Genomic DNA, 914,734 nt, shown 5'->3' on the forward strand with positions numbered 1-914,734 from the left:
GCCCTGCGCCGACCCGCTCCTGCTGCCCATCGGCGTGCTGCTCAACGGGATCGGCCTGGTGCTGATCTACCGGCTCGACCTGGAGACGCCGGGCGACCGGGCGGCGCCCACACAACTGGTGTGGTCCACGCTCGGCGTGGCCCTGTTCATCGTGGTCGTGGTCGCGCTGCGCGATCACCGGGTGCTCCAGCGGTACGCGTACGTGTGCGTGGTCGGGGCGCTCGCCCTTCTCGCCCTGCCGATCCTGTTCCCGGCCGTGAACGGCGCCCGCATCTGGATCCGGATCGCCGGGTTCTCCATCCAGCCCGGCGAGTTCGCGAAGGTGCTGCTGGCGGTGTTCTTCGCCGCGTACCTGGCGGCCAACCGCACCGCCCTGGCGTACGCGGGACGGACGATCTGGCGTTTCCGGCGGATGCAACTGCCCACCGGGCGCGTCCTCGGACCGATCGTCGCGATCTGGCTGCTGAGTGTCGGCGTGCTGGTCCTGGAGCGGGACCTCGGCACGTCCCTGCTGTTCTTCGGGCTGTTCGTGGTCATGCTCTACGTCGCCACCGGCCGCACCGGCTGGATCGCCGTGGGGCTGCTGCTCGCCTCGCTCGGCGCGGTCGCCGTCGGCCGGCTGGAGCCGCATGTGCACAGCAGGGTCGAGGACTGGCTGCACCCGTTCGCGTCGATCGAGGCCGGTCAGGGCCCCAACCAGCTTGCGCAGTCGCTGTTCTCGTTCGCGGCCGGCGGGGTGCTCGGCACCGGACTCGGGCTCGGCCACTCCATCCTCATCGGGTTCGCCGCGAAGTCGGACTTCATCCTGGCGACGGCCGGTGAGGAACTGGGCCTGGCGGGGCTGACGGCGCTCTTCCTGCTCTACGGCCTGCTGGTGGAGCGCGGCTACCGGGCGGGCCTGTCCCTGCGCGACCCGTTCGGCCGGCTGCTGGCGACCGGCCTCGCCTCGATCGTGGCGCTCCAGGTGTTCGTGATCGCGGGCGGGGTGACCGGGCTGATCCCGCTGACCGGCATGGCGATGCCGTTCCTGGCGCAGGGCGGCTCGTCGGTCGTCACCAACTGGGCGATCGTGGCGCTACTGATCCGGGTGAGCGACTCGGCGCGACGGCCGTACGCACAGCAGTTCGAGAAGTCCGTTCACGAAGCCGTCGCCGTACCGGCCGACAAGAGCCCTCGGAGGTCCGGGTGACCCGGCACATCCGGCGCGCCGCCGTCTTCTGCGCCCTGCTGCTGGCGGCGCTGCTGGTGAACGCGGCACGCGTCCAGGTCGTCCGGTCCGGTGTCTACGACGACAATCCGGCCAACCGGCGCGGGTCCATCGCCCGTTACGCCCAGCCGCGCGGCGACATCCTGGTCGGCGGGACCCCGGTCACCGGCTCGCGGGACACCGGGGAGCAGCTGCGCTACGAGCGCACGTACCAGGACGGGCCGCTGTACGCGCCGGTGACCGGCTTCGCCTCGCAGGTGTACGGGACGACGTTCCTGGAGCACACCGGGGACGACGTCCTGTCCGGGTCGGATCCGCTGCTCTCGCCGTTCCCGCTGTGGAACGACGTCACGCACGGCCGGCCCCCCGGCGGCAATGTGGTGACGACGCTGAACCGCCGTGCCCAGTGGGCCGCCTACGAGGGGCTGGACGGCCGCAAGGGCGCGGTAGCCGCGGTGGAGCCGGCGACGGGGCGGGTGCTGGCGCTGGTGTCGAGTCCGTCGTACGACCCGGGCGTGCTGTCCGGGAACGACGCCGGGGCGCAGCGGGCCTGGGCGCGGCTCAACGGCGACCCGGACCGGCCGATGCTGAACCGGGCGGTGCGGCAGACGTATCCGCCGGGGTCGACGTTCAAGGTGGTCACCGCGGCGGCGGCGCTGGACGCGGGCGTGATCACGGATCTCGACGCGGCGACCGACTCCCCCGACCCCTATCGGCTGCCCGGGACAACGACGGTCCTCACGAACGAGGGCGACGGCTGTGAGGACGCTCCGCTGCGGGACGCCTTCGAGTGGTCGTGCAACACGGTCTTCGCGAAGCTCGGCGTGGACACCGGGCTGGCCCGGATGACCCGGACGGCACAGGCGTTCGGCTTCAACGACGTGGATGTGCGGATCCCGTTCTCGGTCGCGCCGAGCACCTTCGACACCTCGCTCGACCGGGCGCAGCTGGCGCTGTCCTCGATCGGCCAGTACAACACGCGGGCGACCCCGCTGCAGATGGCGATGGTGGCGGCGGCGGTGGCCGACGGGGGGCAGGCGCACACGCCGTATCTGGTGGAGCGGACGACGCGCAAGGGCGGGGCGACGGTGGCCACGGCCGGTTCCCGTCCGTCCCGTCAGGTGATGTTGCCCTCGACGGCGCGGCGGCTGCGGGAGTTGATGGAGGACGTGGTGCGGGAGGGCACCGGCACGAACGCCGCGATCCCCGGTGCGGTCGTCGGCGGCAAGACCGGCACCGCCCAGCACGGCATCGGCAACGCCGGGATTCCGTATGCCTGGTTCGTGTCGTGGGCGCAGGGCGAGCGGGACATGGAGCCGAAGGTCGCGGTCGCGGTGGTGGTGGAGGACGGGTCCGCGCGCCGCGGAGACATCACCGGGGGCGGGATGGCGGCGCCGATCGCACGGGCGGTGATGGAGGCGGTGCTCACGTCGTGAGACGGGGGGTACCGAACGACGCACTCCCGACCTACCGTTCGGTCCATGACTGACGCAGCCGCCTTCCAACTCGCCCAGGTCAACCTCGCCCGCCTCAAGTTCCCTTTGGACTCACCCGAGTTGAAGGACTTCGTCGACGCCCTCGACCCGGTCAACGCCGACGCCGACGGGGCCGACGGCTTCGTCTGGCGCCTCCAGTCGGAGGACGGCGACGCGACCGGCATCGAGGTCTTCGGCGACGCCTGGCTGATCGTCAACATGTCGGTGTGGCGGGACGCCGACGCGCTGACGGCGTACATGTACCAGGGCCGGCACCGCGAGATGCTCGCGCGTCGGAGGGAGTGGTTCGAGCGGGTGGCGGAGGCGATGGCGACGCTGTGGTGGGTGCCGGCCGGCCACCGGCCGACGGTCGCGGAGGCCGAGTCCCGCCTCCTCCATCTGCGTGCGAACGGCCCGACGCCGTACGCCTTCACCCTGCGCACGTCGTTCCCGCCGCAGGGGGCGCAGCCGGTGGTGCTCACGGTCCCGGAGGACCTGGGCTGCTCGGTCTAGAAGACTTCTCATCCAGGGAAGCTTGAGCGTGCTCGACTTCGAACACCTCGCCGCCCGGGTCCCCGAGCGTCCAGATCACGAAGGTCTCGCCGGGCCGCATCCAGTGATCGCTGCCGTACGGCTCGAGTACGAGCTCCAGCGGCTCCGCACCGGAGTTGCGGACCCGGAGGGCGGGGACGGGGGGCGGGGACGGGGGGCGGGGACGGGGGGCGGGTCGACGGTCATCGGCGGCGGTTGATCGCCGTGAGGTCGATGGTGAGGGGAAACGGGAGGGCCAGCTCGAACTGGTCGTGATAGATGCCCGTCGGCACGTACGTATCGGTAGCGGGATCGAGCTCGTAGACGTAGACCACTGGGAGGCCGTCACTCTCTTCGACTCGCCAGTAATGCGGGATGAGTGCCATTGACGCGCAGGGGATTGACGAGCTTGCTGACAAGCAGTCTCATAAGGGCATGACGAGCCTCACCGATGCCGATGCGCTGGACGGGCTGCGGGACGCGCTGGGCCTGCTCAAGGGGCGGGAGCAGGTGGCCGAGCGGCTGCTCGCGTCCTCCGCCAAGCACTCTTTCGACCCGGACAAGGAGCTGGACTGGGACGCGCCCTTCGAGGAGGGCAAGTGGTTCTGGCCTCCCGAGCTCGTGTCGCTGTACGACACGCCGATGTGGCGGCGGATGAGCGAGGAGCAGCGGATCCTGCTGTCGCAGCACGAGGCCGCCGCGCTCGCCTCGCTCGGCATCTGGTTCGAGATCATCCTCATGCAACTGCTCGTCCGGCACATCTACGACAAGGCGGCGACGAGCGCGCACGTACGGTACGCGCTGACCGAGATCGAGGACGAGTGCCGGCACTCGAAGATGTTCGCCCGGCTGATCTCGTCCGGTGGCACCCCCTGGTACCCGGTGAGCCGCGCCCACCAGAACCTGGGGCGGCTGTTCAAGACGATCTCCACGACCCCCGGCTCCTTCACCGCGACCCTGCTCGGCGAGGAGGTCCTGGACTGGATGCAGCGGCTGACCTTCCCCGACGAGCGGGTCCAGCCGCTGATCAGGGGCGTCACCCGGATCCACGTCGTGGAGGAGGCCCGACACGTGCGGTACGCCCGCGAGGAGCTGCGCCGGCAGATGATGACCGCGCCGAGGTGGTCGCAGGAGTTCACCAGGGTCACGTCGGGCGAGTTCGCCCGGGTGTTCTCCGTCGCCTTCGTGAACCCCGACGTCTATACGAACGTCGGCCTGGACAGGCGTGCGGCGATGGCACAGGTGCAGGCCAGCGGGCACCGCAGGGAGATCATGCAGACGGGAGCGAAGCGGCTCACGGACTTCCTGGACGACATCGGCGTGCTCCGGGGGGTCGGGCGGCGGCTGTGGCGGTCCTCGGGGCTGCTGGCGTGACCGGAGCGTGACGGACGGCGGGCACGGGGCCGGGGTGGGCGATTACGCTGCACGTCATGACCCCCGCCGCCCCCGCCTACCGGCGCCTCAGCGTCGAGGAGCGCCGTAGTCAGCTGCTCGACGCCGCGCTCTCGCTCTTCGCGCACCGCGTCCCCGAGGACGTCTCGCTGGACGACGTGGCGGAGGCCGCCGGGGTGTCCCGGCCGCTCGTCTACCGGTACTTCCCGGGCGGAAAGCAGCAGCTCTACGAGGCCGCGCTGCGCTCCGCCGCCGAGGAACTGAACCACTGCTTCGACGAGCCCCGCCAGGGCCCTCTCCTCCCCCGCCTGGCCCGCGCCCTCGACCGCTACCTCACCTTCGTCGCCCGCCACGACGCCGGCTTCAGCGCCCTGCTCCAAGGCGGCAGCGTCGTCGAGACCTCCCGGACGACGGCCATCGTGGACGGCGTACGACGGGCCGCCGCCGAGCACATCTACAGCCACCTGGGGGTCGCCGATCCCGGGCCGCGGCTCCGGATGACCGTACGGATGTGGATCACCGCGGTGGAGGCGGCCTCCCTCATCTGGCTCGACGAGGACAAGCAGCCGCCCGCCGACGAGCTGCGGGACTGGCTGGTGGACCAGTTCGTCGCCGTCCTCACGGTGACCGCGGCGCGGGACGCGCAGACCGCCGAGCTGATCCGGGGTGCGCTGGCCGCGGAGACCTGATCGACACTGGTGGTGTGAAGAGCGAAGACACCCCCTTCGAGGGCGGGCCCATGGACGGCCGGGTCCTGCCCGTGCTGCTGGGCCCGACCGGGCAGCCGCCGAAGACGTACCGCATCCCCGTCCCCGACGCGGCCGGCGGCCCGCCGACCGTCCTGGTCTACCGGCGCGTGCCCCGCGGCCACAGCAAGAAGCTCGGACTGCCCCAGGGCTGGAAGTACGAGTTCGACCCCGAGGGGAAGAAGAGCGGCCGACCACGGTGGCCCTGGTCCAAGCCCGACGCCACGCCGGACAGCCGACGGGACGACGCCGACGAGTGACCCCGTTGCGCCGAACCGCGCACGCTCGGCGCGCGGGCCGCGCGCGCACGCCTGATGCTCGCCCTGCGGGATGGAGGGGCCATCCCGCAGCGGAGGTGATGACGTGTCAGGAAGACTGCTGCGTCTGGCCTGTACGGTCTCGACGGCGACGCTCGCCGCACAGGCCGTCCTGGCCCCCGGACTCGCCGCGGCCGTAACGGAGCCACCGGAGCCGGGCGAACGGACGGTGACCGCGTCGCCGACCCCGGAGCCGGACGAACCGCCGGCCGCCGAGGCGGAGACGCCGGAAACCGATGAGCGCACCGCGGCCGAGCTGCTGGTGGAGCTTCAGCGGCTGTATCGGGAGGTCGAGCGGGCGACCGAGGCCTTCAACACCACCGACGAGCAGCTCGGACGGCGGCGGGCCGAGACCGGGCGGCTGGACGCCGAGCTGGCCAAGGCCCGGCTCTCCCTGCACGACAGCCGGGGCGCGGCCGGACGGCTGGCCCGCCAGCAGTACCAGGGCAGCACCGGCATCTCCCCCTACGTACGGCTGTTGCTCGCCCGCGATCCGCAACACGCCCTCGACCAAGGGCATGTGATCGGCCGGCTGGCGCGCGAGCGGGCGGAGACGGTGGGGCGGCTGGAGAGCGGCGAACGCAAGGCCGACGGGCTGGCGCGCAGGGCCCGCGCCGCGCTCGACGACCAACTCACCCTCGCCGAGCGCGCGAAGAAGGAGCGGGACGACGTTCGCCGGCGCCTCGACGACGTCGAGGAACTCCTCGCCTCCCTCACGACCGAGCAGCTCACCGCCCTCGCCGAGCTGGAGAAGAAGAGCATCGCCCAGGCCCAGAAAAAGCTCACGACACCCGGCGCACCCGGTGCCCCCGGCGCGCTCGATGTGTCCGGTGCGCTCGATGTGTCCGATGCACCCGGTGCACTCGGTGCCCTTGGTGCACTCGGTGCCTCCGGTGCGCCCGGTGCATCCGGTGCGCCCCGTACATCCGGTGCGGCCGGTGCGGCCGGTGCGCCTGGCACAACCAGTGCGCCCGGTGTGCTCGGTGTGCTCGGTGTGGAGTGGGGGCCGTCGGCGGAGGGGGCGCGGGCCGTGCGGTATGCCGTGGGGCAGATCGGCAAGCCGTATGAATGGGGTGCCGAGGGCCCGAGGTCGTACGACTGCTCAGGGCTGACGTCCGAGGCCTGGGGGCACGCCGGGACGACGATCCCCCGCACCAGCGAGGAGCAGTGGGCGCGGCTGACGAGGATCCCGCTGACGCGGCTGCGCCCCGGCGACCTGGTGATCTACTTCCCTGAGGCCACCCACGTGGCGATGTACCTGGGCGGGGGCATGGTGATCCAGGCGCCGAGGACGGGCGAGAAGGTCAAGGTGACTTCGATCGCGGCCCAGCCGGTGCTCGGGGCCGTACGGCCTGACCCGGAGGGGAAGCCGCTGGGCCGCTACGAGCCGCCACGGATTCGTCAGGCTCCGGCGACCGATGTCAGGTAGGCGGCCGTCTTGTCGGGCTCGTAGAAGAAGTTCTCGAAGTCGGCCGGGTCGTTGAAGGCGTTGGCGAAACGATCAGCCACGGGCGGCAGCTGCCCGGCCGCGCCCAGTAGGTTGACGATGTGCTCCGGCGGCGGCGCCAGCATCGCGTTGGTCCACTTGGTGACGTGCTGAGCCGTCTCCCAGTACCGGTCGAAGGTGGCCTGCATCCACTCCTCGTCGAACTCCTTCTCCCCCTGCTCGAGGATCGACGCGAGATACGCGGCGGCGCACTTGGACGCCGAGTTGGAGCCCTGCCCGGTGATCGGGTCGTTCGCGACGACGACGTCGGCGACGCCGAGCACCAGGCCGCCGCCGGGCAGCCGGCCGACGGGGTTGCGCACGGTGGGCGCGTAGCGGCCGGACAGCGTGCCGCCGGCGTCGGTCAGTTCGGCCTTGGTGGCCCGCGCGTACTCCCAGGGCGTGAACTTCTCCATGAGCTCCAGGGTCAGGGAGAGGTGTTCCGCCGGGTCCTTGACGCCGTTGAAGGCGTCCAGCGGGCCGCCGGGTATGCCCTCCCAGAAGAGGATGTCGGCGCGACCGGAGGTGGTGAGCGTCGGCATGACGAAGAGCTCGCCGACGCCGGGCACGAGGTTGCAGCGGACCGCCTCCAGGTCCGGGTGCTCCGGGCGCGGGCCCAGGCCGTGGACGTAGGAGACGGCGAGGGCGCGCTGCGGCTCGCCGTAGGGGGAGCGCTGCGGGTCGCGGCCGAACATCTGGACGAGCTCGCCCTTGCCGGCCGAGACCAGGACCAGGTCGTAGGCGCGGGAGAAGTAGTCGAGGTCGGAGACCGCCGCGCCGTGGATGACGAGCTGGCCGCCGCGCTGGGCGAACATCTCCATCCAACCCGCCATCTTCACCCGCTGGTCGACGGACTGCGCGTACCCGTCGAGGCGGCCCACCCAGTCGATCGCGCGCTGCGTCGGGCCCGGGTCGTGCGAGCCGGGGGCCGCGACCGAGACGCCGAGGCCTCCGATCTTCGGGGCCTGCTGCTCCCAGAAGTTCAGCTGGAGGTCGCGCTCGTGCTGCAGGGCGGTGTGGAACATGCACTGTGTCGACATGACCCGGCCGGAGCGGATCTCGTCCGCGGTCCGGTTCGACATCAGGGTGACCTCGTACCCGTGCGACTGGAGGCCGAGGGCGAGCTGGAGACCGGACTGGCCGGCTCCGACGACGAGTATCTTCCGCATGCGGGGGACTCTCCTTGAGGGGCCTTACTCGGGGGTTTCGTCGAGCGCGTGGCCCACCAGGGCCAGCAGAGTCTCGATCACCGAGATCCGGCGCCGCGCGTCCATGATCATGACAGGTATGTGCGCGGGGATCGTCAGCGCCTCCCGCACGTCCTCCGGCTCGAACAGCTCGCTGCCGTCGAAGTGGTTGACGGCGACGACGTACGGCAGTCCGCAGCTCTCGAAGTAGTCCAGCGCGGGGAAGCAGTCCTTCAGGCGGCGGGTGTCGGCCAGGACGACGGCGCCGATCGCGCCGCGCACCAGGTCGTCCCACATGAACCAGAACCGCTGCTGGCCCGGCGTGCCGAACAGGTAGAGCACCAGGTCGTCGTCGAGCGTGAGACGGCCGTAGTCCATGGCGACCGTGGTGGTGGTCTTCTCCGGGGTACCGGTGAGGTCGTCGGTCTCCTCGCTGGCCTCGGTCATCAGCGCCTCCGTCTGGAGGGGCTCGATCTCCGAGACGGTGCCGACGAGGGTGGTCTTGCCGACGCCGAAGCCGCCCGCCACCACGATCTTGGTGGCGATGGGGGCCCGGGTGCGGTCCGTCTGCCAGGGCTGCAACGTCTCGTCGGGCTCGGGCTCGACGAACGGGGAGACGCCACGAGCGGCGTCAGAGACGACGGAGTCCACTCAGCACCCTTTCCAGCAGAGCGCGGTCGGGACGGCCCGTACCGTGAGCGGTACCGGTGCCGTACACACGGATCCTTCCCTGGTCCGCGAGGTCGCTGAGGAGCACCCGGACCACGCCGAGCGGCATCTTCAGCAGCGCGGCGATCTCCGCCACCGTGCGCATACGGCGGCACAGTTCGACGATGGCCCGCAGTTCCGGCATGACCGTGGACTTGAGGGAACCATTCGTCAGCTCACGACGCTCCTCCGGGGCTTCGAGGGCCGCCACGAAGGTCTCCACCAGCAGGAGGTGTCCGAAGCGGGTGCGGCCGCCGGTGAGCGAGTAGGGGCGCACGCGGGCCGGCTTGCGGTCGCCGCCACGGACGGGGAGTTGCTGCCTGGCGGGCTGCGGCGGCTGCGGGGCGGCGGCGCTCATCGGACGATCCCCGTCGTCGTGGACTCCAGGGACTGTCGTAGTTCGCTGCGGAGTTCCGGGGTCAGGACGTGGCCGGCGCGGCCCACGAAGAGGGCCATGTGGTACGCCACCACGCTCATGTCGCAGTCGGCGGAGCCGTGCACGCCGAGGAGGGAGCCGTCGCTGATCGACATGACGAACAGGCTGCCCTCGTCCATCGCGACCATGGTGTGCTTGACCCCGCCGAAGGCGATGAGCTTGGCGGCGCCGAGGGTGAGGCTGCCGATGCCGGAGACGATGGTGGCGAGGTCGGCGGATGAGCCGCGTGGGCCGGACGGTTTGATCTCGCGGGACTGGCGTGCCTCGTCGTTACGGCCTGGGTCCGAGGAGAGCAGGAGCAGGCCGTCGGAGGAGACGACGGCGACGGACTGGATGCCGGGTACTTCCTCCACGAGGTTGGTCAACAGCCAGTGCAGGTTACGGGCTTCACTGCTCAGTCCGAAGGTACTGGGCGCGGTCAACTGCTTGCCTCCTCGACTGTGCCCCCCGTGTCTTCTTCGGCGTGTGCGTGTGCTTCTTGAGCTCTTTGCGGTGCGTGGGGCGCCGGAACCTTGTTCTGGCCCGTGCGCTCGGCGATTTCCGCTTCTACGTCGCGGTAGCCGGCCTCCGCACCCCTGCGGAAGCCGCCCAGACGGCGGCGGAGGGCGTCCGCGTCGACGGAGCCGGTCCGCTGGCGCGGAGTGTGTGCGGGTGTCGTGATCTTGGGGGTGCGCTTGGGAAGGCCCTTGTCGGTGAGCGGCTCGTCCGAGGGGCGCGTGTGTTCCGCCTCGGCTTCGCCATCGGCCGATTCGCTCCCATACGCACCGGCCGTACTGCTGTCGTCGCCGGCTGCGGGCGGCCCTTGTGAGGCGTTCTCGCCGTCGACGACCGCGGGTTCGGCGGCCCCTGGTTCGGGGGCTCCGGGTTCGGGGGCTCCGGGTTCGGGGGTGGCGGGTTCGGGGGTGGCGGTGGTCCGCTCCCCCGCCGTCGCGTCCCGCGGGGATGGCAGGAGCAGTTCCATCGTCGTCTCGGCCGGGGTGTCGACCGGGGCCTGCGACCTGCGTACCGCCTGTTCCGCCAGGGCGACCAGGGGATCCGGCTGCTTCGAACGGCCGGGCAGGACATTGGAGTTGGCCTCCGCGTCCGCGCCGGGCAGGGTGAGCGCCTGGGCGGTCGCGGCGGCCGGGGCCGTCGACGGGATCGCGGCGGTGGGGGCGGTGGCGAGGAGCGGGGCGGGCAGGACGACGACCGCCGCCACCCCGCCCTGCTTCTGCTCGCGCAACCGCACCCGCACCCCGTGCCGGTGGGCGAGCCGGGCCACCACGTACAGGCCGAGGCCGAGGCCGTCCTCGCCCTCCTGGTCGTACGGCGTCTCCGGGTCGAACTCGGCGAGGCGGGCGTTGAGCCGCTCCAGGCGGTCGGCCGTGATCCCGATGCCCTCGTCCTGGACGGAGAGCATGACCTCGCCGTTCTCCAGGAGCCAGCCGGAGACCTCGACGGGCAGGTCGGGCGGGGAGAACGAGGTGGCGTTCTCCATGAGTTCGGCAAGCAGATGGGAGAGGTCGTCGGCGGCAAAACCCGCCACGTGGGCGTGCGGGGGCAGCGCCGAGATACGGACCCGCTCGTAGCGCTCGATCTCGCTGACCGCCGCGCGGACCACGTCCACCAGCGGGATCGCGCCCGCGTGCTGCTGGACGTGTTCCGTGCCGGCCAGGACCAGCAGGTTCTCGCTGTGGCGGCGCATGACCGTGGCGAAGTGGTCGAGCTTGAAGAGGGTGGCCAGGCGGTCCGGGTCCTGTTCGCGCTCCTCCAGGCCCTCGATGACCGCGAGTTGGCGCTCCACGAGGCCGAGGGTGCGCAGGGCGAGGTTGACGAAGGTGCCACTGATGCTGTCGCGCAGGCCGTCCAGCTTGGCCGCGGAGTCGGCGAGTTCGGCGCGCAGTTCCTCGCGGGCGTCGGCCATCCGCTGGCGCTGGCCGACGAGGTGCTTGCGGTCGGACTCCAGGGTGGTGACGCGCTCGTGCACGGCCACGGCGTGCTCGTGCAGCGCGTTGACGGAGCGGACGACCTGGGCGAACTCGTCGTTGCGGCCGGTGAACCGGACCGGTTCCTCGGCCGCCGGGTTCTCGGCCTCGGCCAGCCGCGCCGATCCCCGGCGCAGCACGGACAGCGGGCGGGTGAGGCTGCGGGCCAGGCCCGTGGCGATGACGATCGCCAGCAGCATCAGGGCCCCGAGGAGGGTGACGCGCAGCTCCAGGTCGGTGACGTCGTCGTCCCGGAGCTGGGCGAGGTCCTCGGTGCGGTGGTTGTACAGGGAGGACTCGACGCCGCGCATCAGGTCGACGCGGGCCGAGAGCGCGGCGTCCAGCTTCTTGACGCCGGTGTCGAGTTCGTGACCGCTCAGCGTCGGCTGGTCGGTGAGGGAGGCGAGGTAGGCCTCGGCCGTGTCGACGTCGCCGCCGGTGACGGTGGAGTCGTAGGAGGACACCGCCTCCGGCGGCGCGCCCTCCCGGAAGTCGGCGAGGGCCGCGTCGGAGCGCAGCCGGGCCTGCTGCGCGGCGGCGGTGAGGGCGTCGCGCTGCTTGGTGTCGGCTTCGGTGGAGACCTTCTCGGTGGTCGTCCGGCCGGTGACGGGGTCGTAGTCGGTCTCGGTGGTCGTCGGCACGTTGAGCGCCGCGAGCAGCAGTCCCCGGGCCGCGGAGGCCTGCTGGACGGCCGTGTCGAGCTCGGCGAGGGCGTATGCGCCGGAGCCGGCGCGCGGCGGCATCTGCTCGGCCAGCCGGTCGACGAGGACGTGGAGCGCGGCGACGGCCTCGGAGTACGCCTGGTGCGCCTGGAGCGCCGTGCTCTTGCCGGTGAGGGCCGACTGCCGTACGGCGGGGACGGCGGCGAGGGCCTTGCGCAGCGCTTCGGAGACGTCCGTCTCGGTGGTCAGTTCGCTCGTCTGCCGGTCCACGCGGGCGCTGCCCTGCGTGGAGGGCGCCTTTGACTTGGCGCGGCCGGCCGCGACGTAGGCGGTGACCTCGTCGCGTTCGTCCGCCAGGGACTGGGCGAGGGCGAGGGCGTCCTGGGTCTGTTCGGCGAGGGTGACCAGGTCCTGGGAGTCCTTCAGCTGCCCGGAGGCGGCGAGGATCGAGGGGGCGCCGGCCCCGGCGACGGCGGCGGCCACCACGGCCACCGCGACGATCAGCCGGTTGCGTACGTGGGTGGGGCGGCCCTTGCCGACGGGGGTGCGCTCCGCGCCCCCCTCGGAGGCCGTCTGCCTGCCTGTACGCCGAGGCCGCGTCTTCTGCACCGGTGCTCGCATTCCTGACTCGTGCTCCATGGGCCGGATGTGTCGCTCCGTCAACTGGTGCGTACGTCCGGTACGATTCCCGACCCTCCCAGTGCCGGTGGGCAGGGGTCGCACATCGGTTGCCCCGCCACCCGAAGGAGTGAACATCGGAGGGGAGTTGGCGGGCAAGTTCCTCTGGCGTGTGCAGCGGCCTTGCCCGGCAGGCCGGTTGGACGTGGGCGGCGGGCTTTGACAGTATTCGCCGCCACGCCTTCCCGGAGTGCTTCATTCCTACCCAAAGCAGGCGTCTGACCTGCGGCGGTACGACTGTTCGGCACCCGATGCCAGCCTTTTGCGAAGGCTGTGAAGGGGTCGTGCAGACTGGCTGAATGCGTACGGAACTTGTGTCGGAGGCCGGCGATCGGGCCCGCCCCAACGAGGACTTCGCGGGTATCGGACTTTCCGCCTCCGGACAGGGCGGTTCGCTCGTCCTCCTGGACGGAGTGACGCCGCCGCGGGACGGCGCGGGCTGTCTGCATTCGGTCCCCTGGTTCACCGCGCGATTGGGCGGCGCGCTGACCGAACTGACCGTTTCACTCCCGGATGTTCCGCTGGCCGAGGCGCTCGCCCTCGCCATCGCGCGTACCGCTGGGGCCCATTCCGAAACCTGTGACCTTTCTCACCCACGCACCCCACAGGCCACAGTGGCCCTGGCGCGCTGGTCGCCGGAGACGGTCGAGTGCCTGGTCCTGTGCGACGCGACGCTGCTGCTGGCGTCCCCGGGCGGCACGGTGACCGCCGTCCAGGACGACCGGCTGGCGCGGCTGCCGCGCGCGCTGCTGAGCAGCGCCGAGGTCGTCGACGGCACGCTGCGCAACAAGGAGGGCGGGTTCTTCACGGCCGCGGCCGATCCCGCGGTGGCCGCCCGCGCGGTGGCCATGACCGTGCCGCGCGCCGAGGTGCACGCCCTGGCCGCGCTGTCGGACGGGGCCACCCGCTGGACGGAGCTCTTCCGCGAGGGCGACTGGCCGGCCCTGTTCGCCCTCCTCGGCAAGGAGGGGGCGGGGGCGCTGGTGGAACGGGTCCGGGAGCTGGAGCGGGCGGACGACGGCGCCGGGCGGGCCTTCCTGGGCGGGGCGAAGACGCACGACGACGCGACGGTGGTGCGCGTGGAGCTGTGAGGCGGGGAAAGCTGAGGCGTGGGAGTTCCCGTGAGGCGGTTACGGCCGCCGGTTCACTTCTCCATGCCCCGGTTCACTTCTCCATGCGCCGGTTCACTTCTCCATGCCCCGGTTCAGCTGGTGCAGCAGGCGGGCCAGCTCGCCGACCTCTCTGCGGTCCCAGTCGGAGAAGTGGCTGACGTACCGCTCGCGGCGGGCGTCGCGGACCCGCCGCACCCGGGTGCGGCCCTCCTCGGTGAGGTCGACCAGCCAGGCGCGGCCGTCCGCAGGGTCGGGTTCGCGGGCGATCAGGCCGAGCTGCTCCAGGGCACGCAGTTGGCGGGACATGGTGGCCTTGCCGACGCCGATGTAGGCGGCGAGTTCCGTGGCACGCTGGCGGCCGCACTCCTCCAGCCGGACGAGGAGGCCGTAGGCGGCGGACTCCAGGTCCGGGTGGACCTCGCGGGCCATCTCGCCCTGGTTGGCGCGGGCGCGGCGCAGCAGCACCGTGAGCTCCCGCTCCAGGGACAGGAACTCGCGGTCGTCCCGCTCCACGCCGCGCGACGACGCGTCGCCGCCCGTCTCCTCGCGGTCCTCGCGGTCGTCGTGGCCCTCGCGGTCGTCGTGGTCCTCGTGCACGTCAGCACCCCTGATGTTCGCCGGTCGCTGCCTTCGGTGCAGCTCTTAAGTATTTCGCAGGCACAGGCCAGGGGCGGTTCCCAGGCCGCTTCAGGCATGGCGAAGGCCCGGGTCTCCCTCACGGAACCCGGGCCTCGCCCTTCCCGCGGCGTCCGTCACGCCGCCACGGGAACCTCCGGCGTCGCGCCGTTCGTGGCGGGCGCGAGCGCCAGCTCCAGGACCTGGCGGACGTCCGTGACGGCGTGGACGTCGAGCTTGTCCAGCACCTCCGCGGGGACGTCGTCCAGGTCGGGCTCGTTGCGCTTGGGGATGATCACGGTGGTGACCCCGGCCCGGTGCGCGGCCAGCAGCTTCTGCTTCACGCCGCCGATGGGCAGGACCCGGCCGGTCAGGGAGACCTCACCGGTCATCGCCACGTCGGTGCGCACGAGCCGGCCGGACAGCAGGGACGCGAGGGCCGTCGTCATGGTGACGCCGGCGCTCGGGCCGTCCTTCGGGACCGCGCCCGCCGGGAAGTGGATGTGCACGCCGCGGTCCTTCAGGTCACCGACCGGCAGCTCCAGCTCGGCCCCGTGGCTGCGCAGGAAGCTGAGTGCGATCTGCGCCGACTCCTTCATCACGTCGCCGAGCTGACCGGTCAGGGTCAGGCCCGCCGCACCCGTCTCCGGGTCGGCCAGCGAGGCCTCGACGTACAGGACGTCGCCGCCCGCGCCGGTGACCGCGAGGCCGGTGGCGACGCCGGGCACGGCGGTCCGGCGCTCGGCCGGGTCCTGGGCGGACTCGGGCACGTGGTGCGGCCGGCCGATCAGAGCGCGCAGTTCCTCGTCGGTGACGGTGAACGGCAGCTTCCGCTCGCCCAGTTCGTGCTGGGCCGCGACCTTGCGCAGCAGTCGGGCGATGGACCGCTCCAGGGTGCGCACGCCCGCCTCGCGGGTGTACTCGCCGGCGAGCTTGCGCAGCGCGCTCTCGTCGAGCGTGACCTCGTCCTTGTCCAGGCCCGCCCGCTCCAGCTGGCGCGGGAGCAGGTGGTCGCGGGCGATGACGACCTTCTCGTCCTCGGTGTAGCCGTCGAGGCGGACCAGCTCCATGCGGTCGAGCAGGGCCTCCGGGATGGCTTCGAGCACGTTGGCGGTGGCGAGGAAGACCACGTCGGACAGGTCGAGCTCGACCTCCAGGTAGTGGTCGCGGAAGGTGTGGTTCTGCGCCGGGTCCAGGACCTCCAGCAGGGCGGCCGCCGGGTCGCCCCGGAAGTCGGAGCCGACCTTGTCGATCTCGTCGAGGAGCACCACCGGGTTCATCGACCCGGCCTCCTTGATCGCCCGCACGATCCGGCCGGGCAGCGCGCCGACGTACGTACGGCGGTGGCCGCGGATCTCGGCCTCGTCGCGGACGCCGCCGAGGGCGACGCGGACGAACTTGCGGCCCATGGCGTGCGCGACACTCTCGCCCAAACTGGTCTTTCCGACGCCCGGCGGGCCTACGAGCGCGAGCACGGCGCCGCCGCGGCGGCCGCCGACCACGCCGAGGCCGCGCTCGCCGCGCCGCTTACGCACCGCCAGGTATTCGGTGATCCGCTCCTTCACGTCCTGAAGGCCGGCGTGCTCGGCGTCCAGGACCGCCTGGGCGCCCTGGATGTCGTACCGGTCCTCGGTCCGCTCGTTCCACGGGAGTTCGAGGACCGTGTCCAGCCAGGTGCGGATCCATGAGCCCTCGGGCGACTGGTCGCTGGAGCGCTCCAGCTTGTCGACCTCCTTGAGGGCGGCCTCGCGGACCTTCTCGGGCAGGTCGGCGGCCTCGACGCGGGCGCGGTAGTCGTCGGACTCCTCGCCCTCCTGCTCGCCGTTGAGCTCGCGCAGTTCCTTGCGGACCGCTTCGAGCTGACGGCGCAGCAGGAACTCGCGCTGCTGCTTGTCGACGCCCTCCTGGACGTCCTTGGCGATGGTCTCGGCGACGTCCTGCTCGGCGAGGTGGTCGCGCAGTTGGGAGGTGGCGAGCTTCAGACGGGCCACCGGGTCGGCGGTCTCCAGGAGCTCCACCTTCTGTTCGGTGGTCAGGAACGGCGAGTAGCCGGAGTTGTCGGCGAGCGCGGAGACGTCGTCGATGGCCTGGACGCGGTCGACGACCTGCCAGGCGCCGCGCTTGCGCAGCCAGGCGGTGGCGAGCGCCTTGTACTCCTTGACGAGGTCGGCGACGTGGCCGGGCAGCGGGTCGGGGACGCTCTGGTCGACCCGGGTCCCCTCGACCCACAGGGCGGCGCCCGGTCCGGTGGTGCCGGCGCCGATCCGCACCCGCCCGCGACCCCGGATCAGCGCGCCCGGGTCGCCGTCGGCCAGCCGGCCGACCTGCTCGATCGTGCCGAGCACACCCGTGCTCGCGTAGGTCCCCTCGATGCGCGGCACCAGGAGTACCTGAGGCTTGCCGGGTGTTGAACGGGCGGCGGCCTGGGCGGCCTCCACGGCGGCGCGCACGTCGGTGTCGTTGAGGTCCAGCGGAACCACCATGCCGGGGAGCACGACCTCGTCATCGAGGGGCAGCACGGGCAGGGTGAGCGGTGCGGACGTCGAAGCCATGATCTCCCCTTAGGCAGTCAAGTTGAGCTATGCCGACTCAATGCGCGGGCCGCTGCGAATGTTCCCCGGGATCCCGCCCGTTCGCTGTGGGCGATCACGCCTGTCGGCGCGGGGAGCGGCGCGCCTATCGTCACCCGTAATAGATGAAGGCATAGAGCAGCCCTTACGGGAGGTCGTTGTGGAGCGGATCGTGCGGGCCTGGGTGGACGGCTGGGTGGCGTCGCGGGGCGCCGCGCCGCCGGTGGACGAGCCGTGGGGCTGCACGATCGACGTGGGGACGGGGACCCATCACGTCACCCGGCATGTCTTCGGCGCGATGAACGACGCCGTCGAGGAGGCGGACGTCCGGAAGGTGGCGGGGGCGGTGACCGGCGCCGGGGTGTGGCTGAAGGCGTTCACGGACCCGGCGATGGTCGGGGGCTGGCTGGGGCCGGGGTGGTGGGTCGACCCCGAGCCCGGCTTCCTGATGACGGCCGCGCTCGCGGACGTCCCGCCCGGCCCGGTCCCCGACGGCTACCGGCAGCGCACCTGGTCGATCGGCGGGGTGACCCGGACCATGATCGCCGCCCCGGACGGTTCGCTGGCCGCGCGCGGGCAGATCGCCCCGACCGGCGCGACGGCGGTCGTCGACCAGATCGAGACGTTCCCCGCGCACCGCCGCCGGGGCCTCGGCGCCCTGGTCATGCGGACGCTCCAGCGCGCGGCGGTCGAGCAGGGCGCTCGGACCGGCGTGCTGGGCGCGACACCGGAGGGGCGGGCGCTGTACGAGTCGCTGGGGTGGCGCGTCGAGTCGCTGTTGACCAGCGGGAAGTTCACCGGCGACAGGGGGGACACACGGGGGTGACGTCCGGCGGTCGCGGGGGCGCACCCTTCGGGCGCGCACGACCGGGCACGCCCCTTACGCCCCCGCCCCGTACCCCGTCCACTTCAGGCATTCACCCCGAAGCGCCCCTTCGCGCCGACCACAATGCGCTTATGACCGATGACTGGAAGCGACGTCTCGACGCCCTCCACGCGGAGCTCGTGCGCCGTGACGACCCCGTCGCCTGGGTGACGGAGGCCGACGCGGTCGAGGCCTCCCGGCGTTATCCGCACATCGCGCTGCGCGGGCCCGTCTTCGGCATCGCCGTGCAGGACCCGGCCGCCGCGGAGCCGGGCTGGCGCCTGCTGAAACCGGTGGTGGACAGCATGCCCCAGCAGGCCCGGGACGGCCTGAACTCACACCTGTGGTTCAAGGCGAAGGACGGCACCGACGATCCGGCCGTCCGACGCGAACTGCTGGCGGCCGTGGCCCTGCTGGAACGGGCGCCGGCCGACGAGGTGGAGGCCCTGGGTGTGCGCTACCGGGTGGTGCGCGGCGACGAGTTCGCCCGGACCGGCGACGACGGCGTGGAGCCGCCCCGGCCCACCGACCCCGAATCCGCGGCCCTTTCCTGGGAGGACCAGGGCGCCTGTCCCTCGCCGGACGTGGGCTACGTCCTGGACCCCGACCGGGACGAGGGGCCGATGGCGGGCGCGCTGCGGCTGGGCCTGCGCGACTTCACGTACACGGGCGCCCACTTCCCCGCCGAGGTGCGGGCGGACTCGGAGCGGGCGGCCAGGACACACCCGGACGTGGTCAGGCTGCCCGTCGGCTTCTCGGTCGCCGAACGCGACGACGCGGGCTGGACCCCGTGCGGCTCCCTGTCGGCGACCCCGCACGAGGCGCGCCGCACGCTGTACGAGGGGATGGCCCGCGTGTGGGCGATGCTCTACCGCTTCGACGAGCGCAAGAAGGCCCTGTACGGGCGGGCCGCGGAGGCCTTCCGGGCGGCCGGCCGTGCCGACGAGGCGCGCGTGGAGGGCCGTCTGTTCCGGATCTGCCGCGTCGAACGAATGATCCGCCTGGGCCCGGACGGCCCCGAGCCGCCCCGCCCGTCGGACGCCGACGAGTACGGCCCCATGAAACTCCACCCGACCCTGCACGAGGACGGCACGGTCAAGTACGACGACTGACCACGGGGCGGGCGGTCTACGCGGTTCGTGCGGGCGTCGCGGGCAGGGGGGTTCGAGCGGCCCACCGTCGCACCCACGGCCAGGTCCCCACCCCTATCGCCAGCGCGATCAGGTGGCCCCAGTTCGTCATCGGGTCGGTAAAGGCGAGCAGGTCCTGAAGGAGCATCCCGCCGAACGTGGCGAGCAGGGGCCAGCGCAGCCAGGGCCTGAGCAGGCCCGCCAAGGCGCCGACGCTCGTGGCGACGCCGAAGCTGATGCCGTAGTCGAAGCGGTGCAGCGAGCTGTGGGGCAGTCGGCCCGCGAGCACGGCCAGACCCACGGGGACCTCGGTGGCGAGGGTGGCCAGGACATGCCCGAGCAGGAAGACGACGGCCGTCCGTACGCCGCCCATCCGCCGTTCCAAGGCGCTGAGCACGACCAGGAAGCCGAGCGTGAACGGCGAGGCGAAGCCGCCCGCCACCCACAGCGCGCTGGCCACCAGCACCAGCACCGGCGTCTGCCACAGGTGCGCCACGTCGGTGCTGGAGCCCTGCTGCAGGGCGTTCACCAGGGCGGGGTCGGCGTGCGCGGCGAAGAACGAGGTGACGGCGAGGACGGCGGCGTAGGCGAGGGTGAAGGGGACGGGGACCCGGAAGGCGGGGCGAGGGCCGGGACTGGGATTGGGACTGGGGCTGGGACTGGGGTCGGGGCTCGCCTCGGGCGGCGGCTCGACGGCGTGGGGAACGCGCTGGCCCGGGATGCCGTCCAGCAGCCCGGAGACGTCGGGCAGGGGCGGGCTCGTGACCTGTGCCGTGCTGTCCACCTGACGCGCTCCTTCCGTTTCACCCCACCCTTCGCGGCGCCCCCGCCCGCTGTCTGTGACCGACACCACGCCCGGGCCGATTCACAGCAACATCTGAGACTTCTCTCGGCTGTTTCTCATCCGCTCCCAGCCCGGCCGCCGAACCCGCTCAGATCCTGTTCCGCACATCCGTACGTCAACCTCACCCGTCACGCTCACCATTCCCTCAACAAACCGACAGGAAAATGCAACGATGGACCGATGCCCACCCCGTACGACATCCCCGACGCACCCGAAGTCCTGGACCGTCGCGAAGGCCCCTACGGTGAGGTGGTCCTGCGCAGGCATGGGGAGTTGCTCCAAATCATCGCCAACGGCTGCTTTCTGATGGACACATCGGACGGCCGCTCGGAGCGACTGCTGGTCGACGCCGCGCTGGCCGCCCTGGACCCCCGCCCCGACGGCAGTCCCGCGCCCGGACTGCTCCTCGGCGGCCTGGGCGTCGGCTTCTCCCTCGCGCACGCCGCCGCCGATCCCCGCTGGGGCGGCGTCACGGTCGTGGAGCGCGAACGCGCCGTCATCGACTGGCATCTCGACGGCCCGCTGGCCGCAGTCTCCGGGCCGGCGATCGCCGATCCCCGGACGAAGATCGTCGAGACGGATCTGCTCGATTACGTCAATGAGACATGCGACACGTTCGACGCGGTATGCCTCGACATCGACAACGGGCCCGGCTGGACGGTCACCGAGGGCAACGAGAGCCTGTACTCCGCGGCCGGACTCGCAAGCTGCGCCCGGGTGTTGAGACCTGGTGGAGTACTGGCGGTGTGGTCGGCCCGACCCGATCCGGTATTCGAGGGAACCATGGGGAATGCCGGGTTCCAACAGGTGCGTACCGAAGAGATCCCGGTTGCCCGAGGCGTGCCGGACGTCGTGCACATCGCCGTCCGACCTGGATAGCAAAGGCGAGGTGACTCCGGGTACGTTGCATGCCTGACGCCGATCAATCACGCGTCAACCGCAGTCATGCGCAGAAAAGGGATCACCCCACTGGTCCCGGAAAGCACACTCAGGGGCGGGCGATGGAGCAGACACACACCTCGCACAACAACACGACGACGGCGACTCCGGGAGCGCAGCGGCGCGTCCTGGTGGTCGAGGACGACCCGACGATCGTCGACGCCATCGCGGCCCGCCTGCGCGCCGAGGGATTCCTCGTGCAAACGGCGGGTGACGGCCCCGCGGCCGTCGACACCGCCGAGGCTTGGCAGCCGGACCTGCTGATCCTCGACATCATGCTGCCCGGCTTCGACGGTCTGGAGGTCTGCCGTCGTGTGCAGGCGTCCCGTCCGGTGCCGGTGATGATGCTCACCGCGCGCGACGACGAGACCGACATGCTGGTCGGGCTCGGCGTGGGCGCCGACGACTACATGACCAAGCCGTTCTCGATGCGGGAGCTGGCGGCACGCGTGCATGTGCTGCTGCGCCGGGTGGAGCGGGCCGCGATCGCGGCCACCACGCCCCGCAGCGGGATACTGCGGCTCGGCGAGCTGGAGATCGACCACGCTCAGCGCCGGGTGCGGGTCCGCTCGGAGGACGTGCACCTCACGCCCACCGAGTTCGACCTGCTGGTGTGCCTGGCGAACACCCCGCGCGCGGTGCTCTCCCGTGAGCAGCTCCTCGCCGAGGTCTGGGACTGGGCGGACGCCTCCGGCACCCGCACGGTCGACAGCCACATCAAGGCGCTGCGCCGGAAGATCGGCGCCGAGCGGATCCGCACGGTGCACGGCGTGGGCTACGCGTTGGAGACCCCGACGCCATGAGTTCCGGGCCGGACGGACCGAGAAGCCCCGCTCCCGGCTCAGGGGGGCCCTGGGGCGGCGTACGCCCGTTCTCGATCAAGACGAAGCTGGGTGCGCTGGTCGTCATCTCGGTGCTGATCACCACCGGGCTGTCGATGATCGCGGTGCACACCAAGACGGAGCTGCGCTTCATCACGGTCTTCTCGATGATCGCCACACTGTTGATCACGCAGTTCGTGGCGCATTCGCTCACCGCGCCGCTGGACGAGATGAACACGGTGGCCCGGTCGATCTCGCACGGCGACTACACCCGCCGGGTCAGCGAGAACCGCCGTGACGAGCTGGGCGACCTGGCTCAGACGATCAACGTCATGGCGGACGAGCTGGAGGCGCAGGACCGTCAGCGCAAGGAGCTGGTGGCGAACGTCTCGCACGAGCTGCGCACGCCCATCGCGGGCCTGCGCGCCGTCCTGGAGAACGTGGTCGACGGCATCGCCGAGGCCGACACCGAGACGATGCGCACGGCCCTGAAGCAGACGGAGCGGCTCGGGCGGCTGGTGGAGACCCTGCTGGACCTGTCCCGCCTCGACAACGGCGTCGTCCCGCTGCGCAAACGGCGCTTCGAGGTGTGGCCGTACCTGTCCGGGGTGCTGAAGGAGGCCAACATGGTCGCCTCGGCGCGCGCCACGATGGGCTCGGGCGGCAATCACACGCGCACGGACGTCCATCTGCATCTGGACGTCACCCCGCCGGAGCTGACCGCGCACGCCGACCCGGAGCGCATCCACCAGGTCGTCGCCAACCTGATCGACAACGCGGTCAAGCACAGCCCGCCGCACGGACGGGTGACGGTGAAGGCGCGGCGCGGCACGCTGCCGGAGTCGCTGGAGCTGGAGGTCCTCGACGAGGGTCCCGGCATTCCGCGCTCCGAGTGGCGCCGTGTCTTCGAGCGGTTCAACCGCGGAGCCGTCCGCCGGCCGCACGGTCCGGGCAGCGACGGCGGTACGGGACTGGGGCTCGCGATCGCCCGCTGGGCGGTCGATCTCCACGGCGGCCGGATCGGAGTGGCCGAATCCGAGCGGGGTTGCCGGATTCTTGTCACTCTTCCGGGAGAGTATTCCGCCCCAAGTTGACGTAAAGTTCGAAGCGGAGCCACAAGATCCATCGGCGTTCGCCCCAGTCGGACACGTGTGATCAGGCAGCGGACCGTCGCAGGTCGGCTCAGGTCCCGCACGCTCGGCGTGCGCGACCCGCATCAGCACACCCTTGTGACGCGCAACCGCGCTTGTTTCCCGCCATTTCCACCCCCGAAACACACTTTCCGATGTGACTTACACGACGATGGACCGGCCCGGCCTGACCTTCCCCCTCTCGGGGGCGTAGCCTTTATTCCCGCTGTCCATCACCTTGTGAAGCGGAAGAGGGCGGTTGCCGCCGTGTCGCCACAGTCCCCCAGTAACGCATCGAGCATCTCGACCGACGCAGACCAAGCGGGCAAGAATCCCGCGGCCGCGTTCGGACCGAACGAGTGGCTCGTCGACGAGATCTATCAGCAGTACCTCCAGGACCCGAATTCGGTAGACCGTGCCTGGTGGGACTTCTTCGCCGACTACAAGCCGGGGGCGGCCGCGCCCTCGGCTCCGGCGGGTACTGCGGCCGCGGGGGCCGCAGCGACCACCTCCACGCCCCCGGCGCCCGCCGCCCCGGCTGCGGCGGCCCCCGCCGCTCCCGTGCCGGCCCCGGCCGCCGCCCCGAAGCCCGCGGCCGCCGCTCCGGCTCCCGCTCCGGCGAAGGCGGCCCCCGCGGCCAAGCCGGCCGCCGCCGCGAAGGCCGCACCTGCGACCGAGGCGCCTGCGGGCCCGGAGTTCGTGACGCTGCGCGGCCCGGCCGCCGCGGTCGCCAAGAACATGAACGCCTCGCTGGAGCTGCCCACGGCCACGTCCGTGCGCGCCGTCCCGGTGAAGCTGCTGTTCGACAACCGCATCGTCATCAACAACCACCTCAAGCGCGCCCGGGGCGGGAAGATCTCCTTCACGCACCTGATCGGCTTCGCGATGGTGCAGGCCATCAAGGCCATGCCGTCGATGAACTGGCACTACGCGGAGAAGGACGGGAAGCCCACCCTCGTCAAGCCGCCGCACGTCAACTTCGGCCTGGCCATCGACCTGGTGAAGCCCAACGGCGACCGCCAGCTCGTCGTCGCCGGCATCAAGAAGGCCGAGACGCTGAACTTCTTCGAGTTCTGGCAGGCCTACGAGGACATCGTCCGCCGCGCCCGCGACGGCAAGCTGACGATGGACGACTTCACCGGCGTCACGGTCTCCCTGACCAACCCCGGCGGCCTCGGCACCGTCCACTCGGTCCCGCGTCTGATGCCCGGTCAGTCGGTCATCATGGGCGTCGGCTCCATGGACTACCCGGCGGAGTTCCAGGGCACCTCCCAGGACACCCTGAACAAGCTCGGCATCTCGAAGGTCATGACGCTCACGTCGACCTACGACCACCGGGTCATCCAGGGAGCCGCCTCCGGCGAGTTCCTGCGGATCGTCGCCAACCTCCTCCTCGGCGAGAGCGGCTTCTTCGACGAGATCTTCGAGGCGCTGCGCATCCCCTACGAGCCGGTCCGCTGGCTCAAGGACATCGACGCCAGCCACGACGACGACGTCACCAAGGCCGCCCGGGTCTTCGAGCTGATCCACTCCTACCGGGTCCGTGGCCACGTCATGGCCGACACCGACCCGCTGGAGTACCGCCAGCGCAAGCACCCCGACCTGGACATCACCGAGCACGGCCTCACCCTGTGGGACCTGGAGCGCGAGTTCGCCGTCGGCGGCTTCTCCGGCAAGTCCCTGATGAAGCTGCGCGACATCCTCGGCGTGCTGCGCGACTCGTACTGCCGCACCACCGGCGTCGAGTTCATGCACATCCAGGACCCGAAGCAGCGCCGCTGGATCCAGGACCGCATCGAGCGCGCGCACACCAAGCCGGAGCGCGAGGAGCAGCTTCGCATCCTGCGCCGCCTGAACGCCGCGGAAGCCTTCGAGACGTTCCTGCAGACCAAGTACGTCGGCCAGAAGCGCTTCTCGCTGGAGGGCGGCGAGTCCGTCATCCCGCTGCTGGACGCGGTGCTGGACAGCGCGGCCGAGTCGCGGCTCGACGAGGTCGTCATCGGCATGGCCCACCGTGGCCGCCTGAACGTCCTGGCGAACATCGTCGGCAAGTCGTACGCGCAGATCTTCCGCGAGTTCGAGGGCAACCTCGACCCGAAGTCGATGCACGGCTCCGGCGACGTGAAGTACCACCTGGGCGCCGAGGGCACCTTCACGGGCCTGGACGGCGAGCAGATCAAGGTCTCGCTGGCCGCGAACCCCTCCCACCTGGAGACGGTCGACCCGGTCATCGAGGGCATCGCCCGCGCCAAGCAGGACATCATCAACAAGGGCGGCACGGACTTCACCGTCCTGCCGGTCGCCCTGCACGGCGACGCGGCCTTCGCGGGCCAGGGCGTGGTGGCCGAGACCCTGAACATGTCGCAGCTGCGCGGCTACCGCACGGGCGGCACGGTCCACATCGTCATCAACAACCAGGTCGGCTTCACCGCCGCCCCGGAGTCCTCGCGCTCGTCGATGTACGCCACGGACGTGGCCCGCATGATCGAGGCCCCGATCTTCCACGTGAACGGCGACGACCCGGAGGCCGTGGTCCGCGTCGCGCGGCTCGCCTTCGAGTTCCGTCAGGCGTTCAACAAGGACGTGGTGATCGACCTCATCTGCTACCGCCGCCGCGGTCACAACGAGTCGGACAACCCGGCCTTCACCCAGCCGCTGATGTACGACCTGATCGACAAGAAGCGCTCGGTGCGCAAGCTGTACACCGAGTCCCTCATCGGTCGCGGCGACATCACCCTGGAAGAGGCCGAGCAGGCGCTGCAGGACTACCAGGGCCAGCTAGAGAAGGTCTTCACGGAGGTCCGCGAGGCCACCGCGCAGCCCGCCGCCGGCGACGTCCACGAGCCGCAGGACAACTTCCCCGTCGCGGTGAACACCGCCGTCTCCGCGGAGGTCGTCAAGCGCATCGCCGAGTCCCAGGTCAACATCCCCGACTACTTCCACGTCCACCCGCGTCTGCTGCCTCAGCTGCAGCGCCGGGCGTCGATGGTCGAGGACGGCACGATCGACTGGGGCATGGGCGAGACGCTGGCCGTGGGCTCCCTGCTCCTGGAGGGCACCCCGGTCCGGCTGTCCGGTCAGGACTCGCAGCGCGGCACCTTCGGCCAGCGCCACGCGGTCCTCATCGACCGTGAGACGGGCGAGGAGCACACCCCGCTCCAGTACCTCGCCGACGAGCAGGCCCGCTACAACGTCTACAACTCCCTGCTGTCCGAGTACGCGGTCATGGGCTTCGAGTACGGCTACTCGCTGGCCCGCCCCGACGCGCTGGTGATGTGGGAGGCGCAGTTCGGCGACTTCGTCAACGGCGCGCAGACGGTGGTCGACGAGTACATCTCGGCGGCCGAGCAGAAGTGGGGCCAGACGTCCGGCGTCACGCTCCTGCTCCCCCACGGCTACGAGGGCCAGGGCCCGGACCACTCGTCCGCGCGCGTGGAGCGGTTCCTGCAGCTCTGCGCCCAGAACAACATGACGGTCGCGATGCCCACGCTCCCGTCGAACTACTTCCACCTCCTGCGGTGGCAGGTGCACAACCCGCACCACAAGCCGCTGGTCGTCTTCACCCCGAAGTCGATGCTGCGGCTGAAGGCCGCCGCGTCGAAGGCGGAGGAGTTCACCACGGGCCAGTTCCGCCCGGTCATCGGCGACACCACGGTCACCGACCCGGCGGCCGTGAAGAAGGTCGTCTTCTGCGCCGGCAAGGTCTACTACGACCTGGACGCCGAGCGTCAGAAGCGCGGTCTCACGGACACGGCGATCATCCGCCTCGAGCGGCTGTACCCGCTGCCGGGCGCGGAGGTCCAGGCGGAGGTCAACAAGTACCCGAACGCCGAGAAGTACCTGTGGACCCAGGAGGAGCCGGCCAACCAGGGCGCCTGGCCGTTCATCGCCCTGAACCTGATCGACCACCTGGACCTCGCGGTCGGCGCGGACGTGCCGCACGGCGAGCGCCTGCGCCGCATCTCGCGCCCGCACGGCTCGTCGCCGGCCGTGGGCTCGGCCAAGCGTCACCAGGCCGAGCAGGAGCAGCTGGTCCGTGAGGTGTTCGAGGCGTAGTCCTCACCCGCACGACGGGCGAAGGGCCCGCTCCCGAGGTTTCGGGAGCGGGCCCTTCGGCGTTCTGCCGGGCGTCCGGCACATCGTCGGGGGTCGGTCGCCCGGGGTCAGGTCGTCCGGGGTCAGGTCGTCCGGGGTCAGGTCGTCCGGGGTCAGGTCGTCTGGGGTTCGAAGTCCCAGTACGGCCGGTTGCGGGAGCGGGCGGAGATGGTGTGGACATGCTGCTTGCCGAGCGTCGCCTCAAGGTCCGAGAGCGCCTCCTGCTCGACCTTCTCGGCCTGCCGGCGGTCCCGAAGCCCGCGCAGGTCGGCCGCATGCGCGATGCGCGCCGACAGGGTGAGCGGGTGGGTGCGCCCGAGCAGCTCGGTGGCGCGCGCCACCGTGTCCCTGCTGAGCGCGGCCGCGCTCTCGGTGTCGCCGACGAGGTTGCGCAGGGCCGAGGCGTTGAGCGCGCACCCCAGGGCCCAGGGGTGGCTCTCCCCGACCGCGTCGGTCATGGCGGCCAGCGCCTGTTCGAGGAGGACGTGGGCGTGTTCCCGCTCACCCACGTTGCGCAGGATGAGCGCCTGGTTGGCGCGGGCCCCGGCGACGAAGGGATGGGTGTCGGCCAGCATCACCTCGTAGCGTGCGACGACGGCCTCGCTGAGCTCCCGGGCCTGGTCGATGTCGCCGTGCTCCCGTGCGAAGCAGCTCTGGGCGCAGGCGAACATCAGCGTCCACGGGTGGGTCTCGCCCATCACCCGTTCGCCGCTCTCCAGGACGGTGCTGAAGAGTTCGCCGGCCCTCGCGCGCTCACCGTTGCGGTACTGGCACAGGGCCAGGTTGTACTCGGCCTTCAGCGTCTGCGGGTTGCTGTCCCCCATCACGATGCGGTTGTCGCGGACGCTCTGCGTCTGGATCGACTCGGCCTCCGTGTAGCGGCCCAGCAGCCTCAGGTCGATGGAGTAGGAGATCTGGGAGTCGAGCGTCCATGGGTGACGCCCCTTCAGCACCAGTCGCCGCGCCTCCATGACCTGCCGGTCGATGTCCAGGGCCTCCGGGTAGCGACCGAGCAGCCGGAGCGAGACGGCCAGGTTGTTCAGCGAGTTGAGGCTGCGCGAGTCCTGTTCGCCGAGCAGTTCGCGGTAGGCGACCAGCACCCACTGGGAGAGTTCCAGCGCCTCGTCGTAGCGGCCCAGGCCGCGCAGGTCGGCGGCGAGGCCACTCGCGAAGCGCAGATGCTCCAGGTCCTGCGGGCCCCGTTCCTCCCGCAGTTGCTCGACGGCCGCGCGGTTGAGGGACTCGGTGCGCGCGTAGTCGCCGCCGGCACGCAGCACGTTGACGTAGTGGAAGGTGAGTTCCCACAGCCGCGGGTGGCTCTCGCCGAACACCGAGGGCCAGGCCTCGATGGCGCGTTCGCCGAGCTTGATGCCGGCCGTGTACTCACCGGAGAAGTACATGTAGCGCAGGCAGTTCAGCACCAGGCCCTGGACGTTGGGGTCCCGGCTGTTGAGGACGTCCGCGTACTTCAGGTGCGGCACGATCTCGGCGTACCGCGGCCACAGGCGGGTGTCGGTGGGCCTGCGCGGATCGGCCGCGGCCAGGGCCCGCCGTACGACGTCGATGAACTCGGCGCGGTCCGCGTCCGGCATGTCCTTCTGGACGATCTGGTGGACCATGCGGTGCAGGTAGAGGGACTCACCGGAGGAGGCGGCCTCGTCACCGAGGTTCTCGTGGGACTCCAGGCGCACCACGGAGTACTGGCGAAGCTGGCTGATCGCCTTGTTCCACAGCAGCGGGTCGTTGAGCAGTCCGGCGATCTGTTCGGGCAGGTCGCCGCTCGGCATCTCCTTGAGCAGGCGTACGGGGATGAAGCCGGGCGCGAAGAAGGTGCACAGCCGTAGGAGGTCGACGGACTCGGGGACGGTCTCGCGGAGTTTGTTCAGCAGTATCGACCACGCCGTCTGGAAGGCGAGCGGGAAGTCCGCCGAGACCTTCACGACGTCCTGGTCGATGCCTCCTTCCAGCAGGCCGATGTACTCCTGCACCGACAGGTCCGAGTCGTTGAGCCAGCCCGCCGTCTGGTCCAGCAGCAGCGGCAGGTCCTCCAGGGCGTCCGCCAGCTGGTCGGCCTCCGGCTCGCTGAGCCGGGGCGCGCGGCGGCGGATGAACGCCACCGATTCGTAGCGTTCGTACACCGGCACCTCCAGCAGCATGCTGTTGTGCTCGCTCCACTCCGGGTTGCGCGAAGTGATGATCACGTGGCCGGGGCCGGTGGGCACCAGGTCCCAGATCTGGTCCGGTTCGTCGGCGCCGTCCAGGATGAGCAGCCAGCGGGCGAAGGGGTCGCCCCGGCGCAGCGAGTCGCGGACCGCGCGCAGCCGTTCGCCGTACTCCTGCCCCGTGCGCAGGCCCAGCTTGGGGGCGAGTTCGGCCAGCAGGCGTCGGTAGGTGACCCGTTTCTCGGCGTTGACCCACCACACGACGTCGTACTCGGAGCCGAAGCGGTAGACGTACTCGGCGGCGAGCTGGGTCTTGCCCACCCCCGACATGCCGTGGAGGGTCACCACGCCCGCGCCCGGGGCGGCGCTCTGCAACTGGTGGTAGGCGTCGTTGAGGATCGCCTCACGGCCGGTGAAACGGGTGTTGCGGCGCGGGACGCCGCCCCACACCTCGGGCATGGACGCGGGGAAACGGGGCGCGCGGCGCTCGGTCTCGCCGGGCTCCGGGAGCGGGCCGGGGAGCAGGCCGAGCCGGTCCAGCAGGCGCCGTTCGGCCTCGTCGGCGCCCACGTTGATCAGTTCGACGGGGGCGAGGACGGCTGCGGCCGAGGGCACGGCCGCGGTGGTGACGGAGACGGCCGCGAAGCGGGCCGGGTCGGGGGCCACGACCTCGCCCAGTGCCTCGTTCCACTCCTCGCGGGTGCGCGGCCCGAGTTGGAAGTACCACTCGCTGACGACGACGAGGATGCGGCCCTCGGCCAGTTTCAGATGGCGCAGCAGGTCAGCGAGCGGGATCTCCGCCGGGGAGTCCCAGCGCTGGAACACGACGCGTAGTCCCCGGCGCTCCAGCCGGTCCCCGATCCAGGCGGCCCAGGCGCGGTTGAACCCGGCGAAGCTGATCGTGACGGTCTGTTTCGCCGCCTCCCCCACGGTCGTAACGACCGGCGTACGAGCTCCAGACATGCAGCGGCCTCCAGCGCGTAGTCCACAAAAATCCTAGAACCTCGGCGCCTCGCTGGTAAGTGTGGCGGGCCCGCGAACGACACCTCGGCGCGACGATCTTTCCGCAGTGGGCGGCCCGACGCGGGTATCTTCACTCATTCGGCCGTGGCGCGGACGAGGTCTGACGCCGTGTCCACAAGGTGCGCGCGGCCTTCAGATATGCCTGGGCGCGGGCGGTGTGGCCGCGGGGCGCGGGATGCTCGCCCATGTCCTCGTGGGCGGCGGCCATGGCGTCGACGAAGCGCCGTCCCCGGGGGGTGAGATGCGGTGCGCCGACCAGTGCGGGCAGGGCCGCGCCGACCTGGGCGCGGTAGCGGGCGTGCTGGGCCCAGGCGGACTCCCGGTGCGCGCGGTCCACGGTGAGCGCGCGACGCTGGAAGAAGTCCGCGAGCCCCAGATGCGCGTAGGCGCCCTGCAGCAGGCCGTCGAACGGGCGCGGGTCGGGGCGCCAGGGTGCGAAGTACCGGGCGTCCGGGCCTGCCTGATGCAGGGTCGTCAGGTCGCTGAGCGCCGCCAGTTTCGCGTGCTGGAGTTCATGGACGAGGGTCCCTGCGAAGGCCACCGGCGAGGACTGGGTGCTGCACAGCAGCGCGCCGAACGCGTCGCGCCGGGTCGCGCTGCAGCCGCCGTGGCCTTCCGCGTCCGGCGGCATCTCCAGGGGGACCAGGCAGCGCAGCAGCGCCAGCGCCTCCGCCGGGCGGTGCGCGCCGCCCGAGCGTAGTGCGGCGGCGGTGCCCGACCAGGCCTGGAGCCACCGTTTGCGCTCCGGGTCGTCGAGTGTCGTCGGCGCGCTCAGCGCGCGGTGGCGGGGGTCGCCGCGTGCCGTGCGGTACGGGTCGAGGTCGTCCAGGGGCATGGGCGCGGCCTCGGGCACCAGCCCGGGCAGCGCGTACGCGGGTGTCCAGGCGAGCGCACCGGACCAGGCGCCGAACGCGCGCTCCAGGAACACGATCACGTCCGGGGCATCGGACTGACGGAGCATCACTCTGCCTTCTTCGTACGTCACTTCGACCGTGACGTCGCCGGCGGTGGCCGTGTGCAGGGATCCGAGGGAGGGAAGGTTGAGCACTCCGTCGTGGGCCGTCAGTTCGACGGCGAAGGGGATTCCGGCGCGTGCGGCGGACGCGGCGGCGAGGGCACTGAAGTGGGCGAGGGCGCGGCGCAGTTCGCGCGCGCTATACGGGGTGGGCGGCCGCTCCGCCGGCTCCAGGCCGCGCAGACAGCTCAGCGCCCACGGTCCGGTGAGCGGATACAGCAGCCGGGCGCGGGCGAAGGAGGCCGCCGGGCGGTCGGGGTCCCCGGGAGACCGCAGGCCGGTGGGTGCGGTGCGGTCCGCCTCGGTGAGCAGCGCCCAGTCGTCTCGCAGCCGCGACCTCTGCGCGGCGGAGCAGACGGCGGGATCCGCCGCCTCGGCGGCGTCGAGCACGGCGCGCAGCAGAAGCAACCGTCGGGCGTCCTGGTCCCGGGCGAGGAACGCGAGGGTGCCGGCGCTGCCCTCGGACCGGCCGAGTTCGGTGAGGGCCTGGTCCGGGATCTCCGGAAGGATCACGACGCGCCCCTTTCGGGTGAGGGCGGGACGGCGGTGGCGGCGACCCCCGCGAGCCGGGCGGCCACATGTCGGATGAACCGCTGGAGGTCGGCGCAGTACACCGAAGGGTGGCGGAAGCCGTGGCCCGCCCGGTACCGGTGGGCGTAGTGGCCCGCTCCGCAGACCGAGAGCAGCGGGCAGGCGCGGCACTGCCTGGCGAGCGCCGCCGCGCCCGCCTGCCGGGCGGCCACGCCCGGATGCCGCAGCGCCTCGTCGAAGGTGTGCCGGAAGACGTCCAGGCCGGTGCGGGCCGCGCCCTCGTAGGCCGATTTCAGGGCGTCCGTCTGCTCGATCGACCCGTCCGTCTCGACGACCACGGCGTCGAAGGGCTCCAGCCCGAGCGCCTCCGAGATCGCCGGCAGTCCGAGCAGCAGCGCCACGCACTCCTCGAAGAGCCGTACCCGGGTCTCCCGCCGTCCGGCCTCCCACCAGCGGTCGAAGACGGTGCACAGCCAGTCGCCGTACACGGTCGCCGTGCTGTCCCAGTGCGGCGGCGGAGCCGACCAGTTCCCGTGCGGCAGCAGCAGGTCCAGGGCCGGTGGCCGCATGGCGAGCAGGGACTCGTACGTCTCCACCGGGTCCTGCGTGACGTCGACGACGGCCAGGATCCCGGCGTACGACTGCGGGAAGCGGTGGGCGATCAGACGGGCTCCGCGTGCGGCGGCGGGCCAGGACGGGCGGCCCGCGTGGTCGACGCGCCGTGCGTTGTGGGCGGGAAGGCCTCCGTCGAGGCTTATGCCCACGCCGACGCGGTGCCGGGCCAGGGTCGCCACGCGCCTCTCGGTGAGCAGGGTGGCGTTGGTCTGGACGACGGCGCGGACCGTGCAGCCGGCCGGGGCGCGGTCCTGGACCAGGGCGGTGAACCGGCCGAGCGTGTCAGCTCCCGCGAGCAGCGGCTCGCCGCCGTGCAGGATCAGCGAGAGGGCGGCCAGGCCGTGGGTGTGCGCGTGCTCGGCGATGCGGGCGGCGGTGCGGTCCAGGACCTCCCAGGACGCGGCGGCGGGGCGGTCGCGCCAGGTGTCGTCGGGGCCCTCGTAGAGGTAGCAGTACCGGCAGGCGAGGTTGCAGCGACCGTGGACCTTGACGATGAACTGCCGGAAGGGCACGTGCTTTTCGGACACATCAGCACCCCCCTGTCCCGCGCCACCACCCTGCCCGTACGGGACCGCTTCCCGTCCCGGGGGACACCCCAAACTCGGACCGCGCAAGGCTGTCCGATTCGGTGGACGACACGACCGAAACCGACGTGGCGCGCAGGGCCGTGACGGTGCTGGGTCAGGACTTCTGTGACGGGTCGGGGCTTCAGAACGAGCTGTTCCATCCCCAGAGCATCTCGCTCGGCCTCCTGGCCCGCTCACGCAGATCCGTCAACACCTCCTGGAGCAGCGGGTGTTGGATCGTCCCCAACTCGGCCAGGCTCAGCTCCGTCAGGTCCGGCAGCTCCGATGGCTCAGGCAGGTCTGGCAGGTCCGACCGTTCGGGCAGACCCCCCGGTGGCTCGATGTGTCCGTCCATCGCGTTCTCCTCTCGCTCACTCGCCCCGATGCCGCGTTCACCCCAGTTCGGCGAGCCGCTGCGCCGTCTGCTCCGCCGTCGGCTCACCCGTGCCCAGGTGGTCGTCGGGCAGCCGCGACCACTCCGCGCGGGCGGCGCGATAGGCCTCCCGGGCGGCGCGTGGGCGTGCGGCCGCCTCATAGGACATACCCCGCCAGTGGTGTGCCTGCGCACCCGTCTGGACGGCTTCCTGCCGGCGGTGCTCGGTCTCGGCCGTGCCCTCCGCCTCCCGGGCCGCCTCCGCCGCGTCCCGGAACGCGTCGACGGCGAGGTCGAGGCGGGCCGGGCGGCGCAGGCTGCGGTAGGCCTCGAACTGGACCTGGCCGAGGTCGAGGCGGCAGCGGGCGGCCAGCAGCGGATCGTCCGCCTCCGCCGCCGCGAGCCCGAACAGGTGCTCGGCCTCGCGCAGGTCGACGCGGTCCCCGCGGGCCCGGTAGCGCAGCATCAGCGCGCGGCCGAGCAACAGCAGCCGGTGGGCGACCTGGCGGCTGCCCGCCGGGGTCTCCATCCGGCAGTCCCGCAGGACGCGGATCGCCGGGGACAGCATGCTCTGGGCGCGCGCGTACGGGAGTCCGGCCAGCCGCAGCAGCACCTCGCCCCACTCGGCGAGGACGTCGGCGTGCGCGGGCGCGTCGCGGGACATGCGCTGGGAGGCCAGCGCGAAGCGCTCCGCGGCCGTCTCCAGGTCCGCCGGTTCGCCCGACTCGGCGTAGCGGGCCACGGCGATCCGGCCGGCCCGCACCAGCAGCGCCGCCCGCTGCCCCTGTTCACGCACCAGGGCGAGGGCCTCGTCGACCCGGTCCTGGGCGTCGTCCAGCGGGCCGCCCGCCTGGAGCAGCGCGTCGACCAGGTCGAGGAGGACGCGTACCCGCGCGCGGGCCGACTCGGCGGTGTACGGCTCCACGGCGGTGTCCAGGGCGTTGCGCAGCGACTGGGCGCCCTGCTCGGCGTAGAGGCGGGCCTGGACGGGGTCGACGGTGGCGCCGGAGAGGCGCAGCAGGATCCGGCCGTGTTCCAGGGGGAGTTCGGGCGGCCGCAGCCGCCGGTCGGGCCAGACGTCGGCGAAGGCCTCCAGCATGCCGACGGCGCCCTGGAGCAGTGCGCTGTCCCCGCCGAGCCGCCACTGCGCCTCCAGGGCGCGGACCCGCTGCAGGGTGAGTTTCAGCGCCTCGTTCTCGTCGAGGTCGGGGGCCGCGCAGGCCACGGCGTACTCGCGGTCGGCGCGACGCAGCAGGTCGAGGGCCGCGGTCCGGTCGCCGCGTCGCCTGCGGTCGGTCGCGGCGGCGTGCAGCACCCGGGCCAGGACGGCCCGTTCGTGCAGCCGGCGCGGGTGGGCGGCCGCCCGTTCCGCGGCCGCCTCGGCCTCCTGGAGCAGGTCGTCGCCGCCCTGCACCTCCCACAGGCGCAGCGTGCAGTGCGCGTACTCGGCCCACAGCTCGGGGTCCGCGCCGACCGGCCGCTCGTGTTCGGTGGCGCCGCGCAGCAGCTGCACCGCGTCGATGACGTCCTGGATCATGCCCTCGCTGTCGAAGCGTTCGATCAGCCGGCGGGCCCGGCGGACCGCCTGGTGCGTCGGCCGGTCCGCGGCCTGTCCCGGTCCGGTCTGCCCGTCGTACGTCGCGAACTGCTCGGGCAGTGGCATGAACCGGCGCAGGACGCGGGCCGCGACTTCGGCGAACGGCTGTGGCACGGAGGCGTCGTCGCCGTGGCCGCCGTTGTCGCCGTTGTCCGCGGGGCGGGCGGTGGGCGCGTACGGGCGGCCCGCGCCGGCGTCGCCGAGCTGGGCCAGGGCGAGGGCCGGGAAGTTGGGGCCGCCCTTGCCGAAGCGCTGCTCGATGTACTCCGAGCAGTGCTTGAGCACCAGCATGGCCTCGTCGCGGCCGAGCCGGGACAGCAGGGCGTCACGGACGTCCGGCTCGATGTGGTACCACTGGGCGCCGTCGCGCGAGTACTCCTCCGAGGCGCGGGTGACGAGCCCGCCGACCAGCACCTCGGCGAGTTCGGCGGGCCCTGAGTCGGGCAGCATGGTGCGCTGCACGAGCTGCATCACGGGCAGGCACAGTGGTGCGGCGGCCAGGTAGACGGCGAGGCGTCCGGCGGCCGAGGAGGCGCTGGAGCTGAACCGGCTGACCCGTTCGAGCGGCGTGCGCCGCCGGTCCGCGCGGGCGGCCGGGGCGGGCGGCTGGTCCGCGCGCACCCAGCCCACGGCGCCCGGCACTTGCCCCGCGCCGGCCCCGGACAGCAGCCTGGCCCAGGCGCCGAGGGCCACCGGCTCGGGCGGCAGCACCGGTACGGGCAGCGCTCCCCGCCGGGCCTCCGAGGGGACGCCAGCCGGGGTCCGCACACGCAGGGCGGCGGCACCGCCGAGCGTCTCGCCGCGGCTCAACTCGCCGAAGACCACGGGGAGTCGGGTGCGGTGCCACAGGCGCTGCGGCAGCGGCTGGAGCACGGCGACGGGGCCCTGCCGGGAGAGGTGGTGCAGCAGCCGGTGCGCGTGGCCGCTGTGCCACAGGGGGCCCGCGCAGTCACTGACGACCAGGACGATGCGGCGGCCGGTGGGATCGCTGAGCCGGTCCGTGGAGTGCAGCGGCGCCGCGTAGGCGTCGGCGCTGCGGCTGACGGCCGGCTCGCCGTCGGGGCCCTGGTGCAGATAGCTGACCTGGATGTCGGAGAAGGCACCCAACTGGCCGAAGACCTGCTGCAGTTCGACGAAGAGCCGGTCCCACACACGCATCGACGACGAGGCGTCCAGGACCAGTTGCAGCCGGGCGTCGGCCCGGGTGACGGCGCGGTGGACGGGCAGGATCAGGCCGCCCGCCTGCGCGCTGCGCTCGGCCGTCGCCGTCTCGTCCAGCTCCGTGCGCAGCGGCGGCGCGGGGCTCCGGTAGCGCTGCAACCGCCGTAATGCGCGCTGGAGTTCGAGCGGGGAGGGCAGTGCGGGGGCGGCGGGCACACCGACCGGAAGCGCGGCGGCCCGGCCCGTGCCACGGGCCCGCGGCACGCCGTCCTGCGGCACCGGGTACAGGCTCACCCGGCCGTCGGCCCCCACGTCCTGCGGGGGTCGCTCCGGACGCTCGGGACGGTCCTCGTGCGGCCGTCCGGCCCCGTCCCGGCCGCGTCCGCCGTCGGGCCGGGGTGTGGGCCGCCCGTCGGTTCCGGGCGGGTCCTCCTGGTCGGGGGTCTCCACGGGCCGGGTCCAGCGCGCCAGCCACAGCGCGTCGCACAGCTGCCGCACGTCGGGATCGAGCCCGATCTCACGCAGCCGCGTGACGAGTTCGGCGAGCGGATCCCCGCCGTGCGCCGTGGGCGCGGGGGTGTCGGGACGGTTCCCGTCGGGCGGGACGGGGCCGTGGCGGGCCGCAGCGTCGGGCATCAGGCCCTCACCTCGGGCGGTCGAGTCGCTGGATGAGCTGGTCGGCCAGGCGGTCACGGCTGGGCGGCGCGGCCGCGTCGGTGAGGTATATCGCGTTCAACAGCTGGTCCGCCGCGAGGAGTTCACTGCGTGAGCGCTCCAGGAACCGGGTGATCAGATCGTCCCCCGCGCGGGCCGCCTCGTCACCGAGATGCGCGCGGACGAAGGTGGCGAGCCGATTGTGGTCGGGGCGCCCCAGCTCCAGGTGGATGCAGCGGCGCATCAGCGGGGCCGGGAAGTCCCGCTCGCCGTTGCTGGTGAGCACCACGAACGGGAAGGCACGGCAGCGTACCCGGCCGTCGCGCACCCGGACCTTCACCCCGTCGGCGGTCAGCACCTCCGCCTCGCCGTCCGGCAGCCGGTCGGCGATGCGCTCCAGCTCGGGGATCGCGAACTCGCCCTCCTCCAGGACGTTCAGCAGGTCGTTGGGCAGATCTATGTCGCTCTTGTCGAGCTCGTCGATGAGCAGCACGCGCGGGGTGTCGGAGGGCAGCAGCGCGGTGCCGAGCGGGCCCAGCCGGATGTAGCTGCCGATGCCCTCGACCGCGCCCGGCGTACCCGCCGCCGAGCCGAACCCGCCCTGTGCGGCGATCTGCACGTCCTGCAGTCTGGCGATCGCGTCGTAGTGGTAGAGCCCGTCCTGGAGCGCGGAGCGGCTGACGATGGACCAGCGCAGCACGTTGCCCAGGCCGAGTTCGTACGCCACCGAGTGCGCGAGCGTGCTCTTGCCCGCGCCGGGGCTGCCGGTGACGAGCAGGGGGCGGCGCAGATAGAGCGCCGCGTTGATCATCTCCAGCTCCTCGGCGCCCGGCCGGTGCAGTTCCGCCAGGTGCCGGTGCGCGCCGAGCCTGCGGTCCTCGGAGCCGTCGCCGGATCCGGCCGCGTCACGGCTGGTGAAGTCCCGCCAGGGGGGCGGGTCGGGCAGCCGCTCCAGGCCGTCGTGGGGTTCGCCGGCGCCTCGGTAGATGAGCCACTCACTGGATTCGGTCATGATCCGGTCCTCGTCACTCGTCCACCGCCGCGGCCGTCCGAACGTGCATCACGTTATCCATCCTGAGGGTGACTGGTAAGGGGCCGACCGGCCCCGCGGGCGGGTGTGCTCAAGGGGCCTCCAGCAGGTCACCGGTTCCCGGGAGCGGTTGGTGGGGGTCGTCGTACAGCAGGGCGACGCCGTCCGCCCAGAAGGACTCCGTGCGGCCCGCGCGCAGCCGCATCCGCAGATCGTGCACGACCTCGGGGAGGTGCTGCACGCTGGGCGGTTCGGCGATCTCGTCGACCGTGCCGCGGTGGAACTCCCCGCAGACCGCGTCGGGCCGGCCGCGCCGCCTGCGCCACAGGGCCACGCCGTACCCGCCGAGCACGATCCGGGCGAGCGCCTCCGCGTCGTCCTCGTACCGGAGGTCGCCGTACCGGCAGAGCACCGGGACGGTGCCGTGCGCCAGGGCGCGCAGCTGCTCCACGGTCGGCACGGGTTTGCGCAACCCCTCGTCGCAGTCCAGGACTTCGGCCTTCGCGCGGTGGGCGTGCAGCCAGCGCCAGCGGGCCCGGCGCTCCTCGTCGACGTCGTCCTCGTCGTCACCCTCATCGGATTCGGCGTCGCCTTCGACGTGGCCGTCGGCGTCGCCTTCGTCCTCGCCGTACGCCTCCTCGGGCAGCCGGTCGCGGTCGGCGCAGCGCACGACGACCGGCCGCTGGGCGCCCAACGGCTCCTCGTCGGGCGGGAGGTGCCAGGTGTCCACCTCCAGGCCGAGCAGCGCGTGCGGCAGCGCCACCTGCAGCAGCGCGGGCCTGCCGGGCTCGTCGCAGTGCCGGAACGCCTCCGCGAGCGGACCGGCGAGGTGCGCGGGCAGGTCGGCCAGCGGCGTGCGCTCGGCCTCGTGCAGCCGGACCACGGCGCCGCCGGGCACGGACACCGAAACCGACCAGTCGCAGCGGTCCGGCTCCCAGCCGCGCCGCACCAGTTCGAGCAGGGCGGAGGGCCGGCCCGCGCTGCCGACGGCACGGGCACGCGCGTGTGCGTCGGCACGCCGGTGATGCCGCCGCCGGCCGCCGGAACCGCCCGGCTCACCGGAGATCGTGTCGGGGGCGTCGTGCCCCGGCCGGCCGGCCGCTCCGTGCTCGGCCTCGTCCCGGCGGCGCAGCCGCTCGATCCGCTGCTCGGCGAGGCCCGACCGGTAGCGGGCGCTGAGCCGCTGCGCGGCCTGCCACACCCACACCCACAGCGCCTTCTCCGCGTCCGGGGTGCTGGGCACGACGAACGGGCGGGGAGCGGACATCGCCCGCATCGCGTAGTCGAGCACGAGCTCCAGCGCGCCGTCGTCACTCGCGCTCTCGTACAGCGCCCCGAGGCCGTCGCGCCAGCCGCGCGGCGCGGGCAGCGGGGTGGGGGCCTGGAAGTCGGGGAGGGAGTCGAGGATGTCCAGCAGGGCGCGGGTGCTCTGCGGCGGCGGGAGTTCGGCGAGCCGGCCCAGCAGCTGGATCCGCTCGTCCGGGCTGAGGGTGCGGCCGGGCCGCGCGCCGAGCCGGCCCTGCACGTCGGTCCACGTCTGGCGCCGGGAGGCCGGATGGCGCTGACGGTCGCGGTGGTAGCGGTCGTGCGCGTGGAAGACCGCCTGGTACAGGTCGCTGTGCTCGGCCGGCACGGCCTCCGCCGGGACCCGCAGGGTGCGCAACTGCTCGATCCCGGTGGACGTGCCCCCGGGCCGGTGGTCCGAGCGCGCCTTCAGGACGCCGATCACCTCGCCGCGCACGGGGTCGATCACCGGGCCGCCCGAGACGCCGTACGGCAGGTCGTTGTCGCCGAGCCGCATCTGCACGTCCGACGACCAGCCGCCGATGGTGCCCTGCACGGTGAGCGTCCCGTCGAGGACCTGTAAGCGGCCCTCGTTCTCGGTCCAGCCGGCGTACAGCACCCGGCCCTCGCCGTAATAGGCGGCCGGGCGTTCGGAGACGTACACGCACTCGTGGTCGTCGACGGGCTCGGTCAGCTGGACCAGGGCGAGGTCCGGGGCCGGCCAGTTGCCGGCCGGCAGGGTTCGCCCGTCCCGCCCGTCCCGGCCTGCGTGGTCGGTCCGCTCGGCGCGGTCGGGGAGCGTCGCCACCACCCGGCCGGGCGCGGTCGACGTGCCCCTGCCGGGCGCCGTCTCATACACCACCGCGACCTCGCCCCCCTCCCCGCCGCAGGCCACATGTGCGCAGGTCAGAACCCAGTTCGGGGCGATGAAGAAGCCGCTCCCGAGGAACGTGCCGGGCTCCTCCAGGGCATACCCGAGCACCGGGCGATGAATGCGCACGGTCGCCGCGACGACGAGTCCACGCAGTGCACGGCGGGCCGCATCGAACGCGTTCGATGCGCCCGGGGCGTGCCCGCCCGTCATGCCCCGCCCCCGCCGACGGTGCCGTCGCCGCCCCCGTGCATCGGCGCGCCGGGGGACGCGCCCGCGCGCGGGGCCCCACCCGTGCCCGACGATGAGCCGTCACGCGCGCGTGGATCCGCGGCAGCGGACGGGGGATCGTCGTGCGGTGGCGGCGCGTCGAGGTCCGGCGGTCCGCTGTTCCAGGTGAGGGTGACCGTGATGCCGGCCTTGGCCTCGCCGTCGGCGAGCAGGCCCACGACCTTCCCCGCCTTGGCGGTCAGCTCGATGCCGAACTCGACGCTCACCTCGTCGGGCCGCACCGCGCGCAGCGGCTCCGCCAGCGACCGTGCGACCCCGGTGACGAGCGCGTGCAGGCTCTCCACGCTCGCCTCCACCCGCTCGGCGAACCCGGTGTCGCTGTACGACAGCCGACCGGACGGAGCGGACAGCTCCCCGGCCCCCGAGATCCTCGCCCACACGGGCGTCCCGTCCGGCAGCGCGATGCGCGCTACCCGCGTCACTTCCTCACCCGTCATGCCACTCCCCCGCCGCTCACGACACTCCCCCGTTTTTCCCGGTCCCCCAGCGCCTATCCTTTTTCTGTCCCCTCCCTCGCAGGAACAAGGGTCCTTCCCCCGTGGGGGGATGCCTATCCCTACGACCGACCCACGGAGCACGATCCATGTACTTCACCGATCGCGGAATCGAGGAACTCGAGAAGCGGCGCGGCGAGGAGGAGGTCACCTTCGAGTGGCTCGCCGAGCAGCTGCGGACGTTCGTCGACCTGAATCCGGACTTCGAGGTGCCGGTGGAGCGCCTGGCGACGTGGCTGGCCCGGCTGGACGACGACGAGGACGACGAGTAGGGCGGCAGACCGGGCCGCGACGGTCGTCCGGCTCCTCGCCGGTTCCACCGGTTTCCGCACAAGGGGCGTCCTCCGGGGCGCCCCTTCGGCATGCCCGGTCACCGGATCGAGTGTCTTGACTTTCCCCGTCCGCGATATATCGTGTTTCACGAGAGACGCGATATGGCGTGTCGTGTCGTTGTCGTGGAGGAGGTCCGCACCATGTCCGAGTGGTCCGTCGCCGAGCCGAGGAAGCTTTCCTTCGACGAGCCTGTGAGCGAACTGCACGTACGCATCGTCGACGGCACCGTGAACGTGGTGGGCACCGAGGAGGGCCCCGCCCGCCTGGAGGTTTCCCGGATCGAGGGACCGCCCCTGGTGGTGAGCCATCGCGAGGGCACGTTGACGGTGGCGTACGAGGACCTGCCCTGGAAGGGCTTCCTCAAGTGGCTCGACCGCAAGGGCTGGCGGCGCAGCGCCGTCGTCTCGCTCGCCGTGCCGGCCGGCACCCGCGTGGAGGTGGGTGTGGTGAGCGCGGGGGCGGTGGTCTCCGGCATCGACGGCCGCGCCGAGGTGAAGGGGGTCAACGGGGACACGACCCTGGTGGGACTCGCCGGCCCGGTCCGCGCGGACACCGTCTCGGGCAGCGTGGAGGCCCAGGCCCTCACCGGTGACCTGCGCTTCAACTCCGTCTCGGGCGATCTGACCGTGGTCGAGGCGGGCTCCTCCGTGAAGGCCGACTCGGTGAGCGGGTCGATGATCGTCGACCTCGACCCGACGAGCCGGCCCACCCACATCGACCTGACCAGCGTCTCCGGCGAGATCGCCATCCGGCTGCCCCACCCGGCGGACGCACAGGTGGAGGCGAACACCGCGAGCGGCTCGGTCTCCAACGCCTTCGAGGACCTCCGGGTCAGCGGCCAGTGGGGCGCCAAGCGCATCACCGGCCGCCTGGGCGCCGGCAACGGCAAGCTCAGGGCGACGACGGTCTCCGGCTCGATCGCCCTGCTACGGAGGCCTCCGGCGGACGACGAGCGGGACAATGCGTTTTCCGGCCCGGGCGGCGAGAGCTCCTCCGGCGGCCCGGCCGACAGCACGACCGAAAAGAAGGTGCTCTGACATGCCTCCCGTCTTCGCCCACGGCCGTCTCCGTCTCTATCTGCTGAAGCTCCTGGACGAAGCACCACGCCACGGCTACGAGGTGATCCGCCTCCTCGAAGAGCGCTTCCAGGGGCTCTACGCGCCGTCGGCGGGCACGGTGTACCCCCGCCTGGCCAAGCTGGAGGCCGAGGGCCTGGTCACCCACACCACCGAGGGCGGACGCAAGGTGTACGCCATCACCGACACGGGCCGGGCCGAACTGGCGGACCGCAGCGGCGAACTGGCCGACCTGGAGTTGGAGATCCGCGAGTCCGTCGCCGAACTGGCCGCGGAGATCCGGGCCGACGTGCGCGGCGCGGCCGGCGATCTGCGGCGCGAGATGCGGGCGGCAGCCTCGGAGGCCCGCCAGGGCACTCGTCCGGGCACTCGCCCGGGCGCGGCAGCGCACGGCGAGCACACCCAGCCCGGCGGGTACGGGGACTTCGGGGAGTACGGCGACAAGGAGGCGTGGCACGCCGCCAAGGAGGAGATGCGTCGCGTCAAGCAGGAGTGGAAGGAGCAGGCGCGCCGGGCCAAGGACGAGAGCCGCCGCGCCCGCGAGGAGGCCCAGCGGGCCCGCCGCCAGGCCAAGGAGGCGCAGGAGCAGGCCCGGTCCCAGGCCCAGGAAGAGGTGCAGCGCATCGCGCGCCGGGTCCAGGAGCAGGTCCAGGACCACTTCGCACGCGGCGACTGGCCGACGGGCGTCCGCGAGGGCCTGACCGAACTGGCCAAGGAGTTCGGCGAGTTCGGCAAGGACTTCGGTTTCGGCCGCACGGGCACGACGACGAACACGGCGACCGCCGGCCCGGCGACCGAGCGGCCGGAGTACTCGCACACCCCGGAGGACTTCCCCGCCGACTACGAACCGGCCTGGGCCCACGAGGACTCCAGCGGCGACCCGGCCCGCGATCTGGACCGCCTCCTCGACCGCTTCCGGGACGACATCCGCGACGCGGCCCGCGACCAGGGCGTCACTGGCGAGCAACTCCGCGAGGCCCGCCGCCATCTGTCGACGGCGGCGGCCCACATCGGAGTGATACTCCGAGCCCCAAACCGCTGACCTCCCCCTCCACCCGCCCAGCCCTCACCCTCAGCCTCAGCCTCTAGGAGCGGTCGCCGTCCAGCACTCGTGTGACGGAGCTGTACGTGACGCCGTGGTCGGCGAGGATCTCCGACGGGGCGCCGCGGCGGGCGGTCAGGGCGAGCAGGAGGTGCTCGTCGCCGATGGACCGTTCGCGGCGGCCCACGGCGATGCGCAGCGTGTCGGTGAGCAGGTCCTTGGCCCCGCGGTCGAAGGGCCGTCGGCTCAGGAAGCGTCCGCCGGGAACTGCGCCGCCGTCGGCGGCCAGCGCCCCCTTCCCGTGCGTCTCCTCGACCCGCGAGACGATCTCCGTGACGTCGATGCCCAGCCCCGAGAGGGCGTCCGCGTCGGCGCGGGAGAGACCGCCCCGGCGGCGGACCTCGCCCAGATCCCGTACGACGCCCTCGCGCCGGCCCGGCGGCAGCCCGAGCGAGGCCAGCGCGAACGAGCCTCGGCTGCCCTCACGGTCGAGCAGCGCGAGCAGCACATGCCCCTCCCCGACCCGCTCCGCCCCCGCCCGCTCGGCATGCGTCACCGCCGCCTGCACCACGGCCCGGGCGTCCTTCGTGAACCGCTCGAACATCACTGCCTCCCGTATTTCTTGTGCACGGCCTGTCTGCTGACTCCGAGTTCCGCGGCGATCTCCTGCCAGGACCAGCCCTGATTGCGCGCACTGCGCACCTGCACCGCCTCCAGTTGCTCCAGCAGTCGGCGCAGCGCGGCGACGGCACGCAGGCCGACCCGTGGATCGCGGTCGCCGGCCCGCTCGGCGAGATCCGTTGCTTCGGTCATGATGTCAACTTACGTTGACATGAAGGCCCTGTCAACCACAGTTGACAAGAGCGGCATGCGAAAGGCGGGCCCGGATCCCCGGGCCCGCCTCGAAGCAGACAGAGAAACAGACAGAAAATCAGACAGAAAATCAGGCGGAGAAGCCTGCGGAAAAGCCTGCGGAGAAGCCTTCAGCCGTGGGTGAGCACGATCTTTCCGAAGTGGTCGCCGGACGCGAGCCGTTCGAAGCCCTCGCGAGCCCGGTCGAGCGGCAGCACCTCGTCGATGACGGGGCGGACGCCGGTGGCGGCGCAGAAGGCGAGCAGATCCTCCAGCTCGTCCTTGGTGCCCATGGTGGAGCCGACGATCTTCAGCTCCAGGAAGAAGATCCGGGTGAGCTCGGCGTGCGAGGGCCGGTCACCGCTGGTGGCGCCGGAGATGACGAGCGTGCCGCCGGGCCGCAGCGACTTCACCGAGTGGGACCAGGTGGCCGCGCCGACGGTCTCGATGACGGCGTCCACCCGCTGCGGCAGCCGCGCACCGGGCTCCACCGCCTCCACGGCGCCGAGTTCCAGCGCGCGCTTCCGCTTGGCCTCGTCCCTGCTGGTGGCGAAGACCCGCAGCCCGGCGGCCTTGCCGAGGACGATCGCCGCGGTGGCGACACCGCCGCCGGCGCCCTGGACGAGCACGGAGTCACCGGGGCGCACCCCCGCGTTGGTGAACAGCATCCGGTACGCCGTCAGCCAGGCCGTGGGCAGACAGGCGGCCTCCTCGAAGGAGAGCTCCCTGGGCTTGGGCAGGATGTTCCAGGTCGGCACGGCGACCTGCTCGGCGAAAGTGCCCTGGTAGCGCTCGGTGAGGATGGACCGGGGTTCCTTGGGCCCGACCCCGTGCCCGGTCTGCCCGATCACGGAGTGCAGGACGACCTCGTTGCCGTCCTCGTCGATCCCGGCGGCGTCACAGCCGAGGATCATCGGCAGCCGGTCCTCCGGGAGGCCGACGCCTCGAAGCGACCAGAGATCGTGATGGTTGAGGGAGGCGGCCCGGACCTGGACGGTGCTCCAGCCCGGCCGGACCTCGGGGGCCGGGAGCTCCCCCAACTCCAGTCCGGAAAGCGGCTGATCGCGGTCGATGCGGGCGGCGTAGGCGGCGAACATGCAGCCGACGATAGGCCGCGCGCGGGGCCGGCGAAACCGGACGCCGCTGTGAGACATGCCCTCTTGCGAAGTCGGCCGGTCCGGGCGGTCTCCCTCGCGGGCCGGTCACGGCAGCCCACCCGGAGGGGCAGGTGGGGGGCGGAAACGGCCCCGCCCGGACGGACGGGGCCATTCACAGCCGCGTCAGCGGCGAGCGACGCCCTCGGCACGAGCCGCGGCGGCAACCGCCGCGGTCACCGCGGGGGCGACCCGCTCGTCGAACGGCGACGGAATCACGTAGTCCGCCGCGAGATCGTCCCCGACGACCCCGGCCAGCGCCTCGGCCGCCGCGAGCTTCATGCCCTCGGTGATCCGCGACGCCCGCACCTGCAGCGCCCCGGCGAAGATCCCCGGGAACGCCAGCACGTTGTTGATCTGGTTGGGGAAGTCCGACCGCCCGGTGGCGACGACCGCCGCGTACTTGTGGGCGACGTCCGGATGCACCTCGGGGTTCGGGTTGGCCATCGCGAAGACGAACGCACCCTCGGCCATCGAGGCCACCGCCGCCTCCGGGACCGTACCGCCGGAGACGCCGATGAAGACGTCGGCGCCGGCCAGCGCGTCCTCCAGCGACCCGCTCAGCCCGGTCTTGTTGGTGAAGGAGGCCAGCTCGCGCTTGACGTCGGTGAGGTCCTCCCGGTCCGCCGAGACGAGGCCCTTGCGGTCGGCGACCGCGACGTCCCCGATGCCGGCCTCGACCAGCATCCTGGCGATGGCGACACCGGCCGCGCCGGCGCCCGAGATGACGGCCCGCAGCTCACCGATGCCCCGCCCGCTCAGCCGCGCGGCGTTGCGCAGCGCGGCCAGCGTCACGATCGCCGTGCCGTGCTGGTCGTCGTGGAAGACCGGGATGTCGAGCGCATCCTGGAGCCGGCGCTCGATCTCGAAGCACCGCGGCGCCGAGATGTCCTCCAGGTTCACTCCGCCGAACGAGGGAGCGAGCCGCACCACGGTCTCGATGATCTCGTCCACGCCCGTGCAGGCGAGCGCGATCGGAACCGCGTCCACCCCGCCGAACTGCTTGAAGAGGATGGCCTTGCCCTCCATGACCGGAAGGGAGGCCTCCGGGCCGATGTCCCCGAGCCCGAGGACGGCCGTGCCGTCGGTCACGACGGCGACGACGGACGACTTCCAGGTGTAGTCGTTCACCAGCTCCGGCTGCTCCGCGATCGCGGTGCACACGCGCGCGACGCCGGGCGTGTAAGCGAGGGACAGGTCGTCCTTGTCACGGACCGGGACGGTGGCCTGCACGGCCATCTTCCCGCCACGGTGCAGCGCGAACACCGGGTCGAACGAGTCGAGGGGCTCCGCACCACCCTCCTGGCCCGCTCGGTCGGCGCTCTCGCTGCGAGGATTGACGATCTCCGCTGCCACTGTGTCTTACCCCTTAGATGTTCATGGTGTTTGAGGGTGGCCACTCCTGATTGAGAAGTGGGCGGGCATCGCACAGGGCCCACGAGTTGATGCGTACGGGCGCCTGCGCGTCGGGCGCGCCGCACACGCGCCCTGAGCCCCGGATGAGGGGTGTAAAAAACCTTCTTACCGGACGGAGACCACGGCCGACGAGTCCATTCCGTGCAAGGTCACATCCCTCGCTCTGTTGACCTTCGACAGTGGTCACCACGAGTGACATGGTGAGCGACACGGCGAGCAGCAGGCGAGTGACATGATTCATGCCACATGGACACGCCCAAACGAACACATGACGAGATGAACCGAAGATCTTTCGGCCGGAACGGGAGATTCCCGCAGATGGTCCGGCTCCGTCCGGTCGTGATGTACCGGAGTGATGCGGTTCGGGGGTCGCCCGTTATCCGATTTTGACATGGGTGGCCCCCTGATTGCCGCCGTCCGAATGGCAAGATGCGGTAATCACACGAGGTCGCGACACCCGAAGGTGTGTGTTCTCGTCGACCCATCGGCTTTTGTCGACCCATCGGCATCTCCATCCATCCGCCGGAGGAACCCACCATGACCGCAAGCTCCACCCGTCGCACGACCGCCGCGCGCACCCGCCTGGCAGCGGTCGGATCCCTCGCGGTCGCGGGCGCCTTGCTGCTCACCGCCTGCGGCGACCAGACCAACGGCGGCGGCAGCAGCAACACCTCGGAGTCGGGCAGCAGCAGCGCGGCCCCCCTCTTCTCGAAGCTCCCGGCCGGTATCCAGAAGGCGGGCGTCATCAAGGTCGGCACCAACGCCGAGTACGCCCCGATGGAGTCCGTCGAGGCCGGCAAGATCGTGGGCGTCGACCCCGACATCGCCACCGCGCTCAGCAAGCAGCTCGGCGTCGAGTTCAAGTTCACCTCGGGCGCCTTCGACGGCCTGATCACGGCCGTCAACACCGGCCGCTACGACATCGCCATGTCGTCGATCACGGACAACAAGCAGCGCCAGGAAGGTCTGGACGACAAGGGCAAGAAGCTGGGCGAGGGCGTCGACTTCGTCGACTACTTCACCGCCGGCACCGCCATCTACGTCAAGAAGGGGAACCCGAAGGGCATCAAGTCCATCGAGGACCTCTGCGGCCAGACGGTGGCCGTGCAGCGCGGCACCACGTACGAAGAGGCCCTGCAGACGCAGTCCAAGGCCTGCACGACCGGCGGCAAGGCGGCCCTCAAGATCGAGTCGTTCGACAACGACACCGAGGCCCAGACCCGCGTGAAGTCCGGCGGCGCCGTGGCCGGCGTCAACGACTACCCGGTCGCGGTCGACCTGGCCCGCAAGGCCGACGGCGGCAACAGCTTCGAGGTCGTCGGCGAGCAGTACGAGGCCGCTCCGTTCGGCATCGTCGTCGACAAGAAGAACACCCAGCTGCGCGACGCCCTCAAGGAGGCCGTCGACGCGATCATCAAGGACGGCTCGTACCAGAAGGTGCTGGAGAAGTGGGGCGCCCAGAGCGGCGCGATCAAGGCTGCCGCGGTCAACGGCGGCAAGTGATCCACTCGCACCTCCTGAAGCCTTTGAAGGGCAGTCCCCATGACTGACAAGCTCCAGAAGTCCTCCGAGGGCGCACCACCCGAGGACACCCCGCCGGTCTCGAAGGAGTCGGCGTTCTCCGGCCCACCGGAGGCCATCAAGGCGATCCCGGTGCGCCACTACGGCCGCTGGGTGAGCGCCGTGATCGTCGTCGCGCTGCTCGCACTGCTCGTCAACGCGTTCGCGAACGGCGACATCCAGTGGCACGCGGTGTCCGACAGCCTGTTTGACTCGACGGTCGTCGCGGGCGCCGGCCGCACCCTGCTGATCAGCATCCTGGCCATGCTGCTCGGCGTGGTCCTGGGCGTCCTCCTCGCCGTGATGCGCCTGTCGAAGAACCCGGTGACCAGCACCATCGCGTGGCTGTACATCTGGTTCTTCCGCGGCACGCCGGTGTACGTGCAGCTGCTGATGTGGTTCAACCTGGCGCTGATCTTCCCCGTGCTGAATCTCGGTCCGATCTACAAGGACGAGATGGTGGACGTCATGACGCCGTTCATGGCCGCGCTGCTGGGCCTCGGCCTGAACGAGGCCGCCTACATGGCCGAGATCTGCCGGGCCGGCCTGCTGGCCGTCGACGAGGGTCAGACGGAGGCCGCGCACGCGCTCGGCATGAGCCACGGCAAGACGCTGCGCCGGATCGTCATCCCGCAGGCGATGCGGGTGATCGTGCCGCCGACCGGCAACGAGTTCATCAACATGCTGAAGACCTCGTCGCTGGTGTACGTCGTCACGTACAACGAGCTGTTGCGCTCGACCTCGGTGATCGGCTCGTCGTCGTACGCCGTGATGGAGCTGCTCTTCGTCGCCTCGATCTGGTACCTGGTCATGACCAGCATCTTCAGCGTCTTCCAGTACTACCTGGAGCGCTACTACGCCCGCGGTTCCAGCCGCAGCCTCCCGCCCACGGTCTTCCAGAAGATCAGGGCGAACCTGTTCGGATCCTCGAGGAGGACGGCATGACCGCGATGGTGAAGGCGGAGGGCGTCCACAAGTCCTTCGGCCTGGTCGAGGTCCTCAAGGGCATCGACCTGGAGGTCAAGAACGGCGAGGTGTTCTGCCTCATCGGCCCGTCCGGCTCCGGCAAGAGCACGTTCCTCAGGTGCATCAACCACCTTGAGAAGATCAACGCCGGCCGTCTGTACGTGGACGGGGACCTGGTGGGCTACCGCCAGAAGGGCGACAAGCTGTACGAGCTCAAGGACAGCGAGGTCGCGCTGAAGCGCCGGGACATCGGCATGGTGTTCCAGCGGTTCAACCTGTTCCCGCACATGACGGCGGCGGAGAACGTCATCGAGGCCCCGGTCCAGGTCAAGGGCGTCAGCAAGGCCCAGGCCAGGGAGCGGGCGCGGGAGCTCCTGGACCGCGTCGGCCTCGCCGACAAGGCCGGGAACTACCCCTCGCAGCTCTCCGGCGGCCAGCAGCAGCGCGTCGCCATCGCCCGGGCGCTGGCCATGGACCCGAAGCTGATGCTGTTCGACGAGCCGACCTCGGCCCTCGACCCGGAGCTGGTCGGCGACGTCCTCGACGTCATGCGCGACCTCGCCGAGTCCGGTATGACGATGGTCGTCGTCACCCACGAGATGGGCTTCGCCCGCGAGGTCGGCGACAGCCTGGTCTTCATGGACGGCGGCGTGGTCGTCGAGTCCGGCAACCCGCGCGAGGTGCTGACCAACCCGCAGCACGAGCGGACGCAGGCGTTCCTGTCCAAGGTGCTGTAGCGCGCACGACGGCGAAAGGGGCGGTACGGGATTCCCGTACCGCCCCTTTCAGTGCCGGGCGCCCGGCGGGGGCCCCGGGGTGGCCGCCCGCAGGTCGGTCACTTCAGCGCGAGCAACAGCGTGTCCGAAGGGGACGCCCACACCGGGCGCGCCTCCCCGAAGCCCTGCGCGAGCAGCACGCGCGCGTGCCATGCCGCCGAGGGCATGTCCCCGTCGGCGTGTTCGCCGTAGATCTCGAAGCGGCGGGCGGTCGGCGCGGCGAGGACCGGGTCCTGGGCGGCGAGCTGCCACCATTCGGCCCAGTCCGGGACCCCGCCCGCTTTGGCCTGATCCATACGGGCGTGACGCTGGGCGCGCTCCGCCGCGTTGATCCGGGGCGTCGTGTCGTCGATCATGTGGTCCGCGTTCATGAAGACACCGCCGTCGCGGACGAGTTCCGCGACCTGACCGTAGAGGGCCGCGAGGGGTTCGCTGTGCAGCCAGTGCAGGGCCGTGGCGGTCAGGACGGCGTCGTAGGAGTCGTACGGCAGGCGGGCCGGCCAGTCCGGGTCCTTGAGGTCGGCCGTCACGAAGGTGACGCGGTCGTCCCCCGCGAAGGTGCCCTCGGCGATGGTGAGGAGCGCCGGGTCGAGGTCGACGCCGGTGCTGGTGGCCCCGGGGAGGCGGGAGAGCAGCCGGGCGGTGATGGTGCCGGTGCCGCAGGCGAGGTCGAGGACGCGCGGGGCGGGTCCGACGAGCGCCTCCACCATGTCGAGCATGATCCGGAAGCGTTCCTCCCGGTCGGGCATGTACCACTCCTGCTGGCGGTCCCAGCTCCGCTGCCAGGCCGCCCAGTCGGTGCCGGTCGTGGTCGTCTGCGCGTCCGTCATCGCAACCCTCCGCCGTATGTCACGTAATACCCTGGAAGCACGAACGGCCGTTACTCCGCCCGCACCCCGACCATAGAGCGCCACCGTAAGGACTACAAGTGGAACTGGCCTATTACTCGGACTATGCCGTGCGCCTCGTCAACAGCGAGGAGCCGGCCCGGGGCAAGGACGCCCTGACCTCGGTCGAGGCCGTCCGTGCCCTCTTCGGCGGCAACCAGTCGGCGGCCCGCCGGGCCACCGACGCCGACGTCACCCGGTTCCGCTCGGTCCGGGGCCGGCTGCGCGCGGTCTTCGAGGCGGCCGACGGCGGCGACGAGACCCTCGCGGTGGACCTGCTGAACTCCCTCCTCCTGGAGTTCCCGGTGAGCCCCCAGATCTCCGGCCACGACTTCCGCGACGACGACGGCAGGCCGCTGTGGCACATGCACCTGGCCGACCACCCGTCGAACGCGACGGCGGGCTACGCGGCCATCGCGGCGATGGGCCTGGCGTTCCACCTCACGGAGTACGGCGTCGACCGTCTGGGCCTGTGCGAGGCGGCACCCTGCCGCAACGCCTACCTCGACACCTCCACCAACCGCTCCCGGCGCTACTGCTCCGACCGCTGCGCGACCCGCGCCAACGTGGCCGCCTACCGCGCCCGCAAGCGTTTGGAGGCGGACCGAACGGCCGTCACGGGCCTCGCCGCCGACAGCGCCCAGCGCACCAGCGCCAGCGGCGAGCGCCGGCCCGACTTCAGCGGGCGGTAGCGCAGCCGCACCTTGCCGAGTATCAGTTCGTCGGGCACGGTCCCGTAGTCGGTGCTGTCCCCTCCGGCGTACGCGTTGTCCCCGAGCACCCACCACCCCCCGTCCCGTCGCTCGACGGCCCGCTTGACCACCAGCAGGTCCTGCTGGAAGGGATGCCGCAGCACGACGACGTCACCGGCGCGCACCCTGGCCCCGTACTGCACCACCAGCTGGTCTCCGTGGTAGAGCGTGGGCACCATGGACGGCCCGGTCACCTCGGCCACCCCGAAGGACGCGACCGCCCTCCCCTGCTCGGTCTCCTGCGACAGCTCCGGCATCGCCGGCACCTCCCCGGTCCGTTCCTCCACCAGTCTCAGTCTGACCCCGGACTTTTGTCCTAAGCCCATGGGGGCACCCGCCAAAAGCCGTCCCTCAGGGAGTAATGTCCCACCTGAGAAGACGATCACGAGGAAGGAATGCTCCATGCTTTCCCGCCTGTTTGCCCCCAAGGTCAAGGTCAGCGCACACTGCGACCTGCCCTGCGGTGTGTACGACCCGGCCCAGGCCCGCATCGAGGCGGAGTCGGTGAAGGCCGTCCAGGAAAAGATGGCCGCCAACGACGACCCGCACTTCCAGGCGCGCGCCACCGTCATCAAGGAACAGCGTGCCGAGCTCGCGAAGCACCACGTCTCCGTGCTGTGGAGCGACTACTTCAAGCCCCCGCACTTCGAGAAGTACCCCCAGCTGCACGAGCTCGTCAACGACACCCTGAAGGCCCTGTCGGCCGCCAAGGGCTCGACGGACCCGAAGACCGGCGAGAAGGCCCTGGAGCTCATCGCCGAGATCGACAAGATCTTCTGGGAGACCAAGAAGGCCTGAGGCACACTCCTTCGCCCCGATCCGCGGCCGGTGCACCACCGCGGCCCGGGAAAGCCTCCAGAAGGGGCCGGTCCGCAACCCGACCGGCCCCTTTCGGCGTTCGATGGCCCACAGGTAAGCGTTCTGCCGGGGATGCTGACGCCCGCGCGGTGCCTCGAACGCAGCCGTGGCACGCCTTCCTTCTCCCGGGTCACCCACGAGTGCCCTGGCCGTCGCGCGCCTCTTCAGTTCGGCCAAGGGTTCGCCGGTCACCACATACACAGGCCACGGCTGGAGGTTCCCGCTCGACGGAGCTCGCGTCGCCGCGGCCGGCACTCGGCGCTCAACGCGGCCGGGTCCTTTCGGCGTTCGCCTTTCGCCGGGTGCGCTTGAGTCTCCCCCGGGGGGAGAGTCGAGGATGAGGGCATGGACGGCGACGGTGGCGACCTCTGCTCGATCGGTGAACTGGCCCGGCACACCGGGCTGACGGTCAAGACCGTCCGGTTCTACTCCGATCGCGGCATCGTGACGCCGGCCGACCGCACGCCCGCCGGCTACCGCCGCTACGGCCCGGACGCCGTCGCCCGGCTGGCGCTGGTGCGGACGCTGCGCGAGCTGGGGTTCGGGCTCGACGTGATACGGCAGGTCGTCGACCGGGAGCTGACGCTCGGCGACGTCGCCGCGCAGCACGCCGCCGCGCTGGACGTACAGATCGGCGTCCTGCGGCTGCGACGGGCGGTGCTGACGGCCGTGGCCAGGCGCGGACACACCCCCGAGGAGATGGCACGCATGCACCGACTGGCCCGACTCACCGAAGACGAACGTCGGCGGTTGACAGACGACTTCCTCACCGGCGTCTTCACGGATCTCGACGGCGGTGACGTCTACGCCGGGGTCCGACGCTCCCTGACGCCCGAACTTCCCGACGACCCGACCGACGAGCAGGTCGAGGCATGGGCGGAGTTGGCCGAGTTGATGCTCGACCCGGGCTTTCGCGCGAGTCTTCGGCGCGCGGTCGAGGACCAGGCGCGCCACGTGTCCGACCGTGGCTTCGGGGTCCCACGCCCGGACGTCGTCGCGCTCGCCCGCGACCACGCGACGGCGGCGGTCGCGTCCGGGACGGCCCCAGAGTCGCCCCGGGCCGACCAGGTCGTCGCGGCGCTCACCGCGGACTGCGCGCGCCTCCTCGGCCGGCCGGACGACGGTGACCTGCGTCGACGGCTGCGGCAGCGGCTGGCCCACGCCAACGATCCGCGCCGGGACCGGTACGTCCACCTGCTCGCCCTGGTCAACGGCTGGCCGCCCCCGGAACCCCTGACACCGGCGCTCGACTGGTCGATCACGGCGCTGAGCCTGCGCTCATCATGGGCATGATCCGCCGTACGTCTGCGGACACGCCCTACGCTCTCGGTGCCGCGCTTGGCCCGGGTCGACGTGACGTTCGAACAGCACGAACTCAACGGGCAGCCGGGCGCGATCTTCCGAGACAGGGACGGCAAGGTCCTCAGAAACAGGCCTCCCGACCGACCTGACCTGACCCGCGCGGGCCTGGCGGTCGGTCGGGCCGGGCGGTCGGGCCGGGCGGTCGGTCGGGCCTGGCGGTCGGTCGGTGCTTCAGCTGACGGCAACGGCGCCGGTGGCGGCGCCGTCGGCCGTGTCGTCCTCGCCTGCCTCCAGCAGGCCCGCCGCCGCGCCCACGATGCGTGGGTCGGCGGCGCCGACCACCTCCTCGTCCTTGTCGGCGTAGTCGAATCGGGCGAGCACACTGCGCATGGCCTCGACCCGGGCCCGTTTCTTGTCGTTGCTCTTGACCACTGTCCAGGGCGCGTACGCCGTGTCCGTCTCGCGGAACATGGCGACCTTGGCCGCGGTGTAGTCGTCCCAGCGGTCCAGCGAGGCGAGGTCCATCGGGCTGAGTTTCCACTGCCGTACGGGGTCTATCTGACGGATCGTGAACCGGGTGCGCTGCTCGCCCTGCGACACCGAGAACCAGAACTTGATCAGGTCCACGCCGTCGTCGACGAGCATCCGCTCGAACAGCGGCGCCTGGCGCATGAAGCGCTGGTACTCGTCGTCACTGCAGAAGCCCATGACCCGCTCGACGCCGGCCCGGTTGTACCAGGACCGGTCGAACAGGACGATCTCGCCGGCGGTCGGCAGCTGTTCGACGTACCGCTGGAAGTACCACTGCCCGCGCTCGCGCTCGGTGGGCTTCTCCAGCGCCACGACCCGGGCGCCGCGCGGATTGAGGTGCTCCGTGAACCGCTTGATGGTGCCGCCCTTGCCGGCCGCGTCCCGTCCTTCGAAGACGATGACGAGCCGGCGGCCCGTCTCCTTGATCCAGCTCTGCAGCTTCAGCAGTTCGATCTGCTGGAGCCGCTTGTGCAGGTCGTACTCGTTGCGCTCCATACGGTGCGGGTACGGATAGTTCTCCCGCCAGGTGTCGACCAGGCTCCCGTCCGGCCGGACGAGGACAGGGTCGTCGTGATCGCTGTAGTCGACTCTCAGGTCGGCCAGCTCGGACAGCAGGGGCGGCGTCGCCATCCCGTTCTCCTTCCGGTTCAGTGGAACTGCGGCACGATCAGATAGATCCCGTACGCCACCACGGCCGCGCACGCGAGGAAGCACAGGCCCGCCTGGGCCATGCCGAGCGACGACGTGCCGCCGCCCCGCCCGGCGCCGCCGCCCCGCTCGCGCGCGCCCTCCACACGGGCGAGGCCGAGCACGCCGAAGGCGAAGACGACGACCACGGCGACGGTGACGCCGATGCTCACCGCGGTGACCTGGCCGAGTGCGTTCCAGTCCAGATGCATCGAAGCTCTCCCTGCCTCAGGCGGCCGTGCCGACGCCGGCCGGCGGCGCGGTGCGGACGTTGACCTCGTGGGTGTCGTTCACGTTGTTCGCGTGCACCGGGTCGCGGCGGGACAGGACGACGATGCCCGCGGCCACGGCCGCGCCCGCCAGCGCGACGACGACCGTGCCGAAGTTGCCGCCGTGCTTGACCACGCTCGCGGAGACGCCGCCGACCAGCGCGGCGGCGGGCAGCGTGATCAGCCAGGCGGCGACCATCCGGCCCGCGACGCCCCAACGGACCTCCGCGAGGCGCCGCCCCAGGCCCGCGCCGAGGATGCTGCCGGAGGCGACCTGCGTGGTCGACAGGGCGAAGCCGAGGTGGGCGGAGGTGAGGATGACGGTCGTGGAAGCGGTCTCGGCGGCGAAGCCCTGCGGGGACTGGATCTCGGTGAGGCCCTTGCCCATGGTGCGGATGATCCGCCAGCCGCCCAGATAGGTGCCGAGGCCGATGGCGAGACCGGCCGAGGCGATCACCCACACCGGCGGGCCGGCGTCGTGTCCGAGCGCGCCCGCCGAGATCAGGGTCAGGGTGATGACGCCCATGGTCTTCTGCGCGTCGTTCGTGCCGTGCGCGAGCGAGACCAGCGAGGCCGAGGCGATCTGACCGAGCCGGAAGCCCTTGGTGACCGACTGCTTGCGGGCGCGGGCGGTGAGCTTGTACGCGAGGTAGGTGGCGATCAGGGCGGCGACACCCGCCACGAGCGGCGAGGCCACGGCCGGGATCAGCACCTTGTCGACAACCTTGTCGAAGTGCACGCCGTGCGAGCCCGCACCGACCCACACCGCGCCGATCAGCCCGCCGAAGAGGGCGTGCGACGAGCTGGACGGCAGCCCGACCAGCCAGGTCAGCAGGTTCCAGAGGATCGCCCCGACCAGCCCCGCGAAGATCATCCCCGGGGAGACGAGGGTGTCGTCCACGATGCCGCCGGAGATCGTCCTGGCGACCTCCGTGGACAGGAAGGCGCCGACGATGTTGAGGGCTCCGCTGATCAGCACCGCTGTTTTCGGCTTGAGCGCGCCGGTGGCGATGGAGGTGGCCATCGCGTTCGCCGTGTCGTGAAATCCGTTGGTGAAGTCGAAGGCCAGAGCCGTGACGATGACGACCGCCACGAGGAACGTGATGTGGTCCATTCCCTCATGGGAACAAGCGCTTTCATACGGGAGGCGAACTGAAGGCAAAGCCTGTTCCAGGTCCCCGCGCCCACCAGGTGAGGATCGTGCGATGCTGACGTGGTGACCCTCGAGGACCTGGTACGACTGCGGCAGGCCCGCGACCGGATGGACCGTGAGTACGCCGAGCCGCTCGACGTCCCCGCCCTCGCGCGCACCGCGCTGATGTCGCCGGGCCACTTCCAGCGGAGCTTCCGCGAGGCCTACGGCGAGACTCCCTACGGCTACCTGATGACCCGCCGGGTCGAGCGCGCCAAGGCCCTGCTGCGCCGCGGCGACCTGACCGTGACGGAGGTCTGCATGGCGGTCGGCTGCACCTCGCTCGGCTCGTTCAGCTCCCGCTTCACCGAGCTGGTGGGCGAGACGCCGAGCTCCTATCGGGCCCGCTCGCACGAGGAGAGCGCGGAGATCCCGCCCTGCGTGGCGCGAGCGTACACACGCCCGAGACGGACGTGACGACGTAACGCCCGTATCGACCTTAGGTTGGCCCCATGGACCTGAAACTGCACACCTGTTTCATCGCTGTCGACGACCACGACAAGGCCGTCACCTTCTACTGCGACGTCCTGGGCCTGGAGATCCGCAACGACGTCAAGTACGAGGGGATGCGGTGGGTGACCGTCGGGTCGCCGCTGCAACCGGACGTGTCGATCGTCCTGGAGCCGCCCGCCGCGAACCCCGACCTCTCCCCGGCGGACCGGGAGGCGATGGAGCAGCTGCTGGCCAAGGGCGTGCTGCGCGGGGTCAACTTCACCACCGAGGACTGCGACGCCCTCTTCGCCCGTGTCCGGGAATCCGGCGCCGAGGTGATTCAGGAACCGATGGACATGCCGTACGGGGTGCGCGACTGCGCGTTCCGGGACCCGGCGGGGAACATGCTGCGGTTCATGGAGTCGAAGCCCCGATGAGCGGAGTGGTGAACGGGCCGGCGAGCGGGCCGGTCCGGTGGACCTACGCCTTCGTCGACCGGCCCGCCGCACGCTTCGAGCGGGCCTGCGCGTTCTGGACCGCAGTCACGGACACCACGCTGTCGGAACTCCGCGGTGCGGACGGGGAGTTCGTGACCCTGCTCGCCGAGGGCGCCGACCCCTGCGTCAAGGTCCAGCAGGTGGCGGGCGGCGACGGCGGCGCGCATCTCGACTTCGCCGTCGAGGACGTGCCCGGGTTCGTGGAGAAGGCGCTGAAGCTGGGCGCCGAGCCGGCCGCCGCAAACGAGGGGTGGGCCGTACTGCGCTCCCCCGCGGGGCAGTTGTTCTGCGCGGTGCCGTGGCACGGGGAGACCGTACGGCCGCCCGTGGTGGCGGGCAGCCGCCTGGACCAGGTGTGCGTCGACATCCCGCCGTCGGCGTACGAGGCCGAAGTCGCCTTCTGGGGCGGCCTGTTGCCCGACTGGCGCTCCCGGCCCGGCTCCCGGCCCGAGTTCCATGTGGTCGAGCCGCCGCCCGGCCTGCCGATCCGCATCCTGCTCCAGCGGCTCGACGAGGAGCGGCCCGGGAGCGGGGGTTCGGCCGGCGCCCATCTCGACCTGGCCTGCGGCCCGGACGTCGACGCCGTGCGCGTCCGACACGAACGGCTCGGCGCGGTCCTCGTCGCCCGCCACCCCCACTGGACGGTGCTGCGCGACCCGGCCGGCGGCCTGTACTGCCTGACCGGACGCGACGCGGAGACGGGCGGACTGCCGCGGGCGGGCGCCTAGGGCCTGCCCGGCGGATCATGCCCGTAGGCGCCGCTGCTTTCCTGCGACTTGATCCGCCGGACAGGCCCTAACCGTTCGTCGGCCACGCGCAGACGACGATCAGGCGGTCGGTCGTCGCCTCACCGTCCGGCGTCTCCTCGCCCCCGCTGTCCCTCTCGCCGTCGCCCTCGCCCTCGTTGTCGGCCTCGTCCTTGCCCTTGTCCTTGTCCTTCGCTTTGTTGCACAGGTCATCGCCGTCCACGTCCATATGGAGCAGCGGCGCGGCGGACTCCTGGGGTGCGTGTCGGCCGTTCGGCTGTCGGGCCGGGGGTTCGGTGGAGTCCTGCAGCCACAACGTCAGTCCGGCCCCGACGGCCACGGCCGCCACCCACACCCCCACGGCCCATCGCCATCCCCGGCGCCGACCTCTGCCCGATCCGGCCCCGGCCCCGGCCGCGGTCACATCCTCGTCTCCCCCGTCATGCGTCATGGGGGTCACGCTAGCGGCAGGGCTGGTGCGGCCGGAGGCCGACCGGTCCTGTCACGAGGTCCGGGCGGTAGGCGCTCCGGGCTCCTGGTCGGGCTCGGCGGCGTCGGGCCCGAGGGCATCGACCCCGGAGGCGTCGGGCTCGTAGGCGTCGGGCCGGGCGCCCGGCTCCACATACGCCTCGCAGTCCGGGTTGTGGCACGGGCCCGGCACCCAGCGCGGGACCCACGCGCCCAGCGTCTTGTGCCGCCGGATGACGGACTGCACGGGCTGTCCACAGGCGGGGCAGACGCGTTGTTCCCTGTCCATGTCCTCAGAGTAGGGCGGCCCGCACTCGAGCGCCCCCCGCGCGTACGTCAGCGTTCCCTGCTGTACGTCCGTACGACCGCGCCGTTGCCGAAGGAGCGCACGCCGCGGAAGGTGAAGCGAGCGAGGTCGCACCCGGCGCCGAACATCGGCATGCCGACGCCGTAGACGAGTGGGTAGGTCTTGATCACCAGTTCGTCGATCTCGTCGAACAGCTCGCCCGCGAGGCGGGAGCCGCCGCACAGGTAGATGTCGAGGTCGCTGTCCTCCGCCTTGAGCGCGCGGACCTTGTCGAGCAGGCCGTCGGCGATGATCTCGACGTCCGGGTCGGGCGACTCGGCGAGGGTGCGGGAGGCGACGTACTGGCGCAGATGAGCGTAGGGGCTGGTGACGCCCTCCTTCAGCGCGAGGTCATAGCTGACCCGGCCCTGGATGATCGTGTCGAACCGCCGGTTGGGCAGGTCGTCGATGCCGAGCGGCCGGCGGCCGTGGGTGGGCAGGGTCTCCGGATACTCCGTCTTGAGGAAGTCGAAGAACTCCTCGTCGACGAAGGAGACCATCGCCGAGCCGTCACCGGTCGCGTCGCCGATGAACCCGTCGACGGAGCAGGCGATGAAGTACGTGAGCTTTCGCAAGTGGGGGCTCTTTCCGTAGGCTGACCCGTGAACCACAACAGTTGTAGTACTTCACCTGTAGTGGATGCAAGAGAGTTTCCCGTGTTCCGGGAAACGGAGCCAAGTGAGAGAGAGGGTTCCGCATGGCCGGTAATCCGGAGCGCCGGGCGGCCCTGGTCGACGCCGGGGTCGAGGTGCTCGCGCGGGAGGGGGCGCGCGGGCTGACCTTCCGCGCGGTGGACGCGGCGGCCGGGGTGCCGGTGGGCACTGCCTCCAATTACTTCACCGGGCGCGACGACCTGCTACGGCAGATCGACGCCCGACTGCACGTCCGGCTGGCGCCCGACCCCGAGAAGTTCGGCAAACTGATGGCGGGACCGCGGGACCGCTCCCTGGTCACGGCGTTCATGCACGACCTGATGGCTCGCGCGACCCGCGACCGCAGCGGCTATCTCGCGCTGCTGGAGATGCGCATGGAGGCGACCCGGCGTCCCGAACTGCGCGCCTCCTTCACCACGTCGGTGCGCGGCGACCTCCAGGACGGCATGGACTTCCACCGCGAGACGGGCCTGCCCGGCGGCGACGAGACCGTGGTCGTCCTGTACCTGGCGATGCTCGGGCTGATCCTGGAGCACCTGACCCTGCCGGGCGTCTTGGACGGCGTCCTGCCCGGCGTGGGGGTCCCGGAGGGCCTGGTGGAGAGGATCGTGGCGACAGTCGTGCCGGACAGGGACGTCAAACCCATGTAGGCGGCACGACGGCGAGCCCCGCCCCCCCCCAATGGGGATGCACGGGACCCGCCGGACGAAGCCCCCGAATAGCACCCGAAGTCAGGAACCACCCGAACTCAGGAACCGCGCGGACTCAGGGACCACCCGAACTCAGGGACCACGCGGCGCCGGGGACGCCACGTCACCCCCACCGCGTCGTCGCCCTAGTTGCTGCGTCGGGTCACGAACTCCGCCAGGGAGAGCAGGCCGCCCGCCGACTCCGGGTTCGGGATCGCCCGGGACAGTTCGTGCATCGCGCGGGACATGCGGTCGGCCGCCTGGTCCTGGGCCCATGCGCGGCCGCCGGCCCGCTCGACGGCCAGCGTCGTGCGGTCCAGGTCGGCCGGCTCGTAGGGCGCCGCGTACAGCTCGGCCAGTTCGCCGGCCGCCGGGGTGCCGGAGGTCAGCGCGGCGACCACCGGCAAGGACTTCTTGCGGACGGCGAGGTCCGCACCGGCAGGCTTGCCGGTGTGCCGTGGGTCGCCCCATATCCCGATCACGTCGTCGATGAGCTGGAAGGCGAGCCCGGCCTCCCGGCCGAACGCGTCCAGCGCCTCGACGTCCTCCTCGGCAGCCCCCGCGTACAGCGCGCCCACGGCGCAGGCGCAGCCCAGGAGCGCGCCCGTCTTGGCCTCGGCCATGACGAGGACCTCGTCGAGGGTGATCTCGGCGGGGCCGCGTTTCTCCATGGCCGTGTCCGCCTGCTGGCCGGCGCACAGTTCGACCACGCAGGCCGCGACCCGGGCGACGGCCGCCGAGGACGCGGGGTGCGGGTCCCCGGCGAGCAGCCCCAGCGCGAGGGCCTGCAGTGCGTCCCCGGCGAGGATCGCGTCGGCGTCGCCGAACACCGTCCAGGCGGTGGGGCGGTGTCGGCGCGTGGTGTCGCGGTCCATCACGTCGTCGTGCAACAGCGTGAAGTTGTGGACCAGCTCGACCGCGGCGGCCGCCCGGACGGCCGCCGCGCGGGCCGCGGGCCCGCCGAGCGCGGAGGCCGCGGCGAGCACGAGTGCCGGGCGGATCGCCTTGCCCGCGTTGTCCGCGGCCGGGGTGCCGTCCGCGTGCTCCCAGCCGAAGTGGTAGAGCGCGATCCGGCGCATCGAGCCGGGCAACGAGTCGATCGCCGCCCGCAGTTCGGGGTCGACGGCGGCCCGCGACCGCTCCAGGAGCGCCGTCGCCTCATGCCCGTCGGCCGGTCCCGGACCGCCGTCGCCCTGACTCCCGATGGACCCGATGGACCTCCGCCTTTCACGCGCCTCGCCCCGGTACCGCCTGGTGGCGGACGTCACCGCCAGCGGCCGATCTCGACGTTCTCCAGAACGCCCAGCGCGTCCGGTACGAGGACCGCGGCCGAGTAGTAGGCCGTGACCAGGTAGTTGATGATGGCCTGTTCGTTGATGCCCATGAACCGCACGGACAGGCTCGGCTCGATCTCGTCCGGAATGCCGGACTGGCGCAGGCCGATGACCCCCTGGTCCTGTTCGCCCAGACGCATCGCGATGATCGAGCTGGTGCGGGCCTCGGTCACCGGGATCTTGTTGCACGGGTAGATCGGCACCCCGCGCCAGGTGGGGATCCGGTTGCCGCCGACGTCGATCGTCTCGGGGACGAGCCCGCGCTTGTTGAGTTCGCGGCCGATCGCGGAGATCGCGCGCGGGTGGGCGAGCAGCATCTTGGTGCCGCGCCGCCTGCTGAGCAGTTCGTCCAGGTCGTCCGGGCTGGGCACGCCGTCGTGCGGCTGGAGCCGCTGGTCGTACTCGCAGTTGTGGAGCAGACCGAACTCCCGGTTGTTGACGAGCTCGTGCTCCTGGCGCTCCTTGAGCGCCTCGACCGTCAGCCGCAACTGCTGCTCGGTCTGGTTCATGGGCTGGTTGTACAGGTCGGCCACGCGTGAGTGGATGCGCAGGACGGTCTGGGCGATGCTCAGTTCGTACTCGCGCGGCCGGGCGTCGTAGTCGACGAACGTGTGCGGAATGTCCGGCTCGCCGGCGTGACCCGCGGCCAGGTCGACGGCCTTCTCGCCGTACTTGTTGGTGCGCTGCTCGGGGATCGCGCGCAGCTGCTGGAGGTGTTCGCGCAGGGTGTCGGCGCGCTCCGCGACCTGCTCGACGTCCTGCCGGGTCAGGATCAGCACGGTGCAGGCGGTGTCGGCGCGGGCCGTGTACTCCCAGATGGCGTCGGCGTCGAGCAGCGCCTGGTCGCCGAAGTACGCGCCGTCCGCGAGGACTCCGAGCACCTGGTCGTCACCGTAGGGGCCGGTGCCGACCTTCTCGACGCGGCCGTGGGCGAGGAGGTAGACCTCGTCGGTCTGGCTGCCGAAGGAGGCGATGAGCTCGCCGGGGCCGAACTCCCGCTGCCGGCAGCGCTGGGCGAGCTCGCCGAGCACCTCCTCGTCCTCGTAGGAGCGCAGCGCGGGCAGTTCCCCCAGCTCGGCGGGGATGACCTCGACACGGTCGCCGGTCTTCACGAACGTGACACGTCCGTCTCCGACCGCGTACGTCAGCCGCCTGTTGACCCGGTAAGTACCACCCTGTACGTCCACCCAGGGCAGGTTCCGCAGCAGCCAGCGGGAGCTGATCTCCTGCATCTGCGGTGCGGACTTGGTCGTGGTGGCCAGGTTCCGCGCGGCCGCCGTGCCGAGACTCTGCTGCGGCTTGCCCGGCTCCGCGCGGACCTCTTCGCCTACCGACATGAGAAATACCCTCCCGATTCATGCACGGGCGCCGAACTGCGCCGGTGCACTGTTCACGCGAGCAAGCCTTCCTCACGGAGCGTGCCGGTGCTATTACCCGAAAGAGCGGGAATGGATCAACGTGGGCAGGGAAGAGACACGTTTCACCGAACAGTGTTCGACAATGAGCGGGTGACCGACCTGCGCCCCCGCCTGCCCTCGCCGCTCCAGGACGTGGCGGACGACCGGTTCGAGCGGCACGGCGTACGGCTGCTGCTGAAGCGGGACGACCTGATCCATCCGGACCTGATCGGCAACAAATGGCGCAAGCTGGCGCCCAACCTGGAGCGGGCGGCGGGGCGGACGATCGTCACCTTCGGCGGCGCCTACTCCAACCATCTGCGGGCCACGGCCGCCGCCGGACGGCTGCTGGGCCTGCCCACGGTGGGCGTGGTGCGCGGCGACGAACTGGCGGGCCGGCCGCTGAACCCGTCCCTGGCCCGGTGCGCGGCCGACGGCATGCGGCTGCACTTCGTGGACCGCTCGACGTACCGGCGCAAGACCGAGCCGGGGGTGCTGACGGGGCTGCTGGACGCGGTCGGCGCCGAGGACGCGTACGTCGTCCCGGAGGGCGGCAGCAACGCGGCGGCGGTCCGCGGCTGCCGGGCGCTCGGCGAGGAGCTGCGCGACCACGGCGGTGTCGACGTGGCCGCCCTCGCCTGCGGCACCGGCGGCACGCTCGCGGGCCTGGCCGCCGGTCTCGGCCCCGGCCGGCGGGCCGTGGGCATACCGGTCCTCAAGGGCGGCTTCCTGGGCGAGGAGATACGGGCGCTGCAGCAGGAGGCCTTCGGGGGCCCGCGGGGCGAGTGGTGGCTGGACGAGCGCTTCCACTTCGGCGGCTACGCGCGCGTGCCCCCGGAGCTCGACGCCTTCGCCGAGGACTTCGAGCGGCGACACGGTGTGCCCGTGGAACGTCTCTATGTCGCCAAGTCGCTGTACGCCCTTGTCGCCCTGACCGAGGAGGGGGCCTTCCCGCCCGGGGCACGGCTCGCGGCGGTCGTGACGGGCTCGCCGTTCACCCAGTGAGGCCCGCTCACCCCGCTTCCCGGAACGCCGCCGCCTCCTCCAGGTCCAGTCGGCGCAGCAGCGTCCGCAGCATCTCGTCGTCGATGTAGCGGGCGTCGCGCAGCCGGACGAATATCTCGCGTTCGGCGCTGATCATCTCGCGTGAGAGGCGCCGATAGGTGTCGTCGACGGTTTCGCCGGTGATCGGGTTGACCTGGCCGAGGCGCTCCCAGACGGCGTTGCGGCGGCGCTCCAGGACGCTGCGCAGCCGGTCGGCGAGGGGCGGGGGCAGGGTGTTGCGCTCGTCGGACAGCAGGGCGTCCAGGCGTTCCTCCGCGACCCGGGAGGCCTGTGCCTGGGCGTTGGCCTCGGCGAGGGTGGCGGCCTGCGGGTCGGGCTGGGGGAACCTCAGCAGGCGGATCAGCGGCGGCAGGGTCAGGCCCTGCAGCACGAGGGTGCCGATGACCGTCGTGAAGGTCAGGAAGAGGATGAGGTTGCGGTGCGGGAAGGGCGCGTCACCGTGGTTCACGGTGAGCGGGATGGAGAAGGCGATGGCGAGCGAGACCACGCCCCGCATGCCGGCCCAGCCGATGACGATCGGCCCCCGCCAGGTCGGGTTGTCCTCCCGCGCGCGGATGCGCGCCGACACCATCCGGGGCAGGAAGGTCGCCGGATACACCCACAGGAAGCGGGCCGCGACGACCACGAGGAAGAGGACGACGGCGTACCAGGCGGCGTCCAGACCCTCGTAGGCGCCGAGGCCCTTCAGGACGACCGGGAGCTGCAGGCCGATCAGCGCGAAGACCGCTGATTCCAGGACGAAGGCGACCATCTTCCACACGGCCTCCTCCTGGAGGCGGGTGGCGAAGTCGACCTCCCACGCGCGGTGGCCGAGGTAGAGCGCGACGACGACCACGGCGATGACGCCGGAGGCGTGGAACTGCTCGGCGGCCGCGTACGCGACGAAGGGGATCAGCAGGGAGAGCGTGTTCTGGAGGAGGGGCTCCTTGAGGTGGGTGCGCAGCCAGTGCAGCGGAGCCATCAGGACCAGGCCGACGACGGTGCCGCCGACCGCCGCCACCAGGAACTCCTCGATGCCGCCGCCCCAGGACGCGCCCTCGCCGACCACGACCGCGAGGGCGACCTTGTAGGCGGTGATCGCGGTGGCGTCGTTCAGCAGGGACTCGCCCTGGAGGATGGTGGTGATCCGGGACGGCAGGCCGACCCGGCGGGCCACCGCGGTGGCCGCGACCGCGTCCGGCGGCGCGACCACCGCGCCCAGCACCAGCGCCGCCGTCAGCGGCAGCCCGGGCACGAGCAGGTAGGCGGCCCAGCCGACGGCGAAGGTCGCGAAGAGCACGTATCCGACCGACAGCAGGGCCACCGGCCGCAACTGCGCGCGCAGGTCGAGGTAGGAGCTCTCGGTGGCCGACGTGTACAGCAGCGGCGGCAGCAGGAGCGGCAGGACGACGTCCGGGTCGAGGGTGTAGTCCGGGACGCCGGGCACGTACGACACCACCAGGCCGACCGCGACCAGCATCAGCGGCGCCGGCACCGGGGTGCGCCTGGCCGCCGCCGCGATCCCCGCACTGCCGGCCACCAGCAACAGCAGTGGCATCACGTCCATGTCCCGCCCGCTCTCGTTTTTCCGCGCGGCTGTCCGCACAGCCGTCGTAATCTGGCCATCATGAAACAGTGCACGCACGCCGACGCGCTGCCCGACCCCGAACCCGTCCCGCTCGGCGAGACGTGTCCGGAGTGCCTGCGGGACGGCACCCACCCGGTTCAGCTGCGGCTGTGCCTGACGTGCGGCCATGTCGGCTGCTGCGACTCCTCGCCGAGCCGGCACGCCACCGAGCACCACAAGGAGTCCGGCCATCCGATCATGCGGACCTTCGAACCCGGCGAGAGCTGGCGGTGGTGCTTCGTCGATCACGTCCTGGTGTGAACTTCCCGGACGGCTCGGCCGTTGAACTCATGAGACGCCCCGGCCGTCCGGCGGGTACGGTTCGACCGTCTGACGTCTGGGTACGTCAACCCGGCGCGCCCTCTTCCCATTTGGGCCCGCAGACCCCTAGACACGGAGCGTGTTCACAGCTTTACTGTGAGTGACGCCAGGGGGTTGGGGTCCGGGGACAGGAAACTTGAGAGCGCGATAGCGTCACCGCTGCACCACACACGCGTTACCCCGGGGGGCGACCCTCGGCCCCGAAAAGCTTGTACCACCTTGGAGGTGAGGGTGTCCCAGATCGCAGGCGAGCCCGCGACCCAGGACTTCGTGGAAGTCCGGCTGCCGGCTGCGGGTGCCTACCTGTCGGTGCTGCGGACGGCCACGGCCGGCCTCGCGGCCCGTTTGGACTTCACCCTGGACGAGATCGAGGACCTGCGCATCGCGGTGGACGAGGCCTGCGCGATCCTGCTCCAGCAGGCCGTGCCCGGCTCGGTGCTGAGTTGCGTGTTCCGACTCGTCGACGACTCGCTCGAAGTCACCGTCTCGGCGCCGACCACGGACGGCCACGCGCCCTCGCGTGACACCTTCGCCTGGACCGTCCTGTCCGCCCTCGCGGGCAAGGTGTCCTCGGCCGTCGACGAGGACAAGACCGTGTCGATCAGCCTCTACAAACAGCGCGGCGCGGGACCCGGGCCGGCGTGAGGAACGGGGACGGGCCGGTGCGGGACGAAGAGCGCGGCACACGGGAGCTGCCGGCCGAGAGCGCCGAGATTCCAGTCTCTCCGGACGGTTCCCGACGCATGGCGGACGGCATCGACGGCATCCCCGAGCAGGCCCGGCCGCATCCGGAGGACCACTCGGCCTCCGCGCAGGCGGGTCTGCCGGAGGGGGCCGTGCAGGGCTCGCCTCGGGAGAGGCGGACCGGGGGCTCGCCCCCAGGCCGAGCAGAGGCGAGGGCTCGACAGAGGGCGACGGGCGGGACAATGAGCGAGCACGAGCGAGACGGCGAACAGAGCGTGTCCGGCACGCAGCACGAACCAGCGGCACCCCCACCCCCGATGCCGGCGCCGGCGCCGGGGGACCGCAGCGGGGCGCGGGCGATGTTCATCGAGCTGCGCAAGCTGCAGGACGGCAGCCCCGAGTACGCGGAGATGCGCAACCAGCTGGTCCGCATGCATCTGCCGCTCGTCGAGCATCTGGCGCGGCGCTTCCGCAACCGCGGCGAGCCGCTGGACGACCTCACCCAGGTCGCGACCATCGGTCTGATCAAGTCGGTGGACCGCTTCGACCCGGAGCGCGGCGTGGAGTTCTCCACGTACGCGACCCCGACGGTCGTCGGCGAGATCAAGCGGCACTTCCGCGACAAGGGCTGGGCGGTGCGGGTGCCGCGCAGGCTCCAGGAGCTGCGGCTGGCGCTGACGACGGCGACGGCCGAGCTGTCGCAGCAGCACGGCCGCTCTCCCACGGTCCACGAACTCGCCGAGAAGCTGGCGATCTCGGAGGAGGAGGTCCTGGAGGGCCTGGAGTCCGCGAACGCGTACTCCACCCTGTCCCTGGACGTCCCGGACACCGACGACGAGTCCCCGGCGGTCGCGGACACCCTCGGCGCGGAGGACGAGGCGCTGGAGGGCGTCGAGTACCGGGAGTCGCTCAAGCCGCTCCTTGAGGACCTCCCGCCGCGCGAGAAGCGGATCCTGCTGCTGCGGTTCTTCGGCAACATGACCCAGTCGCAGATCGCGCAGGAGGTCGGCATCTCGCAGATGCACGTCTCCCGGCTGCTGGCGCGCACGCTGGCCCAGCTGCGGGAGAAGCTCCTCGTGGAGGAGTAGGGCTTGAAGGAGTCGTGACGTCGAGGAGCAGCGGCGTCGCAGAGCAGTCGGCCGGCTACTCCGAGGTGCGGCCGGGCCCCCGGATCCCGAGGGCCCGCGTCGTCTCGCCGTTGACGAGCAGCACGAGCGACGCGACGGCGACGGCCGCGAGCGCGATGCCCGCCGGAATCGCCATGCTGTCGGCCTGCAGCAGGTTGTACGCCACCGGCAGCGCCATGATCTGCGTGATGACGGCCGGCCCCCGGCTCCAGCTGCGCAGGCCCAGCAGCCCACGGGCGGCGAGCAGCGGCAGCAGTGCGAGCACGATCAGCGTGACCCCGCCGGTGACGGCGGACTGACGGTCGTCCGGGTCGGCCGTGATCCCCAGGACGAGCATCCACACCCCGCCGACGACCAGCGCCAGCCCCTCCAGGGCGGCGAGCGCGGCGGCGTACGTCAGCCGGCGCGGGCGGGGTTCTGCGGTTTCCGGGGCGACGGAGGTCTGCTCACTGCTCACCCCTGAAGGGTAGCCCGCGCCGTCCGCCGGGGATCGGGCCGCCCACGCGCGCGTGGCGGCGCCCGTGTCGAGGCTCACTGCGTGATCTCTTACCTGATCCCCACCTCGGCCTGTGGTCGGTTCGAGCCAGTAGGTACGCTGCAACTCATGCGTGCACTTCTCGTGGTCAATCCGGCGGCAACCACCACCAGTGCACGGACGCGCGACGTCCTCATCCACGCGCTCGCCAGCGAGATGAAGCTCGAGGCGGTCACCACCGAGTACCGCGGTCACGCGCGTGACCTGGGCCGGCAGGCCGCGGACAGCGGAAATGTCGACCTGGTGGTGGCCCTCGGCGGCGACGGCACGGTCAACGAGGTCGTCAACGGCCTGCTGCACGCCGGCCCCGATCCGGACAATCTGCCGAGCCTCGCGGTGGTCCCCGGCGGCTCCACCAATGTCTTCGCCCGCGCCCTGGGTCTGCCCAACGATCCCGTGGAGGCGACCGGCGCCGTGCTGGACGCCCTGAGTGAGAACAGCGTGCGGACGGTCGGTCTCGGCCTGGCCGCGGGCACGCCCGGCACGGAGGACGAGGCGGTGCCGTCGCGCTGGTTCACCTTCAACGCCGGGCTCGGTTTCGACGCCGGAGTGGTGGGCCGGGTGGAGCAGCAGCGCGAGCGGGGCAGGAAATCCACCCACGCTCTTTACATCCGCCAGGCGGTGCGCCAGTTGTTGGGTGAGTCACAGCGCCGGCATGGGTCGATCACCCTGGAGCGGCCCGGCGTGGAGCCGGTGACCGATTTGGTGCTGTCCATAGTCTGCAACACGGCTCCGTGGACGTATCTGGGCAATCGCCCGGTGTACGCGTCGCCTAAGGCCTCGTTCGATACTGGGCTCGACGTACTCGGCCTCAGCCGTCTGTCCACTGTCGCGGTTGCCCGATATGGCACCCAGTTGCTCACTTCGTCCCCCGACAAGGGACCGCACGGCAAGCATGCCGTCTCACTGCACGACCTGGACCAGTTCACCTTGCATTCGAAGGTCCCCCTGCCCCTCCAGATGGACGGTGACCACCTGGGGCTGCGCACCAGCGTGACGTTCACAGGCGTACGCCGTGCACTGCGTGTGATTGTGTGAGCAGAAAGGGCTGAAGTCCTTTCACTCGAACGTTTAGGCCAGGGTCCACCCCATGGAAGTACGGCTGTGACCTAGTCGACACCGAGGAATCAAAAAAAACTTTCCGGTAGGGGTTGTATCCGCCGCTGAGGTTTGCGAGTCTCTACGTGGCGATCGGGACGGCCCGCAACACCAGCCTCCACTGATCACCGGAACCCCTCTTCAATCAACAGGACCCCGTCGGCGAGCCTGGCGGGCGGCCCTTCACTTGTTGAGGGATTCGTGAAAGCGTTCACATTCACAAGCAACCTGCACGTAATACCAAGGAGAGGTAGCAGCCATGGACTGGCGTCACAACGCCGTTTGCCGCGAGGAAGACCCCGAGCTCTTCTTCCCCATCGGCAACACCGGTCCTGCGCTGCTGCAGATCGAGGAAGCCAAGGCCGTCTGCCGTCGCTGCCCGGTTATGGAGCAGTGTCTGCAGTGGGCGCTCGAGTCCGGCCAGGACTCCGGCGTCTGGGGTGGTCTCAGCGAGGACGAGCGCCGTGCCATGAAGCGCCGCGCCGCCCGCAACCGGGCCCGTCAGGCAACCGCCTGACAACACCCGCCCCGCAAGCCTGAGCTTGGCGGCGCGTACAGCTAGTACGCTTCTCCCGCCCCCGAGCCGCAGCGCGCAGTACCCCCGATGCGCAGCACACGCTGACAACGAGCATTCGAGCCCCGGACCCCTGAACGGTCCGGGGCTTCTTGCTGTGCACCCGCCCCCTTGCAGATCTCTTACCCGCGTTACTTCTGCGCCGCCACCGGAATGTCGAGGATCACCTGCGTGCCGTGTTCCGGGGCCGGGACCATGTCGAAGGTGCCGCCCAACTCGCCCTCCACCAGCGTCCGTACGATCTGCAGGCCGAGGTTGCCCGAGGTGTGCGGGTCGAAGCCCTCGGGCAGGCCGACGCCGTCGTCCTGGACCGTGACCAGCAGACGGCCCTCCTTCGTGGTGCCGCCGCGGACCGCGGAGACCTCGACCGTGCCGGTGTCGCCCTCGCGGAAGCCGTGTTCCAGGGCGTTCTGGAGGATCTCGGTGAGGACCATGGACAGCGGGGTGGCGACCTCGGCGTCCAGGATGCCGAAGCGTCCGCTGCGCCGGCCGGTGACCTTGCCCGGCGAGATCTCGGCGACCATCGCCAGCACGCGGTCGGCGATCTCGTCGAACTCCACGCGCTCGTCCAGGTTCTGGGAGAGCGTCTCGTGCACGATGGCGATGGAGCCGACCCGGCGCACGGCCTCTTCGAGGGCCTCCCGGCCGCGCTCGGACTCGATGCGACGGGCCTGGAGGCGCAGCAGGGCCGCCACCGTCTGGAGGTTGTTCTTCACCCGGTGGTGGATCTCCCGGATGGTCGCGTCCTTGGTGATCAACTCGCGCTCGCGGCGACGCAGTTCGGTGACGTCCCGGAGCAGCACGAGTGCGCCGATCCGGGTGCCCTTGGGCTTGAGCGGGATCGCCCGGAACTGGATGACCCCGTCGTTGGCCTCGATCTCGAACTCGCGGGGCGCCCAGCCGCTGGCGACCTTGGCGAGCGCCTCGTCCACGGGGCCCCGGGTCGGTGCGAGTTCGGCGGTGGTCAGGCCGAGGTGCTGACCGACCAGGTCGGAGGCGAGGCCCATGCGGTGGTAGGCGGACAGCGCGTTCGGGGAGGCGTACTGGACGATGCCTTCGCCGTCGACGCGGATCAGGCCGTCGCCGACGCGTGGGGCCGCGTCCATGTCCATCAGCTGGTTGGGGAACGGGAAGGAGCCGGCCGCGATCATCTGCGCGAGGTCGGAGGCGCTCTGGAGGTAGGTGAGCTCCAGCCGGCTGGGGGTGCGCACGGTCAGCAGGTTGGTGTTGCGGGCGATGACGCCGAGGACGCGGCCCTCGCGCCGTACGGGGATCGACTCGACCCGGACGGGGACCTCCTCGCGCCACTCCGGGTCGCCCTCGCGCACGATCCGGCCCTCGTCCAGGGCCGCGTCGAGGAGGGGGCGGCGGCCCCGGGGGACGAGGTGGCCGACCATGTCGTCCTGGTAGGAAGTGGGGCCTGTGTTGGGGCGCATCTGGGCGACGGAGACATAGCGCGCGCCGTCGCGGGTGGGGACCCACAGGACCAGGTCGGCGAAGGAGAGGTCGGAGAGCAACTGCCACTCCGAGACCAGCAGGTGGAGCCACTCGAGGTCGGAGTCGTCGAGTGCGGTGTGCTGGCGTACGAGTTCGTTCATGGAGGGCACGTCTGTGAGCGTACCTTCGGGTATGCGCGGGGCCTAAAACACCCGCGGGCCGCGGCGCCTGAGAGGGACCCTCAACCCTCCCGGCACCGCAGCCCGGAGCAATATCGGCCGCGGGGTGTGCGGTCCCGTCGACCGAAGGTGAGGATCCGGGGCAGTCAGGGCAGAGAGCACCGGTTCCTCGGTCCGCCTTCCTGTGCGGGGAAGACGGAAGTTCTTGGTGTTTCCGTGGTTCTCCCCGCCATTGTGGACTAGACCACTAGGCGTGTCCATGCGTGGGAGCTTGTTCGTTGTTGTGAGTATTCGAACGCCTTGTCATCCACAACGCAGCCTAGCCTGTGGGGGTTCCGGTGCGGGGCCAGATGGAGAGGGCAATTTCCGCGACCGCCTCCGGTTGCTCCCGGCTCGCTCCGCTCGACGGCGGCGCGGGCGGTCGGCTCCTCGGCCAGGGCGCGCCCCGCGAAGGAGCCGTATGTGTCGCCGTAGACGTTGACGACCTCCTCGAACAGCGCGCGCTTGTCGCCGAAGGCCGCGTAGAGGCTGGGGGCGCCGATGCCCGTGATCCGGTTGCGGTCGGAGACGGAGGTCGCCTCGTAGCCGTGCCTCCAGAACGCCAGGACCGCCTTCTCCTCATTGGAGAAAAGTCGTCGGCACCCGATTCTGTTAGATTGGCTCCATAGATTGGTCTAAACCACACGGATACGAGAACGGTAGGCCAGCGTGGAAGTTGTCATCGTTCCGGACGCCCGGTCGGGCGGCGAACTCATCGCCGAGGCCATGGCGCAGCTCCTGCGGCGCAAGCCGGACGCGCTGCTCGGGGTGGCCACCGGCTCCACCCCGCTGCCCATCTACCAGGCGCTGGCGGCCAGGGTGCGCTCCGGCGCCGTGGACACCGGGCGGGCGCGGATCGCCCAGCTCGACGAGTACGTCGGGCTGCCCGCCGAGCACCCCGAGTCCTACCGCTCGGTGCTGCGGCGGGAGGTGCTGGAACCGCTCGGCATCGGCATGGAGGCGTTCCTCGGCCCGGACGGCACCGCCGCGGACGTGCAGGCGGCCTGCGAGGCGTACGACCGCGCGCTGGCCGCGGCCGGCGGCGTGGACCTCCAGCTGCTCGGCATCGGCACCGACGGACACATCGGGTTCAACGAGCCCTGCTCCTCGCTGGCCTCCCGCACCCGGATCAAGACGCTGACCGAGCAGACGCGGGTGGACAACGCGAGGTTCTTCGGGGGGGACATCGAGCAGGTTCCGCACCACGTCATCACCCAGGGCATCGGGACGATCCTGGAGGCGCGGCATCTGGTGCTGCTGGCCACCGGGGAGGGTAAGGCGGACGCGGTCGCGGCGACGGTGGAGGGGCCGGTGGCGGCGGTGTGTCCGGCCTCGGCGCTGCAGTTGCATCCGCATGCGACGGTTGTCGTCGACGAGGGTGCGGCGTCCAAGCTGAAGCTCGCGGACTACTTCCGGCACACGTATGCCAACAAGCCTGCGTGGCAGGGGATTTAAGAAACGGTCTCGTCTGCCGGGTTCTGTTTCGTTGCGGGCTGCGGGCCGTGGGGGGCTGGTCGCGCCCACGCGGCGGAGCCGCATATCGATATAGCCCCGCGCCCCTTAAAAGCACGAGAGGCGCCGGTCCCTGCAAAGGGGGCCGGCGCCTCTCGCGTCGTGGGGGGGGCTACTTGCCCGCTATGACCTCTGCCGCCGCGCGGCCGCAGACTCGGGCGGCGCCGTGAGTGGCTATGTGGAGGGTGCCCCGGGGTGGGGCCTGGGGGACGCCCATTTCTACGACGACCGTGTCCGGGCGGGCGGTGAGGAGGGTGTCGAGGGCCGCCGCCATCCAGGGGTGCCGGTGCTCGTCGCGGACCACGGCGACGATGCGCCGCTCCCCCGCCGCGACCAGCGCCGCGTGCCCCGCCTCCGGGCCGGCGAAGCTGCCCGTCTCCGTCCCCGGCAACAGCCGGACCAGCTCCGCCGCCACGCCCCACGGGGTCTCGGCGCCGACGGCGATGTTCGCGACGGGGGTGAGCGCGGCGACGTACGGCGGTTCGGTGAGGGGGCTGAAGACCTCCCCGCCGGTGAGCCGGAGGGCACGGCGGGCGGCGATCAGACCGACGTCGGCACGCACGCGGCCGCCGTCGCCGTTACCGCCGTCGTAGTCGTTCGCGGCCGTGGGCTTGGGCTCCGTGGCCGTCCATCGGGCGAGGTCCCGTACGCGGTCCGCGGCGTCCGCGAGGCGCTCCTCCGCGAGTTCGCCGGTGCGGACGGCGGTGACCAGGGCGTCGCGCAGACGGCGTACCGTGTCCTCGTCCGCGAGGCCTCCGCCCACACAGATGGCGTCGGCGCCGGCCGCGATCGCGAGGACGCTGCCGCGTTCGATGCCGTAGGTCGCGGCGACGGCCTGCATCTCCATGCCGTCGGTGACGATGAGGCCGTCGTAGCCGAGTTCGTCGCGCAGGAGGGCGGTGAGGATGCGGGGGGACAGAGTGGCCGGGCGGGTCGGGTCCAGGGCGGGGACCAGGATGTGGGCGCTCATGACGGCGCGGGTTCCGGCGGTGATGGCCGCGCGGAACGGGGTCAGTTCACGGTCCCCGAGCACGGGCGTCCCGACGTCGATGCGCGGGAGCGCGTGGTGGGAGTCGACGGCTGTGTCACCGTGGCCCGGGAAGTGCTTGGTGCAGGCGGCCACCCCGGCGGACTGCAGGCCCGTGACGTAGGCGGCGGTGTGGCGGGCGACCAGTTCCGGGTCGGCGCCGAAGGAGCGGACGCCGATCACCGGGTTGGCGGGGTTGGAGTTGACGTCCGCGGACGGGGCCCAGTTGAGGTTCACCCCGCACGCGGCGAGCCGGCGCCCCAGTTCCGCGGCGACCTCCCGGGTGAGGGCGACATCGTCCACCGCGCCCAGGGCGTGGTTGCCGGGGAAGCTGGAGCCGGTGCGCACCTCCAGGCGCGTGACGTCTCCGCCCTCCTCGTCGATCGCGACCAGGACGTCCTCCCGCTCCGCGCGCAACTGCGCGGTCAGCGCGGCGAGTTGTTCGGGTGAGGTGATGTTCCTGCCGAACAGGCCCACCGACGCCAGGCCCTCGCCGAGCCGACGCAGCAGCCAGTCGGGGGCGGTGGTGCCGGGGAAACCGGGTTGCAGGACCGTCAGGGCGTCGCGGGTGAGCCTGTCCTTGTCGAACGCGGTGGTGCCGCTGGCGAATGTCGTCATCGGGGGCGTTATCCCTTCACGGCGCCCGCGGTCAGCCCCGCGGCCATCTTGCGCTGGACAAGGAGGAACAGGACGACGATCGGCAGGGCCATCATCGTGGCGCCGGCCATCATCGGGGCGTACTCGGTGCCGTGCTTGGTGGTGAAGTTGCCGAGCCAGACGGTCGCCGTCTGGTTCTTCTGGCTGAGCAGCATCAGGGCGTACAGGTACTCGTTCCAGGCCTGGATGAAGCCGTAGACCGAGGTGGCGACCATGCCCGGGGCGAGGAGGGGGAAGACGACGCGGATGAAGGCGCTGGTCCGCGTGCAGCCGTCGACCATGGCCGCCTCCTCCAGCTCCTTGGGGATGTTGACGATGAAGCCGCGCAGCGTCCACACCGTGAAGGGGAGGATGAAGGTCAGATACGTGATGATCAGCCCGGAGAGCTTGTCGTACTGGTCCAGGTCGTTCAGGAGCAGGAAGACCGGGATGATCATGGCGACGAGCGGGACCATCTGGACGGCCAGGATGCCGACGATCACGATCTTGCGGCCCCGGAAGGCGAACCGGGAGATGGCGAGCGCGGCCAGCATGCCGACGACGACACCGATCGCGACGACCGCGAGGGAGACGATCAGGCTGCGGCCCACCGGCCCCCAGAAGTCGGCGATGTCCAGGGCGCGGCGGAAGTTGGAGAGCGTGAAGCCGGTCGGCAGCAGGCTCGGGTCCGGGTCGATCGCGTCCTTCGCGGGCTTGATGGCCGTGTTCAGCATCCAGTAGACGGGGAAGCCGGCGGCGGCGAACACGAGGAGGCCGAGGAGGTTCCAGCCGAGGCGCGAGGACCGCCGGGGTGCGAGGGTGCTCATTCGACCTCTCCGATCTTCAGCATCTGGCGCATGTACACGGCGACCACCCCGAGCAGCAGCAGCACGGTGATCAGGGCGATCGCCGAGCCCTGTCCGTAGTCGTTGACGACGAACGCGCGGTCGTAGGAGTACGTCGTCAGGAGCTGGAACTCGGCCTCCGGATGCCCGTTGCGCATGACGAAGACCTGCGGGAAGACGCCCATGTCCCAGATGACCGACAGGGTCGTCAGCATCACGATGATCGGCTTGAGGATGGGCAGCGTGACGTACCGGAAGACACCCCAGGCGCCCGCGCCGTCGAGGCGGGCGGCCTCCTCCAGTTCGGCGGGGACCTGGGTGAGGCCGGCGCTGAGGGTGATGACCACGAAGGGGACCGCGCCCCACACCACCAGGAGCATGATGACCGCGAGCCCCTGCGGGCCGCTCGCGAACCAGTTGTGGCCGATCAGCTCGACGCCCGGCAGCTTGCTCAGGACGGCGTTGAGGATGCCGTAGTCGGCGTCGAACAGCCACTTGAAGACGGTGGTGGCGACGATGACGGGCATGCCCCAACTCGCCACGAGCGCGATGTTGACGAGGGTCTTCACCCAGCCGGAGACCCGCTGGAGCAGCAGCGCGATCAGCATCCCGGCGACCATCGTGAAGATCACGCAGCCGGCCGCGAAGACGATCGTACGGACCACGACCTGCCAGAACTCGCCGTCGCCCAGCACGCCCGTGAAGTTGTCGAACCCGACCGACTTCGCCGGCTGGAAGCCCCAGAGCTGGGACTGCCCGAACTTCTGGAAGGAGAGGGTGACCAGCCGGACCAGCGGATAGCCCATCACCAGGGCGAGGACCAGCAGACAGGGGGCGAGCAGCAGCCAGGGGGTGGCGGCCCCGCCGGAACGCCGGCCGCGCTTTTGGCCCTTGGGTCCTGGCTCGCCCACGGGCGGTGGTGGTGGCGACTGCCGCGTCGGCGGCACTTCGGCAGTGGTCGTGTCTGCGGCACTCATCCGCGCGCTCCTCAGCGGTCCCTCAGGTCGAACGGGTCGTACGGGTCCTACGGGTACGGGTCGTACGGGTACAGGTCGTACGGGTACAGGTCGTACGGGGAGCAGGGCCCTGCTCGCTGCAGGGCCCTGACCTCAGGTCACTTGGTGTTGATGACCTTGTCGATCGCGGCGTCCGCTGCCTTCGCGGCGGCCTCGACCGACTGCTTGCCGGTGCCGATGCTCTGCAGCATGGTCTGCAGGACCTGGGCCTTCTCGACCTGGCCCCAGCCCGGGGCCATGGGGACGAACCAGTTGGACTCGGCGGCGGTGGCCGGGACGGCCGTCTTCGGGTCGTTCTTGAGGGTCGCAAGGTCGGTCTTGTTGTTGGGCAGGTTGCCCTTGGCCATCAGGCCCTTCTGACCCGCGGGGCCGGTGAACGCGTTGATCCACTCGGCGGCGAGGGCCTGCGCCTTCGACTTCACCGGGACGGCGAGGTCGGAGCCGCCCAGGAAGACGGGGAGGTTCTTGCCGGACGGGCCGGGCATCACGAAGTTCTCGAGGTTGCCCTTGAGCTTGCCGGTCTTGTCGTTCTTCGGGTCCTCGGAGGTCGCGCCCTCCCAGGCCGCGCCGAAGATCATGCCGGACTTGCCCTGGCCGTAGACGATGTAACGGTCGGACTCGTCCTTGGTCTTGTCGCCGTGCATGTACTTGTCGACGACGTTCTTGAATTCGGTGAGGCCCTTGATCGACTCGGGCGAGGACAGGTTGGCCTTCCACTGGCCGCCGTCCTCCTTGGCGATGGAGCCGCCGGCGTCGTAGACGAAGGACATGGCCGCATACCAGTCGCGGGTGGGCTGGTACCAGGCGGAGAACTGGTCGCCCTCCTTCTTCTGGACCTTGTCCAGGGCGGCGGTCAGCTCCGCGTACGTCTTCGGCGTGGACGTGACGCCCACCGAGGCGAAGAGGTCCTTGCGCCAGTTCCCGACGCGACCGCCGGCGTAGTACGGAACGCCGTAGGTCTTGCCGTCGTACGTCACGGAGGCCTTGAGGCCGTCGAGCCAGGCGGAGGAGTTGTCGAACTTGGCGGCGTCCAGGGGGGCGAAGGCGCCCTTGACCATGTAGCCGAGCATCTCGGTGTTGCCCATCTCGACGACGTCGGGGGCCTTGTCGGTGGCGAGGACCGCGTCGAGCTTGGTGTTCTTGTCCGGCCAGCCGTAGTACTCGTGGTTGATCTTGACGCCCGGGTGTGCCTTCTGCACCGCGGCGTCGGCGGCCTTGACCAGGTCGGGCCAGTTGTTCTGCGCGTCGACGGTGAGCCAGACGGTCAGCTCCTTGGCGTCGGTGCCCTTCGAGTCCCCGCTCCCGCTGTCGTCCCCGCACGCCGCGAGGGAGACCACCATGCCCGCGATACCGATCGCGGCTATCAGCTTGCGCTTCACGCCATCCTCCTCAGGGATGCCACACCCCCCGCCCACGGGTCGGGACCTGCACCCAACCTGGACCTGGACCAATGGTGTAGACCAGTGGGCAGAGCTTGGCTCAGGCCGATAGGTCTGTCAAGGGTGGCCGAAACCCCTCCGACCAGCCGTTATGGGACCTACATATGCAGGAACCTTTAAGTAAGAAGCTGTCGAAAACATGGCTGCCGAACAGGGCCGGACCGGTAGACCATTTGCTCTGGTGGACTAGACCAGCAAAGGTTGCGACGGTATACAGAGAGGATCACGGAACGGCGCGGCGGCATCACCGCGTCCGTGCCACGATGTGACCCCATCCGAAGCCGGGAAGGCAGGCCATGAGCACCGACGTCAGCAGTGCGGAGAACGAGGGTGGGGCGACCGTCCGTACCGCGCGCGTGCCCAAGTACTACCGGCTGAAGAAGCACCTCCTCGACATCACGGAGACACAGTCCCCGGGCACTCCGGTCCCGCCGGAGCGCACCCTGGCCGCCGAGTTCGACACCTCGCGCACGACCGTCCGCCAGGCCCTGCAGGAACTCGTCGTCGAGGGCCGGCTCGAACGCATCCAGGGCAAGGGCACCTTCGTCGCCAAGCCCAAGGTGTCCCAGGCGCTCCAGCTCACCTCGTACACCGAGGACATGCGCGCCCAGGGCCTCGAACCGACCTCGCAGCTCCTGGACGTCGGCTACATCACCGCCGACGACCGCCTCGCCGACCTGCTCGACATCACGGCCGGCGGGCGCGTGCTGCGCATCGAGCGGCTGCGCATGGCCAACGGCGAGCCGATGGCGATCGAGACGACCCACCTCAGCGCGAAGCGCTTCCCGGCGCTGCGCAGGTCACTGGTCAAGTACACGTCCCTCTACACGGCGTTGGCCGAGGTGTACGACGTCCATCTCGCCGAGGCCGAGGAGACCATCGAGACCTCCCTGGCCACCCCGCGCGAGGCGGGCCTCCTCGGCACCGACGTGGGCCTGCCGATGCTGATGCTCTCCCGCCACTCGCTGGACAAGGACGGCCAGCCGGTGGAGTGGGTGCGGTCGGTCTACCGGGGCGACCGGTACAAGTTCGTGGCGCGCCTGAAGCGGCCTGCCGAGTAGAGGCTCTGTGGAGGGTCTTCCGCTGGGCTTATCCGTCACTTACATTGCCTGCGCATTACATCTGTGATCAAGGCGATCAGAGTGAGGGGACGGAACCGCCGATGTCCGACGAAGAAACGAGGGAACCGGTGGTGACGCCTGTGCGCGTCGTCATCGCCCTCTGTCTGATCGCGCCCTTCGTGGCGATGCTGTGGGTGGGTTCGTACGCGAAGGTGGATCCGGCGTTCATAGGGATCCCCTTCTTCTACTGGTACCAGATGCTCTGGGTGCTGATCTCCACGGCACTCACGATGATCGCGTACAAGCTGTGGCAGCGGGACCAGCGCGGCCGCACGACCCAGGGCGGGGGTGCGTCGAAGTGAACGACGGCGTGAACGGCGTGGCACTCGCCGTCTTCATCTTCTTCTTCCTGGCCGTCACGGCCATGGGCTTCCTGGCCGCACGCTGGCGCAAGGCCGAGAACGAGCACAGCCTTGACGAATGGGGCCTGGGCGGCCGGTCGTTCGGCACCTGGGTCACCTGGTTCCTGCTCGGCGGCGACCTGTACACGGCGTACACGTTCGTCGCCGTGCCCGCGGCGATCTACGCGGCTGGCGCGGCCGGCTTCTTCGCCGTGCCCTACACGATCCTCGTCTACCCGCTGATCTTCACCTTCCTGCCCCGCCTGTGGTCGGTCTCCCACAAGCACGGCTACGTCACGACCTCGGACTTCGTGCGAGGGCGCTGGGGCTCGAAGGGCCTGTCGCTGGCGGTCGCCGTCACCGGCATCCTGGCGACGATGCCGTACATCGCGCTCCAACTGGTCGGCATCCAGGCCGTGCTCGACGTGATGGGCGTCGGCGGCGGCGAGGACACCAACTGGTTCGTGAAGGACCTGCCGCTGCTGATCGCGTTCGGCGTGCTGGCGGCGTACACCTACTCGTCCGGACTTCGGGCCCCCGCGCTGATCGCGTTCGTGAAGGACACGCTGATCTACATCGTCATCGCGGTGGCGATCATCTACATCCCGATCAAGCTGGGCGGCTTCGACGACATCTTCGCCAAGGCGGGCGAGGCGTTCAGCCAGACCAACCCGGCCACGGGCAAGCCGCGCGGCGCGCTGGCCCCGGCGGAACCGGGCCAGTGGACGTACGCGACGCTGGCGTTGGGCTCGGCTCTGGCGCTGTTCATGTACCCCCACTCGATCACCGCGACGCTGTCCTCGCGCAGCCGGAACGTGATCCGCCGCAACACCACGATCCTGCCGCTGTACTCCCTGATGCTGGGCCTGCTGGCGCTGCTGGGCTTCATGGCGATCGCGGCCGGCGTCAAGGTCACCAACGGGCAGTTGGCGATCCCGCAGCTGTTCGAGGACATGTTCCCGGACTGGTTCGCGGGCGTGGCGTTCGCGGCGATCGGCATCGGCGCGCTCGTGCCGGCCGCCATCATGTCGATCGCGGCCGCGAATCTCTTCACCCGCAACATCTACAAGGACTTCATCAAGCCGGACGCGACGCCCGCGCAGGAGACGAAGGTCTCCAAGCTGGTCTCGCTCCTTGTGAAGGTGGGGGCCCTGGTGTTCGTCCTCACCATGGACAAGACGGTCGCCATCAACTTCCAGCTGCTGGGCGGCATCTGGATCCTGCAGACCTTCCCGGCCCTGGTCGGCGGCCTCTTCACCCGCTGGTTCCACCGCTGGGCGCTGCTCGCCGGCTGGGCGGTCGGCATGATCTACGGCACCTTCGCCGCGTACGGCGTCGCCTCCCCGACCCAGAAGCACTTCGGCGGCTCGGCGAAGGAGATCCCCGGCATCGGCGAGATCGGCTACATCGGCCTGACGGCGTTCGTCCTCAACGTCGTCGTCACCGTGGTCCTCACCTTCGTCCTGAAGGCGGCCAAGGCCCCCGAGGGCGTCGACGAGACAAAGCCGGAGGACTACACGGCGGACGCCGGGGACGCGGGGGTGCAGGTGGAGTTGCCTCCGGCGACGGCGGGCAGCGCCCACTGACGGCACGACAGGCCGGCGGCCGAGCTCACGGGTAGACACGCCCCTAGTCGCGGGTCCGGCCGGCCATCACGTCCCAGAAGCGGTCCAGTTCCCGGACGCGCATGCCGACCCAGTGCGGGGTCTTCCTGCTCAGGATCCGGGGGAAGCAGCGGCGGACCCGGCCGGGGAGCAGGGCCTGCTGCTGGCGGCAGAACGGCTCGCGGATCTCTCCCCGGGGCACCGAGCCCCGGGGAGGGTAGGGGCAGAGCTGGAACTTGCAGTCGGGCAGACATGTGGAGCCCGGTACGGGCGGGAGCGAGGTACTGGCCTGCATGCCCGGCTGCAGCGGTGTGCGGTCGGTACGGATACAGGGCGGCAGCGGCATACCGGCCTGCCCCGCACGGGCGAGACGGTCCTCGACCTCGTCCGGGTGCCCGTCCCGTTCGATGAGGTTCAGCATGACCAGCATGTCGGCGACGAGGCGTTGCGCGCGCCCGTCCAGGGTGCTCCACCCGACGGACGGCGCGATCCACAGGCTGTGTTTGCGGTAGCCGCCGGAGTTGCGGCCGCGGGAGCCGATGTTGTCGGCGACGCCCATCTCGTCGATCCAGAGAAAGCGCTCGGGTTGTCCGGTCTCCAGGGCGAGGGCCACCAGATCGCCCGTCTCGGCGACGAACGGGTGCAGCCGGCACCTGGGCGCATCGCCGTTCGTACCGGACGGGCCGGGCCCCGTGTTCGCGGTCCCGGCCATCGCCAGCCATCGCTGCACGGTCTGTACGGCGGTCGTCCCGACGATCGCCCGGGACGGCTCCCGCTCCCCGTCGCGGTCGTCGTACCGCTCCGCCAGGGTGTCGCCACTGTTACGGCGGCCCAGGCCCGTCGTGTCCGGGAGCTCCCACAGGCACAGCGCCTGGAGCAGGCCGATCTGCGCGTACCAGCACCTGGACTGCCGCAGTACGGTCTCCGCCTGCCGTATCAGGGCGGCGCGACTGCCCGGGTCCGTGTGCGGGTGACGTGCGCGCCGGTTGGCGGCGTACTTGAAGCCCTGGGCCAGTGCGGCCTCCAGCACCAGCGGCAGATCGGGAGTGCCGCCGGTGATCTTCGGGTCGAGGTGGCGCAGCCACTTGGCGAGGCGTTCCTCGGCCTCGTCGCGGTGGGCGGCGTCGACCGAGCCCACGAGCATGGGGAGGATCCAGGCCCGCATCACGTACTCCCGGAAGAGGCCGACCCGTCGCTCCAGGTACCGCTCGTCGATCTCCTTGCGTTCGTCCCTCTGCGGCGCGCCGAAGCCGACGTCGGGTGACGCGGCCCGGGCGGACGGACGGCCCGTGCTCGCCCGCTCCATCTTCTTGGCCCACTCCTCGTACTCCCGTCTGCGCGCGGCCTTGAACTTCCTGACCTCGGCGTTGTACTTCTTGACGGGGTCGACGTGCAGGCCGACCCGTTCGCGGATCACCGCGAACGCCGCATTGCCTCCGGAACCGAATTCCTGGGCGGCGGCCAGGCGTATCGAGTAGACGGGCTCCTTGATGCCCATCAGGTAGAACTGCCAGTACATCTGCGTCGTGTCGCTCTCCTCGGGCATCGCCCGAAGCGCCGCGCCGATCTGTTTGAGCAGCCGCAGCTTCGCGTCCTCCAGGGTGCGCCGGTCCCCCTTGAAGCGGGGCCAGTGGTCGCATACGGCGGCGACGATGTCACCCAGCAGGGCCGGGTCCCCCTCCGCGCTCTCGACTTCCAGGGCCGCCGCGAAGAGATCGAGGGCCTTCGGATCGTCCGTACGGTGCTGTGCGGCCGAGCAGAGCCGCCAGGCCAGGGGATGGCGCCGTTGGGCCCTGATGCGCCCTCCCCCGCGTGGCCGCCGCGCCGGGCCGCCGATCTCCTTGCGCCGCCCGGCCCGGACCCCGCCGCCCCGGTCCGAGAGGTCCACCGTCCGCTGACGGGACAGCAGCACCAAGGCGATGAGCAGCTCGCGGCTGGGGTGCCGCAGCGCCTGCTCGACAAGCTGTTCCGTGTCCCGTTCCCCCAGGTGGTGCAGCACCCGGAAGCCGAAGTAGGCCTGGATGATGCTGTGCGGGAAACGGACCCTCTTCTCGAGCCCCTCCACCAGGTTGAGCTTGTTCGCGTTGCCCGCGAAGTGGGCGAGCACGGCCTGGGCCTGGTCGGTGCTGCCCTCGCTCAGGCGCCTGCTCGCCTCGGGGCTGAGGCTCCCGCAGAGCGAGTCCCAGATCTTTTCCCGATGCCACTCGGAGAAGGTGCCGGCGCGCTTGCCGTACCGGTTCCCGCGCCGTGCGCCGTTCCACAGGCGCTGCGCCCGGGGCAGCGCGCGTCGGGTGTGACCGGGTTGGCCGTCCTCGTCGAGGAGTTCGGCGAATCCGACCTCCAGTTTGTCCTGGAGCAGCCCGATGCACGCCAGGGCGGAGACCACCTCGACGGTGTCGCGGCGCTCCTGTTCGTTCAGGGCGACGTCCTCGCGCAGCCGCCCCTCGCAGAGGGTCTCGTTCCACCGTTGCAGCAGCCACAGCCGTAGCGTGCTGCGGTCCCGGCTGCGGGTGTTGAGCCGCTTGGGGTCGTCCAGGGCGCCGTGGCAGTGCAGTTCGCGGGCGATCTGGAGGTAGACGGGCGATTCGGTCACCTCGGCCGTCTCCACGATCCAGTCCACGCGGCGCTCGTCCGAATCGGGTACCCGCGCCTGGACGAAACGCAGCGCCGCCTCCTCGCTCAGCGGTTCCAGTTCCACGATCGCGGCGGCGGTGCTCTCCAGCGGAGTGTGCGGCCGGGAGGCGATGACCAGGGGCAGTTTCTCGTCGTTGGCGCGCTCGATGGCCTTGTGGATGATGCTGTCCCGGTTCTGCTGAAGGTTCTCGTCGAGGAGGGCCTCCTCCAGGCCGTCGGCCAGGACGACCGGCTTGTCGTCGGCGAGGAGTTGCTGCCAGACCCGGTCGTTCTTGCCTCGGGCCAGGACTCCGTGCGGCGCCTCCTCGGCGAAGCGCTGCTTGGCCAGGCGTTCGAAGTTCAGGTCTGCCCCGCCGGACGCGTCTCTCAGCCGGATCGGCACGGGCACCGCGTTCTGCCCCGCCAGCAGTTCGCTGAGCCGCACCAGGACGGCGGTCTTCCCCGCGCCCACGCCGCCGACGAGCAGATAGGGCCTGCGTGTGGCGCGTTCGCGGAGTCGTTGGGCGATAACCTCGGCGATCTCCTCGCGGCCCACGATCTCGGCGATGTCGTGCCCGGCGGTGAGCACCAACTTGCGGGGATCCTTGCGCGCCTTGGCGAGGTAGCGGCGTTTGGTCCAGCGGTACCACCAGAACAGGAAGAGCGTGGCGGCGACGGAGGCGGTGAGGACCGGGCCGACGAGGCCCATGACGGCGTCGAGTCCGCCCCTGTGGCGCATGTCCTCGAAGCCGGTCGACTGCCCGGAGGCCACGATGTAAAGGCCCTCCGCGCACCAGGCGACGATGGCCAGCACGGCGATCAGCCAGACGAGCCTGGTCAGGTTCGCGTAGGAGACCCATCGGCGCCATTTCTTGGGGCGGGTGACGCCGCGGCGGGCCTCCAGGCGCATCGCCAGACGGTGCCAGCGGGCGAGGAGGACGCCCCTGACGCGGTGACAGCCGCGTCTCAGATCGAGCGTCGCCATCGGCGCGTTGCGCGGCCGTTGCTTACCGGGCGTGTGACGGACGACCCTGGTCATGGTGTGTTCTCCTCCGAGAGGGATTCTCAGGACGGAGGACCTGCGAGGGTGACGACGCCTACCTCCATGGAATCACTCCCGCCACGCCCCGCAACTCGGCCGCCGCGTCGCGAAAGTCACGAGCCCCGGGCGTGGCGGCGGAGTCACCTTCGTCCCGGGCCCGGGCAACCTCATGACATCTCGGCCCCGTCCGTACACCCGAGCGGGACTGGAACCCCGTCCCGGAGCTGAGCGACTTCACTCTCCTCACCTGTAAGTTGACGCTCTGAAACCACCCCGACACAACATCTGGGGGTGGCGTGACAGGCGAGCACAAGATGTATGCTCGTGCTCGCTGTCGCCGCAGGGGAATCCGGTGCGAATCCGGAACTGTCCCGCAACGGTGTACTTGTGCGTATACGCGTACGAGCGTCAGTCCGAGGACCTGCCGACAGCGTGCCCGGCCCATCAGGTCCGGGTGCCCTGACGTCCGGGCCTCGTGGAGTGGGCCGGTGGACGCGACGCCCCGTGCGCTCGTGTGCTGCCCCCTGCCCTCCGCCAGGCCCACCGCCGAGCGAGGGAGAGCCTCACGTGACCATCGCGCCAGCCGAACCGGCTTCAGTCACCGAGCTGGAGACCGACGGTCCCGGTACCGCGTTGCTGCGTACCCTGACCGAGCTGACCGCCGACCTGCCCGACGCCGACCCCGGCCGGGTCGCCGCCGCGGCCCTGCGCGGCCGGTCCGCCCGGGCCGACGAGGCGGAGCTGCGCGAGCTGGCCACGGAGGCGGCCGCCGGCCTGATCTCCGAGGACCCCGCCTACTCGAAGCTGGCCGCCCGGCTGCTGACCGTCGGCATCGCCGCGGAGGCCGCCTCGCAGGGCGTCACGTCGTTCACCACGTCGGTCGCCGTCGGCCACCGCGAGGGCCTGATCGCGGACCGTACCGCCGAGTTCGTGCGCGTCCACGCGGCCCGCCTCGACGCGCTGGTCGACGCCGACGCCGACGACCGTTTCGGCTACTTCGGCCTGCGCACCCTGCACAGCCGCTACCTGCTCCGGCACCCGATCACCCGCAAGGTCGTCGAGACACCCCAGCATTTCCTGCTGCGCGTCGCCTCCGGCCTTGCCGAGGACACTGTGCCCCATTCAGAAGCGGGCGTCCGCTCCCTGGACGAGGTCGCCGCGCTCTACCGGCTGATGAGCCGGCTCGACTATCTGCCGTCCTCCCCCACCCTCTTCAACTCCGGTACGCGGCACCCCCAGATGTCGTCCTGCTACCTCCTCGACTCCCCGATCGACGAGCTGGACTCCATCTACGACCGCTATCACCAGGTGGCCCGGCTGTCGAAGCACGCCGGCGGCATCGGACTGTCGTACTCCCGCATCCGCAGCCGCGGTTCGCTGATCCGCGGGACCAACGGGCACTCCAACGGCATCGTCCCGTTCCTGAAGACCCTGGACGCCTCCGTCGCCGCCGTGAACCAGGGCGGCCGGCGCAAGGGCGCGGCCGCCGTCTACCTGGAGACCTGGCACTCCGACATCGAGGAGTTCCTCGAACTGCGGGACAACACCGGCGAGGACGCCCGCCGTACGCACAACCTGAACCTCGCGCACTGGATCCCGGACGAGTTCATGCGCCGGGTCAACGCCGACGAGCCGTGGTCGCTGTTCTCCCCCTCCGACGTGCCCGAGCTGGTCGACCTGTGGGGCGAGGAGTTCGACGCCGCCTACCGCAAGGCGGAGGCGGACGGTCTCGCGAAGAAGACCATCCCGGCCCGTGACCTGTACGGCCGCATGATGCGTACCCTCGCGCAGACCGGCAACGGCTGGATGACCTTCAAGGACGCCGCCAACCGCACCGCCAACCAGACGGCCGAGCCGGGTCATGTCGTGCACTCCTCCAACCTGTGCACGGAGATCCTGGAGGTCACGGACGACGGCGAGACGGCCGTGTGCAACCTGGGCTCGGTGAACCTCGGCGCGTTCGTCGACGCCACGGCCGGGGACATCGACTGGGAGCGGCTGGACGAGACCGTCCGCACGGCCGTCACCTTCCTCGACCGGGTCGTCGACATCAACTTCTACCCGACCGAGCAGGCGGGCCGCTCCAACGCCCGCTGGCGGCCGGTCGGCCTCGGCGCGATGGGTCTGCAGGACGTCTTCTTCAAGCTGCGGCTGCCCTTCGACTCGGCCGAGGCGAAGGCGCTGTCCACCCGGATCGCCGAGCGCATCATGCTCGCCGCGTACGAGGCGTCCGCCGATCTCGCCGAGCGCAGCGGCCCGCTGCCCGCCTGGGAGAAGACCCGGACCGCCCGGGGTGTGCTGCACCCCGACCACTACGGCGTCGAGTTCACCTGGCCGGAGCGCTGGGCGGCGCTGCGCGAGCGGATCGCGGCGACCGGCATGCGCAACTCGCTGCTGCTGGCGATCGCGCCCACCGCCACCATCGCCTCCATCGCGGGGGTGTACGAGTGCATCGAGCCGCAGGTGTCCAACCTGTTCAAGCGCGAGACGCTGTCCGGCGAGTTCCTCCAGGTCAACTCGTATCTGGTGAACGACCTCAAGGAGCTCGGCGTCTGGGACGCCCGCACCCGTGAGGCGCTGCGCGACGCCAACGGCTCGGTGCAGGACTTCGCCTGGATCCCGGCGGACGTGCGCGCCCTGTACCGCACGGCGTGGGAGATCCCGCAGCGCGGCCTGATCGACATGGCCGCCGCCCGCACCCCGTACCTGGACCAGGCACAGTCCCTGAACCTGTTCCTGGAGACGCCGACCATCGGCAAGCTCTCCTCGATGTACGCGTACGCATGGAAGTCGGGCCTGAAGACCACGTACTACCTGCGCTCGCGCCCGGCGACCCGCATCGCCCGCGCCGCCCGGGCCACCGTCCCCGTTCAGCAGCCGGCGCCCGAAGACGCCGTCGCCTGCTCCCTGGAAAACCCCGAGTCCTGCGAGGCCTGCCAATAATGACCAGCCGTAACACGAACCTGCTCGACCCGGGCTTCGAGCTGACTCTGCGCCCGATGCGCTACCCGGACTTCTACGAGCGATACCGGGACGCCATCAAGAACACCTGGACCGTGGAGGAGGTCGACCTCCACTCGGACGTTGCGGACCTCGCGAAGCTGTCCGAGGGCGAGCAGCACATGATCGGCCGGCTGGTCGCGTTCTTCGCGACGGGCGACTCGATCGTGGCGAACAACCTGGTGCTGACGCTGTACAAGCACATCAACTCCCCCGAGGCGCGGCTGTATCTGTCGCGGCAGCTGTTCGAGGAGGCCGTGCACGTCCAGTTCTATCTGACGCTCCTGGACACCTACCTCCCCGACCCGGAGGACCGCGCGGCCGCCTTCGACGCGGTGGAGAACATCCCCTCCATCCGCGAGAAGGCCGAGTTCTGCTTCAAGTGGATCAACGAGGTCGAGAAGCTGGACCGCCTGGAGACCCAGGCCGACCGCCGCCGCTTCCTCCTCAACCTGATCTGCTTCGCCGCATGCATCGAGGGCCTCTTCTTCTACGGCGCCTTCGCGTATGTGTACTGGTTCCGCAGCCGGGGTCTGCTGCACGGCCTGGCCACCGGCACCAACTGGGTGTTCCGCGACGAGACGATGCACATGAGCTTCGCCTTCGACGTGGTCGACACGGTCCGCAAGGAGGAGCCGGAGCTCTTCGACGACAGGCTCCAGGAGCAGGTCACCGACATGCTCCGGGAGGCCGTCGAGGCCGAGCTGCAGTTCGCGCGCGACCTGTGCGGTGACGGTCTGCCGGGCATGAACACCGACTCGATGCGGCAGTACCTGGAGTGCGTCGCCGACCAGCGTCTGCAGCGGCTCGGCTTCGCCCCGGTCTACGGCTCCGAGAACCCCTTCTCCTTCATGGAGCTGCAGGGTGTTCAGGAGCTGACCAACTTCTTCGAGCGCCGCCCGTCGGCGTACCAGGTCGCGGTGGAGGGCACCGTCGACCTGGACGAGGACTTCTGAGGCTGCGGCCGAGGGGTCTTCGCGGCCTTCAGCCGCTGGTCGATCCGGCGCTCGTGGAGCAGTCCCACGAGCGCCGGAGCCGTGAGGAGGAGGAAGACGGCCAGGACGGTCAGGTATCCGGTGAGTTCGTTCATGAGGTAATCGTCGTCCTCGCCGAACACTCCTGACAGTGGCAGGACTGCCGTACACCTTCAAATTACTGCCACTCCTACGGCACACTGGCAGCATGCTGACGAACGTGGCCGCGATCCTCCTGGACGGTGTGCACCCCTTCGAACTCGGCGTCGTCTGCGAGGTCTTCGGGATCGACCGCAGTGACGAGGGGCTGCCGGTCTACGACTTCGCCGTCGCCTCGGCGGAGGGGCCGACGCTGAGCACCCACGCGGGCTTCACCCTCAGTACGGAGCACGGGCTCGAACGGCTGGAGAGCGCCGACCTGATCGCCGTCCCCGCCGGGGAGACGTACGGCAGGCGGGACTTCCCGCCGGAGCTGCTCGACGCGCTGCGCCGGGCCGTGGACCGGGGGACGCGCGTGCTCAGCGTCTGCTCCGGGGTGTTCGTGCTGGGCGCGGCCGGACTGCTGGACGGGCGCCGGTGCGCGGTGCACTGGCGGCACGCCGAGCAACTGGCCCGGCAGTACCCGCGCACCGTCGTCGAACCCGACGTGCTCTACGTCGACGAGGACCCGGTGATCACCTCGGCCGGCACGGCCGCCGGCATCGACGCCTGTCTGCACCTGGTCCGCAAGGAACAGGGCCCCGAGGTCGCCAACCGCATCGCCCGGCGGATGGTGGTGCCGCCGCACCGGGACGGCGGCCAGGCCCAGTACATCGAACGGCCGCTGCCCCGCTCACGGTGCGACACCGTCGGCGACGTGCTCGCGTGGATGGAGCAGCACCTCGACCAGGAGGTCACCGTCGAGCAGCTCGCCGAACGCGCCCATATGTCCCCGCGCACCTTCGCCCGCCGTTTCCAGCAGGAGACGGGCACCACGCCCTACCGCTGGCTGCTGCGTCAACGGGTACTGCTGGCCCAGCAGTTGCTGGAGGCGACGGACGAGACGATGGACGCGATCGCCTGGCGGGCCGGCTTCGGCACGGCGGGCGCCCTGCGCCACCAGTTCGTGCAGGCGCTGGGGACGACCCCCAACGCCTACCGGCGCACGTTCCGCGGCCCTCAGTCGTTGGCTACCACGGGGTAGCGGGGCTCGTTCTCGGCCATCTGCCGCAGGGCGTCCTTGCGTTCGCGCTTGGACAGCCGGTCGATGTAGAGGTACCCGTACAGGTGGTCGGTCTCGTGCTGCAGACACCGGGCGAAGTAACCGGTGCCGCGCACCTTGATCGGGTTGCCCTGCTCGTCCTGCCCGGTCACCTCGGCGTAGTCGGGTCGGGCGAGCGGCGCGTACGCGGTCGGCACCGACAGGCAGCCCTCGTTGCTGTCGTCCAGCCGGCGCCGGTCCGCGGGGAGTTCGACGAGCTTGGGGTTGCAGACGACGCCGGTGTGCCGGGCGCCCTCGTCGTCGGGGCAGTCGTAGACGAAGACCTTCAGGTCGACGCCGATCTGGTTGGCGGCCAGGCCCACACCCTCGGCGGTGTGCTGCGAGGCGAACATGTCCGCGACCAGCCGACGCAGCTCCTCACCGAACTCGGTGACGTCCTTGCACTCCTTGTGCAGCACCGGGTTCCCGACGACGGTGATCGGCCGCGAGGTACCGGCCTCACGCCAGGCCAGCTCGCGCGCCTCCGTCTCCTCGGTGTCGATGACGAAACCCTCGTCGTCCACGGGGAGCACGCCCGCGTGCTGCTGATCGGTGTCCTGCTGCGCCATGACCGACGATGCCTTCCTAAAACCATGGGTGAACTTGCGGATACAGGGTACGGGGGATCGCGGCCCCCTAAGGGGCGCGGGGAACTGCGCGACCAGCCACGACGGACCCACAGCCGAAAACCGGTCCTAGCAAACCTCTTCCAGATCCCGCCAGTCCCGGGAATCAGGGCTGTCCGCAACCCACCCGTCCAACAACCCCCTCACCAGCGAAGCCGGCGCAGCCACCCCGCACTCCCGCTCAGGCATCCACAGCTGCCCGTCGGTCCGGTGACCGAGCGGGCCAGGGTGCCCCGGCTCACTGTGATCGTGCGGATCCAGATGCTCGCCGTCCCCCTCGTCCGACGGCATCCGCGACTCCGAGCACATCCGGCACAGCAACCGCACCGACGACGACCAGTCCTCCGCCGCGAACCCCGCGTCGGCGGCCAGCTGCTCCAGCGCGTCCCGGTCGGCCTCGCTGGCCGCCTCCAGGAGGACCACCCAGGTCGGCACGGGCGACGGCGCCCACAGCTCGATCTCGTCGAAGACCGGATAGGAGTGCCCGGCGGACGTGGTCCGCTCCCCGTGGGGCACGCCGTCGTGCAGCACGACCTCGCCCCAGCGCCGCCCGGAGGAGGGCAGCGGGATCGACAGCACCTCCATGCGGGCGGGGTCCAGCCGCCGCCCCCACACCACCTCGGCCTCGCCCTCGGGCGACAGCCGCACGGCCGCGCTGCCCAGCTCCATGCCGACGGGTTCGCCCGCGCCGGTGGCGGCGCCCGGCACGTGCAGCCCGTAGGCCTGCCAGGCGCGGCGGGCCAGCGGCCAGTCCTGCAGGGCGGTCGCGGCGATGCCGACGTTCCACCAGTCGGGCGCCCCGGCCTCGCGGTCGAGCAGCGCGACGGCGCGCAGACCGGCGGTGCGGGCCTGCTCCCAGTCGTGCCGGAACTTGTGCAGCAGGGCGAGGTTGAACCAGGACTCGGACAGCCAGGGTTCCAGGTCGGCGGCACGTGTCAGCAGCGCGCCCGCGTCCTCGTACCGCCCGTCGCCGATCAGCGTGAACGCGCGGTCTGTGGCCTGCCGCCAGGAGGCGGAGGGCCGGTGCCGTCCCTTGCCGAAGATCCTCACGATTCCCGCCTGCCAGTTCCGTTCTGTGGGCTGGCCAGTGCCCCCGGACACTCTCTCCCTCGCATCCAACCACGTGTGGCCGCAGGGCCGCTCATTACCCATGGGTTACCCACCCTCAGGCAAGGTCAGACAGCTCCTCGACAGCACTCTGGCCAGCGCCTCCACCACGTCGGGCGCGTACTCCCCACCGGTACCCAGACGCAGCTCCTCCAGGGCGGTGAGGGGCCCGCCGGGACCGGTACCCTGCACCTTCTCCTCGTACGCGTTGACCACCCTGACTATGCGGGCGGCCACCGGTTGCTCCGGGTAGGGGTCGGCCTGCCGCTCGACGACCGTCGCGACCTCGGCGCCCGCTCCCGTCTGCCGGACGACGGCACCGCCGAGCAGCGCGATCCGCCGCTGCTCCGCCGTCGGCAGGTCCGCCGTGGCCCCGGCGGGGACCGGGTCGACGAGGCTGAGCTGGCCGATGTCGTGCATGAGCGCCGCATACTCCAGGACGGTCCGCTCCGCCTCCGGCAGCCCGAGGTCCCGGCCCACGGCCTGGCTGAGGGCGGCGACCCGGTGGGCGTGCCCGGCCGGGGTGTACCCGGCGATCTCGGTGGCGCGGGCCAGGGAGGCGATGGTCTGCCGGTAGGTGGCCCGGACGGCCGCGTACCGGCGCAGGGACAGCTGGGTGAGCAGCAGCGGCACGGAGAACACGGGCAGCGCCCACAGTCCGACGACGGCCACCGCGAGCGCCATCACCGCGCCCGTCGCACACACCGCCGACCCGATCCCGGGCACGGCGCGCAGCTCGTCGCGCAGCATCGGGGCGAACGGCCAGCCGGTGCGGGAGTGGGCGAGCACCGCGGCGACCACGGCGTCGCACAGGACGGTCAGGACGAGCAGCGCGAGCAGCAGCAGCGCGTAGGCGGGGCCGCTCCAGCCGTCGAAGGCCCCGCGGTTGTAGAGGGGCTGGAAGCAGACGGCGGCGAACCCGACGGCCAGGACCCGGCGGACCAGGTGGTCGAGGACGAACCCCTGCCCGCGGGCCAGGTGCGGCACGCTGCCCAGCAGGGAGGCGGCGACCACCACCGACACGACCTGCGTGACCCCGTGGTGGGTGGGATGCCCGGCGTGCTCCCCGACCAGCGCGTAGGCCAGCGATCCGGCGGCGCCCAGCGGCGCGGCCTCGCGCAGCCCGGGCCCGCTCCACCGGATCAGCTCGCCCGTGGCGACGAGGATCCCGAAGGCGAGTGCGACGACGCGTTCCTCGACGCATGTCGTGAACGTGACGAGGAGGGAGCCGGCGACGAGGAGGGCGGCGACGGTGTAGAGGGCGACGAGGGAGCGGCAGAAGGTCATCGGCGTGCCTCGGACCGGTCGTCGGGGGCCTGGACCGGCGCGGGCACCACGGGCCGGGTCTCCTCGGCGGTCACGGCCGGATTCCAGCCGTCGCGCCCGACGACCCGGGTCAGCGCCGTGACCATCCGGGGGTCGAACTGGGTGCCCGCGCACCGCCGCAGCTCCTCCAGCGCCACCTCCACCGGCCGGGCCCTGCTGTACGACCGGGTCGACGTCATCGCGTCGAAGGCGTCCGCGACGGCGACCACGCGCGCGGACTCCGGGATCTGAGCGCCCACCAGGCCGTACGGGTAGCCGCTGCCGTCGATGCGTTCGTGGTGGTGGAGGATCGCCGAGCGGGCCTCGCCGAGGAAGGAGATGCCCCGGGTGATCTCGTGCCCGTACTCGGGGTGCAGTTCGATCACCCGCCGCTCCTGGGGCGTCAGCGGCCCGTCCTTGCGCAACAGCCGGGTGGGGACGCCGAGTTTGCCGACGTCGTGCAGGATCCCGGCGAAGCGGAGCATCTCGATCCGGCGCTCGGCCATGCCCAGTTCGCGCCCGATCATCATCGAGGCCTGTCCGACGCGCTCGCTGTGCCCGCGGGTGTAGCCGTCCTTGATGTCGACGGCCTGCACCAGCGCGCGGATCGTCGCCTGGTGGGCCGCGCGCTCCCGGTGGTACTGCGCGAACACCCACCACGACACGGCCATCGGGAACAACACGAGCAGCGCGGCGACGGGCCCGAACGGGCTGCGCCACAGCACGGCCATCATCAGTCCGGCGAGCCCGTGCACCGTGAGGGGTGCCAGGGAGCGCAGGAACAGCTCCCGGCAGCACCGCCGCAGCGGCAGGCCCTCGGCGAGCGCGAGCATCCCGCCGTCGAGGAGGGCGAGCGCGGCGCAGAACACCAGCACGGCCGCGCCCGCCGGCAGCAGTACGCAGGGAAAGTCGGAGCCGACCACGGCGTCCCGCCCGCCGAGCGCCCCGTGCACCTGGGCCGCGGCCCACACGGCGAGCGAGGACTGGGCGGCCCGCCAGAGGCGGCGCAGCAGAAAGGGTCGCTGCTCGACATGCGAGAACAGCGCCCCGGGCAGCGGGACGAGGGCGGCCGCGGGCGGCGCGAGCAGGAAGGCCGCGGCGAGCAGCACGGGGTGCAGGGCGCCGGCGAACCGGCGCCGGGCGAACTGATCGCCCCCGGCGTACAGGGCGGCGAGCAGGGCGACGGCCCACCAGGGGGTCCGTACGGAGTGCAGCGGCACCACCGTGCAGAGCAGGGCGCCGAGGGCGGCGCAGGCGACGTAACCGCGCGCCCGAGCCGGAATGCCCTCCATGACGCCTCCCCAGCCGTGCCTGTCCGGGCTCAGGAGCCTAGGACGGCCGGGGGCGGGTGCGGGTGCATCACCCGCGGATTAGCACATTCGGGTGACGCCGACGCGATCACGGGTCCTGGGGTCAGGACTCCTGTGGCGTGGCGGTCACGTCATGGTCGGGGACGGCCTGACCGGAGCGGATCAGGTCGAGCCGGCCCATGACCTTGGCGCGCAGGTCGCTCGGCACGTCGTCATGCCCGCAGCACCGCTTGACCAGCTTCTTCACGGCCTCCTCCAGCCCGTACTTCTCCAGGCAGGGGGAGCACTCCTCGAAGTGATGCTGGAACTTGTCCCGGTCGAGAGGAGGCATCTCGCTGTCGAGATACTCGTACAGGTGGTCGAGGACCTCACTGCAGTCCGTCTCGTGCGGATCTCCGCAGCTCATGAGCCCGAACCTTTCGCTTCGTTCGACTCTCCGGCACCGGCCGGGACCAGTCCGCGCTCACGGGCGTAGTCCTCGAGCATGCCGCGCAGTTGACGACGGCCCCGGTGCAGCCGGGACATCACCGTGCCGATGGGTGTCCCCATGATGTCCGCGATCTCCTTGTACGCAAAGCCCTCGACATCGGCGAGATAGACGGCGATGCGGAACTCCTCGGGGATCGCCTGCAGTGCTTCCTTCACGTCCGAGTCGGGCAGGTGGTCGAGCGCCTGCGACTCGGCGGAGCGCAGACCTGTGGACATGTGCGACTCGGCGCGCGCCAGCTGCCAGTCCTCGATCTCCTCGGCCGCGGAGCGCTGGGGTTCGCGCTGCTTCTTGCGGTACGAGTTGATGAAGGTGTTGGTGAGGATCCGGTACAGCCAGGCCTTGAGGTTGGTGCCCTCACGGAACTGGTGGAAGGACGCGTACGCCTTCGCGTACGTCTCCTGCACCAGGTCCTCGGCGTCCGCCGGGTTGCGCGTCATGCGCAGGGCGGCCGAATACATCTGGTCGAGGAACTCGAGCGCGTCCCGCTCGAAGCGCGCACTGCGCTCGGCGGTGGACTCCCTGCCCGTCTCACCACTCACGCCCTGGCCCTCGGGCAGCTCCGCCTGGCCGTTGTCGGTCCCTGCGTCGGTACCGGTGACCGGACCCACCTCCTCAAGATCGCGGGCAGGACCGAAAGCGATCCCACTCGAATCGGAGGATAGACGACTACCCGTGCCCGCCGCCGCTCGAATAGGAGCGGTCTTGGCCGCGTGCAGGACCGTCCAGTCCAGGTCGGCACGGCTGCTGGCGGTCGGGCAGATGGTCGAACCCATGCGGCGGACTTCCTCTCCCACTGACGTCGGTGCCGGATGTTCAGCACTTCTGTCCGCCTCAACATCGAGCCGCCCTTCCCCATTCCCCGGCCCTAACCCAGTGACGTGATCCACTCGACGACCGAGGCCGTGACGACCTCCAGCGCCTGCTCCTGGGTGATCGAGGCCCGCTTGGGCACGGCGAACCCGTGATCGCCGTACGGCACCTCCACGAGCTCGTACGCGCCCTCGGGGAACTCCCCCGGCTTACCGAAGGCGTCGTTGCCGCCCTGGACGACGAGGGTGGGCGCCCCGGCGCCGAGCAGTTCGTCGGCGCGGGACTTCTCCGGCCTGCCCGGCGGGTGGAGCGGGAAGCCGAGCGCGAGCACGGCGTGCGCCCCGAGCTCGGTCGCGGTCCGGCAGGCGACCCGCGCGCCCGCCGAGCGCCCGCCGGAGATCACCGGCAGGCCGGGCCGGGCGACGGCCGGCCAGATCCCGCGCCAGCCGACGTCGAGGGTCTTCGGCGCGGTGGCGACCTTCTTGCCGGCCACCCGCCAGGGCTGCTCCACGAGGGCGACGCTCACGCCGTGCCCCGGCAGCACCGCGGCGAGGGCCTGAAGGTCGCGGGCCTCGATGCCGCCGCCCGCGCCGTGGCTGACGGCGAGGACGAGTTTCGGCTTCTCGGCGGGGCGCCAGGTGATGCGGGCGTCTCCCGCGTCCGTGCCGATGATCTCAGTGGTCACGCTAGAAGAGTGTGCCCTCTTCCGGCCCCTCCAGCTCCTTCAGCAGCTCCGGGCCGTTGTTGCGGACGTTGCTGACGGCCGTGGACACCGGGTAGGCGCGCATCAGGCCGGCCGGCGGGGGTTCGAGGAGCGGGCGCAGGTCCTCGACGTCGGTGCGCGCCGGGTCCAGCCAGGCGTCCCAGCGGTCCGGGGTGAGCATCAGCGGCATCCGGGGGTGGATGTCGGCGAGGGCGTGCGGCCCGTCGGCGGGGGCCACGGCGAGCGGGGAGGTCTCCGCCTCGGTCGTGATCACCGAGCAGGTCACCCACCAGGACCGCGGATGGTCGTCGGGCAGGGTGCGGTCGCGCCAGAACTCGTACAGCCCGGCCATCGCGAAGACCGAGCCGTCGGCCGGGGACACGAAGTAGGGCTGCTTGCGCGGCCGCTTCTTCTTCCCCTCGACCTCGAGCTCCCGCTCGTCCTTGGCCGTGACCCACTCGTAGTAGCCGTCGGCGGGCACGATGCAGCGCCGGGCGGCGAAGGCACGGCGGTAGGAGGGCTTCTCGTGGACGGTCTCCGCACGCGCGTTGATCATCCGGGCGCCACCCTCGGGCGTCTTCGCCCAGGAGGGCACCAGCCCCCACTTCAGCTTGCGCAGCTGGCGAACCGGACGCTGGTCGTCGGCGTCCTTCAAGGGACGGTCGAGGACGGCGTAGACCTCCTTGGTCGGCGCCACGTTGTAGTCGGGCTCCAAGGTCTCCTCGGGCTCCCACTTGTCGATTCCAAAGACTCCTGCGAGATCCTCGGGCCTGCGACTCGCTGCATACCGTCCGCACATACGTGCCACACTGCCAGGCCCGCCCGTCACCCGGCCACCACCCCCCAACGACGGCGCTACGCGCCGCGCCTACTGATCTCGCCGAGAGGGAGCCACCACCGAACATGGACAGCCTCGCCGCCCTCGCGCTGCCCGACCTGTGGGACCGTCTCGTCGGCACCCAGTCCGACCCCGACCTGTGGGTGGTGATAGCCACCGCGGTCGCGGCCCTCGCGGTCGTCGTCCCGCACAGCCTCTGGCGCATCTCGCGCAACGCCATCACCATCGCCCACGAGGGCGGCCACGGTCTGGTCGCGCTGCTGACCGGCCGCCGGCTCACCGGGATACGTCTGCACTCCGACACCAGCGGCCTGACCGTCAGCCGCGGCAAGCCGCACGGCCTCGGCATGATCCTCACGGCGGCCGCCGGCTACACCGCCCCGCCGCTGCTCGGCCTGGGCGGCGCCGCCCTCCTCGGCGCCGGCCGCATCACCCTCCTGCTGTGGGTGGCGACGGCCCTCCTGGTGGTGATGCTGGTGATGATCCGCAACGCGTACGGCGCCCTGACGGTGCTCCTCACCGGCGGCACCTTCCTGCTGGTCTCCTGGCTGGCCGGCCCCCAGGTGCAGGCGGCCTTCGCGTACGCGGTGGTGTGGTTCCTGCTGCTCGGCGGCGTCCGCCCGGCCTTCGAACTCCAGGCGAAGCGCTCGCGCGGCGGAGCGGGCGACTCGGACGCCGACCAGCTGTCCCGGCTGACCCATGTGCCGGCGGGCCTGTGGCTGTTCCTCTTCCACGCGGTGAGTCTGTGCGCCCTGATGGGCGGCGGCAGGTGGCTGCTGGCCCTGTGACGTCAACGGCGCCGCACTCGGATGTCGGCCGGAGACTAAAGTGGGCGCATGCCCGTGAACCCCGCACACACCGCCCTCTGGCCCGCCCCGCACGCGAGCGAGGCCGTCGACGCGACGGTCCACGTGCCGGGGTCGAAGTCCGTCACCAACCGCGCCCTCGTCCTCGCCGCCCTCGCCTCCGAGCCCGGCTGGCTGCGCCGCCCCCTGCGCTCCCGCGACACCCTGTTGATGGCGGCCGCCCTGCGCGAGATGGGCGTCGGCATCGAGGAGACCGTGTCGTCCAGTTCCTCCGGCGCGGGCAGCCCCGAGGGCACCGGTGAGGCCTGGCGCGTCCTCCCCGCGGGGCTGCGCGGACCGGCCACGGTGGACGTCGGCAACGCCGGCACGGTGATGCGTTTCCTGCCGCCGGTGGCCGCCCTCGCCGACGGCCCCGTCCGCTTCGACGGCGACCCGCGCTCCTACGAGCGCCCGCTGAACGGCGTCATCGACGCGCTGCGCGTCCTCGGCGCCCGGATCGACGACGACGACCGTGGCGCGCTGCCGCTGACCGTGCACGGCTCGGGCGCGCTGGACGGCGGCCCGGTGGAGATCGACGCCTCCTCGTCGTCCCAGTTCGTGTCGGCGCTGCTGCTGTCCGCCCCCCGCTTCAACCAGGGCGTCGAGGTCCGTCACATCGGCTCCTCGCTGCCCTCCATGCCGCACATCCGGATGACCGTGGACATGCTGCGCGCAGTCGGCGCCCAGGTGGACACCCCCGAGTCGGGCGGCGAGCCGAACGTCTGGCGGGTCACGCCGGGCGCCCTCCTCGGCCGGGACCTGACGATCGAGCCGGACCTGTCCAACGCCCAGCCGTTCCTGGCAGCGGCGCTGGTCACCGGCGGCCGGGTGCTGATCCCGGACTGGCCGGCCCGCACCACCCAGCCGGGTGACCGGCTGCGCGAGATCTTCACCGAGATGGGCGGTTCCTGCGAACTGGCCGACTACGGCCTGGTCTTCACCGGCTCGGGCTCGATCCACGGCATCGACGTCGACCTGAGCGACGTCGGAGAGCTGACGCCGGGCATCGCGGCGGTCGCCGCCCTCGCGGACTCCCCGTCCACCCTGCGGGGCGTGTCCCATCTGCGCCTGCACGAGACGGACCGGCTGGCCGCGCTCACCAAGGAGATCAACGAGCTCGGCGGTGACGTCACCGAGACCGCCGACGGCCTGCACATCCGCCCGCGCCCGCTGCACGGTGGGGTCTTCCACACCTACGACGACCACCGCATGGCGACGGCCGGTGCGATCATCGGCCTGGCCGTGGAGGGGGTGCGGATCGAGAACGTGGCGACGACGGCGAAGACCCTGCCGGACTTCCCCGACCTGTGGACCGGCATGCTCGGGGCGTCCGGGGTATAGGGACCTTCGCCATGCGCCGCTACGGCAAGCACACCGACGAGGACGACATCCGCAGCCGCCCCAACCGCAAGGGCAACCGGCCTCGTACGCACATCCGGCCCAAGCACGAGGACTCCGTCGAGGGCATGGTCCTCACCGTCGACCGGGGCCGGCTGACCTGCCTCGTCGAGGACCGTGTCGTCCTGGCGATGAAGGCCCGTGAACTGGGCCGCAAGGCCGCGGTCGTGGGCGACCGGGTCTCCCTGGTCGGCGATCTCTCCGGCAAGAAGGACACCCTCGCCCGCATCGTCCGCATCGCGGAGCGCACCTCGGTGCTCCGCCGCACCGCGGATGACGACGACCCCTACGAGCGGGTCGTCGTCGCCAACGCCGACCAGCTCGCCGTCGTCACCGCCCTGGCCGACCCGGAGCCGCGCCCCCGTCTGATCGACCGCTGCCTGGTGGCGGCCTTCGACGGCGGTCTGACCCCGCTGCTGGTGATGACGAAGTCGGACCTGGCGTCGCCGGACAAACTGCTGGAGCTGTACGGCCACCTCGACATCCCGTACGTCGTCACCAGCCGTGAGGAGCTGGAGAGCGGCGACGCGGCGGAGCGGGTGCGCGAGCAGCTGGCCGGGCGGATCACGGCGTTCGTCGGTCATTCCGGCGTCGGCAAGACGACCCTGGTGAACGCGCTGGTGCCGCAGGAGCGGCGGCGGGTGACCGGCCATGTGAACGCGGTGACCGGCCGCGGCCGCCACACCACGACCTCGGCACTGGCGCTGCCCCTGGCGGGCACGGACGACTGGGTGATCGACACCCCGGGCATCCGGTCCTTCGGCCTGCACCACGTCGACCCGTCCCGGGTGATCCACGCCTTCCCCGATCTGGAGCCGGGCACCGAGGGCTGCCCGCGCGCGTGCAGTCACGACGAGCCGGACTGCGCGCTGGACGCATGGGTGGCCGAGGGCCACGCCGACCCGGCGCGGCTGTACTCCCTGCGCCGGCTGCTCTCCACGCGTGAGCGCACGGAAGGCGACTGACCACCGCGTTGTTTGCGTGGGCCCGAGTCCGGTAAGTGCATACTCGCACCGAGCCGGACCGGGCCGGACCAACGGAGGGACAGCACATGGCGTGGCTGCTGGTCGTCGTGGCCGGATTGCTCGAGACCGGTTTCGCCGTCTGTCTCAAGCTGTCCCACGGCTTCACCAGGCTCTGGCCGACCATCGCTTTCTGCGCGTTCGCCCTGGGCAGCTTCGGCCTGCTGACGCTCTCCCTGAAGAAACTCGACGTGGGGCCGGCCTACGCTGTGTGGACGGGCATCGGCGCGGCGGGCACCGCGATCTACGGCATGGTGTTCCTCGGCGACCTGGTGTCGGTCCTGAAGATCGTCTCGATCAGCCTGGTGATCATGGGGGTGATCGGCCTACAGCTGTCGGGCTCCGCTCACTAGGACACCAGGCGCTACGCCTTGAACTGCCGGTGCAGCGCCCCCCGCACCAGTTCCGCGACCCCGTCCTCTCCCGGCGGCGGCACGGACAGGCAGGACAGGGCTAGGCGGACGGCGAGTTCGCAGGAGCGGGCCAGGTCGGCGGCGTCGGCCCGGACGGCGCCGGGCCCGGAGAGCACCGCCACGGCCCGGTCGCGGACGGCGCCCACGAGGTCGCCGGGAGAGGGCAGCGGCCCGTCCGCCCGCCGCTGCGCCGGCACGGCGGAGGATGAGGGCACCGCCGAGAGCGTCGGCGCGGGCAGGCGCTCGCTCCAGAAGCCCGTGAGGACGGCCCGCACGAGGTCGTTCTCGCGGGCGGCGGAGGTAGTCCACTCGGCGGTCGCGGTGAGCCGTTCCCGGGCGTCGCCGTGCACGGCCAGCGCCCGCTCGACCCCGGCGAGGTACCCGTCGGCCTCGCGCCGGACAAGGGCCCTGGCCAGGCCTTCCTTGCTCCCGAACTCGTTGTACAGCGTCTGCCGGGACACCCCGGCCGCGGCGGCGACGTCCACCATCCGCACTGCGGGCCACGGCCGTTGCTCAAGCGCCTTGAAGGCGGCGTCCAGTAGGGATTCCCGCGCTGCAGGCATCATCGCCTCCCTGGGGCGAGCGGCTTGGTGCCCAGGTTTGACGCGCACGGGGGCACTGTCAAGGGTTCGCGGGGGCCGAAGGCGCCTGTCCGCACTCCGGCCGGGTGTGGCCCCGTCCTTCCCTGCCGGATACGGTTCGTCCCATGCCGGACTACCTCGACGACCTCCGTCTCGCGCACGTCCTCGCGGACGCCGCCGACGCCGCGACCATGGCCCGTTTCAAGGCCCTCGACCTCAAGGTCGAGACGAAACCGGACATGACCCCGGTGAGCGAGGCCGACAAGGCCGCCGAGGAACTGATCCGCGGCCAGCTCCAGCGGGCCCGTCCGCGGGACGCGATCCTGGGCGAGGAGTACGGCATCGAGGGCACCGGCCCCCGCCGCTGGGTGATCGACCCGATCGACGGCACGAAGAACTACGTACGAGGCGTGCCCGTCTGGGCCACGCTCATCTCGCTGATGGAAGCCGGCGAGGACGGTTTCCAGCCCGTCGTCGGCGTGGTCTCCGCGCCCGCGCTGGGCCGGCGCTGGTGGGCCGCGAAGGGCTACGGCGCCTTCAGCGGCCGCAGCCTCGCCGCCGCGAGCCGCCTGCATGTCTCCCGCGTCTCGAAGCTCTCCGACGCCTCCTTCGCGTACTCCTCGCTCACCGGCTGGGAGGAGCGCGGACACCTGAACGGCTTCCTCGACCTGACCCGCGAGGTGTGGCGCACGCGCGCGTACGGCGACTTCTGGCCGTACATGATGGTCGCCGAGGGCTCGGTCGACCTGTGCGCGGAACCCGAGCTCTCCCTCTGGGACATGGCGGCCACGGCGATCGTCGTGACGGAGGCCGGCGGCGCCTTCACGGGCCTCGACGGCCGCCCGGGCCCGCACAGCGGCAACGCGGCCGCCTCGAACGGCCTGCTCCACGACGAACTGCTGGGCTATCTCAACGAGCGACACTGAACCTCACTCGTGTGAACATCGCACCGGAGGCCCACAGATGAGCGCGTGCGCCCTCAATTGGACACGCGCGCCCTCTTGTTGACCCGTGCTTTACCTGCGACTCTGGGCTCACCCTCATTTGTGAACTTGTGCAGTCCCCGAGAGGTGCCCCCGGCGCCCGCCTCGAACTGCCAGGGATTCGTAGGAGGTGACTCCGAACCCATGCTCGTCCGCGACGCCATGAGCACGGTGGTCCTCACCATCGGCCCCGCACACACCCTCCGTCAGGCCGCCGCCCTGATGTCCGCCCGTCGCGTCGGCGCGGCCATCGTCCTGGACCCGGACGCCGGCGGCATCGGCATCCTCACCGAACGAGACATCCTCAACTCCGTCGGCCTGGGCCAGGATCCGGACACCGAACGCACCGACGCCCACACCACCAACGACGTCGTCTTCGCCGCCCCGAACTGGACCCTGGAGGAGGCGGCCCGGGCCATGGCCCACGGCGGCTTCCGCCATCTGATCGTCCTCGACCGCGACGGCCCGGCCGGCATCGTCTCGGTCCGCGACATCATCCGCTGCTGGGCGCCCGCCCGACAGCAGGTACCGGCCTGAGCACACCCCGAGCACCCGGCGGCCCACCGCCCGCCCAGCCACGAAAACAGCCCCGAGCCCGACTCTGGACTTACTCCAATTCGAGATCAGCTCTAAAGTCACACCCATTCGGGACCTGGTCCGGCTAGCTGTTAGGCTGGAATCATGAGTGACCTTCTGGAACGGCTGCGCGGGCGCGGATGGCGTATGACCGCGCAGCGGCGCGTCGTGGCCGAGGTGCTCGACGGCGAACACGTCCACCTGACCGCCGAGGAAGTGCACGCCAGGGCTGTCGTCCGGCTGCCCGAGATCTCCCGGGCGACCGTCTACAACACACTCGGCGAGCTGGTCTCCCTCGGCGAGGTGCTCGAGGTCGCCACCGACAAACGAGCCAAGCGCTACGACCCGAACGCACACCGCCCGCACCACCACCTGGTGTGCGCCCAGTGCGGCGCGATCAAGGACGTCCACCCGAGCGGCAACCCGCTGGCCGACCTCCCCGACTCGGAACGCTTCGGGTTCGCGGTCTCGGACGTCGAGGTGACGTACCGCGGCATCTGCCCGGCCTGCGCGGCGGCGTAACACCCCGGGGGTTCGGCGCGACGGGTTCCCCCTTGCTGCGCATCGCGGGGGGGCCCGAGCCCGCTGTCCGACGACGTGGACGCGGGGGTGGCCCTGCTGCGGGCCTGCATCCGCACGGTGAACACGTACTTCGTCTCGGACTACAAGAAGGACCCGGCGATCGTCGCCTACCTGGCGAAGCTCCTGAAGATCGACGAGGCACACGACTGAGGGCCGGAACCCTTTCGGATTCCGGCCCCCGGCCTTCAGTAGCGGGGACAGGATTTGAACCTGCGACCTCTGGGTTATGAGCCCAGCGAGCTACCGAGCTGCTCCACCCCGCGTCGATGAATGCAACGTTACGTGAAGCCAACCCACAAAGGCAAATCAATAAGCCGGACCCCCACCTGCACCTACATTTCGCAGGCCAGGACAGACAGCCGACCCGCCACCTCAGCCGGCCCCGCACAACCAGTCGGTCCCGCAACCAGCCCGTCCGGCGCTTGAGGACGAGGCCCCTTCAGGGCCGACAGCAGGGGTCTGGGGGCGGCAGCCCCAGGGCACGGGGCCGCAACCCCGGGTTCCACTCACCCGCGCGGCCAGGGCACCGTAACGGCAGAGTCAGGCGGACAGCTCTTCCCGCAGCGCGTCCCGCAGCCGTGCCGCCCGCTCGGCCACCTCCGCCGGCCCGAGCGACACCGCCCGGTCCGCCCACCGCTGCCCCTCCGCCAGCTCACCGCGACGCGCGTAGACCAGGGCGAGCCGCAACGCCGCCCGCCCATGCCCGGCGTCGGCCGCCCGCGTCCACCACACGGCGGCCTCGGGCTCACTCCCCTCCCGCGCGAGCAGCAGCCCGAGGTTGAAGGCCCCGTTGCGCGACCCGGCCTCGGCGGCCGTGCGGTACCACCGGGCCGCCTCCACCACGTCACCCCGGGCGGCGGCCAGCATGCCGACCCGTACCTGCGCCCGCCGATGTCCCTGCGTCGCGGCCCGCTCGTACCACTCCTCACACTCGGTCTTCTCGTGCACGATCTCCCCGAGCTCGTGCGCCGGCTGCTGCGGCCGCCGCGCGTCGAGCACGGCCGCCAGCCGGTACGCGGCCTCTGCGCTGCCCCCGCCGGCGGCGCACCGCAGATGCCGTTCGGCTTCCTGCTCGTCGCCGTCCCGCAGTCGCGCGATGCCGACCTGCAGCGCCGCCTCGGTGTGCCCGGCGGCCGCCGCCCGCTCGTACCAGCGCAGCGCGACGCTCTCCTCGCCGCGCCCCGCGAAGAGGATCCCGAGGTTGAAGGCGGCGTCGACGCTGCCGGCCTCCGCGGCCTTGGAGAACCATGGCTCGGCCCCGGCGGTGTCGCCGCCCTGGAGCAGCAGGATGGCGAGCGCGTTGGCCGCCTCCCGGTGCCCGGCGTAGGCGGCGCGCCGGTACCACTGCTCGGCCTGCGCGGTGCGGCCCTGCTCGGCGCAGAGCAGGGCGAGGTTGTAGGCGCCGTTGTCGTCCCCGGCGTCCATCGCGGCCCGGTACCAGCGTTCGGCGGTCTGGGTCTGGCCGCGCTCGGCGTGCAGCGCGCCCAGGGCGTTCGCCGCGTTGCCGTCGCCGTCCTGGGCGGCGCGCAGCCACCAGATGGCGGCGCTCTCGGTGTCGCCGGCGTCGCGCAGCAGGAACCCGAGCGCGCAGGCGGCCCGCGCCTCGCCGTCCTTGGCGGACGTCAGATACCAGCGCCCGGCCTCCTTCAGCTCGCCCCGCTTCTCCAGGATCGTCCCGAGGTGCAGCGCGGCCCGCCGGTGCCCACGCGCGGCAGCCTGGCGGTACCACTGCTCGGCGTCCGCCCGCACACTGTGCTCCTTGGGGTCCTCGCGCTCCTCGTGATCCCGGTGGTCAAGGGCGCGGGCCAGCCGGTACGCGGCTTCCCGGTGGCCGCGCTCGGCGGCGGCCCGCATCCACTGCTCGGCACCGGGGTCCCCGCGGTGCTCCAGCAGGTCGGCGAGGGCGTAGGCGCCCAGCGCATGGCCCTGCTCGGCGGACTGCCGCAGCCAGTACTCGGCGGCCGGCTCGTCCCCGCACTCACGACAGTGGCGGCCGAGGGCGTGCGCGGCCGCGGCGGAGCCGGCGACGGCGGCGACCCGCCACCAGCCGGCGGCCTCGTCGGGGTAGCCGCGCTGATGGAGGAGAACACCCAGGTTGTTGGCGGCGGCCCGGTCGCCCTCCGCGGTGGCGGTACGCAGATGGGGCTCGGCTCCGTCGAGGTCGCCACGGCGCAGCAGCATGGCCCCGAGGACGCTCATGGCCTCGGCGTCGCCGGCTTCCGCCGCGAGCCGCAGCCGCATCTCCTCGACGGCCTCCCCCGTCTCGACGGCGTCCGCCGTCTCGTCCCGGCTCTCGTCCGGGGTCGCTTCCTCACCGGAAGGCTGCACAAATCGCCCTGTCTCGAACAGAGTTGCCTTGTCCCCCATAACGTCCATCGTCGCACCACCTGCAACCCGGGTACACCTGGTATACCGCGGCCCGTAAGGTCACTTCAGCGTTTTGTCGACATGCCCACAGAGAGACAAGTCAAACACAGATCGCCCAACTCCCCACAGCGGCGCGGCCATCACTCTCCCCGGCACATGCGTTCGCACACCACGAAGGCCCGGATCCGTTTCCGGATCCGGGCCTTCGTTTTCAGTAGCGGGGACAGGATTTGAACCTGCGACCTCTGGGTTATGAGCCCAGCGAGCTACCGAGCTGCTCCACCCCGCGTCGTGTTCCACAACCGTACCACGACGCGGGGCGAACATGATCAGCCGCTACTTGGACTGGGGCTCGGGCTCGGACTGGCCTTACTCCCGGAGCCGCCGCCGGCTCCGCTGCCCGACCCGCCGCTCGGGCTCGCCGAAGCCTTCGGACTCGGGCTGCTGCTCGCCTTGGCGCCCTTGTCGGCCTCAGCCTGGGCGGCCTCGGCCCGCTTCAGGGCGGCCTCGAGATCCTTCTGCGCCTTGGCGTACGCGTCCCAGTCGGGCTTCTTCAGCGCCTCCTGGCCCGCCTGGAACGCCTTCTGGGCGTCGGCCAGCGCCTCCCGAACCGTCGGGTTGCTCGACGTCGGCGGCGGCGGAGTGGTGCCGGTGCCCTCGTCCGTCGGCGGCGGGGTCGTACTCTCCGCGCCGAACACCTTGTTGAGGGCCGCGTCCAGGGTGTCCTCGAAGGCGGTGTTGCCGCCGTAGGTCACCAACACCTTCTTCAGCAGCGGGTACTTGAGCCCGCCACCGCGCACGTAGACCGGCTCCACGTACAACAGGCCGCCGTCCAGGGGCACCGTGAGCAGGTTGCCGTACTCGATGTCGGAGTCGCCGCCCTTCAGGAGTCTGATGGACTCGGCGATGTCCTGTTCGGAGTTGAACTGGCTCTGGACCTGTTTGGGTCCGTCGACCGTCGTGCTCGTCGGCAGTTTCAGGACTCTGATCTTGCCGTAGTCGGGCGTGCCCGCCTCGGAGTCGACCGCCATGAACGCGCTGAGGTTGTCCCGGCCGTTGGGCGTGAACGTCGTCGTCAGCGAGAACGCCTGCGACTTCTGGTCGGGCATCTTCATGCTCAGGTAGTACGGCGGCACCGCGTCGCCCGACTTGTTGCTCGGGTCGTCCGGCACCTGCCACACCTCGCTGCCGCTGAGGAACGTCGTCGCGTCCTTCACGTGGTAGCGGCTGAGCAGCTCGCGCTGGACCTTGAACAGGTCCTGCGGGTACCGGAGATGGGCCATCAGGTCGGCCGAGATGGACGACTTGGACTCCACCGTGCCGGGGAACGCCTTCATCCAGGTCTTCAGGACCGGGTCCTCGGTGTCCCACTGGTAGAGCTTGACCTCGCCGGTGTACGCGTCGACGGTCGCCTTCACCGAGTTGCGGATGTAGTTGACCTGGTTCTGCTGGGCCACCACCGCGCGGTTGTCGTTGGTCGCGGTCAGCGAGTCGGCCGTCGTATCGCCGAGGGTCGTACGGGAGGCGTACGGGTATCCGTTGGTCGTGGTGTACGCGTCGACGATCCACTGGATCTTGTGGTTCACCACCGCCGGGTAGGCGTCGCCGTCGATGGTCAGCCATGGGGCGACCGCCTCGACGCGCTCCTTCGGCGTGCGATTGTACAGGATCCGCGAACCCTCGCCGATGGCGCCGGAGTACAGGATCTGCGGCTCGCCGAACGCCACCGCGTACGCGGCCCGGTTGACCGGGTTGGAGAGATTGACCCCGCTCTTGCCGGTGTAACTGGTGGTCTTCTCACCCGCGTCGTCGGAGTAGTCGATCTCCTTCTGGGGACCGCCGACGATCGAGTACGTGGTCGTCTTCTCCCCGTAGTACACGCGCTGCTCGTAGGTGCCGAGCTCGCCCTCGGAGGGCAGGTTGGACTCGGTGAAGACCGGGCGGCCCTCGGCGTCGGAGGTGGTGCCCTTGGCGGCGACCACGCCGTAACCGTGGGTGTAGCGGAAGTGGTTGTTGATCCAGTTCTGCTTGTCGACGCCCGCGAGGTTCAGCTCGCGCAGACCGATGACGGTGTCCTCATCGGTGCCCTTCACGTTGTAGCGGTCCACGTCCAGATTGGTCGGGAACGCGTAGTACTTCCGCATCTGCTGGAGCTGCTGGTACGTCGGGGAGACGATGTTCGGGTCCAGGACGCGGATGCTCGCGGTGGCGTCGACGTCGTCGCGCAGCGTCGTCTTGTCCTTGGTGGTGCTCGTACCCGAGTACTCGGTGACCTGAGCGTCGTCGATGCCGTACGCCTCGCGCGTCGCCTTGAGGTTCTTCTCGACGTACGGGGCTTCCTTGGCCTGCTCGTTCGGCTGAACCTGGAACTTCTGGACGATCGCCGGGTACAGCCCGCCGATGAGGATCGCCGAGAGGACCATCAGACCGAAGCCGATCACGGGCAGCTGCCAGGTGCGCCGCCACAGGGTGGCGAAGAACAGCAGCGCGCAGATGACGGCGATGCAGAACAGGATCGTCTTGGCCGGAAGGTAGGCGTTGGCGTCGACGTAGCGCAGGCCCGTCCAGTTGTCCGTGGCCTTGAAGTCGCTGGACTTCACCGCCAGACCGTACCGGTCGAGCCAGTACGCGACGGCCTTCAGCGCGACGAAGATGCCCAGCAGCACCGACAGATGGCCGGTGGCCGCGGCGGTGGCGCGCGCGCCCGGGCTGGTGACGCGCAGCCCGCCGTAGAGGTAGTGGGTGAGCGCGGCGGCGATCAGGGAGAGGATCGTGGCGGCGAAGCCGAAGCCGAGCAGGAACCGGTACCAGGGCAGGTCGAAGGCGAAGAACGAGACGTCGAGGTGGAACTGCGGGTCCTTCTGGCCGAAGGACACCCCGTTGACCCACATCAGCCAGGTCCGCCACTGACCCGCCGCGGAGGCACCGGCGATGAGGCCGACCAGGGCGGTGATGCCCAGCAGCAGCCACGTCTTGTACGGCGCGATGCCCATGCGGTAGCGGTCGAGGCTCTGCTGCTCGACCGACATCGCGCTCAGCGGCGGCCGCATCCGGTGGGCCAGCCAGATGTTGAAGCCGACTGCGAGCGCCATCAGCAGGCCGAAGACGAAGAACAGCCCGATCTTGGTCCAGAGCGTGGTCGTGAACACCGACGAGTAGTGCACCGAGCGGTACCAGAGCCAGTCCGTCCAGAACCCGGCGAACATGGTGAACGCCATGCCGAGGACGGACAGGACGCCCAGTGTCATGAGCAGCGTCCGGACGCGCCGGGACGGGCGGCCCACTCTGATCCGCGGCCCCGTGGGGCCTCCGCCGCGGTCCGGCATCTGGAAAGCCAAGGTGCGCACCTCGAAAGTCGCAGTTGATCCGTCAGGCCCGCGTGTTCGTGGACCGTTCGTGGCCCCCCGTGATCGCGGGCCCACACCTATGCAACTTACTCACCGTTTACTCGGTTCCCGATTCCGGCCAGGAACGAGAGAGGATTGTGACCATGTCCAACACTCCCATGGCGGCGAGCCCGCTCACCCGGGCCGTACTCGAGATCGACGAGTACGCCTCCGGCCTCGGCTGGGACCAGCCCGCCCGCCTTTTCGCCCTCGTAGACACCGCTCGGCTGCGAGCCCAGGAACCGTCGCTCGCCGCCCAGCTCGGCCTTCAGGACGAGCCCGAGACCACCGGTCTCACCCCGATCGAGCAGGACGAAGTGCCAACGGACAAGCCGCTCGACGAGTTCCTCGCCACGATCGCGTGGCCCGACGCGGTCGTCGGCTGTGCCCTCACGGTGGAGCGTCTGATGCTGCCCCCGTCCGCCGAGGCGCAGGTCCCCAAGGGCCTGAGCGACGCGAAGCTCACGAAGTGGGTCGCGGAGCACCCCGACCGCCACGAGGTCCGGATGACGGTCGGCGTCCTGCGCGACGGCACCCGTGACTCGGCCCTTCGCCTGCGCGAGAAGGACGCCCCGACGGAGGTCCTCACGGGCGCGGGCCTGGTGCCGGGCCTGGCGGAGGCGCTGTCGGCGACGTTCGCGGAGTAGCCCGCGCGTCGGTCGGCCTACCCGGCCACTTCGCCTACTTCGTCGTGCACTTGGGCAGGTCGGCGGTGTCGCCGCCACGGATGTCCTTCAGGGCGGTGAGGGCGTCGTCGATGGTGTTCACCTTGACGAGCCTGAGCCCCGAGGGGGTGTCCTTGGCGGCGGCCGCGCAGTTGTCCGCGGGCGTCAGGAAGTACTGGGCGCCCTGGCTGCGCGCGCCGACGGTCTTCATCTCGATGCCGCCGATCGGTCCGACCTTGCCGGCGTCGTCGATGGTCCCGGTGCCGGCGACGAACTTGCCGCCGGTGAGGCTGCCGGGGGTGAGCTTGTCGTAGATGCCGAGCGCGAACATCAGACCGGCGCTGGGCCCGCCGACGTCGGCGAGCTTGATGTCGATGGTGAACGGGAAGGTGTGGTCGGTCCCGGCCGAGATCCCGACGATGGCCCGCTTCGTGCCGGTGTCGTCGGAGGTCGCGGTGGTGATGGTGACGTCCTGGGTCTTGGTCGCCGCCCGGTTCGCCTTCTCGGCGGCCGCCTGCTCCTTCGCCGGGACGATCCGGAAGACGACCTTCTCCCCCGGCTTGTGCTTGGTGACCAGCTTCGCGACGTCACCGGGCTCCTTCACCGCGGTGCCGTCCACTGCCTTGATCACGTCACCGGCGTGCAGCCTGCCCTCCGCCGGGGAGCCCTTCACGACGGTGGAGACGATCACCCAGGACGTCACCGGGATGTTCAGCTCCTTCAGGGCGGCGACCTTGGCGCTCTCCTGGGACTGGCTGAACTCCTCGGCGTTCTCCTGGGTCGACTGCTCCTCGGTCTTGCCGTCCGGGTACAGCGTGTCGTGCGGCACGACCTTGTTGTCGTGCGCGAGCCATCCGTAGACGGCCTCGACGAGGTTCATCCGGTAGTCGGCGCTGGTGACCCGCACCGTGGTCATGTTCAGGTGGCCGCTGGTCGCGTACGTCTTGCGCCCGGCGATCTGCAGCACCGGCTCGCCGCCGTGGTCGCCGAGCGTGTTCACCGTCGGCCCCGGGGACATCTCCGCGTACGGCACGGGGATGAGTACGCCCGCGCACAGGAGCGCGATCAGCATCAGGGTGGAGGCGAGCATCGTCGCGGTGCGGCGTGGCATGCCTCGACAGTACGTGACGCGTCTGTCAGCGCACCGTCAGGGCTGCCACCCGGGTCACGTACGCGAGTGGGGCTTCTCCATGGCCGCGCGGAAGCGGGCGTATCCGTCCAGCTCAGGGCCGTCGCTGCGGGCCTTCCGGGTCCGGTTGGCCCAGCTTCCCCACAGACCGGCGCCGATCGCGGCGACAAGCGGAATCAGCAACCACGCGAGCGCAGCCATGCCTACCTCCCAACCCCGATGTGCCACCACAACTGACTGATCAGCAGATTAACCATCCGCACTGACAACGCTCGCGGCAGGGGACCGGTTACGCAACCGGACGGTGGCGGTCGCAGACCGTGGCGGGGCTCAGCAGCGGGCAGTACTCAACAAACCCCAACCCATTCCTCGGTACCGTCGGAGAACTTCTGGTGCTTCCAGATGGGCACCTCGTGCTTGAGGTCGTCGATCAGCTTCCGGCAGGCCTCGAAGGCCTCCCCACGGTGCGGACACGACACGGCGACAACGACGGCGAGATCGCCGACGCGGAGGTCCCCGACCCGGTGCACGGCGGCCAGCGCCCGTACCGGGTGGTCGGCGACGACCTTCTCGGCGATCCGCCGCATCTCCGCCTCGGCGCTGGGATGGCACGAGTACCCGAGCGCGTCGACGTCGGCGCCCCCGTCGTGGTTGCGCACGGTGCCCACGAACAGCGCCGTCCCACCGGCCGCGTCGTCCCCGACGGCCTTGAAGACCTCGTCCAGGGAGAGCGCCGTGTCACGAACGGCGATCAGCTTGATGGGATCCTGCGCTGCCCGCTCGCCGGGGTGATCGTTGGTGGCTGCCATACCCCCATCGTGCCGCACCCCGGGAAGCAGACGAAACGGCGGATCGCCCGGCACACGCGCGTGCCGTTCGAAACGGCCTGCAGAACCAGCACGAACGACCTGTCCACGGCTCCGCTCCGGCGAGAGGCCCCCTTGCCGGAGGGAACCCCGCCGTGCGCTCCCGCCGCTACCGCCGCCGGGCCTTCCGGGCCCGCCGCACCACGGCGGCCGCGCCCAGCAGAGCGACCGTCGCCCCCGCAGCCCCCGCAGCCGTCGCGTCCTTGCGACCCAGCCGCCGCCCGACGACCGTGTGCCGCCCGGACACCTCCTCCAGCAGCTCCGCGAGCACCTCCTCGTTGGTCCACTGCGGCCGCCATCCCGCGTCGTGCAGCCGGCTCCCGCTCACCACCCAGGGGTACATCGTGTACGCCAGGTCGCCCGCCGGAGACGGCGTCAGCCCGATCCGGTGCAGCCGGGCGGCGGCGCCCAGCGCGACCGCGGACGGCAGCTCCATCCGCCGGATCCCGCTGAGCTCCTCGACCTCCTCCTGCTCCAGCCACCCGTCACAGCCCACGGCCAGTTCGCCGTCGACCTTCTCCAGGACGGCGTACTCCAGAGCGCCCACCAGGTCCTCGACGTGGCAGAACTGCCAGGCCGGCCGCGACCCGGCGACGACCAGCAGCCGCGGCGACTCGAAGTACCGCGTCAGCGCCGTGTCGGTGCCTCCGACGAGCACCGCGGGACGCACCACGGTCACGTTGAGCCCCGGATGCGCCCGGGGCGCACGCCGGGCGAGCCGTTCGATTTCCAGGAGGTCGCCGACGCCGGTGGCCTCGGCCGTCGCCCGCAGCTCCGCGTCCTCCGAGAGCGGCAGCTCGTTGTCCTCCAGCGCTCCGTACACCATCGCGGAGGTGCACAGCACGACGCGGTGCACCCCGGCCGCCGCGGCGGCCGTCAGCACGGTCTGCGTACCGCGCACGTTGTAGGCCGTCCGGGCGGCGGCGTCACTCCCCAGGTCGAGGTCGAGCGCGAGGTGGACCACGACGTCCGCTCCGCGGAGCTTTTCGGCGATCGCAGGGTCGCGGACGTCGAGGATGTGCCACTGTGCCGCGTCGCACTCGCCTCGCCGCTCGTCGATGGCGACGACCTGCTTGACCTCCTCGGACGCGGCGAGCCGCTCGGTGAGCAGCGCGCCGACCCCGGTCGCGGCGCCGGTCACGGCGACTACGGGCCCGCGCGCACCGCCCGGGGTCGATCGGTTTCGCGCTGCGCGAACCTGCGGATCTGGGGAACTCACCAGGTGTCTCCAGCGGTTGTCTTGGCATACGGGCGCGAGTGACGCGTACGTACCAGTGGCATCCATCCTGCCGCAGGCCAGGAGTCGGCGAAGCACCGAGGCCCGATCGAGCCGGGGTGTCTACGCTGGGTGGTGTTGCAGGGCAGTCGCCGCCGGCCGAGAAACCGGTGGCCTTACCAGCCGAGGAACCCCGTGAGTGACACCCCATTCGGATTCGGCCTTCCGCCGGAGGAGCCGGAAGACGGCGACGAGGGCAAGAAGAAGGACTCGCAGAGCGGCGGTGGTCAGGGACCGGCCAACCCGTTCGGTTTCGGCGGGCTGCCCGGTGCCGGAGGCTTCGGCGGCCCGGGCGGTCCGGGCGCCGACAATCCGCTCGCCGCGATGTTCGGCTCACTGAACCCCAACGACCTGGGGGCCGCGTTCCAGCAGCTGGGCCAGATGCTCTCCTACGAGGGCGGCCCGGTGAACTGGGACATGGCCAAGCAGATCGCCCGTCAGACGGTCTCGCAGGGCACCTCCGACGGGGTGAAGGACGTGAGCGTCGGCCCCTCCGAGCGCACCGCGGTCCAGGAGGCCGTCCGTCTGGCCGATCTGTGGCTGGACGACGCGACGTCCCTGCCGTCCGGCGCGGCCTCGGCGGTGGCGTGGTCGCGCGCGGAGTGGGTCGAGGCGACCCTGCCCGCGTGGAAGGAGCTCGTCGACCCGGTCGCCGAGCGCGTCGGCGCGGCCATGGGCGATGTCTTGCCGGAGGAGATGCAGGCCATGGCCGGCCCACTGATCGGCATGATGCGCTCCATGGGCGGCGCGATGTTCGGCTCGCAGATCGGGCAGGCCGTGGGCGTCCTGGCGGGCGAGGTCGTCGGCTCGACCGACATCGGTCTGCCGCTCGGCCCGGCCGGGCGTGCCGCGCTGCTGCCGGTGAACATCGAGGCGTTCGGCAAGGACCTGGGCGTGGCGAAGGACGAGGTGCGGCTGTATCTCGCACTGCGCGAGGCCGCCCACCAGCGTCTGTTCGCGCACGTGCCGTGGCTGCGCTCGCACCTGTTCGGCGCGGTCGAGGGCTACGCGCGCGGGATCAAGGTCGACACGGCCAAGCTGGAGGACGTGGTCGGTCAGTTCGACCCGCAGAACCCCGAGCAGTTGCAGGACGCTCTGCAGCAGGGCATGTTCCAGCCGGAGGACACCCCGGAGCAGAAGGCCGCCCTGGCCCGTCTGGAGACGGCCCTGGCGCTCGTCGAGGGCTGGGTGGACGCGGTGGTGCACGCCGCCGCGAAGCCGCGCCTGACGTCCGCCGACGCCCTGCGTGAGACGCTGCGCCGCCGGCGCGCCACGGGCGGTCCCGCGGAGCAGACGTTCGCGACGCTGATCGGTCTGGAGCTGCGCCCGCGTCGCCTGCGGGACGCCTCCCGTCTGTGGGCCTCGCTGACGGACGCGCGCGGGGTGGACGGCCGGGACGCCCTGTGGGCCCACCCGGACATGCTGCCCACGGCCTCCGACCTGGACGACCCGGACGGCTTCGTGCACCGCGAGCACATGGACTTCTCCGAGTGGGACAAGATGCTCGGCGAGGCGGCGAACGGCGGCCCGGGCGAGAAGCCGAACCTGAAGAAGGACGCCGGCGAACACGGCTCCGGACGCGACTCCAAGGGCGACGACACCGAGTGAGCCTGTACGACGACGCGGTCCTCGTCCTGAAGGAGTACGAGGGCCAGGAAGAGCTGCGCCAGACCTACCTGGATCATCTCGGGACGCATCCGGACGGCATGTGGAAGGCCTGCGGGGACGGGCACATCACGGCGAGCGCGCTGGTGATCGACCCGGAGCACGGGCGGGTGCTGCTCACGCTCCACAAGAAGCTGCGCAAGTGGCTGCAGATGGGCGGCCACTGCGAGCCGGTCGACGCGACGCTGGCGGCCGCGGCCCTGCGGGAGGGCACCGAGGAGTCGGGCGTCCCCGGGCTGGCTTTGCTGCCCGGCGGGCCGGTGCGCCTGGACCGGCATCTCACGCCGTGCGCCTGGCACTTCGACGTCCAGTACGCGGCGCTCGCTCCGGCGGGGGCCGTGGAGGCCATCAGCGACGAGTCGCTCGACCTGCGCTGGTTCCCCTACGCCGAGGTGGCTGGGGTCGCCGACGAGTCGGTCGTCCGGCTGCTGGAAGCCACCCTCGCGCGGCTGTGAGCCTGAACGGGTAAGGGGCGACCTTCCAGGTGGCCGCCCCTTACGTTTGTTTTCCGGACGGTTCGGCAGCGCCCCAAAGGGGCGCGGGAACCGCGCGGCCGGCCACGACGGGCCCGCAGCCGATCGACGGGCCCATCGCGGCGCTACCAGCGGAGCGCTCAGCTCCAGACGTTGCCCTGGTTCTGACCGCGTGCCCCGTGCTGCCCCATGCCGTACTGGGCGGCCAGACCGGAGCCGATCGCCGCGTTCTGCGGCGGCAGCAGCTCGCTGGGCTGGACGAGCGCGTAGCCGGTGCCCATGAAGCTGAGCTCCCAGCCCTCACCGGTGTTGCCACGCCGGCGCCACACCCCGGAGGAGTGCGTCTGGGCCTGCATCTGCACCCGCAGCCCGGTCGACCAGGCGACGATCGCGTCGGCATCGCAGTTGACGTACTTGTCGGGCGTGACCTGCATCATCAGGGGCGCGCCCGAGGTCATCAGCGCGACCCTGCCCCGGCCGGTGATGTTGAGCTGGTACTTCCCGGAGCCGGAGATGCCGTACTGGCTGTCCACGGCGATGACGTCGTAGTGCAGCGAGGAGTCCATGGCCAGCACATAGCTGCCGTCGACGGTCAGCCCGTCCTGCTCCACATCCATCAGGTGGACGTGCTGGGCGAGGTTGGCGAGGTAGACCGTGCCCTGCCCGTGGCAGCGCATGAGGTCCAGTCCCTCGCCGGTGTACGCACGCGCGCGTCCCTGCTGGTTGCTCTGGTACTCGGCGTCGAACTCCATCAGGCCCTGGTAGGCGACCATCGTGCCCTTGCGGGCGAGGATGTCGTCGTGGCCCTCCAGGGTGACGCGGAGCATCTGCTTGTTCTGCAGACTCCAGCGTTCCTGGGTCTGCGAGTCGTTGTGCGCGAAAAGTGGGCTCTGCATGGCGTTTCTGGCTCCCCCTCAGCCCCGGACCCGAAGGCGGTCCGTGCTGTCCTCGCTGGGCTGGACGACGACGATGCCCTGACCGGAGAAGGCCATCTGGTAGGCCTCGCCGCTGCCCCGGCCGATGAGCGACTGCGCCTTGAAGCTGCGCTTGCCCTTCACCTTGAGGTTCGGCGACCAGGCGACGAGCGCGTCGGGGTCGACGTACGTCTCGTCCTCGCCGCCTCCGCAGTCGACGACGATGGGCTTGCCCCGGGAGGTCAGTGCGACCCAGCCCTGCCCGGAGATCTTGGTGTTCCACAGGCCCTGTCCGGCGAACTTCGCAAGCCCCTTGACGCGTTCGACGCCCCAGGTGAGGTGTGCGTCGAAGGCGAGCAGATTGGTGGCGTTGACGGAGATGCCGTCGCCGTTGAGGTTGATGACGACGACGTTCGCCCCGTAGTCGGCGAGGTAGAGCAGGCCGTCACCGGTGCACTTCATCAGAGGCGCGCCCTCGCCGGTCATCCAGTCGCGTGCGATCTGGCGCACGGCCGGCGGGTTGGGCTCGTACTGGACGAAGCCCTCGTAGGCGACCATCGAGCCCACGCGCGCGAAGAGGTCGTTCCCGGTCTGCATGGCGACCTTCAGCATGTGGTTGCCGTGGTTCTCCATGCGCGCGGTGACGGGTGCGGGGGCGTAGCCCGCGAGCGGCTGGTTCATGACGGGCTCCCTCAGACCTCGTACGGCTGGACGACGATGAAGTTGCCGGGAGCGCCCCGGAACTGGAGATTCACGCTCTCGCCGGTGTCGCCGGGGTAGGCGTTGCGGCGCATCCGCACCTGGCTGGAGACGACCACCTGGGAGGCGGCCGACCAGGCGACGACGGCGTTGCAGTCGGCGAACGTGGTGGGCGTGACCGGCAGGACGACGGGCGTACCGTGTGTCTTCACGACGATCGTGCCGGTGCCCTGGAACTGCATGGTGAACAGCGCGCCCCCGGGGATGCCGTGGCCCTCGATGCGGCGGACCTCGTACTGGAGGCTCTCGTCGAAGGCGAGGACGTTCTCGGCGGAGACGCAGAGGGCGTCGCCCTGGAGTTCGACGGGGTGGAGGTGGGTGGAGTTCTCGGCGAGGAAGACCTGACCCTGGCCGGTGCAGCGCATCAGCTGCATTTCCTGGCCGGTCGCGTTGCCCACGATCCGGCCGGCGAACCCGGCGCCCTTGTAGCTGAAGTCGACCTTGCCCTGGTAGAGGACCATGCTGCCCTGCCGGGCGAGCACCGGCTGGCCGCCGATGCCGAGGTCGACGCGGATCAGCTTCTTGTTCTGCTGCGTCCAGCGCTGTCCGGTGGGCGTCTCCTTGAACTGCTGGAGCGCGGCGGTCACACCGGCGCCGCCCTGGGGCGCGCCCTGCGGGACGCCGTACGCCCCCTGCTGGCCCGGGACCTGCCCGAACGGCGGCTGCTGGCCATAGCCGGGCGGCTGGCTCGGCTGGCCGTAGCCGGGCGGGGCCTGCGGGGCGTGGGGCTGCTGGCCGTAGCCGGGCGGCATGGGCGCGGTCGGCGCGGGGGGCTGACCGTAGGACTGCTGCTGCGGCGGCTGCCCGTAGGGCGCGGGGGCCGGAGCGGGGGGCGGGACCTGGCCGCCGCCGGGCGGGGTCATGGGCGCGACGATGGTCGGCGCGGCGTGCATCGAGGGCGCGGGCGCCGGGGCGTGCGGCGCTGTCGCGCCGGGCGGAGGCGCGAAGCCCTGGGCGGCGGGCTGCGGGGCAGGGGCTGGGGCTGCCGGCGCGCCGAAGGCGGGCGGGGCGAAGCCCGGAGCGGCGGCAGCGGCCTGCGGCTGCTGCGGAGCGGCGGGGGCCTCCTCCTCGGCGACCTCGCCGCCGAAGTTCTTCAGCAGCGCCTCCAGTCCGCCGTCAAAGCCCTGTCCGACGGCCGCGAACCGCCACACGTCCTTCAGATAGAAGTCCCCCAGCATCACGGCGCGCTCGGTGGTGAACTCCGAGCCATTGAACGCGTAGCGGGCCACTTCCTCGCCGCCGGCGACGATGCGGAGGTAGCCGGGGCCGATCTGTGACATCTGTCCGGCGCCGTCGAGGGTCGCCGTGAAGGCCAGCTTCTGGATCTGCGGCGGGATCCGGTCCAGCGTGATGCGGAAGGATTCCGTGTCGCCGGCCTGGGCGCCCAGGAGTTGGATGGACTCCTCGGGAGACTTCGGCTGGTTGAAGAAGACGAAGTAGCGGTCGTCCGACAGCCGTTCGTCGGCGTCGAGGCCGAAGCAGCTGATGTCGAAGGTCAGACCGGGACCGGCGATCTGCACGCCTACGTACAGATCGGTGCCCGCGGTGAGGTCACTGATCCTGGCCTTGTGGCCGCGTTGGAATTCCCTGGGCATGCGTAACGACCGTCCCCCATCCCGATTGCGAGTGCGTCGCGTCAGGCTAACGGCAAAGTCCGACAACGCACGATGTCGGTACAGACCCGGTACACAACCCGCGTCCCGTGGTATCGGACGCGTTCACTGCGCGCGCGGTGCAGGTCACTCGTCGCGTGCGCCGGGCAGGTGGGGCAGCCGTTCGGCCGCAACGACGCCCTCCAGGTAGCCACGGGCGCGCTCCGTGCGCGGGTACGCCTCCAGCAGTCGCCAGAAGTCGGGGCCGTGGCCGGGCACAAGCAGATGCGCGAGTTCGTGGGCGAGGACGTAGTCGATGACGTACTCGGGCATGCCCTTGAGGCGGTGGGACAGGCGGATGCTGCCCTCGGCCGGGGTGCACGAGCCCCAGCGGGTGTTCTGGTTGGTCACCCAACGCACCGAGGTGGGCCTGGCCCGGCCGTCGAAGCACTGGGCCGACAGCCGCTCGGCGCGCTCGGCCAACTCGGCGTCGCCGGGCACCCGCCGGCTCTCCTGGGCGGCGAGTTTGTCGAGCATGACGCTCACCCAGCGTTGTTCCTCGGCCTCGGACATCCGGGCGGGGATGAGCACGATGGTGCGATCGCCCTCGCGGTACGCGGAGACCGTCCGACGTCGACGGGGACTCCTGCGGACCTCGATCGCGCTCACCCCGGAGCCGCTCGGCGGCTGGCTCGTCGGCTTCCGCTGTGGCGTTCCGGCGCGGTGCAGTGGGTCGGCGGGCACGCCCCGACGTTACCCGCTGCACACGGGGGAAGTCCCGACTCCGGGACGGTTCGGTTCCGATCTCTCCCGCCGCGTTTGCCTCATACGACGGATTTGTACGATGAACGCCCCTGCCTGTGGACAACTTTCGGCAGGCTCGGACGGGTCCGGGCATGCTGGCACTCGTCGGCGGAGCGAGGAGGACCCCACGCCCCTCGTTCCGCCGACGTGACGGGGAGTTTCCAGGCATACGGGGGCCTTTGATGCATCCGATGGTGAAGCCCGCGCTGCGGCGCGGCTGGCGTGACCTCAACACGGTGCAGTTCGGAATGACTCCGGCGCACGCACTGACGCTCGGCCCGGTGGACACGGCGACGGGCAGTTTCCTCGACCTGCTTGACGGCACCCGCGGGCTCGCGCTGCTGCGCGAGGAGGGCCGCCGCATGGACCTGCCCGACGGGCATGTCGACCGGCTGGTGGAGCGGCTGGCGCGGGCGGGGCTGCTCGACGACGCGCGCGGCGGCGGGCCGGAAGCCGCGGCCCTGCGGGAGAAGACGGCGGTCCTGGACCGGCTGCGCCCCGACCTGGCCGCGCTGTCCCTCATCACCGCCGATCCGGGAGACGCGATCGAGCAGCTCACCGCCCGACGCCGGATGCGGGTCCAGGTACGCTGTGGACGACGGCGTAATTCCCCGGGGCGACGGTCACGTAATTCCCCAGGTCCTGGCCTTTGTGTGGGGCTAGGTTGTTAGAGGCTGTCCGGTGTCGGCAGGTTGAGCCCGACACTGGCATCTGGGTGTGGCCTTGATCGAGGGGGAGGCTTGTGGTGGAGCTGCGCGCGGAAGCGGTCCGGTGGGTGGACGACGAGCCGTTCCCGGGCGTGGTGGAGGTCCGATTCACGGACGCGGAAGGGCATCAGTGGTCGCTGGTCGACAAGGCTCCGATCTTTGACGCCGACGGCGTGCTGGGTCCCGATTCGGCCTATCCACTGGAGGTCGGTGTCGCCTGCGTGATCGTCGGATCAGCCTGGCTCCAGGAGGATGGCGAGCGCGTCACGGTCTCCACCACGCCGCATGGTGTCGCGGCCAGGGATGGGCGGGACGAGTTCACGGTGCGGCGCGACCAGCTCACCTGCTGAGGGCAAGCGTGAGCATGCAGCGGTGGAGCTATCGCTATGTCGGACCGGCCGAGTTGAGGAGTCTCGTCCGACCGGGCGGCGAGGGCCGGAGCACGGGTTCGCCAGCGGACTTCGACGAGTGGGTCTCGGCTCGGACGGTGGAGGAGTTGGCCGAGCCCTTCACCTTCGTCGTGGATCATGCTGGGGTCCTGCGGCTCGCGCCGCGTCGCAGTGAGCACGTGGTGTGTGCTGCTGGGGAAGCGGTCCTGGGCGCCGGCGAGATCAGCTTCCGCGAGGAGTCCGGGCGGTGGGCGGTCGACGAGGTCAGCAATCAGTCGACCGGCTACTGCCCGGACGTCAGCTCGTGGGCGGCCGTCGCCGAGGCCCTGGACCAGGCCGGGATCGTTCGTCCGTCCGGCTTCACGCACGAGGTGGTGTTCCGGCGCTGCCCCTCCTGCCAACAGCTCAACGTCGTGCGCGAGGAGGACTTCGTCTGCGTCTTCTGCGACGAGGAACTGCCGCGGGAGTGGAACGTGGACCGGCCCGGACGCTAGGTGGTCGGCGGCTTGTCGGTCGGGCTCTTGGGTCGCTTGTTGGGCCGGTAGCTGGGGCCGTTCATGATGACCTGGTGACTGGCGTTGATGAGCCGGTCGAGGAGGGACTCGGCGACGACGGGGTTGGGGAAGAGCGGATACCAGTCACTGGGAGCCCGGTTGCTGGTGATGATCACGGACCGGCCCTGCCGCTCGGAGACGAGTTCGTAGAGGTCGTCGGCCTGGGGAGCGGTCAGCTGGCGCATGGCGAAGTCGTCCAGGATGAGCACGTCGGGGCGGACGATCTCCCGCATGCGCCGGTCCCAGGTGCGGTCCGCGTGGCCACCGGCGAGCTCGGCCAGGATCCGGCTGGTCTTGGAGAAGCGGACGTTGGCGCCCTGGCGGATGGCGAGGTGCCCCAGCGCCTGGGCGACGTGTGTCTTTCCGACCCCGACCGGCCCGAACAGAATTACGGACTCGCCCGCGTGGAGCCAGCGCAGGGCGGCCAGGTCACGGATCTGGGCCGCAGGCAGCTTCGGAGAGGCATTGAAGTCGAAGCCCTCCAAGGTGGCCTGCTGCTCGAACTTCGCTTTGCGCAGGCGGCGTTCGAAGGCGACGGCCTCACGGCGGGCGATCTCGTCCTGGCAGAGGACCTGGAGAAAGTCGAGGTGGCCGAGCTCGCCGCCATGGGCCTGGGCGAGGCGGGCGTCGAGAGTCTCCAGCATCCCCGACAGCCGCAGAGTTTTGAGTGACTCGCGCAGGGCGGTGTCCATCACGCTCATCGTGCGGCCCCCAGAGCGTCGCCGTGCTCCTGGTCATCGCGACGCTCGCCCGGCGTCTGCATGGGGATGGCGGCGGCGAACAGGCCCTCGGGCCCGTGCAGGAAAGCCGCCGCTCCGGCGTCGCCGGTCTCCGGTTCGGCCTCGCTCTCGGTGCCGGCGACCAGGATGCCCTTGATCGTGCGGTAGGACGGGTCGCCGACTGAGACGGCCTTCGCGCAGGCGGCCTCCAGGCGCCGGTCACCGTACTTCTTCCGCAGGCCGAGCACCCCTTGGGCGGCGCGGAGCCGGTAGAGCGCGTTGACCTCCAGCAACTGGTCGATCACCTCCCGACAGGCGTCACCGACCTCGGACGCCTGGCTGCGGCACCAGATCGGCGTCTTCATCTGGAAGGCGATCTTCTCCGGCGGGTAGTCGCCTCTGTCGGTGCGTTTGCCCTGCTCAAGGGCTGCGTGGGTCTTGACCAGCTCGCCCTCGTGGAAGACCTGGACCATGGTGGCGGTGGAGCGGACATCGACCTTGCGGCCGATCAGCTTCCATGGCACCGAGTAGAGGGTGCGGCCGACCTTGATGTGGATGTCCGGGCCGACCGTCGCGCTCGACCACTTCGCCAGCACGAACGGCGTCTGCGGCAGCGGGAGGAGGGCTTCGGCCTCCACCGCCTCGAACACCGCCAGCGGAGCCGCCCCCTGAAGCGGCCGACAGTGCCGGCGGCCCGCGGTCTCCCTCGCCCAGATGAGGGCCTCGGCCTGCATGTGGTCGAGGGAGGTGAACTGGCGCCCGCTCCAGAACGAGTCCCGGACATAGGGCATAGGCCGCTCCACCCTGGGCTTGTCCTTCGGGTGCGAGGCCCTGGCAGGATCCACCAACGTCCCGTAGTGGGCGGCGAGTTCGGCATACGACCTGTTGATCTGCGGGTCGTAGAGATCCGGTTTGTCCACCCCGGTCTTCAGGTTGTCCGGCACCAGACGGCGCGGGACACCACCGAAGAACCGGAACGCGTCCACGTGGGCCAGGGTCCACGCATGCTGGTCCATGTGCGTCACGGGACGCACGAACATGTGCCGCGAGCAGGGCAGTACCATCACGAACGCCCAGATCCGGTGCCGCTTGCCGGTCCTCGGGTTGATCCACTGCCCCAGGAAGCCGTAGTCGATCTGGGCCTCCGAGCCCGGCTCGACGTCGTCCCGCAGCACCGTGACCTTCGATCGCGCCGCCTCGTCCGGCAGGTTCGCGTGCACCCACCGCCGAAACGACGTGAGCGACGCCTTCAGCTTCTGTTCGTCACGCAGGCGTTGATGGATCGTGGTGACCGTGGTGGTCTCCAGCAGCTGCTTGATGTAGTCACGGTGCTCCTCGATCTCCGGCCAGGTCAGCTGGTTCAGCCGCCGGCTGGCCAGCTCCGGGAACCAGCTCTTGATCAGCTTGGACCAGTCCGCCTCACTCATGGGCGGCCCGCCCGGGGCCATCCCGGCCGCCTCCGCCGGCGCCAGGTACTTCCTGATCGTCTTGCGGTCCACCCCCAGCGAAGTGGCCACCTGGCTCTTTGACCGGCCCGCGTACCAGTGGACGTAGATCTCGACGATGTCGACCACGGTGAATGTTCTCCTTGCCATCCGGTGCGTCCGTCGACCTCTCGGCTCGCAGATCGAGGGACGCCTGCGGATCCGAGATGGTCAGGACCCTCGACTCGGGCACCGGCATGCCCATGGGGAACCAGACCGATTCGCAAGGAATGGCTAACTACTTCTCAAACCACCCAAAACGGCGAGAAACATGCAATGTCGAGCGGAGTCCGCACCGGCCACGGTCACCATCCCCATGGGGACTCGTGACCGCAGGGGTGGGGAATTACGCCGACACGAAACCTCGGTTCGTGGGGAAATTCTTGGTCGCCGACAGGTACGCGGAGCGGGCCGGGTCGGCGTGGTACTGGCGGCGCTGCTGTCGGGTGCGGGGATCGGCGAGGTGGACGTGCGCGACGGCGGCCGGGTGGAGCCGGAGGACGTCGCGCCGGGCGGCCTGCCCGCCGAGGCGGTCGGCGAGCGTCGGGACGAGGCGGCCCGCCGCGTCGTACGCCGGGCCGCCCCGGACCGCCCGCCCCGCAGAAGCACAAGGTCACCGGCCGAGCCGGACACCCCCGGCTTCTCTTTGGTGATCCTCGCCCCACGGGACGACGTGTCCGTGCATGCGCCCGATCCCTCGGCGGCGGAGCCCCTCATCGCCTCCGGCACACCGCACCTCTATACGGGGGTCGTGGAGGGAACGGGCGTTGTCGGGCCGCTCGTCCTGCCGGGTGAGACGGGCTGCGCCGGGTGCCTGCAGCAGGCGTGCACCGACCGGGACCCGGCGTGGCCGCGACTGGTCGCGCAGTGGCACTCCGGGAGGAAACGCGCGGCGCGCGCCTGTGATGTGACGCTGGCCACGACGGTGGCCGGGCTGGCGGCCGCCCACGCGCTCACCTTCCTCGACGGCCGGACCCCGTCGAGCACGGGCGCCCGCTGGGAGGTCTCCGCACCCACCCTCCAGTGGCACGAGCGTCCGGTATGGCCCCACTTGGACTGTCCGTGCGGGGCCGCGGAGAAAGGTAAGCGGGAACACACCTCCGAGGACGAGGCATCGCACGCGACAATGGCAGAGCAACGGCAATCGACGGAGTTACGCCGTACGACGGACGCGGCGCGGCTGGCTGGGACCTGGAGGGCGCATGTCTGATCTTCCCCGGAAGGCGGTTACCCGAACCGCCAAGCTCGCCGCGCTCCCGCTCGGCTTCGCCGGGCGGGCGACCTGGGGTCTGGGCAAGCGGATCGTGGGCGAGTCCGCGGAGATCGTCGGCCGCGAGCTGCAGCAGCGCACCGCCGAGCAGCTCTTCAAGGTGCTGGGCGAGCTGAAAGGGGGTGCGATGAAGTTCGGGCAGGCCCTGTCCGTCTTCGAGTCGGCGCTTCCCGAGGAGGTCGCCGGCCCGTACCGCGCGGCCCTCACCAAGCTCCAGGACGCGGCGCCGCCGATGCCGACCCGCACGGTGCACTCCGTGCTCACGGACCGCCTCGGAGCAGACTGGCGCGAGCTGTTCCTGGAGTTCGACGACAAGCCGGCAGCTGCGGCCTCGATCGGTCAGGTGCATCGAGCGGTGTGGCACGACGGCCGGGAGGTCGCGGTCAAGGTCCAGTACCCCGGGGCCGGTGAGGCGCTGCTGTCGGACCTGAACCAACTCAGCCGCTTCGCCCGCCTGTTGGGCCCGCTCATCCCGGGCATGGACGTCAAGCCGCTGATCTCCGAGCTCCGGGACCGGGTCTCCGAGGAGCTCGACTACAGCCTGGAGGCGCAGGCTCAGCAGGCCCATGCGGAGGAGTTCTGCGACGATCCCGACGTGGTGGTCCCGGCGGTGGTCCACCAGTGCGACCAGGTACTGATCACCGAGTGGATCGACGGTGTACCCATGTCCGAGGTGATCGCCGACGGCACTCCTGAGCAGCGCAACCGCGCCGGCCAGCTGCTGTCCCGTTTCCTGTTCTCCGGTCCGGCCCGCACCGGTCTGCTGCACGCCGACCCGCACCCCGGCAACTTCCGCCTTCTGCCCGGCGGACCGGACGGCGAGGACGACTGGCGGCTGGGCGTCCTGGACTTCGGAACCGTGGACCGGCTCCCCGGCGGCCTGCCGGATCCCATCGGCCGGTCCCTGCGCATGACCCTGGACGGTGCGGCGGAGGAGGTCTACGAACTCCTGCGCACGGAGGGTTTCGTCAAGGAATCCATCGAGCTGGATCCCGACGCTGTCCTCGACTACCTGCTGCCGATCATCGAGCCGGCCGCAGTGGAGGAGTTCACGTTCACTCGCGGCTGGATGCGCAGCCAGGCGGCCCGGATCGCCGATCCCCGCTCCCCCGCCCACCAGCTGGGCAAGCAGCTCAACCTCCCGCCGGCCTACCTGCTGATACATCGGGTGACGCTCAGCACGATCGGCGTGCTGTGCCAGCTCGGCGCCACGGTGCGGCTGCGCGAGGAGCTGGAGGAGTGGCTGCCCGGTTTCCTTGCGGAGGAGGTCCTGGAAGCACTGGAAGCCTTGGACGCGGAGGGGTCGGTGGCGGAGGCCTGAGGCCCCCGTCTGTGACGCACCTCACCACCAGGCGGAGTCCAGTCGTCCTTCGATCGCCCTGAGGTTCTTGCGGGCACAGGCCTCGCAGAAGTAGCGCCGGGCGCCGTTCTCCACGGAGCAGGTCCACGGGACGGGCGGCGGCTGCTCCGCCCGCGTGCCGCAGCGGGCGCACACAACAGGGCGGGGTTCCGTCGGGGAACCGCCTCGGTCACTGTCTCCGGAAAGACTCGTCACCTTCGGGACGATAGCGCTGCGGCGGTGGATCTGCCGTACAACGCACCGCGGGGGTCGGTCCGTTCGGACGGACCGACCCCCGCGGGGAGAGCTTCGCCTCCCTCTGTCGGGAGGCCACCGCTTCAGGTGTATGTGGTTACTGCATCACGGCCATGGCGAGCGCCCGGCGGGCGCGCAGCGAGGCGCGCTCGGCCCGAGCCTGCATCCGGCGAGCGGTCGCCAGGCGCAGGGCCCGGCGTTCCCGCTCGGCCTCGTGCAGTCGGTCGTGCATATGCGCACGAGCCAGGGCTTCTGGGATGAGTTGCATCTCGCGGGTCCTGTTCTGGCGCGAGTCGTACGCGCCGGTGGTGCTGATGTCTTCGGTCGCGGAGCCTGCGGGCTCGCTGGTGAACGGCTTCATCGGGGCCTGCTTCTTGGGGTCTTGCGTGAGGGGGCGGTCGATCGTTCCTGCGGTGTTCATGCCGTGACCGGGTTCTTGCGCGGGCGACCACGCGGCCGCTTCCGGGCGACGACGACACCCTGGACGAACAGCTCGCCACCCCAGACGCCCCAGGGCTCGCGCCGCTCCTTGGCGCCGGCGAGGCAGGCCTCGATCAGCGGGCAGGTGCGGCAGAGGGACTTGGCGTACTCGACGTCCGCCGGCGACTCGGCGAAGAAGACCTCCGGGTCGTAGGAGCGGCAGGGGACGGGTACGCCGAGGTTCTCGATGGCGTCGTCGAGCGCGGTGAGCGCCGTGAGCGGGGTCAAGGTGGAGTCCTCCGTGAGGCCGGGCGGGGGGATCGTTTCGGAAGGCGGTACGGACGGGGCGTGCGCTTCGAGTTGCACGGTTCGTCTTCCTCGTCTGGTCGGTCCGGCCCTGTGGGGCCGAGTGGCGGCTGGTACCGGGTTCTTTTCTTGTCCCGAGGCCCCTTCGCTCCGTCGTCCCCGTGGGAGGACAAACAGAAGGGCCGCGGATCCCGGGTGGGGTTCCGCGGCCCTGAAGGCGCCGGCCTGATTGTCGATCAGGCTGGATCACTCCAGGGTTCTGGCCCACGGAAGGCCCACATCAGGTGGTGCTGCGTCGTCTGCTTCCGGGATCCGGCACCGGCTGCCGCAAAGGCATAGGCGTGCGCCTGTGCCCCTACTGCTTCCAGTGCCTTGGTCGGTCGCTCATTGCGCTCGCGGACGGGAAGACCCGCGGGGGCAACGGAGGAGGACGCCAGCCGGTCGGCACGAATGCCGGACAGACCGGTGCCCAGGACCGAGGTGCCGAGCATGCACGTGGAGACGACAGAGCGATCGTTCAGTTTGGCGGTGGAGCTGCTGTTGATGATGATCACTGGAATCGCCTCCTCTCGGCGTCTCGGGGGACCGGGGTGAACCCAGTCCGACGGATATGCAAGTACAGCACGGAATCAGGGCCTTCGAGAAGGCCGCCGTCCCCGTGGCTTAGAACCTATGGGGATTGCCGGGGCATGCGCAAACTATTTTTCCGACGAGTTCGGATCAGTTCCCCGTCCGCCCTCCGTCCGTCCCCCATGCACTGTTCCTCAGCCGCTGTCTTCATCTCCTCCGACGTCTTGGCCTGCGCAGATGGCCAGGACGTCGGCTCCGTAGCGGTTGAGCTTGCGTATGCCGACCCCCGGAATCCGCGCGAGCTCGCCCTCCTCGTCGGGGACGGCCTCGGCGATCGCCATCAGCGTCTTGTCGGTGAAGACACAGAACGCCGGCTGGCCGCCGCGCTGTGCCTGGGCCGCGCGCCAGTCCCGCAGCCGTTCATAGAGCCCCTCGTCCATGTCGGACGGGCAGTCCTCGCAGCGCATCAGCTTCATCTCGCCGGCGTCGGTCAGGGTGCGTCCGCAGACCCGGCAGCGGGCGGGGGTGCGCTGCGTCCGGCGCGGCACCACGGAGGCGCCCACGGCGGTCCCGGTGAAGCCGCGCTCGATGCCTCCGGCGCCACCGGCGCCAACGCGGCCGACAGCGGCGCCCGAACCGGGGCGCAGGCCGTCGAGGAAGCGGCTGGGGCGGCGGCTCGCGCGGCCGCCGGGTGAGCGGGACAGCGCCCACGAGACGTGCAGGCGCTCACGGGCGCGGGTGACCCCGACGTAGAGGAGCCGGCGCTCCTCCTCGATCTGCTCGTCGGTTCTGGCGTAGGTGATCGGCATCATGCCCTCGGCGACGCCGACCAGGAACACGACATCCCACTCCAGGCCCTTGGCCGAGTGCAGCGAGGCCAGGGTGACGCCCTGGACGGTCGGGGCGTGCTGGGCGCCGGCCCGTTCGTCGAGCTCGGCGACCAAGTCGGCGAGCGTGGCGCCGGGCTGGGCGGCGGAGAAGTCATGGGCCAGGTTCACCAGCGCGGCCAGTGACTCCCAGCGTTCCCTGACGGCTCCGGAACCGGCCGGCGGCTGGGACGTCCAGCCCTCACCCGAGAGGACGGCCCGCACTTGGGAGGGCAGGTCGACGGCGTCCTCGAGGAGGGTGTCGTTGCCACCGAAGCGGGCCGCGCCGCGCAGGGCGACACCGGCCTTGCGCACCTCCGGGCGGTCGAAGAAGCGCTCGGCGCCGCGCAGCTGGTAGGGGATGCCGAGGTCGGCCAGGGCCTGTTCGTAGATCTCCGACTGCGCGTTGGTGCGGAACAGGATGGCGATCTCGGCGGCCGGGACACCGGCGTCGAGGAGTTCACGGATGCGGCGGGCCGCGCCTTCGGCCTCGGCGGGCTCGTCGGCGTACTCGGTGTAGCCGGGGTCGGGTCCCGGGTCGCGCTGGGAGACCAGCTCCAGGCGGTGGTCGGCGGCGCGGCCCCGGGCCTGGGAGAGCAGGCCGTTGGCCAGGTGGACGACCTGGGGGGTGGAGCGGTAGTCGCGGACGAGCTTGACGACCGTGGCGCCGGGGTGGCGGGTGCGGAAGTCGAGGAGGTGGTCGGGGGTGGCTCCGGTGAAGGAGTAGATCGTCTGGCTGGCGTCGCCGACCACGCACAGGTCGTCCCGATCGCCGAGCCACAGCTCCAACAGGCGCTGCTGGAGGGGGCTGACGTCCTGGTACTCGTCGACCACGAAGTGCTGGTACTGGGCGCGGACCTGTTCGGCGATGTCGTGCCGGTCCTGGAGGACGGCGACGGTCAGCAGCAGGACGTCCTCGAAGTCAATGACGGCGCGCTCCCGCTTGAGGTTCTCGTAGGCGGCGTAGAGCTGGGCGATCTCGGCGGGGTCCCGGGGGATCTCGCGGCCCGCCTTGACGGCGGCCAGGGCGTAGTCGGCGGGGACGGTCTGGGTGACCTTGGACCACTCGATCTCCGCGGTGGCGTCCCGCAGCTCACCCCGGTCGAGGCGGATGCGGCAGGCGGCGGCCGCGTCGGCGACGAGTTGGATCTTCCGGTCGATGAGTCGGGGCAGGGAGCCACCGATCGCTTTCGGCCAGAAGTACTGCAGCTGGCGCAGGGCCGCGGAGTGGAAGGTGCGGGCCTGGACGCCCTGGGCGCCGAGCTGGCGGAGCCGGCCGCGCATCTCCCCGGCGGCCCGGTTGGTGAAGGTGACGGCGAGCACACTGGAGGGGTGCAGTATGCCGGCCCGCACCCCGTAGGCGATGCGGTGCGTGATGGCCCGCGTCTTGCCCGTGCCGGCTCCTGCCAGCACGCACACCGGACCGCGCAGGGCGGTCGCCACCTCGCGCTGCTCGGGGTCGAGCCCTTCGAGCACCGCGTCGGCCGAGTCCGGTACCTGCGGGAAAAGGGTGGAGTGCGTTGCTGCTGTCACATGGCCATGCTGCCAGGTCGGCGGAGACGGGCGGGCCGGTTGTCCACAGGCGGGGCCCCGCAGTCGTACTAATGCGGCGAGCGTCACCTTCGGCCTTCGCGCCGCACGACGCCTCTCGGGAATGGTGGCCCTTCGGCGTACGTTCTCTCCTCTGCGACCGCCTGTACCCCCGACCCGCCGAAGGAGCACAAGAGACATGCTGGGCACTGTGACGATGTACAGCACCACGTGGTGCGGCTACTGCCAGCGGCTGAAGAAGCAGCTCGACCGCGAGGGCATCGGATACACCGAGATCAACATCGAGCACGACCCGGCGTCCGCGGCGTTCGTGGAGAAGGCGAATGGCGGAAACCAGACGGTTCCGACCGTGCAGGTGGTTCCCGCCAACGGTGGGGCCGAGGTCGTGATGACCAACCCGAGCCTTGCCCAGGTGAAGCAAGCGCTCGGCGCCTGACCCTTTCGACGCGAAACCCCCGACCGGCCTGGTGCTGATCGGGGGTTTCATGCTCCCTGGGCTAGGTGCGTGCTGGTGGCGGCCGAATGCGAGACCTCTCGGCCGGCCCGGCGGTAGAGTCCGCACGTGCGTTGATCTTCCGGGCGGCGGCCGAGCGCCGCCGCAGACGGTGCGGGTGTCCCCGATGACTTCGGGGCCGCCCGGTCGGCATGCCCGTCATCACTCCACCGGAGATCAGGCAATGACTGCTCAGCAGCCTCTCGCCTACGAGGCGTTCGTCGAACTGGCCGCCGCCGATCCAGCTGTCGTCGGCCTTGTCCTCAAGGGTTCCCGGGCCCACGAGGGCATGACCACCGAGCACTCCGACCACGACCTGTACGTCGTCCTCGCCGATGGTGCGACGACGGCGCTCACCCGGTTCATGGGGCACCGCACCCCGGAACTCGACCTCGTCGTCCTCTCCCTCGACGAGTTCCGCGCCGCCGGAATGCCCGGCTTCGAGCGGTACGCCCTCGCCCGCGCCCGGATCGTGCTCGACCGGCTCGACGGAGGCATCGCCGAGATCCTGGCCGGCAAGGCACGGCTCGACGCCGATGAAGCCTTCGAAGGGGCGAGCGGATGGCTCGACGCCTACGCCAACTCCCTCTACCGCTCGGTCAAGAACGACCGCGACGGGCAGACGCTCGCGGCCCGTCTGGACGCCGTCGACAGCGTCCGGTTTCTACTGGAGTCGCTCTTCGCTCTCGACCGCCGTCCCCGCCCCTACAACAAGTACCTGGAATGGGAACTCGCCCGATTCCCCCTGCCCGGCTGGGACACCGGCATGCTGCTCGACGCCGTGGACCGCGTCTCGGGAACCGGCGACGTGCCCACACAGCGTCATCTCTTCGCCCAGGTCGAGGCAGTGGCCCGAAGGGCCGGGCACAGCGCTGTACTGGACGCATGGGGTGAGGACTTGCGCCTGATGCGACCGCAGTAGGAGCGCCGCGGGCTCCTGGGGGTGGCCGTCCCGGGCCGGGACGGCCACCTCGACGTCGTTCTCAGATGAAACTGCGGGTCGGCAGCGGCTTGCCGTACCAGAGCTCGATCAGCCGGGCCGCGATGGAGATGCCGTACGGGGGCAGCACCTCGCCGGACTCGAAGGCAGCGCCGAGTTCGTCGCGGGAGAACCAGCGGGCCTCGTGGATCTCGTCTCCGTCGACGTTGATGTCGGTGGAGGTGGCGCGGGCCATGAAGCCCAGCATCAGGCTGGACGGGAAGGGCCAGGGCTGGCTGGCGATGTACTCGACCTCGCCGACGGTGATGCCGGCCTCCTCGAACACCTCACGGCGCACGGACTGCTCGATGGACTCGCCGGGCTCCACGAAGCCGGCGAGGGTGGAGAACCGGCCCTCGGGCCAGTGGACCTGGCGGCCCAGGAGGATGCGGTCCTCCTCGTCCGTGACGGCCATGATCACCGCGGGGTCGGTGCGCGGGTAGTGCTCGGCGCCGCAGGCGGGGCAGCGACGGATGTGGCCGGCGGCGGCGATCACGGTGCGCTCGCCGCAGCGGGAGCAGAAGCGGTGGGTACGCTGCCAGTTCTCCAGGCCAACCGCGTGCACCATCAGGCCCGTCTCGCGCGGCGCCAGCAGCAGGCCGGCCTCGCGCAGTCCGGCCGGGCGCGCGGACTGGTCGATGCGGCCGGGCAGGGCGTCCTTCTGGAGGGCGAAGTAGCTGACGCCGTCCTCGTCGGTCCCCAGGAAGTACCGGTGCGCCTCGGTGAGGGGCGCCTCGAACGACGGGGTCATGACGAGTTCGGTGCGGCCGTCGGGCGTCTCGTCGATGAGGACCTGGCCGCCCGAGACGACGAAGCAACGCGTGGTGGGGTGGCTCCACGCGGCGGCGAGCCAGGCCTCGTCGAGCCGGTGGTGGGCGGCCCGGTCGATGCCGCTCGGCGCGGTGAGCGAAATGGGTCGATCGGCGTTCTGGTCGGTCCAAGTGGTCACGGGTACTTCCAACTCCCCCGGTGGAACGGTTGTTTCGGCGGGCGGTTCAGCGGGACGTACGGCAGGGGACGACCGGTGGCGGTGGGGTCTCGCGGTGCGGGCCGGTCTGTCCAGTGTGCCCCGCGCGCGTGTCCCCTCCGGACCGAGCGCGGGCGTCAGGGCGCATGACGCCAGTTCTCGGCGAGGTCGCCCCAGAGGTACGCGGTGGTCTCTACGCCCTTGAGGAGGAGGTCCAGCTCGACCTTCTCGTTCGGCGCGTGCCAGCCGTCCGAGGGCACGGAGACACCGAGGAAGAGGACCGGGGCGCCGAGGACTTCCTGCAGGTCGGCGGCGGGTCCGGAGCCGCCCTCACGGGTGAAGCTGACGGGTCCTTCGAAAGCGCGGCCCATGGCGCGGACCACGGACTCAAGGGCCGGGTGGTCCAGTGGGGTCAGGCACGGGCGCGTGGCCGGGCTGAACGCGATCTCGTGGCGGATCCCGGCGGGCACCTGCTCGTCGGCCCAGGCCCGGACGGCCTTCTCGACGTGGTCGGGGTCCTGGCCGGCGACCAGCCGGAACGACAGCTTCACGAACGCCGAGGACGGGATGATCGTCTTGCTGCCGGGGCCCTGGTAGCCGCCGCCGATGCCGTTGACCTCGGCGGTGGGGCGGGCCCAGATGCGCTCCAGGGTGGTGTGTCCGGCCTCGCCGTGGGTGGCGTGCGACCTGGCGGTGCGCAGCCACTCGTCCTCGTCGAAGGGGAGCTCGGCGAAGAGCTCACGCTCGCGATCGGTGAGTTCGACGATGCCGTCGTAGAAGCCGGGGACGGCCACGCGCGCGCGTGTGTCGTGCAGGGCGGCCACGAGGCGGGCCGCCGCGGTGGCCGGGTTGGGCACGGCGCCGCCGAAGGAGCCCGAGTGGATGTCCTGGTCGGGGCCGAAGAGGCGGATCTCGCACTCGGCGAGGCCGCGCATGCCCGTGCACACCGTGGGGGTGTCCTCGGACCACATGCCGGTGTCGGAGACGATCACGGCGTCCGCCGCGAGCTGTCCCGCCCGGTCCTCGACCAGCGCTCGGAAGTTCGGGGAGCTGGACTCCTCCTCGCCCTCGATCAGCAGCTTGAGGTGGACGGCCGGGGCGGTCCGGCCGGTGGCGGCGAGGTGGGCGCGCACGCCCAGGGTGTGGAAGAAGACCTGGCCCTTGTCGTCAGCCGCCCCGCGCGCGTAGAGACGGTTCTCGCGGACGACGGGCTCGAAGGGGTCGCTGTCCCAGCCGTCCTCGCGGGCGGCGGGCTGCACGTCGTGGTGGCCGTAGACCAGGACGGTGGGGGCCTGCGGATCGCCGGAGGGCCACTCGGCGTAGACGGCCGGGGCGCCCGGCGTCTGCCAGACCTCGACGGTCGGGAAGCCGGTCTCCTTGAGCTTGGCGGCGAGCCAGTCCGCGCTGCGCCGTACGTCGGGCGCGTGGTCGGGCTGCGCCGACACCGACGGGATGCGCAGCCACTCGGCGAGGTCGTCGAGGAAGGCGGCGCGGTGCTGCTCGATGTACGTGCGTACGGCGCTGACGGCACTGTCAACGGGATGGCTCATGGTCACGAGCCTATCGGCCCGCACCGACATCCCCGCCGGGCCGTTGCGCAGCGTTTACCTGCCCGACCGGTCCCCCGGGGTCGCCGCCGGCGCTCTCTTCCCCCGTCAACAGGCGCTCCAGCGCGGCACGATCGGGCAGACCCTCCGGTCGTACGACGTCGCCGGTGCGCACGTACAGGAACGCGGCTGTGACGGATTCCACGGGCACCCCCTGCTGCTCGGCCCAGGCGAGCCGGTAGAGGGCAAGCTGGAGAGGGTCGGCGGTGCGGGCTCGGTGCGTCTTCCAGTCGACGATGTCGTACGTCGCCGCGTCGCCGTCGCCCTCCTTGTAGACGGCGTCGATACGGCCCCTCACGACACGGCCGGCGAGTGCGAGCTGGAAGGGGGTCTCGACGCGGTAGGGCGTGCGGTGGGCGTACTCGGTGCGTTCGAACGCTTCCTTGAGGGCTTCCAGGTCCCGTTCGTCGGCGATCTCGGCGTCGGTGGTCTCGGCGTCGCCGCCGGGCAGCTCGTCCGGTTCCAGCAGGGGGAGCGTCAACGCCTCGAAGCGGGCCTCCACCCAAGCGTGGAACCGGGTGCCCCGGCGCGCGGCCGGTTGCGGGGGGCGCGGCATGGGGCGCGCGAGTTCCTGCGCGAGACCGTCCGGGTCGGCGGCCAGGCGCATCACCTGCGAGGCGGTCAGGGTCGTCGGCAGGGGGACGTCCGTGACGCTCCGGCGGGTGCGCAGAAGCTCGCCGGCGAGCGCGTCGAGGTCGCGGTCCCAGGAGGCGACGGTGCGGGCTTCCTCGGGGGTGAGGGAGCTCCGGCGCGGGTGGGCGGCGCGGGGGCGCGCGACGGGGGGTTCCGGGGCCGTGGCCTGGTGCGGGACGGCCGGGCGGTCTGCGGTCCACTCATCCCAGTCGCCGGGGTCGTCCTCGAAGGGGGCGTCCTCGAAGGGGTCGGCCTCGTCGTAGGGCGGCTCGTCGCCGTGGGCGAGCTCGTCCTCGTCGGGTGGTGCGGGCCAGTCCGGGTCGTCGTAGGTCTCGGGGTCGTGGGTGGCGGTGGCGCCGTCGCCGGGCGAGGCGAGGTCGTGCAGGTGGGCGAGGACGGTCTCGGCGGCGGCGCGACGGCGGGCCAGGGCGGCGTCGTCCAGGGGGAGCGGCCAGACCTGGTCGGCGCTCGCGCGGTGCAGGGTGGGATTCTCCTCGTCCTCCTCCGGCTCGTCCGCCCAGGCCTCGATCTCGCCGTGTCCGGCCGCGCAGTGGTCGTGGAGGGCCTGGAGGAAGTCGGAGGGGCCGCGGGGTTTCTTCTGGGTGGGGCCCCACCAGTGGCCGGAGCCGAGCAGCAGGGAGCGGGGGCGGGTGAAGGTGACGTAGCCGAGGCGGAGCTCCTCGGTGTGCTGGTGGTCCTTCATGGCCTCGTGGAAGGCCTTCATGCCCCGTGCGTCCCAGGAGTCGAGGTCGGGGAGCGTGTCGGCGTCGCCGCGCAGTTCGTGCGGCAGCACCTTGGCCTGCGCGGTCCACTTCTCTCGGCCCTGACCGCTGGGGAAGGTGCCGCTGACCAGGCCGGGTACGGCGACGACGTCCCACTCCAGGCCCTTGGACTTGTGCGCGGTGAGCACCTTGACGGTGTTCTCGCCGCCGGGGAGGGCGTTGTCGAGGCCCTTCTCGTACTGGGCGGCGGTGCGCAGGAAGCCGAGGAAGGCGAGCAGGCTCGCCTCGTTCTCGCCGGCGGCGAAGGAGGCGGCGATGTCGAGGAAGTTGGACAGGGTCTCGCGGCGGCGGGCTGCCAGGGCATGCGGGGACGCCGACAGTTCGACCTCGAGGCCGGTGACGGCGAGGACGCGGTGCAGGACGTCCATCAGGGGGTCGGCCAGGGAGCGGCGCAGGTCGCGCAGTTCGGTGGCGAACCGGGCGAACCGCACGCGCGCGTCCGGCGAGAAGGGCAGTCCGTCGTCCTCCCCCGCCCCGTCCGCGCCGTACAGGGGTGACTCCAGGAACGTGTCGAGGGCGTCCGCGAGCGATATCACCTCGGACGGGTCGACCCCCTCGACGGCCTCGGCGAGGCGGCGGTCCGGGTCGTCGTCGCCGTCCCCGCGCGCGTGGCTGACGAGCAGTCGGGCCCGTCGGCCCAGGAGGGCGAGATCGCGGGGGCCGATGCGCCAGCGCGGGCCGGTCAGCAGCCGCACCAGGGAGGCGTTGGCGCCGGGATCCTGCAGCACCTCGCAGACCGCGACCAGGTCGGCGACCTCGGGCAGGTGCAGCAGCCCGGACAGGCCCACGACCTCGACGGGGACGTCCCGGGCCACCAGCGCGCCCTGGATCTGCGCGAAGTCGGTGGCCGTGCGGCACAGGACGGCGATCTCACCGGGCGGCGTGCCGGTGCGCACGAGATGGGCGACAGAGTCTGCGATCCAGTCCATCTCCTCGGCGTGGGTGGCCAGGAGGGCGCAGCGGACCACTCCGTCGCGTTCGGCGCCGGGGGCCGGGCGCAGCGCCTCCACGCCCGCGTGCAGGGCGCGCAGCGGCTCGGCCATGCTGTTGGCGAGGTCCAGGAGGCGGCCGCCGCTGCGGCGGTTCTCGCTGAGCGAGTGGCGCTGCGCCCTGCTTCCGTCGGTGTGTGCGAAGTGCTCGGGGAAGTCGTCGAGGTTGGCCACGGAGGCGCCACGCCAGCCGTAGATGGCCTGGCAGGGGTCGCCGACGGCCGTCACGGGATGCCCGGTGCCCCCGCCGAACAGGCCGGCCAGGAGGATGCGCTGGGCGACGGAGGTGTCCTGGTACTCGTCGAGGAGGACGACGCGGAACTCGTCGCGCAGGATCGGGCCCACTTCGGGTACCTGGCCGAGCCGGGCCGCCATGGCGATCTGGTCGCCGAAGTCGAGCAGGTCGCGCTCGCGCTTGGCGGCCCGGTAGCGCAGCACCAGGTCGGCCAGCTCGCGCCGCGCGGCGGCGGTCTCGGGGACCTTGCGCAGGTCGGCGTTGGTGAGCTTGGCGCCCTCCAGGGTGCGCAGCAGCCCGGCGTCCCACGCGCGCAGGTCCTCGGGCCGGACGAGGTGTTCGGCGAGTTCGGCGTCGAGCGCGAGGAGGTCGCTGATCAGGTCGGCGAAGGAGCGGGTGAGCGAGGGGTAGGGGCCGGGCGCTTCGCGCAGCACGCGCGCGGCGAGCTGGTAGCGGGTGGCGTCGGCGAGCAGGCGGGAGGTGGGCTCCAGGCCGATGCGCAGGCCGTGGTCGCTCAGGAGACGGCCCGCGAAGGCGTGGTAGGTGGAGATCACCGGCTCGCCGGGCGGGTTGTCGGGGTCGATGACGTCGGGGTCGGTGACGCCCGCCTTGAGCAGGGCCTTGCGGACACGTTCGGCGAGTTCTCCGGCGGCCTTGTTGGTGAAGGTCAGGCCGAGGACCTGTTCAGGGGCGACCTGGCCGGTGCCGACCAGCCACACCACGCGGGCGGCCATCACCGTCGTCTTGCCCGATCCGGCGCCGGCCACGATCACCTGCGGGGCGGGCGGCGCGGTGATGCAGGCCGTCTGCTCCGGGGTGAAGGGGATCCCGAGGAGCTCCTTGAGCTGCTCGGGATCGCTGATACGGGCGGGCATGGGGAGAGGCTAACCGCGGGCACTGACAGTCGAGGACCCGGCGGTCATTCCACGACGTGCCGTCCCTCGGGCCGGGCGCTGCACGAGGCGCGGAACGCGCAGTGGGTGCACTGCTGGCCGGCGGTCGGCGTGAACCGTTCGTCGAGGACCTTGCCGGCCGCCGTGGCGAGCAGGTCGCCAACCCACTCCCCCGCCGCGCCCTCAAGGGCTTCCTGCGCCTGTACCTTGGGCAGGCTCTCGCCCCCGTCGCGCTTGGCGGCGCCCTGGCGCAGCTGGACGAGTTCGGCGCCGCCCGGTGCGGGCCGTACGCCGTCGAAGGCCTCGTCGACGGCGCCCTCGCGGACGGCGAGCTGGTACACGGCGAGCTGGGGGTGGCGTTCCACCTCGCGGGCGGTCGGCGCCTGCTTGCCGGTCTTGAAGTCGACGACATAGGCGCGGCCCTCGCCGTCCGCCTCGACGCGGTCCATCTGGCCGCGGATGCGCACCTCGTAGTCGCCCGCTTCGAGGGTGACGTCGAAGTCGTGCTCGCTGGCGACCGGGGTGCGGCCCGTGCGGTCCATCACATGCCACTTCAGGAAGCGTTCGAGTGCCGCACGCGCGTGTGCCTTCTCATGCGTGGACTTCCACGGGGCGTCGAAGGCGAGGGCGTTCCACACGGAGTCGAGGCGCTCCATGAGGACGTCGAGGTCGGCGGGGGTGTGCCCGGAGGCGACCTCGTCGGCGAGGACGTGCACCACGTTGCCGAAGCCCTGGGCGGCGGTGGCCGGGGCGTCGGCCTTCACCTCGCGGCCCAGGAACCACTGCAGGGCACAGGTGTTGGCGAGCTGGTCGAGGGCGCTGCCGGACAGCACGACGGGCTGGTCGCGGTTGCGCAGCGGAACCTTGCTCTCGGTCGGCTCGAACATGCCCCACCAGCGGTAGGGGTGGGCGGACGGCACCAGGGGCCTGCCGTCCTCGTCGGCGAGCGCGGCCAGCCGGGCCAGGCGGCGGGCGGCGGCCTCCCTGAGGGTGGCGGAGGCGCGCGGGTCGACCGTCGTGGCGCGCAGTTCGGCGACCAGCGCGGCGACCGACAGGGGGCGGCGCGGGCGACCCGTGACGTCCTTGGGTTCGACGCCGAGTTCGGTCAGGAAACGGGAGGGCTGGTCGCCGTCGTCGGCGGGCGCCTTGACGGCGGTGACGACGAGGCGCTCCCGCGCGCGTGTGGCGGCGACGTAGAACAGGCGGCGTTCCTCGGCGAGCAGCGCGCCCGGGGTGAGCGGCTCGGCGAGTCCGTCGCGGCCGATGCGGTCGGCCTCCAGGAGGGAGCCGCGGCGCCGCAGGTCCGGCCACAGGCCCTCCTGGACGCCTGCCACGACGACCAGGCTCCACTCCAGGCCCTTGGCGCGGTGGGCGGTCATCAGGCGTACGGCGTCGGGGCGCACGGCACGCCGGGTGAGGGTGTCGGCGGCGATGTCCTCGGCCTCGATCTCGGCCAGGAAGTTCAGGGCGCCCCGGCCGCCGGTGCGCTCCTCCGCGCGCGCGGCGGTGGCGAACAGCGCGCACACGGCGTCCAGGTCCCGGTCGGCGTTGCGGCCGGCCGCGCCGCCGCGCCGGGCCGCCCGTTCCAGGCGCGCAGGCCAGGGTGTGCCGTCCCAGAGGTCCCACAGGGCCTCCTCGGCCGTGCCGCCGCGCGCGAGGCGCTCACGGGCCGTCGCCAGCAGCGCGCCCAGGCGCTGGGCGCCGCGCGCGTACGTCGGGTCGTGGGCGACCAGCCGCTCGGGCTCGGCCAGGGCGCGTGCGAGCAGTTCGTCGGAGGGCGGCGGCAACGGGTTGCCCGCGGCGCGCTCCTCCTCGCGCAGGGCGCGTCCGAGGCGGCGCAGATCGGCGGCGTCCATGCCGGCGAGGGGTGAGGTGAGGAGCGTGAGGGCGGTTTCGGTGTCCAGCAGGCACGGAGCGTCGGCCCGGGCGTCATCGGAGTCCTCCTGCGGTCGTACGGACGCCTCCGCGACCGCCCGCAGGGCCGTCAGCAGGGGGGCCACCGCCGGTTCGTGGCGCAGGGGGAGGTCGTCGCCGTCGATGTCGAGGGGGACGCCCGCGGCGGTGAGGGCTCGGCGGACCGTCGGGATCGTGCGGGAGCCCGCGCGTACCAGGACGGCCATCTCGCCCCAGGGCACGCCGTCCTCCAGGTGCGCGCGGCGCAGGATGTCGGCGACGTTGTCCAGCTCGGTGCCGGGCGTCGGGTACGTGTAGACCTCGACGCGGCCCGAGTCGCGTGCGGCGGCCAGTTCACGGTGGGCGCGGACCTTCTCGGCCGGCAGGCGGGTCAGGGGCATCCGCTGGGTCAGCAGCCGGGTGGCGGCCAGCAGGGCGGCGCCTGAGCGGCGGGAGGTGCGCAGGACCTCCACGGGAGCTGGACGGCCGTCGGGGCGGGGGAAGGCCTGCGGGAAGTCCAGGATGCCGTTCACGTCGGCGCCCCGGAACGTGTAGATCGACTGGTCGGGGTCCCCGAAGGCGACCAGGGTGCGGCCGTCGCCGGCCAGAGCGTGCAGCAGGCGCACCTGGGCGGGATCGGTGTCCTGGTACTCGTCGACGAACACGGCGTCGTACTGAGCGGCGAGCCGCTCGGCGGCCTCGGGGCGGTGGGCGAGGAGGACCGCGCGGTGCACGAGTTCCGCGTAGTCGATCACGCCGTGCAGGTCGAGCACGTCGAGGTACTCGGCGAGGAAGGCGGCCGCGGCACGCCAGTCGGGGCGGCCGATGCGGTGGGCGAAGGCGTCCAGGGCCGCGGGGTCGAGGCCCAGTTCGCGGCTGCGGGCGAGGACCGCGCGGACCTCGTCGGCGAAGCCGCGGGTGGTGAGACAGGCGCGCAGTTCGTCCGGCCAGCGCACATGCGCGAGACCGAGCCGTTGCAGGTCGAGCTGTCCGGCGAGCAGCTCTCGGACGGCCACGTCCTGCTCGGGGCCGGACAGCAGCCGCAGGGGTTCCACGAACAGGTCCGCGTCCTGGTGGGCGCGGATCAGGGCGTAGCAGTAGGAGTGGAAGGTGGTCGCCTGGGGCGCGCGGGCGGCGCCCATGCGAAGTGCCATCCGGTCCCGCAGCTCGACGGCCGCCTTGCGGCTGAACGTGAGGACCAGCACGCGCGCGGGGTCTGCGCCACGAGCGATCCGGGCCGCCACGGACTCGACGAGCGTGGTCGTCTTTCCGGTACCCGGGCCTGCGAGAACGAGCAGCGGACCGGACCCGTGGTCAACCACGGAGCGCTGGGCGGCGTCCAGACGAGGGGGACCCACCCGGGCCGGCGGGGTATGCACCAGTCGGTAAGCGCCACGGTTCCCCTGTCGCCCCTGGGGGTGCGACAGGCGCCTGGTGGAGGAAGAGGAGCTCACGTGGTTCGCCGGTCCTGGTGGGTGTGCTGGTTGGCCGGGGGCCGCCTTCTGCGCCCCGCGCCCCTCGAACGTACGTCATGCCACCGACGTGCCCGGTTTCGCCGGTTTCCCTCGTACGGGCCCAAGGCTCCCCTCAGGCACCTCCGATGGCGGAAGCTGTCAGGTGTGACCTTCCGCGCGTTCGCCGCCGTCCCACCGCGCCCGCCTCATGTCGAGGCGCGGCACATGGCCCTCGGCGGCTCTGCTCGCCTGCTTCAGGGGCGTGCCCTCGGCGCGGTAGTGGTTCAGCGCCCGCAGTTCGTGCCCGGGCAGGAGCACCCCGTCCGCGCGCACGACACGCCACCACGGGGCGGCGCCCCCGTAGAGGGCCATCACACGTCCGACCTGACGGGGGCCGCCCTCCTCGAGCCATTCGGCGACGTCCCCGTACGTCATGACCCGCCCGGGCGGGATCAGCTCCGTGACCTCGAGGACCCGCTCGGCGTACTCCGGCAGCGCGTCCGTGTACTCCGGGCGGGCGTCGTCCGGAAGGCTCTGCTCGCTCATCCGCCCCATCCTGCCCCACCCCACCGACAATGCGACGAGCCCGCGACCCCGGGTGCCCCTCGCCCCCGGGCGGCGCTTCGGGCAGACTGTGCGCCCCCGCATTTGCACCCTGATGCCCCCGTGTGTCGGTGGGGCATGCCACCATCGTGCGAGCGGTGACCGGTGATACGAGATCAAGAAGAGACGATGAAGCAGCAGGGTGTGCAGCCTGAGGGCGCGGAGGACGCCTCCGAGGCCGCCGCGTCGCGCCCTGGCATCGCCGAACCACCGCAAGGCCGGGAAGCACAGGAAGAACAGACACCGGAAGAGGTGCACATCGACGAGGTCGAGGGCGACGAACCGCTGCTCCCCGCGCGCGTGCACCGCCCTTCCGACCTGATGCGGCTGCTGGTCGGCGTGCTCGCCGTCGTCCTGCTCCTGGCCATCGCCGCGTTCGCACACGGGACGACCTCTGGGCTCGAACAGGACATCAACAAGGGCACCGGGCAGGCCCCCGATCTCCTCATCAAGATCGCCGGTCTGGCGTCCAGCATCGCAATCCTGCTGGTGCCGGTCGCGTTCGCGATCGAACGGCTGATCAAACGGGACGGGCTGCGCATCGCCGACGGTGTGCTCGCCGCGGTCCTCGCCCACGGTGTCACCCTCGCCACCGACCTATGGGTCGCGAAGGCCGCGCCGGACTCGATCCAGGAGGCCCTCACCCAGCCCTCCCCCGGTGACATCCACGCCCTCACCGACCCGGTGCACGGCTACCTCGCGCCCGTCATCGCGTATATGACGGCCGTCGGCATGTCCCGTCGGCCGCGCTGGCGCTCGGTGCTGTGGATCGTGCTGCTCCTCGACGCGTTCTCGATGCTCGTCACCGGCTACACGACACCGTTCTCGATCATCCTCACCGTGCTGATCGGCTGGACGGTGGCCTACGGCACGCTGTACGCGGTCGGCTCGCCGAACGTGCGCCCCACAGGGCGGACGCTGATGGCGGGCCTGCGGCACGTCGGCTTCCGCCCGGTGAGCGCGGCCCGCGAGGACAGCCCGGACGCGGCGGAGGGCGACCGTGGCCGACGCTATTTCGTCACCCTGGAGGACGGTCCGCCGCTGGACGTCACGGTCGTCGACCGGGAACAGCAGGCCCAGGGGTTCTTCTACCGGGCATGGCGCAATCTGACCCTGCGCGGCTTCGCCACCCGCAGCAGCCTGCAGTCGCTGCGCCAGGCGCTGGAGCAGGAGGCACTGCTCGCCTACGCGGCCATCGCGGCCGGCGCCAACGCGCCGAAACTGATCGCGACCTCCGAGCTCGGCCCCGACGCGGTGATACTCGTCTACGAGCACACCGGCGGCCGCACCCTCGATTCGCTGGCGGACGAGGAGATCACCGACGACCTGCTGCGCAACACCTGGCGCCAGGTGCGGTCCTTGCAGTCGCGGCGCATCGCGCACCGTCGGCTCGCGGGTGACGCGATACTGGTGGATCGTTCCGGCACGGTGATCCTCACCGATCTGCGCGGCGGCGAGATCGCGGCCGGCGATCTGCTGCTGCGGATGGACGTCGCCCAGTTGGTGACGACGCTCGGCCTGCGGGTGGGCGCCGAACGGGCGGTGGCCTCCGCGGTGGGCGTGCTCGGACCGGACGCGGTCGCGGACTGTCTGCCGATGCTCCAGCCCATCGCACTGACCCGCTCCACGCGCGCGACGCTGCGCCGACTCGCACGCGAGCGTGCACAGCGCGAACGCGAGGCGGTCCTGGAAGCCTCCCAGCAGGCCAAGCAGGCCCGCCTGGAGGCTACCGGCGACGACAGCGAGACCGTCACCCCGGAGAGACCCGGCAAGAAGGCCGTCCGCGCGGAGGCGCGGGCCGAGAAGCGGGCCATCGACGAGGCACTGGAGGGGGCACGCGAGGAGGACCTGCTGACGCAGATCCGGCACCAGGTGCTGCTGATCCGGCCCCAGGCGCCGGTGGAGCCGGCCCGCCTGGAGCGGGTACGGCCGCGCACTCTGATGAGCTTCATCGCCGGAGCCATCGGCGCGTACTTCCTGCTGACGCAGCTCACCCACATCGAGTTCGGTCCGCTCGTCGCCAACGCCGAGTGGGGCTGGGTCGCCGCGGCCGTGTTCTTCTCGGCGCTGAGCTACGTCGCCGCGGCGATGAGCCTGCTGGGGTTCGTGCCGGAGCGGGTGCCGTTCCCGCGGACCGTGGCCGCGCAGGTCGCCGGGTCGTTCGTGAAGATCGTGGCCCCGGCCGCGGTCGGCGGGGTCGCCCTCAACACGCGCTTCCTGCAGCGCGCCGGGGTGCGGCCCGGCCTAGCCGTGGCCAGCGTCGGCGCCTCGCAGCTGTTCGGGCTCGGCTGCCACATCCTGATGCTGCTGTCGTTCGGCTACCTCACCGGCACCGAGAAGACGCCGTCGCTGTCGCCGTCCCGCACGGTCATCGCGGGTCTGCTCACGGTGGCGGTGCTCGTGCTCGTGGTGACGTCGGTGCCGTTCCTGCGGAAGTTCGTCGTCACGCGCGTGAGGTCGCTGTTCGCGGGCGTCGTGCCGCGCATGCTGGACGTGCTGCAGCGGCCGCAGAAGCTGGTCACCGGCATCGGCGGCATGCTCCTGCTGACCGCCTGCTTCGTGATGTGCCTGGACGCGTCGATCCGCGCGTTCGGCGACGAGTCGACCTCGCTCAGCATCGCAAGCGTCGCCGTCGTCTTCCTCGCCGGCAACGCACTCGGTTCCGCCGCCCCGACGCCGGGCGGAGTCGGCGCCGTCGAGGCGACCCTGACGGTCGGTCTGATCGCGGTGGGACTGCCCAAGGAGGTAGCGGCTCCCGCGGTGCTGCTGTTCCGCCTGCTCACGCTGTGGCTGCCCGTGCTGCCGGGCTGGCTGGCCTTCAACCACCTGAGCCGCAAGGGCGCCCTGTAGCAGGGCGTGGGCGCCCGTACCTCGTACGGCCCGCGCCCCGCGCGCGTGCCCGCGGGCGACCGCAGGATGGGATCATGCCGAACCCGTCCCGTCTGCGTGCCGCCGCCGTGACCGCCACCGCCCTTCTGCTGTCTTCGCTGGTGGCGGGCTGCGGCGACGACGCGCAGGACGGGGACCTGACGGCGCAGAAGTTGAGCTGGCAGGACTGCCCGGCGCCCTCTCCGGCCGAGGGCGGCGGCAGCGCCCCGTCCCCGCTGCCGGACGGCGACCAGTGGCAGTGCGCCACGATGAAGGCGCCCGTGGACTGGACCGACCCCAAGGGCGACACGATCGGCATCGCGCTGATCCGGGCCCGGGCGAGCGGCGACGCGAGCGGGCGGATCGGCTCACTGGTCTTCAACTTCGGCGGCCCCGGCGGCTCGGGCGTCTCCACCCTGCCCGCCTTCGGCACCGAATACGCGGCCCTGCGCACCCGTTACGACCTGGTGAGCTTCGACCCGCGCGGGGTCGGCCGCAGCGCCGGCGTGCGATGCGAGAACGACCAGCAACTCGACGCGTACTTCCAGCAGGACGCCACGCCCGACGACGCGGCCGAGCGCACCGCGCTGCTGGACAACACCAAGCACTTCAACGCGGCCTGCGAGAAGAACTCCGAGAAGATGCTGCCGCATGTGCGGACCACGGACGCGGCCCGCGACATGGACCTGATGCGCCAGGTCCTCGGCGACGGGAAACTGCACTACTTCGGCATCTCCTACGGCACCGAACTGGGCGGCGTGTACGCCCACCTGTTCCCGAAGAACGTGGGGCGTGCCGTCTTCGACGCGGTCGTCGACCCGACGCAGACGTCCGAGCAGGGCTCCCTCGGGCAGGCCAAAGGATTCCAGCTCGCGCTCGACAACTTCGCCGAGGACTGCACGTCCAAGGCGGCGGCCTGCCCCGTCGGGGACACCGCGCAGGACGTGAAGGACCGGATCGCCAGGTTCCTCAACGACCTGGACGGCAAGCCGATCCCGGGCATCTTCCCGCGCGAACTGACCCAGAGCGCCGCGACCAACGGCATCGCGCAGGCCCTGTACTCCAAGGACTTCTGGGAGTACCTCACCGAGGGCCTGGAGCAGGCCTACGCCGGGGACGGCAGGATTCTGCTGCTGCTGTCCGACCTGATGAACGGGCGCAGCGAGAACGGCGAGTACAGCAACATCACGGCCGCCAATGTCTCCATCAACTGCGCCGACGACAAGCCGCGTTACTCCACCGCCTACGTGGAGGAGAAGCTGCCGGAGTTCCGGGCCGCCTCCAGCCTGTTCGGCGACTTCCTGGCCTGGGGGATGGTCAGCTGCACCGACTGGGCCGTGCCGGGCGCGGCTGACCATCCGGACGTGAGCGCGCCAGGCTCGGCGCCGATCCTCGTCGTGGGCAACACCGGTGACCCGGCGACCCCGTACGCAGGGGCGCGGAAGATGGTGGAAGCGCTGGGCAAGGGCGTCGGGGTCGAGCTGACGTACAAGGGGCAGGGGCACGGTGCGTACGACAGCAAGAACAAGTGCGTGCAGGCGGCGGTGAACGGCTATCTACTCAACGGCAAGACGCCGGCCGCAGGAACCGTCTGCTCCTGACCTCAGGCCCCCGACCCCTCCCACTTTTCCGGAAAACCAGCAGGTCAAAAGGTTATCCACAGGCTCAGACGGTCAGGCTTGACTCCGCCTAATATGGCCTGACAGCCGTCCGCCGCCGAGTGCGGGCGGCCTGCGAGGGGGGACATGCACATGGCGCGATTCGTACGGTGGGTGGCGCTGGGGGCCGCCGCCGCGCTGCTGGGGGCAGGCTGCAGCAGCGGCACGTCGGACGGCGGCGAGGACGGTAAGGACGGCTCGGCCGGCGCGCGCCCCTCGGCCGCCTCCTCCGGGGCGACGGCCGCGGCGGCGGCCCCGCCCGCCGCCCTGACCGGGCAGAAGCTCGACTGGGGGCGCTGCAAGGCCACCAAGGACTCCGCCGCACCGGACAGCGACTGGCAGTGCGCGACCCTGAAGGTGCCGCTGGACTGGTCGAAGCCGGACGGCAACACCATCGGCCTCGCCCTGGTGCGCGCCAAGTCCCGCGCCGGCGGAGGCGATCGGACCGGCTCGCTGCTGTTCAACTTCGGCGGCCCCGGCGGCTCGGGCGTATCGACGCTCCCCTCCTACGGCTCCGCGTTCTCCTCGCTCCGCGACCACTACGACCTGGTGAGCTGGGACCCGCGCGGCGTCGGCGCCAGCGAGGGCGTCCGCTGCCGCAGCGACAAGGACATCCAGACCGCCGAGTCCCTCGATTCCACCCCGGACACCCCGGCCGAGGAACAGGCCTACTTCCAGGACGCCACCGACTTCGGCAAGGGCTGTCAGAAGGCCGCGGGCGAGCTGATGGCCCATGTGTCGACGACCGACACCGCCCGCGACATGGACCTGATGCGCCAGGTCCTCGGCGACGCGAAGATGCACTACTTCGGCATCTCCTACGGCACCGAACTGGGCGGCGTGTACGCCCACCTGTTCCCCAAGAACGTGGGACGGCTGATCCTCGACGCGGTCGTCGACCCGAGCGCCGACTCGGTGGGCCACGCGCAGAACCAGGCACGCGGCTTCCAGCGGGCGCTGGACGACTACCTCAAGTCGACGGGCCAGGACCCCGCGAAGGGCAGCAAGAAGATCGCCGACCTGCTGGACGGGATCGACGCCAAGCCGCTGCCCACGTCGGACGGTCGGAAGCTGACACAGACGCTCGCGGTCACCGGCATCGTGCTGCCGCTGTACAGCAAGTCGGGCTGGCCGAGCCTGACCAGCGCCCTGAAGGCGGCCGAGGCCGGGGACGGCTCCGAACTGCTGACGCTCGCCGACGGCTACAACGAGCGGGACACCTCGGGGCACTACGGCACGACGACCCACTCGCAACGGGTCATATCGTGCTTGGACGACAAGCAGCGGCCGACCGCCGAGGAGACGAAGAGGCTGCTGCCGGAGTTCGAGAAGATCTCGCCCGTGTTCGGGGACTTCCTCGGCTGGGACACGGCCGGATGGTGCCACGACTGGCCGGTGGCCGGGCAGTACGACACCCCCGAGGTGAGCGCGGCCGGTGCGGCGCCGATCCTGCTGGTCGGCAACACCGGCGACCCGGCGACGCCGTACGAGGGCGCGCGGAAGATGGCCGACGAGCTGGGCAAGGGCGTCGGGGTACTGCTCACCTGGAAGGGCGAGGGGCACGGTGCGTACGGGAGCGGGAGCAGCTGCGTCGACTCGGCGGTGAACGCGTACCTGTTGAAGGGGACGGTGCCGAAGGACGGCACGGTCTGCTCATGACGACGGCGGGGGCTTCGCGCACTCGTGGTACGCGAAACCCCCGCCGATCCGACCGGGAAGACCGGTGGGCAGAGCGTGCGGCCGGGTCAGTAGATCGGCTTGCTCGGCTCGATCTGGTTGACCCAGCCGATCACGCCGCCGCCGACGTGCACGGCGTCCGCGAAGCCCGCGGACTTCAGCACCGCGAGGACCTCCGCGCTGCGGACACCCGTCTTGCAGTGCAGGACGATCTTCTTGTCCTGCGGCAGGCCCTCCAGGGCGGTGCCGAGGAGGAACTCGTTCTTCGGGATCAGCTTGGCGCCCGGGATGGAGACGATCTCGTACTCGTTCGGCTCGCGGACGTCGATGATCTCGATGTTCTCGCCGTCGTCGATCCACTCCTTGAGCTGCTTGGGAGTGATCGTCGCGCCGGCGGCCGCCGCCTGGGCCTCTTCGGAGACGACGCCGCAGAAGGCCTCGTAGTCGATGAGCTCGGTGACGGTCGGGTTCTCGCCGCAGACCGCGCAGTCGGGGTCCTTGCGGACCTTGACCTGGCGGTACTGCATCTCCAGGGCGTCGTAGATCATCAGACGGCCGACCAGCGGCTCACCGGTGCCGGTGAGGACCTTGATCGCCTCGGTGACCTGGATGGAGCCGATGGACGCGCACAGCACGCCCAGCACGCCGCCCTCGGCGCAGGAGGGGACCATGCCCGGCGGCGGGGGCTCCGGGTAGAGGCAGCGGTAGCAGGGGCCGTGCTCGGACCAGAACACGGAGGCCTGGCCGTCGAAGCGGTAGATCGAGCCCCACACGTACGGCTTGTTCAGCAGCACACACGCGTCGTTGACCAGGTAGCGGGTCGCGAAGTTGTCCGTGCCGTCGACGATCAGGTCGTACTGGCTGAAGATGTCCATCACGTTCTCGGCCTCGAGCCGCTCTTCGTGAAGGATCACGTTCACGTACGGGTTGATGCCGAGGACGGAGTCGCGGGCGGACGCGGCCTTGGAGCGGCCGATGTCGGCCTGGCTGTGGATGATCTGGCGCTGCAGGTTCGACTCGTCGACCTCGTCGAACTCCACGATGCCGAGCGTACCCACGCCCGCCGCGGCCAGGTACATCAGCGCCGGCGAGCCAAGGCCGCCGGCGCCCACACAGAGCACCTTGGCGTTCTTCAGCCGCTTCTGCCCGTCCATCCCCACATCCGGGATGATCAGGTGGCGGGAGTACCGTCGAACCTCGTCTACGGTGAGCTCAGAGGCTGGCTCGACCAGGGGTGGCAGCGACACGGGGACTCCGTTGGTCGGTCGATCACTACAGTTGTTCTCTCCGTAACACTGCCATGGCCATCTTCATTCCGAGACACCCGTTCCGATCCGCGAGACGAGTTCGTCCCAGTAGCCGGGCATGGTCTCCCAGGGGTCAGTCAGGTCGCCGCGGTCGGTGCCGTCGGTGAACCAGATCGTCGCGGCGCCCTGCCAGCGGGCGATGCGCAGCGCCTCGTCGAGGTGGCCGCGCGGCAGGCCGTGCACGAAGTGGCAGAAGCGCTCGGGTGGATGGTCCGAGGTCCACTCGGCCACCTGCGACCAGCGGTAATCGCTCCAGGGGCCGGAGAAGGTGACCAACTGGTCGGCGTGCTCGGCGTATCCCGGGTACGGGTGGGTGCCGTGGCCGAGGACGATGTGGGACGCGTCACGCAGGGCGCGGAGCGTGCCGACCGTGCGGCGCAGCTCGGGGAGGGCGGTGCGGTCGGCCGGGCAGCGGTCCAGGAGGAAGCCGTCGACCCGGTACCAGTCGAGGTACCGCTGCGCGTCGGAGACGACCTCGGCGAAGGCGCGCGCCCCGTAGCAGGTGTCGATGTTGCCGAGGACCCGGATGCCCGCGTTGCGCAGCCGGCCCGCGGATTCCAGGCAGCGCGGGTCGGGGCGGACGCCGGGGCCGTCGGCGACGTCGAGGACGACCCAGTGCAGCGGCTTGCCGGGGCGGGCGAGTTCGCCCCACTCCGCGGGCGCGAGGAGGGGGTGCGCGATACCGGGGACGCCGAGGCCAGTGCGGACGTCGGTGGTACCGGCGCTCGCGGTGCCCACCGGGGTTCCCGTCAGATACGACATGCCGCCTCCATCCAGATGTCGGCGAGGGACTCCTCGAGGTTGATCCGGGGCCGCCAGCCGAGCCGGTCGCGGGCGGTGCGCACATCGGCCTGCTGCCAGCTGCCGCAGCCGTCCGGGTACGGAAACGCGACGGGGCCCGCATGGTCGGACTCCGGGCGGGGGTGGCCGATGGCCGGCCTGAGGTGGCCGCCGGGCGGGCCGTCCAGTTCGTGCAGGGCACCCGCGTACCCGGCCACCCGGGCGAGGATCGACGCGGCGTCGCGCAGCCGGACGGCGCGGCCCGAGCCGATGTTGATGACGCCCTGCGCGGCGGAGAGGGAGGCGGCGTGCACGGCACGGGCCACGTCGCGGACGTCGATGAAGTCGCGCTGCACACCGAGCCCGCCGAGCTTGAGCTCGCCGTCGCCGGACTGCATGGCGCGGCGCATCGCCTCGGCGAGCCGGCCCAGCGGGGAGCCGGCGGGCGTGCCCGGACCCGCGGGCGAGAAGACCCGGAGCACGACGGCGTCCAGACCGGAGCCGAGGACGAGTTCGGTGGCGGCGAGTTTGCTGACGCCGTACGGGCCGCCGGGGCGAGGCACGGCGTCCTCGGCCGTGGAGGAGCCGGGCTGGCTCGGGCCGTACTCGGCGCCGCAGCCGATCTGTACCAGCCGGGCGCCGCAGCCGCTGCGGCGCAGGGCCTCGCAGACGGTGGCGACGGCGACGGTGTTGTGCCGGGTGAGTTCGCGGGCGCCGCCGCGGGTGGTGCCCGCGCAGTTGACGACGACCTGGGGGTGGACCGCGTCGAGGAAGCGGGTGAGGGCGCCGGGGCTGCCGGACGCGAGGTCGAAACGGACGTCGGCGTCGTCGCCGCGGCCGAGCGCGGTGAGCTGGACGGCCGGGTCGGCGAGCAGACGGTCGGCGACGAAACGGCCGAGGTAGCCGTTGGCTCCGATCAGCAGAACCCTCATCGTGCGGCTCCCGGGGTGTGCGCGGCGGCTGTCGCCTGGGCTGCGTGGGCTCCGGTCGCCCGGTGTGCTCCTGCTGCTCCTGTGACCGCGGGGGCTCCTGCGACCGCGGGTGCCCCGGTGGCTCCGGTCCCTCCGGATCGGGAGGTGGTCATCTGGTCTCTCCATTCAAGGGTGATGCGCTGGGTTGCGGCTGGGTGGAGGAGCGCGTGCGTCGTGCGGTCGTGGCACGGTGGGGGTTGCGCTGCGCGCGGTGGCGGAGGTGCCGACGGCCGGCGCCTGGCGGGGGCGGGCGGCCACTGACCGGCGGAAGTAGACGAGCGACGCCACGAAGTCCCCGCGCCCACCTGCGAACTTGAGGCCGACAGGCCGGCATCCCGACCAGGCGGGACGGCCGTCGGGCTCGGTCGGGCGGGTTCTTGAGCCGGCAGGGCAGGTGGCAGGGGCGCCCGGTGGGGGAGGCGGGGGTGGGTTCGGGTCAGCACGGTTGGTCCGTCCGGGCGTGGGCCGAGGCTCTGGTCAGCGTGCGGGTGGCGTGGACGAGGAGGGACAGGGCGGCGGCTGCGCAGATGAGGGACGGCACACCGTCCGGGCCCCAGGTGGTCACGAGGCTCTCCACGGGCGCCGCCAGGAAGCCGCAGCCGGGCAGGCGGCCGGCGAAGACCATGGCCGGGGCGAGGACCTCGGCCGTGCCGGCGGCGCCGAGGACGACCGCCGGAGCGTGGGTGAAGCCGTGCACGATGAGGAGGCGGGCGAGGAAGAGGAGCGCGCCCAGGGCGAGGGTGTGACCGTAGTCGGCGGGCTCGCCCAGTGCCGTGACGCAGAGGGCGTGCAGTGCGGCGAGCGCACACAGGAACAGGGCGACGGTGCCGAGCAGCAACGGCCGTACGGAGGCGGCGAACTCCTCCAGGCTGCGGCTGGCGTCCAGGCGCCGGCGCGCGCGGACGGCGAGGAGGTGGGCGCTCCAGGCGGCGGGCGCGCAGGCCAGGGAGAGGGTGAGCAGCGGGGCGGCGGCGAGGGGCCAGGGGCCGTGGGCCGTTCCGTCGGGCAGGCCGTCGGGTCCGCCTCCGACGGCGGCGCGCAGGAGGCCGTCACCGAGGGCCGCGTAGCCAAGGAGCCAGCAGGTCCAGGCGTCCGTCCGGTGCCGGCCGGGGTGGGCACCGCTGTGCGGGCGCAGCGGGCCCCGGCGCAGGGCCGCGTGCAGGGCGAGGGTCACGGCGAGGATGCCCGCGGCAGCGACGAGGAGACACGTCCGCCCCTGGGTGAGGCGTACGCCGGTCACGGTCGCGGCGCACAGGACGCCCGGAAGGAGGGTGAGCAGCGCCCAGTCCAGACGGGGTCGCGGGATCGCGGTCGACGGACTCGGCGGGGGTGCGTCACCGTCGCGCGGGACGCGGGCGTACATCTCCTCCGCGAGGGAGAAGACGTCCCGGTGCCGGAAGCGGGCGGCGGTGCGGTCGGTGACTCCGTGGGCCTCCAGGCCCGCGGCGATCTCCAGCGGGTCGACGGCCCGTTCGCACAGCTCACGGTGCCGGTGCATCAAGGCCTTCACCGGGTCCACGACGCCACGGCGGGGGGCGGCCGGCTTACGGCCGTCGGCAACCGTGTCGGCGCCGGCAACCGTGTCGGCGCCGGCGACTGTGTCGGCGTCGGCGTGCGCGCCGGTACGCGTATCAGTGCGCGCGTCGGTGCGCCCGTCGATACGCGCCTCGGCGCTCTCCGTCCGCCCCGGTCGGTCCAGCTCGTCGAGCCCGCTCATCGTGCTCCCTCCGTCGCGGCGACCGGTGAACTGCCGCGTACCGGCGGCCTCTCCGCCCAGGCCGGGGTCTGCCCTGCGGTGACACCCGTGCCCAGGTCGGTCCACAAGCCCGACAGCCTGGCCTCGGGCGGAACGGCGAACGGCCGGGGTTCGCCGTCGTGACCGAGGACGAACCGACGAAACGGGGCCCGGGAGACGAGCTCCAGGTAGATGCCGTGGAACGCCGCGATGTTCTGCTCGACCGTGAACAGTTCGAGGGCGCGGGCGCGGGCGGCCGCCCCCAGGCGCGCACGGCGCTCGGGGTCGCGAAGCAATGCCCCGCAGGCCTCCGCGAGCGCCCGTGGATTGCGGGGCGGGACGACCAGTCCCGTGCCGCCGATCACCTCGACCACCGCACCGACGTCCGTCGACACGGTCGCCCGGCCGCAGAACATCGCCTCCACCAGGCCGACCGGGAACCCCTCGACGACACTGGACAGAACGACGACCGCACCGGCCGCGTACGCCTCGGCCAGGGTTGGCGCCTCCGGGCCGCCGATCTCCTCGAAGGAGACCGGGTTGTCGCCCACGGCGTGCGGTCCCGCCGCCTCGTCGGGGAAGAGCTGTGCGGCCAGCATCCGGCAGTGGCCGAGGTAGGCCCGGCCCTCCGTGCCGGCCGGCGCGCCGATGATCCGCAGGCGGGCGTGCGGCTCCTCCTTGCGGACTTCCGCGAAGGCGTGCAGCAGCGACACCAGGTCCTTCGCCGGTTCCACCCGGCCGACCCAGACCAGGGTGTGCGGATCGGCGGTGTCCGGGGCCTCACCCACCTCCGCGAAGCGGGACGCCGCCATGCCCGGGTAGACGGTGCGCAGTTTGGCGCGGTCCGCGCCACACCGCTCCTGCCAGCGCCGGGCGTGCGTGTTGCCCGGCGTGACGCACTCCGCCCGCCGGTAGACCTCGGCCGCGAGCCGACCGTGGAAGGCAGCGAGCAGGGCACGAACGGCGGGGGCCTCGCCGGAGCTCAGATAGTGCGTCCGCAGCCGGACGCCGTACTCGGTCACCAGCAGCGGCACGTCGAAGAAGTGCCGGGCGAGCAGGCCGGGCAGGGCCGCCGGGCCGCCGGACGTGGCATGGCACAGGTCGACCGCGCCGAGGCCCTCTCCCCCGTCGCCCGTCTCGTCGTCGTACCAGTCGAGCGAGAGGGGGCGCAGGGCGCGCTCGAGATGTGCGGCGACGGCGAGCAGGTCGGGGACGCGCGCCTCACGCGCCGTGCGCAGCGCGCCGGGCGCGCGGCAGGCACGTTCCAGGGCGCGCACGGCGCCCTCCGAGCGGAGCGCTCCCACCAGTCCGCCCTCGTCCCGGGCGAGTTCGGCGAGGCCGTACAGCGCGTTGGCGAAACGGTCCGCCTGAACGGCGGGACCGGCCCCGAAGGAGTGCGCCGAGCCGTGCGAAGAGTCCGCCGAGGAGTGCACCGAAGAGTCCGCCGAGGAGTGCGCCGGGTCCGGGGACTCGCCCTCGCACAGGGCGGTCACCAGCTCGCCGTAGAACTCCGCGAAGCGGCGGCGCGCGCGCCGGCCGTATACGACCCCATCCTCCTCGGCCATCCACAGCGGCGCCGTCCGCACCCGGCTGACCTGCGGCGGAAGCTCGACCCAGCCCGCGTCCTCCTGGTGTTCGGCGCGGCTGAGGGCGTAGACGTCGAAGTCGTGCTGTCCGAGCCCGCGCACGAGCCGGTCGCACCAGACCCCGGCGTCACCGCTCACATACGGATAGCCACCCTCCGTAAGCAGTCCGATGCGCACGCGCGCCCCCGATCTCCCGTTTGGGGAGCCGCCGTTGACCCGGCGGCTCGCAGCGGGACGAACGTATGCGGACAAGGCGGTGGTGCGACGGACGGTTGTCCGTCGCACCACCAAAAGGGGTGAACGGTCGTAACTTTCCCGTGCGGGTCGCGTTCGGTCGCGCTAAGAGATCATCCGACCGCGAAACGTTACGCCACGGCCAACTCCCGCCGTTCGGCGCGCCGCCGGGCCGCGACCGCCGGGTCGAGCGCCGGTACGGCGGCCAGGAGCTGCTTGGTGTAGGGGTCGCGCGGCGACTCGTACACCTCGTCGGCGGGGCCCTCCTCGACGACGCGGCCGTGTCGCATCACCGCGACGCGGTCGCTGACCTGGCGCACCACGGCCAGGTCATGGGCGACGAAGACCAGCGCGAGGCCGAGTTCGCGCTGCAGTTCGCCGAGCAGGGCGACGACCTGGGCCTGGGTGGTCACGTCGAGTGCGGAGACCGGCTCGTCGCAGACGATGACGTGCGGGTCGGCCGCGAGCGCCCGCGCGATGCCGACGCGCTGGCGCTGACCGCCGCTGAACTCGTGCGGGTAGCGGTCGTAGTGCTCCGCTTCGAGTCCCACGCGCTCCAACAGTTCCCTCACCCGCCTCCTGATGCGCGCATCGTCGCGCTCACCCCGCGCGCGGAGCGGGTCGGCGATGGACTCGCCCACACTGCGGCGGGGGTTGAGGGAGGAGACGGGGTCCTGGAAGACCATCTGCACGGTCGGGTTCACGCCCGACGACACCCGCCCCTCGTAGCGGACCTCGCCCGCCGTCGGCTCCAGCAGCCCGACCAGCATCCGGCCCAGCGTCGTCTTGCCGCTGCCGCTCTCCCCGACGACGCCGAGGGTCTCGCCCCGGCGGACCGTCAGCGACACGCCGTCCACGGCCGCGAACGCCCGCTTCCCGCGCCCGAACTCGCGCCGCAGCCCGCTCGCTTCGAGCACCACCTCAGCAACAACCGCCCCCTTGACGACCGGCTTCTCGGCAGCCTCGCCCTTGGAAGCCTCGGAAGACTCGGAGGCATCGGAAACCTCGGACGCATCGGAAGACTCGGAGGCATCGAAGACCTCTCTCTTCACGTCCGCCCGCGGTACCGCGCCCAGCAGTTCCCGTGTGTACGCCTGCGCGGGCGTCGCCAGGACGGTGCCCGCCGGGCCGTGCTCGACGAGCCGCCCGTGCCGCATGACCAGCACCTCGTCGACGCTCTCCGCCGCCACGCCCACGTCGTGCGTGACCAGCAGCAGCCCCATGCCGGTCGCCTCGCGCAGGGTGTGCAGCAGGTCGAGGATCTGGGCCTGGACGGTCACGTCCAGCGCGGTCGTCGGCTCGTCGGCGATCAGCAGGTCGGGCTCGCAGGCCAGTGCCATGGCGATGAGGGCGCGCTGGCGCATGCCTCCGCTGAACTCGTGCGGGCGCGACCGGGACCGTCGTACCGCGTCCGGGATTCCGACGCGCTGCAGGACCTCCACCGCACGCGCGCGTGCCGCACGGCGCGACACGCGCGCGTGCACGCGGTACACCTCGGCGATCTGGTCGCCGATCGCGTAGTACGGGTCGAGAGAGGACAGCGGGTCCTGGAAGACCATCGCCGCCCGGCCGCCGCGCAGCCGCCGCAACTCCTCGTCGGACGCGGCCTGTACGTCGGTCCCCGCGACCCGTACCGAGCCGCCCACGGCGGCCCCCGTCCCCCGGTGCAGCCCCAGCAGGGCCGAGGCGACCGTGGACTTGCCGGAGCCCGACTCGCCGACCAGACCGAGAGCCGCGCCCTCCTCCAGGCGGAAGGAGAGGCCGTCGACGGCCCGTAGTGACCCGAACCCGACCGTCAGGTCGGTGACTTCCACCAGGCTCATGTGAGCACCACCCGTCGGTCGGCCACCGCGTACAGGACGTCCGCGACGGCGTTGGCGAGCACCACGAAGAAACCGATGACCAGGACCATCCCGACGACGACCGGCAGATCGACGACGTTGACCGCGTGTACCAGTTCCTGTCCGATGCCGGGGAGCCCGAAGAGGGTCTCGGTGAGTACCGCGCCGCCGACCGCGGAGCCGAAGTTGTTCGCGTTCAGCGCGATGACCGGCGCGAACGCCCCGCGCAGCGCGTGCCGTCCGATGATCGACCGCTCGCCGACGCCGTACGCGCGGAAGGTGCGGATGTGGTCCTCGGCGAGCGTCTCCAGCATCGACGCGCGCGTGAGGCGGGCGAACGCGGCGGCCTCGATGAGGGCGAGCGAGAGCCAGGGCAGCAGCAGGTTCCACGCCCACTGCTCCGGGTTGTCGGTGAAGTTCACGTACTGCGGGAACGGCAGCAGTTGGAGCTGCCCGCAGACGACGATCATCAGGACCAGGCCGATGACGAAGACCGGCGTGGCCACGCCCGCGAGCGTAACGCCGGTCAGCAGCCGCTCGCTGAGCCTGCCGCGCCGCCAGGCGGACAGGACGCCGGTGCCGACGCCGAGGATCAGCCACAGCACCATCGCGCCGAACACCAGCGACAGGCTGACCGGCAGCTTGTTCAGAATCAGCTGGGTGACCTGCTGGTCGCTCTGGTACGACAGCCCGAGGCAGGGCGCGGAGCAGTGCTCCACGGAGGTGCCGGTCGAGTAGTCCTGGCCGGCCACGAGGCCCTCCAGGAAGTGCCAGTAGCGCACGTACAGCGGGTCGTCGAGCCTGAGCTGCTGGGCGACCTGATGCACCTGTTCCGGCGAGCAGCGCGGACCGCAGGTGATCTGCGCGACGTTGCCGGGGGTGACGTAGAAGACGACGTAGACGATCACCGAGATGGCGAACAGGGTGACGACGGCGCCGAGCACGCGCCGTAGGAGAAAGCCTGTCATGCCTTGGCCTCCCTCTTGCGGCCGGTGCCGACGCGCAGCCGGGACGCCGCGCGCGGGTCCAGGGCGGTGCGTATGCCGTCGCCGAGGACGGTCAGGGCGAGGACGGTGACGAAGAGCGCGCCCGCGGGCAGCAGCAGGTACTGCGGGGCGGCCTGGTACCAGACGTCGGCGGCGGTGAGCATCTGTCCCCAGGACGGCGTCGGCGGCTTCACACCGACGCCAAGGAAGGACAGGGCGGCTTCGGCAGAGATGTTGGACGGCACCAGCAGCGCCGCGTAGGTGATGATCGGCGCGGCGATGCCGGGCAGCAGTTCGCGGCGGGCGATGCGCCAGGTGCCCCAGCCGCTGAGCCGGGCCGCGGCGACGTAGTCGAGCTGTTTGAGCGTCAGCGTCTGGGCGCGCACGATCTTGGCGATGCTGCCCCACGCGATCAACCCGATGACCGACGCGACCAGTACAGGTCGCGGGAAGCTCGACGGAACGATCGCGAGGAGCGCCAACGACATGATCATGAGGGGCATGGCGACGATGACGTCCGTGAACCTGCTCAACAGTTGATCAACCCATCGACTGCCGAGCGCAGCCGATACACCCACGACGACACCGATCAACACCTGGACGACCGTGGCGGCCAGCGCGACCCCCAGCGAGACCCGGGCGCCGTACACAAGACGTGCGAACAGGTCGCGTCCTGTCTGCGGTTCGACGCCGAGCCAGTGGTCCCCGCTGATGCCGCCGAGCGACCCGACGGGCACACCGCCGCGCGCGGAGTCCACCAGAGAGGAGTGGTAGGTGTTCGGGTCCTGGCCCTCCAGCGCGGTGAGCAGGGGCGCCGCGAGCGCGACCAGGACGAGCAGCGCGACGACGCCCGCCGCGACCATGGCGGCCCGCTGCGCCCGCAGCCGCCGCCAGAACTGACGAGCCCCCGAGACCCCCGGGACGGCTGCCCCGGGGGTCTCGACGGCGACAAGTACTTCGCTCATCGGGTTACTTGACCGCGACCTGCGAGATGTCCAGCACACCGGTCCAGTCGCTGATCACGACGTTCTTGATGTCCTTGCCGACCAACCGCTTGTAGACCGGGTGGAACAGCGGCACGGTCAGTGCCTGCTCGCCGATCTTCTTGTCCAGTGCACCCCACCTCTTGGCGGCAGCGTCAAGATCGGTCAACTTGTTGATCGCGTCAATCTCGGCATTGACCGACTTGTCATTGAGCAGGCCCGAGTTGAAATTCGCGCCGTCCTTGACGATCTGACGGCCGTCGAAGATCGGGGCGAGGAAGGGACCGCCGGAGGGCCAGTCGGCGCCCCACGTGGCGAGGAAGAAGCCCGGCTCGGTCTTCGCGCTGCGGACCGTGTCCGAGTAGTTGTTGTCCTCCAGGCCCTGCAGCTTGACGGTGATGCCGGCCTTCTTGAGCGCGTCCTGGACGGCGGTCGCGATCTCGGGGCTGGTCTTGAAGTTCTGGGCGTTGTTGTGGGTCAGCGTGACGGTGAGCCCGTTGGGGTAACCGGCCTCCTTCAGCAGTTCCTTGGCCTTGGCAGCGTTGCCGGAGTCGCCCGCCGGGAACAGGTCGTACGGCTCGTAGCCGAAGGACTTCTGGTTCGGCAGGAAGGTGGTGGCGGCCTCGGCCAGCGACGACCCACCGGCGGCGTTCACGACCGACGAGCGATCAATGGCGTAGGAGATCGCCTGCCGCACCTTGACGTTGTTGAACGGCTTGACGGTCGGGTTGAACGCTATGTAGTTCGTGTAGCCGAAGTGCCCGGTGCCGACCCGCGCGGCGAGCTCCTTGTCGCCGGTCACCTTGGCGAGCTCGGCGGGGCCGAGGTTGGTGTCCGTGGTGACCGCCGTCGAGTCCGCACCCTGGGACGCGGACAGCCGCTGGTTGATCACCGAGGAGTCGAGCCCGGACTTGACGTCGATCTTGTCCGGGTACGCCTTGCGCTCGGCGTCCGTCGAGGCGGACCAATGGGTGTTGCGCTCCAGAAGAACGGTCTCACCGTCGTTCTCGTTCTTGACGACCTTGTAGGGGCCGGACGAGATCGGGTGCTCCTCGTACTTCGTGCCGGTGTCCTTGGCCTTCGGCACGGGCGCGAACTGCGTCTGCGTGGCCAGGAAGGGGAACTCGCCCTCGGGCTTGTTCAGATGGAAGACGATGGTCCGGTCGTCCGGCGTCTCGATGGCGGCGAGGCCCTTGGCGTCCTTGTACGGCCCCTGGTAGTCGGCCGCGCCGACCAGCCAGTCCCGCAGATAGGGCGCGCCACCGGACAGCTCGGGCGCGAAGGAGCGCTCGATGCCGTACTTGATGTCGGCCGAGGTGATCGCGGTGCCGTCCTCGTACTTGAGCCCCGTCTTCAGGGTGTACGTCCACACGGTCGCGTCCTTGTTGGGGCGCCCGGTGTCGGTGGCGAGGTCGGGGACGACCTTCGCGCCGGCTGCGCCGCTCTCGCGGTTGCGGGTCGTGAGGGTGCGGAAGACGAGGGAGGGCACGTTGCCGCCGCCGGAGGTGTACAGCCGGGCCGGGTCGAAGTCGGTCTGCGGCTCGGAGTTCAGGACCGTGAGCGTGCCGCCCTTGTGCGGTGTGGAGTCGCTGCCGGAGGCCTTGGCATCGTTGTCCTCAGGGCCGCACGCGGCGGCGCCCGCTGCCACCACCAGGCTGACGGATGCCGCGGCCACGCGGCGCGCTATGAGGGACGGATGACGCATCGAAGACGACCTCTCGAATGATGAGACGGAATGACGAGGAGTGAGACGGAACTGAGCAGACGTCCGCTCGGCGTCAGGTCGTCGAAAACGCCGTGCCCGAGGCACGAAAAAGGGAAGAGGAATCGCGACGCCAACGCCAGAGGCGAGGGTCAGCTACAGAGAATGTCTGCCACGCAGAGTGTGGTCACGCCGAGGAGCGCCAGCTCGATGGCGGCGCTGCTGTCCACGGGATGACTAGACCACATGCGCAGCAATATGGAGGAACTTTCTGGGCATGTCAACGTGACCAATGAGACGTCTGTCCACCGGAGAGGATCAACTCTTGGGATAGGGCCAGGGGTTGGGCAGACAGTGAATCCCGTTGTGGTCGAGGAATTTGGTCTGCTGCTGCATGACCGGCGCGAGGTCGCCGTTCTTGTCGCAGGTGACATGGCCGTAGCGGAGCCGGTGGCCGACCTCGTGGTTGATCAGCATCTGCCGGTAGGCGTACATCTTGTCGCCGTAGGTCTTCGAGCCCTGCGCCCACCGGTAGGCGTTGATCATCACCCGTTCGGTGGCGGCAGAGTCGCAGGAGACGTTGTCCTCGGTGGTGTCCAGGCCCGACTTGGCGCACCAGTCGGCGGTGGTGCCGGGACTGGCGAGGGTGATGACGAAGTCCGGTTTGCCCGAGTGGATCCGCTCGAAGGTGCGGGCGCCGTTGTGGGCCCAGCTGCGGTCGTCGTTGAGCGTCTTCTGCACGGCCTGCGCGAAGAGTTCGCCGTCGAGCCCGAGGCCCTGCTCCACGTCCACGCGGTAGGTGTACTTCTGCCCCTCGCCGGGCGCCTTGTCGATGCCCGCGATCGCGTCGAACTTCCCCGAGCCCTTGAGCTTGGCGCCGAGCGGGTACCGCAGGTTCATCCGCTGCGCGTACGTGAGTGTGGCCACTTCGGGGGACACGGACGGGCTCGGCCGGTCGTCGCCGCGCGCGGCGTCGTCGAGGCCGTCGCGGGCCTGGCCGGTGGCGGACTGCGACTGGACGGCGTCGTCGTCCCGCCCGCCGGTGACCTGGCCGGCCACCACGACGGCCAGCACGGTGGTGACGGCGGCGGCCGCGATGCCGGTGAACGTGCGCCCCTTGGCCCCCTTGGCGGCCCCTGCGGTCTTGGCGGACCAGGGCCCGTCGGCGGGCGGCGGACCGTCCCGGTCGTCCCCGTCGAGCCCCGCCGGGGCGGCCGAACGGGAGACGGTGTTCCGGTCGGTGAGACCGGTGAGGCCGGTGCCCGAAGCGTCGAGGGAGGCGTAGTGCTCCTGTGCACGCGCGCGCGTGGCCGCATACGGCGTCCCCACGCGCGTGAAGGCCTCGTCGCCCTCCTGGAAGGCGTCGAGGTAGTCCTGGCGCGGCCCCTGACGGGAGACCTCGCGCGGGCCGCCCGGCGGCATCGGTCGCTGACGCGGTATCACGGGCTGCCCGGTACCCGTCTGCCGCCCTCTCAAGTCACCCCAGCCGCCCCCGGTTTCACGCTGCTCGGGATGGCCGCCCCGCACCTGCGGGAATCCGTGGGCGGGCGTGCCGTCGGGGAAGCGGGGGAGTCCGTGCGCGGGGGTGCCGTCATGGCCCGGGGGCGGGGTCTGGACGCGGGCACCCCGGATGTCCCCCTTCGAAGGCCCTGGGGGAGCCTCCTGCGGCGCGCCCTTGGAGTCGCCTTTCCCGGCGCCCTTGGGCGCGGGTCCACGCCGGCTGTGGCGTCCCACGTCGGCCTCAGCCCCCCGTGGTCTCGGTCGGGGTCGCGGTCGAGGTGTCGGCGAGGAGTTCCCGGACCGCCGTCGCCACCGTCTCGGGGTACTCCATCATCGCCACGTGTCCGGCGTCCGGCAGCGTGAGCAGCCGGGAGTCGCGGAAGGCGCGGGCGGCCCGCTGGGCCATGCGGAAGCCGACGAGCTGGTCGCGGCCTCCGTAGACGAGGAGGGTCGGGGCGAGGACACGCTCGGCCTGGCGCCACAGCCCGTGCTGGCCGCCCAGGGTGTACGCGCTGAGCAGCCCGCGCGTGGAGCGCGTCATCGCGTCCCAGAAGTACGGCAGCTGCAGTCGCCGCTCCAGCTCCTCCACCGCGTGACGGAACGCCTCCGGAGAGACCCGTCCGGGATCGCCGTAGCAGAGCGCCGTGACGCCGCGGACGCGCTGTTCGGCCGTCCACTCCCGGGTGAACCGGCTGAAGAGCGCGGCCACGCCGGGCAGGCCGACCAGGCCGGTGGGCACGGCGGTCCGCTGGACGCGCAGCTCGGGCAGTGCGGGCGAGACCAGCGTCAGCGTCCGCACCAGGTCGGGGCGGACGGCGGCGACGCGCGTGGACACGGCGCCGCCGAGGGAGTTGCCGAAGAGGTGGACGGGCCCGCGGCCGGCCGCGTCGAGGTAGCGGATCACGGCACGCGCGTGTGCCGTGATGGAGTAGTTGCCGTCGTCGGGCGGCGGGGAGTCGCCGAAGCCCGGCAGGTCGACGGCCTCGCTCGCCACAACCCCGTCGAGCAGTGCCATCAGCGCCGACCAGTTCTGCGAGGAACCGCCCAGGCCGTGCACGTACAGCGCGGGCTCGAGCCCCTCGCGCGCGGGCGGCCGGGAACGGATCGTCAGCGTGATGCCCGGCAGCCCCACCGACCGGACCCGCTCGCCCTCCGCGACCCGCACGGCGGTGGCCTTCGGCAGCACACTGGTGGGCGGCACGGAGGGCAGCTCGGTCGAAGACATGCGGCAATGTTACGAGACGATCACGCGCAGCCTGGTGTGTTCGCCATCACACGCGCGGGTCGAACGCTTGTCGAGACCGACACCGCACCCGCACCGCGCGTACGCCATACCAGCGTGAATCAGGGGCACTCCGCATACGGATCGCATAGCGTCCGAAACGGGTGTCTCCTAGGCTCGTACCGAGGGCACCCGCTTGAGGCCCTGCAGCTCGCAGGGACGTTCGGAGGAAGGGAGCCCACCATGGCCGTTGACCCCACCGACCCGGAGACGTTCGAAGAGGACGACGACTTCGGGGAGATCGACGTCGAGGCGCCGGAGAACGACGCCGCCGAGCAGTACACGGACGTCGCGGCGGAGCGCGACGACCCTCTGGAGGACGTGGACCCGGCCCGGGCGAACGAGGCCGATCTCGTCGAGCAGGCTCGCGTCGTCTCACTCGACGAGGACGACTATCGCTGACCGGCACCGAGCTGGAGCGGGCCAGAGTTTGCCCGGAAGATTCCGGTTCAAAACCATCTCTACCGCTTTTGCTGCCGTCCGGTCCGTGAAATTCTGCGCTCGCACCGCGCACACCACGGTTACCGAAAAGTACGATGGCGGCGCGGCGCTCACCGCAAGAGGACCACTTTGGGAGGCGGCGTGACAGCCATCGAGCAGACAGAGGCGGCGCGCCCGCGGGGCACCCGCCTGCCGCGCCGTGCCCGACGGAACCAGCTGCTGGGCGCCGCCCAGGAAGTCTTCGTCGCGCAGGGCTATCACGCGGCCGCGATGGACGACATCGCCGAGCGGGCCGGCGTCAGCAAGCCGGTGCTCTACCAGCACTTCCCCGGCAAGCTCGACCTCTACCTCGCCCTGCTGGACCAGCACTGCGAGTCCCTGATCCAGGCCGTGCGCGGCGCGCTCGCCTCGACGACCGACAACAAGCAGCGCGTACGGGCCACGATGGACGCGTACTTCGCGTATGTGGAGGACGACGGCGGCGCCTTCCGCCTGGTCTTCGAGTCGGACCTGACGAACGAGCCCGCGGTGCGTGAGCGCGTCGACAAGGTCACCGTCGAGTGCGCCGAGGCGATCTCCGAGGTCATCGCCGAGGACACCGGCCTCTCGCGCGCGGAGTCGATGCTGCTCGCCTCGGGTCTGGGCGGCCTCGCGCAGGTCGTGGCCCGGTCCTGGCTGCACAGCGACCGCAGCGTCCCGCGCGACCAGGCGGTGCAACTGCTGGCCTCGCTGGCCTGGCGGGGCATCGCCGGTTTCCCGCTGCACGGCACCGATCAGCACTGACCGCGGGGGCGCCCGGCCGTTTGTTCCCGTCCGCTGTTCGCTCCTGGCGTGGACGGCCACGCCGTGTACGTCCCCTCACCGGGCTAATGTGTGCAGCGTACGGCGCGGACGCCCGCGCACCTCATGACCGTCGGAGGGACATAGCCGTGGAGGTCAAGATCGGCGTGCTGCACGCGCCTCGCGAGATCGTTCTGGAGAGCGGTCAAACTCCCGAGGAGGTCGAGCGCGTGGTGGCCGAGGCACTGGCCGGGAAGTCGCAGCTGCTCAGCCTCGTGGACCAGCACGGCCGCAAGGTCCTGGTTCCGGCCGACCGCCTGGCCTATGTCGAGCTGGGCGAGCCCGCCCCGCGCAAGGTGGGCTTCGGCGCGCTGTAAGCCGGCGGAACAGCTCTAGCCGCATGACAGGAGAGGGGCCCGACGAGATGTCGGGCCCCTCTCCTGTTCTCGTTCACGGACGACACACGGGTCGACCACAGATGAGGATTGCATTCCGCAGGTCACGGGTATGACGGGCTACGACCTTGGTGCACGGCCCAGCCGCTCGGGAGGGACCTAAATGATCTTGGAAGCGCTCGGCTCCGCTGCGCTCGGTCTTGTGCTGGCGTGGGCGGCGGTCCACCGCCTCTCCCACCGCCTGCCGGTCCGCACGCTCGTCCTCGCGACGGGCGTCGCCGGAGCCCTGTTCGGTGACTTCGTCACCCACAGCGCGCTGGGCTCCGGCTCCGTCCTGGCGAGCCTGCTCGGCGCGGCGGTCGTCTCTGCCGCCTCACTCTCCCTGCTACTGCGCCCGTCCGGTCACTTCCGCCGACGATCGGCACCGGCGCAGGTCTGAGCCCTAAGCAGCCAGTCCCAGCGCCGCCATCCGCTTGGTGTGCGCCTCGGTGATGCGGGAGAACATCCGGCCCACCTCGGCGAGGTCGAAGCCGTCCGCGACGCCGCCCACGAGCATCGTCGACAGCGCGTCGCGGTCCGCGACCACCCGCTGGGACTGCGACAGGGCCTCGCCCATCAGCCGACGCGCCCACAGCGCGAGCCGCCCGCCGACCCGCGGCTCCGCGTCGATCGCGGCCCGCACCCGGTCCACGGCGAAGCCTGCGTGTCCGGTGTCGTCGAGCACCGCCAGCACCAGGGCCCGGGTGTCGCTGTCCAGACGCGCCGCGACCTCACGGTAGAAGTCGCTGGCGATCGAGTCACCGACGTACGCCTTGACGAGGCCCTCCAGCCAGTCCGACGGCGCCGTCTGCCGGTGGAAGCCGTCGAGCGCTGCGACGAAGGGGTCCATCGCCCGCGTCGGCTCCTCGCCGATCTCCGTGAGCCGGTCGCGCAGCCGCTCGAAGTGGTGGAACTCGGCGGACGCCATCTTCGCCAGCTCCGCCTTGTCCTCGAGCGTGGGCGCCAGCTTGGCGTCCTCCGCGAGCCGCTCGAACGCCGCCAGCTCGCCGTACGCCAACGCACCCAGCAGATCCACGACCGCGGCCCGGTACTGCGGGTCGGCGGAGGCCGTCGCCCAGTCCTGGGCGGCGATACCGGTGGCGGTGTTCTCGGGCTTGTCAGAGGTCGTCATGAAGCGCACAATAGCCCGCTCGCCGCACGGTGGAAGTCCCTGGTCAGTCAGTGTGACAACGAAGACGTACGGGACCGCGCCTGGCACTGTGACAACCACAACGTGACCGAATCGGCCATCACATGTGCACGATTCCGGGGTATGGTGGTAATGCGCCTGCCGAATATTCGACGGGCCGCACGTATGAGGATGCCCGGTCGGTGGCCCGATCGGCTCCGACCCGACAGCCCTCCCTGACCGTACGGCACTGTGCGTACGACGATCGGAGGGAACCCCTCAGCGGTACGAGCGCTAGAGCGTCGGCAGAGGTCCCGTGCCATACGGCAGTGCCCCCAAGGGCAGCCCGTAGGGCAGCCGACGTCCCCCGGCACGGTCCGTCAAAGACCCCCCGCGCTCGCCTCGCACCGCGCACACAGAAGAGGCAGCACCCTGACTACGACGTTTCGAGAGCTCGGAATCCTTTCCGAGACCGCCGAGGCCCTGGAGGCCGTCGGCATCACCACCCCCTTCCCCATCCAGGAGATGACGCTCCCCGTGGCCCTCACGGGCACGGACGTCATCGGCCAGGCCAAGACCGGCACCGGCAAGACGCTCGGCTTCGGCCTCCCGCTCCTCGAGCGCGTGACCGTCCCCGCCGACGTCGAGGCCGGCCGCGCCCAGCCCGAGGCCCTCACCGACGCCCCGCAGGCGCTCATCGTCGTCCCCACGCGTGAGCTGTGCACACAGGTCACCAACGACCTGCTGACCGCGGGCAAGGTGCGCAACGTGCGCGTCCTCGCCATCTACGGCGGCCGGGCCTACGAGCCCCAGGTCGAGGCCCTCAAGAAGGGCGTCGACGTCGTCGTCGGCACCCCGGGCCGCCTGCTGGACCTCGCGGGCCAGAAGAAGCTCGACCTCAAGCACATCAGGTCGCTCGTCCTCGACGAGGCCGACGAGATGCTCGACCTGGGCTTCCTGCCCGACGTCGAGAAGATCATCAACATGCTTCCGGCGAAGCGCCAGACCATGCTGTTCTCGGCGACCATGCCCGGCGCGGTCATCGGTCTCGCCCGCCGCTACATGTCGCAGCCCACGCACATCAACGCCACCTCGCCCGACGACGCGGGCAGGACCGTCGCGAACACCAAGCAGCACGTGTACCGCGCGCACAACATGGACAAGCCCGAGATGGTCGCGCGCATTCTGCAGGCCGACGGCCGGGGACTGGCCATGGTCTTCTGCCGTACCAAGCGCACCGCGGCCGACCTCGCCGACCAGCTCCAGCAGCGCGGTTTCGCTTCCGGCGCCGTCCACGGCGACCTCGGCCAGGGCGCCCGCGAGCAGGCGCTGCGCGCCTTCCGCAACGGCAAGGTCGACGTTCTCGTCTGCACCGACGTCGCCGCCCGCGGCATCGACGTCGAGGGCGTCACGCACGTCATCAACTACCAGTCCCCCGAGGACGAGAAGACGTACCTGCACCGCATCGGTCGTACCGGCCGCGCGGGCGCCAAGGGCATCGCCGTCACGCTCGTCGACTGGGACGACATCCCGCGCTGGCAGCTCATCAACAAGGCTCTGGAGCTCGACTTCAGCGACCCGCCGGAGACGTACTCCACCTCCCCGCACTTCTTCGAGGAGATGAACATCCCCGCGGGCACCAAGGGTGTCCTGCCGCGCGCGGAGCGCACTCGCGCCGGGCTCGACGCGGAGGTGCTGGAGGACCTGGGCGAGCCGGGCGGACGCGCCGGACGCGGTCGCGGTGACCGCGGCGGCCGTGGCGAGCGAGGCGGCCGGGGCGACTCCCGCTCCGTTGCGCGCGAGCGTTCCGGTTCCGGCGAGCGTTCCGGTTCCGGCGAGCGTTCCAGTGCCGGTGAGCGTGCCGGTGAGCGCGAGCGGGCCGCCCGTACGCCGCGTCGCCGCCGTCGTACGCGCAACGGCGCGCCTCTCGACGCGACGCCCGCGCCCGCCGCGATCACGGCACCGGAGCAGGCGCCCCCGGCCGAGCCGACGTCCGTGACGGAGGAGGCCGCCGGTCCGCGCACCCCGCGCCGTCGGCGCCGTACGCGCAGTGGATCGGCGCAGGAGGCCGCCGCTGTGACGGCCAACGCCACCGCCGCGGCCGTCGAGGCCGTCGCCGAGGCCGTGGAAGCGGCCGTGGAAGCGGCCGTGGCGACGGTGGAGGTCCCGGCCCTCGACACCCCGGAGTCCGCTGCGGAGATCCCGGCGCAGCCGCGCCGTCGCCGTACCCGCAAGGCGGCCGCCGCTGCCGAGACCGTGGTCGACACGGTGGAGGCCACGGAGGCGCCCGAGACCGCCGAGGCGGCCGAGGTCAAGCCGCGCCGCCGTACCCGGAAGGCGGCGGCTCCCGCCGTGGCCCCGGAGGTCACCGCGGCCGTCGAGCCCGCGGCCGCACCCGAGGCCGAGGCCGAGGCCAAGCCGCGCCGCACCCGCAAGACGGCAGCCACGGCTCCGGCCGAGGCCGCGGTCGACACCGCCGAGGCGACCGAGGCAAAGCCGCGCCGCCGCACCACCCGCAAGGCCACCGAGCCCGAGACGACGGTCACCACGGCCGACATCCCGGCCCAGGCCACGCAGGAAGCCGCAGCCACCAAGCCGCGCCGCACCCGCAAGACGGCAGCCACCGCACCGGCCGAGACCGCGGTCACGGTGGCGGTCGACACCGCCGAGGCGACCGAGGCAAAGCCCCGCCGCACCCGTAAGGCGACGGCTCCGGCCGAAACCGCCGTGGACACGGCCGAGGCCACCGAGGCCAAGCCGCGGCGCACGCGCAAGACGGCAGCGACGGCCGCTACCGCCGCCGTGACCGTCGAAACCCCGGAAGCCACCGCGCCGGAGGCCAAGCCGCGGCGCACCCGCAAGACGGCTGCCGCGGCACCGGCCGAGGCCGTGGCCGCGGTCGACACCGCCGAGGGCACGGAGGCGAAGCCGCGCCGCACCCGCAAGACGGCAGCGTCGGCCGCCAAGGCGACGGAGGCGGAGCCGGTCGCGGAGACCGCGGAGGTCAAGCCGCGCCGGACCCGCAAGACGGCCGCCACCGCACCGGCCGAGGCCGCGGTCGACACCGCCGAGGCGACCGAGGCAAAGCCGCGCCGCCGCACCACCCGCAAGGCCACCGAGCCCGAGACGACGGTCACCACGGCCGACATCCCGGCCCAGGCCACGCAGGAAGCCGCAGCCACCAAGCCGCGCCGCACCCGCAAGACGGCAGCCACCGCACCGGCCGAGGCCCCCGCCGCCGAGGCCGAGGCGAAGCCGAGGGTGCGTCGCACCCGCAAGGCGACGGCCGCCGCGGAGCCCGCGGACGGCTGACCGGCACGGCACGGCACGACAGTCCGACGGCCCGGCCCCTCCTCGGTGAGGGGCCGGGCCGTCGGCGTGCGCGGCGCACGCTCCCGGTAGCCTCGGCACGTGACCACGCCGAGCAGCAGCACCCCCTTCCCCCCGCCCGCAGGCGCGCGTGCGTACTCCCTGCGGACCGAGCGGGGTGAGTTCGCCGTCGTCGACGCGCCCGTGGCCGCCGGTGTCGAGCCGCGCGGTGTCGCGCTGCTGCTGCCCGGCTTCACCGGGAGCAAGGAGGACTTCCACCAGCTGCACGGGCCGCTCGCGGCCCGCGGCTACCGGAGCATCTCCGTGGACGGGCGTGGACAGAACGAGTCCGATGGACCGGCCGAGGACGAATCCCCCTACGCCCAGGCGGAGTTGGCCCGGGACGTCCTGGCGCAGGCAGCGGCCCTCGACACGCCCCTGCACCTCGTCGGGCACTCCCTCGGCGGTCAGATCGCCCGCGCCGCCGTCCTTCTCGACCACTCCCCCTTCGTCTCGTTCACGTTGGTCTCGTCGGGTCCGGCCGAGATCTCGGAGTCGCAGAAGCAGCGCGTGAAGCTGCTGCACGACGCGCTCGCGGTGATGACGATGTCTCAGGTGTGGGCGGCGATAGTGGCGATGGGGCCGCCGGAGGAGGTCGGCGGGCCGGCCCGCGGCTTCGGCGACCCGGAGCAGTTGCGGCTGCGCTGGCTCAACCACAAGCCCGCCCAACTCCTCGTCACCGGCCGCCAGTTGTGCGTCGAGCCGAACCGGGTAGCCGAACTCGCCGCCGTCCCACTGCCGTTCCACGTCCTGTCGGGCGCACGGGACGACACCTGGCCGGTCACTCTCCTGGACGGCATGGCCCTGGAGCTTCGTGCGCACCGGACCGTCGTGCCGGGCGCCGAGCACTCACCGAACCTGGACCAGCCGCTGCCGACGGCCCGCGCCCTCGCCGATTTCTGGGGACGAATCCAGCACCGCTAGTACTGCCCCTGCACGTGCTCCCAGAAGCCGTCCCGCAGGGCGCGTCTCAGGTCGGCCTGGCCGCGCAGGGAGTACTGCAGGATGCCCTCGGCCTCGACGAGGAGATCCTGGTCGACGGAGCCGGGGAGGTAGGGGTGGCCCGGCAGCAGCTCCGCGAGGGTCTCCCTGCCCCGGGCGGCGAGCCACTTCGCCGCGATCTGCGCGCCGACGAAGCGGACGGCCTCGCGGGTGGGCCGGCTCGCCCCGTTCGCCTCGTAGCCGGCGACGGTGCGCCGTGCGACGTACGGCTTGAAGAAGTCGAGGTCGAGGGTGCGCTGGCTGTCGACCTCCCAGAGCAGCGGCTCGGCCTGGTTGCGGCCTTCCGGCGCCTCGATGCCCCAGAGGTGGACGCGGGCGCCGTACCCCTGGGCGGCCTCCACCGCCGAGACCAGGTCCTCGTCGCCGCCCAGCAGGGCCGCGTCGCTGATGGCGCGGTGGCGGGCCAGTGACTCAAGGTCCGTCCGGATCAGCGAGTCGACGCCCTTCTGCTGGTTGTTGGCGTTCAGGTTGCCCAACCGCACCTTGACGTCCGGCAGTTCGGCGATGGACTGCTGCTCGGCGGTGTGGATGCGGCGCCGGGCGCCGTCGTACCAGTAGACGCGCAGCAGCCGGCTGTCGGCGAAGATCGAGCGGGCCCGGTCGATGAGCGCCTCGATCAGGCCTTCCGCGTCGAGGTCGAAGGCGCGACGGTCCTCGGTCCCGGCCACCAGGCGTCCCGCGGCCGCGTACAGGTACCCCGCGTCGACGAAGATCGCGTGGGTCGAGGGCGTCTTGGCCACCTCGGCGAGCATGCGCGTCAGCAGCTCGTTCGTGCGGTCGATGCGGGCGGCGAGGGCCGGGAGGTCGTCGTTCATCGTCTCCATTGTCCCGGTGGTCACGCTGCGAACACAACCGGTCCCGTTCAGTCTCCGCAAACCCCCTTACCCGTTAGTAGTTAGTTGTTCGAAAAATTTCTTTAGCGTAGGGAATGTTTGTAACACGCATCGCGTTGACTCCTCATGTACGCAGCAATCCCCCACCGGGGATGACCAGACGAAGGGAGAGGCAATGCGCTTCGAAATCATGCGACTCGACGACGTCGACGGCACGCCCGTGGACAGCACCGTCGTGGACGCCGCCTCCGTCAACCGGATCGTTCAGCAGGCCGCCGCCATCGGGCAGCGGCTGTGGATCCGTCCGGCCGACACCTCGGCCTCGTAACACGGGTCCTCGCACACAGGTTTCAGAGCCCCCTACAGCCGGCTTCGATTCAAGCGGCCGTAGGGGGCTCTGCGTGTACCGGCAACCGTTCAGCTGGCCCGGATCACCTGGGTGACCCCGTTGATGATCTGCTGCACGGCGATCGCGGAGAGCATCATGCCCGCGAGCCGCGTCACGAGGACCACACCGCCGTCCTTGATGACGCGAATGATCAGCAGCGAGTACCGCATCACCAGCCACAGCACGGCATGGATGGCGAGGATCGCCGTCCAGACCGACACCTGCGAGGCCACGCCGTCGGCTTTCTGCACGGCGAGGATGACGGACACGATCGCGCCCGGGCCGGCCAGCAGCGGCATGCCCAGCGGGACGAGCGCGACATTGACATCCTTGGTCTGCTTCGGCTCGTCGGTCTTGCCGGTGAGCAGGTCGAGCGCGATCAGCAGAAGCAGCAGCCCGCCCGCGATCATCAGCGCGGGCACGGAGACATGCAGGTAGTCGAGGATCTGGTGACCCAGGAGTCCGAAGACGGTGATCACACCGCCCGCCACACAGACCGCCTGGAAGGCCATCCGCTTCTGCACCTTGCCGGGGCGTCCGGCGGTCAGCGCGAGGAAGATCGGGGTGATCCCGGGGGGATCCATGATGACAAAAAGGGTGAGAAAGAGAGAGCCGAAGACAGCGACGTCGAACATCAGTACAGAGGCCTTGCGTGAAAGAGGGTGAGTGGAGGTGCGGAGAGGGCGAGCGTCAGGCTCCGCCGGCCCCCGGCACGGGGAACGCCCCGGTGGCCCGTCGGGTGATCTCCCCGTAGACCTCGGGGTCGGTCGTGTACTCACCGAGCACGCACGTCTTGCGGCTGCCGTGGTAGTCCGACGAGCCGGTGACCAACAGCCCCAGATCGGCGGCCAGCCCGCGCAGTCGCGCCCGGGTGTCCTCGTCGTGGTCCATGTGGTCGACCTCGATGCCGTCGAGGCCGACCGCAGCCAGCTCGGCGATCGCCGCCTCCGGCACCGTGCGCCCCCGCTTGTCGGCGCCGGGGTGCGCGAAGACGGTGACCCCGCCCGCGCCCTTGACCAGCCGGATCGCCTCGAAGGGGTCGGTCTCGTGCTTCTCGACGTAGGCCCGGCCGCCGTCGGACAGCCAGTCCTCGGTGAACGCGTCGCTCACGGTCGGCACGACGCCCAGCTCGACCAGTGCGGTGGCGACATGCGGCCGCCCGACGGATCCCTCGCCGGCGATCCGCTCGACCTGCCCCCAGGTGACGGGCACGCCCAGCGCGTTGAGCTTGGCGACCATCCCGCGCGCCCGCGGCACCCGGTCGTCGCGCACCAGCTCACGCTCGGCGAGCAGAGCGGGCTCCTCGGGATCGAACAAGTAGGCCAGCATGTGCATGCTGATGCCGTCGATACGACAGGACAGCTCGGCTCCGGTGACGAGCGTGAGCCCCTGCGGCAGCGCGGCGATGGCCTCGGCGTATCCCCGGGTGGTGTCGTGATCGGTCAGCGCGACGACGTCCAGACCGGCGGCGGCCGCGTTGCGCACCAGCTCGGCCGGGGTGTCCGTACCGTCGGAGGCCGTGGAGTGACAGTGCAGATCGATACGCACGACGCAGACTCCAGGCGATGACAGGACGGACGGGGACGCTCCAGCATAGCGCCCATTCGAACGCCACCTGTCACACCCGAAGCCCAGGTTCACCCTTTACACAGGCGGGACTCCAAGGGGCGCGGGGAACTGCGCGACCAGCCACCGACGACCTGCACGCACCCCCGGGCCCAGCCCCTACGGCTTGAGCAAGCGCGGCGAAAGCGCCCCGCACGGCACCAGCTCGACCTCCGCCCCCGCGTCCCGCAGGTCGGTCAGGACCAGTTCGTCGTACATCAGCAGCCCCGACTGCTCGGGCCACACGACCGCCCACAGCCACAGCCCCAGCGCCTCACCCGCGAAGACCGCGCGGTCGTCCGGGGTGGCGGAGACATGCCACAGAGGGGTCGGCCGACCCGCGGCCAGGACCTTCGCCTGCGGGGGCTTCTCCACGCTCATGTACGGACCCGGGTCGGGTCCGTCGACACCGGCGTACCGCGCGCCGAGGCCGACGCCCAGCTCCTCGGCGACCAGGATCAGCTCGCCCATGCCGCCGAGCGGGCCCGGTCCGGAGCAGGCGACGACGGTGGCACGGCCTCCACTGCGGTCGTCGCCCGCGTACGTGACGCCCGTGAAGAGCCAGCCGACCGGCAGCGGCCACGGCATCCACACCGGGACCTGCGTGCGGTGCACGACAACACTGAGGGCCTCGACGCTGGGCGGGATCACGGGCTGCAGCGGATGCACCGTCCCATGCACATCGCACTGCCAGGAGTCGGAGAAGAGTCCGGGAGCCCTGACCCGGCCACCACACTTCGGGCAACTGGGTTCGCCCCTCATAGGGCCCCACGGTCCTACCCGAGCCCGCCCACGTCAAGGACGATCACCCGTCCGGGCGGAACCAGTTGAACCGGCAGCATTTACATGTAGCTTGCATTAATTAACTGAGCTAACTTACTATGTGCGTATACCAACCATCTCGGAGGGTGAGGGGAACCATGGACACGTTCGACGCCGGAGCCGGGAGCATCCTGCGGCAACCGAAGGCGGTGTGGGCGACGGCCGGCGCGTCGGTCGTCGCCTTCATGGGCATCGGCCTCGTCGACCCGATCCTGCCGTCCATCGCCCAGGGCCTGGACGCCACGGCCGGCCAGGTCTCCCTGCTCTTCACCTCGTACTTCCTGATCACCGCCTTCGCGATGCTCGTCACCGGCTTCGTCTCCAGCCGTATCGGCGGCCGCCGCACGCTGCTGCTCGGTCTCGCGCTCGTCGTCGTCTTCGCCGGGCTGGCCGGCACCTCGGGCTCGGTCGCCGAACTGGTGGGCTTCCGGGCGGGCTGGGGGCTCGGCAACGCGCTCTTCGTCTCCACCGCCCTGGCGGTGATCGTCGGCGCCGCGGCCGGCGGCAGCGCGGCCGCCATCCTGCTGTACGAGTCCGCCCTCGGCCTCGGCATGGCCTGCGGACCGCTGCTGGGCGCACTGCTCGGCGACGCCAGCTGGCGCTACCCGTTCTTCGGCACCGCGTTCCTGATGGCGATCGGCTTCCTGTGCATCACGGCGTTCCTGAGGGAGCAGCCGACGCCGGCCCGCAGGACCTCACTCCTGGACCCGCTCAAGGCGCTCGGCCACGGCGGACTCGCCTCCGCCGCAGCATCGGCGTTCTTCTACAACTACACGTTCTTCACCGTGCTGGCCTTCACCCCGTTCGTGCTGAACATGACCCCGTACAAGTCGGGGGCGGTGTTCTTCGCCTGGGGTCTGCTGCTCGCCGTCTTCTCGGTGATCGTGGCGCCGCGGCTCCAGAAGCGGTTCGGCTCGCTGCGGGTGCTCGGCGGCTCGCTGGTGCTGCTCGCCGTCGACGTACTCGCCCTCGGTTACGGCGACCACACCACGGCGATCGTCTGCACGATCCTGTCGGGCGCGTTCATCGGCGTGAACAACACGGTCTACACCGAGTTGGCGCTCGGCGTCTCCGACGCCCCGCGTCCGGTGGCGAGCGCCGGCTACAACTTCGTGCGGTGGTTCGCGGCGGCGGCCGCGCCCTACTTCGCGCCGAAGATCGAGGAGTGGACCGACGCCCGCATGCCGTTCGTCGTCGCGGCCGTGACGGCGGTCCTCGGCGCGGCCGTGGTCGTCGTACGGCGCAAGGCCCTCACTCACGAAGCGGAGGAACTGGAGCCGAGGCACGCGGCCGAGGACGGCGTGACCGTCTTCGCGAACTGAGCCGGACGGCCCGACGGATGCCAACGAGACGTTTTCAGGCAGGCGTTGGTGACATCGGTCACCCGGGCCTCAGTCGAGCGGGACGGATCCGCGGGAGGGATCCCGCAGGTCCGTCCCGTTCGTCAGCCAGCGCTCCTGAAGGGCCTGGGCGCCGTGCACGCGTTTCCAGGCGGCCTCGTTCGGGGTCATGGGGAGCAGGGGCAGGAAGCGGACCGGGTCGAGGGGCTCGTCGAGGTCGAGGTCCTCGACCAGGCCGCCCGGCTCGGCGACCAGGACCGAGGTGAACGGCGCGCCGGGCCACAGGGGTTCACCCACGTCGAGGGACGCGCCGGGGGCCACGACCACACCCTCGACCTGCGGGGACGCGGCGAGCACGGCGAGCGGGCGGAGCACCTTGTCCGTGTCGGCGGTGCCGGGGCGGACCGACAGGACGAGCTCGGCGCGCGGTCCCAGAGCCGGGTCCGCGAACACCGCCGTGGGTTCGCTCATCGGCTGGGCGGACATGCCGAGGGTGGCGTAACGGACGACGTCGCCCTCGTGGAAACGCAGCACCTCGACGCGGTCCGTACCGAGGAAGGTGACCGCGGCGCGGGCGTCCGGCTCGCCCAGCGCGGTGCGCAAACGAGCCTCGACCAGAGGAAGAACATCAGCCATGCGGCGAGCATAGAACTGGTCGGCGCAGGGCAAAGCAGCGCCTTGACACTTCGGTCGGCTGGTACTCTGGGCCGGTAGTTCGGGGCAGCACGCTGAAGCGTCGCGATCTCGCCCCGACGCAGACGAGACTCCCTTACGAGGGACCGGCTGGAGGAGGTGGGGCTGTCATGGATCGAAGTCACCCGTGCAGTACCACTCGCTCTTCCGGCCGCTGATGCAGCTGATCTGGCCTCTTCGCCTCCGGCTGGTCGCCAACGCTCGCGCTCATCTTCACGCCGAAGAGCACTTCGTTTCGTTTTTGCCTGATCTGTCTGATCTGAATCTGATCTGAATCAGTAGCGAAGCTCGCCACCGCGACGGAGCGGTGCTCCCCGCTTTGTGGACGTGCCAAACATCCTTCCCAGCCCTGCCGGCCGGGGAGAGCCAGCCAGGACGTCCCCATTCCGGGCAGTTCCACCCGTCGTGGCGGTCTTTCTTTGCTCGTCGCGAAGGAGCCTGCCATGTCGATGATCCGCGACCTCCGTGCCGTCGTCCGCCCCGCCCGCCCCTCCCTGCGCAAGGGGGGCGTGCGCATGGACAGCGGCGCCTACGACACCACCCGTGACCCGGCGACGCCGTCGGCCGTCGTCGACTGCGCCGTCTACCGCGACGGCTCGCGCGTCACGTTCCCGCAGCCGCCGACCCCGCAGGAGGCCATGCGTCAGGTGCGGCGCGACGGAGGCTTCGTGTGGATCGGCCTGCACGAGCCGACGGAGGCCGAATTCGCCGGTATCGCAGCCGAGTTCGGGCTGCACCCGCTGGCCGTGGAGGACGCGGTGCAGGCGCACCAGCGGCCCAAGCTGGAGCGCTACGACGACTCCCTCTTCACCGTCTTCAAGACGATCCACTACATCGAGCACGACCGGCTCACCGCCAACAGCGAGGTCGTCGAGACCGGTGAGGTCATGTGCTTCACCGGCAAGGACTTCTTCATCACCGTCCGGCACGGCGGCCAGGGCTCGCTGCGCGCGCTGCGCCACCGGCTCCAGGACGACCCCGAGCTGCTCGCCAAGGGCCCCTCGGCCGTGCTGCACGCGATCGCCGACCACGTCGTCGACGGCTATGTCGCGGTCGCCGACGCCGTGCAGGACGACATCGACGAGGTCGAGACGGAGGTGTTCTCGCCGGGCCGCAAGGGCACCCCGCGCGGCACGGACGCCGGCCGGATCTACCAACTCAAGCGTGAGGTCCTGGAGTTCAAGCGTGCGGTGTCGCCGCTGCTGCGGCCGATGCAGCTGCTGAGCGAGCGGCCGATGCGGCTGGTCGACCCCGACATCCAGAAGTACTTCCGGGACGTCGCCGACCACCTCGCCCGGGTCCAGGAGCAGGTCATCGGCTTCGACGAGCTGCTCAACTCGATCCTCCAGGCCAACCTCGCGCAGGCGTCCGTCGCGCAGAACGAGGACATGCGCAAGATCACGTCCTGGGCCGCCATCATCGCCGTGCCGACGATGGTGTGCGGGGTGTACGGCATGAACTTCGACTACATGCCGGAACTGCACTGGAAGTTCGGCTACCCGGTCGTCATGGCGGTCATGGTCGGCATGTGCGTCGGCATCCACCGCACGCTGAAGCGCAACGGCTGGCTGTGAGGGCCGCCGGGCGGGCCCTGGCTAGGCTGGCGTCATGACAAGAGAGCTGCTCGACCAGGCCCTCGTCGAGGAGGCCACCAAGAAGTCCGGCCTCATCTGGGTCCGGGGCGCCGGCGAACCGGCCGCGCGTGCGCTGTGGCACGTGTGGCACGAGGGCGCGGCCACTCTGGTCGGCGACGGGCCCGGTGAGCAGCCGCTGCCGGGGCTCGTCGAGGGCGGCTCGGCCGAGGTCACCGTCCGCAGCAAGGACAAGGGGGGCCGGCTGGTCTCCTGGACGGCGACGGTCGTCCAACTCGCGCCCGGCGGCGAGGCCTGGGAGGCCGCCGTCGCCGACCTCAAGGGCAAGCGGCTGAACGCGCCCGACGGCGAGGCGATGACCGAGCGCTGGGCCCGGGAGTGCCGGGTGCTGCGCCTGGAGCCGACGGGGGCCATGCTGCCCCTGCCCGACGGGGATCTGGCGGCGCGGCCCGTGCCGACGCCCGCCACCACCCGTGAGCCGGTCCCGGCGGGGCTGCCGAGGCTGCTCCTCGGCAAGAGACGCCGCAAGCGGTAGTCAGGACGTCGGCAACTGCTTGCCGTAGTCCACCGTCTCGTCCTTCGCCGGTTCCGTCAGGGCGAAGTCCTTGCCCCAGGCGGAGAAGCTCAACGTGCCCGCGCCGCCGGCCCGCACCAGCCGCAGCGGGTACGGCTCGCCCTCCAGGGACACGTCCAGCGTGCCGCCGGAGCCGCCGTCGCCGGTGATGCGGATCGTGCGGACGCCGGACTGCTCGTGGTGGCCGTCCGTGTCCAGAGAGCCGTGCAACGTCAGCAGACCGTCGAGGAGGAGGTTCTTGTCCGTGAAGCCGCTGAACTTCTTGTACGAGGGGTCGCCCGTCGGCACCTTCACGTACTTGCCCTCGAGTTTGTCGCCCGCGGCCGTGTCCGAGCCGCCGTCGTCGGACGTGCCGTCCTCGTGGTTCCAGAACTCCGCGTCGGCCTTCAGGAACAGCTGCTCGCCGACCCGCAGCAACCGGAAGGTGGCCCCTTCCGCGGTGACCGAACCGCTGCCGCCGTCCGCCTTCAGGCTCATGTCGAGCTTGTACGTCTTCCCGCTGGTGACGACGCTCCCCGACAGTCGCACCGCGTCCACGGAACCGGCGGCCGTCTGCGCCTTCGTCTGGATCTCCTTGGCGGACAGCTTGCCCACCCCGTTCGTGCCCGCGTCCGGATCCTCGCTGCACCCGCTCGCTCCCAGGCCCACGACCAGTGCGCACACCACGCTCACCAGCGCGGTCCGACGAGTACGGCCCGGGGGAATCGCAGTCACAGAGAAGGCTGCCTTTCTGCGGGGGTGTGCTGAGCGGCGTACGGCAGCGTACCGGGGTCTGCGGGTGCCGGCGGAGCCAGTCCGTCCGGACCGCCCACCAGGGCGTCTGCGATCGGGACGGGCTAGCCTGAAGCCCGCACGGACGGGCAATTGGGAAAAGGACGGAGGTGTGGTCATGGCAGCGGGCGCCCCGCGGATCTTCGTGTCGCACCTCGCCGGCGTCCCCGTCTTCGACCCGAACGGCGACCAGGTGGGGCGCGTGCGCGATCTGGTCGTCATGCTGCGGGTCGGGCGGCGGCCCCCGAGGGTGCTCGGGCTGGTCGTCGAACTGTCCACGCGGCGCCGGATCTTCCTGCCCATGACCCGGGTGACCGGCATCGAGTCCGGCCAGGTCATCACCACCGGCGTGGTCAACGTCCGGCGCTTCGAGCAGCGGCCCACCGAGCGGCTCGTCTTCGGCGAGCTGCTGGACCGGCGCGTCAGTCTCGTCGAGGCCGGTGGGCCGGGAGAGGAAGTCACCGTCCTCGACGTGTCGCTGCGGCAGCTGCCGGCCCGCCGGGACTGGGAGATCGACCGCGTCTTCGTGCGCAAGGGCAGGAAGGCGAGCGCCTTCCGGCGGGCCAAGGGCGAGACGTTGACGGTGGAGTGGTCGGCGGTCACCGGGTTCTCGCTGGAGGAGCACGGGCAGGGCGCGGAGAGCCTCCTCGCCACCTTCGAGCAGCTGCGCCCGGCCGACCTCGCCAACGTGCTGCACCACCTGTCGCCGAAGCGGCGCGCGGAGGTCGCCGCCGCCCTGGACGACGACCGCCTCGCCGACGTCCTGGAGGAGCTGCCGGAGGACGACCAGATCGAGATCCTCGGCAAGCTGAAGGAGGAGCGCGCCGCGGACGTCCTGGAGGCCATGGACCCCGACGACGCGGCCGACCTGCTCGCCGAGCTGCCGACGGCGGACCAGGAGCGGCTGCTGAGCCTGATGGAACCCGCCGACGCGGCCGACATGCGGCGCCTGATGGCGTACGAGGAGCACACCGCGGGCGGGCTGATGACCACCGAGCCGATCGTCCTGCGCCCCGACGCCACCGTCGCCGACGCCCTCGCGCGGGTACGCAACGCCGACCTCTCCCCCGCCCTCGCCGCCCAGGTCTATGTCTGCCGCCCGCCCGACGAGACACCGACCGGCAAGTACCTCGGCACGGTCCACTTCCAGCGCCTGCTGCGCGATCCGCCGTACACGCTGGTCAGCGCGCTCCTCGACGAGGCTCTGCAGACCCTGGCGCCGGACGCGGCGCTGCCGGTCGTCGCCGGGTTCTTCGCGACGTACGACATGGTCGCGGCGCCCGTCGTGGACGAGGCGGGGTCGCTGCTCGGCGCGGTGACCGTGGACGACGTCCTGGACCACATGCTGCCGGAGGACTGGCGGGAGACGGAGTTCCACCTCGCCGAGGACGGCGCCGACGGCGGGACGGACGGCGAAGGGGCGGGTCCGCATGACTCCCGAGCGTGAGAGCGGGCGCGGCGAGCGCACCGCGGGGGCCGGCGCGCCCCACAACCGCACCCCGGCCGGGGCGACGGCGACCAGCCGCCCCCGGGCGCGGCTGGACCAGCCGCGGCCGCCCCGGCGGCGGCTGGTGCCCGAGTGGGACCCAGAGGCCTTCGGACGGCTGTCGGAGCGCATCGCACGGTTCCTGGGCACCGGGCGGTTCATCGTCTGGATGACGATCGTCATCATCGTCTGGGTGCTGTGGAACATCTTCGCCCCGCGCGACCTGCGCTTCGACAACTACCCGTTCATCTTCCTGACCCTGATGCTGTCGCTCCAGGCCTCCTACGCTGCCCCGCTGATCCTGCTCGCGCAGAACCGGCAGGACGACCGCGACCGGGTCAACCTGGAGCAGGACCGCAAGCAGAACGAGCGGTCCATCGCCGACACCGAGTACCTGACCAGGGAGATCGCCGCCCTGCGGATCGGTCTGGGCGAGGTCGCCACCCGGGACTGGATCCGCTCGGAGCTGCAGGACATGGTCAAGGAACTGGAGGATCGGCGGGACGGGCACCGCGAACATGCCGTATTCCCGGCAGAACGGTCGCGGGGACGTGACGTAGACGACCGGTGACGGGCTTTCCGGGGCCCGGCTACCGGGCCGTACCATCAACCTATGGCTAGCGAAGACGCGGTGCGCGAGGCACTGGCGACGGTGAACGACCCCGAGATCAACCGGCCCATCACCGAGCTCGGGATGGTGAAGTCGGTGGAGATCGGCGCGGACGGGGCGGTCGCGGTCACCGTGTACCTGACGGTCTCCGGCTGCCCGATGCGCGAGACCATCACGCAGCGCGTGACCGACGCGGTCTCGGCCGTCGAGGGCGTCACCCGCGTCGACGTCACCCTCGACGTGATGAGCGACGAGCAGCGCAAGGAGCTGGCGAGCGCCCTGCGCGGCGGCCAGACCGAGCGCGAGGTCCCCTTCGCCAAGCCCGGCTCCCTCACCCGCGTGTACGCGGTCGCGTCCGGCAAGGGCGGCGTCGGCAAGTCGTCGGTGACGGTGAACCTGGCGGCGGCGATGGCGGCCGACGGACTCAAGGTGGGCGTCGTCGACGCCGACATCTACGGCCACAGCGTGCCGCGCATGCTGGGTGCGGACGGCCGTCCGACCCAGGTCGAGAACATGATCATGCCGCCGTCGGCGAACGGCGTGAAGGTCATCTCCATCGGCATGTTCACCCCGGGCAACGCCCCGGTGGTGTGGCGCGGCCCGATGCTGCACCGGGCGCTGCAGCAGTTCCTGGCTGACGTGTACTGGGGCGACCTGGACGTGCTGCTGCTGGACCTCCCGCCGGGCACCGGTGACATCGCGATCTCGGTGGCCCAGCTGGTCCCGAACGCGGAGATCCTGGTCGTGACGACGCCTCAGCAGGCGGCGGCCGAGGTCGCCGAGCGGGCGGGCTCCATCGCCGTGCAGACCCACCAGAAGATCGTCGGCGTGGTCGAGAACATGTCCGGCCTGCCCTGCCCGCACTGCGGCGAGATGGTCGACGTCTTCGGCACCGGCGGCGGACAGAGCGTGGCCGACGGCCTGACCCGCACAACCGGCGCGAGCGTCCCGGTGCTCGGCTCCATCCCGATCGACGTCCGCCTGCGCGAGGGCGGCGACGAGGGCAAGCCGGTCGTGCTGACCGACCCCGACTCCCCGGCTGGCTCCGCCCTGCGCGCGATCGCGGGCAAGCTGGGTGGACGCCAGCGCGGCCTTTCGGGGCTGTCGCTGGGGATCACCCCGCGCAACAAGTTCTAGGCCGGTCCTGGGCCGGTTCCAGGCCCGTCGTTCCTACGACAGTGGGGGCGCCGTCCATGACGGACGGCGCCCCCGCTGTCGTACGGGGTCGCGTGCCTGATCAGGCGTACGCCTCGATGTCCTTGATCATGGCGAAGCCGAGGCCGTACGCGCTCATACCCCTCCCGTACGCCCCCACGTGCACCCCTTCCCGTGTCGAACCGGCCAGCACCCAGCCGAACTCGGACTCGCGGTAGTGGAACGGGGTCGGCACGCCGTCGACCGGCAGGGTCAGCGTCGACCAGTCCGAGCCCGCGAGATCGTCGGCGAGGACCCAGGCCGTCTCGGTCTGCTGGTCCAGCCAGTCGTCGCGCAGGCTGTGGTCCATCTGGCCCGGCCAGGTGAAGGACAGCAGGCCCACGCCCGCGAGCCACGCGGCCGAGGACACGGAGGTGGCCTCCAGGAGGCCCGTGCCGTCCGCGCTGCGCCGCACGGGGTTCGCGGCGACGGTCACGACGACCGCGAACTTCCCGCGGTCCTCGCCGGCCGTCTCGTGCCGTACGGAGGGTTCGTCACCGTGTCCGATGGAACCGTGCTCCACGGCCCCGTCGGCCGCCGTACCCACCTGCATCAGCCAGCGCGGCCCCGTGAAGGCCTCGTCGAGGCCGTACCAGGGGAAGGGTGCCTCCAGGTAGCCGTCGACCGTACGCCGGGCGGAGGGGACCTGCTGTCCGCCCTCCGCGGCCGGCGTCTGCGCGACTGCCCGACTCGTCGTCTCCATGTGCCCGGACGCCTCCTCGTTCTCGACGGAGCGACCGGCCCGCCCCCCTTCGGGCGTACTCGTCCGCTCCGCACAACAACCAGGCAGCATAGCCACCCCGCTCCTGGCTGCCGGGAAACCGCCCGGCGCGTGGAGCGTGCGCCCCCTCACATCGGGGAGCGCGGGTGGCTCAGGTGGCGTCCGCGTCGAACGGCGGACGGTCGTCCTTGCCCGGCTCCTCGGGCTTCTTGGTCATGTCGATGCGACCGCCGTCCGAGGACGAGGAAGAAGGCGAGGAAGAAGAAGAGCCGGAGGGCAAGGAGCCCGAGGAGGACGAGGCGGAGGTGTCGGTGTCGCGGCTGTGGACCGCGTCCGTGACCTCGGCCATCTCCTTCTTCAGGTCGAAGCCGTTGCGGATCTCCTTCAGCCCCAGCTCGTCGTTGTCCAACTGCTTGCGGATGAAGGCCTTGGGGTTGAGGTCCTCGAACTCGAAGTCCTTGAACTCCGGGCCGAGTTCGCTGCGGATGTCCGCCTTGGCGCTCTCCGAGAACTCTCGGATCTTCCGGACGGTGCGCATCACGTCCTGGATGACCTTCGGGAGCTTGTCCGGACCGAAGACGAGCACGGCCAGGACGACGATCGTCACCAGCTCGAGCGGTCCTATGTCATTGAACACCTGAAGCTCCTTGCGATGTCCGCGGTCCTCGGCCCTCGGCCCTCAGTGGTCAAGTTCGGGTCTTCCGTGGTCCGGGCCGGGTCCACGGTACCTGTCACACCTGTCCGACCGGTACCGTCCCGAGGCGTCCGAGTATGTGTATGCCACCGGTTTTCCGCGTTGTTTGCCTTGTGGGGCCGGTTTTCGGGGCCCGACCTGTGACGTTTCCGTCAGTCGAGGGCTGCCGGAGCTCAGCTCGCGCCGGACGATCCGAGGACCAGTGTGAGGGTGCGTTGCGCGCCGCCGCGCTCGACGGTCAGTTCCAGCCGGTCGCCCGGGCGGTGGGCGCGGGTCTTGACGATCAGCTCCTCACCGGAGTGGACGCGCTGGCCGTCGACCTCCGTGATGACGTCCCCGGCGCGGATGCCGGCCCGGTCGCCGGGGCCGCCCGCGGTGACCGGGGCCCCTCCGTCGACGCCGGCCGTGCCGACCCGGGCACCGTCACCCGCGTAGTCCAGGTCGAGGGTGATGCCGATGACCGGGTGGGTCGCCTTGCCGGTGTTGATGAGCTCCTCGGCGACGCGCTTGCCCTGGTTGATCGGGATGGCGAAGCCGAGGCCGATCGAACCGGCCTGGGCGGTGCCGGAGTCGGTGCCGTCGGCGGCGGAGCGGATGGCGGAGTTGATGCCGATGACATGGCCCTGCCTGTCGAGGAGGGGCCCGCCGGAGTTGCCGGGGTTGATCGGCGCGTCGGTCTGCAGGGCGTCGACGTACGACACGTCGCTGCCGTCGCCGCTGCCGCTGCCGTTGCCGCCGCCGGCGGTGATGGGCCGTTCCTTCGCGCTGATGATGCCCGACGTGACAGTGCCCTCGAGGTCGAAGGGGGCACCGATGGCGACGACCGGGTCGCCGACCTGGACGTTGTCGGAGTTGCCGAGGTAGAGGGGCTTCAGCCCCTTCACCCCGGTCACCCGCACCACGGCGAGGTCGTAGCCGCTGTCCCGGCCGACGACCTCGGCCTTGGCGGTCGTGCCGCCGTTGAAGACGACGGTTATCTCGCCGTTGCTTCCGGCGGGCTCGACGACGTGGTTGTTGGTGAGGATGTAGCCGAGCGAGTCAAGCACGAAGCCGGTCCCGGTGTCGGACTCGTCACCGCCGCTGACGTGCAGCGTGACGACGCTGGGCAGGGCCCGCGCGGCGATCCCGGCCACGCTGTCCGCGGCCCGCCCGGTGGGCTGGGCGGAGGCCTGCGGCAGCTGGACCCCGTTGAGGCCGCCGTTGCGCTCCAGATACGCCCCTACGGCTCCTCCGAGCCCCCCGGACACCAGCGCGACGGCCAACGCGCCCCCGACCAGCCTCCACCGCATCTGCCTGCGCCGCTCGGCCGCGCTGAGCACGTGCACGCCGGCGTGCTGAAGGGACCCGCCGAGGGGCGCGCCGGGCGGAGTGGCTCGGGCAGCGTCGGTCCCGGGCAGCGGCGCGCCGGCGAAGGGGGTGGGCGACCAGGGGTCGTAGCGGCCCCAGGGGGTGGGGGCGGTCGGGGGCGTGGAGGCCGAGAGGGGACCGAGGCCGGGGCCTGCTTCGGCTGCGGGCCCGAGGGGAGGTGCGGCGTCCGCATGGGTGGACGGCGGCGGCATGGTCGCCGCCGGGTGCAGGACGGGCGGCGCGGGCGCCCAGGGCCCCGGCTCTCCGTACGGCGGAGTGCTGTAGGGGTCGGGGTCATGCAGCGGCTTGGGCCGCCCCTCCTCGACCGACCCCAAGGACGGCCCAGCCGACCCCGCCTCGCCGGAAAAGCCCACATCAGCCCGACCACCAGGACTGACAGCCCCCACCCCAACAGCCCCACCGACTGCCGGGACAGCAGGATCCGCCGAGGCCACCGGGACCGCCGGTGCCGCCGGTGCCGCCTGGTTCGCCGGATCCGTCGGGTCCGCTTGGGGCATGTGCGTGGTCGTCGGGCGGCTCAGTTCGTAGTCGCCGTCGCCACTCGGGACGTGATGAGTACCCACATCGCCGTCGCCACTCGGAACGTAAGTGTCCGCGTCGCCGGTGTCGAGATTCGGGCCGGGGCCGGGATCGGGGTCGGCGTCGTTGATGGCGGGCCCCGTTGGTGTGTCTGCCGTGTTGTGGCGGCCGCGGGGGGCCGGTTCGGCCAGTTCGAAGTCGCCCTCGGGTGTCCGGGATGACTGCGGTCGAGGCCGGCTCCACCACTTCGCCCTCGTGGGCTTCCCCTCGTCCATGCTCTCCCCACCCTCGCCCGCGCCACGGCACCCGGCCCGGCGAACTCCGCCTCCGCGCCCGGCTGCCTGGCAGGGCGCGGTCCACCCCGGATTCAACCAGGTTCGCGGCGGAGCGGCGCGGGGCCCGGGTCAGCGGGTGCGCTGTGAGTAGGGGGAGGGCGAAGGGGACGGAGCGGAAGTGGTGTGGGGGGCGGGCGCGGTGAGCAGTCCGAGTCCGGTGATCTCGGGCGGGGTGGTCCAGGAGGTCAGGGCCACCGGCGGGATCGTGCCGAGCGGACGTATCAGCGGGGACATCGCGGCCGCGCCGGCCACCATGGGGCTGGTGAGCCGGTGCAGTGCCTGCTCGCCCCGGTCGCCGCCCGGCGTGGGCACGCCCGGCAGCAGCGGTGCGGAGACCTCGGTCGGGGCCATCGGGGTGTCGCCGAGCTGGCCGCCCTGGGAGAGCAGGGGGCCCGCGGTACGGCGCCGCTGGCTGTCCGGTGTCGCCGAGGAGCCGGTGCCCGGGGTGCGGGCCGGTGTCACATTGCTCCCGTTGCCCGAGCCGACGCGGCCGTCCGCGGTCGTGTCGACCGGGGCGACGGTGGTCATGCCGCCCAGCGCGATCGCGGCCAGCGACACCGCGCCGGCGGCGACGAACGCGAACCGCATGCTCCGTGACCGCTCGCTGTCGTGACGGTCGCCGCCACGGCCGACGGGGTGGATACGAAAGCCCCGGTCCGAGGCCGGAGACGGTGACAGGACCGAGCCGTGGTCACGGGCCGGCACATAGCCGAACTCGAACGGCTCGTCCCGTCTCGGTCCTCTTACTCCGAAGACCCCGTCGGCGAAGCCTCCCGCGCCCCCGCCGAGCGGCGAGCCGCCGCCGTCCGGATCACCTCCCCCGGGAAGCCCCTGGAGACGGGCCAGGAAGCTCTCGGAGGGGGCGGGCGGGGCGACTTCCGCGAAGACGTTCTTCAGCCGGCGCTGCGCGTCGACCTCCGACTTGCACTTCGGGCAGGTCGCCACGTGCGCCAGTACCCGCTCGCGGGTGTCGTGACCGAGCTCGCCGTCCACCAGGGCCGAGAGCCGGTCTCCGAGGTGCTGCTCCGCGAGGAGCCTCTCGGCTGCGTTGTTCCGGGATTCACTCACGCGGTCGCGCCCCCTCCTCCCAGAGCGGGAACGCGGGCCGCGAAGGGGCGGCGCTCGGCGCGCGCGTCGGGCGCGCGGTGCGCGAGCGCCTTGCGCAGTTGCGACCGGCCGCGGTGGATGCGCGAGCGGACCGTGCCCAGCTTGACGCCGAGAGTCGCGGCGATCTCCTCGTAGGAGAGGCCTTCGATGTCGCACAGGACGACCGCGGCACGGAACTCGGGTGCGAGGGTGTCGAGGGCCTGCTGGACGTCCGCGTCGAAGTGGGCGTCGTTGAAGACCTGCTGCGGGGTGGGCTCCTTGCTGGGCAGCCGCTCGGCCGCGTCGTCGCCCAGCGCGTCGAAGCGGATGCGCTGCTTGCGGCGGACCATGTCCAGGAAGAGGTTGGTGGTGATGCGGTGCAGCCAGCCCTCGAAGGTGCCCGGCGTGTATGTCGACAGGGAGCGGAAGACGCGGACGAAGACCTCCTGGGTGAGGTCCTCGGCGTCGTGCTGGTTGCCGGTCAGACGGTAGGCGAGCCGGTAGACCCGGCCGCTGTGCATGCTGACGATCTCCTCCCACGTGGGCGGAGTCCACGCCTGCCCGTCCGCGTCGGTGGAGAAGGTCGCGGTCTGGGCGCGGCCGGCGGTGCCGGCGGCGTGGCTGGAGTCAGCAGCGGTGTCGTTCACGGATTTCGGCCTGCCCGCCGACCTGAGAAGGCGCCGCAGCGCTCCTCTCTGATGCGCAGGCGCGGCCGCACCTCCCCTGTCGGCTCTGGTGGTGTCCAGTGGAGCCCCTACCATAGCCACCTCGCCCGTTAGCTCCGGATAAGCGGTTTTACGAGAAATTGATCTGTGCTGGGACGGCTCATACGTCTGCGTCAGCACTTGCTCGACGCCCGGCCCCTCGTCGTGATCCAACCGTGTCCCCCCGTCAGCGTTCCCACCCCTTCAAACGCCCGGTCCCATCTGCGGGTTCCCGGCGGCAACGGATACAGTCACGCCCAGGCAACCACGGGGACAGGAGAGGGTCATTACCGGCAACCGGCAGGCAAGCTGGGCGTTCGCCGACGCCTATGCCGCCGAGGACGAAGCGCTGCTCTGGGCCCGTGACCGGGCCCGTGAGGCAGGGCTGCGCTCGGTGTCGCCCAGCACGGGTGCCGCGCTGCGGATGCTCGCCGCCACCGTGGACGCGAAAGCGGTCGCCGAGATCGGTACCGGGACCGGCGTCTCCGGGATCCACCTGCTGTACGGGATGCGGCCGGACGGCGTCCTGACGACCGTCGACCCCGAGCCGGAACACCAGCAGTTCGCCCGGCAGGCCTTCCGTGCCTGTGGCTTCGCCAGCAACCGGGCCCGGTTCATCCCGGGCCGGGCGCTCGACGTCCTGCCCCGTCTGGCGGACGCCGGCTACGACCTCGTCTTCTGCGACGGTGACCGGCTGGAGCTGCTGGAGTACCTCGCTGAATCGTTGCGCCTGCTGCGCCCGGGCGGGCTCGTCGTCTTCGAGGGCGTCTTCGCCAACGGCCGCACGGTCGACTCCGGGCCGCAGCCGACGGAGGTCATAAGAATCCGGGAGCTGCTGCGGGCGGTGCGGGAGAGCCAGGAACTGGTGCCCTCGCTGCTGCCGGTGGGCGACGGGCTGCTGTGCGCGGTCAAGCGCTGACCGCGGTCGGGCTTTGGGTGCGGCCTTGGGCCTTTCGGGCTGGGCTGCGCCGGTAAACCCCGGAAAGGCGTGACAAACCAATCGCTCCGACACCCTTACGGCTGCCGGAGCGATTGAAAAAGTAGGGTCGCTTGCGCGTCAGCCCACGACCTTCTTGAGGGCGTCGCCGAGCGCGTCGGCCTCGTCAGGGGTCAGCTCGACGACGAGTCGACCGCCGCCTTCGAGCGGAACGCGCATGACGATGCCCCGCCCCTCCTTGGTCACCTCGAGCGGGCCATCACCCGTTCGCGGCTTCATGGCCGCCATGCTCGTTCCCCTTCCTGAAACCAGCTCATCGCCAAAGCCGACGGCCCGTGGAGGGCAGCCGCGGTCCAGCGTGGGACACACGACACCGGCATCGAACACATTGCTTCCAGGCCATTATCCCGCATCTCAGGACCCGATGACCAACATCAGTCGGCATCGCTTGGGCAACGCGCGCGAGCAAAACCACTCAATTCGGCGATGTGACTGCGATACTGCGCGCCCGCATGGACTTCCATGCACCGGAAACCCTCCCGAATTCTTTGACGCAGGTCACACGCGGGGTCCGGTCCCCTGTCGACGATCTCCGCCATGCTGTCCTGGTACACCGGACGTACTGACCAGTAGTACGTCGGAGCCGCGACACGGAGGGGATACGCCATGGCCGACACCGTGCTCTACGAGGTGAGCGACGGGCTCGCGACGATCACGCTGAACCGCCCCGAGGCGATGAACGCGCTGAACATCGCCACCAAGGTCGCTCTCCGGGAGGCGGTCCGGTCCGCCGTGACCGACGACGCCGTGCGGGCCGTGCTGCTGACCGCCGCCGGTGAGCGGGCGTTCTGCGTGGGGCAGGACCTCAAGGAGCACATCGGGCTGCTGGCCGAGGGCTCCGGGAAGGTCATGAGCACCGTCAAGGAGCACTACAACCCGATCGTGCGGGCGCTGACCGAGGCGCCGAAGCCGGTGGTCGCCGCGGTGAACGGGGTGGCGGCGGGGGCGGGCTTCGGGTTCGCGCTCGCTGCGGACTTCCGTGTGGTGGCCGACACGGCGTCCTTCAACACGTCGTTCGCGGGGGTGGCGCTCACCGCGGACTCGGGCGTCTCGTGGACCCTGCCCCGGGTGATCGGGCCGGGGCGGGCCGCCGATCTGCTGCTCTTCCCGCGCAGCATCACGGCGCAGGAGGCGTACGAGCTGGGCATCGCCAACCGGGTCGTCCCCGCGGACGCGCTGCGCGAAGAGGCCGAGAACGTGGCGCGGGCACTGGCCGAGGGGCCGACGGTCGCCTACGCGGCGATCAAGGAGGCCGTCGCGTACGGGTTCTCGCACTCGCTCTCCGAGACGTTGGAGAAGGAGGACGAGCTGCAGACCCGGGCGGGGGCGTCCGAGGATCACACGATCGCCGTGCAGGCCTTCGTCGCCAAGGAGAAGCCGAAGTACTCGGGCCGCTGACTCACGGGGCGATGCGGGCCACGCACGTCTCCAGGTGGTCGTTGACCAGCCCGCACGCCTGCATCAGTGCGTACGCCGTCGTCGGGCCCACGAAACGCAGGCCCCGTTTCTTCAGGGCCTTCGACAGGGCCGTCGACTCGTCCGTCACCGCCGGGACGTCCGCCAGGGTTCTCGGGGCCGGGCGGGCGGTGGCGTCGGGTGCGTGGGACCAGATCAGGTCGTCCAGGTCGCCGGAGGCCCACTCGGCCAGGACGCGGGCGTTGGCGAGGGTGGCGTCGATCTTGGCGCGGTTGCGGATGATGCCGGGGTCGGCGAGCAGGCGCTCGCGGTCCTCGTCGGTGAAGACGGCGACCGAGGCGATCTTGAAGTCGGCGAAGGCGGTGCGGAAGCCGGGGCGGCGGCGCAGGATCGTGATCCAGGACAGGCCGGACTGGAAGGCCTCCAGGCTGAGGCGTTCGAACAGCGCGTCGTCGCCGTGGACCGGGCGGCCCCACTCCTCGTCGTGGTAGGTCACGTAGTCCGGTGTGGACAGGGCCCAGGGGCAGCGCAGCGCGCCGTCCGCGCCCGCGAGGGCCGTGCCGTCGCTCACTGGTGGTCCTCCGGGGCCTGCTTCTCCATGGAGACGTGCGGCGGCCCGGCCGGGGTCCGGGCGCCGGCCAGGGCGGACTCCAGGTCGGCGATGCGGGCGTCGCGCTCGGCGAGTTCGGCGGCGAGGCGGCCGAGGGCGTCGTCCACGTCGGCCATGCGGTAGCCGCGGGCGGCCAGCGGGAAGCGAAGGTGATCGATGTCGGACCGGTCGACCGGGCGGTCCGGGGGCAGCGGGTCGTGCAGCCGCTCGGGGGCGACCTCCGGCAGCGGGCCGGTGCCCTCGCCGCCGCCCACCACGGCGAGGGTCACCGCGGCGACCACGACGGCGAGCGCGATGACCAGGAACAAGAACATAACCATCGGTGGGTCCCCACGCTCGGTGTGCTCGGAGTGGATGTGTGTGAGTCCGATCGTGCCATGCGGGTCCGACAGTTAGGGTCGCAGGCGGTGGATGTGCAGGTCCTAGCTAGGGGAGGTCACAGGGGATGCTCAGGCTGGGCAGGCGTGAATTCGGCGCGCACGAGCCGGTGATCATGGCGATCGTGAACCGCACCCCGGACTCCTTCTACGACCAGGGCGCGACCTTCCGTGACGAGCCGGCCCTCGCGCGCGTGGAGCAGGCGGTGTCGGAGGGCGCCGCCATCATCGACATCGGCGGCGTGAAGGCCGGGCCCGGTGCCGAAGTGACGGCTCAGGAGGAGGCCAGGCGGACGGTCGGCTTCGTGGCCGAGGTGCGGCGGCGCTTCCCGGACGTGATCATCAGCGTGGACACCTGGCGGGCCGAGGTCGGGGAGGCGGTCTGCGAGGCGGGCGCGGATCTCCTGAACGACGCGTGGGGCGGCGTGGATCCGCAGCTGGCGGAGGTGGCGGCGCGGTACGGGGTCGGGCTGGTGTGCACGCACGCGGGGGGCGCCGAGCCGCGGACGCGTCCGCACCGGGTGACGTACGACGACGTCATGGCCGACATTCTGCGGGTGACGGTGGGGCTGGCGGAGCGGGCGGCGGGGCTGGGGGTGCCGAGGGAGTCGATCATGATCGATCCCGGGCACGACTTCGGGAAGAACACCCGGCACAGCCTGGAGGCGACCCGGCGGCTCGGGGAGATGGTGGAGACGGGGTGGCCGGTGCTGGTGTCCCTGTCGAACAAGGACTTCGTCGGGGAGACCCTGGACCGGCCGGTGAAGGAGCGGGTGGTGGGGACCCTGGCCACCACGGCCGTGTCGGCGTGGCTGGGGGCCCAGGTGTACCGGGTGCACGAGGTGGCGGAGACGCGGCAGGTGCTGGACATGGTGGCGTCGATCGCCGGACACCGGGCTCCGGCGGTGGCGCGGCGGGGACTGGCGTGACCCCGCAGCGCTCACCGGACATGCCCTAGCGGCCGGCCTCCTTGGACACCAGGGCCACCGCCTCCTCCACGTCGTCCGTGACATGGAAGAGCAAGAGGTCCTTGTGCGCCGCCTTGCCCTGGGCGACCAGGGTGTTCTGGAGCCAGTCGATCAGGCCGCCCCAGTACTCGGTGCCGAAGAGGACGATCGGGAAGCGGGTCACCTTCTGGGTCTGGACGAGGGTGAGGGCCTCGAAGAGTTCGTCGAGGGTGCCGAGGCCGCCGGGCAGGACCACGAAGCCCTGCGCGTACTTCACGAACATCATCTTCCGCACGAAGAAGTAACGGAAGTTCAGGCCGATGTCGACGTACGGGTTGAGGCCCTGCTCGAAGGGGAGCTCGATGCCGAGGCCGACGGAGACGCCGCCCGCCTGGCTCGCGCCCTTGTTGGCCGCCTCCATCACGCCGGGGCCGCCGCCCGTGATCACGGCCCATCCGGCGTCGACGAGGGCGCCGCCCAGCCGTACGCCCGCCTCGTACTCCGCGGAGTCCACGGGGGTGCGGGCGGAGCCGAACACGCTGATGGCCGGGGGGAGTTCGGCGAGAGTGCCGAAGCCCTCGATGAACTCCGACTGGATGCGCAGGACCCGCCAGGGGTCGGTGTGAACCCAGTCCGAGGGAGCCCGTTCGTCCAGCAGCCGCTGGTCCGTGGTGCTCGCCTGCACCTGGTCCCGCCTGCGGAGGACCGGTCCCAGGCGCTGCTCGTCCGGCGGCTGCTTCTTGCCCTCTGGGTTGCCTGTAGCCATGGTGAGCTCCCTCCGCTTGCGGGTTGTTCCATCTCAGCCTAGATCTACGCGGGTTACCGGCGGGGGACGTCGGCGTGTCCGCCGTGAAGCGTCCGCGGGCCGGTCCGGCGGATCAGGCCGTCAGCCAGGTCCGCAGGCGTTCCTCGCCCGCCAGGATCTTCGCCGTTTCCACGCGTTCGTCCCGCTTGTGCGCCAAGTGCGGGTTGCCGGGGCCGTAGTTGACGGCGGGGACGCCCAGCGAGGAGAAGCGGCTGACGTCCGTCCAGCCGTACTTGGGCATCGGGACGCCGCCGACCGCCTTGATGAAGGCGGCCGCGGCCGGGTGGGACAGGCCCGGCAGGGCGGCGGGGCTGTGGTCGGCGACCACGAACTCCTCCACTCCGCAGTCGGCGAAGACCTCGCGGACGTGCGCGACGGCCTCCGCCTCGCTGCGGTCGGGCGCATAGCGGAAGTTGACGGTGACGACGCAACTGTCGGGGATGACGTTGCCGGCCACTCCGCCGGTGATGCCGACCGCGTTGAGGCCCTCCCGGTACTCCAGGCCGTCGATGACCGGGTAGCGCGGCTCGTAGGAGGCCAGGCGGGCCAGGATCGGGGCCGCGGCGTGGACGGCGTTGGAGCCCATCCAGGAGCGCGCCGAGTGGGACCGCTCGCCCTTCGTCTTCAGCAGGACCCGCAGGGTGCCCTGGCAGCCGCCCTCCACCTGGCCGTCGGAGGGCTCCAGCAGCACCGCGAAGTCGCCCGTCAGCCACTCCGGGCGGTGCTCGGCCACGTGCCCCAGGCCGTTGAGGTCGGCGGCGACCTCCTCGTTGTCGTAGAAGACGAAGGTCAGGTCGCGGTTGGGGGCCGGTACCGTCGCCGCGATGCGCAGCTGGACCGCGACGCCCGCCTTCATGTCGCAGGTGCCGCAGCCCCACAGGACCCCGTCCTCGTCCAGGCGCGAGGGGACGTTGTCGGCGATCGGGACGGTGTCGATGTGCCCGGCGAGGACCACGCGCTCGGCGCGGCCCAGGTTCGTGCGGGCGACCACGTTGTTGCCGTAGCGGTCCACCGTCAGGTGGGGCAGCGTGCGCAGGGCGGTCTCGATGGCGTCCGCGAGGGGCTTCTCGGTGCCGCTCTCGGAGGGGAAGTCCACGAGCTGCGCGGTGAGGAGCGCGGCGTCCAGCGTGAGGTCAAGCGGGGTGTCGGCCATGCCGTCGACCCTAACGCGCCAGTCGACCGTCCCGACTGTTGCCCGCTGTGCGCACCTGCCTCCTGCTCCTCGGTACTCTCCAGTACCTTGTACGCGTGCCAGAGCCGTCCCCCTCCCCCAAGCGCCGCGGCCGCCTCCTCCGTTTCGGGGCGGCCTGCGTGGTCCTGTCCGCCGTCGCGGGTTATGTCGTGGTGCAGTACGTCACCGGCGGTACCGGTGATCCGGGCTGCAGAGTCGTTTCTGGCGACGCGAACGGGACGAGTTACAAGTTCACGCCCGAGCAGGCGGTGAACGCGGCCACGATCGCCGCCGTCGGCACCGACCGGGCCATGCCCGAGCGGGCCGTGGCGATCGCGCTCGCGACCGCCATCCAGGAGTCGGGGCTGCGCAACCTCGCGCACGGCGACCGTGATTCGCTCGGCCTGTTCCAGCAGCGGCCCTCGCAGGGCTGGGGCACCGAGCAGCAGGTCACGGACCCGGCGTACGCGGCGAACATCTTCTACGAGCACCTCGCCAAGGTGCGCGGCTACACCGAACTCCCGCTGACCGTGGCCGCGCAGCGCGTGCAGCGCAGCGGCTACCCGGAGGCGTACGCCAAGCACGAGCCGGACGCCACGGTGCTGGCCGCCGCGCTGACCGGGACGTCGGCGGCCACGCTGACCTGCGACGGCCGAGCGGGCGCCACGACCAGCACGGGCCCGGCCGCGGTGCGGGCGGCGCTGGCCCGGGACTTCGGGCAGGCCGCGCGCCGGGAGGCGAGTGCGGCGGAATCCGACTCCGCCGCCGAGGGCGCCTCGGCGGCCGGTGCCAGGACCCCGGTCATGGAGACCAGCGGGCGGACCGTGACGCTGCCCGTGTCCGAGGACACCACCGGCGGGGGGCGCAGTGCCGGCGAGTGCGGATGGCAGCTGGCTCACTGGGCGGTGGCCAACGCCTCGGCCCTGCGCATCGAGCGCGTCTCCTACGCGGGCCGGGAGTGGGTCTCCGGGAACACCGACAGCAAGTGGCGGGCGATCGGTGCGACCAGCGCGGAGGCCGCCGGGACGTCCGGTGGGGCCTCGGGGGCGGGCGGCGACACCGGCAGCGTGCGGATCGTCACCGCTCAGTAGTACGGGACCTCACCCGTCCGGGTCGTGTGCGGGTCGTTCGGACGGGCGGGTGCTCAGGTTTTCGCGCCGTCACCCTCGCGTGCCGCGAAACCGTTGAGGACAAAGGGCTTCAAGGGTTTGGCGGACTTTCACATCGGGCGGTTTTTGCCCGTTTTTATCCGCAGCCGATAATGCGACGCATTGCCAACTCTTTACGTCGGCCGTGCGCAACCTTCGCGGGCTTCGAGCGGTAGTCACTGCGTCCGGGCCCGGACAGCCAGACAGACAGCCAGTCAGTCAGTCAGTCAGTGCGTCAGTCACAGACAGTTCTTGTTCTCTCCCGTCGAAGGAGCATCATGTCCCTCCCCCTGACCCGCCGGATCGCCCGTGCCGCGCTGCTCGTCGCTGCAGGAGCGGCCGCCGGGGTCGGTGCGGCCGGCTCCGCCAGCGCGGCCCCCAGCCTTCCCGCCGCTCCGAACCTCGGCGGACTGACCGCCCTGGACACGGCGAACGTCGGCAACACGGTCGACGGCGCGACGCAGCACGTCACCGGGCTCGCGGGTGAGACCGGCGGCAAGGCCGTCAAGCAGGCGGTGCCGGTCGCGGGCAAGACCGGCGGCAAGGCCGTGAAGAAGGCGGCGCCGGTGGCGCAGAAGACGGCAGGCGAGGCGGCGGGCTCCGCCGGGGACCTCCTCGGGGACACCGCGTCGACCGCCACGAAGGGCGGGCTGCCGACGGACTCGCTCACCAAGGGTGGGCTGCCGGGTGCGGAGACCCTGCCGGTGAAGAGCCTGCCGCTGGGCTAAGAGCCTGGCTCTGAGCCGCCCGCACAGCAGCGAGAAGGGACCCGGGGCTGCCCCGGGTCCCTTCTCGTTGATACAGTCCCGCGCCTTTCAGGTCAGTCGTTCCACCGCTGCTCGAACGCGTTCGTCCGTCGCCGTCAACGCCACGCGCACGAACTGCTCGCCCGCCGTGCCGTAGAAGTCGCCGGGGGCGACCAGGATGCCCCGGTCCGCCAGGTGGGCGACCGTGGTCCAGCAGGACTCGTCCTTGGTGGCCCAGAGGTAGAGGCTGGCCTCGCTGTGTTCGATGCGGAAGCCGTGCCCGATCAGCGCCGCCCGCAGGGACGCGCGGCGCGCCGCGTAGCGCTCGCGCTGTTCGCGGACGTGGACGTCGTCGCCGAGGGCCGCCACGACCGCCGCCTGGGTGGGCGCCGGCGTCATCATGCCGCCGTGCTTGCGGATCTCCAGCAGCGGGCCGAGGACGGCCGGATCACCGGCCAGGAAGGCCGCCCGGTAGCCGGCCAGGTTGGACCGCTTGGAGAGGGAGTGCACGGAGACGATGCCCTCGTAAGAGCCACCGTTGACGTCCGGGTGGAGGACCGAGACCGGGTCGGCCTCCCAGCCCAGCTCCAGGTAGCACTCGTCGGAGAAGAGCAGGACGCCGTGCTCGCGGGCCCACGCGACGATCCGTGTCAGCTCCTCCTTGCCCAGCACCCGGCCCGTCGGGTTCGATGGCGAGTTGAGCCAGAGCAGCTTCAGGCCCTCGGGGTCCAGAGTCGTCGGGTCGTCGTAGACCTCGTAATCGGCGCGGGCCAGACGGGCGCCGACCTCGTACGTCGGGTAGGCCAGACGCGGGTGGGCCACGCGGTCGCCGGGGCCGAGGCCCAGCTGGGTCGGCAGCCAGGCCACGAGCTCCTTGGAGCCGACGATCGGCAGGACATGGCGGTGGGTGACCTCGCGGGCGCCCAGCCGGCGCTCCAGCCAGCCGGTGATCGCGTCGCGCAGCGCCGGGGTGCCCCACACCGTGGGATAGCCCGGGGAGTCCGCCGCGTCGATCAGCGCCTTCTGGATCAGGTCGGGCACCGGGTCGACCGGGGTGCCGACGGAGAGGTCGACGATGCCGTCCGGGTGCGCTGCGGCCGTCTTCTTGTACGGCTCCAGCTTGTCCCAGGGGAAGGTGGGCAGGCGGTCGGAGACTACGGAGGACACGGTTACTGGCTCACTTTCGTACGTACGGCAAACGCCTCGGTCCCGTACGGCGATCAGGCGTGATCAGGCCGTACGGGACCGAGGCGGCGCGTTGTGCGGGCCGCTGGTGCGGATTACTCGGCCTGCGGCGGCAGCGCGGCGACGAAGGGGTGGTCGCGCTCGATCAGACCCAGCTTGCTGGCGCCGCCGGGCGAGCCGAGGTCGTCGAAGAACTCGACGTTCGCCTTGTAGTAGTCCTTCCACTCCTCCGGAGTGTCGTCCTCGTAGAAGATCGCCTCGACCGGGCAGACCGGTTCACAGGCGCCGCAGTCGACGCATTCGTCCGGGTGGATGTACAAGGACCGCTGGCCCTCGTAGATACAGTCGACCGGGCACTCTTCGATGCACGCCTTGTCCTTCACGTCGACACAAGGCTGCGCGATGACGTAGGTCACGCTGTCGTTCCTCCTCGATAGGGCGCTGGCGGGCCTCCTCAGGCTCCGCCGCCTGGCGCGCGGGAGCGCGGCGTCGTCGATGCCCGCCCCTAGTATCTCCGTTCTTGGCCATGATCCGAACAGGAGGGGTGAACTGACCAGTGGGAATATCGTCCGCCGGACGCCTTGAGGTCCGCATCACCACTGCTGACGTGGGCAAACGTGTCTCTGTGCGATGTCTGACCAGCGTTGGGGTAACCGAGGGGAAATTCACCGACACGGTGGGTGTTCTCACATCATGGGACGCCGGTGTGCTCACGATCACACGGAAGAGCGGGGAGACCGCCCTGATTGACGAGTCCTCGCTGGTCGCCGGGAAGGTCGTGCCGGCCGCGCCCGCCCGGCGCCGGGGGCCGGCCGCCTCGTACGAGGAGCTCGCCCGGGTCGCGGCCCGGGCGTGGCGTCCCGTGGAGAGCGAGCGGCTCGGCGGGTGGGAGCTGCGGGCCGCCGCCGGGTTCACGCGGCGCGCCAACTCGGTGCTGCCGCTCGGCGACCCGGGCGTGTCGCTCGACGCGGCCCTGGACGCCGTACGGCGCTGGTACGGCGAGCGTGGGCTGCCCGCCTACGTGCAGACGGCGACGGGGGCCGAGGGCGCCCAGGAGCTGCTGTGCGCGGAGCTGGAGCGGCGGGGGTGGGTGCGTGAGGTGACGGCGGAGCTGTGGGTGGGCGCGCTGGCGCCGGTCGCGGACCGGGCGGACGCTGAGGGTGTGGCGCTGGCCCGGGAGGCCGACGAGGCCTGGCTGGCGCGGTACCAGCGCAAGGGGGTGAGCGAGGTGGCCCTGAAGGTGCTGGGGGCTGGGCCGTCGGTGTGGTTCGCCTCCGTGCCCGGCGCGTCCGGCGCTGCTCCGGCCGCGATCGGGCGGCTGGTCGTGGACGGGCGGTGGGCCGGGTTCGCCGCCGTCGAGGTCGATCCGGCGCAGCGGCGCAAGGGGCTCGCCACGACCGTGATGGGCGCGCTGGCCCGGCGGGCGCTGGCGGAGGGGGCGTCGGCGGCCTGGCTGCAGGTGGAGACGGAGAACGCGGGGGCGCGGGCGATGTACACCGGGCTGGGCTTCGGCGCGCATCACGCGTACCACCACTATCGGGAACCCTCGCTGGAGTCGTCGCCGGGGTCGTCGCTGGAGTCGTCGTGAGCGGGTTCGACGCCGGGTTCGACTTCGGTGAGGTGCGGCGGCGGTTCGCCGAGGAGGCGCGGGCCGAGCGGCCCGATCTGGCCCTGCTGTGCCTGCTGATCGGCGCGGCGGCCGACCCGGAGCTGGACGAGGCCGGTCTGGACGCCGCCCAGATCGAGCTGGACCGGCTGGCGGGGCAGCTGCCGTACCGGCCCGGCGGTCCGCGGGCGTGGGCGGTGGCGCTGCGGGAGCTGCTCGGCGAGGGGTACGGGTTCGGCGGCTCCGCCGCGGACTACGACCGGCTGGAGTCGTCGCTGCTGCACCAGGTGCTGGTACGGCGGCGGGGGCTGCCGATCCTGCTGTCGGTGGTGTGGGTGGAGGTGGCACGGCGGGCCGGGGCGCCGGTGTACGGGGTCGCGCTGCCCGGGCACTTCGTGGTGGGGTTCGGGCCGCCCACGGACCTCGAGCGGCAGGTGCTCGTCGATCCCTTCGACGGGGGGCGGGTGCTGTCGGGCGGCGACGCGGAGCTGCTGGTAGCCGGGGCGACGGGGGCTCCTCTGGAGACGTCGATGTTGACGCCGGCCGAGCCGTTGGAGGTGGTGACGCGGATTCTGAACAACATCCGGTCATGGGCCGCGGCGCGCCCGGAGCGGTCGGATGTCGCCCTGTGGGCCGTGGAGTTGGCGTTGGCGGTGCCCTCGCATCCGGCCAGATTGCGGTACGAGAAGGGGCAGTTGCTGGTGCGGCGGGGGGATTTCCTGGGCGGGGCCGCGGAGTTGGAGGAGTACGCGGGGCTGGTGGAGGTCGTGGACGAGGAGGCCGCGGAGCGCGTGCGGAAGGAGGCGTTCGCTGCGCGGGCGATGCTGAACTGACCGCCTCAGCGCCATAGGGGTTCTGTGCGTGTGTGCGTGCCGGCCCGTTGTGGCTGGTCGCTCCCCCACTCTCGGCTTCGCTCGAGCGGGGGGACCCTCATCGCGGCGGAGCCGCACATCGAAACAGCCCCGCGCCCCTAGGGGCGTTGCTCTCAAGCCCTGTTACAAGTCACCCTTCACAGCCAGCCCTTCTCCCTTGCTGTCCGGACCGCCTCCGCCCTGTTGCGTACCGCGAGTTTCTGGATCGCCGTGGAGAGGTAGTTGCGGACCGTGCCCTGGGAGAGGTGCAGGGCCGCCGCCAGTTCCGCGTTGGTCGAGCCGTCGGCCGCCGCGCGCAGGACCTCGCGTTCGCGGTCGGTCAGCGGGTTGGCGCCCCCGGCCAGGGCCGCTGCCGCGAGCGTGGGGTCGATGACCCGCTCGCCCGCCAGGACCTTGCGGACCGCCTCCGCGAGCTGCGCGGCGGGGGCGTCCTTGACGAGGAAGGCGTCGGCGCCGGCCTCCATGGCGCTGCGCAGGTAGCCGGGGCGGCCGAAGGTCGTGAGGACGACCAGCTTCAACCGCGGGAGTTCCTTGTGGAGTTGGGCCGCCGCCTCGATGCCGGTGCAGCCCGGCATCTCGATGTCGAGGAGCGCCACATCGACGTCGTGGGCGTGGGCGGCCGCGAGGACCTCGTCGCCACGGGCCACCTGGGCGACCACCTCGATGTCGTCCTCCAGCCCGAGCAGGGCCGCCAGGGCCTCGCGGACCATCGACTGGTCCTCGGCCAGGAGGACCTTGATCGTGCCACCACTCATGTGCGGGATCCTACGGGGGCCACCGGTCCTGCCGGGACCCGGGCGGTCAGCCGGAAGCCGCGCTTGACCCGGCCCGCCTCCAGGGTGCCGCCCGCCTTCTCCAGGCGTTCCGTCAGACCGGTGAGGCCGTTGCCGGGGCCCTTGCCGGAGCCGCCGCCGGGGCCGTCGTCCTCGACGGAGAGTTCGACGACGGGGCCGTCGAGGGTCTGGCGGCGCACGAGGTCCACCGTGCAGCGGGCGGCGCCGCTGTGGCGTACGACGTTGGTGATCGCCTCGCGCAGGGCCCAGGCGAGCGCGGACTCGGTGTCCTCGGGGACGCCGTCGAGGTCCGGTTCGGCCGGGATCGCCGCGGTGATGCCGGCGGCCGTCAACGCGACCTGTGCGCCCGCGAGTTCGGCGGCCAGGCGGGGGCGCCGGTAGCCGGTGACGGCCTCGCGGACGTCGACCAGGGCCTGCCGGCTGACCTGTTCGATGTCGGCGACCTGCTGGGCCGCCTTGTCGGGGTGGTCGGGGAGCATCCGGCCGGCCAGCTCGCTCTTGAGGGTGATGAGGGAGAGCGAGTGGCCGAGGAGGTCGTGCAGGTCTCTGGCCAGGCGCAGCCGTTCCTCGTTCGCGGCGAGTTGGGCGACCGTGGCGCGGGCCTTGCGCAACTCCACGGTCGTGCGGACGAGTTGGCTGACGCCCGTCATCGCGAAGCCGATGAGCAGGACCAGCAGGAGGAGGTTCAGCGCCTCCTCCTCGTCGGTGCGCAGGCCGACGAGGAGCAGCACCGCGCCGGTGGCCGGGATCGTCCAGAACGCCACCCGCAGCGGGAGCACCATTCCGCAGGCCACGGAGACGTAGCAGTACAGGCCGAGCCAGGGGGAGCCGAGGGTGAGGCAGAGGACGGTGGCGAGCACCGCCATGGAGCCGATCAGGGCGGCGATGAGCTTCGGCGGATACGGGGTCGCCCCCATGTCCCGGAGGAGCAGCGAGAGGTAGAGGGCGACGAACACCGCGAGGCCCAGCCAGCCGGCGACGGCGCCGCCGGTGGAGTGGTGGCCGGAGACCAGGTCGTGGACCGGCGAGCTGAGGAACACCAGCCAGACGCCGATCCACAGGATCTTGCGACGCCACAGCTCGCGCCGGTTGCGGGCCGTCTGCCCCAGAGCGATCGCAAGCCCCGGCCGGGTCTCGCGGGACTGGTCGTCGGTCATGGCGCTCACGCCTTCAGCGTGTCCTTCCGGTACAGCCAGGCCGCGCCGCCCGTGAACAGGGCGAAGAAGACGACCAGGATGACGATGTCCTTGGCATGCGGGGCCTGGCTCTGTTCGATCGCCTGCCCCAGGGCAGCGTACGCGTGCGTGGGCACCCACTTGGCGATGTCCTGCAGCCAGGTCGGGAAGGTCGTCGTGGGCATCCACAGGCCCCCCAGGATCGACAGGCCGAAGTAGGTGATCATCGTGATCGGGCGGACCGCGTCCCCGTTCGCGAGGTAGCCGATCGCCACGCCCAGGGCGGCGAAGACGAGGCTGCCGGCCCAGATGGAGCCGGTCAGCGCCAGCCACTGCCAGGCGTCCAGCCGTACGTCCTTCACGACCGCGGCGACGGCGAAGACCACGACGATGGACGGGAGGCTGACCACGGCGGCGCTCGCGGTCTTGGCCAGGACGTAGCCGCGGCCGGGGAGGGTGGTCAGGCGCAGTTGCCGTACCCAGCCGCTCTGGCGCTCCTTGGCGATGCGCTCGCTGTTGCCCATCAGGACGGCCGTGAGGGCGCCGAAGGAGGCCATCGAGACCATCATGTAGGTCGGGAGGGTGAGGCCGGTGCCGTCGATCTTCTGCGTGCTGTCGGAGCTGCCCGCGATGAGCAGGAACAGGACCGACGGGTAGATCACCGAGAAGAACAGGAACTTGCGGTTGCGCAGGGCGCGGATGAGTTCCAGCTTGATCAGGCCGTTCACTTCGACTTCGCCTCCTCGGCGGTGGTGAGGGCCACGAATGCCTGCTCCAGGCCGAGCCCGGCGACTTCGAGGTTGCGGGGGTAGAGGCCGAGGCCGTAGACGGCGTGGACGGTGGCGTCGGCGTCGGTGGACTGGATGCGGACGGTCCGGCCGGACACGTCCAGGGTGGTGAGGAACGGCAGGGCGCGCAGGGCGGCCTCGTCGATGTCGCCCTCCAGGTCGAAGGCGATCCTGCGGGCGCCGGCCTTGGCCTTGATCTCGGCCGCGGTGCCGTCGGCCAGCAGGCGGCCCCGGTGCAGGACCAGGACGCGGTCGGCTATGGCGTCGGCCTCTTCGAGGTAGTGGGTGGCGAACAGGACCGTGCGACCCTGGTCGGCCTGCTCGCGCATGGTGGCCCAGAACGCCTGCCGGGTGGTGACGTCCATGCCGGTGGTGGGCTCGTCCAGGACGATCAGGTCGCTGTCGCCCGCGGTGGCGAGGGCGAACCGGACGCGCTGGGCCTGGCCGCCGGAGAGCTTGTCGACCTTGCGGTCGGCGATCTGGGTGACGCCGGCACGGGCCAGCACGTCGGCGGGCCGGTAGGGCTTGGGGTGCAGGGCGCAGGCGAGCCGGACCAGCTCGGCGACCGTGACCTCGTCCATCAGGCCGCCGCTCTGCAGCATCGCGCCCACGCGGCCGGCGACGATCGCCTCGCGCGGGGTGGCGCCGAAGAGGCGGACGGCGCCGCTGTCGGGGTGCTTGAGGCCGAGCAGGAGGTCGAGGGTGGTGGACTTGCCCGCCCCGTTGGGGCCGAGCAGCGCCACGGTCTCCCCCGGGCGCAGGGTGAGGCTGAGGCCGTCCACGGCCCGCACCTCACCGAAACTCTTGCTCACCTGGTCGAACCCGACCACCGGCGCTGTCGTCGTCGTCATGACAGCAATCGTCGCGCCGGGGGCCGGGCAGGCGGCAGTGTCGGCCGTCCGCAGTGCCGCATGACAGATGTCATACGGCACCGCGTCGGGTCAGCTGGGGTTCGTCTCGATGATCGCGGTCCGGTTCGTCTCGCTCTTCAGGGCCGGGCGCAGGGCGCCGATGACGTCCTGGACCGTGACGGCCGTCTTCTGACCGGTGCCGCGGGTGATCAGCACCGTGTCGAAGGTGCCGCCGTACAGCTCCTTCAGCGCGGCCTGGTCGTAGCTCTCGACGAGCTTGCCGTTGATCGCCTTGACCTGGAGGAACTTCCACAGCGAGTTCTTCGGGCTGAAGGAGATCCGGTGCACGCCGTCCTTGGTCTGGAGGGTGACCTTGCCGGACATCGCCGGCTCGGCGAACTCCTTCATCATGCGGTCGACCTCGGCGTTGGACACCGTGGGCTGCCTGGTCGTCGTCGGCACGGTCACCGGGGTGGTCGTGCCGGTCTCGACCTGGCTGCGGTAGGCCTCGACCACGGCCGACTCGGCCTTCGACGCGTCGATGCCCTTGCCCGGCTTGCCGTAGACGGCGACGGCCTTGCCGGACTCGAACTTGATCGTGCCGTCGGAGGCCGAGCCGGAGCCGCCCGCCGCGCTCTCCAGAGCGGCCTGGAGCTTCTCCTCGTCGACCGGCATCGCGGGCTCGACCTCACGGTGCTGCCCGAACAGCGAGCCGATCACCGAGACGGGGTTGTAGTCGCTCTTGGCGGCGGCGTCGACCGTGGCCTGCATGTCGAACTGCAGGCCCGACTGGTCCGGCTTGAGGGTGACGGTGCCGCCGCCGACGGACAGCTTCAGCGGCTGGGCGGCGCGCTTGTCGAAGGCGTCGTCGAGCTTCTTGACGGCGTCGTCGCGGGTGCCGCCGCCGATGTCGACGCCGAGCACGGTGGTGCCCTTGGGCACGTCGGAGTGGTTCATCAGCAGGCCGGCGCCGTAGACGCCGACGCCCGCGACGACCACCAGGCCGCCCAGCAGGGGCAGCTTGCTGCGGCCCTTCTTCTTTTTCTTCTTCTTGGAGTCGCCGCCCCCGGACGCGCTCTGCGGGACCGTGGCCGTCCCGTTCGGCGGGGTGTGCGGCACCGGGCCGTCGGCGCGCGTGGCGCCGCCGCCCGGCCCGCCGGAGGGCACGACGGGGATGCCGCTGGTGACGGTGTGCCCGGAGACGTTGTCGACGGGCCTGCCGCCGTAGCCGCCCGCGCCCGGCTCGGGGGCGGGCTTCTGCGGGGTGAGGATCGCGGTGTCGTCGCTCAGTCCCCCACCGGGGAGCCGACCGGTGCCGGCCCCGGCACCGGGGCCGCCGGGCGCGCCAGGGCCACCGGGAGCGCCAGGAGCGGTTGAACGCGGGCCGCCGGGACCGCCGCGGCCGCGGGGGCCGTTGGGGTGGCCGGGGCCGCCGGGCGCGGTGGGCGCGCCGGGCGCGCGGGTCCCACCGGGGGCGCCCGCAGCGCCGATCGCGCCGCCGCCCATCGGGGGGATCATCGGGCCGTCGCCGGTGACCGGGCCGCCGGTCGGGCCCGCGGGACCGCCCTGCGGGCCGCCCAGGCCGCCGTGACCGCCGGGGCCGTCCGGCCCGTTGAAGTCGTACGAGCCACCGGGACCGGCCGGGAAGCCGCCCTGACCGTTCTGGTTGGGCTGGCCGTTCTGGCCGTTGTCGGAGAAGTACGGCAGGTTGTCGCGACGCGACTCGGCGCCGCCGCCCCCCTGCTGCCCCTGCCCCTGGCCCTGGCCCTGGCCCTGGCCCTGGCCCTGCGGGAGCTGCCCTTGCGGGAGTTGCCCTTGCGGGAGCTGTCCCTGACCAGGGGTCTGGCCCTGAGCCGGTCCCTGGCCCGGGCGGGAGCCGTTGCCCAGGGGGCCCGCGGCAAGCGCCTCGGTCACGTCGAAGGAGCCCGTGCCGCCACCGTGCCCCGGAGCCACGGGACCACCGGTGGCTCCGCCGGGCAGCCCCGCGCCGTTGGTGCCGCCGGAGCGGGCGCCGCCGGGCACGCTCATGGAGCCGACCACGCCACCGGGACGCCCGGCGCCCGGCCGCGCGCCGCCGGCCGCGCCTGCAGCGGGGCCCTGCGGGCTGCTCGCGGGGGCGCTCGTCCCGGCGGCCGAACCGCCCGGCAGACCTGCCCCGTTGGTGGAGCCGCCGCCCTGACCGCCCTTGGCGGGTCCGGACTTGCGTGGCGCGAACCAGTCGCTCGTCTTCTCGTCGGCGCCGGGCACCGGTTCGGCGGGCAGCTCGAACGAGGCGGTCTCCGACGCGACGGAACCGACGGAACCGACGGACCCGCCGGGGCCCGCGGGAGCCGCCGACTGCGTGTCGGGGCCCGTGCGGGCACGTCCGTTGGGTTTGTCGTCGCCCGCGCTCGCGTTCGTACTCTCGCTGTCCGCGACGGGTTTACGCACGACGACCGGCGGAATCGGCCGCGATCCGGGGATGTTGATGCGGATCCGCGTCGTCAGCGTGGTCTCGGTCTTGCGGTCCTCCGGCTGCGCGGCCGAACGACCCGCGTCAGCACCGCCGTCGGACACCACAGGGGTGCCGTACGGCGGCGTGCCCGAGGGGTATGCGGCTCCGCCGCGCCCGTTGGACCCGTTGGGCCCGGAGGACGGACTGTCAGTTTCACGACTCAAGGCAGGTTCTCCAGGTTGGCTCCGCCGCCCGCCACGACCTCACGGGCAGCTCGGCGGCGCGCACCACCATACTGGCCACTTCTGGCCCGTATCCCACGACCGCCGGGGAAACCCACACGGGACTCCCACGGACCCGTCAGGGTGAAGTGGTACGTCACTTGCCAAGTCGGACGCCATCGCCGCCCGGTTGCCGCCCCAAACCAATCGTGGCGCAGATCACAGCAAGTGCCATGCCACCGAGCAGGAAGAGGTAGGAGCCGCCTCCCGCGCCGAACAGGAAGTCGCCCTCGGGACGGCCCGCGGTGCACAGGATGACGGAGATCATCCAGCCGGCGGCGGGCGCGACGGCCCCGGCGCGGGTGTTCAGGGCGCGCGCCCCGCCGACGAAGAGGCCGGCCGCGCCGACGAGCGCGAGGAGCAGTCCGCCCGGGAACCAGCCGGCCTGGACGAGCGCCCCGGCGAGACCGGCTACCGCGCCGAGCAGCACAAGTCCCAGGTAGGCGGCGACCCGTCCGGCGGGGGGCATCCGGAGCGGCTGGGCGAGCATCGAACCACGGTCGGACATCAGGCGACTCCCTCGGTTCCGGCGATGACGGAGTGGCCGGAGATGCCGGAGAAGAGGTCGGTCTCCCGGCTCTGCGCGGGCTCGCCGCGTACGAGTTCGTAGTACTCGGTCGCGAAGAGGGGCTGCGCGAGGTCGTTGGAGAGGGCGAAGTACCGCTCGCCGGGGGCGACTTCGACCTGCGTGGCGTGCGCGCGCATCGCGGCGGCCTTGGCGGCGGCGTACGCACCGTCGCCCTCGCCGCCGTCGATCTCGGCGGTGACGCGATCGTCGTCCACGACACCCGGTACGTCGGAGACGACGGCGCTCGCGGTGAAGGGCAGCCCCGGCAGCTCCTCCTGGAGCCGGGCGAAGGCGGCCTCGGCGACGGAGCGCGGGACGCGGTTGAAGTACACCTTGGGGATGCGCCACCCGGCGCCCTCGGCCACGCCCTCGGCCAGCTCAGCCGCGCGCAGGGCGACGCGGTGGGCCTGGATGTGGTCGGGGTGGCCGTAGCCGCCGTTGTCGTCGTAGGTGACGAGGACCTGGGGGCGTACCTCGAGGATCACCTCGACGAGGGAAGCGGCGGCTTCGTCGAGGTCGGCCTGCCAGAAACAGGCGGGGTCGTCGTTGTCCGTCAGGCCCATCATCCCGGAGTCGCCGTACCGCCCCGCGCCGCCGAGCAGCCGGAAGTCGTCGACGCCGAGCTCGGCCATGGCGGCGGTGAGCTCACGCAGCCGGTGCGCGCCGAGCTCGGCCCCGGCGAGGTGCCGCAGTTCCGGCGGGATGACCTCGCCGCGCTCGCCGAGCGTGCAGGTGACCAGCGTCACGTGCACACCCTCGGAGGCATACCTGGCCATGGTCACGCCATTGTTGATCGACTCGTCGTCCGGGTGCGCGTGCACCAGCAACAGACGCCGGGCGGGCAGTTCCTTCATGGGGCCACCCTACGAGGCCGCCCGCCGTCCCTGGCGGCCCCGTCTCTCACTCAGGCGTTTCCGTCCGCGAAGATCTCCTCGGCGGACGCCACGGTGACGGCACGGGTGAGCCAGTGGCACAGGAGGTCGAGGTCGTCGCAGTCGGTGACCCGGTCGCGGGTCTCGTCGGGAACGTCGAGACCACGCGCCTCCAGGACGATCAGGATGTCCTCGGCGGCTGTCTGGACGCGCGCTTCGGCACGGATCTCTTCGGAGATGGATGACTTGTAGAAGGAAAGATCCACGGCCACCAGATTCCTCCAGAGCTCTTTGGCCGGGCGGTTGCCCAGGCCCTGTGCGATGAGTTCGATGATGGGGTCAGCGACGACTTCGGGCTTCTCGTGCAGCGCTGTGGACAGGGCTTTCAGTATGTCACCAATGGCCGGATCGCCCGCGTGTGTGATGGCCGCGAGGGTGGCCAGCACGAGGTCCTCCTCGGCCTCGGCCGGGTCGGTGATCACCGGCATGTTGTGGGGGCCCGCCACGAGGGGGCTGATGGTGAGGGTGGGCAGCCCAGGAGGGCCACTGGCCACCGGCAGCTGGGCCCACGCGGCGGTGGCGTGGTCCTGGACGACCACCATGAGGGCGGTGGGCAGCCGGTAACGAAGCACCTGCCCCCACCGCCTACCCGGCCGTCTGTCCCCCCTCGTCGTCGAGTACGTGGGCGAGGGCGATGCGCTCGATCCAGTCGACGGCGTCGTTCACGCTCGCCTCATCGATGGAGCGGCGCTGTTCCAGGTGGAGGGACTGAGCCGCCAACTTGTCCCGGAGATGCTCGACAACAGCCTCGGAAAGGGTGACGTCACCGCGCCGCACCGCCTCGACCCTGTGCAGCGGCAACTCGTAGACCCGCAGCTGGTACGGCATGTCGGGGCTGTCCTTGGCCGCCAGCTCGGCAACACGGCGCAGCACCTCTTCGTGCAGCCAGTGGTCGATGGCGGCGACCGCCTGGACCCACGCCGCCCGGTAGAAATCGTCGATATCGATCGTGGGCGACTTGAAAGGGGTCAGCATTTCGCCCGCCTCGACCATGCGCCGGGCGTACGAGAGGTTCGTCATGAACGCCTCGAACTGACGCGTCTGCGGCCTGGGAACGGCCATGAGTAACCCCCGAAGAACTCTCCGTAATGATCTCCATATACACGATTCCCGAGCGGCAAGGGGGTCAGTCAAGCGGTAAGGGGCCGCCCGGAGAAAGGTGACCGATTCCGGCCGTTCGGTTTCCGGATCAGGTTCGTCCGTGGCCCGGCCCTCTGACCCGCACGCTGGCCGTGTTCCCGAAGCTGTGACGGCGGCCGGGGTCGGTCCGCCGGCACTTCGTGCAGGCGGACCTGTCGCGCCACAGGACTGGCCGAGCGCGGGCCGTCGGAGCACGAAGAGTCGGGCTGGACAGCTCACGCACGCTCGGGCTCACCCTTTCAGCTCCGTGAAGATGTCTTCGGCTGACGCCACGGTGACGGCACGGGTGAGCCAGTGGCGCAGGAGGTCGGGGTCGTCACAGTCGGTGATGCGTTCGCGGACCTCGTCAGCGATGTCGAGCCCGCGCGCCTCCAGGACGAGCACGATGTCCTCGGCACCCCGCTGAGCCCGACCCTCGTCACGAAACTCTTCGAAGATGTACGACTTGTACGGGGAAAGGTCCACAGCCACCAGGTTCCTCCACAGTTCCGCGGCCCGACGGTTGCCGCCGAGGCCTTGAGCGATGAATTCGATGATCGTGACGACGACAGCCTCGGGAGCGTCGTGCAGTGCGGTGGACAGAGTTTTCAGTATCCCACCGACATCCCGTTCCTTCGCGTGAGTGATGGCGGACAGCGCAGCCAGTGGAAAGTCGGCGCGCGCATCGTCCGGATCGGTGATCAACGGCATGTTGTGCGGACCGATCACGAGCGGACGCAGAGTGAGGGATGGCCACTGCTCGGGCCCGAGAACCATCGGTCGCGCGGCCCACTCTGCGGTGGGCCGGTCCTGGCAGACGACCAGCAACAGAGGCGGGATCTTGTACTTCGCGTACAGGAAGGAGAGGTAGTAGGCCCAGCTGGCAGGCTCGTTCGGATCCTTCGCGCTCTGCGCTTCGACAGCCAGCAAGAACGTCTCATCGCCCTCGAAACGCAGCAGCGTGTCGACACGGCGCTCCACGGGCTGAATCTCAGTGAGATCGGTCGGTAGAACCGTTACGCGCTTGGGCGGGATGAACGGGAGGCCGAGGACTTCGGAGACACCGGCAAACAGGCCGGGGTACTCCTGGAAGATGCGGTGCATCGCCTCGTGGGACGAGTTGACCATGTGGTGCCTTTGCTTGGTGGGGTCTTCATAGCGCCGTTGCCGACAGCTCCCGGCAGTCGCGGCAGCGGGCACCCGGCTCGGGCGAGCGGAGGCCGCGGTCGCAGCCGTCGCAGTTCCTCATTTGGTGCCGGACAGCCGACGGTGGGGCGGGGGCGCGGTACGGCGGGAGGGGCGGTAGTTGGGCGGTCAGGCGGTGGGCGAGGAGGGCTGCGGGGCGGTGCAGGGGTTCCTGGGGAAGGTCGATGGTCAGGGCGTGGCGTACGGCTGTGGGGGTGACCTCGCGTTCCAGCCAGGCGGCGACGCCGGGGGCGAGGTGGTCGACGTCGGTGGCGGAGAGGAGGAGGCGGGGGTCGTGGCGGCGGAGGGTGGAGAAGGTCTACGGCGGTCTGGAGGAGGGTGGGGGACGGGCAGGCGAGCTGCGGGACCGCCGGCAGCTGCTTCTTGCGGGGTGCGGGGCGTCGAGTGGGCGGCCTGGAGGGCTCGGGCGCGCTGCCACGGCGTCCGGGCTGGTTGCAGGAGACCGTGCGGGTGACGATCCGGCCGTCGGGGATGCGCTTGCGTTCGCGGCGGAGGTAGCCGTGGGACTCCAGTTCGCGCAGCGCTGCGGCGATGCGGGTCGCGCCCTCGGGGAAGCGGGCGGTGAGGGTCTTGATGTCGACCCGGACGCCCGACGGGAGCGACTGGAGGTGTACGGCCAGGCCGATCGCCAGGAGCGACAGCTCCCGATGCTGGGCGAGATGGTTGCCGATCACCGTGAAGCGGGTGGTGTGGCGGGTGTTCTCGTGGGTGAGTCCGCCCGCGTGGGGGTGGTTTTTGCCCGCGTTACGGGACTCGGCGCATGGCTGCGCGCTAGGGTTCTGCTCATCCATCGGGAAGCCCTTATCTTCCTCGGTGGTCAGGCCCTCGCACTGGGATGGCAGTCCCGGCGGGGGCCGTCGCATGTCTGCGGCTGTTGCGCTGAGCGTAGGGCAGACAACCCGGCCCGAATCCACTCCAGTTGGCATATTCACTCGCGTGAGTGAGTTTGCGCTGCGGGCGGGAGGGGTGGGGCTTGGTGGGGTTCTTTCACCTCGGTTCTTGTTCGGAAAAAGCCGCCCGCGGCACCGAAGCACGACGCGTCGGGTTCCGGTGGGAGTGCGACTTCCGCCCACACCGTCTTGCGCGGACGCATCTCCGGGGCCCAGCCCCACCGGTCGGCGAGCGCCTCGACCAGGAGCAGTCCACGACCGGACTCCGCGTCGGCCTCCGGGACCGTTTGCCGGGGGCGGGGCGGCCGGTCCCCAGACGTGTCCGTCACCTCGATGCGCAGCGTGTTCGCGATGACGTACAGCGACAGTCGGAAGTCCCGGCCCGGCACACGTGCGTGGGTTGCCGCGTTCGCCGCGAGTTCGGCGACGATCTGGCGGGCCGGATCCAACGGCAGTCCCCAGGAGCGCAGTTGCTCCACCGCCAGCAGTCGCGCGAGGCGGGCTCCGCGAGGCGTGGGTGACAGGCGCACGCTGAAGTTGCGGAAGTGGTCGTCGGGTTGGGGGTCGGAAGAGACGGTTTCCTGGATCACGTCACTCAGAGTGGCCGCACCCGCTTACCGTGAACAGTGACGAAGCCGTTGCGTACGGTGACTGTCCGGACGTTGTCCGGTGGTGTCGGGGCTGTCGGTTCGAGTGACGGAGGGGTGCCGAGTGACACAGGTGAACGGCAGGGCGGTCCAGCTCAAGGAGGAGGCGGACGAGCCGGGTTGGGAGGTGGACCCGGACGACGAGTGGGGCGTCGCGGTCGTGGAGACGGTGGGACGGCAGTTGAAGCTTCGCCGGGAGGCGGTGGGGATGCGCGCCGCCGACTTCGGATTGGCCGTCGGGTACGGCGAGGACCTCGTCTACAAGATCGAGGGCGGCAAGCGGATCCCCCGCCTTGAGTACCTGGACAAGGCCGACGAGGTACTGAAGGCGGGTGGGCTGATCTCGGCGATGAAGGAGGACGTGAAGAAGGTCAGCTACCCGAAGAAGGTTCGGGATCTGGCGAAAATGGAGGCGAAGGCGGTCGAGATCGGGGTGTACGAGTGCAACATCATCCCTGGGCTGCTGCAGACGCCGGAACACGTGCGTGCGTTGATCGAGGCCGCGCAGCCGCCGTACTCGCCGAACGACGTGGAACGCATGGTGGCCGCTCGTTTGGCCCGGCAGTCGGTATTCGAACGGGAGCCAGCCCCGTCGGTCCACTTCGTCCAGGAAGAGGCACCGCTACGCCGACAGGTTGGGGGCACAATGGCTTGGCGACGGCAGCTCGAACACCTGCTGGAAGTGGGACGGTTGAACCACGTCACACTTCAGGTCATGCCGACGAACACCGACCCCCACCCGGGGCTGGACGGCAGGATCGAGTTGCTGAAGTTCCCGGACGGGACGGCGGCAGGGCGTTCCGACGGTGCCTTCGGCGGCCGGCCGATCACCGACCCGAGGCAGCTCCGCATCCTCGAGCTGCGCTATGGCACGATCCGGGCGCAGGCACTCCCGCCGCGGGAGTCGTTGACCCTCATCGAGAAACTGCTGGGAGAGACATGATCCGCAAGCACTCCGACGGGAACTCCACCGAGCTCGCGTGGTTCAAGAGCAGCTACAGCGGTGGTACAGACGGCGAATCCTGCGTAGAGATCGCCCCCACCCCCACCGTCATCCACGTCCGTGACTCCAAGCACGCCGACGACAGCCCGCGCCTCGCGCTCTCGCCCGAGGCGTGGGCCGTGTTCGTGCCGTCGGTCTAGAACTTGATGCTGCTGATCATGCTCGCCACGCTCGTCGTCAGGTCGCTGATCGTCGGTGCGATCGTCGAGGAGGCCAGGTAGAAGCCGAGCAGGATGCAGACAACCGCGTGACCGCCCTTCAGGCCGGACTTCTTGATCAACAAGAAGACGATGATCGCCAGCAGCACCACCGCCGAAATCGAGAGTGCCACGGCGGCTCACCTCCAAGAACCCGGGAACGTGGGGGCAAAAACAGAACAAGGGAACTTGTAAATCCATACATCAGCCAGCAGGTTCATACCCACACAGCGCTAGTGATCATAACTATGTGTGGGTGCGCATCTCGCGGCGCACAGCCGCACAAGGGGGTCGCATGGCCAATATGGTCGGGCCATGACGACCGAGTCCGACTCCTTCCCCCGCCGGCACGCCCGCACCCAGCGTTTCACGCTCGGCGCGCCGCGTTCGTTCACCGTCGCTCCCGACGGCTCCCGTGTTGTGTTCCTGCGCTCCGACTCCGGGACGAAACGGGCGAACTCCCTGTGGGTGCTCGATCCGGCGGACGGGACGGAACGCCCCGCCGCCGACCCGACCGCCCTCCTCGGTGGCGCCTCCGAGGACCTCTCGCCCGAGGAGCGGGCGCGTCGCGAACGCAGTCGCGAGGGGGGTGCGGGGATCGTCGGCTATGCCACCGACGAGGCCGTCGAGTTGGCGTCTTTCGCCTTGTCAGGGCGGCTTTTCACGGCCGAGCTGCGGGCCGGGACGGCGCGCGAGATCAGCGTTCCCGGGCCGGTGATCGACCCCCGGCCGTCCCCGGACGGACGGCTCGTCGCGTACGTCGCCGGGGGTGCCCTGCGGGTGGTGGGGGCCGAGGGCGAGGACGACCGGGCGGTGGTGGAACCGGAATCGGACACGGTCTCCTATGGATTGGCCGAGTTCGTCGCGGCCGAGGAGATGGGGCGTTCGCGCGGGTTCTGGTGGGCTCCGGAGTCGGACCGACTGCTGGTCACGCGTGTGGACGACACGCCGGTGGAGCGGTGGTGGATCTCGGATCCGGCCCAGCCGAAACGTGACCCACAACACGTGCCCTATCCGGCTGCCGGGACGGCCAACGCTGACGTACGGCTGTTCGTGCTCGGCCTCGACGGGGTGCGCACGGAGGTCGTCTGGGACCGGGCGCGGTACCCGTATCTGGCGCGAGTGCACTGGTCAGGGGCGGGGGCGCCGCTGCTGCTCGTACAAGCGCGCGACCAGCGGAGTCAGCTGTTCCTGGCGGTGGACACCGACTCCGGGATGACCCGGATGGTGCATGCCGACGAAGATCTGATTTGGCTGGATCTTTTCCCCGGGGTGCCGTGCTGGAGTCCCTCGGGGCAGTTGGTCCGGATCGCCGACGAGGGCGGCGCCCGGGTCCTCTCGGTCGGCGAACGTCCGCTGACGGGAGCCCAGTTGCATGTGCGCGCGGTGCTGGACGTCACGGCCGACGACGTGCTGGTATCCGCCTCGGCCGGGGAGGGCGCGGCCGTGCCGGAGATCGGCGAGGTGCACGTCTACCGAGTGAACGAGCTCGGCGTGGAGCGCCTCTCCCAGGAGCCCGGCGTGCACTCGGCGGTGCGCGCGGGGCAGGTGACCGTGCTGGTGTCGGCGACGCCGGACCGGCCGGGGAGCGTGGCGCGGGTGCTGCGGGACGGGAAGCCGGCGGCGACGGTTCGGTCGTTTGCGGACGATCCCGGCCTGACTCCCCGCGTGATCCTCACCGAGGGGGGCGCACGACGGATCCCGTGCGCCGTGCTTATGCCTACGGACTACCCCGGTGACGCCTCATCCGGCACCGCCGCCCCCCTGCCCGTCCTCCTGGACCCCTACGGCGGCCCGCACGGGCCTCGCGTCCTCGCCGCGCACAACGCGCATCTGACCTCGCAGTGGTTCGCCGACCAGGGCTTCGCGGTGGTCGTCGCCGACGGGCGGGGCACGCCGGGCCGCTCCCCCGGCTGGGAGAAGGCGATCCACCATGACTTCACGGTCAGCCTCGACGACCAGATCGAGGCGCTTCAGGACCTGGCCAAGAGTCATCCCCTCGACCTGTCCCGGGTGGCGATCCGCGGCTGGTCCTACGGCGGCTGGCTCGCGGGCCTCGCGGTGCTGCGCCGCCCCGACGTGTTCCACGCGGGCATCGCGGGCGCGCCGGTCACCGACTGGCGGCTCTACGACACCCACTACACCGAGCGGTACCTCGGCGACCCGGCCACCTCTCCGGAGGCGTACGCGAAGAGCTCGCTCGTCACCGACGAGGGGCTCTCCTCCCCCGCCGAGCCGCACCGCCCGCTGATGATCGTGCACGGCCTGGCCGACGACAACGTGGTCGTCGCCCACGCGCTGCGGCTGTCCTCCGCGCTGTTGGCGGCGGGCCGCCCGCACGAGGTGCTGCCCCTGTCGGGCGTCACCCACATGACCCCGCAGGAACAGGTCGCGGAGAACCTCCTGCTCCTCCAGGTGGACTTCCTGAAGCGGTCGCTGGGCCTGCACTAGTCACCCGAGGTGCCCGGGGTACAGGCAACGGGCCGGGAGACATGGCGCTCCCGGCCCGTTTACGGCACCCGCACGGCCGTACGCTGTTCAGACTGACGCGTCCGTATATCGGAATCGGGTCAGCGAAGTTGCCTGCGTGTTAACGCGGTTGATGCGGCTTTGTGTGCCTATGGCGCTCCGTCGCCGTGATCGTCCGTCGTCCCCGCCGGCGCTTCCTCGGGCGGGACGACCCGGATCTCCTCCGCGAAGTGGCACGCCGAGTCGTGTGCGGCGGGGCCGGTGGCGAGGCGGAACTCCGCGGGGACCACGAGGGCCGGCACCTCCAGGGCGCAGCGTTCCCGCGCCTTCCAGCAGCGGGTGCGGAAGCGGCAGCCGGAGGGGATGTTCGTCGGGGAGGGGACGTCGCCGGTCAGGATGATCCGCGTCCGCTGCTCCCGCGCCGCCGGGTCCGGGACGGGGACCGCGGAGAGCAGGGCCTGGGTGTAGGGGTGGGTCGGATGGTCGTAGATCTCCTCGTCCCTGCCGATCTCCACGATGCGGCCGAGGTACATGACCCCGACCCGGTCGGAGATGTGACGGACGATCGACAGGTCGTGGGCGATGAAGAGGTAGGCGAGGTCGAACTCGCTCTGGAGCCGGTCCAGCAGGTTGATCACCTGCGCCTGGACCGACACGTCCAGCGCGGACACCGGCTCGTCGGCGACGATCACCTCGGGGCGCAGGGCCAGCCCGCGGGCGATGCCGATGCGCTGGCGCTGGCCGCCGGAGAACTGGTGCGGGTAGCGGTTGATGTACTCCGGGTTGAGGCCGACGACGTCGAGAAGGTCCTGGACCCTTCTGCGCCGGTCGCCCTTCGGGGCCACCTCCGGGTGGATCTCGTACGGCTCCCCGATGATGTCGCCGACGGTCATGCGCGGGTTGAGGGAGGTGTACGGGTCCTGGAACACCATCTGGATGTTGCGACGGACCGCCCGCAGGGCTCTGCCCGAAAGCCGGGAGATGTCCTCGCCCTTGTAGCGGATCCGGCCCTCGGTCGGCCGCTCCAGGTTGACCAGCATCTTGGCGACGGTGGACTTCCCGCAGCCGGACTCCCCGACGATGCCGAGGGTTTCGCCCCTGCCGAGGGTGAAGTCGACGCCGTCGACGGCCTTCACCGACCCGACCTGCTTCTTGAACAGGATGCCCTGGGTGAGCGGGTAGTGCTTGTACAGCCCGCTGACCTCGAGAATCGGCTCAGCCATGCAGGCACTCCCGCCAGAAGTGGCATGCGCTCGTGCGGCCCGCCCCCGACTCGTCGGCCTCCGACCCGTCGACGTCGTACAGGGGCGGTACGTCCGTGCGGCACACGTCCTGGGCCATCGGGCAGCGCGGGTTGAAGGCGCAGCCCGGCGGGATGTGCAGGAGGTTGGGCGGCAGGCCCTTGATGGCGTAGAGCTCCCCGCCCTTCTGGTCCAGGCGCGGGATGGAGTCGAGCAGGCCGCGGGTGTAGGGGTGGGCGGGGGCCTTGTAGAGGTCGTGGACGGGGGCCGACTCGACGATCCGGCCGGCGTACATGACGGCGATGCGGTCGGCGACGTCGGCGACCACGCCGAGGTCGTGGGTGATGAGGATGAGGCCCATGCGGTACTCGCGCCGCAACTCCGCGAGCAGGTCCATGACCTGGGCCTGGACCGTGACGTCGAGGGCGGTGGTGGGCTCGTCGGCGATGATGAGCGCCGGTTCGAGGGCGAGCGCCATCGCGATCATGATGCGCTGGCGCATGCCGCCGGAGAACTGGTGCGGGTAGTCCCTGACCCGCTCCTTGGCGGCCGGGATGCGGACGTGGTCCATCAGCTCCACGGCCTTGGCCCGCGCGTCCCTGCGCGACATGCCCCGGTGGACGACGAACATCTCGCCGAGCTGGTCGCCGACCGACAGCACGGGGTTCAGGGAGGACAGGGCGTCCTGGAAGATCATCGCCATCTCGGCGCCCCGGACCTTCCTGCGCTCGTCCTCCTTGAGGGTGAGCAGGTCCCGGCCCTGGAAGAGGATCTCGCCGCCGGTGATCCGTCCCGGCGGCATGTCCAGGATCCCCATGACGGCCTGCGCGGTGACGGACTTCCCCGACCCCGACTCCCCGAGCACGGCGAGGGTCTCGCCCGCGTCCACGCCGTAGCTGACGCCGTTGACGGCCCGGGCGATCCCGTCCCGGGTACGGAACTCCACGTGCAGGTCGCGAACTTCGAGCAGCATCCGGCGCTCACCTCAGCTTCGGGTCGAGGGCGTCGCGGACCGCGTCGCCGAGCATGATGAAGGCCAGGACGGTGAGGGCGAGGGCGCCCGAGGGCCAGAGCAGGGCGTGCGGGGCGTTGCGGATGTAGGGGGAGGCGGCGGAGATGTCGATGCCCCAGGAGACGCTCGGCGGTTTCAGGCCGACGCCCAGGTAGGACAGGGTCGCCTCCAGTGCGATGTACGTGCCGAGCGCGATGGTCGCGACGACGATCACCGGGGCGACCGCGTTCGGGGTGATGTGGCGCAGCAGGAGGCGGGAGTTGGTGGCGCCGAGGGCCCGGGCGGCCTGGACGTAGTCGTTCTGTTTGGCGGTGATCACCGAGCCGCGGGCGATGCGGGAGATCTGCGGCCAGCCGAGCAGGACCATGAAGCCGATCACCGGCCAGACGGTGTTGCTGGTCACCACGGAGAGGAGGACCAGGCCGCCGAGGACGACGGGGATGGCGAAGAAGATGTCGGTGATGCGGGACAGGACCGAGTCCCAGGTCCCGCCGAAGAAGCCGGCCAGACCGCCGAGCACGCCGCCGAAGAGGGCGACGCCGAGGGTGGCGAGGACGCCGACCGTGACGGACGTACGGGCGCCGTAGACGGTGCGTGTGTAGACGTCGCAGCCCTGGCCGTCGTAGCCGAAGGGGTGGCCGGGCTGGGAGCCCTCCTGGGCCTTGGCGAGGTCGCACTTGAGGGGGCTGCCGGAGGCGATGGCCGAAGGCCACAGGGAGATGAAGACCAGGAAGAGGATGACCAGGGCGGAGATCAGGAACACCGGGTTGCGGCGCAGGTCGCGCCAGGCGTCCGACCAGAGGGAGCGGGCCTTCTCGGCCGGCCCGGCGCCCTGCGGCCCGCCGCCGGGCGGTCTCTCGAGGGTCTCGCCCGCCGCCGCGGCCAGGTCCATCGCGCCGCCCATGCCGGTGCCGGCGATCGCGCCCTGAGGTTCGTACGACTGCTCAGGCATAGCGGATCCTCGGGTCGAGTACGGCGTACAGGAGGTCGACGAGCAGGTTGGCGACCAGGAAGACCAGGACGAGGACGGTCACGAAGCCGACGACGGTCTGGGTGTTCTGGCGGAGGATGCCCTGGTAGAGCTGGAAGCCGACGCCGTGGATGTTGAAGATGCGCTCGGTGACGATCGCGCCGCCCATCAGGGCGCCGATGTCGGTGCCGATGAAGGTGATCACGGGGATGAGGGAGTTGCGCAGCAGATGCCGGATGACGACCCGGCGGCGCGGCAGACCTTTGGCCACGGCCGTGCGGACGTAGTCGGAGCGCCTGTTCTCGGCGATCGAGGTGCGGGTGAGACGGGTGACGTAGGCCAGGGAGACGGAGGCCAGCACCAGGCCCGGCACGATCAGCTCGCCGAAGGTGGCCTCGGAGGAGACCGACGGTTTGATCCAGCCCCACTGGACGCCGAGCAGCAGTTGCAGCAGCAGGCCGGTGACGAAGGTGGGGACGGAGATCACGACGAGGGTGAGCAGGAGGACTCCGGTGTCCACGGGGCGGCCCCGGCGCAGGCCCGTGACGACGCCGAGGGCGATGCCGATGACGATCTCGAAGAGGATCGCGACGATCGTCAGCCGGATGGTGACCGGGAACGCCGTCGACATCAGCTCGGTGACCGGCTGGCCGTTGAACGCCGTACCGAAGTCTCCGGTGAAGACGTTCCCCATGTAGGTCAGGTACTGCTGCCAGACCGGCTTGTCGAGGCCGAACTCCTTCTTCAGCTGGGCGGCGGTGGCCGGGTCGCACTGTCGTTCGCCGCACAGTCCGGCGATGGGGTCGCCCATCACGTTCACCATCAGGAAGATCAGCAGCGTGGCGCCGATGAACACCGGGATCATCTGCAGCAGACGCCGGATCACATACCGGCCCATGGCGGTCAGCTGACCTTGATCTCGTTGTAGACCGGGACGGAGAACGGGTTGAGCTTCACGTTCGAGAGCCGCTGCGAGTAGCCTGCGCTGCCGTTCTGGTACCAGAGCGGGATGGCGGCCATGTTGTCGCGGACGACCTCCTCGGCCTTCTGGAAGGTCTGCACCGCCTTCGCCGTGTCGGTCTCGGCGTTGGCCTGGTTCACGAGGGTGTCGAAGTCCTTGTCGGACCACTTGCCGTCGTTGGAGGAGGCGTTGGTGTAGTAGAGCGGCTGGAGGAAGTTCTGGATGAGGGGGTAGTCCATCTGCCAGCCCGCGCGGAACGGGCCGCTCATCTTGTGGTCGCCGATCTGGTTGCGGAAGTCGGCGAAGGTGCCGACCGGGTTGCCGACGCAGGCCTTGTCGTTGCCGAGGGCGTTGTTGATGGAGTTGCAGACCGCGTCGACCCACTGTCTGTGGGAGCCGGTGTCCGCGTTGTATGTGATTTTGACCTGGCCGCCGGGGAGGCCGCCGCCCTCCTGGATGAGCTTCTTCGCGGCGGCGGGGTCGTAGTCGCAGGCGTCCCCGCACAGGCCTTCCTTGAAGCCGCCGTCCTTGCCGAGCACCGGGGAGGTCCAGTCGGTGGCAGGGGTCCGGGTCTTCTGGAAGATCGTCTCGGTGATCTGCTCGCGGTCGATCGCGCGGGAGAGGCCGGTACGGACCTTGTCGGAGCCGCTCTTGTTCCAGGCCTTGTCGTAGTAGGGGAAGGCCAGGGTCTGGATGATGCCGGCGGGGGTGTTGAGGTAGCGGTCGCCGAGGTCGTTCTTGACGTTCTTGAGCTGGGCCGCGGGCACGTCGTCGACCAGGTCGAGGTTGCCGGCCATCAGGTCGGTGTAGGCGGTGTTGTTGTCGGTGTAGACCTTCAGGGTCACTCCGTCGTTCTGCGCCTTGTCGTCGCCGGGGTAGGCGTCCCACTTCTTCAGGGCCATCTGGGAGCCCTTGGTATAGGAGTCGATCGTGTACGGGCCGTTTCCGATCGGTTTCTTCAGCCAGCCGGCGTGGTCGGTGAAGAAGGCCTGGGGCAGGGGGGCGTAGGCGGCGTAGCCCAGGGTGTCGGGGAAGGTGGAGAACTTCTGCGTGAGCCGGACGGTGAACGTCCTGGGGTCGACGACCTTGAGCCCGGCGAGGGTCTCGGCGGTCTGCTTGCCGCCGCCGGCCGGGTGGGTCCTGGTGTAGCCGTCGATGTACTGGAAGAAGTACGCGTTCTTCTGGTTGTTCTTCAGGCTCGCGCCGTAGTTCCAGGCGTCGACGAACGATCTGGACGTCAGTTTTTCGCCATTGCTGAACGTCCAGCCGTCCTTGACGGTGATCGTGAAGTTCTGGGAGTCCGTGGTGTCGATCTTCTCGGCGAGCATGTCCTCGGCCTTGCCGGTCTGCGGGTTGTACCGCTTCAGGTTGCGGAAGATCATGTCGAGGACCTTGCCGCCCTGCACCTCGTTGGTGTTGGCGGGTTCCAGGGGGTTCTGCGGGTCTCCCCAGGAGGAGCTGAGCACCGCGCCGCCATCGCCGCCCCCGCTGCCGCTCCCGCCGCCTCCGCAGGCGGTGGCCGCGAGCGCTGCCGCCGCCGCACAGGCGGCCCACCTGGCGTGCGTGGCTCCACGCATGGATGCCTCCTCATTGCCGCGCTTTTACCTGAGCGCTGTGCCGTCAGCACCTGAGCGCCGATCTGCCCGATCCACCTGATCCGTTAACGGTCAATATCAACTCAAAAGGCCCACAACGCACACGGACCGCGCCCAACGGACGGTAGACAGGGGGCTATTCGGGGGATGGCGCAAGAGTGGCGACGACAGACAGCAGGTTCCTGCTGGGGGGTCGAAAAGGATCTACTGCGCAGGTCACAATGGATCTCCGGCACGGTGCACAACGGATCGCCGCCATCCGATGCCGAACCGTTGGATTGTGACCCCGAGATGTACGCATTCCGACACCCAGGCGACCGGATATCGAACTCGTTGCCCGATTCGCGCAGTTAGCCCGAATCTGGACACGGGACGATTACGGCGCGCTACACGCGTAGCTACGGTACGGTCAAGTCCAGGCAAAGAAAGTAAATAGAAGACCAAGGCAGACCAGAATTTATTGACCTTGAATGAATTACGTTGAAAAAGTCCCGCGTAGCCCGTAGGGGAGTGCCCTGCGGAGTCATCAGACCCTCCCTTGGGCCAGGAGCACCATGACCCCCCCAACTCCATCAGCGGCTGCCCCGCTTGAGGTGACCGACGAGAGCGTCGAGAAGTCGACCACTTCTGACGCTCCGAAGGCCAACGAGAGCCGGTCTCCCGGGCAACTCGCCTGGCGCCGTTTCAAGCGAGACCGTACGGGCGTCATATCCGCGTTCGTCGTGATCGCCTTCTTCGTGGTCGCGCTGGCCGCGCCGCTCATCGCCAAGGTCTACGGCAAGGACCCGTACACGACGTACGGGATCGACACCCCGGGCCTGCTCGGCGACAACGGCTTCCCCACCGGGGCCAACGGCGGCATGAGCGGCGAGTTCTGGTTCGGCATCGACCCACAGCTCGGCCGCGACGTGTTCACGTTCCTGCTCTACGCGATCCGCAACTCGCTGCTCATCGCCACCGCCATCACGATCCTCGTCGTGATCCTCGGCGTGGTCATCGGCGTGACCGCGGGCTACGTCGGCGGCAAGACGGACTGGTTCCTCGGCCGGGTCATCGACATCCTGCTGGCCTTCCCGTCCCAGCTCTTCTTCGTGGCCTTCACCCCGGTCGTGATCGCGCTCTTCGTGTCCCCCGAGGAGAACACCCCGGTCTGGCTCACGGTCGCCTGCCTCATCGGCCTGCTCACCGTCTTCGGCTGGGCCTCCATCGCACGTCTGCTGCGCGGTCAGGTACTGGCCCTGCGCGAGCGCGAGTTCGTCGAAGCCGCCAAGGTCACGGGCGCATCTCCGGCACGCATCATCTTCAAGGAGCTGCTGCCGAACCTGTGGACTCCGATCCTGATCCAGGCGACCCTCAACCTGCCGCTGATGGTCACCACGGAAGCGGGCCTCGCCTTCCTCGGCGTCGGTCTGCAGGACCCGACGCCCGACTGGGGCGTCATGATCGGATACGCCGCCACGTTCTACCAGGACGACATCACCTTCCTGCTCTTCCCGGGCGTGACGATGGTGATCTTCGTACTGGCGTTCAACCTGCTCGGCGACTCGGTACGCGACGCGCTCGACCCGAAGACCAAGCGCTGACTCCGGCTCTTTTCAGGACCACGGCAAAGGCGCCGGGTGCCGGATCCTCTCTCATCAACTCACTTCACTAGGCAGGATGCGATGTCCTTTTCGCGCAGAAACTTCCTGATAGCCACTGGCGTTGCCGCCGCGTCGAGCTCCGTGCTGACCGCGTGCAGCAGCGGCGACTCCAGCAGCAACACCGGCTCCACGGGCAAGCAGGAAGCCGCCACAGCCAAGGCCACGGTGGTCAAGATCGGCACGGCGGAGGACTCCAAGGGCCCGGCCCCTGAGGTCTCCGGCGCGAAGAAGGGCGGCAAGGTCTCCCTCCTCAACGACGACGACTTCTCGCACCTCGACCCCCAGCGCATCTACTACGCCTGGAACTCGCTGGCCGCGATCGTCATCTCCCGCACGCTGACCGGCTACAAGATCGGCGACGACGGCTCCATGACCCTGGTCGGCGACCTCGCCACCGACGTGGGCACCATGAAGGACGGTGGCAAGACCTGGTCCTTCACCCTGAAGGACGGCGTCAAGTGGGAGGACGGCTCCGACGTCACCATCGATGACGTCCGCCATGGCTTCGAGCGTGCCTTCGCCAGCTTCATCACCGAGGGCGCTGTGTACGTCCAGCAGTGGCTGACGGGCACCCCGGACTTCCGCAAGTCCTACCCCGGCCCCTTCACCGGCAAGCACCTGAAGTCCATCGAGACCAGCGGCAAGACCATCACGTTCCACCTCTCCGAGGCGCGTCCGGACTTCAACTACGTCGTCGCGATGCACTCCTACGCGCCCACCCCGGTGAAGAAGGACACCCAGCAGAACTACGACAAGAAGCCGGTCTCGAACGGCCCCTACAAGATCAAGTCGCACGTCACCGACAAGTCGATGGTCCTGGTCCGCAACGAGCACTGGGACCCGGCGACGGACCCGATCCGCAACGCCTACCCGGACGAGTTCGACTTCACCTTCGGCATCGAGCAGCTGACCGCGATCGACCGTCTGCTCGCCGACTCCGGCCCCGACCAGTACGCCGTCTCGTGGCGCACCATCCCGACCGAGCGCGTCGCCAAGGCGACCACGCAGGCCAAGGACCGCGTCTTCGAGGGCCTGGGCAACGGCGTCAGCGTCTACTGGATCAACACCACCCGCGTCACGGACAAGAAGGTCCGCGAGGCGATCATCAGGGCCTGGCCGACGGCCGCCATCCGTCAGCTGCAGGGCGGCACCCACCGCGGTGACTACGCGACCGGCATCATGAGCCCGCTCGTCGCCGGCTACGAGTCGCAGGACGTCTGGGGCAAGCTGAAGAACCCGGCGGGCGACCCGGCCGCCGCGAAGAAGATCCTGGAAGAGGCCGGCAAGACCGGCGCCAAGGTCGTCTACGCGTACCAGAACGACCCGGTCAACGCCAAGGTCAAGGTCGTCGTCGAGCAGGCCCTGAAGAAGGCCGGCTTCGAGGTCGTCACCAAGCCGGTCGACTCCACCACCTGGTACGACGAGACCGGCAAGATCGCCAACCCGTTCGACATCTACTGGGGTGGCTGGGGCTCCGACTGGCCGACCGGTTTCTCGGTCTTCCAGCCGCTGTTCGACAGCAAGGTCATCGCCGACGGCGGCCAGAACTACTCGCACCTCAAGGACCCGGCCGTGGACGCCGCCATCAAGGCCGCCACCGCCGAGCCCGACCAGACGAAGGCCAACAAGATGTGGGGCGCCCTGGACAAGCAGGTCACGGAGACCGCCTCCTTCATCCCCGATGTGTACATGAAGCGCATCTACCTGCACGGCTCCAAGCTCGGCAACGTGAAGATGGACCCGAACTTCGACGGCTGCATGCTCTACAAGCTGTACGTCAAGTCCTGATCCATCCCTGAGCGGTGGGGGCGGCCGGACGGCCGCCCCCACCCTCGGCTCTCGTCCTCCGGGCCTCCCGGTCACCCCGGCCCGGCCCGATCCGCACGACGGCCCTCCCAGGAAAGCCACTCCCCATGCTTCGCTTCCTCGTCCGCCGAGTCCTCGGCGCCGTGATCACGCTGTTGATCATCAGCGCGGTCACGTTCATGCTCTTCTACGCGGTGCCGCGCGACCCGGCCCGGCTGGCCTGCGGCAAGCTCTGCACCAAGGAGACGCTTGAGCTGATCCGCCACAACATGGGGATCACGGACTCGCTGCCGGTGCAGTACTGGCACTGGCTCACGGGCATCTTCCTGGGCCGCGACTACCCGGGCTTCGGCCACTGCGACGCGCCGTGCCTGGGCTACTCGTTCGTCAACCGCGAGCCCGTCCTGTCCACCGTGGCCGACCGCTTCCCGACGACCTTCTCGCTGGCCGTCGGCTCCTCCGTGGTCTTCCTGATCTTCGGCGTCGGCATGGGCATGCTCGCCGCGGTGAAGCAGGGCCGCCCCACCGACAAGATCGCCTCCAGCGCCTCGCTGATCGCCTCGTCGATGCAGATCTACTTCGTGGGCACGCTCGGTCTGTACTTCTTCGTGTACCAGTGGCACATCCTCGACCAGCCGGCCTACACGAACTTCACCGACAACCCGGCCAGTTGGTTCACCGGACTGATGCTGCCCTGGCTGGTCCTGGCGCTCATCTGGACCGCCAACTACACCCGTATGACACGCTCCCAGCTGGTCGAGACGCTCAGCGAGGACTACGTCCGCACCGCCCGGGCCAAGGGCATGTCCCGGCGCAACGTCTTCTTCCGCTTCGCCTGGCGCGGCGCGATGGGGCCGATCGTCACCATCTTCGGCATCGACATGGGCGTCCTCCTCGGCGGCGCGATGATCACCGAGAAGACCTTCAGCCTCCAGGGCATCGGCATGCTGTCCGTGAAGTCCGTGCAGACGAGCGACCTGCCCATGCTGCTCGGCGTCATGATCATCACCGCGTCCTTCGTGGTCATCGCCAACATCGTGGTCGACGCCGTGTACGCCCTGATCGACCCGCGCATCCGCCTCGCCTGACCCACTCGCCCGCCGGCTACCCCCGCATCACCCCCCTCTGGAGCGTCCCCGTGACGAGCACCGATCAGCAGCCCTTCCTGTCCGTCAAGGACCTGAAGGTGCACTTCTCGACCGAGGACGGCACCGTCAAGGCCGTCGACGGCCTCTCTTTCGACCTCGTTCGCGGCAAGACGCTGGGCATCGTGGGGGAGTCGGGGTCCGGCAAGTCGGTCACCAACCTGACCATCCTGGGCCTGCACAACCCGGACAGCACCCAAGTCGAGGGCTCCATCGTCCTCGACGGCGAGGAGCTGAACGGCGCCGCGGAGAAGACCCTGGAGAAGCTGCGCGGCAACAAGATGTCGATGATCTTCCAGGACGCGCTGGCCTCGCTGTCGCCGTACCACACCATCGGCAGGCAGATCGGCGAGACGTACCGCAAGCACACGGGCTGCTCCAAGCAGGAGGCCCGGGCGCGTTCGATCGAGATGCTGCGGCGGGTCGGGATCCCGCAGCCGGAGACCCGGGTGGACGACTACCCGCACCAGTTCTCCGGCGGTATGCGCCAGCGCGCGATGATCGCGATGGCGCTGGTCTGCGACCCCGAGCTGCTGATCGCCGACGAGCCGACCACGGCGCTCGACGTGACGGTCCAGGCGCAGATCATGGACCTGCTCAAGGACCTCCAGCGGGAGTTCGGCACCGCGATCATCTTCATCACGCACGACCTGGGCGTCATCGCGGACATCGCCGACGAGGTGCTGGTGATGTACGGCGGCCGGTGCGTGGAGCGCGGCACCAAGCAGGAGGTGCTGCGCGACCCGCAGCACCCGTACACCTGGGGTCTGCTCAGCTCGATGCCGAGCCTGGACCACCCGGTCGACGTGCCGCTGAACCCGATCCCCGGCTCGCCGCCCTCGCTGCTGAACCCGCCCACGGGCTGCCGCTTCCACCCGCGGTGCGCGTTCGCCGACAAGGTCGACGGGGGCCGGTGCGTCACGGAGCAGCCGCTGCTGCAGATCACCGACGGCCGGGGTTCCGCCTGCCACCTCACCGCCGACCAGCGTGCCGAGTACTTCTCCGACCTCGCCGGCAGCGCGGCGAACTGACGTACAAGAGACGGGATTTCATCACCATGAGCAACACCACCCCCCTCCTGGACGTCTCCGGGCTCACCAAGCACTTCCCCATCAAGGGCGGCTTCCCGATCCGGCGTACGGTCGGCGCGGTGCAGGCCGTCGACGGGCTGGACTTCCAGGTCGCCGAGGGCGAGAGCCTGGGTCTGGTCGGCGAGTCCGGCTGCGGCAAGTCGACGACGGGCCGGCTGATCACCCGGCTGCTGGAGCCGACCGGCGGCACGATCTCCTACCGCGGCCAGGACATCACCCACGCGGGCCGCAAGGCGCTCGCGCCGATCCGGTCCGAGATCCAGATGATCTTCCAGGACCCGTACGCCTCGCTGAACCCGCGCCAGACGGTCGGCAAGATCGTCTCCGGCCCGATGGAGATCAACGGCATCAACCCGGCGGGCGGCCGCGAGGCGCGCGTGCGCGAGCTGCTGGAGATCGTGGGTCTCAACCCCGAGCACTACAACCGCTTCCCGCACGAGTTCTCCGGCGGCCAGCGGCAGCGCATCGGCGTCGCCCGGGCGCTGGCCCTCGAACCCAAGCTGATCGTGGCCGACGAGCCGGTCTCCGCGCTCGACGTGTCCATCCAGGCGCAGGTCGTCAACCTGCTCCAGAAGGTGCAGCGGGACCTGGGCATCGCGTTCGTCTTCATCGCCCACGACCTGGCCGTCGTACGGCACTTCTCGCAGCGGGTCGCGGTCATGTACCTCGGCAAGATCGTCGAGATCGCCGACCGCGACGAGCTGTACGGCAACCCGCGCCACCCCTACACCCGGGCGCTGCTGTCCGCCGTGCCCGAGGCCACGGTGGAGGAGACCCCGCGTGAGCGCATCCGCCTCGTCGGCGACGTGCCCTCGCCCATCAACCCGCCCTCCGGCTGCCGCTTCCGCACCCGCTGCTGGAAGGCGACGGACAAGTGCGCGAGCGAGGCCCCGCCGCTGGTGCAGGTCGAGGGCAACAAGTCCGGCCACCTGACGGCCTGCCACTACCCCGAGACGGCGGACGCCCCGCCGGCCGAGGTGCCGGCCCCCCGCCTCACCAAGGACCCCGAGACGGCGGCCTGACCCACCCCCTTGCCGACGGCCGAAGGCCCGCGCCCACCCCGGACGCTGTTGGTAAATCGGGTGCGGGCGTGACGACGGCCTGTATGACCGCGTTGGGGTTGTGCGGGCCGTCGTCGTGTTGAGGGGTGGGTTCGGTGTCGTTGCGTGGGGTGGATCTGGGGGAGATCCCGGAGGAGACCGCTCGGCTGGCACGTGCGGTCTTCCCTAAGGGCTGCCTGGTGATGCGGGTGCGGGATGTGCTCGGGCCGGTGTTCTCGGATGCCGATTTCGAGGAACTTTTCCCGGTCAGGGGGCGGCCGGTGGTGTCTCCGGCCCGGCTCGCGCTGGTTTCGGTGTTGCAGTTCGCCGAGGGGCTGACCGACCGCCAGGCCGCGCACGCGGTCCGCTCGCGCCTGGACTGGAAGTACGCCCTTTCACTGGAGTTGGCCGACACCGGATTCGACTTCTCGGTGCTCAGCGAGTTCCGTGCCCGGCTGGTCGACGGCGAGGCCGGCCAGATGGTGTTCGACGCGGTACTCCGGGCGGCTGGCGAGGCAGGGCTGGTCAAGGCGGGCAAGCGGCAGCGCACGGATGCTACCCACGTGCTGGCCGCGACGAGAGACCTGAACCGGCTGGAGTTCGTGGTCGAGACACTGCGGGCGGCATTGAACCAGGTGGCGGAGGAGACCGGGGACTGGCTGGTGACGGTGTCGCCGCCGGAGTGGTTCGACCGCTACTCGGCCCGGCCGGAGGACAGCCGTTTCCCGTCCCGGTGGGCCGCGCGCGTCGAGCACGGCGACCAGTGCGGGATTGACGGCATGACGCTGCTGAAGGCCGTCTGGTCGGCTGCGTCACCGCCCTCGTTGCGCAGCCTGCCCGCAGTGGAGTTCCTGCGGCAGACCTGGGTGCAGCAGTTCCACCACGTCGAGGGCACCGTGCGCTGGCGCGGGACGAAGGACCTCCCACCCGGTCTGATCCGCTTACGGACCCCCTACGAGCCCGAGGCCCGCACTGGCTCGAAACGGGACCTGGGCTGGTCCGGTTACAAAGTCCACCTCAGCGAGACCTGCGAGCCCGACGCCCCGCATCTGATCACCCACATTCGCACCACGCCAGCGCCGGTCAACGACGTCCTCGTCCTGGAGGACATCCACACCGCCCTGGCCGAACGGGGTCTGCTGCCGGACGAGCACCTGGTGGACGCCGGATACATCGACGCCGAACAGATCCACCACGCCCGCCGCGATCACGACATCGAGCTGGTCGGCCCGGTCAAGTCCACCACCGTGAAGGGACAGGCGAGCGGAGAAATCTTCGACAACACCCGCTTCACCATCGACTGGGACCAGCGCCAGGCCATCTGCCCCGGCGGACAGACCAGCGTCGTCTGGCGGGAAGCCCGGAGCCAGTTCGACGCCCCGGCCACCCGGGTCCGGTTCGCCGCCCGGCACTGCGACCCCTGTGAGCTGCGGACCTCGTGCACCAGCTCCAGGACCGGCCGCAACCTGACCCTGAGACCGAAGACCGAGCACGACATCCTTCAGCAGGCCCGAATCGAGCAGGACACCGACCACTGGCGCCGACGCTACGGACACCGCGCCGGCGTCGAGGGCACCATCTCACAGGGCGTCCAGGCGTTCGGCCTGCGCAGATCCCGCTACCGCGGCCTCGCCAAAACCCGGTTGCAGCACCACTTCACCGGCGCCGCCGTCAACTTCGCCCGCATCGATGCCTGGCTCACCGGCAGACCACTCGCCAAGACCCGCGTTTCGCCCTTCGCAGCACTCCGCCCCGCTGGATGAGTCCAGCGGGGCGGAATTAACCAACAGCGTCCCACCCCGGCGCGGGCCTCCGCCGTTCGGCGTGGCTCCGGACCTGCCCGCTGGCTACCCTCGCGCCATGGACCACGCGAAGATGCGGACGATCGCCGAGGAGCTCACGGCGTATGCGGAGCATCTGGAAGGGTCATGGAACGTCGAGATCGGGCCTTCCGGGCCGTTCCTCGCCATGACGAGCCCTTCGAAGCGGCACCAGGGCACGATCCGCCGTATCTGCAAGCAATTGGACAAACAGCTCCTCATCACCCACCCCGGCTACATCTGTGCGAACGGCCCCGAGATCGAGCACCCCGCGATCGGCCGGATGCGGCGTCCGGACGCCGTCGTGATCCCCGAGGCCGTGCTCGACGAAGAAGGCCTCGCGGTCGACGCGACGCAGGTGCTGGCGGTCGTCGAGATCGTCTCCCCGTCCAATCCCGACGACGACTACGGCGACAAGCTCACCGAATACCCCGCCATGGGCATCGCCCACTATCTGATCGTCGATCCCCGCACCGGCACCATCGAGGTGCACTCCGATCCCTGCAAGGACCGCTACCAGCACCAGGACCCGTACATCTTCGGAGACAAGGTGCCCTTCGGGCCGTGGACGCTGGAGACCGAAGCCTTCCTCCGTTACGGGAAGACCCGGCGCTGAGGTACGAGAGACCGCCTGTCCCTTCCAGCCGTGCACGAACCATGCGCCACCCGAACACGACGCGCGCACAGTGGTGACTCGAGTGGTTCGAGGTACGGGGTACGGGGGTTTGTCATGGAAATCCAGCTGCTGGGGTGTGTCGAGGCGCGGGCGTGGTCCGGTGACAAGATGCCGCTGCCGCACGGCACCAAACTGCTGCTGGCGGCGCTGGCGTGGACCCCCGGGGCCTTCGTGGCCGACGAGACGCTGATCGAGCGGGTCTGGCAGGAGCGCCGGCCCCAGCATCCGCGGGACGCGCTGTACATCCAGGCCACGCGGCTGCGCAAGGCGCTGCGGGCCGACGGGCAGCGGGACGAAGGATTCGAACTGGCCCGCAAGCGGGGCGGGTACGTCCTCGCGATCGACGAGGAGCGGGTCGACACCGCGCGGTTCCGCGGCCTGGTCCGGCAGGCACAGCAGACCGCCCGCACCGGGGACACCGACACCGCTCTCGGCCTCTACGCGCGGGCCCTGGAGCTGTGGCGGGGCGAGCCGCTGTCGGACGTGCGCACGGCCTGGGCGGAGTCGGCGCGGGTCGCGCTGCGGCGCGAGCACCGGGAGGCGCTGGTCGGCAGCACGGAGCTGTCCCTGCGGGCGGGGCGGCACGACGAGTGCCTGCCGCAGTTGCAGTGGCTGGCCGAGATGCACCCCTTCGACGAGAAGGTCGCGGGCCTGCTGATGCTCGCCCTGCACCGGGGTGGCCGTCAGGCGGACGCGCTGGACTCCTTCCAGGTGCTGCGCCTGCGGATGGTCGACCTGCTCGGGTGCGAGCCGGGCCCGGACCTGCGGTCGCTGCAGGAACGCATCCTCGCCCGCGACCCCCGGCTGCGGCTCGGCAGCGCGTACGCGACGTCCGCCCGCTGACGGCGGCGAGGAGCAGGTGTCAGCCGTCGAAGTGCTCGGTCAGGTACAGGGTCAGCCGGGACTCCGCGTCCGGGGGGAGGTCACGGTGCCGGTGCCGGTGCGGGGCGGGGGCCCCGGACGGGGGTCGGGTGTCCAGCGTGTCGTACAGAGTGCGTGCCGCCGTGCGGGCCTCGTGCGCCGGGCCCGGGGCGCCGGTCGCGGCGTGGGCGGTGGCCAGGGCATCGGTGGCGCGGGCGTGCAGGAGGCGCTGGCCGGAGGTGCGGGCCAGGTCGACCGCGCGGGTCGCGGCGGTGCGGGCGTCGGCCGGGGCGCCGGTGTCCAGGAGGGTCAGGGCGGCCGTCAGGTGGACGCGCGGGAGGGTGAGGGGGTTTCCGTCGGTGGCGAGGCCCTCGGCGCGCTCAAGGCAGTCCAGGGCCTCGGCGGGGCGGCCCTGGGCGCGCGCCAGGTCGGCGCGGGCCAGCAGCACCTCTACGAGGCCCGCGCGGTGGCCGGTGCGCTCGGCGATCTCGAACGCGGCGTCGAGGTGTTCGGCCGTCTCGTCGGCCTGGCCCGCCCGCAGTTTCACGGAGGCGATCCCGACCAGGCTGTCGACCTGGCAGTTGCGGTTCTCCACCCGGCGGGAGACGGCGAGGGCGTCCTCGAAGGCGAGCAGCGCGCGGTCGTCCTGGCCGGCGTCGGCGCGGACCCGGCCGAGCGCCTCCAGGGCGACCGCCTCGGTGTAGGTGGAGCCGGAGTCGCGGGAGACGAGGAAGCAGGTGCGCAGCGCCGCCGTCGCCTCGTCGAACCGGGCCTGCTTCTGCAGGACCAGGGCAAGGTTGACGAGGGCCATCGCGCGGTTGTGGTGGGCCGTCTCGCCGATCAGGTCGAGGGCCCCGCACGCCGCCTCCTCGGCCGCGTCCAGGCGGCCCAGGGCGAGGTTCAGGGACGCCGTGTTGATCAGCATGATCTCTTCGTTCCTGACGTTGCCCAGGGTGCGGTAGAGCGCGAGGGCACGGTCGTAGCAGGGCAGCGCGCGGCGCAGTTCGCCCAGCAGCTTGAGGGTGACGCCCTTGCCCTGGAGGCTGCCGGCCTCGCCGTACGCCCACCCGGCCCGGCGCGCCAGCACCTCCGCCTCCTCGTACTCCGCCAGGGCGCCCCGCAGGTCGCCGTTGCGCCAGCGGGCGCTGCCCAGGGACAGGCACATGGCGGCCTGGCCGACCTCGTCCCCGCCGCGCTGGGCCACCTCCCGGGCGAGGGTGGCCAGCCGCATCCAGTCGGACAGCGGACGACGGTGGTGGAACAGGTCCTGGAGGGCGTCCACCAGCCACCACACGTAGGGCGCGGGGCCGTGCTCGGCGGCGTGCCCGATCGCGGCCGCGATGTCGTCCCACTCGCCGTCGAACCAGGCGTACGCCTCCTCGGTGGTCGCGAACTCCCGTGGCAGGGAGCCCTCGACGGCGCCCGGCCGGGTGCGCATGACGTACAGGCCGGCCGTGGCGGCGGCGTTGACGACGCTCTGGAGGTAGTGGTCGAGGACGCGCGTGACGGAGGCGGCCTGCTCCTCGGGGGCGTCCTCGGCGGCCGTGCGGTCGCGGGCGTACTCGTGCACGAGGTCGTGCCAGGCCGGGCGGCCGAGCTCGACGTCGCGCAGCAGGTGCACGCGCTGGGCCAGCCGCAGCAGGTCGGCCATCCGCCGCTCGTCGAGCCCGGCGCCGGCGGCGGCCGCCGCGACCGACCGGCCCGTGCCGGGCAGCGCGCCCAGACAGCGGAAGGCCCGGCGGGCCTCGTCCGGCAGCGCCCCGTACGACAGGTCGAGCGCGGCCCGTACGGCGACGGACTCCTCGCCCTCGACATGCAGCCGGGCCAGCCGCCCCCGGTCGGCGAGGTCGCGGACGTAAGCGCGGATACTGCCTGGCCGGTCGCCGATCCAGGAGCCGGCGACGCACAGGGCGAGGGGCAGCCGGTCGCAGAGTTCGACCAGCCGGGCCGCGGCCTCCGGGTCGGCTGCCACGGCCTCTGCGCCGACCGCGCCGCTGATCAGCTCCAGTGCGGCGGCGCTGTCGAGGACGTCGCAGGAGACCCGGTAGGCGCCGTCCAGGGTGACCAGGCCGCTGAGCTTGTCACGGCTCGTCACCAGCGTCAGCGAGCCCGCCGAGGCGGGCAGCAACTGCCGTACGTACGACGCGTCGGCCACGTCGTCCAGGACGACCAGCACCCGGCGCTCCGCCAGCAGCGTCCGGTACAGCGCGGTCTGCGCCTCGGCGCCCAGCGGAATGTCACGCGGGGCGCAGCCCAGACCCTGCAGCAGCAGCGGCAGGGCCTCCTCGGGGGTCATCGGCTCGGCGTTGTCGAAGCCCCGCATGTCGAGGAAGAGCTGGCCGTCGGGGAAGCGGTCGGCGACCCGGTGGGCCCAGTTCAGCGCGAGGGCGCTCTTGCCGACGCCCGCCGGTCCCACGAGCAGGGCCAGCGGTTCGGCGGTGCGCAGACAGGAGTCGAGACGGTCGAGCTCCCGCTCGCGGCCGACGAAACGACGGGGCGTGGGCGGGAGTTGCCGCGGCACCGGCCGCTCGGCCCCGACCGCGGCCTGCTGCGCCGCCGCGGCGGCGCCTGAGCCGCCCCGGCCGACGACGCCACCCCCGGCGACACCCCTGCCGGAGACACGGCTTGCGGAGACACCGCTGCGGGCGGTACCGCCGCCGCCCGAGACGCTGCCGCCGCGCAGCAGGCGCTGTTGCAGGTCCCTGAGGTCGGCCGAGGGCTCCATGCCCAGTTCGTCGACCATGCGCCGACGCAACGCCGTGAACAGCTCCAGGGCCTCGGCGCTGCGGCCGTCCAGGTGCAGGGCGCGCATCAGCAGCCCGTGCGGGCGTTCGCGCAGCGGGTGGGCGGCGGTCAGCCGGAGGAGTTCGGCGATGGCCTCCCGGTGCCGGCCGGTCTCGATCTCCGCCTCGGCCATGCCCTCGCGGGCCACGAGGTGCAGTTCGCCGAGGCGTTGCCGCTCGGCCTCGCGCACCGCGACCTCCGACAGGTCGGCCAGCGGCTCGTCCCGCCACAGCGCGAGGGCCTGTTCGCCGCAGCGCCGGGCCGTTCGCCACTCGCCGTCGGCCGCGGCCCGCGAGCCGTCCCTGATGAGGTTCTCGAAGGCCAGCAGGTCGAGCTCGTCCGGTCCCGCATGCATGACGTACCCGGGCCGCCTCGTGGTCAGCAGCTGCGTCCCCGCCGGACCGAGGGCACGCCGCACCTCCGCCACGAGGGCCCGTACGCGGGCCGCGCCGGCGCCGGGCGGACGGTCGTCCCACAGACACTGAATCAGCCGGTCGACGGAGACGACGTGGTTGGCGTGCAGCAGGAGCACCGCGCACAGCGCACGTTGCCGGCCGGTGAGCACGACGGCCCGTCCGTCGATCTCGACGTCCAGGGGTCCGAGCAGGCGGAACCGGGGCCGTGGGGAGAGCATTCACAGAACGTAGTCCAGGGGCGACGGCCGGGCAACGCCGACCTTCGCCAACGGGAACGGACGGACCTTCGGTGGGCGGGATCCGGCCACCACCGGGCCCGGTCGAGGTGCGGTGAAGGGCGGCACCGGTACGAGGCGAAGCGGGGCGGACGCCGCGTGTCCCCCGTCGGCCGCCCGCCCCGCGACATCAGTCTCCGCGAGCCGCCTTTCCGCTCTCTTTCAGCGGTCTTTCATCCCTCTTTCACCGGGCTTTCGCAGCCCGGGACGTGCCCGGGACGTGCCCGGGACGTGCCCGGGACCTGCCCGGACTCGCCTGGGGCGTGTCTAGACGCCGGTCCTGCCGTCGATCATCTCGCGCAGGATGTCGAGGTGGCCGTTGTGCCGGGCCGTCTCCTCGATCAGGTGCAGGAGGATCCAGCGCAGGTCGACATGGCGGCCGTCGCGGGACGCCCGCTTGGCCTTGGTGTCGAGGTCGTGACCGGCGACCAGTTCGCGGTACCGCTCGGCCTGTTCGGCGTACTCGTCGAGGAGTTGGGCGAGTGGGAAGTCGACGGCGACACGCATCTCGCGGTCGGGGTCCTCGTCGGTCCACGGTCCCTCGTCCTCCTCTTCGAGGAACACGACCTGGAACCAGTAGTACTCGACCCAGCGCAGATGGTTGACCAGGCCGCTCGGGGTCATCAGCGGCGAGCCGGGCAGGAGCGCCGTGCGGGCGTCCGGGTCGGAGAGGTCCTCGCACTTGGCGCGGACGGTGTCGCGGGCGTAGTCGAGGATGGTGGTGAGCTGGGTGCGTTCGTCCCACGCGGTGGGCATGTCGTCTGTTCTCGTCATCGCGCAGAGCATGTCCGACCGTCTGTCCGCTTGTCGAGGCGATCGTCGAGGGCGAATGGCGGCGCGAGTGACGGCGCGATGGATCTTGTCCTGTGTCGTACGCGGGTGTGGCAGACTGCCGCGGTGGTCGATCATTCGTTCGCGGATCTCGCACTCGCCGCACTGTACGACAGCATCAATCCATGGGGCCCGGACGACGACTTCTACCTGGGCCTGGTGACCTCCGCCGACGCCGTGCTCGACGTCGGCTGCGGCACGGGCCGGGTCCTCGCGCGGGCCGTGGCGGACGGCCACCCGGGTCGCCTCACCGGCCTCGACCCGGCGGCCGCGATGCTCGTCCAGGCCCGGCGACAGGCGCCCGGCGTCCAGTGGCTGCTGGGCGACCTCCGCACCCACCGGTGGAACGGCGAGTTCGACCTCGTCGTGATGAAGGGCCACGCCTTCCAGGTGTTCCTGGGCGACGACGAACTGCGCACCGCGCTGGGGGCCGTACGGTCCGCCCTCGGCACCGGCGGACGGTTTGTGTTCGAGACCCGCAACCCGGCGGCGCGGGACTGGGAGACCTGGACCCCGGACCGGGTGCGCGAGGTCACCGACGCCGACGGCCGTGTCGTACGGGTCTGGCACGAGGTCGAGGACGAACCGTCCGGCGACCGGGTGACGTTCACGACGACCTTCGACTCCCCCGACTCCCCCGGCTCGCCAGGCTCCCCCGGTTCCTTGGGCCGCCGCGTCAGCCGCAGCACGCTCCGCTTCCTCACCGCCGAGGCCCTGGCCGGCTTCCTGACGGAGGCGGGGCTGCGGGTGGTGGAGCAGTACGGGGACTGGGACCGGGGCCCGTTGACCCCGACCAGCCCGGAGATCATCACCGTGGCGACGCCTGCGCGCCCCGGCCCGTCCGACGCTTGAGGACGGACGAAGTTGCCTAGCCCAACCGGGGTTTGATCTCGTCGACGAAGATGGTCCGCTTCTGTTCCGCCGTCAGATGGCAGGCCGAGGCGCGGTCCGGGGCCAGGAGGGGTCGCTCGGTGACGCAGCGGCCTGCGCCCACCCGGTCCCGGAAGGCGCAGCGGGGGTGGAAGCGGCAGCCGGGCGGCGGGGCGAGCAGCGAGGGCGGGGCGCCGGGGATGGGGGCGAGCGGGGCGTCCGGGTCCGCGCCCAGCCGGGGCATGGAGTTCAACAGGCCCCAGGTGTACGGGTGTTGTGGCGAGCGCAACACCTGCTCGGTCGTCCCGCGTTCCACCGCGCTGCCCGCGTACATCACCATGATGTCGTCGGCCACGTCGGCGATGACGCCGAGGTCGTGCGTGATGAAGATGATCGCGGTGCCGAACTCCTCCTGGAGTTCCTTGAGCAGGTCGAGGATCTGCGCCTGGACGGTCACGTCGAGGGCCGTGGTCGGTTCGTCGGCGATCAGCAGGTCGGGGTCGCAGATCAGCGCCATCGCGATCATCGCGCGCTGGCGCATCCCGCCGGAGAACTGGTGGGGGTAGTCCTTCGCCCGCTCACGGGGGTGGGGGATGCCGACCTTGCCGAGCATCTCCACCGCGCGTTCCCAGGCGGCCTTCCTGGAGGCGCCCCGGTGCTTGCGGTACGGCTCGGCGATCTGCCGGCCCACGGTGGAGTACGGGGAGAGCGCGGTGAGCGGGTCCTGGAAGATCATCGCGACCTTGTCGCCGCGCAGCCGCTCCAGCTCCGATTCCCGGGCCGTGGTCAACTCCTGCCCCTCCAGCAGGATTTCGCCCTCGACGGCGGTGAACATCGGGTTGTGCAGTCCGAGGATGGTCAGGTTGGTGACGGACTTCCCTGATCCCGACTCGCCGACGATGCCGAGGGTGCGTCCGCGTTCGAGGTCGAAGGAGAGCCCGTCGACGGCCCGGACGACACCGTCCTCCGTGCTGAAGCTGACGGCCAGGTCCCGCACCGAGAGGAACGCGCCCGCCCCGGCCGGGAGGGGCTCCCGGGAGTTTCCGGACTCCTCGTCCTCCCCGTACTCCATGGTCACGATGCTCACGCCAACCCCCTGACGACGGTCCCGGGAAAGGCCTAGCACAGCCGTACGCGCGAGTCGATGAGGACGTTCGCGAAAAGCCCGGGTGCCCCCACGAGGGGACACCCGGGCTTTTCGCGTGTGGCGGCGGCCGCGGACTGCGCCCGCCTGCCTGCCTGGATCAGCCGTGCTTGGCGCGGCTCGCGGTGCGGGCGCGGTCGCGCTGGTCGAGGACGACCTTGCGGATGCGGACCGCCTCCGGGGTCACCTCGACGCACTCGTCGTCACGGCAGAACTCCAGCGACTGCTCCAGCGACAGCTTGCGCGGCGGGACGATCGCCTCGAACGAGTCGGCCGAGGAGGACCGCATGTTCGTGAGCTTCTTCTCCTTGGTGATGTTCACGTCCATGTCGTCGGAGCGCGAGTTCTCGCCGACGATCATGCCCTCGTACACCTCGGTGCCGGGGTCGGTGAACAGCACGCCGCGCTCCTGGAGGTTCGTCATCGCGAACGCGGTGACGGCGCCGGCGCGGTCGGCGACGAGCGAGCCGTTGTTACGGGTCGTCAGCGTGCCGAACCACGGCTCGTGGCCCTCGTGGATGGAGTGGGCGATGCCCGTGCCGCGCGTACCGGTCAGGAACTCGGTACGGAAGCCGATGAGACCGCGGGAGGGGACGACGAACTCCATGCGGACCCAGCCCGAGCCGTGGTTGGACATGTTGTCCATCCGGCCCTTGCGGACGCCCATGAGCTGCGTGACGGCGCCCATGTGCTCCTCGGGCACGTCGATCGTCATGCGCTCGACGGGCTCGTAGACCTTGCCGTCGACGTCCTTGGTGACGACCTGCGGCTTGCCGATGGTCAGCTCGAAGCCTTCGCGGCGCATCTGCTCGACCAGGATGGCCAGCGCCAGCTCACCGCGGCCCTGCACCTCCCAGGCGTCGGGGCGCTCGGTGTCCAGGACGCGGAGGCTGACGTTACCGACCAGCTCGCGGTCGAGGCGGTCCTTGACCTGGCGGGCGGTGACCTTGCGGTCCTTGACCGCGGCCTTGTTGTCGGCGCCCTTACCGGTGCCGCCACGGCCGACCAGCGGCGAGGTGTTGGTGCCGATGGTCATGGAGATCGCCGGCTCGTCGACCGTGATGAGCGGCAGCGCGATCGGGTTCTCGGGGTCGGCGAGGGTCTCGCCGATCATGATGTCCGCGATGCCGGCGACGGCGCAGATGTCACCCGGGCCGGCCTTCTCGGCGGGCTTGCGGGTGAGCGCCTCGGTCATCAGCAGCTCGGTGATGCGCACGTTGGACATCGTGCCGTCACGCTTGATCCAGGTGACGGACTGGCCCTTGCGCAGCTCGCCCTGCTCGACGCGCAGCAGCGCGATACGGCCGAGGAAGTTGTCGGCGTCCAGGTTGGTGACGTGCGCCTGGAGCGGAGCCTCCTCGTCGTACTCGGGGGCCGGGACGTGCGACAGGATCGTGGAGAAGAAGGGCTCCAGGTTGTCGCTGTCCTTGGGGACCGTGCCGTTCTCCGGCTTGGTCAGGGAGGCGACGCCGTCGCGCGCACACGCGTAGACGATCGGGAACTCGATCTGGTCCTCGTCGGCGTCGAGGTCGAGGAAGAGGTCGTAGGCCTCGTTGACGACCTCGTCGATGCGCGAGTCGGGACGGTCCGTCTTGTTGATGCACAGGATGACGGGCAGGCGGGCCTGCAGCGCCTTGCGCAGCACGAAGCGGGTCTGCGGCAGGGGGCCCTCGGAGGCGTCCACGAGCAGCACGACGGCGTCGACCATCGACAGACCACGCTCGACCTCACCGCCGAAGTCGGCGTGACCGGGGGTGTCGATGATGTTGATCGTGACGACGTCCCCCCCGTCCTTGGGGTGGTACTTCACCGCCGTGTTCTTGGCGAGGATCGTGATGCCCTTCTCACGCTCCAGGTCGTTCGAGTCCATCATGCGGTCGTCGAGCGACTCGGCGGCGTGCGCGGCGAAGGCGCCGGCCTGCTTGAGCATGGCATCGACCAGAGTCGTCTTGCCGTGGTCGACGTGGGCGACGATGGCTACGTTGCGAATGTCGTGGCGCGTGGCCATAAAGCGGCGTTCTCCCGGGGTGTGAGGGCGACCCTGCTGCGTACGTCTGTGTTACGCGGGCCCTGCCGGGCTTGACACGCCACGGCCTCACCCCATGGTACGTGGCCCGGCGGGGAAGGGCTTCCGCAGGGCCACACGGTTCATTCGACGATCACCTCGCGCTCACTTCTTCGAGAGGCTCGCGGAGGCCTTCGCACCCTTCTTCAGGAAGCCCATGTCCTCGTAGACGGGGGTCTGGAAACCGAAGGCGCCCGCGTTGACCACGTTCTTCCGGGCGACCGTGAGCTGGGGGCGCTGATAGAGCGGAATCGATCCGGCAGCGGCCCAGATACGGGAGTCGGCCTTGCGGATCAGGGACCGCTCCTCGTCCGCGTCCAGGGTCGCGAGAGCCTGGTCGAACAACTGATCGACCTGGTCGGTGCCGACCCGCGTGTAGTTCTGCTCCACGCTCAGCGAGCCGTCGGCGGCCGGCACCGGCTTGGCGTAGATCGGCCGGGCGTCGGTGGCGGGGAAGGCGGACGCGGGCCAGGAGTACAGGGCGAGGTCGTACTGGCCGGAAGCGATGTGGTCCTTGAAGTAGCTCTCGTCCGAGACCTTGACGATCTCGGTCTGGATGCCGACCTTCCCCAGCATCCTCGTGATCCGCTCGGCGACCGTCGCCAGCGATTCCGATCCTGGCCCGGACGGCAGCACGAACCGCAGGCTGAGGGCCTTGCCGTTCTTGGCCAGCGCCTTGCCCGCGGCCGCGGCCGGCGCGGCGGTGCCCTTCGGCGCCGGGGTGCCCTTCGGGGCCGGGGTGCCCTTCGGGGCGTACGCGCCGGGGACCGCGCCCTGGTGCAGCTGCTTGTACTGCTTGCCGTCCTGGGCGAGCTGCCGCCCGTCGTCCTCATCCTTGAGGGCGTGTCGCTTCTCCTCGCGGCCCGTCTCGGCCGGCGGCTTGTCGTCCTCGCCGACGATGTACGTGCCGTCGTCGCCGCCCGGGGAGTCGCCGTCGGCCTTCTTCTTCGCCCCGGCCGCCTTCTCGCTTGCCGCCTTCTCGCCCTTCTCGCTTGCCGCCTTCGCGCCGGCCGCCTTCTCGCCCTTCGGCTGCTCCTTGACCGGGCCGCCGAGCACCCAGCCGGCGTCCGCGAGCAGCGCCTGCGCCTCGGAGGTGTCCTGCCCGCCCAGCGCCCCGCTGTTGTCGGCGTACGCCTCCTGCCCGGCCAGGGCCAGGTGGCTGCCGACTGGCTCCGCGGGCAGGCCCAGCGGCTTCAGTACGAGTTTGGCCAGTTCCTTGCGGTTCAGCGCGCGGGCGACGGCCCGCCGCACCCGCTCGTCCGCCAGCGGCCCGTCCGCGCCGTTCAGCGCCAACTGCGTGTACGCCGGCTCCAGCGATCGGCGCACCTCGAAGTCGCGCAGCGCCTTCTGCTGCTGCTCCCACTGCGCGATCGCCCTGGTCAGCTTGGTGCGGGCGCCGGCCTCGGTCTCGGCCCGCTCCTTGTCGGAGCCGTGGGCGAGGGCCCAGGAGCGCAGCGCCTTCGCGGCGGTGCGCCCGCCGCCGGGACCGGCGAGCGGTCCGGCCGTGCCGTTCGCGGCGCCCTCGACGCGCTGCGCGCCTGCCGCGTCGATCTCGGCCAGATCGAGCTTCCCGGCGGCCAGCTCGGACGCCCGCTCGTTCCTGGGGACGGCCGTCAGCACGATCTCGGAAAGCTTGGCCGGGTGCCCCCACCAGCGCGGGTTGCGGGTGAGACGCACCTGCTCGGCCTTGCGGTCGATCTTGTTCACGAGGAACGGCCCCGCGGTCACCTTCAGCTTGCCGCGCGCCCCGTCGTTGAAGGCGTCGGGCGTGCCCATGACGTCCTTCGGGTACAGCGGCGAGAACAGCGACCGCCAGTCGGCGTAGCGCCGCTTGAAGGTGACCCGGACCTCCAGGTCGTTGGCGCCGCGCTCGATCTTCTCGATGCGGTCGTAGCCGGCGTTGCGGGCGGTCCAGTAGGCGCTGTCCTTGCCGGACAGAGCGCGCCACTGGGCGGCGAAGTCGGCGGCGCCGATCTCCCGGCCGTCGCTCCAGACGGCCTGCTGGTTCAGCCGGTACAGCACGACCTGCTTGGGCTCGGTGTCGACGACCTTCGCGGACTCCAGGTAGTCGGCGTCGCGCCGCGGCCGTCCGTTCACGTCCAGCCGGTACATCGCGGGCAGCACGGCCTGGGCGACCCGGGTGGTCGTGGCGTCGGCGTCCGACTGGAAGGCGTTGAGGGTCTCCGGCACCGTGTCCACCGCCCAGCGCAGCGTGCCGCCCTCGGCGACCCGGGCGCGGGCGGCCGGGGCGATGTCCTGGCGGGCCAGGGGCTTGCCGGCCTCGTCGGCGGAGCCGCAGCCGGCCAGCAGGGGCACCGCGAGCGCACCCGCGGTGAGGAAGACGACCGAGCGCCGAACCGCGCGCGGGCCGACGCCGTCGTGGGACATCGACATCTCTGGTACCTCCGGGGAGCCGCTGCCGGTGCGTTCTGTTCACATTTGGCGGTATTTTGGAGTTGATCAGATCTACGGCTCACTGAAGAGGAAAGGGTTCGCCTGCCGGAAGCGACACGGCGGCGGGGCGCCCCAAGGCCACTCGTGCGGAGCAACGCACCCCTTCCGCATCCGCCAATCGCTGCACACGCCTTCACATCGACCGGTGTGACGCGCAACACTCGCAGGCGCATGAACGTTGCCGTCCAGGGCTGCGGCCCACGGAAGCGAGGTACGTCATGTCCGTGCACGACGACCTGACATCGGTCCAGCGCTGTCTCGACGACCTCTCCCGGTCCGTCGGCCGCCTGGAGCAGCAGCTGGGCAGCGGTGGTCTGGAGATGCGCCGCGTGCGCACCGACGCCGACCATCTGCGGGAGAGTCTCGCGCTGCTGCGCGAGGCGGCCGCCCAGCCGGCCGCGGCGCGCAGGCCCGAGCTCGTCACCATCCCCGACACCCCGTACGACGACTCCCTGTGGATCGACACCGACGACGAGGGACTCGGCGCCCGGGACCGACACGCACCCTGACCCGACCGGAGAGTCCTGAGTTGGCCACTGGTACGGAACCTCCACCCACCGACCCCCATCCCCCGAGCGGCGTACGCGGCGCCGGCCGCGCCGCGATCGCCGCGCCCCATCTGCGGACCGACCGCTGGTGGCTGGCCCCCGCCGCCACCGCCGCCGGTCTGCTGGCGTTCATCGCCTACTCCACCTGGCGGGCCTTCGCGAACGCGGACTACTACGCGGCACCGTACGTCTCGCCGTTCTACTCCCCGTGCCTGGCGGAGAACTGCCGGCCCATGCACGCGGGCCCCAACGCGGACGTCTTCGGCGGCTGGTGGGGCGTCTCCCCCGCGATCATCATCCTGATCTTCCCGCTCGGCTTCCGGCTGACCTGCTACTACTACCGCAAGGCCTACTACCGGGGCTTCTGGGCGTCTCCGCCGGCCTGCGCGGTGGCCGAGCCGCACAAGAAGTACACCGGTGAGACCCGCTTCCCGCTGATCCTGCAGAACATCCACCGGTACTTCTTCTACGCGGCGATCGTCGTGGCCGGGATCCTGACGTACGACACCGTGCTCTCCTTCCGCAACGAGCACTACGCGTGGGGCCACATGGGCCTGGGCACCCTGGTCTTCCTGCTCAACATCACGCTGATCTGGGCGTACACGCTGTCCTGCCACTCCTGCCGGCACATCGTCGGCGGCAAGCTGAAGCACTTCTCCAGGCATCCCGTGCGCTACCGGGCGTGGCAGTTCGTCGGCAGACTCAACGCCCGCCACATGCTGCTGGCCTGGGCGTCGCTGGTGAGCGTGGCGCTCGCCGACTTCTACGTGTATCTCGTCGCGTCCGGTGTCTTCGACGATCCGAGGTTTTTCTAGATGCTGCCGAACCTGATGAGTGGGGCCTGCTGATGTCCGTGGTCGACCGCCAGGAGTGGGACGTCGTCGTGGTCGGGGCGGGAGGCGCCGGGCTGCGTGCCGCCATCGAGGCCCGCGAGCGCGGCGCCCGCACCGCCGTCATCTGCAAGTCGCTGTTCGGCAAGGCGCACACGGTGATGGCCGAGGGCGGCATCGCGGCGGCGATGGCCAACGCCAACGAGCACGACAACTGGCAGGTCCACTTCCGCGACACCCTGCGCGGCGGGAAGTTCCTCAACCAGTGGCGGATGGCCGAGCTGCACGCCCAGGAGGCCCCGGACCGGGTGTGGGAGCTGGAGACCTGGGGCGCCCTCTTCGACCGCACCAAGGACGGCCGGATCTCGCAGCGCAACTTCGGCGGCCACGAGTACCCGCGCCTCGCGCACGTCGGCGACCGTACGGGCCTGGAGCTGATCCGAACCCTCCAGCAGAAGATCGTCTCCCTCCAGCAGGAGGACTTCAAGGAGACCGGCGACTACGAGTCCCGGCTGAAGGTGTTCCAGGAGTGCACGGTCACCCGGGTCCTGAAAGACGGATCGAGGGTCAGCGGCGTCTTCGCCTACGAGCGCGAGAGCGGCCGTTTCTTCGTCCTGCAGGCGCCCTCCGTGGTGATCGCGACCGGCGGCATCGGCAAGTCCTTCAAGGTGACGTCGAACTCGTGGGAGTACACCGGCGACGGCCACGCGCTGGCCCTGCTCGCCGGCGCCCCGCTGCTCAACATGGAGTTCGTGCAGTTCCACCCGACGGGCATGGTCTGGCCGCCGTCGGTGAAGGGCATCCTCGTCACGGAGTCCGTCCGCGGGGACGGCGGGGTGCTGCGCAACTCCGAGGGCAAGCGGTTCATGTTCGACTACGTCCCCGACGTCTTCAAGGAGAAGTATGCGGAGTCGGAGGAGGAGGGCGACCGCTGGTACGAGGACCCGGACCACAACCGGCGACCGCCGGAGCTCCTGCCGCGTGACGAGGTGGCCCGCGCGATCAACTCGGAGGTGAAGGCGGGCCGCGGCTCCCCGCACGGCGGAGTCTTCCTCGACGTGTCCACGCGCATGCCGGCCGAGGTCATCCGCCGTCGGCTCCCGTCCATGTACCACCAGTTCAAGGAGCTGGCGGACGTCGACATCACCGCGGAGGCCATGGAGGTCGGGCCGACCTGTCACTACGTGATGGGCGGCATCGCGGTCGACTCCGAGACGGCCGCCGCACGCGGCGTGCCGGGCCTGTTCGCGGCCGGTGAGGTGGCCGGCGGCATGCACGGCTCCAACCGGCTCGGCGGCAACTCGCTCTCCGACCTGCTGGTGTTCGGTCGCCGGGCGGGCCTGCACGCCGCGCAGTACACGGCGGCCCTCGGCGGGGGACGCCCGGCGGTGGCCGACGCGCAGGTCGACGCGGCCGCGGCGGAGGCGCTGCGGCCGTTCTCCGCGGAGGGCCCCGCCGCCCCTGACGGCGGCCCGCCGGAGAACCCGTACACCCTCCACCAGGAGCTCCAGCAGACCATGAACGACCTGGTCGGCATCATCCGCCGCGAGGGCGAGATGGAGCAGGCCCTGGAGAAGCTGGCCGAGTTGCGCGTACGGGCGCGGCGGGCCGGCGTCGAGGGGCACCGGCAGTTCAACCCGGGCTGGCACCTGGCGCTGGACCTGCGCAACATGCTGCTGGTCAGCGAGTGCGTGGCCCGGGCGGCCCTGGAGCGCACGGAGTCGCGCGGCGGCCACACCCGCGAGGACCACCCGACGATGGACCGCAGGTGGCGCAACGTCAACCTGCTGTGCGCACCGGCGGACCTCTTCGGGGACCCGGAGTCGACGGACCCCGTCCAGGGCCGGATCACTCTCACCCGCGAGACCACCGAGCCCATCCGCCCCGACCTGCTCGCCCTCTTCGAGAAGGAGGAGCTGGTCAAGTACCTCACCGAAGAGGAGCTGTACGAATGAGCGGCTACGACGCCCACTTCAAGGTGTGGCGGGGTGATGTGCGGGGCGGCGGCCTGGACGACTTCAAGGTCGAGGTGAACGACGGGGAGGTGGTCCTGGACATCATCCACCGTCTCCAGGCCACCCAGGCGCCCGATCTCGCCGTCCGCTGGAACTGCAAGGCGGGCAAGTGCGGATCGTGCTCGGCGGAGATCAACGGTCGGCCCCGGCTGATGTGCATGACCCGTATGTCGGTCTTCGACCGCGCGGAGACCATCACCGTCACCCCGCTGCGCGCCTTCCCGGTGATCCGCGACCTCGTCACGGACGTCGGGTTCAACTACCAGAAGGCTCGGGAGGTGCCGGCGTTCGTGCCGCCCGAGGGGGTCGGGCCCGGCGAGTACCGGATGTTCCAGGAGGACGTGGACCGTCCGCAGGAGTTCCGCAAGTGCATCGAGTGCTTCCTGTGCCAGGACACCTGCCATGTGGTCCGCGACCACGAGGAGAACAAGACGGCGTTCGCGGGTCCCCGCTTCCTCATGCGGGTCGCCGAGCTGGACATGCACCCGCTGGACGCGGCCGAGGAGTCCGGCGTCGACCGCAAGCGCACGGCCCAGGACGAACACGGCCTCGGCTACTGCAACATCACCAAGTGCTGCACGGAGGTCTGCCCCGAAGGCATCAAGATCACGGACAACGCGCTGATCCCCCTGAAGGAACGCGCTGTCGACCGTAAGTACGACCCGCTGGTGTGGCTGGGGTCGAAGATCAGGAGGCGGTCGTCGTAGGCGGCAGGGGCGCGCGGCCGGGGCGCTGGGCGAGCAGCTGGAGGGCGAGCCCCGCGAAGTTCACGCCCAGGCCGAGGAACGGCAGGTAGGGATGCTTTGACGGCGTGCCGCTCAGCGGGCCGAGGAACAGGAAGAAGGCCATACCGAAGGCGATCAGCAACAGGCTCGCGCCCCACAGCTTCGGCCGCAGGATCCGGTCGCGCCGGAAGGGCAGCAACCAGCCCGTCGTGACGGCCAGGGCGCCCGCCGCCGCCACGGCCGTAATGACGGCCAGGGCGATACTCACCGCTATCCAGTTCATGCCGCTCATACTCCCAGGATCTCCGGCACCCGCAAGAGATTTGACTCGGCGATGACCCGCATCAGGAAGACGCGGTCGGGCCCGAGTTCGCCGTGGATCAGGGTGTCCGGGAGACGCTTACCGGACCCACCCCTTCTTGTACGACGTCCAGTCGGTCTCCGTCGCCGTGAAGTCCACGTACGCCGCCACGCCGAAGTTCTCGCGGTCGGCGTCGGTACGGGACAGACCGAGGCGGACGCCCCGGACGGCGGCGGCGACGGTCTCCGCGTGCGCCCAGTGGCCGAAACGGTTCTCCCGGTAGAAGGGCAGGCCCATCAGGAGATCGGTGGAGTCCGGGGTGACCTCCAGGGCGAGGGAGGTCTGCTGGGCGACGTAGCCGCCGTAGGTGCTCTGCAGCGGCTGCATGGTGTCGTACGACATCACGGCGATCTGGTCGACGCGGCGGGCGACCTGGCCGAAGAACTGCTGCGACCACCACTTGGGGTGGCCGGTGGTCGCGCCCCAGAAGGAGTGGAACCCGGGAACCGGGTCGATCTGGTGGGCGGCCACGGAGAGTTGGGCGTTCGCGGCCCGGGTCACGGCGCGCAGGGAGTCGAGGAGGGTGAGGTAGTCGGCGTCGTCGGAGTGCAGGGGTTCGAGATCGAAGTGGGCGCCCTGGAAGCCGGCGGCGAGGATCTCGCGGGTCGACCGGACGACGGCGGCGCGGGTCTCGGCCCGCTCCAGCCGCATGCCGTCCGGGCTCTCACTGGCGAGCACGTCCCCGAGCCAGGCCTGCACGCGGAGCCCCGGCGCCTCCCGGTGCACGGCGGCTATGAACCACCGCGCGTTGGCGTACGCGGACGCGGGGAGCGTGCCGTTGTGCTCCAGGGGGCCGGCGTGGACGTACAGGTCGCGCATCCCGGTGTCCCGCAGCCGGCCGGCCAGCGCCGTGACGTCGGCATCGGTCTTCCGCCCGTCGACCCAGGCGTGCCCCAGCCAGATGGCGTCCTTGCCGCGGGTGCGGGTGCCGTCGGCCGGGTCGCCCATGTAGTTCACCCGGAGAGCCGCCTCGGCGACGAGAACCGGGCCGAGCAGGACCAGAGCGACGACGAGCGCGACGCGGCGCAGCCGCCGCCCGCGCCGACCTCCTGCCTCGGCTTCGCCGTCACCGGGCGTCCCCGCCGAGCCGCCCGCGCCCTCGGCGGGGACGGTTGCCTGCTGCTCCTCCGTCGCCCCCGCCACGTCGGTCCCCGCCGGCGCCTCCGCCGCGGGTTCCTCACCCGTCTCCGTGTTCCCGTCCGACCCCGCCCGCCCCGGTGATCGTTTCATCGCCGCTCCCCCTCCCGTGTCGTTCTGCCCCACGGCCCCCGCCTCGGGTGCATACCGGTCGCGTGGCCGTATTCGCGGCCATACGCTCCCAAATGTGACCTCTTCCTCCTCGCATCGAGGCCGAACGCGGCCCGCCGGGTCGCACATATCCGTGCGGGTCGCTCATGCCGTGCTGGGTGGCGCGCTTGGGCTCGTGTGGCTGGTGTTGCCGGGGATGACGTCGCGTGACGACGTTCCGGTTGCGATCAAGGAGCCGACGCCCGCCGCGACCGCCGTCGCGGCCGACGAGGACGAGACGTCCACCGCCGATCTGGTGCTCCCGCTCGTCGCGGTCGGCGCGGCGGGCGCGGTCGCCGGGTACGGGTACGTGCGCCGGGTCCGTCGCGCCCGGGAGCGGACCACGCCCGGCGGGGCCGCCGGCCCGCCGCCGAAGGCGCCGCCGCCGCTCACCGCCCGCGACGAGCAGTCCTGCGCGGCGCTGGTCGAGGCCGACAACCGGCTCCGCGCGGGGCGCTGCGAACTCGGCTTCGCCGAGACGCTGTTCGGGGCGGAGGCCGTCGCGGGCTTCCGCCGGGCCGTCGGCGAGGCGGAGTCCGAACTCGCCGCCGCGTTCCGGATGCGGCAGCGGTACGACGAGGGGGTGCCGGCGGAGGAGGCGGCCCGGGGGCACGCGCTCGCCGGGATCATCGGGCGATGCGAGGAGGCCGGACGGCGGCTGGACGCCGTGGCCGACGCGTTCAGTGAGCTGCGGGGGCTGGAACGAGGGACGGAGGGGGCGCTGGGGACGCCGGGGGCATCGGAGGCGGCGGGCGCGTCAGGGGTGTTGGGGGCGTTGGGGGTCGCCGAGGGCAGGTTCCGGGAGCTGACGGGGCGTGCGGGGGTCGCCGAAGCCGTCCTCGCCGGGCTACGGGCCCGGTACGCGCCGACCGCGACCGCCTCCGTCACCGGAAACGTCGAACAGGCCAAGGACCGGCTGGTGTTCGCCACCGTCCGGCTCAACCAGGCCCGCCAGGCGGCCGATTCGGGACGGCGGGAGCGGGCGGCACGGCAGCTGCGTGCCGCCGAGGGCGCCGTCGACCAGGCGGCCGTCTTCGTCGAGGGCGTCGACCGGCTGGCGACGGAACTACGGTCGGCCGAGCAGACGATCCCGGCCGCCCTCACGGGCGCGGAGGCCGAACTGTCCTGGGTTCGGGCCGGGGAAACCGCCCACGGCCCCGCCGGCACACCGCCGGGCGAGCTGCACGCCCGGCTGGTGCATGCCGACGCCGTGCTGGACTCCGTACGGCAGGAGGTGACGGGAGGGCAGCCCTACGATCCGCTCGGCGTGCTGCGCCGGATCGTGGCTGCGACCTCGCCGGTGGCCTCCGGGCGGGCCGGGGTGCTGCCGGCCGCCGCCCTGATCACCGCCCGCACCGCCACCGCCGCCGCGGCCGACTTCGTGGCGACGCACCGAGGCGCGGTCGGCGCGACCGCCCGCACCCGCCTCGCCGAGGCGCAACGCCTCCTCGCGACAGGGGACCCCGCGGACCGCCCACCCGCCGACGTCCTCGCCCTGACGGCCCGCGAACTGGCCGAACTCGACGTGAGAACGCACGGCACCCCCTACCCGTCCGCGACGGCGGGCACCGGCGGCGCCGTCCTCGGCGGCATAGTCCCACCCGACAACCCCGAGACCGGCACCCCCACAGGCTTCACCACCCCAACCGCCCCCACCCCCGGATAGGCCCCCGCCGGCACAGCCGCACACAGGCCGGCCGGGTTCGTCGGTTGCAGCCCGCGCGTGGTCGTCGTCGGTCGTAGCCCGGGCGTGGTCGTGGGTCAGAACAGGCTCAGTAGGGCCTCTGCCGGGTCCGTCAGGCCTGATTCGCCGTCGGGTAGGGGGAGTTCGAACCACACCGTCTTGCCGCGTGGGGTGCGGCGCGAGCCCCAGGCCGCCGAGAGGAGGCCCACGAGCTGGAGGCCCCGGCCGCCCTCGTCGGTGTCCCGGGCGCGGCGGCGGCGCGGCTGGACGAGGCCCGAGTCCCAGACCTCGCAGACCAGGGTACGGTCCAGCAGCAGCCGGAGCCTGATCTCGCCCTCGCCGTACCGCAGCGCGTTCGTGACCAGCTCGCTGACCAGCAGTTCCGTCGTGTCGACGAGGGGTTCGAGGTCCCAGGAGAGCAGCTGGCCGCGCGCGTACTCGCGAGCCCGGCCCACGCTGCGCGGCTCACGCGGCAGCGTCCAGTCGCCGACCGAGTCGACGGGCAGGCCCTGGACCCGTGCCATGAGCAGTGCGATGTCGTCCTCGCCGTGGTGCGAGTCGAGGGTGTTGAGGACGTGGTCGCAGACGTCCTCCAGCGGACTGACCGGGTCCGTCAGCGCCCCGACGAACGCGTTGAGGCCCTCGTCCAGCGGATGGTCGCGCGATTCGACGAGTCCATCCGTGTAGAGCGCCAGCAGCGCGCCTTCGGGGAGTTCGACCTCCACCTCCTCGAAGGGCTCGCCCCCGACGCCGAGCGGCATGCCCGGCGGCACGTCCAGCATCAGCGCCGGCTCGCCGGGTTCGACCAGGACCGGGGGCAGATGACCCGCGTTGGCGAAGGTGCAGCGGCGGGTCACGGAGTCGTAGACCGCGTACACGCATGTCGCGAGGTACACCTCGGACAGGTCGGCCTCGCGGGGGCGGCGGGCGGCCCGGGTGGCCTGCTGGACGCCGCCCGGTGTGCCGAGGCCGCGCGCGATCTCGTCCAGCGCGGAGAGGACTTCGGCCGGTTCGAGGTCGAGCAGGGCCAAGGTGCGCACGGCCGTACGGAGTTCGCCCATGGCGACGGCGGCGCGCAGCCCGCGCCCCATGACGTCGCCGACCACCAACGCGGTGCGGTGTCCGGGCAGTTCGATGACGTCGAACCAGTCGCCGCCGACCTCGCTGGGTCGGCCGGTGGAGGCGTTGCCGGGGAGGTAGCGACAGGCGATGTCGAGGCCCGAGGCGACCGGGTCGCCGGGCGGCAGCAGCGACCGCTGCAGTATCAACGCCCGCTCGTGCTCGCGCCGGTAGAGCCGCGCGTTGTCGATGCAGACCGCGGCCCGCGCCGCCAGTTCCACGGCGAGATCCCGGTCGCGATCCCCGAACGGCTCGCTGCCCTTGGTCCGTGAGAACTGCGCCAGGCCGACGACGGTGTCGTGGGCGACCATCGGCACGGCGAGGGTGGACTGCACGAGGCCGCCCTCCTCGCCGGGGATGGCCTGCGGGCGGGCGGTGCGCAGGGCGTCCGCGCAGGGCGAGTTGAACGGGAAGTGGTGGACGGCGCCGACGGCGACGGGCGCGCCGGCGCCGGCGAAGGGGGCGTCGGAGACGGCGGAGGAGAAGGCGACCCTGCGCAGTTCGGCGCTGCCGTCGGCGAGGCCGGGCGGGGTCTCGTCGCCGGCCAGGAGACCCTGGTAGAGGTCGACGGTGGCGAGGTCGCAGAAGCCGGGCACGACGACGTCGAGGAGCTCGCGCGCGGTCGTCTCCAGGTCGAGGGAGTTCCCTATGCGGGCGCCCGCCTCGTTCAGAAGGGCGAGATTGCGCCGTGCGGCGGCGGCCTCGCGGGCGGCGGCGCGGCGGGCGGTGTTGTCGGTGCCGAGCCAGGCGATGCCGATGGGGCGGCCGGAACCACTGTGCACGCGGTAGAGGTTGATCGACCAGTGCCGGCGCTCGTCGGAGCCCGGCACGAAGCCGGTGATGTGCATGTCCGTGATGGAGTCGCCGGTCTCCAGGACCCGGCGCAGGGTGGCGCTGACCCGGTCGGCCTCGGGCCGGGGCAGATAGTCGTGCACGCCCTTGCCGCGATGGTCGTCGGGGTTGCCGCCGAAGATGGAGGCGAACCGCTCGTTGGCGCGGCGGACCCGCAGCTCGGTGTCGATCAGCAGGAAACCGAACGGGGATTGGCCGAAAATCGACTGCGAGGCGGCGAGGTCGGTCTCGATGCTGCGGAGCGTGCGGACGTCGACGACGATGCACACGGCGGCCCTCTCGCCGTCCAGGCTGCGCGTCGGCATGACGTACACCTCGGCGAGGCCCTGCTCGCCGCGCCCGCCGCCGGGCACCGGGTCGGGCATCCGGAAGGGGACCACGCCGGTCCACTCGCGTCCGTCGAGGATCTCGGCCATCTTGCGCTGGCCGCGCTCGCGCAGGTCCGGGTCGACGAACGCCTCGATGGGGTCCATGCCGACGGCTCTGTCGGCGGGGATGCCGAAGATCTGCTCGGCGCGCAGACTCCACTGGTCGACGAGTCCGTCGGGGCCGATGGAGAACGAGGCGACCTTGATGTAGTCGTAGATCGAGCCGGGCGGACTGCTCTGCCACATGGCGTCACCCGGCGTCGCCGCCTCGCCCGACCCGTCGGCGAAGTCGCACGCGGCGTCGGCGGCGAGCGCACTCGCGGCCCTCACCCTCGCGCCGCCCGACGGGTCCTCGGACTCCGTGGCCTTCGCTGGTATCTCGCTCACGCGAACCGTCCCCTCCAGCTCACCGCGTCCGGCACCGGTCACCGGCAGCGGCTGCCCGCAGTATCCAGCACTACGGGTCCGCACGACACGGTGTTCACGATCACAGCACGGTCCAGGCTTTTTTCGGACCGTGCCGCGTCAACACTTCCAGTCTTCTAACCAGCGGGCACGCCGTCGAACCACACCTTCCGGGACCGGTCGCGACCGGAGCCGGACGGGAGGACACGGCCACCCCGGCTGTACACCGGCTCATCCCCGCGAGACGGCGCGTCAACCCGGTACCGCGAGCTCGAACCACACGGTTTTCCCGGTGTCCCCGGGACGGGTGCCCCACCGGCGCGAGGAGGAGGCGACGAGTTGCAGTCCGCGCCCGCTCTCGTCGTCGGGCCGGGCGACGCGCTCGCGGGGCGGGTCCGGCAGCGGGTCGGAGACCTCGACCAGCAGCACGCCCTCCAGGCCCCCGGGGCGCACCAGGCGGAGGCCGATGGGCCCGGTGGCATGCCGCAGGGCGTTGGTGACCAGCTCGCTGACCAGCAGGGCCGCGAGGTCGCCCAGGCTGTCGAGGTCCCAGCCGTGCAACTGGCTCCGGACGGCGCCGCGGGCGGTGCGCACCGCACCGGGGTCCGCGGGGAACGTCCATTCGGCGCGGTCGCCTTCGGTGTCGATCACGCCGATCACTTCCCAGGCCAGCGAGTACACCCATGTCCGGTTTAGTGGGGTTAATGGGCACATACCCGATATCTGCGAGGCAGTACCGCACACCAGGGCGCACTGTGGCACAAACGGCGTACGAGCCACCCCGCTCCACGATCAACGCGCCCCCGCGCCTTCCAAAGAGGCGGAGCAGCCTCGGATCAGCGGGCTCGGGTGTTGAGTCTGGCGAGGGTTTCGCGTACTGCGGGTACGTCCTGGTCGAGCCAGTCGACGTGCCAGATCTCGTCCAGGGTGAGCCAGCGCAGGGCGTCGTGGTCCTGGAGGGGACGGGGGGCCGCGGAGCCGGGGCGCAGGCAGGCCGTCCACACCTGGAGGACATAGGGGGGTCTCAGGGGCCACTCCCCCGGGACACGCTCGACGGTCTCGGCGTCGACGCCGAGTTCCTCGCGCAGTTCGCGCACCAGGGCCGCTTCGGGCACCTCGCCCTCCTCGACCTTGCCGCCGGGCAGCTCCCAGCGCCCGGCGAGCTCCTCGGGCGCGCTGCGGCGCGCGGCGAGCAGGCGGCCGCCGTCGAGCAGGGCGGCTCCCACCACCACGATCCGTTCCGTCATGCGGCGGAGCCTACGGGACCATGGGGTACGTCAGTTCCGGGTGCCGTCTCCGTGCTGCGCCTGGGCCTGTGCCTGGGTTTCGCCCTGGCCCTGCCCTATGCGTTCGACCCAGTACAGCTGTTTGTGGCCGCGGCTGTCGAGGGTGTCCGCGATCCCCTGGGCCTCGGCCCGGGTGGCATATCTGCCCACGCTGTAGCGATTGCCGTTGTCGTCCTGCCGTATCACCAGCCAGGGCAGAGAGATGGTGCTGTCGTTCATCGCCCTCCACTCCCCCTTCTCGCCCCGGCCCTTCCGGATCCCGTACGCGGCACGCCGTGCGCCCCGCCTGCCAAGGAAACCGCAATCCGCATATGCCCGAGCGTACGCCTTACCTTTACGCACCGAACACGGCTTTGCACAAAGAGGTACGCAACCAGCCAAGACGCAGGGGGCGCACGGGACCGAGCGCGCCGTGCGCGCGCGGCGATGCGTCCGGTTGGCGGGGATCCGGGCGCCTACCGGACGACCTGCGGGAACGGCGGGAAACGACCGGATTCCGACGGCGGTCGGGCAGCCCCGCGAGGCGCCGATACCGGGGGCAACTGCCGGAAGGGTGTGCGCCTCCCGGGCGAATGCGCTACCGTCCCGGGCCGCGCTCCCGCCTCCACCCCTTCGCTTCCGCCACCGGCGGGCGACCCGCCACGCGCCGCGGCGACCAGACCGGCCTTACTGGCCTTACCGGCTCTGCCGGCTCTGCCGGCCCTGCCTGCCCTGCCTGCCCTGCCTGCCCTGCCTGCCCTGCCTGCCCTGCCTGCCCTGCCTGCCCTGCCTGCCCTGCCTGCCCTGCCTGCCCTGCCTGCCCTGCCTGCCCTACTTCACCGGTAGGTGGTAGGCGACCTGGTAGCGGTCGGCCGGGATCACCACGTCGGCCGTCTCGACCGGGCGGCCGGAGGCGTAGTACGTGCGGTGGACGACCAGGACGACGTGTCCCGGGACGCCACCGAGCGTGAGGAGTTCCTCGGCGAGACCGGGCCGGGCGCCGACCTCCTCCGTGACGTTGTCGACGATGACGTCGATGGCGCGCATCCGCTCGACGACACCCATGCCGCCGAGCGGACCCTCCTCGGGCAGCATGACGGGCGTGCGGCCGGTGACGGCGAGGGGCTCCCAGGAGGTGGACAGCATCATCGCCTCGCCGGCCTCCCGGAAGACGTACTTGGTGCGCATCACGCGGTCGCCGGCCTGGATACCCAGCCGCTCCGCGACGTCGACGCACGCCTCGACCTGCTCGCTGCTGGACTCCCAGGTCCCGCGGTGGTGGCCCTCGGCCTGCTCCTGACGGAACGGCGTGGCGCCGCTGACGGGGCGGTAGCCGGAGCGGGCGATCCGGCGCGGCACGGGTCGCTCACGCACGTACGTGCCCGACCCGGAGCGGCCCTCGACGAGGCCCTCGGCCATCAGCACCTTGCGCGCCTCGAGCGCGACCGTGTCGGAGACGCCGTACTCCTCGCGGATTCTCGCCTGGGACGGGAGACGGGTGTGGGGTGGCAGCGACCCGTCGGTGATCTTCTTGCGAAGATCACCCGCGACACGCAGATACGCCGGCTGCTCACCGAATGTCACTGGCCACTCCCATCAGGTTGTACAGACAGCTACAGCCTGGCAACCGTGGGTTGTGCCATGCAAGCAAAGGCCAGAGAATCACTCGATGTGATGACATCTGCCCGGGAAACGCTTTACCCAGGCACTTTCTCCCCGCTATGGACGTAATCACACGCGTGAACACACGCATGGGCACGCGTGGTCATACAGATGGTCATACAGGTCGTCATGCAGGTGATCACACATCCAGACCGCTGTCGCTGTCGCCCCGACCCGCGCCGCCGCCGCCGTTCCCGCCGCCGTTCCCGCCGCCGTTCCCGCCGCCGTTCCCGCTGCCGTCCTCGTCGTACGTGGGCGGGGTCGTGGCCAGGCCCAGGGCCTTGCGGGCGGTGACCGTGGAGCTGCCGTCGACGTACTTGTAGGCGGTGTCGTAGTGCGTGTAGAAGCCGTCCACCGTCGTGGCCTTCTCCGCCGCCGCCCACTCCTTGCCCGCGGCCCGCATGTCCTTCACCAGGGCCGCGAGGGGGGCGCGGGCCTTCGTGGACCAGGTGTGCGCGCCGAGCGCGGCCGCCTGCTCGTCGGTCGCGTCGCCGATGTCCCCGGCCCAGGTCCGGTTGCTCGCCAGGTCCTCCTCGGCGTATGCCTCCGGCTCCTCGAAGAGGACCTGGTCGACGGCGGTCATCGCCTTCAGGAAGGCCAGCTGGTCGGCGTCGAGGGTCGTCTCGTCGGTGCGCAGCGAGCCCGTCAGGGTGCCCTTCTCGTCCGTGTTGGCGAACACGCAGGTGATCTCGCGGTCGCCCCACTCCCAGCTCTCGGAAGTGGGCGTGAGGTAGTAGACGTCGACCTCGTCGGTCACCGCCCAGGTGTCCATCGCATAGGCGTTCTCCAGGTCGTAGCACTTGTCCTCGGCCACGTCGGTGACCCGGTCGTCGCCCGGGAAGTCGCTGCCGGACAGCGGGACCGTGGCGAACACCTCGGCGTCGTGCTCACCGGCGCAAGCCACCTCGTCGACGTCGTAGACGTCCTCGTCGAAGGTCTTGCCCGGCACGTCGAAGCAGTCGCCCTTGGCCAGCGCGAAACTGGAGTTGGGGCTCGCGCCCTCCTCGAACCCGTCCCAGAACTCGGAGGCGCCGCCCGTGGCCAGCGCCAGGACCCACAGCGCGAGCCCCACGGAGGACAGGATCGCGCCCGCGACCGCCATCCCCTTGCCGCGCTCCCCCCGCTTCTTGATCTGCACCAGCGCGATGATCCCGAGCACCAGACCCACGGCCGGCACGAAACAGAGGATGCCGAGGACCAGGGCGGCGATGGCCACCCCGTTGATCGGCGAAGGCCGCCCGAAGGGGGTGTACCCCTGCCCCCACACCGGGTAGGGCGCCGCCCCGTAGGGGGCCTGCGGATACGGTCCCGGCCCGGGATACCCGGGCGGGCCCTGCTTACCCTGAGGATCCTGAGGACCGTACGGCCCTTGGGGGTGCGGGCCCTGCTGGGGCGGGGCGAAGGGGTCCTGCGGGTACGGACTCTGCGGCTGCGGAGACTGGTACGGGTCCTGGGGCTGGTGGGGCCCGGGAGGCGGAGGTATGGACACGAGTACCGTGCTCCTGGTTTCGGACGGTCAGGCGGTTGTCGAAGCAGAACGACTGGGCGCATCGTAAGCGCGGCACGAGCCAATTCGAGAGTGGGGGACGCGGTCGTGAACACGACGATCCGGGCGGTGAACGGGCTCACCGCCCGGTGGGCGCGGGCCGTGGACGGGGGCGGGCGCGGCTCCGTCTTCTCGGCGGCGGGGGTGTGGCCGCTGCTCGCCTTCCTCGCGGACGGGGCGTCCGGCCCGGCGCGGGAGGAACTGGCCGGGGCCCTCGGTGTGCCCGCCGGCGAAGCCGCCGCCGCCGGACGCGAGTTGCTCACCGCGATGGAGTCGACGCGCGGTCTCGACACGGCCCTGGGGCTGTGGACCAAACGCACCCTGGAGCTGCGGGAGGCCTGGGAGGCGGGGTTGCCGACGGGGGCGCACGGGGTGCTCACCGGGGACCTGGCGGCCGACGCCGGAGCCCTGGACGCCTGGGCGGTGAAGCGGACCGACGGGCTGGTGGAGCGGATGCCGGTCGTGCTGCGGGACGACACCGAGATGGTGCTGGCGAGCGCGCTGACGCTGCGGACCCGGTGGCTGCGGCCCTTCGACGAGGTCCCCCTGCGCAGCGCCCACTGGAACAGCCGCACCTTCCTCGGTCTGTCGCGCGCGACCCTGCTGCTGGACCGAATCGGCGTCGCGGACACGCCCGACGGGCACGTCACCGAGCTGAAGGTGTTCGGCACCGACGGCATCGACGTCCATTTGCTGCTCGGCGAGGAGGACATGACGCCGGGGCAGGTGCTGGGGGCGGGGGTGGGCGTCCTCGCCGGCCGGCACCCGGTCGTCCCCGGTCCCCGGCTCCCCTACGGGGAGGCCGGGCCGGGCCTGCTCGTCATGAAGGAGCGGTCCAGGACGCCCGACCCGCCGACGCTCCACGTCACGACGGCGGCGTTCGGTGTCGCCGCCGACCACGATCTGCTGGCGCGCCACGAGGTGTTCGGGCTCACGTCCGCCCGCGACGCCGACCACGGCCACTTCCCCGGCATCAGCGCGATTCCGCTGGCCGTCGGGTCGGCTCAGCAGTCGGCGACGGCGGAGTTCGGCGCGGAGGGCTTCCGGGCGGCCGCGGTGACGGCGTTCGCCATGGCGGCGGCGGGCGGGGTGCCTCAGCTCCGCTGGATCACCACGACGCTCAAGGCCCGCTTCGACCGCCCCTTCGGCTTCCTCGCCCTGCACCGCCACACCCGGCTGGTGCTGGCGGCGGGCTGGGTCACCGAACCGAAACCGTTCCCCTAGGGAACCACGCGGCGCCCTGAGGTTCGCCGGTCGGCCTGCGCTGTTCCCCTACGGGCCGGGATCGGCCCGACTGGCACGATGGCGGCGGGAGCGGGAGGCGGGAGGGCGGACGGTGTCGTCGACGCGGACGGCCATCACCATGGCCGCAGACACAGACACAGACATGGGCACCGGCACGGGCACGGCCCCCGTGCATCACGGCGAGCTGTTGCAGGGCGCGTTCACCGGTCCGTCGGGCGCTCCCGTGCGCGCCCTGGTCACGCTGCCCTGCCCGCTCCATACGACGCGGGCGACCTTCACTCCGGTCCCCGGCGGCGAGGTCACCGTCTCTCCGCCGTGGAAGGAGAAGGCGCGCCGAGCGGCCGAACTTGCCCTGGACGGAGGGCACTTGCGGACGGGCGGTCATCTCGACCTGGTCGGGGACGCGCCGTTGGGCCGTGGTTTCGGCTCCTCCACCAGCGACGTCCTGGCGGCGGTCCGGGCCGTGCGGGACGCGTGCGGCGCTCCCCTGACGGCGCGGGAGGCGGCCCGGCTCGCGGTCCGCGCGGAGACGGCCTCCGACGCGCTGATGTTCGAGGAGAGCACGGTGCTGTTCGCGCAGCGCGAGGGCACGGTGGTCGAGGACTTCGGCCACCGTCTGCCGCCGCTGCACGTCCTGGGCTTCGGCTCCCGCGCCGGCGGCCACGGCGTGGACACCCTCGCGCTCCCCGCGCCCCGCTACGACAGCGCGGAGATCGCCCGCTTCGACCGGCTGCGCGTCCTGCTCCGCCGTTCCCTGCGCACCCAGGACGCGGCTCTGCTCGGCGCGGTGGCGACCCGGAGCGCGCTGCTCAACCAGCGGCATCTCCCCGTGCCGGGCCTCGACCGCCTCCTCGCCGCGGGCCGCGCCTGCGGCGCTCTCGGCCTCCAGATCGCCCACAGCGGCGACATCGCGGCCTTCCTGTTCGCCCCGGAACCCGCGGCAGTCCTGACGCCCCGCACCACTCGCGCGCGTGAGCTGTTGCGCGGGGCGGGCGTCGAGGAGTCCTGGGAGTTCGTCATCGGCGCCGGCCCGCGGTGATGCGCTAGCCGCCGCGCGGGAGTACGCCCGGCATCCCACTGACCCGCCAGGGAAACCGATCCGTTTTTATTCTGCTGGAATCGAGTTAACCTCGCAGCATGACCACCGAGGCGAAGCCCAGCTCCCGCGAGCGACTGCTGGAGGCAGCGGCCACGCTCACGTACCGAGACGGTGTCGGCATCGGCGTCGAGGCGCTGTGCAAGGCGGCGGGGGTGTCCAAGCGCTCCATGTACCAGCTGTTCGAGAGCAAGGACGAACTACTGGCGGCGAGCCTGAGGCACATCACCTCCGCCTACGCGGCGGCGCTGCTGCCCGCGGCGGACGACGGCCGTTCGCACCGGGAGCGGATCATGCACGTCTTCGAGCAGGTGGAGTCGCAGGCGGGTGCGCCCGAGTTCCACGGCTGCCCGTACCTGGCCGCCCAGATCGAGCTCAAGGACCAGGACCACCCCGCGAGCCGGGTCGCCCATCGGGTCAAGGCGAACCTGACCGCCTTCTTCCGCTCCGAGGCCGAGCAGGGCGGGGCGAGCGATCCAGACCTGCTGGCGCGGCAGCTCAGCCTGGTCTTCGACGGCGCCAGCGCCCGCGCGGGAATCGGAGCGGACAACCTGACCGGGCTCGTCGCGCCCACGGTGACCACCCTGCTCGACGCGGCGGACATGCGCTGACAGGACATCGAGAACGGGCCGGGAGGCACGGGAATGCGCTGGTGGGCCGGAGGCTGTGCGATCGCCGCGGTGACGGTCCTCGCCGCGTGCGGCACGACGGGCGGCGGCGGGTCGGCGGCCGGCGGCTCCTCGGGGAGTACGCCGACGGGGCCGCCGTCCGGTACACCGGCCCACACGTCCGCGCCGCCTTCGCCCGCCGCTTCGCCCGCAAGTCCGACGCCGTCCGCGCCGTCCGCGCCGTCCGTCACGCCCTCTCCCCCGGCCGCCGGCTGCGCATCGGGACGGACAGAGGTCGCCGTCGCCCCGGGCGACCCGGTCCAGCGGCCGCTGTGCGTCCGGCCCGCGACGGTGGTCTCCCTGGTCCTGCGGCCCCGGTCGGACGACCGGCGGTGGACGGGCGTGCGGAGTTCCGCGCCGGTGTTCGTCCTGGTGTCCGGATGGCGGCTGGACGCGGACGGCACCGCCCACGCCACGCTGCGAGCCGCGGGCACCCGGGGCGGCAGCGCCCGGATCACCGCGCTGGCGAAGGCGCCGGACATCGCGGGTGCGGCGAAGGCCGCCTTCACCCTGGACGTGAACGTGGTCCCGTACACGCGCGAGGGGTGACCTCGCAGAACCCGGGGTCACCCCTCGCTTCACGGCACGGTGTGCGTCAGCCGCAGTCGCGCACCTGGACGGTGTAGATGCCGCGGCCGTGGGTGGCCGCGTACAGGGTCTTTCCGTCGGGGCTCAGCTTGAGCTGGAGCACGGCGACGGCCGGGAGGGAGCCGACCCGCTGCCACTTGGTGTGACCCGGGGCGCGGTAGACGACGCCCAGGTCGGTGGCGACGGCGAGGCCGCCGTTCAGGGTGACGACCGCGGAGTTGGTCGGCACGTCGGGCAGGTTCGCCGAGATGTCCTTCCAGGTGGTGCCGCCGTCGGTGGACTCGAAGACGTGGCCGACGCCCGCGCCGGGGCCCTCGGTCCAGTGCCGGGAGAAGCCGTTGACGGCGAGGAAGACGTGGTCGGCGTTCTTCGGGTCGACGGCGAACCCGCTGAGGTAGCGGTTGGGCACGGCGCCGTCCACGGGCAGGGTGATGTCGTGCCAGCCGGTGCCGTCCGCGTTGCCGACGGAGATGCCGCGGGCGAAGCCCTGGTTGTTGCAGGGCCCGCACCAGGCCGCGTACACCTTGCCGCCCGAGGCTGCGACGGCGGTCGCGGTGCGCCCGGCGCCGAGGTCGTACACGCTCTTCCACTCGTCGCCGCTGCGGATGGCGTAGCCGTGGGTCTGCACCCAGATGTGCCGGCCGCCCGCGATCCACGTCGAGCTGCTCTTCAGGTCGGCCGCGAGGGGGGCGATGAAGCGGGCCTCGCTGGTGGCGTTGTCGGCCGGGGCGACGTTGTACGACGTCGCCTTGGTGGCGTCGTCGACCCAACTGCCGTTGTTCACGGCACAGTTCTGGGTGACCTGGATGGCGAGGTAGACGTATTCCTCGGCGATGTCGCAGCCGTTGGCCGGGTCGGTGAGCGTGTCGCCGCCGTCACCGCCGAAGTTGGAACCCATCACCTTGTCGTTGCTCCGCAGGATCGACTGGCCGTTGTCCTGCAGACCGCCGGTGACCGAGACGCCGCCGTGGTCGAGGTCCTTGCCGACGCCCACCGAGTAGTACTGCAGGGTGTCGATGGTGCCGTCGTTCAGCGAAGTCCAGTCGGTGGCGTGACCGGAGGCGTCCTGGGAGCCGTCGACCGGACGCTTGTAGACACCGCCGTCGTTGCCGACGTAGACGAAGCTCTTGCCGTGGTAGCGGCCGATCGCGACCCCGTGCTGGTCGGAGTGCGTGGTCTGGTGGCAGTCACCGGTCTGCTTGGCCGGGTCGATGGACCAGCAGGGGAAGGTGAAGTTCCAGTACGGGCCCACGGTCGACCAGGTGGAGCCGCCGTCCTTGGTCTCGTAGACCTCCTCCAGACCCGCGTACACATGCTTCGGGTCGCTCGGGTCCACGGTGAGGAACTGGTTGTACCAGGCCTGCACGCCCGGCATGTAGCCGCTCGACGTCAGCGCCGAGCCGTCGGCGGCCAGGCCCTTGTAGTCGGCGATGCGCGTCCAGGGCCCGAACGGCGAGGCGGCACTGTAGATGCCCTCCAGGCCGCTGTCCGGGTTGGTGTTCAGCTGCTCCGGCGACTGGTCGACGGCGTAGTAGCGGGAGCCGTCGGCGGAGCGGGCGAAGGTGACGTTGCCGACGTTGTCTGCGTCGGTCGGCAGATCACCGAAGCCGCTGGTGACGCGGGTCCAGACGCCGGCGACCTTCGTGTAGAAGCCGTTGTAGTCGTCGCCGCTGCGCCAGCCGACCGCGAGGATCACCCTGGAGGGGTTCTTCGGGTCGATCGCGATGTCGTTGGCGATGTTCTTGTACGCGGCGTCGGGGTCGTCGGCCTGAGAACCGCCGGGCAGATAGTCGGGGTTGGGTGCGAACTCCAGCTTCCAGGAGCCCTTCAGCGACTTGGTGGAGTGGCTCCACACGCCCGCGCTGGTCGCCGCCCACACCTTGCCGCCGCCGAACCGCAGCTCGTGGATGGTGGTGGACTCCAGCTCGTCGCCGCCGACCCGGCTGCGGGCGGAGAAGGTGCCGTGGTGCGGGTCGGACAGGAGGTAGACGCCGCTGCCGAGGTAGGCGTCCGCGTTGGTGGTCGCCTCGCCGGTGCCCAGCCACAGCCGCCCCGACCCGTCGAGCGCGAGCGCGCCGGTGGACTGCGAGGGCAGCCCGTCGCTGATGGGCTGCCAGTTCCCGCCGCCCTTCCTGGACCGCCATACGCCGCCGCCGGCACTGCCCGCGTAGACGTAGCCGTCGTCGTCGGCGGCGATGGCGGCCATCCGGCCGGTCACATTGCCCGAGCCGCCGCTGGAGTTGGAGTCGATGTCCCGGTAGCGGGAGTCGTCGGAGTTGTAGGGCAGGTCGGTGACGTTGTGCCAACTGCCGCCGGTGCTCGGCAGCTTGGTCAGGCCGGTCCAGGCGGCGCCGTACGCGCCGGGGGCGACGATGCCGGGCGAGGTGCGGGCCTCGGCGTACTGGTCGGCGCCCTCGGCTATCTCGTCCGCCTCGTTGCCGTCGTCCCCGTCCTCCCCCTTCAGACGGGGACTCATGGCGCCCACGGACTGCTCGCGTTCGGCGGCGAGCCGGGCGAGGGCCCGGGCTCCGTACGGACTCTTGCTGTTGCCGGACGCGGCGCCTGCGGGGGTCGCGACGAGGGCGGCGGATGCGGTGATGGCGCAGATCGTGAGCCATCGTCTCTTACGGGATGGTGCTGACACCAGATCCTCCGAAAACGGGTGGTCATACAGCCGTTGTGGAGAACCCGATCAGCGGCGGCGGAAGACGTCCGGCATTTGGACGAGGCTTGACCGGCCTTGACCAGAACCTGTCGCTACCGTCGAGGCAGGCGCCTCATCTGAAGGTACGCAGGGAAAGCACCGCGGCGAGGGCGAGCGCGACGCCGCCCGAAACCAGCAGCGGCAGGCGGCCGTCGGCGCCCCAGGCAAGCCCCGCCCACAGGCCGGCGAGGAGGACGGCGACTCCGGTGGTGCCCTGGTAGAGACCCTGGGCGGTGCCCTGTCTACGGTCGGGAACCAGGGTGGAGATCCAGGCCTTGCCGACCCCGTCGGTGCAGGCGTTGAAACCGCCGTACAGGGTCAGCACCACGAACACCGCCCACAGGCTGTGGATGAGGCCGAGTCCGAGGTAGCCGACCGCGAAGAAGACCAGGCCCGCGGCGAAGATCAGGGACCGTGGCAGCCGGTCCGAGAGGGCGCCCACCGGGTAGGACAGGGCCGCGTAGGCAACGTTGTAGAGAGCGTAGGCGCCCATCATCCCGGCCGTGGACAGGCCCAGCTCATGGGCGCGCAACAGCAGCAACGCATCGGGGAAGTTGACCAGGTTGAAGACGAGCAACACGGTCAGCACACGCCAGTAGCGGCGGGGCAGGGCCCGCCACGGCGTGCGGTTGTCCACGGCCGGTGTCCCGTCGCCGGCCCTGCGAAGGGAGCGGGGATCACGGACGGCGGCGACCAGGGCGACCGACGCGACGGCGGGAAGGACGGCGACCCAGAACAGGGGGCGCAGCTGATGGTCGAGCGCCTCGTAGAGCGCGAGGCCCACCAGCGGGCCGACCACGGCGCCCGCGGTGTCGGCGGCCCGGTGCAGCCCGAACGCCCTCCCACGCTGCCCAGGCGGAACACCTTCCACGAGGAGCGCATCGCGGGGTGCGCCCCGCAGGCCCTTTCCCAACCGGTCGACGACCCGGGCGACCAGCACCAGGGGCCAGGCGGCGGCGAGTGCGATGAGCAGCTTGCCCAGCGCGGCCAGGCCATAGCCCGCGCCGATGAGCGGGCGGCGGGCGAAGAGGTCGGCCAGGCGCCCGGCCGCGATCTTGGTCACGGACGCGGCGCCCTCGGCCAGCCCTTCGATGGCCCCGACCACGGCGGGCGGCGCGCCAAGCACCACCGTCAGGAAGATCGGCAGGATCGGGTAGAGCAGTTCACTGGCCGCGTCCTGCAGGAACGACACCCCGCACAACACCTTGACGTTGCGCGTCAGCCACACCGGGCGACCGCCGGCCGGACTCGGTGCGGTACCGGGGCCGGGGTCGGGGCCGGGGCCGGTCACGGACGCAGCCTCTCCGACAGACGGCCGAGCATGGTCCACACATCATCGAAGTGTTCCACCCGTCCGAGGACGAGTACAACCAACGGGCATTCCACCGTCCAGACCGGCCGTGCCGAGTTGTCAACACCGCAGCGGTGCCCGTCAGCGCGTGTCAATGGCGACTCGGTGGATCACCGCGGGCCATGATGTTCGAACCCCCTACACGACAGCGGATGGCACGACCTGAGGTCTCAGGAGATGATCGGGTGCGAACTCCCCCCAAGCCGCAGGTCGGGTTGCGCCCGAAAGCGCGGCGGCCCTCGCTGAACACCTGGCAGTCGCGGGTGGCCCTGGTGCTGATCGAGCTGGTCCTTCTCCTTACGACGGTGGTGCTGGGCCGGTTCGGCCTCGCGGACTTCTTGCATGCCCTGAACTTCCCGGGTCGGTTGACCGGCGCGATTCTTCTCGCGGTCTCGCTCACTACGCTGGTGGGCGCCGCCGCCGTCCTGGACCACTGGGTGCGGTACTGCTTCCCCTACTCCGGCTTCGTCGCGCTGGTCGGCGCGTTCACGGCCCTGCTGGCCAACGCCATGCTCCTGGTCACGATGTGGAGGGAAGGCGACTCAACGTTCTACAAGGTGGTGTTCGGCGGGCTCGCGGCGGGCTCCGCAGCGGCCCTTTACATGGTCTGGCGGACCTCGGTCATGGTCCCCACCCGCAAGCGGGTGGCCGCTGCGGTCATCATTCCCTCGGTCATCGCAGTCGCCAATTACGGCTACCAGAATCTCTGGCAGCCGTACGAGCGCGAAACCAGCCCTGTCATCACCCTGGCCATGGGAAAAGCGGTGCTCAGCAACGACCGCAAAGCCTTCGCCGTACCGGTCGACATCACCCTTGCGAACCGCGGGGACAGGAGTTTCTATGTGCTCGGCTCCGAATTCCATGCGATGGCGCAAAAAGTGACGCTCAGCCCCAAGGACCGGCTCCGCGAGAAGTGGCGAGACGATGCCGACCAGTGGAACAAACTGTCGGAAGTGAACCCACTCTCCCGTAGGGAGATCCACCAGCCCGGCGAACTGGTGGTGGCGAAGCCTTGGCTGGTATACGGATCGTGGACTAACTCGGGCGACACCCTCTCCACGCGAGTGGTGGTACAGCTACCCCTCAATACGCCGTACGACCAGGTGACGTTCTATGCCACCGCGAACCTGGCGCGCAAGGACCGGCTCGCGCTGGAGCCACCGCTCAAATTCCTGACGAAATCCTGGGGCGGGAAAAAGATCCCCGGATGGGTGAAGAACCGACAGACCAAGGATAAGGATGACGACTTCCTCGTCTACCGTGCCAGGGTGCGCGAGGACGACGCGATCGACGAGTACACGAGGGATGCGCGTTACGTCACTGTCTACTGGAGGTTCGGCACGCACGGTGCATCGGTGTCGGCGTCCATTGCGCGCTTGGGCGAGGAGGGCCGCGTCCCCAGTCAGACGGAAGACCGCGAGACGACGAGCCGGTATGGCCTCGTGGACCTGATGACGGGCCCCTACGTGCGGAACCTGTGGGACATCAAGACACAGCACTGAGCCGCTCCAGCCAGGCCACCAGCGCGAGCGAACTGTTCAACCGGTCCCAGGAGTGCGCGTCTCCCATGCCCAACTGTGCCTCCCGCACGGCCCGGCACAGCGTCTCGACGTCGAACATCTCCGTGACCAGCGGATGCCGGGCGGAGCGGCACAGGGCGATGAGTTCGTCACCGTGTCTGCGCAGGCCGCGGGCGTAGAGGTCGTCGAAGGGAACCTTGACCACCCTGCCGTGGATCGCGGCCGGGAGAAGGTCTGCCAGGGCCTCGCGGAGAACGGCCTTCGGGCGGCCCGGCCGCCACGTTGCCGCGGAGGGGAGGCGGCTCATCGTGGCGACGACCTCGGGGTCGAGGAACGGATGGGACATGAAGAACCCGTCCTGTTCCGCGCGGTGCCAGGACAGCGGATCGGGAGCGGCGACGTAGTTGGCGGCGTCGTACAGCGATTGCTCCGGTCTGCGCCCGAACACGAAGCGGCTCTCCGCGATGCGGGCCTCCCGGAACCCGTAGGCCCGCGCGAATCCGGGCCGCAGCCAGCGGGGGCGGGCGAAGGTGCCGAGTCCGCCCAGCACCGTTCCGCCACGTGACAGCGCGGTGATCCGTTCGGCCGTGAGCGGGATGGTCGGCTGGACGACATAGGCGTGGACGACGTCCCGCAGGCCCCGTTCGCTCCCCTCGGCGAAGGCGCGTGCCTGCCGGGCCATCTGACGGATCCGGCCCGTGCGGGCGAGCCGGTGCAGATGGAACGGGTTGGCGTCGACGACCGGGTCGGCCCCGCAGCCCGTCAGGAGGGTGTCGCAGCCCAGTTGCGCGGCCTCGCCGTGGAGTCTGCTCCAGAACGGGGCGCGGAACGCGTGCGCCTGAGGCTCGTCCGTGTCTCCCGCGTGGTGCAGGAAGTCGTCGAAGTCGGCCACGTCGTCGGCGTCGACGATGACGGGTCGGGCCGCGGGGGCGTGCCGACGGATCTCCTCCAGCGCGAGGTCGAGGTACGGCCGCTCCGCGGCCAGCTCTCCGTGGGAGAAACGCCCGGCGAGCAGGACGAGCTCCCGGTGGCCGTCGGGGTCCGCGGCGAGCAGGCGGGCGGCGAGCAGCGCGACACCGGTGGAGTCGGTGCCGCCCGAGACATGGCATGCCGTCGTCGTGCCCATACGGCGTTCCACGGCGCTCTCCAGCGCCAGGCGCAGCTCCCGCGCGGCCGCGTCGAGGCGGGCTTCGTCGGCGGTCGACGCGAGCGCGTCGGTGGCGGGACGGGCACGGCGCGGCGTACGACCGCGCAGCTGCCCGGTGAGCGAGAGCTCCACCACCTCGCCGCCGAGGACGCGGTGGACGCCGGTGAACGGGGTGAGGTCCGTGTGCGGCTGCGCCATGTTCCCGGTGAGGTACCGGCAGAAGTAGCGGGGTTCCAGCTCGCCGGCGCGGCCCAGGCCGCGGGCGGAGGTGCTCAGGGCGTTCACGCGGCCCGCTGACTCCCTGAAGAACAGGGGGATGCGTGCCTGCTCGTCACGTGTCAGGAAGATGCGGTCGCGGCACACCACCACGGCCGCGTAGTCGCCGGCCGGTATGGGCGGTGCCGCTCCCTGCCGGTCGTAGAGGTCGAGGAGGCCGCGTGCGCCCGTCGCCCGGTCGCGGGCCGAGCCGACCCAGCCGACGACGGTCGCGGTGCCGGCCGGTGAGGAGACCGTCGTCACGAGTCCCTGACGTGCCATGGCGTCGGCGGTCCGCAGCCTTGGGACGCCGTCCACCCACTCGAGGAGGAGGGCGTCCATGTAATCGTGCCCCGCCGTCGATCGTGAGCACCAGGTCGAAGGCGTGCCCTCGCGGATCGGCGTCCGGTATGCACAGACCGGCCGACACCGTCCAGGCGTGCAGGGCGAAGGGGTGCTCGCGCACACCGACGTGGAGGACGGCGTGCAGGCCGGATCGCCGCAGCAGGACGAAGGCCGTCACCGCCTCGGACTTGCAGTCGCCGTCGACCAGCCAGCTGCCGCGGCTGCGTGTCTGTACTGCTCGTTTCAGCCGTCGGATCTCGTCCACAGGTGGGACGTCCGCTCGCGCGTATTCCGGGGCCGCCAAGAACAGCAGCCGCAGGACGCGCCCGAATCCCACGGTCCGGATCAGCAGGTGCACTCCGCGCAGCCAGGGCCCGACGCCGGCGTCCGCGTGCCGCTTCCGGCGGCCTGGGGCGCACCCGGCCCGCAGGAGAACGGTGGTGAGCTCCGCGCGTTCCTCAGGGGTTCCCTCGTCGAACTTGCGGACGTCCGCCGCCGTCATCCCGAAAAAGCGCGTCCTCTTCCAGTCCGCGATCAGCGCTCCGTCGGACATCTGGGTGACACGGCAGTACGGTGACAGGATCTTTGCCATGGCTGCCAGGGCATCAGCGTCCTCTGTCACCGCACTTCCTCCAGGAATTCACTGTGGACCGGCGTCAGGACAGGTAACCGTGACCGTCCTGCATTCCGCCGCTGTAGCCCCGGATCAGACGGCCGTCGCCGAGAAGGACCAGCCGATGCGGCTTACGACGCCGCAGAAATCGGAGAACCATCGCCCACCTCCAGATCAGGCAAGGACGATCAACAACCACTTTACGCCGCCACGAATGGCCTGCAACCGGGCTGGCCTGACCTGCGTTCTCGCAGGTCAGGCCGTTTGCTGACTCTCCTGAGCTGCGGTACGGGTTGCGGGTCCGCGCCCTCCTCCGGAGTCGCCGTCAGCTCAGTCCTTGCCGGCGAGCCTCCAGATCTGGTTCTTCTTGGTGGTCAGGGCGCTCGCCGCGTCGCAGGTCCACTGGTGGACGAGCGCGCCGGGCGCGGTCGAGATGGTGCTGACGCCGACGACGACGGTCAGCGGCAGCAGCGTTCTGGTGATGCCGTTCAGAAGACGCCTTGGGGTCGAGCGCCGTTGCCCGAGTCTTCGCAGGTGCTCACGTTCCTTCAGGGACAGGGCTTGTCGGTGCTGCGCCGGCCCCCGTGCCGGACGTGTGGGAGGGGGTCTCGCTCGCGGGTCAGCCGACGAGGTCGTCGGTCCCGGCGTCCACGCGCAGGTGGTGGTCACGGGCGAGGAGGAGGTAGCTGCTCGCGGTCCACGTGTAGGCGCGGTCGCGCAGGCCGGTGCCGGTGAGGGCGTCGAAGTTCTCGGCGAACCCGTGGGTCTCGCACAGGGCTCGGAAGCGGGCGCTGATGTCGTCCGCGAGCCGCTGGTGGCCGGCGCGGCGCAGGCCGTCCTCGACGAGGACGGTGGCGGGGGCCCAGATGGGGCCGCGCCAGTAGCCGTCGGCCAGGTAGTGCGGGGAGGTGGGCAGTTCGGTGGCGAGGCCGTGCGGTGTCAGGTGGGCCTTGATGTGGTCGGCGAGCGCGCTGCCGACCTCGGCGGGCAGGTGCTCGCCCAGCGCGATGGGCATCAGGTCGAGGAGGCTGGCGCTGCTCCAGGTCTCCCCGGTGCCGGCCGAGCGGGCTACGAACCTGTCTCCGGTCCAGAGCTGGTCGAGCAGCGCCGCCTGGATCTCCTCGGCCGTCCGTGTCCACCGGGTGGCCTCGTCGGGCTTTCCCAGCTCCTCTGCCAGCTCGGCGAGTTGGTGGAGCTGGAGGACGAGGAAGGCGGCGAGGTCGGCGGTGACGACCACCCGCTCGGGGTCGAAGGTGGTGGCGTTGTCCCAGCCGCTGTCGTTGCCGTGCTGGTAGTGGGCGAGGTCGGCGTCGGGAGCCCGTCTGGCGGTGAGCCAGAAGTTCGTCCAGCGTTCCAGCCGCTCGTACACCTCAGCCAGTTCGGCCCGAGGGGGAGGTGTCGGCAGTCTGCGCCGCAGGTGCCCGAAGGCCCAGCCGTGGATGGGCGGCTTGACGAAGTTGTAGAGGACCTCGGAGTGGGTGACCGAGTCGGGCAGGGCGCCGCTGTCGTCCTGGTGGTCGAACGGCAGCTGGTACTGGTCCCAGGCCAGTTCGGGAGCGCCGGGTGCCAGGGCGAGAGCGTTGAAGCAGTGGTCCCAGCTCCAGACCTTGTCCATCCAGTGCTTGGACATCAGCACGCCGGGCCGCGTGACCAGCCCCTTCGCCGCCACGGTCGCCGACCAGACCACATAGGCGGCGAGTTCGGCGGCGGGGGTGGCTGCGGAACGCCAGGGCGCCACGGCGTCCACGAAATCCGCGAAGGCACCCTGTGCGGCCGTCACGACGTCGTCGAAGGCCACCGGGGACGCGTACGGCGGGCGGGCGGTGTCGAGTTCCTCGATCGCGATCTCCCAGCTGCCGTCCGCCTGCGCGGTGATGACAACACCACGGTCGCTGCGGCCCAGGGCCTGGGCTCCGGCCACCTCGGCGACCGTGCCGGAGAGCACGGTCACGCGGTAACGGCGTCCGGTCTCGTACGACGTGAACACGTACCCGTCGGCAGCCGGGTCGTGGAAGAAGTACGTGCCGCTGAACGGGGTCAGGGTCTGCGCGGCGGCGAAGACGCCGAAGTCCAGGCCGCTGCCCCGCAGGCGTACGGTGTCCGGCGACGCGTAGGCGAGCTCGACGCGCCCGCCCTCGCCGATCCAGCCGAGCAGGCCCGGGGTCGCCTCGACGCGGGTTCCGGCCCACTCGCCCGTCGCCGGGTCCAGGGGGGCCAGGCGCAGGACACCGTGCATGCCGTTCTGGTGCGAGACGAGGTGGAGGTCCTCGGCGTACGTGTTCTCCGCCACCACGGGTGAGATGTCGAACCAGGATCCGTACGTGCTGAACGGGATGTCGTGGACGGAGAAGGCCGGGCCGGATCGGGCGGCGGTCATGTGGCGTGACTCGTTTCTGGAGCAGGGGGTTGGGCTGGCCGGCCGGCACGGGAGAGTGCCGGTCGTCGTGGCGGTCGGGGGCTCAGTCCTTGACGGCGCCGGTGGTGACACCGGCCGCCACATAGCGCTGGGCGAGGACGAGGATGACCGCGGCGGGCAGTGACGCCACGACGGCGGTGGCCATGATGGCGTTCCACTCCTGGTTGTTGTTGCCGATGTAGTGATAGATGCCGAGAGTGATCGGCTCGTGGGTGCCGCCGTTGACCAGGGTGTTGGCGAAGACGAAGTCGGACCAGGACCACAGGAAGGCGAACAACGAGACCGTGACGACGGCGTTGCGGCTCATCGGCAGGACGATCGACCAGAAGGTCCGCAGGGCCCTCGCTCCGTCCATCTGCGCGGCCTGGAGCAGTTCGCCGGGGATGCCGGACATGAACGCGGTGAAGATCAGCACCGCGAAGGGCACGGCCAGCGTGGAGTCCGCGACGATCAGGCCGGGGACGGACTGGAGCAGGCCCAGCTGGAGGTAGATGGCGTAGAAGCCCATTGCCATGATGATCCCGGGGATCATCTGGGCGGCCAGCAGGACGAAGCTCAGCAGGCCGCCGCCACGAGGGCGCAGCTTGGCCAGGGCGTAGCCGGCGGGCGCGGCCAGGGCCACGGTCAGCACGACGGTACCGAGGGCGACCACGAGGCTGGTGCCGAGGTAGGGCAGTTGTTCGTCGAGGACGGTGCGGTAGCCGGCCAGGGTGCCGTGGGTCGGGAACAGGTCCGGTGGGCTCTTGCGCATGTCCTGGTCGCGGGTCAAGGAGACGTTGACCATCCAGTAGACCGGGAAGAGCATCACAGCGGTCAGCAGCACGCCGACGGCCGTCTTCCACCACGTACGGCTGGTGCTTCGGCTCATGACAGCGCCTGCTTTCGCTGGACTCGGACGTAGATCAGGCCGAACACCAGGGCGGCGACCACGAGCAGGTTGCCGACGGCGGCGCCCGGGCCGAAGGCGGGCAGGAGGTTGCCGAAACCGAGCTGGTAGGACCAGGTGGCGAAGGTGGTGGAGGAGTCCGCCGGGCCGCCCTTGGTCATGATCCAGATGATGTCGAAGACCTTGAGGGTGTAGACGAGGCCCAGCAGCAGTGTGATGGCGGAGACCGGGCGCAGCAGGGGGAAAGTGATGCGCCAGAAGCGCTGCCAGGCGTTCGCGCCGTCGAGAGCCGCGGCCTCGTACAGCGACCCGGGGATGGACTGCAGACCGCTGTAGAGCACGACCAGGTTGAAGGGCACGCCGATCCAGATGTTCGCGATGATCACCGAGGTCAACGACCAGGACGGCGAGGTCAGCCAGTTCACCGGCCCGATGCCGACGGCGTGCAGGACGGCGTTGACGATGCCCGAGTCGCTGTTGAGCATCCACGACCAGGTGGACGCCGACACGATCAGCGGCAGCAGCCACGGGACCAGGAACAGGGCACGGAGCGTGGCCGAGAGCCGGAAGTTCTGGTTGAAGAAGACCGCGAGGGCGAGCCCGATGGCGTACTGGAAGACCAGGCACACGGCGGTGAAGACCGCGGTGTGCAGCAGGGCCGGCGCGAAGGTCGGGTCGTCGAGGACCTTGCGGTAGTTCGCCAGGCCCGTGAACGGCGCGTCGCCCTGAACGAAGGAGCGGACCGTGTAGTCGCGCAGGCTCAGGTCGAGGTTGCGGTAGAGCGGGTAGGCGTAGAAGAGGGCGAGGTAGAGGGTGACCGGGGTGAGGAAGGCCCAGGCGGCCCACTGCGGGGAGGTCGGACGGCGCCGTTCTCGCACGGGGGCCCGGGTCGGGGCGGCGCTGGCCGCCCCGACCCGGTCGTGCGCGGACCGGCGGTCCGAGAACTGTTTCGTGTCGTTCATCTGCGGACCGCGATTCCCTGGTTACTTGACGGCCGACTGGGCCTTGGTCAGCGCGTCCTTCGGTGACTCGGCGCCACTGAGCGCGGACTGGACGGCCTTCCACAGCTGCTCGGAGATCTTCGGGTACTTGGTGCCCAGGTCGTCGCTGGTACGGCCCTTGGCCGCCTTGACCGCAACGACCCACGGCTTCAGCTCGGCGTTCGCGGCCACCTGCTTGTCCTGGATTTCGCTGGTGGGAGCGACGTAGGACAGCGTGGTGTCGGTGTTGTAGAGGTTGTCGCCGCTGGTCAGGCAGGTGACCAGCTTCTGCGAGGTGGCGTAGCGGCCTGCGTCCTTCTGGACTGGGATCGTCACGAACTCACCACCGGTCGGGGCCGCCGCGTTGCCGCCCGTGGCAGCCGGGACGGGAGCCACCCCGTAGTCGAAGCCGGCCTTCTTGGCGTTCGCGAGCTGCCAGGTGCCGTTCTCGGCGAAGGCGTAGTCGCCGCTGGCGAACTCCTGCCAGCTGGTGGTCTGGGTGTTGTTGATCACCGAGTTGGGTGCGTAGCCCTGCTTCAGCCAGTCCTTCCACAGGGACAACGCGGAGGCGCCCTGCGCGGAGTCGAGTGCGGTGAGCTGCGCGCCCGAGCCCCAGAACCACGGCAGGAACTGGAAGCTGCCCTCCTCCGTGCCGATCGCCGAGAAGGTGATGCCCTTCTTGCCGGCCTTCTTGACCTTCTCCAGCGCCGCCGTCAGCGACGGCCAGTCCTTGACCGAGGCGATGTCCACGCCGGCCTTCTTGAGCACATCCTTGTTGTAGTAGAGGGCCAGGGTGTTGGCGCCGATCGGTGTGCCGTAGGTCTTGCCACCGGACTGGCCTGCCGCGAGCAGGTTGGCGTCGGCCTTCGACGTGTCCAGCTTGTTGTCGTCGGTCGTGGTGAGCACGCCCGCCTCGGCGAGGGTCGACACGACCGGGTTGTCGACGATGAGGACGTCCGGGGAGTTGCCCTGCTGGGCCGCCAGCAGCGTCTTGTTGGTCAGGTCACTGGTGTCGAAGGCGGTCCGCTTGATCTTCACGCCCGACTTGGTGCCGCACTGGTCCAGCAGCTTCGCCCAGTCCGACCCCTTGGCGAACTGAGGGTAGGGGTCCCAGACGGTGTACGTGCCGCCGCCGGCGTCCTGCGATCCGGCGCTGTCCGAGCCGGAGGAGCAGGCGGTGGCGCTGACGGCCACGGCCAGGGCGGTCAGGGCCGCGGCGGTCAGACGGCGTTGTCTGAAGGTGCTGTGCATGGCAGGTCCTTCGCTTCTTGGCATGGGTGTGCCGTGAGAGGGGTGACGGGGGGGGAGCCGCGCACGCTGAACGGCGTCGGTGAGGGATTCGGTGCTCGGTGCGCTGGTGCGGAGAGGCCCGTGGGTCGTGGTGGGCGGCGCGCCCGTGGGTCGTGGTCGGGAGTGCTGCGGAGTCAGAAGGCCGGGGCCTTCGGACTCAGGAGGTGCCGGAGACAGGCCCGGTGCTGGCACGCAAGGAGATCGGCGGCGCGAGCAGGTGGTTGCGGGCCGACGCTTCGGGGTTGTCGAGCCGCTCGACGAGGAGGTCGACGGCGAGACGGCCCATCTCCTCCGCCGGTACGTCGGCGGCGGTGAGCTGCGGGGTCACCGTCTCCGCCCACCGGCCGGCCACGACTCCGGTGACGGAGAAGTCGCGCGGCACATGGCGGCCCGCCTGGGCGAGCCCCCGGTAGAGACCGCCGAGCGCGGCCTCGTTCAGCGTGACCAGGCCCGTGGTGGCCGGGTCGTCCCGCAGGATCCGCTCCAGGCACGCTTGTCCCGAGGCCGCGTCGTCCCCGCAGGTGTACGTCCGCACCGTCAGCCCACGCTCGGCCGCCGCCTTGGCGAACCCGTCCAGGCCGCGGTGCGCCGACTCGTATCCGGCCCGCAGCAGCTGTTCGGGACGGTTGACGAAGGCGACCCTGCGGTGGCCGAGGTCCGCCAGGTGGTGGACGCACGCCTTCACGAGCGCGGTGTGGTCCAGGCCCACCCACCAGCCGCGCTCCGGATGGGAGGTGCGGCCGATGGCGACGGAGGGGAAGTCCAGCTCGGCCAGGTGATCGACCCGGTCGTCCTGGAGCCTGATCTCCATCAGGATCGCTCCGTCGACGCGCCGTTCCCCGAGCAGACGCTGGAACGAACGGTCGCTGTCCACACCGCTGGGAGACAGCAGAACGTCGTAGTCGTGGGCCGCCGCGGCCTCCACCACACTGCCGATGAAATCCAGCTGCATCCCCGTGTAGTGGCTGCCGGCCGGCGGAAACACCAGGCCGATCGTGCTGGTCCGGCCGTTGGCCAGGGCCCGGGCACTGGCGTTCGGGCGGTAGCCCAACTGGTCGATAACCTCCTGGATCTTCCGGCGGGTGTCGTCCGAGACCGGGCGCTTGCCGCTCAGCGCGTAGGACACGGTGCTCCGCGAGACACCGGCCCTGCGGGCGATCTCACCGATGTTCACGGAGAACTCCTTGCTCGAACCGGTTCGACACTCCGAAGGGACAGAGCGTCCGACTCGTGTGGGTAGCGGGTGAGGAGAGTACGAACCCCCGGATCGTCGAACCGGTTCGCGTGAAGTGAAGGTAGGAACAAGGCGGGCGGCTGTCAACACCTGAATCAATACTTCTCGTCACACAACGGCAATCTGGACGATTCATGGACTTCGCCGACTTCGCTTGAGTCAGAGGTATTGCTGCGAGATTTCCCCGGTGCTAACTTCCTGCGAACCGGTTCGATGAAGTGATCCTTCCGGCGACCGAGGCTCGTTCCGCACCGCCCGTGGTGCGCGGGGCGCCACCACTGCCACCCGGGTCAGCCGACTCGGTTCCGGGGCGCATGTGATCGCACCGATTCGACAACGTGTCATCTCGACCCCTCTTCTCCGGCAACGGCATGCGGACGAGCAGCCGGGGGCCGAGGCGGTCCGACCGGGACCCGTTACTCAAAGGATTGAGGACGCACTCCATGTCATCCGCTGACAGATCAGCCCGGCGCCGGGCCCCGGCCGCCGTGGCCCTGGCCCTCGGCGCGGGCGTGCTGGTCGCGCCGACCTCCCCCGCGCAGGCGGCCGACACACCCCGGCCCACGGCCCGCTACACCTTCGACGACGACCTCGCGTCCGGGAAGATCACCGACAGTTCCGGCAACGGCCTGACGGCGAGCCTGGTCAACGGCTCCACCGCGCAGTCCGTCGAGGGCACGGGCGGCGGCAAGGCGCTCGCCCTGCCCGGCGGGGCGCCCACCTCCGACGGCGCGTACGTCCGCCTGCCCCGCGAAGTGGTCGGCGACGCCACCGACCTGACGGTGTCCGCCCGTGTGAAGTGGGGCAGTGACACGTCGTCCTGGCAGCGGATCTTCGATCTTGGCGCCGGCACCACGAAGTACCTCTTCACCACCCCGTCCAACAACGGCGGGGTGCTGCGCACCGCCGTGACCACCGGCGGAGGAGGCGCGGAGTCCCAGGTCTCCGGGTACGCGGCGCTCCCCGCCGACACCTGGCGGACGGTCACAGTCACCCTCGACACCGCCGCCGGACAGGTCACCACCTACCTCGACGGGGTGGCGGTCTCCTCCGCGGCGACGACCGTCAAGGCCAAGGAGCTGCTGGACGGTTCGGCCACGTCCGCCGGTTACATCGGCAAGTCCCTCTACCCGGATCCGCTGCTCAAGGGCGCGATCGACGACTTCACCGTGTGGCACTCGGCACTGAGCGCCGAGCAGGTGGCGGGTGTGGTCGGCGACGTCCCCACGCTCCGGGCGCTGTCGCAGACGTCCTTCGAGGTCCGCACCACCACCGGGACGGCCCCGTCCCTGCCCCCATCGGTCCGCTCCTCCTACTCCGACGGCTACGACCGCGACACACCGATCGTCTGGGACGCCGTACCGCCAGAGAAGTACGCCCGGCCCGGCACGTTCACGCTGACGGGCACGGCGGCCGGGCGCGAGGTGAAGGCGACCGTCACCGTGGTCCGCGAAGGTCAGCTCACCGTCGACCTCGGCTCGGACACCGGCGCCTTCCACGGCGGCGCCTCCGGCACCCTCTACGGTGTGTACGGACCCGACGTCCCCACCAACAACCTCATCGAGGGCATGGGCCTGCGCACGGTCTCCACCAAGGCGCAGGACGGCCCCCAGCACCCGGGGGCCGACGCACTGGAGGTGGTGAAGCCGCTGGCCGACTCCACCGACGGTGACGTGTACATCTACATGACCGACATCCACCGCGGGTTCCCGTACGAGTGGCCGGGCAACACCCCCGCGGAGAAGCTCAAGCTGTACGAGGAGAAGATCGCGGGGCAGGTCGACCAGGTGCTGCGCCTGCCGGAGCGGTACCAGGACAACATCGTGTTCGTGCCGTTCAACGAGCCCGAGGGCAACATGTTCGGCACCGGCCAGTGGAGCTACAACAAGGTCAGCTGGCTCGACGACCCCGACGACTACTTCGCCGCCTGGGACAGCGCCTACAAGCTCATCAAGGGCAGGATGCCCGACGCGCGCATCGCCGGCCCCAACACCAGCATCCTCTACGACCAGGTGAAGGGCTTCCTCACACACGCCCTGGCCGCCGGCACCGTCCCCGACGTCATCACCTGGCACGAGCTGAGCCACCCGGAGGCCGTGCGCGAGAGCGTCGCCAAGTACCGGGCGTGGGAGAAGGAGCTGTTCAAGGGCACCGACCGTGAGGGCAGCCAACTCCCCATCAACATCAACGAGTACGCCTTCAACTACCACACCTCCGTTCCCGGCCAGATGATCCAGTGGGTCTCCGCGATCGAGGAGTCCAAGGTGGACGCCGACATCGCGTACTGGAACATCGACGGCAACCTCTCCGACTCCGCTGTGCAGTCGAACCGCGGCAACGGCCAGTGGTGGCTGCTCAACGCGTACGCCTCGATGAGCGGCCACACCGTGACGGTGAACCCGCCGTTCCCCGGCCAGAACTATCGCATGCAGGGCGTCGCCACCCTCGACGAGAAGAAGAAGCAGGCCCGGCTGATCTTCGGCGGCTCCACCGGCGAGGGTCACATCACCTTCGCGGGCGTTCCTAAGAAGCTCTTCGGAACGAGCGTGCACGCCTGGGTGCGGGAGATCGAGTGGACCGGGCAGGTGGGCGATTCCCCCGGCCCGGTACTGCGGGCCGAGCGGAACCTGAAGGTCGCGGGTGACGGCACGGTCTCCGTCGACTTCGGCGACGGCACGCTGCCGACACTCAAGGAGTCCTCGGCGTACGAGATCGTCCTCAGCCCGGCCGGAAACGCGAAGGCCACGCAGTCCTCGCCGGTGCGCTGGCAGAGCTCGTACGAGGCGGAGGATGCCGCCCACACCGGTTCCGGCTACTCCAAGAACGGCCCCGAGGGCTCACCGCGCGACGTGTCGAAGTTCTACACCTCCGGCGGCTACGACGTCGGCGGCCTGCGCACCGGCTCGGACGTCACCCTCGACTTCACCGTGGACGTGCCCGAGGACGGCACCTACGACCTGAGCGTCTTCGCCAACTCCCTCAACACCTTCGACCAGGTCAAGGAACAGGGCCCCACCAACGTCTTCCTGCGCGTGGACGGCAAGGCGGACAGCGAGCAGGAACTGCACCTGCCGCTCGGCTACAAGTGGGTGGTGTGGGACCACACCGACTCCAAGGTCCAGCTCACCAAGGGCAAGCACACCCTGACCCTCGCCGCGAAGAGCCTCGACGGCAAGCGCGCCACCAAGGGCGACGCCATCGTCGACCGCCTCACTCTGTCCCTCCCCGAGGCATCGGCGAGCACCCAGGTGTACGAGGGCGAACTCGCCTGGCTGGGCGGCAGCGCCCGGCCCGTCTACGACCTGCCGAAGCGGGCGGCCACGGGATCGGGCGCGGCCCGGCTCCCGAAGGAGGGGACCGCGACCTTCTGGGTCTACTCCGCCGCCGACCGTGAGGCCACCCTCAAGATCGACACCCTCGGCGGCTCAGGCGCCCGCGTCGCCGTCAACGGCCGGAGCGTCCTGCGCCTGGACAAGGGCGGGAACAGCGTCGCGGTCTCCCTGTCCGGTGGCGTCAACAAGGTGACGGTGACCGGCGGTTCAGGCACCACCCTCGTCGACCGCCTCACGGTCACCCCGACCGAGGGCACCCTCAAGACGCGGACGTACGAGGCGCAGGACGCCACCCTCGCCGGCACGGCCACACTCAGCCCGCTCTCCCTGGCCACGGACGGCACCGCGATCACCGGCATCGGCGGTGCCCCGGGCAACGGCAACACGGCCACGTTCACCGTCACCGCGGACAAGACGGGCCTGTACGCGCTGCGCATCCGCTACTCCAACCCCGAACAGTCCCCGGCCACCCACTACAACCCGGACCCGCTCGCCCGCCACGCCGACCTCACCGTCAACGGCGGCACGACGCAGCGGGTCGCCTTCCCGCACACCTTCCACCAGAACGACTTCTGGGAGCTGACCGTCCCGGTCCAGCTCAAGAACGGACAGAACACGCTCACCTTCCGCTCCGAGGAACTGCCCAACTTCGACGGCACCAGCTACGCCTCGGACACCTTCCCCGGCGTGCTGCTCCGCTCCCGCTACGCCCCGCTGATCGACCGGATCACGGTCGCCCCGTACGCGAAGGAGGTGCGATGAGGTGAGCGGCGTCAGCGGCGAGGTGACGCGTACGAAGACCGGGTAGCGGGGCATCGCCTCCCACCCGCCGCCCGCCGGAGCGCGCCCACCCCGCCACCGATGCCGCGTGCAGGCGACCGGGTCCGTCAGGCCGACGGACCCGGTCGCCTCGCTGTGCGAAGCCGGCGGTCGGCCTGGTCGGCGTCGTCGGCCGCCGTCGGTGGCAGGGCCAGGAGCCGCACGTCTACTCACCGCCGGTTTGCTGGTGGGCCCGGTCCGGGGAGGCCAGCTCCGCCCTGCTGGTCACCCCCAGTTTGCGGCCTGCTTGCTCAATCAGTCCGGTCACGTCGTGCGGGGTCAGGAGCAGGGCCTGGGCGATCTGACGGTCACTGTGACCCGCGCGGAGCAGCTCGACCAGCCGGTGTTCGGTCGGGGACAGGCTCGGGGCCGCCGGTGGAGCCGGCTTCGGGCGCACTCCTGCCGTGGCGAGCGCTCCGCGTACTTGGCCGGCCAGCAGGACGCTGCCGCAGCTGTCCGCGAGGTGGAGCGCCTGGGTGAGGGCCTGGCGGGCCTTGTCGGTCTCGCCGCCGCGCAGGAGGGCGGTTCCCAGCGCGTAGTGGGCGCGGGCCAGTTCGAGTCGGGCGGGGGACCGTTTCAGCAGGGCCACGGCCTCGCGCAGGAGGGCCTGTCCTTTGCGTCCGCCGTGGATGACGCCCAGGCAGCGTGAGGCCACCCCGATCGATCGCTCGGTGCCCCACCGGTGGGCCAGCTCCAGTTCCTCGGTGGCCAGTTGGAGCGCGTCCGTCCGCTGTCCGAGCGTGAGGTGCAGCAAGGCCGCCCGCGACCGCCACGGCGCCCCGGCCAGGCTCATGACCTGTGCCCGGTTCTCCTCCGCGCCGTACTCGTGCAGGATGGCGAGGGCGGCGGCCTGGTTGCCCCGCGCCGCGTGCAGGCGACTGCGTACGAGGAGCGCCGGGCCCTGCCAGGTCCAGCCCACCCGGTCGAAGTCGGCGTCCGCGGTGAGCGCTGCCGTCGCCGAGGTCAGGTCGCACCGCTCGATCAGCGACTCGCCCACCTGGGTCGTCAACGACAGCCTGACCCGAGGCTCCAAGCCCTGGTCTGCCGTGGTGGCGGGGTGTCCGAAGTCAGCGGTGAGCGGGAGCTGTCGGCCGCGGCGGGCCTGGACGAGCAGCTGCCAGGTCAGCGCGGACGAGACCAACAGGAACGAGCCCCATCGGCCGCCCATGTCGCCGATGCGGTCGAAGCGCGCGACCGCGTCGTCGAGCCGGTCGGTGGCCACGAAGGCCAGCCCGGCGAGGGTCACGAGCATCTGGGACGTGTCCGCCGCGACCAGGCCGCCTCGCAGGGCCCGGTCGAGGAGGTCGTTGGCGACCTGGGCACTGGCCTCCCCGGTGGTGGCCGGGGCGGACAGCGCGGCCAGGATCATGCACTCACCGGGGGTGTCCCCGGCCAGCTTGTGGTCCCACAGCTGTCGCGCGTGCCGGCGTGCGGCGGGGAGCGTGGACAGCTGGTCGTAGCCGATCAACAGCATCTGCGCCTGAAGGAACCACGACACCTCACGAGCGAGGCCGATGCCGTCGTCGGTCTGCCCCAGATCGTCCACAGCACGGGCGAGGACGTCGACGGCGCGCTCGTGCTCATGGCTGAGGAACAGCGCGCTGGCGAGCAGAGAGGCCGCCTCGGCCAGCGCATACGGGTCGGCTAACGCCATCGAGGCCTGCGTCAGGTGGTGCCTGGCCGCGCCGGCATCGATCTGTATCTCGTCCTTGCCCAACTCCAGCAGCAAGGGACCACGCTCTTCGACGGACACCGGCTCGCGCAGCGCCCGGCGCAGATAGGCGACGGTGACCTCCGGAGCCCCTCGGCCACGAGTCGCCCGCGCCGCCTCCCGCAGGGCGTCCACCCACCAGTTCTCACCGCCCGGCTCGGCCAGCAGCAGATGGGCCGCCACCAGATCGTCGGCCGCGCCGTCGCTCCGCAGCAGTTCGGCTGCCCGCGCGTGACCGGCGGCCAGTTCCACCGGCCCCAGGACGGCCTCGGCGACAGCGGCGCGGACCAGGGCGTGCCCGAACCGCACCGGCTCACCCGGCGCCAGCACACCGATCTGCCGCAGCCTGCCGCCGAGCTCCCGTGCCGTCGACTCGCCCAGCCCCGCCAGCTCGGCCGCGACGTTCCAGGCGGCCTCGTCCCCCAGAACTACCAGGGCCCGCGCCAGGCGGAGGACCGGCTCCGGCTCGTCGGCCAGCCGCTTGACCACGGTTCCGGCCAGGATCCGGCCCCGGAACTCCTCCACCAGATGGGCCTGCTCGTCGGTGGCCCCGACCTGGTTGTCGGCCAGGGTCCGCAGCAACTGGTGCAGCAGCAGCGGGTTGCTTTCGGTGGCCGAGGCACACGCGGCGACGAACCGTGGTTCGCCGGGCCCCAGGCTCGCCCGCACCAGGTGGGTCACACTGTCGAGGTCCAACCCGGGCAGGCCGACCGACCGGCAGTAGGGCTGTCCGGCGATCCGCTCCAGCATCGGCTCGGCCCCGGACCCGGCCCCGTTGTCCGGCCGCCCCGCCAGCACCAGCAGCAGGGGCAGACCCCGCAGACGCCGCGCCAGGTACTCAAGCCACCGCACCGACGGGAGATCCGCCCAGTGCACGTCATCGACCACCAGGGCGACCGGCCCCTCGTCGGCGACATGCACCATCAGCCAGTACAGGCTGTGCAGAAGGCCCGGCGACGCCTCGGGCGACAGCTCACCGGTCCCCTGCACACGCAGCGCGTGCGACGCCAACTGCGCCGGACCCGACAACAGCCGTGCCCGCCCCTCGTCACCGGCTCGGGCCAGCAGAGGCTCGACCAGCTGCCGCAGCACCGCGAAGGCGAAGCCCTGCTCCAGCTCCGCCCCGCTCGCGGACACCACCAGGATCTCCCGCGACTGCTGGACGCGAGCCCACGTGTCCAGCAGCGCGGTCTTCCCCATCCCCGCGCCCGCCCGTACCAGCACCACGCCGCCCCGGCCCGCGCGTGCCTCGTCGGCCGCACGCTCCAGGATCACCAGCTGGTCCCGACGACCTAACAGGCCGGACGGCGCCGTGCCGTCGTCGGCAGGAGGAGTCGTCGGCCGGCCGGGGCGGCCCGCCGCGAGCAACGCGGCGGCGTCGGCGTCGCCCAGCCCCAGCGCCGACACCAGCAACTGCGCCGTGCGGCGCTGCGGACGCGCCCGCCGGCCGCGCTCCAGATCCCGGATGGACCGGGCCGCCATCCCGGCGGCCTCGGCCAGCTCCTCCTGTGTCAGCCCCGCGGCCCGGCGAAAGACCAACAACATCTCACCGAACGTCGCCAACTCCCCCACCCCCCGCACCGCCCCGCCTCACGGGACGGTCCCCTTCGAGTCCTGCCCGAAGCATCCGGGCGAGGACTCCGACGCCTCGCCGTTCAGCGGATGCTACTCACCGGCGATCGCTGCTTGCCGGCCGCCCTCCCTTTCGACAGGGGGGTCGAAAGGGAGGGCGCGGAGGTCACTCCGGCGCTCAACGCGATCGTGGTCGCACCACCGACCGCGGCGGCACTGAGCACGGGGGCGGACAGGGGCACCAGGAAGAACAACGGGACGGACCACCGGAAGAACCGCGCGGGAACCTTCCGGTGCCGCAGCCGGTCCCGTCGCGCACGCCGGCCGGACCGGAGGCGGCGGCCCGCCCGGGGACAGGGATCGGGCCGCCCTCGTTGTGCGAAGAGGGAACTTCACCGCGCCGGGGACGACGGCCCTGCCCAAGGTCCCGCCCAAGGCCCCGTCCAAGGCCCTCGTCGCGCTCGATCGCGTCGGCGTTCACGAGGAACGCACGTGGTGAGCCCGCTGCCGGAGCAGCTGTTGCGAGCTGCCGGCTCTCGTCCCGACAGCAGCCTCCGGCGGGCCGGACAGCCCCGTTTCCTGCGGTCGTTGCGGTCGCACAATCGTGAAGTGCGCGTTGGCCCGAGTTCCCGTCAAGACGTCCGGACCACGCCGTCTCAAGTACTGCCGCTTTCAATCAACTGCGGTCTCCACAGGGCTGGTTGCTGAGTACGGTGGCGCTCGCTGAACTGGGAGAGACACCGTTCGACCAGCAGCTGGACTCTGGGGGAACCGTGTTTCAAGGGACAGCCGTCGCATGTCCGACCTCAACGGCGGAAGGCCGATGAGCGCCGGCGGACCGTTGGTCGTACCGGTCCACCTCGACGCCCTGTGCCTGGCCGACGACCTCGACGTGCGGGGACCGGCCGACGACTTCACCCGGCTCCCCTACCGCGATGCGGCGACCGGTCTGGATCAGAACGAGGATCTCCCGTACGTCAGCGAGATCATGGTGCGAACGCCCTTCCAGGACGAGGACTTCCGGCTCAAGGCGGGCGTCCATCTCCACTGGGCGCTGCCGGACGGCCTGACCCGGATGGTCCAGGGCGCGGACGGCAGCACCGACGTCGCCGCGGTGCCGAACCGCTGGCTGGTGACCCGGAGCCGGGACGGCCAGGTGGAGAAGGAGTGGGTCGTCGAGAGCGACTACCTGTCCGAGGACAACCCCGCCGGGATCTGCTACCCGGTGTCCGGAGCGGGCCGCCCGTACCGGCGGCTCGGCCGGAAGCTGCCGCTCGACGTCTGGAGCCGCTCCACCGACCGCTCGCGGTATCTCCCCGAGCTGACCGCCGTCGGATACGGGGAACCCACCTTCGCGGCGCAGTACGCCAACTGCCACAGCGTCTTCGGCTTCCATGACCCGGACTACCCGGGCACCCCGCCGGCAGGGCTGCGCTACGAGGTCCTCGGATGGTTCGACGACCCCGGCCAGGATCCCGCCGCCGCGCTGGGTGGCGGCTCGGCGGCGCCGGGCGCACAGAACTGGCAGGAGGCGGCCCGACTGCGGTACGGCTGGACGGCGTCCTCGGCGAGCCCCGACACCCCGTCGCCGGGCCGGACGGTCTGCTACGCACGGTTGACCTTCGCGGCCACCGGCACCAAGCCTGGTCCGCCACCGTCCGACCCGGACGACGAGACCGGCGTCTGCGTGGGGAACACCGCCACCGAGGCGCTCGCCGCGCACCTCGGAAGCGTCCTGCCCGCCGGGCCGGCCGACACGCCCGGACCGGCCGCCCCAGGGAGCCAGGAGGACCGGGCCGACCGGGTGGAAGAGCTCCTGGAGGCGCTGGCCTTCGCCGACGAGCTGGAGTCGAAGCCGCTGGACCTCGGCTTCGGCCTGAGCGAGTCCCGGCACTCCGCCACCTTCCACGACGTGCCCTCCGGCATCCTGTGGACACTCCGGCGGGAGGACGACACCGACGGCGTCACCGCCGAGGACAAGCAGGCACGCGAACGTCTCACCGTGCCCCACGCATTGAGCGACCTGCTGAATCTCCTGAACGTCGCCCAGGCCGACCTGGACCGGGCACGCCACCAACTGACCTCGGTCCGCGAGCAGTTGTTCGCGGACTGGTACAAGTACCAGCTCTGCGCCTACCCGTACGACGCCCTGGTGGACTCGTATCCGAACCAGGACCAGGTGGCGTTCTTCCTCCGACGCACGATGGGCCTGCTCGACCAGGACTCCGGCAGGGCCGAACTCCTGGCCCAGCGGCTGCGCGACGCGCGCAAGGCCGTCGACATCTCGCTGAAGGATTTCAACGCCGTCGCCCTGCGCGCCCGCAGCACCTTCGTCCTGCACGAGATTCCCGCACCGTCGTACCAACTCCCCAATGATCCCGTGGTGCTGCTCACCGGGCAGGCGGCCACTCCCAGTGACCGCCACGGCCAGGACGGGGCGCTGCATCCGCAGGGGCTGCTGGAGTGCGCCCTGTCCGCCGAGGGCCACCCGGACCTGAGCACACCGAAAGCCGTGCGGGCCCTGCGGGCGACCGCCGTCGCCGCCGTGGCGAAGCTGCCGGTGCCGAACTTCGCGATCACCGAGTGGACCGGCCCGTCCTGGCATCCCACGGTGCTGGAATGGGAGGTGGAGTTCTTCCCCGCGACGATCGGCAACAACAACGACCCGCGCGACCGCAGTTACAGCGAGGACTTCGTCACCGGCAACTACGTCCTGCCGCCCCGTGACGTGGAGCTCCAGCCGATCCGCCAGATACCGGACAAAGGCGCCAACGTCTACACCGGTACGACGATCCTGTCGCCGGGCGCCCGGCCGGTGCTGTCCTCCCGGGTGCTGCGCTACCTGCAGGGCGCTGTGCTGCCGCTGTACAACGCGTCGGCGCAGCCGAAGCAGCCGGAGGTGACCCGTGAGGCGTTCCTGTCCGACCCCGCCCCCGTGCTCGACTGGTTCGACTCCCACGGGACCGACCAGCGGCTGGCCCTGCTGGTCCGTATCTACCGGCATCTCGCGCTGAACGAGGACAGCAACCTGTCGGCCGTCCTGAGCGGATTCAACGACGCCCTGCTCATGCGCAAGCTCACCCGGCAGCTCCCGATAGCCGATCCGCTCGGCTTCCCCGACCACCAGCGGTTCGCCGCCGACCTCGCGCAGGCGGTGGGAGCGGAGACCCGGCACGCGCCGCAGCCGCTCAGCGACTTCAACCCGATCCGCGCGGGCGCGCTGCGGGTGCTGCGGCTGCGGATCCTGGACAACTTCGGCACCGCCCAGGATGTGGACGTCAGCCGGATCCGGACCACCACACAGTTGCGGATGCCCGAACACCCGGACTGGGTGGCGATGCCGCCCCGGCTGGCCCAGCCCGCACGGCTGTCGTTCGAGTGGCTCGACGCGGAGGACGACATCCGGCAGACCAACGGTCTGCCGGACACCTCCCCGATCTGCGGCTGGCTGATACCCGACCACCTCGACGCCGGTCTCGCCGTGTACGCCGCCGACGGCTCGGCCATCGGCGAACTCCACGCTCTGCCGGACGCCGCCCACCCGCAGTCCGCCCAGTGGCGGAACCTGCCCGGAAGCACCGCCGCCCCGATCGAGGCGATCGCCAACTCCCATCTGCGGGCGGTCGTGCAACGACTGCACGACACCGGGCCGACAGCCCTGGGCACGTTCCTGGAGGATCTGGACGCCACCCTCCAGTACATCGAGCCGGAGGACTACGCGCAGCACCGGGGCCGGGCCGTGCTGATGGGCCGGCCGCTGGCGGTGGTCCGCGCGCGGGTGTCGCTGGAGCTGATGGGCCGGCCCGCCACCCACCAGGACTGGAACGTCTTCCGGCAGGACATGGGCCGCGCCTGCCGGGAGACCAACGACTTCCCGCTGGTCCGCTTCCCGGTCAGGATCGGCGAGCACCAGCTCCTCGACGACGGGGTCCTCGGGTTCTGGCTGGAGGACTCGGCGCAGCGCCTCGGCCCCCTGTGGCACGACGTCCGCTCCCCCGAGGACCCACTGGTCCAGGCGCTCGACGCGCCTCCGCAGTACCTGACCATGCTCATCGACCCGCGGGGCACGGTGCACGCGACGGCGGGGATCCTGCCGACCCACTCGCTGCGGATCCCGTCCGGGATGTTCCGGGACGCGCTGGAGGGCATGGCCGTCAGTTTCCGTGCCGCGCCGGTCCTCACCGACGCGGACCGGATCGCCGTACCGCTGCCGGACGAGCCCGGCTACGCCTGGTCCTGGCAGGAACAGCGGGAGACCGGCCGGGTGGAACAGGCCGATCCGCCACGGCCCGACGCGCGGTTCCCGGCCCGGGCGACCCTGCGCGAGGGCTGGCTGACGCTGCGTCCGGTGTCCGACCCGCAGACCGACCAAGGAGCACGATGATCACCCTGGAGCTGACGCTCGCCGAGACCAACCTCCTGCTGGAGGCGCTCGGTACCCGTCCGTACGCGCAGGTGTACGAACTCATAGCCAAGGTTCACCAGCAGGCCGAGAAGTCTGCCGAGACCCAGGACGGAACCGCGGAATGACGGCCAACCTGGTGCTGCACTGGCACCTGGACGCCCTGACCTCGAACAACCAGGTCACGGACAGCTCCGACAACCATCTGGCCGGTACCGTCTCCGGGAAGCCGGGGACACGCCCCGACGAGCGGTTCGGCAGCGTGCTGGCGTTCGACGGCGCCACCGTCCAGGTCACCGGCGCCGACACACCACTGCTGCGCCTCGGCTCGTACACGGTCGAGGCATGGGTCAACCCGTCGGCCAAGAGGGCCACCCGGGTGGGCATCGTGGCGAAGACGAAGGGCGACTTCGCCGTCGTACTCGACGCGGACGGCACCCTCAGGCACCGGTTCGACACCACGGCGAAGTCCGGCGACGGGCACGCCACCGCGCCCGGGGCCGTACCGACGGACACGTGGCACCACGTGGCATGCGTCAACGACGGGCACACCGCTCGTATCTACGTCGACGGGGTCAAGGCGAGCGAGTACGCGTTCGCCGGTGACCGGGCCGCCACCCAGAGCCCGTTGCTGGTCGGCACGGACGGGGCGGGCCGGTACACAGGGCTGCTGGCCCACGTACGGATCTACGACAACGCGCTCAGCCAGGCCGAGATCCAGCGGGACATGGCCGACGACGAGGCGTCGCTGGCCGCGTTCGTACGGGCGCATCCGCTGGACTTCGCCCTGCTCGACGTGGACCAGCAGCCGGTGCTGTTCATCGACGACACCCCCGCGGGGCAGCCGATGACCCTGCGGCTCACCAACACCTCCCGCCAGGACATCGAACTCCGGACCCTCACGGGCCCCGTGTCGGCCACCGAGCACCACGTCGCTCTGCGGCTGCGCCCCGGCACCATCACGGTCCCGCCCGAACCGGCAGTCGCCTCCTCCGGGTGGACGCTGCTGCGGGCCCCGGACCCGACGACCGGCGGAACGGTGCTGTATCTGGGGGCGCCCAAGTCCATGGTCATTGGACGAGGCACGTCATTCGACCTGGCGCTGCGGGGGCTGGCGGCCGACGGGGGCCGCGGCACCCGTGGCACCCGGGTGGAGCTGACGCACCAGCGGATGCGGTACGCGAACGAGCAGAGCGAACTGACCGGCCAGCGCACCGCGTTCCTCGACATCGTCAACCGGCGGGGCCGCCGTGACATCCCGCTCGCGATCGGGTTCGTCGGCGGAAACCGGGTGCTCAGCGACGGCGTCACACCGAACACCCTGAGTTTCCGGATCGCCAACCGGTCGAGGGACACCGCGCTCTCCCTGGCCGGCGCCTCGTTCACCCTCTCGTACGACCTTCAGGAGGCCGGCGAGACCCACGAGTGGGCGCTGGTGAACGCGGCCGCGGCGGCGGGCGCGGCGCTGGGCGGTCTGCGGGCGAACGGGGTCGGTTCCGACTGGGCGATCACCTCGGAGAAACTCGGGCAGCGTGTCGAATGGACGCTGACCCCCCGGTCGGCCACCGCGTTCGGGCCCGACGGGACGCTGGTGGTCACCCTGTCCCAGGTGATCGCGGTTCCGTCACTCGGCCAGGCTCCGATCGTCATCGGCTACCGCAACGTACCGGGATACCAGGACGGCTCGGTGACCCTGTTCGCCGAGAAGTCGCCACTGCTGTACGGCCCCACGAACACCGGTGTCGGCACCGTCGCCCCCCAGGCCAAGCTGCACATCGTCAACGCCAACCAGACCGCGGACGGAAACACCCTCGTCCTCGGTCCCACCAACCAGTCGAACCTGCGGCTCGGTTACCACCAGGACTACGGCTGGATGCAGTCGCACGGCTCGAAACCACTGGCCGTCAACCCGCTCGGCAACAACGTCGGCATCGGTACCACGGCGCCCGGCGCCAGGCTCACCGTCAGTGCCGACTCCTCCCACCTGCAACTGCGCCGGGAGTCGAACGCGGGCGGCGGCAAGCAGCTCTATCTCGAACTGTTCCAGGAGACCAGCGCGAGCACGACCTACCCCGCGCTGCGTTTCCATCACGGCAACCGCTTCTGGCATCGCCTCGAGGCCAGGCCCGAAGGGCTCATGTTCAAGACCGGCGACCTCAACAGCGATGACTTCTCCGACGTGTACGCGAACACCGTCGTGGTGAACGGCCTGCGCAGCGGGACGGCCGCGCCACTGGTGGCCGACACCGGCGCCGGACACCTGCAGTTGCGGCGGCAGAGCGGGACGGCCGACACCGTCGCCGGGAAGACGTTGTTCCTGGAACTGTTCCAGGAAAGCAGCTCCAACCCGGTCTACCCCTCGCTGCGTTTCCATCACGGCAACCACTTCTGGCACCGCATCGAGGCCAGGTCCGAAGGGTTCATGTTCAAGGACGGCTACCTCAACAGCGACGACCTCGTCGACGTGTACGCGAACACCGCGGTGGTGAACGGCCTGCGGATCGGAGACGTCACCATCGGCGCCGGCGAACTCCGGATCCTGAAGAAACTGGCGGACGGGCACCTGGAGTTCGACCTGCGGAACGTGGTGCACGACGAATACGCCTTCGCCGGCTTCAACTTCATCGGCGACAACCGGCGCGCCATGGCCACCTGGGCCACCAAGGGCGAGCGGGTGACCCAAGGGCGCTGGCAGATCGCCTACCCGAGTTGACCGGACGAACATACGGCCGGACGGCCGGGATGAGGTGACCGATGCCCACCGATAAAAAACGGAAACGCACCGATGACGAGCCCGCCCCGCCTGTGAGGCGCAGCCCGAGAAAGTCGGCGGAGGAAGCACGGAAAGCACAGAAAGAGCAGGCGGAGCGAGATGCCGAGGCGAAGCGCCTGTTGTTTCTGGAAGAGCTACGGTCCGAGATACGCAGGCGTAAACCGGACCCGAAGGGCGACAGCGGCGACGGCAATCTGTATGTCTCCTTCGTCGAAGTCGGTCAAGGTGACTTCGCCGTGCTGTCCACACCGGGCGGAAAGGTCATCCTCTTCGACGGCGGCTCGCTGGGAACGGACCACGAGTCCATCGAGGGCACCAAGATCCCCAACAGCGACGCCGATCTCATCAAGCGGATGCGCGATGTCCTGGCCGACACGAAGTTCCTCGGCCAAAAGAACCTGATCGACATCCTGATCCTCTCCCACCCGGACGGCGACCACTACAACAAGCTCAGAAAAGTACTGGGCAACGATTACACGATCGGCAAGTGCTACCACAGCGACAGTTTCGGTCAATACACTTCGGACAAAACAAGCGAATTCCTGTTCCCCCGCATCGGGCTCACTCAACAGGTCGTCAAGAACCATGACCCGGGCAAGGTGAACGGGGAGGTCACCCTTCAAGGAAAACCTGTCCAGAAAAAGGACACCGAAACCAACATCACCGTCGACCGGCTGGACGACGACGGCGGCATCCTGATCGTGGACGAAGGGGCCGCCTGCCAGATATCGATCATCGCCGCCGGCGTCGCGCATGAATACACGAATGACGGCAGCGACGACACCAATCGGGGAAGCGTCGTCACACTCGTCCAGGCCCATGGCCAGAAATTGCTGATGATGGGCGACGCGACCAAGAACACCGAGCAGTTCCTGCTGAACACGGCCAAGGATCGGATCACGGGGCTGGACATCGTGCAGATCGCTCACCACGGCAGCGTCCTGACCTCGTCCTCCCAGAAGTTCGTCAACGTGGTGAACCCGATCGAGGCCATCGCGAGTTCCGGACGGAAACTCGTGAAGCACCGTCACCCGAGCAAAGAGGTGATCTTGCGTTACGTGGCGAAGCTCAAAGAGCGCCCCGACATCGACAAACACGTCACGTACATCTGGCCGCCTACAGGAGAGGGAAAGGTCGAGGCCTACGAGAGCACCAAGAGCGTGTTCTCCACCGGGTCCCGGGGCACCATCACCCGTGTATTCAAGGCGAGCCGATGACTCCTGACGAGATCCGGACCGTGGTGCGGCAGACCGGCACCAGGATCGATGTGGCGATCGGCGCGCTGACCGGCGTGGGCGGCCTCTTCGCCTCGTTCTTCCCCGACGGACGCTTCGTCGTCGACCCGGTGACGGCCCGGACGCAGACCGCCGACGGGGTCAGGGTGACAGGCACCGGTGCGTCAGGCCCGTTCACCGGGATGGCTCTGGACGTCACCTTCAGCGCCGCACCCGGCTCCGTGCACGTCGTGGTGCGGGCCGCCGGTGCTGCGGACTGGACGTTCCCGCGGGCGTTCCCGGCCCTTCGCGGCTCGATCTTCGACACCCTGCGGTTCGGGTCGCCGGTGCTGGTCCTGGACTCGGCGGCCACCGCCATGACCTTCGGCGGCGTCCTGGTCATCACCACGCCGATGGCGCCGCTGGACCTGCTGATGCCGGGCGTCACCCACACCCTCACCGGGAAGATCACCATGGTGAGCGGCCGGGAGGAGCTGGGCTTCCCGACGACTCCCGTGCCGGACATCCTGCTGTTCGGGCCCGAGAAGCTGACCCTCGACCTGGGCCTGTTCACCCTCACCGAGCTGCGGTACGAGATCACCGCGGACCCCGTCTTCAACTACCACCACATCGATTGGTCGGCGCGCTGCTCGATCACGGTGACCGCAGCCGTCCCGATCACGGTGGCCGGAACACGGCACGACGTCCTCATCGACACGCGGATCTTCGGGTGGGGCGACAGCCTGCTGTTCACCGGGGACTTCAGGGCGCTCGGTGACATCAGCCTAGCGGACGCCGCCGGATTCGCCGGCCAGTCCGCCCTGCCGGTCCCGTTCGGCCTCGCCGTCACCAGCCCGGTGCGGCTCACCAAGGTCTCGATGCAGGTGACCCCGGCTGCCCTGTCGATCGACTCCATCAGCCTGACTCTGGAGACCCAGGAGGAGTGGACGGTCGTCCCGGACCTGCTGGATCTGCAGGCGATCGACCTGACCTTCCGGATCGACAGCCCCCTGTCCTCCCCGCGTCCGTCCGCCCTCCTCACCGGGCTGTTCGGCATCGGCAAGGACGGCACCCTGGAGATCACTGCCGACACCCTCACCGGCACGCTGGGCGGCGCGCTGCGCGAGGGCGACGGCCCGCTGAGCATGCGCGAGGTCTACACCGACCTGACCGGCGCCGATCCCTCGCCGGTGCCGGATCTGTCGGTGCTGAAGTTCGACTTCGGCCTGACCGTCCCCACCAAGGACCAGGCGGCCGTCTACCACGCCTTCCTGGAACTGGACGGCGAGTGGCGGCTGACGGACTCGGTCTCGCTGAACAACGTCATGTTCTCCGTCGAGCACGCCCAGGACACCACCTTCCGAGCACTGGCGATATTCGTGATCGCCGGAGTCTTCCTCAGGATCTCCGCGACACACGACCCCGGCGCCGACGGGTGGCAGTTCACCGGCGACACCGGACCCGACCAGCAGGTCGCGATCGGCACGCTGTTCCAGGAGATCGCCGACCGGTTCGGGACGATCGCGCTGCCCGCGCCGATCGCGGGGCTCGTCGTCGAGAACCTCGGCATGGAGGTGTCCACCGGTACCGGGCGCCTCTTCTTCACCGGCGAGGCGCTGTTCCCCCTCGACACCGCCGAGGTGGACGTGACCCTCGCGATCGACACCGGGCAGCGCAGCCTCACCGCCGCGCTCGCCGCGACGGTACCGACAGCTCACGGGCCCTTCAGACCCCGGTTCGACCTGAGGTTCGCGCAACAGCCGACGGCGAGCTTGTTCACCGCCGCCTACAGCCATGCGGCCGGTGACCCGGTTCCCGCGCTGAAGGACCTGGTCGCAGCCCTGCTGCCGTCCGCCGCCGCCTTCGTCCCGGACGGGCTGACCGTGGACCTGAAGGACGCCTTCCTCGCCGTGGACGGGCCGAAGTACCTGTTCGGCGCCGATCTGGCACTCACGGTCGACCTGTCGCACCTGCCGGTCGTCGGCGACCATCTCGGCGCGGGCGACATGGGCTTCGATCCGCTCCGGCTGGTCGCGGCCTCCGCCGCCCTGGCCGCGGCCGAGGTCACCGCCGTCAACGGAATGCTGCCGGACCGGGTGGCCAAGCTTCCCGACGGGGACCTGTCCGCCGGTTTCCTGATCAGCGGCCTGCTGAAGCTCGGCACCCTGGAAAAGCCCCTGGTCCTGCCGGTGGCGGGCACCCAGCCGACGACACCTCCGACACCCACCACACCCGTACCCGACAAGTCGACGCAGAGCGCCGACAGCGCCCTCTGGTACAAGGTGCAGCGCTCCTTCGGACCGATCCACATCCAGCGGGTGGGCGTGCGGTACGACCATCCGCCCGGCCAGGGCGCCGAACTCGCCGTACTGCTGGACGCCTCGATCTCGGCGGCCGGACTGACCCTCACCCTGACCGGCCTTGAGGCGGGCGTCGCGCTGTCCGACCCGGCCGCGATGCCGTCCTTCGGGCTGGCGGGACTCGATCTCGCGTACGCCTCGGGGCCGGTGGAGATCGGCGGCTCGTTCCTGAAGAACACCGTCGAGTTCGAGGGCGCGACCTACCCGGCGTACGGCGGGGCGGCGACCATCCGTACCGCCGACTTCTCCATCGGCGCGATCGGGTCCTACCTCCAGCTCCCGCAGGGCCCGTCCCTGTTCGTGTACGCGTTCCTCGACAAGCCGATCGGCGGACCGGCGTTCTTCTTCGTCCGCGGGCTGGCCGCCGGCTTCGGCTACAACCGCAGGCTGATCCCGCCCGCTGTGGACCGGCTCGCCGAGTTCCCGCTGATCGCCGACGTGGTCGGGGGCAGCTCGCCCGCCACCGACGTGGGCGGGCAGTTGCAGCGGCTGAACGATTCGCTGCCGCCGTCGCCCGGTGACGTCTTCCTGATGTTCGGGATCCGGTTCACCTCGTTCGAGATGGTCGACTCCTTCCTGCTGCTGTCGGCCGGCTTCGGTCACCGGTTCGAGCTGAACATGATGGGGCTGTCGACGCTGATCCTGCCCGCGTCGGACGCGGGCGCGGCGGACGTCACACCGGTCGCCGAGGTGCAACTGGCGCTGCGCGGCACCTTCGTACCCGACGACGGGTTCTTCTCGATCGCCGCCCAGCTCACCCCGAACTCCTATCTGCTGTCCCGGGACTGCAAGTTGACCGGCGGCTTCGCGTTCAGCACCTGGTTCGCGGGGCCGAACAGCGGTGACTTCGTCCTGAGCGTCGGCGGCTACCACCCGCACTTCACCGTGCCCGCGCACTACCCGGTGGTGCCGCGGCTCGGCTTCAACTGGCAGGTGAACTCGCACCTGCAGCTCACCGGCAGCGCCTACTTCGCGCTGACCCCCGCGGCGCTGATGGCGGGCGGCAGCCTCAGCGCGACCTGGCACGACGGCTCGCTGCAGGCCTGGTTCGACGCGTCGATGGACTTCCTCATCGCGTGGCAGCCGTACCACTACGAGGCCTCCGCGCACATCTCGGTCGGCGCCTCGTACACGTTCTCGTTCTTCGGCAGCCACACCATCAGCGCCCATGTGGGCGCGGACGTGGAGTTCTGGGGGCCGGACTTCGGCGGTCGCGCCCATATCGACCTGAGCATCATCTCCTTCACCATTTCCTTCGGCGCCTCGGGCTCCGCCGCGCCCGCCCCCATGCCGTGGGACAGGTTCCGGGCGACTCTGCTCCCGCCCGCCGAGGAGATCACCACCGTCGCGCTGGGCGGCGGAGCGCTGGCCCCGGGCGGCGGCACGGATCTCGGTGTGGTCGATCCGCACGGACTGGTGCTGGTCACCGACTCGGTCATCCCCAGCACGCGCGCGGTGCACGGCCCGGACGGTCAGGACCGGACGCTGCCGACAGGCACCGCCGGTACGGCCTTCGGGGTCAGCCCGATGGGCGTGGCGTCCACGACCGCGACACACCGGATCGAGATCACCAAAGACGGCAAGCCGATGGACGACCTGTTCGCCTTCGAACCCGTCGCCAAGCAACTCCCGTCGGCGCTCTGGGGAAGCGAGTTCGGCGCCTCGCTCAACCGGCCGCAGCTCGTGGGAGAGCTGCTCACCGGCTATACGGTACGACCGTCGCCGCCGACGGAGCCGTCCGTCTCGCCCACCCTCCCCAGCGCCGCACTGCAGAGCCTGACCCCCCTGTTCACCGAACCGGACGCGATCCGCTGGGCGTCCGCAGAACCGGCCCGCGTCCTCGTGCAGGACGCCGCCGCGATCACCGACGCGCTGCGCGACCCGGCCGTGGCAACGGCCCGCGCGTCCCTGATCGACGCGGTGCTCGGCAGCGTTTCGATCGACCTCGCCGGATTCGGCACCGACCAGTTCCTGGAGGTCCCGCAGGTGGTCACCCATGGCTGACACCATCACGTTCGTCGATCACTCCAAGCCGGTCCTGCCGCCCGGACAGTACGAGATCACCACCACCCAGACGATCACCGAAAGCCCGGAACCGTTCGCGGCGACCCGCCAGTTCACCGTCAGCGCGGACAGGTTCTCGCTTCCGGCGGCCCGGGTGACCGCGGTCTTCCCACCGGACGGCAGCCTCGGCGACCATCACAACGTCCTGCCGCACGTCATGCTGGACCGCCCGACACTGCCCTGGGAACGCTCGCCCGGCGTCGAAGGCCCTTGGCTTGCGCTGCTCCTGTTCAACCAGTCCCAGCGGCCCGACCCGAAGTCCGTCCGGCTCGCCGACCTTGCCGTCGGGCCGGCGTACTTCCCCGCCACCCCTCTGGAGGCACACCAGTCACCCGAGGACCAGGCCACCGTCATCGACGTACCCAGAGACATGCTGGAGGAGATCCTCCCCTCGGCGGCGGAACTGCCGTACCTGGCGCACCTTCGGCGGACCGAGGGGGCCCCGGACGTCGCGGTGGTCCTGGGGAACAGGCTGCCCCCGGCGAACGAGTCGAGCACCGTACACCTGGTGTCGCTGGAAGGCCGGTACGGCGCCGACGGGTTCGACCTGGGCCCCGACGCACCCGGCTCATTCGTACGCCTGGTCAGCCTTGCCTCCTGGCGGTTCGCCTGCGTGGCCGAGAACCAGAACTTCGCCACCCTCGTCCGTGACCTGGCCCAGCACGGCAGCCCCCTGCGTCTGCCCGACAGCGGCAACGCCGCCGCGGACGACCTGCTGCGCCAGGGCCAGATCCCCGTACGGCACACCCTGCGGCAGGGCGGCACGACGGTGTCGTGGTACCGAGGCCCCCTGACAACGGGCCCGGTGGCAGTGACTCCCCTCCAGACAACCCGCAACTCGGACCGCCTACTGCGCTTCCACCCGGACATCGGCATGTTCGAGACCGGTTACGCCGCCGCCTGGGAGTTGGGCAGGCTGCTGGCACTGCAGAGCACCGACTACGCCACCGCGCTGTACGACTGGAAACGCCGCCGCAGCCAGAAACGACTCCGGGCAACCCTGGAACCCACCACGGGCTACCCACTCGACGTCCCCGACATCGACGACGCACTCCCCGACACCGTACGTACCTGGCTGACGGGACTGGCGGGCCTGTCCGGCGTCCCTCTGATGTACCTCGTCCCCGACGAGCGGCTGCTGCCGGTGGAAAGCATCCGTTTCATCAGCCTCGACCAGCAGTGGATACGCCATCTCCTGGACGGCGCCTTCAGCATCGGCCGCCTCACCGCGGCGGACGCCGAACTGGACCGGTCGGGCCCACCGATAGCCATGGCAAAGACGGTGACCGGAGCCCTGATCAGATCCGGCGTCGTGTCGGGCTACCCCGGCCTGGTCATCGAGGCGTTCGGCAAGAATCACGACGTTCCGCTGGAGCAGATCAGCACCACCCGCCTGACCCCCGACGTCATGCTCTGCCTCTTCGCCGGCACACTGACCCGCCTCGACGTCCGACAACGGCCCGAGGCAGTGCACTTCGCGGTGGAACTCCCCGACGACGGCCGATTCGGCAAGTCCCTGCGCGACCCCGACGGAACCAGTGGCCCAGCCCTGACACCCCTCCCCCTGGGCCCGGGCGGCCGACTGCCCATCGGCGATCTCGCCGACAGCATCGCCGCAACCATGAAACGCGGCAGGATCGGCTCCGGCGATTTCGCCCGCCAGATGATCGAGACGGCCGAGCGGGTGAGCTTTCTGAGCTCCTGACCGATCCCGCGACCGCGCCCCGCGCTCTCGCTTGATTCACGTCCCCCGCACGAGCGGGAAGACCTCCTCGAACTCCGAGAACGGAACTCCGACATGACCACCTTCCACGTCGCGGTCGACCACCTGGATCCCGACACCCACGACATCACCACCACCTATCTGGGTACCGTCGACCAGGCGCACGTCGACCGGGTACGCGCCATCGCCGCCCTTCCGGGCTCCGAGCGCCATGTCAACGAAGACCCCCGGCACGAGGGCGCCTTCATGGTCCTGCGCGACGACGGCGACCTGGACGTCTACGAGCCCACCAGCCCGGCCGAGCCCACCAGCCCGGCCGAACACGCAGCACCCGAGCGCGACGCGCTGCCGGAGGCCCACGACGAGACCGGCGACCGGCTCGCAGGGTTCCTGAGCAGCGACAGCCGCACCCTGGTCGGGGCGCCGCACGGCGCCTCGGGCCCGGCGTACATCGACGGCGTGACCCGGTTCGGCGACCAGCGCATCGGAGGAGCGATGGACACCCCGCTCGAGCCGCCGCGGGCCGTGTGGCACACCACCGAGTCCCCGGCCGGCGCCGGCTACTTCACCTCCGTGGCCGCCTACCTGATCCGTGCCGGGGTGGAACCGCAGGTGATCTACTGCCCTGTCACCGACCGCCTGGGCCAGTTCGGGCCCCTGAACCTGTCCTCGAGAGCGCTGAAGAACGACGGCACGCAGCGCACGAACCGAACCGGCAAGGTCTGCATCCAGATCGAGGTGCTGGGACGTGCCGCCTCTCCGTGGACCAAGGGTTTCGACCCGAAGGCGAAGCCGAACTTCCAGAGGCTGCTCACCGCGATACGCGCGCACGGCATCCCGGACGTGTGGCCCGTCGGGGCCCCGCCGGCCACCGCGGCCGCCGCGACGGAGCGTCCCAGAGTCACCTGGGAGAACAAGGGCGGCCACTACGGGCACTCCCAGATCCCCGGCCAGGACCACTGGGACCCCGGGGCCATCGACACCGAGATCGTGCCCGGCAGGCCCCGCCCCGCCGACGGGGGAACCGCTCCGGACGCCGGTTCCGGTACCTACACCGTGAAGGCGGGCGACACCCTGACATCCATCGCGGCCGCACACGGGACCACGGTGGCTGTTCTCCTGTCCCTCAACGGCATCAAGGACGCCGACGAGATCTCCGTGGGGCAGAAACTGCGACTGCCGGCGGCCGGCCCGGCGAAGCCGCCGGCACCGCGGTACGAGCCGTTTCCCGGGACGGCGTTCTTCCGTGCCGGCCACCGCAGCCCCCTCGTCACCGCCCTCGGAAAGCGCCTGGTGGAGCTCGGCTTCGGCAAGCACTACACCTCCGGTCCCGGACCCGAATGGACGGAGGCGGACCGGCTCAACGTCGCTGACTTCCAGCGCTCCCGGCCCGAACTGGCGGGCGACGCGGACGGGATCCCGGGCCCCAAGACGTGGGCCGCGCTGAACATCCCGAAGCTCTGAAGCACGCTCAGCCCGAGACACCCACGATGCCCGCCGCGGCACCGGGCGCGACGCTCAGGCTGACGCCGTTGACGGACAGGTCGTCGACGTGCTCCTGGCGGTGGCGGCCGACGTGGCGCGGCGGCCGGCGTGGCATCTCGTGGTTCGTCATGGGCGCAGCGCCGGGGGGCCGGGTCTGTGGACAGCGCTCGCGCAGTACGTCGCCCGCCGTCTGGTCCGCTTCGCGAACGAGGACATCGGCATGGCCGACCCGCACGCCGTCCAGCAGACCCTCGCCGCCTGGGACGTGTACGAGCGGCTCGGCACCCCCGAGGGCGAGTTGGCGATCGCCCAGGCCGTCGTCTACCTCGCCACCGCCCCCAAGTCCACCGCCGTCTACCACGGCTTCAACACCGCACACCGATCCGCCCGCCAGACCGGCTCGCTCATGCCGCCCGCCCACATCCTCAACGCCCCGACCCGGCTGATGAAGAACCTCGGCTACAGCAAGGACTACCAATACGACCCGGACACGGCCGCAGGCTTCTCCGGCGCCAACTACTTCCCCGACGGCATGGACCGCGAGACGTACTCCAGCCCACCCGCAACGGCTACGAAGCCCAGATCAGCGAACGCCTGCGCCACTGGGCCGCTCTGCGTGACCGCCGACAACGCGGCTGACGGGCCGACAGTAGGGCGAGTTGTCCGTCAAGTGCACTCACCGAAGGGGTCGGACTCGACAGAGTCCGACCCCTTCTGACCTGCATGTTTCCCACGTCATCAACGTGGTGTTATTTATCCGCTCAGACGTTGAAGCGGAACGTCGACGACTCATTAGTCAGCTGCAAGAACGCCGCATCCTGGCAGCGGATCCAGCGAGGATCCAGCAATCGTCCTGGCAAGGGCCACCGTGATCGCATGCGCCCATCGGGCCGGTCACGGCGCACGGTCCGAGCCCATCTGCGTCGCGCTGACACGACCTCCCACGTCTCGCTTTCCACGACGCGCGTGGCCGTGAGGCTGTGCGCGCGAAGGGGCATGAGCGCCGGCCCAAGGCCGAATCGATCAAGCTGGAGTCGGTTCGAGCCGGTCGACGCCCTTGGCCAAGTGCGCGTCCGGAATCCCCGGCCAAAGGCAGAGAGGGCCTGACAGTCGGCGGGTCTGCTCTGCCCCGGACTCGGGCGGCTGCTCAGATTTCGCCCTTCTGGTAGCCCTTCAGCCGATCAATCTGCTTATCGAGGTTGCGTACCTGGGTTGAGTTGGCCCCGACAGAGACGACCAGGAGGCGGCGAACCATTTCGAGCTCCACCCGCGCTTCACCATGGTGTCCAGAGGCAGCGAGCATCTGAGCGATGAGGTAGCGCGACTCGCGGATTTGGTCCGCGGTGTCGTTGCTCGCCGAGACAACAGCGTTCTGTACGTAGAAGCGGAGTTGGGGCAGGGCTTTGCCTGGGTTTCCGATCTCGGCGTAAGCATGTCCGGCGTGGTACGAACAGTCGAGGACGAACGAGTCGGTCGCAGGCAGATGCTTGCGGTAGTCGCGGCCGACGACTTCGAAGAGCGCCGCGGCACGGGTGTACTCGCCAGCGTAGAAATGTGCGGCAGCGAGGAAGTGACGCAGGCGCAGGTCCAGGAACGGGTCGTGAGCGGCGCGGGCGACACCGTCCTCGAGAAGCCGGATGGCCTCAGAGGGGTGATCGTTGTCCAGCAGTACCCGGACGTTGGCCTGCAGTTCTTCGGCCTCAGCGTCGGTGAGCTTTCCTCGATTGGTGGGCTGCTCCCGCTGCTTGGCCGGGGTCAGGAGGGGGCGGCGGAAGGGGCGCGTCGGGTCTCGGCTCTCGTCGCCGCCCGTCTTCGTATCGTTCGGAGCTGATGCCAGGGGGAGAAGGACCTCGTAGACCTCCTCTGCGGAGGGCCGCTCCTGCGGGTCCTTCGCGAGCATCGACGACAGCAGTGAGTCAAGAGCGATCGGGATTTCTGCTCGTCGGCCCTGGACCGAGGGGGCGGGCGTCTGCAGGTGGTGGGCCCGCAGGGGCATGCTGTCGGTCCCATGGAACGGCACGTCGCCAGTCAGCAGTTCGCAGAGCAGACAGCCGAGTGAGTAGATGTCCGAGGCAAAGGTCACCACCTTGCCGAGGCACTGTTCCGGAGACATATAGGGCGGGGTTCCGACCGTCTTGTCAATCTGGGTCAGCCGCGGCAGCGCGCCCGCACCGCGCAGGATGGCGATGCCGAAATCGAGGACCTTCACTAGGCCGCCGTTGACGAGCATCACGTTGGACGGCTTGATGTCTCGGTGGACGATGTCGACCCGGTGCACGTCGGCCAGCACCGCCGCGATCTGCGCCGCGATCGACGCCGCCCACGCCACGCTCGGCGCCGCGTCGCCGTAATCCGTACGGTCGAGCACCGCCTCCAGCGTCGAGCCACGCAGAAGCTGCATGACGAGCCACAGCTGCGAACTGCCGTCGGGGGCGGTCTCGACGCCCGTGTCGTAGACCGCCGGAATCCCGGGATGCTCCAACTGCGCGGAAGTACGGATCTCGCGCAGGAACCGCTTGCGGTCGCGCTCCAGACCGTCGAGGATCTCCACCGCCTCCGGGCTGTCCGGTGCGGCCGGGATCGCTGCCGTCGACGAGGGGCGAAGCACCTTGATCGCGACGCGTCGGTCCAGACGCTCGTCGTAACCGTGGAAGACCTCGCTCATGCCGCCGCGGCCGATCGAACCGTCCACCCGGTAGCGTCCTGCGAGCAGCGGTCTCTCGGCCGACTGTTCCGTACTGTCCGTCACGCCCCACCACTCCTGCCCAGAGATCTCGGAGCCTACGGCTCCGCCCGCCCCACCGCCTGTCGCTTACAGCGATTACTGCTCGATCGCCTGGCCTCCGATTTCCCGGCGCATCTCACTGCGCAGCTTTGCCAGGGCTTCGTCCCGTGCCGGTTCGGTGATGATCCGGTAGGCGCGCTTGCGGGCCGCTTCCTTGATCGCCTTCTGGAATTCGTTGTTGTCGAAGTACAGCTTCATGAAGTCGGTGTTGCGCTCGGCGTTCTCCGCGACGATGTCATCGAGACGATCGTCGGCGACCTGCCCGAACCGGGCCTCGTCGTTCATGAGCGCGATCTGCTGCATCGAGGTGTCTTCAACCAGGCCGACGACCTGCTGGTAGACGAGGATCTGGTCGGAGGTGCTCAAGTCGAGCCCGAACCGTTCGTTGAGTTCCTCGATAACCTCGGAGAGCGGCTTCACCTCCGGCTCCCGGTAGCCTCCGCCGTCGGCGGCGTGCCCGCGGACGTCGCGGTCTCCGACGGCGGAGAGCGACACATTGTGCCGTCCGGTGAACTCCAACCGGAAGTGGCTCAGGTCGGCGTCCCCTATGTCGACCGAGGCGGAAGGGCGTCCGGGCAGGCGGAGAAGCAGGATCCTGCCGTACTGGTAGAGACGTTCCAGATCCCGGTCCCCCCAGTCGACGATCTGCGCGATGAGACTGTAGGCGCGCACGTAGTCCTGCAGCGCACCCCGGAACCCCTCGCGTTCGTCGTCCGTCTCCAGGGCGTCGAAGCGGTCCAGGGCCGGCTTCAGGTACTCGTGGAGTTCGGCGTGGAGCTTACGCTCGGCGGCGTCCGGCATCCTGCCGGGACCGGCTGCGGACAGGACGCGGATGAACGCCTCCATCTCCGATGCGGCCAGGAGGCCGTACCCCATCACCTCGTGCTGCTTGGTGTAGAGGAGGTTCGGGTCGCTCGGCTCGGTGATGGTCGTCTCGAACCAGTCCTCGAAGGCGGTCTGGATGTCGGCGGCCTCGTTGACGAAGTCGAGAATGTGTACGTCGTCCTGCGACTTGAGCGGGTGGATGCGGTTGAGCCGCGACAGCGTCTGCACGGCCGCGACGCCGGTCAACTGCTTGTCGACGTACATCGCGCACAGCAGCGGCTGGTCGAAGCCGGTCTGGTACTTCTCCGCGACAACCAGAATGCGGTACTCCTCCTGAGCGCGCGCGACCGCCTGCGGATCGTCGGCCTTGGTGTAGCCGAACCTGTCCGGCAGCTTGCTCTCAGGGAAGCCGTTGAGCTGGGCCTCGGTGAACTCCAGGCCGGCGTCGTCCTTGAGCTGCCCGGAGAACGCGACGAGAGCGCCGCAGTCCTTATAGCCGCGCAGGGTGACGTACGCCCGGATCGCCTGGTAGAGGTCCAGCGCATGCTGACGGCTGCTCGTGACGACCATGGCCTTGGCCCGGCCGCCGAGCCGACCGGTGATGTTCTCCCGGAAGTCATCGACGATCAGCCGCGCCTTCTGCTCCAGGGACTTGGGGTGCTGCTCGGCGTAGCGGACGAGTTTGGCTTTGGCCTTCTTCTCGTCGACTTCGGGGTTGGAGATGGCCGACTCGGCCTGGTCGACAGCGGCGTTACGCAGCCGCCACTTGGTGTTGTACGTGATGTAGTTGGCGAGCACGTCGAGGATGTAGCCCTCGTCGATCGCCTGTCGCATCGAGTAGATGTGGAAGGGCACGTACATGCCCTGCTCGCCGGTGCGCTGGTTCACCCGGTCCGGGTCGAAGGTGCCGAACAGCTTCAGGGTGGGCGACTTCGGGGTGGCGGTGAAGGCGAAGTAGGACAGGTTTGGCTGCTTGCCGCGGACCCGTGTCATGTACTCCACGGGGTCCTCGTTCTCCTCGCGAGCCGGCACATTCGAACCGAGCGCCTGCTTGATCTTGATCGCCGATTCGCTGCCCTGTGAGGAGTGCGCCTCGTCGATGATGACCGCGTAGCGCTTGCCGGACAGACCCATGTCGGCGATCTTCTTCAGCACGAACGGGTACATCTGCAGCGTGCTGATGACGATCTTCGAGGTGGAGTCGTCCAGGGCGCCGGCGAGCTGGGTCGAGTCCTCGTCGATCTTCTTGACGACGCCGGGGGTGTGGTCGAACTGGAAGATGGTCTTCTGGAGTTGCCGGTCGAGGACCACCCGGTCCGTGATCACTATGATCTTGTTGAAGACCGGCTGGTTGGCCGTGTCGAAGAGCGTGGAGAGGCGGTGCGCCAGCCACGCGATCGTGTTCGACTTGCCGGAGCCGGCCGAGTGCTGGACCAAGTAGTTGTGCCCGGCCCCATGGTCCCGAGCGTGGGTGACCATCTTCTGTACGGCGTCCCACTGGTGGTAGCGCGGGAAGATGCGGGGCGAGGTGTGTGGGTTTTCCTTCGCGCCCTTCCTGTCCGGGGCCTTGATGTGGATGAAACGGTGCAGGATCTCCAGCCAGTTGTCGCGCTGCCAGATCTGCTCCCACAGGTAGGCGACGCTGTACGAGCCGGGGGCGGCGGCCGGGTTTCCGGCCCCGCCGGATACACCGGGGCCGTTGGAGCCGAGGTTGAACGGCAGGAACTGCGTATCGGCACCGCGCAGCCGGGTGGTGATGAAGGCCCGATCGGGGTCCACGGCGAAGTGAACCAGGGCCCGCTTGGCGAAGAACACATCGTTCGGGTCGCGGTCACGGCGGTACTGCGCGACAGCGTGGTCGGCGTTCTGGTTGGTGTTCGGGTTCTTCAACTCGACGGTGGCGACCGGCAGGCCGTTGACGAAGAGCGCCATGTCGAGGGAGCGGCGGGGGTGGCGAGTGCTGTAGTGCAGCTGGCGCGCGACGGTCAGGACGTTCGCGTTGTACTCGGCGAGCGCGTCCACGGCCAGGGTGTGGCCGGGGCGGAAGTACACCAAGTCGATCTGCACGCCGCGGTCGCGCACACCCTGGCGCAGGACGTCCAGCACGCCACGCGCGTCGATCTCGGCGGCGACGCGCTCTGCGAACTGGCGTTGGGCGGTGTTCTGGTCGCCGCCGTAGAACCCGACAAGCCGAGTCCAGGCCTTTATCTGCGTCGCACCGATGAATCGGTACATCTCTCCGGTGTCGATACCGAGTTCGACGTTGAACGTGCCTTGGGCCTTGGACCAGCCGTGCGCGAGCAATTCGGCCTCGACATTGGCCTCGAAGGCATCTTCGGAGCGCGCTCCACGACTGCTCATGCGATGCCTCCGGAGATGGTTGAGCGGCGGGCGGTCGTGACGTCGAACTGGCCTGTGACGGCGGCGGTAATGAGGGCCTGGCGGCGTTCTGCGAGTAGGGAAATCTGCCTGTCTAGATGAGAATTCAGAAGATTGAGATCATCGGCGATCTCATCGAGTTTCGCTGCGCGACGCTCCTGCTCTCGGATATCAATTGCCGGGAAGTCCAACTGTTTCATGCTGCCGACATTAAAGTGCGCCTGAATGCTCCCGACCGAGTGTTCAGAGATCTTGTCCCGCGCGTAGAAGGAATTCAAATAGTGAGTGAGGAACGAGGAGTCCGTTGAGGATCCTGGGCGGATGATCAACAAGTCGATGCAGTTGGATCCGTCAAGTTCTTCAGGAACGATAGCTGCCGCCCCGGCCTGTCCAGTGCGAACCACCACAACATCGCCAGCTGACAGGCGGGACTTCTTATTCTCGCCATGGCCGGCGTGACTAATTTGCACCATGTTGGTGGTGTCGATGCGACCTGGGCTAACATTCAGGCCGCGCAACGCAGGTACGCCGCCCTCGTCCACGTACCAGTTCGCCGGTGTGATCACGATTCCCACGCTGACTGACTGGACTACATACTTCAGCGGAAGCATGGGTGGGAGCGAATCCAATCCCAGGATCTGCTCGGTCATGCGTTCACGTTTCAGTACAAGTAGGTCGCGCATTCCTTGTCTCGCAGCCGCGAGGCCATCGATCCGGTCCGTCTCGGCGTCGAGGAAGTCGGCGATCCGGCGTTGCTCGTCAAGAGGCGGGCGAGTTACCTCAACTGAAGCAAGTGCGTCGGTCGACAATTCCATGAATGTTGACCCGGTGCCGCGAGCGATCAGCTTTTCACGTAGCGCAAGCAGATGGTATCGATAGTAGCGTGCATCGACGGGGATGGTTGCAACGAGGCCTCGACATCCCTGATTAAAAGCCATCCTTTTGTTGATCTGTGCTACATATCCGATAGGTGCGCGAGTCGAGAGAATTAGTGACCCTTCGGGAATCATTCTCGATCCTGTCAGAACGCCTTCTTCCGTGAGATTTCGCTGCGTTGAAGCGAGGGTCCCACCGTCTGCGCCCCCGATATCTAGGGGTGTCGCCCAAGGGACGTCGCCGTTCCAATATTTTTCATCGCTTTTTGGAGTTCCACCATTCGCGAAGCGGAAAATTCGACGAAGCGGGATTTCTTGCCAGCTCACGCCGTCACCTCGCCCAGGAGCTTCTGGATCTGCGCCTCAAGCTCGCGCAGCTCTGCGTCGATTTCCGCCAGTGGCCTTGGCGGTGTGTACACGTAGAAGTGCCGGGTGAAGGGGATCTCGTAGCCGACCTTCGTCTTCTCCTCGTCGATCCAGGCGTCCGGGACGTGTGGGGTGACTTCGCGGGCGAAATAGGCCTTGATGTCCTCATCGAGAGGGATGTTCTCGTAGTCGCGCAAGTCCGGGTCTGGGAGGATCGTTTCGATGCCGGCCTTCTTGGTCTTCTGGACCTCGCCCTCGGGGTCGGAGACGGAAACCGCGCCCCAGACGCCCTTGAGGAGCGCCGCCGTGCCGGGCCACTGTGCGCCGTCGGCTGCGATGGCAGCGTGCATGGCGTCCCGGGCCTCCTGCTTTGTCCACCACACCGTGCCGACCAGACCCCGCAGCGCCTCGACCATCGCCTCGCGACCGTCCCACTTGGCCAGGGCCTTCGCGTTCTCCAGTGCGGCGAGGGTGTCCTCGGTGATCTCGAAGCGCAGCTTGAGGGGGCGCTCGACGGTGATGCGGTGGTAACCGAAGTCGCGAGTCTTGAAGACCTTGACCTTGGCCTGGTCCGGGTGGTTCTCGCCTACCGCACCGTTGAGCGCCTCGACGTACAGCTCGGTGATGTGCTTGATCTGTTCGTCGTTGATCTGCTTGCGCTTGTCGCCGAAGGACTTGCGCATTTTCTCCCACTGATCGCGGGCGTCGACCAAGGCCACCTTGCCGCGCAGCTTCTCAGACTTGCGGTTGGACAGGATCCAGAAGTACGTGGAGATGCCGGTGTTGTAGAAGAGCTGGTCCGGGAGGGCGACGATTCCTTCCAGCCAGTCGTTCTCCAGGATCCACTGCCGGATCTTTGACTCGCCGGACTCGGCAGCGCCGGTGAAGAGTGGCGAGCCGTTGAAGACGATGCCCAGGCGGGTCCCCTTGCCCTCGACGGGTTCCATCTTCGAGAGCAGGTGCTGGAGGAAGAGGAACGAGCCGTCGTTGATGCGAGGTGTGCCCGCGCCGAAGCGGCCGGCGTGGCCGATCTCAGCTTCGGCCTCGACCTCGTCCTTGACCTTCTTCCACTCCACGCCGAACGGCGGGTTGGCCAGCATGTAGTCGAACTTCTGGTCCGGGTAGCCGTCGTCGCTGAAGGAGTTCCCGAAGTAGATGCGGCCGGGCTGGTTGCGCATGAGCATGTCGGCCTGGCAGATGGCCCAGGACTCCGCGTTGAGCTCCTGCCCGAAGAGGTAGACCTTGGCCTTCGGGTTGATCGACTTGATATGGTCCTCGGCCGCGGTGAGCATGCCGCCGGTGCCGCAGGCCGGGTCGAGGATGTTGATGACCTGGCCCTCGCCGGCGATGGTCTCGGCGTCCGGGGCGATGAGCAGGTTGACCATCAGCTTGATGACTTCGCGCGGGGTGAAGTGCTCACCGGCGGTCTCGTTGGAGTCTTCGGCGAACTTGCGGATCAGGTGCTCGAAGACGTAGCCCATGTCGTGGTTGGAGAGCTTGTCGAGGTCGCGCATCGTGTTGAACTTGCCGACGACCTTGTACAGGATTTTCGCGCCCGCGAGCCTGGTGATCTCGTTGTCCAGGTCGAAGCGGGACAGGATCTTCCGGACGTTGGGGGAGAAGCCGTTGATGTAGTCGCGCAGGTTCTTCGCGACGTTCGGGGCGTCCGAGGCGATCGAAGCGAAGTCCTGATCGGAGGTGTTGTAGAAGGGAAGCTTGGCTGCGAGCTCCAGCAGCCGGTCCTTGTTCTGAACCTCCAACGACGCGTTGCGGGCGCGCACCGCGTCGCGGGTCGGCGCCATCACCGCGTCGAGGCGACGCAGCAGCGTGAACGGCAGGATCACCTGCCCGTACTCATGGCGCTTGTAGTCGCCGCGCAGCAAGTCGGCGACCGACCAGATGTCGTTCGCCATCTTGGTGTGCGTGGGTGCTGAGGTCACAGATCTCTCGTCTCGTCGTCAGCCGGCTCGGCTTCATCAGTGTGCTGCGAGGTGGTGAACTCCGGTGCCAGAACACCGGTGGTCAGTCCGTGGATGGTCTGCTCGATGACGTGCGTGCTCGTTTTCGCGAGCGTGGTGAGTACGTCTTCGAGCTGCTGGAGGTGGCGAAAGGCATCTCCGTAACGGCGTTGGTCAGAGAGCGACATGCGGGGAACGCGGCAACGGCGCAGGTCCTCGCGGCTGAGTACGCCGAGGGTGTTGGATACCGGCAGCGCGTTGGCGTCGATGCGCAGGAACGTGGCGAGGAAATGTGCGTCCAGCCGGGTGCCGTCGATCTCGACGACCTGTGCGACGCCGTTGTCGTCCTCGGCGCCGCCGGAAGCGACGACCGGCGGCCGACCGAACGTCCGAAGCAGCAGGTCGCCTGCGCGCGGGGTGGTCTCCCGGGAACGGATTTTCAGTGCGCCCGCGCGCTCCAGCTCGCCGAAGGTCACGTACACGGGGTTCGCCGACTTCGCTGGCGTGGCGAAGCGCGGAAGGCGTTGGCCGATGCGCGTGTACATGGCCTGCAGCCGGTCGGTGACCTGGAGGAAGTCCTGAGGGCTCGCCTCGGCATGCGAGTTGATGTGCCGGGAGGGCAGAAGGTTGGCGTCGCCGTTGAGGAGTTCTCGGCGCGGAACGGCGCGGAATATCGTCGAGTGGGCATCGGTGAAGAGGCGTTGCCAGGCGGCGAACTCCTGAGGTACGTCGGCCGCATCGCCCAGTCCTGTGAGGTCGACCATGCGCACCGACTCCGTGGCGGCAGCGTCATAGGGGCGTTGCAGTACCCAGAGACAGAGCTCGCTGTCAGGTGCCGACCCCATTCCCTTCGGCAGCGCGATCACATCGCGTAGAGCGCCGGTGCGTACCAGCTCGGCGCGGATGTGTTCTCCGGAGGGCTGGACGCACGTGCGTGGTGTCACTGCGACCACAGCCAGGCCGCGGGGCCGTAGATGGGCGTAGCAGTGCTGAACCCAGGCCAGCTCGCTGTCACGCGGAGCAGGGACGCCGAATTCCCAGCGTGGATCAGTGCCCAGCTCGTCGGCCGGCCACCGGGGCAGGTCGGGGGGAGGCTCGCAGACCACCGCCGCCGCTTTGCCTAGGTAGGCGTCGAGCTGATTGTCCAGGAAGGAGTCGCCGGTGTGGATCTCGTACGGTGCCCCGTGGGCGTTGCTGCGCAGATTGTGGGCGGCGGCAGAGGCGTCCGACGCCTCGACTTCCTGGCCGACGAGCTTGACGGCATCCCCGAATCGATCCGCGACGGCCAGCAGCAACGTGGCCTTCGAACAAGCTGGGTCGAGTACCGCGGGTTCGTCCGAGGAACCGGCTTCGATCGGGCGTGCCGCGGCTGTCGTGCGTGGCAGCAACGCCGCCATCGCCCTGGCCAGCAGTTGTCCGGAGCCCAGGGCCGCGATTCCCTGCTCCCCTTCCTCCTCCGGCAGGCGGTCGCCGTGCAGAGCGGAGTGCGGCGCTTCCTGGTCCACACGATGAGTACCGGTGTCAGTGCGGCCGGCCGTCGATAGCTGATCGCCCTTACCGGTGTCCTTCAGCCATGCCTCGACCTCGGCCCGGGAGAACGTCGGGCGGCGCTCGTCACCGCCCACCGGCTGCGGGAACGCGGGGTATCGACGGCGCCAGTTGGACACGGCGGCACGTCCGACGCCGGCCAGCCTGGCGATCGCGGCGGCCGTCATCTCCTCGTGCTCGGCTGGACTCATGACGGTGACCATATCGGTCAGATCTCCCCTCAGGCAAGCCCTTGTGAACACGCCCGGATTGCGTCAACGAGATCGCGTGAACATCGATGCCTAATGTCAACATGGTTGCGCCGCATCTCATTCGCCGCTACGTTTCTTCGCGGCGAGAACTCTTGGTTCGCCTGCTGCACCTTGCGCACGCCATCAATGTCCCGCGTCACCCACGGCCCAGTGCGGCCATACGCGCCAGCCCCATCACAGGAACCGACGCTCCACACGAGGCACCACGTGTCACAGACCCCGCGCGCGGAATGCGCCCCTCACTCCAGGGAGACTTCCTTGCCCCGTACCACCGCCTCAAGGCGCCGCCTCTACCGGCTCCTCGACGTCGACCCCACCTCGGCTGCCATGCTCGATGCCCTCGATCTTGAGCAGCTCAGCGCCTATCACGCGGACGTCCACGACCCGAGCGAGTTCCTGGGCGTGCCCGCGCTTCGGGTGACGTTCGGTGTCGAGAAGGACGAGGCCGCCTGGTGCGGAGAGCTCGTCCAGCTCACTGATGAGGATGTCCGTGAGCGGGAGCGGCGCACCGGTGCGCTGCTGATGATCGCTGTTGACTCCGCCGTGTACGCCGTCGGTTACGACCAGGGGTTTCGGCTGCTCCCCACGCATCTGAAGGACCAGAGCTTCGGCCTCTCGGTCGCAATCCGCACCATCGACCCGCAGCACGTCCGGGACTTCACTGCGAATCAGCTCGGCGCTGCCCGCACCGACATCTCCATCGTGCCCGGCGGCACTTCCGTGCCCACCCTCGGCCTGCGCGCGCACTCCCGGATCGTCCGCAGCCTCGGCGGTTACCTGGACAGCAGCGACCTGACCGGCGCCGCCGAGTCCAGCGGGCGGCTGGGCCGCCCGATGACGGTGGAGGGCGGGGTCGGGTTGCACCTCAAGCTCGGCACCACGCCTGACGCCCTCATCGCCGACATTCGCACCATCGCCGCCGTCCTCGAGAACACCGACCCTCATCCCGACCTGGCATTCGTCGAGCACATCAAGCCGGTCACCGCCCCGGCTTTGCGCAAGACGCTCGACGAGCAGCTCGACACGATCCTGGGACAGCCGGCCATCGACTCGATCTGCTCCGCCGTCCCCGCCGAGCACATCGACGACTACACCCGCGCAGCCGCCTACACGATCAAGATCGGAGACTGCGCACCCTTCTCCGCGGACACCTTCGACCTCGATTACTTCCTGACCCGCGCACGGATCATTAAGCGCGGTCAGCGCATCGAGGCCTTGCGTCGCGGCACCGTGGCCCTGTACGGCCGCGAGCGTGCATCGGCCGTGGATCACCTCGCGACGACCAGTGCGCTGAAGTGGATCGAGGCCCATGTCTCCTTCGGATCGCGCAAGTTCTGCTTCCTGGACGGTGCCTGGTACGAGTTCGGAACGACGTACCTGCGTGCTCTGCGTGAGACCGTGGCCCCTCTGTTTCCGGCCAACTCGTCGCTGCGCCTGCCCGCCTGGCAGTACTCCCTCGAGGTGAACAAGAAGGGGAAGACCGTTCGTCGGCCGATCAGGGAAGCCACCTACAACCAGCAGGCCGCAGAGAACCGTCCTGGCTGGGTCTGCCTCGACCAGAAGAACGTCAACAACCCCCTCAAGACCACGAACGCGGTCGAGATCTGCGACCTCCTCATGCCCGACGGCACTCTCGTCCTGGTGAAGAAGGCCCATGACTCCGCCCCCTTGAGCCACCTGTGCTACCAGGCCCACGTCGCAGTCGAGCTTCTCCAGCAGAACCCCTCCGTGCGCGCCCAGTTCGCCCGGCAGGTGCACATCCAGAGCGACGGCAACCGCACCCTGCCCGAGGACTTCACCCCGCACCGCGTCGTCTTCGCGATCCTCCTCAAGGCGGGCGAGAAGCTGACCCCCGACACCCTCTTCCCGTTCTCCCTGATCACGCTGGCCCAGACCGCACAGGCACTCAATGCCCGTGGCGTCCAGGTCGAGGTCGTCGGCATCGAGCCCACCCTGGCCCCCGCAGCCAATGGGCTCAGCGAGGCCGCCTGAAGAAGCGGCCGGATCACAGGGAATCCCCGTGACCGAGTAGGACACCGCCCGCTGAGGCAGCCACGACGACGGTCCCCTCACGGAACTTGCCGAGCTCCCAGCCGCCACGCATCGCACGCAACTCCCGCAGCGCCTCGACACCCACCACGCCGACCGCTTCACCAGCCCTGCGGCCCACGGGGCCAGTGGGTCAACATCCTGCCCCGTTATGTTTTCCGCGGTCCTGCAAGAGGGCCGCTGGCCTCCGGGCCCGGCATGACTTTTGCCCCCTGTCGAACGGATGACCTGGGGGGGGTGGTGTCACCGGGCCTGGGAGGTACCGTCGGAGACGCTGATCAGAGGTCCGGCCACCGCCCGGTCCGGCGCAATGCCGGACATCTCGCGGGCGGCAGGTCTGCATAACGTGGATGCGCGCGTACGACACCACTGCCAAGGCCAGCACGTTCAACTCCCCTGGAAGGGCGCGATGTTCGATACCGAAGACGTGGGCGTGTTCCTCGGCCTGGACGTCGGCAAGAGCGCCCATCACGGGCACGGGCTGACTCCGGCCGGGAAGAAGGTCTTCGACAAGCAGCTGCCCAATAGCGAGCCGAAACTGCGGGCCGTGTTCGACAAGCTGGCCGCGAAGTTCGGCTCGGTCCTGGTGATCGTGGACCAGCCCGCATCCATCGGATCCCTCCCGCTCACGGTCGCCCGGGACGCGGGCTGCAAGGTCGCCTACCTGCCCGGACTCGCGATGCGGCGGATCGCCGACCTGTATCCGGGCGAGGCCAAGACCGATGCCAAAGACGCTGCGGTCATCGCGGATGCGGCCCGGACCATACCGCACACCCTGCGCTCCCTGGAGCTCACCGACGAGATCACCGCCGAACTCACGGTCCTCGTCGGCTTCGACCAGGACCTCGCGGCCGAGGCCACCCGCACCTCCAACCGCATACGCGGCCTGCTCACCCAGTTCCACCCGTCACTGGAGCACGTCCTGGGCCCCCGCCTCGACCACCAGGCCGTCACCTGGCTGCTGGAGCGCTACGGCTCCCCGGCCGCACTGCGAAAGGCCGGCCGCCGCAGGCTCGTCGAACTCATCCGACCCAAGGCCCCACGCATGGCCCAGCGGCTGATCGACGACGTCTTCAAGGCGTTGGACGAGCAGACCGTCGTGGTCCCGGGGACCGGCACCCTCGACATCGTCGTGCCCTCCCTGGCCCGCTCGCTCGCCGCTGTCCACGAACAGCGCCGGGCCCTGGAAGCCCAGATCAACGCCCTGCTGGAGGCCCACCCTCTTTCCCCGGTCCTGACGTCGATGCCCGGCGTCGGCGTCAGGACCGCCGCCGTCCTACTGGTCACCGTCGGCGACGGCACCAGCTTCCCGAGCGCTGCCCACCTGGCCTCCTACGCCGGACTCGCCCCGACCACGAAGTCGTCGGGGACCTCCATCCACGGCGAACACGCACCCCGAGGCGGAAACCGGCAGCTCAAACGCGCCATGTTCCTCTCCGCCTTCGCTTGCATGAACGCCGATCCCGCCTCCCGCACCTACTACGACAAGCAACGCGCCCGCGGCAAAACCCACACCCAGGCACTCCTCCGCCTCGCCCGCCAACGCATCAGCGTCCTGTTCGCCATGCTCCGAGACGGCACCTTCTACGAATCCCGCACGCCCGCGGACGTCGAGCTCGCCGCATGACACCAGCAAGAGCGAATCACCCCAAACCCCGACAGGGGCGCCTTGGCGAAGGACATAGAGGCACCCCCCCACGACCACCCCGCTTACACCCCTCCGAGCTCTGCCGCTGGACGGGCCTCCAATGCGACTTCGCCAACGACTGGTCCCACTCCTGACCTCCCCCGCCCGAGCCGACGCCCAGCTACTGTGCCGCGGGCACCGATGTCGCGCTTGCGTCTACTGCAGCTCAACTCCTCTGAAATAGTTGGCAGATGAAGCAATTCTGATTCGAGGATGGCAAGAGAGGAATCACCATGTCGTACTCATTGGTCGTCGGCGAACCGTACCCAAGACAGGTCGACTGGCCGAAGTCCGCTGTCAACCTGGTACTCAGCGAGAACCACGCCGAGATCATCCATTCGTTCGACGGCCTAACGTTGGACGAGGTGGCCGCCTTCACGACCGGCTCAGCGACAGTCGCGGTCACCGTCGGGGACAGACATTTGATGTGGTGCTACCGCTTCGATGCCCCGCCCCGCGCCGGCGCCCCGAAGGCGATTCTCGGTTGGGGCGACTCACCATGGGAGGCATACCGTCAACGCGGCCGCACTGTCGGCGTGCCCGGGCAGCAAGGTGAGCCCTTCACCGCGTACATGGTCCTCGTCGATGCCTCGACCGGCATCGTCGAGGGTCTACGGACGGCCGAGGTAAATAGAGACGTCGCGGACGCACTTCGGTACGGCGTCGCTCGTCAGCTCGCGCTGCCCTACGACCATGAGGCCGCATCGCATGAGATCGACGCGGTATACCGACGACACCCCAGCACACAGAGCCTCCTACGGGAGGCCATCGCCGGACAGCGGATCCCTGCTCTCGACAACTGACCGATCCGCCGCAGCCACGCGGAGTCGCCGATGTGCGCGGTCACGAAGGAACTTCTAGAAGATCCATGCCAGTTGGGAGACGTATTCTTCCGCTCAGATTGACCGCTGGGACGGGAGTCACGAAGGGGCACCCGTTCCCTGCCATGAGCATCGAGCACTGTAGGCAATTGGGGGAGACGGCATGAAGCTGCAGATCACCGTCGGTTCACAAGGCGACGACATGGCGGCCCACGATCTGTACCACTGGCTCCGGCAGGATCGTGAACTCCGGCGCCACGCACAGGTCGAGCTGGCACTGTCTGTCGGCGCTTCTGGTCGCATGAGCGCGGGAGAGACCATCAATATGTTCGTCAGCAACGGTCTTGCCGCTGCGAGCCTGTTGGTGAACATCGTGGTCGCCTGGCGAACAGCCCGTCCATCGTCACCCGGGCCGGTCGTCATCGGCCGCGACGGAATGACCGTGACAGTCCACGACACATCAGAGGAAACCCTGCGTCGCGTCGCGACCCTGTTGGCATCCACACCTCCCGAAGTAGCGCCGGGGACCGTCGGCACGAGCCAGGCGTCAACGCAGTCCGTCTCCGAGGATCGGTGATGCGTTTGCCGGATCCTGACGGAACCCGTGTAGTGCTGATCGGGGTGGACGAGTACCAGCACTTTCCGCCCTTGCCGGCGGTGCGCAACAACCTCACCGAGCTGGCCAGGCTCTTCAGGTCCCCACTCGGCGGGAACCTTCCGGACAAACATTGCACGACGGTTCTCAACCCCACCGACGTCGCCAGCGCGCTTGACCCCGTACACCGAGCGGCGAGTGAAGCGTTGGACACCCTAGTGGTGTACTTCGCCGGCCACGGTATGCCGCTACCCGATGGTTCCCTCCGTCTCGCTGTGAGCAACTCAGAACGGGGCAGGCGACAGTACGGGGCCGTGGCCTTCGGCGACCTCCGTGCCGAAGTGTTGGACAGCACGGCTGTCAACAAGGTCGTGATCCTGGACTGTTGCTACAGCGGCGCCGCGCTGGAGGGGTTCATGGGGAGAACCGATGGGATCGCGGACGAGACCATCATTGAAGGCACCTACGTCATGACCGCCTCAGCAGCGACGCAAGCGGCTATGGCTCCTCCGGATGCCCCACTTACAGCGTTCACCGGCGAACTCGTCAAAGCGATCACCGATGGCATAGCTGAATCGCCGGACCCGCTGGACATGACCTCCCTGTACAAGTACGTGCACGGTCAACTCAAATCCCAGGGAATGCCTCTGCCCCAGCAACGAGCCAGCGGGCTGGGGCATAACATCGCACTGTTCCATAACAAGTGGCGCCCACCTACAGAGAAACCGACACTCTCGCTGAAGCGAGAGGAATGGTTCCGCGAGGTTCACCAAGCATTGCTCGGGCGCTTGAGGAATGTCTCAGCACTCACCCAAGATCAACTCCGCCCTGAGTTCGGCGATCCGACACTCATCCGCTCCCTGCTGGTAGCGCGAATCGCCACCCAACTCGCCCAGGGCAAAAGCACCACGGCCATCAGCGGCATTCTCTCCTCCAGTGGAGTCTTCGCCACTCCGTGCCCCAACACTGACGAACTCTCCGAACTCATCGCAGAGGTGCAGTTGGGATACGAAACAAACGGGCTGGCCAACAGCGTTCCGCTCCTCGGAGATCTGGGGCTCCTCCCCTGGACGCCAGAAAGTACGTACATGCTGCTGAGCGAATACTGGGCTGCCCAGCGAAGCCGCACGATGCCTCGTCCGCACGTGGAGCGAGAACTCAGCGAGCTTTGGGATGTCACGGACACGCGAGTCCTGAGCTCCCTCTCATCGCTGCCGTCCCTCCCTCTGGCCTTTTATCCCGACCCTTGGGGCAAGCTGGAGGCCGAGCCGGACCTTCGAGTCGGCACCGTCACAGCAATGATGCTCGGCGAGCGCGGTGGGGGCGACCGCGCTTGGGAGCACTGGATGTCCACTCGCCCATGGAGCACGCTCAAGGCCCCCCACTTGGTTCAGCTTGGCGGCGATCTCGTCCGGTACAAGGCGGCTCAACGAGCCCTCGCCCAGTACGTCGATCTGGCACCAGCGGGCCATGACTCCCGCGCAGTTTTTGTACGGGCAGCGGAGATCATCGAAGAGCAGCTGAAGGCCATCTCACTAGCAATCGAAAGCATTAGCGCCATCGAGTACGACTTACTACGTGAGCGCACGACGGGCGAGCACTTCCAGGACCGTTGCCTTGCCACCTTCAGCAAGCACCTTCTGGAGCGCCCTCAAATCTTCACACCCTTCGAAGAGCATAGGATGAACCACGGCACATGGGCCGCAATTCCCTGGTGGTCCCTAGTAATTCACAGTAAGAAAGAACAGCAGGCGGTTGAGTGCTTTCTGAAACGCGGCGGCCTCCAACTGAGTGTCACCGAAAGTCCCGATGTCGACGAACTAGTCATCAGCTGTGAGGAACCCGACCTCGGACCTTCATGGATAACCGCCCGGCTCATTTTCAATCTTCGCGACGTCGTGCAGGCCTGCGAGTTGCTCCTTCTGGGCCGACGGCAATCTGTGGTTCTGGACTTCCTCACCGAGCACATCGATGAGTGGGGCGATCGGCAAGTGGATCTAGCCGGAAGTCTCGACCTCGCGCTCGGGCCGGAGATCGGAGCAACACTGACCGATGTCGCGACCCGTGCCCTGCGCCGACTTTTGCCTGGTTCTCATGGCCAATCGCTCCATCACGAGGGTGTGCCAGCCCTTGATCGGCTCCTCGGCTCGTCACGGCTTCCGAGGATCGCCCGCTGCCCGCGCTAGCCGGTGCGCTCGCACGCTCGAAGGAGGCCGCGCGGTTAGGCATCATCGCCAGGACGCAGAGCCTTTTGCATGATGGTGCGGCAGCGATCCCAAGACGCGGGGACGAGGTGGCCGTACACGTCGACAGTGGTCTTGATCGATTTATGACCGAGCCAGCGGGAGACCTCGTGGATCGGAATGCCGTGAGCCAGGGCCGTGGAGGCGAAGAAGTGCCGTAGACCGTGCGGGGTGTACTTCGGTTTGCCGTCCGGTTTGACGAGACCCGCATCCATGAGGGCCTTGCGGAAGTGGTAGCCGTAAGTGTTCGCAGTCGGCATGGTCCCCTTGCCGCGCTCGCGCGGGGCGAAGAGGACCTCGACACCCTTGACCGTTGTCGTGCCCCAGGTGTTCAGGTGGTTGTCGATCTCGGCGTCGAGGAAGGCGGGGGTGGGGATGTCGCGGTATTCGCCCTCGGCGCGGTGCTTGAGCGGGATGAACCGGGTGACGCAGTCGTCGCGGTGGGCCTTGGCCGAGACCTGGCGGCGGATACGGACGAAGCCGTCTCGACGGCAGTCTGCGGAGAAGGCGAGGGTTTCGCTGATACGTAGTCCGGCTCCGGCCTGCAGGTAGACGGTGAGTCGGTACTGAGGCGAGATCTGTTTGGCGATCAGGTCGACCTCGTGGAGTGTGGGGATCTCGTCCTCATCGACCGCGTGTGCCCCGATCCGCGGGAGCCTGACGCCGTCGGTGGGGTTGTCCGCGCGGCGCTTCTCCTTAACCGCCGTCTTGAACAGGCTGCTCACCATCTTCATGCGGTCACGGACGGTGCTGGCGGCGAGCTTCTTGCTCACGGCGACGACGAACGCCTCGATGTCCCTGGTCTCCACGGCGGTGATGGTCTTCGCGCCGAGGGCAGGCAGTAGGTGGATGCGCAGGAAGCTGTCGTAGTTGCGCCAGGTGCCCTCAGCGACTACCTGGCGTTCCAGCCAGTCGGTGGCGTAGTCGCGCAGCGTGATGTCGCCGCGTTTGGGGTCGAGGTAGAAGCCCTCGTACTTGTCGCGGTCCAGCTGGGCAGCAAAGACGTCGGCCTGGGTCTTCTTCTCGAAGCTCGGCTGGCGTTCGGCGCGCGCGCCGAACGGTTCGCGGTAGCGGACGGTCCAAGGATGTCTACAACGGCTCTCCGTGCAGGGGTAGTTGGCGTTCCGTTTGTCGCTCTTGCAGCGCTGGTAGACCGTGGCCACGGGTTCGGGCCCTCCTTGCGTCGGGCGGTTGGCGCGGGGCGTCAGCCGTAGTGCTCGTCGAGGTAGCGGGTGATGTCGCGGGCGCGGAACCGCAGCAGGCGGCCGACCTTCTGCGGCGGGATGCCCCACAGGCGGTAGTTGTTCCTGAGGGTGGTCGGGCTCACCCGCAGCCATGCCGCAACCTCTTCCACGGTCAGCAATCGATCACTTCCGCCGGGGGCGGAACGCCCGCGATCCGTGGCGACACAGGAGCATCTACCTTTCCCGTTCCGGGAGTTGGCAAGGGTCGGCGGGACGTCGGCTGCCGGTCCGGTGGTGGACCATGGACGCTCCCTGGTCCGGGCCTTGTCAAGCGTCGGCACGGCGTCGCTCGGGCCGGCATCGATGGGCTGACGGTTACGCGGCACGGTCATGCCTGCCTCCGCGGCGAGAGGCACTCAGCGAACGCACACGGGGCCTGTCGGTGAGCGGCATGCGGGATGATTCGGGTCATACCTTCTATGGAGAAAAAGACGGCCGATCCTGCCAAACGATCACTCGCCGTTGCGCGCACCCGGGGCCGCGCCACCGACCACAGCAGATCGAACAAGATTCATCCATCGATATGCAGGCTGGCCCCGATTCCCATGGCAGATCGGGCCCTGAACTGGGAGGAAGGGGCGCCATGGGTGCTCCCTTCCAAACAGGACGCCGGATGGGACGCCCGTGATAGGAGCACAGGCAGGACGGGGCGCTGGCCAAACAGGTCGTTCACTACGGCGGTCTCCTCGAACCGGTCGATCGAGAAATCCGGCGGCGCTGTCCGATCGGCCCTACGCTGATCGATCTGGATCGGTCAGCACCGCCACAACGCCCGTGCCACCGATCCACGGCATGCCGATCGCAGCCTCCAGACCGACGGGCCGCACGCCCATCTGTGGGACCGCCGCAGGAATCCCGCTGACGCCGACGACAGGGCCGATCCGCACTCCCTGCGGGCAACTACCGCACCGCCGGGCGACGGCCCGACACACGGGCCGACGTCACCGTTGCCGGGCGCAGTGACACGTCTGCCGACAGAGGGAAGTTGGGCCGCGACTACGTCATTACCGCCCGGCCCGGCTCGGCCCGTCATCCACAGAGATCGGGAAGCTCCTCTGCACCGATATACAGTCGCCCCCGCCAGCTCACCACCGGCACCCGCCCCAACCTGCGAACACATCTGACTCGGGGCGTCGTTGGGGTGTCGCTTCCAAGCACGACCCCGCAAACGACACCAGAAACGACGCCAGAAACGACAGGGCAACCGCCACCCGGCACATCCACCGGCTCGCTACCCCCGCGACCTGCACACATCGTTGACCGCGGCCGCAGCCAACGCCGTAGCCACCCAGGGCAGCAACGTGAACGCCGGGACGTGATCGGGCGTGACGGCCCGGAAATGCCGGTGATCCAGGTGACCACCTCTGCCGCCTTCACCGGTGTCAACAATCGGCTCCGGCTTCGCCGATCTCCTCCCGGACGATCTCCCTCGCCCGGGCCCCAGATCGGCCGGCGGGCCATCGAAGCCGCGCAGTATCCGGAACCGGCTCGGCGCGGGCTTCACCAGGCGCAGCGCATGCTGACGTACCTCTTCGGCCTGCTCCGGCTCAAGCCGGTCGATGCGCTCGTGCAGATCGCTGAAGTCGTACGCCGACGTCATGGCCCGGTCCCTTCCGGCACCGAACGCGGAGCACCTCCACGACAGCGCCGCCGCCCGAGCCACCGGCGACGATCACCGGTCCCCCGCATCCCCGCACTCGGCCCACAGCACCTTCCCGCCCCGCCCGTCCGGGAACGCGTACGCACCCCAGTCGTCCGCATAGGCCCGCACGAGAAACAGCCCGCGCCCGCCCTCCGCACACGCATCCGCCCGCGGCCCACCCCGTTCGAACCCCGCAGGAATCGACGGGTCACCGTCCCACACCCCCACCCGAACCCGCCCCGGATCAGCCGCGCCGGGCCCCAGGCGCAGGGCGTACGGGCCACTGGTGTGCAGGTGCGCGTTGGTCAGCAGTTCCGAGCCCAACAGCTCGGCATCCGCAGCGAGTTCGGGCCTGCCGTGCGCTTCGAGGACCAGGCGGAGCAGGGCGCGGGCGATGCCGGGGGCACGGGGGTCGTGCGGGAGCTGGAGGGTGTACGTGCCCGGGAACCGGACTGGGCTGGCCGGAGCCGGAGATACGGTGGTCATGGAAGTCTCCTTTCGAGTGGGCGAGTTGAGGTGTCGGCCGAGGGAATCACGTCGGCCTGTACCCAGTGACCAAGTCGCTCCGTCGAGCGGGATGCTTCTGGGCGAGGCGCCTGAATTGAAGGTAGCGGAGCCCCGATAAACTCTTATCCAGAACAGCGAAAAACCTTTATGTGCCACCCTTGTGGGTGACCGCATCGCCAAGGAGGCGCCGAGTCAGTGCGGAGCAACCCGACAGGGCGTCAGCTACGCCTCGGTTCCGAGCTGCGCAAACTGCGTGAGCGCGCTGGTCTGACCTCGACCCAGGCCAGTCAACTGCTCGGCGTGAAGCAGAACCAGGTCAGCAACACCGAGTCGGGGCGCATGGGCGTCAGCCCCGACCGCGTACGAGCGCTCGCCTGTCACTACGACTGCACCGACCTCGCGCTCATCGAGGCACTGGCGGACATGGCCGGTGAACGCGTACGCGGCTGGTGGGAGGAGTACCGCGCCATCCTGCCCGCCGGGCTGCTCGACCTCGCCGAGGTCGAACACCACGCCCAGCGCATGTGCACGGCCATCACCGTGCACATCCCCGGACTGCTCCAGACCGCCGAGCACGCGCGCGAGATCTTCCGCCAGGACGTTCCCGCCATCGCTCCACCGGAGATCGAGCACCGCGTCTCGTTCCGCATCAAACGGCAGGCAGTCCTCTTCCGGGACGAACCGACCCCGTACCACGCGATCATTCACGAGGCCGCGCTACGCATGCAGTTGGGCGGACCCGCCATTGCCAAGGGTCAACTTCACCATCTGCTCGACATGAGCGAACGAGCCGGAGTCGTCATCCAGGTCCTCCCCTTCAGCGCGGGCTCCTTCGCCGGATCCGGGCAGTCGATCTTCTACTCCCACGGCCCTGTACCGAGCCTCGACACCGTGCACCTGGACCAGTCACACGGCCCGGTCTTCCTGGACGCGGAAGCCCAACTGGCCAAGTACCGCGTGCTGATCGAGCGCATGGAAGCCATCGCCCTGCCCGTGCCCGCCTCACGGGACGTCATCCACACCATCGCCGAGAGCCTGTGAAGGAACCCGAATGCCCACGCCCACCTGGCAGAAGTCGTCCTACTGCGCACAAGGCGACTCCTGCGTCCACGTCGCCGCCGACGCCGACCGCATCCTCCTGACCGAGTCCGCCGACCCCAGCGCATCCATACTCACCGCCACCCCCGCCGCCTTCTCCGCACTCCTGACCCTCATGAAGCAGAACACCACCCGCCATGACTGACGACCTCACCTGGCATCGCGCCGCCCCCGACGACGCCACCGGCCCCGGCCCCTGGATCGAAATCGCCTTCGGCGACGGCGACTTGGTGTACCTGCGCGAGACATCCGCGCCCGACACCGTCGTCACCACGACCCGCACCAAGTGGGACGCCTTCTCACTCGGCGTCCGAGCCGGAGAGTTCGACCACTTCGTAGACGGTACGTAGAACACCCTGACTCGTCGTTCAACGCCACCCAGCCGACATCCAGCCAGCGTGCGGAGAACCACAGATGACGACAGATGACGAGCCGTCAGTCCATCCAGCCAACATCCAGCCACGGCTACGCGAACGGGGCCGCCCCGACACCGGGACGACCCCACCTGACCTGGCTGTTTGCTAAAACGCCGGATCCACGCTAACGCGCGGCTCACACGTTGAAGCGGAACTCCACGACGTCCCCGTCCTGCATGACGTACTCCTTGCCCTCCATGCGGGCCTTGCCCTTCGCGCGGGCCTCGGCGACCGAGCCGGTCTCGACCAGGTCGGCGAAGGAGATGACCTCCGCCTTGATGAAGCCCTTCTGGAAGTCGGTGTGGATGACACCGGCGGCCTCGGGGGCGGTGGCGCCCTTCTTGATGGTCCAGGCGCGGGATTCCTTGGGGCCGGCCGTGAGGTACGTCTGCAGGCCGAGGGTGTTGAAGCCCACGCGCGCGAGGGTCGCGAGGCCGGGCTCCTCGGCGCCGACGGACTCCAGGAGCTCCATCGCGTCCTCCTCGTCCAGCTCGGCGAGGTCCGCCTCCAGCTTGGCGTTGAGGAAGATCGCCTCGGCGGGCGCGACCAGGGCGCTCTGCTCGGCCTTGAACGCCTCGTCGGTCAGCTCGTCCTCGTCGACGTTGAAGACGTAGAGGAACGGCTTCGTCGTCAGCAGGTGCAGGTCGTGCAGGAGCTCCTCGTTGCCGGAGCCCTGGACGATGCCCTGCGAGAAGAGCGTGTCGCCCTTCTCCAGGATCTCCTTCGCCGCCTCGACGGCCGCGACCTTCGCCACGACGTCCTTCTTGATCCGCGACTCCTTCTGCAGGCGCGGCAGGACCTTCTCGATCGTCTGGAGGTCCGCGAGGATCAGCTCGGTGTTGATCGTCTCGATGTCGTCCTTGGGCGAGACCTTGCCGTCGACGTGGACGACGTTCTCGTCCTTGAAGGCGCGGATGACCTGGCAGATCGCGTCGGACTCACGGATGTTCGCGAGGAACTTGTTGCCCAGGCCCTCGCCCTCCGAGGCGCCCTTCACGATGCCTGCGATGTCGACGAAGTCGACGGTCGCCGGGAGGATCCGCTGCGAGGAGAAGATCTCGGCCAGCTTGGTGAGGCGCGCGTCGGGGACACCGACAACGCCCACGTTGGGCTCGATCGTGGCGAACGGGTAGTTGGCCGCCAGCACGTCGTTCTTGGTCAGGGCGTTGAACAGGGTCGACTTGCCGACATTCGGCAGACCGACGATTCCGATCGTGAGCGACACGTTGCGACTTCCCGTAGTCAGAAGGGCCAGTGGGCCGGTTCCCGTAGTGAGCGGGCCGGGGGGCGGGCCAGGGGCCGGCCGATGCCCCAGTTTACGGCGTGCGCGAGGCCGCCCCCACGGGCTTGTCGAACGCGTGGCCAAGCTCCGCCCCACGGCGTGTCCGACACCTGATTTAGCACATAAACCGACCTAGGTTGGTCCAGTGGAGCAACACAGGACACGCCCCCCGAACCGAGCCGTGCGACACGAACCGCCGCCGCCCCTTCCACCCCAGGCGGGCCGGGAAGGAAGCCGCAGAGCCCCACGCCCCGCGGACCCCACACGCACCGCCCGAGCCGCACAGACCAACCGGACCAATCGGACCGACCCGACCGGCCTGGCCGGCTGCGGGGAGCGGGGCTCGGGGCGGCGGATGCCGAATCCACGGCTCACCGGGCTGGGCGCGGGGCTGTTCGGCGGGGCGTCGATGTTGGTGGTGGGGTTCCTGGACCAGCTGCTGTTGGGGGCCTCGCTGACGGTGTACGGCGTGCTGTTCCTGCCCGTGTGTCTGCTGACCGCCCTCTGGGTGCGCGCGGCCGACCTGCTGTCCGCGCCCGTGATCGCGCCCATCGCCTTCGCCCTGGGACTTCTGCCCGTGGCCGGGGGCGGAAACGGGACCGAGGAGCGGCTGACAGGGCTGGTGACAGCCCTCGCCACCCAGGTCGGCTGGCTGTACGGCGGGACCCTCCTGGCCGCCCTGACCATCCTGACCCGCGGACTGCGCCGAGCGGCGGCCCGCCGCCACCCCGCGAACCGCCGCTAGCCGACCGATCGCAGGGCCTCCGGCCCGGTCGCGAGGCGTCCGGGGCTCGGCCGCGGGGGGCCGGGGCTCAGCCGCCGGGGGTTCCGGGGCTCGGCCCCAGGGCCTCCGGGGCGAAGTCAGTTGCCCTTCGCCGCCCGCATCGCCGCTCCGACGATTCCCGCGTTGTTCTGCAGCTGCGCCGGGACGATCTCCGCCTCGATGCCCTCGATGAGGTGCAGGAACTTCTCCGACTTGCGGCTGACGCCGCCGCCGATGATGAACAGCTCGGGCGAGAAGAGCATCTCGACGTGGGCGAGGTACTTCGTGACGCGGCGGGCCCAGTGCTCCCAGGTCAGCTCGCCGTCCTCCTTGGCCTTGCTGGAGGCGCGCTTCTCGGCGTCGTGCCCGTGCAGCTCCAGGTGGCCGAGCTCGGTGTTGGGGACGAGGACGCCGTCGGCGAAGAGGGCACTGCCGATGCCCGTGCCGAACGTCAGCAGGATCACCGTGCCGCTGCGGTCACGGCCCGCGCCGAACGCCATTTCGGCGACCCCCGCCGCGTCCGCGTCGTTGACCACCGTCACCGGCAGCCCGCCCAGCCGCTCGCTGAACAACGCGCGCGCGTCCGTGTCGATCCAGCTCTTGTCGACGTTGGCCGCCGTACGGATCGTGGAGCCGCCGGTGACCACCCCGGGGAACGTCAGACCCACGGGGCCGGTCCAGCCGAAGTGCTCCACGACCTCCTTGACCCCGTCGGCCACGCCGTCGGGCGTCGCCGGATGCGGGGTGAGCACTTTCAGGCGCTCCTGAGCCAGGTCGCCCATGTCCAGGTCCACAGGGGCGCCCTTGATCCCGGATCCGCCGATGTCCACGCCGAAGATCTGCATGGCCCTACGTTACGACGATCGACTGACAGTCACTCGGCCACGGGTCCCGGGGAGCCCTCGGCACCGCTGCCGCCGCGCTCCGCGACCAGCGCCGCCGCCTCCTCACGCAGGTCCCTGCGGAGCTCCTTGGGCAGCGAGAACGTGATGTGCTCCTCGGCCGCCTTGACCAGCTCGACGTCGCCGTACCCCCGCTCGGTGAGCCAGGCCAGGACCTCCTCGACGAGGACCTCGGGGACGGAGGCGCCGGAGGTGACGCCCACCGTCGTCACACCCTCCAGCCAGGCCTCGTCGATCTCGCTCGCGAAGTCCACGAGGTAGGCGGCGCGGGAGCCGGCGAGCTTGGCGACCTCGACGAGCCGCTTGGAGTTGGAGGAGTTGCGCGAGCCGACCACGATGACCAGCTCGGCCTCCGCGCCCATCTGCTTCACCGCGAGCTGACGATTCTGCGTGGCGTAGCAGATGTCGTCGCTGGGCGGCGAGACGAGCTGCGGGAACTTCTCCTTCAGGGCGTCGACGGTCTCCATGGTCTCGTCGACGGAGAGGGTGGTCTGGGAGAGCCACACGATCTTCGACGGGTCGCGGACCTCTACCTTGGCGACGTCCTCGGGGCCGTCGACGAGCTGGATGTGGTCGGGGGCCTCGCCGGAGGTGCCGATGACCTCCTCGTGGCCCTCGTGCCCGATCAGGAGGATGTCGTAGTCCTCACTGGCGAAGCGGACGGCTTCCTTGTGGACCTTGGTGACGAGCGGGCAGGTCGCGTCGATGGTGGCGAGGCGCCCGCGCGCTGCCTCTTCGTGGACGACGGGGGCGACGCCGTGCGCGGAAAACATGACGATGTTGCCCGGCGGGACCTCCTCGGTCCGCTCGACGAAGATGGCGCCCTTGTTCTCCAGGGTCTGCACGACGTACTTGTTGTGGACGATCTCGTGGCGGACGTAGACCGGGGCCCCGTACTGCTCCAGGGCCTTCTCGACGGCGATCACGGCACGGTCGACGCCCGCGCAGTAGCCCCGGGGAGCGGCGAGCAGGACACGGCGGCGGCCAGGCGAAGCAGTCATGCGTCCCATCGTAAGGCCGCCCCCGGGGGGCCGAAGATCCCCGAGGGGTGAAGGGTTGGCGTCCACTGCGTTGTCAGTCGTGGCCGTTACTCTCGGGCGCATGGCTGTGAACACGTCCGCGGACGCCCCGCTGCCCGTCGGCGAGGTGTCGCGGCTCATCGGGAGCTGGATCGAGCGGCTCGGCGCGGTGTGGGTCGAGGGGCAGATCACCCAGCTGTCACGGCGCCCGGGTGCCGGCGTCGTGTTTTTGACGCTGCGGGATCCGGCGCACGACATCTCCGTGAGCGTGACCTGCTACCGGCAGGTCTTCGACGCGGTCGCGGGCGTCGTCGGCGAGGGCGCCCGGGTCGTCGTCCACGCGAAGCCTGAGTGGTACGCGCCGCGGGGGCAGTTGTCGCTGCGGGCCGTGGAGATACGGCCGGTGGGGGTCGGGGAGCTGCTGGCGCGGCTGGAGCAGTTGAAGAAGTCGCTGGCCGCGGAGGGCCTCTTCGCCCCGGCGCGGAAGAAGCCGCTGCCCTTCCTGCCGCAGCTCGTCGGGCTGGTGTGCGGGCGGGCCTCCGCCGCCGAGCGGGACGTCCTGGAGAACGCCCGGCACCGCTGGCCCGCCGTCCGCTTCGAGGTGCGCAACGTCGCCGTCCAGGGTGTGCACGCGGTGACACAGGTCGTCCAGGCCGTCAAGGAGCTCGACGCGCTCGACGACGTGGACGTGATCATCGTGGCGCGCGGGGGCGGCAGCGTCGAGGACCTGCTGCCCTTCTCGGACGAGCAGCTGGTGCGGGCGGTCGCGGCCTGCCGCACGCCGGTCGTCTCGGCGATCGGGCACGAGCCGGACAACCCGCTCCTCGACCATGTGGCCGACCTGCGCGCCTCGACGCCGACCGACGCCGCGAAGAAGGTCGTACCGGACGTCGGTGAGGAGCTGGAGCGGGTGCGGATGCTGCGCGGGCGGGCGCGGCGGTGCGCGGAGGCGTTGGTGGAGCGGGAGGAGCGCGGGTTGGCGCAGACGCTCGCGCGGCCCGTCATACAGGATCCGCACCGGATGGTCGACGAGCGGGCCGACCAGGTCGCCTCGCTCGTGGACCGCACCCGGCGCACGCTCGGCCACCTCCTGGACCGTGCCGACTCCGAGCTGACGCACACCCACGCGCGCGTGGTGGCCCTGTCGCCGGCCGCGACGCTGCGGCGGGGGTACGCGGTGCTGCAGAAGGCGGACGGGCACGTGGTCCGGGATCCGGGCGAGGTGGCGGCGGCCGAGGTGCTCCGCGCGCGGGTCGCCGAGGGCGAGTTCACCGTGAGCCGGGTCGACGGCCAGTAACCGAGGGCCAGTAACCGACGGCCGGACAGCGGCAGCCGGGGAAACGACGACTGGGAAGCGACGACTGGGAATGGGTGCATGACGAGCAGGACGGACGAGGCGCTCGGGTACGAGCAGGCCCGCGACGAGCTGATCGATGTCGTACGGCGTCTGGAGGCGGGGGGTACGACGCTGGAGGAGTCCCTCGCCCTCTGGGAGCGCGGCGAGGAGCTGGCCAAGGTGTGCCGACGCTGGCTGGAGGGTGCGCGGGCGCGGCTCGACGCGGCGCTGGCCGAGGAGGAGGAGTCCCCGGACGAGAAGTGACCCGGCCCCGACCGGGCCGACCGACCGGCTGACCGGCTGACGTACGGGCCGGCCAACCTACGGGGCGGTGGATGTGAAGCGGATCACCTCACCCCACCATTTGTTGAAACTTGAACATACCTGCCGTACCGTCGGAGACGTCAGCCGATCCGGACCACGGTCCGGTACTGGATCCGGTCCGGATCCGGACGCCTCCCCAAGGAAGTTCACGCATGTCTCTCGTTCTTGACGCCGCCGCCCAGGACCTGCTGTTCCGCGAGGCCCGCACCGCGAACACCTTCACCGACGAGCCGGTGACCGACGAGCAGGTCCAGGCGATCTACGACCTCGTCAAGTACGGCCCGACGGCGTTCAACCAGAGCCCGCTGCGCATCACCCTGGTCCGCTCCGCCGAGGCCCGCGAGCGCCTGGTGAAGCACATGGCCGAGGGCAACCAGCCCAAGACCGCCACCGCCCCGCTGGTCGCGATCCTCTCCGCGGACAACGAGTTCCACGAGGAGCTGCCGGCCCTGCTCCCGCACTTCCCGCAGGCCAAGGACCTCTTCTTCAGCGAGCGCCCGGCCCGTGAGGGCGCCGCCTCGCTGAACGCCGCGCTGCAGGTCGCCTACTTCATCATCGGCGTCCGCGCCGCCGGTCTCGCCGCCGGCCCGATGACCGGCGTGGACTTCGCGGGCGTCCAGAAGGAGTTCCTGGACGACGACCACACCCCGCTGGTCGTCGTCAACATCGGCAAGCCGGGCGAGGACGCCTGGTTCCCGCGCTCCCCGCGCCTGGCGTACGACGAGGTCGTCACCACCGTCTGAGACCAGTGACACAAGGTCCAGCGACATACGAAGAGGCCCCCGGCGCGCGCCGGGGGCCTCTTCGTGCGTCAGGGGCCGCTCACGCCAGCTTCAGCGCCGCGGCCATCGTCGACAGCTGCTCGAAGGACCCCGTGCCCGCGACGACCGTCGTCGAGCCACTGGTGTCCTGCAGGACGAGCGCGTCGTAGCGGCCGCCGGTGTAGCGGGTCCAGGCGCGGCCGCCGATCTGCTCGGTGACCTTGGTCGCGGTCGAGCCCTGGCTGGCCTCGTCGATGAACTGCGCGCGCTTCTGAGTGGACTGCTCGATCGTCACGTACTCCCCGTCGGGGGCGTGGAAACCGAGGTGCCAGGCGTCGAAGTCGGCGCCCTGGAAGCGCACCGAGGTCGCCTTCCAGGTGTCGGGCAGGCCCTCGGGCGCGGCCACCGGGTACGACGCCGCGCGACGCGCCGTGAGGAGTTCGACGCGGTAGTCGACCCGCTTGACGTCGGGAGCGCGGTCGTCGTGGGGAATGAAGAGGTATATGACCCACGCCGCGATCATGATCAGTCCCAGGGAAAGGATCATGTCCCGGGCCGTCTTCTGCTTACCGTTCGAACCTGCCACGCCCCCTATCGTCGCAGGTGCCCGGCGCGCTCATCCGTGGGGTCCCCTGCTCATTTTGTCGGACTGGCGATAGAGTCGAGGATCTAACCCTCATCCGGCCGTCGTCGTATCAGTCAGAAAGGTGCGCTCCGATGACCGAGCATCATCACTTGCCGTCCGAACTGGACGTCCCCTCCGAGGCCCCCGACCGCAACCTCGCCCTGGAACTCGTCCGGGTGACCGAAGCCGCCGCCATGGCCGCGGGCCGCTGGGTGGGACGCGGCGACAAGAACGGCGCCGACGGCGCCGCGGTGCGCGCCATGCGGACCCTCGTCTCCACCGTGTCGATGAACGGCGTGGTCGTCATCGGCGAGGGCGAGAAGGACGAGGCCCCGATGCTCTTCAACGGCGAGCGGGTCGGTGACGGGACCGGGCCCGAGGTCGACATCGCGGTCGACCCCATCGACGGCACCACGCTGACGGCCAAGGGCATGCCGAACGCGATCGCCGTCCTCGCGGCCACCGAGCGCGGCGCGATGTTCGACCCGTCCGCCGTGTTCTACATGGACAAGCTCGTCACCGGCCCGGAGGCCGCCGAGTTCGTCGACATCAACGCGCCCGTCGAGGTCAACATCCGCCGGGTCGCCAAGGCCAAGCGGGCCACCCCGGAGGACGTCACCGTCGTCATCCTGGACCGGCCGCGGCACGAGGGCATCATCAAGGAGATCCGGGAGACCGGCGCGCGCATCAAGCTGATCTCCGACGGTGACGTCGCCGGCTCGATCCTGGCCCTGCGCGAGGGCACCGGCATCGACCTGCTGCTCGGCATCGGCGGCACCCCCGAGGGCATCATCTCAGCCTGCGCCGTCAAGTGCCTGGGCGGTGTCATCCAGGGCAAACTGTGGCCCAAGGACGACGAGGAGCGGGCGCGGGCGATCGACGCCGGGCACGACCTCGACCGCGTGCTGACCACCGAGGACCTGGTGACCGGGGAGAACGTGTTCTTCGTCGCCACCGGGATCACCGACGGGGAGCTGCTGCGCGGGGTTCGGTACCGGTCGGAGACCGCGACCACGGACTCGATCGTGATGCGGTCGAAGTCCGGGACGGTGCGACGGATCGACTCCGAGCACCGGCTGAGCAAGCTGCGCGCCTACAGCGCCGTGGACTTCGACCGGGCCAAGTGACCCCACGCCACTGAAAAACCGAAAGCCGACAGCAGAGAAGCAGGGCGCCCCCGGTGCGGAGGGGGCGCCCCTCGCTTCTCCAGGGGACCCTAGGGCCTGCCTTAGCCCGCCTGCGCTATGCGGTCCGCCGCTCGGGCCGCCTTCTTCAGTTCCACGTCGCGGCGGCGTCGTCGGGCGAGGACCACGCGGCGCTCGGCTGCGGTGAGGCCGCCCCAGACGCCGTAGGGCTCGGGTTGCAGGAGGGCGTGTTCGCGACACTCCACCATGACGGGGCAGCGCGCACAGACCCGCTTCGCTGCTTCCTCGCGGGAGAGCCGGGCGGCTGTGGGCTCCTTGGAGGGGGCGAAGAACAGGCCCGCCTCGTCGCGTCGGCACACCGCCTCGGTATGCCAGGGAGCGTCTTGGTCCCTGTCGCGCGCTGGTACCCGCCGGGCCGGGACAGCGGCTACCTGCAGGGACGAATGCGGCGGTTGCAGCACGGGTCTACTCCTGACGACGGCTTCGCGAGCGAGAGACGATGCAGCAAGGCCTACCCGCTGTGCGCGCGCCTATGCACAGGGTTCGCGACCGCCGGATCCCCCGCTGTCGGGGATGGCGCGTTCACGACCGTCAACGGTCCAGGTGTTTGCGCAAACTCTTGTCGACCTTGTGCTGAACCCGATCGAGAATGTCCGCGACGAGCTTGCCCCGCTTCGGCCGGCCTTCGATGTTGCCCAGCACCGCCCATCCGTCGACGTAGACCACGGGCGCGTCGGACTGGGGCGAATCGAGCGCGTCCACCTCGAAGTTGCCGAGCACCGCGCCGCCGGTGCCGCGCAGCGAGACGTTCTCCGGGACGCGGACCTCGATGTTGCCGAAGACCGAGATCGCCTTGATCACGACCTGCTGGTACTCGAAGAGCGCCTCGGTGAGGTCGATCTCGACGGTGCCGAAGACCGCGTACGCGTGGATACGGCGGCCCGCGCGCCAACGGCCCCTGCGGACGGCGCTGCTGAAGACCGCGACCACGTTGTCGTCGGGGTCGGCGGGTATCGCGCCGGCGGTGGGCCGGCTGGGGGCGGAGGCGGGGGCCGCGCGGCGCTCGTGCGCGGCGGGCAGGTCCCGGACGAACGCCTCCAGTTCGCCGACCGTCTTGGCGGCCAGTACGCCCTCGACGCGCTCGGCGTGCTCGTCAGCGGTCAGCCGGCCCTCCGCGAGGGCCTCGCGGAGCATGTCGGCGATACGGTCACGGTCGGCGTCGGAGGCGCGCAACTCGGCGGCCGGCGTGGGTGCGGCGGTCTGCTTCTGAAGGTCCACGACAGCAGGGTACCCACACACGATAGATCGCGATACCCCTGTCGAACCCCGAGACGCCCATCGGGCCGGCGCCGAACTGAGCCTTACCTCACAGGCCCGGCGTCAGTGGCAGGTTCTACGCTGGTGAGCGCCCGCCAACGGAGGCGGGCGCCGTCTGTCGAGTGAGGAATGGGCGAGATGCCTGAGTTCGCGTACACCGATCTGCTCCCCATGGGAGAGGACACCACCCCCTACCGGCTGGTGACCTCCGAGGGTGTCTCCACCTTCGAGGCCGACGGGCGGACATTTCTCAAGGTGGAGCCGGAGGCGCTGCGCAAGCTCGCCGAGGAGGCCATCCACGACATCCAGCACTATCTGCGGCCCGCTCACCTGGCCCAGCTGCGGCGGATCATCGACGACCCGGAGGCCTCCGGCAACGACAAGTTCGTCGCGCTGGACCTGCTGAAGAACGCGAACATCGCGGCCGCCGGAGTGCTCCCCATGTGCCAGGACACCGGCACGGCGATCGTCATGGGCAAGCGCGGGCAGAACGTCCTCACCGAAGGTGAGGACGAGAAGGCACTCTCCCGCGGCATCTACGACGCGTACCTGAACCTCAACCTGCGCTACTCGCAGATGGCCCCGCTGACCATGTGGGACGAGAAGAACACCGGCTCCAACCTCCCGGCGCAGATCGAGCTGTACGCCACCGACGGCGGCGCGTACAAGTTCCTGTTCATGGCCAAGGGCGGCGGCTCCGCCAACAAGTCGTTCCTCTACCAGGAGACGAAGGCCGTCCTGAACGAGGCCTCCATGATGAAGTTCCTGGAGGAGAAGATCCGTTCGCTGGGCACGGCCGCCTGCCCGCCGTACCACCTGGCGATCGTCGTCGGCGGCACGTCCGCCGAGTACGCGCTGAAGACCGCGAAGTACGCCTCCGCGCACTACCTGGACGAGATCCCGGCCGAGGGTTCGCCGCTCGGGCACGGCTTCCGGGACAAGGAGCTGGAGGAGAAGGTCTTCGAGCTGACGCAGAAGATCGGGATCGGCGCGCAGTTCGGCGGCAAGTACTTCTGCCACGACGTGCGCGTGGTGCGCCTCCCGCGGCACGGCGCGTCCTGCCCGGTCGCCATCGCCGTCTCCTGCTCGGCCGACCGTCAGGCCGTCGCGAAGATCACCGCCGAGGGCGTCTTCCTGGAGCAGTTGGAGACGGACCCGGCGCGCTTCCTGCCGGACACGACGGACGAGCACCTCGACGAGGCCGGCAACGTCGTGAAGATCGACCTGAACCAGCCGATGGACGACATCCTCGCCGAGCTGACGAAGCACCCGGTGAAGACCCGGCTCTCCCTCTCCGGTCCGCTGGTCGTGGCCCGCGACATCGCGCACGCCAAGATCAAGGAGCGGCTGGACGCGGGCGAGGAGATGCCGCAGTACCTGAAGGACCACCCGGTGTACTACGCCGGTCCGGCCAAGACCCCCGAGGGCTACGCCTCCGGTTCCTTCGGGCCGACGACGGCCGGCCGGATGGACTCCTACGTCGAGCAGTTCCAGGCGGCCGGCGGCTCCAAGGTGATGCTCGCCAAGGGCAACCGCTCCCAGCAGGTCACGAACGCCTGCGGCACGCACGGCGGCTTCTACCTCGGCTCCATCGGCGGCCCCGCCGCCCGCCTCGCCCAGGACTGCATCAAGAAGGTCGAGGTCGTCGAGTACGAGGAACTCGGCATGGAGGCCGTCTGGAAGATCGAGGTCGAGGACTTCCCGGCGTTCGTCGTCGTGGACGACAAGGGCAACGACTTCTTCACTTCGCGGGAACCCGAACAGCCGACGTTCACCAGCATCCCGGTGCGGGGCCCTGGCCTGGCCTGAGCCGTCCCCTGAGTCCTCCAGACCGTTCCTGATCAGTGAGCGGGAGTGAGTGCTGTACCCATACCTGGTCACTGCGGACATCCCGAACGGTTTTGGGTGTCCTGGTCGCCCGCGTACTCTCCACGTCCGGCGGCACGGATCGTGTCCGTGGTCCGGGAACGCGGGGGCGGAGTCCCTCACGCCCCAGGGTTCCCGGTCCGGCCTGGACGGTCCGATGCCCACGCACATCGCTCTGGTGTGCACGGGGCGGTGCCGTCCGTCGCCGGATCGGGCGCCCTTGGGCGCGTCGCCCGATCGCGATGCTCGCGGCATCGTGACGGGTGGTCTTGCCAGTCTTCGAGGCCATGGGGCGCTGCCAGTGCTGGGCGCCCCAGCGGGAGGTGTAGGCCGGATCCACGGCGATGACGGCGATTCCGACGGCGTCGGCCATGGAGGTGAGCCGGGCGCGGAGCCTGCCGGTGGGCAGGCCGGAGATGAGCTGCCTAAAGCGCTTCTTGCGCCCATGCTTCTCTCTCGTCTTCTCGCCCTGGAAGTCGAGGTCTTCGACGGCGATTGCATTGACGCCGCAGGTCTTGGCCCAGTTCAGCAGCCGGGACAGGGCGTGGCGAACCTGGGCGTCGCGGTGATCCCGGGTGCCGGACAGGTCGTAGAAGAAGCGGCGCGGACGGCCGACCGGGTTGCCGTGCTCGTCGAGGCGCCAGGCGGCCAGGTGATCGGCGTTCGTGTCGACGCCGATGACGCCATGCGCGAGTGCGGTGCGCAGCGCGATGGTCCGGGAGACGGGGATGGTCCAGGAGGCGTCCACGTACCAGCGCCCGCGCTGTACGTCGTAGTGGATGCGGTAGGCCACCGCGCGGTTCGCTTCCACGCGGTCGGCCCACTCGGCGCCACGGTGCGGGAAACGCACCGTGCAGGCGAGGACGTACCGGCCGTGCTTGGCGTTGGCCAGACCGGAAAGCGGCGCGGGCAGTTTGACGCTGATCCCGCCGTCCGGGGTGACGCGGATCGTCTCGTTGCCGTACCGCTTGCCCGATTCCCCGTCGGCGGACAGGAACCAGCGCGCCGTCTGCCATCGCTGACGCCACTGCGCCTCGCTGAGCTGGGCGGCGTCGAGGTGTTGGCGGGCGCCCAGCAGGCGTTTGCCGCCGCGTGCCACGCGGACGCGTCCGGCCTCGCGGTCTGCCCGAACCTGTTCGAGCCGGTCTTCGAGGACGTGCAGGCGGCGTGTCTTGCCAAACCATTCGTGCGCCGACCGGTAGCCGCCCGGAGCCCGCTTGGTTCCCCTGTGGCCGACCGGCAGGGAAAGACGGTGCGAAGCGTCCTGATGCCGGCTTCGAGGGACTGGATGTGAGCCGACTGCCCGCGCCGGGCGAGCGCCCACTGATCGTGCGTGGCCTTGGTGATGCTGCCCGCCCACCTGGACGACGCCTCGGCCGTCAGCTCCCGCTTCCGGGCCGCCCACGTCTCGCTCGAGTGCTCCAGGCCGTCCACGCAACGCGCTTTGAGATCCCTCGAGGCCAGCGAGCCCAGGTGCGCCCCCACCAGCGTCAGGACCCTCTCATCCTCAGGCGTGAGGTCCCCCAGCCGGGTCCGGATCGCCACACCAGAAGGGCCCAGAACGACAAACGGCGCCGCCACCTCGCGCAGCCCGCCCATGCCCTCACCCCCTGCCCGATGCCGCAGATCCCTCACCGCACAACGAGCCTCTCCCCCAAAGGTCACGCATTCGACCCGAGAACTCCCGTTCCATCGAATCCGCGCGTCGGAGCCGCAGCGCTCACTCATGCACGCTCAAGCGTGCCCAAGCACTGTCAACCGGCAGCAGTTCCCAACCCCTCGGCATCGCCGGGGGGTCTGCTTGCACGCTGATGCAGGGAGGCGGCGGTACGTAGGGGGTTAGCAGGCGTCGCGGCGGACCAGTGACCTGAGTCGGAGACTTTCGGGTAGTTCTCGAGAGCTGCATGGCGCCCGGGAAGAAGCCGGGGCGGCCGCCGATCAACCGGTTCCGGCGATGGCAGCGCAACGGGACGTGGAAGCGGCTTCTGGAACAGCTCCGGACCGAGGCTGAGGCGAAGGGCTTGATCATCTGGGACGCCGGCGTGGACTCCACCGTCTGCCGCGCCCATCAGCACGCCGCGGGCCCCCGCAAAAAGGGGATCTCCAGAAAGAGTCTCCCGGCGGCATCGACACCGAGCCGGACGACCACGGCCTCGGACGGTCGCGCGGCGGCCTGACCACGAAGAAGAAACCCAAAGCGGTCTGCTCCCTGCGTCCGGCCGCCCATCCATGCGACCGCTGCACCCCACGCCGGCCGCTGCGCAGACCGTGAGCGCCCTGCTGGGGATGGAGGCCGCGGTGCGGCGTCGTGATCGCCGAGCGACCTCAGGCCATGGCCAGGACGGCCGAGACCAAGGACCGCAGGCAGACACGCTCGGCTTCCTCGTCCGGCAGGGAGAGGTGCTGCATCGTCAGTCCGTCGAAGCCGGCCAGGAAGAACCTCGCGATCGTCTCAGCGGGCTGGCCGAGCCGGTGACCGGTGCGTTCGGCGGCCTGCTCGACCAGCTTCGTCGTCACCGCCAGGATCTCGCTGTAGTGGCTCTGAAGAGCCTCCTTCAGGTGTGGCGTACGCAGGGCGAACATGCTCAGCTCGGTGAGCAGCTGGTGCGAGGCGGGCTGTTCGAGCACGGTACGCCAGAGTGCTTCGGCGAGCGTGACGATGGTTTCCTCGAAGCTTGCGTCCGTGGGCGCGGCCCGTGTCACCTGGTCGATGAGGTCGCGCGTGAGCTGTTCCATGACGGCCCGGTACAGCTCCTCCTTCGTGCCGAAGGTGTAGTGCACGGTCGCCTGTGCCACGCCGAGCTCGGCGGCGATGGCGCGGGTGCTGCCGGCGGCGACGCCCTCCCTGGCCATGAGGCCGATGGCCGCCTTGATCAGTTGCGGGCGGCGCTCCGCCGTGGATACATGAGCCATGACGCGATCCTATCCGACTCAGTCTGTCGAACAGGTCGCTCGACAAATCAGCGGTACATGATGATGGCCGCTCCTGGGCCGGCGGCCGGTCGGACGGGCGGACCGGCCGCCGGCCCAGGAGCATTCGCCGCCTGTTAGCGAGCCGTCCTCGACGCCTCGGAACGGAGCAGGGTGTTGAGGTTGGCCATGGAGGTGCGCATGCCGGCGCGCATCGCGGGCTGCTGTATGGAGTCGAGGAGCAGGCCCAGCGGGCCGAGGCCGATGGTGTACTCGACCTGGTAGAGCATCTCCGTCGCCTCCCGGCCGTCGGCGCTCTGGACCGGGCGGAACTCGAAGATGTTGGTGACGTCCTGGAGTGGGGCGAATCCGGCGCCGGTGTCGACGCGGCGCTTGAAGGGCTCGATCTCCCTGACGGTCCAGACCGAGTCGGTCTTGAGCGGGCCGAGGGTGCGGTTGCGCTCGGAGTAGGTCTTGCCGACGGTGGCGACGCCGTGGTGGTCGGTGACCTCTATGGCTCCGGCGACCCACTCGGCGTACCGGTCGGTGCGGGAGATGACGTTCCAGACCCGCCCGAGGGGGGCGTCGATGACGGCGGTCTCGGCGACGACGAAACGGTTCATGGCAGGGTTCCCTTGCTTGTCGGTACTTCTTGCGCTCAGTTCTGGTGGAGGAGTTCGGTGGCGGTGTGCTTGCCGGAGCGGACCGCGCCGTCCATGTAGCCGTTCCAGTAGGGGGAGAACTCGGCGCCCGCCCAGTGCACGCGGCCGTGGGGGCGGCCCATCCACTGGCCGAAGTCGGTGAGCACGCCGGGGGCGGCGACGGAGGTGGGGCCGCCCTGGGTCCACTGCTCGGCGGTCCAGTCCTGCTCGACGTAGTCGACGGTGTCGAAGGCGCGGTCCCCGACGACCTGGGCGAAGCAGCGCAGGACGGCGCCTCGGCGCTCGGCGGCCGGGCGGTGGGCCCACTTGCGCCATTCCCGGCCGCCGAGGAAGCCCATCAGGACGCCCGGTCCGCTGTCGGGCGGGGTGTTGTCGAACATCTCGCGGATGGGGGAGCCGCCGCGCAGCAGGCCCATGCCGGAGAGCCCGTCCTCCCGCCAGAACGGCTTGTCGTAGATGGCGACACACTTCATGAGGGTGCCGAACGGCAGTCGCTGGAAGAGCTGGTCCTGCTGGGCCGGCAGCAGCGGGTCCCACACGATCCGCGAGGCCACCAGCGGCGGTACGGCGACGATCACTCGGTCGGCCCGCCAGTCACCGGCGTCGGAGACCACGGTGACACCGGTGGAGTCCTGGCTGACGCGCCGCACCGGCGCCGACAGGTGGACGCGGCCGTCGAGTTCTTCGGCGAGGCGCTGGGCGACGAGCTGTGAGCCGCCGACGAAGCGGCTGTCCTGGGCGCCTCCGGTGGTGCCGGTGCCGCGCTCCATGGTGCCGGGGTTGGCCTCGTTGCCGAACGCCGAGACGTACCAGAGGCTGAACAGGGCCGACGCGTCGCGCGCCTCCCCGCCGTACGCGGAGTTCAGGAAGATGTTGACCAGATCGACGGCGGCGCCGGTGATCTCGGCCTTGCGCAGCCAGGTCTCGTAGGTCATGCCGTCCAGTTCACGGGCGTTCGGGGCCTTCCAGGGGGCGGCCGGGTCCACCTTGGCCGCAGCCTGGCCGATGCGGGCCAGGGCGATACCCATGTCCGGCAGCGCGAACAGGTCCGGAGGGGTGTGCCCCGTGAACCGCTTGGCCTTGCCGTCGTGCACGTAGACGGTCTCGCCGGGGACGGCGGCCTGGTAGGTGGCCACGCCGACCTCCTTGGCCAGCGCCAGGATGTGGTCCTGGGTGGGGCCCACGAACTGCCCGCCGATCTCGGTCACTTGACCGTCGCCGAGGTCGTGGTTGAGCAGCCGGCCGCCGACCCGGTCACGGGCCTCCAGCACGGCCACGGACTTGCCCGCCGCGACGAGCTCCCGTGCCGCGGCCAGACCGGCCAGCCCCGCACCGATCACCACCACATCCGCCCTGCGGGCGTGGTGCGCCGTGGCGATGTCCCTGTTCTGCGTGCTGCTCATGATCACTCCTTGCCCTGGGGTGGTCCCGGCGCTGCGGACGTGCTCCGCGGGGAGAGTGGCGCAGGCCCATGACCTGGCGCTTCCCGGGGGCGGCGGGCTCCGGTGGCCATCACCATACAGATGACATGGTCGATCGACAATGTCGAAGGTTCAAGTTGGATGATTTGGTCGTACGACTTGAGCAAGTGATAAAGTCGGTGCTCGAAGCAGCTCGATGCCGCCCACGGCACCGGCATGCCTCATGCCCGTGCCCGCTCGACGGCGCGGGCCGACCCACCCCGCCCTTCGTCCCGCGCCCGCGCCGAGACGTCCGGGAAATCCCTTACCGACCTTGGGAGTTCGCCATGGCAGTCCTGCTCCATCGGCTGGGCCGCAGTGCCTACCGCCATCGCAAGCTGGTGCTCGGTATCTGGCTCGTGGTCCTGGCCGCGCTCATCACGTGCGCCGGCGTCTTCGGCGGCAAGCTCGACGACCGCTTCACCGTGCCGGGCACCGAGTCGCAGCGCGCCCTGGACACGCTCGGAAAGACGCTGCCCGAAGCCTCCGGAGCGGGCGCCCAGATCGTCTTCACCGCGCCCAAGGGCCACCACATCACCGAGGCCTCCTACACCGCGGCCATCGCCGGAACCGAGAGGGCGGCTGCGAAGGCGCCCCAGGTCAAAGCCGTCATGGGCCCGAGCCAGTCCGGGGCTGTCTCTGCCGACCGGAGCACGGCGATCGTGCAGGTGCAGTACTCGGTGCAGCGGGCCGAGGTACACCCTGCATCCCTGCACGTGATCGAACGGGCGGCCGAGACGGCCGAGAAGAGCGGGCTCAAGACCTCGGTGGGCGGCAGTGCTTACGGCAGCAACGGCGTGCACATAGGCCCGTCCGAGATCATCGGTGTCGCCGTCGCCGTGCTCGTCCTCGTCGTCACCTTCGGCTCCCTGCTCGCCGCGGGCATGTCGCTGCTGCCCGCCCTGCTCGGCGTGGCCGTGGGACTTGCCGGGCTGCTCGCCCTCACTCCGGCGGTGAGCATCTCCTCCACCGCCGTCACGCTTGCCCTGATGCTGGGGCTGGCCGTGGGCATCGACTACATCCTGTTCATCCTGACCCGCCACCGCCAGCAGCTCGCCCGCGGAACCGACCCGCAGGAGTCCATCGCGCTGGCCAACGGCACGGCCGGCAGCGCGGTCGTCTTCGCCGGCAGCACCGTGATCATCGCCCTGGCCGCACTCAGCGTCATCGGCATCCCGTTCCTGACCGTGATGGGTCTCGGTGCCGCCGGAGCCGTCCTCGTCGCGGTCCTGGCCGCGATCACCCTGCTCCCGGCCCTCGCCGGATTCGCCGGCATCCGGTTGACCCCGAAGCCCGGCAGCAAGGGGGCCCGGCAGGCCACCGATCCTGACGGATCCTCCGGCAGGGCGCCCCTGGGCGCCCGCTGGGTGAGGACCGTCGTCGCCAAGCCCCTGCTCACCGTCCTGGCTGTCGCCGGCATCCTCGTCGCACTAGCGCTCCCCGCGGCGGACCTGCGCCTCGCCCTGCCGGACAACGGCTCGGCCCCGGTCACCTCCACCGAACGCAAGGCGTACGACACGGTCAACGACAAGTTCGGCCCCGGCTTCAACGGCCCACTCCTGGTGCTGACCGAGACCGACAAGGGGTCGGGGGCGCACGCGGGTGCTCAGACCGCGCAGAAGCTGCGGGACCTCAAGGGGGTCAAGGCGGTCCTGCCCCCCGTGCCCACACGCGATCCCGCGCAGACCGTCATCCAGGTCATCCCGAAGACCGGTCCCGACAGCGCCCGCACCGACCGGCTCGTCCGCGACATCCGTGCCGCCGCCCCGGACATCCGCGAGACAACCGGAGCGACGGTCGCGGTCACCGGCACCACCGCCGTCAACATCGATGTCTCCAACCGCCTCAGCGACTCCCTGCTGCCGTTCATGGCGATCGTCGTCGGCCTGAGCCTGATCCTGCTGACCATGGTGTTCCGCTCGCTGGTCGTCCCGCTCAAGGCCGCCGTCGGATTCCTGCTGTCGGTGGCTGCCTCGCTCGGCCTGGTCGTCGCCCTGTTCCAGTGGGGCTGGCTGGCGGACACCCTCGGCCTCGCCCACACCGGTCCCGTCGTCAGCTTCCTGCCGATCATCCTGATCGGTGTGCTCTTCGGACTCGCCATGGACTACGAGGTGTTCCTCGTCTCCGGGATGCGGGAGGAGTGGGTCCACACCGGCGTGGCCCGCGGATCGGTGATCGACGGCGCGCGGCACAGCGTCCGGGTCGTCACCGCGGCCGCCCTGATCATGTTCACCGTCTTCGCCGGGTTCTTCCCGCTCGACGACGCCCTGATCAAGCCCATCGCCTTCGCGCTCGCCGTCGGCGTCGCCATCGACGCCTTCGCCGTCCGCCTGACCCTCGTGCCGGCAGTCCTCGCCCTCGCCGGACGGCACGCCTGGTGGCTCCCCGCCTGGCTCGACCGCGTCCTGCCCGACCTCGACGTAGAAGGCACACGCCTCCAGAAGGCCCCGCAGGTGCAGCCCAAGGAGCCCGAGCGAGTCTCCTGAACCGGCTGCGCACCCGGCGGATCCACCGCGTACGGGTGAGGTCCGGAACAACCGTGCCTCCCTGATCGCTCTACAGGCATGAGCGAATACCGGATCGAGCACGACTCCATGGGCGAGGTACGCGTCCCGGCGGACGCCAAGTGGCGGGCCCAGACGCAGCGCGCCGTCGAGAACTTCCCCGTCTCCGGGCAGCGCATCGAGCGCGCGCACATCGAGGCGCTGGCCCGGATCAAGGGCGCCGCCGCCAAGGTGAACGCGGAACTCGGGGTGCTCGACAAGGAGATCGCCGAGGCGATCCAGGAAGCCGCCGGGGAGGTCGCCGAGGGGCGGTGGGACGAGCACTTCCCGGTCGACGTGTTCCAGACCGGCTCCGGGACCTCGTCCAACATGAACACCAACGAGGTCATCGCCACGCTGGCCGGTGAGCGGCTGGGGCGGGAGGTGCACCCCAACGACCACGTCAACGCCTCGCAGTCGTCCAACGACGTGTTCCCCTCGTCGATCCACATCGCCGCCACCGCCGCCGTCACCCGCGACCTGGTGCCCGCTCTGGAGCACCTCGCCGACGCCCTCACCCGCAAGTCGCGGGAGTTCGCCGACGTGGTGAAGTCGGGGCGGACGCATCTGATGGACGCCACGCCCGTCACCCTGGGCCAGGAGTTCGGCGGGTACGCCGCGCAGGTGCGGTACGGCGTGGAGCGGCTGCACGCCTCCCTCCCGCGCCTCGCCGAGCTGCCGCTGGGCGGCACCGCCGTGGGCACCGGGATCAACACGCCGCCGGGCTTCTCCGCCGCCGTCATCGAGGAGGTCGCCCGGGTCACCGGTCTGCCGCTGACCGAGGCGCGCGACCACTTCGAGGCGCAGGGCGCGCGGGACGGGATCGTCGAGACCAGCGGGCAGCTGCGGACCATCGCGGTCGGACTGACGAAGATCGCCAACGATCTGCGGTGGATGTCCTCGGGACCGCGCACCGGACTGGCCGAGATCAGCCTGCCGGACCTCCAGCCCGGCTCGTCGATCATGCCCGGCAAGGTGAACCCGGTGATCCCGGAGGCCGTGCTGATGGTCGCCGCGCAGGTCGTGGGCAACGACGCCACGGTCGCCACCGCCGGCGCGGCGGGCAACTTCGAGCTCAACGTCATGCTGCCGGTGATCGCCAAGAACGTCCTGGAGTCGGTCCGGCTGCTCGCCAACGTGTCGCGGCTGCTGGCGGACCGGACGATCGACGGGATCGTCGCACACCGCGAGCGCGCCCGTGAGTACGCCGAGTCCTCGCCGTCGGTGGTCACGCCGCTGAACAAGTACCTGGGGTACGAGGAGGCCGCGAAGGTCGCCAAGAAGGCCCTCGCGGAACAGAAGACGATCCGGGAGGCCGTCCTCGACGGAGGGTACGTGGAGCGGGGCGACCTGACGCTGCAGCAGCTCGACGAGGCCCTGGATGTCCTGCGGATGACGCACCCGTAACCTTTCGCGCTCCGGCGCGCGAACCGTGACGCGCGCCGCAGCGTCGTATGTCCATGGCACCTAATATCTGTGCATGGCAGACGGTGGAGCGATGAGACGCAGGGGAACGGGCGGTGCGGCGGTCTTCTGGGAGCCCGGGGACCGGATCCTGTGGCGCTACCGGGAGAACGGCGGAGCACGCTTCCACATCGCCCGCCCGGTCACCGTCGTGCGGGACGACGAGGACGTGCTCGCCGTGTGGATGGCCCCGGGCACGCAGTGCGTGCGGCCCGTTCTCGCCGACGGCACGCCGCTGCACCAGGAGCCGCTGCACACCCGGTACACCAAGCCGCGGACGGTGCAGCGCGCCCACTGGTTCGGCACCGGCGTGCTGAAGTTGGCCCGGCCCGGCGAGCCCTGGTCGGTGTGGCTGTTCTGGGAGCCGGGCTGGCGATTCAAGAACTGGTACGTCAATCTTGAGCAGCCGCTGGCTCGTTGGGCCGGCGGGGTGGACTCGGAGGACCACTTTCTGGACATCTGCGTCTACCCGGACCGCAGTTGGGGCTGGCGCGACGAGGACGAGTTCGCGCAGGCCCAGCAGGACGGTCTGATGGACGCGGCGGTCGCCGAACAGGTGCGGGAGGCGGGCCGCAGGGCGGTGGAGGTGATCCGTGCGTGGGGGTCGCCGTTCGACGAGGGCTGGCAGCACTGGCGCCCGGATCCGTCCTGGGCCGTACCGTTGCTGCCGGAGGACTGGGACCGTACGCCCGCGCACCTGTCCACATGAGACCCTTGATGCGCCCCCGGGCAACAAACGTAGGATCGTCCTCCGCAAGGCACGCTGGCAGTAACTCCCGGAGCAGACGCCGGGTCTGACCGTACGTCACCGAGGGGCGGCAGGACGTGATCGAGGGGTACGAGGGCAACACCGCAGGGACGTCCGTCGTCGGCCCACAGGGTCGCGCGCGGGCCACCGGTGACACAGGAACAACCTCTGACCACGCGGGATTTCCGTTCCGGGGACACGTATTCCGGGTATCGGGTTTCCTGCGGGACCAACTGCGCGCGCGGCGTGCAGCCCCGGACGGACGGATTCGACACGCGTGACGGAGCAGCCCCTCTCCTACGAACGCCCCCAGGGCGTCGACCCCACGGACCCCCGTGGGGCTCTCCTGCGTACCCCGGAGCCCACTGCGGCCCCGTCCGCCTTACCACCCGACGCCTCGGGTACGACGACGCCGTGCGGCAAGGGTGGAAAGGGCAACATGGGCGGCCAGAGCGGCCAGGGAGCAGCGGGCAAGGACACGACCGGGACGGAGGCCGGCTCCTCCGCCGAGACCGAGCACTCCCAGCCTTCGGTGTCCGCCGAGCCGGACACTCACCGGCCGCGTCCCGTGCCCGAGTCCATCCCGGCCCAGCCGGGCACGGACCCGCACGCGGAACGGGGTCCCGGCGGCCAGGAGCGGCGCGGGGCGGCGGCGACGGCGCAGCCCGGCCGGCCCACGCCGATGCGGCGGGACGGGGACCGGCTGCGCTTCGTGGGCGCAGCGACCCGGCGGATCGCCCGCGGACTGGACCTCGACGAGATCGTGATGGGGCTGTGCCGGGCCACCGTGCCGACCTTCTCCGACGCGATCCTGGTCTATCTGCGCGACCCGTTGCCCGTCGGCGACGAGCGGCCGGCCGCGGACCGCATCATGCTGCGGCTGCGCCGCACCGACCGCATCCCCGAGGAGCGGGACACCGAGACGGGTTTCGCGGCGCTGGCGCTGCCGCCGCCGGAGCCGGGTGAGCTGACCGCCGAGCTGTCGGCCTCGGTCGGGGACATGTGCGAGGTGCGGCCCGGCGGTGCGCTGGCGGAGGTGCTCCGCGGGGTGCGTCCGGTGTTCGCGGACAATCCGGCCGCGCGCGCCGCGCTGCCCGAACTCCTGGGCGAGGACAGCACATTGGTCGTCCCGGGCGGCCAGCGGGCGATCCTGGCCCCGTTGCGCGGCCGACGCCGGGTGATCGGCGCCGCGGTCTTCCTGCGCCGTCCTGAGCGCCTCCCGTTCGAGAACGACGATCTGCTGGTGGCCGCGCAGCTGGCCACGCACAGTGCGCTCGGCATCGACAAGGCGGTGCTGTACGACCGTGAGGCGTACATCGCCGACGAGTTGCAGCGCACGATGCTGCCGGAGACCCTGCCGCGTCCCACGGGCGTCCGGCTGGCGTCCCGGTACCTGCCCGCGGCGGAGACGGCACGGGTCGGCGGCGACTGGTACGACGCCATCCCGCTGCCCGGCAGCCGGGTGGCGCTGGTGGTGGGCGACGTGATGGGGCACTCCATGACGTCGGCGGCCATCATGGGGCAGCTGCGCACGACGGCCCAGACGCTGGCCGGTCTCGATCTGCCCCCACAGGAGGTCCTGCACCACCTGGACGAGCAGGCCCAGCGGCTGGGCACCGACCGCATGGCGACCTGCCTGTACGCCGTCTACGACCCGGTATCGCATCGCATCACCATCGCCAACGCGGGCCATCCGCCGCCCGTCCTGCTGCATCTGGGCGGCCGGGCCGAGGTGCTGCGGGTGCCGCCGGGCGCGCCGATCGGCGTCGGCGGGGTCGACTTCGAGGCGGTGGAGCTGGACGCGCCGGCCGGGGCGACGCTGCTGCTGTACACCGACGGGCTGGTGGAGTCCCGGCTGCGGGACGTGGCGACCGGCATAGAGCAGCTGCGCGAGAAGCTCGCCGCGACGGCCCAGCTGACCGGGCCGGACCATCCGCCGCCGCTCGAAGCCCTGTGCGACGAGGTGCTCGACATGCTCGGCCCGGGCGACCGGGACGACGACATCGCGCTGCTCGCGGCCCGGTTCGACGGGATCGCGCCGAGCGATGTGGCGTACTGGTACCTGGAACCGGAGGACGCGGCTCCCGGCCGGGCCCGTCGGCTGGCCCGTCGGGCGCTGTCCCGCTGGGGTCTGGAGGACATGACGGACTCCGTCGAGCTGCTGGTCAGCGAGGTCGTCACCAACGCGGTGCGGTATGCCACGCGGCCGGTGACGCTGCGGTTGCTGCGGACCGACGTGCTGCGCTGCGAGGTGGGGGACGACGTGCCCCAGCTGCCCCGGCTGCGGCAGGCCCGGGCGACCGACGAGGGCGGGCGCGGCCTGTATCTGGTGAACCGGCTCGCCCGGCGCTGGGGGGCCACGCGGCTGAGCACCGGCAAGGTGGTGTGGTTCGAGTTGAATCGCTCGTGATTCGGCTGCGGGCCGGTGGGGGGCTGGTCGCGCCCACGCGGCGGAGCCGCATATCGATACAGCACCGCACCCCCTAGGTGAGAGAGGGCGCCCGGAGTGTTCCGGGCGCCCTCTGTGCTGTTTGCCTGCCGGCCGAGGCCGCTACTGGCCCAAGATCGGATTATCCGGATCCGGCGAGCCGGTCGACGGGGGGTTTGTGCTGGGTCCCGACGAGGTGTTGCCCGACGGCGAGTTGGACGGCGACGAACTCGGCTTCGGCGAGTTCGACGGGGACGAACTCGGCTTCGGCGAGTTCGACGGGGACGAACTCGGCTTCGGCGAGTTCGACGGCGAGGAACTCGGCGACGGCGAGGAGGACGGCGACGGGGACGCCGTCTGGACCGCCGCGCCCTGGTCGGTCTCCAGGTCGAACTTGCTGACCTTGGTGGAGACGCCGAAGGTGTACGCCGCCCAGATCTGCGCCGGGAAGCCACCGCCGTTGATACGGCCGTCGACCGTGGTCACGCCGGTCGTCGCGCCGGTCAGCGTGACCTGGGGGTGCGGGGGCTTGGCCGACTCGCCGAACAGGCCGACCGAGGTGACCAGGTCGGGGGTGTAGCCGGTGAACCAGGCCGACTTGTTGTTGTCGGAGGTACCCGTCTTGCCCGCGACCTTCTGGCCCTTGCGCAGCGGGTTGTCCCGCACGGACTTCTTCGCCGTACCGTCGTCGACCACGCCGGTGAGCACCGAGGTGACCGAGTCCGCGGCCTCGCGGTTGATGACCTGCGCGCCGATGGGCGACGCGAGCTTGAACGTCGGGTGGACGCTGTTCTCCGCCGACTTGAGGAGCGACGGGGTGACCTTCTTGCCGTGGTTGTCGAGGGTGGCGTAGACACCGGCCATCTGCAGGGGGCTCGCGCCCATGGTGCCGAGGGTCTGGGCCGGGACCGCCTTCAGGTCCTTGGTGTCCATGCCGAGGTCGTCGGCGACCTTCAGCACCTTGTCCATGCCGACGTCCACGCCCATCTGCGCGAAGACGGAGTTGATGGACTTGTTCAGCGCCGTCTGGACGGTGACGGGGCCGTAGTCCTGGTCGTCCTCGTTCTCCGGGGCGAAGCCGATGTCGCTGCCGACGACCGGGCGCTTGCTGGTGCCGTCGTAGATCGTGTTGGCGGTGATCTTCTCGTCCTTCTGCGTCACGGCATTCTCGTCGAAGGCCGCGGCGAGGATCACCGGCTTGAAGGTGGAGGCGGGCTGGTAGTCGGTGCGGGTGGCGTTGTTGAGGTAGTGGTCGGTGTAACTCGTACCGCCGTACATCGCCTCGACCGCGCCGGTCTTCGGGTTCACCGACACCGCGCCGGCCTGGACGTCGCCGTCGACCGGGCGTTTCTTCTTGTCCAGCTTGCTGGTCAGCTGTTCCTTGACCGCCGTCTCCAGCGCCTTCTGCTTGCTCGGGATGATGTTGAGCTCGATGTTCCAGCCGCCCTTGCTGACCAGGGCCGCGCCCGCCTCGTAGTTCTCGGCGGTGCCGTTGGCGACGAGCTGTCTGGCGAGTTCGGCGTTGGCCGCGTCGACCAGGTAGCCGACCTGGCCCTCCTTGCCGGGGGCGGCCTTGGGGTCCTTGGGGATCGGGAACTTCATGGCCTCGCGCTTGGACTTGTCGAGCCAGTCCTGCCCGACCATGTTGTCGAGGACGTAGTTCCAGCGGGCCTGGACCAGCCGCTTGCCGGTGTCGGAGGCGGAGGCCCAGTCGTACTGGCTGGGCGCCTGGAGCAGCGCGGCGAGGTAGGCGCCCTGCTCGACGGAGAGCTTGTCGGCGTCGACGCGGTAGTAGGCCTGGGCGGCGGCCTGGATGCCGTAGGCGCCGCGGCCGTAGTAGCTGGTGTTGATGTAGCCGGCCAGGATGTAGTCCTTGTCCTTCTCCCGGTCCAGCTTCAGGGAGATGACCAGTTCCTTCAGCTTGCGCGTGACGGTCTGTTCCTGGGTCAGGTAGTAGTTCTTGACGTACTGCTGGGTGATGGTCGAGCCGCCCTGCGCGCCCTTGCCCATCAGCGTGTTGAGGACACCGCGGGCGGTGCCCTTGAGGTCGACGCCCGCGTCGGTGTAGAAGCTCTTGTTCTCGGCGGCGACGAAGGTGTGCTGGACCGGCTTGGGGATCGTGGCGAGGTCGACGTTCTCCCGGTTGACGTCGCCGTCGCGGGCGAGGATCGCGCCGTTGCCGTACTTGTAGACGTTGCTCTGCAGGTCGGCGTCGGGGTTGCCCTTGGGGATCGGCGTGCTGACGTACAGCCAGATGAAGGCGCCGATGACGGCGGCGGTCATGAAGAGGAACGTGCCGAGGATCTTCTTCCAGGTGAAGAGCCGGCGTATGAAGCTCTTGTTCTTCTTGCCGGCCTTGCCCTTCGCGCCCCTGCCGCCCTTCTTCGCGCTCTTGCGGGCCGCCGCGCGCCCGCCGACCGCGGGGGCGGTCTCGGGGGCGGCCTCGGAGGCGCTCCGGGTCGCGGTCCTCGCCGCGGTCCCGGTGGCGGTCCCGGTGGTGGGGGGCGCCACGGACTCCGTCTCCGTCGAGCGGTTCCTGGGCGCGGCGCGGCGGCCACCGCGCTGTCGCGCTCGTCTCTCTTCCGCTCGTCCCATGAGTCCGCTCGCTCCGCTTCCTACTCGGCAGTCACACCAGTGCCCGTGGGCAGGGGCAGGTCAGCTCAGAAAGCTAACACCGCTGTCTATGACGAGGGGCTGCAGATCCGGTGTTCGGGGGGCGTGAGAATCAGCACCCCGACCGGTGGAACCGGCAGAACGTCCCCACCGATTCGACGTACGAGAGGGGCACAGGGTTGCCGCGACGCAGTAAAGTGATATCACTTAGCTAGGCAGCCGTTAACAGATTAGGCCGCCTGGCCGACCGCTCGGCCGAAGAGAAGACGAAAGAGAACGGGGACCCACCATGCCCACCTCCACATCCACCTCCGCCTCCACGCCCGACATCGACGCACCCGAGATGCCGGCCCCGCGGGTGCACGAGTTCCCCGCGCACAGCGTGGGCGGGGGGCTCGCGCTGCTGCTCGGGCTGGTCGGGCTGCTGGCCGGCGGCGGGATGATCGCCACGGCCACCGCCGTGACCGCGATCGGCGTCAAGGCCGTGCTGATCACCGGGGGCATCCTGGTCGCCCTCGCCGCGTTCCTCGCGATGTGCGGGCTGAACACGGTGGCGCCGGGCGAGGCCCGCGTGGTGCAGCTCTTCGGCCGCTACCGGGGCACCATCCGCGAGGACGGGCTGCGCTGGGTGAACCCCTTCACCTCCCGCGAGAAGATCTCCACCCGGGTGCGCAATCACGAGACGGCCGTCCTGAAGGTCAACGACGCCTACGGCAACCCGATCGAGCTCGCCGCGGTCGTGGTGTGGAACGTGCAGGACACCGCGCAGGCCAGCTTCGAGGTGGACGACTTCCTGGAGTTCGTCGCCACCCAGACCGAGGCGGCCGTCCGGCACATCGCCATCGAGTACCCCTACGACTCGCACGACGAGAACGGGCTCTCGCTGCGCGGCAACGCCGAGGAAATCACCGAGAAGCTCGCCATAGAGCTGCACGCGCGCGTGGAGGCGGCCGGAGTGCGGATCATCGAGTCCCGCTTCACCCACCTCGCGTACGCTCCCGAGATCGCCTCGGCGATGCTCCAGCGGCAGCAGGCGGGCGCGGTGGTCGCGGCGCGGCGGGAGATCGTGGACGGGGCGGTGGGGATGGTCGAGGCGGCGCTCAGCCGGATCGCCGAGCAGGGCATCGTGGAACTTGACGAGGAGCGGAAGGCGGCGATGGTGTCCAACCTGATGGTGGTGCTGTGCGGGGACCGGGCGCCCCAGCCGGTCCTGAACACCGGAACCCTCTACCAGTGACGGTTCCCGCCGGGGGTTCGGCCCCTCAAGGTCGGCCGCAGCGCAAGCAGGTGCTGCTGCGGCTGGACCCGCTCGTCTACGACGCGCTGGCCCGCTGGGCCTCCGACGAGTTGCGGTCGGCGAACGCGCAGATCGAGTTCCTGCTGCGGAAGGCGCTGAAGGAGGCGGGGCGGCTGCCGGGAGAGACGGGACCGCTGCCCCGCCGCGGGCGCCCCCCGGGGGGCTCTCCCCCGCGCCCCCCGTCGGCCTGAACGGCCTCGCCGCCGCCTGTTGCAGAACGGTGACAATCGGCCCCCACCTGCGCACGCGTACCCACCGCTGCGACCTGCACACCCCACGTATACACACCAGGTATACACCGCATGTACAGTCCTCCTCATGTCCATCGGTCACACCCTCCTGGGACTCCTGGAGTCCGGGCCCCGCCACGGTTACGACCTCAAGCGGGCCTTCGACGAGAAGTTCGGTCACGACCGGCCCCTGCACTACGGCCAGGTCTACTCGACGATGTCCCGTCTGCTGAAGAACGGTCTCGTCGAGGTCGACGGCATCGAGGCCGGCGGCGGCCCCGAGCGCAAGCGGTACGCGATCACCGACGCCGGCGTCACCGACGTGGAGCGCTGGCTCGGCACGCCCGAGAAGCCCGAGCCGTATCTGCAGTCGACGCTCTACACCAAAGTCGTCCTCGCGCTGCTCACGCACCGCGACGCGGCCGAGATCCTCGACACGCAGCGGTCCGAGCATCTGCGCAGCATGCGCATCCTCACCGACCGCAAGCGCAAGGGCGACCTCGCCGACCAGCTGATCTGCGACCATGCCCTGTTCCACCTCGAGGCCGACCTGCGCTGGCTGGAGCTGGCCGCCGCGCGCCTCGACAAGCTGAAGGCGGCGGTGACTGCGTGAACGCTCCCGGGGGATCCCTGCTCATCGCCGAGAACCTGCGCAAGGCGTACGGCCCGACCATGGCGCTGGACGGCGCCGAGTTCTCCATCCATCCCGGCGAGGTCGTCGCCGTGATGGGCCCGTCCGGGTCCGGCAAGTCGACGCTGCTGCACTGCCTCGCCGGCATCGTGACGCCCGACTCCGGTTCGATCCTGTACGACGGCCGTGACCTCGCGAAGATGAGCGACGCCCAGCGCAGTCAGCTGCGGCGCTCGGAGTTCGGGTTCGTGTTCCAGTTCGGACAGCTCGTGCCGGAACTGACCTGCGTGGAGAACGTGGCGCTGCCGCTGCGGCTGAACGGCGCCCCGCGCAAGCAGGCCGAGCGCACCGCCCTGAGCTGGATGGAGCGCCTGGAGGTCGACGACCTCGGCAAGAAGCGGCCCGGTGAGGTGTCCGGCGGGCAGGGACAGCGGGTGGCCGTGGCGCGCTCGCTCGTCACCAGCCCGCGCGTGATCTTCGCGGACGAGCCGACCGGCGCGCTGGACTCGCTCAACGGCGAGCGCGTGATGGAGCTCCTCACCGAGGCCGCCCGCACCGCCAACGCGGCCGTCGTCCTCGTCACGCACGAGGCCCGGGTGGCCGCCTACTCCGACCGCGAGATCGTCGTACGGGACGGGAAGTCGCGGGACATGGAGCGGGTCGTATGAGCCTGCGCCAGTGGAACCGGGACCTGGGCATGGGGGTCCGGTTCGCCTTCGCCGGCGGACGGGAGGGCTGGGTCAGGGCCATTCTGACGGCGGTGGGCGTCGGCCTCGGCGTGGCGGTCCTGCTGCTGACGACGGCCGTGCCGAACGTGCTCTCGGTGCGTCACGACCGTGAACAGGCCCGGCTGGACTGGGCGTTCGGCGAATCGGAGCCCGCCAAGGCCGACGACACCCTGCTGATCGTCGGGTCCGACACCGACTTCCGCGACAAGAGCGTGCGCGGCCGACTCGTGGAGCCGGAAGGCCCGAGGGCCCCGCTGCCGCCCGGTGTGAGCGAGTTCCCGGCAAAGGGCGACATGGTCGTCTCGCCCGCGCTGAAGAAGCTGCTCGCCGCAGACGATTCGGCGCTGCTGCGAGAGCGCCTGCCGTACCGGATCGTCGGGACCATCGGGGAATCCGGACTCATCGGCTCCCAGGAGCTCGCCTACTACGCGGGCGGCTCCGGGCTCGCCTCGCACCTCGACACCGGGGTGACCCGGCTGAAGGAGTTCGGGAACCCGAACCCGACGCACGAGCGACCCGACCCGGTGCTGGTCCTGCTGGTCCTCGTCATCATCGTGGTGCTGCTGATGCCGGTGGCCGTGTTCATCGCCGCGGCCGTGCGGTTCGGCGGCGAGCGCCGCGACCGCAGGCTCGCCGCCCTCCGGCTGATCGGTTCCGACGGCCGGATGACCCGGCGTATCGCGGCGGGCGAGGCGATGGCCGGCTCGCTGCTCGGCCTGGTCCTCGGCGCGGTCTTCTTCCTGATCGGCCGCCAGGCGGCGGGCACGGTCGAGGTGATGGACATCAGCGTGTGGCCCAGCTACCTCAACCCCTCCCCCGCGCTGGCCGCGCTGGTCGTCCTGGCGGTGCCGACGGCCGCCATCCTGGTCACCCTCCTCGCGCTGCGCGGTGTGGTGATCGAGCCGCTCGGCGTGGTGCGCACGGCGAAGCCCGCACGGCGCCGGCTGTGGTGGCGGCTGCTGATGCCGGTGGCCGGCCTCGCGATGCTCTTCCCGATGATCGGACAGGGCCGCGAGAACGGGGACTTCAACCAGTATCTGGTGACCGGCGGCGTCCTGCTGCTCCTCATCGGGATCACCTCGCTGCTGCCCTGGCTCGTGGAGACGGTCGTCGCCCGGCTCGGTTCGGGCGGTGTCGCCTGGCAACTGGCCGTACGACGACTGCAGTTGAGCAGCGGTACGGCGGCCCGAATGGTCAACGGCATCGCGGTGGCGGTGGCCGGGGCGATCGCGCTGCAGATGCTCTTCGCGGGCGTGGACGGCGACTACACCAAGCCCACCGGCCAGGACCTCACCCGGGCGCAGATGCAGGTGCGGGTACCGGACGGCCTCCCGATGGCTCCGACCGCCCAGAAGTTCACCGACACCAAGGGCGTCCGCAAGGTCACCGCCCTGTGGGAGGGCTATGTGGGCGACGCCTCCTGGCGGAGCCACGACGGACCGAACACGGTCGTCGACCTGACCGTGGGCGACTGCTCGGCCCTGGGCGAGGTGGCGAAGCTGCCCTCGTGCAAGGACGGCGACGTGTTCGTGCTGGACGGCGGCGCGAACGCCCCCGAGGAGCCGCAGCTGAACAAGCCCGGCACGAAGCTGTACCTGGACCAGTCCTCCTCCGAGCACGGCCCGGAGATCACCTGGACCGTGCCCGCGGGCATCGTCACGGCCAAGTCCTCCAAGGGCCTGGTCGACTGGGAGCGAGGCGGCTTCCTGATGACGCCGAGCGCGCTGCCCAAGGCGGCCGAGAACACGGTCAGAGGTGAGCTGTACCTCTCGATCGACGATTCCGTGCCCGACGCCTACGAGTACGCACGTAACACGGCGGCCCAGTTGGATCCGCTGGCCGAGCCGTTGGCCTGGGCGTCCACCAAGCAGGACAAGAGGTTCACCTCCATCCGCACCGGTCTGCTCGTCGGCTCCGCCTGTGTGCTGCTGCTGATCGGGGCGAGCCTGCTGGTCTCGCAGCTGGAGCAACTGCGCGAACGCAAGAAGCTGCTGTCGTCGCTGGTCGCCTTCGGCACCCGGCGGCGCACACTGGGCCTGTCGGTGCTGTGGCAGACGGCGATCCCGATCGCGCTGGGCCTGCTGCTGGCCCTGGCGGTGGGGCTCACGCTCGGGGCCGTGCTGCTGAAGATGACGTCCACCCCGGTGGGCGTGGACTGGGCGAGCGTGCTGGCGATGACCGGCTGCGGCGCGGGGGTCGTCCTGCTGGTGACGCTGCTGAGCCTGCCGCCGCTGATGCGGCTGATGCGACCGGACGGCCTGCGCACCGAGTAGCCCCTCCCCGTCCACACCCGCCACGCCGGCCACACGGCCACGGCAACCCCGGCAACCCCGGCAAGGGCCTCTCCCCACACCTGGGGAGGGGCCCTTCGTACGCGGACCCGGCCCCGTCCGACGAGCTGTGCCCTTGCACCGGGACCGAGGGCGAGGCCACCCTGGAACCGATCAAGCTGCCGGCCGGGAGTGAACTGCTATGACGCTGGATGCGCTGACGTCCACGATTCCGGACTACGCCAGGGACCTGAGACTCAATCTGGGCTCGGTCATCGGCGACTCCAAGCTGTCCGCACAGCAGTTGTGGGGCACCGTGCTGGTGACCGCGATCGCCGCGCGCTCCCCCCTCGTGCTGCGCGAGCTGGCCCCGGAGGCGAAGGCGAACCTCTCGCCACAGGCGTACACCGCGGCCAGGTCGGCGGCGGCCGTCATGGCGATGAACAACGTCTTCTACCGGACCCGCCATCTGCTCTCCGACCACGAGTACGCCAACCTGCGCCCCGGTCTGCGGATGAACGTCATCGGCAACCCCGGTGTCGAGAAGGTCGACTTCGAGCTGTGGTCGCTCGCCGTCTCCGCCGTCAACGGCTGCGGTCTGTGCCTCGACTCGCACGAGCAGAAGCTGCGCAAGGCGGGCGTCGACCGCGAGGTCGTCCAGGAGGCCTTCAAGATCGCCTCGGTGATCCAGGCGCTCGCGGTGACGCTGGACGCGGAAGAGGTGCTCGCCGACTGCGCGACGTGAGGTTCACTCGCCCGTCGTGACCGAGGCGTCATCGGCCGAGGGCTGCGGCTTCCGGTCCTCCGGCGCGGGAGCCGGTGCCGCGGCCGGTGCGGCCACCGGTGCGACACCGGCCGCCGTGGCCCCCCGTGGCCGCGGCGACTGCCGCAGGGCCTGCTCCCGGGAGTAGGCGTGCAGATAGCCGACCACGGTGTTCGTCACGGCCACCAGGGGCACGGCCACGATCGCGCCGCCGATGCCGGCCACCATGCCGCCCGCCGCGACCGACAGGACCACCGCCAGCGGGTGGACGCGGACCGCGCGGCCGAGGATGAACGGCTGAAGGATGTGGCCCTCGATCTGTTGCACGGCCAGCACCACCGCCAGGACCATCACCGCGGTGAACACGCCCTGCGTGACGAGTGCGACCACGACGGCCAGCGCGCCGGAGGCGACCGCGCCGACCAGCGGGATGAACGAGAACAGGAAGATGAACACGGCGAGCGGGACGGCCATCGGCACGTCGAGGAAGTAGATACCGAGGCCGATGAAGATCGCGTCGATCAGCGCGACTATCACCGTGCCGCGCACATACGCCGTGAGCGTCGCCCAGGCCCGCGGACCCGCTCCCGCCACGCCCGGCCGGGCCGCCGCCGGGACCAGCTTGAGCGTCCACTCCCAGATCCGCTTGCCGTCGTAGAGCAGGAAGAGCGTCGAGAAGAACGCCAGGAGGATGCCGGTGAGCGCCTCGACCACGACGGTGACGCCTTCCAGGCCCACCGAGGTGATCGCGTCGGTGTTGTCGCCGATCGCCTCGCGCAGGTTCTTGGCGATGCCGTTGATCTGTTTGTCGGTGACGTGGAAGGGGCTGTTGAGCAGCCAGCGGCGCAGGTCGTCGATGCCGCCCTGGACCTGGTCGGAGAGGTTGTCGATGTTCGCCATGACCTGCCAGGTCACGAACCAGCCCATCAGGCCGATGATGACGAACCCGAGGATCGCCGTCAGCGCGGTGGCGGGCCCTCCGGGCACGCCGACCCGCTTCAGTCGGGCGACGGTGGGTTCCAGGAGCGCGGTGAGCAGCAGGGCCACCACGAAGGCCATGACGACGAGTTGGACCGCGCTGATCACCTTGATCAGGATCCAGACGGTCCCGGCGAGCACCAGCAGCCGCCAGCCGGCCTCGGCGGCGACCCGCACCCCCCACGGCACGGCCTGCACGGGGTCGGGACGCGGACTGCGCGGCGGAAATTCCTCGGCCTCGGCAGGCACCGGAGCGGCCGTGCCGGCCGCGGTGGTCGCGCTGGTCGCGGTGGTCGCGGTGGCCGTGGCGGTCTCGGCGGGGGGCGGCGGCGGTGCCGGCTCGGGGCCCTCACTCTCCCGCTCGACCTCCGCGCGCCGTTCGTCGAGCAGCTCCCCCATTTGCGTCAGACCGGCGCCCAGCCGGCCGAGCCACCCTGGCACTCGCGACATGATCGGTCCTCTTCCCCCGTCTCTCCCCACCACTCCCCCTGGAGTCGTCGGTCCCGGCCGTACCGACCGTACAGGGCGAAAGCCCCTCCCCCTATGACGGGGAGGGGCTGCGCAGGGTTGAGCGAGAGATGTGGCGCCGGCTCAGTAGGAGTGGTTGGCCTGCCAGTAGTCCCAGGCGCCGCAGGGGCTGTCGTAGCGATCGTTCATGTAGTTCAGGCCCCACTTGATCTGGGTGGCCGGGTTGGTCCGCCAGTCGGCGCCGACCGACGACATCTTCGAGGCGGGGTAGGCCTGGACGAGGCCGTAGGCGCCGGAGGAGGGGTTGACGGCCTGATAGTTCCAGGTGGACTCGTGGTTCACGATGTTGCTGAAGCACTGGAACTGGTCGGCGGGCACGATCTGCCGGGCGATGGCCTGGACCTCGGCGACGGTGTACGACGACTGTTGGGCGAAGCTGCCGGGGTCCACGGTCGAGCTGGAGGCGGACTTGGTCTGCGCCTCGGCGCGTTCCTTGGCCTCCTGGTCGGCCTTCGCCTTGTCCGCGGCGTCCTTGGCGGCCTTCTGCTTGGCCACCGCGTCCTTGGCCGCCTGCTTGCGGGCCGTCTCCTCCGCCGACTTCCTGGCGGAGGTGTCGGCCGCGATGGCCTGCGCGGAGGCCTGCTGGGTCAGGGAAGCGGTCTGTACCTGGGCCTGCTGGCCTACCGGTAAGTCCGCGAGGAGGGTCGAGTCGCCCGCCGTCGCCTCGGCGTCGTCGTTGGTCTGCGCGACGCTGCCCTGGGCGACGCCCATGACGGCGCCGACAGTGGTGACGGCGGTGGCAGAGGCCACGGCGAAGCCCCGGGCCGATATCCGGCTCACACGTATTCCTTCTGCTGAGTCATCAGGTGGTCAGGGTGAGGGGGGATGAACGGCCGGGGCCGCACGGGTCCTGCTAGTACCAGTGGTTGGCCTGCCAGAACGACCACGCCTCACAGGGGCTGCCGTACCGGCTGTCCATGTAGTTCAGGCCCCACTTGATCTGGGTGGCCGGGTTGGTCTGCCAGTCGGAGCCGGCGGACGCGTACTTGCCGGCGGGCAGCGCCTGGAAGAGGCCGTAGGCACCGGAGGAGGCGTTGACCGCGTGGTAGTTCCAGCTGGACTCGTGGTCCACGATGTTGCTGAAGCACTGGAACTGGCCGCTGGGCACCATCTGTGCCGCCATCGCCTGGATCTGCCCGACGGAGTAGGAGCTGAGGATCGGGAAGTCGCCCGCGCTGCGGCTGGCCTTGGTCTTGGCCTCGGCACGCTCCTTGGCCGCCTTCTCGGCGGCCTCCTTCTTCGCGACGGCCGTCTCGGCGGCGGCCTTGCGGGCCGCTTCCTCGGCGTCCTTCTTCGCGCCCTCGTCCGCGGCGATGGCCTGGTAGCTGGCCTGCTGCGCGAGGGACGCCGTCTGCACCTGGGCCTGCTGGCCCACGGGCAGGTCGGCGAGGAGCGTCGCGTCGCTTGCCGTCGCCTCTGCGTCGTTGGGCTGCGCGACACTGCCCGAGGCAACGCCGACGACGCTTCCGACAGCGGTGACCGCCGTGGCCGAGGCCACTGCGAATCCCCGGACCGAGATCCGGCTCACACGGTTTTCCTTCCAGCATCGCCCGCTTCGGTGACCCTGGCGGACGCAATCGTGCCCCTGACGCTGGTCTCCGAACTGCGGGGTCACAGGAGACACGGGCCCGGTGGGCAACTCCCGCTACGGGAGCGCCGCGTGATGCTCGGGCGGCATACGACGTCGGTATGGAGTTGAGAGGTGAAGCTCAAGTTGTTCTGCACCGCTGGGGGTACAGGTGTGTCGTATGCGGGGCCTGACAGGACTGAGACTCTGCCGTAACCAAACGCGCAAGGCAATTCCGAGTTGCGTGTGAAAGCTCACATCTCTTTCACCCCGAGGGATTTCACGAAAGGCCCACACGCGAAGGCGCCGCCCGGCTAGGCTCACTGCCTTTGCCGGACGGCGCCAACTCACCTCAGCGTTTATAAAGTTGTCCGATCAGGCTCAGATCCCTCAGATCTGCCCGTCCTCCAGCATTTCGGTCACAAGTGCCGCGATCTGGGACCTCTCGGACCGGTTCAGCGTCACGTGCGCGAAGAGCGGGTGCCCCTTCAGTTTCTCGACGACGGCGACCACACCGTCGTAACGCCCGACCCGCAGATTGTCCCTTTGCGCCACATCGTGGGTCAGAACGACCCGGGAATTCGCTCCGATACGGGACAGAACGGTGAGAAGTACATTCCGTTCGAGCGACTGGGCCTCGTCGACGATCACGAAGGCGTCGTGGAGGGAACGGCCCCGGATGTGAGTCAGGGGCAGCACCTCCAGCATCCCGCGGGCGGTGATCTCCTCGATGACCTCGCGGCTGGTGACCGCGGACAGCGTGTCGAAGACCGCCTGCGCCCAGGGGCCCATCTTGTCGGCCTCGGAACCGGGCAGATAGCCCAGCTCCTGCCCGCCCACCGCGTACAGCGGCCGGAAGACCATCACCTTCTGGTGCTGGCGGCGCTCCAGGACCGCCTCCAGGCCCGCGCAGAGCGCGAGCGCGGACTTGCCGGTGCCGGCCCGGCCGCCCATCGACAGGATCCCGACGTCCGGGTCGAGCAGCAGATCGAGGGCGATGCGCTGCTCGGCGCTGCGGCCCTTGATGCCGAACGCCTCCCGGTCGCCGCGCACGAGGCGCACATTGCCTTCGGCGGTGACCCGGCCGAGCGCCTTGCCGCGCTCGGACTGGATGGTCAGACCGGTGTGCACGGGAAGGTCGGCGACCTCGGGCACGTAGGTGTGGCCGACCTCGAAGAGGATGTCCACCTGCTCGGCGGACAGGCTCAGTTCGGACATTCCGGTCCAGCCGGAGGAGCCCGTGATGGCGAGCTCGGCGCGGTACTCCTCGGCGAGGAGACCGACCGAGGACGCCTTGATCCTGAGCGGAAGGTCCTTCGACACGACGGTGACGTCGAACCCCTCGGCCTGCAGGTTGCGGGCGACCGCGAGGATGCGGGAGTCGTTGTCCCCCAGGCGGTAGCCGGTCGGCAGCACACTGGGGTCCGAGTGGTTGAGCTCGACACGGACGGTGCCGCCGAGTTCCCCGATCGGGATGGGGGCGTCGAGGCGACCGAACTTCACCCGGTAGTCGTCCAGCAGACGCAGCGCCTGCCGGGCGAAGTAGCCGAGTTCCGGATGGTGCCGCTTGGCCTCCAGTTCCGTGACCACCACGATGGGGAGCACGACCTCGTGCTCCTCGAAGCGGGTCATGGCGTTCGGGTCGGCCAGCAGGACGCTGGTGTCGAGAACATAGGTGCGCCGGTCTGGCATACGGCGCTTTGTGCTGGTCACCACGGAAGGACGTACCCCCTCGGATGAGGTCGGGGAGCGACGGAGTGGAGCTGGACCGGTTCTCGGCCGCTCTGCACGGGCCGAGAACCGGCCCCCCGCTGCTTCTTCCGTGCCGTGACCGCACGGTCGGGCTGGTGCAAAGGGCCTCCCGGGCGGACGGCCCCGTGCCGTCCGCTGAGATCCGACACCCGTGGTTCGGGCGTCGACCTGCTTGGCTTATGCCCTCGAACATGCGCCGCCATGCCACGGCATATGACGGCGCGCCGGTGAACTCCTCGTTACGTCCTTCGTTACTTCCGCCCCTGGCGACCCGCCGGTAGCCCGCAGCAGGCGCCGGCGGGCCGGCTGTGTCAGCCGCCGTAACGCCGGTGTCGGGCCGCGTAGTCGCGCAGGGCGCGCAGGAAGTCGACCTTGCGGAAGGCCGGCCAGAAGACCTCACAGAAGTAGTACTCCGCATGGGCCGTCTGCCACAGCATGAATCCGGACAGCCGCTGCTCGCCGCTGGTGCGGATCACCAGATCGGGGTCGGGCTGTGCGCCGGTGTAGAGGTGGCGGCCGATCAGGTCGACGCTGACGGAGTCGGCGAGGTCCTCCATCGAGGTGCCCTTGTCGGCGGCGTCCACGATCATCGAGCGCACGGCGTCGGCGATCTCCTGGCGGCCGCCGTAGCCGATGGCGACGTTGACCAGTATTCCGTCGACGTGGGCGGTGGACTCCTCGGCCTCCTTCAGCGCGGTCTGCACATGGGAGGGGAGGATGTCGGGGGTGCCGACGTGGTGGACGCGCCAGCGGCCGTCGGCGGCGAGGGTGCGCACGACGTCCTCGATGATGCCGAGGAGCGGAACGAGTTCCTCCTGCGGGCGGTCGAGGTTGTCCGTCGACAGCAGCCACAGGGTGACGACCTCGACGTCCGTCTCGGTGCACCAGCCGAGGAACTCCTCGATCTTGTCGGCGCCGGCGCGGTGGCCGTGTTCGGTGGTGGAACCCGCGGCCTTTGCCCAGCGTCGGTTGCCGTCCATGATGACGCCGATGTGCTTGGGCACCTGAGCGTGGTCCAGGTGACCTTCCACCCGGCGTGCGTACAGCCTGACCAGAAGGCCGCGCAGCTTGTCGCGCAGGTTCACGTGAATGTCAGCCCCTCCGTACGGTGCGGTCCCCGCGGGGCGCAGCCTACCCCTGCGGGGCTTGGGTCGTTGAGCCGGGTGGGCACGGAGCGGGTGCGGGGGAGGGCGGACGGGAGGCGCGCGGGGGCACAAAAAACGGGCCGGTCCGTGGGGGGGAGACGGACCGGCCCGAGGGGGGGTTTCCACCATAACCCTTCGTAAGTGATGCTGCGTGCATCGGCGCGCCACAACTACTCTCCGGAGTCACCCGGCAACGCGCCGGTGGCCGTTTAAGGCATGGTTCATGAGTGGTTCATGGCCAAAACGCAGCGGATTCCCAGGGGAATGGGGGCGTTTGCCGGAGGAAGCAGAGGTTTTGGAGCGGCTTGGGCGAGGGCCGGTGAGTTGTCCGAGGGTCCCCCCGATGGGCTAACCCGACCGCGAACGCCGTCTTGACGCGGGCGTCACCGCGCAGCCCCCTCCACTGCGCGGTGACGTCCACGCAGCTTTGCTCACGCGAATTGCCTGGCCTCGAACTTACGTCAGGTCCACGCCGAATGTGAACTGTTCGCGATAACGATGTGGAAACCCCGCGGAGGCGGCGGGTCGCGCGGATGGAGGGGTGGACGGAGAGGCGGAAGGAGGGGTGGTGCCGGTCCGGGGGCGCTCGGGGGGTGCACGGCGGCGCAGAGGACAGGATCTGACCTGTTTGCCCCCTAACGTCGACGCCATGACCTTGAGGATCAGTTGGCGAGAGGCCTCCGCACGGAGGCTCGAACGACAGTTCCTGGCCAATTCGCCGGCAGGCGGTCCGAGGCCGCCCGCGAACGGCGTCGAGGACGTCGTCGCGGCCATGCTCGGCGCCCACGCACAGGTGCCGTCCGCGGCGGAGGTGGCGATCGGGGTGCGTGCGGCAGGAGTGACGCGGAAGGACGTGCGGGCCGCCCTGTGGGAGGAGCGCTCACTGGTGCGTACGCACGGCCCGCGCGGGACCGTCCACCTCCTCCCCGCCGACGAACTCCCTTCGCCAAGTGGTTGGCGACGAAGGAGAGTTGGGCGACGGGCCTGTTCGGGGAACTGGCGGCTCAGGGAGCGGTGGAGGAGGTGCTCTTCGAGGGCGCACGGGCCTGGGTGGTGGCCGGAGACACCGTTGCCTCGAGCACCTCCCCGACGTGTTCGGCCCGTTCCCCGAGTTCCCGTGTTCGAACTGGTCATCGGCGAGGTGACCACGGGACCACACGCCTGAGAGGCGGTGGGGCGCGGTCAGTTGGTCGGTTTGCGGGCCGCTATGAGGTGGCGGGTGCTGTGCGCGACGAACGGGCCCTCGGCCTCGATGCGCTCGTGCAGGGCGCGGAGTCGGGGCCGGTACGTCTCCACCGTGAAGCCCGGGACCATCCACACCACCTTGCGCAGGAAGTGCACGACGGCGGCGATGTCGTGAAACTCGACCCGCAGCCGTTCCGCCCGCAGGTCGACGATCTCCAGCCCCGCCGCCTCGGCCCCGGCCCGCTCCCGCTCGGGATGCCGGGTGCTGCTCACCTCGTCGGGCTGCGGCCCCAGGAAGTACTCGACGAGCTCGAAGACGCTGCGAGGGCCGACGTGCTGGGCGAAGTAGGTCCCGCCGGGTTCCAGGACACGGGCGATCTCACCCCAGAGGGGCCGGACCGGATGCCTGCTGCCCACCAGGTCGAAGGTGGCGTCCGCGAAGGGCAGCGGGGCGTCCTCCGGGCAGGCGACGACCGCGATGCCGCGCGGTCGGAGCAGTGCGGTGGCCTTGGCGACGTTCGCAGGCCAGCCCTCGGTCGCGACGGTGAGGACGGGCGCCTCGGGGCCGATGCGGGCGAGGGCGAAGTCCAGGACCTCCCCTCCCCCGGTCTGGATGTCGAGCGCGGCCGTCGCCCCGGCCAGCCGCTCGGCCAACGACACCGCGTACCCCCACGACGGCCGCTCCTCGGTGGCCCGCCCTTCGAACCACGAGAAGTCCCATCCCTCGGTGGGGACGGCGGCCCCTTCGGCCAGGAGGTCCTCGAAGCTGGGGCGCGGGTCGCGGTCGTCGGCGCTCATAGGGCGATCGTCACAGAAGAGGGACGCGGACGCCGCCGATTTTTATGCCGGTGCGGTCCAAGGGGAGGGCGGCAGGAGGAGGGGCTCTGTCTCCCTCACGGAGCTTCGCCGTCGGTCCGCCCCGCCTCGACCGAGACCCGCGCCCCCGCCTTCACCCCCCACCCCGCCATGACCCCCGCCTCCGCCTCCAGCACATGCCGTGCGCGCAGGCGCGGTCGGCCCAGCCGGCCGGGGCGCATCGTGCGGACGGCGAGGACGGTGAGGTCGCGGGTCAGGTAGGCGACATCGATGGGGATGCGCATGCGGAAGGTGTGGATGCCGGAAGCGGGCGACAGCAACAACGCGCCGTCGACGGCGTCCCGGCCCAGGAGGCCCTTTGTACGGGCCCGGTAGGACGTGGCGAACTCCAACGGCACGGTCACACTCGCGCCGCCGTCCCCCTGCACCGTCAACCGCCCCCGCCCGTCACGCCAACGCCTCATGTCCCGCCTTTCGCGTCCTGTACGGGCTATGTGATGCGCAAGATCAGCTCGTCGTGCGGGGGAACGTGACCTCCACTCGGCGGTTCTTCTTGCGGCCCTCTTCGGTGGAGTTGTCGGAGATGGGGTACTGCTCGCCGTAGCCGCGGACCTCGAAGGTGATGTTCGGGTTGTTCAGCTGGCCCGCGAGTTGCGCCTGGACGGCGTCCGCCCGCTGCTTCGACAGGACGTCGCCGTGGGCTGAGGAGCCCAGGTTGTCCGTGAAGCCGAAGACGCGGACCACGGTGGTGTTCTGCTTCTTGATCTCGGCGGCGATCGTGGCGATCCTGGCCTGCGCCTCCGGGCCGAGTTTCGAGCTGTCCTTGCCGAAGAGGACCTCGGCCTGGAGGGCGAACGTCACGTCCGCGTTGGTGTCCTCCCGTCGCTCGTCCCCCGCCTCGTCCTCGACGACCTGCTTGATGTCCAGCACCTTGGGCGCGGCGAGGGTGCCGCCCTCCGGGAGCTTGAGGTCGGGGTCGTTGGAGTCGACCTCCACGGGGGCGGACGCGGTGGGTTCGGTGCCCGGAGGGACGCTGGGCTTGGTGTCGTCGGCGTGGGCGGCGGGGGCCATCCCGATGATCACGAGGGTGGCCGTGGCCACCGCCAGAGTGAGACGTGGGGTCATGGCCGTCCTCACCCGGAGATCTTGATGACCCCGCTGGGGAACAGCGGGAGTTGGAAGGTGACGTCGGTCGAGCTGGCGGGGGGCGCGGGGAACTGGAGGAAGACGTCGATGGATTCCCCGGCCTTGAGGGTCGAGAAGCCCGTGGTCGTCAGGGGGCGGCCTTCGGTGTCGCGGAGGACGTAGTAGCGCTTCTTGCTCTTGGAGTCGACGAGGGTGGCTCCGCCGAGGGACCTTCCATTGTTGATGATCTCGGTTTCGTTGCCGCTCAGGGCGGACGGGACCACGACCGAAGTCCCGCTGTCGTTCTTCAGGGCGCCATTGACGGTGACGAAACCGCCGGAGTCACGCACGGCTGAGGAGATCTGCAGTAGGAGCCCGCTCGGCCCCTTCAGCTCGGCCAAGGGCTCGTCGGACTGGCCCTCTTGGGTGTCCGGCTGCGATCCACTGGTTTTGGCCGAAGGCGAACTCTGCGGCTTCTTGTCGTCACCGCCGCCTCCGCCCCCGCACGCGGCCGAGCCGAGGGCCAGCCCGGACACTACGGCCAGCACGACCATCCCCCTGCGGGCTTTCGCCGTGAACCGCATGCTCATCACTCCGCTTCCTTCACCACTTGTCGTTCACGCGTCAGTCGTTGGCCAGGTGGACGTCGAAGAGGTCCTCGGGCTTGGGCAAGTGGGTGAGGTCCGTCGGGTCCAAGTCCCACTCCTCCTCGTCCTCGCCGCAGGTGAGCTTCGGCAACACGTCGGCCGCTGAACCGACCTCCGGCAGATCGAACGTGCACAGGGACTCGATCACGGCTGTGGCGGAGGCGTGCGCCTGCTTGGTGCTCGTAGCCGGGATTACGGAGTCCCCCGCCGACTTGTTCGCCTGAACGGCGACCGTGAAGCGGAGGCCGTCCGGATCGCAGTCGTCCACGCTGGCGTCGTTCTGCGCGGCGAGCTCAGAGGCGCGCCAGCACGGGTCGCCGTCCGCTCCGATGCCGTGGAATATGTCCTGCCATTTCGTCGGGTCTAGAACGTCCTCGACCCACAGTCCTGCCAGTTGGTCCCTGGTTTCCTGCGCCGCCGCCAACGCCGCCGCGTCGGCTGCAGTCTGGGCACCATTGCGGTTCACCGCGGCCTGGCCGACCGCGAAGTACGCGAACGCGAGGAAGAGCAGGCCCGCCACCACCATGATGTAGATGGGGAAGACCTGCCCTGCATCGCCATGCACGCGAAGTCGTGTCAGGGAGCCACCTTGTCGATCTGAGCCGTCAGCTTGTCGACGATCGTCTGCCCCAGGTTCGTGTTCGCGATCAGGACGACGATCGCCACCACCACCGCGATGATGCCGAGGTACTCGACCGCGGTCTGACCCTTGTCGCCGTGGGCGCGGCGGCGTACGGCCCTCGCCGTCGTGTTCGTCCAGCCGCTCACCCGGACCTTTGCCGCGACGGCGGTCTTCAGCAGCAGGTCGCTCATGGCGTTCCCCTCCATCGGTGGCGTGACCGGCAACGTAAGGCCGTGTGTCCACCTCGGAGAAGGGTCTGTGGGCCCAATCCCGGGCCCAGGCGGGAGTGCGGCGGATTCGTAGCCTCACGAAGTCACCGCCGTTCCCAGCCACTTGGCCGCTGCCTCGGAGCGGCTGCTGCTGTGCAGCTTGGCGAAGATGCGGTTGATGTGGTTCTTGACCGTCTTCTCGCTGATGAAGCAGGTGGCGGCGATCTGCTGGTTGTTCATGCCCGACGCGATGAGGTCCATGATCTCCGCCTCCCTCGCGCTCAGTGGGAACCTCTCCCTGCCTATCGACGTCGACTGTCCCATAGATGGTTGCAACTGCGAAAGCGATTTCGCAGAACTCAGGGGAAGTAGGGGTGTTGCGTCCGCTTCGGCGTGTGCAGTCGCATTGTTCTGGATGTGCGCCAGCACTGCTGTCGCCGCCGTCGGGGTGAAGTGGGCGCGGCCCCGCGTGACGTCGCGTACCGCCGACACCAGTTCCTCCACGGTGAACTCGCCGTGGACCAGATAGCCCCCGGCCCCCTCGCGCAGGGCCTGCTGCACGATCTCCGGCTCGTGGCTGTACGTCAGCATCACGACCCGGGCGATCCGCGCCAGGTGAGGAAGGGCCGAGAGGCCGTCGACGCCGGGCATGCGGACGTCCAGGAGGACGACGTCGGGGCGGTGCCGGAGGGCGGACTCGTAGGCCTCGCGGCCGTCGGCCGCCTCCGCGACGACCGTGAGGTCCTCGCGGCCGGAGAGGAGCGCGGTCAGGCCCGCGCGGACGACCGGGTTGTCGTCGGCCACGATGACGCGGACGGGGTCGGGCCGGTGCGGTGGGGGGAAGAGCGGCTGCACGGTGTCGGGGTGGGGCGGTTGGTCCGGCATCAGGCGGCCTCCTCTCGTGGGGCGAGCGCGGCCAGGGGGAGTTCGACGCGGACCTCGGTGCCCCGGGAGTCGGGGCCGTGGCCGATGTGGATACGGGCGCCGACGGAGGCGGCCCGTTCCACCATGCCGACCAGGCCGAAGTGGCCGGTGCGGCGGAGCTGTTCGAGGGTGGTGTCGGGCGGGAGGCCACGGCCGTCGTCGCGGATGGTGAGCGTCAGGAGTCCGCCGGTCACGGCCGCTCGTACGTCGACGCGGGTCGGGGCCGCATGGCGGTGGGCGTTTTCCAGGGCCTCCGCGGCGATGGTGAGGAGCTGGCGGGCCACGGCGGGCGGGACCGGGAGCGTCCCGCCGTCGCCGGTGGGGCGGTGGTACGTGATCGGCAGGCCGGTCCGTTCCGCGAAGTCGTCTGCGGCAGCCGCCAGTTCGGGCAGGAAGTCGGCGCCCGGCGCCGGGTCCGACTCGCGGCGCAGGTCGGTGAGGAGTTCACGGGACTCGGCGGCGGCGCGGCGCGCGGCGCGGGCGACGAGTTCGGCGTGTTGGCGTACCCGGGTCGGGTCCATGCCGGGTGAGCCCGCCGAATGGGCCAGGGCGTCCGCCGCGAGGGCCACGCCGTGCAGCGTCTTGGCCACCGAGTCGTGCATCTCGCGGGCCAGCCGGGCACGTTCGGCGGCGACCGCCTCGGTGACGGCCAGCCGGGCCTTGACGGTGGTCAGGGCCTGGGTCGCCGTGCCGAAGCGGAGCATCAGCTGGCGCAGGGCGGAGCCGACCGCGCCGGTGATGACACAGAAGCCGGGCAGCAGCAGTCTCTCGGCCAGGCCCGCCCCCGACTCCCGTACGAGGGTCGCGTGGACCAGCAGCAGGATCAGCGACTGGAGGGAGGCGAAGCAGGCGGCGCCCCGCCAGCCGTAGACGATGCCGGCGAGGAGCGGGGTGCAGACGCTGACGTAGGCGAGCGTGGTGTCCGGGCCCGCCGAGATCAGCAGCAGCGTGCCGAACAGGGTGTCCACGACCAGCAGGGAAGGGTGACGCAGGAGGAGGGGGCCGAAGCGCTCCCAGTCACGGAAGAGGACGTACGAGCCCATGAAGGTGACGACCACGGCCGCGCCCACCAGGCGGACGCTCATGCCGGGGGCCGCGTTGAGGAGGGCGGCGGGGGCGGCGACGGCGATCATGGCCAGACGGAAGGCGAAGACCTGGCGGCACATCGCTTGAAGCGCGTTGACCTGGAGGGGGATGGAGGCCTCGCCCGCAGTCGCCTGGCCCTCGGCTGCCCGGCCCATGGCTCCCTGGACCTCCGTTGCCCGGCCCGCGGCCCCCGGCCCCTCGGCCGCCCGGCCTGTAGCTCCCTGGTCCTCCGCTGCCCGGGCCGTGGCTGCGCCTCCCCCGGCTGCCCGACCGCCGATTGCCCAGCCGCCGGTCTCACTGCCCCCGGTCTCACTGCCCCCGGTCTCACTGCCGCGACTACCGCGGCTGCGGCGGCGCCACTGTCTCGTGCGCGTCTCCATGGTGACCGTCATGACCGTCCGCCCTAGTCGCCCGTGATCGAGCTGAAGTCCGTGCCGGAGCCGAGCAGCATGCCGGCGCCGAGGAGGAGCATCGTCGCCGGGACCATGAACGTCGTGATCATCAGCGTGGCCTTGGGGACGGCGCGGGCCGCCTTGCGGCGGGCGTTCTGCGCGTCCGTGCGGCGCATGTCCTTGGCGATCGAGACGAGCGTGTCGACGATCGGCGCGCCGAGCTCCTCGCCCTGCTGGAGCGCGGTGACGAACATGGCGACCTGCTCGGAGTCGTTGCGCCGGCGCAGTTCCTGGAAGGCCTCGCGGCGGCTCACGCCGAGGTCCATCTGTCGGAGGGTGATGCGGATCTCGTCCGCCCACGGGCCCTCGTAGCGGGACGCCACCCGGTCGAGGGCCTGGCGGAAGCCGAGGCCCGCGCTCACCACCACGGCGAGGACGTCGAGGAAGTCCGGCAGGGTCCGCTCGATGGCGTCCTTGCGGATGCGGATCGCGGACCAGATGCCGACCTCGGACCAGAACAGGCCGAAGGCGAGCATGAGGAGCGCGACGAAGAAGCTGCCCTGGAGCAGGGCGGCGAAGGCACCGAGGGCGCCGATCGCGCCGTAGACCGCGCGCCGGGCCGCGTAGCGGTCGATGGTCAGGCCGCCCGGATTGCCCGCGAGGTCGATCCTGCGGCGGTAACGGGTGACCTGTTTGGGGCCCATCAGCCGCAGCACGGCGGGTGCGTACCGCATGCCGAGGCGGTCGATGAGCGAGCCCACGGCGCTGGTGCGGGTCGCACCGACCTCCAGGGCCAGCGCGAGGTCGCTGGGCAGCTTCACCTCGGCCCGGTACATGCGGATGCCGGCGAACATGCCCCAGACGCTGAGCCCCACGGCGAGTGCGAGCAGCAGTTCCATCCCTGGTTCCCCTCTCCCTCTCCCTCTCCCTGCTCAGACGTCGATGCGGGACATACGGCGGATGAGGACGAAGCCGACGGCGTAGAGGCTGAACGCGATGATCACGCAGGCCTGGCCGACGGGCGACCCGGTCATGCGGTCCAGCGTGCCGTCCTCGACGCTGTTCATGAGGAACAACGCCCCGACCCCCAGCACCGGCACGGCGTAGGAGGTCATGTTCACCTGCGACAGCTGGGTGCGCACCTCCCGCCGGGTCTCCTTGCGTTCCTCCAGCGTCTCCGTCAGGTTGCGCAGCGCGCCGACGACCTGGCCGCCGGCGCGGTTGGACAGGACCAGGGTGGTGACGAGGACGACGAGTTCTCGGGAGGGCAGGCGGTCGGCGAGTTCGCCCAGGGCGTCGTCCATGGAGTGGCCGACCGCCAACTGATTGGCCACCTTGGCCAGTTCCTCGCCGGCCGGGGCCTCCAGCTCCTCCGCCGCCATGCCGATGGCGGTGCGCAGCGCCAGGCCCGCGTGGGTGGCGTTGGCCAGGATGCGGGCCAGTTCGGGGAGTTGGTTGATGAACCTTTCGATGCGTTTCTGGCGCTGCCAGTTGAGGAACTGCCAGGCCGCCCAGACGCCCAGGAGGCCGGCGATCGGGCCGAAGAAGGGGGCCAGGGTGGCCTGCCCGACCAGCCACAGGCCGGCCACCGTCGCCAGCATGTAGACGAAGAACTCACCGGGGGTCATGTCCAGTCCGGTCGCCGCCAGTTTCAGCTCCAGCTTGCGGCCCGTGGTCGTGCGGCGCAGCCTGCGGTCCAGGGTGCGGAAGCGGCGCCGGCGGGCGGTGCCGGTGAGCTGGCCGGTGGCGGAGAGGCGTTCCACCAGTTCCGCCCGCTGGGCCCGGCCCTTGGCGTAGATGTGCACGCCGATGACGGCCAGGACGCAGGTCAGCAGGGCCACGCCGGTGGTGAGGGTGGTGAGGGTGGTGAGGTCCATCAGCGTTACCGGGCTTCCCTTGTGGTCAGTTCGAGTGCGTCCCGTGCGACCCCGAACGCCTGCGGTATCGGCTGGCTCGCCATGTAGAGCCGGTCGGCGGTACGGCGGGGCAGCGGGAAGTACTCGAAGGCGCCGTGGATCCGACCGTCGGCGGTCATCGGCTGGGCGTTGAAGCGGGCGATCGTCGCCAGCCGGTACGGCTCGCCGCCGTGGCTGTCGAGCAGGGCGATCTCGGTGATCCGGCGGGCGCCGTCGGCGAACCGGGTGAGCTGGACGACGACGTCAACCGCACTGTTGATCTGGTCGTGCAGGGCGACGAAGGGGATCTCGACGTCCGACATCGAGGCGAGGGTCTGCAGACGCATCAGGGCGTCCTCGGCGCTGTTGGCGTGGACCGTGGCCAGGGAGCCGTCGTGGCCCGTCGACATCGCCTGGAGCATGTCGAGCGACTCGCCGCCACGGACCTCGCCGACCACGATCCGGTCCGGGCGCATCCGGAGGGAGTTGCGGACCAGGTCGCGGATGGTGATGCGGCCGTTGCCCTCGACGTTCGGGGGCCGGGACTCCAGGCGGATCACGTGCGACTGCTGGAGCTGGAGTTCCGCGGAGTCCTCGATGGTGATGATGCGTTCGCCGTCCGGGATCAGACCGGAGAGCGCGTTGAGGAGCGTCGTCTTCCCGGTGCCCGTGGCGCCCGAGACGATCACGTTGAACTTCGCCTGCACCAGGCCCGCCAGCAGGTACAGCATCTGCTCGTCCAGCGAGCCGAAGCCCATCAGCTCGTGCAGGGTGAAGGAGCGTGGGAAGCGGCGGATGGTGAGGGTGGGGCCGGTGAGGGACAGCGGCGGGATGATCACGTTGACGCGTTCGCCGGAGGGGAGGCGGGCGTCGACCATCGGGTTCGTCTCGTCGACACGGCGGTTGACCGTCGAGACGATGCGTTCGATGGTCTGCATCAGCTGGTCGTTCGACGCGAAGCGGAGCGGGAGTTGTTCCACCCGGCCGCCCCGCTCGACGAAGATCGCGTCGGGGCCGTTCACCATGATCTCGGTGATCGACGCGTCTTCGAGCAGCGGCTCCAGGATGCCGAGGCCCAGCGCCTCGTCGACGACCCGGCGGATCAGCTGCGAGCGCTCCACCGTCGACAGCACCGGGCCCTCGCGGCTGATGATGTGCCCGAGCACGCGCTCCAGCCGGGCCCGGCGCTCGGCCGCCGCCAGTGAACTCATCTCGGCGAGGTCGATCTCCTCCAGCAGCTTGGTCCGGTAGGAGGAGACCAGATGGCCGTCCTCGCCCCGGCCGCCGTTCTCCTCGGGGGAGGTGATGCGTGCCCGCAGGCTCATGTCGGATGCCCTTCCCTCAGTGGTCGACCGGCATCGTGGCCGTCTTGTGTGCCTCGCCGAAGCTCCCGATGCCCGGGATGACGGACGGGATGGTGACGGTGGAGGTGACCGTGACCTCGTCGTCGCCGAACGCCAGATCGCCGCAGCTCGCCTTCAGCCAACTGCTCACCGCCTGCTGGCAGTCGGCGTTGTAGTTGCCGTCGAGGGACGCGCTGCGCGCCCCGGTCCGGGCCGCCGTGCCCGCCTGCTGGGCGGCGTAGGCGATGAGGCCCAGCTGTACGGCGCCCAACGCGACCAGGAGCAGGAGGGGCAGGAACCCGAGGTACTCCAGGGCCACTTGGCCGCGGTCGCGTGCGCCACGGTCGTGTGCGCCTTTACGGCGAACGCCTGCACCCCTTCCACGTCCGTAGGCCATCTCAGCCGCCGCCCGCTTCGTGGCCGTCGTCTTCCTCGACGGCGCCCGCGTGGCCGTACACCTTGAACGGGAAGTCGATCAGGCCCGGGAAGAGGACGGGGACGTACAGGGTGACGTCGGCCGTCACATAGTCGGTGCCGCCGCAGTCCACCTCGGCGTTCCCCTTCCACGCGTCCCCCAGCTTGGCCAGGCCCGCCTCCTGGCAGACGCCGGTCCGCTCCCCCGGAGGCGCCGCCGTGCCCGCCCGCACCGCCTCGTCGGCAGCATTCCCCGCGAGCGTGAAGGTGTACCCCACCAGGACGAACTGCCACACCACCACCAGCGTCACGATGATCAGCGGTGTCATACCGAGGAACTCGATGGTGACCTGGCCCCGGTCGCCGCCCCGAAGTCTCCTCATGGCGCTCACTCCCTCCGCCGCCGGAACCCGACCGTGCCCCGGTCCCCGCCCCGGGCCCGTCCTCCGCTCCTGCGCACCAGCGCGGCCTCGGGCCCTTTGACCAGTCCCAGCTCGCCGGCGAGCGCCCACAGGGCCTGGCGGACGGCGCCCTTGGCGTCGAGGGTGTCGACGCGGCCGGCGTCCACGGCGGCCTGGAGTTCCTTGAAGTTCGCGGGGACCGTCGTCGTGGCGAGGGCCGTGCCGGTGATCTTCTGGATGAGCGGAGGCTGGATCTCCGTACCGCGGCTGTGCCGGTTGACGACGACGGTCGTCTCCTCGGCCTTGCGGATCTGGAGCCGGTCCCACATGCGGACGGTGCGTTTGGCGCCGCGCACGGCGACCACGTCGGGGGTGGTGACAAGCAGCGCGCGGTCGGCGAGTTCGACGGCCGCCGCGCCCGCGCCGCCGAGCTGCGCGCCGCAGTCGACGACGACGACCTCGTAGCGGGAGCGCAGGGCACCGAGGATCTGGCGGGCGGCGCGGTCGGTGACCTCCTCGCCGCGTTCGCCCTCGCCGGGGGCGAGCAGCAGGGCCACGCCGCTGTCGTGGCGGAAGACGGCCTCGGCGAGGATGCGGGGCGAGATGTCGGCGATGGCGGCGAGGTCGACGACCGAGCGACGGAACTGGACGTCCAGGTAGGAGGCGATGTCGCCGGCCTGGAGGTCGAGGTCGACGAGCGCGGTGGGGCGACCGGACGCCTGGGCGGCGAGGGCGAGTTGGACGGCCGTGAGGGTCGCGCCCACGCCTCCCTTCGCGCCGCTGACGGTGACGACGGTGCCGCCGACGCCGGTGAACACGTCGCCGCCGTGCCCGAGATGGCGTCGTACGCCCACCGACCACTGGGCGACGGCCTGCACGCGGCTGGCGAGGTCCTCGTAGCTCAGCGGCAGGGTGACCAGGCCGCGGGCCCCGGAGTCCATGGCGGCGGCGAACAGGCCGGGGCCCGCGTCGGTGGTGACGAGGATGACGCCGATCGCCGGGAAGCGCAGGGCGACCTCGCGGACCAGCTCCAGCGCCGGTACGGGGCCGATGCGTTCGTGGACGACGACGACCTCGGGCAGCTCGTCGACCGACTCGGCGGCCAGCCGGGCGAGGGTGTCGACGAGCTGCGTGGAGTCGCCGACCGGGGCGACCGGTTCGGCGTCCGGGAGCTGGCTGAGCAGGGTGGTGAGGGAACGGACCGCGTCCGCGTCGCCGACGGCCGGGAGGATCCTCGTGGGCATGGGCGGCGGCCTCTCACTTGTCCGTGGTGAGTTCGTACGTACGGTCCCGTTCGGGGACCGTGGTGTCGCCGCCGGGTGCGACGAGGGCGAGGCGGACGCGCTTGGCGAACGACTCGGCGTAGGTGAGACGCTGGGCGTCGAGGGTGGACAGCGCGAAGGTGATCGGGACCTGGTCGGTGGCCGACCGGCTCCGGTTGCTCTCGTCCGGGTCGAGGGCCTTGATCTGACCGACGTCGAGGACCCGGACGTTGGTCACGATGATCTTCGACTGGTCGGGGTCGGACGCGCGGGGGCCCTCGAAGGTGGCGTACACGTTGACGGTCGACCCCGGGTTGATCTTGCCGGCGACGCCGGTGGCCGCGTCGATCATGATGGCGACCTCCTGCTGCCCCGGCTGCAGGGCGGGCTGGTCGACGATCATGTCGCTCTGCAGCAGCGAGCCCTTCTTCAGCGTCGTCACCGCGATCTTGTGGCGGATGGCGGCGAGGTCGGTCACGGCGTTCTCCGACAGCCAGCGCTCCGGCATCTCTATCTTCTCGAACTGGTCCGCGCTCAGGGCGGTGTAGGGGGCCACGTCGGAGCGCAGCTCGTAGGCGGTGACCTCGGGGCCGACCTTGGACTTCACGTCGTCGATGACGGAGAGGACGCCGGCGAAGGCCGCGAGCGCGCACAACACCGACAGAAGCAGGAGAATCACGCCGCGGCGCTGACGGGAGTTCATGGGCCGTACAACCTCGTTGGGGGTCGGGTCGAGCGGACGGAAGGAGGCCTACAGGTCAAGCAGGTCAAGCAGGTCAGGCAGGTCAGGCAGGTCAGGCTTTCTCAGCCGCCCGCGGTGAGCGCGCGGGCGGGGCGGGCGGTGAGCTCGGAGGCGGGCGGCGGGGTCGCGGAGCAGAAGACGCAGCGGTCGCCGATGACGTCGATGCCGCACCAGTGGCAGACGCCCTGCCGCACCGACGTGACCAGTTGGTAGAGGACCGAAAGGTCGGGCAGATAGCCGCAGAACTCGATCGCCTTGCCGGTGCCCCACCAGTCGGCGGACTCGGCGGGCAGGGCCGTCTCCCGCAGCCCCTGCGCCTTCCAGGCCGGGGCGAGGGTGTCGGTGACCCAGTCGGACTGCAACTGGCCGCGGGCGACGAGCATCCACGTGCCGAACTCGGGTCCGGGGAGTGTCACTTCGGGGCTCGCCTTCACCATCTCCGCCTGCGGATGCGCCAGCACACCGAACTGACTACCCGGAACCCACGACCTGGCATGCGACTTCAGGCCGACGACCGGAACCCGGTCGAGGCGGGCCACGGACCCGAGGAGCGCGCCCGCGTGGAGGTAGTGGGTGAGCAGCCGGCCCGCGGACGCGAGGACGCCGGGGCCGAGGTCGCAGGAGGCGAGCTGACGCAGCTGGCGGGCGAGGACGGCGACGGCGAGCGGGGGCAGTTCGGGACGGAACAGCGCGATGCGGTCGCTCTCCAGGAGGGAGCGGATGGTGTGCAGTCGCTGCTCCACGGCGGGGCGCACGGCCCGCGAGTACACGACGATCACATGCCCGTACTGTTCGAGGAGGGTCTGGACGGCGGCGAGGGCCCCCTCCAGCGGCTGCCGGTCGAGGTCGGCGAGGACGGCGGCGGGCAGGGTGCGCTCGTCCTGGGGCGGCAGCGCCAGGTCCGCTCCGGTCACGGCAATGGCAGTTGGCACGCGCAGCTCCCCGATTCCCGCGGTCCGGCCCACCGGCGTTACTCCGGTGCACCGGGATGACTTCATTGCGTGACTACCTCAGCACTGTATCCACGCCCCTGTGGCCGGAGAACAGCTTTCCGTAACCGGTAGCCAACTGTTCTTTTCGTAAGTCCGGCCAAACCAGGGCAGGTTGCGCACACGAGCCCTCCACAAGCGGACCCCTTGACAACAGAATTGGTCTGGACCAACTTGTTGTCATGTCCCCACACAAAGGCATGACCCCACACAGACGATGGACACGGCTCTGGGCGGGAGCGGCGACCGCCGCCCTGGCCCTCTCCCTGACGGGCGCGGCTCAGGCGTCCGCCGCGGACCTGAACAACGCGAAGAACGCCGGCTTCGAGTCCGGCCTGACCGACTGGACCTGCTCGGCGGGCAGCGGTACGACCGTCCCCTCCCCCGTGCACGGCGGCGCGGCGGCGCTGAAGGCGACCCCGGCCGGTCAGGACAACGCCCAGTGCACCCAGAAGGTGGCCGTGCGCCCCAACTCGACGTACACGCTGAGCGCGTGGGTTCAGGGCGGCTATGCCTACCTGGGCGTGACGGGCACGGGCACGACGGACGTCTCGACCTGGACCCCGGACGCGCCGTCCTGGAAACAACTCTCGACCACCTTCACCACCGGCGCGTCCACGACCTCGGTGACGGTGTACACGCACGGCTGGTACGGCCAGCAGCCCTACTACGCGGACGACGTCTCGGTCTACGGCCCCGACGGCGGCGGTGGCGGCGACCCGGCCCCGACGATCCCGTCCGCACCGGCCGGCCTGACCGTGTCCGGCACGACCTCCTCGTCGGTGTCCCTGTCCTGGTCCGCGGTGTCCAACGCGACGGGCTACAACGTCTACCGGGGCGGTACGAAGGTCACGTCGGTGACCGGCGCCTCGGCGACGCTGACCGGCCTCACGGCGTCGACGTCGTACAGCTTCCAGGTGACGGCGACGAACGCGGCCGGCGAATCCGCGAAGTCGACGGCGGTGACGGGCACGACGACCTCCGGCACCGGGAGCGGGGGCGGCTCCCTGCCCAAGCACGCGGTGACCGGATACTGGCAGAACTTCAACAACGGGGCGCGGGTGCAACGCATTTCGGATGTGTCGTCCCAGTACGACATCATCGCGGTGGCCTTCGCGGACGCGACGACGACCCCGGGCGCGGTCACCTTCAACCTGGACTCGGCCGGCCTGGGCGGCTACACGGTGGACCAGTTCAAGGCGGACATCAAGGCGAAGCAGGCGGCCGGCAAGAAGGTCATCCTGTCGGTGGGCGGCCAGAACGGCACCGTCTCGGTGAGTGACGGGACCTCCTCGACGAACTTCGCGAACTCCGTGTACACCCTGATGCAGACGTACGGCTTCGACGGCGTCGACATCGACCTGGAGAACGGCCTCAACGCGACGTACATGAGCCAGGCGCTGCGAACGCTCTCAGGGAAGGCGGGACCGGGTCTGATCCTGACGATGGCCCCACAGACGATCGACATGCAGTCGACGTCGAATACCTACTTCCGGACCGCGCTGAACGTGAAGGACATCCTCACGGTCGTCAACATGCAGTACTACAACAGCGGTTCGATGCTGGGCTGCGACGGCAAGGTGTACAGCCAGGGCTCCGTGGACTTCCTCACCGCCCTCGCCTGCATCCAACTGGAGGGCGGCCTCTCCCCGTCCCAGGTCGGCCTCGGCCTCCCGGCCTCGACGAGCGGCGCGGGCAGCGGATACGTCTCACCGACGGTGGTCAACAACGCCCTCGACTGCCTCACGAAGGGCACGGCCTGCGGCTCCTTCAAACCGTCGAAGACCTACCCCACCCTCCGAGGCGCGATGACCTGGTCGACGAACTGGGACGCGACGGCGGGCAACGCCTGGTCGTCGGCGGTGGGACCGCACGTGCACGGGTTGCCGTAATTCCGTGGGGGTGGATGGCCTGACACCGCGTTGCGTTCCGTGACCGGACTGGCCCTAAGAGTCGGGCGCATCGACAATGCGGCGGTACTCCGCCTCGGCCCATGCCGACAGGCCGTGGGCGCCGCGCGTCCCGGACAGGGATCGCGCCTGTTCGAGCTGGTCCAGAGCATCCGGCCTGCGCTCGGACGACGCGGCCAGCGCGAGGCCGGCCTGTATGCGCGCGAGTGCTTCGTAGAGCGGCATACGGCAGGTGCGGAACACCTCGGCGGCCTCCTGTGCGAACCGCGCCGCGACCGCGGGGTCCTGCCGGGCGAGGTGGAGCTCGGCGCGGGAGAGCGCGATGAAGGCCCGCTGGTGGTGTGGTCCGTCAGGCCTGGCCGCGCAGGCCGCCCGATCCGTCCAGGTGCCGGCGGCGGCGAGGTCGCCCCTGGCCAGCTCCGCCCTGGTCAGCAGCCCGAACCACAGAGCGCGCGTGGGAGCTTCGAACCTGGGCAGGTCAGGGCCGCCGCCTGCCCGGGTGACCGTGCGGACGCAGCCGTCCGGGTCACCGTTGAAGAGCATGGCCTGGCCGAGAATCCCGAGCGCAACCGATCTGACCCGTCCGGGCTCGCAGTCGTCGGCCGTGTGCAGTGAGGTCACCAGCTTCTCGAAGAGGGAATCGTCCGTGGCGTAGTCCCCTCGCCACAGACGAGTGGCGGCGAGCACACCGGCGGCGAAGGAGGACGCCTCTTCGCTGCCGACCATCGACGCGGCCTCCAGCGCCTCCTCCGCGCATCTGCTCGCTTCGTCCAGGTCTCCGAGGAGCAGGTGGACGTGCGCGGAGGCGGCGAACAGATCGCTGAGCAACAGGCTGTTGCCGGTACGGCGGGACAACTCGAGTCCCTGGTCGAGATGGCGCAGGGCCGAGTCGTGGCGGGCGTGCAGCAGTTCCGTCCAGCCGATCACGGAAAGGGCCTCGATGTACTCCGGCTGTTCGCTCTGCGCTCCGCCGAGGGACTCGAGCAGTCGGGTGAGGTGGGCGTGGGAGCGGGCGTTTTCGCCGGTCGAGGCGTACGCGAGCGCCAGCAGCGCTCGGGCCATGGCGAGCCGCGGGGGGTCTCCCGCTCTCTCCGCCGAGGCAAGTGCCCGTTCGCTCCAGCGGACCGCCGTGGAGAACTCGTCCGTGCGCTGGGCGATGGCGGCGAGCGCCATCTCCAGCTCCGCGACGTCGTGGTCCGACCGGCCGTCCCGGTCCTCCAACTCCCGGAGCAGCAAGCGCATTGCCTGCTGATAGTCGCCGAGCATCCACTCCATCGTGGCCTGGGAGACGACGACCCGGACCCGTATGTCCCCCGCCTGAGGAGGAAGCAGTAAGGCCGTGGCACGCAGCAGGTCACGACTTTCTCGCAGCCGTCCGACCGCGCCGAGCGCGCTGGCCCTCTGGAACCACAGATCCGGCCGGAGGCGGCCCTCGTCGCCCAGCAGCCGGAGGGCCTCCTGTGTCCACTGCGCGGCGGTGGCCGGAGCGATGGTCAGCACGTCGCGGGCAGCCTCCGCCAGCAGCTCCGCGGCCTCCTCGTCACCCGGATGCGCCGATCGCTGGACGTGCGAGGCCTGGGCGGACGACGAGGCCCCGCGCGCCGCCAGGCACCGCGCGGCACGGCCGTGCGCGCTGATCAGCCAGCCGGCGCCCGCTCCTTCGTAGACGGCGGCACGCACGAGCGGATGGCGGAAACCGAACTGGCCCGGGGCTCCCACGGGCCGCACCAGGTCGTGTTCGGTGAGTTCGTCGAGGGCTGCCAGCGTGCGGGCCTGATCGGACCCGGCGACGTCCGCGACCAACGTGACCGAGAAGGAGTCGCCGAGAACCGCGGCCGCTCGCGCGCAGAGCCGCGCCGACTCCGACAGACCCTGTAACTCCGCCAGGAGCGAGTCCCGCACGGGTCGGGGCACGTCTCTCATGGAGGCTGCCGGATCCAACGGGACGGCCACCGCGAGCTGCTCGGAGGGCATCCGGGTCAGCGCTTCCAGGTAGAACGGATTGCCGCCGCTGACGTCATACAGCTGTCGCCAGCGCCCTGGGCCCATGTCGGCTGCGAACAGTCGCGCCGCGTCCGTGAACGAAAGGGGAGTCAGCTCCACGCGGGACACTCGGCTGTCCGCTCCGGCCCGGCTCAGAGCCGCCGACAGACGAGGCGGAATCTGCCGAGGACGGTGGGCAAGCGCGAGCAGCACCCGTGCCTTCGGCGGATGCCGTATCAGGTGGTCGATCAACTCGGCGGTCGCGTCGTCCGCCCAGTGCAGATCGTCCAGGCTGAGTACGAGCCCCTGGCCACCCGCGCCCACGGCTTCCAGCAACGACCGCACTGCCCGGTGCAACCAGTACCGCTCGGCCCGCACCGGCCCCGCCGCCACGCCGTGGTCCCACAAGGCGGGAAAGACGGCGGCCAGTTGACGCACGGCTGCCTTCGGCAGCGCCTCCACAGGGTTCTCGCGCGGGGCCGCGGAAGCGAGGTGGTCGTCCAGCGCGTCCACGAAGGCGCCGTACGGAGCCTGATCGAACTGCACGCTGCGCCCGGTCAGCACCAGCAGCCCACGCCGCCTCGCCCGCTCGCCGAGTTCGGCGAGCAGTCGCGTCTTGCCGATACCCGGTTCCCCGGCGAGCTCCACCACGTGTGCCTGGACGCCGGACTCACCAGTGGTCACGTCCTCAAGGGCGCGGTCGAGCACCGCCACCTCTTCGTCACGTCCCACCAGCCGGCCCAGCGGACCCATTCGGCCGCCCGTCGCGGGACGCGTCTCGACGGCGGCGGGCACCGCTGAGGGGCGGGCGCCTCCCGAACCCTCGTGGCGGTCGGCCCGGCCGGGGCCGGTTTCCTCACCGCGGAGGATCGCCTGATGCAGCCGCTGCACATCGGGTCCCGGCTCAGTGCCGAGTTCCTCGGCCAGCCGCTCCCGTAGGGCGGCGAAACAGGCCAGAGCTTCCGGGCCGCGTCCGCAGATGTGCAGCGCCCTCATCAACGCCGCGGCGAGCGGTTCGACCAGCGGGTGCTCGGCGACCAGATCGGGCAGCCGACCGACCACCGCCGCATGGTTGCCCGCTTCCAGCTCGCAGTGGGCCCAGGCGACCAGCGCGGCGAGGTACTCCTGCTTCCAGCTTTCCCGGGCCCGGACCGCCCAGGGCCCGGGTAGCCCGGCCATGGGTTCTCCCCGCCACAACGCACACGCCTGACGCAGCGCCAACGCGCGCTCCCCGTCCGTGCGGGCAAATCCGCGGGCCTGCTCGACCAGATGCCGGAACCGATGCAAGTCCACCTGGTCGGGGGCCACGTCGAGCAGGTATCCGTCGGCGCGGCGCAGGACACGCGGCGACGCGGTGGGGTCACCGTGCTCGGGAACCGGGGCGCCCGGCTTCACCTCCAGGAGCCGACGGATCCGGGCGATGTGCGCATAGAGCGAGGCGCGGGCCTCGGCAGGCGGATGCTCACCCCACAGCCGGTCGACCAGCGCGTCGATCGGGACCGGCCGGCCGGCATCTGCCAGCAGGAAGGCAAGCACGGCCCGCCGCTGCGGCGGGCCGGGCTCCACGGCTCGGCCGGCCACCCGCAGCTCCAACGGACCCAGCAGTCGAAAATCCGTCATGCCAACCCGTCTGATCGCTTCACTCCCCCACCTCGGGTGCGGATCCATCACAGCAGGCGTGTGCGGGGTGGACAAGCTTTCGACAAGGTCGTCACCAGGTCGGCTCGCCACCATCGACATGAGAACGGGGCCTTGCCTCCGAAAAAACCAAAGGAGAGCACACGCACATGAACATGATCAAGAACGCGAAGAAAAGGATCGCCGTCGGCGCCGCGCTCACCATGGCCACGGCCGGCCTGGTCAGCGTCGGCCTGAGCACTCCGGCCAGTGCCGTCACGTGCAACAAGACGGTCAACGCGAGTGTGTCCGGGGGGCAGGCCAGCTGGGCCACCAGCTGCTCCGGCGGCAATATGCGCATCGCCGGCTGGGTGAAGGACACCAAGGCCGACGGGAAGTGCGCCCAGGTGAAGGCCCTGTACTCGAACGGCACGCAGTGGAGCGCCAAGGCGTGCCCGGCGGACACCAACAACCCGAGCCACATCAGGTACTTCGACTTCAACGGCCCGGGCAGCGACGTGCCGGTCTACCTGTTCACCGTCTGAGACGACCGCGACGTGGGGCCGGACGGAATCCGGCCCCACGATGGACGGGGTGGACGGGAGCCCCAGTGCCTCCGGCGCAGGAGTCACCGCCTGATCTCCGCAGAGATCAAGGGGCGCGCTGACGTGTGGCCCACTCGGCGGAGTCGGCAGGACCTTGGTGATTCGGGTCAGCCGCCTCCGCCGGGTGGGCTCCGGCATGCCTGGATGCGCGGCACGGGCCTTGTGGGCCGCACATACGAGACGGGGGCTGGACGCCGCGCTCGCGCAGATACCCCGCTCCTCCCAAACCAAGATCCTGGTGCGGGTCGACGGCGCCGGTGCCACGCACGGCCGCGTTGAACGCGGCAGCCAGGGGTCCGGTGTCCAGGACCGTGGCGATCACGCCGAGTCGCCGAAGCGCTCGCAGGGGTTCACCCCCCACTGGCGTGCATGAGGAGACGAACGTTCATGACGGACATCACGTGGGAAGACCCGTTCTGCGCCGAGGGATCGGCCTGCTTCCTGCACGATGATCCTCGACATCAAGGCCGGGAAGGCCGATCACCTGCTCTGAGCCGGTGTCGCCCGCCCCTGCCCCTATCCCGCCGGGCGGTAGTAGCCCAGTACCCATGCCAGTTGTGCGAACCAGGCCTGTAGCCGGTCCCTCGGCTTCGCCGTCACCACGCACTCGTAGACCCTGCCGTCCAGGTGGACCACGGCGACCATGAGGGACTTGCCGTTGGGGCTCGGCTTGTAGTGGAGGCTCCGGATTTCGGGCCAGGGGAAGTCGATCGTGATGTCGTACATCTCGAAGGCGACGCCCGATGCGTCGACGACGACCGAGTTGTGCTTGTCGACCGCCAGGAACTCCGGGCCGGGCTGCGGCTGCGGCTGCGGCACGTACTGAGGAGAGCCCGCCTGCGGGGCGTATTGCGGCGGGGGCGGGCCGAAGCCCGGTGGGGTGGTGGGTGGAAAAGGAGGCGGCTGGTCTGTCACAGGCGAAACCTACCCGGCCGCGGCTGTGCGCCCACTTTCGGTCCCCCTGACCCCGCTGAAACATTTCCCCGGACCCACTGCATCAATGAAGTGAGGACGGCACGGCAACCGACGCAGGGGGAACACTCATGAGGCAGGTCCGCGCGGACGAGTACGCCGAGTTCGCGGCGGCGCGTGCCCGGCATCTGTATCGGTCGGCGTGTCTGCTCACCGCGGGGGACACGCACCTCGCCGAGGATCTGGTTCAGGAGACCCTCGGCAGGCTGTACGTCCGCTGGGGACGGGTGTCCCGGGTCGACAACCCGGCCGGGTACGCGCAGACCGTCCTCACCCGCACCTTCCTCGCCCACCAGCGCAGACGCAGCAGCCGCGAGCAGGCCGTGGACGTGTTCCCCGACATGCCCGACGGCAGCGGCAGCGACACTTCGTTGCGACTGACGCTGATGCAGGCCCTCGGGCGGCTGCCGGCCAAGGACCGGGCGGTGGTGGTCCTTCGGTACTGGGAGGACCGCTCGATCGAGGAGACCGCCGACGCGATGAACGCCAGCTCGGCGGCTGTGCGGACGCGGTGCTCGCGCGCGCTCGGACGGTTGCGGGAGCTGCTCGGCGAGGACATGAGCGAGTACGCCCGGCCCTGAGGCCCACCCGGTTTCGTCTCCGGTTTCGTCTCCGGTTTCGTCTTCGACTCCCTCTTCGCTCCCCTCGCCGTCCCGCCCTTCCCCTCTCCTCCCCTCCTTCGCCAGCAGACGAGTTCAGTCCATCCCTCGTGGAAACGGTGGTTCACCATGCCCGTAGACCAGCACAGCGATCCCTTCGAGGAGCGGCTCTCCGCCGCTCTGCACGAGGCCGGCGGTACCTTCGACAGCCCGGGCGGCGCGCTCGTCGCCGCGGGTCAGGCCCGGGGGCTCCGGCTGCGGCTGCGGCGCAGGGCCGCGGTCGTGGGGGGTGCGGCGAGTCTCGCCCTCGTGGGGGTGGGCGGGGCGCTTCTGCTGCCCGGCACCACATCCACTCCGACGCCCTCCTCCGTCGCCGCCACCGGCAGCAGCAAGCCGACCTCCTACTCCGGCGACGACGTGGTCCGCACGCTCCAGAAGCTGCTTCCCAAGGGGAAGTTCACCAAGTCGGAGGCGCGTGGCACGGGCGAGGAGCTGCCGCCGCTCGCGGTCGGCGTGTTCGACGACGGCAAGGGCGAGGGGTCCATCTCCTTGGGCCTGGGCCGGGTCCACTCGGACACGGGGAAGATCAATCCGTCCACCGCCGTGATGCCCTGCGCGGACGGCGGGCAGTCGGGCCTCGACAGCTGCAAGACCGAGCTGCTGCCCGACGGATCAGCGATCACCGTCTACCAGGGCTACGAGTATCCCGACCGCCGCGAGGACACCAAGGCGTGGGGGGCGGACCTGGTCACCCCGGCCGGGCAGCATGTGAGCGTCATCGAGTGGAACGCCGCGGCGGAGAAGGGGAAGCCGGTCACCCGTCCGGAACCCCCGCTGACGACCGCGCAGTTGAAGACGCTCGCCTCGGCGTCGCAGTGGCGCCGGATCGTCGACGCCATGCCGAAGGAGAAGAAGCCGGCCGCCCCGACCGCCTCGTCGGGCGCCCGGCCCGCGGAGATGGCCGGCTGGCTCATTCTGCGCAAGCTCAGTCTGCTGTTGCCGTCCGACCTGAAGCGCGTCTCGTACGGCAGCGACGAGACCGGGTACGGCTACATGGTCGTGGACGACGGCAAGGGCCGGAGCCTGGTCCAGGTCAACGTGCAGCCGAACATGTCCGACGACGCCGACCAGCTGTACGGCTCCGGCTCGGAGACCCTCGCCGACGGCACGCGGGTCGCGGTCAAGCAGGGGCCGGGCGAGAAGGGCGGGGCGGGGGTCGTGATGTGGACGGTCGACACCATGCGCAAGGACGGTCTGCGCGTGGTGGTCAGCGCCTTCAACACCGACCAGCAGAACAAGGCCGCGACCCGCCCGAAGCCCGCCCTCACGATCAAGCAGCTGCGGGCGATCGCGCTCAGCCCGCGATGGGTGAGCCAGAGCGACTGAGAGACGGAGGAGGACGCAAGGGCGGGGAGGAAGGTGAAAGGTGGACTGGCCCTCCGGCGCAGGCTCAGGCCGCCCGGGCTCAGGCTCGGGCGGCGGTCGGCAGGGCCAGGATCTCCCCGCGTCTGCGGCATGATCCGCCGGACAGGCCCTAGTAGGGCTTGGTCAGGTCCGTATTGGTGTGGGTATGTCGCGGTGGCAGGTGGGGCAGGCGCCGGTCCATAGGGCGAGGAGGGTCTGTAGCTCGCGGACGACTTGGTAGAGGCTCAGGCCGGCCCCGTGTCTTTTGGGGCTCGGGCCAGTCGTTGCAGGGTGCAGAAGGCGTGCGCGACGGAGACGAGGGTGACGTGGTGGTGCCATCCGTTCCAGGTGCGGCCCTCGAAGTGGGCAAGTCCCAGGGCCTGTTTCATCTCCCGGTAGTCGTGCTCGATGCGCCAGCGGAGTTTGGCGAGGCGGACCAGTGTGGTCAGGGGCATGCCGGAGGGCAGGTCGGACAGCCAGTACTGCACCGGCTCGCTCTCGCCGGCGGGCCATTCGGCCAGCAGCCAGCACACGGGCAGTTCCGGGCCGTCGGCCATCTGTCGGACCTCGCGTCCGGCAGGCCGGATGCGCAGGGCAACGAAGCGGGAGTGCATCCGCTTGCGGCCCGAGCGGCCGGTGCCGGGCCGGGAGCCCTCCCGCCACTGCACCCGTCTGGCCGCTTTCCGGCCCGCCGCGATGACCAGCTCCTTCACCGGCTGCGGCTTGTCGGGATACTTCGCCACCGGCGGGCGGCCCATCCCGGAGTACGGCTCGGCCACCGGCACCGCGTCGGCGGGCTGGGCGGAGAGCGTGGTGGAGATCCCCACCACGTAATTCAGGCCGCGGGCCTGCAGTCCGTGCCGGAAGGCGGCGGCGTCGCCGTATCCGGCGTCCGCGACGGCCAGCGGCACCTCGAGTCCCCAGGAGCGGGTCTCATCGAGCATGTCCAGGGCCAGCTGCCACTTCTCCACGTGCCCGACATCGTCCGGGATGCCGCAGCCGGCACGGCGGGCGATCTTGTCGGCATCGGCCTTCGGCGAGGCGGGATCCCACGTCTGGGGCAAAAACAGCCGCCAGTTGACCGCCGCCGAGGCGTGGTCGGACGCGAGGTGGAGCGAGACGCCGACCTGGCAGTTGGTGACCTTGCCCGCGGTGCCGGTGTACTGCCGCGACACGCATGCCGAGGCGCTCCCGTCCTTGAGGAACCCGGTGTCGTCGAAGACCAGGGCCTCGGGCCCGATCGCCTCCTCCATCCGCCAGGCGAGCTGGGCCCGGATATGTGCCGGGTCCCAGGGGCTGGTGGTGATGAAGTTGGCCAATGCCTGACGATTGCCGTCCTCCCCAAGCCGGGCGGCCATCGGCTCGACCGACTTACGCTGTCCGTCGGTCAGCAGCCCCCGCAGATAGACCTGCCCCCACCGGCGCTGGTCCTTGCGCGCGAACGGCTCGAACACCTCCGCCGCGAACGCCTCCAACTCACCACGCACCGCAGCAATCTCGTCCGGAGTCACACAAACTCAACGCCACACCAGACCCGCAGGACACGCACCACAACAACCGACCTGACCAAGCCCTACTAGGGGCTCAGAAGAACTCCGACCACGGCTGGTCCCAGATCTGCTTCACGCACAGCACCAGGAACAGCAGCCCCGCCAGCACGAGCATCGCGTTGCTCAGCAGTCCATTGCGCCACTCCCTGGGCGTACGGGAGGTGTTGAGCAGCCACAGCAGCGTCCCCGCCAGGAACGGCAGGAAGGCCGCGCCGAGTACGCCGTACAGGATGACCAGGCGGAACGGCTGGCCCTGGAAGAGCAGCACGATCGGCGGGAAGGTCAGCCACAGCAAGTACGCCCGGAAGGGCCAGGAGCGTTCCCGCTCGCCGGAGGCGACCTCAGCGCCAGTCGCCCCGCCCGTCGCCCCGCCCACCGACTCGCCCTGATGGCGGTACCGCGCCACGAAGTCGGCGAACATCAGGCTCACGCCGTGCCAGACGCCGATCAGGGAGGTGAAGGAGGTGGCGAAGAAGCCGATCAGGAAGAACTTGGCGGTCGCCGTGCCGTACTCCGCCTCCAGGATGTCGCTCAGCTGGACGAGCCCCTTGTCGCCGCTCGCGATCGCCACGTTCGCGGAGTGCAGTAGCTCCGCCCCGACGAAGAGCATCGCGACGACGAAGACGCCGGTGGTGATGTACGCGACGCGGTTGTCGAGCCGCATGACCTTCATCCAGCCCGTGTTCGTCCAGCCCTTGGCGTTGACCCAGTAGCCGTACGCGGCCAGCGTGATCGTGCCGCCGACGCCGCCGATCAGGCCGAGGGTGTTGAGGACGGAGTCCTTCTCGTCGGGCAGGACCGGGAGCAGGCCCGCGAAGGCGTCGCCGAGGTTCGGGGTGACCCGGATCGCCAGGTACACCGTCACCACGAACATGACGCCCACCAGGACCGTCATGACCTTCTCGAAGACGGCGTACTTGTTGAACCAGACGAACACCAGGCCCACCAACCCGCAGGCGATGGCCCACGACTTGAGGTCCATCACGTCCGGGAACAGCGCCTGGAGCGGCAGCGCGCTCGACGACATCGCCGCCGCGCCGTAGACGAAGCCCCAGACGACGACGTAGACGACGAAGAACCATGTCGTCCAACGGCCCAGGCTCGCCCAGCCGTCGAAGAGGGTGCGGCCGGTGGAGAGGTGCCAGCGGCCGGCGGCCTCGGCGAGGGAGATCTTGACCAGGCAGCCGACGACGGCCGCCCAGAGCAGGGTGTAGCCGAAGTTGCTGCCGGCGATGAGGGTGGCGACCAGGTCACCGGCGCCGACGCCAGTCGCCGCTACCACGATGCCGGGGCCGATGTACTTCCAACTGGATTTGCGGGGGGAGGTGTTGCCGTGGAGGTCGATGTCGGATGGAGCCTCGGTGTCCGTGAAGTTTCCTGTGGGGGGTCCCGTGGTGTCCGCCATGAAGGTCAAGAAAGCCCAAAGAAGCCGGTCCGGCAAGAGGGCACACTCGATTACACCCGTAGGAGCTACGCGGGGCCGGGCAGGGCAAAGCAGGGAAACACGGGGCAAGCGGAGCAAGCGGGGCAACGCAGGGCTACTCGCAGGCGCAGGTGCCGAGTTCGAACCACACGGTCTTGCCCGGTCCGTCCTGGCAGCAGCCCCAGCGCCGGGCGAGCGCGTTCACCAGGAACATGCCCCGGCCGCTCTCCGTGCCGCCCGCGTGCAGCACCTGCGGGGTGCGGCGGCCGGTGTCGGCGACCTCGCAGCGCAGGACGCCGTGTGCGGCGCTCAGGGTGAGGCGGAAGCGGCTCGCGCTGTGCAGCAGGGCGTTGGTTGTCAGCTCGCTGACCAGCAGCTCGGCGGTGTCCACGAGTTCCTCCCGGTCGGCCAGCCCCCAGCCCTCCAGCTGTCTGCGCACCTGCGCGCGGGCCTCGCGGACGGCGCTGGGCCGGGGGTCGTACTCGACGCTCCAGTGGCCTGCCCCTATCGGCGGCTGGGGGTAGGCGCCGTACTGGGGGGCGGGGTCCGGGAGGGGGCCGTTTCCCCCGGAAAGTCGCAGCATGGGGTCAGGATCTCCTTCCGGGCGCCGTCCGCGTACGGGGAGGACTACCCGATTCCGTACCTGTCGAGAGGCCATGTCCGCACGGGCTACGCATACTGCAGTCGTACGGTCGTCCCGGCACTGGCACCGAGACCGGGACCGGAACCGGCTCCCGCGCCCGCGCTCGGTTCGCGGACGTCCACGTACGCGCACACCTGGCGGGCGAACCACAGGCCCTGGCCGGGCGCCAACTCGGCGGTCGACGGCGGGACGAAGCCGGCGAGGGGGTCGTCGAGGCGGCGGGCCAGCAGCAGTTCGCAGACGCAGCCGGGAGCGTCGCCCCACAGCAGCGCGCCGGTGACCGGTGCGAGGGAGGCCGCCTCGGCGACGGCCGTGGCGAACAACTCCGCGTCGACGGCGGCCAGTCCACGGCCCGCCGCCCAGGCCCGGACGACGTCCGGCGCGGGGTCGGCCAACCGTACGGCGTCCGCGGGGGTCGGAGGCAGCGGTACGGCGTCCAGCTCGGCGGCGAGGCGCAACGGGTCCTCGTACACGCCGCTGTCCGGGTGGGCGCGGCGGGCCGCCTCGATGAGGGCGGAGCCGGCGGTGCGGGTGTCGTAGACGCACATGGCCGTGGTCGCCGTCGGCGCGAAGAGGAGGTTGGCGAGGGCCTCGTAGCGGATCCACTCTGCGCTCTCGCGCGGGGAGCGGCCGGCCCGGCCGTTCCACACGGGCTCCATGAGGAGGTGGACCCGGCCGCCGGGGCCGGCGTACGCGGCGACGTGCGTGGCCGCCCGGGCGATGGCGTTGGCGGCGGAGCCGGTGTACCAGTCGGTGTGCGGGACGAGGCCGACGTCCTTCGCGTCGGCGCCGAGGGCGTCGCGCAGGAGATCCAGCTTGTCGGGGGCGGCGATGGCGACGGGCGGGGGCTCCTCGATGGCGGCCAGGCCCTCGGCGAGGAAGGGGAGGGCGGCGGCGACGAAGGCCTCGTCGGTGGCGGAGACGGACATGCGGTGGTCGAACGTTGCTGGGGCGGCGGCGGTGGCGTCGGATTGAGCGGACATGGGTCCGGGGTCCCCCATCGGTCGGGTGGGTGGGTGAGTGGGTGGGTGTGGATGGATGCGGTGCGTCTACGGGTGCGGGTGCGGGTGGGTCAGCGTTGGGCGGTCACCCAGGCGGCGATCTGGCTGCGGTTGCTGAAGCCGAGCTTGCTGAGGATGCGTTCGACGTGTCCTTCGGCGGTGCGGCGGGCGATCACCAGGCGGTCGGCGATCTGCTGGTTGGCGAGGCCCTCGGCGACGAGTTCGGCCACCTGGGCCTCCCGGCGGGTGAGGCGCTCGGAGGCGAGTTCCCTGGCTTCGGCTTCGGCTTCGGCGTCGGCTTCGGCTTCGGCTTCGGCTTCGGCTTCGGTCTCGGCCTCGCTCTCTGTCCTGCCTCTGCCCTCGCTCTTGTCCTTGCTCCTGTCCCTGCTCCTGTTCCTGCTCTCCTTCAGTTCGAGGGCGACCAAGTCCGCGAGGGGGAGGGCGGCTCCGCGGTCGTAGGCCCGGCGGAACGCGGTGGGGCCGAGGGCCTCGCGGACGCGCTCCTCGGTGGTGCGGCGGGTGGAGGTGAGGCAGGCCGCGCCCCAGCGGTCGCGGTCGACGTCCGCCCAGGCGCGGTCGGCACCGCCGAGGAGGACGGCCGCGCGCTCGTGGGCTTCGCGGGCCGCCTCGATCCGGGCCAGCAGGTCGAGGGTGAGACCCATGCCCAGGACGTCGTGGACGGCGTGCTTGAGACGCATCGCCTCCCTGCCGTGCCGCTGCGCCTGCGCCCAGTCGCCGCGCACGCTGTGAGCCAGGGCGAGGATCCGTTCCACATACGACAGCACCCAGCGCTCGCCGTGCTCGGCGCACAGGGCGCGGGTCTGCTCGCAGACCGCGATGGCCTCGTCGGCGCGGCCCAGGAAGGCGAGAGCGCAGGCCAGTTCGACACGGTCGAGGCCTACGAGACTGAGGTGCTGGCCGGGGACGCGGCCACGGTCGGCGGCGGCGCGGAAGTGGTCGAGGGCGCCGGTGAGGTCGTCGCTGAAGAGGCGGATGACGCCTACGACGTAGTCGGCGTGGGCCGCTTCGGCCGTGTCGCCGAGGGTGAGGGCCAGGGCACGGGCCTGTTCCGCCCGGTGACGGCCTCGGGTGAGGTCCTCCGGGCAGCCGGCGAGGAGGCCGGCGACCCACAGGGCACGGGCCCGTTCGGGGGTGGGGTCGGGGTTGGCTTCGAGCGCGCGGTCCAGCCAGTAGCGGCCCTCTCGGGGGGCTCCGCAGGCGTGCCAGTGGAACCAGAGGGTGCCTGCGAGGCGTAGGCCCGCGAGGGATTCGCCGGGAGTGGTGAGGCTGAAGTCGAGGGCGCCACGGAGGTTGTCCTGGTCGGCGCGGAGGCGGGCGACGATGTCCGCCTGGGAGGGGCCGAACCAGTGCTTCTCGGCGGCGCCGGCCTGCTGCTGCATCCGGTTCCGGTGCCGGACCCGGACCGTGTGCTCCTCTCCCGGGCGCTCGCGCAGGCGCTCCAGGCCGTAGTGCCGGAGGGTGTCGAGCAGGCGGTAGGGGACGGTGCCCGCCGGGCCGGGCTCCCTGGACAGGACGGACTTGTCGACCAGGCCGGCGACGGCTTCGAGGACGTCGCCCTCTCCTGCGGCGCAGACCGCTTCCGCCGTGTCCAGGTCGAAGGTGCCGGGGAGGATCGACAGGCGGGACCAGGTCAGTTGTTCGTGTGCGTCGCAGAGGTCGTAGCTCCAGTCGACGGCCGCGCGCAGGGTCTGGTGGCGGGGCGGGACGGTGGGGCTGCCGGTGCTGAGGAGGCGGTAGCGGTCGTCGAGGCGGGTCAGGAGCTGGGGGATGTCCAGGACGCGCATGCGGACCGCGGCCAGTTCGATGGCGAGGGGGAGGCCGTCCAGGCGCCGGCAGAGGCGGGCCACCGAGGCGCGGTTCGCGGCGGTGAGGCGGAAGCCGGGGACGACCGCGGCCGCCCGGTCGGCGAACAGGGCCAGCGCCGGGTAGTCGTCGGCCGCGGTCAGGTCGCCGTCCGGGTCGGGGACGGGCAGCGGACGTACGTCCATCAGGTGTTCCTCGGTCAGGCCGAGGCGGTGGCGGCTGGTGGCGAGGATGCGCACCCCGGCGGTGCCCCGCAGAAGGGCGCCGGCCAGTGTCGCGCAGGAGGACAGCAGGTGCTCGCAGTTGTCGACGACCAGCAGGACGCGGCGGTCGCGCAGGCGTTCCACCAGTGCGTCCAGGGGCGGGCGTGCCGAGTGGTCGCGCAGGTCGAGCGCGTCGGCGACCGCGAGGGGGACCAGGGTCGGGTCGTGCAGGCCGGAGAGGTGCACGAAGCGGACGCCGTCGGGGAAGGCCCGGGCCACGCGGGCCGCGATCCGGCCGGCCAGGCGGGTCTTGCCGACGCCGCCGGGGCCGGTCAGGGTGACCAGTCGGGCCCTGGCCAACAGTTCGCGTCCTGCCGCCAGTTCGCCGCGCCGGTCGACGAAGCTGGTCGTCTCCACCGGCAGGTGACAGTCCCGGCGCGGCGCTGATCCGCCCATGATCAGCCAGTCCTCTGGGGGTGTGATGCGGTGGGTTCCCGCGCGAGCCCCCAGCCTCCCCCGGGCCGTACATATATGCACTCCCGCCTCACCCGCATGGGCGTACTTCCCCGGGATCCGCTCCCTAAGGTGCGACCGTGGCTACACTGCGCGGCCGGTCGCTCACGGTTGCGCATGATTCAAGCCAACCGTCCCTTTGTTGTCTCTTGACCTGCTCATGCCATGCCCCGACGATGAGCGGCACCGCACCGCCGCACACAGCAAGCGCACAGCCCCCCACAACCGCTCCCCACAAGGAGAGTTCATGCGACTTCGCATTCGCGGCTCAGGATCCGGCGCTCTCGGCGCCCGCGGCGGCAGACGAACCGCCGCGCTCGCCACCCTGCTGGCCCTCGCCCTCGCCGCACCGCTCTCGGCGACGGTCACCGAGGCCGCGGCGGGCGGCGCCCCCAAGCCGACGGCCTCCGCCGACGACATCCGCCAGTACGAGATCCACATCGCCCACAGCACGCCCGGCATGCGCACCGCGATCGCCGCGTCCGGGGTCAGCGTCGACGAGGCCGACGAGGAGACGGTGGTGGTCTCCGGGCGCGCCGACCAGATCAAGAAGCTGCGCACACAGGGCTACGAGGTCTCCCTGCTCGGCTCGGCGCCCAACCGGATCGCCGAGAACGAGGTGCGGCTCTACGACTTCCCGTCCGCCGACTCGAAGTACCACAACTACGCCGAGATGACGACGGAGATCGACCAGCGCATCGCCGCCTACCCGAGCATCATGAGCAAACGGGTCATCGGCAAGTCGTACGGCGGCCGGGACATCGTCGCCGTCAAGATCAGCGACAACGTCGGCACCGACGAGGCGGAGCCGGAGGTGCTGTTCACCCACCACCAGCACGCCCGCGAGCACATGACCGTCGAGATGGCCCTGTACCTGATCCGCGAGCTGGGCGCCGGCTACGGCTCCGACTCCCGTGTCACCAACATGGTCAACGGGCGCGAGATCTGGATCGTCCCGGACCTCAACCCGGACGGCGGCGAGTACGACATCGCCACCGGCTCCTACCGCTCGTGGCGCAAGAACCGGCAGCCCAACTCCGGTTCCTCGTACGTCGGCACGGACCTCAACCGGAACTGGAACTACAAGTGGGGCTGCTGCGGCGGCTCTTCGGGGTCCACGTCCTCGGAGACCTACCGGGGCGCGTCCGCCGAGTCGGCGCCCGAGGTGAAGGTCGTCGCCGACTTCGTGCGCAGCCGGGTCGTGGGCGGGAAGCAGCAGATCACCGCCGGGATCGACTTCCACACCTACAGCGAGCTGGTGCTGTGGCCGTTCGGGTACACCGGGGCGGACACGGCGACCGGGATGACCGCGGACGACAACGCCGCGTTCAAGGCCATCGGACAGAAGATGGCCGCGAGCAACGGGTACACCCCGGAGCAGGCCAGCGACCTGTACATCACGGACGGGTCGATCGACGACTACCTCTGGGGCACGCAGAAGATCTTCGACTACACGTTCGAGATGTATCCGTCGTCCAGCTCCGGGGGCGGGTTCTACCCGCCCGACGAGGTCATCGAGCGGGAGACTTCCCGTAACCGGGACGCGGTGCTGCAACTTCTCGAGAACGCGGACTGTATGTACCGGTCGATCGGGAAGCAGAGCCAGTACTGCAGCTAGTCGGCGTCCTTGGCTGCGACGTCCTTGGCTTCGGTGTCCTTGCCTTCGGCGACCTTGGCTGCGACGTCCTTGGCCTCGGTGTCTTCTTCGCCGTCTTCGAAGTAGGCGTCGAGGACCGCGTCCAGCTGCTCGTCCCACTCCTTGAAGCGCGCCCTGGCCGTCGCCTCGATCTCGATCGGGTACCAGCGACGGTCAGGGGTGTGCACCGTGATGGTGAACCGCTTGCCGAAGCGCGGCGCCTCGGTCTCGATCGCGCCGATCTCGTCCCAGCGGAACTCGCACTCCTCCTCGTCGAGGCGGAGCCGGACGCCCTTGGCGTCGGCGGCGATCCGCGCACGACGGTCGGAGGCCTCGAAGACGGGACCGTCAAGGGACTCGTCCTCGGCGGACTCGTCCTCGGCGGTCTCCGCCGCCGGGGTCTGCGTCTCCGCCCCCTCGACGACCTCGCCCTCGGCCACATCCGCCTCGTCCGCCGCCTCGACCTTCTCGGCCGGCTCGGTGTCCTCCGGCTCCGCGGTCGCGGGCGGCGTGAGCCCGGGGATGAAGGCCGGGTCGAATCCGGCGCCCTTCAGGGGCTCGCCCTCCAGGGGCTGGCTGCTCGAACCTATCCGCTGCTGCTCCACAGCGGGAAGTATGGTCGAAGATCCTGTGCCGGACACAGCCAGCCCCAACTTCGTTATGAGACGCCTACACGAGACGCCTACACGAACAGGCTCAATACCGCCGCCGTGACGAACCCCGCCACCGACAGCACCGTCTCCAGCACGGTCCACGTCCTGAGGGTGTCGCGCTCGCTGATGCCGAAGTACTTGGCCACCATCCAGAAGCCTCCGTCGTTGACGTGCGAGGCGAAAATGGAGCCCGCCGAGATGGCCATGATGACGAGGGCCACGAAGGCCTGCGAGTGGTCGCCCTCGGCGAGCAGCGGCGCCACGATGCCCGCCGTCGTCACGATCGCCACCGTCGCCGAGCCCTGGGCGACCCGCAGCACCACGGAGATCAGGTACGACAGGACGATCACCGGCAGGCCGACGTCGTTGAAGGTGTCCGACAGGGCCTGGGCCACCCCGCTCGCCTTGAGGACCGCGCCGAAGATCCCGCCCGCGCCGACCACCAGCAGGATGTTGCCGACCGGCTTCAGCGAGGCCGTGGAGACCGTCTCCAGCGACTTGCGGGACCAGCCGCGCCGGATGCCGAGCAGGTAGTAGGCGAGGAGCAGCGCGATCGTCAGCGCCACGAACGGGCTGCCGAAGAACTCGACGACCGAGCGGCCCGTGGAGGGGTCCAGGGCGATCGAGGAGAAGGTGGCCGCAAGGATCAGCACCAGCGGGGTGCCGATGATGCCTACGACCGTGCCGAGCGGCACCGGGTCCTCGCGCGGGACAACGCCCTGCGCCCGCTGTTCCTCGACGACCGCCTGCTTCGCCTCCGCCGCCGCCTCGACCATGTCCTGCGGCACGGCGACGAAGATGCGGCGGCCGATCCACGCCGAGTACGCCCAGGCCGCCAGTACCGCGGGGATGCCGCAGACGACGCCCATGAGGATGACCCAGCCGAGGTCGACGTGGAGGAGGCCGGCGGCCGCGACCGGGCCGGGGTGCGGGGGCAGGAAGGCGTGGGTCATGGACAGGCCGGCGAGCAGCGGCAGGCAGTAGAGCAGGATCGACTTGCCGCCGCGTTTGGCGGCCGCGTAGACGATCGGGGCCAGCACGAAGATGCCGACGTCGAAGAAGACGGGGATGCCGAAGATCAGGCCGGTCAGGCCCATGGCGAGCGGGGCGCGCCGCTCGCCGAACAGCCCCAGCAGCCGGGACGCCAACACCTCTGCGCCGCCGCTGACTTCGAGGACCGCGCCGAGCATCGTGCCCAGGCCGATGATGATCGCGACATGGCCGAGGATGCCGCCCATGCCGGACTCGATGGTGGAGACGGCGTCCGAGCGCTGGACGGTCCCGAAGAGTTCGGTCACGGACAGGCCGGCCAGCAGGCCGACGGCTATGGAGACCGCGAGGAGGGCCACGAAGGGCTGGAGTCTGACCTTGATGATCAGGAAGAGGAGGAGGGCTATGCCGAGGGCGGCGACCGTGAGGAGGCCTGCGGTGCCGTCGACGAGCAGGAGCAGGCCGCCGGTGTGGGGTGGGGCCTGGGTGGGAGCGGATGCCGCGAGGAAGGGGGACATCGGGGGGTCCTCTGGGTAGGCGCATACTGCTTTCGGGCAGGGGGTACCGCGGGACGGCGCGGGGTGGTGCGCCGTCCCGGCATACGGGGCGCGGGAGTTGCGGGAGTCGCGGGGGTTGCGGGAGCGTCAGCGGGTCAGCCGAGGACGGCGAGTGCGTCGATCTCGACCAGGAGTCCCGCGGGAAGGCCGACGTAGACCGTCGTGCGGGCGGCGGGCGGGGCGGTGAGGGGCTGGGCCTCGAAGTAGGCGTTGTAGAGCTCGTTGAACTCGGCGAAGTGGCCCGTGTCCGTCAGGTAGACGCGGATCATCATCACGTCGTCCCAGCTCGCGCCGCCTTCCTCCAGGATCGCCTTGACGTTGGCGAGGGTCTGCAGGGTCTGCTCGCGCAGGGTGGGACCGGCCGGCGTGGGGGGCTTGCCCTCCTCGGCGGGGAGGAAGCCGACCTGGCCCGCGACCTGGAGGATGTTGCCCTTGCGGACACCGTGCGAGAACTTCGCGGGCGGGGTGGTGTGGGTCTTCGGGGTGAGCGCGATCTTCTCGGTCACGGTCTTCTCGGTCATGAGGTGGCTTCCTTGATCGGTGTCCTGCCGGAGTACTCGCCGCTGATGGCGTCCGCAGCGCGGCGCACCAGCGGGAGCAGGGTGAGGAGTTCGTCGGCGGTGACGACGACGTTCGGCGCGGAGACCGACATCGCGGCGACCACCCGGCCGTCGGCGCCTCTGATCGGCGCGGCGACACAGTTGATGGACTCCTCATGGCCACCGAGGTCGGTGGCCCAGCCCTGTTCGCGCACCTTCTCCAACTCCCTCAGGAAAGCGGGGGCGTTGGGGGTGGAACGGGCCGTGTAGAGGGGGTAGTCGAGCTTCTCCGCGACCGCCCGCCGCTCGGGCTCGGGCAGATCGGCGAGGAGCAGTTTGGCGACGGCGGCGACGGTGATGGCGACGGGCTTGCCGATCCGCGAGTACATGCGGACCGGGTAGCGGCTCTCCACCTTGTCGATGTAGAGGACCTCGCCCTCCTCGTGGACGGCGAGGTGGACGGTGTGCCCGCAGGACTCGTTCAGCCGGACGAGGTGGGGGTGGGCGATCTCGCGGATGTCGAGGTTCTCCATCGCCTCCTGGGCGAGGGCGAAGAGGCGGGCGCCGAGGCGGTAGCGCTGGTCGGACTGGCGGTAGACGAGGCCGTGTTCGTGGAGGGTGCGCAGCAGCCGCAGGGCCGTCGACTTGTGCACGCCGAGGCGGTCGGCGACCTGTCCGAGGTCGGCGGGTCCCTCGGCGAGCAGCGGCAGGATGCTCAGGGCGCGGTCGACGGTCTGGCTCATGGGGTGCGTACCTCCTCTTCGGCCCGGCCTTCCCGGTCTTCGGTGTGCGTCCAGCCGGGGCCGAGTCGAAGTGTCCCCCACGCGTCGGGGTCGAGGGCGGCCAGCCGGTCGGCGTGTGCGCGCGTCGGGGGAACAGCGAGGTCGCCGGGGGCGGTGAGGGCGGCTGCGGCCATCAGGTGTCCGTGCCGGAGCCGGTCGCGCACGGGCAGCCCGCGCAGGGTGGCGGACAGGAACCCGGCAGCGAAGGCATCCCCGGCGCCGACCGCCGCGCTGACCTGGACCGTCGGGGCGGATTCGAAGGTGACCGTCGTCTGCCCCGCGCCGGGGGTCGGCGCGGGACGGAGCCGGTGCACGCGGCCCGGCACCGGCGGGGCGCCGCCGTCGTACCCGCCGGCGAACGCCGTGGCTCCCCGCGCCCCCTGCTTCACCACCAGCGTGCCGGGCTCCGGCAGCAGGGCCCTGATCGCCGTGGGGCCGCCGGTGACCCCCCACGCCTCCTGCGCCTCGTCCTCCCCCACGAACACGATGTCCGCGGCGCGTGCCAGTTCCAGCAGGACGCGCGGGCCGTCGGTGTCACGCCACAGCCCGGACCGGTGGTTGACGTCGAAGGAGATCAGCGGGCGCCCGGGCCGGCAGGCCGTCAGTTCCCGGAGCAGGCCCAGACAGTCCCCGGAGAGGGCGGCCGTGATGCCGCTCAGATGCAGCACGCGGCCCGCCCGCACCGCCGTCAGGTCCGTGTTCGCCACGGACATCGCGGAGGCGGCGGAGCCGGCCCGGTAGTAGGCGACCTCGTGCGTGTCGGTGGCGCGGTCCCCGGCGGTGCGGAAGTAGACGCCGGTCGGGCGGGCGGGGTCCCGGCGTACGGAGGTCACGTCGACGCCGTAGGAGGCGATGGTCTCGACGAGGTGGTCGCCGAACCCGTCCGCGCCCACCCGGCTGACCCAGCGCACCGTGTGTCCGGCCGCCGTCAGCGCGCAGGCCACGTTGGACTCCGCGCCGCCGATGCCCCGGTCGAAGGACGGCACGTCGGCGAGGCGCCCGGGCCGGGAGGGCAGAAAGGTGACCATGGACTCGCCGAGCGCGACGACGTCCACGACGCCGGGGGCATTGCGGGGTCCAGTGGTGGTCACGATCCTCGTACCTCCCGTGCCGGTGCGGGCGAGCGATAGCGAGATGGGGGTCCCCCGGCCGAAGGCTGGGGGAGGTTCCGTTGACCCCGCGTTGGCCGAGATGTTAGACAGCAGCAAACGACATACGCAATGGACGTTGCAGGACTTGCAACGCTCCTGGTGAGGGAGGCTCCATGGGTACCGAGGCATTCGAGGCGCTCGCCCGACTGGCCGAGGAACGTGTCGACCACCGCTTCAAGGGCCTCCCGCCGGACGCCGACGGCCTCACCGTCGGCGGGCTGGCCGCCCAGCGCCGCAACCTCTTCACCGGCGGTTTCACCACGCCCGTGCTGGCACTCTCCGCCGAGCGCCTGGAGCACAACCTGCGGCTCATGGAGACGTACACCGCCCGCCACGGGCTGGTCTTCGCCCCGCACGGCAAGACGTCCATGGCCCCGCAGCTGTTCGCCCGCCAGATCGAGCACGGTGCGGTGGGCATCACCCTCGCGGTGCCGCACCAGCTGCGGGTGGCGCGGGCGTTCGGGGTGCGGCGGATCTTCCTGGCGAACGAGCTGGTCGACCCGGTGTCCCTGCGCTGGATCGCCGCCGAGCTGGACGCCGACCCCGACTTCGAGTTCGTCTGTTACGTCGACTCCGTGCGCGGGGTCGAGCTGATGGGCGCGGCGCTGCCCGACGCGGGCCGCCCCCTGGACGTCGTCGTCGAACTGGCCGCCGGCGAGGGCGCCCGCACCGGGGTCCGTACGGAGGCGGAGGCCGCGCTGGTCGCGGACGCGGTGGCCGCCGTCCCGTCCCTGCGGCTGGCCGGCGTCGCGGGCTACGAGGGCGAGGTGCCGCAGGCGACGCCGGAGCGGGTGCGCGCGTGGCTGGACCGGCTGGTCGCGCTGGCCGTGGACTTCGACAAGGCGGGCCGGTTCGCGGGGCTGCACGAGATCGTGGTCAGCGCGGGCGGCAGCGCCTGGTTCGACACGGTGGCGGACGTGTTCGCCGAGATCCCCGAACTGTCGGCGCCCGTACTGAAGTTGCTGCGTTCCGGCGCGTACGTGTCGCACGACGACGGCCACTACCGCAAGCTGACCCCGTTCAACCGGGTGCCGCAGGAGGGCGCGCTGGAGCCGGCGTTCCGCCTGTGGACGCAGGTCGTCTCCCGCCCCTCCCCCGACCAGGCGTTCGTCAACGCGGGCAAGCGGGACGCGGCCCACGACCTCGACCTGCCCTTCGCCCAGGTGGTCCGCCGTGACGGCACGGAGCACCCCGCCACCGGCGTCTCGGTGACCGGGCTCTCCGACCAGCACGCCTGGCTGCGCACCACACAGGAGGCGGACCTGCGGGTCGGCGACTGGGTGGGCCTCGGCCTGTCCCATCCGTGCACGACGTTCGACAAGTGGCCGCTGATCCCGGTCGCGGAGGCCGACGGCACGGTCGTCGACTACATCCGCACCTTCTTCTAGGAGCCGCAGCGATGGAAGACCTCGTCATCCGGGACGCGGACGTCGTCGACGGCACCGGCGCGGACGCCTACCGCGCGGACGTGCTGATCGACGACGGACGGATCGTCGCGATCGTCAAGGAGGCCGCCGCGGCGGGCTGCCAACGCCCGAAGGCGGTACGGGAGTTGGACGCCGAGGGCCTGACCCTCTCGCCCGGCTTCATCGACATGCACGCCCACAGCGACCTCGCCCTGCTGCTCGATGCCGACCACAGCGCGAAGGCCGCACAGGGCGTCACCCTGGAAGTCCTCGGCCAGGACGGGCTGTCGTACGCCCCGGTCGACGACCCCACCCTGGAGGAGGTCCGCCGGGCCATCACCGGCTGGAACGGCTACGGCGACGACCTCGACTTCGACTGGCGGTCGGTGGGCGAGTACCTGGACCGTCTGGACCACGGCTTCGACGGCGAGGGCATCGCCGTCAACGCGGCCTATCTGATCCCGCAGGGCACGGTGCGCGCCCTCGCCGTCGGCTGGGAGGACCGCCCGGCGACGCCCCGGGAGCTGGACCGGATGCGGCGACTGGTCGCGGAGGGCCTGGAGCAGGGCGCGGTCGGCCTGTCGTCCGGCCTGACGTACACGCCCGGCATGTACGCGCCGGACTCCGAACTGACGGAACTGTGCCGGGTGGTGGCGCGCCACGGCGGCTACTACTGCCCCCACCACCGCAGTTACGGTGCCGGCGCGCTTCAGGCGTACGCGGAGATGGTGGAGCTGACCCGCGCGGCGGGCTGCCCGCTCCATCTCGCCCACGCCACCATGAACTTCGGCGTGAACGAGGGCCGCGCCCCGGAACTCCTGACCCTCCTGGACAAGGCCCTGGACGCCGGCGCCGACATCACCCTCGACACCTACCCCTACACCCCGGGCTGTACCACTCTCGCCGCTCTCCTGCCCAGTTGGGCGAGCGAGGGCGGCCCCCGGGAGATCCTGCGCCGCCTCGCGGACGACGACACGGCCGCCCGGATCCGCCACGACCTGGAGGTGACCGGCGCGGACGGCTGCCATGGCGTGCCCGTCGACTGGGACACGGTCGAGATCTCGGGTGTGGGCGACGAGCGCCTGGTGGACCACGTCGGCCGCACGGTCCGGGAGTCGGCGACCCGGCGGGACGAGGAGCCCTGGACGACGGCCCGCCGCCTGCTCCTGGAGGACCGGCTGGCCCCGACGATCCTCCAGCACGTGGGCCACGAGGAGAACGTCCGCACGATCATGCGCCACCGCGTCCACACGGGCGGCTCGGACGGCGTCCTGGTCGGCGCCAAGCCGCATCCGCGCGCCTACGGCACGTTCCCGCACTATCTCGGCCGCTACGCGCGGGAGTTGGGGATCCTGTCGCTGGAGGAGTGCGTGTCCCATCTGACCGGCCGCCCGGCGGCCCGGCTGCGTCTGCCCGACCGTGGTCTGATCCGCGAGGGCCACCGCGCCGACCTGGTCCTGTTCGACGCGGGCACGGTGGCGGCGGGCTCGACCTACGAAGCCCCCCGCACGCTCCCGACGGGCATCCCGCACGTCCTGATCGACGGCCGCTTCGTCATCGAGGACGGCAGGCGCACGGATGTGCTGGCGGGGCGGGCGGTCCGTCGCAGTCCCGTGTGACGGAACGCCCCTCCGCTCAGCCTTACGGCTTGGGCAGGACGCACCCGCTCGCGCTCAGGTTGAGCTGGTTGCCGGTCGTGAAGCAGGCCGGGATCTGGTAGATCTCCTGGGCGTAGTTGATGCCCTCACGGACGACGACGTTGCCGCTCGCGTCGACCTCGCACGGGTTGTTCTCGGTGCAGCGCTGGCCGTCCTCGTTGCCCGTGTTGTTGACGGCGACGACCTTGCCGGTGGACTGGTCGATCACCGGCGAGCCCGAGGTGCCGCCGATGGTCTGGCAGGCGGAGGTGTAACGGACCGAGTCCTTCCAGGTCCAGTCGCCCTCCTTCAGGCGGTACACGAACCCGTCGATGTTGCAGTTGTAGAGCCTCTTCCAGTAGCCGGAGGCCACGGTGATGGCGGTGCCGGCGGTCGGGTGCGTGTCCTGCACGGTCAGCGCGGAGATCCCGTAGGAGCTCCTGATCGCCGCGTAGGTGCTGGTGAGCTGGTAGATCGACACGTCGGTGTCGGTCATCGTCCCGTAGGCGAGCTTGCTGGCGCGCAGGGTCGCCACCTTGCTGCCGGCGGAGTTGAGCAGGCTGAAGGTCCGGCTGGACGACTGGTTGACGAGCACCTCGCCCGGCTGCGGGAAGCCGGTCGACAGGCAGTGGCCGTTGGAGAGCACCAGCGCCGGGGCGGTGTCCAGGGAGTTCGGGAAGCGGATGACCGAGCCGGAGCAGTTGCTGAGCGCGACGGTCCCGGCGAGGTTGACGGCCTTGAGCGTGGGCGCGGCCGTCCTGGTGGCCGCGGTGGTGTCCGCCCTGACCGCGATCGTGGAAGCCGAGGCGGCGGGGGCCGCGCTCACCGGCGCGGCGACCGCGGGCGCCGCGCCCGCCCCGGCGATGGCCAGGGCGAAGAACGCGGCGACGAGAGGCTTTCTCATGTGGGGGTCCCCTCTTACGACAAGGCGACCGGAGATCTTCCGGTCGCCCGCTGTTGTGTCGCTGTTTTGTCATGCGCATTGTTAGTGTCGGAAGAGGAGAGATCAAGGGTCTGTTTTCAGCCGCGGGCACAGGGGCCACGGCCGCACGCCCGAGCCCTCGCATGGCGAGGCCGACCCGCGCGGGCCCATCGTGGAAGGGACTCTCCGCGCCCATCGCGCCCCGTCGCCCGAACAGCCGGATCTGCGCCGCCTGGTCGACCTGACGGCGTTGCACTGGGACCCCCTGGTCCCCGGCGAGAGCGGCCTGGAGATCGGCGCGACATGCACCGTCCGCGACCTCCACGCCTTCGCGCCGCCGGACGACTGGATCGCGGGCCCACTCTTCGCGACGAGCTGCGGGGCCTTCCTGTCCTCGTTCAAGGTGTGGAACTCGGCGACCGTCGGCGGCAACATCTGCATGTCCCTGTCCGCCGGCCCGATGATCACCCTGACGGTCGCGCTCGACGCACGGTACGAACTGTGGGCTCCCGACGGGACCACCCGCACCGTCGACGCCCTCGACTTCGTCACCGGGGACCACCGCAACGTGCTGGCTCCCGGGGAGATCCTGCGGCGCATCGACATCCCGGCCCACGCGGGACCCTGCCCTGACCGTGCCGGGACACAGCCTGGGGCGAAACCCGCCCTCACAGGGCAATACACCTAGGACGGCCCTAGCGCCGTTTGACGCCTCCGCGCCCGTGCCCGCGGCCGCCGTTCCCGGCCGTGGCGGTGGGGCTGGTCGGCGTGGGGGTCCGGGAGGCGGCGGTGGACGACGGCGTCGCACTTGTGCCGGGGCCGGTGCCGGTGACCGTGCTCGGTGAGGGGCTCGCCGGGGCGGCGGAGGCCGAGGGCGACGTCTCGGCCGGGGCGGCGGCCGACTCCGGCCGAGGGGTGCCGGACGCGCTCCGCGTGCCCCCCGCCGCCGTCGGCGGCGCCGACCCCTCGTCCGGCCGTTCGGTACGCGTCTCCCCGCTCTTCGCGCCGCCGGACGACCAACCTGCGTACCCGGCGATCGCCGCGGCCAGCCAGACCGCCCCGACGGCGACGATCACCCGGCGTGAACGCCAGCCACCCGTCCGGCGTGCGGCGCGCCGGCGGTCCGCGCGACCGCCCGGCTCCGCCCGGGCCGGGGCGAGACGGGGCAGCTCGGTCGTCTCGTCGTAGGCGTTCTCCCAGCCGTGCGCGGCCGCCGGGTCCCGGTACTCCTCGTACGAGGCCGGGTCGGCGGCCTCGTACGGGTGGTACACGTTCGGCCGCACCCGGGGTACGGCGTTCTCGCCTGGCGTCGACATGGGCGCGGATTGTAGGGACAGGTGTGGCCCGTGGGACAGCCACCGGCGATAAGCGTGCAAAACACCCGTCTCACGTGGCGGAAAACACCCCCCGGCACGCGTTACCGAGCCGTAAGCTCCCAGACATGCAGGTGATCCAGTCGACCAAGCTCGCCAACGTCTGTTACGAGATCCGGGGCCCGGTTCTCGAGGAGGCGATGCGCCTGGAAGCGGCTGGTCACCGCATCCTCAAGCTGAACACCGGCAACCCGGCCGCCTTCGGCTTCGAGGCCCCGCCGGAGATCCTGGAGGACATCCTCCGCAACGTCTCCTCGGCGCACGGCTACGGCGACGCGAAGGGCCTGCTGGCCGCGCGCAGGGCCGTCGTGATGCACAACCAGACACTCGGCATAGAGACGGACGTCGAGCACGTCTTCATCGGCAACGGCGTCTCCGAGCTGATCGTCATGGCGATGCAGGCGCTGCTGGACGACGGGGACGAGGTCCTCGTACCCGCGCCCGACTACCCGCTGTGGACCGCCGCCGTCTCGCTCTCCGGCGGCACCGCCGTGCACTACCGGTGCGACGAGCAGGCGGACTGGATGCCCGACCTCGCGGACGTCGAGCGGAAGGTCACCGACCGTACCAAGGCGATCGTCATCATCAACCCGAACAACCCGACGGGCGCCGTGTACGACGAGGCGATGGTCCGCGGGCTGACCGACATCGCGCGTCGGCACAACCTCCTGGTCTGCTCGGACGAGATCTACGACAAGATCCTCTACGACGGCGCCACGCACACCCCGACCGCCAAGGTCGCCCCGGACCTGCTCACCCTCACCTTCAACGGCATGTCGAAGGCGTACCGGGTGGCCGGCTACCGGGTCGGCTGGATGTCGATCTCCGGGCCGCGGGCACACGCCGACTCCTACATCGAGGGCCTGACGATCCTGGCGAACATGCGGCTGTGCGCGAACATGCCGGGGCAGCACGGCGTGGTCGCCGCGCTCAGCGGGCGGCAGACCATCAACGACCTGGTGCTGCCGGGCGGGCGGCTCAAGGAGCAGATGGACACGGCGTACGAGCTGCTCACGCAGATTCCGGGGGTGAGCTGCGTGCGGCCGAAGGGGGCGCTGTATCTCTTCCCGCGCCTCGACCCCACCGTCTTCAAGATCAAGGACGACCGGCGGATGGTCCTGGACCTGCTCCGCCAGGAGAAGATCATGGTCGTCCAGGGCACCGGGTTCAACTGGCCGGAGCCGGACCACTTCCGGGTCGTCACCCTGCCGACGGCGACGGACCTGCGGGACGCGGTGGGCCGGATCGGCCGCTTCCTGGACGGCTACGGCCAGCCGTAGCCGCGGCTGCGGGGCACGACTCCAGGACTCCGAGACGACTCCACCTTAGACGAAATCCAATGTAGGATGGTTTCCTGAGATCACAGGAGGCCATCCTCATGTACGAACCGATCCGCACGCCTTCTTCCCGAGGGTCTGCCCACATCGCGATGGCCGGCACGTCCTCCGACTTCCCCCACCGTTCCCGCGAGGAGGAGCTGGACATCCAGCTCGCCGGTCATCTCGCGGCGCTGCTCGCCGTCACCGACGAGCTGCAGGCGACGGCCCCGTCCGACGACCTGGACACCGCGGGCACCCGGCTCGCGCAGCAGGTGGCCCGGCTGCGGGGAGGGCGGACACCGGTCCGCTCGGCCCCTCGCCCCACCGCCCCGGCGCAGCCGCACCTCACGGCCCTGCACGAGCGGGCGCACGCCCTGGCGGGCCGGGCACTCCTCGTCGCCGCGTCCCGCGCGGACACCGCGTCGGCGATCCTCGCGGCCCGGCGCATGGACGCGCACGCCGCGGCACTGGTGGAGAACGCGGAGAACAAGGAACTGAGCACCGCCGGCTGACTCCCCTTCGGGGGACCATGAACGGCCCCGGTCCGCGTGCACCCGCAGCGACGCGCGGACCGGGCGCCACACACTGCGTTGGCCTGAACCGCGACGCCCGCCCCGCGCCCCTTGGGAGTTGCAGTGCCGGGGCCGTTGCGTCACCCCCCGTTCACCCGGACCGCCCAGGAATGTGGGGTTCCGGGAGCACGCTCCACCTGTGAGACGAATCGCAGGAATCGTCCTCGCTGTGCTGCTGATGGCGGGTGTGGTGGTCGCCGTCGTCGCGGGGCGCAGTGATGAGGACAAGGGCACGGCAACGAAGACCGTGCGGATGGTGATCGGGTCGGAGAAGGCGGAGTTCTTCGCGGATCCCGACGTGGTGAAGGCCCTCGCCGCCAAGGGCTACACCGTCAAGGCCGAGACCTCCGGGTCCTGGGCCATGGAGGGCCTGGACCTCAAGGGCTTCGACCTCGCCTTCCCCAGCAGCCAGGCGCCCGCCGTCGAGCTCGCCGCGAAGTACAAGGTGACGGGGACGCTACCCCGCCCCTTCTACTCGCCCCTCGTCGTCGTGGCGCACAAGAGCGCCGCCGGAGTGCTCGCCGGCAACGGTCTGGCCACGCTCGACGCCGCCCACCGCGGCACGCTGAAAATGGCGCCCTATCTCGACGCGGCCCGCGCCGACCGGACCTGGCAGCAGCTCAAGGGCGCTGGGAAATACGGGGAGTTGACAGGAACTCTCTACCTCTCCAGCACCGACCCGGAGACCTCCAACTCCGGCGCCCTCTACCTCGCCGCCGCGTCCTACGTCGCAGCCGGCGGCAAGGTGGTCGCCAGCGACGCCGACATCGGGCGCACGGCGCCCCTGCTGAAGAAGCTGGTGAGCGTCCAGGGCGCCCAGCAGTCCAGCACGGACGCGGCGTTCCGGGACTTCGTCAGCGGCGCCGGCAACCCGCTCGTCTGGGTCTACGAGTCGCAGGTCGCCTCGCTTCTGGCGGGCGGGCAGCAGCCGGACGACCTGGTGGTCCTCTACCCGGACACCACCGTCAACAGCGACCACACCGCCGTCCCGCTCACCGAGAACGGCGCGGCTCTCGCCGAACTCCTCTCCAGCGACCCGCGGTTGCGCACGCTGGAGATCCGGCACGGGTTCCGCCCGCAGGGCGTCACCGCCGAGTTCGCCTCGGCCACCACCTACCTCAAGCAGCAACTGACCGGCGTCCGCCAGGCGCCCGTGCCCACCTCCACGGTGCTGCACGAGCTGGCGCGACGGGCGCGCGGATAGGGGGACACAGCACATGACCGACGACACCTTCACCCTCACCCCGCCCGAGGCGGTCGCCGCCGTGCCGCGGGAGAAGGCCGGCGGGCTCGTCCCCGTCGACGACTCCGTCCGTACGGACATGGCCACCAAGGCCGCCGCCTACGTCGAGGGGCTCGCCGCGCTCGACGCCCGCTCGCCCGAGTTCGCGGGCAAGGTCGGCGAGATCACCGCGCTCGGCGCCGGTGAGATGCGCACGGCCGCCGCGCAGTCCAACCGCATGCTGGAGCGGACCATCAGGAGCCTGCCGGACAAGGGCGGGGACGCCCAGTCGCAGGTCGCCGGCTCGCTCGTCGAACTGCGGCGGGTGGTCGAGGACCTGGACCCGCGTGAGCTGCCGGCCTCCAAGGGACGGAAGTTCCTGTCCCGGCTGCCCGGCGGCAACAGACTGCGCGATCACGTCGCCAAGTACGCCTCGGCGCAGGGCACGTTGAACAAGATCGTGGGCTCGCTGCGCGGCGGCCAGGACGAACTGCGGCGCGACAACGCGGCGTTGCAGACCGAGCGCGTCCGGCTGTGGGAGACCATGGGCAAGCTCCAGGAGTACGTCGTGCTGACCGACGCCCTGGACCGGGCCGTCGAGCAGCAGATCGCCGGCGCCGAGGCCACCGACCCGGAGCGGGCCGACAGTCTGCGCGCCGACGTTCTGTTCCCGGTCCGGCAGAAGCACCAGGACCTGCTCACCCAGCTCGCGGTGTGCGCGCAGGGCTACCTCGCCATGGACGTCGTACGACGCAACAACGACGAGCTGATCAAGGGCGTCGACCGGGCCGCCACGACCACGGTGTCGGCGCTGCGGATCTCCGTGATGCTGGCGTCCGCGCTCGACAACCAGAAAAAGGTGATCGAGCAGGTCAACGCGCTGCGCGGGACCACCGAGGACCTCATCCGGGGCAACGCGGAGATGCTGGCGACGCAGAGCGGGGAGATCCAGCGGATCGCCGCCGACCCGGCCGTCGGCGCCGAGACCCTGCGCTCCGCCTTCCAGCAGATCTACCGCACCCTCGACGCCATCGACACCTACAAGGTGCAGGCGACCGAGGCGATGGCGGTGACGGTGGAGAACCTGACGGCCGAGCTCCAGCAGGCGAGCACCTACCTGGACCGCAGCCGCTCGCGCGGCGCGCTGGAAGGCGGGCTCGCATGAGGCAGCCTCTCCTGCCTCTCCGGCCCCTGCGGCCCCTGCGGCCCCTCCTCGCGGTGACGGCTTTCGCCCTCCTGCTGACCGCGTGCTCCGCCGAGGACGACGCCAAGGATCCCGACGCCCCGCGGCCCGGCACCCTGCGGGTCCTCGCCTCCAGCGAGCTGAGCGACATGACCCCGGTCCTGGAACAGGTCCGCAAGGACACCGGCGTCACGATCCGGCCCACCTACATGGGCACCCTGGACGCCGTGAACCTGCTGGCGAAGGGCGGCACGGACGGGAAGTACGACGCCGTGTGGCTGTCCTCCGACGACTATCTGCGGCTGCGGCCCGACGCGGCGAAGAAGGTCGTCTCGGAAACGCCGATCATGTCCAGCCCGGTGGCTCTCGGCGTGAAGAGCAGCACCCTCAACTCCCTTGGCTGGAAGGCCGATCACGTCACCTGGACGCAGATCGAGAGGGCCGTCCAGGACGGGAGGCTCACCTACGGCATGACCGACCCCGCCCGCTCCAACTCCGGGTTCTCCACGCTGATCTCGGTCGCCTCGGCGCTCTCGGGAGCACAGTCGGCGCTCACGGACGCGGACGTCACCAAGGCGACCCCGCGGCTGCGGGAGTTCTTCAAGGGGCAGCAGCTGACCTCGGGGTCGTCGGGCTGGCTGGCAGCCGCCTACACCCGGCGCGGTGACGTCGACGCGCTGCTCAACTACGAGTCGGTCCTCAAGGGCATCCCGGGGCTGACGGTCGTCCGCCCCACCGACGGCGTCGTCACCGCCGACTACCCGCTCTCCTCCCTCGCCTCGACCGACACGACGGCCCGGGACAACGTCAGGCGGGTCACCGACGCACTGCGCACGGAGGCCGTCCAGCGGCTGATCACCGCCAGGACCCACCGTCGCCCGGTCGTCGCCTCCGTACCGCCCGCGCCCGGACTCGACACCGCGCGCCGGCGCGAACTGCCCTTCCCGGGCAGCCGTTCCGTCGCCGACAGGCTGCTCGACGCCTATGAGAACAAGCTGCGCCGCCCCTCACGGACCGTGTACGTCCTCGACACCTCCGGCTCGATGGAGGGCGACCGGCTGCGCCGTCTGAAGGACGCCCTCAGCGACCTCACCGGCGACTTCCGGGACCGCGAGGAGGTGACGCTGATGCCGTTCGGGTCGGACGTGAAGAGCGTCGCCACGCATGTCGTGAGCCCCTCCGACCCGGACGCCGGGCTCGCCGCGATCCGCAAGGACACCGGGCAGCTGCGGGCCGACGGCGAGACCGCGATCTACACCTCGCTGGAGAAGGCCTACGACCATCTGGGCACGGGCCGGGACACCTTCACCTCCATCGTGCTGATGACAGACGGCGAGAACACCAAGGGCGACGACGCCGACGACTTCGACGCCTTCTACCGCGGGCTCGGCGCCGGCCGGCGGGACATCCCCGTCTTCCCCATCCTGTTCGGCGACTCCGACCGCTCGGAGCTGGAGCACATCGCCGAGCTGACCGGCGGCCGGCTCTTCGACGCCCAGAAGGGCTCGTTGGACGGCGCCTTCGAGGAGATCCGTGGCTACCAGTAGGGTCGTGGGCTTCCTGGAGTCCCGCAAGAACATCACGGGCAGCGCGTGCGGGCTGGCCGGCCTGGTGCTGACGTTCACGGGAGTCGCCGGACCGTACTGGCCGGTGGTCGTCGTCGGCCTGTACGGCGCGGGCGCGCTGATCGCCCCGCCGGAGCGGCCGCCGCTGCCCGACTTCCCCAGTCCGTCCACCCAACTGGAGGAGATCCGCGGCGACTTCGGGCGGCTGCGGGAGTACCTGGACGGCGTGGAGCTGCCCCCGGCCGCCGCCGGACGGCTCATCGAGCTGACCGAGTTGCTGACCGCGCTGCTCGACCCCGGCTGGGTCGGCGAGGTGCTCGCCCAGGACCCGGAGGGCGTGCACACCCTGTCGCGGGCGGTACGACAGGACATCCCGGAGGCCGTCGACACCTACGTACGGACGCGGTGGTGGACGCGGCTCGCGCCGGGGCAGGAGTCGCCGGAACGGCACCTGGAGCGCCAGCTCGGTCTCCTCCACGAGGAGGCGGAGCGGCTGGCGGCGAGCCTGCGCGAGACGGAGGCCCGACGCCAGGAGTCGCACACCCGCTACCTGGAGGAACGCAACCATTGACGTCCTCGCCTGCGTGAACGCAGACGATTCCGGTCCGCACCTCCCCCAACTCTCGGCTTCGCTCGAGCCGGGGGGACCCCCATCGCGGTGCCACCGTGGGTTCCTGTGTTCGGTAGCTGACGCGGAACAGCGGCAGACCCGCAACGGCAGCAGACGCGGAACGCGGAGAAAGGCGAAGGCCTGTCGTCGCGCTCCTCCCGTCGGGGCGGACGGGAACGCGCGACGACAGGCCCCGGACCCCGCACGCCGTTGTGCGGAGCCTCGCCGGTCCGTGGTGCTCAGCCCAGACGCTGTACCAGTGCGTGGTACTCGTCCCACAGTTCCTTGGGCGTGTGCTCGCCGAAGGTGTTGAGGTGGTCGGGGACCAGGGCGGCCTCCTCGCGCCAGACCTCCTTGTCGACCGTGAGGAGGAACTCCAGGTCGGAGTCGGCCAGTTCGAGGCCGTTCGTGTCGAGGGCGCCCTTGGCCGGCAGCACGCCGATCGGGGTCTCGACGCCCTCGGCCTTGCCGTCGAGGCGCTCCACGATCCACTTCAGGACGCGGCTGTTCTCGCCGAAGCCGGGCCAGACGAACTCGCCCGCATCGTTCTTGCGGAACCAGTTGACGTAGTAGATCTTCGGGAGCTTCGCCTGGTCCTTGTCCTTGGCGACGTCGATCCAGTGGCCCATGTAGTCGCCCATGTTGTAGCCGCAGAACGGCAACATGGCGAACGGGTCGCGGCGCAGCTCGCCGACCTTGCCCTCGGCGGCGGCGGTCTTCTCGCTCGCCACGTTGGCGCCGAGGAACACGCCGTGGTTCCAGTCGAAGGACTCCGTCACCAGCGGGACGGCGGACGCGCGCCGGCCGCCGAAGAGGATCGCCGAGATCGGCACGCCCTTGGGGTTCTCCCACTCGGGGGCGATGATCGGGCACTGGGCGGCGGGGGTGGTGAAGCGGGCGTTGGGGTGCGCGGCCGGACGGTATCCGTGTGCCTCGCGGGCCGACTCGGGGGTCCAGTCGTTGCCCTTCCAGTCCGTGAGGTGGGCGGGAGTCTCCTCCGTCATGCCCTCCCACCAGACGTCGTTGTCGTCGGTGAGGGCGACGTTGGTGAAGACCGAGTTGCCCCACAGCGTCTTCATCGCGTTGGCGTTGGTGTGCTCACCGGTGCCGGGCGCGACGCCGAAGAAGCCGGCCTCGGGGTTGATGGCGTACAGCCGGCCGTCCTCGCCGAAGCGCATCCAGGCGATGTCGTCGCCGATCGTCTCGACGGTCCAGCCGGAGACGGTGGGCTCCAGCATGGCGAGGTTGGTCTTGCCGCAGGCGGACGGGAAGGCGGCGGCGATGTACTTGGACTCACCGGTGGGCGGGGTGAGCTTGAGGATCAGCATGTGCTCGGCGAGCCAGCCCTCGTCGCGGGCCATCACCGACGCGATGCGCAGGGCGTAGCACTTCTTGCCGAGCAGGGCGTTGCCGCCGTAGCCGGAGCCGTAGGACCAGATCTCGCGGCTCTCGGGGAAGTGCGAGATGTACTTGGTGGAGTTGCACGGCCACGGGACGTCCGCCTCGCCCTTCGCGAGGGGCGCGCCGAGGGTGTGGACGGCCTTCACGAAGAACCCGTCGGAGCCGAGCTCGTCCAGCACCGGCTGTCCCATCCGGGTCATGGTGCGCATGGACACGGCGACGTAGGCGGAGTCGGTGATCTCGACGCCGATCGCGGACAGGTCCGAGCCCAACGGGCCCATGCAGAACGGCACGACGTACATCGTCCGGCCCCGCATCGAGCCGCGGAACAGGCCCTTCTCACCGCTGAAGATGTCCCGCATCTCGGCGGGGGCCTTCCAGTGGTTGGTGGGGCCGGCGTCCGCCTCCTGCTCGGAGCAGATGAAGGTGCGGTCCTCGACCCGGGCGACGTCGGTGGGGTCGGAGGCCGCGTAGTACGAGTTGGGGCGCTTGATCGGGTCGAGTTTCCGGAAGGTGCCCTTCTCGACGAGCTCCCCGCACAGGCGCTCGTACTCGGCCTCGGATCCGTCACACCAGACCACGTTGTCCGGCTGCGTGAGTTCCGCGATCTCGTTCACCCAGGAGACGAGCTCCTGGTGGTCGGTGGGGATGACGGGGGGAGCCGCGATGTCGCGCGCCACGATTGCTCCTAAATGAGGGGTTTTTTGGTTGGAGGCCCCGTGGGGGCTGCGACCCGGATGCTTCACGGTGGTGACCCTGGCGCTCATCCGGTGTCGACCGCACTCATTTGATCATCCGACTGTACCGCCCATCTGTCCAGAGCGCATCACAAGTGAGCGGAGTGAGGATGGCCACGTGTACGGACGCCTTTTTGCGTCCATGTGGCGTTCAGGCGGTAGCCCCTTTACCCAACTCCCGTGAGACGATGGCCACTCTTCACCCCACATTCCGTCGGAGTGATCTGTAACCTACGGTTCCGTAGGTACGATTCGACGTATGACTGCGCCCGTTCCCGACGCGACCACGGATACACCGGCCGCCGACCGCGGTTCCGTCGCACACGCCCTGTCGGAAGAGATCAAGCCCAAGCTTCGCGGCTGGCTGCATCTCGGCATGTTCCCGGCCGCCCTCATCGCCGGCCTCGTGCTCACCGCCCTCGCCGACTCCACCCGCGGCCGCATCGCGTGCGGCATCTACGCACTCACCGCCTGCCTGCTGTTCGGCGTGAGCGCGCTCTACCACCGCGGCAACTGGAACGCGCGCATGGACGGCATCCTGCGCAGACTGGACCACGCGAACATCTTCCTGATCATCGCGGGCACCTACACCCCGCTGACGATGCTGCTGCTCCCCGGCGCGAAGGGGCAGTGGCTGCTGTGGGGCGTCTGGGGCGCCGCGGCGGCGGGCATCCTGTTCCGGGTCTTCTGGGTCGGCGCCCCGCGCTGGCTCTACACCCCCTGCTACATCGCGATGGGCTGGGCGGCCGTCTTCTTCCTGCCGGACTTCATGCGCACGGGCGGCATCGCGGTCCTGGTCCTGGTGATCGTCGGCGGGCTCCTCTACAGCGCGGGCGGCGTGATCTACGGCATCAAGCGGCCCAACCCCTCACCACGTTGGTTCGGCTTCCACGAGGTCTTCCACTCCCTGACCCTCGCCGCGTTCGTCGTGCACTACGTCGGCATCTCCCTGGTCGCGTACCAGCACGCGTAACGACTCTTTTCCGCCTTCCAGTGGCCACGGCTTCCGAGCCGTGGCCACTTCCGTATGCCGGGAGCGTATATCGATTGACAGGGCATAGCTTTTGACAGCTACTCTCATTTCATGGCTACCGTCATGAACGACACGGACACGTCCGAGGCGGGGCGCGACCCCCGCCGCTGGTGGGCCCTGGGGGCCCTGGTCGCGAGCATGCTCACGCTCGGCTTCGACACGACGATCCTCAACGTGGCACTCCCCACGATGGCCCGGGACCTGGGCGCCACCACCGGCGAACAGCAGTGGATGGCCGACTCCTACGTCGTCGTCTTCGCGGCCCTGATGCTCCCGGCCGGCCTCCTCGGCGACCGGTTCGGCCGACGCAGGATCCTGATCACCGGACTCGGCGTCTTCCTCGCCGGCTCCGTCGTCGGCACACTCGCCGGCGACGTCAACGCGGTGATCGCCGCCCGCGCCGTCATGGGCGTCGGCGCCGCCCTGATCACCCCGCTCGCCCTGTCGGTGCTGCCCTCGCTGTTCAGCCCCGAGGAGCGCACCAAGGCCGTCGGCATCATCTCCTCCGCCTCCGCGCTCGGCCTGCCGCTCGGCCCGATCATCGGCGGCTGGCTGCTCAACCACTTCTGGTGGGGCTCCGTCTTCCTCGTGAACGTCCCGATGGCCGCGATCGGCATCGCCGCCTGCGTCTTCCTGCTCCCCGAGACCCGCGACCCCGCCTCCCCCAAGGTCGACGCCGCGTCCACCGCGCTCACCGCGACCGGCCTCGGCGCCCTGATCTACGCGATCATCGAGGCGCCCACCCGCGGCTGGGGCGACCCCCTGGTCCTCGGGATGATCGTCGCGGCCCTGGTCCTGATCACCGCGCTGGTACTGCGCGAACGCCGCGTCGAGCGCCCCATGCTCGACATGACCCTGCTCGCCCACCGCGGCTTCCTCTTCAACACCATCGCCGCGACCCTGGTGATGTTCGTCCTGTCCGGCCTGCTGTTCGTGCTGCCGCCGTACCTCCAGGCCGTCCTCGGCCACGACTCCCTCGGCACCGGCGTACGGCTGCTGCCGATGATGGGCGGCCTGCTGGTCGCCTCACGCACCGCCGGGCCCGTCGTCGCCCGGTTCGGGGCACGGGCCTCGGTGAGCGCGGGCCTGGTGGTGCTCGCCTTCGCCGCGCTCCTCGGCAGCCGGACGACAACCGACTCCGGCTACGGCTTCACCGCGCTGTGGCTCTCCCTCACCGGCCTCGGCTTCGGCTTCGCACTCATCCCGGCCATGAACGGCGCGCTGGGCACCCTCCCCCGCGACCGCGCCGGCAGCGGCTCCGGGCTGCTGATGACGCTGCGCCAGGTCGGCGGCGCGATCGGCATCGCCCTGCTCGGCAGCCTGCTCTCCGGCGCCTTCCGCGACCGGCTCGACGTCACCGGCCTGCCCGCGCAGCTCGCCGACACGGCCGGCAACTCGGTGGTCGCCGCCCATGTGATCGCCGAGAAGGCCAACCTGGCCGACCTCGCCGCCTCCGCCAACGACGCCTACGTCCACGGCATGGACCTGGTCCTGCTGGTGTGCGGGATCGCCGCCCTCGTCTCCGCCCTGCTGGCGGCCGCCTTCCTGCCGGGCGCCCGGCGCACCACCGAGACCTCCACGACCTCCGCGGCGCCGGAGATGGCTGCCGATCAGGCCGATGCCCGACAATGACCCCATGACGGCCGCACGCATGAGTTCCCCCGCCGACCGCCCTCACCTGGGTCTCCGTGAGCGCAAGAAGATCAAGACCCGCGAGGCGATCCGCACCGCGACCTACGCACTCATCAGGGAACAGGGGTACGACGCCACGACGATCGACCAGATCGCCGACCGCGCCGAGGTCTCGCCGTCGACCGTCTTCCGTTACTTCCCGACGAAGGAGGACATCGTCCTCACGGACGAGTGGGACCCGATCCTCGTGGCGGAACTGCGGGCCCGCCCGGCGGACGAGCCCTGGCCCGAGTCAGTCCGGTACGTGATGATGAGGGCCGCCCGCATGGGCATAACAGATGATCTGGAGGTCGCACGGCTGCGCACCCGGGTGATGGCCCAGGTCCCCGCGGTGCGCTCGCGGATGATGGAGAGCATGTCCGTCACCGGCCGGATGTTCAGCATCGCGATCGGCGAGCGGATCGGCCTCGACCCCGACAGCCTGGAGGTCCGCGTCTACATGATGTCCCTCATGGGCGGACTGATGCAGGCATCCCTGTACTGGGCCGAGAACGACCACCGGGACGACTTCGAGGTCCTGCTCGACCGCGCTCTGAACGTCCTGGAACACGGCCTGCCCACGCGAAACCCCTGAGACCGACGCCCCGTCCGCATGCCATCCTGACCAGGTGAACGCACCCGAGATCCGCGTCGAAGTCGCCTCCCGGCTGGCGCTGTTCGTCCCGCCCGCCCGGCGCTCCGGCGCCACCGCGCTCGCCGTCGACGGCGTCTCCACCCTCGGCCACGTCGTCGAGTCGCTCGGAGTGCCCCTCACGGAGGTCGGCACCCTGCTCGTCGACGGCCGTGCGGTGCCGGTCTCGCACATCCCGGCCGACGGCGAGTCGGTCACCGTCCGCCCGGTCGCCCGCCCCCAGCGGGTGCCGGGCGCCCCGCTGCGCTTCCTCCTCGACGTCCACCTCGGCACCCTCGCCCGCCGGCTGCGCCTGCTCGGCGTGGACACGGCATACGAGTCCACCGACATCGGCGACCCGGCGCTCGCCGCCCGCTCCGCGGCCGAACAGCGCGTCATGCTCAGCCGCGACCGGGGCCTGCTGCGCCGCCGCGAACTGTGGGCGGGCGCCTACGTCTACAGCACCGACCCCGAAGAGCAGCTCCGCGACATCCTCGACCGGTTCGCCCCCGAGCTGCTCCCCTGGACGAGGTGCACCGCCTGCAACGGCATGCTGCGCCAGGCCACCAAGGACGAGGTCGCCGACCAACTGCAGCACGGCACCCAGAGGTCCTACGACGTGTTCGCCCAGTGCCGCTCCTGCGGGCGCGCCTACTGGAAGGGCGCGCACCACGAGCAGCTGGTCGCCATCGTGGAACGCGCCCTGGCGGAGTTCGCCGGCTAGGGCCTGTCCGGCCGCGGAGCCCGGGCAGGCCGGAGCTCACAGACAAGCCGGAAAGACCGGACAGGCCGGGCTGTCAGCCGTTCAGCGCGGTGCGCAGCCGTTCGGGGTCGGTGGTCGGGGCGTCGCAGGTGAAGTTGCGGCAGACGTACGCGGTCGGTTCGCCCTTGCTCAGCGGGCGGTCGGCGAGCAGCGGGAACTCGTCGCTCCCCGCAGTGCCGAACGCGACGACGGCACCCGGGGCGGTGCCCAGCAGGGCCGTACGGTGCAGGATCCGGGAGGCCGGATCGTCCGCGCCGGTGCCGACGACGGCGACCTCGCGCGGCCCGTCGAGCAGCGCCTCGGCTGCGGCGAGCCCCCAGCCGATGAACCGGGGCACACGCGGCCCGAGCGCCTTCACCACCCCCAACGCCCGTTCCGCGGCGGTGCGGTGGGGCTCCGAGCCGGTGTGGGCCGCGTAACTCAGCAGCGCGCCGGCCGCGGCCGTCCAGCCGGAGGGCACGGCGTTGTCGGTCGGATCCTGCGGACGCCGGATGAGCTGCTCGGCGTCGGCCGCCGTGTCGTACAGCGACCCGGACTCGGGGTCGACGAACCGGATCAGGACGTGGTCGAGCAGGAACCCGGCGAACTCCAGCCAGACGCCCTCGCCGGTGACGGCGCCGAGAGCGAGGAACCCCTCCGCGACATCGGCGTAGTCCTCCAGGACGCCCGCGTTGGCCCCGGCCTGTCCGTCCTTGCTGGTGCGGAAGAGCCGGGCCTGCTCGTCGAGGTGCAGCCGGACGAGGAGATCGGCGGCGCCGACCGCGGCCTCGACGAGATCCGGACGGTCGAAGTAGACGCCGGTCTCCGCGAGCGCGGCGACGGCCAGCCCGTTCCACGCGGCGACGATCTTGTCGTCCCGGCCGGGAGCCGGCCGCTCACCGCGCCGGTCCAGCAGCCGCTCCTTGATGCCGGCGATCTTCTCGGCGTCGAAGAAGGCGTCCTGCTGCGGGAGTTGGAGAACCGAGGAGCCGTGCTCGAACGTGCCCTCCTCGGTGACGCCGAAGTAGCGGGCGGCGAGCTCGGCGTCGTCGTCGCCCAGGACCTCCCTGAGCTGCTCGGGCGTCCACACGTAGTAGGCGCCCTCGACGTGCTTCCCGCTGCCGTCGTCGCTGTCGGCGTCCAGCGCGGAGGCGAACCCGCCCTCGGCGGTGCGCAGTTCCCGCACCATGAAGTCGGCGGTCTCCAGCGCGACCCGACGGGCGAGCTCCGAGCCGGTGGCCCGCCAGAGATGGGCGTACACGCGGCAGAGCAGCGCATTGTCGTACAGCATCTTCTCGAAATGCGGCACGACCCAGTCACGGTCGACGGAGTACCGGGCGAACCCGCCGCCGAGCTGGTCGTAGATCCCGCCCCGGGCCATCCGTTCACATGTGTCCTGGGCCATCTGCAGGGCGCCCTCGGCCCCCGTCCGCGCATGATGGCGCAGCAGGAACTCGACGACCATCGACGGCGGAAACTTCGGCGCCCCGCCGAACCCGCCGCGCTGCGCGTCGTACTCCCGGGTCAGCCCGAGCAGCGCCTGCGACAGTTCCTGCTCACCGGGGGACTGGCTGTCCCCGTAGGAGATCTCCCGCCCCGCCAGATCCCGGACGATCTTCCCGGCGACCTCGGCCACCTCGTCCCGCCGGTCCGTCCAGGCCTGCCGCACACCCTCCAGCACCTGCCGGAAGGAGGGCATGCCGTGCCGTGGGGCGGGCGGGAAGTACGTACCGAAGTAGAACGGCTCGGCGTCCGGCGTGAGAAACACGGTCATGGGCCACCCACCCTGCCCGGTGGCCGCCTGCACGGCTTCCATGTAGACAGCATCGACATCGGGACGCTCTTCGCGGTCCACCTTGACGCTGACGAAGTGCGCGTTGAGCTCGTCGGCGGTCTCCCGGTCCTCGAACGACTCGTGCGCCATGACATGACACCAGTGGCAGCTGCTGTATCCCACACTCAGCAGCACGGGCACGCCCCGCCTGCGCGCCTCCTCGAAGGCCTCCGCCGACCAGGGCCACCAGTCGACCGGGTTGTCGGCGTGCTGGAGCAGATACGGGGACGTCTCATGAGCCAGTCGGTTCGGCATGGGGTCCATCCTGCCGCAGTACCCCACCGGCCGGACGGCAGGCATGCCCCGAACGGCGACGTCGACGCCCGCCGTCTCCTCGCGTCCACTCGCGCCCTCTCGCGCCCTCTCGCGCCACGGAGCCGCTCGCAGCACACTTGACCAAGCACAGCTGGGACCGCCGGAGGGGGACGGGACATGCGGGACGGCCATAGGGCGGATGCCGAGCGGTTGTTGGCGCGAGCCGTGGAGGAAGAGGTGCGGCGGTCCGGGGGGCGCACCGACCGGCAGGCGCTGATGACGCGGGCGCGCGGGGCGCTGGACGACATGGCGCAGACAGCCGCGCAGGAGTACGAGGAGTATGCCCGCGCCCTGGAGGAGACGGAGGCCCGGCAGATCAGCTTCGGGCAGCGCTACGCGCGCGAGGGCGGGCGAACCCCCCTGCTGGTGGCGGGCGTTGCCGCACTGACGACAGCGGTCGCAGACCTGGCGCTGGGCACGGGTCCCGGTACGGCGCTCGGGGCCGGGGTGACCGTCGGGGTCGTCGGGGCGGCCGCGACGGTCGTGAAGGTCGCGGGGTCGCATCTGCCGGCCGCGCACCACCGGGCCGGCGAGGCGGGGCAGCCGGGCGGCGCCGAGCAGTTGCGGCTGCAGTGGCTCACGGCGCTGGAGGTGCGGGGCATCCGGCCGTTCCTGGACCAGCAGCGGGTGCTGAGCGCGACGACCGGCCCGAAGAAGACGGCGGGACCGCAGCTCAGGGGCGCGGACAAGAGCGCGGCGGCGCGCGGGCGGACCGTACTCGGCCAGTCGTTCGCCCAACTGCCGGAAGCCGCCGGGCCGTTCGCCGGGCGGCGGGCGGAACTGGCGCGGATCCGGCAGTGGGTGCAGGCGGCGCGGGCCAGTACGGAGACCCGGCCGACGGTCGTCGTACTGCACGGCACCCCCGGCAGCGGCCGCACCACCCTCGCGGTACGGGCCGCGCACGATCTGCGGGACCAGTTCCGCGGCGCCTGCGTGGTGGACCTGCGCGGCGGCAGCGCCGGCGAGACGCCGCTGCCCACCCGGGACGCCCTGCTGCACCTGCTGAACCGGCTCGGCGCACCCCGCGAGCAGCTCCTCTTCCGGGAACGCTCCTCCGCGGACCAGCAGGTCAAACGCCTCAGCGAGCTGTACCACCAGCATCTGACCGGCCTGCCGGTCACGGTGATCCTGGACGACGCCTCGGACCCCGAGCAGGTCCGCGCGCTCGTCCCGGAACGCTCCGACAGCCTCGTCCTGGTCACCGCCCGCACCCCGCTGAGCCTCCCCGCCGAGCTGTCCGCGTGGGTGCACGAGCTGGCGGTGCGGCCTCTGGAGGCGGCGGGCGCGGAGGAGCTGCTGGGCGCGACGGCGCAGGACGCCTCGGGTCCCTACGACGCCGAATCCGCCGACCGGATCACACAGTTGTGCGGCGGGCTGCCGCTGGCGCTGCGCATCGTGGGCTCCTCACTGGGCCCGCGCTCACCGCGCGCGCTGGCCTCGGACCTGGGGGCGTACGGCCCGGTGGAGCCGGTCGAGCGAGCGCTGTGGCTGCGCTACACCGACCAGCCGGAGGTGACGCGTCGGCTGCTGCGCCGGCTCGCGCTGGCCGGCCGGGCCTCCCTCGGCGCGGCCGCGGCCGCCGCGCTGCTGGCCACGGACCGGGCGGAGGCGACCCGCCATCTCACGGCCCTCGCCGACGCCGGTCTGGTCGACCACGTCCGCGGTGACCGCTACCGCCTGCACGACCTGGTCCGCGCCTTCGCGCAGGCCCGCCTCCTGGACGAGGAGGAGCAGAGCGAGCGGGCCGCGGCCCAGGAGCGTCTGCTCGTCAGCTACGCCGAGCTCGCCGACTCCGTGCTGCGGCTGGTCGACGGCAACATGTCGACCCGCTCGGACCGGTTCACCCCGCACGGCTTCACCTCCCTGGACGAGGCGCTGCGCTGGCTGGACGACGAGTCGAGCTTCATCACGGCGACACTGCGACACGCGGAGGGCGTCGACCAGAACGCCGTACTGAGCCTGCTGGGCGCGCTGTGCGACTACTGCCTGCTGCGCGGCGACCTCTACCGGCTCGGCGAGATCAGCGAACTGGCGCAGTCGGTCGGCCAGGACCTGCTGGTGCGGTCCGTGCAGTGGCGCACCGGCATCGCGGCCCGTCAGCTCGGCGAGCTCGACAAGGCGCGTACGACGCTCAGTTCGGTCGTCGACCTCTACCTCCAGGCCCACCACGACGCGGGGGCGGCGCGCGCCCTGTGTTCGCTGGGCATCACCCTGCACCACCAGGGGCAGCTCACGGAGGCGGCGGCGAAACTCCGGGAGGCGATGGGCCTACAGGCCGCACCCGAGCTGGCCACGGACCGCGCCTGGACGATGCACGCGCTCGCGGCGGTGGAACGGGACCGGGCGCACCTGGCCGAGGCCCTGGACCTGCTCACCCGCTCGCTGGTCCTGCACCGCGAGGGCGGCTCCGTGCACGGTGAGGCGTGGGCCCACTTCCAGCTGGGCCAGCTGAACCTGCGCCGCGGCGACGCCGACCAGGCCGAGGCCGACCTGCGCCGCGCCCTCGACCTGTACGGCCGCACCCGCGACGCCCGCGGCGAGGCGTGGGCCCTGACCCAGCTCGCGCGGGCCCGGCTCATCGCCGGCGACCCCGGACCGGCGGCGGAGGACCTGCGCCGGGCGGCGGCCCGGCACCGGGACAACGAGGACGCGCGCGGCGAGGCGTGGACGGTCTACTACCTGGGCCTGGCCCTGGAGGAGACGGGCGACCTCGACCATGCCGTCCGCGAGCTGGAACGCTCCCGCTCGCTCTTCTCCCGCCTGCGGGACGTCTACGGCCTGGCGTGCGCCCGCCACCACTCGGCCCGCGTGACCCGCGACCAGCGTGCCGCCCAGACGGGTTCGCTGCGCAACTCCGGCTTCGCCCGCCAGCTCCTGGTCGACGCCCGCGCCGACTTCCAGCGCATCGGCGTCGCCCACGGCGAGGCCTGGACCTGCTTGGAACTCGCGATCGTCGACGCGGGCAACGCCCGTACGCAGGCCGCGCTGGCCCTGTGCGAGGAGGCGACGGCCCTCTTCGCGTCGTACGGCGACCGCCGCGGCGAGGACTGGGCCCGCTTCCTGCGCTGCACCCTCCTGCCGTACGCGGCCCCGGGCGGCGTCGAGGTCGGCACGGCGGTGTCCCAGGAGGAACTGTCCCAGCTCGCCCGCGCCGCCCATCCGTCCCGGGACAGCCAACTGGAGGAGTGCGCCAAAGCCTACGCAGTCCTGCTGGAGAGGGGCGTGAACCTGGACGCGGGTTGGCAGGCCTGGCGCCTGGGCATGGTCCCCGGCCGCCACGCCCGAGAAGTGATGGGAGTAACGCTGACACCAGGCACTACCTCAGCCGAAACACCAGCCAAGCCCCCACACGAGGGCTGACCCCGGGGGCGGGTTCCTCGCAGGGCGATCACCGCGTCCGAGGGGAGGCGGGGGAGGTCGGGGTGCGGCGCTTGGCCGCGTTCGGACCGGGGCGCTCGCCGCGCCTCGGCCGGTGCGGACGCGCGCCTGTCTGCTGCTGTCGCCGGTCGGCGGGCCGTCGGACACGCGGGGCGTGGCCGACGGCGTGCGCCGGTGCCGGTGCGTTCACCGCCGGTCCGTGGGGCGTCACGGCCGTCGGCGGTTCAGCCCTTCGCGGGGGAGGCCGTCTCTGTCGCGCCCTTGCCGGAGGCTTCCTCCGGGCTCGCGGGCTCCTTGAAGTCGACCTTGCCCATGTGCTTGCTCATGGACTTCATCAGGCCCCACACCGCCACCGCCATCGCCGCGAAGACGATGAAGCCGAGGACGCCGGGAGTGACCTTGTTCTCGTCGACCTCCTTGGCGAGGGGGACGAGGTGCGTCATTGCCAGGCTCACGCTTGCGCTCATGTCAGGCATTGTCGCGGATGCCCGCAAAGAGGTCGTCCTCGGGGAGGGAGATGTCGACGCGGGACTTCGCGAGCTCGTACTCCTCCGTGGGCCAGACCTCCTTCTGGATGTCCATCGGCACCCGGAACCAGCCGCCGTCGGGGTCGATCTGCGTGGCGTGGGCGATCAGTGCCTTGTCGCGGATCTCATAGAAGTCGGCGCAGGGAACGTGCGTGGTGAGCGTGCGCTCCTGGATGCCGGAGTCCTCCCAGCGCTTGAGCCACTCCCCGTAGGGGGAGTCCAGACCACGGTCGAGCATCGCCTGGTGCAGCGCCTCGGTGCGGGGACGGTTGAAGCCCTGGTTGTAGTACAGCTTCAGCGGCCGGTAGGCGGGCCCGTACTCGCTCTCGGGGTACTTCTCGGCGTCGTCCGCGCCCTCGAAGGCCACCATCGAGATCTTGTGGGTCATGATGTGGTCGGGGTGCGGGTAGCCGCCGTTCTCGTCGTAGGTGGTGATCACCTGAGGGCGGAAGGAGCGGATCTGCTTCACCAGCTCGCCGGCCGCCTTGTCGACGTCCTCCAGGGCGAAGCAGCCCTCGGGCAGCGGCGGCAGCGGGTCGCCCTCGGGCAGGCCGGAGTCGACGAAGCCGAGCCACTCCTGTCCGACGCCGAGGATCTCGCGGGCCTCGTCCATCTCCTTCTTGCGTACCTCGTGGATGTGCTCCTCGATGTACTTGTCGCCCTGCAGCTTGGGATTGAGGATGGAGCCGCGCTCCCCGCCCGTGCAGGTCACGACCAGCACGTCCACCCCCTCGGACACGTACTTCGCCATGGTGGCCGCGCCCTTGCTCGACTCGTCGTCGGGGTGGGCGTGCACGGCCATCAGTCGCAGCTGGTCAGTCAAGACTCAATCCTCGGTAAGTCGGCGCCCGGCGTGAACCGGCGCGATCGCAGGCTTCTATAGTGACCGAATCGGGGGGCGATTAATTCCGCGCCGGAGGGACGATCATGGGTACGGCGAGCACGCGACTGCCCGAGGGCCGCTACGGCCGCGCCTCGGACGATCGCGCGGACCACAAGCTCAAGATCGCCGGTGCCGTGCTGGGCACGTTGCTGTTGGTGCTGGTCGGGTACTTCGCCTACCACTACGTCGGCCAGAACAAGATCAGCGCCGAGGTGATCACCTTCAAGGCCACCTCGGACGAAGCGGTAGAGCTCCATCTGGAGGTCCGCAAGGACTCGGGTACGAGCGGCTACTGCACGGTCCGCTCGCAGGCCGCCGACGGCACCGAGGTGGGCCGCGCGGACTTCCGCTTCTCGGGTGCGGACAGCCGCATCGACAAGGTGGTCACGCTGCGGACGACGGCGAAGGGCACGACGGCGGAGCTGCTCGGCTGTCACGCCGGGTGACCTCGCGCGGCCCGGCCGCAGGGCATCTGCCGCAATACGTACGCGCTGACCTGCGCTGACGTAATTCTCATGGCTTATGTCCTCCCCCTTCGGCCACTGAATTGTTAGGCTCGTGGTTTCGCCCATCACCTGAGGAACATGCTTCTGGGTAGGGCGATGCTTTGTATTCCCAGTACCGACGAGGAGCACCTGTGACCCAGACCAGCGAGTCCGTCACCTGGCTGACCCAGGAGGCGTACAACAAGCTCAAGGTCGAGCTTGAGTACCTTACTGGTCCTGCGCGCACGGAGATCGCCGCCAAGATCGCCGCCGCGCGCGAGGAGGGGGACCTGCGCGAGAACGGCGGGTACCACGCGGCCAAGGAGGAGCAGGGCAAGCAGGAGCTCCGTGTGCGCCAGCTGACCCAGCTTCTCGAGAACGCCAAGGTCGGCGAGGCACCCGCTTCCACGGACGGCGCGGTGGCGCCCGGCATGGTCGTGACGATCGCCTTCGACGGTGACGAGGACGACACCATGACGTTCCTGCTCGCCTCGCGCGAGTACGCGAGCTCCGACATCGAGACCTACTCGCCGCAGTCCCCCCTGGGCACCGGCGTGATCGGTCACAAGGTCGGCGAGGACGCGGCCTACGAGCTGCCGAACGGCAAGAAGGCCTCCGTGCGCATCCTCAAGGCCGAGCCCTACAGCGGCTGAGCCCTCCTTTCCTGAATTTCCGGACGAGCCCCCGGCGCCCCCGTGCGCCGGGGGTTTTCGTCATGCCGTCGCCGAGCGGTACTTGCGGACCGCGAGCGTCCGGAAGATCAGGACGATCAGGACCGAGTAGATCAGCGAGGCCCAGACCGGGTGCTGCATGGGCCAGGCGTCGGACTGCGACTGGCCTGGATTGGCGAAGAGCACCCTGGAGGCCTGGACGGTGGCGCTGAAGGGGTTCCACTCGGCGATGTGGCGCAGCCAGGGCGTCATGTTGCTGGTGTCGACGAAGGCGTTGGATATGAACGTCACCGGGAAGAGCCAGATCAGTCCGCCGGAGGTGGCCGCCTCGGGGGTGCGGACGCTCAGGCCTATCAGGGCGCCGATCCAGGTGAACGCGTAGCCCAGCAGGAGCAGCAGACCGAAGGCGGCCAGCACCCTGCCGATGTTGGTGTCGCCGTCGGAGCCGACCCGCCAGCCGACCAGAAGGGCGACGATCGCGAGGACGAGCAGGGTGAGCGCCGTCTGCACGAGGTCGGCGAGGGTACGGCCGGTCAGCACCGCACCGCGCGCCATCGGCAGGGAGCGGAAGCGGTCGATGAGGCCCTTGTGCATGTCGTCGGCTATACCGGCGCCGGCGCCCGCGGTGGCGAAGGTGACGGTCTGCGCGAAGATGCCGGCCATGAGGAAGTTCTTGTAGTCGGTGGCGCTCGTGCTGCCGCCGATCCGCATGGATCCGCCGAACACGTAGGTGAAGAGCACCACGAACATGATGGGCTGGATGAGCCCGAAAATAACCATTTCCGGAATCCGGCTCATGCGAATCAAGTTGCGCTTCGCAACGACCAGCGAGTCGCGAACGGACTGTCCGAGTGGATGGGCGGGGGCGGGCGCCGCGCCGCGTACGGCGTCGGTGACGGCACTCATTCGACGGTCTCCCTCTCACTGTGTCCGTTGCGGCTGTTCTCTTCGCTCGTCTCGGTCTTCCCCTCGGCGACATGTCCGGTCAGGGACAGGAAGACGTCGTCGAGTGTGGGGCGGCGCAGACCTATGTCGTCTATCTCTATGCCGCGGGTGTCGAGCTCGCGGATGACCTCGGCGAGGAGCTTGGCGCCACCGGAGACGGGCACGGTGAGCTTGCGGGTGTGCTGCTCGACCGTCGTCTCGCCCTTGCCGAAGCCGGCCAGGACCTCCGCTGCCGTGGTGATGTGTTCGCGGTTGTGCACCACGACCTCCACGCGCTCGCCGCCGGTGCGGGCCTTGAGCTGGTCGGAGGTGCCGCGGGCGATGACGCGGCCGTGGTCGACGACCGCGATGTCGTGCGCGAGGTGGTCGGCCTCTTCGAGGTACTGGGTGGTCAGCAGCAGCGTCGTGCCGCCGGACACGAGCCGTTTGATGACGTCCCACAGCAGTTGGCGGTTGCGCGGGTCGAGGCCGGTCGTCGGCTCGTCCATGAACATCACGGGCGGTGAGACCACCAGTGCCGCGGCCAGGTCGAGGCGGCGGCGCATGCCTCCGGAGTAGGTCTTGGCGGTGCGGTCGCCGGCGTCCGCGAGGTCGAACTGCTCGAGCAGTTCGGCGGCCCGGGCCTTCGCCGCGCGGGCCTTCATCTGGTAGAGCTGTCCCACCATCTGGAGGTTCTCGCGGCCGGTGAGGTATTCGTCGACCGCCGCGAACTGGCCGGACAGGCCGATCGAGCGGCGCACCTCGTTGGGGTGCTTGAGCACGTCGAGGCCGGCGACCACGGCCCGGCCGCGGTCGGGGCGCAGGAGGGTGGTCAGGCAGCGGACCGCGGTGGTCTTGCCCGCGCCGTTCGGCCCGAGCAGGCCGAGGACGGTGCCCTCCGGGACGTCGAGGTCGACGCCGTCCAGAGCCTTTACGTCACCGAAGGTTTTCACCAGGCCTTCGGCGTAGATGGCGCCTGGCATATGAGTCTCCACGTCATTGAGGATTCTTCGGAAAGCCTAGGTTTGTACTTTTCGTTCCGCCCGACAGGGCCGAAAGTGCACGGCTTGAGCGGCATGAGACACACCATAACGCGATGTATCGCGTCTCACAACGGACTTACACGAATGAGTGACAAAAGGGCTCTGACCTCAGTCGATGACGGTGTAGCCGGCGTCGCGCAGGGCCCGGCCGACCTCGGCGCAGTGCGCCGACCCCTTCGTCTCCAGGTGCAGTTCGACCTCCGCCTCGGTCAGCCCGAGCCGGGGGTCGGTCCGCACATGGCTCACGTCGAGAACGTTAGCGTCGACCACTGACAACACCCCGAGAAGCGTGGCAAGGGCGCCCGGCCGGTCCGTCAACCGCAGCCGTACGGCCAGGTAGCGGCCCTGCGCCGCCATGCCGTGCCGCAGCACCCGCTGCATCAGCACCGGATCGACGTTGCCCCCGGACAGCACCGCGACGACCGGCCCCTCGAAGGCGCCGGGGTCGCTCAGCAGCGCGGCCACCGGGCTCGCCCCGGCCGGTTCGACGACCAGTTTGGCCCGCTCCAGGCACAGCAGCAGCGCGGTGGACAACTCGTCCTCCGTCACCGTGCGCACCTCGTCCACCAGCTCGCCGATGATGCCGAACGGCACGTCACCGGGCCGGCCGACCTTGATGCCGTCGGCCATCGTCGCCGGGTTCCTGATCGACACCGGCCGGCCGGCCGCCAGCGAGGGCGGGTACGCGGCGGCCCCCGCCGCCTGCACGCCGACGATCCGCACGTCCGGCCGCAGCGCCTTCACCGCGACCGCGATGCCCGCCGCGAGACCGCCGCCGCCGATCCCGACGACGATCGTGCGCACCTCCGGGCACTGCTCCAGGATCTCCAGGCCGACCGTGCCCTGCCCCGCGATGACGTCGGGGTGGTCGAAGGGGTGGATGAACACCGCGCCCGTGTCGGCCGCGTACTCCTGCGCCGCGGCCAGCGTCTCGTCGACCACGGCGCCGTGCAGGCGCACCTCGGCGCCGTACTCACGCGTGGCGCTGATCTTCGGCAGCGGCGCGCCCTTGGGCATGAACACCGTGGACCGCACACCCAGCACCCGCGACGCCAGCGCCACGCCCTGCGCGTGGTTGCCCGCGCTCGCCGCGACGACCCCCGCGGCCCGCTCCTCCGGCAGCAGCCCGGCGATCCGGACGTACGCGCCGCGCAGCTTGAACGATCCCGTCCGCTGGAGGTTCTCGCACTTGAAGTGGACGGGTGCGCCGACCAGCTGGGTCAGATGCCTGCTGCCCTCCATCGCGGTCACCCGCGCCACGCCCGACAGCATCTTCTGGGCGCCGCGCACATCGTCGAGGGTGACGCGGCGCAAGGAGTCAGCCGTGCTGTAGCTCATGACTCCAGCATCGCAGTTCACAGGCGGGAACGACCGTTGTGACCAACCTCCGAGACCGGTTTCCGCAGCGCCGGTACGACCCGCCTTCCAGCCGCGTACTCTGTCCCCCATTCCAGCAGCCTCTTCATGAAGCGAGCCCCCGGCCATGCCCACAACACCTGAAATGTCGATGGACATGACGACCGTCGGTGACACCGGTCTCCTCGACACTCTGCAGCACGAGGTCGCGGTGTTCGCCCGCCGTGCCGAACAGACCCGGCTCGGCGGTGTCGGGCAGGTGCGCAACTCCATGGACCGCGCCGCGTACCTGCTGCTCAACCGCCTCGACAACGAAGGCCCGATGGGCGTCAAGGCGCTCGCCGCGAGCATGGGCATCGACTCGTCCACGGTCACCCGGCAGGTGGCTCCGCTCGTCGACACCGGCCTGGTCAAGCGGACCTCGCACCCCGAGGACGGGCGGGCCGTGGTGCTCCAGCTGTCCCCGCGCGGGCAGTCTCGTCTGGAGGAAGTCCGGTCCTCCCGGCGTCAGTTGATGGCCGAGCTGACGGAGGACTGGGCGCCGGAGGAGCGCGAGTCGTTCTGCGCGCTCCTCACCCGCTTCAACACCGCGCTGTCCTCCCGGATGGCGGTCCAGGGCCTACCGGGCACGGAGCCGTCGCCGGCCACTTCCTGAGCGCCGGCCGCGCCCCGCGCGGCGGCCCACACGCGTCCCCTCGCTCTCCCGTGACCTTCCGACGACTTTCCGGCGGGCGTGCGCGGCTCTTGACCGAAAGCCCGCCCCTGGCCTCATATGAGACCGGGGCATATGGCCCTCCAGGGGGACGCCGTCAGGCGGGAGGCTCGGTGTGCGAGAGACGCGTGCGGCCCATGAAGCCCGCCGGGCCCGGGAGTTCGAGACGTTCGTCGCGGGTGCGGGCGGGCGGCTGCTGCACGCCGCCACGCTGCTCACCGCGGAGGCCCCGCACGACAACCCGCGCGCGCGTCGGCTGCTGACGCTGGCCCTCGCGCGCACCTACGCGTGCTGGGACCGGCTGCACGGCGAGGACCCGTACAACCGTGCCCGCGAGTATCTGGCCACCCGCTTCGCGCACGAGGCGTGGCACCAGTACGCGTGGCAGCTGTACGACGCCCTGCCCCTTGGCCGTACCCGCCCGCGCTCCGCCTCCGGCACGCTGGCGCAGCTCACCCCGCAGGAGCGCCTGATCCTGGTCCTGAGGCTCTACGAGGGCGTCGCCGAGGAACAGGTGGCGGCCCTGCTCGGGCTGCCGACGGAACGTGTCCGCACCGCCTGCGACCGGGCGACGGCGACGCTGCTGCATCCGCCGCGCGGACCGGCGCCCGCGGTGCGCCGGGCGAAGGCGGCGGCCTCGTGAACCGGGCCGAGCGGGAGGCCGCGGTACGCCGGATCATGGAGCGGACGGCGCCGCGCGTGCCGACGGACCTCCACGCCGACGTCGTACGCCGCGGCAGCCGTATCCTGCGCCGCCACACGCTCGCCCTGCGACTGCTGTGGCTGCTGCTGTTCGCGGCGACCGTGGCGTTCGTGGTGTGGGCGGCGGTGGCCCAGCCCTGGGTGGAGCCGCCGTCACAGACGACCCCACCGCTCACCGACTGGTAGCCCCTGGGGCTGTGGCCGGACAGGACCTGACCGCCGACCTAGCCGAGGGCCTGCTGCAGGTCCTCGAGGAGGTCGTCGACGTTCTCGATGCCCACGGAGAGCCGGACGAGGTCGCCGGGCACCTCCAGCGCCGAACCGGCCACGGACGCGTGCGTCATGCGCCCCGGGTGCTCGATCAGGGACTCGACGCCGCCCAGGGACTCCCCGAGGGTGAACACCTTGGCGCGATTGCAGACCTCGACGGCCGCCTCCTCGCCCCCGGTGACCCGGAAGGAGACCATGCCGCCGAACGCCCGCATCTGCTTGGCGGCGACCTCGTGACCGGGGTGGTCCGGCAGGCCCGGGTAGAGCACGTGCGTCACGCGCGCGTGCCGGGTCAGCATGTCGGCGACCTTGGTGGCGTTCTGGCTGTGCCGGTCCATGCGCACCGCCAGCGTCTTGGCGCCGCGCAGCACCAGCCAGGAGTCGAAGGGCCCGGCGACCGCGCCCATCGCGTTCTGGTGGTACGCCAGCTCCTCGCCGAGGGCCTCGTCGGCGGTGATCAGCGCGCCGCCGACGACGTCGGAGTGGCCGCCCATGTACTTCGTCAGGGAGTGCACGACGACGTCCGCGCCGAGCGACAGCGGCTGCTGCAGGTACGGCGTGGCGAAGGTGTTGTCGACGACGAGACGGGCGCCCGCGTCCCGGGCTACCTGGGCGACGGCGGCGATGTCGGTGATGCCCAGGAGCGGGTTGGAGGGGGTCTCCACCCACACGGCCTTGGTCTTCGGGGTGATCGCGGCCCGTACGGCGGAGGCGTCGCCGGTGTCGGCGACCGACCACTCCACGCCCCAGCGGGCGACGACCTTCGCGAAGAGACGGAACGTGCCGCCGTAGGCGTCGTTCGGGATGACCACGTGGTCGCCGGGGCTGAGCAGCGTACGCAACAGGCAGTCCTCGGCCGCCAGTCCGGAAGCGAACGCGAGGCCTCGGCGGCCGCCCTCGAGGGCCGCGAGGTTCTCCTCCAGGGCGGTCCTGGTCGGGTTGGCGCTGCGGCTGTACTCGTAGCCGCCGCGCAGTCCGCCGACGCCGTCCTGCTTGTAGGTCGAGACCTGGTAGATCGGCGGGACGACCGCGCCGGTGAGGGGATCGGCGGTGTTGCCCGCGTGGATCGCGAGGGTCTCGAAGTGCTGACTGATGTGCCTGTCGCTCATGGGCACCGAGCGTAGTCCGCTCACGCGCCCGGCGCGGGACGGCCGCCGGACCCGATCGCGGGACGGCCGTTCGGCCGGTCGCGGGGGCAGCGGCCGGGACGGAGGTTTTCCACAGGTGCGGGGCCGGGTTGGCCAATTGTCGGCGCGGTCTGGTTCGCTTGTGGCATGGAGATTCTCTGGGTCCTGATGGCGGTGGTCCTGATCGGCTTCGTGCTGCTGCCGTTCCTGCGGCGCAGGCGCGGCCAGGTCGAGCTGGTTCCGGCTGATCACCCGGACGCCGCGGACCCGGCGACCTACGGTTTCGTGCGCACGGAGGAGCTGGACATCCGCATGCCCGGCCCCGACCAGGACCTGCTGGACGTCCTGGACGTGGTGCAGCACACGCAGGACTACCGGGCGGCCCAGCAGTTGCTGGCCGGCACGGAGACCGAGGGTGAGCTGCGCTGGCAGCGCGTGCAGGCCTTCGCGGGGGCGGCGGCGCTGGAGCTGCAGCAGCGACCGGGCGGGGTCGGCGAGATACCGGGCGGGCAGTGGCTGCGGGTTTGGCGGACGGAGGCGCCGAAGGACGCGGGCGGTGCGGCCGTGCACGCCGAGTTCCTGGTGCAGCAGGCGTGGCGGACGTCGACGCCGGGCACGGACGACTTCCGGATCATCATGGAGGAGGCGAAGGACGCCTGCGGCCAGGCGGCACTGCTGGCTCCGGGTGACCCGATCCCGTACATCGTCGAGCTGTCGGTGGCCCGCGGTCTGCGGTACTCACAGGCGGAGTTCGAGCAGCTCTGGCTGAAGATCCTGGACCGCGCCCCGGCGCACATGGGGGCGCACCTCGCGGCTCTGCACTACTGGTGCGAGAAGTGGCACGGTTCGCGGGAGCTGGCGTACTCGTTCGCGGAAGCAGCGGCGGCAAGAGCGCCCCGTGGCTCCCTCCTCGCGGCCATGCCCCTCTTCGCGGTCTTCGAGCACCTTCCCGAGGTGAACCTGGTCAGCAGCTTCTACCAGAGCGAGGTCGTGACGAAGGCGATGCACGGCGCGCTGTTCGCGGTGCACGCGGCCCGGCCCGACGACCCGATGCTGGCGCACGTCCGTCACCTGCTGGTCTTCTTCCTGGTGCGCTCCGAGCGCTGGTCGGAGGCGATGAACCAGCTCATTCACGTGGACGGCCACGTGGGCGCGCTCCCCTGGACCCTCTCCCCCGATCCGGCCGCGGAGTTCGCGGTCTACCGCGCGCTGGCGGTGGCGGGCTACGAGGCCAACGGCGGCAGCCCGGCGAGCCTGCCGCACTGAGGCGGGCCGGAAGTCGGCTGGGCACGCACCAGCCGCCGAGCGGTGATGCCGCCTTCATCATGACAGGTGGAAGGCCGGTTTCGTAGGACGAAGGGCACAGCTCGGCAGCCTTGTCCGGCTGCTCCTGCGGCTCCCAGAATCGCCGTCGTGGATCACACCGGCGAGGTCGATCAGGATGCGGTGCTGCGGGCACGCACGATGTTGCTCGGATCAGCCAGACCGAGCGTCCGCCAACAGGTCGAGGCGTACCGAGTGCTTTCGGCGGTGAGTCCGCTGACGTACCTGCCGAAGCTGACCCGGGCACTGCTCTCGTACGGCTACGCGCAGGAGGTCCGAGACCGGCCGGAGGCGCGACTCGCACGCCACGCCGAGGCCGCTGCCACGGCACGGCGCATCGACTCGGGGGAGCCCAACAGGACCGAGTTGCTCGTCAGCGCTCTGTCCGCGTACCGGTACGAGCTGTATGCCGCCGGACGAAGGGCTGAGGGCCTCGCCATATGTGAGGAGATGGCCGAGGCCGGGCGATGGGGTTTCACGCACGGTCAAGTGCCGAGTCCCGTGTACGGACACGGGCAGCTGGCCACCGCGCTGGCCGAGGACGGCAATCACCGGGAGGCCGCGGAGCTCTGCGGACAACTGGTCCGGGCAACTCGCTCGGAAGGCTCGGCGCGGGTCGATTTCTGGACCGTGCTGGCATGGACAGCCGAGCTGGACGCGGCCGGATGTCACGACACGGCTCTGGCGGCCTTCGCGGACGTCGTGGATGCCGGCCGTGCCGAAGTCGATGAGGGCAACTCGCCGCTGGCCATCCTGACGTGGCAACTGGTCCACCAGGCCGGGATGCTGGACGCCGCCGGCCGACGCGTCGAGGCAGGCAGGGCCCGACAGGACGCCTTGGCCCGCCTGTCCGAGCTGGACAGGACCGGGGAACGCAAGAGCTGGAGCAACATCCTTTCGTGGTGGACCACGCTGTACGCCCTGTCCGGCCGGCGGACGGAGCCCGTCGCGTCTCCTGGTGCGCCCGCGCCCGCGTTCGGCTTCCCGTTCCATGACTGGTCACCCGACATCAAGCGGGCATACTTCGACAGCCTGCCCGCCCTCGAAGAACAGGTCGCCGGTCTGAGAGAAGCAGCCAGGACCGACCCCGGACATCTTCCCGCGCTGGTGGCCCTGCACCAGAGGCTCACCGTTCGCTCAGCCCTTTACCGGGAGAACCGCAGCTACCGCATCCTGAAGCCACTGCGCCCGATCTTCGATGAGAACGTGGCACTCGCGCGCCGCTCGGCCGACACGGCAGCCACGGAGCAGAGCCGGGAGGCACTGGGACAGGCGTTGACCGGCCGTTCCATGTTCCTCCTCGCCGCCCACCAGTACGGCGAGGCCTACGACGGCTACCGCGAGGTCGTCGACCTGCTGGGTTGACCCCTCACGTGATCGGCGTGCGGCAAAGACGTGTCCGGAGGGCCGTGTGTCCGGGCCGACGGTCGCCGTTCGGATCACCCAGGGCGGCTCATCAGGTGATTGCCGGTCGGCTTTTGAGCAGGGCAGCCGTCGCAGGGGTACGACGTCTGCGCAGACGTCTGCGCAGAGGACGAACCCAGAACGCGATGAGGAGCTTGCTGATGTACGCAGCGGTCCGGCGGTACGAAGGGGTGACCGATTCAGCCGAGGCGGCACGTCTCGTGAACGAGGGGTTCGTGCCGCTCATGCGCCAGGTCTCCGGCTTCGTGGCCTACTACTGGATCGATGCCGGGGACGGAGTGATGGTCTCGACCAGCGTGTTCCAGGACCGGGCCGGCGCCGACGAATCGGTTTCGAGGGCTGCGGACTTCGTGCGGGACAACCTTGCGTCGCTGCTCCCCAACCCTCCCCAGGTGATGGCCGGCAAGGTGGTGGCTTCCGCATGACAGCGTTCGAACCGGCCACATGAGACGGTCTCCCCTGGCCTGGATCACTCCCCTTCGGTGAACCCGCGAAAGTGTGGCTCATGGCCAGGTTCGTCCTGCGCCACGACCGCTCCCTGTCCCCGGGCCCGGCGACGTCGTGGAGACGGCCCCGATGGCCTGGTTCACCAGTCGTGCATGGTGCCGTCCCGCAGCCTGTTGACCGGCAGGTACGCCGGCTCGTAGGGGAAGTGGCGGGCCGCCTCGGTGTCCAGTTCGACTCCCAGGCCCGGGGTGTCGGACGGGTGCAGGAGTCCGTCCTCGAAGCGGAACGACGTGCGGAAGACCTCCAGCGTTCGCACGGAGTGCTGCATGTACTCCTGGATGCCGAAGTTGTGGACGGCCAGGTCCAGGTGGAGCGCCGCGGCCATGCCGACCGGGGAGATGTCGGTCGGGCCGTGCATCCCGGACTTGATGCCGTAGACGTCCGCGAGATCGAGCAGCTTCTTCACGGCGGTGACACCACCGGTGTGGGTGACGGCGGAGCGCACATAGTCGATCAGCCGCTCGCGGAGCAACGTGGTGTAGTCGTAGACCGAGTTGAAGACCTCACCGATCGCCAACGGTGTGGTCGTGTGCTGTCGGATCAGGCGCAGGGCCGTCTGGTCCTCCGCGGGCGTGGCGTCCTCCAGCCAGAACAGGTCGTACGGCTCCAGTGCCTTGCCCAGCTGAGCGGCCTGGATCGGTGTCATCCGATGGTGCCCGTCGTGCAGCAAGGGCAGCTCGGGGCCGAACTCCGCCCGGACGGCTTCGAAGACGGACGGCATGTGCCGCAGATACGCACGGGTGTCCCAGGTCTCCACCACCGGCAGGGGCCGCCCGCCGACGGCGGCTCGACGCGCGGGCTCGTAGTCGTAGCGCTCGCCGCCCTCCGCGCCGGAGGCAGCCACGCCGTACACGGAGTTCAGGCCGGGTATGCCGCTCTGAATGCGGATCGCACGGTAGCCCAGCTCCAGATGCTTGCGTACGGAGTCGAGCAGTTCGGGCACATCGCGGCCCGAGGCGTGCCCGTAGGCCAGGGCTCCGCTGCGGGAAGCGCCGCCGAGGAGTTGGTACAGGGGCATCCCGGCGCTCTTGGCCTTGATGTCCCAGAGCGCTGTGTCGACCGCCGCGACGGCCGCCATGGTCACGGGGCCGCCCCGCCAGTACGCGCCGCGGTAGAGGTACTGCCAGGTGTCCTCGATGCGGGAGGCGTCGGCTCCGAGGAGCAGGGGGATGACATGGCTGTCCAGGTAGGCCTGAACGGCCAGTTCCCGGCCGTTCAGCGTGGCGTCGCCGAGGCCGGTGAGGCCGTCCTCGGTGGTGATGCGCAGGGTGACGAAGTTCCGTCCCGGGCTGGTGACGATCACCTCGGCGGACACGATCCGCATGGCGAGGTCCCCTCTCTTCGATCGGGTCAATGGGTCGGTTGCCGCCGCGTGCGCCGGGCCAGCTCGGTCTGGACCTCGGCGACGATGCGTTCGACGGGCAGTGTCGCGTCGACGGTCATGCCGGCCTCGTCCTCCTGCAGTGGCTCGAGGTCCTCGAACTGTGAGGGCACCAGGGAGGCGGGCATGTAGTGCGACTGTCTTTCGGCCACGCGTGCGGTGGCCTCGGCCGGGTCGAGTTCCAGGTGCACGAAGAACGCATCGGGACGGGCCACACGCAGCAGTTCGCGGTAGATACGTCTGAGGGCCGAGCACGTGATCACCAGCCCTTCCTCCGAGCCCGCCGCCCGCATGCGGCCCGCGATGGCGGCCAGCCACGGACTGCGGCTGCGGTCGTCGAGACGCCCACCGTGTTCCATCGACTCGACGTTGCGTCTGGGATGGAAGCGGTCGCCCTCCTCGAAGGGCGCCCTGAGCGACTCCGCCAGGTACTGGCCGACGGTGGTCTTGCCGCACCCGGTCACCCCCATGACGACGACGGGGGCGCGCCGCGCACGGATCAACGCGGCCATGGCGTCCTGGAATCCGTCTCGACGGGCGATCGGCAGGCCGTTCGCGTTGAACTCGTCCAGCCCCGCCCGAAGACGGTCGAGTACGGCGGGGTCCTGCAGTCGGCCGCCCCGGATCTCGGCGAGGATGGCCTCCGCGAAGGCCTCGGAGGCCGTCGCCAGTCCCTGGTCGACGGCGTAGGCCAGCCCCATGTGCAGCCACATGGCGATCGGCTCCGGCCGCGTGGGATAGCTCTGTACGGTGTCGGCGCCGACCGCGGCGCGCGCCGACGTGACCGTCGCCTCCTGGTGGCCGCCCGCCCAGTCCCGGTCGATCCGGTGGTTCAAGGCCATGACGACCGGGTGGGACAGGCGCAGGAACAGCTCGTTGCGCGAGCCGGCCAGCAGGGTGCGGTGGAAGGCGGCGTCGACGTCCCGGAAGCGCTGCCGGATCGGGGCTCCTTGCCGCTGTCGCGCGAAGTCCGGTTCCTCGCTGAGGGCGAGCAGGGTGCGGGCTCGGCTGGTCAGGTCGTGACAGACCTCCGCGGACCTGCTCAGCGCCGCCAGCCTGGCCGCCCGGGGCTCGATCACCTCCCGCAGCTCGGTCAGCGACCGCATCTGGCTGTCGGGGGCCACCTCCAGACGCCACGCGATCACGTCGGGGTCCAGGAGGTCCCATCGTTCCAGCGCCTGAACGGTGGCTCCGATCCGCGGCTGCAGATTGATCAGGCCCTTCTGATGCAGCGTCTGCAGTGCCTCGCGCGCCATGGGCCGGGTGGTCCCGAACTCGTGCATGACGGCGTCCACGGTCAGGTGCTGATCGCGCGGCTTGGCCCCTTCCACGATCTGACAGCCCAGTAGTTCCACCACCTTGGCGGTGGAACCCCGAGTCGCGTCCTCGGAATCCACGTGTGGGTCTAATTCAGGACCAGTCATGGCGAGAACGTTAGGTCACAGAGCCGCTCTGGTCAGCAGTCCGGACAATGCCTGAAGAAGCGCAGAGAATCGTAAGGGGCGCACCGGCGCGCACGCCTCCCCCATGTCCACTCCCCTAAGCCCCCTTTCCAAGCGGGATGCCACATTAGAAGGCTTCTCTGGTACCGCTTACGTGGCTACGGTGGTCAGTCATCGATCCCACTCATTCGAGAGGTTCCGGTGGAGCCAATCCTGACGCAGCTGCAGGAGTGCCGTATGTCCGAACCGACCTCGCCCACGCCACCGCCGGAGCGACTGTCCCTGCGCTGGGCTCTCATCTTCTTAGCCGCGGTGGTCGCGGGACTGCTGGCAGGGCTGCTGACGTACGCCCAGTCGGGCAACTGGCCCGGATCGCTCATGGCAGCGCTGGGCGCGAGCGGCGCGGCACTCGTGGGCCTGCCGCTGCTGCTCTGAGACGAGTCGCGGGGTTCCGGTTCGCGTGCGAGCCTGAATCATGATCAGGAAAGTGTCCTCGCCTGTGCATATCGAGGCGACTCTCGATCCTCGGTTGTCCAGATGGCTTTGGCTGGTGAAGTGGCTCCTCGCGATTCCGCACTACATCGTGCTGTTCTTCCTGTGGATCGCGTTCGTCGTCGTGACCGTCTTCGCGTTCTTCGCCATCCTTTTCACGGGCCGATATCCCCGCCCCCTCTTCGAATTCAATGTGGGCGTCATGCGCTGGAACTGGCGGGTCAGTTTCTACGCGCACACCGCGCTCGGCACCGACCGGTACCCGCCGTTCACCCTCGCGAAGGCGCCCGACTACCCGGCGCGGTTCGACGTCGACTATCCCGAGCGCCTGTCCCGTGGGTTGGTCCTGGTGAAGTGGTGGCTGCTGGCGATCCCGCAGTACATCGTCGTCGGGATGTTCGTCGGCGACTGGGCGTGGGGCTGGGGAGGCGAGGACGGCTGGCACGGCGGTGGCCTGATTCCCTTTCTCTCCCTGGTCGCCGTGGTCATCCTGGCGGTGACGGCCCGTTACCCGGTTCAGCTGTTCGACCTGCTGCTCGGCCTGGCCCGTTGGGTCGCGCGGGTGGCTGCCTATGCCGCGCTGATGACCGATGACTACCCGCCGTTCCGTCTCGAGATGGGCGGACAGGCCTCCCCTCCGGCGGAGACCTCGGTGAGCGATTCCGGCCCCGGTCCCGGCCCTCGCCCAGGCCCCGGTCCCGACCCCAGCGCCCGCCCAGGCCCCGGCCCCGGAGGGCCGTAGCGGCCGGGTGGCTCACGTAAGCCGGCTCGGGTGGAATTCGGTTGCCTGCGGCGGGTCCGTGGGGGCTAGATGGCGGGCATGACTGACATCCAGGGCTCGTACGACGATCTGTTCACCGCGGTGCCCACGGCGCTGGCCGCCCTGCTGGACGGCGGGGACACGGGCGGCTCGGTGGCCGTCTTCGTGGACGGTGAGCCGGTGGTGGACGTCTGGGGCGGGTTCGCCGACGCGGAGCGCACGGTGCCGTGGCGGCGGGACACGATCGTCAACGTCTATTCCGTCACCAAGACGATGACGGCCCTGTGCGCGCTGGTGCTGGCCGACCGCGGCGAGCTCGATCTCGACGCGCCGGTCGCCCGGTACTGGCCGGAGTTCGCCGCGGCGGGCAAGGAAGGCGTGCTGGTACGGCACCTGCTCGCGCACACCGCGGGCCTGCCCGACTGGGAGGGGCCGGTGGAGGAGATCTACGACTGGCCGGCCGCCACGGCGCGCCTGGCCGCCCAGGCGCCGCAGTGGGAGCCGGGCAGCGCGGCCGGGTACCACTCGCTCACCCAGGGGTTCCTGGTGGGCGAGGTCGTACGCCGGATCACGGGCCTCAGTCCGGGCGAGTTCTTCGCCGCCGAGATCGCCGGACCGCTGGACGCGGACTTCCATATGGGACTGCCGGCCGAGCACGACCACCGGGTGGCGCCGATGGTCCCGCCCCCGTCCCGGGACGAGGACTACGCCGCGAGCGCGCCCGGCGGCAACACGGCCCCGACCGCCGCGACCGCGATCCGCGTCCGTGACGGCAACAGTGTGGCCTGGCGCCGGGCGCAGATCCCCGCCGCGAGCGGCTTCGGCAACGCGCGCTCGGTGGCCCTCGTCCAGTCGGCGATGGCCTGCGGGGGTGCGGTGCGCGGGGTGCGGCTGCTGTCGCGGGCGGGCCGTGACCGTGCGTGGGAGGAACAGTTCAGCGGCCAGGACCGCGTCCTGGGCATGCCGGTCAGCTGGGGACTGGGCTACGGGCGGTTCGGCGACACCTACGGGTGGGGCGGCTGGGGCGGCTCGCTCGTCATGATCGACCCCGAGGCGCGGATGACGGTGGCGTATGTGACGAACCAGATGTGCGAGCCCGCGGACGACACGCGGGGCATGGAGATCGTGATGTCCGTCTACGACGGCCTCAAGGGGCTTCGGGCGGGTGGCTGAGGAGAGGCGGAGTCCGTGAGCAGCGGTGATGAGAGCGGTCGGGTGTTCCTGATCGGCGGCGGGTGGGACGGGACGGTCGCCGACGTCGTCTACGGGCCGTTCCTGCGTGCCGCGGCGTCCGGCTCGGCGTCCGGCTCGGCGATGGGCTCGGGGGCCGGCCCGGGGGCCGGCCCGGGGGCCGGGGGCGGCTCCGGTCCGCGCGTCCTCTGTGTGCTCGTCGACGAGGGCGACGGCGCCGAGCAGTTCGCGCGGTACGACGTCACGTTGCGGAAGGCCGGGCCGTGCACGCCCGTGCCGTCGCTGGTGCCGGTCGGGCAGCGGTTCGACGTCGGCGCGCTCCCCGGGGACGTGGACGGGGTGCTCGTCTGCGGTGGGCTGACGCCCGCGTATCAGGAGGCGTTCGCCGGACAGCTCCGTTCTTTGCCCGCCCTGCTCGCCGAGCGCGGTGTTCCCTACGCCGGCTTCTCCGCGGGGGCCGCGGTCGCGGCGCGGGACGCGGTGGTCGGGGGGTGGCTGATGGACGGGGTCGCCGTGTGTCCGCCGGACGCCGGCGAGGATCTCGAGGAGGTCGAGGTGCGGCCCGGGCTCGGGCTCGTGCCGTTCGGGGTGGACGTGCACGCCGCACAGTGGGGGACGGTGGGGCGGCTGGCCGCCCTGGTGGCCGCCGGGCGGCCGGCGCACGGGGTGGCCATCGACGAGAACACCCTGGTGGAGGTCGGCGTCGGGGGCGCAGGCGGATCCGGCCGGGCGCGGGTGACGGGACTCGGGCGGGCCCACTCCGTGCGGCCCGCTCCCGGGGGCGGGGTCGTCGTGCGGTCCTACGGCGACGGCGAGACGTTCCCCATCGCCTGAGCCTGCCCACCCAGCTGCCCCGGGCGGGAACCCGGAGGTGCCCGGCGCCCCTCCTGAAGGGCATGAGTACCGACACGCTCACGGACCTGAAGACCGGCGCGACCGGCGGCGCCGACACCGGCAGCGCGGCCAAGGACGACCCCGAGGGCTGGGGCATCGCGTCCTGGTCCGTCGTACTGCTCGCGCTCGGGGTGTTGGCGGCGTACGCGTTCAACGTGTTCGAGGACCGGCACTCCGGCGCGGAGTCGGCGGCGTGCCACGACCTGGCGAACACCTGGCCGATGTACGCGGCGGCGTACGCCGGGCTCCTCACCACCCTCGCCGCCGTGACGCTCGCCGGCCGGCGGCTCCTGCGGCCGCTGCGCCCGCGCGGCCCGGTGCAGATGGCCGGGTTCGTGCTGCCGGCCGGGCTGCTGCTGCTCGGCCTCCAGGCGCTGATCGTGTGGTCGCTGTACCAGCCGTCTTCGGGCGGCACGGCCGGCTGCGCGGGATGAGGCGGGGTCCCCGGCGTTCCTGCCAGGGGCCCCGCTCACCGTACGATCCTCAGATCCTCAGATCGTCGACACGTCGATCACGAAGCGGTAGCGGACGTCGCTGCTGAGCACCCGCTCGTACGCCTCGTTGATCTCCGACGCGCTGATCAGCTCGATCTCGGCGCCGAAGCCGTGCTCGGCGCAGAAGTCGAGCATCTCCTGGGTCTCCTGGATGCCGCCGATGCCGGAGCCCGCGAGGGTCTTGCGGCCGCTGATCACCGAGAACAGGTTGAGGTCGACGGGCTCCTCGGGCGCGCCGACGTTCACGAAGGCGCCGTCGGTGCGGAGCAGCCTCAGGTAGGCGTCCAGGTTCAGCGGGGCCGAGACCGTGGAGAGGATCAGGTCGAACGTGCCGGCCAGCTCCTTGAAGGTGTTCTCGTCGCTGGTGGCGTAGTAGTGGTCGGCGCCCAGCTTCAGCCCGTCCTCCTGCTTGCGCAGCGACTGGGACAGCACGGTCACCTCGGCGCCGAGCGCGTGCGCGATCTTGACGCCCATGTGACCGAGGCCGCCCATGCCGAGGATCGCGACCTTCTTGCCGGGGCCGGCGTTCCAGTGCTTGAGCGGGGAGTACGTGGTGATGCCGGCGCAGAGCAGCGGCGCGGCGACGTCGAGGGAGAGACCGTCGGGGATGCGGACGACGTAGTTCTCGTCCACGACGATCTTCTGCGAGTAGCCGCCGTAGGTGGGCTCGCCGTCCTTGCCGACGGCGTTGTACGTGCCGACGCTGCCGCCGGTGCAGTACTGCTCCAGACCGGCCTTGCAGTTGTCGCACTCACGGCAGGAGTCGACGAGACAGCCGACGCCGACGCGGTCGCCGACGGCGTGCCTGGTGACGCCGGGGCCGACCTCGGAGACGACGCCCGCGATCTCGTGGCCCGGGACCATCGGGAAGATGGCCTCGCCCCAGCCCTCGTTGGCCTGGTGGATGTCGGAGTGGCAGATGCCCGCGAACTCGATGTCGATCAGGACGTCGAACTCGCCGACCGGACGGCGCTCGATCGTCGTGCGCTCCAGCGGGGCCTTGGCGGCGGGTGCGGCGTACGCGGCAACGGTGGTCATGCCGGGGGTCTCCTAGCGGGGGGTTGCGTAGTCCCCGGCCTGCCTTCGGGCCGGGGCTTGCCTCCAGACTGCCCGACGGCGCGGAAATCACCCAGGCCACACCTGTGTGTACGTCTGCTGTGCCTACCACTGGCGGGGTCAGGCTCCTGTGCGTACGACCGGGAATACTGGACGGCATGGACGAACACCCCGAACCCGCCGGCGTCCCCCTTGACCGGCGGGCCGAACTCAGCGAGTTCCTGCGCACCCGGCGGGCCCGGCTGAAGCCCGACGACGTGGGGCTGCCGGACTTCGGACGGCACCGCAGGGTGCCGGGGCTGCGGCGCGAGGAGCTGGCGCAGCTGGCCGGGGTGTCCGTGGCGTACTACACGCGCCTGGAGCAGGGCAACGGGCGCAACGTGTCGGCGGAGGTGCTGGACTCGATCGCCCGGGCGCTGCGGCTGACGGACGCCGAGCATGCCCACCTCACCCACCTGGCGAAGCCGAAGCACAAGAAGAAGCAGACGGCACGGCCGCAGCAGGCGCGGGTGTCGCTGCGGCAGCTGCTGACCACGATGGACTCGGTGCCGGCGTACATCGTCGGGCGGCGCTCGGAGATCCTGGCGTGGAACCGGATGGCGGCGGCGGTCTTCGGCGACTGGGCGGAGCTGCCGGCGGCGGAGCGCAACTGGGCCCGGCTGGTCTTCCTCCACCCCGCCTACCGCGATCTGTTCGTGGACTGGGAGCAGAAGGCGATCGACATCGTCTGCGCCCTGCGGATGGACGCGGGCTGCTATCCGGACGATCCTCGGCTGTCGGCGCTGGTGGGCGAGCTGTCGGTGAAGAGCGAGGACTTCCGGCGGCTGTGGGCCACGCACGACGTCAAGGAGAAGAGCCACGGCGTGAAGCGGATGAGGCATCCGCTGGTCGGCGAACTCTCCCTGAACTTCGAGGGGTTCAGGCTTCTCGACGACGGCGAGCAGACGATGGTGACGTACCACGCGGAGCCGGATTCGGCCTCGGCGGAGGGGCTGCGGCTGCTGGCCAGCTGGGGCGCTGACGCGACGCGGGCGGGGGCGGAGTCTCAGACACCGTCCGCTTGAGAGTGCGCTTGAGAGTGCACTTGAGAGCGCGCCTGTGCTGGTGCGGGCGTTGCTGGGGGCTGCCCGCCCCCAGACCCCCGCTTCAGCCCTGGTAGGGCGGGGCCGCCCCCCACCCCCACTTCGGCACCGGCTGCTCCGCCGGCGGCTTGGCGTCCGGGCCGGAGAAGTACACGGCCAGCCGCGTGCCCCACTCCACGTAGGCGAGGAACGCCGAGCGGAACTCGGCGTCGGTCGGCAGCCCGGCCTCGTCGGCGGCGTCCTGGATGAGGTTCACCCAGCGGCGACGCTGGGGCTCGCTGATGTCGCGGCCGATGTGCTTGGCCACCATGTGGCTGTGGCCGCCCTGAGTCGCCGAGTAGGTCTGCGGCCCGCCGAACACCTCCGCGAGCCACAGGGCGACATGCTCGGCGTGCTCGGGGGCGAGGCCCGCGAAGACCGGCGCGAGGAGGTCGTCGGCGAGCACCTTCGTGTAGAAGGCCTCGGTCAGCCGGGCGAAGGCCTCCGCCCCGCCCGCCCACTCGTAGAGCGTGGGCACGGCAGAGCCGGCGCCGCGCACCGACGTGGCCTTGTAGTGGCGCATCTCGTCGATGTCCTTGATGAACGGCCGGATCTCCGCGAGAAAGGCCGGGAACAGGTCCGAGGTGCGGAATCCCTGGAGATGGTCCTCGGTCGACGTCCAGGTGATCCGCAGGATGAAGTGCTCGAAGTCCTCCTCGCAGCGGGCGAGTTCGTAGTCGACGCAGTGCGGGGATTCCGCGAGCTGCCGCGCGGCGCGGCTGTAGGCGGCGAGGAATTCCGCCGACCGGTCCTCGGGGATGCGGTACCGGATGTACTCGACTGTGGTGGGTGCGCTGGCTGTCTCGGCTGCCGTCATGGGGCCACGCAAACACGAAGGGGGCGGCGGAGGCTGCTGTTCCGCGGCGTGTTCGCTCAGCGCACAGGAGACTCCCCCGGGCGCAGGGCCGACGCTGGGGCGCGCGGGCGAGGCGCGTCCGTTTCCCGCCCGCTCCAACTGGGCTCCCATGAGCCCCTGTTGACAAGGATCCCGCGCTCGATGGCTCGGAAATTCTTCGCTGTAGCGGGGTACGCCGGGCCCTCCGCGCCCCACTCCTCGGTCAGCCGGGGAACTCCCCGGCCGAACCGAGGAGGAGCGAGGGTTCATGTTGTTCCGCATCGACCAGCGTCACCGTGACGAGGACAGGGCGCTGGTCCAGCGCTTCAAGGCACATCCAGCACCGTCACCGGAGCGCGACCGGGCGTTCGGTGAGCTTCTCACCCGCCACCGACGGCTGGTGCTCTCGTACTGTCGGCGCTGGGTCGACGATCCGGGCCTCGCCGAGGACGTCGCCCAGCAGGTGTTCCTGGCCCTGTGGAAGGGGCTGGACCGCATGGAGAACCCGGACGGGCTGCACAGCTGGCTGCGCACGGTCACCCACCACCAGTGCACCGCGCAGTTCGCCGGTCCTGCGCAGGACCGCAGGCCCCACCGCAGGCTTCGTCCCCCGGAGGTCCTCGCGTCACACGACCAGGCCCTGTTCGAGAACGCGGCGACGGTCGGCGAAGAGGAGGACAGCGTCCTGCTCGCCCTCCAGGTCGATCAGCTGGGCGCCGTCCTGGACCGGTTCGCGGGCGCCCTGCCTCCCCGGCTCCAGCCGGTCTACCGGCTGCATGTGCGCGAGGGCTGGGACGGAGAGGAGCTGAAGCGGCGGCTCGGGGTTCCGGACGCCACGATGCGCCGGTTCAAGTCCGACCTGCTGACGGAGGAGTTGGCGCGGCTCCTCGTCACCAACCTCGTCGCGGCTGAGGCTTTGGACCGCGGCAGGGAGGCATCCTGCGGCCGGCTGCTCGACCTGCTGGGCGAGCGGAGGTCCGATGAACCGCTGACGCGCTCCCTTGTCCTGAAGGTCGACAAGCACCTGCGGCAGTGCACCGCCTGCGAAGTCCGCGAGCAGCACTTCCGGCAGGAATGGCGTCGGGCGCTGCCCCTGCTCGTCAGCTCCGGCCTGCACGAGCCCGAGTCCGACCACATCGAGCTCACGGCTGCCGCGCACGACCTCGCCCGGTGCGGGCACCAGCCGCCTGCGGGGACGGTACGGCGTACGGGGCGCCGGCTCGCCGTCGCGCTGGTCGTCCTGCTGGGCACCCTCGCGGGCGGCGTGGCCTGGCAGGTGGACGGCGGGCGGTCCGCGGACACGGTCCTGGCCGGTCCCGACGCTCCCGGGTCGTCCGGCGGCCGATCGTCGTCGGGAAGCGCCCCGGACACCGGCTCGTCATCGCCCCACTCACCTGACTCCGGCGACGGCGACGGCGACAGCGACAGCGACGGCGACCGGGGCGCGGGGTCGAGCGCCGGGAAGAAGACGACTCCGAACGGGAGCAACCCCAGCAACCACGGGAAGGGTGGGAAGGACAAGAAGGACGGGAAGGGCAGGGCCGACGGGAACGACGGGGACGACGGGGACGACGGGGACGACGGCGGCTCGGGCGACCGCATCGGCACCGATCCCAGCGCCAATCCCGGCGACGGGCCCAGCCCCTCCGCCCCCGGCCAAACCGACCCCTCCCCAGGCCCCGACCCCGCACCCGACCCGCCGCCGGCCGAACTCCCGCCTCCGCACGCCCCAACGCCTCCTTCGTCGGCCCCCGCACCGCCGACGCCGCACAAGCTGGTCGTCCACCTCAACGCCCCTTCGGCCGGTGGTGTGAGCGTCGCGGTCAACGGCGCCGGGCTCGGTACGTGCTCCAAGGCCTACGAGGCGCCGGCGAAGGACTGCGCCTACACCGTCCACGTCGGTGACACCGTGCACCTCGCGCCGCTCAACAGCCTCGTCACCTGGGGCGCTCCCTGCGCCGGCGGAGCCCCGGAGGCCCTGTGCGAGTTCCTCGTCGCAGGGGATGTCACCACGAGCCTGACCACGAGTTACAACCCGGGCTGAGAAAAATCCTCGAAGACGTACGAAACGAGGGGACAAGTCCGCGGACGCGCCCCACCACTGCGGTGCGCGGGACTCCTCCCGCGCACCGGATCCGCATCCAGCCAAGGAGAGCAGTGATGCTGCACAGCACCTCTCGAACCCCGCGTCGCGCAGCCCGTCGCACAGCCCGGCTCGCCGCCCTCTCGGCGACCGCGGCCGTCCTCGCGTCGATCGTGTCGACGGCCCCGGCCGCGACGGCCGCCCCCGTCGGGAACTGCCCGCACGGCACCGTGGTGCGCCAGGCCCAGCCGGGAGGCGATCACACCTGTGTCGCCCCGGCCACACTGGGCCGCCGGATGACCGCCTTCGTGCCCGCCCGCCACGGATTCGCGTTCCGCAACAACTTCCAGACCGCCCCGTTGTTCGACATCCGCGTCCGCGGCCTGTGCGGCGGCATGTCCTACGCGGCACTCGACCACTTCTTCAGCCGCCGCCCCATCCCCGCGCAGAACACCGCGCCCGCCGCCGGAACGCCCCTGTTCCGCTACATCAACTCCCGCCAGTGGGACTCCGTCCTGCCCAACCTCGACAAGTGGACGGAGCTCACCGTCAACCCGTTCGGCTGGCGCAACCAGGAGTTCTTCCACTGGGGCCTGCAAGGCTTCGGGGGCGGGCGGCTGCAGGAGCTGAGGGAGTCCATCGACGCCGGCCGGCCGGCCCCGCTGGGCCTGTTCAAACAGGACAGCGGGCTCTTCGGGCCGCACCACCAGGTCGTCGCGATCGGCTACCAGCTCGGCCGCTACACCGGAGACCTGGGCTCCTTCCAGTCCGACCTCAGGATCTTCGTCTACGACCCCAACCACCCCGGCAAGATCATGACCCTGGCGCCGCGCCCGAACCAGAACCTCTTCGGCTACCTCGAGTCGCCCGGCGAGACCTGGCGCACGTACTTCGTGGACCGCAAGTACGCCCGCCGCACCCCGCCCGCCTTTCCGGCCCCGCCGCCCACCCGCCCCGGCACCGTCTCCGAGCTGCTGGTCACCATCGGCACCGGCGGCGACGACCTGCGCGGCGGGAACGACAACGCCGACCTGACCGTCGCCTTCAAGCACCGGCCGGCGCTGCGGATCCCGAACATCAACCACGGCGCCCGCTGGATCGGCCGTCACGCCCAGACCGTGCGCGTGCCGCTGCCCCGCCCCGTCGAGCCGGCCGAGTTGTCCTCGCTGACCCTGTCCACCGCGTTCGGCGGCGGAATCGGCGGCGACAACTGGAACGTGGACAGTCTGCGGATCACCGCCTCCGACGGCACGCCGCTCTTCCAGAACAGCGGCAACCCGCTGGTGCGCTTCACCGGACAGACCCACACCTTCACCGCACCGCTCGGCTGAACCGCCCACGCGGGCTGTGCCGTCCGGCGCCCCCGGACGGCACAGCCCGCGTCAGGCCGACGCCGCGTTCTCCTTCACCGTGATCCTCCCCTTGCGGATCGTCGCCAGGCGCGGCGCCTTCTTCGCGATCGAGGAGTCGTGGGTGACCATGATGAAGGTCAGCCCGTGCTCCTTCCACATGGTGTGCAGCACATCCATGATCTCGTCGCGCATGCTCTCGTCGAGGTTGCCGGTCGGCTCGTCGGCGAGCAGCACCTTCGGCTGCTTCACCAACGCGCGGGCGATGGCGACGCGCTGCTGCTGGCCGCCGGACATCTCGGACGGCAGGTGCCCGATCCGCTCGCCGAGGCCGACCGACGTCAGCGCCTCGGCGGCCCGCTCGCGGCGCTCCTTGGGCTTCACGCCGAGCGGGACGAGGGCGGTCTCGACGTTCTCCTGCGCGTTGAGCGTCGGGATGAGGTTGAAGGACTGGAAGACGAAGCCGATGTTCTCGCTGCGCACCTTCGTCAGCCTGGCCTCGGAGAGCTTGGCCAGGTCGACGCCGTCGAGGACGACCTCGCCCGCGGAGGGCCGGTCGAGCGCGCCGATCATCTGCAGCAGTGTGGACTTGCCGCCGCCGGTGGGGCCCTGGATGACGAGCCGGTCGCCGTCCGGGATGGTCAGGTCGACGCCGTCCAGAGCGTGGACCGTCTCCTTGCCCCGGGTGTAGCGCTTGGTGACACCTCTGAGTTCGTACATGGGGACAACAACTCCTGGAACTGGTAGGTGGGTTGGCTACTCGACGCGGCGCAGCGCGTCCGCCGGGCGCAGCCGCGACGCCCGCCAGCCGCCGAACGCCCCGGCGATCAGACCGCCGGCCACGGCGAGAGCCACCGCGATGGCCACCGTCGTGACGCTCACCGGCGCGGTCAGCGCGACGTCGAGGGTCTTGGACGCCGCCCGGCGCCCGAACCCGCCGAAGCCGCCGCCACCGCCGGGACCGCCCTGGCCGCCGCCACCACCGCCCAACTGGGCCTGCAGCGTGGGGCTGACGGCGGTCACGGCGTAGGCGCCCGCCAGGCCGAGCGCGATGCCCAGGGCGCCGCCCAGCAGGCCGTTGACCATGGCCTCGCCGACGACCTGCCGGGTGACCCGGCCGGACTTCCAGCCCAGCGCCTTCAGCGTGCCGAACTCACGGACACGGCGGGAGACCGCCGAGGAGGTGAGCAGACCGGCGACCAGGAAGGCGGCGATCAGGACGGCGATGGACAGCCACTTGCCGACGTTGGTGGCGAGGGAGGAGGCCGTGGAGAGAGAGCCGGAGACGGTGTCGGCGAGGTCGGCGGAGGTCGTCACCGTCGTACCCGAGACGTTCTTCTGGATCGTCGACTTGACGTTGCCGATCTTCTGGGAGTCGGTCGCCTTGACGTAGATCGTGGTGACCTTGTTCTTCGAGTCGCTGAGGGCCTGGGCCTGGGCCAGCGGGATGTAGACGTTGGCGGCGGCGTCGCCGCTGTCGGCCGTGGCGATGCCGATCACCGAGAACTTGACGTTGCTGATGGTGAGCGTGGAGCCGACCTTGAGCGACTTCTCCTTGGCGTACGCGGAGTCGAGGACGGCGACCTTGCCGTCGGTCTCGGTGGTCTTGAAGGTACGGCCGCCGGTGATCGTGGAGGAGGTCAGCGGGCCGAGCGCGGGCTGGGTGACGTCGGTGCCGTAGACGGAGTAGTTGTTGACGTCGAAGTTGGCGCCGCCGCCCCGCACTTCACCCTGCGGCCGGCCGCTCCCCTGACCGCCGCCGGGGCCACCCTGGCCGCCGCCGGTACCGCCGCCGCTACCGCTACCGCCGCCGTTCTGCTGGAACTGGCCGCGGGTGAACTGGCCGTTGATCTTGATGACCTGAAGGCTCAGCCCGCCGACCGCGTCGGCGACTCCGCTCTGCTTGCCGACCTTGGTGACGGTCGCGGTGGACAGGGTCTGGAAGCCCTGCACCAGGACGCGGTCGGTGCTCTGCTCGGCGCCGGAGTCGTTGTCCTGCGCGTCGAACCGGAAGCGCGGCCGGTCCGAGGGGTTCGCGGTGGGCGTCGCGGCCTTGGTGACCGTCATGTCCGTACCCAGGCCGTACAGCGACTGCAGGACCTTGTCCTGGGCCTTCCCCATGCCGGAGGACACGGAGGTGACCACGATGACCAGCGCGATGCCCAGCGCGAGGCCGGAGGCGACGACGAGTGCCGCTTTTCTGCGGCGGCGCAGTTCGCGCCTCAGGTAGGTGAAGAACATGGCCGCAAGGTAGGTACGGCGCGTGATGAAGGCATAAGGCCGACATAAGAGAACGATGAGAAGGCTGTCCGAGGGCCAGAAATCCGCTCGCACCCACCTGTCGGCGGACGGCGCCGGCGGGGCCCGCGGACCCGTACGGTTGCCCGACCCCGACGGCGGATCAACAATGAGTAGGGGTGTTCTGTCGGCACCGGGAGCAATCCATGGGAGCCAGAACTCCACGTCCGGGACTGTTGGACGGCGACGGCGACATCGCCATCCACAAGTGCTCGTCCTGGTCTCAACGAACCACCGCTCATGTCGCCGATCTGCAAGGGCAGATCAACAGGCTGAAGAGCCGGGCCGGAGCCGAGGCCGGAGCCGGAGCCGGTCTCGACACGGGATGCGTCGAGAAGGCGGAGACCCATCTCAGAGCGGCCCGGGAAGCACTGGGCGGCAGGGGACTCTGGCAGCGCCTCTCCGGCAGGGCCTCGGACCGGGCGCTGGCGAACGTCCATGAGGCCGAGGTCGCGATCGTACGCCTGGTCCCGGAGAACGAGTTGCGCGGGAAACTCCTGCCCGTCCTCGTTCAGGCCCGGCTGCATCTCGATCCGGGCGATGCGCGTCTGCAGCGGCTGGAACAGGTGGCGTCGCGGTCGCGCAACGGCAAAGTCACCGAGGACGACCGGGAGTTGCTCGCACACACGCTGCACAGCGCCTACCAGGCCGAGCAGGCGGAGCGGGCCAAGGTCCGCAGCTTCATCGCCATCGTCGGGGTGGCGACCGTCGTCATGGCGCTGATAGCCGTCGGCTTCGCCCTGTGGGCCCTCACGGATGCGCATGGCGTCGGGACAAGATTCTGCTTCCCGATGAACGCCGACAACCCGAACGCCGTACCCACCGTCTGCCCGCTCGGGGACGAGCCGTCCTGGCAGGGGGTCTGGTTCGTCGAGTTCTGCGGAATGCTCGGCGCCGCGGTCGCCGGGGCGATCTCCCTGCGTGAGGTCCGGGGGACCGCCGGCCCCTACCGGGTGGCCTCCGGGCTGCTCCTGCTGCGACTTCCCGTCGGGGCGCTCACCGCCGTCATCGGGATCATCCTGCTCAGTGGCCGGTTCTTCCCGGGGCTCACCGCCCTCGACACGTCCACGCAGATCATCGCGTGGGCCATCGCGTTCGGCGTGCTGCAGGAGCCCGTGACCCGTGCCATCGACCGGCAGGGCCAGTTCCTGCTGGAGAACGTGCGGGCCTCCGGACGCAAGCCGGACAACGGCCCCGGAAAGCGGCCACGGCCGGGCAGGAAGCCCCCCGCGTCCTCGTCTCAAGCCTCGCACCCGGAGCCGGAGCCCGAGCCCGAGCTGGAGCCCCAGTCCGAGCCCGAGCTGGAGCCCCAGTCCGAGCCGGAGCCGGAGCCGGCGGGCGAGCCCGAGCCGAAGGCGCGAGGCGGTGCGGTGTCCCGGGTCCTCGGGCGGAGGTCCGCTTCCCGGGCCCCGCGACGCCCCGACTGAAAGGGCGGGTCATGCGAAAGGCGGTCACCCTCTCGGGCAACCGCCTTCAGCACACACGGAGTCGGGTCAGGACCGGCCTCAGACGGCCGAACCCGCCTTCCACTGCGCCCAGTCCATGTTCCAGCCGTTGAGGCCGTTGTCCGGCGCGACCGTCTTGTCGCCGGTGTTGGAGACGACCACGACGTCACCGACGATCGAGTTGGTGTAGAACCAGTAGCCCGCCGTGCCCGTGTCGTTGGCGCCCTTGGTGTCGGACAGACCCACGCAGCCGTGGCTGGTGTTCACCGAGCCGAAGATGGACTTCGCGCCCCAGTAGTTGCCGTGCACGAAGGTGCCGGAGTTGGTGAGGCGGATGGCGTGCGGCACGTCCTTGATGTCGTACTCGCCCTTGCCGTCGTCGTCGGTGAAGCCCACGGTCGCGCCGTTCATGCGCGTCTCCTTGAACTTCTCCGACATCACCATCTGGCCCTCGTACGTCTTGTTGTCAGGCGAGCCGGCGGAGATCGGGATGGTCTTGATGACCGCGCCGTTGTGCGTGACCTTCATCTGCTTGGTCTTCGCGTCGACGTAGGAGACCTGGTTGCGGCCGATCTTGAAGGTGACCGTCTTCTGCTGGACTCCGATGACACCCTTGGCGCCCTCCACACCGTCGAGCGCGAGCTTCAGCGTGACGGTGGAGTTCTCCTTCCAGTAGTCCTTGGGCCGGCAGTCCATGCGCTGGGTGGAGAACCAGTGGCAGACGACCTCCTGGCCACTGGTGGAGGTGACAGTGACGCCCTTCTGGACGGCCGCCTTGTTGGTGATCTCCTTGTTGAAGTTGATCGACACCGGCATGCCCACGCCGACGGTCGAGCCGTCCTCGGGCGTGAAGTTGCCTATGAAGCTGTTGGCCGGGGAGACCGTGGTGAACGAGGCGTTCTCGTGGGCCTCCAGGCCCGCGGAGTCCTTCGCGCTGGCCGCCACCTTGTAGGTGGTGGACCGCTCCAACTGGCTGTTCGGCTTCCAGCTGGTCTTGTCGGCGGAGAGCGTGCCCTGGACGGCGGTCCCCTCGGCGGTGGTCATCGTCACCGTGGTGAGCGTGCCCTTGCTCACGGTGACGGCCGCCGAGTTGTTGATGGAGGCGTTGTTCGAGCCGTCCGCAGGTGTGATCTTGATCTGGGCCTCGGAGGACTTCTTGGCCGCCGCCTCGTCGGCCTTGGCCTGCGAGGAGCTGCCTCCGCCGTCGGAGGCGCCACTGTCGCCGCCGGAACACGCAGAGAGCACCAGAACACCGCCGAGCAGGGCGGACGCGGCCATCAGACCTCGACGCCGCCTACTGTCCGTCATCACACGCTTCTCCATCGTTGCCGATTACAGAACCCCGAGAGTCCCCGTCAAAAAACATCAACGCTACGACCAGTTCGTCCCGTTCCACATTTCCCGAAGGTGTGGGGCACGCCACGTTCATGGCGTGGTTGGTGCGGGTGTCGGTTCGTGCGCCTGCTGAGACGAAGAAACCCCGGGCGGCGGTTGCCGTCCGGGGTCACGGTTTCCCCAAGACGCTCAGCCGATGCCGACCTCTTCGTCGTCCGACTCGCCGTCGGACTCCCCATCATGGTCGACATCATCGTCGTCGAGGTCCCACTCCGGCGAATCCGGGTCGTAGTCGATCCGCTCGCTGGACCAGGAGGCCTGCTGGAGCTCCACCCCGGGCACCTGACTGACCAGGTCGAACGGGTCGACGAGGTAGGCGAGGGCCTCCGCGGTGTCTTCCGTCACAGCGCCCTCGGTGTGCGCGCGCTCGTCGTCCGGCAGCTCCGCGTCCGAGGCCACCCGCCGCAGGGCCGCCTTGCTCACGGCGTCCTCGTCGTGAATTTCCAGCACGAGTTCCACGCGAAGCCGTACAAAACGTGATGTCTCTTCAGAGTTCATGGCCGGAGCGTACGACTCAGAGCTCCTGCAACTTTCCCGCGACCCGCGCCTTTCATTAGCATCGGGCCACACGGCCAATTCGCCAGCGTCACAAGGGGATCGATATTCCGTGTCATCCGCTCGCCGTCCGTTGCTGACCGCCACCGCCGCGGGGACCCTGTTGGGCGCCCTGTGGTTCGTCCCGTCCGCCAACGCGTCCCAGGACGCCCCGGCCAGAACGGAAACGACGACGCAGGTCACCACGCAGGCACGGGTCGCGTCGTCGACGACGTCCGAGTCGTCGTCGGAGTCGTCGTCATCGCAATCGTCGACCTCGCAATCGTCGTCGGAGTCCTCGGAGTCGGCAGTCGGGACGGCGGCCCGAACCACGGCCGACGACGGCACCCGGCTCGCCGACACCGGAAGCTTCGACACGACCCCGTACGTCGTCGGCGGGACCACGCTTCTCGCCCTCGGCGCCGGCTTCGTCGTTTATTCGGTTCGCCGGGAACGTCTGGGTTTTTGAATTAACTTGACTGTTCTTTGACGGGTTCTTCATAGTTCGCCCATGAAGAGATCATCGGGGGCGCGGCTGTGCGCCACGGCCGCCATCGGCGCACTGTCACTCTCCCTCCTCACCGCCTGCTCGGACGACGGGTCGAAGGACACCGCGGACTCCAAGCCGTCTGCCTCCGCATCGGCGTCCACCTCCTCGTCGGCCCCGGCCGGCAAGGCCCTCACCAGCGCCGAGCTGGAGAAGCTGCTGCTCGCCAAGGGCGACGTCAAGGGTTACAAGGTCGGCCCGAAGGACCCGTCCGCCACAACCTCCAAGTCCGCGTTGAAGGTCGACAAGGCCGCGTGCAACCCGATCGCCTGGGCCACGAACGGGCTCGCTCCGGGCGACACGGACGCGAACGCCACCAACAGCCTCACGGAGGAGAAGCCGACGGCCGCCACCGCGCAGCCCAAGGACCTCGAGGACGCCTTCAGCATCAAGATGACGTACGTCGGCCTCTCGTCCTACGAGGCCGACGGCGCCGAAAAGACGATGAAGGCCCTGTCCGACGGGGTGACGGCGTGTGCCGGCGGGTACGGCTTCAACGTCGACGGTGAGGCCTCGAAGGTCGTCAAGGTCGCCGCGGCGAAGGGCTCCGGGAAGGGCGAGGAGTCGGTGGCGTTCCTCCAGGAGACAACGGTGGAGGGCCAGAAGATCACCGCCCACACCGAGGTGGTGCGCAAGGGCGGCACCCTCGCCACGTTCTTCACGATGGACGTCGCCAAGCTCGTGCAGGGCGGAGACATGGGCCCCGTCCCCGCCGCCGTGCTCGACGCACAGGTCGCCAAGCTCAAGTAGCCCGCCGGACCCCCGTAGGGGCCCTGCCGTCGCGCTCTCATCACGCGCGTACGGCAGGGCCCCGACCGCTTGCTGTCCTGTCCTGCTGCCCTACCGCAGCGGCCCGGTGATCGTCTCCACCGCCGCGACGAGCCGGCCGTCGCGCACGAACGCGTCCGCCGCCGCGAGGTCGGGCGCGAGGAACCGGTCCGGGCCGGGGCCCTGGACGCCCGCCTTGCGCACGGCGTCGATGACCGCCCGGGTCGCGGGCGCCGGGGTCAGCCCCTCGCGCAGCTCCACGCCGCGTGTGGCGGCGTACAGCTCGACGGCGATGACGCGCGTCAGGTTGTCGATGGCGGTGCGCAGCTTGCGGGCGGCCGACCAGCCCATCGACACATGGTCCTCCTGCATCGCGGAGGACGGGATCGAGTCGGCGGACGCCGGTACGGCCAGTCGCTTCAGCTCGCTGACCAGCGCGGCCTGCGTGTACTGGGCGATCATCAGGCCGGAGTCGACGCCGGCGTCGTCCGCGAGGAACGGCGGCAGGCCGTGGCTGCGGTTCTTGTCCAGCAGTCGGTCGGTGCGCCGCTCGGCGATGGAGGCGAGGTCGGCGACGGCGATGGCGAGGAAGTCCAGGACGTAGGCGACCGGGGCGCCGTGGAAGTTGCCGTTGGACTCGACGCGCCCGTCGGGGAGGACGACCGGGTTGTCGACGGCCGAGGCCAGCTCGCGTTCGGCGACGAGCCGGGCGTGGGCCATGGTGTCGCGGCCGGCGCCGGCGACCTGCGGGGCGCAGCGCACCGAGTAGGCGTCCTGGACGCGGGGCGCGTCGTCCAGGTGGTGGCCGGTGAGCTCCGAACCCGCGAGGACGGCCAGCATGTTGGCGGCGCTGGCGCCCTGACCCGGGTGCGGGCGGATGGCGTGCAGTTCGGGGGCGAGGACCTTGTCGGTGCCGAGGAGGGCCTCCAGCGACAGGGCGGCCGTGACATCGGCGGACTTGTAGAGGAGGTCCAGGTCGGCGAGGGCCATGACCAGCATGCCGAGCATGCCGTCGGTGCCGTTGAGGAGCGCCAGGCCCTCCTTCTCGCGCAGCTCGACGGGGGCGATGCCGTGCTCGGCGAGGAGTTCGGCGGCGGGGCGCACGACGCCGTCCGGCCCCTCGGCGTCGCCCTCGCCCATCAGCGTGAGGGCGCAGTGCGAGAGCGGGGCCAGGTCGCCGGAGCAGCCGAGGGAGCCGTACTCGTGGACGACGGGGGTGATGCCGGCGTTGAGGATGTCGGCCATGGTCTGCGCGACCTCGGGCCGGACGCCGGTGTGCCCGGAGCAGACGGTCTTCAGCCGCAGGAACATCAGCGCCCGGACGACCTCCCGCTCGACGCGCGGGCCCATGCCGGCGGCGTGCGAGCGGACGATGTTGCGCTGCAGCTGGGTGCGGAGTTCCTGGCTGATGTGCCGGGTGGCGAGCGCGCCGAAACCGGTGGAGACGCCGTAGACGGGCTCGGGCTTGGCGGCCAGCGCGTCCACGATCTCGCGGGCCGCGGCGAGGGCCGCCACCGCTTCCGCGGAGAGCTCGATGCGGGCGCCGTCGCGCGCCACGGCGAGTACGTCGGACGCGGTCACTCCGGACGTCCCCACCACCACAGTGTGCATATCCATATTCAGGAGCGTACGCAGTGAAGACGGTGATGTCACCAGTGGGGGCCGGGTTCGCCCCTTACCGAATACATCACAGTCACCGTTACAGTCACCGCCACCGTCACAGGGACCGCCTCAGGGCCGCCCCCTGAACCGCCGCCGCTCGGCGGGCCGCTCCCGCTCCCCCGACGGCGGCTCGTCGGCGAGGCGGACGACGGGATCGTCGGGCCCAGCCCGCCCGGCCACCACCGGACGGGCGGCCCGTACGGCCTTGGCACGGTACTGGGCGGCGTCGGCGAGCCGGAAGAGCCGGCGGGCGGAGCCCACGGGACCGATGGGGTCCCCGGTGGAGGCCACCCCGCAGGCCACGCCCTCACCGAGCTCCAGCTCACCGGCCCGGCGGCAGAGGTCGTCGGCGACCTTGACGACGTCGTCGGCGGGCGGCCCGACGGCCAGCAGACAGAACTCGTCCCCGCCGAGCCGGGCGGCCAGCGCGCCGGGCAGCATCGCCCCGCACAGCGACAGCACCGAGCCGAACCGCTCCAGCAACCGGTCCCCGACGGCGTGCCCGAGGCTGTCGTTGACCCGCTTCAGCCCGTTGAGGTCGCAGACGGCGAGGCTGACGACGACCCCCTCCGTCCGATGCCGCTCGACCGCCTCCTCAAGCCGTACGTCGACGGCGCGGCGGTTGGCCAGGCCGGTGAGGGCGTCGGTGAAGGCGAGCCGGCGGGCCTCCTGCAGCCGCTCCGTCTGGGCGAGCCCCGCGGCGACGACGGCGGCGAGGACGGTCGCGAAGTCGGCGTCGGCCCGGTCGAAGACCGGGGTGCCGACGGAGCGGGCGACATACAACTCGCCCCAGGCCCGGCCGTGCAGCACGATCGGCGCGACCACACAGGAGCCGCGGCCCCTGCGGCGCAGGGCGGCGACCCGCTGGTGGCAGTAGCCGGGGCGCCCCGCGGCAGGCCCCTGGGCCGTCTCGACCCAGGCGTTGGGCTCGCCGCCGGCCGCCCAGCGCTCGTGCAGGAACTCGGTGATCTCGGGGAACTGGTGCACCGGGTAGGCCTCGTCCTCCGGGAACTCGTCCTCGTCGGCGGCCCGGTCGCCCACGTTCGCCAGGACGCGCAGCCGCCCGAGGTCCCGCTCCCACACCGAGAGCGCGGCAAAGCCTCCGGCCAGCGCCCGGCAGGCCCCGAGGGCGGCCGCACGCCACGACTCGCGGGGGGTGTGCGCGGCCGCCATCCCCTGCGCGAGCGCCACCACGGCCACCAGGCGTCTGTCCTCACCCATCTCCCCAGGCTAGGGATATTTGGGTTAAAAAGAGACACAGAGGAGCACTTAGAGTGACCCGACCCGCGACCACGGTCCCGAAAAGCGGTCACTCACCCGGCCACTGCGGCTTCCGCTTCTCGTTGAAGGCCGCCACGCCCTCCGCCCGGTCCCCCGAGAACGCCACCGACCGCCACGCCGCGTCCTCCACCTCCAGCCCGGCCCGCAGCTCCAGCCCCTGTCCGAGCCGCAGCGCCCGCTTCGCCGCCCGCAGGCCCACCGGCGAGTTCGCGCCGATCCGCGCGGCCAGCGCCAGCGCGTCCTCCCGGTCCCGCCCCTCCTCCACCAGGACGTCCACCAGGCCCAGTTCCCGCGCCTCGGCCGCCTCCACCCGGCGCGCCGTGAAGATCAGCTCGGCCGCCCGGGCCGCCCCCACCCGGCGCGGCAGCAGCTGCGTCCCGCCGCCCCCGGGGATCACCCCCACCGACACCTCGGGCAGCCCCACCACCGCCGTGCGGTCGGCCACGATGACATCGCAGGCCAGGGCCAGTTCGAAGCCGCCGCCCAGCGCGAAGCCGTGCACCGCGGCGACGGTGGGGACCGGCAGCTCCAGTACGCCGGTGTACGCCCCGCGGGTGAGCGGCCGCTGCCGGACCAGTTCGGCGTCGCTGAAGGAGTTCCGCTCCTTGAGGTCGGCGCCGACGCAGAACGCCCGCTCGTGCGTCGAGGTCAGCACGACCACCCGGACGTCCCGGTCCTCGCCCAGCGCCGCGCACGCCCCGGCGATCGACCGGGCCATGTCGGTGGAGACGGCGTTCATGGCCTTCGGCCGGTCGAGGGCCAGCTCCGCGACGTGCCCGCCGTCCCCGTGCCGCCGCACCAGCACGAACTCCCCGAACCGCTCCTCGCCCGTGACACCGTTCGAGACACCGCCCATGACACCGCTCACGACACCCTCCGGTTAACGCGGGTTAACTTCTTTCGTTCGCCCGATCATCGCAGCCGGGGTCCCCGGGCGAAAGAGCGGACCCGTCGCCCGACGCGGCCCCGCCCACCCGTTCGAGTGACATCCCGCCCAACTCCCCCCGCACCGCCCACGGGAGCGCATACCGTGCGTCCGCCCCGGCGCATCGGGGGCGCGACCGCATCGGGAGGGAACGCGCGATGACGAGCACGCGGACCGGGCTGGACGATCCGGCACGTCAGGACGCGACGGCGGCCTGGGACGGGGCGCCACCCGAGGAGGCCGGCCCGCTGTGGGCCCCGCGCGTCCGCGGCCGGCACCGCCGCCCCCGCCCCCGCAAGGTGCTGTTCGCCGCGGGCGGCCTCGCGCTGGCCGCCGGCATGCTGAGCCTCGTCCGGCTGACTCCCCACTCGGGCGACGTCACCGGCATCGGCGCGGCGGAAGCCGAATCCCAGCCCGACCCGGTCACGGACACAGCCACGGACACAGACGCCTCTACGGGCGCGGGCACGGGTACCGGTACGGCTGTCGGGGGCACCGGCACCGGCGCCGGCAGGGACAAGGGCCGCTCGGCCGACGCGGCCGTCCCCGGCGCCGCCGCCCCGACCGCGCCCACCGCCATGGGGGGAGCGAGCGCGAGGCCGACTCCCGGGGTCGGCCTGGTCCCCGGCACCCCGGGCTCGGCCACGTCCGTCGCCCTCACCCCGGGTGCCACCTACACTCCGGTCGCGCCCCACGCCCAGGCGCCCGCGCCCGCGAGGACGGCCGCCCCGCGGCCCACGGCGACCCCGACACCGTCGGCCGCACCGACGACGGCGGCGCCCGCACCCCAGCCGCAGAATCCGGGGCCGGGGCAGTCGGGGCAGCCGGGCGTCTGCGTCCCGGTCGTCGGCCTCTGTGTGGACCCACTGGGCGCTCCGGTACCGAAGCTGTAGCCCGCTGGAGCTCCAGCCGACCACGGCTCCAGCCCGCTACCGGTTCAGGCTTCCTCGTTGTTGCGCCGGGTGAGCAGCCAGGGCTCGACCACGCCGAGACCGCGTACCGGCCGCTGCCACATGGGCTGCAGTGCGAAGCGGTACGTGGGCGGCTCCTCGCCCTCCTTCTCGGCGGCGGCGGCCTCTTCTGCTGCCTCCGCCTCCGAGGCCGGGGCGTCGCCCGTGCGGATCAGCTCCTCGGCGAACGCGCTGTCGACGAGGACGGCGTCCCGGGGCGCTATCGACGTCAGCCGGGAGGCCAGGTTGACGGTCGTGCCGAAGACATCGCCCATCCGGGTGGTGACGGTGCCGAAGGCCATGCCGACCCGCAGTTCGGGCATCGTCTCGTCGTTGCTCATCGTCTCGACCAGCAGCAGCGCGATGTCGGCCGCGGTGCCCGCGTCGTCGGCCGCGTAGAGCACCTCGTCGCCGAGGGTCTTGATCAGGCGTCCGCCGCGGGCGGCGACCAGGTCGGCGGAGGTGGTCTCGAAGGCCTCGACCAGCTCGCCGAGTTCCTCCTCCTCCATGCGGCGCGTCAGCCGGGTGAAGCCGACGAGGTCGGCGAAGCAGACGGCGAGTCGCCGGTCGACCATCTCCTCGTCGTCCGCGGCCTGCACGACCCGGCCGGCCGAGGCGGCGAGCTGGCGCCGCCAGACGTAGACGAGGAACTCCTCCAGCTCGGGCAGCAGCAGTTCGACGATGGGATACGTGACCTCGGTGCGGGTCATGCCCGGCTCGGGCGGCTCGGTCAGGCCCTCCAGGAAGGAGTCGATCTGCCATTCCGCCAGCCGGGCGGTGGTCTGCCCGGTGGACCGGGCCACCTGCACGGCCATCGCCTCGCTCAGCAGCCCCGCCTCGACGAGACCCGCGAGTCGCCGCAGGGCGAGGACGTCGGCCTCGGTGAGCGCCTTGGCCTGTCCGATGTCGGCGAAGCCCATGGCCCGCCAGAAGCGCGACGCCAGCTCCATGGAGACGCCGGCGCTGCGGGCGGCCTGAAAGGGGGTGTAGCGCCGCTCGGCGCCGAGGATGAGCTGTTCGAGGCGCAGCGCGAGAGGATGCGGGTCCTCACCGGGGTCGCCCGGCTCGCCGGGTTCGGCGGCCGGCAGGTTTACCCGGCCGTCCGCGCCCGCGCCGGAGCCCGTGTCGTCGACGGTCACGCCTGCTGCCCTTCCGATCTTCCGCGGTCAGGTATCGACCGGCCTCAACTCTACGGCAGGTGTGCCCCAGCTCACTCCGTTCCGTTCGGCAGGGAGCATGGTGCCCGGCGTTCCTGTCGACCGTTGCGGTCGACGGTTCCGGTCGACGTCTTCCGTCAACCGGGGGACGACGGTCTCACGCCGGTCGCAGGTGGACGATGTCTCCCGCGCCCACCGGCTCCTGCACGCCTTCCTTCGTGGCGATGACGAGCCGTCCGTCGCCGTCGACCGCGACCGCCTCGCCGACGATCGACCGGTCCCCCGGCAGTTCGGCCCGTACCGTTCGTCCCAGGGTCGCGCACCCCGCCGCGTACGTCTCCTGCAGACCGCTGGCCGCGGGGTCGCCGCCGGCCTCGCGCCAGCGCCCGTACCACTGCTCCAGCGACCGCAGGACGCCCCGCAGCAGCGGGTCCCGGTCGGTGTTCTGGGCGCCCGCGAGCGCCAGCGAACCCGCCTGGGGGACGGGGAGTTCGTCCGCGCGCAGGCTGACGTTGATGCCGACGCCGACGACCACCGCGTCCTGGCCCGCCCGCTCGGCGAGGATGCCGCCGGCCTTGCGTTCCTCGCCCTCGACGGTCACCAGGAGGTCGTTGGGCCACTTGAGTGCCGTGTCGACGCCCGCCACCCGGGACAGTCCCGTCGCCACGGCGACCCCGGTGAGCAGCGGCAGCCAGCCCCAGCGGGACACCGGCACCCCGCTCGGGGCGAGCAGCACGGAGAAGAACAGGCCGGACCGCGGGGGCGCCGACCATCGGCGGTCCAGACGTCCCCGGCCCGCCGTCTGCTCCTCGGCGACGAGGATCGCGCCCTCGCCGGCCTGGCCCGCGCTCGCCGCCGCCACCAGGTCGGAGTTGGTGGAGCCGGTGCTCTGCACCACCTCCACCCCCGTCCACAGCCCGTCCCGCCGAAGCAGCGCGCGGCGCAGGGCCAGGACGTCGAGGGGCGGACGGTCCAGATCGGACCACCGGCTGCTGCCTGCGTCTCGCGGTGTCATGAAAGCCACCCTAGGTGTGTTGTACGCCGCACTGCCGATCGGTAAGGGCAGCACTACTCTACGGATGAGTAACCGTCCCCCCTTTTGAGCAGGCAGGGAGCCACATCCCGATGTCCGAGCCGGAAGAGCGCCCAGAGATCCAAGGGATCGACATCCACACCACCGCGGGCAAGCTCGCGGATCTCCAGCGTCGCGTCCAGGAAGCGACGCACGCCGGTTCGGAACGCGCCGTCGAGAAGCAGCACGCCAAGGGCAAGCTGACGGCCCGTGAGCGGATCGAGCTGCTCCTCGACGAGGGTTCCTTCGTCGAGTTGGACGAGTTCGCCCGGCACCGCTCCACCAACTTCGGCCTGGAGAACAACCGCCCGTACGGAGACGGCGTCGTCACCGGTTACGGCACGGTCGACGGCCGTCCCGTCGCGGTCTTCTCCCAGGATTTCACCGTCTTCGGCGGCGCGCTCGGCGAGGTCTACGGCCAGAAGATCGTCAAGGTGATGGACTTCGCGCTGAAGACCGGCTGTCCGGTCATCGGCATCAACGACTCCGGCGGCGCCCGCATCCAGGAGGGCGTGGCCTCGCTGGGCGCGTACGGCGAGATCTTCCGCCGCAACACCCATGCGTCCGGCGTGATCCCGCAGATCAGCCTGGTCGTCGGCCCCTGCGCGGGCGGCGCGGTCTACTCCCCCGCGATCACCGACTTCACGGTGATGGTCGACCAGACCTCGCACATGTTCATCACGGGCCCCGACGTCATCAAGACGGTGACCGGCGAGGACGTCGGCTTCGAGGAGCTGGGCGGCGCCCGCACCCACAACTCCACCTCGGGCGTGGCGCACCACATGGCCGGCGACGAGAAGGACGCCATCGAGTACGTCAAGCAGCTGCTGTCGTACCTGCCGTCCAACAACCTCAGCGAGCCCCCGGTGTTCCCGGAGGAGGCGGACCTCGCCGTCACCGACGAGGACCTGGAGTTGGACTCCGTCGTCCCGGACAGCGCGAACCAGCCGTACGACATGCACACGGTGATCGAACACGTCCTGGACGACGCCGAGTTCTTCGAGACCCAGGCGCTGTTCGCGCCGAACATCCTCACCGGTTACGGCAGGGTCGAGGGCCACCCGGTCGGCATCGTCGCCAACCAGCCGATGCAGTTCGCGGGCTGTCTGGACATCACGGCCTCCGAGAAGGCGGCCCGGTTCGTGCGCACCTGCGACGCCTTCAACATCCCGGTCCTGACCTTCGTGGACGTGCCCGGCTTCCTGCCCGGCGTCGACCAGGAGCACGACGGCATCATCCGCCGCGGCGCCAAGCTGATCTACGCCTACGCCGAGGCCACGGTCCCGCTCATCACGGTGATCACCCGCAAGGCCTTCGGCGGCGCCTACGACGTCATGGGCTCCAAGCACCTGGGCGCCGACATCAATCTGGCCTGGCCGACCGCCCAGATCGCGGTGATGGGCGCGCAGGGCGCGGTCAACATCCTGCACCGCCGCACGATCGCGGAGGCGGAGGCGAACGGGGAGGACCTGGAGGCGGTGCGCGCCCGCCTGATCCGCGAGTACGAGGACACCCTCCTCAACCCGTACATCGCGGCCGAGCGCGGCTACGTCGACTCGGTGATCATGCCGTCCGACACCCGCCGCCACATCGTCCGCGGGCTGCGTCAGCTGCGCACCAAGCGGGAATCCCTGCCCCCGAAGAAGCACGGCAACATCCCCCTCTAGGCCTGCTGGGAGCCGTCATGAACATCAAGGTCGTACGGGGCAACCCGACCCCCGAGGAGCTCGCCGCCGCCCTGGCGGTGGTCCGAGCCCGCGCCGCGGCGGCGACAGCCGAGCCGCCCGGCGCGACCGGCCCGAGGGACGCGTGGTCCGACCCGTCGCGGATCGCGGCCCACCGCCTGCCCCACCCGGGCCAGTCGTCCTGGACCCGCACCTACTGGCCGGGGTGAGCGGACTCAGGGGCGCGGGGAACCGCGCACCGCGGAACAGCACCGGGCGCCGATTTTGAGTACCCGTACTCAGGCGCCCGGACCCGGCCAAGCCCCACGCTGGTGGCATGCTGTGGTCCGACCCCGAGAACGAGCCTCCCAAGGAACTCCGCGACATGCAGGAGACCCTGCGCAGACTCGGCCTCTTCCTCGCCCTGGCCATGGTGCTGGCGATGATCGTGCTCGGCCTCAGATGACCGGCGATACGCTGACCGCATGACAGCTCAGCCGCAGCGGCGTCTCGTCCTCGCCTCCCAGTCCCCCGCCCGACTGAACCTGCTCCGTCAGGCCGGCCTGACCCCCGAGGTCATCGTCAGCGGGGTCGACGAGGACGCCGTCTCCGCCCCGACCCCTGCCGAGCTGGCCCTCGCCCTCGCCGAGGCGAAGGCGTCCGTGGTCGCCGCGAAGCCCGAGGTGAAAGGCGCTCTGGTGATCGGCTGCGACTCCGTGCTGGACCTGGACGGCCAGGCGCTGGGCAAGCCCGCGGACGCCGAGGAGGCCACCGCCCGCTGGAAGGCGATGCGCGGGCGCGCCGGCACGCTCCAGACCGGCCACTGCGTCTACGACACCCTCAGCGGCCGCTACACCTCGGCGACCGCCTCCACCGTCGTCCGCTTCGGCGAGCCGACGGACGAGGAGATCGCGGCGTACGTCGCCTCGGGCGAGCCCCTCTACGTCGCCGGGGCCTTCACCCTCGACGGCCGTTCGGCCCCGTTCATCGAGGGCATCGACGGCGACCACGGCAACGTCATCGGCATCAGTCTGCCCCTCCTGCGCCGGCTGCTGGCGCAACTGGGCGTCGGTATCACGGAGTTGTGGGCGCCGCCGGAGGCGTGACCGGCCCCGGCGTGACCGGCGGGGGCGGGACCGGCGCGTCGCCGCCGTCGCCCTTGCTGCCGCCGTTCGCCGGTTCCTGGGCGGCGGGCCGCTGCTGGGCGTCGTACGTCATCAGGAGCAGCACGATCAGGGCGAGCACGACCACCATGAACAGGAACTGCGGCACGCCCAGCAGGCCCCACGCGAAGGCGCCCAGCAGGCCGTGCACGACGGCGACGCTGATCAGCAGGACACGGCCGAGGCCGGCGGGCGCGCGGTCGCGCACGGCCACCAGCAGGGCGACCACGGCGCACCCGGCGAAGTAGAGACCGAAGACGATCCCGCCCACCTTCGAGGACGTCGACATCACGCTCGGGTCCAGGCCGGCCAGGGACATGTCCTGCCGGTCCACCACGACGCCCATGAACCAGTTCAGCGCGGCGATGCCGAGCGCCTCCGCGAAGAGCACGACCGCCACGATCCACGCCACCGGTCTGCGTATCACCCGGTCCCCACCCACTTTCGACCCCGACGCGTTCGAGACATCCCGAACGCTACTAACGGGTAAACCCCGGGACAAGGGTTCTGCGCGCGGCAAAGAATCGTTGGGCCATTCGTAGGGACTCCACAAAGAAACCGAGTGGGCCGCAGCACGCTCTCACAGAGACCTTGACCACATGAGGGGGCTAGGGTTTGCCGGAGGAGTGCTGCGTACGGCGGTACTACAAGGGATTTCGCGGTCGAGTGAGCCTCGTATCACGCTCCGTGTGGGCAAGCTCACCGTTGGGGACGGGTCGATGAGTCGTGTCGGCAGTCCCTAAACTCGGCTTGTTTCAAGGAGGGAGCCTCAATCGTGCGCAAGGTGCTCATCGCCAACCGTGGCGAAATCGCAGTCCGCGTGGCCCGGGCGTGCCGGGATGCCGGCATCGCGAGCGTGGCCGTGTACGCCGACCCGGACCGGGACGCTCTGCATGTCCGCGCTGCGGATGAGGCGTTCGCCCTGGGCGGTGACACTCCTGGGACCAGTTATCTCGACATCGAGAAGGTGCTGAAAGCGGCGAAGGAGTCCGGCGCCGACGCCGTCCACCCCGGCTACGGCTTCCTGTCGGAGAACGCCGACTTCGCCCAGGCCGTCCTGGACGCGGGCCTGATCTGGATCGGCCCGCCCCCGCAGGCCATCCGCGACCTCGGCGACAAGGTCGCCGCCCGGCACATCGCCCAGCGCGCGGGCGCGCCCCTGGTCGCCGGCACGCCCGACCCGGTGTCCGGCGCCGACGAGGTCGTCGCCTTCGCCGAGGAGCACGGGCTGCCGATCGCGATCAAGGCCGCCTTCGGCGGTGGCGGCCGCGGTCTGAAGGTCGCCCGCACCCTCGAAGAGGTCCCCGAGCTGTATGACTCCGCGGTCCGCGAGGCGGTCGCCGCGTTCGGCCGGGGCGAGTGCTTCGTCGAGCGCTACCTCGACAAGCCCCGCCATGTGGAGACGCAGTGCCTGGCCGACACCCACGGCAACGTGGTGGTGGTCTCCACCCGTGACTGCTCCCTCCAGCGCCGCCACCAGAAGCTGGTCGAGGAGGCCCCCGCGCCGTTCCTCTCCGAGGCGCAGACGGCCGAGCTGTACTCGTCCTCGAAGGCCATCCTGAAGGAGGCCGGTTACGTCGGCGCCGGGACCGTCGAGTTCCTGGTCGGCGTCGACGGCACGATCTCCTTCCTGGAGGTCAACACCCGCCTCCAGGTCGAGCACCCGGTCACCGAGGAGGTCTCCGGCATCGACCTCGTCCGCGAGATGTTCCGCATCGCCGACGGCGAGGAGCTCGGCTACGGCGACCCGGAGCTGCGCGGCCACTCCTTCGAGTTCCGCATCAACGGCGAGGACCCGGGGCGCGGCTTCCTGCCGGCCCCCGGCACGGTCACCACGTTCGCCCCGCCGTCCGGTCCCGGCGTGCGTCTGGACGCGGGCGTGGAGTCGGGCTCGGTCATCGGCCCGGCGTGGGACTCGCTGCTCGCCAAGCTGATCGTCACCGGCGCGACCCGCGAGCAGGCGCTCCAGCGGGCCGCCCGCGCGCTGGCGGAGTTCCAGGTCGAGGGCATGGCCACGGCGATCCCGTTCCACCGCGCGGTCGTCACCGACCCCGCGTTCGCGCCCGAACTCACCGGCTCCGCCGAACCGTTCACGGTGCACACCCGCTGGATCGAGACCGAGTTCGTCAACGAGATCCCCGCGTTCGCGGCCCCGGCCGACGCCGAGGCCGAGGACGAGACGGACCGCGAGACGATCGTCGTCGAGGTCGGCGGCAAGCGGCTGGAGGTCTCCCTCCCGTCCTCGCTGGGCATGAGCCTGGCCCGCACAGGTCTCGCGGCGGGCGCCAAGCCCAAGCGCCGGGCGGCCAAGAAGTCCGGCCCCGTCGCCTCCGGCGACACCCTCGCCTCCCCGATGCAGGGCACCATCGTGAAGGTGGCCGTCGAGGAGGGCCAGGAGGTCAAGGAGGGCGACCTGGTCGTCGTCCTCGAAGCGATGAAGATGGAGCAGCCGTTGAACGCGCACCGCTCCGGCACCATCAAGGGCCTCGCGGCAGAGGTCGGCGCGTCCGTCACCTCGGGTGCGTCGATCTGCGAGATCAAGGACTGATCCCCCCGATCAATCCCGCCGAGGCGCCCGCTCAGCCGGGCGCCTCACCGCTTTCACCGCGGCGCCCGACACTTCGCGGCGTCAACGGCGGCGCAGGTCCGCGACCCTGGCGCGCTCCGCGCCGGGGTTCGCGTCCCCCAACGCGGCGGTCGCCCGCAGGGTGGCCGCGCCCGGGACCTGGCCCCGGCGCGGAGCCGGCAGCGGCACGTCCCGACGCTGCTGGTGACGCGCCGGGACCGCATCACCTCCCTGGCTTCCCGACGCCCCGGCCACGGCGATCTGCACTCCCTGGTCCGCCAGGGCCTGCAGTTCGGTGCCGGCGCGGTCGTCGTGCGGTGGCGGCTCGTCGGTGACCAGGCGGGTGATGAGGTCCGTGGGCACGGTCTGGAACATGGTGTCGGTGCCGAGCTTGGTGTGGTCGGCGAGGACGACGACCTCGGCGGCCGCCTGCACCAGCGCCCGGTCCACGGACGCCGACAGCATGTTGGACGTGGACAGCCCGCGCTCGGCGGTGAGGCCGCTCCCGGAGAGGAAGGCCCTGGACACCCGCAGACCCTGCAGGGACTGCTCGGCGCCCGAGCCCACCAGGGCGTAGTTGGAGCCTCGCAGGGTCCCGCCGGTCATCACGACCTCGACCCGGTTGGCATGGGCCAGTGCCTGGGCCACGAGGAGGGAGTTGGTGACGACCGTCAGGCCGGGGACACGGGCGAGCCTGCGGGCCAGCTCCTGGGTGGTGGTACCCGCCCCGACCACGATGGCCTCGCCCTCTTCGACGAAGCCCGCGGCAAGGTCCGCGATGGCGGTCTTTTCAGCGGTCGCGAGATGGGATTTCTGCGGAAAGCCGGACTCCCGCGTGAAACCGCCCGGCAATACCGCACCGCCGTGTCGGCGGTCGAGGAGTCCTTCTGCCTCCAGCGCGCGCACGTCCCGCCGTACGGTCACTTCGGAGGTCTGGACGACGCGGGCGAGTTCACGGAGCGACACGGCCCCGTTCGCTCGCACCATTTCGAGGATCAATTGACGACGTTCTGCAGCGAACACGAAACTGACAGTAACGCGGACGACCGTCTGCTTTCAGCTCTTTGCGCCGAATAGTAGAAGTTGTTCGCACAGGGGGACGGGAGGTGGTATAGGGCCCGGTTCCGGCGCCTTTGCCGTCCGCATGTCCGGTATCAGGCCTCGCCTGCCGCTTTTCGTGTGTGCAGCTGTCGGGCGACCTCCGCGATCGACCCGGAAAGAGACGGGTACACGGTGAACGCGTTCGCGATCTGTTCGACCGTCAGATTGTTGTCGACGGCGATCGAGATGGGGTGGATCAGTTCCGAGGCGCGCGGCGCCACGACCACACCGCCGACGACGATGCCGGTGCCGGGCCGGCAGAAGATCTTGACGAAGCCATCGCGAATGCCCTGCATCTTGGCGCGCGGGTTGCGCAGCAGCGGCAGCTTGACGACGCGGGCGTCGATCTTGCCGCCGTCGACGTCGGCCTGGCTGTAGCCGACGGTGGCGATCTCGGGGTCGGTGAAGACGTTGGAGGAGACCGTCTTGAGGTTGAGCGGGGCCACCGCGTCGCCGAGGAAGTGGTACATGGCGATACGGCCCTGCATGGCGGCGACGGAGGCCAGGGCGAAGATCCCGGTCACGTCGCCGGCGGCGTAGACGCCCGGGGCGGTGGTGCGGCTGACCTTGTCGGTCCAGATGTGCCCGGACTCGCGGACCTTGACGCCCGCCTCCTCCAGCCCGAGACCCTCGCTGTTGGGGATGGCGCCGACCGCCATGAGGCAGTGCGAGCCGCTGATGACCCGGCCGTCGGAGAGGGTGACCTCGACGCGGTCGCCGACCCGCTTGGCGGACTCGGCGCGGGAGCGTGCCATCACGTTCATGCCGCGGCGGCGGAAGACGTCCTCCAGGACGGCGGCGGCGTCCGGGTCCTCGCCGGGCAGCACGCGGTCGCGCGACGACACGAGGGTGACCTTGGAGCCGAGGGCCTGGTAGGCGCCGGCGAACTCGGCGCCGGTGACACCGGAGCCGACCACGATGAGCTCCTCGGGGAGCTCGGCGAGGTCGTAGACCTGGGTCCAGTTCAGGATGCGCTCGCCGTCGGGCTGGGCGTCCGGCAGCTCGCGGGGGTGCGCGCCGGTGGCGAGCAGGACGGCGTCGGCGGTGAGGGTCTCCTCGGTGCCGTCGGCGGCGGTGACGACGACCTTGCGGGAGCCGTCCAGGGCCTGCATGCCCTCCAGGCGGCCCCGGCCGCGCAGCACCCGGGCGCCGGCGCGGGTGACGGAGGCGGTGATGTCGTGCGACTGGGCGAGCGCGAGGCGCTTCACCCGTCGGTTGACCTTGCCGAGGTCCACGCCGACGACCCGGGCCGCCTGCTCCAGCGGCGGGGTGTCGTCGGCGACGATGATCCCCAGCTCCTCGTACGAAGAGTCGAAGGTGGTCATCACCTCGGCCGTGGCGATCAGGGTCTTCGACGGCACGCAGTCGGTCAGCACCGACGCTCCGCCCAGACCGTCGCAGTCGACGACGGTCACCTCCGCGCCGAGCTGCGCGGCCACCAGCGCCGCTTCATAGCCGCCGGGTCCGCCACCGATGATCACGATCCGAGTCACGTACTCCATTGTCCCGCACAGCGGGCGCGGGTACTGCCCCGGGGGCCGCCAGGGTCGCCATTGTGATGAGAGTGACGCGTGCGCCCACTGCCGTACTCTCCTTGCATGTCGCTCTACGCCGCGTACGCCGGCAACCTCGACGCGCGGCTGATGACCCGCCGCGCTCCCCACTCGCCGATGCGCGCCACCGGCTGGCTGAGCGGCTGGCGGCTGACGTTCGGCGGCGAGCAGCTGGGCTGGGAGGGCGCGCTCGCGACGGTCGTCGAGGACCCCGCGGACCCCGGCGCGCAGGTTTTCGTCGCGCTGTACGACATCGCCCCCATGGACGAGGAGTCCCTGGACCGCTGGGAGGGCGTCGGCCTCGGCATCTACCGGCGCGCCCGGGTACGGGTGCACACGCTGGAGGGCGAGGAGTCCGCGTGGATGTACGTCCTCAACGGCTACGAGGGCGGACTGCCGTCGGCGCGCTACCTCGGCGAGATCGCCGACGCAGCCGAGTCCGCGGGCGCACCACACGACTACGTGATGGAGCTACGGAAACGCCCCTGCTGAGCCCCGTCGGCCCCGCGTCTGCGGCATGATCCGCCGGACAGGCCCCAGCCTCGCAAGAGCCTCCCGGCGGACCTCTCGTTGGAAACGACAAGGCAACGATCGCCATCCCGTTCGCTCTGTCATCTACGCGCGTAGGCGGAAACCGGATACGCTCTGTCGCGTGAACGCATCTCTTCTCCCGGACGACATCCAGGGCGACCCCCACGCCGCCGCCGACGCCGCGGCCGCGCGCCTGCGCGAACTGACCGGCGCCGAAACCCACGACGTCGCCCTCGTGATGGGCTCCGGCTGGGCGCCGGCCGTGGACGCCCTCGGCGCTCCCGACGCCGAGTTCCAGGTCACCGAGCTGCCCGGATTCCCGCCGCCCGCGGTCGAGGGCCACGGCGGCAAGGTCCGCTCGTACAGCATCGGCGAGAAGCGGGCGCTGGTCTTCCTGGGCCGCACCCACTACTACGAGGGCCGCGGCGTCGCCGCCGTCGCGCACGGTGTCCGTACGGCGGTGGCGGCCGGCTGCAAGACCATCGTGCTGACCAACGGCTGCGGCGGTCTGCGCGAGGGCATGCGCCCGGGGCAGCCCGTGCTGATCAGCGACCACATCAACCTGACGGCGACGTCGCCGATCGTGGGCGCGAACTTCGTCGACCTCACCGACCTGTACTCGCCGCGGCTGCGCGCCCTGTGCAAGGAGATCGACGACACGCTGGAGGAGGGCGTCTACGCCCAGTTCCCCGGCCCGCACTACGAGACGCCGGCCGAGATCCGCATGGCGCGCGTGATCGGCGCGGACCTGGTGGGCATGTCCACTGTGCTGGAAGCCATCGCGGCGCGCGAGGCGGGCGCGGAGGTGCTCGGCATCTCCCTGGTGACCAACCTCGCCGCGGGCATGACGGGCGAGCCGCTGAACCACGAGGAGGTCCTCCAGGCCGGACGGGACAGCGCCACGCGGATGGGCTCCCTGCTGGCCCAGGTCCTCGGCCGCCTGTAGACCCGCCCACACCCACTCGGTACCCCGCGCCCCACTCGGTAAGTCGAATAGGCATACGAGAGGTTGACCCCACCGTGCACGACGTCATCGCCCGCGCCACCGCCTGGCTCGCCGAGGACCCCGACCCGCAGACCCGTGACGAGCTCGCCGGGCTCATCGAGGCCGAGGCCCTCACCGAGCTCGCCGACCGTTTCAGCGGCACCCTCCAGTTCGGCACCGCAGGCCTGCGCGGTGAGCTGGGCGCCGGGCCCATGCGTATGAACCGCTCGGTCGTCATCCGCGCCGCCGCCGGTCTCGCCGCGTATCTGAAGAAGAGCGGCCAGGCCGGCGGAGTCGTCGTCATCGGCTACGACGCCCGCCACAAGTCGGAGGACTTCGCCCGGGACACCGCCGCGGTGATGACGGGCGCGGGCTTCCGGGCGGCCGTCCTGCCCCGCCCGCTGCCCACCCCCGTCCTGGCGTACGCCATAAGGCACCTCGGCGCGGTCGCCGGGGTCGAGGTCACCGCCAGCCACAACCCGCCCCGCGACAACGGCTACAAGGTGTACCTGGGCGACGGTTCACAGATCGTGCCGCCCGCCGACTCGGGGATCGCGGCCGAGATCGACGCGATCACCGCCCTGAAGGAAGTTCCCCGTCCGCGGGCCGGCTGGCACGTCCTCGACGACGCCGTCCTCGACGCCTACCTGGCCCGTACGGACGCCGTCCTCGCCGCGGACTCCCCCCGTACGGCCCGCACGGTCTACACGGCGATGCACGGCGTCGGCAAGGACGTCCTGCTCGCCGCCTTCGCCCGGGCGGGCTTCCCGGAGCCGGTGCTCGTCGCCGAACAGGCCGAGCCCGACCCGGACTTCCCGACCGTCGCCTTCCCCAACCCGGAAGAGCCCGGCGCGATGGACCTGGCGTTCGCGGCGGCCCGCGCGAGCGCACCCGACCTGGTCATCGCCAACGACCCGGACGCCGACCGCTGCGCCGTGGCCGTCCCCGACGGCGGCGACTGGCGGATGCTGCGGGGCGACGAGGTCGGCTCGCTGCTCGCCGCGCACCTCGTGCGGCGCGGGGCGCGCGGCACGTTCGCCGAGTCGATCGTCTCGTCCTCCCTCCTCGGCCGGATCGCCGAGAAGGCGGGCCTGCCCTACGAGGAGACCCTCACCGGCTTCAAGTGGATCGCCCGCGTCGACGGCCTGCGCTACGGCTACGAGGAGGCCCTCGGCTACTGCGTGGACCCCGAGGGCGTCCGCGACAAGGACGGCATCACCGCCGCCCTGCTCATCACCGAGCTCGCCTCGGAGCTCAAGGAGGAGGGCCGCACCCTCCTCGACCTGCTCGACGACCTCGCCGTGGAACACGGCCTGCACGCCACCGATCAGCTGTCGGTGCGGGTGCAGGACCTGTCGGTCATCGCCGACGCCATGCAGCGTCTGCGGGAGCAGCCCCCGACCTCCCTCGCGGGCCTCACCATCACCCGCGCCGAGGACCTCACCCAGGGCACGGACCGGCTGCCGCCCACCGACGGGCTGCGCTACACGCTCGACGGCGCGCGGGTCGTCGTCCGCCCGAGCGGTACGGAGCCGAAGCTGAAGTGCTACCTGGAGGTCGTCGTTCCGGTGGCCGACCACTCCGGTCTCCCGGCCGCCCGCGCCGAGGCGGACGACCTGCTCGCCACGATCAAGCGGGACCTGTCGGCGGCGGCCGGCATCTGACGCCAGGACAGACGGGACGCGCCGGGCCGTCCATCGGCCCGGCCGTCGGTTCGGCCGTCAGGTCATCCGAAGCGGCCGCCCACGTAGTCCGAGGTGCGCGGGTCCTGGGGGCTGTCGAACATCGAGGCCGTGGGGCCGTGTTCGACGATCCCGCCGGGGGTGCCCTGTTCGGCCAGGAAGAAGGCGCACTGGTCGGAGACACGGGCGGCCTGCTGCATGTTGTGGGTGACGATCACGATCGTCACGTCCTCGGAGAGCTCGTGGATCGTCTCCTCGATGCGGCGGGTCGAGGTGGGGTCCAGGGCCGAGCACGGCTCGTCCATGAGCAGGACCCGGGGCCGGACCGCCAGCGAGCGCGCGATGCACAGGCGCTGCTGCTGGCCGCCGGAGAGCGCGCCGCCGGGCTGGCGCAGACGGTCGCGGACCTCCTTCCACAGGCCCGCCTTGGTGAGGCACTCCTCGACGAGACCGTCCTTGCTGTCCCGGCCGGCCTTGATGCCACCCAGCTTCAGGCCCGCGGTGACGTTGTCGTAGATCGACATCGCCGGGAAGGGGTTCGGCTTCTGGAAGACCATGCCGATCTGGCGGCGGGCGTGGGTGATGCGGCGGCCGCGGTCGTAGATGTCGTCGCCGTCGAGCAGCACCCGGCCGGCGAGGGAGGCGGAGCCGACCAGTTCGTGCATGCGATTGAGGATCCGCAGGAAGGTGGACTTGCCGCAGCCGGACGGGCCGATGAGCGCGGTCACCTTGCGGGCGGGCATGGTGAGCGACACCTGGTCCAGGACCTTGTGGTCGCCGAACCAGGCCGAGATGGAGTCGGCCTCCAGGGTGGCCGGGTCGTTCCCGCCCGCGGTCGTGCCCGCGGGCACCCGCGGCAGCTTCACGGTCGTGTCTGTCGCTTCGGGCATGGTGGGTGACTCCTCGTCGTTCAGAGCAGGTTGGGCAGCAGACGCGTGGCGGCGCCGGAGACGGCGAGGCCGAGGGCGGCCAGTACGGGCACGCCGACGATCCAGGTCTGCCAGGGGCCCCACACGCGGCGCGCGGCCATGGTGAGCAGGGCCGCGAGCAGCAACGCCTGCGACCAGAGGAAGACCGGGAGCCAGGCGGCGCCCTCGGTGCCCAGGGCCTGCTCGGACTCGTCGATCCAGCCGGAGGTCAGGGGCCGCGGTGGGGCGGGCTGGACGGCGCTGGTCAGGGCGGCGTCGACGCGGAGGGTGCCGGAGGGGGTGTAGGGGCCGCCGTCGGCGGTGATGAGGGTGAGCCGGCCCTGGCCCTGGGTGAGCGTGGGCGGCAGGGGGTCGCCCTCGCGACGGATGCCCGAGACCGTGTAGGCGGCGGTGCCCTGGCCGGTCGTCACGCGGATCTCGGCGCCGACGGGGAGTTGGTGGAGGTCGTTGAACGGGCTGCCGTACCCCCACTGGCGGCCCATGATCACGCTGGTGCCGGCCTGGCCCGGCAGCGGGGTGTCGCGGCGGTGGCCCGGGCCGGACATCAGCACTCCGGAGGCGGTGCCCTCCCCGACGACCTCCTTCAGGCCGAGGGCGGGGATGCGCAGCAGCGCGACGGGCGCGCCCGGCTTCAGCATGTCCTGCTCGTACGTCCGCTGCCCCACCGGTGCGATGCCGAGGGCGAGTTGGCGGCGCAGCTCGTCGTAGGCGGTCTGCTGGTCGCGGGCGTGCTGGAGGTGCCCCACGATGGTGAGGTTGGCCGCGAAGCCGAGCAGCAGGGCGGCGAGCACGCACAGTGCGGCGCCGGCGAACGCGAGGCCGGCGCGCTCGGCCCGCGTCGGCCCGGCGGCGGACGGCGGCTCGGGCGCGGGCGCCGGCGCCGGTGACGCCTCGACCGGCGGGGGCGGGGACAGCACGGTCACGGGGAGCGCTCCTGTGAGGTGGTGTGGGGTGGACAGGCACAGACGGCAGACGGCAACCGACGGGTGACGACGGCAGACGGCAGGCGCGGGCGGCGGGGTGTGGTCCGCCGCCCGCGCTCCCCGTCGCCTAGGCGCGGGGCTCGCCGAAGTGCAGCAGGCCGCGTCGGCGGCCGAAGCGGACGAAGAGGATGCCGGCCGTGCACAGGACGACGGCTCCGACGCCGGAGAACAGGGCGATCTCGCTGCCGGTGGAGGCGAGGCCGCCGCCCGTCGTGGTGGTTCCGCCGGTGCCGGCGCCGCCGGTGGTGCCGGACGTCGTTCCGGACGTCGTTCCGGCGGTGTCGCCCGTGCCGCCGGTCGGCCCGTCGGTGGGCTGGTCGCTCGGGGCGTCGGTGGGGTCGCCCGTCGGGTCGCCCGAGGGGTCGGCGCTGCCGGTGGGGCTCGGGGAGCCGCTCGGCTCGGGGACGGTGAAGGACGCGGTGGTGAAGTCCACGCCCACGCCGCCGTTGGTCCGGCAGTTCTTGCCGGCCGCGGTGAACGTCCAGGACGCCCGGCCCGCGACCGCGTCGTCGGGGACGGTCAGCGTCGGCCAGGTCACCACTCCGCTCGCGTCCGCGGTGGCGGCGGCGAAGCCGGCGTCGTTGCCGCTCAGCTTCATCGCGTACGTCGTGCCGGCCGTGCAGCCACGGACGATCAGCTTGACGGTCTGGCCGCGCCGGAGCTGCGGTTCGACGGCCAGCCGCTTGTCGGCGGCGTCGTGGATCTCGTAGTCCGCGGGGTAGACGAGCACGGTGGCCACCGCGGCCTCCGAGGCGCCCCACCTGGTCGCGTCGGCGGGGGTGAAGCGGGCGGTGATGTCGTGCCGCCCCTGGGTCAGCGCCTTCGTCCTGAGCTCGGCCCTGCCACCGGCGACGGTGGCCTCGCCCAGGGAGGTCGTGCCGTCCAGGAAGGTGACCTTGCCGGTCGCCTCGGCCGGCGAGACCGTCGCGGTGAGCGTGACCTCCTCGCCGGGCTCGATGTCGCCGGGCGCCGCCACGAGAGTGACGCCGGTGGCCTTCGCGCCCTCGCCGACGGCCCAGTGGTCACCGGTCACGGTGATCTTCTGGGACCAGTACGGGTCGCCGGGGACGATCGAGTCCGGCGCCACCGCGTAGTCGAAGTTGTCCACGCAGCGCAGGCGCAGCTCGTAGGTGCCGTCGCCGGTGATGATGTCCGTCAGCGGGGCGACGAACAGGCCCGGGTTGTCGGCCGCGGCGAGCGACAGCGTCGAGGTGGCGGCCGAGTAGGGGGCCTTGTCGGTGACGCCGCGCAGCGCCAGTTGCTCGGTGCCGTCGGCCTTGACGACGTACAGGTTGAGGGCGCTGTTCCAGTTGATGTCCTCGAGGGTGACGTCGGGACACTTGCCGGGAATCGTGAGGGACCCGGCGATGGGCTGGGTGGCGCTCAGTTCGCCGGTGCCGGGCGTCATGGTGAACGCGCCGACGGAGGCCGCCCGGGCGGGCTGGGACTGGGTCACGGCCAGGGTCACCAGGCCCAGTGCGAGCAGGGCGCAGGCGGCCAGGACGGCGGCCGTTCTTCTGAAGGGTTGCGGCACGGTCATTTCGTTGCCCCCCGGGGTCGGTCGACGGGTGTGTACGGACAGCGCGTGGGGCCGGGCACCCGTGGGTGCCCGGCCGCTCGCGCGAGGGTCAGCCGGCGGTCATGGATCAGCGTTCGCCCGTGAGGGTCGTGGCGCCGCAGTTGTTCACGGCGCCGAAGCCGTACGTGGTGAGGGTGGCGCTGCTGGAGCAGACCTTGGAGGCGGAGCCGACGAAGGTGTCCGCGATGACCGGCTCGGCGAGCCGGGTGGTCTGCACGACGTTGTAGACGTCCCGCAGGAACTGGGAGTCGAAGCTCGTGTTGAGGGCGAGCGCGGTGCCCGAACCGGTGGTGGGGGCCAGGCTGTTGATGCTGCGCAGCCGCGACTCGCCGCGCCGGGCCTCGACACCCGGGAGGCTCTTGCCCTGGGCGATCCACTGGGCGATCGAGTACGGCATCAGCTGGTTGGCGGCGGTGATCGCGGTGCCGTCGTGCTCCTGGATGCCCTGGGTGACACAGGAGCCGACCTGCGACTCGCTGACGCCGATGGCCGACAGCCAGAACGTCCGGGTGCCCGAGCCGGTCTGCGGCAGCAGCGGCGCCACCGTGACCGTGGTGCCCGAGGCGTTGGTGTAGGTGCAGTTGGTGTAGATGCTCGCCAACTGGGCCTTCGTCAGGTTGGTCGGCACCGAGCTGCCCAGGTCGGTGGCGTAGGTGACGCCGTCCTTGGCGTACGGGATGAAGGTCAGGTCGGAGGTGGAGGTGTCGGCGGGGCCGCGCGAGGAGCGGGCGAAGTCGAGGCAGCCGGTGCCGGCGGTGATGTCGTTGTTCAGCGCCGTGATGCCGGCCGAGGAGCCGTTCGGGCGGTTGATCGTGCAGTTCGGCTTGGTCGCCGGGTCCTTGGTGGTGACGGTGGCGGAGCCGGTGGCGTTCCAGGAGGCGATGACCTTGCCGCCGGTGTTCGTGATGGTGTCGCCGAGGCCGTTCACGACGTACTGCGTGGTGTCCGAACCCACACCCGCCAGCTGACGGTACTCGGTGGTCGAGCCCGGGTCGGCCGAGGCCGGGGCGGCCAGGATGCCGAGGCCGAGAGCCGCGACGCCGAAAGCGGCGCCGACCTGAGCGCGAGACTTGACGTTCATTTCTGAACCCCTTGTTCTGGATTTCGAAAGACCGGACGTTCAAGCAAAGGCTGGGCTTTCAAGCACTGCGTACATTTCCAGGAGTTCCGCACGACGGCCAACCAATTGGCCATGAGGGAAAGGTTAAGAGGAGATTGCCTGGGTGCCCCCTAGGGGGACCGTCGCTGGGCGAGGCGCAGCATTATCGGACCGGAAAGTCCGGCGGCGCCACCCAGGAACAGAACGACGAGAAGCACCCAGCGGATAATTCCCAGAATTTCTCCCGGGGTGACGCCGTTCGCGGATTTCGCGACATTCTGCTGCGGCCCCGAGGAGGGACCCGCGGTACCGCCCGCGGCGCCGGCCACGGGGGTGGCGGAGCCCCCGGGGCCGCCGGCCGCGCCCGCGCTCGTGCCCCCTGCGGCCGTACCGGCGGAGGTGCCCCCGGCGCCGGCCGCGGCGCCGGAACCCCCGGTGCCGTCCGGGCCCGTCCCGCCGGACGCCGGGCCGGTCGCCACGCCGCGCTCCAGGGCGCCGGCGGCGGTCCGGGCCTGCGTCCGCTGCTTCGCCGGCAACGGCGCGTACCCAGGAGGCAGTTGGCCCGCGGAGAGGCCGGGTGTCTGGCCCGCCCCGGCGACGTACCGGATGAACTTCGCGTACGCCTTGCGAGCCGCGGCGGCCTGGTCCACCGAGGCCGCCGCGTAGGCGACGGCGGTCAGCGGGTACGCCTGCCCTTTGGCCCGACCCGGGTCGGGCTTGAGCACGGTCGCGTCCACGGACGACGGCCGCATCGCGGCGACCGCGGCCGTCAGCGTGGCGGTCGAGGGCTTCACGAAGGCGCCGTCCGCGTTGCGCAGGGCCGCCGTCTTCAGTCCGTAGCGCTCGGCCGACGCGGTGTCGACGATCGCCAGCACGGCGTGCCGGCCCGACATGGGGACCTCGTTGCCCAGCTTGGGCGGGGCGTTGTTCCCCGCCTGCCACACGACGGTGCCGTTGTTGTTGCCGCGCAGGGTGCGCACCGCGGCCTCGTGCAGGTCGTTGGCGTAGGGGTCCAGGTCCTGCCCGGTGTAGGTGAGCGGCGGGACCCCGTTGGCGACGGCCGGGGACGTGGTCGGGTCCACCTTGGGGAAGTCGGTCAGCGAGGTGGCGTCCGCCAGCTTCAGGTCCTTGTAGTAGCGGTTGACCTTCATTCCCCAGGGGTCCATCGTCCCGGAGAGGAAAGCCCGGGCTTCTAGGTCCGACTGGAGCCAGTTCCACACGATGCGCGTGGTGTCGGACGTCAGGAGGGGAACCATGAGACTGCTCGGCCGACCGCTCAGTGCCGGGAATTCAGGATTCAGTTTCCTGAATTCCGGATCCTCGTTGAAGAACGCGGGATTTCCGGTCAGGTAATCCGGGGCGGCGCCCAGGGTCACGTCCTTCGCGTAGGAGTGCGTCAGCATCTTGGCGACGATCCGCGGCGAGAGTCTCATTTCCTGCACCACGCCGGACGCCGTTTCCAGGAAGAACGCGATCGCCAGCCCGGACACCGCGACGGGTGCGTGCACGACCTTCGCCACGCCGTCCGCCCCGGCCACCGGATCGACGGTGAAGCCCAGCATGGGCGCGTCGCCCGTCGCGGCCAGGACCTGGGTCCTGGCCGGCTCCTCGCCGCCCTGAGAGAAGGCGAACGTGGTTCCCGTGGACGTGCACAGCTTGGGCTGCCAGGAGGTGACGGCGTCCGTCGCCAGCTGTGAGCCCGCCGTGGGCTGCTCGGGCTGGCCCTGCGGGCAGAACTCGTCGACCGGCAGGAAGTCCAGCCGGACCGCCATCCGCTGCGCCCAGTTCGTCGTGGTCAGGGGCGAGCCGTCGATCTTCCCGTCCTGGCCCGGCGCCGTGACGTCCGTGCCGTCGGGGTTGTGCGTGCCGCGCGGCACGATGACCAGCCAGCACGACCGGGGTGCGGGAGCGCTGCCGGCGGCCGCCGTGTTCAGCCCGCACCCCAGGTGGGAGGCCTCGATCCCGTCGAGCACCTGGAAGGTGGCCTCGCCCGTGCCGCCCGCGAAGGTGCGGCCGGCGGGCTGCTCGTTGGTGTCCAGCGGGCCGAAGTAGGTCTTGTCCGTGGGGGACGTGGTCGCCGGGGAGCCGTTGGCGGGGCGGAACGGCACGAAGGCGCCCGCGCCCGTGTACTGCGTCTCCTCGGGGTCCGGCGTCGCGGACACCGACCGGCTGTCCACGCCGGTGCCGGGGAGCGGGACGCCGGAACCGCCGTACTCGCAACTCTCACGCGTGGGCCCGGCCGGGCTGTCTCCCCAACACTGCATGATCTGCAGGAAGTTGCTGTCGACCGTGGACTCCGGCGTGGGCGCGCCGCCCTTCCAGGTGATCAGCACGCCCTGGGTGCGCAGGTTCTTCGTCTGGTGGACCGTCACCTTCAGCCCGGAGAAGTCGTCGTACTTGCCGCGGGTTCCGGTCACCGTCACCGCGGAGTCCGCCGCCGCACCGTCCGCGGCCGCCGCGGGCGTGGCGCCGGGCGGCACCGGCAGCAGGGCCAGGACGAGGGCGGCCAGCAGGGCGCCGACGCCGGCGACGACACGCGCTCCTGGGCCGCCGCCCCTGGGCGCTCCGTCCGTACGGGTCATGGTGCTCATGCCGAACCCCCGTTCCGGCGCGACCGGTTGGTCAGCAGGCGTCCGATCAGCGGCGGTCCGACGACCACCCCGACCAGCAGGACGGCCGACAGCGCCATCAGCGCGGTGCGCAGCCCGAGGGCGTCGCCGGAGGCGAGGGAGACCGGGGTGGCGGCGACCGAGGTGTCGCCGGTGCCGCCCGCGCCGCCGAGCGCCTCGCCGGTGTCGGGGTCGACGGCGCCGCCGGTCGTGCCGTTCGTGCCCGCCGTGGCGCCGCCGGTCGAACCGGAACCGCCGGTGGCGCCGGCCGTGCCGCCCGTGGAGCCGACCGTCGCGCCGGCGCCGCCGGTCGAGCCGGTACCGCCGCTCGCACCCGAGCCGCCCGAGCCGGCCCCGCCGCTACCGCTGGACGTGGTGGGCGTCTTGGCGCCGCCGGTGCCGGTGACGCACTGGTCGGCGCCCTTCCTGTCGCAGGCCTGCGGGAACGCGGCGTTCTTGGCCAGCAGATTGGTGCCGTCGCTGGAGAACGTGGGGTTGTTGCACTTGTTGATGTTGATGTGGTCCGTCTCGGCGCCGGGGATCTTGCGCACCTGCTCCATGGCCGCCCGGACCAGGTTGATCGGCAGCGGCGAGTAGCCGAGCCGGTCGGCCTGCTGCTGGCCCTCGCAGAGGAAGTAGTTGCTGAACGCGCTGAGCGTGGCCCCCTTGGCCTTGGTGAAGCCCATCTCCTCCTTGGTCGGGACGATCATGTAGCTGTAGCTGGACAGGGGGTAGGTGCGCTTGTCGCCGTAGGTGTAGACCTCGTCCAGGTTCTGCGTGAGGTAGTTCGCGGAGCGCGGGTCGTTGTTGATTTTGGCCCTGGTCAGGGCGACGGCCACGCTGGAGGCGGTCGGCTCCACGTAGTAGCCGGAGTTGTTGAGGACCTTGACCACCGGGAAGCCCGCGTTCCTGGCGTACGAGTACTCGACGTAGGTGATGGCGCCCTCGGCCTGGGGCTGCTTGGTGTAGCCCGCGACGCCGAGCGAGCCGGACTGGGCGACGAAACCGGAGCCGGGGATGTTCGGGAAGTACGAGGTCAGACCGCACGGTGTGGGCTTGCCCGCCCGCCGGCAGTAGTCGTTCCACTGAGAGCTGTGCTGCTTGGACATCCACAGCGTGAACTGCGCGGTCGTACCGGAGCCGTCGGAGCGGACGACCGGGACGATCCGGCGGGCCGGCAGGGCCAGCTTGGGGTTGTCGGCCTTGATCTCGGCCGCGTTCCACATCGTCAGCCTGCCGGTGAAGATCTTGGACAGGACGTCCCCGGACAGCCGCAGGTTGGTGACCCGCTGCCCGCCGATCTTCAGGTTGTACATGAACGACGTACCGCCGGCCACGATCGGCATATAGGCGTACTTGCGCTGCGGCGGGGTGTCCGTCGCCCCGAACTCGGTGAGCCCGTAGGGGATCTCCGAGACGCCGAAGTCGGAGGTGCCGTTCGCGAACTGGGTACGGCCGACCGTCGAGCCCACGGAGGAGTAGTTCACGGTCATGCCCTGCTGGCGGACGTTGCGGCGCCACTGCTCGATCGCGTTGGCGCTCCACGTCGAACCGGAGCCGCTGATCTTCACATAACCGGCGGCGAAGGCGCCCGGCGGGTGCAGCGCGAGCAGCGCGCAGACCAGGGCGACGACCAGCGCCGACGCCTGGTACACACGCGTGGCGCGCGAACGACGGACGGGTGCGGGTATCACGTGGTGCTCCTCGTCGATACGGAACTGGCCGTGGAGTCGGTCGATACGGTGGAGGCGCCGACGCCGCCGGGGGCGGTGCCGTCGGTGGCGGTGCGTGCGGCGAAGCGCTGCGCGTCCCGGCGGGACGCCCTGACCCGGCGGTGTTCCTGACGGCGGGTCAGCTTGCCCGGTCCGCGCCCGCCGATGACGCGGGCGATCACGAACAGGACGAGCACCAGCACCAGAAGAACCGCCGCGGTGCCGAAACCGCGGGCGATGTAGGTCGGTTCGGGGGACTTGACGAGCTCGAACGCGGCCAGCGGCAGCGACACCATCGGGTCCTGGAGCGGATTGGTGTTGAGCTCCGCGGTGAAACCGGCGGTCAGCAGCACCGGCGAGGTCTCGCCCACGCCGCGCGCGGTGCCCAGGATGACGGCCGTGGTCAGCCCGGAGCGGGAGGTGGGCAGCACCACGTGCCAGACGGTGCGCCAGCGCGAGGTGCCGAGCGCGTAGGACGCCTCCCGCAGCGTGCCGGGGACCAGCCGGATCACCACGTCCGAGGCGCGGATGATGATCGGCAGCATCATCACGGAGATCGCGAGCGCGGCGGCGAGACCGGACCGGTCGAAGCCGAGCCCCAGGATGATCGTCGCGTAGATGAACAGGCCTGCCACGATGGACGGCAACGCCGTCATCGCCTCGACGATGGTGCGCACGAACCGGCTGAAGGCGCCCGGGACCTCGTTGAGGAAGACCGCGCACACCAGCCCGGTCGGGATGCAGATCACCAGGGCGATGGAGATCTGCCACAGCGTGCCGACGATCGCGTGCAGGATGCCGCCGACGGCCAGCGGCTCCACCGGACCGGCGTCGGCCATCGACTGTGTGTAGAAGTTCAGGTGCGGCAGCGCCTCGCGGCCCTCGTACAGGGTGTAGACGACCACGAACGCGAGTGCGGCGAGCATCACCAGGCCGAGACTCTGGACGACGACGGCGGCCACCCGGTCGCGGACGGCGGGACCGTCCTCGTCGAAGGAGACGAGCAGCGCGTAGAAGCCGACGAAGAGCACGTAGGCGATGACCAGGAAGCCCAGCGTGCCGTTGAACGGCAGCAGCCGCTCGAACATCAGCCATGTCACGGCAAGGGCCGCGGCACCCGCGCCCAGCAGCGCGTACACGTCGGTGGCATGCAGCGTGGACAGGTTCCGACGCGAGTCCACACGCATCGCCAGACCCCCGCCCCGCCGCACGGCCAGCACAGTGCCCGAAGCGGCGGGATCCGGTGCGCGGTCCGGTGCGCGGTCCGGCACGGGATCCGGTGCGGAGTCCGGGTTCTGGTCGCCGGGGGGGCTCTGTTCGGCGGTGAGGGTCATCGGCCCGTTCTCCTCAGGAGTCGCTCGTCGCGCCGGAGCGGCTGCGGGCGACGATCGACGAAGCGGCGAAGTTGACGACGAGGGTCATCAGGAAGAGCGCGAGGCCGGCGGCCATCAGCGCCGACATGCCGAGGTCGGTGGCCTCGCCGTAGCGCAGGGCGATCAGCGAGGAGACCGAGCTGGTGCCGTTCTGCAGGATGTGCGGCTGGATCGCGAAGACCGGCGAGATGATCAGGTAGACGGCGATGGTCTCGCCGAGCGCCCGGCCCAGACCCAACATGGTGCCGCCGATCATGCCGCCCTTACCGAAGGGCAGGACGACGCTGCGGATCATGCCCCAGCGGTGGGCGCCGAGCGCGTACGCGCCCTCCCGCTCGCCGACCGGAGCCTGCGAGAAAACCTCCCGCACCACCGAGCAGATGATGGGCGCGACCATCAGGGAGACGACGATGCCGGCGATGAAGGTGGAGGAGGTGAAGACCGTCGCGGTGGCGAGCGGGTCCCGCGGATCGGCGCCGTCGACCTCGAACAGCGGGATCCACCCGAAGTACGTCGAGATCCAGCGCGCCACGGTGACCACGTGCCCCTGGAAGAAGAACAGGCCCCACAACCCGTAGACCACGGACGGCACGGCGGCCATCAGGTCGACGACGCTGATGAGGGTCTGTCGCAGGCGCGGCGGCGCGTACTCGGAGATGTAGAGCGCGGTGCCGATGGCCAGCGGAACGGCGAACACGATGGCGACCAGCGCGATCAGGATGGTTCCGACGAGCACGGCGGCGATGCCGAAGTTACCGCCCTCGGGCTCCCACGCCTCGGTGGTGACGAAGTCCCACTTCGCGACCGACAGCGCCTGCCAGGCCCGGTACGTCAGAAACCCGCCGACGAGCAGCATGATCGCGAGGACCAGGGCGCCGCCCCCGCGCAGGATGCCCCGGAACACCCGGTCGGGCATGCCCTGGTCGGGATACAGGCGTCTGGGAGGGTCGTCCGCCGCAGCCGCGGATCGCTCGATGATTCGCGTCGTCACACGTGACGACACTTCTGAGGTGTGATGGACACGCGCGGACCTGAATGTGAACGAGACGCCCCCGCGAGGCAACTTCCGATGTTGACGTGAACGCGGCGAGAGATGGGCCGGTGGAAGGGTGCGGGACTGGGCCTCCTGGCCCAGTCCCGCATCCCCATGCGAACGCTGGACCCTCAGCCCGACCAGTCCGCCGCGCCCGTCACGCCCGCCCTGCCCGTGCGGCTCATTCGCCGTCCCCCCACGGGATCGCCGCGCCCGACCCGAGTTCGGTCAGCAGCGCCCGGAAACGCTCATAGGCGGCCTGGCACGTCGAGTGCCGTTCATAGGCCCGCGAGGACACGGCCACGGTGCCGCCGGCGGGATCACGTAACCGCCAGACCCACCCGCTGCCCTCCGAGGTGTGGTGCACCGCGCCGGTCAGTTTCCCCACGTCCGTGCACATCCGCTCGAACCCGGCCCGGCACTCCCCGTAGTCCCGGTACGTCCTCGCGGCCACGGCGATCACCCGCCCGTTCGTGGCAGTGAGCCGCCACGAATAAGTGCCGTCTGCACCTATGTCTATTTGACAGCGCGTGCCGGGTGCGGCCGCGCCCCCCATTCTTGCCGACATCCATCCCCACTCCTGTATCCCCATATCAGGAAGCCGCACGATTCGGCGCTGATTCGCCGGTCGTGCGGCACACGCAGGCTAGTGAGAGCGAAGAGACAGGAGATCAACAGCTTCGACACTTTTCACTCTAAAGTTGCCCCTCGTTCACACGTCGATCGACAGAAACCGACAGGAGTAGGCGGATTCCCGCGTCGGACCCAACAGTCAGCACACCTAGGACCTGTCCTAGGTGGTCGCCAGGTCCGCTGATATTCGGGTCGAATTTACCCTTCGGCTTTCCTATAATTCGACCGATCTGAATTCCCGCGGCAACGAGTACGCTGCACACGCCAATTCGCTACCGCCGCAGGTAAATGGACCAGCGCGGCATTCACACATCACCTTGGGGAATTCGCATGCGCATGTACTCCGCCGTCGCCGCCGCGTGCGGCGTCGTTGCCCTGTCCGCCCTCGCCGTTCCCGCCGCGCACGCCGACGAGAGGTTCGGCGACACCGACATCACGGGGGTGGTCGTGAACCACGGCGAACCCGTCGTCGTCGGCACGAGCGCGAGAACCGTCATCGTCGAGGTCACCGCGACCGACCCGTCCGGCCTCGACCAGATCAACGCCACCCTCTACCACGGCTCGTTCGAAGCCCCGGACGCCGCCGTGGCCTCCGAGGCGGCCTGCGCCGCGACGACCGACACCACCAGCACCTGCACCCTGACCTTCACCCTCGCCCCCGGCGCCGTCCCGGCCACCGACGCGCAGGCCGGCGCCTGGAACGTCAGCGCCTATGCGATCGCGCCGGACAGCGACGCCGTCTTCCTGGACTCCGCGGCCACCTTCAGCGTGCGGCGCGACACCCAGGTGACCGTCGCCGCCACGCCCCAGCGCGTCAGACGGGGGCGCAGCCTCACCATCACCGGCGACCTTCGCAATGCCGGCTGGGCGACCGGCGTCCCCGTCCCCGCCCCGGCCGGACAACCCGTGGAGCTGCAGTTCCGCCCGAAGGGCAGCAGCGCCTACTGCACCGTGAAGACCGTCCGGACGGCCGCCGACGGCACCCTCTCCACCACCCTGCGCGCGTACGCCGACGGCTTCTACCGCTGGTCCTACGCCGGCACGGCGACCACCGCGGCCGCGGTCTCCCCGGGCGCCTTCGTGGACGTCGTCGGCTGACACCCGAAGCCCCTCGTGCGCCGGGCACCGTTCCTAATCAGTGAGCAGGAGTGAGTCTTGGACCCATGCCTGGTCACTGCGGACATCCCGAACGGTTTTGGATGTCCTGGTCGCCCGCGTTCGCTCCGCACCCGGCAACACGGATCGTGTCCGTGGTCCGGGGATGCGGGGGCGGGTTTCCTCGCGCCCCGGGGTGCCCGGTCGGGCCTGGACGGTCCGATGCCCCTGCTCATCACTCCGGTGAGCAGGGGGCGGTGCCGTCCGACGCCGGATCGGGTGCCCCAGGGCGCGTCTGCCGATCGCCACCGCTGCCGCGTCGTGGCGAGAGGGCTTCCTGGTCTTGCTGGTGAGGGGTTTGTGCCAGTGCTGGGCACCCCAGCGGCTGGTGTAGGCGGGGTCGACGGCGACGATGGTGATGCCGAGTTCGGCAGCCATCGACACCAGGCGGGCCCGCAGCCTGGCTACAGGCATGCCGGAGATGAGATTGCGGAACTTCCTTCGGCGGCCGTGCTTCTCGCGCGTCTTGTCCGCAGTGAAGTCGAGGTCTTCGACCGCGATCGCGAGGCCGTGGCGCTTGGCCCAGTGCAGCAGGCGGATGAGGGCGTGCCGGATCTGGGCGTCGCGGTGGCTTGCGGTGCCGGACAGGTCGTAGCCGAATCGCAGGGGCCGGCCGACGGGGTTGCCGTGGACGTCGAGCGGCCAGGCGGCCAGGTGGTCGGCGTTGGTGTCGACACCGACCAGGCCGCCTGCGCGGGCTGCCGCCAGGGGCACGGTCTTCACCGGGGGGATGGTCCACGAGGCGGTGAGGCACCAGCGCCCGCGTGCGGTGTCTTCGTGGATACGGTAGGCGACGGCCCGGTTCGCGGTGACACGGTCGCGCCACTGCTCACCCCGGTGCGTGAAGGCCACCCGAGCGGCGAGGACGTACCGGCCGTGAGGGGCGTTGGCCAGATGCGCCAAAGGGCCGGGGAGCTTGAGGGAGACCTCACCGTCAGGGGTGACGCGGATGGTCTCGTTGCCGAACCGCTTCCCGGACTCGCCGTCGGCCTGAAGGAACCGGCGCCCGGCCCGCCACCGGATGCGCCACTGCTCCTCGGTGAGCTGGGCGGCCCCTAAGCGGTGGCGGCTGTTCAGTAACCGCTTCCCGCCCCGCACCACCTGTACGACCGCGGCCTCACGATCGGCCCGCGCCGCATCCAGCCGGTCGGTGAGCACATGCAGGCGCGGGTCTTGGCGAACCACTCCTGCCTGCTGTGATAGCCGCCCAGAGCCCGCTTGCCGCCCTTCTCTCCGAGGGGGAGGCACAACCGGTGCCTGATCGTCGCGATGCCCGCTTCCAGGCTCTGGACGTGGGCGAGCTGGCCGCGCCGGGCGAGCGCCCACTGGTCGTGGGTGGCCTTGGTGATGCCGCCCGCCCAGCGGGAGGAGGATTCCTCGGTCAGGGCTCGCTTGCGCTCGGCCCACTGGCTGGTGTCATGGTCCAGCCCGGCCGCGCACCGTGCCTTCAGATCCCGGGAGGCGAGCGAGCCCAGATGGTCACCGACCAGACGCAGAACCTTCTCGTCCCGGGCAGTCGGCTGCTTGAGCCGGTCACGGACCGCGACACCGGACGGGCCCACAGCGACGAACGGTGCCGCCATCTCCCGCAGCCCGCCCATCCCCACCACCGCCCCTCACCGCGTTGGCTGGTAAACCCTCACCACGCCCAACGACCCCCACCGGCAAAGGTCACACATTCGACCAAGGAACCTTCGTTCACCTCCCATGCAGTCGCGCGTGCCGCAGACCGGACACTCACTCATGTGCGCCAGAACACGCCTGTGCGCAGTCAACTGCCAGCAGTTCACAACCCCTCAGGGCATCCCTTACGGCCCTTACGGGAGGCCCGGCGCCAAGAACAAGCGGCCGACAGCCCTCACCCCAGGAGAACCCGGCAACCGCCACACCACGAGAACCCGCGACCCTCACGGCAGGAGGAACACCGCCGCCGCACCCAGCGCCCCGATGACGACCCCCAGCGGCCACAGCGCCCGCCCGCGCTGCCGCTCGTCGGCCTCGCCGACGGGCCGTACCGCCGGGTCCCGCCACATCGCGGTGATCTCGGCGGCCGTCCGTTCGTACGGGTGCAACACGCCGAGCCCGCGCTCCAGCCCCCGCCAGCGGGGCGAGGCCACCCGCCACTCCTCGAACGAGGCCTGCCTGCCACGTATCCGCAGCCGCACGCCCTCGCACTCGACGGCCCTGATGTCCGCCCAGGCCAGGTGCCGGGTCCCCCGCAGCCCGTTGAACCACAGGCCCGCCCGGTCTGCGGTGACCCGCCACAGGAGTCGCCGCGGCCCCATCAGGGCGGCGACCAGGGTCAGGCAGAGGCCGGACACGTCCCGCCACCACCCGGCGTCGTCCCAGTAGAACGCGAGGAACAGCACTACCAGCACGACGGCGAACCAGTCCGCCCACCCGGCCCGCCACCGCCGTACCCTCACGGCCGTCTCCAGGCCGCCCCGGTCGGCGACGACAGCGGCGGCGAAGGCGGCAGCAGCCCCGTGCCGCTCCTCCAGACGGGCCTCCCGGGCGGCCTTCGCCCGCTCGCCCCTCGCCCACCGCCGGAAAGAGGCCTCGGTCATCGGCCGCACCGGCCCCAGTGACGTCTCCACGACGGGCGGTCGTCCGGCCTTCGCCGCGGCGGCGAGGAACACGACCTCGGCGCCGTCGTAGGGCACCCCGTACAGCACGGCCTCCCGCAGCGGCCCGACGCGCTCGGCGTCGACCCGCTCGATCAGCTCCCGAAGCTCAGCGTCGTCCTCGTCACCCCCGTCAACCTCGACATCACCGCCCTCGCCACCGCCACTGCCCTTGGCCGGCGCCCCTCCGAGGGCGGCCGTCGAGACCGTGAACAGGGGCCGCCGGGCGGTGAGGTCGTCGGCGGCGAAGACCTCCGTCTCGGCGTCGGCGTTCTCGCGCACGAGCACGCGCAGCGCCGGGACGGGCGCCCGGCGCAGGTTGGCGGCCCGGCGGCGGCCCAGGGCCGCGGAGAGCAGCATGGTGAGGCCGACCCCGGCGAGGCACCAGCCCGCGGCCGGTACCCCCTGCCGGTCGCCGGCCCCGTCCCAGAGGCCGCCGGTGGCATGGAGCACCCCACCGGCGGCGACCGTGCCGAGCCCGCTCCACATCAGGAAGGTGCCGCGCGGCGAACGCCCGGCCATGCCCTCCGGCGCCCCGGCGGTCACGCCCCCGGCGGCCGCCAGGCCCGCCGCCCGCTGCCGCCGTCGCGCCGCCAGCCGCAGGCAGCCGGCCGCCCAGACGCCCGCCAGCCCGGCCACGAACCCCAGCCGCACGGCCAGGGACAACTCGTCCCCCGCCACCAGCACCACGACCGCGGCGACGGGCGCCAGGACCACGGCAGCCTCGGGACGCAGCACCAGCCACACGAGATGCAGGGTCACCAGGGCGGCACCCCACCCGGGCAGCGCGCCCTGTTCGCCCAGCAGACCGGCCCCGGCCACGGCGGCGACCGGCAGCGCCACGAACACCGACGCCCGCGCCCGCACCGGAATCCAGCGCGGAGGCAGCGCCCGCGTCCAGCGCCGCGCCGCCTCACCGTCCCAGGCCACGCACCCGTCGGGCGCCGCCGACCCGGCCGGCAACCGCAGAACCCCAGCGGGCAGAACCTCGCCAGAACGCGAACTCACCGTCTCCCCCCTCCCGGCCTCACCCCACGGCCAGCAGAATCCCCAGCACGACGGCTCCCGCCACCACCGGGCCCAGGATCTCCCAGGCCCAGCGCACGGTCACCTCGCCCTGGGCGCTCTCCTCCTTCTCGCGCGCCTGCCACAGCTCCCGCAGCTCGTCCATGACCCGGTCGGTCTCGGCGCGCACGGGCCCCTCGGGCACCGCACCGCGGCTCCCGCGCGACAACCCGCCCCCGAGTCCCCCGAACCCCAATCCGCCGGCGCCGCGGCCGCCCTGACCGCCCTGGCCTGCGCTCCCGCCGTCCCGCTGCGCCGCCGCCCGGGACTCGCGCCGGTTCGCCTTCTTCCGCGCCCGCAGTGAGACGGGGATGGACCACAGCTGGAACTTCTTCCCCGAGGCGTCGACGACCTCGTTGGAGTAGCCGGACCGCAGCGAGGCGATCTGTCCCCAGGGCAGCACGATCACCCGGAACGGATTGCGCACCCGCAGCCGGTCCTGGCCCGCGTACACGGCGGGCCGCAGCGTGAAGGCGACGGTCAGCGGCACCACCAGGATCAGCGTCGCGAGCGCCAGCCACGGCGTCCGTCCCTCGCCCGCGACGATCGCGTCGATACCGAGCCAGCCGACCAGACCCAGCAGCAGCACCCCACCGGCGATGCCCGCGGGCGACCGGTAGATGCGGTCCTTGAACTCGGGCCCCGCGGGCCCCGGCGCTGGTGACTGGTCTTCCGGGCTCGTCATGGCCCCGATTGTGCCCGACGTCCCGCCCCCGCTCATCCGCGATCCCCCCGCCGCCGACGAGCTGTCGACGAGCATCAGGGGATGTACATCCGCTACGCGCGTAGATATGCTCGTCTGGTGACCATGCCCACCAATGCACCTACCGCAGCCGATGCCCTCAGGGACGTGACCACGTCCGACAGCTCGCTGCGCCGCTTCCTCCACGGGCTGCCCGGCGTCGACGCGGTCGGCCTGGAGGCGCGCGCCGCGGCGCTCGGCACCCGTTCCATCAAGACGACCGCCAAGGCGTACGCCATCGACCTCGCCATCTCGATGGTCGACCTGACGACGCTGGAAGGCGCGGACACCCCGGGCAAGGTCCGGGCGCTCGGCGCGAAGGCGGTCCGCCCCGACCCGATCGACCGGACGGCCCCTGCCACGGCCGCGGTCTGCGTCTATCCCGACATGGTGGCCGTCGCCCAGGAGGCCGTCGCGGGCTCGGGCGTGAAGGTCGCCTCGGTCGCCACCGCCTTCCCGGCCGGCCGCGCCGCCCTCGACGTGAAGCTGGCGGACGTGCGTGACGCGGTCGCCGCCGGCGCCGACGAGATCGACATGGTCATCGACCGCGGGGCGTTCCTCGCGGGCAGGTACATGAAGGTGTACGACGAGATCGTCGCCGTGAAGGAGGCCTCCGGCGCGGCCCGCCTGAAGGTCATCTTCGAGACGGGCGAGCTGTCGACGTACGACAACATCCGGCGGGCGAGCTGGCTCGGCATGCTGGCCGGGGCCGACTTCATCAAGACGTCCACCGGCAAGGTCGCCGTCAACGCCACCCCCGCCAACACCCTGCTCATGCTGGAAGCCGTCCGCGACTTCCGCGCGCAGACCGGTGTCCAGGTCGGCGTGAAGCCCGCGGGCGGCATCCGCACCTCCAAGGACGCCATCAAGTTCCTCGTCCTGGTCAACGAGACCGCCGGCGAGGACTGGCTGGACAACCACTGGTTCCGCTTCGGCGCCTCCTCGCTCCTGAACGACCTGCTGATGCAGCGCCAGAAGCTGGCCACCGGCCGCTACTCCGGCCCCGACTACGTGACGGTGGACTGATCACCATGGCTTCGGTATTCGACTACGCACCGGCGCCCGAGTCCCGCTCGGTCGTCGACATCGCCGCCTCATACGGCCTGTTCATCGACGGCGAGTTCGTGGAGGCCGCGGACGGGAAGGTCTTCAAGACCGTCTCCCCGTCGACCGAAGAGGTCCTGTCCGAGATCGCCCAGGCGGGCGAGGCGGACGTCGACCGCGCGGTGAAGGCCGCCCGCAAGGCCTTCGAGAAGTGGTCCGCGCTGCCGGGCTCCGAGCGCGCGAAGTACCTCTTCCGCATCGCCCGCATCATCCAGGAGCGCAGCCGCGAGCTGGCCGTCCTGGAGACGCTGGACAACGGCAAGCCCATCAAGGAGACGCGCGACGCCGACCTCCCCCTGGTCGCCGCTCACTTCTTCTACTACGCGGGCTGGGCCGACAAGCTCGACCACGCCGGCTTCGGGGCGAACCCGCGGCCGCTCGGCGTCGCGGGCCAGGTCATCCCCTGGAACTTCCCCCTGATGATGCTGGCGTGGAAGATCGCGCCCGCACTCGCCACCGGCAACACGGTCGTCCTCAAGCCCGCCGAGACGACCCCCCTGTCCGCCCTGTTCTTCGCGGACATCTGCCGCCAGGCGGGCCTGCCCAGGGGTGTCGTCAACATCCTGCCCGGCTACGGCGACACCGGCGCGGCGCTGATCGCGCACCCGGACGTGAACAAGGTCGCCTTCACCGGCTCGACGGCCGTCGGCAAGGAGATCGCGCGCACGGTCGCGGGCAGCCGCAAGAAGCTCACACTCGAACTGGGCGGCAAGGGCGCGAACATCGTCTTCGACGACGCGCCGATCGACCAGGCCGTCGAGGGCATCGTCAGCGGCATCTTCTTCAACCAGGGCCAGGTCTGCTGCGCGGGCAGCCGGCTCCTCGTCCAGGAGTCGATCCAGGACGAGCTGCTGGAGTCGCTGAAGCGCCGCCTGTCCACGCTCCGCCTCGGCGACCCGCTGGACAAGAACACCGACATCGGCGCGATCAACTCCGCGGAGCAGCTCGCCCGGATCACCTCGCTCGTCGAGCAGGGCGAGGCCGAGGGCGCCGAGCGCTGGTCCCCGGCCTGCGAACTGCCCACCTCCGGCTACTGGTTCGCCCCGACGCTCTTCACGAACGTCACCCAGGCGCACACCGTCGCCCGCGACGAGATCTTCGGCCCGGTGCTGTCGGTGCTGACCTTCCGTACGCCCGACGAGGCGGTCGCCAAGGCCAACAACACGCAGTACGGGCTGTCGGCGGGTGTCTGGACGGAGAAGGGCTCCCGCATTCTCGCGGTCGCGAACAAGCTGCGCGCGGGCGTCGTCTGGTCCAACACGTTCAACAAGTTCGACCCGACCTCGCCCTTCGGCGGCTACAAGGAGTCGGGCTTCGGCCGCGAGGGCGGTCGCCACGGCCTGGAGGCATACCTCGATGTCTGAGAAGACCGAAAAGACCGAGCAGCGCCTGTCTGTCTTCAAGACCTACAAGCTGTACGTCGGCGGGAAGTTCCCGCGTTCCGAGAGCGGCCGGGTGTACGAGGTGACCGACGCAAAGGGCAACTGGCTGGCGAACGCCCCGCAGTCGAGCCGCAAGGACGCGCGGGACGCCGTGGTGGCCGCCCGCAAGGCGTTCGGCGGCTGGTCGGGCGCCACGGCGTACAACCGGGGCCAGGTCCTGTACCGCGTCGCCGAGATGCTGGAGGGCCGCCGGGACCAGTTCACCCGCGAGGTCGCCGACGCCGAGGGCCTGTCGAAGTCCAAGGCCGCGGCACTCGTCGACGCCACGATCGACCGCTGGGTCTGGTACGCGGGCTGGACCGACAAGATCGCCCAGGTGGTCGGCGGCGGAAACCCGGTCGCGGGCCCGTACTTCAACCTCTCCTCCCCCGAGCCGACGGGCGTGGTCGCGGTCCTGGCCCCCCAGGAGTCGTCGTTCCTGGGCCTGGTCTCGGTGCTGGCCCCGGTGATCGCGACGGGCAACACGGCCGTCGTGGTCGCGAGCGAGAGGTCGCCCCTCCCGGCCCTCTCCCTCGCCGAGGTCCTGGCCACCTCCGACGTCCCCGGCGGTGTCGTCAACGTCCTCTCCGGCCGTACGACGGAGATCGCGGCGCCCCTGGCCGCGCACCAGGACGTCAACGCGATCGACCTCGCGGGCGCGGACGACGTCCTCGCGAAGGAGCTGGAGATCGCGGCGGCGGACAACCTGAAGCGGGTTCTCCGTCCACAGCCTGTGGACGACTGGTCGCAGGCTCCGGCAACGGAGCGGATGACGGCCTTCCTGGAGACGAAGACGGTCTGGCACCCGACGGGCTCCCTGGGCGCGTCCGGCTCCGCCTACTGAGCCGCCGCTTCCTGCGCCGCCCCACGAACGAGCCGCGCCGCCCCTCCGTCCGGGGGCGGCGCGGCTCTCCCGCAGGGGCGGGCGGGCTTCAGCCGCCCAGCACCTTCGTCACGTCCCCCACCACGGGGATCGACCCGATCGACTGCGCCTGGGCCACCGGCCCGGTCAGCATCTGCGAGGTCAGCGGCTGGAAGTCGGCGAGCTGGGTGCCGACGCCGTTGTCGAGGGGGTCGACACCGGTGCCGGCGAGCGGGTTGGGCTTGAGACCGGAGACGGCGCCGGTGACGTACGACAGGGAGCCGAGCGCCCCCTGCAGGCCCGCCTGCGGGTCGATCCGGCCGATCGAGGTGGGGTGCGTCCGCACCACGTCGAGGACGGGCTCGCCGGTCGCCGCGGCGGCGGTGCCAACGCCCGCGCCCAGCGCCACTCCGGCGGTCGCGAGGGCGGCGAGGGCACGCCGGCCGGTGGGGGTCTGGGAAGTGTCGTGTCGGGCCATCGCGTTGCCGCCTTCTGGTGCGCAAGGTAATCAGGTCGACACGAAGGGTAGTTGAGGTGTGACGCGCGCTTCAAAGCCGACCCGCGGGGCCGCCACGGGCCCGGGAATGCCTCACACTGGTGTCCCGTGACCTCCCCTTTGCCCATACCGACGCGAGTCGTGCTGCTCTGCGGCCCTTCCGGCTCCGGCAAGTCCCTGCTCGCCGCCCGCTCCGGCCTCCCGGTCCTGCGGCTCGACGACTTCTACAAGGAGGGCGACGACCCGACGCTGCCGCTCGTCGCCGGGAGTTCCGACATCGACTGGGACCACCCCGACTCGTGGGACGCCGACACGGCGGTCGCCTCGATCGTGGAACTGTGCGGCACGGGCCGTACGAACGTTCCCGTGTACGACATCTCGCTGAGCGCCCGCACCGGCGAGGACGCGATCGAGATCGGGCGGACCCCGCTGTTCATCGCGGAGGGCATCTTCGCCGCCGAGATCGTCAACCGCTGCCGGGAGCTGGGCGTCCTGGCCGACGCGCTGTGCCTGAGCCGCGGCCCGGTGAAGACGTTCCGCCGCCGGTTCCTGCGGGACCTGAGGGAGGGCCGTAAGTCGGTGCCGTTCCTGCTGCGCCGCGGCTGGCGCCTGATGCGCGCCGAACGTTCCATCGTGGCCCGCCAGACCGCGCTCGGCGCGCACGCCTGCGACCGCGACGAGGCGATGGGCCGCCTGGCCGCCGCGGCAGCCGGCCGCCTCGCGCCGACGGCCCGCACAGCCGCCTAGGTCGCCGAGGGCCGTCGGGTCGTCGGGCGTCGGGTCGGGGACGTCTGAGCCGCCCCGGGCACGCGCCGCTCCGACGCGCACACGCAAAAGCGGGACTGGACGGACCCCCCGGCCCTCCAGTCCCGCTCCCTTGCGCTCCCCCGTGTTCCCCCGTGTTCCCCCGATTCCCCCCCCAGGTGGTGCTTCCCACATGGCGGCGCGGTACCGCTCCCCCGGACGTCCCCCGTCGGTTCCCCCCGGTACCGCTCCCCCGTCACCGGCTTCCCTGAGCGAAGCCGGGCCCTTCCCCCGTCACCTTCAGGCGACCAGCTCCCCGAAGGCGTCCTCCTCGTCACGGCCGAAGCTGAGGACCTCGTCCTCGCGCAGCCGGCGGAGCGACCGCCAGATGCTGGACTTCACCGTGCCGACACTGATGTCGAGGATCTCCGCGATCTCCGGGTCGGTGCGGCCCTCGTAGTAGCGCAGGACCAGCATCGTCCGCTGGAGTTCGGGCAGCCGGGCCAGCGCCTGCCACAGGACCGCGCGCAGTTCGGTGCCGCGCATCGCGTCCGTGTCGCCGGGCGTCTCCGGCAGTTCCTCGGTCGGGTACTCGTTCAGCTTGCGGCGGCGCCACGCGCTGATGTGCAGGTTCGTCATGGTGCGGCGGAGGTAGCCCCCGACCGCGGCCTTGTCGCTGATCCGGTCCCACGCCCGGTACGTCGAGAACAGCGCGCTCTGCAGCAGGTCCTCGGCCTCGAAGCGGTCGCCGGTGAGGTGGTAGGCGGTGGCGTACAGGGAGGCGCGGCGCTCCTGGACGTAGGCGGTGAACTCCGCCTCTGTCAGCGAGCGACGCTCCCCCGTGTCCTCCCTGTACGCGGCTCCCCCGTGAGCCCCCTGTTCCCCCGTGTCAACCACCGTCATGTACGCGGTGTGCTGACGCCCGGCGCCGCGAGAGCACCCCCGCCCTCCCACGGCGCCGGACTTCTCGGAACCCCGGTTCACGTCGTGCAGGCGGGTGACGACTGCGACTGCGTTGGTGCTCCTACCGTGCAGCGTGTTCATCTCGCGCCCCCCGTCGTGGACTTACCGGTGTTCGGTCTCTTGCGACTTGCGACTTGCGTCTTGCGGTCTTGCGTCTTCTCGGGGTTCGGCTTCGCTGGTGTTCTCGGCGCCGCCTTGCCCGTGTCGAAAAGATTGCCCGGGCCACTTCATCGCCGTGTCCGCCGACTGTCACAGACCTGTCACAGGGCCCTGCCACGGGAACACCACAGACCGTTCACAGCCGTCCGCAGTACGGCAGTTGACGGCGGTCCTGCCAGGCGAGGCGTCGGGCGGATCGTCGGAACGGACCTCAACCCCCGCGCCCTGACCCGCGCCGAGGACAACGCCCACCGGCTCGGTCTCGGCGGACGCCTCACGGTGGCCCCGGGTCTGGGACAGCGGGACGCTGCGGGGATTCCTGGGAGGTCTCATGGAGCACCTACACCCCGGCGGCGAGGGCTGGCTGACCCTCTCCGACCTGGCCGAACACCTGGGCCTGCGGACCCGCGACGAGCTGCTCGAACTCATCGAAACCGCAGGTCCACGGGTTGTGGACCGGATCTATGTACGACCCCGGAGCAGGCGTGCGAGCGACGTCTGCAACCCCCTGCACGCGGCCCGTGCCGCCGAAACCACCGCCCTCTGGCGTCTCAGGCCCGCCCCATAGGTCGAACGACAGCCCCCTCATGGGCCAGAATGAGCCCGTGCCTTCCCTGTTGCTGATCGAGGACGACGACGCCATCCGTACGGCCCTGGAGCTCTCACTGACGCGCCAGGGACACCGGGTGGCCACCGCTGCCAGCGGTGAGGACGGTCTGAAGCTGCTGCGCGAGCAGCGGCCGGATCTCATCGTGCTGGACGTCATGCTGCCCGGCATCGACGGTTTCGAGGTGTGCCGGCGCATCCGGCGCACCGACCAGCTGCCGATCATTCTGCTCACCGCGCGCAGCGACGACATCGACGTCGTGGTCGGGCTGGAGTCCGGCGCCGACGACTACGTCGTCAAGCCCGTGCAGGGGCGGGTGCTGGACGCCCGCATCCGGGCGGTGCTGCGGCGCGGCGAGCGGGAGTCGAGCGACTCGGCGACGTTCGGCAGCCTCGTCATCGACCGGGCGGCGATGACGGTGACGAAGAACGGCGAGGACCTGCAGCTGACGCCGACCGAGCTGCGGCTGCTGCTCGAACTGTCCCGGCGGCCGGGGCAGGCCTTGTCACGGCAGCAGTTGCTGCGCCTCGTCTGGGAGCACGACTACCTCGGTGACTCGCGGCTGGTGGACGCCTGCGTCCAGCGGCTGCGGGCCAAGGTGGAGGACGTGCCGTCGTCCCCGGTCCTGATCCGTACCGTTCGTGGCGTCGGCTACCGCCTGGACGCCCCTCAGTGACACAGCCGCAAGGGGGGCTCCGCGGCTGGTCCGCGGCGCGCAAGGGAAGACTTTCACGGCTGCGTTTCACCAGCCTGCGGCTGCGGCTCGTCGTCGTGTTCGGGGCGGTGGCGCTGACTGCCGCCGTCTCCGCGTCCGGCATCGCCTACTGGCTCAACCGTGAGGCCGTGCTGACCCGTACCCAGGGGGCTGTGCTGCGGGACTTCGAGCAGGAGATGCAGAACCGGGCGGGTTCGCTGCCCGAGCATCCCTCGCAGGACGAGCTCCAGCACACCGCCGGGCAGATGGCCAACAGCAGCCAGCGTTTCAGCGTGCTGCTGGTGGGCGCGGACGCGAGCGGCAAGACCGTCTACGGCAACTCGGGCGGGCTGAACGGGTTCTCGCTGGACGACGTGCCCGAGTCGCTGCGCACGGCCGTGAACAAGCGGCAGGACCTCACCGGCGACAACAAGTCGCCGTACCACCTGTACTGGCAGCGGGTCGTCGACCACGGGACGCCGTATCTGGTGGCCGGGACGAGGGTCATCGGGGGCGGCCCGACCGGGTACATGCGCAAGTCGCTCGAGCCGGAGGCGAAGGACCTCAACTCGCTGGCCTGGTCGCTGGGGATCGCCACCGGGCTCGCGCTGATCGGGGCCGCGCTGCTCGCGCAGGCCGCCGCCACGACCGTCCTGAAGCCGGTGCACCGGCTGGGCGTCGCGGCCCGGCGGCTCGGCGAGGGCCGCCTCGACACGCGGCTGCGGGTGTCGGGGACGGACGAACTCGCCGATCTGTCACGGACGTTCAACCGGACGGCCGAGGCGCTGGAGAAGCGGGTCGACGACATGGCGGCCCGCGACGAGGCCTCGCGCCGGTTCGTCGCCGACATGTCGCACGAGCTGCGGACGCCGCTGACCGCCATCACCACCGTCGCGGAGGTGCTGGAGGAGGAGCTGGACGCCGAGTCCGGCAGCATCGACCCGATGATCGAGCCCGCGGTGCGGCTGGTGGTCAGTGAGACGCGGCGGCTGAACAACCTGGTCGAGAACCTGATGGAGGTCACCCGCTTCGACGCGGGCACCGCGCGGCTGGTCCTGGACGACGTCGACGTCGCCGACCAGATCACGGCCTGCATCGACGCCCGCGCCTGGCTGGACGCCGTCGACCTGGACGCCGAGCGCGGCATCCACGCCCGGCTCGACCCGCGCCGGCTGGACGTCATCCTCGCCAACCTCATCGGCAACGCGCTCAAGCACGGCGGTTCGCCGGTGCGGGTGTCGGTGTCGACGGCGGACGACGCGGTCGTCATCGCGGTGCGCGACCACGGGCCGGGCATCCCCGAGGAGGTGCTGCCGCACGTCTTCGACCGGTTCTACAAGGCGAGCGCCTCCCGGCCGCGCTCCGAGGGCAGCGGGCTCGGCCTGTCCATCGCCCTGGAGAACGCCCACATCCACGGCGGCGAGATCACCGCCGCCAACTCCCCCGAGGGCGGTGCGGTGTTCACGCTGCGGCTGCCCCGGGACGTGTCCGAACTGACGGAACAGGGCGGCGTCGGCGGCGGGCAGGGCGGGGAACCGGCGCAGGCGAAGGGGGACGCATCGTGACCATGGGGCACGCGACATCCGTACGACGACGGCTGCTCGCCGTCCCCGTGCTGGCCGGTCTGGCCGGGCTGCTCGCCGGCTGCGGCATCCGGGCGACCGAGGTGCCGACCGACTTCGGGGCCGCGCCCTCCAGGGCACGCTGCTCGCTCACCGAACCGGACGTGGCGGCGCAGTCCGGGCGCGCGGGCGTGCCGGTGCAGGTGTTCCTGCTGTGCGGTTCGTCGCTGGTGGCCGTGGACCGCTACGTGCGGGTGCCGGACGGCGCGGCGGATTCCAAGCGGCGCGCGCTGGTGGCGCAGGGCCTGCTCGACCAGCTCGCCGAGTCGCCGTCGGCGGCCGAGAAGGAGGCCGGGTACACGACGGACGTGCGCGGCGGCATGTCGGTCGGCGGACCGCGCGCCAAGGACCCGGACGACGCGCTGCGGCTGAGCACCTCACCCGGCAGCCTCACCTCCTACGCCCTCGCGCAGCTCGTCTGCACGTTCTCCGACTCGGCGGCGGCCGAGGGCGACGGCTCGGTGATCCTGGGCGGCCCCGGCTCCGACCCCCTGCGCCGCTACGAGTGCACCAACGAGGTCCGCTCCCGCCCCGGCAGCGCGGAACCCCCGTCCTCAGCGGTCCGGGAAGGCAGCTGAACGACTTTCCCGGCCCCGGCGACAGCGGAAACCACCGACATCGCGAACCGGCGTGACGGACCGGAGCCGCTGAGCGGAGTCGCGGGCCAGTGTGGCGGACGCCTCATGCGGTGCGCGGGGGGCTTTGTCGTCGCAGGTCATGTGGGGCCGGGCGGGGGTGGCGGGGAGGTGGGGCGGGGGGTTCGGGCCGGTGGCGGGGGGCGGGCCGGAACCGATCGTGCCGGGGGGCGCGTCTTGGGGGGCGTGCAGCGTCAAGGCTCCATCGGCGGCAGCGCCGCGATCCGCATCCGCGCGACCGGGATTGTTCTCCTGGCCGCCCACCTCGTGTTCGTCGCCTGGGTGACGCTGCGGCCGCTGAACGTCCCCTGGGTGATGCCCGCCAATCTGCACCCGTTCGACGGGATCCGCGCCGACCTGCGGCTGGGCTGGCCCGAGGCGGCCCGGCGGATCGGCGAGGGGCTGGGGCTGCTCGCCCCGCTGGGCGTCCTGCTGCCGCTGGCGCACGGCAGGCTCCGGGTCTCGCCGCTCGCCTCCCTGGTCCGTACGGTCACGGCGGGCGCCCTGCTGTCGCTGGGCATCGAGCTGTTGCAGACCGGGGTGCCGGGGCAGGTCGTGGACGTCGACTCGATGCTGCTGAACACCGTGGGCGTGGCACTCGCCCATGTCGCCGTGGTGCCGGCGGTACGTGCGTGGCTGCGCCGCAGGGTGGAGCACCGGGGGTGGGCCGCGGTCCGCCAGGAGGAGACGGCTCAGGGTCGGACCCCGAGGATTCCCAGGGTCGGGATCGCACCGTAGAGCGATACTTCGTCCCCCTTCGTCACCGTAGCGTTGTCGTCAGATGGAGCAGCCGCCAAGGGCCGCCTCCGAACAGACGCTCGCGAAGGAGCCGCAGATGTCCAGCCTCGCCCGCCCCACCCACGGCCGCATGATCGGCGGAGTGTGCGCCGCGCTGGCCGGCCGCTTCCGCACCTCCCCGACCACGATGCGCGTGCTCTTCGTGCTCTCCTGCCTGCTGCCCGGCCCGCAGTTCCTGCTCTACATAGCGCTGTGGATCCTGCTCCCCTCGGAAGACAAGGCCCGCACCGCCTGGTGACGGCCGGTCCGGTGAGGCCGGTCCGGCGGCGGCCCGTCCGGGGGCGGCCGTGACGCAGCAACGCCGTTGGGGCGCGCCCGGTGGTTCCGGGTGCGCCCCAACGGCGTGCTGTGTGACGGGACGGGGCGGGCGGCGCCGCTCAGCCCAGCGGGAGACCGTTCACCGGCAGGCCGTGCGTGGGCAGGCCCTGCAGCGGCAGACCGCCGAGGAGACTGGCGACGGGCGCGGTCGGGCCCTCGGCGAGCAGCTTCTCGGCGACCGGCTGGACGGCGGCCAGGCCCGCGCCGAGCACCGGCTGCGCCTGCGACAGGGCCTCACCGGCGCCGGGCAGCGCGTGGGCCACGTTCTCCGCCGGCAGCGTCTTGGTGACGCCGTCCAGGGCCTGCGTGGCGTCCGGAAGGGAGGGGGCGGCGTTCGCGGCGCCCGCACCGACGGCGGCGAAGGCGGCACCGAGAGCGGCGACACCGAGGGTCTTGGCAGCAGACTGCTTCATGATGAATGCGTCCTCGAGTGGGATAACAGGGAACTGAGCGGTTCTCGACCGTAAACACGGGGAGGGGTCGGCGGCAAACATCGAAATGCGGACGGATTGTGAACACCCGCCCGCATTCCGTACTCCGAAAACCCGGCGCTCAGTCTCCCCTGACCACAGAACCGCTGGTGGAAGCGGTCTACTGGAACAGCCATTCGGACTTCAGTTCTGCATAACCGGGCTTGATCACGTCATTGATCATGGCGAGTCGTTCATCGAAAGGAATGAATGCTGACTTCATAGCATTGACCGAGAACCACTGCAGATCGTCGAGCGTATAGCCGAACGCGTCGACAAGGTGCTCGAATTCCCGGCTCATGCTGGTGCCGGACATCAGCCGGTTGTCGGTGTTCACGGTGGCCCGGAAGTGCAGCCTGCGCAGCAGTCCGATGGGGTGCTCGGCATAGGAGGCGGCGGCGCCGGTCTGGAGGTTGGAGCTCGGGCACATCTCCAACGGGATGCGCTTGTCGCGGACGTAGGAGGCGAGTCGGCCGAGCTTGACACTGCCGTCGGCGGCGACCTCGATGTCGTCGATGATGCGCACCCCGTGTCCGAGCCGGTCGGCGCCGCACCACTGCAGGGCCTGCCAGATGGACGGCAGCCCGAAGGCCTCACCGGCATGAATAGTAAAGTGGTTGTTTTCCCGCTTCATGTACTCGAAGGCGTCGAGGTGCCGGGTGGGCGGGTAACCGGCCTCCGCGCCCGCGATGTCGAAGCCGACGACACCCAAGTCCCGGTAGCGGTTGGCGAGTTCGGCGATCTCCAGGGCGCGGGCCGCGTGCCGCATGGCGGTGAGCAGGGCGCCGACGCGGATGCGGTGGCCGTTCTCACGGGCCGTCCGCTCCCCTTCCCGGAAGCCCTCGTTGACGGCCTCGACCACCTCTTCGAGGCTCAGCCCGCCGTCGAGGTGCTGCTCGGGGGCGTAGCGCACCTCGGCGTAGACGACACCGTCCTCGGCGAGGTCCTCGGCGCACTCGCGGGCGACCCGGACGAGCGCCTCGCGGGTCTGCATCACGCCGACGGTGTGCGAGAAGGTCTCCAGATACCGTTCCAGGGAACCGGAGTCGGCGGCCTCCCGGAACCAGATGCCGAGCTTGTCGGCGTCGGCCTCGGGAAGCCCGGCGTACCCGGTGTCCCGGGCGAGGTCGACGATCGTGCCGGGGCGCAGCCCGCCGTCGAGATGGTCGTGCAGCAGAACCTTGGGCGCCCGCCGGATCTGGTCCGAGTTCGGGGTGATGCCCGCCTGGATGCTCTGGCTCGTCATGCCCGCACTCTAATTCCTACGCGCGTAGATCACGCGTTGTCCCACGCCGCCGATACGCAACGGTGACCGCACGGACGGGTGGAGTACACGCCTGCTTCTGACACTGTTCTGTCATGGGACAGGAAGTATGGGACAGGAAGTGACGCCGGTTCGGACTCCCCGGCTGGGAAGGGCGCTCGGCCCGGAGCCGACGGCGGTGAGCGGGGCGGTGGTGCTGCTCCCGGGGGGCGAGGAGGTCTCCAGCCGCAGGCCGGCCCCCGTGTGGCCGGCCTCCTCCGTCCGCGGCCTCGGCCGAAGACTCGCGCGCGCCGGTCGCGCGCACGGCGGTCTGGCCATCCACGCCGTGCACTACCGCTACCGGGGCTGGAACGGCAGCGAGGCGCACCTCGCGGCCGACGCGGCCTGGGCGGCCGACGAGGTCGTACGGCGTTACGGAGACGTTCCCGTGTGTCTGGCCGGCGTCGACATGGGTGCGCGGGCCGCGCTGCGCGCCGGGGGTCACGAGGCCGTCAACTCCGTGCTGGCGGTGGCTCCCTGGCTGCCGGAGGAGGACATGGCCGCGCCACCCGAACCGGTGAAGCAGCTCGCGGGGCGGCGGGTGCTGATCGTGCACGGCACGAACGACGAACGCTGCGACCCGGAGCTGTCGTTCCGGCTCGCGGCGCGGGCGAAGAAGGCGAACCGGGACGTGTGCCGGTTCGAGGTGCACTCCGACGGGCATCGGCTGCACCAGTACCGGGGTGAAGTCCTCGCGCTGGCCGAGGACTTCGTGATGGGCGCGCTGTTCGGACGGGCGCTTTCCCGGCCGGTGGAGGACGCGTTGGCGGCTCCGCCGCCGTTGGGGCTGCGGATGCCGTTGGCCGCGGGGTTCGGCAAGTCGTTACGCCGGTGAGGCGGGGGCCTGGGGCCCCTTCAGTCCGGCAGCAGGTTCCCGCGTCTCGACAGCAGGAACTTCTTGAAGGCGGCCACCGGCGGGGTGTCCGGGTGGCCGTCCAGCCAGGCGACGCCGATCTCGCGGGCGGCGCGTGGGGCGGTGACGGTCAGTTCCACGACCCCCGGGCGGGCCACGGCGGGCGGTGGCAGCAGCGCCACCCCCAGGCCCGCCGCCACCAGCCCCCGCAGCGTCTCCGCCTCCTCCCCCTCGAAGGCGATCCGGGGGCGGAAACCCGCTTCCTTGCAGAGGTCGTCGGTGATGCGGCGCAGGCCGTAGCCGGGTTCCAGGGTCACGAAGGTCTCGTCGGCGGCCTCGGCGAGACGAACCCGTCTGCGGGCGGCGAGGCGGTGGTCGGCGGGGACGACCAGCCGCAGCTTCTGTTCGTCGAGGCGGCGGGCGACGAGGTCGGGGGCGTCCGGGACCGGGGAGGTCAGACAGAGGTCCAGCTCTCCCGCCCGCAGCCGCTCGATCATCGCCTCGCCGTAGTTCTGGACGAGGCTGAAGCGGACGCGCGGATGGTCGGCGCGGAACGCGTGGATCAGCCCGGGGACGGTCTCGGCGCCCATCGTGTGCAGGAAGCCGAAGGCGACCTTGCCGGTGGCGGCGTCGGCGTCCGCCCGGACCTCGTCGGCGGCCCGCTCGATCTCGGCGAGGGCGCGTTCGACCGAGGTGAGGAAGGTACGGCCGGCCGGGGTGAGGGAGACCGTGCGGCCGCGCCGGGCGAACAGGTCGACCCCCAGGTCCTGTTCGAGGCGGACCATCGCCCGGGAGAGCGTGGACTGGGGGACGTTCATCTCCTGCGCGGCCCGCGTGACGTGCTCGGTGCGGGCGACTCCGGCGAAGTACGCGAGCCGTGGGGCCAACGACATCGCCATGTCTTCTGTGTCACTGGACGGTGACAGGTGAGCCTGTGACCTCTGCTGATGCACCATGGGAACGATTATGGCGATTCCATGCATTGGACGGATGAGCGGGGCCGTACGTAGGTTCGAGGCATGTCTCCCGCCAGTACCGGGGCGTCCACGATCGTGGGCGCCGCGTCCTCCGTTCCCGCCTCCGCCTCCTCTTCCTCTACCTCTTCCGATTCCCGTATGGCCCCCGGTGGTCCCGGTTACCGCCGGATGAGCTTCGCGCTCTTCCTCGCCGGGGTGGCGACCTTCGCCCTGCTGTACTCCACGCAGGCGCTCCTGCCGCTGATCTCCGGTGACTTCGGGGTGGCGGCGAGCCAGGCGAGCTGGACGGTGGCGGCGGCGACCGGCGGACTGGCGGTGTTCGTCCTGCCGATGAGCGCCCTCTCCGAGCGCTACGGCCGACGTACGGTGATGACGGTCTCGCTGGCGGTCGCGGTGGGCGTGGGCCTGCTGGTCCCCTTCGCCCCCTCCCTGGGCACGCTGGTCGTGCTGCGGGCGGTGCAGGGCGCGGCGCTGGCCGGGCTCCCGGCGTCGGCGACGGCGTATCTCGCGGAGGAGGTGCGGCCGAAGGCGCTGGTCACGGCGATCGGTCTGTTCGTGGCGGGCAACAGCGTCGGCGGGATGAGCGGCCGGGTCATCACCGGCTGGGTCGCGCAGGAGTGGGGCTGGCGGGTCGCGGTCGGCGCGATCGGCGCGCTGGCGGTGGCCTGCGCGATCGCCTTCCGGCTGCTGCTCCCGGCGCCGAAGCACTTCAGGGCGGGTTCGCCGGCGCCCCGCGTCCTGGCCGGCGCCGTCCGCGACCACCTCGCGAACCCGCTGCTGCGTCGGCTGTACGCGATCGGCGCGCTGTTCATGACCGTCTTCGGCGGCGTGTACACGGTCATCGGCTACCGGCTGACGGAGGCGCCGTTCTCCCTCCCCCAGGGCATCGTCGGCTCGATCTTCCTGGTGTACCTGGTGGGCACGGTGTCGGCGTCGACGGCGGGCCGGCTGGTCGGCCGGCTGGGACGGCGCGGGGCGCTGTACCTGGCGGGCGGCACGACGGCCGCGGGCCTGCTGCTGTCGCTCGCGGACTCGCTGGCGCTGGTGCTCCTGGGCCTGGTGCTGATCACGGCGGGCTTCTTCGCGGGGCACGCGGTGGCGTCCTCGGCGGTCAGCAAGACGGCGACGACCGGCCGCGCCCAGGCCTCCGCCCTCTACCAGTCCGCCTACTACATCGGCTCCAGCACCGGTTCCACGGTCGGCGCGATGGCCTTCCACTCGGGCGGCTGGGCCGGCACGGTCGGCGTGGGCGTCCTGGCGGTGCTCGGCGTCGTGACGATCACGGTGCTCGGGACGCGGGCGGCCCGCCGGGAGACGCTGGTCGCCGCCTGATCCCCTCCGGTGCCTTCCCCCTGCTCAGGGCCGGTTGTCAGTGGTCGCGGATAGCCTTCGCGACCACTGACCGGTGGTGACGCAGGGGGTTTTCGTACATGGAGTTCCGGATCGACCGCGGTGACCTCGTCGAGGCCGTGGGCTGGGCGGCCCGCGCGCTGCCCGCCCGTACGCCGGTGCCCGTGCTGGGCGGGCTGCTGCTGGACGCGGCCGCGGGGCGGCTGAGCGTGTCGGGGTTCGACTTCGAGACGGCGGCGCGGATCGAGACGGACGCGGAGGTCGGCGGCGACGGACAGGTCCTCGTCCTCGGGCGCAGGCTCCTCGACATCTGCAAGGTGCTGCCGGACGGGCCGGTGAGCTGTTCCCTGGAGGGGACGCGGTTCACGGTCGAGGCGGGCGGCACCAGCTTCGGCCTGTCGACCCTCCCGCGCGAGGAGTACCCCACCCCGCCCGCACCGCCCGAGGCGTACGGCACCGTGGACGCGGCCGCGTTCGCCGCCGCCGTCGCCCAGGTCGCGGTGGCGGCCGGCCGCGACGACACTCTGCCGGTGCTGACCGGGGTCCAACTGCGGCTGGACGGCGGGGAGATGACGCTGTCGGCGTCGGACCGTTACCGGTACGCGGTGCGCCGGCTGGAGTGGAAACCGGAGGCGGCCGCGGGCGAGGCGACGGAGGCGCTCGTGCCGGCGCGGCGGCTGCTGGACGTGGCCCGGTCGCTGGCGCGCTGCGGGGTCGTGAGGATCGGGCTCGACGGGGCGCCGGGGGCCTCGGGGGGCGGGCCGATCGGGTTCGAGGGCGGGCGGATGCGGTCGGTCGTACGGCCGCTGGACGGGCGGCTGCCGTCGTACGGGAAGCTGTTCGACATGGCGGGGGCCGCGGCCGCGGAGGTGGAGTGCGGGGCGCTGACGGAGGCCGTACGCAGGGTCGCGGTGGTGGCGGAGGCGAACAGCGCGGTACGGCTGGACTTCTCGGCCGGGTCCGTCCTGCTGCGCGCCGGGTACGGCGACGACGTGGCCACGCAGCGGCTGCCCGCCGGGCTGACCGGCGCCGAGGAGGTGAGCGTGGCGTTCAACCCGGCGTACCTGCTGGACGCGGTCGCCTCCTTCGAGGCGCCGAGGCTGCGGATGGAACTGCTGGGGACGGGGCAGCGGGCGCTGCTGAGCGCGGCGGACGCTCCGAAGGCGCACCGGCATCTGCTGATGTCCGTGAAGCAGCTGGTCTGAGAAGTGTCTGCGCAGGCGTGTGACCTGCGCTTTTACTGACTCGGCGGGCCATTGTCAGTGGGCTGCGGTAGCTTCCGAAGTGCCGGGCGCAAAGGCGCGTGGCGGGACGGCCACAGGGGTGGGTGGACGATGGGCAACAGCACGGCGACGACGACGGACCTCGACGTCGCACTGGAGAAACACCGGACAGAACTGACGGGCTACTGCTACCGCATGCTGGGCTCCTCCTTCGAGGCGGAGGACGCGGTGCAGGACACCCTGGTGCGCGCCTGGCGGAGCTACGACAAGTTCGAGGGCCGCGCCAGCCTGCGCTCGTGGCTGTACCGGATCGCGACGAACGTGTGTCTGGACATGCTGACGGCCGGCAACAAGCGGGCCAGGCCCATGGACCTGTCCGAGTCCACCCCCCTCGCCCAGGCGGCGCTCTCCCCCCGCCCCGACCACACCTGGCTGGAGCCGATGCCGGACGCCCGTGTGCTGCCGACGGTGGAGGACCCGGCGGAGGCGGCCGTCGCGAAGGAGTCGGTGCGCCTGGCCTTCATGGCCGCGCTGCAGCAGCTCCCGCCGAAGCAGCGGGCGGTGCTCATCCTGCGGGAGGTGCTGGCGTGGAAGGCGAGCGAGGTCGCCGAGCTGCTCGGCACGACGGTCGCCTCGGTCAACAGCGCGCTGCAGCGGGCGCGGGCGACGCTCTCCGAGCGGGAGGCGTCCGGGGCGGACGCGGCGGTGTCCGACCCGCTGGACGAGGAGCAGAAGAAGCTCCTCGAACGCTATGTGGCGGCCTTCGAGGGCTACGACATGACGGCGCTGACGGCCCTCCTCCACGAGGACGCCATCATGACGATGCCGCCGTTCGACCTGTGGCTGACGGGGCACGACGACATCACCGGTTTCATGACCACGCTCGGCTCCGCCTGCGAGGGCTCGCGGCTGCTGCCGGTCCAGGTCAACGGTCTGCCGGGCTTCGCCCAGTACAAGCCGGACCCGGAGAACGGCGGCTACACACCCTGGTCGATCCAGATCCTGGAGATCTCAGACGGCCGTCTCACCGGATTCCACTTCTACCTCGACACCCAACGCTGGTTCCCCCTCTTCGGCCTCCCCCTCCACCTCGACGGGCACGCCGACAAGGTCGAGCAGGGCGCGTAGGGCGGGGTCGGGGGCGCGCAGCCGTATCCGTCCCCCGGCCCGCCGTGCGGCCAGATGGAGCCGCGCCAGCAGTTCGACGGCGGCCAGCCCCGGCGGCCCGATGCCGGCGACATCGCAGACGACGATCCCGGCATGGCCGGCCTCCAGCAGACTTCGCACATCGTCGGCCAGCCCTGCCACCTGCTCCCGGGTGACGGGGCCGGTCAGGGTGAGTACGGGGGGTGTCGTCGCTTCCACGATCAGTAGACCGGACGAACGGCCGCAACTCATCGGGACGGCGAGGCAGGTGTCTACTCGGCCGGGAACTCGCTGGTGTCGATGACGAGGTCGAAGGACGCAGGGAGCTTGAGGGCCTCGCCGAACTTCGCGGTACTGAGCGGACGGTAGACATCGCCCTTCGGCTCTCCGTAGAGCGTCGCGGTGGGGCCTTCGGGGGCCCACCGGTCGACGAGGAGGTAGAGCGGGATGCCCGCTGTGGCGTAGGCGGCGGGTTTGCTGACGCGGTCGTGCCGAGCGTTGGACTTCGAGGTGACCTCGACGACGAGCTCGGCCAGTGCGGCCGAAATGTGAGAGTCCGCCTCCGTGTGCTCCCGCACGGGGGCCACCACGATGTCCGGGCTGAGCATGCCGCGGCCTCCGGCCGCGGGCCAGGTCAGGCGATACGTTCCAGCACCACCGGCGACGCCGTGAACGTCGTGCCCGGCGCGCCGATCTCGTACGAGCCCTCCACCGCCTGCAGGGCGTAGTCGAAGCGCTCCGGGGTGTCGGTGTGGAGGGTCAGCAGGGGCTGGCCCGCGGTCACCGTGTCGCCGGGCTTGGCGTGCAGTTCGACGCCCGCGCCCGCCTGCACCGGGTCCTCCTTGCGGGCGCGGCCCGCGCCCAGGCGCCAGGCGGCGATGCCGATGTCGTAGGCGTCGAGGCGGGTCAGGACGCCGGAGGCGCCCGCCTTCACCACGTGCTGTTCCTTCGCCGTCGGCAGCACCGCGTCCGGGTCGCCGCCCTGGGCCGTGATCATGCGGCGCCAGACGTCCATGGCTGAGCCGTCGGCCAGGGCCTTCGCCGGGTCGGCGTCCTTCACGCCCGCCGCGTCCAGCATTTCGCGGGCCAGGGCGAGGGTCAGTTCCACCACGTCGGAGGGGCCTCCGCCCGCCAGGACCTCCACCGACTCACGGACCTCCAGGGCGTTGCCCGCCGTCAGGCCCAGGGGGGTCGACATGTCCGTCAGGAGTGCGACCGTCTTCACGCCGTGGTCGGTACCGAGGCCCACCATCGTGGACGCCAACTCGCGCGCGTCCCCGATCGTCTTCATGAAGGCGCCCGTGCCCACCTTCACGTCCAGGACGAGGGAGCCGGTGCCCTCCGCGATCTTCTTCGACATGATCGAGGACGCGATCAGGGGGATCGCCTCGACCGTGCCGGTCACGTCCCGGAGCGCGTACAGCTTCTTGTCGGCGGGAGCCAGGCCGTCGCCCGCCGCACAGATCACCGCGCCGGTGCCGTCCAGCACCGACAGCATCTCCTCGTTGGACAACAGCGCGCGCCAGCCCGGGATCGACTCCAGCTTGTCCAGGGTGCCGCCGGTGTGGCCGAGGCCGCGGCCCGACAGCTGCGGGACGGCCGCGCCGCAGGCCGCCACCAGCGGGGCCAGCGGCAGGGTGATCTTGTCGCCGACGCCGCCCGTGGAGTGCTTGTCGGCCGTCGGGCGGGACAGCGACGAGAAGTCCATGCGCTCGCCCGAGGCGATCATCGCGGCCGTCCAGCGGGCGATCTCGCGGCGGTTCATGCCGTTGAGCAGGACGGCCATGTTGAGGGCGGCCATCTGGTAGTCGGCGACCTCGCCTCGGGTGTACGCGTCGATGACCCAGTCGATCTGCTCGTCGCTGAGCTCACCGCGGTCCCGCTTGGTGCGGATGACGGAGACGGCGTCCATGGCCATGGCTTTCCTTCCGACGTTCATAAAGTGCGCGGCCCCTCTGCCCCAGTCAGAGGGGCCGCGCGGGAGTCACTTGTTCAGATGGTCCGGGCCGAAGGCCTGCGGGAGCATCTCCGACAGGGGGAGGATCCCCGCCGGGGTCTCCAGCAGCAGCTCCGGGCCGCCGAACTCGTACAGCAGCTGGCGGCAGCGGCCGCACGGGACGAGGATCTCGCCCCGGCCGTCCACACAGGTGAAGTGGGTGAGCCGGCCGCCTCCGGTCCTCTGCAGCTCCGAGACCAGCCCGCACTCGGCGCACAGGCCGAGCCCGTAGGAGGCGTTCTCGACGTTGCAGCCGGAGATGGTGCGGCCGTCGTCCACCAGGGCCGCGACGCCGACCGGGTAGCCCGAGTAGGGGGCGTACGCGTGGGACATGGCCTCGCGGGCCAGCTCGCGCAGGGCGTCCCAGTCGACCGTGGCGGCCGACGCCGCGGCCGGGGTCACTTGCCCTGTCCCTTCCGGTACGGCATGCCGTCCGCCTTCGGCATCCGCAGGGACTGCGCGGACAGCGACAGCACCAGCAGGGTGACGACGTACGGCGCGGCCGTCACGACCTGGCGCGGGACCTCGTCCGTGCCGACGTACCAGATGAACATCAGGGCCGAGACGAGCGCGGTGACGACGGCGGGGACGTACTTCTTCTGCCATGCCAGGTAGGCCGCGCCGAACACCAGCAGGATCGCGAGCAGCAGGATCAGCGCGTGGACGTTGGTCGTGCCGCCGCGCAGGTTGAGGCTGTCGGTGTAGCCGAACAGGCCCGCGCCCAGCGCCAGTCCGCCCGGCATCCAGTTGCCGAAGATCATCGCGGCGAGGCCGATGTAGCCGCGGCCGGCGGTCTGGCCGTCCAGGTACACGTTGGACGCCACGATGGACAGGAACGCGCCGCCGAGGCCGGCGAAGCCACCGCTGATGATCACGGCGATGTACTTGTACTTGTACACGTTGACGCCGAGGGACTCGGCGGCGATCGGGTTCTCGCCGCAGGAACGCAGCCGCAGACCGAACGCGGTGCGCCACAGCACCCACCAGGTACCCGGGACGAGGGCGACCGCGATGACGGTCAGCGGCGACAGGTCGGTGATCAGACCGCCGACCAGGCCGGCGATGTCGGAGATCAGGAACCAGTGCTTCTCGTTGAGCGTGTCCAGCCAGCCGGAGAGCCCGGGGATGTCGAAGGTGCCGAGCGAATCGATCGGCGGGGACTGCTTGGAGGAGCCGCCCTGGACGCCCTCGAAGGTGAACTTCGACAGATAGCGGGTGGTGCCCAGGGCGAGGATGTTGATGGCCACACCGGAGACGATGTGGTTCACGTTGAAGGTGACGGTCGCGATGGCGTGCAGGACGGCGCCGAGCGCGCCGCCGATGATGCCGAAGGCGACGCCCGTCCACGGGCCCCACTGGTAGCCGGCCCAGGCGCCGAACCAGGTGCCGAGGATCATCATGCCTTCGAGGCCGATGTTGACGACGCCCGCGCGCTCGGCCCACAGACCGCCGAGGCCGGCGAGGCCGATCGGGACGGCGAGGCGCAGTGCCGTGGACATCTGGCCGGTGGAGGTGATGCCGTCCGCGCCGGTGATCAGCCGGACGGCCGAGGTCAGCACCAGGACGCCCGCGATGATCAGCAGGAGGACCGGGAGCGAGAAACGGCGGCCGCCCTTGCCGGGCTGCTTCGCCTTCGGCTTGGCGATGGTCGTGGTGCTCATCAGACCGTCACCTCCTTGTTGGTGTTCTGGGCGGCTGCGGCGAGCTCGGCGCCGACGCGCTTCTGCTGGCGGCGCAGACCCCACTGGCGTACGGCCTCGTACGAGATGACGACCGCGAAGACGATCAGGCCCTGCATGATCGTGGCGATCTCCTTCTCGTACGCCACCGGGGTCGCGTAGTCGAGGGCGGGAGAGGCCTTGTCCAGGAAGGCGATCAGGAGCGCGGCGAAGGCGATGCCGACCGGGTTGTTGCGGCCGAGCAGGGCGATGGTGATGCCGGTGAAGCCGAGACCGGTGGGGAAGCTCAGGCTGTAGGTGTGGGCGTCGCCGAGCAGCAGCGGCAGGCCGGAGAGGCCCGCCATGCCGCCGGAGATCAGCATGGCGGTGAGGACCATCCTCTTCGCGTCGACGCCGGAGGCCGCGGCGGCCGTCTCGGACTCGCCGGTGGCGCGCAGGTCGAAGCCGAAGCGGGTGCGGTTGAGGACGACCCAGTAGACGACGCCGAGGGCGACGGCGAGGAAGACCAGGCCGTAGATCTCGCCGACGTCGGCGCCCAGGTTGATGCCGGGGACCCAGCCGGAGTCCTTCATGACGCCGGTCGTGTTGTTGTTGCCGACCTGCACGCCCCAGATGTTGTCGAGGGTCAGGTAGCCGATGACGCTGGTGGCGATCGCGTTCAGCATGATCGTCGCGACGACCTCGCTGACACCCCGGGTGACCTTCAGGATGCCCGCGATGCCGGCCCAGAACGCGCCGGTGAGGACACCGACGATCAGCAGCAGCGGGATCTGCAGGAAGGACGGCAGCGCGATGTTCGCGCCGACGACGGCGGTCATCATGGCGGCGAGGCGGTACTGGCCGTCGACGCCGATGTTGAACAGGTTCATGCGGAAGCCGATGGCGACCGAGAGGGCGGCGATGTAGTACATCGAGGCCTGGTTGAGGATCAGGACCTGGACGTCGGAGTAGCCGGCCTGCTCCAGCATGAGCGTGTACGGCTCGATCGGGCTCTTGCCGGAGGCGATCAGCACGACCGAGGTCAGCAGGATCGCCGCGACGAGCGCGATGACCGGGCCGGCCACCGCGAGGAGCACGCGCTCCTTGTCGAACTTCTTCATCGGGCCTCGTCCTCCGGACCGGCGGCTGCGTCGTTGTCGGCAGGCGTCTCTACGTGTTCCAGGTGACCGGTCGCGGCGCCGGTCATGGCGGAGCCCAGCTCCTCCGGGGTGACGGTGGCGGGGTCGGCGTCCGCGACCAGCCTGCCGTTGTAGATCACGCGCAGGGTGTCCGACAGGCCGATGAGCTCGTCGAGGTCGGCGGAGATCAGCAGCACGGCCAGGCCCTCGCGGCGGGCCTCGCGGATGCGGTCCCAGATCTGGGCCTGCGCGCCGACGTCCACACCGCGGGTGGGGTGGGCGGCGATGAGGAACTTCGGGTTGTGGCTCATCTCGCGGCCGACGATCAGCTTCTGCTGGTTGCCGCCGGAGAGGGAGGCGGCGGTGACGTCGATGCCGGGGGTGCGGACGTCGAACTCCTCGACGATCCGGCGGGTGTCGGCCTGCGCGCCCTTGGGGTTGAGCCAGAAGCCCTTGGCGTTGGGGGCCTCGGTGACATGGCCGAGGATGCGGTTCTCCCAGAGGGGGGCCTCCAGGAGCAGTCCCTGGCGGTGCCGGTCCTCGGGGATGTAGCCGACGCCGGACTCGCGCCGCCTGCGGGTGGGCCAGGGGGTGATGTCCTCGCCGAGGAAGGCGATGGCGCCGGAGTCGGCGTGCTTGGTGCCGATCAGCGCGTCGATGAGCTCGGTCTGGCCGTTGCCCTCGACGCCGGCGATGCCCATGACCTCACCGGCGTGGATGGTGAAGCTGACGTCGTCCAGGACCTTCTTGGCCTCGCCGGCGCTCGCGAACTCGGTGAGTCCCTCGGCCGAGGGCTCGGCCTCGACGCCGAGGGAGGCGCCGCCGCTGGCGTAGACGGTGAGGTTCGCGACCTGGAGGACGGGCTTGTCGGTGACCGTGGACTCGGCGGTCTCTGGGGTGGGCAGCTCGCTGCCGACCATCATCTCGGCGAGCTGACGGGGGGTGGTCTCGGCCGGGACGGCCGTGCCGACGGTCGTGCCGCGCCGGATGACGGTGATCTCGTCGGCGACGGAGAGGACCTCGCCCAGCTTGTGGGAGATGAAGATGACGGACAGGCCCTCGGACTTCAGCTCGCGCAGGTTGTCGAAGAGCGCGTCGACCTCCTGCGGGACGAGGACGGCGGTCGGCTCGTCGAGGATGAGGGTGCGGGCGCCGCGGAAGAGGACCTTGAGGATCTCCACGCGCTGGCGTTCGGCGACACCGAGGTCCTCGACCAGGGCGTCCGGGCGGACGTTCAGGCCGTACCGATCGGAGATCTCCTTGATCTTCTTACGGGCGTTGCCGCCGATGCCGTACAGCTTCTCGCTGCCCAGCACTACGTTCTCCAGGACGGTCAGGTTGTCGGCCAGCATGAAGTGCTGGTGGACCATGCCGATGCCGCGGGCGATGGCGTCGGCGGGGCTGGAGAAGCTCACCTGTTCGCCGTCGATCGCGATGGTCCCCTCGTCCGGCTTCTGCATGCCGTAGAGGATCTTCATCAGGGTCGACTTGCCGGCGCCGTTCTCGCCGACCAGGGCGTGCACGGTGCCCTTGCGGACAGCGAGGTGGATGTCGTGGTTGGCGACGACACCGGGGAAGCGCTTGGTGATCCCCGCCAGCTCTACCGCGATCGTCGACTGTGCGGTGAGCGGAGGGCTGCTGGACGCGTCGATGGCGCACTCTCCTTGGGAAAGGGGCCGCTCTACGCGCGTAGCGCCCCTGCTTTAAATAGTGCCCGGATCGAATCGACCTTTATGATCTTGATCGCCGTCGGATGAGCGATCCCGATCACGGGCCGATCCGTTCCGAGCATTCTGCCGCGCGAACGGGGCGCGGGGAGGACATCCTTCCCGCGCCCGGTTCCGTGGCCGTAACGCTGCCATTACAGCGGTTCCTCGGCCAAGGCTTCTGACCGGTTCAGCACCGTGGGGTCAGGAGGTCTTCACCTTGATGGTGCCGCTCTTGATGCCCTCTTCGGCCTTCTTGATCGCGGCCTGGATGTCGGCGTTGCCCGCGAAGGCCGGGTTGGAGTTCGAGACGCTCACGCCGCCGTTGGCGAGGGAGCCGCGCACGACACCCGTCTCCGGCTTGCCGTCGTGGACGGACTTGGCCAGCGTGTAGACCGCGCCCTCGACGTTCTTCATGGCCGAGGTCAGGATCGACGCCTTGTACGCCTTCAGCGCGTCCTGCTTGTACTGGTCGGAGTCGACGCCGATGGCCCAGATCTTGTGGGCGTTGGCGGCCTTGATGACGCCCTGGCCGGACAGGCCGGCGGCGGCGTAGACGACGTCCGCACCGGCGTCGATCTGGCCCTCGGCGGCGTTCTCGCCCTTGTCGGGGCTGGAGAAGCCGCCCTCGGCGGCGGTCTCGGTCAGGTACTGCGACTTGACCGTGACACCCTTCTTGGTGTCCGTGACGCCCTGCTTGAAGCCGGCCTCGAACTTGTGGATCAGCGGCACGTCCACGCCGCCGACGAAGCCGACGGTGTTGGACTTGGTGGCCTTGGCGGCGGCGACGCCGGCGAGGTAGGAGGCCTCCTCCTCGTGGAAGACGAGGTCGGCGACGTTGGCGGCCTTGATCTGCTCGTCGTCCACGATGCCGAAGGTGGTCTTCGGGTACTTGGCCGCGACCTCCTTGACGGCCGGCGCGTAGGCGAAGCCGACGCCGATCACCGGGTTGTAGCCCTGCTTGGCCAGGCTCTCCAGGCGCTGCACCTTGTCCGCGTCCGACTCGCCGTCCTGCGGCTCGACGGCGGTCGACTTGTAGCCGAACTCCTTGTCGGCCTTGGTCAGGCCGGCGGTCGCGGCGTCGTTGAAGGACTGGTCGCCCTTGCCGCCGACGTCGTACGCGAGCGCGAGGCCCAGGTTCTTGTCGCTGCTGTTGGAGGAGGAGGACGACGTGGACGAGCTTCCACAAGCGGAAACGGTCACGGCGAGGGCTGCGGTGGCTACACCCGCAGCCGCGATTCGGGACACCCGGCGCATGGAACTTGACTCCTTTGTGCAAGCGCCCAAACCAGGCGCTGGTTCCGCCGCAGCGTAACGCGCGTAGACCTGACGGAAAAACCCTTCTGTCCGGTCCGTTACCGAGCTGTGGCCACAGATGGATCCCAGGTTACGGACAGCAGAACGCCCCTTGCGGAAGGCAAGGGGCGCATGGGCTGCAGGGACGCTCGTAAGGGTGCAGTCGGGAGCCGTGGCGGGCCCGGGAGGGGCGTTACTCGGCGGTTACTTGGTGTTGACCGTGACCGTGCCGGCGATGATGTCCTTCTTGGCCTTGTCGACGGCCGCGACGACATCGGTCATCGCCTTGTACTTCGGGTTGGTGTCGGCGAAGCCGACGCCGTCGTTGGAGAGGCTGCCGCGGACCACGCCGGACAGGGGCTTGCCCTCGTACACGGACTTCACGAGGTCGTAGACGGCGCCGCCGACGTTCTTCAGGGCCGAGCCGAGGATGTAGTCCTTGTACGCCTTCAGCGCGCTCTGGTTGTACTGGTCGGAGTCGACGCCGATGGCCCACACCTTCTTGGCGGCGGCCTCGGTGATCACGCCCTGGCCGGAAAGTCCGGCCGCGTGGTAGATGACGTCGGCGCCGGCCTCGATCTGACCACTGGCCGCGTCCTTGCCCTTGTCCGGGCTGGAGAAGCCGCCCTCCTGGGGCGTCTCCGTCAGGTACTGCGACTCGATCTTGATCTTCGGGTTGATCGACTTGGCGCCCTGGACGTACCCGGCCTCGAACTTGTGGATCAGCGGGATGTCCACGCCGCCGATGAAGCCGATGTGCGCCTTCTTGGAGGTCTTGGCGGCGGCGACGCCGGCCAGGTACGAGGCCTGCTCCTCGTGGAAGACCAGGTCGGCGACGTTCTTGGCCTGGACCTGCTCGTCGTCGATGATCCCGAAGGTGATCTTCGGGAATTTGGCGGCGACCTCCTTGACGGCCGGCGCGTAGACGAAGCCGACGCCTATCACCGGGTTGTAGCCGGCCTGGGCGAGCTGGGTCAGGCGCTGCACCTTGTCCGCGTCGGACTCGCCGTCCTGTGGCTCGATGTCCTGGCCGCTGAGCTTGAACTCCTTCTCGGCCTTCTGGAAACCGGCGTAGGCGGCGTCGTTGAAGGACTGGTCGCCCTTGCCGCCGATGTCGTACGCGAGGCCGATGCCCTTGCCCGAGTAGCTGCCGGACTCCGTGTCACCGGAGGACTTGGAGTCGCTGCTGGACTTGCCGCAGCCGGCGGCGGCGAGTGCGACGACCGCGACGGTCACCGCTGCCCGGGAGAATCTCGTCCTTCGAGAGATAAGACGCATTGCAAGCACCCTTCGTCCCCACGGCGCCGTGACCGGCCCGCTTTCCCCTTGGTGGCGCCGTTCCGCAAGGGCTTCCCCGAAGAGCCGTTCCGGTGGCGATTCCGGCGCACAGTAACGCGCGTAGAAGGGGAGGGGAACGGGGTTTCTCGAGGCCGTTATCGATTCGTGCCGGGCTTGGGTTACAAGCGCGGCACGGGCGTTACGCACGGGTGACACAAGGAGACGAAGGGGCACCTTTCGGGCACCCCTTCACCGAACCTCTCCGGCCCTTCGCCAAGGCCTCTCCGGGGGCTTCCCCGGGGGCTTCCCCGTGGCCTTCTCCGGGGCCTTCCCCGGGGCCTTCTCCGGGGGCTTCTCAGCCGGCGCGGGTCGCCGCGTCGAGCAGGGCGGCCGCCGTGAAGAGCTCCACGCCGACCGTGATCGCCGACTCGTCGGCGTCGAAGTCGCCCTGGTGCAGATCGCGCACGGTGCGCTCGCCGGGCGTGCGGACGCCGAGCCGGGCCATCGCGCCGGGCACCCGCTCCAGGTACCAGGAGAAGTCCTCGCCGCCGAGGCTCTGCTCGGTGCCCTCCACGGCCGCCTCGCCACGCCGGGCGACCATGGCGTCCCGCAGCAGTCCGGTGACGTCTGCGTCGTTGACGACGGGTGGGACTCCCCGCACGTAGTTGATCTCCGACTTGGCCCGGTGCAGGTTGGCGACCTCGTCGATCGCCGCGACGACGATGTCCGGAGCCTGCCGCCACGCGTCGATGTCCAGGCAGCGGACGGTGCCGGAGAGCTCGGCGTGCTGCGGGATGACGTTCGGCGCGTGGCCGCTCTCGATCCGGCCCCAGGTGACGGCGAGCCCGGCGCGCGTGTCCACCCGCCGGCCGACCAGCGCGGGCACGTCGGTGACGACCCGGGCGGCGGCGGTGACGAGATCGGTGGTCAGGTGGGGGCGGGCGGTGTGGCCGCCGGGCCCGTCCAGCGCGATCTCCAGCCGGTCGCAGGCGGAGGTGATGCTGCCTTCGCGCAGTCCGACCCGGCCCGCGTCCACGCGGGGGTCGCAGTGCACGGCGATGATCCGGCCGACGCCGTCCAGCGCGCCGCACTCGATGGCGTCGGCGGCGCCGCCGGGCAGCACCTCCTCGGCGGGCTGGAAGATCAGCCGCACGGGCCGCGGCAGGCGCCCCTGCCGGTGCAGTTCCGCGAGGACGAGGCCGGCGCCCAGGACGACGGTGGTGTGCACGTCGTGACCGCAGGCGTGCGCGCGGTCGGGCACGGTCGAGCGGTAGGCGCACTCGGTCTTCATGTCGGGGATGGGCAGCGCGTCGATGTCGGCGCGCATCGCGAGGACGGGAACGCCGTCGCCCTCTCCGTCCACCGCCCCGATGTCGCAGATGAGGCCGGTCCCGATGGCGAGCACACGGGGCCTCAGCCCCGCCTTCTCGAGGCGGGCCTTGATCGCGGCCGTCGTACGGAACTCCTGGTTGCCGAGCTCGGGGTGCATGTGCAGGTCGCGGCGGAAGGCCACGAGCTCCGCGCGCAGCGCCTCCGGCAGGGTGCCGGGAAGGACTCCCGGCTCGGCAGCGGGGAGCACGTCTTCCCCGGAAGGATCGGCCTCGGACTCTCGGGACATCAGTTGCTTCACCCTCTGAAGGGTAGGACGCCGGAGCGGTCAACCGACCTACGATCAACAAAACTTCAACCCGTCAGGCGAAGAAAAGTTGGCCGCGCGGCGCATGGCTGCTGTGGGGGGTGGGTAAACTCCGCCGATTTTGCGGTCGGCACCCACATTTCTTCCTTCCTTTCACGGATACCACGGACCACTCATGGCACGCCGTGCCAGTCCACGGAGCGGACCGATCCCGACCGACCCCCGACCGACACCGGATCGCCCCGGACCGACCCGGACCGATCCCGGAATCATCACCGCCACGCGGCGATTCCGCCACGCAGCGCGAGGAGCGGGTGTACGGCGGGCACGGTGCCCCCATGGAGACCATGACGTTCGGCTGTGGCGAGGAGCACATCCCGGGGCTCCTCGCGAAGGGCATGGCGGCACTGGTGCTGACCGGGCTGGCGGTGATGGCCGTCACGGCGTGTGTGCTCGCGGGTGTGGCCTGGGCGTTCCTCCGGTGGCGGGACCGGGGACGCGGGGAGAGTGAGCAGAGCTTCTTCGACGGCTTCGGCCGTTGGGAGGAGAGGTGAGCGAAGGAGTACCGGGCGCGGGTCGGCGCCTGAGACTCAGGGCAGTCAGCCGTCGAGGAGGGTGTCCACGGAAAGTTCGACGTGAACGCCCACGAACTCCGGAACGGGCACGCTCTGGCCCCGCTTGAAGCGCTGAGGGTCGGGATACTTGCCGTCGGCCGGGTCCGCGTAGAGGAGTACCTCGCCGTGCTTGCGATCAGCGATGAGGTAGGCGGGGATGCCTGCCTGGGCATAGCACTCGACCTTGACATGGAGGTCGTCGGACCAGTTGGAGGAGGTCACCTCGACGACGAGGCGGAAGACTTTCGGGGCGTAGTAATTCTTCGTGATGTGGGCGTCGCGGAAGTCCTCGTCGACGACGGAAAGGTCAGGGATCGCGAAGTCCTCGGGCAACGCCGGCAGCCAAAGGCCGAGGCCCTGGACCCATTCGGCGCCGCTTCCCTCGATGCCTGCGCGCTCGAATGCCCTACTCAGTTTCGTCAGCGACAACCCGTGCGAGCCGTCCGGCGGCGGTGTCACAGTGAGCCTCCCCTGGAGAATCTCCACGCGGTGCCCAGGCAGTGCACGGGAAAGCTGGTCGGCGGCTTCGCTCAACGTCAGCTCGTGTTGCAGTACGGCCACGGCATCCTCCATCTCGGGCCCACTCTCCACGAGCGTAACCGGGGGCGGACAGAATCCACCCCCGATCACCCATTCGATGGAATCGCCCAGCTCAGAAGGCATCCGACGGCACGTAAGTCCCCCAGACCTCCCGGAGGGCGTTGCACACCTCGCCCACCGTCGCCCGGGCGCGCAGCGCGTCCTTCATCGGGTAGAGGACATTGTCCTCGCCCTCCGCCGCCTTCTTCAGGGCGTCCAGGGCCGAGTCCACCGCGGCCTGGTCGCGTTCGGCGCGCAGCTTCGCGAGCCGGTCCGCCTGCTGGGCCTCGATGGCCGGGTCGACGCGGAGCGGCTCGTAGGGCTCCTCGGCGTCGAGCTGGTAGCGGTTGACGCCGACGACGACCCGCTCGCCCGAGTCGGTCTCCTGGGCGATCCGGTAGGCGGAGCGCTCGATCTCGGACTTCTGGAAGCCGTGCTCGATGGCGGCGACCGCGCCACCGAGGTCCTCGACCTTCCGCATGAGCTCGACAGCCGCCGTCTCGACGTCGTCGGTCATCTTCTCCACGACGTACGACCCGGCGAAGGGGTCGACGGTCGCCGTCACGTCCGTCTCGTAGGCGAGCACCTGCTGGGTGCGCAGGGCGAGGCGCGCGCTCTTGTCCGTGGGCAGCGCGATCGCCTCGTCGAAGGAGTTCGTGTGCAGGGACTGGGTGCCGCCGAGGACCGCCGCGAGGCCCTGGACGGCGACCCGCACCAGGTTCACCTCCGGCTGCTGGGCCGTCAGCTGGACGCCCGCCGTCTGCGTGTGGAACCGCAGCATCAGCGACTTGGGGTTCTTCGCGCCGAACTCGTCCTTCATCACCCGCGCCCAGATCCGGCGCGCGGCACGGAACTTCGCGACCTCTTCGAGGATCGTCGTACGCGCCACGAAGAAGAAGGACAGCCGCGGGGCGAAGTCGTCGACGTCCATCCCAGCGGCCACCGCCGTACGGACGTACTCGATGCCGTCCGCGAGCGTGAAGGCGATCTCCTGCGCCGGGGACGCGCCCGCCTCCGCCATGTGGTAGCCGGAGATCGAGATCGTGTTCCACTTCGGGATCTCGGCCTTGCAGTACTTGAAGATGTCGGCGATGAGGCGCAGCGAGGGCTTCGGCGGGAAGATGTACGTCCCGCGCGCGATGTACTCCTTCAGGACGTCGTTCTGGATCGTGCCCGTGAGCCGGTCGGCCGGGACGCCCTGCTCCTCGCCGACCAGCTGGTACATGAGCAGCAGCAGGGCCGCGGGGGCGTTGATCGTCATCGACGTCGACACCTTGTCCAGCGGGATCCCGCCGAACAGCACCCGCATGTCGTCGATCGAGTCGATCGCCACGCCGACCTTGCCGACCTCGCCGGAGGCGATCGGCGCGTCGGAGTCGTGGCCCATCTGGGTGGGCAGGTCGAAGGCGACCGACAGGCCCATCGTGCCGTTGGCGATCAGCTGCTTGTAGCGGGCGTTGGACTCCACCGCCGTGCCGAAGCCCGCGTACTGGCGCATCGTCCAGGGGCGGCCGGTGTACATCGACGGGTAGACGCCCCGGGTGAAGGGGTACGCGCCGGGCTCGCCCAGCTTCTCGGCCGGGTCCCAGCCCGCCAGGTCCTCGGGCCCGTAGACCGGTTCGATGGGGAGTCCGGACTCCGACTCACGCGCCATTGGTGTGATGCCTCCCGCTGAGCAATTACCCGTCAGTACAGTCCGACCCTTCGACGGACTGTATCGGCGTGCGTGCACCCGGTGGAGGGGAGCACGCTGGGAGCTTCCTCACAGAGTGATTGCGGTCCCGGTCACAACCATGCCGGTCCGTTCGCGAGGCGTCATCCGGGGGGAACATTCCAGGCATGCGGATGCGGAGATCGATCGCCGTCCTGGCCGCCGCGGCGGCCCTGGTGACGGTGTGCGGCGGCTGTAGCGTGCAGACCCCGAAGACGGACACCGGCACGGGCAGGGGTGCGGACGGGGGCTCGGACGGGGGCGTGCGCTCGCCCGTCCCCGCCGACGCCGGCCGGACGCCACCCCCCTCGCCCCGGCCCTCGACCCCGGCCGGGACGACCGCCGACGACAAGCCGAGCGGCCCGGCCACCAGCGCCCCACCCCCCGCCGTGCTGTGGTCGCCCGGCGACACCGGGCGCGCGGTGCGCGAACTCCAGGCCCGGCTACGGCAGGTCGCCTGGCTCTACGACGGCCCCACGGGCACGTACGACGACCGTACCGAGGAGGCGGTGAAGGGCTTCCAGGGCAAGCGCGGGCTGCCGAGGACCGGGAAGACGGACACCGTCACCTGGCAGCGGCTGCTGGGCATGACACGGGAGCCGGGCCAGTGGGAGCTGTATCTGATGGGCGGTCAGCCGGCCGCCGCGCCCGATCCCCGCTGTCTGACCGGGCGGGTGCTGTGCATCGACAAGACGACCCGCACCCTGCGCTGGATGATCGACGGCCGGACCGAGTCGACGGTGTCGGTCCGCTTCGGCTCGCAGTACACGCCCACCCGCGAGGGTGTGTTCCACGTCTACTGGAAGTCCCGCGACCATGTGTCCACGCTCTACCACTCGCCGATGCCGTACGCGATGTTCTTCAGCGGCGGGCAGGCGGTGCACTACTCGGCCGACTTCGCGGCCCGCGGTTACGCCGGCGCCTCGCACGGCTGCGTCAACGTCCGGGACGAGGCGGCCATCGCGGACCTCTTCGCGCAGGTGAGGAACGGCGACAAGGTCGTCGTGTCCTGGTAGGCGTTGGGGGCGCGAGCGGGACCGGGGGAACGTGTCCCGCCCGCGCCGAGCGCACGAGCCGAAGGTACGGGGGGAACCCCGGCTCAGTGCAAGGGCCGATGACCAGTCGGCTCACTTGTTACTGCGCTCCGGCCGCCAAAAACGTCACACCCCGCGCGAAAAAACTTCTGCGATCTACGAAATCGCAGGTCAGCCGTGGTGTGGCGGGGGCTCACTCGTCGGGGCAGCTGCCGCTCGTGGAGGAGAAGAGCGCCGGGAAACCCTTCCGCGAGGCCTCCCGGTTGGCGATGCTCACGAGCTGGTTGACGGTGATGACGGCCCCGTTGAGGTCGGGAGCGTGGATGATCCTGGACTCCTGCGGGCGACCGTTGTAGCGGATACAGAAGGGGAACGGGAACATCTGGACGTCACCGGTGGACGATGCCCCGTCGGAGGACAGGATCTCCGCCAAGTCGATGGAGTCCGCGGCGAGTTCATCGATCGTGGGCGTCACTTCGGTCTCTTCTCCCATGACGGCTCTCCTTGGTGCGATGGGATAGGACCTTGCACTTTCCGATGGTTCCCGAGGTCCCGGCGGCCCGCAATCCGGCACCGGGCCGCGGGCGGCGCGGCGTCATGGATCAGCTGATCGGCGTGCCGGAGCCGCCGTCCTGACGATGGTCGTTTCAGCCGTGACCGTGACCGTTGCGGCCGCCGCCGTGGCCCCCACCGTGGCTGCCGCCTGCGTGGTCGTGACCGCGGCGGCCGCCTCTGTGGCCGCCGTCATCATCGTCATCGGAAGTGCCGCCGCCCCGGCCGGACTTGTCGTCCGTTCCGCTCCCGCGGGTCGATCCGCTCAGGCCGTCGCGGTCCCCCTGGCCCTGTCCGGAGTCCCGGCCGGCGGTGCCGCTTCCCGCGCGGGCGTCGCCACGGGGGTTTCCGCCGGCGGCGTGGTCGAGGACGCCCGCGCAGAACGTCGGCACGCGCTTCGAGCCGCCCGCCAGGTTCTCCAGGGTCCGCCGGCGGCCGGCGTCCAGGGTCTTGCCGGTGCTCAGGTCGCGGCAGGACGAGGTCACGCCGCCCGGCCAGACGCCGCGCAGGTCCGGGGCGGCGGTGGCGTCGTCGTCCGCGGTGCCGTTCCCGGCGCCCTTGCCGGCCTCGCCGCCGGTGCCTCCGGGACCGCCCGTGCCGCCCTCCGGGGTCGTCGACGGCGCGGCGCCGCCCGAGGCGTCCGGGGAGGGGGAGACGAGCGGGCGTTCGGGGAGCGCGGGCGCCGAGACGGAGGGATGCGCCGGTTCCGCGCCGTCGAACGGGGACGGCAGGACGCCGGTCCCGACCGCGACCCCGCCGAGCACCCCGACGGCCAGCGCCGCGGCCAGTCCCAGCCGTGCGGGCCGGATCCGGCGGGGACGGCGACCGGCCTCGCGGACACCGCCCACGATGCGCACCAGCCCCACGTCGACCGCGTGCGCCTCACCGGCCCCACCGGCCTCACCCGCGAGTCCGGCGGTGGCGCCCCGGGCGAGGTCGGCGCGGTCCGCGTGGGTCTTGCGGAAGGCGGCCAGGGCCGCTGCCTCACCGGGGAGTTCCTCGTCGGCGGGCAGGGGCTCGGCGGCCGGCGCGGACAACGCGGCCAGCGTCCTCGCGAGGCGTTCGGCCTGCTCCTTGGCCGGGCCTTCGAGACCGTGGCCGGGTGACTCACCGCGCAGCAGACGCTCCGCCGTTTCGCGGTCGAGCCACCTGTCCTGCTTGTCGGCCATCACATGTCCTTCTGCGTCCGCGTGCGCACTTGCGTCACACTGGCGGACGTCACCGCGCGCGAGCGCGTTCCACGCTGGGGCGGCAGTGCGTCGAGCGCGCCCGCCGTCTCCGCATCGTCGCCGAGCAGTTCGGCGAGCTTCTTCAGACCGCGGTGCGCGGCCGTGCGTATCGCGCCGGGCCGTTTGCCGAGCGTCTCGGCGGCCGTCTTGGCGTCCAGGCCCATGACGACCCGCAGGACGACGGCCTCGGCCTGGTCCTGCGGCAGCCGGGCGATGAGGCCGAGGGTGCGGCCGGTGGCGAGCGCCTCGATGGCCTCGCCCGCGGTGTCGGACTCGCCGGCCCTGCCGGTCAGCTCGGTCTCGTCGCCGCCGATCGCGGGACGCCGTCCCCGCATGCGTATGTGGTCCAGGGCTCGGTTGCGGGCGATCCGGGCGGCCCAGCCGCGGAAGCGGTCCGCGTCGCCGCTGAACCGCTCCAGGTCACGCGCGATCTGCAGCCACGCCTCGGAGGTGACGTCCTCGGCGTCGAGGTCGCCGACGAGTGTGCGCACGTACCCGAGCAACCGCGGGTGCACCGTGCGGTACACAGTCCGGAACGCGCTCTCGTCCCCGTTCTGTGCCGCGAGCACCGCGGCTGTCAGCTCCGCGTCGTCCCCCACGTCGTGGTTCCTCGGTCGATGGTTCGCGGTCCGTGGACCGCAGGTCGTTGCGGTGGTCTGCCGCTTGGCCGTCCGGCGCGAAAGGCACGTTACGACCTGAAACCGCCGCACGTCCACGACCGTAGAACATGCAACTGACTCGTGACGCGAGGGGGTGTGCCCGGGGTGTGACAGAAAACGCACTCTCGGCGCTGTAGGGAGTACGGGCCGCCGCGCGGCCCGTGCCGCGCGACGGCCGGGGCCTCTCCTGTGGGGGGTGGCGGCCCCGGCCGTTGCCTCGGCGGCAACGGGTCATCCGCCGTTCGCGGGCTTGGTCTTCCCGGGGTTCGCGGCCTTCTCGGGCGTCACGGTCTTCTCCGCCTTGGGGCTCTTGTCGGCCCTGGGGCTCGTCTCGGCCTTCGGCGTCTTCTCCGCCTTGGGGCTCTTCTCCGCCTTGGGGCTCTTCTCCGCCTTCGGCGCCTTCTCGGCCTTCTGCTGACCGTGGGCCGCGCAGTACGCGGCGACGTTCTGCTCGCCGCCCGCCGCCGTCACAAGCCGCTGCCAGGCAGTGGAGTCCATCGCCTGGCCCCGTCCCTGGACCTTCTCGTAGGCGCGGCAGTGGGCCTCGGTGTCCTTGGCGTTCGCGGGACGGTCCCGCTCGGCGCCGTCCGTGGCGGACGGGGCGCCGGACGGCGTGTCGGACCGACCGGACGGCGCGCTCGCCGACCGCTCCGGGTGCCCCGCGCCGTCGTCGCCGCCGTCCGTGACGGAGCCGATCGCGGCGTACGCGACCCCGCCCAGCGCGAGGGCGGCGATCAGCGCGGAGAGCGTGACCCGCAGCGAGCGGGCGGTGTGCCGCCGGACGGGCCGGGACCGCCAGTCGTCGCGGCGCCGGGGACGCGCCCGGTGCGCGCCGGAGTCCCGGGCGGCCCGGAACGCGGCGACGGCCCGCAGCTCACCCTCGCTGCCCCCGGCCATGCCCGTGCCCATACCGATGCCCGTGCCAGTGCCCGTGCCAGTGCCCGTGCCCGTGCTCGTGCTCGTGTTCGGAGGGCCGTCGGGCTCGCGCAGGGCGTGGGCGAGCAGCGCCTCCAGCCCCGCCAGGTCGGCGACGGCGTCGTCAGGGTGCGCGCGCCGACGGCCGAGGCCCGCGCCGTCGTTCAGCCGTTCACCCATGTTCGTTTCCGCCTCTGTCCCATCCGTCCGATCGGGCCGTGCCACCGGGTGGCCACGCCCACCAGTGATCCATACGGTCCGCGGCCGTCGCCGTTCACGTCGACTCCCCCAGCGTCCGGGGCCCGCCATCCGTCACACCTGTGCCGCTCTCGCCGTGCGCGTCGGCGACGCCCAGCTGGCGGGCCAGTCGCTTCAGACCGCGGTGCGCGGCCGTACGCACCGCGCCGGGCCGCTTGCCGAGCACGCGGGCCGCGGCGGGTCCGTCCAGCCCTACGACGACCCGCAGCAGCACGGCCTCCGCCTGGTCCTGCGGCAGCCCGCGGACCAGCTCCAGGGCGTGCGAGGTGGACAGTGACTCCAGCGCCTGGTCGTGGGTGCTGTGCGGCCCGGGCAGGTCGAGGACGACGTCCTGGTCCAGCACCGCCGACCGGGGCCTCACCCGCAGCCGACGCAGGTGGTCGAGGGCCCGATGCCGGGCGATGGTCGCGGTCCAGCCCCGGAAACCGGCGCCGTCGCCGCGGAACCTTCCCAGGTCACGGGAGATCTCCAGCCAGGCGTCGGAGGCCACGTCCTCGGCGTCGTCGCCGACGATGCCGCGCAGGTAGCCGAGCAGTCCGGGCTGCACGATCCGGTACGCGACGGCGAACGCGGTCTCGTCGCCGTCCTGGGCCCGTGCCACGGCCGCGCCCAGTTCCCCGTCGTACGCGTGCGCGCGCCGGGGTTCCCCTCCCTGGCCCAAGACTGTCCTCGTTCGTACGGAGTCCGTTGCGGGCGCACGACCGTCCCGCCGGACACCCGGTCCGGACGCGGCCACGCCCCCACGGTCATCAGCGTCCGGCCGCACAGAAGTGTCACAGCGCACGGAAGTGACGGATGCGGCAGACGCCTCCACGGTCAGGCCGCCGCCCGCCGGGCGCGCCCATGGAGGGTCAGATAGAAGGTCCGCAGGGATTCCTCCGGACTCCCGGTCTCGAACCGGTTGACGACCTTCCCGAGCGGGTTCCACACCCGCCCGTCCGGCATGCGCACCCCGACCGCCTGTCCGAACCAGGCACGCTGGTCGCCGTCGAGATCCACCCACACCCCGCCGGCCCGCCGCACCAGCACCTCGCCGACGTACGCCCCGAGCCCGACGAGCGTGTCGTGGGCCCGCTCCCGGTCGGCGCCGCCCTTGCGCACCCCGTCGACGAGGAAGTCGACGACCCGCAGACTGGCGACGGAGTAGTCGAGCGGCAGCCGCTGCCGGGCGGTGACCCGTGCGACGAACCCCGTGGCACACCCCCGCATCCCCCGCGCGTCCGGCGTGCCCGCATCCACCCCGCTGCTCATGGGTCCCCACCCCTCCACTCGGTCCGGGAAACCGGATCGGCTCCCCGCTGTCCCAGCGGACCGGCACCCCCGAACATCACGGGTCACAGAGGTGTCACTTGTCACACGGCCACTGACCAGCACGGGCAGCCCCTGCGGTCCGCCGCACAGGTGCCGTCCCCGGCTAGCGCCGCCCCCGCGTCGCGTCCCGGCACAGCAGCCGCAGGGAGCCGTGGCCGCCGAGGCAGCGGCGGGCCTCGTCGAGGGGCTCCCACAGGCGTCCGTCGGGGGTGCGGACCCAGTGGTCGCCGCCGGCCGCCCACCACTCGGCGCCGGTCTGCCGGACGATCACCTCACCGGCGTACGCCCCGAAGCCGCGCAGCAGGTTCTCCGCGGCCGGGGGCTCCGTGCCCGCTCGGCGCAGCTCCTCGATCAGCCGGTCGACGCGCCACAGACTCTGCGCGGAGAAGTCGAGATGCTCGCGCACGCCCTCCCGCGCGGCGGCCACCGCCTCCGCCGCCCAGCGCACCGGTTTCACGGCGGCGGAGGGCCGGCCCGACTGTCGTGCGTGCTGAGGTCCCTGACCCGCGTGCGCCGCCTGGGTCGCTTGAGTTGTCCACGTCACATAGATAAGGAGCGGCGCCCGGCCGTGATCCGTCACGCGAATCCGGCCCCTCCCCGAGACCGGTGCAGGACCACCCCGCCTCCACCGCAGATCGCGCACAGCAGTGATGATTCCGCGCCCCCGCGCGCTCCTTGAGTGATGAGCGCGTACCTCCGGCTCCGCGCCGTGCCCCCTTCGGCCCTGCGCAACAGCGCGACCTGGCTGCGGAAGCTGTTCGACGAAGACCATGACCACCTGAACTGCGCATCGGCCCTGGACGGCCGTTACGGCGACCACCAGGTGCTCTACACCGACACCCACGTGGTGCTCGGCGGTGAGCGCGTGTACCCGGCCCGTTCGCAGGAGCCGCCGTTCGTGCTGCTGACCGTCGCCCAGACGGCCCGGGTCGCCGCCTTCCTGACGGAGAGCGACTTCGACGACCTGTGGCGGCCCGCCCGTGCCGAACTCCTGCCCCGCTACGGCGGCACCGCCGAGGAGACCCGCACCCGGGCCGCGTTCGCCTCGGCGCACCGGGACCTGACGGACTTCTACGCCGCGACCGCCCGGCACCGGGACGCGGTCGTCAAATGGCTGGGGGACATGTCCGATTGTTCACCTGCGTCCCCGGGCCCGCCGTGACACCACCGCGCGCAGCACCCGGCGGCCCTCGATGGACACCTCCAGCGCGCGGCGCAGTCCGCCCGCGCCATGGCCGGCCAGGACTTCCAGCACGGTGACCTGACGACGCAGTTCGGCGGCGACGAGGGGCGACATGCCCCCCGTACGGCCCTCGCGGCGGGAGTCGACCGGGGCGGCGTCCTCGGCCGGGTCGAGGAGGCGGTGGATCTGAAGGGAGGCGACGGAGCAGGCGTCGGCCCAGAGCCGCACCTCGCCGGCGAAGCGGTCGGCCGGGGCTCCGGCCAGCATCCGGCGGACCAGGAGCACGGCCTCGTCCCCGCCGCCCTGCTCCACGCCGCCGTCGCCCTCCGTCGCGTCGCCGGACTCCAGCTTGCCGCGCACCTGTTCCAGGAGCTCGCCCCAGTCTGCGCCGTCGGAGGCCTCGGTGAGGTTGCCCCACAGGGGGCGCAGGATGTCGTCGTCACCCCCCAGCAGGGGCATGCACCGATCCAAACAAGCCAACCCGCTGGTAGCCAGTCCGCGTTCGTCGGCCTGAGCGATCAGTTCCACCAGGCTCATCCACGCCTCCCTCGCCAGGGCGCCTACCTTACGGAGCCCGCACTTCCCCTTACTGCGTGCGACGGGGCAGGAGTGTCACAGGAGGGACCAGGGGGACAGGAGGGGGACCCGGAGGAACGCGTTTCAGCCAACGCCCCGACAGCACCCACAGCACCCACAGTGCCGACAGCACCGTGAGCCGGCGGCTGCCTCAGCCCAGCCGGTTCGCCAGGGCCCTGAACTGCGTCCAGGTCAGCGCCGGCGTCCTCGCGTCCCACAGCTTCTGCGAGGTCGCCCGCAGCGGCATCCGTATGCCCGCCGCGACCTGGGCCTGCGTCTGCGAGTTGGCGAGGTCGCACCACACCGAGAAGGAACCGCCGAGTATCTGGGCGTCGTACCGCGCGGCCACCGGCGTCGTACCGCGCAGGACGCGCGGGGTCCACTGCTCGTATATGCGCTGCCCGGTCGGGTAGACGAAGGTCTGCGGCTGCCCGAGGACGTAGTACAGGTACTCGTCGTTGTAGTTGAGCACCTTGCGTCCCGCGCTCAGGTACTCCACCGGCTTGCGCGCCCCGATCTCCTTGCCGGTCCAGTACGCGACCACGAGATCGGAGGCCGGCTTGACCGACGTCCCCCGGAAGAACCCGTCGTTCCACACCCGCATGGTGCGGTCGTGGGCGCGGACGGTGTCGGCGCGGTCGTTCAGCCAGCCGGTGGTGAGGTCGGCGACGGTCGCGCCGGCGCCGTACCGGGCCGCCGCGGCGGAGGCGAGCTGCGGGTAGGAGGCCTCCGGGTTCGACTTCGTCAGGGCCTGGTACTCGTCGCCGCCGAGATGCCAGTAGGCGCCGGGGAACAGACCGGCGTACTCGTTCAGCAGGTCGTCGAGGAGCTTCGCGGAGGCGTCCTTGGAGATGTCGATCGCCCCGCGGGTCGCCACCCCGTTCACATTGCGCAACTGCAGCTCGGGGTGGGCGGCGAGGACGGCGCCCAGGTGCCCCGGCGAGTCGATCTCGGGCACGACGGTGATGTGCCGGCTCGCGGCGAGGCCGACGATCTCCCTCACCTCGGCCTTGGTGAGGTGCTGCCGGGCGACGATCTCCGGGTGGGTGTCGGACTCGATCCGGAAGGACTGGTCGTCGGAGAAGTGCAGCCCGAGCTGGTTGAACTTCAGATCGCCGAGCTCACGGATCCGGTCCTCGATCCAGGCGGGGCTGAAGTACTTGCGGGCGATGTCCAGGGTGAAGCCGCGCTGTGGCTTGGCCGGCCGGTCGCGGACGACGCCCTCCGACGCCGTACCACCGCCGTGCACCTCCTGCTTGAGGGTGCGGGTGCCGTAGAAGACACCGGCGTCGGAGGGCCCGCTGATGGTGACCCGCCCGCCGCGCACGGTCATGGTGTACGACTCCGGGTTCGCGCCCTCGTCGTCGTTCAGCGCCAGCCGCAGGTCGCCGGCGCGGACGTCGTTCTTCTCCCCGGCGTACGTCAGCCCCAGCTCACCGGCGACGAGCCGCCCCTCGTCGGCGAGATCGGCGTCGCTCACCACCACCCGGTGCCCGACCCCCGGACGCCAGCCAGGACCGCGCGCCGGGGTGTGGGAGCGGACGGCGGGGATGGTACGGGGGGTCGTCGACAGGGGGTACGAACGGGTGGGCGTCGGGCTCGCGGCCGGTGCGGCGACATCGACGCCCTCACCGGTGGAGGTCCCCGCGGAGGTCCCGGCGGCGGCCTGCTGGGAGGTGGCCGACCCGGCGGGCGCCCCGCCGCTGTTCCCCGACGAAGCCCACACCCCCACCCCGGCCCCGAGCGCGACGACCAACCCGCCCGCCGTCAGCGCCCGCAGCACCACCCGCTGCTGCGGCGTCCGCTGTGACGCGCGGCGTGGGTTCCTCTGCGGCGCACGGCGCCGATGACTGTGCCTGCTCACTCCGCCAACCGTACGACGCTCGTCCGCTCCCGGCGCGCCGAAAACCGCGCGATAGTGTCCACGACACCTTCCGAAACTCTCTCGTTCGAGTGAAATTCGGGCATCCGTCGGACACGAACTGACCCCGCTGGATAACGTGGCGACACATCCTTCACTGCATCCCCTGCCACACCACACGTGACGCGAGGATCCACGCTGCCTGCGCACCGTCTTTCCCACCTCTCCGGCCGCCTCGCCATACCGGCGCAGATCCGGACCTCACCCGCACCCGTGCTGGACGGCTTCAACACCGCGCCCGCCGAAGAGGCTCACCGCGCCCTCCTCACCTGCCTGCGCAGCCTCCGCTGGGCCCGCCGCCTCGCCGATCACCGCCCCTACCCGACGCTCGACGCCCTCCTGGCCGCGTCGGACGAGGCCGCGTACGACCTGACCGCGGCAGACCTGGCGGAGGCCCTGGCGGCAGAGTCCCTCCCCGCCCTCCCGGACGACGCGTACGGCGCGGCCCACATGGCGCTGAACGCGGCCCACGCGGCATACGAGGCGAGATTCGGACACGCGTTCGCCATCTGCCTGGACGGCGTACCGGCGGACGAGGCCCTGGACTACGTCCTGGAAGCCATCCGGTCACGTTTGACGAACGATCCGGAGGACGAACGGGTGGTCGCGGCAGAAGAACTCCGGCGCCTTGGAAAGGCACGGCTGGTGAGCTACCTCAGGGGCCCGGGACTGTGACATGCGCGGCTCCGCCGCGATGGGGGTCCCCCGCTCGAGCGAAGCCGAGAGTGGGGGAGCGACCAGCCACAACGAACCCGCACCCGGCACATAACCGCACAACCCGCCCCGGATGCCGTCGACGCTCACCCATACGCGTGCCAGTTTGATCACACCAGTAGGCCCGCTGTAAGCCCAGCGCCAGCGGCTGGCTACGATACTGGGGGCCGGTGGACCGTACCCGGCCGGGCCCGTCCGACACCCAAGCCGGCAGGCTCCAATCCCCGCTCCCGGAGGGTTCTTCCGTGCCGGCTGGAACGCTGTACCGCGGCCGGGAAGGAATGTGGTCGTGGGTGGCTCACCGAGTCACCGGCGTCCTCATCTTCTTCTTCCTGTTCGTCCACGTGCTCGACACCGCGCTCGTGCGTGTCTCCCCCGAGGACTACGACAAGGTCGTAGCCACCTACAAGACCCCGATCGTCGGGCTGCTGGAGTACGGCCTCGTCGCCGCCATCCTTTTCCACGCCCTCAACGGTCTGCGCGTCATCGCCGTCGACTTCTGGTCGAAGGGCCCGCGGTACCAGAAGCAGATGCTCTGGAGCGTCGTGGGCCTGTGGGTCGTGCTGATGCTCGGGGCCATCTACCCCGTCCTCGGGCACGCCGCTCGTGAACTGTTCGGGAGCTGACACCGATGGCCACCACTGAAACCACCGCTGCCGGGATCGGCCCCGTAGAGGGCGGCTCGATCTACAACGTCGACAACCCGGCGCCCCTCATCGAGGCCCCGCGCAAGCGCACCAAGAAGACCCCGAAGTCCACCCGGGGCAACTTCGAGATGGCCGCGTGGCTGTTCATGCGGCTGTCCGGCGTCGTGCTGGTCGTGCTGGTCCTGGGCCACCTGCTGATCCAGCTGGTGCTGGACGGCGGCGTGTCCAAGATCGGCTTCGCCTTCGTGGCCGGCCGCTGGGCCTCCCCGTTCTGGCAGGTCTGGGATCTGCTGATGCTGTGGCTCGCGATGCTGCACGGGGCCAACGGCCTGCGTACGGTCATCAACGACTACGCGGAGCGCGCGAACACCCGGCTGTGGCTGAAGGGCCTGCTCTACACCGCCACGGTGTTCACCATCCTGCTGGGCACGCTGGTGATCTTCACCTTCGACCCGAACATCCGCTAGGCGCACGGGACCGAGGGACTGAGAGAACCACTCATGAAGATCCACAAGTACGACACAGTCATCGTCGGCGCCGGCGGCGCGGGCATGCGCGCGGCCATCGAGTCGACGAAGCGCAGCCGCACGGCGGTCCTGACCAAGCTCTACCCCACCCGCTCCCACACGGGCGCCGCGCAGGGCGGCATGGCCGCCGCGCTCGCCAACGTGGAGGAGGACAACTGGGAGTGGCACACCTTCGACACGGTCAAGGGCGGTGACTACCTGGTCGACCAGGACGCCGCCGAGATCCTGGCGAAGGAGGCCATCGACTCGGTCCTCGACCTGGAGAAGATGGGCCTGCCGTTCAACCGGACGCCCAACGGGACGATCGACCAGCGTCGCTTCGGCGGCCACAGCCGCAACCACGGCGAGGCCCCCGTCCGCCGCTCCTGCTACGCGGCCGACCGCACCGGCCACATGATCCTCCAGACGCTGTACCAGAACTGCGTGAAAGAGGGCGTGGAGTTCTTCAACGAGTTCTACGTCCTGGACCAGCTGATCACCGAGGTCGACGGCGTGAAGCGGTCGGCCGGTGTGGTCGCCTACGAACTCGCCACCGGTGAGATCCACGTCTTCCAGGCAAAGGCCGTGATCTACGCGTCCGGCGGCACCGGCAAGTTCTTCAAGGTGACGTCGAACGCGCACACGCTGACGGGCGACGGCCAGGCCGCCGTCTACCGCCGCGGGCTGCCGCTGGAGGACATGGAGTTCTTCCAGTTCCACCCGACCGGCATCTGGCGCATGGGCATCCTGCTGACGGAGGGCGCCCGAGGTGAGGGCGGCATCCTCCGCAACAAGGACGGCGAGCGCTTCATGGAGAAGTACGCGCCGGTCATGAAGGACCTCGCGTCCCGGGACGTGGTCTCGCGGTCGATCTACACGGAGATCCGGGAAGGCCGCGGCTGCGGCCCCGAGGGCGACCACGTCTACCTGGACCTCACCCACCTCCCGCCGGAGCAGCTCGACGCGAAGCTCCCCGACATCACCGAGTTCGCGCGCACCTACCTCGGCATCGAGCCGTACACGGACCCGATCCCGATCCAGCCCACCGCGCACTACGCGATGGGCGGCATCCCGACGAACGTCGAGGGTGAGGTGCTGTCCGACAACACCACGGTCGTCCCGGGCCTCTACGCCGCCGGCGAGGTCGCCTGCGTCTCGGTGCACGGCGCGAACCGCCTGGGCACGAACAGCCTTCTGGACATCAACGTGTTCGGCAAGCGCGCGGGCATCGCCGCCGCCGAGTACTCCCAGAAGGCGGACTTCGTCGAGCTGCCGGAGAACCCGGCGGAGCTCGTCGTCTCCCAGGTGGAGCGACTGCGGTCGTCGACGGGCACGGAGCGCGTGGCGGTCCTGCGCCGCGAGCTGCAGGAGACCATGGACGCGAACGTCATGGTGTTCCGCACGGAGCAGACGATCAAGACGGCGGTCGAGAAGATCGCGGAACTCCGCGAGCGCTACAAGAACGTCTCGATCCAGGACAAGGGCAAGCGGTTCAACACGGACCTGCTGGAGGCCATCGAGCTCGGCAACCTGCTGGACCTCGCCGAGGTCATGGCGGTCTCCGCCCTCGCCCGCAAGGAGTCCCGCGGCGGTCACTACCGCGAGGACTACCCCAACCGCGACGACGTCAACTTCATGCGCCACACCATGGCGTACCGCGAGGTGGGCGACGACGGCGCCGAGTCCATCCGTCTCGACTACAAGCCGGTCGTCCAGACCCGCTACCAGCCGATGGAGCGTAAGTACTGATGGCAACCCCGACCCTGGACAAGGCGGACGCGGCCGGCACGCCCGAGCCCGGCTTCGCCGACTCGCCGTACATCACGGCCACCTTCCGTATCCGCCGCTTCAACTCCGAGGTCTCGGCGGAAGCGGTGTGGGAAGACTTCCAGCTGGAGATCGACCCGAAGGAGCGCGTCCTCGACGCCCTCCACAAGATCAAGTGGGACCAGGACGGCACCCTGACGTTCCGCCGCTCCTGCGCCCACGGGATCTGCGGTTCGGACGCGATGCGGATCAACGGCAAGAACCGCCTCGCGTGCAAGACGCTGATCAAGGACCTCAACCCCGCGAAGCCGATCACGGTCGAGCCCATCAAGGGCCTGACGGTCCTGAAGGACCTGGTCGTCGACATGGAGCCGTTCTTCCAGGCGTACCGCGACGTGATGCCGTTCCTGATCACCAAGGACACGAACGAGCCCACGCGCGAACGCCTCCAGACGGCGGAGGACCGCGAGCGCTTCGACGACACGACGAAGTGCATCCTGTGCGCGGCCTGCACCTCGTCCTGCCCGGTGTTCTGGAACGACGGCCAGTACTTCGGGCCGGCCGCCATCGTGAACGCCCACCGCTTCATCTTCGACAGCCGTGACGAAGCGGGCGAGCAGCGCCTCGAGATCCTGAACGACAAGGACGGCGTCTGGCGCTGCCGCACCACGTTCAACTGCACGGACGCCTGCCCGCGCGGCATCGAGGTCACCAAGGCGATCCAGGAGGTCAAGCGAGCGCTGATCACGCGCCGTTTCTGACTCCGTCTCCGGCACGTCGTCGAGGGCCCCGCTTCCCGGTTTCGTCACCGGAGGCGGGGCCCTCGGGCATTCAAACGCCACGATCGGGTGAACGTGATCAAGAGGGACACCGGTAGGGCTTCCGGCCTACGACGATGGTTTCGACACCGGCCCCAAGGAGGCACGCGATGTCCGCTGCAGCCGTCGAGCAGCCCTTCGACGACGAGCCGTTCTCGCTCACGGCCATCGCCGACGAGATCATGGAGCGCCATCCGGGCTACCGCGTCGAGATCATCGGAGGCCACCTCCTCGTAACACCGTCACCGGATGCCCCACACGCCCGTGCCCTGACCCAGCTCATGATTCCCTTCATCGCCGCTGGGCTGCACGGCGCGGAAACCGAGGTCCTGCAGAACGTCGGTCTGTGGCTACCGACCGGCGAGGAAGACTACGTCATCCCCGACCTGGTGATCGTCGACTCCGACATCGACGACCACTTCGTGCGGAACAACGCGTACGACCCGGCCTGCTTCCGCCTGGTCCTGGAGGTCACGTCCGGGAACTGGAAGGACGACGTGAAGACCAAGGTCCCCGCGTACGCCGAGGCCATGATCCCCGTCTACGTCGTCGTCGACCGCAAGCATCAGCGGGTCCACGTCCTCACCGGACCGAAGAAGGGCGGCTACGACAACCACCAGTTCTACGCCCCGGGCCAGTCTTTCCGCCTGCCCTACTCGATCGGTGCCGAGATCACCCTGAGCGCCGCGGAGATTCTCGCGGCAGGTCGGCCGAGGACGAGCGACTGACCCTCCGTCACCACGACGCGTACCACTGCGGATCATCGCTGCCGAGCCGCCGCCGCAGGTAGTCCTCCAGGTTGTTCGCCACCCAGCGACGGCTGTCGCTCTCGTGGTCCCAGACGAAGATGTCCGGCCGGTCCGGCTTGACGACGAAGGCGAACAGATCACCGCCGCTGCTCTCCCCGAACAGCAGCAGCGGATCGAACGGCATGTACAGGCCCCGGAAGTCGACCGAGCTCCTGAACTCCAGGTTCCGGTCCACGACTTCACCGACCGAGCCCACGATCCCGGCCCCGTACTTGTCCCGGGCGCCGTCCGCGACCCGCCAGAGTTCCTTGAGCGCGGCAGGCAGAGGATGCCCCAACACCACCTCGGCCGCCCGCATTTCCTGCTCACAGCCGGGCCCGGCAAGGTCCACGTCCCCCGAGAGCGAGGAGATCAGCTCGATCCACATAGGGTCATCTTTCACAGATCCACCCCCTGCACAACCCTCGCAACTCCTGGACGCCCCACTCCACCGGTCACCTCGCCCCGGCCGTCTCTCCCCCGGCCGCCTCTCCCCCGCCCGAGTGACCCCCCGGTCAAGCCCTCCCCCGCCTCCCCGCACCCCTACCTAATCTGACCGCATGTCAGATCATCAGTCGTGCGAGCCGCTCGGGTTCGACAACGTGTTGGTGCCTGTCGGGGATCTCGGGGAGGCCGTGGGGTTCTACGAGCGGGCCGGGCTCGTGACGGGCTTCCGGTTCGACGAGGGCGGGATCGCCCTGCTGAAGGTCGGGGGCGAGACTCCCGGGATTCTGTTGCGGCGGGAAGAGGCGTTGGGGCATCGGGCGCCACCCTGGCCGGCCACACGAGTGTGGGTGGAGGTGCCGGACGCCCGGGCCGTGGCACGACGGCTGGCCGAGGTCGGGATCGTGCCGCTCGACCCGCCGTTCTCCGTGGCCACCGGGTGGACCGTCGAGGTCGCCGATCCCTGGGGGAATGTCCTCGGGTTCACGGACTACTCCAAGCGACCCGAACTGGGGAGGTGTCAGGGGCCACACCTCGCGGACCGATCCCACTGTTGAACGTGTTCAAAACTAGGGCTACAGTCATTCCCGACAGCGTTTTGAACGCGTTCAACTAGTTCAACAGGTTCAACAAGAGGTGGGGAACATGGATCGCACGGTCATCGCCTACGTCGTCTACCTGATCGTCAGCATCGGTCTGACCGTCTGGGTGGCCAGGACCCTGAGCAGCAACGGACGGGTCTTCCTCGCCGATGTGCTGCAGGGGAACGAGAAGCTCGCCGACGCCGTCAACCACCTCCTGGTGGTCGGGTTCTACCTCGTCAACCTCGGCTTCGTCGCCCTCTACCTGAGCAGCGACGACACCGTCGAGGACACCCGCGGCATCTTCGAGGCCCTGTCGACCAAGCTGGGCGTGGTCCTGCTGGTGCTCGGCGCGATGCACCTGGCCAACGTGTACGTGCTCAACCGGATCCGGCGGCGCGGGGTCATGGAGCGCGAGCAGCTCCCGCCGGTCGCCCCGCAGGGCTGGGCCACCCCCGCGGCGCCCAGCGCGGGAGCCTGAGCGCCATGGCCGCCCGAGGGACAGAACAGGCCGCCGTCGGCCGGGACGCTCTTCGCGTCCCGGTTCGCCGGCTCACCGTCCTCTTCGACGCCGAGTGCTCCCTGTGCGGCTTCGTGCGCGACTGGCTGGGCCGGCAACCTCAGCTGGTGCCACTGGAGTTCGTCCCGGCGGGCTCCGCCGAGGCCCTCGCCCGCTTTCCCGGCCTCGACCATCGCGCCACCCTCGACGAGATCACCGTCGTCGGCGACGCCGGTCAGGTCTACACGGGCGCCGCCGCCTGGATCGTCACCCTGTGGGCGCTGCGCGAACACCGCCCGCTCGCGCACCGGCTGAGCACGCCCGCCGGGGCGAAGCTCGCGCGGGCGGCCGTGCTCGCCGCCGCCAAGTGGCGCGACGGGCACGGACAGGGCGTGGGCTGGGGCGGGGGCGTCTACCGGCGGGGCGACGGCTGGTCCTACGACCCGGGTCAGGGCTGGAGCTACACTCCGCCCACCTGTGCCGACGGTGCCTGCTCCACTGGTTAGGCTCCTTCCGTGTCCGCGAACAACGACGGTCCCGCCGAGGCCGATCCCCCGACCCAGCACCGGGAACCTCAGGAGTCCCCTGAAGGTGCTCCCGCGTCCAAGTCCGAGCAGACCCGCGCGCTGATCCTTCAGACGGCGATGCGGCTGTTCCAGGAGCGCGGTTACGACAAGACGACGATGCGGGCCATCGCCAAGGAGGCCGGGGTCTCGGTCGGCAACGCGTACTACTACTTCGCCGGCAAGGAACACCTGATCCAGGGCTTCTACGACCGGCTCGCGGCCGAACACCGGGAGGCGGTCCGGGGCATCCTGGCGCGGGAGACCAGCCTGGAGGCGCGGCTCGCGGGCGTGCTGCGGACCTGGCTGGACGTGGCCACGCCGTACCACGAGTTCGCGGTGCAGTTCTTCAAGACGGCCGCCGATCCGGACAGCCCGCTCAGCCCCTTCTCCGCCGAGTCGGAGCACGCGCGCGTGGAGGCCATCGCCGTCCACAAGGAGGTGCTCGCGGGTTCGAAGGCGAAGGTGCCGGAGGAACTGCGGGAGGTGCTGCCCGAGTTGATGTGGCTCTCCCAGATGGGCCTGGTCATGTACTGGATCTACGACCGTACGCCGGGGCGCGAGCGCAGTTACCGGCTGGCCGGACGGGGGGCGCGGCTCACCGCGCGGGGTGTGGCGCTGGCCCGGTTCCGGGTGCTGCGGCCGCTCGTCCTGGAGGTGCACGACCTGTTCACGGACTTCCTGCCCGGCATGACCAACGCGGTGCCGGACCCGGCGAAGAGGGGCCAGAAGAAGTCTTCACCGGGTCCGGCGGACCAGCGCGCCGAACAGGTCGAGCACGGCGACCGGACCGAGCACGGCTAGCAGGCCGGGCAGGTCAGGCAGGTCGGGTCACGTCACCTGGACGCGTCCACGTCCATCTCGCCCTCGGCCAACTCGACGTCGAACGCCAGCGGTTCGGCCGCGATCGTGACCTGGCGCGCACCGGAGACATACGACGGGGCCGTCGCCGCCAGGAGGTACGTTCCCGGGACCGGGACCGAGAGGATGTAGGAGCCGTCGGCGAGCGACGTGACGCGGTCGAGTTGGTTTCCGCCCTTCGTCAGAAGGGTCACCGTGGCGCCCTCGACCGGGTCGCCGGTCGTGTCCCGTACGAAGCCGTGGACGGCCGAGGCGGCACCCTCGCCGCGCGCGGCAGCCGCGGCCGGCTCGTCCTCGTTCGGTTCGACCGCCAGATGCGGCAGCCGCTTCTCCAGCCCCGCCGGCAGCCACCAGTTGGAGTTGCCGAGCAGATGCATCGCGGCCGGTACGAGAGCCGTGCGCAGGATGAACGCGTCCAGCGCCACCGCCGCCGCGAGACCCACGCCCGCCATCGCGCCGCCCGAGTCGCCGCTCAGGACGAACGCGAGGAACACGCACACCATGATCAGGGCCGCGGAGTTGATGACCCGGCTGGTCTCGGCCAGGCCGACGCGGACCGCGCGCGCGTTGTCCTTCGTATGGACCCACTCCTCGTGCATCCGGCTGACCAGGAACACCTGGTAGTCCATCGACAGACCGAAGAGCAGCGACAGCATGATGACCGGCAGGAAGGCGTTGATCGGGCCCTCCTTGCCGAGGCCGAGCAGGTCCAGGCCCCAGCCGTACTGGAAGACGGCGACGAGGACGCCGAACGAGGCCGCCGCCGCGATCAGGTTCATCACGGCCGCCGTCAACGGCACCACCAGGGAGCGGAAGGCGACCATCAGCAGCAGGAAGCCCAGGCCGATGATGGTGGCGACGAACAGCGGCAGGCGGTCGCCGGTGACCGTGGCGAAGTCCTTGGAGATGGCCGTGACACCGCCCACGTGTCCCGTCGCGCCGGCCTGCGGGAGGACGTCGTCGCGCAGACGGTCGATCAGGGTGTCCGTCTGCTCCGACTGCGGCGAGGTCGTCGGGACCACCTGGATGATCGTGACGCCCCGGGCCGGCGGCAGCGCGGCCACCTGGGCGACGCCCGGCGTGTCCTTGATGCCGTTGACGACCGCGTTGGTGTCACCGCCCTCCATGACCACCTGGAGAGGGCCGTTGAAGCCCGGTCCGAAGCCCTCCGCGAGCAGGTCGTAGGCCTTGCGGGTGGTCGTCGAGGCGTCGTCGTTGCCCTGGTCGCTGACGCCGAGGCGCAGGGACAGCACGGGGAGGGCGAGGACGGCCATGACGACGAGCGCGAGGGCGGCGATCCGACGGGGGCGGCGCTGCACGTTCGCCGACCAGCGGGCCGCGGGGCCGCTCGCCCCCTCCGGCTCCGGGCCGTTCGCGGCCAGCCGCTTGCGCTGCTTGCGGCTCAGCACGCGCGTGCCGAGGAAGCCCAGCAGCGCGGGCAGCAGGGTCGTTGCGGCGAGGACGCTCAGGACCACCGTCAGGGAGGTGCCGATGACGACGCCGTCCAGGAAGCGCAGGTTCGTCACCAGCATGCCGGCGAGCGCGATGCACACCGTGCCGCCCGCGAACAGCACGGCCCGGCCGGAGGTGTTGAGGGCGATGACCGCCGACTCCTCCGGGTCCATTCCGCGCAGGATGCCCTTGCGGTGCCGGGTGACGATGAACAGGGCGTAGTCGATGCCGACGCCGAGGCCGATCAGCGAGGACAGCAGCGGCGCCAGCTCCGGGATGTCGGTGACGTGGCTGAGCAGCTGGGTCGAGAACATGCCCATGCCGACGCCGAAGATCGCCACGGCGAGCGGCAACAGCATCGCCAGGAGCGATCCGAAGGCCAGGAACAGGACCACCGCGGCCGCCGCGAGGCCGACCATCTCGGCGAGGCCGGATGGCGGCTCCTCCACCCGCTGGATGGCCAGGCCGCCCAACTCGACCTCCAGGCCCTTCTGTTCAGCCTTCTGGGCGGTGTCGAGCACGTCCTGGACGAGTTCCTTGGGCAGGGCGTTCACCTGCTCGGTGAAGGTGATCTGCGCGTAGGCGATCCGGCCGTCGCGGCTGACCTGCCCCGCCTCCCCCGCCGCCGCATAGGGGCTCTTGACCTCGCCGATGCCCTTCATCTTCGCGATCTCGTCGAGCGCGGGCTGGATCCGGGAGCGTACGTCCTGGTCCCGTACCGAGCCGTCGTCGACCTTCCACACGACCGTGTCGGTGTCGCCCGCGGTCGCGGGAAACGCCTTCTCCATCAGGTCGTACGCCTTCATGGAGTCCGTGCCGGGGAGGGAGAAGGTGCTCGCATAGTCCGTGCCCGCCGTCGAGGCCGAGAATCCCAGGCCAAACAGCGCCCCCACCCACAGCAACAGGACCGCCAGCCGATGCCTGTAGCACCAGCGTGCTAATGCCGCCACGTTCGAGCTCCTCACTCAGAGTCGGTTCGTCCCCCAGGTCCTGGGCAACAGGATTGGCGGTTGCGCACGCGTGGGGACATGCAACGGCCATGACTCTCAAGGAACTCCAAAGCGCGAATCGGCCCGGATTGTCAGTGGGCCCGCCGATACTGAGGGCATGACGACGGCTTCCGGCACCGTGTTGGTCGTGGAGGACGAACCGAGTATCGCGGACGTCCTCGCTATCGCCCTGCGCTACCACCGCTTCGAGGTCATGACGGCGGGCACCGTCCGCGAGGCCCTCGCGCTCGCCGAGCGCACCCGGCCGGACGTGGCCCTGCTGGACGTGATGCTGCCGGACGGCGACGGCCGGGCGCTCGGCCGTGAACTGCGCGTCCACAGGCCGGACCTGGCGCTGGTGTTCCTCACCGCGCGGGACGCGCCGGCGGAGATCGTCGGCGCCCTCGGCTTCGGCGACGACTACATCACCAAGCCGTTCGACCTCGACATAGTGGTCGCCCGCATCACGGCGGTCCTGCGGCGCACCCGGCCGGCCGACGTCCTGCCGCAGCGCCCGCCGCTGCGCTACGGCGACCTCGAGCTGGACGAGACGACGTACAGCGTGCACCGCGCGGGCCGCTCGGTCGAGCTGACCCCCACCGAGTACGCGTTACTGCGCTTCCTGGTCCGCAACGGCGGCCGGGTCGTCCCCAAGGAGCAACTCCTGCGCCATGTCTGGCAGTACGAGCACACCCCGCCGGAGTCGACGGTCGTCGAGACCTACATCAGCTATCTGCGGCGCAAGCTGGACGCCCTGGGACCGCCGGTGATCACCACGCGGCGGGGCGTGGGATACGGGCTGGCATGAGGCGGTTCCACCACGGCTTGCGCTCCCTGTGGTTCAAGTTGACGGCTGCCAACGTGGGGCTGCTCGCCCTCGGCATCGTCGCCGCGACCGCGATCAGCCTCATGACGATGCGGCACTACCTCCTGGACCAGGTCGACTCCGGGCTGACCAAGTCCCGTGCGTCCCTGGGTAGTTCCCAGCTCACCATGCGGCAGATCGACTCGCTCAGCGTCCTCGGCTTCGTCCGCGACCGGCTGCTGCCCGAGTACGGGGACGACCGACCGGCGCCGGAGTCCCTGTTCACCGCCGTGGACGGCAAGGGCACGGCCATGCCCCTCTTCGGCATCCGGCCGACCGACGCGCAGCGCGGCCTCGCGGACGCCGTGGACGACCCGGGCGCGCTCATCCGGGACTCCGACCCGCACGACGTGACCGTGCACGGCGCCACCTACCGGGTGACCGCGACGCGGCTCTCCGACGGCACATACATCCTGCTGGCGACCTCGACGGACGCCCTCAGCAAGGGCATAGCGCAGGCCCTGAAGCTCGACCTCGCCGTCGGCACCCTGCTGCTGGCTTTACTCGCCTGTCTGACGATGTGGAGCGTGAGACGGCGGATGCGGCCGCTGGAGGACATGGTGGAGACGTCGACGGCGATCGCCGAGGGGGATCTGACCCGGCGGGTGCCCTGCAACCGCCACCCCACCCAGGAGGTGGAACAGCTGCGGCTCGCGCTGAACTCCATGCTCCACCAGGTGGAGTCGGCGTACCGCACGCGCGAGCGCAGCGCGGCACAGCTGCGCCGGTTCGTCGCCGACGCCTCGCACGAGCTGCGCACCCCGCTCTCCGCGATCCGCGGCTATCTCCAGCTGTACGACCAGGGGATGCTGGTCGAGCCGGACGAGCGGCAGCGCGCCTGGGACCGGATGAACGGCGAGGTGGGCCGCATGGGCCGGCTCGTCGACGAGCTGCTCACGCTGGCCCGGCTCGACCAGCGGCCCGAGCTGCGGCTGCGCAACGTGGACGTGAGCCGGCTGATGCGGGACGCGGCGCAGGACCTGCGGGCGCAGCAGCCCGAGCGGCCGGTCACCGTCGAGGCCGACGGGGCGCTGCTGGTGCGGGCCGACGAGTCGGGGCTGCGGCAGGTACTGGGCAACCTGGTCGCCAACGTGCGCACCCACACGCCCGCCGAGGTGCCGGTGCGGCTCGGGGCGGAGCGCGTGGACGGGGTCGTACGGCTGTCGGTCGAGGACAAGGGGCCGGGGCTGGGCGCGGAGGACGCGGCGCGGGTGTTCGACCGCTTCTTCCGGGCCGGCGGCGGCGCGGGCAGCGGGCTGGGCCTGGCGATCGTGCAGGGCGTCGTCGAGGCCCACGGCGGCGAGGTGAGCGTGCGCACGGCACGCGGCGAGGGCCTGGAAGTAACGGTGGAACTGCCCACGCGCCCGAAGATCTGCCCCTGAGCGCCCACCGCCACCGGACGCGCTCCTAGACGTGGGTGGTCCCCAGGCCCGGGGGCGTGATCAGGGCCCAGACCGTCTTGCCGTGGCGGCCCCTGGTCCAGACGCCCCATGCGGCGGCGAGGTGCTCCACCAGGTGCAGGCCGCGGCCGTGTTCCTCCCCCTCGCCGACCAGCCGCACCCGCGGCTCCAGCCGGCCCTCGTCGGACACCTCTATGAGGCAGGAGCCGTCGCCGAGGGCGGTGACGGCCACCTCGAACTCCCGCTCCAGAAGCGGCCCGTGGCGTACGACGTTGGTGGCGAGCTCGGACACGACGAGGACGGCGTCGGCCAGCGCCGGGTCGTCCGGGCGGTGTCCCCAGGCGGCGAGATGCTCACGCACCCGGCGCCGGGCGAGGCCGACGGACGCCGGGTGCCGGGGCAGCCGGAAGGAGTTGCGTCGCGACACGTCTGCTCCTCACCCCGAACACACCTCCGTCACATGGTGCCCATCGGGTGCCTGCCCGGTGTCACGGGGGCGCATGCCCGGCGCGCGGGAGGATCCGTCAGATCCAGTCGAGCTTCCAGAGGCGGAACACGCCGTTGCCGTCCGCCAGATACTGGCCGCCGCCGACGTCCGCGCTGGTGACGACGTACTCCTTGCGCTGCCACAGCGGGATGACCGGCACGTCCTCGGCGATGGCCTGCTGGAGGCGGCGGAAGTCGTCGGCGACCCGGCTGCGGTCGGCGAACCGCTGGCTGTCGGCGATGTAGTTGTCGACGGCCTTGCTGCTGTAGCCGGTGTTCATCGTGGAGCCCGTGCCGACGAGCGGCGCCGCGAACGTGTCCGGGTCGGGATAGTCGGCGACCCAGCCGACGGCGTACGCGTCGAGTTTTCCGGTGGCCCACCGTTTCTGGAAGTCGGTCCACTCGTAACCCTTGACGTTCACCTTGAACAGGCCGCCGGCCTCCAGCTGCCGCTTGAGCTCCTGGGCCTCGCTTGCCGCGGCCCCGCTGCCCAGGCCGTAGCCGTAGGTGAAGCTCACCGGGATGCTGACGCCGGCCTTCTCCAAGAGCTTGCGGGCCTTCTCGGAGTTCTGGTTCGGGTAGGTGTCGAAGAAGGAGGTGCTGTGGCCGGTGATGCCGGTCGGGACGAGCGAGTACAGCGGCTCGACGGTCCCGTCGTACACGGTCGACGCCAGTTGGGCGCGGTCGATCAGCCAGGCCATCGCCTTGCGGACGTCCGTGTCGTGCAGCGGTGAGTCGGAGCGGGTGTTGAAGTACAGGTTGCGGGTCTCGGAGCTGTCGGCCTCGGTGACACGCTGGTCCGGGTCGCTGGCGTTGAGGGCGGCGAGGACCGCGGGCGGCAGCTGCCGGGTGGCGGCCTCGACGTCCTTGGCCTTCCAGGCCTTCTCCAGGGCGTCGGGGTCCGCGTAGTAGCGCAGCTCGATGGGCGCGCCGGTGGAGACGGCCCCCCTGTAGCGCGAGTTGGGCGACAGAAGGACCTTCTTGTCCTTCGTGTACCCCGTCAGCCGGTACGGGCCGGTGCCGTCGACGTCGCTGCCGGTGCGCAGCGCGTCCGCCGGGTAGCGGGTGTGATCCACGATGGAACCGGCTCCGGTGGCCACCTTGAACGGGAAGGTGGCGTCGGGCGCCGACAGGTGGAAGGTGACGGTCAGGCCGTGGGCGTCCACCGACTTCAGAGTGGAGAACAGGGACGAAGGACCGACATCCGAGTTGATCTTCTTGACCCGGTCGAAGGAGAACTTCACGTCCTCGGCCGTCACCTTGCCGCCGTCGGTGAAGGTGAGGTCGTTACGCAGCTCGCACGTGTACGTGACCAGGCCGCCCTCGGCGAAGGAACAGCTCTTGGCCGCGTCCGGCACGGGTGAGACGCCGCCCGGCTCGTACGTCAGCAGCGACTGGAAGACGTTGCTGAACAGGGCCCAGGAGCCGGCGTCGTAGGCGCCGGCCGGGTCGAGCGAGGTGACGGTGTCCGTCGTGCCGACCGTGATGGTCGCCTTGTCGTTCTCCTGCGACGGCAACAGCTGCCAGCCGCCCACTCCGACGACTGCGAGAACCAGCAGCGTCATGAGTATCCGCATGCGAACGGACCGCATGGTGATGCCCTGCCTCCCCAGGCCCGCAATTCGGGCCCAGTCAACAAAAAAAGTGCCACTCCCCTTGGCGGCGGGCTCACCTAATCACACGAGTTTCGCGTGGGGGAAGAGGATTCTGACGAGATGAGAAAGAACTTACCGACGTACTGTTTCCGCCGAGTTTCACAGCTTCTTCTCACCTTCTCGCTCATCCGCCTCAGGCCTGTTTCGAAGCCAGTTCGATGACCGTGATGTCGGACGGGGCGCCCACGCGCGTGGGCGGGCCCCAGGCGCCCGCGCCCCGGGACACGTACAGCTGGGTGTCGCCGTAGCGCTCCAGGCCCGCGACGGTCGGGTTGGCCGCCGCCGCGATGAAGTTGCCGGGCCACAGCTGGCCGCCGTGGGTGTGTCCGGAGAGCTGGAGGTCGACGCCGTGGTCGACGGCGTCGTGGATCTGGATCGGCTGGTGGGCGAGGAGGACGCACGCGCGCGTGGTGTCCCGGTCGCCGAGCGTCCGGGTGAAGTCGGGGCCGCGGCCCTCGCTCTCGCCCGCGATGTCGTTGACACCGGCCAGGTCGAACCAGGGAAGTTCGGTGCGGGCGTTCTCCAGGGGGTTCAGACCGAGCCGCCGCACCTCCCGGACCCACTGTTCGGCGCCGGAGAAGTACTCGTGGTTGCCGGTGACGAAGAAGCTGCCGTGACGGGCCCTCAGCTGCGCGAGTGGGGCGGCCGCCGGACCCAGGTCCTTCACGCTGCCGTCGACCAGATCGCCGACCACGGCGATGAGGTCCGGCTGCGTCGCGTTGATCGTGTCGACGACCTTCTGCGCGAAGCCCCTGCCGAGGATCGGGCCGAGGTGGATGTCGCTGACGACGGCGATCCGGTACCCGTGCGCGGCGCGCGGCAGCTTGGCGAGCGGGACGGTGACCCGTTTGACCCGGGGCCCGCGCAGGACGCCGTAACTCCCGTACCCGACCGTCCCCACGGCGGCCGCGGCGACCGCACCGCCGACGACGCGCGAGACGAAGACCCGGCGCGAGGACACCACCCCCACGGACTCCGCCTGCCCGGACTCCGGCTGCCCGAACTGGGGCCGACCGGACTCCGGCTGCCCGGCGGCGAGCTGCCCAGGCGCGGGCTGCTTCGGCTGCGCGGCGGCGGGCTGCCCTTGGGCGGGCGTCGCCGTCGGGACCGGATCCGGGTGTGGGCTCGGGGGCGGGGACGGGTCCGGGTGCGGGGTGGGTGTCTCGGCAGGCGGCGCTGTGCGGGCCCGGCTTTCCAGGAAGCGGTGGAGCAGCGGGCGTACGGCCTCGGCGGCGAGCACCCCCAGGAGCAGGTAGATCGACAGGGCCAGCCACAGGAAGCCCGGCCAGGCCAGGGTGCGCTGGAGCCAGAAGGGGGCGCCGGCGCGTTCGGCGACCAGGGCGCCGAACGCCAGGGCCCAGCCGCCCGCGATCAGCACGGCGCCGCCGCGACGCGCCCGGCCGGGGCCGTGGGTCGTGTCGCGGAACAGACGGCGCCACAGGTACCAGTTGGCCGCCACGAGCACCGCCAGCGCGAGCAGCGCGAAGACGATCACCATCGTCATGACGTCCGACGCAGTGCGCGCAGACCACGCAACCCGATGACCCCGACGACCGTCCCCAATACGAAGGAGACGACGGCCAGCGTCAGGTGCACCCAGAAGTACGCCGTCGGGTCGCCGTCGTCGAAGGCGAGCCCACTGCTGTCCTTGACCAGGTTTTTGACGAAAGTGACCCAGATGACCCAGCTCCACACCCCGAAGGCGAGCAGGAACCAGGAGACGGGGCGGCTGAGCTTCATGGGTTCAGTATCGCCGCCGGGTGTCCGGTTCCATGACCGGGGTGGGGAGGGCGGCGGGACTTCCCGTCGTGTGCCAGGTACGTTCTCCGTCGTGCCCGCACCCATGAAGCAGACCCTCAGGCGATCCCTGCTGGTCACCTCCGCGACCCTCGCGTCCCTCGCACTGACCGCGCCCGTCTCGCTCGCGGCGCCGAGCCCGTCACCGAAACCGTCGGCCGGTACGACGTCGTCACCGTCGCCGACGACCGGCAAGTCGCCCGCCCCGTCGGCCAGTGCCTCCCCCTCGGCCACTCCCCCGGCGAACATGTCGACCGTGGGCGGCACGCGACTCGGGCAGGCCGGGACGCAGGTGGCGATCGCGGGCGGCGCGCCGGTGCTGCCGAAGGACCTCACCGCGCGGTCGTGGATCGTCGCGGACGCCGAGTCGGGGGACGTGCTCGCCTCGCACAACGCGCACTGGCGGCTGCCCCCGGCGAGCACGATGAAGATGCTGTTCGCCGACACCGTGCTGCCGAGGTTCCCGAAGACCACCACGCACAAGGTCGACCCGAAGGACCTGGCAGGCATGGGGTCGGGTTCCAGCCTGGTCGGAATAAAGGAGGGCGAGACGTACACGGTCCACGACCTGTGGCTCGGCGTCTTCCTGCGCTCCGGCAACGACGCCGTGCACGTGCTGTCGGCGATGAACGGCGGCGTCGCGAACACGGTGAAGGAGATGAACGAGCACGCCGAGGAGCTCCAGGCCCTCGACACCCACGTCGTCTCCCCCGACGGCTACGACGCCTCCGGTCAGGTGTCCTCGGCGTACGACCTGACGCTGTTCGCCCGCTCGGGTCTGCAGAAGAAGGACTTCAGGGAGTACTGCTCGACCGTCTCGGCCAAGTTCCCGGGCGAGACGAAGAAGGACAAGAAGGGCAAGATCACCCGCGGGACCTTCGAGATCCAGAACACCAACCGGCTGCTCGCCGGCGACTACGACATCTCGCAGTACCCGGGCATCGCGGGCGTCAAGAACGGCAACACCACCAACGCGGGCGCCACGTTCACCGGCGTGGCCGAGCGCGGCGGCAAGGTGCTGCTGGTGACGGTCATGAACCCGTCGAAGACCGACCACAACGAGGTCTACAAGGAGACCGCCAGGCTCTTCGACTGGGGCTTCCAGGCGGCCGGCAAGGTGACGCCGGTGGGCGAGCTGGTCCCGCCGAAGGGCGCGCAGGCCAGCGCGCAGCCCGGCGCGAAGCCGTCCTCCTCCCCGGACTCCGGGCAGGCCGGCGGCGCCGGGAACGTGTCGTCGAAGCCGGTGGCCGGCGCGGTCGCCCAGGACGGCTCGCGCGGCATCTGGATCGCGCTGGCGATCACCGGCGGGCTGCTGGTGCTCCTCGCGGGCGGCGCGTTCCTCGTCAACCGCCGCTGGCCGCTGCCGGACCTGGTACGGCGTCGTCGCTGACGTCGATGTCGCGCGGGTTGTCGGGGGCGGTGCCCGTCGCCGTCCAGGCCGCGCAGAACAGGACCAGTTTCGACGTGAAGTTGATCCACAGCAGCAGGGCGATCGGCACGCCGAACGCGCCGTACATGCTCTTCGCGGCCACGCCCTGCATATAGCCGCTCAGCAGCAGCTTCAGCAGTTCGAAGCCGACGGCGCCGATCAACGCGGCCACCACGAGGCGGCGGCGGGTCGGTTCGACGCCCGGCAGCAGGGTGAGGACGTACAGCAGGAGCAGGAAGTCGGCGAGGACGGCGATCGCGAAGGCGGCGACGCGCAGCAGGATGCCGCCCCAGCCCGCGTTGTCGATGCCGAGCGCGTCGGTGATCCGGCCGACCAGGGCCGAGGCGACGGTGGAGATGGCGAGGGTGACCAGCACGGCGCCGCCGAACCCGACGAGGACGCCCATGTCCTTGGCCTTGCGCAGGACGGGGTTCTCGTCGTCGTCGGGCCGCTCCCACACCGCGCGCAGACAGTCCCGCATCTGACCGACCCAGCCGATGCCGGTGAACAGCAGTGCCGCGCCGGCGATGAGGCCGATGGTGCCCGCGTTCTGGACCAGGCTGTTGATGTCCAACTGGTCGGAGATACCGGGGACCTGGTCGGCGATCTTGTCCTGGAGCTCCTGCTGCCGGGACTCGCCGAGGGTGGCGGCGACGACGGCGGCGGCCACGGTCAGCAGCGGGAACAGCGCGACGAAGCTGACGAACGTCATCGCGGCGGCCAGCCGCGTCCACTTCACCCGGTCCAGGCGCTCGTACGACCGCCACGCGTGCGTGGCCATGAGGCGGGTGACCCACGGCCCGATGCCGGGAAGCTTCTTCAGCCAGTCCATGATCCGAACTCTGCCCCAGTCTCTGCTTCAGTTGTCGACAACCCCTGTTGCGGGTACCCGAAAAGCCCGGTCACCCATTTCGGGTAGCGGACGAATGTTGGGCGACCGACGTGTCATAGCGGGGCGATACGGTCATCTCCATGCTCATGAAGGACGCCTTCGGCCTGCCCCAGTCCATGCTCGTCCTCGGCGGTACGTCAGAGATCGCGCTGGCCACCGCACGCCGGCTGATCGCCCGCCGCACCCGCACGGTGTGGCTGGCCGGGCGGCCGTCCCCCGACCTGGAGTCGGCCGCCGCGCAGTTGCGCGTCCTCGGGGCGGACGTCCACACCGTCCCCTTCGACGCGCTGGACCCCGCGTCGCACGAGACCGTCCTCGGCAAGGTCTTCGCCGAGGGCGACGTCGACCTGGTGCTGCTCGCCTTCGGCGTCCTCGGCGACCAGGCGACCGACGAGCGCGAACCGGCGGCCGCGGTGCGCGTCGCGCAGACCAACTACACGGGCGGGGTGTCGGCGGGGCTGGTCGCCGGCCGCGCCCTGCAGACACAGGGGCACGGCTCCCTGGTCGTGCTGTCCTCCGTCGCCGGCGAGCGGGCCCGCCGCTCGGACTTCATCTACGGCTCCAGCAAGGCCGGCCTCGACGTCTTCACCCAGGGCCTGGGCGACGCGCTGCACGGCACGGGCGTCCACGTCATGGTCGTACGCCCCGGCTCCATGCGGACGAGCGCGACCACGGGGCGGCCGCGGGAGCCGTTGACGACCACGCCGGGAGAGATCGCGACGGCCGTCGAACTGGGGCTCCGTCGACGGTCGGAGACGGTCTGGGTGCCGGGAGTGCTGCGCCTGGTGATGTCCGCGCTGCGCCACGCGCCACGCGCGATGTACCGCCGACTCCCGCTCTAGAAGGCTCATGAAGATCTTGGTGAGGGGCTGTCCGGCCGGAGGCCGGGCAGCCCCTGTTCGCTATGTGGTGGCCGGGGTGAGTCGCCAGCGGCCGCCAGTGTGGGTGAGTCCGAGGTTGATCAGTCGGCGGAGGTTGAGGGCGGCGGCTCGGGTGTGAAGCCAGGTGTTGTTGTTGATGGTTCCGCGGTAGCGGAGTCTGCGGTTGCCGTGCTGGACGAGCCAGGCGACGGCGCGTTCGACTGGTGGTCGCCAGCGGCGGTAGTCGGCTTGCCAGTCCGGGTCGGTGGCGGCCTGGCGGCGGGCGGCCGCTTGCAGGTCGTGGTGGGGGCGGATGGTCAGGATGCGGCCGGCCTTGGCCTTGGTGCACCGCTCGCGGAGGGGGCATCCGGTGCACAGGTTCCCGAAGGCCGCCTTGCGCTGGTTGTGCTGTCCGCCGGGGCCCGACAGGGCAACCGTATGCCCGGCGGGGCAGGTGACCGCGGAGGCGGCGGTGTCGATGGCGAAGTCGTCCAGGGTGAAGCCGCCGGGGACGGCGGGCCGCAGTGGGGCGGGCTTGAAGAACAGCCGGTGCCCCGCCTGGTGCAGGGCTTGGCGCATGTCGCCGGCGGAGTAGGCGGTGTCGCCGAAGGCGTCCACCGGACTCTCCTCGTCGGCCAGCAGATCCAGGCCGACGGTGGCCTCGTGGTGCTCGGCTCCGGCGCCGGGCCGCAGAGCCACGGCCGTGTATAAGCCGGTCTCGGGCTCGATGGCCAGGTGGGCTTTGTATCCGTCCTGCTGGTGGGTGCGGGTCTTGTGGATGTGGCGGGCTTCAGGGTCGACGGTGGACACGACGCGGCCCGGAGCGGTCCCCTTGCTGATGCGCCAGCGTCCGTCGCGGCCGTCGGAGTCCTCGGCCGGCTCCACGTCTTGTCCTGCGACCAGCGCCAGGATGCCGAGGGCGTTCGCGGCCTTCTCGTCCAACTGCTGGTCGGGCAGGTGGCCCAGCAGCCGCAGCACATCGGTGACCAGGGCGTCGACGAGTTCCGCGCGGGCCTGCTCGTCGTTCCAGGCGATGCGGGGTTTGCCGGGATCGGTGTAGTCGTGCGCGGTGCACTGCACGGCCGCGACCTCGGCGGCGCCGGGGACTTCGCGGATCACCGCACGGACGGCGGCGATCAGCTGGGTGACGGTGTCCTGGGTGGCCACCGCGTCGTCCAGCACCGTCGAGTCCAAGGCCCGCCGGTGCTTGCCGCCCAGGACACCGGTGGCCTTCACCACCTCGCGCACGGCCTCGAAGACGCGGTTGGGCCGGGCCGAGCAGGCCAGACGGCGGCGGAAGTAGGCCAGCAGAGACGGGTCAAACGCCAGGTCGTTCAGGCCCAGCCCGCACGCGGCCTTCCACCGCAGGTCACACCGCAGCTCCTGCACCGTCTCGAAGTCCGACAGCCCGTGCAGGGCCTGCAGCGTGATCGCCGCAGCCAGGATCTGCGGCGGCATGCTCGGCCGTCCATTCGCCGACGGGTACATGTCCGCGAACATATGAGCCGGGAACAGAGCACCACGGTGCTCGGCCAGAAACGCGAACACACTCCCCGCCGGAATCAACTCCCGGCACGTCTCCCACACATCCGGCCCGACCGTGTCCCCGGCCCATTCCCCCATCACCACGAAACGAGTCTGGCCCCACCGCTCACGCGGCGGGGCCAGAACCCCAAGATCTTCATGAGCCTTCTAGGACCTGTCCGGGGCGTCGGCTAGTGCGTCGGCAGGGAGTTGCGGTCGGTGTGGGCTGCCTGCGGGGGGACGGTCGCGCCGCCGAACGTGTACTCGCGCAGTTTGCGCCAGACGCCGTCGGCGCCCTGCTCGTGGAGGGAGAAGCCGGTGCAGGACCACTCGGCCTCGTAGTGGGCGAGCTCCTCGAAGGCCCGGTCCATCGCCGCCTCGTCGATGCCGTGCGCGACCGTGACGTGCGGGTGGTAGGGGAACTGCAGCTCGCGGGTGAGCGGCCCGGAGGCGTCACGGACCCGGTGCTGGAGCCAGGCGCAGGCCTCGGCGCCCTCGACGACCTTCACATAGACCACCGGTGACAGGGGCCGGAAGGTGCCCGTGCCGGACAGCCGCATCGGGAAGGGCCGGCCGGCCGCGGCGACCTCGGTGAGGTGCGCGTGGACCGCCGCGAGCGCGACCGCCTCGATCTCGGTCGGCGGCAACAGCGTGACGTGGGTGCGGATGCCATGAGCCGCGGCGTCGCCGAAGCCCGCGCGCCGCTCCTGGAGCAGGCTGCCGTGAGGCTCCGGGACCGCGATCGACACGCCGATCGTTACGGTCCCCACGTCTTCTCCTGTCGTCATGTCGTCATGGCGGGGTGTGGTGCCGGGTTCGTACTCAGTCGTACGGCTATCGACTGTACGGCCACGGCTGTGCTCTGGGCAGGCGCAGAGAAAGTGATGTGCAGCGCTCTGCCCAGAGGAACGTGTGTGCGGTGCGCCCCGAGTGCTTCCGAGCGCCGTTCAGTGCTTCGCGGGCAGAAAGCCCACGCGCTCGTACGTCTGGGACAGCGTCTCCGCGGCGACGGCGCGGGCCTTCTCGGCGCCCTTGGCGAGGAGCGCGTCGAGCGTCTCGGGGTCGTCCAGATACTGCTGTGTGCGGTCCCGGAACGGCGTCACGAAGTCGACGACGACGTCGGCGAGGTCCGTCTTGAGCGCGCCGTAGAGCTTGCCCTCGTACTGCCGCTCCAGCTCCTGGACGCTCGTTCCGGTGAGGGTCGAGTAGATGCCCAGCAGGTTGCTCACGCCCGGCTTGTTCTCGGGGTCGTAGCGGACGACCGTGTCGGTGTCCGTGACCGCGCTCCTGACCTTCTTGGCGGTGGCCTTCGGGTCGTCGAGCAGGTTGATGAGGCCCTTCGGCGTGGACGCCGACTTGCTCATCTTGATCGACGGGTCCTGAAGGTCGTAGATCTTGCCCGTCTCCTTCAGGATGTACGGCTTCGGGATCGTGAACGTCTCGCCGAAGCGGCCGTTGAAGCGCGTGGCGAGGTCGCGGGTGAGCTCGACGTGCTGGCGCTGGTCCTCGCCGACCGGCACCTCGTCGGCCTGGTACAGCAGGATGTCCGCGACCTGCAGGATCGGGTACGTGAACAGGCCCACGGAGGCGCGGTCGGCGCCCTGCCTGGCGGACTTGTCCTTGAACTGCGTCATACGGGACGCCTCGCCGAAGCCGGTGAGGCAGTTCATGACCCAGGCGAGCTGGGCGTGTTCGGGGACATGGCTCTGGATGAAGAGCGTGCAGCGGTCCGGGTCCAGGCCGGCCGCGAGGAGCTGCGCCGCGGCCAGGCGGGTGTTGGCCGTGAGCTCCTTCGGGTCCTGCGGGACCGTGATCGCGTGCAGGTCGACGACCATGTAGAACGCGTCGTGGGACTCCTGCAGGGCCACCCACTGGCGGACGGCGCCGAGGTAGTTGCCGAGGTGGAACGAGCCTGCGGTGGGCTGGATTCCGGAGAGCACGCGAGGACGGTCTGAGGCCATGCGCACCATTCTCGCAGAGCTTCAGGGGCGCTCCGGAACCCGCGCGAAACAGATGTCCCCGGGGTCGGAACCGATCGGGTTCGAGCGGTGTAACAAGAACGTGAGAGCGCGGGAGGGGGGCCGCATCGTCGATGAGGCCGCGGTGATCGCACGCGTACGCGCCGGAGAGCCGGAGGCGTACGCGGAGCTGGTGCGGGCCCACACGGGCATCGCCCTGCGGGCGGCCGCCGCGCTCGGCGCGGGTGCGGACGCGGAGGACGTGGTACAGCAGGCCTTCGTGAAGGCGTACTACGCGCTGGGCCGGTTCCGGGACGGGGCCGCCTTCAAGCCGTGGCTGCTGTCGATCGTCGCCAATGAGACGAGGAACACAGTGCGTACGGCGGTGCGGCAGCGGACGCTGGCCGGCCGCGAGGCGGCCTTCGCGGAGGCCGAGCCGCTGATACCGGAATCGGCCGACCCGGCGGTCGCGACGCTCGAGACCGAGCGCCGCACGGCACTGCTGACAGCCCTGGAGAAGCTGAGCGAGGAGCACCGGCTCGTGGTCACGTACCGCTATCTCCTGGAGATGGACGAGTCCGAGACCGCCCAGGCCCTCGGCTGGCCGAGAGGGACGGTGAAGTCCCGACTCAACCGCGGCCTGCGCAAACTGGGCCGCCTGCTGCCGGACTTTCAGCCTCGGGAAGGGGGTGATGAAGCATGAGTGAGCCGTACGACGGTGAGGGCGCCGCTCGGGATCCACGCGGGCCTGCCGCCCGGCTGCCGGAGGAACTGCGGGCGCTCGGACGATCACTGGACGCGCCGAGAGACGACGGGATCGACGGGACCAACGGGGTCGGTGAGGTCAACAGGGTCGGTGGGATCAACAGGGTCGGTGGGATCGGGATCGACATCGGCGAGACGATGGCCGAGCGGGTGCTGGCGCAGCTACTCGCCGAGCAGGTGCCGGTGCCGGTGACCGAGCCGCCGGGGACCGCCGGGCGGCTGCGGGCCGTGCGGCGCTGGACGCGGGCGCGATGGCGTTCGCTGACGGCCGCGCTGTGCGGTCTGCTGACCGTGCTCGTGCTCACGCCCCCGGTGCGAGCGGCAGTGGTCGACTGGTTCGACTTCGGCGGCGTCGAGGTGCGGTACGACCCGTCGGCGTCCCCCTCCCCCGGCGCGCGGGCGCCTGACTGCGGCGGTTCGCTGTCCCTCGCCGAGGCCCGGCTCGCGGCCGGTTTCGAGCCGCTGGTGCCGGACGCACTGGGCACCCCGGACGAAGTGGCGGTGACCCGTGAGCCGCAGGGGCGGTTCCTGATCAGCCTGTGCTGGAGCGAGAACGGCCGGCCGATCCGGCTGGACGAGTATCCGGCGCAGCTGGACGTCAGCTTCGCCAAGACCCTGCGCGAGCCCCCCGAGTGGGTGGACCTGGACACGGCGTCCCACGACGACGGCGTGCCCGACCCCGCCCTGTGGTTTCCGAAGCCGCACCTGCTGAGCTTCTGGCTGGTGGACGCCGACGGCAACCGATACACCCGCGAGAAGCGGACCGCCGGGCCGACACTGCTGTGGGTGCACGGCGCCGCCACCGGCGACACCACGCTCCGGCTGGAGGGCATGTCGTCCAAGGCTCGGGCCGTGGAGATCGCGCGCTCGCTGGGCTAGATGGGGGCTGGGTGTCCAGCCCCCATCTAGGCCGCGGCCGGCCTCGGAATCGGCCCCCGTGGGGTGGGAACCCCGGGCGGCCGGGCGGTGTACCAGGAGTGACAGAGCGGATGCGGACGCCGAGTCGCTCCGGGGCAGGGCACGGCGGGCGTGAGAGAGGGAGACGGGCGAATGATTCGGGGGAGCGGCAGGGCTCTGGTGGCCGCTTGGGCGGCGGCATTGTCGATGGCGGTGAGCCTGGTCGTCGGCCTGTCGGTGACCGGGGCGAGCGCAGCACCGGACAACGGGGATGACGGCCCCAATGTGGCCATGGTGATCGCCAGCTCGACCGGGCGGACGACGACCCTGCGGGCCGGGGACGCGCGGACCGGGAAGGACTTCGCCCTGCTCTGGCAACTGCTCCAGCCGACGAACACCACGACGGAGCGGGCGCCGGAGACATGGCAGGGGGACCGGCATCCGCCGGTGCGGTTCACCGTCTTCTGGGGGCTGACGGGCGTCGGGGGCTGGCCGCAGACCAAGCGGGCACCGGGCGGTGATGTGGCCGTCGAACGCCAGGATCAACTGTTCATGGCCCAGGACGGCACCCCATGGATCCGCTCGGACCCGGCACCGGAGGTGGAGGACGACGACATCCGCTGGCATCGGGCGCCGAGGGACACACTCGCGCGAGTGGAACAGGAGAGGCTGCTCGCCGACGGCGCCGGTTCGGAGAGCTCCGGCACGGGGTCGGACAAGGGCTCGGGGGCGGCCCTCGATGCAGGGACCGGCGCCTGGTGGGCGATACCGGGACTGGCCCTGGGTGCGGCTCTGGGGGCCGGCGGTTCGGTGCTGATACGCCGCGCGGCGGGCCGGCACGAAGCCGGACCGCCGCAGGGAGGCTCGCAAGGAGAGCCACGTCAGGAGCTGATCGATCTCTGAGCTCGCCGGATGGAGTCCGGCCGAGGGCGACGTCAGCCGAGGTTGATCTCCGGGTACAGGGGGAAGCCCGCGACCAGGTCCGTAGCCCGCTGCGAGATCTCGTCCGAAACCTTCACGTCCAGGACGTGAGAAGCCTTGGAGGGGGCGCCCGACTTCGTCGTGCCCGGCTCGGTGGTGGTGAGGACACGGTCGATCAGGGCCGCCACCTCGTCCATCTCGGCCGTCCCCAGGCCGCGCGTGGTCAGGGCAGGGGTGCCGATGCGGATACCGGAGGTGTACCAGGCGCCGTTCGGGTCGGCGGGGATGGCGTTGCGGTTGGTGACGATGCCCGAATCGAGCAGCGCGGCCTCGGCCTGGCGGCCGGTGAGGCCGTAGGAGGAGGCGACGTCGATCAGGTTCAGGTGATTGTCCGTGCCGCCGGTGACGAGGGTCGCGCCCCGGCTCATCAGCCCCTCGGCCAGCGCGCGGGAGTTGTCGACGATGCGCTGGGCGTAGTCCTGGAAGGAGGGCTGACGGGCCTCCGCGAGGGCGACGGCCTTGGCGGCCATGACGTGCGGGAGCGGGCCACCGAGGACCATCGGGCAGCCGCGGTCGACCTGGTCCTTGAGGGAGTCGTCGCACAGGACCATGCCGCCGCGCGGGCCGCGCAAGGACTTGTGGGTGGTGGTCGTCACGATCTGCGCGTGCGGAACCGGGTCGAAGTCGCCGGTCAGGACCTTGCCCGCGACCAGACCCGCGAAGTGCGCCATGTCGACCATCAGGGTCGCGCCGACCTCGTCGGCGATCTCCCGCATGATCCGGAAATTCACCAGACGGGGGTACGCGGAGTAACCGGCGACGATGATCATCGGCTTGAAGTCACGCGCTGAGGCGCGCAGAGCCTCGTAGTCGATCAGGCCGGTCGCCGGGTCCGTGCCGTAGGAGCGCTGGTCGAACATCTTGCCGGAGATGTTCGGGCGGAAGCCGTGGGTGAGGTGGCCGCCGGCGTCCAGGGACATGCCGAGCATGCGCTGGTTGCCGAAGGCCTGGCGCAGCGTGGCCCAGTCGGCCTCGGAGAGGTCGTTGACCTGGCGGGCGCCGGTCTTCTCCAGGAAGGGCGCCTCGACACGGTCGGCGAGGACAGCCCAGAAGGCCACCAGGTTGGCGTCGATGCCGGAGTGCGGCTGGACATAGGCGTGGCGGGCGCCGAACAGCTCGCGGGCATGCTCGGCGGCCAGGGCCTCGACCGTGTCCACATTGCGACAGCCGGCGTAGAAGCGGCGGCCGACGGTGCCCTCGGCGTACTTGTCGCTGAGCCAGTTGCCCATCGCGAGGAGCGTGGCCGGGGAGGCGTAGTTCTCGGAGGCGATCAGCTTGAGCATCTCGCGCTGGTCGTGGACCTCCTGGCCGATGGCGTCGGCGACACGCGGCTCGACCGCACGGATCACGTCGAGAGCCGCACGGAAGGCGGTGGACTCGGTGGAGAGGGGCTGCTGCTCGGACATGTCGTCGGCCTCCGGGTGGCGTGGTGCTGGAAAGCGGTCACGGTGTCACGGTTCGGCCCAGGCGCACGGCACAGTCACTGCTCAAGGCCGCTCCCCGATGGTCCGTCCCATCCCAGCGCGCCAGTCACGGCCTGCTCACCACCCTAGCGGGCACGTCACAAGGGCAGGGCCCCGAGTCCACCATGCGAGCGATCTCGGGGCGCCTCCTGGGCTAAAGGATCACGTGGGGAAGGAAGCGGGCGTACTCGTCTGTGATCAGGCCGGAGGACTCACGAATGCCGAGGCCCGCCGACTCGTCCTCGACGACCCAGGCGCCGAGGACGACGTGGTTGCCGTCGAAGGCGGGCAGCGGCGCCAACTTCTGGTAGCAGCAGGGTTCGTCGGTGCGCAGGGCGGCCGGGGCGACGCCCGGTTCGTGGACCGTGACGCCGGCGCCCTCGCGGCCCAGCAGCGGCTTGGCGACGTAGCCGGTCGTGGCCGCCAGTTCGCGGGGACCGTCGAGGTAGGCGGGCAGGAGGTTGGGGTGGCCGGGGTACAGCTCCCACAGGACGGCCAGGAGCGCCTTGTTGCTGAGCAGCATCTTCCAGGCCGGCTCGATCCACATCGTGGAGCCGGTGCCGCCGCCGTTGTCGAGGGTGTCGAGGACGTGACCGCCGAAGCGGTCGGTGGTGAGCCACTCCCAGGGGTACAGCTTGAAGCAGCTGCGGATGAAGCGGAGTTGCTGGTCGACGAAGCGGCCGGACAGGGGGTCCCAGCCGATCTCCTCCATGGAGATCCAGTCGGTGTCCAGACCTGCCTGCTCGGCGGTCTCCTTGAGATAGGCGACCGTCATGAGGTCCTCGCCGAGTTCGTCGGCGGAGGAGTGCGCGAAGTGCAGCGGGCTGCCGGGCGGGAGCAGGGCGGCCTGTTTCTTCCAGGCGGCGACGAGGCGTTCATGGAGGGAGTTCCACTGGTCGGCGCCGGGGAAGCGCTCCTCCATCCAGAACCACTGGGGGGAGGCGGCCTCCACGAGGGAGGTGGGGGTGTCGGCGTTGTACTCCAGGAGTTTCGCCGGGCCGGCGCCGTCGTAGCGGAGGTCGAACCGGCCGTAGACGGAAGGGAGCTCGGCGCGTCGGCGCCAGGCCTCGGCGACCGCCGCCGCGATGCGCGGGTCGGTGATGCCGAGGTCGGCGAGACGGTCGGAGTCGACCAGGTGCGCGGCCGCCGCCAGGCACATCTCGTGGAGTTCCTCGACGGTCTCCTCCAGCGCCTCGACCTCGTCGAGAGTGAACGCGTAGTACGCGCTCTCGTCCCAGTAGGGGCGCAGAAGGCCGTCGGGGTGGCGGGTCAGGGGATAGACGAGACCCTGTTCCTCGACGGTGCGCTGCCAGTCGGGGCGGGGTTCGATGGTGTGACGTCGCATGGGTGCAGGTGTCCTGTTCAGCCGCTCGGTCGCTCAGCCGCCGGAGCTGCCCTTGTGGCTGCCGCCGTCACTGTCGCCGTCGCCGCCGAAGCCGCCGCGGCTGACACCGCTGCCGCCTCCACTGCTGCTGGAGGAGCCCCCGGATCCCTTGCCCGGCTTGCTGAAGGAGCCGCCGTCGACCCAGGAGCCCTGCTTCTTGCCGCCGTAGTACCAGACGCCGGCCGCCGAGGTCTTGGTCGACTTGCAGTTCTTGTCGGCGACGACCTTGTACCCCTTGGCGAGGTTGTAGCTGTCGCGGTCGACGCAGCGCTTGTCGGGGTCGGAGGAGCAGGCGGTGAGAGCCGCCGCGAGCAGTCCCATGCCTCCCAGTACGACCGTGCCCGAGCGCAGCTTTCGACGCGTGTCCGCCATGTTCCCGTCTCCCCGTTGTCGCATCGCCCCTACAGCGATTTCCGGCCGTCAGCCTAGACATCGGTCGCATGGGACCCGCGGGCGGCCCGTTCACCCGCCGCTCGCCTACAGTCCTTTCGTGCTCTTTGGAATGGTGTGTGCCCTCGGCGCGGCGATCTGCTTCGGTACGGCGACGGTGTTGCAGGCGATGGCGGCGCGCGCCGCCGCCGACGGCAGCGACGGGCGGGGCGGTGGCGACGCTGCGCTGTTGCTGCGGGCGGTGCGCCAGTGGCGGTATCTGGCGGGGCTGGCGCTGGACGGGCTCGGGTTCCTGTTCCAGATCGCCGCACTGCGGTCGGTGCCGATCTACGCAGTCGGTGCGGCCCTCGCCTCCAGTCTGGCGGTGACGGCGGTGGTCGCGGCGCGGCTGCTGCGGGTGCGGCTGAGCCGGATGGAGTGGCTGGCCGTGGCGGTGGTCTGCGCGGGGCTGGGCATGCTGGGGCTGGCCTCCGGGACGGAGGGTGAGGAGAGCGGCCCGGACGCGTTGCCGTGGGTGATGCTCGGCGCGGCGCTCGGGGTGCTGGGGCTGGGCCTGGTGGGCGGGCGGCTCACCGGGCGGGGGCGGGCGCTGGGGCTGGGGCTGGGCGCCGGGTGCGGGTTCGGGGTGGTGGAGGTGGCGGTGCGGCTGATCGACTCGCTCGCGCCCTCGGATCTGCTCACCAACCCGGCGACGTACGCCCTGCTGGTGGGGGGCGGGGCCGCGTTCCTGTTGCTGACGACGGCGCTGCAGCGGGGGTCGGTGACGACGGCCACGGCCGGGATAGTGATCGGCGAGACGATCGGTCCGGCGCTCGTGGGCGTGGTGTGGCTGGGAGACCGCACCCGGGAAGGGCTCGGCTGGCTGGCCGTGCTGGGGTTCGCGGTCGCCCTCGCGGGGGCGCTGGCCCTGTCCCGGTTCGGAGAGGCCCCGGAGGCGGCGTCGGCCCAGAAAACGCCGGATACTCCTGAGACGCCGGATACTTCTGAGACACCCGAGATGCCTGAAGCGTCGGAGACGCCGGAGACACCTGAAGCGACGGGCGCACCGGACGCACCAGAAGCACCAGAAGCACCACCAGAAGCACCGGGCGCGCCCGTCAGGCCATCGCCTCGGTGATGCCGTCCCACAGGCGGGTTCGCGCCTCCAGTGCGAGAGTCGCGGTCTCGACGGCCTCCTGCCAGTGGGTGTCGTCGGTGCCGCACAGGTCGGCCACCATCTGCATGGCCATGGGAGTGTGCTCCTCGCCGTCGACCTCGATGTGCCGGGCGAGGTAGTCGCAGAAGAGTGGGAACCGGTCGGTGCCCTCCTTCTTGATCACCTGGTCGAACATGTCCGGGATGAGGTCCTCCCGGGAGAAGGCGAAGGCGGCGGCCCGGCAGTGCAGCGGCCGGTCGGCGATGATCTCGAAGGTGGTGCGCACGAACTCGGCGGCGGGGGCCGGGACTTGGGCGACCCGCAGCGCCGAGGACACATCGTGGCCCTCGCCGACCAGCGCGAGGAACGTGTCGATGCGGGAGGTGTCGGCGCCTGCCTCGTCCATGCCCGCGCGGTACAGCTCGTAGTGGCTGGTGAAGCCGCCGTTCAGCTCGTCGCTCTCCTCGACGAGGACGATGTCGTTGATGAGCCGCCGGCTCACCTCCGAGCCGCGCGGTACCCAGGGGACGTCGACGCAGGTGAGGTCGCGCTGGAGCGACTTGAGCAGGGACATGAAGTCCCAGACGGCGAACACGTGGTGCGCCATGAACGTCGCCATGTCGTCCCGGGTGCCGATCCGCTGGTAAATGGGGTGGGCGGTGACTTCTTTTCGGGCGGGTTCGATCACGGAACGAGCCCTTTCGATTCCCTCATGGGTCAGATTCCAGTCGTACCTGGACATGAATCTCCTTCGGTTCGGGAACTCGACGGGGGACTCGATGGTGCACTTCTCCCGACTTACCGGCAAGCGCTTCCGGGAATTCGGAAAAGTTACCCGCAGTACCGCTCCACATACCACTCGACAGAAGCTGGCAAGGACATCAAAAAACGCATGAAGACTCACGTATCGGACATCCGCAGACGTTAGGAAATGTTTGAAGGATGTGTGAACACTGAGAGCCTCCGCTCCGTACTCGACACCGTGACCAGTAATCCCGTCACCGTCACCTCGGCTTATCGCGTGACGCCGGGCCGAGAGGCCGACTTTCACTCCTGGGGGTGGGCCATGCTGGGCGCGAGTGCGCAGCAGCCCGGCTTCCTCGGGGGTGGCGTGCTAGTCGACGAAGGGGCGGAGTGGCATGTCGTCTATCGCTTCGCCAGCGAAGGAACGTCCCGGGCCTGGGAGAACTCGGCTGCCCGCATGCAGTGGGACGCCCGGGCCGCGGGGATCGCCGTGCAGACGGACCGCAAGAGCGTGCGGGGCTCCAAGGTGTGGTTCGACTCCCAGACCGCCGTCCCGAAAGCGCCGGCCCCGCCGTCGAAATGGAAGCTATGGTTCGTGAATATGAGCGCGGTTTTCCCACCGGTGCTCCTCTTCAACTTGACCGTGATTCCTTATCTCGGCGCCCTCAACCCGTTCATTCGCACGCTGCTGCTCTGCCTCTGCGTGACGGCCATCGTGACCTGGATTCTCATGCCCCGCCTTCAGCGTTTCTTCAAGAAATGGCTGTATCCACCGCTCCAGGCACTGCGCGGGCGGCACAAACGGACCGCGTAGTACCCAGAACGACCCTAGGGAGGTGGGCGGGTGAAGACTCTGCTCATCGACAATTACGACTCGTACACGTACAACCTGTTCCAGCTGATCGCCGAGGTCAACGGCGAGGAACCGGTCGTGATCCTCAATGACGCCCCCGCGGACTCGATTCCCGATCTTGCGGAATTCGACAACGTGGTGGTGTCGCCGGGTCCGGGGCACCCGGCGAAGGCGCGTGACTTCGGCATCAGCGCCCGGGTGCTCGCCGGGTCCACGGTGCCGGTGCTCGGGGTCTGCCTCGGCCACCAGGGCATCGCGCACGGGGCGGGCGCCCTGGTGGCACCCGCCCCGGAGCCCCGGCACGGGTATCTGTCGGCCGTCCGGCACGACGGGCGCGACCTGTTCCAGGGGCTGCCGCAGAACTTCACCGCGGTCCGCTACCACTCGCTGGCCGTGCGCGAGCCGCTGCCCGACGGCCTGCAGGCCACGGCCTGGGCGGAGGACGGCGTCCTGATGGGGCTGCGGCACCGCGAACGGCCGCTGTGGGGCGTGCAGTTCCACCCGGAGTCGGTGCTCACCGAGTACGGCCACCGGATGCTGGTGAACTTCCGCAACCTCACCGCCGAGCGGGCCCGCAAGCTGCGGACGAAGAACACCGCGGTCCCGCCGACCGAGGCGGCGATACCGAGCCGAGCCCCCGCGGTGGCGACCGTCCCGATCCCGCGTCCGCGCCGGTCCGGCGGCCCCGCCCACCGGCTGCACACCCGCCGCATCGCCGAGGCGATCGACGCGGAGGCCGCCTTCACGCGGATGCACTCCGCCTCACCGCGGGCGTTCTGGCTGGACAGCTCCCGGGTCGAGCCGGGGCTCTCCCGGTTCTCGTTCTTCGGTGACGACAGCGGTCCGCTCGCCGAGTTCGTCCGCTACGACGTCGAGACCGGGACGTGCGAGATCGAGCGGGCCGGACGGCCGACGCGCAAGGTCAGGGCCGGCGTCTTCGACTATCTCAAGCGGCAGCTGGCCAACCGCCGGGTCGACGCCACCGGGCTGCCCTTCGACTTCACCGGCGGCTACGTCGGCTACTTCGGCTACGAGACGAAGGCCGACTGCGGCTCCCCGAACGCGCACCGCTCCGCCACCCCGGACGCCTGCTGGCTCTTCGCCGACCGACTGATCGCGGTGGACCACGAGCAGGGCTTCACCTACGCGGTCTGCGTCGCAGAGGACACCCCGCAGGCCACCCGGGAGGCCACGGAGTGGCTGGAGAGCACCCTCGCCCAGCTCACCTCGCTGCCCACGGAGACCGACCGGCCGGCTCCCCCGCGCGCGCACGCCGAGGCGGCCGAGCCCGACCTCGGCGAGGTCGAGCCGTGGCTGGTGCGGGACCGGGCGACGTATCTCGCGGACATCGAGGCCTGCAAGCGGGAACTCGCGGCGGGCACCAGCTACGAGATCTGTCTGACCAACGCCGCCCGTTTACCCGCTCCGGACGACGCGTACGCCTTCTACCGGGTGCTGCGCCGCGTCAACCCGGCCCCGTACGCCTCCTATCTGCGGTTCGGCGACCTCGACGTGGTCGGCTCCTCGCCCGAGCGGTTCCTGCGGATCACCCGGGACGGCATCGCCGAGGCCAAGCCCATCAAGGGCACCGCACCGCGCGGCGCGGATCCCCGGGAGGACGCCCTGCTCAGGGACGCGCTCGCGGCGGACGCCAAGACCCGCGCCGAGAACCTGATGATCGTCGACCTGCTCCGCAACGACCTGGGGCGGGTCTGCCGGACCGGGACCGTGCGCGTCTCCCGGCTCATGGCCACCGAGACGTACGCGACCGTGCACCAGCTCGTGTCCACCGTCGGGGGGCGGCTGCGCCAGGGCACCGACGCGGTGGACTGCGTGCGCGCCTGCTTCCCCGGCGGGTCGATGACCGGCGCGCCAAAGCTGCGCACGCTGGAGATCATCGACGAGCTGGAGACCGAGGCGCGCGGCGTGTACTCGGGGGCCCTCGGCTACCTGGGGTGCAGCGGCGGCGCCGACCTCAACATCGTCATCCGCACCGCCGTCCTGGCCGACGGCCTCCTGCAGCTGGGCGCGGGCGGCGCGATCGTCCTCGACTCCGACCCGGTCGCCGAGTACGACGAGATGCTCCTGAAGACGGCCGCCCAGATGCGGGCCCTGCGGGAGCACACGGCGGCCCGGACGCGGGTGCCGTCGCAGGCGACGAAGGCGGCCGAGGCCCAGGTGAGCGCGCTGCGCCGGGCCGGGGCCAGAACCGGGAAGCGCGGAGCGCGCCCCGAGTCCCCGGAGCCCGGCCCCGCTGTGGGCACCGTGAAGGAGGACACCCGATGACGACGCCCCGGCCCACGGCCACACCGCAGCTCGCGGCACCGCAGCCGACGACACCCCGGCCCACGGCCACAGCACAGCCCACGACCACGGCGCGTGCCACGACCGTTCCCCAGCCCAGAGCGGCTCTGGACGGCTCCGTGTCCGTGTCCGTGCCGGTGTCCGTCTCCGGCTCCGTCTCCGGCTCCGGATCAGGCGCCCCCGGCAACCTCGCGGCCTACCTCGACGATCTCGCCGAGCGGCGCGGGTGGGGTGGCCGGGTCGCCTTCCATCAGGGGCATCAGGGGTGGACCCACGGTGAGGTGCACGCGCTCGCGGCGCAGGCGGCCGGCGTGCTCGCCGGTCACGGGGTGCGGCCCGGCGACCGGGTGCTGCTCGCGCTGCCCGACGGGATCGCCTGGGTGACGGCCTTCCTCGGGATCGCCCGGCTGGGCGCCGTCGCCGTCCTCGTCAATCCCGAACTGCCCGCCGCCGAGCACGCGTTCATGGCCGAGGACACCGGCGCCGTGCTGTGTCTGACCGGCCCGGGGCTGGAGGACCGGTTCGCCGAGCGGGCGCGGCTCGGCGCCGACCAGTTCCTCGCGCTGGCCCCGACCGCCGTGCCGGCCCCCGCCCACCCGGTCGACGCGGACGCACCCCTGTACGTGCAGTACACCTCCGGCACCACGGGCCGCCCGAAGGGGGTCGTGCACACGCACGGCGACCCGAAGGCGTACCACGACCTGATCGGCCGGCGGCTGCTGGGGATCACCGAGGACGACGTCACCCTGTCCGTGTCGAAGCTGTACTTCGCCTACGGGTTCGGCAACGCGTTCGTCTTCCCCCTGTTCTCCGGGTCGTCCGCCGTGCTGGTGGACCGCCGTCCGACGCCCGCCGCCGTCGACGAGCTGGTCGCCCGGCACCGGGTGACCCTGCTCTACTCCGTGCCGTCGGCGTTCGCGGCGCTGGTCGCCGACCGGGGCAGCGGGCACGCGGCCTGCTTCGCCTCGGTGCGCGCCGCGGTGTCGGCCGGCGAGGGCATGCCGGACGAACTCGGCCAGCGCGTCGGCGAGTTGCTCGGGGCACCGGTGCTGGAGCAGATCGGCTCCACCGAGGCCGGTCACGCCTTCTGCGCCAACAGCCTCGGCCACAACCGTCCCGGCACCGTCGGGCGTCCCGTACCGGGGTTCGAGGTGGAGGTGCGCGACCGTGCCGGGCGGCCCGTGTCCGACGGCGAGGAGGGCGAGCTGTGGGTGCGCGGGCCGACGGTGACGGCCGGCTATCTGAACCGGCCCGAGGAGACGGAACGCACCCTCGTCGGCGGCTGGCTGGCCACCCACGACCGGGCACGCCGTGAACCGGACGGCGCCTACCGGCATCTGGGCCGCACCGACGACATGGAGATGGTCGGCGGGATCACCGTCTCGCCGCTGGAGGTGGAGGCCGTGCTGCGCGCCCATCCGGCGGTGCGGGAGGTCGCGGTCGCGGCCGTCACCGACGGGCGCGGCTTCAGTCGGCTGCGTGCCTTCGTCGTGCCGGTCTCGTCCCCTGCGGACGGTCTGAGCGACGACCTCGTCGCGCTGGCCCGCGACCGGCTCGCCGCGTTCAAGGTCCCGCGCAGCGTCAGCTTCGTGCCGTCCCTGCCCCGGACCTCCACCGGAAAGCTCCGCCGCCACCTCGTCCGCCAGGGCGCCTGGTGACCGCCACAGCCCCGGTCCCGGTCCGGGTCCCGGTCCCGGATCCGGACCCGGACCCGGCCGCGGCCCCGGCCCCCCGCCGTACGTCAGAGAGGAACAGCCACATGTCGCAGCAACCCCTGCTCGCCGACCGCGGGTTCTACCTGGGCCCGCTGTTCCGGCGGGCGGCCGACCGCCACGGCGCCGTCTTCGTCACCCTGGACCGGCCGCTGGACACCCACCCGGCCCTCGGGGTGGACCTCGACTACCAGGCCCTCGCCGACGTGGTCGAGGACCTGTCGGGCCGACTGTGGGCGGCGGGGGTGCGGCCCTCGGAGCAGGTGGTCGTCCACAAGACGGACAACCTCGACATCGTGCTGCTGACCTGCGCGGTCTCCCGTATCGGCGCGGTTCCGGTGCTCCTGTCCCCCGGGCTGGCCGGGCCGGTCGTCGGCCAGCTCCTCGGACGGCTCCGTGAGCCGTGGCTGATCACCGATCGGGCCAAGCTGGGCGGCCCGCTCGCGGACGTCGACCTCTCCGGGCTCGTCCGGCGGGTGCTCTCCGTCGACGACGCGCCGGGCGCCGAGCCGCTGGCGAAGCACGCCGGCGCCGGAGTCCCCGTGCCCGTACGGCTGCACCCGCGTGAGCCCGCCCTGATCACCCACAGTTCGGGTACCACCGGCGTGCCCAAGCTGGCCGTGCACTGCGCGAACACCATGTGGAACCGGCTCGTCCCGCAGAAGGCGATGGGCTGGCCCACGCGCGGGGAGACGGCCGCGCTGCACATGTCGTTCGTGCACTCGCGCTTCTACCACCTGCTGGGCGTCCTGCTGCACTTCGGCAGCCCGCTGGTGCTGATCACCGACCCGGAGCCGGCCGCCGTGGGCCCGCTGCTGGCCCGTCACCGGCCCGGCATCGTCGAGACCCACCCCAACACGTTCGTGCTGTGGGAGGAGTTGGCCGACGCGCCCGGGGCCCCGCTGTCCCGGGTGAAGTCGTACGGCTCCACGTTCGACGCGATCCATCCGCGCACCGTGAAGCGGCTGCTGGGCGCGTCGAAGCGCCGGGCGCCGTGGCTGATCCAGCTGTACGGGCAGAGCGAGACGGGGCCGGTCGCGTTCCAGTGGTTCACGCGGCGCAGCGCGGCGCGGGCCGACGGGCGGCGGGTCGGGATCGGCATCCCCGGCTTCACCCGGGTCCGGATCGCGGACGCCGACGGCTTCCGGGCCGCGCCGGGCACGCCCGGACGGATCGAGGCCCGCACCCGGGGGCGCATTCTCACCTACCTGGGCGCGCCGGCGCAGTACGAGCGCCAACTGGACGGCGGCTGGTGGCAGATGGGCGACATGGGCTACATGAGCCGGTGGGGTTCCCTGCATCTGATCGACCGTGAGATCGACCAGATCGACGCCGTGCACAGCAACCTGGAGGTCGAGGACGCGCTCATGGAGCGGCTGGAGGAACTGCGTGAGGTCGTCATCGTGCCGGGCGCGGACCGCGAGCCGGTACCGGTGGTGTGCGTCCGGGGCGAACGGCCACTGGACCCGGAACGCTGGCGGGAGGCCACGGCCGATCTGCCCGCGATGGCCGAACCGCGACAGTGGCGGTTCGAGGAACTGCCGATGACCGCCACCTGGAAGGTGAAGCGGGTGGAGATCACCCGCATGCTGACCGGGACGCGAGAGAGCGTGCGCGCGTGAACCCGGTGATCGTGGTGGGCGCGGGCCCGGTCGGCCTGTCGGCCGCGCTGGGCCTACGCTCGCGCGGACTGCCGGTCGTACTCCTGGAGGCGGACCCAGAGGACCGCGAACGGCCGGGCAGCCGGGCCCTGTTCGTGCACAAGGAGACGCTGCGGCTGCTCGACGGCATGTCCCCGGGCCTGGCCGCCGAGATCACGGCGTACGGCCGGACCTGGCACACCCGGCGCACCTTCTACCGGGGCCGTGAGGTGTACTCCCGCACCTTCCCGCCCCCGTCCGGGCTGCCGCCCTTCACCAGCCTGCGCCAGCTGGACACCGAGCGCTTCCTGCGCGCCGCGTGCGAGCGGGCCGGAGTGGAGTTCGTCTGGGACACGCGGATCAGCGCCGTACGGGCGTCCGAGAACGGCGTCACACTGACCGGCGAGGACGGCCGCGCCTGGGACGCCAAGTACGTCGTCGCCGCCGACGGCGCCCGCTCGGCCGTCCGAGGCGAGCTGGGCATCGCCATGGAGGGCGTGCGCGGCGAGGGCTTCCACGTCGTCGTGGACGTCGCCGACGTCCCGGGCGCCGAGCAGCCGCTGGAGCGGGTCTTCCACTACGAGCATCCGGGCGTCGGGGGGCGCAGCGTGATGCGGGTGCCGTTCACCGGCGGCTTCCAGGTCGACCTCCAGTGCCGCGACGACGACCAGGAGGAGGCCTACGGCACCGAGGACGCCGTACGGGAGTGGCTGCCCGGGGTCGTGGGCGACGGGTACGCCGACCGGATCCTGTGGGTGTCGACGTACCGCTTCCTGCGCAAGGTCGCGGCCTCCTTCACCGACCCGCACGGGCGGGTGCTGCTCGTCGGGGAGGCCGCGCACCTGTTCCCGCCGTTCGGGGCGCGCGGCATGAACAGCGGGATCGCGGACGCGGCAGCGGCGGCGCAGGCGATCGCCGCCGGGACGGCCCAGGCCGTACGCGAGTTCGCCGAAGTACGGCGCGCGGCGGGGCTGTTCAACAGCGAGGCCGCCGGAATCGCCCTGGACCACCTGCGCCCGCAGCGCCGGATCGTACGACTCAGGCAACGTGCGGCGGCCGCGCTCGCGCCCGTGCTGCCGTCGTGCGGCTCATGGCTGGAACACGCGCCGTACGGGCCCCGGGTCGGAGCTCCGGCGGCGGCGGGCGGGAAGTACTGAGCGGGAAGTAGGAGGCAGGGGTGACTGCACAACTGACGGCGGCCGGGGCCGAGGAAGGCCTGTTGACCTGGACGCCCAGCCGGGGCCTGACGGTGGAACCGGACTCCGCGACGAACGGTCCGCTGCTGGTCGCGGACTCGTGGCTGGTGCGCGAGGGCCGGGTGCGCGGGTACGGGCGACACCGGGAGCGGTTTCTGCGGGCCTGCGCCGAGTCCGACGGGCCCGGGCCCGGGCCGCGTCGGCTGGTCGAGTTCTGGCACGACATGACGGCCGCGCTGCCGCGCACGGGTGAGTGGTTCCCCCGGGTGGAACTCGCCGCCGGCTCCCGGGAACTGCGGCTACGGCTACGGCACGCGCCCCCGCTCGGCAGCGAGGTGCGCCTGTGGGCGGCCGGTCAGCCCGATCCACGGGCCCTGCCCCGGCGCAAGGGCCCCGACCTGGACGCCCTGGCCCGGGTGCGCGGGCGGGCGGTCGAAGAGGGGGCGCAGGAAGGGATCCTGGTCGACTCGTCGGGGACGGTCCTGGAGTCGGCGACCGCGAGCGTCCTGTGGTGGGAGGACGACACCCTCTGCCTCCCCCCGGCCGGGTCGCCCCTGCTCCCCGGCATCACCGCCGGGCTGATCCAGGAACGGGCCCTGCGGTCCGGCATCCGCGTCGCCCACCGCAAGCGGACGGTGCCCGAGCTGGCCGGCCGCGAGGTGTGGCTCGTCAACGCGCTGCACGGCATCCGCCCGGTGACGAGCTGGACCGGGACCGGGACGGGAATCGAAGTGCCGATGACGGCCGGTCCGGCGACGCGGGCGACGGAATGGAGGAACTGGCTGGAAACACTCCAGGAGCCGCTTCCGGACATGTGATCAAAAACAAACGATGGGCATCGGTAATTACCACCGATGCCCATATTCGACGCGCCCCGTATTACCTCTCGATTACTTCCTTGATTACTTCTTGGCAGGCTGATAAGCACCCGGAACCATGCGCGTCGCGATCGCGATCCGGTTGTACGCGTTGATGACCGTGGCCGCCCAGATCAGCGCCGCGACCTGTGCCTCGTCGAAGACGGCCGCGGCCTCGGCGTAGACGTCGTCCGGCACGTGCCCATCAGCGACGAAGGTCACGGCCTCGGTCAACGCCAGTGCGGCGCGCTCTCGTTCGCTGAAGAAGGGGGTTTCCCGCCAGGCGTTCAGCGCGTAGATGCGCTGCTCGGTCTCGTCCGCCGCGCGGGCGTCCTTGGTGTGCATGTCGAGGCAGAACGCGCAGCCGTTGAGCTGCGAGGCACGGATCCGGATCAGTTCGAGAAGCTCGGGCTCGACCTTGGCGTCCTGCGCCGCGGAAACGGCCGCGCCGTGCAGGGAGCCCATCGCGGCGGAAACGTCGGGGGTTATCTTCTTGAGGGCCACGCGGGACACGGAATTGTTCTTCGTCATGGGTAAGACTCTATCCGGGAAAAGGAAGAATCCAACCACTTTCGAGAAGAAGAGCGACTTACGCCGCCTTCGACTCGCACCACACCGACGTGCCCCGCTGCCCCGAGCGGTGGGAGCCTCGATCCTTCGCCCGGCGCGCCGGGCGCCCTCAGCCCCGAACCAGGACGAGCACCCGGTCGCGCAGGGCGTCGACGGCTTCCTGGAGGGGCGCCTCGACGTTCAGCCGGAGCAGGGGCTCGGTGTTCGACGGCCGGAGATTGAACCAGCGGCCGTCGCCCAGGTCCACTGTCAGCCCGTCCAGCCTGTCGGTGGTGGCTCCTTCCTCGCTGTAGAGGGCTTCGACCCGGTCAAGGGTTCCGGTCACGTCTGCGACCACGGAGTTGATCTCACCGGAGGCCGCGTAGCGGGAGTAGCCGGCGGTCAGCTCGGACAGCGGGCGGTCCTGCTCGCCGAGGGCGGCCAGCACGTGAAGGGCGGTGAGCATCCCGGTGTCGGCACGCCAGAAGTCCCGGAAGTAGTAGTGGCCGGAGTGCTCGCCGCCGAAGACCGCGTCGTGCTCGGCCATCGCGGCCTTCATGAACGAGTGGCCGACCCGGGAGCGGACCGGCGTGCCGCCATGCTCACGGATGATCTCGACGGCGCCCGCGGAGGTGATCACGTTGTGTACAACGGCCGAGCCGGGGTGACGGGCCAGCTCACGCGCGGCGACCAGGCCGACGACGGCCGAGGGGGACACCGCCTCGCCGCGCTCGTCGACGAAGAAGCACCGGTCGGCGTCTCCGTCGAAGGCGAGGCCGATGTCGGCGCCGACGGCACGGACCCGGGCCTGAAGGTCGACGAGGTTCTTCGGGTCCAGGGGATTGGCCTCGTGATGGGGGAAGCTGCCGTCGAGTTCGAAGTACAGGGGGTCGACGTCGACGGGCAGGCCGTCGAAGACGGCCGGGACGGTGTGGCCGGCCATGCCGTTGCCGGCGTCCACGACCGCTGTCAGGCGGCGGTTGCCCTTGAGGGGGACGAGAGCGTTGAGGTGGGCGGCGTAGTCGCCGAGCAGATTCTGGGGGGTGGTGGTGCCGGGGCGGGCCGCCGGTCCCGGAATGTCGTCGGCCTCCAGCCAGGACCGTATCCGCCCCAGCCCGGAACTCTCACCGATGGGCGCCGCTCCGGCGCGGCACAACTTGATGCCGTTGTCCCTGGCCGGGTTGTGGCTGGCGGTGATCATCGCACCGGGCAGGTCGAGGCTGCCGGAGGCGTAGTACAGGTAGTCGGTAGAGCCGAGCCCGGCATCGACGATGTCCGCCCCCGCGGCATTCGCCCCCGCGGCGAACGCCGCGGCCAGCTCCGGGCTGCTGTCGCGCATGTCGCGGGCGACCACGATCCGCGGCGCGTCGGTGAGCCGGACGAAGAGGGCGCCGATCCTGCGGGCGAGGTCGGCGTTCAGTTGTACGGGGACCTCGCCACGGATGTCGTAGGCCTTGACGAGACGTGAGTAGTCGGGCACGGAAACCCTTTCGTTGTCGGGGCGGTCCGGGGCCGACGGACCCGGCTCCGGGGCGAGGCATCTGGCGTCACGGCTCCACAGGTGCGGAGCCGCCTCCGCGTCCGCCGAAGCGGAGACAGCGCAGACAGACGCGGAGGCGCCACGCAGACAGCGGGGATGCGGTGGTGTGCTACGAGGGAATCGGCCGGCTGGGACCTGTCCTAGGCGGCGACCGCCTGGACCCAGCCGAACGCCGTGATCTCCTTCGTCGCCGTCTTCAGGTCCTTGGCGTTGTCCACGCCGCGCCAGTACCCGTTGATCCGGTACGCCGACAGTCGGCCCTCCCGCGCCAGCTCGGGGAAGGTGGTGTCCTCGTGGTCGCCCAGGTCCGGCAGGAGCGCGGTGACCTCCGGCTCGAACAGGTACACCCCCGCGTTGATCCAGTGCGGCAGCACCGGCGCCTCGGTGAAGCTCGTCACCCGGTCGGAGTGGGTCATTTCCACGATCCCGTACGGCGACTTCAACGGCGTCACCGCCAGTGTGGCGAGCGCGTCCCGCTCGACGTGCGCCCTCGCCAGGTCGCGCAGAGAGAAACGGGTGAGGATGTCGCCGTTGAGGCCCACCCACCGCTCTCCGGGGAACGGGAGGTGGGCGGCGGCGTACTTCAGACCACCGCCGCGGCCGAGCGGCTCGTCTTCGACGACGACCCGTACGTGCAGCGGAAGCCGGTTCGCGGCCACGTACTCGCGCAGCACGTCGGCCCGGTAGCCGCAGGAGATGACCACCTCCTCGATGCCCTCGGCCGCCAGCCAGTGCGCCTGGTGCTCGAAGATGGGCCGTCCGGCCACCTCCACCAGGGCCTTGGGGACGTGATCGGTGTAGGGACGCAGCCTGCTGGCCTGGCCTCCGGCGAGGATAACGGCCTGTCGGACGTGCGATCCGCCCCAGCCGGTGATGGCGAGAGCCGTGTCATGCGTGATGGTCATCGTGGGGTCCCTCCTGGAACGAAACGTTCGGGCGAAAGGTGTGGACGAACGGTGCGGGCGAAAGGCGGGGACGAACGGTGCGGGCGGGAGGCATGGATGGACGGTGCGGGCGAAAGGTTCAGACGTTCGGAAGCGGGTCGATCGGTCGGTCGGACACCGCGAACGCCGCGAAGTCGGCGTACTGCGAACGCACCGTCGCCCAGCTCGGGTCGCTGCCGCCGAAAAAGGTCGAGAAGAGCACTCCGTCGATGCCGAGCCGCTCGGTGGTACGGAATTCCAGTCCGCCCTGGCTCAGCACCTGCCGCCCGTCGACGTGGACGGTCACGTTTCCGTCCAGGCGGCCCGGTCGGTTGAGGCGTACGGCCTGTTCGACGCACACCCAGCGGCCGACCGGCCAGGCCCAGGAGCCACGGCCGAGCGAGGTGCCGTGGGCAACCGACGTCGGCAGATAGGCGTAGACCTCGGCGGCGCCGTGCGCGCGCCACATGTAGCGGGTGGACAGTCCGTCGCCGCCGTCGGGAATACGGCGACCGCTCGTCACCGTCCCGCCGTACAGTCCGGGCAGCTTGCCACCCTTGACGAAGTCGAAGTCCTCCGGGAACCGCACGTAGTAACGAAGGTGGAGGAAGTCGACGGCGCCGTTCACCAGCGCGAGGTAGAGCTGCGCTCCTCCCTGGGGCCGGTCGTACTCTCGCGCCACGCTCGGGCTGGCGGAGCGGGCCGGGTAGTGCACCCGCAGCAGCCGGCCCAACGCGGGAGGGCTGACCGGCAGCAGCTCGACTCGGGAGAGGCCGAACGAACCGCCCGAACGTGCCGTGAGACGGGGGCCGAAGAACCGGGCCAGGGCTGCCGGGTCCGCGCCCAGCGGGGTGGCCGAGCCGACGGAGGGCCCCGGGGAGTCGGACGTGCCGCTCCCCGGGCCGGAGGAGCAGGCGGCGAGCCCCGCACCGATCGTGGTGACCCCCAAGGCCGTGATGAACTGCCGTCTGCGCACTGCCGCCACTCCCGTCGCCCGGTGTACCGGACTGTCGGTCTCCGCGATCCCTGCCGGTATCTGTTGATCTCTATTGGTGTCTATTGGTCTCTGCTGATCTCTGACGACCTGTGGGTCAGGTCCTCGTACGGTCCGCTAACCCGCGCTGACGACCCGGTAGTCCACCTCCTGCGTCGTGCTCGGCGCCGTGTGCAGGGTGAGGGTGCCGTCGGCGGAGGCCGTGCCGGTGGCGAGCGTGGTGCCGCCCGCGGTCAGCGCGTAGCTCGCGCCCGCGGTCAGCCCGGTGGCGGCGAAGGCGAGGTCGGTTCCGGCGGTGCCGGGCGCGACCAGGACCTCGTAGGCTCCGGCTGCGGAGGGCACGCGGCCCTTCGCGGTGCCGCTCGCGGGGACCACCGCGACCGACTGCGGGGTGACGGTCACCTGGGAGGTGCCGACGGTCGCCGCGGTCAGCGTCGCCGTGCTGCCGGCCCCCGAGGAGCCGAGGGCGGTGGTGACGGCCGGGTAGCCGCTCGCCTTGTAGACGGTGCCGGCGGAGCCGGTGAACGTCGCCGAGCTGACCGAGTCCACCGACGCCTTCGTGGACTGCTTGACGTCCTTGAACGTGATGCTGCCCGGTGTGGTCGAGTCGCCCTTCACCGAGTACGTCAGCGACGTGGGGACGGTGTTGCCGGAGAACACGGTCCCCGTGCTCCACTGGGTGAGTACACCGGAGGAGAACACACCGCTGAACGTGTTGCCGGTGAAGACCGTCCCGTCGGTCTGGTTCAGCTTCACCACGTTGCTGGAGGTCGTGTCGAAGGTGTTGCCGGTGAAGACGAGGTTGGTCGGCCGGCCGGTGCTGTTGGTGTAGGCCGGGATGTCCGAGCCCTGGTAGGTGAAGACCGCGTACTGGCTGCTGTTCGTCACCGTGTTGCCGGTCGTGGTGATGTTCCTCGAGCCGACGCTGTAGCGCAGCCCGTACTCCGCGCCGGTGACGGTGTTGTTGCGGATGGTGTCGCCACTGCTGTCGAAGACCGCGATGCCGGAGCCGTTGGGCTGGTCGTGGACGTAGTTGTTCTCGATGACGCTGTCGGTGACCCCGCGGTGGATCATGATGCCGTGGACCTGGTTGTCCGACGGGTCGTCGTCACCGGTCGGGACGTACGGCGGAATGCCGTTGTGGTCGACCTCGTTGTACGCGATCTCCAGGTGGTCACAGCGCTGCGAGCAGATGATCCCGTGGTCGCCGTTGTCGTGCGAATGGTTGTGCGTGATCGTCAGGTAGTCGGAGTCGTCGTGCGGGTCGAGCCCGTACATGACGTTGTGGTCGTACTCGTTGCCGGTGAAGGCCATGCCGTACGCGTCGAACGTGTACGTGCCCATGAAGTTGTCGTGGAACCGGCTGCTGGTCTGCGAGCCGTAGACGTTCAGCGCCGCGCACACGTCGAGGTGGGTGGAGTCGCAGCCGCGGCCCTTGTAGGACACGCCGTAGCTCTCGGCGGCGTGCGAGCCGAGGTAGCCGATGTCGCTGTCCTTGATGTCCATCCGCGACTCGCGCGGTGTGCCGTCGGTGTCCAGGTACGACAGCGCCCGGATGAAGGCGCGCGCCCGTGAGCCGGAGACGGCGTTCGCCGGCAGGTAGGGGTCGGTGTCGGGGGCGCCGGTGGCATCGTCCCAGGACGTGATGTGCACGGAGTCGATGTCGATGCCGCCGTACTGCGCGGTGATGGAGCTGACATGGGTGGCGACGTTGTCGGACAGGCTGCGCAGCCGCAGGGTGTCGACGTCGCCGCCGACCGATGTGCCGTGCAGTTCGAGAGTGGCGCCGTTCTGGACGACCAGGTCCGCGCTCAGTTCCCAGGTGTTGGTGCCGGGGCCCGTCTCCACCAGTGGCGCGGACGGGCAGAGGGCGTCGATGGCCGACAGGCTTGCGGTGCCCGAGGTCAGGTAGATGGTGTTGGTACTGCTGGCGTACCGGACCTGGCCGGAGCACGAGGCGGCCTGGGCCGGCGCTCCGAACAGCACGACCGGGCCGGTCAGCAGTCCGAGGACGCCGAGGGAAACGGCAAGGCGCCGGGGGGAGCGGCCCTCACGGGCATCCCTCCTGGCCGACCGGGTGAAAGGGACCGTCGGGAGGCCGACCCGAGCCCGTCCGGCCGGGCCGGCCTGGACGGACGGGACGACCGGGACGGCTAGGGCGGTCGAGCCGACCAGGGCGGTCGGGGCGACCGGGACGGCCGAGCCCGACAGGGCCGTCGGGGCGACCGGGGCGGCCGGGGCGACCGGGCCTGGTCTGAGTGGCTGGTCGTTCATGCGAGGCTCCTGACACGTCCCCCGCCGTTCGGCACTGAACTGCGGGGGCGCTGTTTGCGGTGAGGACGGGCGGCGCTCGTTCCGGAGAGTTCTCCGGCCGTCCTGTGATGTGCGCCGTATCCGATTGGGTGGTGCGGTTGTCCGCCGGGGGTGGACCGTCGCCCGGCCGGGGGCCTACGTCGGGCCCCGGGAGGCGTCCGACGGGCTTCCGGGGGGCGTATACGTCGGTCCCTCCGGGGGGTACGTCGGCTGCCACGCCGGACCCTTCGGCGGTGCGGAGCCGATGGCGTCACCCGGGGACCGATGCCTCTCGGCCCCCGGGTCGGCCCGTCCCTCAGGTCATGCGGTGTTCCTCACGTGGGCCGCCACCCGGGGTCGCGGTGTCCCGCGGTGGCGGACCTGGTGGATGGTCTGGAACACAACCGTGAGGGTGAGCGCGACCAGCGCCGCGAACCCGAGCCAGGGGAACGGCGGCAGGGTCACCTCCGTGTGCCCGAGCCGCTTGATCGTGCCCTTCCCGGAGAGGGCTGTGGGAGCTCTCACCCGCGAGTCCTCAATGCTGATCCACGCACCCGCGTCCGCCTGGATGCCCTTGCGCTCGGCGAGGATGTCCAGGCCCTGACCGCGTGCGTGCACGTCGGCGGCCAGATGCAGTCCCCGTTGGGCACTACTGACGGTCAGCTTCTCCAGCCGGGCGGAGGCGCCGAGCTCGACGGCCGTGACGGCGCCTGAGACCGACCCGCCGGTGACCACCAGGCCCTCGGACGCGGAGGCCAGGCCCTTGCGTGAGGTGCCGCTGATCCGAACGTCGGACAGGACGACGTCCTTGGTGGTGGCCGAGGCGGTGACTCCCACCCGGCCGCCGCGGACCGTCACGGAGCTCAACGCGACGTTGTGGGCCCGCCCGTAGACCTTGATGCCGGTGCCGGCGACGGCGACGGTGGTCCCGTCCACCCGGACGCCGGGACCGCCGATCGCGATGCCCCGGTCGAAGCCCCTGATCGTGCCGCCGGTGACGGCAGCACCGGCGATGTCCGCGGCGAACGTCACCCCGGCGCCGTCCCCGTCGCCGGTGAGCCGGGCATCGTGCACGGTCACCTGAGCACCCGGGCCGGAGACACCGATCGCGGAGGGCGCACCGTCCACCACGGCCCTGTCGAGGGTGCAGGAGACGCAGGAGACCAGCCGCACACCGCCGCCGGCGTCGCGGTGCGAGGCCGTTGCCGTGAGGGTCAGGCCACGCTGGGGGGTGGCCTTGATTCCGGCACCGTGGTTGTCGCTGGTGGTGACGCCGGACAGACTGCGCAGGTCGGTGCCGCCGACGGTCACACCGTTGGCGCCGCTGCCCTCGACGGTCAGCCCCCGTACGGTCGTGCCGCGGTCGCCCTTCAGCACGACGCCGTCCTGGACGGACTCCTTGACGGTGACCTTGTCGAGAGCCACCCCGGTCGATCCGCTCAGTCGCAGGCCGGTGCGGCCTCCCTGGAACGTCGAGCCGGTGGCCGAGCCGGTGGCGGCCCGGCCCCAGGAGACTCCGGCCTCCTGGGCCGGGGCGCCTGCTCCCCGGCCGAAGCCGATCACTTTCGCGCCCTTGATCGTCATGTGGCCCCCCGCACCCATGGCGAGGTACGGGCGTCCGGCCATTTCCGCGGGGGCCGGGTCGGTCCCGTCCGCGGCCGCAGACGCGAGGGTGACATCGTGGATGTCCAGGGTGGCCCGGCTGCCTCTGATCCAGGTGCCGGAAGCGGCGGTCTTCCCGGCGGTCATCAGCACGTTGGGTGTGCGGCTGCCCATCAGCAGGGTGGTGCCGGGGGCAAGCAGCACGGCCGAGTCGATCCGCACGGTTTTGGACGCGCCCGTCTTCGCCGGCAGGTAACCGACCCACCCGCGGCCGGCGTTGGCGGCCAGCCAGCTGAGCGGGAGCGGTCCGTACGGTGGGAACAGCCGTCGCACCACGGAGCCGTGACTGACCAGTGCGACAGTGCCGGGCCTGACCACCATCAGCCGGTCCGGGCGTCCGCTGCGCTGCCAGGCGGCGATGTCCGGGTCGCCCCCGGCGGCGTGGGCGGCGGGCGCGACGGCGGCCAGCAGGGCGGTCGCGGCGAGGGCGGCGCGTACGACGCGGGTGAGGTGCCTCATGCCGCGACCTCCGCTTCGGCGGGCTGCGCGGTCCTGACGACGACGCCGTTCTCCACCGACACCTGCCTCGTCAGCCAGCGCTGCTTGCGGATGGTGGCGAGCGCGCAGAGCTTGACGATCGCCATCATGAACGAGACCAGGACGAAGCCGGGCACCAGGAAGAACGACGAGGGCTTGCGCACCAGATGGGGAAGGATCTTCATCGACCGGCTCACCCACCACCAGCCGGCCAGGCAGGCGACGAAGAACCAGTCCTGCCGGATGATCGCCCAGGTCATGAAGAACGGCGAGAACAGCAGGGTGAAACTGCTGACCCCCTTGTCCATCATGGTGAAGGCGAGAAAGGGGTGCCGCCAGACCCAGCGGCTCGACAGCGCCCTCACATCGGAGCGCCAGGTGTTGCGGGCCCAGCGCAGCCGCTGCTTGAGGAAGATCCGCAGCGTGCCGGGGAAGGTCGACCAGACACGGGCGGAGCGCTGCATGTAGGTGAGGTGACCGCGCTCCAGTATCAGAGTGGTCAGCCGCTTGTCGTCGCCCGACATACAGGGGACGCCCCAGAACGTCTCCGCCATGAAGTCGTCGGATATCTCCAGCAGCAGCTCGCGACGGTACACGGCGGTGCGCCCGGACAGGCACGAGACAGCGCGGCCCATGACGGTCTGCGCGGCGTTCTCGTCGAAGTACCGGTAGTCCAGGAACATGTCGTTGACCCGCTGCAGGAAGCCCTTGGGGTTGTACACGTTCTGACGGGTCCCCACCCCGCCGATCCTCGGGTCGGCGAAGGGCTTGCAGACCTCCTGGGCGACGTCGTCCGCCCAGATGGTGTCCGAGTCGACCAGCGCCACCAGGTCGGTGGAGCACACCTCCCACCCCTTGCGCAGAGCGTCGCGCTTGCCGGGCACGTCGGTGACGACGACGGTCACCGGATAGCGCGCCGCGATCTCCTGACAGGCCTGGTCGGTGACGTCGATGACCAGGACGACCTCGTCCACCCCGTTCGCCAGCCACGACTCGATCGCGTGGGCGAAGATCTCCGGGTCTTCCTGGTACACCGGCACGACGATGCTGAGCGGAAGGGAGTGATCGTTCGTCACGGACCGGTAGAGGGCCGCAGGCGCGCGCCGCACGAGCCAGCAGCCCCAGCGGACCAGCCCGAGTATGCCCAGCGGCAGGTAGACGAGGTAGTACCGGAAGTCCAGCAAGGTGGTGTCGAATAGTCCGCTCATGAGCCTGTTCTCGTTGAGTCCACAGGTGTTTGACAGCCTCCGCTGCCACGCCGGCCGTTCGGCGCGGCGCGGCAGCGGAGTGAAATACCCGGCGGCCGGAATCCGGCCCTGGGCGTTCCCCGGCAAGGGCCCGGGGAACGCCCAGGGCCAACCCGCGCAGGATCGTTCCGGCCCGGGGAACCGCCCGGCATCAGACGGGGAGAATCGTTTCGGCCCGGGGAAGGTTCGGGAAATCATCCGGGGATCCACCCGGGACCCACCCGGGTTCGCCCCGCGTTCGACCCCGGGTTCGCCCCGCGTTCGACCCCGGGTTCGACTCGGGTTCGACCCTGGGTTCGACTCGGGCAGGATCGTTTCTTCCCATGCCGACCGCCTGACTGGCTAGGCGGTCAGGGCCTCGGCCTCCAACTCGGCCACCTCGGCGAGCTTGTCGTTCACGGCGACGACCGCCTGCAGCAGCGGCATGTCGACGCCGATCGACGCGGCGAGGCCGAGGAAGCCCTGGGTGTCCTTCGGCAGGCAGACACCGCCGTACGGGGCGCCGCCCCGGATGCCGTAGTGCGGGTTGTAGGAGGCCTCCGCCGAGCGGGCGACGGTCTGCGCGATCGGGTCGAGGTCGAGACCGAGGTGCTGACCCACCAACCACATCTCGTTCCAGAAGCTGATCTTCGTGGCGTTGTAGATGTTGTGGGCGCACTTGACGAACTCCGCCTCGGCGGGGTTCGAGAAGACGCGTGTCTCACCGCCGAAGGGCGCCAGCAGCTCGCCCAGTCGCTCCCGGGTGCGTACGCTGCGCGAGGCGATGACGGTCATCCACGGGTGGCGGAAGTCCTCGACCGCTGTGGCCGCGCGGAGGAACTCCGGGTTGCTGGCGAGCGAGAAGCCCTCGCCGACGTTTTTGCCGGAGTGCTTCTCCAGCAGCGGCTGCACGAGGCCCTCGGCCGTACCCGGCGGGACCGTGGAACGGACCACGACGACGGGCGTGCCCGTGGCGTCGGCCAGCGCCTTACCCACGGAGGCGGTGCCCGCCTCGAACGCGGACAGGTCGTACTGGTGGCCGACGTTGGGCGTGGGAAGCGTGAGGAAGATGAACGCGTCCGGCTCGGCGCTGAGGTCGAGGTCGGCACGCGCGTCCAGCCCCTCGGAACGCAGGTGATCCAGGCGCTGCTGCGCCACGTCGATGAAGGTCACCTGGTGTCCGGCGTTGACGAACCCCTTGCCAGTGGCTGTTCCGACGACACCGGAACCGACGATGAAGATTCTGGCCATTTGAATCAGTCTCCTGTTCGGATTCGGGTGCAGGCGGGCACGCCGAATACGGAAGCGGAATGCAGTATTCCGACGGCTGGGAAAGTGGACGCCAAACCGCGCGGAATACGATGGGTCGACCCCCGTAGCTGCCTGAGCACAGCTCACCGTGGAGTCACCGAAAGTGCGTCCGGCGCTGACACCACTCCCCTGTGGCATGCGGCCGGCAGCGCGACGGCGCAAGAGACGCCGTCGGCAAAACCCCCCAAACCCCCTGTTCAGTGCCGCGCCAAGTGACGACACCCCCCACTTGGCGCCTGTCGCTATAAGTCAGACAGTAGGAAGTTATACACGGGATCCACACATCGATGGAGATTCAGCTGTTAACGACTTATGTCGGAAGAGTAAAGATCACGCCATGCGAGAGCGCTTATGACATATGCCAGAACCCGTCACCAAACCCGCGACCCATGCCGGCAGTAACACTCCGCGACAATCAGAAGCACGGGGGCGGAAGAGCGTAATTACATGGCCTTTACACGCCTACACACGATGTTCACGGCGGGAGGTCGAGCTTAACGGGCGCGATCCGGACCAGCGCGCCGGCGCCGGCGCGCAGCCGCTCGCCCGATTCGAGGTCGGTCGCGTCGATCCAGTCGCCCAACTCCGGGCCCCAGAAGGGGAGCTTTCGATCGCGGTGACCTCGGCGGTCCTGGAGCCCTTCTCTTCGCAGCGCGCCACGCCCGCACCACGGGCACCGCGCGCTCCTCGCTCTCCGTGCTCTCGAAGCCTCCCGCACGTCCGCTGGATCCCGCTGAAGGCCTGCGCAATCGGGATGGCGTCCATCAACCGGCCCGTGGACGGGTCGTACTCAATCGCCCCCAGATGCGACAGCCCCGACTGCGCTTCGTCGTCGCCGGTTTGGAACGCGGTGTGCACACGGGGTGCCAGGTTCGCAGCCCGACCCTCACCCCGCGGGTCCCTTTCCAGCCGTCCACGCGATCACGCCGCCGTCGAGACGAACCTCACCCAAGGGCGGCCCGCCGAAGACGACTTACGCCGCCTGCAACTCGCGCCACACCAACACCACACCAGCTTGCCCCGATGCCGGCGCGGCGAAGCGGGCCGGTGCGTGGCGGGCAATTGGTGGATAGGGGCCATCTCGCGGCCAGGGGCCCGGGTCGAGCGAGCCAGCGACGGCCCGAATCCGCCAATCGACGAGCTTGCGCGAGGTTCGCGGCAGCTACGCCGCCTTCAACTCGCACCACACCAACTTGCCTCGATGCCCCATGCGGGACAGCGGCTGCCAGTGCCAGAGGTCGGAACAGTCCCGGACGAGAGCCATGCCCCGCCCGCTCTCGGCGTCGTCGCCGAGTTCCTCCAACCGGCTTGGCGGCTCGGGGGGTTCGGGGTCGGCGTCCCACGCCCCGATCTGCAGGACACCGTCCCGGAAACGGATGCGCAGGCACCCCGGGCCCTTGGTGTGCAGGACGACGTTGGACATCAACTCCGAGGCGAGCAGCTCTGCTGTGTCGGCGAGGTGGACGAGTCCGTGGAGGGTGAGGATCAGACGGAGGGTGCGGCGACAGACGGTGACGGCGCGGGGGTCTTGGGGGATGTAGAGGGAGTACTCCCAGGGGTCGGGGGTGGTTTCGGGCATGGGGCAGCTCCAAGTGGGGGGTGGTGGGATTTGGCACGCGGTGGCATGTCTCAGCCGTCCCGGCAGGACGGAGCGGTGCCTTCCGCAGCGTGTGCGGTGCGTCACTGACGGTAGACCTAGATTTCCAGGTCTAGCAAGCCGATCGCGTAATCTTGCCCCCGAACGAGTCCCGTCCTCGCGGGCGTTGGGAGGAGCAGACGATGGGGTTGAGGCAGGAACCAACGGCACGTCAGGTGCGGCTGGCGGTCGAGCTACGGCGGCTTCGCGAAGCCGCCGGCCTCACCGGGCGCGAAGCAGCAGCCCTGCTCGGGGTCAGTTCCACCCAGATCAACCAGATCGAATACGGCCACACAGGTGTGAGTGAGAAGCGGCTGCGCAGTCTGGCCGCCCATTACTCGTGCGCCGACCAGGAGTTGGTGGACGCCTTGGTCGCGATGGCGACCGACCGTACGCGGGGCTGGTGGGAGCAGTACCGAGGTCGGCTGCCGGCGTCGTTCCTCGACATCGCCGAGCTGGAGCACCATGCGACGCACCGGCGCGACGTGGAGTCCCTGAACATCCCCGGCCTGCTCCAGACGGAGGCCTACGCCCACGCCGTCTTCTCGTACCGAGTGCCTGAACTCCCGCACACGGACACCGAACTGCGGGTCGAGCACCGGATGCGACGGCGAGCTGTCATCGAAGGCCCTGCGGCCATCCCCTACGAGGCGGTGATCCACGAGGCCGCACTGCGCATCAGGGTCGGCGACCGGGCCGCCGCACGCGCCCAGCTCACCCGCGTCCTGGAAATCTCCGACGCGGACCACGTCACCGTACGGGTCGTCCCCTTCGATCTCGACGGCTTCGCCGGGGCGTGGAGCACGATGATGTACGCGGGCGGCGCCGTGCCCAAACTGGACACAGTCGTACGCGACGCACCTCACGGCACGGGGTTCGTCGACTCCGAAGCCCAACTCGGCGCGTTTCGAACGCTCTTCCGTAAAGTGGAGGCCGCGTCACTCGATTCCGAACGCTCGCGTGACCTCATCCACCGAATCGCGAAGGAACTGTGAGGCGCAGCATGACCGCTCCCGACACTTGGCAGAAGTCGTCCTTCTCCGGCGGCGGCGACGGCAACAACTGCCTCGAACTCGCCTCCACCCCCACCACCCTCCACCTCCGCGAGAGCGACACCCCCACCACGGTCCTCACCACCACCCCCACCACAGTCGCCCACCTCCTCGCAGGCATACGCAGCGACTCCCTGGAAGTGGGCCAGCTCCAGCTATGAGCCTCGGGAACGACGGGTGCCTGGTCGTCCGGGCGGGAGGCTTGCTGTTCTCCGAGCCGGCACGACCGTTCGAGGATGAGCCGACGCTGGACTTCCTTGTCAGGGCCTGCGGACCGTGGGGGAGCATCGAGACCTCGGTGCGCACCTGGGACGGCGACCGTCTCGACGTCTTCCTCGACTCGCTTGTCGACGACTTCCGAGGCTGGGCAGGGGCGCGCACCTGGCACTCCCTCTCCTACTACCTGACCCTCTCCGCTGAGCACCGTTCCGGCGGGCACGTCCATCTGACCTGGGGCATCCACGACCAGGCGCCGTCCGAGGGCTGGCACTTCGAAACCACCACGGTGCACGCGGCAGGCGAGGACATGCGCACCCTTGCCGCCGAGACGCACACGTTCCTCAGGAGCGTGGCGAACCAGCCGGAACGGTGACGCGCACCGGGTCCGCAAAACCGACCGACAGTCGCAGTTTCCGTCTTCCTCGCTCTGCGCAGGTGAGCCGGCGAGGTAGTCGAGGGCTACTTGGGCACCTGGCTGCCCGACACCGGCGACTCGGACCGATCCGGGGCGAGACGATGCCTCCCCCTTTGGGCAGATACCCGGTAGGGCCCGGACGCGACTGGTCCGCCTTCCGCGGGCGGACCACTACGGCGGTCCAACAGCCGTCGGCCGAGCCGCTGCCCCGGCAACTCCACCAGGTGGTACGTGACTGCGCTCAGCATGAGCAGCGCGGAGAGGAAGGCAACAACCCAGAACAGTTGTTGCGCCACGCCGTGGGGGTGCCCCACGGCCTCGATGAGCCAGGACATCGCGGCGATCAGCGGACGGTGCAGCAGATAGACAGAGAAGCTGACCAGGCCCAGCCAGGTCAGCGCCGCAGGCATACGGCGATGGCGCAGCAGGAGGGCCACGGCGAACAGCAACCAGCCCGCAAGGAACGCGCTGACCCAGGCGATCGGGGAGGCGGTCCAGGTACGGATCTGGGCCGGCTTGTCGTTGTAGAGCAACCCGGCCGCCGTCCCCGCCACGAGCACGAAGCCGCAGTACGCCCATGCCGCTCCCCGACGGATCTGTCCCCGCTCGGCGCGGTAGATCACGGTCCCGCTGAACATCGTGGCCAGGATCAGCATGCTCTCCCAGGGAGTCGACCGCCCGTTTGCGATCATGAGCACCAGTCCGAGCCCTGTCAGCAGCGTCGCCCCCGCCAGTTGCGCCGACCGGCGCCCGGTCAGCAGGAACAGCAGCCCCACCAACACGACCAGCGCGGTTCCCGCGACCAGTTGCCGGACGGTGAACTCGGGGCGCAAGCTCCACGTCGCCGCCCACGGCCCCAGCAGCAGCGCCGCCGCGGCGAACACGACCGTCACCGGCCCGCTGCGACGATGGGCGCCTGCCATGAACAGCAACGTGACCAGGTAGTAGAAGACCATCTCGTAGGTCAGCGTCCACATCACCGGCAGACCGCTGCGCAGACCCAGCAGATCCTGCAGCATGGTGGCGTTGGCCACGCCCGCGAGCAGCGGGTGTTCATGGACCGAGGCGGCCACCGCGGAGAAACGCTGCGGCACCAAAACGGCCGCGGCGACGAAGACCACCACACACAGCGGATAGAGGCGGAACAGCCGGCCGGTCCAGAACGCCCGCACATCTCCCCGGCGCTCCAGCGAGGCGGGCACGATATAACCGCTGACCAGGAAGAACGCCACCACCCCGAATATCCCCGGGTCGAACCGCTCACGTACGTCCGCGCCGAAGCCCACGAACAGCTCACCGCTCAGGTGGTGCAGGGCCACGGTCAGGGCCGCGATGCCCCGTACGACGTCGAGCCACCCGAACCGGGCCGCAGCCGAGGGCACAGATATTCGAGATGCCACCCGCGGGCACTAGCAAAGCACTCGCTCTCGGCTCGGACCGCCCCCCTCGGCGCGAAAGGACAGAGCCGCGCGACTTGGCCCCCTACGGGCCGGCGCATGAGGACCTTGCCGTTCCCGGTAGTACCGCCGTCATTGGGGACGCACAAGCCGTTGGTACTCCAGCGCCCACACACCGGACCGCTTGCGGATCTCTCTCACGACAGCCTCCTCGACAGGGCCTTCGCCGGAGAGGATGCTCATCGCCTCTTCCTGGCAAGTCCGCTCGAACTCCAGGGCCTCCCGGGCCGCAGAAACGTTCTCAGCCAGACACCCCGCTGCGCGCAGAGCGACCGCGGAGAAATCCGTTTCGGTCACTGCGCTTTCCGCCACGGGCAGCGATCGAAAAAGATTCCTGACCAGTTGCGAGTAGTCGGCCACGAATTCACGCGGCAACCACTCCGGCGGAAAGTCACTCGAGAGCCTCTCGTTCGCCGATGCCGCATCCGCCAGCAACCGCTCCCTCAACTCGTATCCGCGGAACGTACGCCAGATGGCACTGACACCCGCGTCGACCCGGTAGTAGAGCTGCTGGAGCCGTTCCTCGTCAGAAGCGACGACGAAGACGGCTCCGCCCATTCGATCAACAGACGAACAGCCGAACAGAACTGCTTTCTCACCACTCAAGGACGGCATGGGAGAAACTTACCTCCGGTATATATGGACCGCGTCTGAAGCAAGACGCTCCGAGCGCAATCCGAATCCTATCCTCAGGGCCATTCGGCCGTCGTGTTCGATGTGATCCGGGCCCCCACCCGCTGGAGGAAGTTCTGACAGGCGGGGCAAATCGGTCGGCTCACAACCAGAAGTCTCGGCTTGATTTGCAGAATGCCGGCGGCCTCGTAGAACATCTTCGTTTCCGCATGCCAGAGCTCTTCCTTCAGCACCGTCTTCGCTGGCTGTGGAACCCGGATGGCCAGAGTGCCGGCCCCGAGGCCGGGGAGCCGCTGCCACTGACTCGGGGTCAGGTCCGCCCGGGCACCCACCGCGACGATGCCCGGCCTTCGGCGCTGCCTGGCACATCGGCGTGGAGGGCACCCATCGTGCGATAGCCTGCGCCGCCTCCGGCCGCGTCCGTGATGTCGTCCACCATGTCGCTGAGGTGGTCGATATCGGCACCACCCGAACCGCAGTTGTGAACGAGCAGTGATGTCCCGCCCGCCACCACGTAGTACGTGTGCACCATGCTGACGGTCAGGTTGTGGACCGTCGCGTCCAGGGCCGTCCAGCGCTTGACCGCCGTGATCTGGACCAGCGTGCCGGCGCTCGTGCGCAGCCACTCGCCCGACTTGAGGTCGGTTGCGTCGATCCAGTCGCCGAGTTCCGGGACCCAGAAGGGGTGTTTGTCGGTCGCGGTGATCTCGGCGGTCTTCGTGCCCTTCTTGCCGTCCGTGTCGATGGTGACCTTGACCAGGTGCTTGACGCCCTTGCCGAGGATCTCGGCGGTGACCGTCTGGGCCGTGGTCTCGCCCGTCTCCGGGTCGGTCGCCAGGACCTTGTCGCCAGCCTTGACGTCCTTGATCGCCTTGGTCGAGCCGTCGGCCATCAGGACCTTGGTGTCCGGCGTGAAGCTGTTCGGCGTCGGGCAGCTCGCCCCCTCACCGCCACCGGAGCCGCCCGAGTCCTCCTTGCCCGACTTGCTGCGTGAGCCGCCGGACTTGTTCTCCGCCTTGCCGCCGCCTGAGGAGCCCTTGTGCTGGGCGCTCCTGCCCGCCTTGACCTGAGCCGGATTGCCCCGCGCGCCCTGCGAACCCGTATGGGCCTTCTTCTTCACCGCCTCCGCGGCGCGTTTGGCGGCTTCTCTCGCCTTGCGTTTCGCCTCCGCCGCGGCCGCCTCCGCGGCCTTCTTCGCCTTGATCAGCGCCGCCTTCGCGGCTTTCGCCGCCTTCAGGCCAGCCTCCGCGACGGTCCTCGCCGCACGCCACGCATGCACCGCGCGCTTCGTGCTCTTGAAGGCCCCCCACATCCGCTTGCCCTCGGTGGCCATCTTCGTCCACGGGATCGCGTCCATCAGCAGGCTGCCGCACGCCCACAGGTCGCCCTGCGAGAAGCAGCCCTCCACGTCGTCGAGGCCGACGAACCCCTTGAACACCGCCCAGCCGGTCGAGAGGATCACATCGGTGAGCGAGCGGTTCAGGGTCTTCTGGTACGAGGCGATCTGCGCGTCCAGCGCCGCGATCGACGCGTCGAAGCTCGACGCCGACGACGTCAGACCCGACGGGTCCGCATGCGTCACCGGGTTGTTGTTCGCGTACGAGTAGCCGTTGGCCTGGAGCGGGTCGCTGTCGTCCAGGACCGGGTCCGCCGAGAGGAAACGGCCCGTTGACGGGCCGTACTCTCTCGCCCCCAGGTGCACCAGGCCCGACTGCGCGTCGTCGTCGCCGGTGTGGAAGGTGGTGTGCGAGCGCGGTGCCAGGTTCGCGGCGCGGTCCTCGCCCCACGGGTCCTTCTTGGCAGTGCGCACGATCATGCCGCCGTCGAGACGAACCTCCGCCAACGGGGTGCCGTTGAGGTCGGTCGACTGAGCGAACTTGTACTCGCTCACGCCCGCCGCGTTGTTGGTGGCCTCGCGGTAACGAGTCACCGCCGGACCGCCGATGCCCGCATAGGTGCGCTCGGTGTAGCGGACCTTGCCCGTGGTGGTCAGGGAGACCTTGGTGTCGGGCAGGTTCAGGACTGCGCCGGCGCTGCTCCGCTCCAGCAGGCGGTTACCCATCGCGTCGTAGACGTAGGTCGTCTTCGACGCGGGCTTCCACAGCTGGGTCGCAGCGGTCGAGTTGCAGGCCGCCAAGGTCAGATCGGTGCCGATCGTGCCGGAGGGCACCGACATGCACAGGCCCGTCGCCACGTGCTTGACCTGGCCGGTGCTGAGCGTCTGCCAGCGCTGCGCCGCCACGGCGTTGTCGCAGACCTGGACGAGAACAGCCGAGCCTGCCGCGGTGCCGTTCGGCTGGGCGCAGCTCCCGCCGGCGACGAGCTGGCCGATCGTCGCGTCCTCGACCGTGGCGTTGTTGTCGGCGTCGACCGCCTGGACGCGGAAGTTCTCCGTTTTGCTGCCATTGCACGCGTAGATCTGAACGGCTGTGCCCGGGGCGGTGCTGCCATTGGAGAGGTCCAGGCACAAGTCGCCCGCGCCCACCCAGGGTCCGGAGCCGTCCGCGCCGAAGCCGGTCACGGATTCGACCTGGCCGTCCCAGGTCCAGGTCAGCGCCTGCGCGGTGTCACCGCCCGTGGAGCGGGTCTCCACCGCACCCGCGGCGTCGTAGGTCTGCGTCGAGCGCGTCTTGACCTGCGCGCCCGCCGGCGTCGTGGAGGTCGTGGTGTACGAGGTCAGCGTGTGCGGCTGGTCGTTCTTCGCCGTGTCGCTGGTGCCGTATGCGTAGTCGCTGACCACGTCGCCCTTGGTGTCGCGCACCCCGGACGTGAAGGTCGGGTCGGCCTTGTACGCCGTCTTCTTGGTGCGGTTGCCCAGGACGTCGTAGTCGTACGACTGCCAGTAACCGGAGTTGTTGGAGGAGACGTTGACCGTGCCGTCGGTGTAGACCGGCTCGGCGGTGGTCTTGCCGGTGGCGGTGCAGGCGCCGCCGCCCGGGGTCGTCCAGGCCTCCTTCAGCTGACCGAGCGTGTCGTACTTGAAGCACTGCTGGTCGGTCGCCGTGCCCATGCGGTCCGCGACGGACAGGACGTTGCCCGAGGGGTCGTAGGTGTAGGAGCGCTTGCTGACCTCGCTGCCGGGAACGACGGTTGTGTCGGGGTACGGGGTCTCCCGGACGAGCCTGGTGGTCTGGAGCTCGCCGGTGGACTCGTTGAAGGTGTTCTCCTGCCACAGCCGACGGCCCACCTCGCCCGCGGTCGAGCGCAGCACCTGCCCGTACGGCGAGTACGACACGTCGGAGGCGTACCAGTCCTGGCCGGAGACCGAGGTCGGCAGACCGGCCTCGTTGTAGCGGGTGATCACGTCCTCGGCGTCGAGGCCGCCGGCCGCCGGGGCGGTGTACTTCTGGAGCTGACCGTCGTCGTAGGCGTACGAGTACTTGTACTGGGTCGCGAAGCCGTCCGCCGTCAGGCCCGGGGTGGAGCCCGGGGGCAGGGCCGTGGTCATCGCCGTGGGCTGGTAGTCGGCCGTGTAGCCGCCGATGGAGGTGGTGTAGGGCTTGCCGTCGGTGTAGCGGGTGGCCGAGGAGAGCTGGCCCTTGCCGCCGGGCGCGGCGTCGTAGGCGTACGTCTGGGCGACGGTGGCGGTGGTCGAGCCCTTCGGAGTGACCTTGACCTGCTCGACGCGGTTCAGGCGCTCGTAGGCGTACGAAACGGTCTGGCCCCGGGCGTCGGTCGCCTTGTCCACCCGGCCGAACGCGTCGTAGGGCCTTGTAGTCGACGTGGGTGCGGCCGCCGTACTCGGAGACGACCTCCTGGATGCGCAGCCGGGCGAACACCTCGTCCGGGTCGGACGCGCTCGTCTTGACGCGGTTGGGCAGCGCGCTCTCGTTGTGACCGAAGGAGACCGGCTTGAGGGCGGAGGTGGAACCGTCGACCGCGTACCCGACCCGGCCGATGGACTCCAGCCACAGCGCGGTGTACTCGCCCGTCAGGTTCCATGGGAACGACTGCTTCAGGCCCCAGGAGTCGACCTTGGACAACAGGGTCGTGGTGACCGCGTCGCCCTCCACGCCGCAGGCGTTGCGCTGGCCGGTCTCGTTGCCGTCGGCGTCGGAGGTGTACTCGGTCAGCCGGACGCCCTGCTCACGCTGGGCACAGGCGTCGACGGAGGCCAGGCGCTTGCGCGACCGGGTGCGCGCCTGGGACGCCACGACCAGCAGCGCCTACTCACCCGGCACCGGCTACTGCCGGTTCGTCTACGACACCGACCTGCCCGACTCCCCCGCTCCCCCCGTCTCGACGGACTTCCCCGGCGACGACGACGGGGACGGCGACCCCGAGGCCTGGTCCAAGGAGCCCTTCGGCACCGGCGGCGCCTTCACCTTCGCGGTCGGCGACCCCGCCGAGACCGACATCGTGAAGTTCGTCTACTCCATCAACTCCACCAATTACGCCGGCTACGTCTGTGCCAACGGCAAGCAGGGCACCACGGGCGGTCTCACCGCCTCCTGCACCACGCCCATCAAGTCGGCCACCGTCACCGGCGTCCAGCCGCCCTCAGCGGGTCCCAACACCCTGTACGTCAAGGAAGTCGACTCGGCCGGCAACGTCTCCCCCAACGCCACCAAGTACTTCTTCTACGTCACGCCCCGCTCGACGCCCGACGGCGCGGGCGACCTGAACGGCGACGGCACCGCCGACTTCGGCACGGTCGACGCCGCCGGCAACCTCACGATCAGCGCGGTGTCGCAGAACGGCGCCTATATCGCCGACACATTCGGCACCCACGACAAGGGGAACCTGCTCACCGGCGGCAAGACCGCCCCGCACATCTGGGACGGCACGAGCAGGTATTCCCTGGTCACCCACAACGGCGACTTCGCCCCCTCCGACGGCGTCACCGACTGGGTGGTCCGCACGCCCGAGGGTCTGCTCTTCATCTACCCCGGCGACGGCTACGGCGCGATCGACGTCAGCAAGCGCATCGAGGTGCAGCTCCCGGCCAACGCCCCCGCCCCCGCCACCTTCACGGAGATCAAGTCGGCGGGCGACATCACGGGTGACGGTCAGCCCGAGCTGTTCGTGACCGGCGGAGTGGGCGGCGCCGAACTGTGGGTCTTCACCGGCTACAGCGGCGGGTCCTTCAGCACGGCCACTCAGCTGACCACTTCCGACTGGGCCGACGCCGCACGGGACTTCGTGGCCATCGCCGACTACAACGGCGACGGCGCGGCCGACCTGACGTACCGCACTTCGGCCGGCCATATCCTCCTGCGCAAGGGCATCCTCGACAGCGACGGCGTGGGCACGGTCCTGACCAGCCTGGGCACATCCGGCGCGAGCCTGGGCGGCGGCGACGTCATGTACGTCACCAGCACCATGACCCGGGCCGCCTTCCCCCTGCTCTACGGCAGCCCCGACACCACCGGGGACGGCATCCCCGACATCTGGGCGACCAACAGTGCCGGAGCACTCCTGCTGTACAGGGGCGGCGCCACAGCGATCGGCACCGCCACGACGCTGCGCACCAGCGGCTACACCACCAGCACGGTGAAGCAACTGGGCTGACGCCGACTCCTGCAGAAAGGGGGTCCGAGACGACGGCCTCGGACCCCCTTTCAGGTCAGGACAGCCACCGCTTCCAGGTGGGCTCGTGGCTGTTCACCCACCTCTTCGCCGCCTCCTCCGGGGTGAGTTTCTGGTCGGCGATCATCAGGGAGACCTCGTTCTGGTCCTCCGTCGTCCACTTGAACTTCTTCAGGAACGCGGCCGCCTTGCCGCCGTCCGTCGCGAAGTCCGCGTTGAGGTACTTCTCCAGCGGGGTGTGCGGGTAGCCGCAGGCCACCTTCGCCGGGTCGGCGTCGCAGCCCTCCTTGTACGCGGGGAGCTTCACCTCCGTCATCGGGACCTTCTTGAACAGCCACTGTGGGGCGTACCAGTACGTCAGGAAGGGTTTCTTCTCCTTGGCGAACTGGCGGATCTGGGTGATCTGCGCGGCCTCCGAACCGGCGAAGACGACCTGGTAGTCGAGCTTCAGGTTGTCGACCAGGGCCTTGTCGTTGGTGACGTAGGACGGGGAGCCGTCCATGAGCTGGCCCTTGCCGCCGCTCTCGGCGGTGCGGAACAGGGACGCGTACTTGTTGAGGTTCTTCCAGTTCGTGATGTCGGGGTGCTGTTCGACGAGGTATGTCGGCACGAACCAGCCGATGTGCCCGGTGACGCCGAGGTCGCCGCCGCGCGCGATCGTCTTCTTGTCGTCGACGTACCGCTTCTCCTGGTCGGGGTGGCCCCAGTCCTCCAGGATCGCGTCGACCCGGCCCTGGCTGAGCGCGTCCCAGGCGGGGATCTCGTCGACCTGCACGGTGTCCACGCGGTAGCCGAGCTTGTGTTCGAGGAGGTACTGGGCGACGGCTACGTTGGACTGCGCGCCCACCCAGGACTGGACCGACAGGGTCACGGTCTTCGCGCCCTGCGCGTTGGCGAAGGGGGAGGCCTGCCTGGTCATGTCGGCGGCGCCGCAGCCGGACAGCAGCAGCGCCGAGGCGCCGGCCACGGCGGCCGTCGTCGTGATGCGCGTACGCATCCGCATACGAAGGCGCATGTCACGCTCCCTTCTTCGCGCGGCGTTCCGTCGGCTGTGTCACCCGGTCGAGCATCAGGCCGAGGCAGACGATCGCGGCGCCGGCCACCAGACCGGTCGCGAGGTCGCCCTGGGCGAGCCCGAAGACGGCGTTGTAGCCGAGCGCGCCGCCACCGACCAGACCGCCGATGACGACGACGGCGAGGACGAGGACCACGCCCTGGTTCACGGCGAGCTGCAACGCGGGCCGGGCCAGCGGGAGTTGGACCTGTCGGAGCTGTTGCGTGCCGGTCGCGCCGAGGGAGCGGGCCGACTCCATCGCCGCCTGGTCGACCTGCCGCAGGCCCTGCGCGGTGATCCGGACGACGGCGGGCAGCGCGTAGACGACGGCCGCCGCGACGGCGGGTGCGCGGCCGACGCCGAACAGGGCGACGACCGGGATCAGGTACACGAACTGCGGCATCGTCTGGAACACGTCCAGGACGGGCCGCAGCAGCCGCTCGAAGCGGTCGCCGCGGGCGGCGGCGACGCCGATCGCGAAGCCCAGGACGAGGGTGACGGCGACGGCGGCCAGCACCTGGGACAGGGTGTCCAGGGACGGCTCCCACACGCCGAGCACACCGGTCGCGGCGAGCGCGAGGACGGCGGTCAGCGCGGTGCGCCAGGTGCCGATCGGCCAGGCGATGGCGGCGACCAGCAGCAGCACCGCCCACCAGGGCAGCCCCTGCAGGCCGTCTCGGAGGGGGTCGAGGACCCAGGTGGTGAAGTGGCCTGCCCAGTCGGCGGTGCCACCGACGACGGGCACCCCGGAGTAGAGGTGGTCGGTCATCCAGCCGACGGCGTCGTTGACCGGGGCGGCGATGGTCACCGTCCAGGAGTCGGGCCAGTCGAGCCGGCCCACCGCGCGTCCGGCGAGGGCCACGACCACGGCGGCGGCCGCCGCGTAGACCCATGTGGTCCACCGGGCGGGCGGGTCGTCGCTCCCGTGTCCGGCGGCGGCCGTGACGCGGTCCAGGACGACCGCGAGCAGCACGATCGGGATGCCGGCGGCGAGGGCCGCGCCCACGTCGACGGAGGCCAGCGCCTGGTAGACGCGGTCACCGAGGCCGCCCGCGCCGATCACCGACGCGATGACCGCCATCGACAGCGCCATCATGATCGTCTGGTTGAGGCCGAGGAGGAGTTCCCTGCGGGCCAGCGGGATCCGGGCGGTCAGCAGACGTTGGCGTGCGGTCGCGCCCAGCGAGTCCACCGCCTCCAGGACCTCCTTGTCGGCTCCGCGCAGACCGAGCGCGGTGAGCCGGGCCATGGGCGGGGCGGCGTAGACGACGGTGGCCAGGACGGCCGCCGGGACGCCGATGCCGAAGACGAGCACGACCGGGAGGAGGTACGCGAACGCGGGCAGCACCTGCATGGTGTCCAGGACCGGGCGCAGGGCACGGTCGAGGCGCTCGGAGAGACCGCCGGCCAGGCCGAGCAGCGCGCCCACGACGACCGAGGCGAGGACGGCGACGACCATCAGGGCGAGCGTCTGCATCGTCGGCACCCACATGCCGAGCAGGCCGCAGGCCAGGAACGCGGCCGCCGTGCCGAGCGCGAGGCGCACGCCGGCGACGCGCCAGGCGATCAGCGCGCCCGCCGTGGTGACGCCCGCCCAGCCGGCGGCGAGCAGGAGGAGGTAGACGGCGCGTACGGAGAGGACCACTCCGTTGCTGATGTGGCCGAGGAAGTAGAGGAACAGGGGGTGGCTGTCCCGGTTGTCGATGATCCAGTCGCTGGTGCTGGTGAGGGGCTTGGTGAGGTCGACGGTCAGCGATGCGGGCCAGCTGCCGCTGGACCAGCGGGCGTTGGCCAGCGGGACGAGGATGGCGGCGGCCAGGGCGAGGACGAGGAGCTTGCGGGCGGCCTGGTGTTTGAGGAAGCCGGGCAGGGCGAGTCGGGGGGTGGGAACGGTGACCGTTGCCATCAGACGGCCTCCGTGTCGGTGCTGGGGGGCTGGGGCGCTTGCCCGCGCTGACGGGGCGCCGCTTGCTTGGGGACGGGCGCCGCCCCAGCGGCACGACTGCCCGCAGCTACGGCGGCATCGTCGGCCGTGCCGGCCGGCATGGCGTCGGCGGTCGCATCAGTGGCAGGAGTGGGGGTGGTTGACGTTCCGGCGACCACTGCCAGGAGGGTGTCCGAGTCGACCACGCCCAGGCAGCGGCCCGCGTTCATGACGCGGGCCGGAGTGCCTGCCCGGGCCACCGCCTCGATGGCCTGGGAGACCGTCGCGGCCGGGGACACCGCCGGGCCGCTGCCCGCCTCCCCCGCGGACGCGGGCCGCATGGCCGTGCGGACCGTCAGTACCTGCTCGCGCGGTACGTCGCGGACGAACTCGCGGACATAGTCGTCGGCCGGGGAGCCCACGATCTCCTCGGGGGTGCCCAACTGCACCACCCGGCCGTCGCGCATGAGGGCGATGCGGTCGCCCAGTTTCAGCGCCTCGCTGAGGTCGTGCGTGATGAAGACCATCGTGCGGCCCTCCTCACGGTGCAGGCGGACGACCTCCTCCTGCATGTCGCGCCGGATGAGCGGGTCGAGCGCGCTGAACGGCTCGTCGAAGAGGAGGACCTCAGGGTCGACGGCCAGCGCCCGGGCCAGGCCGACGCGTTGCCGCTGGCCGCCGGAGAGCTGGGCGGGCCTGCGCTGTTCCATGCCGTCGAGGCCGACCTTCGCGACGACGTCCTTCGCGCGGGCCCGCCGCTCGGCACGCCCCATGCCCTGGATCTCCAGGCCGTAGGCCACGTTGTCGAGGACGGTGCGGTGCGGGAGCAGGCCGAAGTGCTGGAAGACCATGGCGGCGCGGTGCCGGCGCAGTTCGCGCAGCCGGGTGCGGTCCATCGCGCGGACGTCCTCGCCATCGACGGCGATCGTGCCGGCCGTCGGCTCGATCAGCCGGGTCAGACAGCGCACGAGGGTGGACTTGCCGGAGCCGGACAGGCCCATCACGACGAAGACCTCGCCCTTGCGGACGTCGAAGGAGACGTCCCGGACGGCGGCCGTGCAGCCGGTGCGGGAGCGCAGCTCGGCGGGGGCCAGCGAGGCCAGTTCGGGGTCGGCGGGGATCCGGTCGGCCTTGGGGCCGAAGACCTTCCACAGGCCGTCGACCGAGAAGACGGGGTCGTCGGCGCCCGTGGTGGGCGGCTTGCGGGTGGCGGGCGTGATCGTCATCGTGCATCGCCTCCGATCAGGTCGACGGCTTTCTCACCGACCATCAGCACCCCGATCATCGGGTTGACGGCGGTCATGGTCGGGAACACGGACGCGTCGGCGATTCGCAGACCGTCCAGTCCGCGCACCTTCAACTGCGGGTCGACGACTGCCTGTTCGTCGTCGACGGCGCCCATCCGGCAGGTGCCCGCCGGGTGGTACACGGTGTGGGCGACCTTGCGGGCGTACTCGCTCAGTTCCTTGTCGCCCGTGATGTGCGGGCCGGGGGCCACCTCGCGTTTGAGCCAGCCGGCCAGCGGCTCGGTCTTCGCGATCTCGCGGGCGATGCGGATGCCGTCGACGAGTGTGCGGCCGTCGTAGTCGTCCTCGTCGGTGAAGTAGCGGAAGTCGAGGGCGGGCTTCACGGCCGGGTCCGCGCTCCGCAGGTAGAGCCGTCCGCGGGACTTCGGCTTGGGGATGTTGGGGGTCATCGAGACTCCGTAGGGCGGGCGTTCGTAGCCCAGTCGCTCCGGGTTGTCCGTGAAGGGGACCTGGTAGAAGTGGAACATCAGGTCGGGGCCCGCGTGTTCGGGGTCGCGGCGCACGAACAGGCCGGCGTCGGAGTCCATCGCGGAGTTCTCCGGTATCGGTCCGTGGGTCTCCCAGACGATCACCGACTCGGGGTGGTCGAGGAGGTTCTCGCCGACGCCGGGCAGGTCGTGGACGACGGGGATGCCGAGGGCGTCCAGGTCGGCCTTGGGTCCGATGCCGGAGTGCAGGAGGAGCCGGGGCGAGTCGACGGCTCCCGCGCACAGCACGACCTCGCGCCGGGCCCGTACGAGGATCTCCTCGCCGTCCTTCCTGCGGACGTGCACGCCCTGTGCCCGGGCGCCGTCCAGCTCCAGCCGGTACGCCCAGGTCTCCAGCAGGATCGTCAGGTTGGGCCGCTCGTCGAGCACCGGGTGCAGGTAGGCCACCGACGCGCTGGAGCGCTTGTTGGTCTCGGGGTGGTAGGCGAGGTCGAAGAAGCCGACGCCGTCGGTGAAGGGCTTGCGGTTGAAGCCCTCGACGCGGGGTACCCCGACGGCCTGCTGTGCCGCTTCGACGAAGTCGCGGGCGATGGCGTTCCGGTCCTTCTCGTCGACCGGGACGATGTTGTTCAGCAGGCGCGCGTAGTAGGCCTCCATCGGGACCGCGCCCCAGCCCTGGGCGCCGGCCGCCTCCCACTCGTCGAAGTCGGAGGGCAGCGGCTTGAAGGCGATGAGCGTGTTGTGGGAGGAGCAGCCGCCGAGGACGCGGGCGCGGCTGTGCCGGATGTGGGAGTTGCCGCGTGGCTGCTCGGTGGTCGGGTAGTCGTAGTCGAGCTCGCCGCCGAGCAGGCCCATCCAGCGGCGCAGGGTGAGGACGTCGTCGCGGCCGACGTCGGTGGGGCCGCCCTCGATGACGGCGACGGTGGTGTCGGGGTTCTCGGTCAGCCGGGAGGCGATGACGGAACCGGCGGTTCCGCCTCCGATGACCACATAGTCGTAGACGTGGGGGTTCTCGGACATGGGGGGTACTCCAGGGGCGTGCGAGGTCTGGCGCGAGGTCTGGCGCGAGGTCTGGCGCGAGGTCTTGGGGGCGGCCGGGGGTCAGCCTGCGAACCAGCGGACGGGCTTCGGCGCGAGGTTCTGGTAGACGTGCTTGGTCTCGCGGTACTCGGCGAGCCCGGCCGGACCCAGTTCGCGGCCCACACCGCTCTTGCCGAAGCCGCCCCACTCCGCCTGCGGCAGGTAGGGGTGGAAGTCGTTGATCCAGACGGTGCCGTGGCGCAGCCGCCCGGCGACCCGTCGTGCCCGGCCCGCGTCGGCGGTCCAGACGGCGCCCGCGAGGCCGTACTCGGTGTCGTTTGCGAGCGCGACGGCCTCGTCCTCGGTGCGGAAGGTCTCGACGGTGAGGACCGGACCGAAGACCTCCTCCCGCACGACCCGCATCTCGCGGTGGCAGTGGTCGAGGACGGTGGGCTCGTAGAAGTAGCCGGACTCGGGGCGGTGCGGGGCGGGTTCCGGCCGCTCGCCGCCGGTACGCAGCACCGCGCCCTCGGCGAGCGCGGAGGCGACGTACGCCTCGGTCTTGGCGCGCTGCTGCTCGGAGACGAGCGGCCCGCACTCGACGCCGTCCTCGGTGCCGCGGCCGAGCCTGATCCGGCCTGCCCTGCGGGCGAGTTCGGTGACGAAGCGGTCCCTCACCGACTCCTCGACGATGAGGCGGGAGCCCGCCGAGCAGACCTGGCCGCTGTGGATGAAGGCCGCGTTGAGGGCCTGGTCGACGGCGGTGTCGAAGGCCTCGGCGGTGGCGCAGGCGTCGGCGAAGACCACGTTGGGGTTCTTGCCGCCGAGTTCGAGGGCCACCTTCTTGACGGTCGGGGCGGCCGCCCGCGCGACCTTCGCGCCGCTGACCAGGCCGCCGGTGAAGGAGACGAGGTCTACGTCGGGATGCTCGGCGAGCCGGGCGCCGACGGTGTGCCCGGGACCGGTGACGATGCCCGCGACCCCGGCGGGCAGCCCGGCCTCGAGCAGCAGGTCGATCAGCGCGATGGTCGTCAGCGGGGTGATCTCGCTCGGCTTGACGACGAAGGTGTTGCCCGCGGCGAGGGCCGGGGCGATCTTCCAGCTCGCCTGGAGCAGCGGGTAGTTCCAGGGGGTGATCAGCGCGCAGACGCCGACGGGTTCGTGGACGACGACACTGTGGACGTCGGCCGTGCCCGCGTCGACGACCCGGCCCGGGGCCTCGGCGGCGACGAGGCCGGCGAAGTAGCGGAAGGCGTCGGCGACGCAGTCGATGTCGACGCGGCCCTCTTCGAGCGTCTTGCCCGCGTCCCGGCTCTCCAGCAGGCCGAGGCGTTCGCGGTCGCGTATGAGGAGGTCGGCGACGCGGTGCAGCACGGCGGCGCGTTCCACGGCGGGGGTGAGCGGCCAGCCGCCCGTGCCGCCGGCGAAGGCGGCCCGGGCGGCCGCGACCGCCAGGTCGGTGTCCTTCTCGTCGCCCTCCGCCACCACGGCGAAGGGGCGGCCGTCCGCGGGGTCGAGGATCTCGCGGGTGGCGCCGGAGGCCGCTTCCAGCCACTCGCCGCCGATATGAATCGTCCGGTGCTCTCGCAGTTCCGGCTGTTCCGTCCTGTCGGCCATGATCGGTGTTGCCTTCCGTTCCTGTTCAGTCCCCCTGTGTCACCCGCTGGGCACTCTCGGGGACCGCGATCGCCTGCCCCCGCCCCTCGCTTGCATGCGCAATCCATGGCCGAAAGTGCGCCGCGTCACTGAAAATGCGGGCATATGGGAACAAAAGGAACAGTGATCGCTTGTTCAGTGAGGCGGGTCCTCCCCCACCCGGCCGTCGATCGACTCGCGGATCAGGTCGGCCTGGCCCACGTGGCGGGCGTACTCCTCGATCAGGTCGACGAATATGTGACGCAGGCTGGGCGACTCGCCGCGCGCGCTCGTGTAGGCGACGAGACTGTCGGGTCCGCCCGCCGCGAGCGCCTGCCGGACATGGGCCCGGGAGCGGGCCACGGCCGCCTCCCACAGCCCGTACAACTGCTCGGGCGTGTCGGAGGCGGCGGACCGCCACTCCCAGTCGGGCTCGGCGTCCCAGTCGACCGTGTCCCAGGGCGCGCCCAGCGGCTTGCCCAGCAGACGCCGGGTGAGGTACTCGTCCTCCACCAGCGCCAGATGTTTCAGCAGCCCGCCCAGGGTGAGGGTCGAGGGCGCGAGCCGGGTGTTCAGTGCGGCCGCGTCCAGGCCCTCGCACTTCCAGGCCAGGATCCTGCGCTGCCGCTCCAGGGAGCCGACCAGCGTGTCGGCCTCGGAGCCGGCGACGGGCGGCTCCAGCAGTACGGGATCGTTGTTCTCACTGTCACTCATGACCCGCAGGCTACGGTCGGGCGGTCGGCCTCGTACAGGAACTCGGGCGTCAACTCGTCGGTACGGAGCGCCGCTCTTCGACGCGGGGGGCTGGTCCGTCCTCGTCTCGTCGATCACAATGTCGGCGTGGCCCAACCGATAAGCGCAGAAGAAGAGTTGGACGACGGCACGCCCGTCAGATTCGTGTTGACGTCCGCGCCTCCCGTCCACGACGGCGGTGCCGCCCGCCCCGACGGCGATGCCGACCTCCCCGAGGGCATGGGCAGAGCCGTCCCCGTGGCCACCGGAGGAGCCGCCGTCGCCAGCTTCGCGGCGGGGGCGCTGCGCACCGCGCTCAAACCGCTCGGGCCGCTGCTGCAAGAGGTGCACGACGTCGTCTCGGCCGTGCCGGACCCGCCGGCCGAGCTGAGCGTCACCTTCGGCGTGCAGATCGGGCAGGATCTGAAACTCGGGATCGTGGGCGGGAACGGTCAGGCGCATCTCACGGTGACCGCCAGCTGGAAACCGGCGCCCGGCACGGAGTGAACCATGGGCTGGTTCAAGGCCGTGGGGACGTCCGGCGACGCGGAGGCGGGATCACGCGTCGCCTCCGTGCGCCGGTCGGCGGACGGCAGGACGGCGGGCGGGGCGGTCGTGCTCGGCATCGACACGGTGCTGACCTGCGCACACGTGATCAACGACGCCTTGGGCAGAGCACTCTTCGAGACCCGGACACCGAGGCTGGACGAGGTGTTCGTCGCGCTGGACGGCCCGCTGCGGACCACGCGGTATCCCGCGCGCGTGGTGCACTGGATCGCTCCGCGCGCTCTTGACGGCGGGGCGGTGCGGGACGGCGACCGCGAGTGGCTCGGCGATCTCGCGGTGCTGCGGATCGAGGCACCGCTCGGCAGCGTCCCCGCCCCCGCACCGCGTGCGGCCATGACGCCCGGCCAGAAGGTGCGGGCCTGGCACGGCAGCGGGCACGGCGCGACCTTCGCGGATCTCGAGGTCGCCGCTCTGGACGGCCCGATCGGCTACCTCGACGGCAAGAGCACCGGGATGGCGGTCGGCCCCGGCTACAGCGGGGGTCCGCTCTGGTCGGAGGAGGACGGCGCCGTCGTAGGGCTCGTCGCCGCGCACTACATGCCACCGTGCGGTCCGGACGGAGCCCGTCTGCCGCCCGACCCGCAGCACCTGATCCGGCGCAGCTGGGGCATCCCCTGGCAGCGGGTCGAGGCGGAACTGCGCCCCCTCGGCGTCCTCGACCCGGACGGCACATGCGGCCCGGGAGCCCAGCACGGCGCGGGGGGTGCGGGCGGCTTGGGGGGCGTGGGAAGCGGTGGAGACGTCGAGTCCGACGATCCCGCTCACGGCATGCTGGTGATGGCCCTCAGGAACGCCCTCGCCTCGCCGTACACGCTCGGTGACACCGCCCGTCAGCTCGCGCACGAGTGCGGGATCGCGCCGGGCAGCCCGGTGACGCCACCCACGGTCGAGGAGTTCGCGGACTTCCTGGTCACCCATCCGCGCGCACTGCCCGCCCTGGTCGAGATCCTGCGGCCCAGGGATCCGAGGTCCGCAGACCGGGTACTGGTCGCCGGCCGGCTCACGGACATTCCGCTGCTGCTCGCACCGCGCGAGCACCGGCGGCTGCACCAGGTCCTGCGCCGGATCGAACGGCCCGTCCTCGCGCGGTTCCCCGAGGCGGTGCGCGAGGCGACGAAGCGGGTCGCGGTGCCGGCCGACGGGGACACCCTCGACATCGTCCTCGACCGCCTGGAGACACTGCCCGGCGACGGCCACTCCGACGACGGCGGGCCCCGGGTCCCCGCGCTGCTGCGGGTCGTCGAGTACATCGCCGCCCTGTGTCCGCAGCCCCGCAAGGCGGACCTGCGGCTGTGGTCGGACGGGGTGGCCGGACGGCTCGGCATTCCGTCGGCGGCGCTGCGCGAGCGGCGCTCGGACGCCGGGGACTGGGCCCGGATGCTGCGCGGCGGGGCGCGGCGGGTGCGGGTCCTGGCCCAGGTGACGCGGGCCGGGCGGGGGCGGCACCGGATGCGCGTGTGGTGCGACGAGGGCACCGGGCCGCGGCAGATGTCGGTCGACAGTTCCGCCACGTACTCGGCATCGGGGGCGGCCCGCGAACTGCTGCGGGTCCTGGAGTCCCTCGCGCCCTCGGCGACGGACGGGGCGCGACCGCTGGTCGAGGTCCTCGTGGACCGCGCCGACCTCAATCTCCCGGTCGACGAATGGGCCGCCCAGGCGCCGGGGGAGGTCGTGCCGGGTGTGCTCGGGGTCGAGTTCCCGCTGGTGGTGCACTGCCCGGAACTGCTGCGCCGGCACGAGCGGTTCCTCCCGGACTGGCGGGAGCGGTGGCGGCAGCTCGACTCGGGGGAGACGCTGGTCGTCTCGGACCCCGCCCAGGACCCGCACCAGATCTACTACGAGCTCATGGGCCGGCTCGACACCGTCCGCGTCTCCGTCGACGTCCCGCCGGGCCCGCGCGACGCCATCGTTCAGATCTGCCTCGCCGTGGGCATACCGGTGGTGGTGTGGGACCGCGGAAACGGCACGGAGGCATCGTCCTCGTCTTCTTCGTCCTCGTCTTCGTCTTCGTCGTCCTCGTCTTCGTCTTCGTCGTCCTCGTCTTCGTCGTCCTCGTCCTCGTCCTCGTCCTCGTCCTCGTCTTCGTCTTCGTCTTCGTCTTCGGTGTCATCCTCGGCGGCCTCCGCTGCGTCTCCCTCTTCGACTCCCTCCTCGGCGCCGTCCCATGTCGTGCGGCACATGGCGGAGGTCGCCACCCGTGAACTGCCCGACGGGGTCCGTGTCTACCGGGCCAACGCCAGGGGGACGCGCGCTCCCGAGTTCCCCGGCCGCCCGGTCCTCGCCTGGGCGGACGCCGACCGCACGGTGCCCCGGCTGCACCTGACCGAACCCCAGGAGAGCGCATGACCTCCGCAGAGGACCCCGAGGCCCGCTCCGACTGGCGCCTCTTCCGCGGCGACGGTGTCCCGCGGGCCGTCGCCCTGCCCTCGGCGCCGCCATGGCGCCGCTTCAGCCCGACGCCGGCCGTCCGCCCCGAACTGCCCTACCTGATCGAGCAGCAGCACGCCGACGTCGTCAACGCGGCGCTGCATCTGCGCCGCCCGCTGCTGGTCACCGGACCGGCGGGCACCGGCAAGTCCTCGCTGGCCCGTGCCGTGGCGCACGAGTTGCGACTCGGCGAACTGCTGCGCTGGTCCATCAACAGCCGGTCGTCCGTGCGCGAGGCGCTCTACCAGTACGACGCCATCGGACGGCTGCGCGAGACCACCCTCAGCCGGGACCGGGGCGAACGCGAGCCGTCCATCGGGACGTTCATCCGGCTCGGCCCGCTCGGCACCGCGCTGGTGCCCTCCGCCACACCGCGCGCCCTGCTCATCGACGAGATGGACAAGGGCGACGTCGATCTGCCCAACGACCTGCTCACCGTCTTCGAGGAGGGCTACTTCGACATCCCCGAACTGACCCGGCTCCCCGAGGACATGGTCGAGGTGGAGGTGCAGACCGCCGATCACCGAGGCACGGTGACGGTACGTCAGGGGCGGGTCCAGTGCGCCGAGTTCCCGGTGGCCGTCATCACCAGCAACGGTGAGCGCGACTTCCCGCCCGCCTTCCTGCGCCGTTGCGTCCGGCTCGACCTGCCGGTGCCCGACGAGGCACGGCTGCGGGCCATCGTCACCGCCCACCTCGGCGAGGAGGCGCTGCGCGAGGCCGACGACCTGATCGACGCGTTCCTGCGCCGCCGCGCCCCCGGCGAACTCGCCACCGACCAGCTGCTCAACGCGGTGTTCCTGCGCACCGGAGGCGTCGACCTCAACGCGGAGGGCCTCCTGGACGCCGTACTGCACCAGCTCACCGGCGCGATGTGAGACGACCATGACGAGGCGGCCGTGGTGAGGGGGGTGCGGTGAGCGGGGGCGAGAGCCTGGCCGGCGCCCGATCCGGGGGCGGTGGGGCGCGGCTCGGGGAGGCTTTGCGGGTTCTGCGGGGTGTCGGGCATGAGCTGGACGCCGATCAGGTGCTCGACGTGCTGTGGCTGGCCAGGGTGCTGCCCGCAGGAGCGGCCACCGCGCTCAACCCGCCCACCCCCGCCGGGCAACCGGGGGACGCAGGACCGTCCGCGCCCGAAGCCGACGAGCCCGGTCCGAAGCCGCCGGCGCCGGACCCCGACGACCCGGACCTGCCCGACCTCACCGCCCCCTCCCTGTACGGGTCGGCCCGTTCCACGCCGCCGCCGATGCCGGACATCCGGCTGCGGCAGAGCAGCGAACCGAACCGGGCGATGCCCGTCCGGGTCCCCGAGGACAAGGCGCTCGCGGCCGAACTGGCGCTGGGCCGCGCGCTCCGGCCGCTGCGCCGCCGCCACCCCAGCCCGCATCGCCTGGAGATCGACGAGGAGCGCACCGCCGCCGAACTCGCCGAGACGCGCCTGCCCGACGTGGTGCAACGGCCCGTGCAGGAGCGGTGGCTGCATCTGGTGCTGCTCGTCGACGACGGTCTGTCGATGCTGCTGTGGCACCGCCTCGGCGCCGAACTGCGCACCCTCCTCGAACGACTCGGCGCCTTCGCCACCAACCGCGTCCTCGGCCTCGACACCCGCAGCGCCCCAGAACCCCGGCTGCACGCCCGCCCCTTCCGGCACGACAGCACATCCGTGCCGCTCAGCGCCGTCAGCGACCCGTCGGGGCACACCCTGGTCCTCGTCGTCAGCGACGGCATGGGCGCCTCCTGGCGCAGCGGCGCCCTGCACCGGCTGCTGTCGCAGTGGGCCTCCCGCGGACCCACCGCCGTGCTCCACACCCTGCCGCCCGACCTGTGGGAGGGCTCGGGCATCCACGCCGAGCGCTGGCAGGCCACGACTCGGCGCATCGGCGGCGCCAACACCTCCTGGGACATCACCGACCCGGTCCTCCCGGCCGACCTCGCCGCCTTCGACGGGGTTCCGGTGCCGGTCCTGGAGCCGACGGCGGCCTCCCTGCGCAACTGGGCCCATCTCCTCGCCTCCCCCGGCACCACGGTCCCGCTGCCCCTGCTGTCCCGGCCCGGGCGGCACGGGGCGAGCGGCCCCGTCGCCGGGCCGGGTGACGCCCAGCACTTCCGGGACGCCGCCACCCCGGAGGCGTACCGGCTCGCGGCGCACCTGGCGGCCGTGTCACCACTGACCGTGCCGGTCATGCGGCTCGTGCAGACGGCCGTCCCGTGGCGGGCCCGGACCTCTCATCTCGCGGAGGTCTTCCTCGGTGGGCTGATGCGGCCGCACCCCGCGCCGGTGCCGGGGCCACTGCCCGCCAAGCACCAGGTCTTCGACTTCTCCGACACCTCCAGGCTGGTGCTCCTGGACGCGGTTCCGCAGGCCGAACTGCTCAGGACCAGCCGCAGCATCGGGCGGCGCCTGGAGCAACTCGCCGGCCACTCACCGGACTTCCCGGCCTGGCTCGCCCACCCGGACGGTACGGCCCATCTCCCCGGCAGCCACCGCCCGTTCACCAGCGTCGAGCGCCGGCTGCTCACCCGCTTCGGGGTGTCGTTCGAGCGTGAGGCCCTGGGACTGGAGGCGGGGCGCGGCGCGAGCACCGAATCGCCGGACGGCTGGACGTCCCTGCTGGAGGACGACCCCCGGCGCCTCGGACCGTATCGGCTGCTGCGGCGCCGGCGGCTGCGGCGGACCGTGGAGTACGACGCCGTCGACGCGCGGGGCGCCCACGCCCTGGTCCGCACCCCACGCCCCGACCATCCGGCCGGCGACGCCCTGGCGGCCGAGGCGGAGGCCCTGCGCCGGCTGGGGGGCCAGTACGCCCCCGCGCTGCTCTCCACCGAGCTCGGGGACCGGCAGCCCTGGCTGGCGGTGGCTCCGATCGGCGAAGACCCGCAGCAGCCCGCCGCGCCCCGCCTGGCAGAGATCTTCAACGCGGCCCACACGGACGGCCGCGCCCCCTTCGACAAGATCACCGCACTGGTCGTGGGCTGGCACCTCGCCAGCGCGCTGGCCCTGTGCCATCTGCACGGGATCGTGCTCGCGGACCTCAACGCGGAGAACATCCACGTGCTGCGCCGGTCGGTCGTCCTCGCGGACCTCTCCGACTGCGCCGTGGACGGCGCCTACGTGGGCACGGGGCCGCCGCCGACCCCCGAGGACAACGTGCGCGCGCTCGGTGAGCTGCTCCAGACCGTCAGCAGCAAGGCCGGCTGGGAGCTGCCCGGCCAGCCGGAGGGCATGCATCTGTGGCAGGGCGACACCTGGCGAGCGCTGCGGCGGCGCGTCCTGCGGTGCCTGGCCGCGGACCCGGCCGAGCGGCCCAGCGCGGCCGAGGTCGCGGACGTGCTGGCCCGGTACATCGCCCAGTCCCGCGTCACCCGCACCGTCCCGCCGGCGTCCGCGGTCAACGCCCTGCCCACGGAGCGCGTCCCGCTCGCCCTGCCGTCGGCCGGCCCGCTGTCCGGGGCCGGTGTGCCGTCAGGGCCCGGTCTGCCGGCGGGCCTGCGCCCGCCCCGCTTCGGCAGCGCCCGCCGCGAGGCGGAGGCCCGGCTGGCCCGGCTGCGGACACCTCTGCGGCACGGCAGGCGCCTCACGGTGGTCGGCGCCTACCACTACAGCGGGCGGGCCACCACGACGATGGTGCTCGGCTCCCTGCTCGCCGCGGTCCGGGGCGAGCCCGTCCTCGCCCTCGACGGAGCGGCCCACGAGGGGGCCCTGGGACGCTTCCTGACGGACCGTAACCCGGCGACGGTGCGCGATCTCGCGGGGCTTTCCGCCGACCCGTCGTACGACGAGGTCCGAGCCCTGACCACCCGGCTGCCGTCCGGACTGGAGGTGGCCGCGCACCCGTCCGGCCACGCCAACCCGAACCTGGTGCACGCCCAGGCCTACGAGCATGTGCTGGCCCGGACGGAGCCGTTCTACTCCTTCGTGCTCACCGACTGGGCGCCGCAGCGGCTCGACGACTCGGCGGACCCCGTGCTGGACCTGACCGACCGGCTGATCCTGTGCTGCGGCACCGCCGACTGGTTCCTCGCCGCGGCCCGGCAGGTCCTGGAGCGGCTGCGCACCGCCCGCCGCTGGCGGCTGGCCGACGAGGCGATCGTCGTCGTCACCGAGGTCGACGGGCCTTCCGCGCGGCGCGTGCCGGCCGCCCTGGCGAGCCGTATCGGGGTGAGCGTGAACCAGGTGGTCGCGGTGCCCTTCGACCGGGCGCTGAGCTCCTCGTTCTTCCAGGAAAGGGAGTTGAACGGGCTGCGGACACCGACCCTGAACGTCTTCCTGGACCTGGCGGAGCGGGTCGTACGGACCCGGACGCACTGATCCCCGGACGCACTGATCCCCGGGCAGCCGCGGCAACCCGGGGATCGGAAGCGGTTACGGGAGATCAGATGAGGCCGAGGGCGCGGACCGCCTCGCGCTCCTCCGCCAGCTCCTGCACCGACGCGTCGATACGGGCGCGGGAGAACTCGTTGACGTCCAGGCCCTGGACGATCTCGTACCGGCCGTCCTTGGTGGTGACCGGGAAGGAGGAGATCAGGCCCTCCGGGACGCCGTAGGAGCCGTCCGACGGGATGCCCATGGAGGCCCAGTCGCCGTCCGCGGTGCCGTTGACCCAGGTGTGGACGTGGTCGATGGCCGCGTTGGCGGCGGAGGCGGCCGAGGACGCGCCGCGCGCCTCGATGATGGCCGCGCCGCGCTTGGCGACGGTCGGGATGAAGTCCTCGGCCAGCCACTTCTCGTCGCTCACGACCTCGGCGGCGTTCTTGCCGGCGATCGTGGCGTGGAAGATGTCCGGGTACTGGGTGGCCGAGTGGTTGCCCCAGATGGTGAGGCGCTTGATGTCGGCGACCGTCGAGCCGGTCTTCTTCGCGAGCTGGGTCAGCGCGCGGTTGTGGTCCAGGCGGGTCATCGCGGTGAAGCGCTCGGCCGGTACGTCCGGCGCGGCGGCCTGCGCGATGAGCGCGTTGGTGTTGGCCGGGTTGCCGACGACGAGGACCTTGATGTCGTCCGCGGCGTGGTCGTTGATGGCCTTGCCCTGCGGCTTGAAGATGCCGCCGTTGGCCTCCAGGAGGTCACCGCGCTCCATGCCCTTGGTGCGGGGGCGGGCGCCGACGAGGAGGGCGACGTTCGCGCCGTCGAAGGCGACGTTCGGGTCGTCCGTGATGTCGATGCCCTGAAGCAGCGGGAAGGCGCAGTCGTCGAGCTCCATCGCGGTGCCCTCGGCGGCCTTCAGCGCGGGAGTGATCTCCAGCAGGCGCAGCTTGACCGGCACGTCCGCGCCGAGCAGCTGGCCGGAGGCGATGCGGAAGAGCAGGGCGTAACCGATCTGGCCGGCCGCGCCGGTGACGGTGACGTTCACGGGAGTGCGGGTCATGGCGTTCTCCGTATGACAGCTGTCGGTGGGGCGTCCCTGCCCCGGGTGGGACGTACAAATGATCGATCTCTTGGTATCAAGAGATCCATCCAGCGGTCAGGCTATCGCGCATCCGGGATCCCGGACGTCCGGGGTCGTGTGGCCCGTCCCACAGAGCGGCTCGGCCGACGACGGACCGACGGCCGCCGGTCCGGGAGAGGAGGAACCGAGCGGCCGCCGTGGTGGGGGTACCGGGTCGCGCCGGACTCCCGTGGGGGTACGGTTCGCGTGCCCCGCCCGGACGGAGCTATTCCTCTCGCCGCCTTTTTTTCTCCGCGCTATGGCGTGCACCCCTGCTGCCCGGAGGCCAGCACCGCGCACGCCTTCGCGTCCGCCGGGCTCTTCACCGCCACCATCGGCGTGTACGCGATCGTGTCGCCGGCGACCGTGATGCTGCCGGTCTGCCGCACCGACCCGACGGTCACCCGCACCCCGTCCCCCTGCGCGGCCTGCGTGATCCGCCCCCAGGCCGCCTGGCAGGTCCTGCTGTAGCGGACCTCGACCAGGGTCGCCCCGACCGTCGCGGTCTTCGCCGTCTCCACCATGTCGCCGCTGCACCCCATCCGCTCCGCGTCCCGACCCGTGCAGCCGGAGCCGCTGCACAGCACCCCGGAGGGCAGGACAGGAGCCGAACTGACCAGCGGGGAAGGCGACTTGACGGTGCCCACCGTCTGCTTCGCGTGCCCGCCGTCGGTCAGGAGGAACGCCCCCACGACGACGATCACCACCCCCACGACCCCGGCCAGGAACATCGCCGTCCGCCGCGGTCCGGCGCCCGGGGATCCGGAGCCGCCGGAATCGCCGGACCCGCCATAGCCGCCGGGTCCGGACTGCGAGGGCGGAATCGTCGGTGCCACGCCCGCCGGGCCCGCGATCCCCGGAGTCACCGCGACCCGTACGTCACCCTTCCCGCGCGCCTCAGCCGTCCCGCGCGCCTCGGCCGTCCCGCGCGCCTCGGTCTTCTCCCGGCCGCCACCGTCCTCCTGCACCTCGGGCGGCGGCCCGAACTCCCCCAGGGCGGCGCGCGCCTGGGCGATCCGAAGGGCCTCCATGGTGCGGTCGTGCCGCATCTCCGAGCGGCTCCAGGCCCGTTCGGCCAGCTCCCACATGGTCGTCAGATGGATCGGCGGCGTGCCAGTGACCTCGGCCAGCGCCACGATCGCGCCCTTGGGGGCGAGCAGCCGGCCGTTGAGGTAACGCTCCCAGGACGTCTTGCTGTAGCCCGTCCGGTCGGCCACCGCCGCGACGCTCAGTCCCGTACGGTCCACCACTCGCCGCAACTGCTCGGCGAACTCCCGCACCTGCGGGTCGAGTTCGTCCGGCAGAGCCCTCCACCGAGGCATCGGACCCCCTCCCTCCGCCAAGTCCCCCATCGGTAACGTTAGCCCCGATGTACAGACGATTCGGGACACATACCCGAACTGTCAACGTATCGACACGACGAGCACACCTCAGCCGAAGGCGACCGCTCCCCCGACGGCCGTGAGCAGCAGGGCGAGCAGGAGCAGGACCGCGTAGAGCAGGAGGCGTCCGGCGGGGCGGGGCGCGGGCTCCGGGGCGGGTTCCTCCAGCCGCTCCCACCAGGGGACCGTCGGATCGTCCTCGTACCCCCCGGCCTGATTCGCCGACGCCGGCCGCGGCCAGGCCTCGACCGCCAGTTCCCAGCGCACGACGTGGCGCTCGGCCTCCGCGCCGGCCAGCCCCGCGACCCCGCACAGCGCGGCGACGGCCTGCCGGGGCGGCGGCTGGACGGCGTTGAGATACCGCTGCCAGGAGGACTTGCTGTACGCGGTGCGCGCGCCGAGCGCGGCCAGACTCAGGCCCGTACCGTCCTTGAGCTGCCGCAACTGTTCCACGAAGTGCCGTACCTCCGACGGCAGCCCGTCCGGCAGCGGCTGCCAGGCGCCCATTCCGCCCACCTTCCCTCGATCCGTTGAGGGGACGACGCGGGGCGGCCGGACGGTTCCCGCCGGACCGGCCGGCGGGAACGGAATCAGTTGCTGGTGACCGTGAAGTGCAGGGTGTCCTTCAGGAACGGGATCTGCAGCCACGGGTCGGGCTGTGCCATCAGCGCCAGCAGGACGATCGCGGTGCCCAGCGCCCCGTAGGTCGCGATGTCGGTGAAGCGGGAGCGGACGGCGAGCATGCCGACGCCGGGCAGCAGCCAGCGCAGGACAGCGCCGGTCAGCAGGCCGACGCCGATCAGGATGGTGCCGATCCGGAACACGTCGAGCGCGGTCAGCAGCAGGCCGAGCGCGACGACGCCCAGGACGGCGATGATAGGCCACTGCCGGGCGGCCAGCGCGTCGCCGTTCGCGGCCCGGCCGGCGCCCTCGGGGCGCGCGGTGTCGCGGGTGAACTTCGGGAAGCGGCGGGTGGTGCGGCGCGGCACACCGTCGGGACCGGGGGCGCTGACCGGGTCGCGCACCTCGATGTCGTCCCCGTCGTTCGCGTCCTTCACGCCGTCCCCGCCGTCCGTGCCGTCCCCGCCGTCCGTCGCGCCCATACCGTCCGTGGCGTCCGTGGCGTCCCTGTCCTCGTCCTCGGCCTTGCCGGAGGTGCCCTCAGGCGACACTGCGCTCCGCCGCCTCGACCACGTTGACGAGCAGCTGGGCACGGGTCATCGGGCCGACGCCGCCGGGATTCGGGGAGATCCAGCCGGCCACCTCGCGGACGTCCGGGTGGACGTCGCCCACGATCTTCCCCTCCGCGTTGCGGGAGACGCCGACGTCGAGGACGGCCGCGCCCGGCTTGACGTCCTCGGCCCGCACCAGGTGGGCGGAGCCCGCGGCGGCGACGATGACGTCGGCCCGCTTCAGGTGCGCCGAGAGGTCCCGGGTGCCGGTGTGGCACTGGGTCACCGTCGCGTTCTCGGTGCGCCGGGTCAGCAGCAGCGGCATCGGACGGCCGATGGTGACCCCGCGGCCGACGACCACGACCTCGGCGCCCTTGATCTCGACGCCGTACCGGCGCAGCAGTGTGAGGACGCCGTTGGGGGTGCAGGGCAGCGGCGCGGGCTCGCCCAGGACCAGCCGGCCGAGGTTCATCGGGTGCAGGCCGTCGGCGTCCTTGGCCGGATCCATCAGCTCCAGGATGCGGTTCTCGTCGATGCCCTTGGGCAGCGGCAGCTGCACGATGTAACCGGTGCAGGCGGGGTCGTCGTTCAGCTCGCGGACGACCGCCTCGATCTCCTCCTGCGTGGCCGTGCCGGGCAGCTCGCGCTGGATGGAGGCGATGCCGACCTCGGCGCAGTCGCGGTGCTTGCCGGCGACGTACTTCTGGCTGCCGGGGTCGGTGCCGACGAGGATCGTGCCGAGGCCGGGCGTCACACCCTTCTCCTTCAGCGCCGCCACTCGGGCGGTCAGATCGGACTTGATCTCGGCTGCGGTGGCCTTGCCATCGAGAATCTGGGCGGTCATGCGCCCATCCTCCCGGATGACGGGCCCCCGGTTCCAATCCGGGTGACGCCGTACGGGGCGCGGGCACCACCCGGACCTGTGCGCTCGTGATCAATGATGTTGCACTTGCACAACACCTGGGGAATGCCGCGGAATGCGGCTGGACAACAAACCGACCATTGCAGAACGATTGCCGTCACAGTGCCGCGGGCAGTACCGGGGGGACGACCGCATCTGTAGACCTTCCTCCGAACCAGGCCGCCCGTCGTCCCCGCACTCGCATGCACACGGAGGAAGGACCGCCATGAGTTTCGGCGACCCGAACAACCCCTACGGCCCGCCGCAGGGCCCGCCCCAGGGCCCGCCGCCCGGTTATCCGCCGCAGGGCCCGCCGCCCGGCCAGCCCGGCTACGGCTACCCCACCGCCCCCCAGGGGCAGCCCGGTTACGGCTACCCGCAGGCCCCGCCGGTTCCCCACGGGTACGGCTACGGCGTCCCGCAGGAGATGCCCGGCCTGGTCAAGACCGCCCGGGTGCTGCTGTTCATCCTCGCCGGTTTCCAGATCCTGGTCGGCGTCTTCGTCGGCGTCGTCGGCGGCCTCCTGCAGGACACCTCCAACGGCTTCGGCTCCGGCGACGAAACCGGCACGGCGACCGGCGTGCTGGTCGCGGTCGGTCTGTTCGTGATGGCGCTGGGCGCCCTGTCGATCTTCCTGGGCGTCAAGTTCAAGTCCGGCCGCGGCGGCATCCGGGTCACGACCATCGTGTACTCGTCGCTGATGATCCTCGGCAGCCTGGTCAACATCGTGAACGGCGCCGGTGGTTCGGGCACCTTCGGGGGCATCATCTCGCTCGCGTTCGGCGGCATCATCCTCTCCGCGATGATCAGCGGCGGGGCCTGGTTCAGCCGCCCGCGGTACTGACGGCGGCGGCCGGACCAGCGGCACGGAGAGCGACGCAACGGCGTCTTCTCGCCATTCCTCGCCGGGGCCGTGTCGTGTCGTGACACGGCCCCGTCCCGTCACCCACTCTGTTGCCGTAAGGGCGGGTGGGGACGGGGTGACACCGTGTACAGCATCATCGTCGTACCTCCGGTACCTCTGGTACAGCGGGAGGAAGGACCCGGCGGCCAGGAGCCAGGGCAGCTGCGGCTCGCCCCCGGTGAGCGGCTGACCTTCGGACGGTCGGCGCACGACAACGACCTGGAGATCCCGCACGAGGGCGTCTCCCGGCGGGCCGGCGAGATCACCGCGCAGGGCGCGTTCTGGATACTGAGCAATTTCAGCCGGGACCAGACGTACGTCGTGGACAATCCGGAGGGCGCCGGCGAGCACATCAAGGTCGCGCCCGGCCGGCTGGACGCGCCCGTCCCCTTCGAGTTCGCCCGGATCGTGCTGCCCGCGGCGGGCGACCTGTTGACGTTCGAGGTGTGGGCGCCGCGCCACGACTACCTGGGCGCCGCGTCGGGCCTGGACGGCGCGACCACGGCGCCCGCGTTCTCCCTCGACCGGGGAAAGCGCTACTTCGCGGTACTGGCCGCCCTGTGCGAGCCCCGGCTGCGGGGCGAACCGCACGCCGCGCTGCCCACCGTCGACCAGGTCGTCGCCCGGCTGCGCCCGGGCTGGCCCGCCGCCTCCCGCACCTCCGTGCAGTGGAACATCGACTACCTGGCCGTGAAACTGCGTCTCAAACCCGGCCCCGACACAGTGGACCCGGGCCCGCGGCTCAATGGCAAGAAAGAGTCCCTGGTGTCGCTGGCGCTCCGCTTCGACCTGGTACGCGAGGACGACCTCGGCGTGCTGACGGGACGGTCGTCCGCACCCGCCGACCGGGCGGCGGTGCGGTGACCGAGCCGTACGCCGTCCGGGTCCCCAGGGGCTACCGGGTGGGCGGCTGGGAGGTGCGGGAGCCGATCGCGACCGGCGCGTTCGGCAGCGTGTACGCGGCCCGGCGGGACCTCCCTGACAACGATGCCCCTTCGGACGCGGCAGCCGTGCCCGGGGCGGCCGCCCTCAAGTTCCTGCCCACCGGCACCCACACCCCCCGCCAGCTCGCCCATCTGCGCGAACTGGCCGAGCGGGAGGTGGAGTTGCTGAGCCGTCTCAGCAGCCCGCGCCTCATCCGCCTCTACGAGACCCTCACCGTGGACGACCCGTCCCGGCCCGAACTCGACGGCGCCACCGTGCTGGTGCTGGAGAAGGCCGAGGACTCGCTGGCGGCGCTGCTGGGACGCGACGCCGGGCCCCCGGCAGGGCCGGCGCTGCTCGGCCAGGTCTGCGCGGGCCTGGCCCAGCTGCACCGGGCGGGCTGGGTGCACGGCGACCTGAAACCGGCCAACGTCCTGCTGATGAAGGACGGTTCGGCCCGCCTCGCCGACTTCAACATGGCCGCGGAACTGGAGGGCACGCACGCCTACACCCCCGCCTTCTCCACCCCCGACTACACCCCGCCCGAGCTGCTGTGGGCCGAGATCGGCGAGCGGGGCCGCCGGATCCGCCCCTCCGCCGACGTCTGGGCGTTCGGCGTCCTCGCCCACCTGGTCCTCACCGGCTCCTTCCCGCTGCCCGGCGGCACGCCGACGGCCCGCCGCGACGCGGCCGTCGCCTACGCCCGCGGCACCGCCGAACTGCGTCTGTCACCCCAACTCCCGGAGGACTGGCGGGACATCGTCCGCGCCTGTCTGGCCCGCACGCACGCCGACCGGATCGGCACACAGGCCCTGCTGCGCCGGGTGGAGAAGGCCACCGGAACGGCCCCGGCCGGCGGCCGGCTCCGTCTGCTCCCCGGCCACCCGTTCAGCCCGTTCCACCCGTCGCGTCCGTCCCGTCGTACGACGATCCTGGCCACCACGTTCGCAGCCGTCGTCCTGGCGGCCCTCGGCTACGGCATCAGCACCTGGCCCGGCGACGGAACCTCCGCCGACGGCCGGGCGCCCGGCGGGAGCTTGCCGGTGACACCCGCCGCGCAGTACGGCGCCGTGGACCTGCGCACCGACAAGGGCGTACCGGCCGCGTACCGGCTGCTGATCGTCGAGACGGCGCACGACTGCGGGCAGCCTGCCGTCACCCCCTCCCTCATCGCCGCCATGCTGAAGGTCGAGAGCAACTTCGATCCGGACCTCTCCGACCCCGACGAGAACGAGTACGGCATCGCCCGTTGGACCCCGAGCGTGCTGCGCTGGTGGATGAACGCCGACGGCACGCCCGGAGAGGCCGTCCCGTCGCCCCCGTTCCCGCCGGCCGAGTCCATCCCGGCGATGGGCCGCTACCTGTGCTGGATCGCGCCGCGCCTGAAAACCGAACTCCCCGGCGACCGGCGGGTCCTGGTCGCCGCCGCCTACCGCACCTCGTGGGACGTGGTGAACAAGGCGGGCGGCATCCCGCCGGAGACCCGCGACTACGCGACCCAGGTCGCCCACTACCTCAAGGAGTACACGCCCCCGGGCCGCACGTGACCCTGAGAAGTCCGAGGTACCGCCACCCGCGTCTCCCCGCCACCGTGAGAGGTGTCCACCACGGGGGTGGCAACACCGAAGGGACACCCATGACCATCAAGCGCACACTCGCGTCGCTCGGGGCCGCGGCGGTGCTCGCGGCGAGCGCCGTCGCACTGACGCCGGCAAGCGCGTCGGCCGCGAGCGGCTGCTGGGGGAACGCGGGACAGAAGACGGGACCGGGCGGCGGCACGTACACCGCGCGCTACTGCCACAACTACCAGGCCGCCGACATCGGCGTGGGCGACACAACGACCGGCCACCTGTACGCCGGCGACAACTGGTTCGTCTGCCAGCAGCAGTTCGACACGGAGAACCCGCCGGTCGGCAACGCCCGGAACAACTGGTGGCTGTGGACGCTCGGCGACGTGGCGTACTCCAACGGCGGCTGGGGCTGGTTCCCGGCCAACAAGGTCTCCGGCGGAGGCAACTACGAGCGCATCCCGGGCCTGGCCGACTGCTGAACCGCCCGGACCGCCCGCGGTCTCCGGCCCCCTCGGGGGAGGGCCGGAGGCCGCGGGCATGCTCGGTCCGTCAGTGGAAGAAGTGGCGCGTCCCCGTGAAGTACATCGTCACGCCGGCCTTCTTCGCGGCCTCGACGACGAGCTCGTCGCGGACCGAACCGCCAGGCTGCACCACGGCCTTGACGCCGGCCTCGACGAGGACCTCCAGCCCGTCCGGGAAGGGGAAGAAGGCGTCGGAGGCGGCGTAGGCGCCCTGGGCGCGCTCGGCGCCCGCCCGCTCGACGGCCAGCTTCGCGGAGTCGACCCGGTTGACCTGCCCCATGCCGACGCCGACCGAGGCGCCGTCCTTGGCGAGGAGGATGGCGTTGGACTTCACGGCCCGGCACGCCTTCCAGGCGAAGGAGAGATCGGCGAGCTCGGCGTCGGACAGCGCCTCGCCGGTGGCGAGGGTCCAGTTGGCCGGGTCGTCGCCGTCGGCCTGGAGGCGGTCGGCGACCTGGAGCAGCGCGCCGCCGCCGATGGGCTTGAACTCCACGACGCCTGCGGGCCCGGCGGGCGCCTTCAGCACCCGGATGTTCTTCTTCTTGGTGAGGGCTTCGAGGGCCCCCTCCTCGTAGTCGGGCGCGACGATGACCTCGGTGAAGATCTCCGCGACCTGCTCCGCCATCTCCTTGCTGACCGGCCGGTTCACGGCGATGACGCCGCCGAACGCCGACAGCGGGTCGCACGCGTGCGCCTTGCGGTGCGCCTCGGCGACGTCCGCGCCGACGGCGATCCCGCATGGGTTGGCGTGCTTGATGATCGCGACGGCCGGCTCGGCGTGGTCGTACGCGGCACGGTGCGCGGCGTCCGTGTCCGTGTAGTTGTTGTACGACATCTCCTTGCCGTGCAGCTGCTCGGCCTGCGCGAGACCGGTGCCGCTCGCGTCGACGTAGAGCGCGGCGGGCTGGTGCGGGTTCTCGCCGTAGCGGAGGGTGTTCTGACGCTCCCAGGTGCCGCCGAGGAAGTCGGGGAACCGCGACTCGTCGACGGGCGCGTAGGAGGAGGCGAACCAGGAGGCGACGGCCACGTCGTAGGCGGCCGTGTGCTGGAAGGCCTCGGCGGCGAGCCGCTTGCGGGCGGCGAGGTCGAAGCCGCCGTCACGGACGGCCGCGAGGACGTCGCCGTACCGTGCCGGGCTGGTGACCACGGCCACCGAGGGGTGGTTCTTGGCGGCGGCGCGCACCATGGACGGGCCGCCGATGTCGATCTGCTCGACGCACTCGTCGTCGGAGGCGCCCGAGGCGACGGTCTCGCGGAACGGGTACAGGTTGACGACGACCAGGTCGAACGGCGCGACGCCCAGCTCGTCGAGCTGCTGACGGTGGCTCTCCAGGCGCAGGTCGGCGAGGATGCCGGCGTGGACCTTGGGGTGCAGGGTCTTGACCCGGCCGTCCAGGCACTCGGGGAAGCCGGTGAGCTCCTCGACCTTGGTGACGGGGACGCCGGCGGCGGCGATTCGGGAGGCGGTGGACCCGGTGGAGACGAGCTCGACGCCCGCCTCGTGCAGCCCGCGCGCGAGCTCTTCCAGACCGGTCTTGTCGTAGACGCTGACGAGCGCGCGACGGATGCCCCGCTTGCTGCTCTCGGCCGTGACAGTGCTGTCGGCGGTCACTGGATAACTACCTTTCGTCCCTCAATGCGATAGCCGTTGCGGGCGAGCCGCCCCACGACCTCGACGAGCAGCCTTCGCTCGACTTCCTTGATGCGCTCGTGCAGAGCACTCTCGTCGTCCTCGTCCCGGACCTCGACCACGCCCTGGGCGATGATCGCTCCGGTGTCGACACCGTCGTCGACGAAGTGGACGGTGCAGCCGGTGACCCGCGCCCCGTACGCGAGCGCGTCCCGCACCCCGTGGGCCCCCGGGAAACTGGGGAGCAGAGCGGGATGGGTGTTGACGAACCGCCCCCCGAACCGCGCCAGGAACTCCTTGCCCACGATCTTCATGAATCCGGCGGAGACGACGAGGTCGGGCTCGTGGGCGGCCACGGCCTCGGCGAGAGCGGCGTCCCACTCCTCGCGGGTCCCGAAGTCCTTGACCCGGCACACGAAGGTGGGGATCTGGGCCCGCTCGGCACGGGCGAGCCCTTCGATGCCGTCCCGGTCGGCCCCTACGGCCACGATCTCGGCGCCGTAGGCATCGACGCCGGCGTCCGCGATGGCGTCGAGGAGAGCCTGCAGGTTCGTACCGGATCCGGAGACCAGGACGACGAGGCGCTTGGCCACGGGCTTGGCGGCCACGGTGGGGCCCTTTCTCGGGGAAGCACGTACGGGGTGGCGGGCCTGGACGTGGGCTTGTACTTTCGTACGAATGCATCGCGCCCCCGGATACGGGGAAGCCTACGAAGCAGCCGACCGTCAGCAACGATACCGGCACACCGGGCGGCCCCCACGGGACGGGGGCGTGGCCGGAAGGTAGCGTCTGGGGCGAGCGGGCTCGGGAACGCGGTGGTGGTGAGGTGCGTTCCCGAAGTGACAGCTCACGCCATACGCCGTATCTCCTAGCGGAAGACGCTCACTTGATGCCGGACCGCAGTCTGCGACTCCTCACGCTCCCCCCGCAGTCACCGCAGGGAGGGGAGCGCGGCGCCGTGCTGCTGCGGGAGCGCCCAGCCTCTCCCCCCGACGCCCCCTCGGGCGACAACAAGCCCCCCGAGGACGACAACCCGTTCGCCCCGCCGCCCGAGGGCACCCCGGACCGGCCGTGGCAGCCCCGGCGCCCGGAAGGCGGCGCCCCCGAGGGCGGGCGTGCGCCGTGGGGCAGCCAGTGGAGCGACCAGCAGCCCGGCCGCTCCCCCGGCGGCTTCGGCGAGCGCCCCGGCGGCGGCAACAGCCCCGAGGGCGGCGGCCCGGGCACGGAGCCCGGCAAGCGCTGGGACCCCACGGACCCTGCCCAGCGCCGTGCGCGCTACGCCCTGCTCTGCGGCATGTGGGCCTTCTTCTTCGCCCTCTTCGGCTGGCCCTACGTCGCCCTGCTCCTCGGCGCGTTGGCCCTGAACTGGGGAATCAGCGCCCTGCGCAGCAAGCCCCGCACCCCGGACCCCGACACGCCCGAGCCCACCGGCCGCCCCCAGCGGACCGCCGCCATCACCGGCCTGGTCACCGCGTCGCTGGCCCTGGCCCTGGTCGCCGCGAGCTTCACCGCCCAGTTCGTCTACAGCGACTACTACACCTGCACGAACGACGCCCTCACCAACGAGGCGAAGCAGTCCTGCAACGACCTCCTCCCCAAGGAGCTGAAGGACATCCTGGGGGGCAACGCCTGAGGGAGGTCACCCAGGGCGAGCTTCAAATCAGCACGTCCGGCGCTTGAGGAGAGGCCCGTTCAGGGCCTCTCCTCGCCTTCCTCCTCTGCCTCCCCCGTCTCCCGCAACGCCGCCCAGCGGGCCTCCCGAGCCGCATCCTCGTGCCACACCGGGTCCGCCGGCTCGACGGCCGACACCGGCTCGACAGTCGCGACCGGCTCGAACGACCGGGCGGGCACGGCGGGCGCCGGCGGGACGGGAGGCGCAGGAGGCACGTGCGGCAGGGCGGGCCAGGGAGGCCGGGCGGGCAGGGGAGACACGGGCGGCACAGGAGGCACGGCAGGGACGGCAGGGACGGCAGGGACGGCAGGGACGGCAGTCACGGAGGTCTCGACGCGCGCGAAGTCGTACAGCTCCGACTTCGCGGCAGCCGCCGCACCAGAACCCTCCGCGTGCCCCGGTCCCTTCCGCCACCCCCAGAGCTTCGACCCGTTCCACCCCTTCCATCCCTTCCACCCCTTCCACCCCTTCGACCCGTTCCACCCCTTCCACCCGTTGCGCCCCTTCCATGCGCCCCACTCCCCCCGCCGGCACCACCCGCGCACCGCCACCGCCACAGGCACCCCCACCCCCACCGTCCACAACACGACCGCAACCCCCACTTGCCACCACACCGGCCCGAACCGAGCCAACGCGTTCACGCCCAAGGGCCCGCCGGCCAACCCCGCCAGCCCGCCCACCAGCACCCCGCACCCCGCCCCCGCGAGCACGACGACCCCTGCGGTTCTCCCCCGCGACCAATCGCCACCGCCCGGTCCCCCCGCCCGGCCCACGAACATCCCTACCGTCGCCCCGGCCGCCACCGGCACCAGCCCCGCCGCCCAGTTCCACCACGTCCCCTCGCCCGCCTCCGGCACCGCCGCCAGCAGCGGAAACGGCGGCAGCAAGGGCGCCGGATCCGAGGACAACGGCGACACCACATGTCCGACCCCCAGGGCGTACCCCGGCCCGAGGCTGTACGCCGCCCCCCACACCGCCGCGTTCGGCACCAGCGCCACGCACAGCAACACCACCGCGAACCGCCCCGACCACCCCTCCGTCAGCTGCAGAAACGCCTCCCGTGCGGCGCCCGCGTGCCACACGGACGACACCGCCACCAGCAGCGCCCCGCCCCCGACGAGCACCGCGGCCCCCGCCCCCGCCGCCCGCCCGGCGACCCCGGCCCGCTCCCGGCCCTCCGCCCCGAGGAACAATCGCCGCACCCCGCGCGGCAACACGAGCAGCACGCTCTCCACCGGCCCGCGCGGACGACCGCAGGCCGACCACACCCCCGCCCCGGCGGCCACGACGGCGACCACCGGTACGCACACCCCCGTCCACGCCCACGAGGGCCGCAGCGCAGCACCGGCGGCGGCATAGAAGGCGGCGCCCGCACCCACGGCGAGATACCCGAGCACCACCCCCACCCACGCCGTACGCGCCCCCACGAGCACACCATCACCGGCCACACCCCCGCCGTCGCCGCCCCCGTCCACCGCGTCCCGCGCGGCGCGCCGCACCAGCCACACGGGCAGCGCGAGCAGCAGCAGCGGCGTGACGCCGACCGGCGCCGCAACCCCGGACAGCGTGTCGACGCGCACCAGTTCGGCCCCGTGCGCCAGCAGCCACAGGGCGGCGGCGGCATGCAGCGCACCCTCGGGCCCGCTGTCGGGATACGGCGAGCTGATCCACAGCACCATGACGAGCACGGCGAACGAACCGAGCCCCAGCCCGGCCGCGAGGGCGCCGCCCAGGAGACCGGCGGCCAGTCCGGGGGAGCGGTCGCGCATCCGGTCGAGCAGGGGCGACAAGGGCAGTCGGCGAGCGGTCGTCTGGATCACGAGCGTCATGCTGCCAACGACACGCGCTTTCCCGTCGTAACAGGCGAACTACCGCTGTGTCGCTCAATATACGTTTATGTACTTTTTCGCGCTGCCGGCATCGCTGACCAAGGCGGACAAGGTGACGAACACCCAGGAGGCAGCGCCTCGACCCCAGGTGACGGTGTGCCTGACAAAAAACCCCGAGGCCCTCCCCCAGCCGCTGCCGGCGACGCCGTCCCCCGTTCCCCTGACCCCCGCTCAGGCCTTCGACGCCCTCTACGCGTTCTGCGCCCCCGCGCTCGTCCGGCAGACCTACCTGCTCTGCGGCCGTCGTGAACTCGCGCGCGAATCGGTCGAGCGGGCCTTCCAACTCGCCTGGCAGCGCTGGCCCGAGGTGGCCGTGGACCGCGACCCGGCCGGCTGGGTACGGGCGACGGCATACGAGTACGCCCTCTCCCCCTGGCACCGGTTCCGCCCCCGTTTCCGCCACCCGGAACCGCCCCCGCCCGACGCGTCCGACCGCGCACTGATGGACGTCCTGCTCACCCTCCCCACGCCGTACCGCCGCACGCTCCTCCTCTACGACGGCCTCGGCCTCGACCTCCCGGAGACCGCGGCGGAGACGGAGGCGAGCACGCCCGCCGCCGCGAACCGGCTGCTCCACGCGCGTGCGGCGATCGCGGCGCGGCTGCCCGAGCTGGCGGACCCCGCCGCACTGCACCGCAGGCTCGCCGAGGTGGCGTCCGCCGAACGGCTGCGCGCCGCCAAGCCGCCCACCGTCCGCGTGGGCGGTGAACAGCGGGCCCGCTTCTGGGCGAGGTCTGCGATCGCGTTCACGGTCGCGATCATCGGCGCGACCGCACTGACCCTGCGCACGGCCCCTACGCAGTACGAGGCCCCGGTGCCCCCCGGCGAGAAGGTGCAGGGCGTCCCCCCGCGCGCGGCCGCAGGCCCCCTCTCGAACGCACAGCTGAAGCTCCGGGCAAAGTTGCGCGCGCAAACAGCCCACGGCCCGGAGCGACTGCTCCCGGAGCCGAGGTGACAGCGACCCGGCTGCGGAAACGCCCGTGGGCCCGCCCCCCAAGGGGACGGGCCCACCGACGTACAGCAGACGAACCTCAGCCCGCGGAGAGGATCTCCCGCGCCAGCTTCGCCGTCTCGGTCGGCGTCTTGCCGACCTTGACGCCGGCGGCCTCGAGGGCCTCCTTCTTCGCCGCGGCCGTACCGGAGGAGCCGGAGACGATGGCGCCGGCGTGGCCCATGGTCTTGCCCTCGGGCGCGGTGAAGCCCGCGACGTAGCCGACGACCGGCTTCTTCACGTTGTCCTTGATGAAGGCCGCGGCCCGCTCCTCGGCGTCGCCGCCGATCTCACCGATCATCACGATCAGGTCGGTGTCGGGGTCGGCCTCGAACGCGGCGAGCGCGTCGATGTGCGTGGTGCCGATGACCGGGTCGCCACCGATGCCGACGGCGGAGGAGAAGCCGATGTCACGCAGCTCGTACATCATCTGGTACGTCAGCGTGCCGGACTTCGAGACCAGGCCGATACGGCCCGGCTTGGTGATGTCGCCCGGGATGATGCCGGCGTTCGACTGACCCGGCGTGATGAGACCGGGGCAGTTCGGGCCGATGATCCGGGTCTTGTTGCCCTGGGACACGGCGTACGCGTAGAACGCGGCCGAGTCGTGGACGGCGATGCCCTCGGTGATGACGACGGCGAGGGGGATCTCGGCGTCGATCGCCTCGACCACGGCGGCCTTGGCGAACGCCGGCGGCACGAAGAGGACGGACACGTTGGCGCCCGTCTTCTCGATCGCCTCGGCGACCGTGCCGAAGACCGGGATCTCGGTGCCGTCGATGTCGACGGACGTGCCCGCCTTGCGCGGGTTCACGCCACCGACGATGTTCGTGCCGTCGGCCAGCATGAGCTTGGTGTGCTTCATGCCCGTGGCACCGGTCATGCCCTGGACGATGACCTTGGAGTCCTTGTTGAGGAAGATAGCCATGGCTGTCTGAGTCCCTCTTCCTTACTTCGCAGCCGCGAGCTCGGCGGCCTTGTCGGCCGCGCCGTCCATGGTGTCCACACGCTGGACCAGCGGGTGGTTGGCGTCGGAGAGGATCTGACGACCCAGCTCGGCGTTGTTGCCGTCCAGCCGGACGACGAGCGGCTTGGTGACGTCCTCGCCGCGGTCCTCCAGGAGCTTCAGCGCCTGGACGATGCCGTTGGCGACCTCGTCGCACGCGGTGATGCCGCCGAAGACGTTGACGAAGACGGACTTGACGTCCGGGTCGCCGAGGATGATCTCCAGGCCGTTCGCCATGACGGCCGCGGAGGCGCCGCCGCCGATGTCGAGGAAGTTGGCGGGCTTGACGCCACCGTGGTTCTCACCGGCGTACGCGACGACGTCCAGGGTGCTCATGACGAGACCCGCGCCGTTGCCGATGATGCCGACCTCGCCGTCGAGCTTGACGTAGTTGAGGTTCTTCGCCTTGGCGGCGGCCTCGAGCGGGTTGGCCGACGCGTGGTCGACGAACTCCTCGTGTCCCGGCTGACGGAACTCGGCGTTCTCGTCCAGGGAGACCTTGCCGTCCAGGGCGATGACGTCACCGGAGGCGACCTTGGCCAGCGGGTTGACCTCGACGAGGAGCGCGTCCTCTTCGATGAAGGTCTTCCACAGGGTGACCAGGACGTTCGCGACCTTGTCGGCGACCTCGGCCGGGAAGTTCGCGGCGGCGACGATCTCAGCGGCCTTCTCGGGGGTCACACCCTCGTTGGCGTCGATCGGCGTCTTGGCGACGGCCTCCGGACGGGTGGCAGCCACCTCCTCGATCTCCATGCCGCCCTCGACGGACGCGATGGAGAGGAAGGTGCGGTTGGCACGGTCGAGGAGGAAGGAGACGTAGTACTCCTCCAGGATCTCCGGGGCCGTCTCGGCGATCATCACCTTGTGGACCGTGTGGCCCTTGATGTCCATGCCGAGGATGTCCGTCGCGCGGGCGACGGCCTCGTCCGGGGTGGCGGCGAGCTTCACGCCACCGGCCTTGCCACGGCCGCCGACCTTCACCTGGGCCTTGACGACGGACTTGCCACCGAGCCGCTCGGTGGCTGCGCGGGCCGCCTCAGGCGTGTCGATGACTTCACCGGCCAGCACCGGTACATCGTGCTTGGCGAAGAGGTCCCTCGCCTGGTACTCGAACAGGTCCACGCGCTTCCGTCCCTATCAGTGATCTCGCGGTTCGTTGGATGCGTGGGCGTGCCGCGAAGGGCAACGTGACGTCCGCTAGTCACAGGGGAGGCGCACACGGTGTCCGAGCGCGCGGCATGTCCGTCTCGCAGGTTATCGCTGCTTGCAGGAGGCCCCTAAATCGAGGGTCACACCTGAGCGGTGATACCTGTCACATGATGCCGCCCTCACTGGCACCGCGTGCCGGAGGTGAGGACTCGGGGAAGGGCCTCACCGGGTTGGGGTTGGCCCGGTGAGGCCCTCTGAACAGCCCCTCAGGGGCTCAGGGCCGGTGATCCCCACCCCAATGGGGACCACCCCGCCCCGTCCGCGAGGATTCGGCCGGACGAACCGACGGCTTTCGGCCGTCCGTGGCCTGCCACCTCACGAAGTCGATGACAGATCAGCCGAGACCGACCGCGTAACCCGGGGTGACGGATTCGGCGACGCCCCGGACGCCGGTGACGGCGTGCCCGGCCAGCGGACCGCCGGTGGCCTCGACGGTCCCCGACAGGTCCTGCGCGAAGGTCCCGGCATGACCGGCGACGCCGTACGCCAGTGCGCTGCCGCTGCCGGCGACGGGCCGGACGGTCGTGTCGACCGTGCGGGTGACGATGTCCACGACCGGCTGTACGGCACCGACCACGCCGTGCGCGAACGGCGGGACCTCGCCGACGACTCCACCGGCGAACGGCCGGACGTCGCCCACGACGCCGGACGCCACCGCGCCCGCGTCCACGACGGCCTGCCCCGCGACCGGCACCACGCCGTCCACGACGGTGCGCGCGACGGGCGGCAGCACGGCCCCCGCGGCGTCGCCGGTGACCTGGCCGACCAGGCCGGTGGCGTAGGGCGCGGCCTGCGCGGCGAGACCAGTGGCGTAGGGACGAACGTCGGCGACCGTGCCGGTGGCGACGGACGCCACGCCCTCGACCGTGTGGCCCGCGACGGGCACGGCCCCGGTCACGGCCCCGTGGGCCACGGGGACCACGCCGTCCACGGCGGCGGCCGCCACCGGCGGAACGACCGCGTCCGTGACGTGCTGCTGCTCCAGTTCCGGGGCGAAGGCGGAGAGAGGGCCGAAGAGGTAGTCGACGGCGCTGTCGTCGTCGTGGACGGTGTTGGAGTGGAGGGCCGAGGCCTGCGCCTTCGCACGGGCGGCCTTGGCGCCCTGGATGGCCTTTGCGGCGCCACCCTTCACCTTGGCCACCGTCGAGGCGGCGGGCTTGGCGGTGGGGGTGGCAGTGGTAGTGGTGGCGGCGGTGGCGGTGACCGTGTCGCTGACGGTGCCCTTGAGGGAGTCGGTCACGTCGGTCACGTCGGTCACGTCGGTGGTCGGCACGTCCGGCGTGGACACGGAGGCGGCGGGCAGTTCGTCGGCGCTGGCGACGGCGGACCCGAGGGCCCACGCACCGCTGACACCGGCGGCTACGACGAGGGAACGGCGGATGTTCTTGTTCATGCGTGCGTCAGATCCTTAGAAGGGTTCCGGGACTTCGGACGGGTGGGCAGACCTGCTCCACCCCCGCGCGGCAGGTCTGGGGCGGGGGAAGACCGCCTGTCCCTAGCCGGGGAAGACCGGAATGTCCCGGAACCTGTCCCGTGTCTCGGCCGCGTCGGAACGCACGGCACTGTCGGGCGCCAGCCGCAGCGGCACCCGCTGATACGGCGTGACGGCATGCGCGTCGGCGTGTCGCGACGCGCCGCCGTCGAGCACCGACCCGCCGCCCAGCACGCCATTGCGGTCACCGGCGGGCCCGTGCCGCACAGGCAGGGGGAGGTGGCCGGTGTGGGCGGGCGCGACGCGATGATCTACGCCGTCCGAACCGCCGGTGACAGAGCCCACCGGCCCGTACGACACCGCGCCCTCGGCCGTCGCCCGGTCACCGGCCGCACGGCCGTCCGACGACGGGCTCACCGCCGAATCGGGCGCGGGCGCCTGCACGACGGGCGCCGGAAGCGTCCGCACCGCAAGCGCCGGAAGCCCCGGGAGGGCGGGGATGCCGGGGATGCCGGACAACTCGGAGAGGCCCGGCAGATCGTGGAGGTCGGAGAGGTCCGACACGACGGGCAGCGACGGCAACCTCGGCGACGACGAGACAGGCGGCGCCGGCGTCCTGCCCAACTCCTCGCTCACCGCCGCCACGGCCTCACCGGCGGGCCGTACGACCTTGTCCGGAACCACAGCCGCAGCCGCAGCCGGGGCCTCAGCCGCAGCCGGGCTCTCGACCCGGGTCGTCACGGCAATCGGCGTCGGTACGCCCTCCGCCGCCTGCGCCTGTTCCCCGCAGAGGAACCCGAGCGCGAACAACCCGGCCACCAGCAAAGCGAGTTGCAGCACACGCCGCCCGACCGCCGTGCGCAGGACGCGCAGAGCGGCAACGGGAAGAGCGGTGGGCCAGATCAAGAGGGAAGGTCCTCGGTGCGGCGACAACGTGCCCTCGATCCTTGCACGCCCGTCCCGAGGTCGCGCAAGCCCCCCTCCTGTATCAGGCGCTGTCCGGGACGGGCGGCGGACGTTTCTCGATCGCCGCCGCCATGACCTCGGGAAACAGATCGGGCGTGCAGGCGAACGCCGGTGCGCCCAACGCCGCGAGCGCCGCCGCGTGTTCACGGTCGTAGGCCGGCGCGCCCTCGTCGGACAGCGCGAGCAGCGCGACGAACTGCACGCCCGACGCCTTCATCACGGCGACCCGCTTGAGCATCTCGTCGCGTATCCCGCCCTCGTACAGGTCACTGATGAGCACCACCACCGTGTCCGCGGGCCGGGTGATCTGCGACTGGCAGTAGGCGAGCGCCCGGTTGATGTCCGTGCCGCCACCGAGCTGCGTGCCGAACACGACGTCCACGGGGTCGTCGAGCAGGTCGGTGAGATCGGCGACCGCCGTGTCGAAGACGACGAGCCGGGTGCTGATCGACCGCATCGACGCCAGCACCGCCCCGAACACCGACGCGTACACCACCGACGCCGCCATCGACCCCGACTGGTCGATGCAGAGGATGACCTCCTTCTTCACCGACTGCGACGCCCTCCCGTACCCGACGAGCCGCTCGGGCACGACCGTCCCGTACTCGGGCAGGTAGTGCTTGAGGTTGGCGCCGATCGTGCGGTTCCAGTCGATGTCGCGGTGGCGCGGCCGACTGATCCGCGCGCCCCGGTCCAAGGCGCCGGTGAGGGCGGCCCGGGTGCGGGTGGCGAGCCGCGCCTCCAGCTCCTCGACGACCTTGCGGACGACCGCCCGTGCCGTCTCCCTCGTCGTCTCCGGCATCGCCTTGTTGAGGGAGAGCAGCGTGCCGACGAGATGCACGTCGGCCTCCATCGCCTCCAGCATCTCCGGCTCCAGCAGCAGCGCGGACAGCCCGAGCCGGTCGATGGCGTCGCGCTGCATGACCTGCACGACGGAGGAGGGGAAGTACGTCCGGATGTCCCCGAGCCAGCGGGCCACGGACGGCGCGGACGCCCCGAGCCCCGCAGCTCGGTCCCGCCCCGTCCGTGCCGCGTCGTCCTTCCCGTAGAGCGCGGTGAGCGCCCCGTCCATGGCGGCGTCGCGCCCCGAGAGACCGTGGTCGGTTCCGTCCGCCGTGTCGCCGCCGAGCACGAGCCGCCAGCGCCGTTGCCGCTCCCGCGTCGGGTCCGGCGCCTCGGTCGTCATCGGTGCGCCCCCGTGCGAGGGCGCTCCCAGAGCGGCATCACCGCGACGGCAACCGCCGGACGACCGCCGGCCTCGACCCCGTTCCTGTTCTTGCTCCTGTTCCTGCTCCTGTTCCTGCCGGCGGCCGTCACGTGAGCGCCCTCTCGCGGTTCCCTCAGTCGGTTCTTCGTCATCCCGCCACCCCCACAAGGTCGTTGTCGACGTCCTTTTCCGCTCCGTCCAGCCCGAGGAGCAGCCGTACGACCGGCAGCACGGCGTCCGCGCGCCCGGCGTCCTGTTCGGCCGCGAAGCCAGGTACCCCGGAACCGGCCGCCGACGCGTTCCCGCTCTGCCCCGGCCCGCGCCGGACCAACTCCCCGAGCGTTCTGCGCACCCCCGGCTCGTACGCCGAGAACGTCCGCCGCAGCAGCGGCAGTACGTCCGTGAACGCCTCCGCCGGCACCGCCGTGAGCCAGCCGTCGACGAGCCCGAGGAGCCGTTCGTCGTGCACGAGGAGCAGCCCGCCGCCGGAGGAGCCGCCGCCGACGAAGCCCTCGATCCAGGCGGCCGCGTCCGGCGGCGGCGTGCCCGGCGACAGGGCGAGGCCCATGAGCCGCGCCGCCTCGTCCGGATCCAGCTCCCCCTCGTCCAGGAGAAGCCGCACCGCACGCCCCCGCACGACGCCGGCCACGCTGTCCCGCCCCGCCAACACCCGCAGCACACTTCGCCAGCGCGCCCGCAGACCGCCACCGCTCGGCTCACGGTCGCCCCGCTCCGGTGCGGCCGTCTCCTCCAGCATCCCCACCGCCCCGTGCACCGCGTCCACATGGCGCCGCATCTCGTCCGCCGCGTCCGCGTCGAGCGAGGCGCAGGCCGGGGGCAGGCCGACGAAGACCCGTTCGGCGAGGCCGGCGGCCACCTCCGCGAGGGCGCGGGTGTCGGTGCCGCGTACGTCGCCGTAGCGCAGGGAGCGGACGAGGGCGGGCAGGGCCTGGGCGAGGTGGCCGACGTCGGTGTCGAGTGCGGCCCGGTCGGCCAGGACCCGCATCACCGTCGGGAGCGCGTCCGGCAGCCCGGCCAGGAGGCAGCGCTCGGCGAGCGCCGTCGCCTCGGCGAGGCCCCGCGCGCCGACGGCGTCCGCCTCCGCCTTGGCGGTGGCCGCGGCGGGCACGGTCGTCCCCCACACCCCGGCCTCGGCGACCCGCACGGACAGCTCCGGCTCCCACCGCAGCCGCCACGTCTCCCGGAACGTCCCCGTGCTGCCGCGCGAGACGGCAGGCTCGCCCCACTCGACGCGCAGCAGCCGCAGCCGGTGCAGCAGCCTGCTGCGCTCGGCGTCGTTCTCCTTGCGCAGGTCGAGCGCCAACTCCCGTACGGCGGCCTCCGGTTTGAGCCGCAGTCGACGCTGCACCCGGTCGAGATCGCGCTGCAGGGGCACCGCGGGCGCGCCGGCCGGCACCTCGCCCAGCACGTCCCCGACCACCAGCCGGTCGTGCACCAGCGCCAGCGGGACGTCCGAGCCCTCGCACAGCACCGCGCGCACGGCGTCGGTCGTCTCGCTCAGGCCGGGCAGCGGCCGGCCGCGCAGCGCGGCGAGCGTCCCGGCCAGCCGGACCGCCTCGATGACGTGCGCGGAGGACACGATCCGGTCCTCTTCGCGCAGCAGGAACGCCACCTTCGTCAGCCAGCGCTCGACCGGCCGGTCGGGGGCGCCGAAGAGATGCGCGTACCAGCCCGGCGAGTCGATGCCCGCGCCGTACCCCCCGGCCCGGGCCAGCCTGCGGTGGGTCCACGGTACCCACGTCAGGTCGGTCTTGACCTTGGGCAGCCCCTTGAGCAGCGCCCGGTCGGCGGCGGCGGCGACCTTCCGGCGCAGGGCGGGCACATGCCACGCCCCGCACACCACGGCCACCCCGTCCGCCCCGAACTCCCGTTGTGCCGCCCGCACCTGGACGCGCATGTACGCCTCCCGTACAAGGTCCCGACGGGTTGTGTGCCCCCCTTCGTCGGTGTCGTGCGTCTCCCGCAGGGCCTCCATGGCCTCCTCGAGCGCGGTGAACGGCGCGTACGGATCCTTGGCCGTGGCGGTCCGATGCTCGACGACGTCCTCCCACCACCGCTCGGGATCGTCGTACCCGCCGATCTCGGCCAGCACCGCCAACGGATCCCCCCGCACCGCCCGACTGCCCGACGCCTCTCCCTCCGTCTCCTCCCACGCGAGCGTGTGCGAGGCGGGGAGGTCGATGAAGCGCGCCGGGACCTCGTGGTCCAGGGCCCAGCGGAGTGCGACCCATTCCGGGGAGAACTCGGCGAGCGGCCAGAAGGCCGACCGGCCGGGCTCGTCGACGGCGTGGGCGAGCAGTGCGACCGGCGGTCGCATGTCCTCGTCGGCGGCCAGCGGGATCAGCGCGTCGGCCTCGGGCGGCCCCTCGATGAGCACGGTCCGGGGCCGGGCGGCCTCCAGTGCCGCCCGTACCGCCCGCGCCGACCCCGGCCCGTGGTGACGCACCCCGAGCAACAGCGGCCGCGCCGCCCCGGCGCCCTGGCCATCGCTCTCCACGGCGCCGGTCATCCCGTCCCCCATCACCTGCGGGGCCACTTCGTGTCGTCGTTCACAGCCACCCTCCCCACTCCTCGATACGGGTACCGGCCCCAGGCCAGGACCCGGTTCTCCTCGTTCTCGTTGCCGCCGTTCACGCGCTCACCTCCCGGCACGCGCGGTAGAAGTCCGTCCAGCCGGCGCGTTCGCGCACGACCGCCTCCAGGTACTCCTGCCAGACGACCCGGTCGGCGGCCGGGTCGCGGACGACCGCGCCGAGGATGCCCGCGGCGACGTCCCCCGACCGCAGCACGCCGTCCCCGAAGTGGGCGGCCAGTGCGAGGCCCCCGGTGACGACGGAGATGGCCTCGGCGGTGGACAGCGTGCCGCTCGGCGACTTCACCTTGGTACGGCCGTCGGAGGTGACGCCGTCGCGCAGTTCGCGGAAGACGGTCACCACGCGGCGGATCTCGTCGATGCCGTCGGGCACGGTCGGCAGGTCGAGGGAGCGGCCGATCTGGTCGACGCGCCGCGCGACGATGTCGACCTCGGCCTCCACGCTCTCCGGCAGCGGCAGCACCACCGTGTTGAAGCGGCGGCGCAGGGCGCTGGACAGCTCGTTGACCCCGCGGTCGCGGTCGTTGGCCGTGGCGATGAGGTTGAACCCGCGGACGGCCTGCACCTCCTGCCCCAGCTCCGGTATCGGGAGCGTCTTCTCGGAGAGAAGGGTGATCAGCGTGTCCTGGACGTCGGCCGGGATACGGGTCAGTTCCTCCACCCGTACCGTCGCCCCCTCCGCCATGCCCCGCATGACGGGGCCGGGCACCAGCGCGTCCCGGCTCGGCCCGTGTGCGAGTAGCTGCGCGTAGTTCCAGCCGTAGCGGATCGCCTCCTCCGGTGTGCCCGCCGTGCCCTGCACCATCAGTGTCGAGTCACCGCTGACCGCCGCGGCCAGGTGCTCGGAGACCCAGGTCTTGGCGGTGCCCGGGACGCCGAGCAGAAGCAGGGCGCGGTCGGTGGCGAGGGTGCTGACGGCGACCTCGACGAGGCGGCGCGGGCCGACGTACTTCGGCGAGATCACCGTGCCGTCCGGCAGGACGCCGCCGAGGAGATAGGTGGCGACGCCCCACGGGGACAGTTTCCAGCGGGCCGGGCGCGGCCGGTCGTCCTGCGCGGCCAGCGCGGCGAGTTCGTCGGCGAAGGCGTCCTCGGCGTGCGGACGCAACGTCTCCGTCGGCTCGTTCCCAGTCGGATTCACGGACGTCGGATCTACGGACACAGACATGGCTGAGGCCCCCTCCAGCTCGGCCGGTTCGGATCTGGTGTCCACCGTGCACCACGCCACTGACAATGCGATCCGACCTGCGGAAACGTCCTCACGGCCATGCCGGCCGAGCCTCCGCGGGGCGCTCGGCGGACCGATTGTCAGTGGTGGGCTCTACCTTCGATGTCATGACTCAGCAGGGGGTGCACTGGACTGCGGAACAGGTGCTCGCACTGGCGCCTGACTCCGCGTCACGCAAAGCGGGGAGCAAACTCGGCGCGGCCGGCCCGTGGTCCGGTACGGGCAGGTCGCAGGAGGGGGCGGTGGTGTGGGGGCTGTGCGCGGGCAGCGGCGACACGCCGTACCGGACGGTCGTCGACATCACGCACCCGGCCGCGGCCTCATCCGGCCCGGCGTACAGGTGCAGTTGCCCGAGCCGCAAGTTCCCGTGCAAGCACGCGCTCGGGCTGTTGCTGCTCTGGTCGGCCGAGGGGGAGGGATCGGTGCCGGCGGGGCGGGCGCCGGACTGGGCCGAGCAGTGGATCGCGGACCGCGGCCGTGCGCGGGAGCAGGAGAAACAGGAGGCGGGCCCGGCGGGTGCCGGGCCCGGCCCCGCCGACCCGGAGGGGGCGCGTCGCCGTGCGGAGCGGCGCGCCGAGCGGATCACCGCGGGGGCGACGGAGCTGGAGGAGCGACTCGCCGACCTCCTGCGCTCCGGCCTGGCCACGGCCGAGCAGGCGGGGTACGGGCTGTGGGAGGAGACGGCGGCCCGCATGGTCGACGCCCAGGCACCCGGACTCGCCTCGCGCGTACGGGAGTTGGGGGCGATCCCGGGATCCGGCCCCGGCTGGCCGGTGCGGCTGCTGGAGGAGTGCGCGCTGCTCCACCTCCTCGACCAGGGCTGGCTGCACCGCGAACGGCTGCCGGCCGCCCTGGCGGCCACGGTCCGCACCCGCGTGGGCCTGCCCTCCGCCCCGCAGGGCCCACCGGTCCGGGACGACTGGCTGGTTCTCGCCCAGTACGACACGCATGACCCGAAACTGACGACCCGCCGCATCTGGCTCCACGGCACCGCCTCCGGCCGCACCGCGCTCCTGCTCTCCTACGGCGCCGCGGGCCGCTCCCCGGAGCTCACGCTGCCCGTCGGCCTCGCCCTGGACGCCGAGCTGTCCGCGCACCCGGGGACCGGGCCACAACGGGCCTCGATCGTCGAGCAGTTCGCGCCGCCGGCACCGACCGGCGCCCGCCCTGCGGGCATGACGACGACCGAGGCGACCGCCCGCTATGGCGAGGCCCTGCGCCACGACCCGTGGCAGGACTCGGTCCCCCTCACCCTGACCGATGTCGTCCCCACCCCCGACGGCGACTCCTGGCAACTGGCGGACGCCGACGGCACCACGGCCCTGCCCCTCACCCCGGCGACCTCCCGCGCCGGGCTGTGGCGTCTGGTCGCCCTCTCGGGCGGCGCCCCCGTCACGGTCTTCGGCGAGTGCGGCCACCGCGGCTTCACCCCGCTGACGGCCTGGCCGACGGGCCCAGGAGAGCCGGTGCGCCTGTGCTGACCGAACCCCGCGCACGACAACCACGGCAACAGAAGGGAGCCTCATGAACGCCACCCCGCCCGCGCCCCGGCCACCGGCCTGGGAGGACCTGGTCACCGCGGCCCTCCTCGGCACCGACCGGCGCAGGCCCCCGGGAGCCCCGCCCGGCCGGAACGCGCCGGCCGCCCTGCTGGACGCGGCAGCCGCGGAGACCGTACGCCGGCGGGCCGGTCTGCGCCCCGGCCGGGCGGCCCCCCTCCCGGAGCCGGCTGCCGAGGACCCGCGTCCGGCGCTGCCGGCCGCGGCGGCCCGCAGACTCGCCCTGCTGCTGGCCGACCGCCCCGGCACCGGCGGAGGCGGCCGCCGGGGCACGGCGCCGGATCTGATGGAACTGCTGCCCCAATGGCTGACCGCGGTCAACGCGCGCGGATTCGCCGCACCGGCCGAGTCCCTGCCGGCACTGCTCGACGCGGCCCGCGGGCGTACGGACCTGCGGCCCGCGGCTCTGGAGTTCGCCGGCCCGCGCGCGCTGTGGCTGGCCCGACTCAACCCGGACTGGCGGTTCGCCCTGCGCGGTGCCCCGGGCGCCGGCCCGGCGCTGCCGGGTCCCGACGACACCCGGCGCACCGAAAAGCTCTGGCAGGAGGGCCTGTTCGCCGAACGGGTCGCCCTCCTGGCGTCGATCCGTTCCCGCGATCCCGACGCGGCCCGCGAGCTCCTGGCGGCCACCTGGCCGACCGAACGCGCCGAGGACCGGCTGATGTTCCTCGACTCGCTGCGCACGGGCCTCGGCGCGCGGGACGAGCCGTTCCTGGAACAGGCGCTGGCGGACCGCAGCCGCAATGTGCGGGCGACGGCCGCGGAGTTGCTGTCGGCGCTGCCGGGCTCGGCACTCGCCGCGCGGATGGCGGTCCGGGCCGCCGCGTGCGTGGCCGTCGACCACACCCGGGACACGCCCACGCTTCTCGTGGAGGCGCCCCACGAGTGCGATACGGCCATGGAACGCGACGGCGTGTCGGCCAAGGCCCCGCCCGGCCGGGGCGAACGGTCCTGGTGGCTCGGCCAGTTGGTCGAGGCGGCCCCGCTCGCCACCTGGCCGAAGCGCCTGGGCGGCCGTACGCCGGAACAGATCGTGGCGCTGCCGGTGGCCGACGACTGGCTCGACGACCTGCACGCGGCATGGTGCCGGGCCGCCGTACGACAGCGGGACGCCGACTGGGCGCGAGCGTTGCTCGGCGCGCCGTCGGCGCCCGGCGCGGGCGGCCCGGGCGCGGTCTCCCTCGCCGAGCGGGCGAAGCTGCTGAGCACGCTGACGGTGGCCGAACGGGCGCAGTGGGTGGCCGGTTTCATCGCGGCCCACGGCCTGTCGGAGGCGTTCCAACTGCTCGGCGTGTGCGCCGTCCCATGGGCGGCGCCGCTCGGCCGGGCCGTGGTCGACGCGCTCAACATCGCACGGGACGCGGGCAGTTACCCCTGGAGCTTCAGCGGCGTGATGGGCCTGGCCGAACGCTGCCTCGACCCCTCGGAAGCAAGCCGCCTCGACGCCCTCCTGACCACGCCGGACGAGCCGGAGGACGCCTCCCCGGGCGCCGCCAGCTACTGGTCGGAAGCATTCCAGCGACTGGCGAGAACGCTGAGACTGAGAGCGGTGATGAACCAGGAACTGGAGAGCCCCCGGACGGCGGCCGCTCAAGCCACCCGCACGACAACGGGCTAAGCCCCCGCAGGCTGCCGCACGTTCGCCCGGACCCAGTCCACGATGGACGCGGTGGTCGCCCCCGGCGTGAAGATCTCCGCGACCCCCTTCTCCTTCAACGGCGTGATGTCCGCCTCCGGAATGATCCCCCCGCCGAAGACCAGGATGTCCGCCGCGTCCCGCTCCTTCAGCAGCTCGATCACCGCGGCGAAGAGGGTGTTGTGGGCCCCGGACAGAATGGACAGCCCGATCGCGTCGGCGTCCTCCTGGATCGCGGTGTCCACGATCTGCTCGGGCGTCTGGTGCAGCCCGGTGTAGATGACCTCCATACCGGCGTCGCGCAACGCGCGCGCGATCACCTTGGCCCCGCGATCGTGACCGTCGAGCCCCGGCTTGGCCACCACCACGCGGATCGGACCGGCTGCCACACCCATCACTGCCTCCATGAAGCGACTACGTCCATCCTCAACGGCACGGACACCCCGTGCCAGACCGCCCGGGGAAGTGAACGAACGTTATCGCCAGCATCCCGCAACCGGCAGTTTCACGGTGCGGACCGAGGGGGAAATCACACGGAGGGACACACTTTCACCGCGCACTTGTTCCCCCGCGCCACGGGGGAACAGTCGCACCGGGAGCCGCGACGAGGTCGCCGTACCGCCGTGCCACGAGTCGCGTGGCGTGGCGGTACGGCGCATCGGAGGGCACGATGGGCACGTAGGGCAGGTAAGGCACGACAGCGGGGAGCCTCGTCGCCACACCGGCAGGGATCCTCGTCACGTCATCGGCGTCACGGGTGTCACACCCCCGCCGTGCACAGGACGCACGGCACACACCCCACACACCGGCAGCCGCACCCGCTCCACACCCTCTCGTGCCCGATCGACCTCCTCCACCGCGACTTCCACGAGGGCACACGGGGGACAGAGAAGTCCTCAGCGTGCCGACAGGAGGTCGGCCATGAAGGTCACCCGGGCACTGCAGCCCTTTCTTCCGCCGTACCGGCATCTGTTGCCGGACCTGCCGACCCTTCCGAACTTCCCCACCCTCTCGAGCTTCCCCAACATCCCGAACATCTCCAGCCTCCCCAGCCTTCCGAGCAGGCTGGCCGGGCTCTCCATGACGCTCCTCAAGGCGACCGCGCTGGACCTCGCGATCCTGGCGGGCCATCTGCTCCTCTACCCCTCCGGCATCGCCCAGGAGCGCCGCGCCGCGGCCCACCCCGCGCTGCCCAGGGCCACCGGCGCCGCGGACCCGGCCCAGCTGCCCGCCCAGGCCGCCCGGCCGCCGGTCGTCCTGCTGCACGGGTTCATAGACAACCGTTCCGTGTTCGTCCTGCTGCGCCGCAGCCTCGCCCAGCACGGCAGGCACCGGGTGGAGTCGCTCAACTACTCGCCGCTGACCTGCGACATCCGCACGGCGGCCGAGCTGCTCGGCCGGCACCTGGAGGAGATCTGCGAGCGCACCGGAAGCCGGCAGGTCGACGTGGTCGGACACAGCCTGGGGGGCCTGATAGCCCGGTACTACGTGCAGCGACTGGGCGGTGACGTCCGCGTCCGTACGCTCGTCACGCTGGGCACCCCGCACTCGGGCACCCGGGTGGCGCCGCTGGCGAACGCGCACCCGATCGTGCGCCAGATGCGCCCCGGGTCGGAGGTGATCGAGGAGCTCGCCCGGCCCGCGCCGGGTTGCCGTACGCACTTCGTCAGCTTCTGGAGCGATCTCGACCACCTGATGGACCCGCTGGAGAGCGCCTGCGTCGACCACCCCGACCTGCTGGCGCAGAACGTGCGGGTGACCGGCATCGGCCACCTCGCGCTGCCCGTGCACCCGGCCGTCGCGACCGGCATCCGCCAGGCCCTCGACGCGGCCTCCGAGACGGCGCACCCGGACGCCTCCGCCGGCGCCCGCAACGGCGGGCTCACCGTGGCCTGATCGGACCCCCGACAGACGTTCCACGAGCGGCCGACCCACGTCCGACACCCCTCCACCATCGAACGCCATTCGAACGTAGAGCCAAACCCGCGCCCGCCGTCCCCCGAAACACGGCCGAATGCCCCTTTCCTGCGAGCGCGAAACCTGCAGAAGATTGTCGTGCCCGCGTACCGACGGGTACAGTCGCCGCACTGCTCTGGCAGCCCCTGTTGTCGGCGAAAGAGAAGTTGGTGAACGACCGTCACCCGTCGGGGATGATGACCCCCCCGGCCCCGGCTTCCGACGCCGCTTCGGCGCACTACGCGTCGTACGGCACCCAGGAAGCCCAGTACGACGGCTTCACCACGTACCACGGTCAGGAGACCGGCGCCTTCGACACCGGCGCCCACCCGACCGGGCACTTCCCGGCGGCCGACCCTCTCTTCGGCGAGTTCCCGGGCGACGGCGCGACCGGCGCGTACGACAGCACCCAGTGGAGCACCGGCGGCCACCAGACCCTGGACGCGGGCGGCCACGAGGCTCTGGACACAGGCAGCCACCAGGCCCTGCACTACGACGGGTACGCGGCCCAGCACCACGCCGCCTACGACTCGGGTGTGTACGACGCGACCGCCTGGTCCACCGACCAGCACCACCTGGCCGCCGTCCCGCAGCAGGCGACGGCACCCGATGCCAGCGGGCAGTGGGACGCCGCGGCCTGGCTGCAGCCCGACCAGTCCGCGAGCCCGGCCGACCAGACCCAGCAGTGGGAATGGGGCACGCAGGCCTTCGACACCGGTGCGTACGACGCCACGCAGTGGAACTCCGACGGCGGCGACAACGCCTCCGCCGAGGCCGCCGAGGAGTACGAGCAGCAGGCCGAGGTCCCGTTCGACCAGCAGGCCACCGCCACCTTCCAGCACCTCGGGTCGGACGAACCCGCCCCGGCCGAGGGCGAGTTGCCCGGCAGCGACCCGCTCCCCCTCCTCGACGACCAGGAGGAGGCCGCCCCCGCCCCGCTCGGGCGGGCGGCCACCCGCAACGCTAACCGCTCCCGGCGACGTATGCCCGCGAAGCGCTCCGCCCTGCTGACCGTGGCCGTGCCCTCGGCCTGCGTGATGGGGGTCGCCGGGATCGCCGCGGCCTCGGTCGGCACACTGACCGGCGGCGAGGGCAAGGACACCACGGCGTCCGCGCCGGACGCCCAGCCGGTGAAGCCGTCCGCCGCCAACAACAAACTGGACGCCCAGCTCGCGACCCTGAGCGCCGGGGCCGACGACTTCGCCGACCGGGCCAGCCGGACACAGGAACGCATCGACCTCAAGGCACAGCAGGAAGCCGAGAAGAAGAAGGCGGCGGCGGAGGCGGCCCGCAAGGAGCGGCTGCGCCCCAAGTACGCCCTGCCGGTCGCCCAGCACGGCCTCAGCGCCTACTTCGGCCAGGCCGGCATCAACTGGATGTCCCAGCACACCGGCATCGACTTCCCCGTCTCCTACGGCACGACGGTGATGGCGGCGACCGACGGCACCGTGCGGACGCAGTGGAACAGCGCCTACGGCAACATGCTGATCCTCACGGCGAAGGACGGCACGGAGACCTGGTACTGCCACCTCTCCAGCTACCGCGTCTCCTCGGGTACGACCGTCAAGGCCGGCGACCCGATCGCCTACTCCGGCAACTCCGGCAACTCGACCGGCCCGCACCTGCACTTCGAGGTCCGGCCCGCGGGCGGCTCGGCCATCGACCCGCTGCCGTGGCTGCGCAGCCACGGGCTCAACCCGACGTAAGCGACCGCAACCAGACAACTCGCTTGCGGTCCCCCGCCGTCGGGCCTTTTCGCGTCGCTTCCGCCCACTTCCGCCTGCATCCCGTCGCGCTCTGCCGCGGCCGCGTCCTGCCGCGCCCGCGTCCTGTCGCGCGTTCGCCCTGTCGCGTCTAGAGCTTCTCCACCGGCGCGTACCGCAGCAGCAGCCGCTTCGGCTTGGTGTCGCCGAAGTCGACCGTTGCCTCCGCGTTCGCGCCCGTGCCCTTCACGCCGACGACCGTGCCGAGTCCGAACTGGTCGTGGGTGACGCGGTCGCCGACGGTCAGCGCGACCACCGGCTTCTCCGCCGTCCGGCGCGTCGCGAAGCCGGACGCGCCGGCGGCCGAGGAACGCGAGCGGGACGAGGACAGCGAGGCCGCCACCCCGGACACCGGGCCGGAGGACACGGGCGCGGTCGCCCCCGTCCGCTTCCAGTCCACGTGCGTCGCCGGGATCTCCTCCAGGAACCGGGACGGCGGGTTGTACGACGGCTGCCCCCACGCGCTGCGCAGCGACGACCGGGTGAGATAGAGCCGTTCACGCGCGCGCGTGATGCCCACGTACGCGAGCCGGCGCTCCTCCTCCAGCTCCATGGTCTGGCCGAGGGCACGCATGTGCGGGAAGACGCCGTCCTCCATGCCGGTGAGGAAGACGACCGGGAACTCGAGGCCCTTGGCGGTGTGCAGGGTCATCAGGGTGATGACGCCCGAGCCGTCCTCCTGCTCGTCGGGGATCTGGTCGGAGTCGGCGACCAGGGCGACCCGCTCCAGGAAGTCGGAGAGCCCGGGCGGCGTCGCACCCTCACTCTCCCCCTCCCCGGATTCCTGCTCGAACTCCAGGGCCACCGCGGCGAGTTCCTGGAGGTTCTCGATACGGGTCTCGTCCTGCGGGTCGGTGGAGGCCTGCAACTCGGCGAGGTAGCCGGTGCGTTCGAGCACCGCCTCCAGGACCGTCGCAGGCCCCGCACCCGACTCGACGATCGTACGGAGCTCGTCCATCAGCGCGTTGAACCGCTTCACGGCGTTCGTCGACCGCGAGGCCATGCCGTAGGCCTCGTCGACGCGCTGCAGCGCCTGCGGGAAGCTGATCTTCTCGCGCTGGGACAGGGCGTCGATCATCGCCTCGGCGCGCTCGCCGATGCCCCGCTTGGGCACGTTGAGGATCCGGCGCAGCGGCACCGAGTCCTCGGGATTGGCCAGCACGCGCAGGTAGGCCAGGACGTCCCGGACCTCCTTGCGCTCGTAGAAGCGGACGCCGCCGACGACCTTGTAGGGCAGGCCGACCCGGATGAAGATCTCTTCGAAGACACGGGACTGGGCGTTGGTGCGGTAGAAGACGGCGACGTCACCGGCCTTCGCGTCGCCCGCGTCCGTCAGTCGGTCTATCTCGTCGGCGACGAACTGCGCCTCGTCGTGCTCGGTGTCGGCGACGTAGCCGGTGATGCGCGCGCCCGCGCCCGCGTTGGTCCACAGGTTCTTGGGGCGGCGGGACTCGTTGCGCTCGATGACCGCGTTGGCGGCGGACAGGATCGTCTGCGTGGAGCGGTAGTTCTGCTCCAGCAGGATCGTCGTCGCGTCCGCGTAGTCCTCCTCGAACTGGAGGATGTTGCGGATCGTCGCGCCCCGGAAGGCGTAGATCGACTGGTCGGCGTCACCGACGACGCAGAGCTCGGCGGGCGGCACGTCGTACTCGTTCGGGGGCACGTCGACAGGGTGCTCGGAGGTGCCGACCAGCTCCCTGACCAGGGCGTACTGGGCGTGGTTGGTGTCCTGGTACTCGTCGACGAGGACGTGGCGGAAGCGGCGGCGGTAGTGCTCGGCGACGTCCGGGAAGGCGCGCAGCAGGTTGACCGTCGTCATGATCAGGTCGTCGAAGTCGAGGGCATTCGCCTCGCGCAGCCGCGACTGGTACATGGCGTAGGCCTGGGCGAGGGTCTTCTCGAAGCCGTCGGCGGCCTGGGCGGCGAAGTCCTCCTCGTCGATCAGCTCGTTCTTGAGGTTGCTGATCTTGGCGCTGAAGGACTTGGGCGGGTAGCGCTTGGGGTCGAGGTCCAGGTCGCGGCAGACCAGGGCCATCAGGCGCTTGGAGTCGGCGGCGTCGTAGATCGAGAACGACGACGTGAAGCCGAGCTTCTTGCTCTCCCGGCGCAGGATGCGCACGCACGCGCTGTGGAACGTCATCACCCACATCGCGTTCGCGCGCGGGCCGACGAGCTGCTCGACGCGCTCCTTCATCTCACCCGCGGCCTTGTTGGTGAAGGTGATCGCGAGGATCTGCCCCGGGTGCACGTTGCGCTCGGCCAGCAGGTGGGCGATGCGGTGGGTGAGCACACGCGTCTTGCCGGAGCCGGCGCCGGCCACGATGAGCAGCGGGGTGCCGGCGTGCACGACCGCCGCGCGCTGGTTGTCGTTCAGCCCCTCCAGGAGCGCCGCCGCGTCCAGCGCCGGGCGCGGGGCGCCGCCGCGGTAGTAGGCGTCCCGGTCCGGGGGCACGTCGAACTTCCCGCCGAACAGATCGTCCGGAACCGACTCCGGTCCGTGATCGTCCTCGGGCGGCGGCGGGGGCTCGTCCTCGTGGGCGCGGGGGCCCTGGAGGTCCGCCAGGAAGCTGTCGTCAAAGAGGCTGCTCATCGCTCTCCGAGTCTAGGGGGCGCCACTGACAACCGGCCGCCCTCCCGGAAACATCTCCCCCACTCACCCTCCGGCAGACATCCGTCACGATCCGCGACCGACGTGGTCGAAGCACGAGATCACAGCCCGAGGTCACGAAAATGTATCGGGCATATCACCCATCAACCTTCACAGGGGCCACACGAGTTGGCTACCGTGCCGGGCAGGCCGTACGACCCCCACCGGCGAACCCCGCCGGGCCGCGCGGCCTCCGCCGAGTCCGACGCGCCCGCTCGCGCCAGCCGGAGCCGGGGACCCACCGAAACCCTGGGGTGAATCGGCCCAACCCCCTTCCGGGGAGGCGGCCGTAGGGCAACCCTTCCGATGATCTACCCGCCCGAACCCGACAGCTAACTCGGTAGGCGGAGCACTGGAAGGAGTCGCCTCCCTTGGCGTCGCAGCACCGCAAGCCGCGCTCCGCGGGCCCGCGCGTGGCAGGCATCCGCACACCCGCTCTCGCCACCGCCGCCCTGACGTCCGTGGCCCTGCTCTCCCAGACGGCGAACGCCGCCCCGTCGGACGACGGCAAGCCGAGCCTGGAGGAGGTCGAGAAGAAGGTCGACGACCTCTATCGCCAGGCGGAGTCGGCGACCGAGAAGTACAACGCCGCCAAGGAGAAGACGACCAAGCAGCGCAAGCAGGTCGACGGCCTCCTGGACGACGTCGCACAGCGCACCCAGAAGCTCAACGAGGCGCGGCAGGAGCTGGGTTCCTATGCCGCGGCCCAATACCGCACCGGCGCCTCCGCGCCCGACACGGCGACCTTCCTGCTCGCGGACACCCCGCAGGACTACTTCGACCAGAACCAGCTGATGAGCCGGCTGACCGACCGCCAGAAGGGTGCGGTCGACGACTTCGCCACCGAGCAGTCTGCGACGATGCGCAAGCGCCAGGAGGCCGCGGAGAGCCTCGCGTCGCTCACCGACACGCAGAGCGACCTGAAGACCGCCAAGGCCACCGTCCAGAAGAAGCTCGGCGACGCGCGCGAGCTGCTGTCCCGGCTGACGGCCCAGGAGAAGGCCCGCCTCGCGGCGATCGAGAAGCAGAAGCGGGAGGAGGCCGCCCGGCAGGCGGCGGAGCTCACCCGGCAGCAGGCCGCGGACCAGGCCGCGGCGCAGCAGGAGAGCGGCACGGGCTCGTCGAACACAGACACCGGGACTGGGACCGGGACCGGGACCGGGTCCTCGTCCACCTCCCCCGGGGACTCCTCGTACGCCACCAAGGCCGAGAAAGCGCTCGCCTTCGCCCGCGCGCAGATCGGCAAGCCGTACGTCTGGGGTGCCACGGGCCCCGACTCCTACGACTGCTCCGGCCTCACCCAGGCCGCCTGGAAGGCCGCCGGCGTCAGCCTCCCGCGCACCACCTACGACCAGGTGAACGCCGGCACCACCGTCTCCCTCGCCGACGCCCGGCCCGGCGACCTGGTCTTCTTCTACGACGACGTCAGCCACGTCGGCGTCTACATAGGCAACGGCATGATGATCCACGCCCCGAAGCCCGGCGCCTACGTCCGCGAGGAGTCGATCTACTACGACGGCGAGTCGGGCATCCACAGCGTGGTGCGCCCGGCTTGAGCGCACACACACGCGCGAGCCTCACGGCAGGCAGCCGCGGGGGAACGCCGTAGCGCACGCGCGCGTGGGCTGCGTAGCGGGCACGCGCGCGTGGGGTTCGTTCGCGGAAACGGAGGCGGAGGCGAGAGCGGGCAGTGCGCTTCGTGTCCAGCGACGTGGCGCGGGCCGCGCTGAGCGGCCGCCTGGCGCGCCCCGCGCCGGCGCAATCGCCCGCCACCGCTCCCGCTCAGCCCCGCGGGCCCCGCTCACGCCCTGCACGGCGCCCATGACCCGCCCCACACACGTGCTCTGCGCGCCCGCTCTACCAGGCCCCACCCCCCAGTCCTCACTCCGCGCCTGCACCCGCGCGCATTTCTGGTCGCCCGCGCGCGTGCCCCGCTCGTGGGCTGTGTCGTGCTCCTTAGCATCGGGCGCATGCCCGGCTCCTCGGCTCGTCCCTCGCCCGCGCCCTCTCCCGGCTCCGCTCTCCGCCTCTGGTGGGCGCGGAGGCCGCCGGCGGCCGGGTCCGCGGTGATGGCGACCGGGATCGTGTCGGTCGGCCTGCACCTCACGGGATACGACGTGCTGTCCCGCGTCACTCTGGCGACGGCGGGCGTCGCGTGGGCGGCGCTGGCAGCGGACTTCGTCGCTCGCCTGCTGCGGGCGCCCGAGCGGTGGCTGGCCGAGGCGGGCACGCCGGGGGCGCTGACCGCCGTGGCGGCGACGACCGTGCTCGGCACCGGCCTCTGCGCGCTCGGCCGGCGGACCCCGGCCGAGGCACTGCTGGCGCTGGCGGCGGTGCTGTGGCCCGTGCTGTTCGTGACCGTCGTACGGCGGTGGAGGCGGCGCATGCCCGGGACGGTGTTCCTGGGCTGCGTGGCCACGCAGGGCCTCGCCGTGCTCGGAGCGGCCCTCGCCGCGATGGAGTCCGCGGCCTGGCTCGCGCACACCGCGCTCGTGCTGTTCGGGCTCGGGATCGTGCTCTACTGCGTCGCCCTGGCCCTGTTCGACCTGCGTCAGGTGGCCGAGGGCCATGGGGACCAGTGGATCGCGGGCGGCGCCCTCGCCATCTCGGCGCTCGCCGGGGCGAAACTCCTCGCGGCCGACGACGGGGACCTGTATCTGTGGAACGGCGACGACACCGGTGTCCTGCGCACGGTGACCGTCGCGCTGCTGGTGCTCGACCTGGCCTGGTGCGCCGTCCTGCTGATCGCCGAGGTCGCACGGCCCCGGCCGCGCTACGACGTGCGCCGCTGGGCGACGGTGTTCCCGCTGGGGATGACAGCGGCGGCGACCCTGTCCGTGGCCGCCGCCGTCGACGTCCCGGCGCTCAAGGAACCGGGGGAGGTGCTGCTGTGGGTGGCGGTGGCGGCGTGGCTGGTCGTCGCCGCTCTGGCACTCGCCGCGGCCCGTGCCTCCGTCAGGTCCAGAGCACCGCGATGAAGATGTTCGCCACGGTCAGCGCTCCGACCAGGCCGAACAGCGGCTTCTCCACCTTCTCGTCGTCCCGCTTCACATAGACGAGGCCGAGGATCACGATCAGCAGGGCCAGCTTCACACCGATCTTGATGTTGTTGATGTGCTGGTCGTCGGCCTGGTTGAGGCCGACCAGGATCACGCCGGTGACCAGCATCGTCGCCGCGCCGTGCAGCATCGCGGGAACGAACCGTGCCGTGCCCTGGCCCATCGCCTTCATCTGTGTGAGGAAGCCGCCCAGGAGCGCGGCGATGCCGATGATGTGCAGGCCGACGAAAAGATGGATGAGTACGCCCATGAAGCCGGATGCTAATCAGCCGCCCCCGCGCCGCCCGACACCGGCCCTCCCTACAGCATGTGCATATATGCGCTCCATAGCACCCGCCGCTCCGAAGATGTCCCGGAATCACCGCTTCGGTCAGCGCGCCGCGCGAACCTGACGTACTCGGTCCGGATTGTCGGACACATACGGTCACCCGGCAGTCCGCTCACGTCACTTCCGTACTTCGCGTTACCGACCCGACATAAACCGGCCTAGCGTCCTCCCCCAGGTGACCGGCTCCCCACCGCCGCCCGGGCCAGGGGCGGCAGTCGGCCACCACCGCCGAGGAGTCCGGCGGCGTCCCGCTCCCCCGTGCGGGTCGTCGTCGGACGCGTCAGCCGCTCCCCTCGAGGCCGTCCGTCCGCTCCCCCCACGGCGGTCACCCGGTAGCCGCGGGAGGACGGACGAGGCGGTCGTACGAAAGGACGTGCAGTCCCAGTGGCAGCGCACCGCAAGCCCCGACAGCGCTCGCTCGGCGGCCAGACGGCCCGTACGGCGTTCACCCTCGCCCTCGCGGGCGCGGCGACGGCGACGGCCTTCGACGGGACCGGACAGGCCGAGCCGAACCTGACGTCGGCCCAGGTCAAGGCGAAGGTGGCCAAGCTGTACCAGGAGGCGGAGGAAGCCACCGAGAAGTACAACGGCGCGCAGGAGAGGGCGAAGTCGGCCGAGCAGCGGCTGGCGTCCCTGCGCGACGAGGCGGCGCGCAAGGAGGAGAAGCTCAACTCGGCGCGGGAGGCGCTGGGTTCGATGGCGGCGGCGCAGTACCGCAGCAGCGGACTGGACCCTGCCGTGCAGTTGGCGCTCTCCGACGACCCCGACGGGTATCTGGACGGCGCCGCCTTCGTCGAACGGGCCGGCGATCGCCAGTCCGCCGCCGTCGCCGGGGTCCGTAGACAGCTGCGGGAGATCGAGCAGTTGCGTGGCGCGGCGCGTGTCGAACTGACCTCGCTCAGGGCGCGTCAGGCCGAGTTGAGGACGCACAAGAAGACGATCACCGGCAAGCTGGACGCGGCACGCCGCCTGCTGTCCCAACTGACGGCGGCGCAGCGCTCCCGGATCGGTGAGGAATCCGGCGGCACTACCACGGCCGACCGCGCCTCACGCGCCTCGACGACCGGCCGCGCCGGCCTCCAGGCACCCGGCTCCGCCACCGCCACCGCCACCGCCGACGCCCCGAACTCGCGTGCGGCAGCGGCCGTTTCCTACGCGTACTCCAAGCTCGGCAGCCCCTATGTGTGGGGCGCGACCGGGCCGAACGCCTTCGACTGCTCGGGCCTCGTCCTGGCTTCGTACCGCTCCGCCGGTGTCTCCCTCCCCCGCACGACCTACGCCCAGATCGGTGCCGGGCAGCGGATTTCCCGTTCCGAACTCCTCCCGGGCGACCTGGTGTTCTTCTACTCCGGCATCACCCACGTCGGCCTCTACATCGGCAACGGCCAGATGATTCACGCCCCGAACCCGTCGGCCCCGGTGCGCGTCGCCCCGATCGACGAGATGCCGTTCGCGGGCGCTACCCGAGTGGTGTGAGCCACTCGGTCTTCAGCCGTGACCGTCCCTCGGCGACGCCGCGTCCGTCACACCAGCCGCCGTGCCGTGGCCCACCGGGTCAGTTCGTGACGGTTGGACAGCTGGAGCTTGCGCAGCACCGCCGAGACATGTGACTCCACCGTCTTGACGGAGATGAAGAGCTGCTTGGCGATCTCCTTGTAGGCGTAACCACGGGCGATGAGCCGCAGGACCTCGCGCTCACGCTGGGTGAGACGGTCCATGTCCTCGTCGACCGGCGGCGCGTCCGTCGAGGCGAACGCGTCGAGGACGAACCCGGCGAGCCGCGGCGAGAACACGGCGTCGCCCTCCTGCACCCGGAAGATGGAGTCGACCAGGTCGGTCCCGGTGATCGTCTTGGTGACATAGCCTCGGGCGCCGCCGCGGATCACCCCGATCACGTCCTCCGCCGCGTCCGACACGGACAGGGCGAGGAAGCGCACCGGCTGCTCGGCGTCGGCCATCAACGGGGCGCAGCGGCGCAGCACTTCCACCCCGCCGCCGCCCGGCAGGTGGACGTCGAGCAGGACCACCTCGGGCCGGGTCGCGGTGATGACGGTGACCGCCTGGTCGACGTCCGCCGCCTCACCGACGACCTCGACGCCGGTCTGTTCGGTCTGGCCGATCTCGGCCTGTACGCCCGTACGGAACATGCGGTGGTCGTCGACGAGGACCACGCGCACGTGGCGCCCGCCCGTGCCGTCGCCGGAGGCCTTCGCCGGCGCGGCCGACTCCGCTGCCCCCGCCGCTCCCGCCGTGCCGTTCGTCTCGGTGGGATCGCTCTCGGTCGGATCGCTCATGACGTCTTCTCCGCCCTCTCCATCTCCAGCTCGACCTCCGTGCCGCCGCCCGGGACCGCCCGCAGCCGCGCCGTGCCGCCGTTGCGCTCCATGCGGCCGATGATCGATTCTCTAACGCCCATGCGGTCGGCGGGTATCGAGTCGAGGTCGAAGCCGGGTCCGCGGTCACGGACGGACACGAAGACCGTCCGGCCCTCGACCTCGGCGTAGACCTGCACGGCGCCGCCCTCGCCACCGTACTTGGCCGCGTTCACCATCGCCTCACGCGCGGCCTGCATCTGTGCACCGACGCGGTCGTCGAGGGGGCAGTCGCCGACGACCACGACCTCTATGGGGACTCCGTGCTTGTCCTCGACCTCGGCTGCGTTGCGCCGCACCGCGTCGGCGACCGTGGTCGGCTCGTCGGCCTCCTCCTTGCCGGTGCCCTCGGGTTTGTAGAGCCAGGTGCGCAGGTCGCGCTCCTGGGCGCGGGCGAGTCGGCGCACCTCCCCGGCGTTCTCCGCGTTGCGCTGGATCAGGGTCAGGGTGTGCAGCACCGAGTCGTGGACGTGGGCGGCGACCTCCGCGCGTTCCTGAGCGCGGATGCGCATCAGGCGTTCCTCGGAGAGGTCCTGTGTCATACGGACCAGGTAGGGACCGGCGAGGAGCGTGATGCCGACGATCACGGCGAGCGCCGCCTGCAGAACGGAGCCGAGGTGGGCGGCGGAGCCCTGCAGCACGAACGTGCCGGAGACGCCGGCGGTGACCAGCAGGACACCGGCGCCCGCACGCAGAAGCGTGAGGGTACGGCGTCTGCGGCCGACCTCCACCCAACGAGCCCGGCGGGCGTTGTCCGCCTGACGCCAGACGAGGGCGACGCCCGCGCCGACGAGGACGGCGGGCAGGAGGTAGGCCTTGGCGCCGCTGCCCAGATTCACGTTGCCCACGAAGACCATGGCGACGACGACCATGAGGAGCAGGGCGACGATCTGCCCCTTGTCCGGCTTGCGGGCGACGAGTCTGCGGCGGCCGTCGGGCGCCGTCTCGGTGGCGACGAACGCCGGCGGTTTCTGATCGCCGACACCGCCTATCCCGAGCGGCACGAAGAACCAGAAAGCCGCATAGAGCAGGGCGCCGAGGCCGTCCGCCATGAACAGGCCGACGAAGACGAGCCGCACCCACACCACGGGCAGCCCGAGGTGCCCGGCGAGCCCTCGCGCCACGCCACCCAGCCAGCGTCCGTCACTGCTGCGGTAGAGCTTGCGCGGGGGCCGCGGTTCGACGAGTGGCGCTGCTGCGGCTTCCGGCATGCCAACGATGGTCACACGGGGGCCATTGCCAGGCATCAGGGTTCGCCCCCGAGACGCCCCTGATCTTCGAGGCCCTCGCAGGTCGAACACCTCCCCCGCCCCGGATCAGGGCCGATATCAGGGTCCGACCAGGGTCATTCCGACTGCCGCGGGAGCGGCTCTCCCGCCACCATGGAGTCATGACAGATCACCAGCACGCCGCGGACGCCGTGCCCGACGGGGGCACCGCGCCCGACGCGGCCGCCCCGTCCCCCGGCGCCCCGGGCGCCGCGGGTGAGAAGCCTCGCGCGCACGGGCGGGCGGGCGCGCACGGAAAGCAGGGAGAGCGCGAAGCACACGGTCCGTCCGGGAAAACAGAAGCCAGGACAGAAGCCAGGACGGCGGCCGAGGCTGCTGCCGAGGCCGCGACAGCCGCCGGGGCGCGGACCGGTGCGACGGGCGGGCCAGCGGCCGAAACGGCGGCCGACACGGGAGCCGTCGGTGTTCCGCCCAGATTCCGTCGGGACCGGGAGCACAAGGTCCTCGCCGGGGTGTGCGCGGGCCTCGGGCGGCACTGCGACATGGACCCGGTGATCTTCCGCATCACACTCGCCGTGCTGTCCGCGACCGGCGGCATCGGCCTCATCTTCTACGGCTTCGCCTGGCTCTTCGTCCCCTACTCCGACGACGGGCAGAACGAGGTGCGCAAGCTCCTCACCGGCCGCGTCGACGGCCAGGCCCTCGCGGCCGTGCTGTTCGCGCTGGTCGGCTGCGGGGTGTTTCTGTCGATGCTGAACAACGGCAGCGTGCTGACCTTCGCCGTCGTCGTCTCCCTGCTCCTCGCGGGTGCCGGGTACTGGTCGCGGAACCGGGACTCCTCCGACGCCGACCCGCTCTCCGCGCAGGCCGTCGCCGACGCACCGCCGGAGGCCCAGGCGCCACCGGCACCCACCGGCTACCCGTCCTGGTGGCGCGACCCCATAGTCAAGGACGGCACGCACGACGGCGGCACGGGCTATCTGTGGGGCCCGTGGGACGCCCGCGGCCGGGACATCACGACGGCCATCAACGTCGACCTGATCGGCCACACGCGCCGCCCCGAGGGCATACGCACCCGGCGCGAGCCGTACGCCGGACCACGCGGGCCGCGCTGGATCGGCGGCTGGCTCTTCCTGCTGGCCGTGCTCGCGGGCGGCCTCGTCACCCGGCTCACCTGGGACGATCACCCGCTCGGCACCAGCCTGCAGGCCGGCCTGGCGGCGTCGCTCATCGTGCTCGGCGTGGGCATCGCGGTCAGCTCGTTCCTGGGGCGGACGGGGGCGGGATCGGTGTTCCTGGCGATCGTCACGGCGGGCCTGCTGGCCGGCACGGCCGTCATACCGAAGGACATCGGCACGCACTGGATCGACATGATGTGGCAGCCGACGGCGGTGGCGGACGTCAGGACGGCCTACGACCTGGGCTCCGGTGAAGGCACGCTGGACCTGTCCCGGCTGGAACTGGTCAAGGGGCAGACGGTGAGCACCAACGCCGAGGTGGGGGCGGGCCGGCTGCGGGTGATCGTGCCGCGGGACGTGACCGTGAAGGTGAGGATCGATGTGGGGCTGGGAGACATCCAGCTTCCGGGTGACGACGAGAAGGACGTGGACGTGCAGCCGGGCAAGCACAAGGAGGTGACCCTGTCGCCGCTCTCGGGCAAGGCGGCCGTCGGGACGATCGACCTCGACCTCCAGGTCGGAGTCGGACAGGCGGAGGTGGCCCGTGCTGCGTCATGAATTCCGGCCCGGCAGGCTGGTCGCCGGCGCCTTCTTCACCCTCGCGGGCGTCATCTACGCAGGTGACGCGGGCGGCCTCTGGGAAACGCCGTGGTTCATGGTGATACCCGTCGTCGTGGCAGGCCTGTGCCTCGCGGGCGCGACGGGCGTCGTGGCCCGGACCATACGCAGACGCCACGGCCCGTCCCGCCACGCCGCCACACCCGGGACCGGCCCCGGCGCCGACCCGGACACAGCCCTCTAACCGCCGGCTCACAGGGCCACCGGGTCACAGGACCGCCAGGCCCTCGCAGGCCCGCCGGGCCGCAGGCCGCCGGGCCGCAGGCCGCCGGGCCGCAGGCCGCCGGGCCGGAGAGCCGCCACGCTGCTGGCCGCCGGGCCGGAGAGCCGCCACGCTGCTGGCGGCTGGCTGCGGCCTCCCGTGCCATACGGGGCGCGGGGCTGCGCAGCCGCCGGGAACCCGCCCATGCGGCCTTACAGGCACAGGGCCGCAGGACCGCCAGGCCGTCGTGCCTTATGGGCAGGCGTAAGGCCACCCGTGTCCTGCGGGCGTATGGCCGACCGCCGGGATACCCGGCTGCACGGCCATACGGGCACAGGGCCGCTGGGCCGGGCGGGTCGCGTGTCGGGGGAGGCCGGTGGAGTCGACCGGGTCGACCTGTCGGCCGGTCGGAGCGGTCGGAGCGGTCGGTCCTGACGGCCAGGGGTGGGCTCTAGGCCAGGCCTCCCGCTCGCTGTCGTCGTCGGTTTCGCCAGACCCCGTCGAGGGAGAGGACCGGGGCGCCGGCGAGGACGAGGGGGAGCCAGGCCATGAGGTAGGCGAGGTCGTTGCCGTAGTAGTACGGGTCCGAGGCCCAGCTCACCGTCAGCCACAGACTGAGCGAGATCAGCGCGCCGCCGAGCGCGGCGATTCGAGTGAGGAGGCCCAGCAGGGTGCCGATACCGACGGCGAGTTCACCGAAGGCCATGGCGTAGCCGAAGCCGACGGGGCTCTTCAGGGCCATGTCGACCAGGGCCGGGATGGCCGAGGAGTCACGGACGGCGCGCATGGTGTCGCCGATCGAGCCGGCGCCGCTGCCCTTCAGGAAGGCGCCGTCGGTGAGTTTGTCCAGGCCCGCGTAGATGAAGGTGACGCCGAGGAAGATGCGCAGAGGAAGGAGGGCGTACCGGGTGGCGGTGTCACGCCAACTGCGGCCGCCGCCGTCTAGGTAAGGGGGATAGGTGTCCGTCCGCATGCCGTGAGTCATCGCCCGTAGCCGCCTCTCGCCCGGAGTGGTGGGACCCCTCAACAGACCTTACGTACGAAATGGGGGGTGCGCTCAACTGCTTGCACGGGCTCTCCGCCCACCAATTGTCAGCACGGGTGCTCAATCCCACCGGTTCACCCCCCGCTGTTCACTCCCCGCCGGTTTACACCCCGTCGTTCACTCCCCGTCGTTCACTTCGCGTCGGTTCGCCCGTCGGTTCACTCACCGCCTGTTCTCCCCGGCCCGTTCTCTCTCCCCCCCGCCCGTTCTCCCCCGCCCGTTCAGTCCGTCACGTCGATCGCGTAGCGGTTCGTCTCCGTTCCCGCGGCTGTGACGACCTGGACCTCGACTCGGCCCGGTTCCACGTCTGCCGGGACGGGGACGGTGAGGACGGCGTCGGTCGGATTGCTGAAGCCACCCGTGACCGGGATGAGGGGGACGTGGACGTGGACCGGGCCGATGCGGACGACCATGCGGGAGAGACGGTCCGCGGTCTGGGCGCCGGGCGGCACAAAGCCGGCGCCGCGGATCTCGATGTCGTCGCCGGTGCGGATCGGGGCGTCGAGGTCGCCGGCCTCGCGGGAGCGGACGACGGAGAGGATGACGGGACGGCCGCCCTCGGCGTACTTGCCGGCGAGGTAGGTCGCGGCCGAGACCAGGACGACGACGGCCAGGCCCCAGGGCAGGTCGGGGAGCTGGTCGGGGCGGCGGGCCAGCCGGACCGCGGCGAAGACGAGGGCGACGGCGCCGATCACGACGTACTGGATGTCGGCGAAGGTGCCGCGGCCGGCGTCGTCGGTCAGCAGGTCGGCGGCGCGCGGGCGGTGGGCGCGGACCTTCTGGAGGCGCTGGGCGAGGACACGCAGGCCGACCACCCGGCGCACCAGCACGGCGATCCCGCAGACCACGGCGAGGACGGTCACCACACCGGCGCCCCGGGCGAGGTCGAGGCCGGCGATCAGCGCGTCGCGTTCGGTGTGGTCGGAGGCGGCGGCGAGCCGTCCGACCAGGACCAGCACGGCGTAGGCGACGAGCAGGACCCAGGCGGCGGCGACCGCACGGGAGGTGGAGAGGCGGTTGTCCTCGCCGATCACCGGGGCGAGCGCCCCGCCGCGGGCCCGGTGGAACCAGGAGGCGGCGGTGAGCACGCCGGCGACGACGAGCGCGGCGAGGAGTCCGGCGGTGCGGGCGGCGGTCCAGCCCGCGCCGATGGCGGTCAGGGACTGGACCAGCAGCAGCGCGACGACCGTCACCCATACGGTGACCGCCGTGCGGAACCACAGGCGGGCCAGCCAGGCCTCGCCCTCGGCGCGCCCGCGGTCGGCGACGAGTTCCGCGGACTGGGTGAGCTCCTCGGAGACCCACTGCCGGGAGGCGGACGCGGAGTGGGCGACGGCGGCCGGCAGGCCCTGTCCGGCCGCGAACTCGTCCCGTTTCACCAGGAACGCGGCCACCGCGCGCCGGTGCCCTTCGCGTGCCCCGTGCGGGCAGTCCCCGCAGGTGCAGCCGCCGTCGTGCGCGCCCGCTCCCTGGCCAGGGACCATGCCCTGTCTCGCCTCCTGCACCGCCACGTCCGACGCCCGCCTTCCCCGCGACCCGATCGGATGGCGGCCCTGGAGAACCCGCTGCGGACCCCGCCCGCCACCCTGTGAACAACTCCCCTGTGATGACAGCGAATTGTGCCCTACGGCACACCCTGTCGTTTCCGGTAGGTGTGATCGGCGCGGGTGAAGCGGGGCGGGCCGTGTTGACCCGGCTGCGAGAATTTCCGTATGGCCGAGATCATCCAGCGTGACGGGACCTGGGCCTTCGACGGCACGACGGTCAGGATCACGCCGGGGCTGCATCGCTCCGTGCCGCTGTTCCGGCAGACGTACGGGGAGATCGCCGTGCCTCTGGAGGCGGTCGCCGGGATCGTCTACGAGCCCGAACGCAGGCGCGGGCGGCTGCGGATGCGGCTGCGCGAGGGCGCGGATCCGCTGTTGCAGGCGACGGGCGGTCGGCTGCCCGACGCGGCCGATCCCTATCGGCTCACGGTGGACGTGGACCGTTCCGGGGTCGCCGAGTACCTCGCCGAGGAGATCCGGCACGCGCTGCTGCTCGAGCAGATCCCCCATGAGGCGACCAGGGCGTATCTCCTGCCGGGTCCGCCGGTTCCGGTCTCGGTGCGGTCGTCCGACGGGACGGTCTCCTTCGACGGCATCCAGGTGCGCGTCGACTGGGCGGACACCTCGGACCGGGTGAAGCGGGCGACCGGCCCGCGCGTGATCGACGTCGGGGATCTGGTGCAGGTCGAGTGGCTGCCCAACTCCGGTTACGAGGACGGCTTCCTGCGCTTCGTGACCCGCGAGACGGTGTTCTCGAAACTGCCCGCGGAGAAGGACCCGTACGCCTTGGACCTGTGGGGCAACGTGAGCCGCGACCTACTGACGGCGCTGGTGGCGACCGCGGTCACCGCCCGTCTCCCGCACCCCTCAGCCCGCGCGCACACCGAACTCGGCCACGAGGACGCGAGCGAGGGTGAGAGCGCGGGCGCGGGCGCGGCTGGCGACCGGTTCCGCCGGGCGGCCGCAGCCCTCGCGCCCCGGGCCGACCACCACGACGTACTGCTGCGCCGGCTGCGCGAACTGGGCGAGCTGCACCGGGACGGGGTGCTGACGGACGAGGAGTTCGCGAGGACGAAGGCGGTCGTCCTGCGGGGTTTCTGAGACCGGATGCCCCTTGAACCCCCGTTGAATCCCCCGTATTCAGCTCACTCAGCTCAACAGGTCCGGTTCGCTGCGGCTGATGTCCTGCCAGAGCGGCTGGTAGTTGATCCAGGCCACCAGGTCGCCGCCGAGCTGTTCCCGGGTCGCCACCGCCGCCCGATGGTCGATCAGGACGGGCCGGCCCGCTGCCCGCGCGGTCAGCTGGACCTGGCTGGAGCGTTCCATCGACAGGAACCACCAGGCGGCCGCGTCGACGGAGTCGCCGACCGTCAGCAGGCCGTGGTTGCGCAGCACGAGCGCCTTGTGGGAGCCGAGCGCGGCCGCGATGCGCCGTCCCTCACCCGCGTCGACGGCCACCCCGGTGTAGGCGTCGTAGAGGGCGTGGTCCTCGTAGAACGCGCAGCTCTCCTGGGTGATCGGGTCGAGGAGTTCGCCGAGCGCGGCCAGGGCGCGGCCGTGGACCGAGTGGCAGTGGGCGACGGCGACGACGTCGGGGCGGGCGGCGTGCACCTGCGCGTGCACGGTGAAGGCGGCCTGGTTGACGTGGTAGCGGCCCTCGACGACCTGCCCGTCGGCGTTGGCCAGCACCAGGTCGCTGACGGTGACGTGCTTGAACGGCATCCCGAACGGGTTGACCCAGAAGCAGTCGCTGAACTCGGGGTCGCGGGCGGTGATGTGCCCGGAGACGCCGTCCTCGAAGCCGAGCCGCCCGAAGATCCGCACCGCCCCTGCCAGCCGTTCCTTGCGGTGCGTGCGCTCGTCCTCCGTCGAGTCGTGCATCGGCGGCATCGCGAACTGCAGCCGTTCGGTGGGCAGCGGGGCAGGCGGTGTGGGCCCGTGCATCGGTCCTCCAGCACTGGGTTGCTTTACGACGCGGAAGTTACCGTCGGTCAGTGCAAAAGGGCAGAGCCGTTATGCAAAGATGACGATTTTCGTCACCTTCGGAGCACGTCTTGAGCATCGCCGATCGGCACATCACCTCCCTCATGCGTCAGATCTCGACGCGCAATGCCATCGAGCTGGTCCATCCCTTCGCCGAGTTGCAGACGTTCGGTGCGCTGGTCTATATCGCCGAGTGCTACGGCTTTCGGTACGAGAGCGTGCGTCTTGTCGGCAAGCAGCGCATCCTGCACGTCCAGTTGGTGCGCGACCCCAGCCCGTGGGCGCGGCAGCGGGCGGCGGCGAACTCGGCGGCCTTCCCCGACCCGGGCCCCGGCCGGCCCGTGCCGGGCATGTACCTGGGCTCGCTCACCCCGGTCCCCGAGGCGCAGCCGGACGTCGACCTGATCACGGCGCTCATCCGCCACGACGCCCTCGGCGCGGCCGCCAACCGCAGGCAGCTGCAGTTCATCGGCTGGGGCTCGGCGGTGCTCTTCCTGCTGATGGCCGTGCTGACCGGTGTGTACGCCGTGCTGCTCCCGCTCGCCGTGCTGATGCCGGCGTTCATGCTGGGCGCGCTGCGGGTGAACACGAGCCGGCGCGCGAAGCTGGCCAAGCAGCTCACGGCGGCCGGGTGCACGCCGGTGCGGGACGCGGCGGGGTCGGAGCGGTATGTGCGGCCGGTCCCACAGGGATTCTGACCCGACGCCCTGACCCGACACCCTGACCCGACACCCTGACCCGACACCCTGACCCGACGCCCTGGCGCAATGTCCTGGCCCGACGCCCTGGCTATACCGGACAGCAGATGTCGGGTATCGGCGTCATGCTCGCCGTATGACAGCGAACTGGGCGGTCTTCGCCGCCGTGGAACCCGCACTCGCGAAGGTCGCCGAGGACCGTTTCGGGGCCTTCACGCACCACGTCCTCGCCACTGTCCGCAAGGACGGCTCCCCGCGCACCACCGGTATCGAGGTCCGTTTCCTCGGCGGTGAGCTGTGGCTCGGCATGATGCCGGGCTCGCTCAAGGCCCTCGACCTGCGCCGGGACCCCCGCTTCGCCCTCCAGGCCAACCCGGGCGAGGGCACCGGAATGGGCGGGGGCGACGTACGGATCGCCGGTCGGGCCGTGGAGGTGGTGGACGAGGCGGCGAAGGCGGCGTACGTGAAAGAGGTGGAACCGCCGGAGCCGTTCCACCTCTTCCGCACCGAGCTGACGGAGGTCGTGCGGACCTACGTCGAGGACGACACGTATCTGGTCGCCCAGGTCTGGAAGCCCGGAGAGCCGGTGCGCACTCTCAAGCGGACCTGAACCCCGCGGAGGGGGTCACTCCCACTCGATGGTGCCCGGCGGCTTCGAGGTCACGTCGACGACGACACGGTTGACGTCACGCACCTCGTTGGTGATCCGGGTGGAGATCTTCGCCAGGACGTCGTAGGGCAGGCGGGACCAGTCGGCGGTCATCGCGTCCTCGGAGGAGACCGGACGCAGGACGATCGGGTGGCCGTAGGTGCGGCCGTCGCCCTGGACGCCGACGCTGCGCACGTCCGCGAGCAGGACCACCGGGCACTGCCAGATCTCCCGGTCGAGACCGGCGGCCGTCAGCTCCTCGCGGGCGATGGCGTCGGCGTCGCGCAGCAGGTCCAGGCGGTCCTTGGTGACCTCGCCGACGATCCGAATACCGAGGCCGGGACCCGGGAACGGCTGACGCTGGACGATCTCCTCCGGCAGGCCGAGTTCCTGGCCCACCATCCGGACCTCGTCCTTGAACAGCTTGCGCAGCGGCTCGATCAGCTGGAACTCGAGGTCCTCCGGCAGGCCGCCCACGTTGTGGTGCGACTTGATGTTCGCGGTGCCGGTGCCTCCGCCGGACTCGACGACGTCCGGGTACAGCGTGCCCTGGACGAGGAACTCCACGGCCGGGCCCTCGTCGGCGATGATCTCCGCCTGGGCCTGCTCGAAGACGCGGATGAACTCGCGGCCGATGATCTTCCGCTTCTCCTCGGGGTCGCTGACCCCCTTGAGAGCGGTGAGGAAACGCTCCTCCGCGTCAACGACCTTCAGCTGGACGCCGGTCGCGGCCACGAAGTCCTTCTCGACCTGCTCGGTCTCGCCCTTGCGCATCAGACCGTGGTCGACGTAGACGCAGGTCAGCTGGGAGCCGATGGCCTTCTGGACGAGGGCGGCGGCGACCGCGGAGTCCACGCCGCCCGAGAGACCGCAGATGGCGCGCTTGTCGCCGACCTGCTCGCGGATGGCCGCGACCTGCTCCTCGATGACGTTGCCCGTGGTCCAGGACGGGGTGAGCCCGGCGCCTCGGTAGAGGAAGTGCTCCAGCACCTGCTGGCCGTGCGTGGAGTGCATGACCTCGGGGTGGTACTGGACGCCGTACAGCTTCTTCTCGTCGTTCTCGAAGGCGGCGACCGGGACGACGTCCGTGGACGCCGAGACGGAGAAGCCCTCGGGGGCGGCGGAGCAGGCGTCGCCGTGCGACATCCACACGGCCTGCTCGGCCGGGGTTCCCTCGAAGAGGGTGGAGGACGAACGGGAGACGTGCAGGTCGGTGCGGCCGTACTCACGGGCGCCGGTGTTGTCGACGGTGCCGCCGAGGGTCTGTGCCATCAGCTGGAAGCCGTAGCACATGCCGAAGACGGGGACGCCGGCCTCGAAGAGGGCGCGGTCGACGGTCGGGGCGCCCTCCTCGTACACGGACGAGGGGCCGCCGGAGAGGATGATCGCCGCCGGGTTCTTGGCGAGCATCTCCTCGACCGGCGTGGTGCTCGGCACGATCTCGCTGTAGACCCGCGCCTCGCGGACTCGACGGGCGATGAGCTGGGCGTACTGCGCACCGAAGTCGACGACCAGGACGGTGTCGGGAGCGGCGGCAGCGGGAGTCGCTGATGACACGGGGGCCTTCCGGCGGTGGGCGGGGTCTCTGTGCTGGCCAATTCTACCGAGGTGGGCGTGGGTCCGGGCCCGTGCCCACACAGCCGCCTCGTCTCAGGATGCGAACCGCCTTGGACCTCGCCCGACGACACTGCATACTGGCCGCATGCTTTCGCAGACGACCTTCCTCTTTACCTATGGCAACCGGCCCACCTGGCTGCCATGGTCGTGCTGCTTGAGCAACTGACAAGCGACTTCCCAGGCGCCCCGGGCCGACAAGGTCCGGGGCGCCTGGTGTTTTCCGGATCCTGTCACTCCGGGGCGTCCCACCGAACCGACGAGGAGCCCCCATGACCGCCACCGACGTGACCGGCGCCCGTACCCCCGAGGCCGCCGACATGATCACCGGCGCACGCGCACGCATCGACGCCCTGGACGACCGGATCATCGGGCTGATCCAGGAACGGATGGCGGTGTCCGCCGTCGTCCAGGAGGCGCGGATCACCTCCGGCGGGCGGCGGGTGAACCTCTCCCGCGAGATGGAGATCCTCAGCCACTACAGCGAGGCGCTGGGCAAGCCGGGTACGTCCCTCGCCATGACGCTCCTGGAGCTGTGCCGGGGTCGCATCTGAGTTCGGGCGGCCTCTCACCCGTACGGCGCGTGACTGCCCCACGGACGGTGTCGTTGGTCCCGGTGTCCGCTCCAGCCAGGGGCGGGCCCGTAAGAACCACGCGTGGCTCGCTGGAGCGATGAGACGTACGGATCGTGCCGTGCGTCGTGGGACCTCGCTCCGGAAAGGTGACCGGACGGCAGGGGACAGCAGCCCGGTCACCCAAGAGAACGGCCGGCCTCGGGGACGCCCGGGGCCGACCGGCGGAAATTGCAAAAATGCGCAAGGGCTGGGTCAAACGGTTGCGGGGGCCGCGCTCATCCAGCACGATGCGTAGAAAGCTCCATTTCGACCCCTGCAAGGCCGTGTAAGGCCGTGTACTCCACCCGGCCTTGCGCGGCACTCGACAAGCCAGCGGCGCAACCCCCCGGCGCCGCTCCCAGGCACCGGCGCTGCCCTGACGCCGGTGCTGACGATGACGAAGGGCCTCGCGGATTCCGTCCCGCGGGGCCCTTCGCCATGTCCGGGCGAGCGGTCGGGCGAAAAGCCGGGAAGGGGACCCGGGAAGCGGACCCGGGAAGGGGACCCGGCAAAGGTCATGGATTTCTCAAAACTTTCGCCGATCTTTCACGCTATGCACACATCGCGCCTCTTAGGGATCACATCGAGCCAAACAGCGCTTGGCCAACTTTTGGCCAGTGCTTGATCCCGTTAGATCGCCCCATCCGCCCCGCGCTCACCGGAACTTCCGATGAATCACACAGGTGGCGGACAGACAGGGGGGATCGCAGGTGGCGATCAAACGGAGGACGGTCTTCGTCATAGGGGTGGCGACCGCCGCCCTGGCCGCGGGCACCACCATGGTCCAGGCCGCGCTGACCGACAACATGTACCCGACCAGTAATTACTTCCACACGTGTTTCGACGGCGACATGGGCGACGGGTTCTGCCAGACGGACAACAAGACCCTCACCCTCTACAGGGAGGGCAGTCTCTCCTCGGCCGAGAAGAACACCATCGCCCGTGCGGCGAAGGACTACTTCGGGCCTACCGACCTCGTCGTGAAGATCCAGTCCTCGGGTGTCTATGAGGGCGGCGCGGAGACCGACGTCATCTACAAGGCGAAGACGCTCTCGCGCGGGAAGATCGGCATCACCTGGTGTGACGACGCCGTCGACGCGAAGAAGTGCGACCAGCACTACATCGTCTTCAACAAGGACCACACCGGAATCGGCTCGGTCAACAAGTCGGACGCCTGCCACGAGACCGGGCACGCCGTCGGCCTGACGCACGGCCCCGACGCCAGCCCCCGGCTCGGTCTGTACGACGACCGCCTCGGCTGCATGTCGTACAACGACGTCTACAAGCTCGGCGCCAACAACAAAGAGAACATCAACGCGACCTACTGAGGTCCGGCCGGATCTGGCGAGAACAGTTCACATCTGACGAGCTGACCAGGGGGAATCTCGTGGCAATGAGCACAAGAAGAAAAGTGGCGGGGACCGTGCTGGGCGCCGCCGTGGCCGGTGTCCTGATCGGTTCGGCCGCGCTCGTCCCGTTCACGGACGACGCCCACGCCGATGCGGCGGGCCGGCGCGGCGACGTCGTCCTCGGCGAGTCGAAGGACGCCATCCCCTCCCGCACCGCGAGCGACTGGGTCTCGTACGGCGACCAGGCGGCGGTCGTCCATGTGGCCGCCGAGCACGAAGGGGTCGCCGACAGCGAGGAGACCGCGGCCGGCGAAGGATATCTGTCCCGGACTATCGACCTCCAGGTCAAGGAGCGCGTGTGGTCGCGGTCCGGGGCCACCGCCCTGCCCGACAGCCTGTCGATCATCGCCGACGGCTGGGAGTTCAAGCAGGGCGCCAGCAAGCTCCGGGTGAGCTCGCAGGACGCCTCCCGTATGGAGGTCGGGCACGACTACCTGGTCTCGTTCGCCCACTTCTCCGACGGGGAGTGGTCGACGCTCGGGACCGGCGCCATCCTGCCCTACGAAGGCAACGAGGTGGGCCAGGGCGAGTACGAGGGCACGACGGTCACCGCCTCGGCGTACCGCTCGACGATGGCGTCCCGGCTGGTCAGCGGGGTGGCCGAGCCCCTCACCTACCAGGCGGCCGGCAAGACCGCGGCCGGTGTCAGGACGCTGCTGACCAGCGCGACACCCGACGCCACCGCCGCGCAGAACTATGCCCTCGACGCGGTGGCCCGGGCCCGGCTGGTCGCCAAGGCCGCGGCGGCCGCGGCGGCGGCCTCGGACACCTTCTGCCGGGTCGCGGCTCCGCTCGCGACCGACGCCGGCAGCAAGTACTCGCCGGGTGAGCTCTCGGACATCGTGGGCGACCTGGCCGGGATGACGGAGACGCCGGCGGACGCCACGATCCTGCGGGCCTACGCGGCACAGCTGCGCTCCGGCGACACGTCCACCTGGACCGCCAGCACCATCCGCAGGACGGCGGCCACCCGGATCGGGCGCGCCTGCACCATCGACGTCGGCGACCTCCTGCCGAACGACACGGGCGACACGGAGTGACCGGCGCGGAGTGACCGGCGCGGAGTGACGGATGCGAGTCGTGGCCCGAGCATTCGGGCCACGACTCGGCCGGGGGGCGTCCTCATCGAACGAACAGAGGCCTCGCGGCGTCACAGTGGCGACCTGCTGTACCGACCAAGGGGGAGTCCCGTGGCCATGACCACGCGAACGAAGATCACGGGGGTCGTGCTGGGCGCGGCCGTCGCCGGCGCGCTCGCGCTCGTCCCGCTGACGGACGACGGCCCCGGCCCCGGCCCCGACACCGGCCACGGCTCCGCCGCCGCAGGCGCCACCGCAGGCGGGAACGTCGTGCTCGGCGAGTCGGAGAAGGAGGCCGTGCCCTCGTTCACCGCAACCGACTGGGTTTCGCATGGCGACCAGGTAGCGGTCGTCCGGGTCACGGCCGAGCACGAGCGGCGCGAGACCTCGAGCGCGGACTCAAGTGCGGACCCGGGCGAGGACTCGGGGGACGGCTCGGGCGAGGACTACCTGTCGCGGACGGTCGACCTCCGGGTCGGCCAGCGACTCTGGAGCCGCGCCGGCGCGCCGGCGCTGCCGGCCACCGTGTCGGTCACCGTCGACGGATGGCAGCTGAAGGACGGTGCGAAGAGGGAGGTGGGGTCGCGGAACTCCTCGCGGCTGGAGGTCGGCCACGACTACGTGGTCGCGTTCGGACACTTCTCCGACGGAGTGTGGGCCCCGCTCGGTTCGGGTGCCGTCCTGCCCTGCGACGGCGGTCGGATCGGCGAGGGCGAGTTCCAGGGGGAGACCGTCACCGCCGACGCCTACCGCTCGGCGCTGCGGCAGCGGTTGATCCCCGGCGACGAGGAACCGGTGGCGTACCGGGCCGCGGGGAAACCGGCCGCCGGCGTCCAGGGGATCCTGCGGGGCGCGAAGCCGACCGGTGGCTGAATCCGACCCGCCATCCGACCCGCCGAAAGTGTGATGTGCGCCATATAAAGATCCTGTGAGCCCAGGGCAACTGTTCACAGGCTTCACCTGTCACACCTACTGAAACAAGGCCCACTCCCACACCCCCATGCGGAAGGCCTCCCCCCAACCAGATCGACCCGAGGTCTTCATGAAGCTTCGCCGCACGATGGCGACCATGGCCGCGACCGCTGTCATCGCGCCACTCGCCCTGCTGTCCGCGCCCGCCGCCTTCGCGGAGGAGAACGGCACCTCCTCCCCGAGCCCGACCGCGACGGAGACCGTCACCTCCACGCCGTCCACGGCCGACTCGGACACCCCGGGCACGTCCGGCTCCCCGACCGACACCACGTCGCCGTCCTCGTCGTCCTCGTCGGACGGCGGCGCGAAGACGTCCGGTACGCCGTCGGGCACCACGTCGCCGTCCGCGACCGGCTCGGGCACGGCCGGCGCGAGCGCTTCGGCAAGCGCGGACGACGGCGGGTTCGACCCGTACACGGACTGCAAGAGCGTCGACCTGGACAAGAACCTCTCGGCGACGATCAGCGGCCTGCCGAGCAAGATCGTCGCGGGTTCCGGCTGGCACGACTTCACGTACGAGGTGGAGAACAACTCCGACGTCGACTTCAAGAACGTGTACATGACCACGTTCCTGGAGTACGTCGACGACACGGACGCCTGGCTGTCCGAGGGCCTCGCCGTCGTCCAGGTCAAGGAGGACGGCAAGTGGACCAACGCCTACCAGGACTCCTACGAGGACGAGGACGGCAAGACCGTCAACGTCACCGGTTCCTTCGTGGCTCTGCTGGACGAGCTGGAGAAGGACTCCTCCGCCACCCTCGACCTGCGGGTGAAGGTCGGTGCGAAGGCCCCGGCGGGCTCCTCGCTCGCGATGAGCGAGGCCGTCTACGTGGGCGACAAGGCCGACTGCCACTACAACGGTGACGTGTACGACGTCGAGATCCTCGCCGCCGGCGGCGACGCGGGCGGCGGCGGCGACGCCAAGCCGAACGGCGACAAGCCCACCAGCGGCACCGGCGCCCGGCCCCAGGGCAGCGCCAAGCCGATCAGCGGCAGCCTCGCCTCCACCGGCTCCAGCTCCGCGCTGCCGATGATCGGCCTGATCGGCGGGGTCACCGTGATCGCCGGCGCGGGCGCGGTGTTCGCCGCACGCCGCCGCAAGGTGGGCTCGCACGCGTAACGCGTCTTGACGGTCCGAGGACCGAAGGACCAGCGAAGGGACCTGCGCTCGGAGGGGGGCGCAGGTCCCTTCGCCCATGCCCTGGGCGGTGGCCCAATTGCCTGGGCGGTGGCCCAATTGCCTGGGCGGTAGACCTGGTTGCCAGGTCGGTAGCCCTGGTTGCCCGGTCGGTAGCCCTGGTTGCCCGGTCGGTGGTGCTACTGCTTGGGCGGGACGGCCGGCATGCCCAGGAAGGGCAGGCGCAGCGCGCCGAACGCCTCCGTCGGGACCGCGGGGCTCTTCGGCTCCACCGGCTTCAGCCGCTCGTACGCCGTCCCCTGTGGCGGGCGTGGGTCCGTCTCGCCCTTGTTGGGCCAGTACGACATCGCCCGCTCGGCCTGCGCGGTGATGGTGAGGGACGGGTTCACGCCCAGGTTGGCGGAGACCGCGGCGCCGTCGACGACGGAGATGCCGGGGTGGCCGTAGAGGCGGTGGTAGGGGTCGATGACGCCGGTCTCGCGGGAGTCGCCGATGGGGCAACCGCCGAGGAAGTGGGCGGTGAGGGGGGTGCCCATCAGCTCGCCGACATTGGAGCCCGCGAAGCCGTTGATGTCGGCGGCGATCGCGGAGGCCGCCTCGGAAGCGGCCCTGATCTGCTTGGGGTTGGGGGCGCCATGTCCCTGACGTGCCGTCAGCAGGCCTTTGCCGACGCCGTCCGGTTTCAGGTAGGTCGTCAGCGAGTTGTCCAGGGACTGCATGACGAGGCCGATGATGGTCCGCTCCGACCAGCGGCGGTTGGACAGCGAGCGCAGGACGAGCAGGGGGTGGCGAGCGGCGTTCGCCAGCCAGCCGGCGACCCTCGACGAGCCGTCCGCGTAGGGCACTTGGAGGATCGACAGGCCACCCATCGAGTTGGAGCCCTTGCCGTAGCGGACGGGTTCGATGTGGGTGTCGGCGTCGGGGTGGATCGAGGAGGTGATGGCGACGCCGCGCGTGAAGTCCGCCTTCGGCGCGCCGGTCGCCTTGCGGTAGCGGCGGTCGTCGGTCTGCGCGCCGACCAGGGCCTCGGAGTTGGTGCGGGTCAGCTCGCCCAGCCGGTGGGAGAGGTGGGGGAGTTGGCCGCCCGCCTTCATGCGGTGCAGGAGGGTCTGGGTGCCGTAGGTCCCGGCGGCGAGGACGACCCGGCGGGCCTTGAAGATCCGGCCCTTCGCCTTGCGGCGGTTGTCGGTGGGGAGGGTGGCGACGGCGTAGCCGCCCTGTGAGTCGTCCGTGACGGACACGACCGTCGTCATCGGGTGCACGACAGCGCCCGCCTGTTCGGCGAGGTGGAGGTAGTTCTCGTTCAGGGTGTTCTTCGCGCCGTGCCGACAGCCGGTCATGCACTCGCCGCACTCGGTGCAGGCGGTGCGGTCGGGGCCGACGCCGCCGAAGTAGGGGTCGGGCACCTGCTCCCCCGGCCTCGCCTTCGCGCCTGTGCCGTCCGCGTCCTCTCCGTCGCCGAAGAACACGCCGACCGGCGCCATGTGGAAGGTGTCACCGACGCCCATCCGCTCCGCGGCCGCCTTCAGGTGCACGTCGGAGGGGGTCGTCGTCGGGTTGAGGCGTACGCCGAGCATGCGGCGCGCCTGGTCGTAGTACGGCTTCAGCTCCTCCTGCCAGTCGGTGATGTCACGCCACTGGGGGTCGTCGAAGAAGGGCTTGGGCGGTACGTAGAGGGTGTTGGCGTAGTTCAGGGAGCCGCCGCCCACGCCCGCGCCGGCCAGGACCATGACGTTGCCCAGCAGATGGATGCGCTGGATGCCGTACAGGCCGAGTCCGGGGGCCCAGAGGTAGTTCTTCAGGTCCCAGGAGTTCTTCGGGAGCGCCTCGCGGGTGAAACGGCGGCCGGCCTCCAGGACGCCGACGCGGTAGCCCTTTTCCGTCAGGCGCAGGGCGGTCACGGACCCGCCGAAGCCGGATCCGACGACGATGACGTCGTAGTCATAGTCATCGTCGCGGGCGGGGGCGGGGGCGGGGGCGTCCTGGGGCACGTGCTCTCCTCGTCGAGAACGGGCGGGGCTCTGGCGTGTTGCGCCCTAGCGCAGCCGGAGTGCCTTCATCACCTTCAGGCTCCGGCTCATGAACTCCGCGTACTTCGCGTCGTCCATGCCCAGCGCCGGGGCCAGTGGCAGCAGACGCTGCTGGGCGACCGTCTGGGCCTCCGTGTACTTGAGGATGCCCTCGGAGCCGTGGCGGCGGCCGAGGCCGGACTCCTTCATGCCGCCCATGGGGGACTGCACGCTGCCGTAGGCGGCGGCATAGCCCTCGTTGACGTTCACGGTGCCGGCCCGCACGCGGGAGGCGACGTCGCGGCCGCGGCGGCCGTCCTTCGTCCACACCGACGAGTTCAGGCCGTACGGCGTGGCGTTGGCCTGCTCGATCGCCTCGTCGTCGGTCTTGAAGCGGTAGATCGAGACGACCGGGCCGAAGGTCTCCTCCGTGCACACCGACATCGGCTCGGTCACGCCGTCGAGGATGGTCGGCTCGAAGAAGTACGGGCCGATGTCCGGGCGGGCGACACCGCCGGCGACGACCTTGGCGCCCTTGGCGACGGCCTCGTCCACGTGCCGGGTCACCGTCTCCAGCTGGCGCTCGCCGACCAGGGAGCCCATGTCGGCGCCGTAGGCGAGGGAGGTGCCGAGGCGCATGGCCCTGGTGCGGGCGGCGAAGCGCTCGACGAAGGCGTCCGCGATCGACTCGTGGACGTACAACCGCTCGATGGAGATGCAGAGTTGACCGGCGGAGGAGAAGCAGGCGCGGACGGCGCCGGCCGCGGCCTTCTCGATGTCGGCGTCGTCGAGGACCAGCATGGCGTTCTTGCCGCCGAGTTCGAGGGAGACGCCGACGAGACGGGCGGCGGCGCCCTGGGCGACCTCGCGGCCGGTACGGGTGGAGCCGGTGAAGGACACGTAGTCGGCGTGCCGGACGACCTCCGGGCCGACGACCGGGCCCTCGCCGAGGACGACCTGGAAGACGTCGGCGGGCAGGCCGGCCTCGACGAGCAGGTCACGGGCCCACAGGGCGGTCAGGCAGGTCTCGGTGTCGGGCTTCATGACGACCGCGTTGCCCGCGACGAACGCGGGGAGCGCATCGCCCACCGACAGCTCCAGCGGGTAGTTCCAGGGGGCGATCTGGCCCACGACGCCGCGCGGGTGGCGCAGTTCGGTGACCTTCGTCAGGGTCGGCATGGCGCCCGCGTGCCGCTTGGGGCGCAGGTAGTAGGGGGCCTTGCGGCCGTAGTGCCGTGCGGCGACGGCGACGGCCTGCACCTCCTCGTGGGCGTGCAGGCGCGCCTTGCCGGTCTCCAGCTGGATCAGGTCGAGCACCTCGGCCTGACGGGCCAGTATCAGATCGTGGAAGCGGAGCAGGACGGCGGCGCGCTCCCGCACGGGCGTGCGCGCCCAGACGGCCTGCGCCCTGCGGGCCGTCTCGTAGGCCCGCTCCACGTCCGCCGCGGTGGACTCTGGCAGGTCGGCCAGCTTCTCGCCGGTGAACGGCGTGTGGTTGGCCGTACGGCCGGAGCCGGTCACGCCCTTGGTGAGCTGGGCGACCAGCTCCGGGGTGACCACGTCGGCGGCGGTGCGGACACCGGTGGGGGTGGGGGCGATCGGGTTGGTGCCGGTCTTGGCCGACGTCTTGTCCGGCGTCGTTTCCGGTGTTGCTTCCGGCGTCGTTTCCGGGGCCTGCGAGTCCGTCATGAGGCGCAGGGTATGACGTGGGGAAGACTTTGGGTACCCGCCGGTAATACGGTTTCACCGACCGCACACACGACGCCAGCGTTCACTGGCAACAAACCCGCTGATCAGGGCGTCGGGTCAGGTCGTTCACCGAGCTCCAGGCGGTCGCGGGCCTGCTTGAACACGGTGGTGCCCTGCTTCTCGTCCGGGGTGCCCTTGGGCATGTCGACACGCAGTTCGTACAGGCGGGCGTCGGCGGTGCGGACGAAGAGCTCCATGACGCGGGTCGGCGTGTCGTCCAGCCCGTAGGTGGTGTCGGCGAGGGCGGCGTCGTAGCCGTGGAAGGTGGTCCGGGTGGTCTGGGTGCGCGCGTCGGGGGCTTGGCCCTGCCAGGTCTCGTGCGCCTGGGCCGCCAGCGCCATCGGCGCGGCGGGCGCCCGATCCCACTGCCTGAGCCGTATGTCGACGGTGCCCGCCGAGTAGACCACCTGGCGGGGCTGCCGGCCGGCGGCGCCCTGCCGGGCGGACTCCCGGTACGGGCTCGGGAGGGAGAGCACGGCGTCCATTGCGTCCTCCCGGTGGGCGACCCAACGCGCCCGCGCGGGGGCAGGCTCCGACGGAGCTGCCGGCGCCGAACTGGCGTAGGTCACCGTCCGCTCCCCGCCCGCCCCGCTCCCGCCCTCCCCCGGGAGCAGGGAGGTTCCCAGCCAGGCCCCGCCGACGAGGACCCCGGTGAGCAGCGCGAGGGCGAGGGGACGGTGGTGGAGGGGACGCCGGGGCCGGGGGGCCGGAGTGGGGCGCGACCCCGCGGTCTGCAGCGTCCCGACGTCGTCCCCGAGCTCGCGCAGGCTCCCCGCGTCCTGAGCCTCGGCGTCCTTGCCCGCTCCCTCCACCGCGGGGAAGGACACGGATCCGCCTTCGGCCGCCCGCTCCAGCGCGCCGGCGGTCTCCTCGGCGGTGGGGCGGTCGTTCGGGTCGCGGGTCAGGAGGGCGGTGAGGAGAGGTGCGAGGGGGCCGGCCTGTTTCGGCTCGGGTGGGTCCGTGGCGAGGATCGCGGCGAGGGTGGACTCCGGGGTCGGGCGGCGGAACGGCGAGTGGCCCTCGACGGCCGTGTAGAGGAGGACGCCCAGCGACCACAGGTCGCAGGCCGGTCCCGCGCCACGTCCGGACATCCGCTCGGGTGCCACGAACTCCAGCGAGCCCACGAACTCTCCGCCGGCGGTGAGGGACTCCTCGCCCTGGACGTGCGCGATGCCGAAGTCGGTGAGGACGACCCGGCCGTGCGGGTGCCCCCGCTCCGGCGAAGTCGAGAGCGGGGCAGGCCCGAGCAGGACGTTGGCGGGCTTCACGTCCCGGTGGACGATGCCAACGGCGTGCGCGGCACGCAGGGCGCCCAGCACGGCGAGGCCGACACGGGCTGCCTCTGCGGGCTCCAGCGGGCCGCGCCTCAGCACCTCGTGCAGGGACTCGCCCCGGATCAACTCCATGACGATCCAGGGCAGTCCCCCATCGGGGCCGACCCCGTCCTCCTCGACCACCACGTCGTGAATGGTGACGGCGCAGGGATGGTCGACGCGGGCGGCGGCCCGGGCCTCGCGGTAGAGGCGGTGGGCGGCCCGACGATGGGACTCGTCCTCGGGGTCGCCGGTCAACCGGGGCTGTTTGACGGCGACTTCACGCTCCACGAGCTCGTCGCGGGCCCGCCAGACGGTGCCCATGCCACCGGAGCCGATGCGTTCGAGCAGCCGATAACGCCCGCCCACTATCCGTCCCTTGGCGCCGCCGGGATCACCGTCGTTGCTCATGCCTCCATGACTACCACGATCACCCTCACCCCCACCGCCCCACAGCGAACCCTCCCGTCCCCGACCGCCGCACCACCACCACACCCGACCCGGCGAAGTGCGCCGGTATCACCAACTCGCCCTCGTCCGCCGCTCGTTCGAGGACCCGGGCGCGACTGGCCGCCGCCCGGCCGGGGTCGAGGCAGAAGCAGCTGCTGCACTCCGGCCGCAGCACCTGCACCGGGTTGTGCAGCAGGTCTCCGACGAACACGGCCCGTTCGCCGCGCGAGGCGACCCGCAGGACGGCCGAGCCCGGGGTGTGGCCGGGGGCCGACTCCAGGGTGAGGTGCTCGTCGACGCGATGCTCCCCGTCCCACAGCACGGACTGCCCGGCCCGGTGCACGGGCGCGACACTGTCCTCGTAGACCAGCCGGTCGTCCTCCCCCACGCCACCGCCGTGGCCGCCGGTCGGACCGAAGTACATGTCGTCGGCGGCCGGGAGGAGGTAACGGGCCCGGGGGAAGGTCGGCGTCCACTCCCCCGCCACGTCCTGGGTGTTCCAGCCGACGTGGTCGGCGTGGATGTGGGTGTTGACCACCACGTCGACGTCCTCCGGGCGCACCCCGGCCCGCGCGAGCCGCCCCGGCAGGTCGCCCTGCCGCCGGTGGAAGTGCGGAAAGCCGGGCCGTTCCCGCCCGTTGCCCACCCCGGTGTCGACGAGGACCGTCCGGCCCGCGCTGCGCACGACCCAGGTCTGCAGCGCCGACACCACCCGGTCGCTGCCGGGGTCCCAGTGGTCGGGCGCGAGCACTCCCCGGTGCTCCCGCCACACCTCGGGACCGCAGTCGGGGACCAGGTCGGGAGCGGGCACGAAGAGGGACTGCCACTCGACGATACGGAGGATCTCGACGTCCCCGACCGTGAAGCTCTGTACGTGTTCTTCCGTCGCTTCGGTAGTCATGGTGGGAAGCCTAGGAAGCCACCGCTGAGCGTTTCGATGCCCGAAACGCTCAACCGGATACGCGTACGCCTCGGTTCACGTCGCCGGTTCGGCCGCCGTATCGTTCCCCCATGGACGTGGTCAGCGACGCGATCTCCTCCGTGCGCACCGGACGGCCGCACTCCAACCGCCTGAGCGTGGGCGGAAGGTGGTGCACCCGGATCGCCTCCTACGAGGGCGCCGGCTTCCATGTCGTCCTCGCGGGGAGCTGTTGGCTGCTGCCGGAGGGCGGGGCGGGGATCCCCCTCGGCGTCGGGGACGTCGTCCTGCTGCCGCACGGCGCCGGACATGTGCTGGCCGACGGGCCGGTGGACGCGGCGACGGCGGCCCGTGCGGTGCCGTTCGAGGAGGAGAGACGCGCGCGGCACCCCACGGCGGGCGGGACGGAGTTGCTCTGCGGCAAGTACCGGCTGGACCGCAGCCGCACACACCCGCTGCTGGCGGAGCTGCCCCAGGTGGTGCACCTGCCGAACCGGGCCGACCGGCCGGCCGAACTCCGGTCCGCCGTGGACCTGTTGGCCGGCGAGCTCGACGGCCGACGGCCGGGCTCCTCCCTGGCCCTGCCCAGCCTTCTCGACCTGCTGCTCGTCTACATGGTCCGGGCGTGGCTGGCGCGGGCCGCGACCGGCGCCTGGCCGGCCGTACTGGGCGACCCGGTGACGACGGCCGCGCTGCGCGCCCTGCACGCCGACCCGGCCGCACCCTGGACCAACGACAGCCTGGCGGCCCGTGCGGGGGTCTCCCGGGCGACGCTGGCACGCCGCTTCACCTCGCTCGTCGGCCGCCCGCCGATGGCGTACCTCACATGGTGGCGGCTGACCCTGGCCGCGGCCCGGCTGCGCGACACGGACGCGCCGCTGGCGGCGGTGGCCCGCGAGACGGGGTACGGCAGCCCGTACGCCCTCTCCCACGCCTTCAGCCGCGAGTTCGGAACGACACCGGGCAGATACCGTGACCTCTCCTGGCCTGGCCGGACCTGAAGCTTGTGGGGGGTCGGGTTGGCGGTCGTCGTGCGGGCCACCTCGCGGCCGTGCCTACCGTTTCACGAACGTGTCGACGGCGACGTCGAAGTACTCCCGCGCCTCCCGCACCTTCCCGACCGGAGCCGACACCCACACGTCGTACAGTCGCCCGCTCTCCTCCCAGCACAGGTCGTACGTGTGCCGGGGGCCCTCCGCCGCGCTGAAGCCGTCCCAGGTGAACTCCCAGAGGGCGGCGGGGTGTCCGCCGTGCGCGGTCTGTGTGACCCGGCCGTCGTGGTAGCCGGGGTTGGTGTCCGCGCCGTTGGCCGCCGCCCGCTCCATCACGCTCAGCGGGCCGCCCGGTTGCGGGTCGGCGACCTTGACACCCAGGCGGAAGACCTGCCCCGGGGACATGTAGAAGACCCGCTCGCCCTGCGGCACCCGTGTGAAGCCGTCCGGCACGGCGAGCGCGAACCCGCCGGGATCGTCGGCCACGCGGTAGCCCGACGGCGCGGACGGCGCGCGGGTCCCCCCGACGGGCTGCACGGGAACCGCCGTGGAGGAAGGGGTGAAGGCTGTGGAAGAGGAGGGGCGCGGGGTGGGTGTGGGCGCAGGGCTCGTCGTACCGCCGACCGAACCGCTCGCCGTACCACTCGGGGTACCGCTCGTCGACGCACCGGTCCCCGGTGCCGAACTCGTGGGCGTGCGCCCTCCGTCGCCGTCCTCCCCGTTCATCAGCAGCGCCGCCGCCGACACGCCCGCCCCCGCCATCGCGGCGACCAGCAGCGCGGCCACCAGCACCCCGCGCGTCGAGCGCTCCCGGGCGGGCGGGTCCGGCTGTGGCCGGGGGAGGTCGGCCTGGGTCGGCGTGTAGCCGGACGACACCGGCTGCGGTGTCCGCCCGGTCTCCAGGTAGGCGCGCAGCAGCCGCTCCGCCTCCGCCCCGCCCAGCCGCCGGTCCGGATCGCGCTCCAACAGCCCCCGTACGACGGGCAGGAGCGGCCCGGCCTGCGCGGGCGTACGGATCTCGGCGAAGACGACGGCGTGCAGGATGCCGCCCAACGAGTCACGACGGAACGGGGATTCGCCGCTGAGCGCCGTGCACAGCAGCGCGCCCAGCGACCACAGGTCGGCCTCCGCGCCGGTCCGCGCCCCGGACATCCGCTCCGGCGCGGTGTATTCGGGCGAGCCGACGAACGAGCCGGTCTCGGTGAGCGTGGTGGCGCCCGCGACCTGCGCGATGCCGAAGTCGGTGAGGACGACGCGGTCGCTGTCGCGTTCCAGCAGGACGTTCGCGGGCTTGATGTCCCGGTGCAGGACCCCGGCCGCGTGTGCGGCGCGCAGCGCGCCCAGCAGGGCGACGCCGATGCGGGCCACCTCGTCCGGCGCGAGCGGGCCGTGCGCGGCGATCCGGTCGGCAAGCGAGCCGCCGTCGATCAACTCCATGACGATGTACGGGCGTTCGCCGTCCTCGACGACGTCGTGCACGACGATGATGTGCGGGTGGCTCAGCTGGGCGACCGCGCGGGCCTCGCGCAGTGTCCGGTCGCGGCGGCCCCGCGCCTCCTCGTCGGACAGCGTGTCGTCCTGGGTCAGCTCCTTGACGGCGACACGCCGTCCCAGCAGCTGGTCGGTGGCCCGCCACACGACCCCCATGCCGCCGCGCCCGAGCCTCGCCTCCAGCCGGTAACGGCCCGCGATGACCCGCACGTCGTTCCCGCCCCCCTCGGTCCCCATGCGCCCATCATGCCCCACCGGACGCCATGCCTCCGGGGCGCCGTCCGGCCAACTGCGGCGAGCTATGAGGCGGGTTCGCGCCAGCTCTGCAGCACGGACCTGAACTGCTTGGCCGTCGTGTCCCAGTCCGCCGCGGGCGAGGACATGTAGATCGCGTACTCGGTGCCGTTGCGGGCGACGTACGTCTCCTCGATCGCGCGGCGCGGCCCGGGGAACTCCGTGTCCTTGGCCTGCGCGGTCCAGGTGTACTCCCACTCGGAGCCGTCGCGGTCGCGGTAGACGTTCTTCTCCAGGGTGACCCGGTTGTAGTCGACAAGCCGCTTGAGCTGCTGTTCCAGGTCGATCTGGTGCGCGTACGGGTCGCTGAAGTCGGGGGACTTGTCGAGGGCGATGCGCACGAAGTGCTTGCCGCCGTCGGGCGTGTAGTCGATCTGCTGGAGGTCGCCGTCGTCCTGGTACACCGTCCGCTTCCAGCCGTCGGGCAGCGAGAGCCCGAAGCCGAGCGGGTCCTCGACCGGCTTCCAGGAGTCGGGCACGGCGCCCGGGGCGCCGATGCCCGTCGGGCTCGGCGATGCGGACGACGACGCCTGCCCCGCCGAACCGCTGGCCTCCGGCTGTCCCGTGTCCCACTCCTGCAGCGCCACCGCCGTACCCCCGCCGACCAGCGCGGCGACGACGATCACGAGCGCGAGCGTGCGCAGCCGGCGCCGGGGCGGCTGGGTGGCCGACGTGGACGAGTCCGGGCCGATGTGCGTCGGGCCCACGGCCGTCGGGCTGTAGCCGGGAACCGGCGTCGAAGCCTCCGGCGGCACGGGAACGTACGCCGTACCAGCGGTACCGGAGATACCACCCGCACCAGAGGTGCCACCTGCGCCGGGGATACCACCTGTGCCAGGGATACCGCCCGTGCCGGAAGTACCGCCCGTGCCAGGGATACCGCCCGTGCCGGAAGTACCGCCCGTGCCGGACGTCGGGCTGGACATGGAGTGCGAGGTGGGGTGACCCCCCGTGGCCCGGTCGGGGCCGCCGAACTGCGTCGGCACGTACGCCTGTGCCCCGTTCGGGCGCCGTCCCTCGGCCGCCTCGGCGAGAAGGTGCTCGGCTTCGGTGGTGTCGGGGCGGGTGGCCGGGTCCTTGCGCAGCAGGGCGGTGATGACGGGGCCGAGCGGGCCGGCGTACTGCGGGTCGGCGGCCTCCTCCTCGACGACGGCCTGCAGCGTGGTCAGCGGCGAGGTGCGCCGGAACGGCGACCGCCCCTCCACCGCCGTGTACAGCGTCGCACCCAGCGCCCACAGATCGGAGGACGGACCGGGATCGTGGCCGCGCACCCGCTCGGGGGCGAGGTAGTCGACCGAGCCGACGACCTCGCCGGTGCGCGTGATGGTCGTGTCGCCCTCGATCTGCGCGATGCCGAAGTCGGTGAGCAGGACACGGCCGTCGTGCCCGAGGAGAACGTTGCCGGGCTTGACGTCACGGTGCAGGACGCCCGCGGAGTGCGCGGCACGCAGGGCACGCAGCACCCACAGGCCGATCCGGGCCGCCTCGGCGGGCTCGACGCGCCCGTCCTCCTTGACGGCGTCGGCCAGCGAGCGGCCCTCGACCAGCTCCATCACGATCCACGGCCGGCCGTCGTGTTCGAGCACGTCGTGCACGGTGACCACGGCGGAGTGGTTGATCCGCGCCGCCGCGCGCGCCTCCGCCCTGGTCCGCGCCAGCAGGACGCCTCGGTCGCCCTCCGAGACGTAGAGCGCGGCCGTCAGCTCCTTGATGGCGACGGCCCGGTGCAGCAGCTCGTCGTGGGCACGCCACACCCGGCCCATGCCGCCGCTGCCGATGGAATCGGCGAGCCGGTAGCGGCCCGCGAGGAGCAGGCCCTGCATCTGATTCACGTTGCCCCGCAATGCTCTTGACAGGCTCAGCGTAAAGACCGGGCCGCATTCGTGGAACCAGCGGGGTCCCAAGGAGACACCACTGTGACGGTTGTCGCTTCCACGGCCATGCGGGAACCGGGGCGAACCGGGCGTCCCTCAGCCGGTGTACTGGTAAGTCAGCCGGTGTACTGGTAAGTGGCCGACGCCTGCTCATACAGCCGCGTGACCTCGTCGCGTTCCGCCTCGGGGCCTCTGACCTGCACGATGTGGTACCGCCCTGAGATGAGAACGGCGAGGTTGCGCACGTAGAGCGCGCGCCCGCCACCGTCGGTCCAGGTGAACTGCCCCTCGGCCATGGTCCGCGCGCCCACCGTCGTCGTACGCAGCCCGGAGGCCGTCGCCCAGCTGGAGTCGCGGTACGGCTGGAGCTCGCTCTCCTTCTCCCGCTGGTAGACCATCGGGTCGCTGCCGTTCGACGAGGCGCTGTCGCGTCCCGGTACGACGATCAGCTCGAAGTCGCCGTGCGTGTAGACGACCTGCCCGCGTCCGTTCTTCGGCGTACGGTCCCAGCCGTTGGCCACGGCCACCTGGAAGCCGGCGTCGTCCTTACGGACGGTGAACCCGTCGGCGACGTTCGCGCCGGCGCCGCCCGTGCTGCCGGTGCCGCCGGTCTGCGTGCGGGTGGCTTCCGAGGACGCGGAGGCCCCCGCACCCGGCGAGGTCTGGTCGGGCCGGGGCTCGCTGCTCGCGTCGGGCGCCTGGCCCGCCGATGTCCCCGTGGACCCGGTCCGCTGGGAACCGCCGGTACCGGCCGCGCCGTCCTCACCGGCCTTGGGCATGAACAGCACGGCGTAGGCGATCGCCGCGACCAGCACCAGCAGGATCAGCACCAGCAGCGTGCGGCCCAGACTGCGCGGCGAGCGGTCCGCGTCCTGGCGGCCCCGCTTGTGCCGCCCGTGCGTCGCGGGCAGTCCGGCGCGCCGTCTGCGCACCAGCTCGCCCTTGCGGCGGACGATCGGCAGCCGACGCGGATCGGCGGGCGGCGCGGCGACGACGTACGTGCCCGCCTCCGGCTCCGGCGCGGAACGGACCAGCGAGCGCAGCCAGCCCCGCAGCTCCTCGAAGTCGAGGCGCTCGGTGGGGTCCTGGCGCAGCAGCGACTCCACGACCGGCCTGAGCGGTCCGCACTCCTCGGCGAAGGCGGGCGGCTCGGCGCACACCAGCTGCACCAGCTCTGCCGTCGACTCCTCCGGGTACGGCGCATGCCCCTGTACGGCCCGGAAGAGCAGCGCGCCGAGCGCCCACAGGTCGGTCGCGGGACCGATCGGCGCGGCCAGCTGCCAGTTCTCGTGCACGGGTCCGGCCTGCTCGGGCGCCCACCGCTCGGTGACCGGCCCGACGACGGCCATCCGCGCCTGCCGTGCCCGCTCGGCGGCCAGCGCGGTGGCCGGTCCGCTCCGGGGAACGCTCCCGGGCGCCTCGGCCGCGAGCTCGTTCCAACGGGCCCCGGCCGGCGCCTCGCCCGACGGTTCCTGCACGGGCGGGTGGGAAGCGGGCGGGAGCGGAGCGTACGGCGACGCGCCGGGTACGGGGGCGCCCCGGACACCGTAGGGGTCGGCGATCTGCCCGGGAGGCCCGCCGTCCACGCCCCCGGGGACGCTGTCCGCCGAGGTCCGGGCGCCGGGCAGGGCCGCCCGCCCGTTCTGCTGCGCCTCCTGGGCCTCCTGCACCCGGGCCGCCGCCCGCGCGCCCGCTCGGTACGCGGCGATGGCCCCGGCCCGCGCGGCACGGATGTCTCCGCCGGTGTCCGAGGGCGCCCTGCGGGCCACCGCCCCACCCCCACCGGACGCCTCGCCTGCCGGCACGGGCAGCACACCGGTCGCCCGCGCCTCTATGGCAGCCCGCCGAGCAGCCTCAGGATCCACCGCCTCAGCCCCCGAGCCCACCCCGGGCCCAAACCCGCCGCCCCCAACAGCACCACCAACCCCAGCCCCCCCAAACCCACCAGCCCCAGAACGCCCACCAGCCCCAGCGGATCCACCAGTGACCCCACCGACACCCCCTGTACCAGCGGGTCCAACACGCCCACCAGCCCCAGCGGGCCCAACAGCAGCCCCACCGACACCACCTGCACCAGCAGGCCCAAGGGCAGCCCCCCTGACACCACCTGCTCCACCTGCCCCAGCAGCACCACCGAGCACGCCGGGCCCACCAACGCCTCTGGATGCACCGGGATCACTGGAACCACCGGCACCACTGGTACCACCACCGGGCTGAAGCGGCACCGCACGAGGCCCGCTGCCTCCACCTGCCCCGCCGCTCCCGCCGTTACCGGCGCTACCGCCGGAGGCATCCTCGTCCGCCGGCACCGGGTCGTACCCGCACAGCGCCTCTTCGGCCGCGCCGACCGCGAGGCCGGTCAGCATGACCCGCCCGTCGTCGCAGACGAGGACCGTGCGCGCGGTGATGTTCCGGTGCACCCAGCCATGTGCGTGCAGCACCCGCAGCGCCGTGAGCACGTCGGAGGCGACCTCGGCCGCCCGGTACGGCGTCAGCGGCTGCTCGGCGAGCAGTGCCGCCAGCGGCCGGGCGGCGACCAGTTCACTCACTATCCACAGCGAACCGCCCTCGGCGAAAACGTCGAAGACCTGGTCCAGCCGCGGATGGTCGGGAATGCTCGCCGCAGCCTGCGCCGCCTCCATCGCCCGCCGTACGACGGGGTCGGCGGGCCGTCTCGTCCCGGCGCCCGCACCCACTCCGGCGCCCGCCCTCGCGCCCACACCCCGTGCCCCCGGCCGCCGTGCGCCGCGCTCGCGGGCCGTGAACCCGTCGGGCAGCCCCTCCGCGTCGAGCACCTCCGCCTCGACGACCTCCGGCAACGGCACCTGGCGGACCAGGACTTCCTGCCCGCTGTAGGTGTCGAAGGCCCGGGTCTCGGTGAGTTCGTACTCTTCGGAGGGCGGCAGCGGCAGGCGGTAGCGGTCGACGAGTACCCGACCCGCATAGTCGTCCACGTTGCCTCCCCCGGCCGGCCGGTCGGTCAATTCCGTTCGCCTTGCGTGCCGTTACAGCCTTATCCGGCCGTGTTGCTGGATGCGTACGGTCCGCAAGCACTCACGATACGTGCCGGAGGCAACCCGCAGAGAGGGGATGCGAGATCTCGCGCCCCCAACACGGTCGCCGACGGCCGCTACTTCTTCGGCGTGAAGGTGTCCGTCAGCATCGTCCAGGTGGTCGCCCGCAGGTCGGTGCCCCAGGCGGCGGACTTCGCCGCGTACATCAGCGCGTACCCCTGGCTGGCGCTCACGACGAACCCGCGGTCGATCGTGCGGTACGCCGTCCCGCCCTTCGTGTAGGTGAACTCCCAGTCGGCCGTGTTCCAGCCCCGGTAGTTCACCTTATCTATTCGGATCTTCTTGTACTGAGAACGCTCCATGGAGCGCTCCTGGTTCTTCCAGTCGGCGACGGGGTCGTCCTTGGGCGTGGTCGTCCAGGCGACGAGCAGCGTCTGTCCGTCGGGCCCGGTGAAACGGTCCCCCGTTGCGTCCGAGGACTTGTACTTCCACCCTGTGGGCAGCCCGATCGAGTAGCCCTGACCGCCCTGGTACGTCGTCGCCGCCTTGCTGGTCTCGGTGGCGTTGACGCCGGACCCGGCGCCGCCGTCCGTGGCGGTGTTGCTGGGCGTGGCACCGGACGAGGAGCCGGACGGCGCCGACGACCCGTCCGTACGCGTCCCGCTGCCCTCGTCCTCCTTGGTGCCGGCGCTCGCGCTGCCGCCGGCCACCGGCCGGGAACCGCCGCCGCTCTTCGAGCCGCCCGCGGTGTCGTCGTCACCGCCGAGCGTGAGAGCCAGCACGGTGCCGAGCACCGCGAGCACCACGACCACGGCGATGATCACGAGCGTCCGCTTCGGCACCACGTCGGTCAGCGGGGCCCTGGGCACGGGCCGAGACGGCAGGTCCGGCGGCGTCATCACGGGCCAGCCCGAACTCCGCCCGCCCGCTTCCCCGTTCCCCCGCGAACCGGAAGCCGAAGCGGAAGCGGAAGCAGAAGCGGAAGCGGATGCCGAGCCGGAAGGGGAGCCGGAACGCGCCGCAGGAACCGACGGGGACGACGACGGCGAAGCCGATGCCGCTCCGGCCGCCGGCCTGGACGCCGACGCCGGGGCCGATGCCGTCCTGGCCTGGGACGCCGGTGAGGCAGGCGTGGCGGCGGGCGGGGCAGCTGCAGACCGTGCGGCCCCGGTACCCCGTGCCGCCCCGCCGTTGGGCGCCTCGCCCGCACTCATGGAACCGGAAGCACCCGGCCCGTTCGCCGACTTGGCACGGGACGCGGCCGCCGAGGTGGCCGCGCCCGCCGCGACGGCGGCCTTCCGCACGGACCTGAACGCCCCGCGCAGCTTCTCGCCCGCCTCAGCGCCCGACGAACTCCCCTTTCCTCCTGGGGCGTCCGGCTGTGCCGGCAGCGGCACGACCTTCGTCGCGTCGGCCGGCTCCGCGTGCCGAGGCTCGGGTGCGTGAAGCACCGCGTTGAACATCGCCCGCGCCCCGGCGTCGTCGAGCCGCCGCGCGGGATCCTTGGTGAGCAGCCCGTAGATGACGTCCTTCAGCGGGCCCGCGTTCTTCGGCTCCTCCAACTGCTCGGTCATCACCGCGGTGAGCGTCGCGATCGCGGAGCCCTTGTCGTAAGGGGGCGCGCCTTCGACCGCCGCGTACAGCAGACCGCCGAGCGACCACAGGTCGGCCGCCGGTCCCGGCTTGTGCCCGCGGGCCCGCTCCGGGGAGATGTAGGAGGGTGCGCCGACGAGCATGCCGGTGGAGGTGATCGACGGGTCGCCCTCGACCTGGGCGATGCCGAAGTCGGTGAGCACGACCCGGCCGTCCTCGGCGATCAGCACGTTGGACGGCTTCACGTCACGGTGCAGGATGCCTTCGCGGTGCGCCGACCGCAGCACGTCGAGGATCGCCAGCCCGACCTCGGCCGCGCGCTTCGGCTCCAGCACGCCGTCCTCGCGGATGACCTCGGCGAGCGACTTGCCCTCGACGAGCTCCATCACGATCCACGGCCGGTCGTCCTCCTCAACCACGTCGAAGACCGTCACCGCGCTGTTGTTGCGGATCCGCGCGATGGCCTTGGCCTCGCGCAGCGTCCGCGTGATCAGCCGCCGCTTCTCGTCCTCGTCGATGTTTCCCGGGAACCGCAGCTCCTTGACGGCGACCGTGCGCCCGAGGGTCTCGTCCTCGGCACGCCACACCGTCCCCATGCCGCCGCGGCCGAGTACGTCTCCAAGCCGGTACCGCCCGGCGAGGAGACGCGCGCTCTTGTCCTGACGGGATGACCCCGCCCGCTCCGCCTCCGACATGCGTCCCCTCATGCAACCCGCCCTGACAGAGCCTCCATTGTCCCTCACCCGACAAGTGCCCGACGCCCAGGGTGCCCCTCATCGCATCCCGCCCGCCCCCCAGAAGTGGACCATTCCGGCCAGAAGGCCGAGTTCTGCCCTCGTACCCCGTAGAACGAGCCGGTTCCGAACAGAGATCCCGGTTCCCTACGCTCGTTCGAGTGAACCGGCCGCACGCAGGCCCAAGTCGGCAGAGGCAGGTGGGAGTCGGGGCTGGCCGGAGCAGATCAGAAGGGCACGATGTCCGGTGCGCCCAGGCGGGCCGCGTCCGCCGTCAGGTCGTCGGGCTGACGTTGCGACTCCCGCTCGGCCTCCACCCGCTTCTCGTAGTGCTGGACCTCGCGTTCGATGTGGTCCTTGTCCCAGCCGAGGACCGGCGCCATCAGTTCGGCGGCCTCCCGGGCGCTGCGCGTGCCACGGTCGAACGTCTCGATGGAGATGCGCGTACGGCGCGTCAGCACGTCGTCCAGATGGCGTGCTCCCTCGTGGGAGGCGGCGTAGACGATCTCGGCGCGCAGATAGTCGTCGGCGGCCTGGAGCGGCTCGCCGAGCGAGGGGTCGGCCGCGATGAGATCCAGCACCTCCTCCGCCAGCGAACCGTAACGGTTCAGCAGGTGCTCCACCCGCACCACGTGCAGGCCCGTCCGCGCGGCGGTCCGCGCCCGCGCGTTCCACAGCGCCCGGTAGCCCTCTGCGCCCAGCAGCGGCACGTCCTCCGTGACGCAGTCGGCGACCCGCTGGTCGAGCCCGTGCACCGCCTCGTCGGTCGCGTCCTTCGCCATCACCCGGTACGTCGTGTACTTGCCGCCCGCCACGACCACCAGCCCCGGTACCGGATGCGCGACGGTGTGCTCCCGCGACAGCTTGCTGGTGGCGTCGGACTCGCCGGCCAGCAGCGGCCGTAGCCCCGCGTACACGCCCTCGACGTCGTCCCTGGTCAGCGGCACCGCGAGCACCGAGTTCACATGCTCGAGGAGGTAGTCGATGTCGGCGCTGGACGCGGCCGGGTGGGCCTTGTCGAGGTCCCAGTCGGTGTCGGTGGTGCCGATGATCCAGTGCCGGCCCCAGGGGATGACGAACAGCACGGACTTCTCGGTGCGCAGGATCAGGCCGGTGGAGGAGCTGATGCGGTCCCGCGGCACGACGAGGTGGATGCCCTTGGAGGCGCGGACGTGGAACTGGCCCCGCTCCCCCACCATGGCCTGCGTGTCGTCGGTCCACACGCCCGTGGCGTTGACGATCTGCCGGGCGCGGACCTCGTACTCCCCGCCCGCCTCGACGTCCTGGACGCGCGCGCCCACGACCCGTTCGCCCTCGCGCAGAAAGCCCGTCACCCGCGCGCGGTTGGCCGCCTTCGCCCCGTAGGCCGCCGCGGTGCGCACCAGCGTGGCGACGAAGCGGGCGTCGTCCATCTGGGCGTCGTAGTACTGCAACGCGCCGATCAAGGCGTCCTTCTTCAAGGCGGGCGCGACACGCAGAGCATGACGGCGGGTCAGGTGGCGGTGCGTCGGCAGGCCCCGGCCGTGCCCGCGGGCCATGGACATCGCGTCGTAGAGCGCGACGCCCGAACCGGCGTACAGCCGCTCCCAGCCCTTGTGCTGAAGCGGATACAGGAAGGGCACCGGCTTCACGAGGTGCGGAGCGAGCCGCTCCAGCAGCAGCCCGCGTTCCTTGAGCGCTTCCCGCACGAGGGCGAAGTCGAGCATCTCCAGGTAGCGCAGGCCGCCGTGGATCAGCTTGCTGGACCTGCTCGACGTGCCCGACGCCCAGTCGCGCGCCTCGACCAGTCCCGTGGACAGGCCGCGCGTCACGGCGTCCAGGGCGGTGCCCGCGCCGACCACGCCCGCTCCCACCACCAGCACGTCCAGCTCGCGCTCGGCCATGGCCGCCAGTGACTCGGCTCGCTGCGCCGGCCCCAGTGTCGCTGTCCTCACCGCTGCCTCCCGCTGTCGGTCGCGCCGGCCGCACCCGTCAGGGCGAAGCCCGGTCCATAACCCCCATGCCCAAATTCTGACGGTGTTGCCCGACTTCAGCCACCACTCGCCCCCAGCCTGTGGACAACTCTCGCGGAACCGGAGCGGACCTCCCGGGAAACGGGCCGACCGCACACGGCCGCGCACAGCGGGTCAACACGGCAGATCAACACAGCCGATCAATCCCGCATAACGGTCATATTTACTCCTAGTCTGACATTGCGCTCGTCCACCCTGTCCACCGGGCTTGCGCACCTGTCCCACCTCGGTTATTGGGAAGGACGGCATACGCCATGCCCGCAGATCTCGCCGTCATCGGACTCGGCCCGCTCGGCCTGCCCCTGGCCCAGGCCGCCGTGGCCGCCGGCGTCCCCACCGTCGGCTACCGCACCGGCCCCGAGGTCGGCTCCCTCAGCCCCGCCGAACTGCGCCGGATGCTCTCGGGGGGCTTCCGGCCGGCCACCAACCCCGCGGAACTGGGCCGCGTGCGCACCGCCGTCATCTGCGCCCCGACCTCGCGCGACGCGGGCGGCGCACTGGACCTGAGCCAGGTGGAGGCGGCCGCCCGCACCCTCGCCGGGCACCTGCGCCCGCACACCACCGTGATCCTGGAGTCGCCCGTGTACCCCGGGGCGACGGAGGAATTCCTGCGACCGCTGCTGGAGGAGATGTCCGGTCTCCGCGCGGGCCGCGATTTCCACCTCGCCTACTCCCCCAGCCGGGTCGACCCGGGCAGTCGCGCCTTCACCCCGGCCAACACCCCCAAGGTCATCGGCGGACTCACCCCCGCCTGCACCGAGTCCGCGGCGACCTTCTACAGCCGCCTCACCGACAAGGTGGTACGCGCGCGTGGCCTGCGGGAAGCCGAGACCGTGCAGCTCCTGGAGACCAACTTCCGGCACGTCAACATCGCCCTCGTCAACGAGATGGCCGTCCTCTGCCACGACTTGGGCGTCGACCTGTGGGACGTCGTCCGCTGCGCGGAGACCAAGCCGTTCGGCTTCGAGTCCTTCCGCCCCGGACCCGGCGTCGGCGGCCACTCCGTCCCCCTGGACCGCACCGGCCACCCCGGCAGCCCCCTGCGCATGGTGGAACTCGCCCAACAGGTCAACAGCCGCATGCCCCGCTACGTCGTCCAGCGCGCCGCCGCCCTCCTCAACGAGTACGGCAAGTCGGCGCGGGGCGCGCGCGTGCTGCTCCTCGGCGTCACCTACAAGCCCGACCTCGCCGACCAGCAGGGCACACCCGCGCGCGAGATCGCGATCCGCCTGATGGAGCTGGGCGCGGCCGTCAGCTACCACGACCCGCACATCCCGTCCTGGAGCGTCCTGGACCGCCCCGTCCCCCGCGCCGACTCCCTCTACGAGGCCGCCGCCGAAGCCGATCTGACGATCCTCCTCCAACAGCACCGCACGTACGACCTCCAGGGCCTCTCGGTGAAGGCCCAGCTGTTGCTGGACACGCGGGGGGCCACGCCTACGGGGGCGGCGCACCGGTTGTGAAGGGGGCGCACGCGGCCGGCCCGGACCCCGGGGTTGGTGGCGAACGACCCGGCCCGCCGGTAACGTACGAAACGGGTGGAGCCAAGATCCGCCTCCTCCGGCACTGCACCATCCGACACTGCACCATCCGAAGACGGAGTCGGTCCCAGCGGGTGGGCTTGCGGTGGCGTCCCATGGGCGCCCCCACCCCACGCCACGCGCCCCGGCCAGCCGGGGACGCCGACGGGCACGCGAGAGGGGCCGGTCACCTCACCGAGTGAGATGACCGGCCCCTCTCGGCCAGTCCGGGGGCTACCGGCGGTGCACCGAGTCCGCCACCGTGACCTCGACCCGCTGGAACTCCTTGAGCTCGCTGTAGCCGGTGGTGGCCATGGCGCGGCGCAGGGCGCCGAAGAAGTTCATCGAGCCGTCGGGCGTGTGCGAGGGGCCCGTCAGAACCTCCTCGATGGTGCCGACCGTGCCGAGGTCGACCTTCTTGCCGCGCGGCAGCTCCTCGTTGACGGCCTCCATGCCCCAGTGGTGGCCACGGCCCGGCGCGTCGGTCGCGCGCGCGAGCGGGGAGCCCATCATCACCGAGTCGGCGCCGCAGGCGATCGCCTTGGGCAGGTCGCCGGACCAGCCGACGCCGCCGTCCGCGATCACGTGCACATACCGGCCGCCCGACTCGTCCATGTAGTCGCGGCGGGCCGCGGCCACGTCGGCGACGGCCGTCGCCATCGGGACCTGGATGCCCAGCACGTTGCGCGTGGTGTGCGCCGCGCCGCCGCCGAAGCCGACCAGGACGCCCGCCGCGCCCGTCCGCATCAGGTGCAGGGCCGCCGTGTAGGTGGCGCAGCCGCCGACGATCACCGGGACGTCGAGCTCGTAGATGAACTGCTTCAGGTTCAGCGGCTCGTGCGAGCCGGAGACGTGCTCGGCCGACACCGTCGTACCGCGGATGACGAAGATGTCCACGCCCGCGTCGACGACGGCCTTGGAGAACTGGGCCGTGCGCTGCGGGGAGAGCGCGGCGGCGGTGACCACACCGGAGTCGCGCACCTCCTTGATGCGCCGGCCGATCAGGTCTTCCTTGATGGGGGCGGCGTAGATCTCCTGGAGGCGGCGGGTGGCCGCCTCGACGGGCAGGCCCACGATCTCGTCGAGCAGCGGCTGCGGGTCCTCGTGCCGCGTCCACAGGCCCTCGAGGTTGAGCACGCCGAGGCCGCCCAGCTCGCCGATGCGGATCGCGGTGGTCGGAGAGACGACCGAGTCCATGGGGGCGGCCAGGAAGGGCAGCTCGAAACGGTAGGCGTCGATCTGCCAGGCGATCGAGACCTCCTTCGGGTCCCGCGTACGGCGGCTGGGGACGACGGCGATGTCGTCGAAGGCGTACGCCCGGCGGCCGCGCTTGCCGCGCCCGATCTCGATCTCAGTCACGTGTGTGGCCTTTCCCTGATGCGTTCAGCGTCTTCCAGTATCGCCGACGGGCACGACAAGGGCGGCCCCGGATGCTCCGGGACCGCCCTGGTGTGCTGGAGTGCGCCGACGGGCACTCGATCTTGGAGGTGTCACGCCGGCTGCGGGTCTGTGCGGACACGGTCCGCACCTGGCGGCGTCGTTTCCTCGAACGGGGCCTGGACGGCCTGTCCGACGAGCCCCGACCCGGCGTCCCTCGGAAGATCACACCGACGAACTCGTCCTGGCTGAACCTGGTGGAGCGGTGGTTCGCCGAGCTCACGCAGAAGAAGCTCAGGCGAGGCGACCACCGCTCCGTCCAGGCCCTCGAACGAGACATCCGCGCCTGGCTCGCCGACTGGAACGAACACCCCCGGCCGTTCATCTGGACGAAGACCGCCGACGAGATCCTCGACAAAGCAGCCGCCTACTGCCGACGAATCTCCGACTCAGGTCACTAGGGCCGCACGCGCGCGCGTGACGACTACTTGCTGCTGTAGTTCGGCGCCTCGACCGTCATCTGGATGTCGTGCGGGTGGCTCTCCTTGAGGCCCGCGGAGGTGATCCGCACGAAGCGGCCCTTGGACTCCATCTCCTCGATGGTGGCGGCGCCCACGTAGCCCATGGTCTGGCGCAGACCGCCGACGAGCTGGTGCAGCACGTTGCCGAGCGGGCCGCGGTAGGGCACCTGGCCCTCGATGCCCTCGGGCACGAGCTTGTCGTCGGCGGCGACCTCGGCCTGGAAGTAGCGGTCCTTGGAGTACGACTTGGCCTGGCCGCGGGACTGCATGGCGCCCAGCGAGCCCATGCCGCGGTACGACTTGAACTGCTTGCCGTTGATGAACTGCAGCTCGCCCGGCGACTCCTCGCAGCCCGCGAGCAGCGAGCCCAGCATCACCGTGTCGGCGCCGGCGGCGAGCGCCTTGCCGATGTCGCCGGAGTACTGCAGGCCGCCGTCGCCGATCAGCGGGATGCCCGCCGGACGGGCGGCGAGAGAGGCCTCGTAGATGGCGGTGACCTGCGGGACGCCGATGCCGGCGACCACGCGGGTGGTGCAGATCGAGCCGGGACCGACGCCGACCTTGATGCCGTCGACGCCGGCGTCGATCAGGGCCTGGGCGCCGTCGCGGGTGGCGACGTTGCCGCCGATCACGTCGACGCGGACGCTCGACTTGATCTTCGACATCCAGCTGAGGGCGTTGCTGTTGTGGCCGTGCGAGGTGTCGACGACCAGGAAGTCCACGCCGGCCTCGGCGAGGGCCTGGGCGCGCTCCAGCGCCTCGGGGCTGGCGCCGACGGCGGCGCCGACGAGGAGGCGGCCCTCGCCGTCCTTCGCCGCCCGGGGGTACTGCTCGGCCTTGACGAAGTCCTTGACGGTGATGAGGCCCTTGAGGACGCCCGCCTCGTCGACCAGGGGAAGCTTCTCGATCTTGTGGCGGCGCAGCAACTCCATGGCGTCCGTGCCGGAGATGCCGACGTGCCCGGTGACCAGCGGCATCGGCGTCATGACCTCGCGCACCTGACGGGTGCGGTCGGACTCGAAGGCCATGTCGCGGTTGGTGACGATGCCGAGGAGCTTCTTGTCGCCGTCGGTGACCGGGACGCCGCTGATGCGGAACTTCGCACACAGCGCGTCGGCCTCGGCGAGCGTGGCGTCCGGGTGCACGGTGATCGGGTCGGTGACCATGCCGGACTCGGAGCGCTTCACCAGGTCGACCTGGTTGACCTGGTCCTCGATGGAGAGGTTGCGGTGCAGCACGCCGACGCCGCCCTGGCGGGCCATCGCGATCGCCATGCGGGACTCGGTGACCTTGTCCATCGCCGCCGACAGCAGCGGGATGTTGACACGGACGTTCCGGGAGATGCGGGACGAGGTGTCGACCGCGTTGGGGAGCACCTCGGATGCGCCCGGCAGCAGCAGCACGTCGTCGTAGGTGAGCCCGAGGGTCGCGAATTTTCCGGGCACTCCGTCGACGTTGGCAGTCATGACACCTTCCCCAAATGGCCTTGATCGGTGCGGATGTCCATGCTAACGGGAAGCGCACCTCCCGAATTCCACGGTCGAGTGTGACTCCGGGCTTCGTATGTTCGTACGGAAACAGTGGGCCGCCTGTTCACCGAAGGCACTGTTACCGGGATCTGCGGCGGGATCCGCTACCAGGACGGCTACTGCTCGGCGAGCGCCCGCAGCCTGCTCAGCGCCCGGTGCTGGGCCACGCGGACCGCACCGGGTGACATTCCCAACATCTGGCCGGTCTCCTCCGCGGTGAGGCCCACCGCGATGCGCAGCAGAAGCAGTTCCCGCTGGTTCTCGGGCAGGTTGGCCAGCAGTTTCTTGGCCCATTCGGCATCGCTGCTGAGGAGGGCGCGCTCCTCGGGGCCGAGCGAGTCGTCCGGGCGTTCGGGCATCTCGTCGGACGGGACCGCCGTCGAGCCCGGGTGCCTCATCGCGGCGCGCTGGAGGTCGGCGACCTTGTGCGCGGCGATGGCGAAGACGAAGGCTTCGAAGGGCCTGCCGGTGTCCCGGTAGCGGGGCAGGGCGAGGAGGACGGCCACGCAGACCTCCTGGGCGAGGTCCTCCACGAAGTGCCGTGCGTCGCCGGGCAGCCGGGACAGCCGGGTGCGGCAGTAACGCAGGGCCAGCGGGTGGACGTGGGCCAGCAGGTCGTGGGTGGCCTGCTCATCGCCGTCCACGGCGCGATGGACGAGCGATCCGATCGTCCCCACGGCAGTGACCGCCTCGTCATCGCGCATCGGTCCATGGTGCACTGCGGCTGGACCGGCCGTGGCACCGTGCCCGTCGTTGTGCACCGAAGCGTTATGAGCAGGTGCGCCGGAACTCATCCCCTGCGCCCTCCCCTTCCGCTCGACCGACTCGTCCCCGAGGAACTCCACACCTCAAGGATGCGGCATCCGCGGCGAAACGAGCAGCGGGCACCCGGCGGGACGGGGTGCCGGTCCCGCCCGCCGTGCGGCGGGAGGGGGTGTCACCCGGCCTCCGGACCGCTTCTGAGCAGGGAGGTTCCCCCATGAGCCCGCTCCCCTCACTGAATGACCGATGTCACCCTGAACCGGCCCGATCCGTATGCGATCGATGCGCTCCGTATGCGATCCGGATGCGATCCGGATGCGATCCGGATGCGCTCCGAACCGGTCCGATGGCCGGACGGCCCAGGACCTGTCCCCTTGCGGACCGGTCCGGGCCACGGGGCCGGGCAGTCCGGGCAGTCCGGGCAGTCCGGGCAGTCCGGGCAGTCGCTAACGGACCAGTCCCCAGCGGAAGCCGAGCGCCACGGCGTGCGCGCGGTCCGAGGCGCCGAGTTTCTTGAACAGCCGCCGGGCGTGCGTCTTGACGGTGTCCTCGGAGAGGAACAGCTCGCGACCGATCTCCGCGTTGGAGCGGCCGTGGCTCATGCCTTCGAGGACCTGGATCTCACGCGCGGTGAGCGTGGGCGCCGCGCCCATCTCGGCCGAGCGCAGCCGGCGCGGGGCGAGTCGCCATGTCGGGTCGGCGAGGGCCTGGGTGACGGTCGCGCGCAGTTCCGCACGCGAGGCGTCCTTGTGCAGGTAGCCGCGGGCGCCGGCGGCGACCGCGAGGGCGACGCCGTCGAGGTCCTCGGCGACGGTCAGCATGATGATGCGTGCGCCGGGGTCGGCGGACAGCAGCCGCCGTACGGTCTCGACGCCGCCCAGTCCGGGCATGCGTACGTCCATCAGAATCAGGTCCGAGCGGTCGGCACCCCAGCGGCGGAGGACTTCCTCGCCGTTGGCCGCCGTCGTCACGCGCTCGACGCCGGGCACGGTCGCGACCGCGCGGCGGAGCGCCTCTCGGGCAAGCGGGGAGTCGTCGCAGACGAGGACGGAAGTCATGGCCGCCCTCCGCAGCTGATGCGCGTCACCTTGTGCCTCCAGGCTGGTACGAATCGTCACCTGTGCGGTCGACCGTCTCGGACGCCTGCCCGAGCGTTTGTGTTTTCAACCGCCACCGCACTCTCAACGACGGTCACTCGAAAGAGTTACGGGGCTGCGTGCATTCTTCGGCACTCTACGTGAGGGCGCGGACACAGAGGAGACAGCCACACGGACCCTCAAGCTTTCATCACAACCCATGCCCCATTCAGCCCTATTTCTTCCCTTTTACTGGTGTCTGAGGCTAGATTCGCAATGAGTCATATTTTCATCTCCTTAGATCGTAGTTGTACGGTCGTGGGCACCGTATCCGCTCAGAACGGCTACAAGGGGTCACGCAATGGCAGATTTCTCCCGCCTTCCCGGACCGAACGCTGACCTGTGGGACTGGCAGCTGCTGGCTGCCTGCCGCGGGGTGGACAGTTCGCTCTTCTTCCATCCGGAGGGTGAGCGCGGGGCGGCTCGGAGCGCTCGAGAGAACTCGGCCAAGGAGGTCTGCATGAGGTGCCCGGTCCGTGCGCAGTGCGCGGCGCACGCGCTGGCGGTACGCGAGCCGTACGGCGTGTGGGGCGGGTTGACCGAGGACGAGCGCGAGGAGCTCATGGGGCGGGCGCGCAACCGCCTGGTATCGGCGTCCTCCGGTGCGAGAGACGCCTCGTCGAACACATGAAGGAACGTTTCTTCAGAGCGGAGGGCACGCGCGCGTGCCCTCCGCTTCGTTCTGGGGCGCCGTCCTACTGGCGCGCCGCGGCCCGCCCCAGCTGCTCCAGCGTTGCCGTCACAGCCGGCACCTGGGCCAGGTCGGGCAGGGTGAGCGCGACGATCTCCCGCCGCACCGGCGGTTCCAGCGTCACCGCGCGGGCGCCTCGGGGCCGTACGGAGTCGATCGCGAGCTGGGGCAGGACGGCGACGCCGAGGCCGGCGCCCACCAGGCCGACCACCGCCGGGTAGTCGTCGGTCGCGAAGTCGATACGGGGCGTGAAGCCCGCGTTCTCGCACACCTGGACGAGCTGGCCGCGACAGCGCGGGCAGCCGGCGATCCACGACTCGGCCGCGAGGTCGCCGATGGCGACGGACCCCTGGGAGCCGGTGCGGGCGAGGCGGTGACCTTCGGGGACTAGAGCGACCAGCCGGTCCGTCAGCAGCGGCCGTACGACCAGGTCGTCCCACTCGCCTTCGCCGGCTTCCGCGGGTTTCCCGGCCTTCCCTGCCTCATCGCCGCCGCCGTTGCGTGTGGCGCGTTCGTAGCGGAAGGCGAGGGCGATGTCGCAGTCGCCCTCGCGCAGCAGTTCGACCGACCTCGGGGGCTCGGCCTCCTCCAGGGAGACGCGGGTGCCGGGGTGGGCCGCGCGCAGGGCGGCGAGGGCGGTCGGGACGAGGGTGGAGCTGCCGCTGGGGAAGGAGACCAGGCGGACCCGGCCGGCCCGCAGGCCCGCGATGGCGGCGACCTCCTCCTCGGCGGCGGTCAGTCCGGAGAGGATGCCTGCCGCATGCCGCACGAGCGCCTCGCCCGCCTGGGTCAGGCGCATCTCGCGGCCGCTGCGGACCAGCAGGGGAGTGCCGACGGACGCCTCCAGGGCCTTCATCTGCTGGCTGACGGCCGGCTGGGTGCAGCCCAGCTCGCGCCCGGCCGCGGAGAACGAGCCGGTGGCGGCCACGGCGCGCAGGACACGGAGATGACGGGCCTCGATCATGACGTCGAGCATAAGCGAACCTTGGACACTGTGGCGAATAATCGGTCGACGCTATGACATCCGGTCGCTTAGCGTGGCGGCATGAGACTTCTGTCAGTCAACCTGGGCCGTGCGAAGGCTGTGCCGTACACGGACAACCCGGAGGGCGTGACCGGGATCGACAAACGGCCGGTGGAGGGGCCGGTGCGGGTGGCCGCACCCGGCCCCAAGGGCATCGGCGGGAGCGGGCTGGCCGGGGACGCGGTGTGCAAGAGACAACACCACGGCGGCGACGACCAGGCCGTGTACGCGATGGCGCGCGAGGACCTCGACGAGTGGGAACGCGCGCTGGGCCGCCCCCTGGCCGACGGGGCGTTCGGCGAGAACCTCACGACGGCGGGCCTCGACGTGTCCGGTGCGCTGATCGGGGAGCGCTGGCGCATCGGATCCGGCGTCGTACTGGAGATCGCCTGCGGGCGCATCCCCTGTATGACCTTTCAGGGACACCTGGGCGAGCAGCGGTGGGTGAAGCGGTTCACCGAGCGCGGCGCGCCGGGGGCGTATCTGCGGGTGATCGCGCCGGGTGAGATCCGTGCCGGGGACCCCGTGGAGATCGTGCACCGGCCGGACCACGACGTGACGGTGGCGCTGCAGTTCCGGGCCGTCACCACGCACCGGGAGCTGCTGCCCCGGCTGCTCGCGGCGGGCGAGGCGCTGCATCCCGAGTCGCTGGCCGCGGCCCGGAAGTACTCGACGGAGCACGGGGGCTGAGCCCAGGTCACAGGCCGGGCGCTCACCGGGCCTTCACGTTCGGGAGGCCGCGTGCAGAGAACGGACGGAGGCACTCCGGGTCATTACGCTTCTGCCATGACAACGGCTCTCATTACGGGTTCGACCGCGGGCATCGGCGCCGCGTTCGCGCGCAGACTCGCGGCGGACGGGCATGATCTCGTCCTCGTGGCACGGGACACCAAGCGGCTGCGCGAGCAGGCGACCGAGTTGCACGATCGGCACGGCATCGAGGCGGAGGTGCTGACGGCCGATCTGGCGACGGACGAGGGCATCGAGACGGTGACCGCCCGGCTCGGCGACCGCAAGAACCCCGTCGACCTGCTGATCAACAACGCGGGCTTCGGCAACAAGGGCCGCTATCTCGACGTGTCCATGGCCGACGAGCTGAAGATGCTCAAGGTGCACTGCGAGGCGGTGCTGCGGCTGACGTCCGCGGCGGCGACGACGATGCGGGAGCGCGGCCGCGGGGGCGTGGTCAACGTGGCCTCGGTGGCGGCGTTCGTGCCGCGCGGGACGTACGGGGCGTCCAAGGCGTGGGTCGTGCAGTTCACGCAGGGCGCGGCGAAGGATCTGGCGGGCAGCGGGGTGCGGCTGATGGCGCTGTGCCCGGGGTTCGTGCGCACGGAGTTCCACGAGCGGGCCGGGATGGGCACGGACAACATCCCGGGCTGGATGTGGTTGGACGCGGACAAGCTGGTCGCGGCGGCGCTGGACGATCTGGCGCGCGGGAAGTCGCTGTCGATCCCCGACCCGCGCTACAAGGCGCTGATGGGGCTGGTGAAGGTGACGCCCCGGTCGCTGCTGGGCGGGATCAGCTCGAAGACGGGACGCAAGTACGGGCCTCGGTGACCGGGCTCGGCTGGGACCGCCCTGCGGGCAGGTGGCGTCGGCGCTCCGGTGGGAAGATGGGCGTGACGGGGACCGGACCCAGGGGGGCCGGAGGCTGCGCCATGACGTTCGTACAGCTCATCGACTGCAGGACCAGCCGGTTCGACGAGATGGACCGGCTGATGGACACATGGGTCGAACAGACCAAGGGGAAGCGAACCGCGACGCACGCGGTGGTCGGCAAGGACCGTTCCGACGCGTCGCACTTCATCGAGATCGTGGAGTTCCCGTCGTACGAGGAGGCGATGCGGAACTCGAACCTTCCGGAGACCGGCAAGGTGTTCCAGGAGCTGGTGGCCCTGTGTGACGAGATGCCGACGTTCACGGATCTCGAGGTCGTACGGGACGAGCAGTTGTACGCGGAGACCGCGCGGCGGTTCTTCGAGGCCGTGGCCGCGCGGGGTGAACTGCCGCCGCTGGACGGGCTGATCGCCGAGGAGTACCACGACCACGATCCCGCCAACGAGCAGGACACCATGGGCATGGACGCGATGCGGCGGGAGGTCGAGATGTGGCGGGGCGGCTTCGACTTCGCCTTCTCCATCGAAGACCAGATCGGACAGGGCGACCGGGTGTGCAACCGTTGGACCTGGCGCGGGACCCACAAGGGCGACTTCATGGGGCTCCCGGCGACGGGGAAGCAGGTCACGATGACCGGGACGACCGTCTTCCGGTGCCGGGAGGACGGAAAGCTCGTCGAGGGCTGGTGGCAGTACGACCGGCTCGGGCTGATGGGGCAGCTGGGGGCGCTGGACGCGCTGGAGACGTGAAAGCCGAGCCGTAGGTCAGGGGGGCGCCCGCGAAGAGACCGCCCGCGAAGGGGGAAGCCCCCGTTCCGTGACCGGAACGGGGGCTTCTTCGTGCTGCTCGGTGCTGCTTGCCTCAGTGGGAGTGGCCGTGGCCGTGGCCCGCGGCGGCCGGCTCTTCCTCTTCCTTCTTCTCGACGACCAGGGTCTCGGTCGTCAGCAGGAGGGAGGCGATGGAGGCGGCGTTCTCCAGGGCGGAGCGGGTGACCTTGACCGGGTCGATGACGCCGGCCTTGACCAGGTCGCCGTACTCGCCGGTGGCGGCGTTGAAGCCCTGGCCCTTGTCGAGCTCGGCGACCTTGGAGGTGATGACGTAGCCCTCCAGGCCGGCGTTCTCGGCGATCCAGCGCAGCGGCTCGACGACGGCGCGGCGGACGACGGCGACACCGGTCGCCTCGTCGCCGGACTTGCCGAGGCCGCCCTCCAGCACCTTGGCGGCGTGGACGAGCGCGGAACCGCCACCGGAGACGATGCCCTCCTCGACCGCGGCGCGGGTCGCGGAGATGGCGTCCTCCAGGCGGTGCTTCTTCTCCTTCAGCTCCACCTCGGTGGCGGCGCCGACCTTGATCACGCACACGCCGCCGGCCAGCTTCGCGAGGCGCTCCTGGAGCTTCTCGCGGTCCCAGTCGGAGTCGGTGTTCTCGATCTCGGCCTTGATCTGGGCGATGCGGCCCACGACGTCCTCGGAGTTGCCGGCGCCGTCGACGAGGGTGGTGTCGTCCTTGGTGACGGTGACGCGGCGGGCGGAGCCGAGCACGTCGATGCCGACCTGGTCGAGCTTGAGGCCGACCTCCTCGGAGATGACGGTGGCGCCGGTGAGGACGGCCATGTCCTGCAGCATCGCCTTACGACGGTCACCGAAGCCGGGGGCCTTCACGGCGACCGCGTTGAACGTGCCGCGGATCTTGTTGACGACGAGGGTGGAGAGCGCCTCGCCCTCCAGGTCCTCGGCGATGATCAGCAGCGGCTTGGAGGAGTTGGTCTGGATGACCTTCTCCAGGAGCGGCAGCAGGTCGGCGATGGAGGAGATCTTGCCCTGGTTGATGAGGATGTAGGGGTCCTCCAGGACGGCTTCCATGCGCTCCTGGTCCGTCACGAAGTACGGCGACAGGTAGCCCTTGTCGAAGGCCATGCCCTCGGTGAAGTCCAGCTCCAGACCGAAGGTGTTGGACTCCTCGACGGTGATGACGCCGTCCTTGCCGACCTTGTCCATCGCCTCGGCGATGAGCTCGCCGACCTGCGTGTCCTGGGCGGACAGGGCGGCGACGGCGGCGATGTCGGACTTCTCGTCGATCGGCCGGGCGGTGGCCAGCAGGTCCTCGGAGATCGCCTTGACGGCGGCGTCGATGCCCTTCTTCAGGGCGGCCGGGGAAGCGCCGGCAGCGACGTTCTTCAGGCCCTCGCGGACGAGCGCCTGGGCCAGCACGGTGGCGGTGGTGGTGCCGTCGCCCGCGATGTCGTTGGTCTTGGTCGCCACCTCCTTCACCAGCTGCGCGCCGAGGTTCTCGTACGGGTCGTCGAGCTCGACCTCACGGGCGATCGTGACACCGTCGTTGGTGATGGTGGGGGCGCCGAACTTCTTGTCGATGACGACGTTGCGGCCCTTGGGGCCGATCGTCACCTTGACCGTGTCGGCAAGCTTGTTGACGCCGCGCTCGAGGGCGCGACGGGCGTCCTCGTCGAACTTCAGGATCTTCGCCATGGGAGCGGTTCAGCCCTCTCGGAAAACGTGGGGAACGAACTGCGCCCCCAGCGCCCGGCTTCACAAAGTCGCGGGGGCCAGGGGCGCAGTTCACTGCAAAACTGGGTGAATTACTTCTCGATGATCGCGAGCACGTCGCGAGCCGAGAGGACGAGGTACTCCTCGCCGTTGTACTTCACCTCGGTGCCGCCGTACTTGCTGTACAGGACGACGTCGCCAACCTTGACGTCGAGCGGCAGGCGCTCGCCGTTCTCGAAGCGGCCCGGACCCACGGCGAGGACAGCGCCCTCCTGGGGCTTCTCCTTCGCGGTGTCCGGGATGACCAGGCCAGAGGCGGTGGTCTGCTCGGCGTCGAGCGGCTGGACCACGATGCGGTCCTCGAGCGGCTTGATGGCAACCTTGGAGCTGGTGGTCGTCACGATCCGACCTCCCCCTTCGGAGATCTCACGGGGTTAACTGTCTGAGGTGGCGACCAGGTGGATCCGTCGTCGCGGGTGCCGGACCTGCCCGTCGCTGTGTTGGCACTCTCCAGTGGTGAGTGCCAGAGCTGAGACTATGACTGCGATTAGCACTCGGTCAAGCCGAGTGCCAATCGCGTTTGGTGGCTGTCGTCCCCGGGCCCCCCGCCTCGACGGAGACAGGCCCGCCCGGCACCGCGAAGAACGCTCACACGTAGTCCTCCAACCGCCCCACCGTCAGGCCCTCTTCCTGCACCCGGCGCAGCAGCCGCACCGTGCGTTGCCTCATGCTCGGGCCCGTCGTCTCGTCGGGGTCCACGGCGATGATGTCGCCGGGGCGCAGGCGGGGGGAGCCATGGGCGTAGGCGAGGTCGGCGGGGCCCATGGAGACGCGCCAGAGGACGATCGCCGTGATGCCGCAGTCGGCGGCGGCGCGGCGGGTGGTGGTGTCGTAGGCGCCGTAGGGCGGGCGGAAGAGGCGGGGGCGAAGTCCGAAGCGGGCGCGGAGCTTGTCCTGCTGTCCGCAGATCTCGGCGCGCTGGCCGGCGTAGGGCAGGCCGCGCAGGGCCGGGTGGTCCAGGGTGTGGTTCTGGATGTTCGCCCCGACGGAGCGGAGGCGGGCGAAGTGGCCGTAGCCGGGGCCGACCACACTGTCCGTCAGGAACATGCTGACCGGGAGGCGCAGTTCGCGGACCATGTCGACGAAGCGGGGGTCGCGTTCGGCGCCGTCGTCGTAGGTGAGGAAGACGACCTTGTCGGTGGTCGGAACGTGGTCGACGACCGGCGGGAGGCCGGCGCCGGGGCTGCCCGCGAGGGGGCGGCCGGCCGGGTGGGACGGGGCGGGGGCCAGCGGGGAGATCAGACCCCAACGGCGGTACGGGTCCTGGGCGGCCGGGCCGGGTGGGCGGACCCCGGCGGCGGCCTTCCTGCCCAGCCGTTCGATCGGGTCGACGGACTGGGCGCAGCCGGTGAGCAGGGCGAGCACCAGGACGCCCGCGGTCAGGGACCGGAGACTCACAGGTAGTCCTCCAGCCGTGCGACCGCGTACCCCTTCTCCGTGATCTTGTCGAGGAACCGGCGGATCATGTCGGGCATCGTGCCCTTCCAGTCGTCGCGACCGCGGAAATGGCTCAGGACGATGTCGCCGGGGTGGATGTCCTGGTCCCACTCGCGGTACTCCCAGTGGTCGACGAAGACCTCCTCGTCCCAGATGGGGGCGTATCTGATGCCGCACGACTTGGCGGCGCGCAGGGTGTCCTGGTTGTAGTTGCCGTAGGGCGGGCGGAACAGGGTGGGGCGTTTGCCGTACTGGCGCTCCATCACGTCCTGCATGCCGCAGATCTCGCGCTTCTGCTGCCGGTACGACAGCCCCGGCAGGTACGGGTGGTGGAGCGTGTGGTTGTTCAGTACGACCCCGGTGGCCTGCATCTTCTTGAAGTAGGCGTAGTCGTCCTTGATCAGGTAGTCGCTGAGGAAGGCGGTGTACGGGATCTTCAGGTCGCTCATCATGCGCAGGAACGCCGGGTCCTTCTCGGAGCCGTCGTCGATGGTGAGGAAGACGACCCTGTCGCTGGTCGGGATCGTGGTGAAGACCGGGGGGAGGCCGAGCTTCTCCTGGTCGTCCACCTCGAAGCCCTCGCGGGCCGTGATCTCCGGCTTGTGCGCGGGCGGCGCCGGGGGCGTCAGCGGGACCTTCTTCAGGCCCCAGCGCTTCGCCGCGGCGACCCGGGCCTGCTGGGCGGCGCGGAGCCGGGAGGCGTACGCGTGCAGGGCGCGGGCCGGGGGGGCCGCGGGGGGCACCGCCCGGTCCGGCTGCTGGCCCGGCGCGGGGCGGATCCCCTTGCCCGCCCCACCGGTCCCCGCGCCGCCTCCCGCGCAGCCCGTCGCGACGGCGGCCAGGGTGAGGACGGCGGCCGCGCTCCGGAGGCCCGTGAGGCGGAGGCCTGCGAGGCGGATGCCTGTGCGCCTCGTCCACCTCGTGCGCCGCGTGCTCCTCATGTGCCCGATGCGCCCCGTTCCCCCGGCTCCGGCGCGGCGACAAACAGCCCCACAACTGCCACTCTTGTCATCATTTTGTACGACAGATCCCATGGCGCCGGATCCTCGCAGTCACCGCCCCGGAACCCCGCCCGACACCGCCGCCGGAGGCGCACCATCCACCGACTGGCCCACAATGACCCGGTGAACGACCTCGCCCCCCTCCTCACCCCCGAGGGCCGCGCCCTCCTCGACACCGTGCGCGGCACCGCCCCCGCCGACGAGCTCGCCGTCGCCACCCGGCTGCGCCGCGAGCACCCCGCGGACCTGGTGTCCGCGGCCCTGGGCCAGGCCCGGCTGCGACAGCGGGCGGCGGCGAAGTTCGGGGCCGAGGACGCCGAGCGGATGTTCTTCACGCCGAACGGGGTGGAGCAGTCGACGCGGGCGAGTGTGGCGACGTATCGGGCGGAGTGCTTCCGGGCGCTGGGCATCCGCTCCCTCGCGGACCTGTGCTGCGGCATCGGCGGGGACGCCATCGCGCTCGCCCGTGCCGGGATCCGGGTGCTCGCGGTGGACCGGGATCCGCTGACCGCGGCGGTGGCGCGGGCGAACGCCGACGCGCTGGGGCTCGCCGACCTCATCGAGGTGCGGGAGGCGGACGTCACGGACGTCGACACGAGCGGCTACGACGCCGTGTTCGTCGACCCTGCGCGGCGCGGCGGTCGCGGCCGGATCTTCGATCCGGAGGCGTATTCGCCGCCGTTGTCCTGGGCCGTCGAGGCCGCCCGCAAGGCGCCGCGCGCCGCGCTGAAGATCGCGCCCGGCATCCCCCACGAGGCGATCCCCGAGGACGCCGAGGCCGAGTGGATCTCGGACCGGGGTGACGTCAAGGAGGCCGTGCTGTGGTTCGGCTCGGGCGTGACGCCGGGGGCGCGGCGGGCGACACTGCTGCCCTCGCTCGCCGCGGTACGGGCCTCGCCCGACACGATGCTCCCCGACCCCGCAGTCCGGCCGGTCGGGCGGTATCTGTACGAGCCCGACGGTGCCGTCATCCGGGCGCATCTGGTCGCCGACGTGGCCCGGGACCTCGACGGCGGGCTGATCGACGAGACCATCGCCTACGTCACCGCCGACGCCCTGCACGCCACCCCGTACGCCTCCGCCTATGAGATCACCGACCAACTGCCGTTCAACGTCAAGAAGTTGAAGGCGCTGTTGCGGGAGCGTGAGGTCGGGATCCTCACCGTGAAGAAGCGGGGGTCGGCGGTCGAGCCGGAGGAGCTGCGCAAGAAGGCGCTGCCCAGGCCGCAGGGGCCCAACTCCGTGACCGTGTTCCTGACGCGGGTGGCTGGGGCACCGACGATGCTCGTCGGCGCCCCAGCCTGACCTGCTGTTTCCCGCTATTCCCTGCCGTTTTCGGCTATTTTCGACTGTTACCCGGTGTTGCCCGCGATCACTGGCGCTGGAGCGTCTTGAGCGGCGCCAGGTTCGTCTCGTGCGAGCCGGCCGGGGCGGAGCGCTTTGCCGTGGCACCGGCGGCGGCCTGGCCGTCGCCGCTGTCGCTGCCGTTGACGGGTGCGGCGAAGGAGCTCGTCGGCACGCCCGCCTGCGCGCCCGCAGGGACGTCGCCGTTGAAGAACGGGTGGTACACGAAGTAGGAGCTGCCCGCGCTGATCGTGGCGCCCACCGTGTTCAGCGCGGCCGGCGAGATCGAGCCGTTCACGCCGAAGGCCACCGCGGAGTTGACGCCGGCGGACTCACGCTGGAAGTAGTTGGTCAGCTCGGCCGAGGGGGCCGCGGCGCTGGTGGTCCACAGAACCGGCCCGAAGACGTTCATCGCCGAGGCGGCCGACACGCCGTCGCGCCAGGAGCCCGAGTAGGCCAGGCCGACCTGGCTCGGCGCGGTCCACCAGAACATGGCGATGGCCACCGAGATGGACGAGTCCGTCGTGCCCGAGATCGGGTAGTACGAGTACGTCGACGGCCACCGCGAGAAGCTCGAGTGGGTCAGCGCGTACCTCGCCGCCGAACCGACCGGGATGATCATGGTCTTGTCCGGGTTCAGGCTGTTGAGGTACGCCTGCGTCGACGCGGGCAGCTTGTTGCCGTTGGTGAGGACGACCCCGCCCGCGCTGGCCGCGCCGTCGGAGCCGGCCGCGGCCGCCGCCGACAGGGCCGCACGGTACTCGGTGGCACCGGCCAGGAAGACGTACTTCGGGGCGGAGCTGATGGTCTTGGCCACCATGACCGAGGTCGAGTAGGGGTCCGTGCCCGTCAGCCGCACCGGCGTGTAGCCGAGCGCCTTCACCTGGGCGGCGACCGTGTTGTCGAGGACGGCCGTGCCGCCGACCAGGTAGACGGGCTTGCCCGGCTTCAGGGTCCGCTTCAGCTCGTTCTTCGTCGTCGAGGACAGCCCGGTCTTCTGCGTCATCAGCACCGGGCCCTCCTTCCGGCCGGCCAGGGCGGGCGCGGTGACGGCGTACGCCGCGCTGTCCTGGTTGACCAGCACCGCGGACTTGGCGTCCATCAGGCCGGGCTCGCTGTGGCCGACGGTGTTCCAGGTCCACCGGGAGGCGGCGGTGGCGGTGAGGTAGGCGTTGCTGCCCCAGACCCGGCCGGTGGAGTTCTTGCGCAGCGGCTGCCAGCTGGGGTTGTCGCCCGTGGCGGTGTTCCCGACCTTGGTGAGTTCGCCGGTGGCCAGGTCGACGTACTCGGTGGTGTGCACGTCGTCGCTGTTGGGCGAGGTGTGGGCGTCGAAGACGATCCGCTTGCCGGTGGGCGACCAGGACGGGTTGGCGAACCGGCGCGGGCCGCTGGTGCGCTGCTTGACGTCGGTGCCGTCGGCGTTCGCCGTGAAGATCTGCCGGTTGCCGTCGGCGTCCTTGCGGACGAACGCCAGCTTGGTGCCGTCCGGGGACCAGGCGGGCTGCTCGGCGTCGGCCACGGCGAGCTTCACCGTCTTGGTACTGGCGTTGTAGACGTACACGCCGGCGGCGTCGGCGGCGCAGCTGCCGGCACGGCGCTCGAACGCGACCAGGCCGTCGGCGCTCACGCTCGGCTCGGAGTCGCAGACGGTGGCCGGCTCCAGGTTCGCCGGCATCAGCGGGCCGGGCGCCCAGGAGGCGTCGGAGGGGCCGTAGGCGAGCTGGCCGCCGCTGGCGAAGACCACGAAACGGCCGCCGTTCCAGAACGTCAGGTCCTCGTACGGGGCGCTGGAGCGCAGGCCCTGCGCCCACGGCAGGGCGAACCTCTTGGTGCCGTTGGGCAGGACGCTGTAGATCTGGCCGGACACGCTGAGCACCCGGCTGCCGTCCGGCGCCCAGGTCGCGTGGCTCCCCACGGTGGGGATCCGGCCGGTCGCGCCGGTGGCGGCGTCGATCACGCCACCGCCGTCGCTGAGGATGCGGCCCTCGGTGCCGGGCCAGGGTCCGGCGTCGTCGGCGAGGGCGCCGGATGCGGTGGCCAGGGTGCCCGCGGCGGCGAGCACTACCGCGGTGGCGAGCGCCGCGGTACGGCGGCGCGTGAAAAGTCTCAAGTTGTCGACCCCCCAGGGATCACAAAAATGTCGATGCGCATGTCGATGGAGCCGCGCGCGGGCCGGGTCGGCGTCGTTCCCCCGTCGCCATGTCCCCCGTCGACCACACAGCCGTTTCACAGCGGCTGGATCACCCTAGTGCGCATCAGACCCATGGGGAACGGAATAACGAGCCACAACTGTTCGATATTGCGCGGGTTTCAGGTCGGCCGGCATGCCTCCGCCCGTGCCTTCAGCAGGTCCCGTTCCCGGGCGTTGGCCGTCAGCTCCGCCGCGCGTTCGAACTCCGCGCGCGCCTCCGTCGTACGGCCCAGGCGCAGCAGCAGGTCGCCGCGGACGCTGGGGAGCAGGTGGTAGTCGCGCAGGGCCGGCTCGGCGGCGAGGCCGTCGACGATCTCCAGCGCGGGTCCCGGGCCGTCCGTCATCGACACCGCGACCGCGCGGTTGAGTTCGACGACCGGGGAGGGTGCGCGGGCGGCCAGCAGGCCGTAGAGGGTGGCGATGGCCGACCAGTCGGTGTCCTCGTAGGTGGGGGCGTGCGCGTGACAGGCGGCGACGGCGGCCTGGAGGGCGTAGGGGCCGGGGGCGCCCGTGGCTGTGGCGCCGGCGCGGTCGAGGGCGGCGATGCCCCGGGCGATGAGCCTGCGGTTCCAGCGGCGGCGGTTCTGGTCCCTGAGGAGGACCGGGGCGCCGTCGGAGGCGGTGCGGGCGGCCGTGCGGGCGGTCTGGAACTCCAGCAGCGACACCAGGCCGTGCACCTCGGGCTCCTTCGGCATCAGCGCCGCCAACTGCCGGGCCAGCCGCAGTGCGTCCTCACAGAGCGCCGGGCGCAGCCAGTCGTCGCCGGCGGTGGCCGCGTAGCCCTCGTTGAAGATCAGGTAGATGACGTCGAGGACCGAGCCGAGCCGGGCCTCCCGGTCGGGGCCGTACGGCACCTCGAAGGCGACGTTCTTCGCGGCCAGCGTCTTCTTGGCGCGGACGATGCGCTGGGCGACCGTCGCTTCGGGGACCAGGAAGGCGCGGGCGATCTCGGGCGTGCTGAGGCCGCCGAGCAGGCGCAGGGTGAGGGCGATGCGGGCCTCGGCGGACAGCACCGGGTGGCAGGCGGTGAAGACGAGCCTGAGCAGGTCGTCGTCGATGGCGTCGGGGTCGGTGCTCTCCTCGGGCGCGACGGTCGTGGTCTCCAGGTCGCGGCCGATCTGCTGGAGCTTGCGGGCGTAGTTCTCCCGGCGGCGGACCAGGTCGACGGCGCGGTGCCGGGCGGTGGCCGTGAGCCAGGCGCCCGGGTTGTCCGGCACTCCGTCCCGCGGCCACTGCTCGAGCGCGGCGACCAGCGCGTCCTGTGCCAGTTCCTCGGCGATGCCGATGTCCCGCACGACGCGGGCGACGGCGGCGATGACGCGGGGCGACTCCAGACGGAAGACGGTCTCGATGGCGGTCCGGGGATCCGAGGCGGCACGGGCCGGGGCGGGCCGGAGGTTCGCGGCGGGCCGGGGGTTCGAGGCGGGCTGTTGTTCCACAGCCCACCATCGAACACCCCGCGCCGCGCTCCGACCAAGGAACGCACCGACGCGCACCGACGTACGTACCGGGGAACGCGACGGGGAACGCTCAGCCCTCGGCGATCTCCCGCACCTCACAGGTCACGGTCCAGAAGTCGTCGTGGACCTTCAGGAAGCGCTTCGTCCACTCGATGGCCTCGGCCTGGTCCTTGCACTGCATGATCGCGTAGCCGCCGACTGCTTCCTTGGACTCGGTGAAGGGGCCGTCGGTGACGGAGATCCTGCCGCCCTCGTAGTGCACCCGGGTGCCCTGCGAGGTCGGGGTCAGCCCCGCGGTCTCCAGCATCACGCCGGCCTTGGTGATCTCCTCGATCAGCTCCCCCATGCGCTGCATCAGCTCGGGGCTGGGGCCCTCGGCGGGCGCGTTGTTCTCGTCGATCCGCACGAGCGACAGGTAACGGGGCATGGTGACTCCTCATGGCGTCCGGAGGACTCCGGCGGGCCGGGTCCTTCCCGGCCTCTCACCCCTGCGTCGAACGGCGGACGGCCGGATCGACACGCTCGCCGGAATTTATTTCAGCGACCTCCACAGCGCGCTCGCCGCCGGTTCCTCGGCCACCACCCGGTTGGGGTCGAAGGGGGCCGGCACGACGGGCATCATCACCGTCCTGACGTGGTCGGCGGAGAGGTTCTTCAGGCTCTGGCCGAGTTTTGTCAGCTCGGGGAGGGAGTTCAGGCCGGTGTCCGTGGTGAGGCTGCCGGTGACGGCGTCGGCGACGGCGTAGAGCTTGGTGGGGCTGGTGAGGAGGTCGGTGGCGGCGATCTGTTCCAGGAGGGCCTTCACGAGCTTCTGCTGGAGGCCTATGCGGCCGAGGTCGCTGCCGTCGCCGATGCCGTGCCGGGTGCGGGCCAGGGCGAGGGCCCGGGCGCCGTTCAGGTGGTGGGTGCCCGCCTTGAGGTGCAGGTGGCTGTCGTCGTCGTCGATGTCCGCGTCGGTGGTGACGGTGACCCCGCCGAGCGCGTCCACGAGTTTCGCGAAGCCCGAGAAGTCGACCTCGATGTAGTGGTCCATGCGGATGTGGGTAATCGACTCGACGGTCTTGACGGCGCAGACCGGACCGCCGACCGAGTAGGCGGTGTTGAACATCGCGCCGTACGCCACGCCCGTCGAGCCGCCGTCGGCGAGCGGGCAGGAGGGGCGGGTGCCGAGGGTGTCGCGCGGGATGCTGACGACGGTGGCGGAGGTGCGGCCCGCGTCGACGTGCACGACCATCGCCGTGTCGGAGCGGGCGCCGGTGCTGTCGCCGCCGCCGAGTGCCTGGTTCGCCGCGCCGCTGCGCGAGTCCGAGCCCAGCACCAGGATGTTGACGGCCTCGGTGGGCAGCGGGACGGCGGACGCCGAGCCGGCCGGGGTGGGCGCCGGCACCGCCTTCGCGGGGCGGTCGTCGCCGAGCGCGTTGTCGATGTCGACGCTCTTGATGTTGCCGTTGAGGTGCCAGTAGGCCCAGCCGGCCGTGCCGATGCCCAGCACCAGGACGGCGGCCAGGGTGAGGCCGGCGGCCTTCAGCGCTCTCGACCGCCTGCCCACCCCCGTGCCGCCGTCCGGCCCGTTCGCGTCATGTCTCGCCACGTCTCCCGTCACAAGGCGAACATAAGTCCGAGTTGTGAGCGAAGTGTCAGGAGAGCGGACGCGAGCCGAACTTCTTCCGAAAATCTCATGATTCTCAGGACCGGATCAGCCCGGATCAGCCCGGAATCAGCCCGGAATCAGCCCGAGGTCAGCCCAGCGTCACCGTCGGCGCCGGATTGCTGCCGCTCCAGCTCGCGTTGAACCCGAACGACACCGAACCGCCGTCCGGGACCGTCCCGTTGTACGAGGCGTTCTGGCACGTGACGGCCGCGCCGGACTGGGTGCACGTGGCGTTCCAGGCCTGGGTGATCTGCTGGCCCGCGCCGTACGTCCAGGTCACCTTCCAGGACGACAGCGAGGCGCCCGAGCAGGAGATCGTCACGTTCCCGGTGAACCCGGTGTTCCACTGACTGCCCACGCCGTAGGCGGCCGTGCACGCACCCGTCGGCGGCGGAGTGGTGGTCCCGCCGCCGAGCGCCTCGGAGATGCCGTAGTACGCCGGCTTCGGCGCGTAGTTCGCGTCGTACGGCGTCGCCGCGCCCTGGCCCGGGAAGGTGCTCTCCACCCAGGAGTCGGAGTCGGTGAAGCCCCAGACGGTCATGTTCACGCAGCGGGTGACGGCGACGCAGGCGGCGGTGACCGCCTTGTAGTCGGCCTTCTGCTGAGCGAGCTTGGCGCTGTCCGAGGGCAGCGTCATCCGGATGTCCAGCTCGGTGATCGCCACGTCGACGCCGAGGTCGGCGAAGCGCTGGATGTTCTGCTGGAGGGTGGACGGCACCTGGCCGAGGATGAGGTGGGCCTGGAGGCCGACCCCGTCGATGGGAACCCCGCGCTCCTTCAGCGACTTGACCAGGTTGTACAGGGCCGTCGACTTCGCGTTCACGCCCTCCACGTTGTAGTCGTTGATGTACAGCTTGGCGGCCGGGTCGGCGGCCCGCGCCCAGGTCAGGGCATTGGCGATGTAGTCGGCGCCGAGGCCGTTGTACCAGAGGGTCGGGCGGTAGGTGCCGTCCTCGTTGAAGGCCTCGTTGACGACGTCCCAGGCGGCGAGCTTGCCCTTGTAGCGGCCGACCTCGGTGCTGATGTGGTTCTGGAGCAGCGTGCCGAGCTGGGCGGGCGTCCAGCTGCCGTTCGTCAGCCAGTTCGGGTTCTGGTTGTGCCAGACCAGGGTGTGGCCGCGCACCTGCTGGTTGTGGGCCTGGGCGAAGGCGACGATCTGGTCGGCCTCCGCCCAGTTGAAGGTGCCCTGGGCCGGCTCGACGGAGCCCCACTTCATGGCGTTGCCGGGGGTCAGCGAGCTGAACTGCGCCCCGGCGAGGTCGCCGTAGGTGCCGGTGAGCTTGGAGCCGGTGACCGCCGTGCCGATGACCTTGCCCTTGGCGGCACCGAGGTCGCGCAGGGGGGTGTCGGCGGCGTGCGACACGGGGGCCGCGACGAGCAGCGCCGCGGCGGCGGTGGCCCCGGTGACCAGTGTGGTCAGCCAGGTCCGTGCGGAGCGGGTTCTGGAGGATCTCATTGCGGGTGCCTCCGAAAGTTTCGGTCGTCCAACCGATTGACTTCGGAGGAGTGTGGAGGCGCCCATCACACCCGTCAATACGTCAACTTCCAGCCACGCCGGTTGTCTCAGGAAACGGGCGGCGCCCCCGTGCTCGTGCGCACCACCAGACTCGTCGCCAGTTCCACCCGCGTCGCCGTCGGCGCCTCCTCGGACGTCGAGCGGCCCAGTTCGAGGACCAGCCGGGCGGCCGCCTCCGCCATCTCCGTCAGCGGCTGGCGGACGGTCGTCAGCGGCGGGCCGACCCAGCGCGCCACCGGCAGGTCGTCGAAGCCGACCACGCTCACGTCCTCCGGGATCCTGAGGCCCAGTTCGCGGGCCGCTTCGTAGCAGCCGAGGGCCTGGAGGTCGTTGCCGGCGAAGACGGCGGTGGGCCGGTCGGGGCGGTAGAGCAGCTCGCGGCCGAGGCGGTAGCCGGTCTCGTGGTGGAAGTCACCGATCTTGACGAGGTCCTGCTCGACCGGCAGCCCGGCCGTCTCCAGCGCGGCCCGGTAGCCGTCGATCCGGGCGCGGCTGCACATCATCTGCGGCGGCCCGCTGATCGCCCCGATCCGCCGGTGCCCCAGCTCGATCAGGTGGCGGGTGGCGGCGAGGCCGCCCTGCCAGTTGGTGGCCCCGATCGACGGTACGTCCGCCCCCGGGTCGCCCGCCGGGTCCATCACCACGAACGGGATGGAACGGCTGGTCAGCAGCGCCCGCTGGGACTCGTCCAGGCCGGAGAGCACGAGCACGACGCCGTGCGGGCGGCGGGCGGCGACCTGGTCGGCCCAGGTCCGCCCGGGCGTGAGCCGCCCGGCGCTCTCGCTCAGCACCACGCTCAGTCCGGCGTCCCGCGCCACGTTCTCCACGCCCCGGATGACCTCCATCGCCCAGGCGCTCTCCAGCTCGTGGAAGACCAGGTCGATCAGGGGGGAGCGGGTCGCCTCGGCGCGGCGGCGCCGGTAGCCGTGGGCGCGCAGCAGTTCCTCGACGCGGGTGCGGGTCGCGGGGGCGACATCGGCACGGCCGTTGAGGACCTTCGAAACAGTCGGTGCCGAGACTCCGGCCTCGCGGGCGATCTCCGCGAGCGTCGCGGTCTGTGTCGGCCGTGCTTCTGTCCGCGTTTCCACGGGCTCCGAGGGTGTCATGGCGGCGATCGTATCCCCACGCGCCCCCTTGACGAACCCAATGGGACGCCATAGGTTCCCGGAACATTCGAAGTGCATTACGAAACATTCGAATCCTTTGGGACAGGAGTCTCATGACCACCGCCTCCTGGCGTGACCCCGCCCTGCCCGCCGCCGCCCGTGTCGACGACCTCCTCTCCCGGATGACCCTCGAGGAGAAGACCGCCCAGCTGTACGGCGTGTGGGTCGGCGCGGCGACGGACGGCGACGGAGTCGCCCCGCACCAGCACGACATGACATCCGACGCCGCCGACGACTGGGACGAGCTGATCACCCGGGGGCTCGGCCAGCTGACCCGCTCCTTCGGCACCGCCCCCGTGGACCCGGCGCTCGGCGTCCGCGCGCTGGCGCTCGCCCAGCGCCGGATCGCCGCCGCCGGCCGCTTCGGCATCCCGGCGGTCGCCCACGAGGAGTGTCTGGCCGGCTTCACCGCCTGGCGGGCCACCGCCTACCCGGTCCCGCTGGCCTGGGGCGCGGCCTTTGATCCGCCGCTGGTGGAGGAGATGGGCCGGGCGATCGGCCGCGACCTGCGCGCGGTCGGCGTCCACCAGGGTCTGGCCCCCGTTCTGGACGTCGTCCGCGACCCGCGCTGGGGACGGGTCGAGGAGACGATCGGCGAGGACCCGTACCTGGTGGGCACGGTCGGCACGGCCTATGTACGCGGGCTGGAGTCGGCCGGGATCGTCGCCACGCTCAAACACTTCGCCGGGTACGCCTCCTCGGCCGGGGCCCGCAACCTGGCGCCGGTGCGGGCGGGCACGCGCGAGTTCGCCGACGTCACTCTTCCGCCGTTCGAGATGGCGCTGCGCGAGGGCGGCGCCCGCTCGGTGATGGCGGCTTACACGGAACGCGACGGCGTCCCGGCCTCCGCCGACCCGGAGCTGCTGACCCGCCTGCTGCGCCAGGAGTGGGGCTTCACGGGCACGGTCGTCGCCGACTACTTCGGCATCGGCTTCCTGCAGACCCTGCACCGGGTCGCCGGCACCCCCGCCGAGACCGCCCGGCTCGCCCTGACGGCGGGCGTCGACGTCGAGCTGCCCACGGTGAAGTACTACGGCGAGGCGCTGGTCGCCGCCGTACGGGAGGGCGAGGTACCGGAGGAGCTGGTCGACCGGGCCGCCCACCGCGTCCTGCTCCAGAAGTGCGAGCTGGGCCTCCTGGACGAGGACTGGCGGCCCGAACCGGACGAGACCGCCGGGCCCGTCGACCTCGACCCGGCGACGAACCGCGTCCTGGCCCGCAGGCTGGCGGAGGAGTCGGTGGTCCTGCTGGACAACCCCGACGCCCTGCTCCCGCTCCCACCCGACACGCGCATCGCCGTGGTGGGCCCGAGGGCGGCGGACGCCCTCGCCATGCTCGGCTGCTACTCCTTCCCCTCCCATGTCCTTACCCGGCACCCCGAGACGGAGCTGGGCATCGAGATCCCGACCCTGCTGGAGTCCCTGCGGGGCGAACTCCCGGACGCGAAGGTCACGTTCACCGAGGGCTGCGGGGTCTCGGACCCGGACCCGTCCGGGTTCACGGAGGCCATCGCGCGCGCCTCCGAGGCGGACGTCTGCGTGGCCGTCCTCGGCGACCGGGCGGGCCTGTTCGGCCGGGGCACCTCCGGCGAGGGCTGCGACGTGGCCGACCTGAATCTGCCAGGCGTCCAGAGTGAGCTGCTGGACGCGCTGGTAGCGACGGGAGTCCCGGTCGTCCTCGTCCTGCTCACCGGCCGCCCGTACGCGCTGGGCCGCTGGGACGGGCGGCTGGGGGCGGTCGTCCAGGCGTTCTTCCCCGGGGAGGAGGGCGGCCCGGCGGTGGCGGGAGTGCTGTCGGGCCGCGTGAACCCCTCGGGCCGCCTCCCGGTGAGCGTGCCGCGCGTGCCGGGCGGCCAGCCCTGGACCTACCTCCAGCCGCCGCTGGGCCTGGCGGGCGAGGTCAGCAGCCTCGACCCGACCCCGCTGTACCCCTTTGGCCACGGGCGCTCCTACACGGCGTTCGCCTGGGAGGACTTCAGCGGCCCCGACGCGGAGATCCCCACGGACGGCTCCTACGACGTGTCCGTCACCGTCCGCAACACCGGGGATCGGGCGGGCGCGGAGGTCGTGCAGCTGTATCTGCACGACCCGGTGGCGAGCGTGACCCGTCCCGACGTGCGGCTGATCGGCTACCGGCGGCTGGAGCTGGCGGCGGGCGAGTCGGCGCGGGTGGCGTTCCGCTTCCACGCCGACCTGTCGGCGTTCACCGACCGGGCCGGGAAGCGCGTGGTCGAACCAGGCGCACTGGAACTGCGGTTGGGCGCGTCCAGCGCGGACGTGCGGGAGGTGGCCCGGCTACGGCTGACCGGACCGGTGCGCGAGGTGGGCACGGAACGGCGACTGCACTGCGACGTGGAAGTTCTGCGTAACTGAGATGCGGATGGGGGGTGCCCGCGTGTCAGAATCCGCCGACCGTCCAGCCACGTGACGGGAACGCGACAGGAAGACCATTGCGGGCACCGCACGGCGCCTGAGCCCGGCCCCCGGCACGCTGCCCGACTGCACCCGGCTGGTGCCGCTCGGAAAGCTGCGGGGGCATCGCCCGCGTTCACTATGGGCGCTGTCGGCGCCTCAGCCGTAAAGCGCGGCGCCGAAGGCAGGCTCAGCCCGTTCGTTCCTCCCCTGTCGCGAAGTAGCGTTCCACGTACTCCCCCGGCGGCAGCGTGCTCTCGCGCATGAGGGAGAACACCTCCGCGCCGTCGCCGGGCGATCCGAAGAGCCTGAACGACTGGGCCAGGCCCACGTACTCGACGCCGTCGAGGTCCTCGCAGTACTCGGCGGCCTCGGCCTCCGCCCGCTCGATCGCCTCGTCCGACGACCGGGCCGTCCACAGGGTGACGCGCTCCTCGTAGACCCCCAGGGGGCCGTGCCCGAAGACGCACCGGACGCCGTACCAGGACGGTTCGTCCGCGGTGGGGCTTGCTGACATGACTGTTCGTTTCCTCTTCTTCGGTAGGTCGGGGCCCGAAGGGGGGGCGGTCCGGCCGGACCGCCCCCCCCTTCGGGGTCAGGAGAGTGCCCAGAGCACCGCGGCCACGATGTCCACCTCCCAGAAGACGACCAGAGAGACGACGACGGCGATGATGAAGGCGAACAGTCCCAGTGCCTTCAGTACCACCCGCAGGCTGTCCGACTGCGAGCGGTTCTTCTGACCGTTGCGGCTGCCCGCGTACTTCTCGGCCTGCTCAAGCTTCTTCTTCGCCGAGTTGTACGCCTTGCGGTCGTAGGGACGGCCGTTGGCCTTGTTGTCGAGCGCCTCCTTCTCCTTCTTGCTCAGCGCCGCCGGCTTCCTCGTCGCCCGCCCGTCCAGGTCCGACTGGTTGACCGGGTCGGCCGGGTAGACGTAGGCGTTGTCGTTGCCGCCGAGGACGGGGTCGGTGGACAGGAAGCGGCCGACGGTGGGGTCGTACAGCCGCACGCCCATCAGGACGGCCCCGGTGACGGAGTCGGCGGAGCGCTGGGCCGTGCCGAGCCAGCCGTAGCGGGCGGCGGCGGTGTCGCTCTCGGCGTTGCCGTACTCGTCGTAGGACTGGGCGAGAGCCGACTGGGTGGTGTCCAGCGGCAGCTGGACGGTCACGTCGCCGTGGAGGTCGCTCAGCTGGAGCACGGCGGAGCCGGTGGCGCCGGTGAGCGCGTCCAGTTGGCCGTCGACGCCCCGCACGTTCCGGGTGACCGTGCCGCCGGTGTCCTCCGCGGTCCAGCTGGGGCTGTCGCCGTCGGCGCCGTAGTGGCTGGTCCTGACCGCGGTCTGGGTCCAGGTGCCGCTGCTGTCGGACTCGGTGGTCCAGGAGGCGAGGCGGCCGGCCGCGTCCCGGGTCCAGGTCTGCCGGGCGGTGCCGGAGGTCTGCTGCCGGACGAGGTCGTCGGCGTAGTAGCCGACGGTCGCGCCGGACGCCTGGGCCGTGGTGCGGCCGAACGCGTCGTAGACCGTGCCGGAGGTGACCAGCCGGTCGGCGCTGTCGTAGGTGGAGGAAGTGGTCGTCGCGCCCGTCGAGGTGCAGGCGGCGCCCACGTCGGCGGTCTCGGTGGCGAGCGCCGTGCGGTTGCTGTCGGCGTCGAAGGTGTAGTCGCGGCGGGTGCAGGCGCCGCTGGGGTCGGTGTCGTCGGCGCGGGTGAGGCGTCCGGCCGCGTCGTAGGTGTAGGCGTGGGCGCGGGTCCGGCCGTTGCCGTCGACGTCCGTGACGGCCTGGCCCTGGACCGACCGGTCGGCGGTGTCGGCGGCGACGACGGTGCCGTCGCTGTCCTGGCTGTAGACCCGGGAGGTCTGCGCGCCCGTCTCGTCCCGGGCGACGGTCAGGGTGTAGCCGCCGGGCAGGGACTGGGTGGCCAGCTCGCCGTCGGCGTCGTAGGTCCCGGCGAAGGCGCCGGCGACGGAGTCGGTGCGGGAGGTCTCCAGGCCCCGCGGGTCCTTGGCCGTGTCGTAGGTGTAGGTGGTGGTGGACGGGGCCGAGTCGGTTGTCTTCACCACGCGTCCGAGGGCGTCGTACGCGGACGTCGTCGTGTTGCCGGCGCCGTCGCTGTAGGAGATCTCCCTGCCGAGCTGGTCGTAGGTGTGGGTGACGGTGCCCGCGCTCGACGAGAGCGACGCGATCCGGCCGCTGCCCGAGTCGTAGGACGTCGTCACGTCGGGCACGGCCGTGCCCACGCCGCCGCTGACGGAGGTCAGCGTCGGCCGGCCCGCCGCGTCGAAGGTGCCGACGGTGGTCCGGGTGACCGAGTTCGCGGTCTCCGTCGTCTGGGCGGTGTTGCCCCAGCGGTCGTACTGGTACGTCTTGGTGGGCAGGGCGGTCGGGTTGGAGCCGCCGCCGGTGATGGCGCCGGCCGGGCCGGTGGTGCAGACGAGGTCCGCCCACTCCGGTCGCCCGTTGCAGGCGCCGGTTCCGGTGGCCGCGTAGTACGTCGTCACGGTGGCGCCCGCGTCCGAGCCGGCCGACTTCGGCAGGGTGCTCCTGGTGACACGGCCCTGGGAGTCGTACGTCGTGGTCGTCTTCAGCGCGATCCCGCTCGGGTCGACGACCGTGGACGTGGGCAGGCCCTTCACCCAGTCGTAGCCGGTGGTCGTGGTGCGCACGTCCGCGTCCGACGGGTAGCCGGCGACGTACGCGCCCACCGCCCTGGTGGTGATCTCGTCGGAGACGGTGGCCGTGCCGTCGGTCGGACGGCCCTCGTCGTAGGCGGTCACAGTGTGCTGACGGGCCGGGACCTCGGTGCCGGCCGGCAGGTCGGTGCCGCCGTTGCCCGCCTTCAGCGCCGAGGTGAGGGTCACCTCGTGCAGCGGACCGTACTCGTCGGTCTCGCGCAGGCCGTCGGAGGAGAACACCGAGGTCGTCGACAGCTGCTCGGCCCGGTCGGCCGGGGTCAGCTGGTCGATGCTCAGCGCCACCTGCTCGGCCTGGCCGGCACCGCTGGTGGCGAGCGCCAACTCGCGGTTCCCCGCAGTCAGTTCACGCACCGTGTTGCCGAAGCTGTCGTACTCGGTGGCGGCGATGTGCCCGCCGGGCGTGGCCTCGTCGACCTCGCGGCCGGAGGCGTCGGTGTAGGTGATCGTCGCCCGCTTGTAGTCGGACGCCGACAGGCTGCCGCCGGTGTTGGACGTCGGGACCGAGTCGGCCGGGAAGACGGCGGTCGCGTCGGTCGGCACATCGGTCTGCCCCCAGGCCGCCACGTCCGAGGCGCCCATGGCGTCGGGCGCGGCGGTGCCGGACAGCGGAACGTCGTAGACCACGCTGGTGGTGGCGTTCGTGCCGTCGGTCGTGCTCTTGGTGCCCGCGGTCAGGTTCGGCCGGGACGCCGACAGCAGCATGCCCGCGCCCGCGGTGGCCGCGTTGCCGGCCTGACCGTAGGCGAAGGTCCACGGCAGCTCACCGGGCGGGGTCAGGGTGGTGACGCGGCCCGCGCTGTCGTAGGCGTACGCCGTCTTCAGCGCGGGGCTGATCCGCGGGTCCCACTCCTCGCGCAGCCGGCCCGAGTTGTCGTAGGAGTACTGCGCGACGACGGTCGCGGTGGAGGCCGAGGCGCCCGGGGAGGTCGCCCACTCCTTGATCTGCTGGACCTGGCCGTTGAAGTCGCCGAAGGCCGAGCTCGTGGCCGTGGTGGAGGTCGCGTAGACGAACTCCAGCACGCGGCAGCCGGCGGTGGCGGGGGTGGCCTTGCAGGTGGTGGCGGAGGCCGCCGAGGTGGGCGCGACGACGTACCTCGGGCGGACCAGCGGGTTGGCGGAGGTGCTGCCGGGCGCCTCCTCGGAGAAGACCGTCGTGGTCGAGTCGTCGGTCGGCAGGGAGGTGCCGGACACCTCCCAGGTGAGGTCCGTCGGGCTCACCTTGGCGAACGTGGTCGTCGTGCCGTCCGCGTCCTTGAGCGTGTACGTGTCCGACGCGAGGGTGAGGGTCAGGTTCTCGGCGCCGGGCTCCGGCTTCCAGCCGCCCGAGCTGGTCTTCGTGAACCCGGTCTCGGTGCCGTCCAGGGCGACCAGGGACACGGACGCGTCCGACGTCGTGCGGATGTAGGACCAGTTCGAGTCGGCCATCTCCGCGACCGTGCCGGAGTTCCACTGGGGGCCGAAGATCGCGACCCGGCCCTTGGTGTCGGCGCCGGCCGTCGGGCGCCGCGACGACGCCGTGCGCGACACCGTCAGGTCGAAGCCGGAGGCGTCGGTCGCGGACAGCGTGAAGTCACCGGTGAGGGCGTTCACCGCGCCCGGCCCGACCTGCCGGCTCGGGGCGGTGCCCGCGTTGCGGTCCACCGTGATCGTGTGCGGCTCGGAGTACTCGGTGGTCGTGCCGTCGGTGAAGGCGGCCCGTACGTCGATCGGGCTGTCGTCGGTCAGGGACGTCGTGACGTTCCAGGTGAGCGCGGCGGGGCTGCCGCCCGAGACGGCGAGCGGCCAGGCGGAGACCGCCGAACCGTCCGACGACTTCGTGACGTCCGCGAGCGGCACGCTCTTCCAGGCGTCGGTCTCGCCGCGCCGGTACTGGTAGGTGACGCCGGTGTAGGCGGTCCTGCCGGTGGAGGTCAGGCTGACCCGGCGGGCGGCGGTGTCGCCGGCGGCCGGGGTGAGCAGACCGGCGCCGGCGCCCACTCCGAAGGCGTAGGCCGTGGCGGTGGAGGAGAGGTTCCCGCCGGAGTCGACGGTCTTGGCGTACAGCTTGTGCCAGTCCTCGCCGGGCTTGATCGTGATCGTCAGGGGATCGCCGCCCGACCCGTCCGTGGTGTCGTAGACCCGGTTGGGCGTGGCGGAGTCGTCCAGGCCCCAGGCATAGCCCATGCCGTCCGCCGAGGACGTGTCCAGGGTGCAGATGGCGCCGCCGGTGGCCTGCGCCGTCCAGGTGTTCTCCGCGTACGGGTCACAGCTGATGGTGGGCGCGGTGGGCAGGCCGGTGTTCAGCGCGAACGTCGTGTAGCCGGACCACGAACCGTAGTCGGTGTTGTCGTAGCCGCGGACGCGGAAGCGCAGGTGCTTGGCGGCGGGGAACGCGGAGGCCGAGGGGATGGTCAGCTTCGCCGTCGAACCGGACGCCACGGAGGGGGAGGTGCCGGTGTAGGTGTACGTGGTGTCCGCGTACGCAGGGTCCGGCGTGACCTCGAACTGGCCCTTCACGCTGCCGCCGTCCGCGTCCGTCACCTTCGCCGACAGCGTCGGCGTCAGGGAGGTCACGTACCGCTTGCCGTTGTAGGCGTTCACCGCCGACGGCGAGATCGCCGACGAGGCGGTGGTGGCGTACGAGTTGTAGGTGACGACGAGTTTGGGTGCGTAGCCGGTGGTGGAGTAGTTGGCGGAGCGGAAGCGGCGCCAGGTGGTGGAGTCGGTTTCGTCGGCGGCGCGGACTTGGAGGCCGTAGTTGGTGGAGCCGTCGGCCCAGGCCTGGACGATGGTCTGGAGGTTCCAGTTGGACCAGTTGGCGGGGCAGGTGGAGTCGTAGCCCCAGTGGCCGGTGTTGGTGGCCATGCCGGTGGTGGTGGTTGTGGGCTGGGCGCCCCAGGTGATGGAGGAGGAGGACCAGGTGGAGGTGATGCGGCGGGCCTGGGTGGGGGATCCGGCGGTGGAGCAGGTCGCGGAGTAGTAGTTGTACAGCGACATGGTGGCCGCGGTGATGTGTTTGCCGGTGAACTTGGAGACGTCGAACTTCAGGTACGAGTGCGCGGTGTCGGTGCCGGCGTCGTAGGTGCCCGACTTGAGTTCCTGGGAGGAGATCTGGGAGTCGGTGTAGTCGGGGTTCTGCACCCAGGTGTCGGTGGTGACGGCGAGGGTGGTGGTGGGGTCGACGGTCACCGGGTAGGTGGCGGTGGCCAGGAAGTCGGCGCTGGGGGTGAGGACGAGGGTCTGGGCGCCGTTGGCGGCGGTCTCGATCTTCGTCGCGACGCGCTGCTGGTGGGCGGACTCGCCGGAGGCCTTGTTCTTGGAGGAGTCCCACATCATGGGGGCGGGGGCTTCGGCGACGAGTTTGCCGGCCGGGTCCTTCAGGAGCAGGTGTCCGGAGGTGGCCTGGGACAGTTTCAGGCCGTCGAGGTTCATCGGGATGCGGTACGAGGCCGCACCGCCGGCGGGCTTCTGGGCGAGGCGGATGGTCTCCGAGAAGCCCTGGGCGAGGGCGCTGACGGAGAGGGTCTGTCCGCCGCCCAGGGGGTAGGAGGCGGTGTTGTCCTTCACCGACGGGGTCGGCAGCTTGCCGGACCAGCCCAGTCCGAAGGACTGCTTGCCCCGGCTGACCGAGGCGAGTTTGGTGTCGCCGCCGTCGGAGACCGCGACCTTCGCGGCCGCGACCGCCGGGGTCAGGTCGGCTCCCGTGTCGGACAGCGAGGTGTCGATGGTCTTCCACACACCCGCGACCTTGGTACGCACCGGACCGGCGAACGCGTCCGTCTCCAACTGGCCGTTCGGCAACGCATACGTCGACGAATCGGCGGTACGGTCCGCCAGCACCTCGATCCTGCGGTGCTGGAGGCGGGCCGTGAGAACGGCGGAGGCCTCGTCCGGGGCCTGGGCGGCCCCGGCGGCCTTCTTGGACGTACGACCGGTGGGGGCGGTGGCGCCCGCGCCGGCCGCGAACGACAGCCCGGTGCCCTGGTCGACGAGCACGACCTGGGCGGCGAGCACCAGCAGGACGCCGACGGCCGTGCGGCTCAGGGTCGGCGACGGCCGCCCGTATCTGTGTCTGTGTCTATGACGCATTTGGCCGATGATCACCAAGGGGTGTCGCGGGGCCTGCGCCCGGTTCAAGGGCCGCTATGGAGCGGTTATGCGGCAACTAAAGCAAGATCAAAAGAGAGCGGGCGGCCGCCGCGGCCGGGGCACAGCCACGCCCCCTTTTCGGGTTCTTCGCGCGACTTGTTCATCCTTGCCCCGGCAAAGTGAGGGTTTTCAGAGGCTTGACGGAATATCCGGGCAACTCTTACCGCATCCACCCATTGCACATGGAACCTCCCGCGAACACCGTGTGAGGAGATGCCGTGTTGAAGATATGAATAGGATATGAAGCCCGCCCCGAGAGGGACTTCACGTGAGTGAACCGCAGGGTGGCGTCTGCCCGTTGTGCGGCGCGCCCCGGGCCGCGGACGGCACCCCCGGGTGTGCCTGTGCCCGGCTCGCGTCCGACGCCCACCGCACCGCCCGCACCACGGAGGCAGCCGCCGCCGAGGACTTCGATCCGGTGCGGATCCGCCCGTTCGTCATGCTCGGCGACGACGACCAGGGTCCACAGCAGGACGGCCCCGGGTCCGAGACCACGGCCGCGCCCACCGTGACGACTTCGCCGGAGCCGGTGGAGCCGCCACCCTCCAAAGAGCCCGAAGAGTCCGAAGAGTTCGAAGAGCCCGAAGAGTTCGAAAAGAGTGCGGAAGGCGGCGGGTCCGAGGCCCGGCCGGACGTCTCCGACGGGCCTCGCCCGAACCGGCGCCGCTTACACCTGCCGGCTCTCGCGGGCGCCCTCGCTGCCGCCGTCACCGCGGCCGGGCTCGCCGCGGTCCTCCTGTACGAGGCCCCCGAACGGGAAGGCTCGTCGGCCGAGGGTGTCCGGGCGCCGGTGCCCGAGGTGACGTCCGGGGCCGCCTCGCCGGCCGGACCGACGTCCGCGCAGGCCTCACGGACACAGCCGTCGTCACCGACCGCCTCCGGCTCCCCCAGCCCGGCCTCCCCGACGCCGGAAGCCCCCACCCGCTCCGCCGTCGCACCCTCGGCCCCGTCCACCGGCACTGCCTCCGCCAGCCCCAGCGCGAGGGTCTCCACACCCCTGGTCCTGCGCCTCGGGGACTCCGGCCCCCAGGTCGTCGAGCTCCAGCTGCGCCTGCGTCAGATCGGTTACTACGGCGGTGCGGCCGACGGCGAGTACGGCCGTCAGGTCGAGAGCTCGGTGCGCACGTACCAGCTCACCCGAGCCGTCCTCCAGGACGAGTCCGGGGTCTACGGCGCAGCGACCCGGGCCTCGCTCGAAGCGGAGACGGACGAGCCCTGACACCGGCTCTCCACCGACTCGAACCGCCACCGGTGCACCGCCCGCGTCACCAACTCCGCCTCGGGCTCCGGGAGTTCGGGCAGCCCGGGATCGTCGTAGTCCGCGTCCCACCAGGTGATGACCAGGACCCGGTCCTGCGGGGCGCGGAAGGTCTCCCGGCGCAGGGGTTCGTCCGCGAGCCGCTGCGCCCGCGCCCACGCCAGCAGCGCGTCGCCCCGCCCCTCGACCGCCCGGGCCTCCCACATCAACGCGACGGTCATGACCTCGTCCTCATGAGTAGAGGTTGTCCTTGCCGACCTCGTGCACATGATCGTGGTCGTGCGCGTGACCGGGAACGTGCGGGTCGGTCACCGGCAGCGACGAGTCCGCCGACAGGTCCCAGCTGGACGCGGCCCGCCCCCGGGCCACCATCTCCGCGCCCAGGGCCGCCACCATCGCGCCGTTGTCCGTGCACAGCTTGGGGCGCGGCACCCGCAGCCGGATGCCGGCCGCCTCGCAGCGCTCCTGGGCCAGCACCCGCAGCCGGGAGTTGGCGGCCACACCGCCGCCGATCATCAGGTGGTCGACGCCCTCGTCCTTGCAGGCCCGTACGGCCTTGCGGGTCAGGACGTCCACGACCGCCTCCTGGAAGGAGGCCGCCACATCCCGCACCGGAACGTCCTCGCCCGCCGCCCGCCTGGCCTCGATCCAACGGGCGACCGACGTCTTCAGCCCGGAGAAGGAGAAGTCGTACGCCGGGTCGCGCGGACCGGTCAGGCCGCGCGGGAAGGCGATGGCGGAGGGGTCGCCCTCCTTGGCGTACCGGTCGATGACCGGGCCGCCCGGGAAGCCCAGGTTCAGCACCCGGGCGATCTTGTCGAAGGCCTCGCCCGCCGCGTCGTCGATGGTCGCGCCCATCGGACGGACGTCGGAGGTGATGTCGGTCGACAGCAGCAGCGAGGAGTGGCCGCCGGAAACCAGCAGCGCCATCGTCGGCTCGGGCAGCGCGCCGTGCTCCAGCTGGTCCACGCAGATGTGCGAGGCGAGGTGGTTGACGCCGTAGAGGGGCTTGCCGAGCGCGTACGCGTACGCCTTCGCCGCGGAGACGCCGACCAGGAGGGCGCCGGCGAGGCCGGGCCCGGCGGTGACGGCGATGCCGTCGAGGTCCTTGGCGCTGACCCCCGCTTCCTTCAGCGCCCGGTCGATGGTCGGGACCATCGCCTCCAGATGGGCCCGGGAGGCCACCTCCGGCACGACTCCGCCGAAGCGGGCGTGCTCGTCGACGCTGGAGGCGATCGCGTCCGCCAGCAGGGTGGTGCCACGCACGACGCCGACGCCGGTCTCGTCGCAGGAGGTCTCGATCCCCAGTACGAGGGGTTCGTCAGCCATTGGTCTCGGTTCCTTGTGTTCCGGCCACGGATGTGGAGGGGTCGGTCAGGCGCATCACCAGGGCGTCCACGTTCCCCGGCTGGTAGTAGCCGCGCCGGAAGCCGATGGCCTCGAAGCCGAAGCGCTCGTACAGCTTCTGGGCGCGGACGTTGTCGATCCGGCACTCCAGCATGACCTCGGCGCACTCGAAGTCGGTGGCCGCGCGCAGCAGCTCCGTCAGCAGCCGCCCGCCGAGTCCGGTGCCCTGCTGGTCGCGGGCGACGGCGATGGTCTGGACGTCGGCCAGGTCCCCGGCGGCGGCCAGGCCTGCGTACCCGACGATCCGCTCCTCGTCGGCCGTCGTGTCGACCGCGACGACATAGCGCCGGGTCGCCTCGGGGCCGCGGGCATGGGCCAGGTCGGACCAGAACATGCCCCGCGACCAGGCGTCCTCGGGGAAGAGGTCCTTCTCCAGTTCCAGCACGGGTTCGATGTCCCACCAGCGCATCTCACGCAGCACGGGGCGGCCGGGTGGGTTGACGGCTTCGGTCACTTGGGGGTGACCACCTTGTAGTTCTTCGGCACCTGGGCGTCCGGCCGCCGCAGATACAGCGGGCGCGGCGCCGGGAGCTCCTCGCCGGCGGCCAGTTTCTCAGCGGCCAGGCTCGCGAGCGCCGCGGCGGACACATGCTCGGGCTCGTGCGCGTTCGGGAACGTGTCCGGGTACAGCAGCGCGCCCGCGCCGACGGCGGGCAGCCCGGCCACCTGCTCGGCGATGTCGGCGGGCCGGTCCACGGCGGGGCCCGAGACCCGGGTCCGGGAGTCGGCGTAGCGCGCCCAGTAGACCTCCTTGCGTCGGGCGTCGGTCGCCACCACGAAGGGTCCTTGGAGGTCGGAGGCATACGCGAGGCCGTCGAGCGTGCACAGGCCGTACACGGGGACGCCGAGCGCGAGCCCGAAGGTGTCGGCGGTCATCAGACCGACCCGCAGCCCGGTGTAGGGGCCGGGGCCGACGCCGACGACGATCGCGGTGACGGCGTCGAGTCTGAGCCCGGCCCCGGCGAGCAGCCGGTCGACGGCCGGCAGCAGCAGCTCGCCGTGCCGGCGGGCGTCCACCTGACTCGAGGAGGCGACGACGTCCGTGCCGTCGTGCAGCGCGACGGTGACGGCGGGGGTGGCGGTATCGAGAGCGAGCAAGAGCACGCAAACAGCCTACGGCTCCCGCGCCCTCGACACGGCCGCGCCGACGGGGCCCGTACGGACTGCTAACGTCACCGCGAACCGTGACGTACGGGACAGACCCGTAGTCGGGCAGATAGAACGGACGAGGTGGTCGCCGGTGCCAAGCAACAGCTCGACTTTCGTGGCCGGGCTCACCGTGGCGGCCCTGGCGGCGGTCGGGTTCCTCGCCTTCCGGGCCTCGGCGAGCGCGCCCGCCGACCTCGCCGGACCGCAGCGCAGCAAGGCCCCCGCGACGCCGGCGCCGAAGGCGCCCCGGGACAAGCGGCACCCGGCGGCGCTCCCGGGCGGCTCCGGCACGGGTGAGCGGGTCGTGTACTCGCTGGACGACGACCGGGTCTGGCTGGTCGGCGCGAACGGCAAGGTCAACCGCACGTTCAAGGTCGCCCCCGGCAGTGTGGACCCGCGGCCGGGCAGCTACCGCGTCACCTCCCGGGCGGGCGCCGTCACCGGCACCGACGGCATCCCCATCGAGCACGTGGTGCGCTTCGCCACGGTGAACGACGTGACGATCGGGTTCAGCGCGGCGCTGGACGGCTCGCTGCCCGAGCCCGATCCGACGATGCTCACGGGCGGCATCCGGCAGAGCACCGCGGACGGCGACGCGATGTGGGAGTTCGCGACGATCGGCGAGCCGGTCGTCGTGATCCGGTAGGGCCCTGCCGCGCGCTCACGCCGCCCTGGGGTGCTCCACGGGCGGTTCCACGACCGTCGCCGGGTCGGGCAGCCGCGGCGGCGTGGAGACGGCCTCGGCCGCCGCGCAGGAGGCCAGCAGGTCACGCATGGACACACCGGCGGCGACCTCGACCGGCTGGCGCTGCTTGTTCTCGGTGGCCGACATGGACGCCTCCTGCGGTTCGGGGGCGGGCGAGGTTAGGTAGACCTAACTTCTAACTGGGTACCATGTGACCACGCACAAGACGCCGAACGCAACACTTTGCCGACGTCTTGTCGGAACGTTCACGCCGTGAGGACGTTCAGGTCCGCCGAAGCCCACCGCTCACCCAGTCCGGTGACGGTGACGTGCCGCACCTCGTCGGTGGTATCTCCGACGGCCCGGTGGATACGGACCTGGAGCCGGTCGTCGGTCAGCTCCTCGACCTTGCCCTCGCCCCACTCCACGACGATCACCGAGTCGGGCAGCGAGACGTCCAGGTCGAGGTCCTCCATCTCGTCGAGCCCGCCGCCCAGGCGATACGCGTCGACGTGGACGAGCGGCGGCCCCGCCGAGAGGGAGGGGTGCACGCGGGCGATCACGAAGGTCGGGGAGGTCACGGCGCCTCGGACCCCGAGGCCCTCGCCGAGCCCCCGGGCGAGCGTCGTCTTGCCCGCGCCGAGCTCTCCGCTGAGCATCACGAGATCGCCGGCCCGCAACAGCTTGGCCAGACGGCGGCCCAACTCCCCCATCTGCTCAGGGGAGGTGACGACCATCTCCACGCCGTTGCCGACCGGGTCGGGCTCAGCCGGGTTGTGCGGTGCTGCTGGTGCTTCCATAGCCGTTCACGGTAGCGCCCGCCGGGACGGCGCCCGCGCGGGTGAGCAGGTCGGCGAGCCGGTCGGTGACCACTTCCGGGTGCTCCAGCATCACCAGGTGTCCGGCGTCCGGCACCAGGACCAGTTCCGCGTCCGGCAGCAGGTCGGCGATGGCCTCGCTGTGCTCGCTCGGCGTGACCAGGTCCCCGATCCCGGCCAGCACCAGCACCGGCATGTCGGTGAAGCAGGCCAGCGCCTCGGTCTTGTCGTGGTCCGTGAAGGCCGGGTAGAACTCGGCGACCACGTCGATCGGCGTGCCCTCGATCATCCGCTCGGCGAACCGCGCGACCGCCGGATCCACGTCCCGCGAGGCGAACGAGTACCGCTTGATGATCCCGGCGAAGAGATCGGCGGTGGCGCGCCGCCCCTTCTCCACCAGGGCCGCCTGCTGTCCGAGCGCCTTCAGCACGCCCGGCAGCACCCGTCGCACCGCGTTCACGCCCGCGACCGGCAGCCCGAAGTTGACCTCGCCGAGCCGCCCGGACGACGTTCCCACGAAAGCGGTGGCGACGACCCGGTCACGGATCAGCTCGGGGTACAGCGCGGCCAGCGCCATCACCGTCATCCCGCCCATCGAGTGTCCGACGAGCACGATCGGCCCCTCGGGCACGGCCGCGTCGATGACGGCCTTCAGGTCCCGCCCCAGCTGGTCGATGGTGAGCGGCTCACCGTCCCGGAGCTGGGCGTTGCCGCGCCCGGAGCGGCCGTGGCTGCGCTGGTCCCAGTGCACGGTCCGCACGACGCCGCGCAGGGCCGCCCGCTGGAAGTGCCAGGAGTCCTGGGTGAGGCAGTAGCCGTGGCTGAAGACGACGGTGACGGGCAGCGGCGCCTTGCGGCCGAAGAGCCGCCGCCGGCGGCCCGCCGGTCCGCCCTGCGGTTCGACGTCGTCGACCTCGTAGTACAGCTCGGTGCCGTCGTCGGCGTACGCCTTGCCCGGGGTGCCGCGCAGTCCGCCGTAGGGGCCCGCCGAGTCGAGGGCGAGCCGGGCCTTGGCCCGCATGCCCCGGCCCACGGTCATCCGTTCCAGGGCGACACCGGCCGCGGCGCCCGCGGCGATCACGCCTATCGCGGCGCCGGCGATACCGGTCGCCCGGCGCCAGCCGCCCGCCCCCGTGGCGGAGGCGGCGGCGACGGCCGCCGAGGCGGCACCCGTCACTGCCTCCGCGCTGCTCTCGCTCACGTACCGCTCCTCCTAGGCCGATGTCCGTGCACTGACTGCGTGTTACCCGTCTTGTCACTCATTCACATAGACGCGGGGAACGCGCGCTCCGATGCGCGTGACGATCTCGTACCCGATGGTTCCGGCCGCCTGCGCCCAGTCCTGCGCCGTGGGCTCGCCGCGGTCGCCGGGTCCGAAGAGGACCGCCTCCGCGCCGGGCCCGGGTTCGTCGCCGCCGAGGTCGACGACGAACTGGTCCATGGCGATACGTCCGGCGGCCGTCCGCCACTTGCCGCCGACCAGCACGGGCCCGGTGCCGGAGGCATGCCGGGGCACCCCGTCCGCGTAGCCGAGGGGCACCAGCCCGAGGGTGGTGGCGCCGGGGGTGACGTAGTGATGGCCGTAGCTCACGCCGTGTCCGCCCGGGACGTGCTTCACCAGGGCGAGCGAGGCCGCGAGCGTCATCACGGGGCGCAGTCCGAAGTCGGCGGAGGAACCCAGCTCGGGGCTGGGCGAGACGCCGTACATCGCGATGCCCGGCCGGACCAGGTCGAAGTGGGTGTCGGGGAGCGTCAGCGTGGCCGGCGAGTTGGCGATGTGCCGCACCTCGGGCCGCACGCCCTGCGCCTCGGCGTACGCCACCAGCTCGCGGAAACTGCCGAGCTGGAGGCCGATGGAGGGATGGCCGGGCTCGTCGGCGCAGGCGAAGTGCGACCACAGCCCCGTGACGCGGAGCAGCCCCTCCGCCTCGGCCCGCAGCGCCTCGCCGACCAGTTCGGGCCAGTCGGCGGGCTGGCAGCCGTTGCGCCCGAGCCCGGTGTCGGCCTTGAGCTGTACCCGGGCGGGCCGCCCGGCGGCCCGTGCCGCTTCCTCGACCTCGCGCAGCGCCCACAGGCCGCTCACGGACACGTCGAGGTCGGCCTCGACGGCCTCCCGCCAGGGCCCGCCCGGGGTCCACAGCCAGCACATGATCCTGACGTCGGCCGGCAGCCCGCCGTCCGCGCGCAGCGCCAGCGCCTCCTCGGGCGTGGCGGTGCCCACCCAGGCGGCGCCGGCCTCGACGGCCGCCCGGGCGCACGGCAGGGCCCCGTGCCCGTACCCGTCGGCCTTCACCACGGCCATGAACGCCGCTCCCGGCGCCTTGGCACGCAGGGTCCGCACATTGGCCCGCAGCGCGGCCAGGTCGATCTCGGCACGGGCGCGCGCGGGGTGGGCGGGTGGCTTGGCAGTCTCACTCATCGCGCCCAGTGTCTCAGAGCGCTCGGACAGCCCCCTGAGTACCGGGCCGAGTACGGCAGGGTGCCGGGGCGGCGCCGGCTCAGGTGCCGGGACGGTGCCCCCAGACGTAGACCTTGTCGCCGTTCTTCAGCACGCCCCACAGTGCGCGCGCGTCACCGAGGGTGAGGTTGACGCAGCCCATGGAGCCGATGACGGTGTGGATGGTGCCGTAGACGGCGTGGAAGGCCTGTCCGCCGTCGAAGAACTGGGCGTACGGCATGGGGGTGCCGTAGAGCGTCGACACGTGGTTCTTGTGCCGCCAGTAGACGGTGTGCCAGCCCTTGCGGGTGGGATGGACGGCCCGCCCGCTGCGCATGGACACCGGCCCGAAGACGACCTTCGCCCCCTTCTGCACCCAGGTCACCTGCCGATCGAGGTCGACGCAGGCGACCCGGTAGGTCCGCACCGGGCACTTCTTGCCGGCGTTCGGGTTCTTCCCGGCGGAGATCAGCTGCATCCGCGCCCAGGTGACGGGCCCCGCGAAGCCGATGGCGGGCTGGATCTTCTGCGCCTGCTGGAACGCGCGGACGGCCTTGCAGTCGGCGGCGGACTGCTTCCCGTCCACCTTCAGTTTCAGCCACCGCTCGACCGCCCGCTGGTAGGGCCCGGTCCGCTTGGTGCACGCCGTCCGCGCGGCGACCTCCTCCAACGGCACGTACTCGACCAGCGCGTACGTGCCCGCGGCGGCGTCCGGCGGCTCGACGGCGTCCTCGGCGGCGGTCGGCTCGTACACCCTGGGGGCGAGCAGCTGATCGGGGGTGTCGATCTGCCAGGGCTGATACGACCCTGGCGGCACTCCGGGCACGAGCTGGGTCCAGGGGTCGGGGGGAGCGGGGGCGGCGCGGGCGGCGCCCGGGCAGGAGAGGAGGGACGCGACGGTGAGAAGGACGGCGGCGGTTCGTGTGCTGATCATGCGATCAGCCAAACGCGGGGCTCCGGCGTCCGGGCAGTGGCGCGCGGCGGGTCACCCGTAAGCCACTCCCAAGCCACCCGGAAGGAGGTGCCGGGACGACGCGAATGAACTCACCATGACGGCAAGGAAAAGCAGAAACAAAGAGCCGGTCTACTTTCTCCATGGGCCGGAGACAGACCTTCGTCGCACAGATAACGATCAGCCAAAATCTCCGGCGGCCGGAAACCGCGGACGAGTTCCGCAGAGCAATCCCCGGGCGGACCGACCTGCCCGTTTTGGTCTCATTGCCGAAGCTTGGTTTGCATTTCGTTTCTGCCGCCTTAGCCAAACCTTGAAGGTCCACCCACCTCCTCTTCCGCCAGGTCAAGAGCGTTTGAGGAGAATCTGAGGGTCACGTTTCCCCGGTGAAACTTCCGTTCCGATTTCTGCACGGAATCCTCCTTCATCATCACGTCCAGCAGCGCACCGCGCGCTGTCGAAGTACGTACAGGAGATGTGATGAGACTCAAGGGGAGATGGGTCTTCCCGACTTCGGGGGGACGCTCCGGACGGAGACGCGGAAGCGAATCCGTCCGGCGCACCGCACTCGCGGTCGCCGCCGTACTCGCGGCGGAAACGGCCCTGTTGTCGCTGGGCACGGGGTCGGCGTTCGCCGCCGGCTTCGACTCCGGTGCCACGGCCGGGGCCGCGAAGGCGGGGTCCGGTCGGGCCCACAGCGCCAAGGCCGCCGCCTCGTCCGCGGACTCCGTGGAGGCGGCGCTGCTGATGGCCCGGCTCCAGGGCCGAAAGATCGAGGCGACCAGCGAGCGCACGGCGGATTCGTCGACGTATGCGTTGCCGAACGGCCAGTTGGAGACGGACGCGTTCGCCGGTCCGGTGCGTACCAAGGTCGCGGGTGTGTGGAAGACCATCGACACCTCGCTGTCCGACACGGGAGCCGACCTGACCCCGGCGGTCGCGGCCGCGAAGGTCGCGGTCTCCGACGGCGGCGACACCAAACTCGCCTCGGTCAGCCGGGGCAAGCAGTCCTTCGGACTGGGCTGGTCCGGCAAGCTGCCGACCCCGTCGGTGAAGGACAACACCGCCTCCTACCCCCTGGGCGGCGGACAGACCCTCTCCGTCAGCGCCCTCGCCCAGGGCTTCTCGGAGACCATCCGCCTCGCCCAGAAGCCCGCCGGCGGTGCGGCCTCGTACCGCATCCCGATGAACCTCGACGGCCTGAAACTGTCCCAGGCCACCTCCGGACACCTGCTCCTGAAGGACCCGGCCGGCAAACTCGTCGCCGAAGCCCCCGCCCCCATGATGTGGGACTCCTCCAAGAACAAGGCCTCCGGCGAGTCCGCCCACCAGCAGCGCGTCGCGACGAAGATCGAGACCGCCGCCAACGGCGCCCAGACCCTCGTCCTCACCCCCAGCGCCGACTTCCTGGCCACCGCCACCTACCCGGTGACCGTCGACCCCACCACCACCCTCGCCGTCACCACCGACACCTGGGTGCAGAACCCCGACTACACCGACTCCCAGATCTCCTCCCAGGAACTCAAGTCGGGCACCTACGACGCCGGCACCGACACCGCGCACTCGTACCTGAAGTTCGACGTCTCCAAGTTCACCGGCAAACACATCACCGCGGCCACCATGTCGCTGTACAACTACTACTCCGCGACCTGCTCCACCGCCGGATCCCCCACCCAGGCCCGCCGCATCACCTCCACCTGGTCCTCCTCCTCCATCACCTGGGGCGCCCAGCCCACAACCACCACCACCGGCATGGCCACCAACACCGGCCACTGGGGCTACGACTCCACCTGCCCCGCCAACTGGTCCAACTGGAACCTCCAGACCATCGTCCAGGCCTGGGCCGACGGCTCCACCAACTACGGCCTCCAAGTCCGCGCCGCCGACGAAACCGACTCCACCACCTGGCGCCGCTTCCGCTCCGCCAACTACCCCACCACCGGCTACGCACCCAAACTCGTCGTCACCTACAACTCGTACCCGTCGACGCCGAGTTCCCTCGCGGTCGCGCCGTCGCAGGTCAACACCTACAACGGCAAGCGGTATGTCACCTCGCTGACGCCCACCCTGTCGGCGAAGGTCGCCGATCCGGACGGCTCCGCCACGAAGGCGCAGTTCGAGGTCACGGCGGACCCCGCGTACGCGGACACGACGTACTCGTACACCGGCACGAGCTCGTCGGTCACCTCCGGATCCACCGCCAAGCTGACGATCCCCTCCGCGAACGCCTTCCCGGCGGGCGCCCACCTGCGCTACCGGGCGCGGGCGTACGACGGCACGGACTACGGCTCCTGGACGGGCTACACCACGTTCGTGCTGAACACCGGCCTGCCGACCGCCCCGACGGTCAGCTGCGCCACGTACGGCGAGAACGGCTGGACGGCGAAGGCGAGCGGCGCGGTCTCGTGCACCCTCGACACCACCTCCACGGACGGCGCGGGCTACTACTGGGGCCTTGACGACGCGGCCACGCCGAACCAGAAGCTGGACACCACCGACGGCAGCGGCGGCGACGCGCAGACGATCAGCATCGACCCGGCGAACGGCTGGCACACGCTCTACGCCAAGACCGTCGACTCCGGCGGAAACGTTTCCTCAACGACGACCGCGTACAGCTTCGGCGTCGGCGCGGACGGTGCCGCGATCCTGTCCCCGCAGGCCGGCGACACCACCGCCCGCCGGCTGACGCTGGCCGCGAAGGGCCTGTCCACCTACACCGGGGTCACCTGGCAGTACCGGCGCGGCGAGGCCGACGGCTGGCACACCGTCCCGGTCGGCGACGTCACCGCCGCCGGCAACGCGGTCTCCGCCTGGCCCGTCGCCGTCACCTCCGGCACCGCCACGAAGCTGGTCTGGAACACCGTCTCCAGCCTGGCCGAGGACGGCGTGATCGAGCTGCGCGCCGCGTTCACCGACGGCACCTCCACCGGCTACTCGCAGACCGTCGGCGTCACCCTCGACCGCGACGCCGGCACCGCCCCGACCGCCCAGGTCGGCCCCGGCGAGGTCAACGAGCTCACCGGCGACTACACCCTGACGGCGACCGACGCCGCGCAGTTCGAGGCGAACGTCGAGCGGACCTACTCCTCCCGCGCCAACGCCAACGACAGCGAGGGCCAGGCGCAGATCTTCGGACCCGGCTGGGCCTCCTCCGTCACCGGCGCGAGCACGGACCACGCCTACACGCAGATCCGCAGCACCTCCGGCACGTCGGTGGAGCTCCTCGCCGCCGACGGCGACACGGTCGCCTTCACCGCCACCAACGCCGGCGGCTGGCAGCCCCAGCCGGGCGCGGAGAACCTGACCCTCACCTACGCCTCGTCCGGCGACACCTTCACCCTGAAGGACTCCGCCGCCGACGTCAGCGTCTTCGCCAAGGCCGGCACCGGCACGACCACCTGGACCCTGGCGTCGACCGCGGCCGCCGTCAGCGACACGACGGTCACCGTCGCCTCGCAGACCGTGCCGTCCGGCACGAAGACCCTGGCCCGCCCCAAGTACGTGATCTCCCCGACCGGGGCCGTCACCTCCGCCGCCTGCCAGGCTGCGCCCGCCACCAAGGGCTGCCGGGTCCTGGAGTTCGTCTACGCCGGTTCCACGACCGCCACGGACAGCGTGCCGGGCGACTACAAGGACCAGGTCTCGTCGATCAAGCTGTGGGCGACGACGCCCGGCGCCTCCGCCGCGACCGCCGAGACCATCGCCTCCTACGCCTACGACGGCTCCGGCCACCTGCGCCAGGAGTGGGACCCGCGCATCAGCCCCGCGCTGAAGACGCAGTACACCTACGACTCCAACGGCCGCGTCGCCACCCTCACCAAGCCCGGCGAGCTGCCCTGGACGTTCACCTACGGCACGGCCGGCTCGACGCTCACCGCGGGCGCGGGCATGCTGCTGAAGGCCTCCCGACCGGGTCTGGCCCAGGGCAGCGCGAGCACCACGTCGGGCACGGCGGCCACCACCGTCGTCTACGACGTGCCGCTGTCCGGCTCCACCGCCCCGTACCAGATGGACGCCGCCACCGTGGCCGGCTGGGGTCAGGACGAGGCGCCCACGGACGCCACGGCCGTCTTCCCGGCCGACAGCGTGCCCTCCGCCAACGCCGGCTCCGGCCTGACGTCGTCCTCGTACGGCCGGGCCACCGTCACTTACATCGACGCCGACGGCGCGGAGACGAACACCGCCAAGCCCGGCGGCGCGATCTCCACGACCGGCCACGACGAATTCGGCAACACCGTCTTCGAACTGACCGCCGGCAACCGGGCGCTGGCCCTCGCCGGCTCCTCCGACACCCTCACGGAGCTCGGCCTCGCCGCCCTGCCGACCGCGGACCGGGCCCGGCAGCTGGCCACGGTCTCCACCTACTCGGCGGACGGCAAGCGCCTCACCGACGAGTACGGCCCCCTGCACCAGACCACCCTGGCCACGGAACTGACCGGCTCCGACGCCGAGTCGACCCTGCCGGCCGGCTCGGTCGTCCCGGCCCGTGAGCACACGTCGTACACCTACGACGAGAACCGGCCGTCCGGCGCGGCGGTCGCCGACCTGCCCACCACCACGACGACCGGCGCCGCGATCGCGGGCCACGTCGCCGACACCGACACCACCACGACCACCGCCACCTACAACTGGTCCACCGGCGCGCAGCAGACCACCACCGGCATCGGCAGCACCGACCCGGTGACCACCTACGACAGCGCCGGCCGGGTGGCGTCCACCCGCACCGCCGGATCCTCCGGCTCGGACGCGAACACCCTGAACAACACCTACTACAGCGCGTCCGCCAGCGGCGTCTGCGCCTCCGTGGAGTGGGACGGCCTGCTCTGCAGGACCGCGCCCGCGGCCGCCATCACCGGCGGTGGCAGCAACCCGACCGACGCCGTCACCACCGTCTACACCTACGACCGCTGGGGTCAGGTCGCGACCAAGGCGGAGACCGCCAACGGCGTGACCCGCACGACCACCGCCACCGTGGACGGCGCGGGCCGCCTCACCACGACGGCCGTCACCGGCGGAACCGGCACGACCACGCCCGTCACGACCTTCGGCTACAGCCAGACCAACGGGCAGATCGTCACCCGGGCGTCCAACGGGCAGACCATCACCTACGGCTACGACGACCTGGGCCGCCAGATCTCCTACACCGACGGCGCCGGAAACACCACCACCACGGCGTACGACATCCTGGACCGCCCGGTGAAGAACACCGACTCGGCGCCCTCCACCACCACGTTCGCCTACAGCGCCGCCGGCGACCTGGCGACCCTGACCGACTCGGTCGCGGGCACCTTCACCGGCAGCTACGACGCCGACGGCAACCTCACCACCGAGACCCTGCCCGGCAGCTACACCCTCACCCAGGCCACCGACCCGGCCGGTCAGCAGACCGACCGCGCCTACACCGCGTCCGACGGCACGGCCGTCGCCTCCGACAGCGCCGGCTACACCATCGACGGCCGCCGGGCCGGGCACACCCGGACCGACGGCTCCACCACCCAGTCCGCCTACACCTACGACAACGCCGGCAACCTCATCAAGGCCGCCGACACCACCGCCGCCGGCTGCACGACCCGCGCCTACTCCTTCGACGCGGACCGCAACCGCACCCAGCTGACCACCAGCTCGGACGACTGCGACAGCAGCACCTCCGACACCACCTCGACCACCACGTCGTACGCCTACGACAAGGCCGACCGCCTGGTGAACCCCGGCTACGTCTACGACGCCTTCGGCCGCACCACCACCAGCGGCAACACCGCCCTGACGTACTACACGAACGACCTGGTCCGCACCGAGACCCTGGGCGCCGCCCGCAACACCTGGACCCTGGACGCCGCCGGACGCCTCGCCGTCCGCTCCGCCCAGACCCAGGCCACCGACGGCACCTGGACCACCACCGGCACCACCACCCAGCACTACGGCGGCGCGACGGACACCCCGTCGTGGAGCCAGAACGGCAGCGCCGTCAGCCGTGACGTGACGGACCTGACGGGCTCCCTCGGCGCCCTCACCTCGGCCACCGGCAACACGGTGCTGCAACTCGCCGACCTGCACGGCGACATCGTGGTCCAGCAGCCGCTGGACACGTCCGTGGCCAGTACCGTCCAGCACTACGACGAGTACGGCAACGCGCTCGACGCCACCGCGGCCACGACCTACGGCTGGCTCGGGACCGCGCAGCGCTCCGGCGACACCCTCTCCGGCTACACGGTCATGGGCAGCCGCCTCTACGACCCGGCCACCGGCCGCTTCCTGCAGGCCGACCCGGTCGTCTCGGGCTCCCCGAACCACTACGGATACCCGTCGGACCCGGTCAACATGACGGACCTCGACGGCCACATGTGGGGACCGCTCAAGGACATCCTGAAGGCGGCCCTGTCCGGGGCGCTGAAGGTGTTCGTGTACTGGGCGATCGGCGAGTGGGCACCGTATCTTCTGCCCTACCGCACGGAGATCGCGGACTGTGTGGCCGGCGCGTGCGTCGCGTTCCTGTTCAAGTCCGGCAGCCTCAAGACGAAGATCAGGTACGCGGCCCTCGGCTGCCTCACCGGATTCGGGCTCACCAAGGCGAAGCAGGAGAAGTTCTTCGCGAAGATCTGGAGCATCTTCAAGAAGTGGAAGGCGAGGACGTGACGGACAACGGCAGGAAGACCGACTGGAAGAGGATCGGGGCGGACGCGCTGATCTTCGTGCTCGCCGTCCTCGCCTCGGACGCGCTGACGCACCTCGTGATGTCCCCCGGCACCGCACGTGACGTGTGCTTCGTGGTGTTCATCCCGATCATCGGCTTCGCCCTCCACAAGGCAAGGGAGGCCGTGCTGAAGCACCGGACCGGCTGAGGCCGGCCCGCGGGGCCGGACCGGAGAGACCTTCTCCGGTCCGGCCCCGCCGCCGTTACGGGCGCCTTCAGTCCCGTACGTCCCGCCAGGCCTCCTGAACCGCCTCGGCCACGTCGTGCGCGCCCACCGGCGCGCCCTGGGCCGCGAAGCGGCCGGCCAGGCCGTGCAGGTAGGCTCCGACGCTGCCCGCGTCCAGTGGGGTCAGCCCGGCCGCCAGCAACGACCCCGCGAGCCCCGACAGGACGTCCCCGCTGCCGGCCGTCGCCAGCCAGGCCGTCCCCGTGGCGTTCACCCGCACCACGCCCTCGCCCCCGGCCTGCGCGACCAACGTCGTCGCCCCCTTCAGCAGCACGGTCGCCCCGTACCGCGCCGCCAGCTCCCGCGCCGAGGCCAGCCGGGCCCCCTCCACCTCCTCCCGCGCCACGCCCAGCAACGCGGCCGCCTCCCCGGCGTGCGGCGTCATCAACGTGGGCGCGCCACGCCCCCGCACCGCACTCGCGTCCGCCAGCCGCAGCCCGTCCGCGTCGATCAGCACCGGCACCTCCGCGGCCAGCACCTCCGCCACCGTCCCCGCGTCGTCCCCGGCCCCCGGCCCGACGACCCAGGCCTGCACCCGCCCGGCCTGCTTCGGCCCCCGGTCGGACACGAGCGTCTCGGGAAACCGCGCGATGACCGCGTCCCCGGCCGGCCCCACGTACCGCACGGCCCCCGCCCCGCCCCGCAGCGCCCCCGCCACGGCCAGCACGGCGGCCCCCGGATAGCGGGCGGACCCGGCGGCGATCCCCACGACCCCCCGCCGGTACTTGTCGCTCTCCCCGCCCGGCACCGGCAGCAGGGCCGCGACGTCGGCGTGCTGCAGGGCCTCCAGCTCGGGCGCGGCGGGCAGTGCGTCCCCCAGCCCGATGTCGACGAGCCGCACCGACCCGGCGTACTCCCGCGCGGGGTCGACGAGCAGCCCCGGCTTGTGCGTGCCGAAGGTGACGGTCAGATCGGCGCGGACCGCGCTCCCGTGCACCTCGCCGGTGTCGGCGTCGACGCCGCTGGGCAGGTCGACGGCGACGACGAGGGCCCGCGTGTCGGCGACGACCGCGGCCAGCGCGGCGGCGTCCGGCCGCAGTCCCCCCTTCCCGCCGATCCCGACGATGCCGTCCAGCACGAGATCGGCCCGCCGCAGGACCTCCTCGGCGCCGCCGGGCAGGGCCGTGCGCCCACCGGCCCGCCGCAGCGCCGCCAGCCCTCCGGCATGCGTGCGCTCGGGCGCGAGCAGCACCGCGCTCACCCCCGCCCCCCGCCGGGCCAGCCGAGCCCCGGCATACAGGGCGTCACCCCCGTTGTCGCCGCTGCCGACCAGCAGCACGACCCGCCGCCCGTACACCCGCCCGAGCAGGTGCACGCAGGAGGCGGCGAGCCCGGCGGCGGCCCGCTGCATCAGCGCCCCTTCAGGAACCCGGGCCATCAGCTCCCGCTCGGCACGACGGACGGTCTCGACGCAGTAGGCAGTACGCATACGTCGAGTCTGCCCCGCCCGCCCCCACCGCCGCACGCGGTCGCCTCACCCCTCGGCCACCACCACCGCCGAAGCGACGCCCGCGTCATGACTCAACGACACATGCCACCCCGTCACCCCCAGTTCGGCCGCCCGCGCGGCGACACTCCCCCGCACCCGCAGCCGCGGCCGTCCGCTGTCCTCGACGAACACCTCCGCGTCCGTCCACAACAGCCCCGGCGGCGCCCCCAGCGCCTTGGCGAGCGCCTCCTTCGCCGCGAACCGCGCCGCCAGCGAGGCGGCCCCCCGGCGCTCCCCGCTCGGCAGCAACAGCTCGCTGTCCAGGAACAACCGCTGGGCGAGCCCCGGCGTGCGTTCCAGCGACGCGGCGAACCGCTCGATCTCGGCCACGTCGATACCGACCCCGATGATGCTCATGCCGAGCACCCTACGGCCGGGCTGTCACAGGCGGCTGCTAGCCTGCGGCGACTTGATCACGTCAAGTCGGTAGCAGACTTTCACCGCCGCGCGCCCTGGGGGGCCAGCCCGCGCGCCGCGGACAGCAACGCCAGGGGGCGCGGAGGAATGACCAGCACACCCATGAGCGCGGGCTCTTCGGGTCCGACGTTCGACCCGTACGACAACACACCCGAGCTGATCCCGCTGCGCACCGCCGCGCAGGCCGGGGACTGGCAGGCCGTGCGGGCCTGCTTCGCGGCACTCGACTCGGTCGACCAGCTCGCCTCCGCCTCCAGTCTCGTCGCCGACATCGCCGGCGTGGAGAACTTCCTGGAGCGGGCGGCCGCCGACCTCCCCGGCGACCCGCTGCCCCGCACACTCCTCGCCGAGCGGTACATCTACATCGGCTGGGACATCCGCAGCGGCGCCCGCGCCCAGCATGTCTCGCAGGACCAGTTCACCCAGTTCCACGACTGGCTGCGCCGGGCCGAGCAACTCCTGATCGGGGTGTGCGCCGAGCAGCCCGCGTACGCCCCCGCCTGGACCGCCCGTCTGATGACCGCGCGCGGCCTGCAGCTGGGCCAGGCGGAGGCCCGCCGCCGCTACGACCGGCTGTCCGCCCACCACCCGCACCACTACCGTGCCCAGACGCAGCTGCTCCAGCAGCTGTGCCCGAAGTGGAGCGGCTCCTGGGACGCGGCGCACGGCTTCGCCCGCGAGTGCGCGACCGCCGCCCCCGACGGCGCGAACTCCGGCGCCCTGGTCGCCCTCGCCCACATCGAGCACTGGCTCGACCTGGACAGCGGCGAGCGCACCGCGTACATGCGGGGCCTGCCGATCCGCGACGATCTGCGCAACGCTGCCCGGGTCTCCGTACTGCACCCCGGTCACCGGCCCGACTGGAACTCGATCGGCGCGCACAGCGCGTTCGCGTTCGCCTTCTCGGTCGGCGGCCACTTCGCGGACGCGGCCCCGCACTTCGCCTTCCTCGGCGACCGAGCGACCGAGTTCCCGTGGCAGTACCTGCCCGACAAGAAGTCGGCGTTCCTGAAGTTCCGCAAGTCCGCGCTGGGGGCCTGACCACCGATGACCACCGAACTGCACGCCCTCGACGGCCTGATCTCCCACACCACCACCGACCACATCCCCACCCTCTACGCCCCCGCCTCCGGCAACGAGATCACCGCCGGTCTCTTCTTCCGCGTGGGCCGCGCCGACGAGACCCTGGCCACCGCCGGCCTCACCCATCTCGTCGAGCACCTCGCCCTGCACCGCCTCGGCCTGTCCGACCTGCACTACAACGGCGCGACGGCGAACGCGTACACCCTCTTCCACGTCACCGGCAGCGAGGAAGAGGTCGTCAAGTACCTCAACAGCGTGTGCGCGGGGCTGCGCGACCTGCCGATGGAGCGGCTGGAGACGGAGAAGGAGATCCTCCGCACGGAGGCGGCCGGCCGCGGCGGCGGCCCCCAGCACCAGATGCCCCTGTGGCGCTACGGCGCGCAGGGCTACGGCCTGACCAGCTACAACGAGCTGGGCACCTGGAGCCTGACGCCCGACCAGGTACGCCACTGGGCGCAGACCCGCTTCACCCGGGACAACGCGGTGCTGTGGATCACCAGCGACCACGTCCCCGAGGGCCTCGACCTCACCCTCCCCGAGGGCGCCCGCTTCCCGGCCCCCGCCGCGACGAGCGCCCTGCCCACGACCCCCGCGTACATCAGCGGCGACGACGGCCATGTGGTCCTCACGTCCGTGCTGCGCCGCTCCACCGCGGCCAGCGTCTTCGCGGACGTCCTCGGCCGGGCCCTCTTCCAGGACCTGCGCCAGGAGGGCGGCTACTCCTACTCCGCGGAGGCCGACTACAGCCCGCGCGACGCCGACTTCGCCACCCTCACCGCCTACGCCGACTCCCTCCCGCAGAAGCAGGACGCGGTCGTCGGCGGCTTCGTCGACACGCTCGCCCGCCTGCGCGCGGGCCGCATCGAGCAGACGGAACTCGACTCGGCCCGCACCAAGCTCCTCAAGGTGTACGACACTCCCGACCTCGGCGCCGCCGCCCTCCCCTCCTACGCGCTCAGCCTGCTGCTCGGGCACCGCATCCTCACCCCCGAGCAGCACAGGGCGGAGCTGAACGCGGTGACGCTGGACGACCTGCGCGAGGTCGCCCGCGAGACCTGGGACGGCGCGCTGATCCAGGTCCCCGGCCGGGGCGTCGACTGGGCGGGCTTCACCCTCGCCCCCCAGTTCTCCACGACCTCGGTCACCGGCACCCGTCACCAGTCCCTGGAGGACGAGCAGGTCACCCTGGTCATCGGCGCCGAGGGCGTGAGCCTGCTGACGCCGAGGGGCCCGATCACCGTCCGCTACGACGCCTGCTCGGCGATGGGCGCCCGCCCCGACGGCGCCCGTACCCTGACCGGCCACGACGGGTTCTCGGTCACGGTGGAACCCACCCTGTACCGGGGAGTGACCCCGGAACGGATAGCGGCGCTGGACGCGGCGGTCCCCGCGCAGGCGGTGGTACGGATGCCGGCCCGTGAGCCCGACCACATCCCCCAGCCCCGCAAACGGACGTCCGCACCCCAGTCCTCGGCCACCGCCCGCTCCACCTGGGCCTGGACCACCGCCCTCTGGCTCGTGGGCCTGCTGGCGGCGACCTGGGGCCTGCTCTGCGCGGTGATCACCGGCGACGAGTCGGGGGCCGCCAACCCGGAGTGGGACGCGGTCGTCGGCGTCTGGATCCTGGAACTCCCCCTGGTCTTCGCCACCTGGAAGCTGTACACAGCCCGGAAGACCCGTCGGCGGGGCTAGCCCCGGCCCCGTCCGGAGTGATGCGGGATCACTCCGGATGGGCCACCGCGTCCTTCTGCAACTGGACCGCCGCCAGGAGACTCAGCCTCGGCTCCGCCTGACGCAGGGCCTTCACCGCCGCGACCGAGCCGATGTCACCGGAGAAACCGACGGCGTCCCATCGAGAGCGCACCCAGCGGGCACGCAACTGAGCCTCGCCGGCGGCGGCGGTGGCCTCGACGAGCGCGACAGCACGCTCCAGCCCCGCCCGCTCCCCGTCCGAAGCCCCGGCCACCGCCTGCCGCAATGCCGCCGCGGCCACGTCGGCGTCCCGGATGACCAGCACGACGTCCTGCTTCCCGCCCAGTCCCACGATTTTTGTCATGCGGATCATCCTGGCCGTCACCTTCCGCACCGGCCAAGGGACTTGAGCGGCCTCAGAGCCTCGGCCGCCGCAACGCCGGCTACTCCACCGTCACCGACTTCGCCAGGTTGCGCGGCTGGTCCACCTCATTGCCCCGGGCCGTCGCCAGCTCGCACGCGAACACCTGCAACGGGACCGTGGCCACCAGCGGTTGCAGCAGCGTCGGCGTCACCGGAGTCCACACCAGATGGTCGGCGTACGGCACGACCGCCTCGTCGCCCTCCTCCGCGATGACGATGGTCCGCGCACCCCGCGCCCGGATCTCCTGGATGTTGGACACGATCTTGTCGTGGAGGACGGACCGCCCGCGCGGCGACGGCACGACCACCACCACCGGCAGGTCCTCCTCGATGAGAGCGATCGGCCCGTGCTTCAGCTCCCCCGCGGCGAACCCTTCGGCGTGCATGTACGCCAGCTCCTTCAGCTTCAGCGCACCCTCCAGGGCGACGGGATACCCCACGTGCCGCCCCAGGAACAGCACCGTGTCCTTGTGGGCGAGCGAGCGCGCCAGCTCCCGCACCGGCTCCATGGTCTCCAGCACCCGCTCGACCGCGCCGGAGATCCGCGCGAGGTCCCGGATGACGGACTGGATCTCGTCCCCCCGCTTGGTGCCGCGCACCTGGCCGAGGTACAGGGCGACCAGATAGCAGGCGACCAGCTGCGTCAGGAACGCCTTCGTCGAGGCGACCGCCACCTCCGGCCCGGCGTGCGTGTAGAGCACCGCGTCCGACTCACGCGGGATGGTCGAGCCGTTGGTGTTGCAGATGGCCAACACCTTGGACCCCTGCTCGCGCGCATGCCGCAGCGCCATCAGCGTGTCCATCGTCTCGCCGGACTGGGAGATGGCGATGACGAGCGACCGTGAGCCCAGGATCGGATCCCGGTACCGGAACTCGCTGGCCAGCTCCACCTCGCACGGGATCCGCGTCCAGTGCTCGATGGCGTACTTGGCGATGAGGCCCGAGTGGAAGGCCGTACCGCACGCGACGATGACGACCTTGTCGACCTCCCGCAGCTCCGACGGTGGGATCCGCACCTCGTCGAGGGTCAGCGCCCCCGAGGCGTCGATGCGGCCCAGCAGGGTATCGGCGACAGCCTTGGGCTGCTCGGCGATCTCCTTGAGCATGAAGTAGTCATAACCCCCCTTTTCCGCGGCCGACGCGTCCCAGTCGACGTGGTAGGCGCGCACCTCCGCCGGACTGCCGTCGAACCCGGTCACCGTCACGCCGTCCCGGCGCAGCTCCACCACCTGGTCCTGACCCAGCTCGATCGCCGACCGCGTGTGGGCGATGAACGCGGCGACGTCCGAGGCGAGAAAGGCCTCATCCTCTCCAACGCCCACCACCAGCGGTGAGTTCCGCCGCGCCCCGACCACCACACCGGGCTCGTCAGCGTGCACCGCGACCAGCGTGAACGCCCCCTCCAGCCGCCGGCACACCAGTCGCATCGCCTCCGCCAGATCGGAGGTCACGGAGAACTCCTCGGCGAGCAGATGCGCCACGACCTCGGTGTCGGTCTCGGAGAGCAGCTCGTGCCCCCGCTCGGCCAGCTCGGCCCGCAGCACCGCGAAGTTCTCGATGATCCCGTTGTGCACGACGGCGACGCGTCCCGCGTTGTCGAGATGAGGATGGGCGTTGGCGTCGGTGGGCCCGCCGTGCGTGGCCCAGCGCGTGTGCCCGATGCCCGTCGTCCCGGCCGGCAGCGGCCGTTCCGTCAGCTCCTTCTCCAGATTGACGAGCTTGCCCGCCTTCCTGGCCGCGGCGAGCCCCCCGTCGGCCTGCACGGCGACGCCCGCCGAGTCGTACCCCCGGTACTCCAACCGCTTCAGCCCGGCCATGACGACGTCGAGCGCCGACTGAGACCCCACGTATCCCACGATTCCGCACATGCGCGGCAGCCTACGACCGAATCCCGCCCCGAAAGAGCCTCCACGTGCCCGATTTCGGAAATTCCCACGGCTGTACGCCCCTGCACGGCAGGCCGAGAGAGCGTGACGGACCCCACCCACCGCCCCGTTCAAACTCCGTTAACAATGGAGTGTGATCTCTCCGGTCTCCCCGATGCCCCGGAGCGCCCACCGGCACAGGCCGGAGGCGACTCCCTACGTCGACCTCACCCGAAGCGAGTGGAGCGCGCTGCGCGAGAAGACACCGCTGCCGCTGACGGCCGAGGAGGTCGAGAAACTGCGCGGACTCGGTGACGTCATCGACCTCGACGAGGTCCGCGACATCTACCTCCCGCTCTCCCGCCTCCTCAACCTCTACGTGGGCGCGACGGACGGCCTGCGCGGCGCCCTGAACACCTTCCTCGGCGAACAGGGCTCCCAGTCCGGCACGCCGTTCGTCATAGGCGTCGCGGGCTCCGTGGCGGTAGGGAAGTCCACGGTCGCCCGCCTCCTCCAGGCCCTCCTCTCCCGCTGGCCGGAACACCCCCGCGTGGAGTTGGTGACCACGGACGGCTTCCTCCTGCCCACCCGGGAACTGGAGGCCCGCGGCCTGATGTCGCGGAAAGGTTTCCCCGAGTCCTACGACCGCCGCGCGCTGACCCGCTTCGTGGCCGACATCAAGGCGGGCAAGGACGAGGTCACGGCCCCCGTCTACTCCCACCTGATCTACGACATCGTGCCCGACCGCAAGCTCACCGTCCGCCGCCCCGACATCCTCATCGTCGAGGGCCTGAACGTCCTGCAGCCCGCCCTGCCCGGCAAGGACGGCCGCACCCGCGTCGGCCTCGCCGACTACTTCGACTTCAGCGTGTACGTGGACGCGAGCGCCGAGGACATCGAGCGCTGGTACCTCAACCGGTTCCGGAAACTGCGTCAGACCGCCTTCCAGAACCCGGACTCCTACTTCAGGAAGTACACCCAGGTCTCCGAGGAGGAGGCCGTCGACTACGCCCGCACCCTCTGGCGCACCATCAACAAGCCCAACCTGGTGGAGAACATCGCCCCCACCCGCGGCCGCGCCACCCTCGTCGTCCGCAAGGGCCAGGACCACAAGGTCCAGCGCCTCAGCCTGCGCAAACTCTGACGGCTACCCTGCCCCCATGCTGCACCTGCGCCTGATCACCCCGGCCGACAGTACCGACGCCGTGGTCCGCCTGATCGAGAAGACCGTCGGCACCACGCATCTCGTCGTCATGCCGGGCGCCGCCCGCAACCCGGCCGGCGATGTCGTCATGTGCGACGTGGCACGCGAGGCGGGGGACGAACTCCTCACCGGGCTCCAGGAGTTGGGTCTGGACAAGACCGGCTCGATCGCCGTGGAGAACATCGACCTGTCACTGTCCCTGCGTGCCGACAAGGCCGAGGCGGAGGCCCCCGGCGAGGGCGCCGACGCCGTCCTGTGGGAGCACCTCACGGACGCCACCCACGAGGAGTCGACGCTCTCCATCACCTACGTCGCCTTCATCACCCTCGCCACGATGATCGCGGCCTGCGGTGTGGTCCTCGACAACGCGATCCTGATCGTGGGCGCGATGGCCGTGGGCCCCGAGTTCGGCCCGCTGGCCGGCGTCTCCACGTCGATCGTGCGGCGCGCTCCCCGCCTGGCCCTGCGCTCCCTGATCGCCCTGCTGGTCGGCTTCGCGGTGGCGATGGCGGCGACGGTGGGCTTCAGTCTCCTGATGGACGCTCTCGGCCAGTTCAGCCAGGAACAGTTGGACGGCGCCCGCCCCCAGACCGGCTTCGTCTACGCCCCCGACGCGTTCTCCTTCATCGTGGCCGTCCTGGCGGGCGCCGCCGGCACCCTCTCACTGACCTCGGCGAAGTCCGGCGCCCTGGTCGGCGTGGCCATCTCGGTCACCACGGTCCCGGCCGCCGCCAACGCCGCCGTGGCCCTCAGTTACGGCGACACGAAACAAACCTGGGGCTCAACAGAACAACTCCTGCTGAACCTCCTCGGCATCATCCTGGCAGGCACCCTGACCCTGCTGGCCCAGAAGGCACTCTGGGCCAGACAACGCAGGGTGGGACAACGCACCTAGGGGCGCGTGGACCTCGACCTTCGGACGCGCGCGGGCTGCTGCTTTTAGGGGCGCGGGGCTCTGTCGACATGCGGCTCCGCCGCGTGGGCGCGACCAGCCACGACGAGCCGGCAGCCCGCAGCCCGCAGCCCGCAACGCACAGAACCCCCACCCCTAACCCGCCCCGCCGATCAACCCAGCGCGGACTTCACAACATCCGCCAGCCGCCCGGCAACAGCCCGCGCCTGATCGATATCCGCCGCCTCGACCATGACCCGAACCAACGGCTCGGTCCCGGAAGGCCGAAGCAACACCCGCCCGGTGGCCCCGAGTTCCCGCTCCGCCTCGCCGACGGCAGTCGCCAGCTCGGCCGAGTCCGCGACCCGCGACCTGTCGACGTCGGGCACATTGATCAGCACCTGGGGCAGCCGCTCCATCACCGAGGCCAGCTCGCGCAGCGACCGCCCGCTCTCGGCGACCCGCGCCGCCAGCATGAGTCCCGTCAGCGTCCCGTCACCCGTCGTCGCGTGGTCGAGGATGATCACGTGCCCGGACTGCTCACCGCCGAGCGCGTACCCGTGCTCCTTCATCTCCTCCAGCACATACCGGTCGCCGACGGCGGCCTGCACCAGCCGGATCCCCTCGCGCTCCATGGCCAGCTTGAAGCCGAGGTTGGACATGACGGTGGCGACGACGGTGTCCGAGCGCAGCACGCCCCGCTCCCGCATGGACAGGGCCAGCACGGCGAGGATCTGGTCCCCGTCGATCTCCTCGCCGGTGTGGTCCACGGCGAGGCACCGGTCGGCGTCCCCGTCGTGCGCGACGCCGAAGTCGGCCCCGTGCTCGATGACCGCGGCCTTCAGCTTGTCCAGGTGCGTGGACCCGCAGCCGTCGTTGATGTTGAGCCCGTCCGGCTCGGCCCCGATGGTCACGATCTCCGCGCCGGCCCGCGTGAACGCCTCCGGCGACACCCGGGCCGCGGCGCCGTGCGCCTCGTCCAGGACGATCTTCAGCCCGTCGAGCCGGTTCGGCAGGACGGCGATGAGGTGGGCGACGTACCGGTCGAACCCCTCGTCGTAGGAGCGCACGCGGCCGACGCCGGCGCCGGTCGGCCGGTCCCAGGGCGCGCCGGTGCGGTGCTCCTCGTAGACGGACTCGATACGGTCCTCGAGCTGGTCGGCGAGCTTGTGGCCGCCGCGGGCGAAGAACTTGATGCCGTTGTCGGGCATGGCGTTGTGGCTGGCGGAGAGCATCACGCCGAGGTCGGCGCCGAGTACGCCGGTGAGGTACGCGACGGCGGGCGTGGGCAGCACGCCGACCTTCAGCACGTCCACCCCCGCGCTCGCGAGGCCCGCCACCACGGCGGCTTCCAGGAACTCCCCGGACGCACGCGGGTCCCGTCCGACCACGGCCACCGGCCGGTGGCCCTGGAAGGTGCCCGCCTCGGCCAGCACGTGCGCCGCGGCGACGGACAGGCCGAGGGCCATCTCCGCCGTCAGATCCGCGTTGGCGACACCGCGCACGCCGTCCGTGCCGAAGAGTCGTCCCACTTGTCCTCCTGAGGAAGCGTCGGTTTCAAAGGCTGTGCGGTCGGGTTCGATGCCGGAGCGGCTCCCGCATCCAGGCATTGGATGCCCTGAACATCCGATCACACAAGCCTTTGAGCACCTTGTGCCGTTATACGCCCAGACTTGCGATAAAACGAACGCCCCGACGGCACAATGGCGTGCCGCCGGGGCGTTCGGAGTACGAGCGAGTGAGCCGGAGCTCGCTCCACATACGTACGAGCAGGCAGCGAAGCTTAACGCTTGCTGTACTGCGGGGCCTTGCGGGCCTTCTTGAGACCGGCCTTCTTGCGCTCGACCGCACGGTCGTCACGCGTGAGGAAGCCGGCCTTCTTCAAAGCGCCGCGGTTGTTGTCGACGTCGGCCTCGTTCAGCGCGCGGGCGACACCGAGACGGAGCGCACCGGCCTGACCGGAGACACCGCCACCCGAGATACGGGCGATGACGTCGTAGCGGCCTTCGAGCTCGAGCACCTTGAAGGGCTCGTTGACTTCCTGCTGGTGCACCTTGTTCGGGAAGTAGTCCTCGAGGGTGCGACCGTTGATCTTCCACTTGCCGGAGCCCGGAACGATCCGGACGCGGGCAATGGCGTTCTTGCGACGACCCAGGCCGGCGGCCGGCTGGGGCTCGCCGAAGCGGGAGGCCAGGGACTCCGAGGTGTACTCACCCTCGACGGGGACCTCGGACTCGGTGGTGTAGCTGTCGATGTCGACGAGCTCGGTCTCTTCGAGCGGCTGCTCGGCAGTGGTCTCGGCCACGGTTCTCCTCAGATTCTCTTCAGCTTGGGGTGGTGTGGCCGGACTTACTGCGCGACCTGGGTGATCTCGAACGGCACAGGCTGCTGCGCCGCGTGCGGGTGCACGTCACCCTTGTAGACCTTCAGCTTCGAGAGCATCTGACGGCCGAGCGTGTTCTTGGGGAGCATGCCCTTGACGGCCTTCTCGACGGCCTTCTCCGGGTTGTTCGCCAGCAGGTCGTCGTAGCGCACGGAGCGCAGACCGCCCGGGTACCCGGAGTGGCGGTAGGCCATCTTCTGGGTCCGCTTGTTGCCGGAGAGGTGCACCTTGTCGGCGTTGATGATGATGACGAAGTCACCGGTGTCGACGTGGGGCGCGTAGATCGGCTTGTGCTTGCCCCGGAGGAGGGACGCGGCAGTGGTGGCGAGACGGCCCAGGACGATGTCCTGAGCGTCGATGACGTGCCACTGGCGCGTCACATCGCCGGGCTTGGGGCTGTACGTACGCACGGTTCGTAGCCTTCGCTTCTTCAGTGAATGGTCCTGACAAGGTCACCGAAGACGATCACGACAGCCCAGACCGCACTGCGGTGACGCAAACCGCGTGCTGGTCGCTGGTCATCGGCCCGGTGGACCGGTGTAAGGGCCCGTCCCGTGAGAAGAGCGCGCCAATACACAACGAAGAAGCAGAATACCCGCGTCCTGGGGGCCGGGTCAAAACGAGGCCGGCCAGCCACGGAAACCGCCGCCCGAGTGGCCCGCGCCACACGCACGAGGGCCGCCTGGAGAAACGCCGCACCAACCACCCGGAGATGTCACGTTTTCCCGTACTCCCGTTCGGGAAACCGGGGGCTTCGGCGCTTGTCCGGGCGGAACAGGACCCCCCGCTCCCCGTCTAAGATGCGGCCCATGAGCTATGGGCAGGGGGGACCTCAGTCCCAGTGGGATCCGTGGAAACCGAACTCCCAGCAGCCGTGGGCCACCGGCGATGACGGCCGGACCCCGGACTGGGCCGCGCTCGCCGAGGCGTCCGAGACGCGCAACAAACGCCGTCGGCTGCTCTTCATAGGCGGCGGCGCGCTCGCCACTCTCGCCATCGGCACCGCCGTGGCCATGGCCGTGGTGTCGGCGAACGGCAAGGACGAGGCGAACAAGCCGACGTCCTCAGTGCCGGCGACCGGCGACCTGCCGAGCGCGTCCACCACCCCGTCCTTCGCGCCGACCAGCGCCCCGCCCCCGCTGGACCCGAAGGAGTTCGTGGCCAGCAAGGCCAAGGACACCGCGCCCAACGGACCCGACCTTCTCTTCCCCGGCACACAGCTCACCATGGGCTCCGTCGTGTACAAGAAGGGCCCCAAGGCGGACAGCGCCACCTGTGCCACGGGCGCCGCCGGCACCCTCGGCAAGGTCCTCACCGACAACGGCTGCACCCGCATGATGCGCGTGACGTACACCAAGGACGGTCTCGCGGTGACGGTCGGCGTGGCCGTCTTCGACACCGAGGCGCAGGCCCTCAAGGTCAAGAGCCAGTCCGACGCGAAGAGCATCGTCAAGGCCCTCACCGGCGGCGGCGTCAAGGCCTTCTGCAACGGCGCGGTCTGCCGCTCGACGACCAACTCCTATGGCAGGTACGCCTACTTCACGATCACCGGCTTCACCGACGGCAAGGACGTGACGACGAAGGACACGGCCGCCTTCACCACGGGCGACGACCTCGCCGAGTTCGCGTTCCAGCGGATCCGCCAGCGCGGCGAGGCCCAGGCGTCGGCGGCGGCCAACGGCTGACCGCCCGCGCCGACGCCAAGGCCGAGTGTCAGCAGCACCCAGCCGCACCGGGCAGGGACCGCTTGTTCCGCGCCTCCTTGTTGCGCGCGGCGAGCAGTTCGTCGGCCGGGTAGCCGACCTCCTCCAGCGTCAGCCCGTGCGGCCGTACGACATGCACGGCCGAGTCCCGTACGCCCGCGGCGAGCACCTTCCCCGGCCACTCCGGCCCCCGGTGCCCGTCCCCCACGAACAGCAGCGCCCCGATCAGCGACCGCACCATGTTGTGGCAGAAGGCGTCGGCGCGGACGGTCGCGGTGATGATCCCGTCGTCCCCGCGCACGAGGCTGAGCTCCTGGAGGGTGCGGATGGTGGTCGCGCCCTCCCGCCGCTTGCAGTAGGCGGCGAAGTCGTGCTCGCCGAGCAGCCGCCGCGCGGCCTCGTTCATGGCGTCGACATCGAGCGGCCAGTCGTGCCACAGGACGTGCCCCCGCAGCAGCGGGTCGACGCCCCCGGGGTTGTCGGTGACCCGGTACGCGTACCGCCGCCAGACGGCCGAGAAACGCGCGTTGAAGCCGCTGGGAGCCTCCCGCAGGGCCCACACCCGCACATCCCTCGGCAGCCGCCCGGCGAGCCGCTTGAGCAGCTTCTCGTGGTGCTCCACCCAGACCTCCCGCGGCAGATCGACATGGGCGACCTGCCCCCGGGCGTGCACCCCGGCATCGGTGCGCCCGGCCACGGTCAGCTCGTACGTCTCGCGGGACCGCGTCACGGTCCGCAGGGCGTCCTCGATCTCTCCCTGCACGGTCCGCCGGCCGCCGGCCTGCTTGGCCCACCCGGAGAACTCGGTCCCGTCGTAGGAAAGGTCGAGCCGCATCCGCACCTGTCCGGGCTGTACTTCGTCACTCACCCCTGGATCCTCTCAGCACTGCAACCTCCCGAGAACGCGGAACGGGCCCGCCCTCAAAAGGGCGGACCCGTTCACTGCGAGGCAGAACCTCAGGCGTCCTTGGACTCCTCGGCAGCGGCCTCCTCGGCCGGAGCCTCGGTGGTCTCCTCCGCCTTGGCCTCGTCGGCCTCCTTGACCGCACGCTTGGTGGCGGCCTCGGCCTCGCCGGTCGCCTGCTGCGCCACGGTCAGCGCCTCGACCAGCTCGATGACGGCCATGGGCGCGTTGTCGCCACGGCGGTTACCGATCTTGGTGATGCGGGTGTAGCCACCGGGACGGTTCTCGTAGCGCGGGCCGATCTCGGTGAAGAGCGTGTGCACGATGCTCTTGTCCGTGATCACCTGGAGCACCTGACGGCGGTTGTGAAGGTCGCCCTTCTTCGCCTTGGTGACCAGACGCTCGGCGTACGGGCGCAGCTTGCGCGCCTTCGCCTCGGTGGTGGTGATGCGGCCGTGCTCGAACAGCTGCTTCGCCAGGTTCGCGAGGAGCAGCTTCTCGTGCGCGGCGCTGCCGCCCATACGGGCACCCTTGGTGGGCTTCGGCATGGTCTTTCTCCTAGGTGTCTGCCCCGGCCGTGTCAGGTACCGGGGTCAGGAACCCGATGAGCGGATGCTCACCGGCAACGACCGATCAGTACTGCTCGGTCTCCACGAAACCCGCGTCCGCGTCGTCGTCGGCGCCGAAGGCGTCGGCCGCAGCGGTCGGGTCGAATCCGGGCGGGCTGTCCTTCAGGGCCAGGCCCATGCCGGCCAGCTTCGCCTTGACCTCGTCGATGGACTTCGCACCGAAGTTGCGGATGTCCAGGAGGTCGGCCTCGGAGCGGGCGACGAGCTCACCCACGGAGTGGATGCCCTCACGCTTGAGGCAGTTGTACGACCGAACGGTGAGCTCCAGCTCCTCGATCGGCAGCGCCAGATCAGCGGCGAGGGCGGCGTCCGTCGGGGACGGACCCATGTCGATGCCCTCGGCGTCGATGTTCAGCTCACGGGCGAGACCGAACAGCTCGACCAGCGTCTTACCGGCGGACGCCATGGCGTCACGCGGACGCATGGCCTGCTTGGTCTCGACGTCGACGATCAGCTTGTCGAAGTCGGTGCGCTGCTCGACACGCGTCGCCTCGACCTTGTACGTGACCTTGAGAACCGGCGAGTAGATCGAGTCGACCGGGATGCGCCCGATCTCCTGACCGACCTGCTTGTTCTGCACGGCGGAGACGTAACCGCGACCGCGCTCGACGGTCAGCTCCATCTCCAGCTTGCCCTTGCCGTTGAGCGTGGCGAGGACGAGGTCGGGGTTGTGCACCTCGACACCGGCCGGGGGCGCGATGTCGGCGGCGGTGACCAGACCCGGACCCTGCTTGCGCAGGTACATCACCACGGGCTCGTCGTGCTCGGACGACACGACCAGCTGCTTGATGTTGAGGATCAGGTCGGTGACGTCCTCCTTGACGCCCGGCACGGTGGTGAACTCGTGCAGGACTCCGTCGATCCGGATGCTGGTGACAGCGGCACCCGGGATCGAGGACAGGAGCGTACGGCGGAGGGAGTTGCCGAGGGTGTAGCCGAAGCCCGGCTCCAGCGGCTCGATCACGAACCGGGAGCGGAACTCGTCGACGACCTCTTCGGTCAACGAGGGACGCTGAGCAATCAGCATGTTGCGATCCTTCAGTCAGGGGCGCCCGCTATTTGACGCCCTGAGATGAGACAAGGGTACGGGCGATACGGCCCCGAAGGCCCGTACCGCCCGGCTGTTACCTGTGGGGGACAACCCCCACACCCCCGGCCGAAAAGCCCGGAGGCGCAGCAAACCCTGAAAGCGCTGGCGTCAGACGCGGCGACGCTTGGGCGGACGGCAGCCGTTGTGCGGGGTCGGGGTGACGTCCTGGATGGAGCCGACCTCGAGGCCCGTGGCCTGCAGGGAGCGGATGGCGGTCTCACGACCGGCGCCCGGGCCCTTGACGAAGACGTCGACCTTGCGCATGCCGTGCTCCTGCGCGCGACGGGCAGCCGACTCGGCGGCCATCTGCGCGGCGAACGGCGTGGACTTGCGCGAGCCCTTGAAGCCGACGTGGCCGGCGGAGGCCCAGGAGATCACGTTTCCGGCCGGGTCCGTGATGGACACGATCGTGTTGTTGAACGTGCTCTTGATGTGCGCCTGGCCGTGCGCGACGTTCTTCTTTTCCTTGCGGCGCACCTTCTTGGCAGCGCCCTGACGACCCTTGGGGGGCATCTACAAACTCCTACGGGGAGGTGGTCGGTCCTACAGCGAAGACCGCTGATGAAGCGTTGTCCGCTGAGGACTACTTCTTGCCCGGCTTCTTCTTGCCGGCGATGGCGCGACGCGGGCCCTTGCGGGTACGAGCGTTCGTGCTGGTGCGCTGACCGCGGACGGGCAGACCACGACGGTGACGAAGACCCTGGTAGCAGCCGATCTCCACCTTGCGGCGGATGTCGGCCTGGATCTCGCGACGAAGGTCACCCTCGGTCTTGATGTTGGCGTCCACGTACTCGCGGATCGCGACGAGCTGCTCCTCGGAGAGGTCGCGAACGCGGGTGTTCGGGTCGACGCCGGTCGCTGCCAGCGTCTCCTGGGAAAGGGTCCGGCCGATGCCGAACACGTAGGTGAGGGCGACCTCCACACGCTTTTCGCGCGGGATGTCGACACCGGAAACGCGTGCCATTCAATGGCTCCAGTTGATCCTCGGAGGTCTTCCACAGAACCGAATCCCAGCCGCCGGCCTCTTCACTCAGAAGATTTGGTACGGACTGGGTCCCCGGCCTCCGAACCGGGGGTGTCGGACGGGAGGTCCCGCCCGGGCTCTGCGTATGAACAATTCAGCTCGCGTCGCGCGAAGTCTCTGCGATATCGATGCAGAGGGTGTGATCTTTAAGCGATCAGCCCTGGCGCTGCTTGTGGCGCGGGTTCTCGCAAATGACCATGACCCGACCGTGACGGCGGATCACCCTGCACTTGTCGCAGATCTTCTTGACGCTCGGCTTGACCTTCATTGGGTGAGGTTCTCCGGGTCAGTTGCCGGCAGCCCCGAACGCCGGAACGGCGCCCGAGGGCATGGGCAAGATCTACTTGTACCGGTAGACGATCCGGCCACGCGTCAGGTCGTACGGAGACAGCTCCACCACGACCCGGTCGTCAGGGAGGATACGGATGTAGTGCATACGCATCTTGCCGCTGATGTGTGCCAGGACCTGGTGGCCGTTCTGGAGCTCGACCTTGAACATGGCGTTCGGAAGAGACTCGACGACAGTGCCCTCGATCTCGATGGCACCTTGCTTCTTGGCCACGCTTCGCCCTTCGAATCGACTACCTTGATCGACTCCCCTGCTTCCCCCTCAAGGGCGCATGTGGACATGCGGGTGCACGAGAGCCGACGAGTCAGTCTACGTCAGCGCACTCCGAAAGACGAATCGGGAAAGCCTGCCCCAGGGCGGAGATCGTTACTCCCAGCCCGTCCGGCGTTTGAGGACGAGGCCCTTTCGGGGCCGACAGCGGGGGTCTGGGGGCGGCAGCCCCCAGGCACGGGACGGGTAGGGGCGGCGGGGGCGGAAAAGCCGGGGCTCAGCCCAGCGGATCCGGCGCGGCCACGATCCCGTGCTCGGCCAGCTTCGCCTTCCCCCCGTCGGGAGCCGTCAGCACGAGCGGCCCCGCCTCCGTCAACGCCACCGAGTGCTCCCAGTGCGAGGACCAGGTCCCGTCCGTCGTGATGACGGTCCAGTCGTCCTGAAGCACCTCGGTCCGCGGGGTCCCGAGCGACACCATCGGCTCGATCGCCAGGCAGAACCCGGGCACCAGCTTGGGCCCCTTGCCCCGCCGCCGGTCGACGTAGTTCAGCAGATGCGGGTCCATGTGCATCTCGGTGCCGATGCCGTGGCCGCCGTAGTCCTCGATGATCCCGTACCGGCCGCCGCCGGGCTTGGGCTGGCGACGGATGTACGTCTCGATGGCCCGCGACACGTCCACCAGCCGGCTGCCCTGCTTCATGGCCGCGATCCCGGCCCACATCGACTCCTCCGTCACCCGGGACAGCTCGATGAGCTCCGGAGCGTGCCCGGAGCCGACGAACGCCGTGTAGGCCGCGTCGCCGTGCCAGCCATCCACGATCGCGCCGCAGTCGATGGAGATGATGTCGCCGTCCTTGAGGACGACCTCGTCCGAGGGGATGCCGTGCACGACGACGTCGTTCACGGACGTGCAGATCGTGGCCGGGAAACCGCCGTACCCGAGGAAGTTCGACTTCGCGCCGTTCTCCGCCAGGACCTTGCGGGCCACCTCGTCCAGGTCCTTCGTCGTCGCCCCGGGCACCGCCGCTTCCCGCGTCGCCGCGTGGATGGCGGCGACGACCAACCCCGCCGCTCGCATCTTGGCGATCTGCTCGGGGCTCTTGATCTGCACCATGGGGGGCCTGCGCTCTCCGTCACTCAGGTGGGTCGGTCATGTACGTACACAACACTACGGCCGTGGCGTCCCGGAGGACTCCACGGCCGTATCAGGGCCGACGACTACTGGTCGTCGCCCTCGCGCTTCAGCGCCGCCAGCGCACGGCCGGTGACCTCGTCCACCGGGCCCATGGCCTCGATGGTCACGACCAGGCCCTGCGCCTTGTAGTAGTCGATGATCGGCTCGGTCTGCGTGTGGTAGACCTCGAGCCGGGTTCGAACGGTGTCCTCGGAGTCGTCGTCCCGCTGGTACAGCTCGCCACCACAGACGTCACAGACGCCGTCCGTCGCGGGCTTCTTGTACGACACGTGGAAGACGTGCGAGGAGTCGTTGCGGCAGATGCGCCGGCCGGCGATCCGCTTGACGACCTCCTCCTCCGGGGCCTCCAGGTCCAGTACCGCGTCCAGCTTGATGCCCTCGGTGGTGAGGAGCTCGTCCAGCGCCTCCGCCTGCGAGACGTTGCGCGGGAAACCGTCCAGCAGGAAGCCGCGCTCGGCGTCCGGCTGCTCCATGCGGTCCTTGGCCATGGCGATGGTGACCTCGTCGGGGACGAGGTTGCCGGCGTCCATGTAGGACTTCGCGAGTTTCCCGAGTTCCGTCTGCCGGCTGATGTTGGCGCGGAACAGGTCGCCCGTGGAGATGTGGGGAACGCGCAGCTTCTCTGCCAGACGAGTGGCCTGCGTTCCCTTTCCGGCGCCAGGCGGCCCGACGAGGACGATACGCATCAGCGGAGGAACCCTTCGTAATTGCGCTGCTGGAGCTGGCTCTCGATCTGCTTCACCGTTTCGAGACCGACACCCACGATGATCAGGATGCTGGTACCACCGAACGGGAAGTTCTGGCTTGCCCCGAAGCCAACCAACGCCATCGTCGGTACAAGAGCGATCAGACCCAGATACAGCGAACCCGGCCAGGTGATCCGGTTGAGCACGTACGACAGGTACTCAGCGGTCGGTCGGCCAGCCCGGATGCCCGGGATGAAGCCACCATACTTCTTCATGTTGTCGGCGACTTCCTCGGGGTTGAAGGAGATCGCCACGTAGAAGAACGCGAAGAAAACGATCAGCAAGAAGTACATGCTGATGTAGATCGGGTGGTCGCCCTTGGTCAGATTCGTCTCGATCCAGGTCTTCCAGCTGGACTGACCGCTGGAGAACTGGGCGACGAGGGCCGGGATGTAGAGCAGCGACGAGGCGAAGATGACCGGGATCACACCGGCCTGGTTCACCTTGAGCGGGATGTACGTCGAGGTGCCGCCGTAGGACCGGCGGCCGATCATGCGCTTGGCGTACTGCACGGGGATCCGGCGCTGGGCCTGCTCGACGAAGACCACCAGACCGACCATGACCAGGCCGACCAGGATGACGGTGCCGAACTCGATCCAGCCGTCGGCCAGGGTGCCCTGCTTCTTGATGGCCCACAGCGCGGACGGGAACGTCGCGGCGATCGAGATGAACATCAGGATCGACATGCCGTTGCCGATGCCGCGGTCGGTGATGAGCTCACCGAGCCACATGACCATGGCCGTACCGGCGGTCATGCAGATGACCATGACGATGGTGGTGAAGATCGCGCGGTCCGGGACGATGCTCGACGCGACCGTGCAGCCGGAGAAGAGGGCGCCGCTGCGGGCGGTGGCCACCAGGCCGGTGCCCTGCAGGATGGCGAGCGCCACGGTGAGGTAGCGGGTGTACTGCGTGATCTTCGCCGTACCGGCCTGGCCCTCCTTCTTCAGGGCTTCCAGGCGCGGGATGACCACGGTCAGCAGCTGAAGGATGATGCTCGCCGTGATGTACGGCATGATGCCCAGCGCGAAGATGGTGATCTGCAGCAGCGCGCCGCCGCTGAACATGTTCACCAGACCGAAGAGGCCCTGGTTGCCGGACGCCTCGTCCACACACCGCTGAACGGACGTGTAGTCGACACCGGGGATCGGAATGTGCGTGCCGACCCGGTAGATCACGATGATCCCGAGCGTGAAGAGGAGCTTCTTGCGCAGGTCGGGCGTCTTGAACGCCCGGGCGAACGCGGTGAGCACGGTGCCTCCTGCGACCCCCGCGCATCTGCGTCAAGGGTGACGGTCTTGAGGGTCCAATAAGAACAACGACAGCGACAACGACATGTGTAACGGTCGACTGCCGCTCAAGGTGCCCCATGGGAAGCACCTTGTGAAAAGTGGGCAGTGCTGGTCACCTTACCGGCGAGACCGCCACCCTAGGAACGACCAACCGGGGATACCCCATTTGTGGGGTATCCCCGGTCGGGATCGCTCAAGTCATCGAGACGCCTGACTGGGTCAGATGAGCTCGGTGACGGTACCGCCGGCGGCGGTGATCTTCTCCTTGGCGGAGCCGGAGACGGCGTCAACCGAAACCTGCAGCGCGACGGAGATCTCGCCCTGGCCGAGAACCTTGACGAGGCTGTTCTTGCGAACGGCACCCTTGGCGACGAGCCCCTCGACGGTGACCTCGCCACCCTCCGGGTACAGCGCGGCCAGCTTGTCGAGGTTCACGACCTGGAACTCGGTCTTGAACGGGTTCTTGAAGCCCTTCAGCTTCGGAAGACGCATGTGGAGGGGCATCTGCCCACCCTCGAAGCGCTCCGGAACCTGGTAGCGGGCCTTCGTGCCCTTGGTACCACGACCGGCCGTCTTACCCTTCGACGCCTCACCACGACCCACACGGGTCTTGGCGGTCTTGGCGCCCGGGGCGGGACGGAGGTTGTGGATCTTGAGCGGGTTGTTCTCCGCCATGATCAGTCGACCTCCTCGACCGTCACGAGGTGGCGGACGGTGTGCACCATGCCGCGGAACTCGGGGCGGTCCTCCTTGACGACCACGTCGTTCAGGCGCTTGAGCCCGAGCGAACGCAGGGTGTCACGGTGGTTCTGCTTGCTGCCGATGTACGACTTCGTCTGCGTGATCCTGAGCTGAGCCATTACGCAGCACCAGCCCCGGCACGCGCACGAAGCAGAGCCGCGGGAGCGACGTCCTCGAGGGGCAGACCGCGGCGGGCCGCGATCTCCTCGGGACGCTGCAGGCCCTTCAGGGCCTCCACGGTCGCGTGCACGATGTTGATCGCGTTCGACGAGCCGAGCGACTTCGACAGGATGTCGTGCACGCCCGCGCACTCGAGCACGGCACGCACCGGGCCACCGGCGATAACGCCGGTACCGGGGGACGCCGGCTTGAGCAGGACGACGCCCGCCGCCTTCTCACCCGTGATCGGGTGCGGGATGGTGCCCTGGATACGGGGGACCTTGAAGAAGTGCTTCTTGGCCTCCTCAACACCCTTGGCGATGGCGGCCGGCACCTCCTTGGCCTTGCCGTAACCGACACCCACGGTGCCGTCACCGTCGCCCACCACGACCAGCGCGGTGAAGCTGAAGCGACGACCACCCTTCACAACCTTGGCGACACGGTTGATCGCGACGACGCGCTCAACGTACGCGGTCTTCTCGGCGGCAGCAGCGCCGCCGTCACGGCCCTTCCGGTCCCGCCGCTCGCCGCCACCGGCACCGCTTCCACGGCGCTGGGGTCCAGCCATTGGATTACCTCTCTCTTTCCGCTAGCTACAAGCGGCTCAGAACTTGAGCCCGGCCTCGCGGGCGGCGTCCGCCAGGGCGGCGATGCGCCCGGCGTACTGGTTACCACCACGGTCGAACACGACTGCCTCGACACCGGCGGCCTTGGCGCGCTCGGCGACCAGGGCGCCGACCTGCTTGGCCTGGGCGGACTTGTCGCCCTCGGCACCGCGGATCGAGGTGTCCAGCGTGGACGCCGAGGCCACGGTGTGGCCCTTGAGGTCGTCGATCACCTGCGCCACGATGTGGCGGTTGGAGCGGGTAACGACCAGACGGGGACGCTCCGCCGTACCGGAGATCCGCTTGCGGATCCGGATGTGACGGCGCTTGATCGCGGCGCGCTTGTAGGCGTCGCCCTTCAGGATCTTCTGCCCGTATGCCATGGCTTACTTACCCGCCTTTCCGACCTTGCGGCGGATGACTTCGCCCTCGTACTTGACACCCTTGGCCTTGTACGGGTCGGGCTTGCGCAGCTTGCGGATGTTGGCCGCAACCTCGCCGACCTTCTGCTTGTCGATGCCCTCGACCTGGAAGCGGGTCGGGGTCTCCACCTTGAAGGTGATTCCCTCGGGCGCCTCGACGGTGATCGGGTGGCTGTAACCGAGCGCGAACTCGAGGTTCGAGCCCTTCGCGGTCACGCGGTAACCGACACCACTGATCTCGAGCTTCTTCACGTAACCCTCGGTCACGCCGGTGATCATGTTCGCCACCAGCGTGCGGGACAGGCCGTGCAGGGCCTTGCTCTGACGCTCGTCGTTGGGGCGGGTGACGTTCAGAACGCCGTCCTCACCCTTGGCGATCTCGATCGGCGAAACGACGATGTGGGACAACGAGCCCTTGGGGCCCTTGACCGAGACCGTCTGGCCGTCGATGGTGACGTCCACACCGGCGGGAACCGTGATGGGGAGCTTGCCAATACGCGACATAGCTGTTTCCTCCGTTCCCTTCCGTTACCAGACGTAGGCGAGAACTTCTCCGCCTACGCCCTTCTTGCCGGCCTGCTTGTCGGTGAGGAGACCGTGCGACGTGGAGATGATCGCCACGCCGAGGCCGCCCAGCACCTTGGGCAGGGAGGTGGACTTCGCGTAAACCCGGAGACCGGGCTTGGAGATCCGCTTGATGCCCGCGATGGAGCGCTCACGGTTCGGGCCGAACTTCAGCTCGAGAACGAGGTTCTTGCCGACCTCGGCGTCCTCGGTCTTCCAACCCGTGATGAAGCCCTCCTGCTGGAGGATCTCCGCGATGTGAGACTTGATCTTCGATGCCGGCATCGTCACGGAGTCGTGGTACGCCGAGTTCGCGTTCCGCAGACGCGTAAGCATGTCTGCGATCGGATCAGTCATGGTCATGAATTGGCCTGTGGCCTCTCTCGCCGGGGTTTCCTGGTGCGCCATCCCTCTCCCCGATCCGAGACGGGACGGGTGCGGCGCGGTGGACCTACGGCGTAGTAAGTCGTACGGGCGTCAGGCGCCCAACCCTCCCAGCCTACGCCATGGAGGGACGGGCACCTGACACTGCCCTTTACTTACCGAGAGCCTCTGGAACCCTGTTTAGGGGGTTTACCAGGAGCTCTTGGTCACGCCCGGCAGCTCGCCGCGGTGAGCCATCTCACGAAGGCACACACGGCAGAGGCCGAACTTGCGGTACACGGAGTGCGGACGACCGCAGCGCTGGCAGCGGTTGTAAGCCCGCACAGCGAACTTGGGCTTACGAGCAGCCTTCGCGATCAGAGCCTTCTTCGCCATCTCGCTCACGCCTCCTTGAAGGGGAAGCCGAGGTGACGAAGGAGCGCGCGGCCCTCAGCGTCGTTGGTCGCCGTGGTGACCACGGTGATGTCCATACCCCGGACGCGGTCGATCTTGTCCTGGTCGATCTCGTGGAACATGACCTGCTCCGTGAGACCGAAGGTGTAGTTGCCACGGCCGTCGAACTGCTTGGGGGACAGGCCGCGGAAGTCGCGGATGCGCGGGAGCGCGAGCGACAGGGTGCGGTCCAGGAACTCCCACATGCGGTCGCCACGAAGCGTGACGTGGGCACCGATCGGCTGACCCTCACGCAGCTTGAACTGCGCGATGGACTTGCGGGCCTTGGTGACGGCCGGCTTCTGACCGGTGATCGTGGTGAGGTCGCGGATGGCGCCCTCGATCAGCTTGGAGTCGCGGGCGGCGTCGCCCACACCCATGTTGACCACGATCTTGACGAGGCCGGGGATCTGCATGACGTTCTCGTAGGAGAACTCCTCACGCAGCTTGCCCGCGATCTCCTCGCGGTACTTCGTCTTCAGACGCGGAGTCGTGGTGGTAGCCATCAGATGTCCTCACCCGTCCGCTTGGCAACGCGGATCTTGTTGCCCTCGTCGTCGAAGCGGTAACCGACGCGCGTGACGACCTTGTTGCCGTCCTTCTCCACGACCAGCTGAACGTTGGACACGTGGATCGGGGCCTCGGTGGTCACGATGCCGCCGGCCTGCGAGCCCTTGGCGGTCGGACCGGCCTTCGTGTGCTTCTTGACCCGGTTGACACCCTCGACCAGGACGCGGTCCTCACGGGGGAAGGCCGCGATGACCTTGCCCTGCTTGCCCTTGTCCTTACCGGTGATGACCTGGACCAGGTCGCCCTTCTTGATCTTCATGCTTACAGCACCTCCGGAGCCAGCGAGATGATCTTCATGAACTTCTTCTCGCGCAGCTCACGCCCGACCGGGCCGAAGATGCGGGTGCCGCGAGGGTCGCCGTCGTTCTTCAGAATGACGGCGGCGTTCTCGTCGAAGCGGATGTACGAGCCGTCCGGACGGCGGCGCTCCTTGACGGTGCGAACGATGACCGCCTTGACGACGTCACCCTTCTTCACGTTGCCACCGGGGATCGCGTCCTTGACGGTGGCGACGATGACGTCACCGATGCCCGCGTAGCGGCGACCGGAGCCACCGAGCACACGGATGCAAAGGATTTCCTTCGCACCAGTGTTGTCGGCGACACGCAGTCGCGACTCCTGCTGGATCACGTCTATCTCCTGTTTGTCTGCCGGTTCCCGGGGCGGGGCGTAAGTAGGTAACTAACTAACGCCCCGCCCCGAGCCTGGCGGAACTGACCTGCGGGATTACCCCCGCAGGAATTACTTGGCCTTCTCGAGGATCTCGACGATGCGCCAGCGCTTCGTCGCGGACAGCGGCCGGGTCTCCGCGAGGAGGACACGGTCGCCGACGCCCGCAGCGTTCTGCTCGTCGTGCGCCTTGAGCTTGTTCGTACGGCGGATGACCTTGCCGTACAGCGCGTGCTTGACGCGGTCCTCGACAGCGACGACGACGGTCTTGTCCATCTTGTCGCTGACGACGAGACCCTCACGGGTCTTGCGGAAGCCGCGGGCCTCTGCAGTCTGCTCAGTCACGTTGTTCTCACTCATCAGGCGCTCTCCACCGTCTCGATGCCCAGCTCGCGCTCACGCATCAGGGTGTAGATCCGCGCGATGTCCTTACGGACGGCCTTGAGCCGACCGTGGTTCTCGAGCTGACCCGTCGCCGCCTGGAAGCGGAGGTTGAACAGCTCTTCCTTGGCTTCGCGAAGCTTCGCCAGAAGCTCCTCGTCACCCAGTTCGCGCAGCTCGGACGCCTTGGTACCGGCCGACATCACGCTTCACCTGCCTCGCGCTTGACGATCCGGCACTTCATCGGCAGCTTGTGGGCTGCGCGAGTCAGGGCCTCACGGGCGATCTTCTCGTTGGGGTAGGACAGCTCGAACATGACCCGGCCCGGGTGCACGTTCGCGATCCACCACTCGGGAGAACCCTTACCGGAACCCATGCGGGTCTCGGCAGGCTTCTTCGTGAGCGGGCGGTCCGGGTAGATGTTGATCCAGACCTTGCCGCCACGCTTGATGTGGCGGGTCATCGCGATACGGGCCGCCTCGATCTGGCGGTTGGTCACGTACGCCGGCGTGAGGGCCTGAATGCCGTACTCGCCGAACGAGACCGTCGTACCGCCCTTGGCCTGACCACGGCGCTTCGGGTGGTGCTGCTTGCGGTGCTTGACCCTACGGGGGATCAGCATGTCGGTCAGGCCTCCGTTCCGGTGCTCTCAGCCGGAGCGGCAGCCGCCGGAGCCTCGGCCTTGGGGGCCTCGGCGGCGGGAGCCTGCTGCGGCTTGCGACCGCGACCGCCACGCTCGCCACCGCGGCCACCACGGGCCGGGCGGTCAGCGCCACCACGGGCCGGGCGGTTGCCGGCGCGGGCAGCGGCGTTCTCGGCGCGGACCTCGGCGATGTTCTTGACGTCGCCCTTGTAGATCCAGACCTTCACGCCGATGCGGCCGAAGGTCGTCTTGGCCTCGAAGAAGCCGTAGTCCACGTTCGCGCGGAGCGTGTGCAGGGGCACACGGCCCTCGCGGTAGAACTCCGAGCGGGACATCTCGGCGCCGCCGAGGCGGCCACCGCACTGGATCTTGATGCCCTTGGCGCCCGCCTTCATCGCCGACTGCATGCTCTTACGCATGGCGCGACGGAAGGAGACGCGGGAGGAGAGCTGCTCGGCGACGGCCTGGGCCACCAGCTGAGCGTCGACCTCGGGGTTCTTGACCTCGAGGATGTTCAGCTGGACCTGCTTCTTGGTCAGCTTCTCCAGGTCGCCGCGGATACGGTCGGCCTCGGCGCCGCGGCGGCCGATGACGATGCCCGGACGCGCGGTGTGGATGTCGACGCGGACGCGGTCACGGGTGCGCTCGATCTCCACCTTCGAGATGCCGGCGCGCTCCATGCCGGACGTCATCATCCGACGGATGGCGACGTCTTCCTTGACGTATTCCTTGTACGACTTGTCGGCGTACCAGCGGGACTTGAAGTCCGTGGTGATGCCGAGCCGGAACCCATGCGGGTTAACCTTCTGGCCCATTACCGGGTCCCTTCCTTGCTGCTGACGACCACGGTGATGTGGCTGGTCCGCTTGCGGATCCGGTAGGCGCGGCCCTGGGCGCGCGGACGGAACCGCTTCAGGGTCGGGCCCTCGTCGACGTAGGCCTCGGAGATGAAGAGGCTGTCGGCGTCAGTGTGGTCGTAGTTGTGCGCGGCGTTGGCAATGGCGCTGTCCAGCACCTTGCCGACCGGCACGCTCGCGGCCTGCGGGGCGAAACGCAGGACCGCCTGAGCCTCCGTGGCGTCCATGCCACGGATAAGGTCCACCACCCGGCGGGCCTTCATGGGCGTGACGCGGATGTACCGCGCCTGGGCCCTGGCTTCCATGGTTGTCCTTCCAGTGTCTGTCATGGTCATTCCACCCCGCTACTAGCGGCGCTTCGACTTCCGGTCGTCCTTGACGTGACCCCGGAAGGTGCGCGTCGGCGAGAACTCGCCGAGCTTGTGGCCGACCATCGACTCGGTGACAAACACCGGAATGTGGGTCTTGCCGTTGTGCACCGCGATCGTGTGGCCCAGCATGCTGGGAATGATCATCGAGCGACGGGACCAGGTCTTGATGACGTTCTTGGAACCGGCTTCGTTCTGGGCGTCCACCTTCTTTACGAGGTGTCCGTCGACGAAGGGCCCCTTCTTGAGACTGCGCGGCATCTAAACCCGCTCCTAGCGCTTCTTGTTCGTCTTGCGGCGGCGGACGATGTACTTGTTCGAAGCCTTCTTCGGCGAACGAGTACGACCCTCCTTCTGACCCCAGGGGCTGACCGGGTGGCGACCACCGGAGGTCTTGCCCTCACCACCACCGTGGGGGTGGTCAACCGGGTTCATCGCCACACCGCGAACGGTCGGGCGGACGCCCAGCCAGCGCTTGCGGCCGGCCTTGCCCCAGTTGATGTTGCTCTGCTCGGCGTTGCCGACCTCGCCGACCGTGGCGCGGCAGCGCTGGTCGACCAGGCGGATCTCACCGGACGGCATACGAAGGTGGGCCATCGTGCCCTCCTTCGCGAGCAGCTGCACGGAGGCGCCGGCGGAGCGGGCGAACTTGGCACCGCCACCGGGACGGAGCTCGATCGCGTGGATCGTGGTACCGACCGGGATGTTGCGGAGCGCCAGGTTGTTGCCCGGCTTGATGTCGGCCCCGGGACCGTTCTCGACGCGGTCGCCCTGCTGCAGGTTGCGCGGGGCGAGGATGTAGCGCTTCTCGCCGTCGGCGTAGTGCAGCAGCGCGATGCGCGCGGTGCGGTTGGGGTCGTACTCGATGTGCGCGACCTTCGCCGGCACGCCGTCCTTGTCGTGACGACGGAAGTCGATGACACGGTAGGCGCGCTTGTGTCCGCCACCCTGGTGGCGAACGGTCACACGACCGGCGTTGTTACGGCCGCCCTTGCTGTGCAGCGGGCGGACCAGCGACTTCTCCGGCGTGGACCGCGTGACCTCGACGAAGTCGGCGACGCTGGAGCCACGACGGCCCGGCGTAGTCGGCTTGTACTTGCGGATTCCCATTTTTCAGTCCTCGTCCGATATCGGACGATCCGGACCGCCCTTAGGCGGTCGGACCGCCGAAGATGTCGATACGGTCGCCCTCAGCAAGGGTCACGATCGCTCGCTTGGTGGCGGCACGCTGACCGAAACCGGTCTTCGTGCGCTTGCGCTTGCCGATGCGGTTGATCGTGTTGACCCCGGTGACCTTGACCGAGAAGACCGCCTGGACGGCCTGCTTGATCTGGGTCTTGTTGGCGTTCGGGTCGACGATGAACGTGTACTTGTTCTCGTCGAGGAGCGCGTAGCTCTTCTCCGACACGACCGGCTTCAGCAGCACGTCACGGGGGTCCGTGTACGCCTTGCTGGGCGCGGTGACGACGGTGTTCTTGCCCTCGGTGGCGTGGCGCTTCGCCTTGGCGACGCGCGCGGCCTTGGCGGCCTTGGCAGCCTTGGCGGCAATGCTCGGGTGACGCGTAGCCATCAGGCGTCACTCCCTTCGGTGTCGTTGGCCTTCGGGCCGGCGACGAAGGACTCGAGAGCGGCCTGGGTGAAGACCACGTCGTCCGAGACGATCACGTCGTACGTGTTCAGCTGGCCCGGCTCCAGGATGTGCACCTGGGGCAGGTTGCGGGCGGACAGCCACGCGGCCTCGTCGGCGCGGTCGACGACCAGGAGCAGGTTCTTGCGCTCCGAGATCTTGCCGAACAGCGTGCGAGCGGCCTTGGTGGAGGGGGTCTCGCCCTCGATCACGCCGGTGACGACGTGAATGCGGTTGTGGCGGGCCCGGTCGGTGAGGGCGTGACGCAGGGCGGCAGCCTTCATCTTCTTCGGGGTCCGCTGCGAGTAGTCGCGCGGCACGGGACCGTGCACGACGCCACCACCGGCGAACTGGGGCGCGCGGGTAGAGCCCTGGCGCGCACGGCCGGTGCCCTTCTGACGGTAAGGCTTCTTACCGCCACCACGAACCTCGCCGCGGGTCTTGGTCTTGTGCGTGCCCTGACGGGCAGCGGCGTTCTGCGCGACGACGACCTGGTGGATCAGCGGGATGCTGACCTTCTCCACGCCGAAGATCTCCGCGGGGAGCTCGACGCTACCGGTCTTCTCGCCGGCAGGCGAAAGGATGTCAACAGTGCTCATCGGTTACCTCAGGCCCCCTTGGCCGCGGTGCGGACCAGGACGAGGCCGCCGTTCGGACCGGGGACAGCGCCCTTGATGAGCAGCAGACCCTTCTCCGCGTCAACGGCGTGGACGGTCAGGTTCTGGGTGGTGACACGCTCGTTGCCCATGCGACCCGCCATGCGGAGGCCCTTGAACACGCGGCCCGGGGTGGCGCAGCCACCGATGGAACCGGGCGAGCGGTGCTTGCGCTGGGTGCCGTGTCCGGCGCCGAGGCCCTTGAAGTTGTGACGCTTCATGACACCGGCGAAGCCCTTGCCCTTGCTCTTGCCGGTCACGTCGACCTTCACGCCGGCCTCGAAGACCTCGGCGGTGATTTCCTGACCGAGCGTGTACTCGGCGGCATCGGCCGTCCGGATCTCGACGAGGTGGCGACGGGGCGTGACGTCGGCCTTGGCGAAGTGGCCCTTGAGGGGCTTGTTCACCTTGCGCGGGTCGATCTCGCCGAAGGCGATCTGGACCGACTCGTAGCCGTCGCTGTCGTTCGTGCGGACCTGGGTCACGACGTTCGGGCCGGCCTTGACGACGGTGACCGGAACAACACGGTTGTTCTCGTCCCACACCTGCGTCATGCCGAGCTTCTCGCCCAGGATGCCCTTGATCTGCTTAGCCATTCTCAGATCACCAGCCCTCAGAGCTTGATCTCGATGTCGACACCGGCCGGGAGGTCGAGTCGCATCAGAGAGTCAACGGTCTTGGGGGTCGGGTCGAGAATGTCGATCAGGCGCTTGTGCGTGCGCATCTCGAAGTGCTCGCGCGAGTCCTTGTACTTGTGCGGCGACTTGATGACGCAGTACACGTTCTTCTCAGTGGGCAGCGGCACCGGGCCCGCGACCGACGCACCAGTACGCGTCACCGTCTCGACGATCTTCTTCGCCGAGCTGTCGATGACCTCGTGGTCGTAGGCCTTGAGCCGGATGCGGATCTTCTGTCCCGCCATGGCTACTCAGTAGTCCTGTCTCTTCTAACGCTCTGGAACCAGATGGTCCGTTTCACTTCGTTCTCCGACCCACGCGGTCGGGTGTGTCGCGCTCTCGCCGACACAGATGCCCCTTGTTCGAACATCCCTGCTGGGAAAGCACGGCCCTTCCGGAACCGCAAGCCGGGGACGAAAGGCCCACCGGGTGCCTGGTCGGCGCCGCACTGACACTTCCCGAAAGATTCCCGTACGTCCGCCCCAGCGCTGCCATCAGGCAGTTAGGGCGACGAGTACTGTGGGACTCGCTTCCGGTCCTCCCGGCGGGAGGCGCGCAGCATCAACACTCGACCGAGCAACTCCGACAGTCTGCCATATGGGGCAGGGGCCTGGCCAATCGAGCCGGAGAGAATACCCCGGACGTGACGCAGGTCAAACGCGAGGCGCGGCGAGTGCTGCTCGCACGCCTGTCAGGTCGGCGGTCGCGGGGGCAGCGGACGCAGGCGCAGGCGCAGGCGCTGGCGTCTGGGCCGGTGCGTGAGGGCAGCGCCAGATGCAGTACCCGCAGGGCGGCGGCTCGGCTCCGCCGGATGGCGCGCCTTCGCCCTGACCAGAGCCGTCGGCGGACTCGGACTCGGACTCGGGCTGACTGGCGAAGGCGCTTCTGCCGCTGTGCCGGAAGTTCTTGTTGCGGTCTTCCGCCTGTTTGCGGAGCCTACGCCGCTCCGGTGAGAGGAAAGCGCCGTTCTTCCGTTGCAGGTAGCTGCTCAGGCACCGCTCGAACGCTGCGTCGAACTCCTGCAGCGCGGACTCCAGAGCTGGGAGATAGCGATCGATGCCGATCTCGGAAAGCCGCGGCGCAGAGCTCATGACGTCGATCCGGTCGCCGAACCTGCGAAGCTCCGTCCGGAACTGTTTCACGGCATCCTCGTACATGCCGAACTCGGCGAGCAGCCCGTCTCTCGACATGGAGAACTCGCCGCGCAGCGCCTCGTAAAGTTCTGGGCTCGGCCGCGTCTCCGCACAGAACAGCTCGTCGCGCTGGGTGGCCGTCAGTGTGGTTCGGGAGGCCGCCTCCTCCCGTCGCTCCTCCAACGCCTGGACGCAGCTGTCGACGGCGGCTTCGGCCACGCCTCTGGTACGCCCCCAGAGGGCGCACAGGTCCATCAACGGTTTGTTGTAGCGCCTGCTCACCCGCTGCGAACCGGCACGGAGTGATATGAAGGCCACCCACACCGTGCCCACAGTGGTGATGAGTGCCACGAAAATCTCGCCCAGCACGATCCCCCCTACGCACGGCCGAGCCACTCCCTGCGGCACATGGTAGGCGCGCCCAACACCCTTGAGACAGAGGGCGGTTAAGGGCTACGCGGTCAGCGCGCCGCGGCGATGAAGGCAGCCCAGGCGGCCGGGGCGACGTGAAAGGTGGGACCCTCCTCCGGGTTCTTGGAGTCACGGACGTGGACGGCGGCGGGGGCAGCGGCGACTTCGACGCAGGAGTCGCCTTCGGAGCCGCTGCTGTAGGTGCTCTTGAACCACACCAGGTCCTGGATCATGTTTCCCCCAGCAGTTGCTCGATGAAGGCCGACGACTCACGCGGAGTGAGTGCCTGAGCTCGGATGATGCCATACCGCAGTTCAAGGATACGGAGCTGCTTCAGGTCGGATACCGCCCGGCCGTTGGCCACCACAGGAGAACGCCCCAGGGCCGACCCGTCACCGAACTTCAGCACCTCGATCCCACCGTCAACTCCAGCGTGTTCCTCGCGATCCATCGGCATCACCTGAAGCTCGACGTTTCGCAACCTCCCTGTCTCCAGCAGGTGTTCGAGCTGACGGCGCAACGCCTCCCTCCCGCCGAGCGGGCGTCGCAGCGTCCACTCCTCCACCACGAAGCTGAGTTCGGGCATCGGGTCCCGCTCGAAGACGGACTTGCGCCCCACACGGGCGGCGACGAAACGCTCCACCTCGACGTCGGTGTACGCGGGCCGCCGCATCAGAAGCAGCCCCCGTCCGTACTCAGGCGTCTGCAAGAGCCCGTGGATGCTCAGGGGATCGTAGAGCTGGATTTCGACCGCCTTCGCCTCCAGCTCCGCGATCTCGCGCACCTTCTTCGGGTACTGGACCCTCTTCACGTCCTCGTTCATGGCCGAGAGCAAGCCCCCCGCCCCCAGAATCTCGTCCGCCCTGTCCAGATACTCGGGCCTCGGGATCCGCTTCCCGCTCTCGATCTTGTACACCATGTCCTCGCCGTAACCCACCGCCACCGCGAAGTCGGCGACCCGCATCCCCACCGACTCGCGGCGCAGCCTCAGCTGCCGCCCCACCGTGGCGACGACCGCGACGCCCCACTCATCGTCCGGGTCGACCTCCCAACCCGGCTCGTCCGCCTCGTCCTTGAGCCGTACCGCCTGCCCGTCGACCGACATTCCGCACCCCTCCGTCGTCCCGTCATTGCCACCACGGCGTTACCCGTACGCCCGCCCTCGACAGGCCTGGACACGGCCGGACAAGAGATGGACAGTGACCCTACGCAACCGCGTTGTCACTGTTAACGGTACGCATGCGCCAACACGCTGAGTGACGTGATTCAGAAAACCCCCCGCCTCGCCTCCCCCATCCGCAACTTCGACGTGCGCCTGTCCCCCACGCCCCGCGGAGCCCGTCTCGCCCGTCTGCTGGCCACAGAGCAACTCCGCTCCTGGGGGCTGCCCCTGGACCCGGCGGCCCACATCGTCGCGGAACTCGCCGCCAATGCCGTCACCCATGGCCGCGTCCCCGGCCGTGACTTCCAGCTCGTGCTGTACGTCATCGGCGACACCCTCCGTATCGAGGTCACGGACACACGCGGTGACCGGCTGCCGTACCTCCAACAGGCCCCCGGCGACAGCGAGTCGGGCCGGGGCCTGCTCCTCGTGGACGCGTTCGCCGACCGCTGGGGAGTGACCGAGGGGCGGCGGCCGCGCAAGACGGTCTGGGCGGAGATCGGTATGTCATCGGCACCGGAACCCGATCCCCTGCACTTCGGTCGCAGGGGCGGTCTTTCCCAAGGACCACCGAGGTGAAATGACCCCACCAAGCCCCACCCCTCCCGCCCGCAGCGCAAACTCACTCCCGCGAGTGAATATGCCAACTTGAGTGGATTTGGGGCGGGTTGCGTGCCCTACGCTCAGCGCAGCATCACCAACACCCACAGCAGACATGCGACGGCCCCCGCCGGGAGTGCAATCCCAATGCGAGGGCCTGACCACCGAGGAAGAAGAGAGCTTCCCGATGGACACGGAAAACCCTAGCGCGCCCCCATGCGCCGAGTCCCGCATCCCGGGCAAAAATCACCCCCACGCGGGCGGACTCATCCACGACAACGCCCGCCACACCGAACGCTTCACGGTGATCGGCAACCACCTCGCCCAGCACCAGGAGCTGTCGCTGCTCGCGATCGGCCTGGCCGTGCACATCCAGTCGCTGCCCAAGGGCGTCCGCGTCGACATCAAGACGCTCACCGCCCGCTTCCCCGAGGGCTCGACCCGTATCGCCGCCGCCCTGCGCGAACTGGAGACCCACGGCTACCTCCGCCGCGAACGCACCCGCATCCCCGGCGGCAGGATCATCACCCGCACGATCTCCTGCAACCGCCCCGGCCACCGCGAACGCCGTCCGGCAGCCGACCACGTCCCCACCAAGCGGGCGGCGGCACCCCGCAAGGCCCTCCCCGCCGTGCCGCGCCCGGCGTACCCAGCTCCCGCCCTCATCCAGACAGCGACGGACCTCCTCGCCGGCCTGCGCCGCCATGACCCTCGCCTCCTCCTCTCCGCCACCGACACCGAGCACCTCGCCCCCGGAGTCGCCGCCTGGCTGGAACGCGAGGTCAGCACCGTCGCCGTACGCCAAGCCCTCACCTCGGACCTCCCACCGGACCCGCTGCGCCGACCGGCCGCCCTCCTCGCCCACCGCCTCACCGCCCAGCTCCCACCCCCGCCTCCCTTCCGGGCACCGGAGCCTCCACCGCCCGCGCGAGGCCCGCTCCCGACCTGCCACGGCTGCGACCGCCCCTTCCGCTCACCGCCGTCTGGACTCCTCTGCCGTGACTGCCGCGCTTCCCGTGTCGCCACCGCCGCCTGAGCCCGTTCTGTCCCGTTCTCTGCCCTCAGGCCGGATACTCTGGCCGGGGCACCCCCAGGAGGACATCATGAGCACTCAGGCCGACCACGGGCACGAGCTGATCCCCCGTCCCGAGCTGACTCCTGATGCCCTGCACGCAGCTCTTGCCGTCGTTGCCCCAGGCCGCCTGGACGAGATGCAGGCCATGAAGGACGAGGCCTTTGCCAAAGCGGTCGAGTGGCAATCGCTCAGCCCGGTACAGAGCTGGGTCCTGATCTGGGCCAAGGAGATCGAGATCGCCCGCCGCCCGGACCTCTCCACCCGCTACGCCCAGGCGGAGAGCGATCTGGAACATGAGGATCCGGTGATCGCGCGGGAAGCGCTCCGCGAGCTGAGCGCGGTCCTCGATGAGGCCCTGAAGGCAGTGCGCGAGTGAGCTGGAAGTGGGAATACGCCTTCGCTGCCGAAGAATCTGCTCATGCCGCCCCTGCGGACTTCCTCACCGCCGTGGAACGCAAGGCCGACGAACTGGTGAGGGCAGCCGAAGCCCTACACATTCACGGTCGTGCCCATGAGGGGATCGACCCGAAGGGCGGCGAAATCATCGTCTCCGGCGGCTGGTTCGGTTACCAGGTCGTCGTGCGCAGCGAACGCGTTTACATCGTCCAGATCACCTATCTCGGTTTCTGCACATGCCGATCCGCCCGCACCCCGCCCACATCTACCGGGTCATGCGCGATTTCGTTCAGTCCATGGACGACACCCTGGCCGGCAACTTCGAGGTCACCAAAGAAGGCGTCGCCCATGATCTCAGGGCACCCGTCGGCCGACACGAGCTCACCGCTCTCCATCTACGTAAGCGCCTTGAGAAGTCGATGCCGGAAGAGATCGTCGCCCACACGGGCAAACCCGATGTCGAGTGCGAGCCCGAAGGGATCCTGCGACGGCCTGACCTCATGGTGATCGCCGAGGCGGACATGCAGGGAGAGGGCTCCTTCGACCCCCGCACCCTGGTCGCCGCCATCGAGGTCGTCTCCCGCTCCAACCCGGACAACGACTGGGTGAGCAAGACGCGTGACTACCCCCTGATGGGCGTTCCCGTCTACGCGATCTTCGACCCCCGCACCGGCTCCGGGGCCGTCCTCAGCGACATCCACCCCACCCCCGCCGGCCCCCGCTACGCCACCCGCAAGGACTTCGTCTACGGCGAGGAGGTCACCATCGCCGACTGGACGATCTCCACCCAAGGACTCCCCCGCTACCCCGCCTGAGCAGGCCCGGCAGGCCCGGCAGGCCCGGCAGGCCCGGCAGGCCCGTTCCCTGTCGCAGCCCATGCGAAAGGGCCCGTACGACCAAAGTCGTACGGGCCCTCTCAGGTGCTCAGCTCAGGCTGGAGCTACCAGGTCGAACAACAAGACTTACTTGTTGATCTTGGTGACCTGGCCGGCGCCGACCGTCCGGCCACCCTCACGGATGGCGAACTTCAGGCCCTCTTCCATGGCGACGGGCTGGATGAGCTCCACCTTCATCTCGGTGTTGTCACCCGGCATGACCATCTCGGTGCCCTCGGGGAGGGTCACGACGCCGGTCACGTCCGTCGTACGGAAGTAGAACTGCGGACGGTAGTTGTTGAAGAAGGGGGTGTGACGGCCACCCTCGTCCTTCGACAGGATGTAGGCCTGGGCCTCGAACTCGGTGTGCGGGGTGACCGAGCCCGGCTTGATGATGACCTGGCCGCGCTCGACGTCCTCGCGCTTGATGCCGCGGAGCAGCAGACCGACGTTCTCACCGGCCTGGCCCTCGTCGAGCAGCTTGCGGAACATCTCGATACCGGTGACCGTGGTGGTGGTCTTGTCCTGCTTGATACCGATGATGTCGACGGTCTCGTTGACCTTCAGGACACCACGCTCGATACGGCCGGTGACGACCGTACCGCGACCGGTGATCGTGAAGACGTCCTCGACGGGCATGAGGAACGGCTTGTCGACGTCACGCTCGGGGGTCGGGATCGACTCGTCGACCGCGGCCATCAGGTCGAGGACCGTCTGACCCCACTCGGCGTCGCCCTCGAGCGCCTTGAGCGCCGAGACCTTGACGACCGGCAGGTCGTCGCCCGGGAACTCGTACTCGGAGAGGAGCTCACGGACCTCGAGCTCGACGAGCTCCAGGATCTCCTCGTCGTCCACCATGTCGGCCTTGTTCAGGGCGACGACGATGTACGGAACGCCGACCTGGCGGGCCAGGAGCACGTGCTCCTTGGTCTGCGGCATCGGGCCGTCGGTGGCGGCGACGACGAGGATGGCGCCGTCCATCTGCGCCGCACCCGTGATCATGTTCTTGATGTAGTCCGCGTGACCGGGGCAGTCGACGTGGGCGTAGTGACGCGTCTCGGTCTGGTACTCGACGTGCGCGATGGAGATCGTGATACCGCGCTGACGCTCCTCAGGAGCCTTGTCGATCTGGTCGAAGGCCGAAGCCTCGTTCAGGTCCGGGTACGCGTCGTGCAGCACCTTGGTAATGGCGGCCGTGAGGGTCGTCTTACCGTGGTCGATGTGACCGATGGTGCCGATGTTGACGTGCGGCTTAGTCCGCTCGAACTTCGCCTTCGCCACTGGGGTCCTCCTGGGAGTGGTTCTGGTACGCCTTACTTCATCGGCGCCAGGTGATCTTTGCTGTCATGGCCCGGGCCCGGGGCAAACACCCACGATCCTTGACGAATGCGGGTGGTTGCCCCAGAGGCTCCGGAGTCAAGCCTAAAGCGTGTGAACGCGGTGCGTTACTCGCCCTTGGCCTTCGCGATGATCTCCTCGGCGACGTTCCGGGGAACCTCGGCGTAGGAGTCGAACTGCATCGAGTAGCTCGCGCGACCCGACGTCTTGCTGCGGAGGTCGCCGACGTAGCCGAACATCTCCGACAGGGGCACCAGGCCCTTGACGACGCGGGCACCGGCCCGCTCCTCCATGGCCTGGATCTGACCACGGCGGGAGTTGATGTCGCCGATGACCTCGCCCATGTAGTCCTCGGGCGTGGTGACCTCGACGGCCATCATCGGCTCGAGCAGCACGGGGCTGGCCTTGCGCGCGGCCTCCTTGAAGGCCTGCGAACCGGCGATCTTGAAGGCGAGCTCGGAGGAGTCCACCTCGTGGTAGCCACCGTCGAGCAGGGTGACGCGCACGCCGGTCATCTCGTAACCGGCGAGGATGCCGAACTGCATGGCCTCCTGCGCACCGGCGTCGACCGAAGGGATGTACTCCTTCGGGATACGACCACCGGTCACCTTGTTCACGAACTCGTACGAGGCGTCGCCGCCCTCGATCGGCTCGATCGCGATCTGCACCTTGGCGAACTGGCCGGTACCACCAGTCTGCTTCTTGTGCGTGTAGTCGACCCGGTCGACCGCCTTGCGGATGGTCTCGCGGTAGGCGACCTGCGGCTTGCCGACGTTGGCCTCGACCTTGAACTCACGGCGCATACGGTCGACCAGCACCTCGAGGTGCAGTTCGCCCATGCCGCCGATGATGGTCTGGCCGGTCTCCTCGTCCGAGTGGACCTGGAACGACGGGTCCTCCTCGGCCAGGCGCTGGATCGCGATGCCCAGCTTCTCCTGGTCGCCCTTCGACTTGGGCTCGATGGCGACCTGGATGACCGGAGCCGGGAAGTCCATGGACTCCAGGATCACGGGGGCCTTGTCGTCACACAGCGTCTCACCGGTCGTGGTCTGCTTCAGACCCATGACGGCGACGATGTCGCCGGCGCCGACCGCGGCGATCTCCTCACGCTTGTTGGCGTGCATGCGGTAGATCTTGCCGATGCGCTCCTTCTTGCCCTTGACGGAGTTCAGCACGGCGGTGCCGGACTCCAGGCGGCCGGAGTACACGCGAACGAAGGTGAGCTTGCCGAGGTGCGGGTCGCTCATGATCTTGAACGCCAGCGCCGACAGCGGCTCGTCGTCGGACGGCTTGCGCTTGACGACCTCCTCCGGGTCGTTCACGGCGTGGCCCTCGATGGCCTCGACGTCGAGCGGGGAGGGGAGGTAGCGCACGACCGCGTCGAGCAGGGGCTGAACGCCCTTGTTCTTGAACGCGGTGCCGCAGAACACCGGGGTGACGGTGGTGTCCTTGGACTTGCCGGACGCGATGGTGACACGACGGATCGCGGCGTACAGCTGCTCCTCGGAAGGCTCCTCGCCCTCCAGGTACAGCTCCATGATCTCTTCGTCGTTCTCGGCGACGGCCTCGATGAGCTTGCCGCGGTACTCCTCGGCAGCCTCGGTGTGCGTGGCCGGGATGTCGACGATGTCGTACATCTCGCCCTTGGTGGCCTCGGCGGACCACACGAACGCCTTCATCGTGACCAGGTCGACGACGCCCTTGAAGTCGGCCTCGGCACCGATCGGGAGCTGCATGACGATCGGCTGAGCGCCGAGGCGGTCAGAGATCATGTCGACGCAGCGGTGGAACTCGGCACCGGTCCGGTCGAGCTTGTTGACGAAGCAGATGCGGGGGACGCCGTAGCGGTCCGCCTGACGCCACACCGTCTCGGACTGGGGCTCGACGCCGGCGACGCCGTCGAACACGGTCACGGCACCGTCGAGCACGCGCAGGGAACGCTCCACCTCGACGGTGAAGTCGACGTGGCCCGGGGTGTCGATGATGTTGATGGTGTGGTCGACGTCGGCCAGCGGCCAGTGACAGGTGGTGGCAGCAGAGGTGATCGTGATGCCACGCTCCTGCTCCTGCTCCATCCAGTCCATGGTGGCAGCGCCGTCGTGGACCTCACCGATCTTGTAAGACACACCGGTGTAGAACAGGATCCGCTCGGTGGTGGTCGTCTTGCCCGCGTCGATGTGGGCCATGATCCCGATGTTGCGGACCTTGGCCAGGTCAAGTGAAGTGGTAGCCATAAGGCTTCAGTCTTCTCTCGGTCTCGATGTGGGTAGCGACTACCAGCGGTAGTGCGCGAAGGCCTTGTTGGACTCGGCCATCTTGTGGGTGTCCTCGCGCTTCTTCACAGCGGCACCAAGGCCGTTGGACGCGTCGAGAAGCTCGTTGAGCAGGCGCTCGGTCATGGTCTTCTCGCGACGGGCGCGGGAGTAGCCCACGAGCCAGCGTAGCGCCAGGGTGCTCGCGCGACCCGGCTTGACCTCGACCGGAACCTGGTAGGTCGCGCCACCGACACGGCGGGACTTGACCTCGATGGTCGGCTTGATGTTCTCGAGAGCGCGCTTCAGCGTGATGACCGGGTCGTTGCCGGTCTTCTCGCGCAGGCCCTCCATGGCGCCGTAGACGATGCGCTCGGCGGTGGAGCGCTTGCCGTTCAGCAGCACCTTGTTGATGAGCGACGTGACAAGAGGAGAACCGTAGACCGGGTCGATGATGACCGGGCGCTTCGGGGCAGGGCCCTTACGAGGCATTTCTTACTTCTCCTTCTTGGCGCCGTAGCGGCTGCGGGCCTGCTTGCGGTTCTTGACACCCTGGGTGTCGAGGGAGCCGCGGATGATCTTGTAGCGAACACCCGGCAGGTCCTTCACACGGCCACCGCGCACGAGCACGATGGAGTGCTCCTGCAGGTTGTGTCCCTCACCCGGAATGTAAGCGGTGACCTCGATCCCGCTGGTCAGACGCACACGCGCGACCTTACGCAGGGCCGAGTTCGGCTTCTTCGGGGTGGTCGTGAACACACGCGTGCAGACGCCGCGGCGCTGAGGGGAACCCTCGAGTGCGGGCGTCTTGTTCTTCTCGACCTTGTCCTGCCGGCCCTTACGGACCAGCTGCTGGATCGTAGGCACTACTTCTCCGGTTTCTGTGTGCCGATTTGTACAGCTAACCTGGAACTTCGCCGACCCACGCGGTCGGGTGTGTCGAACCCGCGGATTTCCGCCGCGAGGCAGAAAGAGACGCAGATTGCGGTGGCCACTTCTCAGACCCCTGTGCGGTTGAAGACACGCACACGGGCCAGGGCACACCCCAGGCACAAGGTCTGAGCGTACCTAGCGCATTCACTTCGGTCAAAACAAAGGCCCCGCCACCGACACGCCGAAGGTTTACGAGCCCTGCCGCAGGCTCCGTGGTAGCGGAGCGCTCTCCTGCGCGGCGTCCTGCGCCGTGTCCCGTCCGACGAAGTACGTCGGCCGGTTCTGTACGGCCGTGTAGATGCGCCCCACGTACTCGCCGAGCAGCCCCACGCAGATCAGCTGGACCGCGCCGACGAACATCACGCCGATGAACAGGGACGTCCAGCCGGGCACGGTGCGACCCAGGGCGTACGCGCTCAGGGTGTAGCCCATCAGGGCGAGGCAGACCAAGAAGGCGAAGCCGCCCAGCCAGGTGGCGATACGCAGGGGGGCCGCGGAGAACCCGGTGACACTGTCGACGGCCAGCCGGATCATCCGGCCCAGGGGGTACTTGCTCTCGCCCGCCGGCCGCGGCGCGCGCTCATAGGTGACCTCACCGCTGGGGAAGCCCAGCCAGGGCACCAGCAGCCGGTAGACGCGCTGCTGGTCGGGCAGGGCCTTCAGGGCGTCCACCGCGGCCCTGCTCAGCAGCCTGAAGTCACCGGCCTGGGCCGGGACGTCCTCCCCCGCGAGCCGGCGCACGAGACGGTAGTACAGGCCCGCCGTCCACCGCTTGAAGCCGGTGTCGCTGGCCCGGTCCGCGCGGATGCCATAGACGATGTCGAGGTTCTCGGCGCGGGCCAGTGCGAGCATGTCGGCGATCTTCTCGGGCGGGTCCTGGAGGTCGGCGTCGATGCTGACGACGTACGCGCCGAGCGCCCGGTCGAGACCGGCGGTGAGAGCCGCCTGGTGGCCGGAGTTGCGGCGCAGGCCGATGATGCGCAGTTCCGGCCAGCCCAGCCGGAAGGCGGCGAGCAGCTCGGCCGTGCGGTCGGCGCTGCCGTCGTCCACCGCGACGACCTCGTAGCGGACACCGAGACCCGCAAGGACCGGTCGCAACCGGCTGACCAGCGCCGGAAGGACCTCTTCCTCGTTGTACATGGGTATGACGACCGACAACACAGTCGCCGTATCCTCGGCGGTTCGCGCTTCGGTCACCCGTCCTCCCCCAACCTGTGGCGCACATGTGCGACTCTGTTGCGCGATCTTATGACCACATTCTTATGACCAGACTTCACGATCAACCGGACAGCTCTGCCGCCTCGCCCTGGTGTCCGACGATCGGCCGAGGGGGGACCCCAGCCATGAGCACGGCTTCCAAGGACACGGCGACGGGCTCCGCCGTGCCCGGCGGGCGAGAGGAGCGGCTCTCGAGGCTCCGCCGCCTCACGCTGCCGGACGGGGTACGACCGTACCTCGCCCCGCTGCTCCTCTACGGCACGATGAAGCTCGTCGGGCTGACCGTGTTCGCCTGGCTCCTGGAGTGGGCCGGCGAGTACCAGAAGAAGAACCCGCGCTTCGGCGGCGGCGCCCACTGGTGGGACGTCCTCGCCACCTGGGACGGCTGGTGGTACCTCCAGGTCGCCGAGAAGGGCTACGACCCCAAGCCGCTCCAACGGCTCGATCCGGGCGGCCTGTTCACGGTCAAGCAGGACTCGGTCGCCTTTTTCCCGCTCTACCCGGGCCTGATCCGAGGCGTGTCCGAGATCACAGGACTGGGCCTCTACGGTTCCGGGATCCTCGTGTCGGTCCTGGCCTCCTTCCTCGCCGCCGCCGGCATCTACGCCGTCGTCTCGACGCTCGCCGGGGTGCGGGCGGGCACCATCGCGGCCGGGCTGTGGGCGGTGGCGCCCGGCGCGGGCGTGGAGTGGGCGGTCTACTCGGAGTCGGTGTTCGTCGCCATAGCGGCCTGGTGCTGCTACTGCGTGATGAAGGGCCGCTGGGTGGCCGCCGGGCTCCTCGCCTTCCTCGCCGGGCTCAACCGGCCGACGTCCGCCGCGCTCATCGGCGCCGTCGGGCTGGCCGCGATCGTGACCCTCGCCCGGCGCGAGAGCAGACGCGAGCACGGGATCGCCGGTCCCGTGTACGCGATGATCGCCGCACCGCTCGGCCTGCTCACCTACATCGCCTGGGTCGGCCTCAGCATGGGCGACCTCACCGCGTACTTCACGCTCCAGCGCGAGGGGTGGGCGCACTACTTCGACTTCGGCGCCTACACCCTCGACGTGCTGCGCAACACGGCCGTCGGCCGCCACGACTACCTGTTCGCGTTCACGGTGCCCGACCTGCTGGCCGTCCAGCTCGTCCTGGCGCTGCCCTTCCTGATCGCGCTGATGCTGCGCAAGAAGCCTCCGCTGGTGCTGGTCGCGTACACGCTGGCGAGCGTGATCACCGTGCTGGGCACCCAGCAGATGTTCGGCAACACGGGCCGCTACCTGCTCCCGGCCTTCCCCCTGCTGCTGGCCCCGGCGGCGGCCCTGAGCCGGCTGAAGTGGCCGAGCCTGGCGGTGTTCTTCGCGACGGCGTCCATCGCGTCGGGCTGGTACGCGCACTACGTGATCTTCGAACTCGGCATCCCGTAGGAACGCCGAAGGGCGCCCACCCCGTACGAGACGGAGTGGGCGCCCTTCAAACTGCTCGCTTACTGGTTGTACGGACCGTAGTCGTAGTCCTCCAGCGGAACGGCCTGGCCGGAGCCCGTGCCGAACGGCGAGTAGTCGATGTCGTCGTAGCCGACGGCCGAGTACATCGCGGCCTTGGCCTCCTCGGTCGGCTCGACCCGGATGTTGCGGTAGCGGGACAGACCCGTACCGGCCGGGATGAGCTTACCGATGATGACGTTCTCCTTGAGGCCGATGAGGCTGTCGGACTTGGCGTTGATCGCCGCATCCGTCAGGACTCGGGTCGTCTCCTGGAAGGACGCCGCCGACAGCCAGGACTCCGTGGCCAGCGAGGCCTTGGTGATACCCATGAGCTGCGGACGACCGGAGGCCGGGTGACCGCCCTCCTGGACCACACGACGGTTCTCGACCTCGAACTTCGAGCGCTCGACGAGCTCGCCGGGCAGCAGCTCGGCGTCGCCGGACTCGATGATCGTCACGCGGCGCAGCATCTGCCGGATGATGATCTCGATGTGCTTGTCGTGGATCGACACACCCTGCGAGTTGTACACCTTCTGGACCTCGCCGACCAGGTGGACCTGGACGGCACGCTGACCCAGGATGCGCAGCACGTCGTGCGGGTTGGTGGCACCCACGGTGAGCTTCTGGCCCACCTCGACGTGCTCGCCCTCGCTGACCAGAAGACGGGCGCGCTTCGAGATCGGGAACGCCGTCTCGTCGCTGCCGTCGTCCGGCGTGATGACGATCTTCTTGGTCTTCTCGGTCTCCTCGATCCGCACGCGGCCGGAGGCCTCGGAGATCGGGGCGACACCCTTCGGGGTACGGGCCTCGAAGAGCTCGACGACACGTGGCAGACCCTGGGTGATGTCGTCACCGGCCACACCACCGGTGTGGAAGGTACGCATCGTCAGCTGGGTGCCGGGCTCACCGATGGACTGGGCGGCGATGATGCCGACCGCCTCACCGATGTCGACCAGCTTGCCGGTGGCCAGCGAGCGGCCGTAGCACATGGCACACGTGCCGACCTGCGACTCACAGGTCAGGATCGAGCGGGTCTTGACCTCCTCGACGCCGTGGCGCACGAGCTGGTCGATGAGCACGTCGCCCAGGTCCACGTTGGCCGGCGCGATCACCTTGCCGTCGATGACGACGTCCTCGGCGAGCATGCGGGCGTAGACGCTGGTCTCGACGTCGTCCGTCTTGCGCAGGACGCCGTCCTCGCCACGGATCGCGATCTTCAGCTTCAGACCGCGCTCGGTGCCGCAGTCCTCCTCGCGGATGATGACGTCCTGCGAGACGTCCACCAGACGACGGGTCAGGTAACCCGAGTCGGCGGTACGCAGGGCGGTGTCCGCCAGACCCTTACGGGCACCGTGCGTGGAGATGAAGTACTCCAGCACGGACAGGCCCTCACGGAAGGACGCCTTGATCGGACGCGGGATGGTCTCGTTCTTCGCGTTCGACACCAGACCGCGCATACCGGCGATCTGCCGCATCTGCATCATGTTTCCTCGGGCACCCGAGTCAACCATCATGAAGATGGGGTTGGTCTTGGGGAAGTTCTCGTTCATCGCCTCGGCGACCTCGTTGGTCGCCTTGGTCCAGATCGCGATGAGCTCCTGCGTGCGCTCTTCCTTGGTGATCAGACCGCGCTCGTACTGCTTCTGGACCTTCTCGTCCTGCGCCTCGTAGCCCTTGACGATCTCCTTCTTCGCCTCGGGAACGACGACGTCGGAGATGGCCACGGTGACACCGGAACGGGTCGCCCAGTAGAAGCCGGCCGCCTTCAGGTTGTCGAGCGTCGCCGCCACGATGACCTTGGGGTAGCGCTCGGCCAGGTCGTTGACGATCTCGGAGAGCTGCTTCTTGCCCACCGAGTAGTCGACGAACGGGTAGTCCTCGGGCAGCAGCTCGTTGAAGAGCGCGCGGCCCAGGGTGGTGCGCAGGCGGAAGGTGTCCCCCTGCTGCCACTCGGGCTCGCCCTCCTCGCGCACCGGCGGCGTCCAGCCACGCGGCGGGATGGTGCCCACCGGGAAGCGGATGTCGATCGGCGACTGCAGCGCGAGCTCACCGGCGTCGAACGCCATGATCGCCTCGGCCGTGGAGCCGAACGACCGGCCCTCGCCCTTGGTGTCACGCAGCTCGCCGTCGGTGGTGAGGAAGAACAGACCGAGGACCATGTCCTGGGTCGGCATCGTCACCGGCCGGCCGTCGGCGGGCTTGAGGATGTTGTTCGAGGACAGCATCAGGATGCGGGCCTCGGCCTGCGCCTCCGCGGAGAGCGGCAGGTGGACGGCCATCTGGTCACCGTCGAAGTCCGCGTTGAACGCGGTGCAGACGAGCGGGTGGATCTGGATGGCCTTGCCCTCGACCAGCTGCGGCTCGAAGGCCTGGATGCCGAGGCGGTGCAGGGTGGGCGCACGGTTCAGCAGCACCGGGTGCTCGGCGATGACCTCTTCGAGGACGTCGTACACGACGGTGCGGCCGCGCTCCACCATGCGCTTGGCGCTCTTGATGTTCTGCGCGTGGTTCAGGTCGACCAGGCGCTTCATCACGAACGGCTTGAACAGCTCCAGCGCCATCGCCTTCGGCAGACCGCACTGGTGCAGCTTCAGCTGCGGACCGACGACGATCACGGAACGCGCGGAGTAGTCCACACGCTTGCCGAGCAGGTTCTGACGGAATCGACCCTGCTTGCCCTTCAGCATGTCGCTGAGGGACTTCAGCGGGCGGTTGCCGGGACCGGTGACCGGACGGCCACGACGGCCGTTGTCGAACAGCGCGTCCACGGCCTCCTGGAGCATGCGCTTCTCGTTGTTCACGATGATCTCGGGCGCACCGAGGTCGAGAAGGCGCTTCAGGCGGTTGTTGCGGTTGATCACACGGCGGTACAGGTCGTTCAGGTCGGAGGTCGCGAAGCGGCCACCGTCCAGCTGCACCATCGGGCGAAGGTCCGGCGGGATGACCGGCACGCAGTCGAGCACCATGCCCTTGGGGCTGTTGCTGGTCTGCAGGAACGCGGAGACGACCTTCAGGCGCTTGAGCGCACGGGTCTTCTTCTGGCCCTTGCCGGTACGGATGATCTCGCGGAGGCGCTCGGCCTCCTCGTCCAGGTCGAAGGACTCCAGGCGCTTCTGCAGCGCCGCGGCGCCCATCGAACCGTCGAAGTACGTGCCGAAGCGGTCACGCAGCTCGCGGTAGAGGAGCTCGTCGCCCTCCAGGTCCTGGACCTTGAGGTTCTTGAAGCGGGTCCACACCTCGTCGAGACGGTCGATCTCGCGCTGCGCACGGTCGCGCAGCTGCTTCATCTCCCGCTCGGCGCCTTCGCGCACCTTGCGGCGCACGTCGGCCTTGGCGCCCTCGGCCTCCAGCTCGGCCAGGTCGGTCTCGAGCTTCTTGGCGCGGGCCTCGAGGTCGGCGTCGCGACGGTTCTCGATCTGCTGACGCTCGACGGAGACGTGCGCCTCCAGCGAGGGCAGGTCACGCGTACGGCGCTCGTCGTCGACGAACGTGATCATGTACGCCGCGAAGTAGATGACCTTCTCGAGGTCCTTCGGGGCGAGGTCGAGCAGGTAGCCGAGGCGCGACGGAACGCCCTTGAAGTACCAGATGTGCGTGACGGGGGCGGCCAGCTCGATGTGGCCCATCCGCTCACGACGCACCTTGGCGCGAGTGACCTCGACGCCGCAGCGCTCGCAGATGATGCCCTTGAACCGGACACGCTTGTACTTGCCGCAGTAGCACTCCCAGTCCCGGGTCGGACCGAAGATCTTCTCGCAGAAGAGTCCGTCCTTTTCCGGCTTGAGCGTGCGGTAGTTGATCGTCTCGGGCTTCTTGACCTCGCCGTGGCTCCACTGACGGATGTCGTCCGCGGTGGCCAGGCCGATCCGGAGCTCGTCGAAGAAGTTGACGTCGAGCACTATGCGTCAATCCCTCTCAGGGTTGTAAGTCTTGGGGTCTGATACGGGGGTCCCGGGGCCGGCCGGAGGCTCAGGGATCTTCATCGCTGAACCTCCGGACCGGACTCCCGTCAGACCTCTTCGACGCTGCTCGGCTCGCGCCGGGACAGGTCGATGCCGAGCTCCTCCGCCGCGCGGAAGACGTCCTCGTCGGTGTCACGCATCTCGATGGACATACCGTCGCTGGACAGCACCTCCACGTTCAGGCAGAGAGACTGCATCTCCTTGATGAGCACCTTGAAGGACTCGGGGATGCCGGGCTCGGGGATGTTCTCGCCCTTGACGATGGCCTCGTAGACCTTCACGCGGCCGGTCACGTCGTCGGACTTGATGGTCAGGAGCTCCTGGAGGGCGTACGCGGCGCCGTAAGCCTCCAGCGCCCACACCTCCATCTCACCGAAGCGCTGACCGCCGAACTGCGCCTTACCACCCAGCGGCTGCTGGGTGATCATCGAGTACGGACCGGTCGAGCGGGCGTGCAGCTTGTCGTCGACCAGGTGGTGCAGCTTCAGGATGTACATGTAGCCGATGGAGATCGGGTCCGGGAACGGCTCACCGGAGCGGCCGTCGAACAGCCGCGCCTTACCGGTCGGCTGCACCATGCGCTCGCCGTCGCGGTTCGGGATGGTGTGCTGCAGCAGACCCGCCAGCTCGTCCTCACGCGCGCCGTCGAAGACCGGGGTGGCGACGTTGGTGCCGGGGGCGACCGAGTCGGCGCCGATCACCTGCAGACGCTGCGCCCACTCCTCGCCGAGCCCGGAGACGTCCCAGCCGCGGCTGGCGAGCCAGCCGAGGTGGATCTCCAGGACCTGTCCCGGGTTCATACGGGACGGCACACCCAGCGGGTTGAGGATGATGTCGACCGGGGTCCCGTCCTCGAGGAACGGCATGTCCTCGATGGGCAGGATCTTGGAGATGACACCCTTGTTGCCGTGGCGGCCGGCGAGCTTGTCACCGTCCGTGATCTTGCGCTTCTGCGCCACGTAGACGCGAACCAGCTGGTTCACGCCCGGCGGCAGCTCGTCGCCCTCTTCACGGTCGAAGACGCGGACGCCGATGACCTTGCCGATCTCGCCGTGCGGCACCTTCAGCGAGGTGTCACGGACCTCACGGGCCTTCTCACCGAAGATCGCGCGCAGCAGGCGCTCCTCCGGCGTCAGCTCGGTCTCGCCCTTGGGCGTGACCTTGCCGACCAGGATGTCGCCGGCGACGACCTCGGCACCGATGCGGATGATGCCGCGCTCGTCGAGGTCGGCGAGGACCTCCTCGGAGACGTTCGGGATGTCCCGGGTGATCTCCTCGGGGCCGAGCTTGGTGTCACGGGCGTCGACCTCGTGCTCCTCGATGTGGATCGAGGAGAGGACGTCGTCCTGCACGAGGCGCTGCGACAGGATGATCGCGTCCTCGTAGTTGTGACCCTCCCACGGCATGAACGCCACGAGCAGGTTCTTGCCCAGCGCCATCTCGCCGTTCTCGGTGGCCGGACCGTCGGCCAGGACCTGGCCCTCGATGATCCGGTCGCCCTCGTTGACGATGACCTTCTGGTTGACCGAGGTGCCCTGGTTGGAGCGGGCGAACTTGGCCAGGCGGTACGTGATGTACGTGCCGTCGTCGTTGGTGGTGGTGATGTAGTCCGCGGAGACCTCCTGGACCACACCCGCCTTCTCGGCCTTGACCACGTCGCCGGCGTCGACGGCGGAGCGGTACTCCATGCCGGTGCCGACGAGCGGGGACTCGCTCTTGATGAGCGGCACGGCCTGACGCATCATGTTCGCGCCCATGAGGGCACGGTTGGCGTCGTCGTGCTCGAGGAACGGGATCATGGCGGTCGCGACCGACACCATCTGGCGCGGCGAGACGTCCATGTAGTCCACGTCGTCACCGGCGACGTAGTCGACCTCGCCGCCACGGCGGCGGACCAGGACGCGGGCCTCGGTGAACTGCATGTCGTCGTTCAGCGTGGCGTTGGCCTGCGCGATGACGTAGCGGTCCTCCTCGTCGGCCGTCAGGTAGTCGACCTCGTCGGTGACCTGGCCGTCGACGACCTTGCGGTACGGCGTCTCCACGAAACCGAACGCGTTGACGCGGCCGTAGGAGGCGAGCGAACCGATCAGGCCGATGTTCGGGCCTTCGGGGGTCTCGATCGGGCACATGCGTCCGTAGTGGGACGGGTGCACGTCACGGACCTCGAAGCCGGCCCGCTCACGGGAGAGACCACCCGGGCCGAGCGCCGACAGACGGCGCTTGTGGGTGAGACCCGACAGCGGGTTGTTCTGGTCCATGAACTGCGACAGCTGGCTGGTGCCGAAGAACTCCTTGATGGAGGCGACGACCGGCCGGATGTTGATCAGGGTCTGCGGCGTGATCGCCTCGACGTCCTGGGTCGTCATGCGCTCGCGGACGACTCGCTCCATACGCGCCAGACCCGTGCGGACCTGGTTCTGGATGAGCTCGCCGACGCTGCGCAGACGACGGTTGCCGAAGTGGTCGATGTCGTCGGTCTCGACGACGATCGTCTGGCCGTTGTCCGCGGCCGTCTCGGTCTCGCCGGCGTGCAGCTTGACCAGGTACTTGATCGTCGAGATGACGTCCTCGACGGTCAGGACACCCGCGTCCAGCGGAGCGTCCGCACCCAGCTTCTTGTTGACCTTGTAGCGGCCGACCTTCGCGAGGTCGTAGCGCTTGGGGTTGAAGTAGAGGTTCTCGAGCAGCGTCTGCGCGGCCTCACGCGTGGGGGGCTCGCCCGGACGCAGCTTGCGGTAGATGTCGAGCAGCGCGTCGTCCTGGCCCTGGGTGTGGTCCTTCTCCAGGGTGGCGCGCATGGACTCGTACTCGCCGAACTCCTCGAGGATCTGCTCGGTCGTCCAGCCGAGAGCCTTCAGGAGAACGGTGACGGACTGCTTGCGCTTGCGGTCGATGCGCACACCGACCATGTCGCGCTTGTCGATCTCCATCTCCAGCCAGGCACCCCGGGAAGGGATGATCTTGGCGGAGAAGATGTCCTTGTCGGACGTCTTGTCGATGGAGGAGTCGAAGTAGACACCCGGCGAACGGACCAGCTGGGACACCACGACACGCTCGGTGCCGTTGATGACGAAGGTGCCCTTGTTCGTCATGAGCGGGAAGTCGCCCATGAAGACCGTCTGGGACTTGATCTCGCCGGTCTCGTTGTTCGTGAACTCGGCCGTCACGAAGAGCGGGGCCGCGTACGTGAAGTCACGGTCCTTGCACTCGTCGATGCTGTTCTTAGGCGGCTCGAAACGGTGGTCGCGGAAGGTCAGCGACATCGACCCGGAGAAGTCCTCGATCGGGGAGATCTCCTCGAAGATCTCCTCCAGACCGGACTTCGTGGGGACGTCCTGACCGGACTCCAGAGCCGCCTCGACCCGACTCTGCCAGGCGGTGTTCCCGAGCAGCCAGTCAAAGCTCTCGGTCTGCAACGCGAGCAGGTTGGGAACCTCGAGGGGCTCCTTGATCTTTGCAAAGGAGATGCGCAGCGGGGCGGTGCTGGCAGCGTTGTTCGTATTCGCGGTCGAGGCGTTGCGCGAGGCGGCCAAGAGGGGGTCCTTCCGAGGGCTCGGACTCACTACGCGCGTACCGGCCCCTCTCCTGTGCACGGAGACAGCTTTCCGGATCCGGCGAAAAGGGCCAGGTCAGAGAGGTCTGATCGTCCGAGCTCAAGGGAGGGCATGCCCCTGGTGACGGGCAGGGGACAGCTAACAGGCAGCGCAAAGGGTCAGTGTAGCCACTTGGCACACTGATGTCCAGTGCGGGTTTTTCGAGACCCTCGTGGTTCTCAACGCCCTCGGTCTGCTTGCCCTCAACGCACGGTGATACTGCCCTCTTCGTCGCCGATCCATGCCTCGGATTCGGATCCTTGTGACGACGCGTCCTGAGAATTGCGCGCTGCGTGCGGTTCGTCAAGGCCCCCCTGCGCTGACCGGGGCGCTCGGAGACACGACGAAGATCACCATACCCCCCGCTCACAGGGGTGTGAGGTAACCGTGGCCGCGCCCCCAGGAACGACGAAGAGCGACCACCCAGATGGATGATCGCTCTTCGGTGCGTCGGCGTTACAGCCCCGGAGGGACCGATTCAGCCTTCGCGTACGGTCGTCGCCGACCGTGGGCCATCCGGCGGCAGCCGGACAGGGTTACTTACTTGACCTCGACCGAGGCGCCGGCGGCCTTGAGGGACTCGGCGGCCTTCTCAGCGGCCTCCTTGGCGACCTTCTCGAGGACGGGCTTCGGGGCGCCGTCCACGAGGTCCTTGGCCTCCTTCAGACCCAGGGAGGTCAGCTCACGCACGACCTTGATGACCTGGATCTTCTTCTCGCCGGCGCCGGTGAGGACGACGTCGAACTCGTCCTGCTCCTCAGCGGCCTCGACCGGGGCGCCCGGGGCGGCGGGGCCCGCAACGGCGACCGCGGCGGCGGCGGTGACGTCGAACTTCTCCTCGAACGCCTTCACGAACTCGGAGAGCTGGATGAGGGTCATGCCCTCGAACTCGGCGAGCAGTTCGTCCTGGGTGAGAGCCATGACGGCTTTCCTTCCACTAATTCGGCTGGTGCCGGTATGTACATGTCTGGCGGGCGTACGTTCGGCCCGCTAACGACCGCTGCTTCAGGCGGGCTGCCTCAAGGCGACGGTCATTTCGGGAGCCGAATTACTCGGCACCGCCCTGCTCGGCCTGCTTGGCGCGAAGAGCGTCCACGGTGCGGACGAGCTTCGAGGGAAGCGCCTGGAAGAGCTGAGCAGCCTGAGACTGCTTGCCCTTGAAGGCACCCGCCAGCTTGCTGAGCAGAACCTCGCGGGACTCGAGGTCCGCAAGCTTCTTGATCTCGTCGGCGGACAGCGCCTTGCCATCAAGGACACCGCCCTTGATGACGAGGTTCGGGTTGTCCTTGGCGAAGTCACGAAGACCCTTCGCCGACTCCACCGGGTCACCGGTGATGAAGGCGACCGCCGTCGGACCGTTGAACAGGTCGTCGAGCGTGTTGATCCCGGCCTCGTTGGCCGCAATCTTGGTCAGCGTGTTCTTCACCACGGCGTACTGGGCGTTCTCACCGAGCGAACGACGCAGCGTCTTGAGCTGCGCCACGGTGAGACCCCGGTACTCGGTCAGCACGGCGGCGTTCGAGCTGCGGAACGACTCCGTCAGCTCGGCCACCGCGGCAGCCTTGTCGGGCCTTGCCATAGAGCGTCGGCCTCCTTCCGGGTGATGAGGACCGCTCAGAAGGGGCTGTGACAGACGAAACGCCCCGGCGCAGGCGCACGGGGCGTTGCTCGACCGAACGAATTCCATGGAAGGAGTTCGATCCGGGAGCACATCCACTGACACCTGCGCGGGTCGTCCGCGTTGCAGCGGATCCTTCGGCCACCGCCCCCTCTGTCCGAGAGCACGGCAACGACCAGCGGTCTTTGGCTTCTGGGGAAGACTACGTGAACGGGTCACCGTCAAGCAAATCCGCCCGGACGGGCCCTCTTCCGGCTCAGCCGCGGGCCTCCTTCAGCTCCTTGGCCATGTCGACGGTGTCGGAGGCGGGCGGCGCCTTCACGGTCACGGGCTTGCCGAGGTCGAGGAACGTGATGGTGAGGTCGAGCTGGCCGTGCCGCCCCATGCCCTGCATGCGCAGCTGCCGCGTGCGGTCCTCGGCGTCGACCCACAGGTCCATGGTGAGCTCGTCGACGCCCAGCTTCTCGTACTGCGCGAGACTCTTCTCGGTCCGCTGCCGGACGTTGGCGGCGTCGCCCTTGTAGGCGGCGCGGATCTCGTCGATGGTGGCCGTGCCCGTGTAGTGGGTGGTGCGGACGCCCTCGACGGTCTCGGCGCCGGCCTTCTTCAGGTCGTCGGCCGCGGTGAGGAAGCCGCTCTCGTGGGAGGGGTTCTCGCGGACCTTGTCGGCCGCCGTGCCGGTGTCGACCTTGAGGCCGCCCGGTGTGTCGGACTTGCCCGGGGCGCCGAACTTGACCCAGTGCTTGCCGTCCTCGTTGGCCTCGTCGGTGCCCACGTACAGCGCTCCGTCGACCATCCGGTACTCGCCCGTGCCCTGGTCCGGCCCGCTGAGCACGGTGGACTTCAGGCTCATGGCCGGCGGCTTGACGCCGATGGCGGCCTCGGCCTTGATCCGGCCCTCCTCAGGGGTCCGGCCGGTCATGCGGTAGCGCAGGGACACGGGCTGCTCCGCCTTCTTCGCGGCGCGGGTGACGGCGGCCGCGGCCCCCGAGTCACCGCCGCTGTCCGTGCCGCCCGCGGCCGCGCATCCGGCGACGAGGAGCGCGGACAGCCCGAGGACGCCTACGGAAGATCTCATTCATTTCCCCCAGAACCCCATACGGAGAACACACGGTCGATGCACAGCAAGACCGTGAAGGTATCCCGGAGGAGCCGGGGAGGTCTCGTGAATTACGAGCCGACGCCTGCCCCCTTCTGCTGCTTCATCAGCTCCGTGAAGTCGGCGGTGTCGCTCGCCGGGGGCGTCCGGGCGGAGACCTTGGTGCCGTAGTCGGTGTAGTACGCGGTCTGGGAGTAGGCGCCCGCCGTGGTCTCGCCCTTCTCGACCTTCTTGACCAGCAGGTCCCGGTCGTCGACCCAGATGTCCACGGTCTCAGTGGTCACGCCGGCCTGCTCCAGCGTCTTGCGCAGATCGTCGAGTTGGCTGCGGGTGAGGCTGGAGTTCTTCTCGGCGAGGTCGGCCACGGCGAGCGTCCCCGAGTAGTGCGTGGTGTGCTGCCCCCGCACCTTCTCCTCGCCGACCTCCCGCACGTCCCCGGAGGCCAGCAGGAGCTTCACCGACTGGTTCGGGGTGGTGTTCTGCATCTGGTCCTTCAGATACGCGCCGGAGCTGCCGCCGAGGCTCTCCAGGTCGTCGTAGGCGTACTTGATCCAGTGCCGGCCGCCGGCCTGGGTGGCGAAGGTGTCGCCCATCCTGGCGTAGTAGGCGTCGGGCAGATAGCGGGCCTCCATCGACGTGGTGCCCATCTGGCGCATGGTGTCGGCCATGGTGCCACCGGTGTAGGTGATGGTGAGGGTGCCGGTGAGGCCATCGCCCCAGCCGAGGGCGCCGTCGGCGGTCATCGACATCACCGAGCCCATCGTGGTGGTCGACTCGACCTTGGCGGAGTCGGCGCCGTCGGTGGACTTCTCGGCGGTGCGCAGGGCCGCTATGGGGCTGAGCCGCGCACTGCCGCCTCCGCCGCCCTTGTCGGAGCCACCGGATCTCGCGGAGCTCTCGGAACTTGAGGAGCTTGCGGACCCGCCCGACCCGCCGGAACTGCAGGCGGCCACCCCCGCGAACAGCGTCATCGCAACGATCGACAGACTCGCCCGGCGCACGGTCGCACGCTTCACTCGCCCCACCCCCCAGGATTCCCGTGACTGCACGCTAACGCACAGCACTGACATCCGTACGGCGAAAGGGACGAGCCCCGCACCTCGAGAGGTTGCGGGGCTCGTCGCCGACTCAGGGCGAACCGTCAGGTTCAGACCGCGGCCGGGTCCTCCTCGACGAGGAGGTTGCGGGTGCGGTTCGGGTCGACCTGGACGCCGGGGCCGATCGTGGTGCTGATCGCGGCCTTCTTGATGTAGCGACCCTTGGCGGCGGACGGCTTCAGACGGAGGATCTCCTCCAGGGCCGCGCCGTAGTTCTCCACCAGCTGGGTGTCGTCGAAGGAGGACTTGCCGATGATGAAGTGCAGGTTCGAGTGCTTGTCGACGCGGAACTCGATCTTGCCGCCCTTGATCTCCGTGACGGCCTTGGCCACGTCGGGGGTGACAGTGCCGGTCTTCGGGTTCGGCATCAGACCACGGGGACCGAGCACGCGGCCGAGGCGGCCGACCTTGCCCATGAGGTCCGGGGTGGCGACGACGGCGTCGAAGTCCAGACGGCCCTTCGCGACCTCGTCGATCAGTTCGTCGGAGCCGACGATGTCGGCGCCCGCGGCCTCCGCGGCCGCAGCACGGTCACCGGTCGCGAAGACCAGGACCCGGGCGGTCTTGCCGGTGCCGTGCGGCAGGTTCACGGTGCCACGGACCATCTGGTCGGCCTTGCGCGGGTCGACACCCAGGCGGAAGGCGACCTCGACGGTGCCGTCGAACTTGCTCGTGGAGGTCTCCTTGGCGAGACGGACGGCCTCGAGCGGGGCGTACAGCTTCTCCCGGTCGATCTTGGCGTCCGCAGCGCGGAGAGACTTGCTGCGCTTGCTCACTACTGCTCCTGGTGATTCTGAGGAGTCGTGGTACGGGCCGAGCAGGCCCTTCCACACGTCTGTTTGGTACGGGGGGGGGTGAGGTCAGCCCTCGACGGTGATGCCCATGGAACGGGCGGTGCCGGCGATGATCTTCGACGCGGCGTCCAGGTCGTTGGCGTTCAGGTCGGGCAGCTTGGTCGTGGCGATCTCACGGACCTGCGCCTCGGTGATCTTGGCGACCTTGGTCTTGTGCGGCTCGCCCGAGCCCTTCTCGACACCGGCGGCCTTGAGGATCATCTTCGCGGCCGGCGGCGTCTTGGTGACGAAGGTGAAGGAACGGTCCTCGTAGACCGTGATCTCCACCGGGATCACCCAGCCACGCTGCGACTCGGTCGCGGCGTTGTAGGCCTTGCAGAACTCCATGATGTTGACGCCGTGCTGACCGAGCGCGGGGCCGACCGGCGGGGCCGGGTTCGCCGCACCGGCGTTGATCTGGAGCTTGATGAGCCCCGTGACCTTCTTCTTCTTGGGAGGCATTGCTCTCCGGGTCCTTTCATTCGGGTCCATGCCCGCGCCAGGGAACCAACCGAACGCAGGCATACCGCACAACGATAACGGGTATAGATGCGCGGCCAAAAACCGAGCAGGTCAGGCAAGCTGAGACAGCCCGCCTGACCTGGTCGGAAGCAGTGAGATCTAGTTCTTCTGGATCTGGTCGAAGCTGAGCTCGACCGGGGTCTCGCGACCGAAGATCTCGACGAGGCCCTTGACCTTCTTCGAGTCGGCGTTGATCTCGTTGATCGTGGCCTGCAGCGTGGCGAACGGGCCGTCCGTGACGGTGACCGAGTCGCCGACCTCGAAGTCCAGCACCTGGACCTCGACCTTGCGGGCCGGAGCCGGCTTGCCCTCGGCCTCGGCGGCCTCGCGGGCGGCCTTCTCCTCGGCCTCCGGGGCGAGCATCTTGACGATCTCGTCCAGGGTCAGCGGGTACGGGTCGTAGGCGTTGCCCACGAAGCCGGTGACGCCGGGGGTGTTGCGGACGACGCCCCAGGACTCGTTCGTCAGGTCCATGCGCACCAGCACATAGCCGGGGAGCTTGTTCTGGCGAATGGTCTTGCGGTCGCCGTTCTTGATCTGGACGACCTCCTCCTGCGGCACCTCGGCCTGGAAGATGTAGTCCTCGACGTTCAGCGAGACGGCGCGCTGCTCCAGGTTGGTCTTCACGCGGTTCTCGTAACCGGCGTACGTGTGGATCACGTACCACTCGCCGGGGAGGGTGCGCAGCTCCTCGCGCAGGGCAACGACGGGGTCGACGGGCTCGGCCGGCTCCGCTTCCTCGGCCTCGTCGGCGACGATGTCCTCGTCCTCGACGTCCTCGTCGGCTTCCTCGCCCTCGGCTTCCTCGTCCTCGACGTGGAGCGCGGCTTCCTCAGCGGGCTCGCCCGCCTCGGCCTCGGCAGCCTCGAACTCGTCCAGGTCCTCGTCCGCGCCCTCGACGATGTCGAGCTCGTCGTCCACGGACTCGACGTCCTCGTTCAGGTTCTGGTCAGACACGGTGGCTGCTTCTTCCTGGATACATAGGGGTGGAACATGCGAAAGGGGCGCCGGATACCTCGGCGCCCTTCGCGATTGGATCAGCCGAAGACGTACTTGGCGGCGTGGCTGAGTCCATAGTCAATCACGGTCACCAGGCCGATCATGATGACGACGAAGACGATCACCACGGTCGTGTACGTCGTCAGCTGGCTCCGCGTGGGCCATACGACCTTGCGGAGCTCCGCGACGATCTGCCGATAGAAGATGGCCAGACGCTTCAGCGGGCCCTTCTTGGCGCGCTTGCCGCCCTTGCGGGTCTTCTTCTGCGCCTCAGGCACCTCGTCCTGGGCATCAGGCGTGTCGATGGAGCCCACGGCGTCCGCCATTCGTCCTCACCTGTTCCCGGGTCGTGGCCGTGCCGCGCCCGGTCTGAGCCGCACGGCGGTGCATTGCTGCTGTACGTACATGCGCTGCGCACACATCCTGGTGATGGTGTGTGTAGCAGGGCCGGAGGGACTTGAACCCCCAACCGCTGGTTTTGGAGACCAGTGCTCTACCAATTGAGCTACGACCCTTTGTTGTGTTCCCCAACGTACCGCATCCGACCGGGTGCTCGGTGTGCACCTGTTGTGGCGCGGCTGTTGAAGGCCAACGACGTGTGAGTGTACGTGGTCTTGGGCCCCTCGTCGAACGGAAAGCGTTCTTGATCGGATTCGCTCCGCTGTTCACCGGGATGTTCACACTGATGGCCCGTCGGCTGACCAGTCCGTGAAACCCGTGTGCCGGGCGGGTTTCCGGTCTGAAACCATGGACCCTATGAGCGCTGCAACCCCTCCCACCGAGCGCCGGGTCTCCGCCCGAATCGGCGCGATCTCCGAGTCCGCCACTCTCGCCGTGGACGCCAAGGCCAAGGCCCTGAAGGCCGCCGGGCGGCCGGTGATCGGCTTCGGCGCCGGTGAGCCCGACTTCCCGACTCCGGACTACATCGTCGAGGCCGCGATCGAGGCCTGCAAGAACCCGAAGTACCACCGGTACACGCCGGCCGGCGGTCTGCCCGAGCTGAAGGCCGCGATCGCCGCGAAGACGCTGCGCGACTCCGGCTACGAGGTCGACGCGTCCCAGATCCTGGTGACCAACGGCGGCAAGCAGGCGATCTACGAGGCGTTCGCCGCGATCCTCGACCCGGGCGACGAGGTCATCGTCCCGGCGCCGTACTGGACCACTTACCCGGAGTCGATCCGGCTGGCCGGCGGTGTCCCGGTGGAGGTCGTCGCCGACGAGACGACCGGCTACCGGGTCTCCGTCGAGCAGCTGGAGGCGGCGCGCACCGAGAACACGAAGGTCGTTCTCTTCGTCTCGCCCTCCAACCCGACCGGCGCGGTCTACAGCGCCGAGGACGCCGAGGCGATCGGCCGCTGGGCCGTGGAGCACGGCCTGTGGGTGATGACGGACGAGATCTACGAGCACCTCGTCTACGGCGACGCGACGTTCACCTCGCTGCCGGCGATCCTCCCCGAGCTGCGCGACAAGTGCATCGTCGTCAACGGTGTCGCCAAGACGTACGCGATGACCGGCTGGCGGGTGGGCTGGATCATCGGCCCGAAGGACGTCGTCAAGGCCGCGACGAACCTGCAGTCGCACGCCACGTCGAACGTCTCCAACGTGGCGCAGGTCGCCGCGCTGGCCGCCGTCTCCGGTGACCTGGAGGCGGTCGCGAAGATGCGCGAGGCCTTCGACCGGCGTCGCAAGACCATCGTGCGGATGCTCAACGAGATCGACGGCGTCCTCTGCCCGGAGCCCGAGGGCGCGTTCTACGCCTACCCGTCGGTGAAGGGGCTGCTCGGCAAGGAGATCCGCGGCAAGCGCCCGCAGGACTCGGTCGAGCTCGCCGCGCTCATCCTGGAGGAGGCCGAGGTCGCGGTGGTGCCGGGCGAGGCCTTCGGCACGCCGGGCTATCTGCGCCTGTCGTACGCGCTGGGCGACGAGGACCTCGTCGAGGGCGTGAGCCGCATCCAGAAGCTGCTGGCGGAGGCCAGGGACTGACCAGTCCCACAGCCAGGGGCCGACTACTCACGTGAGCAGTCCGCGGGCCGTCTCCTTCGGGAGGCGGCCCGTTGCTGTGTGCGAGCAAGGCCACGTTCGGGGAATCGGCTACCCGGACGACGCCCGCGTACGGCAGGATCACCCAATGGAGCGTGTACGTGATGTCTCTGAGCTGCCGAAGGCCCATCTGCACCTGCACTTCACCGGTTCGATGCGGCCGGCCACCGTGCTGGAACTGGCCGACAAGTACGGCGTGCGCCTGCCCGAGGCGCTGACCGAGGCGCTGACGAGCGGGGAGCCCCCGAAGCTGCGGGCCACCGACGAGCGGGGCTGGTTCCGCTTCCAGCGCCTGTACGACGCGGCGCGTTCGTGCCTCAGGGAGCCGGAGGACATCCAGCGGCTGGTGCGGGAGGCCGCGGAGGAGGACCTGAAGGACGGCTCGGGCTGGCTGGAGATCCAGGTGGACCCGACGTCGTACGCGCCCCGGCTGGGTGGGCTGATCCCGGCGCTGGAGATCATCCTGGACGCGGTGGAGTCGGCCTCGCGCGACACCGGGCTCGGTATGCGGGTGCTGGTGGCGGCGAACCGTATGAAGCATCCGCTGGACGCCCGCACCCTGGCCCGGCTGGCCGTGCGGTACGCGGACCGGGGGGTGGTCGGGTTCGGGCTGTCGAACGACGAACGCCGGGGCATGGCCCGGGACTTCGACCGGGCGTTCGCCATCGCACGGGAGGGCGGTCTGCTGTCCGCGCCGCACGGCGGCGAGTTGACGGGGCCTGCGTCCGTACGCGACTGCCTGGACGATCTGCACGCGAACCGGCTGGGGCACGGGGTGCGGGCGGCCGAGGATCCGCGGCTGCTGAAGAGGCTCGCCGACCGGGGCGTGACCTGCGAGGTGTGCCCGGCGTCGAACGTAGCGCTGGGCGTCTACGAGAAGCCGGCGGACGTTCCGCTGCGGACCCTGTTCGACGCGGGCGTCCCCATGGCCCTGGGCGCCGACGACCCGCTGCTGTTCGGCTCACGGCTGGCGGCCCAGTACGACTTCGCCCGCCACCACCACGCCTTCACGGACGAGGAGTTGGCGGAACTGGCCCGGCAGTCGGTGCGGGGATCGGCGGCGCCGCAGGACGTGCAGGCGAAGCTGCTGTCGGGCGTGGAGGACTGGCTGGCGTCCTGAGCCCTCAGCCGGCGATGCCGGCCAGCAGGGTACGGGCCAGGCGTACGGCGAAGTCGGCCGCCTCCGGCCGCTCCCCCAGCGCGTCGTAGGCGAACGCCCGCTGGGCGCAGGCTCCCATCAGCAGCGAGGCCGCGGCAAACACGTCCGCCTCCCGCCGGACCCGGCCCACGCCCTGCTCGGCCCGCAGATACGCCGCGAGCTGCTCGATCGGCACGTGGGGGCCCGCGCCCAGCTCCCGCATGGCCTCGTCGTGCCGCCGCTTGAGCTGGGTCTCGGCGTACAGGGAGGCCGCGATCGGGAAGCTCTGCTCGTAGAAGAGCGCCGCTTGGCGGGCGATCTCGGTGAGGTTCCCCTCCAGTGTGCCGCGGCCGGGCTCCGCGGCCAGGCTGCTCAGCATCGGGGTCAGCCGGGGCAGCCGCTCCGCGAGGACGCGGATGAACAGCTCCTCCTTGCTCGCGAAGTACTTGTAGAGCGCCGCCTCGGAGCAGCCGGCCGCCTTCGCGATCTCCTTGGTGGTGGCACGGGCCAGTCCGACGGTGAGCATCAGCTCGTGCGCGGCGTCGAGGATGCGGACGCGGGCCGGTCGATCCATGCGGGTTCCCCTCTTGACGGGTGGGTGAACGCTTACCCACTCTAGAGGAAGCAGGGGTGAGTGAATGCTCACCCACCTAGGGGGAGTGGGAGCACGCCATGAAGTTCACCGTTTTCGGCGCCACCGGAGGCATCGGCAGGGAGCTGGTCCGTCAGGCCCTGGGCGCGGGCCACGAGGTCACGGCCGTCGTACGGGATCCCGCCCGGCTCGCCATCACCGGCGGACGCCTGGAGGTGGTCCGCGCGGACCTCACCGACCCGGAGGCGCTGCGCCCCGCCGTGACCGGCCGGGACGCGGTCCTGTCCGGGCTCGGGGCGCGCCGCCGCAAGGACGCCGGCGTCGCCGCCCGGCTGACGCGTACGGTCCTGTCGGCCCTGGAGGCGGAGGACGTGCGCCGGCTGCTCGTGGTGAGCGCCGGTCCGGTCGGCCCCGAGCCGGAGGGGGACGGCGCTCTGGACCGCACGGTGCGCGGCATCGTCTCGGCGGCCCTGAAGGACGTGTACGCCGACCTGCGGGAGATGGAGGCGGAACTGGCGCGCAGCGCCACCGACTGGACGGTGGTACGACCGCCCCGGCTGCAGGACAAGCCGGTGACCGGGGCATACCGGACCGTCGTGGGCGGCTTCCCGCGCAAGGGCCGGTTCATCGGGCGGGCCGACGTGGCGCACGCGATGCTGGCGATGGTGAAGGACGCGGGCACGGTGAAGCAGGGAGTGGGGGTGGCCTACTAGGGCGCCGGCGGCCCGCTCGATGGGCGCCTACAGGCTGACGCCCACCATCACCGGCTCGTTGACCAGGGTGATCCCGAATGCCTCGCGCACGCCGGTCACGACCTCGCGGGCCAGCGCCAGCAGGTCCTCCGTGGTGGCCGTGCCGCGGTTGGTGAGGGCGAGGGTGTGCTTGGTGGAGATGCGGGCGGGCCCGCTGCCGTACCCCTTGGTGAAGCCCGCCTTGTCGATCAGCCAGGCAGCGGAGGTCTTGGTGTGGCCCTCGCCGGCCGGATAGGCGGGCGGCTCCACGCCGTCGCCCAGCCGTTCGCGCACGCGCGCGTGGAACACGGCGAAGTCGGCGTCGGTGACGATCGGGTTGGTGAAGAACGAACCGGCCGACCAGGTGTCGTGGTCCTCGGCATCGAGGACCATGCCCTTCCCGGCGCGCAGCTTCAGCACGGTCTCGCGGGCCTGCGCGAGCGGCACCCGGTCCCCCGGCTCGACGCCCAGCGCGCGTGCCGTCTCGGCGTACTTCAGGGGCGCCGACAACCCGTCCGCGTCGGCCAGTTCGAAGCGGACACGCAGGACGACATACCGCTCGGGGTCGGCCTTGAAGCGGCTGTGACGGTAGGAGAAGGCGCACTCCTCGTTGGTGAGCGCGACCGTCTCGCCCGCCCGGCGGTCGTAGGCGATGACCTCGGTGATCGTCGAGGAGACCTCCTGGCCGTACGCCCCGACGTTCTGGATCGGTGTGGCGCCCGCCGAGCCGGGGATGCCGGCCAGGCATTCGACGCCGGCGAGCCCGGCTTCCACGGTGCGGGCGACGGCGTCGGTCCAGACCTCGCCGGCGGCCAGTTCCAGCCGGGTCCCGAGGAGTTCGAAGCCTCGGGTGGCGATGCGCAGGGCGGTGCCCTCGAAGCCCTTGTCGCCGATGACGAGGTTGGAGCCGCCGCCGACGACGAGCAACGGTGTGCCGTCGGCGTCGGCCTCGCGCACGGCGGCGATCACCTCGGCGTCGGTCGTCGCGGTCACCAGCCTGGTGGCGGGACCGCCCAACCGGAAGGTGGTCAGCGGGGCGAGCGGGGCGTCCTGGAGTTCCTGCACGCGCCCAAGCCTACGAGACACCCCCGACAGCCCCGCCCGCCGTCCCGCCCGCACCGCCGTCGACCCTGCTCCCGCGGACGGACGCTGGACATCACGCGGTGGGGCCACGCCGACGCGGCTGAGGGGAGGGCCCTGCGCCAAGGGCCGACGGAACGCCGTCCCGGCCTCGCCCGTTGGGGCAGGTAGGGGGCCGCAAACAAGTAAGGAGCGCCCCGCAATGGAGAACGCCCCTTACTCGCGTACCTGCGCGCAGCCGCCCGACGTCAGCCCAGCCGCACGACCGCCCGGGACATCCCGAGCACCTTCTGTCCGCCGCTGGTCACGGTCAGGTCGACCCGCACGGTGTTGTCGTCGAGCTTGGCGCCGACCTTGCCGGTGACCTCGATCACCGCGCCCTGGTCGTCGTTCGGAACCACGACCGGCCTGGTGAAGCGGACGCCGTAGTCGACGAGCGCGCCCGGGTCGCCGGTCCAGTCGGTGACGACGCGGATCGCCTCGGCCATGGTGAACATGCCGTGCGCGATGACGTCCGGCAGGCCCACCTCCTTGGCGAACCTCTCGTTCCAGTGGATGGGGTTGAAGTCCCCCGAGGCGCCCGCGTACTGCACGAGCGTGGCGCGGTTCACAGGGAAGGACTGGGCCGGCAGCTCGGTGCCGACCTCGACGTCGTCGTAAGCGATCTTCGCCGTCATCGGTTCCTCACGCCTCCCCGTCTGCTTCTGCGGGCGTCGACGCCTGCTCAGGCTCCGCCGCGCGGGCGACCAGTTTGGTCCAGGCGGTGACGACGAGCTCGCCGGACTCGTCGTGGACCTCGCCACGGATGTCCAGGATGTCGTTGCCGGCCATGGACTTGACGGCCTCGATGGTCGAAGTGACCGTGAGCCGGTCACCGGCGCGCACCGGACGCTTGTAGGCGAACTTCTGGTCGCCGTGTACCACGCGGTTGTAGTCGAGGCCCAGCTGAGGGTCCCGGACGACCTGTCCCGCCGCCTTGAAGGTGATCGAGAACACGAAGGTCGGCGGCGCGATCACATCGGCGTATCCGAGCGCCTTCGCGGCGTCCGGGTCGGTGTACGCCGGGTTGGCGTCGCCCACGGCCTCGGCGAACTCGCGGATCTTCTCCCGGCCGACCTCATAGGGATCGGTGGGCGGGTAGGTCCGCCCGACGAAGGACTGGTCGAGCGCCATGGGCCTCGGCACCTCCTGGTTGCTCTGCGTGATTGCGCTGCGTTGCGTTACTGGCTGCGCTGCATTACTGGCCGGCTTCACCGACCGGGTCTACTGATCAGCCTTACCAACCGGTACGGGTCACTCAACGACACGAGGCCGCCCCCGATCACTCGGGGACGGCCTCGCATACGAGCCTGATTTATCGCGTCTCGCGGTGCGCGGTGTGCGCGTTGCAACGCGGGCAGTGCTTCTTCATCTCCAGTCGGTCCGGGTTGTTACGCCGGTTCTTCTTGGTGATGTAGTTCCGCTCCTTGCACTCCACGCAGGCCAGCGTGATCTTCGGGCGGACGTCGGTGGCAGCCACAGGAGTGCTCCTTGACGAACGGATAGGACGATTTACGCATAGAAGAGTAGCCGATCGAAGGACCGACCCCACAATCGGCTACTGTCAGTAGCGGTGACCGGACTTGAACCGGTGACACAGCGATTATGAGCCGCTTGCTCTACCGACTGAGCTACACCGCTTTGATGGGATCAGGTCCCGCCTTGCGACGGGAACCTCACCCACCAGAGCCCCAATACGGAATCGAACCGTAGACCTTCTCCTTACCATGGAGACGCTCTGCCGACTGAGCTATTGGGGCGAGCGATGAAGACATTACACGGTCCGCGGCCGTTCACCCAAATCCGTTTCACGAGGCCCTACGGGGCCGCCGAGAGGGCCGTTTCCCCAAGGTCCCGGCGGTCTCCTGAGCCCCTCCGACACGTCCGACCACACCGGTATGACTATTGCGCTCCTCCCCGCCCGTCCCGAACCGCCGTCCTAGGCTCGACTCACTCTGCGTGATCTTGCGTTCCCGCGCGATCTCGTACGACACAGTCGCCGAGCCCCTGGAGCGCGATGCCCGACAGCCAGCCGCAACCGCCCCCCTCGTGGTCGTCGTGGTCGTCCTGGTCGCCCCAGTCGTCCCGGTCGTCCTGGTCCGGTGCTTCGGGAGACTCGCCGGACCCGGCCCCCCTCCTGCTGTGCGGGGCGCGTCTGACGGACGGCCGGACCGTGGACGTACGGCTGGGCCGCGGGCGCATCGAGGCGGTCGGCACGGCCGGCAGCCTGACCGTGGGCCCGGCGACCGGCCAGTCCCCCGGCGGCACGCGCCTGGACCTCGGGGGCTACCTCCTGCTCCCCGCACCCGCCGAGCCGCACGCGCACGCCGACACCGCGCTCACGGCCGACACCGACGGCCCCGTCTCGTATGCCCCTCTGGACGTCCAGCGTCGTGCCACGGAGGCCGCGCTGCTGCAGCTCGGCCATGGCGCGACGGCGCTGCGCGCCCATGTGCGCGTGGGCGACGTCCAGGGCCTCGGCGCGCTGGCCGCCGTACTCCAGGCCGGGCGTTCGCTGCGCGGGCTCGTCGAGCTGACGGCGGTGGCGGTTCCCCGGGTGCTGACGGGGGCAGCGGGAGCGGACGGGCTCGCGATGCTGCACGACGCGGTGAAGATGGGCGCGTCGGTGGTGGGCGGCTGCCCGGACCTGGACCCCGATCCGACGGGCTACGTGGAGGCCGTCCTGGAGGTCGCCGCCGAGCACGGTTGTCCCGTCGACCTGCACACCGACGCCGCCGACCCGGCGCGTCTCGCCCGCCTCGCCGCGATGGCCGGCGGTCTGCGCCCCGGCGTCACCCTCAGCCCCTGCGGCGGCCTCGACCGCCTTGCCGCCGAGACGGCCGGCCGAGCCGCCGGCCAACTGGCCGCCGCCGGCGTGACGGTGGTCTGCCTCCCCCAGGGCGGCTGCGGCTCCGCCCCACACCGGGGTGCGGCACCCGTACGGCTGTTGCGTGCGGCCGGGGTGCGGGTGGCGGCCGGCAGCGGGGCGTTGCGGGACGTCTCCAACCCGGTCGGCCGCGGCGACCCTCTGGAGGCGGCCTACCTGCTCGCCTCCCGCCACGGCCTGCGCCCCGAGGACGCCTACGACGCCGTGAGCACGTCCGCACGGGCCGCTCTGGGCCTGCCCGAGGTCCGCGTGGAGGCGGGGTTCCCGGCCGACCTGCTGGCCGTCCGCGGCGACCGGCTGGCGGGTGTCCTGTCGCTGGCGTACAGCCGGATCGTGATCCACCGGGGGCGCGTGGTGGCCCGCACGAGCGCGGTCCGCGAGTACCGCAACTCGACGGCCACAACGGAGTTGGGCCTGCCGAGGCAGGGTCGGGGGGACCTTTCGTAGAACGCCGCGGCCGCAGAGGACGGCGAGGACGGTGAGGACGGCAAGGACGCAGAGGAGTTGGGGCCGCGGCCCAGCCGGAAGGGGCGTTTTTGGGGTTCGGGGATACGGGCGGGGTCTGGCCGAAGTCATGCGGCGGACGGGGCTGTCCGGGCGTACGGTCGGAAGCATGCGCATTGTCATCGCTGGTGGACATGGTCAGATCGCGCTGCGGCTGGAGCGTCTGCTCGCCGCGCGCGGAGACGAGGTCGCGGGGATCGTCCGCAAGGCCGAGCAGGCCGACGACCTGCTGGCGGCCGGTGCCGAACCGGTGGTCCTGGACCTGGAGTCGGCGTCCGTCGAGGAGGTCGCGGAGCGGCTGCGCGGCGCGGACGCGGCGGTGTTCGCGGCGGGCGCGGGCCCGGGCAGCGGGACGGCCCGCAAGGACACGGTGGACAGGGGCGCGGCGGTGCTGTTCGCGGACGCCGCGGTCCGGGCGGGTGTACGGCGCTTCGTGGTCGTGTCGTCGATGGGCGCGGACGCCGATCACCAGGGCGACGAGGTGTTCGACGTCTATCAGCGCGCCAAGGGCGAGGCGGACGCGTACGTGCAGGGCCTGGGCTCCCTCGACTGGACGATCCTGCGGCCGGGCGCGCTGACGGACGACGCCGGCACCGGTCTGGTTCGCCTGGAGGCCCATACGGGCCGTGGTCCCGTCCCGCGCGACGACGTGGCGGCCGTGCTGGCCGAGCTGCTGGACACCCCGGCGACGTCCGGCCTCACCCTGGAGCTGATCAGCGGCTCGGCTCCGGTGTCGGTGGCGGTGAAGGCGGTGGCGGGGAACTGAGGGCAGCCGCGCGCCACCGGCGCTAGAAGAGAGGCAGCTGTCCCGGGAACTCCGGGACTGTATATCCGTCCAACGACGGCTGGGCGGCGCCGAGTTGCGCCGTCCTGCGGGAGCCGGGGCAGGAGACGAGCTCCCCACTCTCGCGCGCGCCCGGCGGGTCGTGCCGGGCGAACCGTCCGGCGACCACGGCGATCTCGCGACGACACTCGGGGCAGGTTCTACGACGGCTGGACGTGCCGGACGTGCTGGACATGGGGCCAGTCTGCCCCAGTGGGCCACGCGGGTATCCCGTGGCGGGACGCGCCCCGCTCGCCGCGCGGAAGTGCGGTCGCCTGCTTAGCATCCGTACACGTGGCACATACCTTCGAGGAACTCGTGGAGAAGCAGCGCGCGGCCGACGAGGCACACGCGAGGGTCGAAGAGCTGCGGGACGCGTACGGCGCGCCCACGGCCACCCCCTGGTCGGAGATCCAGACCGACACCTACGAAACCGCCTGGCGTGCCTGGCGCGACCTCGCCCGCGACGTCCAGGCCGCGGTGACCGAGTACGCCAAGGACGAGAACAAACCGCGTACCGACGTCGAGGCGGAGGTGAAAAGGGCGGGGAAGCCACCGGGAGACAGCTCGGAAACATCGCCCGCGGGAGAGTAGGGCGAGTGAAGCGCGGTCGCCCCGCGCCCTCCCCCCCCCCCCCCCCCCCCCCCCCCCCCGCACACACGAAGAAACCCCTCCATCCTGCGTTTCCGCAGTACGGAGGGGTTCCCTCTCTCAGCGTGGCGGCGCCAGGATTCGAACCTGGGAAGGCTGAGCCGGCAGATTTACAGTCCCCCGTTGAATCCGCAGCGCGGTAGCGCCTGACCTGCAAGAAAACGGCCCACCTAGGGCAAGCCCCCGTGCGGCGTCCACGCCTCGTCCACAGACGGCCGGAGGGCAGGCTTCAACGGTCACCTGATGCAGGACTGACGATGCCCAGTCCGCCACAAGCCAAGAGGGCTGCACCCGACCACCGGCTCCGTACCGCGTCCGCGCCGACGATGTCGAGCCCCAGCCGAATGGGTTCCGCACCACCTTATTTACACACGACCCAAAGCGCACGATGCTGCTGTCGTGTGTCGATCACGTTGATAGCGTGGCTACCAACTCTCTGGGGGTGAGGGGATGGGGTGGGCAGCAGGGCCCTTCGTTGCGGTACTTGCGGCACTGTCCGTATACGGAGGGGTGCGGCTCGTCCACGACGTACGCATGTGGCGCGCGACGAGCCTCTCGGCAACGGGTGAAACGAGGGCCACGGACGGCGGATGAAAAGTGAGCCACTCTGCGATCTCTTGATCATCCTGACTTCACTGGTGCTGAGGTCGGGAGGAAGAGAGGGTGATCCACGTGGAGGACTGGGCTGAGATCCGCCGCATGCACCGGGTGGAGGGGCTGTCGGCTCGTGCGGTGGCCCGTCAGCTGGGGATCTCCAGGAACACCGTGCTGCGGGCTTTGGCCTCGGACCGTCCGCCGCGGTATCGGCGGGCGCCGAAGGGCTCGGCGGTGGACGCGGTGGAGCCTGCCGTGCGGGAGCTGCTGAAACAGACGCCGACGATGCCCGTGACGGTGATCGCGGAGCGGATCGGCTGGGAGCGGGGGCTGACGATTCTGCGGGAGCGGGTGCGTGAGCTGCGGCCGGCTTATCTGCCGGTGGACCCCGTCTCGCGGACGGTCTATGAGCCGGGTGAGCTCGCGCAGTGCGACCTGTGGTTCCCGGCCGTGGACATCCCGCTCGGTTACGGCCAGAGCGGGCGGCCGCCGGTGCTGGTCATGGTGTCCGGTTATTCGCGGGTGATCACGGCTCGGATGCTGCCCTCACGGCAGACGGGCGATCTGATCGACGCCCACTGGCGGCTGCTGACCGCTTGGGGAGCCGTGCCGAAGATGCTGGTCTGGGACAACGAAGCCGGAGTCGGCAAGGGACGCCTGACCAGCGAGTTTGCCGCGTTCGCGGGCCTGCTCGCCATCCGGGTGCACCTCTGCCGGCCCCGGGACCCGGAGGCGAAGGGCCTGGTCGAGCGCGCGAACGGCTACCTGGAGACCAGCTTCCTGCCCGGCCGCCTCTTCTCCGGCCCGGACGACTTCAATGCCCAGCTGACCGCCTGGCTGCAGATCGCCAACCGGCGCCATCACCGCGTCATCGACGCCCGGCCGATCGACCGTTGGGAGCGCGACCGGGCGTCGATGCTCGCCATCCCGCCCGTCGGCCCGCCCCACTGGTGGCCGCTTCGCACCCGTCTGGGCCGGGACCACTACATCCGCGTCGACACCAACGACTACTCCGTCCACCCCCGCGCGATCGGCCACATCGTCACGGTGCACGCCGACACCGAGGAGATCACCGTGACCTGCGGCGACGACCTGGTGGCCCGTCATGCCCGCTGCTGGGCCAGGCATCAGAGCCTGACCGACCCCGAGCACGCCGCGGCGGCCCGGAACCTGCGCGGTGAGGTGATCCACCAGCAGGCGGCCCGGGCGGCCACCGCCAGGGCCGCGGCCCTGGCCCCCGACAGCCTCGGCATCGAGGTCGAACAACGCGAGCTGGGCACCTACGACCGCATGTTCACCCTCATCGAGGGCGGCGGCGGGAAGGAGGACACCTGATGGCCCCAACCACCGCCCCCGCGAAAACACACCCTCCCACCGCGGACGCGGCCGGCGCGGCCAAGCCCGACGGCCAGAGCGCCCGCACGGGCCGGCAGACCGCCGCCGACCTGGCTTTCCTCGCCCGTGCCATGAAGGCCCCGGCCCTGCTGGACGCCGCCGAGCGCCTGGCCGAACGCGCCCGCACCGAATCGTGGACCCACACCGAGTACCTGGTCGCCTGCCTGCAGCGCGAGGTCTCCGCCCGCGACTCCCACGGCGGCGAGGGCCGCATCCGCGCCGCCCGCTTCCCCGCCATCAAGACCATCGAGGAGCTCGATCTCACTCATCTGCGTGGTCTGACGCGCCAACAACTCGCACACCTGGGAACATTGGACTTCATAGCGGCCAAAGAGAACGCCGTCTTCCTGGGACCGCCGGGCACCGGCAAGACCCACCTGGCGACCGGACTCGCCGTCCGGGCCTGCCAGGCCGGCCACCGGGTCGCGTTCGCCACCGCCGCCCAGTGGGTCGACCGCCTTGCCGCCGCCCACCAGAGCGGCCGGCTCCAAGACGAACTGGTCAAGCTCGGCCGCTACCCGCTGATCGTGATCGACGAGGTCGGCTACATCCCGTTCGAGGCCGAGGCCGCGAACCTGTTCTTCCAGCTCGTCTCGAACAGATACGAGAGAGCCAGCGTGATCGTCACCTCGAACAAACCCTTCGGACGCTGGGGAGAGACCTTCGGCGACGAGACCGTCGCCGCCGCCATGATCGACCGACTCGTCCACCACGCCGAGGTCCACTCCCTCAAAGGCGAGTCCTACCGCATGAAGGGCCGCGAACTCGGCCGCGTCCCCACCGCCACCGACAACGACTGACGAACAACCGAGGCCGCACAGTGGCTCACGATTGAACCGTTCGAACTGGTCCCAAATTCAGCCGTTGCCGACAGAGCCAGGGGGCCACCCGCGAGCAACCTCCCGAAGAACTCCTCAAAGACGCCTATCGACAAGCCCTCCGCTCCGTCGACGACAGCGCATGGTTGGCCGCCGAAGATGTCGTGACCGGCACCCTCTCAGCGCTGCAATCACGTTGGGAGCTAGTCAGCCGTCGAACTCCGCCTGCGTCGTATCCGCACGACAGGCCGAATCGCCAAGGAGTCGAGAAGCCTCGGTTCATCGGTCGAGCCACTACTCCACCTGCGGCACTCGATCTGCTGGCTCAAGCCCGCGCTGGCCTCGATGAGGCCGCCACCCGCGCGGACCCCAATGAGCGGTTCGCCACAGCCCATCTGGCAGCCTTGCGGGCTGCTGCGGCCGTGCTCGCCGCACGTGGACGCCCCGAACCCTCCCCGGGCCAGAAGCGAGCGCGAATCCGGTCCGCGTGGGAGGTGCTGCCCGACGTCGCCCCCGAACTGGCCGAGTGGAGCGCCTTGTTTGCGGCTGGCGCCCGTCGCAGAGCGCGCGCGGAGGCCGGGATCACAGGGGCCGCGACCCAGCGCGATGCTGACGATCTTGTTCGCGATGCCAGCATGTTTCTCCGACTTGTAGAACGGATGCTTCCGCAGCTTCCCGTCACTGACCTGCTGGAGCTCACCGAAAATCAGGACACTGGCGCCGCAGTACGGCACCTCTCTCACGGGTTCGATGAATTGTTCAAAGCACTCGGTCCTCCACCCCCAGGACTCAACCAACGGCAATCGGTAGCAGGCGGCGGAGGGGGAACAGCGCGATGACGCGAGAAGCATCAGACACCCCGCAGCATGAACACACCGGCCTAGAAATAGCCATGCAATGGGCAGAACTACCCGCCGAACACTTGCAGGTGGCTCTCAAAGCGCTCGAACCTCAACTGCGGCGCGAACACGAGCTGCGCATGGCCCAGCAGGCGGCCCTCCAACAACTGGAGCTTGAAAGCCTCCGTCTCCAGACCCGGGAGAAGTCTGCCAGCCGATCCCACGCGCTGTTACTCACGGGCCTGATCGCCGGTTTCCTACTTAGCGCAGGCATGCTCGTAGGGGCTGTCATCGTCGGCATGGAAGGGCACGTGGGCCTGTCTTCCATGCTCTCGGGGCCAAGCGTTCTAGCTTTGGCTTCTTTGTTCGTACTCCGCCGCTCTGATGTAACCCAGACACGGGCGGTAGCCCGGGCCCAGGCCGCCGCCACATCGCAGGCCGCCCAGCCCCCTCTCCCGTGAGGCTTCAACTGAACTTTGTTAATCTATTAATCAGATATAAGCGGCACATAGGGGCACAAGTGGACAGGATCACTGGTAGCTGGCTTCAGGAATTCTCTGAAGAACGTCAACTGACTCGTGAACCTCAGTCAGATCAGTTCGAAGCATTCTCTGCATATTGCGTGATTTCAAGTGAGTTTGATGGCGAGTTTGATCCTGTCGAAGTCCGCACCGGCGGCGGGAACGATCTGGCAGTTGATGCCGCCGCTCTAGTGGTGAACGGCGACATCATCACAGATTCCGAAGAAATCGAAGACCTCAGAAGTCGCAACAACTATCTACACGCCCGAATTCTGATCGTGCAGGCCAAAACCACAAGCGGCTTCGATGGAGCTCGAATTACGGATCTCGCAGATAATCTCTGCGACTTCTTTTCGACGAACCCCACACTTCCCATGAGCGACGAGCTAAAGCAATTCAAGGAGCTCATCGAGAGGCTTTACGCTAACAGTACCGCCTTCCGTAAAGGATCACCCGACCTCGTAGTCAGGTACGTGACGACGGGTACGTGGAGCGGCGACACTCACCTAACATCCAAAGTGGCCGCTGCAAAAGCTAGGCTCGAAGCGCTGAATATTTTCGAATCGGTGAGCTTCGAATGCCTTGGCGCCAAAGAGATCCAAGCTCTCTACCGCGGCGCAAAAAATACGGTTGAAGCCGAGTTCCTATTTCCTAATCAAGTCCTCCTCCCTGTCATTGAGGGGGTTGAGCAGTCCTACATTGGGACCGTTGAGGCATCCGAGTACATGAAGCTCATCAGTGATGCCAACGGAAACATCAGGAAATCTCTCTTCTACGAGAACGTTCGCGATTTCCAAGACTACAACGATGTCAATAGGGGAATCAGGGACACCCTGCAGGAGGAGCACCTGCGCGGGCGTTTCGTTGTCCTGAACAACGGCGTTACCGTAGTCGCCCGCGAGATGAACGTGGTCAGGGACAAGTTCACCTTGCGCGACTATCAAATCGTTAACGGTTGCCAGACAAGCCATGTTCTATTCGACGAAAAGGATCAGCTCGAAGGAGTGCACGTTCCACTCCGCCTGATCGTGACCCAAGATGAGGACGTCGCGAGCAGCGTGACGGCCGCAACTAATAAGCAGACCCTTGTTTCCGACGAAGATTTGAAGGCGCTCGAAGTCCTTCAGAAAGAACTAGAAGCATTCTTTGAAGCCCATCCGATCGAAAAACGCCTATACTACGAGCGTCGCTCCAAGCAACATAGCTCAGTTCCCGGGCTCGAAAAGACGAGAATCATCACTCGTCCTCAACTCGTTCGCAGCTACGCAGCCATGATGTTGGACGAGCCGTGGCGCGCAGGTCGCTACTACAAAGAATTGCAGCGCATTCGCGGTGATGAAATCTTTGCACCGGGAGACTCCCCAGACCCGTACTATGTAAGCGCTGTGGCAGCATATCGATTGGAATACTTCTTCCGCAATGGCTACGTTGACGGGAGATTTAAGCCGGCACGCTATCAGATTCTGATGGGCATTCGCCATTACGCCGAACCCGGAGAAATTCCAAGTAAGCGGCGAGACCTGGAGAAATATTGTGTTCGCCTAGCCGATCGCCTTTGGGATCCACAGGAGGGTCCGAAGCTCGTACAAGCGGTCCTTCCTGTGGTCGACTCGGCAGTTGAGGCTACCGAGAAAGATAGAATCCTTGATCGCGATACTGTGCGAACTCAAAACTTCACAGACCTGATTCTAAAGGGCGTTGAGTCCTTGCCTCGCCGGAAGTAGTCGGCTCTGGAATGACGACCTAAAAACGGATTGCATCAGATCAGCGAGAATCCCGATTCAGCACGGCGCCAGAACAGCGACGGCCCGCACTGTTCGGTGCGGGCCGATACGCAGGGCAATTGGACGGAAACGCAGGCGGAGTGCTGCTTGACTGACCTGCGCGTCTGGTTCTGGTCGTCAGGAGCGGGAGGCATGCGCGGAACGACCGGAGGAAGCGTGCCCCCCTGGCCGCTACGCTGGTACGCACCACGGCAGAACGGAGAGTGTTCCGCGCATGGGCCCGAAGACGACCAAGGTCTACGAGACGCTTCGAGAACGGCTCGCCTCAGGCAAGTACGCCCCCGGTACCAAGTTCCCGTCGGAACGCACCCTGACTGAAGAACTCAGCATCGGCCGGACGGCGCTGCGCCAGGTGCTGGCCCGTCTCGTCTCAGAGGGGGCGTTGGAGGTTCGCGGACGGAGTTCGTACCGGGTGCCGGGAGGGGTGAGCGTGAAGACCCCGGAGGGCGTGGAACCGTGGCGCATCCACGGCGAGCGCAACCTCTACGACAACCGCTGGGTCAAGCTTCAGATGTGGGATGTAGAGCCACCTGGGGTTGAACGCTTCGAACATCACGTGGTGAAGCTGCACCACGTCGCCATCACGGCCGTGGTCGACGACCAAGACCGCGTACTGATGATGTGGCGGTACCGCTTCGTCCCTCAGCAATTCGGCTGGGAGCTCCCCGGCGGCATCGTGGACGAAGGGGAAGATGCGGCGGAGACCGCACTCCGGGAAGTCGTCGAGGAGACCGGTTGGCGACCGAGGTCACTGGAGCACGTCGTCACCTATCAGCCGATGATCGGCATGGTCGACTCGCCACACGAGATCTTCGTGGGCTACGGGGCTGATCAGGTCGGCACCCCGACAGACCTCGAAGAAGCCGGCCACATCGAGTGGGTTCCGCTGGCCGACATACCGGGGCTCATGGCTCGCGGTGAGCTGATGGGCTCCGGGACTCTGGTCGCCCTGCTCCACATCCTTGCGAACCACGGCAAGCGGGGAGTCACAGCCGCGCAGTGAGCATGTCCACCCGCCGGCGCTGCCGCACCGAACTGGTGCGGCTCGCCAGCAGTCGCGCCTCCCTCAGATGGGTGCGCGCGTCGTCGTACTCGGCTCGCGCCAGGTGGGCTTGAGCCAGATCGGTATGAAGCCCGGCTCGCGCCCGCACGAAGGTGGGGTCTGCCACCTCAAGCGCGCCGTAGAGACTGCCGACCGCGTCACCGTCCCCCAACAGGGCGAGCACGTTGCCTCGCCACCGAGCCAGGTGCGCGCCGTTCAGGAAGATGCTCCGCATGTCCGGGTCACGGTCCTCCGTCCCCGGCGGGATGCTCTCCATAGCTGCATCAAGGGCACGCCGACAGTCCTCGGGCATCCCCGCGCGGGCGCACAGCTCCGCTTCTGCGCCGAACAGCCACGCCCGGAGGCGCGGCGAGCCGTCTCCGCCAAGGACGCGTTGGGCATCACGGACCAGGTCGACACCCAACGCGGGACGACCCGCCTCGCACAGCACGTAGGCCTGTTCCGCCATGGCGTGAGCGAGGTACATCGGAGCTTCAGCGTCGCGCGCCGCCCGCTTCGCCAACTCGTAGTTCCTCCAGGCTCGTTCGACCGCTCCTGAATCGATTGCCTGCCAGGCCGCCATGGTCGACGCACCCGCGAGCGCAAGGGCGATCGGGCGACGCGCGCCCGGCAGTACCGCGAAGTTGAGCGCGTCTTCGAGTGCTGCGAGATGCCCCGTCACCTGGTCCACAAGGCTTGCGGCACCGCGCTCGCGGTCCATCGTGCGGAGCAACTCCGTCTGAGCTTCAAAGGCTTGCACCATGGATCCGCTGACACTGCTGGCTGAATCGATCCTGCTCAGCAACTCGTCATAGCCGTCCGCCACAGGCAGGGCGACCTCGGATACACCGCCCCTCAGCTCAGCGTCCGTGACCCCCAGAAGGTTGCGCAGGATGCCCGCATAGCGGTCCGAGATGGTGCGCTTGCCGTTCTCCCACTCCGACACATAGACCCGCAAACTCGCGGTCGCCGCAACGTCGGTGACGTGCCGTCGGGCGTACTGCTCGATCTCGCGAACCAGTCGCTCCTGAGACCAGCCTCGCGCCGTTCGCGCGCTTCGAAGTCCTGTGCTCACTAACCACCGTCCGGCGATAGCTCCATAACCCCACCATCCCAGCATGCCTCACGTTGTTGCAGGTCAACAGGGGTTAACAGGACGGAAGTTAAGCCCTGTTGGCTACCGAGACCCCTGCCTCGAACTGTCTCCTTGAGTTGCACCGCGAGGACGGATCGCCACCCAAATCAGCGAACCACCTTGACTCTGGTGCGCACCAGATGCCAACCTTCTGGTGCGCACCAGAAGACGGGATTACATCCCGTTCGCGGTGCGTAAGGCCCCGCCGGACCTGCCTACACGCGGTTCGAGCGGCAGGGGAGGCGTGAAAAGTCCGGCGCCTTCACGGATCGATCGGTGTCATCGGCTAAGCCGCTGGTCTGACCCTCGGGCGTAGAGCCCAGGGACCGGATCACGGGGACCCCGGTGGTTGGGCTGCACCCGGCCCATGACACCCGTGAGGGAGGGAGTCCACTCAGCGAGTCTGCGACTGAGTGGCCGCGGTGACCACGCGCCGGCCAAGCGAAGGAGCGTAAGGCGCGCACGGAACCGCGGACGACAGTGACGGGCTTTCCCGTCACTCGTCATGCGGGCAGGGCGCCGGCTGTTGCGTCGGTGGCCTGCCCGTTTGATGAGGAATCGGAGCGGTCCCCCGGGTTGCCCCCCGAGGGACCGCGTACAGGCACCTGATGTGGAGGCACCTGTGTTCACCAGTCTGACAGACGCGGAACGGGCCGAACTGGCCCGGAAGAACGCCGAAGCGAACAAGCGCAGCCAGGACAACGCCCGTGGCAGGGGCGGCCGTTGATGGCCGGCTCCGAGCACGACAAGACGAAGGACCCGCTACCGCAGCGCCCCCGCGGCCCGCACCCGTACCTGTGGTGACCTGCCGCTGATCGATCCGCCCCGATGGTCGCAACGCCGGGTTCGACTCCCGGCGGGGGCGCTCTGGCCGCTGTTCTTTGCGGCCGTGCCGCGCAACGCGCGCGGCTTTCCCACGGCGCGCGGCTCCCGGGATGCACCCCGGGAGCCGCTTCGGGCCGTTCCACCTGAGAGGAACACGACCCAATGAAGCACATCGTCACTGTTCAGGACGCTGTTACGGCGTTCGCCGACTGGATGGAGCCGACGGGCGCGGAGCTGGACGCGATCGAGGCCGAAATGCCGGTCATCGTCGCGGACATCGAGCTGATGGACGCCTACATCGTCACCCTCGACCGCACCCCGACCGAGGTGGACACGCGTCGGCTGCGGCGGGCCCGCCGCCGGGCCCTGGCCGCGCGGCTGGAGCTGACCCACCTGTCGGCCACGGCTGCGGGGGTGAGCGCGTGAGTGCCGAGATCCTCACCCTGGACGGCCTGGCCGTGTCGCTGCGCGTGTTGCGGCTGCTGGCCGTGGACTTCGGGCACCTGCCCGCGCCGCACATTGACGTGTCGACCGTCTACCCCGACCGGCTGTCGCTGCGGTTCCACGACGACTGGTCCGGCTTCGAGGCGTGGCGGGACGCTCTGGGCATCGCCCCGGACGACGTGGTCTACCGGGAGCAGGGCGACGGCAGCACGCACGTGCTGAAGGCGTCCGTCGACTACGCCGGCGCGCTGCTGGAGCTGACCGGCTTCGGCGACGTCGACACCCCGGCGCCGGCCGTGGCGGGGGGTGCTGCGTGAACCGCTTCGGGAAGACGCTGCTGGTGCTGGCGCTGGTCGCGGTGGTCGCGATGGCGTTCCGCGTCTCGTGGAACGCGCTGCGGGACGTGGCCCGGGTGGTCGGTGCGGATGCGACCGCGGCGACGCTGTACCCGTTCGTCGTCGACGGCCTGATGGCCCTGGCCCTGGTCGCGACGCTGGTCCTGACCGACCAGCGCGACAAGCGGTTCGCGCTGCGCGTCCTGGCCGTCTACACCCTGGCCTCCCTGGTCCTGAACTACGTTCACGGCCTGGTCCCGGAGCTGCACGGCCACGCCGTGGATTGGGGACGGCTCGCGGACTGGGACCCTGCGAACTGGGCCCTGGTCCTGCTGGCCACGTCGCTGCCGGTCGGCTCGATCTACTTCGGTTCCGACCTGGTCGCCAAGGTGCTGCACCACCGCCCCGCACCCGCGGGCGAGCCGGCGGACGGGCACCGTACGGACGCATCCGCACACCTCCCGCACACCCCCGCCCCGCTCACGCCGGACCTCCCGCACGCTGAGCTAACCAGCCCGCCGCAGCCGACCGCGGAGCCGGTATCCGTGCAGGTGGACGAGGGTGCGGATGGTGTGCGGACGCCGGATCCGCACACCCCGCACGCCGTCCGCACACCCGAACTGAGCGAGGACGAAGAAGCCGCCCGACAGGCGCAGTTCGAGGATGCGGAGTTGGAGCGGATGCGGCAGGACGCACGCCGTACGTACGCCGAATCCGCACAGGCCGCACGCCCCCTCAGCGCGCGTGCGCTGGCTGAGGCGTACGGCATGAGCGAGTCGTGGGCGCGCAAGCAGATCCTCGCCGTGCGGGAAGCCGAGAGCTCCGAGCGGCCCCATCTCGTGGCCGTGGGCGGTGAGTGATGCCGACCGCCTACAGCCGCTGCTTCGACCCCAACGGCGCCCGCTACGGGATTACGACCTACCCGTGGCGCATGGCCCCGGACGGCTACGCCACCCGCCGTCAGCTCCGTGCCCGCGGGTTACGGCCGGGCGGGCAGCCGGTCGCCGCTCAGCTCATGGTGGTCAACCGCCGGTACGACACTCCCCGTGTCGCCTATCTCTACCGGGTGGAGCTGGCCAAGCCGGTCCGGCCGATGACGTCCCGCAAGTGGGGCGCTCTCGCGCTGGCCATGCTCGCCCGGCGCACCTGCCCGCGCTGCCAGTTGGACGTGGGCTACTGCATCCCCCGCTCGTACGGCATCTGCGGCCTGTGCCTGGCCACCGAGGAACAGCGCGCCGCCTGAAACCCACACGTCAGCAGGCCCGACCGGCAACTTTCCACGGCTTCCGGTCGGGCCCTACTCCCCTTGAGGAGTGCGTTCAGCATGACGGAAGTCAGCATCGAACCGGTAGCCGTTGACACGGCCACCACCCCGTCGCCGCGCCCGCCGGCGCCTCCCGCGCCGTCCCCGGCCGCGGCTGAGGTGGACCACACGCCGGGCGGGTGGCCGGTCGTGCCGCTCGCCCTGTCCGGAGCGAACACGACCGTGGGCATGGTCGCCGCGGCCTCCCTGGCCGGCGGCCCGATCGCCGCGGCCGTCGCCGCGACCGGCGCTGTCGTCCTCTCAGTGGCCGCCGCCACCCGCAACCGCAAGGCAGATCCGCGCCGCGAGGCACGCAAGACCGCCGCCCGCGCCGCAGGCCGTAGTGCCGCAGCGCGCGCTGCAGGCCGCGGCGCGGGGGCCCGCGCGGGCCGCTCGGCTTCCGGGGCGGGACGGCCGTCTGGCCAGTCCCGCCCCGGAAGCGCCCGCACCCCCCGCCCCGGAACGGCGGGCGCCAAGGCCGGCCGGACCGCGGCCGGCTCCCCGAAGAACCCGCACCGCCCCCACGGCGGCACCGTGTTGGGCGCCAAGGCTGCGGGCCGTGCCGGGCAGGTGCGGGCGCTGCGGGCGGCGCAGAAGACCGCGGGCGGGTCGAGGGCCGACCGCAGGGCTCAGACCACGGCCGCGCGCCGCGCGGTCGCCGACACCCGCCGCACCCCCAACACCCGCCCCAACAAGCACGGTTCGAGTGCCCGCCGCAGCGCGGCCGGCCGCCTGCTCGGCACTGCGGCCGGCAAGACGCGGGCCGTGCAGAAAGCGGCGATCGCCAAGCACCGTGCCAAGCGGGACGCCAAGACCGCCGGGCAAGTCGCCGCGCAGCGCGCCGCGGTCCGTAAGGCCCCCGCCCGCAGGGCGGCACGTAAGGCGCTGCGCCGCTCCGCAGCACGCTTCCAGGGCCGCCGGCTGCTGGCCTCCCTGCTCGCTCTGCCCCTGGGCCTGCTCGGACTGATCAGCACCCCGATCGGACGCAAGTTCGATATCCCGTGGCTGATGTACCCGGGCCGCCGCCTGTTCTGGGCCATGGTCCGTCCCGCCGCGCAGCAGCGCGCCGAACGCGATGCGGACATCCGCGCCGAACTCGCCAAGGCGGAGGCCGCCGCGGACGCGCAGGCCGCAAAGGACGGTGCCGAGGGCGTCGCGGACCACGTCAAGCGGCCCGCCGGCCGCGTTCCGACCAGCACGAACACCGATGTGAGCGAAGGAGAGCACGTGTCCGGATTCCGGTTCGAAGAGGCCGCCGCGGAGATGGAGCAGGCCGCCAACGCCTACGACCCCGACCACGCCATGGAGATCCTCGCCATGGTCGAGGGACTCCCGGCCGCACTGACGTCTGTGGCGAACGTGATGAAGATCCTCGCGGAGCGCTCCGACTCGGAGTTCCCGCTGGAGAAGGAAGTCGCGGACGGCTTCAACGACATCTTCGGCGCGCTGATGAGCGCCGTGGCGGTCGCTGAGGACATGGGCCCGCTGTTCCGGCAGGCGCACGAGCAGGACATCGCCCGCCACGAGGACCCCCGCAACGGCACCGAGGCCGAGAAGGGCTGGAACGTCTAACCATGAGCAGCACCGCCACCGCCAAGAAGCAGAACGTCAGCAGTGGTCCGGTGCTGGACTGGGCGGCCGGTCACGGACCCGTGACCGGCGCCCTGTCCGCCACCACCGGAGCATTCGCCGTCGCCGCCACCGGCGCCGCAACCGCCATGCCCCCGGGTTGGGCGCTCGCCGTGGGCGCGGCCGGCGCGCTCGGTCACACCGTGGCCGGGCTGCGGGTGCGCAACGCCGGCCGCACCCTTGCTGCCCGCGCCGCGTCCTGGCTGGTCGGCGCCGGGTGGACCACCTGGGCCATGACGCACGGCCCGCTGACGTGGGCCGCGCTCGGTTCGCTCGCCGCGGTCGGTGTCGGGATCGGGGCCGCGGCCCGCTCCACCGCCCTGTTCGAGGAAGCGCGCGAGGAAGAGGCGCTCGCCGCGGCGGAACGCCAGGTCGCCGCGGAGCTGTCCGCGGCGCGGCGGGCGATCGCCGCGGAATGGGCCGACCGCATCCAGCGCGTCTGCTCGATCACCGTGCGGGTGGTCGGGGTCGAGATGTGGGAGACCGGGGCCGGGTTCTCGCTGGATGCGGAGCTCCCGGCCGGCGGGGCGACCTATCAGAAGATCGCAGCCGAGTCGGGCCGCCTGTCGGCGGATGCGCGTCTGCCGCACGGCTGCACGGTCGCCGCCTCCCCCGGCATCGACCAGGGGCGGGTCATCGTCGACGTGACCACGGTCAACGTCCTGGCGGAAGAGCGCACCTACCCCGCCGACTACACGCCGTTGTCGCTCCTGTCCGGGATCCCGTGGGGCTACCGCACGAACGCGGAAGACATTCTCGTCTACCTGCGGGAGCAGTGCGCGCTGGTGGTCGGGCCGACCGGGTCGGGCAAGACGAACATGGTCCACACGATCCTGGCCGGCTTCGCCCGCACCGTGGACGTCCTCACCTGGGTGATCGACCTCAACGCCGGCTCCGCCGGCCTGCCGTGGGTGCGGCCCGCCCTGAACGGTCAGCTCAGCCGCGCGGACGGCAAGCCCGTGCGGCCCGGGGTGGACTGGCTCGCCGGGACCTACGACGAAGCCCTCACCATGCTCGACGCCGCGGTGAGGATCGCCAAGCACCGCAAGACCGCCTATCAGGACCTGCTCGCCAAAGCCAACACGGACCTGCTGCCGGTCAGTTCGCAGATTCCTCAGATCATGCTGGTCGTCGACGAGGGCGCGGAGATCCTGGTCAGCACCGACCGGCAGATGCGCAAACTCGGAGAGAAGATCCTGGAGGTCATCCGGATCGCCCGCGCGATGGGCGTGCGCACCGTCCTGACCGCCCTGGGTGCCACCGGGTCGGTGCTGGGCAACCTGATGATCCGCCGTGAGGGCAAAGTGCGCGTCGCTCTCACCGGGGGTGAGACCGAGGGCATGGACCTGTCGAAGATGTTCCCCGGGGCCCGCGGGCTGCGCGTCGACCAGGCCCAGTTCAAGGGCGCCGGGTTCATGGCCACCCCGGAATCCCCGGCCGCTCTGTTCAAGGCGTGGCGGATCCTCCCCAACCAGATCCGGGAGATCACCGCCGCCACCTCCGAGCTGCATCCCACCCTCGATGCGGTCTCCGCGAAGGCGGCCGGACCCGCGTATGCCCGCCGGTGGGACACCGAGCGCACCGCATGGATGGGAGACCAGCCCGACACCGACACCGACGGCGACACCGCCACCGGTTCGGGTTCGGCCGGGGGCGGGTTGAACCTGTCCGCGCTGCGGGGCGAGCAGGCCGCGCCGGTGTCGGCTGAGGACGAACTCGCCCGCCGCTTCCGCGAGCAGATCGACGCGGAGTTCGGCACGGCCACCGACCCGCACACCCCCGACCCGGGTCCGCCCGCCGCGGCTGCGGGAGGGCTGAGTCTGTCGGCGCTGCGGGGCGAGCAGGGGCAGGACAGTCCCGCGCAGCGCGCCGCGCTCGCCCTGCTGCTCGCCGCCGGCACGGAGGGAACCGGGGCGTCAGCGATCGCCCGCGCCCTCGGCGACGAGTACCGCACGACCCGTCAGACGGTCGTCGGCTGGCTCAAGGAATGGGTCACCGACGGCACCGCGGTACGCGTCGGGGAGGGCACCAAAGCCCGCTACGTCCACCACCGGCACGCCCCCGACCAGCCCCCGCAGGACTGATCACTTGTCGCTTGTCGCCCCACCGAAACACATGCCGCCTCTGGTGCCTCTGAGGGGCCGGAAACGGGCTTTGACCTGGGAGGCGACAAGCGACAAGACAAGCGACAAGACAAGACAGGCGACAAGCCGCACGACAAGCGAGACGACAAGCCACGCGACAAGCACCCACCCACCCGACGGGCCCGCGCCGCACCACTGCGCGGGCCCGCGGCACACCCCCGAGGGGAGCACCGATGAACCAGCCCAACCCGCCCGGCACCATCGCCCCGCACATCCCCGCCGACGTCTACCAGCGCGCACAGGCCACCGGTCAGCCGGTCGTCATCGTCGTCAACGACGCCCGTCCTCCCGGCACCGAGTGGCGGCGCCTGCTGCTGCCGTTCGCGATCGCGGGCGCGACCGTCGCCGGCGGCTGGGGACTGGTCGCCGCCCTCTGCTTCCTCATGGACGCCGCCGCCCACACCTTCACCGTCATCGCCGGCGCCGCCGGACCCATCGGCGTCGGCGGCATCACGTTGAAGCTCTTCCGCACCAACAACCACTAGCTACGCCAAGGGCGGCCCCCCTCTCGCCAAAGACCGGGGCCGCCCTTGCCCAACCCGCCCTCAACAGACCTGTTGGAGGTTTCCCAGCATGACCCAACCCACCGACATCCGGCGACTGCTCTCCTGGGCGTTGGAAGCCGCACGGCGGGACTGGCCCGTCATCCCCCTGCGCCCGCGGGACAAGCGCCCGGCCGGCCACGCCGAAAAGCACTGCCCCGGAACCGGCCGCTGCACCGACGGGCACAAGACCCCCGAGGAACGTGCCACCACCGATCACGCCCTGCTCACCGCGGCATGGACGCAACACCCCTACAACGTCGGCATCGCGACGGGACCCGCAGGGCTGCTGGTAGTCGACCTGGACACGCTCAAACCGAATGAGCCGAAAGGAACGCCTGACGGCGTCGCCAACTTCTCTGCGCTCAACGAGCGCGCCGGGCAGACCGCACCTGCCACCTACCGGGTGCGGACCGCGCGAGGTGGTGAACACCTGTACTTCACCCAACCGCCCGCCGCTCGCCTGCACAACACCGCCGGACGGCTCGCCAAGAAGATCGACACCCGAGGCTGGGGCGGCTACGTCGTCGCCGCCGGAAGCACCACCCCCGACGGCACGTACACCGTCCTGGACGATCGCCCGCCCGCCGTCCTGCCCGACTGGCTGCACGACGCTCTGAAACCTCCTCAGCGCCCCCCACGCGCCCCCACGGTGCCGTTCACCACCCGCGCGAGCGGCTACGCCGCGGCAGCGCTGCGCGGGGAGGTCGACAACGTCGCCCACGCCGCGGACGGCACCCGCAACGCCACACTCCTGCGGGCCGCACGCGCCCTCGGCCGGCTGATCGCGTCCGGCGACCTCAGCCGCGGGGAGGTCGAGGAGGCTCTTAGTAGGGCGGCAGCGGGCAACGCCACACAATCCCAGCGTTACTACGACGACGTCATCACCCGCGGTCTGGACTGGTCGATTGCCCGCAACGCGGCCGGCAGGCGGACGGCATGAGCAATCCCCCGCCTACTAAGAGCCTCACCAGCCACCGCCGGGCGCAGGACGCTCCACCGCCTGAGGACACGGTTGCCGTGGGCGTAACGAAGGTCGCCGCCCGCAAGGGCGTCCCTTCAGCTCTTCGGCCCGACCCGCACCGCGGCGACGGCCGGTACCCCATCGCGTGGCTGCACATCAACGCCCCGCGCGGTGCCGTCCCGACCGCCACGTCGACATGCGCGTGCGGCCGGGACCGCAGCGCCGTCGGCCGTGACCACGTCCTCGCCCTGATCGAATCCCACACCGCTCACCGAGACCTCTGCCCGCTCCGGAGCTCCCAGGAAGGGAGGGCCGCCGCATGACCAGCACGCCCATCACCGGCACCGCACTGCTCGACGAAGTGGAGGCATTCCACCGCCGCTTCAACGTCTTCCCCACCGAGTCGGCCTACGTCGCCGTGACCCTGTGGGACGCCCACGCGCACCTGATCGACTGCTTCGAGACCACACCCCGGATCGCCTTCCTGTCCCCGGAGCCTGGGTCGGGGAAGTCCCGCGCGCTGGAGATCGTGGAACTCCTCACGCCCCGACCGGTCGCCACCGTGTCCGCGTCCGCGAACGCCCTGTACCGGCTGGTCGACTCCGCCGAAGGACTGCCCACCGTCCTGTTCGACGAGGTCGACACCATCTTCGGCCCCAAAGCCGGCGCCGATGAAGCCCTGCGCGGGTTCCTGAACGCCGGCTACCGGCGCATCGGCGGCGCTCTGCGCTGCGTAGGCGACGGCTCGAACCAGAACGCGCAGGTCTTCGGCTCGTACTGCGCCGTGGCAATGGCTGGGCTCGGTTCCCTGCCCGACACCGTGCTGACCCGCTCCGTCATCATCCGCATGCGCAAGCGCGCCCCGAACGAGAAGGTGGAGCCCTACCGACAGCGCATCCACGACAAGCAGGGGCACGCCCTGCGCGAGCGGCTCGCCAAGTGGGCCGACGCCGTCCGCGACCAGGTCGCCGAAGCCTGGCCCGAAATGCCCGAGGGCGTCACCGACCGACCCGCCGACGTGTGGGAACCCCTGCTCGCCGTCGCCGACGCCGCCGGCGGCGACTGGCCCGCCCGCGCCCGCGCCGCCTGCCTGGAACTGATCAGCGCAGCCCACGACAACGACGAAGCCTCGCTCGGGGTCCGGCTGCTCACCGACCTGCGCGACAAGGTGTTCTGCGGAGCCGACCGCATGCCAACCGCCGCGATCATCGAGTGCCTGCTTCGCATGGACGACGCGCCGTGGGGCGACCTGGACGACAAGCCGATCAACTCCCGCGCGCTCGGACGGCTGCTCGGGCAGTACGTCACCCCGAGCAACAAGCCGATCAAGTCGCGCGGCATCCGCACCCCGTCCGGGTTCCCCAAGGGCTACTACGCGGACGACCTCGCGGACGCCTGGACCCGGTACTGTCCCCCGCCCCCCGGAGAATCCGCCACGTCCGCCACGTCCGCCACACCGCAGGTCAACGGGGGTGAATCCGTGGCGGATACCGCCACGGCGATCCGCCACACGTCCGCGGAAACCGCCACACAGCCCACCCTCACCGGCTGACCGGCCCGAAGCCACCAATGCCGCCGCACCCGCCGGGTGTGGCGGCACCTATCCGCCACAAAACCGCTATCCGCCACACGATCAACGCCCTGACCTGCGATGTGGCGGCGTGGCGGACGTGGCGGATTACCCAGAAGGGGGGCCGAAGCGTCCCCCTCCTTCTGCCTCAAGGAGATCTCTGGCATGGCCACCCCTGCCCGTCGCCGCCGCTCTCCCGTAGACGAGTGGCTGCCGCTCACCGACGTTCTCACCGAACTCAACATCACCCGCGCCACCTGGTACCGCTGGCGCGACCGCGGACTCGGTCCCGAGGCGAAGCTCACGCCCACCGGTCGCGTGCGCGTGCGCCGCAGTGTCCTGGACGCCTTCATGAACGAAATGGATGCCGCGTGACCGAGTGGAGCTACACCGTCAAGATCTGGGCCATCCGGAAGCGCGAATACCGGAACCCCTACCAACTCCGCTGGAAGGTGGGCAACCGCCCCCACTCGGAGACGTTCCAAACGCTGGGCCTGGCGGAGAGTCGCCGGGCCCAGTTCATCACTGCCTCCCGCGAGGGTGAACCATTCGACGTCGACAGCGGATTGCCAAAGTCCATGGTCGCGAAGAAGCGGGACATCTCGTGGTACGAGCACGCCCGGAACTACATAGAGATGAAGTGGGACGACTCCCCCGCGTCGACCCGCCGCACGCTGGCCGAAGCCATGGCGACCGTGACGCCCACCTTCGTGCAGGACACCAAGGGCATGCCGGACCCCAGAGTCGTCCGGTCGGCGCTCTATGGCTGGGCCTTCAACAAGAACCGTTGGGATGAGGAGCCCCCCGCCGAGGTGGCCAAGGTGCTGGACTGGTTCAAGCGCAAGTCGCTCCCCACGTCTTCGCTCTCTGACCTGGTTCTCGTACGGACCAGCCTTCGAGCGATCTCCAGGAAGCTGGACGGCAAGACCGCCGCTCCGGGGACGATCAGCCGGAAGCGCGCGATCTTCTACAACTCCCTTGAGTACGCGGTGGAGGCCGAACTCCTCACCGACAACCCGCTCACCCGCATCAAGTGGAAAGCTCCGGAGCAGGTGGTAGAGGAGGTGGATCCGGCCTGCGCGCCCAACCCTGAACAAGCCGCCAAGTTGCTGGTCGCCGTACGGGACCAGAGTCCGCGCGGCCGTCGACTCGTGGCGTTCTTCGGCTGCATGTACTACGCCGCAGCCCGGCCGGCGGAAGTCATCGGGCTACTGCTCAAGGACTGCGATCTACCGCGCCGTGGGTGGGGCACGCTCCGACTCCGAGAGACCCGCCCCCGGTCGGGCGCAGCCTGGACGGACAGCGGAGAGGCACACGACCGGCGGGGGCTGAAGCACCGACCGCGCAAGGCTGTCCGGCCCGTTCCGATCCCGCCGGAATTGGTCGCCCTCCTCCGCTGGCACATCACCGCGTACGGCACCGCTCCGGATGGTCGGGTCTTCCAGACCATGCGCGGTGGGTTGGTCCAGGACACCGGATACGGCGAGGTCTGGGCTGAGGCCCGCACCCGCGCCCTCACCCCGTCAGAGTTCGAGTCGACATTGGCTAAGCGTCCATATGATCTTCGCCACGCTGCGGTATCCACCTGGCTCAGTTCCGGGGTGGAACCTCAGCTCGTAGCGGAGCGCGCCGGCCACAGTGTGGCTGTGCTCTTCCGGGTGTACGCGAAGTTCCTGAAGGACGGTGACGACGCAGCCAACGCCAAGATCTCCGCGCGGTTGGAGCAACGCGGGTGAGGGGCTGAAAATCCCGTCCACGCCCCGTCCACACACCCCGAGATAGGGCGTTCGAACGCGAGACAGTGTGAGACAGTGCGCCGCTCACCATGGGGCCATGACGAAGGGCCCGTGACCTGCTGCGTTAGCAGGTCACGGGCCCTTCGTTCTCAGCGTGGCGGCGCCAGGATTCGAACCTGGGAAGGCTGAGCCGGCAGATTTACAGTCTGCTCCCTTTGGCCGCTCGGGCACACCGCCGGGGTTGCTGCCCATTCGAACCGCTTTTCGGCGGTGCTCCCTGGCAACGACGTAAACGATACCTGATGCACCGGGGTGCTTCGCCACCTGATTCCTCGCTGCCCGGGGCGAGCGGGGTGGCTAGGCTTGTCCGGATGCGGCCCGGGATCACGCCGGGCTCGGCGGTCATCCCCACGTACGCCGATACCCGCCCGACACGCACTCCGATACAACCCCGATACAAGGAGCCACAGGACATGGCCGACTCCAGTTTCGACATCGTCTCGAAGGTCGAGCGGCAGGAGGTCGACAACGCCCTCAACCAGGCCGCCAAGGAGATCTCGCAGCGCTACGACTTCAAGGGCGTCGGTGCCTCGATCTCGTGGTCCGGTGACAAGATCCTCATGGAGGCGAACTCCGAGGACCGGGTGAACGCTGTCCTCGACGTCTTCCAGTCCAAGCTGATCAAGCGCGGTATCTCGCTCAAGGCGCTGGACGCGGGCGAGCCCCAACTCTCCGGCAAGGAGTACAAGCTCTTCGCGGAGATCAAGGAGGGCATCTCCCAGGAGAACGCGAAGAAGGTTGCGAAGCTCATCCGCGACGAGGGTCCCAAGGGTGTGAAGGCCCAGGTGCAGGGCGAGGAACTGCGCGTCAGCTCCAAGAGCCGCGATGACCTGCAGACCGTCATCACCCTTCTCAAGGGCCAGGACTTCGACTTCGCGCTTCAGTTCGTGAACTACCGGTAGGCGGCCGGGTGGGCGCCCGTCGGGTGCCCACCCTTGTGGTCCTCCCGACCGCCGACAGGACTGCTCCGGGTTGAGTTCAGTCGCGCGAGTTGCCGAACAGCAGGCGGTAGACGATCAGGAGCACGAGCGAACCGCCGATCGCCGCGGCCCAGGTGGCGCCGTCGTAGAAGTCCTTGGTGATGGGGTGGTCCAGCCAGCGGGCCGATATCCAGCCGCCGATGAACGCGCCCGCGATGCCGATGAGGGTCGTACCGATGAAGCCGCCCGGGTCACGGCCAGGCAGCAGGACCTTGGCGATGACTCCGGCCAACAGCCCGAGGATGATCCAGCTGATGATGCTCATGTCCTGAACCTGCCCTTCCGTGCTGTGCCCGTGCTGTCCGGGCACTGTGATGTCGCTCGCTCCGGACGGGCCGTGCTCGTCTCGCCGTGCCCCACGCCACCCGCCTGCTTCGTCGCACGCGGGTTCGTGCCGTGTTGATGTGGACGACGCCACGACGGAACCCGGTGGTTCCGTCGATCAGTAGGGTGCGGCACATGACTCAGTCCGGATCGCCCACGGGTTCGCCTGCCGGTTCGGCCGCCGGTTCGGCCGCCGAGCTGCGGCGGACACTGGGCGTCGGCGACGCCGTGGTCATCGGGCTCGGCTCGATGATCGGTGCCGGCGTCTTCGCCGCCCTCGCTCCCGCCGCTCACGCGGCGGGTTCCGGCCTGCTTCTCTCACTCGCGCTCGCCGCAGTGGTCGCCTACTGCAACGCCATGTCGTCGGCGCGACTCGCCGCCCTGTATCCGGCCTCGGGCGGCACCTATGTGTACGGGCGCGAGCGGCTCGGCGCCTTCTGGGGGTATCTGGCTGGTTGGTCGTTCGTGGTCGGGAAGACGGCCTCCTGTGCGGCGATGGCGCTGACGGTCGGGGCGTACGTCTGGCCGGGGCAGGCGCACGCGGTGGCGGTCGGGGCAGTGGTGGCGCTGACCGCGGTGAACTACGGCGGCATCCAGAAGTCGGCCTGGCTGACGCGGGCGATCGTGGCGGTGGTCCTGGCGGTCCTCGCTTCCGTGGTGGTCGTGTGTCTGTCGTCCGGCGCCGCCGACGCCGGACGACTGGACATCGGGTTCTCCGGGGGCGTCGCGGGGGTGCTGCAGGCCGGCGGCCTGCTGTTCTTCGCCTTCGCCGGGTACGCGCGCATCGCGACCCTCGGCGAGGAGGTGCGGGACCCCGCGCGCACCATCCCCCGCGCGATCCCGTTGGCCCTGGGGATCACGCTGGCCGTGTATGCGTGTGTGGCGGTCGCTGTCCTTGCCGTGCTGGGAGTGGACGGCCTCGGACGGGCCGGTGCGCCGCTGGCCGACGCGGTGCGGGCGGCGGGAGTGCCCGGGCTGGTGCCGGTGGTGCGGGTCGGGGCGGCCGTGGCCGCGCTGGGCTCACTGCTCGCCCTCATCCTGGGCGTCTCGCGCACGACGCTGGCGATGGCGAGGGACGGGCACCTGCCCGGCGCCCTGTCGGCCGTCCATCCGCGCTTCCAAGTGCCACACCGGGCCGAACTCGCCGTGGGCACGGTGGTCGCGGTCCTGGCCGCCACGGTGGATGTCCGGGGCGCTATCGGGTTCTCCTCCTTCGGTGTGCTGGCGTACTACGCGGTGGCCAACGCGTCGGCCTGGACGCTGGATTCGGCCCCCACCAGGCGGGTGCTGCCCGCCGTGGGGCTCCTGGGCTGCACGGTCCTCGCATTCGCACTGCCGGGGACTTCGGTGGTCGTGGGTACGGGGGTGCTGACTGTGGGCGTGCTCGCGTACGGGGTACGGCGGCGGGCGGGCGCGCGATAGCCATACGGGGCCGAGGAGGGGTCGGGGTCGGGGAGGGGTCGGGGTCGGGACTGCGGAGCCGAGGGTGGGCTGGGCGGTTCCCGTAGGGCGCCGGATGAACGGGTTCCGTGGGGCGCCGGGTGAGCGGATTCCGCGGGTGAGCGGATTCCGCGGGTGAGCGGATTCCGCGGGCGGCGCTCGGTGGACGTGCAGTCGCGCGGACGGCCGGGCGGAGAGGCCTCCCGTCGACGCATGCGCGGCAGCCGGCTGCTGCCGCCGTCCACGGTGCCGAATCGCTCTGCGCCCTCTTTCCTCGCCCACCTCTCCTGTGTTCTGTGTGGCGTCAGGCCCGAGTCGCCGACGTGCGTATTCGGAACTCGGTCCAGGGCGTCAGACTGAGGTCTTCGTCCATGGCGTCGTACCAGCCGGTGCCGTCGAGCCAGGCGTGCAGCCAGTCCGTGAGGCTGGGGGCGTCGACGAACCAGGCGTGGTCGGGGTCGCCCGGGTTGGGTTCGAAAAGCAGGACCCTCGCCTGTGGGAAGTGGCAGTCCACGCATGCGTACATCGCGCAGCCCCAGTGGGATATCGGCAGGAGGCCCTCGGGCCAGGGCCAGTCGGGGTCCTGGCGGCCGCTTTCGCGGTTGGCGAGGTACTGGGTGACGGCGGCGGGTTCGCCGGCCGGAGGGCTGTCGAAGAGGGGCAGCAGGCCGTACTCCGGGCCGAATCCGCCGTCTCCTATGCGCAGGTAGAGGTCGGCGAGCAGTGGGGGCAGGCGGAAGCCGAGGGTGGCCTCGGCACGGGAGAGGGTGGCCTCGTCCACGGGGTCGGGGAGCGAAGGCCAGCCCCACGGGCGGGTGGTGGCCGCCTTGGCCGCCAACCTTGCCAGCAACTGCTCGTTCTCGGTCATGCGTTCATGATGCAAGCCGCCACTGACAGTCGGGCCGGCCTATGGATAACTTGCCCGTTGTGGACAACCGACCGCGGCGCAACGCGGACCGGCTGTGGACGGCGAGCAGCTGGGGCCTGCGCAGTCAGCGCGAGGCGAACGGCTGGTCGGTGGGCACGATTTCGCGGCCGAGGGGGAACAGCGAGACCGGGATCAGCTTGAAGTTCGCGATGCCGAACGGAATTCCGATGATCGTGACGCAGAGGAGGAGGCCGGTGACGATGTGGCCGATGGCGAGCCACCAGCCGGCGAGGATCAGCCAGAGCACGTTGCCCAGGCAGGACGGCGCTCCCGCGTCGCGGCGCTCGACCGTCGTGTAGCCGAACGGCCAGAGGGCGAAGATCCCGATCCGAAAGGCGGCGATGCCGAAGGGAATGCCGAGGATCGTGATGCAGAGCAGCACACCCGCGAGGACGTAGCCGAGGAACAGCCAGAAGCCGCTCAGGATCAGCCAGATGACGTTCAGGATGGTCTTCACTGGTGGCGACCTGCCATTTTCTCGAGCCGGGCGATACGGTCCGCCATCGGCGGGTGCGTCGAGAACATTTTGGAGATTCCCTGGCCCGGGCGGAAGGGGTTCGCGATCATCATGTGGCTCGCGGTCTCGATGCGGGGCTCCGGGGGCAGCGGAAGCTGCTTGGTGCCCGTCTCCAGCTTGCGCAGGGCGCTCGCGAGGGCCAGTGGGTCACCGGTGAGCTGGGCGCCCGAGGCGTCCGCCTCGTACTCGCGGGAGCGGCTGATCGCGAGCTGGATGAGACTTGCGGCGAGCGGGCCCAGGATCATGATCAGGAGCATGCCGAGGATGCCGGGGCCGTCATCGTCGTCGGAGCGGCCGATCGGGATCAGCCAGGCGAAGTTGACCAGGAACATGATCACGGAGGCGAGCGCGCCGGCGACCGAGGAGATGAGGATGTCGCGGTTGTAGACGTGGCTGAGCTCGTGGCCGATGACGCCGCGCAGTTCACGCTCGTCGAGGAGGCGCAGGATGCCGTCCGTGCAGCACACGGCGGCGTTGCGCGGGTTGCGGCCGGTCGCGAAGGCGTTGGGCGCCTCGGTCGGGGAGATGTACAGGCGGGGCATGGGCTGGCGGGCCTGGGTGGAGAGCTCGCGGACCATCCGGTAGAGGGCGGGGGCCTCGAACTCGCTCACCGGTCGGGCGCGCATCGCGCGTAGCGCCAGCTTGTCGCTGTTCCAGTACGCGTACGCGTTGGTGCCGAGCGCGATCAGGACTGCGACGACGAGCCCGGTGCGGCCGAAGAAGCTGCCGATGACGATGATGAGTGCGGACAGTCCCCCGAGGAGTACTGCGGTCCTGAGCCCGTTGTGCCGGCGGTGCACGGTACGCCCTCCAAGTCGTGCAGCAGGGGAACCCTTTGCTTGCGGATCTTGCTGTTCTCCGGTGGCACTGGTGCCGTGGTGTCCAATCCAGTGCACCTTCCCGTACTGGTCAACGCCAGGCGGGGGGCACGAGTTCCCTTGTGCCTGGGGGCAGGGGCGTGCGCCGTCCGGGTGAGGGCGGGGGCGTACGCGCGCGTGGGGGCTCAGAAGAGGCCGGTGTCGGCGAAGCGCAGGACCAGTTGGGGTGCTCCGGACAGGGCGATGCCGAGGGCTGCGGTGAGGGTGATCGCGGCTGTGAGGGGGGCGGGGACGCGGTGTTTCTCCGGCTCGCCCTCGGGTGAGCGGAAGAGCAGAGCCGTCCACTGGAGGTAGTAGTACAGGGCGATCACCACGTTGACGGCCATGACGACGGCGAGCCAGCCGAGGCCGGCGTCGACGGCCGCGGAGAAGACGGTGACTTTCGCGAAGAGGCCGATGATGCCGGGCGGCAGTCCTGCGAGGCAGAGCAGGAAGAAGGCCAGGAGGAGGGCTGCCGCGGGGTTTCTGGCGTAGAGGCCCCGGTAGTCGGTGATCCGGTTCGTCGTGCTCGTACGGCCCACCAGGGCGGCCACCGCGAAGGCGCCGAGGTTCACTGCGGCGTACATGAGGGCGTACGCGACGGTGGAGCCGATCGCGTGTCCGGCGTCGTCGGAGTACGCGGCGGCGGCGATCGGTACGAGGAGGTAGCCGGCCTGGCCGACGGAGGACCAGGCGAGGAGGCGTACGGCGCTGTACGCGCGCGTGGCTTGTTGGCGGAGGGCGCCGACGTTGCCGGCGGTCATGGTGAGGGCGGCCAGCGCGGCGAGGGCGGGGCCCCAGACGTCGGCGTAGGAGGGGAAGCCGATGACGGTGACGAGGATGAGGCCGGAGAAGCCGACGGCCTTGCCGACGACCGACAGGTAGGCGGCGACGGGCAGGGGGGCGCCGACGTAGGTGTCGGGGACCCAGAAGTGGAAGGGGACGGCGGCTGTCTTGAAGGCGAAGCCGATGAGGGTGAGGACCACGCCGGTCTGGGCCAGGGTGTGCAGTTGGCCGTCGACGTGCTGGATGCGGTCGGCGACCTGTGTCAGGTACAGGGTTCCGGTCGTCGCGTACACGAAGCTGATGCCCAGGAGGCTGACGGTGGTCGCGGTGACGGACGACAGGAAGAACTTCAGGGCCGCCTCGGAGGACCTGCGGTCGCCGTGTCGGATGCCGACGAGGGCGAAGGCGGGCAGGGAGGCGACTTCCAGGGCGACGACGAGGGTGGCGAGGTCGCGGGAGGCGGGCAGGAGAGCGGCGCCGGCGGCGGAGGACAGCAGCAGGAACCAGAACTCCCCTTCGGGGAGTCTCCCGCGCGCGTCCTTCAGGGCGGTGACCGACAGGAGGGCCGCCAGCAGTGCTCCGCCGAGCACCAGGAACTGGATGACGAGGGCGAAGCGGTCGGCGGTGTAGCTGCACGCGCTGGGGTCACCGGTGAGGCAGAAGGTGGAGCGGTCGCCGTCCAGGAGGGGCAGGAGGAGGGCCGTGGAGGCCGTGAGGCCCGCGACGGAGAGCCAGCCGAGAAGCGGCTTGCGGGCGTCGCCGACGAAGAGGTCGGCGACGAGGACCACGAGCGCGACGACCGCCGCGAGGGTGGGCGGCGCGATGGCCTGCCAGTCGACGGACTGCACCACCGACTCGGCCAGGGGCTGGGCGGCCGAGGGCTGGACCAGGGAGCTCATCGGGTGCCTCCTGCGAGGAGCTGCTGCACGGCCGGGTCGGTCAGGCCGAGGAGGGACTTGGGCCACAGGCCGGCGACGACGGTGAGGGCGACGAGCGGGGACCAGGCCGCGAACTCGTAGGTCTGTACGTCGGCGAGGTGTGGGGCGTCCTGGGGGACGGTGCCCATGCAGACGCGGCGGACCACGACGAGCAGGTACGCGGCCGTCAGCAGGGTGCCGAACGCGGCGACGGCCGTGAAGGTGAGGAAGGCGGGGCGGCTGAGGTCGTCGGCGGGGTCGAAGGCGCCGAACAGGGCCAGCATCTCGCCCCAGAATCCGGCGAGCCCCGGCAGGCCGAGCGAGGCGACGGCGGCGAAGGCGAGGAGGCCGCCGAGGCGGGGGGTCCTGCCGTACAGGGCGGCGCCGGTCTGCTCGGCGAGGGTGTCCAGGTCGGTCGTGCCCGTTCGGTCCTTCAGGGCTCCGACCAGGAAGAACAGAAGGCCGGTGATGAGGCCGTGGGCGATGTTGGCGAACAGGGCGCCGTTCACACCGGTCGGGGTCATGGTCGCAATACCGAGCAGGACGAAGCCCATGTGGCCGACGGAGGAGTAGGCGATCAGACGTTTGAGGTCGCCCTTCGCGCCCTGTTTGGCGAGGGCCAGGCAGGCGAGGGATCCGTAGATGATCCCGACGACGGCGAACGCGGCGAGGTAGGGCGCGAAGGTGCGGAAGCCGTCGGGCGCAATCGGCAGAAGAATCCGGACGAACCCGTATGTGCCCATCTTCAGCAGAACGCCGGCCAGCAGGACCGAGCCGACGGTCGGGGCGGCGGTGTGGGCGTCGGGCAGCCAGCTGTGCAGGGGCCACATCGGTGTCTTGACCGCTAGCCCGATCCCGATCGCCAGAACGGCGATGACCTGCACGGATGTGGTCAGCGACCGGCCGTTGTCAGTGGCGAGTGCCACCATGTCGAAGGTGCCCGCCTTGATTCCGATCAGGAGCAGGCCGAGCAGCATGACCACGGATCCGAGCAGTGTGAAGAGGATGAACTTCCAGGCCGCCTGGGTCCGGCCTGCGCCGCCCCAGCGGGCGATGAGGAAGTACATCGGGATGAGGACCATCTCGAAGGCGAGGAAGAACAGCAGCAGGTCGAGGACGGCGAAGGTCGCGAGGGTGCCGGACTCGAGGACGAGTACGAGAGCGACGAAGGCCTTCGGGGACGGGCCCGCGGGCATCTTGAAGTAGGAGTAGAGCGCGCAGAGGAAGGTCAGCAGCGCGGTCAGGACCAAGAGGGGGAGAGAGATGCCGTCGATGCCGAGGTGGATGCGCACGTCGAGTGCGGGGATCCAGCTGATGTCGGTGCTGGCCTGCATCTTCGAGGGATGGTCGTGGTCGAAGCCGAGCGCGAGGACGATCGCGGCGATGAGGATCGCGCCGGTCACGGTCACGCCGTGCCGGAGCACGGCCTGCTCGGGTGACCTGCCCTTCAGTCCGGGCGGGGCCGGGAGGAGAGCGGCGGCGGCGCCGAGGAGCGGGCCGACCACGATGAACGCCAGAAGGAACTGCATCACGGACTCGTTGATATCGATCACGCCTGCTCACGCTCCCGAGGCGACGAGAAGGGCGGCGACCGCCAGGACGACGGTGCCGGCGAGCAGCGCGCTCACATAGGTCTGGACGTTGCCGGTCTGGGCGCGCCGTACGGCGGCTCCGAGCCAGCGCGGCAGGGTGCCCGCGCCGCGTACGTAAGTTTCGACGACCTCGCGGTCGAGGAATCGTACGAGGCTCGCGCCGGCCTGGACGGGGCGTACGAACAGCGTCTGGTAGACGGCGTCGAGGTGGAAGCCGACGGCGGCGTGGCGGTGCAGCGGGCCGAGCAGGAGCCGTCCGGGGTCCGCCGGGTCGGGGGCGGAGGCCACGTCTCCGTAGGCGGGCGCGTGCGTGGCGATGGCCTCGGCCTCGACCTGGGCCGCGTCGCCTTCGGGGTGTGCGGCGACCGCGCCGATCGGGACGCGCGCGGCGAGTCCGGTGAGGTGGCGCCAGGCCGCATACGTGAGGAGTCCGCCGGCCAGGGCCACGCCCGTGCCGAGGACGGAGGTGGTGAGAGCGGGGGCGAGGTCGTTGCCGTCGAACCAGTCGGGGAGCGTGCGGTAGGTGAACCCGCCGAGGGCGAGGGACGGGACGGCCAGGACCCACAGCACCACGGTCATGGTCAGGGGCTGGCGGCCGTGGTCGGGGGCCTCGGCGCCCCGGCCGCGGAAGGCCAGCAGCCACAGCCGGGTCGCGTAGGCGGCGGTGAGGAGGGCGGTGAGCAGGCCGGCGAGGAGGACGGTCCACCCTGCGGCGCCGGGGGCGTGCTCGGTGTGACCGGCCGTGACGTGCTCGGCGGCGCCGAGGACGGACTCCTTGGAGAAGAAGCCGCTGAACGGCGGGATCGCTGCGAGCGCGAGGAGCGCGACGGTCATCGTCCAGTAGGCGTCGGGGATGCGGTCGCGCAGGTGGCTCATGCGGGACATGGCGGCCAGCGAGTTGGTTCCGGCGGCGTGGATGATCACGCCGGCGGCGAGGAACAGCAGCGCCTTGAAGGCGCCGTGCGAGAGGAGGTGGAACACGGCGGCACCGCGGTCGCCGACGGCGAGGGCGCCGGTCATGTAGCCGAGTTGGCCGATCGTCGAGTAGGCGAGGACGCGTTTGATGTCGTCCTGGGCGAGCGCGGCCAGGCCTGAGCCGACCATCGTGACGGCGGCCATCACGGCGAGGACCAGCATGGCGGCGGCGGAGGCCTCGAAGACCGGGAGGAGGCGGGCGATGAAGTAGACACCGGCGGCGACCATCGTCGCGGCGTGGATCAGTGCGGAGACGGGTGTGGGGCCCGCCATCGCGTCCGGGAGCCAGGTGTGCAGCGGGAACTGCGCGGACTTGCCGGCGCAACCCGCGAGGAGCAGCAGGGCGACCAGGGTCGGATGGTCGAGTCCGCCGTGGGCGACTGCGCCGAGGACCTTCGTGATCCGGAAGGAGCCGACGTCGGTGGCGAGGGCGAACAGGCCGATGAGGAAGGGGACGTCGCCGAGTTTGGTGACCAGGAAGGCCTTGATGGAGGCGGCGCGGGCCTCCGGGGTCTCCCAGTAGTGGCCGACCAGGAAGTAGGAGCAGATGCCCATGACTTCCCAGCCGACCAGCAGCACGATCAGGTCGCCGGAGTAGACGACCAGCAGCATCGCGGAGGTGAACAGGGAGACGAGCGCGGCGTATGAGGGGTAGCGCGGGTCTTCGCGCAGGTAGCCGGTCGAGTAGATCTGCACGCAGGTGGCGACCAGTGCGACCAGGATGGCGACGAGAGCGGCGAAGCCGTCGATGTACAGGGCGAGTTCGACGGGGACGGACCCGGTGGGGGTCAGCTCGGTGGCCGCGTCGACGGAGGCGTCCCCGCCCTGGCGTACGGCGACGATCGCGGCCAGTACGAGGGCGGCGAGGGTCGGCAGAACAGCGAGGGGGCGGACGAATCCGGGGGCGGTGCGGCCCAGGAGCAATCCGGCGGCGGCGCCGAGGAACGGAAGGAGGGGGACGAGGACGGCGAGGGTGGTCGTGGTCACGCGGTGGCCTCAGCCTTCTCGGTGGCCGTTCCGGTCGCGGGGGTGTCGCTGTCGGGGCCGTCGGCTCCGGGGCTCTCGTGGCCCTCGGCGGTGTCGCGGAGCCGGTCGATGTCCGCGGTGCCGCGATTGCGGTGGACGGCGAGGACGATCGCCAGGCCGATGCCGATCTCGGCGGCGGCGATGGCGATGGTGAACAGGGTCAGGGCCTGGCCGGAGTGGAGGGTCTCCTCGGCGGCCTTGCTGAGCCAGACGTCGAAGGCGACCAGGTTGAGGTTGACGGCGTTGAGCATCAGCTCCACCGACATCAGGACCAGGATCGCGTTGCGGCGGGCGAGGACGCCGTACAGGCCGGTGCAGAAGAGGAGGGCGGAGAGGACGGCGGGATAGGCGAGGTGCATCAGCGGGCGCCTTCCTGCTCGGCCGGGTTCGCGCGGCTGTCCGGGACGGCCGAGAGGCTCCCAGATTTTTCGGAACTCTCCGTGACCGGAGGGGAACTCCTGGTGGTGGGCCGGGCGTTCACAGGGGGAGAGCTCGACTCCGCCTTCGCCTTGCGGGACAGGACGATCGCGCCGACCAGTGCCGCGAGGAGAAGTACGGAGAGGGCCTCGAAGGGAAGCACCCAGTTCTGGAAGAGGCTCGCTCCGGTGACCTCGGTGGAGCCGGCGGCGGGGCCGTCCAGGTCGATCCAGGTGGCGCGGAAGGCGTCGACGACCACCCAGATCAGGGCGGCCGCCGCAGCGACGGCGACGGTGAGGGCGGCCCAGCGGTTGCCGGAGTCCGCGTCCGGGGAGCGGCCGATGGGGGCCTTGGTGAGCATCAGACCGAAGAGGAGGAGGACGACGACGGAACCGACATAGATGAGGACCTGCACCCAGGCGATGAACTCGGCGGTGAGCAGGAGGTACTCGACAGCGAGACCGCCGAGGGTGACCACGAGCCACAGGGCGGCGTGCACCAGCTGCTTGGTGGTGACGGTGACGAGGGCTGCGCCGAAGGTGACCAGGCCGACCAGCAGGAAGGCGATCTCCACGCCGGTCGGGGAGAGGAAGCCGTGGGGTGCCTGAGCGAGGGTCACGATGCTCCTCCCTGGGCTTCGTTCGGCTCGGCCTTGGCCGCCGCCAGCTTCTCGGCCGTCTTGCGGGCGGCCGCGATCTCCTTCGGCTCCTCGGCGGCGGGGTCGAGGGCGGGCGGGGCCGGGACGGTCCACATCCACTCGCGGAGCTTGTCGCGTTCGTGGGTGAGTTCGTGGATGTCGGTCTCGGCGTACTCGAACTCCGGGGACCAGAACAGGGCGTCGAAAGGACACACCTCGATGCAGATACCGCAGTACATGCACAGGGAGAAGTCGATGGCGAACCGGTCGAGGACGTTGCGGCTGCGCTCACGGCCGCCCGGGGCGGCGGGCGGCACCGTCTCCTTGTGGGAGTCGATGTAGATGCACCAGTCGGGGCACTCACGGGCGCACAGCATGCAGACCGTGCAGTTCTCCTCGAACAGGCCGATGACGCCCCGGGTTCGGGGCGGGAGGTCGGGCTGGGCGTCCGGGTACTGCTCGGTGACGGTCTTGAGCGTCATCGTGCGGAGGGTGACGGCCAGGCCTTTGGCGAGGCCACTACCGGGAATGGGGGCCATGGTTACTGGATCACCACCTTGACGACGCCGGTGAGGGCGATCTGGGCGAGGGAGAGGGGGACGAGGAGGGTCCAGGAGAGCTTCTGGAGCTGGTCCTCGCGCAGGCGGGGATAGGTGACGCGGAGCCAGATCACGACGAAGGCGAGGACGGCCGCCTTGAGGAGGGTCCAGACCCAGCCGAGGCCGTCGGCGCCCCAGGGGCCGTGCCAGCCTCCCAGGAAGAGGACGGTGGTCAGCCCGCACAGGACGACGATTCCGGCGTATTCGGCGAGGAGGAAGAGAGCGAAGCGAAGACCGGTGTACTCGGTGTACGCGCCGAAGATGATCTCCGAGTCGGCGACCGGCATGTCGAAGGGCGGGCGCTGGAGTTCGGCGAGGCCGGCGACGAAGAAGACGATCGCGCCGGTGATCTGCCAGGGCAGCCACCACCACTCGAAGGCGTCGACGATGCCGGGCAGGGAGACCGTGCCGGCCGCCATCGCCACCGAGGCGGCGGTGAGCAGCATCGGGAGCTCGTAGGCGAGGAGCTGAGCGGCTGTGCGCAGGCCGCCGAGGAGGGAGAACTTGTTGGCGCTGGCCCAGCCGGCCATGAGGGATCCGAGGACTCCGACGCCCATCACGGCCAGCACGAAGAAGATGCCCGCGTCCAGGACCTGGCCGACGGCGCCCTCGCCGGGGCCGACGGGGATGGCGAGAAGGACGAGGAGATACGGGAGGAGGGCCACGGCAGGGGCGAGCTGGAAGATACGGCGGTCCGCGCCCGCGGGGACGATGTCCTCCTTCTGCGCGAACTTCACACCGTCCGCGATGAGTTGGGCCCAGCCGTGGAAGCCGCCCGCGTACATCGGACCCAGGCGGCCCTGCATGTGGGCCATCACCTTGTGCTCGGTCTGGCCGACGATCAGGGGGAAGGTGAGGAAGACGACGAACACGACCAGAAGTCGCAGGGCGACGTCGACAGCGTCGTTCACTGCTGGCCTCCTGCGGGGTCGTCGGGGGCGGGGCGTTCGGTCTCTTCGACGGGCGCCGGCTTCCCCCCGGTGGCCGACTGCTCAGCACGGGACTGCTCCGGCTCGCGCACGGGCTGTACGCCGTTCCTGGGCTCCGGCTGGGGCTCTGCCCCATTCCTGAACTCCGGGTCCGGCCCGGGCTCCGGCTCCGGCTCCTGATCCCGCTCCTGGTCCCGCTCCTGATCTGGCTTCTGCTGTGGCTTCTGTTGCCGCTCCGGGTTCGGCTCCGGGTCCGGGTCCCTGTCCGGCTTTGGCTCGTCGAATGCTGGGCGGGCGTGGTGCCAGGGGGCGTCGGAGCTGCGGTGGGGCGTGGCGGGGCGGGTGGGGGTGCCCGGGGAGGTCGTCGGGGGCTGGGGGCGCTGGGAGGCCGAGCCCTGGGAGGCGCTGCGCGCGCGGCGGGGGCCGGCCGGGGGCTGCGGGGTGGGCTCGGGAGCCGTGGGTCCCGCCTCCGCGGCGCCCGCGGCTCCAGCGGCCTCCCCGGCTTCCACCGCACTTGCGGGTTCCGGGCCGGCCGCCCGCTGTGATGCCGAACCCGTGGTTGCGCTTCGGGCGCGGCGGGGGCCGGTTGGGGGTGTTGCGGTTGGCTCGGTCGGGGGTGTCGGCGTCGGGGTCTGGCTTGCTGAGCCCTCTGCTGTGGTGCGGGCGCGGCGGACCGGGCGGTCGCCGGCCGGGCGTCCTGCCGCCGCGCGGGTCGGGCGGGCCGGGGCGGGGGGGAGCTGGCCCTTCAGGGGGCCCCATTCGTTCGGGTCGGGGACGCCTGGGGGGAGCATCTGGCGGCGCTTGGGGCCGCCATGCTCGGACTCGCCGGGTTCCTTCGCGCCTGGCCAGGCCTTGGCGACGCGGGCCGCGAGGACGAAGTCCTTGCGCAGGGGGTGGCCTTCGAAGGTCTCCGGGAGGAGGAGGTGGTTCAGGGCGGGGTGGCCCTCGAAGGTGACGCCGAACATTTCGTGCGTCTCGCGTTCGTGCCAGGCGGCGCCGGCGTAGACGTCGACGGCGGAGGCGAGGGTCGGCGCCTCGTGCGGGATCGTTGTGCGCACGAGGAGGCGGCGGACCGGGGAAAGGGCGACCAGGTGGGCCGAGACTCGGAAGCCGGTGCCGGGTTCGTCGACCGCGCTCAGCCAGTCGAAGTAGGTGCAGGACAGCCGGTCGCGGGCGACGCGCAGCGCGGCGGTCCAGGACGTCGGCAGGACGTCCACCGTCAGGACGTCGTAGGACTCCTCGGCCGTGGCCTGCGGGCCGAAGAGTTCCTCGGCGGGGGCCGGGAGCCAGCCGACCGTGCTCATCGGCCCTCCCCCGGCGCCGGAGGAGACGGGGCCCGGGGTGGCTGTACCAGGGCGCTCTGCAGGGCCGCCGTCGAGGGGCGGAGGGCGGCCGGGCGGGGTGCGTGCGTGGCGTAGCGGTCGTCCAGGGACTCGCGCGCGATCTTCTCCTGGAGCTTGAGGATGCCCTGGAGCAGGGCCTCGGGGCGCGGGGGGCAGCCCGGGACGTAGACGTCCACCGGGATGATCTGGTCGACGCCCTTCGTCACGGAGTAGGAGTCCCAGTAGGGGCCGCCGCAGTTGCTGCACGCGCCGAAGGAGATGACGTACTTCGGCTCGGGCATCTGCTCGTAGAGGCGCTTCACGGCCGGGGCCATCTTGTCCGTGACCGTGCCGGAAACGACCATCAGGTCGGCCTGGCGCGGGCCGGGCGCGAAGGGGATGACGCCGAGGCGGATGAAGTCGTGGCGGGCCATCGACGCGGCGATGAACTCGATCGCGCAGCAGGCGAGGCCGAAGTTGAAGACCCAGAGCGAGTAGCGGCGGCCCCAGTTCAGGACCACCTTCATCGGCTCGGGGGCAAGGCGGGCCAGGGTGCCCAGGCGCTTCGGCTCGGGCAGCGGCACCGGCCCGGAGGACGTCGCTTCCGGGGAAGTCACGGCCGGGGAAGTCACGGCCGGGGAAGTCGCTTCTGGGGTCACGTCCATGTCAGGACGCCCTTCTTGTATGCGTACAGCAGGCCCACGGCCAGGAAGCCGAGGAAGATGAACATCTCGACGAGCGTCGTCGCGCCGTACCCGTCTCCAGCAAACACCATCGCCCAGGGGAAGAGGAAGATCGAGTCGACCGCGAAGATCACATAGAGGAAGGCGTAGACGTAGTAGCGGACCTGGGTGTGGGCCCAGCCCTCGCCGACCGGGTCGACGCCGCACTCGTACGTCAGGAGCTTCTCGGGGGTGGGGACCACCGGGCGCAGCAGGCGTCCCGCGCCGAAGGCGACGGCGACGAACAGCACGCCGACCAGGGCGAGCAGTCCGACGACGGAATAGGACTGGAAGTAGTCCGCCGCGACTTCGACGGTCGGTTCCCGCACGTCCGTCCCCTCGCTCCCTGACCTCAGCGTCTTCGACGATCTGTACGGACGGGAGTCTAGGCCCTGATAAAGGGACGGTAAGCAGCCCGTCACGCTTCGGGTTGCGGGGCGGGGGTTTTCCCCAGGGGACGGAGGCGGATGACCTCATGGCGCGGCGGCGCCCGGCGCGGCACGCTAGCCCGTATGACCACTTCCCAGCCCCCCTCCCACCTGGGTGGAACGGGGCACCACGACGATCGTCCGCCGCCGGCCCGCTTCGCCTACGACCCGCAGACATGGAAGGAGATCGCGCATCTGCTGGCGAACCTGCCGTTGTCGTTGATCGGGTTCACGTATGTGATGACGGTGATCGTCACCGGGGCCGCGATGACCGTCACCGTGGTCGGGTTCCCGTTGCTGGCGCTCGGGCTGGCTGGGGCGCGGCTGATGGGCCGGTTCGAGCGCGGGCGGGCGCGTCGGCTGCTCGGGGTGCGGATCGACGAGCCGAGCCCGCTGCCGCTGCGCAGGGCGGGCGGCTTCTTCCAGCAGATGTGGCTGGCGCTGAAGGATCCGGTGGCCTGGCGCACGGTGCTGTACGACCTCGTCCGGCTGCCCTGGGGGATTCTGACGTTCAGCGTGGTCGTGCCCTCGCTGTTCGTGCTGTGGCCGGTGCTGCCGTTCCTGGCGCGCGGGCTGACGAACGTGGACCGGGCGATGGTGCGGGGGCTGCTGTCGCCCTCCGACGAGTTGGAGCGGCGGATCGCGGAGCTGGAGTCGGACCGGGGGGTCGTGGTGGACACGGCGGCCGCCGATCTGCGGCGCATCGAGCGCGATCTGCACGACGGGGCGCAGGCCCGGCTGGTCAATCTGGCGATGGGGCTGGGTCTGGCGAAGGAGAAGCTGCTGGAGGGGCAGGCCGACGACGCCGTCGCGGCGATGGTGGAGGAGGCGCACGGCGAGGTGAAGCTCGCGCTGCAGGAGCTGCGGGACCTCGCGCGCGGGATCCATCCGGCCGTCCTGACCGACCGGGGGCTGGACGCGGCGCTGTCGTCGGTGGCCTCGCGCTGCACGGTGCCGGTGAAGGTGACCGCCGACCTGACGTCCAGGCCGGCGCAGGCCATCGAGGGCATCGCCTACTTCACCGTCTCGGAGCTGCTGCAGAACATCAGCAAGCACAGCGGGGCCCGGTCGGCGTCGGTGGACGTGTGGCGGTCGGACGACCGACTGCTCATCCAGGTGTGGGACGACGGCCGGGGCGGCGCACGGCTCGACGGCGGGTCGGGGATGCGCGGGCTGGCGGACCGGCTGGACGCCGTCGACGGGATCTTCGTCGTGGAGTCGCCGGCGGGCGGTCCGACGACGGTGACCGCGGAACTCCCCTGGCGGGACCGGGGAGCCGGCGACCGTGGGAGGTAGGGAAAACCCCCCGTTCAAGAGGCCGACGGCCTCCATGGTCCGCCGGCCCGCCGCCGAGGAGGGTTGGAGGTACGGATCGACAGCTGCGCGACGTGCAGGTACGAACGAGTAGAACGGACGACGCCGATGGCCACGCAGTACGGGCAGTACGGGCAGTACTACGACGAGTACGACCAGTACGACCGGTACGACGAGCACGGACCCGAGTACCGGCGCCGGGGCGGGGAGCGCCGGCAGCTGTTGCCGTCGGGACTGCGTGAGCCGCTCACGGCTCGCCACTGGCGTGAGCTCCTCTACGTCCTGCTCGGTCTGCCGATCGGCATCGTGCTGTTCACGTTCGCGGTCACGATGCTGTCGCTGGGTGCGGGCCTGCTGGTGACGTTCCTCGGTGTCCCGGTGCTGGCGGCGGGGCTCGCCGCGTGCCGGGGCTTCGGGGCCGTGGAGCGGGCGCGGGCGCGCGGGCTGCTCGGCCTGGAGGTCGACGCGCCCGAGCCGCTGCGGCCGCGCGGCAGCGGCCCGATGGCCTGGATGGGCGCCGTCCTCAAGAGCGGCACGTCGTGGCGGAGCGTGCTGTACGCGGTGGTGCAGTTCCCGTGGGCGGTGTTCTCTTTCGGCGTCACCGTGACGGTGTGGTCGTTCGGCTGGAGCATGCTGACGTATCCGCTGTGGTTCTGGGTCTTCCCGGCGTACGGCGGTCAGGGCGGGCTTCAGCTGTACGGAGACGAGCAGCACAGCGTCTACCTCGACAACCCGTTCGAGATCGCCGTGACGGCGCTGGTGGGCCTGCTGATCACGCTGGCCACGCCGTGGATCGTGCGGGCGCTGACGACGGTGGACCGGCTGCTGGTGCACGGGCTGCTCGGGCCGTCGTCGCTGGGGGCGCGGGTGGTGGAGCTGGAGTCGGACCGGGGTGTCGTGGTGGACACGGCGGCCGCCGATCTGCGGCGCATCGAGCGCGATCTGCACGACGGGGCGCAGGCCCGGCTGGTGGCGCTGGCGATGGATCTGGGGGTGGCGAAGGAGACGCTGCGGGAGAATCCGCAGGCGGCGGCGCGGATGGTGGATGACGCCCACGGTGAGGTGAAGACGGCGCTGCAGGAGCTGCGGGATCTGGCGCGGGGGATTCATCCGGCGGTGCTGACGGACCGGGGGCTGGACGCGGCGTTGTCGGCGGTGGCGTCGCGGTGCGTGGTGCCGGTGCGGGTGGAGGTGGATCTGGTGGAGCGGCCGGCGCCGGCGATCGAGGGGATCGCGTACTTCACCGTGTCGGAGCTGCTGCAGAACATCAGCAAGCACAGTGGGGCGCGGTCGGCCGCGGTGGATGTGTGGCGGGTGGAGGATCGGTTGATGTTGCAGGTGGTGGATGACGGGATGGGCGGAGCGGATGCCTCCGGCGGGGGGGCCGGGGGTGGGTCGGGGTTGGCCGGGCTTGCGGGGCGGTTGGATTCGGTGGACGGGATTCTGGTGGTGGATTCGCCGGTGGGCGGGCCCACTCGGATCACCGCGGAGTTGCCCTGGCGGGCGGAAGGGGTCTGAGGGGGGCGGATTTTTCTCGCCCCCCCGCCGCCCCTACCCGTTCCCATCCGTCCCCTGGGGGCTGCGGCCCCGGCCCCCCAGACCCTCAGCCCCCAGACCCCCTAGACCCCCGCCGTCGGCCCTTGACGAGCCTCGTCCTCAAACGCCGGACGGGCTGAATGGGCCGGCCCGCCCCCAGCCGACTGCCCCGTTCCCGAGCTGTGGATCGGCCGAAAGTGGGTGGGTGGTGGCTGTATTCGCGCCGTCCTCGGGCCTGGGCCCCCTGTTGTCGGGTACAGACGAGCCAGAAGCTGGAATGCTTGACTGGTTCGACCGACGGGTGGACGGCTGGGGGGCCGAGGAGCGTGGAGGACAGGGTGCGGGTGGTCATCGCCGAGGATTCGGTGCTGTTGCGGGAGGGGCTGACCCGGTTGCTGACCGACCGGGGGCATGACGTGGTCGCCGGGGTCGGGGACGCGGAGGCGCTGGTCAAGACCATTACCGAGTTGGACGACGAGGGTGCGCTGCCCGATGTCGTCGTCGCGGACGTGCGGATGCCGCCCACTCACACCGACGAAGGGGTGCGGGCCGCCGTACAGCTGCGCAGGGCGCATCCGGGGCTCGGGGTGCTGGTGTTGTCGCAGTACGTGGAGGAGCGGTACGCCACCGAACTGTTGGCCGGTTCCAGTCGCGGGGTCGGGTATCTGCTCAAGGACCGGGTGGCCGAGGTGCGGGAATTCGTCGACGCCGTGGTGCGGGTCGCGCAGGGCGGCACCGCCCTGGACCCGGAGGTCGTCGCACAGTTGCTCGGGCGCAGCAGGAAGCAGGACGTGCTGGCGGGACTGACTCCGCGGGAGCGGGAGGTCCTGGGGCTGATGGCCGAGGGGCGCACGAACTCGGCGATCGCCCGGCAGCTGGTCGTCAGCGACGGGGCGGTGGAGAAGCACGTCAGCAACATTTTCCTGAAGCTCGGTCTGTCCCCGAGTGACGGGGATCACCGTCGCGTTCTCGCGGTCCTCACCTATCTCAACTCATGACGAAGTGGCACTGTGCCAGTCGTCACGGGTGACCACGCGTCTCGGGTGACCACGTCTTCTGGCCGGTGCGTCTAACCAGAACGACGCCGGGGGGCGGGAAATCATGGCAACGGGGGTGCCGGGCCGTGTCGGGGCGCTGACAGTCAGCTGACAGTCACACGAAATGGCCGAGGGAAGGCGACCCTTACCGACGTAGGGTTGATCCATGGAGGGTCTTCGGGAAGGCCCCTCCGGGACAGCCACCTCGAGGGAGGTCCAGTTCAGTGACCAGTCAGGTCAGCAGCCCAGCGGAACAGGCCGACGGAACCGGCGGAGCGGACGCGGCCGTCGTGGGAGAGCAGCGCCAACCGGACGGGACGAAGGACGTACGCCGTCTCGACCGGGTGATCATCAGGTTCGCGGGTGACTCGGGTGACGGTATGCAGCTCACCGGTGACCGTTTCACCTCGGAGACGGCTTCCTTCGGGAACGACCTCTCCACCCTGCCGAACTTCCCCGCCGAGATCCGCGCGCCCGCCGGCACCCTGCCCGGCGTCTCCTCGTTCCAGCTGCACTTCGCCGACCACGACATCCTGACCCCCGGTGACGCGCCCAATGTGCTGGTCGCGATGAACCCGGCCGCGCTGAAGGCGAACATCGCCGATGTGCCGCGGGGTGCGGAGATCATCGTCAACACGGACGAGTTCACCAAGCGGGCGATGCAGAAGGTGGGGTACGCGGCCTCGCCGCTGGAGGACGGATCCCTCGACGGTTACCAGCTCCATCCGGTCCCACTGACCACCCTGACCGTCGAGGCACTGAAGGAATTCGACCTCACCCGTAAGGAGGCCGAGCGCAGCAAGAACATGTTCGCGCTCGGCCTCTTGTCGTGGATGTACCACCGGCCCACCGAGGGCACCGAGAAGTTCCTGAAGTCGAAGTTCGCGAAGAAGCCCGACATCGCCGCCGCCAACATCGCCGCGTTCCGCGCCGGGTGGAACTTCGGGGAGACGACCGAGGACTTCGCGGTCAGTTATGAGGTCGCCCCGGCCGCGAAGGCCTTTCCCGTGGGCACCTACCGGAACATCTCCGGGAACCTGGCTCTGGCATACGGCCTGGTCAGCGCCTCCCGGCAGGCCGATCTGCCGCTGTTCCTCGGGTCGTACCCGATCACTCCGGCCTCCGACATCCTGCATGAGCTCAGCCGCCACAAGAACTTCGGTGTGCGGACCTTCCAGGCGGAGGACGAGATCGCGGGGATCGGCGCGGCGCTCGGGGCGGCCTTCGGCGGGTCCCTCGCCGTCACCACCACCTCCGGGCCCGGTGTGGCGCTGAAGTCCGAGACCATCGGGCTCGCCGTCTCGCTGGAGCTGCCGCTGCTGGTCATCGACATCCAACGCGGCGGGCCGTCGACCGGTCTGCCGACCAAGACCGAGCAGGCCGACCTGCTCCAGGCCATGTTCGGGCGCAACGGCGAGGCGCCGGTGCCGATCGTCGCGCCCCGCACGCCCGCCGACTGCTTCGACGCCGCGCTGGAAGCCGCGCGGATCGCGCTCACCTACCGCACGCCGGTGATGCTCCTGTCCGACGGCTACCTCGCCAACGGCTCCGAGCCGTGGCGCATCCCCGAGCTGGACGAGCTGCCGGATCTGCGCGTGCAGTTCGCGCAGGGGCCGAACCACACGCTGGACGACGGGGCCGAGGTCTTCTGGCCGTACAAGCGTGACCCGCAGACCCTCGCCCGGCCGTGGGCGATCCCGGGCACACCGGGGCTGGAGCACCGTATCGGCGGGATCGAGAAGGAGGACGGCACCGGGAACATCTCCTACGCCCCCGCCAACCACGACTTCATGGTCCGCACCCGCCAGGCCAAGATCGACGGCATCGACGTCCCGGATGTGGAGGTCGACGATCCGCACGGGGCGAGCACCCTGGTACTCGGCTGGGGTTCCACCTACGGGCCCATCACCGCGGCCGTACGAAGGCTGCGGACGGCGGGGGAGGCCATCGCGCAGGCACATCTGCGGCATCTGAACCCGTTCCCGCCCAACCTCGGCACGGTCCTGAGGCGTTACGACAAGGTCGTCATCCCCGAGATGAACCTCGGCCAGCTCGCCACCCTCGTCCGGGCGAGATACCTGGTCGACGCCCACTCCTACAACCAGGTCAACGGCATGCCGTTCAAGGCGGAGCAGCTCGCCACGGCGCTCAAGGAGGCCATCGATGGCTGAGACCGGAACGGAAGGCACGGGCACGATCGAGGCGCTCTCGCTCGTCCCCAAGGCCGAGGCCAGACAGTCCATGAAGGACTTCAAGTCCGATCAGGAAGTGCGCTGGTGCCCCGGCTGCGGTGACTACGCGATCCTGGCGGCCGTCCAGGGCTTCATGCCCGAACTCGGCCTGGCCAAGGAGAACATCGTCTTCGTCTCGGGCATCGGCTGCTCGTCGCGCTTCCCGTACTACATGAACACCTACGGGATGCATTCGATTCACGGGAGGGCCCCGGCGATCGCGACCGGGCTCGCCGCCAGCAGGCGCGATCTGAGCGTGTGGGTGGTGACCGGCGACGGCGACGCGCTGTCCATCGGCGGCAACCATCTCATCCATGCCCTGCGCCGCAACGTGAACCTGAAGATCCTGCTCTTCAACAACCGTATCTACGGCCTCACCAAGGGCCAGTACTCGCCCACCTCCGAAGTCGGCAAGATCACCAAGTCGACGCCGATGGGCTCACTGGACGCGCCCTTCAACCCGGTCTCCCTGGCCATCGGCGCCGAGGCCTCCTTCGTCGCCCGGACCATCGACTCCGACCGCAAGCACCTGACGGAGGTGCTGCGCCAGGCCGCCGCCCATCCGGGCACGGCGCTGGTCGAGATCTACCAGAACTGCAACATCTTCAACGACGGCGCGTTCGAGGCGCTGAAGGACCGGGCGTCGGCCGAGGAGGCGGTGATCCGGCTGGAGCACGGGCAGCCGATCAGGTTCGGGGCGGACGGGGCGCGGGGGGTCGTGCGCGATGCGGCGACCGGGGATCTGAAGGTCGTCACGGTGACCCCGCAGAACGAGGCGGACGTGCTGGTCCATGACGCGCATGCCGCGTCCCCGACCACCGCGTTCGCCCTGTCACGCCTGGCCGATCCGGACAGCCTGCACCACACGCCGATCGGTGTGCTGCGCTCGGTCGAGCGGCCGGTCTACGACACCCAGATGGCCGACCAGCTCGACACAGCGGTCGAACAGCACGGCAAGGGCGACCTGGCGGCGCTGCTGGCGGGCGGGGACACCTGGACGGTCGTCGGCTGACGCAGGAGGCCGACCGGCAGTGAGGCCCGGAACTGGAGCTCCTCCAGTGTCGGGCCTCTTCGGGTGCGTGGACCAGGCTGGATACTTGCCGCCACTCACCCGGCACGGCCACTCACTCGGCGCCCCTACTCACACTTACCTGAACGTAAGTAGCTTACTTCAAAGTTGGTACTTTCGTTGAGTTAGCGCACCTCCTAGGGTTAGTGGAAGACCCCCGCATCCGCACTAGGAGTTCCTGAAGCCATGAGCATCGTCGTCACCGGAGCCACCGGACACCTCGGCCGCCACGTAGTCGAGCAGCTGCTGGAGAAGGTCCCGGCCGAGCAGATCACCGCCGTCGTCCGCGACGAGTCCAAGGCCTCCGACCTCGCGGCCCGCGGCGTCAAGCTCGCCGTCGCCGACTACAACGCCCCCGAGACGTTCGACAGCGTCTTCGCCTCCGGCGACAAGGTGCTGCTGATCTCGGGCAACGAGTTCGACAAGGGCCGCCCGGCCCAGCACCAGGTCGTCATCGACGCCGCGAAGGCCGCCGGGGTCGCGCTCCTCGCGTACACCAGCGCGCCGGGCACCCTGACCGCGGCGCTGGCCGACGACCACCGCGCCACCGAGAAGGCGCTGCTCGCCTCCGGCCTGCCGTACACGCTGCTGCGCAACGGCTGGTACCACGAGAACTACACCGAGCAGCTCGCCCCGGTGCTGGAGCACAACGCCGTCGTCGCGGCCGCCGGTGAGGGCCGGGTCTCCTCCGCCTCCCGCGCCGACTACGCGGCCGCCGCCGTCGCCGTGCTGACCGGCGAGGGCCATGAGAACAAGACGTACGAGCTGGGCGGCGACGAGGCGTGGAGCTTCGCCGAGTACGCGGCCGAGCTGAGCAAGCAGACCGGCAAGGAGATCGCCTACAACGCCGTGCCGGCCGAGGTGCTCATCGGCATCCTGACCGGTGCAGGGCTGCCCGAGCCGCTCGCCGGGGTCTTCGCCGGTGTGGACGCGTCGATCGAGCAGGGTGAGCTGGTCGTCTCCAGCGGTGACCTGGCCCGCCTCGCCGGCCGCCCGACCACCCCGCTCGCCGAGGCGATCACGGCGGCGCTCAAGGGCTGACCCTCCCCCCGAGGACCCCGTACGGGTCCCTTGAGTCACCCCACCCCTGCCTGTCATGACCGTATTGCGATACGGACATGACAGACAGGGGTGCTCGGCGTTACCTTCGACCACGCATGTCTGAACGTGAGAAAGAGGGACCCCGTGGCCGGGATGTCGAGGAGTGAGGGCCGGACCGGTCTGCTGAACGGCTTCGCGGCATATGGGATGTGGGGGCTGGTGCCCCTCTTCTGGCCCCTGCTCAAGCCCGCCGGGGCGTCCGAGATCCTCGCGAACCGCATGGTGTGGTCCCTCGCCTTCGTCGCCGCCGCACTGCTCGTCGTACGGCGCTGGGCGTGGGCCGGTGAGCTGCTGCGACAGCCGCGCCGGCTCTGTCTCGTGGTGATCGCCGCGGCCGTGATCACCGTGAACTGGGGCGTCTACATCTGGGCCGTGAACAGCGGCCATGTCGTCGAGGCGTCCCTCGGGTACTTCATCAACCCGCTGGTCACCATCGCGATGGGCGTGCTGATCCTGAAGGAGCGGCTGCGGCCCGTGCAGTGGGCGGCGGTCGGCGTCGGCTTCACCGCGGTGCTGGTTCTGACCATCGGCTACGGCCACCCGCCATGGATCTCCCTGATCCTCGCCTTCTCCTTCGCCACCTACGGGCTGGTCAAGAAGAAGGTCAACCTCGGCGGGGTCGAGTCGCTGACCGCCGAGACCGCCGTCCAGTTCCTGCCCGCGCTGGGCTATCTGCTGTGGTTGTCCGCGCACGGCGACGCCACCTTCACGACCGAGGGCGCCGGACACGCCGCCCTGCTCGCCTCCACCGGCATCGTCACCGCACTCCCCCTCGTCTGCTTCGGCGCGGCGGCGATCCGCGTACCGCTGTCCACCCTGGGGCTGCTGCAGTACCTCGCGCCCGTCCTGCAGTTCATCCTCGGCGTCCTCTACTTCGGGGAGGACATGCCGCCCGAGCGGTGGGCCGGCTTCACGCTGGTATGGCTGGCGCTGGTGCTGCTCACCGGGGACGCGTTGCGCACCTCGCGCCGGGCGGCCCGCGCCCTCGCCGACGCCCAGGACGTCCTCGACACCCCGGACGACGCCGTACGGAAGGCCGAGGGAGCCGCGGCGGCCATTCCCGTCGCTCCCGCCGCTCCCGCCGCCAAGCCGTAGGCCGCGTTTCCCGGCGGGGATCCCGATCGCCGAGCCGGGCGGAGTACGGCGTGCGGGAGGCCAACCCGGCGTGAGCCTGCTACAAGTGGCCACATGACCGAGACTCCCGCCGCATCCGAGACACCGTCAGCCTCCGAGACACCGTCAGCCTCCGAGGCCGTACCCGCGCCCGTGCACTGGAAGGTCGTCGTCGATGCCGCCGACCCGCATGCGCAGGCCGACTTCTGGGCGGCCGCGCTGCACTACACGGTCGAGGACAACAGCGCACTGATCGAGCGACTGCTCGAGCTCGGCGCGCTGCCGGGCGCGGCGACGGTGGAGTTCCACGGCCGTCCCGCCTTCCGGGACCTGATCGCCGTACGCCACCCCGACGACCCGTACGACCCCGACAGCGGGACCGGGCTCGGGCGGCGGCTGCTGTTCCAGCGGGTGCCGGAGCCGAAGACGGTGAAGAACCGGCTGCATCTCGATCTGCATCCCGGTGCGCAACTGCGGGCCGCGGAGGTCGAGCGGCTGAAGACGCTGGGGGCGAGCGTGCTGCGGGAGGTGAACGAGCCGTCCGGAGCGTGGGTCGTGATGACGGACCCGGAGGGCAACGAGTTCTGCGTGAATTAGCCGAGCGGGGAGTCGGAGACCTGGAGGGGCTCTTGATGTCCGGTATGTGAACCGCCTGTCCTGATAGCGCTCTTGACGCGGAGTTGGCTCCCCGTTCACCATCCTGGAACCCCATTCACTGTGGAATCCCTGCGACCCGGCGATTCCCGAGGAATTCGGAGCCCCCCACATGCAGCTCCCCGCCATGAAGCTTCCCGTTTCCGGGCGTACGGCGACCGCCGGCGCCGTCTCGGTTGTCATGCTCCTGACTTGCGGATCGATAGTCGGCGCGGCGCCCGCACCTGCGCACGGGTCCGCCGCCGTCGCCGCCGCTCCCGACATCTCCGTGGCCAACGTCAAGGCGCATCTGACGCAGTTGCAGTCCATCGCCACTGCCAACGGCGGCAACCGCGCCCATGGCCGTACCGGCTACAAGGCCTCGCTCGACTACGTGAAGGCCAAACTGGACGCCGCCGGATTCACCACCACTGTCCAGCAGTTCACCTCCTCCGGCCGCACCGGCTACAACCTCATCGCCGACTGGCCCGGCGGTGACACCGGCAAGGTCGTCATGGCGGGGTCCCATCTGGACTCCGTGACCTCCGGCGCCGGGATCAACGACAACGGCTCCGGCTCGGCGGCCGTACTGGAGACGGCCCTGGCCGTGGCCCGGTCCGGCTACCAGCCCACCAAACACCTGCGGTTCGCCTGGTGGGGCGCGGAGGAACTGGGCCTGGTCGGGTCCAGGTACTACGTCAACAACCTGTCCTCGGCGAACCGCGCCCGCATCAGCGGCTACCTCAACTTCGACATGATCGGCTCGCCGAACCCCGGCTACTTCGTCTACGACGACGACCCGACCATCGAGAAGACCTTCAAGGACTACTTCACGGGCCTGGGCGTCGCGACGGAGATCGAGACCGAGGGCGACGGCCGCTCCGACCACGCTCCCTTCAAGAACGCCGGCGTCCCGGTGGGCGGCCTGTTCAGCGGCGCCGACTACGTCAAGACGGCGGCGCAGGCGGCCAAGTGGGGCGGTACGGCCGGGCAGGCCTTCGACCGCTGCTACCACTCCTCCTGCGACACCGCGGCCAACATCAACGACACCGCCCTGGACCGCAACGCGGACGCCGTCGCCCACGCGGTCTGGGCGCTGTCCTCCTGACCGGCTCCTCCTGACAGGCTCCTTGTGACCGGCTCCTTCTGACCGGCTCCTTCTGATCGGAACGAGCCGATGCCGATCGCCGGCCGAGCCGCTACGCGCCCGAGCGGCGGGCGCGTTCGGCCAGCCGGAGCATGCGCGCGCGGGCCGACTCCAGCTGCTCGACGTCTTCGGCGGCCGGGCCCTCCTCGGCAGTGAGCTCCGTCCACAGGCCGAGGAGTTCGGTCCCCAGGTTCAGCCCCTGCACGGGGTCCCGTACGGCGCGCCAGGCCGCCGCCGCGCTCTGGACGTTGCCGTACGCGGCCTCGCCGTCCCGGGCGCTGCGGTGGATCCGGGCCAGTTCGAGGGAGACATGGAAGGCGCGGAGCGGGTCGCCCGCCAAGTAGGCGATGTACGCGCCGAGTTCACGCAACCGGAGCACCTCGGGGTGCGCCGGCCCCAGCGTCCCGGACGCCTCCAGCACCGTCTGCTCCGCGAGAGTGGCCGCCGCGTCTATCCGGCCCGCCCGCACGGCCTCGTTGACCCGCGCCATCTGTTCTCCGAGCAGGGCGGGGCCCCCGCCGTCGCCCTGAAGGGTCCGGGGATCGTCACCGAGCACCGCCTCCGCCACCGCGTCGAAGCCACGGGCGGGGGTGGGCTTGGAGTCGGGGTCGAAGACCGAGTCGGAGACGAGGTCGTCGGGGAGGAGAGGGGTGAGGGCCGGGGATACGGGGGGCGAGGCGTGGACCGGCAACGGAAGCGGAATCGGCGCCGAGGCAAGGAGCGGGGTCGGGCTGAGGATCGGGGCAGGGGCAGGGGCAGGGGCGGAGGCGAGGGGCGAGGGCGAGGGCGAGGTCAGGGGCGGGGTTGAGGGTGGGGCCGGGGTCGACGTGGGGGTCGAAGTCGGCGTCGGCGTGGGGGTGGAAGTCGGGGTTGAGATGGGGATGGGGGGCGAGGTGGGGTCGGCGTCCGGGTTCGGCTGCTCGTTGTGCGGCTGGTCGTCCATCGTCGGAGGTGGGCCGAACACGCCCGTCGGGGCGGTGACCGTGCCGGGGGCCGGGATGTCGTCCTGAGCTTCCGGGATCGCCCGGATCGCATACGTGGGCGCCGAATCGGGTACCGGCGCCGACTGCGGTCCCTGCTCGGTCGCCGACTCGGGGATCGCGCGCAACGGGAACGTCGGCGCCGCGTCCCGTACCGGCTCGGGTACCTGCCGCAGCAAGTGCGTGGCCTTGTCGCTTCGCGGCCGAGCAGGCTGCTCGTCCGCGACGGGCGCGGGGGCGGCCGCCGGGGCCGGGTCGGTGATCTGCGCGTCCGGGGCCGCCTCCCGCACGGGCGCCGGCTCCCGTACCGCCGCCGGAGTCGGGGCCGCAGTCGTACGCAGGGGTTCCGCCGTGAAGTGGCTGGAGCCGTCGGGGTCCACGCGCAGGGGGACGACATAGCCGATGCGTTCGTCGTGGACCGTGGCGAGGACGGGGTGGCCGGTGGCGAGGGCGATGCGGTGCAGGTGGCTCAGCACGGCGCGCTGGATCTCTTCGCCGTCGACCGCCGCGACCGGTACGCCGCCTATCGTCGCCGTCCCGCCCCCGCGGACATGGACGTCGAGCGGCGCCACGACGGCGGCCGGCCGGCCGGCGCGCTTCTGTTCCCGCTTCTTCTCGCGGCTGAGTCGAGACATCGGTTCCTCACTCGGATGCGTCGTCACGATCCGGTCGTCCAGGTCCGTGTACCAGTACACGTACTGTTGAGTCTCTCCGAGCGCTCCCGGTCCTCACGTCACCGCGACGTCACAGCCTCGTTCCAGGAACCCACGCCTCGCGGCCGTGGCCGCCCCAGGACCAGCCAGGATCAGGGGAGCGCCCCGGAGGGACGGCGACGACTGGGAGGGACACGGTTCATGCGGACGACGGACGGGCAACGGGGGCCGGAGATCTGGATCCGGGGGCCGGTGGCCGCGCCCGATCCGGTTCCGATGCCGTACGTCCCCACCGCCACGCCCCGGCGCTTCTCCTGGGTCGCCGTTCACGGCGGGGCCGGCGCCTCCACGCTCGCCGCGGTCTACGGCGGCCACGACTGCGGGCGGGAGTGGCCCGGCGCCGGTGATCCGCCGTCCGTACTGCTGGTCGCCCGCACGCATGCGGCCGGGCTGGAGTCCGTGCTGCGGGCGGTGGACGTCTTCCGGCGCGGGGAGGCTCCGCGGGGGCTCGATCTGGACGCGGTGGTCCTCGTCGCGGACGCGCCCGGCCGGTTGCCCCGGCCGCTCGTCCAGCGGGCGCGGGTGATCGAATCGCTCATCGACGTGTACCGCGTCCCCTGGGTGACGGACTGGCGCCTCGGTGACCTGGGCGGCAGCCCGCCACGGGAGACGGCGGCACTGGCCCGGCTCACCGGGGGGTGACGCCCCTGGCGTGGCCGCCGGCGGTGGAGATCGCCGCGGCCGTGCGGGCCGGGCGGCTGCGGGCCGTGGACGTCGTGGGCGAGGCGCTCGGACGGATCGCCCGGGTCGACCGTTCCCTGTGCGCGTTCGCGGGGGTGTGGGAGGAGCGGGCGCGGGCGTGGGCCCGTGAGGTCGACGTACGGATCGCCGCGGGCGAGAGGCTGCCGCTGGCCGGGGTGCCGATCGGCGTGAAGGGCCGTCACGGGCTGCTTACGGCGGCCCCGCTGATCGCCGCCGGATGTGTGCCCGTCGGGGCGACCGCCGTCCCCGGACCGGGCACTCCCTGGCAGACCTGGGGCCTCGGCGCCCACGGCCGCACCGTCAACCCCTGGCGCGCCGACCGCACGCCCGGCGGCTCCTCGGCCGGCTCCGCGGCGGCGGTGGCCGCCGGCCTCGTCCCCCTGGCCACCGGCAGCGACGGCGCGGGCTCGGTACGCATCCCGGCCGCGTGGTGCGGCGTGACCGGCCTGAAGACGACGAACGGGCGAGCGCCCGCCGGAGACCGGCCGCCTCCTGACCGTACGGGTCTGGCGGCGCCCGGCGTCCTCGTGCGGCACGCGGTGGACGCCGAGGCGTACTGGAGGGTCATGGCCCCGGCGGCGGCGTCCTCGGGGCGCCCCTCGGTTCCCGCTCCTCCCCTCGCCGTCTTCTCCCCCGACCTGGGCTTCGCCGAGCCCGACCCCGAGCCGCACGCCCTCGCCCGTGCCGCCGCCGAACGCCTGGCCGCCGCCGGTGTCGTACGACTGCCGGACCATGACACGCCCTTGTGTCTGGAGGACCCCGGGCCGGCCTGGCTCGCGCTGCGCACCCCGGGTTCCGACCTCCGCGCGGCCGCATGGATCCGGGGGGTGAACGACCGGCTGCTGTCCGGCCTCTTCTCCCGTGCCGACCTACTGCTGACGCCGACGACCCCGAACGCCGCGCACGGTCACGACGGCCCCGGCGACCGCTACTCGACGGCGCTCACCTGGGCGTTCAACCTCAGCGGGCACCCGGCGATCAGCCTCCCGGCGGGGTTCGGCGCGGACGGCTGTCCGGTGGGGTTGCAGGCGGTCGCGGCCCACGGCGCGGAGGGGACGTTGCTGACGGTCGCAAGGAGCGCCACCCTCCCGCCCGCCCCGCAGGCCATGCCCGCCCCGTAAGCCCCAGAAAAAATTGCTTGCACGAACATATAATGCAGAGGCAGACTAGCGTCGCACGCCGACTACTTTTGGGGGATCGGATCATGACGCACCGCAGTTTCCTGTTCGTGCTGGGCAGCAGCCGACCGGACGGCAACACCGAACTGCTGGCCCGCGAGGCCGCCGAGCAGTTGCCCTCCGACATCGAGCAGACCTGGATCAGCCTCGCCCGGCATCCGCTGCCCGACTTCGAGGACCTGCGCCACGACAGCGACCACATCCGCCCCACCGAGGGCAGCCCCGCGCTGCTGCTCGACGCCACGCTCGCCGCGACGGACATCGTGATCGCGTCCCCGCTGTACTGGTACTCGGTGTCCGGCCAGACCAAGCGCTACCTGGACCACTGGTCGGGCTGGCTGCGCACCCCCGGCGTCGACTTCAAGGCGACGCTCGCCGGGCGCACCCTCTGGGGCGTGTCCGTTCTCGCGGACGACCAGCCCGTGGTCGCCGATCCGCTCATCGGCACGCTCAACAACTCGGCCGCGTACCTGCGGATGCGTTTCGGCGGGGTGCTGCTCGGCAACGGCAGCAAGCCAGGCGACGTCCTGAAGGACACACAGGCGCTGACACGCGCGAAGACGTTCTTCGCACCGGAGGCGCCCCTCGCCCGGTTCGCCCACGAGACGGTCTGACACACCCTGGGCCCCGGCCGGCAGCGCTCTGTCAGGCGGTGACGTCCTTCGTCGTGAAGCGCGCCCAGGCCGCCGAACCGAAGACCGCCGCGTACAGGGCCTGCAGGTCGAGGTTCTTCTGGAGGTCGTCCCAGTAGACCGGCTCGCGCATGAGGTCGGCGAAGGACAGCCAGTAGTGCGAGAAGAAGTACGGCTGGAGCGCGTGCAACTGGGGGATCTGGTCGAGGATCTGGATCGTGATCAGCAGGCCCACGGTCGTCGCCATCGCCGCGATGCCGCTGCTCGTCAGCGTGGAGACGAACAGTCCGAGGGCCGCCACGCCGATCAGGGACACGGCGACGACCAGGGCCATCAGCAGCGCACGCAGCAGACCGTCGCCGAAGCCGATCCGGGTGCCGGAGATCGTCGTCAGGTCGCCGAGCGGGAAGAGCAGCGCACCGACCGTCAGTGCCGAGAGCGCGACCACGAGCGTGGCCACCAGGCAGAAGATCATGACGGTCGCGTACTTGGCCAGGAGGAGGCGGGTGCGGCCGGCGGGGGCGACCAGGAGGTAGCGCAGCGTGCCCGCGTTCGCCTCTCCGGCGATCGCGTCGCCCGCGATCACACCGATCGCCATCGGCAGGAAGAACGGCAGTGTCACGGCCAGCGCGGTGAAGACCAGGAACAGGCCGTTGTTGGTGACCTGCGAGATGAACGCCGGGCCGCCGCCTCCACCGCCCCCTCCCCCGCCGCCACCGGGACCGGCGGACGAGCCGTCGCCCGTCTCGATCTTCACTGCGATCCCGACCAGGACCGGCACGGCCGCCAGCACGGCCAGCAGCGCGAGGGTGCGCCAGCGCCGGAAGGTGGTCAGCAACTCGCTGCGCAGGAGTCCGAAGGTCCAGGTCCAGGTCCATGACCTGGTGTGGGTCCAGGACCTGGTGCGGGTCCAGGACGTGGTGCGGGTCCAGGACCTGGTGGGGTTACCCGGGGAGTCGTCTCGGGGAGTTCCGTTCCGGTTCTCGCTCACTTCCGCTTCAGCCCGCGACATCGAAGCCCTCCCCCGTGAGCGCCACGAACGCGTCCTCCAGGGAGGCCCGTTCGACGGCGAAGCCGCGAACGCGGACGCCCGCCGTCACCAACGCGGCGTTCAGTTCGGCGAGCTCGCGCTCCGCGGGCGGAGCCTCCGCGCTCACCCGGTCCTCGGCGACGACGACGTCGCCCACGCCCTGCTCCTTCAGCACCCGGGCCGCGTCCGCCGGGTCCGGGGTCGTCACGACCAGCCGGCCGCGGGTCCCGGCCGCGAGGTCCGCCACCGAGCCCTGTGCGAGCAGCCGGCCCTGTGCCATCACCGCCGCGTGCGTGCACACCTGCTCGATCTCGTCGAGGAGGTGGGAGGAGAGGAAGACGGTCGTGCCCTCCGCGGCCAGCTCCCGAATCAGCGAACGGATCTCCCGCATGCCCTGGGGGTCCAGGCCGTTGGTCGGTTCGTCGAGGACGAGCAGGCGGCGGGGCTGGAGCAGGGCGGCGGCGAGGCCCAGGCGCTGCTTCATGCCGAGCGAGTACGCCTTCGCCCTCTTGCCGGCGGCGGCCGTCAGCCCGACCCGCTCCAGCGTCGCCGTGACCCGCGTACGCCGGGTGCGTGGGTCGGCGGTCGGGTCGGCGGCGTCGTAGCGGAGCAGGTTGTCGCGGCCGGAGAGGAAGCCGTAGAGGGCGGGGCCCTCGATGAGCGCCCCCACGTGGGGCAGAACGGCGCGCGCGGCCCGCGGCATGGGTTGTCCCAGGACGCGGGCCGAGCCGGCCGTGGGCTCGATGAGCCCCATCAGCATGCGGATGGTGGTGGTCTTGCCGGAGCCGTTGGGACCGAGGAAGCCGAAGACGCTGCCCGCCGGGACGGTCAGATCGAGACCGTCGACGGCGAGCTGTCCGCCGCGGTAGCGCTTGGTGAGGGCGCGGGTGTGGATGACGGCGTCACCGTCGCCCGCGGCACCACCCGTGGCATGACCCGCGGCACCACCCGTGGCACCACCCGTGGACTGCGTCATCGGCTCCCCTCACGCCCCGCCCAGGTCGCTGCCTACTTCTCCGCGTTCGCCGCCTTCACCAGGGCGTCCTTGGTGACCGCGCCGACGTAGACCTTGCCGTCGTCGGTCATCAGGGCGTTGATCAGGCGGGTGGAGAAGACCGTGCCGGAGCCGAACTTACCGCTCACCTTGTCGCCGAAGGAGCCGAGGAAGCCGCCGAGGGCGCCGCCGCCGGCCTCGGAGCCCGAGGGCATGCCCTGGCCGCCGGTGTCGAAGGTGGCGACGGAGGTCCAGCCCTCACCGAGGACGTTGAGACCGGCGGGGCCGCCGAGGTCCTTGGCGAGGTCGTCGTCGGACCTGCCGGAGTGCCCCGGAGCGGTCCGCGTCGCGCCCTCGTCGTCCCACTTGCCTCCGCCGTCGCCCTTCTCGGCCTTGTCGCCCTCGGTGACCTTCGCGCCCTTGGGGGTGGTGAAGTCGAAGGTGGAGGCGGCCGGCTTGGCGAAGGTGACCTGGGTGAAGCCCGCGTCCACGACGGCGGCGCCGCCGCTCGCCGGGGTCAGCGTGAACTTCAGCGGCAGGCCCGTCTTCGCGTCCACGGCCACGCTGATCGCGCCCACCGTGGAACCGGACTGCTTCGGCTTGACCAGCAGCTTGTAGGCGTCGCGCCCGGCGACCTGGACGGTGCCGTCGACGGTCACGGACGTCGTGTCGTCGACCGCCTTCAGGGCGTCCTCGGTGAGGTCCTTGGGCGTGGCCGGAACAGGAGTGTCCTCCTTGCCGGAACTCTCGTCGACGGTGGAGTGGTAGACCTCGTTGGAGGCGCTGTCGTACCCCCACACGTTCTTGCCGTTGTGGATGACGCTGTATTCGGCGGCCTTCTCCAGCAGCGAGAGCTTCTGCCGGTCCGGGCCGTCGGCGGCGACGCGCAGGGTGTGCGTGCCGGACGCGAGTTCGGTGAGCTTGGTGGACGGATCGGCGGACGAACCGTCACCACCCTGCTGGGCGGCACCGGAAAGCAGACCGCTCTCCAGCCCGCCGAGGTCGGGCAGCCCGAGATCGGTGGTGATCTTCACCGTGCCGGACAGCTGCTGGACGTCCGAAGCGGCAATCTTGTCGAGGAGTTGCTGTGCGGTGATCTTCGGCAGGTCGGGGTCGCCGGAGTCGGCGAGTGCCGGGACCAGCCCGATCGTCGCCGCGGCGACACCGATCACGGTGACCGGGACGACGTACCGCACGGCCTTGCGCCGGCCGGCGCGCAGGTCGTCGGCCTCCCCGCTGTTCGGCTCCCCGCCGGTCAGGGTGTCGTCGGATGCCTTCGGTGCCATGTGTGCCTTACCTCCGTCGTCGGCGGCGGCTGGTCATCTCATGCTGAACGCCCCACCCAAGCCGCCATTCTCACCCGAATCGGTGAGGAGTGGTGTTTTCTCGTAGTCCCCATCTGACCAAATCGCCCACACGAAAACGTCAACCCGAGGGCTCAACTCCGCGTACGCCTGCGGTATGACACGAAAGCAAGGAAAGGCCAACCGACCCGTAGGGGTCCCACCGGGAGACGACGCCTTCCCCTAGGGACACGGGGGTTGGACGGCACAGGCGAGGGAGGGGCGCGGGGCTCGCGGTGAGGGCGCGGGGGGTGCGGGGGCGAGGGGTGTGGGGTGTGGGGCGAGGGGTGTGAGGGCCGGGGTGAGGGGGCGGGCCGGGGTAAGGGGGATGCGGGGCCGGTGGGGGGGTGCGGCACCTGAGTGGGGTGCGGCACCTGAGTGGGGTGCGGGGCCTGAGTGGGGTGCGGGGCCTGAGGGGGTGCCGGGCCGACGGCGATCGCCGGAACTGCGCGGGGTGCCGGACCGGAGGAGGGTGCGGCATCCGAGGGGTCGCCGGATCGCAGGGGGTGCCGAACCGGAGGAAGGTGCCGCGCCGGAGGGGTCGCCGGATCGCAGGGGGGTGCCGGGCCACAGGGGGGTGCCGGGCCACAGGGGGGTGCCGGGCCACAGGGGGGTGCCGGGCCACAGGGGGTGGCGGCCCGGAGGCGATCGCCGGGCCGAAGCGGCGTGACGGGCCGGAGCGGCGTGACGGGCCGGAGCGGCGTGACGGGCCGGAGCGGCGTGACGGGCCGGAGCGGCGTGACGGGCCGGAGCGGCGTGACGGGCCGGAGCGGCGTGACGGGCCGCAGGCGGGTGCCGGGCGGGCCGCAGGCGGGTGCCGGGCGGGCCGCAGGCGGGTGCCGGGCGGCGGGCCGGAGGAGGTCAGCCGGCTCGGTGGACCACCGCGTCGCACAGTTCCATCAGCGCCGCCTTCGCGCCGCACTCCCGCAGCGGCGCGAGCGCCGACCGCGCGTCCTTCGCGTACCGCACGGTGTCCCGGCGGGCCTGCTCCAGCGCCGGGTGCGCGCGGAGCGCCTCCAGGGCCTCGGCGAGCCGGGCGTCGTCGCTCAGGTCGGAGTCCAGCAGCTCGCACAGGGCGATGTCCTCGGGCAGCGACAGGCGCGCCGCCCGCTCCCGCAGCCGCAGCACGGGCAGCGTGGGAACGCCCTCGCGAAGATCCGTCCCCGGCGTCTTGCCCGACTCGTGCGAGTCGGACGCGATGTCCAGGACGTCGTCGGCCAGCTGGAAGGCGACGCCCAGCCGCTCGCCGTACTGCGTGAGCACGTCGACGACCGTCTCGTCGGCGCCCGACATCATCGCCCCGAACCGGCAGGCCACCGCCACCAGCGAGCCCGTCTTACCGCCGAGCACGTCGAGGTAGTGCTCGACCGGGTCCCGTCCGTCGGTAGGACCGGCCGTCTCCAGGATCTGCCCGGTGACCAGCCGCTCGAACGCCTCCGCCTGCACCCGCACCGCCTCCGGTCCGAGGTCGGCCAGGATGTGGGAGGCGCGCGCGAAGAGGAAGTCGCCCGTGAGGACGGCGACGGAGTTCCCCCAGCGGGCGTTCGCGCTGGGCACCCCGCGGCGCACGGCGGCCTCGTCCATCACGTCGTCGTGGTACAGCGTGGCCAGGTGGGTCAGCTCCACGACCACGGCCGACGGCACGATGCCCGGCGCGTACGGGTCCCCGAACTGCGACGCGAGCACCACGAGCAGCGGCCGGAACCGCTTCCCGCCCGCCCGCACGAGATGCTGGGCGGCCTCCGTGATGAACGGAACCTCACTCTTGGTGGCCTCGAGCAAGCCTTCCTCGACAGCCGCCAATCCGGCCTGGACATCGGCTTCCAGAGCCTGGTCCCGCACGCTCAGCCCGAACGGCCCGACGACGGTCACGAGGGGTCTCCTGTCTGCTGGTGTCTACTGGCGATTACGCGGTTTGTCGATAGGTCTCTGCCATCACTCAAGTCAGCGTATCCGGTCACGTTTCGATCACCGATAGCCCCCACGGTTACAGGCCAGGTGGTATCGGATCACGCCCGATATGTTCCTGATTCAAATATATGAACAGATATTTATAGAGTTAGCCGGAAGTAAGGACCTTCCACCCGGCAATGCCATCGATGCCGGAGTCGCCATCCCCACCCCCTTCCCACCGCCACCGACTTGGGATCAATGCCCGATTCGCCGCACTTGTGGACGCTGGTGACTTGACTCACTCCCCCCGCCGAAACCGCCCGATCCCGCCCGATCCGGTCGTTCACGGATTCTCCACACCTCCAAGCAAGTTGAGGCTTTGCACCCACAAAGGATCAAGCACCCCATAGGTCACAGACCAAGGTCAATAGGGGTGATCTGTGAATCCGCTACTTGTTTCGGACATGTGCTCTCGCATACGTTCCCGGCCTGTCGGGCGGAACGCCGAATCCTGCCGCCGCCCGTACACCCACCTAGAACGCACGGCAGGAGCGGGGGAACCAGGTAAGTCGCCAGGCCGGATGTTTCGGACATATCGGTACGGCTCGGGGTGAAGTCGCGCCCGTCAGGACGCGACCGGGCAACTCCCGCCCGAACCCGACAGCTCACCTCGCAGGCGCCGGAGAGGAAATTCATCATGTCCGCTGCCGCTCAGCCGCGCCGCACCCGTCGCAACCGTCTCGTCCGCACGCTCACCGTCGCCGCCACCGGCGCGGCCGTGCTCGCCCTGCCGCTCATCGGCGCGACCGGCGCCTCCGCGGCGACCCCGACCGTCGCCACCGCCACCAGCCTCGGATACGCCAACAACCTCGACGGCTGGATCCGTGCCTCCCTCCACGTCATGGCCCAGCACGGGATCCCGGGGACGTACAACGGCATCTACCGCAACGTCATCCGCGAGTCCTCCGGCAACCCCTACGCCATCAACCTCTGGGACTCCAACGCGGCCGCGGGCATCCCGTCCAAGGGCCTGCTCCAGGTCATCGACCCGACCTTCCGCGCCTACCACGTCGCCGGCACCTCCTGGGACTCCTACGACCCGGTCGCCAACATCACCGCCGCCTGCAACTACGCGGCCGCCCGTTACGGCTCGATCGACAACGTGTTCGGCGCGTACTGACAGATCCCCGTAGGACCCCCAGCCCAGGGGCCTACAGGCCCTACAGGCCCTACGAGCCCTACGGGAACAGTCTTTCGAGGACGACGGCCACGCCGTCGTCCTCGTTCGACGTCGTCACCTCGTCGGCCACCGCCTTGAGTTCGGGGTGGGCGTTGGCCATCGCGACTCCGCGCGCGGCCCAGTCGAACATCGGGATGTCGTTGGGCATGTCCCCGAAGGCGACGGTGTCCTCGGGCCGCAGGCCCAGGTGTTCGGCGGCCAGGGCCAGGCCCGTCGCCTTGGTGATCCCGCAGGGCTGGAGCTCGACCGTGCCGGGTCCCGACATGGTGACCGTGGCGAGCGAGCCGACCGCCGCACGGGCCGTCGCCGCCAACTCGTCGTCGGACAGGGTGGGATGGCGCAGCAGCACCTTGCTGATCGGCTCGCACCACAGATCATCGCGCCGGTCGACCCGCAGGGCGGGCAGCGTCGGGTGCGGCATCCGGTAGCCCGGCTCGATGAGCGTCAGCCCGTCCACGCCGTCCTGATCGACGGCCGCGTACAGCTGCCCCACCTCCGCCTCGATCTTGCCGAGCGCGGTCTCGGCCAGCTCCCGGTCCAGGGTGACCGACCACAGCAGACGGTCCGCGCCGGCGTCGTACAACTGCGCGCCCTGTCCGCACACCGCGAGCCCCCTGCTGTGCAGCCGGTCGAGCAGGGGGCGTACGCGCGGCGCGGGGCGTCCTGTGACCACCAGGTGGCGTGCGCCGGCGGCGGCCACCCGCGCGAGCGCGTCGAGGGACCGGTCGGAGAACGTGTCGTCGCCGCGCAGCAGCGTTCCGTCCAGGTCGGTGGCGATGAGGGAGTACGCAGAGTACGGGGTGTGCTCGGCATATGCGGTGGGTGCGGCCATGATCAGAGAATACGGATGCCGCACCCCCCTGGTTCGACGCGAGCCGGACGACGACCAGGTCCTGTCCGGTTCTGCCAACTCCCCTTTGTCTACTGGTGCGGAACTGGCTGAGGACGGGCACAAAGAAACGGCTTTCTGGCGCATCGCCGGGTAGTGGACGGTTAAAGGCCTCTGTACCGGTTGGCAACAAGATGGGACGCTACCTACCGCGACGCCCGGGTGGAGCGGTACCGTCCAGGTGTCCAGGGGGGACTTGATCGGGGGGTCAGGTTGAGCAGTGGGCGCATTCGTGTGCTGAGGCCGGAAGACCTCGGCGAGGGGGACAGGGAGCGGTGGCGCGCGCTGCGTGCCGCGTCGACGCTTCCGCGAAACCCCTTCATGGAACCGGAGTTCACCGACGCCGTGGGCCTCGTGCGGCCACGCGCGCGCGTGGCGGTGGTGTACGAGGGGCGTGAGCCGGTCGGCTTCCTCCCCTATGAGCGGGGCCGGCTCGGCCAGGGTCAGGCCCTCGCGTACGGCGTCTCGGACGCGCAGGGCGCGGTGCTGACCCCGGGTCTCGGGCTGAACGCCGCCGAACTGATGCGGGCGTGCTCCCTGTCGAGCTTCGCCTTCGACAACCTGGAGGCGACACAGGGGCTGTTCGTCCCGCACGCGGCCGAGGAGTACGCCGCCTATGTCATCGACGTCGGAAAGGGTTACGAGACCTACGAGTCCGTACTGCGGTCCCAGTCGCCGAAGTTCCTGAAGACGACGCTCGCCAAGGAGCGCAGGCTCGGCCGTCAGGTCGGGGAGCTGCGGTTCGTGTTCGACGAACGCGACCCGGCCGCGCTGCGCACGCTCATGGCGTGGAAGTCCGCGCAGTACCGCAGGACCGGCCGCCGGGACCGGTTCGCCCAGGGGTGGATCACCCGACTGGTGGACGCGCTCGCCGAGACGCGCGCGCCGGAGTGCTCCGGCACGCTGTCCGTCCTCTACGCCGGTGAGCGGCCGCTCGCCGCACACTTCGGACTGCGTTCGTCGACGGTCCTGGCTTGCTGGTTCCCGTCGTACGACCCGGAGTTCGGGAAGTTCTCGCCGGGTCTGGTGCTGCATCTGCGGATGGCGGAGTCGGCTGCCGCCGAGGGCATCGGCCTGCTCGACCTGGGGCGGGGCGCGGCGGAGTACAAGGACTCGTTGAAGACCGGGGAGATCCCCGTGTTCGAGGGCGCGTGGACGCGTCCGGGGGTGGGCGCCGCGCTCCACTGGCTCAGTCGTGAACCGTCGCGCCGGGCGCACCACTTCGTACGCAACCGGCCGAGGCTCGCCGCGGCAGCCGCCCGGACCTTGAAGAGCGCGGGCCGCCTGCGCGGCGCGTGACGATCACACGGGGGAACGGTCACACGGCACACGGTCACACGGCACACGGGCACACAGCTCATGGGCACACAGCTCATGGGCACACGAGTGACGGTCAGAGACAGTCGGGGACCGGCTGAGGACAGTCGGAGATTGTCAGGGTCGGTCGGGGATCGCCAGGTGTGGTCGGGGATTGTCGGGGGCGGTCATGAGACAAGGGGGGTTCATGTCCCGCGCAAGAGGTGCGCAGCAGGAGGTCGTGAGGCTGGAGATCGAGAGGTTTCTCGGCATCCGGCCGGTGCAGATCGCCGAGCTCGAACTGGACGATGGTGGCGCGCTCAGACCCGGTCCGGGCAGCCCGCCCGTCACCCACGGTCCGGTGTTCGTGCTGGTCAGGCAGGGTGGGCGGCCGGTCGGGACGCTCCTCGGGCAGGTACCGGAGGGCGCCGATCCTAAGGCGGTACTCGTGGACCTGGCCGTCCGTGAGCACAGGGCGCCGGGTCCCGCCCGACTGCCCGGCCCGGAGTCCGTCCCGTTCACCACCGTCGTCATCGCCACCCGCGAACGCGCCGGACTGCTCGCCCACGCCCTCGACTCTCTCCTCGCCCAGGACCACCCGGACTTCGAGATCATCGTCGTCGACAACGCGCCCGTGACGGACGCGACCCGGGACCTGGTGACACACAAGTACGCCGAGCGCGTGCGGTACGTGACCGAGCCGGTGCCCGGTCTCGCCGTCGCGCACAACAGGGGCGTCGAGGCCGCGCACGGCGAGGTGATCGCCTTCACGGACGACGACGTCGTGGCGGACCCGCGCTGGCTCACGGAACTCACCGCGCCGTTCACCGCCGACCCCCGCCTCGGCTGCGCCACCGGCCTGATCCTCCCGGCCCGGCTGCGCACGCCCGCCCAGGTCCTCCTGGAGAGCCACGGCGGCTTCGCCAAGGGCTTCACGGCCCGCACGTACGACCCGTACGACCCGCCCGCCGACGAGCCGCTGTTCCCCTTCACCGCAGGCCGCTTCGGCTCCGGCGCCAGCATGGCCTTCCGTACGGAGGTGCTGCGGGCGGTCGGCGGCTTCGACTCGGCGACGGGTGCGGGCACACTCGCGCGGGGCGGCGACGACCTCTACGGGTTCGTCCGTGTCCTCGCCGAGGGCCACCGGCTGCACTACACCCCGCAGGCCCTGGTCTGGCACCGCCACCGGGAGACCTGGCAGGACCTGGAGACCCAGGCCTACGGCTACGGCGCCGGCCTCACCGCCTACCTCACGGCGATCCTCGTCAACCGGCCCGGTCTGCTCCCGGCGTTCCTGGCCCGGCTGCCCCGGGGGCTGGCATACGCACGCTCACTGACGGCGAGCCGCGAGGCGGCGTCCGAGTCGGAAGCGGGGGCTCAATCGGGGGGCCATTCGGAGAGTCAATCGGGGGCGCACTCAGGGGCGGACGCGCCCGGGAGCGCGGGGGGCGGGCCCCGGCGTGCGGGGGGCGGGCCCGGTGGGCATGACGATCGGACGCACGCCTGGCCCGGGCGGCTGTCCCGGCTCCAGAGGCGCGGAATGCTCTACGGACCGCTGGGCTACTTGCGGGCCCGACGCGCGCTGCGGCAGCGGCTGCGGCAGCGGGGGGCCGCGCGATGACGGCGGCGTCCGCACACAGAGGCGGCGGCGTCCCGGTGCCCGCAGGCGGCAGCATCCCCGTGTTCCTGTACCACGCCGTGATGGAGGATCCGCCCGACTGGATCGCCGAGTTCGCCGTGAGCCCGAAACAGTTCGGCGAGCACTTGGACGCCGTCGTCGACAGCGGTCGTACGCCCGTCACGATCGGCGCGCTCGCCGACCATCTCGCCGGGCGGGCGCCGCTGCCGTCCCGGCCGGTGCTGCTCACCTTCGACGACGGTTTCGCCGACCTGCCCGGTGCGACCGCGGAGGCGCTGGCCGGGCGCGGGCTGTCCGCCACCGCGTACCTCACCACCGGCGCCATCACGGCGGGCGGGCGCAGTCTGCTGCCGCCCGCCCCGATGATGACGCTGGAGGAGGCGGCCCGGCTGGAGCAGTACGGCATGGAGATCGGCAGCCACACGGTCACCCACGCCCAGCTGGACACCCTCGCGCCCAGCGCGCTCGCGCACGAACTGCGGGTGTCCCGCTCGGTGTTGGAGGACGCCCTTGGCCATCAGGTCCGCCACCTCGCCTATCCGCACGGCTACAACAGCGGCCGGGTGCGGCGGGCGGCCGCCGCCGCGGGCTACGAGACGGCCACCGCCGTGCGGCACGCGCTCAGTTCGGATCGAGACGAGCCCTACCGCATCGCCCGGCTCATCGTGCGTCGCGGCCACACCGTCGCCGACGTCGAGGCCTGGCTGGCGGGTTTCGGCGCCCGAGTGGCCCCGTATCGGGACGGACCGAGGACGGTCGGCTGGCGGTGGTACCGCCGGGCCCGGGCCGTCGTTCGAGGGCCCGTTTTCGCAGGCTGAAACGGGGTGACAGGAACCGGCCGGTCCGCCGGAAGGTTCGACGATTTTGGTGTGAAAAGCAGAGGAAATTCCTATAGTTGACCTGGGGGAGGGGAGCCTCAGCGTGCAGCAACATGTGCCTGTACCGACCACCGAGAGCAGCGAGCTACCCACCCTTGTCCGGGCCGCCGGCGGCGAGCGCAGATCCTGGCGGATCCCACGCCGCCCGCCGGACGCCGCGCTGGTGACCCTGCTGCTCGCCGCCGGGCTGTGGGTGTACGCGCTGCCCCGTATCGGCTTCCGGGAGATGGGCGACTACGGCCTGCTGGACCGTCTCCCGGTTACCTACTACGCCTCGTTGCTGGTCCTCACCGCGGGCTTCGTGCTCAGTCTGCGGCGCGCGGGCACCGCACCCTGGTGGCCGGCCGCGCACTGCGCCGCACTGCTGTTCGCGCTGAAGGCGCCGCCGGCGGTGCTGTACGACGCGGTGCGCTACCCGTGGGCCTCCAAGCACGACGCCATCGTCAACACGCTGCTCGCCAACGGTGAGCTACGGCCGGGCGCCGCACTGTCGGGCAACATGTCCGCCTACGACCAGTGGCCGGGCTTCTTCACGCTCAACGCGGGCCTGGTGCGGGCGTTCGGCGTCGAGAGCGCCGCCGCGTACGCCAACTGGGCGCCCATCGTCTTCGGCCTGCTCATGATGCCGGTGCTCGTCCTGATCTACCGCACCTTCTGCGAGGACTGGCGGCTGATCTGGACCGCCGTGTGGATCTTCCAGCTCGCCAACTGGGTGGGCCAGGACTACTTCGCCCCGCAGGCCCTCGCCTACCTGCTGCATCTGACGGTCCTCGCGGTGGTGCTGCGACACTTCGTACGCCCCGGCTCGGCCGGACGACTACGGGACCGCACCTACCTCGACCCCGTCGCCGCCCCCGTCCCGCCGCCCACCGGGAGCAGGCAGCGCGCGGTCTGCGTGGTGATCCTGGCCCCGCTGATCGCCGCCATCAACGCCACGCACCAGCTCACCCCGGTGATGCTCACCATCTGCCTGCTCGCGCTCAGCTTCACCCGCCGCTACCGCAACTACGGGCTGCTGATCGTCGCCGCGCTGCTGATGCTCACCTGGGACCTAACCATGGGTCGGCCGCTGTTCGTCGAGACGCTCGCCACCGTCAGGAAGTCGATCGGGGAACTGACCGAGAACTCCCGCGCGGGCTACGCGGGACAGCTCACCGGCCCCGGCCCCGAACTCGCGGGCACCGCCAACATCGTGATGGTGCTGGCGATCGCCGTCCTCGCCGGGGCCGCCGTCGTGCTGCGGCGCCGGCTGACCCGCAGCGCGCTGCCGCTGCTGCTGGTCTCGGTCGCCCCGGTGCCACTGTTCGCCGTCAACGACTACGGCGGCGAAATGCTCTTCCGCGTCTATCTGTTCGCCCTGCCCGGCGCGGCCTTCTTCGCCGCCGCCGCGCTCGTGCCGGCCGTCGCGGGGACCCACCGCAGCAGGGCGAAGACGCTGCGGCGGCGGGCCGCGGCCGTCGCCCTGCCGACCGTGCTGCTGATGCTGCTGGCCGGCTTCCTGCCGTCGTACTACGGCAAGGAGAAGATGTTCTACACGCCGCCCGAGGAGACCGCGCTCGTCACCAGGGCTCTGGACGACGCCCCCGACGGCTCGCTGATCCTCGCCACCAGCGGTTCCTTCCCGCAGGCGCTCCGCCACTACGACCGCCTCGAACACTGGTTCTTCGCCGAGCAGGCGCTGCCCGAGAACGAGAAGATGCTGAAGGACCCGGCGTCCTACCTCGCCGCCGGCATCCCGCCGGGCGCGAAGGCGTACGTCGTCCTCACCCGCACCCAGGACATCTACGCCTCCGGCGAGGGCCTGCTACCGCCCGGCGGCTTCGAGACCCTGCGATCGAAACTGACCGCCTCGCCCCGCTTCCGGACCATCGAGAGCCATCCCTATGGCGTCGTGCTGGAGTACCGCCCTGCCACCCGATGACCGACCGATGGCCGCCGACCGACCACAAGGTGATCGAATTGACGGACAACACCGCAGACGCCACGGACGCCACGGACGCCACGGACGCCGCCAGGATCACCCCGACCCACCTCAGACTCCTCGTCGCGGCCTCGGGCTGGCTGGCCCTGGCCGCCACCGCCGTGCCCGGGCACTCTCCGCTGCGCTGGATCCCGGTACTGCTCTTCGTCCTGTTCGGCCCGGGCTGTGCGGCGCTGTATCCGCAGCCGGGGGCGCTGGCCTCCGGCGCCCGGCTGGAGGCCGTCGCGCTCGCCGCGCCCATCAGCCTCTCGCTCGGCGTGCTCACCGCCACCTCCCTGTTCCTGGTGAAAGGCTTCTCGATGACCGTCTTCCTCGTCTCGCTCGCCGGCTTCACGACAGTCGTCGCCGCCCTCCCGGGGCTGCCGCTACCGGCCGCACGGCGCGGCGCGCTGGAACGCGCCAAGGTCAAACGCAGGCCCTCCGGCAGCAGCACCACATGACCGGCCGCCACCGCCTGCGCAAGCCACCCAAGCCACCCAAGCCACCAAGGCCGAACAGGGCGAGCACCACGGGGAGCAACACCATGAGGGACGAAACGGAGGACGCCGCGCGGGTCGCCGCGGGGAGCGGCGCGGGGGGCGGCGCGGGGGGCGGCGCGGGGGGCGGCGCGGGGGGCGGCGCGGGGGGCGGCGCGGGGGATGTCGTAACGAGGGGTATGGGGAGGGGTGTCGGGGGTGTCGTGGGGGGTGGTTCAGGGCGGGGTTTGAGGGGGGACACGGGGGGTGCGAGGCGCGCCTACATGGCCGTGGTGCTGGTGGCGGTGGCCGCGTTGCTCGCCGGGCTCGGCGTCTGGGTCGGCCGCTCCGAGGACTCGGAGTCCGCCGATGACGCCGTGCCCGAGAACGCGGCTTCGGGCGAGCTGCCCACCGGCCCCTGCGCCCCCACCGACGCGCTGATCCCGCCCTGCGGGGCGTGGTGGGGTGCCGCCGTGCCGTACGCCGGGAACGGCTCGCTCAAGGACGCCGTGCTCGGCTTCGAGAAGAGGATCGGCCGCAAGCTGGACCTCGTCTACAACTACCACGACATGTCGGGCACCAAGCTCGACGGCGAGCTGCTCACCCCCGACGAACAGGAACTCGGCAAGGACCGGCTGCTGATGCTGGCCTGGGAGTCCACCGTCTGGACAGAGCCGCACCACGAGAACTGGACGGAGACCCAGCTCGGCTGGAAGAACCTCGCCTCCGGAAAGCTCGACGAGAAGATCCTCGATCCGCAGATCCGGCGCATCAAGGCCTACGGCAAGCGTGTCTTCTTCTCCTTCGACCAGGAGACCGACGCCCGCATCAAGGAAGGCGCCGGCACCCCGAAGGAGTTCATCGCGGCCTACCGCCACCTGCGCGACCGGTTCCGGCAACTGGGCGCCGACAACGTCGTGTGGGTGTGGACCGTCTCCGGCTACCTCGGCAGCGCGGCCGACATGAAGGCGCTCTACCCCGGGGACGAGTACGTCGACTGGATCGCCATGGACCAGTACAACTACTACCAGTGTCATGGCACCACCGACTGGAAGGACTTCCTGCGCAGTCAACGGCCCAGCTACGAGTGGCTGCGCGCGAACATCAGCGACGACAAGCCCGTGATGCTCGCGGAGTTCGCGACCGCCCCCGACGCCGGCGCCCCGCAGCGTCAGCGCGACTGGTACACGCAGATCCCCGCCGCCGTGAAGAAGCTCCCCGAGGTGAAGGCCCTGGTGCACTGGAACCGGCCGACCTCCGAGCAGGCCGCGTGCGATCTGACCGTCAACGAGGGCCCGGGTCTTCAGGGTTACCGCGAGGCGGGGAAGAACGGCTACTTCCACCAGCCCGTGCCGCCGCGCTGACGCCTGTCCGTCGGGTCCGTGTGCCTATCCCTTTCTCACGGAGCGACAGGAAGAGTGCGGCGAGGGCGAGGACGACGAACAGGGGCAGGACTGTGGACGCGAGCTCCTGCCGCCACACCCAGCCGCCCAGCGCCATGAGATAGAGAACCCCCCAGCGCCCCGGCCATGTCAGCCACCGCCCCACACGGGCCAGCAGCAGCCACAGCGGTATGAGGCACAGAACCTGCCCGACCGGCGGTGCCCACCGCAACAGCGGCTCGGGCCCGTCGAGCCCCACCCCGTCGGCGAGGAAGCGGGCCGCGCTCTCGTACAACGCCCCACCGACCGGCGTCGGTTCCCAGCCGAACGCGACAGGTACGGCGTACAGGGCGAGCAGGGCGGACGCCAGCGCCGCCCCCGGCAGCCACGTGTCGCTCGCGGCGCGCAGCGTCACCGAGCCGACGAACACCACCAGCACCAGTCCCCCCGCGACGAGCGCCGTGAGCGGCAGTGCCGCCAGCAGCTGACGCCCGGTCAGCACATTGGCGGACGGCCCGTCGAACCACGGCAGGTCGCGCAGCGCCGCCCAGTAGGCCACGGTGGCCACACCGAGCAGACCCCACAGGGCACCCCCACCCCACCGCTCCCGGCCACGGGCCGACGAAGACCGGGCACCGGCCGACGAGGACCGAGCCGTCACACCCTCCCGGCCGGCCTCCTCCCACTCCTCCAGCCCACCACTCTCCCTACGCCCTTGACTCTCCCCCTGACTCTCGCGCTGGCTCTCCCTACGCCCCTGACTCCCCTTACTGCTCCCCTTGCTCCCCCGACTCCCTTCGCCCCGCTCGCTCTCCGTGTCCCCGTCGGACTCGTGCGGCCGCACGATGAGCGCGAGGGTGTCCGCCTGCAACGCCTCGCGTTCATAGCCGGGTCGCCCTATGAACAGGGTGACCGTGTCCTCGTCGATGCCCTCCCGCTCGTACGCCGCGCGGCGCGCCCAGTTCGTGCCGTACCCGGCGGTGGCGTTCAGCCGCGCCCAGCGAGTGCCGTAGGCCGGGGCGGCGGACCGGTCGGTGGGCAGGCGGTCGTGCCGGCGCAGCGCGGAGCGCAGGCCCACGGCGGAGACGATGGCGATCAGGGTCATGCTGAGCAGCACCGCCCAGCCTGCGCCCGCGATCCCGGCCGGGGCGAACAGCACGGCCGCGCTGCCCAGCACGAGCGTGCACATGGCGCCCTGGAGCGCGGCGAGCACGCCGGTTCGGCCCTGCACCCGCAGCACGCCGATGTACAGCTCCACCACGACCCTGGGCAGCGCGCCTGCGGCCAGCAGCCGCAGCACGGTGGTGCCGTGTTCGGCGTAGTCCTCGTTGAACGGCATCAGGATCTGCGGGGCGAACAACACCAGCACGAGCACCACCGGTACCAGCAGCAACGTCATCCGACGCAGCGCCCCGCGTACTCCGTCGGCGAGACGACGCGGGTCGTGCGAGGCATGCGCGGTGAGGGAGGAGGCCATGTTGATGGCCATGAACTCCATCGTGCCGCCGACGGTGTACGCCACGTAGAAGTAGCCGTTCTCCGCCGCGCTGAAGCGGACGGCGACCATGACCGGCAGCAGGTTGATCATCGCCAGACTGAACAGGGCGCCCAGCGAGTCCCCGGCCAGGAAGCGGCCCATCTCCCGCAGCCCGGGAGGCTCCAGGTCCCGGTCGGCTGCGGCCTGGCGCGGGATCAGCCGGCGGAAGATCAACCAGCCCAGCGGCAGGGTCGAGAACGCGATGGCGACGGCCCAGGACACGAAGATGCCGAGCACCGGCAGCGCGGTCGCGAAGACCACCAGCAGGATCAGCTTGCCGACGGAGAACACCGCGTTGCCGACGGGCACCCACCCCGACCGGCGCAGCCCGGTGAGCACCCCGTCCTGGAGCGTGAGCAGGGCCCACGCCACGCAGGCGACGACGAACGTGGCCCCCGCGGCTGCCGTGCCGAGCGGCGCGTACGTCGCCCCCCACAGGTCGAGGGTGAGCAGGAACACGAACGCGGCGACGGCGACGACCACCGAACTGGCCGCGTACGCCCGCCACACCAGCGAGCCCGTGGCCCGCCCGGCGCGCGGCACGAAGCGGACGACGGCGCCGATCATCGTGGTCGCCGTGACGCTGGCGAGCAGCCGCATCGCCGCGATGGCGGCCGAACCCTGCCCGACGGCCTCCTCCGAGTAGTAGCGGGCTGCCACCAGCCAGAAGCCCAGTCCCAGCACGGCGGATACGCCCGTGCTGAGCATCAGGAAGTAGGCGTTCCTGAACAGGGAGTCGGAGCCGCGGGTGCTGTCGGCCGGCGTCGGGCCGGTCGGCTCCGTTCCGGCTGACGGCGCCGAGGGTTCGGGTACCTGGATTTCCGCCTGCGTCTCAGCCACGGGTCGGCTCCAGCCCTCCCGGCACCTCGGCCGGCCGTACGCCGGAGTCATGGAGCACCTCGACGACCTGCCGGGCCCGCAGCGGATCCACGGGCAGCGCATGCCGGGCGAACCAGCGGGCCCCCGCGGGATCGGGCGACGGGTCGGTGAAGGGGGCACCCGCGTAGTCGTCCAGGGGCGGGTCATAGAGATACCCCACGACGATGCCCCGCCCCGCGAGCGCCGCCCTCGCGGCATCCCGGTCGGCGACGAACAAGGGGACCCGGAAAAGGGGTTGGACCCGGTCGGCGCGGGGTGCCGCGGGCTGCGCCCATGGTGTGGACAGCAGCAGTTCGGTGCCCGCCCGGCAGGCGGCCAGCACCTCGTCCAGGCGGTCGAGCCCGCGGCCGATGCGGCCCGTCCTCAGCGGTCCTGAACGCAGCCGGTAGTCGTGCATGTCGACACGGATCCAGGAGTCGTGCGCGGCGAGGTCCGGCGCCGTGTCGACAGCGCGGGCCAGCTCGGCCGGGCGCAGCGGCATCCGGATCTCCTCCCGTTCCATCAGCCCGAGCAGCCGCATCGTGGCCCAGGCGGCCCGCCGCAGCCGCAGCCCGCGTACGGTCGCCTCCGCGTACGGTCGGGCGGTGTAGGCGAGTTCCGCCGTGAACCGCGCCGGCAGCAGCAGGTCCTCGCAGGTCTTCTCCAGGGCCTCGCGCAGCCCCGGGTCGGCACAGGTCAGGAAACCGCCGGCCTTGGCGCCGACGTGCTTGGACAGGCTGAAAACGGAGGCGTCGCCCCAGGCCCCGACGGGTCGCCCGCCCACTTCGCTGCCTATCGCGTGGGCCGCGTCCTCGAACAACGGGATGCCCAGCGCGTCGCACTTCTCCCGCAGGCGCACGCTGTCGTCCGGGTTGCCGTACAGATTCGTCGTGAGCACGCCGGACAGTGAGCGCCACACCTCGTCGGGCACGCCATCGACGTCGATCGACGCGTCCAGTGGGTTCAACGGCGCCTGCACCGGCCTGAGTCCGGCCGCGAGCAGGACGAAGAAGATCACGTCGTCGTTGACCGGTGACATCAGCACGCGTCCGCCGGGCGGGCACCAGTGGCGCAAGGCCACGAACAGCCCGAATCTGCACGACGGCACGTACACGCATTCCCGGCCGAGTCTGCCGCGCATGGTCGCTTCCAGCCGTTTCGGCCGTGAGCCACGCCGCACCGACCCGAGGCCGGCCTCCCCTATGGCCATTCGCCCCCCAGGTGTGCCAGGCGAAGGCCCCCTCCCCGAGGCCTTCCAGCACCCGCTCAGAGTGTCCCCTTTCGCACCGCTCCGTCAAGATTGCGGACCCGCCCATGGGCGACATTCGGTAAGCGACCGGATGCACAGCGCTGTCGGCCGATGCGCCTCGCCGGTCCCGCCCCCGTGTCACGTCCCTGAGGTCGGCCGTAACGTGTGGCGCGGCTCGGCGCAACCGCGCGACACCCTCTCGGAGTCCGGCGAGCACGACATGGCGAGCACCAAAGAGCGCACGAAAGTGAGGCAGAACCCGATGCCCCCCTTCGACCTTCCCGAGGGCGATCCCTTCGGCCCGCACAACCTCCCCTACGGCGTGTTCTCCCTTGCGGGCTCCGCGGAGCGGTCCGTCGGCGTCCGGCTCGGCGACCACGTCCTCGACGCCGGTGCGGCGGCGCGCGCGCTCGGCTCGCCGCACGCCGGCCTGCTCGCGGCGCCGACCCTCGATCCGCTGCTGGCGGCGGGCCGTACGACCTGGTCGCAGGTGCGACGCGCGCTGACGGAGTGGGTGACCGAACCCGCCCACCGCCCCACCGTCGAACCGCTCTTCCACCCCCTCTCCGCGGTGACCCTGCACCTCCCCTTCGACGTCGCCGACTACGTCGACTTCTACTCCTCCGAGCACCACGCCCGGAACGCGGGAGCGATCTTCCGCCCGGACGCGGGGGACGTCCTGCTGCCCAACTGGAAGCACCTGCCGATCGGCTACCACGGCCGCGCCGGGACGGTCGTGGTCTCCGGCACCGATGTCGTCCGCCCCTCGGGCCAGCGCAAGGCTCCTGCCGATCCGGCCCCCGTCTTCGGGCCGTCCGTGCGGCTCGACATCGAGGCCGAGGTCGGATTCGTGGTGGGCGTGCCCTCGCCCCAGGGCAGCCCCGTCGCGCTGACCGACTTCCGCGAGCACGTCTTCGGTCTGTGCCTGCTCAACGACTGGTCGGCCCGCGACCTCCAGGCCTGGGAGTACGTCCCCCTCGGCCCGTTCCTCGCCAAGTCGTTCGCCACGTCGGTGTCGGCCTGGATCACTCCGCTGGAGGCCTTGGACGACGCGCGGGTCTCGCCCCCGGAGCGCACCCACCCCCTGCTGCCCTACCTGGACGACTCGGCCTCCGAACCCGCCGGCTACGACCTGCGTATCTCCGTCGCGCTCAACGGTCACGTCATCTCCGGTCCGCCGTTCTCCACCATGTACTGGACGGCCGCCCAGCAACTCGCCCACCTCACCGTCAACGGCGCCTCGCTGCGCACCGGCGACCTGTACGGCTCCGGCACGGTCAGCGGCCCGAAGCCGAACGAGCGCGGCTCCCTCCTCGAACTGACCTGGAACGGCCGTGACCCGCTCGAACTCCCCGACGGCAAGCGGACGTTCCTGGAGGACGGCGACGTGGTGACGCTGTCGGCGTGGGCTCCCGGTCCCGGCGGAGCACGGGTGGGACTGGGAGAGGTGAGCGGGCGGGTGGTCGCCGGGCGAAGCGACGGCTGACGAGACCCGTGACACAGCCGACGCCGGGGCCGGCGATGGGACGCGGGACGGGATCGGCGACAGGGCAGGTGACAGGACAGACGACAAGGCAGGTGGCAGGGCCAGGAACGAGGCACGGGTCGAGGCCGGGCAGCCCGGGCTGAATCGGGGCTTCGTCGTGGGCTGACTCGCGGAGCAACCGCCGTCATACTGGCGGCGGGCGCGGTCCTCGCGCCGAGCCCGCCGCCCGTGGCAGGCCGCACGCACGCGGGTACGCGGTACGCACCCCGCGCGCACGTGGCGCACACCCCCGTCCCGACCAGGATCCGGAGCCCATGGCATGACCCTCTGCCTGCTCCTGCTGAGCGTCGTCGCGCTGACGGCCGCCGTGCCGGCGCCGCGCGCGCTCACCCGTTCCACATGGCCCGAGCGGGAGCCTGTGGTCGGGTTGTGGGTGTGGCAGTGCCTGGTCGCCACGGTCCTGCTGTGCTGCCTGACAGCACTGGTGCTGGGCGTCGCGGCCGTGTTCCACACGGTCCGCGCGCGTGTCTTCGCCCCCGCACCGCCTGCGGTCACCGAGGCGTACGACCTCTCCGCCGCCCCGCTGTGGGCCGTGGCCCTGACCTTGTTGCTGGCCTGCGGGGCCGCCTGGACCACCGCGATGCTGACCCGCGAGCTCGTCGAGGCGCGCCGACGCCGCGGCCAGGCCAGGGCGCACCTGCGTGAGCGCGCCCCGGACCTGCCGGCGGGCCTGCCGTCCGCCCGCGGCCCGCTGCTCGTCCTGGAGGACGAGTACCCGGACGCCTGGTGGATGCCCGGCAGTCCACCCCAGTTGATCGTGACGACGGGCGCCCTGCACCGCCTCACCTCCCACCAGTTGGACGCCGTCCTCACCCACGAACGCGGCCATGCCCGCGCCCACCACGACTGGCTGCTCCACCTCTCGACCGCCCTAGCCACCGGATTCCCCCGCATTCCGTTGTTCTCCCATTTCTGCGACCAGACCCACCGCCTGGTCGAACTAGCCGCCGACGACACGGCGTCGCGCCGCTGCGGCCACCTGACCACCGCGCTGGCCCTGATCGAGCTGAACCAACACCGGGGCGTCCTGTCCTGCGCCTCCAGTCACCGTCTCCTGGGCGAGCGGGTCGACCGGCTGCTCCAGCCGCCCCCGCGCCTGCTCCGCAGACACCGGGCGCTGACGACGACGGTGGCCTCGCTGGTCCCCCTGCTGCCCCTGCTGATCACGTTCGCCCCGGGGCTGACGGCGTTGTCCTGACCTGGCAGAGCGCGACAGGGCACTCGACCGGGCAGATCCCGACCTGGCAGATCTTGCTCAAGATCCGCCCGTTTTCCCTGGTCAGTGCCTTACCTGATGGCCCCGCAGGTGGCGCAACACTCCGGCAACACCGCCTTTCCTACCGACTCGCTATGGTTCGAAACATGGCACCCACCGACCGCATCCGTGACCACGCCGGGCAGGGCGCGACCACCGTCGCCGCCCACCGCGCGCGTCGTCGGCTGCGTGCGGACCAGGGCCCGTCAGCTCGCCGACCTCCTGCGCCGTCAGCTGCTCACCGGCGGCTTCCCGGCCGGCACGCTCCCTCACGAGTCGACCCTCGCGACCGACTACCGAGCCTCCCGCAACACCGTCCGCCAGGCTCTCGACCTGCTGCGGGCGGAGGGCCTGGTGGAACGCCTGCCCGGCGTCGGCACGGTCGTCGTGGCACACAAGTACCCGCACGGCCTGGACCGCCTGATGGGACTCGCGGAGACCCTGCACGAGCACGGCCACGTCACCAACGAGGTCCGCACGATGGGCCCGGTCGCCGCGCCCGCCCCGGTGGCCGACCGTCTCCACGTCCCGCCCGGCACCGACGTCCTCTACATCGAACGTCTGCGCCGCCTGGGTGGGCTCCCCCTCTCTCTCGACCTCACCTACATCCCGCTCGACATCGGCACCGCCCTGCTCGGCGCCGACCTGGAGAACACCGATGTCTTCCGCCTCCTGGAGGCCCTCACCGGGCAGCGCCTCGGCCACGCCGAGATCACCCTGGAGGCCGTGACCTCGGACGCCCACTCCGCCGCCGTACTGGAGGCACCGCGTGGCGCGGCCGTCCTGATGCTCGAACGCCTTACCCACCTCGCCGACGGCCGTCCGGTGGACCTGGAGTTCATCCGCTTCCGCGGAGACCGCATCTCGATGAGCGGCCTGCTGCACCGCTCCGTCTGACACCTCCCTGTTTTCCGCAGTTCGCGCTCTCACCCCTTCATCGTTCGGCAGAGCCTCATCGGTTCACGGCCGCGCGGGATTTCTCAGAATTTCTCGGGACTTTTCTGGAGACAGCCATGACCTTGGCGCCCCAGCGGGCCGACGTGCCCGTGACCATCGACGAGTCGAAGTGCATCGACGGCTGCACCCTCTGTGTGGACATGTGCCCGCTGGACTCCCTCGCCATCGACGAGAGCAACGGCAAGGCCTACATGCACGTCGACGAGTGCTGGTACTGCGGCCCCTGCGCGGCCCGCTGTCCCACCGGAGCCGTCACGGTCAACATGCCCTACCTGCTCCGGTGAAAGGCCCGAACCTCCATGAAACCCCAAGCAGTCGCCGTGTCCGCCACCCTCCTTCTGCTCCCCCTCACCGGCTGCGGCAGCGCCGAGGCCGGTAGTGGCTCCACGGTCACCGTCACCGTCGGCTACCAGTCCAAGACCATCAACACGGTCACCGCGGGAACCCTGCTGCGCTCCCTCGGCTACTTCGAGAAGCAGCTGAACGCCCTGCACGACGGCCACACCTACAGGGTGGACTGGCAGGACTACGCCACCGGCGCCCCCATCACCGCGCAGATGACCGCAGGGAAGATCGACATCGGCTCGATGGGCGACTTCCCGCTCCTCATCAACGCGGCCCGCGGCAAACAGCTCGGCAAGCCGACCCACCTGGTCTCGGTCACCGGCTACAACCTCCGCGGCGGCCTCAACACCATCGTCACCGCGCCCGACTCCAAGCTGACCTCAGTGAAGGACCTCAAGGGCAAGAAGGTCTCCACGAGCGTGGGCTCCGCCGCCGACGGCACCCTCGTGCGGGCCCTGCAGCGCGCCGGTATCGACCCCGGCAAGGGCATCGAGAAACTCAACCAGCAGCCGGCCGTGGGCGCCTCCGCGCTCTCCGCGGGCAGCGCGGACGCGCTCTCTCAGTTCGTCGCCTGGCCCGGCCTGCTCGCCTACCAGGGCAAGGCGAAGGCCCTCTACGACGGCGCCCAGTTGGACCTGCCCACCTTCCACGGCGTCACCGCCCGTGAGGACTTCACGAAGAAGCGCCCGGCCGTCCTGGAGGCGTTCCTGAAGGCGCAGTCGGAAGCCACCGACTACCTCGACGCGCACCCGGTGGACGCCGCCGAGAAGGTCGCCGAGGCCACTGGCCTGCCCGCCGAGGTCGTCTACCTCTACAACGGCGCCCACGGCATCGCCACCTTCGACCCGGCCGTCAAGCCCCAGCTCGTCTCGGCCCTCAAGGAGGACGTGTCGATCCTGAAGGCGGCCAAACTGACCGGGGACGTCGACGTGGACGCGTTCGTCGACGACCAGTACGTGAAGAAGGCGCTCGGCGCGTCGTACGCCAGGCAACTCGCCGCGACGCCGGCACCCGCCACGAGCGAGGTCTGGCCGAAGGGCGCCACGCAGACCCGTCCTTTCAAGACGCCCGCCGAGCTGCTGGCCTACGTGGCCGCGCACCGCGACGGCATCCGCGCCGCCTACGTCCCCGACGCCACCACCGGCACGCTCTGGTTCGCCGACAGGGCGGTGTGGGTGGCCGACGGCACGACACTGCTGCCGTTCGTCGCCCCGGCCACCGCGCAGGCCTACGTCGACGCCCACGGCGGCGCCCGCGTCGTCACGTACGCCGACGCGCTGGGGCGGGCGTCATGACCCCGAATGCGACCCGGTATGCGACCCGGTATGCGGCTCGGTATGCGACTCGGTATGCGCTGCGGTTGGCCTCCGTGGCGGCCGCCCTTGGCCTGTGGCAGCTCCTGACCAGCCTGAACGTCGATCTGTGGCTGCGTTTCTCGCAGTTCCCCACGGTCGCCGACGTGGCCCGCGCCTTCGCCGACCGGCTGACCGGCGACGACTACTGGACCGACCTCACCGACAGCCTCACCCGCATTGTCACCGGCTTCCTCCTGGCCGCCGTCCTGGGCGTGGCAACCGGCGTGCTCGTGGCCCGCTCGCGGCTCGCCGAGGACCTGCTGGGACCGGTCCTCGAGATCGTCCGCCCGATCCCCGCGATCGCCCTGGTCCCCGTGGCGATCCTGCTCTTTCCTTCCAACGAACAGGGCATCGTCTTCATCACCTTCGCCGCCGCGTTCTTCCCCGTCCTGGTCTCCACCCGGCACGCGGTCCGCGCGCTGGCCCCCGGCTGGGAGGAGGCGGTGCGCACCATGGGCGGGGGCCGGTGGCGGATCCTCCGCTCGGTCGTGCTGCCGGGTGCGCTGCCCGGCATCTTCGGCGGACTGTCGGTCGGCATCGGCGTGTCGTGGATCTGTGTGATCTCCGCCGAGATGATCTCCGGCCAGTACGGCGTCGGCTACCGCACCTGGCAGGACTACACGGTCCTCGACTATCCGGGCGTGTTCGTCGGCATGGTCACGATCGGCGTGCTCGGCTGGGCCACCTCCACGGCCGTGGAGCTCCTCGGCCGCCGCCTGACCCGCTGGCTCCCCCGTACGTCGTACGTCCCCGCAGGTCGGCCCCGGCCGGCAACCCGCCGGTCCGCCGCCCCGGCACCGGCTGCCGGCATCGCCGTCGCCACCGGAAACGAGCCCGAGGAGGTGCGCGATGAGCACCTCGTCTGAGACCCGCGAGACCACCGGCACGGCGACCGGCGCACCCGCTGCGGCCATCGCCGGTGCAGCCGCTGGTGCGGCCGTGCGCGGAACCCGGCTCACGCTCCGCGCGGCGGGCCTCGGCCGTCCGGACGCCGCCGCCCTGGCCGACGTCGACCTGGACGTCCCGCCGGGTGAGATCCTCACGGTCGTCGGCCCCTCGGGCTGCGGCAAGTCGACGCTGCTGCGCACACTGGCCGGGCTGCTGCCCGCGCTTGCCGGTGACGTGGAACAGGACGGCCGGCCCATCGGCGGCCCGGCCGCGGACCGTGCGCTGGTCTTCCAGGAGGACGCCCTGCTTCCCTGGCGCACCCTGCTGGCCAACGTGGAACTGCCGCTCGCCATCCAGGGCCTGCCGCGTGCGCGACGCAGGAAGCAGGCCGAGCGCTGGCTCGAACGGGTGGGACTCGCCGACCGGGCCCGGCAGTTGCCGCATCGCGTCTCCGGCGGCCAACGCCAGCGGGCACAACTGGCCCGTGCGCTCGCCGCAGGCCCACGCGCCGTCCTCATGGACGAACCCTTCGGCGCACTGGACGCCCAGACCCGTGCCGGCATGCAGGACCTGCTGGTGGAGGTGCTGCACGGCACCGGGGCGACCGTCGTCTTCGTCACCCACGACGTGGACGAGGCCCTGTTCCTCGGCGACCGCGTGGCCCTCCTGGGCGCAGGCCGCCTTCCTCGCCGTACGGGACGTGCCTCGCCCGCGCGATCGTGCCGCCCACGACGACCCCGCGCGCGTGGCTCTGCGGCGCGACGTCCTGACCTCACTGAGCATCTGAAAGGCACCCCGGTGGACACGGACACCCCCCTGCAGATCCCCGCGCTCGCCGACGCCGAGGAGCTGACCTGCGACGTCCTCGTCATCGGCGGCGGCACCGCCGGGATCATGGCGGCCCTGACCGCCGCCGAGCGCGGCGCGGACGTGCTGCTCCTGGAGAAGGCCCACGTCCGCCACTCCGGCGCACTCGCGATGGGCATGGACGGCGTCAACAACGCGGTCATCCCCGGGCGCGCCGAGCCCGACGACTACGTCGCCGAGATCACCCGCGCCAACGACGGCATCGTCGACCAGTCCACCGTCCGCCAGACCGCCACCCGCGGCTTCGCCATGGTGCAGCGCCTGGAGTCGTACGGCGTGAAGTTCGAGAAGGACGAGCACGGTGACTACGCCGTCCGCCAGGTGCACCGGTCGGGGTCCTACGTCCTGCCCATGCCCGAGGGCAAGGACGTCAAGAAGGTCCTCTACCGGCAGTTGCGGCGGCGCGAGATGCGGGAGCGGATCCGCATCGAGAACCGGGTGATGCCCGTGCGCGTACTGACCTCGCCCGAGGACGGGCGCGCCATCGGGGCGGTCGGCTTCAACACCCGCACAGGGCAGTTCGTCACCGTCCGCGCGGGCGGGGTCGTCCTCGCGACCGGCGCCTGCGGCCGCCTCGGCCTGCCCGCCTCCGGCTACCTGTACGGCACGTACGAGAACCCGACCAACGCGGGTGACGGCTACGCCATGGCCTACCACGCGGGCGCCGAGCTCACCGGTATCGAGTGCTTCCAGATCAACCCGCTGATCAAGGACTACAACGGCCCCGCCTGCGCGTATGTCGCCAACCCGTTCGGCGGCTACCAGGTCAACCGGCACGGCGAACGCTTCGTCGACTCCGACTACTGGTCGGGCCAGATGATGGCCGAGTTCGCGGCGGAGGTCGCGAGCGACCGGGGCCCGGTGTATCTGAAGCTGAGCCACCTGCCCGAGGAGTCGATCTCGGCCCTGGAGTCGATCCTGCACTCCACTGAGCGCCCGACCCGGGGCACCTTCCACTCCGGGCGCGGCCACGACTACCGCACCCACGACATCGAGATGCACATCTCGGAGATCGGCCTGTGCGGCGGCCATTCCGCCTCGGGTGTACGGGTCGACGAGCACGCCCGCACGACCGTCCCCCGTCTGTACGCCGCCGGCGACCTGGCCTGTGTCCCGCACAACTACATGATCGGCGCGTTCGTCTTCGGCGACCTCGCCGGCGCGGACGCGGCCCGGTTCAAGGCCTACGACGGTGAGCTTCCCGTTGACCAGCTGCGCGAGGCGCACGAGCTGATCTACCGCCCGCTGCGCAACCCGGAGGGCCCGCCGCAGCCCCAGGTCGAGTACAAACTGCGCCGCTTCGTGAACGACTACGTGGCGCCGCCGAAGTCGGGCGCTCGGCTGTCGCTGGCCCTGGAGGCCTTCGAGCGGATGCGGGGCGACATCGCCGACATGGGTGCCCGCACCGCGCACGAGCTCATGCGGTGCGCCGAGGTCACCTTCATCCGCGACTGCGCGGAGATGGCCGCGCGCGCCTCTCTGGCCCGCACGGAGTCCCGCTGGGGCCTCTACCACGATCGTCTCGACCATCCTCTCCGCGACGACGCTTCCTGGTTCCACCACCTTGACCTGCACAAGTCCCCCTCTGGTGCCATGGAGTTCACGGCCCGGCCCGTGGCTCCCTATCTGGTTCCGGTCGACGAGTTCACCCCCGTCGGCGGCCCTTCCCGGCATCTCGGCGAGGTCCACCCCGAGGGGGTGTCCACGGCCGGCTCACGGGACACGGCACCCGTCGCCGCCGGAGCCGAAACAGCCGCCGCGGGGGCGACCGATCCTTCGGCGACCTCGACGCCTGCGCCCGAATCCGCCCCCGAGCCCGCTCCCGCGTCTGCTGTCGGCAGCGACCCCGGTCAGGCCTCCTCCCGTCGGTCTTCCTCCCGTCTTCTCGAACTCGTCGCCCTCGCCGAAGCAGAGCCCGAACTCGCTGCTCTTGTCCCTTACTTGACCGACCCGGTGCCCGCCGTCCGGCGCGAGGCCGTCGCCGTGCTCACCGAGACCGTGCCGCCGGGCACCGGCCCCGCCCTCGCCGAGGCGCTGCGCGACCCCGCCGCAGAGGTACGGGCGGCGGCCGCCGCCTCACTGCGGGAGCTCGTCGAGACCCTGCCGCCGGAACCCGCCCTGCGCGACGGCCTCGCCGCCGCCCTGACCGAGTCCGACCCCGTTGTCCGCGCGGCGGCCCTGGACGTGCTGCGCGCCCTGCGCCTCGGGGACGCCGCCCTGTTCGCGAGCGCTCTCACCGACGCCGACATCGCCGTCCGGATCGAGGCCGTCCGCGCCCTGGTCTCCGTCGACGCCGCCGACGAACTGGCCCGCGCGGCGACCGCCGACCCCTCCCGAGAGGTCCGCGTCACCATCGCCAAGTCCCTGGCCACGGTGGCGGCCGGCCGTCTCCACGACCCCTCACCGGCGGCCGTCGGCCCCGCCGACAGCCCCCACTCCGGCCTCGACGTCGGCCTCGCTCCCGAGCCTGATGCCGTGCTCGCGGCCCTCGTCGGGCTCGTCGACGATCCCGACGCTTTGGTACGTGCCGCCGCCTACGGAGCGTTGGGCACCACGGGCTGCCCGGCGCCGCTCGCCGCCCGGGCCGTGACCGCCCTCGCCGACCCGGCCTGGCAGGTCCGCGCCGGGGCCGCCACAGCACTGGGCGTGGCCCACGCGGACACGGCCGTCCCCGTCCTCGCCAAGACCCTGGCCGATCCGAACGCCGACGTCCGCAAGGCCGCCGTCCTGGCCCTGACCCGGCACCGTGCCTCGGAGGCCGCCCGCGCGGCCCTGGCCACGGCGACGACGGACTCGGACGCGGACGTCAGGGCGTACGCGACCCGCGCCCTCTGAGGAGCCTGTCCAGCCGAAACCGAAGCCGAAGCCGAACCGGGTCATTCCTGCCAGGCACGCCTCCAGCCAGTACCCGACCAGTCCCCGATAGCCCGTCCCCAACCGGTCCCCGACCGGCCCCCGAGGTCGAGTTCGCTATATCCAGTCCTCGGGCTCCGGCTCCTCGTCCATCTCGGGCCAGTGGTCCGGGTCTCCCGGATCCGCGTCGGCGGCCGGGGCAGCGCCGGGAGCGGGGCCGTCGGCGGGCGCTGGAACGGCGGTGTCCGGCGTACCGCCCAGTGAGGCCAGGACCTCCACCACGCCCTCGCCGTACGTCGCCAGCTTCTTCTCGCCGACGCCGCTGATGCCGCCGAGTTGTCGCACCGACGTGGGCCACACCGTGGCGATCTCCCGGAGTGTGGCGTCGTGGAAGATGACGTACGCGGGAACGCCCTGTTCGCGGGCCTGTTCGGCACGCCAGGCGCGCAGGGCCTCGAAAGCGGGCAGCAGTTGCTCGGGCAGCTCGACCGCGGCCGTCTTCGCCTTGCCCCTGCCGGAGGAGGACGAGCCCGACGTCTTCGCCGCCGCCGGTTTCTTCGGTTCCTTGCGCAGCGGCACGTCCCGCTCGCGGCGCAGCACCGCCCCGCTTGCCTCCGTCAGCACCAGCGTGCCGTACTCCCCCTCGACCGCGAGCAGCCCCTGGGCCAGCAGCTGCCGTACGACGCCCCGCCATTCACCCTCGGTGAGGTCCTCGCCGATGCCGAACACCGACAGTTGGTCGTGGTCGAACTGGATCACCTTGGCCGTACGCTTGCCCATCAGGATGTCGACGATCTGCACCGCGCCGAACTTCTGTCCGCGCTCGCGCTGCAGTCGCACCACGGTCGACAGCACCTTCTGGGCCGCGACCGTGCCGTCCCAGGTCTCCGGCGGTGCGAGGCAGGTGTCGCAGTTGCCGCAACCCACCGGAGCCGGTTCCTGGCCGAAGTAGGCGAGGAGTTGGCCGCGGCGGCACTGGGCGGTCTCGCACAGTGCCAGCATCGAGTCCAGGTGGGCGGCGGCCCGCCGCCGGAAGGCCTCGTCGCCCTCGCCGGACTGGATCAGTTTGCGCTGCTGTATGACGTCGTTGAGGCCGTACGCCATCCAGGCAGTGGAGGGCAGTCCGTCACGGCCTCCGCGCCCCGTCTCCTGGTAGTAGCCCTCGATCGACTTGGGCAGGTCGAGGTGGGCGACGAAACGCACGTCCGGCTTGTCGATGCCCATGCCGAAGGCGATCGTCGCGCAGACGACCAGGCCCTCCTCCCGCAGGAACCGGGACTGGTGGGCCGCGCGCGTCCCCGCGTCCAGACCCGCGTGGTAGGGCACCGCCTCGACGCCGTTGCGGGAGAGGAACTCGGCGGTCTTCTCCACGGAGTTGCGCGAGAGGCAGTACACGATGCCCGCGTCGCCCGTGTGCTCCTCGCGCAGAAAGCTCAGCAACTGCTTCTTGGGGTCGGCCTTGGGCACGATCCGGTACTGGATGTTGGGCCGGTCGAAGCTCGCCACGAAGTGGCGGGCCGTCGGCATGTTCAGCCGCTGGGTGATCTCCTCGTGCGTCGCGCGGGTGGCCGTCGCCGTGAGGGCGATCCGAGGGACGTCCGGCCAGCGCTCGCCGAGCAGGGAGAGGGAGAGGTAGTCGGGGCGGAAGTCGTGGCCCCACTGGGACACGCAGTGCGCCTCGTCGATCGCGAAGAGCGCGACCTTGCCTCGTGAGAGGAGGTCCAGGGTGGATTCCAGGCGCAGTCGCTCCGGCGCCAGGTACAGCAGGTCCAGCTCGCCGGCGAGGAACTCGGCCTCGACGACGCGCCGCTCGTCGAAGTCCTGCGTGGAGTTGACGAATCCGGCGCGCACGCCGAGCGCCCGCAACGCGTCCACCTGGTCCTGCATGAGTGCGATCAGTGGCGAGACGACGATGCCCGTACCGGGTCTGACCAGGGCGGGGATCTGGTAGCACAGCGACTTGCCGCCGCCTGTCGGCATGAGGACGACCGCGTCCCCTCCGGCCACCACGTGCTCGATGACCGCTTCCTGCTCGCCGCGGAAGGCCTCGTACCCGAAGACCCGGTGCAGCGTGGCCAGCGCCTCGCTCTCGGTCCGCCCCGGCGTCCCGGTGATCCCTGTCATCCCGCTGATCCCACCCGTCCCACCCATCGCCTGTCCCCCGTACGTCGTCCCTCGACCACTGCCTCCACGATAGGGGTCCGGACTGACAGCGCCCGAGTTATCCACAGGCCGGTTCCGGTGACTCTGCGTAATGAGGGCGGGGAAGTCCCTGAACTCGATCACCTGTACGACGTCGACGGGCCCGGCCCCCGCTGGGGGGAACCGGGCCCGTCGCACAGCCGCGACGCGGGTCAGCGCACCGCGGCGCAGCGGTTCAGCGCACGAACACTCCCGCCTGGTTCGCCAGGTCCAGGAAGTACTGCGGCGCCACACCGAGCACCAGCGTGACCGCCACGCCCACCCCGATCGCCATCATCGTCAGCGGCGACGGAACGGCGACGGTCGGACCCTCGGGCCGCGGCTCGCTGAAGAACATCAGCACGATCACCCGGATGTAGAAGAAGGCGGCGATCGCCGACGAGATCACACCGACGACGACCAGCGGGGCCGCGCCGCCCTCCGCGGCCGCCTTGAACACGGCGAACTTCCCGGCGAAGCCGGAGGTCAGCGGGATGCCCGCGAAAGCCAGCAGGAACACCGCGAACACGGCCGCCACCAGCGGCGACCGCCGGCCGAGCCCCGCCCACTTGGACAGGTGCGTGGCCTCGCCGCCGGCGTCGCGCACGAGGGTGACCACCGCGAACGCGCCGATCGTCACGAACGAGTACGCGGCCAGGTAGAAGAGGACGGACGAGACGCCGTCCGGAGTGGTCGCGATGACACCCGCAAGGATGAATCCGGCGTGCGCGATGGACGAGTACGCCAGCAACCGCTTGATGTCGGTCTGCGTGATCGCGACGATCGCGCCGCCCAGCATGGTGACGATCGCAACGCCCCACATGACCGGCCGCCAGTCCCAGCGCAGGCCGGGCAGGACGACGTACAGCAGACGCAGCAGCGCACCGAAGGCGGCCACCTTGGTCGCCGCGGCCATGAAGCCGGTGACCGGGGTCGGCGCGCCCTGGTAGACGTCGGGCGTCCACATGTGGAACGGCACCGCGCCCACCTTGAAGAGGAGCCCCATGACGATCATCGCGGCGCCGACGAGGAGCAGCGCGTCATTGCCCATGGTGTCGGCGAGCGCCGGGTCGACGTTCTTGATCGTGCCGTCGACGACCTGCGCGATCGTCCCGTATGACACCGAGCCCGCATACCCGTACAGCAGTGCGATGCCGAAGAGGGTGAACGCGGAGGCGAACGCGCCGAGGAGGAAGTACTTGACCGCGGCCTCCTGCGACATGAGCCGCTTGCGGCGGGCCAGTGCGCACAGGAGGTACAGGGGCAGCGAGAAGACTTCCAGGGCGATGAAGAGGGTCAGCAGGTCGTTGGCCGACGGGAAGACCAGCATGCCGGCGACCGCGAACAGCAGCAGCGGGAAGACCTCGGTGGTCGTGAAACCGGCCTTGACCGCGGCCTTCTCACTGTCGCTGCCCGGCACGGAGGCCGCCTGGGCGGCGAACGAGTCGACCCTGTTGCCGTGCGTCTCGGGGTCGAGGCGCCGTTCGGCGAAGGTGAACAGGCCGACGAGGGCGGCCAGCAGGATCGTGCCCTGCAGGAAGAGGGCCGGTCCGTCGACCGCGATCGCGCCCATGGCGGCGATGCGTGCCTTCGTGGTGCCGTACCCGCCCTCCGCCAGCGCGATCACGGCGGCGAAGGCGGCGACCAGCGCCACGACGGATACGAACACCTGTGCGTAATAGCGGTGCTTGCGCGGCACGAACGCCTCGACCAGCACCCCGATGATCGCCGCGCCGATGACGATCAAGGTGGGCGACAATTGCCCGTACTCGATCTTCGGGGAGTCGATCTTCGAGATCGGTTCGGCCGCGGTTGCCGCCGTTGTCCACAGGCTGTGGACGGCTGATGCGCTCACTTGGCCGCCTCCACCTCGGGCTTGGGGTCCTTCTTGTGTACGTCGGACAGGGTCTGCTTGACCGCGGGGTTCACGATGTCCGTGACCGGCTTCGGGTAGACCCCGAGGAAGATCAGCAGCACGATCAGCGGGGCGACGACCACGAGCTCACGCGCGCGGAGGTCCGGCATCGCGGCGACCTCGGGTTTCACCGGGCCCGTCATCGTCCGCTGATAGAGGACGAGGGTGTAGAGCGCGGCGAGGACGATGCCGAAGGTGGCGATGATGCCGATCGCCGGGTAGCGCGCGAACGTGCCGACCAGGACGAGGAACTCGCTCACGAAGGGCGCGAGCCCCGGCAGTGACAGCGTCGCCAGACCGCCGATCAGGAAGGTGCCGGCGAGCACCGGGGCGACCTTCTGCACACCGCCGTAGTCGGCGATGAGCCGCGAGCCGCGCCGCGAGATCAGGAAGCCCGCGACCAGCATCAGGGCGGCCGTCGAAATGCCGTGGTTGACCATGTACAACGTCGCGCCGGACTGACCCTGGCTGGTCATCGCGAAGATGCCCAGGATGATGAACCCGAAGTGCGAGATCGACGCGTAAGCCACCAGCCGCTTGATGTCCCGCTGTCCCACGGCGAGCAGCGCCCCGTAGATGATGCTGATCACCGCGAGGACGAGGATGACGGGCGTCGCCCACTTGCTCGCCTCCGGGAACAGCTGGAGGCAGAACCGGAGCATCGCGAAGGTGCCCACCTTGTCGACGACCGCCGTGATGAGCACGGCGACCGGAGCCGTGGCCTCGCCCATGGCGTTGGGCAGCCAGGTGTGCAACGGCCACAGGGGGGCCTTCACCGCGAAGGCGAAGAAGAAGCCGAGGAACAGCCAGCGTTCGGTGTTCGTCGCCATGTCGAGCGTTCCGTTGGCGCGCGCCTGAGCGATCTCCGCGAGCGAGAAGTTCCCGGCGGCCACATAGAGGCCGATCACCGCGGCCAGCATGATCAGGCCGCCGACCAGGTTGTACAGCAGGAACTTCACGGCCGCGTACGACCGTTGCGTGGACGCCGTCTCCTCACCGTGCTCGTGCGCACGGTCCCCGAAGCCGCCGATGAGGAAGTACATCGGGATGAGCATGGCTTCGAAGAAGATGTAGAAGAGGAAGACGTCGGTGGCCTCGAAGGAGATGATCACCATCGCCTCGACGGCCAGGATCAGGGCGAAGAAGCCCTGCGTCGGCCGCCAGCGCTTGTTGCCCGTCTCCAGCGGGTCGGCGTCGTGCCAGCCCGCCAGGATGATGAACGGGATCAGCAGGGCGGTCAGCGCGATGAGAGCCACCGCGATGCCGTCCACGCCCAGTTCGTACCTGACCCCGAATTCCTTGATCCAGGAGTGGGATTCGGTGAGTTGGTAGCGGTCGCCGTCGGGGTCGAAGCGGACCAGGACGACGATCGCCAGGGCGAGCGTAGCGAGGGAGAACAGCAGCGCCAGCGCTTTGGCGGCGTTGCGCCGGGCGGCCGGTACGGCGGCCGTGGCGATCGCCCCGATCGCCGGGAGTGCCGCCGTCGCTGTCAGCAGAGGAAAGGACATCGGTATCAGACCGCCCTCATCAGCAGGGTCGCGGCGACGAGGATCGCCGCACCGCCGAACATCGAGACCGCGTACGACCGCGCGAAGCCGTTCTGCAGCTTGCGGAGGCGTCCGGACAGGCCGCCCATGGAGGCCGCCGTGCCGTTGACGACCCCGTCGACCAGGGTGTGGTCGACGTACACAAGGGAGCGCGTGAGGTGCTCGCCGCCGCGGACCAGGACGACGTGGTTGAAGTCGTCCTGGAGAAGGTCGCGGCGGGCGGCCCGGGTGAGCAGCGACCCGCGCGGGGCGAGGACCGGGACCGGGCGACGGCCGTACTGCGCGTAGGCGATGGCGACGCCGATCACCAGCACCACCATCGTGGAGAGGGTGACGGTGAGGGCGCTGACCGGCGAGTCGCCGTGGGAGTAGCCGGTGACGGGCTCGAGCCAGTGCAAGAAGCGGTCGCCGATGCTGAAGAACCCGCCCGCGAAGACCGATCCGAACGCCAGCAGGATCATCGGGATCGTCATGGACTTCGGCGACTCGTGCGGGTGCGGCTCCGCGTGTTCGCCGTGATGCTCGGCGGCCGGTTCCGCACTGGGCGCCTCGGGCGAACGAGTGGGTTGGTTCTTCCAACGCTCCTCGCCGAAGAACGTCATCAGCATCACGCGCGTCATGTAGTACGCGGTGATGGCCGCGCCGAGCAGCGCGCAGGCGCCGAGGATCCAGCCCTCGGTGCCGCCCTTGGCGAACGCCGCCTCGATGATCTTGTCCTTGGAGAAGAAGCCGGACAGGCCCGGGAAGCCGATGATCGCGAGATAGCCGAGGCCGAAGGTGACGAAGGTGACCGGCATGTACTTGCGAAGGCCGCCGTACTTGCGCATGTCGACCTCGTCGTTCATGCCGTGCATGACCGAGCCCGCACCGAGGAACAGCCCGGCCTTGAAGAAGCCGTGCGTCACCAGGTGCATGATCGCGAAGACGTAGCCGATGGGGCCGAGGCCCGCGGCCAGCACCATGTAGCCGATCTGCGACATCGTCGAGCCGGCCAGCGCCTTCTTGATGTCGTCCTTCGCGCAACCGACGATCGCACCGAACAGGAGGGTGACGGCGCCGACGACGGTGACGACGAGTTGCGCGTCGGGGGCCGCGTTGAAGATCGCGCCGGAGCGGACGATCAGGTACACACCGGCGGTCACCATCGTGGCCGCGTGGATGAGGGCCGAGACCGGGGTCGGGCCTTCCATCGCGTCCCCGAGCCAGGACTGCAGCGGCACCTGGGCGGACTTGCCGCAGGCGGCGAGCAGCAGCATCAGGGCGATGGCGGTGAGCTTGCCCTCGCCTGCGTCACCGGCGAGTCCCGCCTGCTCGTGCGTGCCCAGCAGCGGGCCGAAGGCGAAGGTCCCGAACGTGGTGAACATCAGCATGATGGCGATCGACAGGCCCATGTCGCCGACCCGGTTGACCAGGAAGGCCTTCTTCGCGGCCGTCGCGGCACTGGGCTTGTGCTGCCAGAAGCCGATGAGCAGGTAGGACGCGAGACCGACGCCCTCCCAGCCGACGTACAGCAGCAGGTAGTTGTCGGCGAGGACGAGCAGCAGCATCGCCGCGAGGAACAGGTTCAGGTAGCCGAAGAAGCGGCAGCGCCGCTCGTCGTGCTCCATGTACCCGACCGAGTACAGGTGGATCAGCGAGCCGACGCCCGTGATCAGCAGCACGAACGTCATCGACAACTGGTCGAGGCGGAACGCGACGTCCGCCTGGAAACCCTCGACCGGGACCCAGCTGAACAGGTGCTGCGTCAGTGTCCGGTGTTCGGCGTCCTTGCTCAGCAGGTCGCTGAAGAGGACGACGCCGAACACGAAGGAGACCGCCGACAGGAGCGTGCCGATCCAGTGGCCCACGGCGTCGAGCCGGCGGCCGCCGACCAGGAGGACGGCCGCTCCGAGCAGGGGCGCCGCGATGAGCAGCGCAATCAGGTTCTCCACGATTCTTCCGACCCCTTACAGCTTCATCAGGCTGGCGTCGTCGACCGAGGCCGAGTGGCGGGAACGGAACAGCGACACGATGATCGCGAGTCCCACCACGACCTCCGCGGCGGCGACGACCATCGTGAAGAAGGCGATGATCTGGCCGTCGAGATTGCCGTGCATCCGGGAGAAGGCGACGAACGCGAGGTTGCAGGCGTTGAGCATGAGCTCGATGCACATGAACACGACGATCGCGTTGCGCCTGATCAGTACGCCCGTCGCACCGATCGTGAACAACAGGGCGGCGAGATAGAGGTAGTTGACGGGGTTCACTTCGACGCCTCCTCGGTCCGCTTCAGGTGCGGCGGCTCGATCGCGGCCCGCTCCAGACGCTCCTCGGCCCGCCGCTCCAGGGCCTTGAGATCGTTGAGCGCCTCGGTGGACACGTCCCGGACCTGCCCGCGCTCGCGCAGTGTCTTGCTGACCGTGAGCTCCGACGGAGTGCCGTCGGGCAGCAGACCCTGGATGTCGACGGCGTTGTGCCGCGCGTACACACCGGGTGCGGGCAGCGGCGGTACGTGCTTGCCCTCGCGGACACGCTGCTCGGACAGCTCCCGCTGGGTCTTGGCGCGCTCGGTGCGCTCGCGGTGGGTGAGCACCATGGCGCCGACGGCGGCCGTGATGAGCAGGGCGCCGGTGATTTCGAAGGCGAAGACGTACTTGGTGAAGATGAGGGCCGCGAGGCCCTCCACGTTGCCGTTCGCGTTCGCCTCGGCGAGGCCGTTGAACTCCGTCAGGGAGGCGTTGCCGATGCCGGCGATCAGCAGGATGCCGAAGCCGAGGCCACTGACGAGGGCCAGCCAGCGCTGGCCCTTGATGGTCTCCTTCAGCGAGTCCGCCGCGGTGACGCCGACGAGCATCACCACGAACAGGAACAGCATCATGATCGCGCCGGTGTAGACGACGATCTGCACGATGCCCAGGAAGTAGGCGCCGTTGGCGAGATAGAACACCGCCAGGATGATCATGGTGCCGGCGAGACAGAGCGCGCTGTGCACGGCCCTCTTCATGAAGACGGTGCACAGGGCGCCGATCACGGCGACGGTGCCGAGCACCCAGAACTGGAAGGCCTCGCCGGTGGACGTGGAGTAGGCGGCGAGCTGCGCGCTCATGCCTCCACCTCCTCTTGCGAGGGCTTCTCGCCGTTGGAGACCGCCACCTGGCGTTCCGTGCCGGGCGCTGCCTCCGTCACCAGACCCCGGTAGTAGTCCTGCTCGTCCGTCCCCGGGTAGATGGCGTGGGGGGTGTCCACCATGCCGTCCTCGAGGCCGGCGAGCAGCTGCTCCTTGGTGTAGATCAGGTTGGCGCGGCTGGAGTCGGCGAGCTCGAACTCGTTGGTCATCGTCAACGCGCGCGTGGGGCACGCCTCGATGCACAGGCCGCACAGAATGCAACGGGCGTAGTTGATCTGGTAGACCCGCCCGTACCGCTCGCCCGGCGAGTAGCGCTCCTCCTCGGTGTTGTCCGCGCCCTCCACATAGATGGCGTCGGCGGGGCAGGCCCAGGCGCACAGCTCACAGCCGACGCACTTCTCCAGGCCGTCCGGATGGCGGTTGAGCTGGTGCCGTCCGTGGAACCGGGGAGCTGTGGTCTTCTGTTGCTCCGGGTACTGCTCGGTCAGCCGCTTCTTGAACATGGCCTTGAAGGTCACGCCGAAGCCGGCCACGGGGTTCTGGAAACCGGGCTTGGTCTCCTTGGGCTCCTCAGCCATCGGACGCCTCCTTTCCATCCAGCGATCCGTCACTCACAGTGTCCACCCCACCACTGACAATGAGCTCCCGCTCCCGTCGCGGACCGCGCCTGGGCACCGGCGGCAGCTCCTGTCCGGGCAGCGGCGGGACGGGGAATCCGCCCGCCATCGGGTCGAAGCCGGCGGGCTCGGCCGGGGCCTGCGCCTCCTTCCCCCCGTTGCGGAACATGTCCACGACGAAGGAGAGCAGCAGCAGGACCAGGGCACCGCCGCCGACATACAGCGCGATGTCGGCGAAGCCGTAGTTCTCGTTGCGCAGCGTCCGTACGGTCGCGACGAGCATCAGCCACGTCACCGAGACCGGGATCAGGACCTTCCAGCCGAGCTTCATCAACTGGTCGTAGCGCACGCGCGGCAGCGTGCCGCGCAGCCAGATGAAGAAGAACAGCAGCAGCTGCACCTTGACGACGAACCAGAGCATCGGCCACCAGCCGTGGTTCGCGCCCTCCCAGAAGCTGCTGACCGGCCAGGGGGCCCGCCAGCCGCCGAGGAAGAGCGTGGTCGACACCGCGGAGACCGTCACCATGTTCACGTACTCGGCGAGCATGAACAGCGCGAACTTGATCGACGAGTACTCGGTGTTGAAGCCGCCGACCAGGTCGCCCTCGGACTCCGGCATGTCGAAGGGGGCGCGGTTGGTCTCGCCGACCATCGTGACGATGTACAGGATGAACGAGACCGGCAGCAGGAGGATGTACCAGCGGTCCTGCTGCTGCTCGACGATCGTCGACGTCGACATCGACCCCGAGTAGAGGAACACCGAGGCGAAGGCGGCGCCCATCGCGATCTCGTAGGAGATCATCTGCGCGCAGGACCGCAGGCCGCCCAGCAGCGGGTAGGTGGAGCCGGAACTCCAGCCCGCCAGGACGATGCCGTAGATGCCGACGGAGGCGACCGCGAGGATGTAGAGCATCGCGATCGGCAGGTCGGTCAGCTGCATCGTGGTGCGCTGACCGAAGATCGAGATCTCGTTGTCGGCCGGCCCGAAGGGGATCACCGCGATAGCCATGAAGGCCGGGATGGCCGCGACGATCGGCGCGAGGACGTACACCACCTTGTCCGCGCGTTTGACGACGACGTCCTCCTTCAGCATCAGCTTGATGCCGTCGGCGAGGGACTGGAGCATGCCCCAGGGGCCGTGCCGGTTGGGGCCGATGCGCAGCTGCATCCAGGCGACGACCTTGCGCTCCCACACGATGGAGAACAGCACGGTCACCATCAGGAAGGCGAAGCAGAAGACCGCCTTGACGACGACCAGCCACCAGGGGTCGCGGCCGAACATCGAGAGGTCTTCAGCGGCGAGGTACGGGCTCATGCCTCCACCTCCTTGGGGGCGGCGGCGGACGTCGCCGGGCCGATACTGACGAGGGAGCCGGGCGTGGCCCCGGCGTCGGAGGCGACGCCCCGGCCGGTGGAGTTCAGCGGGAGCCAGACCACCCGGTCGGGCATCTCGGTGATCTGCAGCGGAAGTTCAACCACCCCGGCGGGTCCGGTCACGGCGAGGACGTCGCCGTCCTTGACGCCCGCCTCGGCGGCCGTGGCGGCCGACACACGCGCGCGTGCGGCGTGCCGGGTCCCGGCGAGCGCTTCGTCGCCCTGCTGGAGGACACCCTGGTCGAGCAGCAGGCGGTGCCCGGCGAGAACGGCCTCCCCGGCGGCGGGCCGCGGCAACTGCGCCGCGGCTTCCACGGGTTCGGTGGCCCGGGGGCCGTCCCAGGCGCCGAGCCGGTCGAGCTCCGCGCGCGCGGTGCGCAGGTCCGGCAGGCCGAGGTGGACGTCCATGGCGTCGGCGATCATCTGCAGCACGCGCGCGTCCCCGGGCGCGAGACGGCGGGTCATCTGGTCGGGCTTCAGGGCCGCCTCGAAGAAGCGGACCCGGCCCTCCCAGTTCAGGAAGGCGCCCGCCTTCTCGGCGACCGCGGCCACCGGCAGGACGACGTCGGCGTGCTCGGTGACCTCACCGGGCCGCAGCTCCAGCGACACCACGAAGCCGGCCTCGGCCAGCGCCTCACGCGCGCGTGCCGGGTCGGGCAGGTCCGCGACCTCGACGCCCGCGACGAGCAGCGCCTGAAGCTCCCCGGACGCGGCGGCCTCGATGATCTGCCCGGTGTCCCGGCCGTAGCGGTGCGGGAGTTCGGCCAGCCCCCAGGCCGCGGCGACCTCCTCACGCGCGCGTGGGTCGGTGGCCGGACGACCGCCCGGCAGCAGCGACGGCAGCGCACCCGCCTCGATCGCGCCCCGCTCGCCCGCCCGGCGCGGAATCCACGCCAACCGGGCGCCGGTGGCCGAGGAGGCCCGCACCGCGGCGGTGAGACCGCCGGCCACACGGGCCAGCCGCTCTCCGACGACGATCACCGCGCCGTCGGCCCGCAGCGCCTCGGCGGCCTTGGCGCCCCCGGTCTCCAGGCCGACACCGCTCGCCAGCGCGTCCAGCCACTCCGTCTCGGTGCCCGGAGCGGCCGGCAGCAGCGTGCCGCCCGCCTTCTCCAGTCCCCGGGTGGCGTGCGTGGCCAGCGAGAACACCCGCTGCCCGTGACCCCGCCAGGCCTTGCGCAGCCGCAGGAAGACACCGGGCGCCTCCTCCTCCGACTCGAACCCGACGAGCAGGACGGCGGGCGCCTTCTCCAGGGAGGTGTACGTGACTCCCGTACCGTCGAGGTCACGGCCGCGGCCGGCGACGCGGGCGGCCAGGAAGTCGGCCTCCTCGCCGCTGTGCACGCGCGCGCGGAAGTCGATGTCGTTGGTGTCGAGCGCCACGCGCGCGAACTTGCTGTACGCGTAGGCGTCCTCGATGGTGAGCCGGCCGCCGGTCAGGACGCCGGTCCTGCCGCGCGACGCCAGCAGTCCCTGAGCCGCGATCTGCAAGGCCTCCGGCCAGGAAGCCGGTACGAGGTCCCCCTCGGCGTTGCGCACCAGAGGCGTTTCGAGCCGGTCCCGCGCTTGCGCATACCGGAACGCGAACCGCCCCTTGTCGCAGATCCACTCCTCGTTGACCTCGGGGTCGTTGGCGGCCAGGCGCCGCATGACCTTGCCGCGCCGGTGGTCGGTGCGCGTGGCGCAGCCGCCGGAGCAGTGCTCGCAGACCGAGGGCGAGGAGACCAGGTCGAAGGGCCGGGAGCGGAATCGGTACGCCGCAGAGGTCAGCGCGCCGACCGGGCAGATCTGGATGGTGTTGCCGGAGAAGTACGACTCGAAGGGATCGCCCTCTCCGGTCCCCACCTGCTGCAGCGCGCCGCGCTCGATGAGCTCGATCATCGGGTCGCCCGCCACCTGGTTGGAGAACCGGGTGCAGCGGGCACACAGCACGCACCGCTCACGGTCGAGCAGCACCTGCGTGGAGATCGGGACCGGCTTCTCGTAGGTCCGCTTGCGCCCCTCGAAGCGGGACTCGGCCTGGCCGTGCGACATGGCCTGGTTCTGCAGGGGGCACTCGCCGCCCTTGTCGCAGACCGGGCAGTCCAGCGGGTGGTTGATGAGGAGCAGCTCCATCACACCGTGCTGAGCCTTCTCGGCCACGGGTGACGTGAGGTGGGTCTTCACGACCATGCCGTCCGTACACGTGATCGTGCAGGACGCCATGGGCTTGCGCTGGCCCTCGACCTCGACGATGCACTGCCGGCACGCGCCGGCCGGGTCGAGGAGAGGATGGTCGCAGAAGCGGGGGATCTCGATGCCGAGTTGTTCGGCGGCCCGGATGACCAGGGTGCCCTTGGGCACGCTGATCTCGGCGCCGTCGATCGTCAGCGTCACGAGATCTTCCGGCGGGACCGCTGCCTCGCCGCCCCCGGAGGGAGCGCTGGTGGTCACCGTCATGCGTTCACCTCCGTGTGCTGGTCCGCCCAGGCCGTCGACCTGGCGGGGTCGAAGGGGCAGCCTCGGCCCGTGATGTGCTCCTCGTACTCCTCGCGGAAGTACTTGAGCGAGGAGAAGATCGGCGAGGCGGCGCCGTCGCCGAGGGCGCAGAAGGACTTGCCGTTGATGTTGTCGGCGATGTCGTTGAGCTTGTCGAGATCGGACAGGGCGCCCTTGCCGGCCTCGATGTCCCGCAGCAACTGCACGAGCCAGTAGGTGCCTTCGCGGCACGGTGTGCACTTTCCGCAGGACTCGTGGGCGTAGAACTCGGTCCAGCGGGTCACGGCGCGCACGACGCAGGTCGTTTCGTCGAAGCACTGCAGGGCTTTGGTGCCGAGCATGGAGCCGGCGGCGCCCACCCCTTCGTAGTCGAGAGGGACGTCGAGGTGTTCGTCGGTGAACATCGGCGTCGAGGAGCCGCCCGGCGTCCAGAACTTGAGCCGGTGCCCGGGTCGCATGCCGCCGCTCATCTCGAGGAGTTGGCGCAGGGTGATGCCGAGCGGGGCCTCGTACTGGCCGGGGCTGGCGACATGGCCGCTGAGCGAGTAGAGCGTGAAGCCGGGGGACTTCTCGCTTCCCATCGACCTGAACCATTCCTTGCCTTTTTGCAGGATGGCGGGAACTGACGCGATCGACTCGACGTTATTCACCACAGTCGGGCACGCATAGAGGCCCGCGACCGCAGGAAAGGGGGGACGGAGCCGCGGTTGACCACGGCGGCCTTCGAGCGAGTCGAGCAGCGCGGTCTCCTCACCGCAGATGTACGCGCCGGCGCCGGCGTGGACGGTGAGTTCGAGGTCGAGTCCGCTGCCCAGGATGTTCTCGCCGAGGTAGCCCGCCGCGTAGGCCTCGCGCACGGCCTCGTGCAACCGCCGCAGCACAGGGACGACTTCACCACGCAGATAGATGAAGGCATGAGACGACCTGATGGCATAACACGCGATCACAATGCCCTCGATGAGGCTATGCGGGTTCGCGAAGAGGAGCGGGATGTCCTTGCAGGTCCCGGGCTCCGATTCGTCGGCGTTGACAACTAGATAGTGCGGCTTTCCATCCCCCTGGGGAATGAACTGCCATTTCATTCCCGTCGGGAATCCCGCGCCGCCCCGCCCACGCAGACCGGAGTCCTTGACGTACGCGATGAGGTCGTCCGGCGACATGGCGAGCGCCTTGCGCAGGCCCTCGTATCCCTCGTGCCTTCGGTAGACGTCCAGACTCCAGGACCTGTCCTCGTCCCAGAAGGCCGACAGCACGGGTGCGAGCAGCTTCTCGGGGCTGCTGCCTTTCAGTTCGGGTGCCAAGGTCATCACTCCCCCTCCTCGGCGGTAGGCCCTGCCGGGTGGGCTGGGTCGGAGGCCGACGTGTCCTGCGGCGCATCGTGCGAACTCAGGTGCTCGGTGGGCGACGGCTCGTGCACCGCCCGGTCCTGCGGCTCGTCGTGCGGCCCGCCGTCCCGCGGGTGGACCACGCGCGCGGGTGCGGTCTCTCCCCTTGCCAGGCGAAGACCCACCAGCGACGCCGGTCCCGCACTGCCGCTCGCCTCGACAGCGCCGTCCCGCTCGTCGGGGAAGCCCGCCAGGATCCGGGCGGTCTCCTTGAAGGTGCACAGCGGCGCACCGCGCGTCGGCGAGACCGTGCGTCCGGTCCGCAGGTCGTCCACCAGGCGCTTGGCGCTCTGCACGGTCTGGTTGTCGAAGAACTCCCAGTTGACCATCACGACCGGCGCGAAGTCGCAGGCCGCGTTGCACTCAATGTGCTCCAGAGTGATCTTTCCGTCGTCGGTGGTCTCACCGTTGCCGACACCCAGGTACTCCTGGAGCTCCTCGAAGATCGCGTCGCCGCCCATCACCGCGCACAGCGTGTTGGTACAGACACCCAGCTGATAGTCACCGCTGGGACGGCGCCGGTACATGGTGTAGAAGGTGGCGACCGCGGTGACCTCGGCCGTGGTCAGGCCCAGCACGTCCGCGCAGAACCGCATCCCGGTGCGTGTGACGTGACCCTCCTCCGCCTGCACGAGGTGCAGCAACGGCAGGAGCGCGGACCGGGAGTCGGGGTAGCGGGCGATGATCTCGCGCGCGTCCGCCTCCAGCCGGGCTCGGACGTCGTCCGGGTAGGCGGGCGCGGGCAGTTCGGGCATGCCCAGGCTGACGCCCTGCTCGGAAGAAGAGGTGGTCACCGGTCGACGCCTCCCATCACGGGGTCGATGGACGCGACGGCGACGATGACGTCGGCGACCTGGCCGCCTTCGCACATCGCCGCCATGGCCTGCAGATTGGTGAAGGACGGATCCCGGAAGTGGACCCGGTAGGGGCGGGTGCCTCCGTCGGAGACGGCGTGTACCCCGAGTTCGCCCTTGGGCGACTCGACCGCCGCGTACGCCTGTCCCGGCGGGACGCGGAAACCCTCCGTGACCAGCTTGAAGTGGTGGATCAGGGCCTCCATCGAGGTGCCCATGATCTTCTTGATGTGGTCGAGGGAGTTGCCGAGACCGTCGGGGCCCAGGGCGAGCTGGGCGGGCCAGGCGATCTTCCGGTCGGCGACCATGACCGGGCCGGGCTGCAGCCGGTCCAGGCACTGCTCGACGATCCTGAGCGACTGGCGCATCTCCTCCAGGCGGATGAGGAAGCGGCCGTAGGAGTCGCAGGAGTCGGCGGTCGGGACGTCGAAGTCGTACGTCTCGTAGTCGCAGTACGGCTGCGCCTTGCGCAGGTCGTGCGGGAGGCCGGTGGAGCGCAGGATCGGGCCGGTGGCGCCGAGGGCCATGCAGCCGGAAAGGTCGAGATAGCCGACGTCCTGCATACGGGCCTTGAAGATGGGGTTCCCGGTGGCGAGCTTGTCGTACTCGGGGAGGTTCTTCTTCATCTTCTTGACGAACTCGCGGATCTGGTCCACCGCGCCGGGCGGCAGGTCCTGGGCGAGTCCGCCGGGGCGGATGTACGCGTGGTTCATCCGGAGGCCCGTGATGAGCTCGTAGATGTCGAGAATCATTTCACGATCACGGAATCCGTAGATCATGATCGTGGTGGCGCCGAGCTCCATGCCGCCGGTGGCGATGCACACCAGATGGGAGGACATCCGGTTCAGCTCCATCAGGAGCACCCGGATGATCTTGGCTCGCTCGGTGATCTGGTCCTCGATGCCGAGGAGCTTCTCGACGGCGAGACAGTAGGCGGTCTCGTTGAAGAAGGACGTCAGGTAATCCATGCGCGTCACGAACGTGGTGCCCTGCGTCCACGTGCGGTACTCGAGGTTCTTCTCGATGCCGGTGTGGAGGTAGCCGATGCCGCAGCGGGCCTCGGTGACCGTCTCGCCCTCGATCTCCAGGATGAGGCGGAGCACTCCGTGGGTGGACGGGTGCTGCGGCCCCATGTTGACGACGATGCGCTCGTCGTCGGCGCGGGCCGCGGACTGGACGACCTCGTCCCAGTCGCCACCGGTGACCGTGTACACGGTGCCCTCGGTGGTCTCGCGCGCCGAAGCGGCAGAGGCCGCGGATGCTGACTGCGTGCTCACGAGTACGACCTCCGCTGGTCCGGAGCCGGGATCTGGGCGCCCTTGTACTCGACGGGGATGCCGCCGAGGGGGTAGTCCTTGCGCTGCGGGTGGCCCTGCCAGTCGTCCGGCATCATGATCCGCGTCAGGGCCGGGTGACCGTCGAAGACGATCCCGAAGAAGTCGTAGGTCTCGCGCTCGTGCCAGTCGTTGGTCGGATACACGGAGACCAGGGACGGGATGTGCGGGTCGGCGTCCGGGGCGCTGACTTCGAGGCGGATCAGCCGATTGTGGGTGATCGAGCGCAGGTGGTAGACGGCGTGCAGCTCGCGGCCCTTGTCGTTCGGGTAGTGCACGGCGCTGACGCCGGTGCAGAGCTCGAAACGCAGGGCCGGGTCGTCGCGCAGGGTTCGGGCGACGCGCAGCAGGTGCTCGCGCTCGATGTGGAAGGTGAGCTCGTCGCGGTCGACGATCGTCTTCTCGATCGCGTTCTCGGGGAGGAGGCCCTGCTCCTCCAGTGCGCCCTCGAGTTCGTCGGCGACCTCGTCGAACCAGCCGCCGTAGGGCCGGCTCGCCGCCCCTGGGAGCCGGATCGAGCGGACCAGGCCGCCGTAGCCGGAGGTGTCGCCGCCGTTGTCGGCTCCGAACATGCCGCGCTGGACGCGAACCTCCTCGCCGCCCTGGCCGCGCTGGCCGGGGAGGTTGGAGGCGGAGAGATCCTTCTCGGGGTTGACCCCGTTCGAGCCGTTCGACCCGTTCACGCCGTTCGAGCCGTTCACCCCGTTCGAGGAGCCGTTCGCGCCATGGGTGCCGTTCGCGTCGCTCACCGCAGCAGCCCCTTCATCTCGATCGTGGGCAGGGCCTTGAGCGCCGCTTCCTCCGCCTCGCGGGCCGCCTCTTCGGCGTTCACGCCCAGCTTGGAGTTCTGGATCTTGTGGTGGAGCTTGAGGATCGCGTCCATCAGCATCTCGGGGCGCGGCGGGCAGCCCGGGAGGTAGATGTCGACGGGGACGATGTGGTCGACGCCCTGGACGATCGCGTAGTTGTTGAACATGCCGCCCGAGGAGGCGCACACCCCCATGGAGATGACCCACTTCGGGTTGGGCATCTGGTCGTAGACCTGCCGGAGCACCGGCGCCATCTTCTGGCTGACCCGGCCCGCGACGATCATCAGGTCCGCCTGGCGGGGCGAACCTCGGAAGACCTCCATACCGAAGCGCGCCAGGTCGTAGCGGCCTGCGCCGGTGGTCATCATCTCGATGGCACAGCAGGCGAGGCCGAACGTGGCGGGGAAGACGGACGCCTTGCGCACCCAGCCCGCGGCCTGCTCGACGGTGGTCAGCAGGAAGCCGCTCGGCAGCTTTTCTTCGAGTCCCATGACTAAAGGCCCCTCAGTCCCATTCCAGGCCGCCGCGCCGCCATACGTACGCGTACGCGACGAAGACGGTGAGCACGAAGAGCAGCATCTCCACGAGCCCGAAGACACCCAGGGCGTCGAAGGTGACGGCCCAGGGGTAGAGGAAGACGATCTCGATGTCGAAGACGATGAAGAGCATCGCCGTCAGGTAGTACTTGATGGGGAAGCGCCCGCCGCCGGCCGGCGTGGGGGTCGGCTCGATACCGCACTCGTAGGCCTCGAGCTTGGCGCGGTTGTACCGCTTCGGCCCGATCAGCGTGGCCATGACCACGGAGAAGATCGCAAAGCCTGCCCCGAGGGCTCCCAGTACGAGGATGGGCGCATACGCGTTCACCGCTCCTCGCTCCTCTCAGTCGGCACTGACTGCTGGCGATGGCATCGGACTCACGTCAGCCCCACCGGCCCCACGAACCCCGCCCGTCCCGGCGAAGATCGCGAACATGTGAAGCAGGTCACAAGCCCAACTGCCTCGCATCTTATGCCCGCCGCTCTGTGATCTGCGACACGGGGTATTACACAAGCTTTGTGATCTCCACCACCTGACGAAGGATCATGAAGTCATATCAGCGGTGATCTTCGTACGCGAAGCGTCAGAGTGATCACAAGAAGTGACATTTTCGCTCGTCACCGCAGGCCGCGAAGGGCGTCTCAATATCAAGAAGCTTCCCTTGCATGCAAATTCGTGGTGGACGCGGCGTCCTGATAAAGGGCCGCGTTCACACATCAGGGGGAGCGCGGGACGGGGTGTGGACGGCTCGTGGACGCGTGCACGCGTTCACGAGCGGAGGCGATCCCGCCGCATGCGCGAGACGCGGCCGCCGCGGTAACCGTTCCGTGACCTCCACCACATTCATGAGAGGCGCCTAAGAAGCGGGCTTGGCCAACGGTGTCGACCGGTGGTAGGTGCCGGGCAATCCGGGCGTAACGACGAAAGCCCATGATCACAGGCTTGATCACCTGCGTCCGTAATGTCCGTTACGGCGTCAATAAAGAACGCGAGGCAGGGGAATTGGGGCGTCGATTGAACAACTGTGGCGCAGCACACGTTTCTTGAAGGTATGGAGGAGCCCCTGATACCGGTTGGACTCATGTCCCACACCGCTCACATACGCAGCCACCGGAAACCCCGCCGCAGCGCGTCGACGATCGCGATGCGGGCCGGAGTCGCCAGTGGTGTCCTCGGCACGCTGGCCGTCGCCACGGCGGCCGGTTCGGCGAACGCCGCCGAGCCGGTGACGCAGACGCTCGAACTGCCCGTACTCACGGGCGACCTGGCCGCCCAGGTCGCGCAGTCCGCTCAGGCCACGCAGCAGGCCGCAGCGAACTACCAGCTGCAGGCCGAGCGTGACGCGGCCGCCGCAGCAGCCGCCAAGGAGGCCAAGAAGGACCTCGCCGACGCCAAGGCCGAGGCTACGAAGAAGGCCGAGGCCGCCCGCAAGGCCGCCGCCGAGCGTGCCACGCGCAACGCCGAGCGGACCACGCTGGCCTCGACGTCCGCGCCGAGCAGCAGCTTCACCAGCACGTCCACGGCGACCGGTTCGGCCGCCGCCGTCATCGCGTTCGTGAAGGCGCAGATCGGGGACGCCTACGTCTCCGGCGGCACGGGCCCGAACTCGTGGGACTGCTCGGGTCTGGTGCAGACCGCCTTCAAGCAGGTCGGCATCGACCTGCCGCGCGTCTCGCAGGACCAGTCCACCGCCGGCACCCAGGTGTCGCTGGACAACCTGCAGCCGGGCGACATCCTCTACTGGGGCAGCGCGGGCAGCGCGTACCACGTGGCGGTGTACGTCGGCGACGGCATGTTCGTCGGTGCGCAGAACCCGTCCACCGGCGTGGCCGAGAAGCCGCTGTCGTACGACCCGCCGACCGGAGCGGTGCGGGTGCTCTGACACCCTCTCGGTGCCCGTGAGGGCGCCTCACGCACGGAAGGGCCGCAGCCGCTCGGGGGCAGCGGCCCTTCGGGCTCCGCCTGCCCGCCCGGCGGCGGGCCCGATCGCCCCGCAGCTCGACCGCTCGCGCGGTCGGCCACGGGCGCCGCTCCCCCGGCGCGTTCGGGCGCGCATCGGCGCCCCCTCCGGCCCCTCCCACGCCCCCTCCGCACCTCTCCCGCGCCGGGCCTTCTCTCGCCAGCCCCCTCCCACATCGGGCTGGCCTCCTCGGCCGCCCTCTGGGTGCGTTCGGGCTGGCGTCAGCCGCGCCTCTGGCGCGCTCGGCCACGCATCCCGGCCTCGGCCCTTCCCTCGTCGTGCGGGCACCGCGCGCCGCTCTCTCGGCCTGCTCGACCACACGGGCTTCGCGGCTGCCACTCCTCTCCCGGCACGCGGACGTAGCTGTCGCTCTCCTGGAATGCTCGGTGGGCGGGTTGTGGAGCTCCATGGCCTGTCCATGAGACGGAGGAGAGAACGTCATGCCACGTGTGTTCGTGCAAGGGCAGCCGGTTGCCTCGTATCCGCCGTTCGCGCCGGAGGCCCGGGGTGGGTCGGTGCGGCGGATCACCGAGGTCGGTGAAGAGGTCCTGCACAAGTCCTGCCGGGACGTCACAGAGTTCGGGCCGGATCTGGCCGCGCTCATCGACGACATGTTCCTCACCATGTACGTCGCCGACGGGGCCGGCCTTGCGGCGAACCAGGTCGGTGTCGGACTGCGGGTCTTCGTCTACGACTGCTGGGACGACGAAGGTGTCCGACATGTCGGACACATCGTCAATCCGGTGCTGGATCGGCTCGACCCGGCCGGGCGACGGCTGCTCGACGAGGGCGAGGGGTGCCTGTCGGTGCCGGGCGCCGTCATGGACGTACCGCGGCCGGACCGGGCCGTGGTGCGGGGATACGACCGGGAAGGCCGTCCGCTGGTCGTCGAGGGGCGCGGGTACTTCGCGCGGTGCCTGGAGCACGAGAGTGACCATCTCGACGGACAGGTCTATCTGGACCGGCTCTCGAAGAGAGGCCGGAAGGACGCCCTGCGGCAGGTCGCGGACCGGCGGGAAGAGGTCTTCGCACGCCGGGCCGCCAAGGCCACGGTCCTGAGCCAAGCCCAGTCCCAGGAGGCCCAGCCCCAGGAGGCCCGGTCCCAGGAGGCCCAGTCTCAGGCCCTGCCACAGTCATGAGCCGGACCCGAACCCTGCCACCGCCCTGAGTCAGGCTCGGCCAACGCCCCCGGGCCGGACCGGCCGCTGTACGGCCGGTGTTCTCCGGATCGGGGTGGTTGGCGTCCCAGGGGGTTCCCAGGGGGTGGGGTGGTTGGTGGTCAGGCCTTTGGGGCTACCTTGCTCAGGCCGTTGATGATGCGGTCCATCGCGTCGCCGCCCGTGGGGTCGGTCAGGTTGGCGAGCATCTTGAGGGTGAACTTCATCAGCAAGGGATGGGTCAGGCCGCGCTGGGCCGCGATCTTCATGACCTTCGGGTTGCCGATGAGCTTCACGAAGGCGCGGCCCAGCGTGTAGTAGCCGCCGTAGGTGTCCGCGAGGATCTGCGGGTAGCGCTGCAGGGCGAGTTCACGCTGGCCGAGGGTGGCGCGGGCGTGGGCCTGGACGATGACGTCGGCGGCGATCTGGCCGGACTCCATGGCGTAGGCGATGCCCTCGCCGTTGAAGGGGTTCACCAGGCCGCCGGCGTCACCGACCAGCAGCAGCCCCTTGGTGTAGTGGGGCTTGCGGTTGAAGGCCATGGGGAGGGCGGCACCGCGGATCGGGCCGGTCATGTTCTCCGGGGTGTAGCCCCAGTCCTCCGGCATGGACGCGCACCAGGCTTTGAGGACCTCGCGCCAGTCGAGCTCCTTGAAGGAGTCGGAGGTGTTCAGCACGCCCAGGCCGACGTTCGACGTGCCGTCCCCCATGCCGAAGATCCAGCCGTAGCCCGGCAGCAGCCGGTCCTCGCCGGGGCCTCGGCGGTCCCACAGCTCCAGCCAGGACTCCAGGTAGTCGTCCTCGTGGCGCGGGGAGGTGAAGTAGGTGCGGACGGCGACGCCCATCGGGCGGTCCTCGCGGCGGTGCAGGCCCATCGCGAGCGAGAGGCGGGTGGAGTTGCCGTCGGCGGCCACCACCAGCGGGGCGTGGAAGGTGACTTCACGCTTCTCCTCGCCGAGCTTGGCGCGCACTCCGGTGATGCGGCCGGTGCGGTCGTCGATGATCGGGGCGCCGACGTTGCAGCGCTCGTACAGGCGGGCGCCCGCCTTCTGGGCCTGGCGGGCGAGCTGTTCGTCGAAGTCGTCGCGCTTGCGGACGAGGCCGTAGTCGGGGAAGGAGGCGAGATCCGGCCAGTCGAGCTGCAGGCGCACCCCGCCGCCGATGATCCTGAGGCCCTTGTTGCGCAGCCAGCCGGCCTCCTCGGAGATGTCGATGCCCATGGCCACGAGCTGCTTGGTGGCGCGCGGGGTGAGACCGTCGCCGCAGACCTTCTCGCGCGGGAACTCGGTCTTCTCGAGGAGGAGTACGTCGAGTCCGGCCTTGGCGAGGTAGTAGGCGGTCGTGGAGCCGGCCGGCCCCGCGCCGACGACGATCACGTCGGCGGTGTGCTCGGAGAAGGGCTCGGCGTGGGGCTCGTTCACGGCGGTCACGGCGGGATCTCCCCAAGTTCGGAATCTGCGTGCCGACCGGCACTGGACATGGGCAGTCTATTCAGCAGAATTGATCACCCCGCTGAAGGGCTGCCCAGTGAACCGAGCTCTCCCCGAAGTACGGCTGCGTGTTCCCACGGACGAGGACGCGGTCGCATGGCACCGGGTGTTCAACCACCCGGAGGTGATGGAGTTCCACGGAGGCAGATCCGCGGAGCTGTCCGCCTACGAGGAGCTCACCGCCCGCCAGCGGCGACACGACGCCGAGCACGGTTTCTGTCTGTGGACGATGCTGGACCGGGACGACCGGGTCATCGGGTTCACGGGCGCCCAGCCGTGGCCGCGGGAGTGGGGTCCCAAGGGCGAGATCGAGATCGGGTGGCGGCTGGGGCGGGAGCACTGGGGGCGGGGATATGCGACGACGGCCGCGCGGATGACTCTGGAGCGGGTGCGGGCGGCCGGGGTGCCGGGGGTGGTGGCCATGGTCGACGCGCGCAACGAGCGGTCGATCGCCGTCGCGCAACGGCTGGGGATGCGGCTCTCGGAGGTGTTCCTGACGCCCGAGCTGGAGCGGGAAGGGCACTGCTACCGACTCACCTTGTGACTCTCTGTAGCGATCGGCGCAATTATTGGCTACAGAAAGACACTTGGCGCTTCCGGGCGGCACCCTCGGGCGGTTACCCTTCCAGTACCGCTGGGGGTGACATCTGTGCTCATACCACCCAAAACACCCGAAGTGCGCGTGCCGAGGTTCGTGGGTCTGATGGCCGTGGACGCGCGTGAGGCGGCCGCGGCGCAAGGCGTGCTGCTGGCCGCGCCGGACCGGCCCGACTTCCACCGCGCGGTCGTCGACTACGTCGTACGGCAGTACCCGCCGCCAGGTGTCGAGGTGCCGCGTGGCGCCGTCGTCACCGTGTGGTTCGACTTCGGGGAGGGGGAGGGCGGCGGAGGCGCGGGCGTGCGCGAGCCGCGTGTGCCGAGACCGGGCGGGGGCGGACTGCAGCGCGAGCTGGACCAGCCCGGGGATCCCTTCGAGGCGATCAGCAGGTAGAGGCGCAGGAGCGTGGCCTCGCAGGAGTGCCGAAAACCGGGCCTCAGGCGTCCTTGAAGCCTCGATGGAGGGTGACCACGCCGCCGGTCAGGTTGCGCCAGGCGACCTTCGACCAGCCTGCCTTGCGCAGGTGCTCGGCGAGGGCGGGCTGGTCGGGCCAGGCGCGGATGGACTCGGCGAGGTAGACGTAGGCGTCGGGGTTGGAGGAGACCGCGCGGGCGACCGGGGGCAGGGCGCGCATCAGGTACTCGGTGTAGACGGTCCGGAAGGGCGCCCAGGTCGGGTGCGAGAACTCGCAGATCACGACGCGTCCGCCGGGCCGGGTCACCCGGTACATCTCGCGCAGGGCGGCGTCGAAGTCCTGCACGTTGCGCAGGCCGAAGGAGATGGTGACGGCGTCGAAGGTGTCGTCCTTGAAGGGCAGCCGCGTCGCGTCCCCGGCCGTGAAGGGCAGCCAGGCGTGGTTCCGCTTGCCGACCTGGAGCATGCCGAGGGAGAAGTCGCAGGGGACGACGTAGGCGCCGGTGCGGGCGAAGGGGAGGGAGGAGGTCGCGGTGCCCGCGGCGAGGTCCAGGACCTTCTGGGCGGGGCGGGCGTCGACCGCCTTCGCGACCTCCTTGCGCCACCTCCGGTCCTGGCCCAGCGACAGCACGTCGTTGGTCAGGTCGTACCGTTCCGCCACGCGGTCGAACATCGAGGCGACTTCGTTGGGCTGCTTGTTCAGGGAAGCGCGGGTCACCCGTCCATTGTGGCAGCCCCTCCCTCACCGACTCACGGCAGGAGCCTCGGCTTCTTCCGTGCCGCCACGTCCTCGACCCACCCGCACGCCAGCACGAAGACGCCGATCAGCAGCCAGCCCACGCCGAACATGAACCACTGACTGTCCAGCGGCAGGTACGTCTCGAACGCGGGGATGTCCCAGAACCGGTCGATCAGCGGGACGGCAAGGATCAGGGCGATCTCGTGCCAGAGGTAGATCGTCACCGCGCGCGCGTTGAAGACGGTGACGACGCGGTTCGTGCGCCGGAGCCGGGTGAGCCAGGCGAAGTCGATGCCGAAGTAGGCCTTCGCCCACATCAGCAGCATGACGAAGCCGGCCGACCAGAAGGCCTGCGCGAGCGGGATCTCGTCCAGGTCGTAGGTGCCGGTGTCCGCCTGGTGCGTGAAGGCGTACCAGCCGCCGAAGCCGATCGCCGCCAGCGACACCGAGGTCACCAGGGCCGGCTTCATGCGCTGCAGGACACCGTCGCGGTGCGCGAAGCCGAGCATCCAGCAGAAGAGGTACGTCGACAGGTCCCACAGCGCGCTGCCGGCACGGTTGTCCGGGCCTGCCCAGACGAAGTTCAGGACCAGGATCGGCGCGAGGGAGAGCGCCAGCACGGGGACCGGGGCGAGCCGGAACAGCCGCAACAGCAGCGGGGAGAGCAGGACGAACCAGAGGTAGGTCCGCAGGTACCAGAGGATCTCCCAGGCCTGCTCGCCCCAGGCGTTGCCCGGCGGGTCGCCCAGCGGCACGACCCAGTAGACGATCTCCCAGTTCGGCATCCAGTCGTGGACCAGCATCGCCAGGACGACGAAGACGCCCCAGAACCAGAAGGGGGGCAGGAGGCGGCGGAAGCGGCTCTCCACCACCTTCGGCGCCGGACGCTCCAGGGACTTCGCCATCAGGGTGCCGGCCAGGCCGAACATGACCCCCATGGAGGGGAAGACCATGCCGGCCCAGGCCCAGCCGAAGGTGTGATAGGCGACGACCCTCATCAGGGCGAGGGCGCGAAGGGTGTCGAAGTAGCGGTCCCGCTGGGGGGTGGCGGGCTCGACCGGAGGCGGGGGCTCGTCGACGGCGACGGCCTGCACGTACTGGTACTGCTGAGGTTGCCCGTACCCCTCGCACCCGTACCCGTACCCATACCCGTACCCGTACGGGTATTGCGCCTGCGGCTGCGGCTGCGGCTGCGGCTGGTGCCCGTACTCGTAGCCGTGGCCCTGCTGATGGTCCCAGCTCATCAGCTCACCCCGGCCGGGGTGCCGACCTCGCCCGTGCGCTTCAGTTTCTGCCAGCGCAGGCGGCCGCCGGTGAGGGCGGTGATGCAGGAGTGGATGAGGACGAGGTACATCAGCTGGCGGTAGGCCAGTTGCTGGAGCGGCATCATGAGCAGGTAGCGGTACTTCTCGCGGTCCAGGCGGAACGCGTAGGCCGCACATCCCAGTTGGACGCCGAGGACCGCCAGCCAGGCCAGCAGGGCCGCCCGGAAGTCGATGAAGATCATCGAGTAGACGGTGAAGACGTCGATGAGCGGGGCGAAGACCGGCGTGATGATCTGGAAGAGGACCACGAGCGGCATGCCGACGCGGCCGAAGCGACCCGAAGGCCCCTTGTCCGTCAGGGACTTGCGGTGCTTCCACAGGGCCTGCATGGTGCCGTAGGACCAGCGGTAGCGCTGGGACCACAGTTGCTTCAGGGAGCCCGGCGCCTCCGTCCAGGCCTTCGCGTGCTCCTGGTAGACGACCTGCCGACCCGCGCGGTGCATGGCGATGGTGATGTCGGTGTCCTCGGCGAGGGTGTCCTCGCTCATGCCGCCGACCTCCAGCACGGCGTCGCGGCGGAACGCGCCGATCGCGCCGGGGATGGTCGGCATGCAGCGCAGCAGGTCGTACATGCGGCGGTCGAGGTTGAAGCCCATCACGTACTCGATGTGCTGCCAGGCGCCGATGAGCGTGTCGCGGTTGCCGACCTTGGCGTTGCCGGCGACCGCGCCCACCCTCGGGTCGGCGAAGGGCTGCACGAGGTGGTGCACGGCGTCCGGCTCGAAGACCGTGTCGCCGTCCATCATCACGACGATGTCGTAACCGGCGCTGCGGACGCCGTTGTTGAGGGCGGCCGGCTTGCCCGCGTTCTCCTGGCGGATGACGCGGACGTTGGTCATGCCGAGGGCCCTCGCCGCCTCGCGCGAGATCTCGGAGGTGCCGTCCGTCGAACCGTCGTCCACGACGATGATCTCGATCGGATGGGTGCTCTTCGCCAGCGACTTGAGGGTGTTGGCGATGCACTCCTTCTCGTTGTACGCCGGGACGATCACGCTGACCGGCCGGGTGATGGTCGGTCCCCAGCCGAAGCGGCGCTTGTTGCGCTGTCTGTAGTGGCGGCGGGCCAGAATCAGCATCATCCCGAAGCGGCCCATGACGGCCACGCCGACGATCAGCAGTCCCACCGAGAGCGTCGGGACGGTCCACTCGGCGAGGGTGACCGCGCCGATGAGGGCCTTGCCCTCGTAGAGGGTCACGCCGGTGGCCTCGCGGTGGGCTGCCTGGAGACGGTTGACGGTCCCACCGGTGCCGTTGTTCCCCTCGCCGTCGGGTACGTTGCCGGGCTGACCGGAGTTCTGGCCGGAGTCCTGACCGGGGTTCTGGCCGGAGTCCTGCCCGGAGCTCTGGCCGGAGTCCTGACGGGCCGCCGCGCTCTGCTGCTCGATAACGCCGCTGATGGTGGTGAAGGTGTAGCCCGCGGCCTTCATCTTCTTGATGTACTGCGGCAGCGCCTTGACCGTCTGGGAGCGCTCGCCGCCGGCGTCGTGGAACAGCACCGACGCGCCCTTGCCTTCCTTGGGCGTGGCCCACTGGACGATCTTCGAGACGCCCGGCTTCTTCCAGTCGTCGCTGTCGGTGTCGACGAAGACGCTGGTGTAACCGTCCTCACCGAGCTTCTCGTAGACGGGCCAGCTGTAGTTGTCGATGGCGTCCGTCTCGGAGGAGTACGGGGCGCGGAAGAGCGTCGTCGTGATGCCGGCCGCGCCCGCGAGGGCGAGCTGGGTCTGCTCCATCTCCCGGTTGACGCGGGCGTCGGACTGGTAGGAGAGGTCGACGTGGGTGAAGGTGTGGATGCCCACCTCGTTGCCCTCCTCGACCATGTCCTTCACGATGCCCGGATAGCGCGACACCATCGAGCCGACCAGGAAGAACGTGCCGGGCACGTCGTACTCCCGGAGGATCTGAAGGACCTGGGGGGTCCAGGTCGGGTTCGGGCCGTCGTCGAAGGTCAGCGCGATCGTCTTGTCGGGCACCGAGACGGTAGTGGCCTGGCCGCCCCGGAAGGTCAGGATGGGGCCGCCGTCGAGGATCTTCTCGGGCACCTTGCTCGCGCCGGCACCGGTGCGCACGCGCTGGTCGCCGCCGACCTCGGCGCGCAGATAGCCGTCCAGGAGCATCACGCTGGTCAGCGCGAGCAGAAGCAGCAGGGCGAGGATGACACGCGGTTTCTGCAGCGCCGCGGCCTTGCCCGCCGCCCGCTCCATGCGGGTCGGGGCACGGCGGCGACCGCGGGAGGAAGTGGTCGTCATGGAAGTGGCTGCGCTCCGGTCAGTTGGCGGCCGCGGAGGCGGTCGCGGTCGAGGCGGAGCCGGGCGGCTCGCCGGTGACGACGCCCGAGGGCGGGGTGCCAGTGGGCTTCGAGGGCGGGGTGCCGACACCGCCTTGCGGCTGGATCCCGCCGGGGCCGGAGTTCTGGGCGCCTCTCGGGCCTGCGCCGCCGAACGGCAGCAGCGAGGACGGGGTCAGGGACGTGCCCCAGCCCATGAAGGCGGCGCCGAGGACGACGGCGTACACGAGGCAGCCGACTCCCAGGAGGAGACCGATCCGGCGCAGCAGCTTCGACCTGCGTCCGGAGTTGTCAACGAACACGGGCCCCGCTACAGAGGCGTCGTCACGTTTGCGGCTGCGACGGCTGCCGCGGGCGGCGGCACGGCTTTCGATGGCTGGCTCGGATTGCATTCCCCGGATATTAAAGAGCCTTTATGTGGCACAAACTCTGAGCCTCATGTGAGAGGCCCATGAGAAACGAGTGAACCTGTCCAATCCCTGAGAGATCCATGAAACTCCTGCGCAACGACTGCTCACCATGGGAGGGTTGATTATCCCTTTTGAACGGCCTTTGTTTCCGTGCCGAGGCATAAATCACGAGAGCGGTGCATACGCAATGAGGAGTTTCCTGATGCCGACGGCCGGGGTCATCTGCCTGTTCGCCGTGGCCCTGGCAGGATGCTCCGCGGGGTCCGACAGCACCTCGGACGCGGCACCCAAGGCCACGGACAAGGCCACGGGCAAGGACACGGACAAAGACACGGGCAAGGACACCGGCAAAGACACGGGCAAGGGCACCTCCTACGCGCCCTACGTGAGCGCCGTGGAGGCTTCCGTCAACGACTCCGCGGGCTCGCCGACGACGTACAACCTGGCGTTCGTGATCGCCGACGGCAGCAGTTGTACGCCGAAGTGGAACGAGACGAACGCCATCGGCGACTCGGCGGTGAAGTCCCGTATCTCGGCCTTGACGAAGTCGGGCGCCACGGTGCGGGTCTCCTTCGGCGGGGCCTCCGGCAAGGAGTTGGCGGCCACCTGTGACAGCGCGTCGGAACTCGCCGAGGCGTACGGAGAGGCGCTCGACGCGGCCGGCTCCACGCAGGCCGACTTCGACATCGAGGGCGACGAACTCACCGACTCCGCCTCGGTCGCCCTGCGCTCCCGGGCGATCGCGGCGCTGCAGAAGGAACGGCCCGGCCTGGACGTCTCCTTCACGCTCCCCGTGATGCCGTCCGGGCTGGACTCCGACAGCCTGGCGCTGCTGGCGTCCGCGAACAAGTACGACGTGCAGGTGTCGACCGTCAACCTCATGACGATGAACTACGGCGAGTCGTACGCCGGTGACATGGGCGGGTACGCGATCACCTCGGCGACGGCGGCGCAGGCGCAGTTGAAGTCGGTGTTCGGGACGGAGGACTCCGTCGCGTGGAGGGGGATGGCGCTGACCTCGATGATCGGGACCAACGATGTCGCCAACGAGACGTTTTCGCTGGCGGATGCGGCTCAGGTGCGGGCGTTCGCCGAGGAGAAGGGGATTTCCTGGGTTTCCATGTGGTCGACGTTCCGGGATCAGCAGTGTTCGGACAAGGATTCGACCAAGGATGACGCTCTGACCAACTGCAGTGGGGTCGAACAGAGTTCGGGAGCGTTTGCGGAGGCGTTTTCGAAGTAGGAAAAAACCCTCCTTGCGGCCCACCGCCCGTCTACCGTCGCCGGTAGACGATGCGGCCCTCCACCACCGTGGCCACGCAACTTGCTGCGCCGCGCTCCGCCAGCTCGGTCTCGTCCTGTACGTCGAAGACGGCGAACCGGGCTGCGGAGTGGCGCTCCCGTGGCGGCGCGAACTCGACCGGGAGTCCGGCGGCGTACGGGTCGAGCGAGGGGGTTCCGCCGGGGCGCCCGATGCGGCCCATGACCGCCAGGCCGGAGCGGTGCACGGCGTCCCGTACCGCGCGGTTGCGCAGTTCCTCGCAGGCCGCCCGGACCGTGCCGTGCGCCAGCATGCGCTGCACCCCGCGCCGGACGCTCGCGCCCCAGCGGGCGTCGTCCATGGTGAGCGCCGCCAGCGCGTCCCCGGTCAGCGGCGCGGTGCCCAGCAGGTCGGCCTCGCGCGGATCCGGGTGGTACGCCTCCTCCAGCAGCTCGTTGCCGTGCAGGTTGATCAGCCCGGGCGTCAGGATGCCGGGCCAGGTACGGACCCGCGCGCGCGGATGGGCGGCGACGAGCTCCTCCAGCGGCCCGGCGTCGGCGATCCAGGCGCCGTCGACGGCGAGCGCCCGGCCCCTGGAGTCGGCGTGAATCGTCAGCATGCGCAGGCTAGTTGGAGGTGAGGAGCTTCAGTTCGGGGTGGGCCGTGCCGCCCGCGATCGCCGTGGACGAGATGTGGGACATGACCCGCTCGTCGACGGGGTCGTTCGCCGGGTCGTCGTGCACGACGAGGTGCTCGTACGTCGTCGCGCGCTGGGCCGGGACGCGGCCCGCCTTGCGGATCAGGTCGATGATCTCCAGGCGGTTGGAGCGGTGCTTGGCGCCGGCCGAGGAGACGACGTTCTCCTCCAGCATGATCGAGCCGAGGTCGTCCGCGCCGTAGTGCAGGGAGAGTTGGCCGACCTCCTTGCCCGTGGTCAGCCAGGAGCCCTGGATGTGCCGGATGTTGTCCATGAACAGCCGGGCGATGGCGATCATCCGCAGGTACTCGAAAAGCGTGGCCTGCGTGCGGCCCTTCAGGTGGTTGTTCTCGGGCTGGTAGGTGTACGGGATGAAGGCGCGGAAGCCGCCCGTCCGGTCCTGTACGTCACGGATCATCCGCAGGTGCTCGATGCGCTCGGCGTTGGTCTCGCCGGTGCCCATCAGCATGGTCGACGTCGACTCCACGCCCAGGTTGTGCGCGGTCTCCATGATCTCCAGCCAGCGCTCGCCGGACTCCTTCAGGGGCGCGATGGCCTTGCGGGGGCGCTCGGGGAGCAGCTCCGCGCCGGCGCCGGCGAAGGAGTCCAGACCGGCCGCGTGGATCCGCGTGATGGCCTCCTCCACGCTCACCTTGGAGATCCGCGCCATGTGCTCGACCTCGGACGCGCCCAGGGAGTGGATCACCAGCTGCGGGAACGCCTCCTTGATGGCGGCGAAGTGCTTCTCGTAGTACTCGACGCCGTAGTCCGGGTGGTGGCCGCCCTGGAACATGATCTGCGTGCCGCCGAGCTCGACGGTCTCGGCGCAGCGGCGCAGGATGTCGTCCAGGTCGCGGGACCAGCCCTTGGCGGTGTCCTTCGGGGCCGCGTAGAAGGCGCAGAACTTGCACGCCGTGACGCACACGTTCGTGTAGTTGATGTTCCGCTCGATGATGTACGTCGCGATGTGCTCGGTTCCCGCGTACAGACGGCGGCGTACGGCGTCGGCGGCGGCGCCGAGCGCGTGCAGCGGGGCGTCGCGGTAGAGGTCGAGGGCCTCTTCCGGGGTGATCCGCCCGCCGTCCGCGGCACGGTCGAGCACAGACTGGAGGTCGGCCTTCTCGGGCACCGGAGCGTCCCTTTCGTCAAGGGTTGTGGACAGACCGAACCAGCCTACGCCAGCCGTTTCGCCGCCCGGACCTCAGGCCGCGTACGCGCCGATCAGCAGACCCGTGAACGTCCCCGCGAGCATGAACGGCCCGAAGGCGATCGTCACCTTGCGCCCATGCCGTCCCACGACGGCCAGCACGGCCCCGTACAGCGCCCCGAACCCGAACGCGGCGAGCGTGCCCAGCATGACCGTGGCCCAGCCGTACCAGCCGAGGACGGCGCCCATCCCGAGCGCCAGCTTGACGTCGCCGAAGGCCAGGCCGGCGGGGTTGACGAGGTGCAGCACGAGGTAGCCGGCGCCGAGGGCGAGCGCGCCCAGCAGGGCCGTCGTCCAGTGGCCGGCGTGCTCGGGCAGGAGCGCGGCGGGGCCCAGCAGGGCGAGGGCGGCGGCCGCGAGCGGGAGGGTGAGCGGATCGGGCAGCCGGCGCGCCCGCAGGTCGACGACGGCCAGCAGCACCCCGACCGGCACGAGCACCAGCCATACGACCAGCTCGGGACGGAGCCCGGTGGCGGCGGCGAGCGCGGCGCACAGGAGCGCGGTGAGGACGGGCAGGAGGAGGGCGCCGGGAGCGTAGGAGGGGGTGCGCCGGCCGCAGTCGGCCCGGCCGAGCCACCCCCGGATCGGGTGGCCGTCCGGGCAGGTGGACCGCCAGCCGGGGTCCTCCTCCGAACCGTCCTCCGTCTCCTCCCAGGGCACGGCGAAGCGGTAGGCGGCGCGTGGCAGCAGCGCGCCCGCCACGGCGCCCCAGAGTGCGGCGATGGCGGCCAGCGTCAGGTCACTGGGAGGTGTGGTCATCCGCTATCGGACCTTCCCCTATCGGACCTTCCCCTATCGGACCTTCGACATCCGCGCCACCGGGTTGCCCTCGGCCGCGCTGTCCGAGGTGTAGGTGAGGTCGTCGCCGGTCGGGGTGAGGCGGATCGTGTGGGGCGTCGGATTGCAGCCCGCGTGGTTGTTCTTCGCCCCCACGGAGGTGGCGACGACGTCCTTCTTCGTCACCTGCTTCAGCGTCAGGATGTCGACACAGACGCCGCCGAGCACATCGGTCTGCCGCAGCTCGCCCACCTTCTTGCCCACGTCGGCCTGTTGGACCGTCACCCGGAAGGTGCCCATCGGGAGGGCGCCGTCGAGGCCGGTGCCCTGGCCCTCCCAGGTGCCGACGTAGCGGGCCGGGAGTGCGGTGGGCGCGGTGCCGTCGTGGCCGCCGTTCTGGGCGTCGGAGCTCGAACCGGCCGTCGGCGCGGGCGAGTAGGCGCCGGCGCCGGAGCTCCCGGCGTCACGGTCGTCGTTCGGCAGCAGGTCGAACAGGAACACCGAGCCGACCGTCACCGCCGCCATCGCGCCCGCGACAGCCAGCACGACTGTGCAGCTCAACCGTCGTCCGCGGCCGCCCTCGCCGGGTGTCGCGCCGGCCGCCACGGTGACGGAGACCTTGCCGGGACGGCCCCCCGCGGCGACCGGCTCGGCGTCCCGGGGCGCGGGCACGGAAGGCGGTGCGTCCACCGGCGTGGCGGCGGCGCTCCCGTCCATCACGGGCGGCGGCCCGAACTCGCCCACCGTCAGCGCCGGTTGCCCCGACGTCACCGCCGGACTGCTGAACCCCACCGGCCCGGACACGGCAACGCCCGCACCCACCCCTACACCCGCATCTGCCCCCGCGCCCGCACCCGCACCGACGCCTGACCCCGCGCCCTCACCCTGACCCGCACCCGTCACCTCCAGGTTCAGCAGGTGTACGGCGCTGCGCCCCACCTGCTCCACCAGCGGCCCCGGCAGCCACCCGCGCGCCACCAGCCGGGCCGCGCCCTCGGGAGCGAGCCGGTGGGCCACTTCGGACGGCGACGGCCGTGCCGTCGGGTCCTTGGACAGGCAGGACTCGACCACCGACCGCAGCTCACCACGGAGTTCGCCGTCCGGCTCGCCCAGTTCGGGCAGCTCGTGGACGACCTTGTAGAGGAGGGCGGCCGAGGAGTCGCCGGGGAACGGGGGCCGTCCGGTCGCCGCGTACGCCAGCACTGCGCCGAGGGAGAAGACGTCGGACGCGCCGGACGCGCCCTTGCCGAGGATCTGCTCGGGGGCCATGTAGCCGGGCGAGCCGACCGAGACGCCGGTCGAGGTGAGGGAGGCGGTGCCGTCGGTTGCGCGGGCGATGCCGAAGTCGATCAGCAGCGGGCCGTCGACGGTCAGCAGGACGTTGGACGGCTTCACGTCCCGGTGCACCAGGCCCAGCTCGTGCACGGTCGTGAGCGCCTCCGCCAGGCCCGCGCCCAGGACTCGTACGGAGGTCTCGGGCAGCGGTCCGCCGCCGGAGGTGACCGCGGCGGCCAGGGAGGGGCCGGCCGCGTAGCCGGTGGCGACCCACGGGATCGTGGCTTCCGGGTCGGCGTCCAGGACCGGCGCGGTCCAGGCTCCGCCGACCCGCCGCGCGGCCTCTACCTCGCGCCGGAAACGGGCGCGGAACTCCTCGTCGAGGGCGAGGTGCGGGTGCACGATCTTCACGGCGACCGTGCGGCCGCCGGCGCTACGGCCCAGGTAGACGCGGCCCATTCCGCCGGACCCGAGCCGGCCGAGCAGCCGGTAGGGCCCCACAGCCGTGGGTTCGTCGGCTCCGAGCGCCTGCATGGACGTCCACCCCTCCCCCATAAGGACACCCGCCATGACCCCGTAGGCCCCGTAAGGAGCCCGTAAGTCTCTGCAGCAGGTTACGCAGAACGGGGGTGGAGCAGTTCCACGTTCACGTCCGCCGGGAAGCCCGTCGTCGGGCCGACGCGGCGGGCGAACTCGGTCACGGCCGCCAGCTGGGGTGCGCCGAAGCGGAAGTCGAGGGTGGTGAAGTACCGCTCCAGGACCTGTTCGTCGAACTCCTCCCAACGGGCCGCCTGCTCGGCGACCTTGCCGACCTCCTCCAGGGAGAGGCGGCAGGAGTCGAGGAACGCCTGGTGGACCTCGCGGGTGATGACCGGCTCGCGCTCCAGGTAGTCCCGGCGGGCCGCCCACACCGCGAAGACGAAGGGCAGGCCGGTCCACTCCTTCCAGAGCGTGCCGAGGTCGTGCACCTCCAGGCCGAAGCGCGGTCCCTCCAGCAGGTTGGCCCGCAGGGCGGCGTCGCCGATGAGTACGGCGGCCTCGGCCTCCTGCATCATCAGGCTGAGGTCGGGCGGGCAGGTGTAGTAGTCGGGCCGCACGCCGAAACGGTCCTCCAGCAGGAGCTGGGCGAGGCGGACGGAGGTGCGGGAGGTCGAGCCGAGGGCGACACGGGCGCCGTCCAGCTCCTCCAGCGGGACCTTGGAGACGATCACGCAGGACATCACCGGGCCGTCGCAGCCGACGGCGATGTCGGGGAAGGCGACCAGGTCGTCGGCGTTCTTGAGGAACTCGACGAGGGTGATGGGCCCGATGTCGAGGTCGCCCTGCACCAGTCGCTCGCTGAGCTTCTCCGGGGTGTCCTTGGTCAGCTCGAAGTCGAGGAGGGTGCCGGTTCTCGCGAGCCCCCAGTACAGGGGCAGGCAGTTGAGGAACTGGATGTGGCCGACGCGCGGCCGGGTGCGAGAATTGTCCACGTCGCGAGGCTAGACCCCGTCGGGTACGCTCCGGACTCCGACCCCCGAACACCTCCGCGTCAACCCTTTTTCGCGATCTTCAAACATCCGGGTGACGTGATCTTGACCTCTATTGCTTTCGGCTGCCTGCATGCTAGGCTCGCCGCAAGTTGCAGTTTGGTTTCCCTTGCAGTACAGAGCCTGCGGAGCATGTAACCGCAGGCTCTCGTCGTTTTCAGACGTATGCAGTTGTGCGGCACTGTTTTCACACTTGCAGGATCTGGAGCAGGGCAACCCTTTGGGCCCAAGGAGGGCTTATGGCTACCGGAACCGTGAAGTGGTTCAACGCCGAAAAGGGCTTTGGCTTCATCGCCCAAGAAGGCGGCGGCCCCGACGTCTTCGTCCACTACTCCGCGATCAACGCGCAGGGTTTCCGTTCGCTCGAGGAGAACCAGCAGGTTTCCTTCGACGTGACGCAGGGCCCGAAGGGTCCTCAGGCGGAGAACGTCACCCCCGTCTGATCCTCGCACCCGTGACATCGCAAGTCTGAGAGCAGTACCCAAGGAGCCCTGTGCCATCCGGCACGGGGCTCCTGCCTGTGCCCGGCCCCACGCCATGCCGGGTCACACGTGCTGCATGACCAACACGAACGTCGTGCCGGGCGCCAGCGCCTCGTACGAGTGCGGCACGTCCCCCCGGTAGGTCAGGTAGTCCCCCGGCTCCAGTTCCACCAGCCCCCCGACCGGGCCCGCCTTCACCCGTCCCGTGCTCACGATCAGATGCTCGACCGTGCCCGGAATGTGCGGGTCCGATTCCCGTGCGGCGCCCGGTTCGGCCCGCAGGTGGTAGATGTCCCGCCGCGCGCCCGGCGGGCTGGCCGACAGCAGCGTGGCCACATACGGCGCCCGCTCCGAGGCGACCGTCGGCCCCTCCCCCGCGCGAATCACCCGGACGGCCGAGACGGGCGGCTCGACGAGTACCGAGAACGGCACGCCCAGCGCCACGCCCAGCGCCCAGAGCGTCTCCACGCTCGGATTCCCGCTCGCCGCCTCCAACTGCGACAGCGTGGACTTCGCGATGCCGGCGCGTTTGGCCAGCTCGGAGAGCGAGAGACCGGCGCGGGTGCGCTCGCGGCGCAGGGCGGCGGCGATCCAGTCCAGGGGCAGGCGGGAGGAGGGCGGGGTCGCCGGGTCGGACATGTCGTTCGCTCCATCGGTACGGTCGTTCGGCTTGACGAACAGGGGTCGCTCTGTCCATCGTAGAGAACATGCGTTCGCCACAACGAACACCCACGGCCTCGGAGAGCTCCGGGCTCCGGCCCCTCGTCCGTGACAGTTCACTCGTCTGGCTGGCCGGCGGGGTGGTGGGTGTCTCCTTCGGGGCGATCGCCGTCGCCGGCGGGCTGCCGGTGTGGGTGCCGGTCGTGATGTCGCTGCTGGTGTACGCGGGCTCCGCCCAGTTCAGCGCGGTCGGTGTGGTGCTGGCCGGGGGCGGTCCGCTCGCCGCCGCCGCGACCGGGCTCCTCCTCAACACGCGCAACGCCGCGTTCAGCCTGGCGGTCGCCGACCTCCTCGGCCCCGGCCGCGCGAGCCGCCTCCTCGGCGCGCACCTGGTGACCGACGAGACGGTCGCCTTCGCCCTCGCCCAGCCGGACCCCGCCCGCCGCCGCGCCGCGTTCTGGATCTCCGGGATCGGACTGTTCGCCGTATGGAACATCGGCGTGCTCGCGGGCGCCGTCGCCGGGAGCGCCCTCGGCGACACGGCGGCCTACGGCCTGGACGCGGCCTTCCCCGCCGTCCTCGTGGCGCTGGTCCTGCCGACCCTGCGCAAGGACGCCGGGCTGCGACGCCCGGCCGCACTCGGCGCGGCCGTCGCCCTGGCGGCGACGCCGATCGCCCCGGCCGGGGTACCGGTACTGCTCGCGCTGGCCGGCCTGGCGCTCTACGGCCGCGGCCACACCGGCAAGGGGAGGACAGCGGCATGAGCACGACGGCCACCTTGATCCTCATCCTGGCGCTGGCGGTAGGGACGTACGCCCTCCGGCTGGTCGGCCCCGCGCTGCACGGACGGGTGGAACTGCCCGCCCGGGTGCAGGAGTTGCTGTCCGCCGGGGCGGTGGTCCTGCTGGTCGCGCTGCTGGCGACGGGCGCGCTCACCGAGGGCGGCGGCTTCGCCGGCTGGTCGCGTCCGGCCGGGGTACTGGCCGGCGGGGTACTGGCCTGGCGGAGAGCGCCGTTCGCGGTGGTGGTGCTGGGGGCGGCGGCGACGGCAGGGGCCCTGCGGGCGCTGGGCGTGGCTTAGGACGTGGCGTCAAGGCGTGACTCAGGACGTGGCTTGGAACGCACCCGATTGTCGGCGGCGCCCACTAGGGTCCCGCCCCATGACCGACACCACAGCCCCCACCACGGCCCCCGAGTCTCGCGCCGCAACCAGTGGAAGCACGACACCCCCCGCCCCAGGATTCGTGACCGCCACCCGCACGTTCTACGACGCCATCGCCGAGGACTACGCCGAGCGCTTCCGTGCCGAACTCGTCGCGAGGCCGCTGGAGCGGGCCGTGCTCGCGGCGTACGCCGAACTCGTCGGCGAGGGTGGCCGCGTGGCCGACCTGGGGTGCGGTCCCGGCCGGACGACGGGGCGCCTCGCCTCGATGGGGCTCGATGTGTCCGGGCTCGACCTGTCGGAGTCGATGCTCGCGATCGCGCGGCGCGAGAACCCCGGGATCCGGTTCGAACAGGGCTCGATGCTGAAGCTGGACGGGCACGCGGACGGCTCCCTCGACGGGGTCGTCTCCTTCTACTCCTCCATCCACACCCCTGTGGACGAACTCCCCGCCCTCTTCGCCGAGTTCCTCCGCGTCCTCATGCCCGGCGGGCACCTCCTCCTCGCCTTCCAGGTCGGCGACGTGCCCCGCCACTACGACCGCCCCTGGGGCCACCCGGTCGCCCTCGACTTCGAACGCCGCCGCCCCGAGCAGATGGCCGGCCTGCTGACGTCGGCCGGCTTCACGATGCGATCGAGCACCGTACGAGAGCCGGAGCCCGAGCTCGACGAGTCGGTACCGCAGGCGTTCTTGATCGCCCGCAGGCCTGCGGAAGCGGACGAGTAGGGTCACGCGCCACACTTGAGTTGAACACGTTCAAAAGCTCTGCGAGGATGTCCGCATGAGACGGCCCCTCGCAGGTGCGGCACTCGCGGCGTGCATCGCGTCGACGGTCCTGCTGAGCGCGTGCACCGCCGGCCTCGCAGGCCCCTACCAGTACTACAACGGCACGGGGCTGCACGACGCCACAGCGGCCGAGGCCGCGGGGACCTGGGAGTGCGTGGAAGGAACACGGCTGACGCTCCGCCCGGACGGGACGGCCGCCTTCCGGCAACTCGACGGTCAGGAATGGGACTTCGACGACGCGTGGCGCGTCACCGGCACGGGGACCTGGGAACTGACCGACGACGCCGAAGGCCAGGAGCTCCACCTCGCCATGACGACCCGGACGGCGGTCGCGACCCGCGCCGCCACACCGGCGCCCACGGCGTCGCCCGAGGCGCCCGCGACGTACACGTGGCGCTTCTTCGTCGACCGCAATCCGCAGAAGAAGCTGGTGCTGTTCTTCTTCTACAGCGATCCCGACGCCGGGAACTCGTATGTGATGCGGCGGGCGACGGCTAGCGTGGCGGGATGAGCGATGACGGTGTGCGGCTGCGGCCTGTCTGTGAGGACGATCTGCCGGGGCTGGAAGCGTTCCTGGTCGACCCCGAGGCCGCCGGGCCGTTCGCGTGGTTCGGCTGGGCGGACCCGGGGCGCTTCAGGCGGCGCTGGGCCGAGAACGGCATGCTCTCCGACGACGGCGGCCTGTTGATGGTGACGTCCGGCACGGAGGCACTCGGCTTCGTGTCCTGGCGCAAGGTCGTCACCGTGCCCGGCTCGCACTTCTGGAACATGGGCATCCAGTTGCTGCCGCAGGCCCAGGGACGCGGCGTCGGCACACAGGCCCAACGCCTCCTGGTCCGCTACCGGGATTCATTCGGGGTGCTTCGGGGTTCACCCCGGGGGTGAAGCGAATCTCATGCCTGCGACGCGGAGCGTCGCGGTGTCGTTCCGGCGGAGCCGGGCTGTGCTGCGGTGACGGCTCGCTCGGATGTTCCCGGTGACTGCACTCGTTCGACCTGCCTAGTGTGATCGTCATGCAGCTCAGGTACAGCTTCCGCCTGTACCCGGACCCCGGCCGGCAGACCGCGTTGGCGAAAGCGTTCGGGTGCGCCCGCGTCGTGTTCAACGACGCGGTCCGCGCCCGCGAGGACGCCCGCAGGGCGGGCAGGCCCTTCCCCAAGGCGGGGGAGCTGTCCACCCGTCTGATCACCGAGGCGAAACGGACCGTGGAGCGGTCCTGGCTGGGTGAGGTGTCCGCAGTCGTCCTGCAGCAGTCGCTGCGCGACGCCGAGGCCGCCTACAAGAACTTCTTCGCCTCCGTCAAGGGTGCCCGCAAGGGTCCGAAGCTGGGTGCGCCCCGGTTCAAGTCCCGCAGGGACGCCCGGCAGTCGATCCGGTTCACCGCCAACGCCCGCTGGAACATCACCGACAGCGGCCGTCTGAGCCTGCCGAAGATCGGGGCGGTGAATGTGAAGTGGTCTCGCACCCTGCCCGCCACCCCCACCTCCGTCACCGTCGTCAAGGACGGCGCGGGCAGGTTCTTCGCCTCGTTCGTCATCG

Annotated in this window: 793 protein-coding genes, 6 tRNA genes, 18 pseudogenes and 4 riboswitches (2 of these 821 only partly in view); of the genes and pseudogenes, 345 read left to right on the forward strand and 472 right to left on the reverse strand. The window is 70.7% G+C overall.

The genetic code is table 11. The features are described from left to right. The 3 genes in view from B5557_RS14500 to B5557_RS14510 are tightly spaced (at most 45 nt apart) and all read left to right on the forward strand, a layout consistent with a single transcriptional unit that may run on beyond the window. Positions 1-1,189, forward strand: the 3' portion of a protein-coding gene (locus B5557_RS14500; RefSeq protein WP_079659660.1) for an FtsW/RodA/SpoVE family cell cycle protein. Its footprint begins 248 nt before the window's first position; the window shows 1,189 of its 1,437 coding nt (coding positions 249-1,437); its start codon lies off the left edge, out of view; the stop codon is at positions 1,187-1,189. Then, positions 1,186-2,643, forward strand: a complete 1,458-nt coding sequence (locus B5557_RS14505; RefSeq protein ID WP_079659661.1) for a penicillin-binding transpeptidase domain-containing protein — start codon at positions 1,186-1,188, stop codon at positions 2,641-2,643. The genes B5557_RS14500 and B5557_RS14505 overlap by 4 nt, the downstream gene beginning before the upstream one ends. A 45-nt stretch (positions 2,644-2,688) precedes the next feature. Further along, positions 2,689-3,195 (forward strand): DUF3291 domain-containing protein, encoded by a 507-nt coding sequence (locus B5557_RS14510; protein WP_079659663.1) that lies wholly within the window; start codon positions 2,689-2,691, stop codon positions 3,193-3,195. A 221-nt stretch (positions 3,196-3,416) separates the two neighbouring features. Here B5557_RS14510 and B5557_RS45095 read toward each other — a convergent pair. Beyond that, a pseudogene (locus tag B5557_RS45095) lies at positions 3,417-3,590 on the reverse strand (Uma2 family endonuclease); the annotation flags it as partial. Between the two features lie 58 nt (positions 3,591-3,648). Here B5557_RS45095 and B5557_RS14520 point away from each other — a divergent pair. The 4 genes from B5557_RS14520 (at position 3,649) to B5557_RS14535 (ending at position 7,097) form a co-directional block, all read left to right on the forward strand. Further along, complete coding sequence (locus B5557_RS14520; protein ID WP_079659666.1) at positions 3,649-4,587, forward strand: AurF N-oxygenase family protein; 939 nt, start codon at positions 3,649-3,651, stop codon at positions 4,585-4,587. Positions 4,588-4,643: 56 nt separating this feature from the next. After that, on the forward strand, positions 4,644-5,294 hold the full coding sequence (locus B5557_RS14525; protein WP_079659667.1) for a TetR/AcrR family transcriptional regulator: 651 nt from the start codon (positions 4,644-4,646) through the stop codon (positions 5,292-5,294). A gap of 14 nt (positions 5,295-5,308) precedes the next feature. Continuing rightward, complete coding sequence (locus B5557_RS14530) at positions 5,309-5,611, forward strand: hypothetical protein (protein WP_079659669.1); 303 nt, start codon at positions 5,309-5,311, stop codon at positions 5,609-5,611. Positions 5,612-5,714: 103 nt separating this feature from the next. Then, complete coding sequence (locus B5557_RS14535; protein WP_231976352.1) at positions 5,715-7,097, forward strand: C40 family peptidase; 1,383 nt, start codon at positions 5,715-5,717, stop codon at positions 7,095-7,097. Here the strand turns inward: B5557_RS14535 and B5557_RS14540 are convergent. The 5 genes from B5557_RS14540 to B5557_RS14560 are packed head-to-tail and all read right to left on the reverse strand — an operon-like array spanning position 7,070 to position 12,720. Next, positions 7,070-8,323 (reverse strand): styrene monooxygenase/indole monooxygenase family protein, encoded by a 1,254-nt coding sequence (locus B5557_RS14540; protein WP_079659672.1) that lies wholly within the window; start codon positions 8,321-8,323, stop codon positions 7,070-7,072. The two genes, B5557_RS14535 and B5557_RS14540, sit on opposite strands and share 28 nt — an antisense overlap. A 24-nt stretch (positions 8,324-8,347) precedes the next feature. Beyond that, positions 8,348-8,992 carry a GTP-binding protein gene (locus tag B5557_RS14545; protein WP_079659673.1) on the reverse strand — a complete coding sequence of 215 codons (645 nt, stop codon included), beginning with the start codon at positions 8,990-8,992 and terminating at the stop codon, positions 8,348-8,350. Next, complete coding sequence (locus B5557_RS14550; RefSeq protein ID WP_079659675.1) at positions 8,973-9,407, reverse strand: DUF742 domain-containing protein; 435 nt, start codon at positions 9,405-9,407, stop codon at positions 8,973-8,975. Before B5557_RS14550 ends, B5557_RS14545 begins: the two co-directional genes overlap by 20 nt. After that, positions 9,404-9,907, reverse strand: coding sequence for a roadblock/LC7 domain-containing protein (locus B5557_RS14555; protein ID WP_079659677.1), 504 nt, complete (start codon positions 9,905-9,907; stop codon positions 9,404-9,406). Before B5557_RS14555 ends, B5557_RS14550 begins: the two co-directional genes overlap by 4 nt. After that, positions 9,904-12,720 carry a sensor histidine kinase gene (locus B5557_RS14560; RefSeq protein ID WP_231976353.1) on the reverse strand — a complete coding sequence of 939 codons (2,817 nt, stop codon included), beginning with the start codon at positions 12,718-12,720 and terminating at the stop codon, positions 9,904-9,906. The genes B5557_RS14555 and B5557_RS14560 overlap by 4 nt, the downstream gene beginning before the upstream one ends. Positions 12,721-13,088: 368 nt before the next feature. On the opposite strand from B5557_RS14560, the gene B5557_RS14565 reads away from it, so the two are divergent. After that, positions 13,089-13,880, forward strand: a complete 792-nt coding sequence (locus B5557_RS14565; protein WP_079659680.1) for a hypothetical protein — start codon at positions 13,089-13,091, stop codon at positions 13,878-13,880. Between the two features lie 93 nt (positions 13,881-13,973). On the opposite strand, the gene B5557_RS14570 is transcribed toward B5557_RS14565, so the two are convergent. Together B5557_RS14570 and lon are read right to left on the reverse strand one after the other, a co-directional pair. Further along, positions 13,974-14,498 (reverse strand): MarR family winged helix-turn-helix transcriptional regulator, encoded by a 525-nt coding sequence (locus B5557_RS14570; RefSeq protein ID WP_443031351.1) that lies wholly within the window; start codon positions 14,496-14,498, stop codon positions 13,974-13,976. A 155-nt stretch (positions 14,499-14,653) separates the two neighbouring features. After that, complete coding sequence (lon, locus tag B5557_RS14575) at positions 14,654-17,068, reverse strand: endopeptidase La (protein ID WP_079659681.1); 2,415 nt, start codon at positions 17,066-17,068, stop codon at positions 14,654-14,656. A 178-nt stretch (positions 17,069-17,246) separates the two neighbouring features. Here lon and B5557_RS14580 point away from each other — a divergent pair, with 178 nt between their 5' ends. Then, positions 17,247-17,912, forward strand: a complete 666-nt coding sequence (locus B5557_RS14580) for a GNAT family N-acetyltransferase (protein WP_079659683.1) — start codon at positions 17,247-17,249, stop codon at positions 17,910-17,912. Positions 17,913-18,043: 131 nt separating this feature from the next. After that, positions 18,044-19,063: a DUF5954 family protein gene (locus B5557_RS14585; protein ID WP_079659685.1), complete on the forward strand. Its 1,020-nt coding sequence runs from the start codon at positions 18,044-18,046 to the stop codon at positions 19,061-19,063. Positions 19,064-19,079: 16 nt separating this feature from the next. On the opposite strand, the gene B5557_RS14590 is transcribed toward B5557_RS14585, so the two are convergent. Next, on the reverse strand, positions 19,080-19,865 hold the full coding sequence (locus tag B5557_RS14590) for a rhomboid-like protein (protein ID WP_079659686.1): 786 nt from the start codon (positions 19,863-19,865) through the stop codon (positions 19,080-19,082). A 240-nt stretch (positions 19,866-20,105) separates the two neighbouring features. On the opposite strand from B5557_RS14590, the gene B5557_RS14595 reads away from it, so the two are divergent. The 4 genes from B5557_RS14595 to B5557_RS14610 all read left to right on the forward strand — a co-directional run bounded on the left by B5557_RS14595 (position 20,106) and on the right by B5557_RS14610 (position 26,871). Beyond that, the gene (locus B5557_RS14595) at positions 20,106-20,804 is read left to right on the forward strand and encodes a spermidine synthase (RefSeq protein WP_079659688.1); all 699 of its coding nucleotides are present in this window, start codon (positions 20,106-20,108) and stop codon (positions 20,802-20,804) included. 122 nt (positions 20,805-20,926) lie between these two features. Then, complete coding sequence (locus tag B5557_RS14600; protein WP_079659689.1) at positions 20,927-21,667, forward strand: response regulator transcription factor; 741 nt, start codon at positions 20,927-20,929, stop codon at positions 21,665-21,667. Next, positions 21,664-22,779, forward strand: coding sequence for a sensor histidine kinase (locus B5557_RS14605; protein ID WP_079659691.1), 1,116 nt, complete (start codon positions 21,664-21,666; stop codon positions 22,777-22,779). Before B5557_RS14600 ends, B5557_RS14605 begins: the two co-directional genes overlap by 4 nt. Positions 22,780-23,082: 303 nt before the next feature. Next, positions 23,083-26,871, forward strand: coding sequence for a multifunctional oxoglutarate decarboxylase/oxoglutarate dehydrogenase thiamine pyrophosphate-binding subunit/dihydrolipoyllysine-residue succinyltransferase subunit (locus tag B5557_RS14610; RefSeq protein WP_079664776.1), 3,789 nt, complete (start codon positions 23,083-23,085; stop codon positions 26,869-26,871). A 152-nt stretch (positions 26,872-27,023) separates the two neighbouring features. Here B5557_RS14610 and fxsT read toward each other — a convergent pair whose 3' ends face one another. The 8 genes from fxsT to B5557_RS14650 all read right to left on the reverse strand — a co-directional run bounded on the left by fxsT (position 27,024) and on the right by B5557_RS14650 (position 40,520). After that, entirely contained in the window at positions 27,024-30,035 is a 3,012-nt protein-coding gene (gene fxsT / locus B5557_RS14615; RefSeq protein WP_079659692.1) for an FxSxx-COOH system tetratricopeptide repeat protein, read from the reverse strand. A 130-nt stretch (positions 30,036-30,165) separates the two neighbouring features. Further along, positions 30,166-31,620, reverse strand: a complete 1,455-nt coding sequence (locus B5557_RS14620; protein WP_079664779.1) for an aKG-HExxH-type peptide beta-hydroxylase — start codon at positions 31,618-31,620, stop codon at positions 30,166-30,168. Then, entirely contained in the window at positions 31,620-32,783 is a 1,164-nt protein-coding gene (locus B5557_RS14625; protein ID WP_231976354.1) for an FxsB family cyclophane-forming radical SAM/SPASM peptide maturase, read from the reverse strand. The genes B5557_RS14620 and B5557_RS14625 overlap by 1 nt, the downstream gene beginning before the upstream one ends. 181 nt (positions 32,784-32,964) lie before the next feature. Beyond that, positions 32,965-33,177 carry an FxSxx-COOH cyclophane-containing RiPP peptide gene (gene fxsA / locus B5557_RS14630; protein ID WP_079659694.1) on the reverse strand — a complete coding sequence of 71 codons (213 nt, stop codon included), beginning with the start codon at positions 33,175-33,177 and terminating at the stop codon, positions 32,965-32,967. Positions 33,178-33,214: 37 nt separating this feature from the next. After that, positions 33,215-36,589, reverse strand: a complete 3,375-nt coding sequence (locus B5557_RS14635; RefSeq protein WP_173877680.1) for an SAV_2336 N-terminal domain-related protein — start codon at positions 36,587-36,589, stop codon at positions 33,215-33,217. 7 nt (positions 36,590-36,596) lie between these two features. Next, complete coding sequence (locus tag B5557_RS14640; RefSeq protein ID WP_079659695.1) at positions 36,597-37,619, reverse strand: AAA family ATPase; 1,023 nt, start codon at positions 37,617-37,619, stop codon at positions 36,597-36,599. Positions 37,620-37,728: 109 nt separating this feature from the next. Next, positions 37,729-40,005 (reverse strand): VMAP-C domain-containing protein, encoded by a 2,277-nt coding sequence (locus tag B5557_RS14645; RefSeq protein ID WP_099935982.1) that lies wholly within the window; start codon positions 40,003-40,005, stop codon positions 37,729-37,731. Next, positions 40,002-40,520, reverse strand: coding sequence for a CU044_2847 family protein (locus B5557_RS14650; RefSeq protein WP_079659697.1), 519 nt, complete (start codon positions 40,518-40,520; stop codon positions 40,002-40,004). Before B5557_RS14650 ends, B5557_RS14645 begins: the two co-directional genes overlap by 4 nt. Positions 40,521-40,666: 146 nt before the next feature. Between B5557_RS14650 and B5557_RS14655 the strand changes: the two genes are divergently transcribed. The 3 genes from B5557_RS14655 to B5557_RS14665 all read left to right on the forward strand — a co-directional run bounded on the left by B5557_RS14655 (position 40,667) and on the right by B5557_RS14665 (position 43,028). Next, entirely contained in the window at positions 40,667-40,849 is a 183-nt protein-coding gene (locus B5557_RS14655) for a DUF6104 family protein (protein ID WP_019058231.1), read from the forward strand. Positions 40,850-41,050: 201 nt separating this feature from the next. After that, the gene (locus tag B5557_RS14660) at positions 41,051-41,947 is read left to right on the forward strand and encodes a DUF4097 family beta strand repeat-containing protein (protein WP_159424383.1); all 897 of its coding nucleotides are present in this window, start codon (positions 41,051-41,053) and stop codon (positions 41,945-41,947) included. A 1-nt stretch (position 41,948) separates the two neighbouring features. Then, positions 41,949-43,028, forward strand: coding sequence for a helix-turn-helix transcriptional regulator (locus B5557_RS14665; protein WP_079659700.1), 1,080 nt, complete (start codon positions 41,949-41,951; stop codon positions 43,026-43,028). 43 nt (positions 43,029-43,071) lie between these two features. Here the strand turns inward: B5557_RS14665 and B5557_RS14670 are convergent, their stop codons facing one another. The 4 genes from B5557_RS14670 to B5557_RS14685 all read right to left on the reverse strand — a co-directional run bounded on the left by B5557_RS14670 (position 43,072) and on the right by B5557_RS14685 (position 46,390). After that, positions 43,072-43,632 carry a Clp protease N-terminal domain-containing protein gene (locus B5557_RS14670; protein ID WP_079659701.1) on the reverse strand — a complete coding sequence of 187 codons (561 nt, stop codon included), beginning with the start codon at positions 43,630-43,632 and terminating at the stop codon, positions 43,072-43,074. Beyond that, a complete protein-coding gene (locus B5557_RS14675; protein ID WP_018571396.1) occupies positions 43,632-43,841 on the reverse strand; it encodes a helix-turn-helix domain-containing protein in 210 nt (69 codons plus the stop codon). The genes B5557_RS14670 and B5557_RS14675 overlap by 1 nt, the downstream gene beginning before the upstream one ends. 170 nt (positions 43,842-44,011) lie before the next feature. Then, on the reverse strand, positions 44,012-44,977 hold the full coding sequence (locus tag B5557_RS14680; protein WP_079659703.1) for a zinc-binding dehydrogenase: 966 nt from the start codon (positions 44,975-44,977) through the stop codon (positions 44,012-44,014). 183 nt (positions 44,978-45,160) lie between these two features. Beyond that, positions 45,161-46,390, reverse strand: a complete 1,230-nt coding sequence (locus B5557_RS14685) for an NAD(P)-dependent malic enzyme (protein WP_079659704.1) — start codon at positions 46,388-46,390, stop codon at positions 45,161-45,163. A gap of 597 nt (positions 46,391-46,987) precedes the next feature. On the opposite strand from B5557_RS14685, the gene B5557_RS14695 reads away from it, so the two are divergent. Genes B5557_RS14695 through B5557_RS14705 form a run of 3 tightly spaced genes read left to right on the forward strand, consistent with a single transcriptional unit; the run spans position 46,988 to position 49,713 of the window. Next, a complete protein-coding gene (locus B5557_RS14695; RefSeq protein ID WP_079659706.1) occupies positions 46,988-47,953 on the forward strand; it encodes an ABC transporter substrate-binding protein in 966 nt (321 codons plus the stop codon). A 39-nt stretch (positions 47,954-47,992) separates the two neighbouring features. Next, positions 47,993-48,955 carry an amino acid ABC transporter permease gene (locus B5557_RS14700; protein ID WP_079659707.1) on the forward strand — a complete coding sequence of 321 codons (963 nt, stop codon included), beginning with the start codon at positions 47,993-47,995 and terminating at the stop codon, positions 48,953-48,955. Then, positions 48,952-49,713, forward strand: coding sequence for an amino acid ABC transporter ATP-binding protein (locus B5557_RS14705; protein WP_079659709.1), 762 nt, complete (start codon positions 48,952-48,954; stop codon positions 49,711-49,713). The genes B5557_RS14700 and B5557_RS14705 overlap by 4 nt, the downstream gene beginning before the upstream one ends. Positions 49,714-49,811: 98 nt before the next feature. Here B5557_RS14705 and B5557_RS14710 read toward each other — a convergent pair whose 3' ends face one another. Continuing rightward, positions 49,812-50,582, reverse strand: coding sequence for a class I SAM-dependent methyltransferase (locus tag B5557_RS14710; RefSeq protein ID WP_079659711.1), 771 nt, complete (start codon positions 50,580-50,582; stop codon positions 49,812-49,814). Between the two features lie 98 nt (positions 50,583-50,680). Here B5557_RS14710 and B5557_RS14715 point away from each other — a divergent pair, with 98 nt between their 5' ends. Next, positions 50,681-51,331, forward strand: coding sequence for a CGNR zinc finger domain-containing protein (locus tag B5557_RS14715; RefSeq protein WP_079659712.1), 651 nt, complete (start codon positions 50,681-50,683; stop codon positions 51,329-51,331). Here the strand turns inward: B5557_RS14715 and sodX are convergent. Beyond that, positions 51,214-51,648 (reverse strand): nickel-type superoxide dismutase maturation protease, encoded by a 435-nt coding sequence (gene sodX, locus B5557_RS14720; RefSeq protein ID WP_143688246.1) that lies wholly within the window; start codon positions 51,646-51,648, stop codon positions 51,214-51,216. The two genes, B5557_RS14715 and sodX, sit on opposite strands and share 118 nt — an antisense overlap. Before the next feature lie 145 nt (positions 51,649-51,793). On the opposite strand from sodX, the gene sodN reads away from it, so the two are divergent. Next, complete coding sequence (gene sodN, locus B5557_RS14725; protein WP_079664782.1) at positions 51,794-52,189, forward strand: superoxide dismutase, Ni; 396 nt, start codon at positions 51,794-51,796, stop codon at positions 52,187-52,189. A gap of 174 nt (positions 52,190-52,363) precedes the next feature. Here the strand turns inward: sodN and B5557_RS45100 are convergent. Further along, positions 52,364-52,516: pseudogene (locus B5557_RS45100) on the reverse strand (nitroreductase family protein); the annotation flags it as partial. Positions 52,517-52,594: 78 nt separating this feature from the next. On the opposite strand from B5557_RS45100, the gene B5557_RS14730 reads away from it, so the two are divergent. Together B5557_RS14730 and B5557_RS45105 are read left to right on the forward strand one after the other, a co-directional pair. Beyond that, positions 52,595-53,542 carry a MerR family transcriptional regulator gene (locus B5557_RS14730; protein ID WP_079659715.1) on the forward strand — a complete coding sequence of 316 codons (948 nt, stop codon included), beginning with the start codon at positions 52,595-52,597 and terminating at the stop codon, positions 53,540-53,542. 39 nt (positions 53,543-53,581) lie between these two features. Then, positions 53,582-53,674 (forward strand): annotated as a pseudogene (locus tag B5557_RS45105) (RNA polymerase subunit sigma-24); the annotation flags it as partial. Positions 53,675-53,782: 108 nt separating this feature from the next. On the opposite strand, the gene ppk2 reads toward B5557_RS45105, so the two are convergent. The 3 genes from ppk2 to B5557_RS14745 are packed head-to-tail and all read right to left on the reverse strand — an operon-like array spanning position 53,783 to position 56,152. Continuing rightward, positions 53,783-54,712, reverse strand: a complete 930-nt coding sequence (ppk2, locus tag B5557_RS14735) for a polyphosphate kinase 2 (protein ID WP_079659717.1) — start codon at positions 54,710-54,712, stop codon at positions 53,783-53,785. A 17-nt stretch (positions 54,713-54,729) separates the two neighbouring features. Then, complete coding sequence (locus B5557_RS14740; RefSeq protein ID WP_079659718.1) at positions 54,730-54,981, reverse strand: hypothetical protein; 252 nt, start codon at positions 54,979-54,981, stop codon at positions 54,730-54,732. A 16-nt stretch (positions 54,982-54,997) separates the two neighbouring features. Next, positions 54,998-56,152 (reverse strand): inorganic phosphate transporter, encoded by a 1,155-nt coding sequence (locus B5557_RS14745; protein WP_079659720.1) that lies wholly within the window; start codon positions 56,150-56,152, stop codon positions 54,998-55,000. A gap of 102 nt (positions 56,153-56,254) precedes the next feature. On the opposite strand from B5557_RS14745, the gene B5557_RS14750 reads away from it, so the two are divergent. Genes B5557_RS14750 through B5557_RS14760 form a run of 3 tightly spaced genes read left to right on the forward strand, consistent with a single transcriptional unit; the run spans position 56,255 to position 57,887 of the window. Next, positions 56,255-56,647, forward strand: coding sequence for a helix-turn-helix transcriptional regulator (locus tag B5557_RS14750; RefSeq protein WP_099937135.1), 393 nt, complete (start codon positions 56,255-56,257; stop codon positions 56,645-56,647). A gap of 35 nt (positions 56,648-56,682) precedes the next feature. Further along, a complete protein-coding gene (locus B5557_RS14755; protein ID WP_079659723.1) occupies positions 56,683-57,099 on the forward strand; it encodes a VOC family protein in 417 nt (138 codons plus the stop codon). Next, the gene (locus B5557_RS14760; RefSeq protein WP_079659724.1) at positions 57,096-57,887 is read left to right on the forward strand and encodes a VOC family protein; all 792 of its coding nucleotides are present in this window, start codon (positions 57,096-57,098) and stop codon (positions 57,885-57,887) included. The genes B5557_RS14755 and B5557_RS14760 overlap by 4 nt, the downstream gene beginning before the upstream one ends. Before the next feature lie 67 nt (positions 57,888-57,954). Here B5557_RS14760 and B5557_RS14765 read toward each other — a convergent pair whose 3' ends face one another. The 3 genes from B5557_RS14765 to B5557_RS14775 are packed head-to-tail and all read right to left on the reverse strand — an operon-like array spanning position 57,955 to position 59,294. Then, positions 57,955-58,356, reverse strand: a complete 402-nt coding sequence (locus B5557_RS14765) for a hypothetical protein (RefSeq protein ID WP_143688179.1) — start codon at positions 58,354-58,356, stop codon at positions 57,955-57,957. A gap of 51 nt (positions 58,357-58,407) precedes the next feature. Continuing rightward, on the reverse strand, positions 58,408-58,662 hold the full coding sequence (locus B5557_RS14770) for a hypothetical protein (protein ID WP_079659726.1): 255 nt from the start codon (positions 58,660-58,662) through the stop codon (positions 58,408-58,410). Positions 58,663-58,709: 47 nt separating this feature from the next. Continuing rightward, positions 58,710-59,294, reverse strand: a complete 585-nt coding sequence (locus tag B5557_RS14775; RefSeq protein WP_079659728.1) for a dihydrofolate reductase family protein — start codon at positions 59,292-59,294, stop codon at positions 58,710-58,712. A 122-nt stretch (positions 59,295-59,416) separates the two neighbouring features. Between B5557_RS14775 and B5557_RS14780 the strand changes: the two genes are divergently transcribed. Next, on the forward strand, positions 59,417-60,022 hold the full coding sequence (locus B5557_RS14780; protein WP_079659729.1) for a TetR/AcrR family transcriptional regulator: 606 nt from the start codon (positions 59,417-59,419) through the stop codon (positions 60,020-60,022). Positions 60,023-60,207: 185 nt separating this feature from the next. Here B5557_RS14780 and B5557_RS14785 read toward each other — a convergent pair whose 3' ends face one another. Together B5557_RS14785 and B5557_RS14790 are read right to left on the reverse strand one after the other, a co-directional pair. Next, positions 60,208-61,275, reverse strand: a complete 1,068-nt coding sequence (locus B5557_RS14785) for a family 2 encapsulin nanocompartment cargo protein polyprenyl transferase (RefSeq protein ID WP_162499680.1) — start codon at positions 61,273-61,275, stop codon at positions 60,208-60,210. 50 nt (positions 61,276-61,325) lie between these two features. Further along, the gene (locus B5557_RS14790) at positions 61,326-62,732 is read right to left on the reverse strand and encodes a family 2B encapsulin nanocompartment shell protein (RefSeq protein ID WP_079659732.1); all 1,407 of its coding nucleotides are present in this window, start codon (positions 62,730-62,732) and stop codon (positions 61,326-61,328) included. A gap of 171 nt (positions 62,733-62,903) precedes the next feature. On the opposite strand from B5557_RS14790, the gene B5557_RS14795 reads away from it, so the two are divergent. Continuing rightward, positions 62,904-63,797, forward strand: coding sequence for a 1-aminocyclopropane-1-carboxylate deaminase/D-cysteine desulfhydrase (locus B5557_RS14795; RefSeq protein ID WP_231976355.1), 894 nt, complete (start codon positions 62,904-62,906; stop codon positions 63,795-63,797). Positions 63,798-63,804: 7 nt separating this feature from the next. Here B5557_RS14795 and B5557_RS14800 read toward each other — a convergent pair whose 3' ends face one another. Further along, positions 63,805-65,403, reverse strand: coding sequence for a Na+/H+ antiporter (locus tag B5557_RS14800; protein WP_079659736.1), 1,599 nt, complete (start codon positions 65,401-65,403; stop codon positions 63,805-63,807). A 60-nt stretch (positions 65,404-65,463) separates the two neighbouring features. Here B5557_RS14800 and B5557_RS14805 point away from each other — a divergent pair, with 60 nt between their 5' ends. From B5557_RS14805 to B5557_RS14815, 3 genes are all read left to right on the forward strand, one after another. Next, positions 65,464-65,724 (forward strand): UBP-type zinc finger domain-containing protein, encoded by a 261-nt coding sequence (locus B5557_RS14805; protein ID WP_079659737.1) that lies wholly within the window; start codon positions 65,464-65,466, stop codon positions 65,722-65,724. Positions 65,725-66,015: 291 nt separating this feature from the next. Further along, a complete protein-coding gene (locus B5557_RS14810; protein WP_004925829.1) occupies positions 66,016-66,429 on the forward strand; it encodes an anti-sigma regulatory factor in 414 nt (137 codons plus the stop codon). A 17-nt stretch (positions 66,430-66,446) separates the two neighbouring features. After that, a complete protein-coding gene (locus B5557_RS14815) occupies positions 66,447-67,556 on the forward strand; it encodes an RNA polymerase sigma factor SigF (protein WP_079659739.1) in 1,110 nt (369 codons plus the stop codon). A 55-nt stretch (positions 67,557-67,611) separates the two neighbouring features. Here the strand turns inward: B5557_RS14815 and B5557_RS14820 are convergent, their stop codons facing one another. Next, positions 67,612-68,052 carry a hypothetical protein gene (locus B5557_RS14820; RefSeq protein ID WP_079664783.1) on the reverse strand — a complete coding sequence of 147 codons (441 nt, stop codon included), beginning with the start codon at positions 68,050-68,052 and terminating at the stop codon, positions 67,612-67,614. A gap of 147 nt (positions 68,053-68,199) precedes the next feature. Between B5557_RS14820 and B5557_RS14825 the strand changes: the two genes are divergently transcribed. Further along, positions 68,200-69,168 carry a diacylglycerol/lipid kinase family protein gene (locus B5557_RS14825; protein WP_079659740.1) on the forward strand — a complete coding sequence of 323 codons (969 nt, stop codon included), beginning with the start codon at positions 68,200-68,202 and terminating at the stop codon, positions 69,166-69,168. Positions 69,169-69,487: 319 nt separating this feature from the next. Further along, positions 69,488-69,745: a WhiB family transcriptional regulator gene (locus tag B5557_RS14830; RefSeq protein ID WP_006380970.1), complete on the forward strand. Its 258-nt coding sequence runs from the start codon at positions 69,488-69,490 to the stop codon at positions 69,743-69,745. Between the two features lie 188 nt (positions 69,746-69,933). On the opposite strand, the gene B5557_RS14835 is transcribed toward B5557_RS14830, so the two are convergent. Together B5557_RS14835 and B5557_RS14840 are read right to left on the reverse strand one after the other, a co-directional pair. Beyond that, complete coding sequence (locus B5557_RS14835) at positions 69,934-71,400, reverse strand: sensor histidine kinase (protein ID WP_180291627.1); 1,467 nt, start codon at positions 71,398-71,400, stop codon at positions 69,934-69,936. Positions 71,401-71,816: 416 nt separating this feature from the next. Next, positions 71,817-72,065, reverse strand: a pseudogene (locus B5557_RS14840) (TetR/AcrR family transcriptional regulator); the annotation flags it as partial. A gap of 61 nt (positions 72,066-72,126) precedes the next feature. Between B5557_RS14840 and nagB the strand changes: the two are divergent. Beyond that, positions 72,127-72,912: a glucosamine-6-phosphate deaminase gene (gene nagB, locus B5557_RS14845; RefSeq protein ID WP_079659744.1), complete on the forward strand. Its 786-nt coding sequence runs from the start codon at positions 72,127-72,129 to the stop codon at positions 72,910-72,912. A 169-nt stretch (positions 72,913-73,081) separates the two neighbouring features. Here the strand turns inward: nagB and B5557_RS14850 are convergent, their stop codons facing one another. From B5557_RS14850 to B5557_RS14865, 4 genes are all read right to left on the reverse strand, one after another. After that, a complete protein-coding gene (locus tag B5557_RS14850; RefSeq protein ID WP_079659745.1) occupies positions 73,082-74,614 on the reverse strand; it encodes a glycoside hydrolase family 3 protein in 1,533 nt (510 codons plus the stop codon). Positions 74,615-74,622: 8 nt separating this feature from the next. Continuing rightward, entirely contained in the window at positions 74,623-75,459 is an 837-nt protein-coding gene (locus tag B5557_RS14855) for a carbohydrate ABC transporter permease (protein ID WP_079659747.1), read from the reverse strand. Next, the gene (locus B5557_RS14860; RefSeq protein WP_079659748.1) at positions 75,456-76,454 is read right to left on the reverse strand and encodes a carbohydrate ABC transporter permease; all 999 of its coding nucleotides are present in this window, start codon (positions 76,452-76,454) and stop codon (positions 75,456-75,458) included. Before B5557_RS14860 ends, B5557_RS14855 begins: the two co-directional genes overlap by 4 nt. A 137-nt stretch (positions 76,455-76,591) precedes the next feature. After that, on the reverse strand, positions 76,592-77,872 hold the full coding sequence (locus B5557_RS14865; protein ID WP_079659750.1) for an extracellular solute-binding protein: 1,281 nt from the start codon (positions 77,870-77,872) through the stop codon (positions 76,592-76,594). Positions 77,873-78,228: 356 nt separating this feature from the next. On the opposite strand from B5557_RS14865, the gene B5557_RS14870 reads away from it, so the two are divergent. The 3 genes from B5557_RS14870 to mctP all read left to right on the forward strand — a co-directional run bounded on the left by B5557_RS14870 (position 78,229) and on the right by mctP (position 80,980). Then, positions 78,229-78,993, forward strand: coding sequence for a GntR family transcriptional regulator (locus B5557_RS14870; RefSeq protein WP_079659751.1), 765 nt, complete (start codon positions 78,229-78,231; stop codon positions 78,991-78,993). Between the two features lie 101 nt (positions 78,994-79,094). Then, positions 79,095-79,355: a DUF3311 domain-containing protein gene (locus tag B5557_RS14875; RefSeq protein WP_099935991.1), complete on the forward strand. Its 261-nt coding sequence runs from the start codon at positions 79,095-79,097 to the stop codon at positions 79,353-79,355. After that, complete coding sequence (gene mctP / locus B5557_RS14880; protein WP_079659753.1) at positions 79,352-80,980, forward strand: monocarboxylate uptake permease MctP; 1,629 nt, start codon at positions 79,352-79,354, stop codon at positions 80,978-80,980. The genes B5557_RS14875 and mctP overlap by 4 nt, the downstream gene beginning before the upstream one ends. A gap of 43 nt (positions 80,981-81,023) precedes the next feature. Here the strand turns inward: mctP and B5557_RS14885 are convergent, their stop codons facing one another. Continuing rightward, positions 81,024-84,650 (reverse strand): hypothetical protein, encoded by a 3,627-nt coding sequence (locus B5557_RS14885; RefSeq protein WP_079659754.1) that lies wholly within the window; start codon positions 84,648-84,650, stop codon positions 81,024-81,026. A 179-nt stretch (positions 84,651-84,829) separates the two neighbouring features. On the opposite strand from B5557_RS14885, the pseudogene B5557_RS45110 reads away from it, so the two are divergent. The 4 genes and pseudogenes from B5557_RS45110 to B5557_RS14905 form a co-directional block, all read left to right on the forward strand. Beyond that, positions 84,830-84,919 (forward strand): annotated as a pseudogene (locus tag B5557_RS45110) (GNAT family N-acetyltransferase); the annotation flags it as partial. 52 nt (positions 84,920-84,971) lie between these two features. Next, a riboswitch (cobalamin riboswitch) is annotated at positions 84,972-85,096 on the forward strand. Between the two features lie 124 nt (positions 85,097-85,220). Beyond that, positions 85,221-87,596, forward strand: coding sequence for a ribonucleoside-diphosphate reductase subunit alpha (locus B5557_RS14890; RefSeq protein ID WP_079659756.1), 2,376 nt, complete (start codon positions 85,221-85,223; stop codon positions 87,594-87,596). After that, positions 87,596-88,609 (forward strand): ribonucleotide-diphosphate reductase subunit beta, encoded by a 1,014-nt coding sequence (locus B5557_RS14895; RefSeq protein WP_079659757.1) that lies wholly within the window; start codon positions 87,596-87,598, stop codon positions 88,607-88,609. Before B5557_RS14890 ends, B5557_RS14895 begins: the two co-directional genes overlap by 1 nt. A 226-nt stretch (positions 88,610-88,835) precedes the next feature. Next, a complete protein-coding gene (locus B5557_RS14905; protein WP_079659759.1) occupies positions 88,836-89,810 on the forward strand; it encodes a GlxA family transcriptional regulator in 975 nt (324 codons plus the stop codon). Here the strand turns inward: B5557_RS14905 and def (B5557_RS14910) are convergent. The 8 genes from def (B5557_RS14910) to B5557_RS14945 form a co-directional block, all read right to left on the reverse strand. Further along, entirely contained in the window at positions 89,786-90,436 is a 651-nt protein-coding gene (def, locus tag B5557_RS14910) for a peptide deformylase (RefSeq protein ID WP_079659761.1), read from the reverse strand. The two genes, B5557_RS14905 and def (B5557_RS14910), sit on opposite strands and share 25 nt — an antisense overlap. A gap of 126 nt (positions 90,437-90,562) precedes the next feature. After that, positions 90,563-91,543: a tetratricopeptide repeat protein gene (locus B5557_RS14915; protein ID WP_079659762.1), complete on the reverse strand. Its 981-nt coding sequence runs from the start codon at positions 91,541-91,543 to the stop codon at positions 90,563-90,565. Positions 91,544-91,648: 105 nt separating this feature from the next. After that, positions 91,649-92,887, reverse strand: coding sequence for an HD-GYP domain-containing protein (locus B5557_RS14920; RefSeq protein ID WP_107472591.1), 1,239 nt, complete (start codon positions 92,885-92,887; stop codon positions 91,649-91,651). Then, positions 92,884-94,197 carry an HD-GYP domain-containing protein gene (locus tag B5557_RS14925; protein WP_079659764.1) on the reverse strand — a complete coding sequence of 438 codons (1,314 nt, stop codon included), beginning with the start codon at positions 94,195-94,197 and terminating at the stop codon, positions 92,884-92,886. The genes B5557_RS14920 and B5557_RS14925 overlap by 4 nt, the downstream gene beginning before the upstream one ends. 121 nt (positions 94,198-94,318) lie before the next feature. Then, positions 94,319-94,621 (reverse strand): mycothiol system anti-sigma-R factor, encoded by a 303-nt coding sequence (gene rsrA / locus B5557_RS14930; protein WP_079659765.1) that lies wholly within the window; start codon positions 94,619-94,621, stop codon positions 94,319-94,321. Continuing rightward, positions 94,618-95,313, reverse strand: a complete 696-nt coding sequence (sigR, locus tag B5557_RS14935; protein WP_197697302.1) for an RNA polymerase sigma factor SigR — start codon at positions 95,311-95,313, stop codon at positions 94,618-94,620. Before sigR ends, rsrA begins: the two co-directional genes overlap by 4 nt. A gap of 257 nt (positions 95,314-95,570) precedes the next feature. Then, complete coding sequence (locus tag B5557_RS14940; RefSeq protein WP_079659768.1) at positions 95,571-96,200, reverse strand: alpha/beta hydrolase family protein; 630 nt, start codon at positions 96,198-96,200, stop codon at positions 95,571-95,573. Between the two features lies 1 nt (position 96,201). Then, positions 96,202-97,017, reverse strand: a complete 816-nt coding sequence (locus B5557_RS14945) for an SOS response-associated peptidase (RefSeq protein WP_079659770.1) — start codon at positions 97,015-97,017, stop codon at positions 96,202-96,204. 104 nt (positions 97,018-97,121) lie between these two features. Here B5557_RS14945 and B5557_RS14950 point away from each other — a divergent pair, with 104 nt between their 5' ends. From B5557_RS14950 to B5557_RS14965, 4 genes are all read left to right on the forward strand, one after another. Continuing rightward, a complete protein-coding gene (locus B5557_RS14950) occupies positions 97,122-97,844 on the forward strand; it encodes a M50 family metallopeptidase (RefSeq protein WP_079659771.1) in 723 nt (240 codons plus the stop codon). 48 nt (positions 97,845-97,892) lie between these two features. Next, positions 97,893-99,242: a 3-phosphoshikimate 1-carboxyvinyltransferase gene (aroA, locus tag B5557_RS14955; protein WP_079659773.1), complete on the forward strand. Its 1,350-nt coding sequence runs from the start codon at positions 97,893-97,895 to the stop codon at positions 99,240-99,242. 11 nt (positions 99,243-99,253) lie between these two features. After that, positions 99,254-100,264, forward strand: coding sequence for a ribosome small subunit-dependent GTPase A (rsgA, locus tag B5557_RS14960; protein ID WP_079659774.1), 1,011 nt, complete (start codon positions 99,254-99,256; stop codon positions 100,262-100,264). A gap of 86 nt (positions 100,265-100,350) precedes the next feature. Next, a complete protein-coding gene (locus B5557_RS14965) occupies positions 100,351-100,674 on the forward strand; it encodes a DMT family transporter (RefSeq protein WP_079659776.1) in 324 nt (107 codons plus the stop codon). An 11-nt stretch (positions 100,675-100,685) separates the two neighbouring features. On the opposite strand, the gene B5557_RS14970 is transcribed toward B5557_RS14965, so the two are convergent. After that, entirely contained in the window at positions 100,686-101,300 is a 615-nt protein-coding gene (locus B5557_RS14970) for a TetR/AcrR family transcriptional regulator (RefSeq protein WP_079659777.1), read from the reverse strand. 140 nt (positions 101,301-101,440) lie between these two features. Between B5557_RS14970 and hisN the strand changes: the two genes are divergently transcribed. From hisN to B5557_RS45695, 4 genes and pseudogenes are all read left to right on the forward strand, one after another. Then, complete coding sequence (gene hisN, locus B5557_RS14975; RefSeq protein WP_079659779.1) at positions 101,441-102,241, forward strand: histidinol-phosphatase; 801 nt, start codon at positions 101,441-101,443, stop codon at positions 102,239-102,241. A 201-nt stretch (positions 102,242-102,442) separates the two neighbouring features. Continuing rightward, on the forward strand, positions 102,443-102,835 hold the full coding sequence (locus B5557_RS14980) for a CBS domain-containing protein (protein WP_079659780.1): 393 nt from the start codon (positions 102,443-102,445) through the stop codon (positions 102,833-102,835). Between the two features lie 144 nt (positions 102,836-102,979). Next, positions 102,980-103,396, forward strand: coding sequence for a Fur family transcriptional regulator (locus B5557_RS14985; protein ID WP_079659782.1), 417 nt, complete (start codon positions 102,980-102,982; stop codon positions 103,394-103,396). Between the two features lie 51 nt (positions 103,397-103,447). After that, positions 103,448-103,597, forward strand: a pseudogene (locus B5557_RS45695) (ABC transporter substrate-binding protein); the annotation flags it as partial. Positions 103,598-103,645: 48 nt separating this feature from the next. Here B5557_RS45695 and B5557_RS14990 read toward each other — a convergent pair. The 4 genes from B5557_RS14990 to B5557_RS15005 all read right to left on the reverse strand — a co-directional run bounded on the left by B5557_RS14990 (position 103,646) and on the right by B5557_RS15005 (position 109,149). After that, positions 103,646-103,719, reverse strand: a tRNA-Met gene (locus tag B5557_RS14990). Positions 103,720-103,996: 277 nt separating this feature from the next. Then, positions 103,997-105,832: a tetratricopeptide repeat protein gene (locus B5557_RS14995; protein WP_079659783.1), complete on the reverse strand. Its 1,836-nt coding sequence runs from the start codon at positions 105,830-105,832 to the stop codon at positions 103,997-103,999. A 206-nt stretch (positions 105,833-106,038) separates the two neighbouring features. Further along, positions 106,039-106,112: transfer RNA gene (locus B5557_RS15000), tRNA-Met, on the reverse strand. Between the two features lie 40 nt (positions 106,113-106,152). Next, on the reverse strand, positions 106,153-109,149 hold the full coding sequence (locus B5557_RS15005) for a UPF0182 family membrane protein (protein ID WP_079659785.1): 2,997 nt from the start codon (positions 109,147-109,149) through the stop codon (positions 106,153-106,155). 164 nt (positions 109,150-109,313) lie between these two features. Between B5557_RS15005 and B5557_RS15010 the strand changes: the two genes are divergently transcribed. Next, the gene (locus tag B5557_RS15010; protein ID WP_269460214.1) at positions 109,314-109,856 is read left to right on the forward strand and encodes a PPA1309 family protein; all 543 of its coding nucleotides are present in this window, start codon (positions 109,314-109,316) and stop codon (positions 109,854-109,856) included. 34 nt (positions 109,857-109,890) lie between these two features. On the opposite strand, the gene B5557_RS15015 is transcribed toward B5557_RS15010, so the two are convergent. From B5557_RS15015 to B5557_RS15025, 4 genes are all read right to left on the reverse strand, one after another. After that, positions 109,891-110,985, reverse strand: a complete 1,095-nt coding sequence (locus B5557_RS15015; RefSeq protein ID WP_079659788.1) for a YlbL family protein — start codon at positions 110,983-110,985, stop codon at positions 109,891-109,893. A gap of 54 nt (positions 110,986-111,039) precedes the next feature. Next, positions 111,040-111,204 (reverse strand): hypothetical protein, encoded by a 165-nt coding sequence (locus B5557_RS44225; protein WP_173877681.1) that lies wholly within the window; start codon positions 111,202-111,204, stop codon positions 111,040-111,042. 146 nt (positions 111,205-111,350) lie between these two features. Beyond that, the gene (locus B5557_RS15020; RefSeq protein ID WP_079659789.1) at positions 111,351-111,812 is read right to left on the reverse strand and encodes a molybdenum cofactor biosynthesis protein MoaE; all 462 of its coding nucleotides are present in this window, start codon (positions 111,810-111,812) and stop codon (positions 111,351-111,353) included. 166 nt (positions 111,813-111,978) lie between these two features. Next, positions 111,979-113,088, reverse strand: coding sequence for an SDR family oxidoreductase (locus B5557_RS15025; protein WP_079659791.1), 1,110 nt, complete (start codon positions 113,086-113,088; stop codon positions 111,979-111,981). Positions 113,089-113,280: 192 nt separating this feature from the next. Here B5557_RS15025 and B5557_RS15030 point away from each other — a divergent pair, with 192 nt between their 5' ends. Then, on the forward strand, positions 113,281-114,753 hold the full coding sequence (locus B5557_RS15030) for a zinc-dependent metalloprotease (protein WP_079659792.1): 1,473 nt from the start codon (positions 113,281-113,283) through the stop codon (positions 114,751-114,753). Beyond that, positions 114,750-115,265 (forward strand): NUDIX hydrolase, encoded by a 516-nt coding sequence (locus tag B5557_RS15035; RefSeq protein ID WP_079659794.1) that lies wholly within the window; start codon positions 114,750-114,752, stop codon positions 115,263-115,265. Before B5557_RS15030 ends, B5557_RS15035 begins: the two co-directional genes overlap by 4 nt. A gap of 158 nt (positions 115,266-115,423) precedes the next feature. Here the strand turns inward: B5557_RS15035 and B5557_RS15040 are convergent, their stop codons facing one another. The 4 genes from B5557_RS15040 to B5557_RS15055 all read right to left on the reverse strand — a co-directional run bounded on the left by B5557_RS15040 (position 115,424) and on the right by B5557_RS15055 (position 119,292). Continuing rightward, positions 115,424-116,179: an AIM24 family protein gene (locus B5557_RS15040; RefSeq protein WP_079659795.1), complete on the reverse strand. Its 756-nt coding sequence runs from the start codon at positions 116,177-116,179 to the stop codon at positions 115,424-115,426. 18 nt (positions 116,180-116,197) lie between these two features. After that, entirely contained in the window at positions 116,198-116,878 is a 681-nt protein-coding gene (locus B5557_RS15045; protein ID WP_079659796.1) for an AIM24 family protein, read from the reverse strand. An 11-nt stretch (positions 116,879-116,889) separates the two neighbouring features. Then, positions 116,890-118,551: a TerD family protein gene (locus B5557_RS15050; protein ID WP_079659798.1), complete on the reverse strand. Its 1,662-nt coding sequence runs from the start codon at positions 118,549-118,551 to the stop codon at positions 116,890-116,892. A gap of 144 nt (positions 118,552-118,695) precedes the next feature. Next, the gene (locus tag B5557_RS15055; RefSeq protein WP_079659800.1) at positions 118,696-119,292 is read right to left on the reverse strand and encodes a M48 metallopeptidase family protein; all 597 of its coding nucleotides are present in this window, start codon (positions 119,290-119,292) and stop codon (positions 118,696-118,698) included. A gap of 242 nt (positions 119,293-119,534) precedes the next feature. On the opposite strand from B5557_RS15055, the pseudogene B5557_RS15060 reads away from it, so the two are divergent. The 3 genes and pseudogenes from B5557_RS15060 to B5557_RS15070 form a co-directional block, all read left to right on the forward strand. Further along, positions 119,535-119,942 (forward strand): annotated as a pseudogene (locus B5557_RS15060) (ThiF family adenylyltransferase); the annotation flags it as partial. 155 nt (positions 119,943-120,097) lie between these two features. Beyond that, positions 120,098-120,409, forward strand: a complete 312-nt coding sequence (locus B5557_RS15065) for a hypothetical protein (protein ID WP_079657358.1) — start codon at positions 120,098-120,100, stop codon at positions 120,407-120,409. Positions 120,410-120,423: 14 nt separating this feature from the next. After that, positions 120,424-120,942 carry a hypothetical protein gene (locus tag B5557_RS15070; protein WP_079664514.1) on the forward strand — a complete coding sequence of 173 codons (519 nt, stop codon included), beginning with the start codon at positions 120,424-120,426 and terminating at the stop codon, positions 120,940-120,942. On the opposite strand, the gene istB (B5557_RS15075) is transcribed toward B5557_RS15070, so the two are convergent. Both istB (B5557_RS15075) and istA (B5557_RS15080) read right to left on the reverse strand, forming a co-directional pair. Further along, positions 120,939-121,703: an IS21-like element helper ATPase IstB gene (gene istB / locus B5557_RS15075; protein ID WP_079657357.1), complete on the reverse strand. Its 765-nt coding sequence runs from the start codon at positions 121,701-121,703 to the stop codon at positions 120,939-120,941. The genes B5557_RS15070 and istB (B5557_RS15075) overlap by 4 nt on opposite strands. Beyond that, complete coding sequence (gene istA / locus B5557_RS15080; protein WP_079657356.1) at positions 121,700-123,295, reverse strand: IS21 family transposase; 1,596 nt, start codon at positions 123,293-123,295, stop codon at positions 121,700-121,702. The genes istB (B5557_RS15075) and istA (B5557_RS15080) overlap by 4 nt, the downstream gene beginning before the upstream one ends. Positions 123,296-123,593: 298 nt before the next feature. Here istA (B5557_RS15080) and B5557_RS15085 point away from each other — a divergent pair. Next, positions 123,594-124,415 (forward strand): annotated as a pseudogene (locus tag B5557_RS15085) (TOMM precursor leader peptide-binding protein); the annotation flags it as partial. Continuing rightward, positions 124,408-125,796 carry an ABC1 kinase family protein gene (locus tag B5557_RS15090; protein ID WP_079659801.1) on the forward strand — a complete coding sequence of 463 codons (1,389 nt, stop codon included), beginning with the start codon at positions 124,408-124,410 and terminating at the stop codon, positions 125,794-125,796. The pseudogene B5557_RS15085 and the gene B5557_RS15090, both read left to right, overlap by 8 nt. 21 nt (positions 125,797-125,817) lie before the next feature. Here B5557_RS15090 and B5557_RS43685 read toward each other — a convergent pair whose 3' ends face one another. The 5 genes from B5557_RS43685 to B5557_RS15110 all read right to left on the reverse strand — a co-directional run bounded on the left by B5557_RS43685 (position 125,818) and on the right by B5557_RS15110 (position 129,764). Then, entirely contained in the window at positions 125,818-126,030 is a 213-nt protein-coding gene (locus tag B5557_RS43685; protein WP_143688180.1) for a hypothetical protein, read from the reverse strand. 136 nt (positions 126,031-126,166) lie between these two features. Next, entirely contained in the window at positions 126,167-126,490 is a 324-nt protein-coding gene (locus B5557_RS15095; RefSeq protein WP_079659803.1) for a hypothetical protein, read from the reverse strand. Further along, positions 126,487-126,855 carry a WhiB family transcriptional regulator gene (locus B5557_RS15100; RefSeq protein WP_019072119.1) on the reverse strand — a complete coding sequence of 123 codons (369 nt, stop codon included), beginning with the start codon at positions 126,853-126,855 and terminating at the stop codon, positions 126,487-126,489. Before B5557_RS15100 ends, B5557_RS15095 begins: the two co-directional genes overlap by 4 nt. 176 nt (positions 126,856-127,031) lie before the next feature. Beyond that, the gene (locus tag B5557_RS15105) at positions 127,032-127,349 is read right to left on the reverse strand and encodes a hypothetical protein (protein ID WP_079659805.1); all 318 of its coding nucleotides are present in this window, start codon (positions 127,347-127,349) and stop codon (positions 127,032-127,034) included. Positions 127,350-127,559: 210 nt separating this feature from the next. Next, the gene (locus B5557_RS15110; protein WP_173877682.1) at positions 127,560-129,764 is read right to left on the reverse strand and encodes an ATP-dependent DNA helicase UvrD2; all 2,205 of its coding nucleotides are present in this window, start codon (positions 129,762-129,764) and stop codon (positions 127,560-127,562) included. A 196-nt stretch (positions 129,765-129,960) separates the two neighbouring features. Here B5557_RS15110 and B5557_RS15115 point away from each other — a divergent pair, with 196 nt between their 5' ends. Then, positions 129,961-130,218, forward strand: coding sequence for a mycoredoxin (locus B5557_RS15115; RefSeq protein ID WP_079659806.1), 258 nt, complete (start codon positions 129,961-129,963; stop codon positions 130,216-130,218). A gap of 241 nt (positions 130,219-130,459) precedes the next feature. After that, a complete protein-coding gene (locus B5557_RS15120; RefSeq protein ID WP_079659807.1) occupies positions 130,460-131,197 on the forward strand; it encodes a hypothetical protein in 738 nt (245 codons plus the stop codon). A 61-nt stretch (positions 131,198-131,258) separates the two neighbouring features. Here the strand turns inward: B5557_RS15120 and nudC are convergent, their stop codons facing one another. The 5 genes from nudC to B5557_RS15145 all read right to left on the reverse strand — a co-directional run bounded on the left by nudC (position 131,259) and on the right by B5557_RS15145 (position 141,253). Beyond that, positions 131,259-132,203, reverse strand: a complete 945-nt coding sequence (nudC, locus tag B5557_RS15125; RefSeq protein WP_079659808.1) for an NAD(+) diphosphatase — start codon at positions 132,201-132,203, stop codon at positions 131,259-131,261. A 155-nt stretch (positions 132,204-132,358) separates the two neighbouring features. Then, positions 132,359-133,771 carry a dipeptidase gene (locus tag B5557_RS15130; protein ID WP_079664789.1) on the reverse strand — a complete coding sequence of 471 codons (1,413 nt, stop codon included), beginning with the start codon at positions 133,769-133,771 and terminating at the stop codon, positions 132,359-132,361. Positions 133,772-133,781: 10 nt separating this feature from the next. Beyond that, complete coding sequence (locus B5557_RS15135) at positions 133,782-137,342, reverse strand: ATP-dependent DNA helicase (RefSeq protein ID WP_079659810.1); 3,561 nt, start codon at positions 137,340-137,342, stop codon at positions 133,782-133,784. A 44-nt stretch (positions 137,343-137,386) separates the two neighbouring features. Next, a complete protein-coding gene (locus B5557_RS15140) occupies positions 137,387-140,707 on the reverse strand; it encodes an ATP-dependent helicase (protein WP_079659811.1) in 3,321 nt (1,106 codons plus the stop codon). Between the two features lie 159 nt (positions 140,708-140,866). After that, positions 140,867-141,253, reverse strand: coding sequence for an MGMT family protein (locus B5557_RS15145; protein ID WP_079659813.1), 387 nt, complete (start codon positions 141,251-141,253; stop codon positions 140,867-140,869). A 186-nt stretch (positions 141,254-141,439) separates the two neighbouring features. Between B5557_RS15145 and B5557_RS15150 the strand changes: the two genes are divergently transcribed. From B5557_RS15150 to B5557_RS15160, 3 genes are all read left to right on the forward strand, one after another. Beyond that, positions 141,440-144,160 carry a lysylphosphatidylglycerol synthase transmembrane domain-containing protein gene (locus tag B5557_RS15150; RefSeq protein ID WP_173877683.1) on the forward strand — a complete coding sequence of 907 codons (2,721 nt, stop codon included), beginning with the start codon at positions 141,440-141,442 and terminating at the stop codon, positions 144,158-144,160. 74 nt (positions 144,161-144,234) lie between these two features. After that, the gene (locus B5557_RS15155) at positions 144,235-145,779 is read left to right on the forward strand and encodes an alpha/beta hydrolase (protein WP_079659816.1); all 1,545 of its coding nucleotides are present in this window, start codon (positions 144,235-144,237) and stop codon (positions 145,777-145,779) included. Between the two features lie 150 nt (positions 145,780-145,929). Further along, on the forward strand, positions 145,930-147,495 hold the full coding sequence (locus B5557_RS15160) for an alpha/beta hydrolase (RefSeq protein WP_079659817.1): 1,566 nt from the start codon (positions 145,930-145,932) through the stop codon (positions 147,493-147,495). Between the two features lie 86 nt (positions 147,496-147,581). Here B5557_RS15160 and moeZ read toward each other — a convergent pair whose 3' ends face one another. The 12 genes from moeZ to B5557_RS15215 form a co-directional block, all read right to left on the reverse strand. After that, entirely contained in the window at positions 147,582-148,760 is a 1,179-nt protein-coding gene (gene moeZ / locus B5557_RS15165) for an adenylyltransferase/sulfurtransferase MoeZ (RefSeq protein WP_079659819.1), read from the reverse strand. Between the two features lie 63 nt (positions 148,761-148,823). Beyond that, a complete protein-coding gene (locus B5557_RS15170; protein ID WP_079659820.1) occupies positions 148,824-149,582 on the reverse strand; it encodes a spherulation-specific family 4 protein in 759 nt (252 codons plus the stop codon). Continuing rightward, positions 149,570-150,532, reverse strand: coding sequence for an NAD-dependent epimerase/dehydratase family protein (locus B5557_RS15175; RefSeq protein ID WP_079659822.1), 963 nt, complete (start codon positions 150,530-150,532; stop codon positions 149,570-149,572). Before B5557_RS15175 ends, B5557_RS15170 begins: the two co-directional genes overlap by 13 nt. 475 nt (positions 150,533-151,007) lie before the next feature. Next, complete coding sequence (locus tag B5557_RS15180) at positions 151,008-152,288, reverse strand: hypothetical protein (protein ID WP_173877684.1); 1,281 nt, start codon at positions 152,286-152,288, stop codon at positions 151,008-151,010. Beyond that, positions 152,285-154,069 carry a DUF3492 domain-containing protein gene (locus tag B5557_RS15185; RefSeq protein ID WP_079659823.1) on the reverse strand — a complete coding sequence of 595 codons (1,785 nt, stop codon included), beginning with the start codon at positions 154,067-154,069 and terminating at the stop codon, positions 152,285-152,287. Before B5557_RS15185 ends, B5557_RS15180 begins: the two co-directional genes overlap by 4 nt. 188 nt (positions 154,070-154,257) lie before the next feature. Further along, positions 154,258-155,949: a dipeptide ABC transporter ATP-binding protein gene (locus tag B5557_RS15190; RefSeq protein WP_079659824.1), complete on the reverse strand. Its 1,692-nt coding sequence runs from the start codon at positions 155,947-155,949 to the stop codon at positions 154,258-154,260. After that, positions 155,946-156,935: an ABC transporter permease gene (locus B5557_RS15195; RefSeq protein ID WP_079659825.1), complete on the reverse strand. Its 990-nt coding sequence runs from the start codon at positions 156,933-156,935 to the stop codon at positions 155,946-155,948. Before B5557_RS15195 ends, B5557_RS15190 begins: the two co-directional genes overlap by 4 nt. After that, the gene (locus B5557_RS15200; RefSeq protein WP_079659826.1) at positions 156,932-157,918 is read right to left on the reverse strand and encodes an ABC transporter permease; all 987 of its coding nucleotides are present in this window, start codon (positions 157,916-157,918) and stop codon (positions 156,932-156,934) included. Before B5557_RS15200 ends, B5557_RS15195 begins: the two co-directional genes overlap by 4 nt. A 4-nt stretch (positions 157,919-157,922) precedes the next feature. Continuing rightward, positions 157,923-159,641 carry an ABC transporter substrate-binding protein gene (locus B5557_RS15205; protein ID WP_079659827.1) on the reverse strand — a complete coding sequence of 573 codons (1,719 nt, stop codon included), beginning with the start codon at positions 159,639-159,641 and terminating at the stop codon, positions 157,923-157,925. A 149-nt stretch (positions 159,642-159,790) separates the two neighbouring features. Next, positions 159,791-159,886 carry an Ms4533A family Cys-rich leader peptide gene (locus B5557_RS45940; RefSeq protein ID WP_331716836.1) on the reverse strand — a complete coding sequence of 32 codons (96 nt, stop codon included), beginning with the start codon at positions 159,884-159,886 and terminating at the stop codon, positions 159,791-159,793. Between the two features lie 70 nt (positions 159,887-159,956). Further along, positions 159,957-161,081 carry a DUF3152 domain-containing protein gene (locus B5557_RS15210; RefSeq protein ID WP_443031352.1) on the reverse strand — a complete coding sequence of 375 codons (1,125 nt, stop codon included), beginning with the start codon at positions 161,079-161,081 and terminating at the stop codon, positions 159,957-159,959. Positions 161,082-161,379: 298 nt separating this feature from the next. Further along, positions 161,380-162,363, reverse strand: coding sequence for an alpha/beta fold hydrolase (locus tag B5557_RS15215; protein WP_079659829.1), 984 nt, complete (start codon positions 162,361-162,363; stop codon positions 161,380-161,382). 240 nt (positions 162,364-162,603) lie between these two features. On the opposite strand from B5557_RS15215, the gene B5557_RS15220 reads away from it, so the two are divergent. From B5557_RS15220 to B5557_RS15235, 4 genes are all read left to right on the forward strand, one after another. Next, positions 162,604-162,822 carry a hypothetical protein gene (locus tag B5557_RS15220; protein ID WP_079659830.1) on the forward strand — a complete coding sequence of 73 codons (219 nt, stop codon included), beginning with the start codon at positions 162,604-162,606 and terminating at the stop codon, positions 162,820-162,822. 180 nt (positions 162,823-163,002) lie between these two features. Further along, a complete protein-coding gene (locus B5557_RS15225) occupies positions 163,003-163,644 on the forward strand; it encodes a TetR/AcrR family transcriptional regulator (RefSeq protein ID WP_079659831.1) in 642 nt (213 codons plus the stop codon). Between the two features lie 146 nt (positions 163,645-163,790). After that, positions 163,791-164,018 (forward strand): DUF3107 domain-containing protein, encoded by a 228-nt coding sequence (locus tag B5557_RS15230; protein ID WP_020130831.1) that lies wholly within the window; start codon positions 163,791-163,793, stop codon positions 164,016-164,018. A gap of 181 nt (positions 164,019-164,199) precedes the next feature. Continuing rightward, positions 164,200-164,475 carry a hypothetical protein gene (locus tag B5557_RS15235; RefSeq protein WP_079659832.1) on the forward strand — a complete coding sequence of 92 codons (276 nt, stop codon included), beginning with the start codon at positions 164,200-164,202 and terminating at the stop codon, positions 164,473-164,475. Positions 164,476-164,478: 3 nt separating this feature from the next. Here B5557_RS15235 and B5557_RS15240 read toward each other — a convergent pair whose 3' ends face one another. After that, entirely contained in the window at positions 164,479-165,216 is a 738-nt protein-coding gene (locus B5557_RS15240) for a ferritin-like fold-containing protein (protein ID WP_079659833.1), read from the reverse strand. A 513-nt stretch (positions 165,217-165,729) separates the two neighbouring features. Between B5557_RS15240 and B5557_RS15250 the strand changes: the two genes are divergently transcribed. Together B5557_RS15250 and B5557_RS15255 are read left to right on the forward strand one after the other, a co-directional pair. Beyond that, the gene (locus B5557_RS15250) at positions 165,730-168,516 is read left to right on the forward strand and encodes a DEAD/DEAH box helicase (RefSeq protein WP_079659834.1); all 2,787 of its coding nucleotides are present in this window, start codon (positions 165,730-165,732) and stop codon (positions 168,514-168,516) included. 99 nt (positions 168,517-168,615) lie between these two features. Beyond that, positions 168,616-169,497, forward strand: a complete 882-nt coding sequence (locus tag B5557_RS15255) for an alpha/beta fold hydrolase (protein WP_079659835.1) — start codon at positions 168,616-168,618, stop codon at positions 169,495-169,497. On the opposite strand, the gene B5557_RS15260 is transcribed toward B5557_RS15255, so the two are convergent. After that, positions 169,494-170,390, reverse strand: coding sequence for an NYN domain-containing protein (locus B5557_RS15260; RefSeq protein WP_079659836.1), 897 nt, complete (start codon positions 170,388-170,390; stop codon positions 169,494-169,496). The genes B5557_RS15255 and B5557_RS15260 overlap by 4 nt on opposite strands. Positions 170,391-170,583: 193 nt before the next feature. Between B5557_RS15260 and B5557_RS44230 the strand changes: the two genes are divergently transcribed. After that, positions 170,584-170,736 (forward strand): hypothetical protein, encoded by a 153-nt coding sequence (locus B5557_RS44230; RefSeq protein ID WP_007384531.1) that lies wholly within the window; start codon positions 170,584-170,586, stop codon positions 170,734-170,736. 89 nt (positions 170,737-170,825) lie between these two features. Here the strand turns inward: B5557_RS44230 and B5557_RS15265 are convergent, their stop codons facing one another. The 3 genes from B5557_RS15265 to B5557_RS15275 all read right to left on the reverse strand — a co-directional run bounded on the left by B5557_RS15265 (position 170,826) and on the right by B5557_RS15275 (position 173,163). Then, a complete protein-coding gene (locus tag B5557_RS15265; protein WP_079659837.1) occupies positions 170,826-171,431 on the reverse strand; it encodes a MarC family protein in 606 nt (201 codons plus the stop codon). 55 nt (positions 171,432-171,486) lie between these two features. After that, positions 171,487-172,344, reverse strand: a complete 858-nt coding sequence (locus B5557_RS15270) for a PHP domain-containing protein (RefSeq protein ID WP_079659838.1) — start codon at positions 172,342-172,344, stop codon at positions 171,487-171,489. A gap of 177 nt (positions 172,345-172,521) precedes the next feature. Further along, on the reverse strand, positions 172,522-173,163 hold the full coding sequence (locus B5557_RS15275) for a DUF6758 family protein (RefSeq protein ID WP_079659839.1): 642 nt from the start codon (positions 173,161-173,163) through the stop codon (positions 172,522-172,524). Between the two features lie 158 nt (positions 173,164-173,321). On the opposite strand from B5557_RS15275, the gene B5557_RS15280 reads away from it, so the two are divergent. Next, on the forward strand, positions 173,322-174,545 hold the full coding sequence (locus B5557_RS15280) for an MFS transporter (RefSeq protein ID WP_079659841.1): 1,224 nt from the start codon (positions 173,322-173,324) through the stop codon (positions 174,543-174,545). Positions 174,546-174,614: 69 nt separating this feature from the next. On the opposite strand, the gene B5557_RS15285 is transcribed toward B5557_RS15280, so the two are convergent. Then, positions 174,615-175,199 (reverse strand): suppressor of fused domain protein, encoded by a 585-nt coding sequence (locus tag B5557_RS15285; RefSeq protein ID WP_079659842.1) that lies wholly within the window; start codon positions 175,197-175,199, stop codon positions 174,615-174,617. Between the two features lie 500 nt (positions 175,200-175,699). Here B5557_RS15285 and B5557_RS15290 point away from each other — a divergent pair, with 500 nt between their 5' ends. Further along, positions 175,700-176,830, forward strand: coding sequence for a magnesium and cobalt transport protein CorA (locus B5557_RS15290; protein WP_079659844.1), 1,131 nt, complete (start codon positions 175,700-175,702; stop codon positions 176,828-176,830). Positions 176,831-176,864: 34 nt separating this feature from the next. Next, a complete protein-coding gene (locus tag B5557_RS15295; protein ID WP_079659846.1) occupies positions 176,865-177,383 on the forward strand; it encodes a hypothetical protein in 519 nt (172 codons plus the stop codon). Here B5557_RS15295 and B5557_RS15300 read toward each other — a convergent pair whose 3' ends face one another. Further along, on the reverse strand, positions 177,384-178,136 hold the full coding sequence (locus B5557_RS15300) for a hypothetical protein (RefSeq protein ID WP_079659847.1): 753 nt from the start codon (positions 178,134-178,136) through the stop codon (positions 177,384-177,386). Positions 178,137-178,311: 175 nt separating this feature from the next. Between B5557_RS15300 and B5557_RS15305 the strand changes: the two genes are divergently transcribed. The 3 genes from B5557_RS15305 to B5557_RS15315 are packed head-to-tail and all read left to right on the forward strand — an operon-like array spanning position 178,312 to position 181,426. Beyond that, on the forward strand, positions 178,312-179,640 hold the full coding sequence (locus tag B5557_RS15305) for a magnesium transporter MgtE N-terminal domain-containing protein (protein ID WP_079664792.1): 1,329 nt from the start codon (positions 178,312-178,314) through the stop codon (positions 179,638-179,640). After that, a complete protein-coding gene (locus tag B5557_RS15310; RefSeq protein ID WP_079659849.1) occupies positions 179,624-180,250 on the forward strand; it encodes a DUF1003 domain-containing protein in 627 nt (208 codons plus the stop codon). The genes B5557_RS15305 and B5557_RS15310 overlap by 17 nt, the downstream gene beginning before the upstream one ends. Before the next feature lie 42 nt (positions 180,251-180,292). Further along, positions 180,293-181,426, forward strand: a complete 1,134-nt coding sequence (locus B5557_RS15315; RefSeq protein WP_079659851.1) for an Mrp/NBP35 family ATP-binding protein — start codon at positions 180,293-180,295, stop codon at positions 181,424-181,426. A 100-nt stretch (positions 181,427-181,526) separates the two neighbouring features. Here B5557_RS15315 and B5557_RS15320 read toward each other — a convergent pair whose 3' ends face one another. From B5557_RS15320 to sigE, 5 genes are all read right to left on the reverse strand, one after another. Further along, positions 181,527-182,186 carry a hypothetical protein gene (locus B5557_RS15320; protein WP_079659853.1) on the reverse strand — a complete coding sequence of 220 codons (660 nt, stop codon included), beginning with the start codon at positions 182,184-182,186 and terminating at the stop codon, positions 181,527-181,529. Positions 182,187-182,355: 169 nt separating this feature from the next. Then, on the reverse strand, positions 182,356-182,841 hold the full coding sequence (locus tag B5557_RS15325) for a sec-independent translocase (RefSeq protein ID WP_079659867.1): 486 nt from the start codon (positions 182,839-182,841) through the stop codon (positions 182,356-182,358). A 230-nt stretch (positions 182,842-183,071) separates the two neighbouring features. Further along, positions 183,072-185,060, reverse strand: a complete 1,989-nt coding sequence (locus B5557_RS15330) for a trypsin-like peptidase domain-containing protein (protein ID WP_079659868.1) — start codon at positions 185,058-185,060, stop codon at positions 183,072-183,074. A gap of 129 nt (positions 185,061-185,189) precedes the next feature. Beyond that, positions 185,190-186,188 carry an anti-sigma factor family protein gene (locus tag B5557_RS15335; protein WP_079659870.1) on the reverse strand — a complete coding sequence of 333 codons (999 nt, stop codon included), beginning with the start codon at positions 186,186-186,188 and terminating at the stop codon, positions 185,190-185,192. Beyond that, positions 186,185-186,967 (reverse strand): RNA polymerase sigma factor SigE, encoded by a 783-nt coding sequence (sigE, locus tag B5557_RS15340; RefSeq protein WP_173877685.1) that lies wholly within the window; start codon positions 186,965-186,967, stop codon positions 186,185-186,187. Before sigE ends, B5557_RS15335 begins: the two co-directional genes overlap by 4 nt. A 163-nt stretch (positions 186,968-187,130) precedes the next feature. Here sigE and B5557_RS15345 point away from each other — a divergent pair, with 163 nt between their 5' ends. Further along, positions 187,131-187,829: an O-methyltransferase gene (locus B5557_RS15345; protein WP_079659873.1), complete on the forward strand. Its 699-nt coding sequence runs from the start codon at positions 187,131-187,133 to the stop codon at positions 187,827-187,829. A gap of 138 nt (positions 187,830-187,967) precedes the next feature. On the opposite strand, the gene B5557_RS15350 is transcribed toward B5557_RS15345, so the two are convergent. Continuing rightward, positions 187,968-188,135, reverse strand: coding sequence for a DUF3117 domain-containing protein (locus tag B5557_RS15350; RefSeq protein ID WP_003966491.1), 168 nt, complete (start codon positions 188,133-188,135; stop codon positions 187,968-187,970). A 378-nt stretch (positions 188,136-188,513) separates the two neighbouring features. Between B5557_RS15350 and B5557_RS15355 the strand changes: the two genes are divergently transcribed. Continuing rightward, on the forward strand, positions 188,514-189,305 hold the full coding sequence (locus tag B5557_RS15355; protein WP_079659874.1) for an enoyl-CoA hydratase/isomerase family protein: 792 nt from the start codon (positions 188,514-188,516) through the stop codon (positions 189,303-189,305). A 1-nt stretch (position 189,306) separates the two neighbouring features. Here B5557_RS15355 and B5557_RS15360 read toward each other — a convergent pair whose 3' ends face one another. Next, complete coding sequence (locus B5557_RS15360; protein ID WP_079659875.1) at positions 189,307-189,894, reverse strand: DNA-3-methyladenine glycosylase I; 588 nt, start codon at positions 189,892-189,894, stop codon at positions 189,307-189,309. Beyond that, positions 189,891-190,247, reverse strand: a complete 357-nt coding sequence (locus B5557_RS45700) for a DivIVA domain-containing protein (RefSeq protein ID WP_079659877.1) — start codon at positions 190,245-190,247, stop codon at positions 189,891-189,893. The genes B5557_RS15360 and B5557_RS45700 overlap by 4 nt, the downstream gene beginning before the upstream one ends. A gap of 131 nt (positions 190,248-190,378) precedes the next feature. Between B5557_RS45700 and folP the strand changes: the two genes are divergently transcribed. Further along, the gene (gene folP, locus B5557_RS15370; RefSeq protein WP_079659879.1) at positions 190,379-191,239 is read left to right on the forward strand and encodes a dihydropteroate synthase; all 861 of its coding nucleotides are present in this window, start codon (positions 190,379-190,381) and stop codon (positions 191,237-191,239) included. Between the two features lie 25 nt (positions 191,240-191,264). Here folP and B5557_RS15375 read toward each other — a convergent pair whose 3' ends face one another. After that, complete coding sequence (locus tag B5557_RS15375) at positions 191,265-192,023, reverse strand: TIGR00730 family Rossman fold protein (protein ID WP_079659880.1); 759 nt, start codon at positions 192,021-192,023, stop codon at positions 191,265-191,267. Between the two features lie 112 nt (positions 192,024-192,135). Continuing rightward, positions 192,136-193,215, reverse strand: coding sequence for a succinyl-diaminopimelate desuccinylase (dapE, locus tag B5557_RS15380; protein ID WP_079659882.1), 1,080 nt, complete (start codon positions 193,213-193,215; stop codon positions 192,136-192,138). 95 nt (positions 193,216-193,310) lie between these two features. Here dapE and B5557_RS15385 point away from each other — a divergent pair, with 95 nt between their 5' ends. After that, on the forward strand, positions 193,311-194,324 hold the full coding sequence (locus tag B5557_RS15385; protein ID WP_079664793.1) for a heavy metal transporter: 1,014 nt from the start codon (positions 193,311-193,313) through the stop codon (positions 194,322-194,324). 335 nt (positions 194,325-194,659) lie between these two features. Beyond that, the gene (locus B5557_RS15390) at positions 194,660-195,109 is read left to right on the forward strand and encodes an ATP-binding protein (protein ID WP_079659883.1); all 450 of its coding nucleotides are present in this window, start codon (positions 194,660-194,662) and stop codon (positions 195,107-195,109) included. 87 nt (positions 195,110-195,196) lie between these two features. Here the strand turns inward: B5557_RS15390 and B5557_RS15395 are convergent, their stop codons facing one another. Both B5557_RS15395 and fdxA read right to left on the reverse strand, forming a co-directional pair. After that, positions 195,197-196,294, reverse strand: a complete 1,098-nt coding sequence (locus B5557_RS15395) for a bifunctional succinyldiaminopimelate transaminase/glutamate-prephenate aminotransferase (protein WP_079659885.1) — start codon at positions 196,292-196,294, stop codon at positions 195,197-195,199. A gap of 113 nt (positions 196,295-196,407) precedes the next feature. Beyond that, on the reverse strand, positions 196,408-196,728 hold the full coding sequence (fdxA, locus tag B5557_RS15400; RefSeq protein WP_079659886.1) for a ferredoxin: 321 nt from the start codon (positions 196,726-196,728) through the stop codon (positions 196,408-196,410). A 140-nt stretch (positions 196,729-196,868) separates the two neighbouring features. Between fdxA and B5557_RS15405 the strand changes: the two genes are divergently transcribed. After that, positions 196,869-197,900 carry a GNAT family N-acetyltransferase gene (locus B5557_RS15405; RefSeq protein ID WP_079659887.1) on the forward strand — a complete coding sequence of 344 codons (1,032 nt, stop codon included), beginning with the start codon at positions 196,869-196,871 and terminating at the stop codon, positions 197,898-197,900. Further along, positions 197,897-198,751 (forward strand): transglutaminase-like domain-containing protein, encoded by an 855-nt coding sequence (locus tag B5557_RS15410; protein ID WP_079659888.1) that lies wholly within the window; start codon positions 197,897-197,899, stop codon positions 198,749-198,751. Before B5557_RS15405 ends, B5557_RS15410 begins: the two co-directional genes overlap by 4 nt. A 176-nt stretch (positions 198,752-198,927) precedes the next feature. Here B5557_RS15410 and B5557_RS15415 read toward each other — a convergent pair whose 3' ends face one another. The 12 genes and pseudogenes from B5557_RS15415 to B5557_RS15475 form a co-directional block, all read right to left on the reverse strand. Then, positions 198,928-199,545, reverse strand: coding sequence for a response regulator transcription factor (locus B5557_RS15415; protein WP_079659889.1), 618 nt, complete (start codon positions 199,543-199,545; stop codon positions 198,928-198,930). Then, positions 199,542-200,741, reverse strand: coding sequence for a sensor histidine kinase (locus B5557_RS15420; protein WP_079664794.1), 1,200 nt, complete (start codon positions 200,739-200,741; stop codon positions 199,542-199,544). The genes B5557_RS15415 and B5557_RS15420 overlap by 4 nt, the downstream gene beginning before the upstream one ends. Before the next feature lie 5 nt (positions 200,742-200,746). Then, positions 200,747-201,487, reverse strand: coding sequence for an ABC transporter permease (locus B5557_RS15425; protein ID WP_079659890.1), 741 nt, complete (start codon positions 201,485-201,487; stop codon positions 200,747-200,749). Then, on the reverse strand, positions 201,484-202,398 hold the full coding sequence (locus tag B5557_RS15430) for an ABC transporter ATP-binding protein (RefSeq protein WP_079659891.1): 915 nt from the start codon (positions 202,396-202,398) through the stop codon (positions 201,484-201,486). Before B5557_RS15430 ends, B5557_RS15425 begins: the two co-directional genes overlap by 4 nt. Before the next feature lie 90 nt (positions 202,399-202,488). Next, complete coding sequence (locus B5557_RS43690) at positions 202,489-205,056, reverse strand: hypothetical protein (RefSeq protein WP_173877686.1); 2,568 nt, start codon at positions 205,054-205,056, stop codon at positions 202,489-202,491. Between the two features lie 154 nt (positions 205,057-205,210). Next, entirely contained in the window at positions 205,211-205,621 is a 411-nt protein-coding gene (locus tag B5557_RS15445; RefSeq protein ID WP_079659893.1) for a DUF6113 family protein, read from the reverse strand. Next, positions 205,621-206,535, reverse strand: coding sequence for an N-acetyl-1-D-myo-inositol-2-amino-2-deoxy-alpha-D-glucopyranoside deacetylase (gene mshB / locus B5557_RS15450; RefSeq protein ID WP_079659894.1), 915 nt, complete (start codon positions 206,533-206,535; stop codon positions 205,621-205,623). Before mshB ends, B5557_RS15445 begins: the two co-directional genes overlap by 1 nt. Positions 206,536-206,585: 50 nt before the next feature. Then, a pseudogene (locus B5557_RS15455) lies at positions 206,586-207,179 on the reverse strand (hypothetical protein); the annotation flags it as partial. Positions 207,180-207,198: 19 nt separating this feature from the next. Beyond that, on the reverse strand, positions 207,199-207,675 hold the full coding sequence (locus tag B5557_RS15460; RefSeq protein WP_079659895.1) for a hypothetical protein: 477 nt from the start codon (positions 207,673-207,675) through the stop codon (positions 207,199-207,201). Positions 207,676-207,984: 309 nt separating this feature from the next. After that, complete coding sequence (locus B5557_RS15465) at positions 207,985-208,860, reverse strand: hypothetical protein (protein WP_079659896.1); 876 nt, start codon at positions 208,858-208,860, stop codon at positions 207,985-207,987. Between the two features lie 25 nt (positions 208,861-208,885). Next, positions 208,886-209,729 (reverse strand): annotated as a pseudogene (locus B5557_RS45125) (helix-turn-helix domain-containing protein). Between the two features lie 137 nt (positions 209,730-209,866). Then, positions 209,867-210,418 carry an ATP-binding protein gene (locus B5557_RS15475; RefSeq protein WP_107472594.1) on the reverse strand — a complete coding sequence of 184 codons (552 nt, stop codon included), beginning with the start codon at positions 210,416-210,418 and terminating at the stop codon, positions 209,867-209,869. A gap of 121 nt (positions 210,419-210,539) precedes the next feature. Here B5557_RS15475 and B5557_RS15480 point away from each other — a divergent pair, with 121 nt between their 5' ends. Together B5557_RS15480 and B5557_RS15485 are read left to right on the forward strand one after the other, a co-directional pair. Then, entirely contained in the window at positions 210,540-211,418 is an 879-nt protein-coding gene (locus B5557_RS15480; RefSeq protein WP_443031353.1) for a helix-turn-helix domain-containing protein, read from the forward strand. After that, positions 211,415-211,618: a DUF397 domain-containing protein gene (locus tag B5557_RS15485; RefSeq protein WP_079659898.1), complete on the forward strand. Its 204-nt coding sequence runs from the start codon at positions 211,415-211,417 to the stop codon at positions 211,616-211,618. Before B5557_RS15480 ends, B5557_RS15485 begins: the two co-directional genes overlap by 4 nt. Here the strand turns inward: B5557_RS15485 and B5557_RS15490 are convergent. Continuing rightward, positions 211,615-211,809 carry a hypothetical protein gene (locus tag B5557_RS15490; RefSeq protein ID WP_079659899.1) on the reverse strand — a complete coding sequence of 65 codons (195 nt, stop codon included), beginning with the start codon at positions 211,807-211,809 and terminating at the stop codon, positions 211,615-211,617. The genes B5557_RS15485 and B5557_RS15490 overlap by 4 nt on opposite strands. 181 nt (positions 211,810-211,990) lie before the next feature. On the opposite strand from B5557_RS15490, the gene B5557_RS15495 reads away from it, so the two are divergent. Further along, positions 211,991-214,126 (forward strand): S9 family peptidase, encoded by a 2,136-nt coding sequence (locus tag B5557_RS15495; protein WP_079659900.1) that lies wholly within the window; start codon positions 211,991-211,993, stop codon positions 214,124-214,126. Positions 214,127-214,293: 167 nt separating this feature from the next. Here B5557_RS15495 and B5557_RS15500 read toward each other — a convergent pair whose 3' ends face one another. The 5 genes from B5557_RS15500 to B5557_RS15520 are packed head-to-tail and all read right to left on the reverse strand — an operon-like array spanning position 214,294 to position 219,905. After that, positions 214,294-215,367: an ABC transporter ATP-binding protein gene (locus B5557_RS15500; RefSeq protein ID WP_079659901.1), complete on the reverse strand. Its 1,074-nt coding sequence runs from the start codon at positions 215,365-215,367 to the stop codon at positions 214,294-214,296. Further along, the gene (locus tag B5557_RS15505; protein WP_079659902.1) at positions 215,360-216,358 is read right to left on the reverse strand and encodes an ABC transporter ATP-binding protein; all 999 of its coding nucleotides are present in this window, start codon (positions 216,356-216,358) and stop codon (positions 215,360-215,362) included. The genes B5557_RS15500 and B5557_RS15505 overlap by 8 nt, the downstream gene beginning before the upstream one ends. Before the next feature lie 7 nt (positions 216,359-216,365). Then, positions 216,366-217,349 (reverse strand): ABC transporter permease, encoded by a 984-nt coding sequence (locus B5557_RS15510; protein ID WP_079659903.1) that lies wholly within the window; start codon positions 217,347-217,349, stop codon positions 216,366-216,368. Beyond that, positions 217,342-218,265 carry an ABC transporter permease gene (locus B5557_RS15515; RefSeq protein WP_079659904.1) on the reverse strand — a complete coding sequence of 308 codons (924 nt, stop codon included), beginning with the start codon at positions 218,263-218,265 and terminating at the stop codon, positions 217,342-217,344. The genes B5557_RS15510 and B5557_RS15515 overlap by 8 nt, the downstream gene beginning before the upstream one ends. Positions 218,266-218,270: 5 nt before the next feature. Next, a complete protein-coding gene (locus tag B5557_RS15520; protein WP_079659905.1) occupies positions 218,271-219,905 on the reverse strand; it encodes a peptide ABC transporter substrate-binding protein in 1,635 nt (544 codons plus the stop codon). Positions 219,906-220,516: 611 nt separating this feature from the next. Here B5557_RS15520 and B5557_RS15525 point away from each other — a divergent pair. The 8 genes from B5557_RS15525 (at position 220,517) to B5557_RS15560 (ending at position 229,987) form a co-directional block, all read left to right on the forward strand. Next, on the forward strand, positions 220,517-221,506 hold the full coding sequence (locus B5557_RS15525) for an ABC transporter permease (RefSeq protein ID WP_079659906.1): 990 nt from the start codon (positions 220,517-220,519) through the stop codon (positions 221,504-221,506). Positions 221,507-221,587: 81 nt separating this feature from the next. Continuing rightward, entirely contained in the window at positions 221,588-223,354 is a 1,767-nt protein-coding gene (locus tag B5557_RS15530; RefSeq protein WP_079659907.1) for an ABC transporter substrate-binding protein, read from the forward strand. Between the two features lie 125 nt (positions 223,355-223,479). Further along, complete coding sequence (locus B5557_RS15535) at positions 223,480-224,460, forward strand: ABC transporter permease (protein WP_079659908.1); 981 nt, start codon at positions 223,480-223,482, stop codon at positions 224,458-224,460. A gap of 50 nt (positions 224,461-224,510) precedes the next feature. Beyond that, positions 224,511-225,548, forward strand: a complete 1,038-nt coding sequence (locus B5557_RS15540; protein WP_079659909.1) for an ABC transporter ATP-binding protein — start codon at positions 224,511-224,513, stop codon at positions 225,546-225,548. Between the two features lie 26 nt (positions 225,549-225,574). Then, complete coding sequence (locus B5557_RS15545) at positions 225,575-226,630, forward strand: ABC transporter ATP-binding protein (protein ID WP_079659911.1); 1,056 nt, start codon at positions 225,575-225,577, stop codon at positions 226,628-226,630. Between the two features lie 134 nt (positions 226,631-226,764). Next, positions 226,765-228,411, forward strand: coding sequence for an IS1182 family transposase (locus tag B5557_RS15550; RefSeq protein WP_079664796.1), 1,647 nt, complete (start codon positions 226,765-226,767; stop codon positions 228,409-228,411). A 97-nt stretch (positions 228,412-228,508) separates the two neighbouring features. Next, positions 228,509-229,084, forward strand: a complete 576-nt coding sequence (locus tag B5557_RS15555; protein WP_079659912.1) for a Uma2 family endonuclease — start codon at positions 228,509-228,511, stop codon at positions 229,082-229,084. Positions 229,085-229,198: 114 nt separating this feature from the next. Next, on the forward strand, positions 229,199-229,987 hold the full coding sequence (locus B5557_RS15560; RefSeq protein WP_079659914.1) for an AfsR/SARP family transcriptional regulator: 789 nt from the start codon (positions 229,199-229,201) through the stop codon (positions 229,985-229,987). 19 nt (positions 229,988-230,006) lie between these two features. Here the strand turns inward: B5557_RS15560 and B5557_RS15565 are convergent, their stop codons facing one another. Together B5557_RS15565 and B5557_RS15570 are read right to left on the reverse strand one after the other, a co-directional pair. Beyond that, the gene (locus B5557_RS15565) at positions 230,007-233,423 is read right to left on the reverse strand and encodes an AfsR/SARP family transcriptional regulator (protein WP_079659915.1); all 3,417 of its coding nucleotides are present in this window, start codon (positions 233,421-233,423) and stop codon (positions 230,007-230,009) included. A gap of 324 nt (positions 233,424-233,747) precedes the next feature. Further along, on the reverse strand, positions 233,748-234,254 hold the full coding sequence (locus tag B5557_RS15570; RefSeq protein WP_079664797.1) for a DinB family protein: 507 nt from the start codon (positions 234,252-234,254) through the stop codon (positions 233,748-233,750). Positions 234,255-234,377: 123 nt separating this feature from the next. Between B5557_RS15570 and B5557_RS15575 the strand changes: the two genes are divergently transcribed. Further along, a complete protein-coding gene (locus B5557_RS15575) occupies positions 234,378-235,163 on the forward strand; it encodes a class I SAM-dependent methyltransferase (RefSeq protein ID WP_079664798.1) in 786 nt (261 codons plus the stop codon). A 16-nt stretch (positions 235,164-235,179) separates the two neighbouring features. Here B5557_RS15575 and B5557_RS15580 read toward each other — a convergent pair whose 3' ends face one another. The 3 genes from B5557_RS15580 to B5557_RS15590 form a co-directional block, all read right to left on the reverse strand. After that, positions 235,180-236,253: an ABC transporter ATP-binding protein gene (locus tag B5557_RS15580; RefSeq protein ID WP_079664799.1), complete on the reverse strand. Its 1,074-nt coding sequence runs from the start codon at positions 236,251-236,253 to the stop codon at positions 235,180-235,182. Positions 236,254-236,425: 172 nt separating this feature from the next. Then, positions 236,426-238,333 (reverse strand): translational GTPase TypA, encoded by a 1,908-nt coding sequence (typA, locus tag B5557_RS15585; RefSeq protein WP_079659917.1) that lies wholly within the window; start codon positions 238,331-238,333, stop codon positions 236,426-236,428. 162 nt (positions 238,334-238,495) lie between these two features. Then, positions 238,496-240,778, reverse strand: a complete 2,283-nt coding sequence (locus B5557_RS15590; RefSeq protein WP_079664800.1) for an ABC transporter family substrate-binding protein — start codon at positions 240,776-240,778, stop codon at positions 238,496-238,498. 284 nt (positions 240,779-241,062) lie between these two features. Between B5557_RS15590 and B5557_RS15595 the strand changes: the two genes are divergently transcribed. From B5557_RS15595 to B5557_RS15610, 4 genes are read left to right on the forward strand one after another with little or no spacing between them, the layout of a single operon-like run. Further along, positions 241,063-241,353 (forward strand): hypothetical protein, encoded by a 291-nt coding sequence (locus tag B5557_RS15595; RefSeq protein WP_079659919.1) that lies wholly within the window; start codon positions 241,063-241,065, stop codon positions 241,351-241,353. A 20-nt stretch (positions 241,354-241,373) separates the two neighbouring features. Further along, the gene (locus tag B5557_RS15600; protein WP_079659920.1) at positions 241,374-242,207 is read left to right on the forward strand and encodes a hypothetical protein; all 834 of its coding nucleotides are present in this window, start codon (positions 241,374-241,376) and stop codon (positions 242,205-242,207) included. 32 nt (positions 242,208-242,239) lie between these two features. Then, complete coding sequence (locus B5557_RS15605) at positions 242,240-244,177, forward strand: fumarate reductase/succinate dehydrogenase flavoprotein subunit (protein ID WP_079659922.1); 1,938 nt, start codon at positions 242,240-242,242, stop codon at positions 244,175-244,177. Next, complete coding sequence (locus B5557_RS15610; protein ID WP_079659923.1) at positions 244,174-244,944, forward strand: succinate dehydrogenase/fumarate reductase iron-sulfur subunit; 771 nt, start codon at positions 244,174-244,176, stop codon at positions 244,942-244,944. Before B5557_RS15605 ends, B5557_RS15610 begins: the two co-directional genes overlap by 4 nt. Here B5557_RS15610 and B5557_RS15615 read toward each other — a convergent pair. Continuing rightward, on the reverse strand, positions 244,925-245,254 hold the full coding sequence (locus B5557_RS15615) for a hypothetical protein (protein WP_079659925.1): 330 nt from the start codon (positions 245,252-245,254) through the stop codon (positions 244,925-244,927). The two genes, B5557_RS15610 and B5557_RS15615, sit on opposite strands and share 20 nt — an antisense overlap. A gap of 108 nt (positions 245,255-245,362) precedes the next feature. Next, a complete protein-coding gene (locus B5557_RS15620; protein ID WP_079659927.1) occupies positions 245,363-246,553 on the reverse strand; it encodes a glycoside hydrolase family 18 protein in 1,191 nt (396 codons plus the stop codon). Positions 246,554-246,767: 214 nt separating this feature from the next. Here B5557_RS15620 and B5557_RS15625 point away from each other — a divergent pair, with 214 nt between their 5' ends. Then, positions 246,768-248,276, forward strand: a complete 1,509-nt coding sequence (locus B5557_RS15625) for a hypothetical protein (RefSeq protein ID WP_173877688.1) — start codon at positions 246,768-246,770, stop codon at positions 248,274-248,276. Between the two features lie 95 nt (positions 248,277-248,371). Here the strand turns inward: B5557_RS15625 and B5557_RS15630 are convergent, their stop codons facing one another. From B5557_RS15630 to B5557_RS15660, 6 genes are all read right to left on the reverse strand, one after another. Next, positions 248,372-251,020, reverse strand: a complete 2,649-nt coding sequence (locus B5557_RS15630; protein ID WP_079659930.1) for a SpoIIE family protein phosphatase — start codon at positions 251,018-251,020, stop codon at positions 248,372-248,374. Positions 251,021-251,290: 270 nt separating this feature from the next. Beyond that, positions 251,291-251,719, reverse strand: coding sequence for an ATP-binding protein (locus B5557_RS15635; protein WP_079659932.1), 429 nt, complete (start codon positions 251,717-251,719; stop codon positions 251,291-251,293). A 155-nt stretch (positions 251,720-251,874) separates the two neighbouring features. Then, the gene (locus tag B5557_RS15640) at positions 251,875-252,285 is read right to left on the reverse strand and encodes a (deoxy)nucleoside triphosphate pyrophosphohydrolase (protein ID WP_079659933.1); all 411 of its coding nucleotides are present in this window, start codon (positions 252,283-252,285) and stop codon (positions 251,875-251,877) included. A gap of 30 nt (positions 252,286-252,315) precedes the next feature. Then, positions 252,316-252,543 (reverse strand): hypothetical protein, encoded by a 228-nt coding sequence (locus B5557_RS15645; RefSeq protein WP_079659935.1) that lies wholly within the window; start codon positions 252,541-252,543, stop codon positions 252,316-252,318. Between the two features lie 591 nt (positions 252,544-253,134). Continuing rightward, positions 253,135-253,887: a GntR family transcriptional regulator gene (locus B5557_RS15655; protein ID WP_079659937.1), complete on the reverse strand. Its 753-nt coding sequence runs from the start codon at positions 253,885-253,887 to the stop codon at positions 253,135-253,137. Between the two features lie 217 nt (positions 253,888-254,104). Further along, positions 254,105-255,454, reverse strand: coding sequence for a DUF4190 domain-containing protein (locus B5557_RS15660; protein ID WP_079659938.1), 1,350 nt, complete (start codon positions 255,452-255,454; stop codon positions 254,105-254,107). Positions 255,455-255,559: 105 nt separating this feature from the next. Between B5557_RS15660 and B5557_RS15665 the strand changes: the two genes are divergently transcribed. The 4 genes from B5557_RS15665 to B5557_RS45130 all read left to right on the forward strand — a co-directional run bounded on the left by B5557_RS15665 (position 255,560) and on the right by B5557_RS45130 (position 259,069). Further along, positions 255,560-256,735: a serpin family protein gene (locus B5557_RS15665; RefSeq protein ID WP_231976356.1), complete on the forward strand. Its 1,176-nt coding sequence runs from the start codon at positions 255,560-255,562 to the stop codon at positions 256,733-256,735. 163 nt (positions 256,736-256,898) lie between these two features. After that, positions 256,899-257,795, forward strand: a complete 897-nt coding sequence (locus B5557_RS15670) for a GHMP family kinase ATP-binding protein (RefSeq protein WP_231976357.1) — start codon at positions 256,899-256,901, stop codon at positions 257,793-257,795. 98 nt (positions 257,796-257,893) lie between these two features. After that, positions 257,894-258,463, forward strand: coding sequence for a TetR/AcrR family transcriptional regulator (locus tag B5557_RS15675; protein ID WP_079659939.1), 570 nt, complete (start codon positions 257,894-257,896; stop codon positions 258,461-258,463). 33 nt (positions 258,464-258,496) lie between these two features. Then, positions 258,497-259,069 (forward strand): hypothetical protein, encoded by a 573-nt coding sequence (locus tag B5557_RS45130; protein ID WP_231976358.1) that lies wholly within the window; start codon positions 258,497-258,499, stop codon positions 259,067-259,069. A gap of 46 nt (positions 259,070-259,115) precedes the next feature. Here the strand turns inward: B5557_RS45130 and B5557_RS15685 are convergent, their stop codons facing one another. Continuing rightward, positions 259,116-261,752: a glycosyl hydrolase gene (locus B5557_RS15685; RefSeq protein WP_079659940.1), complete on the reverse strand. Its 2,637-nt coding sequence runs from the start codon at positions 261,750-261,752 to the stop codon at positions 259,116-259,118. A gap of 133 nt (positions 261,753-261,885) precedes the next feature. After that, on the reverse strand, positions 261,886-263,103 hold the full coding sequence (locus B5557_RS15690) for an MFS transporter (protein WP_079659941.1): 1,218 nt from the start codon (positions 263,101-263,103) through the stop codon (positions 261,886-261,888). A 245-nt stretch (positions 263,104-263,348) separates the two neighbouring features. Here B5557_RS15690 and B5557_RS15695 point away from each other — a divergent pair, with 245 nt between their 5' ends. Next, positions 263,349-264,665, forward strand: a complete 1,317-nt coding sequence (locus B5557_RS15695) for a hypothetical protein (protein ID WP_173877689.1) — start codon at positions 263,349-263,351, stop codon at positions 264,663-264,665. Here the strand turns inward: B5557_RS15695 and B5557_RS45135 are convergent. The 8 genes and pseudogenes from B5557_RS45135 to B5557_RS15735 all read right to left on the reverse strand — a co-directional run bounded on the left by B5557_RS45135 (position 264,649) and on the right by B5557_RS15735 (position 273,789). Next, on the reverse strand, positions 264,649-266,427 hold the full coding sequence (locus tag B5557_RS45135; RefSeq protein WP_079659942.1) for an asparagine synthase-related protein: 1,779 nt from the start codon (positions 266,425-266,427) through the stop codon (positions 264,649-264,651). The two genes, B5557_RS15695 and B5557_RS45135, sit on opposite strands and share 17 nt — an antisense overlap. A gap of 82 nt (positions 266,428-266,509) precedes the next feature. Further along, positions 266,510-267,022 (reverse strand): annotated as a pseudogene (locus B5557_RS45140) (lasso peptide biosynthesis B2 protein); the annotation flags it as partial. Between the two features lie 351 nt (positions 267,023-267,373). Continuing rightward, positions 267,374-267,712, reverse strand: coding sequence for a hypothetical protein (locus tag B5557_RS15710; protein WP_079659943.1), 339 nt, complete (start codon positions 267,710-267,712; stop codon positions 267,374-267,376). Further along, entirely contained in the window at positions 267,663-269,420 is a 1,758-nt protein-coding gene (locus B5557_RS15715; protein ID WP_079659944.1) for an amylo-alpha-1,6-glucosidase, read from the reverse strand. Before B5557_RS15715 ends, B5557_RS15710 begins: the two co-directional genes overlap by 50 nt. An 82-nt stretch (positions 269,421-269,502) precedes the next feature. Continuing rightward, positions 269,503-270,327 (reverse strand): carbohydrate ABC transporter permease, encoded by an 825-nt coding sequence (locus tag B5557_RS15720; RefSeq protein ID WP_079659945.1) that lies wholly within the window; start codon positions 270,325-270,327, stop codon positions 269,503-269,505. Beyond that, the gene (locus B5557_RS15725) at positions 270,324-271,307 is read right to left on the reverse strand and encodes a carbohydrate ABC transporter permease (protein WP_079659946.1); all 984 of its coding nucleotides are present in this window, start codon (positions 271,305-271,307) and stop codon (positions 270,324-270,326) included. The genes B5557_RS15720 and B5557_RS15725 overlap by 4 nt, the downstream gene beginning before the upstream one ends. Before the next feature lie 21 nt (positions 271,308-271,328). Continuing rightward, positions 271,329-272,576: a sugar ABC transporter substrate-binding protein gene (locus B5557_RS15730; RefSeq protein ID WP_079659948.1), complete on the reverse strand. Its 1,248-nt coding sequence runs from the start codon at positions 272,574-272,576 to the stop codon at positions 271,329-271,331. A 196-nt stretch (positions 272,577-272,772) separates the two neighbouring features. Beyond that, a complete protein-coding gene (locus B5557_RS15735; RefSeq protein ID WP_079659949.1) occupies positions 272,773-273,789 on the reverse strand; it encodes a LacI family DNA-binding transcriptional regulator in 1,017 nt (338 codons plus the stop codon). A gap of 503 nt (positions 273,790-274,292) precedes the next feature. Here B5557_RS15735 and B5557_RS15740 point away from each other — a divergent pair. Beyond that, positions 274,293-277,943: a LamG-like jellyroll fold domain-containing protein gene (locus tag B5557_RS15740; protein WP_079659950.1), complete on the forward strand. Its 3,651-nt coding sequence runs from the start codon at positions 274,293-274,295 to the stop codon at positions 277,941-277,943. Between the two features lie 223 nt (positions 277,944-278,166). Here the strand turns inward: B5557_RS15740 and B5557_RS45705 are convergent, their stop codons facing one another. Beyond that, positions 278,167-281,256, reverse strand: coding sequence for an ATP-binding protein (locus B5557_RS45705; RefSeq protein WP_159424384.1), 3,090 nt, complete (start codon positions 281,254-281,256; stop codon positions 278,167-278,169). 823 nt (positions 281,257-282,079) lie between these two features. Between B5557_RS45705 and B5557_RS15750 the strand changes: the two genes are divergently transcribed. From B5557_RS15750 to B5557_RS45155, 7 genes are all read left to right on the forward strand, one after another. Further along, positions 282,080-285,667: a hypothetical protein gene (locus tag B5557_RS15750; protein WP_079659953.1), complete on the forward strand. Its 3,588-nt coding sequence runs from the start codon at positions 282,080-282,082 to the stop codon at positions 285,665-285,667. Next, positions 285,664-285,813 carry a hypothetical protein gene (locus tag B5557_RS43695; RefSeq protein WP_159424385.1) on the forward strand — a complete coding sequence of 50 codons (150 nt, stop codon included), beginning with the start codon at positions 285,664-285,666 and terminating at the stop codon, positions 285,811-285,813. Before B5557_RS15750 ends, B5557_RS43695 begins: the two co-directional genes overlap by 4 nt. Next, positions 285,810-288,398 carry a LamG domain-containing protein gene (locus B5557_RS15755; protein ID WP_079659955.1) on the forward strand — a complete coding sequence of 863 codons (2,589 nt, stop codon included), beginning with the start codon at positions 285,810-285,812 and terminating at the stop codon, positions 288,396-288,398. The genes B5557_RS43695 and B5557_RS15755 overlap by 4 nt, the downstream gene beginning before the upstream one ends. A 41-nt stretch (positions 288,399-288,439) precedes the next feature. Then, the gene (locus tag B5557_RS15760) at positions 288,440-289,675 is read left to right on the forward strand and encodes a ComEC/Rec2 family competence protein (RefSeq protein WP_143688183.1); all 1,236 of its coding nucleotides are present in this window, start codon (positions 288,440-288,442) and stop codon (positions 289,673-289,675) included. Beyond that, positions 289,672-294,036: a DUF6603 domain-containing protein gene (locus B5557_RS15765; RefSeq protein ID WP_079659957.1), complete on the forward strand. Its 4,365-nt coding sequence runs from the start codon at positions 289,672-289,674 to the stop codon at positions 294,034-294,036. Before B5557_RS15760 ends, B5557_RS15765 begins: the two co-directional genes overlap by 4 nt. After that, positions 294,029-295,801, forward strand: a complete 1,773-nt coding sequence (locus B5557_RS15770) for a hypothetical protein (protein WP_079659959.1) — start codon at positions 294,029-294,031, stop codon at positions 295,799-295,801. The genes B5557_RS15765 and B5557_RS15770 overlap by 8 nt, the downstream gene beginning before the upstream one ends. Before the next feature lie 93 nt (positions 295,802-295,894). Further along, on the forward strand, positions 295,895-297,283 hold the full coding sequence (locus B5557_RS45155; RefSeq protein WP_079659960.1) for a peptidoglycan-binding protein: 1,389 nt from the start codon (positions 295,895-295,897) through the stop codon (positions 297,281-297,283). Between the two features lie 7 nt (positions 297,284-297,290). On the opposite strand, the gene B5557_RS43700 is transcribed toward B5557_RS45155, so the two are convergent. Continuing rightward, a complete protein-coding gene (locus B5557_RS43700) occupies positions 297,291-297,434 on the reverse strand; it encodes a hypothetical protein (protein ID WP_159424386.1) in 144 nt (47 codons plus the stop codon). Here B5557_RS43700 and B5557_RS15780 point away from each other — a divergent pair. After that, positions 297,423-298,022 carry a hypothetical protein gene (locus B5557_RS15780; protein ID WP_231976359.1) on the forward strand — a complete coding sequence of 200 codons (600 nt, stop codon included), beginning with the start codon at positions 297,423-297,425 and terminating at the stop codon, positions 298,020-298,022. The genes B5557_RS43700 and B5557_RS15780 overlap by 12 nt on opposite strands. 429 nt (positions 298,023-298,451) lie before the next feature. Here the strand turns inward: B5557_RS15780 and B5557_RS15785 are convergent, their stop codons facing one another. The 5 genes from B5557_RS15785 to B5557_RS15805 form a co-directional block, all read right to left on the reverse strand. Then, complete coding sequence (locus B5557_RS15785) at positions 298,452-300,053, reverse strand: serine/threonine-protein kinase (RefSeq protein ID WP_231976360.1); 1,602 nt, start codon at positions 300,051-300,053, stop codon at positions 298,452-298,454. Positions 300,054-300,125: 72 nt separating this feature from the next. Continuing rightward, positions 300,126-303,275, reverse strand: a complete 3,150-nt coding sequence (locus B5557_RS15790; RefSeq protein ID WP_079659962.1) for a type I restriction endonuclease subunit R — start codon at positions 303,273-303,275, stop codon at positions 300,126-300,128. Then, the gene (locus tag B5557_RS15795; protein ID WP_079659963.1) at positions 303,272-304,495 is read right to left on the reverse strand and encodes a restriction endonuclease subunit S; all 1,224 of its coding nucleotides are present in this window, start codon (positions 304,493-304,495) and stop codon (positions 303,272-303,274) included. The genes B5557_RS15790 and B5557_RS15795 overlap by 4 nt, the downstream gene beginning before the upstream one ends. Next, complete coding sequence (locus B5557_RS15800; protein ID WP_079664806.1) at positions 304,492-306,447, reverse strand: type I restriction-modification system subunit M; 1,956 nt, start codon at positions 306,445-306,447, stop codon at positions 304,492-304,494. The genes B5557_RS15795 and B5557_RS15800 overlap by 4 nt, the downstream gene beginning before the upstream one ends. Positions 306,448-306,470: 23 nt before the next feature. Further along, positions 306,471-308,117: an N-6 DNA methylase gene (locus B5557_RS15805; protein ID WP_231976361.1), complete on the reverse strand. Its 1,647-nt coding sequence runs from the start codon at positions 308,115-308,117 to the stop codon at positions 306,471-306,473. Positions 308,118-308,549: 432 nt separating this feature from the next. Here B5557_RS15805 and B5557_RS15810 point away from each other — a divergent pair, with 432 nt between their 5' ends. Then, the gene (locus B5557_RS15810; protein ID WP_231976362.1) at positions 308,550-310,283 is read left to right on the forward strand and encodes a TIGR04141 family sporadically distributed protein; all 1,734 of its coding nucleotides are present in this window, start codon (positions 308,550-308,552) and stop codon (positions 310,281-310,283) included. A gap of 13 nt (positions 310,284-310,296) precedes the next feature. Here B5557_RS15810 and B5557_RS43705 read toward each other — a convergent pair whose 3' ends face one another. Continuing rightward, positions 310,297-310,461: a hypothetical protein gene (locus B5557_RS43705; RefSeq protein ID WP_159424387.1), complete on the reverse strand. Its 165-nt coding sequence runs from the start codon at positions 310,459-310,461 to the stop codon at positions 310,297-310,299. A 288-nt stretch (positions 310,462-310,749) separates the two neighbouring features. On the opposite strand from B5557_RS43705, the gene B5557_RS15815 reads away from it, so the two are divergent. The 4 genes from B5557_RS15815 to B5557_RS15830 all read left to right on the forward strand — a co-directional run bounded on the left by B5557_RS15815 (position 310,750) and on the right by B5557_RS15830 (position 315,629). Further along, on the forward strand, positions 310,750-311,967 hold the full coding sequence (locus B5557_RS15815) for an IS110 family transposase (protein ID WP_079659968.1): 1,218 nt from the start codon (positions 310,750-310,752) through the stop codon (positions 311,965-311,967). 293 nt (positions 311,968-312,260) lie between these two features. Continuing rightward, complete coding sequence (locus B5557_RS15820) at positions 312,261-312,830, forward strand: hypothetical protein (protein ID WP_079659970.1); 570 nt, start codon at positions 312,261-312,263, stop codon at positions 312,828-312,830. A 181-nt stretch (positions 312,831-313,011) separates the two neighbouring features. Next, a complete protein-coding gene (locus B5557_RS15825; protein WP_079659971.1) occupies positions 313,012-313,425 on the forward strand; it encodes an effector-associated constant component EACC1 in 414 nt (137 codons plus the stop codon). Next, positions 313,425-315,629 (forward strand): caspase family protein, encoded by a 2,205-nt coding sequence (locus tag B5557_RS15830; RefSeq protein WP_079659973.1) that lies wholly within the window; start codon positions 313,425-313,427, stop codon positions 315,627-315,629. The genes B5557_RS15825 and B5557_RS15830 overlap by 1 nt, the downstream gene beginning before the upstream one ends. Positions 315,630-315,664: 35 nt before the next feature. Here the strand turns inward: B5557_RS15830 and B5557_RS15835 are convergent, their stop codons facing one another. From B5557_RS15835 to B5557_RS15850, 4 genes are all read right to left on the reverse strand, one after another. Further along, on the reverse strand, positions 315,665-316,849 hold the full coding sequence (locus B5557_RS15835) for a tyrosine-type recombinase/integrase (RefSeq protein WP_079659975.1): 1,185 nt from the start codon (positions 316,847-316,849) through the stop codon (positions 315,665-315,667). 41 nt (positions 316,850-316,890) lie between these two features. Next, positions 316,891-317,040, reverse strand: coding sequence for a helix-turn-helix domain-containing protein (locus tag B5557_RS15840; protein WP_079664807.1), 150 nt, complete (start codon positions 317,038-317,040; stop codon positions 316,891-316,893). Positions 317,041-318,161: 1,121 nt separating this feature from the next. Continuing rightward, positions 318,162-318,530, reverse strand: a complete 369-nt coding sequence (locus tag B5557_RS44495) for a hypothetical protein (RefSeq protein WP_197697305.1) — start codon at positions 318,528-318,530, stop codon at positions 318,162-318,164. A 72-nt stretch (positions 318,531-318,602) separates the two neighbouring features. After that, positions 318,603-319,058 (reverse strand): ATP-binding protein, encoded by a 456-nt coding sequence (locus tag B5557_RS15850; protein ID WP_079659976.1) that lies wholly within the window; start codon positions 319,056-319,058, stop codon positions 318,603-318,605. 216 nt (positions 319,059-319,274) lie between these two features. Here B5557_RS15850 and B5557_RS15855 point away from each other — a divergent pair, with 216 nt between their 5' ends. Genes B5557_RS15855 through B5557_RS15865 form a run of 3 tightly spaced genes read left to right on the forward strand, consistent with a single transcriptional unit; the run spans position 319,275 to position 320,527 of the window. After that, positions 319,275-320,120, forward strand: a complete 846-nt coding sequence (locus tag B5557_RS15855) for a helix-turn-helix domain-containing protein (protein WP_079659978.1) — start codon at positions 319,275-319,277, stop codon at positions 320,118-320,120. A gap of 10 nt (positions 320,121-320,130) precedes the next feature. Next, positions 320,131-320,322 carry a DUF397 domain-containing protein gene (locus B5557_RS15860; RefSeq protein ID WP_079659979.1) on the forward strand — a complete coding sequence of 64 codons (192 nt, stop codon included), beginning with the start codon at positions 320,131-320,133 and terminating at the stop codon, positions 320,320-320,322. Continuing rightward, positions 320,315-320,527 carry a DUF397 domain-containing protein gene (locus B5557_RS15865; protein ID WP_079659981.1) on the forward strand — a complete coding sequence of 71 codons (213 nt, stop codon included), beginning with the start codon at positions 320,315-320,317 and terminating at the stop codon, positions 320,525-320,527. Before B5557_RS15860 ends, B5557_RS15865 begins: the two co-directional genes overlap by 8 nt. A gap of 202 nt (positions 320,528-320,729) precedes the next feature. Here B5557_RS15865 and ychF read toward each other — a convergent pair whose 3' ends face one another. After that, the gene (gene ychF / locus B5557_RS15870) at positions 320,730-321,818 is read right to left on the reverse strand and encodes a redox-regulated ATPase YchF (protein WP_079659982.1); all 1,089 of its coding nucleotides are present in this window, start codon (positions 321,816-321,818) and stop codon (positions 320,730-320,732) included. Positions 321,819-322,230: 412 nt separating this feature from the next. On the opposite strand from ychF, the gene B5557_RS15875 reads away from it, so the two are divergent. After that, the gene (locus B5557_RS15875) at positions 322,231-322,620 is read left to right on the forward strand and encodes a DUF6542 domain-containing protein (protein ID WP_079659984.1); all 390 of its coding nucleotides are present in this window, start codon (positions 322,231-322,233) and stop codon (positions 322,618-322,620) included. A 116-nt stretch (positions 322,621-322,736) separates the two neighbouring features. Here B5557_RS15875 and ppgK read toward each other — a convergent pair whose 3' ends face one another. Continuing rightward, positions 322,737-323,483 carry a polyphosphate--glucose phosphotransferase gene (gene ppgK, locus B5557_RS15880; RefSeq protein ID WP_079659985.1) on the reverse strand — a complete coding sequence of 249 codons (747 nt, stop codon included), beginning with the start codon at positions 323,481-323,483 and terminating at the stop codon, positions 322,737-322,739. Between the two features lie 29 nt (positions 323,484-323,512). Then, positions 323,513-324,550 (reverse strand): 4-hydroxy-3-methylbut-2-enyl diphosphate reductase, encoded by a 1,038-nt coding sequence (locus B5557_RS15885; RefSeq protein ID WP_099936033.1) that lies wholly within the window; start codon positions 324,548-324,550, stop codon positions 323,513-323,515. 91 nt (positions 324,551-324,641) lie between these two features. Here B5557_RS15885 and xseA point away from each other — a divergent pair, with 91 nt between their 5' ends. The 3 genes from xseA to B5557_RS15900 all read left to right on the forward strand — a co-directional run bounded on the left by xseA (position 324,642) and on the right by B5557_RS15900 (position 326,962). After that, on the forward strand, positions 324,642-325,856 hold the full coding sequence (xseA, locus tag B5557_RS15890) for an exodeoxyribonuclease VII large subunit (RefSeq protein WP_079659987.1): 1,215 nt from the start codon (positions 324,642-324,644) through the stop codon (positions 325,854-325,856). A 78-nt stretch (positions 325,857-325,934) separates the two neighbouring features. After that, complete coding sequence (locus tag B5557_RS15895) at positions 325,935-326,159, forward strand: exodeoxyribonuclease VII small subunit (RefSeq protein ID WP_079659988.1); 225 nt, start codon at positions 325,935-325,937, stop codon at positions 326,157-326,159. A gap of 212 nt (positions 326,160-326,371) precedes the next feature. Continuing rightward, positions 326,372-326,962 carry a malonic semialdehyde reductase gene (locus B5557_RS15900; RefSeq protein WP_079659989.1) on the forward strand — a complete coding sequence of 197 codons (591 nt, stop codon included), beginning with the start codon at positions 326,372-326,374 and terminating at the stop codon, positions 326,960-326,962. 79 nt (positions 326,963-327,041) lie between these two features. Here B5557_RS15900 and B5557_RS15905 read toward each other — a convergent pair whose 3' ends face one another. Then, positions 327,042-327,566, reverse strand: coding sequence for a DUF4245 domain-containing protein (locus tag B5557_RS15905; protein WP_079659990.1), 525 nt, complete (start codon positions 327,564-327,566; stop codon positions 327,042-327,044). A 131-nt stretch (positions 327,567-327,697) separates the two neighbouring features. On the opposite strand from B5557_RS15905, the gene glpX reads away from it, so the two are divergent. Further along, complete coding sequence (glpX, locus tag B5557_RS15910) at positions 327,698-328,732, forward strand: class II fructose-bisphosphatase (RefSeq protein ID WP_079659991.1); 1,035 nt, start codon at positions 327,698-327,700, stop codon at positions 328,730-328,732. Positions 328,733-328,833: 101 nt separating this feature from the next. On the opposite strand, the gene B5557_RS15915 is transcribed toward glpX, so the two are convergent. After that, positions 328,834-329,211 carry a WhiB family transcriptional regulator gene (locus tag B5557_RS15915; protein WP_079659992.1) on the reverse strand — a complete coding sequence of 126 codons (378 nt, stop codon included), beginning with the start codon at positions 329,209-329,211 and terminating at the stop codon, positions 328,834-328,836. Between the two features lie 130 nt (positions 329,212-329,341). Continuing rightward, positions 329,342-330,028 (reverse strand): DUF1707 SHOCT-like domain-containing protein, encoded by a 687-nt coding sequence (locus tag B5557_RS15920; RefSeq protein ID WP_079659993.1) that lies wholly within the window; start codon positions 330,026-330,028, stop codon positions 329,342-329,344. Positions 330,029-330,205: 177 nt separating this feature from the next. On the opposite strand from B5557_RS15920, the gene B5557_RS15925 reads away from it, so the two are divergent. Continuing rightward, positions 330,206-331,876 carry a fumarate hydratase gene (locus B5557_RS15925; protein WP_079664808.1) on the forward strand — a complete coding sequence of 557 codons (1,671 nt, stop codon included), beginning with the start codon at positions 330,206-330,208 and terminating at the stop codon, positions 331,874-331,876. Positions 331,877-331,907: 31 nt separating this feature from the next. Here B5557_RS15925 and B5557_RS15930 read toward each other — a convergent pair. The 4 genes and pseudogenes from B5557_RS15930 to B5557_RS15950 all read right to left on the reverse strand — a co-directional run. Further along, positions 331,908-333,532: pseudogene (locus B5557_RS15930) on the reverse strand (IS200/IS605 family accessory protein TnpB-related protein); the annotation flags it as partial. 726 nt (positions 333,533-334,258) lie between these two features. Beyond that, the gene (locus tag B5557_RS15940; RefSeq protein WP_079659996.1) at positions 334,259-334,846 is read right to left on the reverse strand and encodes a TetR/AcrR family transcriptional regulator; all 588 of its coding nucleotides are present in this window, start codon (positions 334,844-334,846) and stop codon (positions 334,259-334,261) included. Between the two features lie 134 nt (positions 334,847-334,980). Continuing rightward, positions 334,981-335,466: an SRPBCC family protein gene (locus B5557_RS15945; protein ID WP_079659998.1), complete on the reverse strand. Its 486-nt coding sequence runs from the start codon at positions 335,464-335,466 to the stop codon at positions 334,981-334,983. Positions 335,467-335,501: 35 nt separating this feature from the next. Further along, positions 335,502-336,908, reverse strand: a complete 1,407-nt coding sequence (locus B5557_RS15950) for a flavin monoamine oxidase family protein (protein ID WP_079659999.1) — start codon at positions 336,906-336,908, stop codon at positions 335,502-335,504. A gap of 344 nt (positions 336,909-337,252) precedes the next feature. Between B5557_RS15950 and B5557_RS15955 the strand changes: the two genes are divergently transcribed. The 4 genes from B5557_RS15955 (at position 337,253) to B5557_RS15970 (ending at position 344,130) form a co-directional block, all read left to right on the forward strand. After that, entirely contained in the window at positions 337,253-339,451 is a 2,199-nt protein-coding gene (locus tag B5557_RS15955) for an MMPL family transporter (RefSeq protein WP_079660001.1), read from the forward strand. Positions 339,452-339,529: 78 nt separating this feature from the next. After that, positions 339,530-340,915, forward strand: coding sequence for a class II fumarate hydratase (locus B5557_RS15960; protein WP_079660002.1), 1,386 nt, complete (start codon positions 339,530-339,532; stop codon positions 340,913-340,915). Positions 340,916-340,988: 73 nt separating this feature from the next. Further along, entirely contained in the window at positions 340,989-341,681 is a 693-nt protein-coding gene (fomD, locus tag B5557_RS15965) for a cytidylyl-2-hydroxypropylphosphonate hydrolase (protein WP_079660004.1), read from the forward strand. 316 nt (positions 341,682-341,997) lie between these two features. Then, positions 341,998-344,130 (forward strand): SpoIIE family protein phosphatase, encoded by a 2,133-nt coding sequence (locus B5557_RS15970; protein WP_079660005.1) that lies wholly within the window; start codon positions 341,998-342,000, stop codon positions 344,128-344,130. A gap of 141 nt (positions 344,131-344,271) precedes the next feature. On the opposite strand, the gene B5557_RS15975 is transcribed toward B5557_RS15970, so the two are convergent. Beyond that, complete coding sequence (locus tag B5557_RS15975; RefSeq protein WP_173877690.1) at positions 344,272-346,743, reverse strand: transglycosylase domain-containing protein; 2,472 nt, start codon at positions 346,741-346,743, stop codon at positions 344,272-344,274. Between the two features lie 307 nt (positions 346,744-347,050). Here B5557_RS15975 and B5557_RS15980 point away from each other — a divergent pair, with 307 nt between their 5' ends. From B5557_RS15980 to B5557_RS16005, 6 genes are all read left to right on the forward strand, one after another. Beyond that, a complete protein-coding gene (locus B5557_RS15980) occupies positions 347,051-347,998 on the forward strand; it encodes an SPFH domain-containing protein (protein ID WP_079660008.1) in 948 nt (315 codons plus the stop codon). Next, a complete protein-coding gene (locus B5557_RS15985; protein ID WP_079660010.1) occupies positions 347,995-348,249 on the forward strand; it encodes a hypothetical protein in 255 nt (84 codons plus the stop codon). Before B5557_RS15980 ends, B5557_RS15985 begins: the two co-directional genes overlap by 4 nt. Before the next feature lie 127 nt (positions 348,250-348,376). After that, entirely contained in the window at positions 348,377-348,901 is a 525-nt protein-coding gene (locus tag B5557_RS15990) for a PadR family transcriptional regulator (RefSeq protein WP_079660011.1), read from the forward strand. Next, positions 348,898-349,587 (forward strand): ABC transporter ATP-binding protein, encoded by a 690-nt coding sequence (locus tag B5557_RS15995; protein WP_079660013.1) that lies wholly within the window; start codon positions 348,898-348,900, stop codon positions 349,585-349,587. The genes B5557_RS15990 and B5557_RS15995 overlap by 4 nt, the downstream gene beginning before the upstream one ends. Beyond that, complete coding sequence (locus B5557_RS16000) at positions 349,584-351,920, forward strand: FtsX-like permease family protein (protein ID WP_079660014.1); 2,337 nt, start codon at positions 349,584-349,586, stop codon at positions 351,918-351,920. Before B5557_RS15995 ends, B5557_RS16000 begins: the two co-directional genes overlap by 4 nt. Before the next feature lie 199 nt (positions 351,921-352,119). After that, positions 352,120-352,662 carry an alkyl hydroperoxide reductase gene (locus B5557_RS16005; protein WP_079660016.1) on the forward strand — a complete coding sequence of 181 codons (543 nt, stop codon included), beginning with the start codon at positions 352,120-352,122 and terminating at the stop codon, positions 352,660-352,662. Positions 352,663-352,665: 3 nt separating this feature from the next. On the opposite strand, the gene B5557_RS16010 is transcribed toward B5557_RS16005, so the two are convergent. The 5 genes from B5557_RS16010 to B5557_RS16035 form a co-directional block, all read right to left on the reverse strand. Continuing rightward, positions 352,666-354,108 carry an AI-2E family transporter gene (locus B5557_RS16010; protein WP_079660017.1) on the reverse strand — a complete coding sequence of 481 codons (1,443 nt, stop codon included), beginning with the start codon at positions 354,106-354,108 and terminating at the stop codon, positions 352,666-352,668. Between the two features lie 141 nt (positions 354,109-354,249). After that, the gene (locus tag B5557_RS16015) at positions 354,250-354,966 is read right to left on the reverse strand and encodes a transglycosylase SLT domain-containing protein (protein WP_079660019.1); all 717 of its coding nucleotides are present in this window, start codon (positions 354,964-354,966) and stop codon (positions 354,250-354,252) included. A 73-nt stretch (positions 354,967-355,039) separates the two neighbouring features. Next, positions 355,040-355,714 (reverse strand): transglycosylase SLT domain-containing protein, encoded by a 675-nt coding sequence (locus tag B5557_RS16020; RefSeq protein WP_079660021.1) that lies wholly within the window; start codon positions 355,712-355,714, stop codon positions 355,040-355,042. A 429-nt stretch (positions 355,715-356,143) separates the two neighbouring features. Next, a complete protein-coding gene (locus B5557_RS16025; protein ID WP_079660022.1) occupies positions 356,144-357,469 on the reverse strand; it encodes a PhoH family protein in 1,326 nt (441 codons plus the stop codon). A 347-nt stretch (positions 357,470-357,816) separates the two neighbouring features. Next, positions 357,817-358,590 carry an isoprenyl transferase gene (locus tag B5557_RS16035; protein WP_079660025.1) on the reverse strand — a complete coding sequence of 258 codons (774 nt, stop codon included), beginning with the start codon at positions 358,588-358,590 and terminating at the stop codon, positions 357,817-357,819. Between the two features lie 709 nt (positions 358,591-359,299). Between B5557_RS16035 and B5557_RS46250 the strand changes: the two genes are divergently transcribed. Continuing rightward, the gene (locus B5557_RS46250) at positions 359,300-359,815 is read left to right on the forward strand and encodes a DNA glycosylase AlkZ-like family protein (RefSeq protein WP_079660027.1); all 516 of its coding nucleotides are present in this window, start codon (positions 359,300-359,302) and stop codon (positions 359,813-359,815) included. Between the two features lie 17 nt (positions 359,816-359,832). On the opposite strand, the gene B5557_RS16045 is transcribed toward B5557_RS46250, so the two are convergent. From B5557_RS16045 to B5557_RS16120, 16 genes are all read right to left on the reverse strand, one after another. Next, a complete protein-coding gene (locus B5557_RS16045; protein ID WP_079660028.1) occupies positions 359,833-360,633 on the reverse strand; it encodes a class I SAM-dependent methyltransferase in 801 nt (266 codons plus the stop codon). A gap of 95 nt (positions 360,634-360,728) precedes the next feature. Continuing rightward, complete coding sequence (locus B5557_RS16050) at positions 360,729-361,115, reverse strand: DUF192 domain-containing protein (protein WP_079660030.1); 387 nt, start codon at positions 361,113-361,115, stop codon at positions 360,729-360,731. Between the two features lie 43 nt (positions 361,116-361,158). Further along, positions 361,159-361,776: an OmpA family protein gene (locus B5557_RS16055; RefSeq protein WP_079660031.1), complete on the reverse strand. Its 618-nt coding sequence runs from the start codon at positions 361,774-361,776 to the stop codon at positions 361,159-361,161. An 8-nt stretch (positions 361,777-361,784) separates the two neighbouring features. After that, positions 361,785-362,366: a hypothetical protein gene (locus B5557_RS16060; RefSeq protein WP_079660033.1), complete on the reverse strand. Its 582-nt coding sequence runs from the start codon at positions 362,364-362,366 to the stop codon at positions 361,785-361,787. Positions 362,367-362,400: 34 nt separating this feature from the next. Then, complete coding sequence (locus B5557_RS16065; RefSeq protein WP_231976440.1) at positions 362,401-362,949, reverse strand: pilus assembly protein TadG-related protein; 549 nt, start codon at positions 362,947-362,949, stop codon at positions 362,401-362,403. A gap of 50 nt (positions 362,950-362,999) precedes the next feature. Further along, positions 363,000-363,236, reverse strand: a complete 237-nt coding sequence (locus B5557_RS16070; RefSeq protein WP_079660034.1) for a Flp family type IVb pilin — start codon at positions 363,234-363,236, stop codon at positions 363,000-363,002. Between the two features lie 114 nt (positions 363,237-363,350). Further along, the gene (locus B5557_RS16075) at positions 363,351-364,139 is read right to left on the reverse strand and encodes a response regulator (protein WP_079660036.1); all 789 of its coding nucleotides are present in this window, start codon (positions 364,137-364,139) and stop codon (positions 363,351-363,353) included. Continuing rightward, on the reverse strand, positions 364,139-365,419 hold the full coding sequence (locus tag B5557_RS16080) for a sensor histidine kinase (protein WP_331716838.1): 1,281 nt from the start codon (positions 365,417-365,419) through the stop codon (positions 364,139-364,141). Before B5557_RS16080 ends, B5557_RS16075 begins: the two co-directional genes overlap by 1 nt. Positions 365,420-365,667: 248 nt before the next feature. Beyond that, positions 365,668-366,555 carry a DUF5936 domain-containing protein gene (locus tag B5557_RS16085; protein ID WP_079660038.1) on the reverse strand — a complete coding sequence of 296 codons (888 nt, stop codon included), beginning with the start codon at positions 366,553-366,555 and terminating at the stop codon, positions 365,668-365,670. A gap of 33 nt (positions 366,556-366,588) precedes the next feature. Beyond that, on the reverse strand, positions 366,589-367,533 hold the full coding sequence (locus B5557_RS16090) for a type II secretion system F family protein (protein WP_079660039.1): 945 nt from the start codon (positions 367,531-367,533) through the stop codon (positions 366,589-366,591). Positions 367,534-367,538: 5 nt separating this feature from the next. Next, on the reverse strand, positions 367,539-368,876 hold the full coding sequence (locus tag B5557_RS16095) for a CpaF family protein (protein ID WP_079660041.1): 1,338 nt from the start codon (positions 368,874-368,876) through the stop codon (positions 367,539-367,541). A gap of 16 nt (positions 368,877-368,892) precedes the next feature. Then, entirely contained in the window at positions 368,893-369,213 is a 321-nt protein-coding gene (locus tag B5557_RS16100; protein ID WP_231976364.1) for a TadE/TadG family type IV pilus assembly protein, read from the reverse strand. 79 nt (positions 369,214-369,292) lie between these two features. Continuing rightward, positions 369,293-369,691: a TadE/TadG family type IV pilus assembly protein gene (locus B5557_RS16105; RefSeq protein WP_079660044.1), complete on the reverse strand. Its 399-nt coding sequence runs from the start codon at positions 369,689-369,691 to the stop codon at positions 369,293-369,295. Between the two features lie 5 nt (positions 369,692-369,696). Then, positions 369,697-370,953, reverse strand: a complete 1,257-nt coding sequence (locus B5557_RS16110; protein ID WP_079660045.1) for an AAA family ATPase — start codon at positions 370,951-370,953, stop codon at positions 369,697-369,699. Positions 370,954-370,966: 13 nt separating this feature from the next. Continuing rightward, positions 370,967-371,674 (reverse strand): Flp pilus assembly protein CpaB, encoded by a 708-nt coding sequence (gene cpaB, locus B5557_RS16115; RefSeq protein WP_079660047.1) that lies wholly within the window; start codon positions 371,672-371,674, stop codon positions 370,967-370,969. A gap of 101 nt (positions 371,675-371,775) precedes the next feature. Then, positions 371,776-372,645, reverse strand: a complete 870-nt coding sequence (locus B5557_RS16120; protein ID WP_173877691.1) for a hypothetical protein — start codon at positions 372,643-372,645, stop codon at positions 371,776-371,778. A gap of 257 nt (positions 372,646-372,902) precedes the next feature. Here B5557_RS16120 and B5557_RS16125 point away from each other — a divergent pair, with 257 nt between their 5' ends. After that, complete coding sequence (locus tag B5557_RS16125; RefSeq protein ID WP_099936042.1) at positions 372,903-374,594, forward strand: chitinase; 1,692 nt, start codon at positions 372,903-372,905, stop codon at positions 374,592-374,594. A gap of 54 nt (positions 374,595-374,648) precedes the next feature. On the opposite strand, the gene B5557_RS16130 is transcribed toward B5557_RS16125, so the two are convergent. Beyond that, on the reverse strand, positions 374,649-378,215 hold the full coding sequence (locus tag B5557_RS16130) for a BTAD domain-containing putative transcriptional regulator (RefSeq protein ID WP_159424388.1): 3,567 nt from the start codon (positions 378,213-378,215) through the stop codon (positions 374,649-374,651). A 167-nt stretch (positions 378,216-378,382) separates the two neighbouring features. Between B5557_RS16130 and B5557_RS16135 the strand changes: the two genes are divergently transcribed. Continuing rightward, the gene (locus B5557_RS16135) at positions 378,383-378,757 is read left to right on the forward strand and encodes a hypothetical protein (RefSeq protein WP_079660054.1); all 375 of its coding nucleotides are present in this window, start codon (positions 378,383-378,385) and stop codon (positions 378,755-378,757) included. 576 nt (positions 378,758-379,333) lie between these two features. On the opposite strand, the gene B5557_RS16140 is transcribed toward B5557_RS16135, so the two are convergent. Then, complete coding sequence (locus tag B5557_RS16140; RefSeq protein ID WP_079660056.1) at positions 379,334-379,732, reverse strand: hypothetical protein; 399 nt, start codon at positions 379,730-379,732, stop codon at positions 379,334-379,336. Positions 379,733-379,860: 128 nt separating this feature from the next. On the opposite strand from B5557_RS16140, the gene B5557_RS16145 reads away from it, so the two are divergent. Both B5557_RS16145 and B5557_RS16150 read left to right on the forward strand, forming a co-directional pair. After that, a complete protein-coding gene (locus B5557_RS16145; RefSeq protein ID WP_079660057.1) occupies positions 379,861-380,370 on the forward strand; it encodes a SigE family RNA polymerase sigma factor in 510 nt (169 codons plus the stop codon). A 147-nt stretch (positions 380,371-380,517) separates the two neighbouring features. Beyond that, positions 380,518-381,774: a hypothetical protein gene (locus B5557_RS16150; protein ID WP_079660059.1), complete on the forward strand. Its 1,257-nt coding sequence runs from the start codon at positions 380,518-380,520 to the stop codon at positions 381,772-381,774. A gap of 263 nt (positions 381,775-382,037) precedes the next feature. On the opposite strand, the gene B5557_RS16160 is transcribed toward B5557_RS16150, so the two are convergent. The 5 genes from B5557_RS16160 to B5557_RS16180 form a co-directional block, all read right to left on the reverse strand. Next, positions 382,038-383,303, reverse strand: a complete 1,266-nt coding sequence (locus B5557_RS16160) for an IS701 family transposase (RefSeq protein ID WP_079658614.1) — start codon at positions 383,301-383,303, stop codon at positions 382,038-382,040. A gap of 73 nt (positions 383,304-383,376) precedes the next feature. Beyond that, a complete protein-coding gene (locus B5557_RS16165) occupies positions 383,377-384,747 on the reverse strand; it encodes an Nramp family divalent metal transporter (protein ID WP_079660060.1) in 1,371 nt (456 codons plus the stop codon). A gap of 133 nt (positions 384,748-384,880) precedes the next feature. Beyond that, positions 384,881-385,348 (reverse strand): ATP-binding protein, encoded by a 468-nt coding sequence (locus tag B5557_RS16170; RefSeq protein WP_079660062.1) that lies wholly within the window; start codon positions 385,346-385,348, stop codon positions 384,881-384,883. A gap of 86 nt (positions 385,349-385,434) precedes the next feature. Further along, entirely contained in the window at positions 385,435-386,391 is a 957-nt protein-coding gene (locus B5557_RS16175; RefSeq protein ID WP_079660064.1) for an MEDS domain-containing protein, read from the reverse strand. Between the two features lie 89 nt (positions 386,392-386,480). Continuing rightward, positions 386,481-388,892 carry an ATP-binding protein gene (locus tag B5557_RS16180; protein WP_079660065.1) on the reverse strand — a complete coding sequence of 804 codons (2,412 nt, stop codon included), beginning with the start codon at positions 388,890-388,892 and terminating at the stop codon, positions 386,481-386,483. 304 nt (positions 388,893-389,196) lie between these two features. On the opposite strand from B5557_RS16180, the gene B5557_RS16185 reads away from it, so the two are divergent. Continuing rightward, a complete protein-coding gene (locus B5557_RS16185) occupies positions 389,197-390,567 on the forward strand; it encodes a M14 family metallopeptidase (RefSeq protein WP_079660067.1) in 1,371 nt (456 codons plus the stop codon). Here B5557_RS16185 and B5557_RS16190 read toward each other — a convergent pair. The 5 genes from B5557_RS16190 to B5557_RS16210 all read right to left on the reverse strand — a co-directional run bounded on the left by B5557_RS16190 (position 390,564) and on the right by B5557_RS16210 (position 395,197). Further along, on the reverse strand, positions 390,564-391,190 hold the full coding sequence (locus B5557_RS16190; RefSeq protein ID WP_079660068.1) for a hypothetical protein: 627 nt from the start codon (positions 391,188-391,190) through the stop codon (positions 390,564-390,566). The genes B5557_RS16185 and B5557_RS16190 overlap by 4 nt on opposite strands. A gap of 77 nt (positions 391,191-391,267) precedes the next feature. Beyond that, positions 391,268-392,746 carry a GntP family permease gene (locus B5557_RS16195; RefSeq protein ID WP_079660069.1) on the reverse strand — a complete coding sequence of 493 codons (1,479 nt, stop codon included), beginning with the start codon at positions 392,744-392,746 and terminating at the stop codon, positions 391,268-391,270. Positions 392,747-392,880: 134 nt separating this feature from the next. After that, on the reverse strand, positions 392,881-393,291 hold the full coding sequence (locus B5557_RS16200) for a RidA family protein (protein WP_079664811.1): 411 nt from the start codon (positions 393,289-393,291) through the stop codon (positions 392,881-392,883). A gap of 11 nt (positions 393,292-393,302) precedes the next feature. Then, positions 393,303-394,067 carry an IclR family transcriptional regulator gene (locus B5557_RS16205; protein ID WP_079660071.1) on the reverse strand — a complete coding sequence of 255 codons (765 nt, stop codon included), beginning with the start codon at positions 394,065-394,067 and terminating at the stop codon, positions 393,303-393,305. Beyond that, positions 394,064-395,197 (reverse strand): sugar kinase, encoded by a 1,134-nt coding sequence (locus tag B5557_RS16210; RefSeq protein WP_079660072.1) that lies wholly within the window; start codon positions 395,195-395,197, stop codon positions 394,064-394,066. Before B5557_RS16210 ends, B5557_RS16205 begins: the two co-directional genes overlap by 4 nt. Before the next feature lie 173 nt (positions 395,198-395,370). Between B5557_RS16210 and B5557_RS16215 the strand changes: the two genes are divergently transcribed. Together B5557_RS16215 and B5557_RS16220 are read left to right on the forward strand one after the other, a co-directional pair. Continuing rightward, on the forward strand, positions 395,371-396,645 hold the full coding sequence (locus B5557_RS16215; RefSeq protein ID WP_079660074.1) for an amino acid deaminase: 1,275 nt from the start codon (positions 395,371-395,373) through the stop codon (positions 396,643-396,645). Positions 396,646-396,656: 11 nt separating this feature from the next. After that, positions 396,657-398,282, forward strand: coding sequence for an N-acyl-D-amino-acid deacylase family protein (locus B5557_RS16220; protein WP_079660075.1), 1,626 nt, complete (start codon positions 396,657-396,659; stop codon positions 398,280-398,282). Between the two features lie 22 nt (positions 398,283-398,304). Here the strand turns inward: B5557_RS16220 and B5557_RS16225 are convergent, their stop codons facing one another. Continuing rightward, positions 398,305-399,204, reverse strand: coding sequence for a S1 family peptidase (locus B5557_RS16225; protein ID WP_079660077.1), 900 nt, complete (start codon positions 399,202-399,204; stop codon positions 398,305-398,307). Between the two features lie 190 nt (positions 399,205-399,394). Between B5557_RS16225 and B5557_RS16230 the strand changes: the two genes are divergently transcribed. Then, positions 399,395-399,910: an FAD binding domain-containing protein gene (locus B5557_RS16230; RefSeq protein WP_231976365.1), complete on the forward strand. Its 516-nt coding sequence runs from the start codon at positions 399,395-399,397 to the stop codon at positions 399,908-399,910. Between the two features lie 7 nt (positions 399,911-399,917). Here the strand turns inward: B5557_RS16230 and B5557_RS16235 are convergent, their stop codons facing one another. Beyond that, positions 399,918-400,538, reverse strand: coding sequence for a hypothetical protein (locus B5557_RS16235; RefSeq protein WP_079660078.1), 621 nt, complete (start codon positions 400,536-400,538; stop codon positions 399,918-399,920). Between the two features lie 125 nt (positions 400,539-400,663). Here B5557_RS16235 and B5557_RS16240 point away from each other — a divergent pair, with 125 nt between their 5' ends. The 6 genes from B5557_RS16240 to B5557_RS16265 all read left to right on the forward strand — a co-directional run bounded on the left by B5557_RS16240 (position 400,664) and on the right by B5557_RS16265 (position 407,027). Beyond that, complete coding sequence (locus tag B5557_RS16240) at positions 400,664-401,875, forward strand: pyridoxal phosphate-dependent aminotransferase (RefSeq protein WP_079660080.1); 1,212 nt, start codon at positions 400,664-400,666, stop codon at positions 401,873-401,875. A gap of 98 nt (positions 401,876-401,973) precedes the next feature. Further along, the gene (locus B5557_RS16245; RefSeq protein WP_079660081.1) at positions 401,974-402,426 is read left to right on the forward strand and encodes an SCO4983 family protein; all 453 of its coding nucleotides are present in this window, start codon (positions 401,974-401,976) and stop codon (positions 402,424-402,426) included. A gap of 199 nt (positions 402,427-402,625) precedes the next feature. Then, positions 402,626-403,690: a hypothetical protein gene (locus B5557_RS16250; protein WP_079660083.1), complete on the forward strand. Its 1,065-nt coding sequence runs from the start codon at positions 402,626-402,628 to the stop codon at positions 403,688-403,690. Positions 403,691-403,703: 13 nt separating this feature from the next. Continuing rightward, the gene (locus B5557_RS16255) at positions 403,704-404,873 is read left to right on the forward strand and encodes a toxic anion resistance protein (RefSeq protein ID WP_079660084.1); all 1,170 of its coding nucleotides are present in this window, start codon (positions 403,704-403,706) and stop codon (positions 404,871-404,873) included. After that, positions 404,870-406,438, forward strand: coding sequence for a substrate-binding and vWA domain-containing protein (locus tag B5557_RS16260; protein ID WP_079660086.1), 1,569 nt, complete (start codon positions 404,870-404,872; stop codon positions 406,436-406,438). Before B5557_RS16255 ends, B5557_RS16260 begins: the two co-directional genes overlap by 4 nt. Then, entirely contained in the window at positions 406,425-407,027 is a 603-nt protein-coding gene (locus tag B5557_RS16265) for a hypothetical protein (RefSeq protein WP_173877692.1), read from the forward strand. The genes B5557_RS16260 and B5557_RS16265 overlap by 14 nt, the downstream gene beginning before the upstream one ends. A gap of 278 nt (positions 407,028-407,305) precedes the next feature. Here the strand turns inward: B5557_RS16265 and B5557_RS16270 are convergent, their stop codons facing one another. Then, on the reverse strand, positions 407,306-409,147 hold the full coding sequence (locus tag B5557_RS16270; protein ID WP_079660088.1) for a phosphoenolpyruvate carboxykinase (GTP): 1,842 nt from the start codon (positions 409,145-409,147) through the stop codon (positions 407,306-407,308). A 316-nt stretch (positions 409,148-409,463) separates the two neighbouring features. On the opposite strand from B5557_RS16270, the gene trhA reads away from it, so the two are divergent. The 4 genes from trhA to B5557_RS16290 all read left to right on the forward strand — a co-directional run bounded on the left by trhA (position 409,464) and on the right by B5557_RS16290 (position 413,263). Beyond that, positions 409,464-410,177 (forward strand): PAQR family membrane homeostasis protein TrhA, encoded by a 714-nt coding sequence (gene trhA / locus B5557_RS16275; protein ID WP_079660090.1) that lies wholly within the window; start codon positions 409,464-409,466, stop codon positions 410,175-410,177. A gap of 111 nt (positions 410,178-410,288) precedes the next feature. Continuing rightward, a complete protein-coding gene (locus tag B5557_RS16280; RefSeq protein WP_079660091.1) occupies positions 410,289-411,869 on the forward strand; it encodes a DHA2 family efflux MFS transporter permease subunit in 1,581 nt (526 codons plus the stop codon). Positions 411,870-411,873: 4 nt separating this feature from the next. Then, entirely contained in the window at positions 411,874-412,503 is a 630-nt protein-coding gene (locus B5557_RS16285) for a TetR/AcrR family transcriptional regulator (RefSeq protein WP_079660093.1), read from the forward strand. Between the two features lie 34 nt (positions 412,504-412,537). Continuing rightward, the gene (locus B5557_RS16290; protein WP_079660094.1) at positions 412,538-413,263 is read left to right on the forward strand and encodes a Mut7-C RNAse domain-containing protein; all 726 of its coding nucleotides are present in this window, start codon (positions 412,538-412,540) and stop codon (positions 413,261-413,263) included. Positions 413,264-413,336: 73 nt separating this feature from the next. Here B5557_RS16290 and B5557_RS16295 read toward each other — a convergent pair whose 3' ends face one another. Then, a complete protein-coding gene (locus B5557_RS16295; protein ID WP_079660096.1) occupies positions 413,337-415,370 on the reverse strand; it encodes a thioredoxin domain-containing protein in 2,034 nt (677 codons plus the stop codon). A gap of 177 nt (positions 415,371-415,547) precedes the next feature. On the opposite strand from B5557_RS16295, the gene B5557_RS16300 reads away from it, so the two are divergent. Beyond that, positions 415,548-418,790, forward strand: coding sequence for a tetratricopeptide repeat protein (locus tag B5557_RS16300; protein WP_079660097.1), 3,243 nt, complete (start codon positions 415,548-415,550; stop codon positions 418,788-418,790). Between the two features lie 242 nt (positions 418,791-419,032). Here B5557_RS16300 and B5557_RS16305 read toward each other — a convergent pair whose 3' ends face one another. Together B5557_RS16305 and mca are read right to left on the reverse strand one after the other, a co-directional pair. Then, a complete protein-coding gene (locus tag B5557_RS16305; RefSeq protein WP_079660099.1) occupies positions 419,033-419,284 on the reverse strand; it encodes a hypothetical protein in 252 nt (83 codons plus the stop codon). Next, on the reverse strand, positions 419,277-420,137 hold the full coding sequence (gene mca / locus B5557_RS16310) for a mycothiol conjugate amidase Mca (RefSeq protein ID WP_079660100.1): 861 nt from the start codon (positions 420,135-420,137) through the stop codon (positions 419,277-419,279). Before mca ends, B5557_RS16305 begins: the two co-directional genes overlap by 8 nt. 125 nt (positions 420,138-420,262) lie before the next feature. On the opposite strand from mca, the gene B5557_RS16315 reads away from it, so the two are divergent. Both B5557_RS16315 and greA read left to right on the forward strand, forming a co-directional pair. Beyond that, positions 420,263-420,664 carry a DUF4307 domain-containing protein gene (locus B5557_RS16315; protein ID WP_079660101.1) on the forward strand — a complete coding sequence of 134 codons (402 nt, stop codon included), beginning with the start codon at positions 420,263-420,265 and terminating at the stop codon, positions 420,662-420,664. 191 nt (positions 420,665-420,855) lie between these two features. After that, on the forward strand, positions 420,856-421,356 hold the full coding sequence (gene greA / locus B5557_RS16320) for a transcription elongation factor GreA (protein WP_079660102.1): 501 nt from the start codon (positions 420,856-420,858) through the stop codon (positions 421,354-421,356). Between the two features lie 60 nt (positions 421,357-421,416). Here the strand turns inward: greA and B5557_RS16325 are convergent, their stop codons facing one another. The 3 genes from B5557_RS16325 to ilvA form a co-directional block, all read right to left on the reverse strand. After that, positions 421,417-422,280 (reverse strand): ABC transporter permease, encoded by an 864-nt coding sequence (locus tag B5557_RS16325; RefSeq protein ID WP_079660103.1) that lies wholly within the window; start codon positions 422,278-422,280, stop codon positions 421,417-421,419. Next, positions 422,277-423,281, reverse strand: a complete 1,005-nt coding sequence (locus B5557_RS16330) for an ATP-binding cassette domain-containing protein (RefSeq protein WP_079660104.1) — start codon at positions 423,279-423,281, stop codon at positions 422,277-422,279. The genes B5557_RS16325 and B5557_RS16330 overlap by 4 nt, the downstream gene beginning before the upstream one ends. 168 nt (positions 423,282-423,449) lie before the next feature. Then, positions 423,450-424,679 (reverse strand): threonine ammonia-lyase, encoded by a 1,230-nt coding sequence (ilvA, locus tag B5557_RS16335; protein WP_079660105.1) that lies wholly within the window; start codon positions 424,677-424,679, stop codon positions 423,450-423,452. A gap of 163 nt (positions 424,680-424,842) precedes the next feature. On the opposite strand from ilvA, the gene B5557_RS16340 reads away from it, so the two are divergent. The 3 genes from B5557_RS16340 (at position 424,843) to B5557_RS16350 (ending at position 426,297) form a co-directional block, all read left to right on the forward strand. After that, entirely contained in the window at positions 424,843-425,352 is a 510-nt protein-coding gene (locus B5557_RS16340; protein ID WP_173877693.1) for a MarR family winged helix-turn-helix transcriptional regulator, read from the forward strand. 172 nt (positions 425,353-425,524) lie between these two features. Then, positions 425,525-426,052 (forward strand): sigma factor-like helix-turn-helix DNA-binding protein, encoded by a 528-nt coding sequence (locus B5557_RS16345; RefSeq protein WP_079660106.1) that lies wholly within the window; start codon positions 425,525-425,527, stop codon positions 426,050-426,052. Next, complete coding sequence (locus B5557_RS16350) at positions 426,049-426,297, forward strand: hypothetical protein (RefSeq protein WP_079660107.1); 249 nt, start codon at positions 426,049-426,051, stop codon at positions 426,295-426,297. Before B5557_RS16345 ends, B5557_RS16350 begins: the two co-directional genes overlap by 4 nt. Before the next feature lie 38 nt (positions 426,298-426,335). Here the strand turns inward: B5557_RS16350 and B5557_RS16355 are convergent, their stop codons facing one another. Further along, positions 426,336-427,490 (reverse strand): cystathionine gamma-synthase, encoded by a 1,155-nt coding sequence (locus tag B5557_RS16355; protein WP_079660109.1) that lies wholly within the window; start codon positions 427,488-427,490, stop codon positions 426,336-426,338. Between the two features lie 165 nt (positions 427,491-427,655). Here B5557_RS16355 and B5557_RS16360 point away from each other — a divergent pair, with 165 nt between their 5' ends. From B5557_RS16360 to B5557_RS16370, 3 genes are all read left to right on the forward strand, one after another. After that, positions 427,656-428,774, forward strand: a complete 1,119-nt coding sequence (locus tag B5557_RS16360; protein WP_079660110.1) for a hypothetical protein — start codon at positions 427,656-427,658, stop codon at positions 428,772-428,774. A gap of 147 nt (positions 428,775-428,921) precedes the next feature. Beyond that, positions 428,922-430,196, forward strand: a complete 1,275-nt coding sequence (locus B5557_RS16365; RefSeq protein ID WP_079660112.1) for a hypothetical protein — start codon at positions 428,922-428,924, stop codon at positions 430,194-430,196. 200 nt (positions 430,197-430,396) lie between these two features. After that, complete coding sequence (locus tag B5557_RS16370) at positions 430,397-430,681, forward strand: hypothetical protein (RefSeq protein WP_079664813.1); 285 nt, start codon at positions 430,397-430,399, stop codon at positions 430,679-430,681. 161 nt (positions 430,682-430,842) lie between these two features. Here B5557_RS16370 and manD read toward each other — a convergent pair whose 3' ends face one another. Continuing rightward, on the reverse strand, positions 430,843-432,087 hold the full coding sequence (gene manD / locus B5557_RS16375; protein ID WP_079660113.1) for a D-mannonate dehydratase ManD: 1,245 nt from the start codon (positions 432,085-432,087) through the stop codon (positions 430,843-430,845). Positions 432,088-432,113: 26 nt separating this feature from the next. Further along, positions 432,114-433,541: a gluconokinase, GntK/IdnK-type gene (locus tag B5557_RS16380; protein WP_159424389.1), complete on the reverse strand. Its 1,428-nt coding sequence runs from the start codon at positions 433,539-433,541 to the stop codon at positions 432,114-432,116. A 282-nt stretch (positions 433,542-433,823) separates the two neighbouring features. On the opposite strand from B5557_RS16380, the gene B5557_RS16385 reads away from it, so the two are divergent. The 5 genes from B5557_RS16385 to B5557_RS16405 all read left to right on the forward strand — a co-directional run bounded on the left by B5557_RS16385 (position 433,824) and on the right by B5557_RS16405 (position 437,357). Next, positions 433,824-434,021 (forward strand): hypothetical protein, encoded by a 198-nt coding sequence (locus B5557_RS16385; protein WP_079660116.1) that lies wholly within the window; start codon positions 433,824-433,826, stop codon positions 434,019-434,021. A gap of 40 nt (positions 434,022-434,061) precedes the next feature. Further along, entirely contained in the window at positions 434,062-434,820 is a 759-nt protein-coding gene (locus B5557_RS16390) for a DUF4389 domain-containing protein (protein ID WP_079660118.1), read from the forward strand. A 78-nt stretch (positions 434,821-434,898) separates the two neighbouring features. After that, positions 434,899-436,011, forward strand: a complete 1,113-nt coding sequence (locus tag B5557_RS16395) for a serine hydrolase domain-containing protein (protein WP_079664814.1) — start codon at positions 434,899-434,901, stop codon at positions 436,009-436,011. Between the two features lie 15 nt (positions 436,012-436,026). Next, positions 436,027-436,863 carry a hypothetical protein gene (locus B5557_RS16400; protein ID WP_079660119.1) on the forward strand — a complete coding sequence of 279 codons (837 nt, stop codon included), beginning with the start codon at positions 436,027-436,029 and terminating at the stop codon, positions 436,861-436,863. A gap of 62 nt (positions 436,864-436,925) precedes the next feature. Continuing rightward, positions 436,926-437,357: a hypothetical protein gene (locus tag B5557_RS16405; RefSeq protein ID WP_079660121.1), complete on the forward strand. Its 432-nt coding sequence runs from the start codon at positions 436,926-436,928 to the stop codon at positions 437,355-437,357. A 57-nt stretch (positions 437,358-437,414) separates the two neighbouring features. On the opposite strand, the gene B5557_RS16410 is transcribed toward B5557_RS16405, so the two are convergent. After that, complete coding sequence (locus B5557_RS16410; RefSeq protein WP_079660122.1) at positions 437,415-438,455, reverse strand: NAD(P)-dependent alcohol dehydrogenase; 1,041 nt, start codon at positions 438,453-438,455, stop codon at positions 437,415-437,417. A 176-nt stretch (positions 438,456-438,631) separates the two neighbouring features. On the opposite strand from B5557_RS16410, the gene B5557_RS16415 reads away from it, so the two are divergent. After that, positions 438,632-439,537 carry a helix-turn-helix domain-containing protein gene (locus B5557_RS16415; protein WP_079660123.1) on the forward strand — a complete coding sequence of 302 codons (906 nt, stop codon included), beginning with the start codon at positions 438,632-438,634 and terminating at the stop codon, positions 439,535-439,537. Positions 439,538-439,619: 82 nt separating this feature from the next. On the opposite strand, the gene B5557_RS16420 is transcribed toward B5557_RS16415, so the two are convergent. Further along, on the reverse strand, positions 439,620-440,411 hold the full coding sequence (locus tag B5557_RS16420; RefSeq protein WP_079660125.1) for a group II truncated hemoglobin: 792 nt from the start codon (positions 440,409-440,411) through the stop codon (positions 439,620-439,622). Positions 440,412-440,697: 286 nt separating this feature from the next. Between B5557_RS16420 and B5557_RS16425 the strand changes: the two genes are divergently transcribed. Continuing rightward, positions 440,698-442,473, forward strand: a complete 1,776-nt coding sequence (locus B5557_RS16425) for an RNA polymerase sigma factor (protein ID WP_079660126.1) — start codon at positions 440,698-440,700, stop codon at positions 442,471-442,473. Between the two features lie 116 nt (positions 442,474-442,589). Then, positions 442,590-443,843, forward strand: a complete 1,254-nt coding sequence (locus tag B5557_RS16430; protein WP_079660127.1) for a hypothetical protein — start codon at positions 442,590-442,592, stop codon at positions 443,841-443,843. A 51-nt stretch (positions 443,844-443,894) separates the two neighbouring features. Here the strand turns inward: B5557_RS16430 and B5557_RS16435 are convergent, their stop codons facing one another. After that, positions 443,895-444,581, reverse strand: a complete 687-nt coding sequence (locus B5557_RS16435) for an ABC transporter ATP-binding protein (RefSeq protein WP_079660128.1) — start codon at positions 444,579-444,581, stop codon at positions 443,895-443,897. A 36-nt stretch (positions 444,582-444,617) separates the two neighbouring features. After that, entirely contained in the window at positions 444,618-446,102 is a 1,485-nt protein-coding gene (locus B5557_RS16440) for an ABC transporter permease (RefSeq protein WP_079660129.1), read from the reverse strand. Between the two features lie 203 nt (positions 446,103-446,305). Between B5557_RS16440 and B5557_RS44100 the strand changes: the two genes are divergently transcribed. After that, positions 446,306-447,586 carry a hypothetical protein gene (locus B5557_RS44100; protein WP_162499668.1) on the forward strand — a complete coding sequence of 427 codons (1,281 nt, stop codon included), beginning with the start codon at positions 446,306-446,308 and terminating at the stop codon, positions 447,584-447,586. Between the two features lie 78 nt (positions 447,587-447,664). Here B5557_RS44100 and B5557_RS16450 read toward each other — a convergent pair whose 3' ends face one another. Next, positions 447,665-448,927, reverse strand: a complete 1,263-nt coding sequence (locus tag B5557_RS16450; protein WP_079660131.1) for a L,D-transpeptidase — start codon at positions 448,925-448,927, stop codon at positions 447,665-447,667. 201 nt (positions 448,928-449,128) lie between these two features. Next, positions 449,129-449,497 carry a hypothetical protein gene (locus B5557_RS16455; protein WP_079660133.1) on the reverse strand — a complete coding sequence of 123 codons (369 nt, stop codon included), beginning with the start codon at positions 449,495-449,497 and terminating at the stop codon, positions 449,129-449,131. Positions 449,498-449,606: 109 nt separating this feature from the next. On the opposite strand from B5557_RS16455, the gene B5557_RS16460 reads away from it, so the two are divergent. Together B5557_RS16460 and B5557_RS16465 are read left to right on the forward strand one after the other, a co-directional pair. Continuing rightward, the gene (locus B5557_RS16460; RefSeq protein WP_231976366.1) at positions 449,607-450,002 is read left to right on the forward strand and encodes an LPXTG cell wall anchor domain-containing protein; all 396 of its coding nucleotides are present in this window, start codon (positions 449,607-449,609) and stop codon (positions 450,000-450,002) included. Positions 450,003-450,044: 42 nt separating this feature from the next. Beyond that, a complete protein-coding gene (locus tag B5557_RS16465; RefSeq protein WP_079660136.1) occupies positions 450,045-450,830 on the forward strand; it encodes a hypothetical protein in 786 nt (261 codons plus the stop codon). A 90-nt stretch (positions 450,831-450,920) separates the two neighbouring features. On the opposite strand, the gene hutH is transcribed toward B5557_RS16465, so the two are convergent. From hutH to B5557_RS16480, 3 genes are all read right to left on the reverse strand, one after another. Next, positions 450,921-452,459, reverse strand: a complete 1,539-nt coding sequence (hutH, locus tag B5557_RS16470; protein WP_079660137.1) for a histidine ammonia-lyase — start codon at positions 452,457-452,459, stop codon at positions 450,921-450,923. Between the two features lie 120 nt (positions 452,460-452,579). Further along, complete coding sequence (locus B5557_RS16475) at positions 452,580-453,731, reverse strand: GGDEF domain-containing protein (protein ID WP_079660139.1); 1,152 nt, start codon at positions 453,729-453,731, stop codon at positions 452,580-452,582. Positions 453,732-453,819: 88 nt separating this feature from the next. Next, the gene (locus B5557_RS16480; RefSeq protein ID WP_079664815.1) at positions 453,820-454,647 is read right to left on the reverse strand and encodes an enoyl-CoA hydratase/isomerase family protein; all 828 of its coding nucleotides are present in this window, start codon (positions 454,645-454,647) and stop codon (positions 453,820-453,822) included. A gap of 227 nt (positions 454,648-454,874) precedes the next feature. Between B5557_RS16480 and B5557_RS16485 the strand changes: the two genes are divergently transcribed. Beyond that, positions 454,875-455,609, forward strand: coding sequence for a hypothetical protein (locus B5557_RS16485; protein ID WP_231976367.1), 735 nt, complete (start codon positions 454,875-454,877; stop codon positions 455,607-455,609). A 44-nt stretch (positions 455,610-455,653) separates the two neighbouring features. Here B5557_RS16485 and B5557_RS16490 read toward each other — a convergent pair whose 3' ends face one another. Together B5557_RS16490 and B5557_RS16495 are read right to left on the reverse strand one after the other, a co-directional pair. Beyond that, positions 455,654-456,805 carry an adenylate/guanylate cyclase domain-containing protein gene (locus B5557_RS16490; protein WP_079660140.1) on the reverse strand — a complete coding sequence of 384 codons (1,152 nt, stop codon included), beginning with the start codon at positions 456,803-456,805 and terminating at the stop codon, positions 455,654-455,656. A gap of 175 nt (positions 456,806-456,980) precedes the next feature. Next, positions 456,981-457,838, reverse strand: a complete 858-nt coding sequence (locus B5557_RS16495; RefSeq protein WP_079660142.1) for a biotin--[acetyl-CoA-carboxylase] ligase — start codon at positions 457,836-457,838, stop codon at positions 456,981-456,983. Positions 457,839-457,948: 110 nt separating this feature from the next. On the opposite strand from B5557_RS16495, the gene B5557_RS16500 reads away from it, so the two are divergent. The 4 genes from B5557_RS16500 (at position 457,949) to B5557_RS16510 (ending at position 460,665) form a co-directional block, all read left to right on the forward strand. After that, positions 457,949-459,562 (forward strand): acyl-CoA carboxylase subunit beta, encoded by a 1,614-nt coding sequence (locus tag B5557_RS16500; protein ID WP_079660144.1) that lies wholly within the window; start codon positions 457,949-457,951, stop codon positions 459,560-459,562. 17 nt (positions 459,563-459,579) lie between these two features. Then, positions 459,580-459,789 carry an acyl-CoA carboxylase epsilon subunit gene (locus B5557_RS16505; protein ID WP_079660145.1) on the forward strand — a complete coding sequence of 70 codons (210 nt, stop codon included), beginning with the start codon at positions 459,580-459,582 and terminating at the stop codon, positions 459,787-459,789. Between the two features lie 107 nt (positions 459,790-459,896). Continuing rightward, entirely contained in the window at positions 459,897-460,025 is a 129-nt protein-coding gene (gene mmpB / locus B5557_RS45710; RefSeq protein ID WP_099936065.1) for a morphogenic membrane protein MmpB, read from the forward strand. Between the two features lie 19 nt (positions 460,026-460,044). Continuing rightward, a complete protein-coding gene (locus B5557_RS16510; protein WP_079660147.1) occupies positions 460,045-460,665 on the forward strand; it encodes a Maf family protein in 621 nt (206 codons plus the stop codon). Here the strand turns inward: B5557_RS16510 and B5557_RS16515 are convergent. Continuing rightward, on the reverse strand, positions 460,634-461,149 hold the full coding sequence (locus tag B5557_RS16515; RefSeq protein ID WP_079660148.1) for a hypothetical protein: 516 nt from the start codon (positions 461,147-461,149) through the stop codon (positions 460,634-460,636). The genes B5557_RS16510 and B5557_RS16515 overlap by 32 nt on opposite strands. A 348-nt stretch (positions 461,150-461,497) precedes the next feature. On the opposite strand from B5557_RS16515, the gene B5557_RS16520 reads away from it, so the two are divergent. Beyond that, the gene (locus B5557_RS16520) at positions 461,498-463,270 is read left to right on the forward strand and encodes an acetyl/propionyl/methylcrotonyl-CoA carboxylase subunit alpha (RefSeq protein ID WP_079660150.1); all 1,773 of its coding nucleotides are present in this window, start codon (positions 461,498-461,500) and stop codon (positions 463,268-463,270) included. An 81-nt stretch (positions 463,271-463,351) separates the two neighbouring features. Here the strand turns inward: B5557_RS16520 and B5557_RS16525 are convergent, their stop codons facing one another. Continuing rightward, positions 463,352-464,311, reverse strand: a complete 960-nt coding sequence (locus B5557_RS16525; RefSeq protein ID WP_079660151.1) for a DeoR/GlpR family DNA-binding transcription regulator — start codon at positions 464,309-464,311, stop codon at positions 463,352-463,354. A 131-nt stretch (positions 464,312-464,442) separates the two neighbouring features. Continuing rightward, positions 464,443-465,891 (reverse strand): NAD(P)H-quinone dehydrogenase, encoded by a 1,449-nt coding sequence (locus tag B5557_RS16530; protein ID WP_079660153.1) that lies wholly within the window; start codon positions 465,889-465,891, stop codon positions 464,443-464,445. Positions 465,892-465,987: 96 nt separating this feature from the next. On the opposite strand from B5557_RS16530, the gene B5557_RS16535 reads away from it, so the two are divergent. The 3 genes from B5557_RS16535 (at position 465,988) to B5557_RS16545 (ending at position 469,122) form a co-directional block, all read left to right on the forward strand. Further along, positions 465,988-466,434, forward strand: coding sequence for a gamma-glutamylcyclotransferase (locus B5557_RS16535; RefSeq protein ID WP_079660154.1), 447 nt, complete (start codon positions 465,988-465,990; stop codon positions 466,432-466,434). Positions 466,435-466,594: 160 nt separating this feature from the next. Then, complete coding sequence (locus tag B5557_RS16540; RefSeq protein ID WP_079660156.1) at positions 466,595-467,419, forward strand: purine-nucleoside phosphorylase; 825 nt, start codon at positions 466,595-466,597, stop codon at positions 467,417-467,419. A gap of 74 nt (positions 467,420-467,493) precedes the next feature. After that, positions 467,494-469,122 (forward strand): phospho-sugar mutase, encoded by a 1,629-nt coding sequence (locus tag B5557_RS16545; protein ID WP_079660157.1) that lies wholly within the window; start codon positions 467,494-467,496, stop codon positions 469,120-469,122. A gap of 62 nt (positions 469,123-469,184) precedes the next feature. On the opposite strand, the gene B5557_RS16550 is transcribed toward B5557_RS16545, so the two are convergent. The 9 genes from B5557_RS16550 to B5557_RS16590 all read right to left on the reverse strand — a co-directional run bounded on the left by B5557_RS16550 (position 469,185) and on the right by B5557_RS16590 (position 480,911). Further along, positions 469,185-470,030 carry a phosphate ABC transporter ATP-binding protein gene (locus B5557_RS16550; RefSeq protein WP_079660159.1) on the reverse strand — a complete coding sequence of 282 codons (846 nt, stop codon included), beginning with the start codon at positions 470,028-470,030 and terminating at the stop codon, positions 469,185-469,187. 20 nt (positions 470,031-470,050) lie between these two features. Beyond that, entirely contained in the window at positions 470,051-470,992 is a 942-nt protein-coding gene (locus B5557_RS16555; RefSeq protein WP_079660160.1) for a sortase, read from the reverse strand. Between the two features lie 127 nt (positions 470,993-471,119). Further along, on the reverse strand, positions 471,120-472,592 hold the full coding sequence (locus B5557_RS43710; protein WP_079660162.1) for an Ig-like domain-containing protein: 1,473 nt from the start codon (positions 472,590-472,592) through the stop codon (positions 471,120-471,122). A 106-nt stretch (positions 472,593-472,698) separates the two neighbouring features. Further along, entirely contained in the window at positions 472,699-473,712 is a 1,014-nt protein-coding gene (locus tag B5557_RS16565) for a hypothetical protein (RefSeq protein ID WP_079660163.1), read from the reverse strand. A 149-nt stretch (positions 473,713-473,861) separates the two neighbouring features. Continuing rightward, positions 473,862-476,321 carry a hypothetical protein gene (locus tag B5557_RS43715; protein ID WP_079660165.1) on the reverse strand — a complete coding sequence of 820 codons (2,460 nt, stop codon included), beginning with the start codon at positions 476,319-476,321 and terminating at the stop codon, positions 473,862-473,864. Next, entirely contained in the window at positions 476,318-478,033 is a 1,716-nt protein-coding gene (gene pstS / locus B5557_RS16575) for a phosphate ABC transporter substrate-binding protein PstS (protein ID WP_197697306.1), read from the reverse strand. The genes B5557_RS43715 and pstS overlap by 4 nt, the downstream gene beginning before the upstream one ends. After that, positions 478,030-479,385, reverse strand: a complete 1,356-nt coding sequence (gene pstA, locus B5557_RS16580) for a phosphate ABC transporter permease PstA (protein ID WP_079660166.1) — start codon at positions 479,383-479,385, stop codon at positions 478,030-478,032. The genes pstS and pstA overlap by 4 nt, the downstream gene beginning before the upstream one ends. Positions 479,386-479,398: 13 nt before the next feature. After that, entirely contained in the window at positions 479,399-480,415 is a 1,017-nt protein-coding gene (pstC, locus tag B5557_RS16585; RefSeq protein ID WP_231976368.1) for a phosphate ABC transporter permease subunit PstC, read from the reverse strand. Between the two features lie 223 nt (positions 480,416-480,638). Then, positions 480,639-480,911, reverse strand: coding sequence for a hypothetical protein (locus B5557_RS16590; protein WP_231976369.1), 273 nt, complete (start codon positions 480,909-480,911; stop codon positions 480,639-480,641). 509 nt (positions 480,912-481,420) lie between these two features. On the opposite strand from B5557_RS16590, the gene B5557_RS16595 reads away from it, so the two are divergent. Next, positions 481,421-482,188, forward strand: coding sequence for a hypothetical protein (locus B5557_RS16595; RefSeq protein ID WP_079660171.1), 768 nt, complete (start codon positions 481,421-481,423; stop codon positions 482,186-482,188). A gap of 33 nt (positions 482,189-482,221) precedes the next feature. On the opposite strand, the pseudogene B5557_RS16600 reads toward B5557_RS16595, so the two are convergent. From B5557_RS16600 to B5557_RS16610, 3 genes and pseudogenes are all read right to left on the reverse strand, one after another. Further along, positions 482,222-483,846 (reverse strand): annotated as a pseudogene (locus tag B5557_RS16600) (IS200/IS605 family accessory protein TnpB-related protein). Positions 483,847-484,152: 306 nt separating this feature from the next. Then, on the reverse strand, positions 484,153-485,877 hold the full coding sequence (locus tag B5557_RS16605) for a hypothetical protein (RefSeq protein WP_231976370.1): 1,725 nt from the start codon (positions 485,875-485,877) through the stop codon (positions 484,153-484,155). Positions 485,878-485,896: 19 nt separating this feature from the next. Further along, complete coding sequence (locus tag B5557_RS16610) at positions 485,897-486,619, reverse strand: PH domain-containing protein (protein ID WP_079660172.1); 723 nt, start codon at positions 486,617-486,619, stop codon at positions 485,897-485,899. A gap of 123 nt (positions 486,620-486,742) precedes the next feature. Between B5557_RS16610 and deoC the strand changes: the two genes are divergently transcribed. Genes deoC through B5557_RS16625 form a run of 3 tightly spaced genes read left to right on the forward strand, consistent with a single transcriptional unit; the run spans position 486,743 to position 490,045 of the window. Then, entirely contained in the window at positions 486,743-487,702 is a 960-nt protein-coding gene (gene deoC, locus B5557_RS16615; protein ID WP_079664819.1) for a deoxyribose-phosphate aldolase, read from the forward strand. A 5-nt stretch (positions 487,703-487,707) separates the two neighbouring features. Then, positions 487,708-489,144 (forward strand): aldehyde dehydrogenase family protein, encoded by a 1,437-nt coding sequence (locus B5557_RS16620; RefSeq protein ID WP_079660174.1) that lies wholly within the window; start codon positions 487,708-487,710, stop codon positions 489,142-489,144. Next, positions 489,137-490,045 (forward strand): aldehyde dehydrogenase family protein, encoded by a 909-nt coding sequence (locus B5557_RS16625; protein ID WP_079660175.1) that lies wholly within the window; start codon positions 489,137-489,139, stop codon positions 490,043-490,045. The genes B5557_RS16620 and B5557_RS16625 overlap by 8 nt, the downstream gene beginning before the upstream one ends. Before the next feature lie 88 nt (positions 490,046-490,133). Here B5557_RS16625 and B5557_RS16630 read toward each other — a convergent pair whose 3' ends face one another. Next, the gene (locus B5557_RS16630; protein WP_079660177.1) at positions 490,134-490,541 is read right to left on the reverse strand and encodes a hypothetical protein; all 408 of its coding nucleotides are present in this window, start codon (positions 490,539-490,541) and stop codon (positions 490,134-490,136) included. A gap of 126 nt (positions 490,542-490,667) precedes the next feature. Between B5557_RS16630 and B5557_RS16635 the strand changes: the two genes are divergently transcribed. Next, a complete protein-coding gene (locus B5557_RS16635) occupies positions 490,668-491,306 on the forward strand; it encodes a uridine kinase (protein ID WP_079660178.1) in 639 nt (212 codons plus the stop codon). A 297-nt stretch (positions 491,307-491,603) separates the two neighbouring features. Here B5557_RS16635 and B5557_RS16640 read toward each other — a convergent pair whose 3' ends face one another. Then, positions 491,604-492,347 carry a SigE family RNA polymerase sigma factor gene (locus B5557_RS16640; RefSeq protein WP_079660179.1) on the reverse strand — a complete coding sequence of 248 codons (744 nt, stop codon included), beginning with the start codon at positions 492,345-492,347 and terminating at the stop codon, positions 491,604-491,606. A gap of 409 nt (positions 492,348-492,756) precedes the next feature. Here B5557_RS16640 and B5557_RS46255 point away from each other — a divergent pair, with 409 nt between their 5' ends. The 6 genes from B5557_RS46255 (at position 492,757) to B5557_RS16670 (ending at position 497,019) form a co-directional block, all read left to right on the forward strand. After that, a complete protein-coding gene (locus tag B5557_RS46255) occupies positions 492,757-492,993 on the forward strand; it encodes a hypothetical protein (RefSeq protein ID WP_079660180.1) in 237 nt (78 codons plus the stop codon). Between the two features lie 37 nt (positions 492,994-493,030). After that, positions 493,031-493,708, forward strand: coding sequence for a two-component system response regulator AfsQ1 (gene afsQ1, locus B5557_RS16650; RefSeq protein ID WP_028807033.1), 678 nt, complete (start codon positions 493,031-493,033; stop codon positions 493,706-493,708). Beyond that, positions 493,705-495,291, forward strand: coding sequence for a sensor histidine kinase (locus tag B5557_RS16655; RefSeq protein ID WP_079660181.1), 1,587 nt, complete (start codon positions 493,705-493,707; stop codon positions 495,289-495,291). Before afsQ1 ends, B5557_RS16655 begins: the two co-directional genes overlap by 4 nt. Before the next feature lie 2 nt (positions 495,292-495,293). Continuing rightward, on the forward strand, positions 495,294-495,926 hold the full coding sequence (locus tag B5557_RS16660) for a hypothetical protein (protein ID WP_079660182.1): 633 nt from the start codon (positions 495,294-495,296) through the stop codon (positions 495,924-495,926). Between the two features lie 243 nt (positions 495,927-496,169). Then, entirely contained in the window at positions 496,170-496,721 is a 552-nt protein-coding gene (locus tag B5557_RS16665; RefSeq protein ID WP_079660185.1) for a VanZ family protein, read from the forward strand. Positions 496,722-496,818: 97 nt separating this feature from the next. After that, entirely contained in the window at positions 496,819-497,019 is a 201-nt protein-coding gene (locus B5557_RS16670; protein ID WP_079660186.1) for a PspC domain-containing protein, read from the forward strand. A gap of 139 nt (positions 497,020-497,158) precedes the next feature. Here B5557_RS16670 and B5557_RS16675 read toward each other — a convergent pair whose 3' ends face one another. Together B5557_RS16675 and B5557_RS16680 are read right to left on the reverse strand one after the other, a co-directional pair. Further along, positions 497,159-497,512, reverse strand: a complete 354-nt coding sequence (locus B5557_RS16675; protein WP_079660188.1) for an ATP-binding protein — start codon at positions 497,510-497,512, stop codon at positions 497,159-497,161. 178 nt (positions 497,513-497,690) lie between these two features. Then, positions 497,691-498,815, reverse strand: coding sequence for an adenosine deaminase (locus B5557_RS16680; RefSeq protein ID WP_079660189.1), 1,125 nt, complete (start codon positions 498,813-498,815; stop codon positions 497,691-497,693). 127 nt (positions 498,816-498,942) lie between these two features. Between B5557_RS16680 and B5557_RS16685 the strand changes: the two genes are divergently transcribed. Further along, positions 498,943-499,707: an alpha/beta hydrolase gene (locus B5557_RS16685; RefSeq protein ID WP_079660191.1), complete on the forward strand. Its 765-nt coding sequence runs from the start codon at positions 498,943-498,945 to the stop codon at positions 499,705-499,707. Positions 499,708-499,727: 20 nt separating this feature from the next. On the opposite strand, the gene B5557_RS16690 is transcribed toward B5557_RS16685, so the two are convergent. Next, positions 499,728-500,681, reverse strand: a complete 954-nt coding sequence (locus B5557_RS16690; protein WP_079660192.1) for a LysR family transcriptional regulator — start codon at positions 500,679-500,681, stop codon at positions 499,728-499,730. 63 nt (positions 500,682-500,744) lie between these two features. Here B5557_RS16690 and B5557_RS16695 point away from each other — a divergent pair, with 63 nt between their 5' ends. The 3 genes from B5557_RS16695 to B5557_RS16705 all read left to right on the forward strand — a co-directional run bounded on the left by B5557_RS16695 (position 500,745) and on the right by B5557_RS16705 (position 504,403). Further along, positions 500,745-502,034: an MFS transporter gene (locus tag B5557_RS16695; protein ID WP_079660194.1), complete on the forward strand. Its 1,290-nt coding sequence runs from the start codon at positions 500,745-500,747 to the stop codon at positions 502,032-502,034. 98 nt (positions 502,035-502,132) lie between these two features. Beyond that, complete coding sequence (dnaN, locus tag B5557_RS16700; RefSeq protein WP_079660196.1) at positions 502,133-503,257, forward strand: DNA polymerase III subunit beta; 1,125 nt, start codon at positions 502,133-502,135, stop codon at positions 503,255-503,257. Between the two features lie 129 nt (positions 503,258-503,386). Then, positions 503,387-504,403 carry a sigma-70 family RNA polymerase sigma factor gene (locus tag B5557_RS16705; protein WP_079660197.1) on the forward strand — a complete coding sequence of 339 codons (1,017 nt, stop codon included), beginning with the start codon at positions 503,387-503,389 and terminating at the stop codon, positions 504,401-504,403. Here the strand turns inward: B5557_RS16705 and B5557_RS16710 are convergent. The 10 genes and pseudogenes from B5557_RS16710 to B5557_RS16755 all read right to left on the reverse strand — a co-directional run bounded on the left by B5557_RS16710 (position 504,287) and on the right by B5557_RS16755 (position 515,112). Then, positions 504,287-504,673 (reverse strand): STAS domain-containing protein, encoded by a 387-nt coding sequence (locus tag B5557_RS16710; RefSeq protein ID WP_143688185.1) that lies wholly within the window; start codon positions 504,671-504,673, stop codon positions 504,287-504,289. The two genes, B5557_RS16705 and B5557_RS16710, sit on opposite strands and share 117 nt — an antisense overlap. A 20-nt stretch (positions 504,674-504,693) precedes the next feature. Beyond that, positions 504,694-505,032: pseudogene (locus tag B5557_RS16715) on the reverse strand (Uma2 family endonuclease); the annotation flags it as partial. A gap of 23 nt (positions 505,033-505,055) precedes the next feature. Then, the gene (locus tag B5557_RS16720) at positions 505,056-506,339 is read right to left on the reverse strand and encodes a thymidine phosphorylase (protein ID WP_079660199.1); all 1,284 of its coding nucleotides are present in this window, start codon (positions 506,337-506,339) and stop codon (positions 505,056-505,058) included. Between the two features lie 66 nt (positions 506,340-506,405). Beyond that, a complete protein-coding gene (locus tag B5557_RS16725) occupies positions 506,406-506,819 on the reverse strand; it encodes a cytidine deaminase (protein WP_079660201.1) in 414 nt (137 codons plus the stop codon). Continuing rightward, positions 506,816-508,078, reverse strand: a complete 1,263-nt coding sequence (locus B5557_RS16730) for an ABC transporter permease (RefSeq protein ID WP_079660202.1) — start codon at positions 508,076-508,078, stop codon at positions 506,816-506,818. The genes B5557_RS16725 and B5557_RS16730 overlap by 4 nt, the downstream gene beginning before the upstream one ends. Continuing rightward, positions 508,078-509,196: an ABC transporter permease gene (locus B5557_RS16735; RefSeq protein ID WP_079660204.1), complete on the reverse strand. Its 1,119-nt coding sequence runs from the start codon at positions 509,194-509,196 to the stop codon at positions 508,078-508,080. The genes B5557_RS16730 and B5557_RS16735 overlap by 1 nt, the downstream gene beginning before the upstream one ends. Continuing rightward, complete coding sequence (locus B5557_RS16740; RefSeq protein ID WP_231976443.1) at positions 509,193-510,824, reverse strand: ABC transporter ATP-binding protein; 1,632 nt, start codon at positions 510,822-510,824, stop codon at positions 509,193-509,195. Before B5557_RS16740 ends, B5557_RS16735 begins: the two co-directional genes overlap by 4 nt. A gap of 300 nt (positions 510,825-511,124) precedes the next feature. Next, positions 511,125-512,177: a BMP family lipoprotein gene (locus B5557_RS16745; protein WP_079660207.1), complete on the reverse strand. Its 1,053-nt coding sequence runs from the start codon at positions 512,175-512,177 to the stop codon at positions 511,125-511,127. Positions 512,178-512,420: 243 nt separating this feature from the next. After that, positions 512,421-513,452: a BMP family ABC transporter substrate-binding protein gene (locus B5557_RS16750; protein ID WP_099936077.1), complete on the reverse strand. Its 1,032-nt coding sequence runs from the start codon at positions 513,450-513,452 to the stop codon at positions 512,421-512,423. 397 nt (positions 513,453-513,849) lie between these two features. Continuing rightward, on the reverse strand, positions 513,850-515,112 hold the full coding sequence (locus tag B5557_RS16755; protein ID WP_079660209.1) for an amidohydrolase: 1,263 nt from the start codon (positions 515,110-515,112) through the stop codon (positions 513,850-513,852). A gap of 356 nt (positions 515,113-515,468) precedes the next feature. Between B5557_RS16755 and B5557_RS16760 the strand changes: the two genes are divergently transcribed. Further along, on the forward strand, positions 515,469-515,684 hold the full coding sequence (locus B5557_RS16760) for a hypothetical protein (RefSeq protein ID WP_143688186.1): 216 nt from the start codon (positions 515,469-515,471) through the stop codon (positions 515,682-515,684). Between the two features lie 45 nt (positions 515,685-515,729). Here B5557_RS16760 and B5557_RS16765 read toward each other — a convergent pair whose 3' ends face one another. Both B5557_RS16765 and B5557_RS16770 read right to left on the reverse strand, forming a co-directional pair. Beyond that, a complete protein-coding gene (locus B5557_RS16765) occupies positions 515,730-516,305 on the reverse strand; it encodes a Uma2 family endonuclease (protein ID WP_231976371.1) in 576 nt (191 codons plus the stop codon). A 91-nt stretch (positions 516,306-516,396) separates the two neighbouring features. After that, entirely contained in the window at positions 516,397-517,977 is a 1,581-nt protein-coding gene (locus tag B5557_RS16770) for an acyl-CoA mutase large subunit family protein (RefSeq protein ID WP_079660212.1), read from the reverse strand. A gap of 185 nt (positions 517,978-518,162) precedes the next feature. Between B5557_RS16770 and B5557_RS16775 the strand changes: the two genes are divergently transcribed. Then, positions 518,163-519,050, forward strand: coding sequence for a L,D-transpeptidase family protein (locus B5557_RS16775; RefSeq protein WP_079660214.1), 888 nt, complete (start codon positions 518,163-518,165; stop codon positions 519,048-519,050). Between the two features lie 211 nt (positions 519,051-519,261). Here B5557_RS16775 and B5557_RS16780 read toward each other — a convergent pair whose 3' ends face one another. The 7 genes from B5557_RS16780 to B5557_RS16810 form a co-directional block, all read right to left on the reverse strand. Continuing rightward, entirely contained in the window at positions 519,262-519,561 is a 300-nt protein-coding gene (locus B5557_RS16780) for a hypothetical protein (RefSeq protein WP_079660215.1), read from the reverse strand. Between the two features lie 154 nt (positions 519,562-519,715). Further along, complete coding sequence (locus tag B5557_RS16785) at positions 519,716-520,789, reverse strand: hypothetical protein (RefSeq protein ID WP_079660217.1); 1,074 nt, start codon at positions 520,787-520,789, stop codon at positions 519,716-519,718. Next, complete coding sequence (locus tag B5557_RS16790) at positions 520,789-521,448, reverse strand: RNA polymerase sigma factor (RefSeq protein WP_079660218.1); 660 nt, start codon at positions 521,446-521,448, stop codon at positions 520,789-520,791. The genes B5557_RS16785 and B5557_RS16790 overlap by 1 nt, the downstream gene beginning before the upstream one ends. Positions 521,449-521,739: 291 nt before the next feature. Then, on the reverse strand, positions 521,740-522,603 hold the full coding sequence (locus tag B5557_RS43720) for a hypothetical protein (protein ID WP_079660220.1): 864 nt from the start codon (positions 522,601-522,603) through the stop codon (positions 521,740-521,742). A gap of 94 nt (positions 522,604-522,697) precedes the next feature. Then, complete coding sequence (locus B5557_RS16800) at positions 522,698-523,342, reverse strand: RNA polymerase sigma factor (RefSeq protein WP_079660221.1); 645 nt, start codon at positions 523,340-523,342, stop codon at positions 522,698-522,700. Positions 523,343-523,497: 155 nt separating this feature from the next. After that, positions 523,498-523,932 carry a hypothetical protein gene (locus B5557_RS16805; protein ID WP_416072164.1) on the reverse strand — a complete coding sequence of 145 codons (435 nt, stop codon included), beginning with the start codon at positions 523,930-523,932 and terminating at the stop codon, positions 523,498-523,500. Between the two features lie 163 nt (positions 523,933-524,095). Further along, positions 524,096-524,440, reverse strand: a complete 345-nt coding sequence (locus B5557_RS16810; RefSeq protein WP_079660222.1) for a hypothetical protein — start codon at positions 524,438-524,440, stop codon at positions 524,096-524,098. A 234-nt stretch (positions 524,441-524,674) separates the two neighbouring features. Between B5557_RS16810 and B5557_RS16815 the strand changes: the two genes are divergently transcribed. Continuing rightward, the gene (locus tag B5557_RS16815) at positions 524,675-525,154 is read left to right on the forward strand and encodes a DUF1877 family protein (protein ID WP_079660223.1); all 480 of its coding nucleotides are present in this window, start codon (positions 524,675-524,677) and stop codon (positions 525,152-525,154) included. Here the strand turns inward: B5557_RS16815 and B5557_RS16820 are convergent. Together B5557_RS16820 and B5557_RS16825 are read right to left on the reverse strand one after the other, a co-directional pair. Next, complete coding sequence (locus tag B5557_RS16820; protein ID WP_079660225.1) at positions 525,128-525,712, reverse strand: hypothetical protein; 585 nt, start codon at positions 525,710-525,712, stop codon at positions 525,128-525,130. The genes B5557_RS16815 and B5557_RS16820 overlap by 27 nt on opposite strands. A gap of 190 nt (positions 525,713-525,902) precedes the next feature. Beyond that, a complete protein-coding gene (locus B5557_RS16825) occupies positions 525,903-527,537 on the reverse strand; it encodes a beta-N-acetylhexosaminidase (RefSeq protein WP_443031362.1) in 1,635 nt (544 codons plus the stop codon). 255 nt (positions 527,538-527,792) lie between these two features. Here B5557_RS16825 and B5557_RS16830 point away from each other — a divergent pair, with 255 nt between their 5' ends. The 6 genes from B5557_RS16830 to B5557_RS16855 all read left to right on the forward strand — a co-directional run bounded on the left by B5557_RS16830 (position 527,793) and on the right by B5557_RS16855 (position 532,852). Next, complete coding sequence (locus B5557_RS16830) at positions 527,793-528,347, forward strand: 2-oxo-4-hydroxy-4-carboxy-5-ureidoimidazoline decarboxylase (RefSeq protein ID WP_079660226.1); 555 nt, start codon at positions 527,793-527,795, stop codon at positions 528,345-528,347. A 284-nt stretch (positions 528,348-528,631) separates the two neighbouring features. Beyond that, positions 528,632-529,012, forward strand: coding sequence for a succinate dehydrogenase, cytochrome b556 subunit (sdhC, locus tag B5557_RS16835; RefSeq protein WP_079660228.1), 381 nt, complete (start codon positions 528,632-528,634; stop codon positions 529,010-529,012). A gap of 5 nt (positions 529,013-529,017) precedes the next feature. Next, entirely contained in the window at positions 529,018-529,500 is a 483-nt protein-coding gene (locus B5557_RS16840) for a succinate dehydrogenase hydrophobic membrane anchor subunit (RefSeq protein WP_079660229.1), read from the forward strand. A gap of 33 nt (positions 529,501-529,533) precedes the next feature. Next, positions 529,534-531,288: a succinate dehydrogenase flavoprotein subunit gene (gene sdhA / locus B5557_RS16845; RefSeq protein WP_079660231.1), complete on the forward strand. Its 1,755-nt coding sequence runs from the start codon at positions 529,534-529,536 to the stop codon at positions 531,286-531,288. Further along, complete coding sequence (locus B5557_RS16850) at positions 531,288-532,067, forward strand: succinate dehydrogenase iron-sulfur subunit (protein WP_079660232.1); 780 nt, start codon at positions 531,288-531,290, stop codon at positions 532,065-532,067. Before sdhA ends, B5557_RS16850 begins: the two co-directional genes overlap by 1 nt. A gap of 167 nt (positions 532,068-532,234) precedes the next feature. Next, complete coding sequence (locus B5557_RS16855) at positions 532,235-532,852, forward strand: Uma2 family endonuclease (RefSeq protein WP_079660234.1); 618 nt, start codon at positions 532,235-532,237, stop codon at positions 532,850-532,852. Between the two features lie 7 nt (positions 532,853-532,859). Here B5557_RS16855 and B5557_RS16860 read toward each other — a convergent pair whose 3' ends face one another. Next, on the reverse strand, positions 532,860-533,315 hold the full coding sequence (locus B5557_RS16860) for an SMI1/KNR4 family protein (RefSeq protein WP_231976373.1): 456 nt from the start codon (positions 533,313-533,315) through the stop codon (positions 532,860-532,862). Positions 533,316-533,472: 157 nt separating this feature from the next. Here B5557_RS16860 and B5557_RS16865 point away from each other — a divergent pair, with 157 nt between their 5' ends. The 4 genes from B5557_RS16865 (at position 533,473) to B5557_RS16880 (ending at position 535,803) form a co-directional block, all read left to right on the forward strand. Then, positions 533,473-533,913: a VOC family protein gene (locus tag B5557_RS16865; protein ID WP_079660250.1), complete on the forward strand. Its 441-nt coding sequence runs from the start codon at positions 533,473-533,475 to the stop codon at positions 533,911-533,913. 88 nt (positions 533,914-534,001) lie between these two features. Beyond that, on the forward strand, positions 534,002-534,418 hold the full coding sequence (locus B5557_RS16870) for a hypothetical protein (protein ID WP_079660252.1): 417 nt from the start codon (positions 534,002-534,004) through the stop codon (positions 534,416-534,418). Positions 534,419-534,423: 5 nt separating this feature from the next. Continuing rightward, the gene (locus tag B5557_RS16875) at positions 534,424-534,942 is read left to right on the forward strand and encodes a thiol-disulfide oxidoreductase DCC family protein (protein WP_079660253.1); all 519 of its coding nucleotides are present in this window, start codon (positions 534,424-534,426) and stop codon (positions 534,940-534,942) included. A 9-nt stretch (positions 534,943-534,951) separates the two neighbouring features. Beyond that, a complete protein-coding gene (locus tag B5557_RS16880) occupies positions 534,952-535,803 on the forward strand; it encodes a TetR/AcrR family transcriptional regulator (protein WP_099936084.1) in 852 nt (283 codons plus the stop codon). A 32-nt stretch (positions 535,804-535,835) separates the two neighbouring features. On the opposite strand, the gene B5557_RS16885 is transcribed toward B5557_RS16880, so the two are convergent. Next, entirely contained in the window at positions 535,836-538,262 is a 2,427-nt protein-coding gene (locus tag B5557_RS16885) for an MMPL family transporter (protein ID WP_079660255.1), read from the reverse strand. Positions 538,263-538,419: 157 nt separating this feature from the next. Here B5557_RS16885 and B5557_RS16890 point away from each other — a divergent pair, with 157 nt between their 5' ends. Together B5557_RS16890 and B5557_RS16895 are read left to right on the forward strand one after the other, a co-directional pair. Then, on the forward strand, positions 538,420-539,109 hold the full coding sequence (locus tag B5557_RS16890) for a response regulator transcription factor (RefSeq protein WP_079660256.1): 690 nt from the start codon (positions 538,420-538,422) through the stop codon (positions 539,107-539,109). Continuing rightward, positions 539,106-540,548: a sensor histidine kinase gene (locus tag B5557_RS16895; protein ID WP_079660258.1), complete on the forward strand. Its 1,443-nt coding sequence runs from the start codon at positions 539,106-539,108 to the stop codon at positions 540,546-540,548. Before B5557_RS16890 ends, B5557_RS16895 begins: the two co-directional genes overlap by 4 nt. Positions 540,549-540,573: 25 nt before the next feature. On the opposite strand, the gene B5557_RS16900 is transcribed toward B5557_RS16895, so the two are convergent. The 4 genes from B5557_RS16900 to B5557_RS16915 all read right to left on the reverse strand — a co-directional run bounded on the left by B5557_RS16900 (position 540,574) and on the right by B5557_RS16915 (position 544,447). After that, positions 540,574-540,993, reverse strand: a complete 420-nt coding sequence (locus tag B5557_RS16900; protein WP_079660259.1) for an ATP-binding protein — start codon at positions 540,991-540,993, stop codon at positions 540,574-540,576. 97 nt (positions 540,994-541,090) lie between these two features. Continuing rightward, positions 541,091-542,629 (reverse strand): ABC transporter substrate-binding protein, encoded by a 1,539-nt coding sequence (locus B5557_RS16905; protein ID WP_173877694.1) that lies wholly within the window; start codon positions 542,627-542,629, stop codon positions 541,091-541,093. Positions 542,630-542,840: 211 nt separating this feature from the next. Further along, a complete protein-coding gene (locus B5557_RS16910) occupies positions 542,841-544,205 on the reverse strand; it encodes a metallophosphoesterase (RefSeq protein ID WP_079660262.1) in 1,365 nt (454 codons plus the stop codon). Positions 544,206-544,207: 2 nt separating this feature from the next. Beyond that, on the reverse strand, positions 544,208-544,447 hold the full coding sequence (locus tag B5557_RS16915) for an SCO4848 family membrane protein (protein WP_079664823.1): 240 nt from the start codon (positions 544,445-544,447) through the stop codon (positions 544,208-544,210). Between the two features lie 91 nt (positions 544,448-544,538). Here B5557_RS16915 and B5557_RS16920 point away from each other — a divergent pair, with 91 nt between their 5' ends. Continuing rightward, a complete protein-coding gene (locus B5557_RS16920; protein WP_331716839.1) occupies positions 544,539-545,894 on the forward strand; it encodes a D-alanyl-D-alanine carboxypeptidase family protein in 1,356 nt (451 codons plus the stop codon). On the opposite strand, the gene B5557_RS16925 is transcribed toward B5557_RS16920, so the two are convergent. Next, positions 545,848-546,765 (reverse strand): YihY/virulence factor BrkB family protein, encoded by a 918-nt coding sequence (locus B5557_RS16925; RefSeq protein ID WP_079660265.1) that lies wholly within the window; start codon positions 546,763-546,765, stop codon positions 545,848-545,850. The two genes, B5557_RS16920 and B5557_RS16925, sit on opposite strands and share 47 nt — an antisense overlap. A gap of 146 nt (positions 546,766-546,911) precedes the next feature. Here B5557_RS16925 and B5557_RS16930 point away from each other — a divergent pair, with 146 nt between their 5' ends. Then, on the forward strand, positions 546,912-547,667 hold the full coding sequence (locus tag B5557_RS16930) for a decaprenylphospho-beta-D-erythro-pentofuranosid-2-ulose 2-reductase (RefSeq protein WP_079664824.1): 756 nt from the start codon (positions 546,912-546,914) through the stop codon (positions 547,665-547,667). A gap of 60 nt (positions 547,668-547,727) precedes the next feature. Here B5557_RS16930 and B5557_RS16935 read toward each other — a convergent pair whose 3' ends face one another. The 3 genes from B5557_RS16935 to trpS form a co-directional block, all read right to left on the reverse strand. Further along, a complete protein-coding gene (locus tag B5557_RS16935) occupies positions 547,728-549,308 on the reverse strand; it encodes an IS1182 family transposase (RefSeq protein ID WP_079657897.1) in 1,581 nt (526 codons plus the stop codon). Positions 549,309-549,400: 92 nt separating this feature from the next. Next, positions 549,401-549,979: a 2'-5' RNA ligase family protein gene (locus B5557_RS16940; RefSeq protein WP_079660267.1), complete on the reverse strand. Its 579-nt coding sequence runs from the start codon at positions 549,977-549,979 to the stop codon at positions 549,401-549,403. A 177-nt stretch (positions 549,980-550,156) separates the two neighbouring features. Further along, a complete protein-coding gene (gene trpS / locus B5557_RS16945; RefSeq protein WP_079664825.1) occupies positions 550,157-551,170 on the reverse strand; it encodes a tryptophan--tRNA ligase in 1,014 nt (337 codons plus the stop codon). Positions 551,171-551,312: 142 nt separating this feature from the next. On the opposite strand from trpS, the gene B5557_RS16950 reads away from it, so the two are divergent. The 3 genes from B5557_RS16950 (at position 551,313) to B5557_RS16960 (ending at position 553,732) form a co-directional block, all read left to right on the forward strand. Continuing rightward, complete coding sequence (locus B5557_RS16950) at positions 551,313-551,870, forward strand: RNA polymerase sigma factor (RefSeq protein ID WP_231976374.1); 558 nt, start codon at positions 551,313-551,315, stop codon at positions 551,868-551,870. Further along, positions 551,867-552,811, forward strand: a complete 945-nt coding sequence (locus tag B5557_RS16955) for a hypothetical protein (RefSeq protein WP_079660268.1) — start codon at positions 551,867-551,869, stop codon at positions 552,809-552,811. The genes B5557_RS16950 and B5557_RS16955 overlap by 4 nt, the downstream gene beginning before the upstream one ends. A 225-nt stretch (positions 552,812-553,036) precedes the next feature. Continuing rightward, entirely contained in the window at positions 553,037-553,732 is a 696-nt protein-coding gene (locus B5557_RS16960) for a hypothetical protein (protein ID WP_079664827.1), read from the forward strand. A gap of 32 nt (positions 553,733-553,764) precedes the next feature. Here B5557_RS16960 and B5557_RS16965 read toward each other — a convergent pair whose 3' ends face one another. From B5557_RS16965 to B5557_RS16975, 3 genes are all read right to left on the reverse strand, one after another. Continuing rightward, a complete protein-coding gene (locus B5557_RS16965; protein ID WP_079660270.1) occupies positions 553,765-555,216 on the reverse strand; it encodes a glycine hydroxymethyltransferase in 1,452 nt (483 codons plus the stop codon). 48 nt (positions 555,217-555,264) lie between these two features. Further along, a riboswitch (ZMP/ZTP riboswitch) is annotated at positions 555,265-555,354 on the reverse strand. Between the two features lie 73 nt (positions 555,355-555,427). Next, a complete protein-coding gene (locus B5557_RS16970; RefSeq protein ID WP_079660271.1) occupies positions 555,428-556,618 on the reverse strand; it encodes a glutathionylspermidine synthase family protein in 1,191 nt (396 codons plus the stop codon). 33 nt (positions 556,619-556,651) lie between these two features. After that, positions 556,652-557,029 (reverse strand): hypothetical protein, encoded by a 378-nt coding sequence (locus B5557_RS16975; RefSeq protein WP_079660273.1) that lies wholly within the window; start codon positions 557,027-557,029, stop codon positions 556,652-556,654. Between the two features lie 130 nt (positions 557,030-557,159). Here B5557_RS16975 and B5557_RS16980 point away from each other — a divergent pair. After that, positions 557,160-558,005, forward strand: a pseudogene (locus B5557_RS16980) (hypothetical protein); the annotation flags it as partial. A 139-nt stretch (positions 558,006-558,144) separates the two neighbouring features. Here B5557_RS16980 and B5557_RS16985 read toward each other — a convergent pair. Next, positions 558,145-558,924: a DUF3050 domain-containing protein gene (locus B5557_RS16985; protein WP_173877695.1), complete on the reverse strand. Its 780-nt coding sequence runs from the start codon at positions 558,922-558,924 to the stop codon at positions 558,145-558,147. A 189-nt stretch (positions 558,925-559,113) separates the two neighbouring features. On the opposite strand from B5557_RS16985, the gene B5557_RS16990 reads away from it, so the two are divergent. From B5557_RS16990 to B5557_RS17015, 6 genes are all read left to right on the forward strand, one after another. Next, on the forward strand, positions 559,114-559,740 hold the full coding sequence (locus B5557_RS16990; RefSeq protein WP_079660274.1) for a hypothetical protein: 627 nt from the start codon (positions 559,114-559,116) through the stop codon (positions 559,738-559,740). A gap of 30 nt (positions 559,741-559,770) precedes the next feature. Then, positions 559,771-562,065 carry an aminodeoxychorismate synthase component I gene (pabB, locus tag B5557_RS16995; RefSeq protein WP_079660276.1) on the forward strand — a complete coding sequence of 765 codons (2,295 nt, stop codon included), beginning with the start codon at positions 559,771-559,773 and terminating at the stop codon, positions 562,063-562,065. Further along, positions 562,062-563,741 (forward strand): benzoate-CoA ligase family protein, encoded by a 1,680-nt coding sequence (locus B5557_RS17000; protein WP_231976375.1) that lies wholly within the window; start codon positions 562,062-562,064, stop codon positions 563,739-563,741. Before pabB ends, B5557_RS17000 begins: the two co-directional genes overlap by 4 nt. 101 nt (positions 563,742-563,842) lie before the next feature. Then, the gene (locus B5557_RS17005; protein ID WP_079660277.1) at positions 563,843-565,417 is read left to right on the forward strand and encodes a class I adenylate-forming enzyme family protein; all 1,575 of its coding nucleotides are present in this window, start codon (positions 563,843-563,845) and stop codon (positions 565,415-565,417) included. Then, positions 565,414-566,592: an FAD-dependent monooxygenase gene (locus B5557_RS17010; protein WP_079660278.1), complete on the forward strand. Its 1,179-nt coding sequence runs from the start codon at positions 565,414-565,416 to the stop codon at positions 566,590-566,592. The genes B5557_RS17005 and B5557_RS17010 overlap by 4 nt, the downstream gene beginning before the upstream one ends. Before the next feature lie 32 nt (positions 566,593-566,624). Further along, positions 566,625-567,449: an aminotransferase class IV gene (locus B5557_RS17015; protein ID WP_079664830.1), complete on the forward strand. Its 825-nt coding sequence runs from the start codon at positions 566,625-566,627 to the stop codon at positions 567,447-567,449. Positions 567,450-567,533: 84 nt separating this feature from the next. On the opposite strand, the gene B5557_RS17020 is transcribed toward B5557_RS17015, so the two are convergent. From B5557_RS17020 to B5557_RS17060, 9 genes are all read right to left on the reverse strand, one after another. Beyond that, complete coding sequence (locus B5557_RS17020) at positions 567,534-568,019, reverse strand: carboxymuconolactone decarboxylase family protein (protein ID WP_079660279.1); 486 nt, start codon at positions 568,017-568,019, stop codon at positions 567,534-567,536. Between the two features lie 148 nt (positions 568,020-568,167). Continuing rightward, a complete protein-coding gene (locus B5557_RS17025) occupies positions 568,168-569,517 on the reverse strand; it encodes a phosphomannomutase/phosphoglucomutase (RefSeq protein ID WP_079660280.1) in 1,350 nt (449 codons plus the stop codon). A 200-nt stretch (positions 569,518-569,717) separates the two neighbouring features. Further along, positions 569,718-570,482 carry a nucleotidyltransferase family protein gene (locus B5557_RS17030; protein ID WP_079660281.1) on the reverse strand — a complete coding sequence of 255 codons (765 nt, stop codon included), beginning with the start codon at positions 570,480-570,482 and terminating at the stop codon, positions 569,718-569,720. Between the two features lie 118 nt (positions 570,483-570,600). Beyond that, complete coding sequence (locus tag B5557_RS17035) at positions 570,601-571,476, reverse strand: polysaccharide lyase (protein ID WP_099936091.1); 876 nt, start codon at positions 571,474-571,476, stop codon at positions 570,601-570,603. Between the two features lie 135 nt (positions 571,477-571,611). Next, positions 571,612-573,768: a right-handed parallel beta-helix repeat-containing protein gene (locus B5557_RS17040; RefSeq protein ID WP_079660284.1), complete on the reverse strand. Its 2,157-nt coding sequence runs from the start codon at positions 573,766-573,768 to the stop codon at positions 571,612-571,614. A 339-nt stretch (positions 573,769-574,107) separates the two neighbouring features. Beyond that, positions 574,108-575,907, reverse strand: coding sequence for a right-handed parallel beta-helix repeat-containing protein (locus tag B5557_RS17045; RefSeq protein ID WP_079660285.1), 1,800 nt, complete (start codon positions 575,905-575,907; stop codon positions 574,108-574,110). Beyond that, positions 575,904-577,133, reverse strand: a complete 1,230-nt coding sequence (locus B5557_RS17050; protein ID WP_159424391.1) for a glycosyltransferase — start codon at positions 577,131-577,133, stop codon at positions 575,904-575,906. The genes B5557_RS17045 and B5557_RS17050 overlap by 4 nt, the downstream gene beginning before the upstream one ends. A 381-nt stretch (positions 577,134-577,514) precedes the next feature. Then, complete coding sequence (locus B5557_RS17055) at positions 577,515-578,402, reverse strand: 2-dehydropantoate 2-reductase N-terminal domain-containing protein (RefSeq protein WP_079660288.1); 888 nt, start codon at positions 578,400-578,402, stop codon at positions 577,515-577,517. A gap of 1,222 nt (positions 578,403-579,624) precedes the next feature. Beyond that, positions 579,625-580,041: an ATP-binding protein gene (locus tag B5557_RS17060; RefSeq protein WP_079660289.1), complete on the reverse strand. Its 417-nt coding sequence runs from the start codon at positions 580,039-580,041 to the stop codon at positions 579,625-579,627. A gap of 200 nt (positions 580,042-580,241) precedes the next feature. On the opposite strand from B5557_RS17060, the gene B5557_RS17065 reads away from it, so the two are divergent. From B5557_RS17065 to B5557_RS17075, 3 genes are read left to right on the forward strand one after another with little or no spacing between them, the layout of a single operon-like run. Further along, positions 580,242-581,093: a helix-turn-helix domain-containing protein gene (locus B5557_RS17065; RefSeq protein ID WP_079660291.1), complete on the forward strand. Its 852-nt coding sequence runs from the start codon at positions 580,242-580,244 to the stop codon at positions 581,091-581,093. An 8-nt stretch (positions 581,094-581,101) separates the two neighbouring features. Beyond that, entirely contained in the window at positions 581,102-581,311 is a 210-nt protein-coding gene (locus B5557_RS17070; RefSeq protein WP_079660292.1) for a DUF397 domain-containing protein, read from the forward strand. Beyond that, positions 581,308-581,742: a DUF6228 family protein gene (locus tag B5557_RS17075; RefSeq protein WP_079660294.1), complete on the forward strand. Its 435-nt coding sequence runs from the start codon at positions 581,308-581,310 to the stop codon at positions 581,740-581,742. The genes B5557_RS17070 and B5557_RS17075 overlap by 4 nt, the downstream gene beginning before the upstream one ends. Before the next feature lie 86 nt (positions 581,743-581,828). Here B5557_RS17075 and B5557_RS17080 read toward each other — a convergent pair whose 3' ends face one another. The 3 genes from B5557_RS17080 to B5557_RS17095 all read right to left on the reverse strand — a co-directional run bounded on the left by B5557_RS17080 (position 581,829) and on the right by B5557_RS17095 (position 587,562). Further along, on the reverse strand, positions 581,829-583,166 hold the full coding sequence (locus tag B5557_RS17080; RefSeq protein WP_159424392.1) for an acyltransferase family protein: 1,338 nt from the start codon (positions 583,164-583,166) through the stop codon (positions 581,829-581,831). A 147-nt stretch (positions 583,167-583,313) separates the two neighbouring features. Further along, the gene (locus tag B5557_RS17085; RefSeq protein WP_143688187.1) at positions 583,314-583,856 is read right to left on the reverse strand and encodes a hypothetical protein; all 543 of its coding nucleotides are present in this window, start codon (positions 583,854-583,856) and stop codon (positions 583,314-583,316) included. Between the two features lie 328 nt (positions 583,857-584,184). Continuing rightward, a complete protein-coding gene (locus B5557_RS17095) occupies positions 584,185-587,562 on the reverse strand; it encodes a polymorphic toxin-type HINT domain-containing protein (RefSeq protein WP_079660300.1) in 3,378 nt (1,125 codons plus the stop codon). A 287-nt stretch (positions 587,563-587,849) separates the two neighbouring features. On the opposite strand from B5557_RS17095, the gene B5557_RS17100 reads away from it, so the two are divergent. Beyond that, positions 587,850-589,385: an FG-GAP repeat domain-containing protein gene (locus tag B5557_RS17100; RefSeq protein WP_159424393.1), complete on the forward strand. Its 1,536-nt coding sequence runs from the start codon at positions 587,850-587,852 to the stop codon at positions 589,383-589,385. 55 nt (positions 589,386-589,440) lie between these two features. On the opposite strand, the gene B5557_RS17105 is transcribed toward B5557_RS17100, so the two are convergent. The 6 genes from B5557_RS17105 to B5557_RS17130 form a co-directional block, all read right to left on the reverse strand. Further along, the gene (locus B5557_RS17105) at positions 589,441-590,400 is read right to left on the reverse strand and encodes an ABC transporter substrate-binding protein (RefSeq protein ID WP_079664831.1); all 960 of its coding nucleotides are present in this window, start codon (positions 590,398-590,400) and stop codon (positions 589,441-589,443) included. A gap of 19 nt (positions 590,401-590,419) precedes the next feature. Beyond that, positions 590,420-592,363 (reverse strand): ABC transporter permease, encoded by a 1,944-nt coding sequence (locus B5557_RS17110; RefSeq protein WP_079660303.1) that lies wholly within the window; start codon positions 592,361-592,363, stop codon positions 590,420-590,422. Beyond that, positions 592,363-593,607, reverse strand: coding sequence for a quaternary amine ABC transporter ATP-binding protein (locus B5557_RS17115; protein WP_079660304.1), 1,245 nt, complete (start codon positions 593,605-593,607; stop codon positions 592,363-592,365). The genes B5557_RS17110 and B5557_RS17115 overlap by 1 nt, the downstream gene beginning before the upstream one ends. Beyond that, on the reverse strand, positions 593,604-595,136 hold the full coding sequence (locus B5557_RS17120) for a GMC family oxidoreductase (protein ID WP_079660306.1): 1,533 nt from the start codon (positions 595,134-595,136) through the stop codon (positions 593,604-593,606). Before B5557_RS17120 ends, B5557_RS17115 begins: the two co-directional genes overlap by 4 nt. A gap of 81 nt (positions 595,137-595,217) precedes the next feature. Then, positions 595,218-596,753 carry an aldehyde dehydrogenase family protein gene (locus B5557_RS17125; protein WP_079660307.1) on the reverse strand — a complete coding sequence of 512 codons (1,536 nt, stop codon included), beginning with the start codon at positions 596,751-596,753 and terminating at the stop codon, positions 595,218-595,220. 174 nt (positions 596,754-596,927) lie between these two features. Then, complete coding sequence (locus tag B5557_RS17130; protein ID WP_079660309.1) at positions 596,928-597,485, reverse strand: DinB family protein; 558 nt, start codon at positions 597,483-597,485, stop codon at positions 596,928-596,930. Positions 597,486-597,611: 126 nt separating this feature from the next. On the opposite strand from B5557_RS17130, the gene B5557_RS17135 reads away from it, so the two are divergent. The 4 genes from B5557_RS17135 to B5557_RS17150 are packed head-to-tail and all read left to right on the forward strand — an operon-like array spanning position 597,612 to position 604,806. Next, positions 597,612-598,010 (forward strand): CU044_2847 family protein, encoded by a 399-nt coding sequence (locus tag B5557_RS17135; protein ID WP_231976377.1) that lies wholly within the window; start codon positions 597,612-597,614, stop codon positions 598,008-598,010. A gap of 3 nt (positions 598,011-598,013) precedes the next feature. After that, positions 598,014-600,416 (forward strand): VMAP-C domain-containing protein, encoded by a 2,403-nt coding sequence (locus B5557_RS17140; RefSeq protein WP_079660312.1) that lies wholly within the window; start codon positions 598,014-598,016, stop codon positions 600,414-600,416. Next, the gene (locus B5557_RS17145) at positions 600,413-601,375 is read left to right on the forward strand and encodes an AAA family ATPase (RefSeq protein WP_079660313.1); all 963 of its coding nucleotides are present in this window, start codon (positions 600,413-600,415) and stop codon (positions 601,373-601,375) included. Before B5557_RS17140 ends, B5557_RS17145 begins: the two co-directional genes overlap by 4 nt. Positions 601,376-601,413: 38 nt before the next feature. Then, on the forward strand, positions 601,414-604,806 hold the full coding sequence (locus tag B5557_RS17150) for an SAV_2336 N-terminal domain-related protein (protein ID WP_143688189.1): 3,393 nt from the start codon (positions 601,414-601,416) through the stop codon (positions 604,804-604,806). A gap of 64 nt (positions 604,807-604,870) precedes the next feature. On the opposite strand, the gene B5557_RS17155 is transcribed toward B5557_RS17150, so the two are convergent. The 5 genes from B5557_RS17155 to B5557_RS17175 form a co-directional block, all read right to left on the reverse strand. Next, positions 604,871-605,860 (reverse strand): malate dehydrogenase, encoded by a 990-nt coding sequence (locus B5557_RS17155; RefSeq protein WP_079660315.1) that lies wholly within the window; start codon positions 605,858-605,860, stop codon positions 604,871-604,873. Between the two features lie 317 nt (positions 605,861-606,177). Then, positions 606,178-607,242, reverse strand: a complete 1,065-nt coding sequence (locus B5557_RS17160; RefSeq protein WP_079660316.1) for a helix-turn-helix domain-containing protein — start codon at positions 607,240-607,242, stop codon at positions 606,178-606,180. Between the two features lie 108 nt (positions 607,243-607,350). Continuing rightward, positions 607,351-607,809: a helix-turn-helix domain-containing protein gene (locus B5557_RS17165; protein ID WP_079660317.1), complete on the reverse strand. Its 459-nt coding sequence runs from the start codon at positions 607,807-607,809 to the stop codon at positions 607,351-607,353. 83 nt (positions 607,810-607,892) lie between these two features. Next, positions 607,893-608,474: a DUF3017 domain-containing protein gene (locus tag B5557_RS17170; protein WP_231976378.1), complete on the reverse strand. Its 582-nt coding sequence runs from the start codon at positions 608,472-608,474 to the stop codon at positions 607,893-607,895. Next, complete coding sequence (locus B5557_RS17175) at positions 608,464-609,318, reverse strand: bifunctional methylenetetrahydrofolate dehydrogenase/methenyltetrahydrofolate cyclohydrolase (protein ID WP_079660318.1); 855 nt, start codon at positions 609,316-609,318, stop codon at positions 608,464-608,466. The genes B5557_RS17170 and B5557_RS17175 overlap by 11 nt, the downstream gene beginning before the upstream one ends. A gap of 283 nt (positions 609,319-609,601) precedes the next feature. Between B5557_RS17175 and B5557_RS17180 the strand changes: the two genes are divergently transcribed. From B5557_RS17180 to B5557_RS17195, 4 genes are all read left to right on the forward strand, one after another. Then, the gene (locus tag B5557_RS17180; protein WP_079660319.1) at positions 609,602-610,219 is read left to right on the forward strand and encodes a hypothetical protein; all 618 of its coding nucleotides are present in this window, start codon (positions 609,602-609,604) and stop codon (positions 610,217-610,219) included. A gap of 144 nt (positions 610,220-610,363) precedes the next feature. Then, on the forward strand, positions 610,364-611,143 hold the full coding sequence (locus B5557_RS17185) for an FHA domain-containing protein (protein WP_079660320.1): 780 nt from the start codon (positions 610,364-610,366) through the stop codon (positions 611,141-611,143). After that, on the forward strand, positions 611,140-612,750 hold the full coding sequence (locus B5557_RS17190) for a serine/threonine protein kinase (protein ID WP_079660321.1): 1,611 nt from the start codon (positions 611,140-611,142) through the stop codon (positions 612,748-612,750). The genes B5557_RS17185 and B5557_RS17190 overlap by 4 nt, the downstream gene beginning before the upstream one ends. Before the next feature lie 89 nt (positions 612,751-612,839). Then, the gene (locus tag B5557_RS17195) at positions 612,840-613,253 is read left to right on the forward strand and encodes a hypothetical protein (protein ID WP_099936096.1); all 414 of its coding nucleotides are present in this window, start codon (positions 612,840-612,842) and stop codon (positions 613,251-613,253) included. Between the two features lie 70 nt (positions 613,254-613,323). Here B5557_RS17195 and purH read toward each other — a convergent pair whose 3' ends face one another. Then, complete coding sequence (purH, locus tag B5557_RS17200; RefSeq protein ID WP_079660322.1) at positions 613,324-614,907, reverse strand: bifunctional phosphoribosylaminoimidazolecarboxamide formyltransferase/IMP cyclohydrolase; 1,584 nt, start codon at positions 614,905-614,907, stop codon at positions 613,324-613,326. After that, complete coding sequence (purN, locus tag B5557_RS17205; RefSeq protein WP_079660323.1) at positions 614,904-615,533, reverse strand: phosphoribosylglycinamide formyltransferase; 630 nt, start codon at positions 615,531-615,533, stop codon at positions 614,904-614,906. Before purN ends, purH begins: the two co-directional genes overlap by 4 nt. Positions 615,534-615,814: 281 nt before the next feature. On the opposite strand from purN, the gene B5557_RS17210 reads away from it, so the two are divergent. Further along, on the forward strand, positions 615,815-616,558 hold the full coding sequence (locus tag B5557_RS17210; RefSeq protein ID WP_079660324.1) for a hypothetical protein: 744 nt from the start codon (positions 615,815-615,817) through the stop codon (positions 616,556-616,558). A 59-nt stretch (positions 616,559-616,617) separates the two neighbouring features. On the opposite strand, the gene B5557_RS17215 is transcribed toward B5557_RS17210, so the two are convergent. Further along, entirely contained in the window at positions 616,618-618,426 is a 1,809-nt protein-coding gene (locus B5557_RS17215; RefSeq protein WP_079660325.1) for a cell division protein PerM, read from the reverse strand. Between the two features lie 67 nt (positions 618,427-618,493). On the opposite strand from B5557_RS17215, the gene B5557_RS17220 reads away from it, so the two are divergent. Then, entirely contained in the window at positions 618,494-619,441 is a 948-nt protein-coding gene (locus tag B5557_RS17220) for a sigma factor-like helix-turn-helix DNA-binding protein (RefSeq protein WP_231976379.1), read from the forward strand. A 76-nt stretch (positions 619,442-619,517) separates the two neighbouring features. Here B5557_RS17220 and sucD read toward each other — a convergent pair whose 3' ends face one another. The 7 genes from sucD to B5557_RS17255 all read right to left on the reverse strand — a co-directional run bounded on the left by sucD (position 619,518) and on the right by B5557_RS17255 (position 629,079). After that, entirely contained in the window at positions 619,518-620,405 is an 888-nt protein-coding gene (gene sucD / locus B5557_RS17225; RefSeq protein WP_079660326.1) for a succinate--CoA ligase subunit alpha, read from the reverse strand. A gap of 21 nt (positions 620,406-620,426) precedes the next feature. Next, positions 620,427-621,605 (reverse strand): ADP-forming succinate--CoA ligase subunit beta, encoded by a 1,179-nt coding sequence (gene sucC, locus B5557_RS17230; RefSeq protein WP_079660327.1) that lies wholly within the window; start codon positions 621,603-621,605, stop codon positions 620,427-620,429. A gap of 421 nt (positions 621,606-622,026) precedes the next feature. Continuing rightward, on the reverse strand, positions 622,027-623,085 hold the full coding sequence (locus B5557_RS43725; protein ID WP_079660328.1) for a hypothetical protein: 1,059 nt from the start codon (positions 623,083-623,085) through the stop codon (positions 622,027-622,029). Positions 623,086-623,187: 102 nt separating this feature from the next. Then, complete coding sequence (locus B5557_RS17240; protein ID WP_079660329.1) at positions 623,188-624,030, reverse strand: hypothetical protein; 843 nt, start codon at positions 624,028-624,030, stop codon at positions 623,188-623,190. A gap of 82 nt (positions 624,031-624,112) precedes the next feature. Further along, on the reverse strand, positions 624,113-625,276 hold the full coding sequence (locus B5557_RS17245) for a VWA domain-containing protein (RefSeq protein WP_079660330.1): 1,164 nt from the start codon (positions 625,274-625,276) through the stop codon (positions 624,113-624,115). A gap of 169 nt (positions 625,277-625,445) precedes the next feature. After that, positions 625,446-627,827 (reverse strand): DUF5682 family protein, encoded by a 2,382-nt coding sequence (locus B5557_RS17250; RefSeq protein WP_079664835.1) that lies wholly within the window; start codon positions 627,825-627,827, stop codon positions 625,446-625,448. Positions 627,828-627,948: 121 nt separating this feature from the next. Next, positions 627,949-629,079, reverse strand: coding sequence for an ATP-binding protein (locus tag B5557_RS17255; RefSeq protein WP_079664836.1), 1,131 nt, complete (start codon positions 629,077-629,079; stop codon positions 627,949-627,951). A 167-nt stretch (positions 629,080-629,246) separates the two neighbouring features. Here B5557_RS17255 and B5557_RS17260 point away from each other — a divergent pair, with 167 nt between their 5' ends. After that, entirely contained in the window at positions 629,247-630,620 is a 1,374-nt protein-coding gene (locus tag B5557_RS17260; RefSeq protein WP_079660331.1) for an SWIM zinc finger family protein, read from the forward strand. A gap of 43 nt (positions 630,621-630,663) precedes the next feature. Further along, positions 630,664-632,316, forward strand: coding sequence for a DUF5691 domain-containing protein (locus B5557_RS17265; protein ID WP_079660332.1), 1,653 nt, complete (start codon positions 630,664-630,666; stop codon positions 632,314-632,316). On the opposite strand, the gene B5557_RS17270 is transcribed toward B5557_RS17265, so the two are convergent. Continuing rightward, entirely contained in the window at positions 632,313-632,729 is a 417-nt protein-coding gene (locus B5557_RS17270) for a cobalamin B12-binding domain-containing protein (protein ID WP_079660333.1), read from the reverse strand. The two genes, B5557_RS17265 and B5557_RS17270, sit on opposite strands and share 4 nt — an antisense overlap. Before the next feature lie 526 nt (positions 632,730-633,255). On the opposite strand from B5557_RS17270, the gene B5557_RS17275 reads away from it, so the two are divergent. Both B5557_RS17275 and B5557_RS17280 read left to right on the forward strand, forming a co-directional pair. Then, positions 633,256-634,230: an esterase/lipase family protein gene (locus tag B5557_RS17275; RefSeq protein ID WP_079660334.1), complete on the forward strand. Its 975-nt coding sequence runs from the start codon at positions 633,256-633,258 to the stop codon at positions 634,228-634,230. A gap of 230 nt (positions 634,231-634,460) precedes the next feature. Beyond that, the gene (locus B5557_RS17280; protein WP_079660335.1) at positions 634,461-635,996 is read left to right on the forward strand and encodes a M23 family metallopeptidase; all 1,536 of its coding nucleotides are present in this window, start codon (positions 634,461-634,463) and stop codon (positions 635,994-635,996) included. Positions 635,997-636,144: 148 nt separating this feature from the next. Here the strand turns inward: B5557_RS17280 and pcrA are convergent, their stop codons facing one another. Then, a complete protein-coding gene (gene pcrA / locus B5557_RS17285) occupies positions 636,145-638,643 on the reverse strand; it encodes a DNA helicase PcrA (protein WP_079660336.1) in 2,499 nt (832 codons plus the stop codon). 255 nt (positions 638,644-638,898) lie between these two features. Further along, positions 638,899-639,064: riboswitch (cyclic di-AMP (ydaO/yuaA leader) on the forward strand. 7 nt (positions 639,065-639,071) lie between these two features. Here pcrA and B5557_RS17290 point away from each other — a divergent pair. Further along, positions 639,072-640,256, forward strand: coding sequence for a C40 family peptidase (locus B5557_RS17290; RefSeq protein WP_079660337.1), 1,185 nt, complete (start codon positions 639,072-639,074; stop codon positions 640,254-640,256). Between the two features lie 414 nt (positions 640,257-640,670). Continuing rightward, positions 640,671-641,678 carry a tellurite resistance/C4-dicarboxylate transporter family protein gene (locus tag B5557_RS17295; protein WP_079660338.1) on the forward strand — a complete coding sequence of 336 codons (1,008 nt, stop codon included), beginning with the start codon at positions 640,671-640,673 and terminating at the stop codon, positions 641,676-641,678. Here the strand turns inward: B5557_RS17295 and B5557_RS17300 are convergent. Further along, positions 641,656-642,009 carry a hypothetical protein gene (locus B5557_RS17300; protein ID WP_079660339.1) on the reverse strand — a complete coding sequence of 118 codons (354 nt, stop codon included), beginning with the start codon at positions 642,007-642,009 and terminating at the stop codon, positions 641,656-641,658. The two genes, B5557_RS17295 and B5557_RS17300, sit on opposite strands and share 23 nt — an antisense overlap. Positions 642,010-642,471: 462 nt before the next feature. Between B5557_RS17300 and B5557_RS17305 the strand changes: the two genes are divergently transcribed. Next, positions 642,472-643,563, forward strand: coding sequence for a C40 family peptidase (locus tag B5557_RS17305; protein ID WP_079660340.1), 1,092 nt, complete (start codon positions 642,472-642,474; stop codon positions 643,561-643,563). Positions 643,564-643,610: 47 nt separating this feature from the next. Here the strand turns inward: B5557_RS17305 and B5557_RS17310 are convergent, their stop codons facing one another. Both B5557_RS17310 and B5557_RS17315 read right to left on the reverse strand, forming a co-directional pair. After that, entirely contained in the window at positions 643,611-644,381 is a 771-nt protein-coding gene (locus B5557_RS17310; protein WP_079660341.1) for a LuxR C-terminal-related transcriptional regulator, read from the reverse strand. Beyond that, complete coding sequence (locus tag B5557_RS17315; RefSeq protein WP_173877696.1) at positions 644,378-645,706, reverse strand: ATP-binding protein; 1,329 nt, start codon at positions 645,704-645,706, stop codon at positions 644,378-644,380. The genes B5557_RS17310 and B5557_RS17315 overlap by 4 nt, the downstream gene beginning before the upstream one ends. Positions 645,707-645,849: 143 nt before the next feature. Here B5557_RS17315 and B5557_RS17320 point away from each other — a divergent pair, with 143 nt between their 5' ends. Together B5557_RS17320 and B5557_RS17325 are read left to right on the forward strand one after the other, a co-directional pair. Further along, complete coding sequence (locus B5557_RS17320) at positions 645,850-647,424, forward strand: PspC domain-containing protein (protein WP_079660343.1); 1,575 nt, start codon at positions 645,850-645,852, stop codon at positions 647,422-647,424. Further along, the gene (locus tag B5557_RS17325; RefSeq protein WP_079660344.1) at positions 647,411-647,668 is read left to right on the forward strand and encodes a hypothetical protein; all 258 of its coding nucleotides are present in this window, start codon (positions 647,411-647,413) and stop codon (positions 647,666-647,668) included. Before B5557_RS17320 ends, B5557_RS17325 begins: the two co-directional genes overlap by 14 nt. 469 nt (positions 647,669-648,137) lie before the next feature. Here the strand turns inward: B5557_RS17325 and B5557_RS17330 are convergent, their stop codons facing one another. Together B5557_RS17330 and B5557_RS17335 are read right to left on the reverse strand one after the other, a co-directional pair. Beyond that, the gene (locus B5557_RS17330; RefSeq protein ID WP_079660345.1) at positions 648,138-648,659 is read right to left on the reverse strand and encodes a DoxX family protein; all 522 of its coding nucleotides are present in this window, start codon (positions 648,657-648,659) and stop codon (positions 648,138-648,140) included. A 293-nt stretch (positions 648,660-648,952) separates the two neighbouring features. Beyond that, positions 648,953-650,242, reverse strand: a complete 1,290-nt coding sequence (locus B5557_RS17335; protein WP_079660346.1) for a hypothetical protein — start codon at positions 650,240-650,242, stop codon at positions 648,953-648,955. A gap of 201 nt (positions 650,243-650,443) precedes the next feature. On the opposite strand from B5557_RS17335, the gene B5557_RS17340 reads away from it, so the two are divergent. Beyond that, on the forward strand, positions 650,444-651,379 hold the full coding sequence (locus B5557_RS17340; RefSeq protein WP_079660347.1) for a DUF4429 domain-containing protein: 936 nt from the start codon (positions 650,444-650,446) through the stop codon (positions 651,377-651,379). Positions 651,380-651,427: 48 nt separating this feature from the next. Here the strand turns inward: B5557_RS17340 and B5557_RS17345 are convergent, their stop codons facing one another. Beyond that, positions 651,428-652,222, reverse strand: a complete 795-nt coding sequence (locus B5557_RS17345) for a class II aldolase/adducin family protein (protein ID WP_079660348.1) — start codon at positions 652,220-652,222, stop codon at positions 651,428-651,430. A gap of 110 nt (positions 652,223-652,332) precedes the next feature. On the opposite strand from B5557_RS17345, the gene B5557_RS17350 reads away from it, so the two are divergent. Beyond that, positions 652,333-652,959, forward strand: coding sequence for a hypothetical protein (locus tag B5557_RS17350; protein WP_079660349.1), 627 nt, complete (start codon positions 652,333-652,335; stop codon positions 652,957-652,959). Positions 652,960-653,095: 136 nt separating this feature from the next. Further along, on the forward strand, positions 653,096-653,569 hold the full coding sequence (locus B5557_RS17355) for a pyridoxamine 5'-phosphate oxidase family protein (RefSeq protein ID WP_079660350.1): 474 nt from the start codon (positions 653,096-653,098) through the stop codon (positions 653,567-653,569). 15 nt (positions 653,570-653,584) lie between these two features. Here the strand turns inward: B5557_RS17355 and guaA are convergent, their stop codons facing one another. Continuing rightward, the gene (gene guaA, locus B5557_RS17360; protein WP_079660351.1) at positions 653,585-655,165 is read right to left on the reverse strand and encodes a glutamine-hydrolyzing GMP synthase; all 1,581 of its coding nucleotides are present in this window, start codon (positions 655,163-655,165) and stop codon (positions 653,585-653,587) included. A 287-nt stretch (positions 655,166-655,452) separates the two neighbouring features. On the opposite strand from guaA, the gene B5557_RS17365 reads away from it, so the two are divergent. The 5 genes from B5557_RS17365 to B5557_RS17385 all read left to right on the forward strand — a co-directional run bounded on the left by B5557_RS17365 (position 655,453) and on the right by B5557_RS17385 (position 660,416). Continuing rightward, positions 655,453-655,776 (forward strand): chorismate mutase, encoded by a 324-nt coding sequence (locus B5557_RS17365; protein ID WP_079660352.1) that lies wholly within the window; start codon positions 655,453-655,455, stop codon positions 655,774-655,776. Positions 655,777-656,546: 770 nt separating this feature from the next. Then, complete coding sequence (locus tag B5557_RS17370; RefSeq protein ID WP_231976380.1) at positions 656,547-657,164, forward strand: hypothetical protein; 618 nt, start codon at positions 656,547-656,549, stop codon at positions 657,162-657,164. Positions 657,165-657,229: 65 nt separating this feature from the next. Then, a complete protein-coding gene (locus B5557_RS17375; protein WP_231976381.1) occupies positions 657,230-658,285 on the forward strand; it encodes a hypothetical protein in 1,056 nt (351 codons plus the stop codon). Positions 658,286-658,441: 156 nt separating this feature from the next. Further along, positions 658,442-659,197: a hypothetical protein gene (locus B5557_RS17380; RefSeq protein ID WP_197697307.1), complete on the forward strand. Its 756-nt coding sequence runs from the start codon at positions 658,442-658,444 to the stop codon at positions 659,195-659,197. 196 nt (positions 659,198-659,393) lie between these two features. Next, positions 659,394-660,416: an LPXTG cell wall anchor domain-containing protein gene (locus B5557_RS17385; RefSeq protein WP_231976382.1), complete on the forward strand. Its 1,023-nt coding sequence runs from the start codon at positions 659,394-659,396 to the stop codon at positions 660,414-660,416. A gap of 197 nt (positions 660,417-660,613) precedes the next feature. Here the strand turns inward: B5557_RS17385 and B5557_RS17390 are convergent, their stop codons facing one another. The 4 genes from B5557_RS17390 to B5557_RS17405 form a co-directional block, all read right to left on the reverse strand. After that, a complete protein-coding gene (locus B5557_RS17390) occupies positions 660,614-662,425 on the reverse strand; it encodes a GMC family oxidoreductase N-terminal domain-containing protein (protein WP_079660355.1) in 1,812 nt (603 codons plus the stop codon). A 45-nt stretch (positions 662,426-662,470) separates the two neighbouring features. Next, positions 662,471-664,132 carry a succinic semialdehyde dehydrogenase gene (locus B5557_RS17395; RefSeq protein ID WP_231976383.1) on the reverse strand — a complete coding sequence of 554 codons (1,662 nt, stop codon included), beginning with the start codon at positions 664,130-664,132 and terminating at the stop codon, positions 662,471-662,473. 104 nt (positions 664,133-664,236) lie between these two features. Beyond that, positions 664,237-665,916 (reverse strand): serine/threonine-protein kinase, encoded by a 1,680-nt coding sequence (locus B5557_RS17400; protein WP_079660356.1) that lies wholly within the window; start codon positions 665,914-665,916, stop codon positions 664,237-664,239. Between the two features lie 25 nt (positions 665,917-665,941). Next, entirely contained in the window at positions 665,942-666,856 is a 915-nt protein-coding gene (locus B5557_RS17405) for an MBL fold metallo-hydrolase (RefSeq protein WP_079660357.1), read from the reverse strand. Between the two features lie 110 nt (positions 666,857-666,966). On the opposite strand from B5557_RS17405, the gene B5557_RS17410 reads away from it, so the two are divergent. Continuing rightward, positions 666,967-667,875 (forward strand): AraC family transcriptional regulator, encoded by a 909-nt coding sequence (locus B5557_RS17410; protein ID WP_079660358.1) that lies wholly within the window; start codon positions 666,967-666,969, stop codon positions 667,873-667,875. A 54-nt stretch (positions 667,876-667,929) separates the two neighbouring features. On the opposite strand, the gene B5557_RS17415 is transcribed toward B5557_RS17410, so the two are convergent. From B5557_RS17415 to B5557_RS17435, 5 genes are all read right to left on the reverse strand, one after another. Next, positions 667,930-669,594, reverse strand: coding sequence for a serine/threonine-protein kinase (locus tag B5557_RS17415; protein WP_079660359.1), 1,665 nt, complete (start codon positions 669,592-669,594; stop codon positions 667,930-667,932). A 62-nt stretch (positions 669,595-669,656) separates the two neighbouring features. Next, on the reverse strand, positions 669,657-671,474 hold the full coding sequence (locus B5557_RS17420) for a serine/threonine-protein kinase (protein WP_079660360.1): 1,818 nt from the start codon (positions 671,472-671,474) through the stop codon (positions 669,657-669,659). Between the two features lie 167 nt (positions 671,475-671,641). After that, positions 671,642-674,479: a protein kinase gene (locus tag B5557_RS17425; protein ID WP_079660361.1), complete on the reverse strand. Its 2,838-nt coding sequence runs from the start codon at positions 674,477-674,479 to the stop codon at positions 671,642-671,644. A 176-nt stretch (positions 674,480-674,655) separates the two neighbouring features. Then, the gene (locus tag B5557_RS17430; protein ID WP_079660362.1) at positions 674,656-676,827 is read right to left on the reverse strand and encodes a serine/threonine-protein kinase; all 2,172 of its coding nucleotides are present in this window, start codon (positions 676,825-676,827) and stop codon (positions 674,656-674,658) included. Positions 676,828-677,093: 266 nt separating this feature from the next. Further along, complete coding sequence (locus B5557_RS17435) at positions 677,094-678,800, reverse strand: glycerol-3-phosphate dehydrogenase/oxidase (protein WP_079660363.1); 1,707 nt, start codon at positions 678,798-678,800, stop codon at positions 677,094-677,096. A 332-nt stretch (positions 678,801-679,132) separates the two neighbouring features. On the opposite strand from B5557_RS17435, the gene B5557_RS17440 reads away from it, so the two are divergent. Continuing rightward, positions 679,133-680,341: a nucleotide sugar dehydrogenase gene (locus B5557_RS17440; RefSeq protein ID WP_079660364.1), complete on the forward strand. Its 1,209-nt coding sequence runs from the start codon at positions 679,133-679,135 to the stop codon at positions 680,339-680,341. Between the two features lie 291 nt (positions 680,342-680,632). Here B5557_RS17440 and B5557_RS17445 read toward each other — a convergent pair whose 3' ends face one another. Then, complete coding sequence (locus B5557_RS17445; RefSeq protein ID WP_079660365.1) at positions 680,633-681,757, reverse strand: GuaB3 family IMP dehydrogenase-related protein; 1,125 nt, start codon at positions 681,755-681,757, stop codon at positions 680,633-680,635. Between the two features lie 71 nt (positions 681,758-681,828). Here B5557_RS17445 and B5557_RS17450 point away from each other — a divergent pair, with 71 nt between their 5' ends. Next, on the forward strand, positions 681,829-682,236 hold the full coding sequence (locus tag B5557_RS17450; protein ID WP_180291540.1) for a helix-turn-helix domain-containing protein: 408 nt from the start codon (positions 681,829-681,831) through the stop codon (positions 682,234-682,236). A 23-nt stretch (positions 682,237-682,259) separates the two neighbouring features. Here B5557_RS17450 and guaB read toward each other — a convergent pair whose 3' ends face one another. The 3 genes from guaB to B5557_RS17465 all read right to left on the reverse strand — a co-directional run bounded on the left by guaB (position 682,260) and on the right by B5557_RS17465 (position 685,645). Then, a complete protein-coding gene (gene guaB, locus B5557_RS17455) occupies positions 682,260-683,762 on the reverse strand; it encodes an IMP dehydrogenase (protein ID WP_079660366.1) in 1,503 nt (500 codons plus the stop codon). A gap of 179 nt (positions 683,763-683,941) precedes the next feature. Continuing rightward, the gene (locus B5557_RS17460) at positions 683,942-684,529 is read right to left on the reverse strand and encodes a sigma-70 family RNA polymerase sigma factor (RefSeq protein WP_079660367.1); all 588 of its coding nucleotides are present in this window, start codon (positions 684,527-684,529) and stop codon (positions 683,942-683,944) included. Between the two features lie 504 nt (positions 684,530-685,033). Beyond that, entirely contained in the window at positions 685,034-685,645 is a 612-nt protein-coding gene (locus B5557_RS17465) for a response regulator transcription factor (RefSeq protein WP_003948568.1), read from the reverse strand. A gap of 379 nt (positions 685,646-686,024) precedes the next feature. Between B5557_RS17465 and B5557_RS17470 the strand changes: the two genes are divergently transcribed. Next, on the forward strand, positions 686,025-686,354 hold the full coding sequence (locus B5557_RS17470) for a WhiB family transcriptional regulator (protein WP_020132152.1): 330 nt from the start codon (positions 686,025-686,027) through the stop codon (positions 686,352-686,354). Positions 686,355-686,418: 64 nt separating this feature from the next. On the opposite strand, the gene B5557_RS17475 is transcribed toward B5557_RS17470, so the two are convergent. Continuing rightward, positions 686,419-687,378, reverse strand: a complete 960-nt coding sequence (locus tag B5557_RS17475; RefSeq protein ID WP_079664839.1) for a LysR family transcriptional regulator — start codon at positions 687,376-687,378, stop codon at positions 686,419-686,421. Positions 687,379-687,459: 81 nt separating this feature from the next. On the opposite strand from B5557_RS17475, the gene B5557_RS17480 reads away from it, so the two are divergent. The 3 genes from B5557_RS17480 to B5557_RS17490 all read left to right on the forward strand — a co-directional run bounded on the left by B5557_RS17480 (position 687,460) and on the right by B5557_RS17490 (position 689,807). After that, positions 687,460-688,128, forward strand: a complete 669-nt coding sequence (locus tag B5557_RS17480) for an MOSC domain-containing protein (protein ID WP_079660368.1) — start codon at positions 687,460-687,462, stop codon at positions 688,126-688,128. A 96-nt stretch (positions 688,129-688,224) separates the two neighbouring features. Beyond that, positions 688,225-688,998, forward strand: a complete 774-nt coding sequence (locus tag B5557_RS17485; RefSeq protein WP_079660369.1) for an SDR family NAD(P)-dependent oxidoreductase — start codon at positions 688,225-688,227, stop codon at positions 688,996-688,998. Between the two features lie 101 nt (positions 688,999-689,099). Continuing rightward, a complete protein-coding gene (locus tag B5557_RS17490; protein WP_079660370.1) occupies positions 689,100-689,807 on the forward strand; it encodes an ester cyclase in 708 nt (235 codons plus the stop codon). Positions 689,808-689,919: 112 nt separating this feature from the next. Here the strand turns inward: B5557_RS17490 and groL are convergent, their stop codons facing one another. The 4 genes from groL to B5557_RS17510 all read right to left on the reverse strand — a co-directional run bounded on the left by groL (position 689,920) and on the right by B5557_RS17510 (position 694,001). Beyond that, positions 689,920-691,545 (reverse strand): chaperonin GroEL, encoded by a 1,626-nt coding sequence (groL, locus tag B5557_RS17495; RefSeq protein ID WP_079660371.1) that lies wholly within the window; start codon positions 691,543-691,545, stop codon positions 689,920-689,922. A gap of 110 nt (positions 691,546-691,655) precedes the next feature. Next, a complete protein-coding gene (gene groES, locus B5557_RS17500; protein ID WP_020132158.1) occupies positions 691,656-691,964 on the reverse strand; it encodes a co-chaperone GroES in 309 nt (102 codons plus the stop codon). A gap of 247 nt (positions 691,965-692,211) precedes the next feature. Next, positions 692,212-693,021 (reverse strand): polysaccharide deacetylase family protein, encoded by an 810-nt coding sequence (locus B5557_RS17505; protein ID WP_079660372.1) that lies wholly within the window; start codon positions 693,019-693,021, stop codon positions 692,212-692,214. Continuing rightward, entirely contained in the window at positions 693,018-694,001 is a 984-nt protein-coding gene (locus tag B5557_RS17510) for a polysaccharide deacetylase family protein (protein ID WP_079660373.1), read from the reverse strand. The genes B5557_RS17505 and B5557_RS17510 overlap by 4 nt, the downstream gene beginning before the upstream one ends. 183 nt (positions 694,002-694,184) lie before the next feature. Here B5557_RS17510 and B5557_RS17515 point away from each other — a divergent pair, with 183 nt between their 5' ends. Beyond that, positions 694,185-695,366, forward strand: coding sequence for a class I SAM-dependent methyltransferase (locus tag B5557_RS17515; RefSeq protein WP_231976384.1), 1,182 nt, complete (start codon positions 694,185-694,187; stop codon positions 695,364-695,366). Positions 695,367-695,433: 67 nt separating this feature from the next. On the opposite strand, the gene B5557_RS17520 is transcribed toward B5557_RS17515, so the two are convergent. From B5557_RS17520 to B5557_RS17545, 6 genes are all read right to left on the reverse strand, one after another. After that, entirely contained in the window at positions 695,434-697,515 is a 2,082-nt protein-coding gene (locus tag B5557_RS17520; protein WP_079660375.1) for a cell wall-binding repeat-containing protein, read from the reverse strand. A 200-nt stretch (positions 697,516-697,715) separates the two neighbouring features. Then, positions 697,716-699,035: an RNA polymerase sigma factor gene (locus B5557_RS17525; protein WP_079660376.1), complete on the reverse strand. Its 1,320-nt coding sequence runs from the start codon at positions 699,033-699,035 to the stop codon at positions 697,716-697,718. A gap of 91 nt (positions 699,036-699,126) precedes the next feature. Next, positions 699,127-699,483, reverse strand: a complete 357-nt coding sequence (locus B5557_RS17530) for a YciI family protein (RefSeq protein ID WP_079660377.1) — start codon at positions 699,481-699,483, stop codon at positions 699,127-699,129. A gap of 105 nt (positions 699,484-699,588) precedes the next feature. After that, a complete protein-coding gene (locus tag B5557_RS17535; protein WP_107472600.1) occupies positions 699,589-700,605 on the reverse strand; it encodes an LCP family protein in 1,017 nt (338 codons plus the stop codon). Positions 700,606-700,795: 190 nt separating this feature from the next. After that, the gene (locus B5557_RS17540) at positions 700,796-702,163 is read right to left on the reverse strand and encodes an endo-1,4-beta-xylanase (RefSeq protein WP_079660379.1); all 1,368 of its coding nucleotides are present in this window, start codon (positions 702,161-702,163) and stop codon (positions 700,796-700,798) included. 107 nt (positions 702,164-702,270) lie between these two features. After that, positions 702,271-703,329: a LacI family DNA-binding transcriptional regulator gene (locus B5557_RS17545; RefSeq protein WP_079660380.1), complete on the reverse strand. Its 1,059-nt coding sequence runs from the start codon at positions 703,327-703,329 to the stop codon at positions 702,271-702,273. 113 nt (positions 703,330-703,442) lie between these two features. Between B5557_RS17545 and B5557_RS17550 the strand changes: the two genes are divergently transcribed. Then, positions 703,443-705,761, forward strand: coding sequence for a glycoside hydrolase family 3 N-terminal domain-containing protein (locus B5557_RS17550; RefSeq protein ID WP_079660381.1), 2,319 nt, complete (start codon positions 703,443-703,445; stop codon positions 705,759-705,761). 229 nt (positions 705,762-705,990) lie between these two features. On the opposite strand, the gene B5557_RS17555 is transcribed toward B5557_RS17550, so the two are convergent. Next, positions 705,991-706,317 (reverse strand): hypothetical protein, encoded by a 327-nt coding sequence (locus B5557_RS17555; protein WP_079660382.1) that lies wholly within the window; start codon positions 706,315-706,317, stop codon positions 705,991-705,993. Between the two features lie 78 nt (positions 706,318-706,395). Then, on the reverse strand, positions 706,396-712,557 hold the full coding sequence (locus B5557_RS45715; protein WP_079664840.1) for a DNRLRE domain-containing protein: 6,162 nt from the start codon (positions 712,555-712,557) through the stop codon (positions 706,396-706,398). A 328-nt stretch (positions 712,558-712,885) separates the two neighbouring features. Here B5557_RS45715 and B5557_RS17565 point away from each other — a divergent pair, with 328 nt between their 5' ends. Continuing rightward, positions 712,886-713,836, forward strand: a complete 951-nt coding sequence (locus B5557_RS17565) for a peptidoglycan-binding domain-containing protein (protein WP_079660383.1) — start codon at positions 712,886-712,888, stop codon at positions 713,834-713,836. Here B5557_RS17565 and B5557_RS17570 read toward each other — a convergent pair. The 4 genes from B5557_RS17570 to tsaB are packed head-to-tail and all read right to left on the reverse strand — an operon-like array spanning position 713,785 to position 716,386. Continuing rightward, positions 713,785-714,096: a hypothetical protein gene (locus B5557_RS17570; protein WP_079660384.1), complete on the reverse strand. Its 312-nt coding sequence runs from the start codon at positions 714,094-714,096 to the stop codon at positions 713,785-713,787. The two genes, B5557_RS17565 and B5557_RS17570, sit on opposite strands and share 52 nt — an antisense overlap. A 10-nt stretch (positions 714,097-714,106) precedes the next feature. Continuing rightward, positions 714,107-715,204, reverse strand: a complete 1,098-nt coding sequence (gene tsaD, locus B5557_RS17575; protein WP_079660385.1) for a tRNA (adenosine(37)-N6)-threonylcarbamoyltransferase complex transferase subunit TsaD — start codon at positions 715,202-715,204, stop codon at positions 714,107-714,109. Then, positions 715,197-715,691, reverse strand: coding sequence for a ribosomal protein S18-alanine N-acetyltransferase (gene rimI / locus B5557_RS17580; RefSeq protein ID WP_079664841.1), 495 nt, complete (start codon positions 715,689-715,691; stop codon positions 715,197-715,199). The genes tsaD and rimI overlap by 8 nt, the downstream gene beginning before the upstream one ends. A gap of 41 nt (positions 715,692-715,732) precedes the next feature. Further along, positions 715,733-716,386 carry a tRNA (adenosine(37)-N6)-threonylcarbamoyltransferase complex dimerization subunit type 1 TsaB gene (tsaB, locus tag B5557_RS17585; protein ID WP_079660386.1) on the reverse strand — a complete coding sequence of 218 codons (654 nt, stop codon included), beginning with the start codon at positions 716,384-716,386 and terminating at the stop codon, positions 715,733-715,735. A gap of 136 nt (positions 716,387-716,522) precedes the next feature. Between tsaB and B5557_RS17590 the strand changes: the two genes are divergently transcribed. Beyond that, positions 716,523-717,077 (forward strand): hypothetical protein, encoded by a 555-nt coding sequence (locus B5557_RS17590; protein ID WP_231976385.1) that lies wholly within the window; start codon positions 716,523-716,525, stop codon positions 717,075-717,077. A gap of 15 nt (positions 717,078-717,092) precedes the next feature. Here the strand turns inward: B5557_RS17590 and B5557_RS44240 are convergent, their stop codons facing one another. From B5557_RS44240 to B5557_RS17610, 5 genes are all read right to left on the reverse strand, one after another. Next, positions 717,093-717,263, reverse strand: a complete 171-nt coding sequence (locus B5557_RS44240) for a hypothetical protein (protein ID WP_173877697.1) — start codon at positions 717,261-717,263, stop codon at positions 717,093-717,095. A 119-nt stretch (positions 717,264-717,382) separates the two neighbouring features. Continuing rightward, positions 717,383-717,916, reverse strand: coding sequence for a tRNA (adenosine(37)-N6)-threonylcarbamoyltransferase complex ATPase subunit type 1 TsaE (tsaE, locus tag B5557_RS17595; RefSeq protein WP_079660388.1), 534 nt, complete (start codon positions 717,914-717,916; stop codon positions 717,383-717,385). After that, entirely contained in the window at positions 717,882-719,135 is a 1,254-nt protein-coding gene (locus B5557_RS17600) for an alpha/beta fold hydrolase (RefSeq protein ID WP_079660389.1), read from the reverse strand. The genes tsaE and B5557_RS17600 overlap by 35 nt, the downstream gene beginning before the upstream one ends. A gap of 54 nt (positions 719,136-719,189) precedes the next feature. Continuing rightward, positions 719,190-720,353: an alanine racemase gene (alr, locus tag B5557_RS17605; RefSeq protein WP_079660390.1), complete on the reverse strand. Its 1,164-nt coding sequence runs from the start codon at positions 720,351-720,353 to the stop codon at positions 719,190-719,192. A gap of 79 nt (positions 720,354-720,432) precedes the next feature. Further along, on the reverse strand, positions 720,433-721,305 hold the full coding sequence (locus B5557_RS17610) for a L,D-transpeptidase family protein (RefSeq protein ID WP_079660391.1): 873 nt from the start codon (positions 721,303-721,305) through the stop codon (positions 720,433-720,435). Between the two features lie 498 nt (positions 721,306-721,803). Here B5557_RS17610 and B5557_RS17615 point away from each other — a divergent pair, with 498 nt between their 5' ends. After that, complete coding sequence (locus B5557_RS17615; protein ID WP_079660392.1) at positions 721,804-727,956, forward strand: DNRLRE domain-containing protein; 6,153 nt, start codon at positions 721,804-721,806, stop codon at positions 727,954-727,956. After that, a complete protein-coding gene (locus B5557_RS17620; protein ID WP_079660393.1) occupies positions 727,938-728,162 on the forward strand; it encodes a hypothetical protein in 225 nt (74 codons plus the stop codon). Before B5557_RS17615 ends, B5557_RS17620 begins: the two co-directional genes overlap by 19 nt. A gap of 67 nt (positions 728,163-728,229) precedes the next feature. Here B5557_RS17620 and B5557_RS17625 read toward each other — a convergent pair whose 3' ends face one another. Then, positions 728,230-729,669 carry an NAD(P)H-hydrate dehydratase gene (locus tag B5557_RS17625; protein ID WP_079660394.1) on the reverse strand — a complete coding sequence of 480 codons (1,440 nt, stop codon included), beginning with the start codon at positions 729,667-729,669 and terminating at the stop codon, positions 728,230-728,232. Between the two features lie 45 nt (positions 729,670-729,714). Next, positions 729,715-730,086, reverse strand: coding sequence for a holo-ACP synthase (locus B5557_RS17630; protein ID WP_079660395.1), 372 nt, complete (start codon positions 730,084-730,086; stop codon positions 729,715-729,717). Positions 730,087-730,233: 147 nt separating this feature from the next. Here B5557_RS17630 and B5557_RS17635 point away from each other — a divergent pair, with 147 nt between their 5' ends. Next, positions 730,234-731,187, forward strand: coding sequence for a hypothetical protein (locus B5557_RS17635; protein WP_079660396.1), 954 nt, complete (start codon positions 730,234-730,236; stop codon positions 731,185-731,187). Positions 731,188-731,193: 6 nt separating this feature from the next. Further along, entirely contained in the window at positions 731,194-732,921 is a 1,728-nt protein-coding gene (locus tag B5557_RS45720) for a M16 family metallopeptidase (protein ID WP_079660397.1), read from the forward strand. A 28-nt stretch (positions 732,922-732,949) separates the two neighbouring features. On the opposite strand, the gene B5557_RS17645 is transcribed toward B5557_RS45720, so the two are convergent. Then, on the reverse strand, positions 732,950-733,285 hold the full coding sequence (locus B5557_RS17645; protein WP_079664842.1) for a hypothetical protein: 336 nt from the start codon (positions 733,283-733,285) through the stop codon (positions 732,950-732,952). A 79-nt stretch (positions 733,286-733,364) separates the two neighbouring features. Beyond that, a complete protein-coding gene (gene glmS, locus B5557_RS17650; RefSeq protein ID WP_079660398.1) occupies positions 733,365-735,212 on the reverse strand; it encodes a glutamine--fructose-6-phosphate transaminase (isomerizing) in 1,848 nt (615 codons plus the stop codon). A gap of 172 nt (positions 735,213-735,384) precedes the next feature. Here glmS and coaA point away from each other — a divergent pair, with 172 nt between their 5' ends. Together coaA and B5557_RS17660 are read left to right on the forward strand one after the other, a co-directional pair. After that, complete coding sequence (gene coaA, locus B5557_RS17655; RefSeq protein WP_162499669.1) at positions 735,385-736,353, forward strand: type I pantothenate kinase; 969 nt, start codon at positions 735,385-735,387, stop codon at positions 736,351-736,353. Positions 736,354-736,369: 16 nt separating this feature from the next. Then, positions 736,370-737,308, forward strand: a complete 939-nt coding sequence (locus B5557_RS17660; RefSeq protein WP_079660400.1) for a DUF389 domain-containing protein — start codon at positions 736,370-736,372, stop codon at positions 737,306-737,308. 170 nt (positions 737,309-737,478) lie between these two features. Here B5557_RS17660 and glmM read toward each other — a convergent pair whose 3' ends face one another. The 3 genes from glmM to rplM all read right to left on the reverse strand — a co-directional run bounded on the left by glmM (position 737,479) and on the right by rplM (position 740,098). Then, a complete protein-coding gene (gene glmM / locus B5557_RS17665; protein WP_079660401.1) occupies positions 737,479-738,837 on the reverse strand; it encodes a phosphoglucosamine mutase in 1,359 nt (452 codons plus the stop codon). A 251-nt stretch (positions 738,838-739,088) separates the two neighbouring features. Further along, the gene (gene rpsI / locus B5557_RS17670) at positions 739,089-739,610 is read right to left on the reverse strand and encodes a 30S ribosomal protein S9 (RefSeq protein WP_079660402.1); all 522 of its coding nucleotides are present in this window, start codon (positions 739,608-739,610) and stop codon (positions 739,089-739,091) included. 44 nt (positions 739,611-739,654) lie between these two features. After that, entirely contained in the window at positions 739,655-740,098 is a 444-nt protein-coding gene (rplM, locus tag B5557_RS17675; RefSeq protein ID WP_020132189.1) for a 50S ribosomal protein L13, read from the reverse strand. A 399-nt stretch (positions 740,099-740,497) separates the two neighbouring features. Here rplM and B5557_RS17680 point away from each other — a divergent pair, with 399 nt between their 5' ends. Continuing rightward, complete coding sequence (locus B5557_RS17680) at positions 740,498-741,373, forward strand: hypothetical protein (RefSeq protein ID WP_079660403.1); 876 nt, start codon at positions 740,498-740,500, stop codon at positions 741,371-741,373. A 28-nt stretch (positions 741,374-741,401) separates the two neighbouring features. Here the strand turns inward: B5557_RS17680 and truA are convergent, their stop codons facing one another. From truA to B5557_RS17855, 34 genes are all read right to left on the reverse strand, one after another. After that, positions 741,402-742,259, reverse strand: coding sequence for a tRNA pseudouridine(38-40) synthase TruA (truA, locus tag B5557_RS17685; RefSeq protein WP_079660404.1), 858 nt, complete (start codon positions 742,257-742,259; stop codon positions 741,402-741,404). 89 nt (positions 742,260-742,348) lie between these two features. After that, positions 742,349-742,843, reverse strand: a complete 495-nt coding sequence (rplQ, locus tag B5557_RS17690; protein ID WP_079660405.1) for a 50S ribosomal protein L17 — start codon at positions 742,841-742,843, stop codon at positions 742,349-742,351. Between the two features lie 85 nt (positions 742,844-742,928). Further along, a complete protein-coding gene (locus B5557_RS17695) occupies positions 742,929-743,951 on the reverse strand; it encodes a DNA-directed RNA polymerase subunit alpha (protein ID WP_003966937.1) in 1,023 nt (340 codons plus the stop codon). A gap of 171 nt (positions 743,952-744,122) precedes the next feature. Beyond that, complete coding sequence (gene rpsK / locus B5557_RS17700; RefSeq protein WP_010354218.1) at positions 744,123-744,527, reverse strand: 30S ribosomal protein S11; 405 nt, start codon at positions 744,525-744,527, stop codon at positions 744,123-744,125. Between the two features lie 70 nt (positions 744,528-744,597). Next, positions 744,598-744,978 carry a 30S ribosomal protein S13 gene (gene rpsM / locus B5557_RS17705; protein ID WP_020132619.1) on the reverse strand — a complete coding sequence of 127 codons (381 nt, stop codon included), beginning with the start codon at positions 744,976-744,978 and terminating at the stop codon, positions 744,598-744,600. 214 nt (positions 744,979-745,192) lie between these two features. Continuing rightward, complete coding sequence (rpmJ, locus tag B5557_RS17710; protein WP_003998809.1) at positions 745,193-745,306, reverse strand: 50S ribosomal protein L36; 114 nt, start codon at positions 745,304-745,306, stop codon at positions 745,193-745,195. A gap of 72 nt (positions 745,307-745,378) precedes the next feature. Continuing rightward, the gene (gene infA / locus B5557_RS17715) at positions 745,379-745,600 is read right to left on the reverse strand and encodes a translation initiation factor IF-1 (RefSeq protein WP_003948620.1); all 222 of its coding nucleotides are present in this window, start codon (positions 745,598-745,600) and stop codon (positions 745,379-745,381) included. Positions 745,601-745,874: 274 nt separating this feature from the next. Further along, a complete protein-coding gene (gene map, locus B5557_RS17720) occupies positions 745,875-746,711 on the reverse strand; it encodes a type I methionyl aminopeptidase (protein ID WP_079660406.1) in 837 nt (278 codons plus the stop codon). A 104-nt stretch (positions 746,712-746,815) separates the two neighbouring features. After that, a complete protein-coding gene (locus B5557_RS17725) occupies positions 746,816-747,478 on the reverse strand; it encodes an adenylate kinase (RefSeq protein ID WP_079660407.1) in 663 nt (220 codons plus the stop codon). Then, entirely contained in the window at positions 747,478-748,791 is a 1,314-nt protein-coding gene (secY, locus tag B5557_RS17730) for a preprotein translocase subunit SecY (RefSeq protein ID WP_079660408.1), read from the reverse strand. Before secY ends, B5557_RS17725 begins: the two co-directional genes overlap by 1 nt. 258 nt (positions 748,792-749,049) lie before the next feature. Beyond that, complete coding sequence (gene rplO, locus B5557_RS17735; RefSeq protein ID WP_079660409.1) at positions 749,050-749,505, reverse strand: 50S ribosomal protein L15; 456 nt, start codon at positions 749,503-749,505, stop codon at positions 749,050-749,052. A gap of 2 nt (positions 749,506-749,507) precedes the next feature. After that, the gene (gene rpmD, locus B5557_RS17740) at positions 749,508-749,690 is read right to left on the reverse strand and encodes a 50S ribosomal protein L30 (RefSeq protein WP_060901490.1); all 183 of its coding nucleotides are present in this window, start codon (positions 749,688-749,690) and stop codon (positions 749,508-749,510) included. Continuing rightward, positions 749,690-750,298, reverse strand: a complete 609-nt coding sequence (rpsE, locus tag B5557_RS17745) for a 30S ribosomal protein S5 (protein ID WP_010354225.1) — start codon at positions 750,296-750,298, stop codon at positions 749,690-749,692. Before rpsE ends, rpmD begins: the two co-directional genes overlap by 1 nt. Positions 750,299-750,334: 36 nt before the next feature. Continuing rightward, positions 750,335-750,718: a 50S ribosomal protein L18 gene (gene rplR, locus B5557_RS17750; RefSeq protein ID WP_079660410.1), complete on the reverse strand. Its 384-nt coding sequence runs from the start codon at positions 750,716-750,718 to the stop codon at positions 750,335-750,337. A gap of 3 nt (positions 750,719-750,721) precedes the next feature. After that, complete coding sequence (gene rplF, locus B5557_RS17755; RefSeq protein WP_079660411.1) at positions 750,722-751,261, reverse strand: 50S ribosomal protein L6; 540 nt, start codon at positions 751,259-751,261, stop codon at positions 750,722-750,724. Positions 751,262-751,285: 24 nt separating this feature from the next. After that, positions 751,286-751,684: a 30S ribosomal protein S8 gene (gene rpsH, locus B5557_RS17760; protein ID WP_055592171.1), complete on the reverse strand. Its 399-nt coding sequence runs from the start codon at positions 751,682-751,684 to the stop codon at positions 751,286-751,288. A 210-nt stretch (positions 751,685-751,894) separates the two neighbouring features. Beyond that, positions 751,895-752,080: a type Z 30S ribosomal protein S14 gene (locus B5557_RS17770; RefSeq protein WP_030890724.1), complete on the reverse strand. Its 186-nt coding sequence runs from the start codon at positions 752,078-752,080 to the stop codon at positions 751,895-751,897. 5 nt (positions 752,081-752,085) lie between these two features. After that, entirely contained in the window at positions 752,086-752,643 is a 558-nt protein-coding gene (rplE, locus tag B5557_RS17775) for a 50S ribosomal protein L5 (RefSeq protein ID WP_030788262.1), read from the reverse strand. Then, positions 752,643-752,966, reverse strand: a complete 324-nt coding sequence (gene rplX, locus B5557_RS17780) for a 50S ribosomal protein L24 (RefSeq protein WP_030039760.1) — start codon at positions 752,964-752,966, stop codon at positions 752,643-752,645. Before rplX ends, rplE begins: the two co-directional genes overlap by 1 nt. A gap of 2 nt (positions 752,967-752,968) precedes the next feature. Next, on the reverse strand, positions 752,969-753,337 hold the full coding sequence (rplN, locus tag B5557_RS17785) for a 50S ribosomal protein L14 (protein WP_003998823.1): 369 nt from the start codon (positions 753,335-753,337) through the stop codon (positions 752,969-752,971). Positions 753,338-753,448: 111 nt separating this feature from the next. Next, positions 753,449-753,736 (reverse strand): 30S ribosomal protein S17, encoded by a 288-nt coding sequence (gene rpsQ, locus B5557_RS17790; RefSeq protein ID WP_079660412.1) that lies wholly within the window; start codon positions 753,734-753,736, stop codon positions 753,449-753,451. Continuing rightward, positions 753,736-753,960, reverse strand: a complete 225-nt coding sequence (gene rpmC / locus B5557_RS17795) for a 50S ribosomal protein L29 (RefSeq protein WP_003998824.1) — start codon at positions 753,958-753,960, stop codon at positions 753,736-753,738. The genes rpsQ and rpmC overlap by 1 nt, the downstream gene beginning before the upstream one ends. Further along, positions 753,960-754,379 carry a 50S ribosomal protein L16 gene (rplP, locus tag B5557_RS17800; protein WP_006140905.1) on the reverse strand — a complete coding sequence of 140 codons (420 nt, stop codon included), beginning with the start codon at positions 754,377-754,379 and terminating at the stop codon, positions 753,960-753,962. The genes rpmC and rplP overlap by 1 nt, the downstream gene beginning before the upstream one ends. A gap of 5 nt (positions 754,380-754,384) precedes the next feature. Then, the gene (gene rpsC / locus B5557_RS17805; protein WP_079660413.1) at positions 754,385-755,215 is read right to left on the reverse strand and encodes a 30S ribosomal protein S3; all 831 of its coding nucleotides are present in this window, start codon (positions 755,213-755,215) and stop codon (positions 754,385-754,387) included. Next, on the reverse strand, positions 755,215-755,562 hold the full coding sequence (gene rplV, locus B5557_RS17810; protein ID WP_003974262.1) for a 50S ribosomal protein L22: 348 nt from the start codon (positions 755,560-755,562) through the stop codon (positions 755,215-755,217). The genes rpsC and rplV overlap by 1 nt, the downstream gene beginning before the upstream one ends. A gap of 42 nt (positions 755,563-755,604) precedes the next feature. Then, positions 755,605-755,886, reverse strand: coding sequence for a 30S ribosomal protein S19 (gene rpsS / locus B5557_RS17815; RefSeq protein ID WP_018528354.1), 282 nt, complete (start codon positions 755,884-755,886; stop codon positions 755,605-755,607). Positions 755,887-755,898: 12 nt separating this feature from the next. After that, the gene (gene rplB / locus B5557_RS17820) at positions 755,899-756,735 is read right to left on the reverse strand and encodes a 50S ribosomal protein L2 (protein WP_007384068.1); all 837 of its coding nucleotides are present in this window, start codon (positions 756,733-756,735) and stop codon (positions 755,899-755,901) included. Between the two features lie 40 nt (positions 756,736-756,775). Further along, positions 756,776-757,195 (reverse strand): 50S ribosomal protein L23, encoded by a 420-nt coding sequence (gene rplW, locus B5557_RS17825; protein WP_079660414.1) that lies wholly within the window; start codon positions 757,193-757,195, stop codon positions 756,776-756,778. After that, positions 757,195-757,851 (reverse strand): 50S ribosomal protein L4, encoded by a 657-nt coding sequence (gene rplD / locus B5557_RS17830; protein WP_079660415.1) that lies wholly within the window; start codon positions 757,849-757,851, stop codon positions 757,195-757,197. Before rplD ends, rplW begins: the two co-directional genes overlap by 1 nt. 8 nt (positions 757,852-757,859) lie before the next feature. After that, positions 757,860-758,504, reverse strand: coding sequence for a 50S ribosomal protein L3 (gene rplC, locus B5557_RS17835; RefSeq protein ID WP_069770402.1), 645 nt, complete (start codon positions 758,502-758,504; stop codon positions 757,860-757,862). Positions 758,505-758,521: 17 nt separating this feature from the next. Continuing rightward, positions 758,522-758,830: a 30S ribosomal protein S10 gene (rpsJ, locus tag B5557_RS17840; protein ID WP_003948644.1), complete on the reverse strand. Its 309-nt coding sequence runs from the start codon at positions 758,828-758,830 to the stop codon at positions 758,522-758,524. A 408-nt stretch (positions 758,831-759,238) separates the two neighbouring features. After that, a complete protein-coding gene (locus B5557_RS17845; RefSeq protein WP_079660416.1) occupies positions 759,239-760,087 on the reverse strand; it encodes a hypothetical protein in 849 nt (282 codons plus the stop codon). A gap of 92 nt (positions 760,088-760,179) precedes the next feature. Then, the gene (locus B5557_RS17850) at positions 760,180-760,362 is read right to left on the reverse strand and encodes a DUF397 domain-containing protein (RefSeq protein ID WP_079660417.1); all 183 of its coding nucleotides are present in this window, start codon (positions 760,360-760,362) and stop codon (positions 760,180-760,182) included. After that, a complete protein-coding gene (locus B5557_RS17855; RefSeq protein ID WP_079660418.1) occupies positions 760,359-761,234 on the reverse strand; it encodes a helix-turn-helix domain-containing protein in 876 nt (291 codons plus the stop codon). Before B5557_RS17855 ends, B5557_RS17850 begins: the two co-directional genes overlap by 4 nt. Before the next feature lie 156 nt (positions 761,235-761,390). On the opposite strand from B5557_RS17855, the gene B5557_RS17860 reads away from it, so the two are divergent. The 4 genes from B5557_RS17860 (at position 761,391) to B5557_RS17880 (ending at position 764,177) form a co-directional block, all read left to right on the forward strand. Next, positions 761,391-761,870, forward strand: coding sequence for an ATP-binding protein (locus tag B5557_RS17860; protein ID WP_079660419.1), 480 nt, complete (start codon positions 761,391-761,393; stop codon positions 761,868-761,870). A 208-nt stretch (positions 761,871-762,078) separates the two neighbouring features. Then, positions 762,079-762,927, forward strand: a complete 849-nt coding sequence (locus B5557_RS17865) for a helix-turn-helix domain-containing protein (protein ID WP_079660420.1) — start codon at positions 762,079-762,081, stop codon at positions 762,925-762,927. Positions 762,928-762,994: 67 nt separating this feature from the next. Beyond that, positions 762,995-763,342: a hypothetical protein gene (locus B5557_RS17870; protein WP_079660421.1), complete on the forward strand. Its 348-nt coding sequence runs from the start codon at positions 762,995-762,997 to the stop codon at positions 763,340-763,342. 295 nt (positions 763,343-763,637) lie between these two features. After that, positions 763,638-764,177, forward strand: coding sequence for a Uma2 family endonuclease (locus B5557_RS17880; RefSeq protein WP_107472720.1), 540 nt, complete (start codon positions 763,638-763,640; stop codon positions 764,175-764,177). A 147-nt stretch (positions 764,178-764,324) separates the two neighbouring features. On the opposite strand, the gene tuf is transcribed toward B5557_RS17880, so the two are convergent. The 5 genes from tuf to B5557_RS17905 all read right to left on the reverse strand — a co-directional run bounded on the left by tuf (position 764,325) and on the right by B5557_RS17905 (position 769,957). Then, a complete protein-coding gene (gene tuf, locus B5557_RS17885) occupies positions 764,325-765,518 on the reverse strand; it encodes an elongation factor Tu (protein WP_079660423.1) in 1,194 nt (397 codons plus the stop codon). 164 nt (positions 765,519-765,682) lie between these two features. Next, positions 765,683-767,809, reverse strand: a complete 2,127-nt coding sequence (fusA, locus tag B5557_RS17890; RefSeq protein WP_079660424.1) for an elongation factor G — start codon at positions 767,807-767,809, stop codon at positions 765,683-765,685. Positions 767,810-767,848: 39 nt separating this feature from the next. Beyond that, positions 767,849-768,319 carry a 30S ribosomal protein S7 gene (gene rpsG / locus B5557_RS17895; protein WP_030788318.1) on the reverse strand — a complete coding sequence of 157 codons (471 nt, stop codon included), beginning with the start codon at positions 768,317-768,319 and terminating at the stop codon, positions 767,849-767,851. Between the two features lie 3 nt (positions 768,320-768,322). Beyond that, complete coding sequence (rpsL, locus tag B5557_RS17900; RefSeq protein WP_003948652.1) at positions 768,323-768,694, reverse strand: 30S ribosomal protein S12; 372 nt, start codon at positions 768,692-768,694, stop codon at positions 768,323-768,325. Between the two features lie 255 nt (positions 768,695-768,949). Further along, a complete protein-coding gene (locus tag B5557_RS17905; RefSeq protein WP_079660425.1) occupies positions 768,950-769,957 on the reverse strand; it encodes a glycosyltransferase family 2 protein in 1,008 nt (335 codons plus the stop codon). 146 nt (positions 769,958-770,103) lie between these two features. Between B5557_RS17905 and B5557_RS17910 the strand changes: the two genes are divergently transcribed. Beyond that, positions 770,104-771,381, forward strand: a complete 1,278-nt coding sequence (locus B5557_RS17910) for a glycosyltransferase family 39 protein (protein ID WP_079660426.1) — start codon at positions 770,104-770,106, stop codon at positions 771,379-771,381. Between the two features lie 59 nt (positions 771,382-771,440). On the opposite strand, the gene B5557_RS17915 is transcribed toward B5557_RS17910, so the two are convergent. From B5557_RS17915 to B5557_RS17970, 11 genes are all read right to left on the reverse strand, one after another. Further along, positions 771,441-775,340, reverse strand: coding sequence for a DNA-directed RNA polymerase subunit beta' (locus B5557_RS17915; protein ID WP_079660427.1), 3,900 nt, complete (start codon positions 775,338-775,340; stop codon positions 771,441-771,443). Between the two features lie 110 nt (positions 775,341-775,450). Then, positions 775,451-778,936, reverse strand: coding sequence for a DNA-directed RNA polymerase subunit beta (rpoB, locus tag B5557_RS17920; protein ID WP_079660428.1), 3,486 nt, complete (start codon positions 778,934-778,936; stop codon positions 775,451-775,453). 600 nt (positions 778,937-779,536) lie between these two features. After that, entirely contained in the window at positions 779,537-779,917 is a 381-nt protein-coding gene (gene rplL, locus B5557_RS17930; RefSeq protein ID WP_079660429.1) for a 50S ribosomal protein L7/L12, read from the reverse strand. 127 nt (positions 779,918-780,044) lie between these two features. Beyond that, positions 780,045-780,575, reverse strand: a complete 531-nt coding sequence (gene rplJ / locus B5557_RS17935; protein ID WP_079660430.1) for a 50S ribosomal protein L10 — start codon at positions 780,573-780,575, stop codon at positions 780,045-780,047. A gap of 295 nt (positions 780,576-780,870) precedes the next feature. Beyond that, positions 780,871-781,692 (reverse strand): hypothetical protein, encoded by an 822-nt coding sequence (locus tag B5557_RS17940; protein ID WP_079660431.1) that lies wholly within the window; start codon positions 781,690-781,692, stop codon positions 780,871-780,873. 92 nt (positions 781,693-781,784) lie between these two features. After that, complete coding sequence (locus B5557_RS17945; RefSeq protein WP_107472601.1) at positions 781,785-782,729, reverse strand: hypothetical protein; 945 nt, start codon at positions 782,727-782,729, stop codon at positions 781,785-781,787. Between the two features lie 131 nt (positions 782,730-782,860). After that, positions 782,861-783,586 carry a 50S ribosomal protein L1 gene (gene rplA / locus B5557_RS17950; RefSeq protein ID WP_079660432.1) on the reverse strand — a complete coding sequence of 242 codons (726 nt, stop codon included), beginning with the start codon at positions 783,584-783,586 and terminating at the stop codon, positions 782,861-782,863. 84 nt (positions 783,587-783,670) lie between these two features. Next, a complete protein-coding gene (gene rplK / locus B5557_RS17955; RefSeq protein ID WP_005481290.1) occupies positions 783,671-784,105 on the reverse strand; it encodes a 50S ribosomal protein L11 in 435 nt (144 codons plus the stop codon). 159 nt (positions 784,106-784,264) lie between these two features. Further along, positions 784,265-785,122 carry a transcription termination/antitermination protein NusG gene (gene nusG / locus B5557_RS17960; RefSeq protein WP_079660433.1) on the reverse strand — a complete coding sequence of 286 codons (858 nt, stop codon included), beginning with the start codon at positions 785,120-785,122 and terminating at the stop codon, positions 784,265-784,267. A gap of 80 nt (positions 785,123-785,202) precedes the next feature. After that, on the reverse strand, positions 785,203-785,490 hold the full coding sequence (gene secE, locus B5557_RS17965) for a preprotein translocase subunit SecE (protein WP_079660434.1): 288 nt from the start codon (positions 785,488-785,490) through the stop codon (positions 785,203-785,205). A 116-nt stretch (positions 785,491-785,606) separates the two neighbouring features. Further along, positions 785,607-785,679, reverse strand: a tRNA-Trp gene (locus B5557_RS17970). A 241-nt stretch (positions 785,680-785,920) separates the two neighbouring features. On the opposite strand from B5557_RS17970, the gene B5557_RS17975 reads away from it, so the two are divergent. Further along, positions 785,921-787,147 (forward strand): pyridoxal phosphate-dependent aminotransferase, encoded by a 1,227-nt coding sequence (locus tag B5557_RS17975; protein ID WP_079660435.1) that lies wholly within the window; start codon positions 785,921-785,923, stop codon positions 787,145-787,147. A 145-nt stretch (positions 787,148-787,292) separates the two neighbouring features. Continuing rightward, on the forward strand, positions 787,293-788,324 hold the full coding sequence (locus tag B5557_RS17980) for an adenosine deaminase (RefSeq protein WP_079660436.1): 1,032 nt from the start codon (positions 787,293-787,295) through the stop codon (positions 788,322-788,324). Positions 788,325-788,328: 4 nt separating this feature from the next. Here B5557_RS17980 and B5557_RS17985 read toward each other — a convergent pair whose 3' ends face one another. Next, the gene (locus tag B5557_RS17985) at positions 788,329-788,916 is read right to left on the reverse strand and encodes a TetR/AcrR family transcriptional regulator (RefSeq protein ID WP_079660437.1); all 588 of its coding nucleotides are present in this window, start codon (positions 788,914-788,916) and stop codon (positions 788,329-788,331) included. 98 nt (positions 788,917-789,014) lie between these two features. Here B5557_RS17985 and B5557_RS17990 point away from each other — a divergent pair, with 98 nt between their 5' ends. Continuing rightward, on the forward strand, positions 789,015-789,647 hold the full coding sequence (locus B5557_RS17990) for an NAD(P)-dependent oxidoreductase (RefSeq protein WP_079660438.1): 633 nt from the start codon (positions 789,015-789,017) through the stop codon (positions 789,645-789,647). Positions 789,648-789,674: 27 nt separating this feature from the next. On the opposite strand, the gene B5557_RS17995 is transcribed toward B5557_RS17990, so the two are convergent. The 6 genes from B5557_RS17995 to B5557_RS18020 all read right to left on the reverse strand — a co-directional run bounded on the left by B5557_RS17995 (position 789,675) and on the right by B5557_RS18020 (position 792,544). After that, on the reverse strand, positions 789,675-790,730 hold the full coding sequence (locus tag B5557_RS17995; RefSeq protein ID WP_079660439.1) for a UDP-N-acetylmuramate dehydrogenase: 1,056 nt from the start codon (positions 790,728-790,730) through the stop codon (positions 789,675-789,677). A 263-nt stretch (positions 790,731-790,993) separates the two neighbouring features. Next, a complete protein-coding gene (locus tag B5557_RS18000; protein WP_079660440.1) occupies positions 790,994-791,422 on the reverse strand; it encodes a MaoC family dehydratase in 429 nt (142 codons plus the stop codon). A 7-nt stretch (positions 791,423-791,429) separates the two neighbouring features. After that, positions 791,430-791,918, reverse strand: coding sequence for a MaoC family dehydratase N-terminal domain-containing protein (locus B5557_RS18005; protein ID WP_079660441.1), 489 nt, complete (start codon positions 791,916-791,918; stop codon positions 791,430-791,432). A gap of 181 nt (positions 791,919-792,099) precedes the next feature. Beyond that, entirely contained in the window at positions 792,100-792,264 is a 165-nt protein-coding gene (rpmG, locus tag B5557_RS18010) for a 50S ribosomal protein L33 (RefSeq protein ID WP_003948671.1), read from the reverse strand. 88 nt (positions 792,265-792,352) lie between these two features. Further along, positions 792,353-792,425, reverse strand: a tRNA-Met gene (locus tag B5557_RS18015). A gap of 46 nt (positions 792,426-792,471) precedes the next feature. Continuing rightward, positions 792,472-792,544: transfer RNA gene (locus B5557_RS18020), tRNA-Thr, on the reverse strand. Between the two features lie 257 nt (positions 792,545-792,801). Here B5557_RS18020 and B5557_RS18025 point away from each other — a divergent pair. Beyond that, complete coding sequence (locus B5557_RS18025; protein WP_079660442.1) at positions 792,802-794,118, forward strand: hydrolase; 1,317 nt, start codon at positions 792,802-792,804, stop codon at positions 794,116-794,118. 166 nt (positions 794,119-794,284) lie between these two features. Then, positions 794,285-794,941: an SDR family oxidoreductase gene (locus tag B5557_RS18030; protein ID WP_079664845.1), complete on the forward strand. Its 657-nt coding sequence runs from the start codon at positions 794,285-794,287 to the stop codon at positions 794,939-794,941. A 22-nt stretch (positions 794,942-794,963) separates the two neighbouring features. On the opposite strand, the gene B5557_RS18035 is transcribed toward B5557_RS18030, so the two are convergent. Further along, entirely contained in the window at positions 794,964-795,194 is a 231-nt protein-coding gene (locus B5557_RS18035; protein ID WP_079660443.1) for a hypothetical protein, read from the reverse strand. 98 nt (positions 795,195-795,292) lie between these two features. Between B5557_RS18035 and B5557_RS18040 the strand changes: the two genes are divergently transcribed. From B5557_RS18040 to B5557_RS18065, 6 genes and pseudogenes are all read left to right on the forward strand, one after another. Continuing rightward, complete coding sequence (locus B5557_RS18040; RefSeq protein ID WP_079660444.1) at positions 795,293-795,592, forward strand: hypothetical protein; 300 nt, start codon at positions 795,293-795,295, stop codon at positions 795,590-795,592. Positions 795,593-796,312: 720 nt separating this feature from the next. Continuing rightward, a complete protein-coding gene (gene istA, locus B5557_RS18045; protein WP_079657744.1) occupies positions 796,313-797,578 on the forward strand; it encodes an IS21 family transposase in 1,266 nt (421 codons plus the stop codon). Next, complete coding sequence (gene istB / locus B5557_RS18050; RefSeq protein WP_079657743.1) at positions 797,578-798,438, forward strand: IS21-like element helper ATPase IstB; 861 nt, start codon at positions 797,578-797,580, stop codon at positions 798,436-798,438. Before istA (B5557_RS18045) ends, istB (B5557_RS18050) begins: the two co-directional genes overlap by 1 nt. Positions 798,439-798,743: 305 nt before the next feature. Next, positions 798,744-799,295, forward strand: a pseudogene (locus B5557_RS43730) (SAV_6107 family HEPN domain-containing protein); the annotation flags it as partial. Positions 799,296-799,815: 520 nt separating this feature from the next. Next, positions 799,816-801,540: an AIPR family protein gene (locus tag B5557_RS18060; protein WP_143688190.1), complete on the forward strand. Its 1,725-nt coding sequence runs from the start codon at positions 799,816-799,818 to the stop codon at positions 801,538-801,540. A gap of 274 nt (positions 801,541-801,814) precedes the next feature. Then, entirely contained in the window at positions 801,815-802,603 is a 789-nt protein-coding gene (locus B5557_RS18065) for an NUDIX domain-containing protein (protein WP_079660446.1), read from the forward strand. On the opposite strand, the gene B5557_RS18070 is transcribed toward B5557_RS18065, so the two are convergent. Next, a complete protein-coding gene (locus B5557_RS18070) occupies positions 802,587-803,717 on the reverse strand; it encodes a helix-turn-helix transcriptional regulator (RefSeq protein ID WP_173877698.1) in 1,131 nt (376 codons plus the stop codon). The two genes, B5557_RS18065 and B5557_RS18070, sit on opposite strands and share 17 nt — an antisense overlap. Before the next feature lie 1,047 nt (positions 803,718-804,764). Between B5557_RS18070 and B5557_RS18075 the strand changes: the two genes are divergently transcribed. The 11 genes from B5557_RS18075 to B5557_RS18130 all read left to right on the forward strand — a co-directional run bounded on the left by B5557_RS18075 (position 804,765) and on the right by B5557_RS18130 (position 815,269). Continuing rightward, positions 804,765-805,028, forward strand: a complete 264-nt coding sequence (locus B5557_RS18075; RefSeq protein ID WP_079660447.1) for a DUF6284 family protein — start codon at positions 804,765-804,767, stop codon at positions 805,026-805,028. Further along, complete coding sequence (locus B5557_RS18080) at positions 805,025-805,363, forward strand: hypothetical protein (protein WP_079660448.1); 339 nt, start codon at positions 805,025-805,027, stop codon at positions 805,361-805,363. The genes B5557_RS18075 and B5557_RS18080 overlap by 4 nt, the downstream gene beginning before the upstream one ends. Then, the gene (locus tag B5557_RS18085) at positions 805,360-806,241 is read left to right on the forward strand and encodes a DUF2637 domain-containing protein (RefSeq protein WP_079660449.1); all 882 of its coding nucleotides are present in this window, start codon (positions 805,360-805,362) and stop codon (positions 806,239-806,241) included. The genes B5557_RS18080 and B5557_RS18085 overlap by 4 nt, the downstream gene beginning before the upstream one ends. Further along, positions 806,241-806,624 carry an RRQRL motif-containing zinc-binding protein gene (locus B5557_RS18090; RefSeq protein WP_079660450.1) on the forward strand — a complete coding sequence of 128 codons (384 nt, stop codon included), beginning with the start codon at positions 806,241-806,243 and terminating at the stop codon, positions 806,622-806,624. Before B5557_RS18085 ends, B5557_RS18090 begins: the two co-directional genes overlap by 1 nt. A gap of 81 nt (positions 806,625-806,705) precedes the next feature. Beyond that, positions 806,706-808,256 carry a hypothetical protein gene (locus B5557_RS44245; protein WP_079660451.1) on the forward strand — a complete coding sequence of 517 codons (1,551 nt, stop codon included), beginning with the start codon at positions 806,706-806,708 and terminating at the stop codon, positions 808,254-808,256. A 2-nt stretch (positions 808,257-808,258) separates the two neighbouring features. Next, positions 808,259-810,397, forward strand: a complete 2,139-nt coding sequence (locus tag B5557_RS18100) for a hypothetical protein (protein WP_079660452.1) — start codon at positions 808,259-808,261, stop codon at positions 810,395-810,397. 233 nt (positions 810,398-810,630) lie between these two features. Then, complete coding sequence (locus B5557_RS18105) at positions 810,631-810,942, forward strand: hypothetical protein (protein ID WP_079660453.1); 312 nt, start codon at positions 810,631-810,633, stop codon at positions 810,940-810,942. A gap of 88 nt (positions 810,943-811,030) precedes the next feature. Continuing rightward, positions 811,031-811,942 (forward strand): bifunctional DNA primase/polymerase, encoded by a 912-nt coding sequence (locus tag B5557_RS18110; RefSeq protein ID WP_079660454.1) that lies wholly within the window; start codon positions 811,031-811,033, stop codon positions 811,940-811,942. A gap of 340 nt (positions 811,943-812,282) precedes the next feature. Then, on the forward strand, positions 812,283-813,515 hold the full coding sequence (locus tag B5557_RS18120; protein ID WP_079660455.1) for a DUF3631 domain-containing protein: 1,233 nt from the start codon (positions 812,283-812,285) through the stop codon (positions 813,513-813,515). Between the two features lie 183 nt (positions 813,516-813,698). Beyond that, positions 813,699-813,908, forward strand: coding sequence for a helix-turn-helix transcriptional regulator (locus B5557_RS43735; RefSeq protein ID WP_231976386.1), 210 nt, complete (start codon positions 813,699-813,701; stop codon positions 813,906-813,908). Continuing rightward, positions 813,905-815,269: a tyrosine-type recombinase/integrase gene (locus tag B5557_RS18130; RefSeq protein ID WP_079660456.1), complete on the forward strand. Its 1,365-nt coding sequence runs from the start codon at positions 813,905-813,907 to the stop codon at positions 815,267-815,269. Before B5557_RS43735 ends, B5557_RS18130 begins: the two co-directional genes overlap by 4 nt. Before the next feature lie 155 nt (positions 815,270-815,424). Here B5557_RS18130 and B5557_RS18135 read toward each other — a convergent pair. Further along, positions 815,425-815,506: transfer RNA gene (locus B5557_RS18135), tRNA-Tyr, on the reverse strand. A gap of 236 nt (positions 815,507-815,742) precedes the next feature. Here B5557_RS18135 and B5557_RS18140 point away from each other — a divergent pair. Beyond that, a complete protein-coding gene (locus B5557_RS18140; protein WP_079660457.1) occupies positions 815,743-816,231 on the forward strand; it encodes a YajQ family cyclic di-GMP-binding protein in 489 nt (162 codons plus the stop codon). A gap of 76 nt (positions 816,232-816,307) precedes the next feature. On the opposite strand, the gene B5557_RS18145 is transcribed toward B5557_RS18140, so the two are convergent. Next, on the reverse strand, positions 816,308-816,574 hold the full coding sequence (locus B5557_RS18145) for a GlsB/YeaQ/YmgE family stress response membrane protein (protein ID WP_079660458.1): 267 nt from the start codon (positions 816,572-816,574) through the stop codon (positions 816,308-816,310). 194 nt (positions 816,575-816,768) lie between these two features. On the opposite strand from B5557_RS18145, the gene B5557_RS18150 reads away from it, so the two are divergent. Then, positions 816,769-818,055: an APC family permease gene (locus tag B5557_RS18150; RefSeq protein ID WP_079660459.1), complete on the forward strand. Its 1,287-nt coding sequence runs from the start codon at positions 816,769-816,771 to the stop codon at positions 818,053-818,055. A 322-nt stretch (positions 818,056-818,377) separates the two neighbouring features. On the opposite strand, the gene B5557_RS18155 is transcribed toward B5557_RS18150, so the two are convergent. The 13 genes from B5557_RS18155 to B5557_RS18215 all read right to left on the reverse strand — a co-directional run bounded on the left by B5557_RS18155 (position 818,378) and on the right by B5557_RS18215 (position 830,626). Continuing rightward, positions 818,378-818,941 (reverse strand): SMI1/KNR4 family protein, encoded by a 564-nt coding sequence (locus B5557_RS18155; RefSeq protein ID WP_079660460.1) that lies wholly within the window; start codon positions 818,939-818,941, stop codon positions 818,378-818,380. 124 nt (positions 818,942-819,065) lie between these two features. Further along, on the reverse strand, positions 819,066-819,458 hold the full coding sequence (locus B5557_RS18160) for a YccF domain-containing protein (protein ID WP_079660461.1): 393 nt from the start codon (positions 819,456-819,458) through the stop codon (positions 819,066-819,068). Next, complete coding sequence (gene htpX, locus B5557_RS18165) at positions 819,455-820,318, reverse strand: zinc metalloprotease HtpX (RefSeq protein WP_079660462.1); 864 nt, start codon at positions 820,316-820,318, stop codon at positions 819,455-819,457. The genes B5557_RS18160 and htpX overlap by 4 nt, the downstream gene beginning before the upstream one ends. Before the next feature lie 203 nt (positions 820,319-820,521). Then, positions 820,522-822,060: an NADH-quinone oxidoreductase subunit N gene (locus tag B5557_RS18170; RefSeq protein ID WP_079660463.1), complete on the reverse strand. Its 1,539-nt coding sequence runs from the start codon at positions 822,058-822,060 to the stop codon at positions 820,522-820,524. Beyond that, a complete protein-coding gene (locus B5557_RS18175) occupies positions 822,057-823,631 on the reverse strand; it encodes a complex I subunit 4 family protein (protein WP_079660464.1) in 1,575 nt (524 codons plus the stop codon). The genes B5557_RS18170 and B5557_RS18175 overlap by 4 nt, the downstream gene beginning before the upstream one ends. Positions 823,632-823,637: 6 nt before the next feature. Continuing rightward, the gene (locus B5557_RS18180; protein WP_079660465.1) at positions 823,638-825,632 is read right to left on the reverse strand and encodes an NADH-quinone oxidoreductase subunit 5 family protein; all 1,995 of its coding nucleotides are present in this window, start codon (positions 825,630-825,632) and stop codon (positions 823,638-823,640) included. Next, on the reverse strand, positions 825,629-826,030 hold the full coding sequence (nuoK, locus tag B5557_RS18185) for an NADH-quinone oxidoreductase subunit NuoK (RefSeq protein ID WP_079660466.1): 402 nt from the start codon (positions 826,028-826,030) through the stop codon (positions 825,629-825,631). Before nuoK (B5557_RS18185) ends, B5557_RS18180 begins: the two co-directional genes overlap by 4 nt. Next, positions 826,030-826,707: an NADH-quinone oxidoreductase subunit J family protein gene (locus tag B5557_RS18190; protein ID WP_079660467.1), complete on the reverse strand. Its 678-nt coding sequence runs from the start codon at positions 826,705-826,707 to the stop codon at positions 826,030-826,032. The genes nuoK (B5557_RS18185) and B5557_RS18190 overlap by 1 nt, the downstream gene beginning before the upstream one ends. After that, positions 826,704-827,264 (reverse strand): NuoI/complex I 23 kDa subunit family protein, encoded by a 561-nt coding sequence (locus B5557_RS18195; protein ID WP_079660468.1) that lies wholly within the window; start codon positions 827,262-827,264, stop codon positions 826,704-826,706. The genes B5557_RS18190 and B5557_RS18195 overlap by 4 nt, the downstream gene beginning before the upstream one ends. A 2-nt stretch (positions 827,265-827,266) precedes the next feature. Next, on the reverse strand, positions 827,267-828,235 hold the full coding sequence (locus B5557_RS18200; protein WP_079660469.1) for a complex I subunit 1/NuoH family protein: 969 nt from the start codon (positions 828,233-828,235) through the stop codon (positions 827,267-827,269). After that, positions 828,232-829,557 (reverse strand): NADH-quinone oxidoreductase subunit C, encoded by a 1,326-nt coding sequence (locus B5557_RS18205; protein ID WP_079660470.1) that lies wholly within the window; start codon positions 829,555-829,557, stop codon positions 828,232-828,234. The genes B5557_RS18200 and B5557_RS18205 overlap by 4 nt, the downstream gene beginning before the upstream one ends. Beyond that, entirely contained in the window at positions 829,554-830,240 is a 687-nt protein-coding gene (locus B5557_RS18210; RefSeq protein WP_079660471.1) for an NADH-quinone oxidoreductase subunit B, read from the reverse strand. The genes B5557_RS18205 and B5557_RS18210 overlap by 4 nt, the downstream gene beginning before the upstream one ends. Further along, positions 830,231-830,626 (reverse strand): NADH-quinone oxidoreductase subunit A, encoded by a 396-nt coding sequence (locus tag B5557_RS18215; RefSeq protein ID WP_079660472.1) that lies wholly within the window; start codon positions 830,624-830,626, stop codon positions 830,231-830,233. Before B5557_RS18215 ends, B5557_RS18210 begins: the two co-directional genes overlap by 10 nt. A 183-nt stretch (positions 830,627-830,809) precedes the next feature. Between B5557_RS18215 and B5557_RS18220 the strand changes: the two genes are divergently transcribed. The 9 genes from B5557_RS18220 (at position 830,810) to B5557_RS18260 (ending at position 841,867) form a co-directional block, all read left to right on the forward strand. Further along, complete coding sequence (locus B5557_RS18220; protein ID WP_079664849.1) at positions 830,810-832,021, forward strand: sensor histidine kinase; 1,212 nt, start codon at positions 830,810-830,812, stop codon at positions 832,019-832,021. A 126-nt stretch (positions 832,022-832,147) separates the two neighbouring features. After that, complete coding sequence (locus B5557_RS18225; RefSeq protein ID WP_079660473.1) at positions 832,148-833,557, forward strand: sensor histidine kinase; 1,410 nt, start codon at positions 832,148-832,150, stop codon at positions 833,555-833,557. 344 nt (positions 833,558-833,901) lie between these two features. Further along, entirely contained in the window at positions 833,902-834,573 is a 672-nt protein-coding gene (locus tag B5557_RS18230) for a response regulator transcription factor (protein WP_079660474.1), read from the forward strand. A gap of 263 nt (positions 834,574-834,836) precedes the next feature. Further along, entirely contained in the window at positions 834,837-836,783 is a 1,947-nt protein-coding gene (locus B5557_RS18235; protein ID WP_079660475.1) for a 2-oxoacid:acceptor oxidoreductase subunit alpha, read from the forward strand. Then, positions 836,776-837,855: a 2-oxoacid:ferredoxin oxidoreductase subunit beta gene (locus B5557_RS18240; RefSeq protein WP_079660476.1), complete on the forward strand. Its 1,080-nt coding sequence runs from the start codon at positions 836,776-836,778 to the stop codon at positions 837,853-837,855. Before B5557_RS18235 ends, B5557_RS18240 begins: the two co-directional genes overlap by 8 nt. Before the next feature lie 243 nt (positions 837,856-838,098). Then, positions 838,099-838,953, forward strand: a complete 855-nt coding sequence (locus B5557_RS18245) for an SDR family oxidoreductase (RefSeq protein ID WP_079660477.1) — start codon at positions 838,099-838,101, stop codon at positions 838,951-838,953. Between the two features lie 144 nt (positions 838,954-839,097). Further along, positions 839,098-840,108, forward strand: coding sequence for an EamA family transporter RarD (gene rarD, locus B5557_RS18250; RefSeq protein ID WP_079660478.1), 1,011 nt, complete (start codon positions 839,098-839,100; stop codon positions 840,106-840,108). Between the two features lie 93 nt (positions 840,109-840,201). After that, positions 840,202-840,723, forward strand: a complete 522-nt coding sequence (locus B5557_RS18255; protein ID WP_231976387.1) for a VOC family protein — start codon at positions 840,202-840,204, stop codon at positions 840,721-840,723. 184 nt (positions 840,724-840,907) lie between these two features. Continuing rightward, complete coding sequence (locus B5557_RS18260) at positions 840,908-841,867, forward strand: M28 family metallopeptidase (protein WP_079664851.1); 960 nt, start codon at positions 840,908-840,910, stop codon at positions 841,865-841,867. 91 nt (positions 841,868-841,958) lie between these two features. On the opposite strand, the gene B5557_RS18265 is transcribed toward B5557_RS18260, so the two are convergent. Further along, positions 841,959-843,521: a hypothetical protein gene (locus B5557_RS18265; RefSeq protein WP_079664853.1), complete on the reverse strand. Its 1,563-nt coding sequence runs from the start codon at positions 843,519-843,521 to the stop codon at positions 841,959-841,961. A 219-nt stretch (positions 843,522-843,740) separates the two neighbouring features. Here B5557_RS18265 and B5557_RS18270 point away from each other — a divergent pair, with 219 nt between their 5' ends. The 3 genes from B5557_RS18270 to B5557_RS18280 all read left to right on the forward strand — a co-directional run bounded on the left by B5557_RS18270 (position 843,741) and on the right by B5557_RS18280 (position 846,093). Next, positions 843,741-844,241 (forward strand): DUF6668 family protein, encoded by a 501-nt coding sequence (locus tag B5557_RS18270; protein ID WP_079660479.1) that lies wholly within the window; start codon positions 843,741-843,743, stop codon positions 844,239-844,241. Continuing rightward, a complete protein-coding gene (locus B5557_RS18275) occupies positions 844,238-845,422 on the forward strand; it encodes an amidase family protein (protein ID WP_443031354.1) in 1,185 nt (394 codons plus the stop codon). The genes B5557_RS18270 and B5557_RS18275 overlap by 4 nt, the downstream gene beginning before the upstream one ends. A gap of 83 nt (positions 845,423-845,505) precedes the next feature. Further along, positions 845,506-846,093 (forward strand): flavodoxin family protein, encoded by a 588-nt coding sequence (locus tag B5557_RS18280; protein WP_079660480.1) that lies wholly within the window; start codon positions 845,506-845,508, stop codon positions 846,091-846,093. A gap of 31 nt (positions 846,094-846,124) precedes the next feature. Here B5557_RS18280 and B5557_RS18285 read toward each other — a convergent pair whose 3' ends face one another. From B5557_RS18285 to B5557_RS18300, 4 genes are all read right to left on the reverse strand, one after another. After that, positions 846,125-847,102: an ABC transporter permease gene (locus B5557_RS18285; RefSeq protein ID WP_443031355.1), complete on the reverse strand. Its 978-nt coding sequence runs from the start codon at positions 847,100-847,102 to the stop codon at positions 846,125-846,127. Positions 847,103-847,109: 7 nt separating this feature from the next. After that, a complete protein-coding gene (locus tag B5557_RS18290) occupies positions 847,110-848,117 on the reverse strand; it encodes an ABC transporter ATP-binding protein (RefSeq protein WP_079660481.1) in 1,008 nt (335 codons plus the stop codon). Between the two features lie 32 nt (positions 848,118-848,149). Continuing rightward, positions 848,150-849,421, reverse strand: a complete 1,272-nt coding sequence (locus tag B5557_RS18295) for a LolA family protein (RefSeq protein WP_079660482.1) — start codon at positions 849,419-849,421, stop codon at positions 848,150-848,152. A 918-nt stretch (positions 849,422-850,339) separates the two neighbouring features. Beyond that, complete coding sequence (locus B5557_RS18300) at positions 850,340-851,350, reverse strand: polyprenyl synthetase family protein (protein ID WP_079660483.1); 1,011 nt, start codon at positions 851,348-851,350, stop codon at positions 850,340-850,342. Positions 851,351-851,863: 513 nt separating this feature from the next. Next, positions 851,864-852,065, forward strand: a riboswitch (cyclic di-AMP (ydaO/yuaA leader). Between the two features lie 3 nt (positions 852,066-852,068). On the opposite strand from B5557_RS18300, the gene B5557_RS18305 reads away from it, so the two are divergent. Beyond that, positions 852,069-852,551 carry a transglycosylase SLT domain-containing protein gene (locus B5557_RS18305; RefSeq protein ID WP_079660484.1) on the forward strand — a complete coding sequence of 161 codons (483 nt, stop codon included), beginning with the start codon at positions 852,069-852,071 and terminating at the stop codon, positions 852,549-852,551. A gap of 58 nt (positions 852,552-852,609) precedes the next feature. Here the strand turns inward: B5557_RS18305 and B5557_RS18310 are convergent, their stop codons facing one another. Further along, the gene (locus B5557_RS18310; protein WP_079664855.1) at positions 852,610-853,443 is read right to left on the reverse strand and encodes an HAD family hydrolase; all 834 of its coding nucleotides are present in this window, start codon (positions 853,441-853,443) and stop codon (positions 852,610-852,612) included. Positions 853,444-853,734: 291 nt separating this feature from the next. Here B5557_RS18310 and B5557_RS18315 point away from each other — a divergent pair, with 291 nt between their 5' ends. The 6 genes from B5557_RS18315 (at position 853,735) to B5557_RS18340 (ending at position 861,113) form a co-directional block, all read left to right on the forward strand. Then, the gene (locus B5557_RS18315) at positions 853,735-854,799 is read left to right on the forward strand and encodes a GNAT family N-acetyltransferase (RefSeq protein ID WP_173877699.1); all 1,065 of its coding nucleotides are present in this window, start codon (positions 853,735-853,737) and stop codon (positions 854,797-854,799) included. A gap of 205 nt (positions 854,800-855,004) precedes the next feature. Beyond that, the gene (locus tag B5557_RS18320) at positions 855,005-856,417 is read left to right on the forward strand and encodes a glycosyltransferase (RefSeq protein WP_079660486.1); all 1,413 of its coding nucleotides are present in this window, start codon (positions 855,005-855,007) and stop codon (positions 856,415-856,417) included. 80 nt (positions 856,418-856,497) lie between these two features. Next, a complete protein-coding gene (locus tag B5557_RS18325) occupies positions 856,498-857,253 on the forward strand; it encodes a polysaccharide deacetylase family protein (protein WP_173877841.1) in 756 nt (251 codons plus the stop codon). A gap of 103 nt (positions 857,254-857,356) precedes the next feature. Next, entirely contained in the window at positions 857,357-859,234 is a 1,878-nt protein-coding gene (locus B5557_RS18330) for a hypothetical protein (protein WP_099936144.1), read from the forward strand. A gap of 38 nt (positions 859,235-859,272) precedes the next feature. Continuing rightward, entirely contained in the window at positions 859,273-859,734 is a 462-nt protein-coding gene (locus tag B5557_RS18335) for a DUF1616 domain-containing protein (RefSeq protein WP_231976389.1), read from the forward strand. A gap of 299 nt (positions 859,735-860,033) precedes the next feature. After that, positions 860,034-861,113 carry a glycoside hydrolase family 26 protein gene (locus B5557_RS18340; protein ID WP_173877842.1) on the forward strand — a complete coding sequence of 360 codons (1,080 nt, stop codon included), beginning with the start codon at positions 860,034-860,036 and terminating at the stop codon, positions 861,111-861,113. Here the strand turns inward: B5557_RS18340 and B5557_RS18345 are convergent. Continuing rightward, positions 861,034-863,559 carry a lipopolysaccharide biosynthesis protein gene (locus B5557_RS18345; protein WP_107472604.1) on the reverse strand — a complete coding sequence of 842 codons (2,526 nt, stop codon included), beginning with the start codon at positions 863,557-863,559 and terminating at the stop codon, positions 861,034-861,036. The two genes, B5557_RS18340 and B5557_RS18345, sit on opposite strands and share 80 nt — an antisense overlap. Next, on the reverse strand, positions 863,501-864,736 hold the full coding sequence (locus B5557_RS18350; RefSeq protein WP_079660489.1) for a DegT/DnrJ/EryC1/StrS family aminotransferase: 1,236 nt from the start codon (positions 864,734-864,736) through the stop codon (positions 863,501-863,503). Before B5557_RS18350 ends, B5557_RS18345 begins: the two co-directional genes overlap by 59 nt. A 301-nt stretch (positions 864,737-865,037) precedes the next feature. Between B5557_RS18350 and fahA the strand changes: the two genes are divergently transcribed. The 8 genes and pseudogenes from fahA (at position 865,038) to B5557_RS18390 (ending at position 874,823) form a co-directional block, all read left to right on the forward strand. After that, on the forward strand, positions 865,038-866,261 hold the full coding sequence (fahA, locus tag B5557_RS18355) for a fumarylacetoacetase (protein WP_079664859.1): 1,224 nt from the start codon (positions 865,038-865,040) through the stop codon (positions 866,259-866,261). 319 nt (positions 866,262-866,580) lie between these two features. Next, positions 866,581-867,519 (forward strand): M56 family metallopeptidase, encoded by a 939-nt coding sequence (locus B5557_RS18360; protein WP_079660490.1) that lies wholly within the window; start codon positions 866,581-866,583, stop codon positions 867,517-867,519. 164 nt (positions 867,520-867,683) lie between these two features. Next, positions 867,684-868,473: pseudogene (locus B5557_RS18365) on the forward strand (GntR family transcriptional regulator). A 116-nt stretch (positions 868,474-868,589) separates the two neighbouring features. Then, a complete protein-coding gene (locus tag B5557_RS18370) occupies positions 868,590-868,817 on the forward strand; it encodes a 4Fe-4S dicluster domain-containing protein (RefSeq protein ID WP_020130156.1) in 228 nt (75 codons plus the stop codon). A 15-nt stretch (positions 868,818-868,832) separates the two neighbouring features. Further along, on the forward strand, positions 868,833-870,173 hold the full coding sequence (locus tag B5557_RS18375; RefSeq protein WP_079660491.1) for an ABC transporter substrate-binding protein: 1,341 nt from the start codon (positions 868,833-868,835) through the stop codon (positions 870,171-870,173). After that, complete coding sequence (locus B5557_RS18380; RefSeq protein ID WP_079660492.1) at positions 870,170-871,099, forward strand: ABC transporter permease; 930 nt, start codon at positions 870,170-870,172, stop codon at positions 871,097-871,099. Before B5557_RS18375 ends, B5557_RS18380 begins: the two co-directional genes overlap by 4 nt. Next, positions 871,083-871,592 (forward strand): annotated as a pseudogene (locus B5557_RS46260) (ATP-binding cassette domain-containing protein); the annotation flags it as partial. The gene B5557_RS18380 and the pseudogene B5557_RS46260, both read left to right, overlap by 17 nt. Positions 871,593-871,919: 327 nt before the next feature. Continuing rightward, complete coding sequence (locus B5557_RS18390) at positions 871,920-874,823, forward strand: fumarate reductase/succinate dehydrogenase flavoprotein subunit (RefSeq protein ID WP_079660493.1); 2,904 nt, start codon at positions 871,920-871,922, stop codon at positions 874,821-874,823. Positions 874,824-874,958: 135 nt separating this feature from the next. Here the strand turns inward: B5557_RS18390 and recQ are convergent, their stop codons facing one another. The 15 genes from recQ to B5557_RS18465 all read right to left on the reverse strand — a co-directional run bounded on the left by recQ (position 874,959) and on the right by B5557_RS18465 (position 893,305). Next, positions 874,959-876,992, reverse strand: coding sequence for a DNA helicase RecQ (gene recQ / locus B5557_RS18395; RefSeq protein WP_079660494.1), 2,034 nt, complete (start codon positions 876,990-876,992; stop codon positions 874,959-874,961). Positions 876,993-877,218: 226 nt separating this feature from the next. After that, on the reverse strand, positions 877,219-878,877 hold the full coding sequence (gene nuoN / locus B5557_RS18400; protein ID WP_079660495.1) for an NADH-quinone oxidoreductase subunit NuoN: 1,659 nt from the start codon (positions 878,875-878,877) through the stop codon (positions 877,219-877,221). Continuing rightward, entirely contained in the window at positions 878,874-880,445 is a 1,572-nt protein-coding gene (locus B5557_RS18405) for an NADH-quinone oxidoreductase subunit M (RefSeq protein ID WP_079660496.1), read from the reverse strand. Before B5557_RS18405 ends, nuoN begins: the two co-directional genes overlap by 4 nt. Before the next feature lie 5 nt (positions 880,446-880,450). Continuing rightward, complete coding sequence (nuoL, locus tag B5557_RS18410; RefSeq protein WP_079660497.1) at positions 880,451-882,415, reverse strand: NADH-quinone oxidoreductase subunit L; 1,965 nt, start codon at positions 882,413-882,415, stop codon at positions 880,451-880,453. Positions 882,416-882,430: 15 nt separating this feature from the next. Next, complete coding sequence (gene nuoK, locus B5557_RS18415) at positions 882,431-882,730, reverse strand: NADH-quinone oxidoreductase subunit NuoK (protein ID WP_003974374.1); 300 nt, start codon at positions 882,728-882,730, stop codon at positions 882,431-882,433. Beyond that, entirely contained in the window at positions 882,727-883,569 is an 843-nt protein-coding gene (locus B5557_RS18420; RefSeq protein WP_079660498.1) for an NADH-quinone oxidoreductase subunit J, read from the reverse strand. Before B5557_RS18420 ends, nuoK (B5557_RS18415) begins: the two co-directional genes overlap by 4 nt. After that, complete coding sequence (gene nuoI, locus B5557_RS18425; protein WP_079660499.1) at positions 883,566-884,168, reverse strand: NADH-quinone oxidoreductase subunit NuoI; 603 nt, start codon at positions 884,166-884,168, stop codon at positions 883,566-883,568. The genes B5557_RS18420 and nuoI overlap by 4 nt, the downstream gene beginning before the upstream one ends. After that, positions 884,161-885,522 (reverse strand): NADH-quinone oxidoreductase subunit NuoH, encoded by a 1,362-nt coding sequence (gene nuoH / locus B5557_RS18430; protein WP_079660500.1) that lies wholly within the window; start codon positions 885,520-885,522, stop codon positions 884,161-884,163. Before nuoH ends, nuoI begins: the two co-directional genes overlap by 8 nt. Continuing rightward, a complete protein-coding gene (locus B5557_RS18435; protein ID WP_079660501.1) occupies positions 885,519-888,020 on the reverse strand; it encodes an NADH-quinone oxidoreductase subunit G in 2,502 nt (833 codons plus the stop codon). The genes nuoH and B5557_RS18435 overlap by 4 nt, the downstream gene beginning before the upstream one ends. Then, positions 888,017-889,369: an NADH-quinone oxidoreductase subunit NuoF gene (nuoF, locus tag B5557_RS18440; RefSeq protein ID WP_173877700.1), complete on the reverse strand. Its 1,353-nt coding sequence runs from the start codon at positions 889,367-889,369 to the stop codon at positions 888,017-888,019. Before nuoF ends, B5557_RS18435 begins: the two co-directional genes overlap by 4 nt. Then, complete coding sequence (gene nuoE, locus B5557_RS18445) at positions 889,366-890,238, reverse strand: NADH-quinone oxidoreductase subunit NuoE (protein ID WP_079660503.1); 873 nt, start codon at positions 890,236-890,238, stop codon at positions 889,366-889,368. Before nuoE ends, nuoF begins: the two co-directional genes overlap by 4 nt. After that, positions 890,235-891,575 carry an NADH-quinone oxidoreductase subunit D gene (locus tag B5557_RS18450; RefSeq protein ID WP_079660504.1) on the reverse strand — a complete coding sequence of 447 codons (1,341 nt, stop codon included), beginning with the start codon at positions 891,573-891,575 and terminating at the stop codon, positions 890,235-890,237. The genes nuoE and B5557_RS18450 overlap by 4 nt, the downstream gene beginning before the upstream one ends. After that, positions 891,572-892,315 (reverse strand): NADH-quinone oxidoreductase subunit C, encoded by a 744-nt coding sequence (locus B5557_RS18455; RefSeq protein WP_162499683.1) that lies wholly within the window; start codon positions 892,313-892,315, stop codon positions 891,572-891,574. The genes B5557_RS18450 and B5557_RS18455 overlap by 4 nt, the downstream gene beginning before the upstream one ends. Before the next feature lie 62 nt (positions 892,316-892,377). After that, complete coding sequence (locus tag B5557_RS18460) at positions 892,378-892,932, reverse strand: NuoB/complex I 20 kDa subunit family protein (protein WP_055635348.1); 555 nt, start codon at positions 892,930-892,932, stop codon at positions 892,378-892,380. Between the two features lie 13 nt (positions 892,933-892,945). Then, positions 892,946-893,305 carry an NADH-quinone oxidoreductase subunit A gene (locus B5557_RS18465; protein ID WP_007383963.1) on the reverse strand — a complete coding sequence of 120 codons (360 nt, stop codon included), beginning with the start codon at positions 893,303-893,305 and terminating at the stop codon, positions 892,946-892,948. Positions 893,306-894,059: 754 nt separating this feature from the next. Here B5557_RS18465 and B5557_RS18470 point away from each other — a divergent pair. After that, positions 894,060-894,860 (forward strand): C40 family peptidase, encoded by an 801-nt coding sequence (locus B5557_RS18470; RefSeq protein WP_079660505.1) that lies wholly within the window; start codon positions 894,060-894,062, stop codon positions 894,858-894,860. Positions 894,861-895,378: 518 nt separating this feature from the next. Then, positions 895,379-896,077: a peptide deformylase gene (gene def / locus B5557_RS18475; protein ID WP_079660506.1), complete on the forward strand. Its 699-nt coding sequence runs from the start codon at positions 895,379-895,381 to the stop codon at positions 896,075-896,077. A gap of 140 nt (positions 896,078-896,217) precedes the next feature. On the opposite strand, the gene B5557_RS18480 is transcribed toward def (B5557_RS18475), so the two are convergent. Next, the gene (locus B5557_RS18480) at positions 896,218-897,525 is read right to left on the reverse strand and encodes a geranylgeranyl reductase family protein (RefSeq protein WP_443031356.1); all 1,308 of its coding nucleotides are present in this window, start codon (positions 897,523-897,525) and stop codon (positions 896,218-896,220) included. Between the two features lie 97 nt (positions 897,526-897,622). Between B5557_RS18480 and B5557_RS18485 the strand changes: the two genes are divergently transcribed. Both B5557_RS18485 and B5557_RS18490 read left to right on the forward strand, forming a co-directional pair. Beyond that, positions 897,623-898,129 carry a GNAT family N-acetyltransferase gene (locus B5557_RS18485; RefSeq protein WP_079660507.1) on the forward strand — a complete coding sequence of 169 codons (507 nt, stop codon included), beginning with the start codon at positions 897,623-897,625 and terminating at the stop codon, positions 898,127-898,129. A gap of 132 nt (positions 898,130-898,261) precedes the next feature. Continuing rightward, positions 898,262-898,576, forward strand: coding sequence for a PASTA domain-containing protein (locus B5557_RS18490; RefSeq protein WP_079660508.1), 315 nt, complete (start codon positions 898,262-898,264; stop codon positions 898,574-898,576). 43 nt (positions 898,577-898,619) lie between these two features. Here B5557_RS18490 and B5557_RS18495 read toward each other — a convergent pair whose 3' ends face one another. From B5557_RS18495 to B5557_RS18510, 4 genes are read right to left on the reverse strand one after another with little or no spacing between them, the layout of a single operon-like run. Then, on the reverse strand, positions 898,620-899,315 hold the full coding sequence (locus tag B5557_RS18495; protein WP_079660509.1) for a demethylmenaquinone methyltransferase: 696 nt from the start codon (positions 899,313-899,315) through the stop codon (positions 898,620-898,622). Between the two features lie 32 nt (positions 899,316-899,347). Next, positions 899,348-900,580, reverse strand: coding sequence for an acyltransferase family protein (locus tag B5557_RS18500; protein WP_079660510.1), 1,233 nt, complete (start codon positions 900,578-900,580; stop codon positions 899,348-899,350). Next, the gene (locus tag B5557_RS18505; protein WP_079660511.1) at positions 900,580-902,910 is read right to left on the reverse strand and encodes a bifunctional polysaccharide deacetylase/glycosyltransferase family 2 protein; all 2,331 of its coding nucleotides are present in this window, start codon (positions 902,908-902,910) and stop codon (positions 900,580-900,582) included. The genes B5557_RS18500 and B5557_RS18505 overlap by 1 nt, the downstream gene beginning before the upstream one ends. Before the next feature lie 19 nt (positions 902,911-902,929). Continuing rightward, positions 902,930-903,250 carry a hypothetical protein gene (locus B5557_RS18510; protein ID WP_099936158.1) on the reverse strand — a complete coding sequence of 107 codons (321 nt, stop codon included), beginning with the start codon at positions 903,248-903,250 and terminating at the stop codon, positions 902,930-902,932. 295 nt (positions 903,251-903,545) lie between these two features. Here B5557_RS18510 and B5557_RS18515 point away from each other — a divergent pair, with 295 nt between their 5' ends. After that, positions 903,546-904,601: a chitinase gene (locus B5557_RS18515; RefSeq protein WP_079660513.1), complete on the forward strand. Its 1,056-nt coding sequence runs from the start codon at positions 903,546-903,548 to the stop codon at positions 904,599-904,601. A gap of 31 nt (positions 904,602-904,632) precedes the next feature. Here the strand turns inward: B5557_RS18515 and B5557_RS18520 are convergent, their stop codons facing one another. The 5 genes from B5557_RS18520 to B5557_RS18540 all read right to left on the reverse strand — a co-directional run bounded on the left by B5557_RS18520 (position 904,633) and on the right by B5557_RS18540 (position 910,047). Next, positions 904,633-905,238 carry a hypothetical protein gene (locus B5557_RS18520; RefSeq protein WP_079660514.1) on the reverse strand — a complete coding sequence of 202 codons (606 nt, stop codon included), beginning with the start codon at positions 905,236-905,238 and terminating at the stop codon, positions 904,633-904,635. 7 nt (positions 905,239-905,245) lie between these two features. Then, entirely contained in the window at positions 905,246-906,445 is a 1,200-nt protein-coding gene (gene mqnC / locus B5557_RS18525) for a cyclic dehypoxanthinyl futalosine synthase (RefSeq protein WP_079660515.1), read from the reverse strand. Between the two features lie 72 nt (positions 906,446-906,517). Next, positions 906,518-907,282, reverse strand: a complete 765-nt coding sequence (locus B5557_RS18530; protein ID WP_079660516.1) for a prepilin peptidase — start codon at positions 907,280-907,282, stop codon at positions 906,518-906,520. Between the two features lie 33 nt (positions 907,283-907,315). Next, entirely contained in the window at positions 907,316-909,109 is a 1,794-nt protein-coding gene (locus B5557_RS18535) for a serine/threonine-protein kinase (RefSeq protein ID WP_079660517.1), read from the reverse strand. An 80-nt stretch (positions 909,110-909,189) separates the two neighbouring features. After that, on the reverse strand, positions 909,190-910,047 hold the full coding sequence (locus tag B5557_RS18540; protein WP_079660518.1) for a menaquinone biosynthetic enzyme MqnA/MqnD family protein: 858 nt from the start codon (positions 910,045-910,047) through the stop codon (positions 909,190-909,192). A gap of 296 nt (positions 910,048-910,343) precedes the next feature. On the opposite strand from B5557_RS18540, the gene B5557_RS18550 reads away from it, so the two are divergent. Further along, on the forward strand, positions 910,344-910,547 hold the full coding sequence (locus B5557_RS18550; RefSeq protein ID WP_003974443.1) for a cold-shock protein: 204 nt from the start codon (positions 910,344-910,346) through the stop codon (positions 910,545-910,547). A gap of 102 nt (positions 910,548-910,649) precedes the next feature. Here B5557_RS18550 and B5557_RS18555 read toward each other — a convergent pair whose 3' ends face one another. Then, positions 910,650-911,225, reverse strand: coding sequence for a helix-turn-helix domain-containing protein (locus tag B5557_RS18555; protein WP_079660520.1), 576 nt, complete (start codon positions 911,223-911,225; stop codon positions 910,650-910,652). A 68-nt stretch (positions 911,226-911,293) separates the two neighbouring features. Between B5557_RS18555 and B5557_RS18560 the strand changes: the two genes are divergently transcribed. The 6 genes from B5557_RS18560 to B5557_RS18585 all read left to right on the forward strand — a co-directional run. Continuing rightward, positions 911,294-912,010: an AzlC family ABC transporter permease gene (locus B5557_RS18560; protein WP_079660521.1), complete on the forward strand. Its 717-nt coding sequence runs from the start codon at positions 911,294-911,296 to the stop codon at positions 912,008-912,010. Next, positions 912,007-912,327 (forward strand): AzlD domain-containing protein, encoded by a 321-nt coding sequence (locus B5557_RS18565; RefSeq protein ID WP_079660522.1) that lies wholly within the window; start codon positions 912,007-912,009, stop codon positions 912,325-912,327. Before B5557_RS18560 ends, B5557_RS18565 begins: the two co-directional genes overlap by 4 nt. A gap of 163 nt (positions 912,328-912,490) precedes the next feature. Further along, a complete protein-coding gene (locus B5557_RS18570; protein WP_231976392.1) occupies positions 912,491-913,135 on the forward strand; it encodes a class I SAM-dependent methyltransferase in 645 nt (214 codons plus the stop codon). A gap of 55 nt (positions 913,136-913,190) precedes the next feature. Then, complete coding sequence (locus tag B5557_RS18575) at positions 913,191-913,706, forward strand: hypothetical protein (RefSeq protein ID WP_079660524.1); 516 nt, start codon at positions 913,191-913,193, stop codon at positions 913,704-913,706. Then, positions 913,703-914,080, forward strand: coding sequence for a GNAT family N-acetyltransferase (locus B5557_RS18580; RefSeq protein ID WP_099936165.1), 378 nt, complete (start codon positions 913,703-913,705; stop codon positions 914,078-914,080). Before B5557_RS18575 ends, B5557_RS18580 begins: the two co-directional genes overlap by 4 nt. A 128-nt stretch (positions 914,081-914,208) precedes the next feature. After that, a protein-coding gene (locus B5557_RS18585) for an RNA-guided endonuclease InsQ/TnpB family protein (RefSeq protein WP_079664862.1) crosses the window boundary here: on the forward strand, positions 914,209-914,734 show its beginning. 698 nt of this gene lie beyond the right edge of the window; 526 of the gene's 1,224 nt are visible here — the first part of the coding sequence; its start codon is at positions 914,209-914,211; its stop codon lies beyond the right edge, outside the window.

The organism is Streptomyces sp. 3214.6 (genome assembly GCF_900129855.1).
GTDB classification, from domain to species: domain Bacteria; phylum Actinomycetota; class Actinomycetes; order Streptomycetales; family Streptomycetaceae; genus Streptomyces; species Streptomyces soliscabiei.

What these genes read in the sequence shown, in the direction of transcription:
- B5557_RS14510 (WP_079659663.1), top strand. Translation starts at nt 2,689, where the DNA reads ATGACTGACGCAGCCGCCTTCCAACTCGCCCAGGTCAACCTCGCCCGC.
- B5557_RS14520 (WP_079659666.1), top strand. Translation starts at nt 3,649, where the DNA reads ATGACGAGCCTCACCGATGCCGATGCGCTGGACGGGCTGCGGGACGCG.
- B5557_RS14525 (WP_079659667.1), top strand. Translation starts at nt 4,644, where the DNA reads ATGACCCCCGCCGCCCCCGCCTACCGGCGCCTCAGCGTCGAGGAGCGC.
- B5557_RS14540 (WP_079659672.1), bottom strand. Translation starts at nt 8,323, where the DNA reads ATGCGGAAGATACTCGTCGTCGGAGCCGGCCAGTCCGGTCTCCAGCTC.
- B5557_RS14550 (WP_079659675.1), bottom strand. Translation starts at nt 9,407, where the DNA reads ATGAGCGCCGCCGCCCCGCAGCCGCCGCAGCCCGCCAGGCAGCAACTC.
- B5557_RS14565 (WP_079659680.1), top strand. Translation starts at nt 13,089, where the DNA reads ATGCGTACGGAACTTGTGTCGGAGGCCGGCGATCGGGCCCGCCCCAAC.
- lon (WP_079659681.1), bottom strand. Translation starts at nt 17,068, where the DNA reads ATGGCTTCGACGTCCGCACCGCTCACCCTGCCCGTGCTGCCCCTCGAT.
- B5557_RS14585 (WP_079659685.1), top strand. Translation starts at nt 18,044, where the DNA reads ATGACCGATGACTGGAAGCGACGTCTCGACGCCCTCCACGCGGAGCTC.
- B5557_RS14595 (WP_079659688.1), top strand. Translation starts at nt 20,106, where the DNA reads ATGCCCACCCCGTACGACATCCCCGACGCACCCGAAGTCCTGGACCGT.
- B5557_RS14600 (WP_079659689.1), top strand. Translation starts at nt 20,927, where the DNA reads ATGGAGCAGACACACACCTCGCACAACAACACGACGACGGCGACTCCG.
- B5557_RS14605 (WP_079659691.1), top strand. Translation starts at nt 21,664, where the DNA reads ATGAGTTCCGGGCCGGACGGACCGAGAAGCCCCGCTCCCGGCTCAGGG.
- fxsT (WP_079659692.1), bottom strand. Translation starts at nt 30,035, where the DNA reads ATGTCTGGAGCTCGTACGCCGGTCGTTACGACCGTGGGGGAGGCGGCG.
- fxsA (WP_079659694.1), bottom strand. Translation starts at nt 33,177, where the DNA reads ATGGACGGACACATCGAGCCACCGGGGGGTCTGCCCGAACGGTCGGAC.
- B5557_RS14635 (WP_173877680.1), bottom strand. Translation starts at nt 36,589, where the DNA reads ATGCCCGACGCTGCGGCCCGCCACGGCCCCGTCCCGCCCGACGGGAAC.
- B5557_RS14640 (WP_079659695.1), bottom strand. Translation starts at nt 37,619, where the DNA reads ATGACCGAATCCAGTGAGTGGCTCATCTACCGAGGCGCCGGCGAACCC.
- B5557_RS14645 (WP_099935982.1), bottom strand. Translation starts at nt 40,005, where the DNA reads ATGACGGGCGGGCACGCCCCGGGCGCATCGAACGCGTTCGATGCGGCC.
- B5557_RS14650 (WP_079659697.1), bottom strand. Translation starts at nt 40,520, where the DNA reads ATGACGGGTGAGGAAGTGACGCGGGTAGCGCGCATCGCGCTGCCGGAC.
- B5557_RS14655 (WP_019058231.1), top strand. Translation starts at nt 40,667, where the DNA reads ATGTACTTCACCGATCGCGGAATCGAGGAACTCGAGAAGCGGCGCGGC.
- B5557_RS14660 (WP_159424383.1), top strand. Translation starts at nt 41,051, where the DNA reads ATGTCCGAGTGGTCCGTCGCCGAGCCGAGGAAGCTTTCCTTCGACGAG.
- B5557_RS14665 (WP_079659700.1), top strand. Translation starts at nt 41,949, where the DNA reads ATGCCTCCCGTCTTCGCCCACGGCCGTCTCCGTCTCTATCTGCTGAAG.
- B5557_RS14670 (WP_079659701.1), bottom strand. Translation starts at nt 43,632, where the DNA reads ATGTTCGAGCGGTTCACGAAGGACGCCCGGGCCGTGGTGCAGGCGGCG.
- B5557_RS14675 (WP_018571396.1), bottom strand. Translation starts at nt 43,841, where the DNA reads ATGACCGAAGCAACGGATCTCGCCGAGCGGGCCGGCGACCGCGATCCA.
- B5557_RS14680 (WP_079659703.1), bottom strand. Translation starts at nt 44,977, where the DNA reads ATGTTCGCCGCCTACGCCGCCCGCATCGACCGCGATCAGCCGCTTTCC.
- B5557_RS14695 (WP_079659706.1), top strand. Translation starts at nt 46,988, where the DNA reads ATGACCGCAAGCTCCACCCGTCGCACGACCGCCGCGCGCACCCGCCTG.
- B5557_RS14700 (WP_079659707.1), top strand. Translation starts at nt 47,993, where the DNA reads ATGACTGACAAGCTCCAGAAGTCCTCCGAGGGCGCACCACCCGAGGAC.
- B5557_RS14705 (WP_079659709.1), top strand. Translation starts at nt 48,952, where the DNA reads ATGACCGCGATGGTGAAGGCGGAGGGCGTCCACAAGTCCTTCGGCCTG.
- B5557_RS14710 (WP_079659711.1), bottom strand. Translation starts at nt 50,582, where the DNA reads ATGACGGACGCGCAGACGACCACGACCGGCACCGACTGGGCGGCCTGG.
- sodX (WP_143688246.1), bottom strand. Translation starts at nt 51,648, where the DNA reads ATGCCGGAGCTGTCGCAGGAGACCGAGCAGGGGAGGGCGGTCGCGTCC.
- sodN (WP_079664782.1), top strand. Translation starts at nt 51,794, where the DNA reads ATGCTTTCCCGCCTGTTTGCCCCCAAGGTCAAGGTCAGCGCACACTGC.
- B5557_RS14730 (WP_079659715.1), top strand. Translation starts at nt 52,595, where the DNA reads ATGGACGGCGACGGTGGCGACCTCTGCTCGATCGGTGAACTGGCCCGG.
- ppk2 (WP_079659717.1), bottom strand. Translation starts at nt 54,712, where the DNA reads ATGGCGACGCCGCCCCTGCTGTCCGAGCTGGCCGACCTGAGAGTCGAC.
- B5557_RS14740 (WP_079659718.1), bottom strand. Translation starts at nt 54,981, where the DNA reads ATGCATCTGGACTGGAACGCACTCGGCCAGGTCACCGCGGTGAGCATC.
- B5557_RS14745 (WP_079659720.1), bottom strand. Translation starts at nt 56,152, where the DNA reads ATGGACCACATCACGTTCCTCGTGGCGGTCGTCATCGTCACGGCTCTG.
- B5557_RS14755 (WP_079659723.1), top strand. Translation starts at nt 56,683, where the DNA reads ATGGACCTGAAACTGCACACCTGTTTCATCGCTGTCGACGACCACGAC.
- B5557_RS14760 (WP_079659724.1), top strand. Translation starts at nt 57,096, where the DNA reads ATGAGCGGAGTGGTGAACGGGCCGGCGAGCGGGCCGGTCCGGTGGACC.
- B5557_RS14765 (WP_143688179.1), bottom strand. Translation starts at nt 58,356, where the DNA reads ATGACGCATGACGGGGGAGACGAGGATGTGACCGCGGCCGGGGCCGGG.
- B5557_RS14770 (WP_079659726.1), bottom strand. Translation starts at nt 58,662, where the DNA reads ATGGACAGGGAACAACGCGTCTGCCCCGCCTGTGGACAGCCCGTGCAG.
- B5557_RS14780 (WP_079659729.1), top strand. Translation starts at nt 59,417, where the DNA reads ATGGCCGGTAATCCGGAGCGCCGGGCGGCCCTGGTCGACGCCGGGGTC.
- B5557_RS14790 (WP_079659732.1), bottom strand. Translation starts at nt 62,732, where the DNA reads ATGTCGGTAGGCGAAGAGGTCCGCGCGGAGCCGGGCAAGCCGCAGCAG.
- B5557_RS14800 (WP_079659736.1), bottom strand. Translation starts at nt 65,403, where the DNA reads ATGGACGTGATGCCACTGCTGTTGCTGGTGGCCGGCAGTGCGGGGATC.
- B5557_RS14805 (WP_079659737.1), top strand. Translation starts at nt 65,464, where the DNA reads ATGAAACAGTGCACGCACGCCGACGCGCTGCCCGACCCCGAACCCGTC.
- B5557_RS14825 (WP_079659740.1), top strand. Translation starts at nt 68,200, where the DNA reads ATGCGTGCACTTCTCGTGGTCAATCCGGCGGCAACCACCACCAGTGCA.
- B5557_RS14830 (WP_006380970.1), top strand. Translation starts at nt 69,488, where the DNA reads ATGGACTGGCGTCACAACGCCGTTTGCCGCGAGGAAGACCCCGAGCTC.
- B5557_RS14835 (WP_180291627.1), bottom strand. Translation starts at nt 71,400, where the DNA reads ATGAACGAACTCGTACGCCAGCACACCGCACTCGACGACTCCGACCTC.
- B5557_RS14850 (WP_079659745.1), bottom strand. Translation starts at nt 74,614, where the DNA reads ATGACGACATTCGCCAGCGGCACCACCGCGTTCGACAAGGACAGGCTC.
- B5557_RS14855 (WP_079659747.1), bottom strand. Translation starts at nt 75,459, where the DNA reads ATGAGCACCCTCGCACCCCGGCGGTCCTCGCGCCTCGGCTGGAACCTC.
- B5557_RS14860 (WP_079659748.1), bottom strand. Translation starts at nt 76,454, where the DNA reads ATGAGTGCCGCAGACACGACCACTGCCGAAGTGCCGCCGACGCGGCAG.
- B5557_RS14870 (WP_079659751.1), top strand. Translation starts at nt 78,229, where the DNA reads ATGAGCACCGACGTCAGCAGTGCGGAGAACGAGGGTGGGGCGACCGTC.
- B5557_RS14875 (WP_099935991.1), top strand. Translation starts at nt 79,095, where the DNA reads ATGTCCGACGAAGAAACGAGGGAACCGGTGGTGACGCCTGTGCGCGTC.
- B5557_RS14885 (WP_079659754.1), bottom strand. Translation starts at nt 84,650, where the DNA reads ATGACCAGGGTCGTCCGTCACACGCCCGGTAAGCAACGGCCGCGCAAC.
- B5557_RS14895 (WP_079659757.1), top strand. Translation starts at nt 87,596, where the DNA reads ATGACCAGCCGTAACACGAACCTGCTCGACCCGGGCTTCGAGCTGACT.
- B5557_RS14905 (WP_079659759.1), top strand. Translation starts at nt 88,836, where the DNA reads ATGCTGACGAACGTGGCCGCGATCCTCCTGGACGGTGTGCACCCCTTC.
- def (WP_079659761.1), bottom strand. Translation starts at nt 90,436, where the DNA reads ATGGCGCAGCAGGACACCGATCAGCAGCACGCGGGCGTGCTCCCCGTG.
- B5557_RS14920 (WP_107472591.1), bottom strand. Translation starts at nt 92,887, where the DNA reads ATGACCTTCTGCCGCTCCCTCGTCGCCCTCTACACCGTCGCCGCCCTC.
- B5557_RS14925 (WP_079659764.1), bottom strand. Translation starts at nt 94,197, where the DNA reads ATGGAGGGCATTCCGGCTCGGGCGCGCGGTTACGTCGCCTGCGCCGCC.
- rsrA (WP_079659765.1), bottom strand. Translation starts at nt 94,621, where the DNA reads ATGAGCTGCGGAGATCCGCACGAGACGGACTGCAGTGAGGTCCTCGAC.
- B5557_RS14945 (WP_079659770.1), bottom strand. Translation starts at nt 97,017, where the DNA reads ATGTGCGGACGGTATGCAGCGAGTCGCAGGCCCGAGGATCTCGCAGGA.
- B5557_RS14950 (WP_079659771.1), top strand. Translation starts at nt 97,122, where the DNA reads ATGGACAGCCTCGCCGCCCTCGCGCTGCCCGACCTGTGGGACCGTCTC.
- aroA (WP_079659773.1), top strand. Translation starts at nt 97,893, where the DNA reads ATGCCCGTGAACCCCGCACACACCGCCCTCTGGCCCGCCCCGCACGCG.
- rsgA (WP_079659774.1), top strand. Translation starts at nt 99,254, where the DNA reads ATGCGCCGCTACGGCAAGCACACCGACGAGGACGACATCCGCAGCCGC.
- B5557_RS14965 (WP_079659776.1), top strand. Translation starts at nt 100,351, where the DNA reads ATGGCGTGGCTGCTGGTCGTCGTGGCCGGATTGCTCGAGACCGGTTTC.
- B5557_RS14970 (WP_079659777.1), bottom strand. Translation starts at nt 101,300, where the DNA reads ATGATGCCTGCAGCGCGGGAATCCCTACTGGACGCCGCCTTCAAGGCG.
- hisN (WP_079659779.1), top strand. Translation starts at nt 101,441, where the DNA reads ATGCCGGACTACCTCGACGACCTCCGTCTCGCGCACGTCCTCGCGGAC.
- B5557_RS14980 (WP_079659780.1), top strand. Translation starts at nt 102,443, where the DNA reads ATGCTCGTCCGCGACGCCATGAGCACGGTGGTCCTCACCATCGGCCCC.
- B5557_RS14985 (WP_079659782.1), top strand. Translation starts at nt 102,980, where the DNA reads ATGAGTGACCTTCTGGAACGGCTGCGCGGGCGCGGATGGCGTATGACC.
- B5557_RS14995 (WP_079659783.1), bottom strand. Translation starts at nt 105,832, where the DNA reads ATGGACGTTATGGGGGACAAGGCAACTCTGTTCGAGACAGGGCGATTT.
- B5557_RS15005 (WP_079659785.1), bottom strand. Translation starts at nt 109,149, where the DNA reads ATGCCGGACCGCGGCGGAGGCCCCACGGGGCCGCGGATCAGAGTGGGC.
- B5557_RS15010 (WP_269460214.1), top strand. Translation starts at nt 109,314, where the DNA reads ATGTCCAACACTCCCATGGCGGCGAGCCCGCTCACCCGGGCCGTACTC.
- B5557_RS15015 (WP_079659788.1), bottom strand. Translation starts at nt 110,985, where the DNA reads ATGCCACGCCGCACCGCGACGATGCTCGCCTCCACCCTGATGCTGATC.
- B5557_RS44225 (WP_173877681.1), bottom strand. Translation starts at nt 111,204, where the DNA reads ATGGCTGCGCTCGCGTGGTTGCTGATTCCGCTTGTCGCCGCGATCGGC.
- B5557_RS15020 (WP_079659789.1), bottom strand. Translation starts at nt 111,812, where the DNA reads ATGGCAGCCACCAACGATCACCCCGGCGAGCGGGCAGCGCAGGATCCC.
- B5557_RS15040 (WP_079659795.1), bottom strand. Translation starts at nt 116,179, where the DNA reads ATGCAGAGCCCACTTTTCGCGCACAACGACTCGCAGACCCAGGAACGC.
- B5557_RS15045 (WP_079659796.1), bottom strand. Translation starts at nt 116,878, where the DNA reads ATGAACCAGCCGCTCGCGGGCTACGCCCCCGCACCCGTCACCGCGCGC.
- B5557_RS15050 (WP_079659798.1), bottom strand. Translation starts at nt 118,551, where the DNA reads ATGCCCAGGGAATTCCAACGCGGCCACAAGGCCAGGATCAGTGACCTC.
- B5557_RS15070 (WP_079664514.1), top strand. Translation starts at nt 120,424, where the DNA reads ATGCAGCGGTGGAGCTATCGCTATGTCGGACCGGCCGAGTTGAGGAGT.
- istB (WP_079657357.1), bottom strand. Translation starts at nt 121,703, where the DNA reads ATGAGCGTGATGGACACCGCCCTGCGCGAGTCACTCAAAACTCTGCGG.
- B5557_RS15090 (WP_079659801.1), top strand. Translation starts at nt 124,408, where the DNA reads ATGTCTGATCTTCCCCGGAAGGCGGTTACCCGAACCGCCAAGCTCGCC.
- B5557_RS15095 (WP_079659803.1), bottom strand. Translation starts at nt 126,490, where the DNA reads ATGAACACCGCAGGAACGATCGACCGCCCCCTCACGCAAGACCCCAAG.
- B5557_RS15115 (WP_079659806.1), top strand. Translation starts at nt 129,961, where the DNA reads ATGCTGGGCACTGTGACGATGTACAGCACCACGTGGTGCGGCTACTGC.
- B5557_RS15120 (WP_079659807.1), top strand. Translation starts at nt 130,460, where the DNA reads ATGACTGCTCAGCAGCCTCTCGCCTACGAGGCGTTCGTCGAACTGGCC.
- B5557_RS15130 (WP_079664789.1), bottom strand. Translation starts at nt 133,771, where the DNA reads ATGAGCCATCCCGTTGACAGTGCCGTCAGCGCCGTACGCACGTACATC.
- B5557_RS15135 (WP_079659810.1), bottom strand. Translation starts at nt 137,342, where the DNA reads ATGCCCGCCCGTATCAGCGATCCCGAGCAGCTCAAGGAGCTCCTCGGG.
- B5557_RS15145 (WP_079659813.1), bottom strand. Translation starts at nt 141,253, where the DNA reads ATGAGCGAGCAGAGCCTTCCGGACGACGCCCGCCCGGAGTACACGGAC.
- B5557_RS15150 (WP_173877683.1), top strand. Translation starts at nt 141,440, where the DNA reads ATGAAGCAGCAGGGTGTGCAGCCTGAGGGCGCGGAGGACGCCTCCGAG.
- B5557_RS15155 (WP_079659816.1), top strand. Translation starts at nt 144,235, where the DNA reads ATGCCGAACCCGTCCCGTCTGCGTGCCGCCGCCGTGACCGCCACCGCC.
- B5557_RS15160 (WP_079659817.1), top strand. Translation starts at nt 145,930, where the DNA reads ATGGCGCGATTCGTACGGTGGGTGGCGCTGGGGGCCGCCGCCGCGCTG.
- B5557_RS15170 (WP_079659820.1), bottom strand. Translation starts at nt 149,582, where the DNA reads ATGTCGTATCTGACGGGAACCCCGGTGGGCACCGCGAGCGCCGGTACC.
- B5557_RS15175 (WP_079659822.1), bottom strand. Translation starts at nt 150,532, where the DNA reads ATGAGGGTTCTGCTGATCGGAGCCAACGGCTACCTCGGCCGTTTCGTC.
- B5557_RS15180 (WP_173877684.1), bottom strand. Translation starts at nt 152,288, where the DNA reads ATGAGCGGGCTCGACGAGCTGGACCGACCGGGGCGGACGGAGAGCGCC.
- B5557_RS15190 (WP_079659824.1), bottom strand. Translation starts at nt 155,949, where the DNA reads ATGAGCCTGGTGGAAGTCACCGACCTGACGGTCGGGTTCGGGTCACTA.
- B5557_RS15195 (WP_079659825.1), bottom strand. Translation starts at nt 156,935, where the DNA reads ATGACAGGCTTTCTCCTACGGCGCGTGCTCGGCGCCGTCGTCACCCTG.
- B5557_RS15200 (WP_079659826.1), bottom strand. Translation starts at nt 157,918, where the DNA reads ATGAGCGAAGTACTTGTCGCCGTCGAGACCCCCGGGGCAGCCGTCCCG.
- B5557_RS15205 (WP_079659827.1), bottom strand. Translation starts at nt 159,641, where the DNA reads ATGCGTCATCCGTCCCTCATAGCGCGCCGCGTGGCCGCGGCATCCGTC.
- B5557_RS45940 (WP_331716836.1), bottom strand. Translation starts at nt 159,886, where the DNA reads ATGTGGTCTAGTCATCCCGTGGACAGCAGCGCCGCCATCGAGCTGGCG.
- B5557_RS15215 (WP_079659829.1), bottom strand. Translation starts at nt 162,363, where the DNA reads ATGTCTTCGACCGAGCTGCCCTCCGTGCCGCCCACCAGTGTGCTGCCG.
- B5557_RS15220 (WP_079659830.1), top strand. Translation starts at nt 162,604, where the DNA reads ATGGCCGTTGACCCCACCGACCCGGAGACGTTCGAAGAGGACGACGAC.
- B5557_RS15235 (WP_079659832.1), top strand. Translation starts at nt 164,200, where the DNA reads ATGATCTTGGAAGCGCTCGGCTCCGCTGCGCTCGGTCTTGTGCTGGCG.
- B5557_RS15250 (WP_079659834.1), top strand. Translation starts at nt 165,730, where the DNA reads ATGACGCTCCCCGTGGCCCTCACGGGCACGGACGTCATCGGCCAGGCC.
- B5557_RS15260 (WP_079659836.1), bottom strand. Translation starts at nt 170,390, where the DNA reads ATGAACGACGACCTCCCGGCCCTCGCCGCCCGCATCGACCGCACGAAC.
- B5557_RS44230 (WP_007384531.1), top strand. Translation starts at nt 170,584, where the DNA reads ATGCGCTTCGAAATCATGCGACTCGACGACGTCGACGGCACGCCCGTG.
- B5557_RS15265 (WP_079659837.1), bottom strand. Translation starts at nt 171,431, where the DNA reads ATGTTCGACGTCGCTGTCTTCGGCTCTCTCTTTCTCACCCTTTTTGTC.
- B5557_RS15275 (WP_079659839.1), bottom strand. Translation starts at nt 173,163, where the DNA reads ATGAGGGGCGAACCCAGTTGCCCGAAGTGTGGTGGCCGGGTCAGGGCT.
- B5557_RS15280 (WP_079659841.1), top strand. Translation starts at nt 173,322, where the DNA reads ATGGACACGTTCGACGCCGGAGCCGGGAGCATCCTGCGGCAACCGAAG.
- B5557_RS15285 (WP_079659842.1), bottom strand. Translation starts at nt 175,199, where the DNA reads ATGGCTGATGTTCTTCCTCTGGTCGAGGCTCGTTTGCGCACCGCGCTG.
- B5557_RS15290 (WP_079659844.1), top strand. Translation starts at nt 175,700, where the DNA reads ATGTCGATGATCCGCGACCTCCGTGCCGTCGTCCGCCCCGCCCGCCCC.
- B5557_RS15295 (WP_079659846.1), top strand. Translation starts at nt 176,865, where the DNA reads ATGACAAGAGAGCTGCTCGACCAGGCCCTCGTCGAGGAGGCCACCAAG.
- B5557_RS15305 (WP_079664792.1), top strand. Translation starts at nt 178,312, where the DNA reads ATGGCAGCGGGCGCCCCGCGGATCTTCGTGTCGCACCTCGCCGGCGTC.
- B5557_RS15310 (WP_079659849.1), top strand. Translation starts at nt 179,624, where the DNA reads ATGACTCCCGAGCGTGAGAGCGGGCGCGGCGAGCGCACCGCGGGGGCC.
- B5557_RS15315 (WP_079659851.1), top strand. Translation starts at nt 180,293, where the DNA reads ATGGCTAGCGAAGACGCGGTGCGCGAGGCACTGGCGACGGTGAACGAC.
- B5557_RS15320 (WP_079659853.1), bottom strand. Translation starts at nt 182,186, where the DNA reads ATGGAGACGACGAGTCGGGCAGTCGCGCAGACGCCGGCCGCGGAGGGC.
- B5557_RS15330 (WP_079659868.1), bottom strand. Translation starts at nt 185,060, where the DNA reads ATGGACGAGGGGAAGCCCACGAGGGCGAAGTGGTGGAGCCGGCCTCGA.
- sigE (WP_173877685.1), bottom strand. Translation starts at nt 186,967, where the DNA reads ATGGTAGGGGCTCCACTGGACACCACCAGAGCCGACAGGGGAGGTGCG.
- B5557_RS15350 (WP_003966491.1), bottom strand. Translation starts at nt 188,135, where the DNA reads ATGGCGGCCATGAAGCCGCGAACGGGTGATGGCCCGCTCGAGGTGACC.
- B5557_RS15355 (WP_079659874.1), top strand. Translation starts at nt 188,514, where the DNA reads ATGGCCGACACCGTGCTCTACGAGGTGAGCGACGGGCTCGCGACGATC.
- B5557_RS45700 (WP_079659877.1), bottom strand. Translation starts at nt 190,247, where the DNA reads ATGTTCTTGTTCCTGGTCATCGCGCTCGCCGTCGTGGTCGCCGCGGTG.
- folP (WP_079659879.1), top strand. Translation starts at nt 190,379, where the DNA reads ATGCTCAGGCTGGGCAGGCGTGAATTCGGCGCGCACGAGCCGGTGATC.
- B5557_RS15375 (WP_079659880.1), bottom strand. Translation starts at nt 192,023, where the DNA reads ATGGCTACAGGCAACCCAGAGGGCAAGAAGCAGCCGCCGGACGAGCAG.
- dapE (WP_079659882.1), bottom strand. Translation starts at nt 193,215, where the DNA reads ATGGCCGACACCCCGCTTGACCTCACGCTGGACGCCGCGCTCCTCACC.
- B5557_RS15390 (WP_079659883.1), top strand. Translation starts at nt 194,660, where the DNA reads ATGTCCCTCCCCCTGACCCGCCGGATCGCCCGTGCCGCGCTGCTCGTC.
- B5557_RS15415 (WP_079659889.1), bottom strand. Translation starts at nt 199,545, where the DNA reads ATGAGTGGTGGCACGATCAAGGTCCTCCTGGCCGAGGACCAGTCGATG.
- B5557_RS15420 (WP_079664794.1), bottom strand. Translation starts at nt 200,741, where the DNA reads ATGACCGACGACCAGTCCCGCGAGACCCGGCCGGGGCTTGCGATCGCT.
- B5557_RS15430 (WP_079659891.1), bottom strand. Translation starts at nt 202,398, where the DNA reads ATGACGACGACGACAGCGCCGGTGGTCGGGTTCGACCAGGTGAGCAAG.
- B5557_RS15445 (WP_079659893.1), bottom strand. Translation starts at nt 205,621, where the DNA reads ATGTCCGACCGTGGTTCGATGCTCGCCCAGCCGCTCCGGATGCCCCCC.
- mshB (WP_079659894.1), bottom strand. Translation starts at nt 206,535, where the DNA reads ATGAAGGAACTGCCCGCCCGGCGTCTGTTGCTGGTGCACGCGCACCCG.
- B5557_RS15460 (WP_079659895.1), bottom strand. Translation starts at nt 207,675, where the DNA reads ATGGCCGTTCCCAGGCCGCAGACGCGTCAGTTCGAGGCGTTCATGACG.
- B5557_RS15465 (WP_079659896.1), bottom strand. Translation starts at nt 208,860, where the DNA reads ATGGTCAACTCGTCCCACGAGGCGATGCACCGCATCTTCCAGGAGTAC.
- B5557_RS15485 (WP_079659898.1), top strand. Translation starts at nt 211,415, where the DNA reads ATGATCCGCAAGCACTCCGACGGGAACTCCACCGAGCTCGCGTGGTTC.
- B5557_RS15495 (WP_079659900.1), top strand. Translation starts at nt 211,991, where the DNA reads ATGACGACCGAGTCCGACTCCTTCCCCCGCCGGCACGCCCGCACCCAG.
- B5557_RS15500 (WP_079659901.1), bottom strand. Translation starts at nt 215,367, where the DNA reads ATGGCTGAGCCGATTCTCGAGGTCAGCGGGCTGTACAAGCACTACCCG.
- B5557_RS15505 (WP_079659902.1), bottom strand. Translation starts at nt 216,358, where the DNA reads ATGCTGCTCGAAGTTCGCGACCTGCACGTGGAGTTCCGTACCCGGGAC.
- B5557_RS15510 (WP_079659903.1), bottom strand. Translation starts at nt 217,349, where the DNA reads ATGCCTGAGCAGTCGTACGAACCTCAGGGCGCGATCGCCGGCACCGGC.
- B5557_RS15515 (WP_079659904.1), bottom strand. Translation starts at nt 218,265, where the DNA reads ATGGGCCGGTATGTGATCCGGCGTCTGCTGCAGATGATCCCGGTGTTC.
- B5557_RS15520 (WP_079659905.1), bottom strand. Translation starts at nt 219,905, where the DNA reads ATGCGTGGAGCCACGCACGCCAGGTGGGCCGCCTGTGCGGCGGCGGCA.
- B5557_RS15530 (WP_079659907.1), top strand. Translation starts at nt 221,588, where the DNA reads ATGTCCTTTTCGCGCAGAAACTTCCTGATAGCCACTGGCGTTGCCGCC.
- B5557_RS15535 (WP_079659908.1), top strand. Translation starts at nt 223,480, where the DNA reads ATGCTTCGCTTCCTCGTCCGCCGAGTCCTCGGCGCCGTGATCACGCTG.
- B5557_RS15545 (WP_079659911.1), top strand. Translation starts at nt 225,575, where the DNA reads ATGAGCAACACCACCCCCCTCCTGGACGTCTCCGGGCTCACCAAGCAC.
- B5557_RS15555 (WP_079659912.1), top strand. Translation starts at nt 228,509, where the DNA reads ATGGACCACGCGAAGATGCGGACGATCGCCGAGGAGCTCACGGCGTAT.
- B5557_RS15560 (WP_079659914.1), top strand. Translation starts at nt 229,199, where the DNA reads ATGGAAATCCAGCTGCTGGGGTGTGTCGAGGCGCGGGCGTGGTCCGGT.
- B5557_RS15565 (WP_079659915.1), bottom strand. Translation starts at nt 233,423, where the DNA reads ATGCTCTCCCCACGGCCCCGGTTCCGCCTGCTCGGACCCCTGGACGTC.
- B5557_RS15570 (WP_079664797.1), bottom strand. Translation starts at nt 234,254, where the DNA reads ATGACGAGAACAGACGACATGCCCACCGCGTGGGACGAACGCACCCAG.
- B5557_RS15580 (WP_079664799.1), bottom strand. Translation starts at nt 236,253, where the DNA reads ATGGAGTACGGGGAGGACGAGGAGTCCGGAAACTCCCGGGAGCCCCTC.
- typA (WP_079659917.1), bottom strand. Translation starts at nt 238,333, where the DNA reads ATGGCCACGCGCCACGACATTCGCAACGTAGCCATCGTCGCCCACGTC.
- B5557_RS15590 (WP_079664800.1), bottom strand. Translation starts at nt 240,778, where the DNA reads ATGTCCCACGACGGCGTCGGCCCGCGCGCGGTTCGGCGCTCGGTCGTC.
- B5557_RS15595 (WP_079659919.1), top strand. Translation starts at nt 241,063, where the DNA reads ATGTCCGTGCACGACGACCTGACATCGGTCCAGCGCTGTCTCGACGAC.
- B5557_RS15605 (WP_079659922.1), top strand. Translation starts at nt 242,240, where the DNA reads ATGTCCGTGGTCGACCGCCAGGAGTGGGACGTCGTCGTGGTCGGGGCG.
- B5557_RS15610 (WP_079659923.1), top strand. Translation starts at nt 244,174, where the DNA reads ATGAGCGGCTACGACGCCCACTTCAAGGTGTGGCGGGGTGATGTGCGG.
- B5557_RS15615 (WP_079659925.1), bottom strand. Translation starts at nt 245,254, where the DNA reads ATGAGCGGCATGAACTGGATAGCGGTGAGTATCGCCCTGGCCGTCATT.
- B5557_RS15620 (WP_079659927.1), bottom strand. Translation starts at nt 246,553, where the DNA reads ATGAAACGATCACCGGGGCGGGCGGGGTCGGACGGGAACACGGAGACG.
- B5557_RS15625 (WP_173877688.1), top strand. Translation starts at nt 246,768, where the DNA reads ATGACGTCGCGTGACGACGTTCCGGTTGCGATCAAGGAGCCGACGCCC.
- B5557_RS15640 (WP_079659933.1), bottom strand. Translation starts at nt 252,285, where the DNA reads ATGACGGAACGGATCGTGGTGGTGGGAGCCGCCCTGCTCGACGGCGGC.
- B5557_RS15645 (WP_079659935.1), bottom strand. Translation starts at nt 252,543, where the DNA reads ATGAACGACAGCACCATCTCTCTGCCCTGGCTGGTGATACGGCAGGAC.
- B5557_RS15670 (WP_231976357.1), top strand. Translation starts at nt 256,899, where the DNA reads ATGGGCACCGGCACGGGCACGGCCCCCGTGCATCACGGCGAGCTGTTG.
- B5557_RS15675 (WP_079659939.1), top strand. Translation starts at nt 257,894, where the DNA reads ATGACCACCGAGGCGAAGCCCAGCTCCCGCGAGCGACTGCTGGAGGCA.
- B5557_RS45130 (WP_231976358.1), top strand. Translation starts at nt 258,497, where the DNA reads ATGCGCTGGTGGGCCGGAGGCTGTGCGATCGCCGCGGTGACGGTCCTC.
- B5557_RS45135 (WP_079659942.1), bottom strand. Translation starts at nt 266,427, where the DNA reads ATGGACGCCCTCCTCCTCGAGTGGGTGGACGGCGTCCCAAGGCTGCGG.
- B5557_RS15715 (WP_079659944.1), bottom strand. Translation starts at nt 269,420, where the DNA reads ATGACCGCCGCCCGATCCGGCCCGGCCTTCTCCGTCCACGACATCCCG.
- B5557_RS15720 (WP_079659945.1), bottom strand. Translation starts at nt 270,327, where the DNA reads ATGAGCCGAAGCACCAGCCGTACGTGGTGGAAGACGGCCGTCGGCGTG.
- B5557_RS15725 (WP_079659946.1), bottom strand. Translation starts at nt 271,307, where the DNA reads ATGAACGACACGAAACAGTTCTCGGACCGCCGGTCCGCGCACGACCGG.
- B5557_RS15730 (WP_079659948.1), bottom strand. Translation starts at nt 272,576, where the DNA reads ATGCACAGCACCTTCAGACAACGCCGTCTGACCGCCGCGGCCCTGACC.
- B5557_RS15740 (WP_079659950.1), top strand. Translation starts at nt 274,293, where the DNA reads ATGTCATCCGCTGACAGATCAGCCCGGCGCCGGGCCCCGGCCGCCGTG.
- B5557_RS45705 (WP_159424384.1), bottom strand. Translation starts at nt 281,256, where the DNA reads ATGTTGTTGGTCTTTCGCCGGGCCGCGGGGCTGACACAGGAGGAGCTG.
- B5557_RS15750 (WP_079659953.1), top strand. Translation starts at nt 282,080, where the DNA reads ATGTCCGACCTCAACGGCGGAAGGCCGATGAGCGCCGGCGGACCGTTG.
- B5557_RS43695 (WP_159424385.1), top strand. Translation starts at nt 285,664, where the DNA reads ATGATCACCCTGGAGCTGACGCTCGCCGAGACCAACCTCCTGCTGGAG.
- B5557_RS15755 (WP_079659955.1), top strand. Translation starts at nt 285,810, where the DNA reads ATGACGGCCAACCTGGTGCTGCACTGGCACCTGGACGCCCTGACCTCG.
- B5557_RS15760 (WP_143688183.1), top strand. Translation starts at nt 288,440, where the DNA reads ATGCCCACCGATAAAAAACGGAAACGCACCGATGACGAGCCCGCCCCG.
- B5557_RS15765 (WP_079659957.1), top strand. Translation starts at nt 289,672, where the DNA reads ATGACTCCTGACGAGATCCGGACCGTGGTGCGGCAGACCGGCACCAGG.
- B5557_RS15770 (WP_079659959.1), top strand. Translation starts at nt 294,029, where the DNA reads ATGGCTGACACCATCACGTTCGTCGATCACTCCAAGCCGGTCCTGCCG.
- B5557_RS45155 (WP_079659960.1), top strand. Translation starts at nt 295,895, where the DNA reads ATGACCACCTTCCACGTCGCGGTCGACCACCTGGATCCCGACACCCAC.
- B5557_RS43700 (WP_159424386.1), bottom strand. Translation starts at nt 297,434, where the DNA reads ATGACGAACCACGAGATGCCACGCCGGCCGCCGCGCCACGTCGGCCGC.
- B5557_RS15790 (WP_079659962.1), bottom strand. Translation starts at nt 303,275, where the DNA reads ATGAGCAGTCGTGGAGCGCGCTCCGAAGATGCCTTCGAGGCCAATGTC.
- B5557_RS15800 (WP_079664806.1), bottom strand. Translation starts at nt 306,447, where the DNA reads ATGGCGAACGACATCTGGTCGGTCGCCGACTTGCTGCGCGGCGACTAC.
- B5557_RS15815 (WP_079659968.1), top strand. Translation starts at nt 310,750, where the DNA reads ATGTTCGATACCGAAGACGTGGGCGTGTTCCTCGGCCTGGACGTCGGC.
- B5557_RS15820 (WP_079659970.1), top strand. Translation starts at nt 312,261, where the DNA reads ATGTCGTACTCATTGGTCGTCGGCGAACCGTACCCAAGACAGGTCGAC.
- B5557_RS15825 (WP_079659971.1), top strand. Translation starts at nt 313,012, where the DNA reads ATGAAGCTGCAGATCACCGTCGGTTCACAAGGCGACGACATGGCGGCC.
- B5557_RS15830 (WP_079659973.1), top strand. Translation starts at nt 313,425, where the DNA reads ATGCGTTTGCCGGATCCTGACGGAACCCGTGTAGTGCTGATCGGGGTG.
- B5557_RS44495 (WP_197697305.1), bottom strand. Translation starts at nt 318,530, where the DNA reads ATGACGTCGGCGTACGACTTCAGCGATCTGCACGAGCGCATCGACCGG.
- B5557_RS15850 (WP_079659976.1), bottom strand. Translation starts at nt 319,058, where the DNA reads ATGACCACCGTATCTCCGGCTCCGGCCAGCCCAGTCCGGTTCCCGGGC.
- B5557_RS15860 (WP_079659979.1), top strand. Translation starts at nt 320,131, where the DNA reads ATGCCCACGCCCACCTGGCAGAAGTCGTCCTACTGCGCACAAGGCGAC.
- B5557_RS15865 (WP_079659981.1), top strand. Translation starts at nt 320,315, where the DNA reads ATGACTGACGACCTCACCTGGCATCGCGCCGCCCCCGACGACGCCACC.
- B5557_RS15875 (WP_079659984.1), top strand. Translation starts at nt 322,231, where the DNA reads ATGCCGAATCCACGGCTCACCGGGCTGGGCGCGGGGCTGTTCGGCGGG.
- ppgK (WP_079659985.1), bottom strand. Translation starts at nt 323,483, where the DNA reads ATGCAGATCTTCGGCGTGGACATCGGCGGATCCGGGATCAAGGGCGCC.
- B5557_RS15885 (WP_099936033.1), bottom strand. Translation starts at nt 324,550, where the DNA reads ATGGGACGCATGACTGCTTCGCCTGGCCGCCGCCGTGTCCTGCTCGCC.
- xseA (WP_079659987.1), top strand. Translation starts at nt 324,642, where the DNA reads ATGGCTGTGAACACGTCCGCGGACGCCCCGCTGCCCGTCGGCGAGGTG.
- B5557_RS15895 (WP_079659988.1), top strand. Translation starts at nt 325,935, where the DNA reads ATGACGAGCAGGACGGACGAGGCGCTCGGGTACGAGCAGGCCCGCGAC.
- B5557_RS15900 (WP_079659989.1), top strand. Translation starts at nt 326,372, where the DNA reads ATGTCTCTCGTTCTTGACGCCGCCGCCCAGGACCTGCTGTTCCGCGAG.
- glpX (WP_079659991.1), top strand. Translation starts at nt 327,698, where the DNA reads ATGACCGAGCATCATCACTTGCCGTCCGAACTGGACGTCCCCTCCGAG.
- B5557_RS15925 (WP_079664808.1), top strand. Translation starts at nt 330,206, where the DNA reads ATGCCTGAGTTCGCGTACACCGATCTGCTCCCCATGGGAGAGGACACC.
- B5557_RS15940 (WP_079659996.1), bottom strand. Translation starts at nt 334,846, where the DNA reads ATGGCTCATGTATCCACGGCGGAGCGCCGCCCGCAACTGATCAAGGCG.
- B5557_RS15945 (WP_079659998.1), bottom strand. Translation starts at nt 335,466, where the DNA reads ATGAACCGTTTCGTCGTCGCCGAGACCGCCGTCATCGACGCCCCCCTC.
- B5557_RS15950 (WP_079659999.1), bottom strand. Translation starts at nt 336,908, where the DNA reads ATGAGCAGCACGCAGAACAGGGACATCGCCACGGCGCACCACGCCCGC.
- B5557_RS15955 (WP_079660001.1), top strand. Translation starts at nt 337,253, where the DNA reads ATGGCAGTCCTGCTCCATCGGCTGGGCCGCAGTGCCTACCGCCATCGC.
- B5557_RS15960 (WP_079660002.1), top strand. Translation starts at nt 339,530, where the DNA reads ATGAGCGAATACCGGATCGAGCACGACTCCATGGGCGAGGTACGCGTC.
- fomD (WP_079660004.1), top strand. Translation starts at nt 340,989, where the DNA reads ATGGCAGACGGTGGAGCGATGAGACGCAGGGGAACGGGCGGTGCGGCG.
- B5557_RS15975 (WP_173877690.1), bottom strand. Translation starts at nt 346,743, where the DNA reads ATGGGACGAGCGGAAGAGAGACGAGCGCGACAGCGCGGTGGCCGCCGC.
- B5557_RS15980 (WP_079660008.1), top strand. Translation starts at nt 347,051, where the DNA reads ATGCCCACCTCCACATCCACCTCCGCCTCCACGCCCGACATCGACGCA.
- B5557_RS15990 (WP_079660011.1), top strand. Translation starts at nt 348,377, where the DNA reads ATGTCCATCGGTCACACCCTCCTGGGACTCCTGGAGTCCGGGCCCCGC.
- B5557_RS16000 (WP_079660014.1), top strand. Translation starts at nt 349,584, where the DNA reads ATGAGCCTGCGCCAGTGGAACCGGGACCTGGGCATGGGGGTCCGGTTC.
- B5557_RS16005 (WP_079660016.1), top strand. Translation starts at nt 352,120, where the DNA reads ATGACGCTGGATGCGCTGACGTCCACGATTCCGGACTACGCCAGGGAC.
- B5557_RS16010 (WP_079660017.1), bottom strand. Translation starts at nt 354,108, where the DNA reads ATGTCGCGAGTGCCAGGGTGGCTCGGCCGGCTGGGCGCCGGTCTGACG.
- B5557_RS46250 (WP_079660027.1), top strand. Translation starts at nt 359,300, where the DNA reads ATGACCTTGAGGATCAGTTGGCGAGAGGCCTCCGCACGGAGGCTCGAA.
- B5557_RS16045 (WP_079660028.1), bottom strand. Translation starts at nt 360,633, where the DNA reads ATGAGCGCCGACGACCGCGACCCGCGCCCCAGCTTCGAGGACCTCCTG.
- B5557_RS16050 (WP_079660030.1), bottom strand. Translation starts at nt 361,115, where the DNA reads ATGAGGCGTTGGCGTGACGGGCGGGGGCGGTTGACGGTGCAGGGGGAC.
- B5557_RS16055 (WP_079660031.1), bottom strand. Translation starts at nt 361,776, where the DNA reads ATGACCCCACGTCTCACTCTGGCGGTGGCCACGGCCACCCTCGTGATC.
- B5557_RS16060 (WP_079660033.1), bottom strand. Translation starts at nt 362,366, where the DNA reads ATGAGCATGCGGTTCACGGCGAAAGCCCGCAGGGGGATGGTCGTGCTG.
- B5557_RS16065 (WP_231976440.1), bottom strand. Translation starts at nt 362,949, where the DNA reads ATGGTGGTGGCGGGCCTGCTCTTCCTCGCGTTCGCGTACTTCGCGGTC.
- B5557_RS16070 (WP_079660034.1), bottom strand. Translation starts at nt 363,236, where the DNA reads ATGAGCGACCTGCTGCTGAAGACCGCCGTCGCGGCAAAGGTCCGGGTG.
- B5557_RS16075 (WP_079660036.1), bottom strand. Translation starts at nt 364,139, where the DNA reads ATGCCGGACCAACCGCCCCACCCCGACACCGTGCAGCCGCTCTTCCCC.
- B5557_RS16080 (WP_331716838.1), bottom strand. Translation starts at nt 365,419, where the DNA reads ATGGGCCGGGCAGCCGAGGGCCAGGCGACTGCGGGCGAGGCCTCCATC.
- B5557_RS16085 (WP_079660038.1), bottom strand. Translation starts at nt 366,555, where the DNA reads ATGGAACTGCTGCTCGCACTCGCCGTGGGGCTCAGCGTCTGGGGCATG.
- B5557_RS16090 (WP_079660039.1), bottom strand. Translation starts at nt 367,533, where the DNA reads ATGGACCTCACCACCCTCACCACCCTCACCACCGGCGTGGCCCTGCTG.
- B5557_RS16095 (WP_079660041.1), bottom strand. Translation starts at nt 368,876, where the DNA reads ATGAGCCTGCGGGCACGCATCACCTCCCCCGAGGAGAACGGCGGCCGG.
- B5557_RS16105 (WP_079660044.1), bottom strand. Translation starts at nt 369,691, where the DNA reads ATGAGGAGACTTCGGGGCGGCGACCGGGGCCAGGTCACCATCGAGTTC.
- B5557_RS16110 (WP_079660045.1), bottom strand. Translation starts at nt 370,953, where the DNA reads ATGCCCACGAGGATCCTCCCGGCCGTCGGCGACGCGGACGCGGTCCGT.
- cpaB (WP_079660047.1), bottom strand. Translation starts at nt 371,674, where the DNA reads ATGAACTCCCGTCAGCGCCGCGGCGTGATTCTCCTGCTTCTGTCGGTG.
- B5557_RS16125 (WP_099936042.1), top strand. Translation starts at nt 372,903, where the DNA reads ATGACCCCACACAGACGATGGACACGGCTCTGGGCGGGAGCGGCGACC.
- B5557_RS16130 (WP_159424388.1), bottom strand. Translation starts at nt 378,215, where the DNA reads ATGACGGATTTTCGACTGCTGGGTCCGTTGGAGCTGCGGGTGGCCGGC.
- B5557_RS16135 (WP_079660054.1), top strand. Translation starts at nt 378,383, where the DNA reads ATGAACATGATCAAGAACGCGAAGAAAAGGATCGCCGTCGGCGCCGCG.
- B5557_RS16145 (WP_079660057.1), top strand. Translation starts at nt 379,861, where the DNA reads ATGAGGCAGGTCCGCGCGGACGAGTACGCCGAGTTCGCGGCGGCGCGT.
- B5557_RS16150 (WP_079660059.1), top strand. Translation starts at nt 380,518, where the DNA reads ATGCCCGTAGACCAGCACAGCGATCCCTTCGAGGAGCGGCTCTCCGCC.
- B5557_RS16165 (WP_079660060.1), bottom strand. Translation starts at nt 384,747, where the DNA reads ATGGCGGACACCACGGGACCCCCCACAGGAAACTTCACGGACACCGAG.
- B5557_RS16170 (WP_079660062.1), bottom strand. Translation starts at nt 385,348, where the DNA reads ATGCTGCGACTTTCCGGGGGAAACGGCCCCCTCCCGGACCCCGCCCCC.
- B5557_RS16175 (WP_079660064.1), bottom strand. Translation starts at nt 386,391, where the DNA reads ATGTCCGCTCAATCCGACGCCACCGCCGCCGCCCCAGCAACGTTCGAC.
- B5557_RS16180 (WP_079660065.1), bottom strand. Translation starts at nt 388,892, where the DNA reads ATGGGCGGATCAGCGCCGCGCCGGGACTGTCACCTGCCGGTGGAGACG.
- B5557_RS16185 (WP_079660067.1), top strand. Translation starts at nt 389,197, where the DNA reads ATGCGACTTCGCATTCGCGGCTCAGGATCCGGCGCTCTCGGCGCCCGC.
- B5557_RS16195 (WP_079660069.1), bottom strand. Translation starts at nt 392,746, where the DNA reads ATGTCCCCCTTCCTCGCGGCATCCGCTCCCACCCAGGCCCCACCCCAC.
- B5557_RS16205 (WP_079660071.1), bottom strand. Translation starts at nt 394,067, where the DNA reads ATGAGCCAGACCGTCGACCGCGCCCTGAGCATCCTGCCGCTGCTCGCC.
- B5557_RS16215 (WP_079660074.1), top strand. Translation starts at nt 395,371, where the DNA reads ATGGGTACCGAGGCATTCGAGGCGCTCGCCCGACTGGCCGAGGAACGT.
- B5557_RS16220 (WP_079660075.1), top strand. Translation starts at nt 396,657, where the DNA reads ATGGAAGACCTCGTCATCCGGGACGCGGACGTCGTCGACGGCACCGGC.
- B5557_RS16225 (WP_079660077.1), bottom strand. Translation starts at nt 399,204, where the DNA reads ATGAGAAAGCCTCTCGTCGCCGCGTTCTTCGCCCTGGCCATCGCCGGG.
- B5557_RS16235 (WP_079660078.1), bottom strand. Translation starts at nt 400,538, where the DNA reads ATGTCGACGCCAGGCGAGAACGCCGTACCCCGGGTGCGGCCGAACGTG.
- B5557_RS16240 (WP_079660080.1), top strand. Translation starts at nt 400,664, where the DNA reads ATGCAGGTGATCCAGTCGACCAAGCTCGCCAACGTCTGTTACGAGATC.
- B5557_RS16245 (WP_079660081.1), top strand. Translation starts at nt 401,974, where the DNA reads ATGTACGAACCGATCCGCACGCCTTCTTCCCGAGGGTCTGCCCACATC.
- B5557_RS16255 (WP_079660084.1), top strand. Translation starts at nt 403,704, where the DNA reads ATGACCGACGACACCTTCACCCTCACCCCGCCCGAGGCGGTCGCCGCC.
- B5557_RS16260 (WP_079660086.1), top strand. Translation starts at nt 404,870, where the DNA reads ATGAGGCAGCCTCTCCTGCCTCTCCGGCCCCTGCGGCCCCTGCGGCCC.
- trhA (WP_079660090.1), top strand. Translation starts at nt 409,464, where the DNA reads ATGACTGCGCCCGTTCCCGACGCGACCACGGATACACCGGCCGCCGAC.
- B5557_RS16280 (WP_079660091.1), top strand. Translation starts at nt 410,289, where the DNA reads ATGGCTACCGTCATGAACGACACGGACACGTCCGAGGCGGGGCGCGAC.
- B5557_RS16285 (WP_079660093.1), top strand. Translation starts at nt 411,874, where the DNA reads ATGACGGCCGCACGCATGAGTTCCCCCGCCGACCGCCCTCACCTGGGT.
- B5557_RS16295 (WP_079660096.1), bottom strand. Translation starts at nt 415,370, where the DNA reads ATGCCGAACCGACTGGCTCATGAGACGTCCCCGTATCTGCTCCAGCAC.
- B5557_RS16300 (WP_079660097.1), top strand. Translation starts at nt 415,548, where the DNA reads ATGCGGGACGGCCATAGGGCGGATGCCGAGCGGTTGTTGGCGCGAGCC.
- B5557_RS16305 (WP_079660099.1), bottom strand. Translation starts at nt 419,284, where the DNA reads ATGCCTGACATGAGCGCAAGCGTGAGCCTGGCAATGACGCACCTCGTC.
- mca (WP_079660100.1), bottom strand. Translation starts at nt 420,137, where the DNA reads ATGGCCGTGCACGCCCACCCCGACGACGAGTCGAGCAAGGGCGCGGCC.
- B5557_RS16315 (WP_079660101.1), top strand. Translation starts at nt 420,263, where the DNA reads ATGGGTACGGCGAGCACGCGACTGCCCGAGGGCCGCTACGGCCGCGCC.
- B5557_RS16325 (WP_079660103.1), bottom strand. Translation starts at nt 422,280, where the DNA reads ATGAGTGCCGTCACCGACGCCGTACGCGGCGCGGCGCCCGCCCCCGCC.
- B5557_RS16330 (WP_079660104.1), bottom strand. Translation starts at nt 423,281, where the DNA reads ATGCCAGGCGCCATCTACGCCGAAGGCCTGGTGAAAACCTTCGGTGAC.
- ilvA (WP_079660105.1), bottom strand. Translation starts at nt 424,679, where the DNA reads ATGAGCTACAGCACGGCTGACTCCTTGCGCCGCGTCACCCTCGACGAT.
- B5557_RS16340 (WP_173877693.1), top strand. Translation starts at nt 424,843, where the DNA reads ATGTCGATGGACATGACGACCGTCGGTGACACCGGTCTCCTCGACACT.
- B5557_RS16355 (WP_079660109.1), bottom strand. Translation starts at nt 427,490, where the DNA reads ATGAGCGACAGGCACATCAGTCAGCACTTCGAGACCCTCGCGATCCAC.
- B5557_RS16360 (WP_079660110.1), top strand. Translation starts at nt 427,656, where the DNA reads ATGGAGATTCTCTGGGTCCTGATGGCGGTGGTCCTGATCGGCTTCGTG.
- B5557_RS16370 (WP_079664813.1), top strand. Translation starts at nt 430,397, where the DNA reads ATGTACGCAGCGGTCCGGCGGTACGAAGGGGTGACCGATTCAGCCGAG.
- manD (WP_079660113.1), bottom strand. Translation starts at nt 432,087, where the DNA reads ATGCGGATCGTGTCCGCCGAGGTGATCGTCACCAGCCCGGGACGGAAC.
- B5557_RS16385 (WP_079660116.1), top strand. Translation starts at nt 433,824, where the DNA reads ATGTCCGAACCGACCTCGCCCACGCCACCGCCGGAGCGACTGTCCCTG.
- B5557_RS16390 (WP_079660118.1), top strand. Translation starts at nt 434,062, where the DNA reads ATGATCAGGAAAGTGTCCTCGCCTGTGCATATCGAGGCGACTCTCGAT.
- B5557_RS16395 (WP_079664814.1), top strand. Translation starts at nt 434,899, where the DNA reads ATGACTGACATCCAGGGCTCGTACGACGATCTGTTCACCGCGGTGCCC.
- B5557_RS16405 (WP_079660121.1), top strand. Translation starts at nt 436,926, where the DNA reads ATGAGTACCGACACGCTCACGGACCTGAAGACCGGCGCGACCGGCGGC.
- B5557_RS16410 (WP_079660122.1), bottom strand. Translation starts at nt 438,455, where the DNA reads ATGACCACCGTTGCCGCGTACGCCGCACCCGCCGCCAAGGCCCCGCTG.
- B5557_RS16415 (WP_079660123.1), top strand. Translation starts at nt 438,632, where the DNA reads ATGGACGAACACCCCGAACCCGCCGGCGTCCCCCTTGACCGGCGGGCC.
- B5557_RS16420 (WP_079660125.1), bottom strand. Translation starts at nt 440,411, where the DNA reads ATGACGGCAGCCGAGACAGCCAGCGCACCCACCACAGTCGAGTACATC.
- B5557_RS16425 (WP_079660126.1), top strand. Translation starts at nt 440,698, where the DNA reads ATGTTGTTCCGCATCGACCAGCGTCACCGTGACGAGGACAGGGCGCTG.
- B5557_RS16430 (WP_079660127.1), top strand. Translation starts at nt 442,590, where the DNA reads ATGCTGCACAGCACCTCTCGAACCCCGCGTCGCGCAGCCCGTCGCACA.
- B5557_RS16435 (WP_079660128.1), bottom strand. Translation starts at nt 444,581, where the DNA reads ATGTACGAACTCAGAGGTGTCACCAAGCGCTACACCCGGGGCAAGGAG.
- B5557_RS16440 (WP_079660129.1), bottom strand. Translation starts at nt 446,102, where the DNA reads ATGTTCTTCACCTACCTGAGGCGCGAACTGCGCCGCCGCAGAAAAGCG.
- B5557_RS44100 (WP_162499668.1), top strand. Translation starts at nt 446,306, where the DNA reads ATGGGAGCCAGAACTCCACGTCCGGGACTGTTGGACGGCGACGGCGAC.
- B5557_RS16450 (WP_079660131.1), bottom strand. Translation starts at nt 448,927, where the DNA reads ATGGAGAAGCGTGTGATGACGGACAGTAGGCGGCGTCGAGGTCTGATG.
- B5557_RS16455 (WP_079660133.1), bottom strand. Translation starts at nt 449,497, where the DNA reads ATGAACTCTGAAGAGACATCACGTTTTGTACGGCTTCGCGTGGAACTC.
- B5557_RS16465 (WP_079660136.1), top strand. Translation starts at nt 450,045, where the DNA reads ATGAAGAGATCATCGGGGGCGCGGCTGTGCGCCACGGCCGCCATCGGC.
- hutH (WP_079660137.1), bottom strand. Translation starts at nt 452,459, where the DNA reads ATGCACACTGTGGTGGTGGGGACGTCCGGAGTGACCGCGTCCGACGTA.
- B5557_RS16475 (WP_079660139.1), bottom strand. Translation starts at nt 453,731, where the DNA reads ATGGGTGAGGACAGACGCCTGGTGGCCGTGGTGGCGCTCGCGCAGGGG.
- B5557_RS16480 (WP_079664815.1), bottom strand. Translation starts at nt 454,647, where the DNA reads ATGGGCGGTGTCTCGAACGGTGTCACGGGCGAGGAGCGGTTCGGGGAG.
- B5557_RS16485 (WP_231976367.1), top strand. Translation starts at nt 454,875, where the DNA reads ATGACGAGCACGCGGACCGGGCTGGACGATCCGGCACGTCAGGACGCG.
- B5557_RS16495 (WP_079660142.1), bottom strand. Translation starts at nt 457,838, where the DNA reads ATGACACCGCGAGACGCAGGCAGCAGCCGGTGGTCCGATCTGGACCGT.
- B5557_RS16500 (WP_079660144.1), top strand. Translation starts at nt 457,949, where the DNA reads ATGTCCGAGCCGGAAGAGCGCCCAGAGATCCAAGGGATCGACATCCAC.
- B5557_RS16505 (WP_079660145.1), top strand. Translation starts at nt 459,580, where the DNA reads ATGAACATCAAGGTCGTACGGGGCAACCCGACCCCCGAGGAGCTCGCC.
- mmpB (WP_099936065.1), top strand. Translation starts at nt 459,897, where the DNA reads ATGCTGTGGTCCGACCCCGAGAACGAGCCTCCCAAGGAACTCCGCGAC.
- B5557_RS16510 (WP_079660147.1), top strand. Translation starts at nt 460,045, where the DNA reads ATGACAGCTCAGCCGCAGCGGCGTCTCGTCCTCGCCTCCCAGTCCCCC.
- B5557_RS16530 (WP_079660153.1), bottom strand. Translation starts at nt 465,891, where the DNA reads ATGGAGTACGTGACTCGGATCGTGATCATCGGTGGCGGACCCGGCGGC.
- B5557_RS16535 (WP_079660154.1), top strand. Translation starts at nt 465,988, where the DNA reads ATGTCGCTCTACGCCGCGTACGCCGGCAACCTCGACGCGCGGCTGATG.
- B5557_RS16550 (WP_079660159.1), bottom strand. Translation starts at nt 470,030, where the DNA reads ATGCCCGAAGCGACAGACACGACCGTGAAGCTGCCGCGGGTGCCCGCG.
- B5557_RS43710 (WP_079660162.1), bottom strand. Translation starts at nt 472,592, where the DNA reads ATGACCGTGCCGCAACCCTTCAGAAGAACGGCCGCCGTCCTGGCCGCC.
- B5557_RS16565 (WP_079660163.1), bottom strand. Translation starts at nt 473,712, where the DNA reads ATGAACGTCAAGTCTCGCGCTCAGGTCGGCGCCGCTTTCGGCGTCGCG.
- B5557_RS43715 (WP_079660165.1), bottom strand. Translation starts at nt 476,321, where the DNA reads ATGAGCACCATGACCCGTACGGACGGAGCGCCCAGGGGCGGCGGCCCA.
- pstA (WP_079660166.1), bottom strand. Translation starts at nt 479,385, where the DNA reads ATGACCCTCACCGCCGAACAGAGCCCCCCCGGCGACCAGAACCCGGAC.
- B5557_RS16595 (WP_079660171.1), top strand. Translation starts at nt 481,421, where the DNA reads ATGCGCATGTACTCCGCCGTCGCCGCCGCGTGCGGCGTCGTTGCCCTG.
- B5557_RS16610 (WP_079660172.1), bottom strand. Translation starts at nt 486,619, where the DNA reads ATGACGAGCCCGGAAGACCAGTCACCAGCGCCGGGGCCCGCGGGGCCC.
- deoC (WP_079664819.1), top strand. Translation starts at nt 486,743, where the DNA reads ATGCCCACCAATGCACCTACCGCAGCCGATGCCCTCAGGGACGTGACC.
- B5557_RS16620 (WP_079660174.1), top strand. Translation starts at nt 487,708, where the DNA reads ATGGCTTCGGTATTCGACTACGCACCGGCGCCCGAGTCCCGCTCGGTC.
- B5557_RS16625 (WP_079660175.1), top strand. Translation starts at nt 489,137, where the DNA reads ATGTCTGAGAAGACCGAAAAGACCGAGCAGCGCCTGTCTGTCTTCAAG.
- B5557_RS16630 (WP_079660177.1), bottom strand. Translation starts at nt 490,541, where the DNA reads ATGGCCCGACACGACACTTCCCAGACCCCCACCGGCCGGCGTGCCCTC.
- B5557_RS16640 (WP_079660179.1), bottom strand. Translation starts at nt 492,347, where the DNA reads ATGAACACGCTGCACGGTAGGAGCACCAACGCAGTCGCAGTCGTCACC.
- B5557_RS46255 (WP_079660180.1), top strand. Translation starts at nt 492,757, where the DNA reads ATGGAGCACCTACACCCCGGCGGCGAGGGCTGGCTGACCCTCTCCGAC.
- B5557_RS16660 (WP_079660182.1), top strand. Translation starts at nt 495,294, where the DNA reads ATGGGGCACGCGACATCCGTACGACGACGGCTGCTCGCCGTCCCCGTG.
- B5557_RS16670 (WP_079660186.1), top strand. Translation starts at nt 496,819, where the DNA reads ATGTCCAGCCTCGCCCGCCCCACCCACGGCCGCATGATCGGCGGAGTG.
- B5557_RS16675 (WP_079660188.1), bottom strand. Translation starts at nt 497,512, where the DNA reads ATGAAGCAGTCTGCTGCCAAGACCCTCGGTGTCGCCGCTCTCGGTGCC.
- B5557_RS16680 (WP_079660189.1), bottom strand. Translation starts at nt 498,815, where the DNA reads ATGACGAGCCAGAGCATCCAGGCGGGCATCACCCCGAACTCGGACCAG.
- B5557_RS16685 (WP_079660191.1), top strand. Translation starts at nt 498,943, where the DNA reads ATGGGACAGGAAGTGACGCCGGTTCGGACTCCCCGGCTGGGAAGGGCG.
- B5557_RS16690 (WP_079660192.1), bottom strand. Translation starts at nt 500,681, where the DNA reads ATGGTGCATCAGCAGAGGTCACAGGCTCACCTGTCACCGTCCAGTGAC.
- B5557_RS16695 (WP_079660194.1), top strand. Translation starts at nt 500,745, where the DNA reads ATGTCTCCCGCCAGTACCGGGGCGTCCACGATCGTGGGCGCCGCGTCC.
- dnaN (WP_079660196.1), top strand. Translation starts at nt 502,133, where the DNA reads ATGGAGTTCCGGATCGACCGCGGTGACCTCGTCGAGGCCGTGGGCTGG.
- B5557_RS16705 (WP_079660197.1), top strand. Translation starts at nt 503,387, where the DNA reads ATGGGCAACAGCACGGCGACGACGACGGACCTCGACGTCGCACTGGAG.
- B5557_RS16710 (WP_143688185.1), bottom strand. Translation starts at nt 504,673, where the DNA reads ATGAGTTGCGGCCGTTCGTCCGGTCTACTGATCGTGGAAGCGACGACA.
- B5557_RS16720 (WP_079660199.1), bottom strand. Translation starts at nt 506,339, where the DNA reads ATGGCCATGGACGCCGTCTCCGTCATCCGCACCAAGCGGGACCGCGGT.
- B5557_RS16730 (WP_079660202.1), bottom strand. Translation starts at nt 508,078, where the DNA reads ATGAGCACCACGACCATCGCCAAGCCGAAGGCGAAGCAGCCCGGCAAG.
- B5557_RS16735 (WP_079660204.1), bottom strand. Translation starts at nt 509,196, where the DNA reads ATGAAGAAGTTCGACAAGGAGCGCGTGCTCCTCGCGGTGGCCGGCCCG.
- B5557_RS16745 (WP_079660207.1), bottom strand. Translation starts at nt 512,177, where the DNA reads ATGCGCCGGGTGTCCCGAATCGCGGCTGCGGGTGTAGCCACCGCAGCC.
- B5557_RS16755 (WP_079660209.1), bottom strand. Translation starts at nt 515,112, where the DNA reads ATGTCCCGAGAGTCCGAGGCCGATCCTTCCGGGGAAGACGTGCTCCCC.
- B5557_RS16760 (WP_143688186.1), top strand. Translation starts at nt 515,469, where the DNA reads ATGGAGACCATGACGTTCGGCTGTGGCGAGGAGCACATCCCGGGGCTC.
- B5557_RS16770 (WP_079660212.1), bottom strand. Translation starts at nt 517,977, where the DNA reads ATGGCGCGTGAGTCGGAGTCCGGACTCCCCATCGAACCGGTCTACGGG.
- B5557_RS16775 (WP_079660214.1), top strand. Translation starts at nt 518,163, where the DNA reads ATGCGGATGCGGAGATCGATCGCCGTCCTGGCCGCCGCGGCGGCCCTG.
- B5557_RS16780 (WP_079660215.1), bottom strand. Translation starts at nt 519,561, where the DNA reads ATGGGAGAAGAGACCGAAGTGACGCCCACGATCGATGAACTCGCCGCG.
- B5557_RS16785 (WP_079660217.1), bottom strand. Translation starts at nt 520,789, where the DNA reads ATGGCCGACAAGCAGGACAGGTGGCTCGACCGCGAAACGGCGGAGCGT.
- B5557_RS43720 (WP_079660220.1), bottom strand. Translation starts at nt 522,603, where the DNA reads ATGGGTGAACGGCTGAACGACGGCGCGGGCCTCGGCCGTCGGCGCGCG.
- B5557_RS16805 (WP_416072164.1), bottom strand. Translation starts at nt 523,932, where the DNA reads ATGAGCAGCGGGGTGGATGCGGGCACGCCGGACGCGCGGGGGATGCGG.
- B5557_RS16815 (WP_079660223.1), top strand. Translation starts at nt 524,675, where the DNA reads ATGAGCGCGTACCTCCGGCTCCGCGCCGTGCCCCCTTCGGCCCTGCGC.
- B5557_RS16820 (WP_079660225.1), bottom strand. Translation starts at nt 525,712, where the DNA reads ATGAGCCTGGTGGAACTGATCGCTCAGGCCGACGAACGCGGACTGGCT.
- B5557_RS16840 (WP_079660229.1), top strand. Translation starts at nt 529,018, where the DNA reads ATGGCCACCACTGAAACCACCGCTGCCGGGATCGGCCCCGTAGAGGGC.
- sdhA (WP_079660231.1), top strand. Translation starts at nt 529,534, where the DNA reads ATGAAGATCCACAAGTACGACACAGTCATCGTCGGCGCCGGCGGCGCG.
- B5557_RS16850 (WP_079660232.1), top strand. Translation starts at nt 531,288, where the DNA reads ATGGCAACCCCGACCCTGGACAAGGCGGACGCGGCCGGCACGCCCGAG.
- B5557_RS16855 (WP_079660234.1), top strand. Translation starts at nt 532,235, where the DNA reads ATGTCCGCTGCAGCCGTCGAGCAGCCCTTCGACGACGAGCCGTTCTCG.
- B5557_RS16865 (WP_079660250.1), top strand. Translation starts at nt 533,473, where the DNA reads ATGTCAGATCATCAGTCGTGCGAGCCGCTCGGGTTCGACAACGTGTTG.
- B5557_RS16870 (WP_079660252.1), top strand. Translation starts at nt 534,002, where the DNA reads ATGGATCGCACGGTCATCGCCTACGTCGTCTACCTGATCGTCAGCATC.
- B5557_RS16875 (WP_079660253.1), top strand. Translation starts at nt 534,424, where the DNA reads ATGGCCGCCCGAGGGACAGAACAGGCCGCCGTCGGCCGGGACGCTCTT.
- B5557_RS16890 (WP_079660256.1), top strand. Translation starts at nt 538,420, where the DNA reads ATGACGACGGCTTCCGGCACCGTGTTGGTCGTGGAGGACGAACCGAGT.
- B5557_RS16895 (WP_079660258.1), top strand. Translation starts at nt 539,106, where the DNA reads ATGAGGCGGTTCCACCACGGCTTGCGCTCCCTGTGGTTCAAGTTGACG.
- B5557_RS16905 (WP_173877694.1), bottom strand. Translation starts at nt 542,629, where the DNA reads ATGCGGATACTCATGACGCTGCTGGTTCTCGCAGTCGTCGGAGTGGGC.
- B5557_RS16910 (WP_079660262.1), bottom strand. Translation starts at nt 544,205, where the DNA reads ATGGTGATCGTCTTCGCGCTGCTCGCGCTGGCGGTGCTCGTGGCGGCC.
- B5557_RS16915 (WP_079664823.1), bottom strand. Translation starts at nt 544,447, where the DNA reads ATGAAGCTCAGCCGCCCCGTCTCCTGGTTCCTGCTCGCCTTCGGGGTG.
- B5557_RS16925 (WP_079660265.1), bottom strand. Translation starts at nt 546,765, where the DNA reads ATGGACTGGCTGAAGAAGCTTCCCGGCATCGGGCCGTGGGTCACCCGC.
- B5557_RS16930 (WP_079664824.1), top strand. Translation starts at nt 546,912, where the DNA reads ATGAAGGACGCCTTCGGCCTGCCCCAGTCCATGCTCGTCCTCGGCGGT.
- B5557_RS16935 (WP_079657897.1), bottom strand. Translation starts at nt 549,308, where the DNA reads ATGGGGGAATGGGCCGGGGACACGGTCGGGCCGGATGTGTGGGAGACG.
- trpS (WP_079664825.1), bottom strand. Translation starts at nt 551,170, where the DNA reads ATGGCCTCAGACCGTCCTCGCGTGCTCTCCGGAATCCAGCCCACCGCA.
- B5557_RS16955 (WP_079660268.1), top strand. Translation starts at nt 551,867, where the DNA reads ATGAGTGAGCCGTACGACGGTGAGGGCGCCGCTCGGGATCCACGCGGG.
- B5557_RS16960 (WP_079664827.1), top strand. Translation starts at nt 553,037, where the DNA reads ATGGCGGTGAGCCTGGTCGTCGGCCTGTCGGTGACCGGGGCGAGCGCA.
- B5557_RS16965 (WP_079660270.1), bottom strand. Translation starts at nt 555,216, where the DNA reads ATGTCCGAGCAGCAGCCCCTCTCCACCGAGTCCACCGCCTTCCGTGCG.
- B5557_RS16970 (WP_079660271.1), bottom strand. Translation starts at nt 556,618, where the DNA reads ATGCGACGTCACACCATCGAACCCCGCCCCGACTGGCAGCGCACCGTC.
- B5557_RS16975 (WP_079660273.1), bottom strand. Translation starts at nt 557,029, where the DNA reads ATGGCGGACACGCGTCGAAAGCTGCGCTCGGGCACGGTCGTACTGGGA.
- B5557_RS16985 (WP_173877695.1), bottom strand. Translation starts at nt 558,924, where the DNA reads ATGTCCAGGTACGACTGGAATCTGACCCATGAGGGAATCGAAAGGGCT.
- B5557_RS16990 (WP_079660274.1), top strand. Translation starts at nt 559,114, where the DNA reads ATGTTTGAAGGATGTGTGAACACTGAGAGCCTCCGCTCCGTACTCGAC.
- B5557_RS17000 (WP_231976375.1), top strand. Translation starts at nt 562,062, where the DNA reads ATGACGACGCCCCGGCCCACGGCCACACCGCAGCTCGCGGCACCGCAG.
- B5557_RS17005 (WP_079660277.1), top strand. Translation starts at nt 563,843, where the DNA reads ATGTCGCAGCAACCCCTGCTCGCCGACCGCGGGTTCTACCTGGGCCCG.
- B5557_RS17020 (WP_079660279.1), bottom strand. Translation starts at nt 568,019, where the DNA reads ATGACGAAGAACAATTCCGTGTCCCGCGTGGCCCTCAAGAAGATAACC.
- B5557_RS17030 (WP_079660281.1), bottom strand. Translation starts at nt 570,482, where the DNA reads ATGACCATCACGCATGACACGGCTCTCGCCATCACCGGCTGGGGCGGA.
- B5557_RS17040 (WP_079660284.1), bottom strand. Translation starts at nt 573,768, where the DNA reads ATGAACGACCAGCCACTCAGACCAGGCCCGGTCGCCCCGGCCGCCCCG.
- B5557_RS17045 (WP_079660285.1), bottom strand. Translation starts at nt 575,907, where the DNA reads ATGAGGCACCTCACCCGCGTCGTACGCGCCGCCCTCGCCGCGACCGCC.
- B5557_RS17050 (WP_159424391.1), bottom strand. Translation starts at nt 577,133, where the DNA reads ATGAGCGGACTATTCGACACCACCTTGCTGGACTTCCGGTACTACCTC.
- B5557_RS17055 (WP_079660288.1), bottom strand. Translation starts at nt 578,402, where the DNA reads ATGGCCAGAATCTTCATCGTCGGTTCCGGTGTCGTCGGAACAGCCACT.
- B5557_RS17060 (WP_079660289.1), bottom strand. Translation starts at nt 580,041, where the DNA reads ATGCCCGAAACCACCCCCGACCCCTGGGAGTACTCCCTCTACATCCCC.
- B5557_RS17065 (WP_079660291.1), top strand. Translation starts at nt 580,242, where the DNA reads ATGGGGTTGAGGCAGGAACCAACGGCACGTCAGGTGCGGCTGGCGGTC.
- B5557_RS17070 (WP_079660292.1), top strand. Translation starts at nt 581,102, where the DNA reads ATGACCGCTCCCGACACTTGGCAGAAGTCGTCCTTCTCCGGCGGCGGC.
- B5557_RS17075 (WP_079660294.1), top strand. Translation starts at nt 581,308, where the DNA reads ATGAGCCTCGGGAACGACGGGTGCCTGGTCGTCCGGGCGGGAGGCTTG.
- B5557_RS17085 (WP_143688187.1), bottom strand. Translation starts at nt 583,856, where the DNA reads ATGCCGTCCTTGAGTGGTGAGAAAGCAGTTCTGTTCGGCTGTTCGTCT.
- B5557_RS17105 (WP_079664831.1), bottom strand. Translation starts at nt 590,400, where the DNA reads ATGCGTACGCGCATCACGACGACGGCCGCCGTGGCCGGCGCCTCGGCG.
- B5557_RS17110 (WP_079660303.1), bottom strand. Translation starts at nt 592,363, where the DNA reads ATGGCAACGGTCACCGTTCCCACCCCCCGACTCGCCCTGCCCGGCTTC.
- B5557_RS17115 (WP_079660304.1), bottom strand. Translation starts at nt 593,607, where the DNA reads ATGACGATCACGCCCGCCACCCGCAAGCCGCCCACCACGGGCGCCGAC.
- B5557_RS17120 (WP_079660306.1), bottom strand. Translation starts at nt 595,136, where the DNA reads ATGTCCGAGAACCCCCACGTCTACGACTATGTGGTCATCGGAGGCGGA.
- B5557_RS17125 (WP_079660307.1), bottom strand. Translation starts at nt 596,753, where the DNA reads ATGGCCGACAGGACGGAACAGCCGGAACTGCGAGAGCACCGGACGATT.
- B5557_RS17130 (WP_079660309.1), bottom strand. Translation starts at nt 597,485, where the DNA reads ATGAGTGACAGTGAGAACAACGATCCCGTACTGCTGGAGCCGCCCGTC.
- B5557_RS17140 (WP_079660312.1), top strand. Translation starts at nt 598,014, where the DNA reads ATGGGCTGGTTCAAGGCCGTGGGGACGTCCGGCGACGCGGAGGCGGGA.
- B5557_RS17145 (WP_079660313.1), top strand. Translation starts at nt 600,413, where the DNA reads ATGACCTCCGCAGAGGACCCCGAGGCCCGCTCCGACTGGCGCCTCTTC.
- B5557_RS17155 (WP_079660315.1), bottom strand. Translation starts at nt 605,860, where the DNA reads ATGACCCGCACTCCCGTGAACGTCACCGTCACCGGCGCGGCCGGCCAG.
- B5557_RS17160 (WP_079660316.1), bottom strand. Translation starts at nt 607,242, where the DNA reads ATGCCTCGGTGGAGGGCTCTGCCGGACGAACTCGACCCGCAGGTGCGG.
- B5557_RS17165 (WP_079660317.1), bottom strand. Translation starts at nt 607,809, where the DNA reads ATGGGCGCCTGGCAGCCGCTGCCGGACGGGCTGCCGTCGGAGGTACGG.
- B5557_RS17175 (WP_079660318.1), bottom strand. Translation starts at nt 609,318, where the DNA reads ATGACCGCCCAGATTCTCGATGGCAAGGCCACCGCAGCCGAGATCAAG.
- B5557_RS17180 (WP_079660319.1), top strand. Translation starts at nt 609,602, where the DNA reads ATGAGTTTCGGCGACCCGAACAACCCCTACGGCCCGCCGCAGGGCCCG.
- B5557_RS17195 (WP_099936096.1), top strand. Translation starts at nt 612,840, where the DNA reads ATGACCATCAAGCGCACACTCGCGTCGCTCGGGGCCGCGGCGGTGCTC.
- B5557_RS17210 (WP_079660324.1), top strand. Translation starts at nt 615,815, where the DNA reads ATGCCGGACCGCAGTCTGCGACTCCTCACGCTCCCCCCGCAGTCACCG.
- B5557_RS17215 (WP_079660325.1), bottom strand. Translation starts at nt 618,426, where the DNA reads ATGACGCTCGTGATCCAGACGACCGCTCGCCGACTGCCCTTGTCGCCC.
- B5557_RS17220 (WP_231976379.1), top strand. Translation starts at nt 618,494, where the DNA reads ATGTACTTTTTCGCGCTGCCGGCATCGCTGACCAAGGCGGACAAGGTG.
- sucD (WP_079660326.1), bottom strand. Translation starts at nt 620,405, where the DNA reads ATGGCTATCTTCCTCAACAAGGACTCCAAGGTCATCGTCCAGGGCATG.
- B5557_RS43725 (WP_079660328.1), bottom strand. Translation starts at nt 623,085, where the DNA reads ATGAACAAGAACATCCGCCGTTCCCTCGTCGTAGCCGCCGGTGTCAGC.
- B5557_RS17245 (WP_079660330.1), bottom strand. Translation starts at nt 625,276, where the DNA reads ATGACGACCGAGGCGCCGGACCCGACGCGGGAGCGGCAACGGCGCTGG.
- B5557_RS17250 (WP_079664835.1), bottom strand. Translation starts at nt 627,827, where the DNA reads ATGACCGGCGCCGTGGAGAGCGATGGCCAGGGCGCCGGGGCGGCGCGG.
- B5557_RS17255 (WP_079664836.1), bottom strand. Translation starts at nt 629,079, where the DNA reads ATGTCTGTGTCCGTAGATCCGACGTCCGTGAATCCGACTGGGAACGAG.
- B5557_RS17260 (WP_079660331.1), top strand. Translation starts at nt 629,247, where the DNA reads ATGACTCAGCAGGGGGTGCACTGGACTGCGGAACAGGTGCTCGCACTG.
- B5557_RS17265 (WP_079660332.1), top strand. Translation starts at nt 630,664, where the DNA reads ATGAACGCCACCCCGCCCGCGCCCCGGCCACCGGCCTGGGAGGACCTG.
- B5557_RS17270 (WP_079660333.1), bottom strand. Translation starts at nt 632,729, where the DNA reads ATGGGTGTGGCAGCCGGTCCGATCCGCGTGGTGGTGGCCAAGCCGGGG.
- B5557_RS17275 (WP_079660334.1), top strand. Translation starts at nt 633,256, where the DNA reads ATGAAGGTCACCCGGGCACTGCAGCCCTTTCTTCCGCCGTACCGGCAT.
- pcrA (WP_079660336.1), bottom strand. Translation starts at nt 638,643, where the DNA reads ATGAGCAGCCTCTTTGACGACAGCTTCCTGGCGGACCTCCAGGGCCCC.
- B5557_RS17295 (WP_079660338.1), top strand. Translation starts at nt 640,671, where the DNA reads ATGCCCGGCTCCTCGGCTCGTCCCTCGCCCGCGCCCTCTCCCGGCTCC.
- B5557_RS17300 (WP_079660339.1), bottom strand. Translation starts at nt 642,009, where the DNA reads ATGGGCGTACTCATCCATCTTTTCGTCGGCCTGCACATCATCGGCATC.
- B5557_RS17310 (WP_079660341.1), bottom strand. Translation starts at nt 644,381, where the DNA reads ATGAGCGATCCGACCGAGAGCGATCCCACCGAGACGAACGGCACGGCG.
- B5557_RS17315 (WP_173877696.1), bottom strand. Translation starts at nt 645,706, where the DNA reads ATGCCTGGCAATGGCCCCCGTGTGACCATCGTTGGCATGCCGGAAGCC.
- B5557_RS17320 (WP_079660343.1), top strand. Translation starts at nt 645,850, where the DNA reads ATGACAGATCACCAGCACGCCGCGGACGCCGTGCCCGACGGGGGCACC.
- B5557_RS17330 (WP_079660345.1), bottom strand. Translation starts at nt 648,659, where the DNA reads ATGCGGACGGACACCTATCCCCCTTACCTAGACGGCGGCGGCCGCAGT.
- B5557_RS17340 (WP_079660347.1), top strand. Translation starts at nt 650,444, where the DNA reads ATGGCCGAGATCATCCAGCGTGACGGGACCTGGGCCTTCGACGGCACG.
- B5557_RS17345 (WP_079660348.1), bottom strand. Translation starts at nt 652,222, where the DNA reads ATGCACGGGCCCACACCGCCTGCCCCGCTGCCCACCGAACGGCTGCAG.
- B5557_RS17355 (WP_079660350.1), top strand. Translation starts at nt 653,096, where the DNA reads ATGACAGCGAACTGGGCGGTCTTCGCCGCCGTGGAACCCGCACTCGCG.
- B5557_RS17375 (WP_231976381.1), top strand. Translation starts at nt 657,230, where the DNA reads ATGAGCACAAGAAGAAAAGTGGCGGGGACCGTGCTGGGCGCCGCCGTG.
- B5557_RS17380 (WP_197697307.1), top strand. Translation starts at nt 658,442, where the DNA reads ATGACCACGCGAACGAAGATCACGGGGGTCGTGCTGGGCGCGGCCGTC.
- B5557_RS17385 (WP_231976382.1), top strand. Translation starts at nt 659,394, where the DNA reads ATGGCCGCGACCGCTGTCATCGCGCCACTCGCCCTGCTGTCCGCGCCC.
- B5557_RS17395 (WP_231976383.1), bottom strand. Translation starts at nt 664,132, where the DNA reads ATGACGGACTCGCAGGCCCCGGAAACGACGCCGGAAGCAACACCGGAA.
- B5557_RS17400 (WP_079660356.1), bottom strand. Translation starts at nt 665,916, where the DNA reads ATGAGCAACGACGGTGATCCCGGCGGCGCCAAGGGACGGATAGTGGGC.
- B5557_RS17405 (WP_079660357.1), bottom strand. Translation starts at nt 666,856, where the DNA reads ATGACTACCGAAGCGACGGAAGAACACGTACAGAGCTTCACGGTCGGG.
- B5557_RS17410 (WP_079660358.1), top strand. Translation starts at nt 666,967, where the DNA reads ATGGACGTGGTCAGCGACGCGATCTCCTCCGTGCGCACCGGACGGCCG.
- B5557_RS17415 (WP_079660359.1), bottom strand. Translation starts at nt 669,594, where the DNA reads ATGGGGACCGAGGGGGGCGGGAACGACGTGCGGGTCATCGCGGGCCGT.
- B5557_RS17420 (WP_079660360.1), bottom strand. Translation starts at nt 671,474, where the DNA reads ATGCAGGGCCTGCTCCTCGCGGGCCGCTACCGGCTCGCCGATTCCATC.
- B5557_RS17430 (WP_079660362.1), bottom strand. Translation starts at nt 676,827, where the DNA reads ATGTCGGAGGCGGAGCGGGCGGGGTCATCCCGTCAGGACAAGAGCGCG.
- B5557_RS17440 (WP_079660364.1), top strand. Translation starts at nt 679,133, where the DNA reads ATGCCCGCAGATCTCGCCGTCATCGGACTCGGCCCGCTCGGCCTGCCC.
- B5557_RS17450 (WP_180291540.1), top strand. Translation starts at nt 681,829, where the DNA reads ATGCTCCGGGACCGCCCTGGTGTGCTGGAGTGCGCCGACGGGCACTCG.
- guaB (WP_079660366.1), bottom strand. Translation starts at nt 683,762, where the DNA reads ATGACTGCCAACGTCGACGGAGTGCCCGGAAAATTCGCGACCCTCGGG.
- B5557_RS17460 (WP_079660367.1), bottom strand. Translation starts at nt 684,529, where the DNA reads ATGCGCGATGACGAGGCGGTCACTGCCGTGGGGACGATCGGATCGCTC.
- B5557_RS17465 (WP_003948568.1), bottom strand. Translation starts at nt 685,645, where the DNA reads ATGACTTCCGTCCTCGTCTGCGACGACTCCCCGCTTGCCCGAGAGGCG.
- B5557_RS17470 (WP_020132152.1), top strand. Translation starts at nt 686,025, where the DNA reads ATGGCAGATTTCTCCCGCCTTCCCGGACCGAACGCTGACCTGTGGGAC.
- B5557_RS17475 (WP_079664839.1), bottom strand. Translation starts at nt 687,378, where the DNA reads ATGATCGAGGCCCGTCATCTCCGTGTCCTGCGCGCCGTGGCCGCCACC.
- B5557_RS17480 (WP_079660368.1), top strand. Translation starts at nt 687,460, where the DNA reads ATGAGACTTCTGTCAGTCAACCTGGGCCGTGCGAAGGCTGTGCCGTAC.
- B5557_RS17485 (WP_079660369.1), top strand. Translation starts at nt 688,225, where the DNA reads ATGACAACGGCTCTCATTACGGGTTCGACCGCGGGCATCGGCGCCGCG.
- B5557_RS17490 (WP_079660370.1), top strand. Translation starts at nt 689,100, where the DNA reads ATGACGTTCGTACAGCTCATCGACTGCAGGACCAGCCGGTTCGACGAG.
- groL (WP_079660371.1), bottom strand. Translation starts at nt 691,545, where the DNA reads ATGGCGAAGATCCTGAAGTTCGACGAGGACGCCCGTCGCGCCCTCGAG.
- B5557_RS17510 (WP_079660373.1), bottom strand. Translation starts at nt 694,001, where the DNA reads ATGAGGAGCACGCGGCGCACGAGGTGGACGAGGCGCACAGGCATCCGC.
- B5557_RS17530 (WP_079660377.1), bottom strand. Translation starts at nt 699,483, where the DNA reads ATGCCCCGTTACCTGTCGCTCGTGCGGATCGACGAGAACAACGCGCCC.
- B5557_RS17540 (WP_079660379.1), bottom strand. Translation starts at nt 702,163, where the DNA reads ATGAGATCCTCCAGAACCCGCTCCGCACGGACCTGGCTGACCACACTG.
- B5557_RS17545 (WP_079660380.1), bottom strand. Translation starts at nt 703,329, where the DNA reads ATGACACCCTCGGAGCCCGTGGAAACGCGGACAGAAGCACGGCCGACA.
- B5557_RS17550 (WP_079660381.1), top strand. Translation starts at nt 703,443, where the DNA reads ATGACCACCGCCTCCTGGCGTGACCCCGCCCTGCCCGCCGCCGCCCGT.
- B5557_RS17555 (WP_079660382.1), bottom strand. Translation starts at nt 706,317, where the DNA reads ATGTCAGCAAGCCCCACCGCGGACGAACCGTCCTGGTACGGCGTCCGG.
- B5557_RS45715 (WP_079664840.1), bottom strand. Translation starts at nt 712,557, where the DNA reads ATGCGTCATAGACACAGACACAGATACGGGCGGCCGTCGCCGACCCTG.
- B5557_RS17570 (WP_079660384.1), bottom strand. Translation starts at nt 714,096, where the DNA reads ATGACCGTCGCGTTGATGTGGGAGGCCCGGGCGGTCGAGGGGCGGGGC.
- tsaD (WP_079660385.1), bottom strand. Translation starts at nt 715,204, where the DNA reads ATGGCTGACGAACCCCTCGTACTGGGGATCGAGACCTCCTGCGACGAG.
- rimI (WP_079664841.1), bottom strand. Translation starts at nt 715,691, where the DNA reads ATGCGCTGGTGGGACATCGAACCCGTGCTGGAACTGGAGAAGGACCTC.
- B5557_RS44240 (WP_173877697.1), bottom strand. Translation starts at nt 717,263, where the DNA reads ATGTCGGCCACCGAGAACAAGCAGCGCCAGCCGGTCGAGGTCGCCGCC.
- tsaE (WP_079660388.1), bottom strand. Translation starts at nt 717,916, where the DNA reads ATGGAAGCACCAGCAGCACCGCACAACCCGGCTGAGCCCGACCCGGTC.
- alr (WP_079660390.1), bottom strand. Translation starts at nt 720,353, where the DNA reads ATGAGTGAGACTGCCAAGCCACCCGCCCACCCCGCGCGCGCCCGTGCC.
- B5557_RS17610 (WP_079660391.1), bottom strand. Translation starts at nt 721,305, where the DNA reads ATGATCAGCACACGAACCGCCGCCGTCCTTCTCACCGTCGCGTCCCTC.
- B5557_RS17615 (WP_079660392.1), top strand. Translation starts at nt 721,804, where the DNA reads ATGAGACTCAAGGGGAGATGGGTCTTCCCGACTTCGGGGGGACGCTCC.
- B5557_RS17625 (WP_079660394.1), bottom strand. Translation starts at nt 729,669, where the DNA reads ATGCGTACTGCCTACTGCGTCGAGACCGTCCGTCGTGCCGAGCGGGAG.
- B5557_RS17630 (WP_079660395.1), bottom strand. Translation starts at nt 730,086, where the DNA reads ATGAGCATCATCGGGGTCGGTATCGACGTGGCCGAGATCGAGCGGTTC.
- B5557_RS17635 (WP_079660396.1), top strand. Translation starts at nt 730,234, where the DNA reads ATGACCAGCACACCCATGAGCGCGGGCTCTTCGGGTCCGACGTTCGAC.
- B5557_RS45720 (WP_079660397.1), top strand. Translation starts at nt 731,194, where the DNA reads ATGACCACCGAACTGCACGCCCTCGACGGCCTGATCTCCCACACCACC.
- B5557_RS17645 (WP_079664842.1), bottom strand. Translation starts at nt 733,285, where the DNA reads ATGACAAAAATCGTGGGACTGGGCGGGAAGCAGGACGTCGTGCTGGTC.
- glmS (WP_079660398.1), bottom strand. Translation starts at nt 735,212, where the DNA reads ATGTGCGGAATCGTGGGATACGTGGGGTCTCAGTCGGCGCTCGACGTC.
- coaA (WP_162499669.1), top strand. Translation starts at nt 735,385, where the DNA reads ATGCCCCGGAGCGCCCACCGGCACAGGCCGGAGGCGACTCCCTACGTC.
- B5557_RS17660 (WP_079660400.1), top strand. Translation starts at nt 736,370, where the DNA reads ATGCTGCACCTGCGCCTGATCACCCCGGCCGACAGTACCGACGCCGTG.
- B5557_RS17680 (WP_079660403.1), top strand. Translation starts at nt 740,498, where the DNA reads ATGAGCTATGGGCAGGGGGGACCTCAGTCCCAGTGGGATCCGTGGAAA.
- rplQ (WP_079660405.1), bottom strand. Translation starts at nt 742,843, where the DNA reads ATGCCGAAGCCCACCAAGGGTGCCCGTATGGGCGGCAGCGCCGCGCAC.
- B5557_RS17695 (WP_003966937.1), bottom strand. Translation starts at nt 743,951, where the DNA reads ATGCTGATTGCTCAGCGTCCCTCGTTGACCGAAGAGGTCGTCGACGAG.
- rpsK (WP_010354218.1), bottom strand. Translation starts at nt 744,527, where the DNA reads ATGCCCCCCAAGGGTCGTCAGGGCGCTGCCAAGAAGGTGCGCCGCAAG.
- rpsM (WP_020132619.1), bottom strand. Translation starts at nt 744,978, where the DNA reads ATGGCACGCGTTTCCGGTGTCGACATCCCGCGCGAAAAGCGTGTGGAG.
- rpmJ (WP_003998809.1), bottom strand. Translation starts at nt 745,306, where the DNA reads ATGAAGGTCAAGCCGAGCGTCAAGAAGATCTGCGACAAGTGCAGGGTG.
- map (WP_079660406.1), bottom strand. Translation starts at nt 746,711, where the DNA reads ATGGTGCAGATCAAGAGCCCCGAGCAGATCGCCAAGATGCGAGCGGCG.
- B5557_RS17725 (WP_079660407.1), bottom strand. Translation starts at nt 747,478, where the DNA reads ATGCGTATCGTCCTCGTCGGGCCGCCTGGCGCCGGAAAGGGAACGCAG.
- rplO (WP_079660409.1), bottom strand. Translation starts at nt 749,505, where the DNA reads ATGGCGGAGAACAACCCGCTCAAGATCCACAACCTCCGTCCCGCCCCG.
- rpmD (WP_060901490.1), bottom strand. Translation starts at nt 749,690, where the DNA reads ATGGCTCAGCTCAGGATCACGCAGACGAAGTCGTACATCGGCAGCAAG.
- rpsE (WP_010354225.1), bottom strand. Translation starts at nt 750,298, where the DNA reads ATGGCTGGACCCCAGCGCCGTGGAAGCGGTGCCGGTGGCGGCGAGCGG.
- rplR (WP_079660410.1), bottom strand. Translation starts at nt 750,718, where the DNA reads ATGGCATACGGGCAGAAGATCCTGAAGGGCGACGCCTACAAGCGCGCC.
- rplF (WP_079660411.1), bottom strand. Translation starts at nt 751,261, where the DNA reads ATGTCGCGTATTGGCAAGCTCCCCATCACGGTTCCCGCCGGTGTGGAC.
- rpsH (WP_055592171.1), bottom strand. Translation starts at nt 751,684, where the DNA reads ATGACCATGACTGATCCGATCGCAGACATGCTTACGCGTCTGCGGAAC.
- B5557_RS17770 (WP_030890724.1), bottom strand. Translation starts at nt 752,080, where the DNA reads ATGGCGAAGAAGGCTCTGATCGCGAAGGCTGCTCGTAAGCCCAAGTTC.
- rplE (WP_030788262.1), bottom strand. Translation starts at nt 752,643, where the DNA reads ATGGCTACCACCACGACTCCGCGTCTGAAGACGAAGTACCGCGAGGAG.
- rplX (WP_030039760.1), bottom strand. Translation starts at nt 752,966, where the DNA reads ATGAAGATCAAGAAGGGCGACCTGGTCCAGGTCATCACCGGTAAGGAC.
- rpsQ (WP_079660412.1), bottom strand. Translation starts at nt 753,736, where the DNA reads ATGAGTGAGAACAACGTGACTGAGCAGACTGCAGAGGCCCGCGGCTTC.
- rpmC (WP_003998824.1), bottom strand. Translation starts at nt 753,960, where the DNA reads ATGTCGGCCGGTACCAAGGCGTCCGAGCTGCGCGAACTGGGTGACGAG.
- rplP (WP_006140905.1), bottom strand. Translation starts at nt 754,379, where the DNA reads ATGCTGATCCCCCGTAGGGTCAAGCACCGCAAGCAGCACCACCCGAAG.
- rpsC (WP_079660413.1), bottom strand. Translation starts at nt 755,215, where the DNA reads ATGGGCCAGAAGGTTAACCCGCATGGGTTCCGGCTCGGCATCACCACG.
- rplV (WP_003974262.1), bottom strand. Translation starts at nt 755,562, where the DNA reads ATGGAAGCCAGGGCCCAGGCGCGGTACATCCGCGTCACGCCCATGAAG.
- rpsS (WP_018528354.1), bottom strand. Translation starts at nt 755,886, where the DNA reads ATGCCGCGCAGTCTCAAGAAGGGGCCCTTCGTCGACGGACACCTCGTA.
- rplB (WP_007384068.1), bottom strand. Translation starts at nt 756,735, where the DNA reads ATGGGAATCCGCAAGTACAAGCCGACTACGCCGGGCCGTCGTGGCTCC.
- rplW (WP_079660414.1), bottom strand. Translation starts at nt 757,195, where the DNA reads ATGGCTACGCGTCACCCGAGCATTGCCGCCAAGGCTGCCAAGGCCGCC.
- rplD (WP_079660415.1), bottom strand. Translation starts at nt 757,851, where the DNA reads ATGAGCACTGTTGACATCCTTTCGCCTGCCGGCGAGAAGACCGGTAGC.
- rplC (WP_069770402.1), bottom strand. Translation starts at nt 758,504, where the DNA reads ATGGCTAAGCAGATCAAGGGCATCCTGGGCGAGAAGCTCGGCATGACG.
- rpsJ (WP_003948644.1), bottom strand. Translation starts at nt 758,830, where the DNA reads ATGGCGGGACAGAAGATCCGCATCCGGCTCAAGGCCTACGACCACGAG.
- B5557_RS17850 (WP_079660417.1), bottom strand. Translation starts at nt 760,362, where the DNA reads ATGATCCAGGACCTGGTGTGGTTCAAGAGCACCTACAGCAGCGGCTCC.
- B5557_RS17855 (WP_079660418.1), bottom strand. Translation starts at nt 761,234, where the DNA reads ATGTCGGTCGACGGGCAGGCGGTACGGCTCAAGGACGAGGCGGACGAG.
- B5557_RS17865 (WP_079660420.1), top strand. Translation starts at nt 762,079, where the DNA reads ATGGACACGGAAAACCCTAGCGCGCCCCCATGCGCCGAGTCCCGCATC.
- B5557_RS17870 (WP_079660421.1), top strand. Translation starts at nt 762,995, where the DNA reads ATGAGCACTCAGGCCGACCACGGGCACGAGCTGATCCCCCGTCCCGAG.
- B5557_RS17880 (WP_107472720.1), top strand. Translation starts at nt 763,638, where the DNA reads ATGCGCGATTTCGTTCAGTCCATGGACGACACCCTGGCCGGCAACTTC.
- fusA (WP_079660424.1), bottom strand. Translation starts at nt 767,809, where the DNA reads ATGGCTACCACTTCACTTGACCTGGCCAAGGTCCGCAACATCGGGATC.
- rpsG (WP_030788318.1), bottom strand. Translation starts at nt 768,319, where the DNA reads ATGCCTCGTAAGGGCCCTGCCCCGAAGCGCCCGGTCATCATCGACCCG.
- B5557_RS17910 (WP_079660426.1), top strand. Translation starts at nt 770,104, where the DNA reads ATGAGCACGGCTTCCAAGGACACGGCGACGGGCTCCGCCGTGCCCGGC.
- rplL (WP_079660429.1), bottom strand. Translation starts at nt 779,917, where the DNA reads ATGGCTCTCACCCAGGACGAACTGCTCGCCGAGTTCGAGGGCATGACC.
- rplJ (WP_079660430.1), bottom strand. Translation starts at nt 780,575, where the DNA reads ATGGCAAGGCCCGACAAGGCTGCCGCGGTGGCCGAGCTGACGGAGTCG.
- B5557_RS17940 (WP_079660431.1), bottom strand. Translation starts at nt 781,692, where the DNA reads ATGAGATCTTCCGTAGGCGTCCTCGGGCTGTCCGCGCTCCTCGTCGCC.
- rplK (WP_005481290.1), bottom strand. Translation starts at nt 784,105, where the DNA reads ATGCCTCCCAAGAAGAAGAAGGTCACGGGGCTCATCAAGCTCCAGATC.
- secE (WP_079660434.1), bottom strand. Translation starts at nt 785,490, where the DNA reads ATGGCGGACGCCGTGGGCTCCATCGACACGCCTGATGCCCAGGACGAG.
- B5557_RS17975 (WP_079660435.1), top strand. Translation starts at nt 785,921, where the DNA reads ATGAGCGCTGCAACCCCTCCCACCGAGCGCCGGGTCTCCGCCCGAATC.
- B5557_RS17980 (WP_079660436.1), top strand. Translation starts at nt 787,293, where the DNA reads ATGGAGCGTGTACGTGATGTCTCTGAGCTGCCGAAGGCCCATCTGCAC.
- B5557_RS17985 (WP_079660437.1), bottom strand. Translation starts at nt 788,916, where the DNA reads ATGGATCGACCGGCCCGCGTCCGCATCCTCGACGCCGCGCACGAGCTG.
- B5557_RS17990 (WP_079660438.1), top strand. Translation starts at nt 789,015, where the DNA reads ATGAAGTTCACCGTTTTCGGCGCCACCGGAGGCATCGGCAGGGAGCTG.
- B5557_RS18000 (WP_079660440.1), bottom strand. Translation starts at nt 791,422, where the DNA reads ATGACGGCGAAGATCGCTTACGACGACGTCGAGGTCGGCACCGAGCTG.
- B5557_RS18005 (WP_079660441.1), bottom strand. Translation starts at nt 791,918, where the DNA reads ATGGCGCTCGACCAGTCCTTCGTCGGGCGGACCTACCCGCCCACCGAT.
- B5557_RS18025 (WP_079660442.1), top strand. Translation starts at nt 792,802, where the DNA reads ATGCCCGACAGCCAGCCGCAACCGCCCCCCTCGTGGTCGTCGTGGTCG.
- B5557_RS18030 (WP_079664845.1), top strand. Translation starts at nt 794,285, where the DNA reads ATGCGCATTGTCATCGCTGGTGGACATGGTCAGATCGCGCTGCGGCTG.
- B5557_RS18035 (WP_079660443.1), bottom strand. Translation starts at nt 795,194, where the DNA reads ATGTCCAGCACGTCCGGCACGTCCAGCCGTCGTAGAACCTGCCCCGAG.
- istB (WP_079657743.1), top strand. Translation starts at nt 797,578, where the DNA reads ATGGCCCCAACCACCGCCCCCGCGAAAACACACCCTCCCACCGCGGAC.
- B5557_RS18065 (WP_079660446.1), top strand. Translation starts at nt 801,815, where the DNA reads ATGGGCCCGAAGACGACCAAGGTCTACGAGACGCTTCGAGAACGGCTC.
- B5557_RS18075 (WP_079660447.1), top strand. Translation starts at nt 804,765, where the DNA reads ATGAAGCACATCGTCACTGTTCAGGACGCTGTTACGGCGTTCGCCGAC.
- B5557_RS18090 (WP_079660450.1), top strand. Translation starts at nt 806,241, where the DNA reads ATGCCGACCGCCTACAGCCGCTGCTTCGACCCCAACGGCGCCCGCTAC.
- B5557_RS44245 (WP_079660451.1), top strand. Translation starts at nt 806,706, where the DNA reads ATGACGGAAGTCAGCATCGAACCGGTAGCCGTTGACACGGCCACCACC.
- B5557_RS18100 (WP_079660452.1), top strand. Translation starts at nt 808,259, where the DNA reads ATGAGCAGCACCGCCACCGCCAAGAAGCAGAACGTCAGCAGTGGTCCG.
- B5557_RS18105 (WP_079660453.1), top strand. Translation starts at nt 810,631, where the DNA reads ATGAACCAGCCCAACCCGCCCGGCACCATCGCCCCGCACATCCCCGCC.
- B5557_RS18110 (WP_079660454.1), top strand. Translation starts at nt 811,031, where the DNA reads ATGACCCAACCCACCGACATCCGGCGACTGCTCTCCTGGGCGTTGGAA.
- B5557_RS18120 (WP_079660455.1), top strand. Translation starts at nt 812,283, where the DNA reads ATGACCAGCACGCCCATCACCGGCACCGCACTGCTCGACGAAGTGGAG.
- B5557_RS43735 (WP_231976386.1), top strand. Translation starts at nt 813,699, where the DNA reads ATGGCCACCCCTGCCCGTCGCCGCCGCTCTCCCGTAGACGAGTGGCTG.
- B5557_RS18140 (WP_079660457.1), top strand. Translation starts at nt 815,743, where the DNA reads ATGGCCGACTCCAGTTTCGACATCGTCTCGAAGGTCGAGCGGCAGGAG.
- B5557_RS18145 (WP_079660458.1), bottom strand. Translation starts at nt 816,574, where the DNA reads ATGAGCATCATCAGCTGGATCATCCTCGGGCTGTTGGCCGGAGTCATC.
- B5557_RS18150 (WP_079660459.1), top strand. Translation starts at nt 816,769, where the DNA reads ATGACTCAGTCCGGATCGCCCACGGGTTCGCCTGCCGGTTCGGCCGCC.
- B5557_RS18155 (WP_079660460.1), bottom strand. Translation starts at nt 818,941, where the DNA reads ATGACCGAGAACGAGCAGTTGCTGGCAAGGTTGGCGGCCAAGGCGGCC.
- B5557_RS18170 (WP_079660463.1), bottom strand. Translation starts at nt 822,060, where the DNA reads ATGAGCTCCCTGGTCCAGCCCTCGGCCGCCCAGCCCCTGGCCGAGTCG.
- nuoK (WP_079660466.1), bottom strand. Translation starts at nt 826,030, where the DNA reads ATGCACCTCGCCTATCCCGCCGTCCTCTCCGCCCTCCTCTTCTGCACC.
- B5557_RS18195 (WP_079660468.1), bottom strand. Translation starts at nt 827,264, where the DNA reads ATGGCCCCCATTCCCGGTAGTGGCCTCGCCAAAGGCCTGGCCGTCACC.
- B5557_RS18205 (WP_079660470.1), bottom strand. Translation starts at nt 829,557, where the DNA reads ATGAGCACGGTCGGCTGGCTCCCGGCCCCCGCCGAGGAACTCTTCGGC.
- B5557_RS18210 (WP_079660471.1), bottom strand. Translation starts at nt 830,240, where the DNA reads ATGGACGTGACCCCAGAAGCGACTTCCCCGGCCGTGACTTCCCCGGCC.
- B5557_RS18220 (WP_079664849.1), top strand. Translation starts at nt 830,810, where the DNA reads ATGACCACTTCCCAGCCCCCCTCCCACCTGGGTGGAACGGGGCACCAC.
- B5557_RS18225 (WP_079660473.1), top strand. Translation starts at nt 832,148, where the DNA reads ATGGCCACGCAGTACGGGCAGTACGGGCAGTACTACGACGAGTACGAC.
- B5557_RS18240 (WP_079660476.1), top strand. Translation starts at nt 836,776, where the DNA reads ATGGCTGAGACCGGAACGGAAGGCACGGGCACGATCGAGGCGCTCTCG.
- B5557_RS18245 (WP_079660477.1), top strand. Translation starts at nt 838,099, where the DNA reads ATGAGCATCGTCGTCACCGGAGCCACCGGACACCTCGGCCGCCACGTA.
- B5557_RS18255 (WP_231976387.1), top strand. Translation starts at nt 840,202, where the DNA reads ATGACCGAGACTCCCGCCGCATCCGAGACACCGTCAGCCTCCGAGACA.
- B5557_RS18260 (WP_079664851.1), top strand. Translation starts at nt 840,908, where the DNA reads ATGAAGCTTCCCGTTTCCGGGCGTACGGCGACCGCCGGCGCCGTCTCG.
- B5557_RS18265 (WP_079664853.1), bottom strand. Translation starts at nt 843,521, where the DNA reads ATGTCTCGACTCAGCCGCGAGAAGAAGCGGGAACAGAAGCGCGCCGGC.
- B5557_RS18270 (WP_079660479.1), top strand. Translation starts at nt 843,741, where the DNA reads ATGCGGACGACGGACGGGCAACGGGGGCCGGAGATCTGGATCCGGGGG.
- B5557_RS18280 (WP_079660480.1), top strand. Translation starts at nt 845,506, where the DNA reads ATGACGCACCGCAGTTTCCTGTTCGTGCTGGGCAGCAGCCGACCGGAC.
- B5557_RS18290 (WP_079660481.1), bottom strand. Translation starts at nt 848,117, where the DNA reads ATGACGCAGTCCACGGGTGGTGCCACGGGTGGTGCCGCGGGTCATGCC.
- B5557_RS18295 (WP_079660482.1), bottom strand. Translation starts at nt 849,421, where the DNA reads ATGGCACCGAAGGCATCCGACGACACCCTGACCGGCGGGGAGCCGAAC.
- B5557_RS18305 (WP_079660484.1), top strand. Translation starts at nt 852,069, where the DNA reads ATGTCCGCTGCCGCTCAGCCGCGCCGCACCCGTCGCAACCGTCTCGTC.
- B5557_RS18310 (WP_079664855.1), bottom strand. Translation starts at nt 853,443, where the DNA reads ATGGCCGCACCCACCGCATATGCCGAGCACACCCCGTACTCTGCGTAC.
- B5557_RS18320 (WP_079660486.1), top strand. Translation starts at nt 855,005, where the DNA reads ATGTCCCGCGCAAGAGGTGCGCAGCAGGAGGTCGTGAGGCTGGAGATC.
- B5557_RS18325 (WP_173877841.1), top strand. Translation starts at nt 856,498, where the DNA reads ATGGAGGATCCGCCCGACTGGATCGCCGAGTTCGCCGTGAGCCCGAAA.
- B5557_RS18340 (WP_173877842.1), top strand. Translation starts at nt 860,034, where the DNA reads ATGGCCGTGGTGCTGGTGGCGGTGGCCGCGTTGCTCGCCGGGCTCGGC.
- B5557_RS18345 (WP_107472604.1), bottom strand. Translation starts at nt 863,559, where the DNA reads ATGACTCCGGCGTACGGCCGGCCGAGGTGCCGGGAGGGCTGGAGCCGA.
- B5557_RS18350 (WP_079660489.1), bottom strand. Translation starts at nt 864,736, where the DNA reads ATGGCCATAGGGGAGGCCGGCCTCGGGTCGGTGCGGCGTGGCTCACGG.
- fahA (WP_079664859.1), top strand. Translation starts at nt 865,038, where the DNA reads ATGCCCCCCTTCGACCTTCCCGAGGGCGATCCCTTCGGCCCGCACAAC.
- B5557_RS18360 (WP_079660490.1), top strand. Translation starts at nt 866,581, where the DNA reads ATGACCCTCTGCCTGCTCCTGCTGAGCGTCGTCGCGCTGACGGCCGCC.
- B5557_RS18370 (WP_020130156.1), top strand. Translation starts at nt 868,590, where the DNA reads ATGACCTTGGCGCCCCAGCGGGCCGACGTGCCCGTGACCATCGACGAG.
- B5557_RS18375 (WP_079660491.1), top strand. Translation starts at nt 868,833, where the DNA reads ATGAAACCCCAAGCAGTCGCCGTGTCCGCCACCCTCCTTCTGCTCCCC.
- B5557_RS18380 (WP_079660492.1), top strand. Translation starts at nt 870,170, where the DNA reads ATGACCCCGAATGCGACCCGGTATGCGACCCGGTATGCGGCTCGGTAT.
- recQ (WP_079660494.1), bottom strand. Translation starts at nt 876,992, where the DNA reads ATGGGTGGGACGGGTGGGATCAGCGGGATGACAGGGATCACCGGGACG.
- B5557_RS18405 (WP_079660496.1), bottom strand. Translation starts at nt 880,445, where the DNA reads ATGTCCTTTCCTCTGCTGACAGCGACGGCGGCACTCCCGGCGATCGGG.
- B5557_RS18420 (WP_079660498.1), bottom strand. Translation starts at nt 883,569, where the DNA reads ATGAGCGCGCAGCTCGCCGCCTACTCCACGTCCACCGGCGAGGCCTTC.
- nuoI (WP_079660499.1), bottom strand. Translation starts at nt 884,168, where the DNA reads ATGGCTGAGGAGCCCAAGGAGACCAAGCCCGGTTTCCAGAACCCCGTG.
- nuoH (WP_079660500.1), bottom strand. Translation starts at nt 885,522, where the DNA reads ATGAGCCCGTACCTCGCCGCTGAAGACCTCTCGATGTTCGGCCGCGAC.
- B5557_RS18435 (WP_079660501.1), bottom strand. Translation starts at nt 888,020, where the DNA reads ATGACGGTGACCACCAGCGCTCCCTCCGGGGGCGGCGAGGCAGCGGTC.
- B5557_RS18460 (WP_055635348.1), bottom strand. Translation starts at nt 892,932, where the DNA reads ATGGGACTCGAAGAAAAGCTGCCGAGCGGCTTCCTGCTGACCACCGTC.
- B5557_RS18470 (WP_079660505.1), top strand. Translation starts at nt 894,060, where the DNA reads ATGTCCCACACCGCTCACATACGCAGCCACCGGAAACCCCGCCGCAGC.
- def (WP_079660506.1), top strand. Translation starts at nt 895,379, where the DNA reads ATGCCACGTGTGTTCGTGCAAGGGCAGCCGGTTGCCTCGTATCCGCCG.
- B5557_RS18500 (WP_079660510.1), bottom strand. Translation starts at nt 900,580, where the DNA reads ATGAGCTGGGACCATCAGCAGGGCCACGGCTACGAGTACGGGCACCAG.
- B5557_RS18505 (WP_079660511.1), bottom strand. Translation starts at nt 902,910, where the DNA reads ATGACGACCACTTCCTCCCGCGGTCGCCGCCGTGCCCCGACCCGCATG.
- B5557_RS18515 (WP_079660513.1), top strand. Translation starts at nt 903,546, where the DNA reads ATGAGGAGTTTCCTGATGCCGACGGCCGGGGTCATCTGCCTGTTCGCC.
- B5557_RS18520 (WP_079660514.1), bottom strand. Translation starts at nt 905,238, where the DNA reads ATGCTGACGATTCACGCCGACTCCAGGGGCCGGGCGCTCGCCGTCGAC.
- B5557_RS18530 (WP_079660516.1), bottom strand. Translation starts at nt 907,282, where the DNA reads ATGACCACACCTCCCAGTGACCTGACGCTGGCCGCCATCGCCGCACTC.
- B5557_RS18535 (WP_079660517.1), bottom strand. Translation starts at nt 909,109, where the DNA reads ATGCAGGCGCTCGGAGCCGACGAACCCACGGCTGTGGGGCCCTACCGG.
- B5557_RS18550 (WP_003974443.1), top strand. Translation starts at nt 910,344, where the DNA reads ATGGCTACCGGAACCGTGAAGTGGTTCAACGCCGAAAAGGGCTTTGGC.
- B5557_RS18555 (WP_079660520.1), bottom strand. Translation starts at nt 911,225, where the DNA reads ATGTCCGACCCGGCGACCCCGCCCTCCTCCCGCCTGCCCCTGGACTGG.
- B5557_RS18560 (WP_079660521.1), top strand. Translation starts at nt 911,294, where the DNA reads ATGCGTTCGCCACAACGAACACCCACGGCCTCGGAGAGCTCCGGGCTC.
- B5557_RS18565 (WP_079660522.1), top strand. Translation starts at nt 912,007, where the DNA reads ATGAGCACGACGGCCACCTTGATCCTCATCCTGGCGCTGGCGGTAGGG.
- B5557_RS18575 (WP_079660524.1), top strand. Translation starts at nt 913,191, where the DNA reads ATGAGACGGCCCCTCGCAGGTGCGGCACTCGCGGCGTGCATCGCGTCG.
- B5557_RS18580 (WP_099936165.1), top strand. Translation starts at nt 913,703, where the DNA reads ATGAGCGATGACGGTGTGCGGCTGCGGCCTGTCTGTGAGGACGATCTG.